The 906,686-nt window shown below is 72.6% G+C and carries 779 protein-coding genes, 11 tRNA genes, 3 rRNA genes, 1 other RNA gene, 11 pseudogenes and 3 riboswitches (2 of these 808 running past the window's edge); of the genes and pseudogenes, 362 read left to right on the top strand and 443 right to left on the bottom strand.

What is annotated here, in order from left to right:
• Positions 1 to 306 carry the 5' end (the start) of an EamA family transporter gene (locus tag SAM23877_RS12675; RefSeq protein WP_053130911.1) on the bottom strand. Its footprint begins 645 nt before the window's first position, so the window shows 306 of its 951 coding nt (coding positions 1–306); the start codon lies at positions 304 to 306; the stop codon falls past the left edge of the window.
• A 104-nt stretch (positions 307 to 410) separates the two neighbouring features.
• On the opposite strand from SAM23877_RS12675, the gene SAM23877_RS12680 reads away from it, so the two are divergent.
• A complete protein-coding gene (locus SAM23877_RS12680; protein WP_053130914.1) occupies positions 411 to 935 on the top strand; it encodes a MarR family winged helix-turn-helix transcriptional regulator in 525 nt (174 codons plus the stop codon).
• A 91-nt stretch (positions 936 to 1,026) separates the two neighbouring features.
• On the opposite strand, the gene SAM23877_RS12685 is transcribed toward SAM23877_RS12680, so the two are convergent.
• From SAM23877_RS12685 to SAM23877_RS12695, 3 genes are all read right to left on the bottom strand, one after another.
• Positions 1,027 to 1,308: a hypothetical protein gene (locus SAM23877_RS12685; RefSeq protein ID WP_053130917.1), complete on the bottom strand. Its 282-nt coding sequence runs from the start codon at positions 1,306 to 1,308 to the stop codon at positions 1,027 to 1,029.
• A gap of 72 nt (positions 1,309 to 1,380) precedes the next feature.
• On the bottom strand, positions 1,381 to 3,483 hold the full coding sequence (gene malQ, locus SAM23877_RS12690; RefSeq protein ID WP_053130920.1) for a 4-alpha-glucanotransferase: 2,103 nt from the start codon (positions 3,481 to 3,483) through the stop codon (positions 1,381 to 1,383).
• A gap of 9 nt (positions 3,484 to 3,492) precedes the next feature.
• Positions 3,493 to 3,798 (bottom strand): hypothetical protein, encoded by a 306-nt coding sequence (locus SAM23877_RS12695; RefSeq protein ID WP_053130923.1) that lies wholly within the window; start codon positions 3,796 to 3,798, stop codon positions 3,493 to 3,495.
• Positions 3,799 to 4,149: 351 nt separating this feature from the next.
• Between SAM23877_RS12695 and SAM23877_RS12700 the strand changes: the two genes are divergently transcribed.
• From SAM23877_RS12700 to SAM23877_RS12720, 5 genes are all read left to right on the top strand, one after another.
• Positions 4,150 to 7,152 carry a glycoside hydrolase family 84 protein gene (locus tag SAM23877_RS12700; RefSeq protein WP_053130926.1) on the top strand — a complete coding sequence of 1,001 codons (3,003 nt, stop codon included), beginning with the start codon at positions 4,150 to 4,152 and terminating at the stop codon, positions 7,150 to 7,152.
• 122 nt (positions 7,153 to 7,274) lie between these two features.
• Positions 7,275 to 7,808: a PadR family transcriptional regulator gene (locus tag SAM23877_RS12705; protein ID WP_053130929.1), complete on the top strand. Its 534-nt coding sequence runs from the start codon at positions 7,275 to 7,277 to the stop codon at positions 7,806 to 7,808.
• Positions 7,805 to 8,512, top strand: a complete 708-nt coding sequence (locus SAM23877_RS12710; RefSeq protein ID WP_053130934.1) for an ABC transporter ATP-binding protein — start codon at positions 7,805 to 7,807, stop codon at positions 8,510 to 8,512. The genes SAM23877_RS12705 and SAM23877_RS12710 overlap by 4 nt, the downstream gene beginning before the upstream one ends.
• Positions 8,509 to 9,879, top strand: a complete 1,371-nt coding sequence (locus SAM23877_RS12715; protein WP_244902933.1) for an FtsX-like permease family protein — start codon at positions 8,509 to 8,511, stop codon at positions 9,877 to 9,879. Before SAM23877_RS12710 ends, SAM23877_RS12715 begins: the two co-directional genes overlap by 4 nt.
• A gap of 70 nt (positions 9,880 to 9,949) precedes the next feature.
• Positions 9,950 to 10,534 carry a Uma2 family endonuclease gene (locus SAM23877_RS12720; protein ID WP_053130937.1) on the top strand — a complete coding sequence of 195 codons (585 nt, stop codon included), beginning with the start codon at positions 9,950 to 9,952 and terminating at the stop codon, positions 10,532 to 10,534.
• Positions 10,535 to 10,578: 44 nt separating this feature from the next.
• Here the strand turns inward: SAM23877_RS12720 and SAM23877_RS12725 are convergent, their stop codons facing one another.
• Complete coding sequence (locus tag SAM23877_RS12725) at positions 10,579 to 11,115, bottom strand: HNH endonuclease (RefSeq protein WP_053130939.1); 537 nt, start codon at positions 11,113 to 11,115, stop codon at positions 10,579 to 10,581.
• A gap of 305 nt (positions 11,116 to 11,420) precedes the next feature.
• Here SAM23877_RS12725 and SAM23877_RS12730 point away from each other — a divergent pair, with 305 nt between their 5' ends.
• From SAM23877_RS12730 to SAM23877_RS12780, 11 genes are all read left to right on the top strand, one after another.
• Complete coding sequence (locus SAM23877_RS12730) at positions 11,421 to 12,512, top strand: mechanosensitive ion channel family protein (protein ID WP_053142401.1); 1,092 nt, start codon at positions 11,421 to 11,423, stop codon at positions 12,510 to 12,512.
• Positions 12,513 to 12,676: 164 nt separating this feature from the next.
• Positions 12,677 to 13,891 carry an ROK family transcriptional regulator gene (locus SAM23877_RS12735; RefSeq protein ID WP_053130942.1) on the top strand — a complete coding sequence of 405 codons (1,215 nt, stop codon included), beginning with the start codon at positions 12,677 to 12,679 and terminating at the stop codon, positions 13,889 to 13,891.
• A 106-nt stretch (positions 13,892 to 13,997) separates the two neighbouring features.
• Positions 13,998 to 15,263: a 6-phospho-beta-glucosidase gene (locus SAM23877_RS12740; RefSeq protein ID WP_053130954.1), complete on the top strand. Its 1,266-nt coding sequence runs from the start codon at positions 13,998 to 14,000 to the stop codon at positions 15,261 to 15,263.
• Positions 15,254 to 16,225: an N-acetylglucosamine kinase gene (locus SAM23877_RS12745; protein WP_053130966.1), complete on the top strand. Its 972-nt coding sequence runs from the start codon at positions 15,254 to 15,256 to the stop codon at positions 16,223 to 16,225. Before SAM23877_RS12740 ends, SAM23877_RS12745 begins: the two co-directional genes overlap by 10 nt.
• Before the next feature lie 235 nt (positions 16,226 to 16,460).
• Entirely contained in the window at positions 16,461 to 17,918 is a 1,458-nt protein-coding gene (locus SAM23877_RS12750; protein WP_425314754.1) for a hypothetical protein, read from the top strand.
• Between the two features lie 58 nt (positions 17,919 to 17,976).
• Positions 17,977 to 19,023 (top strand): glutamate ABC transporter substrate-binding protein, encoded by a 1,047-nt coding sequence (locus SAM23877_RS12755; protein WP_053130990.1) that lies wholly within the window; start codon positions 17,977 to 17,979, stop codon positions 19,021 to 19,023.
• A gap of 58 nt (positions 19,024 to 19,081) precedes the next feature.
• Complete coding sequence (locus SAM23877_RS12760; protein ID WP_053131004.1) at positions 19,082 to 20,410, top strand: coiled-coil domain-containing protein; 1,329 nt, start codon at positions 19,082 to 19,084, stop codon at positions 20,408 to 20,410.
• A gap of 22 nt (positions 20,411 to 20,432) precedes the next feature.
• On the top strand, positions 20,433 to 23,174 hold the full coding sequence (locus SAM23877_RS12765) for a serine/threonine-protein kinase (protein WP_053131007.1): 2,742 nt from the start codon (positions 20,433 to 20,435) through the stop codon (positions 23,172 to 23,174).
• Between the two features lie 3 nt (positions 23,175 to 23,177).
• Positions 23,178 to 24,647 (top strand): PP2C family protein-serine/threonine phosphatase, encoded by a 1,470-nt coding sequence (locus tag SAM23877_RS12770; RefSeq protein WP_053131010.1) that lies wholly within the window; start codon positions 23,178 to 23,180, stop codon positions 24,645 to 24,647.
• Positions 24,648 to 24,799: 152 nt separating this feature from the next.
• Positions 24,800 to 26,170, top strand: a complete 1,371-nt coding sequence (locus SAM23877_RS12775; RefSeq protein ID WP_053131013.1) for a vWA domain-containing protein — start codon at positions 24,800 to 24,802, stop codon at positions 26,168 to 26,170.
• Between the two features lie 75 nt (positions 26,171 to 26,245).
• A complete protein-coding gene (locus SAM23877_RS12780; protein WP_053131016.1) occupies positions 26,246 to 27,883 on the top strand; it encodes an FHA domain-containing protein in 1,638 nt (545 codons plus the stop codon).
• A gap of 27 nt (positions 27,884 to 27,910) precedes the next feature.
• Here the strand turns inward: SAM23877_RS12780 and SAM23877_RS12785 are convergent, their stop codons facing one another.
• Positions 27,911 to 28,885: a methyltransferase domain-containing protein gene (locus tag SAM23877_RS12785; RefSeq protein ID WP_053131019.1), complete on the bottom strand. Its 975-nt coding sequence runs from the start codon at positions 28,883 to 28,885 to the stop codon at positions 27,911 to 27,913.
• A gap of 168 nt (positions 28,886 to 29,053) precedes the next feature.
• Here SAM23877_RS12785 and SAM23877_RS12790 point away from each other — a divergent pair, with 168 nt between their 5' ends.
• Positions 29,054 to 29,467 (top strand): globin, encoded by a 414-nt coding sequence (locus SAM23877_RS12790; RefSeq protein WP_053131022.1) that lies wholly within the window; start codon positions 29,054 to 29,056, stop codon positions 29,465 to 29,467.
• 118 nt (positions 29,468 to 29,585) lie between these two features.
• On the opposite strand, the gene SAM23877_RS12795 is transcribed toward SAM23877_RS12790, so the two are convergent.
• The 3 genes from SAM23877_RS12795 to ettA are packed head-to-tail and all read right to left on the bottom strand — an operon-like array spanning position 29,586 to position 32,345.
• Positions 29,586 to 30,269 (bottom strand): DUF8185 domain-containing protein, encoded by a 684-nt coding sequence (locus SAM23877_RS12795; RefSeq protein ID WP_053131025.1) that lies wholly within the window; start codon positions 30,267 to 30,269, stop codon positions 29,586 to 29,588.
• Entirely contained in the window at positions 30,266 to 30,676 is a 411-nt protein-coding gene (locus SAM23877_RS12800; RefSeq protein WP_053131028.1) for an acyl-CoA thioesterase, read from the bottom strand. The genes SAM23877_RS12795 and SAM23877_RS12800 overlap by 4 nt, the downstream gene beginning before the upstream one ends.
• Positions 30,677 to 30,680: 4 nt before the next feature.
• Positions 30,681 to 32,345, bottom strand: coding sequence for an energy-dependent translational throttle protein EttA (ettA, locus tag SAM23877_RS12805; protein ID WP_053131031.1), 1,665 nt, complete (start codon positions 32,343 to 32,345; stop codon positions 30,681 to 30,683).
• Positions 32,346 to 32,652: 307 nt separating this feature from the next.
• On the opposite strand from ettA, the gene SAM23877_RS12810 reads away from it, so the two are divergent.
• Positions 32,653 to 32,964 (top strand): hypothetical protein, encoded by a 312-nt coding sequence (locus tag SAM23877_RS12810; RefSeq protein WP_235614551.1) that lies wholly within the window; start codon positions 32,653 to 32,655, stop codon positions 32,962 to 32,964.
• A gap of 66 nt (positions 32,965 to 33,030) precedes the next feature.
• Here SAM23877_RS12810 and SAM23877_RS12815 read toward each other — a convergent pair whose 3' ends face one another.
• The 4 genes from SAM23877_RS12815 to SAM23877_RS12830 form a co-directional block, all read right to left on the bottom strand.
• Positions 33,031 to 34,434, bottom strand: coding sequence for a Cys-Gln thioester bond-forming surface protein (locus SAM23877_RS12815; protein WP_053131037.1), 1,404 nt, complete (start codon positions 34,432 to 34,434; stop codon positions 33,031 to 33,033).
• Between the two features lie 263 nt (positions 34,435 to 34,697).
• On the bottom strand, positions 34,698 to 35,165 hold the full coding sequence (locus SAM23877_RS12820) for a single-stranded DNA-binding protein (RefSeq protein WP_053142405.1): 468 nt from the start codon (positions 35,163 to 35,165) through the stop codon (positions 34,698 to 34,700).
• Positions 35,166 to 35,540: 375 nt separating this feature from the next.
• Positions 35,541 to 37,775, bottom strand: coding sequence for a GTPase (locus tag SAM23877_RS12825; protein ID WP_244902934.1), 2,235 nt, complete (start codon positions 37,773 to 37,775; stop codon positions 35,541 to 35,543).
• 411 nt (positions 37,776 to 38,186) lie between these two features.
• A complete protein-coding gene (locus SAM23877_RS12830) occupies positions 38,187 to 39,794 on the bottom strand; it encodes a dynamin family protein (RefSeq protein ID WP_053131048.1) in 1,608 nt (535 codons plus the stop codon).
• 330 nt (positions 39,795 to 40,124) lie between these two features.
• Here SAM23877_RS12830 and SAM23877_RS12835 point away from each other — a divergent pair.
• Both SAM23877_RS12835 and SAM23877_RS12840 read left to right on the top strand, forming a co-directional pair.
• Positions 40,125 to 40,200: transfer RNA gene (locus SAM23877_RS12835), tRNA-Arg, on the top strand.
• 30 nt (positions 40,201 to 40,230) lie between these two features.
• Positions 40,231 to 41,249 (top strand): annotated as a pseudogene (locus tag SAM23877_RS12840) (D-2-hydroxyacid dehydrogenase family protein).
• On the opposite strand, the pseudogene SAM23877_RS12845 reads toward SAM23877_RS12840, so the two are convergent.
• Positions 41,207 to 41,563 (bottom strand): annotated as a pseudogene (locus SAM23877_RS12845) (DUF2087 domain-containing protein); the annotation flags it as partial. The pseudogenes SAM23877_RS12840 and SAM23877_RS12845 sit on opposite strands and share 43 nt — an antisense overlap.
• A 235-nt stretch (positions 41,564 to 41,798) precedes the next feature.
• On the opposite strand from SAM23877_RS12845, the gene SAM23877_RS12850 reads away from it, so the two are divergent.
• Positions 41,799 to 42,107: a chaplin gene (locus tag SAM23877_RS12850; RefSeq protein ID WP_053131061.1), complete on the top strand. Its 309-nt coding sequence runs from the start codon at positions 41,799 to 41,801 to the stop codon at positions 42,105 to 42,107.
• Positions 42,108 to 42,196: 89 nt separating this feature from the next.
• On the opposite strand, the gene SAM23877_RS12855 is transcribed toward SAM23877_RS12850, so the two are convergent.
• The 6 genes from SAM23877_RS12855 to chpG all read right to left on the bottom strand — a co-directional run bounded on the left by SAM23877_RS12855 (position 42,197) and on the right by chpG (position 46,087).
• Positions 42,197 to 43,063 carry a tyrosinase family protein gene (locus SAM23877_RS12855; protein ID WP_053131064.1) on the bottom strand — a complete coding sequence of 289 codons (867 nt, stop codon included), beginning with the start codon at positions 43,061 to 43,063 and terminating at the stop codon, positions 42,197 to 42,199.
• On the bottom strand, positions 43,047 to 43,574 hold the full coding sequence (locus SAM23877_RS12860) for a tyrosinase family oxidase copper chaperone (RefSeq protein ID WP_053131067.1): 528 nt from the start codon (positions 43,572 to 43,574) through the stop codon (positions 43,047 to 43,049). Before SAM23877_RS12860 ends, SAM23877_RS12855 begins: the two co-directional genes overlap by 17 nt.
• Before the next feature lie 130 nt (positions 43,575 to 43,704).
• Positions 43,705 to 44,220, bottom strand: a complete 516-nt coding sequence (locus SAM23877_RS12865; protein WP_053131070.1) for a hypothetical protein — start codon at positions 44,218 to 44,220, stop codon at positions 43,705 to 43,707.
• A 65-nt stretch (positions 44,221 to 44,285) separates the two neighbouring features.
• Positions 44,286 to 44,567 (bottom strand): hypothetical protein, encoded by a 282-nt coding sequence (locus SAM23877_RS12870; RefSeq protein ID WP_053131080.1) that lies wholly within the window; start codon positions 44,565 to 44,567, stop codon positions 44,286 to 44,288.
• A 220-nt stretch (positions 44,568 to 44,787) separates the two neighbouring features.
• Positions 44,788 to 45,546, bottom strand: a complete 759-nt coding sequence (locus SAM23877_RS12875) for a hypothetical protein (RefSeq protein ID WP_053131083.1) — start codon at positions 45,544 to 45,546, stop codon at positions 44,788 to 44,790.
• 301 nt (positions 45,547 to 45,847) lie between these two features.
• Positions 45,848 to 46,087, bottom strand: a complete 240-nt coding sequence (gene chpG, locus SAM23877_RS12880; protein ID WP_053131086.1) for a chaplin ChpG — start codon at positions 46,085 to 46,087, stop codon at positions 45,848 to 45,850.
• 390 nt (positions 46,088 to 46,477) lie between these two features.
• Between chpG and SAM23877_RS12885 the strand changes: the two are divergent.
• From SAM23877_RS12885 to SAM23877_RS12920, 8 genes and pseudogenes are all read left to right on the top strand, one after another.
• Positions 46,478 to 47,707, top strand: a pseudogene (locus SAM23877_RS12885) (glycosyltransferase); the annotation flags it as partial.
• Positions 47,708 to 48,111: 404 nt separating this feature from the next.
• Positions 48,112 to 49,554: an exopolysaccharide biosynthesis polyprenyl glycosylphosphotransferase gene (locus SAM23877_RS12890; RefSeq protein WP_053131090.1), complete on the top strand. Its 1,443-nt coding sequence runs from the start codon at positions 48,112 to 48,114 to the stop codon at positions 49,552 to 49,554.
• Between the two features lie 5 nt (positions 49,555 to 49,559).
• On the top strand, positions 49,560 to 51,083 hold the full coding sequence (locus tag SAM23877_RS12895; protein ID WP_079030174.1) for an O-antigen ligase family protein: 1,524 nt from the start codon (positions 49,560 to 49,562) through the stop codon (positions 51,081 to 51,083).
• The gene (locus tag SAM23877_RS12900; RefSeq protein ID WP_425314755.1) at positions 51,080 to 52,993 is read left to right on the top strand and encodes a lipid II flippase MurJ; all 1,914 of its coding nucleotides are present in this window, start codon (positions 51,080 to 51,082) and stop codon (positions 52,991 to 52,993) included. Before SAM23877_RS12895 ends, SAM23877_RS12900 begins: the two co-directional genes overlap by 4 nt.
• A 55-nt stretch (positions 52,994 to 53,048) precedes the next feature.
• Complete coding sequence (locus tag SAM23877_RS12905) at positions 53,049 to 53,738, top strand: polysaccharide deacetylase family protein (RefSeq protein ID WP_053142409.1); 690 nt, start codon at positions 53,049 to 53,051, stop codon at positions 53,736 to 53,738.
• A 1-nt stretch (position 53,739) separates the two neighbouring features.
• Positions 53,740 to 54,900: a glycosyltransferase gene (locus SAM23877_RS12910; protein ID WP_053131094.1), complete on the top strand. Its 1,161-nt coding sequence runs from the start codon at positions 53,740 to 53,742 to the stop codon at positions 54,898 to 54,900.
• A complete protein-coding gene (locus SAM23877_RS12915) occupies positions 54,897 to 55,631 on the top strand; it encodes a YveK family protein (RefSeq protein ID WP_079030175.1) in 735 nt (244 codons plus the stop codon). The genes SAM23877_RS12910 and SAM23877_RS12915 overlap by 4 nt, the downstream gene beginning before the upstream one ends.
• A 98-nt stretch (positions 55,632 to 55,729) precedes the next feature.
• Positions 55,730 to 56,833: a GNAT family N-acetyltransferase gene (locus tag SAM23877_RS12920; protein ID WP_053142412.1), complete on the top strand. Its 1,104-nt coding sequence runs from the start codon at positions 55,730 to 55,732 to the stop codon at positions 56,831 to 56,833.
• A 25-nt stretch (positions 56,834 to 56,858) separates the two neighbouring features.
• Here SAM23877_RS12920 and SAM23877_RS12925 read toward each other — a convergent pair whose 3' ends face one another.
• Positions 56,859 to 58,088 (bottom strand): glycoside hydrolase family 26 protein, encoded by a 1,230-nt coding sequence (locus SAM23877_RS12925; protein ID WP_053131097.1) that lies wholly within the window; start codon positions 58,086 to 58,088, stop codon positions 56,859 to 56,861.
• Positions 58,089 to 58,252: 164 nt separating this feature from the next.
• Between SAM23877_RS12925 and SAM23877_RS12930 the strand changes: the two genes are divergently transcribed.
• Positions 58,253 to 59,554: a carboxylate--amine ligase gene (locus tag SAM23877_RS12930; RefSeq protein ID WP_053131100.1), complete on the top strand. Its 1,302-nt coding sequence runs from the start codon at positions 58,253 to 58,255 to the stop codon at positions 59,552 to 59,554.
• 96 nt (positions 59,555 to 59,650) lie between these two features.
• Here the strand turns inward: SAM23877_RS12930 and SAM23877_RS12935 are convergent, their stop codons facing one another.
• From SAM23877_RS12935 to rdlA, 3 genes are all read right to left on the bottom strand, one after another.
• On the bottom strand, positions 59,651 to 60,436 hold the full coding sequence (locus SAM23877_RS12935) for a chaplin (protein ID WP_235614553.1): 786 nt from the start codon (positions 60,434 to 60,436) through the stop codon (positions 59,651 to 59,653).
• Between the two features lie 124 nt (positions 60,437 to 60,560).
• A complete protein-coding gene (gene chpD / locus SAM23877_RS12940) occupies positions 60,561 to 60,788 on the bottom strand; it encodes a chaplin ChpD (RefSeq protein WP_053131107.1) in 228 nt (75 codons plus the stop codon).
• Positions 60,789 to 61,074: 286 nt separating this feature from the next.
• Positions 61,075 to 61,467 (bottom strand): rodlin RdlA, encoded by a 393-nt coding sequence (gene rdlA / locus SAM23877_RS12945; RefSeq protein ID WP_053131110.1) that lies wholly within the window; start codon positions 61,465 to 61,467, stop codon positions 61,075 to 61,077.
• 260 nt (positions 61,468 to 61,727) lie between these two features.
• Here rdlA and rdlB point away from each other — a divergent pair, with 260 nt between their 5' ends.
• Positions 61,728 to 62,120 carry a rodlin RdlB gene (gene rdlB / locus SAM23877_RS12950; RefSeq protein WP_053131113.1) on the top strand — a complete coding sequence of 131 codons (393 nt, stop codon included), beginning with the start codon at positions 61,728 to 61,730 and terminating at the stop codon, positions 62,118 to 62,120.
• Between the two features lie 84 nt (positions 62,121 to 62,204).
• On the opposite strand, the gene SAM23877_RS12955 is transcribed toward rdlB, so the two are convergent.
• The 5 genes from SAM23877_RS12955 to SAM23877_RS12975 form a co-directional block, all read right to left on the bottom strand.
• Complete coding sequence (locus tag SAM23877_RS12955) at positions 62,205 to 64,133, bottom strand: AMP-dependent synthetase/ligase (protein ID WP_053131116.1); 1,929 nt, start codon at positions 64,131 to 64,133, stop codon at positions 62,205 to 62,207.
• A gap of 166 nt (positions 64,134 to 64,299) precedes the next feature.
• Positions 64,300 to 65,928, bottom strand: coding sequence for a vWA domain-containing protein (locus tag SAM23877_RS12960; RefSeq protein ID WP_053131131.1), 1,629 nt, complete (start codon positions 65,926 to 65,928; stop codon positions 64,300 to 64,302).
• Positions 65,929 to 66,217: 289 nt separating this feature from the next.
• The gene (locus SAM23877_RS12965; protein ID WP_053131136.1) at positions 66,218 to 67,099 is read right to left on the bottom strand and encodes an ABC transporter permease; all 882 of its coding nucleotides are present in this window, start codon (positions 67,097 to 67,099) and stop codon (positions 66,218 to 66,220) included.
• Positions 67,096 to 69,753: an alpha/beta fold hydrolase gene (locus tag SAM23877_RS12970; RefSeq protein ID WP_053131139.1), complete on the bottom strand. Its 2,658-nt coding sequence runs from the start codon at positions 69,751 to 69,753 to the stop codon at positions 67,096 to 67,098. The genes SAM23877_RS12965 and SAM23877_RS12970 overlap by 4 nt, the downstream gene beginning before the upstream one ends.
• 124 nt (positions 69,754 to 69,877) lie before the next feature.
• Positions 69,878 to 71,302, bottom strand: a complete 1,425-nt coding sequence (locus tag SAM23877_RS12975; protein ID WP_053131142.1) for an APC family permease — start codon at positions 71,300 to 71,302, stop codon at positions 69,878 to 69,880.
• A gap of 343 nt (positions 71,303 to 71,645) precedes the next feature.
• On the opposite strand from SAM23877_RS12975, the gene SAM23877_RS12980 reads away from it, so the two are divergent.
• Entirely contained in the window at positions 71,646 to 72,509 is an 864-nt protein-coding gene (locus tag SAM23877_RS12980; protein ID WP_053131145.1) for an SCO4651 family lipoprotein, read from the top strand.
• Positions 72,510 to 72,562: 53 nt separating this feature from the next.
• Here SAM23877_RS12980 and mmsA read toward each other — a convergent pair whose 3' ends face one another.
• Both mmsA and SAM23877_RS41180 read right to left on the bottom strand, forming a co-directional pair.
• On the bottom strand, positions 72,563 to 74,065 hold the full coding sequence (gene mmsA, locus SAM23877_RS12985; RefSeq protein WP_053131148.1) for a CoA-acylating methylmalonate-semialdehyde dehydrogenase: 1,503 nt from the start codon (positions 74,063 to 74,065) through the stop codon (positions 72,563 to 72,565).
• A 14-nt stretch (positions 74,066 to 74,079) separates the two neighbouring features.
• Positions 74,080 to 74,277 (bottom strand): annotated as a pseudogene (locus tag SAM23877_RS41180) (hypothetical protein); the annotation flags it as partial.
• A gap of 664 nt (positions 74,278 to 74,941) precedes the next feature.
• On the opposite strand from SAM23877_RS41180, the gene SAM23877_RS40015 reads away from it, so the two are divergent.
• Both SAM23877_RS40015 and SAM23877_RS12995 read left to right on the top strand, forming a co-directional pair.
• A complete protein-coding gene (locus SAM23877_RS40015; RefSeq protein WP_053131152.1) occupies positions 74,942 to 75,133 on the top strand; it encodes a helix-turn-helix transcriptional regulator in 192 nt (63 codons plus the stop codon).
• 72 nt (positions 75,134 to 75,205) lie between these two features.
• Positions 75,206 to 75,823: a GNAT family N-acetyltransferase gene (locus SAM23877_RS12995; RefSeq protein WP_053131155.1), complete on the top strand. Its 618-nt coding sequence runs from the start codon at positions 75,206 to 75,208 to the stop codon at positions 75,821 to 75,823.
• A gap of 6 nt (positions 75,824 to 75,829) precedes the next feature.
• Here the strand turns inward: SAM23877_RS12995 and SAM23877_RS13000 are convergent, their stop codons facing one another.
• The gene (locus SAM23877_RS13000; protein ID WP_053131158.1) at positions 75,830 to 76,867 is read right to left on the bottom strand and encodes a zinc-dependent alcohol dehydrogenase family protein; all 1,038 of its coding nucleotides are present in this window, start codon (positions 76,865 to 76,867) and stop codon (positions 75,830 to 75,832) included.
• A gap of 156 nt (positions 76,868 to 77,023) precedes the next feature.
• Here SAM23877_RS13000 and SAM23877_RS13005 point away from each other — a divergent pair, with 156 nt between their 5' ends.
• Positions 77,024 to 77,263 carry a heavy-metal-associated domain-containing protein gene (locus SAM23877_RS13005; RefSeq protein WP_053131167.1) on the top strand — a complete coding sequence of 80 codons (240 nt, stop codon included), beginning with the start codon at positions 77,024 to 77,026 and terminating at the stop codon, positions 77,261 to 77,263.
• Between the two features lie 82 nt (positions 77,264 to 77,345).
• Positions 77,346 to 79,670, top strand: coding sequence for a heavy metal translocating P-type ATPase (locus SAM23877_RS13010; RefSeq protein ID WP_053131170.1), 2,325 nt, complete (start codon positions 77,346 to 77,348; stop codon positions 79,668 to 79,670).
• A 659-nt stretch (positions 79,671 to 80,329) separates the two neighbouring features.
• Here SAM23877_RS13010 and SAM23877_RS13015 read toward each other — a convergent pair.
• The 4 genes from SAM23877_RS13015 to SAM23877_RS13030 form a co-directional block, all read right to left on the bottom strand.
• Complete coding sequence (locus tag SAM23877_RS13015) at positions 80,330 to 81,619, bottom strand: citrate synthase (protein WP_053131172.1); 1,290 nt, start codon at positions 81,617 to 81,619, stop codon at positions 80,330 to 80,332.
• 243 nt (positions 81,620 to 81,862) lie between these two features.
• A complete protein-coding gene (gene recD2, locus SAM23877_RS13020) occupies positions 81,863 to 84,118 on the bottom strand; it encodes an SF1B family DNA helicase RecD2 (protein WP_053142414.1) in 2,256 nt (751 codons plus the stop codon).
• A gap of 375 nt (positions 84,119 to 84,493) precedes the next feature.
• Positions 84,494 to 85,111, bottom strand: coding sequence for a TOPRIM nucleotidyl transferase/hydrolase domain-containing protein (locus SAM23877_RS13025; protein WP_053131176.1), 618 nt, complete (start codon positions 85,109 to 85,111; stop codon positions 84,494 to 84,496).
• A 124-nt stretch (positions 85,112 to 85,235) separates the two neighbouring features.
• On the bottom strand, positions 85,236 to 86,321 hold the full coding sequence (locus SAM23877_RS13030; RefSeq protein ID WP_244902935.1) for an RNA polymerase sigma-70 factor: 1,086 nt from the start codon (positions 86,319 to 86,321) through the stop codon (positions 85,236 to 85,238).
• Positions 86,322 to 86,468: 147 nt separating this feature from the next.
• Between SAM23877_RS13030 and SAM23877_RS13035 the strand changes: the two genes are divergently transcribed.
• From SAM23877_RS13035 to rbsD, 6 genes are all read left to right on the top strand, one after another.
• Positions 86,469 to 86,957 carry a carboxymuconolactone decarboxylase family protein gene (locus tag SAM23877_RS13035; RefSeq protein WP_053131179.1) on the top strand — a complete coding sequence of 163 codons (489 nt, stop codon included), beginning with the start codon at positions 86,469 to 86,471 and terminating at the stop codon, positions 86,955 to 86,957.
• 191 nt (positions 86,958 to 87,148) lie between these two features.
• Complete coding sequence (locus SAM23877_RS13040; protein ID WP_053131182.1) at positions 87,149 to 88,255, top strand: LacI family DNA-binding transcriptional regulator; 1,107 nt, start codon at positions 87,149 to 87,151, stop codon at positions 88,253 to 88,255.
• Positions 88,252 to 89,811 (top strand): sugar ABC transporter ATP-binding protein, encoded by a 1,560-nt coding sequence (locus SAM23877_RS13045; protein WP_053131185.1) that lies wholly within the window; start codon positions 88,252 to 88,254, stop codon positions 89,809 to 89,811. The genes SAM23877_RS13040 and SAM23877_RS13045 overlap by 4 nt, the downstream gene beginning before the upstream one ends.
• Positions 89,801 to 91,756 (top strand): ABC transporter permease/substrate-binding protein, encoded by a 1,956-nt coding sequence (locus SAM23877_RS13050; RefSeq protein ID WP_053131188.1) that lies wholly within the window; start codon positions 89,801 to 89,803, stop codon positions 91,754 to 91,756. The genes SAM23877_RS13045 and SAM23877_RS13050 overlap by 11 nt, the downstream gene beginning before the upstream one ends.
• Positions 91,757 to 91,868: 112 nt before the next feature.
• Positions 91,869 to 92,789, top strand: a complete 921-nt coding sequence (locus SAM23877_RS13055) for a ribokinase (protein ID WP_053131191.1) — start codon at positions 91,869 to 91,871, stop codon at positions 92,787 to 92,789.
• Entirely contained in the window at positions 92,786 to 93,175 is a 390-nt protein-coding gene (gene rbsD / locus SAM23877_RS13060; protein ID WP_053131194.1) for a D-ribose pyranase, read from the top strand. Before SAM23877_RS13055 ends, rbsD begins: the two co-directional genes overlap by 4 nt.
• 218 nt (positions 93,176 to 93,393) lie before the next feature.
• Here rbsD and SAM23877_RS13065 read toward each other — a convergent pair whose 3' ends face one another.
• The 3 genes from SAM23877_RS13065 to SAM23877_RS13075 are packed head-to-tail and all read right to left on the bottom strand — an operon-like array spanning position 93,394 to position 96,616.
• Positions 93,394 to 94,218: a sugar phosphate isomerase/epimerase family protein gene (locus SAM23877_RS13065; RefSeq protein WP_174532288.1), complete on the bottom strand. Its 825-nt coding sequence runs from the start codon at positions 94,216 to 94,218 to the stop codon at positions 93,394 to 93,396.
• Positions 94,219 to 94,265: 47 nt separating this feature from the next.
• Positions 94,266 to 95,468 carry a dihydrodipicolinate synthase family protein gene (locus SAM23877_RS13070; RefSeq protein ID WP_053131200.1) on the bottom strand — a complete coding sequence of 401 codons (1,203 nt, stop codon included), beginning with the start codon at positions 95,466 to 95,468 and terminating at the stop codon, positions 94,266 to 94,268.
• Positions 95,465 to 96,616, bottom strand: coding sequence for a Gfo/Idh/MocA family protein (locus tag SAM23877_RS13075; protein ID WP_053131203.1), 1,152 nt, complete (start codon positions 96,614 to 96,616; stop codon positions 95,465 to 95,467). The genes SAM23877_RS13070 and SAM23877_RS13075 overlap by 4 nt, the downstream gene beginning before the upstream one ends.
• A gap of 203 nt (positions 96,617 to 96,819) precedes the next feature.
• Between SAM23877_RS13075 and SAM23877_RS13080 the strand changes: the two genes are divergently transcribed.
• Complete coding sequence (locus SAM23877_RS13080; RefSeq protein WP_053131206.1) at positions 96,820 to 97,866, top strand: LacI family DNA-binding transcriptional regulator; 1,047 nt, start codon at positions 96,820 to 96,822, stop codon at positions 97,864 to 97,866.
• 978 nt (positions 97,867 to 98,844) lie between these two features.
• Positions 98,845 to 100,353, top strand: coding sequence for a trypsin-like serine protease (locus tag SAM23877_RS13090; protein WP_053131211.1), 1,509 nt, complete (start codon positions 98,845 to 98,847; stop codon positions 100,351 to 100,353).
• A gap of 716 nt (positions 100,354 to 101,069) precedes the next feature.
• On the opposite strand, the gene SAM23877_RS13095 is transcribed toward SAM23877_RS13090, so the two are convergent.
• The 3 genes from SAM23877_RS13095 to SAM23877_RS41765 all read right to left on the bottom strand — a co-directional run bounded on the left by SAM23877_RS13095 (position 101,070) and on the right by SAM23877_RS41765 (position 107,549).
• Positions 101,070 to 102,113, bottom strand: a complete 1,044-nt coding sequence (locus SAM23877_RS13095) for a hypothetical protein (RefSeq protein ID WP_053131214.1) — start codon at positions 102,111 to 102,113, stop codon at positions 101,070 to 101,072.
• A gap of 31 nt (positions 102,114 to 102,144) precedes the next feature.
• Positions 102,145 to 104,085 carry a DNA/RNA non-specific endonuclease gene (locus SAM23877_RS13100; protein ID WP_053131217.1) on the bottom strand — a complete coding sequence of 647 codons (1,941 nt, stop codon included), beginning with the start codon at positions 104,083 to 104,085 and terminating at the stop codon, positions 102,145 to 102,147.
• An 80-nt stretch (positions 104,086 to 104,165) separates the two neighbouring features.
• A complete protein-coding gene (locus SAM23877_RS41765; RefSeq protein WP_079030180.1) occupies positions 104,166 to 107,549 on the bottom strand; it encodes an ALF repeat-containing protein in 3,384 nt (1,127 codons plus the stop codon).
• Between the two features lie 486 nt (positions 107,550 to 108,035).
• Between SAM23877_RS41765 and SAM23877_RS13110 the strand changes: the two genes are divergently transcribed.
• Positions 108,036 to 108,584 (top strand): hypothetical protein, encoded by a 549-nt coding sequence (locus SAM23877_RS13110; protein ID WP_244902937.1) that lies wholly within the window; start codon positions 108,036 to 108,038, stop codon positions 108,582 to 108,584.
• 340 nt (positions 108,585 to 108,924) lie between these two features.
• The gene (locus SAM23877_RS13115; RefSeq protein ID WP_053142420.1) at positions 108,925 to 109,725 is read left to right on the top strand and encodes a sugar phosphate isomerase/epimerase family protein; all 801 of its coding nucleotides are present in this window, start codon (positions 108,925 to 108,927) and stop codon (positions 109,723 to 109,725) included.
• On the opposite strand, the gene SAM23877_RS13120 is transcribed toward SAM23877_RS13115, so the two are convergent.
• The gene (locus SAM23877_RS13120) at positions 109,709 to 110,359 is read right to left on the bottom strand and encodes a GNAT family N-acetyltransferase (RefSeq protein ID WP_053131231.1); all 651 of its coding nucleotides are present in this window, start codon (positions 110,357 to 110,359) and stop codon (positions 109,709 to 109,711) included. The genes SAM23877_RS13115 and SAM23877_RS13120 overlap by 17 nt on opposite strands.
• Positions 110,356 to 111,315, bottom strand: coding sequence for an EamA family transporter (locus SAM23877_RS13125; RefSeq protein ID WP_053131234.1), 960 nt, complete (start codon positions 111,313 to 111,315; stop codon positions 110,356 to 110,358). The genes SAM23877_RS13120 and SAM23877_RS13125 overlap by 4 nt, the downstream gene beginning before the upstream one ends.
• A gap of 137 nt (positions 111,316 to 111,452) precedes the next feature.
• On the opposite strand from SAM23877_RS13125, the gene SAM23877_RS13130 reads away from it, so the two are divergent.
• The 3 genes from SAM23877_RS13130 to SAM23877_RS13140 all read left to right on the top strand — a co-directional run bounded on the left by SAM23877_RS13130 (position 111,453) and on the right by SAM23877_RS13140 (position 115,606).
• A complete protein-coding gene (locus tag SAM23877_RS13130) occupies positions 111,453 to 112,391 on the top strand; it encodes a LysR family transcriptional regulator (protein WP_053131237.1) in 939 nt (312 codons plus the stop codon).
• Positions 112,392 to 112,953: 562 nt separating this feature from the next.
• Positions 112,954 to 114,801 (top strand): glycoside hydrolase family 3 protein, encoded by a 1,848-nt coding sequence (locus tag SAM23877_RS13135; RefSeq protein WP_053131240.1) that lies wholly within the window; start codon positions 112,954 to 112,956, stop codon positions 114,799 to 114,801.
• A 142-nt stretch (positions 114,802 to 114,943) separates the two neighbouring features.
• Complete coding sequence (locus tag SAM23877_RS13140; protein WP_162492102.1) at positions 114,944 to 115,606, top strand: hypothetical protein; 663 nt, start codon at positions 114,944 to 114,946, stop codon at positions 115,604 to 115,606.
• A gap of 51 nt (positions 115,607 to 115,657) precedes the next feature.
• Here SAM23877_RS13140 and SAM23877_RS13145 read toward each other — a convergent pair whose 3' ends face one another.
• The 4 genes from SAM23877_RS13145 to SAM23877_RS13160 form a co-directional block, all read right to left on the bottom strand.
• Positions 115,658 to 117,082, bottom strand: coding sequence for a S28 family serine protease (locus SAM23877_RS13145; RefSeq protein ID WP_053131247.1), 1,425 nt, complete (start codon positions 117,080 to 117,082; stop codon positions 115,658 to 115,660).
• A 94-nt stretch (positions 117,083 to 117,176) separates the two neighbouring features.
• A complete protein-coding gene (locus tag SAM23877_RS13150) occupies positions 117,177 to 117,569 on the bottom strand; it encodes a hypothetical protein (RefSeq protein ID WP_079030181.1) in 393 nt (130 codons plus the stop codon).
• An 86-nt stretch (positions 117,570 to 117,655) separates the two neighbouring features.
• Positions 117,656 to 121,396 (bottom strand): ABC transporter ATP-binding protein, encoded by a 3,741-nt coding sequence (locus SAM23877_RS13155; protein ID WP_053131250.1) that lies wholly within the window; start codon positions 121,394 to 121,396, stop codon positions 117,656 to 117,658.
• Between the two features lie 88 nt (positions 121,397 to 121,484).
• Positions 121,485 to 122,480 carry an esterase-like activity of phytase family protein gene (locus SAM23877_RS13160; RefSeq protein WP_053131251.1) on the bottom strand — a complete coding sequence of 332 codons (996 nt, stop codon included), beginning with the start codon at positions 122,478 to 122,480 and terminating at the stop codon, positions 121,485 to 121,487.
• A 90-nt stretch (positions 122,481 to 122,570) separates the two neighbouring features.
• Here SAM23877_RS13160 and SAM23877_RS13165 point away from each other — a divergent pair, with 90 nt between their 5' ends.
• Positions 122,571 to 122,939 carry a hypothetical protein gene (locus tag SAM23877_RS13165; protein ID WP_053131254.1) on the top strand — a complete coding sequence of 123 codons (369 nt, stop codon included), beginning with the start codon at positions 122,571 to 122,573 and terminating at the stop codon, positions 122,937 to 122,939.
• Positions 122,940 to 123,162: 223 nt separating this feature from the next.
• On the opposite strand, the gene SAM23877_RS13170 is transcribed toward SAM23877_RS13165, so the two are convergent.
• Positions 123,163 to 123,387, bottom strand: coding sequence for a hypothetical protein (locus SAM23877_RS13170; RefSeq protein WP_053131257.1), 225 nt, complete (start codon positions 123,385 to 123,387; stop codon positions 123,163 to 123,165).
• 267 nt (positions 123,388 to 123,654) lie between these two features.
• Between SAM23877_RS13170 and SAM23877_RS42280 the strand changes: the two are divergent.
• The 4 genes and pseudogenes from SAM23877_RS42280 to SAM23877_RS13185 all read left to right on the top strand — a co-directional run.
• Positions 123,655 to 123,888 (top strand): annotated as a pseudogene (locus SAM23877_RS42280) (Scr1 family TA system antitoxin-like transcriptional regulator); the annotation flags it as partial.
• A 306-nt stretch (positions 123,889 to 124,194) separates the two neighbouring features.
• Positions 124,195 to 124,803 (top strand): TetR/AcrR family transcriptional regulator, encoded by a 609-nt coding sequence (locus SAM23877_RS13175; protein WP_079030702.1) that lies wholly within the window; start codon positions 124,195 to 124,197, stop codon positions 124,801 to 124,803.
• 75 nt (positions 124,804 to 124,878) lie between these two features.
• Positions 124,879 to 127,161 carry an ArnT family glycosyltransferase gene (locus SAM23877_RS13180; RefSeq protein ID WP_053142424.1) on the top strand — a complete coding sequence of 761 codons (2,283 nt, stop codon included), beginning with the start codon at positions 124,879 to 124,881 and terminating at the stop codon, positions 127,159 to 127,161.
• Positions 127,162 to 127,310: 149 nt separating this feature from the next.
• Positions 127,311 to 128,150: an endonuclease I family protein gene (locus SAM23877_RS13185; protein WP_053131263.1), complete on the top strand. Its 840-nt coding sequence runs from the start codon at positions 127,311 to 127,313 to the stop codon at positions 128,148 to 128,150.
• Positions 128,151 to 128,165: 15 nt separating this feature from the next.
• On the opposite strand, the gene SAM23877_RS13190 is transcribed toward SAM23877_RS13185, so the two are convergent.
• From SAM23877_RS13190 to SAM23877_RS13200, 3 genes are read right to left on the bottom strand one after another with little or no spacing between them, the layout of a single operon-like run.
• On the bottom strand, positions 128,166 to 129,851 hold the full coding sequence (locus SAM23877_RS13190) for a thiamine pyrophosphate-binding protein (protein ID WP_053131266.1): 1,686 nt from the start codon (positions 129,849 to 129,851) through the stop codon (positions 128,166 to 128,168).
• Positions 129,848 to 130,819, bottom strand: coding sequence for an agmatinase (gene speB, locus SAM23877_RS13195; RefSeq protein ID WP_053131269.1), 972 nt, complete (start codon positions 130,817 to 130,819; stop codon positions 129,848 to 129,850). Before speB ends, SAM23877_RS13190 begins: the two co-directional genes overlap by 4 nt.
• Positions 130,820 to 130,871: 52 nt before the next feature.
• Positions 130,872 to 132,341 (bottom strand): sodium:solute symporter family protein, encoded by a 1,470-nt coding sequence (locus SAM23877_RS13200; RefSeq protein WP_053131272.1) that lies wholly within the window; start codon positions 132,339 to 132,341, stop codon positions 130,872 to 130,874.
• A gap of 185 nt (positions 132,342 to 132,526) precedes the next feature.
• Between SAM23877_RS13200 and SAM23877_RS13205 the strand changes: the two genes are divergently transcribed.
• Both SAM23877_RS13205 and SAM23877_RS13210 read left to right on the top strand, forming a co-directional pair.
• Positions 132,527 to 134,149 carry a PucR family transcriptional regulator gene (locus tag SAM23877_RS13205; protein ID WP_053131275.1) on the top strand — a complete coding sequence of 541 codons (1,623 nt, stop codon included), beginning with the start codon at positions 132,527 to 132,529 and terminating at the stop codon, positions 134,147 to 134,149.
• Positions 134,150 to 134,230: 81 nt separating this feature from the next.
• The gene (locus SAM23877_RS13210) at positions 134,231 to 135,019 is read left to right on the top strand and encodes a phosphatase (RefSeq protein WP_053131278.1); all 789 of its coding nucleotides are present in this window, start codon (positions 134,231 to 134,233) and stop codon (positions 135,017 to 135,019) included.
• Between the two features lie 91 nt (positions 135,020 to 135,110).
• Here the strand turns inward: SAM23877_RS13210 and SAM23877_RS13215 are convergent, their stop codons facing one another.
• The 4 genes from SAM23877_RS13215 to SAM23877_RS13230 form a co-directional block, all read right to left on the bottom strand.
• Positions 135,111 to 136,082 (bottom strand): cation diffusion facilitator family transporter, encoded by a 972-nt coding sequence (locus SAM23877_RS13215; protein ID WP_053131281.1) that lies wholly within the window; start codon positions 136,080 to 136,082, stop codon positions 135,111 to 135,113.
• 5 nt (positions 136,083 to 136,087) lie between these two features.
• Positions 136,088 to 136,960, bottom strand: a complete 873-nt coding sequence (locus SAM23877_RS13220) for an acyl-CoA thioesterase (protein ID WP_053131284.1) — start codon at positions 136,958 to 136,960, stop codon at positions 136,088 to 136,090.
• A 30-nt stretch (positions 136,961 to 136,990) separates the two neighbouring features.
• A complete protein-coding gene (locus tag SAM23877_RS13225) occupies positions 136,991 to 138,148 on the bottom strand; it encodes an acyl-CoA dehydrogenase family protein (protein WP_053131287.1) in 1,158 nt (385 codons plus the stop codon).
• 119 nt (positions 138,149 to 138,267) lie between these two features.
• Positions 138,268 to 138,897: an SACE_7040 family transcriptional regulator gene (locus SAM23877_RS13230; protein WP_053131289.1), complete on the bottom strand. Its 630-nt coding sequence runs from the start codon at positions 138,895 to 138,897 to the stop codon at positions 138,268 to 138,270.
• 97 nt (positions 138,898 to 138,994) lie between these two features.
• Between SAM23877_RS13230 and SAM23877_RS13235 the strand changes: the two genes are divergently transcribed.
• The 10 genes from SAM23877_RS13235 (at position 138,995) to SAM23877_RS13280 (ending at position 151,955) form a co-directional block, all read left to right on the top strand.
• Positions 138,995 to 140,611 carry a carboxyl transferase domain-containing protein gene (locus SAM23877_RS13235; protein WP_053131291.1) on the top strand — a complete coding sequence of 539 codons (1,617 nt, stop codon included), beginning with the start codon at positions 138,995 to 138,997 and terminating at the stop codon, positions 140,609 to 140,611.
• A 24-nt stretch (positions 140,612 to 140,635) separates the two neighbouring features.
• Positions 140,636 to 142,576, top strand: coding sequence for an acetyl-CoA carboxylase biotin carboxylase subunit (locus SAM23877_RS13240; RefSeq protein WP_053131294.1), 1,941 nt, complete (start codon positions 140,636 to 140,638; stop codon positions 142,574 to 142,576).
• On the top strand, positions 142,573 to 143,523 hold the full coding sequence (locus SAM23877_RS13245; RefSeq protein WP_053131297.1) for a hydroxymethylglutaryl-CoA lyase: 951 nt from the start codon (positions 142,573 to 142,575) through the stop codon (positions 143,521 to 143,523). The genes SAM23877_RS13240 and SAM23877_RS13245 overlap by 4 nt, the downstream gene beginning before the upstream one ends.
• A gap of 4 nt (positions 143,524 to 143,527) precedes the next feature.
• Positions 143,528 to 144,688, top strand: a complete 1,161-nt coding sequence (locus SAM23877_RS13250; protein ID WP_053131300.1) for an acyl-CoA dehydrogenase family protein — start codon at positions 143,528 to 143,530, stop codon at positions 144,686 to 144,688.
• A 119-nt stretch (positions 144,689 to 144,807) separates the two neighbouring features.
• On the top strand, positions 144,808 to 145,851 hold the full coding sequence (locus SAM23877_RS13255; RefSeq protein ID WP_053131303.1) for an ABC transporter substrate-binding protein: 1,044 nt from the start codon (positions 144,808 to 144,810) through the stop codon (positions 145,849 to 145,851).
• A gap of 25 nt (positions 145,852 to 145,876) precedes the next feature.
• Positions 145,877 to 146,737: a siderophore-interacting protein gene (locus SAM23877_RS13260; protein ID WP_053131306.1), complete on the top strand. Its 861-nt coding sequence runs from the start codon at positions 145,877 to 145,879 to the stop codon at positions 146,735 to 146,737.
• Between the two features lie 191 nt (positions 146,738 to 146,928).
• Complete coding sequence (gene desA, locus SAM23877_RS13265; RefSeq protein ID WP_053131311.1) at positions 146,929 to 148,371, top strand: lysine decarboxylase DesA; 1,443 nt, start codon at positions 146,929 to 146,931, stop codon at positions 148,369 to 148,371.
• On the top strand, positions 148,355 to 149,635 hold the full coding sequence (locus SAM23877_RS13270; RefSeq protein ID WP_053131313.1) for a lysine N(6)-hydroxylase/L-ornithine N(5)-oxygenase family protein: 1,281 nt from the start codon (positions 148,355 to 148,357) through the stop codon (positions 149,633 to 149,635). Before desA ends, SAM23877_RS13270 begins: the two co-directional genes overlap by 17 nt.
• Entirely contained in the window at positions 149,632 to 150,186 is a 555-nt protein-coding gene (locus SAM23877_RS13275; RefSeq protein WP_053131325.1) for a GNAT family N-acetyltransferase, read from the top strand. Before SAM23877_RS13270 ends, SAM23877_RS13275 begins: the two co-directional genes overlap by 4 nt.
• Positions 150,183 to 151,955, top strand: coding sequence for an IucA/IucC family protein (locus SAM23877_RS13280; protein ID WP_053131327.1), 1,773 nt, complete (start codon positions 150,183 to 150,185; stop codon positions 151,953 to 151,955). Before SAM23877_RS13275 ends, SAM23877_RS13280 begins: the two co-directional genes overlap by 4 nt.
• Positions 151,956 to 152,025: 70 nt before the next feature.
• Here the strand turns inward: SAM23877_RS13280 and SAM23877_RS13285 are convergent, their stop codons facing one another.
• Positions 152,026 to 153,630: a beta-N-acetylhexosaminidase gene (locus SAM23877_RS13285; RefSeq protein ID WP_053131331.1), complete on the bottom strand. Its 1,605-nt coding sequence runs from the start codon at positions 153,628 to 153,630 to the stop codon at positions 152,026 to 152,028.
• A 98-nt stretch (positions 153,631 to 153,728) separates the two neighbouring features.
• Between SAM23877_RS13285 and SAM23877_RS13290 the strand changes: the two genes are divergently transcribed.
• From SAM23877_RS13290 to glmS, 3 genes are all read left to right on the top strand, one after another.
• Positions 153,729 to 154,613: a DUF4429 domain-containing protein gene (locus SAM23877_RS13290; RefSeq protein WP_053131335.1), complete on the top strand. Its 885-nt coding sequence runs from the start codon at positions 153,729 to 153,731 to the stop codon at positions 154,611 to 154,613.
• A 100-nt stretch (positions 154,614 to 154,713) separates the two neighbouring features.
• A complete protein-coding gene (locus SAM23877_RS13295) occupies positions 154,714 to 154,971 on the top strand; it encodes a hypothetical protein (protein WP_053131338.1) in 258 nt (85 codons plus the stop codon).
• A gap of 33 nt (positions 154,972 to 155,004) precedes the next feature.
• A complete protein-coding gene (gene glmS, locus SAM23877_RS13300) occupies positions 155,005 to 156,822 on the top strand; it encodes a glutamine--fructose-6-phosphate transaminase (isomerizing) (protein ID WP_053131341.1) in 1,818 nt (605 codons plus the stop codon).
• Positions 156,823 to 157,031: 209 nt separating this feature from the next.
• Here glmS and SAM23877_RS13305 read toward each other — a convergent pair whose 3' ends face one another.
• Positions 157,032 to 157,559, bottom strand: a complete 528-nt coding sequence (locus SAM23877_RS13305; protein WP_053131343.1) for a universal stress protein — start codon at positions 157,557 to 157,559, stop codon at positions 157,032 to 157,034.
• A gap of 293 nt (positions 157,560 to 157,852) precedes the next feature.
• Here SAM23877_RS13305 and SAM23877_RS13310 point away from each other — a divergent pair, with 293 nt between their 5' ends.
• From SAM23877_RS13310 to SAM23877_RS13325, 4 genes are all read left to right on the top strand, one after another.
• Positions 157,853 to 158,203: a hypothetical protein gene (locus SAM23877_RS13310; RefSeq protein ID WP_063482124.1), complete on the top strand. Its 351-nt coding sequence runs from the start codon at positions 157,853 to 157,855 to the stop codon at positions 158,201 to 158,203.
• Positions 158,204 to 158,590: 387 nt separating this feature from the next.
• Positions 158,591 to 159,781 carry a helix-turn-helix domain-containing protein gene (locus SAM23877_RS13315; RefSeq protein ID WP_053131347.1) on the top strand — a complete coding sequence of 397 codons (1,191 nt, stop codon included), beginning with the start codon at positions 158,591 to 158,593 and terminating at the stop codon, positions 159,779 to 159,781.
• 574 nt (positions 159,782 to 160,355) lie between these two features.
• Complete coding sequence (gene orn, locus SAM23877_RS13320; RefSeq protein ID WP_053131351.1) at positions 160,356 to 160,958, top strand: oligoribonuclease; 603 nt, start codon at positions 160,356 to 160,358, stop codon at positions 160,956 to 160,958.
• A 122-nt stretch (positions 160,959 to 161,080) separates the two neighbouring features.
• Positions 161,081 to 161,153, top strand: a tRNA-His gene (locus SAM23877_RS13325).
• Positions 161,154 to 161,255: 102 nt separating this feature from the next.
• On the opposite strand, the gene SAM23877_RS13330 is transcribed toward SAM23877_RS13325, so the two are convergent.
• Positions 161,256 to 162,311, bottom strand: coding sequence for a LacI family DNA-binding transcriptional regulator (locus SAM23877_RS13330; protein WP_053131354.1), 1,056 nt, complete (start codon positions 162,309 to 162,311; stop codon positions 161,256 to 161,258).
• Positions 162,312 to 162,675: 364 nt separating this feature from the next.
• Between SAM23877_RS13330 and SAM23877_RS13335 the strand changes: the two genes are divergently transcribed.
• From SAM23877_RS13335 to SAM23877_RS13350, 4 genes are all read left to right on the top strand, one after another.
• A complete protein-coding gene (locus SAM23877_RS13335; RefSeq protein ID WP_053131357.1) occupies positions 162,676 to 164,001 on the top strand; it encodes an ABC transporter substrate-binding protein in 1,326 nt (441 codons plus the stop codon).
• 5 nt (positions 164,002 to 164,006) lie between these two features.
• Positions 164,007 to 165,017, top strand: coding sequence for a carbohydrate ABC transporter permease (locus SAM23877_RS13340; protein WP_053131360.1), 1,011 nt, complete (start codon positions 164,007 to 164,009; stop codon positions 165,015 to 165,017).
• A gap of 12 nt (positions 165,018 to 165,029) precedes the next feature.
• On the top strand, positions 165,030 to 165,941 hold the full coding sequence (locus tag SAM23877_RS13345) for a carbohydrate ABC transporter permease (protein ID WP_053131363.1): 912 nt from the start codon (positions 165,030 to 165,032) through the stop codon (positions 165,939 to 165,941).
• A 112-nt stretch (positions 165,942 to 166,053) separates the two neighbouring features.
• On the top strand, positions 166,054 to 167,493 hold the full coding sequence (locus SAM23877_RS13350) for a GH1 family beta-glucosidase (protein ID WP_053131366.1): 1,440 nt from the start codon (positions 166,054 to 166,056) through the stop codon (positions 167,491 to 167,493).
• Between the two features lie 216 nt (positions 167,494 to 167,709).
• On the opposite strand, the gene SAM23877_RS13355 is transcribed toward SAM23877_RS13350, so the two are convergent.
• From SAM23877_RS13355 to SAM23877_RS13365, 3 genes are all read right to left on the bottom strand, one after another.
• Entirely contained in the window at positions 167,710 to 169,182 is a 1,473-nt protein-coding gene (locus tag SAM23877_RS13355; RefSeq protein ID WP_053131369.1) for a glycoside hydrolase family 18 protein, read from the bottom strand.
• 132 nt (positions 169,183 to 169,314) lie between these two features.
• Positions 169,315 to 170,748, bottom strand: a complete 1,434-nt coding sequence (locus SAM23877_RS13360) for a sensor histidine kinase (RefSeq protein ID WP_053131372.1) — start codon at positions 170,746 to 170,748, stop codon at positions 169,315 to 169,317.
• Positions 170,745 to 171,581 carry a response regulator gene (locus SAM23877_RS13365; RefSeq protein WP_079030182.1) on the bottom strand — a complete coding sequence of 279 codons (837 nt, stop codon included), beginning with the start codon at positions 171,579 to 171,581 and terminating at the stop codon, positions 170,745 to 170,747. Before SAM23877_RS13365 ends, SAM23877_RS13360 begins: the two co-directional genes overlap by 4 nt.
• A gap of 131 nt (positions 171,582 to 171,712) precedes the next feature.
• Here SAM23877_RS13365 and SAM23877_RS13370 point away from each other — a divergent pair, with 131 nt between their 5' ends.
• Positions 171,713 to 172,270 (top strand): hypothetical protein, encoded by a 558-nt coding sequence (locus SAM23877_RS13370; RefSeq protein WP_053142428.1) that lies wholly within the window; start codon positions 171,713 to 171,715, stop codon positions 172,268 to 172,270.
• A gap of 1 nt (position 172,271) precedes the next feature.
• On the opposite strand, the gene SAM23877_RS13375 is transcribed toward SAM23877_RS13370, so the two are convergent.
• Complete coding sequence (locus SAM23877_RS13375) at positions 172,272 to 173,141, bottom strand: spermidine synthase (protein WP_053131375.1); 870 nt, start codon at positions 173,139 to 173,141, stop codon at positions 172,272 to 172,274.
• 45 nt (positions 173,142 to 173,186) lie between these two features.
• Positions 173,187 to 173,570 (bottom strand): hypothetical protein, encoded by a 384-nt coding sequence (locus SAM23877_RS13380; protein ID WP_053142430.1) that lies wholly within the window; start codon positions 173,568 to 173,570, stop codon positions 173,187 to 173,189.
• A 297-nt stretch (positions 173,571 to 173,867) separates the two neighbouring features.
• Here SAM23877_RS13380 and SAM23877_RS13385 point away from each other — a divergent pair, with 297 nt between their 5' ends.
• Entirely contained in the window at positions 173,868 to 175,379 is a 1,512-nt protein-coding gene (locus SAM23877_RS13385) for an NsdA family TPR-like regulatory protein (RefSeq protein ID WP_053131378.1), read from the top strand.
• Positions 175,380 to 175,565: 186 nt separating this feature from the next.
• Here SAM23877_RS13385 and SAM23877_RS13390 read toward each other — a convergent pair whose 3' ends face one another.
• Complete coding sequence (locus SAM23877_RS13390) at positions 175,566 to 176,162, bottom strand: histidine phosphatase family protein (RefSeq protein ID WP_053131381.1); 597 nt, start codon at positions 176,160 to 176,162, stop codon at positions 175,566 to 175,568.
• A gap of 195 nt (positions 176,163 to 176,357) precedes the next feature.
• Between SAM23877_RS13390 and SAM23877_RS13395 the strand changes: the two genes are divergently transcribed.
• The 5 genes from SAM23877_RS13395 (at position 176,358) to SAM23877_RS13415 (ending at position 182,439) form a co-directional block, all read left to right on the top strand.
• Positions 176,358 to 177,323 (top strand): phosphatase PAP2 family protein, encoded by a 966-nt coding sequence (locus SAM23877_RS13395; protein ID WP_053131385.1) that lies wholly within the window; start codon positions 176,358 to 176,360, stop codon positions 177,321 to 177,323.
• Positions 177,220 to 178,422, top strand: a complete 1,203-nt coding sequence (locus SAM23877_RS13400) for a hypothetical protein (protein WP_425314756.1) — start codon at positions 177,220 to 177,222, stop codon at positions 178,420 to 178,422. The genes SAM23877_RS13395 and SAM23877_RS13400 overlap by 104 nt, the downstream gene beginning before the upstream one ends.
• Positions 178,413 to 180,011 carry a hypothetical protein gene (locus tag SAM23877_RS13405; RefSeq protein ID WP_053131399.1) on the top strand — a complete coding sequence of 533 codons (1,599 nt, stop codon included), beginning with the start codon at positions 178,413 to 178,415 and terminating at the stop codon, positions 180,009 to 180,011. Before SAM23877_RS13400 ends, SAM23877_RS13405 begins: the two co-directional genes overlap by 10 nt.
• Positions 180,008 to 181,369 carry an AAA family ATPase gene (locus SAM23877_RS13410; RefSeq protein ID WP_053131402.1) on the top strand — a complete coding sequence of 454 codons (1,362 nt, stop codon included), beginning with the start codon at positions 180,008 to 180,010 and terminating at the stop codon, positions 181,367 to 181,369. The genes SAM23877_RS13405 and SAM23877_RS13410 overlap by 4 nt, the downstream gene beginning before the upstream one ends.
• Before the next feature lie 521 nt (positions 181,370 to 181,890).
• Positions 181,891 to 182,439: a MarR family winged helix-turn-helix transcriptional regulator gene (locus SAM23877_RS13415; RefSeq protein WP_053131405.1), complete on the top strand. Its 549-nt coding sequence runs from the start codon at positions 181,891 to 181,893 to the stop codon at positions 182,437 to 182,439.
• On the opposite strand, the gene SAM23877_RS13420 is transcribed toward SAM23877_RS13415, so the two are convergent.
• Genes SAM23877_RS13420 through SAM23877_RS13470 form a run of 11 tightly spaced genes read right to left on the bottom strand, consistent with a single transcriptional unit; the run spans position 182,418 to position 192,538 of the window.
• Positions 182,418 to 183,446: an aromatic ring-hydroxylating oxygenase subunit alpha gene (locus SAM23877_RS13420; RefSeq protein ID WP_053131426.1), complete on the bottom strand. Its 1,029-nt coding sequence runs from the start codon at positions 183,444 to 183,446 to the stop codon at positions 182,418 to 182,420. The two genes, SAM23877_RS13415 and SAM23877_RS13420, sit on opposite strands and share 22 nt — an antisense overlap.
• A 1-nt stretch (position 183,447) precedes the next feature.
• Positions 183,448 to 183,672, bottom strand: coding sequence for a recombinase-like helix-turn-helix domain-containing protein (locus SAM23877_RS13425; protein ID WP_053142432.1), 225 nt, complete (start codon positions 183,670 to 183,672; stop codon positions 183,448 to 183,450).
• Positions 183,673 to 183,690: 18 nt separating this feature from the next.
• Complete coding sequence (locus SAM23877_RS13430; RefSeq protein ID WP_053131429.1) at positions 183,691 to 184,635, bottom strand: PDR/VanB family oxidoreductase; 945 nt, start codon at positions 184,633 to 184,635, stop codon at positions 183,691 to 183,693.
• Positions 184,636 to 184,649: 14 nt separating this feature from the next.
• On the bottom strand, positions 184,650 to 186,281 hold the full coding sequence (locus tag SAM23877_RS13435; RefSeq protein ID WP_053131432.1) for a thiamine pyrophosphate-binding protein: 1,632 nt from the start codon (positions 186,279 to 186,281) through the stop codon (positions 184,650 to 184,652).
• Between the two features lie 9 nt (positions 186,282 to 186,290).
• Positions 186,291 to 187,082: an SDR family oxidoreductase gene (locus SAM23877_RS13440; RefSeq protein ID WP_053131435.1), complete on the bottom strand. Its 792-nt coding sequence runs from the start codon at positions 187,080 to 187,082 to the stop codon at positions 186,291 to 186,293.
• 52 nt (positions 187,083 to 187,134) lie between these two features.
• Positions 187,135 to 187,887 (bottom strand): SDR family oxidoreductase, encoded by a 753-nt coding sequence (locus SAM23877_RS13445; RefSeq protein WP_053131438.1) that lies wholly within the window; start codon positions 187,885 to 187,887, stop codon positions 187,135 to 187,137.
• Positions 187,880 to 188,401, bottom strand: coding sequence for a cupin domain-containing protein (locus SAM23877_RS13450; RefSeq protein ID WP_053131440.1), 522 nt, complete (start codon positions 188,399 to 188,401; stop codon positions 187,880 to 187,882). The genes SAM23877_RS13445 and SAM23877_RS13450 overlap by 8 nt, the downstream gene beginning before the upstream one ends.
• A 5-nt stretch (positions 188,402 to 188,406) precedes the next feature.
• Complete coding sequence (locus tag SAM23877_RS13455; RefSeq protein WP_053131444.1) at positions 188,407 to 189,210, bottom strand: alpha/beta fold hydrolase; 804 nt, start codon at positions 189,208 to 189,210, stop codon at positions 188,407 to 188,409.
• Positions 189,207 to 190,007 carry an aspartate dehydrogenase domain-containing protein gene (locus SAM23877_RS13460; protein ID WP_053131455.1) on the bottom strand — a complete coding sequence of 267 codons (801 nt, stop codon included), beginning with the start codon at positions 190,005 to 190,007 and terminating at the stop codon, positions 189,207 to 189,209. Before SAM23877_RS13460 ends, SAM23877_RS13455 begins: the two co-directional genes overlap by 4 nt.
• Positions 190,004 to 191,026 (bottom strand): VOC family protein, encoded by a 1,023-nt coding sequence (locus SAM23877_RS13465; protein ID WP_053131458.1) that lies wholly within the window; start codon positions 191,024 to 191,026, stop codon positions 190,004 to 190,006. Before SAM23877_RS13465 ends, SAM23877_RS13460 begins: the two co-directional genes overlap by 4 nt.
• A 24-nt stretch (positions 191,027 to 191,050) precedes the next feature.
• Positions 191,051 to 192,538, bottom strand: a complete 1,488-nt coding sequence (locus tag SAM23877_RS13470) for an aldehyde dehydrogenase family protein (protein WP_053131461.1) — start codon at positions 192,536 to 192,538, stop codon at positions 191,051 to 191,053.
• Between the two features lie 386 nt (positions 192,539 to 192,924).
• Here SAM23877_RS13470 and SAM23877_RS13475 point away from each other — a divergent pair, with 386 nt between their 5' ends.
• Complete coding sequence (locus tag SAM23877_RS13475; RefSeq protein ID WP_053131464.1) at positions 192,925 to 194,325, top strand: MFS transporter; 1,401 nt, start codon at positions 192,925 to 192,927, stop codon at positions 194,323 to 194,325.
• Positions 194,326 to 194,404: 79 nt separating this feature from the next.
• Positions 194,405 to 194,770: a VOC family protein gene (locus SAM23877_RS13480; protein WP_053131467.1), complete on the top strand. Its 366-nt coding sequence runs from the start codon at positions 194,405 to 194,407 to the stop codon at positions 194,768 to 194,770.
• Here SAM23877_RS13480 and SAM23877_RS13485 read toward each other — a convergent pair.
• Positions 194,767 to 195,078 carry an ATP-binding protein gene (locus SAM23877_RS13485; protein WP_053131470.1) on the bottom strand — a complete coding sequence of 104 codons (312 nt, stop codon included), beginning with the start codon at positions 195,076 to 195,078 and terminating at the stop codon, positions 194,767 to 194,769. The two genes, SAM23877_RS13480 and SAM23877_RS13485, sit on opposite strands and share 4 nt — an antisense overlap.
• A gap of 10 nt (positions 195,079 to 195,088) precedes the next feature.
• Here SAM23877_RS13485 and SAM23877_RS41210 point away from each other — a divergent pair.
• The 3 genes and pseudogenes from SAM23877_RS41210 to SAM23877_RS13495 all read left to right on the top strand — a co-directional run.
• Positions 195,089 to 195,187 (top strand): annotated as a pseudogene (locus tag SAM23877_RS41210) (transcriptional regulator); the annotation flags it as partial.
• A gap of 8 nt (positions 195,188 to 195,195) precedes the next feature.
• A complete protein-coding gene (locus SAM23877_RS13490) occupies positions 195,196 to 195,390 on the top strand; it encodes a DUF397 domain-containing protein (RefSeq protein WP_053131472.1) in 195 nt (64 codons plus the stop codon).
• A 72-nt stretch (positions 195,391 to 195,462) separates the two neighbouring features.
• Positions 195,463 to 196,563 (top strand): LLM class flavin-dependent oxidoreductase, encoded by a 1,101-nt coding sequence (locus SAM23877_RS13495; RefSeq protein WP_053131475.1) that lies wholly within the window; start codon positions 195,463 to 195,465, stop codon positions 196,561 to 196,563.
• Here SAM23877_RS13495 and SAM23877_RS13500 read toward each other — a convergent pair.
• A complete protein-coding gene (locus SAM23877_RS13500; protein WP_053131478.1) occupies positions 196,539 to 198,431 on the bottom strand; it encodes a putative bifunctional diguanylate cyclase/phosphodiesterase in 1,893 nt (630 codons plus the stop codon). The two genes, SAM23877_RS13495 and SAM23877_RS13500, sit on opposite strands and share 25 nt — an antisense overlap.
• Positions 198,432 to 198,715: 284 nt before the next feature.
• Between SAM23877_RS13500 and SAM23877_RS13505 the strand changes: the two genes are divergently transcribed.
• Positions 198,716 to 200,089 (top strand): M6 family metalloprotease domain-containing protein, encoded by a 1,374-nt coding sequence (locus SAM23877_RS13505; RefSeq protein ID WP_079030186.1) that lies wholly within the window; start codon positions 198,716 to 198,718, stop codon positions 200,087 to 200,089.
• Between the two features lie 105 nt (positions 200,090 to 200,194).
• Here SAM23877_RS13505 and SAM23877_RS13510 read toward each other — a convergent pair.
• The 6 genes from SAM23877_RS13510 to SAM23877_RS13530 all read right to left on the bottom strand — a co-directional run bounded on the left by SAM23877_RS13510 (position 200,195) and on the right by SAM23877_RS13530 (position 205,056).
• Positions 200,195 to 200,268 (bottom strand) — tRNA-Lys (locus tag SAM23877_RS13510).
• Positions 200,259 to 200,867, bottom strand: coding sequence for a bifunctional DNA primase/polymerase (locus SAM23877_RS36800; RefSeq protein WP_063796778.1), 609 nt, complete (start codon positions 200,865 to 200,867; stop codon positions 200,259 to 200,261). Before SAM23877_RS36800 ends, SAM23877_RS13510 begins: the two co-directional genes overlap by 10 nt.
• A gap of 124 nt (positions 200,868 to 200,991) precedes the next feature.
• Positions 200,992 to 201,342: a hypothetical protein gene (locus SAM23877_RS13515; protein WP_053131481.1), complete on the bottom strand. Its 351-nt coding sequence runs from the start codon at positions 201,340 to 201,342 to the stop codon at positions 200,992 to 200,994.
• Between the two features lie 161 nt (positions 201,343 to 201,503).
• A complete protein-coding gene (locus SAM23877_RS13520) occupies positions 201,504 to 203,066 on the bottom strand; it encodes a pectate lyase family protein (protein ID WP_053131484.1) in 1,563 nt (520 codons plus the stop codon).
• A gap of 416 nt (positions 203,067 to 203,482) precedes the next feature.
• Positions 203,483 to 204,214: a maleate cis-trans isomerase family protein gene (locus SAM23877_RS13525; protein WP_053131487.1), complete on the bottom strand. Its 732-nt coding sequence runs from the start codon at positions 204,212 to 204,214 to the stop codon at positions 203,483 to 203,485.
• Positions 204,211 to 205,056 carry a maleate cis-trans isomerase family protein gene (locus tag SAM23877_RS13530; RefSeq protein ID WP_053131490.1) on the bottom strand — a complete coding sequence of 282 codons (846 nt, stop codon included), beginning with the start codon at positions 205,054 to 205,056 and terminating at the stop codon, positions 204,211 to 204,213. Before SAM23877_RS13530 ends, SAM23877_RS13525 begins: the two co-directional genes overlap by 4 nt.
• A 188-nt stretch (positions 205,057 to 205,244) precedes the next feature.
• On the opposite strand from SAM23877_RS13530, the gene SAM23877_RS13535 reads away from it, so the two are divergent.
• Together SAM23877_RS13535 and SAM23877_RS13540 are read left to right on the top strand one after the other, a co-directional pair.
• Positions 205,245 to 206,192, top strand: a complete 948-nt coding sequence (locus SAM23877_RS13535) for a D-2-hydroxyacid dehydrogenase (protein ID WP_053131493.1) — start codon at positions 205,245 to 205,247, stop codon at positions 206,190 to 206,192.
• 23 nt (positions 206,193 to 206,215) lie between these two features.
• Positions 206,216 to 207,643 carry an amidase gene (locus SAM23877_RS13540; RefSeq protein WP_053131496.1) on the top strand — a complete coding sequence of 476 codons (1,428 nt, stop codon included), beginning with the start codon at positions 206,216 to 206,218 and terminating at the stop codon, positions 207,641 to 207,643.
• Here the strand turns inward: SAM23877_RS13540 and SAM23877_RS13545 are convergent.
• The gene (locus SAM23877_RS13545) at positions 207,624 to 208,118 is read right to left on the bottom strand and encodes a DUF3830 family protein (protein ID WP_053131499.1); all 495 of its coding nucleotides are present in this window, start codon (positions 208,116 to 208,118) and stop codon (positions 207,624 to 207,626) included. The genes SAM23877_RS13540 and SAM23877_RS13545 overlap by 20 nt on opposite strands.
• A 107-nt stretch (positions 208,119 to 208,225) precedes the next feature.
• Between SAM23877_RS13545 and ehuB the strand changes: the two genes are divergently transcribed.
• The 6 genes from ehuB (at position 208,226) to SAM23877_RS13575 (ending at position 212,414) form a co-directional block, all read left to right on the top strand.
• On the top strand, positions 208,226 to 209,155 hold the full coding sequence (gene ehuB / locus SAM23877_RS13550) for an ectoine/hydroxyectoine ABC transporter substrate-binding protein EhuB (RefSeq protein WP_053131502.1): 930 nt from the start codon (positions 208,226 to 208,228) through the stop codon (positions 209,153 to 209,155).
• Positions 209,152 to 209,856 carry an ectoine/hydroxyectoine ABC transporter permease subunit EhuC gene (ehuC, locus tag SAM23877_RS13555; RefSeq protein WP_053131504.1) on the top strand — a complete coding sequence of 235 codons (705 nt, stop codon included), beginning with the start codon at positions 209,152 to 209,154 and terminating at the stop codon, positions 209,854 to 209,856. The genes ehuB and ehuC overlap by 4 nt, the downstream gene beginning before the upstream one ends.
• Positions 209,853 to 210,503 (top strand): ectoine/hydroxyectoine ABC transporter permease subunit EhuD, encoded by a 651-nt coding sequence (gene ehuD / locus SAM23877_RS13560; protein ID WP_053131507.1) that lies wholly within the window; start codon positions 209,853 to 209,855, stop codon positions 210,501 to 210,503. The genes ehuC and ehuD overlap by 4 nt, the downstream gene beginning before the upstream one ends.
• Positions 210,493 to 211,278, top strand: coding sequence for an ectoine/hydroxyectoine ABC transporter ATP-binding protein EhuA (gene ehuA, locus SAM23877_RS13565; RefSeq protein WP_053131511.1), 786 nt, complete (start codon positions 210,493 to 210,495; stop codon positions 211,276 to 211,278). The genes ehuD and ehuA overlap by 11 nt, the downstream gene beginning before the upstream one ends.
• 205 nt (positions 211,279 to 211,483) lie before the next feature.
• Entirely contained in the window at positions 211,484 to 212,242 is a 759-nt protein-coding gene (locus SAM23877_RS13570) for an IclR family transcriptional regulator (protein ID WP_053131514.1), read from the top strand.
• Between the two features lie 98 nt (positions 212,243 to 212,340).
• Positions 212,341 to 212,414, top strand: a tRNA-Lys gene (locus SAM23877_RS13575).
• 61 nt (positions 212,415 to 212,475) lie between these two features.
• On the opposite strand, the gene SAM23877_RS13580 is transcribed toward SAM23877_RS13575, so the two are convergent.
• The 3 genes from SAM23877_RS13580 to SAM23877_RS13590 form a co-directional block, all read right to left on the bottom strand.
• Positions 212,476 to 213,081, bottom strand: a complete 606-nt coding sequence (locus SAM23877_RS13580; RefSeq protein ID WP_053131518.1) for a lytic polysaccharide monooxygenase auxiliary activity family 9 protein — start codon at positions 213,079 to 213,081, stop codon at positions 212,476 to 212,478.
• A 131-nt stretch (positions 213,082 to 213,212) separates the two neighbouring features.
• The gene (locus SAM23877_RS13585) at positions 213,213 to 214,370 is read right to left on the bottom strand and encodes an SPFH domain-containing protein (protein WP_053131521.1); all 1,158 of its coding nucleotides are present in this window, start codon (positions 214,368 to 214,370) and stop codon (positions 213,213 to 213,215) included.
• Positions 214,371 to 214,427: 57 nt separating this feature from the next.
• Positions 214,428 to 215,726 carry a peptidoglycan-binding protein gene (locus tag SAM23877_RS13590; RefSeq protein WP_053131524.1) on the bottom strand — a complete coding sequence of 433 codons (1,299 nt, stop codon included), beginning with the start codon at positions 215,724 to 215,726 and terminating at the stop codon, positions 214,428 to 214,430.
• A gap of 197 nt (positions 215,727 to 215,923) precedes the next feature.
• On the opposite strand from SAM23877_RS13590, the gene SAM23877_RS13595 reads away from it, so the two are divergent.
• From SAM23877_RS13595 to glxA, 3 genes are all read left to right on the top strand, one after another.
• Positions 215,924 to 215,997, top strand: a tRNA-Lys gene (locus tag SAM23877_RS13595).
• Between the two features lie 282 nt (positions 215,998 to 216,279).
• Positions 216,280 to 218,286, top strand: a complete 2,007-nt coding sequence (locus SAM23877_RS13600; protein WP_053131527.1) for a glycosyltransferase family 2 protein — start codon at positions 216,280 to 216,282, stop codon at positions 218,284 to 218,286.
• Entirely contained in the window at positions 218,283 to 220,220 is a 1,938-nt protein-coding gene (gene glxA, locus SAM23877_RS13605; protein ID WP_053131530.1) for a radical copper oxidase GlxA, read from the top strand. Before SAM23877_RS13600 ends, glxA begins: the two co-directional genes overlap by 4 nt.
• 91 nt (positions 220,221 to 220,311) lie before the next feature.
• Here the strand turns inward: glxA and SAM23877_RS13610 are convergent, their stop codons facing one another.
• The 12 genes from SAM23877_RS13610 to SAM23877_RS41940 form a co-directional block, all read right to left on the bottom strand.
• Entirely contained in the window at positions 220,312 to 221,349 is a 1,038-nt protein-coding gene (locus SAM23877_RS13610; RefSeq protein WP_053131533.1) for a glycoside hydrolase family 6 protein, read from the bottom strand.
• Positions 221,350 to 221,437: 88 nt separating this feature from the next.
• Entirely contained in the window at positions 221,438 to 222,106 is a 669-nt protein-coding gene (locus SAM23877_RS13615; RefSeq protein WP_053131536.1) for a class F sortase, read from the bottom strand.
• Positions 222,107 to 222,108: 2 nt separating this feature from the next.
• Positions 222,109 to 222,663, bottom strand: a complete 555-nt coding sequence (locus SAM23877_RS13620; RefSeq protein ID WP_053131540.1) for a hypothetical protein — start codon at positions 222,661 to 222,663, stop codon at positions 222,109 to 222,111.
• A 110-nt stretch (positions 222,664 to 222,773) separates the two neighbouring features.
• Positions 222,774 to 223,553 (bottom strand): HAD-IIA family hydrolase, encoded by a 780-nt coding sequence (locus tag SAM23877_RS13625; RefSeq protein ID WP_053131543.1) that lies wholly within the window; start codon positions 223,551 to 223,553, stop codon positions 222,774 to 222,776.
• A 95-nt stretch (positions 223,554 to 223,648) separates the two neighbouring features.
• Complete coding sequence (locus tag SAM23877_RS13630; RefSeq protein WP_053131545.1) at positions 223,649 to 224,701, bottom strand: 2-aminoethylphosphonate ABC transporter substrate-binding protein; 1,053 nt, start codon at positions 224,699 to 224,701, stop codon at positions 223,649 to 223,651.
• A gap of 42 nt (positions 224,702 to 224,743) precedes the next feature.
• On the bottom strand, positions 224,744 to 225,541 hold the full coding sequence (locus tag SAM23877_RS13635; RefSeq protein ID WP_174532212.1) for an ABC transporter permease: 798 nt from the start codon (positions 225,539 to 225,541) through the stop codon (positions 224,744 to 224,746).
• The gene (locus SAM23877_RS13640) at positions 225,528 to 226,442 is read right to left on the bottom strand and encodes a 2-aminoethylphosphonate ABC transporter permease subunit (RefSeq protein WP_079030188.1); all 915 of its coding nucleotides are present in this window, start codon (positions 226,440 to 226,442) and stop codon (positions 225,528 to 225,530) included. The genes SAM23877_RS13635 and SAM23877_RS13640 overlap by 14 nt, the downstream gene beginning before the upstream one ends.
• Positions 226,435 to 227,502, bottom strand: coding sequence for an ABC transporter ATP-binding protein (locus SAM23877_RS13645; RefSeq protein WP_053131552.1), 1,068 nt, complete (start codon positions 227,500 to 227,502; stop codon positions 226,435 to 226,437). The genes SAM23877_RS13640 and SAM23877_RS13645 overlap by 8 nt, the downstream gene beginning before the upstream one ends.
• On the bottom strand, positions 227,499 to 228,218 hold the full coding sequence (locus SAM23877_RS13650; protein ID WP_107291864.1) for an HAD family hydrolase: 720 nt from the start codon (positions 228,216 to 228,218) through the stop codon (positions 227,499 to 227,501). The genes SAM23877_RS13645 and SAM23877_RS13650 overlap by 4 nt, the downstream gene beginning before the upstream one ends.
• 5 nt (positions 228,219 to 228,223) lie before the next feature.
• Positions 228,224 to 229,348: a TIGR03364 family FAD-dependent oxidoreductase gene (locus tag SAM23877_RS13655; RefSeq protein ID WP_053142438.1), complete on the bottom strand. Its 1,125-nt coding sequence runs from the start codon at positions 229,346 to 229,348 to the stop codon at positions 228,224 to 228,226.
• Positions 229,349 to 229,480: 132 nt separating this feature from the next.
• Positions 229,481 to 230,236 carry a GntR family transcriptional regulator gene (locus SAM23877_RS13660; protein WP_053131555.1) on the bottom strand — a complete coding sequence of 252 codons (756 nt, stop codon included), beginning with the start codon at positions 230,234 to 230,236 and terminating at the stop codon, positions 229,481 to 229,483.
• A gap of 313 nt (positions 230,237 to 230,549) precedes the next feature.
• Complete coding sequence (locus tag SAM23877_RS41940; protein WP_053131558.1) at positions 230,550 to 231,653, bottom strand: hypothetical protein; 1,104 nt, start codon at positions 231,651 to 231,653, stop codon at positions 230,550 to 230,552.
• A 286-nt stretch (positions 231,654 to 231,939) separates the two neighbouring features.
• On the opposite strand from SAM23877_RS41940, the gene SAM23877_RS13670 reads away from it, so the two are divergent.
• On the top strand, positions 231,940 to 233,499 hold the full coding sequence (locus SAM23877_RS13670) for a PQQ-dependent sugar dehydrogenase (protein ID WP_107408657.1): 1,560 nt from the start codon (positions 231,940 to 231,942) through the stop codon (positions 233,497 to 233,499).
• A 158-nt stretch (positions 233,500 to 233,657) separates the two neighbouring features.
• Here the strand turns inward: SAM23877_RS13670 and SAM23877_RS13675 are convergent, their stop codons facing one another.
• Positions 233,658 to 234,881, bottom strand: a complete 1,224-nt coding sequence (locus SAM23877_RS13675) for an ROK family transcriptional regulator (protein WP_053131561.1) — start codon at positions 234,879 to 234,881, stop codon at positions 233,658 to 233,660.
• A 212-nt stretch (positions 234,882 to 235,093) separates the two neighbouring features.
• On the opposite strand from SAM23877_RS13675, the gene SAM23877_RS13680 reads away from it, so the two are divergent.
• The 3 genes from SAM23877_RS13680 to SAM23877_RS13690 all read left to right on the top strand — a co-directional run bounded on the left by SAM23877_RS13680 (position 235,094) and on the right by SAM23877_RS13690 (position 237,643).
• Entirely contained in the window at positions 235,094 to 236,176 is a 1,083-nt protein-coding gene (locus SAM23877_RS13680) for a Gfo/Idh/MocA family oxidoreductase (protein WP_053131571.1), read from the top strand.
• Positions 236,173 to 236,649, top strand: coding sequence for a heme-degrading domain-containing protein (locus tag SAM23877_RS13685; RefSeq protein WP_053131575.1), 477 nt, complete (start codon positions 236,173 to 236,175; stop codon positions 236,647 to 236,649). Before SAM23877_RS13680 ends, SAM23877_RS13685 begins: the two co-directional genes overlap by 4 nt.
• A 103-nt stretch (positions 236,650 to 236,752) precedes the next feature.
• Positions 236,753 to 237,643 (top strand): LLM class F420-dependent oxidoreductase, encoded by an 891-nt coding sequence (locus SAM23877_RS13690; protein WP_053131578.1) that lies wholly within the window; start codon positions 236,753 to 236,755, stop codon positions 237,641 to 237,643.
• Positions 237,644 to 237,744: 101 nt separating this feature from the next.
• Here the strand turns inward: SAM23877_RS13690 and SAM23877_RS13695 are convergent, their stop codons facing one another.
• The 3 genes from SAM23877_RS13695 to SAM23877_RS13705 all read right to left on the bottom strand — a co-directional run bounded on the left by SAM23877_RS13695 (position 237,745) and on the right by SAM23877_RS13705 (position 239,909).
• Positions 237,745 to 238,602, bottom strand: a complete 858-nt coding sequence (locus SAM23877_RS13695) for a fumarylacetoacetate hydrolase family protein (protein ID WP_053131581.1) — start codon at positions 238,600 to 238,602, stop codon at positions 237,745 to 237,747.
• Positions 238,603 to 238,788: 186 nt separating this feature from the next.
• Positions 238,789 to 239,502, bottom strand: a complete 714-nt coding sequence (locus SAM23877_RS13700; protein ID WP_053131584.1) for a YidC/Oxa1 family membrane protein insertase — start codon at positions 239,500 to 239,502, stop codon at positions 238,789 to 238,791.
• Between the two features lie 95 nt (positions 239,503 to 239,597).
• Entirely contained in the window at positions 239,598 to 239,909 is a 312-nt protein-coding gene (locus SAM23877_RS13705; protein ID WP_053142442.1) for a DUF6412 domain-containing protein, read from the bottom strand.
• A 151-nt stretch (positions 239,910 to 240,060) separates the two neighbouring features.
• Here SAM23877_RS13705 and SAM23877_RS13710 point away from each other — a divergent pair, with 151 nt between their 5' ends.
• From SAM23877_RS13710 to SAM23877_RS13725, 4 genes are all read left to right on the top strand, one after another.
• Positions 240,061 to 241,098, top strand: a complete 1,038-nt coding sequence (locus SAM23877_RS13710) for an SEC-C domain-containing protein (RefSeq protein ID WP_053131587.1) — start codon at positions 240,061 to 240,063, stop codon at positions 241,096 to 241,098.
• A 78-nt stretch (positions 241,099 to 241,176) separates the two neighbouring features.
• Positions 241,177 to 241,632, top strand: coding sequence for an SRPBCC family protein (locus SAM23877_RS13715; RefSeq protein ID WP_053131590.1), 456 nt, complete (start codon positions 241,177 to 241,179; stop codon positions 241,630 to 241,632).
• A gap of 245 nt (positions 241,633 to 241,877) precedes the next feature.
• Entirely contained in the window at positions 241,878 to 242,321 is a 444-nt protein-coding gene (locus tag SAM23877_RS13720) for a hypothetical protein (protein ID WP_053131593.1), read from the top strand.
• 382 nt (positions 242,322 to 242,703) lie between these two features.
• Positions 242,704 to 244,068: a DNA cytosine methyltransferase gene (locus SAM23877_RS13725; RefSeq protein WP_079030189.1), complete on the top strand. Its 1,365-nt coding sequence runs from the start codon at positions 242,704 to 242,706 to the stop codon at positions 244,066 to 244,068.
• Here the strand turns inward: SAM23877_RS13725 and SAM23877_RS37340 are convergent.
• Genes SAM23877_RS37340 through SAM23877_RS13740 form a run of 4 tightly spaced genes read right to left on the bottom strand, consistent with a single transcriptional unit; the run spans position 244,000 to position 248,407 of the window.
• Positions 244,000 to 244,461: a very short patch repair endonuclease gene (locus SAM23877_RS37340; RefSeq protein WP_079030190.1), complete on the bottom strand. Its 462-nt coding sequence runs from the start codon at positions 244,459 to 244,461 to the stop codon at positions 244,000 to 244,002. The two genes, SAM23877_RS13725 and SAM23877_RS37340, sit on opposite strands and share 69 nt — an antisense overlap.
• Positions 244,462 to 244,503: 42 nt before the next feature.
• Positions 244,504 to 246,321: a DEAD/DEAH box helicase gene (locus SAM23877_RS13730; RefSeq protein WP_053131595.1), complete on the bottom strand. Its 1,818-nt coding sequence runs from the start codon at positions 246,319 to 246,321 to the stop codon at positions 244,504 to 244,506.
• Positions 246,318 to 247,739 (bottom strand): ParB N-terminal domain-containing protein, encoded by a 1,422-nt coding sequence (locus SAM23877_RS13735; protein ID WP_053131597.1) that lies wholly within the window; start codon positions 247,737 to 247,739, stop codon positions 246,318 to 246,320. The genes SAM23877_RS13730 and SAM23877_RS13735 overlap by 4 nt, the downstream gene beginning before the upstream one ends.
• A 17-nt stretch (positions 247,740 to 247,756) precedes the next feature.
• Positions 247,757 to 248,407 carry a hypothetical protein gene (locus tag SAM23877_RS13740; RefSeq protein WP_053131600.1) on the bottom strand — a complete coding sequence of 217 codons (651 nt, stop codon included), beginning with the start codon at positions 248,405 to 248,407 and terminating at the stop codon, positions 247,757 to 247,759.
• 355 nt (positions 248,408 to 248,762) lie between these two features.
• On the opposite strand from SAM23877_RS13740, the gene SAM23877_RS13745 reads away from it, so the two are divergent.
• Complete coding sequence (locus SAM23877_RS13745) at positions 248,763 to 249,749, top strand: hypothetical protein (protein WP_053131604.1); 987 nt, start codon at positions 248,763 to 248,765, stop codon at positions 249,747 to 249,749.
• A 59-nt stretch (positions 249,750 to 249,808) separates the two neighbouring features.
• On the opposite strand, the gene SAM23877_RS13750 is transcribed toward SAM23877_RS13745, so the two are convergent.
• Positions 249,809 to 250,441 (bottom strand): ATP-binding protein, encoded by a 633-nt coding sequence (locus tag SAM23877_RS13750; RefSeq protein WP_053131607.1) that lies wholly within the window; start codon positions 250,439 to 250,441, stop codon positions 249,809 to 249,811.
• A gap of 218 nt (positions 250,442 to 250,659) precedes the next feature.
• Between SAM23877_RS13750 and SAM23877_RS13755 the strand changes: the two genes are divergently transcribed.
• Together SAM23877_RS13755 and SAM23877_RS37345 are read left to right on the top strand one after the other, a co-directional pair.
• A complete protein-coding gene (locus tag SAM23877_RS13755) occupies positions 250,660 to 251,505 on the top strand; it encodes a helix-turn-helix domain-containing protein (protein ID WP_053131610.1) in 846 nt (281 codons plus the stop codon).
• Positions 251,506 to 251,733, top strand: a complete 228-nt coding sequence (locus SAM23877_RS37345; RefSeq protein ID WP_079030191.1) for a DUF397 domain-containing protein — start codon at positions 251,506 to 251,508, stop codon at positions 251,731 to 251,733.
• Positions 251,734 to 251,737: 4 nt separating this feature from the next.
• Here the strand turns inward: SAM23877_RS37345 and SAM23877_RS13760 are convergent, their stop codons facing one another.
• The 4 genes from SAM23877_RS13760 to SAM23877_RS13775 form a co-directional block, all read right to left on the bottom strand.
• A complete protein-coding gene (locus SAM23877_RS13760; protein ID WP_053142444.1) occupies positions 251,738 to 252,226 on the bottom strand; it encodes a hypothetical protein in 489 nt (162 codons plus the stop codon).
• 134 nt (positions 252,227 to 252,360) lie between these two features.
• The gene (locus tag SAM23877_RS13765; protein ID WP_053131613.1) at positions 252,361 to 253,179 is read right to left on the bottom strand and encodes an SAM-dependent methyltransferase; all 819 of its coding nucleotides are present in this window, start codon (positions 253,177 to 253,179) and stop codon (positions 252,361 to 252,363) included.
• 174 nt (positions 253,180 to 253,353) lie between these two features.
• On the bottom strand, positions 253,354 to 253,827 hold the full coding sequence (locus SAM23877_RS13770; RefSeq protein ID WP_053131616.1) for a carboxymuconolactone decarboxylase family protein: 474 nt from the start codon (positions 253,825 to 253,827) through the stop codon (positions 253,354 to 253,356).
• 170 nt (positions 253,828 to 253,997) lie between these two features.
• On the bottom strand, positions 253,998 to 254,879 hold the full coding sequence (locus tag SAM23877_RS13775; protein ID WP_053131619.1) for an alpha/beta fold hydrolase: 882 nt from the start codon (positions 254,877 to 254,879) through the stop codon (positions 253,998 to 254,000).
• 328 nt (positions 254,880 to 255,207) lie between these two features.
• Here SAM23877_RS13775 and SAM23877_RS13780 point away from each other — a divergent pair, with 328 nt between their 5' ends.
• Positions 255,208 to 255,510, top strand: a complete 303-nt coding sequence (locus SAM23877_RS13780) for a hypothetical protein (protein WP_053131621.1) — start codon at positions 255,208 to 255,210, stop codon at positions 255,508 to 255,510.
• Positions 255,511 to 255,523: 13 nt separating this feature from the next.
• On the opposite strand, the gene SAM23877_RS13785 is transcribed toward SAM23877_RS13780, so the two are convergent.
• The 3 genes from SAM23877_RS13785 to SAM23877_RS13795 all read right to left on the bottom strand — a co-directional run bounded on the left by SAM23877_RS13785 (position 255,524) and on the right by SAM23877_RS13795 (position 259,233).
• The gene (locus SAM23877_RS13785; protein ID WP_053131625.1) at positions 255,524 to 255,889 is read right to left on the bottom strand and encodes a VOC family protein; all 366 of its coding nucleotides are present in this window, start codon (positions 255,887 to 255,889) and stop codon (positions 255,524 to 255,526) included.
• Positions 255,890 to 256,143: 254 nt separating this feature from the next.
• The gene (locus tag SAM23877_RS13790) at positions 256,144 to 257,664 is read right to left on the bottom strand and encodes an MFS transporter (protein WP_053131628.1); all 1,521 of its coding nucleotides are present in this window, start codon (positions 257,662 to 257,664) and stop codon (positions 256,144 to 256,146) included.
• A 99-nt stretch (positions 257,665 to 257,763) separates the two neighbouring features.
• Positions 257,764 to 259,233 (bottom strand): DUF445 domain-containing protein, encoded by a 1,470-nt coding sequence (locus tag SAM23877_RS13795; protein WP_053142447.1) that lies wholly within the window; start codon positions 259,231 to 259,233, stop codon positions 257,764 to 257,766.
• Positions 259,234 to 259,430: 197 nt separating this feature from the next.
• On the opposite strand from SAM23877_RS13795, the gene SAM23877_RS13800 reads away from it, so the two are divergent.
• Positions 259,431 to 260,798, top strand: a complete 1,368-nt coding sequence (locus SAM23877_RS13800) for an SGNH/GDSL hydrolase family protein (protein ID WP_053131631.1) — start codon at positions 259,431 to 259,433, stop codon at positions 260,796 to 260,798.
• 36 nt (positions 260,799 to 260,834) lie between these two features.
• Here SAM23877_RS13800 and SAM23877_RS13805 read toward each other — a convergent pair whose 3' ends face one another.
• The 4 genes from SAM23877_RS13805 to SAM23877_RS13820 are packed head-to-tail and all read right to left on the bottom strand — an operon-like array spanning position 260,835 to position 264,344.
• A complete protein-coding gene (locus tag SAM23877_RS13805; protein WP_053131634.1) occupies positions 260,835 to 261,671 on the bottom strand; it encodes a DUF1707 SHOCT-like domain-containing protein in 837 nt (278 codons plus the stop codon).
• 33 nt (positions 261,672 to 261,704) lie between these two features.
• Positions 261,705 to 262,709 (bottom strand): ABC transporter ATP-binding protein, encoded by a 1,005-nt coding sequence (locus SAM23877_RS13810; protein ID WP_053131637.1) that lies wholly within the window; start codon positions 262,707 to 262,709, stop codon positions 261,705 to 261,707.
• Complete coding sequence (locus SAM23877_RS13815; RefSeq protein WP_244902938.1) at positions 262,706 to 263,545, bottom strand: ABC transporter permease; 840 nt, start codon at positions 263,543 to 263,545, stop codon at positions 262,706 to 262,708. Before SAM23877_RS13815 ends, SAM23877_RS13810 begins: the two co-directional genes overlap by 4 nt.
• Complete coding sequence (locus SAM23877_RS13820; RefSeq protein WP_107291867.1) at positions 263,538 to 264,344, bottom strand: ABC transporter permease; 807 nt, start codon at positions 264,342 to 264,344, stop codon at positions 263,538 to 263,540. The genes SAM23877_RS13815 and SAM23877_RS13820 overlap by 8 nt, the downstream gene beginning before the upstream one ends.
• 224 nt (positions 264,345 to 264,568) lie before the next feature.
• Between SAM23877_RS13820 and SAM23877_RS13825 the strand changes: the two genes are divergently transcribed.
• Positions 264,569 to 266,992, top strand: coding sequence for a transglycosylase domain-containing protein (locus SAM23877_RS13825; RefSeq protein WP_174532213.1), 2,424 nt, complete (start codon positions 264,569 to 264,571; stop codon positions 266,990 to 266,992).
• Positions 266,993 to 267,005: 13 nt separating this feature from the next.
• Here the strand turns inward: SAM23877_RS13825 and SAM23877_RS13830 are convergent, their stop codons facing one another.
• The 3 genes from SAM23877_RS13830 to SAM23877_RS13840 form a co-directional block, all read right to left on the bottom strand.
• Positions 267,006 to 267,326, bottom strand: coding sequence for a DMT family transporter (locus SAM23877_RS13830; protein WP_053131664.1), 321 nt, complete (start codon positions 267,324 to 267,326; stop codon positions 267,006 to 267,008).
• A gap of 31 nt (positions 267,327 to 267,357) precedes the next feature.
• Positions 267,358 to 267,429, bottom strand: a riboswitch (guanidine-III (ykkC-III) riboswitch).
• Between the two features lie 56 nt (positions 267,430 to 267,485).
• On the bottom strand, positions 267,486 to 267,788 hold the full coding sequence (locus SAM23877_RS13835) for a GroES family chaperonin (RefSeq protein WP_383641017.1): 303 nt from the start codon (positions 267,786 to 267,788) through the stop codon (positions 267,486 to 267,488).
• Positions 267,789 to 267,865: 77 nt separating this feature from the next.
• Entirely contained in the window at positions 267,866 to 268,198 is a 333-nt protein-coding gene (locus tag SAM23877_RS13840) for a DUF3618 domain-containing protein (protein ID WP_053131670.1), read from the bottom strand.
• A 92-nt stretch (positions 268,199 to 268,290) separates the two neighbouring features.
• Here SAM23877_RS13840 and bcp point away from each other — a divergent pair, with 92 nt between their 5' ends.
• The 4 genes from bcp to SAM23877_RS13860 all read left to right on the top strand — a co-directional run bounded on the left by bcp (position 268,291) and on the right by SAM23877_RS13860 (position 270,459).
• Positions 268,291 to 268,758 carry a thioredoxin-dependent thiol peroxidase gene (gene bcp / locus SAM23877_RS13845; RefSeq protein WP_053131673.1) on the top strand — a complete coding sequence of 156 codons (468 nt, stop codon included), beginning with the start codon at positions 268,291 to 268,293 and terminating at the stop codon, positions 268,756 to 268,758.
• 131 nt (positions 268,759 to 268,889) lie between these two features.
• Positions 268,890 to 269,510, top strand: coding sequence for an HNH endonuclease signature motif containing protein (locus SAM23877_RS13850; protein ID WP_053131678.1), 621 nt, complete (start codon positions 268,890 to 268,892; stop codon positions 269,508 to 269,510).
• Entirely contained in the window at positions 269,507 to 270,373 is an 867-nt protein-coding gene (locus SAM23877_RS13855) for an HNH endonuclease signature motif containing protein (RefSeq protein WP_053131682.1), read from the top strand. The genes SAM23877_RS13850 and SAM23877_RS13855 overlap by 4 nt, the downstream gene beginning before the upstream one ends.
• Positions 270,374 to 270,382: 9 nt before the next feature.
• A tRNA-Leu gene (locus tag SAM23877_RS13860) sits at positions 270,383 to 270,459 on the top strand.
• Between the two features lie 60 nt (positions 270,460 to 270,519).
• On the opposite strand, the gene rdgB is transcribed toward SAM23877_RS13860, so the two are convergent.
• The 4 genes from rdgB to SAM23877_RS13880 all read right to left on the bottom strand — a co-directional run bounded on the left by rdgB (position 270,520) and on the right by SAM23877_RS13880 (position 272,844).
• The gene (rdgB, locus tag SAM23877_RS13865; RefSeq protein ID WP_053131684.1) at positions 270,520 to 271,122 is read right to left on the bottom strand and encodes an RdgB/HAM1 family non-canonical purine NTP pyrophosphatase; all 603 of its coding nucleotides are present in this window, start codon (positions 271,120 to 271,122) and stop codon (positions 270,520 to 270,522) included.
• A gap of 46 nt (positions 271,123 to 271,168) precedes the next feature.
• Positions 271,169 to 271,576, bottom strand: a complete 408-nt coding sequence (locus SAM23877_RS13870; RefSeq protein WP_053131688.1) for a hypothetical protein — start codon at positions 271,574 to 271,576, stop codon at positions 271,169 to 271,171.
• A gap of 199 nt (positions 271,577 to 271,775) precedes the next feature.
• On the bottom strand, positions 271,776 to 272,516 hold the full coding sequence (gene rph, locus SAM23877_RS13875) for a ribonuclease PH (protein ID WP_053131691.1): 741 nt from the start codon (positions 272,514 to 272,516) through the stop codon (positions 271,776 to 271,778).
• Positions 272,517 to 272,610: 94 nt separating this feature from the next.
• Complete coding sequence (locus SAM23877_RS13880; protein WP_053131695.1) at positions 272,611 to 272,844, bottom strand: PTS sugar transporter subunit IIB; 234 nt, start codon at positions 272,842 to 272,844, stop codon at positions 272,611 to 272,613.
• Positions 272,845 to 273,001: 157 nt separating this feature from the next.
• Between SAM23877_RS13880 and SAM23877_RS13885 the strand changes: the two genes are divergently transcribed.
• Together SAM23877_RS13885 and SAM23877_RS13890 are read left to right on the top strand one after the other, a co-directional pair.
• The gene (locus SAM23877_RS13885) at positions 273,002 to 274,297 is read left to right on the top strand and encodes a PTS transporter subunit EIIC (protein ID WP_053131698.1); all 1,296 of its coding nucleotides are present in this window, start codon (positions 273,002 to 273,004) and stop codon (positions 274,295 to 274,297) included.
• A gap of 263 nt (positions 274,298 to 274,560) precedes the next feature.
• Positions 274,561 to 275,826: a PTS transporter subunit EIIC gene (locus SAM23877_RS13890; RefSeq protein ID WP_053131703.1), complete on the top strand. Its 1,266-nt coding sequence runs from the start codon at positions 274,561 to 274,563 to the stop codon at positions 275,824 to 275,826.
• Positions 275,827 to 275,894: 68 nt separating this feature from the next.
• Here the strand turns inward: SAM23877_RS13890 and SAM23877_RS13895 are convergent, their stop codons facing one another.
• Positions 275,895 to 276,647: an MBL fold metallo-hydrolase gene (locus tag SAM23877_RS13895; protein ID WP_053131706.1), complete on the bottom strand. Its 753-nt coding sequence runs from the start codon at positions 276,645 to 276,647 to the stop codon at positions 275,895 to 275,897.
• 203 nt (positions 276,648 to 276,850) lie between these two features.
• Here SAM23877_RS13895 and SAM23877_RS13900 point away from each other — a divergent pair, with 203 nt between their 5' ends.
• Positions 276,851 to 277,315, top strand: coding sequence for a type II toxin-antitoxin system PemK/MazF family toxin (locus SAM23877_RS13900; RefSeq protein ID WP_053131709.1), 465 nt, complete (start codon positions 276,851 to 276,853; stop codon positions 277,313 to 277,315).
• Between the two features lie 4 nt (positions 277,316 to 277,319).
• Here SAM23877_RS13900 and SAM23877_RS13905 read toward each other — a convergent pair whose 3' ends face one another.
• From SAM23877_RS13905 to clpS, 7 genes are all read right to left on the bottom strand, one after another.
• Positions 277,320 to 278,270, bottom strand: a complete 951-nt coding sequence (locus SAM23877_RS13905; RefSeq protein WP_053131714.1) for a PLP-dependent cysteine synthase family protein — start codon at positions 278,268 to 278,270, stop codon at positions 277,320 to 277,322.
• Between the two features lie 6 nt (positions 278,271 to 278,276).
• On the bottom strand, positions 278,277 to 278,564 hold the full coding sequence (locus SAM23877_RS13910; RefSeq protein ID WP_053131717.1) for a MoaD/ThiS family protein: 288 nt from the start codon (positions 278,562 to 278,564) through the stop codon (positions 278,277 to 278,279).
• 99 nt (positions 278,565 to 278,663) lie between these two features.
• Complete coding sequence (locus tag SAM23877_RS41945; RefSeq protein WP_310873142.1) at positions 278,664 to 278,759, bottom strand: putative leader peptide; 96 nt, start codon at positions 278,757 to 278,759, stop codon at positions 278,664 to 278,666.
• 92 nt (positions 278,760 to 278,851) lie between these two features.
• Positions 278,852 to 279,274: a M67 family metallopeptidase gene (locus tag SAM23877_RS13915; RefSeq protein WP_053131720.1), complete on the bottom strand. Its 423-nt coding sequence runs from the start codon at positions 279,272 to 279,274 to the stop codon at positions 278,852 to 278,854.
• Between the two features lie 172 nt (positions 279,275 to 279,446).
• Positions 279,447 to 280,874, bottom strand: a complete 1,428-nt coding sequence (locus tag SAM23877_RS13920) for an amino acid permease (protein ID WP_053131723.1) — start codon at positions 280,872 to 280,874, stop codon at positions 279,447 to 279,449.
• 352 nt (positions 280,875 to 281,226) lie between these two features.
• On the bottom strand, positions 281,227 to 281,841 hold the full coding sequence (locus SAM23877_RS13925) for a DUF2017 domain-containing protein (protein WP_053131726.1): 615 nt from the start codon (positions 281,839 to 281,841) through the stop codon (positions 281,227 to 281,229).
• Positions 281,842 to 281,882: 41 nt separating this feature from the next.
• Positions 281,883 to 282,200 (bottom strand): ATP-dependent Clp protease adapter ClpS, encoded by a 318-nt coding sequence (gene clpS / locus SAM23877_RS13930; protein WP_053131729.1) that lies wholly within the window; start codon positions 282,198 to 282,200, stop codon positions 281,883 to 281,885.
• Positions 282,201 to 282,298: 98 nt separating this feature from the next.
• Here clpS and SAM23877_RS13935 point away from each other — a divergent pair, with 98 nt between their 5' ends.
• Together SAM23877_RS13935 and SAM23877_RS13940 are read left to right on the top strand one after the other, a co-directional pair.
• Positions 282,299 to 283,672 (top strand): nicotinate phosphoribosyltransferase, encoded by a 1,374-nt coding sequence (locus tag SAM23877_RS13935; protein ID WP_053131732.1) that lies wholly within the window; start codon positions 282,299 to 282,301, stop codon positions 283,670 to 283,672.
• A 106-nt stretch (positions 283,673 to 283,778) separates the two neighbouring features.
• Positions 283,779 to 284,366 carry a nicotinamidase gene (locus SAM23877_RS13940; protein WP_053131736.1) on the top strand — a complete coding sequence of 196 codons (588 nt, stop codon included), beginning with the start codon at positions 283,779 to 283,781 and terminating at the stop codon, positions 284,364 to 284,366.
• Between the two features lie 14 nt (positions 284,367 to 284,380).
• Here the strand turns inward: SAM23877_RS13940 and SAM23877_RS13945 are convergent, their stop codons facing one another.
• Both SAM23877_RS13945 and SAM23877_RS13950 read right to left on the bottom strand, forming a co-directional pair.
• Positions 284,381 to 284,716, bottom strand: a complete 336-nt coding sequence (locus tag SAM23877_RS13945) for a hypothetical protein (RefSeq protein ID WP_053131738.1) — start codon at positions 284,714 to 284,716, stop codon at positions 284,381 to 284,383.
• A 146-nt stretch (positions 284,717 to 284,862) separates the two neighbouring features.
• Positions 284,863 to 287,214: an immune inhibitor A domain-containing protein gene (locus tag SAM23877_RS13950; protein ID WP_053131747.1), complete on the bottom strand. Its 2,352-nt coding sequence runs from the start codon at positions 287,212 to 287,214 to the stop codon at positions 284,863 to 284,865.
• A gap of 415 nt (positions 287,215 to 287,629) precedes the next feature.
• On the opposite strand from SAM23877_RS13950, the gene SAM23877_RS13955 reads away from it, so the two are divergent.
• Entirely contained in the window at positions 287,630 to 287,914 is a 285-nt protein-coding gene (locus tag SAM23877_RS13955) for a hypothetical protein (protein WP_053131751.1), read from the top strand.
• A 38-nt stretch (positions 287,915 to 287,952) separates the two neighbouring features.
• Here SAM23877_RS13955 and SAM23877_RS40020 read toward each other — a convergent pair whose 3' ends face one another.
• The 3 genes and pseudogenes from SAM23877_RS40020 to SAM23877_RS13970 all read right to left on the bottom strand — a co-directional run bounded on the left by SAM23877_RS40020 (position 287,953) and on the right by SAM23877_RS13970 (position 291,063).
• Positions 287,953 to 288,768, bottom strand: coding sequence for an RDD family protein (locus SAM23877_RS40020; protein ID WP_053131754.1), 816 nt, complete (start codon positions 288,766 to 288,768; stop codon positions 287,953 to 287,955).
• A 124-nt stretch (positions 288,769 to 288,892) separates the two neighbouring features.
• Positions 288,893 to 289,156 (bottom strand): annotated as a pseudogene (locus tag SAM23877_RS13965) (TetR-like C-terminal domain-containing protein); the annotation flags it as partial.
• A gap of 179 nt (positions 289,157 to 289,335) precedes the next feature.
• Positions 289,336 to 291,063, bottom strand: coding sequence for an RDD family protein (locus SAM23877_RS13970; protein ID WP_079030194.1), 1,728 nt, complete (start codon positions 291,061 to 291,063; stop codon positions 289,336 to 289,338).
• Positions 291,064 to 291,316: 253 nt separating this feature from the next.
• On the opposite strand from SAM23877_RS13970, the gene SAM23877_RS13975 reads away from it, so the two are divergent.
• The gene (locus SAM23877_RS13975; protein ID WP_053131760.1) at positions 291,317 to 291,736 is read left to right on the top strand and encodes an SsgA family sporulation/cell division regulator; all 420 of its coding nucleotides are present in this window, start codon (positions 291,317 to 291,319) and stop codon (positions 291,734 to 291,736) included.
• A gap of 19 nt (positions 291,737 to 291,755) precedes the next feature.
• Here the strand turns inward: SAM23877_RS13975 and SAM23877_RS13980 are convergent, their stop codons facing one another.
• Positions 291,756 to 293,216 (bottom strand): FAD-binding oxidoreductase, encoded by a 1,461-nt coding sequence (locus SAM23877_RS13980; protein WP_079030195.1) that lies wholly within the window; start codon positions 293,214 to 293,216, stop codon positions 291,756 to 291,758.
• A 98-nt stretch (positions 293,217 to 293,314) separates the two neighbouring features.
• Here SAM23877_RS13980 and SAM23877_RS13985 point away from each other — a divergent pair, with 98 nt between their 5' ends.
• Entirely contained in the window at positions 293,315 to 294,712 is a 1,398-nt protein-coding gene (locus tag SAM23877_RS13985; RefSeq protein WP_053131763.1) for a tetratricopeptide repeat protein, read from the top strand.
• Between the two features lie 13 nt (positions 294,713 to 294,725).
• On the opposite strand, the gene hppD is transcribed toward SAM23877_RS13985, so the two are convergent.
• Positions 294,726 to 295,871: a 4-hydroxyphenylpyruvate dioxygenase gene (gene hppD, locus SAM23877_RS13990; RefSeq protein WP_053131766.1), complete on the bottom strand. Its 1,146-nt coding sequence runs from the start codon at positions 295,869 to 295,871 to the stop codon at positions 294,726 to 294,728.
• Positions 295,872 to 295,972: 101 nt separating this feature from the next.
• Here hppD and SAM23877_RS13995 point away from each other — a divergent pair, with 101 nt between their 5' ends.
• From SAM23877_RS13995 to SAM23877_RS14015, 5 genes are read left to right on the top strand one after another with little or no spacing between them, the layout of a single operon-like run.
• Positions 295,973 to 296,533, top strand: a complete 561-nt coding sequence (locus SAM23877_RS13995) for an Lrp/AsnC family transcriptional regulator (protein ID WP_174532214.1) — start codon at positions 295,973 to 295,975, stop codon at positions 296,531 to 296,533.
• A 6-nt stretch (positions 296,534 to 296,539) separates the two neighbouring features.
• A complete protein-coding gene (locus tag SAM23877_RS14000) occupies positions 296,540 to 297,187 on the top strand; it encodes an ABC transporter permease (protein ID WP_053131770.1) in 648 nt (215 codons plus the stop codon).
• Positions 297,180 to 298,430 carry a betaine/proline/choline family ABC transporter ATP-binding protein gene (locus tag SAM23877_RS14005; protein WP_053131773.1) on the top strand — a complete coding sequence of 417 codons (1,251 nt, stop codon included), beginning with the start codon at positions 297,180 to 297,182 and terminating at the stop codon, positions 298,428 to 298,430. Before SAM23877_RS14000 ends, SAM23877_RS14005 begins: the two co-directional genes overlap by 8 nt.
• A complete protein-coding gene (locus SAM23877_RS14010) occupies positions 298,427 to 299,311 on the top strand; it encodes an ABC transporter permease (RefSeq protein ID WP_079030196.1) in 885 nt (294 codons plus the stop codon). Before SAM23877_RS14005 ends, SAM23877_RS14010 begins: the two co-directional genes overlap by 4 nt.
• Complete coding sequence (locus SAM23877_RS14015) at positions 299,308 to 300,300, top strand: glycine betaine ABC transporter substrate-binding protein (protein WP_053131776.1); 993 nt, start codon at positions 299,308 to 299,310, stop codon at positions 300,298 to 300,300. The genes SAM23877_RS14010 and SAM23877_RS14015 overlap by 4 nt, the downstream gene beginning before the upstream one ends.
• A gap of 15 nt (positions 300,301 to 300,315) precedes the next feature.
• Here SAM23877_RS14015 and SAM23877_RS14020 read toward each other — a convergent pair whose 3' ends face one another.
• The 4 genes and pseudogenes from SAM23877_RS14020 to SAM23877_RS14035 form a co-directional block, all read right to left on the bottom strand.
• Positions 300,316 to 301,095, bottom strand: coding sequence for a S16 family serine protease (locus tag SAM23877_RS14020; protein ID WP_053131779.1), 780 nt, complete (start codon positions 301,093 to 301,095; stop codon positions 300,316 to 300,318).
• A gap of 253 nt (positions 301,096 to 301,348) precedes the next feature.
• Positions 301,349 to 302,008 (bottom strand): IclR family transcriptional regulator, encoded by a 660-nt coding sequence (locus tag SAM23877_RS14025; RefSeq protein WP_053142457.1) that lies wholly within the window; start codon positions 302,006 to 302,008, stop codon positions 301,349 to 301,351.
• A gap of 314 nt (positions 302,009 to 302,322) precedes the next feature.
• Positions 302,323 to 304,119 carry a DEAD/DEAH box helicase gene (locus tag SAM23877_RS14030; protein WP_053131782.1) on the bottom strand — a complete coding sequence of 599 codons (1,797 nt, stop codon included), beginning with the start codon at positions 304,117 to 304,119 and terminating at the stop codon, positions 302,323 to 302,325.
• A 153-nt stretch (positions 304,120 to 304,272) separates the two neighbouring features.
• Positions 304,273 to 304,554, bottom strand: a pseudogene (locus SAM23877_RS14035) (MFS transporter); the annotation flags it as partial.
• Between the two features lie 217 nt (positions 304,555 to 304,771).
• Here SAM23877_RS14035 and SAM23877_RS14040 point away from each other — a divergent pair.
• Positions 304,772 to 304,843, top strand: a tRNA-Cys gene (locus SAM23877_RS14040).
• Here the strand turns inward: SAM23877_RS14040 and SAM23877_RS37365 are convergent.
• The 10 genes from SAM23877_RS37365 to SAM23877_RS14085 all read right to left on the bottom strand — a co-directional run bounded on the left by SAM23877_RS37365 (position 304,815) and on the right by SAM23877_RS14085 (position 316,958).
• Positions 304,815 to 305,387, bottom strand: a complete 573-nt coding sequence (locus SAM23877_RS37365) for an SUKH-4 family immunity protein (RefSeq protein ID WP_079030197.1) — start codon at positions 305,385 to 305,387, stop codon at positions 304,815 to 304,817. The genes SAM23877_RS14040 and SAM23877_RS37365 overlap by 29 nt on opposite strands.
• A gap of 170 nt (positions 305,388 to 305,557) precedes the next feature.
• Positions 305,558 to 307,873 (bottom strand): xanthine dehydrogenase family protein molybdopterin-binding subunit, encoded by a 2,316-nt coding sequence (locus tag SAM23877_RS14045; RefSeq protein WP_053131788.1) that lies wholly within the window; start codon positions 307,871 to 307,873, stop codon positions 305,558 to 305,560.
• On the bottom strand, positions 307,870 to 309,924 hold the full coding sequence (locus tag SAM23877_RS14050; RefSeq protein ID WP_053131790.1) for a 2Fe-2S iron-sulfur cluster-binding protein: 2,055 nt from the start codon (positions 309,922 to 309,924) through the stop codon (positions 307,870 to 307,872). The genes SAM23877_RS14045 and SAM23877_RS14050 overlap by 4 nt, the downstream gene beginning before the upstream one ends.
• Entirely contained in the window at positions 309,921 to 310,814 is an 894-nt protein-coding gene (locus SAM23877_RS14055; RefSeq protein ID WP_053131793.1) for an FAD binding domain-containing protein, read from the bottom strand. Before SAM23877_RS14055 ends, SAM23877_RS14050 begins: the two co-directional genes overlap by 4 nt.
• A 262-nt stretch (positions 310,815 to 311,076) precedes the next feature.
• On the bottom strand, positions 311,077 to 312,690 hold the full coding sequence (locus tag SAM23877_RS14060; RefSeq protein WP_053131804.1) for a beta-N-acetylhexosaminidase: 1,614 nt from the start codon (positions 312,688 to 312,690) through the stop codon (positions 311,077 to 311,079).
• Between the two features lies 1 nt (position 312,691).
• Positions 312,692 to 313,537 (bottom strand): carbohydrate ABC transporter permease, encoded by an 846-nt coding sequence (locus SAM23877_RS14065; RefSeq protein WP_053131808.1) that lies wholly within the window; start codon positions 313,535 to 313,537, stop codon positions 312,692 to 312,694.
• Positions 313,534 to 314,526, bottom strand: a complete 993-nt coding sequence (locus SAM23877_RS14070) for a carbohydrate ABC transporter permease (RefSeq protein WP_053131811.1) — start codon at positions 314,524 to 314,526, stop codon at positions 313,534 to 313,536. Before SAM23877_RS14070 ends, SAM23877_RS14065 begins: the two co-directional genes overlap by 4 nt.
• Positions 314,523 to 315,821 carry an extracellular solute-binding protein gene (locus SAM23877_RS14075; protein WP_053131813.1) on the bottom strand — a complete coding sequence of 433 codons (1,299 nt, stop codon included), beginning with the start codon at positions 315,819 to 315,821 and terminating at the stop codon, positions 314,523 to 314,525. Before SAM23877_RS14075 ends, SAM23877_RS14070 begins: the two co-directional genes overlap by 4 nt.
• 188 nt (positions 315,822 to 316,009) lie before the next feature.
• A complete protein-coding gene (locus tag SAM23877_RS14080; protein WP_162492103.1) occupies positions 316,010 to 316,303 on the bottom strand; it encodes a DUF3039 domain-containing protein in 294 nt (97 codons plus the stop codon).
• Between the two features lie 82 nt (positions 316,304 to 316,385).
• A complete protein-coding gene (locus SAM23877_RS14085; RefSeq protein ID WP_053131819.1) occupies positions 316,386 to 316,958 on the bottom strand; it encodes a YqgE/AlgH family protein in 573 nt (190 codons plus the stop codon).
• Between the two features lie 235 nt (positions 316,959 to 317,193).
• Here SAM23877_RS14085 and murA point away from each other — a divergent pair, with 235 nt between their 5' ends.
• On the top strand, positions 317,194 to 318,540 hold the full coding sequence (gene murA, locus SAM23877_RS14090) for a UDP-N-acetylglucosamine 1-carboxyvinyltransferase (RefSeq protein ID WP_053131822.1): 1,347 nt from the start codon (positions 317,194 to 317,196) through the stop codon (positions 318,538 to 318,540).
• A 199-nt stretch (positions 318,541 to 318,739) separates the two neighbouring features.
• Here the strand turns inward: murA and SAM23877_RS14095 are convergent, their stop codons facing one another.
• The 6 genes from SAM23877_RS14095 to SAM23877_RS14120 form a co-directional block, all read right to left on the bottom strand.
• Positions 318,740 to 319,021, bottom strand: coding sequence for an HU family DNA-binding protein (locus tag SAM23877_RS14095; protein ID WP_003990598.1), 282 nt, complete (start codon positions 319,019 to 319,021; stop codon positions 318,740 to 318,742).
• A gap of 352 nt (positions 319,022 to 319,373) precedes the next feature.
• Positions 319,374 to 320,789, bottom strand: coding sequence for an NAD-dependent malic enzyme (locus SAM23877_RS14100; RefSeq protein WP_053131825.1), 1,416 nt, complete (start codon positions 320,787 to 320,789; stop codon positions 319,374 to 319,376).
• Between the two features lie 440 nt (positions 320,790 to 321,229).
• Positions 321,230 to 323,557: a HelD family protein gene (locus SAM23877_RS14105; protein WP_053131829.1), complete on the bottom strand. Its 2,328-nt coding sequence runs from the start codon at positions 323,555 to 323,557 to the stop codon at positions 321,230 to 321,232.
• An 82-nt stretch (positions 323,558 to 323,639) separates the two neighbouring features.
• A complete protein-coding gene (locus tag SAM23877_RS14110) occupies positions 323,640 to 324,422 on the bottom strand; it encodes a zf-HC2 domain-containing protein (RefSeq protein ID WP_053131834.1) in 783 nt (260 codons plus the stop codon).
• Between the two features lie 71 nt (positions 324,423 to 324,493).
• Complete coding sequence (locus SAM23877_RS14115; protein WP_007450155.1) at positions 324,494 to 325,018, bottom strand: sigma-70 family RNA polymerase sigma factor; 525 nt, start codon at positions 325,016 to 325,018, stop codon at positions 324,494 to 324,496.
• A gap of 184 nt (positions 325,019 to 325,202) precedes the next feature.
• Positions 325,203 to 325,793, bottom strand: coding sequence for a CGNR zinc finger domain-containing protein (locus tag SAM23877_RS14120; RefSeq protein WP_053131844.1), 591 nt, complete (start codon positions 325,791 to 325,793; stop codon positions 325,203 to 325,205).
• 364 nt (positions 325,794 to 326,157) lie between these two features.
• On the opposite strand from SAM23877_RS14120, the gene SAM23877_RS14125 reads away from it, so the two are divergent.
• Entirely contained in the window at positions 326,158 to 327,192 is a 1,035-nt protein-coding gene (locus SAM23877_RS14125; RefSeq protein WP_053131847.1) for a DUF8094 domain-containing protein, read from the top strand.
• A gap of 37 nt (positions 327,193 to 327,229) precedes the next feature.
• Here SAM23877_RS14125 and SAM23877_RS14130 read toward each other — a convergent pair whose 3' ends face one another.
• From SAM23877_RS14130 to SAM23877_RS14155, 6 genes are all read right to left on the bottom strand, one after another.
• Positions 327,230 to 328,381, bottom strand: a complete 1,152-nt coding sequence (locus tag SAM23877_RS14130; RefSeq protein ID WP_053131849.1) for a uroporphyrinogen-III synthase — start codon at positions 328,379 to 328,381, stop codon at positions 327,230 to 327,232.
• A 104-nt stretch (positions 328,382 to 328,485) separates the two neighbouring features.
• Positions 328,486 to 329,847 (bottom strand): nitrate/nitrite transporter, encoded by a 1,362-nt coding sequence (locus SAM23877_RS14135; protein ID WP_053131852.1) that lies wholly within the window; start codon positions 329,845 to 329,847, stop codon positions 328,486 to 328,488.
• A gap of 165 nt (positions 329,848 to 330,012) precedes the next feature.
• Positions 330,013 to 331,425, bottom strand: a complete 1,413-nt coding sequence (locus SAM23877_RS14140; protein ID WP_053131855.1) for an acyltransferase family protein — start codon at positions 331,423 to 331,425, stop codon at positions 330,013 to 330,015.
• Positions 331,422 to 333,617, bottom strand: a complete 2,196-nt coding sequence (locus SAM23877_RS14145) for a bifunctional polysaccharide deacetylase/glycosyltransferase family 2 protein (RefSeq protein ID WP_053131859.1) — start codon at positions 333,615 to 333,617, stop codon at positions 331,422 to 331,424. Before SAM23877_RS14145 ends, SAM23877_RS14140 begins: the two co-directional genes overlap by 4 nt.
• A complete protein-coding gene (locus SAM23877_RS41220) occupies positions 333,617 to 335,251 on the bottom strand; it encodes a hypothetical protein (protein WP_159041979.1) in 1,635 nt (544 codons plus the stop codon). The genes SAM23877_RS14145 and SAM23877_RS41220 overlap by 1 nt, the downstream gene beginning before the upstream one ends.
• Before the next feature lie 211 nt (positions 335,252 to 335,462).
• Complete coding sequence (locus SAM23877_RS14155; RefSeq protein ID WP_053131868.1) at positions 335,463 to 336,434, bottom strand: LysR family transcriptional regulator; 972 nt, start codon at positions 336,432 to 336,434, stop codon at positions 335,463 to 335,465.
• An 83-nt stretch (positions 336,435 to 336,517) separates the two neighbouring features.
• Between SAM23877_RS14155 and SAM23877_RS14160 the strand changes: the two genes are divergently transcribed.
• Positions 336,518 to 337,831, top strand: coding sequence for an MFS transporter (locus SAM23877_RS14160; RefSeq protein WP_053131871.1), 1,314 nt, complete (start codon positions 336,518 to 336,520; stop codon positions 337,829 to 337,831).
• Positions 337,832 to 337,879: 48 nt separating this feature from the next.
• On the opposite strand, the gene ssrA is transcribed toward SAM23877_RS14160, so the two are convergent.
• The 5 genes from ssrA to ftsE all read right to left on the bottom strand — a co-directional run bounded on the left by ssrA (position 337,880) and on the right by ftsE (position 341,812).
• Positions 337,880 to 338,279, bottom strand: a transfer-messenger RNA (tmRNA) gene (gene ssrA, locus SAM23877_RS36805).
• Between the two features lie 98 nt (positions 338,280 to 338,377).
• Positions 338,378 to 338,857 carry an SsrA-binding protein SmpB gene (gene smpB, locus SAM23877_RS14165; RefSeq protein ID WP_052841735.1) on the bottom strand — a complete coding sequence of 160 codons (480 nt, stop codon included), beginning with the start codon at positions 338,855 to 338,857 and terminating at the stop codon, positions 338,378 to 338,380.
• 77 nt (positions 338,858 to 338,934) lie between these two features.
• Complete coding sequence (locus SAM23877_RS14170) at positions 338,935 to 340,107, bottom strand: S41 family peptidase (RefSeq protein ID WP_174532215.1); 1,173 nt, start codon at positions 340,105 to 340,107, stop codon at positions 338,935 to 338,937.
• 68 nt (positions 340,108 to 340,175) lie between these two features.
• Complete coding sequence (gene ftsX / locus SAM23877_RS14175) at positions 340,176 to 341,093, bottom strand: permease-like cell division protein FtsX (RefSeq protein WP_053131875.1); 918 nt, start codon at positions 341,091 to 341,093, stop codon at positions 340,176 to 340,178.
• A gap of 29 nt (positions 341,094 to 341,122) precedes the next feature.
• Positions 341,123 to 341,812 carry a cell division ATP-binding protein FtsE gene (ftsE, locus tag SAM23877_RS14180; protein WP_053131878.1) on the bottom strand — a complete coding sequence of 230 codons (690 nt, stop codon included), beginning with the start codon at positions 341,810 to 341,812 and terminating at the stop codon, positions 341,123 to 341,125.
• Between the two features lie 247 nt (positions 341,813 to 342,059).
• On the opposite strand from ftsE, the gene SAM23877_RS14185 reads away from it, so the two are divergent.
• A complete protein-coding gene (locus SAM23877_RS14185) occupies positions 342,060 to 342,251 on the top strand; it encodes a hypothetical protein (RefSeq protein WP_053131881.1) in 192 nt (63 codons plus the stop codon).
• Between the two features lie 127 nt (positions 342,252 to 342,378).
• Here SAM23877_RS14185 and SAM23877_RS14190 read toward each other — a convergent pair whose 3' ends face one another.
• The 4 genes from SAM23877_RS14190 to SAM23877_RS14205 form a co-directional block, all read right to left on the bottom strand.
• The gene (locus SAM23877_RS14190; RefSeq protein WP_053131885.1) at positions 342,379 to 343,248 is read right to left on the bottom strand and encodes a hypothetical protein; all 870 of its coding nucleotides are present in this window, start codon (positions 343,246 to 343,248) and stop codon (positions 342,379 to 342,381) included.
• A gap of 320 nt (positions 343,249 to 343,568) precedes the next feature.
• Positions 343,569 to 344,675 (bottom strand): peptide chain release factor 2, encoded by a 1,107-nt coding sequence (gene prfB, locus SAM23877_RS14195; protein ID WP_053131888.1) that lies wholly within the window; start codon positions 344,673 to 344,675, stop codon positions 343,569 to 343,571.
• 75 nt (positions 344,676 to 344,750) lie between these two features.
• On the bottom strand, positions 344,751 to 345,992 hold the full coding sequence (locus SAM23877_RS14200) for a serine/threonine-protein kinase (protein WP_053131891.1): 1,242 nt from the start codon (positions 345,990 to 345,992) through the stop codon (positions 344,751 to 344,753).
• Positions 345,993 to 346,135: 143 nt separating this feature from the next.
• Positions 346,136 to 347,869, bottom strand: a complete 1,734-nt coding sequence (locus SAM23877_RS14205) for a serine/threonine-protein kinase (protein ID WP_053131894.1) — start codon at positions 347,867 to 347,869, stop codon at positions 346,136 to 346,138.
• 456 nt (positions 347,870 to 348,325) lie between these two features.
• On the opposite strand from SAM23877_RS14205, the gene SAM23877_RS14210 reads away from it, so the two are divergent.
• The 9 genes from SAM23877_RS14210 (at position 348,326) to SAM23877_RS14250 (ending at position 365,924) form a co-directional block, all read left to right on the top strand.
• Positions 348,326 to 352,033 (top strand): FHA domain-containing protein, encoded by a 3,708-nt coding sequence (locus SAM23877_RS14210; protein ID WP_053131896.1) that lies wholly within the window; start codon positions 348,326 to 348,328, stop codon positions 352,031 to 352,033.
• A 259-nt stretch (positions 352,034 to 352,292) separates the two neighbouring features.
• Positions 352,293 to 353,705 carry an ABC transporter substrate-binding protein gene (locus SAM23877_RS14215; RefSeq protein ID WP_053131901.1) on the top strand — a complete coding sequence of 471 codons (1,413 nt, stop codon included), beginning with the start codon at positions 352,293 to 352,295 and terminating at the stop codon, positions 353,703 to 353,705.
• Between the two features lie 4 nt (positions 353,706 to 353,709).
• Complete coding sequence (locus SAM23877_RS14220; protein ID WP_244902939.1) at positions 353,710 to 355,056, top strand: carbohydrate ABC transporter permease; 1,347 nt, start codon at positions 353,710 to 353,712, stop codon at positions 355,054 to 355,056.
• Positions 355,053 to 355,970 carry a carbohydrate ABC transporter permease gene (locus SAM23877_RS14225; RefSeq protein WP_053131903.1) on the top strand — a complete coding sequence of 306 codons (918 nt, stop codon included), beginning with the start codon at positions 355,053 to 355,055 and terminating at the stop codon, positions 355,968 to 355,970. The genes SAM23877_RS14220 and SAM23877_RS14225 overlap by 4 nt, the downstream gene beginning before the upstream one ends.
• Before the next feature lie 176 nt (positions 355,971 to 356,146).
• Positions 356,147 to 358,408, top strand: coding sequence for a bifunctional glycosyltransferase/CDP-glycerol:glycerophosphate glycerophosphotransferase (locus tag SAM23877_RS14230; RefSeq protein WP_053131906.1), 2,262 nt, complete (start codon positions 356,147 to 356,149; stop codon positions 358,406 to 358,408).
• A gap of 155 nt (positions 358,409 to 358,563) precedes the next feature.
• The gene (locus SAM23877_RS14235) at positions 358,564 to 360,771 is read left to right on the top strand and encodes a bifunctional glycosyltransferase/CDP-glycerol:glycerophosphate glycerophosphotransferase (protein ID WP_053131909.1); all 2,208 of its coding nucleotides are present in this window, start codon (positions 358,564 to 358,566) and stop codon (positions 360,769 to 360,771) included.
• A 7-nt stretch (positions 360,772 to 360,778) separates the two neighbouring features.
• On the top strand, positions 360,779 to 363,004 hold the full coding sequence (locus SAM23877_RS14240; RefSeq protein ID WP_053131912.1) for a bifunctional glycosyltransferase/CDP-glycerol:glycerophosphate glycerophosphotransferase: 2,226 nt from the start codon (positions 360,779 to 360,781) through the stop codon (positions 363,002 to 363,004).
• Positions 363,001 to 364,278: a hypothetical protein gene (locus tag SAM23877_RS14245; protein ID WP_053131916.1), complete on the top strand. Its 1,278-nt coding sequence runs from the start codon at positions 363,001 to 363,003 to the stop codon at positions 364,276 to 364,278. The genes SAM23877_RS14240 and SAM23877_RS14245 overlap by 4 nt, the downstream gene beginning before the upstream one ends.
• A 92-nt stretch (positions 364,279 to 364,370) precedes the next feature.
• On the top strand, positions 364,371 to 365,924 hold the full coding sequence (locus tag SAM23877_RS14250) for a hypothetical protein (RefSeq protein WP_053131925.1): 1,554 nt from the start codon (positions 364,371 to 364,373) through the stop codon (positions 365,922 to 365,924).
• Positions 365,925 to 365,990: 66 nt separating this feature from the next.
• Here the strand turns inward: SAM23877_RS14250 and SAM23877_RS14255 are convergent, their stop codons facing one another.
• Positions 365,991 to 366,404, bottom strand: a complete 414-nt coding sequence (locus SAM23877_RS14255; RefSeq protein WP_053131928.1) for an organic hydroperoxide resistance protein — start codon at positions 366,402 to 366,404, stop codon at positions 365,991 to 365,993.
• A 142-nt stretch (positions 366,405 to 366,546) separates the two neighbouring features.
• Here SAM23877_RS14255 and SAM23877_RS14260 point away from each other — a divergent pair, with 142 nt between their 5' ends.
• Both SAM23877_RS14260 and galE (SAM23877_RS14265) read left to right on the top strand, forming a co-directional pair.
• Positions 366,547 to 367,017: a MarR family winged helix-turn-helix transcriptional regulator gene (locus SAM23877_RS14260; RefSeq protein WP_053131931.1), complete on the top strand. Its 471-nt coding sequence runs from the start codon at positions 366,547 to 366,549 to the stop codon at positions 367,015 to 367,017.
• Positions 367,018 to 367,099: 82 nt separating this feature from the next.
• A complete protein-coding gene (galE, locus tag SAM23877_RS14265; protein WP_053131935.1) occupies positions 367,100 to 368,080 on the top strand; it encodes a UDP-glucose 4-epimerase GalE in 981 nt (326 codons plus the stop codon).
• A gap of 449 nt (positions 368,081 to 368,529) precedes the next feature.
• On the opposite strand, the gene SAM23877_RS14270 is transcribed toward galE (SAM23877_RS14265), so the two are convergent.
• Positions 368,530 to 369,156, bottom strand: a complete 627-nt coding sequence (locus SAM23877_RS14270; protein WP_053131939.1) for a TetR/AcrR family transcriptional regulator — start codon at positions 369,154 to 369,156, stop codon at positions 368,530 to 368,532.
• A gap of 187 nt (positions 369,157 to 369,343) precedes the next feature.
• Here SAM23877_RS14270 and SAM23877_RS14275 point away from each other — a divergent pair, with 187 nt between their 5' ends.
• The 4 genes from SAM23877_RS14275 (at position 369,344) to SAM23877_RS14290 (ending at position 375,199) form a co-directional block, all read left to right on the top strand.
• Positions 369,344 to 370,273: an ABC transporter permease gene (locus SAM23877_RS14275; protein ID WP_053131942.1), complete on the top strand. Its 930-nt coding sequence runs from the start codon at positions 369,344 to 369,346 to the stop codon at positions 370,271 to 370,273.
• Positions 370,266 to 371,144 (top strand): ABC transporter ATP-binding protein, encoded by an 879-nt coding sequence (locus tag SAM23877_RS14280; RefSeq protein WP_053131945.1) that lies wholly within the window; start codon positions 370,266 to 370,268, stop codon positions 371,142 to 371,144. Before SAM23877_RS14275 ends, SAM23877_RS14280 begins: the two co-directional genes overlap by 8 nt.
• Positions 371,145 to 371,282: 138 nt before the next feature.
• Positions 371,283 to 373,499 (top strand): CDP-glycerol glycerophosphotransferase family protein, encoded by a 2,217-nt coding sequence (locus SAM23877_RS14285; RefSeq protein WP_053131948.1) that lies wholly within the window; start codon positions 371,283 to 371,285, stop codon positions 373,497 to 373,499.
• Complete coding sequence (locus SAM23877_RS14290; RefSeq protein ID WP_053131951.1) at positions 373,496 to 375,199, top strand: glycosyltransferase family 2 protein; 1,704 nt, start codon at positions 373,496 to 373,498, stop codon at positions 375,197 to 375,199. Before SAM23877_RS14285 ends, SAM23877_RS14290 begins: the two co-directional genes overlap by 4 nt.
• A 93-nt stretch (positions 375,200 to 375,292) precedes the next feature.
• Here SAM23877_RS14290 and SAM23877_RS14295 read toward each other — a convergent pair whose 3' ends face one another.
• From SAM23877_RS14295 to SAM23877_RS14310, 4 genes are all read right to left on the bottom strand, one after another.
• On the bottom strand, positions 375,293 to 376,807 hold the full coding sequence (locus tag SAM23877_RS14295) for a hypothetical protein (protein WP_174532291.1): 1,515 nt from the start codon (positions 376,805 to 376,807) through the stop codon (positions 375,293 to 375,295).
• A 219-nt stretch (positions 376,808 to 377,026) separates the two neighbouring features.
• Positions 377,027 to 377,845, bottom strand: a complete 819-nt coding sequence (locus SAM23877_RS14300) for an ABC transporter permease (RefSeq protein ID WP_053131953.1) — start codon at positions 377,843 to 377,845, stop codon at positions 377,027 to 377,029.
• Positions 377,842 to 378,813 carry an ATP-binding cassette domain-containing protein gene (locus SAM23877_RS14305; protein WP_053131963.1) on the bottom strand — a complete coding sequence of 324 codons (972 nt, stop codon included), beginning with the start codon at positions 378,811 to 378,813 and terminating at the stop codon, positions 377,842 to 377,844. The genes SAM23877_RS14300 and SAM23877_RS14305 overlap by 4 nt, the downstream gene beginning before the upstream one ends.
• Before the next feature lie 12 nt (positions 378,814 to 378,825).
• Complete coding sequence (locus SAM23877_RS14310) at positions 378,826 to 379,494, bottom strand: DUF4097 family beta strand repeat-containing protein (protein WP_053131965.1); 669 nt, start codon at positions 379,492 to 379,494, stop codon at positions 378,826 to 378,828.
• A gap of 225 nt (positions 379,495 to 379,719) precedes the next feature.
• Here SAM23877_RS14310 and SAM23877_RS42090 point away from each other — a divergent pair, with 225 nt between their 5' ends.
• Complete coding sequence (locus SAM23877_RS42090; protein ID WP_053131968.1) at positions 379,720 to 380,475, top strand: GbsR/MarR family transcriptional regulator; 756 nt, start codon at positions 379,720 to 379,722, stop codon at positions 380,473 to 380,475.
• Positions 380,476 to 380,567: 92 nt separating this feature from the next.
• On the opposite strand, the gene SAM23877_RS14320 is transcribed toward SAM23877_RS42090, so the two are convergent.
• The 3 genes from SAM23877_RS14320 to SAM23877_RS14330 form a co-directional block, all read right to left on the bottom strand.
• Positions 380,568 to 385,520: an NAD-glutamate dehydrogenase gene (locus SAM23877_RS14320; RefSeq protein WP_053131971.1), complete on the bottom strand. Its 4,953-nt coding sequence runs from the start codon at positions 385,518 to 385,520 to the stop codon at positions 380,568 to 380,570.
• Positions 385,521 to 386,288: 768 nt separating this feature from the next.
• Entirely contained in the window at positions 386,289 to 386,960 is a 672-nt protein-coding gene (locus SAM23877_RS14325; protein WP_053131974.1) for an HAD family hydrolase, read from the bottom strand.
• A gap of 118 nt (positions 386,961 to 387,078) precedes the next feature.
• Positions 387,079 to 387,594: a DUF6912 family protein gene (locus SAM23877_RS14330; RefSeq protein ID WP_053131977.1), complete on the bottom strand. Its 516-nt coding sequence runs from the start codon at positions 387,592 to 387,594 to the stop codon at positions 387,079 to 387,081.
• Between the two features lie 333 nt (positions 387,595 to 387,927).
• Between SAM23877_RS14330 and SAM23877_RS40030 the strand changes: the two genes are divergently transcribed.
• Entirely contained in the window at positions 387,928 to 388,641 is a 714-nt protein-coding gene (locus SAM23877_RS40030; protein ID WP_053131980.1) for an Rv3235 family protein, read from the top strand.
• A 130-nt stretch (positions 388,642 to 388,771) separates the two neighbouring features.
• Here SAM23877_RS40030 and secA read toward each other — a convergent pair whose 3' ends face one another.
• Entirely contained in the window at positions 388,772 to 391,615 is a 2,844-nt protein-coding gene (gene secA, locus SAM23877_RS14340; RefSeq protein WP_053131983.1) for a preprotein translocase subunit SecA, read from the bottom strand.
• Positions 391,616 to 391,890: 275 nt separating this feature from the next.
• On the opposite strand from secA, the gene SAM23877_RS14345 reads away from it, so the two are divergent.
• A complete protein-coding gene (locus SAM23877_RS14345) occupies positions 391,891 to 392,457 on the top strand; it encodes a GNAT family N-acetyltransferase (RefSeq protein ID WP_053131986.1) in 567 nt (188 codons plus the stop codon).
• Between the two features lie 125 nt (positions 392,458 to 392,582).
• Positions 392,583 to 393,758 (top strand): winged helix-turn-helix domain-containing protein, encoded by a 1,176-nt coding sequence (locus tag SAM23877_RS14350; RefSeq protein ID WP_053131989.1) that lies wholly within the window; start codon positions 392,583 to 392,585, stop codon positions 393,756 to 393,758.
• Positions 393,759 to 393,762: 4 nt separating this feature from the next.
• Here SAM23877_RS14350 and SAM23877_RS14355 read toward each other — a convergent pair whose 3' ends face one another.
• The 7 genes from SAM23877_RS14355 to mtnA all read right to left on the bottom strand — a co-directional run bounded on the left by SAM23877_RS14355 (position 393,763) and on the right by mtnA (position 402,561).
• On the bottom strand, positions 393,763 to 394,518 hold the full coding sequence (locus tag SAM23877_RS14355) for a response regulator (protein WP_053131992.1): 756 nt from the start codon (positions 394,516 to 394,518) through the stop codon (positions 393,763 to 393,765).
• A 221-nt stretch (positions 394,519 to 394,739) separates the two neighbouring features.
• Positions 394,740 to 395,432 (bottom strand): ribosome hibernation-promoting factor, HPF/YfiA family, encoded by a 693-nt coding sequence (gene hpf / locus SAM23877_RS14360; RefSeq protein ID WP_053131995.1) that lies wholly within the window; start codon positions 395,430 to 395,432, stop codon positions 394,740 to 394,742.
• A 313-nt stretch (positions 395,433 to 395,745) separates the two neighbouring features.
• Entirely contained in the window at positions 395,746 to 396,666 is a 921-nt protein-coding gene (locus SAM23877_RS14365) for a ComF family protein (protein ID WP_053142466.1), read from the bottom strand.
• Positions 396,667 to 396,804: 138 nt separating this feature from the next.
• Positions 396,805 to 398,646 carry an LpqB family beta-propeller domain-containing protein gene (locus SAM23877_RS14370; protein WP_053131997.1) on the bottom strand — a complete coding sequence of 614 codons (1,842 nt, stop codon included), beginning with the start codon at positions 398,644 to 398,646 and terminating at the stop codon, positions 396,805 to 396,807.
• Positions 398,636 to 400,723, bottom strand: coding sequence for an MtrAB system histidine kinase MtrB (gene mtrB / locus SAM23877_RS14375; protein WP_053132000.1), 2,088 nt, complete (start codon positions 400,721 to 400,723; stop codon positions 398,636 to 398,638). The genes SAM23877_RS14370 and mtrB overlap by 11 nt, the downstream gene beginning before the upstream one ends.
• A gap of 1 nt (position 400,724) precedes the next feature.
• Positions 400,725 to 401,414 (bottom strand): two-component system response regulator MtrA, encoded by a 690-nt coding sequence (gene mtrA / locus SAM23877_RS14380; RefSeq protein WP_003975799.1) that lies wholly within the window; start codon positions 401,412 to 401,414, stop codon positions 400,725 to 400,727.
• Between the two features lie 4 nt (positions 401,415 to 401,418).
• Entirely contained in the window at positions 401,419 to 402,561 is a 1,143-nt protein-coding gene (gene mtnA / locus SAM23877_RS14385; protein WP_053132004.1) for an S-methyl-5-thioribose-1-phosphate isomerase, read from the bottom strand.
• 140 nt (positions 402,562 to 402,701) lie between these two features.
• Here mtnA and SAM23877_RS14390 point away from each other — a divergent pair, with 140 nt between their 5' ends.
• Genes SAM23877_RS14390 through SAM23877_RS14410 form a run of 5 tightly spaced genes read left to right on the top strand, consistent with a single transcriptional unit; the run spans position 402,702 to position 408,375 of the window.
• Positions 402,702 to 404,084, top strand: coding sequence for a DUF7847 domain-containing protein (locus SAM23877_RS14390; protein WP_053132006.1), 1,383 nt, complete (start codon positions 402,702 to 402,704; stop codon positions 404,082 to 404,084).
• Between the two features lie 4 nt (positions 404,085 to 404,088).
• Positions 404,089 to 404,859: a DUF4129 domain-containing protein gene (locus tag SAM23877_RS14395; RefSeq protein WP_162492104.1), complete on the top strand. Its 771-nt coding sequence runs from the start codon at positions 404,089 to 404,091 to the stop codon at positions 404,857 to 404,859.
• Positions 404,856 to 406,076, top strand: coding sequence for a DUF4350 domain-containing protein (locus SAM23877_RS14400; protein WP_053132009.1), 1,221 nt, complete (start codon positions 404,856 to 404,858; stop codon positions 406,074 to 406,076). Before SAM23877_RS14395 ends, SAM23877_RS14400 begins: the two co-directional genes overlap by 4 nt.
• Positions 406,076 to 407,065: an AAA family ATPase gene (locus SAM23877_RS14405; RefSeq protein WP_079030203.1), complete on the top strand. Its 990-nt coding sequence runs from the start codon at positions 406,076 to 406,078 to the stop codon at positions 407,063 to 407,065. The genes SAM23877_RS14400 and SAM23877_RS14405 overlap by 1 nt, the downstream gene beginning before the upstream one ends.
• Positions 407,065 to 408,375, top strand: a complete 1,311-nt coding sequence (locus SAM23877_RS14410) for a DUF58 domain-containing protein (RefSeq protein ID WP_053132014.1) — start codon at positions 407,065 to 407,067, stop codon at positions 408,373 to 408,375. Before SAM23877_RS14405 ends, SAM23877_RS14410 begins: the two co-directional genes overlap by 1 nt.
• A gap of 116 nt (positions 408,376 to 408,491) precedes the next feature.
• On the opposite strand, the gene rrf is transcribed toward SAM23877_RS14410, so the two are convergent.
• The 4 genes from rrf to SAM23877_RS14430 form a co-directional block, all read right to left on the bottom strand.
• Positions 408,492 to 408,608: ribosomal RNA gene (gene rrf, locus SAM23877_RS14415) — 5S ribosomal RNA — on the bottom strand.
• An 84-nt stretch (positions 408,609 to 408,692) separates the two neighbouring features.
• Positions 408,693 to 411,815, bottom strand: a 23S ribosomal RNA gene (locus SAM23877_RS14420).
• Between the two features lie 305 nt (positions 411,816 to 412,120).
• A 16S ribosomal RNA gene (locus SAM23877_RS14425) occupies positions 412,121 to 413,648 on the bottom strand.
• Together the 16S, 23S and 5S rRNA genes form the textbook arrangement of a ribosomal RNA operon.
• 554 nt (positions 413,649 to 414,202) lie before the next feature.
• Complete coding sequence (locus tag SAM23877_RS14430; RefSeq protein ID WP_053132017.1) at positions 414,203 to 415,210, bottom strand: stage II sporulation protein M; 1,008 nt, start codon at positions 415,208 to 415,210, stop codon at positions 414,203 to 414,205.
• 126 nt (positions 415,211 to 415,336) lie between these two features.
• Between SAM23877_RS14430 and SAM23877_RS14435 the strand changes: the two genes are divergently transcribed.
• Positions 415,337 to 416,320, top strand: coding sequence for an RDD family protein (locus SAM23877_RS14435; RefSeq protein ID WP_053132019.1), 984 nt, complete (start codon positions 415,337 to 415,339; stop codon positions 416,318 to 416,320).
• 49 nt (positions 416,321 to 416,369) lie between these two features.
• Here SAM23877_RS14435 and SAM23877_RS14440 read toward each other — a convergent pair whose 3' ends face one another.
• The 9 genes from SAM23877_RS14440 to SAM23877_RS14475 all read right to left on the bottom strand — a co-directional run bounded on the left by SAM23877_RS14440 (position 416,370) and on the right by SAM23877_RS14475 (position 426,961).
• Positions 416,370 to 416,984 (bottom strand): hypothetical protein, encoded by a 615-nt coding sequence (locus tag SAM23877_RS14440; protein ID WP_053132022.1) that lies wholly within the window; start codon positions 416,982 to 416,984, stop codon positions 416,370 to 416,372.
• A 155-nt stretch (positions 416,985 to 417,139) separates the two neighbouring features.
• The gene (ahcY, locus tag SAM23877_RS14445; protein ID WP_053132025.1) at positions 417,140 to 418,597 is read right to left on the bottom strand and encodes an adenosylhomocysteinase; all 1,458 of its coding nucleotides are present in this window, start codon (positions 418,595 to 418,597) and stop codon (positions 417,140 to 417,142) included.
• 338 nt (positions 418,598 to 418,935) lie between these two features.
• A complete protein-coding gene (locus SAM23877_RS14450; RefSeq protein WP_053132028.1) occupies positions 418,936 to 419,916 on the bottom strand; it encodes a cation diffusion facilitator family transporter in 981 nt (326 codons plus the stop codon).
• A 154-nt stretch (positions 419,917 to 420,070) separates the two neighbouring features.
• A complete protein-coding gene (gene manA, locus SAM23877_RS14455; RefSeq protein ID WP_053132032.1) occupies positions 420,071 to 421,222 on the bottom strand; it encodes a mannose-6-phosphate isomerase, class I in 1,152 nt (383 codons plus the stop codon).
• A 71-nt stretch (positions 421,223 to 421,293) separates the two neighbouring features.
• The gene (locus SAM23877_RS14460; RefSeq protein ID WP_053132042.1) at positions 421,294 to 422,421 is read right to left on the bottom strand and encodes an SIS domain-containing protein; all 1,128 of its coding nucleotides are present in this window, start codon (positions 422,419 to 422,421) and stop codon (positions 421,294 to 421,296) included.
• 58 nt (positions 422,422 to 422,479) lie between these two features.
• Positions 422,480 to 422,650, bottom strand: a complete 171-nt coding sequence (locus SAM23877_RS37395) for a Trm112 family protein (RefSeq protein ID WP_079030204.1) — start codon at positions 422,648 to 422,650, stop codon at positions 422,480 to 422,482.
• 525 nt (positions 422,651 to 423,175) lie between these two features.
• Positions 423,176 to 424,540 carry a phosphomannomutase/phosphoglucomutase gene (locus SAM23877_RS14465; RefSeq protein WP_053132045.1) on the bottom strand — a complete coding sequence of 455 codons (1,365 nt, stop codon included), beginning with the start codon at positions 424,538 to 424,540 and terminating at the stop codon, positions 423,176 to 423,178.
• Positions 424,541 to 424,787: 247 nt separating this feature from the next.
• Positions 424,788 to 426,404, bottom strand: coding sequence for an L-lactate permease (locus SAM23877_RS14470; RefSeq protein ID WP_053142470.1), 1,617 nt, complete (start codon positions 426,402 to 426,404; stop codon positions 424,788 to 424,790).
• Positions 426,405 to 426,538: 134 nt separating this feature from the next.
• Positions 426,539 to 426,961, bottom strand: a complete 423-nt coding sequence (locus tag SAM23877_RS14475) for a DUF3499 domain-containing protein (RefSeq protein WP_073729114.1) — start codon at positions 426,959 to 426,961, stop codon at positions 426,539 to 426,541.
• Positions 426,962 to 427,255: 294 nt separating this feature from the next.
• Here SAM23877_RS14475 and SAM23877_RS14480 point away from each other — a divergent pair, with 294 nt between their 5' ends.
• Complete coding sequence (locus tag SAM23877_RS14480) at positions 427,256 to 427,711, top strand: metallopeptidase family protein (RefSeq protein ID WP_162492150.1); 456 nt, start codon at positions 427,256 to 427,258, stop codon at positions 427,709 to 427,711.
• A gap of 49 nt (positions 427,712 to 427,760) precedes the next feature.
• Here the strand turns inward: SAM23877_RS14480 and SAM23877_RS14485 are convergent, their stop codons facing one another.
• The 3 genes from SAM23877_RS14485 to SAM23877_RS14495 form a co-directional block, all read right to left on the bottom strand.
• Entirely contained in the window at positions 427,761 to 429,251 is a 1,491-nt protein-coding gene (locus tag SAM23877_RS14485; protein ID WP_053132054.1) for a DUF5719 family protein, read from the bottom strand.
• Positions 429,248 to 433,042 carry a glycosyltransferase family 2 protein gene (locus SAM23877_RS14490; RefSeq protein WP_079030205.1) on the bottom strand — a complete coding sequence of 1,265 codons (3,795 nt, stop codon included), beginning with the start codon at positions 433,040 to 433,042 and terminating at the stop codon, positions 429,248 to 429,250. Before SAM23877_RS14490 ends, SAM23877_RS14485 begins: the two co-directional genes overlap by 4 nt.
• Positions 433,043 to 433,284: 242 nt before the next feature.
• Complete coding sequence (locus tag SAM23877_RS14495) at positions 433,285 to 433,548, bottom strand: WhiB family transcriptional regulator (protein ID WP_003975777.1); 264 nt, start codon at positions 433,546 to 433,548, stop codon at positions 433,285 to 433,287.
• Positions 433,549 to 434,235: 687 nt separating this feature from the next.
• Here SAM23877_RS14495 and SAM23877_RS14505 point away from each other — a divergent pair.
• The 4 genes from SAM23877_RS14505 to SAM23877_RS14520 all read left to right on the top strand — a co-directional run bounded on the left by SAM23877_RS14505 (position 434,236) and on the right by SAM23877_RS14520 (position 438,166).
• On the top strand, positions 434,236 to 434,739 hold the full coding sequence (locus SAM23877_RS14505; RefSeq protein ID WP_053132070.1) for a cysteine dioxygenase: 504 nt from the start codon (positions 434,236 to 434,238) through the stop codon (positions 434,737 to 434,739).
• 33 nt (positions 434,740 to 434,772) lie between these two features.
• Positions 434,773 to 435,732 carry a 2-phospho-L-lactate transferase gene (gene cofD / locus SAM23877_RS14510; RefSeq protein ID WP_053132073.1) on the top strand — a complete coding sequence of 320 codons (960 nt, stop codon included), beginning with the start codon at positions 434,773 to 434,775 and terminating at the stop codon, positions 435,730 to 435,732.
• On the top strand, positions 435,729 to 437,072 hold the full coding sequence (locus tag SAM23877_RS14515) for a coenzyme F420-0:L-glutamate ligase (protein WP_053132078.1): 1,344 nt from the start codon (positions 435,729 to 435,731) through the stop codon (positions 437,070 to 437,072). Before cofD ends, SAM23877_RS14515 begins: the two co-directional genes overlap by 4 nt.
• Positions 437,073 to 437,155: 83 nt before the next feature.
• Positions 437,156 to 438,166, top strand: coding sequence for a DNA-3-methyladenine glycosylase family protein (locus SAM23877_RS14520; protein WP_053132081.1), 1,011 nt, complete (start codon positions 437,156 to 437,158; stop codon positions 438,164 to 438,166).
• Between the two features lie 435 nt (positions 438,167 to 438,601).
• Here SAM23877_RS14520 and manB read toward each other — a convergent pair whose 3' ends face one another.
• Both manB and SAM23877_RS14530 read right to left on the bottom strand, forming a co-directional pair.
• A complete protein-coding gene (gene manB / locus SAM23877_RS14525) occupies positions 438,602 to 439,684 on the bottom strand; it encodes a mannose-1-phosphate guanylyltransferase (protein ID WP_053132084.1) in 1,083 nt (360 codons plus the stop codon).
• A 106-nt stretch (positions 439,685 to 439,790) separates the two neighbouring features.
• The gene (locus SAM23877_RS14530) at positions 439,791 to 441,491 is read right to left on the bottom strand and encodes a peptidoglycan recognition protein family protein (protein WP_053142471.1); all 1,701 of its coding nucleotides are present in this window, start codon (positions 441,489 to 441,491) and stop codon (positions 439,791 to 439,793) included.
• Between the two features lie 139 nt (positions 441,492 to 441,630).
• Here SAM23877_RS14530 and SAM23877_RS14535 point away from each other — a divergent pair, with 139 nt between their 5' ends.
• The 6 genes from SAM23877_RS14535 to SAM23877_RS14560 all read left to right on the top strand — a co-directional run bounded on the left by SAM23877_RS14535 (position 441,631) and on the right by SAM23877_RS14560 (position 451,645).
• A complete protein-coding gene (locus SAM23877_RS14535; protein ID WP_053132087.1) occupies positions 441,631 to 442,395 on the top strand; it encodes a TIGR03089 family protein in 765 nt (254 codons plus the stop codon).
• 336 nt (positions 442,396 to 442,731) lie between these two features.
• On the top strand, positions 442,732 to 443,958 hold the full coding sequence (locus SAM23877_RS14540) for an LCP family protein (protein ID WP_053132090.1): 1,227 nt from the start codon (positions 442,732 to 442,734) through the stop codon (positions 443,956 to 443,958).
• Positions 443,959 to 444,292: 334 nt separating this feature from the next.
• A complete protein-coding gene (locus SAM23877_RS14545) occupies positions 444,293 to 446,068 on the top strand; it encodes an LCP family protein (protein WP_053132094.1) in 1,776 nt (591 codons plus the stop codon).
• Positions 446,069 to 446,267: 199 nt separating this feature from the next.
• Positions 446,268 to 448,001 carry an LCP family protein gene (locus tag SAM23877_RS14550; protein WP_174532216.1) on the top strand — a complete coding sequence of 578 codons (1,734 nt, stop codon included), beginning with the start codon at positions 446,268 to 446,270 and terminating at the stop codon, positions 447,999 to 448,001.
• A 205-nt stretch (positions 448,002 to 448,206) separates the two neighbouring features.
• Positions 448,207 to 449,949 carry an LCP family protein gene (locus tag SAM23877_RS14555; RefSeq protein WP_174532292.1) on the top strand — a complete coding sequence of 581 codons (1,743 nt, stop codon included), beginning with the start codon at positions 448,207 to 448,209 and terminating at the stop codon, positions 449,947 to 449,949.
• A gap of 76 nt (positions 449,950 to 450,025) precedes the next feature.
• The gene (locus tag SAM23877_RS14560) at positions 450,026 to 451,645 is read left to right on the top strand and encodes an LCP family protein (RefSeq protein ID WP_053132097.1); all 1,620 of its coding nucleotides are present in this window, start codon (positions 450,026 to 450,028) and stop codon (positions 451,643 to 451,645) included.
• A 211-nt stretch (positions 451,646 to 451,856) separates the two neighbouring features.
• On the opposite strand, the gene SAM23877_RS14565 is transcribed toward SAM23877_RS14560, so the two are convergent.
• Positions 451,857 to 452,885 carry a glycosyltransferase family 2 protein gene (locus SAM23877_RS14565; protein ID WP_053132100.1) on the bottom strand — a complete coding sequence of 343 codons (1,029 nt, stop codon included), beginning with the start codon at positions 452,883 to 452,885 and terminating at the stop codon, positions 451,857 to 451,859.
• Between the two features lie 138 nt (positions 452,886 to 453,023).
• Between SAM23877_RS14565 and SAM23877_RS14570 the strand changes: the two genes are divergently transcribed.
• Positions 453,024 to 454,535 (top strand): LCP family protein, encoded by a 1,512-nt coding sequence (locus SAM23877_RS14570; protein WP_470439331.1) that lies wholly within the window; start codon positions 453,024 to 453,026, stop codon positions 454,533 to 454,535.
• A gap of 21 nt (positions 454,536 to 454,556) precedes the next feature.
• On the opposite strand, the gene SAM23877_RS14575 is transcribed toward SAM23877_RS14570, so the two are convergent.
• Entirely contained in the window at positions 454,557 to 455,843 is a 1,287-nt protein-coding gene (locus SAM23877_RS14575; protein ID WP_174532217.1) for an LCP family protein, read from the bottom strand.
• A 119-nt stretch (positions 455,844 to 455,962) separates the two neighbouring features.
• Between SAM23877_RS14575 and SAM23877_RS14580 the strand changes: the two genes are divergently transcribed.
• The 4 genes from SAM23877_RS14580 (at position 455,963) to SAM23877_RS14595 (ending at position 458,841) form a co-directional block, all read left to right on the top strand.
• The gene (locus SAM23877_RS14580) at positions 455,963 to 456,529 is read left to right on the top strand and encodes an acyl-CoA thioesterase (protein WP_053132108.1); all 567 of its coding nucleotides are present in this window, start codon (positions 455,963 to 455,965) and stop codon (positions 456,527 to 456,529) included.
• A 476-nt stretch (positions 456,530 to 457,005) separates the two neighbouring features.
• Complete coding sequence (locus tag SAM23877_RS14585) at positions 457,006 to 457,551, top strand: DUF6879 family protein (protein ID WP_053132111.1); 546 nt, start codon at positions 457,006 to 457,008, stop codon at positions 457,549 to 457,551.
• A 73-nt stretch (positions 457,552 to 457,624) separates the two neighbouring features.
• Positions 457,625 to 458,038, top strand: coding sequence for a hypothetical protein (locus SAM23877_RS14590; RefSeq protein ID WP_053132123.1), 414 nt, complete (start codon positions 457,625 to 457,627; stop codon positions 458,036 to 458,038).
• Positions 458,039 to 458,073: 35 nt separating this feature from the next.
• A complete protein-coding gene (locus tag SAM23877_RS14595; protein WP_079030207.1) occupies positions 458,074 to 458,841 on the top strand; it encodes a transposase in 768 nt (255 codons plus the stop codon).
• 201 nt (positions 458,842 to 459,042) lie between these two features.
• Here SAM23877_RS14595 and SAM23877_RS37400 read toward each other — a convergent pair whose 3' ends face one another.
• Positions 459,043 to 459,213 (bottom strand): helix-turn-helix domain-containing protein, encoded by a 171-nt coding sequence (locus tag SAM23877_RS37400; protein WP_079030208.1) that lies wholly within the window; start codon positions 459,211 to 459,213, stop codon positions 459,043 to 459,045.
• Between the two features lie 82 nt (positions 459,214 to 459,295).
• Entirely contained in the window at positions 459,296 to 459,841 is a 546-nt protein-coding gene (locus tag SAM23877_RS14600) for a hypothetical protein (RefSeq protein WP_053142478.1), read from the bottom strand.
• Positions 459,842 to 459,981: 140 nt separating this feature from the next.
• Here SAM23877_RS14600 and SAM23877_RS14605 point away from each other — a divergent pair, with 140 nt between their 5' ends.
• Complete coding sequence (locus SAM23877_RS14605; protein ID WP_053132129.1) at positions 459,982 to 461,166, top strand: tyrosine-type recombinase/integrase; 1,185 nt, start codon at positions 459,982 to 459,984, stop codon at positions 461,164 to 461,166.
• A 200-nt stretch (positions 461,167 to 461,366) separates the two neighbouring features.
• Here the strand turns inward: SAM23877_RS14605 and SAM23877_RS14610 are convergent, their stop codons facing one another.
• Positions 461,367 to 462,524, bottom strand: a complete 1,158-nt coding sequence (locus tag SAM23877_RS14610) for an acyl-CoA dehydrogenase (RefSeq protein ID WP_053132133.1) — start codon at positions 462,522 to 462,524, stop codon at positions 461,367 to 461,369.
• 180 nt (positions 462,525 to 462,704) lie between these two features.
• On the opposite strand from SAM23877_RS14610, the gene SAM23877_RS14615 reads away from it, so the two are divergent.
• A complete protein-coding gene (locus SAM23877_RS14615) occupies positions 462,705 to 464,048 on the top strand; it encodes a UDP-glucose dehydrogenase family protein (RefSeq protein ID WP_053132137.1) in 1,344 nt (447 codons plus the stop codon).
• Between the two features lie 160 nt (positions 464,049 to 464,208).
• On the opposite strand, the gene SAM23877_RS14620 is transcribed toward SAM23877_RS14615, so the two are convergent.
• Positions 464,209 to 464,715 carry a CGNR zinc finger domain-containing protein gene (locus SAM23877_RS14620; protein ID WP_053132147.1) on the bottom strand — a complete coding sequence of 169 codons (507 nt, stop codon included), beginning with the start codon at positions 464,713 to 464,715 and terminating at the stop codon, positions 464,209 to 464,211.
• Between the two features lie 93 nt (positions 464,716 to 464,808).
• Here SAM23877_RS14620 and SAM23877_RS14625 point away from each other — a divergent pair, with 93 nt between their 5' ends.
• Both SAM23877_RS14625 and SAM23877_RS14630 read left to right on the top strand, forming a co-directional pair.
• On the top strand, positions 464,809 to 465,180 hold the full coding sequence (locus SAM23877_RS14625; RefSeq protein ID WP_053132150.1) for a VOC family protein: 372 nt from the start codon (positions 464,809 to 464,811) through the stop codon (positions 465,178 to 465,180).
• Positions 465,181 to 465,212: 32 nt separating this feature from the next.
• Positions 465,213 to 465,605 carry a VOC family protein gene (locus SAM23877_RS14630; RefSeq protein WP_053132154.1) on the top strand — a complete coding sequence of 131 codons (393 nt, stop codon included), beginning with the start codon at positions 465,213 to 465,215 and terminating at the stop codon, positions 465,603 to 465,605.
• A gap of 12 nt (positions 465,606 to 465,617) precedes the next feature.
• On the opposite strand, the gene SAM23877_RS14635 is transcribed toward SAM23877_RS14630, so the two are convergent.
• The gene (locus SAM23877_RS14635) at positions 465,618 to 466,748 is read right to left on the bottom strand and encodes a dipeptidase (RefSeq protein ID WP_053132157.1); all 1,131 of its coding nucleotides are present in this window, start codon (positions 466,746 to 466,748) and stop codon (positions 465,618 to 465,620) included.
• Between the two features lie 102 nt (positions 466,749 to 466,850).
• On the bottom strand, positions 466,851 to 467,207 hold the full coding sequence (locus SAM23877_RS14640; protein WP_053132160.1) for a MerR family transcriptional regulator: 357 nt from the start codon (positions 467,205 to 467,207) through the stop codon (positions 466,851 to 466,853).
• A 73-nt stretch (positions 467,208 to 467,280) separates the two neighbouring features.
• Between SAM23877_RS14640 and SAM23877_RS14645 the strand changes: the two genes are divergently transcribed.
• Positions 467,281 to 468,423 carry an alkene reductase gene (locus tag SAM23877_RS14645; RefSeq protein ID WP_053132163.1) on the top strand — a complete coding sequence of 381 codons (1,143 nt, stop codon included), beginning with the start codon at positions 467,281 to 467,283 and terminating at the stop codon, positions 468,421 to 468,423.
• Here SAM23877_RS14645 and SAM23877_RS14650 read toward each other — a convergent pair.
• Genes SAM23877_RS14650 through SAM23877_RS14660 form a run of 3 tightly spaced genes read right to left on the bottom strand, consistent with a single transcriptional unit; the run spans position 468,372 to position 471,234 of the window.
• Positions 468,372 to 469,550: a dipeptidase gene (locus SAM23877_RS14650; RefSeq protein ID WP_053132176.1), complete on the bottom strand. Its 1,179-nt coding sequence runs from the start codon at positions 469,548 to 469,550 to the stop codon at positions 468,372 to 468,374. The genes SAM23877_RS14645 and SAM23877_RS14650 overlap by 52 nt on opposite strands.
• Before the next feature lie 5 nt (positions 469,551 to 469,555).
• A complete protein-coding gene (purE, locus tag SAM23877_RS14655; protein WP_053132180.1) occupies positions 469,556 to 470,098 on the bottom strand; it encodes a 5-(carboxyamino)imidazole ribonucleotide mutase in 543 nt (180 codons plus the stop codon).
• Positions 470,095 to 471,234: a 5-(carboxyamino)imidazole ribonucleotide synthase gene (locus SAM23877_RS14660; RefSeq protein WP_079030209.1), complete on the bottom strand. Its 1,140-nt coding sequence runs from the start codon at positions 471,232 to 471,234 to the stop codon at positions 470,095 to 470,097. Before SAM23877_RS14660 ends, purE begins: the two co-directional genes overlap by 4 nt.
• Before the next feature lie 167 nt (positions 471,235 to 471,401).
• On the opposite strand from SAM23877_RS14660, the gene SAM23877_RS14665 reads away from it, so the two are divergent.
• Positions 471,402 to 471,974, top strand: a complete 573-nt coding sequence (locus SAM23877_RS14665) for a GtrA family protein (protein WP_053132185.1) — start codon at positions 471,402 to 471,404, stop codon at positions 471,972 to 471,974.
• A gap of 26 nt (positions 471,975 to 472,000) precedes the next feature.
• Here the strand turns inward: SAM23877_RS14665 and draK are convergent, their stop codons facing one another.
• Together draK and SAM23877_RS14675 are read right to left on the bottom strand one after the other, a co-directional pair.
• On the bottom strand, positions 472,001 to 473,275 hold the full coding sequence (gene draK / locus SAM23877_RS14670; RefSeq protein ID WP_053132188.1) for a two-component system sensor histidine kinase DraK: 1,275 nt from the start codon (positions 473,273 to 473,275) through the stop codon (positions 472,001 to 472,003).
• Between the two features lie 46 nt (positions 473,276 to 473,321).
• The gene (locus tag SAM23877_RS14675) at positions 473,322 to 473,999 is read right to left on the bottom strand and encodes a response regulator transcription factor (RefSeq protein WP_053132192.1); all 678 of its coding nucleotides are present in this window, start codon (positions 473,997 to 473,999) and stop codon (positions 473,322 to 473,324) included.
• 528 nt (positions 474,000 to 474,527) lie between these two features.
• Between SAM23877_RS14675 and SAM23877_RS14680 the strand changes: the two genes are divergently transcribed.
• On the top strand, positions 474,528 to 476,024 hold the full coding sequence (locus SAM23877_RS14680; protein WP_053132195.1) for an MFS transporter: 1,497 nt from the start codon (positions 474,528 to 474,530) through the stop codon (positions 476,022 to 476,024).
• Positions 476,025 to 476,508: 484 nt separating this feature from the next.
• On the opposite strand, the gene SAM23877_RS14685 is transcribed toward SAM23877_RS14680, so the two are convergent.
• Both SAM23877_RS14685 and SAM23877_RS14690 read right to left on the bottom strand, forming a co-directional pair.
• Positions 476,509 to 477,132 carry an ATP-binding protein gene (locus tag SAM23877_RS14685; RefSeq protein ID WP_053132204.1) on the bottom strand — a complete coding sequence of 208 codons (624 nt, stop codon included), beginning with the start codon at positions 477,130 to 477,132 and terminating at the stop codon, positions 476,509 to 476,511.
• A gap of 179 nt (positions 477,133 to 477,311) precedes the next feature.
• Entirely contained in the window at positions 477,312 to 477,689 is a 378-nt protein-coding gene (locus tag SAM23877_RS14690; protein WP_053132207.1) for an STAS domain-containing protein, read from the bottom strand.
• Positions 477,690 to 477,929: 240 nt separating this feature from the next.
• Between SAM23877_RS14690 and SAM23877_RS14695 the strand changes: the two genes are divergently transcribed.
• The gene (locus SAM23877_RS14695; protein WP_053132210.1) at positions 477,930 to 478,856 is read left to right on the top strand and encodes an RNA polymerase sigma factor SigF; all 927 of its coding nucleotides are present in this window, start codon (positions 477,930 to 477,932) and stop codon (positions 478,854 to 478,856) included.
• Positions 478,857 to 478,947: 91 nt separating this feature from the next.
• On the opposite strand, the gene SAM23877_RS14700 is transcribed toward SAM23877_RS14695, so the two are convergent.
• The 5 genes from SAM23877_RS14700 to hutU are packed head-to-tail and all read right to left on the bottom strand — an operon-like array spanning position 478,948 to position 484,763.
• Positions 478,948 to 479,265, bottom strand: a complete 318-nt coding sequence (locus SAM23877_RS14700; protein WP_053132213.1) for a hypothetical protein — start codon at positions 479,263 to 479,265, stop codon at positions 478,948 to 478,950.
• Between the two features lie 38 nt (positions 479,266 to 479,303).
• On the bottom strand, positions 479,304 to 480,479 hold the full coding sequence (hutI, locus tag SAM23877_RS14705) for an imidazolonepropionase (RefSeq protein ID WP_053132216.1): 1,176 nt from the start codon (positions 480,477 to 480,479) through the stop codon (positions 479,304 to 479,306).
• Positions 480,480 to 480,520: 41 nt separating this feature from the next.
• Positions 480,521 to 481,870 carry a formimidoylglutamate deiminase gene (locus SAM23877_RS14710; RefSeq protein WP_053132219.1) on the bottom strand — a complete coding sequence of 450 codons (1,350 nt, stop codon included), beginning with the start codon at positions 481,868 to 481,870 and terminating at the stop codon, positions 480,521 to 480,523.
• Entirely contained in the window at positions 481,867 to 483,084 is a 1,218-nt protein-coding gene (locus tag SAM23877_RS14715) for an allantoate amidohydrolase (protein WP_053132222.1), read from the bottom strand. The genes SAM23877_RS14710 and SAM23877_RS14715 overlap by 4 nt, the downstream gene beginning before the upstream one ends.
• A complete protein-coding gene (gene hutU, locus SAM23877_RS14720; RefSeq protein WP_053132224.1) occupies positions 483,081 to 484,763 on the bottom strand; it encodes a urocanate hydratase in 1,683 nt (560 codons plus the stop codon). The genes SAM23877_RS14715 and hutU overlap by 4 nt, the downstream gene beginning before the upstream one ends.
• A gap of 223 nt (positions 484,764 to 484,986) precedes the next feature.
• Here hutU and SAM23877_RS14725 point away from each other — a divergent pair, with 223 nt between their 5' ends.
• On the top strand, positions 484,987 to 486,387 hold the full coding sequence (locus SAM23877_RS14725) for a type III PLP-dependent enzyme domain-containing protein (RefSeq protein WP_053142480.1): 1,401 nt from the start codon (positions 484,987 to 484,989) through the stop codon (positions 486,385 to 486,387).
• Positions 486,388 to 486,810: 423 nt separating this feature from the next.
• Here SAM23877_RS14725 and SAM23877_RS14730 read toward each other — a convergent pair whose 3' ends face one another.
• Both SAM23877_RS14730 and SAM23877_RS14735 read right to left on the bottom strand, forming a co-directional pair.
• Complete coding sequence (locus SAM23877_RS14730) at positions 486,811 to 487,395, bottom strand: hypothetical protein (RefSeq protein ID WP_053132228.1); 585 nt, start codon at positions 487,393 to 487,395, stop codon at positions 486,811 to 486,813.
• 122 nt (positions 487,396 to 487,517) lie between these two features.
• A complete protein-coding gene (locus SAM23877_RS14735; RefSeq protein WP_244902941.1) occupies positions 487,518 to 488,450 on the bottom strand; it encodes a MurR/RpiR family transcriptional regulator in 933 nt (310 codons plus the stop codon).
• A gap of 226 nt (positions 488,451 to 488,676) precedes the next feature.
• On the opposite strand from SAM23877_RS14735, the gene SAM23877_RS14740 reads away from it, so the two are divergent.
• Positions 488,677 to 489,099, top strand: coding sequence for a hypothetical protein (locus tag SAM23877_RS14740; protein ID WP_053132232.1), 423 nt, complete (start codon positions 488,677 to 488,679; stop codon positions 489,097 to 489,099).
• Positions 489,100 to 489,423: 324 nt separating this feature from the next.
• Here the strand turns inward: SAM23877_RS14740 and SAM23877_RS14745 are convergent, their stop codons facing one another.
• Entirely contained in the window at positions 489,424 to 490,812 is a 1,389-nt protein-coding gene (locus SAM23877_RS14745) for a cystathionine beta-synthase (protein ID WP_053142483.1), read from the bottom strand.
• 168 nt (positions 490,813 to 490,980) lie between these two features.
• Here SAM23877_RS14745 and SAM23877_RS14750 point away from each other — a divergent pair, with 168 nt between their 5' ends.
• From SAM23877_RS14750 to SAM23877_RS14760, 3 genes are all read left to right on the top strand, one after another.
• Positions 490,981 to 492,006: an SGNH/GDSL hydrolase family protein gene (locus SAM23877_RS14750; RefSeq protein WP_053132235.1), complete on the top strand. Its 1,026-nt coding sequence runs from the start codon at positions 490,981 to 490,983 to the stop codon at positions 492,004 to 492,006.
• Between the two features lie 490 nt (positions 492,007 to 492,496).
• Positions 492,497 to 493,717, top strand: a complete 1,221-nt coding sequence (locus SAM23877_RS14755; RefSeq protein ID WP_053132238.1) for an acetyl-CoA C-acetyltransferase — start codon at positions 492,497 to 492,499, stop codon at positions 493,715 to 493,717.
• Positions 493,718 to 494,011: 294 nt separating this feature from the next.
• Positions 494,012 to 494,809, top strand: a complete 798-nt coding sequence (locus SAM23877_RS14760; protein WP_053132240.1) for a hypothetical protein — start codon at positions 494,012 to 494,014, stop codon at positions 494,807 to 494,809.
• Positions 494,810 to 494,839: 30 nt separating this feature from the next.
• Here SAM23877_RS14760 and SAM23877_RS14765 read toward each other — a convergent pair whose 3' ends face one another.
• Positions 494,840 to 495,151: a hypothetical protein gene (locus SAM23877_RS14765; protein WP_174532218.1), complete on the bottom strand. Its 312-nt coding sequence runs from the start codon at positions 495,149 to 495,151 to the stop codon at positions 494,840 to 494,842.
• 103 nt (positions 495,152 to 495,254) lie between these two features.
• Between SAM23877_RS14765 and SAM23877_RS14770 the strand changes: the two genes are divergently transcribed.
• Positions 495,255 to 495,485: a DUF4287 domain-containing protein gene (locus SAM23877_RS14770; RefSeq protein WP_053132243.1), complete on the top strand. Its 231-nt coding sequence runs from the start codon at positions 495,255 to 495,257 to the stop codon at positions 495,483 to 495,485.
• Between the two features lie 91 nt (positions 495,486 to 495,576).
• Here the strand turns inward: SAM23877_RS14770 and SAM23877_RS14775 are convergent, their stop codons facing one another.
• From SAM23877_RS14775 to SAM23877_RS14785, 3 genes are all read right to left on the bottom strand, one after another.
• Complete coding sequence (locus SAM23877_RS14775) at positions 495,577 to 496,488, bottom strand: Bax inhibitor-1/YccA family protein (RefSeq protein WP_053132246.1); 912 nt, start codon at positions 496,486 to 496,488, stop codon at positions 495,577 to 495,579.
• Between the two features lie 168 nt (positions 496,489 to 496,656).
• Positions 496,657 to 497,838: a 4-hydroxybenzoate 3-monooxygenase gene (locus tag SAM23877_RS14780; protein ID WP_053132249.1), complete on the bottom strand. Its 1,182-nt coding sequence runs from the start codon at positions 497,836 to 497,838 to the stop codon at positions 496,657 to 496,659.
• Positions 497,839 to 498,054: 216 nt separating this feature from the next.
• A tRNA-Leu gene (locus SAM23877_RS14785) sits at positions 498,055 to 498,138 on the bottom strand.
• 402 nt (positions 498,139 to 498,540) lie between these two features.
• Here SAM23877_RS14785 and SAM23877_RS14790 point away from each other — a divergent pair.
• On the top strand, positions 498,541 to 499,338 hold the full coding sequence (locus SAM23877_RS14790; protein ID WP_053132261.1) for an ABC transporter ATP-binding protein: 798 nt from the start codon (positions 498,541 to 498,543) through the stop codon (positions 499,336 to 499,338).
• 45 nt (positions 499,339 to 499,383) lie between these two features.
• Positions 499,384 to 501,918, top strand: a complete 2,535-nt coding sequence (locus SAM23877_RS14795) for an ABC transporter permease (protein WP_053132274.1) — start codon at positions 499,384 to 499,386, stop codon at positions 501,916 to 501,918.
• 66 nt (positions 501,919 to 501,984) lie between these two features.
• On the opposite strand, the gene SAM23877_RS14800 is transcribed toward SAM23877_RS14795, so the two are convergent.
• The 15 genes from SAM23877_RS14800 to SAM23877_RS14870 form a co-directional block, all read right to left on the bottom strand.
• A complete protein-coding gene (locus SAM23877_RS14800) occupies positions 501,985 to 503,301 on the bottom strand; it encodes an SAM-dependent methyltransferase (RefSeq protein ID WP_053132286.1) in 1,317 nt (438 codons plus the stop codon).
• A gap of 212 nt (positions 503,302 to 503,513) precedes the next feature.
• Positions 503,514 to 504,932 carry an NAD(P)/FAD-dependent oxidoreductase gene (locus tag SAM23877_RS14805; RefSeq protein ID WP_079030212.1) on the bottom strand — a complete coding sequence of 473 codons (1,419 nt, stop codon included), beginning with the start codon at positions 504,930 to 504,932 and terminating at the stop codon, positions 503,514 to 503,516.
• Between the two features lie 418 nt (positions 504,933 to 505,350).
• Positions 505,351 to 506,292, bottom strand: a complete 942-nt coding sequence (locus SAM23877_RS14810; RefSeq protein WP_053132292.1) for a Ppx/GppA phosphatase family protein — start codon at positions 506,290 to 506,292, stop codon at positions 505,351 to 505,353.
• Positions 506,289 to 506,828, bottom strand: coding sequence for a DUF501 domain-containing protein (locus tag SAM23877_RS14815; RefSeq protein WP_053132296.1), 540 nt, complete (start codon positions 506,826 to 506,828; stop codon positions 506,289 to 506,291). Before SAM23877_RS14815 ends, SAM23877_RS14810 begins: the two co-directional genes overlap by 4 nt.
• Before the next feature lie 49 nt (positions 506,829 to 506,877).
• Positions 506,878 to 507,360: a cell division protein DivIC gene (gene divIC, locus SAM23877_RS14820; protein ID WP_053132300.1), complete on the bottom strand. Its 483-nt coding sequence runs from the start codon at positions 507,358 to 507,360 to the stop codon at positions 506,878 to 506,880.
• Positions 507,361 to 507,471: 111 nt separating this feature from the next.
• Positions 507,472 to 508,752, bottom strand: a complete 1,281-nt coding sequence (gene eno / locus SAM23877_RS14825; RefSeq protein ID WP_079030721.1) for a phosphopyruvate hydratase — start codon at positions 508,750 to 508,752, stop codon at positions 507,472 to 507,474.
• Positions 508,753 to 509,033: 281 nt separating this feature from the next.
• The gene (locus SAM23877_RS14830) at positions 509,034 to 509,762 is read right to left on the bottom strand and encodes a LysM peptidoglycan-binding domain-containing protein (RefSeq protein WP_053132315.1); all 729 of its coding nucleotides are present in this window, start codon (positions 509,760 to 509,762) and stop codon (positions 509,034 to 509,036) included.
• Between the two features lie 3 nt (positions 509,763 to 509,765).
• Positions 509,766 to 509,932, bottom strand: a riboswitch (cyclic di-AMP (ydaO/yuaA leader).
• 182 nt (positions 509,933 to 510,114) lie between these two features.
• Positions 510,115 to 511,155 (bottom strand): transglycosylase family protein, encoded by a 1,041-nt coding sequence (locus tag SAM23877_RS14835; RefSeq protein ID WP_053132319.1) that lies wholly within the window; start codon positions 511,153 to 511,155, stop codon positions 510,115 to 510,117.
• A 142-nt stretch (positions 511,156 to 511,297) separates the two neighbouring features.
• Entirely contained in the window at positions 511,298 to 512,614 is a 1,317-nt protein-coding gene (locus SAM23877_RS14840) for a cytochrome P450 family protein (protein WP_053132322.1), read from the bottom strand.
• Entirely contained in the window at positions 512,611 to 513,585 is a 975-nt protein-coding gene (locus SAM23877_RS14845) for a nucleoside triphosphate pyrophosphohydrolase (RefSeq protein ID WP_053132325.1), read from the bottom strand. Before SAM23877_RS14845 ends, SAM23877_RS14840 begins: the two co-directional genes overlap by 4 nt.
• 117 nt (positions 513,586 to 513,702) lie before the next feature.
• A complete protein-coding gene (locus SAM23877_RS14850; RefSeq protein WP_053132327.1) occupies positions 513,703 to 514,350 on the bottom strand; it encodes a SurA N-terminal domain-containing protein in 648 nt (215 codons plus the stop codon).
• A gap of 213 nt (positions 514,351 to 514,563) precedes the next feature.
• Complete coding sequence (gene pkaE, locus SAM23877_RS14855; protein ID WP_280518087.1) at positions 514,564 to 516,054, bottom strand: serine/threonine protein kinase PkaE; 1,491 nt, start codon at positions 516,052 to 516,054, stop codon at positions 514,564 to 514,566.
• A 38-nt stretch (positions 516,055 to 516,092) separates the two neighbouring features.
• The gene (locus SAM23877_RS14860) at positions 516,093 to 516,737 is read right to left on the bottom strand and encodes a hypothetical protein (protein ID WP_053132343.1); all 645 of its coding nucleotides are present in this window, start codon (positions 516,735 to 516,737) and stop codon (positions 516,093 to 516,095) included.
• 302 nt (positions 516,738 to 517,039) lie between these two features.
• The gene (locus SAM23877_RS14865; RefSeq protein ID WP_053132345.1) at positions 517,040 to 517,783 is read right to left on the bottom strand and encodes a GNAT family N-acetyltransferase; all 744 of its coding nucleotides are present in this window, start codon (positions 517,781 to 517,783) and stop codon (positions 517,040 to 517,042) included.
• Positions 517,784 to 517,878: 95 nt separating this feature from the next.
• Entirely contained in the window at positions 517,879 to 518,649 is a 771-nt protein-coding gene (locus SAM23877_RS14870) for an HNH endonuclease family protein (protein WP_053132348.1), read from the bottom strand.
• Between the two features lie 143 nt (positions 518,650 to 518,792).
• Here SAM23877_RS14870 and SAM23877_RS14875 point away from each other — a divergent pair, with 143 nt between their 5' ends.
• Positions 518,793 to 518,987, top strand: coding sequence for an antitoxin (locus SAM23877_RS14875; RefSeq protein ID WP_053132351.1), 195 nt, complete (start codon positions 518,793 to 518,795; stop codon positions 518,985 to 518,987).
• Between the two features lie 274 nt (positions 518,988 to 519,261).
• On the opposite strand, the gene mfd is transcribed toward SAM23877_RS14875, so the two are convergent.
• From mfd to SAM23877_RS14890, 3 genes are all read right to left on the bottom strand, one after another.
• On the bottom strand, positions 519,262 to 522,795 hold the full coding sequence (gene mfd, locus SAM23877_RS14880; RefSeq protein WP_053132354.1) for a transcription-repair coupling factor: 3,534 nt from the start codon (positions 522,793 to 522,795) through the stop codon (positions 519,262 to 519,264).
• Positions 522,796 to 523,175: 380 nt separating this feature from the next.
• The gene (locus tag SAM23877_RS14885; RefSeq protein WP_053132357.1) at positions 523,176 to 525,740 is read right to left on the bottom strand and encodes an ABC transporter permease; all 2,565 of its coding nucleotides are present in this window, start codon (positions 525,738 to 525,740) and stop codon (positions 523,176 to 523,178) included.
• Complete coding sequence (locus SAM23877_RS14890) at positions 525,737 to 526,525, bottom strand: ABC transporter ATP-binding protein (RefSeq protein ID WP_053132360.1); 789 nt, start codon at positions 526,523 to 526,525, stop codon at positions 525,737 to 525,739. The genes SAM23877_RS14885 and SAM23877_RS14890 overlap by 4 nt, the downstream gene beginning before the upstream one ends.
• Positions 526,526 to 526,999: 474 nt before the next feature.
• Here SAM23877_RS14890 and SAM23877_RS14895 point away from each other — a divergent pair, with 474 nt between their 5' ends.
• The 3 genes from SAM23877_RS14895 to SAM23877_RS14905 all read left to right on the top strand — a co-directional run bounded on the left by SAM23877_RS14895 (position 527,000) and on the right by SAM23877_RS14905 (position 530,892).
• Positions 527,000 to 528,583: an MFS transporter gene (locus tag SAM23877_RS14895; protein WP_425314757.1), complete on the top strand. Its 1,584-nt coding sequence runs from the start codon at positions 527,000 to 527,002 to the stop codon at positions 528,581 to 528,583.
• A 201-nt stretch (positions 528,584 to 528,784) separates the two neighbouring features.
• Positions 528,785 to 529,285, top strand: coding sequence for a DUF485 domain-containing protein (locus tag SAM23877_RS14900; protein WP_053132363.1), 501 nt, complete (start codon positions 528,785 to 528,787; stop codon positions 529,283 to 529,285).
• Positions 529,282 to 530,892 carry a sodium/solute symporter gene (locus tag SAM23877_RS14905; RefSeq protein WP_053132368.1) on the top strand — a complete coding sequence of 537 codons (1,611 nt, stop codon included), beginning with the start codon at positions 529,282 to 529,284 and terminating at the stop codon, positions 530,890 to 530,892. The genes SAM23877_RS14900 and SAM23877_RS14905 overlap by 4 nt, the downstream gene beginning before the upstream one ends.
• 41 nt (positions 530,893 to 530,933) lie before the next feature.
• On the opposite strand, the gene SAM23877_RS14910 is transcribed toward SAM23877_RS14905, so the two are convergent.
• The 3 genes from SAM23877_RS14910 to SAM23877_RS14920 form a co-directional block, all read right to left on the bottom strand.
• A complete protein-coding gene (locus SAM23877_RS14910; protein ID WP_053132371.1) occupies positions 530,934 to 531,824 on the bottom strand; it encodes a coiled-coil domain-containing protein in 891 nt (296 codons plus the stop codon).
• Between the two features lie 167 nt (positions 531,825 to 531,991).
• A complete protein-coding gene (locus SAM23877_RS14915; RefSeq protein ID WP_053132373.1) occupies positions 531,992 to 534,820 on the bottom strand; it encodes an SUKH-4 family immunity protein in 2,829 nt (942 codons plus the stop codon).
• A 7-nt stretch (positions 534,821 to 534,827) separates the two neighbouring features.
• Positions 534,828 to 535,862 (bottom strand): SMI1/KNR4 family protein, encoded by a 1,035-nt coding sequence (locus SAM23877_RS14920; protein WP_079030213.1) that lies wholly within the window; start codon positions 535,860 to 535,862, stop codon positions 534,828 to 534,830.
• A 275-nt stretch (positions 535,863 to 536,137) separates the two neighbouring features.
• On the opposite strand from SAM23877_RS14920, the gene SAM23877_RS14925 reads away from it, so the two are divergent.
• Both SAM23877_RS14925 and SAM23877_RS14930 read left to right on the top strand, forming a co-directional pair.
• The gene (locus SAM23877_RS14925; RefSeq protein WP_053132379.1) at positions 536,138 to 536,668 is read left to right on the top strand and encodes a YwqJ-related putative deaminase; all 531 of its coding nucleotides are present in this window, start codon (positions 536,138 to 536,140) and stop codon (positions 536,666 to 536,668) included.
• 74 nt (positions 536,669 to 536,742) lie between these two features.
• Complete coding sequence (locus SAM23877_RS14930; protein ID WP_053132383.1) at positions 536,743 to 537,237, top strand: SUKH-3 domain-containing protein; 495 nt, start codon at positions 536,743 to 536,745, stop codon at positions 537,235 to 537,237.
• Positions 537,238 to 537,319: 82 nt separating this feature from the next.
• Here SAM23877_RS14930 and SAM23877_RS14935 read toward each other — a convergent pair whose 3' ends face one another.
• A complete protein-coding gene (locus SAM23877_RS14935; RefSeq protein WP_053132387.1) occupies positions 537,320 to 538,642 on the bottom strand; it encodes a sensor histidine kinase in 1,323 nt (440 codons plus the stop codon).
• A 448-nt stretch (positions 538,643 to 539,090) separates the two neighbouring features.
• On the opposite strand from SAM23877_RS14935, the gene glmU reads away from it, so the two are divergent.
• From glmU to SAM23877_RS14960, 5 genes are all read left to right on the top strand, one after another.
• Positions 539,091 to 540,539: a bifunctional UDP-N-acetylglucosamine diphosphorylase/glucosamine-1-phosphate N-acetyltransferase GlmU gene (gene glmU / locus SAM23877_RS14940; protein WP_079030214.1), complete on the top strand. Its 1,449-nt coding sequence runs from the start codon at positions 539,091 to 539,093 to the stop codon at positions 540,537 to 540,539.
• A gap of 133 nt (positions 540,540 to 540,672) precedes the next feature.
• On the top strand, positions 540,673 to 541,647 hold the full coding sequence (locus tag SAM23877_RS14945; RefSeq protein ID WP_053132394.1) for a ribose-phosphate diphosphokinase: 975 nt from the start codon (positions 540,673 to 540,675) through the stop codon (positions 541,645 to 541,647).
• Positions 541,648 to 541,853: 206 nt separating this feature from the next.
• Entirely contained in the window at positions 541,854 to 542,450 is a 597-nt protein-coding gene (locus SAM23877_RS14950; RefSeq protein ID WP_053132397.1) for a 50S ribosomal protein L25/general stress protein Ctc, read from the top strand.
• A gap of 75 nt (positions 542,451 to 542,525) precedes the next feature.
• Positions 542,526 to 543,161: an aminoacyl-tRNA hydrolase gene (gene pth / locus SAM23877_RS14955; RefSeq protein WP_063482259.1), complete on the top strand. Its 636-nt coding sequence runs from the start codon at positions 542,526 to 542,528 to the stop codon at positions 543,159 to 543,161.
• Between the two features lie 66 nt (positions 543,162 to 543,227).
• On the top strand, positions 543,228 to 543,731 hold the full coding sequence (locus tag SAM23877_RS14960) for a hypothetical protein (RefSeq protein ID WP_079030215.1): 504 nt from the start codon (positions 543,228 to 543,230) through the stop codon (positions 543,729 to 543,731).
• Between the two features lie 82 nt (positions 543,732 to 543,813).
• Here the strand turns inward: SAM23877_RS14960 and ppc are convergent, their stop codons facing one another.
• On the bottom strand, positions 543,814 to 546,549 hold the full coding sequence (gene ppc / locus SAM23877_RS14965; protein WP_053132404.1) for a phosphoenolpyruvate carboxylase: 2,736 nt from the start codon (positions 546,547 to 546,549) through the stop codon (positions 543,814 to 543,816).
• A 292-nt stretch (positions 546,550 to 546,841) separates the two neighbouring features.
• On the opposite strand from ppc, the gene SAM23877_RS14970 reads away from it, so the two are divergent.
• From SAM23877_RS14970 to SAM23877_RS14980, 3 genes are read left to right on the top strand one after another with little or no spacing between them, the layout of a single operon-like run.
• Positions 546,842 to 547,852, top strand: coding sequence for an acyl-CoA desaturase (locus SAM23877_RS14970; protein ID WP_053132407.1), 1,011 nt, complete (start codon positions 546,842 to 546,844; stop codon positions 547,850 to 547,852).
• Positions 547,849 to 548,523, top strand: a complete 675-nt coding sequence (locus SAM23877_RS14975) for a TetR/AcrR family transcriptional regulator (RefSeq protein ID WP_053132409.1) — start codon at positions 547,849 to 547,851, stop codon at positions 548,521 to 548,523. Before SAM23877_RS14970 ends, SAM23877_RS14975 begins: the two co-directional genes overlap by 4 nt.
• A 23-nt stretch (positions 548,524 to 548,546) precedes the next feature.
• Positions 548,547 to 549,722, top strand: a complete 1,176-nt coding sequence (locus SAM23877_RS14980; RefSeq protein ID WP_053132412.1) for a CaiB/BaiF CoA transferase family protein — start codon at positions 548,547 to 548,549, stop codon at positions 549,720 to 549,722.
• 58 nt (positions 549,723 to 549,780) lie between these two features.
• Here SAM23877_RS14980 and SAM23877_RS14985 read toward each other — a convergent pair whose 3' ends face one another.
• Positions 549,781 to 550,614 carry a trans-aconitate 2-methyltransferase gene (locus tag SAM23877_RS14985; RefSeq protein ID WP_053132414.1) on the bottom strand — a complete coding sequence of 278 codons (834 nt, stop codon included), beginning with the start codon at positions 550,612 to 550,614 and terminating at the stop codon, positions 549,781 to 549,783.
• A gap of 116 nt (positions 550,615 to 550,730) precedes the next feature.
• Here SAM23877_RS14985 and tamR point away from each other — a divergent pair, with 116 nt between their 5' ends.
• Positions 550,731 to 551,228: a MarR family transcriptional regulator TamR gene (gene tamR, locus SAM23877_RS14990; RefSeq protein WP_053132417.1), complete on the top strand. Its 498-nt coding sequence runs from the start codon at positions 550,731 to 550,733 to the stop codon at positions 551,226 to 551,228.
• A gap of 57 nt (positions 551,229 to 551,285) precedes the next feature.
• Here the strand turns inward: tamR and SAM23877_RS14995 are convergent, their stop codons facing one another.
• Positions 551,286 to 552,059 (bottom strand): response regulator transcription factor, encoded by a 774-nt coding sequence (locus SAM23877_RS14995; RefSeq protein WP_053132420.1) that lies wholly within the window; start codon positions 552,057 to 552,059, stop codon positions 551,286 to 551,288.
• Between the two features lie 304 nt (positions 552,060 to 552,363).
• On the opposite strand from SAM23877_RS14995, the gene SAM23877_RS15000 reads away from it, so the two are divergent.
• Positions 552,364 to 552,819 (top strand): GNAT family N-acetyltransferase, encoded by a 456-nt coding sequence (locus tag SAM23877_RS15000; RefSeq protein WP_053132423.1) that lies wholly within the window; start codon positions 552,364 to 552,366, stop codon positions 552,817 to 552,819.
• Between the two features lie 5 nt (positions 552,820 to 552,824).
• Here the strand turns inward: SAM23877_RS15000 and galK are convergent, their stop codons facing one another.
• The 3 genes from galK to galT are packed head-to-tail and all read right to left on the bottom strand — an operon-like array spanning position 552,825 to position 556,037.
• Positions 552,825 to 553,988, bottom strand: coding sequence for a galactokinase (gene galK, locus SAM23877_RS15005; RefSeq protein WP_053132426.1), 1,164 nt, complete (start codon positions 553,986 to 553,988; stop codon positions 552,825 to 552,827).
• 10 nt (positions 553,989 to 553,998) lie between these two features.
• Positions 553,999 to 554,979: a UDP-glucose 4-epimerase GalE gene (galE, locus tag SAM23877_RS15010; protein WP_053132429.1), complete on the bottom strand. Its 981-nt coding sequence runs from the start codon at positions 554,977 to 554,979 to the stop codon at positions 553,999 to 554,001.
• On the bottom strand, positions 554,976 to 556,037 hold the full coding sequence (galT, locus tag SAM23877_RS15015; RefSeq protein ID WP_053132433.1) for a galactose-1-phosphate uridylyltransferase: 1,062 nt from the start codon (positions 556,035 to 556,037) through the stop codon (positions 554,976 to 554,978). The genes galE (SAM23877_RS15010) and galT overlap by 4 nt, the downstream gene beginning before the upstream one ends.
• A gap of 180 nt (positions 556,038 to 556,217) precedes the next feature.
• Between galT and SAM23877_RS15020 the strand changes: the two genes are divergently transcribed.
• Positions 556,218 to 557,897: a sodium:solute symporter family protein gene (locus SAM23877_RS15020; protein WP_053132446.1), complete on the top strand. Its 1,680-nt coding sequence runs from the start codon at positions 556,218 to 556,220 to the stop codon at positions 557,895 to 557,897.
• A gap of 21 nt (positions 557,898 to 557,918) precedes the next feature.
• A complete protein-coding gene (locus tag SAM23877_RS15025) occupies positions 557,919 to 558,215 on the top strand; it encodes a hypothetical protein (RefSeq protein ID WP_053132450.1) in 297 nt (98 codons plus the stop codon).
• A gap of 427 nt (positions 558,216 to 558,642) precedes the next feature.
• Here the strand turns inward: SAM23877_RS15025 and SAM23877_RS15030 are convergent, their stop codons facing one another.
• The 10 genes from SAM23877_RS15030 to rsmI form a co-directional block, all read right to left on the bottom strand.
• Positions 558,643 to 559,317: a helix-turn-helix transcriptional regulator gene (locus SAM23877_RS15030; protein WP_053132453.1), complete on the bottom strand. Its 675-nt coding sequence runs from the start codon at positions 559,315 to 559,317 to the stop codon at positions 558,643 to 558,645.
• Between the two features lie 180 nt (positions 559,318 to 559,497).
• Entirely contained in the window at positions 559,498 to 561,399 is a 1,902-nt protein-coding gene (locus SAM23877_RS15035) for an outer membrane protein assembly factor BamB family protein (protein WP_174532219.1), read from the bottom strand.
• A gap of 106 nt (positions 561,400 to 561,505) precedes the next feature.
• Positions 561,506 to 563,275 carry an outer membrane protein assembly factor BamB family protein gene (locus SAM23877_RS15040; RefSeq protein ID WP_053132456.1) on the bottom strand — a complete coding sequence of 590 codons (1,770 nt, stop codon included), beginning with the start codon at positions 563,273 to 563,275 and terminating at the stop codon, positions 561,506 to 561,508.
• 238 nt (positions 563,276 to 563,513) lie between these two features.
• On the bottom strand, positions 563,514 to 565,328 hold the full coding sequence (locus SAM23877_RS15045; RefSeq protein ID WP_053132460.1) for an ABC-F family ATP-binding cassette domain-containing protein: 1,815 nt from the start codon (positions 565,326 to 565,328) through the stop codon (positions 563,514 to 563,516).
• Between the two features lie 56 nt (positions 565,329 to 565,384).
• Positions 565,385 to 566,284, bottom strand: a complete 900-nt coding sequence (locus SAM23877_RS15050; RefSeq protein WP_053132463.1) for a 4-(cytidine 5'-diphospho)-2-C-methyl-D-erythritol kinase — start codon at positions 566,282 to 566,284, stop codon at positions 565,385 to 565,387.
• A gap of 7 nt (positions 566,285 to 566,291) precedes the next feature.
• Entirely contained in the window at positions 566,292 to 567,152 is an 861-nt protein-coding gene (gene rsmA, locus SAM23877_RS15055) for a 16S rRNA (adenine(1518)-N(6)/adenine(1519)-N(6))-dimethyltransferase RsmA (RefSeq protein ID WP_053132467.1), read from the bottom strand.
• A 421-nt stretch (positions 567,153 to 567,573) separates the two neighbouring features.
• Positions 567,574 to 568,875 (bottom strand): resuscitation-promoting factor, encoded by a 1,302-nt coding sequence (locus SAM23877_RS15060; RefSeq protein WP_053132470.1) that lies wholly within the window; start codon positions 568,873 to 568,875, stop codon positions 567,574 to 567,576.
• Positions 568,876 to 568,985: 110 nt separating this feature from the next.
• Entirely contained in the window at positions 568,986 to 569,870 is an 885-nt protein-coding gene (locus SAM23877_RS15065; RefSeq protein ID WP_053132473.1) for a TatD family hydrolase, read from the bottom strand.
• Positions 569,871 to 569,900: 30 nt separating this feature from the next.
• Complete coding sequence (locus SAM23877_RS15070) at positions 569,901 to 570,323, bottom strand: hypothetical protein (RefSeq protein WP_053142493.1); 423 nt, start codon at positions 570,321 to 570,323, stop codon at positions 569,901 to 569,903.
• A gap of 163 nt (positions 570,324 to 570,486) precedes the next feature.
• On the bottom strand, positions 570,487 to 571,344 hold the full coding sequence (rsmI, locus tag SAM23877_RS15075) for a 16S rRNA (cytidine(1402)-2'-O)-methyltransferase (protein WP_053132485.1): 858 nt from the start codon (positions 571,342 to 571,344) through the stop codon (positions 570,487 to 570,489).
• A gap of 114 nt (positions 571,345 to 571,458) precedes the next feature.
• On the opposite strand from rsmI, the gene SAM23877_RS15080 reads away from it, so the two are divergent.
• The 3 genes from SAM23877_RS15080 (at position 571,459) to SAM23877_RS15090 (ending at position 576,779) form a co-directional block, all read left to right on the top strand.
• The gene (locus SAM23877_RS15080) at positions 571,459 to 573,204 is read left to right on the top strand and encodes a dolichyl-phosphate-mannose--protein mannosyltransferase (RefSeq protein WP_053132498.1); all 1,746 of its coding nucleotides are present in this window, start codon (positions 571,459 to 571,461) and stop codon (positions 573,202 to 573,204) included.
• 157 nt (positions 573,205 to 573,361) lie between these two features.
• Complete coding sequence (locus SAM23877_RS15085; protein WP_053132501.1) at positions 573,362 to 574,996, top strand: penicillin-binding transpeptidase domain-containing protein; 1,635 nt, start codon at positions 573,362 to 573,364, stop codon at positions 574,994 to 574,996.
• 112 nt (positions 574,997 to 575,108) lie between these two features.
• Positions 575,109 to 576,779 (top strand): penicillin-binding transpeptidase domain-containing protein, encoded by a 1,671-nt coding sequence (locus tag SAM23877_RS15090; RefSeq protein WP_053132504.1) that lies wholly within the window; start codon positions 575,109 to 575,111, stop codon positions 576,777 to 576,779.
• A 33-nt stretch (positions 576,780 to 576,812) separates the two neighbouring features.
• On the opposite strand, the gene SAM23877_RS15095 is transcribed toward SAM23877_RS15090, so the two are convergent.
• Entirely contained in the window at positions 576,813 to 577,190 is a 378-nt protein-coding gene (locus SAM23877_RS15095; protein ID WP_053132507.1) for an SsgA family sporulation/cell division regulator, read from the bottom strand.
• A 166-nt stretch (positions 577,191 to 577,356) separates the two neighbouring features.
• Here SAM23877_RS15095 and SAM23877_RS15100 point away from each other — a divergent pair, with 166 nt between their 5' ends.
• The 4 genes from SAM23877_RS15100 to SAM23877_RS15115 all read left to right on the top strand — a co-directional run bounded on the left by SAM23877_RS15100 (position 577,357) and on the right by SAM23877_RS15115 (position 581,252).
• Positions 577,357 to 578,445, top strand: a complete 1,089-nt coding sequence (locus tag SAM23877_RS15100) for an energy-coupling factor ABC transporter permease (protein ID WP_053132510.1) — start codon at positions 577,357 to 577,359, stop codon at positions 578,443 to 578,445.
• Position 578,446: 1 nt separating this feature from the next.
• A complete protein-coding gene (gene cbiQ / locus SAM23877_RS15105) occupies positions 578,447 to 579,208 on the top strand; it encodes a cobalt ECF transporter T component CbiQ (protein WP_053132513.1) in 762 nt (253 codons plus the stop codon).
• A complete protein-coding gene (locus tag SAM23877_RS15110) occupies positions 579,196 to 579,975 on the top strand; it encodes an energy-coupling factor ABC transporter ATP-binding protein (protein ID WP_053132516.1) in 780 nt (259 codons plus the stop codon). The genes cbiQ and SAM23877_RS15110 overlap by 13 nt, the downstream gene beginning before the upstream one ends.
• A 71-nt stretch (positions 579,976 to 580,046) precedes the next feature.
• The gene (locus tag SAM23877_RS15115) at positions 580,047 to 581,252 is read left to right on the top strand and encodes a serine hydrolase domain-containing protein (protein ID WP_053142495.1); all 1,206 of its coding nucleotides are present in this window, start codon (positions 580,047 to 580,049) and stop codon (positions 581,250 to 581,252) included.
• A 74-nt stretch (positions 581,253 to 581,326) separates the two neighbouring features.
• Here the strand turns inward: SAM23877_RS15115 and SAM23877_RS15120 are convergent, their stop codons facing one another.
• The 4 genes from SAM23877_RS15120 to SAM23877_RS15135 all read right to left on the bottom strand — a co-directional run bounded on the left by SAM23877_RS15120 (position 581,327) and on the right by SAM23877_RS15135 (position 584,879).
• The gene (locus SAM23877_RS15120; RefSeq protein ID WP_053142497.1) at positions 581,327 to 581,602 is read right to left on the bottom strand and encodes a DUF1876 domain-containing protein; all 276 of its coding nucleotides are present in this window, start codon (positions 581,600 to 581,602) and stop codon (positions 581,327 to 581,329) included.
• 127 nt (positions 581,603 to 581,729) lie between these two features.
• Positions 581,730 to 582,572 (bottom strand): DMT family transporter, encoded by an 843-nt coding sequence (locus SAM23877_RS15125; RefSeq protein WP_053132518.1) that lies wholly within the window; start codon positions 582,570 to 582,572, stop codon positions 581,730 to 581,732.
• The gene (locus SAM23877_RS15130) at positions 582,569 to 583,081 is read right to left on the bottom strand and encodes a YbaK/EbsC family protein (protein ID WP_053132522.1); all 513 of its coding nucleotides are present in this window, start codon (positions 583,079 to 583,081) and stop codon (positions 582,569 to 582,571) included. The genes SAM23877_RS15125 and SAM23877_RS15130 overlap by 4 nt, the downstream gene beginning before the upstream one ends.
• Positions 583,082 to 583,340: 259 nt before the next feature.
• On the bottom strand, positions 583,341 to 584,879 hold the full coding sequence (locus SAM23877_RS15135) for an MFS transporter (protein ID WP_053132526.1): 1,539 nt from the start codon (positions 584,877 to 584,879) through the stop codon (positions 583,341 to 583,343).
• A gap of 210 nt (positions 584,880 to 585,089) precedes the next feature.
• On the opposite strand from SAM23877_RS15135, the gene SAM23877_RS15140 reads away from it, so the two are divergent.
• Positions 585,090 to 586,022: an RNA polymerase sigma-70 factor gene (locus tag SAM23877_RS15140; RefSeq protein ID WP_053132529.1), complete on the top strand. Its 933-nt coding sequence runs from the start codon at positions 585,090 to 585,092 to the stop codon at positions 586,020 to 586,022.
• Between the two features lie 137 nt (positions 586,023 to 586,159).
• On the opposite strand, the gene SAM23877_RS15145 is transcribed toward SAM23877_RS15140, so the two are convergent.
• Both SAM23877_RS15145 and SAM23877_RS15150 read right to left on the bottom strand, forming a co-directional pair.
• Positions 586,160 to 588,394, bottom strand: coding sequence for an MMPL family transporter (locus SAM23877_RS15145; protein ID WP_053132532.1), 2,235 nt, complete (start codon positions 588,392 to 588,394; stop codon positions 586,160 to 586,162).
• A 104-nt stretch (positions 588,395 to 588,498) separates the two neighbouring features.
• Complete coding sequence (locus SAM23877_RS15150) at positions 588,499 to 589,101, bottom strand: TetR/AcrR family transcriptional regulator (protein ID WP_053132535.1); 603 nt, start codon at positions 589,099 to 589,101, stop codon at positions 588,499 to 588,501.
• Between the two features lie 173 nt (positions 589,102 to 589,274).
• Here SAM23877_RS15150 and SAM23877_RS15155 point away from each other — a divergent pair, with 173 nt between their 5' ends.
• Positions 589,275 to 592,895, top strand: a complete 3,621-nt coding sequence (locus SAM23877_RS15155; protein WP_053132538.1) for a S41 family peptidase — start codon at positions 589,275 to 589,277, stop codon at positions 592,893 to 592,895.
• Between the two features lie 85 nt (positions 592,896 to 592,980).
• On the opposite strand, the gene SAM23877_RS15160 is transcribed toward SAM23877_RS15155, so the two are convergent.
• From SAM23877_RS15160 to SAM23877_RS15175, 4 genes are all read right to left on the bottom strand, one after another.
• Positions 592,981 to 593,196 (bottom strand): hypothetical protein, encoded by a 216-nt coding sequence (locus SAM23877_RS15160; protein ID WP_053132540.1) that lies wholly within the window; start codon positions 593,194 to 593,196, stop codon positions 592,981 to 592,983.
• A gap of 88 nt (positions 593,197 to 593,284) precedes the next feature.
• Positions 593,285 to 594,178: an SDR family oxidoreductase gene (locus SAM23877_RS15165; RefSeq protein ID WP_053132542.1), complete on the bottom strand. Its 894-nt coding sequence runs from the start codon at positions 594,176 to 594,178 to the stop codon at positions 593,285 to 593,287.
• Positions 594,175 to 595,227, bottom strand: coding sequence for an alpha/beta fold hydrolase (locus SAM23877_RS15170; protein ID WP_079030219.1), 1,053 nt, complete (start codon positions 595,225 to 595,227; stop codon positions 594,175 to 594,177). The genes SAM23877_RS15165 and SAM23877_RS15170 overlap by 4 nt, the downstream gene beginning before the upstream one ends.
• A complete protein-coding gene (locus SAM23877_RS15175) occupies positions 595,224 to 596,777 on the bottom strand; it encodes a flavin-containing monooxygenase (RefSeq protein ID WP_053132544.1) in 1,554 nt (517 codons plus the stop codon). The genes SAM23877_RS15170 and SAM23877_RS15175 overlap by 4 nt, the downstream gene beginning before the upstream one ends.
• Before the next feature lie 133 nt (positions 596,778 to 596,910).
• On the opposite strand from SAM23877_RS15175, the gene SAM23877_RS15180 reads away from it, so the two are divergent.
• Positions 596,911 to 597,564, top strand: coding sequence for a MerR family transcriptional regulator (locus SAM23877_RS15180; RefSeq protein WP_063796780.1), 654 nt, complete (start codon positions 596,911 to 596,913; stop codon positions 597,562 to 597,564).
• A 10-nt stretch (positions 597,565 to 597,574) separates the two neighbouring features.
• On the opposite strand, the gene SAM23877_RS15185 is transcribed toward SAM23877_RS15180, so the two are convergent.
• A complete protein-coding gene (locus SAM23877_RS15185) occupies positions 597,575 to 598,378 on the bottom strand; it encodes an exodeoxyribonuclease III (protein ID WP_053132547.1) in 804 nt (267 codons plus the stop codon).
• Positions 598,379 to 598,447: 69 nt separating this feature from the next.
• On the opposite strand from SAM23877_RS15185, the gene SAM23877_RS15190 reads away from it, so the two are divergent.
• Positions 598,448 to 598,942 (top strand): GNAT family N-acetyltransferase, encoded by a 495-nt coding sequence (locus tag SAM23877_RS15190; RefSeq protein WP_053132549.1) that lies wholly within the window; start codon positions 598,448 to 598,450, stop codon positions 598,940 to 598,942.
• A gap of 418 nt (positions 598,943 to 599,360) precedes the next feature.
• Here SAM23877_RS15190 and SAM23877_RS15195 read toward each other — a convergent pair.
• The 7 genes from SAM23877_RS15195 to galU form a co-directional block, all read right to left on the bottom strand.
• Positions 599,361 to 599,434 (bottom strand) — tRNA-Ala (locus tag SAM23877_RS15195).
• An 83-nt stretch (positions 599,435 to 599,517) separates the two neighbouring features.
• Positions 599,518 to 600,801 carry a divisome protein SepX/GlpR gene (gene sepX / locus SAM23877_RS15200; protein WP_053132552.1) on the bottom strand — a complete coding sequence of 428 codons (1,284 nt, stop codon included), beginning with the start codon at positions 600,799 to 600,801 and terminating at the stop codon, positions 599,518 to 599,520.
• Positions 600,802 to 600,973: 172 nt separating this feature from the next.
• Positions 600,974 to 601,579 carry a GNAT family N-acetyltransferase gene (locus SAM23877_RS15205; protein WP_053142501.1) on the bottom strand — a complete coding sequence of 202 codons (606 nt, stop codon included), beginning with the start codon at positions 601,577 to 601,579 and terminating at the stop codon, positions 600,974 to 600,976.
• Between the two features lie 26 nt (positions 601,580 to 601,605).
• On the bottom strand, positions 601,606 to 602,109 hold the full coding sequence (locus tag SAM23877_RS15210; RefSeq protein WP_053132568.1) for a MogA/MoaB family molybdenum cofactor biosynthesis protein: 504 nt from the start codon (positions 602,107 to 602,109) through the stop codon (positions 601,606 to 601,608).
• Positions 602,106 to 602,627 (bottom strand): cyclic pyranopterin monophosphate synthase MoaC, encoded by a 522-nt coding sequence (moaC, locus tag SAM23877_RS15215; protein ID WP_053132571.1) that lies wholly within the window; start codon positions 602,625 to 602,627, stop codon positions 602,106 to 602,108. Before moaC ends, SAM23877_RS15210 begins: the two co-directional genes overlap by 4 nt.
• Before the next feature lie 86 nt (positions 602,628 to 602,713).
• Positions 602,714 to 604,063 (bottom strand): molybdotransferase-like divisome protein Glp, encoded by a 1,350-nt coding sequence (glp, locus tag SAM23877_RS15220; RefSeq protein WP_418080499.1) that lies wholly within the window; start codon positions 604,061 to 604,063, stop codon positions 602,714 to 602,716.
• A gap of 5 nt (positions 604,064 to 604,068) precedes the next feature.
• Positions 604,069 to 604,971, bottom strand: a complete 903-nt coding sequence (gene galU, locus SAM23877_RS15225; RefSeq protein WP_053142505.1) for a UTP--glucose-1-phosphate uridylyltransferase GalU — start codon at positions 604,969 to 604,971, stop codon at positions 604,069 to 604,071.
• Between the two features lie 93 nt (positions 604,972 to 605,064).
• Here galU and SAM23877_RS15230 point away from each other — a divergent pair, with 93 nt between their 5' ends.
• Positions 605,065 to 605,679 (top strand): 5-formyltetrahydrofolate cyclo-ligase, encoded by a 615-nt coding sequence (locus SAM23877_RS15230; protein WP_053132578.1) that lies wholly within the window; start codon positions 605,065 to 605,067, stop codon positions 605,677 to 605,679.
• A 67-nt stretch (positions 605,680 to 605,746) separates the two neighbouring features.
• On the opposite strand, the gene SAM23877_RS15235 is transcribed toward SAM23877_RS15230, so the two are convergent.
• Positions 605,747 to 608,599 (bottom strand): penicillin acylase family protein, encoded by a 2,853-nt coding sequence (locus SAM23877_RS15235; protein ID WP_053132584.1) that lies wholly within the window; start codon positions 608,597 to 608,599, stop codon positions 605,747 to 605,749.
• Positions 608,600 to 608,817: 218 nt separating this feature from the next.
• On the opposite strand from SAM23877_RS15235, the gene SAM23877_RS15240 reads away from it, so the two are divergent.
• The 6 genes from SAM23877_RS15240 (at position 608,818) to mscL (ending at position 614,928) form a co-directional block, all read left to right on the top strand.
• The gene (locus SAM23877_RS15240) at positions 608,818 to 610,419 is read left to right on the top strand and encodes a potassium/proton antiporter (protein ID WP_425314758.1); all 1,602 of its coding nucleotides are present in this window, start codon (positions 608,818 to 608,820) and stop codon (positions 610,417 to 610,419) included.
• Positions 610,420 to 610,664: 245 nt separating this feature from the next.
• Positions 610,665 to 611,978, top strand: coding sequence for an MFS transporter (locus SAM23877_RS15245; protein ID WP_174532221.1), 1,314 nt, complete (start codon positions 610,665 to 610,667; stop codon positions 611,976 to 611,978).
• 68 nt (positions 611,979 to 612,046) lie between these two features.
• Positions 612,047 to 612,385: an FmdB family zinc ribbon protein gene (locus SAM23877_RS37410; protein WP_079030221.1), complete on the top strand. Its 339-nt coding sequence runs from the start codon at positions 612,047 to 612,049 to the stop codon at positions 612,383 to 612,385.
• 146 nt (positions 612,386 to 612,531) lie between these two features.
• Positions 612,532 to 613,374 carry an S-methyl-5'-thioadenosine phosphorylase gene (locus tag SAM23877_RS15250; RefSeq protein WP_053132590.1) on the top strand — a complete coding sequence of 281 codons (843 nt, stop codon included), beginning with the start codon at positions 612,532 to 612,534 and terminating at the stop codon, positions 613,372 to 613,374.
• Positions 613,375 to 613,713: 339 nt separating this feature from the next.
• Positions 613,714 to 614,268: a hypothetical protein gene (locus SAM23877_RS15255; protein ID WP_244902942.1), complete on the top strand. Its 555-nt coding sequence runs from the start codon at positions 613,714 to 613,716 to the stop codon at positions 614,266 to 614,268.
• Between the two features lie 189 nt (positions 614,269 to 614,457).
• A complete protein-coding gene (gene mscL / locus SAM23877_RS15260) occupies positions 614,458 to 614,928 on the top strand; it encodes a large conductance mechanosensitive channel protein MscL (RefSeq protein WP_053132593.1) in 471 nt (156 codons plus the stop codon).
• 55 nt (positions 614,929 to 614,983) lie between these two features.
• Here the strand turns inward: mscL and SAM23877_RS15265 are convergent, their stop codons facing one another.
• Positions 614,984 to 615,163 (bottom strand): hypothetical protein, encoded by a 180-nt coding sequence (locus tag SAM23877_RS15265; RefSeq protein WP_053132597.1) that lies wholly within the window; start codon positions 615,161 to 615,163, stop codon positions 614,984 to 614,986.
• 113 nt (positions 615,164 to 615,276) lie between these two features.
• Between SAM23877_RS15265 and SAM23877_RS15270 the strand changes: the two genes are divergently transcribed.
• From SAM23877_RS15270 to SAM23877_RS15285, 4 genes are all read left to right on the top strand, one after another.
• Entirely contained in the window at positions 615,277 to 616,515 is a 1,239-nt protein-coding gene (locus tag SAM23877_RS15270) for a low temperature requirement protein A (RefSeq protein ID WP_053132600.1), read from the top strand.
• A 172-nt stretch (positions 616,516 to 616,687) separates the two neighbouring features.
• On the top strand, positions 616,688 to 617,749 hold the full coding sequence (locus SAM23877_RS15275) for a P1 family peptidase (RefSeq protein ID WP_053132603.1): 1,062 nt from the start codon (positions 616,688 to 616,690) through the stop codon (positions 617,747 to 617,749).
• Positions 617,750 to 618,085: 336 nt separating this feature from the next.
• Positions 618,086 to 619,309 (top strand): L,D-transpeptidase, encoded by a 1,224-nt coding sequence (locus SAM23877_RS15280; RefSeq protein ID WP_053132605.1) that lies wholly within the window; start codon positions 618,086 to 618,088, stop codon positions 619,307 to 619,309.
• Between the two features lie 177 nt (positions 619,310 to 619,486).
• Positions 619,487 to 620,233 (top strand): DUF6227 family protein, encoded by a 747-nt coding sequence (locus SAM23877_RS15285; RefSeq protein ID WP_053132618.1) that lies wholly within the window; start codon positions 619,487 to 619,489, stop codon positions 620,231 to 620,233.
• A 9-nt stretch (positions 620,234 to 620,242) separates the two neighbouring features.
• Here SAM23877_RS15285 and SAM23877_RS15290 read toward each other — a convergent pair whose 3' ends face one another.
• The 4 genes from SAM23877_RS15290 to SAM23877_RS15305 all read right to left on the bottom strand — a co-directional run bounded on the left by SAM23877_RS15290 (position 620,243) and on the right by SAM23877_RS15305 (position 626,239).
• Positions 620,243 to 622,429, bottom strand: coding sequence for a PTS fructose transporter subunit IIABC (locus SAM23877_RS15290; RefSeq protein WP_053132623.1), 2,187 nt, complete (start codon positions 622,427 to 622,429; stop codon positions 620,243 to 620,245).
• Between the two features lie 349 nt (positions 622,430 to 622,778).
• Positions 622,779 to 623,726: a 1-phosphofructokinase gene (pfkB, locus tag SAM23877_RS15295; RefSeq protein WP_053132630.1), complete on the bottom strand. Its 948-nt coding sequence runs from the start codon at positions 623,724 to 623,726 to the stop codon at positions 622,779 to 622,781.
• Positions 623,723 to 624,484, bottom strand: coding sequence for a DeoR/GlpR family DNA-binding transcription regulator (locus tag SAM23877_RS15300; RefSeq protein ID WP_053132635.1), 762 nt, complete (start codon positions 624,482 to 624,484; stop codon positions 623,723 to 623,725). The genes pfkB and SAM23877_RS15300 overlap by 4 nt, the downstream gene beginning before the upstream one ends.
• Before the next feature lie 228 nt (positions 624,485 to 624,712).
• A complete protein-coding gene (locus SAM23877_RS15305; protein ID WP_053132637.1) occupies positions 624,713 to 626,239 on the bottom strand; it encodes an MFS transporter in 1,527 nt (508 codons plus the stop codon).
• Between the two features lie 62 nt (positions 626,240 to 626,301).
• Here SAM23877_RS15305 and SAM23877_RS15310 point away from each other — a divergent pair, with 62 nt between their 5' ends.
• A complete protein-coding gene (locus SAM23877_RS15310; RefSeq protein ID WP_053142512.1) occupies positions 626,302 to 627,273 on the top strand; it encodes a helix-turn-helix transcriptional regulator in 972 nt (323 codons plus the stop codon).
• 171 nt (positions 627,274 to 627,444) lie between these two features.
• Here the strand turns inward: SAM23877_RS15310 and SAM23877_RS15315 are convergent, their stop codons facing one another.
• From SAM23877_RS15315 to SAM23877_RS15325, 3 genes are all read right to left on the bottom strand, one after another.
• Positions 627,445 to 628,194, bottom strand: coding sequence for a TetR/AcrR family transcriptional regulator (locus SAM23877_RS15315; protein ID WP_053132638.1), 750 nt, complete (start codon positions 628,192 to 628,194; stop codon positions 627,445 to 627,447).
• A 395-nt stretch (positions 628,195 to 628,589) separates the two neighbouring features.
• A complete protein-coding gene (locus SAM23877_RS15320; protein ID WP_053132639.1) occupies positions 628,590 to 629,588 on the bottom strand; it encodes a sigma-70 family RNA polymerase sigma factor in 999 nt (332 codons plus the stop codon).
• Positions 629,589 to 630,047: 459 nt separating this feature from the next.
• Positions 630,048 to 630,833 carry a dioxygenase family protein gene (locus SAM23877_RS15325; RefSeq protein ID WP_053132640.1) on the bottom strand — a complete coding sequence of 262 codons (786 nt, stop codon included), beginning with the start codon at positions 630,831 to 630,833 and terminating at the stop codon, positions 630,048 to 630,050.
• Positions 630,834 to 630,919: 86 nt separating this feature from the next.
• Here SAM23877_RS15325 and SAM23877_RS15330 point away from each other — a divergent pair, with 86 nt between their 5' ends.
• Positions 630,920 to 631,444, top strand: a complete 525-nt coding sequence (locus tag SAM23877_RS15330) for a MarR family winged helix-turn-helix transcriptional regulator (protein WP_418080501.1) — start codon at positions 630,920 to 630,922, stop codon at positions 631,442 to 631,444.
• Between the two features lie 100 nt (positions 631,445 to 631,544).
• Here SAM23877_RS15330 and SAM23877_RS15335 read toward each other — a convergent pair whose 3' ends face one another.
• On the bottom strand, positions 631,545 to 633,080 hold the full coding sequence (locus SAM23877_RS15335; RefSeq protein ID WP_053132651.1) for an MFS transporter: 1,536 nt from the start codon (positions 633,078 to 633,080) through the stop codon (positions 631,545 to 631,547).
• A gap of 205 nt (positions 633,081 to 633,285) precedes the next feature.
• The gene (locus tag SAM23877_RS15340; protein WP_053132654.1) at positions 633,286 to 633,939 is read right to left on the bottom strand and encodes a TetR/AcrR family transcriptional regulator; all 654 of its coding nucleotides are present in this window, start codon (positions 633,937 to 633,939) and stop codon (positions 633,286 to 633,288) included.
• Positions 633,940 to 634,365: 426 nt separating this feature from the next.
• On the opposite strand from SAM23877_RS15340, the gene SAM23877_RS15345 reads away from it, so the two are divergent.
• On the top strand, positions 634,366 to 635,667 hold the full coding sequence (locus SAM23877_RS15345; RefSeq protein WP_053142514.1) for a M6 family metalloprotease domain-containing protein: 1,302 nt from the start codon (positions 634,366 to 634,368) through the stop codon (positions 635,665 to 635,667).
• A 106-nt stretch (positions 635,668 to 635,773) separates the two neighbouring features.
• Positions 635,774 to 637,387 carry an IclR family transcriptional regulator domain-containing protein gene (locus SAM23877_RS15350; RefSeq protein WP_053132656.1) on the top strand — a complete coding sequence of 538 codons (1,614 nt, stop codon included), beginning with the start codon at positions 635,774 to 635,776 and terminating at the stop codon, positions 637,385 to 637,387.
• Positions 637,388 to 637,493: 106 nt separating this feature from the next.
• Here the strand turns inward: SAM23877_RS15350 and SAM23877_RS15355 are convergent, their stop codons facing one another.
• Entirely contained in the window at positions 637,494 to 638,432 is a 939-nt protein-coding gene (locus SAM23877_RS15355) for an NAD-dependent epimerase/dehydratase family protein (RefSeq protein ID WP_053132659.1), read from the bottom strand.
• 11 nt (positions 638,433 to 638,443) lie between these two features.
• Positions 638,444 to 638,806 (bottom strand): AfsA-related hotdog domain-containing protein, encoded by a 363-nt coding sequence (locus SAM23877_RS41950; RefSeq protein ID WP_053132661.1) that lies wholly within the window; start codon positions 638,804 to 638,806, stop codon positions 638,444 to 638,446.
• Positions 638,807 to 639,086: 280 nt separating this feature from the next.
• Between SAM23877_RS41950 and SAM23877_RS15365 the strand changes: the two genes are divergently transcribed.
• Positions 639,087 to 639,159: transfer RNA gene (locus tag SAM23877_RS15365), tRNA-Arg, on the top strand.
• A gap of 71 nt (positions 639,160 to 639,230) precedes the next feature.
• Here the strand turns inward: SAM23877_RS15365 and SAM23877_RS15370 are convergent.
• From SAM23877_RS15370 to SAM23877_RS39075, 4 genes and pseudogenes are all read right to left on the bottom strand, one after another.
• Positions 639,231 to 639,727, bottom strand: a pseudogene (locus SAM23877_RS15370) (tyrosine-type recombinase/integrase); the annotation flags it as partial.
• Between the two features lie 317 nt (positions 639,728 to 640,044).
• A complete protein-coding gene (locus tag SAM23877_RS37415) occupies positions 640,045 to 641,787 on the bottom strand; it encodes an ABC-three component system protein (RefSeq protein ID WP_079030224.1) in 1,743 nt (580 codons plus the stop codon).
• Positions 641,765 to 642,031, bottom strand: a complete 267-nt coding sequence (locus tag SAM23877_RS42095) for an ABC-three component system middle component 6 (RefSeq protein ID WP_079030225.1) — start codon at positions 642,029 to 642,031, stop codon at positions 641,765 to 641,767. The genes SAM23877_RS37415 and SAM23877_RS42095 overlap by 23 nt, the downstream gene beginning before the upstream one ends.
• A complete protein-coding gene (locus SAM23877_RS39075; protein WP_218922752.1) occupies positions 642,028 to 642,966 on the bottom strand; it encodes an ABC-three component system protein in 939 nt (312 codons plus the stop codon). Before SAM23877_RS39075 ends, SAM23877_RS42095 begins: the two co-directional genes overlap by 4 nt.
• Before the next feature lie 1,096 nt (positions 642,967 to 644,062).
• Between SAM23877_RS39075 and SAM23877_RS15390 the strand changes: the two genes are divergently transcribed.
• Positions 644,063 to 644,482, top strand: coding sequence for a hypothetical protein (locus tag SAM23877_RS15390; RefSeq protein WP_174532222.1), 420 nt, complete (start codon positions 644,063 to 644,065; stop codon positions 644,480 to 644,482).
• A gap of 370 nt (positions 644,483 to 644,852) precedes the next feature.
• Here SAM23877_RS15390 and SAM23877_RS15395 read toward each other — a convergent pair whose 3' ends face one another.
• The 5 genes from SAM23877_RS15395 to SAM23877_RS41250 all read right to left on the bottom strand — a co-directional run bounded on the left by SAM23877_RS15395 (position 644,853) and on the right by SAM23877_RS41250 (position 646,915).
• Positions 644,853 to 645,152: a hypothetical protein gene (locus SAM23877_RS15395; RefSeq protein ID WP_053132669.1), complete on the bottom strand. Its 300-nt coding sequence runs from the start codon at positions 645,150 to 645,152 to the stop codon at positions 644,853 to 644,855.
• Entirely contained in the window at positions 645,149 to 645,880 is a 732-nt protein-coding gene (locus SAM23877_RS15400) for a GntR family transcriptional regulator (protein WP_053142518.1), read from the bottom strand. Before SAM23877_RS15400 ends, SAM23877_RS15395 begins: the two co-directional genes overlap by 4 nt.
• A gap of 8 nt (positions 645,881 to 645,888) precedes the next feature.
• Positions 645,889 to 646,113: a hypothetical protein gene (locus tag SAM23877_RS15405; protein ID WP_053132672.1), complete on the bottom strand. Its 225-nt coding sequence runs from the start codon at positions 646,111 to 646,113 to the stop codon at positions 645,889 to 645,891.
• A 199-nt stretch (positions 646,114 to 646,312) separates the two neighbouring features.
• Positions 646,313 to 646,477: a hypothetical protein gene (locus SAM23877_RS41245; protein WP_244902943.1), complete on the bottom strand. Its 165-nt coding sequence runs from the start codon at positions 646,475 to 646,477 to the stop codon at positions 646,313 to 646,315.
• A 159-nt stretch (positions 646,478 to 646,636) separates the two neighbouring features.
• Positions 646,637 to 646,915 carry a hypothetical protein gene (locus SAM23877_RS41250; RefSeq protein ID WP_053132678.1) on the bottom strand — a complete coding sequence of 93 codons (279 nt, stop codon included), beginning with the start codon at positions 646,913 to 646,915 and terminating at the stop codon, positions 646,637 to 646,639.
• A gap of 79 nt (positions 646,916 to 646,994) precedes the next feature.
• Here SAM23877_RS41250 and SAM23877_RS15420 point away from each other — a divergent pair, with 79 nt between their 5' ends.
• Both SAM23877_RS15420 and SAM23877_RS15425 read left to right on the top strand, forming a co-directional pair.
• Positions 646,995 to 647,750: a GntR family transcriptional regulator gene (locus SAM23877_RS15420; protein WP_053132681.1), complete on the top strand. Its 756-nt coding sequence runs from the start codon at positions 646,995 to 646,997 to the stop codon at positions 647,748 to 647,750.
• A 152-nt stretch (positions 647,751 to 647,902) separates the two neighbouring features.
• Positions 647,903 to 648,346 (top strand): hypothetical protein, encoded by a 444-nt coding sequence (locus SAM23877_RS15425; protein WP_159041981.1) that lies wholly within the window; start codon positions 647,903 to 647,905, stop codon positions 648,344 to 648,346.
• Positions 648,347 to 648,927: 581 nt separating this feature from the next.
• On the opposite strand, the gene SAM23877_RS15430 is transcribed toward SAM23877_RS15425, so the two are convergent.
• The 4 genes from SAM23877_RS15430 to SAM23877_RS15445 all read right to left on the bottom strand — a co-directional run bounded on the left by SAM23877_RS15430 (position 648,928) and on the right by SAM23877_RS15445 (position 651,023).
• Positions 648,928 to 649,251 (bottom strand): helix-turn-helix domain-containing protein, encoded by a 324-nt coding sequence (locus SAM23877_RS15430; protein WP_053132686.1) that lies wholly within the window; start codon positions 649,249 to 649,251, stop codon positions 648,928 to 648,930.
• Positions 649,252 to 649,431: 180 nt separating this feature from the next.
• Positions 649,432 to 649,791 carry a hypothetical protein gene (locus SAM23877_RS15435; protein WP_053132689.1) on the bottom strand — a complete coding sequence of 120 codons (360 nt, stop codon included), beginning with the start codon at positions 649,789 to 649,791 and terminating at the stop codon, positions 649,432 to 649,434.
• Between the two features lie 112 nt (positions 649,792 to 649,903).
• Positions 649,904 to 650,284 (bottom strand): hypothetical protein, encoded by a 381-nt coding sequence (locus tag SAM23877_RS15440; RefSeq protein WP_342342860.1) that lies wholly within the window; start codon positions 650,282 to 650,284, stop codon positions 649,904 to 649,906.
• Positions 650,285 to 650,348: 64 nt separating this feature from the next.
• Positions 650,349 to 651,023, bottom strand: a complete 675-nt coding sequence (locus tag SAM23877_RS15445; RefSeq protein ID WP_053132695.1) for a TetR/AcrR family transcriptional regulator — start codon at positions 651,021 to 651,023, stop codon at positions 650,349 to 650,351.
• A 67-nt stretch (positions 651,024 to 651,090) separates the two neighbouring features.
• Between SAM23877_RS15445 and SAM23877_RS15450 the strand changes: the two genes are divergently transcribed.
• From SAM23877_RS15450 to SAM23877_RS15460, 3 genes are all read left to right on the top strand, one after another.
• Positions 651,091 to 651,987, top strand: coding sequence for a Vgb family protein (locus tag SAM23877_RS15450; RefSeq protein ID WP_053132698.1), 897 nt, complete (start codon positions 651,091 to 651,093; stop codon positions 651,985 to 651,987).
• Positions 651,984 to 652,634, top strand: coding sequence for a CatB-related O-acetyltransferase (locus SAM23877_RS15455; RefSeq protein WP_053132701.1), 651 nt, complete (start codon positions 651,984 to 651,986; stop codon positions 652,632 to 652,634). Before SAM23877_RS15450 ends, SAM23877_RS15455 begins: the two co-directional genes overlap by 4 nt.
• A 113-nt stretch (positions 652,635 to 652,747) precedes the next feature.
• A complete protein-coding gene (locus SAM23877_RS15460) occupies positions 652,748 to 653,488 on the top strand; it encodes a DUF5701 family protein (RefSeq protein ID WP_053132705.1) in 741 nt (246 codons plus the stop codon).
• A 274-nt stretch (positions 653,489 to 653,762) separates the two neighbouring features.
• On the opposite strand, the gene SAM23877_RS15465 is transcribed toward SAM23877_RS15460, so the two are convergent.
• The gene (locus SAM23877_RS15465) at positions 653,763 to 654,977 is read right to left on the bottom strand and encodes an MFS transporter (protein WP_053132708.1); all 1,215 of its coding nucleotides are present in this window, start codon (positions 654,975 to 654,977) and stop codon (positions 653,763 to 653,765) included.
• Between the two features lie 110 nt (positions 654,978 to 655,087).
• Between SAM23877_RS15465 and SAM23877_RS15470 the strand changes: the two genes are divergently transcribed.
• From SAM23877_RS15470 to SAM23877_RS15480, 3 genes are all read left to right on the top strand, one after another.
• Positions 655,088 to 656,071, top strand: coding sequence for an ArsR/SmtB family transcription factor (locus SAM23877_RS15470; protein ID WP_053132709.1), 984 nt, complete (start codon positions 655,088 to 655,090; stop codon positions 656,069 to 656,071).
• 25 nt (positions 656,072 to 656,096) lie between these two features.
• The gene (locus SAM23877_RS15475; protein WP_053132713.1) at positions 656,097 to 656,618 is read left to right on the top strand and encodes a glutathione peroxidase; all 522 of its coding nucleotides are present in this window, start codon (positions 656,097 to 656,099) and stop codon (positions 656,616 to 656,618) included.
• Between the two features lie 102 nt (positions 656,619 to 656,720).
• Positions 656,721 to 657,617 (top strand): MerR family transcriptional regulator, encoded by an 897-nt coding sequence (locus tag SAM23877_RS15480; protein WP_053142519.1) that lies wholly within the window; start codon positions 656,721 to 656,723, stop codon positions 657,615 to 657,617.
• A gap of 100 nt (positions 657,618 to 657,717) precedes the next feature.
• Here the strand turns inward: SAM23877_RS15480 and SAM23877_RS15485 are convergent, their stop codons facing one another.
• The 3 genes from SAM23877_RS15485 to SAM23877_RS15495 all read right to left on the bottom strand — a co-directional run bounded on the left by SAM23877_RS15485 (position 657,718) and on the right by SAM23877_RS15495 (position 660,087).
• Positions 657,718 to 657,909 (bottom strand): DUF397 domain-containing protein, encoded by a 192-nt coding sequence (locus SAM23877_RS15485; protein ID WP_053132716.1) that lies wholly within the window; start codon positions 657,907 to 657,909, stop codon positions 657,718 to 657,720.
• A 232-nt stretch (positions 657,910 to 658,141) separates the two neighbouring features.
• Positions 658,142 to 658,999, bottom strand: coding sequence for a helix-turn-helix domain-containing protein (locus SAM23877_RS15490; protein ID WP_053132718.1), 858 nt, complete (start codon positions 658,997 to 658,999; stop codon positions 658,142 to 658,144).
• Positions 659,000 to 659,328: 329 nt separating this feature from the next.
• Entirely contained in the window at positions 659,329 to 660,087 is a 759-nt protein-coding gene (locus tag SAM23877_RS15495) for a GOLPH3/VPS74 family protein (protein ID WP_053132724.1), read from the bottom strand.
• Positions 660,088 to 660,265: 178 nt separating this feature from the next.
• On the opposite strand from SAM23877_RS15495, the gene SAM23877_RS15500 reads away from it, so the two are divergent.
• The 3 genes from SAM23877_RS15500 to SAM23877_RS15510 all read left to right on the top strand — a co-directional run bounded on the left by SAM23877_RS15500 (position 660,266) and on the right by SAM23877_RS15510 (position 666,669).
• Entirely contained in the window at positions 660,266 to 662,827 is a 2,562-nt protein-coding gene (locus SAM23877_RS15500; protein WP_244902944.1) for a D-alanyl-D-alanine carboxypeptidase, read from the top strand.
• Between the two features lie 193 nt (positions 662,828 to 663,020).
• Positions 663,021 to 664,883, top strand: a complete 1,863-nt coding sequence (locus tag SAM23877_RS15505; RefSeq protein WP_053132727.1) for an MFS transporter — start codon at positions 663,021 to 663,023, stop codon at positions 664,881 to 664,883.
• Positions 664,884 to 665,085: 202 nt separating this feature from the next.
• Positions 665,086 to 666,669, top strand: a complete 1,584-nt coding sequence (locus tag SAM23877_RS15510; protein WP_053132730.1) for a sodium:solute symporter family protein — start codon at positions 665,086 to 665,088, stop codon at positions 666,667 to 666,669.
• A 52-nt stretch (positions 666,670 to 666,721) separates the two neighbouring features.
• Here the strand turns inward: SAM23877_RS15510 and SAM23877_RS15515 are convergent, their stop codons facing one another.
• From SAM23877_RS15515 to SAM23877_RS15540, 7 genes are all read right to left on the bottom strand, one after another.
• Complete coding sequence (locus tag SAM23877_RS15515) at positions 666,722 to 667,132, bottom strand: VOC family protein (protein ID WP_053132733.1); 411 nt, start codon at positions 667,130 to 667,132, stop codon at positions 666,722 to 666,724.
• 391 nt (positions 667,133 to 667,523) lie between these two features.
• Complete coding sequence (locus SAM23877_RS41775) at positions 667,524 to 667,649, bottom strand: hypothetical protein (RefSeq protein WP_280518070.1); 126 nt, start codon at positions 667,647 to 667,649, stop codon at positions 667,524 to 667,526.
• A gap of 13 nt (positions 667,650 to 667,662) precedes the next feature.
• Entirely contained in the window at positions 667,663 to 670,971 is a 3,309-nt protein-coding gene (locus SAM23877_RS15520; protein ID WP_053132735.1) for an RHS repeat-associated core domain-containing protein, read from the bottom strand.
• Positions 670,972 to 671,087: 116 nt separating this feature from the next.
• Positions 671,088 to 671,522: a hypothetical protein gene (locus SAM23877_RS15525; RefSeq protein WP_244902945.1), complete on the bottom strand. Its 435-nt coding sequence runs from the start codon at positions 671,520 to 671,522 to the stop codon at positions 671,088 to 671,090.
• A gap of 426 nt (positions 671,523 to 671,948) precedes the next feature.
• The gene (locus SAM23877_RS15530; protein WP_053132737.1) at positions 671,949 to 673,064 is read right to left on the bottom strand and encodes an ADP-ribosylglycohydrolase family protein; all 1,116 of its coding nucleotides are present in this window, start codon (positions 673,062 to 673,064) and stop codon (positions 671,949 to 671,951) included.
• A 237-nt stretch (positions 673,065 to 673,301) separates the two neighbouring features.
• Positions 673,302 to 673,736, bottom strand: a complete 435-nt coding sequence (locus SAM23877_RS40560; RefSeq protein WP_244902946.1) for a hypothetical protein — start codon at positions 673,734 to 673,736, stop codon at positions 673,302 to 673,304.
• Between the two features lie 536 nt (positions 673,737 to 674,272).
• Entirely contained in the window at positions 674,273 to 674,704 is a 432-nt protein-coding gene (locus tag SAM23877_RS15540; protein WP_053132741.1) for an ATP-binding protein, read from the bottom strand.
• A 116-nt stretch (positions 674,705 to 674,820) separates the two neighbouring features.
• Here SAM23877_RS15540 and SAM23877_RS15545 point away from each other — a divergent pair, with 116 nt between their 5' ends.
• From SAM23877_RS15545 to SAM23877_RS15560, 4 genes are read left to right on the top strand one after another with little or no spacing between them, the layout of a single operon-like run.
• The gene (locus SAM23877_RS15545) at positions 674,821 to 675,633 is read left to right on the top strand and encodes a helix-turn-helix domain-containing protein (RefSeq protein WP_053132743.1); all 813 of its coding nucleotides are present in this window, start codon (positions 674,821 to 674,823) and stop codon (positions 675,631 to 675,633) included.
• The gene (locus SAM23877_RS15550) at positions 675,630 to 675,827 is read left to right on the top strand and encodes a DUF397 domain-containing protein (protein ID WP_053132746.1); all 198 of its coding nucleotides are present in this window, start codon (positions 675,630 to 675,632) and stop codon (positions 675,825 to 675,827) included. The genes SAM23877_RS15545 and SAM23877_RS15550 overlap by 4 nt, the downstream gene beginning before the upstream one ends.
• Before the next feature lie 49 nt (positions 675,828 to 675,876).
• Positions 675,877 to 676,962, top strand: a complete 1,086-nt coding sequence (locus tag SAM23877_RS15555; RefSeq protein ID WP_053132749.1) for a tyrosine-protein phosphatase — start codon at positions 675,877 to 675,879, stop codon at positions 676,960 to 676,962.
• A 29-nt stretch (positions 676,963 to 676,991) separates the two neighbouring features.
• A complete protein-coding gene (locus tag SAM23877_RS15560) occupies positions 676,992 to 677,507 on the top strand; it encodes a DUF2165 domain-containing protein (protein ID WP_053142526.1) in 516 nt (171 codons plus the stop codon).
• On the opposite strand, the gene SAM23877_RS15565 is transcribed toward SAM23877_RS15560, so the two are convergent.
• Complete coding sequence (locus SAM23877_RS15565; protein WP_162492105.1) at positions 677,491 to 678,048, bottom strand: hypothetical protein; 558 nt, start codon at positions 678,046 to 678,048, stop codon at positions 677,491 to 677,493. The two genes, SAM23877_RS15560 and SAM23877_RS15565, sit on opposite strands and share 17 nt — an antisense overlap.
• A 96-nt stretch (positions 678,049 to 678,144) precedes the next feature.
• Positions 678,145 to 680,739, bottom strand: coding sequence for a bifunctional FO biosynthesis protein CofGH (locus SAM23877_RS15570; protein WP_053132752.1), 2,595 nt, complete (start codon positions 680,737 to 680,739; stop codon positions 678,145 to 678,147).
• 231 nt (positions 680,740 to 680,970) lie between these two features.
• On the opposite strand from SAM23877_RS15570, the pseudogene SAM23877_RS15575 reads away from it, so the two are divergent.
• Positions 680,971 to 682,447 (top strand): annotated as a pseudogene (locus SAM23877_RS15575) (CehA/McbA family metallohydrolase).
• Positions 682,448 to 682,454: 7 nt separating this feature from the next.
• On the opposite strand, the gene SAM23877_RS15580 reads toward SAM23877_RS15575, so the two are convergent.
• Positions 682,455 to 683,267, bottom strand: coding sequence for an endonuclease/exonuclease/phosphatase family protein (locus SAM23877_RS15580; RefSeq protein WP_244902947.1), 813 nt, complete (start codon positions 683,265 to 683,267; stop codon positions 682,455 to 682,457).
• A gap of 95 nt (positions 683,268 to 683,362) precedes the next feature.
• On the opposite strand from SAM23877_RS15580, the gene SAM23877_RS15585 reads away from it, so the two are divergent.
• The 3 genes from SAM23877_RS15585 (at position 683,363) to afsS (ending at position 687,275) form a co-directional block, all read left to right on the top strand.
• The gene (locus SAM23877_RS15585) at positions 683,363 to 683,821 is read left to right on the top strand and encodes a nitroreductase/quinone reductase family protein (protein ID WP_053132763.1); all 459 of its coding nucleotides are present in this window, start codon (positions 683,363 to 683,365) and stop codon (positions 683,819 to 683,821) included.
• Positions 683,822 to 683,923: 102 nt separating this feature from the next.
• Positions 683,924 to 686,875, top strand: a complete 2,952-nt coding sequence (afsR, locus tag SAM23877_RS15590) for an SARP-family global regulator AfsR (protein ID WP_053132765.1) — start codon at positions 683,924 to 683,926, stop codon at positions 686,873 to 686,875.
• Between the two features lie 214 nt (positions 686,876 to 687,089).
• Positions 687,090 to 687,275, top strand: coding sequence for a regulatory protein AfsS (gene afsS, locus SAM23877_RS15595; RefSeq protein ID WP_053132770.1), 186 nt, complete (start codon positions 687,090 to 687,092; stop codon positions 687,273 to 687,275).
• A gap of 91 nt (positions 687,276 to 687,366) precedes the next feature.
• Here afsS and afsK read toward each other — a convergent pair whose 3' ends face one another.
• Together afsK and kbpA are read right to left on the bottom strand one after the other, a co-directional pair.
• Positions 687,367 to 689,763: a protein serine/threonine kinase AfsK gene (gene afsK / locus SAM23877_RS15600; protein WP_053132773.1), complete on the bottom strand. Its 2,397-nt coding sequence runs from the start codon at positions 689,761 to 689,763 to the stop codon at positions 687,367 to 687,369.
• A 192-nt stretch (positions 689,764 to 689,955) separates the two neighbouring features.
• On the bottom strand, positions 689,956 to 690,771 hold the full coding sequence (gene kbpA, locus SAM23877_RS15605; protein ID WP_063796781.1) for an AfsK-binding protein KbpA: 816 nt from the start codon (positions 690,769 to 690,771) through the stop codon (positions 689,956 to 689,958).
• 134 nt (positions 690,772 to 690,905) lie between these two features.
• Between kbpA and SAM23877_RS15610 the strand changes: the two genes are divergently transcribed.
• On the top strand, positions 690,906 to 691,541 hold the full coding sequence (locus SAM23877_RS15610; protein WP_053132778.1) for a TetR family transcriptional regulator: 636 nt from the start codon (positions 690,906 to 690,908) through the stop codon (positions 691,539 to 691,541).
• A gap of 144 nt (positions 691,542 to 691,685) precedes the next feature.
• Here SAM23877_RS15610 and SAM23877_RS15615 read toward each other — a convergent pair whose 3' ends face one another.
• A complete protein-coding gene (locus SAM23877_RS15615; protein WP_053132781.1) occupies positions 691,686 to 692,138 on the bottom strand; it encodes an Lrp/AsnC family transcriptional regulator in 453 nt (150 codons plus the stop codon).
• Positions 692,139 to 692,220: 82 nt separating this feature from the next.
• Here SAM23877_RS15615 and SAM23877_RS15620 point away from each other — a divergent pair, with 82 nt between their 5' ends.
• The 3 genes from SAM23877_RS15620 (at position 692,221) to SAM23877_RS15630 (ending at position 694,095) form a co-directional block, all read left to right on the top strand.
• A complete protein-coding gene (locus SAM23877_RS15620; protein WP_053132784.1) occupies positions 692,221 to 692,856 on the top strand; it encodes a LysE family translocator in 636 nt (211 codons plus the stop codon).
• Between the two features lie 100 nt (positions 692,857 to 692,956).
• Positions 692,957 to 693,382, top strand: a complete 426-nt coding sequence (locus SAM23877_RS15625; protein WP_053132787.1) for a pyridoxamine 5'-phosphate oxidase family protein — start codon at positions 692,957 to 692,959, stop codon at positions 693,380 to 693,382.
• A gap of 41 nt (positions 693,383 to 693,423) precedes the next feature.
• Positions 693,424 to 694,095: a pyridoxine/pyridoxamine 5'-phosphate oxidase gene (locus SAM23877_RS15630; RefSeq protein ID WP_053132789.1), complete on the top strand. Its 672-nt coding sequence runs from the start codon at positions 693,424 to 693,426 to the stop codon at positions 694,093 to 694,095.
• 97 nt (positions 694,096 to 694,192) lie between these two features.
• Here SAM23877_RS15630 and SAM23877_RS15635 read toward each other — a convergent pair whose 3' ends face one another.
• Complete coding sequence (locus SAM23877_RS15635; RefSeq protein ID WP_079030229.1) at positions 694,193 to 694,804, bottom strand: GNAT family N-acetyltransferase; 612 nt, start codon at positions 694,802 to 694,804, stop codon at positions 694,193 to 694,195.
• A gap of 113 nt (positions 694,805 to 694,917) precedes the next feature.
• Here SAM23877_RS15635 and SAM23877_RS15640 point away from each other — a divergent pair, with 113 nt between their 5' ends.
• Positions 694,918 to 696,120, top strand: a complete 1,203-nt coding sequence (locus SAM23877_RS15640) for a flavin-containing monooxygenase (RefSeq protein WP_053132794.1) — start codon at positions 694,918 to 694,920, stop codon at positions 696,118 to 696,120.
• Positions 696,121 to 696,171: 51 nt separating this feature from the next.
• Here the strand turns inward: SAM23877_RS15640 and SAM23877_RS15645 are convergent, their stop codons facing one another.
• Complete coding sequence (locus SAM23877_RS15645; RefSeq protein ID WP_053132797.1) at positions 696,172 to 697,491, bottom strand: MFS transporter; 1,320 nt, start codon at positions 697,489 to 697,491, stop codon at positions 696,172 to 696,174.
• 71 nt (positions 697,492 to 697,562) lie between these two features.
• On the opposite strand from SAM23877_RS15645, the gene SAM23877_RS15650 reads away from it, so the two are divergent.
• Positions 697,563 to 698,651, top strand: a complete 1,089-nt coding sequence (locus SAM23877_RS15650; RefSeq protein ID WP_244902948.1) for a GlxA family transcriptional regulator — start codon at positions 697,563 to 697,565, stop codon at positions 698,649 to 698,651.
• Between the two features lie 370 nt (positions 698,652 to 699,021).
• Here the strand turns inward: SAM23877_RS15650 and SAM23877_RS15655 are convergent, their stop codons facing one another.
• The 3 genes from SAM23877_RS15655 to SAM23877_RS15665 all read right to left on the bottom strand — a co-directional run bounded on the left by SAM23877_RS15655 (position 699,022) and on the right by SAM23877_RS15665 (position 701,084).
• Positions 699,022 to 699,498: an ATP-binding protein gene (locus tag SAM23877_RS15655; protein WP_053132800.1), complete on the bottom strand. Its 477-nt coding sequence runs from the start codon at positions 699,496 to 699,498 to the stop codon at positions 699,022 to 699,024.
• A gap of 489 nt (positions 699,499 to 699,987) precedes the next feature.
• Complete coding sequence (locus tag SAM23877_RS15660) at positions 699,988 to 700,500, bottom strand: EF-hand domain-containing protein (protein ID WP_053132803.1); 513 nt, start codon at positions 700,498 to 700,500, stop codon at positions 699,988 to 699,990.
• Positions 700,501 to 700,703: 203 nt separating this feature from the next.
• Positions 700,704 to 701,084, bottom strand: coding sequence for an STAS domain-containing protein (locus tag SAM23877_RS15665; RefSeq protein ID WP_053132806.1), 381 nt, complete (start codon positions 701,082 to 701,084; stop codon positions 700,704 to 700,706).
• 374 nt (positions 701,085 to 701,458) lie between these two features.
• Between SAM23877_RS15665 and SAM23877_RS15670 the strand changes: the two genes are divergently transcribed.
• Both SAM23877_RS15670 and SAM23877_RS15675 read left to right on the top strand, forming a co-directional pair.
• Positions 701,459 to 702,049: a sigma-70 family RNA polymerase sigma factor gene (locus SAM23877_RS15670; protein ID WP_053132809.1), complete on the top strand. Its 591-nt coding sequence runs from the start codon at positions 701,459 to 701,461 to the stop codon at positions 702,047 to 702,049.
• Entirely contained in the window at positions 702,046 to 703,377 is a 1,332-nt protein-coding gene (locus tag SAM23877_RS15675; RefSeq protein WP_244902949.1) for a zf-HC2 domain-containing protein, read from the top strand. Before SAM23877_RS15670 ends, SAM23877_RS15675 begins: the two co-directional genes overlap by 4 nt.
• Positions 703,378 to 703,484: 107 nt before the next feature.
• Here the strand turns inward: SAM23877_RS15675 and purU are convergent, their stop codons facing one another.
• Both purU and SAM23877_RS15685 read right to left on the bottom strand, forming a co-directional pair.
• Positions 703,485 to 704,378 carry a formyltetrahydrofolate deformylase gene (purU, locus tag SAM23877_RS15680; protein WP_053132812.1) on the bottom strand — a complete coding sequence of 298 codons (894 nt, stop codon included), beginning with the start codon at positions 704,376 to 704,378 and terminating at the stop codon, positions 703,485 to 703,487.
• Positions 704,379 to 704,468: 90 nt separating this feature from the next.
• Positions 704,469 to 704,969, bottom strand: a complete 501-nt coding sequence (locus tag SAM23877_RS15685; protein WP_053132815.1) for an SCO4402 family protein — start codon at positions 704,967 to 704,969, stop codon at positions 704,469 to 704,471.
• 117 nt (positions 704,970 to 705,086) lie between these two features.
• Here SAM23877_RS15685 and SAM23877_RS15690 point away from each other — a divergent pair, with 117 nt between their 5' ends.
• On the top strand, positions 705,087 to 706,406 hold the full coding sequence (locus SAM23877_RS15690; RefSeq protein WP_053132818.1) for an ABC transporter substrate-binding protein: 1,320 nt from the start codon (positions 705,087 to 705,089) through the stop codon (positions 706,404 to 706,406).
• 87 nt (positions 706,407 to 706,493) lie between these two features.
• On the opposite strand, the gene SAM23877_RS40820 is transcribed toward SAM23877_RS15690, so the two are convergent.
• Positions 706,494 to 708,020 carry a hypothetical protein gene (locus SAM23877_RS40820; RefSeq protein WP_244902950.1) on the bottom strand — a complete coding sequence of 509 codons (1,527 nt, stop codon included), beginning with the start codon at positions 708,018 to 708,020 and terminating at the stop codon, positions 706,494 to 706,496.
• Between the two features lie 766 nt (positions 708,021 to 708,786).
• Positions 708,787 to 710,172, bottom strand: a complete 1,386-nt coding sequence (locus SAM23877_RS15700) for an NsdA family TPR-like regulatory protein (protein WP_053132821.1) — start codon at positions 710,170 to 710,172, stop codon at positions 708,787 to 708,789.
• A 316-nt stretch (positions 710,173 to 710,488) separates the two neighbouring features.
• Between SAM23877_RS15700 and SAM23877_RS15705 the strand changes: the two genes are divergently transcribed.
• Entirely contained in the window at positions 710,489 to 711,142 is a 654-nt protein-coding gene (locus SAM23877_RS15705) for a bifunctional DNA primase/polymerase (protein ID WP_053132824.1), read from the top strand.
• 6 nt (positions 711,143 to 711,148) lie between these two features.
• Positions 711,149 to 711,292, top strand: a pseudogene (locus SAM23877_RS15710) (ABC transporter ATP-binding protein); the annotation flags it as partial.
• A gap of 34 nt (positions 711,293 to 711,326) precedes the next feature.
• Here the strand turns inward: SAM23877_RS15710 and SAM23877_RS15715 are convergent.
• The gene (locus tag SAM23877_RS15715; RefSeq protein WP_053132830.1) at positions 711,327 to 712,346 is read right to left on the bottom strand and encodes an alpha/beta fold hydrolase; all 1,020 of its coding nucleotides are present in this window, start codon (positions 712,344 to 712,346) and stop codon (positions 711,327 to 711,329) included.
• Between the two features lie 577 nt (positions 712,347 to 712,923).
• On the bottom strand, positions 712,924 to 713,616 hold the full coding sequence (locus SAM23877_RS15720; protein ID WP_053132833.1) for an iron-dependent transcriptional repressor DtxR: 693 nt from the start codon (positions 713,614 to 713,616) through the stop codon (positions 712,924 to 712,926).
• Between the two features lie 212 nt (positions 713,617 to 713,828).
• Between SAM23877_RS15720 and SAM23877_RS15725 the strand changes: the two genes are divergently transcribed.
• Positions 713,829 to 714,584 carry an SIS domain-containing protein gene (locus tag SAM23877_RS15725; protein WP_053132836.1) on the top strand — a complete coding sequence of 252 codons (756 nt, stop codon included), beginning with the start codon at positions 713,829 to 713,831 and terminating at the stop codon, positions 714,582 to 714,584.
• Between the two features lie 35 nt (positions 714,585 to 714,619).
• Here SAM23877_RS15725 and SAM23877_RS15730 read toward each other — a convergent pair whose 3' ends face one another.
• Positions 714,620 to 716,026, bottom strand: a complete 1,407-nt coding sequence (locus tag SAM23877_RS15730) for a PAS domain-containing protein (protein ID WP_053142531.1) — start codon at positions 716,024 to 716,026, stop codon at positions 714,620 to 714,622.
• Positions 716,027 to 716,494: 468 nt separating this feature from the next.
• Positions 716,495 to 717,595 (bottom strand): citrate synthase 2, encoded by a 1,101-nt coding sequence (locus SAM23877_RS15735; protein ID WP_053132839.1) that lies wholly within the window; start codon positions 717,593 to 717,595, stop codon positions 716,495 to 716,497.
• A 302-nt stretch (positions 717,596 to 717,897) separates the two neighbouring features.
• On the opposite strand from SAM23877_RS15735, the gene pdxH reads away from it, so the two are divergent.
• Positions 717,898 to 718,527, top strand: a complete 630-nt coding sequence (gene pdxH / locus SAM23877_RS15740) for a pyridoxamine 5'-phosphate oxidase (protein WP_107291962.1) — start codon at positions 717,898 to 717,900, stop codon at positions 718,525 to 718,527.
• Between the two features lie 60 nt (positions 718,528 to 718,587).
• Here pdxH and SAM23877_RS15745 read toward each other — a convergent pair whose 3' ends face one another.
• The 9 genes from SAM23877_RS15745 to SAM23877_RS15785 form a co-directional block, all read right to left on the bottom strand.
• Positions 718,588 to 719,214, bottom strand: a complete 627-nt coding sequence (locus tag SAM23877_RS15745) for a TetR/AcrR family transcriptional regulator (RefSeq protein WP_053132844.1) — start codon at positions 719,212 to 719,214, stop codon at positions 718,588 to 718,590.
• Positions 719,202 to 719,936, bottom strand: coding sequence for an enoyl-CoA hydratase family protein (locus tag SAM23877_RS15750; protein ID WP_053132848.1), 735 nt, complete (start codon positions 719,934 to 719,936; stop codon positions 719,202 to 719,204). Before SAM23877_RS15750 ends, SAM23877_RS15745 begins: the two co-directional genes overlap by 13 nt.
• Positions 719,933 to 721,501: a 4-coumarate--CoA ligase family protein gene (locus SAM23877_RS15755; RefSeq protein ID WP_053132850.1), complete on the bottom strand. Its 1,569-nt coding sequence runs from the start codon at positions 721,499 to 721,501 to the stop codon at positions 719,933 to 719,935. The genes SAM23877_RS15750 and SAM23877_RS15755 overlap by 4 nt, the downstream gene beginning before the upstream one ends.
• A 17-nt stretch (positions 721,502 to 721,518) precedes the next feature.
• Positions 721,519 to 722,649: an acyl-CoA dehydrogenase family protein gene (locus SAM23877_RS15760; RefSeq protein ID WP_053132852.1), complete on the bottom strand. Its 1,131-nt coding sequence runs from the start codon at positions 722,647 to 722,649 to the stop codon at positions 721,519 to 721,521.
• Positions 722,650 to 722,730: 81 nt separating this feature from the next.
• A complete protein-coding gene (locus tag SAM23877_RS15765; protein WP_053142534.1) occupies positions 722,731 to 724,581 on the bottom strand; it encodes an acetyl/propionyl/methylcrotonyl-CoA carboxylase subunit alpha in 1,851 nt (616 codons plus the stop codon).
• Positions 724,582 to 724,612: 31 nt separating this feature from the next.
• The gene (locus tag SAM23877_RS15770) at positions 724,613 to 726,211 is read right to left on the bottom strand and encodes an acyl-CoA carboxylase subunit beta (RefSeq protein WP_053132855.1); all 1,599 of its coding nucleotides are present in this window, start codon (positions 726,209 to 726,211) and stop codon (positions 724,613 to 724,615) included.
• Positions 726,212 to 726,283: 72 nt separating this feature from the next.
• Complete coding sequence (locus tag SAM23877_RS15775) at positions 726,284 to 727,960, bottom strand: acyclic terpene utilization AtuA family protein (RefSeq protein WP_053132858.1); 1,677 nt, start codon at positions 727,958 to 727,960, stop codon at positions 726,284 to 726,286.
• Complete coding sequence (locus tag SAM23877_RS15780; protein WP_053132861.1) at positions 727,957 to 728,751, bottom strand: TIGR03084 family metal-binding protein; 795 nt, start codon at positions 728,749 to 728,751, stop codon at positions 727,957 to 727,959. The genes SAM23877_RS15775 and SAM23877_RS15780 overlap by 4 nt, the downstream gene beginning before the upstream one ends.
• Positions 728,752 to 729,073: 322 nt before the next feature.
• A complete protein-coding gene (locus SAM23877_RS15785) occupies positions 729,074 to 730,081 on the bottom strand; it encodes an EamA family transporter (RefSeq protein ID WP_053132864.1) in 1,008 nt (335 codons plus the stop codon).
• A 195-nt stretch (positions 730,082 to 730,276) separates the two neighbouring features.
• Between SAM23877_RS15785 and SAM23877_RS15790 the strand changes: the two genes are divergently transcribed.
• From SAM23877_RS15790 to SAM23877_RS15800, 3 genes are all read left to right on the top strand, one after another.
• Positions 730,277 to 730,729 (top strand): NUDIX hydrolase, encoded by a 453-nt coding sequence (locus SAM23877_RS15790; RefSeq protein WP_053132867.1) that lies wholly within the window; start codon positions 730,277 to 730,279, stop codon positions 730,727 to 730,729.
• Positions 730,730 to 730,815: 86 nt separating this feature from the next.
• Positions 730,816 to 731,430: a dihydrofolate reductase family protein gene (locus SAM23877_RS15795; protein WP_053132870.1), complete on the top strand. Its 615-nt coding sequence runs from the start codon at positions 730,816 to 730,818 to the stop codon at positions 731,428 to 731,430.
• A gap of 59 nt (positions 731,431 to 731,489) precedes the next feature.
• A complete protein-coding gene (locus tag SAM23877_RS15800; RefSeq protein WP_053132873.1) occupies positions 731,490 to 732,065 on the top strand; it encodes a dihydrofolate reductase family protein in 576 nt (191 codons plus the stop codon).
• Positions 732,066 to 732,096: 31 nt separating this feature from the next.
• Here SAM23877_RS15800 and SAM23877_RS15805 read toward each other — a convergent pair whose 3' ends face one another.
• A complete protein-coding gene (locus SAM23877_RS15805; RefSeq protein ID WP_053132875.1) occupies positions 732,097 to 732,912 on the bottom strand; it encodes a class I SAM-dependent methyltransferase in 816 nt (271 codons plus the stop codon).
• A gap of 54 nt (positions 732,913 to 732,966) precedes the next feature.
• Here SAM23877_RS15805 and SAM23877_RS15810 point away from each other — a divergent pair, with 54 nt between their 5' ends.
• The 3 genes from SAM23877_RS15810 (at position 732,967) to SAM23877_RS15820 (ending at position 734,385) form a co-directional block, all read left to right on the top strand.
• A complete protein-coding gene (locus tag SAM23877_RS15810; protein ID WP_053132878.1) occupies positions 732,967 to 733,686 on the top strand; it encodes a GntR family transcriptional regulator in 720 nt (239 codons plus the stop codon).
• Positions 733,687 to 733,855: 169 nt separating this feature from the next.
• A complete protein-coding gene (locus SAM23877_RS15815; protein WP_053132881.1) occupies positions 733,856 to 734,104 on the top strand; it encodes a hypothetical protein in 249 nt (82 codons plus the stop codon).
• Positions 734,101 to 734,385 (top strand): tautomerase family protein, encoded by a 285-nt coding sequence (locus SAM23877_RS15820; RefSeq protein WP_053132884.1) that lies wholly within the window; start codon positions 734,101 to 734,103, stop codon positions 734,383 to 734,385. The genes SAM23877_RS15815 and SAM23877_RS15820 overlap by 4 nt, the downstream gene beginning before the upstream one ends.
• A 40-nt stretch (positions 734,386 to 734,425) precedes the next feature.
• Here the strand turns inward: SAM23877_RS15820 and SAM23877_RS15825 are convergent, their stop codons facing one another.
• Positions 734,426 to 737,278, bottom strand: a complete 2,853-nt coding sequence (locus SAM23877_RS15825) for an FAD-binding and (Fe-S)-binding domain-containing protein (RefSeq protein WP_053132888.1) — start codon at positions 737,276 to 737,278, stop codon at positions 734,426 to 734,428.
• Between the two features lie 110 nt (positions 737,279 to 737,388).
• Here SAM23877_RS15825 and serC point away from each other — a divergent pair, with 110 nt between their 5' ends.
• Positions 737,389 to 738,507 carry a phosphoserine transaminase gene (gene serC / locus SAM23877_RS15830; RefSeq protein WP_053132891.1) on the top strand — a complete coding sequence of 373 codons (1,119 nt, stop codon included), beginning with the start codon at positions 737,389 to 737,391 and terminating at the stop codon, positions 738,505 to 738,507.
• Positions 738,508 to 738,579: 72 nt separating this feature from the next.
• Here the strand turns inward: serC and SAM23877_RS15835 are convergent, their stop codons facing one another.
• A complete protein-coding gene (locus tag SAM23877_RS15835) occupies positions 738,580 to 739,404 on the bottom strand; it encodes an ABC transporter permease (RefSeq protein WP_053132894.1) in 825 nt (274 codons plus the stop codon).
• Positions 739,401 to 740,363 carry an ATP-binding cassette domain-containing protein gene (locus tag SAM23877_RS15840; RefSeq protein WP_053132896.1) on the bottom strand — a complete coding sequence of 321 codons (963 nt, stop codon included), beginning with the start codon at positions 740,361 to 740,363 and terminating at the stop codon, positions 739,401 to 739,403. Before SAM23877_RS15840 ends, SAM23877_RS15835 begins: the two co-directional genes overlap by 4 nt.
• Positions 740,364 to 740,454: 91 nt before the next feature.
• On the opposite strand from SAM23877_RS15840, the gene SAM23877_RS15845 reads away from it, so the two are divergent.
• Positions 740,455 to 741,246: a TetR/AcrR family transcriptional regulator gene (locus tag SAM23877_RS15845; protein WP_053132900.1), complete on the top strand. Its 792-nt coding sequence runs from the start codon at positions 740,455 to 740,457 to the stop codon at positions 741,244 to 741,246.
• Here the strand turns inward: SAM23877_RS15845 and SAM23877_RS15850 are convergent.
• On the bottom strand, positions 741,220 to 742,197 hold the full coding sequence (locus SAM23877_RS15850) for a YncE family protein (protein ID WP_053132903.1): 978 nt from the start codon (positions 742,195 to 742,197) through the stop codon (positions 741,220 to 741,222). The genes SAM23877_RS15845 and SAM23877_RS15850 overlap by 27 nt on opposite strands.
• 100 nt (positions 742,198 to 742,297) lie before the next feature.
• Here SAM23877_RS15850 and SAM23877_RS15855 point away from each other — a divergent pair, with 100 nt between their 5' ends.
• Both SAM23877_RS15855 and SAM23877_RS15860 read left to right on the top strand, forming a co-directional pair.
• Positions 742,298 to 742,978, top strand: coding sequence for an SGNH/GDSL hydrolase family protein (locus SAM23877_RS15855; protein WP_053132906.1), 681 nt, complete (start codon positions 742,298 to 742,300; stop codon positions 742,976 to 742,978).
• Between the two features lie 72 nt (positions 742,979 to 743,050).
• Positions 743,051 to 744,043 (top strand): aldo/keto reductase, encoded by a 993-nt coding sequence (locus SAM23877_RS15860; protein ID WP_053132908.1) that lies wholly within the window; start codon positions 743,051 to 743,053, stop codon positions 744,041 to 744,043.
• A gap of 128 nt (positions 744,044 to 744,171) precedes the next feature.
• Here SAM23877_RS15860 and thpR read toward each other — a convergent pair whose 3' ends face one another.
• From thpR to SAM23877_RS15875, 3 genes are all read right to left on the bottom strand, one after another.
• Positions 744,172 to 744,744: an RNA 2',3'-cyclic phosphodiesterase gene (gene thpR, locus SAM23877_RS15865; protein ID WP_053132910.1), complete on the bottom strand. Its 573-nt coding sequence runs from the start codon at positions 744,742 to 744,744 to the stop codon at positions 744,172 to 744,174.
• 159 nt (positions 744,745 to 744,903) lie between these two features.
• Complete coding sequence (locus SAM23877_RS15870; RefSeq protein ID WP_053132913.1) at positions 744,904 to 746,265, bottom strand: MFS transporter; 1,362 nt, start codon at positions 746,263 to 746,265, stop codon at positions 744,904 to 744,906.
• Positions 746,266 to 746,291: 26 nt separating this feature from the next.
• On the bottom strand, positions 746,292 to 746,729 hold the full coding sequence (locus SAM23877_RS15875; protein ID WP_053132917.1) for a MarR family winged helix-turn-helix transcriptional regulator: 438 nt from the start codon (positions 746,727 to 746,729) through the stop codon (positions 746,292 to 746,294).
• A gap of 155 nt (positions 746,730 to 746,884) precedes the next feature.
• Here SAM23877_RS15875 and SAM23877_RS15880 point away from each other — a divergent pair, with 155 nt between their 5' ends.
• Entirely contained in the window at positions 746,885 to 747,067 is a 183-nt protein-coding gene (locus SAM23877_RS15880) for a hypothetical protein (RefSeq protein ID WP_053142536.1), read from the top strand.
• 10 nt (positions 747,068 to 747,077) lie between these two features.
• Here SAM23877_RS15880 and SAM23877_RS15885 read toward each other — a convergent pair whose 3' ends face one another.
• Positions 747,078 to 748,535, bottom strand: coding sequence for an NCS2 family permease (locus SAM23877_RS15885; RefSeq protein WP_053132920.1), 1,458 nt, complete (start codon positions 748,533 to 748,535; stop codon positions 747,078 to 747,080).
• Positions 748,536 to 748,715: 180 nt separating this feature from the next.
• Here SAM23877_RS15885 and SAM23877_RS15890 point away from each other — a divergent pair, with 180 nt between their 5' ends.
• Both SAM23877_RS15890 and SAM23877_RS15895 read left to right on the top strand, forming a co-directional pair.
• Positions 748,716 to 748,970, top strand: a complete 255-nt coding sequence (locus SAM23877_RS15890; protein ID WP_053132923.1) for a DUF2530 domain-containing protein — start codon at positions 748,716 to 748,718, stop codon at positions 748,968 to 748,970.
• A 142-nt stretch (positions 748,971 to 749,112) separates the two neighbouring features.
• Positions 749,113 to 751,515, top strand: coding sequence for an HAD-IC family P-type ATPase (locus SAM23877_RS15895; protein ID WP_053132926.1), 2,403 nt, complete (start codon positions 749,113 to 749,115; stop codon positions 751,513 to 751,515).
• 140 nt (positions 751,516 to 751,655) lie between these two features.
• Here the strand turns inward: SAM23877_RS15895 and SAM23877_RS15900 are convergent, their stop codons facing one another.
• Together SAM23877_RS15900 and SAM23877_RS15905 are read right to left on the bottom strand one after the other, a co-directional pair.
• Positions 751,656 to 754,808, bottom strand: a complete 3,153-nt coding sequence (locus SAM23877_RS15900) for a sacsin N-terminal ATP-binding-like domain-containing protein (RefSeq protein ID WP_053132929.1) — start codon at positions 754,806 to 754,808, stop codon at positions 751,656 to 751,658.
• A 97-nt stretch (positions 754,809 to 754,905) separates the two neighbouring features.
• Positions 754,906 to 755,832, bottom strand: a complete 927-nt coding sequence (locus tag SAM23877_RS15905; protein ID WP_053132932.1) for a DUF3027 domain-containing protein — start codon at positions 755,830 to 755,832, stop codon at positions 754,906 to 754,908.
• Positions 755,833 to 756,164: 332 nt separating this feature from the next.
• Between SAM23877_RS15905 and SAM23877_RS15910 the strand changes: the two genes are divergently transcribed.
• From SAM23877_RS15910 to SAM23877_RS15925, 4 genes are read left to right on the top strand one after another with little or no spacing between them, the layout of a single operon-like run.
• Complete coding sequence (locus tag SAM23877_RS15910; RefSeq protein ID WP_053132935.1) at positions 756,165 to 757,556, top strand: MFS transporter; 1,392 nt, start codon at positions 756,165 to 756,167, stop codon at positions 757,554 to 757,556.
• Between the two features lie 58 nt (positions 757,557 to 757,614).
• On the top strand, positions 757,615 to 758,127 hold the full coding sequence (locus SAM23877_RS15915; protein ID WP_079030234.1) for a DUF2771 domain-containing protein: 513 nt from the start codon (positions 757,615 to 757,617) through the stop codon (positions 758,125 to 758,127).
• 11 nt (positions 758,128 to 758,138) lie between these two features.
• Positions 758,139 to 758,858 (top strand): futalosine hydrolase, encoded by a 720-nt coding sequence (locus SAM23877_RS15920; RefSeq protein WP_053132940.1) that lies wholly within the window; start codon positions 758,139 to 758,141, stop codon positions 758,856 to 758,858.
• Positions 758,848 to 759,696, top strand: a complete 849-nt coding sequence (locus SAM23877_RS15925; protein WP_053132943.1) for a 1,4-dihydroxy-6-naphtoate synthase — start codon at positions 758,848 to 758,850, stop codon at positions 759,694 to 759,696. The genes SAM23877_RS15920 and SAM23877_RS15925 overlap by 11 nt, the downstream gene beginning before the upstream one ends.
• A gap of 57 nt (positions 759,697 to 759,753) precedes the next feature.
• Here the strand turns inward: SAM23877_RS15925 and SAM23877_RS41780 are convergent, their stop codons facing one another.
• Positions 759,754 to 760,137 (bottom strand): cold-shock protein, encoded by a 384-nt coding sequence (locus SAM23877_RS41780; protein WP_053132946.1) that lies wholly within the window; start codon positions 760,135 to 760,137, stop codon positions 759,754 to 759,756.
• Positions 760,138 to 760,299: 162 nt separating this feature from the next.
• On the opposite strand from SAM23877_RS41780, the gene SAM23877_RS15935 reads away from it, so the two are divergent.
• Positions 760,300 to 760,572, top strand: a complete 273-nt coding sequence (locus SAM23877_RS15935; RefSeq protein ID WP_053132949.1) for a hypothetical protein — start codon at positions 760,300 to 760,302, stop codon at positions 760,570 to 760,572.
• Here SAM23877_RS15935 and SAM23877_RS15940 read toward each other — a convergent pair.
• Together SAM23877_RS15940 and SAM23877_RS15945 are read right to left on the bottom strand one after the other, a co-directional pair.
• The gene (locus tag SAM23877_RS15940) at positions 760,527 to 761,183 is read right to left on the bottom strand and encodes an HAD family hydrolase (RefSeq protein ID WP_079030728.1); all 657 of its coding nucleotides are present in this window, start codon (positions 761,181 to 761,183) and stop codon (positions 760,527 to 760,529) included. The genes SAM23877_RS15935 and SAM23877_RS15940 overlap by 46 nt on opposite strands.
• Positions 761,184 to 761,233: 50 nt before the next feature.
• Positions 761,234 to 762,274, bottom strand: a complete 1,041-nt coding sequence (locus SAM23877_RS15945; protein ID WP_053132955.1) for a hypothetical protein — start codon at positions 762,272 to 762,274, stop codon at positions 761,234 to 761,236.
• A 148-nt stretch (positions 762,275 to 762,422) separates the two neighbouring features.
• Between SAM23877_RS15945 and SAM23877_RS15950 the strand changes: the two genes are divergently transcribed.
• From SAM23877_RS15950 to SAM23877_RS15965, 4 genes are all read left to right on the top strand, one after another.
• Positions 762,423 to 765,005, top strand: a complete 2,583-nt coding sequence (locus SAM23877_RS15950; RefSeq protein ID WP_053132958.1) for a helicase C-terminal domain-containing protein — start codon at positions 762,423 to 762,425, stop codon at positions 765,003 to 765,005.
• Between the two features lie 375 nt (positions 765,006 to 765,380).
• On the top strand, positions 765,381 to 765,596 hold the full coding sequence (locus tag SAM23877_RS15955; protein WP_053132961.1) for a hypothetical protein: 216 nt from the start codon (positions 765,381 to 765,383) through the stop codon (positions 765,594 to 765,596).
• A 727-nt stretch (positions 765,597 to 766,323) separates the two neighbouring features.
• Positions 766,324 to 767,433 (top strand): hypothetical protein, encoded by a 1,110-nt coding sequence (locus tag SAM23877_RS15960; RefSeq protein WP_053132965.1) that lies wholly within the window; start codon positions 766,324 to 766,326, stop codon positions 767,431 to 767,433.
• 9 nt (positions 767,434 to 767,442) lie between these two features.
• Positions 767,443 to 769,080 (top strand): ATP-binding protein, encoded by a 1,638-nt coding sequence (locus SAM23877_RS15965; protein WP_053132967.1) that lies wholly within the window; start codon positions 767,443 to 767,445, stop codon positions 769,078 to 769,080.
• Between the two features lie 155 nt (positions 769,081 to 769,235).
• Here the strand turns inward: SAM23877_RS15965 and SAM23877_RS15970 are convergent, their stop codons facing one another.
• Both SAM23877_RS15970 and SAM23877_RS15975 read right to left on the bottom strand, forming a co-directional pair.
• Positions 769,236 to 769,706 carry an NUDIX domain-containing protein gene (locus tag SAM23877_RS15970; protein WP_053132970.1) on the bottom strand — a complete coding sequence of 157 codons (471 nt, stop codon included), beginning with the start codon at positions 769,704 to 769,706 and terminating at the stop codon, positions 769,236 to 769,238.
• A gap of 2 nt (positions 769,707 to 769,708) precedes the next feature.
• Complete coding sequence (locus SAM23877_RS15975) at positions 769,709 to 770,452, bottom strand: helix-turn-helix domain-containing protein (protein ID WP_053132973.1); 744 nt, start codon at positions 770,450 to 770,452, stop codon at positions 769,709 to 769,711.
• Positions 770,453 to 770,559: 107 nt separating this feature from the next.
• Here SAM23877_RS15975 and SAM23877_RS15980 point away from each other — a divergent pair, with 107 nt between their 5' ends.
• From SAM23877_RS15980 to SAM23877_RS15990, 3 genes are all read left to right on the top strand, one after another.
• Positions 770,560 to 770,802, top strand: a complete 243-nt coding sequence (locus tag SAM23877_RS15980) for a hypothetical protein (protein ID WP_053132975.1) — start codon at positions 770,560 to 770,562, stop codon at positions 770,800 to 770,802.
• Positions 770,803 to 771,045: 243 nt separating this feature from the next.
• Positions 771,046 to 771,489 (top strand): glycine-rich domain-containing protein, encoded by a 444-nt coding sequence (locus SAM23877_RS15985; RefSeq protein ID WP_053132978.1) that lies wholly within the window; start codon positions 771,046 to 771,048, stop codon positions 771,487 to 771,489.
• Between the two features lie 70 nt (positions 771,490 to 771,559).
• Entirely contained in the window at positions 771,560 to 772,396 is an 837-nt protein-coding gene (locus SAM23877_RS15990) for a protein kinase domain-containing protein (RefSeq protein WP_053132982.1), read from the top strand.
• 315 nt (positions 772,397 to 772,711) lie between these two features.
• Here SAM23877_RS15990 and SAM23877_RS15995 read toward each other — a convergent pair whose 3' ends face one another.
• Positions 772,712 to 774,271 carry a recombinase family protein gene (locus SAM23877_RS15995; protein ID WP_159041982.1) on the bottom strand — a complete coding sequence of 520 codons (1,560 nt, stop codon included), beginning with the start codon at positions 774,269 to 774,271 and terminating at the stop codon, positions 772,712 to 772,714.
• Between the two features lie 108 nt (positions 774,272 to 774,379).
• Between SAM23877_RS15995 and SAM23877_RS16000 the strand changes: the two genes are divergently transcribed.
• Positions 774,380 to 776,020 carry a DNA repair helicase XPB gene (locus SAM23877_RS16000; protein ID WP_053132988.1) on the top strand — a complete coding sequence of 547 codons (1,641 nt, stop codon included), beginning with the start codon at positions 774,380 to 774,382 and terminating at the stop codon, positions 776,018 to 776,020.
• A gap of 24 nt (positions 776,021 to 776,044) precedes the next feature.
• Here the strand turns inward: SAM23877_RS16000 and SAM23877_RS16005 are convergent, their stop codons facing one another.
• Positions 776,045 to 776,230: a hypothetical protein gene (locus SAM23877_RS16005; RefSeq protein WP_053132991.1), complete on the bottom strand. Its 186-nt coding sequence runs from the start codon at positions 776,228 to 776,230 to the stop codon at positions 776,045 to 776,047.
• Between the two features lie 288 nt (positions 776,231 to 776,518).
• On the opposite strand from SAM23877_RS16005, the gene SAM23877_RS16010 reads away from it, so the two are divergent.
• A complete protein-coding gene (locus tag SAM23877_RS16010; protein WP_053132995.1) occupies positions 776,519 to 778,567 on the top strand; it encodes a HelD family protein in 2,049 nt (682 codons plus the stop codon).
• A gap of 406 nt (positions 778,568 to 778,973) precedes the next feature.
• Here SAM23877_RS16010 and SAM23877_RS16015 read toward each other — a convergent pair whose 3' ends face one another.
• Positions 778,974 to 779,708: a copper homeostasis protein CutC gene (locus SAM23877_RS16015; protein WP_053132999.1), complete on the bottom strand. Its 735-nt coding sequence runs from the start codon at positions 779,706 to 779,708 to the stop codon at positions 778,974 to 778,976.
• Positions 779,709 to 779,811: 103 nt separating this feature from the next.
• Entirely contained in the window at positions 779,812 to 780,513 is a 702-nt protein-coding gene (locus SAM23877_RS16020) for a maleylpyruvate isomerase family mycothiol-dependent enzyme (RefSeq protein ID WP_053133002.1), read from the bottom strand.
• A 102-nt stretch (positions 780,514 to 780,615) separates the two neighbouring features.
• On the opposite strand from SAM23877_RS16020, the gene SAM23877_RS16025 reads away from it, so the two are divergent.
• Both SAM23877_RS16025 and SAM23877_RS16030 read left to right on the top strand, forming a co-directional pair.
• Positions 780,616 to 781,278, top strand: a complete 663-nt coding sequence (locus SAM23877_RS16025) for an HD domain-containing protein (protein ID WP_053133005.1) — start codon at positions 780,616 to 780,618, stop codon at positions 781,276 to 781,278.
• A gap of 10 nt (positions 781,279 to 781,288) precedes the next feature.
• The gene (locus tag SAM23877_RS16030; protein ID WP_079030238.1) at positions 781,289 to 782,356 is read left to right on the top strand and encodes a GNAT family N-acetyltransferase; all 1,068 of its coding nucleotides are present in this window, start codon (positions 781,289 to 781,291) and stop codon (positions 782,354 to 782,356) included.
• Here SAM23877_RS16030 and SAM23877_RS16035 read toward each other — a convergent pair.
• Together SAM23877_RS16035 and SAM23877_RS16040 are read right to left on the bottom strand one after the other, a co-directional pair.
• Complete coding sequence (locus tag SAM23877_RS16035; RefSeq protein ID WP_053133011.1) at positions 782,338 to 782,616, bottom strand: DUF4031 domain-containing protein; 279 nt, start codon at positions 782,614 to 782,616, stop codon at positions 782,338 to 782,340. The two genes, SAM23877_RS16030 and SAM23877_RS16035, sit on opposite strands and share 19 nt — an antisense overlap.
• Positions 782,617 to 782,626: 10 nt before the next feature.
• A complete protein-coding gene (locus tag SAM23877_RS16040) occupies positions 782,627 to 783,007 on the bottom strand; it encodes a hypothetical protein (protein ID WP_053133014.1) in 381 nt (126 codons plus the stop codon).
• Positions 783,008 to 783,062: 55 nt separating this feature from the next.
• Here SAM23877_RS16040 and SAM23877_RS16045 point away from each other — a divergent pair, with 55 nt between their 5' ends.
• The 4 genes from SAM23877_RS16045 (at position 783,063) to SAM23877_RS16060 (ending at position 787,250) form a co-directional block, all read left to right on the top strand.
• Complete coding sequence (locus tag SAM23877_RS16045) at positions 783,063 to 784,043, top strand: MurR/RpiR family transcriptional regulator (protein ID WP_053133018.1); 981 nt, start codon at positions 783,063 to 783,065, stop codon at positions 784,041 to 784,043.
• 104 nt (positions 784,044 to 784,147) lie between these two features.
• Positions 784,148 to 785,083 (top strand): N-acetylmuramic acid 6-phosphate etherase, encoded by a 936-nt coding sequence (gene murQ / locus SAM23877_RS16050; protein ID WP_053133021.1) that lies wholly within the window; start codon positions 784,148 to 784,150, stop codon positions 785,081 to 785,083.
• Between the two features lie 15 nt (positions 785,084 to 785,098).
• A complete protein-coding gene (locus SAM23877_RS16055) occupies positions 785,099 to 786,733 on the top strand; it encodes a PTS transporter subunit EIIC (RefSeq protein WP_053133024.1) in 1,635 nt (544 codons plus the stop codon).
• Positions 786,681 to 787,250, top strand: coding sequence for a hypothetical protein (locus tag SAM23877_RS16060; protein WP_053133027.1), 570 nt, complete (start codon positions 786,681 to 786,683; stop codon positions 787,248 to 787,250). The genes SAM23877_RS16055 and SAM23877_RS16060 overlap by 53 nt, the downstream gene beginning before the upstream one ends.
• A gap of 67 nt (positions 787,251 to 787,317) precedes the next feature.
• On the opposite strand, the gene SAM23877_RS16065 is transcribed toward SAM23877_RS16060, so the two are convergent.
• The 6 genes from SAM23877_RS16065 to thrC form a co-directional block, all read right to left on the bottom strand.
• Positions 787,318 to 788,832 carry a carboxylesterase/lipase family protein gene (locus SAM23877_RS16065; protein ID WP_053133030.1) on the bottom strand — a complete coding sequence of 505 codons (1,515 nt, stop codon included), beginning with the start codon at positions 788,830 to 788,832 and terminating at the stop codon, positions 787,318 to 787,320.
• Positions 788,833 to 788,910: 78 nt separating this feature from the next.
• Complete coding sequence (locus tag SAM23877_RS16070; protein ID WP_053133033.1) at positions 788,911 to 790,041, bottom strand: NADH:flavin oxidoreductase; 1,131 nt, start codon at positions 790,039 to 790,041, stop codon at positions 788,911 to 788,913.
• A 244-nt stretch (positions 790,042 to 790,285) separates the two neighbouring features.
• On the bottom strand, positions 790,286 to 791,911 hold the full coding sequence (gene groL / locus SAM23877_RS16075; protein ID WP_053133035.1) for a chaperonin GroEL: 1,626 nt from the start codon (positions 791,909 to 791,911) through the stop codon (positions 790,286 to 790,288).
• A 373-nt stretch (positions 791,912 to 792,284) separates the two neighbouring features.
• The gene (locus SAM23877_RS16080; protein ID WP_004929928.1) at positions 792,285 to 792,488 is read right to left on the bottom strand and encodes a cold-shock protein; all 204 of its coding nucleotides are present in this window, start codon (positions 792,486 to 792,488) and stop codon (positions 792,285 to 792,287) included.
• 438 nt (positions 792,489 to 792,926) lie between these two features.
• Complete coding sequence (locus SAM23877_RS16085; RefSeq protein WP_053133038.1) at positions 792,927 to 793,202, bottom strand: MoaD/ThiS family protein; 276 nt, start codon at positions 793,200 to 793,202, stop codon at positions 792,927 to 792,929.
• Positions 793,199 to 794,500: a threonine synthase gene (gene thrC, locus SAM23877_RS16090; protein ID WP_053133041.1), complete on the bottom strand. Its 1,302-nt coding sequence runs from the start codon at positions 794,498 to 794,500 to the stop codon at positions 793,199 to 793,201. Before thrC ends, SAM23877_RS16085 begins: the two co-directional genes overlap by 4 nt.
• A gap of 17 nt (positions 794,501 to 794,517) precedes the next feature.
• A riboswitch (SAM riboswitch) is annotated at positions 794,518 to 794,665 on the bottom strand.
• Positions 794,666 to 794,803: 138 nt separating this feature from the next.
• Between thrC and SAM23877_RS16095 the strand changes: the two genes are divergently transcribed.
• Positions 794,804 to 795,748, top strand: coding sequence for a glucosyl-3-phosphoglycerate synthase (locus SAM23877_RS16095; protein ID WP_053133044.1), 945 nt, complete (start codon positions 794,804 to 794,806; stop codon positions 795,746 to 795,748).
• 74 nt (positions 795,749 to 795,822) lie between these two features.
• Positions 795,823 to 797,211: an alpha,alpha-trehalose-phosphate synthase (UDP-forming) gene (locus tag SAM23877_RS16100; protein ID WP_053133049.1), complete on the top strand. Its 1,389-nt coding sequence runs from the start codon at positions 795,823 to 795,825 to the stop codon at positions 797,209 to 797,211.
• A 115-nt stretch (positions 797,212 to 797,326) separates the two neighbouring features.
• Here the strand turns inward: SAM23877_RS16100 and SAM23877_RS16105 are convergent, their stop codons facing one another.
• The 4 genes from SAM23877_RS16105 to SAM23877_RS16125 all read right to left on the bottom strand — a co-directional run bounded on the left by SAM23877_RS16105 (position 797,327) and on the right by SAM23877_RS16125 (position 803,012).
• The gene (locus SAM23877_RS16105) at positions 797,327 to 799,990 is read right to left on the bottom strand and encodes a KGGVGR-motif variant AAA ATPase (RefSeq protein ID WP_244902951.1); all 2,664 of its coding nucleotides are present in this window, start codon (positions 799,988 to 799,990) and stop codon (positions 797,327 to 797,329) included.
• Between the two features lie 560 nt (positions 799,991 to 800,550).
• The gene (gene otsB, locus SAM23877_RS16115) at positions 800,551 to 801,417 is read right to left on the bottom strand and encodes a trehalose-phosphatase (protein ID WP_053133059.1); all 867 of its coding nucleotides are present in this window, start codon (positions 801,415 to 801,417) and stop codon (positions 800,551 to 800,553) included.
• 60 nt (positions 801,418 to 801,477) lie between these two features.
• Positions 801,478 to 801,711: a DUF3263 domain-containing protein gene (locus tag SAM23877_RS16120; RefSeq protein WP_053133062.1), complete on the bottom strand. Its 234-nt coding sequence runs from the start codon at positions 801,709 to 801,711 to the stop codon at positions 801,478 to 801,480.
• A 35-nt stretch (positions 801,712 to 801,746) separates the two neighbouring features.
• A complete protein-coding gene (locus SAM23877_RS16125; RefSeq protein WP_079030239.1) occupies positions 801,747 to 803,012 on the bottom strand; it encodes an ABC transporter substrate-binding protein in 1,266 nt (421 codons plus the stop codon).
• A gap of 132 nt (positions 803,013 to 803,144) precedes the next feature.
• Here SAM23877_RS16125 and SAM23877_RS16130 point away from each other — a divergent pair, with 132 nt between their 5' ends.
• The 3 genes from SAM23877_RS16130 (at position 803,145) to SAM23877_RS16140 (ending at position 806,328) form a co-directional block, all read left to right on the top strand.
• Positions 803,145 to 804,116, top strand: coding sequence for an ROK family protein (locus tag SAM23877_RS16130; protein WP_079030240.1), 972 nt, complete (start codon positions 803,145 to 803,147; stop codon positions 804,114 to 804,116).
• A complete protein-coding gene (nagA, locus tag SAM23877_RS16135) occupies positions 804,116 to 805,261 on the top strand; it encodes an N-acetylglucosamine-6-phosphate deacetylase (RefSeq protein ID WP_053133068.1) in 1,146 nt (381 codons plus the stop codon). Before SAM23877_RS16130 ends, nagA begins: the two co-directional genes overlap by 1 nt.
• A gap of 134 nt (positions 805,262 to 805,395) precedes the next feature.
• Positions 805,396 to 806,328 (top strand): 1-phosphofructokinase family hexose kinase, encoded by a 933-nt coding sequence (locus SAM23877_RS16140; RefSeq protein WP_053133071.1) that lies wholly within the window; start codon positions 805,396 to 805,398, stop codon positions 806,326 to 806,328.
• Between the two features lie 36 nt (positions 806,329 to 806,364).
• On the opposite strand, the gene SAM23877_RS16145 is transcribed toward SAM23877_RS16140, so the two are convergent.
• Positions 806,365 to 807,324: a carbohydrate-binding protein gene (locus tag SAM23877_RS16145; RefSeq protein ID WP_053133075.1), complete on the bottom strand. Its 960-nt coding sequence runs from the start codon at positions 807,322 to 807,324 to the stop codon at positions 806,365 to 806,367.
• A gap of 118 nt (positions 807,325 to 807,442) precedes the next feature.
• A complete protein-coding gene (gene cdgB, locus SAM23877_RS16150; protein ID WP_053133077.1) occupies positions 807,443 to 809,107 on the bottom strand; it encodes a diguanylate cyclase CdgB in 1,665 nt (554 codons plus the stop codon).
• 336 nt (positions 809,108 to 809,443) lie between these two features.
• On the opposite strand from cdgB, the gene SAM23877_RS16155 reads away from it, so the two are divergent.
• Positions 809,444 to 810,052 carry a flavin reductase family protein gene (locus SAM23877_RS16155; protein ID WP_079030241.1) on the top strand — a complete coding sequence of 203 codons (609 nt, stop codon included), beginning with the start codon at positions 809,444 to 809,446 and terminating at the stop codon, positions 810,050 to 810,052.
• A 47-nt stretch (positions 810,053 to 810,099) separates the two neighbouring features.
• Positions 810,100 to 810,570 (top strand): GNAT family N-acetyltransferase, encoded by a 471-nt coding sequence (locus SAM23877_RS16160; protein ID WP_053133083.1) that lies wholly within the window; start codon positions 810,100 to 810,102, stop codon positions 810,568 to 810,570.
• Between the two features lie 21 nt (positions 810,571 to 810,591).
• Here the strand turns inward: SAM23877_RS16160 and arfB are convergent, their stop codons facing one another.
• Positions 810,592 to 811,029 carry an alternative ribosome rescue aminoacyl-tRNA hydrolase ArfB gene (gene arfB, locus SAM23877_RS16165; RefSeq protein ID WP_053133085.1) on the bottom strand — a complete coding sequence of 146 codons (438 nt, stop codon included), beginning with the start codon at positions 811,027 to 811,029 and terminating at the stop codon, positions 810,592 to 810,594.
• 160 nt (positions 811,030 to 811,189) lie between these two features.
• Between arfB and SAM23877_RS16170 the strand changes: the two genes are divergently transcribed.
• Positions 811,190 to 811,765, top strand: coding sequence for a TerD family protein (locus tag SAM23877_RS16170; RefSeq protein ID WP_053133088.1), 576 nt, complete (start codon positions 811,190 to 811,192; stop codon positions 811,763 to 811,765).
• Between the two features lie 90 nt (positions 811,766 to 811,855).
• Here the strand turns inward: SAM23877_RS16170 and SAM23877_RS16175 are convergent, their stop codons facing one another.
• Entirely contained in the window at positions 811,856 to 812,515 is a 660-nt protein-coding gene (locus SAM23877_RS16175; RefSeq protein WP_053133092.1) for a response regulator, read from the bottom strand.
• Positions 812,512 to 813,738, bottom strand: a complete 1,227-nt coding sequence (locus SAM23877_RS16180) for a sensor histidine kinase (RefSeq protein ID WP_053133095.1) — start codon at positions 813,736 to 813,738, stop codon at positions 812,512 to 812,514. The genes SAM23877_RS16175 and SAM23877_RS16180 overlap by 4 nt, the downstream gene beginning before the upstream one ends.
• Before the next feature lie 307 nt (positions 813,739 to 814,045).
• Between SAM23877_RS16180 and SAM23877_RS16185 the strand changes: the two genes are divergently transcribed.
• Both SAM23877_RS16185 and SAM23877_RS16190 read left to right on the top strand, forming a co-directional pair.
• Positions 814,046 to 814,612 carry a GlcG/HbpS family heme-binding protein gene (locus SAM23877_RS16185; RefSeq protein ID WP_053133097.1) on the top strand — a complete coding sequence of 189 codons (567 nt, stop codon included), beginning with the start codon at positions 814,046 to 814,048 and terminating at the stop codon, positions 814,610 to 814,612.
• A gap of 113 nt (positions 814,613 to 814,725) precedes the next feature.
• A complete protein-coding gene (locus SAM23877_RS16190; RefSeq protein WP_053133100.1) occupies positions 814,726 to 816,129 on the top strand; it encodes a M1 family metallopeptidase in 1,404 nt (467 codons plus the stop codon).
• Between the two features lie 29 nt (positions 816,130 to 816,158).
• Here SAM23877_RS16190 and SAM23877_RS16195 read toward each other — a convergent pair whose 3' ends face one another.
• On the bottom strand, positions 816,159 to 817,136 hold the full coding sequence (locus SAM23877_RS16195; RefSeq protein ID WP_053133103.1) for a bifunctional GNAT family N-acetyltransferase/NUDIX hydrolase: 978 nt from the start codon (positions 817,134 to 817,136) through the stop codon (positions 816,159 to 816,161).
• Positions 817,137 to 817,219: 83 nt separating this feature from the next.
• On the opposite strand from SAM23877_RS16195, the gene SAM23877_RS16200 reads away from it, so the two are divergent.
• Positions 817,220 to 817,720: a hypothetical protein gene (locus SAM23877_RS16200; RefSeq protein WP_053133105.1), complete on the top strand. Its 501-nt coding sequence runs from the start codon at positions 817,220 to 817,222 to the stop codon at positions 817,718 to 817,720.
• Between the two features lie 27 nt (positions 817,721 to 817,747).
• On the opposite strand, the gene SAM23877_RS16205 is transcribed toward SAM23877_RS16200, so the two are convergent.
• Complete coding sequence (locus tag SAM23877_RS16205; RefSeq protein WP_079030242.1) at positions 817,748 to 818,437, bottom strand: pentapeptide repeat-containing protein; 690 nt, start codon at positions 818,435 to 818,437, stop codon at positions 817,748 to 817,750.
• A 148-nt stretch (positions 818,438 to 818,585) separates the two neighbouring features.
• Between SAM23877_RS16205 and SAM23877_RS16210 the strand changes: the two genes are divergently transcribed.
• A complete protein-coding gene (locus SAM23877_RS16210; RefSeq protein ID WP_053133109.1) occupies positions 818,586 to 819,755 on the top strand; it encodes an NAD(P)-binding protein in 1,170 nt (389 codons plus the stop codon).
• Between the two features lie 63 nt (positions 819,756 to 819,818).
• The gene (locus SAM23877_RS16215; protein ID WP_079030243.1) at positions 819,819 to 821,321 is read left to right on the top strand and encodes an MFS transporter; all 1,503 of its coding nucleotides are present in this window, start codon (positions 819,819 to 819,821) and stop codon (positions 821,319 to 821,321) included.
• 292 nt (positions 821,322 to 821,613) lie between these two features.
• Here the strand turns inward: SAM23877_RS16215 and SAM23877_RS16220 are convergent, their stop codons facing one another.
• Positions 821,614 to 823,023, bottom strand: a complete 1,410-nt coding sequence (locus tag SAM23877_RS16220) for an NAD(P)/FAD-dependent oxidoreductase (protein WP_053133114.1) — start codon at positions 823,021 to 823,023, stop codon at positions 821,614 to 821,616.
• A gap of 130 nt (positions 823,024 to 823,153) precedes the next feature.
• Between SAM23877_RS16220 and SAM23877_RS16225 the strand changes: the two genes are divergently transcribed.
• On the top strand, positions 823,154 to 824,035 hold the full coding sequence (locus SAM23877_RS16225; protein WP_053133117.1) for an aminoglycoside phosphotransferase family protein: 882 nt from the start codon (positions 823,154 to 823,156) through the stop codon (positions 824,033 to 824,035).
• Positions 824,036 to 824,246: 211 nt separating this feature from the next.
• Here the strand turns inward: SAM23877_RS16225 and SAM23877_RS16230 are convergent, their stop codons facing one another.
• Positions 824,247 to 827,546, bottom strand: a complete 3,300-nt coding sequence (locus SAM23877_RS16230; protein ID WP_079030244.1) for an AAA family ATPase — start codon at positions 827,544 to 827,546, stop codon at positions 824,247 to 824,249.
• Between the two features lie 300 nt (positions 827,547 to 827,846).
• On the opposite strand from SAM23877_RS16230, the gene SAM23877_RS16235 reads away from it, so the two are divergent.
• The 3 genes from SAM23877_RS16235 (at position 827,847) to SAM23877_RS16245 (ending at position 831,570) form a co-directional block, all read left to right on the top strand.
• The gene (locus SAM23877_RS16235) at positions 827,847 to 828,530 is read left to right on the top strand and encodes a helix-turn-helix transcriptional regulator (protein ID WP_053133121.1); all 684 of its coding nucleotides are present in this window, start codon (positions 827,847 to 827,849) and stop codon (positions 828,528 to 828,530) included.
• 152 nt (positions 828,531 to 828,682) lie between these two features.
• Entirely contained in the window at positions 828,683 to 829,414 is a 732-nt protein-coding gene (locus tag SAM23877_RS16240) for a Pvc16 family protein (RefSeq protein WP_053133124.1), read from the top strand.
• Between the two features lie 155 nt (positions 829,415 to 829,569).
• Complete coding sequence (locus SAM23877_RS16245) at positions 829,570 to 831,570, top strand: ATP-binding protein (protein WP_079030732.1); 2,001 nt, start codon at positions 829,570 to 829,572, stop codon at positions 831,568 to 831,570.
• Between the two features lie 45 nt (positions 831,571 to 831,615).
• Here SAM23877_RS16245 and SAM23877_RS16250 read toward each other — a convergent pair whose 3' ends face one another.
• A complete protein-coding gene (locus SAM23877_RS16250; protein ID WP_079030245.1) occupies positions 831,616 to 833,049 on the bottom strand; it encodes an RICIN domain-containing protein in 1,434 nt (477 codons plus the stop codon).
• Positions 833,050 to 833,386: 337 nt separating this feature from the next.
• Here SAM23877_RS16250 and SAM23877_RS16255 point away from each other — a divergent pair, with 337 nt between their 5' ends.
• From SAM23877_RS16255 to SAM23877_RS16320, 13 genes are all read left to right on the top strand, one after another.
• Complete coding sequence (locus tag SAM23877_RS16255; protein ID WP_053133131.1) at positions 833,387 to 834,988, top strand: phage tail sheath subtilisin-like domain-containing protein; 1,602 nt, start codon at positions 833,387 to 833,389, stop codon at positions 834,986 to 834,988.
• A gap of 72 nt (positions 834,989 to 835,060) precedes the next feature.
• The gene (locus SAM23877_RS16260) at positions 835,061 to 835,507 is read left to right on the top strand and encodes a phage tail protein (RefSeq protein WP_053133134.1); all 447 of its coding nucleotides are present in this window, start codon (positions 835,061 to 835,063) and stop codon (positions 835,505 to 835,507) included.
• Positions 835,507 to 836,013, top strand: a complete 507-nt coding sequence (locus tag SAM23877_RS16265; protein ID WP_053133137.1) for a hypothetical protein — start codon at positions 835,507 to 835,509, stop codon at positions 836,011 to 836,013. Before SAM23877_RS16260 ends, SAM23877_RS16265 begins: the two co-directional genes overlap by 1 nt.
• Entirely contained in the window at positions 836,010 to 836,168 is a 159-nt protein-coding gene (locus SAM23877_RS40240) for a DUF6760 family protein (RefSeq protein ID WP_167355230.1), read from the top strand. Before SAM23877_RS16265 ends, SAM23877_RS40240 begins: the two co-directional genes overlap by 4 nt.
• A gap of 3,630 nt (positions 836,169 to 839,798) precedes the next feature.
• A complete protein-coding gene (locus tag SAM23877_RS41265) occupies positions 839,799 to 840,317 on the top strand; it encodes a hypothetical protein (protein WP_053133147.1) in 519 nt (172 codons plus the stop codon).
• A 124-nt stretch (positions 840,318 to 840,441) separates the two neighbouring features.
• Positions 840,442 to 840,864 carry a phage tail protein gene (locus SAM23877_RS16285; RefSeq protein ID WP_053133150.1) on the top strand — a complete coding sequence of 141 codons (423 nt, stop codon included), beginning with the start codon at positions 840,442 to 840,444 and terminating at the stop codon, positions 840,862 to 840,864.
• Positions 840,865 to 840,892: 28 nt separating this feature from the next.
• Positions 840,893 to 841,615, top strand: a complete 723-nt coding sequence (locus SAM23877_RS16290) for a CIS tube protein (RefSeq protein ID WP_053133155.1) — start codon at positions 840,893 to 840,895, stop codon at positions 841,613 to 841,615.
• Positions 841,615 to 843,549, top strand: a complete 1,935-nt coding sequence (locus SAM23877_RS16295; RefSeq protein WP_053133158.1) for a VgrG-related protein — start codon at positions 841,615 to 841,617, stop codon at positions 843,547 to 843,549. The genes SAM23877_RS16290 and SAM23877_RS16295 overlap by 1 nt, the downstream gene beginning before the upstream one ends.
• Positions 843,550 to 843,580: 31 nt before the next feature.
• Positions 843,581 to 844,042: a GPW/gp25 family protein gene (locus tag SAM23877_RS16300; protein ID WP_053133161.1), complete on the top strand. Its 462-nt coding sequence runs from the start codon at positions 843,581 to 843,583 to the stop codon at positions 844,040 to 844,042.
• Positions 844,042 to 846,000 (top strand): putative baseplate assembly protein, encoded by a 1,959-nt coding sequence (locus SAM23877_RS16305; protein WP_053133163.1) that lies wholly within the window; start codon positions 844,042 to 844,044, stop codon positions 845,998 to 846,000. Before SAM23877_RS16300 ends, SAM23877_RS16305 begins: the two co-directional genes overlap by 1 nt.
• On the top strand, positions 845,997 to 846,569 hold the full coding sequence (locus tag SAM23877_RS16310; protein WP_053133166.1) for a phage tail protein: 573 nt from the start codon (positions 845,997 to 845,999) through the stop codon (positions 846,567 to 846,569). Before SAM23877_RS16305 ends, SAM23877_RS16310 begins: the two co-directional genes overlap by 4 nt.
• Positions 846,566 to 848,146 (top strand): NADase-type glycan-binding domain-containing protein, encoded by a 1,581-nt coding sequence (locus SAM23877_RS16315; RefSeq protein ID WP_053133168.1) that lies wholly within the window; start codon positions 846,566 to 846,568, stop codon positions 848,144 to 848,146. The genes SAM23877_RS16310 and SAM23877_RS16315 overlap by 4 nt, the downstream gene beginning before the upstream one ends.
• A 110-nt stretch (positions 848,147 to 848,256) precedes the next feature.
• Complete coding sequence (locus SAM23877_RS16320) at positions 848,257 to 849,942, top strand: alpha/beta hydrolase (RefSeq protein ID WP_053133171.1); 1,686 nt, start codon at positions 848,257 to 848,259, stop codon at positions 849,940 to 849,942.
• Positions 849,943 to 850,008: 66 nt separating this feature from the next.
• On the opposite strand, the gene SAM23877_RS16325 is transcribed toward SAM23877_RS16320, so the two are convergent.
• Positions 850,009 to 850,082, bottom strand: a tRNA-Thr gene (locus SAM23877_RS16325).
• Positions 850,083 to 850,299: 217 nt separating this feature from the next.
• Here SAM23877_RS16325 and msiK point away from each other — a divergent pair.
• The 3 genes from msiK to SAM23877_RS16340 all read left to right on the top strand — a co-directional run bounded on the left by msiK (position 850,300) and on the right by SAM23877_RS16340 (position 852,919).
• Positions 850,300 to 851,436, top strand: a complete 1,137-nt coding sequence (gene msiK, locus SAM23877_RS16330; protein WP_053133174.1) for a diacetylchitobiose ABC transporter ATP-binding protein MsiK — start codon at positions 850,300 to 850,302, stop codon at positions 851,434 to 851,436.
• Positions 851,437 to 851,686: 250 nt separating this feature from the next.
• Positions 851,687 to 852,142, top strand: a complete 456-nt coding sequence (locus SAM23877_RS16335; protein WP_053142544.1) for a hypothetical protein — start codon at positions 851,687 to 851,689, stop codon at positions 852,140 to 852,142.
• Positions 852,143 to 852,184: 42 nt separating this feature from the next.
• Positions 852,185 to 852,919, top strand: a complete 735-nt coding sequence (locus tag SAM23877_RS16340; protein WP_053133177.1) for a nucleotidyltransferase family protein — start codon at positions 852,185 to 852,187, stop codon at positions 852,917 to 852,919.
• 177 nt (positions 852,920 to 853,096) lie between these two features.
• On the opposite strand, the gene SAM23877_RS16345 is transcribed toward SAM23877_RS16340, so the two are convergent.
• The 6 genes from SAM23877_RS16345 to SAM23877_RS16370 form a co-directional block, all read right to left on the bottom strand.
• Positions 853,097 to 854,833, bottom strand: coding sequence for a DoxX family protein (locus SAM23877_RS16345; protein ID WP_162492106.1), 1,737 nt, complete (start codon positions 854,831 to 854,833; stop codon positions 853,097 to 853,099).
• 118 nt (positions 854,834 to 854,951) lie between these two features.
• The gene (rlmB, locus tag SAM23877_RS16350) at positions 854,952 to 855,896 is read right to left on the bottom strand and encodes a 23S rRNA (guanosine(2251)-2'-O)-methyltransferase RlmB (protein WP_053133182.1); all 945 of its coding nucleotides are present in this window, start codon (positions 855,894 to 855,896) and stop codon (positions 854,952 to 854,954) included.
• Positions 855,897 to 856,017: 121 nt separating this feature from the next.
• The gene (cysS, locus tag SAM23877_RS16355; RefSeq protein WP_053142546.1) at positions 856,018 to 857,418 is read right to left on the bottom strand and encodes a cysteine--tRNA ligase; all 1,401 of its coding nucleotides are present in this window, start codon (positions 857,416 to 857,418) and stop codon (positions 856,018 to 856,020) included.
• A gap of 438 nt (positions 857,419 to 857,856) precedes the next feature.
• Positions 857,857 to 858,384 (bottom strand): 2-C-methyl-D-erythritol 2,4-cyclodiphosphate synthase, encoded by a 528-nt coding sequence (gene ispF / locus SAM23877_RS16360; protein WP_053133185.1) that lies wholly within the window; start codon positions 858,382 to 858,384, stop codon positions 857,857 to 857,859.
• 58 nt (positions 858,385 to 858,442) lie between these two features.
• On the bottom strand, positions 858,443 to 859,219 hold the full coding sequence (gene ispD, locus SAM23877_RS16365; protein WP_053133188.1) for a 2-C-methyl-D-erythritol 4-phosphate cytidylyltransferase: 777 nt from the start codon (positions 859,217 to 859,219) through the stop codon (positions 858,443 to 858,445).
• 313 nt (positions 859,220 to 859,532) lie between these two features.
• Positions 859,533 to 860,015 (bottom strand): CarD family transcriptional regulator, encoded by a 483-nt coding sequence (locus SAM23877_RS16370; protein ID WP_003953493.1) that lies wholly within the window; start codon positions 860,013 to 860,015, stop codon positions 859,533 to 859,535.
• A gap of 687 nt (positions 860,016 to 860,702) precedes the next feature.
• On the opposite strand from SAM23877_RS16370, the gene SAM23877_RS16375 reads away from it, so the two are divergent.
• The gene (locus SAM23877_RS16375) at positions 860,703 to 861,443 is read left to right on the top strand and encodes a copper chaperone PCu(A)C domain-containing protein (RefSeq protein ID WP_053133191.1); all 741 of its coding nucleotides are present in this window, start codon (positions 860,703 to 860,705) and stop codon (positions 861,441 to 861,443) included.
• A gap of 102 nt (positions 861,444 to 861,545) precedes the next feature.
• Here the strand turns inward: SAM23877_RS16375 and phoP are convergent, their stop codons facing one another.
• Together phoP and phoR are read right to left on the bottom strand one after the other, a co-directional pair.
• Positions 861,546 to 862,217 (bottom strand): two-component system response regulator PhoP, encoded by a 672-nt coding sequence (gene phoP, locus SAM23877_RS16380; protein ID WP_466113876.1) that lies wholly within the window; start codon positions 862,215 to 862,217, stop codon positions 861,546 to 861,548.
• A 5-nt stretch (positions 862,218 to 862,222) separates the two neighbouring features.
• Positions 862,223 to 863,494: a two-component system sensor histidine kinase PhoR gene (phoR, locus tag SAM23877_RS16385; protein WP_053133194.1), complete on the bottom strand. Its 1,272-nt coding sequence runs from the start codon at positions 863,492 to 863,494 to the stop codon at positions 862,223 to 862,225.
• Positions 863,495 to 863,717: 223 nt separating this feature from the next.
• Between phoR and phoU the strand changes: the two genes are divergently transcribed.
• The 5 genes from phoU (at position 863,718) to SAM23877_RS16405 (ending at position 866,245) form a co-directional block, all read left to right on the top strand.
• Complete coding sequence (gene phoU / locus SAM23877_RS16390; RefSeq protein ID WP_053133197.1) at positions 863,718 to 864,407, top strand: phosphate signaling complex protein PhoU; 690 nt, start codon at positions 863,718 to 863,720, stop codon at positions 864,405 to 864,407.
• Positions 864,408 to 864,577: 170 nt separating this feature from the next.
• On the top strand, positions 864,578 to 864,733 hold the full coding sequence (locus SAM23877_RS40245) for a hypothetical protein (RefSeq protein WP_167355231.1): 156 nt from the start codon (positions 864,578 to 864,580) through the stop codon (positions 864,731 to 864,733).
• 118 nt (positions 864,734 to 864,851) lie between these two features.
• The gene (locus tag SAM23877_RS16395) at positions 864,852 to 865,100 is read left to right on the top strand and encodes an SCO4226 family nickel-binding protein (protein ID WP_053133200.1); all 249 of its coding nucleotides are present in this window, start codon (positions 864,852 to 864,854) and stop codon (positions 865,098 to 865,100) included.
• A 111-nt stretch (positions 865,101 to 865,211) separates the two neighbouring features.
• On the top strand, positions 865,212 to 865,553 hold the full coding sequence (locus tag SAM23877_RS16400) for an SCO4225 family membrane protein (protein WP_053133203.1): 342 nt from the start codon (positions 865,212 to 865,214) through the stop codon (positions 865,551 to 865,553).
• 71 nt (positions 865,554 to 865,624) lie between these two features.
• Positions 865,625 to 866,245: a dihydrofolate reductase family protein gene (locus SAM23877_RS16405; RefSeq protein ID WP_053133206.1), complete on the top strand. Its 621-nt coding sequence runs from the start codon at positions 865,625 to 865,627 to the stop codon at positions 866,243 to 866,245.
• A 56-nt stretch (positions 866,246 to 866,301) separates the two neighbouring features.
• On the opposite strand, the gene SAM23877_RS16410 is transcribed toward SAM23877_RS16405, so the two are convergent.
• The 3 genes from SAM23877_RS16410 to SAM23877_RS16420 form a co-directional block, all read right to left on the bottom strand.
• Positions 866,302 to 866,565, bottom strand: a complete 264-nt coding sequence (locus tag SAM23877_RS16410; RefSeq protein WP_053142549.1) for a hypothetical protein — start codon at positions 866,563 to 866,565, stop codon at positions 866,302 to 866,304.
• 69 nt (positions 866,566 to 866,634) lie between these two features.
• Positions 866,635 to 867,654, bottom strand: a complete 1,020-nt coding sequence (locus SAM23877_RS16415; protein WP_053133209.1) for an SRPBCC family protein — start codon at positions 867,652 to 867,654, stop codon at positions 866,635 to 866,637.
• Positions 867,655 to 867,657: 3 nt separating this feature from the next.
• On the bottom strand, positions 867,658 to 868,356 hold the full coding sequence (locus SAM23877_RS16420; RefSeq protein ID WP_053133212.1) for a hypothetical protein: 699 nt from the start codon (positions 868,354 to 868,356) through the stop codon (positions 867,658 to 867,660).
• A gap of 353 nt (positions 868,357 to 868,709) precedes the next feature.
• Between SAM23877_RS16420 and SAM23877_RS16425 the strand changes: the two genes are divergently transcribed.
• Together SAM23877_RS16425 and SAM23877_RS16430 are read left to right on the top strand one after the other, a co-directional pair.
• Positions 868,710 to 869,354 (top strand): DUF5994 family protein, encoded by a 645-nt coding sequence (locus SAM23877_RS16425; RefSeq protein WP_053133215.1) that lies wholly within the window; start codon positions 868,710 to 868,712, stop codon positions 869,352 to 869,354.
• Positions 869,351 to 869,653, top strand: a complete 303-nt coding sequence (locus tag SAM23877_RS16430) for a hypothetical protein (RefSeq protein WP_342342861.1) — start codon at positions 869,351 to 869,353, stop codon at positions 869,651 to 869,653. The genes SAM23877_RS16425 and SAM23877_RS16430 overlap by 4 nt, the downstream gene beginning before the upstream one ends.
• A gap of 167 nt (positions 869,654 to 869,820) precedes the next feature.
• Here SAM23877_RS16430 and SAM23877_RS16435 read toward each other — a convergent pair whose 3' ends face one another.
• The 3 genes from SAM23877_RS16435 to SAM23877_RS16445 form a co-directional block, all read right to left on the bottom strand.
• Positions 869,821 to 870,861 (bottom strand): fatty acid desaturase family protein, encoded by a 1,041-nt coding sequence (locus SAM23877_RS16435; RefSeq protein ID WP_053133218.1) that lies wholly within the window; start codon positions 870,859 to 870,861, stop codon positions 869,821 to 869,823.
• Between the two features lie 172 nt (positions 870,862 to 871,033).
• Complete coding sequence (locus SAM23877_RS16440; protein WP_053133221.1) at positions 871,034 to 871,453, bottom strand: DUF5994 family protein; 420 nt, start codon at positions 871,451 to 871,453, stop codon at positions 871,034 to 871,036.
• Between the two features lie 467 nt (positions 871,454 to 871,920).
• The gene (locus tag SAM23877_RS16445; protein WP_053133225.1) at positions 871,921 to 872,679 is read right to left on the bottom strand and encodes a GntR family transcriptional regulator; all 759 of its coding nucleotides are present in this window, start codon (positions 872,677 to 872,679) and stop codon (positions 871,921 to 871,923) included.
• A gap of 358 nt (positions 872,680 to 873,037) precedes the next feature.
• On the opposite strand from SAM23877_RS16445, the gene SAM23877_RS16450 reads away from it, so the two are divergent.
• Complete coding sequence (locus SAM23877_RS16450; protein WP_053133229.1) at positions 873,038 to 873,475, top strand: ATP-binding protein; 438 nt, start codon at positions 873,038 to 873,040, stop codon at positions 873,473 to 873,475.
• A 151-nt stretch (positions 873,476 to 873,626) separates the two neighbouring features.
• On the top strand, positions 873,627 to 873,923 hold the full coding sequence (locus tag SAM23877_RS16455) for a ribosomal protein L7/L12 (protein ID WP_053133232.1): 297 nt from the start codon (positions 873,627 to 873,629) through the stop codon (positions 873,921 to 873,923).
• A gap of 79 nt (positions 873,924 to 874,002) precedes the next feature.
• On the opposite strand, the gene SAM23877_RS16460 is transcribed toward SAM23877_RS16455, so the two are convergent.
• Positions 874,003 to 874,764, bottom strand: a complete 762-nt coding sequence (locus SAM23877_RS16460; RefSeq protein ID WP_053133235.1) for a phosphoglyceromutase — start codon at positions 874,762 to 874,764, stop codon at positions 874,003 to 874,005.
• 193 nt (positions 874,765 to 874,957) lie between these two features.
• Between SAM23877_RS16460 and SAM23877_RS16465 the strand changes: the two genes are divergently transcribed.
• Complete coding sequence (locus SAM23877_RS16465; RefSeq protein WP_053133237.1) at positions 874,958 to 876,292, top strand: MDR family MFS transporter; 1,335 nt, start codon at positions 874,958 to 874,960, stop codon at positions 876,290 to 876,292.
• 152 nt (positions 876,293 to 876,444) lie between these two features.
• Here SAM23877_RS16465 and SAM23877_RS16470 read toward each other — a convergent pair whose 3' ends face one another.
• On the bottom strand, positions 876,445 to 876,882 hold the full coding sequence (locus SAM23877_RS16470) for a DUF2000 domain-containing protein (protein WP_053133240.1): 438 nt from the start codon (positions 876,880 to 876,882) through the stop codon (positions 876,445 to 876,447).
• A 49-nt stretch (positions 876,883 to 876,931) separates the two neighbouring features.
• On the opposite strand from SAM23877_RS16470, the gene SAM23877_RS16475 reads away from it, so the two are divergent.
• Positions 876,932 to 877,741, top strand: coding sequence for a helix-turn-helix transcriptional regulator (locus SAM23877_RS16475; protein ID WP_053133242.1), 810 nt, complete (start codon positions 876,932 to 876,934; stop codon positions 877,739 to 877,741).
• Between the two features lie 13 nt (positions 877,742 to 877,754).
• On the opposite strand, the gene SAM23877_RS16480 is transcribed toward SAM23877_RS16475, so the two are convergent.
• Both SAM23877_RS16480 and mshA read right to left on the bottom strand, forming a co-directional pair.
• The gene (locus tag SAM23877_RS16480; RefSeq protein ID WP_053133245.1) at positions 877,755 to 878,255 is read right to left on the bottom strand and encodes a type III secretion system chaperone family protein; all 501 of its coding nucleotides are present in this window, start codon (positions 878,253 to 878,255) and stop codon (positions 877,755 to 877,757) included.
• The gene (gene mshA / locus SAM23877_RS16485; protein WP_053133248.1) at positions 878,248 to 879,621 is read right to left on the bottom strand and encodes a D-inositol-3-phosphate glycosyltransferase; all 1,374 of its coding nucleotides are present in this window, start codon (positions 879,619 to 879,621) and stop codon (positions 878,248 to 878,250) included. Before mshA ends, SAM23877_RS16480 begins: the two co-directional genes overlap by 8 nt.
• A 400-nt stretch (positions 879,622 to 880,021) precedes the next feature.
• Here mshA and SAM23877_RS16490 point away from each other — a divergent pair, with 400 nt between their 5' ends.
• The 3 genes from SAM23877_RS16490 (at position 880,022) to SAM23877_RS16500 (ending at position 883,726) form a co-directional block, all read left to right on the top strand.
• Positions 880,022 to 880,759: a hypothetical protein gene (locus SAM23877_RS16490; RefSeq protein WP_053142553.1), complete on the top strand. Its 738-nt coding sequence runs from the start codon at positions 880,022 to 880,024 to the stop codon at positions 880,757 to 880,759.
• Between the two features lie 179 nt (positions 880,760 to 880,938).
• Positions 880,939 to 882,045: a C40 family peptidase gene (locus tag SAM23877_RS16495; protein WP_079030247.1), complete on the top strand. Its 1,107-nt coding sequence runs from the start codon at positions 880,939 to 880,941 to the stop codon at positions 882,043 to 882,045.
• A gap of 271 nt (positions 882,046 to 882,316) precedes the next feature.
• Positions 882,317 to 883,726 (top strand): PP2C family protein-serine/threonine phosphatase, encoded by a 1,410-nt coding sequence (locus tag SAM23877_RS16500; protein WP_053133251.1) that lies wholly within the window; start codon positions 882,317 to 882,319, stop codon positions 883,724 to 883,726.
• Positions 883,727 to 883,822: 96 nt separating this feature from the next.
• Here the strand turns inward: SAM23877_RS16500 and SAM23877_RS16505 are convergent, their stop codons facing one another.
• From SAM23877_RS16505 to SAM23877_RS16520, 4 genes are all read right to left on the bottom strand, one after another.
• Complete coding sequence (locus SAM23877_RS16505) at positions 883,823 to 884,158, bottom strand: DUF2516 family protein (protein WP_162492107.1); 336 nt, start codon at positions 884,156 to 884,158, stop codon at positions 883,823 to 883,825.
• A 116-nt stretch (positions 884,159 to 884,274) separates the two neighbouring features.
• Positions 884,275 to 884,871, bottom strand: coding sequence for a hypothetical protein (locus SAM23877_RS16510; RefSeq protein WP_053133254.1), 597 nt, complete (start codon positions 884,869 to 884,871; stop codon positions 884,275 to 884,277).
• 76 nt (positions 884,872 to 884,947) lie between these two features.
• A complete protein-coding gene (locus SAM23877_RS16515) occupies positions 884,948 to 885,451 on the bottom strand; it encodes a helix-turn-helix domain-containing protein (protein WP_053133257.1) in 504 nt (167 codons plus the stop codon).
• A gap of 146 nt (positions 885,452 to 885,597) precedes the next feature.
• Positions 885,598 to 885,957 (bottom strand): winged helix-turn-helix transcriptional regulator, encoded by a 360-nt coding sequence (locus tag SAM23877_RS16520; protein ID WP_053133260.1) that lies wholly within the window; start codon positions 885,955 to 885,957, stop codon positions 885,598 to 885,600.
• Positions 885,958 to 886,007: 50 nt separating this feature from the next.
• Between SAM23877_RS16520 and SAM23877_RS16525 the strand changes: the two genes are divergently transcribed.
• The gene (locus SAM23877_RS16525; protein WP_053133270.1) at positions 886,008 to 886,898 is read left to right on the top strand and encodes an NAD(P)-dependent oxidoreductase; all 891 of its coding nucleotides are present in this window, start codon (positions 886,008 to 886,010) and stop codon (positions 886,896 to 886,898) included.
• A 122-nt stretch (positions 886,899 to 887,020) separates the two neighbouring features.
• On the opposite strand, the gene SAM23877_RS16530 is transcribed toward SAM23877_RS16525, so the two are convergent.
• The 3 genes from SAM23877_RS16530 to SAM23877_RS16540 all read right to left on the bottom strand — a co-directional run bounded on the left by SAM23877_RS16530 (position 887,021) and on the right by SAM23877_RS16540 (position 889,906).
• Positions 887,021 to 888,076, bottom strand: coding sequence for a phosphotransferase (locus tag SAM23877_RS16530; protein WP_244902952.1), 1,056 nt, complete (start codon positions 888,074 to 888,076; stop codon positions 887,021 to 887,023).
• Between the two features lie 214 nt (positions 888,077 to 888,290).
• Positions 888,291 to 889,031, bottom strand: a complete 741-nt coding sequence (locus SAM23877_RS16535) for an HAD family hydrolase (RefSeq protein WP_244903067.1) — start codon at positions 889,029 to 889,031, stop codon at positions 888,291 to 888,293.
• The gene (locus SAM23877_RS16540) at positions 889,031 to 889,906 is read right to left on the bottom strand and encodes a winged helix-turn-helix domain-containing protein (RefSeq protein ID WP_079030250.1); all 876 of its coding nucleotides are present in this window, start codon (positions 889,904 to 889,906) and stop codon (positions 889,031 to 889,033) included. Before SAM23877_RS16540 ends, SAM23877_RS16535 begins: the two co-directional genes overlap by 1 nt.
• A 148-nt stretch (positions 889,907 to 890,054) precedes the next feature.
• Here SAM23877_RS16540 and SAM23877_RS16545 point away from each other — a divergent pair, with 148 nt between their 5' ends.
• Complete coding sequence (locus SAM23877_RS16545) at positions 890,055 to 890,243, top strand: hypothetical protein (RefSeq protein ID WP_053133279.1); 189 nt, start codon at positions 890,055 to 890,057, stop codon at positions 890,241 to 890,243.
• An 11-nt stretch (positions 890,244 to 890,254) separates the two neighbouring features.
• On the opposite strand, the gene SAM23877_RS16550 is transcribed toward SAM23877_RS16545, so the two are convergent.
• Positions 890,255 to 891,166, bottom strand: a complete 912-nt coding sequence (locus SAM23877_RS16550; RefSeq protein ID WP_079030251.1) for a FadR/GntR family transcriptional regulator — start codon at positions 891,164 to 891,166, stop codon at positions 890,255 to 890,257.
• A 154-nt stretch (positions 891,167 to 891,320) separates the two neighbouring features.
• Between SAM23877_RS16550 and SAM23877_RS16555 the strand changes: the two genes are divergently transcribed.
• A complete protein-coding gene (locus SAM23877_RS16555; protein ID WP_053133286.1) occupies positions 891,321 to 891,506 on the top strand; it encodes a hypothetical protein in 186 nt (61 codons plus the stop codon).
• A 158-nt stretch (positions 891,507 to 891,664) separates the two neighbouring features.
• Here SAM23877_RS16555 and SAM23877_RS16560 read toward each other — a convergent pair whose 3' ends face one another.
• The 3 genes from SAM23877_RS16560 to SAM23877_RS16570 form a co-directional block, all read right to left on the bottom strand.
• Positions 891,665 to 892,921 carry a GNAT family N-acetyltransferase gene (locus tag SAM23877_RS16560; protein WP_053133288.1) on the bottom strand — a complete coding sequence of 419 codons (1,257 nt, stop codon included), beginning with the start codon at positions 892,919 to 892,921 and terminating at the stop codon, positions 891,665 to 891,667.
• A gap of 165 nt (positions 892,922 to 893,086) precedes the next feature.
• Positions 893,087 to 894,133 (bottom strand): asparaginase, encoded by a 1,047-nt coding sequence (locus tag SAM23877_RS16565; protein ID WP_053133292.1) that lies wholly within the window; start codon positions 894,131 to 894,133, stop codon positions 893,087 to 893,089.
• 91 nt (positions 894,134 to 894,224) lie between these two features.
• Complete coding sequence (locus tag SAM23877_RS16570; protein ID WP_053133295.1) at positions 894,225 to 894,845, bottom strand: RsiG family protein; 621 nt, start codon at positions 894,843 to 894,845, stop codon at positions 894,225 to 894,227.
• Positions 894,846 to 895,013: 168 nt separating this feature from the next.
• On the opposite strand from SAM23877_RS16570, the gene dtd reads away from it, so the two are divergent.
• Positions 895,014 to 895,439 (top strand): D-aminoacyl-tRNA deacylase, encoded by a 426-nt coding sequence (gene dtd / locus SAM23877_RS16575; protein WP_053133298.1) that lies wholly within the window; start codon positions 895,014 to 895,016, stop codon positions 895,437 to 895,439.
• 30 nt (positions 895,440 to 895,469) lie between these two features.
• Here dtd and ygfZ read toward each other — a convergent pair whose 3' ends face one another.
• The 3 genes from ygfZ to SAM23877_RS16590 are packed head-to-tail and all read right to left on the bottom strand — an operon-like array spanning position 895,470 to position 897,474.
• Positions 895,470 to 896,435, bottom strand: a complete 966-nt coding sequence (gene ygfZ / locus SAM23877_RS16580; RefSeq protein ID WP_053133301.1) for a CAF17-like 4Fe-4S cluster assembly/insertion protein YgfZ — start codon at positions 896,433 to 896,435, stop codon at positions 895,470 to 895,472.
• Between the two features lie 9 nt (positions 896,436 to 896,444).
• Positions 896,445 to 896,882 (bottom strand): Fur family transcriptional regulator, encoded by a 438-nt coding sequence (locus SAM23877_RS16585; protein WP_053133304.1) that lies wholly within the window; start codon positions 896,880 to 896,882, stop codon positions 896,445 to 896,447.
• Positions 896,883 to 896,898: 16 nt separating this feature from the next.
• Positions 896,899 to 897,474: a heme-binding beta-barrel domain-containing protein gene (locus SAM23877_RS16590; RefSeq protein WP_053133307.1), complete on the bottom strand. Its 576-nt coding sequence runs from the start codon at positions 897,472 to 897,474 to the stop codon at positions 896,899 to 896,901.
• A 252-nt stretch (positions 897,475 to 897,726) separates the two neighbouring features.
• Between SAM23877_RS16590 and SAM23877_RS16595 the strand changes: the two genes are divergently transcribed.
• Positions 897,727 to 898,089 (top strand): DsrE family protein, encoded by a 363-nt coding sequence (locus tag SAM23877_RS16595; RefSeq protein ID WP_053133310.1) that lies wholly within the window; start codon positions 897,727 to 897,729, stop codon positions 898,087 to 898,089.
• A 49-nt stretch (positions 898,090 to 898,138) separates the two neighbouring features.
• Here SAM23877_RS16595 and SAM23877_RS16600 read toward each other — a convergent pair whose 3' ends face one another.
• From SAM23877_RS16600 to SAM23877_RS16630, 7 genes are all read right to left on the bottom strand, one after another.
• The gene (locus SAM23877_RS16600; protein ID WP_053133313.1) at positions 898,139 to 898,414 is read right to left on the bottom strand and encodes a DUF3099 domain-containing protein; all 276 of its coding nucleotides are present in this window, start codon (positions 898,412 to 898,414) and stop codon (positions 898,139 to 898,141) included.
• Between the two features lie 85 nt (positions 898,415 to 898,499).
• Positions 898,500 to 898,787, bottom strand: coding sequence for a DUF1416 domain-containing protein (locus tag SAM23877_RS16605; protein WP_053133316.1), 288 nt, complete (start codon positions 898,785 to 898,787; stop codon positions 898,500 to 898,502).
• Between the two features lie 40 nt (positions 898,788 to 898,827).
• Positions 898,828 to 899,673, bottom strand: coding sequence for a sulfurtransferase (locus tag SAM23877_RS16610; protein ID WP_053133320.1), 846 nt, complete (start codon positions 899,671 to 899,673; stop codon positions 898,828 to 898,830).
• Between the two features lie 415 nt (positions 899,674 to 900,088).
• Positions 900,089 to 900,826 (bottom strand): LmeA family phospholipid-binding protein, encoded by a 738-nt coding sequence (locus tag SAM23877_RS16615; RefSeq protein WP_053133322.1) that lies wholly within the window; start codon positions 900,824 to 900,826, stop codon positions 900,089 to 900,091.
• 139 nt (positions 900,827 to 900,965) lie between these two features.
• On the bottom strand, positions 900,966 to 902,429 hold the full coding sequence (locus tag SAM23877_RS16620; RefSeq protein ID WP_053133325.1) for a hypothetical protein: 1,464 nt from the start codon (positions 902,427 to 902,429) through the stop codon (positions 900,966 to 900,968).
• 2 nt (positions 902,430 to 902,431) lie between these two features.
• Positions 902,432 to 902,686, bottom strand: coding sequence for a MoaD/ThiS family protein (locus SAM23877_RS16625; protein WP_053133327.1), 255 nt, complete (start codon positions 902,684 to 902,686; stop codon positions 902,432 to 902,434).
• 62 nt (positions 902,687 to 902,748) lie between these two features.
• Complete coding sequence (locus tag SAM23877_RS16630; RefSeq protein ID WP_079030252.1) at positions 902,749 to 903,597, bottom strand: alpha/beta hydrolase; 849 nt, start codon at positions 903,595 to 903,597, stop codon at positions 902,749 to 902,751.
• Between the two features lie 257 nt (positions 903,598 to 903,854).
• On the opposite strand from SAM23877_RS16630, the gene SAM23877_RS16635 reads away from it, so the two are divergent.
• The 3 genes from SAM23877_RS16635 to SAM23877_RS16645 all read left to right on the top strand — a co-directional run.
• On the top strand, positions 903,855 to 904,634 hold the full coding sequence (locus SAM23877_RS16635; RefSeq protein ID WP_053133332.1) for a winged helix-turn-helix transcriptional regulator: 780 nt from the start codon (positions 903,855 to 903,857) through the stop codon (positions 904,632 to 904,634).
• A 54-nt stretch (positions 904,635 to 904,688) separates the two neighbouring features.
• A complete protein-coding gene (locus tag SAM23877_RS16640; RefSeq protein ID WP_079030253.1) occupies positions 904,689 to 905,711 on the top strand; it encodes a LacI family DNA-binding transcriptional regulator in 1,023 nt (340 codons plus the stop codon).
• Between the two features lie 96 nt (positions 905,712 to 905,807).
• On the top strand, positions 905,808 to 906,686 hold the 5' portion of the coding sequence (locus tag SAM23877_RS16645; protein ID WP_053133337.1) for a S1C family serine protease. 174 nt of this gene lie beyond the right edge of the window; 879 of the gene's 1,053 nt are visible here — the first part of the coding sequence; it begins with the start codon at positions 905,808 to 905,810; its stop codon lies beyond the right edge, outside the window.

Below are 906,686 nucleotides of genomic sequence, written 5' to 3' on the forward strand. Positions count from 1 at the left end.
CAGCGGGCCGACCGAGCCGACCGCGGCGGCCGTGCCGCCCGGCAGCCGGTACGCGGCGAGGAACAGCAGCGGGAGGAAGACCCCGATGTTCAGCGCGCCCAGCGCCGAGGCCCGCCACCACCAGACTCCGCGCGGCAGCACCCGGGCGAGGGCGAGCAGCAGGAGACCGGCGGGCAGGGCGCGCATCAGCGCGGTGAACAGCGGCCGGTCCGGCGGCAGGAACTCGGTGGTCACGGCGTAGGTGGTGCCCCAGGAGACGGGGGCGAGCGCGGTCAGGGTGATGAGAAAGGGACGGTTCGCGGGCATGGGGAGCCCCTCCAAGTCGGTCGGCGATAAGTAGCTTACTCCTAAGCTACTTATCGCGAAGCAACTTTCTTGCGGGCGATCTGCCGACCGTCGATACTCGGTCCATGAGTGAGCGCCCCCAGCAGCGGACCGAGCGGCCCCGGGACCCGGTCGACGCGATCATCGACCAGTGGGCGGAGGTCCGGCCGGATCTCGACACCGCGGCGATGGAGGTCTTCGGCCGGATCAACCGGCTCTCCCGCGCGATCAGCGACCGGATGGAGAAGGCCTACGCGCGCTTCGGCATCGCCCGCGGGGAGTTCGACGTCCTCGCGACCCTGCGCCGCTCCGGCGAGCCGTACGCGCTCTCGCCCCGGCAGCTCTCGGCGACCCTGATGCTCACCACCGGCGGCATGACGGGCCGCCTCGACAAGCTGGAACGGGCCGGGCTGCTGTACCGCTCCCCCGACCCGCACGACCGCCGGGCCCTGCGGGTCACCCTCACCGACGAGGGTCTGCGCCTGGTGGACGAGGCGGTCGGCGCGGGGCTCGCCGTCCAGACCGAGGCGCTGTCCGCGGCCCTCGACGCCGGACGGACCGGGCAACTGGCCGACCTGCTGCGCGATCTGCTGGCCGCCACGGAGCGGTAGCCCGCCCCACGCACGCCGAGGGCGCCGGCCCCGCGCACACGGCGTGCGAACGGTGGGGCCGGCGCCCTCGGTGAAGAAGGTGCGGTGGCGGTCAGGCCTTGGCGTCGGCCTTGGGCCGGGTCTTGATGTTGCGGGAGGTCACGCGGTGCTCCTCCTTGGACCTGTCCAGCACCATCACCAGTCCGGCGATGATCGCGAACAGCGCGATGGGGGCCAGGACGTAGAGACCCAGCGTCTCGACGACGCTCAGGCCGGTGCCGGGGTCGTCGCCGTCGTCGCGGGTCAGCGCGAGCGCGGGGGACGACATGAGCAGCATCATCAGCGTCGTACCGGCTGCCAGGGCGCCGGCGCGCAGGGCGTTCTTCTTGTCCACGGTGCAAAGTTAGCGAACGGCCGCCGGGGGCGCGCGCCCGGGGTGCCCGTACGGGGCCGCGGGGCGCGCCGCTCAGCCGCCCGCACGGTCCCGCACCACGTCGATCAGCGCGTGCAGCCGGGGGGAGGCGGCCAGATCCTCCAGGGTCACGGGGCGCCCCTCGGCGTCGGCGACCGGCAGCCGCCAGTTCGGGTACTGGTCCCAGGTGCCGGGCAGGTTCTGCGGGCGGCGGTCGCCGACGGCGTCCGGGAGCCAGATGCCGGCCATCCGGGCGGGGGTGCGCAGCAGGAAGCGGTGGACGGCCTGGATGCCGGCCTCCTCCGAGGGGCCCCCGGTGTCACCGCCGGTGCCGTGCAGCAGGCCGAGCCGGGCCAGGACGTCCAGCCACTCGGCCGTGTCCGCCGCCGCCTCGGCCCGCTCCTCCTCCAGCGGGCGGGTGAGGAGGCCGAGGCGGTCGCGGAGTTCGACGTGTTCGCCGGTGAGGCGGGCGGCGGTGGAGGGCAGGTCGTGGGTGGTGGCGGTGGCCAGGCAGTCGGCACGCCACCGCTCGGGCGGCAGGGGCCGGCCGTCGCCCGCCCAGTCCCGCTCGAACCAGAGCACCGAGGTCCCGAGCACCCCGCGCTCGCGCAGCGCCTCGCGCACACCGGGTTCCACGGTGCCCAGGTCCTCGCCGATGACCACGGCGCCGGCCCGGCCGGCCTCCAGGACGAGGACGGCGAGCATGGCCTCGGCGTCGTAGCGGACGTAGGTGCCCTCGGTGGGCGGGTGGCCCTCGGGGACCCACCAGAGCCGGAACAGGCCCATGACGTGGTCGATGCGCAGGGCGCCGGCGTAGCGGAACAGGCCCCGCAGCAGCCGCCGGAAGGGCGCGTAGCCGGATTCGGCCAGGCGGTCGGGGCGCCAGGGCGGCAGGCCCCAGTCCTGGCCGCGGGCGTTGAAGGCGTCGGGCGGTGCGCCCACCGACATGCCGGCGGCGAAGTACTCCTGCTGGGCCCAGGAGTCGGCGCCGCGCGGGTGCACGCCCACGGCGAGGTCGTGGACGATCCCGACCGGCATGCCGGCCTCGCGGGCCGCGTGCTGGGCGGCGGTGAGCTGGGTGTCGGTGAGCCAGGTGAGACGGGAGTGGAAGTCGACGCGGTCCCTCAGCTCGGTGCGGGCCCGGTCGGTGTCGGCCGAACGGGGGTCGCGCAGCCCCTCGGGCCACCGCTGCCAGTCGGAGCCGTGGACCTCGGCGAGCGCGCACCAGGTGGCGTGGTCCTCCAGGGCGGTGCCCTGTTCGGCGAGGTAGTCGCAGTAGGCGGCCCGGCGGCCGGGGCCGAGGGGGACCTCCAGGAGCAGCTCCGCGGCCTCGCGCTTGAGCTCCCAGACGGCGTCCCGGTCGATCAGGGCGCCTTTCTCCAGTACGGCCTCGCGCAGCCGTCCGGCCCGCTCCCGCAGGACGCCGAGGCGCTCGCGGTCGGTGACGTACGCGAACTCGGGCACGTCCTCGATCCGCAGGTGGACGGGGTCGGGGAAGCGGCGCGAGGAGGGCCGGTACGGGGACGGGTCGGTGGGGGCGCCGGGTACGGCCGCGTGCAGCGGGTTGACCTGGACGAACCCGGCGCCGAGGGCGCGCCCGGCCCAGGCGGCCAGTTCGGCGAGGTCGCCGAGGTCGCCCATGCCCCAGGAGCGGCGGGAGAGCAGGGAGTAGAGCTGGACGAGGAGGCCGTAGGAGCGCGCGGCGGGGACCGGCAGCCGGGCGGGCGCGACGATCAGGTGGGCGCCGGCGGTCCGGCCGTCGGGCGCGGTGGCGGTCAGCCGGTGGACGCCGGGCGGCAGCCGATCGGCGTCGGCGCGGGTCTCGCCCGCCTCGGTCTCGACGCGCAGCCGGGTGCCCGCGGGCAGCGCGGCCAGGGCGGCCGGGGTGCCGCCGTCGCTCCAGGCGACCACGGTGGGCGGCAGCAGGCGCTCGCGCAGCTCGGCGTCACGGGCGGCGAGCGCGGCCCGTACGGCCCCCGGGGTGCTCGCGTCCACACCGAGGGCGGCCAGCGCCAGGATGACGGCGGTGGCCGAGGCCGCGACGGTGCGGTCCGGGGACGGGCTGTAGGAGGTGGCGACGCCGTGCAGGGCGGCGAGCCGGGTCAGATCCTCGGGAAGGTCCTCGGCGGGGGGCTCGGCCGGCCGGGCTGCTGGCATCGATGACCTCTATGACCTCGTGGGTTCCGGGACGGCGAAGGAGGGGCCGCCCTGCTCCGGCACGTCCGCCGTGAGTTCGGGCGAGGACTCGCTGGTCAGGGGCACGGCGTCGGCGAACGGGGACTCGCTGGTCAGGGGCTCGGCGTCGGGCAGCGGCGGTTCGCTGGTGAGGGGGGTCTCGGCGCAGCTGCCGGTGGCGCCGAAGACGCAGTAGTGCGGGGTGTCGGAGGCGGCGGAGGGCTCCGCCCAGGGAGTGGACGGCTCCGCCACGGGTTTGGACGGGGCCGGGAGCAGAAGCGGTGCCAGTGCAACCACGGGGTTCTCCTTCGGTCGAGCGGTGTCGGGCCTCGGCGGGCTCTGCCGAGCACGCCTTCGGCGGGTTACGGCAGCCCTACCCAGTCCGCGCGAGGACAGACGCCTCCATACCGACAACGTGCTCCTGGTCACATCGCACCCCCAGGAAATCTTCTCGAATGTATGTAAAACACCCACCTAACCCATTCGGGGACCACCCAAACCGGTCGCGAGAGCGAGCGTCGTTGACACGTTCACCACACGGATGGTGGGCTCGCCCGTGACACACACGTGACCCGGACGTGACCCAGGCGGACGCGGACGCCGGGCGACGACCGGGAGGGGCCCGTACCCGTGCAGCCTCGGCACAGGATGAGGGCGGCCGCCCTCGCGATCACCGTCCTGGCCGGAACTCCGGTCACCACGGGCGCCCTGGGGCCCGCTGCCGCCGCCCTCGCCGCTCCGGCGCCGGGCGCGGACACGGTGTCCTCCGGCGGGGACGGGGGCGCCGGGGTCGCGGTCTGGCCGCGCCCGCAGTCGCTGCGGTCGGACGGCGCCCGGGTCCCGGTCACCGACGTGGTCGCGCTGACCGCCGACGCCGAGGCGGACCCGTACGCCCTGGAAGCGCTGCGCGCGCTGCTGGGGCGGGCCGGAGCGCGCCGGATCGACACCCTCACGGCCGGGGAGCGGCCTCCCGCGGGGGCCCTCGTGGTGCGCGCGACGACGGAGGAGGCCCGGCCGGACTCCCGGCACGGGCTGCCCTCGGGCGGCTACCGCCTGTCCGTCGCCCGAGGCGCCGTCTCCCTCGCGGGCGTCGGTCCGGACGGCCTGTTCCACGCCGTGCAGACACTGCGCCAGCTGGCCCGGCCCGACGAGGGGACGCTGACGGCGGCCCAGGTGCGGGACTGGCCCGGCACCGCCGTGCGCGGTGTCGCGGAGGGCTTCTACGGCACCCCGTGGACGCACCGGGAGCGGCTGGCGCAGCTGGACTTCCTGGGCCGCACCAAGCAGAACCGCTACCTCTACGCCCCCGGCGACGACCCCTACCGCCAGGCCCGCTGGCGCGAGCCCTACCCGGACCGGCAGCGGGCGCGGTTCCGGGAGCTGGCGGAGCGGGCCCGCTCCCACCACGTCACGCTCGCCTGGGCGGTGTCGCCGGGCCAGGCCATGTGCTTCTCCTCGGACGCGGACGTACGGGCGCTCACGCGCAAGCTGGACGACATGCGGGAGTCGGGGTTCCGGGCCTTCCAGCTCCAGTTCCAGGACGTCAGCTACAGCGAGTGGAACTGCGGGGCGGACGCGGAGCGGTTCGGGTCGGGGCCCGGGGCGGCGGCGCGGGCGCAGGCCCACGTGGCGAACGCGGTGGCCCGGCACCTGGCCGGCCGCGGACCGGCCGGCGCCGCCGAGCTGACGGTGATGCCGACCGAGTACTACCAGGACGGGCCGACCGAGTACCGCAGGGCGCTGGCGGACGCCCTGGACGACGGCGTCCGGGTGGCGTGGACGGGCGTGGGCGTGGTGCCCCGGACCATCACGGGCCGCGAACTGGCGGAGGCGCGGGGGGTGTTCGGGCGCCCGCTGGTCACCGTGGACAACTACCCGGTCAACGACTACGCCCCGGACCGGCTCTTCCTCGGCCCGTACCAGGGCCGGGAACCGGCGGTCGCCACCGGCTCGGCGGCGCTGCTCGCCAACGCGATGGAACAGCCCCGGGCGTCCCGCATCCCCTTGTTCACCAGCGCTGACTACGCCTGGAACCCGCGCGCCTACCGGCCCGAGGAGTCCTGGCGGGCCGCGATCGACGACCTCGCGGGCGGGGACGGCCGCAGCGAGGAGGCGCTCGCGGCGCTCGCCGGCAACGACGCGTCCTCGGTCCTCGGCACGGAGGAGTCGGCGTATCTGCGCCCGCTGATCGAGGCGTTCTGGGACGAGCGCCCCACGGGCCCCGGCACGGCGGCGGCGCGACTGCGCGAGGAGTTCGGCGTCCTGCGCGAGCTGCCGGACCGGCTGCCCGGCGCCGGGCGCTCCCACGGCCTGGCCGCCGAGGTCGCCCCCTGGGCCGACCGGCTGGCTCGCTACGGCCGGGCGGGGACGGCCGCGCTCGACATGCTGCGGGCCCAGCACGCCGGCGATCCGGCGGCGGCCTGGACGGCGTACCGGGACCTGGCCGCCCAGCGGGAGCGGCTGGACCCGGCCCGGGTGACGGTGGGTGAGGGCGTGCTGGAGCCGTTCCTGCGGCGGGCGCGGAAGGCGTACGAGGCGTGGGCGGGCCTGGACCGCGGGCCGGCCGGGGCCGCGCACGGCGACCCTGCGGTGCGCTTCGCGCACGCCCGCCCCCTGGAGACGGTGACCGTGCTGGCGGAGCCCGGCACGCGCGGGGAGGTGGAGATCCGCGACCCCGGCGGGGACTGGCGGCGGGTCGGCGCGCTGGACGCGAGCGGCGCCACGGAGCTCGCCGTGCGCCGGGACGCCGGGGCCGTCCGCGTCACCGGCCCGGACACCTCCGGCGTGCGGCATCTGGTGCCGTGGTCCGGCGCCGGTGAGCGGGCGTCGCTGGAGCTGACCGACGACGCGGAACGGCCGTCCGAGGACCTCACCGACGACGGTGAGCAGGCCGGCCCGGACCACACCGACGACGGTGAGCAGGCCGGCCCGGACCACACCGACGACGGAGGACGGGCACCCGGGGAACACGCCGGCGCGGAGACGGACGCGGAGATCGGCGGTGCCCGGCGGCTGACGGCCCGGCTCGGCTCGCTGCGGCCGGCGGACGTCCGGGGCACGCTCACCGCGAAGGCACCCGAGGGCGTGGAGGTGCACGTGCCCGAGGGAGCGCTGACCGTGCCGCGCGGCCAGGAGGTGGACGTTCCGATCGAGGTGAGGGTGGCGCCGGACACGCCGGCCCGGTCGTACGACGTGCGGCTCGCGTTCGGCGGCACCACCCGCACCCTCACCGTCCACGCCTTCCCCCGCACCGGCGGCCCCGACCTGGCCCGCGGTGGTGCGGCACGCTCCTCGGCCGACGAGACGCCCGACTTCCCGGCGTCCGCGGCGAACGACGGTGACCGGCGGACGCGGTGGTCGTCCCCGGCCGAGGACGACGCGTGGTGGCAGGTGGAGCTGGCGCGGCCGGCGCGGCTCGGGCAGGTGGTGCTGCGCTGGCAGGACGCGTACGCCTCGGCGTACCGGATCGAGGTGTCGGCGGACGGCCGCCACTGGCGCACGGCGGCGTCGGTGCGGGACGGGCGGGGCGGCCGGCGGGCCCTGCGCATGGACGAGGAGGACGTGCGGTTCGTGCGCGTGCGGGGCGAGGAGCGGGCCACCCGGTTCGGGTACTCGCTGTGGTCGGTGGAGGCGTACGCGGTCGAGGAGTGAACGGGGGGCTCCGGCCGTCGCCGGGCCCCCTCCGGCCGTCACCGGCCCCGAAAAAAAGATCCGCGAAAAAAAGATCCGCCGACTATTCACTCAGTACATGTACTCGGTGAATACTGAGTCGCATGAGCACCCGTCACATCCTGCTGGGGCTGCTCGCCTCGGGGCCGAGCCATGGCTACGACCTGAAGCGACGCCACGACGAACGCTTCCCCCAGGCCCGTCCGCTGGCCTACGGGCAGGTCTACACGACCCTCCAGCGCCTGGTCCGGGACGGCCTCGCGGAGGTGGACGGCACCGCGTCCGACGGCGGCCCGGAGCGGACGGCCTACCGCGCGACGGCCGAGGGCACGCGCGAGCTGGCGCGGTGGGCGGGCGAGGTCGCGCCGCCCGCGCCCTTCGTGACGAACGAGATCTTCGCCAAGGTCGTCGTCTCGATCCTCACCGGCGCGGACGCGGGCGCCTACCTGCTGGCCCAGCGCGCCGCCCACATGGCGCGGATGCGGGAGCTCACGGCGGTCAAGACGGCCTCCGGCACGGACCTGGCGACCGTGCTCTCGGCCGACTACGGCCTCAACCACCTCGACGCCGACCTCCGTTGGATGACCACCACGGCGGCCCGGCTCACCACCCTGACCGCGGAGGTCCGCACAGCATGACGAGCGGGGACACGAACGGGACCACGGCGGAGCCGCTGCTGGCGGCCCGCGACCTGGTGAAGGTCCACGGCAGGACCGAGGCCCTGCGCGGTGCCTCGGTCGACCTGCGGGCCGGCGAGATCCTCGCCGTGACCGGGGCCAGCGGCAGCGGGAAGTCGACGCTGCTGCACTGCCTGGCCGGGATCGTCCGGCCGGACGCCGGGTCGGTGACGTACCGCGGTGAACGGCTGCACAAGCTGCCGGAGAAACGGCTGAGCGCGCTGCGCCGCACCGACTTCGGCGTCGTCTTCCAGTTCGGGCAGCTGATCCCGGAGCTGACGGCGCTGGACAACGTGGCGCTGCCGCTGATGCTGGCCGGCACCGACCGCGCCGAGGCGCGGGCACGGGCCGGGGAGTGGCTGGAGCGGTTCGGGGTGCGCGGGCAGGGCGAGTCGCGGCCCGGCGAGATGAGCGGAGGCCAGGCGCAGCGGGCGGCGCTGGCCCGCGCGCTGGTCACCGGTCCGAAGGCGGTCTTCGCGGACGAGCCGACCGGGGCGCTGGACTCGCTGGCCAGCGAGCAGGCGATGACGGCGCTGACGCACACCGCCCGGGAGACGGGCACGGCGGTGCTGCTCGTCACGCACGACGCCCAGGTGGCGGCGTACGCGGACCGCGAGGTCCAGCTGCGGGACGGCGCCGTGACACCGCTGGGGGTGGCGGCGTGAGCGCGTGGGGCACGGTGGTGACGGACGTCCGGCTGGCCCGGCAGCTCGTGCGCGGGTCGGACCGGCGGGAGTGGTGGCGGATCTCGCTCACGGCGGCGGGCGCCGCGCTCGCGACGGGGTGCGCGCTGGCGGCGGTCACGCTCGCGTCGGTCCCCGACGGTCACACGGTCTCCGTCTTCCACGGCCTGCTGAGCGGCGCGGGGACCCGTGCCGGGGCCATCACCGGTCTGCTGCTGTTGCTGGTGCCGGTGCTGGCCTTCCTCGGTCAGTGCGCCCGCATCGGCGCCGTGCACCGCGACCGGCGCCTGGCGGGGCTCCGGCTGGCCGGGGCGACGCCGTGGCAGGTACGGCGGATCGCCGCGCTGGAGACGGGGCCGGCCTGCCTGGTGGGCTCGTCGGTGGTGACCGTCTTCGGCGTCCTGCTGCTGCTCCGCCTGTGGAGCGGGACGACGACGCAGACCTGGGTGGGGATCACCCTGGTCGCCGTCGGTGTGCCGGTGCTGGGCGCGGTGGTGGGGGCGCTGGCACTGCGCCGGGTGGTGGCCTCGCCGCTGGGCCTGGTGCGCCGGGCCGGCCCGGGTACGGGACGCGGGCCCGCGCTGCTGTTCCTGGGTGCGCTGCTGCTGGTGGCGGTGGTGGCCCTGCTCACGGTGGCCACCACCGGCTCCGGCCCGGGCGGAGGGCACCGCTGGCGGGCTCCCCTGACCGTGTTCGCCCTCGTCGTCGCGTGCGGCGCCGGCGCGGTGTGGCTGTCCGGGGCCGCGGCGCGGCTCACCGGGCGGCTGCTCGCCGGGCGGGCCCGGACGGCGGCACCGCTCATCGCGGCCGGACGCCTGCGCGACGACCCGTGGGCGCCGGCCCGCAGCCACGCGGCGGTGATGCTGGTGACGGTCGCCGGAACGGTCTTCCTGTGCGTCCGGCACACGATGCTCACCGAGCTGCGCACCCGGGAGTACCACCTCGGCGCCGACCTGGAGTACTACACGACCGGCCTGGACCTGGCCGGCGCCGCCGTCCTCCTCGGCCTGGCGATCGCCCTGTCCGGACTCGCCGTGGGCACCGCCGAGTCCCTCACCTCCCGGCGCCGGACGCTGGCCGCCCAGGTCGCCGCGGGAGTGCCGCGCGCGGTCCTGAACCGGGCGCTGCTCCTGGAGACGGCCCTCCCGCTCGCCCCCGCCCTCCTGCTGGCCGGCGCCGGGGGCATGGCGGCGGGCGCCTGGTACTCGTCCCTCACCGGCACCGGCTCGCTGCCGTGGACGGCGCTGCTGGTCGCTCCCGCGGTGTACACGGCCTGCCTGCTGTCGGCGGCGACGGCCCTGCCCCTGCTGGGGCGGTCGGTGCGGCCGGGGGAGCTGCGGTACGCGTAGAGGCCGCGGGGAGCGCCGAATCTCCCCTACGCTGGGCAGAAGTGGACCCCTGCACCATCGGAGGAGCCCTGTGACCGTGACCGCCGACCGGCCCCAGATGACCGCCCAGGAGTTCGAGGAACTCGCTGTCCATGCCGCCCGGAGCATAGAAGGCGCACGGCTCGAGTTCATCAACGGACATCTTGGCGGGAAGGCCGTGCCTGACGGCGACCACGGACGCGTCATTCAGTGGCTGACGCGCATCTGCATGCAGCACCGGCCCGACCTGTGGCTCGACCCCGCCCAAGGCCTGGCCGTCCAGACGTACCACCAGGGTCGCGCCCGCCCGGACGGGTGCCTGATCCCGGCTGACGCCTTCGTCGGGCAGGGCGAATGGGCCGACCCCACCCCCGTCCTCATGGTCGTCGAGGTCACGTCCTACGACTCCGACACCGACCGGCGCGACCGCGTCGAGAAGCCGCGCGCCTACGCCGAGACCGGCATCCCGGTGTACCTGCTGATCGACCGGGACACCTGTGAGGTCAAGGTGCACAGCCGGCCGGACGGCGGGCGCTACGAGACCGTGCAGACGCTGCCCTTCGGCAAGCAGGTCGCCCTGCCCGAGCCGGTCGGGATCGTCCTGGACACCGAGCCGCTGAAGAACTGGGTGCGCTGACCCCACCCCGCCCCGCCGCGCCGCGCAGGCGAAGGCCCGGACCGTCAGGCGGAGATGCCGTCGATCCGGGCCATGGCGTCCTCCGCGCCGTAGGGCTGCAAGTACGGCAGCCAGCGCGGGTCCCGGTGGCCCGTGCCGATGATGCGCCAGGCCAGGCCGGTGGGCGGGGCCGGTTTGTGGCGCAGGCGCCAGCCGATCTCACCGAGGTGGCGGTCGGCCTTGACGTGGTTGCAGCGGCGGCAGGACGCCACCACGTTGTCCCACGCGTGCAGGCCCCCGCGGCTGCGCGGGATGACGTGGTCGACGCTGGTGGCGACGCCACCGCAGTACATGCACCGGCCGCCGTCACGGGCGAAGAGCGCCCGGCGGGTGAGCGGGACGGGCCCCCGGTAGGGGACGCGCACGAACCGCTTGAGCCGGACCACGCTGGGTGCGGGCACGGTGACGGTCGAGCTGTGCAGGTAGGCGCCGGACTCCTCGAGGCAGACGGCCTTGTTCTCGAGGACGAGGACGAGCGCGCGGCGGAGCGGTACGACGCCGAGTGGCTCGTACGACGCGTTGAGGACCAGGACATGCGGCACGGATGCCTCCTTGTACGCCGGCGGCGCGTGGCTCGCGCCGGGACGATCCGTAGTCAGTCTCCCCTCATGGCCGCGGGAAGCGCCACCATGTCCCGGTAACGGGCTGGGAGTGTTTTCGACCACACCTGATGTGTCCCCCGGAGCCTGACCAGTTCAAGCGCGCGTGAGCGCCGTCTCTTCCGACCGTTTCGGGACGGTCCGTGCCCGGTGCCCCGTTAGTGTGGTCCATCTGCCCGTCCGGTGACCTCTCCGTGACCTCGAACCGGACCTCGGAGGACGGGCCGCCGCTTCTGGAGGTATCCACCGTGTCCCTGTCCGCCGCCTTGTCGGCCGCCGGCTCGTCGCCGTCGCCGTCACCGTCCCCGACGGCCCCGTCGGTGCCCTCGCTCCGGGACGCCCACGAGAGCGCGACGAACGCCGCCGGCTGGGTCGAGGAGAACTGGTCGACGTGGCTCGCGATCGGCCTGCGGGTGCTGCTGATCGTGGTGATAGCGGCGGTGCTCAGAGCGGTGGTCCGGCGGGCGATCACCAAGCTGATAGACCGCATGAACCGCACGGCCGGCACGATGGACGGCACCGCGCTCGGCGGGCTGCTGGTCAACGCCGAACGGCGCCGCCAGCGCTCCCAGGCCATCGGCTCGGTCCTGCGCTCCATGGCCAGCTTCGTCATCCTCGGCACCGCCGCCCTGATGGTCCTCGGCACCTTCCAGATCAACCTGGCCCCGCTGCTGGCCTCCGCCGGTGTGGCGGGCGTCGCGATCGGCTTCGGCGCCCGCAACCTGGTCACCGACTTCCTGTCCGGCGTCTTCATGATCCTGGAGGACCAGTACGGCGTCGGCGACAGCATCGACGCGGGCGTGGCCTCCGGCGAGGTCATCGAGGTCGGGCTGCGGGTGACCAAGCTGCGGGGCGACAACGGGGAGATCTGGTACGTCCGCAACGGCGAGGTCAAGCGGATCGGCAACCTCTCCCAGGGCTGGTCCACGGCCGGCGTCGACGTGACGGTCCGCTCCGACGAGGACCTGGACAAGGTGAAGGAGGCCATCGCCGCGGTCGGCGAGCGGATGAGCAAGGAGGAGCCCTGGAACGAGATGCTCTGGGGCCCGATCGAGGTGCTCGGCCTGGACTCCGTGCTGCTCGACTCCATGGTGGTGCGGGTCTCCGCGAAGACCATGCCGGGCAAGGCCCTCACCGTCGAGCGCGAGCTGCGCTGGCGCATCAAGCGGTCCTTCGACGCGGCCGGCATCCGGATCGTCGGAGGTCCCGAGCTCCCGGGCCAGGCGACCGAGGCGGCCGACCCGACGGCGGGCGTGGCGGCACCGTCGGCCTACGCGAGCACCGTGTCGCCGCAGTCGGTGGCGGCGTCCCCGATCACCCCGCCGAGCACCACCAAGTAGCGGCACGGCACACCTCCCCGCCCCCGGTCCGACGGTCTCGTCGGACCGGGGGCGGTCTCTTGACGTCCCCTCCCGGGAGGCCTACGTTTCTCGGCCAACAGGAAAGTTTCCTGACAGTGGCCGTCACGGGAAGCCGACCGTTCGAGAGGCAGGTGTGGACACGCATGGCGGGAACCGCCGGCACGCCGGGCACCCCGCGCGTCCTGCGCGCCATGAACGACCGGGCCGCACTCGACCTCCTGCTGGAGCACGGGCCCCTGTCCCGCACGCGGATCGGCAAGCTCACCGGCCTGTCGAAGCCGACCGCCTCCCAGCTGCTGGCCCGGCTGGAGGCGGCGGGGCTGGTCCTGGCCGGCGGCACGACCGAGGGACGCCCCGGCCCCGGCGCCCGGCTCTACGAGGTCAACCCGGCCGCCGCCCACGCCGCCGGACTCGACGTCACCCCGGACCGCATCCTCGCCGCGGTCGCCGACCTCACCGGTCGTACGGTCGGCCGCTACGAGCTGCCCACCCCCGGCCGGCGCGCCGCCGGCCCGGTCGTCCAGCAGGTCACGGACGCCCTGGACGGTGCGGTGAAGGCGGCCGGACTCGCCCGCGGCGACGTGCACCGCCTGGTCATCGGCACCCCGGGCGCCTTCGACCCGGGCACCGGCCGGCTGCGCTACGCCTCGCACCTGCCCGGCTGGCACTCCCCCACCCTCCTCGACGAACTCGCCGCCGCCCTGCCCGTGCCGGTCGAGTACGAGAACGACGTGAACCTCGCCGCCGTGGCCGAGCAGCGGCTCGGCGCCGCCCGGGGCCACGAGGACTTCGTCCTGCTGTGGAACCAGGAGGGCCTCGGCGCCGCCCTGGTCCTCGGCGGCCGCCTGCACCGCGGCTGGACCGGCGGCGCGGGGGAGGTCGGGTTCCTGCCGGTGCCGGGCGCCCCGCTGGTGCGCAAGGTCAGCCGTACCGGCAGTGGCGGCTTCCAGGAGCTGGCCGGCGCGCAGGCCGTCCCGCGACTGGCCCACGAGCTGGGCATCGGCCCCGTGCCGTCCGGCTCGTACACCGAGTCGGCGGCCGAGCTGCTCACCGCGGCCGCCGCCCGCCCCGGCGACGAACGGCACCACCGCCTGCTCCAGACCTACGCCACCCGGCTCGCCACCGGCCTCGCCTCCCTCGTCTCCGTCCTGGACCCCGAGCTGGTGGTCCTCAGCGGTTCCGCCCTCACCGCCGGCGGCGAGCCGCTGCGCGCCCTGGTCCAGGACGAGCTGGAGGAGCTGGCCGCGCCCCGGCCGCGTCTCGTCGTCGGTGAGGTGACCGACGATCCCGTCCTGCGTGGCGCGCTCGTCAGCGCGCTCGCGACCACCCGCGACGAGGTCTTCGACACCTCGCGCTGACCCCGCCCTCCGCGTCACCCGTCCCCGCCCACGCCCTGGGAGACCTCGCCATGCCCGGAACACCGAGAAAAGACACCACTGACCGGAGTGAAGGGTTGATGACCGCATGAAGCTCACCGTGGTCGGAGGCGGTTCGACCTACACACCCGAACTCGTCGACGGATTCGCCCGGTTGCGGGACACGCTGCCCGTCGAGGAACTGGTCCTCGTCGATCCGGCCGCGGACCGGCTGGAGCTGGTGGGGGGCCTCGCCCGCCGCATCTTCTCCCGGCAGGGGCACGACGGCAGGATCGTCACCACCTCCGACCTGGACGCGGCCGTGGACGGCACCGACGCGGTCCTGCTCCAGCTGCGCGTCGGCGGCCAGGCCGCCCGGCAGCAGGACGAGACCTGGCCCCTGGAGTGCGGCTGCGTCGGCCAGGAGACGACCGGCGCCGGCGGCCTCGCCAAGGCGCTGCGCACCGTGCCGGTGGTGCTGGACATCGCCGAACGGGTCCGGCGGGCCAACCCCGACGCCTGGATCATCGACTTCACCAACCCGGTCGGCATCGTGACCCGCGCCCTGCTGCGGGCCGGGCACCGGGCGGTCGGCCTGTGCAACGTGGCGATCGGCCTCCAGCGCAAGTTCGCGGCGCTGCTCGGGGTGGCGCCCGCCGAGGTCCACCTGGACCACGTCGGCCTCAACCACCTCACCTGGGAGACCGCCGTCCGGCTCGGCGGCCCCGGCGGCGAGGACGTCCTGCCCCGGCTGCTGGCCGAGCACGGCGACGCCGTCGCCGCCGACCTGCGCCTGCCCCGCCCCCTCCTGGACCGCCTCGGCGTCGTCCCCTCCTACTACCTGCGCTACTACTACGCGCACGACGAGGTCGTGGACGAACTGCGCGCCAAGCCGTCCCGGGCCGCCGAGGTGGCGGCGATGGAGCGGCAGCTGCTGGACATGTACGGCGACCCGGCCCTCGACGAGAAGCCCGCCCTGCTGGCGAAGCGGGGCGGTGCCTACTACTCGGAGGCGGCCGTCGACCTCGCCGCCGCCCTGCTCGGCGGCGCGGGCTCCCCCTACCAGGTGGTGAACACGTACAACCGGGGCACGCTGCCCTTCCTCCCCGACGACGCGGTGATCGAGGTGCCGGCGTCGGTGGGCGCCGAGGGTGCGGTCCCGCTGCCGGTGGCGCCCGTGGACCCGCTGTACGCGGGCCTGACGGCGAACGTCGCGGCGTACGAGGACCTGGCCCTGGACGCGGCGCTGCGCGGCGGCCGGGACCGCGTCTTCCGGGCGCTGCTCGCCCACCCCCTCGTGGGCCAGTACGGCCACGCCGAGCGGCTCACCGACCGGCTGATCGCGCACAACCGGGAGCACCTGGCGTGGGCCTGACCGCGAGCGTCCTCGCCGTCGACGCGGGCAACAGCAAGACCGACGTGGCCGTGGTGACGGCCGGCGGGGAGGTGCTCGCCACGGCCCGCGGCGGCCCCTTCCGTCCGCCCGCCGTGGGTGTCGAGCGGGCCGTGGACGCCCTCGGGGAGGTGGTGACGCGGGCCTTCGCCGCGGCCGGCGTCACCTCCGTCGAACAGGTGTCGGCGTGTCTGGCCAACGCCGACCTGCCGGTGGAGGAGGAGCGGTTGGCCGCCGCGCTGGGCGCGCGCGGGTGGGGCGCGGGCGTGGACGTGCGCAACGACACCTTCGCGGTGCTGCGCGCCGGTGTCGACGAGCCGCGCGGCGTCGCGGTCGTGTGCGGGGCCGGCGTCAACTGCGTCGGCATGCGCCCCGACGGCCGCACCGCCCGCTTCCCGGCCCTCGGGCGGCTGTCCGGCGACTGGGGCGGCGGCTGGGGGCTGGCCGAGGAGGCGCTGTGGCACGCGGCACGGGCGGAGGACGGACGCGGGGGGCCCACGGAACTGGCCCGCGCCCTGCCCGCCCACTTCGGGCTCTGCTCGATGTACGCCCTCATCGAGGCCCTGCACCTGCGGCACATCGAGCCCGCCCGGCGGCACGAGCTGACCCCCGTGCTGTTCGCCACGGCGTCCGAGGGCGACCCGCTCGCCCGGGGGATCGTCGACCGGCAGGCCGACGAGGTGGTGGCCATGGCCGTGGTGGCGCTGGACCGGCTGGACCTGCTGGCCGAGGAGACGCCGGTCCTGCTGGGCGGCAGCGTCCTGGCGGCACGGCACCCGCGGCTCGACGGCCGGGTGCGGGAACTGCTGGCGGCCCGCGCCCCCGAGGCCGTACCGCGGGTGGTGACGGCGCGGCCGGTCCTGGGCGCGGCGCTGCTGGGCCTGGACCGCGTGGGGGCCGCCCCCGGGGCCCGGGCGCGGGTGCGGGCGCACTTCGACGCGTGAGGTTCCGGAGCCCCGGAGCCCCGGGCGCGGCCGGACGCGCACCCGGCCCGTCCGGTCGCTCCGGGTCCGGTCCGGCCCTCGCCCCCGAAGGGAACCGAACCGCTTCCGGCGGCGTATTCATGGGCAGGGGTGGTGCGTTGCTCCGGGATCGGAGCAAGATCGGGTGAAGGCCGGTGCGAATGTCGTCGCGGGCAGCGATACTTGCGGCGACGGATGACCACGGGGGAGGTCAGCAGTGACTGGACCGCAGAAGGGCGGCGCGGCGCCACCGCCCGGCGCCGGCGCGCCCACCCTGCCCGCCGTGCCGTCGCCGCCCCGGCCGCTTCCGGAGCAGCGGTCCGGCGGCGCCGCCCCCGCCGTCCCCCCGCCGCCGGCGCCCCGGCGCACCGCCTTCGCCGAGGGCGTGGACCGGCTCCGCGCGGCGGCCGTGACCGAGCCGGGGCGGCTGCGGATCATCGGCGCGCTGCTCGCCGCGCTCGTCGTCGCCTTCGGCGCCGTGACCGCCTGGCAGATGAACGAGCGGTCCGCCGCCGCGGACGACGTGCTGAACCGCAGCCAGCCGCTGAGTTCGGCCGCGGCCGGCGTCTACCGCTCACTCGCGGAGGCCAACACCGCCGCGTCCAGCGGCTTCCTCGCCGGCGGCCAGGAGACGAAGGCGGCCCGCGAGGAGTACGAGAGCGCCGTCCGGGCGGCAGCGGAGGGGCTCGTGAAAGCCGCCGCGGACTCCGAGGCCGACTCCCCCGCCGAGGCGACCATCACCGAACTCAACCGCCTCCTGCCCGAGTACAAGGGCCTGGTCGAGCGGGCCCGCACCTACAACCGGCAGGGCTTCCCGGTCGGCGGCGCCTACCTGCGCTACGCCAACGAGAAGATGCAGAAGCAGATGCTCCCCGCGGCGGAGGACCTCTACACGAGCGAGAACCGGCGGCTCGGCGCCGACTACGCCGACGCGAAGCCCTACCCCTGGGCGGCGATCGCCCTCGGTGTCCTGGCCCTCGCGGCCCTGGGCTGGGCACAGCACCGCAACTACCGGCGCACCCACCGCGTCCTGAACCACGGACTGGTCGCCGCGACGGCCGCGTCCGCGATCGTCCTGCTCTGGCTGGTCGCCGGCCACAGCGTCGCCCGGTCGAGCCTGAACGACTCCCACGCGCACGGAGTGCGCTCCCTGACCGCGCTCAACGGGGCCCGCATCGCCTCCCTCAAGGCCCGGGGCAACGAGAACCTCACCCTGGTGGCGCGCGGCGCGGAGACGAGGAAGGTGGGCGACAAGACCTACGACGCCTACGACCTCGACTTCGAGAAGAACATGAAGGCCCTCGGCGAGGGCCTGGCCGAGGCACGGCGGCTCGCCGACGACGAGGCGGGCGAGCGGCCGGTCGACAGGGCGAACGGCAACATGACGGAGTGGAAGAAGCGGCACGCCTCGGCCCGTGAACAGGACGAGAACGGCAACTACCAGCAGGCGCTGGACCTCGTGATAGGCGGCGAGGGCGCCACCGCCGATTGCTTCGACGGCGTGGACGACTCGCTCGACACCGCGCTCGGGCACGAGGAGGCCGAGTTCGAGCGGGCGGCGGGCGACGGTCTGGACGCGATGCGGCCCCTGCCGCTCGTCGCCGGCGTCCTGGCCGCACTCGGCGTGGCCGGTGCGCTCCTGGGCATCGGCCGCAGGCTGTCGGAGTACCGGTGAAGCGGGGCTCGGGCCCGGCGGCCGATGGGAGAGGATGCCCGTGGAAGGGGGCGTGAGGATGCGCGCACAACGGCTCCGTACGGGACTGAAGGGCTGGGGCGGTGTGGGGGCGATGGCCTTCGCCTGCTCCCTCGCGGTGCTGTTCGCCTGCCTCCTGCCGGTGCTCCGCTCGCACGGCACGGGCGGGGAGACCGGTGCGGGCGGCCACGGCGTCACCCGGGGCGGCCAGGCGCGGGCCGCGCAGGAGTGCGCGGAACCCGAGAAGCAGACCCTGGCCCCGTCCGACGCCGACGGCCCCACCATCGACGAGATCCAGAACCGGCAGGGCGAGAAGCGCAAGCTGATCGTCGGCGTCGACCAGAACAGCTACCGCTGGGGCTACCGCGACCCGAACAGCGGCGGCGACGCCGAGCTGGAGGGCTTCGACATCGATCTGGCGCACCGCATAGCGCAGGACCTCCTCGGCGACCCGGACGCCGTGCAGTTCAAGGCGATCCCCACCAACCAGCGCGAGCCCGCGATCGAGAACGGCCGGGTCGACATGGTGGTCCGCACGATGACCATCAACTGCGCACGCCTGGAGAAGGTCGCCTTCTCGGCACCGTACTTCAGGACCGGCCAGCAGCTGCTGGCCCCCAAGTCCTCGGCGATCACCGGCTACGACGGCACGCTCGCCGGCAAGAAGATCTGCACGGCGGCGGGTTCCACCGCGCTCAGCACACTGGAGCAGGACCGCGAGGACGGCAGGCTGGCCGCCGACACCGACCTGGGCACCACCGTGCCCAACCAACTCGACTGCCTGGTGCGGCTCCAGCTCGGCGAGGTCGACGCGGTGGTCACCGACGGCGCGCTCGCCGCCAGCCAGGCCGCGCAGGACCCGACGGTCCAGCTCAAGGGCGACGCCTTCACCACGGAGTACTACGGCGTGGCGATGAAGAAGGACGCCGACGATCTGGTACGCCGGGTCAACCACGTCCTCCGGGAATGGCGCGCGGACGAGTCCGGGGGCTGGCAGGACTCGTACGACGCGTGGCTGAAGCCGACGATGGGGGACGACGCGGCGAAGTCGGAGCCGCCGGCCCCGGAGTATCTGCGCACGAGCTGACCGACCCCCGCACCGCAGGGAACAGCACGCACAAGTCCGCGACAGCGAGAGGTGATCGATGGGCGACACGGATCCCACCGGGCCGGTGATGGACCGGGACGAGGTGGACCGTGCGCTGGCGCGGCTCGGCGCGGAGCACGAGGCGATCGAGACCTCGCTCCTCGCCCTCCAGGACCACGCGGGCCGCAGACTCCTCGAGGGCGCCGCCCTGACGGGGGTGACCGCCGAGCGCTGGAGCGCCGCGGAGGCGTCGATCACCCTGCTGTGGAACTGCTTCGACGCCTACACGAGAGCGCTGCGCACCGCCCGGGAGATCCGCTCCCGGCGCCGCTGGTCCAGCCGCGAGGACCTGGCCGAGCTGACCGAGCTGCTGCGCGGCGAGGCCGTCACGATGGCCGGGGGCGCCGCCGCCACGGCGGGCGCGCCCGACGGCGGTCCGGGCCGCCTGAGCGAGCGGTACTCGCTGGCGACGCTGGTGGACCGGATGAACCAGCTGTACGCCGCCTCCCTCGACATGGTGGTCGCCGCCGACGCGGTGTGGTCGGCGCTGCCCGCGCGGATCGATCTGCTCGCCGCGGAGCTCCGGCGCACCCGCGAACTCGCGCACTCCGTGGGCGTCCGCCCCGGCGAGCACCCGGCCGGCGACGACCTGGAGCGGATCACCCGCACCCTGACGAGGCTGCGCGAGCAGGTGGTGTCCGACCCGCTGGCCTTCTGGACACCGGCGGAGGGCAGTTCGGCGCCCGGGGGCGGCCGTCCGGACACCACGGTCTACGACCGGGAGGCACGCGCCCTGGAGGACGTGCGCCGCGAGATCGACGCCGTGCTGGCCGTGCGCCAGGACGCGGAGCAGCGGATCGTGCGGCTGCGGGACGTGCTCTCCCGGGCGGACCGCACGCTCGCGGAGGCCCGTACCGCGCGCGGCGAGGTGCTGGCGAAGATCGCCGCGACGGAGGTGCCGGTCGTCAGCGGGCCGCCGACCGCGCTGCAGGAGCAGCTCGCGGCGGCCGCCGAGTACCGCCGGCACGCCCAGTGGCACCGCCTGTCGCCGCTCCTGGAGTCCCTGGAGGAGAAGGCGGAGGACGAACTGCTGCGCGCCCGCGAGTCGCTGACGGCGGTCACCGCGCCGCTCGCGGTCCGCGCGGAGCTGCGCGGCCGGCTCGACGCCTACAAGGCGAAGGTGGCCCGGCTCGGCCACGCCGAGGACCCCGAGCTGGCCGAGAAGTACGAGAAGGCGCGCCGCATGCTGTGGAGCGCGCCCTGCGACCTGCGCGTCGCCGGGCAGGCCGTGCTGCGCTACCAGCACGCGGCGGCCGAACTGCTCGGCTCCGCCCCGCGCGTGCCCGGTCAGGGCGGGCCGGTGGACCGGACGGGGCCCGGCGTATGAGCGACCACGGGGAGGGGCCGGCATGAGCGAGGCACAGCGGACGTGTCAGCGTCCCGGTTGCGGCGGGGCCTACGAGGACGTGGGCGGCGGCGAGCTGTACTGCGACACGTGCGGTCTGGCACCCGTCGTCGCCCCGGACGGCATGGTGGGCTCCACGCCGACGGGCATCACCGGGGGCGGCGGACGCGGCTCGCGCGGCTCGGCGGGCAGCGGCGGTTCCCGCGCGAGCGGCCGCAGTGCGCGGACGTCCTCGCAGTCGTCGCGGTCCCGGCGTTCGGTCTCGGGGCGCCTCTCGCGGGCGGTGTCGGGCCGGTCCACGAGCCGTTCGGTGTCGGTGCGCAGTTCGGGTTCCGGTGCCGGTCCCTCCTCGCGCGGGCGCCTCGGCGCCGGTCTGGTCGAGGTCCCGCCGATCCCACGGCCCGATCCGCGCGCGATGGTCCTGGACAACCCCGAGGTGCCCGAGCGCAAGCGGTTCTGCTCGCGCTCGGACTGCGGGGCACCGGTCGGGCGGGCGCGCGGGGAGCGACCGGGGCGCACGGAGGGCTTCTGCACCAAGTGCGGTCACCCGTACTCCTTCGTGCCCAAGCTGAAGGCCGGGGACGTCGTGCACGGCCAGTACGAGGTGGTGGGCTGCCTCGCGCACGGCGGGCTCGGCTGGGTCTACCTCGCCGTCGACCGCGCGGTCTCCGACCGGTGGGTGGTCCTCAAGGGCCTGCTGGACACCGGGGACCAGGACGCGATGGCGGCGGCGATCTCCGAACGGCGGTTCCTCGCGGAGATCGAGCACGCCAACATCGTGCGGATCTACAACTTCGTCGAGCACCTCGACCAGCGGACGGGTTCGCTGGACGGCTACATCGTCATGGAGTACGTCGGCGGCAAGTCGCTGAAGGAGATCGCCAACGGCCGGCGCACCCCGGAGGGGCGGCGCGACCCGCTGCCGGTGGAGCAGGCCTGCGCGTACGGCATCGAGGCGCTGGAGGCGCTCGGCCACCTGCACAGCCGCAACCTGCTCTACTGCGACTTCAAGGTCGACAACGCCATCCAGACCGAGGACCAGCTCAAGCTGATCGACATGGGCGCGGTGCGCCGGATGGACGACGAGGAGTCGGCCATCTACGGCACGGTGGGCTACCAGTCGCCCGAGGTCGCCGACGTCGGCCCCTCGGTGGCGTCCGACCTGTACACCGTCGGCCGCACCCTCGCCGTGCTGACGTTCGACTTCCAGGGCTACACCACCGTCTACGCCGACTCGCTGCCCGACCCGGACACCATCGACGTCTTCCGGCGGTACGAGTCCTTCTACCGGCTGCTGGTGCGTGCCACCGACCCCGACCCCGCCCGCCGGTTCGCCTCCGCGCAGGAGATGGCCGAGCAGCTGACGGGTGTGCTGCGCGAGGTGGTCTCGCTCCAGACGGGCCGGGCCAGGCCCGCCGTGTCGACGCTGTTCGGGCCCGAAGTCAGGGTGACGGACACGGAGTTGTTCCCGCGGCTGGACGGTGAGGTGTCCCGGCTGGGGGCGCGGACGGTCCGTACGGGGCGGCGCCGTGCCGCCACGGCGGTGCCGCCTCCGGCCGCCGGCCCCGCCCTGCCGGGCGGGACGAGCGCCGCGGTCGGCGCGCCCGGGGGTACGGGCCCGGGCGTCGGGCACGCGGGCGGGGCGGGCGCGGGCGCCGGGCACGGCGGCGGGGCGGGCGCGGGCGCCGGGCACGCGAGTGGGGCGGGCGCGGGCTTCGGACGGCCCGGTGCGGGCGGTGCGCGAGGCGCGCTGCCGGGTGCCGTGAGCGCGGTCGGTGGTCTCGGCACCGAGGTCTCCGGCCTGGTCAGACCTGCCGACGCGCCGACCGCCGCCCTCGCGCTGCCGGTGCCCCGGGTCGACGCCGGCGACCCCAACGCGGGTTTCCTCGCGGGCCTCATGGCATCGGCGCCGGGCGAGCTGCTGACCGCGCTGGCCGCCGCGCCGGCACCGTCGGCCGAGACCCGGCTGCGGCAGATCCGGGCCCGGCTGGAGACCGGCGACGCGCCCGGCGCGCTGGCAGCCCTGGAGTCCTTGGAGGACGAGCGGCCCGACGACTGGCGGGTGGTCTGGTACCGGGGCCTGGCCGGACTGGTGACCGGCGACCACGAGGGCGCCGCGCTGGCCTTCGACGCGATCTACGACGCCTTCCCGGGCGAGATCGCGCCCAAGCTGGCGCTCGGCCTGTGCGCGGAGGTCCTGGGGCAGCTCGACAACGCCGCCGAGTACTACCGCCTGGTGTGGTCGTCCGACCCGAGCCATGTGAGCGCTGCGTTCGGACTGGCCCGGGTCCAGCTCGCCGGCGGCGACCGGGCCGGTGCCGTACGGACGCTGGAGTCGGTGCCGGAGACGTCCGTGCACTGCACCGCGGCGCGGGTGGCGGCGGTGCGGGCCCGACTGCGGCGGCGCACCGTGAACGCGGGCGACGCTGCGTTCCTCGACGACCTGGTCGCGGCCGCGCGGCAGGTGGAGTCGCTGGACGTGTACGGTCTGGATCCGGCGCGGCGCGAGCAGTTGTCGGCCGAGGTCCTCGGTTGCGCGCTGGACTGGGTACTCTCCGGAGGTCAGGGTTCCGTCCCTCCCGCCGCCGGAGGACGGACGCTGCTCGGCAGCGGCCTGGACGAACGCGGTCTGCGTTTCGGCCTGGAGCGTTCGTACCGCACGCTGGCTCGGCTGGCGCGGGGCGGCGAGGAGAGGATCGACCTGGTGGAACGTGCCAATCGTTACCGCCCCCGAACGTGGGTGTAGTTGATGTCGCAGATGCCCCAGCAGGCCGCTGTGTCGAAGTGCCCGAGCTGCGAGGAACCCCTCGAGTCGGGTGACCGTTTCTGCGGTGCCTGCGGATACGACCTGTCCGCCGTGCCCGCGCGGCCCGACGACAGTCCGACGATCGCCCTGAACGGCTCGGTGCCCGCGCCGTCCTGGGCACCGGACGGCGTGGACTGGCCGACGGCCCGGGAATCCGACGGCTCCGGCCGGCCGGCCCCGGTGCACGCGGCGGCCGAGGTGCCGGGGACCGACTCGGGCGGCTCCCCGCTCCCCCCGCCCCCGCCTCCGGCGCCCCCGGTGCCCCCGACGCCCCCGGTGCCGTCGGCCGCGCCCGCCGCGCGGTTCGATCACCCCGATCGGTCCGGCCGGTCCGACGGGTCCGACGCGTCCGAAGGGTCCGAAGGGTCCGACCGGCTCGACCGGCCGCGGGAGCCCGACGAGTACCCGTTGCAGGCGCCCGACCCGAGGCTGGCGTCCGAACCGGCCCCGTCCGATCCGCGTCCGTCCGGGCAGACCGTGGCCGGGCAGACCGTGGCCGAGAAGGTGTGCGTGGCCTGCCGCTCGGGCCGGGTCGACGACGACGGCTACTGCGAGAACTGCGGCCACGCCCAGCCCCGCGAACGCGACCACATGGAGCAGGAGTCGGGCCCCGTCGCCGCGGTGAGCGACCGCGGTCTGCGCCACCACCGCAACGAGGACGCGTTCTCCGTCGGCTGCACCGCGCTGCCGGACGGCGCGCCCGCGTCCGTGGCGATCGTCTGCGACGGCGTGTCCTCCGCGACCCGTCCCGACGACGCCTCACTCGCCGCGTCCCGCGCGGCCGGCGAGTCGCTGCTCACCGCCCTGCCGCGCGGCACGCACCCGCAGCAGGCCATGCACGACGCGATCGTCGCCGCCTCGCACGCCGTCAACGCGCTGGCCGACGAGCCCGCCACGGCCCGCGAGCAGGCCCCCCACCAGAACGCCCCCGCCTGCACCCTGGTCGGCGCCGTGGTGACCGCGGGCCTCCTGGTCGTCGGCTGGGTCGGCGACAGCCGCGTCTACTGGGTGCCGGTCGACCGGAGCACCCCGCCCGCCCGGCTCACCGAGGACGACTCGTGGGCCGCCCAGATGGTCGCCGCCGGTCTGATGAGCGAGGCCGAGGCGTACGCCGACGAGCGCGCCCACGCGATCACCGGGTGGCTCGGCGCCGACGCCTACGAACTGGAGCCGCACACCGCGTCCTTCAAGCCGGACCGCCCGGGTGTCGTCGTGGTCTGCACGGACGGCCTGTGGAACTACGCGGAGTCCGCCGAGGAGATGGCCGAGGCCGTCCCCCTCGACGCCGCCGCGCGACCGCTGCACGGCGCCCGCGTCCTGGTGGGCCACGCCCTGGACGGCGGGGGCCACGACAACGTAACAGTGGCGCTCGTGCCGTTCCCCGCCCCGCCGCAGGGGGCAGGATCGGCCTGAGGCCGTCGCATGGCGTACGGCGTCGTGGCCGGGCGCGACCCGGTACGGCCCGGGGGACGCGCGCGGGGTGGCCTCGCGGACCGCAGGGGGCGGTCCGCGCCGGCAGCCAGACACCCACCACCGTGGGGACGTAGAGGGGGATACGAACCGGCATGGCCAATTTCTCGAAGTCGAACGTGCCGCAGTTCTCGGTGGACGTCTACCAGAACGAGTACCTGCCCGACGGCGGCCGTGAGGTCAACGCCATCGTGACGGTCACCGCGACCGGCGGCGGCACGATCGGGAGCGCGGTCGCCGCGCCCCATCTCTACTCGCCCGGCCAGGGCCCGTCCGCGGCCGTGGCCGTCATGGTCGACTGCTCGGGCTCGATGGACTACCCGCCCACCAAGATGCGCAACGCCCGCGACGCCACCTCCGCCGCGATCGACACCCTGCGCGACGGCGTGCACTTCGCGGTGGTCGGCGGCACGCACGTCGCCAAGGAGGTCTACCCGGGCGGCGGGCGCCTGGCGGTCGCCGACGCCGGCACCCGGGAGCAGGCCAAGCGTGCCCTGCGCGGCCTGAGCGCGGGCGGCGGCACCGCCATCGGCACCTGGCTGCGGCTGGCCGACCGGCTGCTGTCCACCGCGGACGTCGCCATCCGGCACGGCATCCTGCTCACCGACGGCCGCAACGAGCACGAGTCGCCGGAGGACCTCAGGGCCGCGCTCGACACCTGCGCCGGGCGCTTCACCTGTGACGCCCGGGGCGTGGGCACCGACTGGGAAGTGAAAGAAGTCACAGGGATCGCCTCCGCCCTGCTCGGCACCGCCGACATCGTGGCCGACCCCGCCGGTCTCGCCGCCGACTTCACGCGGGTGATGGAGACGGCCATGGGCAAGGAGGTCGCGGACGTCGCCCTGCGCCTGTGGACCCCGGTCGGCACCACCGTGAAGTTCGTCAAGCAGGTCGCCCCCACGGTCGAGGAGCTCACCGGCCGCCGCACCGAGGCGGGGCCGCGTGCCGGGGACTACCCCACCGGTTCCTGGGGCGACGAGTCCCGTGACTACCACGTCTGCGTGGAGGTTCCGGCGGCCGGCCTCGGCCAGGAGATGCTGGCCGCCCGGGTCTCCCTGGTCGTCCCGGAGCCCGGGGGCGAGGCGCCGGGCGGGGGAGGCGGCGCGCGCAGCCTCGGCGCGCAGGGTCTCGTACGGGCCGTGTGGACCGACGACATGGCCGCTTCCACGTCGATCAACCCGCAGGTGGCCCACTACACCGGGCAGGCCGAACTGGCACAAGCCATCCAGCAAGGGCTCGATCTCCGCAAAGCGGGAGACATCGACGGCGCAACGGCCAAACTGGGCCGGGCGGTTCAGCTCGCCGGCGCCTCCGGAAACGCGGATACTGCGAAACTGCTTGCGAAGGTGGTGGACGTGGTCGACGCGGCGGCAGGTACTGTGCGACTGAAAGCGAAGGTCGAGGAGGCCGACGAGATGACTCTCGAGACCCGGTCCACCAAGACCGTTCGCGTGAAGAAGCACTGACCCGACACAGCACCGCAGCACCACGACACCGCCGGACAACACAGCGAAAGCTCCGCAAGAGGGGGAAGCTCCGACATGCCGACCTGCCCGAACGGACACCAGTCGGGTTCCGACGACTGGTGCGAGGTCTGCGGTCACCGCATGGCCGGTGCCGTGCCGCCCCCTCCCCCGCCTCCGCCCCCGGGCGGCGGCTACGGCTTCCCGCCGCCCGCCGGTCCGGCCGGCCCGGGCGGCGGCCCCGGTGGTCCCGGAGCCGAGCCGCAGCTGTGCCCGCAGTGCCGCACGCCGCGTGAGGGCGGGGCGCCGTTCTGCGAGGAGTGCCGGTGGAACTTCCTCACCAACACCGCCACCTCGTACACCCCGGCCGCCCCGCGCCCGCCGGCGCCCGGCCCGGGCCCGCGCTTCCCGCAGCCGCCGTCGGGTCCGTCGGGTCCGTCGTACGGCGGTGACTCGTACGACTACCAGGGCTCCCGCCCGTCCCAGATGAACCGTCCCGCCGAGCCGATCCCGCCGGGCCCGCCCTTCGGCGGCGCTCCGTCGGGTCCCGGTGGTCCGGGCGGTCACGGCGGTCAGGGCGGTCACGGCGGCGGGCCTGGCGGCCCGGGCGGCGGTCACGGTGCTCCGGGCGGCCCTTACAACCCCGGCGGTTCCGGCGGACCGGCCGGTCCGGGTGGCCCTGGCGGTCCCGGCGGGCCCGGCGGCGGGCCTGGCGGGTTTGACGGGTCTCGCGGCCCGGGTGGGTTCGGTGGCCCCGGCGGTCCCGCGGGGCCCGGGGGTCCCGGTGGCCCCGCAGGTCCGGGTGGCCCCGGTGCACACGGTGGCCCCGCGGGCCCCGGGGGGCCGAACGGCCCCGGTGGCCCCGGCATCCCGAACGGGCCCGGTGGACCTGGTGGACCTGGTGGGCACGGCGGCCCGAACGGGCCCTCCGGCCCGCCGGCGCCGCCCCCGTTCGGTGGCGACCCCTCGCGCCCGGGCCCGCCGCCGCCCGGCCCCGGTGGGCCGGAAGGCGCCCCGCAGGCGTACCGGCAGTCCGGCCCGCCCGCCCCGCCCGCGTTCCCGCAGGAGGCCAACCGGCCGCAGCAGGGCGGCCCGTCCTTCGGCGGCGGTGACGACGACTGGGTGCTCTCCCCGCCGTCGTCCAGCCCTGCGGGCCCCGGCGGTCCGAACGGCCCGGGTCAGGCCCAGGGCAGCGGCTACGGCTACCCGCAGCCCGGCGCCACACAGGCTCCGCCGCCCCCGCCCGGCGGCGGCTACGGGTTCCCGCAGCAGCCCCAGCAGCCGCAGCAGCCCCAGCGGCCTCAGGGACCGGCGACCTGGACGGCGACCATCGGCCCGGACCGCGACTACTTCATGGCGATGATGCAGCGTTCCGGCCCCGAGGCCGCGGGCCTCAACCTGCCCGCGTACTCGCCCGAACAGCAGCGCACCCTCGCCGGCAACCAGATCACCATCGGCCGGCGCCGCCACTCCACCGGCGACACCCCGGACATCGATCTCGCGGTGCCGCCGGAGGACCCGGGCGTCTCGCACCAGCACGCGGTGCTGGTGCAGCAGCCGGACGGCAACTGGGCGGTCGTCGACCAGAACTCGACGAACGGCACGACGGTCAACGGCGGCGAGGAGCCGATCCAGCCCTTCGTGCCGGTGCCGCTCCAGGACGGCGACCGGGTGCACGTCGGCGCCTGGACGACGATCACGATCCGTCGGGGATAGCGCGGAGGCCCGGCGCCGCCGGGTCCGTCAGACGAAGGGCCAGGCGTACGGGCCCTCCGGGTCGTCCAGCCAGGCCCAGGCCCGTTCGCCGCTGACGGTGATGCCGTAGCGCTCCCGGCGCGGGGCGTCCTCGCGGTCCCACAGGGCGTACGCCTCCTGCGGGTCGAGGCCGCCCCGGCTCAGCTCCAGCAGGAAGCGGAACAGGTCGTTCTCCCGGGCCCGGCGCGGCACCCCGCCGAGGCCGGGCACCTCCGGCTCGCACCGCTCCGCACCGCGCAGCGGAACGAAGTACGCGGGCGTGTGCAGGAAGCGTCCCTCGGCGTGCCCGGCGTCGTGAACCGTGAGCACGACCAGGCCGGTGGCGAGCGGGGTCAGGATGCGGCCTCCGGGACGGCACTGGGCGAGCCAGGCGCGCGGCACCGAGGGCAGCGCGCAGGTGGCGAGTATCCGGTCGTAGGGAGCGCGCTCGGGCACTCCGCGGGCGCCGTCGCCCGTGACGACGGCCGGGTGGTGGCCCACCGCGGCCAGGTGCCGGCGCGCGGACTCGGTGATCTCCGGTTCCAGGTCGACGGTGGTGACCAGGTCGTCGTCACCGAGCCGGTGGGCGAGCAGGGCGGCGTTGTAGCCGGTGCCGGCGCCGATCTCCAGGACCCGGTCGCCGTCGCGCACGCCCAGCTCCACCAGCATCAGGGCCATCAGCGACGGCTGGCTGCTGGAGGAGAGCAGCTCGCCGTCGCGCAGCCGGGTCGCCAGCGGTGCGTCGGCGTACGCCCCGAGCACCCACCGCTCGCGGGCGCCGGGGTCGGGGTCCTCGCCCCACCGGCGCTCGTGACCGCCCCGGACGCCGACGTAGTAGTACGGCACGAAGAGGTGGCGCGGGACCGTAGCGAAGGCGTCCCGCCACACCGGGTCGGCCGCCCAGGCGCCGCTCAGCTCGATCTCCCGCACCAGCTCCGCCCGCGCGGAGGCGGCGAGGCCGTCCAGGTCCTGGTGCCCGCCCATGCCTCCACAGTAAGGGCCCGGGGGCGGCAGGCGGGCGGTGAGGCGGGGACGCGGAGGCCGGCGACGCGGGGACGCGGGGGCTGGGGAGTGGCCGGGGAGGGCGGTGGCGAGGGGCGGTGGCGAGGGGTGGTCCTAAGCCTGGAGTCCTATGTCCACCCGTCTGAGACCATGGACGACGTGAATGAGATTCGGCGCGGCACGCTTCAGGAGCAGACCTTCTACGAGCAGGTCGGCGGGGAGGAGACCTTCCGCCGGCTCGTCCACCGTTTCTACCAGGGGGTGGCCGAGGACCCGATCCTGCGGCCCATGTACCCGGAGGAGGACCTGGGCCCCGCCGAGGAGCGCTTCGCGCTCTTCCTGATGCAGTACTGGGGCGGCCCGACGACGTACAGCGACAACCGCGGCCATCCGCGGCTGCGGATGCGTCACGCCCCCTTCGCCGTCGACCGGGCGGCGCACGACGCCTGGCTGAAGCACATGCGGGTCGCCGTCGACGAGCTGGGGCTCTCCGAGGAGCACGAGCAGACGCTGTGGAAGTACCTGACGTACGCGGCGGCCTCGATGGTCAACACCGCCGGCTGACCCCCGGCCCCGACGTCGACGTCGGAATCCGACTGCCGGGCGGCGATATCCGGTCGTCCGGCGTCGGAATCCGGTCGAGTCCGGGCGGCTTCCGGCCGGGAGCGTACGGCGCAGGGGGTCAGCGCACGCTGACGCCCAGGGCCCCGGCCCCCACCCGGCGCAGGGCGACGGAACCGTAGGGCGTGCGCAGCCGCAGCCACGGGCCCGAGGAGAAGAGCTTCGGCGCGTCCTCGGCGGACCCCCCGGCAGGGCCCAGAAAGCCCAGGGACTGGGCCGCGTGCACGGCCCGCACCGGCAGCCCGGTCTCCCCCACCGTCCGGGACCATATCTCCCGCCCGATCCCGTCCAGCTCGGCCCGGGTACGGCCCTCGGGTGCCAGTTCGCCCGTACGGGAGCGGAACTCCGCCACCGCCGCGGCGACCAGCGCGCGCAGGGCGTCCGGGGCGGGGAGCCCCGGCTCGGGGCGCCAGCCGCCGCGCGGGGGCAGCACCCCGGCCCACGGCGGCCCGGTCACCGTGCCCGGCACACCGGCGGTGGCCGCCTTCTCGTCCACCGCCTCCAGGAGCTCACCGGCGGAGACGGTCGCGTCCAGCGTGACGTCGAGCCCGTTCTCGTACGGTTTGGCCAGCCGCACCGCGCGGACGGCCAGCACCTCGAAGGAGGGCGGCCGGCCGAAGACGGCGAGGGCGGTACCGGCCGCCTGGAGGCGTACCGCCGCCGAACGGTCGTAGCGGAGCAGGCGGGAGAGGAAGGCCGCGAGATCCGCGGCCTCCCCCTCGTCGGCCAGGTGGAGCACCGTCATGCGGCGACGGCCTCCTCCTTGTCGTCCGTGTACTCGCTCAGGAACTCCCGTTCCTCAGCGGTGATCCGGCGTGGCATCTGCGTCTCGAAGTCGAACGGCACGATCACCGTCGAGGCGCGGACGTAGACCACGTCGTCGTCCTTGACCTCGTAGGTCAGGGTGAAGGACGCGGCCCTTATCTCCGTGACCCACAGCTCGATGTCGACCGGGTGGTGCCGGTGCACGAGCTGCCGTTTGTAGTCGATCTCGTGGCGCGCCACCACCGACCCCTGCTTGAAGTCCTTGTCCGGGCGGAACAGGAAGTCGATACGGGCCTCCTCCAGGTAGCGGAGGAAGACCACGTTGTTGACGTGGCCGTACGCGTCCATGTCCGCCCAGCGCAGCGGGCAGCGGTAGATGTGGCGCAAGAGATCAGCCCCGGGTCAGCTTCTTGTAGGTGGCGCGGTGCGGACGCGCGGCGTCGGCACCGAGCCGCTCGATCTTGTTCTTCTCGTACGACTCGAAGTTGCCCTCGAACCAGAACCACTTGGACTCGCCCTCGTAGGCGAGGATGTGGGTGGCGACGCGGTCCAGGAACCACCGGTCGTGGGAGACGACCACGGCGCAGCCGGGGAACTCCAGCAGCGCGTTCTCCAGGCTGCTGAGGGTCTCGACGTCGAGGTCGTTGGTCGGCTCGTCGAGCAGGAGCAGGTTGCCGCCCTGCTTGAGGGTGAGCGCCAGGTTGAGGCGGTTGCGCTCACCGCCGGAGAGGACCCCGGCCGGCTTCTGCTGGTCCGGCCCCTTGAAGCCGAACGCGGACACGTAGGCGCGGCTCGGCATCTCGACCTGGCCGACGTTGATGTAGTCCAGCTCGTCGGAGACGACGGCCCACAGCGTCTTCTTCGGGTCGATGTTCTCGCGGCTCTGGTCGACGTAGGAGATCTTGACGGTGTCGCCGACCTTGATGGAACCGGAGTCCGGCTCCTCGAAGCCCTGGATCATCTTGAAGAGTGTGGTCTTGCCGGCGCCGTTGGGGCCGATGACACCGACGATGCCGTTGCGGGGCAGGGTGAAGGAGAGGTCGTCGATCAGGACCTTGTCGCCGAAGGCCTTGGTGAGGTTGTTGATCTCGACGACGACGTTGCCGAGCCGCGGGCCCGGCGGGATCTGGATCTCCTCGAAGTCCAGCTTCCGCATCTTGTCGGCCTCGGCGGCCATCTCCTCGTAGCGGGCCAGACGCGCCTTGGACTTGGCCTGCCGCCCCTTGGCGTTGGAGCGCACCCAGTCCAGCTCGTCCTTGAGGCGCTTCTGCCGCTTGGCGTCCTTCGCACCCTCGACCTTGAGGCGGGTGGCCTTGGTCTCCAGGTACTTGGAGTAGTTGCCCTCGTAGCCGTGCAGCCGACCGCGGTCGACCTCGCAGATCCACCCGGCGACGTTGTCGAGGAAGTACCGGTCGTGGGTCACGGCCACGACGGTGCCCTCGTACTTGGCGAGGTGCTGCTCCAACCAGTTCACCGACTCGGCGTCGAGGTGGTTGGTGGGCTCGTCGAGCAGCAGCAGGTCGGGCGCCTCGAGCAGCAGCTTGCAGAGCGCGACCCGGCGCTTCTCACCACCGGAGAGGTTCACCACGGGCCAGTCGCCGGGCGGGCACCCGAGCGCGTCCATGGCCTGCTCCAGCTGGGCGTCGAGGTCCCAGGCGTTCGCGTGGTCCAGCTCCTCCTGGAGCTTGCCCATCTCCTCCAGCAGCGCGTCCGAGTAGTCGGTCGCCATCTGCTCGGCGATCTCGTTGAACCGGTCGAGCTTGCCCTTGACCTCGGCGACACCCTCCTGGACGTTCTCCAGGACGGTCTTCTCCTCGTTGAGCGGGGGCTCCTGCAGCAGGATGCCGACCGTGTAGCCCGGCGACAGGAACGCGTCACCGTTCGACGGCTGCTCCAGCCCCGCCATGATCTTCAGCACGGTCGACTTACCGGCACCGTTCGGCCCGACCACACCGATCTTCGCGCCGGGCAGGAAGTTCAGGGTGACGTCGTCGAGGATCACCTTGTCGCCGTGCGCTTTGCGCGCCTTGCGCATGGTGTAAATGAACTCAGCCAAGAGAAACCGTCCGGCAGCTTGAATCAGGCAGTGGGCAGATACACCCCATCTTGCCGCACCGCCACCCCTGGGAGGAAACGCGTTCCGCGCGGGGGCGCTGACCTGGGGCTTCGTCGGCGGTGACGGGTCGGCGTTCCTCGTCGGCGGGCGGTGTCGGGGTGGCGGGACCGGTTGATCCGGGGCGGTGCTCCGTGGGAGCGGGGCGGTTGAGTACCCGTACTCATGTTCCGTGTCCGTCGCGACGGCATGCTGGCCGCGGGCACCGAGGGGACCCCTCATCTGACGACGGGGCGGGGTAGCGGTGGGCATGGGACGGGTGAGTCAGCCGTCGACCGGGCGGCAGATCGGGGTGGGCGTGGCGCTGGTCGTCATCGACCTCGTGGTCATCGTCTGGACGGTGTACGGCTATGGGATGGCGGGGTGGGCCGACAGTTACGAGAGCGACGGCGCCGGCCCGTCGAGTGCGTCCCGGGTGGCGTCCCAGGCGTCGTGGCTCCTGGGGGGCGGGGCCGTCGTCACGGGTGGTGGTCTTCTCGCCCTGGGGTGGCGCATTCCTGGCGTCCTGCAAGGCGTCGTCCTGGGGGGAGCGGCATTGCTGTTCTCCGCCGCCGGCGGGTGACGCGTCGCGGTCGCGCTTCGTCGGCCTCGACGCCCACGCCACGGCCGGAGCCTTGACGGCTCCGTACTACCGGGAGGCGTCCTTTCGGCGGATGGCCATCAGGGTCGCGCCACCGGCGATGAGCAGGACCAGAGCCAGGCCGCCGATCAGGGGTGTCAGTTCGGAGCTGCCGGTCTCGGCGAGGTTGGGGTTCGGGGTGGGGGTGATGACGGTCGTGGGGGCCGGCTGGCCGAGGGTGTGGGTGGCGTCGGCCAGTGCGGCGCTCTGGGTGCGGCAGTCGAGGACGCTGTTGAAGCGCTGTTCGAAGCCGGCCGGGCCGCGGATGGTGAAGTCGTACGCCCTGTCCTCCGGGAGCGGGACGGTCACCGTCCGGGACTCGCCGGGCGCGATCGTGTACTCGGTGTCCAGCAGCTCGAAGGTGAAGGGCTCGTCGCCCTCGTTGACCGCGGTGAGGTCCAGGGCGCCCTCGGCGCAGTTCTTCCTCGCCGACAGGGCGGGTATCGCGCCCTGGTCGGCCCAGGTGGCGGTCGCCGTCGCGGCGACCGTCGACTCGCTGGAGCCGGCCAGGATCTGGGTCTGGCTGCGGCTCTCCGAGGCGAAGGCGCGGCCGACCGGCACGGTGGTGGAGGCCTGGACCGTCAGCTCGGCGGTGCCGGCCGCCGCGTCCTTCGGCACGTCGAAGAAGATCTGGGCGCCGTCGGTGACGGAGGTGACGGGCTCGCCCTTCTTGTCGACGATCCGCACCCCGTCCGCCGTTGCGCCCACCGGTGGGGTGACCGTCGCGCCGCCCGCGTTGGTGCGCACCGTCACCGGGCCGAGCCGTTCACCGGGCCGGCCCGAGACCGCGGGCGGGTCCAGGGTGAGGGACGCCGTGGGCTCCGTGAGTCCGCGGGCGTTCTTCTCCAGGTAGTCGGCGAGCCGCTCGGCCTGGGGGTCGACGGCCTCGACATCCGTGTGGTCCGAGTGGCGCCAGATGGCCACCTGGGTCCCGGCCGCCGCGTCCTGTTCGGTGAGCCCGCCGCGGACGCCGGCCTTCTTCGCCAGTGCGGCGAGGTCGTTGACCTGGGGGTAGGAGTTCTGCAGGATCCAGCGGATGCGGCCGGCGTCCTTGTTGGTGCCCAGGGACGTGCCGCTCCAGGGCGTCTCGTGGTACTTGGCGTCCTTCTGCGTCGGGTTCTGGATGTCGACGCAGTACGTCTGCAGCATGCCGCCGCCCTCGACGGACATCTCGAAGAGGCCGGCCGACACCTCCTGGTCGCCGTCGTCCCCGTGGATGACCGCGGCGCCGTAGGTCTTGAGGCCGCCTATGGTGGCCGTCGCCCCGCCCTGTCCCTGTCCCGCCTCCTGGGCGGCGGCCGGAGCGGCGCCGGTCGCCACTCCTGCCGCGGCGAGCGCGGACACCAGCGCCGCGGCGGCGAGACGCGCCGCCCCTCGCCCGGGCAGAGACAGTGCGGTGAACGAAGAAAACACCAAATTCCCCTTCGAGCAGGACCCGTTGACGTGGGGGGCACGGTCCCACCAGCAGAATCAGCAGCCCCACAGGGCTCGTTCGGCATCCTAAGGACGTAACGCACCGCGCCTGCCGGGGATGTTCGCCCACACGATGATCCGAATCGGAATCGTTATCCCCGACAGGGCCTGCGAGCAGGGCTTATCGACAAATCCACCCGGCTTTGCCTGGGATGTACTCGCCGATAGGCCGCGCTTCGGTCAGTTCCGGTGGAAGCCCGGCATCATGCCACCGCGGCGGGTTCCGGCTGCTGTTCGGCGGACGGAGCGGCCGACTCCGCGGCCGGTGTCTCCCAGTTGGGTTCCGGCTGCGGTGGGGAGGCTGCCGTCTCCGCCCGGCCGGTGCGCCGGAACGCGGCCGTGCCGCGTGCCAGGTCGTGGCCGATCGCCACCGCGTCGATGTCCGCCGAGGTCCAGTTCTGCCCCTCGCGCACGTCCGTGCGGACCTTCAGCCGGCCCTGGACGACGACCGGGTCGCCCACCGTCAGCGACGCCGAGGCGTTGGAGGCGAGTTGCCGGTTGGCCCACACCGTGAAGAAGTTGGTGTGGCCGTCCGTCCACGCGCTCTTCTCCCGGTCCCAGTAGCGCGCGGTGACCGCCAGCCGGAACCGTGCGGAAGCGCCGTTCGGCAGGTCCCGGAACACCGGTTGCGTCGCCACGTTGCCCACGGCGCAGATCATCGTCTCGTTCATCGCGAGTCCTCCCTTCCGCACGGGCACGTCCCGTGCGGCTGCGTCCGGCGCGGCGGCGTCGCTTTCCCCGTACACCGCCGCACCCGGGCCGACCGCGTCCGTCGCGATCGCCACGAGGCCAGACTGCATCCGTCCGGGCCGGTCCCGCCGAGGGCTGTGGACCGCCTCCGGACCTGTGGAGAACTCCGTCACTCCCGCGAGTGAGCACCTCTCACGGGCACGTCACATCGTGGGGTCATCCGCCCCCGTGGACCCAACCGCCCCACCGGCCCCACCGGCCCCACCGGCCCCACCGGCCCCACCGGCCCCACCGGCCCCACCGGCCCCACCGGCCCCACCGGCCCCACCGGCCCCACCGGCCCCACCGGCCCAGCCTCACCTGGCCACGGCCCCCACCCCGGTGACCCGCCCGTACTGCTCACGCACTTCCCGGTACCGCAGCAGTTCCGCCGCCAGCGGATCCAGTACCCGGGCCCGGCCGCACCCCGCGGCCGCCTCCCGCAGCAGGCGTTCCGCCTCGTGGCCGTAGCGCCGTGCGGGTCCGCGGGCCGCGATGCGGCAGCTCCACTCGATGAGGGGGCCGCCGACGATGCCGGCCAGCATCAGCAGCACCGGCACACCGAGGTTCGGCGACACGAAGCCGATGATCTGGGCCAGCAGCCACAGCCCTCCCACGACCTGCAGCAACGTCATGGAGGCCTGGGCCAGCACGGCCACCGGCCACCAGCCCGGCCGCGGCGGACGCCCGGGCATCCCCGTGCGCACCGCCAGTTCGTCGAGGGCCTCGGGCAGGCCCTGGGCACCGCGGACGGCGGCCTCGCGCATCGCCTGCGCCCACGGCGCCGGAAGCCCGGCCGACGCCCGGTCGGACACGGTGCGCACCGCCTGTTCCACGCGTTGACGGGCGGTGGCCTCCTCGTCCGCCTGGGTACGCGACGGGAGCCGGCCCGTGGTGGGTTCGCGCCGGTCGTGGTACCAGCGCCACAGCCGCAGCCAGGGTGTGCCGCACGCGCGGTTGGCGTTGCGCAGCCAGGCGCGCTCGGCCGCCTCACCCGCGGCCGTGGCACCCACGGCGTCCGCGAGCCGGTCGGCGAACTCCTCCCGGGCCTCCTCGCTGAGCCCGGTCCGCCGGCCGGTGACGTACACGGGGCGCAGGCGCCGGGCGGCGGCGTCCACGTCGGCGGCGATGCGGCGCGCCGGGGCCTGCCGTTCGGCGACGAACTGCCCGAGTTCCTCCCGCAGTTCGCCGATACCCTCCCCGGTGAGCGCGGACAGGGCGAGCACGGTGGCGCCGGGCTCGCCGTGTTCGCCGAGCGCGATGCCGTCCTCGTCGAGCAGCCGCCGCAGGTCGTCGAGGACCTGTTCGGCGGCCTCCCCGGGCAGCCGGTCGACCTGGTTGAGCACGACGAAGGTGACCTCGGCGTGGCCCGCCATCGGCCGCAGATAGCGCTCGTGGAGCATGGCGTCGGCGTACTTCTCCGGGTCGACGACCCAGATGACCGCGTCGACGAGCGTCAGGATGCGGTCCACCTGCTCGCGGTGCTGCACGGCCGCCGAGTCGTGGTCGGGCAGGTCGATCAGGACGAGCCCGCGCAGCGGCGATTCGGCGTCCGGGTGCTGCAACGGGCGGCGGCGCAGCCGGCCGGGGATGCCGAGGCGGTCCAGGAGGCTGGCCGCGCCGTCGCTCCAGCTGCACGCGATGGGGGCCGCGGTGGTCGGCCGGCGCACTCCCGTCTCGGAGATGGGCACCCCGGCGAGCGTGTTGAACAACTGCGACTTGCCGCTGCCGGTCGCGCCCGCGATGGCGACGACGGTGTGCTGCCCGGAGAGCCTGCGCCGCGCGGCGGCCTCGTCGAGGACCTTGCCCGCCTCCGCGAGCGTCCCGCTGTCCAGCCGGGTACGGGAGAGACCCACCAGCTCGCGCAGGGCGTCGAGCCGCGACCTGAGCTGCCCGTCGTAGGCCAGTGGCATCAGGGCGGCGGCGGAGCCGGAGGGCCTGCTCGGCGTGACGGTGTACTGCTCCGCCGTGCTGTTCTCGTCCACCCGCCGTGCGATCAGCCCGTCGCCCCAGGCACCGTCGCCGTCCCCGGAACGGGACGAGCCGCCGGCCGCACGCTCCGAGCCCTCGGCTCGCTCGCCGCCGGCCGCCCCTGTCCCGCGTTCGCGGTTCTCCGCACGCCCGCGTTCCTTCCTACGGCCCTGATCGGCCGCTCGGTCCCGGTCGGCCGTACCTGCTGCGCGTTCTGCGCGTTCCCTGCTCCTGCCCGTACGGGCGTCCCCACCCCTCGCAGGCTCCTCCCGGTCCCGGTCCCGGTCCTGGTCGCGGTCCTGGGCCCGGATGCGGTCCTGGTCCCGGTTGCGGTCTCGGTCTCGGTTGCGGTCCTGATCCCGGTTGCGGTCACCTTCCCGGTTACGGTCCCTCTCCCCGTCCGTACGGCGGAACTCCCCGCCGTCCTTCACGCGCGCGAGGAGGCTGCGTGCGCGGTCGCCCCCGCGTTCGAGCGGACGCGCCCTTCGTCCTGCGTCCCCGGCGGCGTCCGCCCGCGGGCCGTCCTCGGCGGACCGTCCGGGGTCCCGGCCGTCACCGGCCGGAGCGCCCGCCCGGTCCATCCGGCCCGACCGACCTGACTGACCCGTTCGGCCTGCCTGACCGGACCGTTCCGCCTGACCGGACCGTTCCGCCCGACCGGACCGTTCCGCCTGATCGGACCTCTCTGCCTGGCCAGACCCTTCTGCCCCACCTGGCCGAACCGGCTGACCCGCCCGACCCGTCTGACCAACCTCGCCCGGCTGACCCGTCTGAGCCGGCTGACCCGCCTGAGCCGGTCGGTCCGCCTTGCCCGGTTGGTCCGCCTCGCCCGGTCGGTTCACCTTGCCCGGCCGGTCCACTTCACCCGGCCGGTCCACTTCACCCGGCCGGTCCACCTCGCCCGGTCCGGCCGCCTGAGCCGGTCGGTCCGCCTCCTCCGTCGTGTCGTGGGTGTGCTCGGTGGGGTCCTGGTCAGTGACGGCGGTCACCGGTCACCTCTCCTTCTGCAGTACGGACAGCGCGGCGATGAGTTCGGCCTGGGGTTCGGGGTGGACCTCCATCCCGTCGAGCGGTGCCAGCCGGCGTTCGCGCTCGACGTGCACGACCCGGTCCACGCAGTCGTCGAGCAGGCGTCCGCCCCGGTCCCGCAGCCGCAGCGCCCCGTGGGCGCCGATGCGTTCGGCGAGCCCCTCCCCCGCGCTGCGCGCCCGGCGCCCGCCGAGCAGCACGGTGGCGACCAGGGCGGTGACCACACCGGGGTCCGGCGCCAGACTCCGGTCGAGGCGGCGCACCTCCTCCTCGGCGTACTCCTCCAGCTCCCGACGCCACCGCCGCACCGCCATCCCGATGCGGTGCTCGGCGCTCTCCGGCGTGGGGTCGTGGCCCGTGAGTTCCGGGGCGGTGGCCGCGGGTTCGCCCCGCCATGCCGCGTCGACCCGTTCGTCGGCGGCGGTCACGGCACACAGCAGCAGGGCGCTCAGGCTCTCCACCAGCGAGTCGAGGAGTTCCTCGGAGGAGCAGTCGAGGGGGAAGGCACGCCACCGTTTGAGCGCGTCCCCGGCGAGTACGGCGCCCGCCTGCAACCGCCCCCGCACGCGCGCGTGCTCGCCGTCGTAGGCACCGTCGACGGCAGCGGTGAGCCGCAGCGCGGCGGAGTACTGTGCGGCGGCCGCACCGGCCAGTTCGGGCATCCGGGACTTGAGCGAGTCCAGGATGCCGTGCGCGGTACGGGCCATGGCGTTGTGCCGGGCGTCGAGGTCCTGCGCCCGGTGGACGAGCCAGGCCCGCAGCGGGGCCACCGCGCTGGCGGGCAGCAGCCCTCCGCCCCAGGCCGACTCGGGCAGCTCGGGGACGGTGAAGCGGGGAACCTCGCCGAGCCCGGCCTTGGCCAGCAGCGCCCCGTACTGCCGTGACACCTCGGACACCACCTGGTGGGGCACCCGGTCGAGCACGGTGACCAGGGTGGCGTCGTACTCCTTGGCGGTGCGCAGCAGATGCCAGGGCACGGCGTCGGCGTAGCGGGCGGCCGTGGTGACCATCACCCAGATGTCGGCCGCGCAGATCAGCTCGGCCGCCAGGACGCGGTTGTCGGCGACGAGGGAGTCGATGTCGGGCGCGTCGAGGAGGGCGACGCCGGGCGGCAGGCTGTCGGCGGTCTCCACACGCAGTACGCGCGCGGGGCTCTCCCCCGGCAGCAGCAGGTCGTCGTCCGGTTCCCGGTGGGGCACCCACACGCGCGTGAGGTCCGGCAGCACCCGCATGCCGCTGAACCAGTGGTGGTCCTCCGGATGGCACACGAGCACCGGCGTCCGGGTGGTCGGCCGCAGCACACCCGCCTCACTGACCCGCCGGCCCACCAGGGAGTTCACCAGTGTGGACTTCCCGGCGCCGGTGGAGCCGCCCACCACGGCCAGCAGGGGCGCTTCGGGATCTTTCAACCGGGGCACCAGGTAGTCGTCGAGCTGTGCGAGGAGTTCGTCACGGTTGGCACGCGCGCGTGGAGCCCCCGCCAGGGGCAGCGGGAAGCGTGCGGCCGCGACACGGTCGCGCAGGGCGGAGAGTGCGTCGAGCAGCTGAGGCCGTACGTCCAAGGTCACCACATGTGAAGAATGCCCAATTTTAGGGGAATTCTGAAGCATATGGGCATGATGAGTATGTCCGCGCGCCGATCGGACACTCCGGACGGAAGGGATTACCGGGGCGCAAGGACAGTCCAGGCATAACGAGTGCACAACACCCGATGCGTGAGACGCCAAAAGCGATGCACGATTCGCACCTGCCTGCGATTATCAGGACCGCTTCACCGAACCTCCACATCGAGCCACGGAGGCGGAGCAGCAGGGACACGGAGCCGGGAGCCCTATCCTTGTCCCCGGCAACGTCACGGAACAGCCCACACCCGGGCACCGAGAACGAGGCCACCACACCAGGCCCCCGTAGCTCAGTGGATAGAGCAGGCGCCTTCTAAGCGCTTGGCCGCAGGTTCGAGTCCTGCCGGGGGCGCCACTGCCCGTTGGGCGGGAGGGACGGGACGACGTGCGACTGCGCTGCGCGGTGCTCGACGACTTCCAGCGAGTGGCGACCGAGATCGCCGACTGGTCGCCCGTCGAGGGCGACGTGGACGTCGTGTCCTTCGACACCCATCACGCCGACGAGGAGACCCTCGCCGCGGCCCTCGCCGACGTCGACATCGTGGTCACCCTGCGGGAACGCGTGCCGTTTCCCGGGTCACTGATCACCCGACTGCCCCGGCTGAAACTGATCATCGCCTCCGGCATGCGCAACAGCGTCATCGACTACGCCGCCGCCGAGGCGCACGGCGTCACCGTGTGCGGTACGGCCTCCTCGTCGACGCCACCCGTCGAACTGACCTGGACCCTGCTGCTGGGCCTGGCCCGCGGCATCGTCCAGGAGAGCAACGCGCTGCGGGAGGGCGGCCCCTGGCAGCAGACGGTGGGAGCCGACCTGCACGGCCGCCGGCTCGGCCTGCTGGGCCTCGGGAAGATCGGCGGCCGGGTGGCGCAGGTCGGGCTCGCCTTCGGCATGCGGGTGAGTGGCTGGAGCCAGAACCTCACCCGGGAGCGCGCCGACGAGGTCGGTGTCGAACTCGCCCCCTCCAAGGAGGACCTGCTCCGCACCGCCGACTTCGTCTCCGTCCACCTGGCGCTCGGCGACCGCACCCGCGGCCTGCTAGGCGCCGCCGAGCTGGCCCTGCTCAGCCGACCGCCTACCTGGTCAACACCTCGCGCGCGGCGATCGTCGACCAGGACGCCCTGCTCGCCGCGCTGCACGAGGGGCGGATCGCCGGCGCGGGCGTCGACGTCTTCGACACCGAGCCGCTGCCCGCCGGACACCCGATGCGCACCGCCCCGCGCCTGCTGGCGACCCCGCACCTCGGCTACGTCTCGCAGACCAACTACGCCACGTACTACGGCCAGGCGGTCGAGGCGATCCAGGCCTACCTCGCGGGGTCCCCCGTACGGCGGCTGCCCGCGCCCCGCGCGTCGGACGCTCAGACGGCTCCCGCCCGGCCGGATGGCGCCGGACGCCAGTAGGTCCCGCCGCTCCGGCACAGATGGCCCAGGTCCACCAGGTGGCGCCGGAGCGTCACATGGTCGACGCCGCCCTCGTCGCACCAGGCGCGCAGCTTCGCGTCGACCGTGCGCTCCGGGTACTCGGCGCCGGGCACGAAGGTCCGCTCGGCGATGTGTCGCAGCACCACCTTCTTGCGCGTCCAGCGCGCGGGCAGGCGTACCAGCCGTCCGTCCTTGACGAAGGTCCGCACGATCAGGCCGGCCCGGTCGTCCTCGGCCCCGGGGGTGCCGTCGGGCGGCGCCGTGGACCGGCCCTCGCGGGCCAGTTCCCTGAAAAGATCGCGGCGTTCGGATCGGTCGTCAACCATGCCGGGAGGCTGGTGGACGGCCCGGCTCCGGGTGGAGCGGTTTTCCCGCCCGCCGGCACCGGCGCGCCCCCTTCCGCAGCCCCCTGTTCAAAAAGGGTGATCCTCACATTCCCCCCGTGACTCCTCTCCGACCTGGTGCGTTGAACCGGCCGTGCGGTGGCACGTCCCGCTGCCGTGCTCCCCGAGTCAGAAGGAGAACGTGATGTCTCGCATCGCGAAGGCCGCCGGCGTCGTACTCGGCGCCGGTGCGGTCGTGCTCAGCGGCACCGGCCTTGCCATGGCGGACGCGGGCGCCGAGGCCGCGGCCATCGGTTCGCCCGGTGTCCTGTCCGGCAACGTCGTCCAGATCCCGGTGAACGTGCCGGTCAACGTCTGCGGCAACACGATCAACGTGATCGGTCTGCTGAACCCGGCCTTCGGCAACGCCTGCGAAAACGGCGACGACGACAAGAAGAAGGACGAGAGCGACAAGCACGGCGACGACGGCAAGAACAGCGGCTACGGCAGCTGACCCCTGCGGTCACCGAGGAGCCCCGGCCACCATCGGCCGGGGCTCCTCCCGTTCCCCCGGTTCCGTCCCTCCGGCGTCCTCAGGCGCGCTCAGGCGTACCGGTAGATCCGGCTGTGGTCCTCCAGCTCGTCCGGCGTCACGTCCCAGGGCGGCAGCTTCTCGTGCCGCGCGACGATCCTTCCGTGCTGTGCGCTGCCCCGGCCGGGCGGTTCGGCGGGCAGGTAGCGGGCCCCGCGGTGCCGGGCCTGCCAGCGGGACCACAGGAGGTCCACGAAGGCGTGGTGCAGCCAGAACACCGGGTCGTTGACGGAGGCGCCGCCGACCATGGCCCCGCCGACCCAGCGGTGCACACGGTTGTGGTTGCGCCAGGAGACGCTGCCGCGGCCGGTCCCCCACCCCTCCAGCTTGTTGCGGAACCCCTTGCGGGACGTGGAGTCCCAGGGCGTGGTGTCGTACACCGGGTCGTCGAGGGCCCACTCCAGGTCGCTCTTCGTGGGCAGCCCCAGGGGATCGGCGGCCCGTCCGAGGTCCCGGGTGAGGTACTCGGTGTCGGTGACGTTCTCCTTGAGGGTCCAGTTGCCCTCGGCATGGGCGAACGGCCCGGTGGTCACCCGGTGGTCGGAGCGCCGCCCGGTGCCGCCGAGCAGATCGGCGGTCCAGGGGGCGGAGGAGGTGGTGCGGTCCTTCGTCCAGTCCCAGTAGGGCACGGTGACCGACGGGTCGACCCGGCGCAGCGCCTCCTCCAGGTCCAGCAGGAACCGGCGGTGCCAGGGCAGGAAGGACGGCGCCATGTGCGCCGTACGGAGACCGTCCTCGCCGTCGGAGACGTAGTACTCGATGTGGGTGCGCACGAACTCGTCGTACTCACCACGCCGTTTGATCTCCAGCAGCGCCTTGACGAACCGTCGCTTCTCGGTGCGGGTGAGGGTGCTGACGTCCTTACGCGTGTACGCCATGGTGCCCCCCGGAGTGCTCCTGGCCGGCGGCCGGGGTGTCGCGCAGGTGCTCGCCGGGACCGAGTTCGTCCACGGCCCCGCGCGCCGCGGCGAGGGGGGTGGGGTACGAGCGGTAGTGGTCGATCATGCTGAGCCAGCTGCCGTCGGCCCGGCGCATCAGATGCAGGGGCCGGCCGTCCACGGTGACGTGCCAGGAACCGGCGCCGACGGCGCGCCCCGCGGCGGACCGGATGCCGCGGATGCGGCGGCCGCGGTAGGTCTCGTCGAACGAGGCGCTGCCGGACGGCTCCTCGGCGCGCGGCTCGGGGCGCGCGGGCTGCCCGCCCGCGCCGGTGGCGGCGGCCCGGGAGGGCCGGGAGGCGACGACCAGGGGCGCCAGGCCCACGGCGAGCGCCGGGGCGAGCAGCCCCCGCATCATCTGCCGCCGTGTGCCGTGCGCCGGTCGGCCTCTCGCCGGGCCCTCCGCCTCCCGCTCCGTGCCGCTCGGTGTTCCGCCCAGATTGACGACCATGGCTCGCTCCTCGTCCGGTTCGGTGATCCGTACCGGTAACCGAGCGACGGGCCCCGCGGTCACCGCCCACGGGGCCACACGGGGCACCGGCCACCGCGACGGAGGGACCGGGAACGAGACCCGCGCGGGCCTACAGTCCGGGGCCGACGCCCAGGTCGGCCGCGGGCACCGTCTGCACCACCGGGGTGAGGACGCCCGCCTGGGGCAGCTGGGCGGCCGGCAGGCCGAAGCTCCCGCCGTCGGGCGCGCTGAGCGGGGCGTCCAGGGACAGACCCGGCGCCAGGGCCCGCAGCTCGGTGGCCGGGGCCTCGACGGCGGCGTGGTCGAACCCGTCCCCGAGGACCTGCGGCAGGGGCTGGCGCAGGTCGACCCCCGGCAGTCCGCTGCGCACCGGCAGCTGCGGAAGCGTCCGCTCCGGCAGCAGCCGGCCCTCGACGTACCGTGGCCCCTCGGGCGCGCCCGGTGTCAGCACGGGCAGTTCGCCGGCCACGTCGGGCAGTTCCATGCCGAGAGCCGTCTCGGCACCGCCCAGCGGTACGGGCACGGGGATCGCGCCGGCCGCTGCGGCGGGGGCCGCCGCTACGCCCACGGCGGCCGCCACACCGGTGACGACGGCGGCCAGGGTTCGTCTGGTGGTCGACTTCATGTCAGGCACGGTCCCTTTCATCAATGCGAGAAGGAAAGCGGAAGAACGCGGCGGGGGAATTCGGGTCAGCGGCCCAGCGGGAGACCGCCGAGCAGACCGCCCTTGGAGTTCAGCTGGGTGGTCGCGCCCTTCACGGTGTGCAGCACGGAGTCCTTGTTCTCGGTGTCCAGCGCTTCCGACTGGTGCTTGAGCGGCATCACGTCGATGGGTTCCGCGGTGAGCGCGTTCACGGCACCGTTGAGGCTGGTGGGCGTGAGGGCCTCGGCGTCGTAGGCGAACGCGGGCGCGGCGGAGCCGGCGGCGACCAGGGACCCGGCGACGAGGGCGGCGGCCTTGAGGGACTTCATCGTGATTCCTTTCTTCGGCGACCCGGCGACCAGGTGACCCGGGGCCACCGGAGGAAATGCTGACGCCGTGCCTAACGACCTGCGCCGGGCCCGGAAACCCCGCGGCCGGAAGACATATGAGATCTCCGGAGAATCGCCTCCGGGGCAGCCCCGGAAAAGGGAAAAGGCCGTTGCGCCACCCCGTGAGGGACGGCGCAACGGCCCGGAACGCCGTGGGGCGTCAGGCAGGGTCGGCCGGGAGCGGGTTCGCCGGTGCGGCGGCTTCCGGAGTGGCGGCTTCCGGGGCGCTCGGCAGGGCGGGCAGCCCGGCCAGGTCTGCGGCGGGCAGGCCGCTGCCCACCAGGGTGGCGGCGACGACGTTGACGACGCCGTTCACCACTTCCTGGACGGCCGGGGTCACCTGCTCGGCGGTACCGGAGGTGGCGGCCTGGACCAGGGCGTCGATCTGCTTCTGGAGAGCGGCGTGCGCGTCGGCGGCCAGGGCGTCCGCCGCCGCGGTCCCGTCGCTGTCCTGCGCCACCACGGGCGCCGGCAGCGTGACCGGCGTCTCGGCCTCCGGCGCGGTCACGGCCGGCGGCTGGGCCGGGGTGCTCGTGCCGGGCGTGGCGGTACCGGGCGTCGTCGTGCCCGGTGTGGTGGCCGTGTCGTCGGCGTCCGCGTCCGCCGCGTCGGCCTTGGCGAGGGCGTCCTTCACGGCGGCGGAGAGCTGGTCCGCGTCCGTGGCGGAGAGCCGGCCGTCGTCGGCCTTGAGGACGGCGCTGAGCAGATCGGTGACCGGCGTGAGCACGCCGCCCAGGCCGGCCAGGCTGCCGACCTGGTCCTGCAGTTCCTCCACGTCGGGGAGGGGTGCGCGGGACGCCGCGTGGGTGCGTTCCCGGACCGAGTCGCCATCGGCCGCCATCACCGCCGGCCCGGAGAGACCGATCAGGAGGCCGGCGGTGAGGGCGGTGGTGGCGATTCGCCGTGCGGGCAGACGCATGGGGGTTCCTTTCGGTGGGGCGTCGGATCTTGTGCCCACCGTGGAATCGCCCGTGGCGCTCTGCAACCGATCGACCACGCCGCGCACTCGCCCGCGGTTCCCGGGGCCGGCGTCCTACCTGGTGAGACGCCGTGTCAAGGCCCCGAGGCCGTGTCGACGCCCGCACCCCCCATTCGGGGGCGGCACACCGCCGTCCGTGCGGCAAGGCGAACCGGGCCACCCGTGCGGCAACGCGAACCGGCCGCCCGCTCGCGGAGGAACCGCGGTACGGACGGCCGGTGCAGAGGGTTCGAGCCGACGGTCAGTCGTTCTCGCACTCGTTGCCGAACGCCGGGTTCAGCAGGCCGATGACGTCGATGGTGTTGCCGCAGACGTTGACCGGGATGTGGACCGGGACCTGCAGAACGTTGCCCGACAGCACGCCCGGGGAGTGGGCGGCGGCGGCCTGCGCGCCGGCGTCGGCGGCGGCGACACCGGCGGTGCCCGCCACCGCGGCGGCGGCGACGGAGGTCAGGGCCAGGCCCTTCGCGATACGCGACATGGAGAGGTGCTCCTTGGGGTTGACACAAACATCCGGGCGGGTGCCCGGCGCAGTGTCAACGCGTGGCACGCACGTGAGTTGTGCCGCCGAAAGAGTGATGTCACCGGGGCCCGGCGTTCACGGATCCGACACACTTACCCGGTTTCACCGTATTAGTACGGATAGCGGCTAGAGTTCCGCACCATCTGACGCATCCCTGTTGCACCACTTGCGGGACTTCGGCCGAGGGCACTCTCCGAGAACTCCGAACGTGGCGGTGACCAGCCGGACTTCCGGCTCGTTTCCCCGTAGGACGCGGCGTGCGCCGGTGTACGCCGCGTCGCGGTCGGCGCCTGCGATGAGACGCGTTCCCGCCCGTCCCGAGCATTTTCCGTGAGCGAGGAAACGCGTATGCACCTGCCACCGACCGAGTCCCGGCCACGGGTTCTGCACATCACCCAGCCGGTCGAAGGCGGAGTCGCCCGTGTCGTGGCGGACCTGACGCGGGCTCAGCTCGCCGCCGGTCTGCGCGTCGCGGTCGCCTGTCCCGACGGGGACCTCGCGGACCGGCTCCGGTCGCTGGGCGCCGACGTGCGGCACTGGCCGGCGACGCGGTCGCCGGGTCCGGCCCTGTTCCCCGAGGTACGGCGGCTCGCCCGGGTGGTCCGGGAGGTCCGGCCCGACCTGGTGCACGCGCACAGCGCGAAGGCCGGTCTGGCGGGACGGCTCGCCGTACGCGGGCGGGTCCCGACCGTGTTCCACCCGCACGCCTGGTCGTTCGAGGCGGTCGACGGGGCCGCCGCGGCCCTGGCGCTCGGCTGGGAGCGGTGGGGGGCGCGGTGGGCGGCGCGGACGGTGTGCGTCAGTGAGGCGGAGCGGCTGCGGGGAGCGCGGGCCGGGGTGCGCGCCCGCTGGTCCGTGATCCCGAACGGCATCGACCTCGACCGCTTCGGTGCGGACGACGTGGCCGAGCAGGCGCCGCTGGTCGACGTGGGGACGGCCGGCCCGGACGCCCCGCTGGTGGTCGACGCGGGGACGGCCGGCCCGGACGCCCCGCTGGTGGTCTGCGTGGGGCGGCTGTGCCGGCAGAAGGGGCAGGACGTCCTGCTGTCCGCCTGGGAGTCGGTCCTCGCGCGCGTCCCCGGGGCCCGGCTGGTGCTGGTCGGCGACGGTCCGGACCGGGCACGGCTCACCGAGCGGGCCTCGGCGGGCCGGCCGGCCCCGCCCGGGCCGGGGGACGGCCACCCCGGGGAGAGCGGACCGGCCTCCGTGCTGTTCACGGGTGCCGTCGTGGACGCCGTCCCCTGGTACCGGGCCGCCGACCTGGTCGTCCTGCCGTCGCGCTGGGAGGGCATGGCGCTGGCCCCGCTGGAGGCGATGGCCTGTGGGCGGCCCGTGGTGGTGACCGACGTGGACGGTGCCCGGGAGAGCCTGCCGCCCGCCCTCGTGCCGCACTGCGTGGTGCCGCCCGAGAACCCGGCGGCGCTGGCCGATGCCGTCGCCCGGCTGTTGCTCGACGCTCCGCTGCGCACCTCGCTCGGCCGCCGGGGGCGCGCGCACGTGCGGTCCACGCACGACGTACGGCACACGGCCGCGGCGGTCGCGGCGCTCTACGACGGCCTCCTCGTCGCCGAGGGCGCGACGACCGGGCCGCTCACGGTCCACGGCGGCCGACCGCCGGCGCCCGCGCCGCACCACCCCGACAGCAGACCGAGCCCTCCGGCGCACCCTCGTGAGGGCAGCGGCCCGGCCCCCGCGGAACGTCCCGCCTCCGTCCCCCGGACGCCCGCCGAACCCCACCTCCCCGGCACCCGGCCGGCCCGCACGGAGCCCCACCTCCCCGGCACACCGGCCGAGCTTCACCCCCGGGGCACCCGGCCGGCACCCGCCGAATCCCGCCTCCGGGGCAGCCGGCCCGCATCCCCCGTGTCCGACCTCCCCGGCACCCGGCCGGCGCCCGCCGCGTCCTGCCTCCCCGGTGACGGGGCCGCAGCCGGGGGGCGGGCCGGCGCCGCGCCCATCGAGTACAGGGAGCCCACCCACCCGTGACCGCGGAACGCACCGTCCCCAACCCCGCCGGCCAGCCGCGCGACCTCGGCTCCTCCCCCGTGTCGGTGCTGCCGCGGCGCACCGGCGCGGCGGGCTTCCGGTTCCCCGCCGGGCGGCCCGCGCCGCGGTCCGGCTCCCCGCGTCGGCCGGACTCCCCGCTGCCGCTGCTCGTCGCGGACGGCGCGGCGGCCCTGCCGGGCTCGCTGGTCCTCACCGGCGCCCCGCACCAGCCGCTGCTCACGGCCCTCCTGGTGGCCGGGGCGCTGCTGCTGCGCCCGCACCCGCCCCGGCGCCTGCCGGGTGTACTGGACGACCTGCCCGCGCTGTGCGGCCGTATCGCGGTGGTCTGGCTGGCGCTGGCCGCGCTCGTCGCGGCGTACGCCCCGCCGCAGGCGCTGTCCGCCCGCACCCTGCTCCTCGGCTTCCTCCTGCACGCGGCGGCCGGCTGCGCGGGCCGGGGCGTCGTGCACCGGCGGCGCCGTACCGAGCTGCTGAACCGACCGCGCGCGGCCCTCGTCATGGGCCCCGCGGCCACCGCGCACCGCGTGGCCTCGGCGGTCCTGCGCCACCCGCGCTGCGGGGTGCGCCCGGTCGGGATCGTCGCCGACGACCCGGGCGGGGCCACGGCGCTGCCCGTACTGACCACGAGCGAGGAGGTGCGGCGTGCCGTCGTGCAGAACGGCGTGCGCGACGTGCTGACCGTGGACCCGTCCGTACGGGCCTCGCGGGGCCCCCTGCTGCGGGCGCTGGCCGAGTCGGGCTGCGCGGTGTGGGAGGTCGACCCGGACGTCCCCTCGCACGCGGGCCCGGACCGGCTCGCCGGCTTCCCCTGCCGACCTCTGGAGTCCGGCTCGCGGCGGCCCCGCAGCGCCGGCAAGCGGGTGCTGGACGTGACGGTCTCCGGGGCGCTGTTGCTGCTGCTGAGCCCGTTGCTGCTGACCTGCGCGGCGGTGCTGCGGATCATCAGCGGTCCGGGCGTCCTGTTCCGGCAGGAGCGCGTCGGCAAGGACGGCAGGCCGTTCACGCTGCTGAAGTTCCGCACCCACCGCCCGGCCGACGAGCACGAGTCGGCGACCCGGTGGAGCGTGGCGGACGAACGCCGGATGCCGTGGTTCTGCCGCTTCCTGCGCCGCACGTCCCTGGACGAGCTGCTCCAGCTGTGGAACGTCTTCCGGGGCGACATGAGCCTGGTCGGGCCGCGGCCCGAACGCCCGTACTTCGTGGCGCAGTTCAGCCAGGCCCACCCCGGTTACGCCGCCCGTCACCGGGTGCCGGCCGGGATCACGGGCCTGGCCCAGATCCACGGGCTGCGCGGTGACACCTCCATCGAGGACCGGGCCCGCTTCGACAACGCCTACATCGACGACTGGTCCCTGTGGCAGGACGTGTGCATCCTGCTGCGCACGGCCGTGGCACTCGTCCGCCCGACCGGAAGCTGAGCCGCGTGAGCAGTCCCGTCCCGCCCCCGTGGTCCGCCGCGCGCGCCTCGCGGCTGCCGCCCGTCCTCGCCGTGGTCGCCGTCGTCGCGCTGCTCGCCCTGCCGGTCGCCGCGGACGGCGGGGGCGGTGCGCATCCGGCCGACGCGGTCTCCGCGCTGGTGGTGCTGTACTGCGTCCTGCGCCTGGTACGGGACCGGCGGCGCCCCCTGTCCCGTGCGGCGGCCGTGGTGCTGGGCCTGCCGGTGCTGGGGCTGGCCTTCGCCGCCACGGGCGCGGTGTCGCCGGGGGCCGGGATCACCGGACTCGGCCGCTACCTCCAGGTCTTCGTCCTCGTCCCCGCCGCGGTACTGCTGCTGATCCGCGACCGGGGCGACGTACGGCTGCTCGCCCGGTCGATGGTGGGCCTGGGGCTGTGGCAGGGGGCGGTCGGTGTGCACCAGTACGCCACCGGGACCGGCGCCTCGTACCAGGGCGAGCAGATCCGGGCCGTGGGCACCTTCGGGCCGCAGGACGTCATGGGAATGGCGACCGTCGTCTCCCTGGGGCTGGTCTGCGCGGTCGGGCTGGCGCTGGGTCACGCGCCCGCCCGCCGGCGCGCCCTGGCGGCCGGGTGCGCACTGGCCCTGCTGCTGCCGCTCGCCCTGTCCTTCAGCCGCGGCGCGTGGATCGCCACGGCGGTGACCTGCGCGGCGCAGTTGCTGCTCTCCGGGGTGCGCAGGGCGCTGGCGGTGGGGGCGGCGGCGGTCGCGGCGGGCGTGGTGCTGGTGGGCGGGTTCGGGCTCGGTACGGCGATGCTCCAGGAGCGGGTCGGCAGCATCACGCAGGTCGCGGACGCCCCCGACCAGTCGGTGACCGACCGCTACACGATGTGGGAGGCGGCCGTCGGCATGTGGCGTGAGCGTCCGCTGACCGGCGTGGGCCTCAAGGGCTTCCCGGAGCACCGGGACGGACACGCCTCACTGGCGCTGTCCTCGGGCAGCGAGACGGACGGCGTCGGCGCCGGGTACCACAGGCAGCCGCTGCTGTCCCCGCACAACATGTACCTGCTGGTGCTGGCGGAGCAGGGGCTCATCGGGCTGCTCGCGCTCGCGGGGAGCTGGCTGGCGCTTCTCGTCCTGGGGTTGCGCCGGCTCCGTGCGGTACGGCGCACCCGGCGGACCGGGACGGACTGCAGGCTGGTCGCCTGCGGGCTGCTGGTGTGGCAGCTGACCGACTTCGCGTACGCCGACATCGGCGGGCCCTCGACCGTGCTGACGGCGGTGTGCTTCGGCCTGGCTGCCTGGTGGGCGCTCGGCCCCGGGGCGGGAACGGGGACGGAAGCGGAACCCGTGGCCGGGGCGGGGACCGAAGCGAAGCCCGTGGCCGGTACGGGAACGGAAGCGGAACCCGTGGCCGGTACGGGAACGCAAGCGAAGCCCATGGCCGGTACGAGAACGCAAGCGAAGCCCATGGCCGGTACGGAAGCGGGACCGGGAGTCGGGGCGGGAACCGGCGCGGAGCCCGGCACGGAGGAGGTGCCGGTCCGGTGAAGCCGACCCCGCTGCGCGCGGCCGACGGGGCGTCCGTCCCGTCGGCCAGGATCACCACGCCCGCGCCGGACGCGGCCCCCTCGGGCGCGGCGACGAGCGGGGCCTCGGCCGAGCCGACGCCGACACCGACACCGACGAAGGCACCGCCGAAGGCGCCGACGGACGCACCTGCACCTGCACCCACGCCTTCCTCAGCCCTCGCCCCCGCCCCCACCGCCGCCCCCACCCCCGAAGGGCGTTCCTCCGGAAGCTTCCTCGCCCGGGCCGCGCTGCTCACGGCCGTGCTGTCGGTGGCCGGGTCGGTGCTCGGGCTGGCCCGGGACCAGGCGCTGGCCCGGTTGTTCGGGGCCGGCAGCGAGACGGACGCCTTCCTGGTGGCGTGGACGGTCCCGGAGTTCGCGGCGACGCTGCTGATCGAGGACGGGCTGGCCTTCGCGCTGGTCCCGATGTTCAGCCTGGCGCTCGCCCACCGCGCGCAGGGCGCCCCCGGCGACCCGGTCCGCGCGCTGGTCGCCTCGACCCTGCCCCGGCTGGCCCTGGCCTTCGTCGCGGCCGGCACGCTGGTCGTCGTCACCGCGCCGCTGCTGGTCCGGGCCCTGGCACCGGGTCTGCCCGACCACGCCCTCGCCGTGGACTGCACCCGGCTCACCGCCACCTGCGTGCTCACCTTCGGTCTCGCCGGGTATTGCAGCGCGGCCCTGCGGGCGCACCGCCGGTTCCTGGCGCCGGCCGCGATCTACGTCGCCTACAACACCGGCATCATCACCTCGATGTTCCTGCTCGGCGGGCGCTGGGGGGTGCGCTCGGCGGCGGTCGGGGTCGCGGCGGGCGGCTTCCTGATGGTGGCGGTGCAGCTGCCGTCGCTGCTGCGCCGGCTGCGGCGCCGGGACGAGGCCGGCACGGCGCGGGCGACCGCGTCCGACCAGGCACGTCCCCTCGCCCTCGCCCTGTTCGCCACCGTCCTGCTCTTCGCCCTGTGCCGCCAGACCCAGGTCCTCATCGAGCGCTTCCTCGCCTCCGGGCTCCCGTCCGGGGCCATCTCGCACCTGAACTACGCGCAGAAGGTGGCCCAGATCCCGATGACGCTGTCGCTGATGCTGTGCACGGTCACCTTCCCGGTGGTGGCCCGGGCCCTGGCCGACGGCGACACCGAGCGGGCCCGCGACCGTGTCGAGCGGGACGTGGCGCTGGCGGCCTGCCTGGTGCTGCTGGGCGCGGCCACGGTCGTCGCCTGCGCGCCGCAGATGATCGAACTCCTCTTCCAGCGGGGCGCCTTCACGGCGGCCGACACGACGGTCACCGCGAACGTCATGCGCGTGTACGCCCTCGGGCTGCTCGGCCAGACCGTGGTGGGCGCGCTCGCCCGCTCCTACTTCTCCGCGGGCCGCGCCAGCTGGTACCCGCTGGGTGCCATGGCCGCCGGCATCGCCGCCACCGCCGCCATCGGCGCCTGTGCGGTGGGTCCGTGGGGCGTGACCGGCATCGCCGCCGCCAACGCCGCCGGCATCACCGTCACCGCCGTCCTGCTGCTCACCGGGATGGGCCCGCGCAGTGTCCCGGTCCGCGTCCGGCGCGTCTTCGGCGAGCTGGGCAGGTCGGCGCTGGCGGCGGCCGGGGCGACCCTCGCGGGCGCGGCGGTCGCGGCCGGGTTCGACGGGCCCGCCGTGTCCCTCGCCGCCGGTGCGGCGGCCGTCGGCGGGGTCTTCGTCGTCCTGGGCCTGGCCCTGGGCGTCCCGGGTGTCGCCCCCGCCCTCGCGTCCCTCGGTTCCCCCCGCCTCCGCAGCCTCCTCCGCCGCCTCCGCCTCCCTCCCGTCCCCCGCTCCGTCTCACGAAGGCTTCCGCATGGCCGCTTCAGCTTCCGCCTCCGTTCCCGCCTCCGTCGGTCCCGTCGGTTCCGTCGGCCCCGTTGACGCCGCCGCACGCGGCGGCGTCCGCACGCGCCTGCGCACCGTCCCCTGGGTGGCGATGTACCACTCCGTCGGCGACCGCTCGGCCGACCCGTACGGCATCACGGTCACACCCGATCGCCTGGACGCACAGCTCGGCTGGCTGCGGCGGCGCGGACTGCGCGGCGTGCCGGTCGCCGAGCTGCTGGCCGCCCGGGCCCGGGGCGGTGGCCGCGGGCTGGTCGGCCTGACCTTCGACGACGGGTACGCCGACTTCGTCGAGCACGCCCTGCCGTGCCTGCGCCGCTGGGGGTGCGGGGCCACCCTCTTCGTACTGCCGGGCCGGCTCGGCGGCGACAACGCCTGGGACCCGCTGGGTCCGCGCAAGCCGCTGCTGACCGCCGACGGCATCCGGCACGCCGCCGCGGAGGGCGTCGAGATCGGCTCGCACGGGCTCACCCACATCGACCTGACCGAGGCGGACGACGCCACGCTGAAGGCCGAGACCGCCGAGAGCAGAGCGCTGCTCTCTGATGTGATCAGCGCTCCGGTCACCGGTTTCTGCTACCCGTACGGCACGGTCGACGCCCGCGCCGCCGAGGCCGTACGGGCCGCCGGATACGCGTACGCCTGCGCCATCGACCCCGGCCCGCTGACCGGCCCGCACGCCCTGCCGCGGGTGCACGTCGGGCAGAGCGACGGGGCCGTACGGCTGCTGCTGAAGACCCGGCTGCACCGCCTGCGCCGCCGTTCCTGCGCGGAGGTCTGAGATGAAGGCACTGCACGTCATCACCGGCCTCGGGGTGGGCGGCGCCGAGCAGCAACTGCGGCTGCTGCTGCGCCACCTGCCCGTCGACTGCGACGTGGTGACGCTCACCAACCCGGGTCCGGTCGCCGAGGGGCTGCTGGCCGACGGCGTGCACGTCGTCCACCTCGGCATGGCCGGCAACCGGGACCTGGCCGCGCTGCCCCGACTGACCCGGCTCATCCGCCGCGGCGGCTACGACCTCGTGCACACCCACCTGTACCGCGCCTGCGTCTACGGCCGCCTCGCCGCGCGGCTGGCCGGCGTCCGGGCGATCGTGGCCACCGAACACTCCCTCGGCGACTCCCAGATGGAGGGCCGCCCGCTCACCCCGGGCGTCCGCGCCCTGTACCTGGCCGGCGAGCGGCTGGGCAGCGCCACGGTCGCCGTCTCCCCCACCGTCGCCGACCGGTTGCGGCGCTGGGGCGTACCCGCGCCCCGCATCGAGGTCGTCCCGAACGGCATCGACCTGGCCCGTTTCCGTTTCGACCCGGTCGCCCGCCTGCGCACCCGCCGCCGCCTCGGCCTGCCGGAGGGCGCGTACGTCGTCGGCGGGGTCGGCCGGCTGACGCCGGGCAAGCGGTTCGACGTGCTGGTCCGCGCCCTGGCCCGGCTCCCGGAGGACTGGTGGCTGCTGCTCGTCGGCGGTGGCCCGCAGGAGCACACCCTGCGCCGCACCGCCCACGAGGCCGGGGTCGCCGACCGCGTCCTGCTCACCGGCGAACGTCCCTACCTGCCCGACGGCTCCCCGGGCCCCGACCTGCCCTCGCTCGCCTCGGCCATGGACGTCCTCGCCTCGCCGTCGGCGGAGGAGGCCTTCGGCCTGGCGGCCGTGGAGGGGCTCGCGTCGGGGCTGCCGGTGGTGCACGCCTCCTGCCCGGCGATCGAGGACCTGCCCCCGGGCAGCGCGCCCTCGGCCCGGCACGTCACCGGCGGCGACGAGGAGTTCGCCCGCGCCCTCGCCGAGGTCCGCGCCGACGGCGGTCCGGGTCCCGGCCCGCGCACCGTGCCCGAGGCCGCCCGCCACTACTGCGTCACGCGCAGCGCCGCCCGCTTGATGGACGTGTACGCGGCCACCCTCACGCACCCGTTGTCCCCGGTACCCCAGGGAGTCAGTTCCGCATGACCGAGCCCCTCACCCAGACCCCGGCCGAATCCGGCGCCGCGTACGCGGAGAACACCGCGGACCGGGCGGACCGGCCCGCCCGCCCCCACCCCCGTACCGCGCTGGGTCCCGCCCTGCGCCGCGTCCGCGCCCTGCCCCCCTGGACCCCGCTCGCGGCCGGCGTCCTCGCCGGCGGTCTGCTCGGCGCCTCCTACGGCCTGGTCACCGCCCCGCGGTACACGGCGACCAGTTACGTCGTCGCCGTGCCCACCGACAAGTCCGACCCGGCGTCCGCGCTGGGCTTCGCGCAGGCCTACGGCCGGGTCGCCACGCAGCTCGCGGTGCTCGGGGACGCCCAGATGTGGGCGGACGTGCCGGTGGCCACGCTCCGGGAGAGCGTGCGCACGGCCACCTCGCCGGACGCGCCGGTGGTCTCGGTGGCGGCCACCTCCTCCCGCCCCGGCGAGGCCGCCGACATGGCCAACGCCGTCGCCGGCGCGCTGACCCGGCACGCGGACGCCGCCGCGGACGACACCCACGTGGAACTGCGCCAGTTCGCGCGCGCCACCGAGCCCACCGAGGCGTCCTCGGCGTCGTCCGGCGTGACCGCGCTGGTCGGCGCGAGCGCGGGGGGACTGCTGGGCGGGCTGGCTCTGCTGGTGCGGCCCCGGCGGTCCGCGCGGGGACCCGGTCGCGCGGGGGCGGCCGTGCCCGGCCCCGCCGCGGCGGCCGACGTCCGCGGCCGGCTGTGACGTACCAGGCGGCGGGCCCGGCCACGACCACCGTCTCGTCCCGGGCGCCGCTCACGCCGCCGCTCACGCCGTCGCCCGCCCCGGCGTACACGGCCGAACTGGTCACCGACGAACGCGGCTTCACCGAGCTGGCCGCCGACTGGGGCCGGCTGTACCGGCGGTGTGCCGCCGCGACCCCCTTCCAGAGCCACGCCTGGCTGCACTCGTGGTGGCGCTCCTACGGCGGCCCGGGCCGGCTGCGGCTGCTGCTGGCCCGCGACGGGCGCGAACTGGTCGCCGCCGCACCGCTGATGCGGGTCCGCCACCCGGTGCCGGCGCTGGTGCCGCTGGGCGGGGCGATCTCGGACTACGGGGACGTCCTGCTGGACGACGAGCGCGGCGAGGGCGCGGTGGCCGCGCTCACCGGGGCGCTGGGCGCGGCGGCCCGCACCGCGCTGATCGACCTGCGCGAGGTGCGTCCGGGCGCCGCCGCCGAACGCGTCTACGACCACTGGAGCGGCCCCCGGCGCCGGGTGCCCGACTCGCTCTGCCTGGAGCTGCCTGCCGTACCGATGGACGAGCTGGTCGCCCGGCTGCCCTCGGCCAAGGCACAGCAGCGGGTGCGTGCCAAGCTGCGCAGGCTGGACGCGTTGGGTGTCGGGAGCCGCACCGTGCCCCCCGGTGAGGTGGACGCGGCCCTGCACCGGCTGCTGGAGTTGCACCTGTTGCAGTGGCGGGGCCGGAAGGTGACCGGCGAGCACCTGCGGACGCGGTTCCGCGAGCACCTGGTGCGGGCGGTGGGGCCGATGGTGCGGTCGGGGGACGCGGTGGTCACCGAGTTCCGGATGGACGGCGAGGTGGTGGCCGTGGACGTGACGCTGCTGTCCCGGCGGCTGGCCGGCGGTTATCTGTACGGCGCCCATCCCCGGCTGCGGGAGCGGAAGGCGGACGTGGCGGTGATGCTGCTGGACGCCTGTGCCGAGCACACCCGCGCCCCGGGGCGCGGCACGCTGAGCCTGCTGCGCGGCGACGAGCCGTACAAGCACCACTGGCGTCCGGAGCCGGTGCGCAACCAGCGGCTGCTGCTCGCCCGCCGGCGCACGGCCCCGCTGCTGGCGGCCGCCCTCTGCGACGTCGCCGCGCGCCGACGGGGCAAGGAACTGCTGCACCGGCGGCGGGAGCAGAGGGAGGGCGGCGGTGACGGCGGCGGCGGCAGGTCCTGACCTGCCCCGCCGCCGCCGCGTGCCGCTACCTGCTGCGCGAGTACCAGTCGAGGCGCATGCAGAGCTTCCCGCCGAGCCAGTGCTCGACCCAGTCACCGAGCTCCAGCGGCGAGCAGCCGGCCTGGGGCCGGGGCTCGGTGGGCGGCACCGCGGGCACGGGCGGTGCGGTGGGCGTGGCGGGCACGGTCGGCTCCGGGGCCGTCGGCGCCGGCTCGTCGGTGCGCCCGAAGAGCACGGACCGGTACACCGCGGTCGACCGGGGGTTGTCGTCGCACTGCCACACGCCGTGCGGGCAGTAGTCGGTGAGCGTGTTGTAGACGGGCCGGTGCTCGTCCATCCAGGCCAGCATGCGCCGCATGTACTCGGCGTTGTCGCCGTTGCGGAACAGCCCCCATTCCGGATAGGAGAGGGGCTTTCCGTGGGCCTTGGCGAAGTCCACGTGCGCCTGGAGCCCGAAGGGTTCCTTCACCTGTTCGTCGAACGCCATTCCGCGTGGCTGGTCGTAGGAGTCCATGCCGATGATGTCGACCGTGTCGTCCCCCGGATAGCACTGCGTCCAGGGCACGGCGTCCCGGCCGCGGCTGGGCGTGAAGTCGAACCGGAACTTCTGGCCCGGCACGGACCGCATGGCGGTGACGATCCTGTTCCAGTACGTCTTCCAGGCCTCCGGGTCCGGCCCGCAACGGTGGGTGTACGTGGTGCCGTTCATCTCCCAGCCGAGCACGAGGACCGTGTCCGGCACGTCCAGTTCGACCAGCCGTTCGGCGAGGGCCCTGAAGTGGTGATCGAAGTGTCCGGCGGCTCCCCGGCGGAGCAGCTCCCGTACCTCGTCGTCGTCGACGCCCTCCTCGTTGCGCTCCATCATGGGCACGTTGAGGACGAGCATCCGGTCGGCCTTGCGGGTGCGCCAGTCGGCCCACACGTCGAGGAAGCCGGGGGCGCCCTCGATGTTGCTCCAGCGGTCGCCGGGCAGATAGGTGTGGCCGACGCGCAGTTCGGCGTCGCCCAGCCACTGGCTCAGCTCGGCCATCCTGGCCACGCCGCGCGGACCGTAGTCCAGGTACGCGCCGAACGCGGGGGCGGCGGCGGGCGCCGGGGCGGGGACGGCGGGGGCCGGCGCGGGCGGGGCGGGCGCGGGCGGCACGGGGTCGCCGACGGCGACCCCCGGGCACGCGGCCAGGAATGCCGCCGCCGCGAGCACCGCGGCGACGCGCGCCGGCCGTCCGGTCCGGGTCCGTGACTGCCGTACGGCCATGTCCGGCTCCTTTCCTCGCCTTTTTCTCATGCCTTCTGAATTTCTACTGAATGCCTACTGACACTCAGTCATATGAAATGCCATCACGCCACCGCCGTTACGGCTTTCGAGTGTGCCGATCGCCCGCCCCGGTGAGCCGAAGCGAAGAACGAAGGAAAAAACCCGTGCCGTTGTTCGACACCCGTGTCCCCGCCGTCCTGCTGCGGATCGACCGCAATCCCTTCCACCACGGAACGCTGGGTGCCGTGCGCTCCCTCGGCCGCGCGGGCGTGGACGTGCACGTGGTCGCCGACTGCTCCCGGAGTCCGGTCCGCGCCTCCCGCTACGTGAGCGGGCTGCACACTCCCCCGCCGCCCGGTGCGTCGCCCGCCGACCTCGCGGCGGCCCTGCGCCGCGTCGCCGCGCGCGTCGCGCGTCCCGCCGTACTGATCCCGATGGACGACGCGTGTGCCGTCGCGGTGGCGCGGCTGCGGGCGGAGCTGTCGCCCGTGTACCTGCTGCCGGAGCTGTCCGGCGCGCTGGCCGAGCGGGTGGCCGACAAGGCGGAGCTGGCCGGTGTGTGCGCGTCCCTGGACCTGCCGCACCCCGAGACCCTGGTCCCGGAGGACGAGGCCGAGGCCGCCCGTGCCGCCTGGCGGCTGGGGCTGCCGGTGGTGGCGAAGTGGAGCCGGCCCTGGCTCGTCCCCCCGGGCGGCGGGCTGCGCAGCACCGTGCTGGTGCGTTCGGCGCAGGAGGCGCGGGAACTGTACCGGCGGGCCGAGGAGGCGGGCAGCCGGCTGCTGCTCCAGGCGTTCCTGCCGCCGGGGCCGGACCGCGACTGGTTCTTCCACGGGTACGCGGACCGCTCGGGCGCGATCCGGGCGGGCGGTCCCGGCCGCAAGACCCGCGCCAGGCCGCGCGGCGCCGGTCTGACGGCGGTCGGCCGCTGGACGCCGAACCCGCAGGTGCAGGCGCTCGCCGAGCGGGTCACCGGAGAGCTGGGCTACCGGGGCATCCTCGACCTCGACTTCCGCCGTTGCGGCACCACGGGCCGCTATCACCTGCTCGACTTCAACCCGCGCCCCGGCGCCCAGTTCCGGCTGTTCACCGACACCGCGGGCCTGGACGTCGTACGCGCCCTGCACCTGGACCTGACCCACCGCGCCTTGCCGGAGGGGGCGCCGCGGCCGGGGCGGACCTTCGTGGTGGAGAACTACGCGCCGCTGAGCGCCCTGCGGCCGGCCCCCGACGGACGCGAGCTGGCCTGGCACGCCCCCGACGACCGCGCCCCGGGCCGGGCCCTGTGGGCCCTGTGGGGACGGCACGCGACCGGCCGGCTGCTGGACCGCGTACGCCGCGGGGGCGGCCGTCCGGCCGCGGGGAAACCGGCCGCGGCCCGTGTCGTACGCCAGGCCCCCGCCCCGGGACCCGCCGGGCGCACCGGCCGTTCCGACCGCCCGGACGACGAGAGGGCGGGCAGCCGCTGACGGGCATGCCCGCCGTCCCGGGGGGGGCGGGCAGCACAGCGCCCCCGGCGGACCGTACGGGTCGGCCGGGGGCGTCGGGCGGCGGAGCGCCGGTGGTCAGCGGCGGGCAGCCTCCCGGCTCCGGCGGTAGAGGATCGCGCCACCGGCGATCATCGCCGCACCGGCGGCCGCGGCGACCGGCGCGCCCGCGCTGCCGGTCTCCGCGAGGACGGGCGGCTCCTCCACCTGCGGGGTGGGCGGGGGCTCCTCCTCACCCGCGGGCGGGGGAGGCTCCTCCTCACCGGCCGGCGGCGGAGGCTTCTCCTCCTCACCGGGCGGGGGCGGCTCCTCGTCGGTCGGCGGCGTGGTGGGGGGCGGCGGCTCCTCCTCGCCGTAGCCCGGGGGCTCCTCCTCCGCCTGGTCGCAGGAGTTGCCGAAGACCGGGTTGAGGGCGGCGACGACGTCGACGGTGTTGCCGCAGAGGTTCACCGGCACGTCGACCGGCACCTGCGTGTTGTTGCCGGAGCCGACGCCGGGTGAGCCCACGGCCTCACCGCTCGCGTGGGATCCGGACGGGACCCGGACGTCCTCGCCGGGTCCACCGCCGTAGCCGGCGTCGTCCTGGCCCGTACCGTGGCCGGAACCGCCGGCCCGCTGGTCCGAGCTGTTCTCGCACTCGTTGCCGAACGCCGGGTTGAGGGCGGCGATGACGTCGACGGTGTTGCCGCAGGCGTTCACCGGTACGTCGAGGGGGACCTGGACGGCGTTGCCGGACGCGACGCCCGGCGAGTTCGCGGCGGTTCCGTCCGCATGCGAGTCGGCAAGGGCGGGGCTGCCGCACAGGGACAGGATGCCTGTCGCGGCGGCTGCCGCGACCATCCCCCTGCTGAGGGTCTGTCGCACTCTCGTTGTCTTCCTGCTGGTAGAGATGGCTGGAGATGGGGCTGCAGAAAGGGGAAAAGCCGGCCCCGAACCAAACGAGTTGGCCAGGGCCGGCCGTGACGCAGCCGGTCGGTACGGAACGACGTCAGTCGTTCTCGCACTCGTTGCCGAACGCCGGGTTCAGCAGACCAACAACGTTGATCGTGTTGCCGCACACGTTGACGGGAACGTGCACGGGGACCTGGATCACGTTGCCGGACAGGACACCCGGGGAGCCGACAGCGGCACCCTCGGCGCCCGCGTCGGCGAAGGCCGGGGCGGCCATGCCGAGGGCCATGATCGCGCCCGCGACGACAGCAGCGCTCTTCTTCATGAACTTTCCCTTCTCTGCGGTCATGCCTGAATGACGGCCGAAACCGCGCGAGCACAGCATTGATGGCTCGCACCATGACCTGCAGCCTGCAAACGAGGAATTGACGGCCGGGGAAACTACCGAACGTGGGAAGCCGAGATGTTCACTCGGATGCCCTACAGTCCGTTACGGCCGTACCCCCAGGAGAGCGACGATGTCGTTCCGCTCGCCCGGCGAAAATCTGGCCCGTGCGACCGGGCGGCCCGCGGAGAGGTCAGCGCGCCGCCCGGACCGAGCGGGATGAGGCTCAGCCCTCGCCGTTCGCCGACAGCACCGACAGGTCTTCCAGGACGTGCGAGATGGCACCGTCCCGCTTGGCCTGCGTGGAGTTGTCGTCGCACTGCTGGTTCAGGTCGTCCGCCAGGACGTTGACGTCCTGGATCGGGACGAGGTTGATCACGGCGACGTTGATGTCCTCGAGGCCGACGCACGGCTTGTTCAGCGTGCCCTCGACCAGCGAGAGCTGGGGGCTCATGTCGCCGTCGGTCGCCGAGTTGCCGAACGACGACGAGGCGCCGTTGCCGTTGGCCACGGCCGGTCCGTTGTCGTCCCCGATGGCGAGCGCCTGGGGCGCGGCAGCAGCGGACATGCCGATCACAGAAGCGGCAGCCGCCGCGGCGACCATTGCCTTCTTGAGCACTTCGCGTTCCTTTCGTCGTAGCGACGCACTGTCCTACGGCCTCATCAACCCGGTGCGGAGAGTTTGGTTGCGGGCGTTCACCCGGTTGGCCCGCACGGGATCTCAAAAGCCCTGGAAAGAGGGGCGGGATACCCGGCGGCCCGGGGATACGTACACATTTCCCGTTGTCGGCCGACGGAGTGAACGGGAGAAACCCGACTGCACCCGAGGAGTTGACCAGAGGGCTCCGGTGGACGGGGTTTCTCAGAAAGGACTGGCCAGTGATCAAGAAGGTTGTTGCCTACGCGGCGATCGCCGCCTCCGTCATGGGGGCCTCCGCTGCCGCGGCCCCGCAGGCGATGGCGATCGGCGACGACAGCGGGCCCGTCTCCGCGAACGGGAACGGCGCCTCGCAGTACTTCGGCAACTCGGCGACCCACGGCAACATGAGCCCGCAGATGGCGCTCATCCAGGGCTCCTTCAACAAGCCCTGCCTCGCCGTCAGCGACGTTCCGGTCAGCGTCATCGGCCTCGTCCCGATCCAGGACCTCAACGTCCTGGGCGACGACATGAACCAGCAGTGCTCCGAGAACTCCACGCAGGCCAAGCGTGACGGCGCGCTGGCGCACCTCCTGGAGGACGTCTCGATCCTGTCCTCCAACAGCGAGGGCTGACAGCGGCGAGGGGCGGGCCGCCGGGTGCACCGGCGGCCCGCCCCTTTCGCATGCCGCGGGCCGGGCCGCGCGCCGTCGCCCGGGTCAGCGCCCCGGCGCCGCGTACAGCGCCTCGATCTCCTCGGCGTACGCCGCCACCGCCGCGTGCCGCTTCACCTTGAGGGAGGGGGTCAGCAGCCCGTTCTCCTCGGTGAACTCGCCCTCGACGAGCCGGAAGGCGCGGATCGACTCGGCCCGGGAGACGGCCGCGTTGGCGTGGTCGACGGCCTTCTGCACGTCGGCGCGCATCCGCTCGTCCCGGACCACCTCCGACATAGGGGTGTCCGCGGGCAGCCCCCGGACCGCCAGCCAGTGGGCGACGGCGTCGGGTTCGAGGGTGATCAGGGCGGCGACGAAGGGGCGGTTGTCGCCGACCACGAGGCACTGGGCGACGGGCGGACGGCTGCGCAGCCGGTCCTCCAGGACGGCCGGGGAGACGTTCTTGCCGCCGGAGGTGACCAGGAGGTCCTTCTTGCGGCCGGTGATGGTGAGATAACCGTCGGCGTCGAGGGAGCCGAGGTCGCCGGTGGCGAACCAGCCGTCGGTGAGGACGGCGTCGGTGGCCGCCGGGTTGTTCCGGTAGGCGCCGAAGACGATGCCGCCCTTGACGAGCACCTCGCCGTCGTCGGCGATGCGCACGGACGTGCCGGGGACGGGCGGGCCGACGGTGCCGGGGCGGGGGCCGAGCGGCGGGACGATGGTGGCGGCGGCGGTCGTCTCGGTGAGGCCGTAGCCCTCGTAGACCATGATCCCGGCGGTGTAGAAGAACAGGTTGAGCTCACGTTCGAGCGGGGAGCCGCCGCTGATGGCGTACCGCATCCGGCCCCCGAGCTCCGCGCGGACCCGGCGGTAGACCAGCAGGTCGTACAGGGCCCAGCCGGCCCACAGGGCGGGGCCGGGGCCCTTGCCGCGGCCCAGGAACCGCTCCAGGTGCGCCGCGCCGAAGCGGACGGCGAGGCGGTGGGCGCGCTCGAAGGAGGCACCGCGCCCGATCTTCTCGGCGGTCGCGCGGCCCGTGTCGTGGATCTTCTCGAAGAGGTAGGGGACGCCGACGAGGAAGGTCGGGCGGAAGGACTTCAGCGCCGGGCGGAGCTCGTCGGGCCTGATGCTCGGGAAGTGGCCGATCTCGATGCGGGCCAGCAGGCAGGCGATCTGGATCGTGCGGCCGAGGATGTGGGCGAGGGGCAGGAAGAGGAGGGTCGAGGCGGTCTGGCCGGTGACCTCCTTGAAGATCGGGTGCAGCAGCTCGACCGTGTTGGCGGCCTCGGCGTGCAGGTTGGCGTGGGTGAGGACGCAGCCCTTGGGGCGCCCGGTGGTGCCGGAGGTGTAGCAGACGGTGGCCACCGTGTCGGGGGTCAGGGCGGTGCGGCGCTTGGTGACCTCCTCGTCGTTCACGTCCCGGCCGAGGGCGGTGAGGTCGGCGAGCGCGCCGGCGTCGAGTTCGAAGGTGCGCGGGGGCTCGGGGTGGGCGGCCGTGGCGGCCACGACGGTGGCGGTGTTGGCGGCGTTCTCGGTGACGACGTGCGCGGCGCCGGAGTCGCGGACGATCCACTCGACCTGGTCGGCGGAGGAGGTGGCGTAGACGGGGACGGTCTGGCCGCCCGCCGTCCAGACGGCGAAGTCCAGGACCGTCCACTCGTAGCGGGTGCGGGACATGACGGCGACCCGGCCGCCGGGCTCCAGGCCGGCGGCGACCAGGCCCTTGGCCACGGCGGTCACCTCGCGGGCGAACTCCGCCGCGGTGACGGGTTGCCAGACGCCGTCCACCTCGCGGCGCAGGACCACCGCGTCCGGGGCCTCGGCCGCGTTGGTGAACGGGATGTCGGCGGTGCTGCCCGTGGTGGGGCGGGAGGCGAGGGGCGCGGTGCGGGCCTCGCGGACGGTGCCGCTCTCGTCCCTGACGGTCTCGGTCGTCGTGCGGGACGTCAGGCCGCCGCGCCCTCTCGCCCGTTTCAGGTCCCTGCGTACGCCCATGTCGGCTCCCGGTCGCGGATCGGACTGAGGTGCTGTCGTGCTCTGTCCACGTACTCACGTACTTACTCCGGAGTAAACTTACTTGAGCGTAAGGAAGAGTCAACCCGGGCGCGGGGTGCCAGGCCACCAGCTCGTCAGACCGTCAGACCGTCAGGTCGTCAGGTCGTCAGGTCGTCAGGCGGTCCGCCGTCGCGATCGCCTCGGCCAGGCGCCGGACGTCCTCGTCCTCCGTGCGGTCGGCCAGCGTCCCGGCGTGCTCGGCGAGCCGGCCGAGGTCCGGTGCTCCCGGCAGGGAGCCGACTCGGCCCTCGTGGCCCTCGTGGCCGTCATGGCCGTCATGGCCGTCATGGCCGTCATGGCCGTCATGGCCGGAGAAGCGCAGCGCGTCGGCGAAGTAGGCGGCGGTGGCCGTGACCCGCAGGCCGCGGTCCGCCTCCCAGACGGAGTCGTCGAGGCCGCCGGTCTCCACGTCGCCGGACTCCTCGTGCGGGGCCCGGGTGCGGGGGTCGAGCCAGCGGACGGTGGCCGTGGCGAGGTGGCCGTCGGCGCCGGGCCGGACGCGGACGGCGTACAGGGCGGTGACCGTGTGGCCGGGGCCGACCTCGCCGCCGTCGACGCGGTCGTCGCGGAAGTCGTCGTCGGCGACCTGGCGGTTGTCGTAGCCGACGAGGCGGAACTCGGCGACCGTCCCGGGGTCGAAGGCGACCTGGGCCTTGGCGTCGCGGGCGGTCAGCTCGATGTGGCGGGGCAGCTGCTCGCAGAACACCTCGCGGGCGTCCTCGGTGTCCGACACGTACGTGGTGTGGCCGTCGCCCCTGTCGGCGAGGCGCTCCATCAGGGCGTCGCCGTAGTCGCTGCCGACGCCGACGCCGAACAGGGTGATGCCGTGCTCGCGGCGGGCGTCCGCGATGCGTTCGAGGATGGCGTCCGCGTCGGTGTCGCCGGTGTTGGCGAGGGCGTCGGAGACGAGTACGACGCGGTTGGTGGCGCCCTCGCGGCGGCCCTCGACGGCCGTGGCGTAGCCGGTGTCGACGCCCGCGCCGAGGTTGGTGGAGTCGGTCGGCTCCAGGCCGTCGATCGCGTCGTGGACCCGGTCGCGGTGGTCGCCGAGCCGGGTCATGGGCAGCACGGTCTCGGCCTCGTCGCTGAAGGTGACGAGCGCGACCGAGTCGTCGTCGCGCAACCGGTCGGCCATCGTGCCGAGGGACTCCTTGGCCAGGTCGAGACGGCCGGGCTCGGCCATGGAGCCGGAGACGTCGATGACGAACGTCAGGGCGGCGGGCGGGCGTTCGCCCTCCTGCTCCGCACTCCGCGTGGCCAGTCCCACCCGGACCAGCGACCAGCCCTCCTCGCCGGTGCGGGCGCCGTCCACGGTCACCGAGAAGCCGTCGGTGCCGGGGCGGTCGTAGTCCTGGCGGAAGCTGTTGACGAACTCCTCGGGACGGACCGTCGACGGGTCGGGCAGCCGGCCCTCGGAGAGGGTGCGGCGGGCGTACCCGTAGGAGGCGGTGTCGACGTCGAGGGCGAAGGTGGAGAGGAGGTCGGGGTGGGGGGCGGCGTCGCGGGAGTCGCCGGTCTCCCCCGTGGGGGTGCCTTCGTCGTAGCGCTGTCCGCCCTCGCCGCGGGGGCCGTCGGGCGCCGGGAGCGGGGCCGGGCCGCCCCGGGAGTCGGCCGCGGTGTCCTTCGCCTCCTGCGGCGCGTCGTCACCGCCCTGGCAGCCGGTGAGCAGCAGGCCGCCCGCCGCCGTGAGCGCGAGCAGCGCGCCGATCGGCCTTCGTGTCCGGTACCGCTTCATCTTCCGTGCCCCCTGGTTCCGTTGACGCCGGTGCATGTGACTGTGACGGCGCGGCGGGGCGGAACGTGCGGTACGGGGCGTCACGGGTGCGTCTCGAAGTGGGCACGGCGGCGGGCGGCCGAGACCGGTGGGTGACCCTCCGGTGACCTGGGCGACGTCATGCGCGGACGCGGGGGATCAGGGGGCCGGGCGGGGCGGCGGGCCGGCGGTCGGCGGGCCGGCGGCTTCGCCGGCGAGGGCGGGGACGCGCACGCGGGCCGCGGGGCGGCCCGCGTGCGGCGGGACCGTCCTAGGACACGACGTCCTTGCGGGCGAACCCCCGGAAGGCCAGCGCGAACAGCACGAGGGCGTAGGTCACCGACAGCGACGTGCCCTGGATCAGGCGGGTCCAGTCCAGTTGGGGCCGGACCGCGTCGAGCCAGGCGTACTGCCAGTGCGCGGGCAGCAGGTCCCGCCAGTCGCCGAGGGCGGTCACCTCGTCCAGGACGTTGCCGATGATCGTCAGGCCGACCGCGCCGCCGACCGCGCCGAGCGGTGCGTCCGTCTTGGTGGACAGCCAGAACGCCAGGGCAGCGGTGACCAGTTGCGAGACGAAGACGTACGCCACCGTGATGACCAGGCGCTCGGCCGCCGTGCCGGTGGACAGGCTGCCGCCGGTGGGCAGCTCCAGCGGTCCCCAGCCGTAGGCGACCGTGCCGACGGCGAGTGCGACCAGCGGCAGCAGGACGATGGCGGCGAGGCTGAGGGTGAGCGCGACGACCAGCTTGGACCACAGCAGCCGGGCCCGGGGCACCGGCGCCGCGAGCAGGTAGCGCAGCGACGACCAGCTCGCCTCCGAGGCGACCGTGTCCCCGAAGAACAGGGCGACGGGCACGACGAGGAGGAAGCCCGCGGAGGCGAAGAGGTTCACCGCGGCGAAGTTCGCCCCCGAGGCGGTGGCCGAGTCCATCAGGCTGACCTGGTTGTTCCCTCCGTCCGGTCCGCCGCCGACCTGGAAGGCGACGAGCAGCACGAACGGCAGGGCGAACAGGATGCCGCCCATGACGAGCGTGCGCCGCCGCTTGAGCTGCCGGACCAGCTCCACCCGTACGGGCAGCGTGCGGCCCGCGCGGTAGCCCTCGGCGACCTCCCGGGGGCCGACGGGCTCGGCGCGTTCGGCCAGCGTGCTCATGCCGGGTCTCCGATCAGGGTCAGGAAGGCGTCCTCGAGGCGCCGGTGGGGGCCCACCGACTCCACGGGCACGTCCAGGCGTACGAGTTCGGCGACCAGGCGGTGGGCCGTGCCGTCGGCGGCGGTGTCGAGGCGGACCAGCAGGCCCTCGTCGGTGCGGACGGCCGAGGCCACGCCCGGCAGGGCGGCGACCTTCTCGACGAGGGGCGCGTCGACGGGCGCGGTCGTGCCCACCAGCAGGGTGTCACCGGAGCCCACGATCTCGCCCACGGGTCCGGCCTGCACCAGCCGGCCGTGGTCCATGACCACGAGGTGGGTGCAGGTCTGCTCGACCTCGGCCAGCAGGTGGCTGGAGACGATCACCGTGCGGCCGGCCGCCGCGTAGCGGATCATCACCTCGCGCATCTCGCGGATCTGCGGCGGGTCCAGGCCGTTGGTCGGTTCGTCCAGGATCAGCAGGTCGGGCAGGCCGAGCATGGCCTGGGCGATGGCCAGGCGCTGGCGCATGCCCTGGGAGTAGGTGCGCACCGCGCGGGCGAGCGCCTCGCCGAGGCCGGCGATCTCCAGGGCCTCGTCGAGGTGGGCGTCCCCGGGCGGGCGGCCGGTGGCCCGCCAGTACAGCTCCAGGTTCTCGCGGCCGGACAGGTGCGGCAGGAAACCCGCGCCCTCGACGAAGGCGCCGACGCGGGAGAGCACCGGGGCGCCGGGCGCGATGGCGTGGCCGAAGACGCGGATCTCGCCGCCGTCGGGCGTGATGAGGCCCATCAGCATGCGCAGGGTCGTCGTCTTGCCCGCGCCGTTGGGCCCGAGCAGGCCGAGCACCTGGCCCTTCTCCACCCGGAAGGACAGGTCCCGGACCGCGTACCGGTCGCTGGACCTGGCGTACCGCTTGGTCAGGTCGGTGATCTGGAGCGGCACGCCGGCCAGCGCGGGGTCGGGCGGCGGGGCCGTGGTGCGGCGGCGGGCCGTCAGCAGCAGGGCCGCCGCCACCGCCGCTCCCGCGAGGGGCGCCCACCAGACCCAGGCGGGCAGCCCGGCCACCTGGCCGGTCCCGCCGAGTGCCGTCGGCACCTTCAGGTCGCCCTCGAGGGAGACCGTGTAGGTGGCGGGGGCGGCCGGGGAGGCGTAGCCGAGGTCGGTGGAGGAGAGGACCAGGCGCAGCCGGTGGCCGTCCTCGACCCGGTGGTCGACGGCCGGCAGGGTGATCGTCACGTCCTTGCCGGCCTTGGCGTCCTCCACCCTGAGGGGCGTGACCAGTTGGGCGGGGAGGACCTGCTGGGTGCCGCCGGGGCCCACGTCGTACACCTTGGCGAAGAGCACGGCGTCGTCGCGGGTGGACCGGACGTGGACGGTCGCGGTCGGCGAGCCGGTGATCTGGAGGTCCTCCTCCAGGGGCGCCGACTCGAAGGCGGCGTACTGGCCGGGGAAGTCGAGGGAGACGCCGACGCCGAGCGAGGAGAGCCGGGAGAGGCCGCCGGAGCCGCCGATGCCGGGCAGGGCGGAGACGGCGGGCGGACTGGCGCCGGCCGGGTTGTCGAAGCGCTGCTCGCGTCCGCGCAGCGCGACGGCGCGCGGCTCGCTCGCCAGGCCGGGGTAGGAGTCGGCGCTCACGCCCTCCAGGCGGGGTTCTCCGTCGCCGCTGCCGGCGCCGAGGGTGCGGGTGACGCGGAAGGCGGGGCCGGTGCCGGTGGACTCGTCGTCCTTCAGATAGCGGTCGAACCACGCCCCGATGCGGTCTTGGACGCGGTCCGTCTCCATGTCGCCGCCGTCGTGCCCGCCCGAGACCCAGTCGACGTCGACGGGGGCTCCGTTGGCCCGGATCGCCTTCGCGGCGGCGTCGGACTGCCCGAGCGGGAAGAGCGAGTCGGTCTGCCCCTGCATCAGCAGGGTGGGCACGTCGATGCGGTCGCCGACGGCCTGCGGACTGCGCTGCTCGAGGAGTTCCACCGCCTCCGCGTCCGGCGCCCCCTGCTCGGCGACCCGCTGGTACATCCGGCAGAGCGCGGCTTCGAGCTCCTCGCAGCCGCCGCCCAGGTTGACGAAGAGGCCGGCCCACAGCTTCTTGAAGACGCCGTTCGGGAAGAGGGCGTCGGCGAGGTTCCAGTAGGTGATGGCGGGGGCGATGGCGTCGACCCGGTCGTCGTGCCCGGCGGCCAGCAGGGCGACGGCGCCGCCGTAGGAACCGCCGGCCACGCCCACGCGCGGGTCGCCCTGCCGGTCCAGCCGGACCTCGGGCCGCTCGGCCAGCCAGTCGATCAGCCGGGACACGTCGGCGACCTCGCCGTCCGGCGCGTTCAGCCCGATCTTCCCGGTGGACTTCCCGAAGCCGCGCGCCGACCAGGTCAGTACCGCGTACCCGTCGCGGGCGAGGCTCTGCGCCTGCTCGCGTGCGTCGTCCTTGCTGCCGCCGAAGCCGTGCGCGAGCAGGACGGCCGGGCGCCGGCCGCCGGAACCCGCCGTGAAGTACGAGGTGTCCAGGCGCACCCCGTCGCCCACGGCCAGGGTCCGGTCGGCGCGGTGCACCGGGGGCGGGTCGTCTCCGGCGACGGCCGTCCAGGTCCCGGCTCCGGCGAGCACGACGACGGCGGCCGCGGCGCAGACGATCCGCCGCGGCCCCCGTAGCAGCCCTCGCACGCGGGGCAGTCGAAGATCCATGCGTCAACGGTACGGGCCGCCGCCGACAACCGGGGCAGTCCGGGGGCCGAACCTCCGCCCCTCCCACGGAGGTACGCGGCCGGTGCCGCGTACCGCGGGCGCGGTAGGGCGGGTTGCGGGCGCGTCACGGTCGGGCGGGCTCCCGGCCGTCGTCGGGGACGGTCACCAGCCAGCGCGTGTCGCGGCGCGGGCGCAGGTACAGGGCCCAGTACAGGGTGGCCACGGCGGTGATGCCGCCGGTCCACAGCAGGTGGCCGGTCTCCTGCTGGGTCAGGATGTAGGCGAGGACCACGATCAGCAGGACCGGCACGACGGGCCACAGGGGCATGCGCCACGCGTGCCCGTGCCGGTGGGCACCGCGCCGGCAGAGCAGGGCGGCGACCGCGACCAGCAGGTACATGCCGGTGACGGAGACGCCCGTGACGCCGTACAGGGTGTCCAGGTCGACGAAGCACAGCAGGGCGCCGGGCACGCCGACGGCGAGGGTGGCGACCCAGGGCGACCCGAACCGGCCGAGCTTGGAGAAGACGCCGTTCACCGGGGCGGGCCAGGCCTTGTCGCGGGCCGAGGCGAACAGGACGCGCGAGTTCTGGATGACCATGACGATGCCGGCGTTGACGATGGCGAGGGCGACGCAGAGGCTGACGAAGGTGCCGACGGCCGAGTCGGACCAGGCGGTGACCATGGCGCCGATGTCACCGCCGGTCAGTTCGGTGAGGTCGGAGGCGCCGAGGGTGATGGCGACGACCGGGACCAGGATGATCACGGCGGAGATGGCGAGGGTGGCGAGCACCGTGCGGGCGACGTTGCGGCGCGGGTTCTCCAGCTCCTCGGAGAGGTAGACGGCGGTGGAGAAGCCCTGGGTGATGAACAGGGCGATGGCGAGCCCGGAGACGACCAGCATCGCCGTCACGGGGTCCGCGCCGCCGTCCGCGCCGGCCACCTCCATGGAGACGAGGCTGCCGGGGCCGCGCTCGGCGTGGGTGAAGCCCAGCACCGCGACGACGGCGGCGGCGATGACCTCCAGGACCAGGAAGACGCCGGTGATCCAGGCGTTGGCCCGCAGGTCGAGGAGGCCGGCCAGGGTGGCGAGCACCATGACGCCGGCGCCCGCCATGGACGGGTCCAGGTGCACGATCGGTTCGAGGTAGTCGGCGGTGCCCATCGCGATCACCGGCGGCACGATCATGACGACCAGCAGGGACAGCACGAAGACCAGCCAGCCCGCCAGCCGTCCGGCCAGGGTCGACACCATGGCGTACTCGCCGCCCGCGCTGGGGATGAGGGTGCCCAGCTCCGAGTAGCAGAACGCCACGGCGACGCAGAGGAGGGAGCCGATGGCGATGGTCAGGGCGGTGGCGGTGCCGAGCGAGCCGAACAGGTCGGGGACGACCACGAACAGCGTGGAGGCGGGGGTCACGCACGAGAGGGTCAGGAGGGTGCCGCCGACGACCCCGATGGAGCGCTTGAGCGTCCGGGACTCCGGCGGGGCCGGAAGGTCGGGGGGCGCTGCGGCCGCGGTCTCGGCGGGGCGGAGCGTGTCGGTCATGGAGCGGTTCCGATCGACTCGTGCGGCGTGGTTCGGGCGGGAGCGCTATCGCCTCCGGCGGCTTGCTCGTACGTGTTCTCTTCCGCTCCCGACGCCAGATGGAATACCGACGAAAACCGCTGCGTCAATGGTTGTTTACCTACGGAAACCGTTGGCGCGAGCCGCCTGGACGTCGGGAAATCGCACGACGCCCCTTGAGGCAGAAGACCTTTGCGGCGTGCGGGAACCGTAGGGAGCGGGGTAAAAAAACGTGCCGCCGTCCGGTATCCGGACGCTGTCAGAGGGTCCCGGTAGAGTCCTCGGCACAGGTGAATCACAGGAACACGGCACTGGGTGGGGACTCATGAAGCTGAGGTACACCGCGGCCTGGGTGGGGCTGACGGCGGCGGCGATGGTCGCGGCGACGGCGTGCGGTTCGCAGGACGTGAAGACGGCGACGGAGACCGCCGACAAGGCGGCCGACACGGCCGTGGGCCGGGCCGAAACGATCATGGCGGCGCTCTCCCGGGCCACCGACCGGACCGAGGAGCTGGGCTCCGCGGAGGTCCGGATGTCGACCGATCTGGGCCCGGGCGAGCCGATCGCCATGGACGGCACCTACTCGTGGGGCGACGGCTACGCCTTCGACGTCGAGATGGACACCGAGGCCGCGCAGATGCAGGAGCTCACGGCCTCCCCGACGGTCCGCACGCTGTTCGTGGACGGCGCCTACTACTACGACATCGACCCGCAGCCGGCCGGTCCGCTCGCGGGCAAGGAGTGGATGCGGATCGACGGTTCGGCCGTGTTCGGCGACGCGGGCGCGGACGCGCTCAGCGGAAGCGCCGGCGGCAGCCCGTCCGCCTCCATGAAGGGGCTGAAGTACGCCAGCGACGTCGAGGACCTCGGCGAGGAGACGGTCAACGGCCGCTCCGCGACCCACTACCGGGCCGTCCTCGACCAGAACGACATGGGCAGGCTCAAGGACGCCTACGGCGACGAGGGGAACCTCTTCGGCCAGATGACGGGCGGCTCCACCACCGTCACCATGGACGTCTGGGTGGGCGGCAAGGACCTCCCGGTGCGCATGACCCAGGAGTTCGGCGCCATGAAGGTCACCATGGACTTCGACAGGTTCGGCGCCACCAAGGAGATCGTGGCGCCGCCCGCGGCGCAGACCGGCGACGTCACGCAGGAGGTGAAGGACGCCGGGGCGCAGCAGGGCTGAGACCGCGTGACGGTGCCCCGGGTCCCGGCCGGGACCCGGGGCACCGCGGTGCCTCAGTGGTTGCGCGGGAAGCCCAGGTCGACGCCCGCCGGGGCGTCGGCCGGGTCCGGCCAGCGGGTGGTGACGACCTTGCCGCGGGTGTAGAAGTGCGTGCCGTCGTTGCCGTAGATGTGGTGGTCGCCGAAGAGCGAGTCCTTCCAGCCTCCGAAGGAGTGGTAGCCCACGGGGACCGGGATCGGGACGTTCACGCCGACCATGCCGGCCTCGACCTCCAGCTGGAAGCGACGGGCCGCGCCGCCGTCCCGGGTGAAGACCGCGGTGCCGTTGCCGAACGGCGAGGCGTTGATGAGGGCCAGGCCCTCCTCGTAGGTCTCGGCGCGCAGCACGCACAGGACGGGGCCGAAGATCTCGTCCTGGTACGCCTTCGCCGTGGTCGGCACCCGGTCCAGCAGCGAGATGCCGATCCAGTGGCCGTCCTCGTGACCGTCGACCGTGTACCCGGTGCCGTCCAGGACGACCTCGCAGCCCTCGGCCGCCGCGCCGGCGACGTAGGACGCCACCTTGTCGCGGTGCGCCGCGGTGATGAGGGGGCCCATCTCCGACGTCGGGTCGTCGCCCGGGCCGATCTTGATCTTCTCGGCGCGCTCGCGGATCTTCTCGACCAGTTCGTCGCCGACGGCGCCGACCGCGACGACCGCGGAGATCGCCATGCAGCGCTCACCGGCCGAGCCGTAGGCCGCGCTCACGGCCGCGTCCGCCGCCGCGTCGAGGTCGGCGTCCGGCAGCACCAGCATGTGGTTCTTGGCGCCGCCGAGGGCCTGGACGCGCTTGCCGTTCGCGGAGGCGGTGGTGTGGATGTACCGGGCGATGGGCGTCGAGCCGACGAAGGAGACCGCCTTGACGTCCGGGTGCTCCAGCAGCCGGTCCACGGCCACCTTGTCGCCGTGCACGACGTTGAAGACGCCGTCCGGCAGACCGGCCTCGGAGAGCAGCTCGGCGATCTTCATGGCGGCCGACGGGTCCTTCTCGCTCGGCTTGAGCACGAAGGTGTTGCCGCAGGCGATGGCGAGGGGGAACATCCACATCGGCACCATCGCCGGGAAGTTGAACGGCGTGATGCCGGCGACCACGCCGAGCGGCTGGCGGATCGAGGCCACGTCGACGCGGGTGGCGACCTGCGTGGACAGCTCACCCTTGAGCTGCACGGTGATGCCGCAGGCCAGGTCGACGATCTCCAGACCGCGCGCGACCTCGCCGAGGGCGTCGGAGTGCACCTTGCCGTGCTCCGCGGTGATCAGCTCGGCGATCTCGTCGCGGTGGGCGTCCAGCAGCGCCCGGAACGCGAAGAGGACCGAGGTGCGCTGCGCCAGCGAGGACTGGCCCCACGTCCGGTACGCGTCCTTGGCCGCGGCGACCGCGGCGTCCACCTCGTCGACCGAGGCGAAGGCCACCTTCGTGGTGACCGCGCCGGTCGCCGGGTTCGTCACCGGCCCGTACGTGCCCGAGGCGCCTTCGGCGGTCTTGCCGCCGATCCAGTGGTTGACGATGTTCGTCATGACCGAGAACTCCTTCACAGATGGCGGCGACGGGTCGAGACGTGCCGTTGGTCCAGCTCACGGGCCGTGACCGGCGACGATCGGCTCGCGGTCCGCGACGATCGGGCCATGGTCCCGGCCATGGGTCCATCCCAGCAGCCGGGCGCTCCGGGCGCGCCCGACACTGTGTCTGCGGTTTGGGTGTCCGCGTAGACACGTGGGGCAGTGTCGGCGGGCGGCGGCCCGACGGGACGCGGGAACCTCCGGCGCGGGGCCGGTGCGAGCGGGGAGTCGGCGCTCGTGCTTCGCTCCTGCCAGGGCGAAGCGGCCTTCCCGCGCCGGAGGCGTTCGGTGGGGGACCCGGACGGCGTGCGCGGTCCCCGGCCCCGGCGGCCAGGTCGTGCGCGCCATCGCGTTCCCCTTCGTGCCCGTCGTGCACGTCGTACCCGTGATACCCGTCATGCCCGGCGCACCCGTCGTGACGGCCCCGGCGGTCGTGCCCCGCCGCCCGCCGCCGTCGCGCCGTTGCGTCTCCCCCGGTTTCTAGCCCCGTGCGTGCGGCCTGTCAATGTTTTGTCCGGACATTCGGACGACAGAGCGAGCGACATGCCCCGGGTGGCCGCCCACCCGCGCTCCGGGAACACCCCCGACCGCCCAAGTCAACGCGCCACGCCCGAAGTCCGGCCTCCGCCTCTGCGGCACCTGTGTCACAAAGGCGTCCCTCCCGTCACGGATGTCACGCGCACGCGGGTCTTCCGTCACACCCGGGAACGCCCCCTGACCGTCCCTGGCCCGGCGTCGTTCTCCCCGCACAGGCTTGGTGATCGCCAGCGCAGCGCCCGGCTCCCCCCGGCGGCCGTCCCCGGTCGCCGCCGCGGTGCGCGCGGGGAGGTGCACGTGACCGACCGAAGGCTCTGGTCCTACAAGGACATCGCGGCCCACATCCGGGTGCAGCCGGACACCGTGCGGTCGTACCGCAAGCACGGGCTGCTGCCCCCGCCCGACCACGTGGAGGGCGGAAAGCCCTACTGGTACGCGGACACGATCCGGGCCTGGGTGGCGTCCCGGCCCCGCAACCGGAAGCCATAGGACGGCCGGCGCACCCCGCCCGGCCGGAAAAGCGTTCTGTGCTCCACCGCCCGGTGGGGCACAGTGCCGCCCATGGACTTCTCCGTGAAACCCGTGCTGACCGGCGACAGGACGGCTCTGCGGCCGTTCACCGAGGCCGACGCCGAGCCCATGGCGGAGATCATCGACGATCCCGAGGTCCGGCGCTTCACCGGCTCACCGGGGCGCGAGCTCACTCCGGAGGTGCTGCGCGCCTGGTACGGCTCCCGCGGCACCCGGCCCGACCGGCTCGACCTGGCCGTCACCGATCCCGCCGACGGCGAGCTCCTCGGCGAGGTCGTGCTGTCCGAGTGGCAGCCCGAGACCCGCACCTGCACCTTCCGTACGCTGATCGGCCCGCGGGGCCGCGGCCGGGGCGTGGGCACCGAGGCGACCCGGCTGATCGTCGGGTACGGCTTCGAGGAAATCGGACTGCACCGCGTCCAGTTGGAGGCCTACGGCTTCAACCACCGGGCCCTGCGCGTCTACGAGAAGGTCGGGTTCGTGGTGGAGGGAACGCGGCGTCAGGTGGAGCGGCGGGACGGCGAGTGGGTCGACGAGGTGCTGATGGCCGTCCTCGACCACGAGTGGGCCGTCCACCGCGGGCACCCGCGGGTCCGCCCCGCACCGGCCGACGGCGCCGCTCGTGGACGCCTGCGCGCGGCCCGGTAGCCGCCGTCACGGCAGCACGACCACCACCCCGGCGCCGGGCGCCGTGTCCATGGCCGAGAGGGCCGCGGGGACCGCGTCCAGCGGAATGGCGGCCGTGGTCAGCAGGTCGGGCCGCAGCACTCCCGTGCGGACCAGCTCCATCATCGGCGGGTAGGTGTGCGCGGCCATGCCGTGGCTGCCGAGGAGAGCCAGCTCCAGGGCGATGAGGCGGTCCATGGGGACCGGTGTGGTGCCGGCGGGCGAGGGCAGCAGGCCGACCTGGACGTGCCGGCCGCGGCGGCGCAGGCCGTTGACGGACGCGGCGCAGGTGACCGGCGACCCGAGGGCGTCCAGCGAGAGGTGGGCACCACCTCCGGTCAGGTCGCGCACCGCCTCGGCGGTGTCGGGCACGGCGGTCGCGTCCACGCACGCGGCCGCACCGAACGCGCGCGCCATCTCCAGCGCCCGGGCCGACACGTCCACGGCGACGACCCGCGCGCCCGAGGCGGCGGCGATCATCACCGCGGACAGGCCCACGCCGCCGCAGCCGTGCACCGCGACCCACTCGCCCGCCGCGACCCGGCCCTGCTGGACCACGGCCCGGAACGCCGTGGCGAACCGGCAGCCGAGCGAGGCGGCCGTCGAGAAGGACAGGTCCTCGGGCACGGCGACGAGGTTGACGTCGGCGTGGTCGAGCGCCACGTACTCGGCGAAGGACCCCCAGTGGGTGAAGCCCGGCTGGGTCTGCCGTTCGCACACCTGGTGGTCGCCCGCCGCGCAGGCCCCGCAGCTCCCGCAGGCGCAGACGAAGGGCACGGTCACCCGGTCGCCGGGCCGCCATCCGGTGACCCGGTCGCCGGCCGCCTCGACGACACCGGCGAGCTCGTGGCCGGGCACGTGCGGCAGGGTGATGCCCGGGTCGTGCCCCTGCCATCCGTGCCAGTCGCTGCGGCACAGGCCGGTGGCCTCGACGCGGACCACGACGCCGTGCGCGGCGGGCTCCGGGTCGGGCACCTCCCGCACCTCGGCGGGCTCCCCGAACCGCTCGAACACCACCGCGCGCATCCGTCACCCTCACTTCCGTACCGGTACTCCCGCTTCCCGTCCCCCATCACACGGCAGGCCCTGCGCCCTCCATACCCCCTAGGGGTACAGTGGGGGCACGTGGTCCACGCCGGACCACGGGTACCCGCACGGCACGCCCCGACGAGGAGTAACGACATGACCGCCCAGACCGACACCCAGGGCTCCGTCACCACCGTCTACAAGGTGAGCGGTATGAGCTGCGGACACTGCGAGGGCGCCGTCTCCGGCGAGATCTCCGAGCTCCCGGGCGTCGGCTCGGTGCAGGCCGTCGCCTCGACCGGCGAGGTCACCGTCGTCTCCGAGGCCGCCCTCGACGACGAAGCGGTACGCGCCGCCGTGGACGAGGCGGGCTTCGAACTCGTCGGCAGGGCCTGAGCGGCTCCGCCGCACCCGGCAGCACCCACAGCCCCTCCGGCCGGGCCGCGCACGGCCCGGCCGGCCGTCAGGAGCCTGGACCATGACCAGCACCACCGCGTCCGACGCCACCGCCGCCCCGGCGACCACCGCCTCCGGCACCCCCTCGGAGGCGTCGCCGGGCGGTCCGGCCGCCGAGCCGGACCTCGCCCAGGTCGAACTGCTCATCGGCGGGATGACCTGCGCCTCCTGCGCGGCCCGCGTCGAGAAGAAGCTCAACCGCATGGACGGCGTCACCGCCACGGTGAACTACGCGACGGAGAAGGCCCGGATCACGTACCCGCCGGACACCGGGGTCGCCGACCTGATCGCGACCGTCGTGAAGACCGGGTACACCGCCGAGGAACCCGCACCTCCCCCGGAGCCGGCCGCCGGGGCGGACTCCCCCGACGGCCCCGGCGAGGGCGCCGACGGCGCTCCCGAGCCGACCGCCCTCCGCGGGCGTCTCGTGGTCTGCGCGCTCCTGGCCGCGCCCGTCGTGCTGCTCGCGATGGTTCCGGCGCTCCAGTTCGACAACTGGCAGTGGCTCTCGCTCACCCTCGCCGCGCCCGTCGTCGTCTGGGGCGGGCTGCCCTTCCACCGCGCCGCGTGGACGAACCTCCGGCACGGCGCGGCCACCATGGACACCCTCGTCTCGCTCGGCACGCTCGCGGCCTTCGGCTGGTCGCTGTGGGCGCTGTTCCTCGGGGACGCGGGCATGCCGGGCATGCGGCACGGCTTCGATCTCACCGTCTCCCGCACGGACGGCGCGTCGACGATCTACCTGGAGGCCGCCGCCGGTGTCACCGCGTTCCTCCTGCTCGGCCGCTGGCTGGAGGCCCGCTCCAAGCGCCGCGCCGGCGCCGCGCTGCGGGCGCTGATGGAGCTGGGCGCGAAGGACGTCGCGGTCCTGCGGGACGGGCGCGAGGTACGGGTCCCGGTGGCCCGGCTCGCGGTCGGCGACCGGTTCGTCGTACGGCCCGGGGAGAAGATCGCCACCGACGGGACGGTGGTCGAGGGCGCCTCGGCCGTGGACGCCTCGATGCTGACCGGTGAGTCGGTGCCGGTGGACGTGACGGTCGGTGACGCCGTCACCGGCGCGACGGTCAACGCCGCGGGCCGGCTGCTGGTCGAGGCGACCCGGGTGGGCGCGGACACGCGGCTGGCGCGGATGGCGCGGCTCGTGGAGGACGCGCAGAGCGGCAAGGCCGAGGTGCAGCGGCTCGCCGACCGGATCTCCGGGATCTTCGTGCCCGTCGTGCTGCTGATCGCGTGCGCCACCTTCGGCGGCTGGCTGGGCGCCACCGGCGACACGGTCGCGGCCTTCACCGCCGCCGTCGCCGTACTGATCATCGCCTGCCCGTGCGCGCTGGGCCTGGCCACGCCGACGGCCCTGATGGTGGGCACGGGCCGCGGCGCCCAGCTGGGCATCCTCATCAAGGGCCCCGAGGTCCTGGAGTCCACGCGGCGGGTCGACACGGTCGTGCTGGACAAGACCGGCACCGTCACCACCGGCCGCATGACCCTGCACGAGGTGTACGCCGCCGAGGGCACCGACGAGGAGCGGGTGCTGCGCCTGGCGGGCGCCGTCGAACACGCCTCCGAGCACCCCGTGGCCCGCGCGATCGCGGCCGGCGCCGAGGAGCGGTTCGGCACACCGCCCGCGGTCGAGGACTTCCGGAACGTCCCCGGTCGCGGCGTACGCGGGCGCGTGGAGGGCCTCCAGGTGGCCGTGGGCCGCCTCTACGACTCCCTGCCGCCCGAGGTCGCCCGGGCCCGGGACGAGGCCGAGAGGCGGGGCCGTACGGCCGTCGTGGTCGGATGGGACGGCACGGCGCGCGGGGTCGTCACCGTGGCGGACGCGGTCAGGGAGACCAGCGCCGAGGCGGTGGCCGAGCTGCGCCGGCTGGGGCTCACCCCGGTCCTGCTGACCGGAGACAACCGGCGCGTGGCCGAGTCGGTCGCCCGGACCGTCGGCATCGACGAGGTGATCTCCGAGGTGCTGCCCGAGGAGAAGGTCGCCGTGGTGCGGCGGCTGCGCTCCGAGGGCCGTACGGTCGCGATGGTCGGGGACGGCGTCAACGACGCGGCCGCGCTCGCCACCGCCGATCTGGGGCTGGCGATGGGCACGGGGACGGACGCGGCGATCGAGGCGGGTGACCTGACGCTGGTGCGCGGGGACCTGCGGGCGGCCGCGGACGCGATCCGGCTCTCCCGGCGGACCCTGTCGACGATCAAGGGCAATCTCGTGTGGGCCTTCGGCTACAACGTGGCCGCACTGCCGCTGGCCGCCGCCGGGCTGCTGAACCCGATGATCGCGGGGGCGGCGATGGCCTTCTCCTCGGTCTTCGTCGTCACCAACAGCCTCCGGCTGCGGGCGTTTCGCTGAGGTCTCGATGCCCGGACCCCTATGGAGTCCTGCGCGAGCCTCACATAAGCTCTTCACAAGGCTCGCGCATCTTCCTTACGCTTGGGTACCGTTCGACGTATCGGGGCTCTTGCGTACCTAACGGACATACGCAAGAGACGCAGATCACAGTGATGCGAACGTAACCATCTAAGGGGTTCGAAGGTCTAAGTTGGCGATGTCAGGCAGCGTCTTGGGGGGCGCCACCTGACATCTGGGGACGTCTTGGGGGACTTTCCCAGAGCTGCGTTGCCGGGACACGTACACCGGGAAGCTTTGAGCGGCCCTCCCGGTCGTGCGCTGTCCCGGCAGACCGCACGACGGACACACGAGCACGACAGACACACGACACGCAGGCGGGTCCGCCCGTCGGCTCAGCACAGCGATTCAGGCGCTGTCCTCACAGACGCCCGGCCGGATCCCGTGGGGGGAATCCGCACCGGGACATGGGAAGGCGCCCTGGTTCGTCGGCCCGTGGGGGGACCGGCGCCGGGGCGCCTTTCGCTGTTCGTCGTGCGTCGTGCGTCGTGCGCCACCGGACCAGACCGGACCAGGCCGAACCCGAACCCGACCCCGGACAGCGAAAGACCCCGCACCGACCAGGGGTCGGATACGGGGTCCACCAGCCTCGAAGAGGACGCTCAGCGCTCTTCGACCGGCACGAAGTCGCGCTCCACGACACCCGTGTAGATCTGGCGCGGGCGGCCGATGCGGGAGCCCGGCTCCTTGATCATCTCGTGCCACTGGGCGATCCAGCCCGGCAGCCGGCCGAGGGCGAACAGGACCGTGAACATCTCGGTCGGGAAGCCCATGGCCCGGTAGATCAGGCCGGTGTAGAAGTCGACGTTCGGGTAGAGGCTGCGCGAGACGAAGTAGTCGTCGGAGAGCGCGTGCTCCTCCAGCTTGAGGGCGATGTCCAGCAGCTCGTCGGACTTGCCGAGGGCGGAGAGGACGTCGTGCGCGGCGGCCTTGATGATCTTGGCACGCGGGTCGAAGTTCTTGTAGACCCGGTGGCCGAAGCCCATCAGGCGGACGCCGTCCTCCTTGTTCTTCACCTTGCGGATGAAGGTGTCGACGTCGCCACCGTTGTCGCGGATGCCCTCGAGCATCTCCAGCACCGACTGGTTGGCGCCGCCGTGCAGCGGGCCCCAGAGGGCGTTGATGCCCGCGGAGATCGACGCGAACATGTTGGCCTGCGAGGAACCGACCAGGCGGACCGTGGAGGTCGAGCAGTTCTGCTCGTGGTCCGCGTGCAGGATCAGCAGCTTGTCCAGGGCGGAGACGACCGTCGGGTCGAGCTCGTACTCCTGCGCCGGGACCGAGAACGTCATGCGCAGGAAGTTCTCGACGTAGCCGAGGTCGTTGCGCGGGTAGACGAACGGGTGACCGATCGACTTCTTGTACGCGTACGCCGCGATCGTCGGAAGCTTGGCGAGCAGCCGGATCGTGGAGAGGTTGCGCTGACGCTCGTCGAACGGGTTGTGGCTGTCCTGGTAGAACGTCGACAGCGCCGAGACGACCGACGACAGCATGGCCATCGGGTGGGCGTCGCGCGGGAAGCCCTTGTAGAAGTTCTTGACGTCCTCGTGCAGCAGGGTGTGCTGCGTGATCTCGTTCTTGAACGCGGTGAGCTCGTCGACCGTGGGCAGCTCGCCGTTGATCAGCAGGTAGGCGACCTCCACGAAGGAGGAACGCTCGGCCAGCTGCTCGATCGGGTAGCCGCGGTAGCGGAGGATGCCCGCCTCGCCGTCCAGATACGTGATGGCGGATTTATAGGCGGCGGTGTTGCCGTAACCGCTGTCCAGCGTCACCAGACCGGTCTGGGCGCGGAGCTTCCCGATGTCGAAGCCCTTGTCACCGACGGTGCTGTCGATCACCGGGTAGGTGTACTCGCCGTCGCCGTACCGCAGTACTACAGAGTTGTCGCTCACGTCTTCCCTCACCGACGTAGTGCCTCATCTTCGAGGTGCCCTGACTGTCTCTACCATCCCCCACTTGGCTCAGGAGAGTGCACTCGGGGTCGACCATCGGGCCTATCGGCGGCACTCAGTGCCGCCAACTTGCTCATCCTGCCCCCTCTCCTTCCCTTCCGGAAGTGCTCTGTGACCTTTCCGACTCGTTTGATCGATCATTTTTTTCACAGGGGCCGAGCGGGTCACGGGAAGGTCTGTGGATCAGGAGCCCGCCAGCCGGAAGTCGAGCGCCGTGCAGCGCCGGCCGGCCGACACCGTGCGCACCGCCTGCCCGATGGCCTTGCGGGAGCCGACGAGGACGACCAGCTTCTTGGCCCGGGTGACCGCCGTGTACAGCAGGTTCCGCTGGAGCATCATCCAGGCGCCGGTCGTCACGGGGATCACCACCGCCGGGTACTCGCTGCCCTGGGAGCGGTGGATGGTCACCGCGTAGGCGTGGGCCAGTTCGTCCAGTTCGTCGAACTCGTACGGAACCTCCTCGTCCTCGTCCGTCAGCACGGTGAGGCGCTGGTCCACCGGGTCGAGCGAGGTGACCACGCCGACGGTGCCGTTGAAGACCCCGTTCTCACCCTTGTCGTAATTGTTGCGAATCTGGGTCACCTTGTCGCCGACCCGGAAGACCCGGCCGCCGAACCGCTTCTCCGGCACGTCCGGCCGCCCCGGGGTGACCGCCTGCTGGAGCAGTCCGTTCAGCGCGCCGGCCCCGGCGGGGCCCCGGTGCATGGGCGCGAGGACCTGGACGTCGCGGCGCGGGTCGAGGCCGAACCTGGCGGGGATGCGGCGGGCGGCGACGTCCACGGTGAGCCGGCCCGCCTCCTCCGTGTCGTCCTCGACGAAGAGGAAGAAGTCCTTCATGCCGTCGGTGAGCGGGTGCTGCCCGGCGTTGATCCGGTGGGCGTTGGTCACGACCCCCGACTGCTGGGCCTGCCGGAACACGCGGGTGAGCCGCACGGCCGGTACGGGGCTGCCGGGGGCCAGCAGGTCCCGCAGCACCTCCCCCGCGCCGACGCTGGGCAGCTGGTCCACGTCCCCGACGAAGAGCAGGTGGGCGCCCGGAGGCACGGCCTTGACCAGCTTGTTGGCGAGGAGGAGGTCGAGCATGGACGCCTCGTCGACCACGACGAGGTCGGCGTCGAGCGGCCGGTCCCGGTCGTAGGCCGCGTCGCCGCCCGGCTTGAGCTCCAGCAGGCGGTGGACCGTGGAGGCCTCGGCGCCGGTCAGCTCGGCCAGGCGCTTGGCCGCCCGGCCGGTGGGCGCGGCGAGCACCACCTTCGCCTTCTTGGCGCGGGCCAGCTCGACGATGGACCTGACGGTGAACGACTTGCCGCACCCCGGCCCGCCGGTGAGGACGGCGACCTTCTCGGTGAGCGCCAGCTTGACGGCCGCCTCCTGTTCGGGGGCGAGGTCGGCGCCGGTGCGGTGCTTGAGCCATCCGAGCGCTTTGTCCCAGGCCACGTCCCCGAATCCCGGCATCCGGTCCTCGCCGGTGCGCAGCAGGCGCAGCAGCTGGGCGGAGAGCGCCAGCTCGGCGCGGTGGAAGGGGACGAGGTAGACGGCGGTGACGGGGTCGCCGCCCTCGGGGCCGGGGACCTTCTCGCGGACGACGCCGGGGTCCTCACCGTCCTCCTCCGGCTCGGCGGCCAGTTCGCCGAGGCACTCGATGACCAGACCGGTGTCCACCTGGAGCAGCTTCACCGCGTCGGCGATCAGCTTCTCCTCCGGGAGGTAGCAGTGGCCCTGGTCGGTGGCCTGCGACAGGGCGTACTGCAAGCCCGCCTTCACCCGGTCCGGGCTGTCGTGCGGGATGCCGACGGACTGGGCGATCTTGTCGGCGGTGAGGAACCCGATGCCCCAGACGTCGGCGGCGAGGCGGTAGGGCTGGTTCTTCACGACGGAGATCGACGCGTCGCCGTACTTCTTGTAGATCCTGACCGCGATCGACGTGGACACCTCGACGGTCTGGAGGAAGAGCATGACCTCCTTGATCGCCTTCTGCTCCTCCCAGGCGTCGGCGATCTTCCTGGTCCGCTTGGGACCGAGGCCCGGCACCTCGATGAGCCGCTTGGGCTCCTCCTCGATGATCGTGAGGGTGTCGACCCCGAAGTGCTGGGTGATGCGGTCGGCGAAGACCGGGCCGATGCCCTTGACCAGGCCCGACCCGAGGTAGCGGCGGATGCCCTGGACCGTGGCGGGCAGGACGGTCGTGTAGTTCTCGACGTGGAACTGCTTGCCGTACTGCGGGTGGGACCCCCAGCGGCCCTCCATCCGCAGGGACTCCCCGGCCTGGGCACCCAGCAGCGCGCCGACGACCGTCAGCAGGTCACCGGCGCCCCTGCCGGTGTCGACGCGGGCGACCGTGTAGCCGTTCTCCTCGTTGGCGTACGTGATGCGTTCCAGGACGCCTTCGAGGGTGGCGAGCCGGCGCTCGCCGGGAGCGGCATCGGACTGGTTGGGCATGGTGCGACGGTACCGGTGGGGTGTGACAGCGCGCGGGGCTGCGATCTCCAGGCAGTTGTCGACGTGGCCGTGTCTGGCCAGCGGATGCCATCCCCACACGTCGGCGCACGGTGACCAGCGGACACGGAGGGCGGCGGGGCCCCTGGTGTGCCGGACGGCGTTGGACACCAGCTCCGTGGCGAGCAGTTCGGCAACCGGGGCAAGTACGTATGGTGCGAACTGGCCGCCGCCTGACCGGGCCCGGGCGTCCAGTACTCCCTCGGAAACGAGGATATTCATCAGCCGTCTGTCATCCCTGCGCTCATACGAGCACCTGTAGTACAGACCTGCCTCAAGTGCTCACGGTTTGCCGCAGGAGGTGGTGGGGCGCCGGTGTCAGAGGCTCGCGAACAACCCTGCGAGCGGGGCGGGGACGCGAGCGGGGTCCAGGGCCTCGACGAGGACGCGGCCGTAGTGGATCTTGCGGCCCTTCTTGGTGCCGAAGAAACGGCGGAGCTGCTGCTGCGCGGCGCGGTCCTGCTGGGCGGGCTGGCGGAGGAAGGTCTGGAGGGGGCGCTGGTCGCCCTCCGCCTCGACGAGTTCCCTCACCCGCGTCACCCCCAGCGCGCGGATCAACTCGTCCTCCAGGTCGGCGGCGCAGACGAAGAGCCCGTCGGGCGCCGCGTCGGCCCGGCCGAGGGCACGGACGTAGAAGCCCTGCTCCCGTTCGTCGCACAGGCCCGTGAGACGGAGGTCCAGGCCGGACGGTCCGAGGAGGGAGGCGTAACGGCCGACGCTCATCGCCCCGCCCATCGGCAGGACGCAGATCCCCTCCGCCGCGAGGTCCCGGCCGTGGCGCGCGGCCAGCGCGTCGACCGCCGCCGAGTCGCTCGGCCCTTCGAGCAGGACGGCGGTACGGACCGACAGCCGCGCCGCCAGCTCGTGCGCGGGCCCGCCGGGGCCGCCGGCCGCCCACGCGGTGACCGCGTCCCGGAACGCCCCCATGTCCGCCATGGCACGAGTCTCCGTCCTGGACGGCCCGGGCGGAAGTGAATATCGCGGCTTCCGGTTCGCCGCCGCCCGGCACCCGGCCGGGCCCCGCGGTCAACGGCGCAGTGCGGTCAGCGACGCAGCACGGTCAGCGGCGCAGTGCGGTCTCGCGGCTCATGTGGGAGAGCTTCTCGGGGTTGCGCACGGCGTAGAGGCCGGTGATGAGGCCGTCGTCGAAGCGCATCGCCAGCACCGTGTCGAGTTCGCCGTCGAGGTGGAGGACCAGTGCCGGGTAGCCGTTGACCTGAGCCGGCTCCAGCGAGACCGCCGCCTCCTGCTTGACCAGCCCGCGGAGCATCAGGCGGGCCACCTTCTCGGCCCCCGTGACGGGGCGCAGCACGGCCTGCTTGATGCCGCCGCCGTCGCCCACGAGGACCACGTCCGGCGCGAGGACGTCGAGCAGTCCCTGCACGTCGCCCGTCGCGACGGCCCGTCGGAACGCGGAGAACGCGTGCCGGGTCTCGGTCGGGGAGACGGCCCCGCGCGGCCGGCGCGCCGCCACGTGCGCGCGTGCCCGGTGGGCGGTCTGACGGACCGCGGCCTGGCTCTTGCCCACGGCGTCGGCGATCTCGTCGTAACCGAACTCGAACACCTCGCGCAGCACGAACACCGCCCGCTCGGTCGGCGCGAGCGTCTCCAGGACCAGCATCATCGCCATCGAGACGCTGTCGGCCAGCTCCACGTCCTCGGCCACGTCGGGCGCCGTGAGCAGCGGCTCGGGCAGCCATGCGCCGACGTAGGACTCCTTGCGGCGGCCGAGCGTACGCAGCCGGCCCAGCGCCTGCCGGGTGGTGACGCGCACCAGGTACGCGCGCCGGTCGCGCACCGTCTGGAGGTCCACGCCCGACCAGCGCAGCCAGGTCTCCTGGAGGACGTCCTCCGCGTCGGCGGCCGACCCGAGCATCTCGTAGGCGACCGTGAAGAGCAGGTTGCGGTGCGCGACGAAGGCCTCCGTGGCGGGGTCCGTGCGCCCGTCGCCGGCGGCGTCGGTGTGCCCGGCGGCGGCGGACGCGGCGGGCCGTCCGGCCGTGCCGGTCTCCCCGTGCTCCCCGTGCTCCCCGGTATCCCCGGTCTCCCCGCCCACACCGTGCCCGCTCTGCGTCCCGTCGACGCCGTGCCCGCTGTGCTCGCTCATCACCGGCTGCTCCCGCTCGTCCGCTTTCCACGGTGTCACGCGCACAGGACGCCGGCCACCGCCGTTCTGTGACACCCCTCGACGGTGGCCCTCGTCACGCCGGTGCCCGGTCACAGGGGCCGGGCCGTCGGCATCTTGTGTTCGTCAGTACGGCTTGGGCACGGCTCCACGAGTGAGGACGAGATCATGGAATCCCGATTCAACCTGTTCGAGAACGAGATCGGCACCAAGTTCGCCAAGCGCTTCGCGGGCACCGCCCTGGTGCTCCAGGAGGCGTCGCTGCCGCACTCCACGCAGGAGCTGATGTCGCTGCGCGCCAGCCAGATCAACGGCTGCGGCCACTGCATCGACATGCACACCAAGGAGGCCGAGGCCGCCGGCGAGAGTGCGGTGCGGCTCCACCTGGTCGCCGCCTGGCGCGAGTCCACGGTGTTCACCGAGGCCGAGCAGGCAGCGCTGGCGCTCACCGAGGAGGGCACCCGGCTCGCCGACGCCCACCAGGGCGTCTCCGACGAGACGTGGGCCCAGGTGCGCAAGCACTACGACGACGACCAGATCGCCGCGCTGGTCTGCCTGGTCGCCCTGATCAACGCCGCCAACCGGATGGCCGTGATCACGCACCAGAAGGGCGGCTCCTACGAGGCGGGGATGTTCAAGGCCGCGCTCGCCCACTGATCCGCCCGGCCACCGCCTGCGGCCCGGCCCCGGGCACCTCGCCCCGGGGCCGGGCCGCCGCGCGTGCGACCGGGCGGTGACGCCCCACGGTCACGATTGAGTTTCGTCACACCCTCCCCCTCTTGCCAACCACTCGTGTAATCGATTCCAATCCCTCGTGTAATCGATTCCACAAGGAGGTGGAACGGGCGATGACGAGCATCAAGGACGTCGCCGCCGAGGCGGGCGTGTCCGTCGCGACGGTCTCGCGGGCGCTCAACGGCCACCCGTCCGTCAGCGCGGACGCACGCACCCGGGTCCTGGCCGCCGTCGAGACGCTGGGCTACCGGCCGAACGCCGTCGCCCGGTCGCTGCGCACCCACCAGACCCGCACCCTCGGGCTGGTCATCAGCGACGTCATGAACCCGTACTTCACCGAGCTGGCCCGTTCCGTCGAGGAGGAGGCCCGCGCGCTCGGCTACAGCGTCATCATCGGCAACGCCGACGAGCGGCCCGACCTCCAGGACCACCACGTCACGACGCTGCTGGACCGCCGTATCGACGGGCTGCTCGTCTCCCCCACCGACGGTGGCTCCCCGCGGATGCTGGACGCCGCACGGGCCGGGACGCCGATGGTGTTCGTCGACCGGTGGATCCCGGGCGTGGACGTGCCCGTCGTCAGGTCGGACGGGCGCGCGGCCGTAGCGGACCTCGTGGCGCATCTGCACGGGCTCGGGCACCGGCGGCTCGCCATCATCGCCGGGCCCGCCGCCACCACCACCGGACGCGAGCGCGTCGACGCCTTCCGCGAGGCGCTCGGCGCGTACGGGCTCCCGCTCCCCGACGCCTACATCGGGCAGGGCGACTTCCAGGCGGACAGCGGACGCCGGGTCACCGAGGGCTTCCTCGACCTGCCCGAGCCGCCCGAGGTCGTCTTCGCCGCCGACAACCTGATGGCGCTCGGCGCGCTGGACGCCGTACGCGCGCGCGGCCTGCGGGTGCCCGAGGACATCGCGCTCGCCGCGTTCGACGACATCCGCTGGTTCGTGCACACCGATCCGCCCGTCACCGCGATCGCCCAGCCCACACGGGACCTCGGGCGGGCCGCCGTACGCGCGCTGGTCGACCGGATCGAGGGGCGGGCCGGCGAGTCCGTCACCCTTCCCGCCCGGCTGGTGATCCGCCGCTCCTGCGGTGAGACGGCCCACCGGCATCCCCCGTCCCAGGCCCCCTCCCCCTCCCCCTCTCCCTCCCAGGCCTCGGCCGAGTCCCCGTCCCCGTCCCCGTCCCCGTCCCCCGTACGAAGGAGTACGCCGTGAGCAGCCGCAGTCCGGACGAGTTGCTGCGCATCGAGGGCATCCGCAAGACCTTCCCCGGCGTGGTCGCGCTCGACAGCGTCGACTTCGACCTGCGCCGGGGCGAGGTCCACGTGCTGCTCGGTGAGAACGGCGCGGGCAAGAGCACCCTCATCAAGATGCTCTCCGGCGCCTACACCCCCGACGCCGGGCGCATCCTGGCCGACGGCGAGGAGGTGCGCATCCACGGTGCGCAGGACTCCGAGCGCCTCGGGATCGCGACCATCTACCAGGAGTTCAACCTGGTGCCCGACCTGTCGGTCGCCGAGAACATCTTCCTCGGGCGGCAGCCGCGCCGCCTCGGGATGATCGACCGGAAGAAGATGGACGCGGACGCCGAGGTGCTGCTGAAGCGGGTCGGCGTGAACGTGTCGCCGCGCGCGCGGGTGCGTGAACTGGGCATCGCACGGCTCCAGATGGTCGAGATCGCCAAGGCGCTCAGCCTGGACGCGCGCGTGCTCATCATGGACGAGCCGACCGCCGTGCTCACCTCCGACGAGGTCGAGAAGCTGTTCGCGATCGTGCGGCGGCTGCGCGAGGACGGTGTCGGCATCGTCTTCATCACCCACCACCTGGAGGAGATCGCCGCCCTCGGCGACCGGGTCACCGTGATCCGGGACGGCCGCAGCGTCGGCCAGGTGCCCGCCTCCACGCCCGAGGACGAGCTGGTGCGGCTCATGGTCGGGCGGTCGATCGACCAGCAGTACCCGCGCGAACGCCCCGGTGCCGGCGAGGCCCTGCTGAAGGTCGAGGGACTGACCCGCGACGGTGTCTTCCACGACGTCGGCTTCGAGGTGCGCGCCGGTGAGGTCGTCGGCATCGCCGGCCTCGTCGGCGCCGGGCGGACGGAGGTCGTGCGGGCCGTGTTCGGCGCCGATCCCTACGACTCCGGGACGGTGCACGTCTCGGGCGCCCCGCTGAGGCGGCACGACGTGAACGCCGCCATGGCCGCCGGGATCGGGCTCGTGCCCGAGGACCGCAAGGGCCAGGGGCTGGTGCTGGACGCCTCCGTCGAGGAGAACCTCGGGCTGGTCACCCTCCGGTCGACCTCCCGCGCCGGACTCGTCGACCTCAGGGGGCAGCACGAGGCGGCGGAGCGCGTCGCCGGGCAGCTCGGCGTGCGGATGGCCGGGCTCGGCCAGCACGTGCGCACCCTGTCCGGCGGCAACCAGCAGAAGGTCGTCATCGGCAAGTGGCTGCTGGCGGACACCAAGGTGCTGATCCTCGACGAACCGACGCGGGGCATCGACGTCGGCGCCAAGGTCGAGATCTACCAGCTCATCAACGAACTGACGGCCGCCGGTGCCGCCGTGCTCATGATCTCCAGCGACCTGCCCGAGGTGCTCGGCATGAGCGACCGGGTCGTGGTCATGGCGCAGGGCCGCGTCGCGGGTGAACTCCCCGCCGAGCAGGCCACCCAGGACGCCGTGATGGCACTCGCCGTCAGCACGCCCCAGGGCACCACCCCGCAGGACACCACCCCCCACAGCGACGGAACGGAGGCCTCCGGTGGCCACTGACACGCTCAAGAGCAAGCCGGGCGCGCAGAGCGCCCCGGGCGGTGTGCGCCGCCTGCTGCTGGAGAACGGCGCGCTGACCGCGCTGATCGTCCTCGTCATCGCCATGTCGGCGCTGTCGGGGGACTTCCTGACCGCCGACAACCTGCTGAACGTCGGCGTCCAGGCCGCCGTGACGGCGATCCTCGCCTTCGGCGTCACCTTCGTCATCGTCTCGGCGGGCATCGACCTGTCGGTCGGCTCGGTCGCCGCGCTGTCGGCCACCGTGCTGGCCTGGAGCGCGACCGAGGCCGGGGTGCCGGTCCTGCTGGCGGTCCTGCTGGCCGTCGCGACCGGCATCGCCTGCGGCCTGGTCAACGGCTTCCTCATCTCGTACGGGAAACTGCCACCGTTCATCGCGACGCTCGCGATGCTGTCGGTCGGGCGCGGTCTGTCGCTGGTCATCTCGCAGGGCTCGCCGATCGCCTTCCCGGACTCCGTCTCCCACCTCGGGGACACGCTCGGCGGCTGGCTGCCCGTGCCGGTGCTCGTGATGATCGTGATGGGTCTGATCACGGCCTTCGTCCTGGGCCGCACCTACATCGGCCGCTCCATGTACGCCATCGGCGGCAACGAGGAGGCCGCGCGGCTGTCCGGGCTGCGGGTGAAGCGGCAGAAGCTCGCCATCTACGCCTTCTCCGGCCTGTTCGCGGCCGCCGCGGGCATCGTGCTCGCCTCCCGGCTCTCCTCCGCGCAGCCGCAGGCCGCGCAGGGCTACGAGCTGGACGCCATCGCCGCCGTCGTCATCGGCGGTGCCTCGCTCGCGGGCGGCACCGGCAAGGCATCGGGCACGCTGATCGGCGCGCTGATCCTCGCGGTGCTGCGCAACGGCCTCAACCTGCTGTCCGTCTCCGCCTTCTGGCAGCAGGTGGTCATCGGTGTCGTCATCGCGCTCGCGGTGCTGCTGGACACCCTGCGCCGCAAGGCGGGGGCGACCACTCCGGCGGCCGGGGCGTCCGGCGGGGGCGACCGCGGCAAACAGGCACTCACCTACGTGATCGCGGCCGTCGTCGCCGTCGCCGTGGTCGGCGCCACCTCGCTGCTGCACAGCGGGTCCTCGGACGGGAAGAAGCAGAAGGTCGGCCTGTCGCTGTCGACGCTCAACAACCCGTTCTTCGTGCAGATCCGGGCGGGCGCCGAGGAGCAGGCGAAGAAGCTGGGCGTGGACCTGACGGTCACGGACGCCCAGAACGACGCCTCCCAGCAGGCCAACCAGCTGCAGAACTTCACCAGCGAGGGACTGTCCTCGATCATCGTCAACCCGGTGGACTCCGACGCGGCAGGCCCCTCGGTCCGCTCGGCGAACAGGGACGACATCCCCGTCATCGCCGTGGACCGCGGCGTCAACGAGGCGGACACCTCGGCGCTGGTCGCCTCCGACAACGTCGAGGGCGGTGAGCTGGGCGCCAAGGCGCTGGCCGAGAAGCTCGGCGGCAAGGGCACCATCGTCATCCTCCAGGGCCAGGCCGGCACGTCCGCCAGCCGGGAGCGCGGGGCGGGCTTCGCGGCCGGCCTGAAGGACTACCCGGGCATCAGGGTCGTCGCCAAGCAGCCCGCGGACTTCGACCGCACCAAGGGCCTGGACGTGATGACGAACCTGCTCCAGGCGCACCCCGACGTCGACGGCGTCTTCGCCGAGAACGACGAGATGGCGCTCGGCGCGATCAAGGCACTGGGCTCCAAGGCCGGCAAGTCGGTGCAGGTCGTCGGCTTCGACGGCACCCCGGACGGGCTGAAGGCGGTGCGGGAGGGCTCGCTGTACGCGTCCGTGGCGCAGCAGCCCAGGGAACTGGGCAGGATCGCCGTGCAGAACGCGTTGCGCGCCGCCGACGACGAGAAGGTGGAGAAGATGGTGAAGGTGCCGGTGAAGGTGGTCACCGAGGAGAACGTGGCCGGCTTCGAGGGCTGACACGGGCGGACAGGCGCGCGGGAGTGCGCGCGGGCGGGTGGTCCTGGCGGCCGCCCGCCCGCCTCACTCGGATGCAGGTGCACGGGGCTTCACTCGGATCGGAGAGCGATTCATGTACGACTACGACCTCCTGGTCGTGGGGTCGGCCAACGCCGACCTCGTGATCGGCGTCGAGCGGCGGCCGGATGCCGGTGAGACGGTGCTCGGCTCCGACCTGGCCGTCCACCCGGGCGGCAAGGGCGCCAACCAGGCGGTTGCCGCCGCCCGGCTCGGCGCCCGGACGGCCCTGCTGGCCCGGGTGGGCGACGACGACCACGGGCGGCTGCTGCTGGACTCGCAGCGCTCGGCCGGTGTCGACACGGTCGGCGTGCTGGTGGGCGGGGCGCCGACCGGCGTCGCGCTGATCACCGTCGACCCCTCGGGGGACAACAGCATCGTGGTCTCGCCGGGCGCCAACGGCCGCCTGGCCCCCGGTGACGTCCGCGCCGCCGTGAGCCTCTTCCACGCCTCCCGCGTGGTCTCCGCCCAGTTGGAGATCCCGCTGGAGACGGTCGTGGAGGTGGTCCGCAACCTCGCGCCGGACAGCCGCTTCGTGCTGAACCCGTCACCGCCGCGCCCGCTGCCGCGGGAGGTGCTGGCCGCCTGCGACCCACTGATCGTCAACGAGCACGAGGCGAAGGTGATCCTCGGCGACGCGTGTGCCGGCGAACGCCCCGAGGACTGGGCGCGCGTCCTGCTGGCCAAGGGCCCGCGTTCGGTGGTCGTGACCCTCGGCGCGAAGGGCGCGCTGGTGGCGTCGGCGGCCGGGGGCGTCTCCCGCGTCCCTGCCGTGCGGGTCGACGCCGTGGACACGACGGGCGCGGGCGACGCGTTCACCGCGGCGCTGGCCTGGCGGCTCGGCACGGGTGAGTCGCTCGCCGAGGCGGCGGCGTACGCGGCCCGGGTCGGCGCGGCGGCCGTCATGAAGGCGGGGGCGCAGGCGTCCTACCCGACGGCGGCGGAGGCCGAGGCGCTGGGGGGTGAGTCCGAGTGAAGCGCGCCGGGATACTCAACCGGCATCTCGCGGGCGCCCTGGCCGGACTCGGCCACGGGGACGAGGTACTGGTGTGCGACGCGGGCATGCCGATCCCGGACGGTCCGCGCGTCGTGGACCTGGCCTTCCGCGCGGGGGTGCCGTCCTTCGCCGAGGTGCTGGACGGGCTGCTCGCCGAGCTGGTGGTGGAGGGCGCGACGGCGGCGGCGGAGATCCGGGAGGCCAACCCCGCGGCGGCCGCCCTGCTGGACGCCGGCCTGCCCGCCCTCGACCTCGTGCCGCACGCACGGCTGAAGGAGCTCTCGGCGCGGGCCCGGCTGGTGGTGCGCACCGGGGAGGCCCGGCCGTACGCGAACGTGCTGCTGCGGTGCGGGGTCTTCTTCTGAGACCCCGGGGGGAGCCTGGAGAACCCGGAGAACCCGGAGAACCCGAGAGAAACCGGGAGAGCCCCCGGACACTTCGAAGGGGCACGGTCGTCGACCGTGCCCCTTCGGGTTTCCCCTCCCCTTCAGAACCCCGTGATCCCCCCCCGGGTCCCCCACAGGGGTTCTGATGCCCCGTACGACCGGCGGGGCGGAGAAACGGTTGTACGGATCGCCGGGCTTTATTTTCCGGACCCCGCCTCCCCCGCCTCCCCCGCGTGCTCCGCGAAGCGCGCCGCCGTCTCGGCCAGTACCTCGCGGCCGTCCCGTGCCCACAGCACCTCGTTGAAGAGTTCGACCTCGATGGCTCCGGTGTAGCCGGCCGCGTCCACGTATCCCTTCCACTCCCGCATGTCGATCGCGCCGTCGCCGATCTGTCCGCGCCCGTTGAGCACGCCCTCGGGCAGCGGGGTCGTCCAGTCGGCGAGCTGGAAGGTGTGGATGCGGCCGCCCGCACCCGCCCGGGCGATCTGCTGCGGCGCCCGGTCGTCCCACCAGATGTGGTACGTGTCGACGGTGACGCCGACCTGGTGGGCCGGGAAGCGTTCGGCGAGGTCCAGGGCCTGGGTGAGCGTCGAGACCACGCACCGGTCGGCGGCGTACATGGGGTGCAGCGGCTCGATGGCGAGCCGTACGCCGTGCCGTTCGGCGTAGGGGCCGAGCTCCGACAGGGCGTCCGCGATGCGTTCGCGGGCGCCGTGCAGGTCCTTGTCGCCGGCCGGGAGGCCGCCCGAGACGAGGACGAGGGTGTCGGTGCCGAGGACTGCGGCCTCGTCGACGGCGCGGCGGTTGTCGGCCAGGGCGCGCGCACGTTCGTCCGCGTCGATGGCCGTGAGGAAGCCGCCGCGGCACAGCGTGGTGACGGTCAGTCCGGCGTCGCGGACCAGCTTGGCCGCCGCCTCGACGCCGTACGCCTGGACGGGCTCGCGCCACAGGCCGACGTTGCCGACGCCCAGGTCGCGGCAGGCGGCGGTGAGTTCGGGCAGCGTGAGCTGCTTGACCGTCATCTGGTTGATGCTGAAGCGCGTCGGGCCGGGGGTGGTGCCGGTGTCGCTCACTGGTGCACTCCGTACAGGTTCAGCAGGGTTCTCATCCGTTCCTCCGCCAGCTTCGGGTCCGGGAACAGGCCCAGGCCGTCGGCGAGTTCGTAGGCGCGGGCGAGATGCGGCAGGGAGCGGGCCGACTGGAGGCCGCCCACCATCGCGAAGTGGTCCTGGTGGCCCGCGAGCCAGGCCAGGAGGACCACGCCGGTCTTGTAGAAGCGGGTCGGGGCCTGGAAGAGGTGGCGGGAGAGGGGGACGGTGGGGTCGAGGAGTGCGCGGAAGCCCTCCGTGTCCCCCGTGTCCAGGACCCGGACCGCCTCGGCCGCCAGCGGTCCCAGCGGGTCGAAGATGCCGAGCAGGGCGTGGCTGAAGCCCTGCTCGTCGCCGGCGATCAGCTCGGGGTAGTTGAAGTCGTCGCCGGTGTAGCAGCGCACGCCCTGCGGGAGGCGGCGGCGCAGGTCGATCTCGCGCCGGGCGTCGAGAAGGGAGACCTTGACGCCGTCGACCTTGTCGGGGTGGGCGGCGATGACCTCCAGGAAGGTGTCCGTGGCCGCGTCGAGGTCGGGTGAGCCCCAGTAGCCCTCCAGGGCCGGGTCGAACATCGGGCCGAGCCAGTGCAGGATCACCGGTTCGGCGGCCTGGCGGAGCAGGTGGCCGTAGACCTCCAGGTAGTCCTCGGGGCCCCGCGCCGTCGCGGCCAGCGCGCGGGAGGCCATCAGGATGGCCTGGGCGCCCGACTCCTCGACGACGGCGAGCTGTTCCTCGTAGGCGGCCCGGACCTCGGCGAGGGTGCCGCCGGTGCTCCGGTCCGTGCCCCCGGTGCTCCGGTCCGTGCCGACGGTGATCTGGTCGGTGCCGACGCCGCAGGCGATCAGGCCGCCGGTCGCCTTCGCCTCGGCGGCGGACCGGCGGATCAGCTCCGCCGCGCCCGCCCAGTCCAGGCCCATGCCGCGCTGGGCGGTGTCCATCGCCTCGGCGACGCCCAGGCCGTGGGACCACAGGTGGCGGCGGAAGGCGAGGGTGGCGTCCCAGTCGACGGCGGCGGGTCCGTCGGGCGTGGTGTCCGCGTAGGGGTCGGCGACGACGTGCGCCGCCGAGAAGACCGTACGGGAGGTGAAGGCCCCTCCCGGAGCGCCCCGGGTGGCGGCGAGGGGCTCGGTGCGGGGTTCGTGGGCGCGCAGGGTGCCGTCGGCGCCGGGCAGGTGCAGGGTCACAGGGCGATCTCCGGTACGTCGAGGCGGCGGCCCTCGGCCGAGGACCTCAGGCCCAGCTCGGCGAGCTGCACGCCGCGGGCGCCGGCCAGCAGGTCCCAGTGGTAGGGGGCGTCGGCGTAGACGTGCTTGAGGAACAGCTCCCACTGGGCCTTGAAGCCGTTGTCGAAGTCGCCGTTGTCCGGGACCTCCTGCCACTGGTCGCGGAAGGCCTCGGTGGCGGGGATGTCCGGGTTCCAGACCGGCTTGGGGGTGGCGCTGCGGTGCTGGACCCGGCAGGTGCGCAGGCCCGCGACGGCGGAGCCCTCGGTGCCGTCGACCTGGAACTCGACGAGTTCGTCGCGGTTGACGCGGACCGCCCAGGAGGAGTTGATCTGGGCGACGGTGCCGCCGTCGAGCTCGAAGACGCCGTAGGCGGCGTCGTCGGCGGTGGCGTCGTAGGGCTTGCCGTTCTCGTCCCAGCGCTGCGGGATGTGGGTGGCGGTGAGCGCCTGGACGGACCTCACCCGGCCGAACAGCTCGTGCAGCACGTACTCCCAGTGCGGGAACATGTCGACGACGATGCCGCCGCCGTCCTCGGCACGGTAGTTCCACGAGGGGCGCTGCGCGTCCTGCCAGTCGCCCTCGAAGACCCAGTAGCCGAACTCGCCGCGCACGGACAGGACACGGCCGAAGAAGCCGCCGTCGATGAGGCGCTTGAGCTTCAGCAGGCCCGGGAGGAAGAGCTTGTCCTGCACGACGCCGTGCTTGATGCCGGCGGCGTTCGCCAGCCGGGCCAGCTCCAGGGCGCCGTCGAGGCCGGTGGCCGTGGGCTTCTCCGTGTAGACGTGCTTGCCCGCGGCGATCGCCTTCCGGATCGCCTCCTCGCGGGCCGAGGTGACCTGGGCGTCGAAGTAGATGTCCACGGACGGGTCGGCGAGGACCGCGTCCACGTCGGTCGACACGTGTTCCAGGCCGTGCCGTTCGGCCAGCGTCCGGAGCGCGTGCTCGCGGCGGCCGACCAGGATGGGCTCCGGCCACAGCACGGTGCCGTCGCCGAGGTCGAGGCCGCCCTGTTCGCGGAGGGCCAGGATGGAGCGGACGAGGTGCTGGCGATAGCCCATGCGCCCGGTCACACCGTTCATGGCGATACGCACCGTCTTGCGTGTCACGTCATTCCCTTCGAAACGAGCAATGCGAGGAGTACAGCAAGCGCTTTCTATGCGCTACGAAGCTAGCCTGTGGACGGTGGTCTGGACAAGACCGCTGTCCGGGCGAGTTGTTCGACGGGGCGAACAACGGCGGGTGGCGGCCGTAAGGTCACCCGGGACGCCGAGGCGGCGTACGGCACACGCGTGAGGCGGAGGACGAGGACATGACGGTGACCCTGGCGGACGTGGCGGCCCGAGCCCAGGTCTCCCCCGCGACGGTGTCGCGCGTGCTGAACGGGAACTATCCCGTGGCCGCCTCCACCCGAGAACGGGTGCTGAAGGCGGTCGACGAGCTCGACTACGTGCTCAACGGGCCCGCGAGCGCGCTGGCGGCGGCCACGTCCGACCTGGTGGGCATCCTGGTCAACGACATCGCGGACCCCTTCTTCGGCATCATGGCCGGCGCGATCCAGTCCGAGATCGGGGGCCCCGGTGGCAGAGCGGGCGGCGAGAGACTCGCCGTGGTCTGCAACACGGGCGGCTCCCCGGAGCGCGAACTGACCTACCTCACGCTGCTGCAACGGCAGCGGGCGGCGGCCGTCGTGCTCACCGGCGGGGCGATGGAGGACGCCGCGCACCAGGCGGCCGTGGCGGCGAAGCTGGGCAAGCTGACGGAGGCGGGGACGCGGGTGGTGCTGTGCGGGCGTCCGCCGGCGCCGCGGACCGGGGCGATCGCGCTGACCTTCGACAACCGCGGGGGCGGCCGGGAACTGACCGAGCACCTGATCGGGCTCGGACACCGGCGGCTCGGCTACATCGCGGGCCCCGAGGAACGGACCACGACCCGGCACCGGCTGGAGGGCCACCGTGCCGCGCTCGCCGCGCACGGCATCGAGGAGGACCCCCGCTGGACCGTCCACGGCCGCTACGACCGGCGGTCCGGCTACGACGCCACGCTCGAACTCCTGCGCAGGGACCCGTCCCTGACCGGGGTCGTCGCCGCGAACGACTCCGTAGCGCTGGGCGCGTGCGCGGCGCTGCGGGAGTCAGGGCTGCGGATTCCCCAGGACGTGTCGGTGGCCGGGTTCGACGACCTGCCGTTCAGCATCGACGCGGTGCCCGCGCTGACGACGGTCCGGCTGCCGCTCGCGGAGGCGGGGGCCCGGGCGGGGCGCATCGCGATGGGGCGGGAGGAGGCGCCGAGCGGGGGGATCGCGACGGTGCGGGGGGAGTTGACGGTACGGGGGTCCTCCGGACGGCCACGGGAGTAGGCGTCGTCAGGTTCGCGGCGGCCCGGGAGGGCGTGGGCGCAGTTGAGGGCTGGACTCTCGTACCCTCTCGCGACAGGTCCGAATGATGCCATCCGCAGCACCGTGGACCGCTCGGCGGTGTGGTGGCGCCCTGCGCCCAAGGAGCCGGTGTCCCGTGCGCCCGCCATCGGGTGCACGGGGGGGAGCGACACCGCGGAGCGCCCGTCGACAAGGTCGTCGGTGACTACGGGTCCGACGACGTCCAGCTTCCCACCAGAGGCAGGGGGCGTTCGACCCGGAGCCGGACAGGGGCCTCTCCCTGCCCCTCACTGGCGAACGCCTCGCTGATCCCGCGTGCCGAGTCCAGCGCCTGGCGGCATCCACCTGACAGCGGACGCGCACCATCACTTGGATGCCAATTCTTTACTCACTGCACTACAACCCTTTCCGTGTGTGACACACATCATGACCCTTACCCACCGGTTGCCGCTTTCCGTCCGATTTCTGAGATGGACGCGACCGCCAACCTTTCGCTTCTATAAGGATCTTGAACTGCAGGCGGGTGGCGAAGATTTCCTCCGGTCGGCTTCTGCCGACCATCGGCCTCTAGGACTGTGATGAGACGACGCAGCGCATTGCCAGACCTCCGGAGCACGGCGGCTGCCGTCGGTGCCCCGGCATGCGCCGCCGAGGACTTCAACTGCCCGGGAGGGCCGACGAGAGCCAGGCCGAAAAAGGTCTCCTCCTCCAGCGTGGCGCCGACCACATGGTGCTCGCCGACTGCGCGAGCGCGGGGAGCCCGCTCCGGAGCTCGACCCGGTGCATGAGGGGGCACACCGATGGCTCCGAGGACACCCGCCTCGAGATGAGCGCCGAGGGTGACCGACTCTGCCACCTCATGGCCGTGATCGGGCCCCCAGGCACCCCCTCGCCCCCGCTGACCGTCTCCGTCGGCTCATCCCGGCACCGTCACTGCTTCAACGCGGATTGAGGACTCCCATGTTTCGTATGCCGTATCCCGCCCGGGTCACCACTGTGTCCGCAGCCGTCCTCGCGAGCACATTGGTGTCCCCACCGGCTCATGCCGCCGTGGGCGACCCTGCCACTGACGCGAAGCTGGACTTCACCGCTCGTCTGACGATCGGCACCGACTATCGGGCATGCTCGGGTGCGCTGGTGAACCCGCAGTGGGTGCTCACCGCAGCCAGCTGCTTCGCGGACAGGGCCGGCACCGTCGCCGCCGGAAAGCCCACTCAGCTCACCAGGGCCACCGTGGGCCGGGCCGACTCCAGCATCGCCAACGGCTACGTGCGTGAGGTCGTCGAGCTCGTCCCGCACCCGAACCGCGACATGGTCCTCGCACGGCTGGACAAGGCCGTTCCCGACATCGCGCCGGTACGTCTGGCGTCCGGCGCACCAGACGCGGGCGCAACGCTCACGGCGGTCGGCTTCGGACGTACGAAGGGCCAATGGGTGCCCACCCTGCGCCACCAGGGATCCTTCGCCGTCACGTCGACCACCGCCGATGCGATCAACGTCACGGGTCAGGGGGGCGACGCCATATGCGCTGGTGACGCCGGCGGCCCCCTGCTGCAGGACAAGAACGGCACCCTGCAACTGGTAGGCGTCAACAGCCGTTCCATGCAGGGGGGCTGCTTCGGCTCGGAGTCGACCAGTACGGATGCCATCGCGGCAGCGAACGACACGGCCTTCATCACCCAGACCGTCAACCGTGACCTCGGCACCGGCAACCTGAGCGACCTGGTGGCCTCCGCCGACTTCAACAGCGACGGCCGCACCGACGTCGCCGCCGTCCTGGACGACGGGTCCCTGCACGCCTTCTACACCAAGCCCGACGGGACCCTGGAGTACGGGCGCGAACTGTGGAACGACAAGACCTGGAGCCCGATGACGCAGATCATCGGCGGCGACTTCAACGACGACGGCAACGGTGACATCGCCGCCGTGCGCGCCGACGGCACCCTGCACCTGTACACGGGCACCGCCACCGGCATCCTGAACAAGAGCAAGCCCATGTGGCACGACACGTCGTGGAAGACGATCAAGCAGGTCACCCGTTTCACGCTGGGCGGCCGTGACGGCCTGGTCGCCCAGTGGGGTGACGGCAGCCTCTACGGCTACTACACCGGCGCCGACGGCGTGCTGACCGGCGACAAGATCAAGATGTGGCCGGACGCCACCTGGGGCAAGACGCGCCTCACCGGGACCGCCGACATCAACGCCGACGGCCGCGACGACCTCGTCGCAGTCCGCGAGGACGGCAGCCTGAACTGGTACGCAGGCAACACCGCGGGCGGTCTGGACGCCGCCCGCAAGCTGTGGCCCGACAACACCTGGTCCCCCATGAAGCGCATCATCGGCGGCGACTTCAACGGCGACACCAAGGGTGACGTCGCCGCCGTCGGCGGTCAGAGCACGCTGCTCCTGTACACCGGCACCGGCACCGGCACCCTCAACAAGGGCGTTGCCATGCGCCCCGCCCCGTAAACAGTCCCATCCAGTCGTCGGCGCGCCTCCCGTCCATCTAGGGCCGGGACGCTTCTGTCACAGAAGCCCGAGCTGAACGTGCGTACCGGCAGCAGTCAATGGAACTCCGCCCTACCGCGCGTTGCTCTGACACAGGGGCCGTTTCACGCTAGTGACGGCCCCTTGTTCAGCCGTCGCCCGGCGTCCCGCAGCGCCTCACCCACTGCTAGCTGGCCGACTCGGCAGCGCTGTCCGCGGCCCTGGAAGTGGCCACCGACGCCCACGAGGCGGGTGAGACCCTGCTCGGCGCGGGCTCGGGCGGACACGCACCGAGTGGGTCCCGAACCAGTTGCACAGTGGCGAGTCCCGGGTGGACTCCACCACCGACACCAGCGTGGCATTGCCCGGTCAAGAAGGCGCTGCCGTCTGCAAGGGTGCCACCGGTGGCCCGACCCTGCGCCGCAAGAGCAGTGAAGTCGAGTTTGACCGCCATCCACAGCCGTTCCTGGCGAGGCGGGTGCTTCAGTGCGGTTGGCGGCAAGTACGTGATCATTCTCCGAAGCCGCGGAGTGTTCACGGAAACGGAAGGCACTCCGACACACGGATGCAAGTGGCCCGCGCCCGTGAGGGCAGCGGGCCACGAGTTGGAGGGCCTCCTCAGAGGCGCTCGACGTGCGGACCCCGCCGACCGGCCGCGGTGAGGGTGGTGAAAGTCGTGCCGGCTCCCGACCTGCCGGTCACTGGACCAGCTCGATGTGGGGGTGGGACGGGTCGACCGGGCAGGCGTGGAGCTGGAGGTTGTGGCCGCCGACGATGTCGATCAAAGTGAAGTTGCCGTCCCGCGCTCCCAGGGGAGGCGGGGCCGGGTTCGTCGACTCCTCCTCGGCGATCCAGGTTCCGCTGCCGCCGTCCCATTCCGAGGAAGCGATGGTGAGAAGCGGGACCTGATCGGTGCCGCACTCGGGACAGGAGCGGTCCACGGGGTCGGTCGGGTCCCAGCGGGTCCAGCCGCCGGTCTTCCACCCGGGGGCGTGGCAGAGGTTGTTCAAGTACAGCTCCCCGGGGTCGTACGCGTAACTGCTGTACAGCTCGGGGTCGACCGACTCCCATCGGCTCATGTCCTCCAGCTGTTTACGCAGTTCCTCAGGCAGCTCCGAGGGGTTGGGGTAATCCGTGACCTGTTCCGGTGAGAACAGACACGGCTCAGGGAGGTACCACTGGGACTGGATGACCGGCGGCTCGGGCGGTGCGTCGAGGACGTCGGTGACGGTTGCGGAGCAGCGCCAGAAGAGTGCGGTCGTGGGGTGGGCGCGTTCTGCGTGGTCGAAGGGGCACCACAGCACCTGAAGGAGATCCGCGTCGGTCGGGCACGGGAAGGGGACGTCGCGCGCGTAGAGCTGGGCGACGGGAAGCAACGGGATCGGGCCGTCGAACCACGGGCGGCCCTCCTTGATCCGCTCCCAGTTCTCCCGTTCCCCCGGGGTGACCTCGGGCGCCTCGGGGTCGAGACGCAGCCGCTCCTCCGCGGCGGCGAGATCGCGGCGTAGCAGCCGGACATCGTCCGGCGAGTTGACCGTCTGCGACGCGTGCCTGTCGTGCGGTTCGTCGCAGTACGGCCACGGCTCGTCGGCGGGCCACAGGAGCGGCCCGCCGACGGAGCTGTCGTGCACAGTGGTCGACCCCGGCCGCGGGTGCAGCCGGGTGGCCGTCCGCGCCAGCGGAGCCAGTTGGGGGAAGAGCGCGGCGATGTCGAACGGCCGCGGTGGGGTGGTGAAACTCATGCAGGCTCCCGCCGGTGCGAACTGGAAGTGATCAGTTACCGAGGTTGAGCGTCCCGGTGTTCTGGTAGGTATTGGTGACGTAGACGTTGGGGAACAGTTCCTCGGTCGTCCCGTTCGCCCGTTGGATCGTCGCGTGCATCGTGACACCCGTCGGGATGGTGCTGCTCGCATCCTTGTAGACGGGTGTCACCTCGTAAAAGACCGCGTCGTTCGCCCCGAAGGCGGCGAGGGGGCCCTTGATGAGATTCCGCGTCTGGTCCTCGTACGTCCGCATGCTGGGTGTGCCCGTGTTCATCCCGGTGTGCCAGCACGGGACGAGGTTGGTGCGAGTCTTTTCACTCGTGCCCTGGCCGCCGAGGCTTTTCGCGATGAGATGGCACCGGTCCTGCGAATAGGTGACACCGGCCGCGACCTTGAACGCATCCGCATCCTCCATCCCGGTAACCGGGTTGCTGGTCCCGGTCCCGCCGCCGGTATTGCGCCCCAGGCACGCCTGTGCCCGGGTCGGCCGCTGTCCGGGTCCGCTCGTGGGGACGGTCTTGTTGACGAGCGGAACCGCCTCGGTGGTGTTCCAGAACCAGCCGTCACCGTTGGGCAGCGAACCGGTCGGCCCCTTGGCGGCCAGGCAGTCCGCCTGCCCCGTCGTGTCCGGCGTCGAGACCGGCAGCTCGAACTCGTCGGCGTCGATCACCCGCTGGTCCTTGAAGCCGTCGGCGAGCTGTGTGTCGGCGAACTGCTTCTCGGCGGACGTGACATGGGCCTGCACGCAGGGCGCGGCGGGGTCGTGCGTATGGGCGTTGTTCAGGATGTACGTGTCCCATTCACCGTTGCCGAGATTGGGGATCACCTCGGCGCACCGGTCGCCGGCGGCACCGCCCTCCTTCGCCTCCCCGAAGGGGAAGTCGGCGCAGGTGTCGGTGACGACGAGGTCCGGCTCGGCCGTGAAACCGCCACAGGTGGCGGCGGTGCGGCCGGCCACGCCGCTCGTCGACCGGGTCAGCGGGCTGCCCTTCTTCCCCCAGGCACCGTTCAGGTTGTTCTGGGCCCAGCCGTAGGCGGCCACGGCCCCGCCCGCGTCCGCGCTCGTCGCCTTCATCGGCACGACGGCCATGACGGAGGGGACGGCACAGCCCGCCACCGAAGTGCCGCCGACCGCGTCGTCGCACCGGATCTGACGCGCGTTCTTCCACGACGCGTTCGGGTCGGTGGCCGTCGCGCCCGGGGACGTCACGTACATCGCGTAGGACGTGAAGAAAGAGGCGGAGGAGCCCGTGGTCCGGGGCGAGGAGTAGGCGACGGTGCCGCTCAAAGTCTGGCCGAGCGTGATGCTGCCGCCGTACCAGGGGGCGGTCTTGGTGGCCGTGCAGCCGACGTCGCAGGACGCGCGGAACTTGGCGTTCAGGGCGGTGACATCACCGGAGGCGCCTGTCATGGTGACGGTGACCTGCTCGCTCCAACTCGTGGCGGTCGCCGAGAGGTCGGCGCCGGTCGAGACCGCCAGAGTGCCGCGTCCGATCTCCAGACCCCTGCTGTCGCGGAGGATGTAGGTGACGTTGATGCCGGTCACGCAGTAAGAGAAGCGCTCGTAACTGTAGTTGCCCGGCGTGGTGACGTCGCAGCTTCCGGCGGCAGCGGCAGCGGCAGCAGGGGCGGCGGCTGTGCGGGTCTTCGCCCTCGCTGGGGCAGGGGTGACCGTCACACAAGACTCGACGGCACCCGCGTGGCGCTCCTTGGAGCCCGGCACGGTGGCGGTGCAGTCCTCAGCGGAGCCGGCGGCGAACTTGCTGGTCTCGGTGGGCTCCGCGCTGGGCGCTGTTGAATTGGTGGTGGGCAAGGCCTTCGCCGTCCCCGGCGGCTCGGCCGCCTGGCTCGTCGCGGCTGGCGTGACGACGAGGGCCAGGGCGGTGAGGACGGTCAGAGCCGTTGAGCGGGCGCGTCTTCTCGAGGCGCGCCCGCCACGTATTCCGTGCATGGAGGCAGGAACTTTCCGTGAGGGGAGAGGAACATGGGGCGCCGCCTGATGTGCGGCGCCCCTGGGGGAGACCGGCGTGATCAGGCCGCCAGGCCGAAGAAGTCGCTAAGACCCTTCGTGGCGCTGGCGACCAGGTCCTCACCGGTGTCTGTGATCTTGCTGACGACGGGCTTGACCAAGCCGCCCCCGAGGGCCTTGTCGGCGGCGCCGACCCACTTGTAGGCGCCGAAGGAGACCAGGCTCAGACCGCTGCCGACGGCGGACTCCCAGAAGGCGCCACTGGTGAAGCCGTGTTCGATGCCGGTGAAGAGGCTGCCGAGTGCGCCGACGCCCGCGGAGACGCCTGCGAAGAAGCCGGCCGCGGCGAGGGCCGGCGGGAAGACGGTGGCGGCGAGGGCACAACCGGCCGCCAGGAACGCGGCGCCGACGCTGACCACGTTGGCGGCGTCCGCGTAGAACTGGGCGTCGTTCCACCACTCGTCGCCGTCGCCGTCCGCGGTGCCGTTCGGGTTCACCTGGTTGTTCTTGTCGTTGTTGGCCGGGTCCCGCTGTGCCTCGCGATCCTCCAGGGACGCGAGCGCGGCTGCCTTGGCCTTCACTATCTCCTCGGCCCGCCTCTTGGCGGCGGCGATCTGCTTGGCCTCGGCGTACGCGCGGGCCGCGGCCTGCGCGTCGGCGGAGGCGGCGAGCTTCGCGGCGCGAGCCGCGGCGGCGGAGCGCTGAGCCTCGGCGGAGGAGGCGAGGGCCGCGCGGGCCGAGTCAACGGCCTTGTTGGCCGAGTAGTTCGCGGAGCGGGCGGCGCTGCGGGCGGTGACAGCGGCGTTCTTCGCCGTGGCGGCGGAGGCCCGGGCGTCGGCGGCCGACTTGTCGGCGGCGTTGGCGTTGTCGCGGGCCTGCTGGGCGTAGTCGTCGGCCTTGGCGGCAGCGTCGAGTGCCTTCTGTGCCCACTGCTGGGCCTCGGTGGCGGCGTTGCGGGCGTCGGCGGCGGCCTTCGACGCGAGGGCCGCGTCCTGCTGGGCCTTCTGCGCGACCTTCGCGGCAGCGGCGATGGCCCCGCGGACGGCCGCGACATGGGTGGCGGTGTCGAAGTCGAGCTGAGCCGTGCGGTACTGGACCACGGTGATGAAGTTGCGCAGCATCCACTGCGGTCCTTCGAGCGCGACCTCCCCGTATGCCTTGGTGAAGGCGCCACCGGTCCTGATCAGCTCGTTGGTCCGGACTCGGTCGTCCTCCTGGATGGCCAGCGGATAGGCGTGGTCGAAGAAGTAGTTGAGGGATTCGGTGGTGTTCTCGTCGAGCGCGTCGTTGCCGGCCTCCTTGACGGCCCTGCCGGGATCGTCATTGAGGATCTTGGTGATGGCGACACGCAGGTCCTCGTCAGAAGCGCGCTTCATGCCGCCGGTGAGGAAGTCACCGACTGCCTTGGAGTCGGTGCTCTCCAGTGCGGCCGCTGCGGCCGCTGCGACCTTCGGTCCGGCGATCGTCGCCACGTGCAGGGTGGTCTCGCGGTCGTCCTGCGTCTCGGCGAGCTCCCGGTCGAGGTCGATCCAGGCGTAGACGTCGTCGTCGGAGCCGGCGAGGGCGTGCTGGGCAGCCTGCCGGGTGTAGGCGCCTCGCGCGTCCATCAGGGCGACCGCGGCCTGTCGGCCCAGGGTCGCGGCGAGCGGCATGTCGCCGGAGTACAGCGCCTCTTCCGCCTTGGCTATGAGGTCCCTGGTCGCCTGGGTGGTGCGCTCCGCCATCAGCCGCTTCTCGCGGACGTCGGAGAGCTCGGCCCGCTCGATGGCGGCGAGCTGCTGGACCTCCTCGATGGCTTGCTGCTTGTCCTGCTCCAGGGTCTGCGCCTCGGCGGCGCGGGCGTTCTTCTCCACCTGGATGGCATCGCTGACCGCCTGGGTGGCGAGGTTGGCGGCCTTCATGGCCTCCGCGGCGTGGGCGGTCGACTTGTTGGCGTAATCGACGGCCTTGCCCGCGTACTTCACGGCCTCCTCGGCGGCGTCGGCAGCCTTGTCGGCGTGATCGGCGGCGGAGTTGGCGGCGTCACGGGCGGTGCGAGCGGCCTTGGCGGCGGCGGTGGCCAGTGCCTGGGCGGCGGAGGCGGCGTTGGTGGCGCGGTTGGCGGCGCTGGTGGCGATGGCGGCCTGGCGCTTGGCCTCGGCGGCCTCCCCCTGGGCGGCACCGGCGGAGACAGCGGCCTGGGCGGCGGCTGTCGCGGCGGCGGCCGAGTTGCGGGCGGCTGAGGCGGCGGCCAGGCCGGCGGCCGAGGACGCGTCGCCGGCGAGAGCCGCCTTGGCGGCAGCAGCAGCGGCGCCGCGGGCCTTGGAGGCGGCGTTGCGGGCGGCGACCGCAGCGTTCTTGGCATTTTCCGCCTTGCCGGCGTCCTTGGACGCGGCTATCGCGGCGTTGTAGGCACGGGAGGCGGCATTGCCGGCCTTCGCGGCGGCCTGGGCGGCACCGGCGGCAGCCCAGGAGGCGCGACGGGAGGCCGTCACAGCGGCGTTGGAAGCGTTGACAGCGTTGCGGGCGGCGTCGGCCGCCCCCTTCGCCGCGCTGGCCGCCTTGCGTGCCGCGGCTGCCGACTTCTGCACGTCACTCTTCGCGGCGGCGGCTTCAGCGGCGGCCTTCTCGGCAGCCTCCTTGGCCTTGGCGGCGGCGGTCTCGGCACGGGCCCCGGCCTCTACGGCCAGGTTCGTCTGCTGCTCGGCACGTTTGCCCTCACGCTCGACGACGGCCACCAGCTCCTCAATGGTGGCCGACTCCTGGTCACGGGCGCGCGCGATGTGCTGTCCGGTCTCGATGAACCACTCGACATCCTTCGCGGAGCCGCTGAGCGCGCGGTCCGCGTACTTCCGCACCTCCGGACCACCGTTCATCAGCATGGTGCTGACCTGGATCCGCGTGTCCTCCAGCCGCGCGTCGTACTGCTCGTCGCTGAGGAAGGTGACGAGGGCCGCTTCGGTGCCGGCGTCCAGCGCGGCATTGGCCTCGCGCACCACGGCCCTGTCGCCGCTGGACGCGACGATGCTGGTGGCGACCCGGAAGTCCTCCAGCATGGCGGGGGCGAAACCGGCCGTGAGGAAGTCGGCTATCGCGTCGTCCCCCTGGTCCAGGGCGGCGACAGCCTCGCGGCGCAGGCCCTTGCCCGCGCGGTCCAGGCTGCTGACGATAGCGACCCGGTTGTCCTGCACGGTCTGCTGCGGCAGCGTCTGAGCCAGGAAGGTCTGAATTTCGGTGTCGGTCCCGGAGAGGGCGGTCGTGGCGGCGGCCCTGACGCCCTTACCGCCAGTCAGCCAGGCACGGACAGCCTTGGCGCGATCGGTGTCCGGCAGCGGTACCGGGGTGGTGCCTGCCGGCGTGGCGGCCGCCGCGGCGACCGGTCGCAGGACCGAGGGGGTCGCGGCGACAGCGGTCGCGGCCGCGAGAGCGCCGAGAACGCGGCGTCTGCTCCAAAATGCGGTCTGCATACAGGGCTTGCCCTTCTATTAGCGGATCGGCGACGTATCGGATTCGCGCCGTTCCGGACAGCGAGTCTGTGGCCCCACGCTCGCCACAATTCGCGCACAGTATCAACAGTGTTGTTATTACACGGCAGTTATCGCTCTGTCGTGCCACTGACGGTGCGGGGTACATAATTTGACGGAACAACATGTTTTTGGCTGAAACCATGACGCCAACCCACGGAGCCACTCCTCGAGGTGACACAAGTCACGGCAGGATCGCTTCCAATGTCCCCGTATGGGCACTTCACGGCGCTGGACGCGAGCGTGTCTCCGTGTTGGGATGCCACGGTCGAGGACGATCACCGGGGGGGCGGACAGTGCGTCACGGAGACGCGGTCAGTGCCGCGCCGGGGGGTGCATTCCGCGTGTGCGGATCCCCCTGCTTTCGACCTCTTTCGCAGCCGGTGGTTTTCATAATGCGGGCGAGGGCTTCGAAAAATTAGGGATGCAATGAAAAAGACCAGCACCAACGTCGGAGAGTCGCGGAAAATTCGGCTCACGGTACGGGTACTCGGCGCTGCCGCTGTCGGCGGCGCGCTGGCCTGGTTCGCGGTTGCCGGTGGCGTGCAGGGCGGGGTCACGGGCGCCGAGGGGGACGCCGCGCTGATCGCGGAGGACAGCCCCGGGTTTGCCGTGGAGGACTTCAACTACCCCGGAGCAGACAAGATCCTGGCGGAGCAGAACATCGTCTTGAAGCGAGGCGACGGCCACATCACTCTTGCGGACTGCGTGACAGGAACCGGACAGCTGGAGCTCCTGGCCCGCGACAGAGCCGACAAGATCTGCTTCAACACCATCGGCAACGAGGGCTGGCTGACTCTGGAGATCCCCGACGTCTTCTCGATCAAGGGCAACGACTACTCCACCACGGTCGACATGACCGTGGGCACGGAGGAGACGTCCTACGAGATCGACAAGAACAGCTGGACACCGGTGGGCGAGACCGCGGACCCGGAGGGCCGCGACCACATGCTCGTGGAAATCCGGGTCACCAAGTAACCGCGATTCCGGAACCGCCTGCGGTGCTGACAGGGTCGGGACTCCCGCACCCCGGCCTCCGACAGCCGGTGGGCAGACGAGGAGAGAGGCTGGTCGCTCTCGGTGTCACCGGCGACCGGAAGGTCGCCGGCCTCGTCGCCTGACTCTCACGGGACCGGGCCGACAACGGCTGTGCGACTGCCTCTGCGATACGGTGATCCTCCAGAGCCTGCCATGTCCGAACGGCCCGGGCGCCCGAGAGTGCAGCGCAAGGTCAGCCGGACAGGCTGGGAGGGCCGATCGGCGACACCCTGTTCACGCGGAGGAGTGCGGTGCGGTGGGGCGGGTACTCTCCGGCACCATGAAGCTGGCGTTCTCCACCCTCGGTGTCCCCGGCCTGCCCCTGACCGACGTACTGGGGCTCGCCACCGCGCACGGCTACCACGGTGTCGAATTGCGCGTCCACCCCGAAGAACCGGTGCATCCGGGCCTGGCCCCCGGCGAACGGGCCGCGGTGGCCGCCCGGTTCAAGGAGGCCGGTGTCGAACTGCTGGGCCTCGCGGGATACGCGCGCGTCGCCGCGCCCGGTGACGACGACGCCGTCCTCGCCGAACTGCGCGGACTGCTGGAGCTCGCCCGCGACCTGGGCGCCCCCTACGTCCGGGTCTTCCCCGGCGGCGGCACCGACCAGAGCCCCGAGGAGGCCGACGCCACGGCCGCCCGGCGCCTGGGCACGGCCGCCGAGTACGCCACCGACCTGGACGTGCGCATCCTGCTGGAGACCCACGACTCGCACCGCACCGGCGCCGACGCGATGCGCGTCCTCGGTCTGGTCGGGCACCGCCAGGTCGGCGCGCTGTGGGACGTGATGCACACCTGGCTCGGCGGCGAGCAGCCCTCCGAGAGCTACCTCGCCCTGGCCCCGCACCTCGGGTACGTCCAGGTCAAGGACATCGCCTCCGCCGACGACACCACCCCGCTCCCGCTGGGCACCGGCGTGCTGCCGCTCACGGAGGTGGTGGACGTCCTCTCCCGCCACGGCTGGGACGGCTGGCTGTGCTGGGAGTACGAGAAGCGGTGGTACGAGTCGGCGGCCCCGCTGCCCGAGCTGCTGGACGAGGGCCGCGAACACCTCGCCCGGCTCCTCAGCGACGCGGCGTGAGGGCCGGCGCCGCGGACGCGGCGGACCGCACCCTGCGCTCCAGCCGCTCCCGGCACCCGGGCCACTCCGCCGCCGTGACCGAGTAGATCGCGGAGTCACGGAGCCGGCCGTCCTCGCCCGGCGCCCAGGAGCGGGACCAGTTGCGCAGGACGCCCTCGAAGCGGGCGCCCGTCGCCTCGATCGCGGCGCGGGAGCGGTCGTTGCGGGCGTCCGTCTTGAGGTCGACCCGGGACACGCGCCAGACCTCGAAGGCGTGGCGGAACAGGAGCAGCTTGGCCTCGGCGTTCACCCCGGTGCCCTGGGCCGAGCGGGCCAGCCAGGTGAAGCCGACCTCGACGGCGTCCAGCGCGTCGTCCGTCAGCCAGGAGCGGGGCTCCCAGTAGGACGTGGCGCCGACCACCCTGCCGGTGGCGAGGGACACCTGCGCGTAGGGGGCGAGCCGTCCCGTGGCCGCCCGGGCCAGCTGGGCGTCGATGTAGGCGCCGACCTCGTCGGCCTTCGGCACCCAGGTGAACGCGTAGCTGCCGCGGTCCTCCTCGGCCGCCGCCGCGAGGCCGGCCGCGTGCTGCGGGCCGAGCGGTTCCAGCCGTACCAGGGTTCCCTCGAGGACCGGACCCTCCAGTGTGAACGTCATCGGACGGATTCTTCCGCCGGGACGAGGACCCGTCCAGTCGATTCCGGCCCGGCGGTCTCGGTCCGGTCCGGCACGTGGACGCGGACGCGGACCCGCCGGGAGGCGCCCGGGGAGAGCGTCGTCAGGGCCACCCCGCCCACCAGCAGTGCCGCCGCGCACCACCGCAGCGGGGTCACCTCCTCGCCGAGGAAGACGGCCGCCGAGGACATGCCGAACACCGGGACCAGGAGGGAGAACGGCGCGACCGTCGAGGCGGGGTGACGGTGCAGCAGCCAGCCCCAGGCGCCGAAGCCGAAGACGGTCGAGATCCACGCGACGAACAGGATCGTGCCCGTGCCCTGCCAGTCCAGACCGCGCAGGGCCGCGAGGTCCCGCGACGGGCCCTCGGTCAGGAGGGAGAGGGCCAGCAGCGGGAGCACCGGGACGGTGGACACCCACACCATGAAGTTCAGCGCGTCGGGTGGGGAGGCCCTGCGGGTCAGGACGTTGGACAGGCCCCACGCCGCGGCGGCGCCGACGACCATCAGGAAGGCGCCCAGCGGTCCGGAGGCCCCCTCGTCGACGGCCGCCACGCCGATGCCCGCGACGGCCACCACCATGCCCAGCGCCCGCACGCCGGTGGGCCGTTCGCCCAGCACCGCCGCCGCGATCACCGCCGTGAACACCGCCTGGATCTGCAGGACGAGGGACGACAGTCCGGCCGGCATGCCCGCGTCCATGCCCTGGAAGACCAGGCCGAACTTCGCGACCCCCAGTACCAGTCCCACCGCCGCGATCCACTTCCACGCCACCTTCGGGCGGCCCACGAAGAAGACGGCGGGGAGCGCCGCCGCCAGGAAGCGCAGGGCGGAGAAGAGCAGCGGCGGGAAGTGGTCGAGGCCTATCTCGATGACCGTGAAGTTCACGCCCCAGGTGGCGGCGACGAGTACGGCGAGGAGGAGGTGGGAAGGGCGCATGGCTCGAGGATCGCCCGGCTGAACCATGTAGCACCAGCGATGATTGCTGCATGATTGGATGAAGCACTGCTACTGAATGAACACTGCTACTACTGCTGCTACAGGTGCAGGTTCGTCCGAGGCCGGGAGCCCACGTCATGCTCGATCTCCAGCGGCTGCGCGCGCTGCACGCCGTCTCCGTGCACGGCACCGTCGGCGCGGCGGCCGCCGCGCTGGGCTTCACGCCGTCCGCCGTGTCCCAGCAGATCGCCAAACTGGAACGGGAGACCCGGACCGTGCTGCTGGAGCGGGAGGGGCGCGGGGTGCGACTCACCGACGAGGCGTGGCAGCTGGCCGGCACCGCACGCGAGTTGCTGGCGCTCGTCGAGCGGGCGGAGAACCGGCTGGAGGAGCGGCGCGGGGTTCCGGCGGGTCGGCTGACCGTGGCCGCGTTCGCTTCGGCGGCGCGCGGTCTGCTGCCGTCCGTACTGGCGGACCTGGCGGCGCGGCACCCTGCGCTCGACGCGCGGCTGACGGAGGTCGATCCGCATCTGTCCGTGGATCTGGTGGCGAAGGGCGCCGTCGACCTGGCCGTCGCGCACGACTGGGACATCGCCCCGCTGCCCGCCCCGGCCGGGGTGGAGCACGCGGCCATCGGTGAGGACCTGTGCGATCTGCTCGTGCCCGAGGGGCACCGCTTCGCGGGGCGGACGGGCGTACGGCGGGCGGAACTGGGCGGGGAGCGGTGGATCTGCCAGCCGCCCGGGCGGGTCTGCCACGACTGGCTGCTGCGGACGCTGCGGAGCGCGGGCCACGAGCCGGACGTCGTCCACCAGGCCGAGGAGAACCCGACGCTGGTGGCACTGGTCGCGGCCGGGCTGGGCATCGCCCTGATCCCCCGGCTGGGGCGCGGCCCGCTGCCCGCCGGGGTGGTGGAGGTGTCGCTCGACCCGATGCCGGTACGCCGGCTGTACGCGCTGTGGCGTGCGGGTGCGGCGCGCCGCCCGGCGATCGCGGAGACGGTGCGCACGCTGCGGGCCCACTGGCCGGACGCCTCGGCCCGCACGGCCACGGCAACCCCCCGCCCCGCCGACTGACCCGGCCCACGCGGCCACCAGCCCCGTTCCGGCCCAATCCACCCCGGCCCGCCCGGTCCCGGCCCACTCCGTCCACCCTGACCGTCGCCGCACTGCCTCCGGCCGCCGACTCGCCCGGCCTCCGCACCATCGCCGTGCCGCGCCGGCCGGGCTTCTCGCGTGAGCGTCGCGGTCACGCTCCGGGTCCCACGCGCCCCGTCCGGCCCCCGTGTCCCGACGTGCGGAACGCCGCCGGAACCGGGAACCCCGCTCCCGACCGCGTCGTCCCATCCGCACGTTGCCGGACGAGTCCCCGCGGTTCGGTGTCGGCCTCGCCGCTGGCCGCGGTCGCCGGCCACCCTCTCCGCCGTACCGCGGCCGGCAGCCCGCCGCCGTCGGCGTCCCCCTCCCTGGCGCCGGCGGCGGCCCCGCACGGACCCTTCCGGCGTTACGCCACCGCTTCGGGTGACTCCTGTGCGCTCCCTTGACTGGCAGAAACTTCCCGGATATTGGTGACTCCTTGGCAGTTTCCTTCAGCAGCTCTCCAGCGATTCCCCAGCGGATCACTCCGGAAGGAGCGCACGTGCACCACAGCAGCACGGCCGGCAAGGGAAGCACCGCACAGCCCTCCAGACGTACCGTCCTCACCGCCACCGCGGTCGTCACGGCGGCCCTGGCGGCCGGCGGCGGCACCGCCCACGCCGACCCCCGCGGACCCGACGACGACAAGCTCCGCGCCCTCATCTCCCGGATGACGCTGGAGGAGAAGGTCGGCCAGCTCTTCGTCATGCGGGTGTACGGCCACTCCGCCACCTCCCCCGACCAGGCCGACATCGACGCCAACCTCAAGGAGATCGGCGTCCGCACGGCCGCCGAACTGGTCGCCAAGTACCGGGTCGGCGGTGTCATCTACTTCGCCTGGGCGCACAACACCCGCGACCCGCACCAGATCGCCGACCTGTCCAACGGCATCCAGAAGGCGTCCCTGGAGCTGCCGCGCGGCCTGCCCGTGCTGATCTCCACCGACCAGGAGCACGGCATAGTGGCCCGGGTGGGCGAGCCGGCGACGCTCTTCCCCGGCGCGATGGCCATCGGCGCCGGCCGTTCGCGGTCCGACGCCCGCACGCTCGGCCGGATCGCGGGTGCCGAGCTGCGCGCGATGGGCATCCGCCAGGACTACGCCCCCGACGCCGACGTGAACGTGAACCCGGCCAACCCGGTGATCGGCGTGCGGTCCTTCGGCGCCGACCCGGAGGCGGTGGCCGGCATGGTGGTCGCGGAGGTGACGGGCTACCAGCGGTCCGGGGTCGCCGCGTGCGCCAAGCACTTCCCCGGGCACGGCGACACCGCCACCGACAGCCACACCGGACTCCCGGTCATCACGCACAGCCGCGAACAGTGGGAGGAGCTGGACGCGCCGCCCTTCCGGGCCGCGATCGAGGCGGGCATCGACGCCATCATGACCGCCCACCTGGTGGTCCCGGCGCTCGACGACTCCGGCGACCCGGCCACCCTCTCCCGCCCCATCCTCACCGGCATCCTGCGCGAGGAACTCGGCTACGACGGGGTCGTGGTCACCGACTCCCTCGGCATGGAGGGCGTGCGGACCAAGTACGGCGACGAACGGGTGCCGGTGCTGGCGCTGAAGGCGGGCGTCGACCAGCTCCTCAACCCGCCCGACCTGGACCTCGCCTGGAACGCGGTCCTGACCGCCGTACGCGAGGGGGAACTCACCGAGGCCCGGCTCGACGAATCGATCCTGCGCGTGCTGCGGCTGAAGGCGAAGCTGGGGCTGTTCCGGGACGCCTACACCGGGCGGCGGGACGTCGACCGCACCGTCGGCACCCGGGGGCACCTGGCGGCGGCCGACCGGATCGCCGAGCGGACCACCACGCTGCTGGTCAACGAGGGGCGGCTGCTGCCGCTGTCGCGCCGGGAGCACCGCAGGCTGCTCGTGGTGGGCGCCGACCCGGCCTCCCCGTCGGGCACCACCGGGCCGCCCACCGGCGTCCTCGCGGGCGCGCTGACGGAACTCGGCTTCACGGCCACCGCCCTGTCCACCGGCACCGCCCCCTCGACCGCCGTCATCGACCGCGCCGTCGCGGCGGCGGGGGACGCCGACGCGGTGGTGGTCGCCACGTACAACGTCACGGCGTCCAGCAGCCAGCGCACGCTGGTCGCACGGCTGCTGGAGACGGGGAAGCCGGTCGTCGCGGTCGCGATCCGAAACCCCTACGACGTGGCGCACCTCCCGGGGGTCCGCGCCTTCCTCGCCGCCTACTCCTGGACCGACGTCGAGGTGCGGGCGGCGGCCCGGGTGATCGCGGGCCGGGTGGGGCCGCGCGGCAGGCTGCCGGTGCCGGTGGTCCGGGCGGACGATCCGGCGACGGTGCTGTACCCGCTGGGGCACGGGCTGTCGTACCGGTCGTAGGGCGGAGCGCCGGTCGTAGGGCGTAGCGCGGCCTACGCCACGCGCCGGGGGCGCTCCGGTCACCCGCGCGCAATGCCCCCCGCGCGTCTGGCGTGCGCCCGCTGCGGCGGGTCACGCTGGACCGGGGGTCCGGGGTATGGCGATGCGTGGAAGAGGGGCCGCGGGGGTGCTCGGCGCCCTGTCGGCGTTGTGTGCCGTACTGCTGACGGGGTGCCAGAGCCCGCCCGGCCCGGCGGGCGCCGACTCCCGGGGCGCGGACGGGCTGTCCGGCGGGAGGGCGGCGTCGGGCTCGGCCCCGGTGGCCGCCCGGCCGTCCGGGTACGGGGCGGTGTTCCTCGCGTTCGGCGAGTGCAGCTCGTTCGGAACGGTCGGCTTCACCGAGGTGCCGTGCGCCGGCGAGCGGGCGGCGGCGCGGGTCGTGGCCCGCGAGGACGGCCGCGCCGATGACGGGCCGCCGTGCCCGGACACCACCGACTTCGTCCTGCACATCAGCGAGCAGCGCCCCTCCGCCGACGAGGACGGCGACGGTGCCGTGCCGCAGGGCTACGCCTGCATGCGGCGGCTCCTGCCGCCGCACCCCGGTGATCCCGGCGGCGGGGGCGGCCCGCGCACCATCGTCGGCGACTGCGTCTACGACGCCGGGGGCGGCAAGGTCCGCGAGACCGCCTGCGACGGCACGGGCAGGAGGGAACCGCAGTTCAAGGTGGCCGACGCGGTCACCGTCCGGGCGGACTGTCCCGCCTCGACCGGCCTCTACGTCCGTCTGGGCGGCGAACGCCCGGTGGGCTGCGCCCGGCCGCTGTGAGTTCCTGAAGGCTCTCAGCCTCTCAGCGGCGGCCGGGCACAGCCGTCCGTCCTACGGGCGCAGCGCGGGCTCGCGCTCGACGTCCCGCTTGTCCAGCCTGGCGTCGAACGTCGCCAGCGGCGTGGCCGCCGACGGATCGTCGCGCACCTCGGCGGAGGCGACGCCGGCCCAGTCCAGGATGCGGGCCGTGGCGAGGGCCTTCTCCTCCGGCACCAGGCCGGCGACGTTGGCACCGTGGTTCATACCGGGCGCGGTGAGCACGTAGGAGTCACGCGCGCCGTGGCCCAGGCGGAAGGGCTCGGCACCCCAGGGGTCGTTCTCGCCGTACACGAACAGCATGTGGTGGGCGTTGCGCTTCACCCAGGTGTCGACGTCCCGCATCGCCCACGGCTCGAACTTCATCGGGATCGACCGGGGCACGAAGTTGCGCGGCGGCTGGTAGCCGTAGCGGACGTACTTCTTCTCGATGTGCGGGAAGTGGATCGTCGGCGCGCCCAGCTGGGTGCCCGCCTGGTAGTAGTACGGCGTGTACGGGGCCAGCCCCTGGTCCGTGTAGAAGGAGAAGCCGGAGATCGTGTCGACGGAGGTCCAGATCTCGTCGTCCGTCGCGTTCCTGGCGTCGGCCGGGATGTCGGCGCAGTCCTTCAGGGTGCTGTACTGCCAGAAGCCCCACACGTAGTCGAGGACGACCGCCTCGTAGGCGCGGTCCAGGCTGCCGACGGTGTCGAAGGTGTAGCCGTTCTCGGCCGCGTACGCCTCGTACTTCTCCTTGAGCGGTGCCCGGCGCACCAGTGCCTCGCGCTGGACGCCGTTCAGCCGGTCGCGGCACTCCTCGGTGCCGACCCGGGCGAAGAAGCGGTCGTAGGCCCTGTCCTCGCGGTTCACCACGTCGTTGGGGGCGACGTAGGCGACGACGCCGTCCATGTCGCGCGGGTAGAAGCGCTCGTAGTAGGTGGCGGTCATGCCGCCCTTGGAGCCGCCGGTGGAGATCCAGTTCTCGGAGTAGACCGGCTTCAGCGCCTGGAAGATGCGGTGCTGGTCGCTGGCCGCCTGCCAGATGTCCAGCTTGGACCAGTCGGCCGGCTCGGGCCGGGACGGGGTGAAGTAGCGGTACTCCATGGAGACCTGGTTGCCGTCCACGATCTGGGTCGGCTCGCGGCGGCTGGGCGTCGTGGAGACGCTGTAGCCGCCGGTGTAGAAGACCGTGGGGCGGCTCACGTCCTTGTGCAGCACGGTGATCCGCTGCTGGAACGTTCCCTTGGACGGCCGCCGGTGGTCGACCGGCTGGGTGTAGTTGAGGACGAAGAAGCGGTACCCGGTGTACGGCTTCTCCTCGATCAGGCTCATGCCCGGTACGGACAGCAGCCGGTCCTTGATGTCGACGGCCTTCGGCTCGGCGGCGGTGGCCGCGCTCGCCGTGCTGACGGTGCCTATGAGCACCACGAGCGCCAGCAGCCATCTGAGCGCCTTGCGCATGCACCCTCCCTGTGAAACAGATGTGCGCCGGAAGCTATCGGAGCAAGTCCTCCGCGCACCAGGGGAGATGAGGAAATGGCCGCCGCGGGCCGGGTCAGCAGAGGATCCAGCCGGAGCTGACCGACCCCCGGGAGACCGTGCCCTTCACCCACACGCAGCGCTTCCCGGCGTGCACGGTGACCGGTCCGGCCCGGTAGGCGTAGCGCCCGGAGTCGACGACCGGCCGGCCGCCGCGCGCCTGCACGCTGACGGACATCTGCCGCTTCTTGCCCGCCTTCTCGGGGACGGTGACGGCACAGACGTAGCCGCCGCGCTTGTAGACGAGGACCGACCCCGTGGAGAACGGCAGCGTGCGCACCTTGCGGCCCGGGCACGCCGCGGCGGCCTGCGCCTCCTGCGGCACCCCGACGGCGAGCAGCCCGGCCGCGGTCAGCACGGCCGTACCCAGCGCCAGCCGCCGGCGCAGGGCGGCACCCCTCTGGCCCACTGCGGCACCCTCCGTCCCCGCCGTACGGCGATCACTGGCGTACGGATGTACGGACGCGCGACGTGTGTCGAATGGTTGCGCGGTCGTCAGCGCCGTGCGCCGACCGGCTCCTCGGGTTCGGCCGCCCCGACGAAGGTCCGCCACAGTCGCGCGTACCGTCCGCCGAGCGCCAGCAGTTCGTCGTGCGTCCCGTCCTCGGCGACCCGCCCGGCGTCCATGACGACGACCCGGTCCGCGCGGGCGGCCGTGGTCAGCCGGTGGGCGACGACGAGCGTCGTACGCCGGCCGGCGATGCGGTCGGTGGCCCGGTTGACCTGCGCCTCCGTGGCCAGGTCCAGGGCCGCCGTCGCCTCGTCGAGGAGCAGTACGTCGGGGTCGACCAGTTCGGCGCGGGCCAGCGCGATCAGTTGCCGCTGCCCGGCGGAGAGGTTGCGGCCCCGCTCGGCGACCTCGTGGAGGTACCCGCCCGTGAGCCCGGCGATCATCTCGTGCGCGCCCACCGCCCGCGCCGCGGCCTCCACCTCGGCGTCGGTGGCGTCCGGGCGGCCGTAGGCGATGGCGTCCCGCACGGTGCCGGGGAAGAGGTACGCCTCCTGCGGGACGACGCCGAGCCGGTGCCGGTAGGCGGTGAGGTCGAGGTCGCGCAGGTCCCTGCCGTCGACGGTCACCCGTCCGCCCGTGGGGTCGTAGAACCGGGCCACCAGTTTGACCAGGGTCGACTTGCCCGCGCCGGTCTCACCGACGAAGGCGACGGTCTGCCCGGCGGGGATGCGCAGGTCGACGCCGGTGAGTGCCGCCTCGGCCTGGTCGGCGCCGCCGTACGCGAAGTGCACGTCCTCGAAGGCGATCTCCCCGCGCAGGGACGTGACGTCCGACGGCTTGTCGGGCGCCCGGGTGGAGGCCGGCTCCCGCAGCAGTTCCTGGATGCGGCCCAGGGAGACGGACGCCTGCTGGTAGCCGTCGAAGACCTGGGAGAGCTGCTGTACGGGTGCGAAGAACAGGTCGATGTACAGCAGGTACGCCACCAGCGCCCCGGTCGACAGCGTCGCCGCGTCGATCCGCCCGCCGCCGACGATCAGCACGGCGGCGACCGCGCCCGAGGACAGCAGCTGCACGAACGGGAAGTAGATCGAGATCAGCCACTGGCCCCTGATGCGGGCCTGCCGGTAGCTGTCGCTGCGCTCGGCGAACCGCCGCCCGCCCTCGTGCTCGCGCCGGAAGGCCTGCACGATCCGCAGCCCCGCCACCGACTCCTGGAGGTCGGCGTTGACCGAGGAGACCCGCTCACGGGCCAGTTCGTACGCCTTCACGCTGGCCTTGCGGAAGAAGTAGGTGGCGACGATCAGCGGCGGCAGCGTCGCGAACACGACGAACGCCAGCTGCACGTCGATCACCAGCAGGGCGACCATGATGCCGAAGAAGGTGACGACGGAGACGAAGGCGGTGACGAGTCCCGTCTGCAGGAACGTCGACAGCGCGTCCACGTCCGTCGTCATGCGGGTCATGATCCGACCGGTCAGCTCGCGCTCGTAGTAGTCGAGGCCGAGCCGCTGGAGCTGGGCGAAGATCTTCAGACGGAGCGCGTACAGGATCCGCTCCCCCGTCCGGCCGGTCATCCGGATCTCGCCGGTCTGCGCGGTCCACTGGGCGAGCACGGCGAGCAGCCCCAGCAGCGACGCCGCCCAGACCGCGCCGAGGGCGACCTGCGTGACGCCCTCGTCGATGCCGTGCCGGATCAGCACCGGCAGCAGCAGTCCCATGCCGGCGTCCACGGCGACGAGGGCGAGACTGATCAGCAGCGGTGCGCGGAAGCCGCGCAGCAGGCGACGCAGGCCGTAGGACTCCTCCGGCTGCACGGCCCGCGCCTCGTCGATGTCGGGGACCCCGTCGGCCGGGGGCAGCGCGTCGACCTGGGCGAGCAGCTCCGGGGTGGCCGGGGTGCCGGCGAGGGCGGTGTCCTTCGGCGTGCGGTCACCGGTCCACAGCCGCGGGGTGACCCCGCGCTCGGCGTCGAACTCGGCGTCCAGCTCGTCCCGCACCGACGTGTCCTCGGCGGGCGCCGCGGGCCGGGCGTGCCCCGGCGACACCCCGCCCAGCTCGTCGGGGTCGGTCAGCAGGCGCCGGTAGAGGGCCGAGCGCTCCTGGAGCTCCTCGTGGGTGCCGAGGTCGGCGAGGCGACCGCGGTCGAGGACGGCGATGCGGTCGGCGAGGCCGAGCGTGGAGCGGCGGTGGGCGATGAGGAGCGTGGTGCGGCCCCGCATGACCTCCTTCAGCGCCTCGTGGATCTCGTGCTCGACGCGGGCGTCCACGGCGGAGGTGGCGTCGTCGAGGACCAGCAGCCGGGGGTCGGTGAGGATCGCGCGGGCGAGGGCGACGCGCTGGCGTTGGCCGCCGGAGAGGGTCAGGCCGTGCTCGCCGACGGTGGTGCCGTAGCCGCCCGGCAGATCGCTGATGAACCCGTGTGCCTGCGCGGCCCGGGCGGCGGCCTCGATCTCCTCGTCGGTGGCGTCCGGGCGGCCGTACGCGATGTTGGCGCGCACGGTGTCGGAGAAGAGGAAGGAGTCCTCGGGTACGAGCCCGATGGCGGCCCGCAGCGAGTCGAGGGTCAGCTCGCGCACGTCGTGCCCGCCGACGAGGACGGCGCCGCGGGACACGTCGTAGAAGCGCGGCAGGAGCAGGGAGACCGTGGACTTGCCGGAACCGGAGGAGCCGACGACGGCGAGGGTCTCACCGGCCCGGATCTCGAAGGAGAGGCCGTCGAGGACGGGGGTCTCCTCCCCGGTGGCCGACGCGTAGCCGAAGGAGACGCCGTCGAACTCGACGGTCGCGGGCGCGTCGGCGGGCAGGTCCCTGGTGCCGTCCTCGATGGCGGGCTCGGTGTCGATCAGCTCCAGGACGCGTTCGGTGCCGGCGCGGGCCTGCTGGCCGACGGTGAGGACCATGGCGAGCATGCGGACCGGGCCGACGAGCTGGGCGAGGTAGGTGGAGAAGGCGACGAAGGTGCCGAGCGTGATGTGCCCGCGTACCGCCAGCCAGCCGCCGAGGGCGAGCATGGCGACCTGCCCGAGGGCGGGGACGGCCTGCAGGGCGGGAGTGTAGACGGCGTTCAGTCTGATCGTCCGCAGCCGCCCCGCGAAGAGCTTCCGTCCGACCTCCCGGAGTTTGCCGGTCTCCTGGTCCTCCTGCCCGAAGCCCTTGACCACGCGGACGCCGCTGACCGAGCCGTCGACCACGCCCGCGACCGCGGCGGCCTGTGCCTGGGCGTACCAGGTGGCGGGGTGCAGGCGGGTGCGGCTGCGGCGGGCGATGAACCACAGCGCCGGGGCCACGGCGAGGGCGACGAGCGTGAGCGGCGGGGACAGCCACGCCATGATGACCAGGGAGATCACGAAGAGCAGGACGTTCCCGATGGTCATCGGGAGCATGAACAGCAGGCCCTGGATCAGCTGGAGGTCGCTGGTCGCCCGCCCGACCACCTGTCCGGTGGACAGCTCGTCCTGCCGCCGTCCGTCCAGCCGGGTGATCGTCCCGTACATGTCGGTGCGCAGGTCGTGCTGGACGTCGAGGGCGAGCCGGCCGCCGTAGTAGCGGCGGATGTAGGTGAGCACGTAGACGACGACCGCGGCGCCGATCAGGAGACCGGCCCAGACGGCCATGTCCCTGGTCTTGTCGCCGATCACGTCGTCGATGATCACCTTGGTGATCAGCGGGACCAGGGCCATGACGGCCATGCCGCCCAGCGAGGCGCCGAGGGCGAGGACGACGTCCTTGGGGTAGCGCCAGGCGTACGCCGCCAGTCGTCGTGCCCATCCCCGTTGCGCGTCCACGCCGTGCCCTCCGGTCGGTCGTCCTGCTCACCTGATCTACCGGAAGGCACCAACACGGGCGAGCGGGGATTTCATCCCGCCGCAACATTCAGACCCGGACGCGGAGCCTGAGGAAGCGGGTCGTCTGCGCGGCGTTCTGGTTGTCGTCGCTGACGATCAGGACGTCCAGACGGCCCCCGCTCCGGCCGGTGACGGTCATCCCCTCGAAGTTGTCGAGGAGCGGGTTGGGCTGGGGTTGCCGGGCGGTGGCGCCGAGGGAGGGGCAGTCGGCCAGGTCGGCGAGGAGGGTCTTGCCGAGCGCGGTGCCGCCGCGGGGCCGGTCGGTCAGGTACAGGCGGACCGTGTTGCCGACGCCGGAGGTGAAGCCGCGTTCCAGGACGAGCAGCCGGCCGGAGGGGGTCCCGGTGACCTCGGAGACTCCGAGGCCGCCGTCCGTCCGGTACGTGTACTGGGTGCCGAGCCCGAAGTCGCCGTGCCCGGTCCGCCGCCAGCTCTGGAAGCGCACGAGGTCGGCGGGGTCGCCGACGAGCGGGTACTCCATGGACGCGATCAGGGTCCGGCCACCGGGCAGGAGGGTCAGCCCCTCGAAGCTGCCGTTGGCCCGGGCGCGGCCCTCCGGGGCGGTGCGCAGGGCGTCCGGCACCGGGAGGCGGCCGAGGATCTCGCCGGTACGGGAGTAGCGGCGGACGGACGGCTCGGTCTCGGAGGAGACGAGGTAGGCGCCGTCCCGGTCGGCGACCAGTCCCTCGGCGTCGAGGGCGGCACCGTTCTCGTCGGCGAGCGGGATCACGTCCCGTGGCTGGAGGGAGCGGGCGTCCAGCCGGAAGAGGACGGACCGGTCGGAGAGAGCGGCGACCGTGCCCCGCCCGACGCGGGCGAGTGCGGAGAGGTTGCCGACGTAGGCGCCGTCGTGGGTGGTCTTGTCGAGGGCGTCGGAGTAGCCGGTGAGGGAGACTGCGGGCGAGCAGGCGTTCCTCTGCGGACGTTCCTGTGCGACGGCCGGTCCGGCGGCGATGAGACAGCCGGCGGCCGCGAGGCTCGTGGTGAGGGTGGCGAGGGAGGTGCGGAGCATTCTCGGACGCATGGCCGAAACCCTAGGCCGGAGGAATGGCCAAGAGTTGACCACTTTCCGAAGGACAGGGTTCGGCGCGGTACCGGTGGCAAGTAATGAGCCATGCCAGACCAGAACGAGAGCGGCCACAAACTGGCCGGTCGGCTGTACGCGACGATGCGGGTACTGAAGTTCCTCACCAAGCCCTCCGGGGCCAAACCGGTCGCCGATGAACTCAAAGGCCAGGACAGTCCGAGCGAACGCATCCGGGCCCTGGAGCTGGACCTCTTCAAGGACCTGGTGGCCACCGTCCAGAAGGGCCGGCACACGAAGGCGGCGGGCGAGGTGTTCCGCGCGATACCCGCCCTGGTGCCCAGGCAGAGCGTCGCCTTGGAGAAGAACCTCGGCGTACACGGACTGGCCGAATTCAACGCCGGTTATCGCGCTCAGCTCGCCGACTTCAAGGAGGCCTTTCCCGAACTGGTCGAGTGACGGCTCCCCTTCAGCGCGACCGGATGCCCCGGCTCTCCGCGACGCGGTGCACGTCGGTGAGCGCCTCGCGCATGCGGTGCGGCATGAAGCGGAGTTGTTCGGGCGTCGCCCGAGCGTCCGCGAGCAGGGCGGCGTAGCGGGCCGTCGCCGTCGGTCAGCAGGTGGCAGGGTTTGCCCTCGGAGCCGGTCCAGGGCAGCAGCCGGGCCGGGCGCGCGCCGTGCCTCACCGTGCCACCTCCATGTCGTGCGGTACCCGGGGCCCGAGGTCGATGCCGTGCACCGCGAACCGGAGCGCGCGGCGCCGGGCCTGGCGGCGTCGGGCCTCCTCCCGCCGTTCGTGGGCGAGCAGGTAGGGGCGTACGAGCACGTTGTCCTCTCTGCGCAGGGCCGGCATGCCGGTGCGGCGGACGGCCATGTCCGGGGTGTACGGGGATTCGGTGGGTTCCATCGCGGGAGGACGTCGGCGGCGGCGCCCTGAGCCGGGCAGCAGGAGGGCCGGCAGCGACAGGTCAGCCCGGCGAGGCGGGCGATACGGTGACGCCCGGACCGGTGCGACGGTCGCGGGGGTCTCGCTTTCCGTAGCGATGCGCGTACAGGGCGAAACGGGCGGAGCTAGGCTCGCCAGGGGTGCGGATGTGACGGCGCCTTTGTCACACGGGAGTCGAACGGATGAGCAACATCGCGACGGCTGGACCGCGCCCTGAACACGGGGAACGTGCTGAGCAGCTTCCTTCCGGAGGAGGACGCGGCGGTCGCAAACTACTTCGAGGCGGCGCGGCAGCTGGAGTCGCAGGCGGTGGCAACCCGTGAGTCGGCTGTGACGTTCGCGCCTGTGCTCCTCCAGACCCGGCCGTACGCGCGTGCAGTCCTCGGCACGACGTACCCTCCGTTCACCGCCGAGGAATGTGACAGGCGCCTTGTCACACGCCTCGAACGGGCGAGGCTCCTCGACGTCCCGAAGACCAGCCGCCCGTGGCGTACTCGGAGGGCTCAAGTCGACAGCGAAGGACTACGAAGACGATGCCTGGGCCCTTCCTCCCGAACGCGGCCGAGTTTGTGGGCTGGCGCGAGTCCAGCTACAGCGGCAATGAGGCCGGAACTTCTGGCTGGACGTCGTTCATCACGTCCCTCAGGGAAGACCCCCCTCCCTCCAAAGCGTGAACACTTCGCCCCCAACTGTCCTCCAGTCGCTCATACGAGTGCCCAGATGACATTCACCCCCCAAGTGCTCACACTTTTTCCCGACCATGGGGCCATGAGCCCCGCCTCCTGGCACCACCGCAACCCCCTCGGCACCGGAAACGTGATCAGCACGGTGCGCACCCTCATGCGCGCCGACGGCCTCAACGTGTCGATGACCGCCATCGCCCGCGCCTCCGGAACCTCGCGCAACTACCTTTACGCACACTGGCAGACCGCCTCCAGACTCCACTTGCGCGCGCTTCAGACGGAACTCGGCCGTGCCTTCGACGAGGTCGACCGTACCCATCCGAGCGACGGCACCGTCGAGGGAGTCGTGCGGCATCTGACACAGGTCGTACGCATCGTCCGGCGGCATCCGACGACGGCGGCCATCGCCCGAACCTCGCACACGGCGCTCCCCCGGGCGCACGCCGCGACCGACGGCCTCTTGGTGCAACTGGTCACCGGACGCGTCAGCGATCTGCTGCACCCCCTCGCCCCGCGCGGCGGCGTGTGGAGCGATGCCGCCCTCTTCTCCAGGCCTTGGAAGGTCCTGTGGATCGCCCGTCCCGCCGCTCTCTGTCCCGAGGCCGTCGGTGACCAGGAGCGGGAGGACACCTTGGACGGGGCCTTCGCCGAGTTGCTGCGCGATCTGCTCGCCCCTTGGGCCCCGGCGGACTGAGCACCGCCCGGGATTCACAGCTCGCCCCAAGTCGGAGCACAGCCCCCGCCCAACGCCGATGGACACGGTGGCGTGGTGACATCTGCCACCGCTCCCCTGCAAGCGGCCCCCGAGCCGCCGCCCGCGCCGACCCCCGCACCCGGCACGCCACGCTGGTCTCTGCCGGCGCTGCTCGCGATCCTCGCCCTGGCGGCGGGGCTGTACTCCTGGAACCTGTCCGGGACCGGTCTCAACAGCTTCTACAGCGCCGCCGTGCTCAGCGGCACCGAGAGCTGGAAGGCGTGGTTCTTCGGCTCGCTCGACGCGGGGAACTTCCTGACCGTCGACAAGCCGCCCTTCGCCCTGATGGTCATGGGGCTGTCCTGCCGCCTCCTCGGCTACGGCACCTGGCAGATGATGCTGCCGCTGATCCTGGCCGCGCTGGCGACGATCTGGATCCTGCACTCGTCCGTCAAGCGGGTGTGGGGCCACGGCGCGGCGGCGGTCGCCGCCCTGGTGCTGGCGCTCACGCCGATCACGGTCGCCATCAACCGGGACAACAACCCGGACACGCTCCTGGTGTTCCTGATGGTGGGCGGGGCGGCCCTCGGCCTGCGCGCGGTCCGCGACGGGCGGCTGCTGCCCCTGCTGGGTGCGGCGGCCTGCTTCGGGCTGGCGTTCCACACGAAGATGCTCCAGGGCTACATCGCACTGCCGGCGGTCTTCGTCGCCTACCTGTACGCCACGGACCTCGGCTGGACGAAGCGGATCAGGAACCTGCTGCTCGCCGCCGTCGTCCTGGCCGTCTCCAGCTTCTGGTGGGCGGTGGCGGTGTCCCTGGTGCCCGCCTCCGAGCGGCCGTACATCGGCGGCTCGGAGGACGGCACGGCCTGGAACCTGATCACGGGCTACAACGGGCTCGGCCGGATCTTCGGTGGCAACGGCAACATGGGCGGCGGAGGTGGTGGCGGGGGCGGCGGCTTCTCCGGCGCCGCGGGCATCGGGAGGATGTTCAACGACGTCCTCGGCGGCCAGATCTCCTGGCTGCTCCCCTTCGCCGGCATTGCGCTCGCCGGCGGCCTGGCGCTGCGCGGCCGGGCGCCCCGCACCGACCTGACGCGCGCGGCGCTGGTGCTGTGGGGCGGCTGGACGGTCCTGCACTACCTGACCTTCGCCATGGCCGAGGGCACCATGCACCCGTACTACACGACCGCGCTCGCCCCGGGCATCGCGGCGCTGTGCGGGGGCGGCGGCGTCATGCTGCTGCGCGCCTTCCGGACCGCCCCTCGGTGGGCGTGGGTGCTGCCCCTCGCCCTCGGCGTCACCGGTGTCTGGGCTGTCGTGCTGCTGCGTCGCGCCGCCGGCTGGAACACCTGGCTGTGGCCGACGATCGCGGTGGTCATGGCGCTGGCGATCGCGGGGCTGCTGGTCTTCCGTTCGGGGCGCCGGGTGAGGCTGCTGGCGGTGTCCGTGGCGGCGGCCGTCGTCGCCGGGGTCGCGGGTCCGGCGGCGTACGCCTGGTCGGTGCCGTCCGGTTCGGGCGGCGGCATGGGCGGGACCAACCCGACCGCCGGGCCGTCGACGGGCGGTGGCATGGGCGGACCTGGCGGCGCAGACGGCCGGGGCGGGTTCCCGGGCGGCGGGGAGGGCGGGCCTGGTACCGCAGGGCCCGGCGGTGAACAGCCCACTGGGGAGGGGACCGGCGGGCAGCAGCAAGCCGGCCCCGGCGGAGGCTCGTTCCCGGGCGACGGGGAGGAGAACCAGACTCCGGGCGGTGCGACCGGCTCGGCACCGAACGGCACACAGCCGGGGAACGGCACCGCAGCGAACGGTGACACGGGAGCGACCGACGGCACGGGCACGGCACCGGACGATGACACCGGCACCGAGACGGGCGACGGCACGGGCCGGGACGCGGGAGTGTCCGGAGGCATCGGCGCGGACGGGCAGCCGGGCAGCGCGGACCGCTTCGGCGGAGGCGGCGGCATGGGCGGCGCGAGCACCGAGCTGGTCGCCTACCTGAAGAAGCACCAGGACGGCGCCAAGTGGCTGCTGGCGGTCTCCGGTTCGCAGAGCGCCGCCCAGCTCATCCTCAGCAGCGGCGAACCGGTCATCTCCATGTGGGGCTGGTCCGGCAGTGACAACGCGATGACCCTCGTCCGGCTCAAGGAACTGGTGGGCAAGGGCGAGTTGCGCTACGTCCAGGTCGGCGGCCAGGGCATGGGCGGCGGTAGGGGCGGCGGCTCCGGGACCAGTTCCGAAGTGACCGACTGGGTGCGGGAGCACGGCACGGCCGTGGAGGCGAGCGAGTACGGCGCGACGTCCTCGGCCGAAGACACCTCCGGCGTCTACCGGTTGGACCCCTCGGACCTGAGCTGACGCGCGCGACGGCGACCGACGAGGGCCCCGGCCGCCACGGCCGGGGCCCTCGTCACGCAATCGCCACGCCCCATACACCCGGCCTCCAACATGTCCATGCCACGCTCGTCCCACCGTTCCACTCCACCCGCGTAGATCGGACACCCCACATGCTCGCGATACGCACACGGCGCCGGAAAGCGGTCGCCCTCGCCGCGGCCGCCGTCCTCGCCGGCCTGGCCGCCCCCTCCCTGACCGCGACCCCGGCCACGGCGACCTCGGCCACGACCACGAGTACGGCCCTCACCACGACGGCCGCGGACTACGACGAGACCTACTACAAGGACGCGATCGGCAAGACGGGGGACAGCCTCAAGTCGTCGCTCCACACCATCATCAGCGACCAGACCAAGCTCTCGTACTCGGCCGTCTGGGACGCGCTGAAGGTCACCGACCAGGACCCGGACAACAGCGGCAACGTCAAGCTGCTCTACTCCGGGATCTCCCGCAGCAAGACGCTGAACGGCGGCAACTCCGGCAACTGGAACCGGGAGCACGTGTGGGCGCAGTCCCACGGCGACTTCGGCACCTCGGCCGGCCCCGGCACCGACCTGCACCACCTGCGCCCCGAGGACGTCCAGGTCAACAGCATCCGCGGCAACAAGGACTTCGACAACGGCGGCAGCGGCTTCACCAATTCCGGCGGCAGCCTCACCGACTCCGACTCCTTCGAGCCGCGTGACGCCGTCAAGGGCGACGTGGCCCGCATGATCCTCTACATGGCCGTCCGCTACGAGGGCGGCGACAGCTGGCCCGACCTGGAGCCCAACGACGCCGTCACCAACGGCAGCGTGCCTCTGCACGGCCGGCTGTCGGTCCTGAAGCAGTGGAACGACGAGGACCCGCCGGACGCCTTCGAGGAGCGCCGCAACCAGGTCATCCACGACTCCTACCAGCACAACCGCAACCCGTTCGTCGACCACCCGGAGTGGGTCGAGGCGATCTGGTAGGCCCCCGGCCCGCGCTCAGTCCAGGTGCGTCGGAGCGAACATCCGCAGCACGGCCGGGAGGACGACCACCGACGGACCCGGTGCGGCCAGGGCCTTCGCGAGGTCGGCCTCCAGCGCCTCCGGCGACGTACGCACGCCCGGGACGCCGAACGACTCGGCGAGGGCCACGTAGTCGGGGCGGGTCAGCTCCGTCGCCGTCGGCTGCCCGAAGGCGTCGGTCATGTACTCGCGCAGGATGCCGTAGCCGCCGTCGTCGACGATCAGCCAGGTGACGTTCAGGTCGTACTGGCGGGCGGTGGCCAGTTCGGCGATGGAGTACAGGGCACCGCCGTCGCCGGACACCGCCAGCACGGGGTGGGTGGGGTCGGCCGCGGCGGCGCCCAGTGCCGCCGGGAAGCCGTAGCCGAGGCCGCCCGCACCCTGAGCCGAGTGCATGGTGTTGGGGGCCTTGGCGTCGAAGGCCGACCAGGCCCAGTAGGCCAGGATGGTCATGTCCCAGAAGGACGGGGCGCCGGCCGGGAGGGCCCCGCGCACGGCGGCGAGGACGTCCTGTTCCAGGGTCAGCTCCTGGGAGGCGATGCGCTCGCGGACCCGGTCCAGTACCTCCCGCACCCGCTCCGGCGCGGCCGGGTCGGTGCGCTCCTCCACCGTCTCCAGCAGCGCCTGGAGGGCGAGGCGGGCGTCGGCGTGGATGCCGAGGGCCGGATGGTTGGATTCCAGTTTGCCGAGGTCGGCCTCGATCTGGATCACTCGGCCGCGGGGCTTGAAGGTGTGGTAGTTCGAGGAGAGTTCGCCGAGGCCCGAGCCGACCACCAGGAGGACGTCCGCGTCCTCCAGGAAGTCCGTGGTGTGGCGGTCCTCCAGCCAGGACTGGAGGGACAGGGGGTGGGTCCACGGGAACGCGCCCTTGCCGCCGAAGGTCGTGACGACGGGAGCCTGGAGGCGCTCGGCCACCTGCCGGAGCTTCTTCGACGCGTCCGCACGGACGACTCCACCGCCCGCGATGATCACGGGACGTTCCGCGCGGGACAGCAGGTCCGCCGCGACCGCCGTCAGCTCGGGGCGCGGGGGCAGTTCCTCGGGGAAGGCGTCCCCGCCGGTGACCACCGGGATCGGCGTCTCGGCCAGGAGGACGTCCTGCGGGATCTCCACCCACACCGGGCCGTGCGGGACGGTCAGCGCGGAGGTCCACGCCTCCGCGATCGCGGACGGGATCTGGGACTGGGTGCGGACCGTGTGGACGGACTTCACCACGCCCCGGAAGGACGCCGCCTGGTCGGGGAGTTCGTGCAGGTAGCCGTGGCGTCCGCCGCCCAGGCCCGCCGTGGGGACCTGGCTGCTGATCGCCAGGACGGGGGCGGAGGCCGCCCGCGCCTCCTGGAGCGCGGCCAGCGAGGTGAGCGCGCCGGGGCCGGTGGACAGCAGCAGCGGGGCCGCCTCGCCGGTGATCCGGCCGTAGGCGTCCGCCGCGAAACCGGCGTTGTTCTCCACCCGCAGGCCGATGTAGCGCAGGTCCGAGCGGCGCAGCGCGTCGAACATGCCGAGGGCGTGCTGGCCGGGCAGCCCGAAGACGGTGGTCGCGCCGAGCCCGGCCAGGGTCTCCACGACCAGGTCTCCGCCGTTGCGGCCGGGGGGAGGATTCAGCGCGGCCTCCGTCTGGGCGGCGGTCGGACGGAGTACCAGGTCGTGGTCGTGGGTCACTGCGCTGCCTTCTCCTGGGCGATCTGGCGGGACATGATCGTGGTCAGTTCGTACGCGGTGTGGGAGGCCGCGACCGAGGTGATCTCGGCGTGGTCGTAGGCGGGGGCGACCTCGACGACGTCGGCCGACACGAGGTTGCAGGACGCCAGGCCGCGCAGGATCTCCAGCAGTTCGCGGGAGGTCATGCCGCCGGCCTCGGGGGTGCCGGTGCCGGGCGCGTGGGCGGGGTCCAGGCAGTCGATGTCGATGGAGATGTACAGCGGGCGGTCGCCGATGCGCTGGCGGAGCTGGTCGGCGACCTCGTCGGCGCCCCGGCGGTAGACGTCCGCGGAGGTGACGATGCCGAAGCCCATCTTCTCGTCGTCGGTGAGGTCCTGCTTGCCGTACAGGGGGCCGCGGGTGCCGACGTGGGAGAGGGCGGAGGTGTCGAGGACGCCCTCCTCGACGGCGCGGCGGAAGGGGGTGCCGTGGGTGTACTCGGCGCCGAAGTACGTGTCCCAGGTGTCCAGGTGCGCGTCGAAGTGCAGCAGGGCGACCGGGCCGTGCTTCTTGGCGACCGAGCGGAGCAGCGGCAGGGCGATGGTGTGGTCGCCGCCGAGGGTCATCAGGCGGGCGCCGGTGCCGAGGAGGTCGTCGGCGGCTGCCTCGACGGTCTCCACGGCCTCGTTGATGTTGAACGGGTTGACGGCGATGTCGCCGCCGTCCGCGACCTGGGCCAGGGCGAAGGGAGAGGCGTCCTGGGCCGGGTTGTAGGGACGCAGCAGGCGGGAGGCCTCGCGGATGGCGTTGCCGCCGAAGCGGGCGCCGGGCCGGTAGGAGACACCCGAGTCGAACGGCACGCCCACCACGGCGACGTCGGCCGTGCCGACCTCGTCCAGGCGGGGCAGCCGGGCGAAGGTCGCGGGACCGGCGTACCGCGGGACGCGGGAGGAGTCGACGGGGCCGCGGGGCGTCTCGTTGCTGCTCATGTACTGCCTTCCTTCTTACGCTTCGTCGCGTATGTACTACTGCCGTCCGACTCTACTGGGGAGCCGGGACCGGCGGTTCGGACTGGGGTTCGGGGGCCCGGCCGGCGAGGCGTTCGCGCCAGGCGGTGAGGGTCGCCTCGTCGGTGGGCCGGGTCGCCAGGGACACGGCGACGTAGACGGCGAGGGAGGCCAGCAGGCCGTAGTAGACGGGCTCGTTGGCGAGGATGCCGTAGCCCGCCATCAGGCCGACGACCGCGAGGCCGCCGACGGCGACGGCGGCCAGGGCGCCCTGCGCGGTGCCGCGCTTCCACAGCAGTCCGCCGAGGATGGGGACGAGGAGGCCGCCGACGAGGAGGTTGTAGGCGACGGTGAGGGCCTCGACGACGTCGTTGAGGGCGATGGAGATGACGATCACCGCGACGCCCATCGCGAGGATGAAGGCGCGGTTGCCCTTGACCTCGTCGTGCTCCTCCGCGCCGTCCGACGCGCGCATGACGCCGCGCAGCCGGGACCAGATGTCGTTGTTGGCGACGGTGGCGCAGGCGATGAGGGCGCCGGAGGACGTGGACATCACGGCGGCCAGGGCGGCGGCCAGGACGAGTCCGCGCACGCCCACGGGCAGTTCGTCCTTGACGATGGTGGCGAAGGCGTCGTCGGGGCTGGCCAGCTTCGGGTACAGCACCTTGGCCGCCGTGCCGATGATCGCGCCGGCCACGGCGTAGACGAGGCAGTAGGTGCCGGCGACGGTGCCGCCCCACTTGGCGGTGCGGTCGCTGCCCGCGGTGAACACGCGCTGCCAGATGTCCTGCCCGATGAGCATGCCGAAGGTGTAGATCAGCACGTAGGTGAAGATCGTCTCGCCGCCGATGCCCAGCGGGTCGAAGTACTCGGTCGGCAGTTGCGCCTTCATCTCGCCGAAGCCGCCGGCCTTGACGACCGCGATGGGCAGCAGCAGGAGCAGCACGCCGATGGTCTTCACCACGAACTGCACCATGTCGGTGAGGGTGATGGACCACATGCCGCCGAGCGTGGAGTACGCGACGACGATGGAGCCGCCCAGGACGATCGCCAGGGTGCGGTTCACGTCGAAGAGGACGTCGAAGATCGTCGCGTAGGCGATGGTGGAGGTGACGGCCAGCATCAGGGTGTACGCCCACATGACGACGCCGGAGATGATGCCCGCCCGGCCGCCGTAGCGCAGGTCGAGCATCTCGGAGACGGTGTAGACCTTGAGCCGGGCGATGCGGGCGGAGAAGAAGACGGAGAGGGCGAGGATGCCGAGGCCGATGGTGACGACCATCCAGGCGCCGGACAGGCCGTACTGGTAGCCCAGTCCGACACCGCCGATGGTGGACGCGCCGCCGAGGACGATCGCCGCCATGGTGCCCGAGTACATCGCGGGTCCGAGGCGGCGTCCGGCCACCAGGAACTCGCTCTTGGACTTGGCGCGGCGCATGCCCCACCAGCCCATGGCCAGCATGCCGGCGAGGTAGACGACGATCACGATGTAGTCGACGGCCATGAGGGGCCCTCCTTCGCGCACTCTCGGTGGCGTGTCGTGCAGTGGGACGGTCCGGTGGACTGCTCCGGTGGCGTCTCGCGGGGACATCCGCCCGTACCCGCGGCCGCCGGTCTGGATTCCGGTCCTGGTCGACACTAGGTGGCTGAAAAGCAGCTGCGAAGTGTACGTTTCATCCATTCGGGGTCATGGCAACGGAGGAAACATCCACTGTGCAGGAGTCAGCCGCCTCACCCGCGGGCCCGACGCCCCCCACCCCGCCGGTCTCCCTCGCCGCGCTGCTCGCCCGCGACGACCTGGGGCTGCGCCAGGTCACCGGTCCCCCGGCGGCGGAGGTGACGGTCCACGGGGCGCACACCTCCGAGATGTCCGACCCGTACCCGTACCTGCTGGGCGGCGAGCTGCTGCTGACGGCGGGGGTGCACATCCCGTCCGGGGCGGACGCGGGGGCCGCGTACTTCGACGGCTATGTGTCCCGGATCGTGGCGGCGGGCGGCGCGGCCCTCGGCTTCGGGGTGGCGCCGGTGCACGACACCGTCCCGGTGGCGCTGGTCGCGGCCTGTGAGGCGTACGGGCTGCCGCTGGTGGAGGTGCCGCCGCGGACGACGTTCTCGGGCGTGGCCCGCGCGGTGTGGCAGTTGATGGCACGGGCCCGGCTGGCCGAGCTGCGCCGGGTCTCCGAGGCCCAGCAGGGCCTGGCCGCCGCGGCCTCCCGGCCGGACCCGGTGCCGTCGGTGCTGCGCAGGCTGGCCACCCGGCTCGACGGGCGGGCGGTGCTGTACGGGCCCGAGGGGGCGGAGATCGCGGCGGCGGGGCGGGAACCCGGCGGGGACGTGCGGCGGGCGCTGGCGGGACTGGCCCGCTTCGTCACCGGCCACGCCTCCACCACCGCCACGGACACGGTCGCCGGCACCCGTCTCGCCGCGTACGCCCTCGGTACCGGGCCGGGCTTCGTGCTCGGGGTCGCGGCCCCGCAGCGGGAGGCCGGGGACCACACGATCGCCTCGGTCGCCGCCGTGCTGCTCTCCCTCCTGACGGGCGAGCAGCACAGCGGCTCCGGCGCGGCCCGCTCCTCGGCCCTGGTACGGCTGCTGCTGGGCGCCCGGCCTCAGGAGGTGGCGCCGCTGCTCGGCGCAGGGGACGGTGAGGGCGGCGCCCGCTGGCACGTCGTGCACGCCCGTCCGAACACGGGCCCGCTCGACCCGATCTCCGCGTCCGCCCTGGGCGCGGCCCTCGGCTCCCCCCTCGTCGACCCGGCCGGGGACGTCGTACGGGTGCTCGTCCCGGCCGGACACACGGCAGCCACCGACGCCGAGACCCCGCCGGCCGCCACCGACCCGCAGGGCCCGTCGGACACCGCCGCCACCGCCCACACCGCCTCCACCGCCCGACCGGAACCCGGCCCCGCCCCACAGCCCGGCTGGACGCTCGGCGTCAGCGCTCCCGTCGCCCCGGACGAGTGGCCGGCCGCGGATGCCCAGGCGGCGCGGGCGCTGGCCCGGGCCCGGGCCACCCGGGTGCCCCTGGTCCGGCACGCCGACCGGCCCGCGCTCGCCGACCTCGTACCGGACGGCGAGGCCGAGGCGCACGCCCGCGCGCTGCTCGGGCCGGTCGCGGCCGTCCCCGCGCTCACCGAGACCCTGCGCGCCTGGCTGTCCCTGCACGGGAGCTGGGACCGCACCGCCGTCGCCCTGTCCGTGCACCGCAACACCGTGCGGCAGCGCATCGCACGCTGCGCGGCCCTGCTGGACACCGACCTCGACGACCCGGACGTACGCATGGAGTTGTGGTTCGCGCTGCGGCGGACGTGACCGGGAGCGGAGAGGGTGACCCGTGTCCCAGCGAGCGATACGCCGGAGACTCGCGGCGGTCGGCTGCCTCACAATGGAGCCATGCCGATATCCGGGACACCCAGCCGCGCCGAACTCGCCGAACACCTCGTCAGGACGCGTATCGCGGGCGACGTCGCCACGCCCCGCGAGAACAACCTCTCCCACTACCGCAAGCTGGCGAACGGCGACCGCAACTTCTGGCTCGGCCTGGAGCTGGGCGACCGCTGGACGGACGAGCAGGACGTGCTCGCGGTGATGGCGGAGCGGGTCGGGGTCAACGACGACCCGGAGTACCGGTTCGGGCAGGACACCATCGACCCCGAGCTGACGGTGGCCGCGCTGGAGCGCATGGCCGGCCGGCTGCGCAAGGCGGCGGACGGCGGACAGCGCGTCCTGTTCGCGACCGGCCACCCCGGCGGCCTGCTCGACGTGCACCGCGCCACGGCCGACGCGCTGCGTGCCGCCGGCTGCGAGATCGTCGTGATCCCCGAGGGGCTGACGACGGAGGAGGGGTACGTCCAGCAGTTCGCGGACGTCGCGGTGCTGGAGCACGGCGCCTCGCTGTGGCACACCCACTCCGGCGAGCCGATGAAGGCGATCCTGACCGGCCTGGAGCGTGCGGGGCGCCCGCTGCCCGACCTGGTCGTCGCCGACCACGGCTGGGCGGGGTACGCCGGTCAGCACGGCGTGGACTCCGTGGGCTACGCCGACTGCAACGACCCGGCCCTCTTCCTGGCCGAGTCCGAGGGCGTCCTCCAGGTCGCGGTGCCGCTGGACGACCACGTGGTCAGCCCGCGCTACTACGACCCGATGACGGCCTACCTGCTGGCGGAGGCGGGACTGAGCTGAGCCGCTGGGCGGCCCGTACGGCCGCCACCGGTCCAGCCACCGGTCCAGCCATCGGCCCCGCGGCCGACCCGCCACCCGTCCCGCCGTCACGTCACGGCCAGGGGTTCAGCCCCTCCGAGCGGCGCTGCGCGAACCCGGGCGTCGGGTCCAGGTAAACCCGGCGCACCACCGGGAACTCCTCCCGCAGCCGCTGCTCGGCCCGCTCGCACGCCCACTCGACCTGTGCCGCCGTCGACACGTCCCGGAAGTCGATCTTGGCGGCGACCAGCGCCTCCCGCGGGCCCTGGAGCAGGGTGGTCAGCTCCAGTACGGCCTCGATGTGCTCCACCGCCAGCAGTTCGGCCCGGATCCGGTCCCGGACGGTGCGGGGCAGCGGTCGCCCGATGAGGAACTCGGCGTTGGAGCGGCCCAGCACCCAGGCGACGTACAGCAGCAGGGCGCCGATGCACAGGGAGGCCACGCCGTCCCAGACGCCGGAGCCGGTCAGCTGCCCGCCGAGCAGGCCCCCGGCGGCGAGCAGCAGCCCGGCCAGGGCGGCGGAGTCCTCCATGACGACGGCCTTGACGGCGGTGTCGGGGGTGCGGCGCAGGTAGCGGCCGAAGGGCACCTGGTAGCGGCGGGCCTCCCCGCGCGCCTGCCTGAGGCCGGTGCGCAGGGAGTAGCCCTCCAGGAGGAAGGCGACGGCGAGGACCAGGTACGCGACCAGCGGGTCGCCGGGTTCCTCGCCGTGGGTGAGGGTGTGGACGCCGTCGTAGAGGGCGAAGACCGCACCGCCGACGAAGGTGGCGACGGCGGCGAGCAGCGCCCAGATGTAGCGCTCGGGGCCGTGTCCGAGGGGGTGCTCCTCGTCGGCGGGGCGCGCGCTGCGTCTGAGCGAGGTCAGCAGCAGCACCTCGGTGACGGTGTCGGCGACCGAGTGGGCGGCCTCCGACAGCATCGCGCTGGACCCGCTGACCACACCGGCCACCGCCTTGGCGATGGCGATGCCCAGATTGGCGAAGGCGGCGACGAGCACGGTGAAGGTGCTCTCGCCGCCGGTCTCCTCGCGCGCGGGTCCGGCCATACCCCTCAGTGTTCCCGAGGGACGCGCACCACGCCTTCCTGGATGACCGTGAGGGCGAGCCGCCCGTCCTGCGTGTAGATGCGCGCCTGGGCGAGGCCCCGGCCGCCGGACGCCGACGGCGACTCCTGGTCGTACAGCAGCCACTCGTCGGCGCGGAACGGCCGGTGGAACCACATGGCGTGGTCCAGTGAGGCCCCGACGACGTCACCGACGGCCCAGCCGCCCCGGCCGTGCGCGAGCAGCACCGAGTCGAGGAGGGTCATGTCGGAGACGTAGGTGGCGAGGACGACGTGCAGCAGGGGGTCGTCCGCGAGCTTGCCGTTGGTGCGGAACCACACCTGGGAGTGCGGCTCGCGCGGGGTGCCGAAGTCGCCGAAGGGCGGGTCGTCGACGTACCGCAGGTCGACCGCGGCCCGGGCCTCCAGGAAACGCTCCACGGTGTCGGCGGGCAGGTGCGGGTAGCTCCGCAGCCGCTCCTCGCCGGTGGGCAGCGTCGCCGGGTCGGGCGCGGCCGGCATCGGGGCCTGGTGGTCCAGGCCCTCCTCGTACGTCTGGAAGGACGCCGACAGGCCGAAGATCGGCTTGCCGTGCTGGACGGCGACGACGCGGCGGGTGGTGAAGGAGCGGCCGTCGCGCAGGCGGTCGACGTTGTAGACGATGGGGGCGTCCGGGTCGCCGGGGCGCAGGAAGTACGCGTGCAGGGAGTGCGCGAGCCGGTCCTGGGGGACCGTGCGCCCGGCGGCGACCAGCGCCTGGGCCGCCACCTGCCCGCCGAAGACCCGGGGGACGACGGCGGAGCGGGAGCGGCCGCGGTAGATGTCCTCCTCGATCCGCTCGAGGTCGAGCAGATCGAGGAGGGACTGGAGTGCTTCGCTCATGTCGGGTGGCTCTGTGGTCCGCGGACCGGTCTACAGACCCATGTCCTTCGCGATGATCATCTTCATGACCTCGCTGGTGCCGCCGTAGATGCGGTTGACGCGGTTGTCCGCGTACAGGCGGGCGATCGGGTACTCGTTCATGTAGCCGTAGCCGCCGTGCAGCTGGAGGCAGCGGTCGATGACGCGGTGGGCGACCTCGGTGCAGAACAGCTTGGCGCTGGCGGCCTCGGCGGGGGTCAGCTCGCCGGCGTCCAGGGCCTCGGTCGCGCGGTCGGCGACGGCCTGGGCGGCGTCCACCTCGGCCTGGCAGGCGGCCAGCTCGAACTTGGTGTTCTGGAAGGCGGCCACCGGCTTGCCGAAGACGGTGCGGTCCTGCACGTACTGCTTGGCGAACCGGACGGCGGCCTTGGCCTGGGCGTAGGCGCCGAAGGCGATGCCCCAGCGCTCGGAGGCCAGGTTGTGGCCGAGGTAGGAGAAGCCCTTGTTCTCCTCGCCGAGCAGGTCCTCGACGGGGACCTTGACGTCGACGAAGGCCAGCTCGGCGGTGTCGGAGGTGCGCAGGCCCAGCTTGTCCAGCTTGCGGCCGATCGAGTAGCCCTCGGACTTGGTGTCCACGGCGAACAGGGAGATGCCGTGGCGGCGGTCCTCGGCCGTGGGGGCGGCGGTGCGGGCGCAGACGATGACCTTGTCGGCGTGCACACCGCCGGTGATGAAGGTCTTGGAGCCGTTGAGGACGTAGTGGGTGCCGTCCTCGGAGAGCTTGGCGGTGGACTTCATGCCCGCGAGGTCGGAACCGGTGCCCGGCTCCGTCATCGCGATGGCCCACATCTCCTCGCCGGTGACGAACTTCGGCAGGAAGCGCTTCTTCTGCTCGTCGGTGGCGAGCATCTTGATGTAGGGCAGGGCGAGCAGCACGTGCACGCCGGAGCCGCCGAAGGTGACGCCCGCGCGGGCCGTCTCCTCGTAGTGGACGGCCTCGAACTTGTGGCTGTCCATGCCCGCGCCGCCGTACTCCTCGGGCACGTTGATGCCGAAGATGCCCAGCTCGCCGAGCTTGTAGTAGAAGTCTCGCGGCGCCTGGCCGGCGGCGAACCACTCGTCGTAGACGGGGACGACCTCGGCCTCGATGAAGGCGCGCAGGGTCTCCCGGAACGCCTCGTGGTCCTCGTTGAACACCGTACGGCGCACAGCGCCACCTCCAGGGTACGTGTCTAAGCGCTTGCTCAGACTTCACCGTACCGGCGGGTAGGGAGGGGCGTCCAGAGCGGGGCACGGGTAACCCTCGTCACTCCCCGCCGCCGCGGGCGTCAGCCCGCCCCCACCGCCGCGAACGCCCCCCGCGCCATCCGGTGCAGCAGCGCCGCCGTGCCCGCGCGGCCCGGCAGGGCGCCGGGGCGGCCGAGGTGCGGGGTGGAGTTCAGGAGGCCGAAGACCGAGTGGACCGCGGAGCGGGCGGCGGGCTCGGCGACCGCCGGGTAGACCTCGCGCACCACCCCGACCCACAGCTCGACGTACTGGCGCTGGAGCTGCCGCACCATCCTGCGGTCGGCGTCCCGGAGGCGGTCCAGCTCGCGGTCGTGCAGGGTGATGAGCGGGCGGTCGTCGAGGGCGAAGTCGATGTGCCCCTCGATGAGCGAATCGAGGACCGCCTCGGCGCCCGCGCCCGCCCCGCCCCCCGCCCCGGAGCCGGTCACCCGCCCGGCCTCCGCCAGGCGCCGCTTCGCCCCGGTCAGCAGCGAGTCGCTGATCCCGACCAGCAGCTCGGCGAGCATCGCGTCCTTGCCGGCGAAGTGCCGGTAGAGGCCGGGGCCGCTGATCCCCACCGCGGCGCCTATCTCGTCGACCCCGACGCCGTGGAAGCCGCGCTCGGCGAAGAGCCGGGCGGCCTCCCTGAGGATCTGCTCGCGGCGGGTGGGGGCGTCGGTTCTGGTGGTCATGGAGCCAATTCTAGACAGGGAGGTTAGCGGTCGTTAACCTGTGGGAAATGCGTTAACGCTCATTAACTGATCGACCATCGGGTGAGGGGACCGCAGGATGCACGAGGCACCGGAGCTGACGACGGCGGCGGATCCCGCCTCAGAGGCCTTTCGGGCCAACGAGGAGGCGCACCGCGTCCTCGTGGACGAGCTGCGCGGCAAGCTGGCCGCGGCCCGGCTGGGCGGCGGCGAGCGGGCGCGCGCCCGGCACACCGCGCGCGGCAAGCTGCTGCCGCGCGAGCGCGTGGACACACTGCTCGACACGGGCTCGCCGTTCCTGGAGCTGGCGCCGCTCGCGGCCGACGGGCTCTACGACGGGCAGGCCCCGGCCGCCGGCGTCATCGCCGGGATCGGCCGGGTGAGCGGCCGGGAGTGCGTGATCGTCGCCAACGACGCCACCGTCAAGGGCGGCACGTACTACCCGATGACGGTGAAGAAGCACCTGCGGGCGCAGGAGGTGGCGCTGGAGAACCGGCTGCCGTGCCTGTACCTCGTCGACTCGGGCGGTGCCTTCCTGCCGATGCAGGACGAGGTCTTCCCCGACCGCGAGCACTTCGGGCGGATCTTCTACAACCAGGCCCGGATGTCGGGCGCCGGCATCCCGCAGATCGCCGCCGTCCTCGGCTCCTGCACGGCGGGCGGCGCGTACGTCCCCGCGATGAGCGACGAGGCGGTGATCGTCCGCGGTCAGGGGACGATCTTCCTGGGCGGTCCGCCGCTGGTGAAGGCGGCCACCGGTGAGGTGGTCACCGCGGAGGAGCTGGGCGGCGGCGAGGTCCACTCCCGGGTCTCCGGCGTGACCGACCACCTGGCCGAGGACGACGCGCACGCCCTGCGGATCGTGCGGCAGATCGTCTCCACGCTGCCCGCGCGCGGCTCCCTCCCCTGGGACGCGGAGCCGGCCGTCGAGCCCAAGGTGGACCCGCACGGGCTGTACGGCGCGGTCCCGGTGGACTCCCGCACCCCTTACGACGTCCGCGAGGTCATCGCGCGGGTGGTGGACGGCTCCCGGTTCGCCGAGTTCAAGTCCGAGTACGGGCAGACCCTGGTCACCGGCTTCGCCCGTATCCACGGCCACCCGGTCGGCATCGTCGCCAACAACGGCATCCTCTTCTCCGAGTCCGCCCAGAAGGGCGCCCACTTCGTCGAGCTGTGCGACCAGCGCGGCATCCCGCTGGTCTTCCTCCAGAACATCTCCGGATTCATGGTCGGCCGGGACTACGAGGCGGGCGGCATCGCCAAGCACGGCGCCAAGATGGTGACGGCGGTGGCGTGCACGCGCGTGCCGAAGCTGACGGTGGTCGTCGGCGGGTCGTACGGCGCGGGGAACTACTCGATGTGCGGGCGGGCGTACTCGCCGCGCTTCCTGTGGATGTGGCCCAACGCCAAGATCTCCGTCATGGGCGGCGAGCAGGCCGCGTCCGTGCTGGCCACGGTCAAGCGGGACCAGTTGGAGGCCCGGGGCGAGGAGTGGTCGGCCGAGGAGGAGGACTCCTTCAAGGCGCCGATCCGCGCGCAGTACGAGCACCAGGGCAACGCCTACTACGCGAGCGCCCGCCTGTGGGACGACGGGGTGATCGAGCCCGCCGACACCCGGCAGGTGCTGGGTCTGGCCCTGACCGCGTGTGCCAACGCGCCACTGGGCGAGCCCCGGTTCGGCGTCTTCCGGATGTGAGGAGGGGACTCGATGGGGAGTTCGATGTTCGACACGGTACTGGTGGCCAACCGCGGTGAGATCGCGGTGCGCGTCATCCGGACGCTGCGTTCGCTGGGTGTGCGCTCGGTGGCGGTCTTCTCCGACGCCGACGCGGACGCCCGGCACGTGCGGGAGGCCGACGAGGCGGTACGGATCGGCCCGGCGCCGGCGGCGGAGAGCTATCTGTCCGTCGAGCGGCTGCTGGAGGCGGCGGCCCGGACCGGTGCGCAGGCCGTGCACCCGGGCTACGGCTTCCTCGCCGAGAACGCCGCCTTCGCGCGGGCCTGCGAGGAGGCGGGGCTGGTCTTCATCGGACCGTCCGCCGACGCGATCGCCCTGATGGGTGACAAGATCCGCGCCAAGGAGACGGTGAAGGCGGCCGGGGTGCCGGTGGTGCCCGGCTCCAGCGGCAGCGGGCTGACGGACGGGCAGCTCGCCGACGCGGCCCGCGAGATCGGGACGCCGGTGCTGCTGAAGCCGTCCGCCGGTGGTGGCGGCAAGGGCATGCGGCTGGTGCGGGACGCCGCCGTGCTCGCCGACGAGATCGCCGCCGCCCGCCGCGAGGCCCGCGCCTCCTTCGGCGACGACACGCTGCTCGTGGAGCGGTGGATCGACCGGCCCCGGCACATCGAGATCCAGGTTCTGGCGGACGGCCACGGCGGCGTCGTGCACCTGGGCGAACGCGAGTGCTCGCTCCAGCGGCGCCACCAGAAGATCATCGAGGAGGCGCCCAGCGTGCTCCTCGACGAGGCGACCCGCGCCGCGATGGGCGAGGCGGCCGTGCAGGCGGCACGCTCCTGCGGGTACCGGGGCGCCGGCACGGTGGAGTTCATCGTGCCGGGCGGTGACCCCTCCCGGTACTACTTCATGGAGATGAACACCCGCCTCCAGGTCGAGCACCCGGTGACCGAGCTGGTCACCGGCCTGGACCTGGTGGAGTGGCAGTTGCGGGTGGCGGCGGGCGAACCGCTCGGGTTCACGCAGGACGACGTCCGGCTGACCGGGCACGCGGTCGAGGCCCGCCTGTGCGCGGAGGACCCGGCGCGCGGCTTCCTGCCCTCCGGCGGCACCGTGCTGCGGCTGCACGAGCCCGAGGGCGACGGCGTGCGCACCGACTCGGGGCTCAGCGAGGGCAGCGAGGTCGGCAGCCTCTACGACCCGATGCTCTCCAAGGTGATCGCCTACGGCCCCGACCGCGCCACCGCCCTGCGCAAGCTCCGGGCGGCCCTGGCCCGGACGGTGACGCTGGGCGTGCAGACCAACGCCGGGTTCCTGCGCCGGCTCCTCGCCCACCCGGCGGTGGTGGCGGGCGAGCTGGACACCGGGCTGGTGGAGCGCGAGGTCGACGGCCTCGTCGCCACCGGCGTGCCGGAGGAGGTGTACGAGGCGGCGGCGGCCGTACGGCTGGACGCGCTGCGTCCGCGCGGGGACGGCTGGACGGACCCGTTCTCGGTGCCGAGCGGCTGGCGCATGGGCGGCGAGCCGAAGCCGGTCTCCTTCCACCTGCGCGTCACCGATCCGGTGGAACACGCCCCGCGCGGCGCCCACACCGTCACCGAGGACCGCGTGTCGGTGACGCTGGACGGCGTCCGGCACACCTTCCACCGCGCCGCCGACTGGCTGGGCCGCGACGGCGACGCCTGGCACGTGCGCGACCACGACCCGGTCGCCGCCTCCCTGACGGGCGCCGCCCACGCGGGCGCCGACTCGCTGACCGCGCCCATGCCGGGCACGGTGACGGTGGTGAAGGTCGCCGTCGGCGACGAGGTGACCGCCGGGCAGAGCCTTCTGGTCGTGGAGGCGATGAAGATGGAGCACGTCATCTCCGCCCCGCACGCCGGCACCGTCGCCGAGCTGGACGTGGCGCCGGGCGCGACGGTCGCCATGGACCAGGTGCTGGCGGTCATCACCCCTGCCGCAGAGGGCGAGGAGGAGACGGCATGAACACCCCCGAACCGGGCCTGCCCATGACCGTACCGGCCGAGGGCCTGCCCGCCCGCGTCCGTGTCCACGAGGTCGGCGCGCGCGACGGCCTCCAGAACGAGAAGGCGGTCGTTCCGGTCGAGGTGAAGGCGGAGTTCATCCGCCGGCTGGCCGGCGCGGGCCTGACCACCATCGAGGCGACGAGCTTCGTGCACCCCAAGTGGGTACCGCAGCTGGCGGACGCCGAACAGCTGTTCCCGGCGGTGGCCGGGCTGCCGGTCGACCTGCCCGTGCTGGTCCCCAACGAACGGGGGCTCGACCGGGCGCTTGCGCTCGGCGCCCGCCGCGTCGCGGTCTTCGCCAGCGCCACGGAGTCCTTCGCCAAGGCCAACCTCAACCGCACGGTGGACGAGGCCCTGGCCATGTTCGCGCCGGTGGTGGCGCGGGCCAAGGAGGAGGACGGCGCTCACGTACGGGGCTACCTCTCGATGTGCTTCGGCGACCCGTGGGAGGGGCCGGTCCCCGTCGAGCAGGTGGTGAAGGTGTGCCGGGCCCTGCTGGACATGGGCTGCGACGAACTGAGCCTCGGCGACACGATCGGGGTGGCGACGCCGGGCCATGTCGGCGCCCTGCTCACCGCGCTCACCGGCGCCGGTGTCCCGGTGGACACGCTCGGCGTCCACTTCCACGACACCTACGGCCAGGCCCTGTCCAACACGCTGACCGCGCTGCGGCACGGCGTCACCACGGTCGACGCCTCCGCCGGCGGGCTCGGCGGCTGTCCCTACGCCAAGTCCGCCACCGGCAACCTCGCCACCGAGGACCTCGTGTGGATGCTGCGCGGCCTCGGCATCGACACCGGCGTCGACCTCGGCCGTCTCGTCGCCACCAGCGTCTGGATGGCCGCCCACCTGGGCCGACCCAGCCCTTCCCGGACCGTTCGAGCCCTCTCCCACCAGGAGCAGTGACAGCATGGACCACAAACTCTCCCCCGAACTCGAGGACCTCCGCCGCACGGTGGAGGCGTTCGCCCACGACGTCGTGGCGCCCAAGATCGGCGATTTCTACGAGCGGCACGAGTTCCCGTACGAGATCGTCCGGGAGATGGGCCGCATGGGCCTGTTCGGCCTGCCGTTCCCGGAGGAGTACGGCGGCATGGGCGGCGACTACCTCGCCCTCGGCATCGCCCTGGAGGAGCTGGCGCGGGTCGACTCGTCGGTGGCCATCACGCTGGAGGCGGGCGTCTCGCTGGGCGCGATGCCCCTGCACCTGTTCGGCACCGAGGAGCAGAAGCGCACGTGGCTGCCCCGCCTGTGCTCCGGTGAGATCCTCGGCGCCTTCGGCCTGACCGAGCCGGACGGCGGTTCGGACGCGGGCGCGACACGGACGACGGCGCGCCTGGACGAGGCGACGGGCGAATGGGTCATCAACGGCACGAAGTGCTTCATCACCAACTCGGGCACGGACATCACGGGCCTGGTGACCGTCACGGCGGTCACCGGCCGCAAGCCGGACGGCCGTCCGCTGATCTCGGCGATCATCGTCCCCTCCGGCACCCCGGGCTTCACGGTGGCCGCCCCGTACTCGAAGGTCGGCTGGAACGCGTCGGACACCCGAGAGCTGTCCTTCTCCGACGTCCGGGTCCCGGCGGCGAACCTGCTGGGCGAACAGGGCCGCGGCTACGCCCAGTTCCTGCGCATCCTCGACGAGGGACGCATCGCCATCGCCGCGCTGGGCACGGGGCTCGCGCAGGGCTGTGTGGACGAGTCGGTCGCCTACGCGAAGGAACGTCACGCCTTCGGCAAGCCGATCGGTGCCAACCAGGCCATCCAGTTCAAGATCGCCGACATGGAGATGAAGGCCCACACCTCCCGCCTCGCCTGGCGCGACGCGGCCTCCCGGCTGGTGACGGGCGAGCCCTTCAAGAAGGAGGCGGCGCTGGCGAAGCTGTACTCGTCGACGGTCGCGGTGGACAACGCCCGGGACGCGACGCAGATCCACGGCGGCTACGGCTTCATGAACGAGTACCCCGTGGCCCGGATGTGGCGGGACGCGAAGATCCTGGAGATCGGCGAGGGCACCAGCGAGGTCCAGCGGATGCTGATCGCCCGGGAGTTGGGCCTGGTGAGCTAGGCGTCGGACGGTCCGGCGGGGCTGGTCGCGGCCCCGCCACTGGACAAGATCTGAGGTTAGGCTAACCTACCTTGAACTTGTCCCGCGGACGCTCCGCACCGTTCGAAAGCAGCCACACCATGCCCAACGCCAGAGCTACCCACCTGACCCGCCGCGGAATCCTCGCCGCGGGCGGCGCCCTCGGCCTCGGCGCCGCGCTCACGGCCTGCGGTGACGACGACGCGAAAAGCGGTGGCTCGGACGACAAGGCGGCCGGCAAGTCCGGCCCCTGGTCCTTCAAGGACGACCGCGGCACGACCGTGAAGCTGGACGAGGTCCCCACGAGCATCGTCGCCTTCACCGGTGTCGCCGCCGCCCTCCACGACTACGGCGTCCAGGTCAAGGGCGTCTTCGGCCCGACCACGACCAAGGACGGCAAGCCCGACGTCCAGGCCGGCGACCTCGACGTCGACAAGGTCACCGTCCTCGGCAACGAGTGGGGCAAGCTCAACGTCGAGAAGTACGCCACCCTCGCCCCCGAGCTGCTCGTCACCACGACCTTCGACACCGCCGGCACCCTCTGGTCCGTCCCCGAGGACTCCAAGGACAAGGTCGCCAAGCTCGCCCCGAGCGTCGCGATCTCCGTCTTCGACCGTCAGCTCACCCAGCCGTTGCAGCGCATGTGGGAGCTGGCCGAGTCGCTCGGCGCCGACATGAAGGCGAAGAAGGTCACCGACGCCAAGGCCGCCTTCGAGAAGGCCGCGGCCCGGCTGCGCGCCGCCGCCAAGGCCAAGCCCGAGATCCGGGTGCTGGCCGGCTCCGCGAGCGCGGAACTCTTCTACGTCTCCGGCACCAACCTCTCCGTCGACCTGGAGTACTTCAAGGCCCTCGGCGTGAACTTCGTCGAGCCCTCCGAGGAGGCCAAGAAGGCGACCGGCGGCTGGTTCGAGTCCCTGAGCTGGGAGAACGTCGACAAGTACCCGGCCGACGTCATCATCATGGACGACCGCGCCTCGACCATCCAGCCCGCGGACATCACCGAGGGCACCTGGAAGCAGCTCCCCGCGGTCAAGGCCGGCCAGGTCATCGCCCGCTCCCCCGAGCCGATCCTGTCCTACGACAAGTGCACGCCGCTCCTCGACAACCTGGCCGAGGCGATCGAGAACGCCAAGAAGGTCGGCTGACCTCCCCTTCTCCCCGGAGCCCTTCATGACGACGGCCGTAGCCGCCCCGTTCCGTTTCTTCTCCCTCCAGGTCGTACGGACGAGGCGGCTCGGCCCGTCCCTGGCCCGGGTCACCTTCGCGGGGCCCGACCTGTGCGCCTTCCACTCCGACGGACAGGACCAGTCCCTGTCGCTGTTCCTGCCGCACCCGGGGCAGTCGGAGCCGGCCGTTCCCGTCGAGCTGGGAGACGGCTGGTGGCAGGGGTGGCGTGAACTCCCCGACGACGTGCGGGCGGTGATGCGCTCGTACACGCTGCGGGCGCTGCGCCGGGACGCCGACGGCGACACCGTCGAGATCGACGTCGACTTCGTGCTGCACGGGGTCGACCCCGCCTCGCCGGTCCAGGCGGGCCCCGCCGCCCGCTGGGCCGCCGGCGCCGCCCCCGGCGACCGCGTGGTCCTGCTCGGCCCGGCGGTCGCGGACAACCGGGCGATCCGCTTCCGCCCTCCCGAGGACACCGACCTGGTGGTGATCTGGGGCGACGAGACCGCCGTACCGGCCGCCTGCGCCGTCCTCGAGTCCCTCCCGGCCGGCACCCGCGCCCGGGTCTGGCTGGAGGTGCCGCACGCCGAGGACGTCCAGGACCTGGAGACCGCGGCGGACGCCGAAGTCACCTGGCTGGTCCGGGACACCACCGACGGCCCCGGGACCACCCTCGCCACCCTGCGCGCGGCCCAGCTCCCGCCCGCCGCCCACCCCTACGTCTGGATCGCCGGCGAGTCCGGCCGCGTCAAGCAGCTGCGCCGGCACTTCGTGGGCGAGCGTGGCGTCGACCGCCGCCGCGTCACCTTCGTCGGCTACTGGCGTCAGGGCCTGACGGAGGAACAACTCCGCGAGCAGGGCTGACGACCGGCGTCGCCGAGGCCTCAACTCACCGTCCGTGACGAACGATTGAGGCGAGAGTGACGGCAGTCACGTGCAGGCACGCGTTTGACCGGAGGAAGTTAGGTTAGGCTAACCTAAGTCGAAGTGAGGGTTCCGCCCTCTCCCGCCTCTCCCGCCCCTCTCGGACCTGTCCCCACCGGAGGACCCCCCCCATGCGCTCGCACCTGCTCAACGACGCCACCGCGGAGCAGTACCGCCGCTCCGTGACCGAAGGAGTCGAGCGGGTGGCCGCCAGAATCGCCACCACCGACCGCCCGTTCACCGGCGTCGCGGTCGACGCCCTCTCCCCCCGCATCGACGAGATCGACCTCGACCGCCCGCTGCACGACACGGCCGCGGTCCTCGACGAGCTGGAGGACGTCTACCTCCGCGACGCCGTCTACTTCCACCACCCCCGCTACCTCGCCCACCTCAACTGCCCGGTCGTCATCCCGGCCGTGCTCGGCGAGGCCGTCCTGTCGGCCGTCAACTCCTCACTGGACACCTGGGACCAGTCGGCCGGCGGCACGCTCATCGAGCGCAAACTGATCGACTGGACCGCCGCCCGCATCGGCCTCGGCCCGGCGGCCGACGGCGTGTTCACCTCGGGCGGCACGCAGTCCAACCTCCAGGCGCTGCTCCTGGCCCGCGAGGAGGCGAAGACCGAGAACCTCGCCGACCTGCGTGTCTTCGCCTCCGAGGTCAGCCACTTCAGCGTGAAGAAGTCGGCGAAACTGCTCGGCCTCGGCCCCGACGCCGTCGTCTCGATCCCCGTCGACCACGACAAGCGCATGCAGACCGTCGCCCTCGCCCGGGAACTGGAGCGCTGCGCGCAGGACGGCCTCGTCCCCATGGCCGTCGTCGCCACCAGCGGCACCACCGACTTCGGCTCCATCGACCCGCTGCCGGAGATCGCCGGGCTGTGCGAGCAGTACGGCGTGTGGATGCACGTCGACGCGGCCTACGGCTGCGGACTGCTCGCCTCCCTGAAGTACCGGGACCGGCTGACCGGCATCGAGGCGGCCGACTCGGTCACCGTGGACTACCACAAGTCCTTCTTCCAGCCGGTGAGTTCCTCGGCGGTGCTGGTCCGGGACGCGGCCACCCTGCGCCACGCCACCTACCACGCGGAGTACCTCAACCCGCGCCGCATGGTGCAGGAACGTATCCCCAACCAGGTGGACAAGTCCCTCCAGACCACCCGCCGCTTCGACGCGCTCAAGCTGTGGATGACGCTGCGCGTGATGGGTGCCGACGGCATCGGGCAGCTCTTCGACGAGGTGTGCGACCTGGCTGCCGAGGGCTGGAAGCTGCTCGCCGCCGACCCCCGCTTCGACGTCGTCGTCGAGCCGAGCCTGTCCACCCTGGTCTTCCGCTACATACCGGCGGCCGTCACCGACCCCGCCGAGATCGACCGCGCCAACCTGTACGCCCGCAAGGCCCTGTTCGCCTCCGGCGACGCCGTGGTCGCGGGCACCAAGGTGGCCGGACGCCACTACCTGAAGTTCACCCTGCTCAACCCCGAGACGACCACGGCCGACATCGCCGCCGTCCTCGACCTGATCGCCGGCCACGCCGAGCAGTACCTGGGAGAGTCCCTTGACCGCGCTTCCTGATTCCGCCACGACGTACGACTTCGTGGGGATCGGCCTCGGCCCCTTCAACCTCGGCCTCGCCTGCCTCACCGAGCCCATCGCCGAACTGAACGGCGTCTTCCTGGAGTCCAAGCCGGACTTCGAGTGGCACGCCGGCATGTTCCTGGAGGGCGCCCACCTCCAGACGCCGTTCATGTCGGACCTGGTGACGCTCGCCGACCCGACGTCCCCGTACTCCTTCCTCAACTACCTGAAGGAGAAGGGCCGGCTCTACTCGTTCTACATCCGCGAGAACTTCTACCCGCTGCGCGTCGAGTACGACGACTACTGCCGCTGGGCCGCGAACAGACTGAGCAGCGTCCGCTTCTCCACGACGGTCACCGAGGTGACCTACGACGAGCGGGAGGAGCTGTACGTCGTCGCGACCACCGGCGGCGACACCTACCGCGCCCGCCGCCTCGTCCTCGGCACCGGCACCCCGCCGCACGTCCCCGACGCCTGCCGCGGTCTGGCCGGGGACTTCATCCACAACTCGCGCTACGTGCAGCACAAGGCCGAGCTCCAGAAGAAGGACTCGATCACGCTGGTCGGCAGCGGCCAGTCCGCCGCCGAGATCTACTACGACCTGCTCGGCGAGATCGACGTCCACGGGTACCGGCTCAACTGGGTGACGCGCTCGCCGCGCTTCTTCCCGCTGGAGTACACCAAGCTCACGCTGGAGATGACCTCCCCGGAGTACGTGGACTACTACCACGCGCTGCCGGAGCCGACCCGCTACCGCCTCACGGCCGAGCAGAAGGGCCTCTTCAAGGGCATCGACGGCGACCTGATCAACGAGATCTTCGACCTGCTCTACCAGAAGAAGCTCGGCGGCCCGGTCCCCACCCGCCTGCTCACCAACTCCGCTCTGACCGACGCCCGGTACGCGGACGGCACGTACACCCTCGGCTTCCGCCAGGAGGAGCAGGGCCGGGACTTCGAGATCGAGACCCAGGGCCTGATCCTGGCCACCGGCTACAAGTACGCCGAGCCGGAGTTCCTCAAGCCCGTCCGGGACCGGCTGCGCCACGACTCGCAGGGCAACTTCGACGTCGCCCGCAACTACTCCGTCGACGTCACCGGCCAGGGCGTGTTCCTGCAGAACGCGGGTGTCCACACGCACAGCATCACCAGCCCCGATCTGGGCATGGGTGCCTATCGCAACAGCTACATCATCCGAGAGCTGCTCGGCACCGAGTACTACCCGGTCGAGAAGTCGATCGCGTTCCAGGAGTTCAGCGCATGACCACCCCCACGAAGGCCGCCGGCCTCGGCGCCCTGACCATCCGCCCCCTCGACCCGCTGAAGGACGCCGCACTCCTGCACAGCTGGGTCACGCACCCCAAGTCCGCCTTCTGGATGATGCAGGACGCGAAACTGGTGGACGTCGAGCGCGCGTACATGGAGATAGCCGCCGACGAGCACCACCACGCCTTCATCGGCCTGCACGACGGCGTCCCCGCCTTCCTGATGGAGAAGTACGACCCGGCCCACCGCGAACTGACCGGGCTGTACGAGCCCGAGCCGGGCGACGTCGGCATGCACTTCCTGGTCGCCCCCACCGACCGGCCCGTGCACGGCTTCACCCGGGCCGTCATCACCGCCGTCATGGCCGAACTGTTCGCCGACCCGGCGACCGCCCGGGTCGTCGTGGAGCCGGACGTCGACAACAAGGCCGTCCACGCCCTGAACGCCGCCGTCGGATTCGTGCCCGAGCGCGAGATCCAGAAGCCGGAGAAGAAGGCCTTGCTGAGTTTCTGCACCCGCGAGCAGTTCGAGAGGGCGGTGTCCGCATGAGCCTCGCCGACGCCGTGGCCCACCTCTCCCCCGAGCGCTGGGAGCAGGCCAACCGCCTCCTGATCCGCAAGGCCCTGGCCGAGTTCACGCACGAGCGGCTGCTCACGCCGGAACGCACCGCCGGCGACGCGTACGTCGTGCGCGGCGACGACGGCGCGACCGAGTACCGCTTCACCGCCACCGTCCGCGCCCTGGACCACTGGCAGGTCGACGCCGACTCGATCACCCGGCACCGCGACGGCGCGGACCTCCCCCTCGCGGCGCTCGACTTCTTCGTCGAGCTGAAGGAGACGCTGGGTCTGAGCGACGAGATCCTGCCCGTCTACCTGGAGGAGATCTCCTCCACCCTCTCCGGGACCTGCTACAAGCTCACCAAGCCGAAGCTCACCTCGGCCGAGCTGGCGGACAGCGGCTTCCAGGCGATCGAGACCGGCATGACCGAGGGCCACCCCTGCTTCGTCGCCAACAACGGGCGGCTCGGCTTCGGCGTCCACGAGTACCTGTCGTACGCCCCCGAGACCGCGAGCCCGGTCCGCCTGGTGTGGCTGGCCGCGCACCGCTCGCGGGCCGCGTTCACGGCGGGCGTGGGCATCGAGTACGAGTCCTTCGTGCGCGACGAGCTGGGCGAGGGGACCGTCGAGCGCTTCCACGGCGTGCTGCGCGAGCGGGGCCTGGACCCGGCCGACTACCTGTTCATCCCGGTCCACCCCTGGCAGTGGTGGAACAAGCTCACCGTCACCTTCGCCGCCGAGGTCGCCCGCGGGCACCTGGTGTGCCTCGGCGAGGGCGACGACGAGTACCTGGCCCAGCAGTCCATCCGGACCTTCTTCAACTCCTCGCACCCCGAGAAGCACTATGTGAAGACGGCCCTGTCCGTCCTCAACATGGGTTTCATGCGCGGCCTGTCGGCGGCGTACATGGAGGCCACCCCGGCCATCAACGACTGGCTCGCCCAGCTCATCGAGGGCGACCCGGTGCTCAAGTCGACGGGTCTGACGGTCATCCGGGAGCGGGCGGCCGTCGGCTACCGGCACCTGGAGTACGAGCGGGCCACCGACCGCTACTCGCCGTACCGCAAGATGCTCGCGGCGCTGTGGCGGGAGAGCCCGGTGTCCTCCCTCCAGGAGGGCGAGACGCTGGCCACCATGGCCTCCCTCGTCCACGTCGACCACCGGGGCGCCTCCTTCGCGGGCGCGCTGATCGAGCGGTCGGGACTGACCCCCACCGAGTGGCTGCGGCACTATCTGCGGGCCTACTTCGTCCCGCTGCTGCACAGCTTCTACGCCTACGACCTGGTCTACATGCCGCACGGCGAGAACGTGATCCTCGTGCTGAAGGACGGCGTCGTGCAGCGGGCCGTCTACAAGGACATCGCCGAGGAGATCGCGGTGATGGACCCGGACGCGGTGCTGCCTCCGGAGGTCTCCCGGATCGCGGTGGAGGTCCCCGAGGACAAGAAGCTGCTGTCGATCTTCACGGACGTCTTCGACTGCTTCTTCCGCTTCCTCTCCGCGAACCTGGCCGGCGAGGGGATCGTCGAGGAGGACGCCTTCTGGCGGACGGTCGCCGAGGTCACCCGTGAGTACCAGGAGTCGGTGCCGGAGCTGGCCGACAAGTTCGACCGGTACGACATGTTCGCGCCCGAGTTCGCGCTGTCCTGCCTCAACCGGCTCCAGCTGCGCAACAACAGGCAGATGGTGGACCTCGCGGACCCGTCCGGCGCGCTCCAGCTGATCGGCACCCTGAAGAACCCCATCGCGGGCCTGTAGCGAAGGCCCCGCACGGACGGGCGGGCACCCCGGAGACGGTCCTCCGGGGTGCCCGTTCAGGCGTCCGCGGTCAGTCCCTCCAGGGCACCTGCGGGGACCGGTAGTAGTCGATCCCCCTCGCCTCCCAGCGCGGGGCCTGCGCGGCGAGCCGCACCTTGTAGGTGTCCCAGTCGTGCGTCGAGGCCGGGGACCAGCCCAGCTCGGCCACGCCCGGCAGCCTCGGGAAGGCCATGAAGTCGAGCTGGTCCGGGTTCTCCAGGGTCTCCGTCCACATCGGCGCCTCGACGCCGCGCACCGCGGAGGCCGGCGCCCCCGGCAGATAGGCGCCCGGATCCCAGTCGTAGGACCGCTGCACCTCCACGTAGCCCGCCCAGGACAGGCCCAGCGGGGTGTCCTTGGTGTACTTCATGTCGAGGTACGTCCGGTCGGCCGGGGACAGGATCAGTCCGGTGCCGTTCCGCGCGGCCTCGGCGACCCGTGCCTTCTCCGCGTCGCTGGTCCGGTCCAGGCCCCAGTACTGGACCAGCGCGCCCTCGGCCGGGTTCGCGCCGGCCAGCTGGTGCCAGCCGATGACCGTCTTGCCGTGCTCGGCGACGATCGGCTGCACCCGGTCCATGAACTTCACGTAGTCGTCGTGCGGCGTGGAGTGCGCCTCGTCGCCGCCGATGTGGAAGTAGCGGCCCGGGGTGAGGGCCGCCAGTTCCCGCACGACGTCGTCGACGAAGTCGTAGGTGACCTCCTTGTCGACGCACAGCGAGCTGAAGCCGACCTCGATGCCGGTGTACAGCGGGGGTGCCACCCCGTCGCAGTTCAGCTCCGCGTAGGAGGCGAGGGCCGCGTTGGTGTGGCCCGGCATGTCGATCTCCGGGACGACCTCCAGGTGGCGGGAGGCGGCGTAGCGGACGATCTCCTTGTAGTCGGCCTTGGTGTAGAAGCCGCCGGGTCCGCCGCCCACCTCGGTGGAGCCGCCGTACGTCGCCAGGCGCGGCCAGGAGTCGATGGCGATGCGCCAGCCCTGGTCGTCGCTGAGGTGCAGGTGGAGCTTGTTGTACTTGTAGAGGGCGACCCGGTCGATGTAGCGCTTGACCTCGTCGACGCTGAAGAAGTGCCGCGAGACGTCCAGCATGGCGGCCCGCCACTCGTAGCGCGGGCTGTCCGTGACGGTGCCGCCCGCGACCAGCCAGGGGCCGGGCTGCACGGAGTCCTTCTCGACGGCGGCGGGCAGGAGCTGACGGAGGGTCTGGACGCCGTGGAAGAGGCCCGCCGTCTCCCGGGCGGTGATGGTGACGCCGGCGCGGCCGCTGTCGAGGCGGTACCCCTCCTCGCCGTACGGGCCGCCCGCCAGGCGGAGCCGGATGCCGCCCTGGCCGTGGGAGGTGACGGGCAGTCGGTAGCCGGTGGAGGGCCGCAGGACGTCCGCGAGGTAGTCGCCGACCCGGCGCGCCCCGCGCGAGTCGTCCACGCGGATGCGGGTGCCCGGGGTGATGCGGTACGGGGCGCCGCCCGGGTCCACCGAGGCGGGGGCCGGGATCACCTGGTGCAGCGGGGTCGCCGCCGTCCCCCGGGCCGGTGCCGCGCCCGTGGTGACGGCGCAGGCCGCCGCGACCAGCAGCAACGAGCCCAGCAGGCGGGTCATTCGGGGAGTCGTTCTGTGGTGCCGTCGATGAGGTCTCACGTGCGCTCCCTTGTGAGGCGTACAGAGATGTGTCCCAGAGGGTAGGGACCACACTCCCGCACCACCACCCCGCGCAGAAGCGATGGAACAATCTCCACATGGCGGAAATCATCCAGAAGGACGGCACGTGGGTCTTCGACGGCGACACCCTGCGGCTGACTCCCGGCCGGGACAAGAACGTCAGCCTGCTCCGGCGGGAGCTGGGTGAACTCTCCGTTCCCCTGGTGGCGTTGGCGGGCATATCGTTCGAGCAGGGCAAGAAGTCCGGGCGCCTGCGGCTGCGGCTGCGGGACGGCGCCGACCCGCTGCTGCACGCCACCGGCGGCCGGCTGACCGAGCCGCACGACCCGTACCAGCTGACCGTGGACACCGACCGGTACGGCGTCGCCGAGTACTTCACGGACGAGGTGCGCAACGCCCTGCTCCTGGACCAGGTTCCGTCCGGCCCCGTCGACGCCTACCTGCTGCCGGGGCCCGCCGTCCCGCTGTCGGTGTCCGCCGGGGACGGCGTGGCGAGCTTCGACGGCGAGCGCGTCCGCCTGGAGTGGAAGTGGCAGGCGGAGGACGCCAAGTCGGCCGCCGGGCCGCGCACCCTCCCCCTGACCGACATCGTCGCGGTGGAGTGGCAGCCGACGGTCGGACTGGAGAACGGCCACCTCCGCTTCACCGTGCGGGCCGCGCCGAGCAAGGTGCCGCCCAAGTACGACCCCAACGCCGTGGAGCTGTGGGGCTTCAAGAAGGACCCGCTCATGGCCCTGGTCGCCGCGGCCGTACAGGCCCGCCTCCCGCACCCGGCGGCCGCGCCCGCGGCCCCGGAGTCAGCCGGGCCGGCCGAGGAGACGCCGGCCGCGGCCCCCGCCGCCGAGGACGACCACGACGCGCTGCTGCGGCGGCTGCGGGAGCTGGGGGACCTGCACCGCTCCGGGGTGCTCACGGACGAGGAGTTCACCCTCGCCAAACAGGCGGTTCTGAAGCGCATGTAGGGGCACCCACGGGCAGCCGACCCACGCACCAGCCCGCCACCCTGCCCGAAATCGGGCAGGATTCTTGCGAAACCCTCACCGGTACCCCAGGATCTACCGGGTGCACGACGAACTCGTTGATCATCTGACGCGGTCCACCCCCCTCAACCGGGGCGAGGCACTGCGCGTGGTCCAGGACGTGCTCGCCTACTTCGACGAGACGACCGAGGAGTACGTCCGTCGCCGCCACCGCGAGCTCCAGGCCCAGGGCCTGGTGAACGCGACGATCTTCGAACGGATCGCGGCGGACCTGAAATACCGGGCGGTCGCACCGCCGGAGCTCTCGCTCCGCCAGTTGCGCCGCATCGTCTACGGCTGAGAAGCCGAAGAGGAACACGAGGTTTACGTATACATGTGCGGAATCGTCGGATACATCGGCAAGCGTGACGTCGCGCCCCTGCTCCTCGAGGGCCTCCAGCGACTGGAGTACCGCGGCTACGACTCGGCGGGCATCGTCGTCACCTCCCCGAAGGCGACCGGCCTGAAGATGGTCAAGGCCAAGGGCCGGGTCCGCGACCTGGAGGCCAAGGTCCCGGCCCGCTTCAAGGGCACCACCGGCATCGCCCACACCCGCTGGGCCACCCACGGCGCCCCGTCCGACGCGAACGCCCACCCGCACATGTCGGTCGACCAGAAGGTCGCCGTCGTCCACAACGGCATCATCGACAACGCCGCCGACCTGCGCCGCAAGCTGGAGGCGGACGGTGTCGAGTTCCTCTCCGAGACCGACACCGAGGTCCTCGTCCACCTCATCGCCCGCTCCGAGGCGGCGAAGCTGGAGGACAAGGTCCGCGAGACCCTGCGGGTCATCGAGGGCACCTACGGCATCGCCGTGATGCACGCCGACTTCCCCGAGCGCATCGTCGTGGCCCGCAACGGCTCGCCGGTCGTCCTCGGCATCGGCGAGAAGGAGATGTTCGTCGCCTCGGACATCGCCGCGCTGGTCGCCCACACCCGCCAGATAGTCACCCTCGACGACGGCGAGATGGCCACCCTCAAGGCGGACGACTTCCGCACCTACACCACCGAGGGCACCCGCACCACCGCCGAGCCGACCACCGTGGAGTGGGAGGCGGCCTCCTACGACATGGGCGGCCACGACACCTACATGCACAAGGAGATCCACGAGCAGGCCGAGGCCGTGGACCGCGTGCTGCGCGGCCGGATCGACGACCGCTTCTCCACCGTGCACCTCGGCGGCCTGAACCTGGACGCCCGCGACGCGCGTGCCGTGCGCCGCGTGAAGATCCTCGGCTGCGGCACCTCGTACCACGCGGGCCAGATCGGCGCCCAGATGATCGAGGAGCTGGCCCGCATCCCCGCGGACGCCGAGCCCGCCTCCGAGTTCCGCTACCGCAACGCGGTCGTCGACCCCGACACCCTGTACATCGCGGTCTCCCAGTCCGGCGAGACGTACGACGTGCTGGCCGCCGTGCAGGAGCTCAAGCGCAAGGGCGCCCGCGTCCTCGGCATCGTCAACGTGGTCGGCTCGGCGATCGCCCGCGAGGCCGACGGCGGCATGTACGTGCACGCCGGGCCCGAGGTCTGCGTCGTCTCCACCAAGTGCTTCACCAACACCTGCGTCGCCTTCGCGCTGCTCGCCCTGCACCTGGGCCGCACCCGCGACCTGTCCGTGCGCGACGGCAAGCGGATCATCGAGGGGCTGCGCAAGCTGCCCGCGCAGATCGCCGAGATGCTGGAGCAGGAGGAGGACGTCAAGAAGCTGGCCGCGCAGTACGCCGACGCCCGCTCGATGCTCTTCATCGGCCGCGTCCGGGGCTACCCGGTCGCCCGCGAGGCCTCCCTGAAGCTCAAGGAGGTCTCCTACATCCACGCCGAGGCCTACCCGGCCTCCGAGCTGAAGCACGGCCCGCTCGCCCTGATCGAGCCGGCCCTGCCGACGGTCGCCATCGTGCCGGACGACGACCTGCTGGAGAAGAACCGCGCGGCGATGGAGGAGATCAAGGCCCGCAGCGGTCAGATCCTCGCCGTCGCCCACCAGGAGCAGGAGAAGGCCGACCACACCATCGTCGTCCCGAAGAACGAGGACGAGCTGGACCCCATCCTGATGGGCATCCCCCTCCAACTCCTCGCCTACCACACGGCCCTGGCCCTCGGCCGGGACATCGACAAGCCGCGGAACCTCGCCAAGTCGGTGACGGTGGAGTAGGCCGCCCGACCGGCTCTCCCCGCCGGCCTTCCCGACCGGTCCTCCCGAACCGGCCGGACGCAGAACGGACCCCCTCGCGCGCCACCACGCGCAGGGGGTCCGTTCTCATCGCCTGGGAGCCGCCCGCCCCTACGCGTCGGCGGCTGCACGCCGCACGATCGGAAGGGAGCGCCTCACCGCCGAGGCCGCCGAGGGATGACCACGAGCCGCTACGGGATGACCACCACGGGCCGCTGCGCCCGCTTGGCGAGGCGCCCGGCGACGGAGCCGAAGAGCCGGCCCACCAGGCCGTGGCTCGACCCGACCACGATGGCGTCCGCCTCGTACTCCCGGCCCACCTCCTCGAGCTCGTGGCAGATGTCTCCGCCGCGCTCGACCAGGATCCAGGGCACCTCGGAGAGGTAGTCCGCGCAGGCCAGCTCCAGACCCAGCACCTCGGTGCGGTGGTCCGGTACGTCGACGAAGACGGGAGGCTCGCAGCCGGCCCACACCGTGGTGGGCAGCCGGTTGGCGACGTGCACGATGACCAGGCCCGAGCCGAGCCGGCACGCCATGCCGATGGCGTAGGCGAGGGCGCGCTCACTGGACGTGGAGCCGTCGAAGCCCACGACGACACCGTGCTTGAAGGCGGGGTCGCAGGACTGGCGTGGCTCTTCGGCCGCCAGGGGCTCGGCCGCCGTGGGCTCGGCGACGGGCCGCTTGCGGTCCGCGGGTTCGAAGAATGAGTGACCGGCCATGGCTGTCTCGGCGTTTTTATCCTCTATGGGGGACAACAGGGAGCGGCGGAGCTGTGTCCGGGAATGGTCTTTCCAAGCCCATACCCCCAAGGGTACGGGGCCACGCCTCCTTCGCCCGGATCCCGCGGTTGGTCCGCCGCGGGGTTCACCGGAGCATGCACGAGGGGCGCCCGTAACGCAATGGTTGCTGCGCTGTACAGGCGGTTTGCGCGGGATTCAACTGTCCGTGATCAGTCGTGACCCACGCGCCTCCCGGGCGTTGATCTCCGTGCCACCAGCCCCAGGGAGCACGCATGTCCGGACCGCACCACCCCACCGAGCCGGCGCCTGGGGCGGCCGGCCCCGCGGCCGCCGCGCCGCCCCGGGACGGCGTCACCGATCTGGTCCGCTGGGCGGCGTTCAGCTGCTTCCTCGTCCCGGTGGTGCTCCTCTGGTACGGCGCCTCCTTGGCCGGCACCGCCGGCACGGCCCTGGGTCTGGCCGCCGTCACCGGCGCCTGCCGCCTGCTGCTGCGCCGGTCCGCACGGGTCGCGGCCCGGCCGGCGGGCCCGGACTCCGCGCCGCGGGCCGGCCACCGGCACCGCGCCGCACCGCCCGCACGCAGGGGCGGACGGCACGCAGGGGAAAACACACCGGTCGGCTGACCGGTTTCCGCGCACGCGCCCGCTCCTTTTCAGCCAACTTCCCAGGGTGGCTCATCCCTGCCCCTCACCACCCCCCATCCCCCGTTCCACCTGCACGGAAAGGGTCTCAGGGGCCCTGCGCACCCTACGGGGATTGGCCACTGACACAAGGCGCACTTCCCTGTGGCGCCCCGGAGTGCAACGCTTCGTGATCGACTGCTTCACGCCAAGTTGCCATGTCGACAATGTCCCAAGTGCCGAACCGGCCACCTCGGCACGACCGGACACAGTAGATTCGATCTTGACTGTCTACGGCGGGGGACTCGTGCAGGACCGAGGGGAAACGTGCTGGAGCGACAGGCCCGACAAGTTAGGGGCGCCGCGACCACCGAGGGGGGCTTAGCAGTTATGAGCCACGACTCCACTGCCGCGCCGGAAGCCGCGGCCCGGAAGCTCTCCGGGCGACGCCGCAAGGAGATCGTCGCAGTGCTGCTGTTCAGCGGCGGTCCCATCTTCGAGAGTTCCATACCGCTGTCGGTGTTCGGGATCGACCGCCAGGACGCCGGCGTACCGCGCTACCGACTACTGGTGTGCGCCGGTGAGGAGGGACCCCTGCGGACCACAGGGGGACTGGAACTCACCGCGCCCCAGGGGCTGGAGGCGATCTCCCGCGCCGGGACGGTCGTCGTACCCGCCTGGCGATCGATCACCTCGCCGCCACCCGAGGAAGCCCTCGACGCCCTGCGTAGGGCGCACGAGGAGGGCGCACGCATCGTCGGCCTGTGCACCGGCGCGTTCGTGCTGGCGGCGGCCGGGCTGCTCGACGGCCGGCCCGCCACCACGCACTGGATGTACGCGCCGACGCTGGCCAAGCGCTATCCGTCGGTCCACGTCGATCCGCGCGAGCTGTTCGTGGACGACGGGGACGTGCTGACGTCGGCGGGCACGGCCGCGGGCATCGACCTGTGCCTGCACATCGTGCGCACCGACCACGGCAACGAGGCGGCCGGTGCGCTGGCCCGCCGCCTGGTGGTGCCGCCGCGCCGCGCGGGCGGCCAGGAGCGCTACCTCGACCGGTCTTTACCGGAGGAGATCGGCGCCGACCCGCTCGCCGAGGTCGTCGCCTGGGCTCTGGAGCACCTCCACGAGCAGTTCGACGTGGAGACGCTGGCGGCCCGCGCGTACATGAGCCGCCGCACCTTCGACCGCCGGTTCCGTTCGCTGACCGGCAGCGCGCCGCTGCAGTGGCTCATCACCCAGCGGGTCCTCCAGGCGCAGCGCCTCCTGGAGACGTCGGACTACTCGGTCGACGAGGTCGCGGGCCGCTGCGGCTTCCGCTCGCCGGTCGCCCTGCGCGGCCACTTCCGCCGGCAGCTCGGCTCGTCACCGGCCGCCTACCGGGCCGCCTACCGGGCGCGCCGCCCCCAGGGCGACCGTCCGGTGGACCCGGAGTCCGGCGCCGAGGCGGCCTCCCGGGTCCCCGCCCCGCCCGAGGCCGCGGCCCTGCCGCCGGAAAGCGCGGTCCCGTACCAGACCCGCCGCACGGCACCGCCGATGCCGGCGGCGGGGAGCCTGCCGGGGCAACGCAGCGCACCCTGACGTGACGCAGCACCCGCCGGACGGGCCCACCGGGCCCGTCCGGCACCCCGGCCTCGTGGGGCACCCCGGCCGCGTGGGGCACCCCGGCCTCGTCGGGCACCGGCCCGTCCGGCCCGCCAGGCACCCGGCCCGTCCGGCACCTCGACCCGTCAGGTGCGCCTGGGCCCGCCCAGCACCTCGGCCTCGTCGGACACCCCGGCCTCGTGGGGCACCCCGGCCTCGTGGGGCACCGGCCCGTCCGGCCCGTCCAGCACCTGACCCGTCCGGCGCGCCTGGGTCCGTGCAGCACCTCGACCCGTCCGGCGCCTCGGGCCCGCCCGGCACCCCGCATCTCCTGATGCCGCATACGCCCTGGTGGGACGCAGCCCCTCCCTCGGCCTGCCCGGCCCGCTCCGCGGCGCGCCCCGGGATCGGAGGGCGCGGCCGGCCCGGGGACGGACGGGGCCGTCCGGGCGTGAGGCCGTCCGGTCCTCAAGGCCGTCCGGTCCGCGGTCGGGCCGGGGGCGAGGCCTCGGGCGAGGCCGACACCGACGCCGGGGGACCGGACCGCGGACACCGGCCGTAGGGTGTCCGCATGAACGATCGCATGGTGTGGATCGACTGCGAGATGACCGGCCTCTCGCTGTCCGACGACGCGCTCATCGAGGTTGCCGCCCTCGTCACCGACTCCGAGCTGAACATCCTCGGCGAGGGTGTCGACATCGTCATCCGTCCGCCGGAGCGGGCGCTGGAGACGATGCCGGAGGTGGTGCGTCAGATGCACACCGCGTCCGGCCTGCTCGCCGAGCTCGACGGCGGCACCACCCTCGCGGACGCCGAGGCGCAGGTCCTCGCGTACGTGCGCGAACACGTGAAGGAACCGGGCAAGGCCCCGCTGTGCGGCAACTCCGTCGGCACCGACCGCGGCTTCCTGCTGCGGGACATGTCCACGCTGGAGAGCTACCTCCACTACCGGATCGTCGACGTCTCCTCGATCAAGGAGCTGGCCCGCCGCTGGTACCCGCGGGCGTACTTCAACAGCCCCGAGAAGAACGGCAACCACCGCGCGCTCGCCGACATCCGCGAGTCCATCGCCGAGCTGCGCTACTACCGGGAGGCCGTCTTCGTACCGCAGCCGGGCCCCGACTCCGACACCGCGAAGGCGATCGCCGCCAAGCACGTGGTGCCCGCCCCGTAGGGGCGCCGGCCCGGCGCCCGGCGGCGCCGGGAAAGGCTGGCGCGAGCACCCCTTCGGACCCTGTACACTTTTTCTCAGCCGGTCGGGGAAGCCCGCCACGCGGGATTCCAGCACCGGCCTTGGTGGGTGTAGCTCAGTTGGTAGAGCACCTGGTTGTGGTCCAGGTGGCCGCGGGTTCAAGTCCCGTCACTCACCCTGAACGATCAGCCGGTGCCCCTCGGAAGAGGGGCACCGGCTGATCGCGTTGACGGGCCGGCGGGGCCGCACGGCACCCCGTGCCGCCCCGCTCCCCCACCCTCACGACGACCTGCGCTCCACCAGCTCCGTCGCCAGCACCACCTGATGCCGGTCCAGCCCGCGCGAGACCGCCGGCCGACGGTCCGCGATCTCGGCCAGCAGCAGGTCGATCATCGCGCGGCCCATCTCCTCGATGGGCTGGCGCACGCTGGTCAGCGGCGGCTCCATGTGACGGGCGATGGCCGAGTCGTCGTAGCCGACCAGAGCCACGTCGTCCGGGATGCGACGGCCCGCCTCGCGCAGGACCTGACCGGCGCCGGCCGCGGTGACGTCCGAGGCGGCGAAGACCGCGTCCACGTCGGGGCGGCGGCGCAGCAGCTCCGCCATGGCGCGGCGCCCGCCCTCCTCGGTGAAGTCCCCCGCCTCGATCAGCCCCTCGTCCGGCTCGTGCCCCGCGTCGCGCAGCGCCTCCCGGTAGCCGTCGACGCGCCGCTGGGCGCCGTAGACGTCGAGGCGGCCGGTGATGTGCGCTATGCGGTGGCGCCCCCGGGCCAGCAGGTGCTCCACGGCCGAGCGGGCGCCGCCGTAGTTGTCCGAGTCCACCGACGCCAGCGACTCCGCGGCCGAGCGCGGGCCGCTGATCACCGCGGGGATCTCCAGCTGGGACAGCAGGTCGGGCAGCGGGTCGTCGGCGTGCACCGAGACCAGCAGCACGCCGTCCACCCGGTGCGCCGCCAGGTACTGGGCGAGGCGCTGCCGCTCCCGGTCGCTGCCCGCGAAGATCAGCAGCAGCTGCATCTCGGTGTCGGACAGCTCGGAACCGACACCCTTCAGCATGTCCGAGAAGTACGGCTCCGCGAAGAAACGCGTCTCCGGCTCGGGGACGACCAGCGCGATCGCGTCCGTGCGGTTGGCGGCCAGGGCGCGGGCCGCCGTGTTCGGGACGTAGCCGAGCTCCGCGACCGCCGCCTCGACGGCCGCCCGGGTCGCGTCGCTGACCCGGGGAGAGCCGTTGATCACCCGGGAGACCGTGCCGCGGCCGACGCCCGCCCGTGCCGCCACCTCTTCGAGGGTGGGCCGGCCACCGCTCCGCCCACGCGCTCCGTGGCTTGCCATCGGCTCCGCCTCCCGTCGAGACCCCGCACTCTGCGGCTGGCCTGGAATTTAACAGGCCGGTCGGGTCTAATGACCGGCTCCGGGCCCGTCACCCGTCGTCGGAAGGTGTCCCATCGCCGCTCGCGGCGTCCAGTTAACAGGCCGATAACTGAACGGACTTCCTCGCGTCAGCTCCCTTGACACCCCCGCCCGGACCGACGACTCTTCAACACATCACTTGTGGGAGCGCTCCCACACTACCTGGCACATACACATCCCGCACGTTCCCCGCCCGAGCCGCAGCGTCGAACGAACCACATGAAGCAGCGGGTCCAACCCAGTAGTTGGCCGGGGGGTCGGCACGTCAGGGCAACAGGAGGACGCAATGCGAGCAGCACGCACACGAACCGCCCGCAGAGCGGTGGTCATCGCGGCCGTCGCGTCGCTGGGCGCCGGGCTGCTGACCGGCTGTGCCGACGACGGCAAGGACGAGGACAACTCTTCCTCGGGCGACAGCAGCGGCAAGACCACCATCACCCTCGGCCTGTTCGGCACCATGGGCTTCAAGGAGGCCGGGCTCTACGAGGAGTACGAGAAGCTCAACCCGGACATCAACATCGAGGAGACGGTCACCGAGCGGAACGAGAACTACTACCCCGCTCTGGTCAACCACCTCACCACCGACAGCGGTCTGCAGGACGTCCAGGCCATCGAAGTCGGCAACATAGCCGAGGTGGTCGAGACCCAGGCCGACAAGTTCGTCGACCTGTCCAAGGTCGAGGGCGTGCAGCCCGGCGGCTGGCTGGACTGGAAGTGGAAGCAGGGCGTCACCAAGGACGGCCAGGCGGTCGGCCTCGGCACCGACATCGGCCCGATGGCCATCTGCTACCGCAAGGACCTCTTCGAGAAGGCGGGCCTGCCCACCGCCCGCGACGAGGTCAGCGCGCTGTGGGCCGGCGACTGGAAGAAGTTCATCGACGCCGGCGAGAAGTACAAGAAGGGTGCCGGCAAGGACACCTACTTCATGGACTCGCCCGGCGGTCTGATCAACGCCATCCTCGGCGGCCAGGAGGAGAAGTTCTACGACACCTCCGGCAAGGTCGTCTACAAGACCAACCCCGCCGTCAAGGAGGCCTTCGACCTGACCGCGGAGGCCGCCGAGAAGGACCTGGTCCAGGCGCAGACCCAGTTCCAGCCGGCCTGGGAGCAGACCATCTCCAACAACCTGTTCGCCACCGTCGCCTGCCCGCCGTGGATGCTCGGCACCATCAAGGCCAAGTCCCAGCCCGAGGCCGCCGGCCAGTGGGACGTGGCCGCGGCGCCGACGGCCGGCAACTGGGGCGGCTCCTTCCTGGGCGTGCCCAAGAGCGGCAAGAACGTCGAGGAGGCGCAGAAGTTCGTCGCCTGGCTGACCGCGCCGGAGCAGCAGGCCAAGCTGTTCGCCGTGCAGGGCAGCTTCCCGAGCTCGCCGGCCGCGCACAAGCTGCCGCAGGTGGCCGGTGCCAAGAACGAGATGACCGGTGACGCGCCGATCGGTGAGATCTTCGCCAAGGCCGCCGAGTCCATCCCGGCCCAGGTGATCGGCCCGAAGGACCAGATCATCCAGCAGGGTCTGACGGACAACGGCGTCATCCTCGTCACCCAGGGCAAGTCGCCCAAGGAGGCCTGGGAGAACGCCACCAAGACCATCGACAACAACCTGGAGAAGTGACCGGAATGACCACCCGGCACGACACCACCGCGCCCCCCGTCAAGGGGGGCGCGGCCCCGGGCCGGCCGCCCGGTGACGCGGCCTCTCCCGAGGAGGCGAGGAAACGGGCCCGGCTCTCCCGCCGCTGGCAGCGGGACCTGCGCTGGAGCCCGTACGCCTTCGTCTCCCCGTTCTTCCTGCTCTTCGCGGCCTTCGGCCTGTTCCCGCTGCTCTACACCGGCTGGGCCTCGCTGCACACGGTGGAGCTGACCGCGCCCACCGACATGGAGTGGGTGGGCCTGGACAACTTCACCAGGATCTTCGACGACGAGTTCTTCTGGAACGCCGCGAAGAACACGCTGACCATCGGCATCATCTCCACGGTGCCGCAGCTGCTGATGGCGATGGGCCTGGCGCACATCCTCAACTACAAGCTGCGCGGCTCCACCTTCTACCGCGTCGTGATGCTGGCGCCGTACGCGACCTCGATCGCCGCCGCCTCGCTGGTCTTCGTGCTGCTCTTCGGCCGCGACTACGGCATGATCAACTGGGCGCTCGACCTGATCGGTCTGGACAAGATCGACTGGCAGAGCGACAAGTGGCCGTCCCAGATCGCCGTCTCGTCGATCGTCATCTGGCGCTGGACCGGCTACAACGCGCTGATCTACCTGGCGGCGATGCAGGCGATCCCGCAGGACCTGTACGAGTCGGCGGCGCTGGACGGTGCCAGCCGGTGGCGGCAGTTCATCCACGTCACGCTGCCCCAGCTGCGTCCTACGATCCTCTTCACGGTCGTCGTGTCGACCATCGGCGCCTCGCAGCTGTTCGGCGAGCCGCTGCTGTTCGACGCCAACAAGGGCGCCTCGGGCGGCTCCCAGCACCAGTTCCAGACGCTCGGCCTGTACCTGTACGAGCAGGGCTGGATCAACCAGCACCTGGGCCGCGCCTCCGCGATCGCCTGGACGATGTTCCTGATCCTCATCGTGATCGGGATCGTCAACTACGTCATCTCGCGCCGGTTGCGCGCCAGTAGTTAAGGAGAACCGGCCGTGACGACGACCCTGACGAAACCCCCGGCCGAGCCGGTGCCCGAGCCGCCCAGGCGGGGCCGACGCCGGCCCAGGTCGGCCCGGGCCGGCGGCCAGATGCACGCCGGCCCCATCGCGTACATCATCCTCGCCCTGTTCACCCTGGGCTCGCTGTTCCCGCTGGTGTGGACGGCGATCGCCGCGTCCCGCGACAACCAGCGGCTGGCCCAGACACCGCCGCCGTTCTGGTTCGGCGGCAACCTCCTCGACAAGATCGAGATCGCCTGGACCGACGCCAACATGGGCGAGGCGATCCTCAACACCACGATCGTCGCGGGGATCTCGGCGGTCACCGTCGTCTTCCTGTCGACGATCGCCGGCTTCGCCTTCGCCAAGCTGAAGTTCCGGGGCCGCAACGCGCTGATGCTGACCGTGGTCGGCACGATGATGATCCCGCCGCAGCTCAGCATCATTCCGCTGTACATGATGGTGGCCGAGCTGGACTGGACCGACCAGCTCCAGGCGGTGATCTTCCCGTCGCTGGTCAGCGCGTTCGGTGTGTTCTTCATGCGGCAGTACCTGCTCCAGGCGCTGCCGGACGAGATCATCGAGGCCGCCCGCGTGGACGGCGCCAGCAGCTGGCGCGTGATCTGGCACGTGGTGTTCCCGGCGGCGCGGCCCGCGATGGCCGTGCTGGGCATGCTGATGTTCGTGCAGGTGTGGAACGACTTCCTGTGGCCGTTCCTGGTGCTGACGCAGAACGGCAACCCGACCGTGCAGGTGGCGGTGGCGGGCCTCGGCCGCGGCTTCACCCCGGACCAGGCCCTGATCATGGGTGGCGCGCTGCTCGGCACGCTGCCCCTGCTGCTGGTCTTCGCGATCTTCGGCAAGCAGATCGTGGGCGGCATCATGCAGGGCGCCGTCAAGGGCTGACACCCCACCCCCGGGGGCCGGGTCAGCGTTGTCCCGGCCCCGTCCTCCCCCCTCGTCCTTCCCACCCGTCGGTCTTCCACGACCCGTCACGACCTGCTATGGGAGCGCTTCCATGCTTGAGTCCGCAACGCCGGTGACCCCGGTGACCTTCCCCCCCGCCTTCCTGTGGGGCGCCGCCACCTCGGCGTACCAGATCGAGGGCGCGGTGCGGGAGGACGGCCGTACCCCCTCGATCTGGGACACCTTCAGCCATACGCCGGGGAAGACGGCGGGCGGGGACACCGGTGACATCGCTGTCGACCACTACCACCGCTACCGCGACGACGTGGCGCTGATGTCGGAGCTGGGGCTCGGCGCGTACCGCTTCTCCGTCTCCTGGCCCCGGGTGCAGCCGACCGGCCGCGGGCCCGCCGTCCAGCGCGGCCTGGACTTCTACCGCCGTCTGGTGGACGAGCTGCTGGCCGCCGGGATCAAGCCGGCCGTCACGCTCTACCACTGGGACCTGCCGCAGGAGCTGGAGGACGCGGGCGGCTGGCCCGCACGGGACACGGCGTACCGGTTCGCCGAGTACGCGCAGATCGTGGGCGAGGCACTCGGCGACCGGGTGGAGCAGTGGATCACGCTCAACGAGCCCTGGTGCGCGGCCTTCCTGGGCTACGCCTCCGGGGTGCACGCCCCGGGCCGGACCGACCCGGTGGCCTCGCTGCGCGCCGCGCACCACCTGAACCTGGCGCACGGCCTGGGCACGGTGGCGCTGCGCTCGGTGATGCCGGCCCGCAACTCGGTGGCGATCAGCCTCAACACCTCGGTCGTCCGGCCGCTGTCGCGGCAGCCGGCGGACCTGGCGGCGGCGCGGAAGATCGACGACCTCTCCGGCGGGATCTTCCACGGCCCGATCCTGCACGGCGCCTATCCGCAGACGCTGCTGGAGGCGACGGCGCCGGTCACCGACTGGTCGTTCGTCGAGGACGGCGACCTGGGCGTGATCCGCCAGCCGCTGGACGCGATCTGCCTCAACTACTACACGCCCACCGTGGTGTCGGCGGCCGACGCGGACTCGCGCGCCCCGCGTGCCGACGGTCACGGCGCGAGCGAGCACTCGCCGTGGCCCGCCGCGGAGGACGTGGCCTTCCACCAGCCGCCGGGCGAGCACACCGAGATGGGCTGGAGCGTCGACCCGACCGGCCTGCACGAGCTGATCATGCGTTACAACCGTGAGGCCCCGGGCCTGCCGCTGTACATCAGCGAGAACGGTGCCGCCTACGACGACAAGCCCGGCGCGGACGGCACGGTGCACGACCCCGAGCGGGTCGCCTACCTCGACGGCCACCTGCGCGCGGTGCGCCGGGCCATCGCCGACGGCGCCGACGTGCGCGGCTACTACCTGTGGTCCCTGCTGGACAACTTCGAGTGGGCCTACGGCTACGAGAAGCGGTTCGGCGCGGTGTACGTCGACTACGCCTCCCAGCAGCGCACCCCGAAGTCGAGCGCCCTCTGGTACGGGCGGGCGGCCCGCACGGGGACGCTGCCGCCGGTGGACGCGGCCGAGTAGACCACCGCACCGGGGGGAGCGGTGGCGGGGCGCGGCATCCGGGGGGTGCCGCGCCCCGCGTGTCGGGCGCCTCGGCCGGCTGTCGCCGGTCACGCGCGGGCGGCCACGCGCAGGCCGTCACGCGCGGGCCGTCACGCGCAGGCCGTCACGCGCGGGCGGCCACGCGCGGGCGGCCACGCGCAGGCCGTCACCCGCGGGCCGTCGCCCCGCAAGGCCTCACTTGTAGGCGGCGAAGGCCTTCGCGAAGGCGTCCTTCTCCTGGTCGACGGAGCTGCACGTCGCGTCGGCGGCGGGCTTGGGGCCGCCCGGGCAGGCCTTGTCGCGGGTCGCGGACCACATCGACAGCCGGCCGAGGCCCTTGGACTCGGCGAACTTCACCAGCTGGGTGGCGTCGTCGACCCGGAAGACCTCGGTCACGACGTCGTTGACGCCGATCATCGGGGTGACGCCGACCGTCTTCCACGCCTCGGCGTCGGACAGGCCGAGCACCCCCGCGATCTGGGCCTGGGTGGCGGTGGCCGCCTGTTCGGCGTAGGTGCCCATGTCGCCGCTGTAGGCGGGGCCGTAGTCCATCGCCATGATGTTGACGCCGTCGACCCTCACCCCGTTCTTCTTCGCGTCGGCGAGGAGGTCGACGCCCGCCTGGGTCAGTCCCTCGGGCATGACCGGGAGGGTGAAGGAGACGTCCAGGTCCGGGTGCTGCTTCTGCAGGGCGGCGACGGCCCGCGCACGGCGGGTGTTGGCGGCCGTGTCCGGCAGTGCGCCGCCCTCCACGTCGAAGTCGACCTTGGTGAGCCCGTAGGTGTCCACGACCTTGCCGTACGCCGCCGCCAGCGCCTCCGCCGACCTGCACGTCGTGGCCAGTTCGGAGCCGGCCGCGCCGCCGAAGGAGACGCGGACGTCACCGCCCTCGGCGCGCAGGGCGCCTATCTGACCGGCCACGGCGTCGGTCGCGAGGTCGGTGACGCCGCCCCATGCGGGGGTGCAGCCGCCGCCGTCCGTGACGAAGGCCAGGTTGTACTCCTTGACGCCGGTCGCCTCGGCACTGGCGACCAGGTCGAAGGCCGGGTGGAGAGAGGTGTCGACGTAGGGCGCGAAGCCGGCGCCGGTGGCGTCACCGGTGCCGGGGGTCTCGGTGGGCGCCGGGCTGGTGGGGGTGCCGGTGGGCGTGGGCCGCGTGGTGGCGGTGGCCGTGGGGGCCGGGGTGGGCGCCGAGGTCGCCGGGGGCTCGGTCGGGCGGCCGCTGGGCTGCGGGGTGGCGCCCTCGTCCGTCGAGCACGCGGCGCCGTCGATCAGGCAGCCGGTCGGGGCGTCCGTGCCGTCGACGACGAAGCCGACCGTGACGGACTCGCCGGCCTTCAGACCGTCCGTGTCCCACGCGGGCGGGGTCACGGTGACGTGCTGCCCGCTGACGCTCGAGCCGGCGTTCCACAGCGACCCGAGCTTCGCGCCGGCCGGCAGGTCGAACTCCAGCGTCCAGTCCGTCTTCGGCTGCCCGCTGTCGTTGGTCACGACGTACTGGGCGGTGTAGCCGGTCGACCACGCGCTGGTCCGCGTGTACGCGGCGCCCACTCCGGCCGCCTGGGCGGTACTGGTGAACATCAGCGCGCCACCGCCGGCGACGGCGGCCGCGACGACGGCGCCGATCGCCTTGTTCCTGCCACTGATCCTGCGCCGGTGGGTGCTCATCACGTGCCTGCCTTCGTTGTTCACGGCCCCCGCGGGGCGGGGGGCGTGGGGTGGGGGTGCGGCAGCACGCTAGCGAGCCGGAAACGGGCAAAGGGCCTGATCCGGACGGGGCTTGGTGATCTTAGGGCGGGCTTAAGGAAGGGATCGGGAGCGATTAAAGGTGGAGACCGGCCGGGGGGTGCGGCGGCGCCGGACGGTGCCGCGGTGCCCACGCCGCGCCGGTGCCGCCCGCCCGTCCAGCTGTATCCAGATGCGTACCTCGGTGCCGCCGAGCACGGAGGAGCCGATCCGGACGTCGCCGCCCGTCGACTCCGCCAGCCGGCGCACGATGTCCAGGCCGAGGCCGGTCGACCCGTCGTGGCCCGAACCCCGGCCGCGGGCCATCGCCGCCTCGGGGTCGGGTATGCCGGGGCCCGCGTCCGAGACCAGCACGATCACCGCGTCCTCACCGTTGTGCAGGTCGACGGCGAAGGCCGTGCCCTCGGCGGTGTGCCGGAAGACGTTGCCGAGCAGGGCGTCGAGGGAGGCGGCCAGGTCGGCGCGTGCCACGGGGATGCGCACCGGCCGGTCGGCGCCGGCCACCCGCCACTTGCGGCCCTCGTCCTCGGCGAGCGCGGACCAGAACCCCATCCGTTCCCGGACCACCTCGGCCGCGTCGCACCCGGCGCCGGGGCCGGCGGCGGCCGTCTGCGGCTTGGCGTCCCGGGCGGTGCGGATGATCGTGTCGACCTCGCGCTCCAGTTGTTCGACGGCGGCCCGGGTCTGGTCGGCGGCCGGACCCTCGCCGAGCGAGGCCGCGTTGAGGCGCAGCACGGTCAGCGGGGTGCGGAGGCGGTGGGACAGGTCGGCGGCCAGTTCCCGCTCGTTGGCCAGGAGCTGGACCACCTGGTCGGCCATGGAGTTGAAGGCGACCGCCGCGAGCCGCAGTTCGTTCGGCCCCTCCTCCGGCACCCGTGCCCCCAGCTTCCCCTCCCCCAGTTCGTGGGCGCCCTCCACCAGGCGCTGCGCGGGCTGCACCATGCGCACGCCCAGCCGGTCGGCGACCGCCACCGAGCCGACGATCAGGGCGATGCCGACCCCGGCGAGCACCGCCCAGGCGGTGCCGACTCCGTTGGTGACCGCGGACTCGGGGACGTAGACCTCCACGACGGCGATCTCGCCGGTGCTGAGCGCGACCGGCTGGAGCAGCGCGAAGCCGCCGGACACCTCGGCGGTCGAGGCGCGGCCCATCTCGCGGACGGCGGCGATGTCCTCGTCCCCGGCGCGCCGGCGGCCGATCTCGGTGCCGCGCCCTGCTCCGCCGTCCGTGCCGTCGGCCCGCGCGCCGGACGCCGGCAGGTGCACGGCCATCCCGGCGTCGGAGCCGGCCGAGGCGACGACGCGCTCCAACTGGTCGCGGTCGGTGGTGATGGACAGCGCCGGGGCGACGGCGGCGGCCTCCCGCTCGGCGCCCGCGAAGGCACGGTCCCGGGCCATCTCGCGGATGACGAGGCCGAGTGGGACCGCGAAGGCGACCACGACCATCGCGGTGACCGCCAGCGACACCTTGACCAGGGCCCATCTCATCGTGGCGGCTCCGCCCCGGGGGACCCGGCGGACGGCCCGGCGGCCGGGCCCGCGGGGCGCTCGGGCGGCGCTTGCGCGGGCCGTGCGGTGGGCAGGACCGCGGGGGGCCCGGTGGGCGCTTGCGCGGGCGACACGGGGGGCTGGTCCGCGGGCGGTTCCAGTTTCACGCCGACACCGCGCAGGGTGTGCAGGTAGCGGGGCCGGGCCGCGGTCTCGCCGAGTTTGCGCCGCAACCAGGACAGATGGACGTCGATGGTCTGGTCGTCGCCGTAGGACTGCTGCCAGACCTCGGCGAGCAGCTCCCTGCGGGGGACGACGACGCCAGGGCGTCCGGCGAGGAAGGCGAGCAGGTCGAACTCACGGCGGGTCAGGTCGAGCCGGGCACCGTCCAGTTCGGCCTGGCGGCGCAGCGGGTCGACGGTGAGGCCGCCGACCCGGATGACGGTCGACGGCGCCGCCTCGGCCGGGCCGGACCTGGCCCGGCGCAGGACGGCCGCCATCCGGGCCGACAGGTGCTCGACGGAGAACGGCTTGGTGAGGTAGTCGTCCGCGCCCGCGTTCAACAGCCGTACGACCTCCGCCTCGTCGTCCCGGGCGGTGGCGACGATCACCGGCACGTCGGTGATGCCGCGCAGCATCTTCAGCGCCTCGGAGCCGTCCAGGTCGGGCAGTCCGAGGTCCAGGATCACCACGTCGAAGCGGAAATGGGCGACCTCGCGCAGCGCCTCCAGTGCCGTACCGACGCTGCGCACGGTGTGCGCGGCGTCGGTCAGGTGCCGGATGAGCGCCGAGCGTACGAACTGGTCGTCCTCGACCACGAGCACACTTGCCATGGGCGGCACCGTACGCCATGCGGCCGAGCCCGGTGCGGGCCTGTGGACAACTCCGGCCCGCCCCGGCCTCGTCCCCGTTCCGCCTCTCGCAGGGGCGACACGCGTGTGACGGGTGAGGCAGTATGGCCGCGATGCGCAGAGGACTCGTACACGTACTGGCCTGGCTGCTCGCCACGGGCGCGGCGGTCACCCTGTCGTGGTGGGGCGTCCACACGGTGATGGCGGGCACGGCCTACGACGCGCCCCGCGCGCTGCCCGTCACGGCGGCCGACGCGTCCGTGCCGGACGCGCGTGAGCCGGACGGCGCCGAGGACGCGAAGCCGTCGGTGTCGTCCACCCGGCGGCCGTCGCCGTCGGGCAGTCCGTCGCCCACCCCGAGCGGAACGCCTCGGAAGCCGGACCCCGCGCCGTCGCGGACGGCGAAGCCCTCCGCCCCCGCCGCGTCCGATCACTCCCCCACGGCGTCCGGCCGGGTCAGGAGCTACGACACCGACGGCGGGCGCGCGGTCTTCGACCTCGGTACGGCGTCCGCGTCCCTGGTGTCGGCGACGCCGGGCGCCGGCTGGTCGATGCAGGTGTGGAAGACGGAGTCGTGGATCCGGGTGGAGTTCACCTCGGGCGCGGACCGGGTGTCGGTGTTCTGCACCTGGCACGACGGCCCGCCGCGGGTGGAGATCGGGAGCTACTGAGTCACCGGAAGACGGAGGCCGGCGGTGCGGGGGAGGCCACCGCCGCCGCGTCCGGCACGGGTGCGGCGCCGCCGGTGAAGTCGGTCAGCGCGCGGCCGTGCTCCACACGCGCCGGGTGGGGGTCGGAGGCGGCGCGGCGGGTGAGTTCCCCGACCGGCAGCGGCCGGTCGGAGGCGACGAGGACCGCGTTGCCGAACCGTTTTCCGCGCAGCACGGCCGGGTCGGCGACGAGCGCCAGTTCCGGGAAGCGGGCGGCGGCGGTGGCGATCTGGCCGCGCAGATGGGCGAGGGGCGGGCCGTCGGCGATGTTGGCGGCGTAGATCCCGCCGGGCGCGAGGGTGCGCCGGACCTCGTCGAGGAACTCGGTGGACGTGAGGTGGGCCGGTGTCCTGGCCCCGCTGAAGACGTCCGCGAGGACCAGGTGCGCCCAGCCGTCGGGCACCTTGGCCAGCCCGGCGCGGGCGTCGGTGGAGCGCACCCGGATGCGCGCGCCGGGGTCGGGCGGGAGTTCCCGCCGCACCAGCCGGACGAGGCCCGCGTCCCGCTCGACGACCTGCTGGGTGGAGCGGGGGCGGGTGGCGGCGACGTAGCGGGCGAGGGTGAAGGCCCCGCCGCCGAGGTGCACGGCCTGGACGGGCTTGCCGGGCGGGGCGGCCAGGTCGATGACGTGTCCGAGGCGGCGCTGGTACTCGAAGGACAGGTACGCCGGGTCGTCCAGGTCGACGTGCGACTGGGGAGCGCCGTCGATCAGCAGGGTCCAGGCCCTGGGCCGCTCCCGGTCGGGGACGAGTTCGGCGAGCCCGCCGTCGACGTTCTCGGCGACGGTCTCGGCGGCAGCGCGCCCGCGGCGGGCGTTCCTGGACTTTCCCATCGGACCATTATCGGACCGCGCGCGGACAGCGGGCCGCCGGACGGCTCAGCGGCAGCTGTCGGCGGCCTCGATCAGCCGGGCCGCCTCGCCCAGCGCGGCCCGCAGTACGGCCGGGTCGGTCGCCAGGTCCGCCTCACCGGGCGGCACCAGCCAGCCCGAGCCCTCGACGGGGGGCTCGGGGTCCAGGTCGAGCCTCAGTCCGCGGCCGTCCGTCTCCGTGCAGGTGCTGCCCGGCACGTCCCAGGCGGCGGCCGTGCCGGAGGGCACCAGGAACCCCAGGGTGTCGCAGCCGTCGTCGTGGATCACCGGTCCCACTCCCTCACCGGCGCCCCGCCTGAGGATGTCGACCGCCTCCAGACCCTGCCGGGTCGGCACGGTCACGACGTCACAGGCGTCGCAGGGGGGATCGCTGCTTGGTCTGGTATCCATCCCGGCCTCCACCACGGAACTCCTCCTCGGACGAGCGGGTCGGGAGTCGGGGGTCTCCCGGTCCACAGGGTTCAACGCGTCGGACCGTCAACGGCTACGGCGGAAGTCAGCCGCAAAGGATGGCAGTTCATGGCAGATCGGGGATGAGATATCCGGTTTGTAGCCAAACACCGCGTAGCGACTCCGTCACAGCAGGTACGTTCTTGCTCGCCGGACGCGGAGACGACATGGGGAGAAACATCCACAAGTCGCCTCTTGGCCGGCATGGTTCGACGGTTCGCACGAGAGGACCCGGCCATGGAGTCGTCGACGGTGACCTCCGCCCAGCCCGACCGGCCCCCGCGGCCCAACCTCGCCTTCCGGCGGTTGCGCGGGCAGCGCTCGCCGGCCGAGTTCGCTGCGGCGGTGCGCCGGGCCGCACGCGAGATCGGCGAGCGGGTCAGCTGTGACGCGCGCTACGTCGGCCGGGTCGAGGCGGGTGAGATCCGTTGCCCCAACTACGCGTACGAGCGGGTGTTCCTGCACATGTTCCCCGGCCGCACGCTCACCGACCTGGGGTTCGCGCCCCGTTCGTCGGTACGCGGACGCCGGGCGCGCACCGCCGAGGACGCGCTCCCCGCGCACGTCGGCGGGCCGCCGCATGCCACGGGTGAGACACGAGGGGCGGACGAGCCGTATGACACGCAGGACCCGCACCACCAGCACGGCCGGCACCACCAGCAGGACCCGCACCACCCGCACCACCCGCAGGACCCGCACCACCTGTACGACAAGCAAGACGACAACGAGGAGAGCGACGTGCTGCGTCGCGCATTCATGACGAGCGGTGCCACGGTGGCCGCCGCCTCGCTGGGGCCCATCGGGCTCGCCCTCGACGCCGCGGCGGCGGGACGCCCCGTGCGCCGGGCGGGGGCGGGCGACGCGGGCGCGCTGGAAGAAGCCGTCCGCCGGATCCGGCTGCTCGACGACCGGCACGGCGCGGACGGTCTCTACCGGCGCGCGGCGGCCCCGCTGCGCACCGCCTACGCGCTCCTGGACGCCGGCGCGACCCGGCAGACGACGGCCGACCGGCTCTACTCGGGCGCCGGTGAACTGGCGATCTCCGTGGGCTGGCTGGCGCACGACTCCGGGCGCTTCGACGACGCGCGCTCCCACTACGCCGAGGCCCTCGCCACCGCCCGCGTGACGGGCGATCCGGGGCTGGAGGCGCACGCCTTCTGCAACATGGCGTTCCTCGCCCGTGACGCCGGGCGTCCGCGCGAGGCGGTACGGGCGGCGCAGGCCGCACAGCGCGCCGCCCGTCCCCTGGGCTCGGCGCGGCTGATGTCCCTGCTCGCGCTGCGCGAGGCGGGCGGCTGGGCCGGGCTCGCCGACCGGGTCGGCTGCGAACAGGCGCTGGCCCGCGCGCAGGCCTTCTTCGGGCGGGGCCCCTCGGACGCCGACCCCGAGTGGATGAGCTTCTACGGCGAGGCCGAGCTGGAGGGGCTCGAGGCCCAGTGCTGGTCCACCCTCGGCGACTGGCCGCGGGCGGCCCGGCACGCGCGCCGGGCGGCCGATTCGCAGGACCCGCACTTCACCCGGAACCTCGCGCTGTACTCGGCGGAACTGGCGGACGACCTCGCCCGCGGCGGACGCCCCGACGAGGCGGCCGGGGCGGGCCTGCGCGTCCTGGACCTGCTGGGCGAGGTCCAGTCGTCGCGCATCCACACGATGCTGGCGGGCACGGCCCGGGTACTGCTGCCGCACCGGCGGGCGTCGGGGGTGTCGGCCTTCCTGGAACGCCACGCGTCCCTGCCCCGCACGGCGTGACCTCCGTCGCCACCGGGCGCCCCGCCCCACCGGCCCACCAGCGCACCGACCCTCCGGTCCACGGGCGCGCCGCCCCACCGGCCCACCAGCGCACCGACCCTCCGGTCCACGGGCGCACCGACCCTCCGGTCCACGGGCGCCCCGCCCCACCGGTCCACGGGCGCGCCGGTGCGGTCGCGGTCCGGGTCAGCCCGCCAGGTGCCCCAGGTCGTTCCAGCTCTCCAGCGCCGGCTCCCCGTAGGCCCACCCCAGCACCGACAGCGACGTCGGGTTCAGGCGTATCCGGGCCGCGAAGTCCAGCGGCAGCCCCAGCCACCGCGCCCCGATCGACCGCAGGATGTGCCCGTGGGCGAAGACCAGCACGTCGCGGTCCGTCTCGCGCGCCCACGCGACGACCTCGTCGGCGCGCGCGGTGACCTCCGCCAGGCTCTCGCCCTCCGGGACCCCGTCCCGCCAGATCAGCCAGCCGGGCCGGACAGCCTGGATCTCGTCCGGCGTCATGCCCTCGTACGCGCCGTAGTCCCACTCCATCAGCGTGTCCCAGGACCGGGCGCGCTCGCCGAAGCCGGCGAGTTCGCAGGTCTCCCGCGCGCGGGCGAGCGGACTGGTGCGCACCTCGACGCCGGGCAGCCCTTCGAGCGGCGCCCGGTGCAGCCGCTCGCCGAGCAGCTTGGCACCGCGCCGGCCCTCCTCCAGCAGCGGCACATCGGTCCTGCCGGTGTGCTTGCCGGACAGCGACCACTCGGTCTGTCCGTGCCGGGCCAGCAGGATGCGCGGTGCCATGAAGGGGCCTTTCCGGGAGGAATGTCAGAGGGGACACCTCCATCATCGCGCACACCCCGCACGGGCAACCCGGGGGGCGATCCCGGCGTCTTCCAGGGCCGAGGGCACCCCGTGAAGCGGGCCCACCGAGGCCGTAGAGTGGCACGTCCGTGTCGGTCCAGGCGCGCGCGAGAACGAAGGGGGAGGGCGATCGGATTGCCGCACACCAGGACACCGGGCACCGAAGCGACCCCGAGAGCCCGACCGCGCTGGTGGACCGAGCTGCCGCTCATCGTCCTCGTCTACGCCTGCTACTCCGCGGGCCGCCTGATGGTGCGGGGCGACGTGTCGGACGCGGTCGACCACGGGCTGGCGATCCTGCGCATAGAGAAGGTGCTCTTCCTCAACGCGGAGCACCCACTCAACCGCCTCTTCACCCGCGAACCCTGGCTCGGCATACCCGCCGACTTCTGGTACGCGTCCCTGCACTACCTGGTCACCCCGTTGATCCTGGTCTGGATCTTCCGCTCGCGCACCGTCCGCTACCGGGCCGCCCGCACCTGGCTGATGACGTCCACCTTCATCGGCCTCATCGGCTTCACCCTGCTGCCCACCTGCCCGCCCCGGCTGCTGGACGCGAGCCACGGCTTCGTCGACACGATGGCCCAGTACAGCGCGTACGGCTGGTGGGGCGGCGAGGCCAGCGCGCCGCGCGGCCTCGGCGGGATGACCAACCAGTACGCGGCCATGCCGAGCCTGCACGTGGGCTGGTCGCTGTGGTGCGGGGTGATGCTGTGGCGTTACGGCGGCACCCGCACGACGAAGGTGGCCGGTGTCGTCTACCCGCTGGTCACCACGATCGTGGTGATGGGCACCGCGAACCACTACTTCCTCGACGCGGTCGCGGGCGCGGCCGTGATGGGGGCCGGGCTGCTGCTGACGCCGTACGTGCTGCGGACGGCGGAGCGCGTCCGGGGCAGCCTCGTGACCCGCTTCACGACCCGCTCCGCACCGGCCACGCCCGCCCCGGACGGCGCGGGTTCCCCGATTGTCAGTGGCGGATGCCAGACTTCCGCGGGTGAGCGATTTCCACGCCAGCGCGAGCCACGGGTCGGACCGGGAGCCGAGCCGGACCCCTCCCCCTCGGACGCGGGGGACGAGACTCCGGCACCGGCTCGCTGAGCTGCGCGGTCCCGACGTCCCGGCCAAGGCGCTGGACGCCCGGGCCCTGGCCGCCCTCGCCGCCAACCCGGGCTGCCGACGGCGCGCGATCCTCGACGGAGCCGGAGTGGACAAGGCGTCGCTCGCCGACGCGCTGGGCTCCCCGGCGGTCTTCGGGCAGTCCCAGTTCGCGTTGGTGCGGGGCAACGCCTTCGAGGCCCGGGTCAAGGCGGACGGCGGGGCCGAGCTGCTGCGGCTGGTGCACGAGAAGCTGGACCGGGGCGCCGAGCCGCCCGCCGGCGCCCACGTGCCCGACCTGTCGGCGACGGGTCCCGAGGGCCGCGCCGCGCGGACCTCGCTGGCGCTGCGGGAGGCCACCGGCACGCCCGGCGCCTGGACGCTGCTCGACCATCCGATGCTCGCCCTCGACGTCGCCGGCTCCCCCGCGTTCCTGGAGCCGGACGCGGTCGTCGTGCATCCGGACGGCAGCTGGACCGTCGTCGAGATCAAGTCCTTCCCCATGCTGGACGGCTCCGCCGACCCGGCGAAGGTCGGCGCCGCCGCGCGGCAGGCCGCGGTGTACGTGCTGGCGCTGGAGCGGGTCGCCGCCCGGCTGGACCCGGCCCCCCGGGTGCGCCACCGCGTCCTCCTCGTCTGCCCGAAGGACTTCTCGAACCTGCCCACCTCCTCCGCCGTCGACGTGCGCAAGCAGCGCGCCGTCACCGAGCGCCAGCTGGCCCGGCTGACCCGGATCGAGGACATCGCCGACGCGCTCCCGGAGGGCGTCTGCTTCTCCCCCGAGCTTCCGGCCGAGGAGCTGGCGACCGCCGTCGAGGCGGTTCCGGCGACGTACGCGCCCGACTGCCTGTCCGCCTGCGAGCTGGCCTTCCACTGCCGTGCCCGGTCCCGCGAGGCCGGTGCGGTGACCTCGCTCGGCCGCCCGGTGCGGGCCGAGCTGGGCGGTCTGTCGACGGTCGAGGAGGTGCTGGCGGCGGCCCGCGGGGAGGCCGGCGATCCGGACGACCCGGCGGTGGCGGCCCTGCGCAGGGCGGCACAGCTGCGGGCGGAGGCCCTCGCGTCGGCCGGTACGGGGACGAGCGGGGTGGCCGGATGTCGCTGATCACCACGCTCGCCCGGCTGGAGGCCGTGCGCACGGGCCGCGCCGAGCCCGCCGCCACCGTCCGGCACCGGCATCTGTCCGACCGCCCGCTGGTCTTCGTCCCGCTGACCACCGCCGGTGAGGCCGGTGCCCCGCTCGGCGCCCTGGTCGGCACCGACCGGGACGCGCCGCGGCTGCTGGTCGTGCCACAGCCCCGCGACCGCGACCTGCGCTTCGCCTTCCTGGCCGAACTGGCCGACATCGTGCTGCCGCACGTGGAGGCGTACGCCGACAGCGTCGAGGCCGCCGAGCGCACCGAGACCGACCCGGAGACGGGCAAGCGGATCAAGGTCGAGGTCGACCTGTGCGCCGACGCCGCGCAGCTGATCGTGCCCAGCCGCGCGGGCATCGACTTCGTACGGCTGCTGGGCCGGTCGATGCGGTTCCGGCGTACGGCGGAGGAGGACCCGGAGACACCGCACCCGGCCCCGCCGAGGGTGCCGCTGCTCGGCCGGTGGCTGACCCACTACGGCGAGCGGGCCCGGGTCCCCGGCTCCTCCCTCCTCCTCGCCATGACCGACCTGCTGGGCCGGCACTGGGCGACCGGGCAGTCCACGCTGGAGGACCAGCACCTGGGCGCGCTCCTCGCGTGGATCGCGCCGGGCGCCGAGGGGCCGACCGGCGCGGAGGCCGCGCGGCGGGCCGAGCTCGCCCGTGACGCCGACGGCCAGCTGCTGTGCCCGCCCGCGGGCCCGGCCACCGACCCGGCCTTCGACAACAGGCTGCTCGCCCCCGCCATCGAGCGCTACGACCGGGCCCGCACGGCGCTCGCCGCCGCCGAGGACGGTCTGGAGGCCGACGACCGGCTGGGCGCGCTCACCGCCGCCGAGCGGGAGATCCGCGCCCTGGTCGACAGCCGTACCCGACCCACCTGGGACGCGGTGTGGCGGGGACTGGACCTGCTGCGGGAGCTGCCCGCCGGCGCGCACGTCGAGGAGCGCTGGACCCGGGACCGCTGGTCGTTCACCTCGCACCGCGACCGCATCCTGGCCGGCGAGCCCCCGCAGCCGCGTCACGACGACGCGGTGACCGCGGCCAACAAGCTCGCCACGCGCGAGCGGGAGCAGGCACGGCTGGAGGCCCAGGAGGCGCTGGACGATCCGCTGGTGATGGCCGCGCGGCGGCTGGCCGGGGAGGCGTTCGCCGGGGAGGTCATCGATGTCGTGATGGCGTACAGCGAGAGCAAGCGGCCCAGTCCGCGTCCGCTGATCACGGTCCGTACGGACGACCGCCCCCAGCCGGCCGAGCGGGCCCGGGTCTTCCGGTCGCTGGACGGCAGGCCGCAGGCGGCGGAGTACGTCGCGCAGGAGGACGAGGGGGTCCTCGTGCTGCGCCTCGTGGACAAGATGGGCCGCGGCAGGGAACCCGAGGCCGGCTCGGTGCCCGAGAAGGGGGACCGGGTCTGCTTCACCCTGTTCGAGCACGAGCAGCGGGGCGGGGCCAAGCTGCCCGATCCGGACCGGACCCCGTGGACGCACGGCGGACCACCCGGTGAGACGGCCACCGTCGCGGAGGCGGCCGACGCCCAGACCGAGGAGGACGTGCTGTGACCGCCGAGGCCCCCGCCGCGCCCGCCGCCCCGGCCTTCGACCCGGGCACCGAGGCCGCCCGCGCCACCGCCGCGATCCTCCACGACACGCTGCACGGCACCGAGCGTGGTGTCGTCGTGGACTCCCCGCCCGGTGCCGGCAAGTCCACGCTCGTCGTGCGGGCGGCTCTGGAGCTGGCCGAGGCCGGCCGCCCGCTGATGGTCGTGGCGCAGACCAACGCCCAGGTCGACGACCTGGTCCTGCGCCTCGCCGAGAAGAACCCCGACCTGCCGGTGGGACGCCTGCACAGCAGTGACGCCGACCCGTACGACAAGGCGCTCGACGACCTGGCGAACGTACGCAAGTCGGCGAAGGCCGCCGATCTCGCCGGGCAGGCCGTCGTCCTGTCGACCGCCGCGAAGTGGGCGCACGTCACGGTGGACGAGCCGTGGCGGCACGCGATCGTCGACGAGGCGTACCAGATGCGCTCCGACTCGCTGCTGGCCGTGGCGGGGCTGTTCGAGCGGGCGCTGTTCGTGGGTGACCCGGGTCAGCTGGACCCGTTCGCGACGGTGGGCAGCGAGCAGTGGGCGGGCCTGGCGTACGACCCGTCGGCCTCCGCCGTGACGACGCTCCTGGCCCACAACCCGTCCCTGCCGCAGCACCGGCTGCCGGTGTCGTGGCGGCTCCCGGCGTCGGCGGCCCCGCTGGTGTCCGACGCCTTCTACCCGTACACGCCGTTCCGCAGCGGTACGGGCCACGGCGACCGGAGTCTGGCCTTCGCGGTGGCGTCGGACGGGTCCGGTCCGGACCGGGTGATCGACGAGGCCGCGCGGTCCGGCTGGGGTCTGCTGGAGCTGCCCGCGCGGCACACGCCGCGCACCGATCCGGAGGCGGTGCGGGCGGTGGCGGCGGTGGTCCGGCGGCTCCTCGACCGGGAGGGCGCGGCGACGTCCGAGCGCTCGTCCGCCCCGGTGCCGCTGAGCGCGGGCCGCGTGGCCGTCGGCACCGCGCACCGCGACCAGGCGGCGGCGGTGCGGGCCGCGCTGGCCGACCTCGGGGTGACCGAGGTGACCGTCGACACGGCCAACCGTCTGCAGGGCCGCGAGTACGACGTCACGGTCGTCCTGCACCCGCTCTCCGGCCGCCCCGACGCCACCGCGTTCCACCTGGAGACGGGCCGCCTGTGCGTCCTGGCCTCCCGGCACCGGCACGCGTGCATCGTGGTCTGCCGGGAGGGGGTGGGCGACCTGCTGGACGACTACCCGTCCACGGAGCCGGTCCAGCTCGGCACCCTGGTGAAGTTCCCGGACGGCTGGGAGGCGAACCACTCGGTACTGGCGCACCTGGCGGACCACCGGGTGGCCTGGCGGCCCTGACGCCCCGAACGGCCCCCGCACCCGGCCCGACAACGCACCCCGGCCCGCCGGACGGAGTCCGGCACGCCGCCGCAGGCGGCCCAAGGACACAGCCCGGACGGCTGGGAGGCGAACCACTCGGTACTGGCACACCTGGCGGAACACCGGGTGGCCTGGCGGCCCTGACGCCCGGGGCGGAATGGCGCCCGGCACCCCGGGCGGCCCCGGTACTCGCCCGACAACGCCCCGGTCCGCCGGACGGAGTCCGGCACGCCGCCGCAGGCGGCCCAAGGACACAGCCCGGACGGCTGGGAGGCGAACCACTCGGTACTGGCACACCTGGCGGAACACCGCGTGCCCTGGCGGCCCTGACGCCCCGAACGGCCCCCGCACCCGGCCCGCCGGACGGAGTCCGGTACTCGGCGCGACGACGCCCCCGCCGCCCGGGACGGAGCCCGTGGTCGAGGGTCGGTGTGCTCCGGAGGGTTGGTTTCCCTTAGGGCTAAGATTTCAGCACCGAACACATGCCGCGAGGGGAAGACATGGCTCAGGGCAGGGCCGCGAAGCGGCCGGACGCTGTGGCGGGGATCGTCGAGGACTGGGCGCGGGAGCGGCCCGAGCTGGACACGGCGCCGCTGGAGGTGCTGGCCCGGCTGCACCGCTCGTACCTCCAGTACCAGTCGCGGATGACCTCGCGGCTCGACGAGCACGGGCTCTCCGTCGCCGGGTTCGACGTGCTCACCGCGCTGCGCCGGGCGGGCGCCCCCTACCGGCTGACCGCCGGGCAGCTCGCGGACTCCGGGCTGATCTCCTCGGCGGGAGTGACACTGCGCCTGGACCGGCTGGAGAAGGACGGTCTGCTCGTGCGCGAGCGCGACGCCGGTGACCGGCGCGTGGTGTACTCGCGGCTCACCGAGGCCGGGCTGGCGAAGGTGGACGAGGTGTTCGCCGAGCACCTGGAGAACGAGCGCCGGATGCTCGGCGGGATCTCCCCCGCCGAGCGTCGTCAGCTGAGCCGTCTGCTGTCCAAGCTGGAGCGTTCCATCGTGGACTCCGACGACATCCCGGCTCAGCGCGCCGAGACGGGCTGAGCCTTCGACTGCCGCCCGGCCTGGGCCTGGTAGAGGCGACGCAGGCGGACCACGCCCAGGTCGTGCTGGTAGAGGTTCTCCCGCTGGTCGGCGTCCGCGGGCATGCTCTCCAGGATGACGCGGTCCTGCTCCAGGACCTCCCAGTGGCGGGCCTCGATGAGGGTCTTGTAGAGGAAGCGCCAGGTGTCGCGCTGCCAGTCGCTCACCCTGCGGTAGCGCCAGAAGAAGACGCCGGTGCGCCCGGCGTCCACCGGGCAGGCCATGCCGACGATGCCGAAGGGGCCCCCGGGGCCGGCCGACGGCGGGTAGGGGATGGACAGGTCCACCCAGTCGACCCCGGTGTGGCAGAGCTCGACCCAGTCGAAGTTGACGCCGCGCTGGTCGGTCTTCTCGAAGAAGTAGCCCCGTTCCGTCTCCCGGATGCGGAACTTGGCCGTCGTGTCCCCGGCGAACATGGTGTGCGACTCGGAGTGCAGGAACGCGCCGTGCATCGGGTCGAGGAGGTTCTCCATGGCGAACCGCCACGGCACCTCCCACTCGGCGTAGCAGAGGAAGGCGGAGATCTCCTCGTCGGCGAGCGGTCCGGGAAGGGTGAGCTCCACCGGGTCCGGGTGCTCCTCGTCACCGAAGTAGGCGAGGATCGCGCCGCCGACCTCGCGGACGGGCAGCGAGGTGACGAGGGTCTTGCCCTCCAGGTTGCAGCCGGGCAGGCCGGGCACCGAGGTGACCGTGCCGGTGCCGTCGACCTCGACGCCGTGGTACCAGCAGGCGACCCGGTCGCCCAGGTGCTTGCCGAGGGACAGGGGCGCCCCGCGGTGCGGGCAGCGGTCGGCGAGCATGGAGAGACCGCCGTCGGCCTTGCGGAAGAGCAGCCAGTTCTCGCCGAGGGCGGTCACCTTGCGCATGCCGCCGGGCTCGACGAAGTGGGACGGCACCACGGGGTGCCACTGGTTGCGCAGGCCGTGGGCGTAGATGTGGTCGGCGGTGTCGCGGGTGGAGAGGGTCATGTCAGGCTCCCAGGCGGTGCATCTCGGCGCGGAAGGACTCCTCGGTCCAGGGCTCTCCCGTGGGCGTGCGCAACTGGCGGGAGTTGAGGCCGTCGATCACGTCGGACAGGCCGTGGCCGTCCTTGGTGAAGATGTCCTCCAGGGTGCGCGCGAGCTTGGTCTCGTACGGGGTGGGCTCGTGGTCGCGGGTCTGGTGGGTTTCCAGGTAGGGCCAGGTCTCGGGCACGGGGTTCTCCACAGGGGGTCAGAGGTTCAGGACGAGGCGGTCCGAGGCGCAGCGCGAGACGCAGATCATCATCGTCTCGCCGGTGGCGCGTTCGGCGTCGCTGAGCAGGAAGTCGCGGTGGTCGGGCGTGCCCGCGAGGACGCGGGTCTCGCAGGAGCCGCAGATGCCGTCGCGGCAGGAGGAGGCGACGTCCAGCCCGGCGTTCTCGGCGGCCTCCAGGATGGAGGTGCCGGGGGCGACGTTCAGGGTCACCCCCGACGTCCGGCACTCCACCTCGAAGGCGCTGTCGTCGTCCTCCCGGGCCACCACCGGCGCGGCGAAGCGCTCGGTGCGCAGCCGCCCTTGCGGCGCCGCCTCCTCGACCGCCTTCAGCAGCGGCTCGGGGCCGCAGCAGTACACCAGCGCGTCGGCCGGCAGGTCCGCGAGGACACCCGGCACGTCGATGTGTCCCTGCTCGTCCTGCGGTACGAGGGTCACCTCGCCGCCGAGCGCCGCGAGTTCACCGCCGAACGCCATCGAGGCGCGGGTACGGCCGCCGTGGACCAGCCGGTACGGGACGCCGTCCCGCTCCGCGCGGCGGGCCATCGCCAGGATCGGCGTGATGCCGATGCCGCCCGCGAGGAAGACGTAGGAGGCGGCCGGTTCGAGGGCGAAGTGGTTGCGCGGCCCGGCCACCCGCACAGTCTGGCCGGGCCGCACCTTGGTGTGCACGTGGCGGGAACCGCCGCGTGACGCCGGCTCGTTGAGGATGCCGAGCCGGTACACACCCGTCTCCTCCGGGTCTCCGCACAGGCTGTACTGGCGGACGTGGCCGCCCACGTGCAGGTCCAGGTGGGCCCCGGGTGTCCAGGCGGGCAGCGGTTTGCCGTCCGGGTGGACCAGCTCGACGGAGAGGACTCCGTCCGCCTCCCAGGTCGTGCGGTGGACGAGGAGGTCCAGTTCCTGCTCTTCGGTGGCGCTCATGTCGGCGGTCCTCCCTACCGGGTGGGGATCTTGACGGGCGGGGTGAACGGGTTCTTCATCGGGCCGAGCGCGTCCAGGTCGACCTCGACGAGGGTCGGACCGTCGGAGGCGACGGCCGCGTCGATCACCTTCGCCGCCTCGCTCGCGTCGCCGATCCGCGCGTACGGGAGGGAGCAGGCGGCGGCGAGCCGGGCGAAGTCGGGGGTGAACAGGTCGACGCCGGAGCGGCGTTCGGTGTAGGTGGCCTGCATGTTGCGCAGCACGCCGTAGCCGCCGTCGTTGAAGACGATCAGGGTCAGCCGGGGCCGTTCCTGGGCGAGGGTGAGCAGTTCGCCGAGGTGGACGGCGAGCCCGCCGTCCCCGGCGATGACCACGGTGGGCTCGCCGGGGCGGGCGAGGGCCGCGCCGAGGCCCATGCCGAGGCCCTGGCCGATGCCGCCGCCGCGCGGGAAGACGTTGGCCCGCGGGTCGTGGAGGGGCAGCAGGCGGTTGCCCCAGGACGAGGACGGGATGGTCACGTCCCGGGCGACGACGGCGCCCCGCGGCAGGGCGGCGGCGAGGGCGTCGCAGATCGCGGCCTGCGGTCCGATGCCGTCGTGCAGGGCCGCCCGCACCTCCTCGCGCACCCGGCGGACGCGTGCCGTCCAGTCGGCGTCGGCCCGTACGGCGGCCTCGGTGAGGTCCGGCAGGACGGCCGCCGCGTCGCCGTGGAGGGCGTGCGGCGCGGGGTACACCCGGCCGAGGGCGGCGGCGTCGAGGTCGATCTGGATGTGCGCCTCGGGGAGCCGGAGCGCGTAGTCGGCGGTCTCGTTGGAGCGGAAGTGGGTGCCGACGGTGACGAGGACGTCCGCGTCGGCGAGCAGGGCGCGGGCGGCGGGCGTGGTGGCGAAGTTGCCGACGACCTGGTCGTGGTCCTCGGGTACGGAGCCCCGCCCGGAGTTGGTGGTGAGCAGACCGGCGCCGGTCGTCTCCAGCAGAGCGAGGAGCTGGTCGCGGGCGGTGTTCGCGCCGCCGCCGGCCCAGATCAGCGGGCGCCGGGCGGACGCGAGCAGGTCACGGGCCGCGGCCAGCCGGGACGGGTCGGGCACCGGCGCGCCGGCGACCGGGGTGCTCCGCCCGTCGTCCTCCTGGACCGCGTACTGGAGGTCGATCGGCCACTCCACGCTCGCCGGCCCGCCCGGCGCGGTGAGCGCGGCGGCGGTCGCGTCGCGCAGGACGCGGCCCGCGTCCCGGGCGGAGGTGACGGTCGCGGCGTGCTTGGACACCGCGGTGAGCATGCCGAGCTGGTCCTTGGTCTCGTGGATGAAGCCGCGCCCGCTGCCGAGGTGGGCCGACTCGACCTGGCCCGTGACGTGCAGCACCGCCGTGCCCGAGGCCAGCGCCTCGATCAGGGACCCGGCCGCGTTGCCCGCGCCGGTGCCGGTCGAGGTGAGCGCGCAGCCGATCGTGCCGCGGGCCCGGCCGTACGCGTCGGCGGCGTTGACGGCGCTCGCCTCGTGCCGCACCGGTACGAACCGCAGCTCCGGGTCGGCCTCGACGGCCTCCACCAGCGGCAGGTTGTGCACGGACACGATGCCGAACACGGTGTCGACGCCGATGGACTTGAGGTGGGCGGCCAGGAGTCCGCCACCGTGGTCGTAACGCATGCGAACTCCTCAGAGGATGCCGCGGCCGACTCCGCCGCAGACGTCGATGCTGGTTCCGGTGATGTACGAGGCGCGCGGGGACAGCAGCGAGACGATCGCGTAGGCGACCTCCTCGGCGCGGCCGAGCCGTCCCAGCGCGATGCCCCGGTCCGCGGCGATCTCCGCCTGCCACTCCTCGTAGGTGAGCCCGCTGCCGGCCGCGGCGTGGCGGCGGGTCCACTGGCCGGTGTCGACGAGGCCGAGGCAGACGGAGTTGACGCGGATGCCCTCGGGGGCGAGTTCGCGGGCGAGGGAGGTGGAGAGGTTGAGGATGCCGGCGCGGGCGGCGCTGGTGGTGATCAGCCGGGTCTCCGGCTGCTTGGCGAGGACGGCGTTGACGTTGACGATGGCGGCGGCGTCGGAGGAGCGGAGGCGGCCGCGGGCGGCGGCGAGGGGGTTGAGGACGCCCGCGAACTTCAGCTCCAGCTCGTCGCGCCAGTCGTCCCCGGTCGTCTCGTCGAGGGTCTTCATCCGGGACTGGCCGGCGTTGTTGACGAGTCCGTCGAGGCGTCCGCCGAGGCGGGCGGCGGCGCGCTCGGTGAAGTCCCTTACGGCGTCGGCGTCCCGGACGTCGCAGACGCCGGTGTACAGCCGGTCCGCGTCGGCGCCGAGGGCCGCCGCGGCCTTGGCGAGCCGGTCGGCGTCGCGCCCGCAGGTGGCGACGCGGGCGCCTTCCGCCAGCAGGGCCCGGACCGTGGCCAGGCCGACGCCGGAGCTGCCGCCGGTGACCAGGACGGTGCGGTCGGCGAGGCCGAGATCCATGGGTACTCCTTGGGGAGGGGCGAGGGGCGCGTGTCCGTGAGGCAGGGGTGGGTCAGTGCATGGTGAAGCCGCCGTTGACGGCGACGACCTGTCCGGTCAGGTAGCGGGACTCCTCGCCGAGCAGGTAGGAGACGAGCCCCACCAGGTCGTCGGGGGTCTGCGGCCGGGGGATCGCGCGGTTCGCCGCGTACAAGGCGTGCCGCTCGGCCGGTACGGTCTCGGTCGCCTCGACCTCGGTGAGGCCCGGCGCCACCGCGTTCACGGTGATGCCGCGCCCGCCCAGTTCGCGGGCCATCGCCCGGGTCAGGGCGACGACCGCGCCCTTGGAGGCGATGTAGTGGGCGAGCCGCGGGGAGCCGTAGAGCGCCGCGTCGGAGGCGATGTTGACGATGCGTCCGGGGGCGGACATCAGCGGCAGCAAGTGCTTGGCGACGAGCCAGGGGCCGCGGGCGTTGACGGTCATCAGCCGGTCCCAGGCCTCGACGTCGATGTCCTGGAACTCCCGGCCGCCCACGCCGTTGGCGAGCGCCGCGTTGTTGACCAGGCCGTACACGGGACCGGCGGGGGCGAGGCGGGCGGCCAGTGCCTCGACCGAGGCCGGGTCGGCGACGTCCAGCGGCCGGAACTCCGCCGCGCCGCCCGCCGCGCGGATCGCCGCCGCCGTACGGGAGCCCCACTCCTCGTTCAGCTCGGCGACGACGACCCGGTACCCGTCGGCCGCCGCCCGGCGGGCCATGGCCTCCCCCAGGCCACGGCCCGCGCCGGTCACGACGACCGTAGGGCGCCCGGTGGCCGGGTCAGTCACGGGTGACGCCGTACAGCGGGGAGTACTCGGGGTACGTCGGCACCTGCGGCTTCCGCGTGCCGATGATCACGCAGAACAGTGCGTCGGTGTCGCCCTCGTTCTTCAGGGAGCGGGTCACCCCGGCCGGCACCACGATCATGTCGCGGTAGCCGAGGGTGCGGTACTCGGTCTCGTCGGGACCGCGGTGGATGCCGACGCGGACCTCGCCCTCCAGGACGAAGAAGGCCTCCTCCACGTCGTGGTGGGTGTGGGCGGGGCCCTCGGCGCCGGGCGGCAGCAGCATGTTGGAGAAGGTGAAGCCGCCGGAGGGCAGGATGCGGCCGTCGTTCTCGTGGTTGCCGGTGGCGCCGGAGCCGACGTAGCGGATCTGCGCCCGCTTGTACTGCGGGCCGGCCTTCTCCTGGAAGGACAGGGTGCCCCAGTCCGGCTCGCGGGACGCCTTGGAGGCGATCAGGGAGTCGGTGTACTTGGCGAGGTCCCCGCCGTTGTCGTAGTCGGTGGTGGTCAGCGGCATGGTGGTCAGCCCTTCGTGGTGCGGGTGTCGGTGACGATGTGCAGGTGCGAGAGCAGCCAGGCGTTGAAGTGCTCGGGCTGTTCCTGGTTGGCCAGGTGACCGGCGTCCTTGACGATCACGTAGGCGGTCCGGTGCAGACCACCGGCCAGGACCTGTGAGGCGTCGGGGCCGGTGATCCGGTCCTTCTCCCCGCACAGGACGAGGGTGGGCGCGGTGACGTGGGCGAGTTCGCCGCGCAGGTCGGTGCGGGCCATGGACTCGGCCGCCGACGCGTAACCGGGCGGCCGGACCGCGTCGGCCATGGTGTCGACGACGCGTCGCACCAGCTCGGGCGGCGCGTCCTCGGACACGAGACGGGGACCGCGCTTCTCCGCGAAGGCCCGCGGTCCCAGGCTCTCCAGTTCCGGGACCCGGGCGCGCATCGCGGCGGCCTTCTCGGGGCTGGTGCCGGAGCCGGGGGTGGAGTCGGCGACGGTGAGGGAGGCGACGAGGTCCGGGTGCCGGGTGGCGAGCCGCAGGGCGATCACGCCGCCCCAGGAGACGCCGACGACGTGGGCCTCGGCGCCGCGGGCGCGGATGACGGCGGCGGCGGTGTCCGCGTAGTCGTCGAGGGTGAGTCCGCCGTCCGGGTCGGCCGACCTGCCGTACCCGGGCGCGTCCCAGGCCACCATGCGGTGTCCGGCGGCGAGCGCCTCGGTCTGCGGGGCGAAGGCGGCGGAGGAGGAGCCGATGCCGTGCAGGCACAGCACCAGCGGCCCTTCGCGGCCGGCTTCCTCCAGGTGCAGTCCGGCGGGGTCGTGGGCGGTCACAGGATCTGCCCCCGGCGTCCGGCCAGGGCCGCGAGCGAGCGCAGCACGGCGTAGGGGACGACCTGGCTGGTGGCCGGGTTGGCGGGGTCCGGGACGTGGCGCACCTCGAAGCGGTACGCGCCCTGCGGTCCGCTCGCCTCGACGACGTGCGAGGTGTGCGAGGCCGCCGGGTCGGCGACGACGCGCACCCGCACCGCGTCGAGGTCCCCCACGGCGAGCGCCACCGAGGCGGCGACGTTGGTGGACTTGGGGAACTTGACCGGCACGTCGCGCGCGGTGCCCCGCATGACCTCCACGGGCGTGGTCGTGGACCGCATCCGGGCGAGCGTCTCCTCGTCCATCCAGGGCTGTTCCAGGGTGGACGGCAGCTTGGTGGTGGTCAGCGTGACCTCGCCGAGCGGTCCCATGGCGCGGACGGCCTGGAGCAGGTCGAGGCCGCCGACCGCGCCGCCGGTGAAGTACACCCGGCCGGGCCCGGCGGCGAGGAGGCGCTTGGACAGCTCGTCGTCGGTCAGCGCTCCGGTGGACGCCACCAGCAGGTCCGTGCCGGACGCGAGGATCGTCTCGCCCCATTCCCGTACGACGCCCTGCCCGGCGGCCTCGACGATCAGGTCGCAGGAGGCGAGGGCCTGCTCCACGGTGAGCTGGGGGGCGGGGACCGCGTCGCCGAGCGGCCGGTTGTCGACGATGCCGACCAGCTCGGCCCCCGGCACCTCGCCGGCGGCGAGCGCGCCGCCGACGATCCGGCCGATGGCGCCCCAGCCGATGAGGCCGACCTTGCGCGTGCCGCCGTTCATGCCGCTGCTCCTTCGGTGCCGGTTCGGGTACCGGTCTCGGTGCCGGTTCGAGCGCCGGTCTCGGTGCCGGCGGGGGCGTCCGCGGCGGCGCCCGCGGGTGCGTCCACGGGCGGGATGACGGGGCTGCCGTCGGGCGTGCCGGCCATGTGGGCGCGGATCCGCTTCGACGGCGGGCCCGCGGTCCCCCACAGGTCGGACAGCTCGGGGGTGCGCCGCCACACCTTGCAGATCCAGCTGTCCTCGACGACCTGGGCGACCTCGGTCGTGTACTCGCACACCAGGCCGGTGGGGTCGGTGAAGTAGGAGAAGGTGTTGTTGCCGGGCCCGTGCCGGCCGGGACCCCACTCGGGGGTGATCCCGTGGTGCCGGAGCCGGCCGAGGCCGCGCATGAAGTGGTCGATCGAGGTCATCTCGTAGGCCACGTGGTTCAGGGAGACCCACGGGGCCTGGTTGAAGGCGACGCAGTGGTGGTCGGAGCCGCAGCGCAGGAAGGCCATCTGGTGCTCGGACCAGTCCGAGACGCGCATGCCGAGCACCTCGCGGTAGAAGGCGACGGAGGCGTCGATGTCGGGGGTGTTGAGGACGGCGTGGGTGACGCCCACGGGCAGCGACGCGTCCCGGCTCCGCTCGGTGACCGCCCAGGTGTCGGCGGACAGTTCGATCAGCCGCCCGTCGAGGTCGTGGAAGCGCAGGCCGTAGCCACCGCCGACCTGGTCGAGGGGGCCGGGTTCGGTGACGAGGGCGATGCCCCGCGCCCGGAGCCGGCGGGCGGCCTCGTCGACCTCGGCGGGGGTGCCGAGCGCGAAGACCAGGCGTCCGAGGCCGATCGTGTCGGAGCGGGTCAGGCGCAGGGCGTGGTGCTCCTCGCCGGTGCCGCGCAGCCAGCTCGCGCTGTGCTCGGCCTCGACGACCTGGAGGCCCCACACCTCCTCGTAGAAGTCGACGGCGTCGGCGTAGTGCGGGGTGAGCAGCTCGACCGAGCGCAGGGCGCGCAGCCGGCCGATCGGGGGGTGGGTCATGGCGGAGTCTCCAAGGGGGGTCGGTCAGTTGGCCCAGGGCAGGGGCGTGGAGTCGGTGCCCCAGTACAGGGACTTCTGCCGCTGGTAGGCGCGGATCAGGTCGCGGCCCTTCTCGGTGCCGAGCCCGGATTCCTTCATCCCGCCGAAGGGGGTGGAGATCGAGAACTGCTTGTAGGTGTTGATCCAGACGGTGCCCGCCTCGATCCGTCGCCCGAGCCGCCAGGCTGCCCGCGCGTCCCGGGTCCAGATGCCGCAGGCGAGTCCGTACACGGAGTCGTTGGCCTGCGCGACGAGTTCGTCCTCGTCGTCGTACGGCAGGGCGACGAGCACCGGGCCGAAGATCTCCTCCTGGCAGACGCGGGCCGAGTTCGGCAGGGAGTCGATGACGGTCGGCAGGTAGTAGGCGCCCTTCGCGTACCGCTCCCCCTCCGGCGCGGCCCCGCCGCACAGCACCCGGCCGCCCTCCCGCCGGGCGAGTTCGACGGCCTCGGCGACGGCGTCGCGGTGCGCGTGGTGCACGAGCGGCGCGACCTGGGTGTCGGGGGCCGTGCCCGGTCCGACCCGCAGCTTCCGCACCCGCTCGACCAGTTCGCCGACGAACGTGTCGTAGAGCGAGGCGTGGACGAAGAGCCGCGATCCGGCGATGCAGGACTGGCCGCTGGAGGAGAAGACGCCGTACATCACGCCTGCCAGGGCCTGTTCGACGTCGGCGTCCGCGCGCACGATCGTCGGCGACTTCCCGCCGAGTTCGAGGGAGGCGGGGACGAGCTTGTCGGCGGCCGCGCGGGCGATGGAGCGCCCGGTGGTGGTGCCGCCCGTGAAGCCGATCCGGCCGACGAGCGGGTGCCTGACGATCGCGTCGCCCACGATGCGGCCCTTGCCCGGCAGGACGGACAGCAGCGCGGCCGGCAGCCGTTCCTCGGTGAGGACCTGGTGGACCAGGCGCCCGAAGGCGAGGGAGACCAGCGGCGTCCACTCGGCGGGCTTGAGCAGGACCGCGTTGCCGCCGCCCAGCGCGGGCGCAACCTTCTGCGCGTCGGAGGCGATCGGCGAGTTCCAGGGGTTGATCGCGCCGACGACGCCGATCGGTTCGTACGTGCTCATCGTGACGTACGGGCCGCGCGAGGGGGTGAGCGCGTCCTCGGCCGTCTCCAGGGCCGCGGCCGTGTACCGGAAGGTGCCGGCGGCGCTCAGCGCGAGGGCGCGGGTCTCGCCGAGGGTCTTGCCGGTGTCGGCGGTCTGCAGCTCGGCGAGCCGGCCGGCGTGCTCCTCGATCAGGTCGCCGATCCGGTACAGGACGCGGGCCCGCCGGTGGGGCGCGAGGTCGCGCCACTTTGGTGCGGCGGCCGCCGCGGCGGCGGCGTGCGCGGCCTCGTCCACCTCGTCGGCCGAAGCGGCGTGGACGGTGGTGAGGACGCTGCCGTCGGCCGGGTCCACGGTGTGGACCGGCAGGCCGCCGCCACGTCGCCAGTGCCCCCCGATGAGGATCTCGTCGGCTGGGATGCGCGCCATGGTGGCCTCCGGGAAGGGACGGTGCGGGAACTCGCGGCACGGCGGCGGCGTTGCCGACCCGCTGTGTCTAAGTGCTCGAAATCTAAGGGCTTAACTATTTCGACCGCAAGGGACCCGGAGCGATGAATTTTTCGCGACGTCAGGAGTAAGGCTTGCCTAACCTCGGCGGACTACCGGTAGAACTTAAGCCCTGAGACATTCAGCGCCTACATAAGTGGGGCGGCGGCAACGTCCGCACGGCCCGCTCGTCTCGTCCTCGCCAGACCTCTCCAGCCCTCATCGCCTCACGCCGCCCGGCACGCGGTCGCTCCGCCGTGCCGTGCGGCCCGAACCCTCCCCTGCGGGATCGCACGCTCCCCGCCCTACGGGATCCGGAGACCACCTTCATGACGATCGACGCAGCCCGTGCTGCCGAAGGCCGAAAGGGCGACTCGGCCGCGCTCGCAGCCGCCATCGGCGCCCGTTTCGAACGCCTGCCCCTGTGCCGCTGGCAGGTGATGGTCCGGCTCGTCGTCGGCGCCGTCACCTTCTTCGAGGCGTTCGACCAGCTCCTGATCGCCTACGCGCTGCCGGACCTGCGCGACGAGTGGAGCCTCGGCACATCGCAGGTCACCGCCCTGATGACCGTCGGCTCGATCGGCATGCTGATCGGCGCGCTGGCCTCGGGCAGACTCGCCGACCGGATCGGCCGGGTGAAGGTCATCGCCGGCTGCATCGCGCTGTCCGGCGTCTGCAACCTGGCCCTGACCCTGTGCACCTCCCCCGAGCCCTTCATGGCCATCCGCTTCGTCCAGGGCATGGCCATCGGCGGCGAGGTGCCGATCGCGGCCACCTTCATCGCGGAGATCACCCGCGCCCACCAGCGCGGCCGCTTCGTCCTCCTGTACGAACTGGTCTTCCCGGCCGGTCTGACCGCGGGCGCGCTCCTGGCCGCCTGGCTGGTACCGGTGCTCGGCTGGCGCTGGGTGTTCGCCCTGGCCGCGATTCCCGGCCTGCTCTGCTTCGCCCTCGCCCGCTGGGTGCCGGAGTCACCGCGCTGGCTCGCCGACCACGGCCGGCACGAGGATGCGCTGGCGACGATGGCCTCGATCGAGGAGAAGGTGGAGAAGATCACCGGGACGCCGCTGCCCGAGCCCGCCCCGGCGCGGCCGGCCCCGCCCGCACCGGCCAGGAGCGGCCTGCGTGAACTGCTGAGCGGCCGGTACGGCAAGCGCACCCTCGTCATCGGCCTCCTGTGGTTCACCGGCTACTTCGCCAACTACGGCATCACGTCCTGGCTGCCGACCATCTACGAGGACCACTTCGACCTCGACCTCTCCACGGCGCTCCTCTACTCGACGGTGACGAGCTGCGCGGGACTGGTCGGCTGTCTGGTCGTCGCCCTCACCGTCGACCGGGTCGGCCGCCGCAACACGGTGATCTGGTGCATGGCGGCGGCCGCGCTCTGCCTGCTGCTCCTGGGCCTGGCGGGCGGCGACTCGGCGACGGGCATCCTGGCCTGGACGTCCCTGGCCGCGGTCTTCCTCTTCGGCTCCAACATCTGCCTCTACCTCTACACACCGGAGCTCTTCCCCACCCGGATCAGGGCACTGGGCTCCAGCGTGGGCGGCGCGATGAACCGCCTGGGCATCATCCTCGGCCCGATCGTCGTGGGCGCCATCTACGCCGGGGGCGCCATGGGCACGGTGTTCGTGACCCTGGCGGCGGTCGCCCTCGCCGGCTCGCTCACGGCGGCGGCCTGGGCGGAGGAGACGACCGGACGCACGCTGGAGGAGGTCGCCCCGTAATACATGACGGAGGGTGTCATGAAGCGGCGCGAGGCTGACACCGGCGGCCACCACCGGCCCGCCGGAAGGAGCCCGAACCATGTCCGCACCCAATCTCTTCCTCGTCTACGTCAGCGACGTGGAGCGCGCGACCGCGTTCTACGCCGACCTCTTCGAGATCGAGCCCGTCATGACCACCCCCCGGTACGTGCCGTTCGAGGTCGCGCCCGGTGTGCTCTTCGCGGTCTGGGGCGGCCGGGCCGACCTGGTCACCCCGCGGACGCCGCGCACCTCGGAGGTCGGCCTGATGGTCCCCGGCTCCGCGGCGGCCGTCGACGACCTCCACGCCGCGTGGGTCGCCAAGGGCGTCACCGTGGTCGAGGCCCCGCACGACGAGGTCTTCGGCCGCACCTTCGTCGCCGCGGACCCGGACGGCAACCTCATCCGGGTCTCCCCCGTCGACTAGCCGCCCCTCACGCCGGGCGCCTCTCGCCCCGGGGCGCGGACCCCCAGCTCGCACCAGACGTACTTGCCCCGGTTGCCCTCCCGGGCCGGCGGCTGCCACCCCCACACATCGGCACAGGCCCGCACCATGGCCAACCCCCGCCCGTCCTCCCGGTCCAGGGCACGCTCGAACGGCTGCGGCGGCTCGGGCGGCGACGGGTCGGCGTCCCACGCCCCGACCCGCAGCACGCCCGCCGCCCAGCGCACCCGCAGGGCGGCGGGCCCCTTGGTGTGCCGCACGGCATGGCCCACCAACTCCGCCGCCAGCAACTCGGCGACGTCGGGCGTCTTTCGAACGCTCTTCCGTAGAGTGGAAGCGGTCTCGCTCGCGCCCGAGCGTTCGCGGGACTTCCTCCACAGGCCGGCGAAGGAACTGTGAGGTATCCGGTGACCACCCCCGACAGCTGGCGGAAGTCCTCCTACTCCGGCGGCGGTGAGGGCAACGCCTGCGTAGAGGTCGCCCCCGGCCACCCCCGCACCGCCGTCCGCGACTCCAAGGCGCCCACCCGAGCCGTGCTCACCTTCCCCGCCCCCGCCTTCGCCGCCTTCCTCCGCACCCTGCGGACCCCCGCCGGGGAATAACCGGAGGCCCCCTCCTGTTACGTCGCGCAGCGAACCGCGAACGTCGTCACACCACACAGGAGGCACCTCACCATGGCCGCAGACGCCGCAGAGGAGATCCGGGGCCCCGCCCACGGCACCGCACCCGTCCCCCTCTCCGTACTGGACCTGGTGACCGTCGGCGCCGGCCGTACCGCCACCGACGCCCTGCGCACCAGCGTGGACATCGCGCGCCTCGCGGAGCACCGCGGCTTCCACCGGTACTGGGTCGCCGAGCACCACTCGATGCCCGGCGTCGCCTCCTCCTCACCCGCGGTGATCCTCGCCCACCTGGCGGCCCACACCGACCGCATCCGCCTCGGCTCGGGCGGCGTCATGCTGCCGAACCACGCGCCCCTGGTCATCGCGGAGCAGTTCGGCACGCTCGAGGCGATGGCCCCCGGCCGCGTCGACCTCGGCCTCGGCCGCGCCCCCGGCACCGACGGGGCCACCGCGGCCGCCCTGCGCCGCACCGACCGGCTGAACGAGGGCGCCGACGACTTCCCGCAGCAGCTCGCCGAGCTGATCCGGTTCCTGGACGACGACTTCCCGGACGGGCACCCCTACCGCCGTATCCACGCCGTACCGGGCCCCGTGCAGGCCACGTCCCCCGGGGGCGTCCAGTCGGCCCACCGGCCGCCGGTCTGGCTGCTCGGCTCCTCCGGCTTCAGCGCCCGGCTGGCCGGCACCCTGGGGCTGCCGTTCGCCTTCGCGCACCACTTCTCGGCGCAGAACACCGTCCCGGCGCTGGACCTGTACCGGGAGTCCTTCCGGCCGTCCGCCGTCCTCGACGCGCCCTACGCCCTCATCGGCGTCTCCGCGCTCGCGACCGACGACGAGAAGGAGGCCCGCCGGCAGGTGCTGGCCGCCGCGCTGAACATGGTCCGGCTGCGCACCGGGCGCCCCGGGCTGGTGCCGACGCCCGAGGAGGCGGAGGCGTACGACTTCAGCCCGATGGAGGAGGAGTTCGTGCGGTCCTGGAACGCCAACGTCATCCATGGGACCGCCGACGAGGTGCGGTCCGGCCTGGACGACCTCCAGAAGCGCACCGGCGCCGACGAGCTGATGCTGACCGCCAACGCCCACGGCGGCGACGTGCGCCTGCGCTCCTACGAGCTGATCGCCGACGCCTACGGTCTGCCGACGCCGGCCTGAACCCCGGCCGTTCCGGGCCCGGCGGAGCCCAGCAGCGCGGAGATACGATCCGGCGCCACCGGTCGGGAGTACAGCCACCCCTGACCGGTGTCGCAGCCGATGCGGCGCAGGCGGGTCGCCTGGTCGGAGGTCTCCACGCACTCGGCGGTGACGGTGAGGCCGAGCCGGTGGGCGAGCTGGACCATCGCCTCGACGATCACCTCGTCCGCCGGATTGGCCGCGGTCGCGTCCACGCCGGGGCCCTGCACCCCGGCGCCCTCGGCCCCGTCGTACTGGAACCCCCGCACGAAGGCGCCGTCCAGTTTCAGGACCGACACCGGCAGCCGGCTGAGGTAGGCGAGGTTGGAGTACCCCGTGCCGAAGTCGTCGATGGCGATGTGGACGCCCATGTCGCTGAGCGCCTTGAGGACCTGGAGGGGGCGGCCCGCCGACCCCATCACCGCGGACTCGGTCAGCTCCAGCTGGAGCAGGTGGGGGGCCAGGCCCGTCTCCTCCAGGGTCGCCGCCACGTCCGCCACCAGGTCGGAGTCCCAGACCTGGCGGACCGCCACGTTGACGCTGACGAAGATCGGCGGGTCGTCCGGGTGGGCCAGCTGCCAGCGGCGGGCCTGGTGGCAGGCGGTGCGCAGGATCCAGCGGCCCAGGGGAACGATCGAGCCGTCCTCCTCCGCCAGTGCGATGAACCGATTCGGCGCCAGTACGCCGAACTGAGGATGATTCCAGCGGATGAGCGCCTCGACACCCCGCACCCGGCCGTCCTCCATGCCGACCAGCGGCTGGTACTCGAGGGCGAACTCACCGCGTTCGATGGCGGGGCGGAGCGTGGCGGCGAGGGCCTGGCGGGTCATGCGGCTGGCGTTGCGCTCGGGGTCGAAGAGCGTCCAGCGGGCCCGGCCGTCGGCCTTGGCCCAGTACAGGGTCGTGTCGGCGGCCTGCATCAGGGCGGTGGGCGTGGTGCCGGCCGTGTGGCGTTCCACGACGCCGACCGACGCGGTGACCGAGAGGCGCCGGTCGGAGACCTCGAAGGGCGCCTGGAGGGCCGCGAGGACCGACTCGGCCAGGTCGGCGAGCTGGTCGGTGCCCGTGGAGTCCTCCACCAGCAGAGCGAACTCGTCACCGCCCAGCCGGGCCACCAGCGGGGCGCCGGAGCGGGCGTGCGCTGACTCCTCGGCGCAGCGGGTGAGGCGTTCGGCGACGGCGGCCAGCAGCCGGTCGCCGACGCGGTGGCCGAGCGTGTCGTTGACGGCCTTGAAGCCGTCCAGGTCCAGGTAGCACACGCCGATCCGGCCGGTGCCGCCGTGTTCGTACGACTCCGCCTCCAGCGCGGCCGTCAGGCGCTCGAAGAACAGGGCGCGGTTGGGCAGCCGGGTCACCGGGTCGTGCATCTGGAGGTGGCGCAGCCGGGCCTGGAGCTCGCGCCGGGCGCTGATGTCGGCGACCGACAGCAGCAGGCCCGGCGCACCCCCGGGTCCGGCCAGCGGTTCGACCGTCACCTGCGCCCACAGGGAGCGTCCGTCGGCCCCCTTCAGGCGCCGGGTGCAGCGCAGTCGGGGCCGGTGTCCGCGCAGCACCTCGCGGTACGCCTGCCAGGTGCCGGCGTCGGAGGCGAGGTCGACGAGGTCGGCCGCCGCACGGCCGGCCAGCGCGGCCGGGTCGGTGCCGAGCAGGGTGCCCAGCGTGTCGTTGGCGCTGACGACCAGGCCCTCGGCGTCGACGACGGCCATGGCCAGGGGAGCCGCCGTGAACGCCGAACGATAGGCGGAGGGCTCCGCGCACGGCGCACGAGGAGCCAGGTCTTCATCACTGTCCGTGATGGCCGACCGGCCGAGGTCTGCCACGGGCGCCGGCCCTTCGGAGGTTCCGTTCACCGCTCGCTCCCGCAGTGCCTCGATCTCTGTTCGTGCTCTGTTCGTGCAGGAAAGTGTGCCGATCATAGAGGCTGCCACGGGGCCCTTCCAGCCGCCGCCCCACCTTCGCGACCGTCCGACCCCCCTGCCAGATCGTTTCTGCTCACACCTGGACGGGTTCTTCATGCCTCCGACCAGTTGTGACGTTCTGTAAGTGACTCGGGGGTGTCGGTCCGGCGACTTCCGGCAGATTTCCGGGCGGCTCACCCATCCGGTGCAGGCGAACAGGTCGTAGTACGACAATCATGCACAAGCTGGGTGCGGTGTCCCGTCGACCGCGCCCGGAGGTTCATGTGCCGCGCCAGCTCCCCCTGAGGCGACTTCCCCGGGAGGCCCTCGAGGCGCTCGGCGCGGGCCGCCGGGCGGCGGGGCCCCGGACACGGCTGCGCAGTACGGCGGCGGTCTGCACGACGATGTCCGCGCTCGCCGCGACCTCCCTGATCACGGCCCCCTCGGTCGCCGAGCCCTTCTCCCCCGAGCCCTGCGCGCTCCAGCGCACCGAGGTGCACCACTCCGAGGGCGTGGACACCTGGAACGCCGCCTATCCGCGGCCGTCCCGCGCGCTGGACGCGGTGATGGTGTTCCTGTCCTTCCCCGACTCCCAGCCGCTGACGGCGCCGGCCGAACTGGTCACCGACCACTTCCCGGCCACCACCCGCTTCTTCCAGCACGCCTCCTACGGCAGGTTCACGCTGCGACCGCATCCGCTGCGCGACTGGATCCCGATGCCGCGCCCGTCGACGGCGTACGACATACGGCGCGACTGGAGCCCGCGGCACCGGGCCGCCTACCTGCGCGACGCGATGGCGGCGGCCGACCGGCACGTCGACTTCTCCCGCTACGACATCGTCTACTTCGTGGCCGACCCGGACGCGCCCGGTGTGGACTCCGACGCCACGAAGGTGGTCAACCTGGACACCCCGATGCGGGCCGACGGCACCGACATCAGGCGGATGGTCACGGTCTTCGAGAACCATCCGCCGGACCGGCTGGTCCTGGCCCACGAGACGGGCCACGTCTTCGACCTGCCCGACCTGTACCACCGGCCGGACGACGGCGAGGGCGACTGGGACACCCACGTCGGCGACTGGGACCTCATGGGCAGCCAGTTCGGGCTCGCCCCCGATCTCTTCGGCTGGCACAAGTGGAAGCTGGGCTGGCTGGAGCCCCGGCAGGTGGCCTGCGTGCGGGGCAGCGGGCCGACCCGGCTGACGCTGGAGCCGCTGGGGGCGGGACCGGGCGTGGCGGTGGCGGGGGCCGCCGGGGCGCCGGCCTTCGGACTCGGCCGGGGCACCAAACTGGCGGTGGTGCGGACCGGGGCGGACAGCGCGCTCGCCTTCGAGGCGCGGGGACCGGTCGGCAACGACGCCGCCGCGTGCCGGGCGGGGGTGCTGGTCTACCGGGTACGCAGCGGGGCGGAGTCCGGCAACGGGCCGATCCAGGTGATCGACGCCCACCCGGACACCGAGGCCTGCTGGGAGGACTCGGTCTACCCGCCGCTGGCCGACGCCCCGGTGGCCCTCGGCGAGAGCTTCACGGTGCCGGGCGAGGGCGTACGGGTGGAGGTGGAGGGGCGGACGGTGTCGGGGGCGTGGACGGTGCAGGTCACGCCGGGGTAGCCGGGCCCTCACGGGCATCCCGGGCGCGCGCCCGGGCACGTCCCGGGCACGTCCCGGGCGCGCGAGAAGGCCCCTCGCCGGAGCGAGGGGCCTTCTCGTTGTCTGTGCGCCGCCAGGGACTCGAACCCCGGACCCGCTGATTAAGAGTCAGCTGCTCTAACCAACTGAGCTAGCGGCGCCTGCTGACGTCGTAGACCTTAGCACCCTGGTCGGCGGAGGGAAAAATCGAAATACGCACGGCGGCGCGGGCCGCCCGCACGGCCGCCCAGAGCAGGATCTCGGGGCCCGGCAGCCACGGCTGCCGGGTGTCCGGAGCCACCAGCCAGCGGGAACCGGACCGGGCGGGCGGGCCCGCCGGAGCCGGGACGGTCACCGCGTCCCCGGCGCCGTGGCACAGCAGCGGCGGCACCGCACCCGCACGTCCGCCCGGCCGGCCCCGGGCGCCCCACTCCTCCCACCCCAGCAGCGACGGCAGCCGCTGGGCCGTACCCGGCGCGGCGAACAGCAGCATCCGGCCCCGGAACTCCGCGACCGGGCCGGAACCCGGGCCCTCGTCCCACATCCGGTCCAGCATCCGGCGCCCGAAGACCGCGGGGGCGCTCACCACGTCGAACGCGGAACCGCAGGGCAGGACGACCGGGGCCGCGGGCCGCTCCTCCCAGAACGCGAGCATGCCGCGCGGGTACGCGCTCGCCGAGGCCAGCCAGGCGGCGCCGTCGGAGGTGACCTCCGCGGCGTGGGGAGTGGCGTCGAGGGTGACATCGCGTGCGCTGCTCATGCCGACTACATCTACCGGGCGTGAGGGAGCCACTGCGCTGGGTTGCGGGAAACCGGGACAGAAGGGAGGGGCGAGGAGTATCTTGCTCACCCGCTTGGCATATGCGGCGGGACTGGGCCCCCGGCTAGTCGGGGGTGTCGCCGCCGCGCAGCAGGTCGCGACCGAACTCCACCATCTTCTTGGCGTAGTCCTCGGTCCATTCGGCGCGTTCGGCGATGTCCGCGGCCGTCAGCCGGTCGAAGCGGCGCGGATCGGCGAGCTGGGCCGCCGCCGTCGCCTGGTACTCCATCGCCCGGTCGGCCGCCGCGCGGAACGCCTGGGTCAGTTCGGTCGCCCGCTCCAGCAGGACCCGGGGGTCGTCGATCGACTCGAGGTCGAAGAAGTGTTCCGGGTCGGCGGACGCCTCCGCCGGCTCGAAGAGCAGGGGCGCGGGGCGTAGCCGCGGTTCGTTCCGACGCGGCGTGGGCTCCGCCATGTCTTCTCCTCCTCGTACGTCACGACGGCCCTCCCCGCACGGGCGGGGGCACCCCGGTGGAGTGGGCCACCGTCCATTGTCCCGCCCCGTGCAAGTAGGCGTCCGGCCCGGCGGGTGCCGGACCGGACGCGGGGTGGGACGGTGCCGCCGTGCGCCGTGCGCTAGCCGGCGTAGGTCTCGAACTCGGCGACCCGGGGCGAGCCGCTGGAGGCGGTGATCTCCAGGGTGATCTTCTTCAGCGAGGCCGGGGCGAAGCTGCTGACGCCCGCCGTGCTGCCGGAGGCCAGGACGGCGCCCGTGTCGTGGTTGACGACCCGCCAGGCCCGGATGGCGCCCGCCGAGCCGGCCGCCTCGCGGATGTTGACCTTGGAGACGGTGGTGGCCGTGCCCCACTTCACGGAGACGGACCCGGTGGCACCGGCCGGGGACCAGTAGGTGCCCGTGTCGCCGTCGCGGACGTTGCCGTAGCTCGTCCCGGAGGCCTTGGAGGTGCCGTCGGCGCCCGCGCCGATGCTGAGGTTGGTCCCGGTGGGCGGGGTGGTGGGGCCGGGGTCGGTGGGACCCGGGTCCGTGGGGGCCGGCGTGGTGGGAGCCGGGTCGGTCGGTGCCGGGCTCTGCGGCGTACAGCTGCCGTCCGACACCTTCAGCCCCTTGTTGGCACCCGCCGTCTGGCTCACGACGCTCGGCACGCAGTCGGCCGCGTCGAGGTCGTAGGAGTACGGGATGCCGACGGTGGTGTTGGACGTCGGGTTCGGGCCGGCCGGGTTGTTGTCGCCCTCGCGCTCGGACCAGGTGACGTTGTCGAAGATGTTGCCGCTGACCTGCCAGGAGCCCGCCTGGTCGGTGTAGAAGGTGCCGAGGACGTCCTTGGAGTCCTCGAAGTAGTTGTTGTCGACCTTGGCCTTGGCGCCGGCACGGGAGTTGATGCCCGACTCGTTCAGGCTCACGTAGTGGTTGTTGTAGATGTGGGCGATGCCGCCGCGCAGCAGGGGCGCGCGGGAGTCGATGTTCTCGTACTTGTTGTGGTGGAAGGTGACGTAGCCGTTCGACCGGTCGCTCTCACTGGAGCCGATGAGTCCGCCTCGGCCGGAGTTGCGCAGGACGCTGTAGGACAGGGTGACGTACTGGGTGTTGTCCTTCATGTCGAAGAGACCGTCGAAGCCCTCCGACTCGCCGCCCGAGGCCTCCAGGGTGGTGTGGTCGACCCAGACGTTGCGGACGCCGCTCTCCATGCCGATGGCGTCGCCTCCGTTGGAGGTGGGCGAGCCGGACTTCTTGACGTTCCTGACCGTCACGTTCTGGATGATGATGTTGCTGGAGTCCCGGATGTGGATGCCCAGTTGGTCGAAGACCGCTCCGCCACCGACGCCGACGATCGTGACGTTGCTGATCTCCTTGAGTTCGATCACGCCGGCGGCGGTACTGCAACTGTCGCCGGAGACCTTGGCGGTGTTTCCGTGGTTGATGGTCCCCTCGACCTGGATGACGATCGGGGTACTGCTGCTGGCGCGGCCGCACAGGGCCTGGTGGATCGCGGTGCCGGTGGTGGCCCGGACCGCCTGCCCGCCCGCACCGCCGGTCGTACCGCCGTTCTGCGTGGCGTAGCCGGTCGCACCGGTGGCGGCCGACGCCTCCTGGGGCATCGACAGCACCACGCCGGTCGCGGCGGCCACGGCCAGGGTGGCCAGCGCCGCGTTGAGTCGCAGGGTGACTGCTCGTCTCATCCTCGGTATCCCCAATCGCCTTCACATGCCGGAACGAACAACCTGTCGTGATCACGTCAACACAGCAGGCGGGAAAGCGCTTTCTCGGCGTGAATATAGGGGGCCCTCCAGGGGCTGACAAGAGATCTGACACGTTCACACTGACGACCGCTGTACAGCCAGATGAACAAGAGGTGCACTCGGCATCCCGCGAGGCGGGCTCGATGTGCACGTCGGCGGATGCTGCGGTACGATCATCCTGCAAGGTCACAGGGGGTCAAACCCCGGCGACCGGCAGTGCGTTGGTGGTCCAAGGAAAGACGCCCCACTTCCCGTGGGGAAATGCAGGTGCAAGGCCTGCCCAGCGCTCGACGAGAACCCCGGCCCCGCTCCAGCGGGACCGGGGTTCTTCCGTTGCCCCGGGGTCGGGCCCGGCCTCAGGCCTGGATCACCGGCTCCCTCGTGAACAGCGCGCCCAGTTCCGGCGCGTTGACCCTGCGGTCGGCCAGGCGCAGACCCTCCCAGACGGTGACCTGGTTGGCCGTGAGGACCGGCTTGCCCAGCTCCTTCTCCAGAACCGGGATGTGGGCCGCCGTGTGCAGGGCGGTGTCCGGCAGGAGAAGCGCCTCCGCGTCCGGGCGGTCGGCGGCGCGGGCCAGGGCCAGCACCTCGGCCTCGGTCCAGGTGCCGACCTCGGCCGCCGTGATGACGCCGGAGCCGACGACGTCGACCGCCTCGATGCCGGCGGCGCGCAGGAAGTCCGCGAAGAGCCGCGCCACGTCCTCGGGGTAGGTCGCCCCGATCGCCACCCGCCGGGCCCCGATCTCCCGCGCCGCGTGCACGAAGGCGAAGGAGGTGGAGGAGGCCGGGAGGCCCGCCGCCCTGGCCAGGGTGCGCACCTGCTCGTGGGCGCCCTCCCAGCCGTGCACGAAGCTCCCGCTGGTGCAGGCCCACACGACGGCGTCGGCCCCGGACAGCCGCAGCTCCGCCACGCCTGCCTCCAGGCGCTGCGGCGAGCCCATCTCCAGCAGCGCGTCCACCCGGTGCGCGTCCTCGCCGATGTCCGTGTGCACCAGGTCCACCCGGATGTCGCTGCCCAGGAGCTGCTCGATGCGTGGGTAGTCGTCCTCGCCGGAGTGGCCCGGGTACAGGAATCCCAGTGCTGTCATGTCCACCCTTCCTGCTGCTGTTCCGTGTCCGGGCCGTCACCGACGCCCGGCATGTCCGCCACTGCGGGACCGGCCGGCCCCGGCACCACGGGGCCGGTGCGTGCCGACGGATCGGTCAGCGCCTGATACGGCCCCACGGCACGGGTACCCAGTCGGCGCAGTGCCGCCCACATCGTCACTTGGTTGGCCGAGATCACCGGGATGCGCAGCTCGGCCTCCAGCTGCGGGATGACGTCGTAGGTCGGCAGGTTGGTGCAGGAGATGAACAGGGCGTCCGCCGCCCCCGCGCGCGGTACCGCCCGGCGTGCCATGTCGGCCACGTCGCGGTACGGGACCTTCCAGATGTGCCGGGTCAGCCCCATGAAGGCGCAGCCCGTGACGGTGACGCCGGCCTCGGCGACGTACTCCTCCAGCGCCCGGGTCACGGAGACGGTGTACGGCGTCACCAGCGCGACCCGGCGTACGCCCAGCTCGGCCAGCGCGTCCAGCAGCGCCCCCGAGGTGGTCACGGACGGGACCGCGCCCGCCCAGGTCATCGCCTCGCACATGGCGCGCTCGCCGGTCACGCCGCCGACGAAGCTCCCCGAGGTGCAGGCGTAGGCGACGACCTCGGGCGCGATGGCGTTGAGGGTGCGCACCGCCTCGCCGAGGGTCTCGTGCTCACTGACCAGCCGGGCGAGGTCCAGGCTGACCTCGACGGGCACGAAGGGGGTCCGCGTCATGTGCAGCGAGACCTCGTCGGGCACCCAGCGCCACAGCTCGCGGTCGAGTGCGAAGTCGAAAGGGGCGACCACGCCGACCCCGCGTTGCGGAGCGGGTCCGCCGAGAAAGGAGATGTCCATGGCACGCACCGACCTCACGCTGAGAGAGGGGAGGACAACGCACCGTACGCACGGCCGTGTTGACGAAGGTAGGTTCCGGTGCGAGCGTGGTCAATCCGCCCGCGTCACTCGCAGGTCAACAGCCGGTTAACTCCTGCGTCCACCGCCCGAAAGCGCTCCCGCGCGCACGCCCCGGAGACAGCCTGCCGATGAGCACGCCCACCCTTCTCGTCCTGGACGCCGAGCCCCTCCCCCGTCTCGGCCGGCTGACCGGCCGGGCCCGGATCGAGCACACCGACGAGGCGACCCTCGCCGAACGGCTGCCGCACGCCGACGTGTTGCTGGTATGGGACTTCACCTCGCACGCCGTGCGCGGCGCCTGGCCCGGCGACGGCCCGCGCCCGCGCTGGGTGCACACGGCGAGCGCGGGCGTGGACCACCTGATGTGCCCCGAACTGGCCGCGTCGGACACGGTGGTGACCAACGCGCGCGGTGTCTTCGACCAGCCGATCGCCGAGTACGTCGCCGCGCTCGTCCTGGCGATGGCCAAGGACCTGCCCACCACGCTGCGGTTGCAGGGCGAGCGGACCTGGCGGCACCGCGAGTCGCTGCGGGTGGCCGGTACGCGCGCCTGCGTGGTCGGCTCGGGGCCGATCGGGCGGGCGATCGCGCGCACGCTCGAGGCGCTCGGCGTCACGACCGCCCTGGTCGGCCGGACCGCCCGCACCGGCGTCCACGGTCCGCAGGACCTGGACCGGCTGCTGGCGCGTGCCGACTGGGTGGTGGCGGCGGCGCCCCTGACCGACGACACCCGCGGCATGTTCGACGCCCGGCGGTTCGGGGTGATGCAGCCCTCCGCGCGGTTCGTGAACGTGGGCCGGGGGCAGCTGGTCGTCGAGGACGACCTGGCCGCGGCGCTGACCGGGCGCCGGATCGCGGGCGCCGCCCTGGACGTGCTGAGCCACGAGCCCCTGCCGGCCGACAGCCCGCTGTGGCGGGTCCCGGACCTGATCGTCTCCCCGCACATGAGCGGGGACACGGTCGGCTGGCGGGACGCACTGGGGGCACAGTTCGTGGAGATGTTCGAGAGCTGGGCGGCGGGCGGGCCGCTGGCGAACGTGGTCGACAAGAAGCGTGGATACGTGCCCGGACACTGAGGTTCCTGAAAGCGGGAGGGTGCATGACCGACCTCACCGAGCTGACCGCGGTACAGCTCCTCGACGGCTACCGCAGGGGTGAGTTCAGCCCGGTCGAGGCGACCCGGGCGGCCCTGGAGCGGGCCGAGCGGATCCAGCCGGCCGTGAACGCGTTCGTCCGGCTGACCGGCGAGGAGGCGCTCGACGCGGCCCGGCGGGCCGAGGAGCGGTGGCTGCGCGGGCAGCCGTGCGGGCGGCTGGACGGCGTGCCGGTCACGGTGAAGGACATCCTGCTGATGCGCGGGCACCCGACGCTGCGCGGCTCCCGGGCCGTCTCCCCGGACGGGCCCTGGCACGAGGACGCGCCCTCCGTCGCCCGGCTGCGCGAGCACGGCGCCGTCTTCGTCGGCAAGACGACGACGCCCGAGTACGGCTGGAAGGGCGTCACGGACTCGCCGCTGTCGGGCGTCACCCGCAACCCGCACGACCCCGCGCGCACCGCGGGCGGCTCCAGCGGGGGCGCGGCGGCGGCCGTGGCGCTCGGCGCGGGACCGCTGGCGCTCGGCACGGACGGCGGGGGCAGCGTGCGCATCCCGGCGTCCTTCTGCGGCGTCTTCGGCCTGAAACCGACGTACGGCCGGGTGCCGCTGTACCCGGCGAGCGCGTTCGGCACCCTCGCGCACGTCGGTCCGATGACCCGGGACGCGGCGGACGCGGCGCTGATGCTGGACGTCGTCGGCACCCCGGACGCCCGGGACTGGTCGGCGCTGGGCCCGGCACCCGGCTCGTACAGCGAGGCCCTGGCGGGCGGGGTGCGGGGCCTGCGGGTGGCGTACTCGCCCACCCTCGGCGGACAGGTGGCGGTGCGCCCGGCGGTGGCGACGGCGGTGCGGCGCGGGGTGGAGCGGCTGGCGGAGCTGGGCGCGTACGTGACGGAGGCGGACCCGGACTTCGCGGACCCGGTGGAGGCCTTCCACACGCTCTGGTTCAGCGGGGCGGCGCGCGTGGTGCAGCACCTGCGGGCGGACCGGCGGGAGTCGCTCGACCCGGGGCTGCGGGAGGTCGTCGGCGCCGGGTCGCGGTACTCGGCGCTGGAGTACCTGGCCGCGGTGGACGTCCGGATGGAACTGGGCCGGCGGATGGGCCGGTTCCACGAGGCGTACGACCTGCTGGTCACACCGACGCTGCCGATCACGGCGTTCGAGGCGGGCGTCGAGGTGCCGAAGGGCTCGGGGCACCGGCGGTGGACCGGCTGGACGCCCTTCACCTACCCGTTCAACCTGACCCAGCAGCCGGCGGCGACCGTGCCGGTCGGAAGCGACGGGGACGGTCTGCCGATCGGCCTCCAGCTCGTGGCGGCCCGCCACCGGGACGACGTGGTCCTGCGGGCCGCGCACGCGCTGTACGCAGCGGGCACCGTGCCCGCGCCGGCCGGGGTGGGCCGCGGCGGGCCTACACCCGCCGGAAGCTGAGCGTCTCCCCCGCCGCTCCCGAGCGCCAGAGGTCGTTGCAGGCCTCGGCCATGGCGTCCAGGCCCTCGGTGATCCGGCCCCAGACGGTGCCGGGGACCCAGCCGACGTCCCCGTTGAGCAGCAGGTTGTTGCGCTCGTAGAAGAGGGCGAGGTCGACGAGGGTGGTGCCCGGCCGGACCTCGCGGTCGTAGCCGTACGCCTTGGTGCCCAACTCGGCGCCCGCGAAGGCGAAATAGCACAGGTCGCCGGGAATGGGCGTGACGGTGGGATTCTCCAGTGGTGGTTCGGATGCCGCGAAGGGCGGGAAGAGGGCGTAGATCTCGTTGCGCGCGTATTTGGCGTGATACACGTCGCCGCCGAGGGGGAGCGCGTTCCAGACGGCCGCGCAGGTGATCGGGGCCCGGTCGTCGAGCAGTTGGGCCGTGCACGTGATTCCGCGTTTGACCAGCGAGACTTCGATGTAGCGATCAGCCATGCCCTCCATGGCAGTGCCCGGCGCGGCCCCGGTCAAGGGTGCCGTGCCGTCGTACCGGACTGAAAAACATCGGCATAACCCGGCCGGCTTCGGGTAGCTGCGCGCCCATGGCTCCACCACACAGAACCCCTCCATGGGGTATATCCGTCCCGAGGTCCGAGGCAGCCGGACCCACTCGCCGGTCGCTGCTCGCGGGGGTCGCGGCGCTCGGCGCACTGGGAGCCGCCGGCTGCTCGCGGGTCGCCACCGCCTCCGACGTGGAGGGCGGCGACCTCCTCGACCGGCTCAGGGCGCAGGGCGTGGCCCGGCTCGGCATCGCGGGCGAGGTCCCCTTCGGGTACATCGACAAGAACGGTGAGCTGACCGGCGAGGCACCGGAGCTGGCGAAGGTCATCTTCAAGCGGCTCGGGGTGGACCGGGTGCAGCCGGTACCGACGGAGTTCGGCTCCCTCATCCCGGGGCTGGCGTCGCAGCAGTTCGACATCGTGGCGGCCGGGATGTACATCAACCCCGACCGCTGCCAGCAAGTCATCTTCTCCGACCCCGACTACCAGATGCTCGACGCCTTCATCGTGCGCAAGGGCAACCCCCTCGATCTGCACGACTACAAGGACGTCGTGGCGAAGAAGGCCAAGTTCGCGACCGGTACCGGCTACGCGGAGATCGCCTACGCGGTGGAGGCCGGGTACAAGGAGAGCGACATCCTCATCGTCCCCGACCAGGTCGCCGGCCTGAACGCCGTCGAGGCCGGGCGGGTGGACGTCTTCGCGGGCACGGCGCTGACCGTGCGCGAGGTGGTCAAGAAGTCCGCGAAGACCGAGGCGACGAAGGCGTTCCAGCCGATCGTCGACGGCGAGCCGCACACCGACGGCGGCGGCTTCGCCTTCCGTCCCACCGAGACCAACCTGCGGGACGCCTTCAACGTCGAGCTCCAGAAGCTCAAGAAGAGCGGCGAGCTGCTCCGCATCCTCAAGCCCTTCGGCTTCACCGAGGACGAGATGACGGATCTGACCGCGAAGGAGCTGTGCGGCGGATGACCTCCGGACTGTGGGAACTGGTACTCCAGGGCGTCTGGGTCACTATCCAGCTGCTCTTCTTCAGCTCGCTGCTGGCGACGGCCGTCTCCTTCGTGGTCGGCGTCGGGCGCACCCACCGGCTGTGGATCGTCCGCTTCCTCGCGGGCTTCTACACCGAGGTGTTCCGCGGCACCTCCGCGCTGGTGATGATCTTCTGGGTCTTCTTCGTGCTGCCGCCGGCCTTCGGCTGGCAGCTGGTGCCGATGTGGGCGGGCACCCTGGCGCTGGGCCTGACCTACGGGGCGTACGGCTCCGAGATCGTGCGCGGCGCGCTCGCCGCCGTCGACCCGGCGCAGAAGGAGGGCGGCATCGCGCTCAGCTTCACGCCCTGGCAGCGGATGCGGCTGATCCTGCTGCCGCAGGCGGTGCCGGAGATGGTCCCGCCCTTCTCCAACCTGCTGATCGAGCTGCTCAAGGGCACCGCGCTGGTGTCGATCATGGGCATGGGCGACCTGGCGTTCAGCGGCAACCTGGTGCGCCTCGCGCTCCAGGAGAGCGCGGAGATCTACACGTACATCCTGCTGATCTACTTCGTGATCGCGTTCCTGCTCACCCGGGTGATGCGCGGTCTGGAGAAGAAGCTGAAGGCGGGCGTCGGCAAGACGGCACCCAAGGACAAGGCCGGCGCTCCCGAGCCGGCCGGGATCGGGGGTGTCCGATGAACTGGGACTGGAGCGCGGTCTCCGACTTCATGCCGCACTTCTGGGACGGGCTGCTGGTCACCCTGCAGATCCTGGTCCTCGGCTCGCTGGTCTCCTTCGTGCTGGGCCTGGTGTGGGCGCTGCTGATGCGGGTGCCGAGCCGCTGGGTGACCTGGCCGGTCGGGGTGGTCACCGAGTTCATCCGGAACACCCCGCTGCTGGTGCAGCTGTTCTTCCTCTTCTACGTGCTGCCCGAATGGGGGGTGACCGCCTCGGCGCTCACCACCGGCGTGCTCGCCATCGGCCTGCACTACTCGACGTACACGATGCAGGTCTACCGGGCCGGCATCGAGGCGGTGCCGGTCGGCCAGTGGGAGGCCGCGACGGCGCTGAACCTGCCGCTGAAGCGGACCTGGACGGCCGTGATCCTGCCGCAGGCGATCCGCCGGGTGGTGCCCGCCCTCGGCAACTACGTGATCTCCATGCTCAAGGACACGCCCCTGCTGATGGCGATCACGGTGCTGGAGATGCTCGGCGAGGCACGGCTGTTCTCGCAGCAGAACTTCCAGTTCACCGAGCCCCTGACGGTGATCGGCGTGGCCTTCATCGTCATCTCCTACCTGGCCTCCCTTGCCCTGCGAGCCCTGGAGCGACGCCTTGCCCACTGACACTCTCCCCAACCCCGAGAAGAGCCCCGAGCGCAGCTCCGGCGAGCTGATACGCCTGGATCAGGTCACCAAGCGGTTCGGGGACAACACCGTCCTGGACCACCTGGACTTCTCCGTCGACGCCGGCAAGCACGTCACCCTGATCGGCCCCTCCGGGTCGGGCAAGACGACCATCCTGCGGCTGCTGATGACGCTGCTCAAGCCCGACGAGGGCACGATCACCGTGGACGGGCAGAAGCTCTTCCCGGCGAGCGAGAAGGAGCGGCGCGAGGTCCGCAAGCAGATCGGGATGGTCTTCCAGCAGTTCAACCTGTTCCCGAACATGAGCGTCCTGCGCAACATCACCGAGGCGCCGGTCACGGTCCTCGGCATGTCCAAGGACGAGGCGGTGGAGCGGGCCAGGGGACTGCTGGACATGGTGGGCCTGGCCGACAAGTGCGACGCGCGCCCGGCCCAGCTCTCCGGCGGCCAGCAGCAGCGGGTGGCGATCGCCCGGGCGCTGGCGATGCGGCCCAAGGTGCTCCTCCTCGACGAGGTGACCTCCGCGCTGGACCCGGAGCTGGTCGCGGGCGTCCTCGACCTGCTGCGGGACATCGCCCGCAGCACCGACATCACCATGCTCTGCGTGACCCACGAGATGAACTTCGCCCGGGACATCTCGGACCAGGTCCTGATGTTCGACTCCGGGCGGGTCATCGAGGCGGGCCCGCCGGAGAAGATCTTCAGCGAGCCGGAGCACGACCGGACCCGGGAATTTCTCAGCGCGGTGCTGTGACCGCACGGCTCTGCGGCCCCAACGCCCGAGGTCGGGGCGTTGGGGCATTCCCCTGGCATGTGCCAGCGGGCCGACGCCGCAGTTGAGGGCGTTGAAATCTGGCCAACACCCCGTCACCACCGGCCTCTTGGCGGCTATCGTGGAGGGGATCCGCTGTCCGGATCGGGGGGCAGGGGCCGACGAGCTAGCGCAGGGGGAGACCACCGTGGCGCTGCAGCACAAGCCGACCGCGCCGCTCCACTCGGCCCAGGACGCCCTGCGCGTCCTGGAGACGGTGGCGCGGTACAGCACCGGAGTCACCGACATCCAGATAGCCCGCGACACCGGTCTCGACCGGGAGCGGCTGACCGTCCTGCTGCGCATGCTGCGCCGCGAGAGCTACGTCGAGCAGACCACCGACGGCTCGTACGTCACCGGAGAGGCCCTGGACCGCCTGGGCGCGGCGCACGGCCGCGAGGAGGCGGTGCGCGACCAGCTCCAGCGCACCCTGGACCGGCTGCGCGACTCGGTGGGCGCCGCCGTCTACATCAGCCGGTACGTCGACGGCGAGGTCAGCGTCACCCAGTACGCCGACGGTCCGACCACGCCCAAGGTGAACGAGTGGGTGGACTTCCGCGTCTCGGCGCACGCCACCGCGGTCGGCAAGAGCCTGCTCACCCAGCTGGACCACGCGGGCCGCCGCGACCACCTGGCCCGGCACAAGATGGCCCGCCTGACCTCGCGCACCATCACCAGCGACAAGCTGCTGCTGTCCCGGCTGGAGTCCCAGCCGCCCACCGTCCCGGTCCTCGACCTCCAGGAGTACGCGGTGGGCACGGTCTGCGCGGCCGTCCCGATCACGGCCGGCTCCGCGGTGGGCTGCCTCGCCCTGTCCCTCCCGGTCGAGCACGCCCACCGGCTGCGCCGGGCCGCCGACGAGCTGAACCGGAACGCCGCGGGGGTGCTGCTCTCGCTGGCGATCTAGCCGCGGGGGCGGCCCGCGGGGAGGTGGTCGGAAGCACCCCCGGGGACCGGGTAGTATTTTCGTCGTCGCCGACCGCGAGAGCGGAAGGCGGGAGTCATGCGCCGCTAGCTCAGTTGGTTAGAGCAGCTGACTCTTAATCAGCGGGTCCGGGGTTCGAGTCCCTGGCGGCGCACCGAAGGAAGGCCCCCTCGCCCAGGCGAGGGGGCCTTCCGCTCGTTGCCGGACCGGCACGGTCAGAAGGTCACGTCCGAGCACGCGTAGAACGCGTTGGCCGTGTCGGCGACCGTCCACACCGCGACGATCACATGGCGCCCGCTCAGCCCGGACGGCAGCGTGCCGCTGTGGGAGAGCGTGGCCGGCGGCTGCTTGCCGCCGTAGGGGACCGTGAAGAACGGCGTGAGGTTGAGGTCGGACCGGGACAGGTTGTGGTTCTGGTTCCAGCCCGGCTTGGTGACGTAGTACCGGAAGTCGGTCGTGGCGTGCCGGGCGGTGAACTGCCAGCGGAAGCTGTAGCTCTGCCCGCCGTTCACCTTCGTGGCCGGCCACGCCTGTCCGTTGGGTTGCTTGGGACTGTCGAGCGGGGCGAAGGGCCCGTTGCCCGCGGAACATATCCGGCCGTCGGCCGGCCCGCCCGCCGGGAAACCCTTGGGGCCCTCGACGCTCTGCGGCTCCCACTGGATGGAGCCGCAGCCGCTGACGGTGCCGTTCTGGCACACCTTCTGCCGGCTGACCGGCAGGTCGGTGTAACCGTGGCCACTGGCGCCGCCGGACGAGAGCACGAGGGCTCCGGTGGTCGCCACGCCCACCGCGGCTGCATACAACTTGGTCCTGGTGCGCATACTGCTGCTCCTGTGACGTGGGGGAGGTTCAGTGAGCCGTGCAGGTCTAGACCAAGTCCCAGATTATTGCCGCGAGTTGAACATGTCCATACCAATCGCGGAACAGGTTCGACAGCCGGTTCCCGGCCGCTTCAGGGCCGCGTGTCCCCCCGCCCCGCGCAGAACGCCACCGTCAGGTCCTTCACCAGCACCTTGCGCTCGTAGTCGTCCAGCTGAACCAGTCCGCGCATGGTCAGCCGGGTCACCGTGTCCTCCACCGAGTCCACGACCGAGGTGAGCACGCTCGCCCGCTGCGCCGCGTCCAGGGCGGCGATCCGGCGCCGGTGCATGGCGGCGGCGACCTCGGGGGCGTACTCCACCCGGACCGGCCGCACCGAGAAGACCTCCAGCCCGACCGGTGCCGCGTCCGCCGCCACCAGCCGGGTCAGCGTCTCGCCCGCCACGTCGGCCGAGCCGCGGAGCGTGCCGAGCGGCTCCACCGGGACCCTGGCCAGCGCCGCCTCCACGCACTCGCGCAGATACGTCTCGTGGTCCTCGACGCCCAGCGTGGCCCGGGCGGTGTCCCGCACCTTCCACACCACCAGCGTCACGACCCTGAGCGCGACCCCGTTGCCGTCGGCCGCGGGCATCGGCTCGCTGCGCCAGTGCCGCAGCCGGACGTCGACCCGGCGCCGCAGCAGCAGCGGATTGACCCACATCAGGCCGGTGCGCCGGACCGTCCCCCGGTAGCGGCCGAACAGGCCCAGCACCCAGGCCCGCCCGGTCCGGCCGCGGGCCAGCCCGCCGAACCCGAACAGGCCCAGCGCCCCGGCGGCCGCGTACGCCGCCCACTGCGCGGGCCCGAGCCCGGCTCCCGCGTACGCCGGCAGCGCCAGCGCCTCGGCCGCGAGTGGCGGTACCACCCCCGCCCACCAGGAGGTGACCCCGCAGCCGGCCGCCCCGCACACCCCGGCGGCCACGCCCGCCCCACCGGGCAGCACCCGGGCCGGACGCTCCGACAGCTCCGGGTCGACGCTCGGCACCGGGCGCGGGCGCGCGGCGACGGGGCGCCGCATCCTCGGCTGCTCCCCCGTGCCCTGCCGGCGGGCGACCACCGCGGGCCGCAGCGGCACCGGCGCCGGATCGGGGTCGTCGCGGAAGAGCAGGTGGACGGGGATCTCGGTGGTGGCCTCGTTGTGGATGAGCCGGGCGGGCCGCTGGCCGGCCTCCGCCGGCGTCCCTTCGGCGGTCGGGGGTCCCGGCGGGGCCGGCGGCCTGATGTCCGGGTTCGTGGAAGAGGTCGTACTCATGCGTGCTCCAGCCTCCGCGCCAGATGCGTCATGAACGGGTGATCACCGGGCGGGCGGTCAGGAGAAGAGCCGCCGCCAGGTCTCCGGGCCCGGGTAGCCGTCAGCCGCGCCACCGCGCCATCCCTGGGCACGCTGGAAGGCCTCGACTCCCCGCCGGTCCGCCTCGCCCCAGCGCGGCCCCGGCCCGGTCGTGTAGTGCGTGCCGAACCCCTTCCGCACCAGCTGCCTGCCGAGCCGGGTGACGTACGGGTTCTCGGCGCCCGGGCGGAACATCGCCCGGCCCGGGTATCCGGCCACGCCGTGGGAGGCCGGGGCGGTTGCGGGGCCGGCCGCCTGGGCTGCGACGTCCTTCCCCTGGCCGGTCGCCAGCAGCCGCCAGGTGCCCGGGCCGGGCAGCCCGTCGGCGTCCTTGCCCCGCCAGCCCTGGGCGAGCTGGAACGCCTCGGTCGCCCTGCGGTCCGCCTCCGACCAGCGGGGGCCGGGCCCGGAGGCGTAGAAGCGGCCGGCGCCGCGGGCCACGAGCATCCGGCCCAGCTCGGTGACGTGCCCGTTGTTCGCGCCGGGACCGAAGGAGGCCGCCCCCGGGTAGGTGGTGGCGGCCGGCGCTCCGCTCGCGGTGCTCGTCGTGACGCCCTTGTAGCGGTAGGGGAGGTACTTGGCGGAGTTGCTCCAGTAGGCGTAGGGCGTGGCGAGCTTCCGGGCGTGCGGCGGGGTCTGCTCGTAGGCCGTGTAGGCGGTCCGCGTGTGGTCCGTCCAGCCGCCGAAGATCACCACGTGTGAGCCTTTCTGCGGGTCGGCCGCGTTGTGGAAGAGCAGGATGTCGCCGGGCTGGAGTTCTTCCTTGGTGATGCGGTCGGCGAACGTGCCGAGGCTCCCGGTCCATTCGTTCGTGGGCAGCTTCCAGGCCATCGACACGAAACCCGAGCAGTCCTGCCGGTAACCGTCGGACCAGTAGGCGGTCATGCTGTAGGGCACCTTCGCGGTGACCCAGGTCCTGGCCCGGTTGATGATCTCCGTACGGGTGATCGCGGCCGGTTCCGCTCCGGCCGGGGGAAGGGCCGGCGTACCGGTCGGGCCGTGCAGCGGAGCCCTCGGGCCCTGCGGGGTGTCGGGCTCCTCACCTGCGAAGACGCCCGGCAGGTGGGAGGCGTGGACGGTGGTCAGGGCCGCCGCGGCCTGTCCCGCGCCCAGGGCGCCGGTGGCGGTGGCCGCGGCCACGATCAGCGCGCCGCGGGCGGCCGGACGGGCCGGGGCGCGTCCGGCGGGGGAATGCGGCAGGACCCGGTGCCCATGGCGGCAGCCGGGACAGGCGCAGTCGCGCGCGGGATCGATTTCCTCGAATACGGGAGCCTCCATGCGATTCCCCTCACACTCCCGGTGAACAGGTCCGCGGCGGTGCACTTCGGTACATGTCGGTCAGTTTCTCAACTGTCTTGTTCGCGCGCATGTTGACGGTCCGAATGATGTACCCGGCCGCGGGCGCGCTCCGGGGGGCGCTCCGCGGGCGGTCCGGAGCACCGGTCGGCATCGGGTAGAGTTGTGCAGGTCAGCAGGCGCCGCTAGCTCAGTTGGTTAGAGCAGCTGACTCTTAATCAGCGGGTCCGGGGTTCGAGTCCCTGGCGGCGCACCGACGGTCGAAGGCCCCTCGTAGCACACGAGGGGCCTTCGGCGTACCCGGATCACAGGCACCTTGCGATCATGACGAACGCCGTAGAAGTCTGGTCCGGTTGGGGGGCCGGATGCCGAGGGGGGCATCATGCAACCGGTGGTCGCCATTCCATGTCTATATAAGGTGTGGATGCCGTGGTGACAGCGACCCACCACTGTGACGTCCGTGAAGGTCGAGGGGGACCGGGGCGGACGAAGGAAGCGACGAAACACGCGTGACCCGCGTGTGGGGGGATGACTCATGACGTCGACGCCGACGGGCGCCGGGCAGGACCACGACCCGTCCCAGACCACCCAGCTCAGGGTGCCCGCGCATCGGACCTGGAACACCGGCTCGTTCCGCCGGATAAAGAAGACCCTGCCGAGGTACGACTACGAGCACTACAGCCGGCTCGCGGGCCCCCTCACCCAGCCCGACCCGCACAAGCCGTACAAGGTGCAGTACCGCTCGCTGATCTCGCAGGAGCCGCACCGTCTGCGGGTGGCGCTGATGCTGGCCGCGGCCCCGCTGCTGTCGGTGGTGCTGCTGGTCTGGCTGCTCCAGCCCACGCACTGGACCGAGCGCGACTACCCGGCCTTCGACTGGCTGCCCACGCTCGACATCGTGATGCTCGTGGCGATCGGCCTGATCGAACTCTTCCGCTGCCTGAACGTGCTGTCGAACGCGCACGCGACCCTGGTCGCCCGGGACCCGATCCCGGTGGTGCCCGAGACCGGCACGCGGGTCGCCTTCCTCACCTCCTTCGTGCCCGGCAAGGAGCCGCTGGAGATGGTGACGAAGACCCTGGAGGCGGCCGTGAAGATCCGCCACCGCGGTCTTATGCACGTCTGGCTCCTCGACGAGGGCGACGACCCCGAGGTGAAGGACGTCTGCGCGCGCCTCGGCGTGCACCACTTCTCCCGCAAGGGCGTCGCGAAGTGGAACATGCCCAAGGGCCCGCACCGCGCCAAGACCAAGCACGGCAACTACAACGCCTGGCTCGAGGCGCACGGCGACGACTACGACTTCTTCGCCTCGGTCGACACCGACCACGTGCCGCTGCCCAACTACCTGGAGCGGATGCTCGGCTTCTTCCGCGACCCGGACGTCGGCTTCGTCATCGGCCCGCAGGTCTACGGCAACTACGACAACCCGATCACCAAGGCCGCGGAGTCGCAGCAGTTCCTCTTCCACGCCCTGATCCAGCGCGCGGGCAACCGCTACGGCTCCCCCATGTTCGTGGGCACCTCCAACGCGGTGCGCATCAAGGCGCTGAAGCAGATCGGCGGCCTGTACGACTCGATCACCGAGGACATGGCGACCGGCTTCGAGATCCACCGCCACAAGAACCCGGCCACCGGCCGCAAGTGGCGCTCGGTCTACACCCCGGACGTGCTCGCGGTCGGCGAGGGCCCGAACGCCTGGACGGACTTCTTCACCCAGCAGATGCGCTGGTCACGAGGGACGTACGAGACGATCCTCAAGCAGTACTGGAAGGGCTGGTACTCGCTCCCGCCGAGCAAGCTCTTCAACTACACGATGATGATCATCTTCTACCCGATGTCGGCCCTGAACTGGATCCTGGCGGCGCTGAGCTGCTGCCTGTTCCTGGGGCTCGGTGCCTCGGGCGTCAACATCGACCCGGCCGTCTGGCTGATGCTCTACGGCAACGCCTCCGCCCTCCAGATCGGGCTCTACGTCTGGAACCGCCGCCACAACGTCTCGCCGCACGAGCCGGAGGGCTCCGGCGGCGTGGCCGGCATGGTGATGTCCGCGCTGTCGGCGCCGCTGTACGCCAAGGCGCTCATCGACTCGGTGCTGCGCCGCAAGAGCAAGTTCGTGGTGACGCCGAAGGGCGACTCGGCCAGCCCGGACACCTGGTTCGGCACCTTCCGGTACCACTGGTACTTCATCGCGATCTTCGCCGGCTCGATCACGGCCGGTTTCGTCTTCGGGCACTCGCACCCCGCGATGATCATCTGGGCGACCTTCGCGCTGCTGATCACCGCGTCGCCGATGTTCGCCTGGCGCCACGAACTGCGGAAGGCGAAGAAGCGACCGCCGGCCGTGGCGGCGGAGCCCGCGCCGCGGGTCCCCTCGCAGCAGCCGGCGTCCGCTGCCCCGGCGCCCGCTCAGGCGTACGCGCCGCACGCGCCGCACGCGCCGCACGCGCCGCAGCAGAAGCCCAGCTGGGCGGCTCCCTCCGACGGGGGCAACGACCAGACCATGCAGATCGCCCTTGGTGGACTTGGGGGACGTAAGGAATGAAAGACCGTGCCGGCCGCCGCCGCGCCCGTCGCTTCGCGATAGGTACGGCGGTGGTAGTCGCGCTGGCCGGGATGAACGGGCCGTGGCTCTACCGCTTCGGAACCGAGAAATACCACCAGTACAAGATCAACCAGCCGGAGTACAAGGCCGCCAACGGCAAGTGGGAGATCATCGAGTTTCCCGAGAAGTACCGGCAGAACACCATCCACGCGGCGCTGCTGCGCACCGGCAAGGTGCTGCTCGTCGCGGGGTCGGGCAACAACCAGGACAACTTCGACGCGAAGAAGTTCGACACCCGGATCTGGGACCCGGTCAAGGGGACCATCAAGACGGTCCCGACGCCGACCGACCTGTTCTGCACCGGCCACACCCAGCTCGCCAACGGCAATCTGCTGATCGCGGGCGGCACCAAGCGGTACGAGAAGCTCAAGGGTGACGTCACCAAGGCCGGCGGCCTGATGATCGTCCACAACGAGAACCCGGACAAGCCGATCACCCTGCCGGCGGGCACCAAGTTCACCGGCAAGGAGAACGGCAAGACCTTCGTCTCCAAGGACCCGGTGCTGGTGCCCCGCGCCGAGAAGGTCTTCGACCCGGAGACCGGCGCGTTCGTGCGCAACGACCCGGGCCTCGGCCGGATCTACGTCGAGGCGCAGCAGAGCGGCGCGAAGTACGAGACGGGCACGCAGGACAACTACCGCGTCCAGGGCCTGTCGGGCACGGACGCGCGCAACACCTACGGCATCGCGCAGAAGCTCGCCCTGGACAAGAAGGACTTCCAGGGCATCAGGGACGCCTTCGAGTTCGACCCGGTCGCCGAGAAGTACATCAAGGTCGACCCGATGCACGAGGCCCGCTGGTACCCGACGCTCACCACCCTGAGCGACGGAAAGATCCTCAGCGTCTCCGGCCTCGACGACATCGGCCAGCTGGTCCCGGGCAAGAACGAGGTCTACGACCCGGAGACCAGGAAGTGGACCTACACCGACAAGGTCCGCCAGTTCCCGACGTACCCGGCGCTGTTCCTGATGCAGAACGGCAAGGTCTTCTACTCGGGCGCCAACGCCGGTTACGGCCCCGACGACGTGGGCCGCGACCCGGGCATCTGGGACGTGGAGTCCAACAAGTTCACCAAGGTCCCCGGCATGAGCGACGCGAACATGCTGGAGACCGCCAACTCGGTGCTGCTGCCGCCGGCGCAGGACGAGAAGTACATGGTGATCGGCGGTGGCGGGGTCGGCGAGTCCCGGCTGTCCAGCGAGAAGACCCGGATCGTCGACCTGAAGGCGGACGACCCGAGGTTCGTGGACGGGCCGTCGATGGAGAAGGGCACGCGCTATCCGCAGGCCTCGGTCCTGCCCGACGACAGCGTGCTGGTCTCCGGCGGCTCGCAGGACTACCGGGGGCGCGGCGACTCCAACATCCTCCAGGCGCGGCTCTACCACCCGGACACCAACGAGTTCGAGCAGGTGGCCGATCCGCTGGTGGGCCGCAACTACCACTCGGGGTCGATCCTGCTGCCCGACGGCCGCCTGATGTTCTTCGGGTCGGACTCGCTCTACGCCGACAAGGCCAACACCAAGCCGGGCGAGTTCGAGCAGCGCATCGAGATCTACACCCCGCCGTACCTGTACCGGGACTCGCGGCCGGACCTGTCGGGTGGCCCGCAGACCATCGAGCGCGGTGAGTCGGGCACGTTCACCTCGCGGGCGGCGTCGACGGTGAAGAAGGTGCGGCTGATCCGGCCGAGCGCCTCGACACACGTCACCGACGTGGATCAGCGGTCCATCGCGCTGGACTTCACGGTGGACGGTCAGAAGCTCACGGTGACGGTGCCGGAGAACAAGAACCTCGTCCAGTCCGGGTGGTACATGATGTTCGTGACGGACGGGGAGGGCACGCCGTCCAAGGCGCAGTGGGTGAAGGTGCCGTAGCGCCGCGCGGCCGGCCGCTGTTCGTCTGCGGGTGCGTCGTGGCTGGTCGCGAGTTCCCCGCGCCCCTTGGGCCCGGGGAACTCGCCGTCGGTCAGCCGGACCCCTCGGCCAGCTTCACGGCGTACTCCGGCCACCACTCGCCGGCCTTCGGGCCGCCCTTGCACTCGCCGTCCGACTCCCCGGGGCGCTTGACCCACAGGTAGGCGTCGACGAGGGGGTCGGCCGTCTTCGTGGTCGGGGTCTCGCCGAGGGCGCGGCCGGGCGGGTTGCACCAGCGTTCGTCCGGGGCTCCCTCGGCGTAGGGGCCGTTGCCGTTGCGGCTGGTGTCGACGACGAAGTGCTTGCCGCCGACCTTGGCGGCGAGCTGCTTGCCGTAGGCGATGGAGTCCTCGGTGGTGTAGAAGTTCGACACGTTGACCGAGAAGCCGTCGGCCTGGTCGATGCCCGCCCACTTCAGCGGCTCGAAGATCTGGTCGGGGTGGCCCCAGCCGGCGTTGCCCGCGTCCAGGTAGACCTTGGTGTTCTTCAGCGCGCCGAGCTTGGCGATCGCGCCCTTGAGGAGGTCGTAGCGCTCCTCGTGGAACTCCTCCGGCGTGCAGCCGTCCACCAGGTGGAGCACCGCGTCCGGTTCCAGGATCACCGTGGCGGAGCGGTCGCCGATGCCCTTGGCCACGCCGTCGACGAAGGCGCGGTAGGCGTCGCCGTCGGCGGCGCCGCCGCCGGAGTACTGGCCGCAGTCGCGGTGCGGGATGTTGTAGAGGACGAGCAGCGCGGTGCGCCCGGCCTCGTCGGCGGCCTCGGTGAAGCCCCGGGCCTGTTCCTCGGGGTTCTCGGGGCTGATCCACTCGCCGGTCGGCTGCTGGGCGATCTTGCGGATCTGCTCGGCCTGGTCCTTCTTGTCGGACTTCTCCAGGGCCGCCAGCTGCTGGGCGGCGTTGCCGTCCGGGTTGACCCAGAACGGGTCGACCTCCTTGGGCTGCTGCGTTATCTCCGCGCCCGCGTTCCCGTCCTTGCCCTTGTCCTCGCCGTCCCCGGACGAGGAGCAGCCGGCGAGCAGCAGTGCCGCCCCCAGCACCGCCGCGGACGTTCGCCTCGTGGACAACGCTGCGGCCCCCCTGCTGCCGTACATCCAACCCCCCTGGGTGGTTCTTCCGAGGCTCAATCCTGACATACGCCTCCGGCACCCACGCGGTTCCCGGGTGCCGGTCCGACGTCTCCTAGGAGCCGGTACCCGTGAGGTACGCCGAGACGACCACGTTGGCCGTGTAGCTGTCGGTGGCGGGGTCGAAGGTGCCGCCGCAGGTGATCAGGCGGAGTTCGGCGCGGCCCGTGTCCCGTGGTCCGTAGGCCTGCTGGGCGTCGAAGCCGTCGCGGGTGAGGACCTGCACGTCGTCGACGGTGAACTCGGCGACCTCGCCGTCGTCGCGGGTCACCCGGACCGTCTCGCCGGGCTCCAGGGTGCTGACCGCGTGGAAGACGGCCGGCTCGGTCTCGGTGTCCACGTGGCCGACCAGCAGCGCGGTCCCGGCCGCGCCCGGCGTCGCGCCGTCCGCGTACCAGCCGACGGCGTCGGGCCGGTCGAAGGGCGGTGGTTCGATGGCGCCCTCGGCGTCGAGGCCGCGGGCCACGACCGGGGCCCGGACGCCGAGTCCGGGGATGTCGAGCCGCTGCGGCAGGGCGTCGCCGAGGGGCGTGTGGGCGGGTGGCAGCGGTATGTCGGGGGGCCGGCCGGCCGCCGCCATGTCGCCGGTGGCCGGCCGGGATATGCCTTCGCGCACGTCGGTGGCCTCGCGGCCCCAGAGCCACAGCCCGAGGAGCAGCACCACCCAGGCGGTGCCGGTCACCAGGCGGCCGGGGCCGACGGTGAGGCGGTCTTGTCCGGACATGGTCAGCCCGTCCCGCGGCTCCGGCTGCGGACGCTGCGCAGCGCGACGGCGACGGCGGCGATGCCGGCGAGGACCAGGCCGGTCACGGTGTGCGCCGTGCCGGGGGGTTCGGGCCGGGCCTCTTCGCGGCTGTCCGCGGCGGCCAGCCGCGCGGTGCCGCCGCCGCCCGCGTCCACGGGGGCGACGGGAGAGGCGTGGGCGGCCGGGCGTCGTCTCTCCCCGACGGTGACGGTGCCCCGGCGTGCGGCGTCGCCGCACTCGATCCGTACGGCGTACGCGCCGGCCTCCAGGGTGGAGCGGACCGAGCCGGCCCCGGCCAGGACGCCGTCGGAGCCGGACAGGGAGAGCTTCACGTCCGAGACGAACGCCGCCGAGACGGCGACGGCCGTCTTCTCGGTGCAGTCGGACACGCGGAGCCTGACGTCGCTGCCCGGCACGGGCGTGGACGGTGACACCGAGACGCCTCCCCCGTCCGCCGCGTGGGCGGCCGTCGCGATCGGTCCGAGCACCGCGGTCAACGCGGCGCCGGCACAGAGAGTGACTTTCAGTGAGCCCATCGTGTACCTCCAGTTACCTGGAGGCTGCCCCGCGGGACCGGCCCCCGCATCCTGCACGGGGGCCGGACTACTCCGAACGGGTCATGCCGGAAGGCGGCGGGTTTAGCACGTCAGACCCGTTCGACCAGGTCCGCGATGGAGTCGACCACCTGGGACGGACGGTACGGGAAGCTGTCGACCTGCTCGGGCCGGGTCAGGCCGGTGAGCACGAGGAAGGTCTGCATGCCGGCCTCGATACCGGCCAGCACGTCGGTGTCCATGCGGTCGCCGATCATGGCACTGGTCTCGGAGTGGGCGCCGATCGCGTTGAGTCCGGTGCGCATCATGAGCGGGTTGGGCTTGCCGGCGAAGTACGGCTGCCGGCCGGTCGCCTTGGTGATCAGGGCGGCCACCGCGCCGGTCGCCGGGAGCGGGCCCTCGGTGGAGGGGCCGGTCTCGTCGGGGTTGGTGCAGATGAAGCGGGCGCCCGCGTTGATCAGCCGGACGGCCTTCGTCATCGCCTCGAAGGAGTACGTGCGGGTCTCGCCGAGCACGACGTAGTCGGGGTCGTGGTCGGTGAGGATGTAGCCGATGTCGTGCAGGGCGGTGGTCAGGCCGGCCTCGCCGATGACGTAGGCCGAGCCGCCGGGCCGCTGGTCGTCCAGGAACTTGGCGGTGGCCAGCGCCGAGGTCCAGATGGCCTCGACCGGGACCTCCAGGCCCATGCGGCGCAGCCGGGCGTGCAGGTCGCGCGGCGTGTAGATCGAGTTGTTGGTGAGCACCAGGAAGGGCTTGCCGGACTCGCGGAGCCTCTTGATGAAGGCGTCGGCGCCGGGGATCGGCACGCCCTCGTGGATGAGGACGCCGTCCATGTCGGTGAGCCACGACTCGATGGGCTTGCGGTCTGCCATGTGCAACGAACTCCCTGGCGTGCGGTGGGCATGTGCGGAAGGCGCCGGAACCACGGCGTGCCGACGCCCCCCACCCTAATCAGGAGCCCCTCGGCTCAGTTCCCGGTGGCCGACTTCCAGGCGTCGATGTAGGAGGTCAGGTTCTTCTCGATGTCGGCCCAGTCGGGCTCGAAGACCTCGACGCCGTCCATCAGCTGGGTGAGCGCGATGGCGTTGGCGTCGGTGGCCTTGACGTCCTGGCGGGCCGCGAAGCCGCCGCCGATCTCGCTGACCTGCTGCTGGGCCTTCCGGCTCAGCAGGAAGTCCAGGAGCTTTTTGCCGTTCTCGCCGTGCGGGGCGTCGGTGACCAGGCCGGCGGCGTAGGGCAGGGCGAAGGTGGTGGGCCTGCCGCCCTCGCGGGCCGGGAACCAGATGCCGAGGTTCGGCATGGACTTGGACTGGGCGAAGTTCATCTGGACGTCGCCGTTGGCGACGAGGAGTTCGCCCTTGTCGACCTTGGGGGCGAGCTTGCCGGTGGAGGCGGACGGGCCGACGTTGTTGGCCTGGAGCTTCTTCAGGTACTCCATGGCGGGCTTCTCGCCGCCGAAGTCGTGCATGGCCTTGATGAGGACGGCGGTGCCGTCGCCGGCGACGCCGGGAGTGGAGTACTGGAGCTTGTTCTTGTACGTCGGATCGAGCAGGTCCTCCCAGGTGGCGGGGGCCTGCTTCAGTTCCTTCCTGTTCTGGATGAAGCCGAAGTAGTTGTTGACGACGGCGGTCCAGGTGCCGTTCGCCGCCTTGTCGGCGCCGCTGACCTGGTCGACGCCCTTCGGGGAGTACTTCTGGAGCAGGCCCTTGGTGTCGGCCTGCTGGATGAACGGCGGGAGGGTGACGAGCACGTCGGCCTGCGGGTTGCGCTTCTCGCGGGTGGCGCGCTGCACCATCTCGCCGGAGCCGCCCTCCACGTACTCGACCTTGATGCCGGTCTCCTTCTCGAAGTCCTCGAAGACCCGGTCGTACCAGCCGTCGCCGTTCTCGCCCTTGAGGCCGTCGGCGCTGTAGACGGTGACGACGTTCTCGTCGGAGGCGGCGGAGGTGCCGGAGCAGGCGGACAGGGGCAGGGCGAGCACGGCGAGGGCGGCGAGCGGCCTGAGGGTGTTCCTGGGCATGGCGAGGTGCACTCCTTGCGTGGCGGGGGCGGAAGCGGGTGATTACCGGTAGGAGGCTCGGGTGCGGATCCGGGAGACGGCGAACAGCACCAGCAGGGTCGCCGCCATCAGGACCACGGCGACGGCGGAGCCGGTGAACAGGGCGCCGCGGTCGGTGGCGGCGTAGATCAGCACCGGCAGCGGGGTCCAGTCGGGCGGGTAGAGCATCATCGTGGCGCTCAGCTCGCCCATGGACAGGGCGAAGCAGAGGCCGGCGGCGGCGGTCAGGGACGGCAGCAGCAGCGGCAGCCGCACCCGCCACAGCACGTACGCCGGGGAGGCGCCGAGGGAGGCCGCGGCCTGTTCGTAGGCGGGGTCGAGGCGGGTGATCGCCGCCGACACGGACTGGTAGGCGAAGGCGGTGACCAGCACCGAGTGGGCGATGATCACGATCCAGCGGGTGCCGTTGAGCAGCATCGGCGGCTGGGAGAAGGCCACCAGGGTCGCGAGACCGACGACGACCGAGGGCACGGCGACCGGCAGCACGAACAGGGCGTCGAGCACCTTGCGGTACCGCGTCCGGAGCGCCGCCGCCGCGAGCGCCGCCCAGGTGCCGGCGGCCAGGGCCAGCAGACTGGCGGTGAGGGCGGTGACCAGGCTGGTGGTGAGCGCCTGGAGGGCCTCGCCCCGGGTCGCCGCCTCGTAGTGGGCGGTGGTGAAGCCGGAGGGCAGGACGCTGGACCAGTGGGTGGCGAACGAGGCGGCGAGGACGACGAGGAGCGGAAGGGCGAACAGGGGCAGGAAGAGGAGGAGGAAGAGGGCCCACACGACCCACCTCGCCCTGCGGTCATGCACCAGCACGGCGGCTCACCACCCGGTAGAGGCCGTAGAGGCCGACGGAGATCAGGACGTTGACGACGGCGACCACGCAGGCGCCCGGGTAGTCGGACTCCAGGATCGCCTTGCCGTAGATCATCGTCGGCAGCGTGGTGACGCCCTTGGCGCCGGTGAAGAGCACGATGCCGAACTCGTTCAGGCACAGGACGAGGACCAGGCTGCCGCCGGCCGCGAGGGCGGGCAGCGCCTCCGGCAGGATGATCCGCCGGATGATGCGGGGCGCGCGGGCGCCCAGCGAACTGGCGGCCTCCAGCTGCCCGGTGTCCAGCTGCGAGAAGGCGGCGAGCAGCGGGCGCATCACGAACGGCGTGAAGTACGTGATCTCCGCCAGCAGCACGCCCCAGGGCGTGGTGAGGAACTGGAAGGGCCCCTCGGCGGCGCCCGTGACGTCGGTCCACGCGCCGTTGGCCATGCCGACCGTGCCGTAGACGAACAGCAGGGCGAGCGTGATCAGGAAGGACGGGAAGGACAGGAAGACGTCGATGAGGCGGGCCACCGCCTTCGCCCCCGGGAACGGCACGAAGGCGATGACCAGCGCGAGCACGAACCCGAGCACCAGGCAGCCGACGGTGGCGGCCACCGCCAGCCACACGGTGGTCCACAGCGCCTCGCGGAACGCCCCCGACGCGAACACGTCGGCGTACGGCTCCAGGGAGGTGCCGCCGGTGTCGGGCCGGAAGGACTGCTGGGCGACGAGGGCGAGGGGGTAGAGGAAGACGAGGGCGAGCAGGGCCACCGGGGGCAGCGCCCACAGGAGCGCCCCGGTGGGGCGGGGGGCCGGGCCGGCCGTGCCGGGTGCGGGGCCCGCGCGGCGCGGGCGGGACCGGCCGGGGTCGGTCCGCGGCTTCTCGGCGACCTCAGTCATGGTGCACCCCGGCGGGCAGCAGGACGGCGTCGTCGGGCGCGAAGTGCACGGTGACCTCGTCGCCGTGGGCGGGCGGGTTCCGCAGTTCGCGGAGGTCGGCCATGACGCGGTGGCCGGTGACGTCGACGTAGACGCGGTGGGTGGCGCCGCGCCACTGGATCTCCCCCACCGTCCCGGTGAGCCGGTTGGGGCCGTCGCCGTCGCCGAGCCCGACGAGGTGCGGGCGTACGCACAGGGTCGCCGTCGCCCCCGGGGCGGCGCCCGCCGTGTCGACCTCGATCTCCGCGTCCCCGAAGGACACTCCCCGGGTCCCGACGGTCACGGGGAGCAGGTTCGCCCCGCCCACGAAGGACGCCGTGAACGCGTCGGCCGGCGCCCGGTACAGCTCCCTCGGCGTCCCGCACGCGCGCAGCCTCGCCTTGTCCATCACCGCGATCCGGTCGGCGAGGGTGAGGGCCTCCACCTGGTCGTGGGTGACGTACAGGAGGGACACGTCGGGCAGTTCGCGGTGCAGGCGGGCCAGTTCGGCGAGCATCCCGGAGCGGAGCTGGGCGTCGAGCGCGGAGAGCGGTTCGTCCAGGAGCAGGACGTCGGGGCGGATGGCGAGGGCGCGGGCGATGGCGACGCGCTGCTGCTGGCCGCCGGAGAGTTCGCGCGGGTAGCGGCGGGCGTAGGCGCCCATGCCGGTCATCTCCAGCGCCTCGGTGACGCGGACGCGGATCTCCGCCCTGGGCACCTTGCGGGCCTTCAGGCCGAAGGCGACGTTGTCCTCCACCCGCATGTGCGGGAACAGGGCGTACTGCTGGACGACCATGCCGATGCCGCGCCGGTGCGGGGGCAGGCCGGTGACGTCGCGGTCACCGAGGAACACCCGCCCCGAGGCGGGCCGTACGAACCCGGCGACCGCCCGCAGCGCGGTGGTCTTGCCGGATCCGGACGGCCCGAGCAGCGCCATGACCTCGCCCGGTTCGACGGTGAGGTCGAGGGCGTCCAGGACGACGTTGCCGTCGTAGGCGACGGTGACCGAGTCGAAGCGGATGCCGCTGCTGGTGGTGCTCATCGGCCGGCCGCTCCCCGCAGGAGGGCGGGCAGGCCGGCGACGGAGTCCAGCACGTGACCGGCGCCCGCCTCGCGGAAGGCGTCGTCGCCGTGCGCCCCGGTGCGCACCCCGGCGACCAGGCCGGCGCCGGCGCGGACACCGCTGAGGACGTCGTACGAGGTGTCGCCGACGACGGCGACCTGGTGGACGGCGTCGGCGGCCTTGGTGCGCAGGAAGGCCTCCAGCACCATGTCCGGGTACGGTCGTCCGCGCCCGCCCGCGTCGGCGGGGCACAGAGTGAGCGGCACCAGGTCCCGCCAGCCGAGCGCGCCGAGGATGGCGTCCTGGGTGACGCGGGCGAAGCCGGTGGTGAGGACGACGGTGCGGCCGTCGGCCGTCAGCTCCTCGACGGCCTCGCGGGCGCCGGGGACCGGGGCGATCAGACCGCCGTCGACGAGTTCGCCGTACGCCTTCTCGAAGGCGGCGTTGGCCTGCCGGGCGCGGTCCTCGGCGCCGAACAGGTGCCGGAAGACGGAGATCTTGGACTCGCCCATGGTGGCGCGGACGTAGGCGAGTTTCTCGGCGTGGTCCGGGGTGCCCGGCTCGACGCCGAGCTCGCGGGCGGCGGTGTCGAAGGCGCGCTCGACGAGGCCGCCGTCGGCGACGGTGGTGCCGGCCATGTCGAGGACGACGAGGCGGATGTCCTCGGTGGTGTCTGCGGGGGTCACGTGGGTCATGTGTGTCACCAGCCCAATTCGTTCGCGGTGGTCTCGGCTATCGCGGGTGAGCAGGTCATGCCGCGCCCGCCGGGCCCGGTGACCAGCCACACGCCGTCGCGCACCCGCTGCCGGTGCACGACCCGGCTCGTGTCGGTGCACTGCGCGTACACCCCGGCCCAGCGGCGGCGGATCCTCGGCAGCGGACGGCCGAGGAGGGACTCGACGACGCCGGTGAGGTGCTCGTAGGGGTCTTCGAGGGTGTCGAAGGCGAAGGGGTGCTCGTACTCGTGGGTGTCGCCGATGGTCAGGCCGCCGTCGGCGCGCTGCACCATCAGCAGCTGCATCCTGTGCTCCGCGGCCGTGGCGGGCTGCGGCTGCCGCGCGTTCAGCTCGTCCAGGGCGGGCGAGCCGTAGGCGGGGTAGTAGCGGAAGCTGTCGGCGTCGGCGACCGAGGTGGTCAGCGGTTCACCGAGCGGGTCGGTCTGCATCATCTGGAGGCGGACCCGGCGCACCGGCAGGTCGGGCCCGGCCAGCTCGCGCACCAGGCCGCCGAGCCAGGCGCCGGTGCACAGGACGACGACGTCGCCGGTGTGCGTGTCGCCGTGGTCGTCGCGGACGGCGCGCTCGCCGACGACGTCGCGGACCTCGCGGCCGGGCAGGAAGGTGTACTTCGGGGACTTCCCCAGCTCGGCGCGCAGGGCGAGCTGGGCGGTGCGCGGTTCGACGGCCGCGTCGCGCTCGCAGTACAGCGCGGCGTCGAAGTCACCGCGCAGGGCGGGGTTCACGGCGCGGGCCTCACCGGGGGTGAGGAGCTTGTGGCCGCGGGCCGCGGCGTCCGGGCGGGCGACGGCCGCCTCGGCGACGGCGCGTTCCAGGTCGCCGCGCAGCGGGGTCAGGGAGCCGTTGGGGCGGAAGCCCAGCGCCGGTACCCGGCCGCCGATCTCCTCCCACAGCTCCCGGGCCCGCAGCGCGGTCTCCAGTTCCTCGCCGCCCGCGCGGCCACTGACCCAGATCTGGCCGAAATTGCGCAGTGAGGCGCCGCGGGCCTCGGTCTCGCGCTCGATCTGGACGACCTCGTGGCCGCGGTTCACTGCGTGCCAGGCGTGCATGGTGCCCACCACGCCGGCTCCTACGACTATCACTCTCACGACCGCCACACTCCTTGTCATCGGGGAACCGGAGGAATCCGGCCGACAACGAGAGCGTGAACCGGGCATCACGTTTGGGCTAGACCCGTTATCTCTTCGTTATCAAAGCGGGGTGGATCGTAGGGGCGTTTTTCAGCCGCGCAGGTGGGTGGTGAAGGAGAAGCGGTCGCCCCGGTAAAGGGTGCGCACCCGCTCCAGCGGGCCACCCTCCGCGTCCCGGGAGACGCGGTGGATGAGCAGCATCGGGAGGGCCGGCGGGGTGCCGATCAGCAGGGCCTCGCGCGGGGTGGCGAGGACGGTCTCGATGCGCTCGTCGGCGTCCCCGAAGGCGATGCCCTGCCCGGCGAGGTGGGCGTAGAAGGACGAGTCCGGGTCGAAGGCGGTGTCCAGGTCGGGGAGGCGGGCCACGGAGACGTAGGTGCTCTCCAGGCCGACCCGCTCGTCGTCCGCGAGCAGCACGCGCTCCAGGTGCCAGACGGGTTCCCCGCGGGTGAGGCCGGTCTCGGCGGCGAGCGCTTCGGGGCAGGGGAAGCGGTCCAGGGTGACGAGTGCGCGGCCGGGGGTACGGCCCTGGCGCCGGACGCCCTCGGTGTAGCTGGCCAGGGACAGCGGCTGCTCCAGCTTGGGGCCCGCGACCACGGTGCCGCGCCCCTGCCGGCGCAGCTTGCCCTCCAGCACGAGCTCGCGCAGGGCCTGCCGCACGGTCTCGCGGGCGACCTCGTACCGCTCGGAGAGGTCCCGCTCGGTGGGGATGGCGCCGCCCTCCCCCAGCTCGCCGACCAGACGGTCGATCCGCGCCTTGACGGCGTAGTACTTCGGCACACGGCCGTGCTCGGGAATCCCGGAGCGGACGGGGGCGCCCGGGGCCTGGTCGTTCGGGTAGTCCACGCAGGGATGGTCGCAGACGGGGGCCCGCCGCCGGCTACGGGGCGGGGGGTGCGGGGCGGTGCGGGGGCGGGGGCGGTGTGGGTGCGGTGCGGGGGCGGGTGCAGGTGCGGTGCGGTGCGGATGCGCTGCGCCTGCGGGGGCGGGTGCAGGTGCGGTGCGGTGCGGATGCGCTGCGCCTGCGGGGGCGGGTGCAGGTGCGGTGCGGTGCGGATGGGCTGCGCCTGCGGGTGCGGGGGCGGGTGCAGGTGCGGTGCGGATGCGCTGCGGGTGCGCTGCGGGTGCGGATGCGCTGCGGGTGCAGGTGCGGTGCGGGTCAGCGGCGTCTGCGGGCGAGCAGTACGGCCCCGCCGCCGGCGGCGACGAGCAGAGCGGCGGCTCCCGCGGCCACGCCCGTCCGGCCCGGCCCGGTGCCGGCGAGCTCGTCGGCGTGCGGGGGGTCGGCGAGCTGCCCGTCCCGGGCGTCGGCGGCCTGGCCATCCCGGTCGCCGGCGCTCCGGTCGTCCGGGCCGTCCGTGCCCTGATCCTGGTCCGTGCCCTGGTCCTGGTCCGTGCCCTGGTCCTGGCCCTGGTCCGCGCCCCGGTCCGCGCCCCGGTCCTGGTCCTGGTCCTGCGGGACGCCGGTGGCCGTACTCGGGCCGTCCGGGGCACCGGGGTCCCGGGCGTCCGGAGTGGCGGCGCCGGAAGGTGACGCGGGGTCGGCGCTCCGGCCGGTGGCCGACTCGTCGGCGGGCGCGCTCGACCGGATGCGGAAGCGGTAGTCGTTCGACTGGCCGATCCAGTCGCCGTCGCCGCCCCGGCGCTGGACCACGGCCGCGTTGGCGGTCACCTCGTTGGCCACCGCGTCCGAGGTGAGCGCGAGCCGCACCCTGACGCTGAGCGTCTTGCCGGGGCCGACGGTGAAACCGGGGAAGTCGGGGAGGCCGGCCCCCTCACCGGCCTCGCCGGCACCCTCTCCCTCGCCGGCACCCTCTCCCTCGGTAGCCGTCCCACCGCCGGAGGCGTCCTCACCGAACACGCCGATCAGCTCGTCCCGGTCGGTCGGCTCGAACGCCACGGGACGCGGCCGCTTCCCCTCGTAGAACTCCAGGCGGGGCTGCGACGGCGTCAGGGCCCGCTTCTCGTCGACCAGGACGATGACCGGGTGGATGCCCTCGCAGGTCCGGGAAGTGGTGTTGGTCAGGTCCAGGTACCAGGTGCCGTAGCCGCCCCCGGCCTCGAAGCCACTGGGGCCGCCGTGGATGCGGGTGGTGAGGGGGAAGGTGTGGTCGTCGGGGGCCGTGCACGCGGGCAACGGCGCCTGAGGGTCCGCGTGGGCGGACGCCCGTGGGTCCGCGTGCGCGGGGACGGCCGACGCGGAGGCGGCGAGGAGGGCGGCTGTCGCCACCAGGCAGGGGGACGTGGACGTGAACAGTCGCATAAACACATGAGCGTGCCGGTGGTGCGCGGCTTCGGGCACCGCCATTCGGGCCACGCCCCCCGGACGGAGCACAGACGCCCCTCGTTCGGCGGTCGCACCGACAAGGAGAGCGCACCGACTCCGCACCGTTTGCGCCAAGCGGCACCAAAGTGGCGCGATCGCGCGTTGCCGCTCCGCTCCGGGAGTCGCAGCCTGAGGGGCGGGAGCGCTCCCACACCACCGGCGCCCCCAGGCCCTCACGCCACCCCGCCCCCTCCCCGCACAGGGAGAGAAGGACAAGAGGCCCATGGACACGGCTTGTCATATACATGCTCTATTTCGCGCCGCGGGACGCCACCTGAAGCTGCTTCCCTTCAGCACTCTCGCCCTCCTGATACCGGCCCTCCTGCTGACCACGCTCACCCCGTCCCCCGCCGCGGCGGCGGAGAACGCGGCGCCCGTCCCCCTCCCGTCGCTCAGCGCGACCACGACCCAGGTCGCCTCCGGGCTGAGGCGGCCCACCGCCCTCGCCGCCCCCGACGACGGCACGGACCGGCTCTTCATCACCGAGAAGTCCGGCAGGATCCGCGTCTACCACCCGGACACCGGCCTGGCCGCCGCCCCGCTGATCGACATCACCGCGGCCGTGGACGAGTCGGGCAACGAGCGCGGACTGCTCGGCATCGCGCTCCCGCCGGACTTCGCCGCGAGCCAGGACCTGTACCTGGCGTACACGGCACTGCCCGACGGGGCGGTCACGCTGGCCCGCTACCGGCTCGACGAGTCCCGCCTGGAGGTCCTGCTGTCCCAGGAGCACGCCGAGTACAACAACCACAACGGCGGCCAGCTCGCCTTCGGCCCCGACGGCAACCTGTACTGGAGTATCGGCGACGGCGGCGGATCGGGGGACCCCTTCCGGTCCGGACAGCGGCTGGACACCCTGCTGGGCAAGATCATGCGCATCGACGTGAGCCGCGCCTGCGCGCCGCTCGCCTACTGCGTCCCCGGCGACAACCCCTTCACCCGCACCCCCGGCGCCCGGGCGGAGATCTGGCTCTACGGGCTGCGCAACCCCTGGCGCTTCTCCTTCGACAGCGGTGACGGCTCACTGTGGATCGGCGACGTCGGCCAGGGCCACTGGGAGGAGGTCGACCACATCCCCGCCGGCCGGGGCGGGCTGAACCTCGGCTGGTCCTGCTACGAGGGCCTGGAGCGGTTCGAGGGCGGCGAGTGCGCGTCCGGCCAGGAATACACCGAGCCGGTCTTCACCTACTCGCCGTACACCGGCGGCTGCTCGGTCATCGGCGGCCACGTCTACCGGGGCCGGCAGTACGCCGACCTGGTGGGCGGTACGTACATCGCCACCGACTACTGCTCGTCGACCGTATGGGCGCTGCGCCCCGACGGCCGGGGCGGCTACGACCAGGCCGAGATCGGGCAGATGCCCACCCAGGTCACGTCGATCGGCGTGACCGTCGACGGCGAGTTCTACGTGGTCAACGACCTGCCCGGCGGTCTGCACCGGGTGTCGTTCACCCGGGAGGAGCCCACCTGCCGGGTGGACCGCAAGGTGACCCGCTGGGGCACCGGCACCACGGTCGACCTCACCGTCACCAACACCGGCGACACCCCGGTGAACGGCTGGACCCTCGCGTTCCCGCTGTCCTTCGGGCAGACCGTCGTGTCCGACTGGAACACGGAGCTGACCCAGCTCAGCAACACGATCGACGCCACCAACGCCCCGCACAACGCCACGATCGCGCCGGGCGCGAGCGTCACCCTCGGCTATCTCGCCCAGCACACCGGTGACGCGTCACCACCGCCCCGGTTCACGCTCAACGGGGACGCGTGCGCCGTCGGCTCGTGAACGCCGCCGGTACGCCGTGAGCAGCGGTACGGGTGCCGGGTCGACGCGTCGACGCGGCCCGGCACCCGTGCCCGCTCCGTCCCCTGCCCCGTGGGCCGCGTTCCGTGCCCCGCGTCGGCACCACGCATCGCGTCACACGGCACGCCCCCGACGACACCTCACACATCGCCCCGCCCGAACAGCGGCGCGAGCAGCAGCTGGGCCGCGCCCTCCGCGACTCCGCGCACCCCTCCGGGCGCCATCCGCACCGGTACGGCGCCGCCGTGACCGCCCTCCCGCCGGGCGCGGGCGTCGAGGACGGCACCGACCCCGCCGACGAACGCCTCCGGCGCGGCGGCGACGGTACGGCCGCCGAGCAGGACCAGGTCGATGTCCAGCAGCCCGGCGAGGTTCGCGGCACCCGCGCCCAGCACCCGGGCCGCCTCCGTGAGGTCACCGCGGGCGACGGCCCCGAGGCACAGCGCCTCTATGCAGCCGCGTGCGCCGCAGGTGCAGGGCGGCCCGTCCAGCTGGACGACCTGGTGCCCGAACTCCCCGGCACCCGTCCGGGCGCCCCGGTGCACCCCGCCGCCGATCACGAGCCCGGCGCCGAGCCCCGTACCGAGGTGCAGATAGGCGAAGGAGCCCCCTCCGCCGGGCCCCTCCCCGCCGACCGCGAGACCCAGGGCCGCCGCGTTGGTGTCCTTGTCGACGACGACCGGCACACCGAGCCGCCGCACCAGCGCGTCCCGCAGCGGGAAGCCGTCCCACTCCGGGAAACCGGTGACCCGGTGCAGCACGCCCCGGACGTGGTCGAGCGGCCCCGGCAGGGCGACACCGAGGCCGAGGAGCGTGGGGGCGTCCGCGAGGGCCCCGGCGCCGGCGGGCGGCCGCGGAGTGTCGTCGAGCGTGCCGACGGGCGGCCGTACGGTGTCCACGACGGCGCCGACGGCCCCGACGGCCCCGACGGGCGGCCGCAGGACGTCCGCGACCAGTTCGCGAGCGGCCCCCGCCACACCCTCCAGCACCGCTTCCGCCCCCGCGCCCAGGTCCAGCGGGGAGCGCCGCTCCCCCAGCACGGTGCCGTCGAGATCGACCAGCACCGCCCGCAGCTCGTCCCGGTCCAGGTGGACGCCGAGCGCGTGGCCGGCCTCCGGCACCAGGCGCAGTACCGTCCGCGGCTTACCGCCCGTGGACGCGCGGCGTCCGGCCTCGGCGGCCAGACCGTCCTCCCGGAGGCGTGCGGTGATCTTGCTGACCGCCTGCGGGGTGAGCCCGGTCCGCTCGGCGAGTTCCAGCCGGCTGATGCCCTCCGCACCGGCCGTGCGCAGCAGGTCGAGCACCAGGGCGGCGTTGTGACTGCGCAGGGCGAGCAGATTGGCCCCGCCCACCGCACCCCGCATACCGCCACCGCCCCCGGAGGCACCCGCACCGCTCCCGGAGGCACCCCCACCGCCCCCACCACCGGCACGCACACCGCCACCACCGCCGACACGCGCACCGCCCCCGCCGGTGCCCCCCGCGCCGTTCCTCGCTCCCCCGCCGTTCGTCCTGTCCACGCCCCCATTGTCACCGGCGCTTGCACTTTGGCAACACCGTTGCGAAAGTAGGAGGCATGACTGGTACTCCTCCCGGCAAGCCCCCGCTGCGCGTCGGCCTCGTCGGCTACGGCCTCGCGGGCTCCGTCTTCCACGCCCCGCTGATCGCCGCCACCGAGGGCCTGGCCCTGGACACGGTGGTCACCTCGAACCCCGACCGGCAGCAGCAGGCCCGCGCCGGGTTCCCGGACGTACGGACCGTCGCCACGCCCGACGAGCTGTTCGACCGGGCCGGCGAGCTGGACCTGATCGTCATCGCGTCTCCGAACAAGACGCACGTGCCGCTCGCGACGAGGGCCCTGGAGGCCGGTCTGCCGGTCGTGGTGGACAAGCCCGTCGCGGGCACGGCCGCCGAGGCGCGGGAGCTCGCGGCGCTGGCGGAGGAGCGCGGCCTGCTGCTCTCCGTCTTCCAGAACCGCCGCTGGGACAACGACTTCCTCACCCTGCGCAAGCTCGTCGCCGAGGACGCGCTGGGCGACGTATGGCGCTTCGAGTCCCGCTTCGAGCGCTGGCGGCCGAAGCCGAAGGGCGGCTGGCGCGAGTCCGGCGACCCGGCAGAGATCGGAGGTCTCCTGTACGACCTCGGCAGCCACGTCGTCGACCAGGCCCTAGTCCTCTTCGGCCCGGCCACGCAGGTGTACGCCGAGTCGGTCGTCCGGCGCGCGGGCGCGGAGGCGGACGACGACACGTTCATCGCCCTGACGCACGCGGGCGGCGTCCGCTCCCACCTGTACGTCTCCTCCACCGCCGCCCAGCTCGGGCCCCGTTTCCGCGTCCTGGGCTCGAAGGCCGGTTACGTCAAGCACGGCCTCGACCCGCAGGAGGCGGCGCTGCGCGAGGGCAAGCGGCCCGGCCCCGGCTGGGGCGAGGAGGACGAGTCGCTGTGGGGCCGCGTGGGCGCCGGGGAGTCCCCGGCGACCGGCGGCGGAAACGTGACGGCGACCGTCCCGGGCGACTACCCCGCCTACTACGCGGCGGTGGCGAAGGCGCTGCTGGAGGGCGGCCCGAACCCGGTCGGCGCCCGCGAGGCGGCTGCCGCCCTGGACGTACTGGAGGCGGCCCGCCGGTCCGCCCGCGACGGAGTGGTGGTGGCCCTGTGAGCCCCGAGAAGCCGGTCCCGACGGTGGAGGAGCTGGAGGCGCAGGAACGCCGTCTGGTCTTCCGCCGGTTCACGAACGACGACGCCTGGGCCCTCGGCTCGCTCCTCGTCGAGCTGGCCCGCGAGCGCGGGGCGCCGGTCGCCGTCGACATCCACCGCGCCGGCCAGCAGCTCTTCCACGCTGCCCTGCCCGGCTCGACCCCCGACAACGACGCCTGGATCGCCCGCAAGCGCCGGGTGGTGGAGCGGTACGGCTCCGCGTCGTACCTGGTCGGCTCGCGCTTCCGGGCCAAGGGCACGACGTTCGAGGAGTCCTCGCGGCTCGACCCCGACACGTACGCGGCGCACGGCGGTTCCTTCCCGATCACCGTGGCCGACGTCGGAGTGATCGGCTCGGTGACGGTGTCCGGATTGCCGCAGGTGGAGGACCACCGGCTGGTGGTGGAGGCGCTGGAGCGGTTCCTGGGCGAGTAACCCGATCGGCCCCGGACCGTGCGCTCGGGGAATGACCGGTGGGTACCCGTGGTTGGCAGGCAGGTACGCAGGATGATCACGGTGCCCACCGGAGGGACTCCCGATGAACGACACGACGGCTTCTCCGACCGCTCTGGCCCCTCTGAAGGAATCGGTCGGACGGTACGGCGTGTGGAGCGTGCAGCTGCGCTCCGGGGACCCGACGGGTGCCGCGGAACGCGCCGAGGCCACCGCCGAGTTGGAGCGGCTCGGGTTCGGTGCCGTGTGGCTGGGCGGCAACACCTCCGCCGCGGACGCCGCCCCGCTGATCGAGGCGACCTCGCGGATCGTCGTCGGCACCAGCATCCAGAGCATCTGGGAGCACGAGCCCTCCGCGGTGGCGGCGAGCTTCGCGGAGCTGGAGGTGGCCCACCCCGGCCGGTTCCTGCTCGGCCTCGGGGTGAGCCACGGCCCCCGGGTGAAGGGCTACAGCCGCCCGTACTCGACGATGGTCGACCACCTCGACGCCCTGGACAGGGCGGGCATGCGGTCCGGCCACCGGGTGCTGGCGGCGCTCGGCCCGAAGATGCTGGAGCTCTCCCGGGACCGGGCGGCCGGCGCCATCCCGTACCTGGTCACCCCCGAGCACACCGTGCAGGCCCGTGAACGGCTCGGCGAGGGGCCGCTGCTGGCCCCGGAGTTGAAGGTGGTCCTCTCCTCCGACCCGGCTGCCGCCCGCGCGACGGCGCGCGCCTACCTCGCCCGGTACCTGGAGCTGCCGAACTACACCAGGAACTTCCTCAACCTCGGCTTCACCGAGGCCGACGTCGCCGACGGCGGCAGCGACCGCCTGATCGACGCGGTGTTCGCGTGGGGCGACGAGGACACGATCCGCGCCCGCATCGACACCTTCCTCGACGCGGGCGCCGACCACGTCGCCCTCCAGGTGGTGGAGGACGACATGACCCTGATCCCCCGTGAGGGCTGGCGCCGCCTCGCTTCCCTACTGGCCTGAGGCAGGGCGCCCCTCAGGGGGCGGGGAACCGCGCGACCGGCCCACCACGACACGCGGCCGGCACCGCACCGACTCCCCGCCCCACCCCTCCAGCGGAGCGCCTACGCGTTCTTGAGTTCCTGCCGCTGCCGCCCGAGCCCCTCGACCTCCAGCTCCACGACGTCCCCGGCCCGCAGGTACGGCTTCGGCTCGGGCTGCCCCATCGCCACCCCCGCCGGGGTCCCGGTGTTGATGACGTCACCGGGCCGGAGCACCATGAACTGGCTGACGTACCGCACGACCTCCCCCACCGGGAAGATCTGCTCCGCGGTGGTCCCGTCCTGCTTCAGCTCCCCGTTCACCCACAGCCGCAGCGACAGCCCCTGCGGGTCGGGCACCTCGTCGGCGGTCACCAGCCAGGGGCCCAGCGGGTTGAACGTCTCGCAGTTCTTGCCCTTGTCCCAGGTCCCGCCGCGCTCGATCTGGAACTCCCGCTCGGAGACGTCGTGCGCCACCGCGTACCCGGCGACACACGCGAGGCCCGCCTCCGCCGAGTCCAGGTAGCGGGCCGTACGCCCGATCACGACCGCCAGCTCCACCTCCCAGTCCGTCTTGACGGAGCCGCGCGGCACGAGCACGGTGTCGTCCGGCCCCACCACCGTGTCCGGCGCCTTGAAGAAGACGACGGGTTCGGCGGGCGGCTCCGCCCCGGTCTCCCGGGCGTGGTCGTGGTAGTTGAGCCCGATGCACACGACCTTGCCGATGCGTCCGACGGGCGGTCCGACGCGCAGTCCCGTCCCGTCCAGGACGGGCAGCTCACCGGCTTCGGCGGCGGCCCGTACCCGGCCGAGCGCGGCGTCGTCGGCGAGCAGCGCCCCGTCGATGTCCGTCACCACGCCCGACAGGTCTCGCAGGGTCCCGTCGGCGTCGAGCAGCGCAGGTCGCTCCGACCCCGCCGTACCGACTCGCAACAGCTTCATGATCCCCAACTCCTCGGTCTCGGGCAGCCCGCCCGATGAGGTGCGACCTGGGTGCGGCAGTGACGCGACAACCATCGGAGGACTGGTCGATCGTCCAAGGTCGGGGTCCACTCCGCAATACCCCGTTCACGTACTGGACCGTAGGCCAGGCCGTACGCCCGTGCCCTCGCCGGTGCGCCGCCGCCCTCACCGGTACAGGAAGGCCCGTTCGACGGCGCTCCACGTCATGCTGGTGACGACGTACAGCGCGGCGGCCAGAGGCACCACGGCCACGGTGACGAGCGTGAAGAAGGACATGAACGGCATGACCTTGGTGATCGCGCCGACCCCCGGCACCGCTTCCGCGTCACCGGCGGGCAGCATCGGCCGGGCGGCCATCGTGCGCTTGGTGAGCCGGTAGCTGAAGGCGGCGACGGCGGCGACGACCGCGAACAGCCCGGCGTACACGAGCCCCGCGCCGCCGACCGCCCCGCCGTCACCGAGCGCGTCGGCCCACCGCCCGCCCAGCGGGGCGGCCAGGAGCTGGTGCGCGAGCAGTTCGTTGGCCCGGCCGCCGATCGAGGAGCTGGAGAACAGGTGGTAGAGGAGGAAGAAGGCGGGCACCTGGCACAGGCTCGGCAGGCATCCCGACAGCGGTGACACCTTCTCCCGCGTGTGCAGGTCGAGGACGGCCCGCTGGAGCTTCTCGGGGTTCTTCGCGTGCTTGCGGCGCAGTTCGGCGATCCGCGGCTGCAGTGCGGTGCGCGCCTTCTGCCCGCGCGCGGCGGCCCGGGACAGCGGGTGGACGAGGAGCCGTACGAGCGCGGTGAACAGGACGATGGCGGCGGCCGCGGCGGAGGCGCCGAACAGCGGCTGGAGCAGGTCGGCGAGGTGATCGACCAGGCTGGCGAAGACGGACATGGGTGAGCCCTCCGGGGGTCTCGTCGTGCCGGGGTGGGAGAACGGCGGCATGACGACACGACCCGCGCGGGGTTGCCTCGTGTGGAAGGGGTGCCCTACGCGGCGGTCGCCGGGAGGGCGCGCCCGGGCGCTCGGGGCCGGCGGCGGCCACGGGCGTCGGGGTCGCGTTGGGGCAGGAAGGCCGTACGCAGGTCCCGGTCCCTGATGGCCGTGCGGACCCGGGTGCGCGGCACGGCGGGCGCGCAGCGGGCGGCGATGACGGCGCAGACGGCGAGCGCGGCACCGACCGCGGCGGTCGCGGCGAGCGCGACGGTGGCGGAGAGGCTGCCGACGTCGACGAGGGCGACGGGAAGGAGCACGAGCAGCAGCACGAGCAGGGGACGCAGCACGGCCCGTCCTCGGGTCATCGCCACCCCCCTCTCCCGTACGCGTGTGTGCCCCAGTTATACCGCAGCGGCACCCGGCCGGGTACGGGCGTCCGGCGCCCGCCCGCGTGGCCCGGGGCCCTGGCCTGCGGGTACCTCACCTTCGTCACTTCTCGGCAGTACGGTGTCATCCATGCGCCCCGACACGTCTGCCGAGAACGTCGACCACGCCGCCGAAGCGGCACGCCTGGAGCGGACCGCCGGCCTCTACCCCGAGGACGCCGAGGCCCTGCTCCTGCGCGCCGCGGCCCATCTGGAACTCTCCGGCGACCGCCCCGCCGCGACCAAGCTCTACGACCGCCTGCTGGCCTCCGCCGCCGGGCCCTCCGAGCTGGAGAACCCGTCCCTGATCCGTGCCCTCAAGGCCTCCAACCTGTGGGAGTACGACCACGAGGCGGAGGCCCGGGCGATCATCGACGGCGTCCGCGCGGCGTCACCGCGCGACCCCGCTCCCTGGGTGATCGTGGCCGAGGCCCTGGAGGCCCACGACGAGCTGGAGGCGGCGCACGAGACGTTCACGGAGGGCGCCCGCCTGCTCCTGACGGACGTGGCCGAGCCCCCGTACTCGACGCACCCCCTCCTCTACGGCCGCCACCGCGTGCGTCGCATGCTGGGCCTCGCCCACGACGAGTGGGACGCCCTCGCCGACACCCTGCACTCCATGCCGGTCTCCCTCGACGAGCTGCACGACCCGAAGCGCGTCTGGTCGCTGGGCTCGGACAACCCGGCGGACCTGGAGGCGGAGATCTCCCGCCTGCGCGCCGAGCTCGGCGCCTACCGCGAGGCCCTCTCCCGCCCCTTCCCGGTGGCGATGCTCCACTGGCCCGCGGACGAACTGGCGGAACTCGTCGAGGCGTACCCGTCCCTCGCCGCCGAGTACCCGTCCTACGACGACCACCTGGCGACCATAGAGTCCGCACTGCGCGAACTGGCCTCGTCGGGCACCCCCAACCTGGGCGTGGTCCGCGGCACCGTCCCGTCCTACGAGGCCTTCGCGGCGTCGGAGGGCGCGTCCCCGGCCGACGCGGACCTGCTCCCCCAGTACGCGACGGTCCTCGCGGCCCGGGGCCGGGCGGTGGCGTGGCCGCCGCAGCGGGGGGCGGCCTGCTGGTGCGGCTCCCAGCGGCCGTACGCGGAGTGCCACGGAGGGAATGTCCCGACGGACCGATGAGAACCCGCGCCGGCGGACGTCTACCGGTGCAACAGCCCCCGCACCACGCGGGGCGTCGACCGGAGGAGACAGGACGACATGAGCACCGAGCAGACCCCCACCCCCGCAGGCGGCTTCCCCTACACCCTGACCCGCACCCTGGACGCCCCCGCGGCGCGGGTCTGGCAGGCCTGGACCACTCCGGACCAGTACGCCCGGTGGTCCCACGCCGCTCCCGGCTCGGTCGAGCTGGACGTCCGGCCGGGCGGCCCCTGGAAGGCCACGATGATCACCCCCGACGGCGCCGAGTTCCCCCTCACGGGTACCTACCTCCAGGTCACCGAGAACCGCCACCTGACCATCGGCATGGACGTCCCCGGCCGCCCCGACCCCGCGACGATGACCGTGGAACTCACGGAGGAGGGCCCCCGCAACACCGTGATCGTCCTCAGCCAGACCTGCGACACGGCGGAGGAGCGGGACATGGCGGAGCAGGGCAGCGGGATGCTGCTGGACGGGCTGGAGGGGTTCTTGGCCGACGGGTCGCGGGGCTGAGCCCCGTAGGGCGGGCGGATCGGAGCACCCGCTCCCGACGGCTCCACCACCGGCCGTAGGGCGCACACCCGCCCGCGGACGGAGGGGGCATGCGGCGCCACCGGACGGGGACGCCGACACGATGACGATCAAGCTCGCCTGAACGTCCGTCTTAATCACATGGACCCGCCGACTCGATCACGGCATGATCACCCCTTGAATGGGGCGGCACAATCGGTGTACGCCCCGATGGGGAGGACAGCCTGATGCGCATCGGCTCGAAGACCAAGGCGATCGGCACAGTGGTGGCGAGCGGGATCCTCGTGATCGGGATCTCGACCTCGGCGTCGGCCTACGACAACATCCCCGCCGGCAACTACGGCTACGCCCAGTGGAACGCCAACCCGTCCGGCTCCACGCCCGGCGACTCGCTCAGGGCCTGCGACACCAACGCCGACGGTTACGGCGTCAAGGCGAAGGCGTTCAACTCGAACTACGACGTCGTCCGCACCGCATCCACCTCGGGCCTCAGCGCCGGCCAGTGCACCTCGTGGAAGAGCGGCGACCTGCCCGAGGACAACAGGTTCCAGATCATCACCTACCGGGTCAAGGACGGCAACGAGATCGTGCTCGACCACAGCCAGATCTTCTCCTACCGGGTCAAGGACGGCAACGAGATCGTGCTCGACCACAGGTTCGTCTCGTCCTGATCACCTGCCCGGTGCGCGCACGCCCGGGTGTCACTCCCATGTGACGCCGTCGACGGGCAGCCCGCCTCCGAGGGCCGCGGAGTCCAAGGAGGCGGGCGCCCTAGCCGAGAAGACAGCACGCCGCACGAGCGGGTCCTCACGCAAGCAGCGTCGGATCAGGGCGCGGGTAACTGCCACGCACGTTCACTTCCTGCCCGCCGTGTCGGCAGACGACAGGCCCTGCTACCCCACCAGCCACCGCCTCGATACGGCTAAAACAGGACGCAAGGGACGCCCAGCAGTGGGGCAAACAGAAGCGTCTGCGAAGTGCGAGACTCTTGATGTCGAGGGCTCACACGGAGATCACTGGCTCTCGCACGAGAAGCCACGCAGAAGGAGAGTCATGCCCCCCAGCGGTCATGAGCGCCCACGGTTCAGCCAGCCACTGACATCGATCGAGATCTGCGCAGGGGCCGGTGGGCAAGCCGTTGGGCTTCACAATGCCGGGTTCGATCACCTTGCTCTCGTGGAGTGGGACGCTCACGCTGTGAGCACGCTGCGAGCCAACGTCGGCAACTGGCCGCGCTGGACACCGGAGAAAGCTCGCAAGATCGACCCCATGGATGTCAGAGATTTCCTGAAATCCGACGTCCTCTCGGACCTGAACCTGAAGCCAGAGAAGGACGACGAAGCAGGACCTCTCGATCTGCTGGCGGGCGGTGTTCCATGCCCGCCCTTTTCCTTGGCCGGAAGAAGGCTGGGAAGGGACGATGAGCGCGACCTGTTTCCGGCCGCTCTGGAAATCATCGACACACTGAAGCCCAAAGCAGTGATGATCGAGAATGTGCGCGGCATTCTAGAGCCGCCCGAGTTCTTCATCGAATACCGAAACTGGATCCTGCGTCACCTCGCGAAATCTGGCTACGTTGTTCCCGGCGTCGACACAGCGCAGTCAGCCAAGGCGCAGGATCTAGCCATGCGGAAGATCTGGCGTCGTCTTGACGCAAGCGACTTCGGAGTCCCCCAGTTGCGCCCAAGGGCTATTCTGGTGGCCTTCCACAAGAGCGTCCTGAAAGAACCCTCTGACTTCCGTTGGCCACTGCATGTCAACACTGGGCGCGCTACGGTCTTCGACCGCCTTGAGCCCTCCATGCGCGAGCGTTGCGAGAAGTTCTGGGACAAGAACCAGCGGGGCGAGCAGGCGCAGCCCGGCGAGCGCACCGGCAAGGACGTCTACGACGAGTGGCGCGCAGCCGCCGAGAAGGCTGCCGCTCTGGGCCGTGGCGTGGCGCCCACGCTGGTGGGCGGTTCACGAAAGCACGGTGGCGCGGACCTGGGACCCACCCGGGCAAAGAGGGCGTGGGCCGCGATGAAGGTGAACGCCATGGGCGTCGCCAACGATCCAGAGACATGCGACGCCGAGCGCGACCTTTTCCGGGAAGCCGGTCCAATGCTCACCGTGGAACAAGCAGCCACCATTCAAGGATTTCCGCGCGACTGGAATTTCCAAGGCAAGAAGACCGCACGGTATCGCCAGGTCGGAAACGCTTTCCCGCCGCCCGTGGCCGAGGCTGTCGGGCGGGCGATCGCTGCCGTGCTGCGACCTGAGCACCGCGACGAACTTCTCGCGAACTACACGATGGACGGCTCAGCAGCAAAGGCACCGGGAAGCGAGCCTGAGCAGATGGAAATCTCCGTGTCAGGCACCGTCACGGCCAGCCCTTCGATTAAGGACCACAGCAGCAATTTCGCGGGCGCAAGCTCCTGACGGCTCGTGCTCCCAAAAGCGGAGCACAAGCCACCCCGCCTCTTCCAGCTTCTGATCCGTATCCCGGTCTCTGCGAACGTTGCGCAGTACTTTCTCAGACCAGTATCCGGAATTCGTTTTCGGCGGGACGTAGTGCTCAGGACAGCCGTGCCAGTAACAGCCGTCGATGAAGACTGCCACCTTCGCCGAACGGAAGACCATGTCCGCCGTCCGGCGAAGGTCCGGCAGAGGGCGGGCCGCCACCCGGTACCGCAGCCCGGCGGCATGTACGAGACGCCGGATCAGGATCTCCGGCTTCGTGTCACGACTGCGGATCGCCTGCATGTTGCGGCGGCGTGCTGCGGATGAAGCCCAGGAACCTTCCGGGGCTTCCCATTCGGCTTCGTGGGACACACCGCAGAGGGTAGTCCCGCGAGCCCGCGGCACGTGCCGGTCCTAGCGGCCTCCCATGTGAGCCAGCAGTGCCTCGATGTCGCTTGGTGCGAGACCAGCGGCGACCGACGGCTCCTCTTCGAGGTCGGCGAGCTGCTGCACGGTGGGATCGTCGAGGATCCGCCCCATAAACTCCAGCTTCTGTTCCAGGCGCGCGGCCACGACCTCGTCGATGGAGTTCCGCACCGCCAGGACCGTGACCCTGGTCTCCGTATCGGGGGCAAGCCCTAGGCGGTGAATGCGGTCCAGGCTCTGCAGGAACCGGCCCGCCATGAAATCACGGTCCACGTAGACCGCGTCATGACAGATCTGGTGCAGGCTGATGCCCTCACCCAGAGTGGCCGGGTTGGAGATGAGCACCATGCACCCCGGGTCCTCACGGAACCGGCGCAGTTGTTCGTCCCGGTCGGGGGTACCGCCGTGAACGACGGCCGGACTGTACTTCTCCAGCATGCGCTCCAGCGTGGTCAGGCTCCTCACGAACGTCGTCCAGACCAGCGTCTTTCGGCCCTGGGCGGCGTTCTCCGCGATGATGGTCACGGCCTCTTTGTACTTGGGCGACAGCTCGTAGTCAGGCAGGTTCTGCATCAGGGAGTACAGCGAGCTTCCCTGAGGGGGGTCGATCGGCGGAAGCTGGTACGCAAGCGGCTCGTACCGGCTGGCCCCCTCAAGGAGGAGCGCTGGGCTCGTGGCGGCCATGAGGAGCCGGAGAGCTGTTTTCCCGAGTGAGCTCAGGTCTTCGCGCGCAGCCCCACTGGATTCCCCGCCCACGAGAGACGCGTAGATCTCGTCGTGAAGCGGTGGCATGTCGACGAAGCGCAGCCCCAGCTGCACGGGAGGCAGGCCGAGTTCGTGCTTCGTAGTCCGTGTGAACAGTGGCCGCAGAACAGAGCTCGCGTGCGCGAGATTTCCCCCTGCCACCGCCTGGACCACCGTGCGCTGGCCGTGTCCCGGCCAGACGAAGCCCAGCAGGTTCTCCAGGTCCCTGGAACCGTTCGGAGCCGGTGTTCCCGTGAGAATCAGCCGCCGCGCGGCCAGCGGTCCCAGCGCCATGCAGGCAGCCCCGTAGGTGCCACGTGCGCCCAGCTTCATCCGGTGCGCCTCATCCAGAATGATCATGGAGGGGCCCGCCTTGAGCCAACTGGCCAGCATGGACAGCGACCGGTCAAGGCGCTCGTAGTTCACCACGAGCACCTCAGCCCACTGATCCAGTGATCCATCCAGCACGTTGATGCGCAACGGATGGATAAGGCACTCGGCGGTCTCGTAACGCCACGACTCATACGCTGACTTGGGACAGACGACCAGCAGTCGGCTTACCCGGCCGGCCGCCTTCTGCGCCGCGTACACGGCCAGTGCGACCCGGGTCTTGCCCGCGCCGGGCACGCTGAAGTTGGCGCCGTGCTGTAGCGACAGCAGCTTGGCGATGTCCCTGCGCTGGAACTCGCTGAGTTCGCCCTTCCAGGTCTCCCCGAGGAGCGCGGGTACTTCATCGGACGCGACCTCACCGGGCGTTTCCCGGCCCGCAAGCCGCTGCTGCACGGTGTGGGCGTCCTGGACCACTCCGGAAACAAGGTCTCTCAGGTCGTCCGCCCACTCCACACCGGCAGGATCTGACCATGTGCCGAGGAGGCCGAGGTCCGCGAGAAGCTCATCCAGGGAGACGGAGGCACTCAGCGGGCCGAGCTGGCCGCCGGTACGGAACCGGGCGGCCAGCTGTACGAGTTCCTGCTGGAACGATTCCGTGGTGCGCAGAACGACACGGGTCCGGGTCTCGTCGAACCCGAGACGCAGCGATTTCTCGCCGACGGAGCTGGTCACTGAGAGCCCTCCGCCGAGACCGCTTCCAGGAGCCACGACACACCGTCCCCAGGCTGGGGAAGACCGCGGCCGGCCTGCTTCGCGAGCTTCAGCAGGCTGTCACGCAGCTTGACCACGGCGTCGTCGAACGCCTCCTCGTCGAGGCTGCGAGAGGTACGTGCCTGCACCAGGTCGTTCACACACTGGTCGATGCTCGCGCAGGCCTCTGCCAGCCGGGCCGGGGCAAGCTGCTTGCGCTTGCGGAGCCGGGTGTTGCGTCCGGCCGCTTCGATGGCCCCGTCAAAGGCCGCCTTAGCACTGTCGAGCACGTCCTGCGCGGCGGCCTTTCCCTGGTCTCCGATCGCCGGCGTCTCACTGCTCACGACGGCGGCGGCCCGGAGGATTTCGTCGTTCATGGCGCGTGCCTCGGCGACGGCCGAGGAGGCGGCGGGCACCTCCAGGCCAAGCCCCGGAATCGAGACTGACTGCGGCTGGGCCGGACTGGCACCCCCTGCGATAAGCCGCTGCTCAAGCCCGTCCTTCAGGAAGTCCTCGTTGATGTGGCGGACATCCGTCTTAGAGAAGTTGAGCAGGATCGCGGCCAGGCGGAGTTCCTTGAGGACCTCCGCCTGGTCACGGTCAACCGTCTCCAGCTTGACGTACAGCCGCTGGAGTTCCTTGAGCCGCTCCTGGGCGCCTTCCCAGTCGACCAGGCGAAGCCCGTTGCCGCCGCCGGCGCGGCTTCGTTCGATCAGCTCGCGGATCGTGCTCAGGATCCACCGCTCCTGATGGTAGGTACGGACCTGAATTCGGAAGTCCTTGGCGATCTGCTCCGGCGTACGCCCCAAAGCCGCCTGTTCCTCCATGGCGATGAGACGGTTGATGTAGGAGTAGTCCCGCCGATGGTCCTTGCGCAGCTGCAGGGACAGTTCGACGGCGTTGATGTCGGCCCAGGTGAACGAAGCAGGCAGCACACCGACCCGCATCGACTGGGCCCCGAGCTCGCGCAGCGCGGCGGCCCGGGTGTTTCCGTTCACCAGCACTCCGTGCCGGGTCACCAGGCCAGGGTCGTTCTGCCCGAACTGATCGAGACTTTCCTTGAGGGTGTCGAACTCCTTGTCCCGAAGATTCGGGTCCGCAGGGGACGCCTTGAGTAGGAACTGAAGATAGTCCTGGCTTTCGACGCTCCAGGGGTCCTTCTCCAGAGCCGCGTCCCGCTCGGAGTCGTGGCTTCGCTGAGCCCGGATCCGGTGCGTGCTGGGGTTGTAGAAAAGGCTGCTGAGCGGCAGGTCGATCACTTCGACATGGGCCTGCTGCCCGTTCCAGTCGACGGTCACGGTCTCGCGGGTACCGCCAGACGCCTTGACCTCCTCGACCTTCTTGCTGATCAGATCACCGAACTCGGCCGCCCGCGGCGGGGCCGGAAACTCGCGCATCATCGTCGTCCCGTCCTGTCTCAGTCGTCCGTACCGTCAAGGGCGTCGGCCACAGCCTTACGGGAGTCCTCCGGCAGGGTCCGGTACAGGCCCCACAGCACCTCCAGCGAGCTGTACGTGCGCTGGTCGTTCTTCACCCAGCCGCTCAGTACGCTCCGCTCGAGGGGTGCCAGCGACTCGATCCGGGAGAGCACCCCCGGCAGGTGCACAGACCGGTCCACGGTGCCCCGCCCGCAGCGCTGGCACTCGGTGACCAGCTGGTGGGTGACACTGCCGTCCGCCAGCGTCACCTGCCGCCGGGCGATGTTCAGCACCGCCTGCGTGACACCGTCCTCGTACGCCTCGCCGGCGCCGATGCCACACGTCCGGCACAGGTTCCCGTCGGCCTGCATCACCTTCATCCGTTGGGCGTTGGTGATGCTCGACTTGTGGCTCGGCCCCTTCGCGTGGCCCGGCACCCACACGTCCTTGCCGCGCGTTACGAAGCGACGCTCCTGAGGAAGCAGCTCCGGGTCTTCGCGGGCCGTCGAGATCTCCCATCCGTAGTCGCGCAGACCGCGCATGCGCCGGTCAATCTGCGCCACGTCCGGAAATGCCTCGCGCAGCTTGGCCACGGTGAAGATCTCGCCTTCCCCGACGACCTGAATCAACCAGAGAGCGGCACGCGCCATACTCCCCAGCTTGTGGTTTCCGACACTGGTCTCCTGCCACGACGGCAACGTCACGACGGGTCCCCTCCCCTAGAAAACGCACACGATTAGGCGGTCTGCCGCACACGAATAGACATGCCTGAGTCATCCGTGAATGTGCGGCTCACGCCACCCCCACATCCCTGGTGGCTGACTCCTAAATCGTGGCACATCGAAACCGCTTCGAACCCTCTCGATGCAACTTGCGCACCAACTGGCAAGAGAGGAAGCAAAAACCGCCAGGCAGAAGCCAGTTACCCTCCGGCACAATGGCGGACAACGTCACTGACTGGCGCCACGCATGGCCAGTTATGCCGCATACGCGGAGGTTTGCCCCATGGCAAAGCGCAGCAACAGCCGTCGCCCGTTCGCATGGACGGAGAAGGAACTCGATCAGGATGTCCTGCCGGACAGGCGGCGGCTGGCCACGGCGCTGCAAAGGATCTGCCGCCACCTCGCCGTCACGACTTCTGAGGGTGCGAGGACTACCCATCCGACGCAGGCCCAGACGGCCGAGTACTTAAAGGTCAGCGAGACGACGCTGACACGCTACCTACAGGGGCGGCGCATCCCACCAGACAGGACGGCCGCGTTCATCTTCAACACCGCCTGCCGGGACGCCGGGGACGGCCGGAAGCTCGGCATCACACACGGCGAGCTGCTGGAACTGCGTGCGAGAGCCGAGCAGGAGCGATGCGGTAACTGCTCGCAGCACAGGGACGCAGCGCGTGCCGCTGGCCAGAAACTCCGGTCTCTGAAGGAGACCCATGAACGGCTCGAACGGACGGCGGCAGAACGCACGCGGGAACTCAGTGAACTCCGTCGGCGCATCACCGGGCTGAAGCAGGAGACGCAGCGGGTGAAGGACACTCAGCCGAACCCCATGAGCGGAGCCGGCCCGGAAAGGTTTCAGGGAGGGGCGCGCGCCGCAACTCTGTTGCCGGTCCCCCACCCACAAGGGGACCGGCAACAGAGCAAAAACGGAGCCCTGGCAGCCCGCAACGTCGGCCGTCGCGCTGAGGAGCTGCTCAGCGGCAGCCGGCCGGACACCACCCTCGCGCTCCTGCGGCACACGGCGGACGCTTACACGCCTGCGGAAGTGGCCCTATTGATAGCGCTGTTGAGGAAATGGGAGCAGCACGATCTGGCCGACAACCTCGTCCACATCTTCGCGCGTGACCGCCACGACCATGACGTGGTGAGGGCAGCACTGATACTGCACGAGCAGCAAGCCGTCACGGATGCGGAGACGCTGCTGCGCACGGCCGCCGCCCACCCGGGGTCTGCCCTGTCCCGGGCAGAGGGAGCCGGGACTGTCAGATAACAAGGCCTGGTACGCCGCACTGCCATCACGTGATGCGGAGAGGAGGCTGAACGAAACACTCAGGCGGCAATGCCCGGCTCAGCTTCGTAGTGCAGCTGAGCCTGGTCCAGGATGTCGTCTGGATCAAAGCCTCGGGAAGCCGTCCAGTGCAGCAAGTCAGCGATCAGCTCAACCGCGGACTCCTTGAGGGCGGCGTCGTGCAGCCGGCCCTCTAGAGCAGTGGCACCCCCAGGGCGGTAACTCCGGAGAGCCGCAGCAGCCCGTTCCATCCGCTGGCACACCCACTCGGACCCGAGTGCGATCTCGCACCACACCGACTTTCCGGCTGCCGTCAGAATCGTCCCCCAGTCCGCTGTCACGGCGGCGAGCAGGTGCAGGCCGCGTCCGCACTCGTCGCCGCAGCTGACCACGGACAGGGACGGCACGGCTCGGCTTTTGTCGTGGACTTCTACGCGCAGCCGCTCGCCGTCCCACTCCAGGACCAGCGTGGCGGACGTGCCCTCACCTACGTGCTTGATGACATTCGCGGCCAGTTCCGTGACCACCAGCTCCGTCTCCTCCACGGCTTGGGGCAGGCCCCAATGACCCAGCTGAGCCGTGGCGGCCTGCCGTAGCAGACGCACCTCGGCCGGCGCTGCCGTGAAAGGCAGAACAGATCGGTGCCGATGTTCCCTGACGTCGTCGCCGAGCATGCGAACTTCTCCCTCCCGAGCCACGCACGTGCTGCGCCCACCGTGTCCGTCCGGCTGCACTGCGTAGCGGTCCGTAAGGGGAGAATGACACAGAGAAGTCTCTCCATGGAACTTCTCATGGGACTCCATCGAGTGAATCGGGGGTGGGGGGTCCCGTCTCTGCCTAACCTGATCAGGCCCGGTGCGACCGCCCGGCGCAGGCGCAGGAAGAAGCCCGCATGACCGTGAGGACCACCACTCGTCGCCGCCAACTCGGCGCCATGCTGAGGAAGTTGCGTGCAGCCAAAGGACTGACCCTGGAGGAGGCCGGTCGGCTTGTCGGGGTTTCCAAGGCCACGGTCAGCCGTTACGAGACGCAGGCGGGGCCGGTGAGGTGGATCGTCGTCGACGCCCTGTGCCGGGAGTACGACGCGACAGACGCCGAGCGAACGGCCGTTGTAGGGCTAGCCAAAGACGCCAAGCAGCAAGGCTGGTGGAATTCGTTCGCTGACTCCATTCCGGAGAGCATGAACCTGCTGCTGACCCTGGAGGACGACGCTGTACGGGAAGACCACTTCTCCTGTGTCTACGTCCCTGGCCTCCTGCAGACCCGCGCCTACAGCACCGCCCTGCAGCGGGCGAACGAGGTACCTCTGGAGCCCACCGAGATCGAACGGCTGGTGGACATCCGCATGAGGCGGCAGGAGATCCTGACGCGGCCGAAGCCACCGCGCCTCTGGGCGATCCTCGACGAGTCCGTGATCCGCCGGGTCGTCGGGTCACCGGAGGCCATGAAGGAACAGCTCGACCGGCTGCTTGACGCGAACGATTCTCCTCACATCACGCTTCAGGTACTCCCCTTCTCCAAGGGAGCCCACTCCGCCGCCCTCGGGAGCTTCGTCATCATCGGTGGTACCGAGTCAGCCCTTGATGTCGTGTACGTCGACTTCCACACGGGCTCGCTGTTCCTGGAGAAGGAGGAGGAACTGGAGCGCTACAGACTTGCGTTCGAGTACCTCCGCGCACAAGCGTTGGACATGGAAGCTTCGTCCGCCCTGATCCATCGCGTCCGCGAGGAGTTGTGAATGCCCACCGGTCTCCCGGTTGCCGCTGACCTTGTGTGGTTCAAGTCGTCGCACAGCGGTGGCAATGCCACCGAGTGTCTCGAGTGCGCTTACGCCCCGACCCGAACTCTGATACGCGACTCGAAACGGGCGAACGGCCCGGTCCTCTCCGTGAGCCCCGGGGCCTGGCGTCATTTCGTAGACGCGCTGCATCCAGCCGGGGAACACGGACTCGCGCCCCACCCGTGAGGCGTCACCACGCCACCGTCAGCGACCCTCCCACCGGCAGCCCGTGCCAGCGCTCCCCGTACTCGTCGAGCCGGGACACGATGCGGTCGATCACCGGCGGGATCTCCCCCGCCGTCACGTACGCCGGCAGCTCCCGTGTGTGGCCGTGGCGCAGCTCCCAGACGGGTACGGCGATGCCCGCCAGTTCCTCCGAGCGGGCCATGTCGGCCTTCGCCTCGGGGTTCGGCCGCGGTCGCTTCGTCTTGCGGCGGCGGTTGGCCCTGGTGCGCTCCGCGGGGTCGGCGGGCCAGAAAAGGCCGTTGTCGCCAGCGGCCAGCCGCCCGTAGACGCCCAGCCTGATGCCCGCCTCGGCCTCGACGAGGAGGTGCACCAGGTCGTGCGGGAGGTACGGGTGACCGCCGGGGCCGTTGCGCGGGGCGAGCGCGGGGCCGGTCTCGCGGTGGACGGCGATGTCGTAACTCGTGCCGGGGCCCTTGGTGAAGACGACGTGCATGCCCGGCACGGTAGAGGGCGCCGTCCGCCGGGCGCACCCGCTTTTCCGGGGCGCCCGGCGCCGGTGCGGCTTCGTCCGCCGCACCGAGCGCGCGTCGGGTCAGCGGGCGGCCTGGCGGCCGGGCGCGGTCGGCCTCACGGCTTGCGCCCCACCCCGCAGTACGCGTCGACGGCGGGCGCGCTCGGGGTGTCCGCCTCCGGGCGCCACTCCGTGACCCGGACGACGCCGGGGGCGAGCAGGTCCAGGCCCTCGAAGAAGCCGGCGATCTCCTCGACGCTGCGGACGTGGTAGGGCGTCGCTCCGCTGGCGTTGTAGGCGTTGGAGGCGGCGATCATGCCCTCGCTCGTCGCGGTGCTGTCGCTGATGACCAGGTGGCTGCCCGAGGGGAGGCCCGCCACCAGACGGCGGACCAGGTCGCGTGCCTGGTCGTGTTCGGCGACGTGGCCGAGGGTGTTGAGGATGATCAGGGCGATCGGCCGGGAGAAGTCGAGGGTCCCGGCGGCGGCCTCCAGGACGGCGTCGGGGTCGTAGAGGTCGGCGTCCAGGTAGGCGGTCCTGCCCTCGGGGGTGCTGGTGAGCAGCGCGCCCGCGTGGGCCAGCACGATCGGGTCGTTGTCCACGTAGACGATCCGGGCGTCGGGGGCCACGCGCTGGGCCACCTCGTGGGTGTTGTCGGCGGTGGGCAGGCCGGTGCCGACGTCCAGGAACTGGCGGATGCCGTGCTCCGCGACCAGGTGCCGGACGGCGCGGCCCAGGAAGAGCCGGCTGGTGAGGGCCACGTCGACGAGCCCGGGGAAGATCTCCTTGATCTGCTCTCCGATCTCGCGGTCGACCTCGTAGTTGTCCTTGCCGCCGACGAAGTAGTTCCAGAAGCGGGCCGAGTGCGGGGTGGTGGTGTCGATCCGGGCCCGTATCTCCGCGGTGGCCGCGAGCTCGGAGTTCGTGTCCGACACGGCAGGGTCTCCTCGGGGTCGATGTCGGTGATCCGGACACCAACCTAGCGCCGGCGGGGCCGGGGTGGTGCGGGAAGGGTGGCTTCGACGCCGGTGCGGGCGGGGGGAGTTGGGGATCCGGCCGACGGCTCGCTCCCGCGCCGGGGAAGCCGTCGACCGGTGCGTCGTGGGGCGTCAGCCGAACATGCCCGGCTGGTAGTCGCCCGCGGGCTGCCGGGTGATGGCGTTCACGCGGTTGTACACGTTGATGAGGGCGATCAGCCCGACCAGCGCCGCGAGCTGGTCCTCGTCGTAGTGCTCGGCCGCGTTCGCCCAGGCCTCATCGGTGACGCCGCCCGCGCCGTCGGCGAGGCGGGTGCCCTGCTCGGTCAGTTCCAGGGCGGCGCGCTCGGCGTCGGTGAAGACCTTCGCCTCCCGCCAGGCCGCGATCAGGTTGAGGCGTACCGCGGTCTCCCCCGCCTCCGCGGCGTCCTTGGTGTGCATGTCGAGGCAGAGGCCGCAGCCGTTGATCTGGCTGGCGCGGATCTTCACCAGCTCCTGGGTCGCGGCCGGCAGCGTCGAGTCGGTCAGGATCTTGCCGGCCGAGTTGATGTGGCGCATGACCTTGCCCGCGATCGGGTTGGCGAAGATGTCGAGACGAGCGTCCATGGTGAGTTCGTTCCTTCGGCGTGGGCGGCGTGACCGGCGTGGTCGGCGTGCGCTGCGTACGCGTGCGCTGTGTGCCGGGCCGTCAGGCCATCGCCGCGCGGGGGGCGTACACGGTGACAACGAGACACGGGCGCGGACGTGACAGGGCGGGCGGAGGCCGCCGCCGTGTCTCAGCCGTTCGGCGTGGGGCGTGCCAGCAGCCGGGTGAGTGCCGTCGTGACCTCGGCCGGGCGTTCGTCCATCACCCAGTGGCCGGCTTCCTCCAGCATCGTCAGTTCGGCCCCGGGTACCGCCTCGGCCAGCTCCGTCGCGATCGACGGGCTGAGGTACGGGTCCGCGCGGCCCCAGACGACCGCCGTGGGGCAGGGGACGGCGGCCAGGCGCCGGCGCAGTTCGGGGCGGGGCGGGGTGCGGTAGTCGGCGAAGTAGTGCAGCAGCCAGCGCCGGCCCTCCCGCGTGTCCATCCAGTCGACGTAACCGGACAGGACGCCGGGATCGAGGTGGCCCGCGCGGACCAGCGGCGCGAAGGTACGGCGGTGGAGGGCGGCGTAGGGCACGCGCAGGGCCGCCGACCGGAGTACGGGCGTGCGCGCGGCGACGCCGAGCAGGCTGAAGACGGCGTACCAGCGGGGGGTGAAGGTGGAGTGGGCGCGGCTGTTGAGCACGGCCAGCCGGCGTACGCGCCCCGGGTGGGTCTCGGCGAAGCCCAGGGCGAGGAAGCCGCCGTAGTCGTGGCCGACCAGGTTCACCGACTCCAGCTCCAGGGCGTCCACCAACCGGCCGAGCCGGGCGACCTCGGTGTCGTAGTCGAAGGACAGGTGCAGGGGGCGGTCGGAACCGCCCCAGCCGAGGAGGTCCGGGGTGATGACCCGGTGGGTGCGGGACAGGGGCCGCACCTGGTGGCGCCAGCACTGGTGGTCGGCGGGGTAGCCGTGCAGGAGGAGCACCGGTTCGGCGTCGGGCGGGCCGTACTCCCGGCAGGCCACTCGGGCGCCGTCCACCATGACCGTACGGGCACGGGTACGGTCCGTGCCCGGGCTCTGCGTGCTCATCGGCCCACTGCTCCCTCGTTCCGTCCGTCGTCGGCTCCGGCCTGGTCCGGCCGGCCGGCCGTGGTCAGCCTCAACTCGGCGGGTACCCCGGAAGTGACGCGGACAGGGCCCGGCGTTCGGCCGTTGGAGCGACAAAAGCCGCCGAACAGGGGCGGATAGGCGCTCACCACGGCGCGTGCGCCGCGTCCGCTCCCCCGGCGCGTGCGCCGCCCCCGCCGCGGATTAGCCTCGGCTCCAGTACTCGGCACGGCAGGAGTCGGTACGGCAGGAGTCGGTACAGCAGGAGCCGGCACAGCAGGAGCCGGCACAGCAGGAGCAGGAGGCAGACATGGCGAAGGTCCCCAGCGCGGTGGTCGCCGCGAGTGGTCTCGTCGGCGGGTACGGCGTGGCCCGCTGGACGAAGAAGCGGCAGCTCGGCGGGGCCGTGCTCGCCGTCGCCGGAGCGGCCGCGGCGCAGCAGTGGCGGGAGCGGGCCGGCGGGCGGGCGGCCGGGGCGCTGACGGCCGCGTACGTGGCCGGTTTCGCCGGGTCCCACCCGCTGGCCAAGAAGGTGGGCGCGTGGCCCGCCGTCCTCGGGGTGGCCGGTGCCGTGGCACTGGCCTCGTGGGCGGTCGCCGACCGGCGGGGCTGAGTACGGGAAGCCCTCACGGCTGTGGCAGGTGCGTGAGTACGTTCACCACCCGCCCGCCGGGGTCGCGGACGAAGAAGCGCCGTACGCCCCACTCCTCGTCCCGCGGCTCCCGTACGATCTCCGCGCCCGCGGCGAGCACCCGGGCGTACACCGCGTCGACGTCCTCGACCTCCACGCTCAGGTCGGGGACGACGGGGGCGGTCCGCTCCTCGGTGAAGAAGCTGATCTGGGCGGTGGGGTTGGCCGGGGAGGCCAGGGTCGTCACCCAGCCCATGTTCATGACCTCCTCGAAGCCGAGCAGGCCGTAGAAGTCGCGGCTGGTCGTCAGTTGGTCCTCGGACGCGACCTGGTGGTTGGGGACGATGCGGCGGATGGTCATCGGGCGGCTCCTCGCGGTCGGTCGGCTCCTCACGGCCCGTGGACCTGTGGGTCCGTGGACCTGTGGGCCCGTGGGTCCGTGGACTCGTGGGCCCGTGGACTCGTGGGCCCGTGGACTCGTGGGCCCGTGGACCCGTGGACCCGTGGACCCGTGGGCCGGTGCGCCCGACGGCCCAGGGGGTGGTGCGCAGGCCGCCGGCGGCGGTGCCCAGGCCGTGGGCGGGCACCGGGGCACCACGGCCGGCGGTCCCGACGCTACGCCTTCGCCGTCCCGGACCCCGGCGCCCCCGCCGAGCCCCCCGAGTCCGCCGCCACCGACGACAGCGGCGCCGCGATGTCCTCCAGCGAGCGCCGTTCCGCCTTCACCGCCAGGAACGCCGCCACCAGGCCGGCCGCGCACATCAGCCCGGCGCCGATCTGGAAGGCCAGGACCGTGTCGGAGACCACCCCGGACTCGGTGAGGTCGGCGAAGAGCAGCGGGCCGCTGATGCCGCCGGCGGCGGTGCCGAGCGCGTAGAAGAAGGCGATGGCCATCGCCCGGGTCTCCATCGGGAAGATCTCGGAGACCGTCAGGTAGGCGCTGGAGGCGCCCGCCGACGCGAAGAACAGCACCACGCACCAGCAGGCCGTCATCGTCGTCGCCGTGAGCGATCCGCGGTCGAAGAGGTACGCCGTGCCGAAGAGCAGGATGCCGGAGAGCAGGTACGTGCTCGAGATCATGATGCGGCGGCCGACGGTGTCGAAGAGGTGGCCGAGGAGCAGCGGGCCCATGAAGTTGCCCGCGGCGATGACGGCGAAGTAGTAGCCCGTGCTGCCGGTCGGCACGTCGAAGAAGGTGATGAGGATGGTGCCGAAGCCGAAGGTGATGGCGTTGTAGAGGAAGGCCTGGCCGATGAAGAGGGAGAGCCCGAGGACCGCGCGGCGCGGGTAGCGGCCGAAGACGGTCTTGGCGATGAGGCCGAAGCCGATGCTCTTGCGCTGGTGGATGGTGATCTCACCGGCCGGCGGCGGCAGCTTCTCGCCCTTCTCCTCCTCGACCTCCCGCTCGACGGCGGAGACGAGGGCGTCGGCCTTCTCCCCCTGGCCGTGGATGAACTGCCAGCGGGGACTCTCCGGTACGTGCCGGCGGACCAGGAGGATGACCAGGCCGAGGACCACGCCCAGGGCGAAGCTGAGCCGCCAGCCGAGGTCCTTGGGGAAGATGTCGGTGTCCAGCATCACGATGGACAGCAGGGAGCCGCCGATCGCGCCGAGCCAGTAGCTGCCGTTGATGATGAGGTCGACCCGGCCGCGGTACTTGGACGGGATCAGCTCGTCGATCGCGGAGTTGATCGCCGCGTACTCACCGCCGATGCCGAAGCCGGTGAGGAAGCGGAAGAGGAAGAACCACCAGGACTCGAAGGACAGGGCCGTCAGCGCGGTCGCCGCCAGATACACGACCAGGGTCGTGATGAACAGCTTCTTGCGGCCGTAGCGGTCCGTCAGCCAGCCGAAGAACAGGGCCCCGCAGCACGCGCCCGCCACGTACAGGGCGGCGGCGAGGCCGGTGATCTGGGCGGAGCTGATGTCCAGTCCGCTGCCGTCCTCGGCGATGCGCCCGGCGACGTTGCCGACGATCGTGACTTCCAGGCCGTCCAGGATCCAGACGGTGCCCAGACCGATCACGATCATCCAGTGCCACCGTGACCAGGGCAGCCGGTCCAGGCGGGCGGGGACGGCCGTGGTGACCGTACCGGTCGGGGCGGGCACCGAGGCCGACGACGATTCTGCTGTCATGGCTCCCTCTCCGTCGGGCGAACGCCTCCCTTGTGCCCTGCACCGGGAGGAACACGCCCGCCGCGCCGGGAGGCCGCGGGGCCGCCCGCAGCGGCGGCCCTACGCCCCCAGGATGCGGGAGACCGTGTAGATCAGCAGCCCGGCGAGCGAGCCGACGACCGTGCCGTTGATACGGATGAACTGGAGGTCGCGGCCGATGTTCGCCTCGATCTTCTTCGTGGTGTGCTCGGCGTCCCAGCTCGCCACCGTGTCCGTGATCAGGGAGGTGATCTCGCGGCGGTAGGTGGTGACCACGTACACCGCGGCCCCCTCGACCCAGCCGTCGACCTTGCCCTGCACCTTGGGGTCGGAGGCCATCCGGGCGCCCAGTGACAGCAGCGACGCGCGGACCCGCAGGCGCAGTTCGCTGCGCTCGTCCTCCGCCGCGGAGACGATCATGGACCGTACGGCCGTCCAGGCGGACGCGATCAGGTCCTGGACCTCACCGCGCCCCAGCACCTCGGTCTTCAGCCGCTCCACGCGCGCGCGGGTGTCCGTGTCGGACTGGAGGTCGGAGGCGAAGTCGGCGAGGAAGCGGTCGAGGGCGCCGCGCGCCGGGTGGGCGGGCATGTCCCGCATCTCGGTGACGAAGCGCAGCAGTTCCTTGTAGACGCGCTCGCCGACCCGCTTGTCCACGAACCGGGGGGTCCATCCGGGTGCCCCGCCCTGTACGGCGTCCATCACGGAGTCGCCGTGCAGGACCAGCCAGTCGTGCGCGCGGGAGACGATCAGGTCGACGGCGCGCTTGTGGCCGCCGTCGGTGACGATCCGGTCCAGCAGCTTGCCGATGCCGGGGGCGATCTCCTGCGCGTCGGCCCGGCGGGTGATCGCCTCCCCCACGACCGCCTGCACGTCGGAGTCGCGCAGCACGGTCAGGGCGCCGCGCAGGGCGGCGGACAGCTCGGCCGTCACCCGGTCGGCGTGTTCCGGCACGGCGAGCCAGGCGCCGAGCCGGCTGCCGATGCCGACGGCGCGCAGCCGCTGCCGTACGACGTCCTCGGAGAGGAAGTTCTCGCCGACGAACTCGCCCAGCGAGACTCCGAGCTGGTCCTTCTTCTTCGGGATGATCGCGGTGTGCGGGATGGGGAGGCCGAGCGGGTGGCGGAAGAGGGCGGTGACCGCGAACCAGTCGGCGAGCGCGCCGACCATGCCGGCCTCGGCGGCGGCGGCGACATAGCCCGCCCAGGCGCCCGCGCCGCGGTGGGCGGCCCACTCGGCCAGGACGTAGACCACGGCGACGAACAGCAGCAGGCCGGTGGCGGTGAGCTTCATGCGGCGCACGCCGCGCCGCTTCTCCTCGTCGGCCGGGCTGAAGGACGTCATCGCGCGGTCGCGGAAGGCGCCGGGGGCACCGGCCGCGACGGACGGTCGCGCGCCCGCCCCGGCGGGCCCGCCGAGGTCACCGGTACCACCGGCACGGTCGGTACGGCCGGTACGGGTCGTACCGCCGGCCCCACCGGGGCCGCCGGAACCACCGGAGCCGCCGGAGCCGCCGGAGCCGTCCGGACGTTCCGCTTCACTGCTCTGCATCCGCTCCACCGTTCGCTGTTACGTCCCGCACACATTGTCCCTTCCTGACCGACTCCCGGAACGGAACACAAGTTCCCGGCGTCTGTCCGGGAGGGGGAACGCCCGGGGGTCGTACGGCCTTTCCCCGGCCCATGACGCATCATGGGTTCATCGGACCGGAGCTTCGGGCTCCCCTCGCCCGAGGAGAACAGCACAGCATGACCCGGGGTCGTGACGGAGGTACGGGGGCACCTCCCACCAAGCACCGTGCCCTGCTCGCGGCGATCGTCACCCTGATAGTGGCGATCTCCGCGGCCATATACGCCGGTGCGTCCGCCGACGACGGCACCGGGGACCGCACACCACCGGTCGCCGGCGGCCGCTTCCCGCGGGGCGACGCCGCCCCCGCCTCCACCGGAAACTGGGTCGGAGCCTGGTCCGCCTCACCGGCGGCGGCCGAGCCGGGCACCGGGACGACCGGCATGGCCGGCCTCTCGGTGCGCAACGTCGTGCACACGAGCATCGGCGGTACGGGCGCGCGGATCACCCTGTCCAACCTGTACGGGCAGTCCCCGCTGACCATCACGCACGCCTCCGTCGCCCTGGCCGCCGGCCCCGACACCGCCGCCGCGCTCGCCGACACCATGCGCCGGCTCACCTTCGCCGGCAGCCCCCGGGTCGTCATCCCGGCGGGCGGACAGGTGATGAGCGACATCGCCCGCATCGCCGTCCCGTACGGCGCGGACGTCCTGGTCACCACGTACTCCCCCGTGCCGTCCGGCCCGGTCACCTACCACCCGCGCGCGCAGCAGATCAGCTACCTCGCCGAGGGCGACCGCGCCTCGGACGTCACGGCCCTCGCCTACACCACCGAGACCCCGTACTGGCGCTACCTGACCGCGCTCGACGTACTGAGCCACGAGGCCGACGGCACCGTCGTCGCCTTCGGCGACTCGATCACCGACGGCCTCGGCTCCCGGACCAACGCGAACCACCGCTGGACCGACGTCCTCGCCGAGCGCCTGCACGACGCGGCCCGCAACGGGCGGGACACGCCCCGCTACAGCGTCGTCAACCAGGGGATCAGCGGCAACCGCATCCTGACCAGCAGGTCCGGCCGGCCCGCCGACAACCCCAGCGCGCTGAGCCGGTTCGAGCGGGACGTCCTGGGCCGCACCAACGCCAAGGTCGTCGTCATCCTCATCGGCGTCAACGACATCCTGCACAGCCCGGAACTCGCCGACCGCGACCGCGTCCTCGAAGGCCTGCGCACCCTGACCGGCCAGGCCCACGACCGGGGACTGAAGGTCGTCGGCGGGACGATCACGCCGTTCGGCGGGCACGGCGGTCACACGCCGGCCCGCGAGGCGATGCGGCAGGAGATCAACGAGGAGATCCGCTCGGGCCGCGTGTTCGACACGGTCGTCGACTTCGACAAGGCCCTGCGCGACCCCTACGACCCGCGCCGGCTGCGCTCCGAGTACGACAGCGGCGACCACCTGCACCCCAGCGACAAAGGGTACGCGCGCATGGGCCGGACCCTGGACCTGGACGACCTGAAGGGCGCCGCGCCGGTCCAGCTGTGACCGGGACGCCCCCGGCCGACGGGCGCGGCGCGCGGCTCAGTCCTCGTCCCGCCTGCGGCGGTCCCGCTCCTCGCGGCGCAGCTCACGCTCCTCGCGGCGCTCGTCGCGGTGCCCGCGCAGCATCTCCCGGTGCCCCTCGATCATGCTGCGGTGGGCGTCCGCCAGCTCCTCCCGGGTGGAGGAGTGCAGGTCCCCTTGTGCGGCCCTGCGCTCCAGCTTCTCCTGCCGGCGTTCCTCCCGGGCCCGCAGCTTCTCCGCCCGCGTCAGCTTGCGGCGGACGCCGACGCCGCCCCAGAAGGCGAAGCCGGTCACGATCACGCGCGGAGCCCCCGGGTCACCCGGGACACCGGACTCCCGGTGGTCGAAGTCGCCCATGACGCCGACACCGCGCACCAGCACCTCGACACCCGGCGGCACGATCACGTCCACCCCGCCCATGATCGCCACGCAGTTGATCACGACCTCCCGCTCGGCGAAGTACGCGTCGCGCAGGTCGATCTCCCCGCCGCCCCAGAACGCGAAGGAGGTGAACCGCCTCGGCACCGTCCAGCGCCCCTTGCGCTGGAACCCGGACATCACGGCGACCGCCCACGACGACGACCCCTCGCCGCCGGTGACCCGGCCCGCCCAGTCCCCCTCCGCCACCGGTTCCTTGGTCATCGACACCTTGGGCGCCACGACGGCCCCGCCGACCGGCAGGTCCCTGGTGATCGGCGCCAGCTCCCCGTACGTACGCGCGCTGTACGTGGCGTCCAGCCGCTCCTCGAACTCGGTCATGTCCAGGCGGCCCTCCGCGAGGGCGTCCCTCAGGACCTCGGCGACTCGTTCACGGTCGGCGTCGGATGCGCGGAGTTCCGGGGCGTCGTCGGTCATGTACAGCAGCCTACGAGGTCACCGCGCCGGAAACTACGCGCTCGAGCGTTCCGCGTACATCTTGGCGATCACCGACTCGATGTCCGGCTCCCGCACCGACAGGTCCACCAGCGGATACTCCGCCGCGATCCGCGCCACCAGCCCCGCCGCCGACGCCGACGCCGGGAACGCCAGCCACTGCCGCGGCCCCTCCACCCGCACCACCCGCGCGGGCGCCTCCACCACGACCGGCGGCAACTCCCGCTCCAGGTCCACCACCAGGGTGCGCTCGCTCTCCCCCGCCTCGTGCAGCCCGGCGAGCGGACCGTCGTACATCAGCCGCCCGTGGTCGATCACCATCACCCGCGAGCACAGCTGCTCGATGTCCTGAAGGTCGTGCGTCGTCAGCAGCACCGTGGTGCCGCGCTCCGCGTTCAGGTCCCGCAGGAAACCCCGCACCTTCGCCTTGGAGACCACGTCCAGGCCGATCGTCGGCTCGTCCAGGTACAGCACCTCCGGGTCGTGCAGCAGCGCCGCCGCGATGTCGCCGCGCATCCGCTGCCCCAGCGACAGCTGCCGCACCGGCACGTCCAGCAGCTCCTCCAGCTGGAGCAGCTCCACGCAACGGTCCAGGTTCTCCCGGTAACGGGCGTCCGGAATGCGGTACATGCGGTGCATCAGCCGGTAGGAGTCGATCAGCGGCAGGTCCCACCACAGCGTCGTCCGCTGCCCGAACACCACCCCGATACGGCGCGCCAGCCGCGTCCGCTCCCGGGACGGGTCGATGCCGGCCACCCGCAGCCGGCCACCGCTCGGCGTCAGGATGCCGGTCAGCATCTTGATCGTCGTCGACTTCCCGGCACCGTTCGGACCGATGTAGCCGACCATCTCGCCACGCGCCACGGAGAACGACAGACCGTCCACGGCCCGCACCCGCCGCCGCTCCCGCTTCAGGAAGCCCGTCCTCCTGCGCACGTCGAAGACCTTCTCCACCCCGACGAGCTCGATGTACCCCGCCCCGGACCCCACTCCGTCCGCCGCCTCCGCCAACGCCCTCAACTCCCCGTACTCCGATACGAACGAAGCCCCGCCCGCCAGGCCAGCCCCGCCAGCGCGCAGCACGCCACGGCCACCAGCGGCGGCGCGAACGCCACCCACCGGGGCAGGTCCAGCGGATACGGCCGCCCCAGCACGTAACACGCCGGCAGCCAGTTCACGAAGGCCAACGGCACCACGAACGTCACCCCCCGCACCAGGTCCAGCGCGAACACCGTCGGCGGATACTGCAGCATCGTCGTCCCGCCGTAGGTGAAGGCGTTCGACACCTCCGAGGCGTCCTGCGCCACGAACTGGAACGCCGCCGCCGCCACGAACACCGCGCAGAAGATCCCCGCCCCGCTCAGCAGCATCACCGGCATCAGCAGCACCTTCGCCACCGACCAGTCGACGTCCACCACCGTCAGCGCGTACCCCAGCACCAGCAGCCCCTGCACCACCCGGCCCAGCCGGCGCAACCCGAAACGGTCCGCCGCCACCTGCGCCAGCACCGGCGCCGGACGCACCAGCAACGTGTCCAGGGTGCCGTCCCGCACCCGGCGGCCCAGCCGCTCCATCGAGCCGATCGCCAGGTCGGCCAGCCCGAAGGACACCCCGGACAGCCCGTACAGGAGGGCCACCTCCGACAGGGACCAGCCGCCCAGGGCGTCGACCCGGGAGAACATCAGCAGGATCGCCACGAAGTCCAGCGCCGTGATCGCGAAGTTCCCGAACGCCGTCAGCACGAAGGACGTCCGGTACGCCATCGTCGACCGGACCCACATCATCACGATCAGGCCGTACACCCGCAGCCCCTCCGCGACCCGCCCCCGGCCGGCCGCGTGCGCCGTCTCAGCCACCCTGCACCACCACCCGGCGCGTCGCCGCCGCCTGCACCAGCCGCCCCACCGCCAGCAGCGCCACCGCCCACACCCCCTGGAAGACGAACGTCCCCAGCGCACCGGCCTCCCCCAGCAGCACGTCCGCCGGCGCCTGGAGCAACGACGACCACGGCAGCGCCCGCACGACCTCGCCCAGCGCCCCCGGGAACACGTTCAGCGGCAGCAGCATCCCCGAGCAGAACAGCCCCACGATCCACCCCATCTGCTTCACCCCCGTGCCGTCCAGCAGCCAGAACGCCGAGAGCGCCACCAGATAGCGCAACGCGAAACTCACCACCATCCCCAGCACCACCGCCACCAGGAACGCGGCCCACACCGACACCTCCCGAGGCAGCTCCACCGGGAAGAACAGCGAACCGAACACCAACGGCACCACCCCACGCGCCACCAGCTGGAACAGCGCCCGCCCCACGTCCGCCGCCAGCCACCACAGCTGGAGATCCGCCGGCCGGTACAGATCCACCGCGATGTCACCCGTACGGATGCGCTCCATCAGCTCGTCCTCGAAGCCGCCGCCCCCGATCGCCAGCGCCGCCAGCAGGGCCTGCCCCAGCCACACGAACGTCACGGCCTGCGCCTGGTCGTAGCCACCGAGCTGCGGTTTCTCGTCCCACAGGGCCAGATAGGTGTACACCAGCACCAACCCGAAGACCGTGTTGGTGAACACCCCGGCGGCGGTGGCCACCCGATACGTCGCGTACCGTCGGAATCCCCCCGCCGCGACGGCCACGTACAACCGCCCCGAGCCCACACCCACAGCCCTCCCCCCGACCGGCACCGAAGCGCAGGAGCCTAGTGCGACGGCGACCGCCCGTGCCACGGATTTTCACGGGTGTGCCGCCGAGTGGGAACGGAACGCCCGGTGCGAGAGTCTTCTTCAGAGGGCGTCAGAGGCATCAGGGGCGCCAGAGGGCGCAGAAGCGTTGACAAGGCCGTACGGGAGAAGACCGTACGACGCGAAAACAGGAGTCCGTGCACGAGATGAGCGACGAGCCGCAGCCGCAGCAGCCGAACCAGGGCTGGGCCCCGCGAGAGCCGCAGGCGGCCGGCTCCCCGGGGACCGACGCCCCGGGGAAGCCCACGAAGCCCAAGCGCCCCCGGCGCACCGGCTGGCGCCGGCTGATCCCGACCTGGCGCATCGTGCTCGGCACCTGCGTCGTCGGCCTCCTCCTGCTGGTCGGCGGCTTCTTCCTCGGCTACTCCCTGGTCCACATCCCGGCCGCCAACGCGCTCGCCCTCAAGCAGTCCAACGTCTACCTCTACGCCGACGGCAGCGTCCTCGCCCGCGACGGCGAGGTCAACCGCGAGAACGTCGGCCTCGCCCGCATCTCCCAGGACGCCCAGCACGCCGTCCTGGCCGCCGAGGACCGCGACTTCTACACCGAGTCCGCCATCGACCCGATGGCCATGGTCCGGGCCGGCTGGAACACCGCCACCGGCAAGGGCAAGCAGTCCGGCTCCACGATCACCCAGCAGTACGTCAAGAACTACTACCTCGCCCAGGAACAGACCGTCACCCGCAAGGTGAAGGAGTTCTTCATCTCGATCAAGCTCGACCGGGAGAAGAGCAAGAGCGAGATCCTCGAGGGCTACCTCAACACCAGCTTCTTCGGCCGCGGCGCCTACGGCATCCAGGCCGCCGCCCAGGCCTACTTCGGCATCGACGCCAAGGACCTCACCCCGGCCCAGGGCGCCTACCTCGCCTCCCTGCTCAACGCCCCCAGCCAGTACGACGTCGTCGCCCACCCCGAGAACCGGCCCGCCGCCGAGTCCCGCTGGAACTACGTCCTGGACGGCATGGTCGACAAGGGCTGGCTCAGCCCCGCCGAACGCGCCGCCGCGAAGTTCCCCGCCCCCAAGAAGTCCACCATCTCCACCGGCATGTCCGGCCAGCGCGGCTACGTCGTCAACATCGTCCGGGACCACCTGATCCAGAACGGCATCGTCGACGAGGAGGAACTCGGCCGCGGCGGCTACCGCATCACCACCACCCTGCAGAAGGACAAGCAGGACGCCTTCGTCAAGGCCGTCGACGACAAGCTGATGTCCAAGCTGGACAAGGACCGCAAGGTCGACAGCTACGTCCGGGCCGGCGGCGCCTCCGTCGACCCCGGGACCGGCAAGGTCGTCGCGATGTACAACGGCATCGACTACGTCAAGCAGTACACACCCAACGCCGTCCGCCGCGACTTCCAGGTCGGCTCCACCTTCAAGCCCTTCGTCTTCACCTCGGCCGTCGAGAACCACTCCGAGACGCAGGACGGCCGCATGATCAACCCCAACACGATCTACGACGGCACCAGCGAACGCCCCGTCCAGGGCTGGAGCGGCGGCCGCTACGCCCCGGAGAACGAGGACCACCACGACTACGGCGACGTGACCGTCCGCGAGGCCACCGACAAGTCCATCAACGCCGTCTACGCGCAGATGGCCGTCGACGTCGGCTCCGACAAGGTCCAGCAGACCGCGATCGACCTCGGCCTCTCCAAGAACACCCCCGAACTGACCCCCTCCCCCTCCATCGCCCTCGGCGTGGCCACCGCCAGCCCCCTCGACATGGCGGAGGCCTACGCGACCCTCGCCAACCACGGCAGGCACGGCACCTACACGCTGGTCGAGAAGGTCACGAAGGACGGCAAGCAGGAGGTCGAGCTGCCCGAGCGGCGCGAGCGCCAGGCCGTCAGCCGCGAGGCCGCCGACACCACCACCTCCGTCCTGCGCAGCGTCGTCGAGAACGGCACCGCCACCGCCGCCCAGGCCGCGGGACGCCCCGCGGCCGGCAAGACCGGCACCGCCGAGGAGGACACCGCCGCCTGGTTCGCCGGCTACACCCCCGAGCTCGCCACCGTCATCTCGGTGATGGGCCAGGACCCGAAGACCGCCGCCCACAAGTCCCTGTACGGCGCCATGGGCCTGGACCGCATCAACGGCGGCGGCGCACCCGCGGAGATCTGGGGCCAGTACACCCGCGAAGCCCTGAAGGGCGAGCCGGTCACCGACTTCGACCTCCGGCTCATGACCGGCGCCGACGTCACCGAGGCCCCCTCCGGCGCGGCCTCCGACGAACCGGGCTCCGGCGACGAGAGCGGCAGCGGCGACCCGGACGAGGGCTCGACCGGCGACGAGGACACCGGCGACGAGACCCCGGGCGCAACCGGTGGCAGCAGCACCCCGCCGGGTGACACCGGCGACACCGGCACCGGCGACCCGTCGACCGGCGGACCCACCACCGGCGGCGCCAGCACCGAGCCGGGCCCCACCGGCGGCGGCGACGGCAGTGGCGGCGGGGACGACTCGTCGAACGGCGGCACCACCGAGGGCGGCGGCGACACCAGCGGGGCGGGCGGCGGGGAGCCGGACACCGGCACCGTCGCCGGCATCCCCGTCACACCCCGGCGCCAGTGAGCCTCGACGAGCGTCAGTGACCCGAGGTCGCCTTCAGCCCCACGACGGCGACCAGCAGCAGACAGATGAAGAAGATCCGGGCGGCGGTGACCGGCTCACCCAGCACCACCATGCCGAGCACCGCCGCACCGGCCGCGCCGATGCCCACCCACACGCCGTAGGCCGTACCGATGGGCAGCGTCCGGGCCGCGTACGACAGCAGGACCATGCTGGCGACGATCCCGGCACCGGTGAGCAGACTGGGGACGAGACGGGTGAAACCGTCCGTGTACTTCATCCCGATCGACCAGCCGACCTCGAGCAGACCGGCGACGAGCAGCAGAACCCAGGCCATGACAGGCACCTCCGTGAGCGAACTGAAACGGGGTGCGTCGTCTTTTCCTTCAGCCCGGTACGGCGCGTCTCGTCGGGGTCCCTCCAACCTAGCAAAGACAGGCCGGAGGGGCTGGTGACCTCGATCACCAGCCCCTCCGGCCTGTTCAGTACCGCCGATTCAGAGGTACAACCCGGTCGAATCCTCCGACCCCTCGAACCGGTCCGCGGCCACCGCGTGCAGGTCGCGCTCCCGCATCAGCACATAGCCGACGCCCCGCACCTCGACCTCCGCGCGGTCCTCCGGGTCGTACAGCACCCGGTCGCCCGGCTCCACGGTCCGTACGTTCTGCCCCACCGCGACGACCGCCGCCCAGGCCAGCCGCCGGCCGACCGCCGCCGTGGCGGGGATCAGGATCCCGCCCCCGGAACGCCGCTCGCCCTCGCCGGCGTCCTGCCGCACGAGTACGCGGTCGTGCAGCATCCGGATGGGCAGCTTGTCGTCCGGGGAACCGTGCTCGTTCTTCCTGTCGCTCACGCCCTGAACCTACCTGCCCCGGCTCAGCGCCCGCGCCGCCGGGTACCGCCCAGGGCCAGCAGCCCCACGACCCCGACGACCACGAGGGCGACGGGCACGACGCGCTCCATCCGCGGTGCGCCCGTCTCGTCCACGAACTGCGACTTCACATCGCTGACCACACGATTGACCCCGACGTAGGCCCGCCCGAGGGTGTGATCGACGCTGGACGCGACCTTGGCCTTCGCGTCGCCCACGATCGTCTTCGGGTGCACCCGCATGCCGAGCTCGTCGAGCGTCTCGGCCAGCACCTCGCGGCGGCGCCTGATGTCCGCCTCGATCTGCGCCGGGGTCCTGCTGTCCGACGTGTCCGCCACCGTACGCCTCCGCTGTCTTCTGACACTGTCCCGGACAGTCTGTCAGCTACTCGCTCCTCCGCACTGTCAGGACCCCCCGTTACGCTGGATCGATGAGCGAGCGACTCCAGCCCGGGGACCCGGCCCCCGCCTTCACCCTCCCGGACGCCGACGGCAACGAGGTGTCCCTGTCGGACCACGAGGGCCGCAAGGTCATCGTCTACTTCTACCCTGCTGCCCTTACCCCCGGCTGCACCAAGCAGGCCTGCGACTTCACGGACAACCTGGAGCTGCTGGCCGGCGCCGGGTACGACGTGATCGGCATCTCCCCCGACAAGCCGGAGAAGCTGGCCAAGTTCCGCGACACGGAGTCCCTGAAGGTCACCCTCCTCGCCGACCCGGACAAGAAGGTCCTGGACGCGTACGGCGCCTTCGGCGAGAAGAAGAACTACGGCAAGACGTACATGGGCGTCATCCGCTCCACGATCGTCGTCGACGAACAGGGCAAGGTCGAGCGCGCCCTGTACAACGTCCGCGCGACGGGCCACGTCGCCAAGATCATCAAGGACTTGGGCATCTGACTCCCCTTTCGGCGGGGCCCGTACCGGAGCTTCCCGGTACGGGCCCTTCCGCATTCCGCGCGTGACTGTCCGATAAACGGTTCGTTACTCCGTACGAGGCCACGAACGGGTGGCCGGGACGGAGGGGAAGCATGGGGGTCAGGTACACCCGTGAGCTGCTCGAAGAGGCGGCTCGGGTGACAACGAACTGGGACGACGCCGTACGTTGGTGCGGCGGCACGCCCACTCCCGGCAGCAGGCGATATCTGCGTCAGAAAATGACCGAGGCAGGCGTGGACGTCGCCCGCTTTCCGGCGCAGTGGACGCGCCACTCCGAGGAGGCGATCCGAGCCGCCGTCGCCGCCTCGGCCAACGTCAAGGAAGTGCTGCGCCGCCTGGGCATCAACCCGGTAGGCGGCAACCACACGCACATCAGCCGCCGTATCGCGGCACTGGGCATCGACACATCCCACTTCGCCGGGCGGCCGCGAAAGCCCAGGAAATCGCACGGCGATCTCCTGGCCCTGCGCACGCCACAAGACGGCAGGGTGCCCGGAAGTCGGCTGCTACCCCACTTGCTGCGGTCCGGAGTTCCGGAGAACTGCGCGATGTGCGGCACGGGGCCCAAGTGGAACGGCAGACCTCTCCGACTGGAGGTCGACCACGTCGACGGCGCCTGGTGGGACAACCGCCCGGAGAACCTCCGGCTGCTCTGCCCCAACTGCCATGCCGCGACGGACACATACCGAGGCCGCAGGCGCAACGCCTCATGAGTAGGCCGAAGTACACACGCGACCTGCTGACACGCGCCGCAGCCGAGGCCACCAGCATGGTCGACCTGATGCACAGACTCGGAGCGCCCGTGGGAAGCGGCCCCCGCTGCTATCTCAGCAAGCGGCTACGGCACTACCGCATCGACACCTCGCACTTTCGCGAGGTGTCGATGCCGGAACGCGAACGACGCAGCTACTCGGAGGAACTCCTGAGAGAAGCCGCCGCCCGTACGAACAGCATCAGGGAGATGCTGGAGTTCATGGGGCTCTCCCCGCAGGACGGCCCGTACGGCCACATCAGGAAAAGGCTGGACAAGTTCGGCATCGACACGTCGCACTTCACGAGTGGACGCGCGTACGGTCCTGGCCTTGTTCCCCGCGCCGAGCTGGCGGCAGCGGTGGAGGCTGCCACGAGCGTGGCCGGAGTCCTCGCGGCCCTTGGCCGAAGCAACACCGGTGGCTCTCGGACACTCGTGAAGCGCAGCATCGAAGCATACGGTCTGTCGACCGCCCACTTCACAGGACAGGGCCACTATCGCGGCATCCGCTCTCCCCGCCGCAGAGCGGCGTCCGAGATCCTGGTGCGGCTCCCTCCCGGATGTGCCCGTACCAAAACCGTTCTGCTGCGGCGGGCCCTTGATGACCTCGGCGTACGGCATGTCTGCGGCGAGTGCGGCATCGGAGACACCTGGCAGGGCAGGCGACTCGTGCTGGAAGTTGATCACATCAACGGCGATCGTCTGGACAACCGCCGGGAGAACCTGCGTTACCTCTGCCCGTCCTGCCACAGCCAGACGGCCACCTTCGCCAATCGATCGCGCGATCGCCGCATCCCTCCGCAGCGGCTCGGCGGGAGCCAGTAAGCTGTACGTGGGGCCGTAGCCCAATTTCGGCAGGAGGCACCACTTTTAGGTAGTGGACAGTGCGAGTTCGAGTCTCGTCGGCCCCACCTTCAGGGCGCGGCTCCCCGCGGGGAGTCGCGCCCTTCCGGCTTCTTGCGCGACCGCTCTCAGCCCAACAGTTCCCGTACCGCCGGTACCAGGGCCCTGAAGGCCTTGCCGCGGTGGCTGATCGCGTTTTTCTCCTCGGCGGTCAGCTCGGCGCAGGTGCGGGTCTCGCCGTCCGGCTGGAGGATCGGGTCGTAGCCGAAGCCGCCCGTGCCGGCCGGGGTGTGGCGGAGGGTGCCGCGGAGTTGACCCTCGACGACCCGCTCCGTGCCGTCCGGCAGGGCGAGGGCCGCCGCGCAGGCGAAGTGGGCGCCGCGGTGCTCGTCGGCGATGTCGCCGATCTGGGCGAGGAGCAGGTCGAGGTTGGCCTTGTCGTCGCCGTGGCGGCCGGCCCAGCGGGCGGAGAAGATGCCGGGTGCGCCGTTCAGGACGTCGACGCAGAGACCGGAGTCGTCGGCGACGGCGGGGTGGCCGGTGGCCCGGGCGAGGGCGTGGGCCTTGAGGAGGGCGTTCTCGGCGAAGGTGACGCCGGTTTCCCTGACGTCGGGGATCTCCGGGTAGGCGTCCGCGCCGACGAGGTCGTGGGGCAGGCCTGCGTCGGCGAGGATGGCCCTCAGCTCGGTGATCTTTCCGGCGTTGCGGGTGGCGAGGATCAGGCGGGTCATGGGTTCAGTATCCCGGGCGTCCGCCGGTCCGTTCGCACCCGCTCCGCTACGGCGTGCAGACCTTGGTCAGTTCGCCCGCCGCGTCGGTGACGGGGCTGAGGTCGGGGGTCTCGTCGCCGTTCTCGACCGAGGTGCGGACGTTGTCGACGGCCTTGCCGAGGTCGTCGACGGCCTGGTCGACGTCGGCGTTGTCGGTCTTGTCGCCGATCTTGTCGAGGTTCTTGTCTATGGAGGTGAGGGATTCCTCGAGTTGCGTCGGGTCGTTGGAGGCGTTCTCCACGGCCTGCTGGAGGGCGGTGACGCTGTCGGCGATGGCGTCGGCGGTCTGGACGCAGTCGAGGGCCTTGTCGACGGCGTCGCAGCCGGTGGTGAGGCCGGCCGTGAGGGCGAAGGTCACCACGGCTGCGGCGGTGACGGTGGTGCGGCGAAGGCGGCGGTGGCGGCTCGCGGCCATGGGTCTCGGTCCTCCCCTTGGGACAGGGCCGGGCGGCCCGTGTGCGTGCGGTACGTGCGGTGCGTGCGGCGCCGGGCGTACGGCGCGTGCGGCCGTACGCCCGGGGAAGTGCTGTACCGCTGTACTGCTAGTGACGCGGCGGCGGGCGGTGGAGTTGCGCGTGCGGGCCGCCCTTCTTGATGCGTCCTTGGTGTGCTCTTTACCTCTCCAGGGACGCGTCGAGCGCCTTGCGCTGGAGGTCGGCCAGCTCGGCGCAGCCGCCGGCGGCGAGGTCGAGGAGGGCGTTGAGTTCGTCGCGGTCGAAGGGCTCGGCCTCGGCGGTGCCCTGGACCTCGACGAAGCGGCCGTCCCCGGTGCAGACGACGTTCATGTCGGTGTCGGCGCGGACGTCCTCCTCGTAGCGGAGGTCGAGGAGGGGGGTGCCGTCGACGATGCCGACGGAGATGGCGGAGACCGTGCCGGTGAGGGGCTTGCGGCTGGGCTTGATGAGCTTCTTGGTGGTCTGGGCCCAGGTGATGGCGTCGGCGAGGGCGACGTAGGCGCCGGTGATGGCGGCGGTACGGGTGCCGCCGTCGGCCTGGAGGACGTCGCAGTCGAGGACGATGGTGTTCTCGCCGAGCGCCTTGTAGTCGATGACCGCGCGCAGGGAGCGGCCGATGAGGCGGCTGATCTCGTGGGTGCGGCCGCCGATGCGGCCCTTGACGGATTCGCGGTCGCCGCGGGTGTTGGTGGCCCGGGGGAGCATGGCGTATTCGGCGGTGACCCAGCCTTCGCCGCTGCCCTTGCGCCAGCGGGGGACGCCTTCGGTGACGGAGGCGTTGCAGAGGACTTTGGTGTCGCCGAAGGAGACGAGGACGGAGCCTTCGGCGTGCTTGCTCCAGCCGCGTTCGATGGTGACGGGGCGGAGCTGCTGGGGGGTGCGGCCGTCGATGCGTGACATGCGGGTGAGCCTAGCGGGCCATGCGGAAGGGGCCTTCCCCGCTGTGGAGAGCGGCGGTGGAAGGCCCCTTGCCGGGGTGTGAACCGGTGGGGTTCTACATCATGTCTTCGATCTCGGCCGCGAGCGGGTCGGCGTCGGTGCCGATGACGACCTGGATGGCGGTGCCCATCTTGACGACGCCGTGGGCGCCGGCGGCCTTGAGGGCGGCTTCGTCGACCAGCGCGGGGTCGTTGACCTCGGTGCGGAGGCGGGTGATGCAGCCTTCGATCTCGTCGATGTTGTCGATGCCGCCGAGGCCGGCGACGATCTTCTCAGCCTTGCTGGCCATGTTCCTTCTCCCTGATCCGAACCGCTTTGTCGCAGTAACCCACAGTTGGCCCATCTTCGCGAGCCATCGTGCGGGGTGTACCGAATGATGGCGTCACGGCGGCGGAACCGACCGTCAACTGGTCTACACCAGTGTACCGGCGACCGATGGAGACCGGATGAGTGCCGACAGCGCGGTCAGTCCCGCTCGGGCCCGATGGAACACGTTGTTCCAGGGGTTGCAGAAGATGGGCCGCAGTCTTCAGCTGCCCATTGCGGTCCTGCCCGCCGCGGGCATTCTCAACCGGCTGGGGCAGCCGGACGTCTTCGGCGACGACGGGCTGGGCTGGTCGAACGTCTCGAAGGTGATGATCGGCGCGGGCGGGGCGCTGCTGGACGGTTCGCTGGGGCTGCCGCTGCTGTTCTGCGTGGGTGTGGCCATCGGCATGGCGAAGAAGGCGGACGGTTCGACGGCGCTCGCGGCGGTGGCGGGGTTCCTCGTCTACTGGAACGTGCTGCGGCAGTTCCCGGAGGACTGTCCGGAGGGGTCGGAGGCGGTTCCGCAGATCGGTTGCCGGCTCACCGACGGGTCGGAGACGGTGACGGCGTTCACCTACCAGAACCCGGGGGTCTTCGGCGGCATCGTGATCGGGTTGCTGGCGGCCTACTTCTGGCAGCGCTTCCACCGCACGAGGCTGGTGGACTGGCTGGGCTTCTTCAACGGCCGGCGGCTGGTGCCGATCATCATGGCGTTCGCGGCGATCGTGTTCGCGGCGCTGTGCCTGTGGGTGTGGCCGCCGATCGGCGGTGCGCTGGAGAGCTTCAGCGACTGGCTGAACGGTCTGGGCGCGTGGGGTTCGGGCATCTTCGGGCTGGCGAACCGGGCGCTGCTGGTGATCGGCCTGCACCAGTTCCTGAACGTGCCGATGTGGTTCCAGTTCGGCTCGTACACGAAGCCGGACGGCACGGTGGTGCACGGCGACATCAACATGTTCCTGGCGGGCGACCCGACCGCGGGGCAGTTCACCACGGGCTTCTTCCCGATCATGATGTTCGCGCTGCCGGCGGCGGCGCTGGCGATCACGCACTGCGCGAAGCCGCACCGCCGCAAGGAGGTGGGCGGTCTGATGCTGTCGGTGGCGCTGACGTCGTTCGTGACGGGCATCACGGAGCCGCTGGAGTACTCGTTCCTGTTCATCGCGCCGCTGCTGTACGCGGTGCACGCGGTGCTGACGGGTGTGTCGATGGCGGTGACGTGGGCGCTGGGCGTGAAGGACGGGTTCAGTTTCTCGGCGGGGCTGATCGACTACGTCATCAACTGGAACCTGGCGACGAAGCCTTGGCTGATCATTCCGATCGGTCTGTGTTTCGCGGTGGTGTACTACGCGGTGTTCCGGTTCGCGATCACGAGGTTCGATCTGAAGACGCCGGGGCGGGAGCCGGAGGACGAGGTGGAGGACGTGGCGAAGGGGTAGCTTCGCGTAGGCTTCGACCGTGGTCTTCCGAAGGCCCCCGGACCGTGCGTCCGGGGGCCTTCGGCATGCCCTCGCGGGGCGTGGGGGCGGGGACTCGATCCGGTACTGCGCGTAGTGCCGCGGTCGCGGAATCGCGGGTTCCTTACACGGCCTTCATCGTGCTACAACAGGTCTACACCACTGAGTGGTTTAGACCTGCGACGACGCCGTCCTCATCCTTCCCGTGCGACCGGGCGGCGCGCCCTGTCCCCCTGGAGGATGTTGTGACCACGCCCAGCGCCGCGCCCGCGGCAGAGAAGAAGAAGGGCGCCGGTGTGATGGCTGTGCTGCAGCGCATCGGCCGCAGCCTGATGCTGCCGGTCGCGGTGCTGCCCGCCGCCGCCCTGCTGGTGCGCCTCGGCAACACCGACATGCTGGGCCGCCCGGAGTTCCCCACCTTCCTGACGAAGATCGCCGGGTTCATGGCGGCCGGCGGCAACGCGATCCTCGACAACATGGCGCTGCTGTTCGCCGTGGGCATCGCCATCGGCTTCGCCAAGAAGTCGGACGGCTCCACGGCGCTCGCGGCGGTCGTCGGCTACCTGGTCTTCAAGAACGTGCTGGCCACGTTCACCGACGAGAACCTCCCGCAGGTGGCGAAGGTCGTCGAGGGCAAGGTCGTCATGACGGACGCGCCCGTGGACGCCAAGGTCCTCGGCGGTGTGGTGATGGGCCTCGTGGTGGCGCTGCTCTACCAGCGCTTCTACCGGACCAAGCTGCCCGACTGGGCGGGCTTCTTCGGTGGCCGCCGGCTGGTCCCGATCCTGTCGGCCTTCGCGGGTCTGGTCCTCGGCATCGTCTTCGGTTACATCTGGCCGGTGCTCGGCACGGGCCTGCACAACTTCGGTGAGTGGCTGGTCGGCTCCGGTGCCGTCGGCGCGGGCATCTTCGGTGTCGCCAACCGCGCGCTGATCCCGATCGGCATGCACCACCTGCTGAACTCCTTCCCGTGGTTCCAGGCCGGCTCGTACGAGGGCAAGAGCGGTGACATCGCCCGCTTCCTGGCCGGTGACCCGACCGCGGGCCAGTTCATGACCGGCTTCTTCCCGATCATGATGTTCGCGCTCCCGGCCGCCTGCCTGGCGATCGTGCACTGTGCGCGCCCCGAGCGCCGCAAGGTCGTGGGCGGCATGATGTTCTCGCTCGCGCTGACGTCGTTCGTCACCGGTGTGACCGAGCCGATCGAGTTCACCTTCATGTTCATCGCGCCGGTGCTGTACGCCATCCACGCGGTGCTCACCGGTGTCTCGATGGCGCTGACCTGGGCGCTGGGCATGAAGGACGGTTTCGGCTTCTCGGCCGGCGCCGTCGACTTCCTCCTGAACCTGGGCATCGCGAGCAACCCGTGGGGCCTGGCCCTGGTCGGTCTGTGCTTCGCGGCGGTCTACTACGTGGTCTTCCGGTTCGCGATCACGAAGTTCAACCTGCCGACGCCCGGCCGTGAGTCGGACGAGGAGATAGCGGAGCTGCAGAAGGCGGAGGGCAAGTAGCCCCTACGCACGTCGCACGGAGGCGGGGCCCGGTCACCTGGACCGGGCCCCGCCTCCGTGGTCGTGCGTCAGATCTCGTACACCGCGCCCGCCGCGGCGACCTCCACCCGGCCGCCGTAGACCTCGCGCGCGTCGGCGAGGTTGACCCGGGGGTCGGTCCACGGGGGGATGTGGGTGAGGACCAGGCTGCGGGCGCCGGCGCGGGCGGCGGTCTCACCCGCCTCGCGGCCGTTGAGGTGCAGGTCGGGGATGTCCTCCTTGCCGTGCGTGAACGCGGCCTCGCACAGGAACAGGTCGGTGTCGCGGGCGAGTTCGTCCAGCACGGGGGTGACGCCCGTGTCGCCGGAGTAGGTCAGCGACCGGCCGCCGTGCTCGACGCGGATGGCGTAGGCCTCCACGGGGTGCGCGACGCGTTCGGTGTGCACGGTGAAGGGGCCGACCTCGAAGGTGGACGGCTTGACCGTGTGGAAGTCGAAGACCTCGCTCATGGACGAGGCGGTGGGGGTGTCGGCGTAGGCGGTGGTGAGCCGGTGTTCGGTGCCCTCGGGTCCGTAGACCGGGAGGGGATCGCAGCGGCCGCCTTCGTGCCGGTAGTAGCGCGCCACGAAGTAGGCGCACATGTCGATGCAGTGGTCGGCGTGCAGGTGGCTGAGGAAGATCGCGTCGAGGTCGTAGAGACCGCAGTGGCGCTGCAGCTCGCCCAGGGCACCGTTGCCCATGTCGAGGAGCAGCCGGAAGCCGTCGGCCTCGACGAGGTAGCTCGAGCAGGCCGATTCCGCGGACGGGAACGACCCCGAGCAGCCGACGACGGTGAGCTTCATGAAGCAGAAACCTCCGCTGGCGCGTGTGGAGAGACGGGGGTCGTGCGGTTTGTCGAGCGTAAGGCGCAAAACCTTTGGTCGCTCCTCCGCCAGGGGCCGTTGTGGGCGAACTCACCTGCGGTGTCACCGGTTCGGCTGGACATGGGGCGCGTGAGGCCATTGAAGGGGCGCGCGGTGGTGGTGCGCGCCGGTACGGTCGTCGTATGGACACGTCCTGGTGGCTCGCCTTCGCGGCGGTGGTACTGCTCGCGCTCGTCGCCACGGTCGTCGACGGCTGGGGCCGCGGGCGGCGGCCTTCTCGGCCGGGCGGCAGCCGGCGTCCGCCGGGGCGGCCGACGGGGCCGCGGGGACGGGCGGCCCGGCCGAGGCCCGCGGAGATCTGGTGGGCGAACGTGCCTTACGAGGACACCGGGGGCGCGAAGGACCGGCCGTGTCTGGTGATCTCGGTGCACGGGCGGCGCGCGCTCGTCGCGAAGATCACCACCCGGTACCGGGACGGGCGGGCCGGGGTGATCACGCTGCCGCCGGGCTCGGTGGGGGACGCGCGGGGGCGGACGAGCTTCCTGGAGACCGACGAGCTGCGCGAGGTGCCGGTGAGGGAGTTCCGGCGCCGGGTGGGCGAGGTGGACCCGGCCCTGTGGGACCAGGTCCGTCACCTCGCCCGGTGAGGCCTCAGGCCCAGAGCTGGCCCTGGAGGGTCTCGATGGCTTCCTCGGTGGTGGCGGCCGTGTAGACGCCGGTGGAGAGGTACTTCCAGCCGCCGTCGGCGACGACGAAGACGATGTCCGCGCTCTCGCCGGCCTTCACCGCCTTGTTGCCGACGCCGATCGCGGCGTGCAGGGCGGCGCCGGTGGAGACGCCCGCGAAGATGCCTTCCTGCTGGAGGAGTTCCCGGGTTCGGGTGACCGCGTCGGCGGAGCCCACGGAGAAGCGGGTGGTGAGGACGGAGGCGTCGTACAGCTCGGGTACGAAGCCCTCGTCGAGGTTGCGCAGGCCGTACACCAGGTCGTCGTAGCGCGGTTCGGCGGCGACGATCCGCACGTCCGGCTTGTGCTCGCGCAGGTAGCGGCCGACGCCCATCAGGGTGCCCGTGGTGCCGAGGCCGGCCACGAAGTGGGTGAGGGAGGGCAGGTCGGCGAGGATCTCGGGGCCGGTGCCGGCGTAGTGGGCGCCGGCGTTGTCCGGGTTGCCGTACTGGTAGAGCATCACCCAGTCCGGGTGCTCGGCGGAGAGTTCCTTGGCGACGCGCACGGCGGTGTTGGAGCCGCCCGCGGCCGGGGAGGAGATGATCTCCGCGCCCCACATGGCGAGCAGGTCCCGGCGTTCCCGCGAGGTGTTCTCGGGCATGACGCAGACGATGCGGTAGCCCTTGAGCCGGGCGGCCATGGCGAGCGAGATGCCGGTGTTGCCGCTGGTGGGCTCGAGGATCGTGCAGCCCTTGGTGAGGCGGCCGTCCTTCTCGGCCTGCTCGATCATGTGGAGCGCGGGGCGGTCCTTGATCGAGCCGGTCGGGTTGCGGTCCTCCAGCTTGGCCCAGATGCGGACGTCGTCGGACGGCGAGAGCCGCGGCAGGCGCACCAGAGGGGTGTTGCCCACCGCGGCCAGCGGGGAGTCGTAGCGCATCGCCGATCAGGCCATACCGCCGGCGACGGCCGGCAGGATCGTGATGCTGTCGCCGTCGGTCAGCTTGGTGTCGATGCCGTCGAGGAAGCGGACGTCCTCGTCGTTCAGGTAGACGTTGACGAAGCGGCGCAGCTGCTCCCCGTTCGCCTTGTCGATGAGTCGGTCCTGGATGCCCGCGTGCCGGGTCTCGAGGTCGGCGAAGAGCTTGGCGAGGGTGTCCCCGTTGCCCTCCACCGCCTTCTGGCCGTCGGTGTACTGGCGGAGGATGGTCGGGATGCGGACCTCGATGGCCATGGCTGAGGGCTCCTGTCGGAAGGTGTCGTGGGTTCGGTCAGGCGCGCGGCGGCACGCGGCAGCCCGCCGCGGCTCACGGCCGTACGGCGGCGGCGGAAGTCAACAGATGGCGCTGTTCAGCCTGCACAGGTCGACGTGCAGGCGCGCCACGAGCAGCGTGCCCGGCGCCTTTTCGCTCACGTCGAGAAGAACCATGGGCTCATCGTATCGATTCCCGGTCCACCCCTCGGAGTGTGATCTCACCCTGCGGACATGATTCATCCGGTATGCGGGATACGGCCCCGGGGTCAGTACGCCTCCACGACCTTGACCTCCTCCTCCGTCACCTCTCCGTCCAGGATGCGGAACGACCGGAACTGGAAGTCGCCGGCGCCGTCGGTGTCCGCCGTGGAGACCAGGACGTAGTGGGCGCCGGGTTCGTTGGCGTAGGTGATGTCGGTGCGGGAGGGGTAGGCCTCGGTGGCGGTGTGGGAGTGGTAGATGACCACCGGCTCCTCGTCGCGGTCGTCCATCTCGCGGTAGAGCTTCAGCAGGTCCTGGGAGTCGAACTCGTAGAAGGTCGGGGAGCGGGCGGCGTTCAGCATCGGGACGAACCGCTCGGGGCGGCCCTCGCCCACCGGGCCGGCCACCACGCCGCACGCCTCGTCGGGGTGGTCCTCGCGCGCGTGGGCGACGATCTGGTCGTACAGGGCCTGGGTGATGGTCAGCATGCGGCCAAGGATAAGCAGAGGGGCCGGCCCGTACCGATGGGTGGTACGGACCGGCCCGAATGCCGGACATCCTGAGCGGCGGACGCGCTGGGGTGCCACGAGCACCCCGTGCGGCCGGACGTCCATGGTGCGCGTGAACGCGCTGGTCAGCGACTGGCGGCCGGTGCGGCTGTCAGACGATCTTCTCCATCTCCGGCTCGTCGCGCCGCTCGGTCACCGCCGGGTTGCGGCTCTTGAGCACCGCCCAGCCGATGCCGAGCGCGGCGGCCCAGCCGGCCATCACGTACAGGCAGATGCGGGCGTCGGCGTCGATGGCGATCAGGCAGGTGACGAAGAGCAGGAAGGCGATGGCGATGTAGGAGCAGACCGAGCCGCCGGGCGCCGGGAAGGAGGAGGCGGGCAGGCGGCCCGCGACGACCTTGCGGCGGTAGAGGACGTGGCTGATCAGGATCATCAGCCAGGTCCAGATGCCTGCGGCGGTGGCGATGGAGGTGACGTAGCCGAAGGCCTTCTCCGGGACGACGTAGTTCAGGACCACGCCGATGCCCATGAAGACGACCGAGACGCCGATGCCGATGGCCGGGGTCTTGGTCGACGACAGCCGGTTGAAGACCTTGGGCGCCTCGCCGTTGTCCGCGAGGGAGCGCAGCATGCGGCCCGTGGAGTACATGCCGGAGTTGCAGGACGACAGGGCGGCGGTGAGCACGACGAAGTTGACGATGCCGGCGCCGGCCGGGATGCCGATGACCGTGAAGGCCTTCACGAAGGGGCTGACGCCCTCGGCGAACTCGGTCCACTTGACCACGGCCAGGATGACGGTGAGGGCGCCGACGTAGAACAGCGCGATGCGCCAGGGCAGGGTGTTGATCGCCTTGGGGAGGGTCTTCTCCGGGTTCTCCGACTCACCGGCGGTGACGCCGACCAGTTCGACGGCGAGGTAGGCGAACATGACGCCCTGGAGGGTCATCAGGGACGAGCCGATGCCCTTGGGGAAGAAGCCGTCGAACTCCCACAGGTTGGAGACGGCCGCGGTGTCGCCCGCCTGGCTGAAGCCGAGGGTGAGCACGCCGACACCGATGACGATCATGCCGATGATGGCGGTGACCTTGACCATCGAGAACCAGAACTCGATCTCGCCGAACAGCTTCACCGAGATCAGGTTGGCCACGAAGAGCAGGACCAGGAAGACCAGGGCCGAGACCCACTGCGGGATGTCCGGGAACCAGTAGTGGATGTAGATGGCGGCGGCGGTGAGTTCCGCCATGCCGGTGACCACCCACATCAGCCAGTACGTCCAGCCGGTGAAGTAACCGAAGAAGGGGCCGAGGAACTCCCGCGAGTACTCGGCGAAGGAACCGGAGACGGGACGGTAGAGCAGGAGCTCGCCGAGCGCCCGCATGATGAAGAAGATGATGACGCCCGCGAGGGCGTACATGAGGATGATGCTGGGGCCGGCCTTGGCGATGTTGGCCCCGGCGCCCAGGAAGAGTCCGACGCCGATGGCGCCGCCGATCGCGATCATCTGGACCTGGCGGCTGTTGAGCCCGCGCTCGTAGCCCTCCTCGGGGGCCTTCTCCGTGTCGACCTTCGCAGAGGTCATGTGTGGTGCGCCTTTCTCCATGCCGAACCGGGCCTTCTCTCGGCCTCGGATCGGGTCTCGATCCCCCCGGATGATGGAGCTGAGCGGGCCTCGCGTCCCGCTCGGTGCCTGGCCGGCGATCCGCCGGCTCGGTGGCGCACCCGGCCGAACATTCGGGTGGTGTTCGCCGGGCGGTCGTGAAGATTTACCACGACCGCCCGGCTGATCACAGGGGCGCTCTGTGACGTGCCACACAGGCAGAAGCGGACAAAAACCACCCATGGGGTGCAAAAAAGGGCACCGTTTTGACGGGATCGTTATCCGGATTTGAGGGTCCGCTGAGCGGACACCCGGCGTGACCGAACCACCACGTTCAGGGCATGAGTGTCGCGACGAGTGACTCCTGAAGGCCGCCGAGCCACAGGTAGGCCATCACCATGGGCTTACGCGGGTCCTCGTCGGGCAGCCGGTAGAGCAGGTCGGTGTCGTCCTCGTCGGCGATCTCCAGCCGGGCGCCGATGGCGAGGCGCAGGTCGTTCAGGGCGCTCAGCCACTGCCGGGACTCCTCCGCCGACAGCTTCAGCACCGCGCCGTCCTCGCCCGCCCCGGCGCTCGCCGAGGCCAGGGCGTCCAGGGTGCGGATCACCGCGAGCGCGTTGCCGCGCTTGCCGGCGCGCAGGTCGTTCTCGGTGTAGCGGCGGAACTCGGCGGAGTGCGCCCGCTGCCGCTCGGCCTCCGCGGCCTGCGGGGCGCCCTCGGGGTCGCCGTAGGCGTCGGGGAACAGGCGGCGCAGCACCGGGTCGGTGGGCGGCTCGCTCGGTCCCTCGGCGAAGAGCTCGGCGAGCGGGTCGTCGGAGGCGTCCTCGGCGGGGCCGGGGCCGATCAGCTCCAGGAGCTGCACGGCCAGGGACCGGATGATGGAGATCTCGACGTCGTCGAGGGCGACGGCCGCGCCGCCGCCGGGGAGCGGTTCGAACTGTCCGGGCATCGAGGTGATTCAGCTACTTCCGTCCTGCGGGCGGGCGTGGGTCATTTCCGGTCCTGCTGGAGGGTGGCCCACAGACCGTAGCCGTGCATGGCCTGGACGTCCCGCTCCATCTCCTCGCGGCTGCCGCTGGAGACGACCGCCCGGCCCTTGTGGTGGACGTCCATCATGAGCTTGGTGGCCTTGTCCTTCGAGTAGCCGAAGTAGGACTGGAAGACGTACGTCACGTAGCTCATGAGGTTGACGGGATCGTTGTGGACGATCGTCACCCAGGGCACGTCGGGCTCGGGTACGGCGAAGACCTCCTCCGCCGACTCGGTCTTCTCGATCTCCATGGGTGCGGCTGCCGTCACAGGGCCCATGCTGCCACCACAGGGGGGCGGGCGCACAAACGGGTCTGTGGGCCACGCCACGCGAGCGGAAATCGTCAGTCTGACGAAATGGGGGTACGATTTCCGCCATGAACACAGCGGACCTTGGCCTGCCGGTGGACGTTCCCTCGACGGCGCTCTTCACGGACCAGTACGAGCTGACGATGCTCCGAGCCGCCCTGAAGGCGGGCACGGCCGAGCGGCACAGCGTGTTCGAGGTCTTCACGCGCCGGCTGCCGGACGGGCGCCGCTACGGCGTCGTGGCGGGCACCGGACGGGTGCTGGACGCGGTGGAGAACTTCCGCTTCGACGCGGACGTCCTGCGCTTCCTGCGCGAGCGGGGCATCGTCGACGAGGAGACCCTCGACTGGCTCGCGGAGTACCGCTTCAGCGGCGACATCTGGGGCTACCCCGAGGGCGAGGTGTACTTCCCGGGCTCGCCGATCATGCGGGTCGAGGGGACCTTCGGCGAGTGCGTGCTGCTGGAGACGGTGATCCTCTCCATCCTCAACCACGACTCGGCGATCGCCGCCGCCGCGTCCCGCATGGCCTCGGCCGCCGGGGGGCGTCCGCTGATCGAGATGGGTGCCCGCCGCACCCACGAACTGGCCGCGGTGGCCGCCGCCCGCTCCGCCTACGTCGGCGGCTTCGCGACCACCTCCGACCTGGCCGCCGGCTTCCGCTACAACATCCCCACGGTGGGCACCTCCGCCCACGCCTTCACCCTGCTGCACGACAACGAGCGCGACGCCTTCCGGGCCCAGGTGGACGCCCTCGGCCGCGACACCACGCTGCTGGTGGACACCTACGACGTCACCGAGGCCGTCCGCACCGCCGTGGAGGTCGCCGGGCCCGAGCTGGGCGCCGTGCGCATCGACTCCGGCGACCTGCTGCTGGTCGCCCACCGGGTGCGCCAGCAGCTGGACGAGCTGGGCGCCACGGAGACCAAGATCGTCGTGACCTCGGACCTGGACGAGTACGCCATCGCCTCGCTGGCGGCGGCGCCCGTGGACGCCTACGGCGTCGGCACCCAGCTGGTGACCGGGTCCGGGCACCCGACGGCCTCGATGGTCTACAAGCTGGTCGCCCGCGCCGAGTCCGCCGGCGCGGCCGGTACCGCCGGTACCGGCGGCGAGGGAGCGCCGCTGGTGGCGGTGGCGAAGAAGTCCAGCGGCGGCAAGACCTCGATCGGCGGCCGCAAGTGGGCCGCCCGGCGACTGGACTCCCACGGGTACGCCGAGGCCGAGGTGGTCGGCACCGGGCCGGTGCCCGACGAGCTCGCCGACCGGCAGCTCCTCGTGGAGCTGGTCAAGGGCGGCGAGGTGGTCGCCCGCGAGCCGCTGGACGCCGCCCGGGACCGGCACGCGGCCGCCCGCGCCAACCTGCCGCTCTCCGCCACCCAGCTCTCCCGGGGGGAACCCGTCATTCCGACGGAGTACGTGCACGAGGGCTCGGGTAGCTAAAGCAGGTGCGGGCCGACAGGGCCCGCACCACCCGCCCGTCCGTCCCCTCCCGGCCCCTCCCGACCCCTCCCGACCCCACAGTCGACCCAGTCGAAGGACACCGACCATGCGCCGCGCCCTGATCGTCGTAGACGTGCAGAACGATTTCTGCGAGGGAGGCAGCCTCGCCGTGACCGGCGGTGCCGACGTGGCCGCCGCCATCACCGAGCTGATCGGGCAGGCGCCCGCCGGCTACCGCCACGTGGTGGCCACCCGCGACCACCACATCGCGCCGGGCGGCCACTTCGCCGACAACCCCGACTACGTCCACTCCTGGCCGGCGCACTGCGTCGCCGGCACGGAGGGGGTCGGCTTCCACCCGAACTTCGCCCCCGCCGTCGCCTCCGGCGCGATAGACGCCGTCTTCGACAAGGGGGCGTACTCGGCCGCCTACAGCGGCTTCGAGGGAGCCGACGAGAACGGCACGCGGCTCGCCGACTGGCTGCGGACCCGGGAGATCGACGAGGTCGACGTCGTGGGCATCGCCACCGACCACTGCGTACGGGCCACCGCCCTGGACGCCGCCCGCGAGGGCTTCCGCACCCAGGTGCTGCTGGACCTGACCGCCGGGGTGGCCGCGGAGAGCACCGAGCGGGCGCTGGAGGAGCTGCGGGAAGCGGGCGTGGAGCTGTCCGGGAAGCCGGTCGTCCCCTAGCGCGTGGGGCTCGGCTACGTCTGGGCCGTCGGGCGTCTGAGCAGGGCACGGATCGGGTGCCACCGCTCCTGGGCCGGGCCCGCGGTGACACCGGCCACCGGCGCCGTGCGCCAGATCAGGCCGTCCGGGTGGTGCAGGACCGCCGTGATCTCGTCGGGGGTCGGCGGGGCCGCGTTGCCCCGCAGGTAGACCGCGCGCAGCCCCAGGTTGCGCAGCCTGGTCAGGGCGCGCGCCCGGTTGTGGGCGTGGACGAGAAAGCGCACGCTGCCGTCCGGGCCGGCGGGACTGGGCAGGTTCAGCGCCACCACCACCGTGCCGTTCGGCAGCTTGCAGAAGCCTCCTGCGGCCATGCGGTCATACCCCCGTGTCTGCCGGTGCCGGTCCGGATGTCGGACCAGGTGTCAATAAGAGAACCACAGGACGCACCTAAACACGGATCGGCGGCGACCCGCCAGGGGGTCACCGCCGATCATGCTCTGACCTGGGCAGATGCTATTTACCTGCCTGCGGAGCCGACCTCCAGCTCGATCGTCGAGCCGTTCTGGGCCTCCTTCAGGATCTGGATCTTCGTGTTGGTGTCAGTGATCTTGACGCCGCCGGTGGGGTTCGACGGGTCGTAGTAGTCGCTCTTGCGGTCGTTGAAGACCGGGACGCCCTTCGAATCCGGGAAGTACTTCGCCACGTCCGCCTTGTGCAGTGTGATGGCGTCCGTGCGGTAGAGGCTGAACGGCGAGTCGTACGACTGGACGCGGTTGCGCAGCAGCGTGCCGTCCTTCCACTTCATCGCGGTCGGGTGCGAGTCGACGGGCAGGACCAGGCCGGTGCCCGGGTGCTGGCTGGTGTTGTTGTCCGCCTGGGAGGTGTCCCACTTCCAGATCAGCAGGCCGTTCTGGTACGGGTAGTGCTCCACCCAGTCCGGGCGCTCCGTGAAGCCGAAGTTGTACGGGCCGGTCTTCAGGGTCTTGTCGTACGACACGTACTGCCGGTTCTCGGCGAGGTAGTACTGCGCGTAGTCCTTGGTGAAGGAGGCGCCGACGCGGGAGAAGCCGGTCGCCGTCCAGGCGGCGTCCGCGGTCTCGGCGTTGTCGGTGAAGAGCGCGGAACCGTCCGCGGTGACCGTGATGGCGTCGGCCGTGAAGCCCTTCTGGGCCACGCCGCCGTCGGTCTGGTAGCGGAAGCGGACGTCGACCTTCTTGCCCGCGTAGGCGTCGAGGGAGTACGCGAACTTCTTGTGACCGTCCAGGGTGCCGTGCAGGGCCGGCTTGTCGGCGGCGTCGCGCGGGATCGGCTGACCGTCCACCGTGCCGTCGACGGCCGTCCAGTTGGCGCCGCCGTCGGTGGAGACCTCGGTGTAGAGGTAGTCGTAGTTGGCCTCGATGTCGTACCAGCCGTCGAAGGTCAGCTCGGCCTTCGTCCTGCCGGTGAGGTCGACCGGACGGCTCAGCGTGTTCTTGAGGTTGTCACCGCTGCCGCTCCACCACTGCGTGGCGCCCTCGGCGGGCGTGACGATCTCGGTGGTGACCGCCTTCTTCGGCAGCTCGACGACCAGGCCCTGCTTGTGCTTGGTGTTGTACTCCGCCACCCCCAGCTTGTGCCAGGAGCTGACCCCCGCCTTGGCGGTGTCGTAGTTCAGCCAGCCGAGCTGGAGCTTGTCCCAGGCGGTCATGTCGCCGGGCAGGTCGCCGATCTCGTTGCGGCCGGTGCCGAGCCACGAACCGGACGACATCAGCGTCCAGAAGCCGGTGGAGTTGTCGCCGCCGGCGGTGTCGTAGTGGTCCGGCAGACCGAGGTCGTGGCCGTACTCGTGGGCGTAGACGCCGAGCCCGCCGTTCTCCGGCTGGATGGTGTAGTCGCCGACCCAGACACCGGTGGAGCCGATCTGCGAGCCGCCGAGCTTGTTCTGCTCGGGGCCGGTGGCTCCGGCGTCGGTGCCGAAGGCGTACCAGCGGTGGGCCCAGATGGCGTCGGGGCCCTGGGCGCCGCCGCCCGCGGACTCGTCCTCGCCGGCGTGCACGATCTGGAAGTGGTCGATGTAGCCGTCGGGCTCGTTGAAGTCGCCGTCGCCGTCGAAGTCGTAGCGGTCCCACTCGTCGAAGCGGGCGGCGTCGGCCTTGATCTGGGCGTCGGTGCGGCCGGCCGCCTTCTGCTGCCCGACCCAGGCGTCGAGGCCGTCGCTGACGACGTTCCACACGCTGGGGCAGTTGGTGTCGCCGCAGGCGTTGTTGCCGTAGCGGGCCTCGTTGTAGGGGACCTTCACCCAGTCGGAGACCTCGCCCTCGACCGAGTAGCGGCCGGAGGACTGCTTCTCGTAGTACGTCTTGACCGAGTCGACGCCCTTGCCGGAGCCGAAGTACAGGTCCTGGAAGTGCTGCTGGTCGTAGTCCTCCTTCCAGGCCGTCGAGTTGTCCGTCTTGCGGTCGGGCTTGGCGATCTGGTTGTGCAGCGGGCCGGCCTCGCCGCCGTAGCGGCTGTCGACCTTGTCGCCGAACTCGACCAGGATGGTGAAGATCTTGTCGGTCTTCTCCCGGCCCAGCTCGACGTACTTGCTGTCGCCCTTCTTGCTCTTGAGCTGGACGACGTTCGAGCCGTCCTTCTTCTTCACGGAGGCCTTGCCGGATATGACCTGGTTGAGGGCCTCCTCGCGCTGGGCCTCCCGGGTCTCGCTCAGGGGGCCCTTGAGGTCATGGGAGTCCATGCCCTTCGCGGGGTGCGGGTCGTTGCGGTCCACGGCGTCGGGCCGGGCGGGCGAGTCGGCCTGCGCCACGCCGGCCGCGGAGAGCGTGGCGGTGGCGGCGGCCAGGGCGACGGTGGTCGCCGCCGTTCTGAACTTCCAGGATCTGCTGGTCACTTGAGTTCCTCCCCCGCGTGCACGCGCGCGGATGGGGGGACAAGGACATGGCAAAGTCCGCGCACACGTGGTCAACGCGTGTAGTCAAGTGACGACATTTGACTAGAGGTTCACCGGAAAAGACAGACCTTGACTTGAGCAGGACAACTGCACTATGCGGAGTACAGGTTCGCTTTGCGGACACCGCACAGGCGCCGGAGCCACGCCGGACAGGCGCGCGGGACCGTCCACTTCCCGGGCACCATGAATCCGTGCGCCCCCCGTGCATCGGCCATGTCGGTTAGGTCATGCTTACCGCTGGTTCCACTCGGGCACACAGCGGGTTAGAGTCGCTTGGCACCACGCCCGGAAGCCGGCGGAAAGCCAGGCTGACAGCCCGTCTCACCCCAGATTGTCTTCCGAGGACACGATGGCCATGCCCCGTCCGACTGCCGCACAGTTCGCCTACGGTACGTGCACCGTGATCTTCTCGACGCTCGCCATGCTGCTGCTGTCACAGACGAGTTCGGGTCCTGGAGTCGCCGTCGTCGCCGTCGCGGCGCTCGCCCTCGGACTGCTGGTCGCCATGACCGTCCCACAGCCGAGGGCGCGCAAGGTGACCGCCGTGCCGGCCCACCGGCCCGCGGCGGACCGGGAGCCGGTGCCCGCGGCGCGGGTCTCCGCGGGGGCGGGCGAGACGGCCCGCGGTCGCGCCGCCTGACGCCTTCGCGCCGCCCTACGTCCGCTTCCGGCGGCCCGTCAACGGGCGCTGACCACCACGGTCTTGGCCGCCTTGTCGTGCAGGCCCTGCTTGTAGGGCCGGTCGAAGAAGCTCCAGCCGCCCGTGATGATCGTCCAGACGCAGGCGCAGCAGAAGGCGAACGGGATCCACAGCACCAGGGCGCGGATCAGCGACGTCTGCACCGAGGGGGTGGCGCCGTTGTCCAGGTTGGCCACCCGCAGGCCGAGCCACTTCTTGCCCAGGGTCTGGCCCGACCTGCTGGTCATGTAGGTGTCGTAGGCGATGTAGAGCACGGCGGCGATCAGGGACTGCCCGAAGGACTTGCCGACCGAGATGTCGTCGCCGTCCACCTGGTACTCCTGGACGTCGAAAGCCCAGCTCAGCAGCCAGACGACGATACCCACGAGGATCATGTCGATGATCCGCGCGAGCGTGCGCCGGCCGCTGTCGGCGAGCGGGGGCATGCCGGCCAGCGGATCGGTGGGGTAGGAGCCGCCGCCGTACGGATCACCCCCGGAGGGGCCGCCGCCGCCCGGAGGCGGGGCGCCGTAAGGACCACCGCCGCCCGGAGGCGGAGCGCCGTACGGACCGCCGCCACCCGGAGGTGGAGCGCCGTACGGACCGCCGCCGCCCGGAGGCGGGGTCGCGCCGCCGTGCGGCGGGGGCCGGCCGGTGCTGTCGTGCGGGGGCGGACTGCCGTACGGCGAGCCCGTGCCGCCCGCGCCCGGGTCGGGTCCGGGCTCCTGGCCCGGTCCGGGGGACGGGGGACGCTTCCTGAACGGGTCGTCTTCCGGCGGCTGCCCGCCGGAGCCGGGGGGCGGTTCGCTGCTCATGGCCCGAGTCGACCGCGATCGGCACGCACGCGCATCCGGCGAGCGGCCGTCCGGAGTACGGCGGCCCGCGTCGGCGGGCCCGCGGCGGCCGGATGCCCTCCGTCCGCTCCCCCGGCCCCCTCGATCACGCGCCCTCTTCCCGGCGGACGGAGAAGTCATCCGCGCCGGCCGCCAGGACCGCCGCCTCCGCGGCCCGTGCCGGCAGGTGGGGGTCGGGATCGGCACGCAGCAGCACCAGCCGGTGGTAGAGGGGCGCGGTGGCGACGATCAGCAGGCTCCGCGCGTCCGTGTGCCGTGCGGGCAGTTCACCGCGCTCGGCGGCGCGTTCGACGAGGACCTCGCACTGGGCGTACCGGTCCGCCCACAGCCGCGTCTGGGCCCGTGCGGCACATCACCAGGCACGTGCGGACGATCATGTCCGGGGCCGTCGCCGACCTGGAGGAGGCCGCCGCAGGGGCCGACCGGCCCTGACCGGGCCGTCGGCGGAGGGGACCCGTCGTCAGCCGTGTCCTGCCCGGCCTCGGGCTCGTCCGCGAACGGCTCCCGCCGTCCCGGGCGGTGGTCCGGTCAGCCCGCGACGAAGGTGCCGGCCGCCTTGTCGTGCCAGCACTGGTGCCAGGGGCGGTCGAAGAGGCACCAGACGACGCCGACCAGCCCGACGACCAGGACGCCGGGGACGCTGTAGACCAGCCAGCGGCGCAGGGCGGCGCCGAAGGACGGGGGCTCGTGCGCCTCGATGTCCCGCACCTCCAGGCCGAGCAGCTTCTTGCCCAGGGTGCGGCCCCACCTGGCGGTGGGCAGCGCCTCGTAGACGACGCCGAAGAGCAGCAGGACGGCCAGCACGATGCCCAGGTACGTGGACGTCGTGCCGTCGAGCAGCCAGACCGTGACGGTCTCGCCGGAGAGCTTGGCCTCGTCGATCTTGGCGTTGACGTGGTCGACCGCCTTGACACCGAGGGGCACGGCGGCGACCGCGGTGACGCCGGCGAGGACGACGGTGTCGATCAGCCGGGCGGCCAGCCGCTTGCCGAGTCCGGCCGGCCGGGCCGCCGCCTGGCGCCGCGCGGCGGCCTGGAACACGTCCTCGACCGGTGGCTTCCACGGCGCGACGGGCTGCTCGTCCCCGGCCGCGCCGGCGAGCCGGTGCACCTGCTGCGCCCACGAGGACTGGCCCCCGCCGGGGCCGGGCGCGAGCGGAGCGGCGGCCGCGGGCTGGGGGGCGGCCCCCTGGTGGGGGACCGCCGGGCCGGCCGGAGCCACCGGGCCCGTGGGGCCTCCCGGGGCGCCCGTCTGCTGCGGGCCGGAGGGCGCCGTCGCGGGCTGCGCGGCGGCGCGCGCGGCGGCGGCCTTGCCGGCGGCGAAGCCGGGAGCGCCCGAGGCGGCCGCGCCGCCGCGCTGCGCGCCCGCACGCGGGGAGACCGCGCGGAAGGTCATGGTGCCCTCGTCGTCGGCGCCGCCGTGCGGGGCCGGGTTGTTCCGGTCACCGGCCACCGGACGCCGGAAGACGAAGGTGTTGCCGGACCCGGCCTCCGTCTCGCCGGACGTGCTCCCCGCCGGCGCGTCCGCCCGCGCGGAGCGGGCGTCGGCGCCCTGCGCGGGCCGGACCCCGCCCACGGAGCCCGGAGCGCCCGGAGGAGCCGGAGAGCCCGAAGCGCCCGGAGAGCCCGCGGGCACGGAGCCGCCACCGGCGGCTCCGGTACCACGGGCGCCGGCCGGCCCGCCGGGGGCGTGCCCGGCCTGAGCGCCGCCGGACACCCCCGCGCCACCTGAAGCACCGGCGGACGCGTCACCCGGCACAGCGCCGGACGCGCCACCGGCCTGGGCCCCCGGCCCACCGGCGGCCCCGGGCCCACCGCCGCTGCCCGCCTCGGCGGCACCGGCCCCGGCCGCCGCTCCCCCGGCCCGACCCGCCCCCCGCGCGTGCGGGACCCTCGGGTCCGCGCCCTGGGCGGTGCCCGGCCAGGCGACGCGCTGGTTCGGGGCGTCGGCGAAGCCGGACTGGTGGGAGCGGTCGGCGCCCCAGGCCGTGGCGGGTTCCGGACGGCTGCCGTGCTGGGACGCGGCGTGCGGGTCCTCGACCGGGTCCTCGTCGAAGAAGTGCGGGCCGGTCTCCTCCACGGAGGGCCGCGCGCCGGCCGGCGGCGCGAGCGGTTCGCCGTCCTGGGGCGCGGGGCGGCTGGTGCCCGGCACCCAGGAGGCGCCGTTCCAGTACCGGACATATCCAGGAATGGACGGGTCCGGGTAATACCCTTCGCGGGGCCTGTCGTCGCCGGGTGCCGGGGTTGGGGCGCTCATGTCCGTCGTCCCGTATCTGCTCGGGGGTTGATATGGGGGCTCAACATCTATCAGACGGGCGCAATCCGCACCGCCGGTCCCGCCGGACCCGCCCCTTTCCGGGCAACCTCGTGCATGGACCTTCACACGCGGGACAGAGGTGGGGGAAAAAATTCCGCGAACCCGCGTAACGCTCACGGCCCCCGCCGCTCTCACTCGTGCGGGCCCGATCCAGGCGGCCCGTGCGGACCCGTACGAGAGAGGACACCCCGCCATGCACCCGAACCCCGCCGTCGTAGAGCGCGAGCTGGAGCTGAGGCTCATCCTGTCGCCCGAGCGCGGCATCCCGGTACCCGCCCTGCTCGGCTACCACACCGACGACCCGTACGCCGTGCACATCACCTTCCACATCGACTCCGGCCGTCCGGTGCACTGGACGTTCGCCCGCGATCTGCTGGTGGAAGGGGTGTTCCGGCCGTGCGGGCAGGGGGACGTGCGGGTGTGGCCGTCGAAGACGGACGGTCGCGGCGTCGTGCTGATGGCACTGAGCAGCCCGGACGGCGACGCCCTCCTGGAGGCGCCGACGGCGCAGGTGTCGGCCTGGCTGGAGCGCACCCTGCGCACGGTGCCGCCGGGCACCGAGGGCGGCCGGCTCGGCATCGACGACGGGCTGGCCGAACTGCTCGCCCGGTGACGGACGCCGAGGGCCCGGGTCAGAAGAGCTTGCCCGGGTTGAGGATGCCCAGCGGGTCGAAGACCGCCTTGACGCCCCGCTGCATCTCCAGGCCCACCGGGCCGATCTCCCGCGCCAGCCACTCCTTCTTCAGCACCCCCACGCCGTGCTCGCCGGTGATGGTGCCGCCGAGTTCCAGCCCGAGGGCCATGATCTCGTCGAAGGACTCGCGGGCCCGCCGGGACTCGTCGGGGTCCGAGGCGTCGAAGCAGACCGTCGGGTGCGTGTTGCCGTCACCCGCGTGGGCGCACACCCCGATGGTGAGGCCGTACTTCGCGGCGACGCGCTCGATGCCCTCCAGCATGTCGCCGAGCCGGGAGCGGGGCACGCACACGTCGTCGATCATCGTCGTGCCCTTGACCGCTTCGAGGGCGGTGAGGGACAGGCGCCGCGCCTGGAGGAGGAGTTCGGACTCGGCCGCGTCGTCGGCAGGGACCACCTGGGTGGCGCCGGCGGCCTCGCACAGCGCGCCCACGGCGGCGAGGTCGGCGGCCGGGTCGGCGGTGTCGAAGGCGGCGAGGAGCAGGGCCTCGGTGGTCTCCGGCAGCCCCATGTGGGCGAGGTCGTTGACCGCCTTGACGGTCGTGCGGTCCATCAGTTCGAGGAGGGACGGGACGTGCCCGCCCTCCATGATCCGGCAGATCGCGTCGCAGGCGGCGGACGCGGAGGGGAACTCGGCGGCCAGCACCAGCTGCTCGGGCGGCTTGGGGCGCAGTGCGAGGACGGCCCGTACGACGATGCCGAGCGAGCCCTCGGAGCCGACGAAGAGCCGGGTGAGGTCGTAGCCGGCGACGCCCTTGGCGGTGCGGCGGCCGGTGGACATCAGGCGGCCGTCGGCGAGGACGACGTCCAGGCCGAGGACGTACTCGGCGGTCACCCCGTACTTGACGCAGCACAGGCCGCCGGAGGCGGTGCCGATGTTGCCGCCGATGGTGCACGACTCCCAGCTGGAGGGGTCGGGAGGGTAGTACAGGCCGTGTTCGTTCACCGCGCGGGAGAGCGCGGCGTTGACGACGCCCGGTTCGACGACGGCGACGCGGTCCACCGGGTTGATCTCCAGGATGCGGTCCATCCTGGTGAGGGAGAGCACGACGCATCCGTCGGTGGCGTTGGCCCCGCCGGACAGGCCGGTGCGGGCGCCCTGCGGGACGACCGGGACGCGCAGCTCGGTGGCGGTGCGCATGACGTGCTGGACGTCCTCCACCGTGCGCGGCAGGACGACCACCGCGGGGGCGCCGGCCGGGCAGAAGCTCGCCATGTCGTTGGCGTAGGAGGCCGTGACGTCGGGGTCGGTGAGGACCGCGTCGGCGGGCAGGCCGGCGAGCAGCCGGTCGACGAGGGTGCCCGAGGCCACGGGCGCCCGGACCGCGGTGGCTGCGTCGGCTGAGGCGGCCTCGACGACCGCGTCGGCTTCGTCGCGAGGCGCTTCGATACGGCTCATGATCTCAGGTTCGCACCCGGGGCCATCGGTGTGAACCCCGACGACGGCACCCGGAGCAAGCCCGGGTGTGCTCGTCGTATTGACGCACAGTGAGCGGCATGGAGAACGAACGCGGGTGGCCTGCCCGCCGCGGGCGCCGGGTGCTGACCGCCTCCGTCGCCGGGGCCGTGGTGCTCGGCGGGGTCCTGGTGCTGCCGCCCTGGGGCGGGGGTGACGCTCCGCCGCCCGCGCCGGGGCCGGCCGCCCTGGCGCGCGGGGCGGTCACCACGGGGGTACCGGCCGCGCTGCCGGACCTGGCCGTGCTGATCGGTGACCGGGAGCGCCACCTGCGGGCGCATCCGTTGGACGGGGTGTCGTGGGCGGTGCTCGGTGCGGCGTACGTGGAGCAGGGGCGCCGGACGGCCGACGTCGCGAACTGGCCGAAGGCCGAGAAGGCGCTGCGGACCTCGCTGAGGGTGGGGGCGGAGCGCAATCCGCAGGCTCTGGAGGGGCTGGCGGCGCTGGCGGTGGCGCGGCGGGACTTCCCGGCGGCGAAGAAGTGGGGCGAGAGCGCGGTGAAGGCGGCGCCGAAGCGGTGGACGGCGCACGCGGTGCTGATCGACGCGTACACCGGGCTCGGCGACCACGAGGGTGTGGGGCGGGCCCTGGACAGGGTGATGAAGCTGCGTCCGCGCACGCCGGCCGTGGGGGCGCGGGCCGCGGCCGTCTACCGGGACCGGGGCTGGCGGGAGGACGCGGCGGCGCGGATCTCCGACGCTGCGGCGGCCGCCGAGGCGCCGGCCGAGCGGGCGGCGTACCTGGAGCAGGCGGGGCGGCTGGCGTTCGAGCGCGGGGACCGGGAGGAGGCGCTGCGGTTCTTCCAGGAGGCACAGCGCACCGACCCCGACCAGCGGGCCGCGCAGGCCGGGCAGGGACGGGCGCTGGCCGCGCTGGGCCGGACGACGGACGCGCTGTCGGCGTACCAGGCGGCGCTGGCCAAGCGGCCGAGCCCGGAGTACGCCCTGGAGCTCGGCGAGCTGTACGAGTCGCTGGGGCTCGAACAGGCCGCGCGGGTGCAGTACGACCTGCTGCGGGCGCGGGTGCGCAGGGCGGGGGCGGCCGGTGCCGACGAGGAGCTGGTGCTGGGGCGGTTCGAGGCGGACCACGGCGATCCGGCGGCGGCCGTGCGGCGGCTGCGGGACGAGTGGGGGCGGCAGCCCGGGACCGCGGTGGCCGACGCCCTGGGCTGGGCGCTGCACCGCTCCGGTGAGGACGAGGAGGCGCTGGAGTTCGCGACGATCGCGACGGACGGCGAGCAGGGGGGCGGGGTGCGCAGCGCCCTGTACGTGTTCCACCGGGGCGTGATCGAGCGGGAGCTGGGGCGCTACGGGCCGGCGCGGCGGCACCTCGGGGAGGCGCTGACGATCAACCCGTACTTCTCTCCGCTCGGGGCGCCGGAGGCGAAGCGGGCGCTGGCGGAGCTGGGCGAGCCCTCGGTGGAGGACCCGCCCGGCTAGCCGCTCGTGCCCGTCAGAGGTTGCCGCGCTTGGCCTGCTCGCGCTCGATCGCCTCGAAGAGGGCCTTGAAGTTGCCCTTGCCGAAGCCCATCGAGCCGTGCCGTTCGATGAGCTCGAAGAAGACGGTCGGGCGGTCCTGGACCGGCTTGGTGAAGATCTGCAGCAGGTAGCCGTCCTCGTCGCGGTCGACGAGGATCTTCAGTTCGCGCAGGGTGTCCACGGGCACCCGGGTCTCGCCCGCCCACTCGCCGAGCGTGTCGTAGTACGAGTCGGGAGTGTCCAGGAACTGGACGCCGGCCGCCTTCATCGTGCGCACGGTCTGCACGATGTCGTTGGTGTTCAGCGCGATGTGCTGGACGCCGGCGCCGCCGTAGAACTCCAGGTACTCGTCGATCTGGGACTTCTTCTTCGCCACGGCGGGCTCGTTGATCGGGAACTTGACCTTGAGGGTGCCGTCGGCGACGACCTTCGACATCAGCGCGCTGTACTCGGTGGCGATGTCGTCGCCCACGAACTCCTTCATGTTCGTGAAGCCCATGACCTTGTTGTAGAAGCCGACCCACTCGTTCATGCGGCCGAGCTCCACGTTGCCGACACAGTGGTCGACGGCCTGGAAGGTGCGCTGGGCGGGCGGCTGGACCATCGGCTCGGCGGCGGCGAAGCCGGGCAGGTACGGGCCGTCGTAGCCGGTGCGCTCGACGAGGGTGTGGCGGGTCTCGCCGTAGGTGGCGATGGCGGCGAGGACGACGGTGCCGTGCTCGTCCTTGACCTCGTACGGCTCGGCGACCGAGCGGGCGCCGTGCTCGACGGCGTAGGCGTGGGCGGCGCGCGCGTCCGGGACCTCGATGGCGAGGTCGACGACGCCGTCGCCGTGCTCGGCCACGTGCTGGGCGAGGAAGCGGCCCCAGTCGGTGGACGGCTTGATCACGGAGGTGAGCACGAAGCGGGCGGACCCGTTCTCCAGGACGTAGCTCGCGGTCTCGCGGCTGCCGTTCTCCGGTCCGGAGTAGGCGACCAGCTTCATGCCGAAGGCGGTGGAGTAGTAGTGCGCCGCCTGCTTGGCGTTGCCCACGGCGAAGACGACCGCGTCCATTCCCTTGACCGGGAAGGGGTCGGCCTGCCGGGCGGTGTCGGGAGTGTGGTGTGTGGTCTGCGTCATAGCCGCAGGGTCTCCCGCGTCTGCAAGGTGCGCAATAGTTTGCGTTTTCACTGGACAACCTGACCAGGGACACGGCGCCCTGTGCGGGCGATCTGTACAGGATGACCAGCCGGGAGGGCATGGGCATGGGGACGGGGACGGGGATCGATCGACTGGACGGCCGGATCATCGGGCTGCTGGCCCGGGAGCCGCGGATCGGGGTGCTGGAGATGTCCCGGCGACTGGGCGTGGCGCGCGGCACCGCGCAGGCGCGCCTCGACCGGCTTCAGTCGAACGGAGTCATCCGCGGCTTCGGTCCGGAGGTGGACCCGGCGGCGCTCGGCTACCCGGTGACCGCCTTCGCGACGCTGGAGATCCGGCAGGGCCAAGGGGCTGACGTGCGCGCGCACTTGGCGACCGTGCCGGAGGTGCTGGAGCTGCACACCACGACCGGCACCGGGGACATGCTGTGCCGGCTGGTGGCCCGCTCGAACGCCGATCTCCAGCGGGTGATCGACCGGGTTGTCGGTTTTGATGGCATCGTCCGGGCCGCCACGGCGATCGTCATGGAGAACCCGGTCCCGCTGCGGATCATCCCGCTGGTGGAGCAGGCGGCCCGCGACCAGGACGGCGAGGCCCAGGACCGGACGACAGGCCCGGGAGACCGGACGACCCGGAGGTGAGCGGACGTGAACTTCTGGGAGTTCGTGGGCAGCCGCCACCAGCAGCTGCTCACCGACGCGTACCAGCACGCCAGCGCGGTCTTCCAGTGCATGGTCGTGGCGACCCTGCTGGGGGTCCTGATCGGCGTCGTCAGCTATCGCAGCGAGTGGGCGGGGAACCTGGCGACCCTGACCACGTCGACCATCCTGACCATCCCGTCGCTGGCCATGATCGGTCTGCTCATCCCGATCGTGGGCCTGGGCGTGCCGCCGACCGTGACGGCGCTGACGCTGTACGGGCTGCTGCCGATCGTGCGCAACGCGATCGTCGGCCTGCGCGGGGTGGACCCGGCGCTGGTGGACGCGGCCACGGGCATCGGGATGTCCCGCCCGGCCCGGCTGCTCAGGGTGGAGCTGCCGCTGGCCTGGCCGCCCATCCTCACCGGCATCCGGGTCTCGACGCAGATGCTGATGGGCATCGCCGCCATCGCCGCCTACGCCTCCGGCCCGGGCCTCGGCAACGAGATCTTCCGCGGGATCGCCTCGCTGGGCAGCAAGAACGCCCTCAACCAGGTGCTCGCGGGCACGCTCGGGATCATCATCCTGGCGCTTCTGTTCGACGCCGCGTACGTCCTGCTCGGGCGGCTGACCATCCCCAGGGGGATCCGTGTCTGAGAACGGTCACCGTGACACCACCGGGGCGACCATCGAACTGGACTGCCTGACCAAGCGCTACCCCGGCAACCCGCAGCCGGCCGTCGAGAACGTGTCGATGGAGATCAAGGCGGGCGAGACGGTCGTCTTCGTCGGCCCCTCGGGCTGCGGGAAGTCCACCACCCTGAAGATGATCAACCGGCTGATCGAGCCGAGCGGCGGACGCATCCGCATCGACGGCGAGGACGTCACCGACATCGACCCGGTGAAGCTGCGCCGCAAGGTCGGCTACGCGATCCAGTCCTCCGGTCTCTTCCCGCACATGACCGTCGCCCAGAACATCGCGCTGGTCCCGAAGATGACCGGCTGGTCGAAGGCGCGCATCCGGGACCGGGTGGAGGAGATGCTCGACCTGGTCGGGCTGGACGCCGGGGAGTTCCACGGCCGCTATCCGCGCCAGCTGTCCGGCGGTCAGCAGCAGCGGGTGGGTGTGGCGCGGGCACTGGCGGCCGATCCGCCGGTGCTGCTGATGGACGAGCCGTTCGGCGCGGTGGACCCGATCACCCGGGACCACCTCCAGGACGAGCTGATCCGGCTCCAGCACGAGCTGCACAAGACGATCGTGTTCGTCACCCACGACTTCGACGAGGCGATCAAGCTGGGCGACCGGATCGCGGTACTGCGCGAGCGCTCCCACATCGCCCAGTTCGACACCCCGGAGGCCATCCTCACCAACCCGGCGGACGACTTCGTCTCCGGCTTCGTGGGCGCGGGGGCGGCGCTGAAGCGGCTGAACCTGACCCGGGTGCGGGACGTGGGGATCACCGACTACCCGACGGTGACCGTGGAGGACCCGCTCCAGCACATCTTCAACCAGCTGCGGGCGGCCGGCACCAACGAGATCCTGCTCCTCGACCGGCGCGGACGGCCCTACAAGTGGCTCAGGCGCGGCGACCTGATGCGGGCCAAGGGCTCGCTCGCGCGGGCCGGGACGCTGGTCCACGACACGGTGACCCGGGACGCGACGCTGCGGGACGCGCTGGAGGCGGTGCTCACCGACAACGCGGGGCGGGTCGCGGTCACCGGACGGCGCGGCGAGTACGAGGGCGTCGTCGACATGGAGACGCTGATGAACTCGGTGCACGAGCTGCTGGAGGCCGACCGGCTGGACGCGCTGGAGCACCAGCACGACCTTCAGGAGACGCGCTCCGAGCAGACCCATGCCGAGCAGGAGGGCTTCGGAGGGGAGGGGACCACGGCGTGAGCACCTCATCCTCCGGCTCCTCGCGCGGCTCCGCCGACGACTACCGCGACTCCTCCGACGACCACCTCGACTCCTCCGACGACCACCCCGACGAGGACGACGGCGGGCTCGGGCCGCCTGCGGCGTCCCCGGCGGCGGCGCGACGGCGGATCGGCTGGCGGAAGCTGACGTTCCTGCCGGCCCTCCTGATCGCCGTGCTGCTGGCGACCTGGCTGTGGTTCCGGCAGGCCGAGCTGGACGCGCTCAGCGAGAACGCCCTGGCGGACGGCCAGGTCACCAAGGCCCTGTGGCAGCACGTCCAGCTGACCGTGATCTCCACCTTCTTCGTGCTGATCATCGCGATCCCGCTGGGCATCCTGCTCACCCGCCGGATGTTCCGGAAGGCCACGCCGGTGGCGATGGCGTTCGCCAACATGGGCCAGGCGACCCCGGCGATCGGCCTGCTGGCGCTGCTGGTGATCTGGCTGGGCATCGGCCGCCGGGCCGCCCTGATCGGCATCATCATCTACGCCGTCCTGCCGGTGCTCTCCAACACCATCGCCGGCCTGAAGGCGAACGACCCGACCCTGCTGGAGGCGGCCCGCGGCATCGGCATGTCCCCGCTGGGCGTGCTGACCCGCGTGGAGCTGCCGCTGGCCGTCCCGCTGATCCTGGCCGGTGTGCGCACGGCCCTCGTCCTCAACGTCGGCACGGCGACGCTGGCCGTCTTCGGCGGGGGCGGCGGGCTGGGCGTGCTGATCACCACCGGGATCACCAGCCAGCGGATGCCGGTGCTGGTGCTCGGCTCGGTCCTCACCGTGGCCCTCGCGCTGCTGGTGGACTGGCTGGCCTCGCTCGCCGAACTGCTGCTGCGGCCCCGCGGCCTGGAGGTGAGGACATGAGCGCGTGCCCTCGACGCGGAAGCGGGAGACGCCGTACGTGGCTGCTGACGGCGGCGCTGCTGGTCGCGGCGTCCGGATGCGGGCTGACCAGCGGCTCGCCGATGGTCGACGACGTCGAGCCCGGCACGATCGGCAGGGGACGGCCGCTGGAGGGCGCCGACCTGACGGTCGTGTCCAAGCAGTTCACCGAGCAACTCGTCCTCGGCGCGATCATGGGCATCGCCTTCCAGGCGGCCGGCGCCGAGGTACTGGACCGTACCGGCATCCAGGGCTCCGTCGGCACCCGGGCGGCGGTCGAGAACGGCGACGCCGACGCCACGTACGAGTACACGGGCACCGCCTGGATCACGTACCTCGGACACGGCGAGCCGATCACCGACCCGCGCGAGCAGTGGGAGGCGGTGCGCGAGGAGGACGCCGGGAAGGGCCTGACCTGGCTGGCGCCGGCCCGGCTGAACAACACGTACGCGCTGGCGATGAACCAGGCGAACTACCGGAAGTACGGCACGAAGACGCTGTCGGACGTGGCCGAGCTGGCGAGGACGGACCCGGCGGCGGTGACGCTGTGCGTGGAGGTGGAGTTCGCCAACCGGGCGGACGGGCTGCCGGGCATGGAGAAGGCGTACGGGATGAACATCCCGGCCCGGAACATCACGGACATGGACACCGGGATCATCTACACGCAGACGGCCGACGGCGCCTGCACCTACGGCGAGGTGTACACCACCGACGGGCGCATCAAGTCGATGAACCTGGCGGTGATGGCGGACGACAAGCACTTCTTCCCGAACTACAACGCGGCGCCCATGGTCCGCACCGACGTCCTGAAGAAGTGGCCGGCGATCGCCGCCGTCCTCGACCCGGTCACCAAGGCCCTGGACAACGACGTGGCACGCACGCTGAACGCGAAGGTCGACGTCGACGGGGAGGACCCGCACCAGGTCGCCCTGGACTGGATGATCGAGAAGGGGTTCGTGAAGGAGGGCTGAACCGCGCCCGCCGCCTCAGCAGGCGGGGACCTCGCCCTGGCCCGTCTCCAGCGCCTCCAGGGAGTCGACCGCGCCCTTGAGGGTGGTGACCGGGATCAGCCGGAGCCCCTTCGGCAGCTCGGCCCGCGCGTCCGAGCACTCCGCCTTCGGCACCAGGAAGACGGTGGCGCCGTCCCGCCGCGCGGCCTGCGTCTTCAGGGGCACCCCGCCCACGGCGCCGACCTCGCCGCGGGGGGTGATGGTGCCGGTGCCGGCGACGACCCTGCCGCCGGTGAGGTCGCCGGCGCCCAGCTTGTCGATGATGCCGAGGGAGAAGAGCAGGCCGGCGCTGGGGCCGCCGACGTCCTCCAGCCGCAGCCGGACGTCCACGTCCGCCCCGTCGAGGTCCAGGTAGCCCAGCGCCGCCGCGGTCGCCGCGTCCTGGGACTCCTTCATCTGCTCCTCGTTGTACTCCTCGATCTCCTCGACGCCGTCGCCGTTCGGGTAGACGGCGTCGCGCGGCATGACGGCCCGGTCGGTGTCGAACCAGCTGCCGAGGACGTCACCGAGGCGGATGCTCGCGTCCGGGCCGGTCGCCTCGATCGTCGTCATCCGCAGCTGCCCGGTCGTCCCGTGCGTCGGCGCGCCCTTGATGGTGATCACCGGGGCGCCCTGGTTCTTCCCGAGCACGTCCGCCGTCAGCCCGGGCTGCGCCACGGAGAACGGCAGCGGCGCGAACGCGGCGGTGGCCAGGAGCGCCACGACGGGCAGCGCGCAGACGGCGAGGACCTGGGGGCGCGTGAGACGAGAGAGCACGAAGTCAATCTAACGTGAGGCCGCCGCCGCCCCGGTGCGCGGGCAAGGCTGCCCGGAGCCGCCGCGACCGCGGGCACCCGTGCGTCGGAGGCCGTCCCGGGCCGTCACGAAACGACCTGGACCGTCGAAACGACCTGGACCGTCACGAAACGACCTGGACCGTCCTGGACCGTCCTGGGCCGTTCCCGACCGACGTGGACCGTCGCCACGGTCGCGGGCCAAAGGGGGACGCGGCTGCCCGCGCGGCGTGCGGCTACCGCAGCGCCTCCGCCACCTCCCGGGCCGCGTCCATCACCCGCGTCCCCACCCGCTCCGGCACCACTTCGGCCAGCATGACCACGCCGACGCTGCCCTCGACGCCCGTCACCCCGAGCAGCGGCGCGGCGGCTCCGCAGGCACCGGCCTCCAGCTCCCCGTGGGTCAGGGTGTAGCCGGGTCCGTCCACCGCCTCACCGGCGGGCTGGACCTGCTGCCGCGCGGACAGGATCGCCTTCCCGGCGGCTCCCCGCTCCAGCGGATGCCGGAACCCGGCCCGGTAGGCGACGTGGTAGTCGGTCCAGGTCGGTTCGACGACGGCCACGGCCAGGGCCTCCGCCCCGTCCACCAGCGTGAGGTGTGCCGTGGCTCCGATGTCCTCGGCCAGCGAGCGCAGGGCCGGCATGGCCGCCTCGCGCACCAAGGGGTGCACCTGGCGGCCGAGCCCCAGCACGCCGAGTCCGACCCGGGCGCGTCCGCCCAGGTCACGGCGTACGAGCGCATGCTGTTCCAGCGTGGCGAGCAGCCGGTACACGACGGTCCGGTTGACGCCCAGTTTGTGGGATAGCTCGGTGACGGTCAGCCCGTGGTCCGTATCGGCCAGCAGTTTGAGGACCCGCAGTCCCCGGTCGAGCGTCTGAGAGGTCTCCGCGGTCACGACGCCCACTCCTTAGTGGTGAGGTCGGCGGCCCTCCTCGCGGGGATGCGTCACCGAGTCCCGTCAGTGACGCGCTTCAGAGGCCGCCGATCGGCTGACGGCCCGGCGTTGCCCGGGCCCAGTCGCTTCACGGCTGCGCTCCGCGGCGGCGCTGCCACGGGGCGTGTGCGTAGCGGGACAGTAGCGACCAGGTTCGCTCAGCGGAAGGCTCCGTCCAGAATCCGGGCGGCGACCCGTGAGGACTACCTGTGTTTGTCCCGATACGTACAGCGCACAGGAAAGGGGCCCAGCGCTCGGCGCCCGTACGCCGGCCGTCACTTCATGCGCGTGGCCCACTCCTGCACCTTGGCGATGCGCTGGCGCAGCTGCCCCCCGGTGGCCTCGGCGCTGGGCGGGCCGCCGCAGACCCGGCGCAGTTCGGTGTGGATCACGCCGTGCGGTTTGCCGCTCTGGTGGACGTAGGCGCCGACCATCGTGTTGAGCTGCTTGCGCAGCTCCATCAGCTCCTTGTGGGAGACGACCGGGCGTCGCTCGGCGGGCATCTCGAGCAGGTCGGCCTCCTCGTCGGGCTTCCTGCGGCTGTGCGCGATCTGCCGTGCCTGCCGCTTCTGGAGCAGCAGCTGCACCTGGTCGGGCTCCAGCAGCCCCGGGATGCCGAGGTAGTCCTGCTCCTCCTCGCTGCCCGGGTGGGCCTGCATGCCGAACTCGGCGCCGTTGTACATCACCCGGTCGAAGACGGCCTCGGACTCCAGCGCCTCGAAGGAGAACTGCTCCTGTTCACCGGTGTCCTCGTCCTGCTCCCGGTTGGCCTCGTCCATCTCCTTCTCGGACTCGGCGTACGGGTCCTCCTCGCCCTCCTTCTTGGGCTTGTCGAGGACGTGGTCGCGCTCGCGCTCCATCTCGTTGGCGAAGGAGAGCAGGTCGGGCACGGTCGGCAGGAAGACGGAGGCCGTCTCGCCGCGCCGCCTGGACCGTACGAAACGGCCGACGGCCTGGGCGAAGAAGAGGGGGGTGGAGATGGTGGTGGCGTAGACACCGACCGCGAGGCGGGGGACGTCGACACCCTCGGACACCATGCGGACGGCGACCATCCACCGGTCGGTGCTCTCGCTGAAGGCGTCGATGTTCTTGGAGGCGCCGGTGTCGTCGGAGAGCACGACGGTGGCCTTGCTGCCGGTGATCTCGCGGATCAGCTTGGCGTAGGCGCGGGCGGAGTCCTGGTCGGCGGCGATGACGAGGGCGCCGGCGTCCGGGATGGCCTTCCTGACCTCGGTGAGCCGCTGGTCGGCGGCGCGCAGCACGGCGGGCATCCACTCGCCGCGCGGGTCGAGGGCGGTGCGCCAGGCCTGGCTGACGGCGTCCTTGGTCATGGGTTCGCCGAGCCGGGCGGCGATCTCGTCGCCCGCCTTCGTCCGCCAGCGCATGTTGCCGCTGTAGCTCATGAAGATGACGGGACGCACGACGCCGTCGGCGAGCGCGGAGCCGTAGCCGTAGGTGTAGTCGGCGGCGGAGCGCCGGATGCCGTCGTTGCCCTCCTCGTACGTGACGAAGGGGATCGGGTTGGTGTCCGAGCGGAACGGCGTACCGGTCAGGGCGAGCCGGCGGGTGGCCGGCTCGAACGCCTCCAGGCAGGCCTCGCCCCAGGACTTGGAGTCACCGGCGTGGTGGATCTCGTCGAGGATCACGAGGGTCTTGCGCTGCTCGACGCGGTTGCGGTGCAGCATGGGGCGCACGCCGACACCGGCGTAGGTGATGGCGATGCCGTGGTACTCGCGGCTGAGCGGGCCCGCGCTGTACTCGGGGTCGAGCTTGATCCCTATCCGGGCCGCGGCCTCCGCCCACTGCTTCTTGAGGTGCTCGGTGGGCGCGACGACGGTGACCTGCTGCACGACGTGGTGGTGCAGCAGCCAGGACGCGAGCGTCAGGGCGAAGGTGGTCTTGCCGGCGCCGGGGGTGGCGACCGCGAGGAAGTCCCGGGGCTGCTCCTGGAGGTACTTCTCCATCGCCCCTTCCTGCCAGGCCCGCAGCTTGCTGGCGGTGCCCCAGGGGGCGCGGCCGGGGAAGGCCGGGGAGAGGTGGTGCGAGGTGCTGGAGCTGGCGGTGGTAGTCACGGTCTCCGAAGGGGGTAGAACGGCTCGGCCACGTATGACAACCGGGCCACCCTACCGGCGGGCGGATGCGATCAACGCGCGCACGGGGGCGGGTCACCCCCGGGTGGGACGCACGTCACAACCGTCCCGCCCGCCGCCTCGACCGCGCCGGGCTCACTTCTTCCGCACCCGCGTGGCCACCCACGCCCCCACCAGCGCCACGCCCGCCATCGGCAGGAACACCACCGCGAACGCGGCCGGACGGGAGCCGGTCGCCACGTTGGAGAGGCCGTCGGAGATCTGGAGGGCGGCGGAGTCGGTGCCCGCCTCCTCCGGGGCGGAGGGCTTGAGCAGGAGCACGCTGGTGGAGGAGACCACCAGGCTCATGCCGAAGCAGCCGAAGCAGCCGAAGCCCCAGGCGACGGCCACCGTCCAGGCGGGGACGGCGTCGATCAGCGGGAGGCGGTGCGGGACCGGGACCTTGGCCGTACGACCACGGCGTCCCGCCCGGTCCGGCCGGGGTACCGGCGGGTCCGCCGGGGCCGTCCGTGAACGGCGTGTGGCAGTCGCGTTGCGGCACCCCCGGATGCCTTGAGCCCCTCCCCCGCGCCGATCTACGGTCGGATCACCGAGTTCGGCACCGGTCCACCGGTCCGGTCCGAATTCGGCACACGGCCGTGTGCCCGAGTGGTTCAGGGGCTCGCCTGCAAAGCGAGTTACGTGGGTTCGAATCCCGCCACGGCCTCCGGTGCCGCCGCGCGGCGCAGCAGCCAGAGGGTGAAGACGAGGGTCGAGACGTCCGGGGTGAGCGGGCGCAGGCTCGCGTCGCACGGGTGCCAGGTCAGGACCGTGCCCGTCGGTCCGTCCACCACCACGTCGCTGCCGTCGGGCAGCCGGCCCAGCCGGACGAGGTGGCCGGCCGGGACGCCGTGTCCGTAGTGCTCCGCCAGGGTCGGCAGGGGTATCCCGTCGTCGTCCGTCGCGAGCGGGAACGCGTTCTCCGGCAGTCCCGTCTCGCGCAGGAAGCGGCGGGTGGGCTCATGGGTGAGGGCCGGCGGGAAGTCGATGTCCTCGTAGCGGGCCACCCGGCCCCGGCCGAACGCGCGGACCAGCAGCCGGTACGGCAGGTCGAGGGCCAGGCCGGACGCCGGGCGGCGGCCCGCCGACAGGACCAGGCAGCCGATCACCGCGGCCGACGTCCACAGCAGCGGTGTCCCGCGCCCCGTGGGCGCGCACGGCAGCGCCCGCGTCGCCCGCGTCGTCGTGTCCTTCGCCGTGACCCCGTGCATCGTCTCCCCCGAGTGTGCGTGAGTGGCCGGGTGCGGTGGGAGCGGCAGTCGTCCCCACCGCTTCGCAGCCTACGGGCCACCACTGACAACGCCCCGGCACACCGGACGCGCCCGTCCACCGGGTAGGACGCGCCGCGCGGCCGACGCGTTGCCTCACGCGCGCGCGGACGTCAGTTCCCCGTCACCACCGCGGCCTGCGGCCGGATCGGCAGGCGGTTCACCGGGCGTCCCGTGGCCGCGCGCACGGCGGAGGCGACGGCCGCCGGGGAGGCCACCACCGGCACCGCGCTGACCGACTTCGCGCCGAAGGGGGCCACCACGTCACGCTCCTCGACGAGCTTCACGATCCGGATGTCGGGGGCGTCCAGCGCGGTCGGCAGGGCGTAACCGGTCAGGTCGGGGTGACGGACCAGGCCGCGGGGGGTGCGCAGGTTCTCGGTCAGCGCGATGCCCACGCCCTGGGTGACGCCCGCCTCGATCCGGGCGGTCAGCTGGGCCGGGTTCAGCACCCGTCCGACGTCCTGGGCGACGGCCAGCTCCACGACCCGTACCGAGCCGATCTCGATGTCGACGTCCACCACCGCGCGGATCGCGCAGAACGACATGCCGACGAAGGCGTCGCCCTGTCCGGCCTCGTCCAGCGGCTCGGTCGGGTGCGGGCGGCACTGGGCGGTCGCCCACAGCTCCTTGCCGTCCAGCGCCTCGGCCACCGTGGTGGACAGCACCCCGTCGTACGACGTGATCTTGCCGTCCGCGATCTGGAGCAGCTCGGTGGACATCCCGAACTGGTGCGCCAGGGGCTGGAGGAGCTGGGTGCGGACCATCTTGGCCGCCCGTTCCACCGCGCCGCCCGACACCCAGGTGTGCCGGCCCCGGCAGCCGGCGCCGGCCGGGGGCTGGTCGGTGTCGACGGGCGCCACGTGCACCTCGTCGACGCCGAGGGTCTCCTGCACGATCTGCCGGGCGAGCGTGGTGAAGCCCTGGCCGGTCTCCACCGCCGCGCACAGCACCGTCGCCACGCCGTCCTGGACCTTGACGGTGGCCGTGGACACCTCGTCCGCGCCCTCCGCGCCCAGCATGTGCACCATGCCGATGCCGTAGCCCACGCCCCGGCGCACCGCGCCCGGTTCACCCGCGCCCTCGGGGCCGCCGGGCAGCAGCCACTCGTCCTCGGGCGTGTCCTTGGGCAGCGCGGGGAGGGGGAAGTCGCGGACGGCCTGGAGGAGTTCGGCGACCGGAGCCGGACAGGTGACCGTCTGCCCCGTGGGGAGTACGTCACCGGTGGCCAGGACGTTACGCAGGCGGACCTCGGCGGGGTCCAGGCCGAGCTTCTTGGCGACCTTGTCCATCTGCGCCTCGTACGCGGCGCACACCTGCATGGCGCCCTCGCCGCGGACGTGGCCGGAGGGCGGATTGTTGGTGCGCACCGCCCAGCCCTCGATGAAGGCGTTCGGGACGACGTACGGGCCGCAGGCGAAGGCCACCGCGGCGGCCAGGGCCTCGGCGGAGGTGTCGGCGTAGGCGCCCGCGTCGAGCAGGATCTGCGCCTCCACCTTCACCACCCGGCCCTCGGCGTCCGCGTGGTGGCGGTAGCGCAGCAGGGTGGGGTGCCGGTGGACGTGGCCGAGGAAGGACTCCTCGCGCGTGGCGGTCAGTTTCACCGGGCAGCCGGTCTTCAGCGCCAGCAGGCCGAGCGGCAGCTGGAAGCCCTGGTCCTCGCGGTCGGCGGTGGCGCCGGGCACGCCGGTGACCACGATCTTCACCTGTTCGGGTGTCAGGCCGTAGCAGGCCGCGGCCGTGTCGCGGTCGCCGTGCGGGTCGGTGGAGGCCAGGTACAGCTCCACACCGCCGTCGGGACGCGGCACCGCGAGGCCCGCCTCGGCGCCGATCGGGGCCGGGTCCTGGCGGCCGATGCGGTACAGGCCCTCGACGACGACCTCGCCGGCCGCCTCGGGATCCCCGTGCCGCAGCGGGATGTGCCGGATCAGGTTGCCGTCGGGGTGCAGCGGCTCGGCCTCGAAGGCCTGCTCGGGGTCGGTCACCGGGTCGAGCAGCTCGTACTCGACGATGACGGCGGCGGCGGCCATCCGCGCGGTGTCCGGATGGTCGGCGGCGACGGCGGCGAGGGGCTCGCCGTGGTGGCGTACGACCTCGGAGGCGAACACCGGGCGGTCGGCCCGGCCGCGTCCGTGCAGGGCGGTGCCGGGCACGTCCTCGTGGGTGACGACCGCGCGGACGCCGGGCATCTCGCGCGCGTGCGTGGTGTCGATGGACACGATGCGCGCGTGCGGGTGCGGCGAGCGCAGGACGGCCGCCCACAGCAGGCCCTCGGCCCACAGGTCGGCGGCGTAGGGGAAGGTGCCCTCCGTCTTGGCGCGCGCGTCGGCGGGCGGCAGGGAGGCGCCGAGGCCGTGCGGGATCGGCTCGGGGACGGGGGGCGCCTCGGCGCCTCCCACGGCCTCCGCAGTCGCGGCGTCGTTGCTCACGCGTGGCCTCCGTCCTGGCCGTAGGTCCGGTCGTCCCGGCCATAGGTCCGGTCGTCCTGGCCGTAGGGCTGCTCGTCCCGGCCGTAGGGCTGGTCGTCCTCGCCGTAGGCGCCGTCATGCGGTCCGTGGGGGTGCGGGTCCGGCGTGTCCGGTGTGCCGGGCGGTCCGTGGGACTCGAACGCCGACGGGTTGACGCCGCCCGCGCCCGGTCCCGCCTGGTGCGGGATACGGGGCTCGTCCGCGTCCGTGCCGGGCGTCTCCGCGACGGAGTGCGCCTCGCGTTCGGCGACGACCTCCTTGACCGCCTCCAGGACGCCCCGGTAGCCGGAGCAGCGGCACAGGTTGCCGCACAGGGCCTGCCGGGCCTCCAGCTCGGTCGGCGCCGGGTTGCCCTCCAGGAGGTTGTGCACGGTCATCGCCATGCCGGGCACGCAGAAGCCGCACTGGACGGCGCCCCGCCGGGCGAGCGCCCGCTGCACGTCCGACGGCTGCCCGTCGGCGGCCAGGCCCTCGACCGTACGCACCTCGCTGCCCGCGGCGGTCACGGCCGGGACCAGGCATGAGGCGACCAGCCGCCCGTCGACCTGCACGTTGCAGGCGCCGCACTCGCCCTGCGAGCAGCCGTCCTTGGCGCCCGCGAGACCGAGCCGCTCGCGCAGCACGTACAGCAGCGACTCGCCGATCCAGGCGTCGGTGACGGGCCGGTCGGCGCCGTTGACGCGCAGCACGTACGAGGCGAGGGGGTGGTCCTCGTGCGGACCCGCGGGAGGCGGCTCCTCGGAGGCGGCCGGGCCGGCCAGGTGATCCGGATCGGCCGGGTGATCCGGGTCGGCCGGGTGAGCCGGGTCGGGTTGGTGAGCCGTATCGGCGGGATCGGCCGGATCGGCAGACGGGTCGGTGCGGGACTCCGCCGGCTCGGGACCGGGTTCCGGTGCCGGTCCGGGCTCCCCCGCCTCGTCCTGCGCGGCGGCCGGCGGTGGGCCCGTCACGGGCTCCTCGGCGGCCTCCGGAGCGGATGCGGCGCCCACACCCTCGGGCGCCTCCTCCGGGGCCTCCATGGGGCCTTCAGGCTCCTCCGCGGGCCCTCGGTGCCCGTCGGCCGGGGCCGCGTCGGGCGCCTGGGCCGCGTGCGGCGCCGGGTGCCCGGTCTCGGCGGCGTCTTCCGGGCGCGTCTCCTCGGTGTACGGCCCGAGGGCGGACTCGGGGGCGGGGCGGGGGTCGGACGGTGTCTCGGCCGGCTGTTCCCCGGCGACCGGGGCGCCCTGTGCGGTGCGGTCGTCCCAGGGCCGTCCGGCCGGCTGCGGCGCCCAGGGCGCCGGGGCGCCGCCGGGCAGGGTGGCCGGTGCGGTGCCGCCCCACTGCTCGGCCAGGGACGACTGGGTGAACTCACCCGACTCGTCCGGCAGGTCGCCGTCGGCGACGGGGATGGACCACTGCCCGGTCACGTCCTGCCCGGTCACGTCCTGGCCGGGCGCGGGCGCCGCACCGCCGTCCGCGGCGGCCTCGGTGAAGTCCCAGTGGCCGGTGGCGCCGGGCCGGTACTCGAACCGGTCGCCCTGCCCGGCGTTCGCGTCGTACCGCGCCGCCTGCCCGTACGGGTCGTGCTGCGGGTACGGGGAGCCGTACTCCGGGTGCCCGGCGTGCTCCGGCTGACCTCCGTGGCTCTGACCTCCGTGGCCCTGACCTCCGTGGTCCGGCGCTCCGTGGCCCTGCCCCCCGTGCTCCTGGCCGCCCTGCTGCGGACCGGCGTCCGGAAGGTGCCACTGGGTGCCGTCGACGGGCGCCGCGGGCATCGCCCAGGTGCCGGTGGCCGCCGGGTCGGTACCGGCGGTGGTGGCGGGCGCGACCGTTATCTGCGGCGGCACGTAGCCGTGCCCGGGCGCGGCGAGCGGACTGTCGGCGGAGGCCAGGAGGGCGTCCACACCGCCCTCGGGGAGCTTCACGAAGGCGGTGGCGCCGTCGTCGTAGTCGCCCTGGGGCAGCGGGTCCCAGCGCCCGCCGCTCGGGGGCGCGCCCTGTCCGTGCCGGTCGTCGTGCTGGTCGTCGGTCACGACAGCGCCCTCCCCAGTGCTCGTCGGGCCAGCGCGGCGACGGTGCGCCGCAGGTGCAGTACGGCCGGCGGGAGCTGCGGTACGGAACCGTCCTCGGCCGGGGCCGCGTCGGGGATGCAGGCGGCGGCGACGTACTCGCCGAAGGCGCTCAGCGCCTCCGGGACGATCGCGCGGCCGTTGTCCCAGTCGATGAGGGAGGCCACCCACTGCTCGGCCTCCAGGGGGCGCAGCGGCATCGGCGCGATGGCGCCGACCGCGCACCGCACGCCGCGCCGGGCCGGGTCGAGGACCAGCGCCACGGAGGCCATCGCGCGACCGGGTCCGGTCCGGCCGGTCGCCTTCAGGAAGACCTGCGGAGCGTGCAGCAGCGGCACGCGCACGTAGCCGATGAGCTCGCCCGCGCGGAGCAGCTCCATGCCGGCCAGCAGGTGCGAGACCGGCATCTCGCGGCGGGCGCCGTCCGCGCCCGCGATGATCAGCGTGGCCTCCAGCGCGGCCAGCACCGGCAGCGCGTCGCCGGTGGGGGCGGCCGAGGCGATGTTGCCGCCCAGGGTGCCCGCGTTGCGGATCTGCGGCGGTCCGGCGGCGCGCGCGGCGGCGGCGAGGGCCGGGATGAGCGCGGCGAAGTCGGGGCGGCCCATGCGGGCGTGCGTGAGTCCCGCGCCGAGCAGCGCGTGACCGTCCTGGTACTGCCAGCCGCGGATCTCGCTGATGCGGCCGAGCCCCACCAGCGCGGCGGGCCTGAGCTGCCCGGAGTTGACGGCGGCCATCAGGTCGGTGCCGCCGGCGACCGGGACGGCGGCGGGCACGGCGGCCAGTGCCGCCACGGCCTCGTCCAGTGTCGTGGGCAGCGTGACGGCCTGCGCCGCCTGCGGTGCGTGCGTGGTCAACCCGACTGCCCCTTCCCGCTGTCCCACCTGGTCCCGCCCATGTGGCCGTACGGTACGACCTGACAGGGCGGACGTGGCAACTCTGGCACATCTTCGCAGGGCCCGAACGCGGGGGTCCGCTAGGAGGCATTCGCCCACCTCATCGGCGAGATGGCCCGTTTTGACACGAGATCCCCGTCGATCAGGCGACAATCGAGGATGAGCGGGATCGGCGAGGTGAGCCGGAGTTGCCACTGTTGTGGAGCGTTTCGAGGCGTTTCGCCTACTTGTTGGGCGGCGGTCCGTCGATCGGCCGGCCGAGCACGCCGGGCCGCCGCTGCCAGGGCAGCGGACCACCGGGCGGCCGGTAGGCGACGCCCAGGGCGTCGAGTCGCCGGTAGTGGGCCGCCATCCGCCGCTCGAAGCCGTCGAAGTCCCGGTCCGCCGGGGCGGGCAGCTCGCTCCAGGCGACCTCGGCGAACGCGGCGAGCCTCGGGAACAGCTGGTAGTCGACCCGCCCCTGGTTCTCCATCACCTCGCTCCAGGCGTTCGCCTGGGTACCGAGCACGTGTCCGGCCTCGTCCGGCGTCAGCTCCGCCGGAACCGGTTCGAACCGGTAGACGTCCTCCAGGGTGCGCACGAAGCCGATCGGCACCGGCTCGTCCTCGCCCGGGTGCTGCCGGTGGTCCAGGTACACCTGCTGCTCGGGGCACATCACGACGTCGTGCCCCGCGCGCGCGGCGGCGACCCCGCCCGCGTACCCGCGCCAGGAGGAGACGGCTGCGCCCTCGGCGAGTCCGCCCTCCAGGATCTCGTCCCAGCCGATGAGCCGGCGTCCGCGCGCGGTGAGCCAGGCGTCGAAGTGCCGGATGAACCAGGACTGGAGCTCGTCCTCGTCGGCGAGTCCGAGCTCCCCGATGCGCGCCTGCGCGGTGGCCGAGCGCCGCCACTGGTCCTTCGGGCACTCGTCGCCGCCGACGTGGACGAACTCGGAGGGGAAGAGCTCCAGCAGCTCCTCGAACACGCCCTCGTAGAACCGCAGGGTGGTGTCGGTGGGGGCGAGGACGTTCTCGCAGACGCCCCAGGTGTCCCACACCGTGAGGGACGCGGTGTCGACGACGTCGGTGTTGCCGAGTTCCGGATAGGCGGCGATGGCGGCCTGCGAGTGCCCGGGCACGTCGATCTCGGGGACGACGGTGATGTGCCGTTCGGCGGCGTAGGCGACGATCTCCCGGATGTCGTCCTGGGTGTAGTAGCCCCCGTGGGGTTTGTCCTCCCACAACGGCGAGGCCCGGTGGCCGTATTTGGTGCGTGACCGCCAGGAACCGATCTCGGTGAGCTTCGGGTGGCGCTTGATCTCGACGCGCCAGCCCTGGTCGTCCGTCAGGTGGAAGTGCAGGACGTTGAGTTTGTGCGCCGCCATCAGGTCCAGGTAGCGCAGGACGCCTTCCTTGGGCATGAAGTGCCGGGCCACGTCCAGCATCAGGCCGCGCCAGCCGAAACGGGGCGCGTCCTCGATCCGGACCAGGGGCAGGCGCCACCGGCGGCCGGGCAGCGGGGCGCGCCGGAAGGCGTCCGGTCCGAGCAGCTGCCTGAGCGTCTGGGCACCCCAGAAGAGGCCGGCCGGCCCACCGCCCGCGAGGTCCACGCCGGCCGGGGTGACGACGAGGCGGTACCCCTCGGCCTCCAGTCCGCCGTCGAGGGACAGGCGCACGACGTCGTCGTTGCCCGTCCCCGGCGCGAGGGGCAGGCCGGTGGCCGCCCCCAGCACGGCGCGCAGCCAGCGCTCGGTGTGCCCGGCGCCGTCGCCCGCCACCAGCGCGGTGTGCGGGCCGAGTTCGAGGAATCCGTCGTCGAGGCGGGTCAGTCGCCGTGGCTGGGGGATCGTGTCCGTCACGTCAGTCCTTCACCGCTCCGCCGAGGCCGGAGACGAGTCGTCGTTGCACGAGTACGAAGAAGACCAGCACCGGAATCGTCATCACCGTGGACGCGGCCATCACCCCGCCCCAGTCCGGATCGTCCGGCTTGTAGAAGACCAGCAGCGCCATCGGCAGCGTCGACTGGGAGGTGTCGCTGATGATGAACGACTTGGCGAACAGGAAGTCGTTCCAGGTCGAGATGAAGGAGAAGACGCTGGTGGCCACCAGCCCCGGGAAGACCAGGGGGAAGAGGATCTGCCACAGGAATCGCGCCCGGCTCGCCCCGTCGATGTAGGCGGCCTCCTCCAGCGCCTCGGGAACGGCTTTGACGAAGCCCCTGAGCATCCAGATCGCGAACGGCAGCGAGAAGGCGATGTGGGGCAGGATCAGCGACCCCAGCGTGTTCAGCTGGCCGAAGTCCCGCATGAGGAAGAACAGCGGGATGGTGAGTGCCTCCACGGGCACCATCTGGGCCACCAGGAACATGATCAGCAGGGTGGTCCGGAACCGGAACCGGAAACGCGTCACCGCGGTCGCCGCGAGGAAGGCGATCAGCGCGGAGGCGACCACGACGGTGCCCGCCACGAGCAGACTGTTGAGGAAGTAGCGGCCGAATTCCTGCTGCCCGAAGACCCGCCGGAAGGAGTCGAGCGAGGGCTCCAGGGTCCACGGCCGCGGCGCGGTCGACTCGATCTCCCCGGCCGGCTTGAAGGCGCTCAGCACCATCCAGTACAGCGGGAAGGCCACCACGACCGCGATCAGCAGGGCCGAGGCCTCGGCCGCCAGCCGCCACGGACGGCGCACACGCGCGCGCACGAGATTCACAGCTCCTCCCCCTGGCGGCGCAGCAACCGCAGGTAGACCAGTGTCACGGCGAGCAGGATCAGCAGCATGACGACGCCGATCGCGGAGCCCAGGCTGTACTCCGAGGACGCGAACGCCTTCTGGTAGGCGTAGACGTTGAGGACGAGGTTCTGGCCGGCGATGCCGCCGCCGTTGGTCATGACGTAGATCTGGGTGAAGACCTTGAAGTCCCAGATGACCGACTGGATGGTGACGACCACCAGGATCGGCCTGAGCATCGGGGCGAGGACCGAGCGCCAGATGCGCCACTGCGAGGCGCCGTCCAGGGCGGCGGCCTCCAGCACCTCGGCGGGTACGGCCCGGATCCCGGCGTAGACGGTGACCATGACGAACGGGAAGGAGCACCAGACCACTTCGAGCAGGACGAGGGCGAAGGCGCTCAGGCGCCCGTACGTCCAGGAGTGGTCGCCGAGGCCCAGCATCCGGTTGACGGGACCGAAGTCCGGGTCGAAGAGCAGCAGCCAGACCGTCGAACCGGTGACCGCGGGGGTCGCCCACGCGCCGAGCGCGGCGAGCATCAGCGCGAGCCTCGGCACGGCGCGCACCCGGGTGAGCAGCACGGCGAGGGCGCACCCGACGGCCAGGGTGGAGACGACGCAGGCCGCCGCGAACACGACGGTGGCGAGCAGCACCCGCCAGAACTCGCCGTCCCCGAACAGCTCGGCGTAGTTGCCCAGCCCCTGGAAGGTGGTCGGTTCGCCGCCGGACACCTGGGCCTGCGTGTACTCCAGGAAGGAGATCAGCCCGAGCTGGTAGACGGGGTAGACGAGCAGTCCGCCGAGGACGACGAGAGCGGGCGCGAGGTAGAGCCAGGGGGTGCCGACAGCGCCCCCCGTGGGGCGCGGGGCCGTGTTGGAGGTGCGGCTGCCGCCACGTGGGCGCGACGCGCCGCGACGCACCCCCACCGCCCCCCGGACAGCGCCGGTCAAGCTCTTGGTCACCCCCGTCATCCGGCGGAGCCGAACGCGTCGTCCATCTTCTTCGCCGCGTCCCCGGTGGCGGCGCCCACGTCCTTCTTGCCGCTGACCACCTCCTGGAACATGGTCGGCAGCACCAGCGAGGAGTCGATCGTCGCCCAGGCCGCCGAGGCCGGCACGAACTTCGTGCCCGCGGCGAGGGTGTCGACGAACGGCTTCACGAACGGCTCCTTCGCCGCCACCTGCTGCCGCACGTCCGTGTAGGTCGGCAGGAAGCCCATCGCGTCGAACAGCTCGCCCTGCGCCCGCTTGGACGCGAGCCGCTTCATCAGGTCGACGGCGAGGGTGCGGTGGGAGGTGCTCTTGAGGACGCCGATGTTGTTGCCGCCCGCGAAAGCCGGTGCGATCGAGCCGGGTTCGACTCCGGGCAGCGGCACCACCGCGTACTTGCCCTTCACCTTCCCCGCCTCCACGGCCTGGTGGCTGAAGTCGCCGCCGATCGCCATGGCCGCCTTGCCCGAGGCGAAGGCGGTGACGGTGTCGTTGCCGCCCATGCCGGCGCACTTGGCCGCGGGGCAGTTGTCGTCGCCGAAGAGGGACGTGTACGCCTCGACGCCCTTGCGGGCGGCGGCGCTGTCGAGGGCCGAGGCGTACGAACCGCCCTTGCCGGTCGCGAGTTCGCCGCCGTGGGCCCAGATGAAGGGCATCGCGCCGTAGGTGTAGGCGCCGCCGACCGCGAGGCCGTAGAGGTCGGGCCGGGCCGCCCTGGCCTTGCGCGCGGTGGACGCCAGCTCGTCCAGCGACTCGGGGGGCTCGAGGCCGAGTGCGTCGAAGACGTCGGTCCGGTAGTACAGGGCCCGGACGCCGACGAAGTAGGGGGCGCCGTAGACCTTGCCGTCCACGGTGACCGACTGCCGGGCGGTGGGGTCGGTGTCCTTGGCCTCGTCCCAGGCGCCGAACTCCTTCGTGACGTCGGCGAGTCCGCCGTCCTTCACGTAGCCGGCGGTGTCGGTGTTGCCGTACTCGATGACGTCGGGGGCGCTGTCGGGATCGTTGAAGGCGGCCTTGATGCGCTGGGCGCGGGTCTCGACGGGGATGTACTCGACGTCGACCTCCGTTCCCTCGTGCGCCTTCTCGAAGTCGGCCAGGACCGCGTCGACGACCTTCTCCTTCGGCTTGGTGTCGACTTCCTGGAAGAGCCAGACCCGTAGCGTGCCGCTCTTCTCGTCCTTGCCGGAGGAGGAGTTGTCGGACGTCTGGGGGGCGCAGGCGGTCGCGGTGACCGCGGCGGCGGCCAGCAGTACGGCGAGGCGGGGGGCGAGCTTCATGGAGTGTTCCTCCGGGCGTGCGTTGCAACATATGCAATGACGGTTTCGCTCTGCACAACACCCAGGAGGTTATGGAGTACATGAACATGTCCACAAGAGGTCTCCACCACTTCGTGACAACGCGAAGGCCCCCGGAGTGCGCGCGGGCACACTCCGGGGGCCTTCGGGAAGTCCGGCCGGGGGGTCTGCTACTTCTTGTCGCCGCCCTTGCCGCCCTTGCCCTCGTCGCCGCCGCCGCTCATGGACTCGTAGATCTCCTTGCACATGGGGCAGACCGGGTACTTCTTCGGGTCGCGCCCCGGTACCCAGACCTTGCCGCACAGCGCCACGACGGGGGTGCCGTCGAGGGCGCTCGCCATGATCTTGTCCTTCTGGACGTAATGGGCGAAGCGCTCGTGGTCGCCGTCACCGTGGGACACCTGCGGCGTCGGCTCTACGAGGGTCCCCGTACCAGTCCCGCGCTCGGGCTCGAGAGTGCTCATGAGTGCCAGGGTACTGAAAGCCGGGGTTTCGTAGCTCACACGGACCGGCCGGGACGGCGGGACGCGGACCGGCGGGGCCGGATCAGTTGAGCGAGGGGTCGTCCGGGTAGGTCGCCACCATCGCCAGGTCGCCCCGCTGGCGGCGCAGGACCTCGCGCCACAGCCGCTCGGGGGACGGACACGACACGTCGCCGGGCTCGGACTCGACCACGTACCAGGCGCCCTCGCCCAGCTCGTCCTCCAGCTGCCCGGGGCCCCAGCCCGCGTACCCGGCGAAGATCCGCAGGGCGCCCACGGCCGGTGCCAGCAGCTCCGGCGGCGCCTCCAGGTCCACCAGGCCGATCGCGCCGTGCACCCGGCGCCAGCCCAGCGGCGCGCGCTCACCGGACGCCCCGCCGGGGACGACGGCGACACCCAGCGCCGAGTCGAGCGAGACCGGGCCGCCCTGGAAGACCACGCCGGGTTCGCCGGCGAGGTCGGCCCAGCCCTCCAGGATGTCGCCCACGTCGACGGGCGTGGGCCGGTTGAGGACGACACCGAGGGAGCCCTCCTCGTCGTGGTCGAGGAGGAGCACCACCGCACGCTCGAAGTTCGGGTCCGCCAGGGCGGGCGTTGCCACGAGCAGCCGCCCCGTGAGCGAGGACACCTCGGTCATGCCAGACATGATCCCGCATGTTCCCCTCCCGTGGGGAGGCAATCGGAGGCACGGGGGTGAACAAGCACCCCGCGCGCGCTCCGCGGCCGTGACCCCCCGTGTGCGCCGGGGAACGCCACGTGTTGTGACAAATCCATGACGTCGGTCGACCGTGCGCGGACTTACTCGACCGGGGTACAAGGCGACTACCCTTTCCCTTCTGGCCCCTGCCCGAACCCCACGGAACGCGAGATTCATGACCGTCAACGGCGCTGATGACGTACTGCTTGTCCACGGCGGAACCCCGCTCGAGGGCGAGATCCGGGTCCGCGGTGCGAAGAACCTCGTGCCGAAGGCCATGGTGGCCGCCCTGCTGGGCAGTGCGCCGAGCCGGCTGCGCAACGTGCCGGACATCCGCGACGTGCGGGTCGTACGCGGACTGCTGCAACTGCACGGGGTGACCGTCCGTCCCGGTGAGGAGCCCGGCGAGCTGGTGCTCGACCCCTCGCACGTGGAGAGCGCGAACGTCGCCGACATCGATGCCCACGCGGGCTCGTCGCGCATCCCGATCCTGTTCTGCGGCCCGCTGCTGCACCGCCTCGGGCACGCCTTCATCCCGGGCCTCGGCGGCTGCGACATCGGCGGCCGGCCCATCGACTTCCACTTCGAGGTGCTGCGGCAGTTCGGCGCGAAGATCGAGAAGCGGGCCGACGGCCAGTACCTGGAGGCCCCGCAGCGGCTGCGCGGCACGAAGATCCGGCTGCCGTACCCGTCCGTCGGCGCGACCGAGCAGGTGCTGCTGACGGCCGTGCTGGCCGAGGGCGTCACGGAGCTGTCCAACGCGGCCGTGGAACCGGAGATCGAGGACCTGATCTGCGTCCTGCAGAAAATGGGCGCGATCATCGCGATGGACACCGACCGCACGATCCGCATCACCGGTGTGGACGAGCTCGGCGGCTACACCCACCGCGCCCTCTCGGACCGCCTGGAGGCCGCCTCCTGGGCCTCCGCGGCGCTGGCGACCGAGGGGAACGTCTACGTCCGCGGCGCCCAGCAGCGCTCGATGATGACGTTCCTGAACACCTACCGGAAGGTGGGCGGTGCCTTCGAGATCGACGACGAGGGCATCCGCTTCTGGCACCCGGGCGGCCGGCTGAAGTCCATCGCCCTGGAGACGGACGTGCACCCCGGCTTCCAGACGGACTGGCAGCAGCCCCTGGTGGTCGCCCTGACGCAGGCGACGGGCCTGTCCATCGTCCACGAGACGGTCTACGAGTCCCGCCTGGGCTTCACCTCCGCGCTCAACCAGATGGGCGCCCACATCCAGCTCTACCGCGAGTGCCTCGGCGGCTCCGACTGCCGCTTCGGCCAGCGCAACTTCCTGCACTCGGCGGTCGTCTCCGGCCCGACGAAGCTGGAGGGCGCCGACCTGGTCATCCCCGACCTGCGCGGCGGTTTCTCCTACCTCATCGCCGCCCTCGCGGCCCAGGGCACCTCACGGGTCCACGGCATCGACCTGATCAACCGGGGCTACGAGAACTTCATGGACAAGCTCATGGAGCTGGGAGCCAAGGTCGAGCTGCCGGGCAAGGCACTCGGCTAGACGGCACGACGACGCCGATGGGGCGGTCACCCGAGTCCGGGTGACCGCCCCATCGGTGACCGCCCCATCGGCGTCGTGCTGTGCGCCCCGGAAGGGGCGCGGGGAACTGCGCGACCAGCCACACACGGCCCGCGGCCGCGAGACGACCGGCACGCCGTGCGAACGGCCCGCGCAGACCCCGGCGCTCGAAGCGGAGCGCTTACTTACCCTTGGCGGCTTCCTTGAGCTTGGAGCCCGCGGAGACCTTGACGCTGTAGCCGGCCGGGATCTGGATCGGCTCGCCGGTCTGCGGGTTGCGGGCGGTGCGAGCGGCACGGTGCGTGCGCTCGAAGGTCAGGAAGCCGGGGATGGTGACCTTCTCGTCGCCCTTGGAGACGATGTCGCCGACGACGTCGGCGAACGCGGCCAGCACGGCGTCGGCGTCCTTGCGGGTCACCTCGGCGCGGTCGGCCAGCGCGGCCACCAGCTCACTGCGGTTCATGTTGTTACTCCCGTGTTCTTCTTGCCGTTGAGGCGTGCCACGCGGCGGAGCCGCATGTTGGGCACAGCGATGCCGATGCTGCCAGGGGCCTCGGACACTCCCCGGACCCGGGTCGGTCGTCAGACCCTCGCGCCCAGGGAGGCATCCTGCCTCCACCTGCGGCGGTAAAGCCAATCCGGCACCCCCAGGAGTCGTGAGAACACCCTTGGGAGTCACACGATGAGAGGGCCTGAGCCTTGCGCCACCCTAGAGGGCGATCCGAGGCCGTCCGTTCCGCGACGCGCCGGTGGGGCGGCCCGCCGTGATGATCCTCACCACCACGCCACAGGCCGCCTTCCCCGGCACCGGGAACCTACGCCACCACCCCGGCGGCCTTCGCGGCCTCCCGCACGGCGCCCGCGACGGCGCCGGCGACCTTGTCGTTGAAGACGGACGGGATGATGTAGTTCGGGTTGATCTCGTCCTCGGTCACCACGTCCGCGAGGGCGTGCGCGGCGGCCAGCATCATCTCGGTGTTGACCGTGCGGGACTGGGCGTCCAGCAGACCGCGGAACACGCCCGGGAAGACCAGCACGTTGTTGATCTGGTTCGGGAAGTCGGAGCGGCCCGTGGCGACGACGGCCGCGGTCTGGCGGGCGATCGCCGGGTCGACCTCGGGGTCGGGGTTCGCGAGCGCGAACACGATCGCGCCGTCCGCCATGGCGGCCACGTCCTCGCCGTCCAGGACGTTCGGGGCGGAGACCCCGATGAAGACGTCCGCGCCGTGCACGGCCTCCTTCAGGGTGCCGGTGAGGCCCTCGGGGTTGGTGTTGTCGGCGATCCAGCGCAGCGCCGACTCGGGCGCGGCGTCGACCAGGTCCGCGCGGCCGGCGTGCACCACGCCGTGGATGTCGGCGACGACGGCGTTCTTCACGCCGGCGGCCAGCAGCAGCTTCAGGATGGCGGTACCGGCGGCCCCGGCACCGGACATGACGACCCGTACGTTCTCGATGGGCTTGTCGACGACGCGCAGGGCGTTGGTCAGGGCGGCGAGGACGACGATCGCGGTGCCGTGCTGGTCGTCGTGGAAGACCGGGATGTCGAGGGCCTCGCGCAGCCGGGCCTCGATCTCGAAGCAGCGGGGCGCGGAGATGTCCTCCAGGTTGATGCCGGCGAAGCCCGGGGCGATGGCCTTCACGATCTCGACGATCGCGTCGGTGTCCTGCGTGTCCAGGCAGAGCGGCCAGGCGTCGATACCGGCGAAGCGCTTGAACAGGGCCGCCTTGCCCTCCATGACCGGCAGCGCGGCCTTGGGGCCGATGTTGCCCAGGCCCAGCACCGCCGAGCCGTCCGTCACGACCGCAACGGAGTTGCGCTTGATGGTCAGGCGGCGGGCGTCCTCGGGGTTCTCCGCGATCGCCATGCAGACCCGCGCCACACCCGGCGTGTAGATCATGGACAGGTCGTCACGGTTGCGGATGGGGTGCTTCGACGCCATCTCGATCTTGCCGCCGAGGTGCATCAGGAAGGTACGGTCGGAGACCTTGCCCAGGCTGACACCCTCGATGCCGCGCAGCTGCTCCACGATCTCGTCGGCGTGGGAGGTCGAGCCGGCGGCGATGGTGACGTCGATACGGAGCTTGTCGTGGCCGGAGGCCGTGACGTCGAGGCCGGTGACCGAGCCGCCGGCGGACTCCACCGCGGTGGTGAGCTGCGAGACGGCGGTTCCGCCCGCGGGCACCTCCAGTCGGACCGTCATCGAGTAGGAGACGCTGGGCGCCGTTGCCATGGCCGACTTCCTCTGCTTTCACCGTGTAGCTGCGTTGTGCCGTCCGATCGTCGCACCTACCACCGAGTACGTGGTAGCCGCCCCGGATTGCGAACTTTTTGTTCGCGCGCCGTTCCCGCACCGGAGGGCGATACTTTCGGAAAACGACTTCCACCATACGAGAAGTCGCCTCCGTACGGAAGGGGGATCCGGAAGCGGCGCCCGGGTCGGCCGAAGAACCCGCGGGACGGGAATTGTCTTGCGGGGATCGTTTGTTACCGTGGACGTGGCACCGGCTCGATCCAAGCCCCCGGGCCCAACCTTCGTCGCTACGAGCGACCACTTGCCGCGAGGCGAGCATGGCGGGTCGGTGCCACCTAAACGCAGACGAGAGGCCCGCGCCGGACGGCGCGGGCCTCTCGCGTGCTCCGGTGCGGGCCGATCCGCCCGCACCGGCGCGCTCAGTCGCGGAGCAGGTCCGGTACCCCCGCGGCGTCCGGTTCGTCCCGCTCGCACGAGACGACCGTCAGCTGCTGGGTGGCCCGGGTCAGGGCGACGTACAGCACACGCAGCCCGGCGGGCGACTCGTCGGCGATCTCGGCCGGCGAGACGACGACCGTGGCGTCGTACTCCAGGCCCTTGGCCTCCAGGCTGCCGAGCGCCACCACGCGGTCGCCGAGCCCGGCCAGCCAGCGCCGGGCCTCCTCGCGGCGGTTCATCGCCACCACGACGCCCACGGTGCCGTCGACGAGGTCCAGCAGCCGGGCCGCCTCCGCCCGGACCGACCGGGCGAGGGTCTCCTCCACCACCGCGAACCGCGGTTCCACGCCGGTCGAGCGCACCGCCGTCGGGGACGGGGAGCCCGGCATGGCGAGGGCGAGCACCCTGGCCGCCAGCTCGGCGATCTCCGCCGGGTTGCGGTAGTTGACGGTGAGCTCGAAGCGGCGGCGCGGGCGGGTGCCGAGGGCCTCGTCACGGGCCGCCGCCGCCTCGTCGGGGTCGGACCACGAGGACTGCGCCGGGTCGCCGACGACGGTCCACGTGGCGTGCCGGCCGCGGCGGCCTACCATCCGCCACTGCATGGGCGTCAGGTCCTGCGCCTCGTCCACGATGACGTGCGCGTACTCGGTGCGCTCCTGCGCGAGGCGCTCGGCGCGCTCCCACTGGGTCTCCTCGCGCTGCGGCATCAGCTCGTCCAGGCCGGTCAGCTGGTCCAGCGGGTCCAGCTCGCGCCGCTTGCGGGGGCGGGCCGGGGTGCCGAGCACCGCCTGGAGCTCGTCGAGCAGCGCGATGTCGTGCACGGTGCGGCCCTCGCGCCGCAGCGAGCGGGCCACCTTGCGGACCTCGCCCGGGGTGAGGATGCGCCGGGCCCAGCGGCCCAGACGCCGCTCGTCGGCCATGGCCGCCAGCACCGCGCCGGGGGTCAGCTCCGGCCACCAGGCGTCGAGGAAGGCGAGGAAGGAGTCCTCGGAACTGACGTCCTCGTCGAAGGAGGAGCGCAGCTCGGCGGCCAGCTCGGGGTCGGAGTGGCGGGTGCCGGCGCCCGACTTCTCCCACAGGGCGTCCAGGATCAGCCGGCGGGCGCGGGGGCGCAGCAGGTTCACGGGCGCGGTGCCGCCGAGGACGGTGCGGCGGATGCCGGCCAGCTCCTCGCCCTCCAGTTCGAGGCGGCGGCCGAAGGCGACGACGCGCAGCAGGGTGGGCGAGCCCTCCGGTTCCAGCGCGCCGCGCGCGGCCCTGCGCAGCACCCTGAGCATGCGGGAGGAGCCCTTGGCGCGGGCGGTGGCCGGGGAGTCGTACAGCGTGGCCTCGACGCCGTCGACGAGTGAGCCGATCGCGCGGATCGCGACCTGGCCCTCCTCGCCGAGGGAGGGCAGCACGCCCTCGGTGTACGCCACGAGCAGCGGGGTCGGGGAGACGATCAGGATGCCGCCCGCGTACCGGCGCCGGTCCTGGTAGAGCAGGTACGCCGCCCGGTGCAGGGCGACGGCAGTCTTGCCGGTGCCGGGGCCGCCCTCGACGTACGTCACGGAGGCGGCGGGGGCGCGGATCACCAGGTCCTGCTCGGCCTGGATGGAGGCCACGATGTCCCGCATGGAGTGGGTACGGGCCTGCCCGAGGGCGGCCATCAGGGCGCCGTCGCCGACGACGGCCAGCTCCTCGCCGTCCAGCCGGGCCCGGACCTCGGGCCGCATCAGGTCGTCCTCGACGCCGAGGACGCGCCGCCCCTTGGAGCGGATCACCCGGCGGCGCACGACCCGGCCCGGGTCGACCGGCGTGGAACGGTAGAAGGGGGCGGCGGCGGGCGCCCGCCAGTCGATGACCAGCGGGGCGTAGTCCTCGTCCAGGACGCCGATGCGGCCGATGTGCAGGGTCTCGGCGATGTCGGCGGTGTGGTCGGGCCGCAGGGCGCCCTCGGCGGGCTCCACCGCCGTGTACGCGCCGTCCGGGCCCTTCTTGCCGTCCCTGCCGAGCAGCAGGTCGATCCGGCCGAAGAGGAAGTCCTCGAACTCGTTGTTCAGACGGCTGAGGTGGATGCCGGCCCGGAAGACCTGCGCGTCGCGCTCGGCCAGTGCGCCGGGCGTGCCGACGTGGCCGCGCTGGGCGGCGTCGTGCATGAGGAACTCGGCCTCGTGGATCTTCTCCTCGAGCCGGCGGTACACCCGGTCCAGGTGTGCCTGCTCCACGCTGATCTCTCGGTCCCGTACGGAGTCCTCCCGTGCGGACTTCTCCCGTACGGAGTCGTGCACCGAGTCGACCGCTGAGTCCTGTTGCGCCTGTGCGGCCACCGGGCCCCCTTCTGACGTGCTGGGCAGCCGTCAAAGGTACGCGAAGGGGGCGCCGGAAGCTACGCCACGCCGGGGGACCGCGCTACGCGTCCACCTCCACCAGCCGCTCGCCGTCGAAGGTCATGACCTCGAAGTGGTCGATCTGGTTGGGTTCGAAGGCGGCGCCGCCGTGCACGTAGAGCGGCTTCTTCGCCTTCTCGGTGGTGGCGTCCGGGATGCCGTAGCCCCAGTCCGGGACGGTCCAGGAGCTGAGCGTCTCCCGCTCGCCGTTCTTGCCGACGGCGATCAGGGAGCACTTCTGGGGCCCCTTGACGTTCTTCAGTTCCAGGACGGCCTCGGTGCCCCAGGCCTTCTTCTCCAGCGCCACGGTCGCGCTGACCTCGGTGGCCGGGTCGGTCGCGGTGACCCGGTCGGGCATGGCGGCGAAGGCGGACTCGGCGGGACCGGCGGTCTGCTGCGACGCCTCGGTCCTCCGGCCGCCGCCACCGTCGTCACCGCCGCCGCCCGTGGTCGCCACGGCGGCGAACGGACCGCCGATGATCAGCGCGGCCGCGGTGCCCACCAGGTAGAAGTTGCGGCGCCGCTTGCTCGCCCGGCGCTCGGCGACCTCGTCGACGAGCCTCTCCGCCAGCCGCGGGCCGGGTTTGGCCGTCAGCGACTCGGCGATCGCGGGGGTGCCGGTGCCCGGCAGGTCCGCGAGCGCGGCCATCATCGGTTCCATACCGGCCAGCTCGTCGAGCTGCTGGGCGCACCACTCGCAGCCGGCGAGGTGGGCCTCGAAGGCGGTCGCCTCGGCGTCGTCGAGGATGCCGAGGGCGTAGGCGCCGACGGTCTCGTGCTCGTTCGGCGCCGGTGACCCCTGCATGGGGACAGAATTACCCGTGTCACCCGGGCCGAATCCCCCGCCGAATCCCTGAACTCCCCCGTACCCGCTCATCACGCCGTCACCCCCCGCTCCTCCAGTGCCAGCTTCATCGAACGCAGGGCGTAGAACACCCGGGAGCGAACGGTGCCGCTGGGTATGCCCAGTGTCTGCGCCGCCTCATTGACGGTACGCCCCTTGAAGTACGTCTCGACGAGGACCTCACGGTGAGCCGGGGTCAGGTCGTCGAGCGCGTCCGACAGCGTCATCAGCCACAGCGCCTTGTCGATCTCGTCCTCCGCGGGGATGACCTCCAGCGGCGACGGATCGACCTCCTGCGGCCGGGCCTGCCGGCTGCGGTGGCCGTCGATGACGATGCGCCGGGCGACCGTCACCAGCCAGGGGCGTACCGATCCGGTCGCACGGTTGAGCTGACCGGCGTTCTTCCAGGCACGGATGAGCGTCTCCTGGACGACGTCCTCGGCGCGCTGCCGGTCCCCCGCGACCAGCCGCAGCACGTACGCCAGCAAGGGGCCCGCGTGCTCCCGGTACAGGGCGCGCATCAGCTCCTCATCGGGTTCCGAGGACGACTGGGACATGCGATGTCGGGCCCTCGCACCACGTTCACCGGCCACGACGGAATCTTTGCGCACGCCCACCTCCGATGTCCGGGGGTTCCCCCAGTCGGTCGCTCGCCCATCCGGTACGTGCGCGAAGTGCGGGGCGTTCAAAGCGCGTCGACAGTTTTCTGAGGGACGCGTGACGAAGGGGACGCGGGGGGAGTTACCGGGCGAGGGCGGCGCGTCTGCGGTGCCGGGCGACGCGTTCGCGGTTGCCGCAGATCTCGCTGGAGCACCAGCGCCTGCGGCGGCCCCGGGAGGTGTCCACGTACACGATCGGGCAGTTGTCGCCCTCGCACTGCCTCAGGCTCGCCCGTGCGACGGGGTCGGTGAGCAGTTCCACCGCGTCCCGGGCGAGGGCGCCGAGCAGCGCGGCGCACTCCGGCGGCCCGGTCAGCTCCCGCACCAGCACGCCGCCCTCGCCGTGGACCGCGCGCGGGGCGGGGGGCGCCGCGGCGGCGAGGGCGTTGACGCGGTCGAGCGCGAGGTCGTACGGGTGGGCCCGGGGCGCGGGCCGGCCGCGTACCAGTCTCGTCGTCTCGCGGCGCAGTTCACGGAAGGCGGTCAGCCAGGTGGGGTCGGCGTGGGCCAGCGGGGTGCCGGGCGGCACGAGTCCGGAGCCGGTGATCCAGGCGCGCAGCACCTCGACGGACTCCAGCCGCTCCGTGGGGTGGGTGGTGGCGATGAGGTCGAGGCAGATCCGCCCGGTGTCGAACCGCAGCTCGTACGGGTCGGTGGCCGTACCCAGTGCCATGTTCCTGTCACCGCCTAGGGATGGCCCGGTGGCGCGGGCCGGAGAGGGGGGCGGGTGGGTCGCTCGGAGGGCGGGTGAATCGCTCGGAGGACGGGTGAATCGCTCGGAGGGCGGGACGAGTCGCTCCCTCTACAGTGCCTGCCCGCTTCCGCGCCCGGAACCCCTCGTACCGCCCTGCCGTGACCGGGGTCGGCGCACCGGCCGGGCGCGGGGCCGGACGACCGCCGCCGCGCACCCCGACTCGGCGCGCCGGCCCGCGACTTGTACCGTGTGGCGGGCGCCCGGGGCCGACCCGGCCGGGCCGTCCTCGAAGACCCCGGCGCTCCCCCCCCCACGTCCGCCATCCGCGAGGAGAACCCCACGCATGTCCCGCCCCACCAGCCGCCGTTCGCGGCTGCGCCGTCCCACCGTGCTCGCCCTCGGCCTGACCGGCGCCCTCACCCTCACGGCCTGCGGCGGTGACGCGGACCGGGGCGGCGACGGCGCGCCCGCCCGGAGCACCGAGGCGGCCCGTCGGGGCCTGCTCACGCAGGAGGCCGCCGCGAAGGTGGTCGACACCTACGAGCGCGTGAACAACCGCGCCAACGCCGAGCGCGACGAGAAGCTCCTGAGCACCGTGGAGACCGGCCAGGTCCACGAGCAGTCGAGGGCCGACTACCAGCAGTGGGAGACCTGGTCGAAGGAGGACCGGAAGCACTACGCGTCGGCCTTCCGCTACACGGACCGCGAGTACCTGATCCCGGCCGCCGACAGCGGGGTGACCTGGTTCGCCGTCAAGGCCAGGTCCAGCGCCGACCCGGACCAGGAGGGCGCGCTGCTGGTCTTCGACAGGGCCGGCGGCAGCACGTACCGGATGACCATGGCGGTCTACGCCGACGAGGCTCCGATCCCGAAGGCCGCCGTCGACGAGCAGGGCCTCGTCACACCCGCCGACCCGTCGAAGAGGGTCGGCGCGCTCGCCCCCGACCAACTCGACGAGCACTACGAGGACTTCTTCGAGACCGGCGGCAGGAAGAAGGCCGCGCGGACGTTCGCGTCGACCGAGACCTCGAAGGACTCGGTCGAGGTGTACGAGGAGGGCCCCGACGACGACCTGAAGAAGTACGCCACCGAGAGGTACTTCGCCGCGGAGCCGGCCCACCCCGCGGTGTACGCCCTCGAACTCGCCGACGGCAGCACGCTCGCCCTCTTCCCGACCGCGCACACCAGCGAGCTGATGCTCAAGCCGCAGTACCTGAGCGGCTTCGACATCACGCCCACCGACGACGAGTCCCTCTACGACGCCACCGAGCGCGACGTGGTCACCGACGAGTTCCAGGGCCAGGCGCTCGCCGTGCTGGACCCGAAGGGCAAGCCGCGGGTGACCGCCGTCGAGTACCGCATGGTCGACTCCCGGTGAGCGCGGGGCGCCGCGCGGACGGCACCCGCGCGGCGCCTCACGCGTCCGTGTACTTGGCGTCCGTGGCCGGGTCCAGGGCCAGGCGGTAGCCGCGCTTGACCACCGTCTGGATCAGCTTCGGGGTGCCGAGGGCCGTACGCAGACGGGCCATCGCCGTCTCGACGGCGTGTTCGTCGCGGCCGGTGCCCGGCAGGGCGCGCAGCAGGTCCGCGCGGGGCACGACCCAGCCCGGCCGCCGGGACAGCGCCCGCAGCAGGGACATGCCGGCGGGCGGGACGGTCCTGAGCTCCCCGTCGACGAGCACCGCGTGGCCGCGGATCTCCAGCCGGTGCCCGGCGACCGGCAGGGCTCGGGCGCGGCCCGGCAGTTCCTGGCAGAGCAGCTGGACGAGGGGGCCGAGCCGGAAGCGCTCGGGCTGGACCGTCTCCACGCCGTGCCCCTGGAGCGGCACCGCGGTGACCGGGCCGACGCAGGCGGGCAGCACGTCGTGGCCGAACGCGGCGAGCAGCTCGGGCAGCAGACCGCGCTCCTCGGCGCGGGACAGCAGGGAGGCCGCGGCGGGCGCGCTGGTGAACGTCACGGCGTCCACGCCGCGCGAGACGGCCGCGTCCAGCAGCCGGTCCACGGGCCCGAGGTCCTCCGGCGGCAGCCACCGGTACACCGGCACCCCGACGACCTCCGCGCCGCCCGCCCGCAGCGACTCGACGAACCCCGGCAGTGGCTCGCCGTGCAGCTGTACGGCGATCCGGCGCCCGTCGACGCCCTCCTCCAGCAGCCGGTCCAGCACCTCGGCCATGGACTCCGAGGCCGGCGACCACTCCTCCGTCAGGCCGGCGGCCCGCACCGCGCCCTTGACCTTGGGCCCGCGCGCGAGCAGTTCCACGGCACGCAGCCGCTCCAGCAGGGCGTCTCCGAGTCCCCAGCCGTCGGCGGCCTCGATCCAGCCCCGGAAGCCGATGGCCGTGGTGGCGACGACGACGTCCGGCGCCTGGTCGATGAGCTGCTTGGTCGCGGCCAGCAGTTCGCTGTCGTCGGCGAGCGGCACGATCCGCAGCGCCGGGGCGTGCAGGACGGCCGCACCGCGCCGCTGGAGCAGCGCGGCCAGCTCGTCGGCCCGGCGGGCGGCGGTCACGCCCACGGTGAATCCGGCGAGGGGGCCGTGGTCGGATCGCTGTCGTTCGTCGTCCATCACTCTCGTCCCGATCGTCCCGGTCGTCGTGCTGCATGCACGGCGACCGAGCCTGTCAACGGTGCGTGACAGGCTCGGTTCCGCTTCATGTCACCAGTGTTACGTCATACCTCGGCGTAGCTGGGCCGGGCCTTCGGCTCCGCCGGGCCCGACGGGCCGTCCGGCGTCCGTACGGCCGGGCGGCGAAGGTATACCGCCCAGGTGACGGCGAAGCAGACGGCGTAGTAGGCGAGGAAGGCGACGAAGGCGCCGGTGCCCGAGCCCAGGGAGAGGAAGGACTGCCGGAAGGCGAGGTTGATGGCGACGCCGCCGAGCGCGCCGACCGCGCCGATCAGGCCCATGGAGGCACCGGAGAGCCGCCGCCCGTGCGCCATGGCCGCCTCGCCGGTCAGCCCCCGGGCGAGCGCCTTGTTCTGGAAGATCCCGGGGATCATCTTGAAGGTGGACCCGTTGCCGAGCCCGCTGAGCACGAACAGGACGACGAAGACGGCCACGAAGAGCCCGAGCGAGCCGGCCATGCTGGCCGCGACGAGTACGGCGGTGGCGGCGGCCATGGCGACGAAGTTCCACAGCGTGATCCGGGCGCCGCCGTACCGGTCGGCGAGCCTGCCGCCCAGCGGCCGGATCAGCGAGCCGAGCAGCGGGCCGATGAAGGTGAGGTACGCGGCCTGGAGCGGGGTGCGCCCGAACTGGGTCTGGAGCACCTGTCCGAAGGCGAAGCTGTAGCCGATGAACGAGCCGAACGTGCCGATGTACAGCACCGCCATGATCCAGGTGTGGGCGTCCCGGGCGGCGTCCTTGGCGGCCCCGGTGTCGTTCTTCACGGAGGCGAGGTTGTCCATGAAGCAGGCGGCGAGGACGGCGGCCACCAGGATCAGCGGGATGTAGATGCCGAGCAGGACGCGCGGACCGCCGCTCGCCCCGATGATCGCGAGGGCGGTGAGCTGGATGACCGGCACGCCGATGTTCCCGCCCCCGGCGTTGAGGCCGAGCGCCCAGCCCTTCTTGCGGAGCGGGAAGAAGGCGTTGATGTTGGTCATGGAGGAGGCGAAGTTGCCACCGCCGACACCGGCGAGCAGGCCCACCAGGAGGAAGGTCGAGTACGACGTCCCCGGCTCCATGACCATGAAGGCCGCGACGGTCGGCACGAGCAGCAGCCCCGCCGAGACGACCGTCCAGTTCCGCCCGCCGAAGACCGCGACCGCGAAGGTGTACGGCACCCGGACGACGGCCCCGACCAGGGTCACCACGGACGTCAGCAGGAACTTGTCCGCCGGCGTGAGCCCGTACTCCGGGCCCATGAAGAGCACCAGCACGGACCACAGCGTCCAGACCGAGAACCCGATGTGCTCGGAGAGGACGGAGAAGAAGAGGTTCCGCCGGGCGACCCGCTCCCCCGTCTCCTTCCAGAAGGTCTCGTCCTCCGGATCCCAGTGCTGGATCCAGCGGCCGCCAGGGACTGTCATGACGCCTCCACGGTGCTCCGTAGCTCGGTTGCACCGACGGTAGGGAGGGCGCGTTTCGAACCTGTGGGGCTGTGGATGACCGGAAGGGAACGTTGCTCTCACCCGGCGGGGCGGCTCGGTGAGAGGTCGCGGCACGACCGCGGCCGGTGCGCCGGGCGAGGTGGGTCAGCCGCGGTGTGCCCGGGTGGTCGTGGCCCGCCGGCCGGCGGAGCGCTTCGTGCCGTTCGGCCACAGCCGTGGCCGGCGCTTCGCCGCGAGGTCCTCGACCCAGCCGACCGCGAGGACCATCAGGCCGATGAGCGGCCAGACGAGGGCGAACATCCAGATCGTGTACGCGCCGTCGAGGGCACCGACCGCGCGCTCGCTCTGCATGAAGGGCAGTTGGTACGCCAGGTCGATGATCGGGACCGTCGCCATGATCAGCAGGTTGTGCCACAGGTAGATGGTGACCGCGCGGTTGTTGGAGAGGGTCACCAGCTTGTCCCACCGGGCCAGGCGGCCGGGGAGTTCCTGCCACGAGGGGGAGTACTGGAGCAGGATCACGACGAACCCGAACGACCAGGTGGCCTGGGCCAGCGGGATGTCGTTGAGGTCCCAGCCGTCGGGGCCCAGATGGTTGGAGGCCCACCACAGGCCGAAGGCCATGACGAGGGAGGCGCAGGAGACGGAGACGTACCGCGGGATCCGCTTCAGCAGACCGTCGTGGTGGGCGAAGCCCAGGACCCAGCAGCCGCCGTAGACCGCGAAGTCGGTGACCGCGTTGCCGGTCTCCCCGGGGATGGTCACCAGGCCCGTGCCGACGACCGCCGTCAGGCCGAGCGGTGCGAGCAGCGTGGGCCAGGGGGCCTTGCGGAACAGCCACAGCAGCAGCGGCGACGCGATGACGAACCAGAGGTAGGCGCGCAGGTACCACAGCGGTCCCGCGGCCTGCACCGCCCAGGTGTCCTCCAGCAGGCCGGACTGGGAGCCGACGTGCCAGGGGTAGGGCGGGGCGCCGATCGGGACGAGGTAGTTGAACAGCTCGACCAGGCCCCAGGTGCCGCCGCGGTCCGGGTCATCGGCCGGGTTCCAGCCGTTGACGAACATCATCGTCAGCACGACGGCGGCGAACGCCCACATCGGCGGCAGGAGCCGGCGCACGCGCCCGCGGATCACGCCCAGCGCCGGGCGCTTCAGCGAACGCGCCATCAGCGAGCCCGCCAGCGCGAACATCACGCCCATGGAGGGGAACAGCACGGTCAGCCAGGCCCAGCCGAAGAGGTGGTAGACCACGACGCGGACCAGGGCGATGGAGCGCAGCAGGTCCAGGTACCGGTCGCGGCCGGGTTTCCCGGCGGCCGGGACCGGGGCGGGTGCGGGCGGGGCGGGCTCGGAGACGGACGCGGGTGCGGACACCGGCGCGGGCTCCGTCGTGCGCTGCCGCGGGACGGCGTAGGGCATCCCCGCGGCACCGTTCGGTATCCCCGCGGCTCCGTTCGGCATTCCCGCGGCTGTGCCCGGGCCGCCCGCGTACGGGGTGCCGTAGGGGCCGGCCGGCTCCGGGTTCGCACCCGTACCGGTCGTGTGTCCGTGGGTCATGCCACGGGCCTCCGATCGTCGTGGCTCTGCGCCCGCTGCTGCGGCACGGAGCCGCCGGGCGCCCCGACGACACCGGTGCGCCGCAGCTTCTGCCAGCGCAGCCGGCCACCGGTGAGCGCCGTGATCCAGGACTGGAGCAGCACGACGTACATGAGCTGGCGGTAGAGGATCTGCTGCAACGGCAGCGAGATCAGATGGGTCATGCGTTCGCGGTCGAGCCGGAAGGCGTAGGCGGCGCAGACCGCCTGGATGGCGAGGACGCCCAGCCACGCCGTGATCGTCTTCTGCGTCGGGCCGAAGACGATGCCGTAGAGCAGGAAGACGTCGATCAGCGGGGCCAGCAGCGGCGCCAGGACCATGAACAGGGAGACGAAGGGCAGGCCCACCCGGCCGAAGCGGCCCGAGGGACCCTTCTCGATCACCGCGCGACGGTGCTTCCAGATGGCCTGCATGGTGCCGTACGACCAGCGGTAGCGCTGCGACCAGAGCTGCTGGACGGTCTCGGGGGCCTCGGTCCAGGCGCGGGCGTTCTCGGCGTAGACCACGCGCCAGCCGGCGCGGTGCAGCGCCATGGTGACGTCGGTGTCCTCGGCGAGGGTGTCGTCGCTCATGCCGCCGATGGGTTCGAGGGCGGAGCGGCGGAAGGCGCCCACGGCACCCGGGATGGTCGGCATGCAGCGCAGCACGTCGTACATCCGGCGGTCCAGGTTGAAGCCCATCACGTACTCGATGTGCTGCCAGGCGCCGATGAGGCTGTCCTTGTTGCCGACCTTCGCGTTGCCGGCCACGGCGCCCACCTTCGGGTCGCCGAAGGGCTGGACGAGTTCGCGGACGGTGGAGGGCTCGAAGACCGTGTCGCCGTCCATCATCACGACGATGTCGTGACTGGCGTTGGCCAGGCCGCGGTTGAGCGCGGCCGGCTTGCCCGCGTTCAGCTGGCGGATCACCCGGACGCCCGGCAGTCCCATCGCCTCGACGATCCGCGCCGTGCCGTCGGTGGAGCCGTCGTCGACGACGATGACCTCGACGGGGTGGTCACTGGCCATCAGGGACAGGACGGTGTTCTCGATGCACTTGGCCTCGTTGTACGCCGGCACCAGCACCGTCACCGGTTCGGTCACCGGCGGACCCCAGCGGAAGTTCTTGCGGCGGACCCGGCGGGCGTGGATGCCGGAGAGCAGCAGCATCAGCACGAAGCGGCCGATGACCAGGGTGCCGATGATCGCCAGCCCCACCACCAGCCCGTCGGTGAGCTTCTCCGACGCCTGGACGAGGAAGACCCAGGCCTTGCCCTTCCACAGCTCGGCACCGGTCACCGGGCTCATGGCGCTGGGCGCGTCCAGGGCCTCGGTGAGGTTGTCGAACTCGTAGCCCTTCTTCTGCAGGTCGGGCAGGAACCGGTCCAGCGCCGCGACGGTCTGGCTGCGGTCGCCGCCCGAGTCGTGCATCAGGACGATGGCGCCCTCGCCGTTCTTCGGGGTGGCGCGGCGGATGATCTCGTCCACGCCGGGCCGCTGCCAGTCCTCGCTGTCGGTGTTGTTGACGACGGTGATGTAGCCGCGGCTGCCGATGTACTCGGTGACCGGCCAGGACTTGTTGTCCATGGCGTCGGCGAAGGACGAGTACGGCGGCCGGAAGAGCGAGGTGCGGATGCCGGCCGCGCCGGTGATCGCGAGCTGGTTCTGCGACAGCTCCCGGTCGATGCGCTTCTTGGACTGGAAGGAGAGGTCGGGGTGGTTGAAGGTGTGCAGGCCGACCTCGTGGCCCTCGTCGACCATGCGCTCGACGAGGTCGGGGTAGCGGGAGGCCATGGTGCCGGTGACGAAGAAGACGCCGTGCGCGTCGTGCTTCTTCAGCACGTCCAGCACCCGCGGGGTCCAGGTCGGGTCCGGTCCGTCGTCGAACGTGAGGACCAGGTGGTGGTCGGGCACGCTCAGGCTCTCGGTGCGGCCGCCGCGGACGTCGATGACCGGGCCGCCCTCCAGGATCTTCTCCGGCACCCGGTCGGTGGCGGCGGGCGGCTGGACGCGGTGGTCGGCGAGGATCTCGCTGTGCACGTAGCCGCGCAGCATGAGCATGGCCGCGAGGGCGACCAGGACGAGCAGCGGAAGCAGCAGGCGCAAGGGCAGGCGGCGGCGAGAGCCCTCACGGGCGCGGCGCGCGGCCCCGTGACGGCGGGTGCGGGATGCCATCAGAGGGTGTTCTCCGGGGACAGGGAAGAGGACGTGGGGGTGTGGTCCGTACCCGCTGGTCCGGCGGCGGCCACGGGTGCGGCGGCGGGTCCGGCGGCGGAGAGGGGATCTCCGGCCCCGTTGACGGTCGTGTCACCGCCGCCCGGGTCGGTGCCGGTGGTGGGGTCGACGGTGGGTCCGGTCGGGTCGCCGGTGGGGTCGCCGCCGCCCGTGGGGACCGACGGGTCCGGGCTGACGGGGGGCGGCGCCTGCGTCGACTGCGACGGGCCGGGGTCGGTGGCGCCGCCGCCCGGCTGGGTGCCGGTCCCGGTCTCCGAGGGGCCGGGGCCGGTGCCGGTGCCGGGCTGCCGCGCGGTGCCGGACGTGCCGGGCGCGGAGGTGTCGGAACCCGGCGCCGTGGTCACGCCGGCGCCGGCCGAGGGGCTGGCCTGCGGGGCCGCGCTGCCGGTGCCGGAGGGCAGCGTCGACTGCGAGGGCAGCGGGGTGGTGTCGACCTGGCCGGCCGGCTTGCCCTCCTGCTGGCCCTCCACCGGCAGCCAGGGCGCGTTGGAGTTGCCGGAGAGCAGGGTGGAGACGATGACCACGGCGTAGACCGCGCAGGCGACGCCGACGGCTATGCCGAGGCGCCGGTACAGGCGGCTGCGGCGTCCCGACGCGTCGACGAAGACGGGTCCGTCGGAGCTCTCCTGCCGGTTCTTGCGGTGCTGCCCGCTCTCGGCCCGGCGGATCACGCCGTCGCCGAGCTGCACGGCGTCGAGCTGGACCGTCACCTCGTGCGGGTCGTGCGTGTGATCGGCGGCGTCGGTGACGGCGTCGGCGTCCGGGGTCTCCTGCCAGGGGTCGCTGAGGACGGTCGTGGCGGGGCCGGGCGCGGTCGCGGGGAAGGCGCGGGTCGGTTCGGCCGGGGACCCCGGGACGGCAGGGGGGAGGATGTCGGTCACGTCGGCGTCCACGCCGGTGCCGCCCGGACGGTTCCCGGCGGGGGTGACGCCGACGGGGCGAGGCAGCGGGGCGGTCCGGGCCGGGTGGGCACCCGCCGGGTTCACGCCGGACTGGTTCGGGGCGGCCCGGTTCGGGGCGGCCTGGGTCGTGTCGGGTGCCGGGGTGGGGCTGCCCCAGGTGATGCGGCCCTGGTTCAGCGGGTCGGCGGCCGGGCTCCGGCCCGCGGCGCCCCAGCCTGCCGGGCTCCCGCCCGCCGGGTTCGGGTACGCGCGCGTCGGGTCCCCGCCTGTGCGGTCCCCACCCGTACGGTCCCTGCCTATTCGGTCCCTGCCTATTCGGTCCCCGCCCGTCCGGGAGCCGAGGATCTCCGTCGCGCCGGCGTTGCCGTGGGGGTCGAGCGGGCGCGTCGCGGCGGTCTCCGGCGCCGGCCGGGCGGTGTTCCGCGGCCCGCCCGCACCCTCGGCGGAGCCGCCGAGGCCCGCGCCGGGGCGACGCGCGGCGTCACCGGCGGCCCCGAACCATCCCGGCCCGGCCCCGTCCGGGCCCGCGGAGCCGGCGGACGCACCGGCCCGGCCGGGCGAGCCGAACGGCGTCGCGGCGTGCGGGGTCTCCCCGGTCACCGGGAAGGCCCGCGTGGGCGGAAACACGTCGGTGACATCGGCGTCCTGTCCCGAACCCGGGAAATCGCGCATCCCGGACACAGCCTCGGGCTCCTCCGCTTGGGCGTCTTTTTGCCAATTCTTCACGCGCACGCACTTCCCCCCACGGGACAGTTCCGGGTGCGCGTACGACTCCGAGCACTCGTCGGCCGAACCGGCCCCCACCTGGTTCGAGCGCCCCCTGTACCACACCGTGCTCAGGCCAAGAATGTAGCGCACGCGGAGGATGTGTGGTTCCCGCGTGTCACTTATGAACGGACATCACACCGGCGTCGACGGCCGGAATCCACCCTCCGGCGGGCCGGCGCAACCAGCCCTTCTCGGCCGCGACCTGCGCCGCCGCCCGGCGCAGCGCCTCAAGGCCCGGGTGCACCAGCCCCTTTCGCCAGACCAGTGAGACCGGCGACAGCGGCACCGGATCGACGAGGGGGCGCACCACCGTCGACGCCATGGCCGGAAAGCTCTCCACGGCGAGGATCGGATTGCGCGTCTTGTCCATGATCCGCTGGAATTCCTCCTCCCCGACGGCCAGCGGAACGGGTGATGCCACTTCGATGCCGCGCCCCTCGAACAGGCGGTGTGCGAGATCGGTCCACTCCGGCGTGCGCGGGTTGCCGGCCCCGGCGTACACGGTCTCGCCCGCGAGTGCGGCGAGCGGAACCCGGTCCAGCCGGGCCAGCGGGTGGTCCTCGGGCAGGACGACCGCCATGGGCTCGTAGCGCACCGGCTGGTGGCCGAGGCCGGCCCGCAGTGCCGGGGCGAGGCCCGCGAACCGGCCGAAGGCGGCGTCGAGGCGGCCCGCGAGCAGTTCGGCGGCAGCGTACGTCAGTCCGCTCTCGTACCGCGCCATCAACTCCGCCTCGGGCGCCAGGCCGCGGGCCCGCTCCAGGACCAGGCGGTTGGTGACCAGGCCCGGGGAGTTGAGGTCGACCAGCAGCGGGCGGGCCTGCCCGAAGGCGGCCAGGAGATCGTCCTGCGCCTGGAGGACGCGGCGGGCGTACGGCAGCAGCCGCTCGCCGTCGGCCGTGAGGGTCACCTGCCGGGTGGTCCGGACGAACAGCTCGGCGCCCAGTTCCCGCTCCAGGCGCCGTACGTCCCTGCTGAGCGCCTGCTGGGCGACGTACAGGCGGGCGGCGGCGCGGGTGAAGTGCAGGTCCTCGGCGACGGTGACGAAGGCGCGCAGGAGGCGGGGGTCGAGGTGGGCGGGTGCGGGCATCCGGCGAATTTACAACAGGCGTGCGTGAATGGGGCCGGAGAAGGTGTTGGACCCCGCGATCACCCCCGGGCGACGGTGAGCGCATGCCGCAACCGCCTTCCGCACGCCCGTCCTCGCCCACCCCCCTCCTGTCCCTGACGGCGGACACCCTGGTCGCCGCCGACTTCCGCCCGCGCTCCCGGCACCGGCCACCCGGCCCGTACCGGCGCCTCCTCTCCACCCCCGGCGCCCGAGGCTTCACGATCGGGAATCTCATGGCGCGGTTGCCCATGGGCATGTTCAGCGTGAGCGCGGTCGTGATGATCGCCGGGGAGCACGGTTCGTACGCCCTGGCCGGCGCCGTCACCGCGACGGGGCTGGCGGCGACGGCGGTCGTCGCGCCGTGGACCGCGCGGCTCGTCGACCGGCACGGTCAGTCCCGGGTGGCGATGCCCGCCACCCTGGTCGCCGCGCTGGGCTCGCTCGCCCTGCTGCTGTGCGTGCGGTACGACGCGCCCGCCTGGACGCTGTTCGCCGCGTACGCCGCCACCGCGACCACGCCCAACACCGGCGGCATGGCCCGCGCCCGCTGGGCCCACCTGCTCAAGGGCAGGAAGGACGCCGCCGGCGCCCTGCACACCGCGAACTCCTTCGAGCAGGCCGCGGACGAGCTGTGCTTCATGCTCGGGCCGGTCCTCGCCGCGTTCCTGTGCACGGCGTGGTTCCCGGAAGCGGGCACGCTCGTCGGCGTGGTGCTGCTGGTGACCGGCATGCTGGTCTTCACCGCCCAGCGCTCGTCCGAGCCGCCGGCCCGACCGCACCCGACGGCGAAGGCGCCCTTCCGCGTCCCGGGCATCCCGCCGCTGCTGGCCGTGTGCCTGGCGACCGGCGGGGTGTTCGGGGCCATGGAGGTCGTCACCATCGCGTTCGCGGACGCACAGGGGCACCGTGCGGCGGCCGGTGTGGTCCTCGGGCTCCAGGCGGCCGGTTCCTGCGTGGCGGGCCTGCTGTACGGGGCGATGCGGCTCACCGGGTCCGCCGCGCACCGTCTGCCGTGGTGCGTCGCCGCGATGACGGCCCTGCTGATGCTGCCGCTGCTCGCGGCGTCCCTCACCGGCTCCCTGCCGCTGCTGGCGCTCACGCTGCTGGTGGCCGGGATGGCGACCGCCCCGACGATGGTCACCACGATGACCCTGGTCCAGCACCGCACCCCGGAGGGCCGTCTGAACGAGGGGATGACCCTGGCGGTGACGGGGCTGCTCGGCGGCATCGCCGGCGGCAGCGCGGCGGGCGGCTGGATGGTGGAACACGCCTCTCCCACGGCCGCCTACGGCGTCCCGGTCACGGCGGCGGCGGTGGCCCTGCTGCTCTCCCTGGCGGCGTCCGCCCGGGACACGGCGCCGGGCTCGCGGGCATGACGAAGGCCCCGCCGCGCTGGAGCGGCGGGGCCTCGGCCCACATGGGAACTGTGGAGATGGCGGGAATCGAACCCGCGTCCAACGGTGCGGAATCAGGGCTTCTCCGTGTGCAGTCCGCTTCGATTTTCTCAGCCCCGGAGATCACGCGGACAAGTCTCCGACGGGCTCAGTCACTGTTTGGTTTCCCTCTTCACCCCGTGACCGGGATCAAGGTTTAGTCCCCTAGCTGATGCCAGGATCCGGGTCGGGAACAGCCCCGGGCTGACACTCCCTTAGTAGGAGGCTCGCTTCGCTACCTGAGATCAGGCAGCGAGGGCGAAGGCCTGCTGGGAGGAATCGCGCTTGGTGTTGGCGATTATTTTTTTCGGCCTGTGGTTTACGAGATCATGGCCGCTTCCTCGACACGCTTCCCCTGCTTCGACAGCCGCTGTCGAAACCGATCATCCCCATGTTGATTTTTCAATCCGTGCACCCGCGTGGGGTGCGTTCACCATCGTACGTGACCAACGCACGCGGGTGCCAGCCTATTCCTCTCCCCCGGGGGGGTCAGGCCCGCTGCTTGCGCCTGATCGCCGAGATCGTCCGCTCCGCCTCGCGGCGGTCCTGCTTCTCGCGCAGGGTCTGCCGCTTGTCGTACTCCTTCTTGCCGCGCGCCAGCGCGATCTCGACCTTGGCCCGGCCGTCCTTGAAGTAGAGCGCCAGGGGCACGATCGTGTGACCGGTCTCCTGGGACTTCGACTCCAGCTTGTCGATCTCCACGCGGTGCAGCAGCAGCTTCCGCTTGCGGCGGGCACTGTGGTTGGTCCAGGTGCCCTGGCTGTACTCGGGCACGTGCACGTTGTGCAGCCACGCCTCGTGTCCGTCCAGCTGCACGAAGCCGTCGGCCAGCGACGCCCGCCCCTGGCGCAGCGACTTCACCTCGGTCCCGGACAGGACCAGGCCCGCCTCGTAGGTGTCGAGGATCTGGTAGTCGTGCCGCGCCTTCTTGTTCTGCGCGATCAGCTTGCGCCCTTTTTCCTTAGCCATAGTGCCGCCCATTTTGGCACTAGGGAGGGGGCCCGCGGAAAGCCGATTACGGGAGCGGCGCCGACGGGAGCGCCCGCCTACCGCCCCAGTCCGCTGAGCACCGTCTCCGCCCGCTCCAGGGCGGCCGGAGCGGCCGGGTCCACCGCCAGGTCGGGCGTGATGCCCGTGCCGTCCACGCCGCGGCCGGAGGGGGTGCGGTAGTGCCCGACGGTCAGCTCGGCCACCGAGCCCCCGGGCAGCCGGCTCGGCATCTGCACCGAGCCCTTGCCGAAGGTGCGGGAGCCCAGGACGACCGCGCGCCCGCGGTCCTGGAGGGCTCCGGTGAGGAGCTCGGCCGCGCTCATCGTGCCGTCGTCGACGAGCGCGACCAGGGGTCTGGCGGTGTCACCGCCCGGATCGGCGTGCAGGGCCCGCTGCTCGCCGTCGACGTCGTAGGTGGCGACCAGCCCGCCGTCGAGGAAGGCGGAGGCGGCGGTGACGGCCTCGGCCACCAGGCCGCCGCTGTTGCCGCGCAGGTCGAGGACGACGCCCGTGCCGGACGGCACCCGCGCGACGGCGGCGCGCACCTGTGCGCCGACCCCCTTGGTGAAGGAGGTGACCTTGACGACGGTGACACCGCTCGCGAGCGTGCGCACGGCCACGGGGTCCGTGGACAGCGTGGCCCGGCGGACGGTCTCGGTCCACGAGCGTGAGCCGCGTTCCAGGCCGAGCCGGACGGCGGTGCCGGCGGGTTCGGCCTCGGTGTCGCCGCGCAGTATCGAGACGACCTCGGTGACCGGGCGTCCGTCGACCCGCTCGCCGTCGACGCTGCGCAGCCGGTCGCCCTCGCGGATACCGGCACCGGCGGCGGGCGAACCGGACCGCACCCTGGTCACCTCGATGCGGCCGTCGCGCTCGCGGCGCGCGGAGAGCCCGACGCCGGTGTACCGGCCGTCGAGGGCCTCCTCCAACTCCTCGTACTCGCCCGGGGAGTAGACGGCGCCCCAGCGGTCCCCGCTGCGGCTGACGGCGTGTTCGGCGGCCTCCACGGGGGACTTGCCGTCGGCCATCGCCTCGGCGGCGGCACGGGCCACCTGTTCCTGCTGCCCGACGGGAGCAGCCGGACGGGCCGGGCCGGACGGGGGTTTCCGGTCGGTGCCGGGGAGCGAGCCGGTGGCGGCGCCCGCGACGAGCACACCGGCGAACAGCAAGGTCAGGGTGGCCCCGTGGCGTGTGCGGCGGGGCTGACAGAACAGGTCACGACCTGACATGCCGGTGAGTCTAGGACAAGGCGAGAGGGCCGAACGGTCGCTTGCCCGTTCGGCCCTCTTGGCATGTGTCACACCTTCAGGTACTTGCGCAGCGCGAAGAACGCGGCCAACGCGGGCATCAGCAGGCTGGTGGCGAGGATGAGCGGCAGCTTCGTCAGCAGCGCGTCCCAGCCGATGAAGTCGATCAGGGCCAGCTTCTCGGACAGGGCGAGCCCGTGGTCGATGAGGAAGTACCGCGCGGCGACCAGGAACGCGCAGGCGACCCCGCCGCCGATCAGCCCGGCGACCGCCGCCTCCATGATGAACGGTGCCTGGATGTAGAAGCCCGAGGCGCCGACCAGCCGCATGATGCCGGTCTCGCGCCGCCGGCTGAACGCCGAGACCCGCACCGTGTTGACGATCAGCATGAGCGCGACGACCAGCATGAGCGCCATCACCGCGCGCGCGGCCCAGTTCATGCCGTTGAGGAGTTCGAAGAGGCTGTCCAGGGTCGCCCGCTGGTCCGCCACGGACTGCACGCCGTCCCGGCCTTCGAAGGCGGTCGCGATGACCTGGTACTTCTCCGGGTCCTTCAGCTTGATCCGGTACGACTCCTGCATCTGGTCCGGCGTGAGCGAACTGGCCAGCGGCGAGTCGCCGAACTGGTCCTTGTAGTGCTTGTACGCCTCGTCCTGCGACTCGTACGTCACCTTGTCCACGACCGACAGCTTGTCGAGGTCGGCGAGGATCTGCTTCTTCTGGTCCTCGGTCACCGCGCCCTTGGCACAGGCGGGGTCGGACTTCGCGTCGCTCTTGTTGCAGAGGTAGACGGTGACGTTGACCTTGTCGTACCAGTAGCCCTTCATGGTGTTGACCTGGTCGCTCATCAGCAGCGAACCGCCGAACAGGGCCAGGGACAGGGCGACCGAGACGATGACCGCGAAGGTCATCGTGAGATTGCGACGGAGACCGACACCGATCTCCGAGAGGACGAACTGGGCGCGCATGGCGTCTCGTCAAGCCTTTCCGTTGCTCGTCAGTGCTGGTAGCCGTAGACGCCGCGCGCCTGGTCGCGGACGAGGCGACCCTTCTCCAGCTCGATGACGCGCTTGCGCATCTGGTCCACGATGTTCTGGTCGTGGGTGGCCATGATCACGGTGGTGCCCGTCCGGTTGATGCGGTCGAGCAGCTTCATGATCCCGACCGAGGTCTGCGGGTCCAGGTTGCCGGTGGGCTCGTCCGCGATCAGGAGCTTGGGCCGGTTGACGAAGGCGCGTGCGATGGCGACGCGCTGCTGCTCACCGCCCGACAGCTCACCGGGCCTGCGGTCCTCCTTGCCGCCGAGCCCGACCAGGTCGAGGACCTGCGGCACGGACTTGCGGATCTCGCCGCGGGACTTGCCGATGACCTCCTGGGCGAAGGCCACGTTCTCGCCGACCGTCTTGTTCGGCAGCAGGCGGAAGTCCTGGAAGACGGTCCCCAACTGGCGCCGCATCTGCGGCACCTTCCAGTTGGACAGGCGGGCGAGGTCCTTGCCGAGGACGTGCACCTGGCCGTGGCTGCACCGCTCCTCGCGGAGGACGAGCCGCAGGAAGGTGGACTTTCCGGAGCCGGAGGACCCCACGAGGAAGACGAACTCGCCCTTCTCGACCTCCAGGGAGACATCCCTGAGGGCTGGGTGGTTCTGCTTGGGGTAGACCTTGGAGACGTTGTCGAATCGGATCACGGGTGCACCACGGGTCGCCGGGGGTAGATGAGCGTGACCATACGCGAACCGGGGAGCACGCCGCAGTCACCGGTCGGGGTTGCGCGACAGTTGCACGTTTTGTCCCTGCCCTTACGGGGCATGCACACGGGTCCGGCCTCAGGGGGAAGGCGCGCGGGGCCCCACGGAACCTGGCACAGTGGAAGGGGAACGTTCACGTCGGTGTGGGCGTTGTCCTGACGGAGCCGGCGGCAAGGAGGGCGAGCGCATGACGTACGACCGGTTGGTGTGCGCGAACTGCGCGGCGCCCGTGAGTGAGGGCCGGTGCCCCGTGTGCCGGGCCAACCGCGAGCGGCTGCAGCAGGGGAACTTCCTCGCGGGCCTGAATCCGATGACGCTGGTCGTGCTGCTGGCGGTGCTGATCGCGGCGATGGCCCTGCTGGCCCACCAGACCGTCTGAGGCCCGCGGAGGGCCCCTCCGGGCTCAGCGGGCGCGGGACGAGGCGACAGGACCGGGAAAGGGCCCGGAGCGGGTGCGCTCCGGGCCCTTTCACCTGCGTTCGCCGCGCGTACGCGGGTGACTACCGTCAGGCAGCCGCTCCGCCGCGACCGTTCATCATGCGCGGCAGCATGCGGAAGCCGATGCCGCCGGCGATCATGGTGGCGGCGCCGACCAGCAGGAACGTGGTCTCCGCGGCGCCGGTCTCGGCGAGCTCGTCACCGCTGCCCTGGGCGGCGGTGTCGGAGGCCTGGGCCTCTTCGCCGGTGTCGGTCAGGGCCGAGGAACCCTCGTCCTGGGTGACGTTGTCGTTGCTGCCGCCGTCGGGGGTGGTGTTGTCGCCACCACCGGTCCCGCCGTTGCCGCCGGTGCCGCCGCCCGTGGTCTGGGAGCCGCCGTTGTCACCGGCACCGCCGTTGTCGCCGGCACCGCCGTTGTCACCGGAGCCGCCGTTCTCGCCGCCCTCGGAGGTGCCCGTCGAGGTCCCCTCGGAGGTGCCCTCCGTGGTGCCCTCCGTGGTGCCCTCGGACGTGCCTTCGGACGTACCCACCGAAGTGCCCTCGGAGGTGCCCTCGGACGTACCTTCCGTGGTGCCCACGGAGGTTCCCTCGGTGGTGCCCTCCGTGGTGCCCTCGGACGTACCTTCCGTGGTGCCCTCGGACGTGCCGTCCGTGGTGCCTTCGGAGGTGCCCTCCGTGGTGCCCTCGGTCACACCCACCGAGGCGCCCTCGATGAGGCCGCCCTCGGTCGTGCCCTCCGTGGTGCCCTCGGTCGTGCCCTCGGTGTCGCCCTCGCCGCCCTGGACGCTGACGCCGACGCCGACGTTGGCGTCGCCGACACCCACGCCCACGCCGATGTCGAGCGCCGAAGCGGCACCCGCGGCGGTCAGGGAGGCGCCGGCCGCGATCACTGCGCCGGCCGCTATGCGCGCGACACGGATGCGCGTCTTCTTCGTCATGTAGTTGCTACCCCCAGTAGCCGATTAGTCAGTGAGGCCGCACTCGGGGCCGTGATCGACGGAGGTAGCTGCTTACTTGAGTCCCCCGGTTCACATGCGCCCCAGAAATACGCATGCCGCGCCTCACCCTGGCGAATGTTCAAAGCAACGTCAAGGCCATTGCGTACGCGATGTCCAGGTAAGGGACGTATGCCGGACACAAAGGGTGTGAGTGTGATGTAAAACCCAGACATCACCGGCGTTCGAGCGGCAGACAAAAGGCAACCGCCGCCGAAATGGCGGCAGTTGCCTTGTCGACAAAGCGCCGTCGGCGCTTCGCTCTACTTCTCCTGCTGCTTGCGCCAGCGAATGCCGGCCTCCAGGAACCCGTCGATCTCACCGTTGAACACGGCCTCGGGGTTGCCGACTTCGTGCTCGGTGCGCAGGTCCTTGACCATCTGATACGGGTGCAGCACGTAGGAACGCATCTGGTTGCCCCAGGAGTTGCCGCCGTCGCCCTTGAGGGCGTCCATCTTGGCCTGCTCCTCCTGGCGGCGCCGCTCCAGCAGCTTGGCCTGGAGGACGTTCATCGCCGTGGCCTTGTTCTGGATCTGGGAGCGCTCGTTCTGGCAGGAGACCACGATGCCGGTGGGGATGTGGGTGAGCCGCACCGCGGAGTCGGTGGTGTTCACGCCCTGTCCGCCGGGGCCGGAGGACCGGTACACGTCCACGCGCAGCTCGGACTCGTCGATCTCGATGTGGTCGGTCTGCTCGACCACCGGGAGGATCTCGACGCCCGCGAAGGAGGTCTGGCGGCGCCCCTGGTTGTCGAAGGGCGAGATGCGCACCAGGCGGTGGGTGCCCTGCTCCACGGAGAGCGTGCCGTAGGCGTACGGGACCTGGACGGCGAAGGTCGTCGACTTGATGCCGGCCTCCTCCGCGTACGACGTCTCGTAGACCTCGGTCTTGTAGCCGCGCTGCTCGGCCCAGCGCAGGTACATGCGCTGGAGCTTCTCGGCGAAGTCGGCGGCGTCCACGCCACCGGCCTCGGCGCGGATGTTGACCAGCGCCTCACGGGCGTCGTACTCGCCCGAGAGCAGGGTGCGGACCTCCATCTCGTCCAGCGCCTTCTTCACGGCCGTGAGCTCGGACTCGGCCTCGGCGCGGGTGTCCGGGTCGTCCTCCTCCTCGGCCATCTCGAAGAGCACGGCGAGATCGTCGATCCGGCCGCGCAGGGCCTCGGCCTTCCGCACCTCCGCCTGGAGGTGGGAGAGCTTGCTGGTGATCTTCTGCGCCGCCTCCGGGTCGTCCCACAGGGAGGGCGCTGCCGCCTGCTCCTCGAGCACGGCGATGTCTGCCCTCAGCCTGTCCAGGTCCAGGACGGCCTCGATCGACTCCATGGTCGAGGAGAGGGACTTCAGCTCTTCGGATACATCGACGACTGCCACGCATCCAGCGTAACGGCTCCGTCCACCGGCTTTCGCCGGGCCGGCGCGGTGTCCGTGGCCGTCACGCGCCCGGCCTCAGGGCGAGGCCGGTGCCGAGTTCCGCGTGTCCTGGGGGTCGGCGCCGCCCTCGTCACCGCCCGTGGCCAGCCAGGTACCGGCGCCGATCGCGGCCACCAGGGCGACCACGCCCGCGCCCACCGCCAGCCGGCGGCGCCGGGCGGTGGCGCGGTTGCGGGCGGAGCCGGGGCGCGGGGCCCCGGAGGCGCGCGGGGCGCGGGCGGTGCCCCGGGCGCCGCCGGCCAGCTCGTCGGGGGCGGGCACGCGCATCGAGGTGTGCGTGTCGCGGTTGGAGTCCGCCGGTTTCGCTCCGGGCACCAGCGGGACCGCTCCCCGGCGCCGTACCGGCTCCCCGGCGGGCGCGGCGGACGCCGGGGGCTCCTCGGACGCGTCCTCCTGCTCGTTGTCGGGCTCGTCCACGTCCAGCGGTCCCATGCCGACCAGCATCGGCAGCAGCTCGCGCAGCCGGCCGCCCAGCTCGGAGGCGCGCAGCCGGGAGGCCGGCGCCTTGGCGAGGCACTGGACGAGCAACTGCCACAGCTCGTCCGGGATGCCCGGGAGGGGCACGACCGTCTCGGTGACGTGGCGGCGCAGCACCGCGCCGGGGTGGCCCCCGCCGAACGGCGTGAAGCCCGCGAGCAGCTCGTACAGCACCGTGGCCAGCGCGTAGATGTCCACGGCCGCGCGCGGGGGCAGGCCCTCGACGATCTCCGGGGCCAGGTAGTCGGGCGTGCCGATGATCTTCGTGGCGCGGGTGCGCCGGGGGGTGTCGATGAGCTTGGCGACCCCGAAGTCGGTCAGCAGGGCCGGGTGCGAGCCGCCGGGGCCGAGCGGGCCCTCCATGTCGAGCAGCACGTTCTCCGGCTTGACGTCGCGGTGCACGACCCCGGCGGCGTGCGCGGCGGCCAGGCCGTCGGCGACGTCGGCGGCGATGGCGACCGCCGCCTCGGGCGCCAGGCGCCGCTCCCGGTCCAGGCGGGTGCGCAGATCCGTCCCCCGGACCAGGTCCATGACCAGGGCGAGGTCGTTGCCGTCGACCACCAGGTCGCGCACGGAGACCACGTGGGGGTGGTCCAGGCCGAGCAGGGCCGTGCGCTCCTGCACGAAGCGCGAGACGAGCTCCTGGTCGGACGCCAGGTCCTCACGCAGCAGCTTGATCGCGACGGGCCCTTCGGGACCCTCGCCCAGCCACACCGTGCCGGCGCTGCCCCGCCCGAGGATCTGGTGGGCGGTGTACCGGCTGCCGATCTTCCGTGCCAAGACTGCTCCTACCGACGCGTGTTGCGCCTAAAAGTACGCGTCCGCGGAGCCGACCTTCACAGGGGAGCCGGAAATCACCCGCCGGATGTCGACAAATCTCCAGACTCGCCGCCGGATTCGGGGAAGGAGGACCTGCCGGAGGCTCAGTTGCCGGTCGAGGTGCCGCCGCCCGAGCCGCTGCCGCCGCCCAGGTCCCCGATCCAGTCGGTCACGGTGGTGAACCAGTCGCTGAGCTGCTCCCAGTAGCCCTTGCCCGTGCCGATCCAGTCCTGCAGGGGGCTCAGCTCCCAGATCAGCCAGCCGGCCACGACCAGGATGACGAGCGTGAACAGGCACCCCTTGAGGCAGCCCAGTCCGGGGATGCGCATCGGGTTGGCGCTGCGCTGCCGCGGCGGCCGGGGCTCACGCCGGGGCGGCTGGGGCTCGGGCGCGGGCGGCGGGGCGTAGCGCTGCGGCTGGGGGCGCTGAGGCTGCTGGGGCTGCTGCGGCTGCGGGGTGGCGTAGCGCTGCGGCTGTTGCTGCTGCGGGTAGCCGTAACCCGGCTGCTGGGGCGGCGGGCCCTGCGGTGCCTGGCGGGGCTGCTGCTGCGGGCGGGCGACCTGGCGCTGGGGGCGGCGGCGCAGCGGGTCCTGGTTCGGGTCGAGGTACTGGACCTGCGTCTGCTCGTTGCGGTCGCGGGCGGCGCGGAGCTGGTTCTGCCAGGGGTGCGGGTCCTCCGGGCCCCCGGGCTGCCCGCCCTGCTGTCCCGGTCCGCCCGGCTGCCCCGGGGGCACGGGCGGCATGACGGCGGTCGGGTCGGCCGCGCCGCGGTTCGGGAGCACGGCGGTGGGGTCGGCGGCGCCCGACGGGTTGCCGGTCTGCGGCAGGACGCTGGTGGCGCCGTTCGGGTCGTAGGCGCCGTTCGGGTTCTGCGGCAGGACCTGCGTCGGGTCGGCGGCGCCGGGGGCGCCGGGGACCTGCGCGGGGGCCGGGTCGGGGGCGAGGAGCACGCCGACGTTCTCCGCGGCTCCGATCTGCGCGCTGCCGGCGTGCACACCGATGCCCTCGGCGACCACGCGCAGGCCGCGGGCGAGGTTCTCGGCGCTGGGGCGCTCGTCGGGGTTCTTGCGCAGGCAGCGCTCGATGACCGTCCACAGCGGGTCGGGGACGGTGGAGGGACGGCGCGGTTCGGCGCTCAGGTGCTGGTGCAGCACCTCCAGCGCGGAGCCCCCGGCGAACGGGGGCCGGCCGGTGACCAGCTCGTACAGGAGGATGCCGGCGCCGTAGATGTCGACGGCGGAGGTCTGCGGGCGGCCCTCGGCGGACTCCGGCGCCACGTACGCGGGCGTGCCGACGAACTCGTGGGTGCGGGTCAGGCCGGGCGAGTCGGCGAGGCGGGCGATGCCGAAGTCGGTGAGCATCGGGTGCATCTCGCCGCCGGTCTGCTTCAGCAGCACGTTGGCCGGCTTCAGGTCGCGGTGGACGACTCCGTCGTCGTGGCTGGCGGCGAGGGCGTCGGCGATCTGGGCCGTGAGCAGGGCCGCGGCGACCGGGGTGAACGGCCCGTTCTCGCGCAGGTAGCGGTGCAGGTCGGGGCCCTCGACGAGGTCCATGACCAGCGCCAGCAGCTCACCCTCGACGACCAGGTCGCGGACCCGGACGATGTTGGGGTGGGTCAGCCGGAGCAGGACGGAGCGCTCCCGCAGGAAGCGCATCACGATGTCGGGGTCGCTCGCGAGCTCCTCCTTGAGGACCTTGATCGCGACGGTCTCGCCGGGCTGCCCGGCCACGGCCGCCTCGGCGCCCGCGGTCTCCCGCTGGCGGGCTCGCCAGACGGTGCCCGTGGCTCCGCGACCGAGGGGCTCCTCGAGGAGGTACTTGCTGCCTACCGGCCGCACGTCATGCGCTCCCTGTTGCTTGCTGGCTGTTCCGACCCACTGTAGTGCCGCGGTGCGGGCGCCGGGCTGTCGTCGCCCTTAGGGGTTTCCGCGGGGGTCCCGGGTGCGTCCCGCGCTCCGCTCGCCTTCCGCGCGCACCACCTGTTCAGGTGCGTGTTCGGGGGAAAGACGCTCGACCCGGTCCCTTGGTTGCCGGGCTCGGACGTGACCGATCTCAAGCGGACACCGCTCGATCACCGGCACGACAGCTGTCAGGCACTTTTGCGGGCAGAGCCGACCAATCAAGATCATTTGGCGGCGGGCGGCGGGCACGTTGTCAGCGGCAGGTGCGAGGATGCGTGCAGTACTGGCCGACGTGCTCGTGTGGCGGTGGGGGAAGTCCGCGGTGGGGGACCGTGGTGAACGGCTTCTGCTCCCCGGCGCGCGGGCGCCCGCGCGAAGGGACCGCTGACGGCGATGCAGATCCGGCTGACCGTCGTAGACCCGCTGGGCCCGCATGCTTCGGTGGGGGGCCGCGCCGCGAGCTGCGACGTGCTGGTCACCGCACCGGCCGGCACGGCCCTGGCCGCGATCTCCTCCGCGCTGGCCGCCGTGCTCCCCGGCGGCGAGGGCACGGGCTCCGGCCAGGTGGTGCTCTACGCCGGTGCCCAGCGGCTCGACGCCCAGCGCAGCACCCTGGGCGAGCCACCGCTCCTGGACGGCGCCGTGCTCTGCCTGGGCGCCCCGGGCGAGCCCGACCCGCACACCGAGCCGGCCGAGGTCCCGGCCCAGCTGCACGTGGTCGCCGGTCCCGACGCGGGCGGCGTGCACCTGCTGCACGGCGGCCAGGTCAGGCTCGGCCGCTCCGCGGAGGCGGACGTCGCGCTGGACGACCCCGACGTCTCCCGGATGCACTGCGCCGTGACCGTCGCCGCCGACGGCCGCGTCTCGGTCGCCGACCTCGGCTCCACCAACGGCACCACGCTGGACGGCACCCGCGTGGGCGACCGCCCGGTCCGCTTCACGCCGGGGGCCCTCCTGCGGGTCGGCGAGTCGGCTCTGCGGCTCGTGCCGGTGCCCCCGGCGCGGGTGCCCACGACCTCCGACGGCGAGGGGCACGTGCGGCTGCCGGCCGCCCGGACGTCCGCTTCCCCCGGCGGGGACGACGTGGTGCACGCACGCGTGGCGGACGCGGTGGAGGGGCACGCCGGGGCGGACGGCTCCCCGCACCCGGGCGGTCCGGCGGGCTCCGCCCGCACGGGCGGGGGGACGCGCGCCGGTGCCGCGTACGGGACGGGCAGGCCCCCCGCGGCCGGACCGGCGGGCGGTCCCCCGCCCCCGGCCGGCGCGGCGAACGATCCGCTTCGCCCGTCCGGCGCGCCGGACGGCCCCGGACCCGGGACCGGTCGCGAGCGCCCGCCCGGTGCCGACGGCCCGACCCGCCACGCCTACGGCACGACGGGGTACGGCACCGCTCCGGGCGCCGGCGCGAGGCCGGCCGAGTCGCCCCAGGTGCCCGGCCAGGGAGGCGCGCCCCGCATCGAGAGCCATGGGACCGGCCCCGCGGCAGGGGCGCCGCGCCCGTACCCGGCCGCGGGCGACACGCACGGCGGTGGGGCCGCCCCGGACACCTTCGCGGCCGGGGCCGTCGGTCCGGCCGCCTTCGGTGAGAGCGCCGGGCCCGGGGACTCCCCCCACCAGGACGGCGGCGCCGGACGCAGGGGCACGCCGCCGCGGGGCACCGAGGTCCCGCAGAGCGCGCGCCGGCGCGGTGGCCTCGGCGCCTGGGCACGGCGGCTGGCCGGCGGACGCGGCGACACGCAGGACGCCCCCGGACCCGACGCGCCCGCCGACGCCCTCGACGAGGGGGCGGCCCTGCCGGCGCCGACGGCCCCGGCAGGCCCCTCCCGCGCGCCGGAGACCTGGCCGGACCCCGCCTCGCTGCTGCTGACGGCGCTCGGACCGGGGCCCCGCCTGTGGGAACGCGGCCCGGGCCACCCGGAGGCGCTCACCGTGCGGCTCGGTACGGCCGACCGGGTGGCGCCCGGTGGCGACGCGCCGCTGCCCGCCGTCCCGGTGACCGCCGGGCTGCGCGAGGTCGGGGCGCTCGGGCTCGCCGGTCCGCGCGCGCGGCTCGCCGGGCTGGCCCGCTCGGTGCTGGCCCAGCTCGCCGCGCTGCACTCCGCCGACGTCCTGGAGATCGTCCTGATCACCGCGGACCGCTCCCGTCCGCTCGCGGAGCGGGCCGCCGAGTGGGCCTGGCTGGGCTGGCTGCCACAGCTGCGCCCGGGACACGGCCAGGACTGCCGCCTGCTGCTCGCCTACGACCGGGAGCAGGCCGCGGCCCGCGCCGGTGAGCTCCTGCGCCGCCTGGAGGACCACGTGGCGGACGTCCGCTCCGGCGTACGGCCGCCGGTCCCCGCCGGCCCGATCCCGGCCCAGCCGACGGCCCTCGCGCAGGATCGGCGGCCCGGCCCGGCACCGGCGGCGGGCACCGCCCGGCAGCCCTCGTGGGCGCGGGCCGACGACGGCTCCGACCCGGCCGGCGGCTTCCCGGGCCCGTACACGGTGGTCGTCGTGGACGGGGACCCCGGCGGCGCGGACGTGCGCGAGACGATGACGCGGCTGGCCCTGGAGGGGCCGCGGGCGGGCATCCACGTGGTGTGTCTCGCCGAGACGGCCGCCGCCTCCCCGACCTCGCCGGTGACGGAGACGTACGAGGCGGCCTGCGCGGCGTCGCCGGTGTTCCGGCAGTGCGGTGCCGTGGGGCTGCTCAGCGGGGACGTGGCGACGGCCCTGCGGCTGCTGCGCGTGGCGCGCACCAGCGCCTCCCCCGGCACCCCCGGCACCCCGGGCGCCCCCGGCATCCCCGGCACCCCGGAGACCGCGTCCGCCCCCGCCGGCCCGGTCGGGCACGGCACCCTCGGCACGGTGGACGCCGTCTCCCTCGCCTGGGCCGAGCGGTTCGCCCGCGCCCTGGCACCGCTGCGCACCGACGGCCCGGTCGGCGAGCGGCACACGCGCGTGTCCGCACCGCTGCCCCAGGCGGCCCGGCTGCTCGACGAGTTGGGCCTCGCCCGCGCCACCCCGGCCTCCCTGATGGCCCGTTGGGCGGACGCGGCCGACGACCCACAGGCCCTCGGCGGACGCGCGCACGCCGTGCTCGGCGCCGGACCGCGCGGCCCGGTCACGGCCGACCTCGGCGCCGAGGGGCCGCACCTGCTGATCGAGGGCCCGCCGGGAAGCGGCCGCACCGAGCTGCTGCGGGCGCTCGTCGCCTCCCTCGCCTCCGCCGAACGCCCCGACCGCCTCGGCGTGGTCCTGGTGGACGGCCGCGACAGTGTGGGCGCGGGCGGCGGACACGGCGAGGGGCTGCGGGTCTGCACGGACGTACCGCACGTCACCACCCACCTCACCGCCAACGACCCGGTCCGGATGCGGGAGTTCGCGCAGTCCCTGAGCGCGGAGCTGAAGCGGCGCGCCGAGCTGCTCGGTCGGTCGCACTTCGCCGAGTGGCACACCGGGCGCGAGGTGTCCGGCCGGCTGGTCGCCCAGCGCGCACCCGCGGACGGGCCCGGGCCGCTGTCGGGGGCCGGGGACGTCGAGTCCCCACCCAGTTCCACGCTGCGGCTGCGGCCGGGTGCGGCCCGGCGCCGAGCGGAGGCCGTCCCACCGCTCCCCCGCCTCGTCGTGGTCGTGGACGATCTCGACGCACTCGTCACTCCCCCGCTCGGCTCGCCCGGGCGGCCTGCGGCGGGGTCGGTCATGCGGGCGCTGGAGGCCGTCGCGCGCGAGGGCGAGCGGCTCGGCGTGCATCTGGTGGCCGCCACCACGCCCGGAGGCCGCACCGCCCAGACGGAACCGTCGTTGCGCGCCACACTGCGGGTCACGCTGGACGCGCCGGTGCCGGGCCCGGACGAACCGGCGCCGGGACGGGGGCGGTTGGCCCGCCCGGACGGCCAGGTCGTGGTGTTCCAGGGCGGCCGGGTCACGGGACGCATCCCGCGGACCGCGACCCTGCGGCCCACGGTGGTCCCTCTGGAGTGGCATCGCATGGGCGACCCGCCCGCCCGGCGCCCCGTCCGGGAGCTGGGCAACGGGCCGACCGACCTGGCCCTGCTCGCCAGCGCGCTGGAGCGGGCGGCGCGGGAGGTGGCCGCGGCGGAGGTGCCGTCGCTGCTGTGACCCCGTGCCGCCGGCCGGCCCGCCGAAGGCACCTCCAGGCGGCCCCGAGGCGGGCTTGGGGGACGAGGCCGATCCGTCGCGGACGGCGGTGCGCGGCCGGGGCTCCTCGGCGGTGCCCGGTGCCCGGTGCCTGGTCACGACGCGGTCACGATCTTCCGCTCGACGGCGGAGGCGCTCTTGCCGCCCTCACCCCCCTGGCGTACACCAGAGCGCACGGGACAGCGCCGAACGTTCGACGAGGACGAAGAACGGGGCAGTGATGCGCAGCAGCACCATCCGGACACGCAGGACCGTCAAGGGCACGAGCAGAGCCGCGAAGAGGACCACCCGGGCCGCCGCCGCCCTCGCCGCGGGAGCCCTCGCGCTCTCGCTCACCGCGTGCGGCGGCGACGACGACAAGGACGGCGACGAGAACGCCGGTCAGGGGGGCGGCAAGGAGACGGCCGCCACCGTCACCCTGCCGAAGCTGGACGGCGAGAGCCTGGAGGTCGCCGCCGTCTGGACCGGCGCCGAGCAGGAGAACTTCAAGAAGGTCCTCGCCGAGTTCGAGAAGCGCACCGGCGCCAAGGTGACGTTCGTTCCGGCCCAGGACCCGATCATCAACTTCCTCGGCTCCAAGATCGCGGGTGGCGCGCCGCCGGACGTGGCGATGCTCCCGCAGCCGGGAGCCATCAAGCAGGCCGTCGACAAGGGCTGGGCCAAGCCGCTGGGCGCGGAGGCCGCCAAGGAGCTGGCGGAGAACTACTCGCCGGGCTGGCAGGAGATCGGCAAGGTCGGCGGCAAGCAGTACGGCGTCTACTACAAGGCCGCCAACAAGTCCCTGATCTGGTACAACGCGCAGGTCTTCGAGAACGCGGGCGCGGCCGAGCCCAAGACCTGGGACGAGTTGCTCACCGCCGCCCAGACGATCTACGACTCCGGCGTCACGCCGTTCTCCGTCGGCGGCGCGGACGGCTGGACCCTCACCGACTGGTTCGAGAACGTCTACCTCTCGCAGGCCGGCCCGGAGAAGTACGACCAGTTGGCCCGGCACGAGATCAAGTGGACCGACCCGTCGGTGAAGGAGGCGCTGACCACCCTCGCCGAGATCTGGGGCAAGAAGGACTACGTGGCCGGCGGCGCGTCCGGCGCGTTGCAGACCGAGTTCCCGGCCTCGGTGACGCAGACCTTCACCGGTGGCGACCAGCCGAAGGCGGGCATGGTCTACGAGGGCGACTTCGTCCAGGTCAACATCGGCGAGACGGACGCGAAGGTCGGCACGGACGCGAAGGTGTTCCCGTTCCCGTCGGTCGGCGGCACCGCGCCGGTGGTGTCCGGCGGCGACGCGGCCGTGGTCCTGGAGGACTCGAAGGCGGCGCAGGCCCTGGCCACCTGGCTGGCCTCGCCGGACGCGGCGACGATCCAGGCGAAGCTCGGCGGCTACCTCTCGCCGAACAAGAACGTGGAGGCGTCGGCGTACCCGAACGACGTGCAGAAGAAGATCGCCGAGGCGCTCGTCGCGGCCGGTGACGACTTCCGCTTCGACATGTCGGACCAGGCCCCGCAGGCCTTCGGCGGTACGCCCGGCAAGGGCGAGTGGAAGGCGCTCCAGGACTTCCTGAAGAACCCGAAGGACGTCGCGGGCACCCAGGAGCGGCTGGAGGCGGACGCGGCCGCCGCCTACGGGGACTGACGCGATGACGTCGGTCACGGCGGCAGGGTCCTCTCCGGGCCCCGCCGCCCCCAAGTCGCGCAAGAGCGTGACCGGCACCCGCAGGACCGTGGCGGTGCTGTTCCTGCTGCCCGCCCTGGTGCTGCTCGGCGCGCTCGTGGTCTACCCGATCGGGTACTCGCTGATCCGCAGCTTCTACGACCAGTCCGGCGACTCCTTCGCCGGATTCGACAACTACCAGGCGCTGTTCACCGACGACGGCATCCGCACGGCCCTCAAGAACAACATCATCTGGGTGGTGTTCGCGCCGACGGTCGCCACCGCGCTCGGCCTGATCTTCGCGGTGCTGACCGAACGGGTGCGCTGGGGCACGGCGTTCAAGCTGGTCGTCTTCATGCCGATGGCGATCTCGATGCTGGCCGCCGGCATCATCTTCCGCCTGGTGTACGACCAGGACCCGGACAAGGGCGTCGCCAACGCGGTGTGGGTCGGGGTGCACGACACCTTCGCCGAGTCGTCCGCGTTCCCGAAGGCGCACCCGGGCCGCCAGTCGCCGCTGGAGCCGGCGGGCGGGGGCGCCTTCGTCACCAGGGAGCCGGTGAGGGCGGGCGAGGCCGTCGTCCTGCCCCTCGTCGGCGTCGCCCCCGACCTGATGCCGGACGGCGCGAAGAAGGCCGCACCCGGCCGGCCGGAGGACGGGAAGATCACCGGCACCACCTGGCAGGACTTCACCCGCGGCAAGGGCGTCGGGAAGCTCAACGGCGTCGACGCGGCCGAACTGGGCTACGCCGGCATGAAGATCGAGGCGGTGAAGGACGGCGAGGTCGTCGCCTCGACCACGGCGGCCGGCGACGGCACCTTCTCGCTGCCGGCGGCTGCCGACGGGGCGCAGCTCAGGCTGCCCGCCGACAACTTCAAGGAGCCCTACAACGGCCTGAACTGGCTGGGCCCCTCGCTCGTCACGCCGGCCATCATCGGGTCGTACGTGTGGATGTGGGCGGGCTTCGCGATGGTGCTGATCGCGGCGGGGCTGGCCGGGGTCCCGCGGGAGCTGCTGGAGGCCGCCCGGGTCGACGGGGCCACCGAGTGGCAGGTCTTCAGACGGGTCACGGTGCCGCTCCTGGCGCCGGTGCTCGCGGTCGTGGCCGTCACCTTGATGATCAACGTGCTGAAGGTCTTCGACCTCGTCTTCATCATCGCCCCCGGCTCCTCCCAGGACGACGCGAACGTGCTCGCCCTGGAGCTGTACCGCAAGGGCTTCGCCTCCGACCAGCCGGGCATCGCCAGCGCCATCGCGGTGTTCCTGCTGCTCCTGGTGATCCCGGTGATGTGGTTCAACGTACGGCGGCTGAGGCGGGAGGTGCGGCGATGACCACGGACGCGGGCTCCCTCACGAGGACGGCACCGGCGTCGCCCGAAACCGCCCGCGAGGCGAAGCGGTCGCTCGGGTCGCGGCTCGCCGAGGGCGTCAGCGGCGGTCTGGTCCGGGTGTTCCTGATCGTGGTGGGCCTGTTCTGGCTGGTCCCGACGATCGGTCTGCTGCTGTCCTCGCTGCGCACGCCCCGGGACATGGCGGCGAGCGGCTGGTGGGAGGTCTTCACCAAGCCCTCCCAGCTCACCTTCCAGAGCTACGAGGAGCTGCTGAAGAACGGCGACATCACCTCCTCCCTGTTCAACACGGTGCTGATCACGGTCCCGGCGACGGTGCTGGTCGTGGTCATCGGCTCGCTGGCGGGCTACGCGTTCGCGTGGATGGAGTTCCCGGGCCGCGACTGGTGGTTCCTGGCCGTGGTCGGGCTGCTGGTCGTCCCCGTGCAGGTCGCGCTGATCCCGATCGCCGAACTCTTCGGGAAGATCGGCCTGTTCGGGTCGATCGTCGGCGTGATCCTCTTCCACGTCGGCTTCGGTCTGCCGTTCGCGGTGTTCCTGCTGCGGAACTTCTTCGCGGAGATCCCCAGGGAGCTGCTGGAGGCCGCCCGGCTCGACGGCGCGGGTGAGCTGCGGCTGTTCGTCCGGGTGGTGATGCCGCTCGGCGGGCCCGCGATCGCGAGCCTCGGCATCTTCCAGTTCCTGTGGGTGTGGAACGACATGCTGGTCGCGCTGATCTTCTCGGACTCCGGGAACCAGCCGATCACGGTCGCCCTGCAGACGCAGGTACGGCAGTTCGGCAACAACATCGACGTCCTGGCGCCGGGAGCGTTCATCTCCATGGTGATCCCGCTGGCCGTGTTCTTCGCGTTCCAGCGGCAGTTCGTCTCCGGCGTGATGGCGGGCGCCGTCAAGTAGGGGTCGGCACACCACTCTTGAGGGGGCGGACCGGTCACCGGTCCGCCCTCTCCTTCGTACGGGTCATGGCTCGGCGCACGGGTCCCCCGAATGCCGCAGGGACCGTAACCAAGTCACTCCATCGGCCGTTCCCGGGCAGAACGCCCGCGCCGACCCCGCCGACCCATGGATGTCCCGTGCCCCGGTTCAGTGTCATCGTCCCCGCGTACCAGGTTCAGGCGTATCTGCACGAGTGCCTGGAATCGGTGCTCACGCAGTCGTACCCGGACCTCGAGGTGATCGCGGTCGACGACTGCTCGCCGGACGCCTGCGGCGCGATCGCCGACGAGTTCGCGGCCCGCGACCCGCGCGTCCGCGTCGTACACCTGCCCGAGAACCAGGGCCTCGGTCCCGCCCGGAACGCCGGGATGGAGCGGGCGACCGGTGACTACCTGGTCTTCCTCGACGGCGACGACACCCTGACCCCGGACGCGCTCAGGGCGATCGCGGACCGGATCAAGGAGACCGGCGAGCCGGACGTCCTGGTCTACGACTACGCGCGGACGCACTGGTCGGGCGAGGCGGTCCGCAACCAGGCCGCCGCGCACCTCACCGAGCGGGGCCCGGCGCCCTTCCGGCTCGCCGACCGGCCGGGGCTGCTGAAGCTGCTGATGGTGGCCTGGAACAAGGCGGTGCGCCGCGAGTTCGCCGAGCGCGAGGGCTTCACCTTCCCGCCGGGCTACTACGAGGACACCCCCTGGACGTACCCGGTCCTGATGACGGCGGAGTCCCTCGCCACCCTGGACCGGGTCTGCGTCCACTACCGGCAGCGCCGGCGCGGCAGCATCCTGGGCACGCCGAGCGAGCGGCACCTCGACGTCTTCGCGCAGTACGACCGCGTCTTCGCGTTCCTGGAGTCGCACCCGGAGCCGGCCCGCTGGCGGCCGGTGCTCTACCGCCGCATGGCCGACCACCTGACGACGGTGTTCACCCGCCCCGACCGCCTCCCGCGCTCCCTGCGCGCCGAGTTCCTGCGCCGGGCCCGCGTCCACTGCCGCCGCTACCGGGTCCCCGGCGCCCCCGCCCCGCTGCCCGTGCGGCTGCGCCACGCCCTGCTCCGGCTCGGCCTGCGCCGCACCTACGAGACCCTGCGGCTGGCGTCGGCCCTGCGCCGCCGGACGGTGAAGGTGACGGCCAAGCTGCTGCGCGCCGCGCGGGCCCTCGCCCTGCGCCTGCACTACCGCGTCCAGCGCCGTCTCCCCCTGCGCGCCGACCGCGCCGTCTTCGCGGCCCACGGAGACCTGGGGCACGGCTGCAATCCGGGCGCGCTGGAGGAGGCCTTCCGCGACTTCGCGCCGCACGTGCGCACGGCCTGGGCCGCCGCCCCCGCGCACCACCACACCGTGCCGCCCGGCCCGCGCCGCCTGACCCCCGGCACGGCCGCCTACTGGACGGCGCTGGCCCGCTCCCGGTACGTGGTCCACAACACGGGCTTCGACGCCGGCATGGTCAAGCGGAAGGGGCAGGTCCTGATCCAGACGCAGGCCGGGACGCCCCTCAAGCACATGGGCCTGGACCTCCAGGAACGCCCGGCGGCGGCGAGGGGCACCGACTTCGCCCGGCTGCTGCGCGACGTCGACTCCTGGGACTACGTCGTCTCCGCCAACCGCCACTCCACGCTGACCTGGGAACGCGTCCACCCCGGCGACTACACCACGCTGGAGTACGGCCAGCCCCGCACCGACGCCCTCCAGCGGGCGACGGCCGCGGACGTGGCCCGGCTGCGGGAGAGCCTCGGCATCCCCGACGGCACGGTCGCGATCCTGTACGCGCCGACCCACCGCGACTACCGGCGCACCCAGCGCGCCGCCCTGGACCTGGAGCGCGTCCTCACCCGTCTCGGGCCCCGTTTCATGGTGCTGGCCCGCGCCCACCCGCGCACCGGCGGCCCGCTCGTCGAGTCCCAGGGACGCGTCCTCGACGTCAGCGACCACCCGAGCGTGGAGTCGCTCTGCCTGGCCTCGGACGCACTCGTCACCGACTACTCGGCACTGATGTTCGACTACGCGGGTCTGGACCGGCCGATCGTGATCCACGCCGACGAGCCGGAGGCCTACGAGGCGGCCCGCGGCACCTACTTCGACCTGCGGGAGCTGCCGCCGGGCGCGATCGCCCGGGACGAGGACGAACTGATCGACATCTTCGCCGACGGCCACTGGTGCGGATCATGGTCCGCGCAGCTCAGGGCCGCTTTCCGGGAGCGGTTCTGCCCCTGGGACGACGGCCGCGCCGCCGAACGCGTCGTACGCCGGGTGGTGCTCGGTGAGACGGACCTGCCGCCCGTCGTGCCGCCTGCCGCGCGCAGGCCCGCGCCCTCCGCCGCCGCGGCCCTCGCCCGCCCCCCGCTGGCCACCGTGCCGCAACCCGCCGGGCCCCGCACCGTCACCGACAGCCTCTGACCGCCGTTTGTCCACTGGGAGTTCGCATGCCCCGCAGCTCGAAGCGGCCCACTCCGACCCGGCCGTCCACCTTGCGGCCGACGGGACGGCCGGGCCGCCGCACGGCGTGAGGGGCGGGGCTCCCGTCGGACCAGGACAACGAGAGAAAGAGCAGTATGCCCCGCTTCAGCATCATCGTCCCGTCCCATGGGGTCGCGGGGCGGCTGTCCCAGGCGCTGGATTCGGTCCTCGCCCAGTCCTTCGGCGACTTCGAGCTGATCCCGGTGCACGACGCCCCGGACCGCGCCGCGGCGGACGTCGTGGAGGAGCGCGCCGAGCGGGACTCCCGGGTGGCGCCCGTGCACTCGCCGCCGGAGGCCGGGCTGGCCGGGGCGCGCAACACCGGGATGCGGGCGGCGACCGGCGCGTACCTGCTGTTCCTCGACGGGGACGACGTCCTCGCCCCGGGCGCGCTGGCGGCGCTGGACGCGCGGCTGGCGGACACCGGCGGCGTCGACGTGCTGTACTTCGAGCACGAGCGGGTGCCCTGGTGGGAGGGTGAGCCGGCCAACCCGGCCGCCCCGCTGCTGGCGAGGACCCCGGACGGCGCCTTCACCCCCGACCGCGCCCCGCACCTCACCGGCGTGCGGCTGCCCGCCTGGAGCGCCGTCTACCGCCGCACCTTCCTCGCCGAGCGGCGACTGGCCTTCCCCGAGGGGCACTTCACGGACGTCGGCTTCGGCGCGCTGGTCACGGCGCGCGCCGAACGCGTCACGGTGCTGCGCTCCGTGGTCGTACGGCATCTGGTGCGACGCCAGGGCAGTCGGCTGAACCTGCCCGGCGAGCACCACGCGGACCTCCTCGACCAGGCCGAACTGGCGCTCGCGCACGCCGACGAGCGAGGGCTGCCGGTCGAGCGGCGCGGGCCGCTGTTCGAGCAGCTCTTCGCCGCGATCCTGAAGACGGCCACCCATCCCAGGCGCCTGACGCGCCGGGGCCGCCGTGCCTTCTTCCGCCGCGCGAGCCGCCTCTACCGGCGCCACCGTCCCGCCGGTTTCCGGCCGCCGGGCGGCCGGCTCGGGGTCCAGCACCGGCTGCTGGCGTCCGGGTCGTACAGCGGGTTCCGCGCGCTGCGCGCCGCCAACCGCGCCGCCACCGGTGTCCTGCTGCGGCTGCCGCGCCCGCACGGGCTGCGCACCCGGCTGCGCTACCGCCGCGCCCTGCGCCGCCCGCTCGACCCGAACCTCGTCGTGTACTGCGCCTACTGGGGCCGCGGCTACGCCTGCAACCCGGCCGCCATCCACGCCAAGGCCCGCGAACTCGCCCCGCACCTGCGCGCGGTGTTCCTGGTCGAGGCGGACCAGGCGCACACGGTCCCCGGGGACGTCGACCACGCCGTCATCGGCAGCCGGCGCTACTGGGACGTGCTGGCCCGTGCCAAGTTCCTGGTCAACAACGCCAACTTCGCCGAGGGCGTCGTCAAGCGCCCCGGCAGCGTGCACGTGCAGACCCAGCACGGCACGCCGCTGAAGACGATGGGCGTCGACCAGTCGACGTACCCCGTGGTGGCGGCGGCCAGCGGCAGCTTCACCAAGCTGCTGGGCCGGGTGGACCGCTGGGACTACAACCTCTCCGCCAACCGCCACTCCACCCAGATGTGGGAGCGCGCCTTCCCCGGCTCGTACGAGCAACTGGAGTACGGCTACCCGCGCAACGACGTCTACTGCGCGGCGACCGCCGACGACGTCGCCCGCGTCCGGCGCGAACTGGGCGTCCCGGAGGGGAAGACGGCCGTCCTGTACGCGCCCACGCACCGCGACCACGAAGCCGGGTTCGGGGCCGGCGGCCTGGATCTGGAGGCCTTCTGCGAGGCGGCCGGCGAGGACGTGGTCGTCCTGCTGCGGGCCCACTACTTCTACGACCGGGGCGGCGCCGGGAGCGGCGGCCGGATCATCGACGTGACCTCCCACCGTTCCTCCGAGGACGTGTGCCTGGCCGCCGACGCGCTGATCACCGACTACTCGTCGATCATGTTCGACTACGCCAACCTGGACCGGCCGATCGTCGTGTACGCCGACGACTGGGAGGTCTACCGGGAGACCCGCGGGGTCTACTTCGACCTGATGGCGGCGCCGCCCGGCCCGGTGGCGCGGACACCGCGGGAGCTGGCCCGGATCTTCGGCGACGGCTCGTACGCGGGCCCCGAGTCGGCGGCGCTGCGGGCCGCCTTCCGCGAGCGGTTCTGCGAGTTCGACGACGGCCGGGCCGCCGAGCGCGTCGTGCGCCGGGTGCTGCTCGGCGAGCCGCCCGAGGCGCTCCCGCCCGTGACCCCGCTCGCGGAGCGCGTCCCGGCCCCCGCCGCCGCCACCCTCGTAAGGAGCTGATCCCGCAGTGCCCCGCTTCAGCGTCATCCTCCCCTGCTTCAAGGTGCAGGGCTTCCTGCGCGAGTGCCTCGACTCGGTCCTGGACCAGTCCTACCGGGACATCGAGGTCGTCGCCGTCGACGACTGCTCGCCGGACGGCAGCGGCGCCATCCTCGACGAGTACGCGGCCCGCGACGACCGGGTGCGCGTGCTGCACCTGGAGGAGAACGTGGGCCTCGGCCGGGCCCGCAACGCCGGGCTCCCGCACGCCACCGGCGACTACCTCCTCTTCCTCGACAGCGACGACACCCTCACCCCGGGCGCCCTGCGCGCGATGGCCGACCGGCTCGCGGAGACCGACGACCCCGACGTCCTCGTCTTCGACTACGCGCGCACCTACTGGTGGGGCGGCACCCGCCGCAACGCGCTGGCCCGGGTCCTGGCGGAGGCCGGGGACGGCACCTTCACCGCCGCCGGGCACCCCGAGATCCTCGACCTGCTGATGGTGGTGTGGAACAAGGCCTACCGGCGCGACTTCGTGGAACGGGAGGGCTTCACCTTCCCGCCGGGCTACTACGAGGACACGCCCTGGACGTTCCCGGTCATGTTCAGCGCCGGGCGGATCGCCGCGCTGGACCGGATCTGTCTGAACTACCGCCAGCGCCGCCAGGGCAACATCCTGTCCACCACCAGCCGCAAGCACTTCGACGTCCACGCGCAGTACGAGCGGGTGTTCGCCTTCCTCGACGCCCGTCCGGAACTGGCCCGGTGGCGGCCGTTCCTGCACACCAAGATGGGCGAGCACTGCCTGGACATCCTGAGCAAGCCGGACCGGCTGCCGCCGTCGGACAAGGCCGAGTTCTTCCGCCGCACCGCCGAGATGTTCCGCGCGTACCGGCCCGAGGGCGCCGAGGTCCCCGCCGAGCTGCGCGTGCTGGAGGGCGGGTACACGACGTACCGCCTGCGGCGCCGGTCCGGGCGGGCGGGCCGGGAGCTGGAGCGGCGGGCGCGGCAGGCGCGCGACGTGGTCGCCGCACGCGCGGGGCGGGCCCGCAGCGCGGTGCACACGCGCCGCCCGCTGGACCCGGACCTCGCCGTGTACTCGGCGTTCTCGCACCGGGGTGTGCTGGGGGACCCGGCGGCGGTCCATCGCAAGGCCCGCGAGCTCGCCCCGCACCTGCGCGGGGTGTGGGTGGTGCGCGACGAGGAGGACGTGCCGCTGCTCCCGCCGGACACGGAGCACGTGATCCTCGGCAGCCCGGCCTACCGCCGGGTGACCGAGCGGGCGACGTTCTTCGTCAACAACGTCAACTGGCCCGGTGCGGTGGCCAAGCGCCCCGGCAGCGTCCACATCCACACCCACCAGGGCACACCGCTGAAGTACATGGGCGTCGATCTGCTGGGCCGGCCCGGCGCCCGGCACGGCCTGGACGTGCCGCAGATGCTGCGCCGGGCCGACCGCTGGGACCACAGCCTGGTCGCGGGCCGGTACGCGGAGCGGGTGTGGGAGCGGGCGTACCCGTGCCACTTCGCGTCCGCGCGCACCGGCAGCCCCCGCAACGACGTCCTGGTGAACGCGGGCCCCGAGGACGGCCTCCGGGTCCGTGAGCGGCTCGGCGTCCCCGAGGGGCACACCGTCGTGCTGTACGCGCCGACCCGCCGCGAGTACCGGCGGGGCGGGCACGTCGACCGGATCGACCTGGCCCGTCTCGCCGCCGACCTCGGCGACGGGCACACCCTGGTGGTGCGGCTGCACCCGTCCCTCGCCACCGGGCCGGCGCGCGGCATGGGCCTGTCGGAGCTGCACCGGCGGGGCGTCCTGGTCGACGCGACGGACGCACCGCACGTGGAGGAGCTGATGCTCGCCTCCGACCTGCTGATCACCGACTACTCCGCCCTGATGTTCGACTACGTCCTCCTGGACCGGCCGGTCGTGGTCCACGCCGACGACTGGCCGGCCTACACGGCGAGCCGCGGCGCCTACTTCGACATCACCGCCGAGGCACCGGGCCACGTCTCGCGTTCCTACCGGGAGCTGGCGTGGCTGCTGGACTCCGGGGCGTGGCGGGACGAGGAGGCGGCACGGCTGAGGTCCGCGTTCCGGGCCCGGTTCTGCGAGTACGAGGACGGCAGGGCCGCCGAGCGGGTCGTGCGGACGCTGATGCTGGGCGAGCGGATGCCCGAGCCGGAGCCCCTGGCCGTCCCCGGGGCCCGGTCCCTCCCGGCCCACCACGACCTGCTGGCCTCCTCGTGAGGCCGCGCGGCTGGGTGCTGGTCGTGGCGGCGGTGTTCGCCGTGCTCCAGCTCGCGAACATCACCGGCCGGGACACTCCCGACACCAAGAACTACCTGGCGTACGCCCTGAGTCTCAGCGGGGAGAGCAAGCGCGGGGTGGCGGCGGCCACCATCGACTACGTGTGCGCGAGCCAGGCCTCGGCGGCCCGCCGCGACCAGAGCGTGCACGTGGTCCGCTTCCACCGCCCCGACCCCACCGCCCGGGTCACGGCCGAGTGCCGGCAGCGCCAGTGGCGGCAGGTGGAGCCCCGGCTGGCGGCCGGGCAGACCGGTGGGCACACGGTGCCGTACATGGAGGAACGCTTCATGCGGATCTTCGAGGCGCGGCCCGGCTATCCGGCGTTCCTGGTGCCGTTCGTCATGGCCTTCGGGGTGACGTGGGGGCTGTGGGCGGCGGGTGTCGTCCTCGCGTGCGCGGGCGGCGTCCTCGTCTTCCTGATCCTGCGCACCCTGTCGGTTCCGGTGCCGCTCGCGCTGACCGGACAGGCGCTGTACTACGTGCTGCCGAGCGGCACGACGGCCATGCGCCCGATGACCGAGGGGCTGCTGATGGCGCTGACCCTGGCGGCGGTGTGGGGCTGTGCGCTGGTGCTGCGGGCCGGGCGCGGGCGGGCCGGGCTCCTGCTGGTCGCCGGGTCGCTGCTCGCGCTGTTCGCCGTCAAGCACTCCCAGGCGCTGTTCCTCGGGCTGTGCCTGGCGGCGGCGGGTGCGCTGGTGGCCCTGCGGCGGTACCGGCGGGGCCGGCCGCCCGGCCGGGACGTGCTCGCGATCGCGGTGACCGGCCTGTGCGGAGCGGTCCTGACCGTGGTGCTGGCGCGGCTGCTGCACTACCCGTCCGAGTCCGACAGCCTCCAGGACCTGCTCACCGGCCACTTCGCCCGGCCCGACCGGGAGGACCCGTGGCCGGAGTTCTGGCAGTTGCAGGGCAACTTCTGGGTGGAGTGGCTGCGCCGTCAGGCGGGGGAGCCGCTGTTCGCGGCGGCCCTGGGGGCGGGTGCGTGGGGCGCGCTGCGGCGCGGCGGCGCGGTCGGCGTCTTCCTGGTCGCGGCGGCGTTCACCGGGATCCTCACCCAGGCCGCGCACCCGGACATCGACATCTGGGGCGGGCGGCTGATCGTGCTGGCGTGGCTGCTGCCGGTGGTGGGGGTGCCGATGCTGCTGGAGCCGGTGGTGCGGGGGCGGGTGGCGCTGCCGGCGCAGGGGCACGCCGACCGGGCCCGCGCGACCAACTGAGGGTCACTCGATGAGGTGACTTGGGTTCGTGTCATTGACCCTGGCGGGAACATACGGCAAATGCCCCGAATGTCCCACCTGTCACCTCTTCCGTGAGCGCCGGCGTCCTCGTCCGGCGGCCCGTGCGCGGCGCGACGGCGTTGCGCGGTGGCCGCGCCTGGCGTCCCACCCCGTACCAGGCCGCCGGTTTCCTGTTCTTCCTGCTGATGTCGCTGGCCTACTGGGCGGTGCCGCTGTGCTGCGACGCCGGCCAGCACGCGGCGGTCGTCGAACGCCTCAGGGCCGATCTCCTCCACCCCCGCCATCCGATGGCCGACGTGCCCGGCGCGGGCAGCGCCTACTACTCGCCCTACGCGGTGGCGCAGGGCCTCTTCGCCCGGCTGACCGGGCTGGGCGGCTGGGAGGTGGTGCGGCTGGCCGGGCCGGTGAACCTGCTGGTCCTGCTGACCGGCCTGGGCCGCTTCGTCAGGGTGCTGTCCCCCCGGCCGTGGGCGCCGGTGCTGGCGCTGGGCGCGATGACGCTGCTGTGGGGGACCGAGCGGGCCTGGTGGAGCGGCTACCTCGGGCTGATGTCGATGACCGGCAACCTCGGCTACCCGTCGGCCTTCGCGATCGGGCTCACCTTCTGGGCCTGGGCGCTGACCGGCGTCCGGGCACGGGACGCGCGCCGGGTGCGCTACCTGGGGCCGAGCGGGCTGCGCGGCCTGCCCGGGTACGCCGGACTGGGCGTCCTCTACGGCCTGATCCTCCTCGTCCACCCGATCACCTCGGTGGCGGCGGCGCTGGGCGCGGTGGCCCTGGTGGGCGGATGGCAGCGCGGATGGCGCGGGGCGGTCGCCGGACGCTGGGCCCTGACGGGCGCCGCGGCGGTGACCTCGGCGGCGGTGTGGCCGTACTTCGACGTGTTCGCGCTGGCCGGGGACGACAGTGTGGACGGCATGCACCGGGTGCTGTACCTGGATCTGCCCGGCGAGTTCTGGCTGGCCCTGCTCGGGCTGCCGGCGCTGTGGCTGCGCGGGCGGCGCTCGGCGCGGGACCCGCTGGTGCTGATGTTCGCGCTGGACTGCGCGGTGGTGGCGTACGGCTGGTTCAGCGGCCACTACACCTACGGCCGCATCCTGGGGCTCACCCTCGTGCCGCTGCAGTTCGCCCTGGCGGTGGAGCTGGCGGCGCCCCGGCCGTGGGGGCGGTGGCGGCGGGTGCTGGGCGGGACCGCGGCCGCCGGGGCCCTGCTGGGCTTCCTCGCCGTCCATGCCGGGGCGGTGGTGCCGCGCCCGCTGGACCCGGTCGGCTTCGAGCAGCCTCCGCGCTGGCCGTCCTACGCGTGGGCGGCCCGGCACATCGGTCCCGGCGAGGTCGTGATCACCGACGGCTACTACGCCGGACACGCCATCGCCGGGTACGGGCCCAATCTCGCGGCGCCCGCCTGGCCGGACCCCTCGCTCGACGAACGGGAGCGCGGGCGGCGGGTGGCCGACGTCGAGGCGTACCTCGCGCCCGGCTCGACCCGCGCCGAGCGCGCCGCCGTCGTCCGCCGCTACGACGTCCGCTGGCTGCTGCTGACGCGCTGGCAGCCGGTACCCGAGGAGGCGGTGGTGGTGACGTGGAGCGGGCGGACGGGGGAGGTGCTGGCGCGGGTCGGGTGAGCGCCGTCGCGCCGGCGGCCCCGTGCGGCATCGGGCACCTCGCCGGCACCGGGCGCCTGGCCGGTCCTACTCGACGACGATCTCGACCGGGATGTTGCCGCGGGTGGCGTTGGAGTAGGGGCAGACCTGGTGGGCCTGCTCGACCAGCTTGCGGCCGGTCTCCTCGTCCACGCCCTCGGGCAGCTCCACCCGGAGGGTGACGGCGAGCGCGAAGCCCTCTCCCTGCTTGCCGATGCCGACCTCGGCGGTCACCGCGGCGTCGCTGACGTCGACCTTCGCCTGCCGGCCGACGAGACCGAGGGCGCTGCCGAAGCAGGCGGCGTACCCGGCGGCGAACAGCTGCTCGGGGTTGGTGCCCTTGCCGTCGCCGCCCAGCTCCGCGGGGGCGCTGAGCGCGAGGTCGAGCTTGCCGTCCGAGCTGACGGCGCGGCCGTCGCGGCCGTGGGTGGCGGTGGCGGCGGCGGTGTAGAGCGCGTCCATGGGAACCGTCCCTCTGAAGAGATCTGACGAGAAGCGTGCCGGCCGTCCGGCGTTCCGGCGGACCGACGACACCCACTAGAGCACACAATTCAATTGCGCACAACTGAATGACGCACAAGCGGCGTCCCGCTACCCTGGGACCATGACCACGCCCGCGACGGACTGGCTCCGCCTCGACCAGCAGATCTGCTTCTCGCTCAACGCCGCCTCGCGCGCCTTCAACGGCGTCTACCGCGTGGTCCTCAAGGATCTCGGGCTCACCTACCCGCAGTACCTGGTGATGCTGGTGCTGTGGGAGCACGGGGAGCTGCCGGTGAAGAAGCTCGGCGAGCGTCTGCGGCTCGACTCCGGCACGCTCTCCCCCCTGCTCAAGCGACTGGAGGCGGCGGGACTGGTCCGGCGGGAGCGCAGCGCCCGCGACGAGCGGTCGGTGGAGGTCCGGCTGACCGCCCAGGGCGTGGCGCTGCGCGAGAGGGCCGGCGAGGTACCGCGCCGGATCGCCGGGGCGACCGGCCTGGACCTCGCGGAGATCCAGGACCTGGGCGCCCGGCTGAACCGGCTCACGGCCGCCCTGGACGCGTACGGCACCGGATCGCCCGCGGCCTCGTCCTGACGGGTGACGGGTGCGGTGCCCGTCGGGTGCCGGGATGACGGATCATGGCTACCGAGGACCACTGACGAGGGGACGGCCGCACATGACCTGGCTGATCACCGGCGGCGCCGGCTACATCGGGGCGCACGTCGTACGGGCGATGACCGAGGCGGGCGAGCGGGCGGTCGTGTACGACGACCTGTCCACCGGCATCGCCGAGCGCGTGCCCGACGGCGTCCCGCTGGTCGTGGGCTCGGTCCTGGACGGCGAACGGGTGGCGCGCGCCCTCACCGACCACTCCGTCACCGGGGTCGTGCACCTCGCGGCGAAGAAGCAGGTCGGCGAGTCGGTGGAGCTGCCGCTGCACTACTACCGGGAGAACGTCGAGGGCCTGCGCGTCCTGCTGGAGGCGGTCGCGGCGGCCGGTGTCACGTCGTTCGTCTTCTCCTCCTCCGCCGCCGTGTACGGCATGCCCGACGTCGACCTCGTGACCGAGGAGACCCCGTGCCTGCCCATGTCCCCGTACGGCGAGACGAAGCTGGCGGGCGAGTGGCTGGTCCGGGCGACCGGCCGGGCGGCGGGCCTGTCCACGGCCTCGCTGCGCTACTTCAACGTGGCGGGCGCGGCGAGCCCGGAACTCGCCGACACCGGTGTCCACAACCTCGTCCCGATGGTCTTCGAGAAGCTCACGGAAGGCGCCGCCCCGCGAGTCTTCGGCGACGACTACGCGACACCGGACGGCACCTGCGTCCGCGACTACATCCACGTGGCCGACCTGGCCGACGCCCACGTCGCCGCGGCCCGCGCCCTGGCCGCCTCCCCGGGCCGCTCCCTCACCCTCAACATCGGGCGGGGCGAGGGCGTCTCCGTCCGCGAGATGATCGACCGCATCAACGGCCTCACCGGCTACGACCGGCCCCCGGCGGTCACCCCCCGCCGCCCCGGGGACCCGGCCCGCGTCGTCGCCTCGGCCGACCGCGCCGCCGTCGAGCTGGACTGGAAGGCCAAGTACGACGTCGAGGACATGATCACGTCGGCGTGGGCCGGCTGGGTGCGACTGCACCCGGGGGCCGCGCGGGACTGAAGCCGGCCGGGCCCCGTCCGTACTGAAGCCGTCCGGGCCCCGTCCGCCGCGGCGCCCGGACCCACGAGCGGACGCACCGCACGGACCGAACGGATCTCCACGCCCGGGGCGCGCCGGCGGTACGGCTCCTGGCGCAGGGCCCGGTCGAGTTCCGCCCGGTCCTCCGCGAACGGCGGCAGGGCTGAGCTCCCCGGCCGCCGGCGAAGGGGCGGTCGGCGAGGAGCCCGCCCTCGGCGTGCTCCGCACCGCACCCGCGCTCCGGACCGCACCCGCCCGCTCGGCCACCCGGACCACACCCGCCCTGCTCGACCACCGGGCCCCACCCGCCCCGCTCGACCACCGGGCCCCACCCGCCCCGAACCGCCACCGCGCCGCACCCGCCCCACCCCGCCGGGCGACCGTCCAGGCACGCCCGTCCCGCGCGGCCACCGAGGCGCCGCCCCGGGCCGTCACAGCGCCTTGAGGCCCTCCGCCGTGGCCCGGGCCAGCGCGCCCAGGTAGCCCTTCGGCAGCTTGGGGCTGCGGATGACCACCGATCGCCAGTACAGCGGGCCCGAGATCAGGTCGAGGGCAAGGTCGGTGTCGAGGGCGGGGCCGACCTCGCCGCGCTCCCCGGCAGCGGCGAGGATCCTGCTGGCGACGCCGTCCTGCCCCTCCCGCAGGGTCTTGCGCAGGGCCTCGGCGATGTCGGGATTGCGGGCGGCCTCCGCCTGGAGGTCGGGGATGATCTGCGAGGCCACCGGGTGGCGCAGCGCGCGCGAGGTCACCTCGTACAGCAGCCGCAGATCGCCCTCCAGCGACCCGGTGTCGGGCACGGGCAGGCCCTGGACGGCGAGCGCGGAGACGATGTCGAGCACCAGGTGCAGCTTGGAGCGCCAGCGCCGGTACACCGCCGTCTTGCCGACACCCGCGCGGCGCGCGATCCCCTCGATGGACATCCGCGCGTAGCCGACCGCCGCGAGTTCCTCGAAGACCGCCGCCCGGATCGCCTCCGTCACGTCCTCGCGCAGCACCGCCGCCCCGGCGGGGGCCCGGCGGCGCGGGCGCGGCTGCGGCTCGTCGGCGTTGGTCGTCATACGAGCCAAGCATAGGGGCGTCACGACGGAACGGTTGCGTTCCGACGCCGGAACGGTTGCGTTCCCTCGCCGCCACGCCCTACGCTCACGTCACGACGATACGGTCCCGTCCCGACGTAAGTGAACGCACGAGGTCACTCGGGTGAACGCCGGGCGCCACCCCCTCCCACGAGCGAAAGCAGCGGATGTGAGCCAGGTCCTCGACACACCGCCCCCGACACCGGCCCCGGCCGCGCCCCCGGGCGACCTCGACCTCGCGGCCCTCGCCGCGCGCCACGGTCTGTCCGTCAGCGGCGCCCGCCCCTCCCTGCCGCAGTACGTCCGCCAGCTGTGGGCGCGCCGGCACTTCATCGGCGCCTTCGCCACCGCCAAGCTCACCGCCCAGTACAGCCAGGCCAAGCTGGGCCAGCTCTGGCAGGTGATGACGCCCCTGCTCAACGCGGCGGTGTACTACTTCATCTTCGGCGTGCTGATGAACACCAAGCAGGGCGTGGACGACTTCGTCCCGTTCCTGGTGACCGGCGTGTTCGTGTGGACGTTCACGCAGAGCTCGATCATGGCGGGCACCAAGGCCGTCTCCGGCAACCTCGGCCTGGTGCGCGCCCTGCACTTCCCCCGGGCGGCGCTGCCGGTCTCCTTCTGCCTCCAGCAGCTCCAGCAGCTGCTGTTCTCGATGGCGGCCCTGGTCGTGATCCTGCTCGCCTTCGGCGTGCCGCCCGCCGCCTCCTGGGTGCTCGCGGTCCCCGCACTGGTGCTGCAGTTCGTGTTCAACGCGGGCGTGGCCCTGGTCATGGCCCGGGTGGGCTCCAAGATCCCGGACATGGCGCAGTTGATGCCGTTCCTGCTGCGGACCTGGATGTACGGCTCGGGCGTCATGTTCAGCATCCATCACATGACCGGCCCGGACAGCGGCCTCCCCTCGTGGATCGGGCCGCTCCTCCAGGTCAACCCGGCCGTCGTCTACATCGACCTGATGCGCTTCGCGCTGATCGACAGCTTCGGCGGCGGCATGCTGCCGGACCACGTGTGGGCGCTGGCCCTGGGCTGGGCCCTGGTCGCCGGGATCGGCGGCTTCATCTACTTCTGGAAGGCCGAGGAGACGTACGGTCGTGGCTGACAACACCGGCATCACCGAGCAGGCGGACGAGCGCGTCCCCACCGTCATCGCCGACGGCGTCGACATCGTCTACCGGGTCAACGGCACCGGCGCGGGCCGCGGCTCCGCGACCGCCGCCCTCCACCGCATCCTGCGCCGCGGGAAGGCCGAGAAGGCGTCGGGCGTGCGCCGGGTGCACGCCGTGCGGGGCGTGTCCTTCGTGGCGTACCGGGGGGAGGCGATCGGCCTGATCGGCACCAACGGCTCCGGCAAGTCGACCCTGCTCAAGGCCGTGGCCGGCCTGCTCCCGGTGGAGAACGGCCGCATCTACACGGACGGCCAGCCCTCGCTCCTGGGCGTCAACGCGGCCCTGATGAACGACCTCACCGGTGAGCGCAACGTCCACCTCGGCGGTCTGGCGATGGGCATGTCCCGCGCCCAGGTCAAGGAGCGCTACCAGGAGATCGTCGACTTCTCCGGGATCAACGACAAGGGCGACTTCATCACCCTGCCGATGCGCACGTACTCCTCCGGCATGGCGGCCCGGCTGCGCTTCTCCATCGCCGCCGCCAAGGACCACGACGTCCTCCTCGTCGACGAGGCCCTGGCCACCGGCGACCGCGCCTTCCAGAAGCGCTCCGAGGAGCGCATCCGGGAGCTGCGCCGGCACGCCGGCACGGTGTTCCTGGTCAGCCACAGCAACAAGTCCATCCGCGACACCTGCGACCGGGTGCTGTGGCTGGAGCGCGGCGAGCTGCGCATGGACGGGCCGACGGACGAGGTGCTGAAGGAGTACGAGAAGTTCACCGGCGGCCCGGACAAGGCGGCGAAGCCCAAGCCCGCGCCCAAGGCGGCAGCGAAGCCGGCGGCCGGGGCGAGGACGGCCGCCTGACCGCCCCGCCGCCGGTCCCCCTTCGCCCGGGAGGCGCACGCTCGACCGACCCTTTCGCCCGTTTGATGCCACTATGAACCGAACAGGCCGAGCAACCAGGAGTGCGTCGGGAGCGACGAAGGCGAAGGAGTCCCCGCGATGCCCGAGACCCCCGAACTCAGCGTCGTCGTCCACGGCCCCAACGTCCAGGACCACCTGCCCGCCCTCCTCGGCTCCCTGGCCGCCCAGCCGTCCGCCGGCGTCGAGGTGATCGTCGCCGCCGTCGGGGACTGGGCGCGGGAGGCGGCCGAACGGCACGAGCCCGCGTTCACCGTGCTCCCGCTGCCGGAGGGGGCCGGCGACGCCGCGGCCCGCGCGGCGGGAGCGGCGCGGGCCCGCGGCCGGTGGCTGCACTTCGTGCACGCCAAGGACGGACTGCCCGCCGGCGCCCCGCGCACGGTCGCCGAACACGCGGCGCGCCTCCCCGACACCGTGGACGTCCTGCTCTTCGACCACGTCCGCAGCACCTGGCGGACCTCCGGCCTGCCCTCCCCCGACGGCCCCCGCCTCGCCCGGGCGGGCAGCGCCGGCCTGGCCCTCGACGACCGCGCGGCGCTGCTCGGCCTGACCCCGCTGCTCGGCAACCGTGCCGTGCGCGCCGCCTTCTGGCGGGACCGCGAACGGCTCCTCACCACCGACGACGAGCCGTTCGCCGCGTACGCCGCCCTGCTGCTCGCCGACCGCGTCGCCTGTCTGCCCCACGCCGCGTACGAGGTCCGCGCGCTGCGTCCGCAGAGCCTGCCCCCCGTCCCGCCGGAGCGGCGCCACGCACTGGTCGAGCGCTACGAGAGCCTCCTCGACCTGGCCGCCGGCCGCCCGGCCGCCTACGCCGTCCTGTACGACCTGATGGTCCGCGACTGCCTGCGGACCTTCGCCCGCGCCGGGATGCCGGACGACGTCGCGCGGGAGTTCTTCCGCCGGGCCTCCCTGGCGGCCCGGCACCGCCGCCCGGACGGCCACCGGCACCCGCCCGGTCTCGAAGGCCTGCGCCGATCGCTGCTGGAGCGGGACGCCTGCGCGGAGTACCGCGCGCTCCAGGCCGCCAACCGCACGCGCCGCAGGGTGCGCTCCACGGTGCGCACCGGCAGGCGCCGGGCCGGCACGCTGCTGCGCACGGCCCAGTACCGCCGGGCGCTGGCCGACCCGGTCGATCCGCACCTCGCCGTCTTCTCCGCGTACTGGGCCCGCGGCGTGGCCTGCAACCCGGCCGCGATAGCCGCCGAGCTGGCCCGGCGCGCCCCCGGCGTCCACCCGGTGTGGGTGGTCACCGCGGCGGGCGCCGCCCTGCTGCCGCCCGGCACCGACCACGTCGTGCCCGGCACCCGCCGCTACTGGGAGGTGCTGGCGCGGGCCAAGTACCTGGTCAACAACGTCAACTTCCCGGACGCGGTCGTCAAACGCCCGGGCACCGTCCACCTCCAGACCCACCACGGCACCCCGCTCAAGCGCATGGGCCTGGACCAGATGCCGTACCCGGCCGCCGCCCGGGGCCTGGACTTCCAGGCGCTGCTGGAACGCGTCGACAGGTGGGACTTCAGCGTCTCCGCCAACAGCCACTCGACCCGCATGTGGCAGCGGGCGTACCCCTCCCGGCACGTCTCCCTCGACCACGGCTACCCGCGCAACGACGTCTACTACTCCGCCGGTGCCGCCGAGGTCCGCGCGGTCCGCGAGCGCCTGGGCATCGCGCCCGGCCGCAGGGCGGTGCTGTACGCGCCGACCCACCGCGACTACGAGGCCGGCTGGACGCCGCGCCTGGACCTCGCCGCGCTCGCCGACCAGCTCGGTGAAGAAACGATCCTGCTGGTGCGGGCCCACTACTTCTACGAGACCGCCGCCTCCCCCTCCTCCCCGCTGACCGGTCTGCGCCGCGCCGGCCGGATCATCGACGTCTCCTCCTACGACCCCGTCGAGGAGCTGTGCCTGGCGGCCGACGCGCTGGTGACGGACTACTCGTCGATCATGTTCGACTACGCCAACCTCGACCGCCCGATCGTGATCCACGCCGACGACTGGGAGACGTACCGCACGACCCGCGGCGTCTACTTCGACCTGATGGCCGAGGCCCCGGGTCCGGTCGCCCGCACCCAGCGGGAGCTGACGGACGTCCTCACCACGGACGCCTGGCGCGACGAACGCGCGGCGAAGGCGCGGACCGCCTTCCGGCGCCGGTTCTGCGAGTACGACGACGGCCGCGCCGCCGAGCGCGTCGTCCGCCGGGTCTTCCTCGGGGAGGACGAACGGACGCTGCCGCCGGTACTGCCGGTCGAGGAGCGCACCCCGGCCCCCAGCCCCGAGGAGGCGACCGCGTCATGACCACGGTCCAGAGCCCGGCCAGGAGCACGGCCGTGACCACGCCGGACGTCACCGTCACGGTCATCGTCCACAACGACGCCGAACGCCTGCCCCGCGCGGTCGCGTCCGTCCTGCGGCAGACCCACACCGACATCGAGATCGTCATCAGCGACGACCACTCGACGGACGCGACCCCCGACGTGGCGCGGGCACTGGCGGCCCTCGACCCCCGCGTCGTGTACCTCCGCCTGCCCGAGAACAGCGGCGGCTGCAGCGCGCCGCGCAACCGTGCCCTGGAGATCGCGCGGGCGCCGTACCTGATGTTCCTGGACAGCGACGACGAGCTGCCCGAGCGCGCCGTGGAGGTCCTGCTCGCCGCCCACCGCGAACGCGACCTCGACTTCGCGATGGGCGCGGTGCACCGGGTGCGCGTGGACAACGGACGCCGTACGACGTGGATGCCGCACCTGGTCGCCGAGCGCCGCACCCTCGACGGCATCGAGGCCGACCCGCGGCTGCTCTTCGAGCACCTGGCCACCAGCAAGATGTACGCCCAGGCCTTCCTCGACCGGCACGGCCTGCGCTTCCCGGAGGGCATCCACTACGAGGACCAGCTCTTCTCCGCGCAGGCGTACTGCCTGGCCAAGGCGTTCACCGTCGTCCCGGACCCGGTCTACCGCTGGTACGTCGCCCCGTACGCCGCCTCCGAGGCCGCCTCCATCTCCAACCAGCGGCACAAGCTGAGCAACGTCCGGGACCGCGTCCACGTGCAGCGCCTCATCGACGCGTTCCTGGCCGGGAGCGGACACGGGTCGCTGCGCGAGGACAAGGACTTCAAGTTCCTCAAGCACGACTTCCGGATGTACGCCGGTGACCTGCCGTACCGGGACGACGCGTGGCTGGCGTCCTTCGCGGACCTCATGACCCCGTACCTCGACACACTGGCCCCGGGCGCCTTCGCCCGTCTGCCCCGCGCCGAACGCGTCGTGCTCCAGCTGGTCCGCGACCGCCGCCTCGACGACGTCCGGGAGGCGGCGCGCGGTCTCGGCCACGAGATCGCCCCCCGCCGGACCACCACGGACGCGACGGACGGCCGCACCTACTGGGGCGGGGAGATCCCGCGCTCCGAGCCGGCCCGCCGGGAACTGGACCTGACGGAACTGGGCCTGGACACCCGTCCGTTCTTCACCGCCCTCTTCCGCCACGAGATCACGGAGATCGCCCGGGGCCCCGGCGCCTCGCTCGACCTGACGGTCCGCACCCACGATCCGGCCCTGCGCCTGCCGGTCGGCCCCCAGCGCGCCACCCTCCACCTCGCCCCCGGACGCCGCCGCCTCACGGTCGCCTTCCGCCTCTGTCCCGTCCGCCCCGGCGTCTTCGAGGGCCGCGTGCGCCTCGACCTGGCGTCGGCGCGCCTGCCCGTCCAGGGTTTCGAGGGCGTCCGCCACCCCGTGCTCCGCCTGCGCGGCCAGGGCCGGACCCATACGGGCGTGCTGCTGGCTCCGCTGTCCTTCCCGCCCCTGACCGCCCGCGTCCCGTACCACGGCGGCACGACCCCCCACCGGGTCACGGCGGAACCGGAGGGGCACGACCCGGGCCGCCTGCAGATCCGGTGGCAGCCCGTGGGCGGCACGGCGGCCGTCGTCCGGCCGGCCCTGCGCCGCCTGGCCACACCGCGGGTGAAGCGGGCGGCCCGCTTCGCCGCCGCCCTCCTCCGCTGACCCGCACCGGGGCCCGTCCGGCCCGCCGCCCCGGGCCCCGCGGGGTCGTTCCGCCGGAACGGCTCGCGCCCCCACGACGTCCGAGGCGCGGGTTCAGTCCACCACGGCGTACAGCACCTGCCCGCCCGGCCCCCGGGCCACCGCCCGCAGGTCCTCGGCCCCCCGGAGCCCCGGGCCCCGGTCCACCACCCACCGCACCCCGTACGCGCGCACGATCTCGCGCCGGGACCCCGCCCCCGTCCCCTGGGTGAAGTACGTCCGCACCGCCGCCGCCCGGGCGTTCTTGTCGCGCAGGAAGAAGTCGGGATAGCCGGGGGCCACGGTGTACGCCCCGTACGCCGGGATCTGCCGCGAGGGGAGCCGCCGGGCCATGACCACGTCCCCGTAGCCCACCCACGGCGTGATCCAGTGGTATCCCCTCCACGGCTCCGGGGACTTCTCCGCGACCGCGCCCGGCAACGCCTCCCGGTCGACCACGTACCCGAGCGTCCCCGCCTGTCCCCAGGCCCCGGCCGCCAGCGCCGCGGCCAGCACGCACGCCCACCCGGCCCGTACCGCCCGCCGCCCCGAGCCCACCACCTCCAGCGCCACCGCGACCTGCGCCGGGATCAGCGCGGCGGGCAGCACCCGGCCCCACGACCAGTGCCCGCTCACCCCGCCCGCCGCGAAGACGACCGCGCCCAGCAGGAAGAACAGCACCAGGGCGTCCCGCCGGTCGCGCCACCACCGCACCCCGAGCGCCGCCACCCCCGCCAGGACCAGCCAGTACCGCCCGAACAGGTCCCGGTACAGCGACCGGTGCACCGCGTCCATCCCGTCACCGGCACCGAGCAGCGCGAAGAAGTCGTAGTACGGCCAGAGCCACAGCACCACCACCCCCACCAGCAGCCCCGCTCCCAGCAGCCCCCACACCCTCCGCCCGGCCCGCGCCGCACCCACGACGGCGAGGGCGCCCAGGGAGGCGACGATCCCGGAGAACTGGTGCACCAGCAGGACCACCGCCCACAGCACCCCGAGCCCGGCCCAGACCCCCCACCCCGCCGGCCGCCCCCCGCTCCCGCGCACCGCCCCGGCCAGCCATGCCCAGAGGTGGAAGGCGAGGCCGAGAGCGAAGACGCTCGGGTACGACACCGTCAGGGCCAGGGAGGTGAGCCCGAGGAAGCCGCTCCAGCTGAACTGGGCCGTCCCCCACAGCAGGAGCAGGCACAGCAGCACGAGCGGCGGCGCGGCAGGGCGGGCGCTCAGGGTGCGGACGTACCGCCACACTCCGGTCACCAGCAGACCGAGCGCCACCAGCGCCCCGAGCCGCAGCACGACGAAGACGGAGAACCCGGTCACCCGTGCCACGCACCCCAGCAGCACCGTCCACGGCGAGTAGTACGGGCTCGGGGTGTCCACGTCGACCAGGGGGTTGCCGGGGTCGAGCGGGCTGTGCCGCAGGCGTTGCAGGGTGGCCGCGTGCATGCCCAGGTCACCGGCCCAGGGCAGCCGGACGATCACCAGGAGCAGCAGCAGGAGGACGAGGGCGGCGACCGCGCCGACGGCGACCGCTCCAGGGGCGGCGACCGTGCGCGGCGGTACGGCACACGTCGTCCCGGGGCGGTCCATCACGCGGTCACTTTATCCGTAATGTTCCCTTTTTCGCCGTGCGTCTGCCGTCTGGCGTCTGCTGTCTCCTGTCTGCTGTCTGCTGTCTGCTGTCTGCACGGACCTGGTGCGCGCCTGCGCCGCGCACGCGAAACGGGGCGGCGTGCGCCGACTCGGTGTCGGAGAACGCCGCCCCGGGGGCGGAACGCAGTTGCGGGAGGGCCCGCGCCGGCATGCCGGTTACTTCGGGTCGCGGTTGAACGTCGCCGTCGACCAGAAGTAGCCGAGGACCGTGAGGCCCACGCACCAGAGGACGGCGAGCCAGCCGTTGTTGCCGATCTCGCCGCCGAGCAGCAGGCCCCGCAGGGTCTCGATGGCCGGCGTGAAGGGCTGGTACTCCGCGACCGGCTGGAACCAGCCGGGCATGGAGTCGACCGGGGTGAAGGCGCTGGAGAGGAGCGGCAGCAGGATCAGCGGCATCGCGTTGTTGCTGGCCGCCTCGACGTTCGGGCTGACCAGGCCCATACCGACCGCGATCCAGGTGAGCGCCGTGGCGAAGAGCACGAGCAGCCCGAAGGCCGCCAGCCACTCCAGGGCGGTGGCGTCCGTGGACCGGAAACCGATGGCCACGCCCACGATCCCCACGAGGACCACACTGAGGACCGACTGCAGCACGCTGCCGACCACGTGTCCGACGAGCACCGAAGGGCGGTGGATCGCCATCGTGCGGAAGCGGGCGATGATGCCCTCGTTCATGTCGCCGGCCACGGAGACCGCGGTGCCGATCACGGTGCTGCCGATGGTCATCAGCAACAGGCCCGGGACGACGTACGCGAGGTAGGCGGAGCGGTCCGGGCCGCCGCCGCCGATGCCCGCGCTCATCGTGTCGCCGAAGATGTAGACGAAGAGCAGCAACAGCATGATCGGCGTGAGCAGCAGGTTCAGGGTGAGGGACGGATAGCGCCGGGCGTGCAGGAGGTTGCGGCGCAGCATCGTGGACGAGTCGCGTACGGCGAGGGACATCCGGCTCGGGCGGGCGGGAGCGGCGGGGGTGCTCATCGGGCGGTCTCCTTGGGCTGGTCGGTCCGGCCGGGCCGGGCGGCGGTGTCCGTCAGGGCGAAGAACACGTCGTCGAGGTCGGGGGTGTGCACGGTCAGCTCGTCGGCCTCGACACCGGCCGCGTCGAGCCGGTCGAGGACGGCGCGCAGCTCACGCTGGCTGCCGTCGCTGGGGAGCTGGAGGGCGAGTGCCTCGTCGTCCCGGGTGACCTCGCCCAGGGCGAGGGCGGCGCCCCGGTAGGCGGCGGGGTCGGTGAAGCGCAGGCGCACGTGACCGCCGGGGATGAGCCGCTTGAGCTCCTCCGCGGTGCCCTCGGCGGCGATCCTGCCGTCGTTGAGCACGGCGATGCGGTCGGCGAGCTGGTCGGCCTCCTCCAGGTACTGGGTGGTGAGGAAGACGGTGACGCCGTCGGAGACCAGTTCGCGGATGATCTGCCACATGGTGTGGCGGGAGCGCGGGTCGAGGCCGGTGGTCGGCTCGTCGAGGAAGATGATCCGGGGGGCGCCGACCAGGGTCATCGCGATGTCCAGGCGGCGCTTCATGCCGCCGGAGTAGGTGGAGGCCGGCTTCTTCGCCGCTTCCACCAGGTCGAAGCGTTCCAGCAGCTCGGCGGCGACCCGGCGCCCCTCTCCCTTGGACAGGTGGTGCAGGTCGGCCATGAGGAGCATGTTCTCCTCGCCGGTGATCAGGCCGTCCACCGCGGAGAACTGCCCGGTGACACCGATCGAGGCCCGCACCGCCTGGGGGGCGGAGGCCAGGTCGTGGCCGCCGATGTGGATGCCGCCGGTGCCCTGGTCGGGGGAGACGAGGGTGGAGAGGATCTTCACGGCGGTGGTCTTGCCGGCGCCGTTCGGGCCGAGCAGGGAGAAGATCGTCCCCTCGGGGACGGCCAGGTCGATGCCGTCGAGCACCGTCTTGTCGCCGTAGGACTTGCGCAGCCCGTTCGCCGCGATGGCCAGGTCGGTCATGGTGAAGGCTCCTCAGAGGCTGCGGGCGGCGATGTCGCCGTACGCGGTGGTCGCGTGGATGGTCAGGTCGGCGGTGCCGCCGGTGTTCCTGAGCGCGTTGTCGACACGGCCGTAGCCGGTGCCGGCGTCCAGAGCGGCACAGACCCCGCGGGCGGCCACCACGGACACGTCACCGGACTCGGTGCGCAGCACGACGGTGCCGCCCATGGCCTCGGCGATGGCGATGTCACCCTTCTGGGTGCTGATCTGCGCGGCGCCGCGCAGCCGGCGGACCGAGACGTCACCGGCGAGGAGGGTGAGGCGGGCGCTCGCGGCCTCGTCGAGCTTGACCGAGCCCTGCGCCCCCTCGAAGGCCACGTCGCCGAAGCGTCCGACGCCGCGGAACTCGCCGCTGGCCGCCTTCGCCTCGACCCGGGAGCCGGTGGGGAGCTGGACGGTCACCTCGACCGAGCCGGCATCGCCGAGGATCCGGTTCTTCGCCGGTGCGGCCTCGATGCGCAGGACGCCGTTCTGGTACTCGACGCCGATCCGTTCCGCCGCCTTCACGTCACGGCTCTTCGAGGCGTCCGCCGGCAGGATCTCGACGGTGGTGTCGGCACGGTCGGCGGCGATGAACCGGATGCGCCCGGCGGGGATGTCGAGAACGGCGGAGACGGGGGCGGTGGTGTCGAACTTCGGCATGGTGCTCTCCTGACTGCTCGCTGCTTTCTGACATCACGAACGCTACGTTGCATTCACGGATTGCTCAACACACTTATTGCATCCGACTTGGATAACCGCAGCTCAATGGCCATTAATCGTTGCAACAGCTTGACATATAACGCAACGTCACCTCCACCGTTCGTTGCAACAGAACGAAACTGAACGCTATGCTGGAGGAGTTGAGGCAGAGGAAGGGAGATCCCGGTGCCGGGAGGCAGACTCACCCAGCAGGAACGGCGGCAGATCGCGCTCGGGCTGGCCGACGGGCTCGCCTACGCGGAGATCGCCAGAGGCCTCGACCGCCCCACGTCCACGGTCACGCGCGAGGTGATGCGGAACGGCGGCCCCGCCGCCTACCGCGCCGACCTCGCCCATCACGCCACCGAGCGGCGTGCCCACCGGCGCAGGCGGCCGGCCCCGCAGGGGGCGAAGGACGCCCCGCGGACCCCCGGGCGCGACGCCGAGGCCGTGCGCGAGTACGAGGAGACGTTCACCGCCCACTTCATGCAGTCGGGCCTGCCCAGGATGACGGCCCGGGTGCTGACCTGCCTGCTCACCGCCGACGCCGGCAGTCTCACCGCGTCCGAGCTGGTCCGGCGTCTGGAGATCAGCCCGGCGTCCGTCTCCAAGGCCGTCACCTTCCTGGAGGCCCAGGGCCTCATAGGCCGGGAGCGCGACGAGCGCCGCCGCGAGCGCTACACCGTGGACAACGGCGTCTGGTACGAGGCGATGATCGCCACCGCCCGGTCCCACGCCCAGTTCGCCGAGACCGCGCGGCAGGGCGTCGACCTGCTCGGGCCCGACAGCCCCGCCGCCGTCCGCCTGGAGAACGTCGCCCGCTTCATGGAGTTCGTCGGCGAGAGCATGGCCCGCGCCGCGGAGCAGGCCCGCGAGGTCCTCTACACGAAGGCCGAGCCGCCCCAGGACGGTACCGGCCCGGCGAACCCGGATCGCGACTAGACGATCGAAGGCCGGCGCGAACCCGCCGGCGCCCCCGGACGCGAAGGTGCCCCGGGCCGAGACGGCCCGGGGCACCTCAAGCGGCTACGCCGTCAGGAATGCGTGCGCAGCAGCGTCCGCATCGTCCGCATCGCGACCGACAGGTTGGACAGGTCGAACGCCTCCGAGTTGTGGATCTCCTCCAGCGTGGTGCGGGCCCGGCCGAGGATCGCCGCGTTCTTCTGCTCCCACGCCTTGAACCGCTGCTCGGGCGTCGACGTGCCGTTGCCCGCCGCCAGCACGTCCGCGGTGAGCGCCGCGTGCGCCGCGTACAGGTCCTCCCGGATCGCCGCGCGGGCCATGGACTGCCAGCGGTCGTTACGGGGCAGGTCGCTGATCCGGTCCATGAGCTGGGTGACGCTCAGCCGGTCGGCGAGGTCGTAGTACACCTCGGCGACGTCCAGCGGCTCCTTGCCCGTGCGGTCGGCCACCGACACGATGTCCAGCGTCGGGAAGGCCGAGGAGAACCCGGCCACCCGCGTGGCCGGCTCGTCCGGGACACCGGCGGCCGTCAGCTCGTCGTAGATGTGCTGGTACCACTCCGCGTCCGCGCCGCGCAGCAGCTTCGGCAGCTGCGACCAGACCTGCTCGACCCGCTCGGCGAAGAAGTCGACCGTCTCGGCGAGCTCCAGCGGCTGCGGCCGGTTGTTGAGCAGCCAGCGCGTGCCGCGCTCGACCAGCCGGCGCGAATGCAGCCGGATACGGGTCTGGACGTCGGCCTCCACCCTGTTGTCCAGGGCCTCCACCGCGTCCCACACCGGGGAGGAACGGAAGATCGCCCGGGCCGCGGTCTGCGCCCGCACGATCTCCTCGAGCGACGCGCCGGTCTCCTCGCGCATCCGGTGCAGGTACGTCGTACCGCCCGTGTTGACCGTGTCGTTGACCAGGACGGTCGTCGTGATCTCCCGGCGCAGCGGGTGGCCGTCGATCCGGTCGAGGAACTGCTCGCGCAGCGCCGTCGGGAAGTACGCGTGCAGCAGGCCCTTGAGGTACGGGTCGTCGGGCAGCGAGGTGTGCAGCAGCTCCTCGGCGACCGTGATCTTCGTGTACGCCAGCAGCACGGCCGTCTCCGGACCGGTCAGACCCTGTCCGGCGCCGAGGCGTTCGCGGATCTGGCGGTCGGTGGGCAGGAACTCCAGGGCCCGGTTGAGGTGGCCCTCGCGGACCAGGTGGCGCATGAAGCGCTGCTGGGCGTGGAGCATGTCCTTGGACTGCGCCAGGGCGTTGGCGATCGCCGTGTTCTGCGCGTAGTTGTTGCGCAGCACCAGGGCGCCGACCTCGTCGGTCATCTCGGCGAGCAGCTTGTTGCGCTGCTTGACGGTCATGTCGCCGTCCCTGACGAGACCGTTGAGCAGGATCTTGATGTTCACCTCGTGGTCGGAGGTGTCCACGCCCGCGCTGTTGTCGATGGCGTCGGTGTTGATCCGGCCGCCGTGCAGCGCGAACTCGATCCGGCCCAGCTGGGTCAGGCCCAGGTTGCCGCCCTCGCCGACGACCTGGACCCGCAGGTCCCCGCCGTCGACACGGATGGCGTCGTTGCCCTTGTCGCCGACGTCGCCGTTGGTCTCGGTGGACGCCTTGACGTACGTGCCGATGCCGCCGTTCCACAGCAGGTCCACCGGCGCCGTGAGGATCGCCTTCATCAGGTCGGCCGGGGTCATCTTCGTGACGCCGGACTCGATGCCGAGGGCCTCGCGGACGTGTGCGTTGACCGGGATCGACTTGGCCGTGCGCGGGAAGATCCCGCCGCCCGCCGAGAGCAGCGCGGTGTCGTAGTCCTCCCACGAGGAGCGCGGCAGGTCGAACAGGCGGCGGCGCTCGGCGTACGAGGTGGCCGCGTCCGGCGTCGGGTCGAGGAAGATGTGCCGGTGGTCGAAGGCGGCGACCAGACGGATGTGCTCGCTGAGCAGCATGCCGTTGCCGAAGACGTCACCGGACATGTCGCCGATACCGACGACGGTGAAGTCCTGGGTCTGGGTGTCCACGCCCAGCTCCCGGAAGTGCCGCTTGACGGACTCCCAGGCGCCGCGGGCGGTGATGCCCATGCCCTTGTGGTCGTAGCCCGCCGAGCCGCCGGAGGCGAAGGCGTCACCGAGCCAGAAGTTGTAGGACTCGGCGACCTCGTTGGCGATGTCCGAGAACTTCGCGGTGCCCTTGTCGGCGGCGACGACGAGGTAGGTGTCGTCCTCGTCGTGCCGGACGACGTCGGCGGGCGGGACCACCTCGCCCGCGACCATGTTGTCCGTGATGTCCAGGAGCGCCGAGATGAAGGTCTTGTAGCTGGCGATGCCCTCGGCCATCCAGGCGTCGCGGTCGGCGTTCGGGTCGGGCAGCTGCTTGGCGACGAAGCCGCCCTTGGCGCCGACCGGCACGATGACGGTGTTCTTCACCATCTGCGCCTTGACCAGGCCGAGGATCTCGGTGCGGAAGTCCTCCCGGCGGTCCGACCAGCGCAGGCCACCGCGCGCGACCTTGCCGAAGCGCAGGTGCACGCCCTCGACTCGCGGCGAGTACACCCAGATCTCGAACGCCGGACGCGGCGCGGGGAGGTCCGGGATGGCCTGCGGGTCGAACTTCATGGAGACGTAGTCGTGCGGCTTGCCGCCCGCCGCCTCCTGGAAGAAGTTCGTCCGCAGCGTCGCCTTGATGACGGTGAGGAAGGAGCGCAGGATCCGGTCCTCGTCGAGGCTCGCCACCTGGTCGAGGGCCGCGTCGACCTCTTCGAGCAGGGCGTCGACGATCTCGCGCCCGGCACGCTGCCGCTCCGGCGCCATCCGCGCCTCGAACAGGGAGACGAGCAGACGCGTGGTGTGGACGTTGTTGCGGAGGGTGTCCTCCATGTAGTCCTGGCTGAACTTCGAGCCGGCCTGCCGCAGGTACTTGGCGTACGCGCGCAGCACCATCGCCTGCCGCCAGGTCAGTCCGGCGCTGAGCACCAGGGCGTTGAAGCCGTCGTTCTCCGCCTGACCGGTCCAGGTCGCGGCGAAGGCGTCCTGGAAGCGCTCGCGGGCGTCGTCGCCGAGGTACTCGGCGCCGGCGACCGTCTTCGGCATCCGCAGGCCGAAGTCGTAGATCCAGGCCGTCGTGCGGTTGGCGCAGCGCAGCTCGTACGGCCGCTCGTCGGTGACCTCGACGCCGAGCCGGCTGAGCACCGGCAGGACGGCGGACAGGGAGACCGTGCCGCCCTTCTGGAAGATCTTGAACCGGCGTTCCTGCGGCGCGGCGCCCACCGGCTCGTACAGGCTCAGCGCGAACGTCCTGTCGTCGTCGAGCCGCTCCAGATGGCCGAGGTCGGCGACCGCCGAGCGCGGGCCGTGGTCCGCCTTGTAGCCCTCGGGGAAGGCACCGCCGTAGTGGCGCAGCAACTCGGCGGAGCGCTCCTCGCCCATCTCCGCGTTGAGCGCCTCGGCGAAACCGTCGGCCCAGGAGCGGGCGGCCTCGACGAGACGGGCCTCGATGCGCTCCTTGTCGGCGTCGGACAGCTCCGGCAGCTCGGTGCCCTGCGGGACGCGGACCACGAAGTGCAGCCGGGACAGGATCGACTCGGTGTTCCAGGCCGTGAAGTCGACGCTGGTACCGCCGAGCTCCTCCTTGAGGATGTCGATGATCCGCAGCCGGACACCGGTGGTGTAGCGGTCCCGGGGGAGGTAGACGAGGGCGGAGTAGTAGCGCCCGTACTCGTCCTGGCGCAGGTAGAGCCTGAGCCGGCGCCGCTCCTGGAGGTAGAGCACGGAGGTGACGATCGGCTCCAGCTCCTCGACGGGCATCTGGAACATCTCGTCGCGCGGGTACGTCTCCAGGATCTGCAGCAGATCCCGCCCGTCGTGGCTGTTGGGCGAGAAGCCGGCCCGCTCCAGCACCTCCTCCACCTTGCGCCGGACGACCGGCACCCGGCGGACGGACTCGGTGTAGGCGGCGGACGAGAACAGACCGAGGAAGCGCCGCTCGCCGACGACGTTGCCCTGCTCGTCGAACTTCTTGACGCCGATGTAGTCCAGGTACGACGGCCGGTGCACGGTGGCCCGGCTGTTGGCCTTGGTCAGCACGAGCAGCCGGTGTTCACGGGCCTTGGCCCGGGCGTCGGCCGGGAGCCGCTCGAAGGACGGGCTGACCGGATGGCTCTCGTCGGTCGCGTGGTGCGGGTCGGAGCGCAGGATGCCGAGGCCGGTGCCGGCGACGGCGGCGAGGGAGTCGTCGCCGCGCAGCTGGTACTCGCGGTAGCCGAGGAAGGTGAAGTGGTCGTCGGCCAGCCAGCGCAGCAGCTCGCGGGCCTCCTCCCGCTCCCGCGGGGGGAGGTCGTCGGGTGCGGGCTCCGCGGGCAGCCCCTCCGCGAGGCGGACGGCCGCGTCCCGCATCTTGCCCCAGTCCTCGACGGTCTCGCGGACGTCGTTCAGGACGCGCAGCAGGTCGGCGGTGATCTGCTTCAGGTCGCCGCGGTCGGTCTCGCGGTCGATCTCGACGTGGATCCAGGACTCGACGTGGGCGTCGTGCGGCAGGTCGTCGGACGGGCCGCCGTTGAGCACCTCGACGAGCTTTCCGGCGACATCGCGCCGGACCACGATCAGCGGGTGGACCACGACGTGGATGCCGCGGCCCTGCCGGGTCAGCTCGTTGGTCACGGAGTCGACGAGGAAGGGCATGTCGTCCGTGACGACCTCGACGACGGAGTGGCTGCACGTCCAGCCGTTCTCCTCGACCGTCGGGGTGTGCACCCGCACGTTCGCCGTGCCCTGCGGGCGGTTCTCCGCCAGCCGGTAGTGCGAGACGGCGGCTCCGAAGACGTCGACCGGGTCGCGGTCGGTCAGGTCCTCCGGGGCGGTGTGCCGGTAGTAACGCCGGAGGAACGCGAACACGGATGCGTGGTCCGGGGCCGGGGTGCCCGGGGTGTCCGGGGTGCCCTCGTCCGTCGTCCCAGTCGGTAGGTGCCCCCCGACCGGGCTGTTCTCAGCTACCCGGGCAGCCCTTTCGAGCAGCTCGGCCTTGGCTTCGTCCAGCTTGGTCTGCATTGTCCTCTGGCTCCTGTCGCGCGCCGTTGCGTGACGTAGAAGGAAGTACGGTCTCCTGCCTTCCGGCATGACGTCGGGACACGGGGTGTCCGGTCTGGTCCGACGCTATGCCGCAAGATGAGAGGAGCGGGGGCATATCGGCCAATGTCGCCGCGCCCGTCGGGTGTGACGTCGCTCTCGCCGTCATCGTCCGGGGAGTGCGCGGCGCCGTGCCGGGGGCCTGCGATGCCCCGTCCCGCCCGCGAAGACCAGCGACCGCCGCCCGGACACGGATGTCGTCCGTGCGTACCGGGCGCAGGGCAGGGGCGCCGGTGCCCCCGCGAGCTATCGCGCTGATCACGCCACAAGGCTATCGCCCCTCGCGGGGCCCCCGTCACGAGCCGTATGTGTACAAAAGCAGGGGTGGAACTTTGACGTTCTGCACAGGTGCGCGCCGCCTGACAGAGTCCGCCCGACCGACCACGCCCGCCCCCGTCCGGTCCGGTCCGGTCCGGTGCGGTCCGGTCCGGTCCGGTGCGGTCCGGTCCGGTCCGGTCCCGTCCGGTCCGGTGCGGTCCGGTCCGGTCCCGTCCGGTCCGGTCCCGTCCGGTCCGGTGCCGGGCCCGCACTGCCGGCCGGCCCGCACCTCCAGCGGGCCTACACCGCCAGCGGGCCCACGCCACCCACGCCGCCATCAGGCCCACGCCACCGGCGGGCCCCACCGTCGGCGGCCCCGCGCATCCGGCAGGCCCGCGCATCCGGCGGTCCCGCCGCGCCGGGCGGCCGGACCTACGCCGCCAGACGCTCCGCCTCCGCGACGGCTTCCCGCAGCGTGTCCACGACCGGCACCCCGAACCCCTCCAGACTGGCCCGGCTGTGCGACCCCCCGGTGTAGAGCACCGCCCGCGCCCCCACGTGCCCCGCGGCCACCGCGTCGTCGCCGGCGTCCCCGATCACCACCGTGCGGGCGGGCTCCACCCCGGCCAGCGCCAGCTCCGCGAGGTGCCGCACCATGTGCTCGGCCTTGCTCCCCCCCGACGGCCCGGTCCGCCCGTCGACGCGTATGAAGTGCGCCTCGATACCGAAGTCCTTCACCAGCGGCACCAGCTCGTCATGGCCGTACATGCTGAGGATCGACTGGCTGCGCCCCGCCGAGCTCCAGCCCGCGAGCAGCTCCGCGACGCCCTCGGTGAGCCCGCACCGCACCCGGTGCTCGAGGTAGTGACGGTGGAAGGCCGTGTCCATGACCTCCCACTCGGCCTCGGTGGGCAGCCGTCCCATCAGCCGCTCGTAGAACTTCGGCACCGGCACGCAGTACAGCGCCCGGTACTGCTCCAGCGTGATCGGCGTCAGCCCCAGCTCGGCGAAGGCCGCGTTGGTCGCTCCGATGATCGCGTCGTTGTCGTGGAACAGCGTCCCGTTCCAGTCCCAGACGATGTGTGCCCCTGTCTGCATCCCCATGCCCGAAAACGTACCCGCCGCCACTGACAGTCAGCCGGGCACCCCGGCAGCGGGACACCAGCCGCGGCTCTCCGCGGGAGGCGGGACGCGGGCGGGACGCCCACCCGGGGGCCGGGCCTCAGCCGCGCTCCTCCACCAGGGCCGGGATCTCCTGCGTGGCGTACCACAGCAGCTCGTGGTCCTCCGCCCCGTCCACGACGAACCGGGCGTCGTCGTCCCCGCCGTCCGCCGCCGCGAGGGCGTCGGCCGCGGCGGTCACGTCCGCCTCGGCGTCGGCGGAGTCGACGTGCACGGAGGCCGCCTTGGCCAGCGGCAGCGGCCCGGCGACCCGCACCTCGCCCAGCGTCGCGGGGTCGGGTCCCCGCCCCGGGTCGGCCGAGACCCCGCCGTCGGGCACGTCGGCGGCGACCACGACCCGGCGTCGCGGCACGCCGGCGTCGGCCGCCACCAGCCGCAGCGAGGCCAGCGCGGCCCGGTTCAGAGCGGCGTACTCCAGCTCCTCGACGTCGTCCGAGAGGTACCACTCGCGCAGCGCCGGTGTGACGGCGTACGCGACGAGCTGTCCGGTCTCCAGCTGGCCCGTCCTGTGCGCCTCGGCGAGACCGGAGAGGGTCAGGGGGACGTAGACGCGCATGTGACTGCCGCTTTCGTGGTCGGGTGCCGCCGAAGGCACCGGATGGCCTGGGGCGGGAGTGGAGGAGCCTTCAGGATACGTGCGGGTGTCCCCTTTCGGGTTCCCGCACAGGACGCCCCACGCGTCCACCCCCGTCCCCGGAACTCACCCGGTGCACCCCCTCCGCCCCGGGCTTTCCCCTGGTCCCGGTCACCCGGATAGGTGAACCTTCCGGCCCCCTCGTCCCGGCCGCCCTCCTCCTTGCCGTCACGGCCCGCCACCCCGTACAAGATCCACGACCACGAAGTTACTGCCCGGTATCACCGCATCCGGGCCACCGAACGGGGAGTCCCGATGCGCAAGGTCATGACCAGGACCCAGCTCCGCCCGGCCGGCACGTCCCTGCTCGCGCCGGACGACGCGTCCGTGAGCGCTCCCGCTCGCGCGTCCGGTGGCGTCCCGCCCCGCAGGCCCGGCGGAAGCGGCCCGCGGGCCACGGCCCCCGGCGGCCGCCCGCCGGGCTCCCCCGGCAGGTCCGCGCGGGCCCGTACGAGGCCCACGGACACCCGCCCCGCCGCGACCGGTCCGGGCCGTACCGGCGGGACGAGCCGGCGTACGGCGGTGGGCGCCCCTGGGACGGGCCCCGCCGCTCCGGCCGTGCGCGGGGCCGCCGCGGTCCCGCAGGCGCCTCTCGTCCCCGCCCAGACCCCTCGCCGCCCCGTCCCGCAGCTCCGCCCCACCGACCGCTTCGCCGAGCTCCTCCTCCACGTGCTCAGCGGCCGGCGCCCCGTCCACTCGATGCTCCGCCACACCGCCGGGCGCGCCTACGACGAACTGGCCCACCTCGCCGAACGCGGCCCCCTGCGCACCCGCGGCACCCTCCCCGTCGTCCGGGACATCGGCTACTTCGAGCCCCGGCCGGGCGCACTGGAGGTCTTCGCCCGCATCGGCGCGGGTGACCAGCTCCGCGCCATGGCCTTCCGCCTGGAGCAGGGCCGTGACCTGCGCTGGCGCTGCACGGCGGTGGAACTGGGCGGCCCCCGCAGGCCGCACGCGGACGACGACTGAGGGGACGACCGAGCCGACCGACCCCGGACAGGCCGAAGGGCCGGGCACCCAGGGGTGCACGGCCCTTCCACCGGCCGGTGCGGCACCCGCGGGCGCCGCGCCGTCACGTCAAGCGGTCACTTCCACGCCGTCACTTCTTACGGCGACGTCCGCCCTTGGCCTGCTTGCGGCGCTCCGCGCGGGTGAGGCCGTCGGACTGGGGCTGCGGCTCGCCGTCGGTGGTGAAGTCACCCTCGACGACACCGCCCTCACCGTCCACGGTCGGCGCGGAGAAGTGCAGCCCCCGGCGCTGCGGGGCGTCGAGTCCCTTGGCACGGATCTCCGGACGGGCGCCCGTCTGGGCCGGGACCGCGTCCTGCGCGCCCTTCTCCAGCGACGGCGCCGTGTCCTCGACCGGGACCTCCTCGACCTGCTGCTCGACCTGGACCTCCAGGTTGAACAGGTAGCCGACGGACTCCTCCTTGATGCCCTCCATCATGGCCTGGAACATGTCGAAGCCCTCGCGCTGGTACTCGACCAGCGGGTCCTTCTGCGCCATCGCGCGCAGGCCGATGCCCTCCTGGAGGTAGTCCATCTCGTAGAGGTGCTCGCGCCACTTGCGGTCCAGGACCGAGAGCACGACCCGGCGCTCCAGCTCGCGCATGATCTCGGAGCCGAGCTGCGCCTCACGCGCCTCGTACTGCTCCTGGATGTCGTCCTTGATGGACTCCGCGATGTAGTCGGCGGTCAGACCGGCGCGGTCGCCGGCCGCCTCCTCCAGCTCCTCGACGGTGACCTTCACCGGGTAGAGCTGCTTGAAGGCGCCCCAGAGCCGGTCGAGGTCCCAGTCCTCCGGGAAGCCCTCGGCGGTCTCGGCCTGCACGTACGCGTCGATCGTGTCGCCCATGAAGTGCTGGATCTGCTCCTGCAGGTCCTCGCCCTCCAGAACGCGGCGCCGCTCGCCGTAGATGACCTCGCGCTGCCGGTTGAGGACCTCGTCGTACTTCAGGACGTTCTTGCGGGTCTCGAAGTTCTGCGTCTCGACCTGCGACTGGGCGGAGGCGATCGCGCGCGTGACCATCTTGTTCTCGATGGGCACGTCGTCCGGGACGTTCGCCATCGACATCACGCGCTCGACCATCTGGGCCTTGAACAGCCGCATGAGGTCGTCGCCGAGGGAGAGGTAGAAGCGGGACTCGCCGGGGTCGCCCTGACGGCCGGAACGACCGCGCAGCTGGTTGTCGATACGACGCGACTCGTGCCGCTCGGTGCCCAGCACGTAGAGACCGCCGAGTTCCTTGACCTCTTCGAACTCCGCCTTGACCGCCTGCTCGGCCCGCTCCAGCGCGGCGGGCAGGGCCGCGGCCCACTCCTCGATGTGCTCCTCGGGGTCGAGGCCGCGCTGGCGCAGCTCCGCCTCCGCGAGGTCCTCGGGGTTGCCACCGAGCTTGATGTCCGTGCCACGGCCGGCCATGTTGGTCGCCACCGTCACGGAGCCCTTGCGGCCCGCCTGGGCGACGATCGTCGCCTCCCGGTCGTGCTGCTTGGCGTTGAGCACCTCGTGCTGGACGCCACGCTTGCTGAGCTGCTGCGAGAGGTACTCGGACTTCTCGACCGAGGTGGTGCCGACGAGGATCGGCTGACCCTTGCGGTGCTTCTCCTCGATGTCGTCGACGACCGCCTCGAACTTCGCGACCTCGGTGCGGTAGATCAGGTCCGACTGGTCCTTGCGGACCATCGGCCGGTTGGTGGGGATGGGCACCACGCCGAGCTTGTAGATCTGGTGGAACTCGGCGGCCTCGGTCATCGCCGTACCGGTCATGCCGGACAGACCGGGCAGTTCCTTGCCGGCATGGTCGTGGCGCTTGTAGAGGCGGAAGAAGTTCTGGAGCGTGATCGTGGCGAGCGTCTGGTTCTCGTCCTTGATGTCCACCCCTTCCTTCGCCTCGATCGCCTGGTGCATGCCCTCGTTGTAGCGGCGGCCGGCGAGGATGCGGCCGGTGTGCTCGTCGACGATCATGACTTCGCCGTCGATGACGACGTAGTCCTTGTCCTTCTTGAAGAGTTCCTTGGCCTTGATGGCGTTGTTCAGGTAGCCGACCAGCGGGGTGTTCACCGACTCGTAGAGGTTGTCGATGCCCAGCCAGTCCTCGACCTTGGCGACACCCGACTCGTGGATGGCGACGGTGCGCTTCTTCTCGTCGACCTCGTAGTCGCCGGTCTCCTCGATGCCCTTGAGGGTGTTGCCGGCCTCGCCCTTCTTCAGGCGCGTGACCAGCTTGGCGAAGTCGCCGTACCACTTGGTGGCCTGGTCGGCCGGGCCGGAGATGATCAGCGGCGTACGGGCCTCGTCGACGAGGATGGAGTCGACCTCGTCGACGATGGCGAAGTTGTGGCCGCGCTGGACGAGTTCGTCCTTGGACCACGCCATGTTGTCGCGCAGGTAGTCGAAGCCGAACTCGTTGTTCGTGCCGTAGGTGATGTCGCAGCCGTACATCTCGCGGCGCTGGGCCGGCGTCTGGTTGGCGAGGATGCAGCCGACGCTCAGGCCGAGGAACTTGTGGACGCGGCCCATCATCTCGGAGTCGCGCTCGGCCAGGTAGTCGTTGACCGTGACGATGTGGACGCCCTCGCCGGACAGGGCGTTGAGATAGGCGGGCAGCGTGCCGACCAGGGTCTTGCCCTCACCGGTCTTCATCTCGGCCACGTAGCCCATGTGCAGGGCGGCGCCGCCCATCATCTGCACGTCGTAGTGCCGCTGGCCCAGGACGCGCTTGGCGGCCTCCCGGACGGTGGCGAAGGCTTCGGGAAGCAGGTCGTCCAGGCTCTCACCATCGGCGTAGCGCTGCTTGTACTCATCGGTGAGCGCCCGCAGCTCGGCGTCGGAGAGGTCGACGAAGTCCTCTTCGATGGAGTTGACCTGGTCCGCGATGCGGTGCAGCTTGCGCAGGATCTTGCCTTCGCCTGCACGCATGATCTTCGAGAGGACGGACACGGGGGTTGGTCTCCTTGCCGGTCGGGCCTGGGACGGTCGTTTTCCTGTGACGTACTGAGCAACGGCCATCGTATGCGAGGACCCCGCCGCCCCGGGAGCCTGCTGTAACGGGGACCGTGTGCTCCTTCATCCAGCTTCCGGTCTGCTGTCACCCGGTTCAACGTCCGGGCCCCGCGGATGGTGCCGCGCCCGCGTGGAATCACGCGGAAGGTGACCGCCCGTTCACGCAGGGCACAAGGATGGCGTCCGCCGCGGGCGCCGCGCAGAATCGGCCGATGGAACCCCTCACACTCGCCACCGACCGCCTCGTGCTGCGGACGGTCGGCCGCCAGGACACCGAGGCCGTGTACGCCGCCTGCCAGGATCCCGACATCCAGCGGTGGACCACGATCCCCTCGCCCTATCTCCCGGAGCACGCGCGGGGCTTCACGGAGCAGATGGTGCCCGCCGGCTGGGCGAACGGCTCCCTGTTCACCTTCGGCCTCTTCCTCCCCACCGGTGACCTGGCGGGCATGCTCGGCGTCACGGCCCTCTCCCCCGGAGTCGGGGAGATCGGCTTCTGGGGCACCAGGGAGCACCGCGGCCGCGGCTACGTCACCGAGGCCACCGTCGCCGCCTCCCGCTGGGCCTTCACCGACCGCGCGATCGACCGCCTGGAGTGGCGCGCCGAGGTCGGCAACACGGCCTCCCGCGCGGTGGCCCTGCGCGCGGGCTTCACCCTGGAGGGAACGCTGCGCTCCGCGATCAGCAACAACGGCGTACGCCGCGACTGCTGGGTCGGCTCGCTCCTCCCCTCGGACCTCGCCCTCCCGTCGACGGCCCCGTACCTGCCGGCGCCGTAGCCCCCGCGCGGCCCGGTCGCGCCCCGGTGTCCGAACGGCCAGGGAGGCGACCGGAGGGGCTCCCCGCCGCCCCGGCCGCGCAGCGCCCGCCCCACTGTCAGACCCACCCCCTATCGTGCGGACGTATGACGACCCTCCCGCCCCCCGCCACGGACCTGTCCGCAGACGAGGCCCGCCGCCTCGCCCTCCGCGCACAGGGCTTCCTCGGCGCCCCCGACCGGCGCGGAGGCGTCCGCGGTGTCCTGCGTCAGCTGGGCGCGGTGCAGCTCGACACCATCTCGGTCCTCGCCCGCTCCCACGAGCTCATCCCGTACGCCCGCCTCGGCGCGGTGGGCCGCAGGACGGTCGAGACGGCCTACTGGACGGACACGCACGCCTTCGAGTACTGGTCCCACGCCGCCTGCATCCTCCCCATCGAGGAGTGGCCCCACTTCGCCTTCCGCCGCCGCGCCTACCGCAACCGCCCGCACTGGAACCACCACCTCCCCGACGGTGTCTACGACCAGGTCGTCAAGCAGCTCCGCGCCGAGGGCCCCCTCACCGCGACGGACCTGGGCGGCGCGAAGAGGACCAGCGAGTGGTGGGACTGGTCGGGGACGAAGGTGGCCGTGGAGCGCGCGCTCATGTACGGCGAGGTCGTGTGCGTCGAGCGCCGCGGCTGGAAACGGGTGTACGACCTGGCAGAGCGTGCCGTCCCGGCCGCACTGCTGCACGACGACCTCGACGACACGGAATGCCTGCGCCGCCTGGTCCGGCTGGCCGGCCAGTCCCTGGGCGTCGGCACGCGCGCGGACATCGCGGACTACCACCGTCTCAAGGCCGAGCAGGTCGACGCCGTGATCGCCGACTCGGGCCTGGTCCCGGTCACGGTGGAGGGCTGGGCCAAGCCGGCCTGGGCGGATCCCGTGGCCCTCGGGACGCCCCCGCGCGGCCGGCACCGCACGACGCTGCTCTCGCCCTTCGACTCCCTGATCTGGGAGCGTGCGCGCACGGAGCGGATCTTCGGCTTCACCCACCGTCTGGAGGCCTACGTCCCCAAGCAGAAGCGGGTGCACGGTTACTTCGCGATGCCCGTCCTGGCGGGCGGGCGGCTCGTCGGCCGCGTGGACCCGGCCCGCGAGGGGCGCACCCTGGTCGCCAGGCAGGTCACGCTGGACGGCCCCAAGGCGGTCCCGGCGGTGGCCCAGGCCCTGGTCGAGGCGGCGGGCTGGGTGGACTGCACGGACGTGCGCGTGGAGCGGGTCGACGCGCCGGACCTGCGCGAGCCCCTCGCCGGGGAGCTGGCCCGCCTGCTCGCCTGACCGGTCACCGGATCTCGAGAATCTTCTCCCGCATCGCGTACACCACGGCCTCCATCCTGGAGTGCAGCTGCAGCTTCTCCAGGATGTTGCGCACGTGGTTCTTCACGGTGTTCTCGGAAATGAACAGTTCCTTGGCGATGTCCCGGTTGTTCATTCCCGTGGCGACGAGCTTGAGGACCTCCAGCTCGCGATCCGTGAGCCGCGGCGCGGGCACCAGCCGGCGTTCGTCGGTCCGCTGGATCATCGACTTGAACTCGGTGAGCAGTTTCGACGCCATGGAGGGGCTGATCTGCGACTGCCCGTCGGCCACCGCGCGAATCGCGGTGGCCACCTCGTCCGTCGAGATCTCCTTGAGGAGATAACCGGTCGCGCCCGCCTTGATCGCGTCGTAGAGGTCGGCCTCCTCGTCGCTGATCGTCAGCATGATGATCTTCGCGCTGGGGGCCACCTCCTTGATGGAGGTGCAGGCCTCGATCCCGCCCCGCTTCGGCATCCGCACGTCCATCAGGACGATGTCCGGCAGCAGGTCGGCGGCCTTCTCCACGGCCTCGGCGCCGTCCCCGGCCTCCCCGACGACCTGGATGTCCTCCTCGGCCGCGAGCACGATCTCCAGGCCGCGGCGGAACAGGGCGTGGTCGTCCACGACCAGGACCCTGATCGGCTCCTCGCGCGCGGGGCCCGCGTCCGGGCCCATGCCGTCGGCGCCGTCGTCGATCCCGTCGACGCCCTCGCCCCGCATCGGTCCGAAAGTCTCCGCCATCGTTCCTCCCCCTGAAGGCTGTGGCCCGAGGTCCTGAGCCATCGCCAACCCAGAGCAACGACCCACCGGTTGGGCCGTTGCCGCCATGATTCCATGCCCGGCCGACACCGGGGTGACGAGCGGCGACACGAAGGGGGGTCGCAACCCTCGCGCACCGTCGCACACCGGTGCCCCTGGGGGCGCACACGCGCTCCAGGGGCACCTGTTGTCATCCGGCGTCGTCAGCCGCCAAGCGCGTCTCCCGCCTCGGGAGCGTGCGACTGGGTGACCATCGTGTCCGTGGTGAGGTGGATCACGCCGTAGTCGTAGGCGTGCCGCCGGTAGACGACGCTGGGTTCCTTGGTCTCGGAGTCGACGAACAGGTAGAAGTCGTGCCCGACCAGCTCCATCTCGTAGAGCGCCTGGTCGAGGGTCATCGGCGCGGCCACATGGGTCTTCTCGCGAACGACGAGCGGGCCGTCGCCCTGCACCTCGAGCGAGCCGATCTTCTTGGTGGGGACGCCGTCCTGCTTCTCCTCCGGGACGATCTCGCCGTTCCCGTTCAGGGTCGCCGCGCCGGGGACGTGGTCGGCGACCTCGGCCGCCGGGATCCGGCGCGCTCCGCGACGCGAGAAGCGCTTGTCGTGCTGCTTGCGCAGCCGGGCGTCGAGCTTCTCCGCCGCCAGGTCGAGCGCCGCGTACGGGTCGCTCGCCGCTGCCTCCGCCCGGATCACCGGACCGCGGGAGCGGAGTGTGATCTCCACTCGGTCACAGCGGTCGGCCTGCCGGGGGTTCGGCTCCTTGGACACCTCGACGTCGAGGCTGATCACCTTGCCATCGAGCTTCTGGATCTTCTCCAGCTTCAGCTTCTCGGCCACGTGCTTCCGGAACCGCTCGGGCACCTCGGTCTTGCGGCCCTTGACGACGATGTCCACGCAGAACTCCGTTCCCGGATCACTCCGCTTCGACGGCGGAGCATCTCCCTTTCGCACCAGATTCCGGTCCGTCCCGGAACCTCGGACTCGGTGACTTCCACCTCCTCCCCCGCGGGCGGTATCTCCACTCCACCGGTGCGGGTGATGACGCGAGAACCCGCAGCACGGCATTCGGATTCGGGAGGTGTGGCCTGCGGCTTTGCCTCACAACCGAACATATCTCGCCCGGACGGAAGTCGTCACCCTCTACTGCGGCGTACCTCCGTTCCGGTGAATTAGCCCTCCCATTACCTGCAACGACTCAAGTTTCCAGTCAGTTCCGGTTTATTTCGAAGGCATCTGGTGACGCCGCGACCACTGCCGCGCAGATCTCTCGACGGATCACGCCATCGCCTCCGTTCGGACCCGCCATTCGGGGCCCGGTCTTCCGTTCCTCTCTGCCTTCCCCTGGCGCCGACGGATACACGGCCGATCTCGCGCTCACGTGCGTCCCCGGCCCCGCACGGCGCTCGGACACGGCCATCACTCCGGCGAGCGTCTCCCCCGTATCCGCCCGGGCCGTCGCCGCACGTACGGCGCGCGCCGCCTCCGCCAGCGACGCCCCCGTCGTCATGAGGTCGTCGACCAGGACGACGGGCCCACCGGCGCTCAGCAACCGGTCCCCGCCGGGGACGACCGCCAGCGCGCCGGCGAGGTTGTCCAGCCGCCGCCGGGCGTCGAGCCCCGACTGGTCGGCCACGGCACGCCGCTGGCGCAGTACGGGCACCACCCGGGCGGACGTCCCGTCCCGCCGCAGCTCCCCGGCGGCCGTGAGGGCGATCCGCCGCGCCGGGTCGTGCCCGCGCCGCCGCACCGCCCGGCGCGCGGACGGCACGGGCACCAGCAGCACCGGCCCCCGCCCGGCCGAGGCCGTCGCCGCCCCACCGGCGTCCCCGCGCACCTCCCGCAGCCCTGCCCGCACGGCCCCCGCCAGCGCCGCGCCGAGCGGTGCCGTGAGAGCCAGCGCGCCCCGTTCCTTGTGGGCCAGCAGCGCGGCCCGCACCGCGTCCGCGTACCGCGCCGCGGCATGCACGACCGGCAGCCCGGGCGGCTCCGGCACCGGCCGCACCCGGCTCGGCGCGGAACCGCTCAGGGCCGCACGGCACCCCGCGCACAGCACGGCCCGAGCGCTGCCGCAGCCGCCGCACTCGGCCGGCAGCACCAGGTCCTTGAGGTCCCGCCACCATTCCCGCACGGCCACCACTGTGCCAACGCCCGCACGGCTCGACCAGGCCTGTGGAAAACGCCGGAGAGCCTCCTGTGGACAACTCCGCGCTCCGGCCTCCGCGCCCCGCTCACACGGGTGCGCACCCGCACCGCGACGTCCGGGGCCTCACCCGGGATAGACCGGCGCCGTCCCTTCCGTCACCTTCTGCCACTGCAGTCCGGACGGCAGCCGGACGATCAGGTCCTCCGAGTACGCCACCAGCGGCAGCTGCTCGTCCTCCGTCGCGGCGATCTCCTTCACGCCGGTCAGGGCGGCGGGCACCGACGCCTCCGGCGTGGAACCGTCCACCTGCACGTATCCGATCTGCTGAACGCCCCCGCGCTCACGCCCGACCACCACGAGCCGGCTGTCCCCGGCCCAGGACATGGCCGTGACCTCTTCCAGCTCGGGGGTGGCGGAGCGCAGTTCGAGGACGGTGACCGCGGGCGGACCGCCGGCCTTCCCGTCCCGCTCGATCCGACCGATGAGCAGCGAGCGCTCGTCGTCCTTCTCCACGATCAGCGCGATCCGCACGCCGTCGGCCGCCACGCGTACCGACTGGACCCGCCCGTCCAGCCCCGGCGTCCGCACCTCCACCGGCGCGCCCGCGCCCTTCTCCAGCAGCAGCAACCGGGGGTCGGCCGGGTCGCGGTCGGCGATCCACAGATCCCCCTGCGCGTCCCAGCTGGGCGGCGTCAGCCGGTCCGTCTCCGACTTGCCCTTGCTGACCAGCACCGGGTCGCCCAGCGAACCCCCCGACACCAGCGATCCGACGTACAGCGACTTGTTGTCGAGGCCGATCCCGGCCGCGCTGTGCTCGTCCCGCGACACCGCCACCGACCGCAGGGCCGCCGCGCCCTCGCCCAGCGCGCCGGGGACGCGTTCCGCCCGGGTCCCGTTGCTGCCGGCGGCGATACGGACCAGGCGGTCCTCGTCGTCGATGAAGTACAGGTAGTCGGGCCGCTGGGCCGAACCGCGCGTCGCGACCGCCTCCGCGCGGTCCTCGGTCAGCGAGCAGAGCTGCTCACGGCCCGAGCGCAGCTCGACCTCGTCCACCACCGGAGTGAGGTTCTGCAGGGTGAACAGGAGTTGCGCCGCCATCTCGTCGCACTTGCCCGCTCCCACCCCCGACGCCCTGTCGTTCAGCCGCACCGTCAGCTTGTTGTGCTCGTCGGGGGTCAGCGAGTCGACGTTCTCCGCGAGCGCCGTACCGGTCGGGAAGCTGGAGCGCACCACAGGCCCGAGCAGGCTCGTCGGGCCGCTGATCAGGGACCGCACCACCTGGGTCATGGGGTCCACGAGCCGGCGCACGTACACCGGATCGGCGACGGCGGCCGGCTGCGCACGCGTACCGGCCTGGGTCGTGGGAGCCGTGTTCGAGGCGAAGTAGTACTTGTTGACGGACATGTAGGTGCGCTGGAAGTCCGACTTGCCCATGATGACGCCCTGCGGCACGGAGTCGATGCGCCACTGCCCGCTCTTGCCGTCCCGGGTGAGGTGGACCGGTTCGCGGTACTGGCCGTCCGTCGGCGCGTACGACTGCTGGGCGTCCACCGTGGCGACCCGGGCGCCGGTCAGCGTGACCGAGTAGTCGTTGGCCTCCTCACGGCTCCCGGAGTGGTCCGACTCGGTTCCCGGCCCGCCCGCGAGCACCGTCGTGGACCGCTCCGGCTCCCAGGTCTTCGCGGCCTCGCCCGTCAGGTACTGGCGCGCCGTCTCGTAGTGCGGTTCGTTGCTGGTGAGCGCCTCCAGGAAGCCCTGCACGATCTCCGTGGGCGAGTCGCCGTCCCGCGGCGGCATCGCGAAGACCCGCACCTGCGGGTCCTGGCGCGGCGTGGAGTCCACCCCGCGCAGGTCCCCGCTGTCGGGCATGGACGCACACCCCGCCAGCAGTACGACGCCGCAGACGGCGTACGCCACCGAGCGGGCCGGCAACCGCCGACCGCTCCCCCCGCGGTCAGCGCCCACGAGATGCCTCCCCTTGCCTGCTCGTTTCCTCCGGCCCGGCGTCCGGCCGGTTCGCCGCCTCGTGCGCGGGCCCGGCGTCCTGCCTCCGGGCGCCCGACACGGGCCGCGGCACCACGCGCGCGCCGTTGCCGGGCATCGCCGTCGGATCGGCCGTGGGGGCCGCCGTGGCCGTTCGCGGGGGTATCGGGCCCCGCGCGGACACCGCGTCCTGTCCACCCGTCGCCTGCGCCGGGACGCCGGCCGCCCGGTCGCCGCCGCGCGGCGGACCGGCGTCACGGGCGCCGGCGTCGTCGACACCGGCGTCGTGCAGCCCGCGGTTGCGGCGTGAGTCCGCCGGCTCCAGCGGTATCGGTGAGCCCCGCAACGGCTCGTCCGCGGTCCTGGGCAGCGTCAGCCGGAACTGCGAGCCGCCGCCCGGCTCGCCCCAGGCCTGCAGCCAGCCGCCGTGCAGCCGCGCGTCCTCCAGGGCGATGGACAGCCCCAGTCCCGTACCGCCGGTGGTACGCGCGCGTGCCGGGTCGGCCCGCCAGAAGCGGCTGAAGACCCGGGTGGCCTCGCCGGGCTTGAGCCCGACCCCGTAGTCGCGCACCGCGACGGCGACCGCGCCGCCCGCGGCGGCGAGCTTGACGTCGACGTCCCGCCCCTCGCCGTGCTCGACGGCGTTGACGACGAGGTTGCGCAGCACCCGCTCCACGCGCCGGGCGTCCGCCTCGGCCACCACGGGCTGCTGGTCGCCGACGACGCGTATCCGCGTGCCCTTGCGCTCGGCAAGCGGCTCGGCGCCGCTGACGACCCGCCGTACGACCTCCCTGAGGTCTATCGGCTCCGCCTCCAGCGCCGCGGCGCCCGCGTCGAAGCGGCTGATCTCCAGCAGGTCCGCGAGCAGCGTCTCGAACCGGTCCAGCTGGTCGGCGAGCAGCTCCGCCGACCGCGCGGTCACCGGATCGAAGTCCACGCGCGCGTCGTGGATGACGTCGGCGGCCATCCGCACGGTCGTCAGCGGGGTGCGCAACTCGTGCGAGACGTCGGAGACGAACCGCCGCTGCATCCGCGAGAGGTCCTCGAGCTGGCTGATCTTCAACTGGAGGTTCTGCGCCATCTTGTTGAAGGCCTCGCCGAGCCGCGCGATGTCGTCCTCGCCGGTGACCTTCATCCGTTCCTGGAGCCGCCCGGCGGACAGCCGCTCGGCGATGCTCGCCGCCATCCGCACCGGCGTGACGACCTGCCGCACCACGAGCCACGCGATGGCCCCCAGCAGGACCACGACGAACAGCCCGGCCGTCGCCAGCGTCCCGCGGACCAGGCTCAGCGACTCCTCCTCCTGGGTCAGCGGGAAGAGGTAGTACAGCTGGTACGGCTCACCGTTCGGGTCGTTGACCTGCTTGCCGATGACCAGGCCGGGCTGAGAGGCGTCGTCGGAGTCGTAGGCGATCCGCGTGTAGCTCTGGGCCGCCGCCGTGTCGCCGTCGATCCGCTCCCGCAGCTCCTCGGGCACGCTCTGCGACCAGTTGACGAGGCCGGAGGCGCGCGGCCCGCGACCGCTGCCGCTGTCCCCGCCCATGGGGAGCGTGACCACGTCGAAGGCGCCCTGGCCACCGCTGGACAGCGACTTCACCAGTTCACTCATCCACTGGATGACGTTCTGCGGGGAACGGCCGTCCACGGGAGCTCCGTCGTCGCCGCCGACGCTCGCCGCCTCCTCGGCCTTCTGCTTGGCCACCGCGAAACCGCCGGTGGCCTGGCTCTGGGACGCCTTCACCTTGGCGTCCAGCAGGCCGTTGCGGACCTGCCCGATCACCACGAAACCGAGTAGCAGCACCACGCCCAGCGACATCAGCAGCGTGGTCACGACGACCTTGAGCTGGATGTTGCGCCGCCACAGCCGCATCACGGGCAGCAGGGGACGCCGGACCCAGCGCATGAACAGCCGGAGCACCGGACTGCCCTGCACCCCGCCGTGCAGCAGCCCGCCGTCCAGCAGCCGGCGCCAACGGGAACCGGCGGGCGGGTGGCCGACAGGCCGTCCGGCGCGGGCCCCGGACCGGCCGGGCGCCGAAGCGGCACTGTCCCTGCTCATGTCAGCTCGGTCCCGCCTTGTAACCGACGCCACGGACGGTCACCACGATCTCCGGCTTCTCCGGGTCCTTCTCGACCTTGGAGCGCAGCCGCTGGACGTGCACGTTGACCAGCCGGGTGTCGGCCGCGTGCCGGTAGCCCCAGACCTGCTCGAGGAGCACTTCGCGCGTGAACACCTGCCACGGCTTGCGGGCCAGCGCCACCAGCAGGTCGAACTCCAGCGGCGTCAGCGCGATCGACTGCCCGTCCCGCTTCACGGAGTGACCGGCCACGTCGATGACCAGGTCGCCTATGGCGAGCTGCTCCGGCGCCGGCTCCTCGGACCTCCTCAGACGCGCCCGGATACGGGCCACCAGCTCCTTCGGCTTGAACGGCTTCACGATGTAGTCGTCGGCACCCGACTCGAGACCCACCACGACATCGACGGTGTCACTCTTCGCCGTCAGCATCACGATCGGCACACCCGACTCCGCCCTGATCAGGCGGCATACCTCGATGCCGTCCCGACCGGGCAGCATCAGATCGAGCAGCACCAGGTCAGGCTTGGTCTCCCGGAAGGCGGCCAGCGCCTTGTCGCCGTCGGCTACGAACGATGGCTCAAAACCCTCACCACGCAGCACAATGCCGAGCATCTCGGCCAGTGCGGTGTCGTCGTCGACGACAAGGACTCGTCCCTTCATAAACGACATCATCCCATTAGCTAATCGTTACCTGTCGTGACCTGGCACACAGCTCGGCCAGGGCGTCGGCCGTCACGGGCGAAACCACGCCCTCCTCGGTGACGATCGCCGTCACCAACTCGGGCGGGGTCACGTCGAACGCCGGGTTGTACGCCTGGGTCCCCAGGGGTGCCACCGGAATCCCGCCTCCCGCTCCCGTCACCGGCACCTGGGGCGCTGTGATCTCGGTCACTTCGTACCCCGGACGCTGTTCGATCTCGATGGCGGCCCCGTCCGCCGTGCCCTGATCCACCGTCGTGAGCGGTGCCACCACGATGAAGGGCACATGGTGGTACCTCGCGAGCACGGCGAGCGGATAGCTCCCCACCTTGTTCGCCACCGAACCGTCGGCCGCGATGCGGTCCGCCCCGATGAGCACCGCGTCCACCTCACCCGCCGCGAACAGCGAACCGGCCGCGTTGTCGGTGAGCAAGGTGTACGCCATGCCGTTGCGGGCCGCCTCGTATGCCGTCAGGCGAGCACCTTGCAGCAACGGACGCGTTTCGTCCACCCACAGGCGCCTCAGCCGCCCCGCCCGGTGCGCCGCGAGCGCGACCGCGAAGGCGGTCCCCTCACCGCCCGACACCAGTGAACCGCTGTTGCAGTGCGTGAGGACCCGGTGCCCGCCGGCGGGCAGCAGCTCGTCCAGCAGGGCCGACCCGTGCGCGGCCATCCGGACGCTGGCCTCGGCGTCCTCCCGGTGCAGGGCCCTGGCCGCGGCCAGCGCGGCCGCGGCGGCCTGCCGGGTGTCGCCGGTCCTGGTCAGCGCCTCCTGGTGGGCCGCCTGCGCACGGCCCACCCCCACGGCGAGGTTCGCCGCGGTGGGGCGGGCCCCCGCCAGCGCGGCCGCGGCCTCCTCCACCTCGAAGCCCCGGACGGCGGCAAGCGCGACGCCGTAGGCGCCCGCGATGCCGAGCAGCGGTGCCCCGCGCACGGCGAGCGAGCGGATCGCCTCCACGAGCGCTGACGGGTCCGTGCAGACCAGCTCGACCTCCTCGACCGGCAGCCTGGTCTGGTCCAGCAGGACCAGCACCGGGCCCTCTGGTGGTTCCTCCCAGCGCAGTGCCGGGATCTCGGTCGGCCGCATGTCCTCGCCGCTTCGCGCGTCCTGATCAGCCATGCGGTCAGTCTGCCCCCTATCCGGCGGACAATTGAAGGTGCGCAGCCCATACCGCGCCCGGTCCGCAGCCGACCACCCCATGGCACGATGGCTGCCACACTGCCGCCGCGCCCGCGGACGGGCACCGTGAAGGAGCGACGATGAACGACACTCCGGGCTGGGCCTCGCCCGGATCCGCCCCGTCCGACGGGCGGGAGCCCGGCGCGTCCGGCCCCGCCGAGCCCGCCGACCGCCCCGGCGTCCCCGACCAGCCCGCGCGGCCGGCGGACGAGCCGGGCGCGGAACCGACGGGCCCCGGCACGAAGTGGTCCAAGGAGCAGCCGCCCCCCGGCCAGTGGTCGGCGCCGACCGGCCCCGGCCAGACCCCGCCGCCCCCACCGCCGAACCAGGGCTGGGGCGCCCCGCCCCCGGGCGGGCCCGGCGGCGGCTACGGCGGGCCCGGCGTCCCGGGCGGCTACGGCGGCCAGGGCGGGTCCTACGGCGGTTACGGCCCTCCCGGTGGACCCGGCGGCTGGGGAGGCGGCTGGGGCGGTCCCCCGCCCGCGGCCAAGCCCGGCGTGATCCCGCTCCGTCCGCTCGGCGTCGGCGAGATCCTCGACGGCGCCGTCTCCACCATGCGCACCTACTGGCGCACGGTCCTCGGTATCTCGCTGACCGTCGCGGTGCTCACGGAGATCGTCGTCGTGCTGCTCCAGGGCCTCGTCCTGGACGACACCAGCGCCGAGGCCCTGAACGACCCCGACGCCACCCTCGGTGAACTCGGCGACGCCCTGACCGAAACCACGATCAACTCGGGTGTCGTCTTCCTGATCTCCCTGATCGGCACCGTCCTGGCCACCGCCCTGCTGACGACCGTCACCAGTCGCGCCGTGCTCGGCAGGTCGGTGACGATCGGTGAGGCCTGGCGGGACGCCCGCCCCCAGGTGGCGAAGCTGTTCGGCCTGATCGTCCTGCTGCTGCTCATCGTCGCGGGCATCGTCACGGTCGGTATGGCCCCGGGCCTCCTCGTGTCCGCCGCGGGGGGCGGTGACGCGGGCCTGGCCCTGGCCGTGCTGGGCGCTCTGGCGGCCGGTGTCGTCACGGTGTGGCTCATGGTCCGCCTCTCGCTGGCCTCCCCCGCCCTGATGCTGGAGAAGCAGGGCATCAAGCAGGCGATGAGCCGCTCCCTGAAGCTGGTCCGCGGCTCCTGGTGGCGGGTCTTCGGCATCCAGCTGCTCGCGACGATCATCGCGAACGTCGTCGCGTCGATCATCGTCATCCCCTTCGCCTTCCTCGCCGCGGCCCTCGGCAGCGACGGCATCGGCGGCTTCCTCGACGGCACCGGGGACCTCGGCTGGACGTTCCTCATCGTCAGCGGCATCGGCTCGGTGATCGGCTCCATGATCACCTTCCCGATCACGGCGGGCGTCACCGTGCTGCTCTACATCGACCAGCGCATCCGCCGCGAGGCCCTCGACCTCGAACTGGCCCGTGCCGCCGGCCTCCCGGGTTCCGGCGCCTCCGGCACCACTCCGGGGAGCTGATGCGGTGAGCCCGACGGGGGGAGTGCTCACAGAGGTGCTGTCACGAGCCGCCGTACGGACGTCGCCGCACGCCGGCGACGCCTCCGTGCTGTCGCTGCCGCGGGCCGGTGACGAACCGCCGGTGACGATCCCGCGCGACCCCGCGCGGGAGGCGGCCCGCGACGAGTTGTCCAAGCGGATGTACCACGAGAACGACCCCAGCTGGTTCCAGCGGGCCCTGAACGCCTTCTGGGACTGGATCGACGAGCTGTTCAACACCGCGTCCACCGCGACGCCCGGGGGGACGCTCGGCCTGGTCGTCATCATCGTGGCCGTCCTCGCGGTGCTGGGTGCCCTCTGGTGGCGCCTGGGCACCCCGCGCCGCGGGCCGGTCTCCGCCCCCGCCCTGTTCGACGACCGTCCTCGCAGCGCCGCCGACCACCGTGCCGCGGCCGAGGCACACGCCGCCCAGCGGCACTGGAACCAGGCCGTCCAGGAGCGCATGCGGGCCGTCGTCCGAGCCCTGGAGGAACGAGCCCTGCTGGACATCCGCCCCGGCCGCACCGCCGACGAGGCGGCCACCGAGGCCGGCCGCGCCCTGCCCGCCCACGGCGACCGGCTGCGCGCCGCGGCCCGGGACTTCGACGACGTCGCGTACGGCGGCCGCCCCGGCACCGAGCAGTCGTACCGGCGCCTGACCGAACTCGACCGGGACCTGGAACGCAGCAAGCCGCAGCCGGTGGCCGGCACGGTCGGCAACGGGGACTCGAACACCTCCTGGGGAGCCGCCGGATGACCACCGAGGCCACGCTCCCCACCACCTCGGCCTCGCCCACCGCCCGCCAGGTGTGGACCCGCACGCGGGGCATCGCGCTCGCGCTCGTCGTGCTGCTCGCCGGTGCCGTCGCGATCGCCGTCGTCCGCTCCGACGCCCGGCACGGAGAACTCGACCCGCGCTCCGCCGACCCCTTCGGCAGCCGGGCGGTCGCCGAACTCCTCGCCGACCGGGGTGTGTCCACGCGCGTGGTGACCACCCTGGACGACGCACGCGCCGCGGCCGGCCCGGACACCACGCTCCTCGTCGCCGTCCCCGACCTGCTGACCGGACGTCAGCAGACGCAGCTGCACGCGGCGACCGAGGGCTCGGGCGGCCGTACCCTCCTGGTGGCCCCCGGCGGTCCCGCCGTCGAACGCCTCGCCCCGGGCGTCACCGCGGATCCCGCGCTCAGCTTCGACTCCACACTGGCCCCCGACTGCGCCCTGCCGGCCGCCCGGCGCGCGGGCACCGCAGACACCGGCGGCATCCGCTACAGCAGCGACCACATCGAAGCCGAAGCCTGCTACCCCAGCCGGCGCCTGGCCACCCTGCTGCGCATCCCGGACGCGTCCGCGGAGGCAGCCCAGGAGGGCACGCCGGGTGACACCGTCGTCCTGGGCGCCCCCGACATCCTCTACAACAACCACCTCGACGAGCACGGCAACGCCTCGCTCGCCCTGCAACTCCTCGGCTCCCGCGACCACCTGGTCTGGTACCTCCCCTCGCTCACCGACGCCACCACCCCGGACGACGAACGCAGCTTCTTCGACCTGCTCCCCTCCGGCTGGCTCTGGGGCACCCTGCAACTCTTCGTCGCCGCGGCCCTCGCGGCCCTGTGGCGGGCACGCCGGCTCGGCCCCCTGGTGCCGGAGAACCTCCCCGTGGCGATCCGCGCCTCCGAGACCGTGGAAGGCCGCGCCCGCCTCTACCGCAAGGCGAACGCCCGCGACCGCGCGGCCACCGCTCTTCGCTCCGCCACCCGCACCCGCCTCGCCCCCCTCGTAGGCGTCCCCGTCACCCAGGCGCACACGCCCGAGGCCCTGCTCCCCGCCCTGTCCGCCCACCTCACCGGTGAACACGGCGGCGGACAGGCCCTGCACGCCCTCCTCTTCGGCCCGCCGCCCGGCGACGACGCGGCCCTCACAGCCCTCGCCGACCAACTCGACGCCCTCGAAAGAGAGGTACGCCGTCCATGATGGACCCGACCACTGACAACGCCGGGCGGACCGGAGGCCCGGGCGACGCCCGCGCCTCCCTGGAAGCCCTGCGCGCCGAGATCGCGAAGGCCGTGGTCGGCCAGGACGCCGCCGTCACCGGTCTCGTCGTAGCGCTCCTGTGCCGCGGCCACGTGCTCCTGGAAGGCGTCCCCGGAGTCGCCAAGACCCTCCTCGTGCGCGCCCTCGCCGCCGCCACCGAACTCGACACCAAGCGCGTCCAGTTCACCCCGGACCTGATGCCCAGCGACGTCACCGGCTCCCTCGTCTACGACGCCCGCACCGCCGAGTTCTCCTTCCAGGCCGGCCCCGCGTTCACCAACCTCCTGCTCGCCGACGAGATCAACCGCACGCCGCCGAAGACCCAGTCGTCCCTCCTGGAAGCCATGGAGGAACGCCAGATCACGGTCGACGGCACGCCCCGTCCCCTCCCCGAGCCCTTCCTGGTCGCGGCGACCCAGAACCCGGTCGAGTACGAGGGCACCTATCCCCTGCCGGAAGCCCAGCTGGACCGCTTCCTCCTCAAGCTCACCGTCCCCCTCCCCTCCCGGCAGGACGAGATCGACGTCCTCACCCGCCATGCCTCGGGCTTCAACCCGCGCGACCTGCGCGCCGCCGGCGTACGCCCCGTGGCGAGCGCCGCCGACCTGGAAGCCGCCCGCGCGGAGGTCGCCAAGACGACCGTCTCCCCCGAGATCACGGGGTACGTCGTCGACATCTGCCGGGCCACCCGCGAGTCGCCGTCCCTCACCCTCGGCGTGTCTCCGCGCGGAGCCACGGCCCTGCTCTCGACGGCCCGCGCGTGGGCCTGGCTGACGGGCCGCGACTACGTCACCCCCGACGACGTGAAGGCCCTGGCCCTCCCCACCCTCCGGCACCGGGTGCAGCTCCGTCCGGAGGCCGAGATGGAGGGCGTGACCACGGACTCCGTGATCAACGCGATCCTCGCCCACGTCCCCGTGCCCCGCTGATGGCCCTCACCGGACGCGCCGCGCTCCTCGCGGCCCTGGGTTCCGTCCCGATCGGCATCTGGGAACCGAGCCTGACGGGCATTCTCGCGGTCAACGTCCCGCTGGCCGCTGCCTGCGCCTGCGACTTCGCCCTGGCCGCCCCGGTACGGCGGCTGCGCCTGTCCCGCAGCGGCGACACATCCACCCGTCTGGGCGACGCCGCCGACGTCATGCTGACGGTCACCAACCCGTCCGCCCGCCCGCTCCGGGCTCATCTCCGCGACGCCTGGCCGCCCAGCAGTTGGCTGCCCGGCGCGGAGACGGCGGCCTCCCGGCACCGGGTGACGGTGCCCGCCGGTGAACGCCGACGCGTCACCACTCGTCTGCGGCCGACGCGCCGCGGCGACCACCGGTCGGACCGCGTCACCATCCGCTCGTACGGCCCCCTGGGTCTCTTCACCCGCCAGGGCACCCACCGAGTCCCCTGGACGGTACGCGTCCTGCCCCCCTTCGCCAGCCGCAAGCACCTTCCCTCGAAGCTGTCCCGCCTGCGCGAACTCGACGGCCGCACGAGCGTGCTCACCCGCGGCGAGGGGACGGAGTTCGACAGCCTGCGTGAGTACGTCCCCGGCGACGACACCCGTTCCATCGACTGGCGGGCGACGGCCCGCCAGACCGGCGTCGCCGTACGCACCTGGCGCCCTGAGCGGGACCGACACATCCTTCTCGTCCTGGACACCGGCCGCACCTCCGCCGGCCGTGTCGGTGACGCCCCCCGGCTGGACGCCTCCATGGACGCCGCCCTACTCCTGGCCGCGCTGGCCTCCCGCGCCGGCGACCGCGTCGACCTTCTCGCGTACGACCGCCGGGTGCGCGCCCTCGTCCAGGGCCGCACGGCGGGTGACGTGCTCCCGTCCCTGGTCAACGCGATGGCCACGCTGGAAGCGGAGCTCGTGGAGACCGACGCCCGCGGCCTCACCGCCACGGCCCTGCGCTCGGCCCCTCGCCGTTCCCTGGTCGTTCTGCTCACGACGCTCGACGCCGCCCCGGTCGAGGAGGGACTTCTCCCCGTCCTGCCTCAGCTGACTCAGCGCCATACGGTGCTCCTGGCGTCGGTGGCGGACCCGCAGATCGCCCGGATGGCCAGGGCTCGCGGCACCACGGACGCGGTCTACGAGGCCGCGGCGGCCGCACAGGCCCAGTCGGAACGTGACCGCACCGCCGACCAGCTCCGCCGGCACGGCGTCACGGTGGTAGACGCGACTCCTGACAACCTCGCGCCCGCCCTGGCCGACGCGTATCTGGAACTGAAGGCAGCAGGACGTCTATGACCGGCGGGGCACCACGCCCCGCCGCTCTTCCAAAGATCTCCGAAACGCCTCCGGAATTCCCCTAGAACGCAGAAAACCCCGCACCGTTCCCGGTGCGGGGTTTCCTCGCAATGATTGTTCGGCGGCGTCCTACTCTCCCACAGGGTCCCCCCTGCAGTACCATCGGCGCTGTAAGGCTTAGCTTCCGGGTTCGGAATGTAACCGGGCGTTTCCCTAACGCTATGACCACCGAAACACTATGAAACTGACAACCGCACCATGTGTGGCACATGGGGTTGTTCGTGGTTTCAGAACCAACACAGTGGACGCGAGCAAATGAGGACAAGCCCTCGGCCTATTAGTACCGGTCACCTCCACACCTTGCGGTGCTTCCAGATCCGGCCTATCAACCCAGTCGTCTACTGGGAGCCTTAACCCCTCAAGGGGGTGGGAGTCCTCATCTCGAAGCAGGCTTCCCGCTTAGATGCTTTCAGCGGTTATCCCTCCCGAACGTAGCCAACCAGCCATGCCCTTGGCAGGACAACTGGCACACCAGAGGTTCGTCCGTCCCGGTCCTCTCGTACTAGGGACAGCCCTTCTCAAGACTCCTACGCGCACAGCGGATAGGGACCGAACTGTCTCACGACGTTCTAAACCCAGCTCGCGTACCGCTTTAATGGGCGAACAGCCCAACCCTTGGGACCGACTCCAGCCCCAGGATGCGACGAGCCGACATCGAGGTGCCAAACCATCCCGTCGATATGGACTCTTGGGGAAGATCAGCCTGTTATCCCCGGGGTACCTTTTATCCGTTGAGCGACGGCGCTTCCACAAGCCACCGCCGGATCACTAGTCCCGACTTTCGTCCCTGCTCGACCCGTCGGTCTCACAGTCAAGCTCCCTTGTGCACTTACACTCAACACCTGATTGCCAACCAGGCTGAGGGAACCTTTGGGCGCCTCCGTTACTCTTTAGGAGGCAACCGCCCCAGTTAAACTACCCATCAGACACTGTCCCTGATCCGGATCACGGACCCAGGTTAGACATCCAGCACGACCAGACTGGTATTTCAACGACGACTCCACCCACACTGGCGTGCGAGCTTCAAAGTCTCCCAGCTATCCTACACAAGCCGAACCGAACACCAATATCAAACTGTAGTAAAGGTCCCGGGGTCTTTCCGTCCTGCTGCGCGAAACGAGCATCTTTACTCGTAGTGCAATTTCACCGGGCCTATGGTTGAGACAGTCGAGAAGTCGTTACGCCATTCGTGCAGGTCGGAACTTACCCGACAAGGAATTTCGCTACCTTAGGATGGTTATAGTTACCACCGCCGTTTACTGGCGCTTAAGTTCTCAGCTTCGCCCCACCGAAATGGAGCTAACCGGTCCCCTTAACGTTCCAGCACCGGGCAGGCGTCAGTCCGTATACATCGCCTTACGGCTTCGCACGGACCTGTGTTTTTAGTAAACAGTCGCTTCTCGCTGGTCTCTGCGGCCACCCCCAGCTCAGACCGTAAAGATCATCACCAGGTGTGGCCCCCCTTCTCCCGAAGTTACGGGGGCATTTTGCCGAGTTCCTTAACCATAGTTCACCCGAACGCCTCGGTATTCTCTACCTGACCACCTGAGTCGGTTTAGGGTACGGGCCGCCATGAAACTCGCTAGAGGCTTTTCTCGACAGCATAGGATCATCCACTTCACCACAATCGGCTCGGCATCAGGTCTCAGCCTTGTGTGCGACGGATTTACCTACCGCACGGCCTACACCCTTACCCCGGGACAACCACCGCCCGGGATGGACTACCTTCCTGCGTCACCCCATCACTCACCTACTAACCGCTTGGTCCGGCGGCTCCACCACTCCCCTCAACTCCGAAGAGATCAGGGCGGCTTCACGGCCTTAGCATCACGATGCTCGATGTTTGACGCTTCACAGCGGGTACCGGAATATCAACCGGTTATCCATCGACTACGCCTGTCGGCCTCGCCTTAGGTCCCGACTTACCCTGGGCAGATCAGCTTGACCCAGGAACCCTTAGTCAATCGGCGCAAACGTTTCTCACGTTTGTATCGCTACTCATGCCTGCATTCTCACTCGTGAACCGTCCACAACTCGCTTCCGCGGCTGCTTCACCCGGCACACGACGCTCCCCTACCCATCCATACAGGCGTTGGCCCTAATGTATGAATGACACGACTTCGGCGGTACGCTTGAGCCCCGCTACATTGTCGGCGCGGAATCACTAGACCAGTGAGCTATTACGCACTCTTTCAAGGGTGGCTGCTTCTAAGCCAACCTCCTGGTTGTCTGTGCGACTCCACATCCTTTCCCACTTAGCGTACGCTTAGGGGCCTTAGTCGATGCTCTGGGCTGTTTCCCTCTCGACCATGGAGCTTATCCCCCACAGTCTCACTGCCGCGCTCTCACTTACCGGCATTCGGAGTTTGGCTAAGGTCAGTAACCCGGTAGGGCCCATCGCCTATCCAGTGCTCTACCTCCGGCAAGAAACACACGACGCTGCACCTAAATGCATTTCGGGGAGAACCAGCTATCACGGAGTTTGATTGGCCTTTCACCCCTAACCACAGGTCATCCCCCAGGTTTTCAACCCTGGTGGGTTCGGTCCTCCACGAAGTCTTACCTCCGCTTCAACCTGCCCATGGCTAGATCACTCCGCTTCGGGTCTTGAGCGTGCTACTGAAACGCCCTATTCGGACTCGCTTTCGCTACGGCTTCCCCACTCGGGTTAACCTCGCAACACACCGCAAACTCGCAGGCTCATTCTTCAAAAGGCACGCAGTCACGAGACACCAAGCAAGCTTGATGTCCGACGCTCCCACGGCTTGTAGGCACACGGTTTCAGGTACTATTTCACTCCGCTCCCGCGGTACTTTTCACCATTCCCTCACGGTACTATCCGCTATCGGTCACCAGGGAATATTTAGGCTTAGCGGGTGGTCCCGCCAGATTCACACGGGATTTCTCGGGCCCCGTGCTACTTGGGTGTCTCTCAAACGAGCCGCTGATGTTTCGACTACGGGGGTCTTACCCTCTACGCCGGACCTTTCGCATGTCCTTCGCCTACATCAACGGTTTCTGACTCGCCTCACAGCCGGCAGACTGTGAAAGAGAGATCCCACAACCCCGCACACGCAACCCCTGCCGGGTCTCACACGTATACGGTTTGGCCTCATCCGGTTTCGCTCGCCACTACTCCCGGAATCACGGTTGTTTTCTCTTCCTGCGGGTACTGAGATGTTTCACTTCCCCGCGTTCCCTCCACACTGCCTATGTGTTCAGCAGCGGGTGACAGCCCATGACGACTGCCGGGTTTCCCCATTCGGAAACCCCCGGATCAAAGCCTGGTTGACGGCTCCCCGGGGACTATCGTGGCCTCCCACGTCCTTCATCGGTTCCTGGTGCCAAGGCATCCACCGTGCGCCCTTAAAAACTTGGCCACAGATGCTCGCGTCCACTGTGCAGTTCTCAAACAACGACCAACCACCCATCACCCCGGGACAACATCCCGAGTGCACTGGGGCCGGCACTGAAAGCAGGCCAACGGCCGTACCCTCAGATACCCAACAGCGTGCCCGACACGAACCACTCTCAGGACTCACGTTCCACGCCGAAGCAGTACTAGTGATCCATCAAGCCGATCGTGCCGAGTAGTCAACGTTCCACCCATGAGCAACCAGCATCAGACATTCGCTGATGTACTGGCCTCTGAACCAGGCAAGCCTGGCTTAGAAGTGCTCCTTAGAAAGGAGGTGATCCAGCCGCACCTTCCGGTACGGCTACCTTGTTACGACTTCGTCCCAATCGCCAGTCCCACCTTCGACAGCTCCCTCCCACAAGGGGTTGGGCCACCGGCTTCGGGTGTTACCGACTTTCGTGACGTGACGGGCGGTGTGTACAAGGCCCGGGAACGTATTCACCGCAGCAATGCTGATCTGCGATTACTAGCGACTCCGACTTCATGGGGTCGAGTTGCAGACCCCAATCCGAACTGAGACCGGCTTTTTGAGATTCGCTCCACCTCGCGGTATCGCAGCTCATTGTACCGGCCATTGTAGCACGTGTGCAGCCCAAGACATAAGGGGCATGATGACTTGACGTCGTCCCCACCTTCCTCCGAGTTGACCCCGGCGGTCTCCCGTGAGTCCCCAACACCCCGAAGGGCTTGCTGGCAACACGGGACAAGGGTTGCGCTCGTTGCGGGACTTAACCCAACATCTCACGACACGAGCTGACGACAGCCATGCACCACCTGTACACCGACCACAAGGGGGGCACTATCTCTAATGCTTTCCGGTGTATGTCAAGCCTTGGTAAGGTTCTTCGCGTTGCGTCGAATTAAGCCACATGCTCCGCCGCTTGTGCGGGCCCCCGTCAATTCCTTTGAGTTTTAGCCTTGCGGCCGTACTCCCCAGGCGGGGCACTTAATGCGTTAGCTGCGGCACGGACAACGTGGAATGTTGCCCACACCTAGTGCCCACCGTTTACGGCGTGGACTACCAGGGTATCTAATCCTGTTCGCTCCCCACGCTTTCGCTCCTCAGCGTCAGTATCGGCCCAGAGATCCGCCTTCGCCACCGGTGTTCCTCCTGATATCTGCGCATTTCACCGCTACACCAGGAATTCCGATCTCCCCTACCGAACTCTAGCCTGCCCGTATCGACTGCAGACCCGGGGTTAAGCCCCGGGCTTTCACAACCGACGTGACAAGCCGCCTACGAGCTCTTTACGCCCAATAATTCCGGACAACGCTTGCGCCCTACGTATTACCGCGGCTGCTGGCACGTAGTTAGCCGGCGCTTCTTCTGCAGGTACCGTCACTTTCGCTTCTTCCCTGCTGAAAGAGGTTTACAACCCGAAGGCCGTCATCCCTCACGCGGCGTCGCTGCATCAGGCTTTCGCCCATTGTGCAATATTCCCCACTGCTGCCTCCCGTAGGAGTCTGGGCCGTGTCTCAGTCCCAGTGTGGCCGGTCGCCCTCTCAGGCCGGCTACCCGTCGTCGCCTTGGTGAGCCACTACCTCACCAACAAGCTGATAGGCCGCGGGCTCATCCTGCACCGCCGGAGCTTTCGAACCGCCTGGATGCCCAAGCGGATCAGTATCCGGTATTAGACCCCGTTTCCAGGGCTTGTCCCAGAGTGCAGGGCAGATTGCCCACGTGTTACTCACCCGTTCGCCACTAATCCCCCACCGAAGTGGTTCATCGTTCGACTTGCATGTGTTAAGCACGCCGCCAGCGTTCGTCCTGAGCCAGGATCAAACTCTCCGTGAATGCTTTACATCACGGGAGCGGAACAGTCGGAGGAATAATCCGACCGTTCACAGCGTCCTCGCTGTATTTTTTCAAAGGAACCTCAACCCGATCAGAGATCCGATCAGGTCGGGGTATCAACATATCTGGCGTTGACTTTTGGCACGCTGTTGAGTTCTCAAGGAACGGACGCTTCCTTTGTACTCACCCGAGAGACTCTCTCAGGCTTTCCTTCGGGCGCTTCCCTTCGGTCTTGCGTTTCCGACTCTATCAGATCTTTCCGATCCGATTTCCTCGGTGCTTTCCAGGTTCTCGCTTTCGCGTTTCCCTTTCCGGCGGTTCCGACTTTATCAGAAGTTCCGGGCTGGTCTGACCGGCCGTTCTTTTCCGATTAATCGGGAGAGTGCTCCGTCGAATTCTGTGATTCGGGAGGAAGCAGATAGTTTCTCAAGGTCGCCCTCCGGGATGAACCCATCTACAGGCAACTGTTTGAATCTACCTCCCCGCTCGCTCCGTGTCAACGGCTCTTGCGGGAACGAAGAGGACACTAGCAGCTCGCCGGGGGCTGATGCACATCAGGCGACCGTCGGCACGGTGGCGCTGCGCTCGGACACCTCGACGTCCCCCGTGTCACCGGCCCGCACGGCACGTCCGCCCAGGACGTAGACGTAGGCGAGGAAGGCCAGCTCGGCGACGACTCCGATGGTGATGCGCGCCCAGGTGGGCAGGCCGGAAGGGGTGACGAAGCCTTCGATCGCACCGGAGACGAAGAGGACCAGCGCGAGACCGATCGCCATGCCGATGGCGGCTCGGCCTTCTTCCGCGAGGGCGACGCGCCGGGTGCGCGGGCCCGGGTCGATGAGGGTCCAGCCCAGGCGCAGCCCGGTGCCGGCGGCGACGAACACGGCGGTCAGTTCGAGCAGGCCGTGCGGGAGGACGAGGCCCAGGAAGGTGTCGAGGCGGCCGGCCGAGGACATGAGGCCGAAGCCGACGCCCAGGTTGAGCATGTTCTGGAACAGGATCCAGATGACCGGCAGGCCGAGGAAGACCCCGAGGATCAGGCAGAGCGCGGCGGCCCAGGCGTTGTTCGTCCAGACCTGCGCGGCGAAGGAGGCCGCGGGGTGGCTGGAGTAGTACGTCTCGTACTGGCCGCCGGGGCGGGTCAGCTCGCGCAGTTCGCTGGGCGCCGCGATCGTGGACTGCACCTCCGGGTGGGTGCCGATCCACCAGCCCAGGAGCGCCGCGACAGCGGTCGACAGGAGGGCGGTGGGGACCCACCAGTGGCGGGCCCGGTAGACGGCGGCCGGAAACTGCTGGGTCAGGAATCGGGTGACGTCGCGCCAGGAGGCTCGGCGGGTGCCCGTCACCACGCTGCGCGCGCGGGCCACCAACTGGCTGAGTCTCCCGGTGAGCTGCGGGTCGGGCGCACTGGACTGGATGAGGGAGAGGTGGGTGGCCGTGCGCTGGTAGAGGGCGACGAGTTCGTCGGTCTCGGCGCCGGTCAACCGGCGCCGGCGCCGGAGCAGCGCGTCGAGGCGGTCCCACTCCGCGCGGTGGGCGGAGACGAAGACGTCGAGGTCCATCGGTGTGCCTGCTCCTCGGCTATCGTCAGCGGCTCGTCGTGGATCAGCTTGTCGTACTGCGGCGCGGTGTGTCCTCAGCTTGGCAGACTGGCGGGGACGGGGGCGGTGAGGGGAAGGGCGGCAGGCGTGAGTGAGCTGGTGACGGGTGAGGCGGTGGCGCTGGAGCTGCGTCCCGCGCGGCTGCCCAGCAGGGCGCTGGCCGTCCTGCTCGATCTGGCCGTGGCCGTGGCCGTCTACGTGGCGGTGACCGTCGCGCTGGTGGCGTCCACCGCCTCCTTGGACATGGCGGCGCAGACCGCGCTGTCGATCGCGGCGTTCGTCCTCGTGCTGGTGGGCGGGCCGATCGCGGTGGAGACGCTGAGCCATGGGCGCTCGCTCGGGAAGATGGCCTGCGGTCTGCGGGTGGTGCGGGACGACGGCGGGCCGGTCAGGTTCCGGCACTCGCTGGTGCGGGGTCTGATCGGGGTGATCGAGATCCTGATGACCTTCGGCGTGGTCGCCTGTATCGCCTCGCTGGTGTCGGCGCGGGGGCGGCGGCTCGGTGACGTGTTCGCGGGGACGCTGGTCGTGCGCGAGCGGGTGCCCGTCGCGCAGGCGGGCTTCCTGCCGCCGCCCCCACCCTGGCTGGCCGGTCGGTTCGCCGAGCTGGATCTGTCGGCGGTGCCCGACGATCTGTGGCTCGCCGTCCGCCAGTGCCTGACACGGATGGGGCAGCTGGACCCCCGGGTCGGCTGGGCCATGGCGGAACGGCTCGCCGCCGATGTGGCGGCCCGTACGGGGGCGCCGGCGCCGCAGGGGGTTCCGCCGGCCGCCTATCTGGCGGCGGTGGTGCAGGAACGGCAGGTCCGGGAGGCCCGGCGGGCTTTCGGGGCCGCGAAGGGGGGCGGAGGACCCGCGGTGGCGGCTCCCGCGGCTCCCTCTCCGCAGGCCTCCCCGGTGGCGCCACCGCTGCCGCCGTGGGCGGCGCCCTCGCCGGCGGCCTCCGCGGTGCCCCCGGTCGGGCCTCCCGGGGCGCCGCCGGCCGGCCCCGCGCGGGGAGGCGGGCCCGAGGGGACGCGGGAGACGCCGTCGGACGGCCGACCGGGCACCGGGTTCGTGCCTCCGGCGTAGGCGGGGCGGGCGGTGCCGGGGCGGTCCCGCAGGGCTGTGCGCCCGACGCTCACGGGAACACGGACGGCGGTGACTCCAGGTCCTCCAGCTCGATGCCGGGGGCCGCGAGGACGACGTCGCCGGTGATGTGCACGGCGTACTGCTCGCCGGTGTCCAGGGCGGTGACCTGGTATTCGTCCACGGTCAGAGGGCCGTTGTCAGTGGCGTGTGCTTCTCTGTGGAGCAAGGCCCAGGACTGGTCCACGGTGCGGGGGGCGAGGACCGGGTCCGTGAGGGCCACGAGGCGGACACGGGTTGCCGATCCGGAGGGGGTGAGGCGCAGGAGGCGGGCGACGGCGACGAGGAAGGCCGGGGACGAGCCGGTGAAGGCGTGGGCGCGCGCATTGCCTTCGGTGGCGTGGACTCCGGTGGGGTCGGTGCGGACCCAGGTGACGCCGTCGATGGCCGCGCCCCGTACCTGCCAGCTCGCGGCGTGGAGTTCGAGGCGGAGGGGGCGGCCGAGTTCGTCGAGAGCGAGGTCGACGGAGCCGTGGTGGTCCCCGGTCGGCGTGGTCAGCCGGGAGACGTAGCGCCAGCCGGAGGGGCCGGGGGCGCACTGGAAGTGTTCTTCTCCGAGGGGGGTGTGGTCGTGCGGATCGTGGAGCGAATAACGGCCGCGGGGCATGGTGGTCCTGGGTGGTGACGGGCTGCTGGTCCGGCCGCTGAGGCGCCAACGGGGCAGGCCCCCGGCACGGGGGTGCGGGGGCCTGCCTCGGAGGAGCCGGCGGTCGGCGGGTACGTGTGCGTGCATGACGCGTACCCGCCGACCGCGACGCGGGCTCAGTAGCGGTAGTGGTCCGCCTTGTACGGGCCCTCGACCTTGACGCCGATGTAGTCGGCCTGCTCCTGGCGGAGCGTGGTCAGCTTGACGCCGAGGGCGTCGAGGTGGAGGCGGGCGACCTTCTCGTCCAGGTGCTTGGGCAGCACGTACACGTCGGTCGGGTACTCGTCGGGCTTGGTGAACAGCTCGATCTGGGCCAGGGTCTGGTCCGCGAAGGAGTTGGACATCACGAACGACGGGTGGCCGGTGGCGTTGCCCAGGTTCAGCAGGCGGCCCTCGGACAGCACGATGAGGACCTTGCCGTCGGGGAAGGTCCAGGTGTGGACCTGCGGCTTGACCTCGTCCTTGACGATGCCCGGGATCTTGGCGAGGCCGGCCATGTCGATCTCGTTGTCGAAGTGGCCGATGTTGCCGATGATCGCCTGATGCTTCATCTTGGCCATGTCCGAGGCCATGATGATGTCCTTGTTGCCGGTCGTCGTGACGAAGATGTCCGCCTTGTCGACGACCTCGTCCAGCGTCGTGACCTGGTAGCCGTCCATCGCCGCCTGCAGGGCGCAGATCGGGTCGATCTCGGTGACGATCACGCGGGCGCCCTGGCCGCGCAGCGACTCCGCGCAGCCCTTGCCCACGTCGCCGTAGCCGCAGACCACCGCGGTCTTGCCGCCGATGAGGACGTCCGTGGCGCGGTTGATGCCGTCGATCAGGGAGTGGCGGCAGCCGTACTTGTTGTCGAACTTCGACTTGGTCACCGCGTCGTTGACGTTGATCGCCGGGAACAGCAGGGTGCCGTCGCGGTGCATCTCGTACAGGCGGTGGACGCCGGTCGTGGTCTCCTCGGTGACGCCGCGGATCTCGGACGCCAGCTGCGTCCACTTCTGCGGGGTCTCGCTCACCGTGCGGGTGAGGAGTTCGAGGATGACGCGGTGCTCGTCGGACTCGGCGGTGTCGACCGAGGGGACCTTGCCGTCCTTCTCGTACTCGACGCCCTTGTGGACGAGGAGGGTGGCGTCACCGCCGTCGTCCAGGATCATGTTGGGGCCGCCGGTGGGGGTGTTCGGCCAGGTCAGAGCCTGCTCCGTGCACCACCAGTACTCCTCCAGGGTCTCGCCCTTCCAGGCGAAGACCGGGACGCCCTGCGGGTTGTCGGGCGTCCCGTTCGGGCCGACGGCGATGGCGGCCGCGGCGTGGTCCTGGGTGGAGAAGATGTTGCAGGAGGCCCAGCGGACCTCGGCGCCCAGGGCGACCAGGGTCTCGATGAGCACGGCGGTCTGCACGGTCATGTGCAGGGAGCCGGTGACACGGGCGCCGGCGAGCGGCTGGGCCTCGGCGTACTCCTTGCGGATCGCCATGAGGCCGGGCATCTCGTGCTCGGCGAGGGTGATCTCCTTGCGGCCGAACTCGGCCAGGGAGAGGTCGGCGACCTTGAAGTCCTGTCGGTTGTCGACAGTCGTCATTGCGAGCTGCTCCTCGTGTTGGGTCGAGGGTGGGTACGGCTGACCTGCGCGGCGGCGGACACAGGGGTGCCCCGAAGAGGACACAGGCATGCCCGCGTGCGCGCAGCGCAGTCCGTCGGAGGCCCTCTCTCCCTCGGCCGGTCCGTGCTCGGACCGCCCGACCGCCATCAGCAGCGACGTCTGGCTCCGTCCCAAGCTACACCGGTGTGCCCGCCGTCCCCAGTCCGCCTCCGATCACTTCCGGACGTATCCGAGGTGTCACGGGGTGCGCAGGGGCGGACGCCGCCGGGGCCCGCCGAGTGGATCGGCGGGCCCCGGGGGCGTGGGAACAGGGGGTGTCAGTGGGCGGCGGGCGGCGTGCTCGGGCCGCCGGGGGCCGCCTCGCGGTCCGGCCCCTTGGCGGCCTCGGTCTCGTTGTAGATGTCCGGCTCCAGGTAGATGACGCGGGCGATCGGGACGGCCTCGCGGATGCGGGCCTCGGCCGCGTCGATGGCGGAGGCGATCTCGGTGGCCGTGCCGTCGTGGCGGACGGAGATCTTGGCGGCGACGAGCAGTTCCTCGGGGCCGAGGTGGAGCGTGCGCATGTGGATGATGCCCGTGACCGTGTCGCCGTCGACGATCGCGCTCTCGATCCGCTCGACGGCCTCGGTGCCCGCGGCCTCACCGAGCAGCAGGGACTTGGTCTCGACGGCCAGGACCAGCGCGATCACGATGAGCAGCACGCCGATGCAGAGGGTGCCGATGCCGTCCCAGACCCCGTCGCCGGTGAGCAGGGCGAGGCCGACACCGCCGAGGGCGAGGATCAGGCCGACGAGGGCGCCGAGGTCCTCCAGGAGGACGACGGGCAGCTCGGGGGCCTTGGCGTGGCGGACGAACTCCTTCCAGGACTTCTTCCCGCGCAGGGTGTTGGACTCCTTGATGGCGGTCCGGAAGGAGAAGGTCTCGGCGATGATCGCGAAGACCAGGACGCCCACCGGCCAGTACCAGTGCTCGATCTCGTGGGGGTGCTTGATCTTCTCGTAGCCCTCGTAGACGGCGAACATGCCGCCGACCGAGAAGAGCACGATGGAGACGAGGAAGGCGTAGATGTACCGCTCGCGGCCGTAGCCGAAGGGGTGTTGGGGGGTGGCGGCGCGCTGGGCGCGTTTGCCGCCGAGGAGCAGGAGTCCCTGGTTGCCGGAGTCGGCGAGGGAGTGCACGGACTCGGCGAGCATCGACGACGATCCACTGAAGAGGAACGCCACGAATTTCGCTACCGCGATCGAGAGGTTGGCGAGCAGTGCCGCCACGATCGCCTTGGTTCCGCCTGACGCGCTCATGTGTCGCGTTGTCCCTTCGCCTTCGTCTGCGTCCGTACGCCGGTGGGGGCTCGGCCGGTCATCGGCTTTGCCCCTCCTTTGCGGTGCGCCATTGTTGCAGCCCGCGCGGGCCCCGACGTGCCGGATGCCCCGTCGTACGCCCGTCAGACCTGCGTCAGACGAGCACGGTGGCCCGGAAGAGCGTGCCGGTTCCGGACACTTCGGCCTTTTCTCCCGCGGCCGCGAACAGGGACTGTCCGGGGGTGAGTTCGTGTTCGCCCACTCGCAGGGTGCCCGCCGTGCAGAGCAGGATCTGCGGGGTGGGCCGGGTGAGGTCGTGGCTCCCGGAGCCCTCCGGGAGGACGTGCCGGGACAGGCGGAACTCGTCGATCGGGGTCTCGTAGACCTCTTCGCCGTCGGGGGACGCCTCGGGGCGCAGGACGCCGGGGTCGCCGGCCTCGAAGCGGACGATGCGCAGCAGTTCGGGGACGTCGACGTGCTTGGGGGTGAGGCCGCAGCGCAGGACGTTGTCGGAGTTGGCCATGATCTCGACGCCGAGGCCGTCGAGGTAGGCGTGCGGGATTCCCGCGCCGAGGTACAGCGCCTCGCCGGGCTGCAGCCGTACGTGGTTGAGGAGCAGGGCGGCGAGGACGCCGGGGTCGCCCGGGTAGTGGTGGGCGATGTCGGCATAGGGCGCGTAGGCGCCGCCGAGGCGGTGGCAGGCGGCCGCGGTCTCGGTGACCGTGCGGGTCATCTCCTCGGGGTCCGCGGTCAGGATCGCGGTGAGGACCTCGCGCAGGGCGGCGTCCTCGGGGTGCGCGCGTAGCAGGTCGACGTAGGGCTTGAGGGAGGCGACGCCGAGGCCGTCGAGCAGGTCCGCCGTCTCGGCGGGGGCGCGGAAGCCGCAGAGGCCGTCGAACTCGGTGAGGGCGCAGATCAGTTCGGGCTTGTGGTTGGCGTCCTTGTAGTTGCGGTGCGGGGCGTCCAGCGGGACGCCCCGGCGCTCCTCGTCCTCGTAGCCCGCCCTGGCCTGGGCCAGGTCGGGGTGGACCTGGAGGGAGAGCGGGGCGCCGGCGGCGAGGAGCTTGAGGAGGAAGGGCAGCCGGGGGCCGAACTTGGCCACGGAGGCGGCGCCCAGTTCCTTCTCGGGGTCGGCGTCGACGACTTCGGCGAGGGTGCCCCGGCCGGTGCGGGAGGGGGCGCCGGGGTGGGCGCCCATCCACATCTCCGCCTGCGGCTCCCCGGTCGGCTCGGTCCCGAGCAGGGCCGGGATCGCGGTGGTGGAACCCCAGGCGTAGGGGCGGACGGTGTTGTCGAGGCGGTCCATGGGCTCTCTCTGCCGGTGCGTGTCCAGTGCGGGTCCTGCGTACGAAGACGTACGCGATGGTGCGTACGAGATCAGGCGCCCGAGGCGAGCGCCAGGTAAACGGCGGCGAAATCCGTGACGGCGATCAGTTCGGCGAGGGTCTCCAGTTCGTCGCCCAGTCCCGGCTCCAGCTCGCTGATGGGCGTGTCGTGACCGAGGGCCAGGTCACGGGCGCCCGGGGCGGCGGAGAGGCCGCCGATGGGGCGGTCGCGCAGGAGCACTACGCGCGCGTGCAGGGCGGGTGCCTCCTCGACGCGGTCGCGGAAGAAGTCGTCGGGGTCGGCGCCGGCGGCGAGTCGGCCCGCGAGCAGGGCGTTGTGCGCGTCGAGCGCCTCGGGGAGTTCGGCGACGACGGCCGGGGTGCCGGAGAGTTCGGCGAGCGCGGCGGCGAAGCGGCGGCCCGCCGGTCCGGCCGAGGTGCCCTCGGTCCAGACGACCGGGAGGGAGTCGGCCAGCTCGGCCGCCAGGGTCTTGGCGGGGTTGCTGTAGGTCACGACGGCGGGCCCGCAGCGCTCGGCGACGCGGTCGAGGCGGTCGGCGACCTTCTCGATGGCGTCGGGCGGCGCTTCGAGCAGGCCGGTGCGGTCCAGCAGGGCGAGGAGCGGGGTGAGCAGCGCCCACAGGACGCCGGGGGCGGCGCCGGCCAGGGGTTCGTCGTGGTCGTAGGGCGCGGTCGCCATCGGGATGAACAGGCCGTGCGAGCCGTTCACCGCGTCGCTGAGCGGGGTCCGGGCGGGGGCGACGGCGACGACCGTGCAGCCCCTGCGGTAGGCCTGTTCGGCGAGCAGGGCGAGGCCCGGCTCGGTGCCGTCGGGCGTGGCGATCAGCAGGAGGTCGACGGAGCCGGCCCAGCCGGGCAGTTCCCAGTGCAGGGCGCCCGCGGCGGGGGCGACGCCGGTGGGGGCGAGGCGGGTGACCGGGCTACCGGCACCGGCGAGGGTGCCGAGGAGGTCGGCGGCGTGGGTGGCCGCGGCGCCCGGACCGGCGATCAGGACGGCGCGGGGGCGGCCGTCGGGCCTGAGGTCACCGACACCGGCCTCGACGGCGTGCCGGGCGGCGGTGCGTACGCGGGCGCCTGCCTCGGCGGCACCGCGGAGCAGGCCGCGGCGGTCGGCTTCGGTGAGGCGCTCCGGTGCGTCCAGGAGCGATTCGTCGAGCATGGCGGCAGTCTCCGATCGCCGGGGCGTTCGTTCGGTTGCGCGGGCGCCTGACCGGCGTTCATCCGGGGCGGCGGGCCTCGTCGACGAGCAGGACGGGGATGCCGTCGCGGACCGGGTACGCCAGGCCACAGTCCTGGCCGGTGCAGATCAGCTCCGCGTCCCGCTCCTGGAGGGGGGCGTGGCAGGCCGGGCAGGCGAGGATCTCCAGGAGGCCGGCTTCGAGCGGCATGGGGGTTCCCTTCGGGGCGGTGGGGCTTGTGCGGATGTGCTGGTCAGGGTACCGCCGGTCACGGGGCCGGTGGCGGGGACGGGTGGGTGTCGCGGAACCCGGCATCGGTGACCGCGGGAGGGGTGGGTCCGTGACCGGGGGAAGGGTCGTCGGCGACTGCGGGCCGGGGTGTCGGTGACCGCAGGTGGGGCTTCGGTGACCGCGGGAGGGGTGATCGGTGACCGCGGGGAGGATCGTCGGCGACCGTCGGCCGGGGCATCGGCAACTGGCCGGGGCTTCGGCGACCGTCGGCCGGGGCTTGGGCAACTGGCCGGGGCGTCGACGACCGCAAGCCGGGGCGTCGGCAACTGGCCGGGGCTTCGGCGACCGCAGGTCGGATCGTCGGTGACCGGCGCTGCGGGGTGTCTCCCGCGTCGGCGGTGGCGTGCGCTCCCTCGGGGCCCCAGCGCCCGCCCGCGCCGTTTCCGGGGCTGCCCGACGGGTCGTACAGGCACCCCCGGCGGCTGCTCGCGGTCGGTGTCGTGTTCACGACCGGATGATCGCCAGGGCCTCGTCGCGGACCTTCGCCATCGTCGCCTCGTCGCGGGCCTCGGCGTTGAGGCGCAGCAGGGGCTCCGTGTTGGACGGGCGGACGTTGAACCACCAGTCGGCGGCGGTGACGGTCAGGCCGTCCAGTTCGTCGAGGGTGACGCCGTCGCGGCCCTCGTAGGCGGCGCGGATCGCGTCGAGGCGGGCCGTCTGGTCGTCGACGGTGGAGTTGATCTCGCCGGAGCCGGCGTAGCGGTCGTACTGGGCGACCAGGGCGGACAGCGGGCCGTCCTGCTCGCCGAGGGCGGCGAGCACGTGGAGGGCGGCCAGCATGCCGGTGTCGGCGTTCCAGAAGTCGCGGAAGTAGTAGTGCGCGGAGTGCTCGCCGCCGAAGATGGCGCCGGTCCTGGCCATCTCGGCCTTGATGAAGGAGTGGCCCACGCGGGTGCGTTCCGGTGTGCCGCCGTTCTCCGCCACGACCTCCGGGACGGACCAGGAGGTGATCAGGTTGTGGATGACGGTGCCCTTGCCGCCGTTGCGGGCGAGCTCCCGGGCGGCGACCAGGGCGGTGACCGCGGACGGGGAGACCGGGTCGCCGTCCTGGTCGACGACGAAGCAGCGGTCGGCGTCGCCGTCGAAGGCGAGGCCGAGGTCGGCGCCTTCCTCGCGGACGCGCTTCTGGAGGTCGACGAGGTTGGCCGGGTCGAGCGGGTTGGCCTCGTGGTTGGGGAAGGTGCCGTCCAGTTCGAAGTACATCGGCACCAGGTCGAGGGGCAGGCCGGCGAAGACCGAGGGGACGGTGTGACCGCCCATGCCGTTGCCCGCGTCGACGACGACCTTCAGGGGGCGGATGGAGCTGAGGTCGACCAGGGACCGCAGGTGGGCGGCGTAGTCGGCGAGCGTGTCCCGCTGGGTGACCGTGCCCGGCCGCGTCGCCGGCTCCGGGGCGCCGGAGGTGCTCCAGCCCTCCACCAGGGCGCGGATCTCGGCGAGGCCGGTGTCCTGGCCGACGGGGGCGGCGCCCGCGCGGCAGAGCTTGATGCCGTTGTACCGGGCCGGGTTGTGCGAGGCCGTGAACATGGCGCCCGGCAGGTTCAGCGCGCCGGAGGCGTAGTACAGCTGGTCGGTCGAGCACAGGCCGATCACGGTGACGTCGGCGCCTCGGGCCGCGGCCCCGCGCGCGAAGGCACCGGACAGGCCCGGGGACGACGGCCGCATGTCGTGGCCGACCACGATGGCGCGCGCGCCGGTCAGCTCGACGAAGGCCGCGCCGAACAGCTCGGCCAGCGTCTCGTCCCACTGGTCCGGAACGACACCGCGCACGTCGTACGCCTTCACGATCTGCGACAGATCAGCAGCCACGGCCAGCCTTCCCTCAAGTCCTGTCGGAGCCCACAAACTACCCGTAAGGACGGACCGGGCGTCGTGCGGTTCCCAAAGGGCAGAGCGAGGTCAGAGCGAGGTCAGGGCGAGCTCGGAGCGGATCGGGGCCATGTCGGGCCGTCCTGGGCCGTGTCGGGCCGTGCCGGCTGCGCGGGGGCCAGGGGCACGGGGCGAGGGTCACGGAGCGCGGAGCGCGGAGCAGGGGACGAGGGTGCAGGGGACGGTGTCAGGGCAGCATCCAGCCCAGGACCGGTGTGGACTGCCCGACCACGATCAGGCACATGACCAGGAGCAGACCGAGGCTCCAGGGCAGCACCTTGCGCAGCAGGTCGCCCTCGCGGCCCGCGAGTCCGACGGCCGCGCAGGCGATGGTGAGGTTCTGCGGGGAGATCATCTTGCCGAGGACGCCGCCCGAGCTGTTGGCGGCGGCGAGCAGCTCGGGTGACAGGCCCGACTCCCGCGCGGCGGTCACCTGGAGGGCGCCGAAGAGCGCGTTGGCGGAGGTGTCGGAGCCCGAGACGGCGACGCCGAACCAGCCGAGCACCGGTGAGAGGAAGGCCAGCCCGGCGCCGGCCGCCGCGACGAAGTGGCCGATGGTGGCGGCCTGTCCGGAGAGGTTCATGACGTAGGCGAGGGCCAGCACGGAGGTGACGGTGAGGATCGCGAACCGCAGCTCGTGCACGGTCGCGAGCCACTCCTTGACGGCCACGCGCGCGTGCACGCCGAGGACGACGGCGCTGACCGCTCCGGCGAGCAGGACGAGGGTGCCGCCGGTGGAGACGATCGGCCAGGAGAAGACGTTTCCGCCGACCGGGTTCCCCGCGGGGTCGGCCACGTCCAGGAAGGGCCAGTCGTAGGTCCGGGTCGCGCGGGCCAGCCAGTCCTTGACCGCCGGGATCTGCGCGACGGAGAAGACGGCGACGATGAGGGCGTAGGGCGCGTAGGCGCGCAGGACCTCCCGGCGGGGGTCGTCCTCGTCCAGTTCCCCGCTCCTCGCGCCGGTCAGCACGGACGCGCGCACGGGCTCGGCGGCGGGCCGGCGGGCCTGCGGTACGGCGACCAGGGCACCGGCGCCCAGGAGGGCGGCGGCGATGTCGGCGAGTTGGGCGGAGACGTAGTTGGAGGCGACGAACTGGGCGACGGCGAAGGCCACACCGCAGGCCGCCGCGGGCACCCAGGTCTCGCGCAGTCCGCGTCGCCCGTCGACCAGGGCGACCAGAAGCAGGGGGACGACGAGGGCCAGCAGGGGGGTCTGGCGGCCCACCACGGAGGCGACGTCGTCCAGCGGCAGTCCGGTGACCTGGGCCAGCGTCACCACCGGGGTGCCCATCGCACCGAAGGCGACCGGCGCGGTGTTCGCGACCAGTGACACGACCGCCGCGCGCACGGGGTCGAAGCCGAGCGCCACGAGCATGACCGAGCAGATCGCGACGGGCGCCCCGAACCCGGCGAGGGCCTCCAGCAGGGCGCCGAAGCAGAAGGCGACGACCAGGGCCTGGATGCGCGGGTCGTCGGACAGCCGTCCGAAGGAGCGGCGCAGGATGTCGAAGTGCCGGGTGCGGACGGTCATCCGGTAGACCCACAGGGCGTTCACGACGATCCACAGGATGGGAAAGATCCCGAACGCGGCCCCCTGGGCGGCGCTGGAGGCCGTCTGGTCCAGCGGCATGCCGTACGCCAGCCAGGCGACGAGCACGGCCGCCAGGAGGCCCGTGAGGCCCGCCAGATGCGCCTTCATGCGGACGCCGCCCAGCAGGACGAGGACGATCACCAGGGGCAGGGCCGCCACCAGGGCGGACAGGCCGAGGGAACCGGCGACGGGTTCCAGTTCCTGGACGTACACGGGCGCCTCCCCGGATTCCGCCATGCGAAAGCGGTTTCTCGTGACATCCGGAATGGTCGTGTCCGCGACAAGGTGACGTCAATGGGTGTGCCGCAACGGGCCGTACGGGAGGGGCCGGAGGTACGGGACGGGTCTCAGTTGTCCGGCGAACGCAGCACGCGCAGGTGGCCGCGGCGCGCGACCTCCATCGGATCGGCGGTCCGCGGACCGCCGCCGGCCTCGGCCGCCCGCTCCTGGGGACGGGCCGCCTCGCGCACCGCGTTGGCGAGCGCTTCCAGGTCGTCACCGCTGGGGCGGGCCGGGGCCGAGCCGTCGAGCAGGCGGACGACCTCCCAGCCGCGCGGGGCGGTGAGGCGCTCGGAGTGCTCGGCGCACAGGTCGTAGCAGTGGGGCTCGGCGTAGGTGGCGAGCGGGCCGAGGACCGCGGTCGAGTCGGCGTAGACGTACGTCAGCGTCGCGACGGCGGGACGGCCGCAGGCGGTGCGCGAACAGCGACGTACAGGGCTCACGATGTTGGACGGTACCGCACTCTTGAGCGGGCCGCGACGACTCCCCACCAGGTCACCACACCGTGTCGTGGTGTGAAACGCCCCACACGCCCCTCCGGACACACCGCTTTGACCTGCACGGACGCTGGTGCGCGGGATGTCCGGCGGTTCCGGCGGCGGTCGCGAACCGCTACGAACAGCGACATTTGCCCTGAGTTCGACGGTCACGGAGTGATGCGGAATCGAGCCCAAGCTTGGCTGGAACGGTCATCGGGCGACACGCCCCGCCAGGCGCTCCCGCACGGGCCGTCGTGCGTGTGCGGTCCGGCGCGCGGACGTGGCGGGGACTACCCTTCAGCGGTGATGGACAACCCCGTGACGCCCCGTGAGACCGGCCGCCCAGGACCCCGCCGTCGTGATCGCCACGGCCGGGGCATGCGCGGCCCGATCGCACCCCCGCAGGTACCGCTGGCCGCGAGCCGCGGCGAGATCTTCGCGGACCTGGTGCAGGACTCCGTGGAGCGCCTGGAGCGGCGGTGGCCGCAGCTCGCCGACATCGATTTCCTCGTCCTCGAGGTGCCGCGGCTGGACGGCGCCGCCGACCAGGCGTGGGACGACGAGGCGGTTCCGCTCGGGACGACGGTGCCCTCGCGGGAGGGGCGGCGAGGCCGCGTGATCGTGTACCGGCGGCCGGTCGAGATCCGGACGAAGGGGCGGGACGAGCGGGCGGCGCTCGTGCACGAGGTCGTCGTCGAGCAGGTCGCGGACTTGCTCGGGCTGACGCCGGAGACGGTGGACCCGCAGTACGGGGAGGACTGAGCGGGCGGTCGCGGCCCCGGGGCGCCGTGGCCCGCCGCCCGCGCGGCCGCTACCGCTGCAGCACCGCCAGGTCCTCGTCCGCGTGGGGTACGGCGACCGTCCCCCGGTCGTCGGGGAGGGTCTGCACGGTGAAGGACGCGACGTCGTCGTCCTGCCCGGTGAGCGTGCGGGCCCCGTGCACCGGGCCGCCCGAGACCGTCTCGACGGTCAGCGCGTAGGTGCCCTTCAGACCCGTCGGCACCGGAGCTTCGACGGCCTGGGTCGTGCCGCCCTTGATCGTGTACGTCCTGGTGGCCGCCGTACCGCCCTCGGTGCCCGCGGACGCCGTCACCCTGACCTTCGCCGCCTGTCCGGGAGCCGTCAGGGACAACGTCGTGCTCTTGGCGCGGTTGTCCGCCGCCGTCGCGCGCGCCCCGACCGGGGCGGCGGCCGGGATGAAGGCCGACTCCCGCTCCGCGCCCTCGCCCCGCACGACCCGGACCGCGGCCACGACCGGCACCGACCGGCCCGTCGGGGTCAGCGTCAGCGATCCCGCCTCGCCGCGCGTGACCTCACCGAGGTCGACTCCCGTCGTCATGCCGGCCTTGACGTGCACCGTCTCGTTCCCGGCGGGCGTGATCGGCCCGGTCGGCGAGGCGAGCCGCACCTTGAGGTCGGCGTCGGTGCCGCCGGGTGCGAACAGCACCAGGCGTACGGCGGTGGCGTCCTCGGGGATGCCCGGCAGCACGAGCTCGCCGGCCGGGTCCGCGGCCGCGGTCAGCCAGTCGCCGCCGGTCTTGTCGTCCAGGGCCTGCACCGCGGCCCCGACCCGCCCGCTGCGCACGCTGACGTGCACGGTGACGTCGGTCTCCTTCACGTCGCTGAGCGTGGACAGCAGCAGCGCCTCACTGGCGTGCGGCGCCACGGTGACGCCGTCCGCCACCGTGGTCTTCAGGGCGCCGTCCTTGCCGTACAGCTCGATGTCGACGACGGCCGCGGAGTCGTCGGGGTTGGTCAGGTGCACGTAGTCGGTGCGCTCGGCGGCCGTGGCCGCGCCCGGGAACCAGAACTCCGTGTCCGGCACGGTGCAGTTGACGCCCAGCAGTCCCCGGCCCGTGCCGGCGGCGACCTCCGTGGTCTGCTGCACCGTCCAGCCGGGGGCGTGGCTCCCCGTCGCGGTCCCGATCAGCGCGGGCGCCTCGGCCCCGGAGACCTCCCCCGCGACCGGTGCACCGGGCGCCTCGGGCTCTACGACGGGCTTCTCGGACTTCTTCCCGCTCTCGGTCTCCCCGGACGCGGTGCCCGAGGCCGCCGTCGTGAGCGCGGCCTCGCCCTTCTCGTTCGCGCCCTTCGTGACGGGCGTGAAGGAGGTGTACGCCGTCTCGGCGAGGTCGGACGTGCTGGGCGCCGGGCAGGACAGGCTGGTGCGCTCCACGGGCAGCCGGACGGCGGGCCCGGCGGTGTCCGCGCCGGTGGCGTCCGGTGAGGACACCGCCGCGAATCCGGTGACGGCGGCGAGCGCCGCCGTGCCGGCGATCAGGGACAGGGTGGTGCGCTTCACTGCTGGCTCCCGTCGGGACGCTCACTGCCGGTGCCGTGGGGATCGTGGGCCTGGGCAGGGTCGTACGGCCTGTCGTATCCGCCCGGGCCGTAGGTCCGGCCGTAGGCGGGGTCGTACGGTCCGGCCTGGGACGGGTCGGAGGGATCGCCGTAGGCGTACGGGTCGTACGGTCCCGCTTCGTACTGCCCGCCCTGACCGCCTTGACCGCCTTGGCCACCTTGACCGCCATGACCGCCCTGGTAGGCGTCCGCCTGGTAGGGGTCGCCCTGGTACGGCTGCTGCTGTGCGTAGGCGCCCGGGTCGTAGGGCGGCGCGCTCTGGTACTGCTCGCCGCCGTACGGGTCGTAGGAGCCCTGAGCGGTGCCGTCGTACCCCGTCGTGTCCCATGCGCCGTACGCCGGCTGCTGCGGGACCGCCGCGGGTGTCCCGGCGGGCGGGGCGCCCTCTGCCGAGGCGCCCTCGGCCCCGGGCACCGGCTGGGCGCCCGCCCCGGCCTCGGCCTCCGCCTCGGCCTGCGCCCGCAGTCGCCGGGCGCGGCGGCCCTCGCCCTCGACGGCCCCGGCGGGGACCGCTTCCTCCTCGGGCAGGTCGTCGTCGACGTCGCGGCGCCTGCCGGGCAGGGCGAGGACGACCAGGACCACGGCGAGCAGGCCCTGGGCCCAGAGCCAGGCGGTGTGGGTGAACGGCTCGTCGTAGGTGACGTCCAGCTCCCCGCCGGCGGCGGGGAGTTCGAAGCCCTGCGCCCAGCCGTCGACGGTGGTGCGGGTGAGCGGCTTGCCGTCCAGGGTCGCCGTCCAGCCCTCGGCGGCGGTGTCGGCGAGGCGCAGCACACGGCCGTCGGCGCCGGACGGGATCTCGGTGTGGATCTCGACGGGACCGGCGGCCACGGGCCGCGGCCCGTCGGCACCGGGGCCCTCGCCGGACACGATCGTCGCGCGCGCGACCTCCTGGTCCACCCGCCACAGGCCGCTGCCGTCCTGCTGGCTGAGCCGGTTGAGGCCGGGCGTGGCGTCCAGGACGCGGGTGACCTCGCGCGGCGCGCCCTTGTGCACGAGGACGTAGCGCACCGCGAAGCCGCCGAGCTGGTCCGCCTGGTCGGCGCCGGAACCGGCGACGAGGTTGGCGACGACCTTGTCGAGTCCGCCGTTGCCGCCGTCCCCGGCGGCGAGTTCGCCGTCGCCCAGGCGGGCTCCGGAGCCGCGCACCAGCGTGTAGCTCACATGGGTGGCGGAGTCGCTGTCGAGGACGAGGGTGCGGGCCTGGTCGTGGGTGCGGCTCTCCTCGGCGACGAACGCCGGCACCTGGACGGGGTCGCGTCGCTCCAGGGGTCCGTCGGCGCCGCCGATCATCCAGCCGGTGGCGGCGATCAGCGGTCCGACGGCCGAGGCGAGGGCGATCAGGGCGGCGACCGGCTGGCGCCAGCCGAAGCTCTGCTCGGCCACGCGTGAGCGTGCCCCGTCGGCGCCGAGGGTCGCGGCGGACAGCAGGGCGATGCCGTAGACGAGCGTGGCGGGTCCGGCCCAGACGGAGCGGTTGGAGAGCACCGCGAAGACCAGGGCGACCAGGGCGACGGTCCAGGCCGTGCGGATGCCCAGCTGCCGCTCGGAGCGCAGCAGCGCGGCCAGTGCGGCGAGCACGATGCCGACGAGGACCAGTCCGCCGACCGTGCCGGGGCCGCCGGGGCTGGCGCCGAGCAGGTCGAGGGCGGAGGCGGCCGAGGCGCCGTACTCCAGGCCGGCCTCGTCGAAGAAGCCGAACGGGAGCAGCGACAGCGACCAGGGGGCGAGGAGCAGCAGCGGGGTGCCGAGCTGGGCGAGGAAGCGCGGCCCGTACGCCGTGATGTCGCTCCGGCGCAGGACCAGGACCCCGGCGCCGAGGAGCAGCGCGACGGGCCACACGACGGGCGTGAAGGCGGTGGCGATCGTCAGCAGCAGCGCGTACGCCCAGGTGGCCCGCCAGCTGCCGCGGGTGCCGGACGCGTGGGTGAGGCCGGCCGCCGCGACCCCCGCGCGCGCGATGAGCGGGAGGAGCACGGCGAGGACGGCGGTGCCGAGGCGGCCGCCGGCGAGGGCGCCGGTGGCCGCGGGCAGGAAGGCGTAGGCGACGGCCGCCCAGGCGCGCAGCAGCCGGGAGGGGACGAGCGGGCGGGAGGCGAAGTACGCGGTGACGCCGGCCAGGGGCACCGAGCAGACCAGCAGCAGGGTGACGGCGAGTCCGGTGGAGCCCAGCAGCAGGGAGGCGAGCGTGGCGACGATCGCCAGGTAGGGCGGTGCGGAGGCGGTGCCGCCGGTGCCCACGGTGTGCCAGGCGTCGGTGTACCGCGACCACAGCTCGCCGGCGCCGGCCGGGGCGGGCAGCAGGGCGCCGCCCGCCAGCGCGCCGCTGCCGAGGAGGGCGCGGCAGGCGGCCAGGGTGACGAGCAGCAGCACCAGGAAGAGCAGCGGGCCGGGTTTGCGGGCGATGCGCTTGAGGCGGGCGAACTGCTCGATCTCCAGGAAGTCGGCGTCGTCGCCGCCGGGTCCGGACTCGATGCCGCCGCCGTGGCGTCCGGCACCGGTGGCCGTCTCGGCGTCGGAGCTGCCGACGAGGTTGCCCGCGACCTGTTCGACGGTGACCCGGACGGTCGCGCCGGGCGGCGGGAACAGGGCCCGCAGCTCGTCCTTCTCGATCTGCGGCCGACCGCGGTCCCGGCGTCCGGCGACGATGCGCTCGGGGCGCAGCAGAACGCTCAACAGGCCCCGGATCTCGTCGAGTGCCTGGCCGGGGACCTTGCCGACGAGGTAGGCGAGGGTGCGCAGCAGGGTGCCGACGACGATGCGCAGCAGCACCCAGGGCAGCACGGCCGTGCGGACGTTGACCAGGAGGGTGTGGACGGCGCCGGCCTTGTCCACCTTGTGCGGGGAGGCGGTGGTGCGGCCTGCGCAGTCGACGGCGCGGCGTTCGCGGGAGGCCGCCTCGGCGTGGCGTACGACCGCCTCGGGGGCGACGAGGACGCGGAGTCCGGCGGCGTGCGCGCGCCAGCACAGGTCGACGTCGTCGCGCATCAGGGGCAGTCGGCGGTCGAACCCGCCGAGCCGCTCGAAGACATCACGCCGGATCAGCATGCCGGCGGTGGACACGGACAGGACCGGCCGCACGTGGTCGTGCTGGCCCTGGTCCTGCTCCCTGCGGTCCAGACCGGTCCAGCGGCGGCCGGAGTTGGCGATGGAGACGCCGACCTCGAGCAGTTGCCGGCGGTCGTACCAGCCGCGGAGCTTGGGGCCCACGACGGCGACGTCGTCGCGGCCGAGTTCGTACTCGTTGTCCACGACGCGCAGCAGCTGGGCCAGGGCGTCGGGTTCGGGGGCGCAGTCGTCGTGCAGCAGCCACAGCCACTGCACCGGCTCTCCGTGGGGAAGCTCCGGCAGGTCGTAGGTGTCGTCGCGCCACGTGCGCGTGACGGGGTCCCAGCCGCTGGGCCGCTTCAGGTACGCCAGGTCGTCCGGGGTGAGGACGGGGGCGGTGCGGGCGGCCTCCTCGACGGCCTGGCCGAAGCCGGTGCGCCGGGCGAGGTGGAGCACCCGGTCGTCGCCGAGGGCCTCGGTGACCAGCCGGGCGGAGTCGTCGGCGCTGCCGGTGTCGGCGGCCACGGCGTACTGGACGGGGCGCTCCTGGCCGAGCAGCCCGGCGAGCGCGTCGGGCAGCCAGCGGGCTCCGTCGTGGGCGACGAGGACCGCGGTCACCACGTGGCGCGGGAACTCAGGTGCGGCAGCGAGGTCTTGCTGGGCTGCCGTGTGGCTGTGCACGGACATCGAGGTACGGGCCCCGGTTCGGTGGACTGCGGTGGACGCCCGTGCCTGTTGGGGGCGGCGGGGCGTCTCGGACGAGCGCCCACACTATCGGCTGGGCAGGACCGCGGACCGCCGCCTGTGGACAACCCACCCGCGACGGGCCGTTCCCGTCTTTTCCGCCGCCGCGTCCGGGTGCGTGCGCGGGTGCAGGTACGGGTGCGCGTACGTGTACGCGCCGGCCGCACCGCCCGTCGGACGGCGGGTCAGACGGCGGCCTTCTTCAGCCGGCGGCGTTCCCGCTCGGACAGGCCGCCCCAGATGCCGAAGCGCTCGTCGTTGGCGAGGGCGTACTCGAGGCACTCGGAGCGGACCTCGCAGGCGAGGCAGACCTTCTTGGCCTCCCGGGTGGAGCCGCCCTTCTCGGGGAAGAAGGACTCGGGGTCGGTCTGGGCGCACAGTGCGCGCTCCTGCCAGCCGAGTTCCTCGTCCGCGTCGTCGACCAGCAGTTGCTGCACCAGCTCGGTCATGTGCGCCCCTCGTCTGTCTTTCGCGTCCCCGTGATCCAGCCGTTATCGATTCCGGCTGAACGACACGAGTGAAATTACAAGTGTGCTGCTACGGGCGAGTCAAGCCGAGATCTGCTATTGGGTCCCTTATTCACTCTGCGGAACCAAGGCCATGCGGAAAGTGTTCAAATCGCCTTAAACCTTGACATACCAATGAGGCCCACAGGGACACCGATCCCGCGCAGCGCCTGCACCAGGAAGGACGACCCGGCGTTCGATCCCGTTCCGATACACACGCCGAAGCGAACCTGATCACAGTCGGATCACGGGATCGCAACGGGGGTTGTGCGCCCGGCTTGTGCGCCATGTGTCCCGGAAGCCGCCTGAGCAAACCTTTCACCTTTCAGATGAACCGGATGAGGTGAAGCACATCCCACATAACGGTCATCGAGTTGACAGTGCCGGTGTGAACCGCTGTCCTTGTGGGCATGCTCGCGAACTTGGCGCTCACCTCGACCCGCACCGCCGGGTCCCACGGTGCTGCCCACGTTCGCTGTAGCTGTTGTTGCTGTTCCGGTTGTTGAGCCCACCGCGCTCCGGCCGTCCTCGGATCCACGCGATCCGACTGTCTGTCCCCCTCGCCCCACCAGGGCCGTTCTTCGCCGTCTCCGCCTCCCCCGCACTCTCCTGCCGAGGAACCACCGCACCATGAACAGCGACAGCGACCTCCAGATCGCCGGCGACATCCTCGAAGTCCCGCACCTCCTCCAGGCACCGCGCGAGCACCCCGCGACGGTCGCCGAGTTCGCCGGCCTGGCCCGCGCCATCGCCGCCGACCGCTCCGAGTGGGAGCACCTCGTCCGGTACGACGCGACGACCCGCTGGTACCACCGGCTGCGCACCGGCCCCGGTTACGAGGTGTGGCTGCTGTCCTGGGTGCCGGGCCAGGGCAGCGGGCGCCACGACCACGGCCGGTCCTCCGGTGTGCTGACGGTCCTGGACGGCACGCTGACCGAGCGCACCGCGCGCGGCACGCGGGCGCTGGAGACGGGTGCGCAGCGGGTGTTCGCGCCGGGCTACGTGCACGAGGTGGGCAACGACGCGCTGGAGCCGGCGGTCAGCCTGCACGTCTACTACCCGGGGCTCACGGAGATGCCGATGCACTCGGCGCGGTGCGCGGGCGCCGGTGCCGGTGCCGTGACGACTGGCTGACGCGGTGTCGTACCCGCCTGCAAGACTGGGGCCATGCGCATTGTGGTTCTGGCAGGCGGCATCGGCGGTGCCCGGTTCCTGCGTGGTCTGAGGCAGGCCGCGCCGGACGCGGACATCACGGTCATCGGCAACACCGGGGACGACATCCACCTCTTCGGGCTGAAGGTCTGCCCGGACCTCGACACGGTGATGTACACGCTCGGCGGCGGTATCGACGAGGAGCAGGGCTGGGGGCGGGCCGACGAGACCTTCCACCTGAAGGAGGAGCTCGCGGCGTACGGCGTCGGCCCCGAGTGGTTCGGCCTCGGCGACCGCGACTTCGCGACGCACATCGTGCGGACGCAGATGCTCACCGCCGGTTACCCGCTCAGCGCGGTGACGCAGGCGCTGTGCGACCGCTGGAAGCCCGGCGTGCGTCTCATCCCGATGAGCGACGACCGGGTGGAGACCCATGTCGCCGTCGAGCTGGACGGGGAGCGCAAGGCGGTCCACTTCCAAGAGTACTGGGTGCGGCTGCGGGCCTCGGTCCCCGCCGAGGCGGTCGTCCCGGTCGGCGCCGACCGGGCGAAGCCCGCACCCGGCGTCCTGGAGGCCATCGCCGAGGCGGACGTCATCCTCTTCCCGCCGTCCAACCCGGTCGTCTCGATCGGCACGATCCTCGCCGTGCCCGGCATCCGGGAGGCCATCGCCGACGCCGGGGTGCCGGTGATCGGCCTGTCCCCGATCGTCGGGGACGCGCCCGTGCGGGGGATGGCCGACAAGGTGCTCGCGGCGGTCGGCGTGGAGTCCACGGCGGCCGCGGTCGCCGAGCACTACGGCTCGGGGCTGCTCGACGGCTGGCTGGTCGACACGGTCGACGCGGAGTCCGTCACGCGCGTGAAGGCGGCCGGCATCCTCTGCCGCGCCGTCCCCCTGATGATGACCGACCTCGACGCGACGGAGCGGATGGCCCGGGAGGCGCTGACGCTGGCGGAGGAGGTGCGGGAGGCGTGAGTGACGTCCTGCGGGCCGGCGCTCCCGGTGGAGCTCCCGCCGACCGGGAGGGCTACCGGGTGTGGGCCGTCCCCGGTCTGCCGGAGGTGCAGCCGGGCGACGACCTGGCCAAGCTGATCGCCGCGGCCGAGCCCGGACTGACCGACGGGGACGTGCTGCTCGTCACCTCGAAGATCGTGTCCAAGGCCGAGGGCAGGATCGTCCGGGCCGCCGACCGGGAGGCCGCGATCGACGCGGAGACCGTACGGGTGGTGGCCCGGCGCGGCGCCCTGCGCATCGTCGAGAACCGGCAGGGCCTGGTCATGGCGGCGGCCGGGGTCGACGCGTCCAACACCCCCGCCGGGACGGTGCTGCTGCTCCCCGAGGACCCGGACGCCTCCGCGCGCGCCCTCCGCGCCGGTCTGCGCGAGGCGCTGGGCGTGGACGTCGGCGTCGTCGTCACCGACACGTTCGGGCGGCCCTGGCGGGCCGGGCTCACGGACGTCGCGATCGGCGCCGCCGGGGTGCGGGTCCTCGACGACCTCCGCGGAGGCACCGACGCGCACGGCAACGCGCTCGGCGCCACCGTCGTCGCCACCGCCGACGAGCTCGCCGCCGCGGGCGACCTGGTCAAGGGCAAGGCCGCGGGGCTGCCCGTCGCCGTCGTGCGCGGGCTGCCGCTGGTGGTCACCGGGGACGACGGCGAGGGAGCGCGGGCGATGGTGCGCGGCGCGCGCGACGACATGTTCCGGCTGGGCACCTCCGAGGCGGTACGGCAGGCGGTCACCCAGCGCCGTACGGTACGGGCCTTCACGGACGAGCCGGTCGATCCCGGTTCCGTACGCCGGGCGGTGGCGGCAGCCGTGACGGCGCCGGCACCGCACCACACGACGCCGTGGCGCTTCGTGCTGCTGGAGTCGCCGGACTCCCGCACCCGTCTGCTGGACGCCATGCGGGACGCCTGGATCGCGGACCTGCGGCGGGACGGCAAGAGCGAGGAGTCGATCGCCAAGCGGATCCGGCGCGGGGACGTGCTGCGGAACGCGCCGTACCTCGTCGTCCCCTGCCTGGTGACGGACGGCTCGCACACCTACGGGGACGCCCGGCGCGACGGGGCCGAGCGGGAGATGTTCGTGGTGGCCACCGGCGCCGGCGTGCAGAACCTGCTCGTCGCGCTGGCCGCGGAGCGGCTGGGCTCCGCGTGGGTCTCCTCGACGATGTTCTGCCGGGACGTCGTGCGCGAGGTCCTGGAGCTGCCGGACGACTGGGACCCGATGGGCGCGGTGGCGGTCGGTCATCCGGCCGAGGAGCCGAAGGCGCGGCCGGAGCGGGAGGCGGAGGCGTTCGTCGAGGTGCGGTGAGCCTTCGGGGCGAGCCTCTACCCTCGTAGGGGCTGCTCCGTCAGCTCCGTCAGCTTTCCCTCACCGGTTCGAGGACCTCACTCGTGGCAGGACGCTTCGCCCCCCGGCCCACGCGCGCGACCGTGCGCGGTGGCGAGGCCGTCGTACCCGCGCACGGCAACGGTGTGCCCCGGCAGGCCCGCGTGCCGGGGAAGGCGCGGGTGTGGGTGCCGGACGGGCCGCTGGAGCTCGGGTTGGCGCTCGGTCCGCTGCGGCGCGGGCCGGGCGATCCGACGTTCCGCACCACGCCGGACGGATCGGTGTGGCGGGCCAGCCGCACGCCCGCCGGGCCGGGCACGCTGCGGGTCGCCGCGCGCGGCGGCGAGGTGCGGGGCGAGGCCTGGGGGCCGGGGGCGGAGTGGCTGCTGGAGCAGTTGCCGCGGATGCTGGGCGCCGACGACGATCCGTCCGCGTTCGTGCCCCGGCACCGGCTGCTGGCGCTCACGGCGCATCGGCGGCCGGGGCTGCGGTTGACCCGGACCGGGCTGGTGCTGGAGTCGCTGATCCCGTCGATCCTGGAGCAGAAGGTCACGACGCTGGAGGCGTACCAGGCGTGGCGGCTGCTCGTGCGCAGGTTCGGGGAGCCGGCGCCGGGGCCCGCGCCCGGGCGGATGTGTGTCATGCCGGCGGCGCGGACGTGGGCGCTGATCCCGTCGTGGGAGTGGCATCTTGCCGGGGTGGACGACAAGCGGGCGTCGACGGTCCTGCGGGCGGTGCGGGTCGCCGCGCGGCTGGAGGAGGCGGCCGGGATGGAGCCGGCGGCGGCGCAGGCCCGGCTGGAGCTGGTGCCGGGGATCGGGCCGTGGACGTCGGCGGAGACGGTGCAGCGCAGTCACGGGGCGGCGGACGCCGTGACGGTCGGGGACCTGCATCTGCCGGGGATCGTGGGGTTCGCGTTGGCCGGGGACCGGGACGCGGACGACTCCGTCATGCTGCGGTTGCTGGAGCCGTACGCCGGGCAGCGGCATCGGGCGGCTCGGCTGGTGCTGCTGAGCGGGCGGGTGCCGCCGAGGCGGGCGCCGCGGATGGCTCCGCGGGGGATCGAGCGGCTCTGAGCGGACCGGATCGCCGGGTGCCCGGGGGCTGGGGCGGGTGGGCGCAGCGAGCCGGCGTGGGGCGGGTGCCCAGGGGCTGGGCCGGGTGGGCGCAGCGAGCCGGCGTGAGCCGGGTGCCCAGGGGCTGGGCCGGGCGGGTGCAGCGAGCCGGCGTCGGCCGGGTGCCGCTGCGCCCACCCGTGCCGCCCCAGCGGCACGACTGCCCGCAGCTGGGTGGGCGGAGTGCTCGGGGCACGACAGCCCGCGGCTGGGCGGGGGGCTCGCGGCGCGGCTGCCCGCAGCTGGGCGGAGTGCTCGCGGCACGACTGCCCGCAGCTGGGTGGGCGGAGTGCTCGGGGCACGACAGCCCGCGGCTGGGCGGGCGGAGTGCTCGCGGCGCGGCTGCCCGCGGCTGGGTGGGGTGCTCGCGGCGCGGCTGGGCGGTGGCGGTGGTGGTTACGCGTCCGGGGAGAAGCGCAGGGAGGCCGGCGGGATGTGGGCGTCGCACCAGATGCGGGCGCCGGAGCGGAGTTCGTTGTCGGCGCCGATGACCGCGCCGTCGCCGATGACCGTGTCGGTGAGGACGGAACGGGTGCCGACACGCGCCCGGTTGCCGATCAGCGAGTCGGTGATGACGGCGCCCGGCTCGATGACCGCGCCCGGCAGGATCGTGCTGCCGAAGACCCGCGCGCCCTCCGCCACGAAGGCGCCCTCGCCGACCACCGTGCCTCCGGCCAGCTTGGCGTCGGGCGCGACGCGTGCCGTGGGCAGGACGAGACGGTCGCCGCACCGGCCCGGTATCGCCGGGGAGGGGGCGCGGCCGAGGACCAGGTCCGCCGAGCCGCGCACGAAGGCCGCCGGGGTGCCCAGGTCCAGCCAGTACGTGGAGTCGACCAGGCCCTGGAGGTGCGCTCCGGTGGCCAGGAGTTCCGGGAAGGTCTCGCGCTCGACGGACACCGGGCGGCCCGCCGGGATCGTGTCGATGACCGAGCGGCGGAAGACGTACGCCCCCGCGTTGATCTGGTCGGTGACGATCTCCTCGGGGGTCTGGGGCTTCTCCAGGAAGGCGAGCACCCGGCCCGTGTCGTCCGTGGGGACCAGGCCGTACGCCCTCGGGTCGGTCACCTTCGTCAGGTGCAGGGAGACGTCCGCGCCCGTCGTCCGGTGGGTGCGGACCAGCGCGCCGATGTCCAGGCCCGTCAGGATGTCGCCGTTGAAGATCAGGACGGGGTCGTCCGGGCCCGAGAGCAGCCGGGAGGCCACGTTGCGGATGGCGCCGCCCGTGCCGAGCGGTTCCTCCTCCGTGACGTACTCGATGTGCAGGCCCAGGGCCGAGCCGTCGCCGAAGTACGGTTCGAAGACCTCGGCGAGGTAGCTCGTCGCGAGGACGATGTGCTCGACGCCCGCCGCCTTGGCCCGCGCCAGCTGATGCGTGAGGAACGGCACCCCCGCCGCCCTGACCATGGGCTTCGGGGTGTGCACCGTGAGCGGCCGCAGCCGCGTGCCCTTACCGCCGACCAGGAGGATCGCTTCTGTCACCTGTCGTCTCTGCTTCCTGCCGGGACCGGCCGAACTGTCTCTTTCGGCCGGCCAGTGTATGCAGACCGTTCCCTGGCGCCTTCGGTGGTCGTGCGGTGTTCCGCCCTCAGCGGCCCTGGTACTTCGCCGCCGTCGAGCGGCTCGTGCCGAGCTTGGCGTAGAGCTTCTTGCCCGGGCAGCTCGTGGCGAAGCCGTCACGGTGACCGGAGATGACGTTCAGTCGTACGTTCTTACCTTTTCGGTAGAGATTCCCACCACCGGACTTCAGGTATGTCTTCCCGCGCGGATTCATGCCGTAGAGACCGAGCTTCCACGCGGTGAGCCGGGCGATCGCCTTCACGGCGGCCGACGACGGCTTCTTGGAGCTGTAGGTGCCGAGGACGGCGATTCCCATGCTGTTGGAGTTGAACCCCATGGTGTGGGCGCCCAGGACCGCCTTGGACACGCCCCCGGCCCGGCCCTCGTAGATCTTTCCGCACTTGTCGACGAGGAAGTTGTAGCCGACGTCGCGCCAGCCCATGCTGTTGACGTGGTAGCGGTAGATACTGCGGATGACTGACGGCGCCTGCGAGCAGGTGTAGTTGTTGCCGGTGGCCGAGTGGTGCACGAAGGCCGCCTTGACCTTCTTCGTGTACACGAACTTCTTCTCCCGCAGCTTCTCGTTGGCACCCCAGCCGCGGCGCGTGGTGATGCTCGGGCGGGGGCCGACGTACGGCTTGGCCCGCTGCTCCGCCGTCAGCGCGCCGGCACCGCCCGCGGAGAGGAGCGCGGCCTCGGTCTGGGCGCGGTTCAGGGCCGGGATCTCGGCGGCGCCGAGCGGGGCGAGCCCGGCGTTGACCGCGGAGGCGGCGAGTGCCTCGGCGGACTCCGCGGTCGTGACGGTGGTGCGGGGGCCGCCCTCCGGTCCCGGGGCCGCCGCGGGCGGGGCGCCCTCACCGGGGTCGATGAGTTCGAGACGCATGCCGGTGGGGAGCGGGGAGGCGGCGAGCGGGGCCGCGCCGGCGGCCCGGTCCGTCCCGGTGGAGCCGGTGGCCGTGCCGGGCCCGGTGGAGCCGGTGGTCGTGCCGGGCCCGGTGAGGGCGTCGGCCGTCGGGGCGTCGGCGGAGTCTTCGGTTGTGGGGGCGTCGGCGGAGTCGTGGTGTGTTGTGCGGTCGGCGGACTCGTGGGGCGCGTTGCGGTCGGCGGAGTCGTGGGTTGTCGGGGCGTCGGCGGACTCGTTGGGCGCGTTGCGGTCGGCTGAGTCGTGGGTTGTCAGGGCGTCGGCGGAGTCGTGGGTCGCGGCGTCGGCGGACTTGTCGGCCGTCGTGGTCTGGGAGCCTGGGGTCTCCGGGGTGCTCTCCGCCCGTACCCGCACCTCCACGCCGTCGGACTCGCCCACCCACAGCGGGGCGGTGGCGCCGCGGACGCGGCCCGAGGTGCTCTCGGTGCTGTCCGGGTCGGCGGCGTGGTCGGCGTTGTGCGTCTCCAGTTCCTGCCAGCCCGACCAGGTGCCGGTCGCGGTGGCGCGGGTACGGACCTGGACCTGTCCGTGCAGTTCCGTGGCCGGGTTGTCCCAGACGACACCGACCAGCGAGAAGTGCCGAACGTCCCGGCGGGGAACGCCCTGTTCGGCCGCGCCGGGAGCGCGGTCGCGGGCGGTTGGGGTGAGGGGCAGCGACTGGGTGCTGCCGGGGACGTACGCTTCGGCCGGCACCGCGGCGCCGTTCGTGGGCCGGGCCGCGGAGGTGGCCGCCGCGGGCGGGGCGAGCGGGAGGGCCAGGGCCGCCGCGCACGTGACACCGATCGAGGAAGCAAGGAATCCACGCATGCCCCTGATCGTGGACATCTCCGTACAAATCTGTCTATCCGTGACCTGACGGCCCGTAGGCCGTTCGTGTCCGATCCGGTGGCCGTGCGGTACGCCGTACGCCCGGTGCGCGCCCGGCTGCCCGCGTACGCTTGCGCGGGTGAACTCGACCGACCGCACCCCTGCCGACCTGCTGGGTTCCGCGCTCGCCGCGGACCCCGGACGCCCCCTGGTGACCTTCTACGACGACGCCACCGGCGAACGCGTCGAACTGTCCGTGGCCACCTTCGCCAATTGGGTGGCCAAGACCGCCAACCTGCTCCAGGACGAACTGTCCGTCGAACCCGGCGACCGGGTCGCGCTGCTGCTGCCCGCGCACTGGCAGACCGCGGTGTGGCTGCTGGCGTGCGCGTCGGTGGGTGTCGTCGCCGACGTGGCGGGTGACCCGGCGGCGGCCGGCGTGGTGGTGAGCGGGCCGGAGCCCGAGGCCCTGGAGGCGGCGCGGGCGTGCTCGGGCGCGCGGGTGGCGCTGGCCCTGCGACCGCTCGGGGGCCGGTTCGTGCCGCGCGCACCCGAGGGCTTCGCCGACTACGCCGTGGAGGTGCCGGGGCAGGGCGACCGCTTCGCGCCGTACGTGCCGGTCGATCCGGAGGCGCCCGCGCTGATCGTGGCGGGACGGGAGTTCAGCGGAGCGGAGGTCGTGGAGCGGGCTCGGGCGGAGGCGTCGGGGCTGGGGCTCACGGGTCCCGGGGCGCGCATCCTGTCGGGGTTGCCGTACGACACGTGGGAGGGGTTGAGCGCGGGCCTGTACGGGCCGTTGGCCAGTGGCGGGTCGGTGGTGCTGTGCCGGCACCTCGATCAGGCGGGGGCGGGCGTCCTGGACCAGCGGATCGAGGCGGAGAGGGTCTCGACCACGGCCCGGTGACCGTGGCTCGGTGGCCTCGGGCTCGATGACCGGGTTCGGTGGTCGCGGCTCGACGGCCACGGTTCGACGACTGCGGTTCGACGACTGCGGCTCGACGGCACCGGCTCGACGGCACCGGCTCGATGACCGGCTCGACGGCACCGGCTCGACGGCACCGGCTCGATGACCGGCTCGCCAACCGCGATCGGTCACCCCGGCCCGGCGGCCGCCCCCGCCCCGCACCACTCGCAGGCCTGTCAGGCCCGTCAGGCTCCTCGGAGTGCCCGGTGGGGCTGTCGGCCCGGCGGCTCCCCCGTTCGGCTCACCCCCGTTCCCCCTCCGGCCTCCGCCCGGGCCATGGTCGTAGGAGCGCACGTGTGCGGGACGGAGGGAGACGTGAGCGATGACGACGCAGGCACACCCCTCGGTGGGCTCGCGCCCGGGGCGGGGGCGTCGGCGACCGGGGACGGGCTGAGGCGTCGTCGGAGGCGACGGCTGGGGCGTTGGGGGATCGCGGTCGGCGTGCTGGCCGTCGGCGCGGCCGGGGCCGGATGGGCGGTGTACGCCAAACTGGACGGCAACATCACGGCGGACGAGGCGGCGGCGGCCGAACTCGCCCGGTACGACAAGGAGCGGCCCACCGCGCTGGTCCGCGGCGCGCAGAACATACTGCTGATCGGGTCCGACTCACGGTCCGGCGACGGCAACGCGCGCTACGGGCGCGACTCCGGCACCGAACGGTCGGACACCACGATCCTGCTGCACCTGGCGGCCGACCGGGACAGTGCCACCGCCGTCTCCCTCCCCCGCGACCTGATGGTGGACGTGCCCGGCTGCCGCCGCCCGGACGGTTCCCGCACCGCGCCCGTGTTCGCGCAGTTCAACTACGCCTACGAGGTGGGCGGTTCGGCATGCTCGATCAGGACGGTGGAGAAGCTGACCGGCATCCGGCTCGACCACCACGTGGTCGTCGACTTCCAGGGCTTCAAGAAGCTGGTCGACGCGCTCGACGGCGTCGAGGTGTGCCTGCGCAGACCGATCGACGACGAGGACGCCCAGCTGAAACTGCCCGCGGGGCGGGTGACGCTCGACGGGGAGCAGGCCCTCGGTTACGTCCGCGCCCGCAAGTCGCTCGGCGACGGCAGCGACACCGACCGGATGGACCGGCAGCAGCGTTTCCTGGGGGCGCTCGTCCACAAGGTGCAGAGCAACGACGTACTGCTGAACCCGGTGAAGCTCTATCCCGTGCTGGACGCGGCCACCTCGTCCCTCACGACGGACCCTGGCCTGGCGAGCCTGCGCGGTCTGTACGACCTCGTGCGCGGCCTGCGCGGCATTCCCACCGAACGTGTGCAGTTCCTGACCGTTCCGCGGGAGGCGTACGCGGGCGACGTCAATCGTGACCAGCTCGTGGAGCCCGACGCGGAGCGGCTGTTCACCCGGCTGCGGACGGACGAACCCGTGGCGGTCGGGGCGGCGGAGGAGCGGGAGAAGCCGGCCGGGGGCGCCCGGGAGCCGGGCGCCGGCGAGTCCCCGGCTCCGACGTTCAGCGGCAACACCGCGGCGGAGGACATCTGCGGGTGAAGCGCGGGCCAAGGGTGGGCAGGACGCGCGCAGGACGGGCCAAGAGTGGGCAGGATGTGCGCAGGGCGGGCCAAGAGTGGGCAGGACGCGCGCAGGACGGGCGCGAGCGGGGACCGCGAGAGCGGACAATTGTCCAATAAATACGCCGGATTGCCCGGTTGTAAGGCTCGTGGAATGTGTCACTGCCATCGCCTCGTCGCGAACGGGGCGGTTAATGTGAGCCGTCCGGTGCGCCCGGCCCCGAGGTTCTGCCCCGGGCCGCGCACCGGTCGAGCGAGACCGGGTGCCCGGAGGGGAGGGCGCCGCGTGGCCCCGACGGAGGATTCGGACAACCGTGGACGCGCAAGGCCGTGGGCGGGCGGAGCACATCGACCCCGCAGACCAGTGGGTACTCAATCCGGTCACCGGCGAATACGAACTGCGACCGCCCCCTTCCGCACCGCAGTCGGCGGCGGTCCCGGGACCCCGTGCCGCCGCGCCCGGCGGATCACGCCGGACGCCCGCCCCCGGCGGGTCGCGCCGCCGTGGCGCACAGGCCTCCGCGCCCGCCCCCTCGACCGCGCCGGACCGTGACGTCCCCGGTCCCCGCAGGCGCCGCAGGGCACCCGAGGAGCCGCCGCCCGGGCGGGGACGCCGGCGGCCGGCGAAGAAGTCCAAGGGCAGGAAGGTCCTGCTGTGGAGCGGCGGCACCATGGCGTTCGTCGTCCTGGCCGCCTGCACGGCCGGATACCTCTACCTGGAGCACCTGAACGACAACATCCAGTCCGTCGCCGACGACGGCGCGAGCACCGGTGGCTTCCAGAAGGACAAGGCCATCAACATCCTGCTGATCGGCACCGACAAGCGCACCGGCGCGGGCAACGAGGGCTACGGCGACACGGGCAGCGCCGGGCACGCGGACACCACGATCCTGCTGCACGTCGCCAAGGACCGCTCCAACGCCACCGCGCTCAGCATCCCCCGCGACCTGATCGTCGACATCCCCGACTGCCCGACCACCCAGGAGGACGGGACGCAGAAGATCATCCCCGGCTCCACCGGTGTCCGCTTCAACACCAGCCTCGGCCAGGACGGCCGCACGCCCAGCTGCACCATGCGCACCGTCACCGAGCTGACGGGGGTCACGCCCGACAACTTCATGGTGGCGGACTTCAACGCGGTCAAGACCCTGACCTCGGCGGTCGGCGGGGTCGAGGTCTGCCTGGCCAAGGACATCGACGACCCGGACTCGCACCTGAAGCTGCCGGCCGGCAAACACACCATCGAGGGCGAACAGGCCCTCGCCTTCGTCCGCACCCGGCACTCCGTCGGCTTCGGCGGCGACCTGAGCCGCATCGAGATCCAGCAGCAGTTCCTCAGCGCCCTGATGCGCAAGCTCAAGTCCAACGACACGCTCACCAGCCCCTCCAAGATGGTGAAGCTGGCGGAGGCGGCGACCGAGGCGCTGACCGTCGACTCCCAGCTGGACAGCATCGGCAAGCTGAAGGACCTCGGGCTGGAGCTGGGCAAGCTCAACACCAAGAACCTGACCTTCGCCACGGTGCCGGTGAAGGACAACCCGGCCGAGAAGGTCCCGGTGACCGTCGTCCTCCAGGAGGAGCCCGCCCAGCAGGTCTTCGGCATGATCCGGGACGACGTCTCCTTCACCGAGGTCAAGAAGAAGGAGTCGGAGAAGGAGAAGAAGGAGAAGGCCGCCGTCGCCGCCCGCCTCGAGGGCGAGAAGTCCGACCCCTCCGAGATCCGCGTCCGCGTCCTCAACGGCGGCGCCGCGGCCGGCAGCGCCCAGCAGGAGCTGATCCACCTCCAGACCGAGGCCGGCGTCACCAAGTCCGAGAACGCGGGCAACGCCGACACCGAACTGGCGAAGACCACCCTCGAGTACGCCCCCGACCAGGCCGACCAGGCCCGCGCCCTCGCCGAGATCCTCGGCCTGTCCGGCGCCGCCATGAAGCCCGGCGAGAGCGTCACCAACGCCCAGGGACTGCCCACCATGACCCTCACCCTGGGCAGGGACTTCAAGGAACCGGGAGTCAAGCTCGACGCCACCTCCGCGAAGGCGCCCGAGGAGGCCCGGAAGTCCACGGCGGACAAGGTCGCGTGCGCGAAGTGACCTGAAGGGTCCCGCGTGCGTCTGACAGTGCGACAGTCCATCGGTGTGCCCGCGGGACGGCCGGGACGGGGGTGACCCTCCGGGAGACGGGCAATCCGTCGGGGCCGCCGTACAGCCAACGAGGGGGCCCGTACGTCCAACTGTGCGAACAGGCGGCGCGCAGAGGCACGTTCGCGGGTCCGAGGGTGGGAAGAGGGACATGACGCAGAGCAGTGTGCACGGAGAGGGGACACGTCCCGACGCCACCCGGCGATCCCGGCGCGCCGGGGCCGGCCCGAGTAGGGGCGGGACGGGCGGCGCGGGAGACGGAAGCGGCAAGGGAAGCGGCGGCAGCAGCGGCAGCGGGCACGGGAAACGGTCCGGGCGGCGACGGGCGGGCGGACGCCGTCACCGCGCGCTCCGCTGGTCCGCGACGACCCTGGCGGTGCTGATACTCGCGACGGCCGGCGCCGGTTACCTCTACTACGAGCATCTGAACGGCAACATCGAGAAGGGCGAGCGCAGCAGCGGCGACTCCAAGGCGCAGCGGCCCGAGCCGAACGCGGCCGGACAGCGGCCCCTGAACATCCTGATGATCGGCTCGGACAGCCGGGCCTCGGACGCGAACGTCGCGCTGGGCGGCGGCAAGAACCACCGCGACAACCCGCCGCTGGGCGACGTGCAGATGCTCATCCACCTGGCGGCGGACCGCAAGAGCGCCGCGGTCGTGAGCATCCCCCGCGACACCCGGGTCGACATCCCCGCGTGCACGGACCCCGAGACCGACGAGGCCTACCCGGCGACCAACACGATCATCAACGAGTCCCTCGGACGCGGCGGCGCCGGCTGCACCCTCGCCACCTGGCAGAACCTCACCGGTGTCTACATCGACCACTGGATGACGATCGACTTCGCGGGCGTCGTGTCGATGGCGGACGCCGTCGGCGGGGTCGAGGTCTGCGTGAACCAGAACGTGTGGGACCGCCCGCTGCCCCGTGTGCCCGGCGGCTCGGGCCTGAAGATGACGGCCGGCTCGCACAAGGTGCAGGGCGAGCAGGCCCTCCAGTGGCTGCGCACCCGGCACGCCTGGGGCAGCGACCTGCTGCGGGCACGGGCGCAGCACATGTACATGAACTCGATGATCCGCACGCTCAAGCAGCAGAACATCTTCACCGACACCGGCCGGCTGATGGGCCTGGCCGAGGCGGCCACGAAGTCCCTGACGGTGTCCGAGGAGGTCGGCACCGTCAAGAAGCTCTACGACCTGGGCATGCAGCTCAAGACGGTGCCGACGGACCGCATCACCATGACGACGATGCCGACCGTCGAGGACCCGCAGGACCGGAACCACCTGCTCCCGGCTCCCGACGCCGACCAGATGTGGGCGATGCTCCGCGACGACGTGTCCTTCGACGACAAGGGCGGCTCGGCAGGCAAGGACGACGGCGGGAGCGGTGCGGACGGCGGGAGCGGCGGCAAGGGCTCCGGCGCCGGGGAGGAGGACCCCGGCGAGAAGCCCTCGCGGGATTCCGCCGCCCCCGACTCCGAGATCGGCGTCCTCGTCCAGAACGCCACGCGCTCGGCCACCCTCGGTCCGGTGGGCGGACGCGCGGGCACGATCGCCGAGGCGCTGGTGGAGCAGGGGTTCGACAAGGCGGCCAAGGACTCCTCGGCCTCGCTGTCCGAGGAGAGGACCGTGGTCCGCTATCCGAGCGCGGAGTCGGAGGGCGACGCGCTGCGCGTCGCCGAGGCGCTGGGCATTCCGGCGGCCTCGGTGCGGAAGTCCGCGGACGTGTCGGGGATCACGCTCGTCGTGGGAGCGGACTGGCGTTCCGGCACGTCCTACCCGAAACAGAGGACGCCCGAGGCGGGGGACCTGCCGGACACCAGCGACGCCCTCAACGGTTCGGACACCAGCAAGTGCATGGACGTCTACAAGCCCTACCGATGGTAGGAGCTCATGAAAATAGGAGGGAATGCCCGGTTGTAGGGGCGTCGACTTCGTCACCGGTGTCGTTCGACGCCGAACCGGGCGGATAGTCTGAGCGCTCCAGTGCCCCCGCCGCGAGGTCCGCCCTGGCGTCGTGCACATGTTGACCCTTTATCGTGCGCCTTCCGGCAGAAGGTGCCGCGTGGCCCCGACGAAGGACTGGGAGACCGTGGACGCGCAAGGACGTGGGCGGGCGGAGAACGTCGATCCCGCAGACCAGTGGGTACTGAATCCGCGCACGGGCGAATACGAACTGCGACTGTCCCCTTCCGCACCGCAGTCGGCCGTCCCCGGCCCTCGCAGGGCCGCCCCCCGTGACACCGACGCGGCGTCGCCCGCCGACGGCGGCACGGCCGGTCCGGCACGCCGTACGTCCGCGCCGGGCCGGGAGGTCCCGCCCCAGCGGCGTCGCCGCCCGGCACCCGAGGAGCCGGTGCCGGGGCGCCGGGGTCGCCGGCCGGCGAAGAAGTCGAAGGGCAAGAGGGCCCTGCTGTGGGTCGGCGGCAGCACCGCGTTCGTCGTCCTCGTGGCCGGCGTCGGAGGCTACGTCTACCTCAAGCACCTCGAGGGCAACGTCTCGACGACGGACGTCGGCGACGCCGGCAGCAGCAGCTTCAGCAAGGACGAGGCCTTCAACATCCTCGTCATCGGCACCGACAAGCGCACCGGTGCGGGCAACGAGGGCTACGGCGACACCGGCAGCGTCGGGCACGCGGATACCACGATCCTGCTGCACGTCGCCAAGGACCGCTCCAACGCGACCGCGCTCAGCATCCCCCGCGACCTGATCGTCGACATCCCCGACTGCGAGACCAAGCAGGAGGACGGCTCCACGGAGATCGTCCCCGGCGAGACGGGCGTCCGCTTCAACCGGAGTCTGGGCGAGGGCGGCCGGGACGCGGGCTGCACCATGCGCACCGTGAAGGAGGCGTTCGGCATCCAGCCGAACCACTTCATGATGGCCGACTTCAACGCGGTCAAGACGCTGACCACCGCCGTCGACGGCGTCGACGTCTGTGTGGAGAAGGCCGTCGACGACCCGAAGTCCCACCTCAAGCTGCCCGCGGGCGAGTCCAAGGTGGAGGGCGAGCAGGCCCTCGCCTTCGTCCGTACCCGCCATGCCTTCGGCAACGAGGGCGACCTGGACCGCATCAAGGTGCAGCAGCAGTTCCTGGGTTCGCTCATGCGGAAGATGTCCTCCAGCGACACCCTCACCAGCCCCACGAAGCTGGTGAAGCTGGCCGAGGCCGCGACCAAGGCGCTGACCGTGGACAGCGCCATCGGCAAGGTGGGCACGCTCAAGGACATGGCCCTGGAGTTGAAGAAGGTGCCGACGAAGAACATCACCTTCGCCACGGTGCCGGTGAAGGACAACCCCGCCGAGAAGGTCAAGGCGACGGTGGTGGTGGACGAGGCGAAGGCCCCGCAGGTCTTCGACATGATCAGGAACGACATCTCCTTCACCGAGGTCAAGAAGAAGGAGAAGAAGGAGAAGGCCGCCGTCGCCGCCCGCCTCGAGGGCGAGAAGTCCGACCCCTCCGAGATCCGCGTCCGCGTCCTCAACGGCGGCGCCGCGGCCGGCAGCGCCCAGCAGGAGCTGAACTACCTCCAGACCGAGGCCGGCGTCACCAAGTCCGAGAACGCGGGCAACGCCGACACCGAACTGGCGAAGACCACCCTCGAGTACGCCCCCGACCAGGCCGACCAGGCCCGCGCCCTCGCCGAGATCCTCGGCCTGTCCGGCGCCGCCATGAAGCCCGGCGAGAGCGTCACCAACGCCCAGGGACTGCCCACCATGACCCTGACCCTCGGCAAGGACTTCAAGGGCGCCGGGGTGAAGCTCGACGCCACCTCCGTGAAGACGCCGGAGCTGGACAAGTCCACGGCCGACCAAGTGCAGTGCGCCAGTTGACCTGACGGGCCCGTCGTACGTCTGACAGGACGGTGACGGGCCCGCGGGGTGGCGCGGGGGTGGGGAGGGACGCGAAATGACGCGGAGCAGTGTGCAGGGGGAGGACACGCGGCAGGGCGCTTCGGACGCCCCGGAGCGTGCGGAGGCGGTCGAGGGGGCGGGAGGCGACGACGGCGAGAGCGGTGCCGAGCCCGGCAGACGCCGGCCGCGCGGCCGGCGCCGTGCGCTCCGCTGGACGGCGGTGGTCTTCGCCGTGCTCCTGACCGGTACGGCCGGCGCCGGGTACCTCTACTACGAGCACCTCAACGACAACATCCGCAAGGACCCCCTCAACCTGGGCGACGCCAAGGTCGCCGCGCCCACGCCGAACGCGGCCGGGCAGACCCCGCTGAACATCCTCGTGATCGGCTCGGACGCGCGGGACAGCGCGGAGAACCAGCAACTGGGCGGCGCCCGCGAGACGTTCGGTTCCACGCCGCTGGCGGACGTGCAGATGCTGGTGCACCTGTCCGCGGACCGCAGCAACCTGTCGGTCGTCAGCATGCCGCGCGACACCCTGGTGAAGATCCCCAAGTGCACCTCCCCGGACGACGGCACGGTGTACCCGGCGAGCGAGGGCCGGGTGATGACCAACCAGAGCCTCGGCCACGGCGGTCCCGGCTGCACGGTGGCCACCTGGCAGGAACTCACCGGCATCCACATCGACCACTTCGTGATGGTCGACTTCGCCGGCGTGGTGTCGATGGCGGACGCCGTCGGCGGCGTCCCGGTGTGCGTGGACGCCAACATCCACTCCCGCGACGGCCAGGGCCACGGCTCCGGCCTGAAGCTGGAGAAGGGCACCCACCCGGTCCAGGGCGAGCAGGCCCTGCAGTGGCTGCGCACCCGCTACGGCTTCGAGGACGGCAGCGACCTCGCGCGGGCGAAGGCCCAGCACATGTACCTGAACTCGATGGTCCGGGTGCTGCGCGAGAACGCGACCCTGAGCAGCCCGAACAAGCTGCGCAGGCTGGCCGAGGAGGCCACCCGGGCGCTCACCGTCGACCCGGGCCTGGACACCGTCAAGAAGCTGTACGACCTCAGCGACGAACTGCGCAAGGTGAAGCCGGAGCGCATCACCATGACCACGATGCCCAACCGCTACGTGGGCGCGCGCGTGGAGCCGACCGAGGACGCGGAGCAGTTGTTCCGGCTGGTGCGCGAGGACATCGCCCTGGACGGCAAGGACGCGAGGAAGAAGGAGCCCGCCCCGGCGACGACCCCTCCGGCGGACCCCGCGGCTCCCGACGACGCCCTCGCGGTCCAGGTCCGCAACGGCACCCGCACCGACCGCCTCGGCACGGCCCCCGGACGCGCGAACACCGTCGCGGGGCTGCTGGTGGAGCAGGGCTTCACCCAGGCCGTGGCCGACCCCTCGGTACTGCCGAGCGAGGACCGTACGGTCGTCCGCTACCCGAGCGCCGACCTGGAGGGCGACGCGCGGCGGGTCGCCGAGTCCCTCGGTGTACCGGTGGGTTCGGTGCAGCGGTCGACGGACGTCTCGGGCGTCACGCTGATCGTGGGCGCCGACTGGCGCGAGGGGACGGAGTACGAGGCGCCCGTGTCCGACGACCGCACCCCGGAGTCGGCCCAGGCCCTCAACGGGGCGGACGAGAGCACCTGCATGCACGTCGACCCGGCCTTCACCTGGTCCTGACGGACGGGCCCGGTCCACGTGTACGCCAAGGGCTCCTGCGTCGACTACGGCGGCACGGCCGGCAACGGCTGCCACCTCCAGATCGACTGCGGCGTGCACCGCGGCTGACGGGCGTGCGCCGCCTCCGGCCGACCGGGCCTCCCGGACGGCCGGGACCGACCGATGGGGCCTCCCGGACGGCCGGGACCGGGCGGTCGGGCGGCCCTGTCGCTCAGGCCTCGCTGAGCACCGCGGGCCGACGCGAGGCGATCACCTTGCGCGCCAGCGACCGCGGGCTGGTCAGGAAGCCCCAGCCCCAGGACATGTGCATGGTCGCCAGCGCCACGGGGATCTGCGCCCGCGCCTTCAGCCCCAGCCCCTTGCCCGCCGGGATCGAGCCCGCGGCGATCGCCGCCAGATAGCCGCCGGGCACCACGAAGCCCCACGGCGTCAGCGCCGCGCCCACCACGACACCGGCCGCGATGGCGCACACGGCCGTCGGCGGGGCGAGGTAACGCAGGTTGATCGAGCCGGAGTGGTAGCGGGCGACGACGTGCCGCCAGCGGCCGTAGTTCTTGTACTGCGTGGCCAGCGCCCGCACGGACGGCCGCGGGCGGTAGGACACCTTCAGCTCCGGCGAGAACCAGATCAGGCCGCCGGCCTCGCGGATGCGGAAGTTCAGCTCCCAGTCCTGGGCGCGGATGAACTCCTCGTTGTAGCCGCCCTGCCGCTCCAGCGCCTCGCGCCGGAAGACACCGAGGTACACCGTCTCGGCGGGACCCGCCTGCCCTCCCGTGTGGAAGGCGGCGTTGCCCACGCCGATCTTCGACGTCATCGCGGCGGCGACGGCGTCCTCCCAGGCGTTCTCGCCCTCGGCGTGCATGATGCCGCCCACGTTCTGCGCGCCGGTCTCCTCCAGGAGCCGTACGGCCGTGGCGATGTAGTTCGGCGACAGCATGCCGTGGCCGTCGACGCGGACGACGACCGGATGGCGGGAGGCCTTGATCGCGGCGTTCAGCGCGGCGGGCGTACGGCCGGTGGGATTCGGCACGGTGTGCACGCGCGGATCCTCGGCGACGAGCTCGGCGGCGATCTCGTCCGTACGGTCCGTCGAGGGACCGAGGGCGATCACGACCTCCATCTCGCCGGTGTACTCCTGGGCGAGGATGGCGCGGACGGAACCGCGCAGGTGCCGCTCCTCGTTGAGGACGGGCATGATCACGGAAACGGCGGGCGGCCGCACGTCGGACTTGGCGTTCATCGGTGCTCACGTTACCGCGAACGGGGGACACGGGTGCGCGCCGCGGGGTCACAGACCCGGGCAGCAGATCGTATGGGCCTACGGTGCTCACGGATTCCACGCCCCGGCCGCACGGCCCGTCCTCGCGGAGGTGTCACCTTGCCCACGCCGCCCCGCTCCCCCCGGGTCCCGGCCTCGTCGCCCCGTGGCGGTCCCCCGCCCCAACGCGGCGGAGGGCGGCCCTCCCGGCGCCCGCCCGGGCCCCCCGTACGGCGGAGGAAGCCGCGCTGGGCCATGCGGGCGGTGACCGCGCTGTCGGTGGTGGTGCTCGCGTCCGCGGGGATCGGGCACGCGGTGCTCACCGGCCTCGACGCGGACATCTCGCGGGTCGACGCCTTCAAGGACATGAAGAACCGGCCCAGGGCGGGCGACGGCATGAACGTCCTCCTGGTCGGCACCGACGGCCGCGACAGCATCAGCGCCGAGGAGCGGCGCCGCTACAAGCTCGGCGGCGCCCCCTGCCACTGCACCGACACGATCATGATCGTGCACATCTCGGAGGACCGGGAACGCGCGAGCGTGGTGAGCCTGCCGCGCGACTCGTACGCCGAGACCCCCGACCACACCGACCGCACCACCGGTGAGCACCACAAGGGGCATCCGCTCAAGCTGAACGCGGCCTACGCCGAGGGCGGCCCGCAGCTGACCGTCCGCACCGTCGAGAACATGACCCGCGTGAAGATCGACCACTATCTGGAGGTCGACTTCACCAGCTTCATGAAGACCGTGGACGTCCTCGGCGGCGTGCGGATCTGCACCGCCCAGCCGCTCAAGGACCGCTACACCGGACTCGACCTGCCCGCGGGCACCCACGAGCTGAAGGGCGGGCAGGCGCTGCAGTACGTCCGCGCCCGCCACCTCGACGGGGCCTCGGACCTGAGCCGGATGAAGCGCCAGCAGCGCTTCCTGGCCGCCCTGATCGACCGGGCGACCTCCTCGGGGCTGCTGCTGAACCCGATCAGGTTCCGCGACGTCACCCGGGCGGTGCTGGGCTCGGTCCGGGCCGACGAGGGCTTCGGCACCGACGAGATGCTGGCGCTCGGGCGGGCGATGCGGAACTTCTCGCCGTCCTCCTCGGAGTTCACCACCGTGCCGATCGGACAGATGGGCTACGCCGTCAAGGGCGTCGGCTCCACCCTGAAGTGGGACCCGGCCAGGTCCGGGCGGATCTTCGACGCCCTGCGCGAGGACGAGCCGCTGACCGCGCCCAGGCCGAAGCCGAAGGGTCCGGCTCCGGTACGCGTGCCGGTGGACCCGAAGCAGATCCGCGTCCAGGTGGAGAACGGCACGCGCACGCCGGGCCTCGGCAGGCGGGTGGACGACGCCCTGGCCGCGACCGGGTTCCGCACCACCCGGGTGCCCAGGAACGCCACCGACCGCGCGGTGCAGCGGACCGTCGTCGCCTTCGACCCCCGCTGGGACAACTCGGCGAAGTCGCTGGCCGCCGCCCTGCCCGGCAGCGAGCTGCGGCCGGTCAAGGGCCAGGGCCCGACGCTGAAGGTGATCGCGGGCGCCGGCCTCAAGGACGTGCTGAAGGTGAGGCCGGCGGACCCGCCGCAGGAGTCGGGCACGGTGGTGCGGGGCGACGAGGTGGTGTGCGGGGAGCGGTGACCGGCCGCGGGCCCCGCGGGCTCAGTTGCCGGAGACGGTGACCTTCTCGTCGTTCTTCAGCTGCTCGACCAGCTGCTTCACCTTGGCGTCGTCCCACTTGAGGTTTCCGCCGACGCTGCCCGAGACCGGCATGTTCATCGAGGTCCCGTCGCCACCGCTGACGCTCTTCATCGCCCAGAACATGCTCGCCAGGTCGAACAGGCCCATGTCCTTGTCGACGACGAGGGAGTCCAGGCCCGCGCCCATGGTCGGGTACAGCTTGAACGGGTTGAGGACGGTCGACGGGGTGGCCACCTGGTTCGCCAGGGCCGACAGGAACTTCTGCTGGTTCTTCGTCCGGTCCAGGTCGGAGCCGGCCAGCGCGTACCGGGTGCGGACGAAGGCGAGGGCGTCCTCGCCGTTCAGGGTCTGCTTGCCCTTCTTGAAGTCGGCTCCGGACTTCGGGTCCTTGATGTCCTGCGGGATGTCCATCTCGACGCCGCCGACCGAGTCCACGATGTTGGCGAAGCCGGCGAAGCCGATCTCCACGTAGTGGTCGAGGCGCAGACCGGTGTTGTGCTCGACGGTGCGGACCAGCAGCTCGGGGCCGTCCTCCGCGTAGGCGGCGTTCAGCTTCACGTGCCGGCCCGTGCCCTCGTACTTCTTGCCGGACTCGGAGCCGACGAAGGAGGGGATCTCCACGTCCGAGTCACGGGGCAGGGAGATCAGCGTCGACCCGTTGTCCCCGGTGTGCAGGATCATCATCGAGTCGGTCCGCTTGCCCTCGGCGGAGCCGGTGTGCAGGTCCTTCTTCTGCTCGCTGGTCATGCCCTCGCGGCTGTCCGAGCCGACGATCAGGTAGTTCGTGCCCTCGCCGGCCCCAGGGCGTTCGATGACCTTGGACAGGTCGACCTCGCGGTTGAGCTTGGAGTCCGCCCAGAAGTAGGTGCCGACGCTCGTCACGACGACCACGGTGGCCAGCGTGATCGCGGTCCACTTGATCCGGCGGCGCCAGTCGGGCGCGGGCCGGCCGGGGCCGGGACCGCCGGCGCCCGGACCCCGGCCGCCGGGGCTGCCGTAGACCTGGCCGGTGTTGTAGCCGCTGTCGTAGCCGTCCTGTCCGCCGTGGCCCTGGCCGTCGACGTACGACGGCTGCTGCGGCACCCCGCCGCCGTACGGCGGGGCCGACGCCCCCGGCCCGGGCGGCGGCGCCGCGCCGCGGCGGACCTGGCGCATCACGCGCGCGCTCTCGGGCCGTGCGCTCGCGCTGCCGCGTCCGTACCGGTCGCCGCGGTTGTCACCGGACCATCCCTCGGGCCAATCATTCATGCGCACCAGTGTGCAGGTCCGCCCTACGGCCCATACAAGGGTCGTCGGAAAATAGGGTCGGCGCTGTTGCGAAGCTGACACAAATCGCACGGCTGTCGCCCCGGCATAAGGTGGAGGCCATGACAGACCAGGCAGAACAGGCCTCGGCCGCGCGGCCGGCGGCTCCGGAGATCCCGGGCAAGCCGACCTCGGCGTCCCGCACCACCCTCAGCCACATCATGACCCACAGCGACACCAACCTGCTGGGGACGGTGCACGGCGGAGTGATCATGAAGCTCGTCGACGACGCGGCGGGCGCCGTGGCCGGGCGCCACTCCGGCGGCCCCGCCGTCACCGCGTCCATGGACGAGATGGCGTTCCTCGAACCGGTCCGCGTCGGCGACCTCGTCCATGTGAAGGCCCAGGTCAACTGGACCGGCCGCAGTTCCATGGAGGTCGGCGTGCGGGTGCTGGCCGAGCGCTGGAACGAGTCCACCCCGGCCACCCAGGTCGGCTCGGCCTATCTGGTCTTCGCCGCGGTCGACGCGGACGGCAAGCCCCGCACGGTCCCGCCGGTGCTCCCCGAGACCGAGAAGGACAAGCGCCGCTACCAGGAGGCCCAGATCCGCCGCACCCACCGCCTGGCCCGCCGCCGCGCGATCATGGAGCTGCGGGAGCGGCGGGTGGCGGAGGGGTTCGACGACTGAGCGCCCGGTGCGCGCGACCGGTTACGGCAGGTTGCGCGCCATGACGATGCGCTGGACCTGGTTGGTGCCCTCGTAGATCTGCGTGCTTTACAGACCACACAGCCGTGACCTGCGCGAACACCCCTCCCAGAGGGAGGCTCCCCAGCATTTCCCCATGCTCATCAAGAGTCTGCCCAGGTGGGACCAGCCGCAGCAGAGACACAGCCGCAGCAGAGACACAACCGGATGGGCAGTGGACGAGCAGGCATGCGGGAGGTTACGCGGTTTCCCGTTCCGTCAACCGTGATCGCTTGACCCGCACGCCCGACCCTCGGGAGCATCGACCCGGATGCGAGGCACTGGCAGCGGCATGGGAGGGGAACCCAGACCATCACCAAGCTGGTCAGCACGTGTGACATCAAGTGACCACGGGCTTCAGATTCCTGCTCATGAAATCCTGGTCGAGATCCCGAAGGAACTGCTCCAGAAGGCCGTCCGTGACAACCTCATCTAAGACCCTCGGCGACCTCTTCGACTCGTTCGAGCATGAGGCTTTCCGTCTGGAGACCCTGGACGACTACAGCAAGTCCGGGAACGTCGACGCGTATCACGCCTACCTGGCCGGAGAGCCGCAGCCGGATGACTACAACGCCGGGTGGGTGGAGGAACTGCGCTCGCACACCGAAAAAGGGAAGCGGGTCTATAGGGTGCACATTCTGTCGCGCCCACTCACGGACTATCTTTGCTTCGAACTCGGGTGGGGCTACCGGAAGAACATGACCGGGGGCGAAGAGTTCTTCATCCTCGACATCACCGACAAACCAAATCCCCTGCACGGCGTGCCGGACTTCTGGTGCTTCGACTCGGAGTCCGTGGCCGTGATGAACTACGACAGGGCAGGAAAGTACCTGGGTTCGCAGGTACTGGAGACAGACCGGGCGGCGGAGTTCGTCAGCATCGGCGACGGAAGCGACAGCATGGCGGCTACCGAAGCGCATCGGCGTCCACAAAGGGCAGCAAGCCGCCAAAGACTTGTCCCGTAAGTGGTGGTCGAGGCAGGCGGGGCAAGGCGCAGTGGCAAGATGACGGCTTCGACGCTCCTGAGAGGTCATCTTCGTGCTCACGCCCGCCGACTACCTCGCACTGGCCCATGCTGAGAAGGACAGCGTCGTGCTGCAGCGTCTCGCGCAATGTCCGTACCCCTTCGTCTGGCAGGCCCTGGCTGCCAATCCCCACACCCCGCCCGTCGCCCTGCAGGAGCTGAGCACGGCCCGAGACAGCGTTTGGAACGACAACAGGCTCCTTTGTCTGCTGGCGAAACATCCCGGCGCGAACCCCGTCGTTCTTCGAGCTGTCCTCGGTGCCGTTGCCGCGAAGCTCGAAGAGGGCGAACGGCCCTACGCCGCCGTGCTCGCTCTCGCAGACCGGCTGGAGCTTGAAGCGGATGAGGTGAGGAAGCTCGGCAACCTCCGTGGCGCCTCTGCCCGTCTACGCCACCTGCTCAGACTGCGGTTGAGCCTTCGCACCTGAGCTGTCTCTCTGGTCACGGGTGAGATGATCTTGTTGTGGCTGGTGTGATCACGGCGTCGGAGCCCTCTTGGATAGCCCCTTTCACCGGGTTGAGTCCGCGGCAGTTCGGGAAGGTCGTGACGGTTTTGCGGCGTCAGGGCGCAGATGCGGTCCGCAGGGGCCGGCCGTGGAGCCTGTCACTGGAGGATCGGGCACTGCTGGTCGCGGCGTACTGGCGCACGAATCTGACCATGCGGCAGCTTGCTCCGCTGTTCGGGGTTTCCAAGTCGGCGGCGGCCCAGATCGTCGATCACCTCGGGCCAATGCTCGCCCTCCAGCCGCGCAAGCGGTTCGCGAAGGACACCGTGCTCATCGTGGACGGCACCCTGGTGCCCACCCGTGACCACACCGTCGCTGAGCAGTCGAAGAACTACCGATACTCCACCAACCACCAGGTGGTCATCGACGCCGACACCCGCCTCGTCGTGGTGGTCGGCCGACCCTTGCCCGGCAACCGCAACGACTGCAAGGCGTGGGAGGAGTCCGGGGCGAAGGCCGCCGTCGGCACGACGACGACCATCGCCGACGGCGGCTATCCGGGCACCGGGCTCGTTATGCCGCACCGGCGCCGAAAGGGCGAGGAGCTGCCCGGCTGGAAGCAGGCCCACAACAAGTCCCACAAGCAAGTCCGCGCCCGCGTCGAGCACGCTTTCGCTCGCATGAAGACTTGGAAGATTCTCCGCGATTGCCGCCTCAAAGGCGACGGCGTCCACGACGCCATGCTCGGCATCGTACGGATGCACAACCTCGCCCTCGCCGGATAGACCACCCGCCGTGCAGCAGTCCACCATGCCCGAGGCCACATAGAGATCATTTACGGGACAACGCTTAGCAGTGCATCCGCACGCTTCTCCAACTCGGCCTGTCCGCGTTCGTCCAGAGGTGGAATCGCCTTGGTCACGTAGTCCTCTCAACAAACAAAAAGCCCTCGAATTACCTCGGGGGCGCTCACTTCTTACAGCTCTTCAGTTCTGGCAGTCCAGCCACTTGTCCAAGTCGGCCGGTCGGCAGCGGAGAGACTGACCCATCTTGCGGAACGGGATCTGCTCGGCCTTCCAGTTCCCGTACACCCACGACCGGGGTTTGTTCGAGTAGTTGGCAACTTCGTCAACCGTCATGAGCTTGTCACGCGCCATTTTTGCCCCTCAAGAAACAAGAAAGCCCCCGAAGACCCTCGGGGGCTCAACGCTTAACATGTGCTGGGGAATTAAGCCGATCTCATTCGCTTCCGGCTTCAGCCAGCTCCCCAAGCACAGTTCTGGCCTTTTCCGTCAACTCGCCTCCGGCCTTGCCAGCGACCGTGGTCAGGAAACCGTCCCTTCTGGCCCGCTTCAGGTGATCCTTCACCGTCTCGGGTCGACGGCCGATGAGCCGGGACAGCCACGGAACAGGCGCAGGCGCCCCCATGTCAGCCATGGCGGTGTACGTGGCCGCAAGCAGTGCCAAGTACCGCTCGGAAATCCCGTCCCCCTCCAGGGCGAGCCCGGCTGCTTCTCCCATCTCGTTGATCTTCGCTGCCACCTCGTCCAGCGTCCGCTGGGCTTCAGGGGCCTGCTTCGCCAAGCTCAGGGCCGCCGCCATGTCGAGCCTGCGCAGGACGGTGGTCGAGATGCCACGCACGGTCTCACGAGGAGGCGCACCCTCGGCCGGCTCGATGGTGATCCGCTGGGGTCCGCCATTGATCGGCCCTACGGGCCACCACATGCGCACCACCCATGCGCCTTGCTGCTGCGTGATCTCGAACCCGCTGTCATCTGCTTCCATACCCTCAACGTAGCACACCCAGGGGGTTCCACCCTGGGTTGACAACTCAGGGTGGTCACTGTGCAGACTTGAGGTGCCGGGATTGACCGGCGCGACGGCGGGGCGGTCCCGTGCGTCTACAGCAGGAGGGGGCTGCCTCAGTGGCAAGGGCATGGGTCGCACGGTCCAAGGACGACCCGAAGAAGTGGACGACGTTCTGGTACGACCCCGACGGCAAGCAGCGTCAGAAGACCTTCGCGACCAAGGCGCGAGCGGACGACCAGCGCAAGCGCAAGGAACAGGAACTCGACGCCGGAACGTATCTCGACGACCGGTTGGGCAAGCAGCCGGTGGCGGCCGTCTGGGAGCAGTGGACCAATCAAAGGAAGCTGACGAACAGCACTAAGAAGCAGTACCGGTCCATCCTCAACACGACCATTGAGCCGTTCTTCAAGGCTCGTTCCATCGTGTCTCTGAAGGTCGCCGACATTGAGCAGTGGCTCTTGTGGATGGAGAGGGACCGCAATCTCTCGGCCCGGACGCGGCGTCAGCGGTTCTCGTTCTTCTCCGGAATGATGGACTGGGCTGTCGTCAACGAGATCATCGGGCGGAACCCCTGCAAGAAGGTCAAGGGCGCCGGGAGCCGGGCCAAGGAGATCCGGGAGCACAAGAGCAAGGGTCGTCGGCTCACAACGCGTGAGGTGCTGGCGATGTTGGAAGCCTGCCCTCCCCGCTACCGCGCGATGCTGTGGCTGATGGCGGGGTGCGGCCTGCGGCTGGGCGAAGCCATGGCCGTCTCCCGCGATCAGATCGACTTCAAGGCCGAGAGCCTTCGAGTGGACTTCCAGATCACCGAGGACGGGGAGACCGAGTCAGGCAAGAACAGCGCTCTTCAGCGGCGGCACATCAAGGCTCGGGATGAGGAAGAGCCGGGGCGCATCGTGCCCCTGCCGCCCAACGTCGCCTTCGAGCTGCGGCGACACATCAAGAATCACGGTGTGTGGGGGCCGGAACGGCTCCTCTTCCCCAACGTGACGCGGACCGGGTACCTGTACGCGTCGTACTTCTACCCGAAGATCTGGTTGGTGGCGCTGGACAAGGGCGGGGTGACCTACTGCAAGGCGCACTCGCTCCGGCACTACTACGGCTCCCGCCTGCTGTACGCCGGAGTCCCTGAGAACGACGTGGCGGACTGGATGGGCCACAGCTGCACGGACGTGCTCAGGGAGCACTACCACTACATCTTCGAAGGCGCCGAGCAGCGCGGCCGGGCCGCCATCGCAACCATGCTGACGCCCGGCGCCGATGACCCCGACGACCCCACAGACACGTCAGAGGTCGCCTGATCCCCACACGACAACAGCCCCCGGCAACTCGCCGGGGGCTGCGTTCGTTTGTGCTGGTCAGCGGGTGTTTTCGAGTCGCCAGCTCCCCAGGATTCCCCCAGCATGACGCCCATGAACGGCCCTGATCAGGCCGCAACGGGCAGAAAGCCGAGAGCGCTCCTTCGGAGCCTCAGAACCGCCTCTGACCTGCAAAAACCCTGCTACGGAAGGTTCCTGGCCATGACGATCCGCTGGACCTGATTCGTGCCTTCATAAATCTGCGTGATCTTGGCGTCGCGCATCATGCGCTCGACCGGGTAGTCACGGGTGTAGCCGTAGCCGCCGAGGAGCTGGACCGCGTCGGTGGTGACCTCCATGGCCACGTCGGAGGCGAAGCACTTGGCGGCGGCTCCCTGGAAGGTCAGGTCGCCGTCCCCCCGCTCCGACTTGGCGGCCGCGGCGTAGGTCAGCTGCCGGGCGGCCTCGATCTTCATGGCCATGTCGGCGAGCATGAACTGGATGCCCTGGAAGTCGGCGATCGGCTTGCCGAACTGCTTGCGCTCCTTGACGTAGCCCTTGGCGTAGTCGAGCGCGCCCTGGGCGATGCCGAGGGCCTGGGCGGCGATGGTGATGCGGGTGTGGTCCAGCGTCTTCATCGCCGTGGCGAAGCCGGTGCCCTCCTCGCCGATCATGCGGTCGGCGGGGATGCGGACGTTGTCGAGGTAGACCTCGCGGGTCGGCGAGCCCTTGATGCCGAGCTTCTTCTCCGGGGCGCCGAAGGAGACGCCCTCGTCGGACTTCTCGACGACGAAGGCGGAGATGCCCTTGGAGCGCTTGGTGGGGTCGGTCACGGCCATCACCGTGTAGAACTCCGACTCGCCCGCGTTGGTGATCCAGCGCTTGACGCCGTTGAGCACCCAGAAGTCGCCGTCGCGCACGGCCTTGGTCTTCATGCCGGCCGCGTCGGAGCCCGCGTCGGGCTCGGAGAGGCAGTAGGAGAACATGCCCTCGCCCTTGGCGAGCGGCGCCATGTACTTCTTCTTCAGCTCCTCGGAGCCGGAGAGGATCACCGGCAGGGAGCCGAGCTTGTTCACCGCCGGGATGAGGGACGAGGACGCGCAGACGCGGGCGACCTCCTCGATGACGATCACCGTGGCGAGGGCGTCGGCGCCCGCGCCGCCGTACTCCTCGGGCACGTGCACCGCGTGGAGGTCGTTCGCGGTGAGGGCGTCGAGGGCCTCGCGCGGGAAGCGGGCCTCCTCGTCCACCGCGGCGGCGTGCGGCGCGATCTTCGCCTCGGCCAGGGAGCGGACGGCGTCCCGGAGCATGTCGTGCTCCTCGGACGGGCGGTACAGGTCGAAATCAGCCGATCCGGCCAAGGTCTCTCACGCTCCAAAACGCTGTGATGCTGGGCACGCTAACTACCGTTAAGTAACCCAAATTTTAGGGCCCGCCCGCGCTCGTGGATAGGTGAGCTAGGCGACAGCCGCCGGAGGGGTCCGGCCCGTGCCCCGGATATGCTCGGGCGCGCACCTGTGCCGTACACCTCTGGAGCACCCATGGCCCTCAAGATCACCGTGATCGGTACCGGCTATCTCGGCGCGACCCATGCCGCCGCCATGGCCGAGCTCGGTTTCGAGGTGCTGGGCCTGGACGTGGTGCCCGAGAAGATCGAGATGCTCCAGCGGGGCCAGGTCCCGATGTACGAGCCCGGTCTGGAGGAGCTGCTGGGCCGGCACGTCGCCGGCATCGAGGGGTCCACCGGCCGGCTGCGCTTCACCACCGACTTCGCCGAGGTCGCGGCCTTCGGCGACGTGCACTTCCTGTGCGTGAACACGCCGCAGAAGCACGGCGAGTACGCCTGCGACATGTCCTACGTCGACTCCGCGCTGGCCTCGCTCGCGCCGCATCTGACGGGCCCCGCGCTCGTCGTCGGCAAGTCGACCGTGCCGGTGGGCTCCGCGGACCGGCTGGCGGCCTACCTCGCGGCGCACGCTCCGGCCGGTGACGAGGCCGAGCTGGCCTGGAACCCCGAGTTCCTGCGGGAGGGCCTCGCCGTCCAGGACACGCTGCACCCCGACCGGATCGTGGTCGGCGTGCGCAGCGAGCGGGCCGAGAAGCTGCTGCGCGAGGTGTACGCCACGCCGGTGGCGGAGGGCTCGCCCTTCGTCGTGACCGACTTCCCGACCGCCGAGCTGGTGAAGACCTCCGCCAACTCCTTCCTCGCCACCAAGATCTCCTTCATCAACGCGATGGCGGAGGTGTGCGAGGCCGCCGACGGCGACGTGGCCAAGCTGGCCGAGGCGATCGGGTACGACGACCGCATCGGCAGGAAGTTCCTGCGGGCCGGCATCGGGTTCGGCGGCGGCTGTCTGCCGAAGGACATCCGGGCGTTCATGGCGCGCGCCGGTGAGCTGGGCGCCGACCAGGCGCTGACCTTCCTGCGCGAGATCGACTCGATCAACATGCGCCAGCGCGGTCAGATGGTGGAGCTGACGCGGCAGGCGCTCGGCGGCGGCCCCTTCCTCGGCAAGCGCGTCGCGGTGCTCGGCGCCACCTTCAAGCCCGACTCGGACGACGTGCGGGACTCCCCCGCGCTGAACGTCGCCGGGCAGGTCCACCTCCAGGGCGCCCAGGTGACGGTGTACGACCCCAAGGGCATGGAGAACGCCCGGCGGCTGTTCCCGACGCTCGGCTACGCCGACTCCGCGCTGGAGGCGGTGCGGGGCGCCGACGTCGTGCTGCACCTGACGGAGTGGCGGGAGTTCCGCGAGCTGGACCCCGGGACGCTGGGCGAGGCGGTGACGGCCCGGGTGATCCTCGACGGGCGCAACGCCCTGGACCCGCAGGCCTGGCGGAAGGCCGGCTGGACGTACCGGGCGATGGGCCGCCCGACGGCCTAGGGGCCTGTGGCGTCGCGAGGCAGGCGCCAGTTGCCGGACAGGCTCCAGGAGCGCACGGGACGAAGGCGGCGCCGGTTCGGCCGAGGCTCAGTCGGCCGAAACGGCGCCGGTCGCATTCTGCCCCACGGGGCGCCGCCGTGGCCCGTGGGGTGCGGCCGGATCACGCCCCCTTGGCGCGGTACCGGCGCATCTTGGCACGGGCTCCGCAGACCTGCATCGAGCACCAGCGGCCGCGCCCGGCCGGACTGCGGTCGTAGTACGCCCAGTGGCAGTCGGCGGCCTCGCAGGCCTTCAGCCGGGTCCAGGTGCCCGCGACCAGCGCCTCGGCGACGGCGGCGGCGACGCGGGCGGCCAGGGAGCCGTCCCGGGCCGGGGCGAGGCCGGCCGCGCCGTCGGCCGGGTCGACCGTCACCACCAGCGGGGCGGCGGCCAGCAGGTCGCCCAGCGGGGTCACCGTCCGGTGCGGCGGGTGGCCGGCGTGGGCGAGCAGGACCGCGCGCAGGGACTCGCGCAGCTCGCGCGCCCCGGACACGTCGTCCTCCGTCAGCCCCAGTGGCGCCCGCCCCTGCGGTGTGTCCAGCGCGTCGGCGCCGGTTTCGAGGTCGAGGGTGTTCACCAGCTTCTCGACCAGCCCCAGACCTCCGGGCGCGGCGGAACGCTCGTTCATACTTGCGACGTTACCCCCGATACGGGAGCATGGAGTAACCGTTACCGGTTACCCGCGCTCTGTGGGTAACCAGCGGAACCCAAGGAGGAAGTCATGGCTGTCGCCGAACTGGGTGTCGTCGTCCTCGACTGCCCCGACCCCCATGCCCTGGCCCGCTTCTACGCCGGCGTCCTCGGCGGCACCGTCGAGGACCGGAGCGACGAGCACGACGAGTGGGTCGACCTGAACCTGCCCGGCGGGCGGAAGCTGGCCTTCCAGGGCTCCCCCGGCCACGTACCGCCGAAGTGGCCCGGTGCCGACGGGCAGCAGCAGTTCCACCTCGACCTCGACGTCGAGGACCTGGACGCGGCGGAGAAGGCCGTGCTGGAACTGGGCGCGAGGCCGCTGGACGCGGAGGACCGGGAGCGGACGTTCCGGGTTTACGCCGACCCGGCCGGGCACCCGTTCTGCCTCTGCGCCTGCTGAAACCACCCCGCCCTTCTCTCAAGGAGGCCTCCGTGGCACCCGTGGCACGCTTCCGTTCCGTCGTCGTCGACTGTCCCGATCCCCTGGAGCTGGCCCGCTTCTACGCGGAGGTCGGCGGGGGCGCCCCGCAGGAGGAGGATCCCGACTGGGTGGTGCTCCAGGTGCCCGGCGGGCCCAGGCTGTCCTTCCAGCGGGCCGAGGGGCTCACCCCGCCGGAGTGGCCGCGCTCGGACCGCAACGCCCAGCAGTTCCACCTCGACTTCCACGGCGGGGCGACCTGGGAGGAGATGGACGCGGCCCACGAGAAGGTGCTGTCCCTGGGCGCCCGGCCGTTGGACCTGGAGGACCGGGAGAAGAAGGACTTCATGGTGTACGCCGATCCGGCCGGGCACCCGTTCTGCCTGTGCCGGATCGAGAACCTGTGACCCGGGCGGCCCTCAGCCGTCGAGCTCGGCGATCGTCGCCGTCGACGGCTCCCGGCGCAGCTGGGCCGCCCGGGCGGTGAAGGCCGCACTCCGCAGCACCCGTTGGACGTTCCCCCAGGTCAGCAGGGCCACATCCGCCTCCTCCCAGCCGCGGCGCAGCAGCTCGGCGATGAGCCGGGGGTAGCAGGAGGCGTCGCCCAGCTCCAGCGGGTGGGCGGTGCCGGCGTCGTAGGTGCCGGACAGTCCGACGCCGCGCGGGCCGGCCACCGAACGGACGTGGTCGAGGTGGTCGGCGACGTCCCGGACGGTCGGGCCGGTCTGCTCGGCGGTCAGCGGCACCATGCACAGGCCTCCGGCCGCGCCCAGCTCGACGAGCAGGTCGTCGGGGAGGTTGTCGGGGTGCGGGCGCAGGGCCCGGGCGGCGGAGCGGGTGCACAGCGCCGGCGCCTTGGACACGGCGAAGGTGCGGCGGATGGTCTCGTCGGAGGCGCCGGAGAGGTCGGCGATCACGCCGAGCCGGTTCATCTCCCGGACCACCTCCTCGCCGAACCGCGTCAGTCCGGCGCCACTGGCCCAGGTCGCTCCGGCCAGCGTGAGCACGCGCAGCCCGAGGGCGTGCAGGCTGCGCAGAATGCCGAGGCAGTCACCGAGGGCGGCGGCGCCGGCGGGGCCCGGCAGCACGGCGACCCGGCCGCAGTTGCGGGCGTCGATGGCCTGCCCGGCGTCGTACGCCAGGCGCAGGCCCTCCGGGTGCGCCCGCACCACCGCCTTCACCAGGTCCAGCTGCTCCAGCGTGGCACCGACCGCCCGGTCGCCGTCGATGGCCTCGGGCAGGTGCAGCGACCAGAACAGCGCGCCCACGTGCCCCTCGCGGAGCCGGGGCACGTCCGTGTCGACGGAGCTCTCGCCGAGTTCCAGGTCGTACCAGGGCAGGTGCTTGAGCGCCCACGGCAGGCCGCTGTAGCCGTCGGCGACGGGATGGGCGGCCAGCACGGCGTGCGCCCGGGTCAGCGGCTCGTCGTCGGGGTCGGAGACGGGCGCGTAGGGCTCCGGCGGGAAGACCTCCGCCGGCAACGGCACGGGCAGGTCGTCTAGCTCGCCGGCCTCGGTACCGGTGTGCAGCTCGTCCTGGAGGTCTGCCATGGCGGGCTCCGTACGGTCGTCGTGCGTTACGGCCACCGTGGCACGGCGCGGAAAGGGGTTCCTGGTGGATGGGGCGTTCGGGGTACGGCGCCCCGGCGGGGCTCAGCCCCGGGCCGCCTCGATCACCTCGTCCAGGGTGTCCCGGGAGCGGCGCAGGTCGGCGATCATCCGGTCGATGCGGTCGCGCTCGGCGGTGAGGTCGGCGACCAGCTTCGGCGAGGCGGCGGCCGAGGGACCGCCGTCCCCGTCCCGCATGCAGGGCAGGAGCTGGGCGATCTTGTCGCTGCACAGGCCGGCCGCGTACAGCTCCTGGATGCGGATGACCCGGTCGACCGCCGCCTCCGTGTACTCGCGGTGCCCGCCGGCCGTACGCTCGGACGCGAGCAGCCCCTGCTGCCCGTAGTAGCGCAGCGAGCGTTCACTGACGCCCGTGCGCCGGGCGAGTTCACCGATCCGCATGCGTGCATCCCCTCACCGGCGCACCGCACCGGAGCTTGAATCTCACATCAGTGTCAGGTTCTAGCGTACGGGCATGACGCACTCCACGGACCTCTTCGCCCCCGCCTCCCTCGGCCCGCTCGCCCTCCCCAACCGCCTGGTGATGGCCCCGCTGACCCGCAACCGCGCCGAGGCCGACGGCACGCCGACGCCGCTGATGGCCATCCACTACGCCCAGCGTGCCTCCGCCGGGCTGATCATCGCCGAGGCGTCGACGCCCAACGCGGTCGGGCAGACCTACCCGAACATCACCGCCGTCCACGGCGCCCGGCACGTGGCGGGCTGGCGGCAGGTCACCGAGGCCGTGCGGGAGGCGGGCGGACGGATGTTCCTCCAGCTCCAGCACGGCGGCCGGGTCGGCCATCCCGCGACCAGCGGGCTCACGCCGGTCGCGCCCTCGCCGGTGCCGCTGCCCGAGACGATCTTCACGCCGCAGGGCCACCGTCCCGCCGTCGTCCCCAGGGAGATGACCGGGGAGGACGTCCGCGCCACCGTCGCCGACTTCGCGCGGGCCGCCCGCAACGCGCGCGACGCCGGTTTCGAGGGCGTCGAGGTGCACTCGGCCAACGGCCACCTGCTCCACCAGTTCCTGGCGGCCAACACCAACCACCGCACCGACGGCTACGGCGGCTCCCTCGCCGGGCGCCTCCGCTTCACGGTCGAGGTGACCGAGGCCGTGGCCGCCGAGATCGGCGCCGAACGCGTGGGGCTGCGGGTCTCCCCCGGCAACACCGTCAACGGCATCGCCGAGGGCGGGACCGAGGAGATCTACCCGGCGCTCGCCGAGCGGCTCGGCGGGCTGGGCCTCGCCTACCTGCACCTGGCGTACGCCGACCCGCAGGCCCCGGTGTTCGGAAGGATCCGCGCCGGATGGCCCGGTGTGCTGATCGGCAACCCGGTGCTGGGCGAGCGGCCCGGCACGGACACCGTGCGCCGCGCCTCCGAACGGCTGCTCGCCGCCGGCGCCGACCTGATCGCCCTGGGCCGGCCGTTCCTCGCCAACCCCGACCTGGTGGAGCGGCTGCGGCTCGGCGCGCCGCTGAACCCGGTACGGGACCGGTACCTCATGTACGTGGGCGGGGCGACCGGCTACACCGACTACCCCGCCCTCGACGAGCGGACGGCTCAGCCGTCGAGCTCCTCCAGCGACGCGTTGGACGGCCCCCGCGTGGCCTGAAGCCCGCGGGCCACGTCCTCGGCGGCGCCCAGGACCCGGACGGCGTTCTTCCAGGTCAGCTTGGCCAGGTCGGCCCGGGACCAGCCGCGGTCGAGCAGCTCGGCGATCAGGTTCGGGTAGCCCGAGACGTCGTCGAGGCCGTCCGGGGTGAAGGCCGTGCCGTCGTAGTCGCCGCCGATACCGAGGTGGTCGACGCCGGCGACCTCGCGCATGTGGTCGAGGTGGTCGGCGACCGTGGAGACGGTGGCGACCGGACGCGGGGTGCGCTCCTCGAAGGCGCGGTGGATCTTCATCGCCTCCGGGCTGGTGTCCAGGTGGTGGAAGCCGTGCGCGCGCATGTTCTCGTCGGCGGCGGCCGTCCAGTCCACGGCCGCCTGGAGCACGAACTTCGGCACGAACGTCACCATCGCCATGCCGCCGTTGGCCGGCAGCCGCTCCAGCACGTCGTCCGGGATGTTGCGCGGGTGGTCGCAGACCGCCCGCGCGGAGGAGTGCGAGAAGATCACGGGGGCGGTGGAGGTGTCCAGCGCGTCCCGCATGGTCGTGGCGGCGACGTGCGAGAGGTCGACCAGCATGCCCTCGCGGTTCATCTCCCGCACGACCTCGTGGCCGAAGGCCGACAGGCCGCCGACGCCGGGTTCGTCGGTCGCCGAGTCGGCCCACGCGACGTTGTCGTTGTGGGTGAGCGTCATGTAGCGCACGCCCAGCGCGTACAGCGCGCGGAGCGTGGCCAGCGAGTTGTCGATGGAGTGACCGCCCTCGGCGCCCATCAGCGACGCGATCCGGCCCTCGGCCCGCGCGGCCTCCATGTCGGCGGCGGTCAGCGCGCCCCGCAGCTCCCCGGGGTGGCGGTCGATCAGCCGCCGTACGCAGTCGATCTGCTCCAGCGTCGCCGTGACCGCGCCGGGCAGGTCCGAGCGGACGTACACCGACCAGTACTGCGCGCCGACGCCGCCGGCCCGCAGCCGGGCGAGGTCGGTGTGCAGGTGGGCGGACTGGTCGGCGCCGATGTCACGGGCGTCGAGGTCGTAGCGCACCTGCTCGCGCAGCGCCCAGGGCAGGTCGTTGTGGCCGTCCACGACGGGGAACTCGCGCAGCAGCGCGCGTGCCGGCTCCAGCGAGGGCATCCGCGTCACTTCCCGAAGCCGAAGCCCGCGGCCGAGCCCCCGACCTTGTTCCGCAGCCGCCTGCCCTTCTCGGTGGCCTGGTCGTTCAGCTCCTGCTGGAACTCGCGCATGCGGCCCTGCAGCTCCTCGTCGTGCGCGGCGAGCATGCGGGCGGCCAGCAGCCCGGCGTTGCGGGCGCCGCCGACGGAGACGGTGGCGACGGGGACGCCGGCCGGCATCTGCACGATGGAGAGCAGGCTGTCCATGCCGTCCAGGTACTTCAGCGGCACCGGCACGCCGATCACGGGCAGCGGGGTGACGGAGGCGAGCATGCCGGGCAGGTGGGCGGCGCCGCCCGCCCCGGCGATGATCGCCTTCAGCCCGCGCCCGGCGGCCTGCTCGCCGTACGCGATCATCTCGTGCGGCATGCGGTGCGCGGAGACGACGTCGACCTCGTAGGGGACCTCGAACTCGTCGAGCGCCTTCGCGGCGGCCTCCATGACGGGCCAGTCGGAGTCCGACCCCATGACGATGCCCACGACCGGGCTGACCGGGCTGGCCTGGCTCATTCGGTGATCGTCCCTCTCAGGTAGCCGGCAGCGTGACGGGCGCGCTCCAGCACGTCGTCCAGGTCGTCGCCGTAGGTGTTGACGTGGCCGACCTTGCGGCCGGGCTTCACGTCCTTGCCGTACATGTGGATCTTCAGCTGCGGGTCGCGTGCCATGCAGTGCAGGTACGCGGAGTACATGTCGGGGTAGTCGCCGCCGAGGACGTTGACCATGACCGTCCACGGCGCGCGCGGGCGCGGGTCGCCCAGCGGCAGGTCGAGGACGGCGCGGACGTGGTTGGCGAACTGCGAGGTGATCGCGCCGTCCATCGTCCAGTGGCCGGAGTTGTGCGGGCGCATCGCCAGCTCGTTGACGAGGATGCGGCCGTCGCGGGTCTGGAAGAGCTCGACGGCGAGGTGGCCGACGACGCCCAGTTCCTTGGCGATGCTGAGCGCCATCTCCTCGGCCCGCAGGGCGAGGCCCTCCTCCAGGCCGGGAGCGGGGGCGATCACCGTGTCGCACACACCGTTCACCTGACGGGACTCGACGACGGGGTACGCCACCGCCTGGCCGTGCGGGGAGCGCACCACGTTGGCGGCCAGCTCGCGGACGAAGTCGACCTTCTCCTCCGCCAGCACGGGCACGCCGGCACGGAACGGCTCGGCGGCCTCCTCGACGGAGTCCACCACCCACACGCCCTTGCCGTCGTATCCGCCGCGGACCGTCTTGAGGACCACGGGGAACCCGTCGCCCTCGGCGGCGAAGGCGCCCACGTCGGCCGGATCGCTCACGATCCGGTGCCGTGGGCAGGGCACGCCGATCGCGACGAGCTTCGCGCGCATCACGCCCTTGTCCTGGGCGTGCACGAGCGCCTCGGGGCCGGGGCGCACGGGGATGCCGTCCGCCTCCAGTGCCTTGAGGTGCTCGGTCGGCACGTGTTCGTGATCGAAGGTGATCACGTCACAGCCGCGCGCGAACTCGCGCAGCGTGTCCAGGTCGCGATAGTCGCCGATGACGACTTCGTTCACGACCTGCGCCGCAGAGTCCTGAGGGGTGTCACTGAGGAGCTTGAACCTGATGCCCAGCGGGATGCCCGACTCGTGTGTCATACGAGCGAGCTGGCCACCGCCGACCATACCGACTACCGGGAACGTCACACCCCTAGCGTATCGGCCGCGCGGAGCCCACCTGTTTACCGGCCGTTTCCCGGGCGGTCCCGCCCCTCGTTCCCGCCGCCCCGCGTCCGTCCGCAGGAAGATCGCGCGTCCGGGTGGTTAGCATGAACGGATTGACGCCGAACCCACGGACGGGGGCCTGCACGACCATGGGACATGGTTCCTCGGGTGCTCATACGGCTCCCCCTGCTCCCCCGGCGCCCCGGGGCGCGGTGCGGGGGCGGATCGACCGGCTGGTCCGTGAGGTCGTGAAGTTCGGCGCGGTGGGCGGCGCGGGGGTGCTGGTCAACCTCCTCGTCTTCAACTTCGTGCGGCACGTGACCGACCTCCAGGTGGTACGGGCCAGCATCGTCGCGACGATCGTCGCGATCGTCTTCAACTACCTGGGCTTCCGCTACTTCACCTACCGGGACCGCGACAAGAGCCACCGGACCCGCGAGATGTCGCTGTTCCTGGTGTTCAGCGCGGTCGGGCTGGTGATCGAGAACGGCGTGCTGTACACGGCGACGTACGGCTTCGGCTGGGACAGCCCGCTGCAGAGCAACATCTTCAAGTTCCTCGGCATCGGCATCGGCACGCTCTTCCGCTTCTGGTCGTACCGCAGCTGGGTCTTCCGCGCGATGCCGGCCCGCCGGCCGGTGGCGCGGGCGGAGACCTTCCTGGAGCACGAGAACCCCACGGCGGTGCCCACCACGGACGGCACCCCCGCGGCCCGCCGCTGACCTGCCACCGCCTCGGGGCGGTACGGCTAGCGCACGGTCCCGTCCGAGTCACCGGGCGACTGCTTCGACGGCGGCGTGCGGGACAGGAAGAGGCCGAAGACCGGGGGACGGCCCTGGAGCAGCTCCAGCCGGCCACCGTCCGCCTCCGCCAGGTCCCGGGCCACGGCCAGGCCGATGCCCGTCGAGTTCCGCCCGCTGATGGCCCGCTCGAAGATCCGGGCCCCCAGGTCGCCGGGGACGCCGGCACCCTCGTCGGTGACCTCGACCACCGCCTGGTTGCCGGTCACCCTGGTCCGCAGGGCCACCGTGCCTCCCCCGTGCATCAGGGAGTTCTCGATCAGGGCGGCCAGCACCTGCGCCACCGCTCCCGGCGTGCCGACCGCCGTCAGATGCCGCTTGCCGGAGCTGACGATCGCCCGCCCCTCACTGCGGTAGGCGGGCCGCCACTCGGCGATCTGCTGCGTGATGACGTCGTCCAGTTCGAAGGTGACGGCGGAGCCGCTGCGCGGGTCGCGGGAGTTGGTCAGCAGCCGGTCCACCACGTCCGTCAGCCGTTCCACCTGCGACAGCGCGATCGTCGCCTCCTCCTTCACCGTCTCCGGCTCATCGGTGAGGGTGATCTCCTCCAGCCGCATGGACAGCGCGGTCAGCGGCGTACGGAGCTGGTGGGAGGCGTCGGCGGCCAGGCGGCGCTCGGCGGTGAGCATCCGGGCGATGCGCTCGGCGGAGGAGTCCAGCACGTCCGCGACGCGGTCCAGCTCGGGAACGCCGTAGCGCTTGTGCCGGGGACGCGGGTCGCCGGAGCCGAGGCGTTCGGCGGTCTCGGCGAGGTCGGTGAGCGGGGAGGCGAGGCGGTTGGCCTGCCGGATCGCCAGCAGTACCGCGGCGACCACCGCGAGCAGCGCCACCAGACCGATGATCAGCAGCGTCCGGCCGATCTCGCGGGTCACCGAGGAACTGGGCTCCTCGACGAGCACCGTCTCGCCCTCCTCGCCGGTGGCCCTGCCGCGGATGACCTCACCGGTCGGCCGGCTGCCGACCTCGATGACCGTTCGGCCGGGGATGCGGATCTCGGCGTACCGGGCGTCCGCGACCTGCTCCCGCAGGAACGCCGCGTCGACCGTCCCGGTGCCGAGCAGCCGGCTGTCCACGATGCTGGCCAGCCGCACCGCCTCCAGGTCGACGCGTTCCTGGGCGGTGCTGCTGATCGTGCGGGTCTCCACGATCACGAGGGAGACGCCGAAAACGGCGATCACGACGAGCACCACGGCGAGCGTGGACTGGATCAGTCGACGGCGCATGTCCTCTTACCCGGGCCGGCCCTGCGGGCACTCGGCCCCCTCGTGCTCAGTTCTTCTCGAAGCGGAAGCCCACACCGCGCACGGTGGCGATGTAGCGCGGGTTCGCCGCGTCGTCCCCCAGCTTCTTGCGCAGCCAGGAGATGTGCATGTCGAGGGTCTTGGTGGAGGACCACCAGGTGGTGTCCCAGACCTCGCGCATCAGCTGGTCGCGGGTGACGACCCGGCCGGCGTCGCGCACCAGCACCCGCAGCAGGTCGAACTCCTTGGCGGTGAGCTGGAGCTCCTCCTCGCCCATCCAGGCCCGGTGCGACTCGACGTCGATGCGCACGCCGTGCGTGGCGGGCGGCTGCGGGGGCTCGACGGACCCGCGCCGCAGCAGGGCGCGGACCCGGGCGAGCAGCTCGGCGAGGCGGAAGGGCTTGGTGACGTAGTCGTCGGCGCCCGCGTCCAGACCGACGACGGTGTCCACCTCGTCGGCGCGCGCGGTCAGGATCAGGATCGGCACCGCGTGGCCCTCGGAGCGCAGCCGGCGGGCGACCTCCAGCCCGTCCATGCCCGGCAGGCCGAGGTCCAGTACGACCAGGTCGACGCCTCCCTGCAGCCCGGCGTCGAGTGCGGTGGGTCCGTCCTCACGCACCTCGACCTCGTACCCTTCCCGGCGCAGGGCGCGGGCCAGCGGCTCCGAGATGGACGCGTCGTCCTCGGCGAGCAGTACACGGGTCATGGGCTGATGGTAGTCCGCTCGGAGCAGCGCCCGGGGCGTGATCGCACCCGTCGTCTCTTACCTACGGACAAGCCGGGCACCCCGGCGCCACCGGCCCCGTCGACCCCCTGCGCGGACCTGCGGCTGCGGGGTGCCATCCTGGAATGGACCTTCGAATGATCGTCGCGGTTCCACCGTCGCCTGTGATCCCTGTCTCAAGTCCTTCCATACCGGGCGGTGTCCTGCCGTATGGTGAATCAGCGCCTGTAGCACCCTGGGGACCTTTGGCGACAGTTCGACGCTGAAGGTCTCTTTTGTGTGCGGGTCGGCCCCCACGGCCGACCTTGAAAGGAATGACCTGTGGCCGGGCCTCACCGCGTGCAGTGACGCGCGCAGAGGCGTGGATCCCGGTGGTCGCCGTCCCTCGCTCCGTGATCCGGAGCGGAATCCCTCGGGCGTGGGGTGGGCGGACGAAGGCCGCCGGTGCCGGCCGCCCCCCACCGGGCGCGCATCGCCTCATGAGCGCGTCCCGACCAGCAAGGATCGACCATGGCGTCCAGCCTGACGAAGGACTCGGTCACACCGGGCACCCCCGGTTCCGAGAAGACCTTCTTCGGCCACCCCCGCGGACTGGCCACTCTCTTCATGACCGAGATGTGGGAGCGTTTCTCCTACTACGGCATGAGGGCTCTGCTCCCGCTGTACCTGGTGGCCCCCGGCGGTCTCGGCATGAACGCCGGCACCGCGACCGCGATCTACTCGGTGTACCTGTCGCTGGTGTACTTGCTCACGATGCCGGGCGGCTGGTTCGGCGACCGTGTCTGGGGACCCCGCAAGACCGTCGCCGTCGCCGGTGGCGTCATCATGCTCGGCCACCTGACGCTGGCGCTGCCCTCCTCGGGCACCTTCTTCGCCGGCCTCGGTCTGGTGGCCATCGGCTCCGGTCTCCTGAAGGCCAACATCTCCACGATGGTCGGCCAGCTCTACGACGGCCCCGACGACCCGCGCCGCGACGGTGGCTTCACCGTCTTCTACATGGGCATCAACCTCGGTGCCTTCGCGGCGCCGCTGATCATCGGCACCATCGGTGAGAACGTCAACTGGCACCTGGGCTTCGCGCTCGCCGCGGTCGGTATGGGCCTCGGCGTGATCCAGTTCCTGATCGGCAGCCGCAACCTGGCGCCGCACTCCAGCGTGGTCCCCAAGCCGCTGTCGGCGGCGGAGAAGACCTCGACGCTGCGCAAGGCCGCGTTCTGGGCCGCGCTCGCCGTCGTCTTCTACGCGATCGTCGGCTTCTCCGGGACCTACACCCTGAACTGGATCCTGGTCCCGCTGACCCTGCTCGGCGTGATCATCCCCGTGCTGGTGCTGACCCGCATCAAGCGCGACAGGACGCTGGACCGCGCCGAGCAGTCGAAGATGTCCGCGTACATCTGGTTCTTCGTGGCCGCGGCCGTCTTCTGGATGATCTACGACCAGGGCGGCTCGACCCTGGCGATCTTCGCCGACTCCTCCACGAACACCAGCGTCCTCGGCTGGGACTTCCCGGTCTCGTGGTTCCAGTCGGTGAACCCGGTCATCATCATGGCCCTCGCCCCGGTCTTCGCCACGCTGTGGCTGGCGCTCGCCCGCCGCGGCAAGGAGCCGAGCACCATCGTGAAGTTCTCGTTCGGCCTCGTCCTGGTCGGACTGTCCTTCTTCCTCTTCCTGGCCCCGCTGGCCATCGCGGACGGCGGCCACAAGGCCGCGGCGATGTGGCTGGTGGCGATCTACTTCGTCCAGACCTGCGGTGAGCTGATGCTCTCCCCGGTCGGCCTGTCGGTCACCACGAAGATGGCGCCGGTGAAGTACGCCTCCCAGATGATGGGCGTCTGGTTCCTGGCCGTCACCGCCGGTGACGCCACGACCGGTCTGCTCTCCATCGCCGGTGTCGACCTGAACAAGACGGGCATCGTGGCCGCGGAGGCCACGCTCGCCGTGGTCGCCGGTCTGGCGATCTGGATGTACCGCAAGCGCGTCAAGGAACTCATGGGCGACGTCCGCTGAGACCCGCCCGCCGAGGAAGGGGTCACCGCGTCCGGGTGGACGCGGTGACCCCTTCGGCGTTCACGGGGGGGCGCGCCGGACTGGGGGTCCGCGACGTCCCGCGCAGCCCTGGACGCGGCTGTGAGGCGCCCCGGCCGTCGTGGGAGTCGGCAGACCGTCGGCAGGCCGCCCGTGGGCCGTCGTGCGGAGTCCTGGGCGGACGTACGGAGTCCCAGGCGGTCGGTACGGAGCCACAGGCCGTCGCACGGAGCCCCAGGCCGTCGTACGGAGCCCCGGGCGGTCGTGGGCGTCCGGAGGTGAGAAAGCCCCACGTCGCGGTCCCGGCCATGAGGAGGCCGTGCGGGCCGGACACGGGGGTGAGGGACGGGGGGCGGAGCGGCCGGGTGCAGTGACGGATCGGCCGGTACGGGAGCGGAAGGCGGAGGGCGGGGCGCCGGGGCGGCTCCCGGGCGGGGCGCGAGAACGGCGGGCCGGCGCCGACGCCCTACGCCGGTGCTCCCAGCTCCGCCCAGACCCGCTTGCCCGCGACTCCCGGCGTGCGGACCACGCCCCAGTCCAGGCACAGCCGCTCCACGATGAACATGCCGTGTCCGCCGGGCCGCCCGGCGCGGTGCGGGGTGCGCGGCGCCGGCTGTCCCGTTCCGCGGTCGGAGACCTCCAGCCGGATCACCTTCTTCTCGCAGGTGATCCGCAGCTCGTCCGGCCCCTCGGCGTGCAGGCAGGCGTTGGTGACCAGCTCGGAGACCACGAGGAGCACGTCCTCGGCGGCGGCACGCTGGTCCGCGGTGGACGAGGGCAACCAGCCCCAGGCGTACAGCGCCTGGCGGGTGAAGTCACGGGCGAGCGGGACGACCCCGCTCTGGTCGTCGAAGCTCAGTCTGCGGACCTGCCGCCCACCGTTTTCCGTACGCGCGACGGCACTCTCGGGCGCGGTCACGGCCTGCGCCGGCGACGGGGACGCGGACGCCCCGATCGCGGCCGCCTGCCCCGCGGTCACGCCCTCGTCGGACTCCCCGGTCCCGGGCACGCCGCCCCCCTCGGAATTCCCGGAAGCGCCGCTGGGCTCCGGACCGCGGTCGCCCGGCGAGTAGGGCCGGGTGGTGCTCATCAGCGCTTCACCTCACCGATTCACCAGTTCATGTTACAAAGTCGTACACAGTCGGTTCTGGATGTCTCCTGCCCGACCGGACCGTCCGAACACCCCTGTATTGGCCACGAAACACAGGACGGGGTGAAAACGCCCGCCTCAGGGAGCGTACGGAACCCGCCGGCCGGACCAGGACAGGCTCAGTCGGATGCGTCGGCCAGGGCGGCCTCAAGCGTGTCGTGGAGGGTGAAGACCGCTTCGGCCCCCGTGATCTCGAACACGCGAGCCACTACGGGCTGCATGGCCACCAGATGCACACCGCCCCCCGCGGCCTCCGCCTTCAACCGCGCGCCGAGCAGGACGTTGAGCCCTGTGGAGTCGCAGAACTCCAGACGCGAACAGTCGACGACAAGCCGATTGAGTCCCTTGGCGAGACAGTCCTCCAGTGGCTCGCGCAACAGGTCGGCGGTGTGGTGGTCCAACTCACCCGCCGGTGTCACGACGGCACTGGGGCCCTCTTCCCGCACTTCCACCAGAAGCCGGCCCGACTGGGCACTGCCGACCGTCCCGCGGTCCATGCCGTTTCTCTCTCCCGAGGTCGTGACTGCTTGCTGACGCCCTCGAACACTACGCCTTCCCCGCGCACTCCGACACCCGACAACCGCACACAAACGGACATACCCACACAGAACACACTTGCGGTGGGCTCGGTAAACCCGGTAGGCCTAGGAGGAACACGTAACCCGACACGGCCGGCTTTGGAGGCGCCGCACACCGCAGTGCACGTAATTGGCTTCGGCAGCCGTATGCCGAGAACGATGGAGGACATCATGTCACCCCGGCTCGACGGATCGCGTACCCAAGAAGCGACGTCGACACTCCCTCCGGAACATCTGGATCCCATCGAGCACCAGGACGCGTCCGTCGGACACGACGGCGCACTCGCCGGGCTTCCGGACATCCCCGCGTACGACGAGGTCGCTCCGGCCGACGCCCGGGCCCTGTCCAGGACCCTCTTCGAGCGACTGGAGTCGCTGGAGGAAGGCACCCACGAGTTCGCGTACGTACGCAACACGCTCGTCGAACTGAACCTCGCGCTGGTCAAGTTCGCCGCCTCCCGTTTCCGCTCGCGCAGCGAGCCGATGGAGGACATCATCCAGGTCGGCACGATCGGCCTGATCAAGGCGATCGACCGTTTCGAGCTGTCGCGCGGTGTGGAGTTCCCCACGTTCGCGATGCCGACCATCATCGGTGAGATCAAGCGCTTCTTCCGCGACACCTCCTGGTCCGTGCGCGTCCCGCGCAGGCTTCAGGAGCTGCGGCTCGACCTGGCCAAGGCCGGCGACGAGCTGGCCCAGCGGCTCGACCGCGCCCCCACGGTGAGCGAACTGGCCGAGCACCTCGGCCTGTCCAGGGACGAGGTCCTGGAGGGCATGGCGGCGTCCAACGCCTACACCGCCTCCTCGCTGGACGCCCAGCCGGAGGAGGACGACGCGGAGGGCGCGCTGGCCGACCGCATCGGCTACGAGGACCACGGGCTCGAGGGCATCGAGTACGTCGAGTCGCTGAAGCCGCTGATCGCCGAACTCCCCGCCCGGGACCGGAAGATCCTCTCCCTGCGCTTCGTCGCGGGCATGACCCAGTCGGAGATCGGCGAGGAACTCGGCATCTCCCAGATGCACGTCTCGCGCCTGCTGTCGCGGACGCTCGTACGGCTGCGCAAGGGGCTCACGGCCGAGGACTGATCCTCGCCGGGTGACGCTTGTCCTCCAGGGGGGTGGTCCGATGCCGGGCCGCCCCCCTTCGGGCTGTTCCGGGGCGGGTGACCGGCCCGCCTCAGAGGGCGATCAGCGCGACCGTGGGCAGGAACGGGACCAGGGCGCACAGCAGCCAGAAGGAGCGCGGGGCGAGCACGGTCCTGCGCCGCAGGGGCTCGTTGACCAGCCACCAGACCAGGCCGAACGCCGCGACCACCGGAACGACGATCACCAGCCACAGCGCCATGCCGTCGTTCTCGGTCGGGTCGCGCACGGTCCATCCGAGCTCGGCCAGCGGCCAGTTCACCAGCAGGTACCACACGAGCCAGACCGGCACCACGACCGGGACGCCGAGCAGCAGGTTCACCAGGAACGGTGCCCACCAGTGCTTCGCCATCCGTCCCGTCCCCCGCTCCCCGCCGGTGCCGCGTGCGCTCACACCCTACGCAGGCCCCGGCGCCACACGCCCGCGACCAGGGGCACGCCCGGCCGGTAGGCCAGGTGGACGTGGCTGGGGGCGTCCAGCAGGGTCAGGTCGGCGTACGCACCCGGGGCCAGGCGGCCGATGTCGTCGCGCCGCAGGGCCGCCGCGCCGCCCCCGGTGGCCGCCCAGACCGCCTCGTCCGGCGTCATGCCCATCTCCCGTACCGCGAGCGCGATGCAGAAGGGCACCGAGGACGTGAAGGACGAGCCCGGGTTGCAGTCGGTGGAGAGCGCGACCGTGGCGCCCGCGTCCAGCAGGCGCCGGGCGTCCGGCCACTGGGCGCGGGTGGAGAACTCCGCGCCGGGGAGCAGGGTGGCGACCGTACGGCCGCTCGCCAGGGCGTCCACGTCGGCGTCGGTGAGGTGGGTGCAGTGGTCGGCGCTGGCGGCGTCGAGTTCGACGGCCAGCCGCACGCCCGGTCCGTAGGAGAGCTGGTTGGCGTGGACGCGCGGGTGCAGGCCCTTGGCCCTGCCCGCGGTGAGGACGGCCCGGGCCTGGTCGCCGTCGAAGGCGCCCTGCTCGCAGAAGACGTCGATCCAGCGGGCGTGCGGGGCGCAGGCGTCGAGCATCTCGCCGGTGACGAGGTCGACGTAGGCCGCCGGGTCGTCGGCGTGTTCGGGGGCGACGATGTGGGCGCCGAGGAAGGTGACCTCGTCGGTGTGGCGGGCGGCGATGCGCAGGGCGCGGGACTCGTCGGCGGTGGTCAGGCCGTAGCCGGACTTGGTCTCGAAGGTGGTGGTGCCCTGGCGCAGGGCCTCTTCGAGGTAGCGGACGAGGCCCGCCTCCAGTTCCGCGTCGCTCGCGGCGCGGGTGGCGGCGACGGTGGTGCGGATGCCGCCGGCACTGTAGGGGCGGCCGGACATGCGGGCGTTGAACTCCTCGGTGCGGTCGCCCGCGAAGAGGAGGTGGGAGTGGGAGTCGACGAAACCGGGGAGGACGGCCCGGCCTCCGGCGTCGACCCTGTTGTCAGTGGCGGGTGCTTTGCTTGATTCACCGGTCCACGCGACGCGGTCGCCGTCGATGACGACGGCCGCGTCCCGGACCAGTCCGAGGGGGGAGTGGTCACCGAGGGAGGGGTCGTTGGTGACGAGTGCGGCGATGTTGGTGATGACGGTGCTGCTGCTCATGGTGTCCGTGGCGTCCTTGTGGGGGCTGGGGCGGGCGGTTGCTACGCGTGCAGGGCGGCGACGGCCCGCGCGAGGGCCCGGGGCACGTCGGGCACGAGGGTGTGCGCCCCGTCGCGTACGACATGCCGCCCGCCCACGACGGTGTGCCGTACGTCCGCCGCCGTCGCGGCGAATACGGCCGTCTCGGCGCCGAGCCTGGGCAGCGGCCCCGCTGTTCTGACCGAGTCGAGGGAGACGGTCGTCAGGTCGGCGCGGGCCCCGGTCTCGATGGTGCCCACGTCGTCCCAGCCGAGGGCCGCGTGCCCGTCGGCGGTGGCGGCGCGCAGCAGGGCGGCGGCGGTCCAGTGGCCGCGGGTGCGGGTGCGCAGGCGCTCGTTCAGCTCCATGGCGCGGGCCTCCTCCAGCAGGTCGACGACGGCGTGGCTGTCGGAGCCGAGACAGAGCGGGGAGCCCGCCCGCTGGAGGGCGGCCGCCGGTCCGATGCCGTCGGCGAGGTCCCGCTCCGTGGTCGGGCACATGCAGGTGCCGGTGCGGCTGTCGCCGAGCAGGGCGATGTCCTCGTCGGTGAGGTGGGTGTTGTGGACGCCGGTGGTGCGGGGTCCGAGCACACCGTGGTCGGCGAGCAGCCGGGTGGGGGTGCACCCGTGGGCGGTGCGGCAGGCGTCGTTCTCGGCGGTCTGCTCGGACAGGTGGACGTGCAGCGGGGCCCGCCGCTCCTCGGCCCAGCGGGCCACGGTCGCCAACTGGCCGGCGGGCACGGCCCGTACGGAGTGGACGGCGGCCCCGATCCGGGCGTGATCCCGTTCCTTGAGAACTGAACAGCGTTCCGCCCAGGCCTCCGCCGTCCCGTCCGAGAAGCGGCGCTGGTGGGTGTCGGGGGGCCGGCCGAAGCCGGAGGACAGGTAGCACGTGTCGAGGAGGGTGATGCGGATGCCGGCTTCGGCGGCGGCCTCGATCAGCGCCTCGCCCATCGCGTTGGGGTCGGCGTAGGGGGTGCCGCCGGGGGCGTGGTGGACGTAGTGGAACTCGCCGACGGCGGTGATGCCGGCGAGGGCCATCTCGGCGTACACCGCGCGGGCGAGGGCGTGGTACGTCTCGGGGGTCAGCCGGTCGGCGACGGAGTACATGACCTCGCGCCAGGTCCAGAAGGTGCCGGAGCCGACCTGGACGGTGCCGCGCAGGGCGCGGTGGAAGGCGTGGCTGTGGGCGTTCGCGAGGCCGGGCAGGGTCAGCCCGCGCAGGATCTCGGCGCCGGGGGGCGGGGTGGGGGTGCCGGTGCGGACGGCGGTGACGCGGCCGTCGCCCACGTCGACGGCGACGCCCGGCTCGACGTGGGTGCCGAGCCAGGCGTGCTCCAGCCAGTACGTCCGGGTCCGCTCGGTGGTCCTCACGTGCAGGCCAGCCCTTCCAGTACGTCGGCGAGTGCGGTCACCCCGGCCACGCAGTCGTCCTCGGCGGCGTACTCGGCCGGGGAGTGCGAGACGCCGGTGGGGTTGCGTACGAACAGCATGGCGGTCGGGACGCGTCCGGAGAGGATCCCGGCGTCGTGTCCGGCGCCGGTACCGAGGACGGGCACCCGCAGATCCGTGTCCGTGCCCAGGATGCGGGCGAGTTCGTCGCGCAGGGCGTGGTCGAACTCGACGACGGGGGTGAAGGACTCCCGAGTCACGTCGAGTTCGGCGCCCTGGGCCGCGGCGTGCTCGCGGGCGGCCTTCTCGACGCCGGCGACCACGGCGTCCAGGCTCTCCTGGTCGGCGGCGCGGGAGTCGAGCCAGCCGCGTACGAGGGACGGGATCGCGTTGACGCCGTTGGGCTCGACGGCGATCTTGCCGAAGGTGGCGACGGCACCGGCGAGTTCGGCCTCGCGGCGGGCGGCGAGGACGGTCTCGGCGTAGCTCAGCATCGGGTCGCGCCGGTCGGCGAGCCGGGTGGTGCCGGCGTGGTTGGCCTCGCCCCGGAAGTCGAACCGCCAGCGGCCGTGCGGCCAGATGGCGGAGGCGAGGCCGATCCGGTCGCCGGACAGGTCGAGGGCACGGCCCTGTTCGACGTGGAGTTCGACGAAGGCGCCGATACGGGAGAGCCGCTCGGGGTCGGGGCCGATGGCGTCCGGGTCGTGGCCGGCCTGTTCCATGGCCTGCGGGAGGGTGATGCCGTCCCCGTCGGTCAGGCGGTGGGCCTGTTCGACGGTGAGCGCGCCCGCGGTGAGCCGGGAGCCGACGCAGGCGAGGCCGAAGCGGGCGCCCTCCTCGTCGCCGAAGTTGACGATGCCCACCGGCCTGCCGAGCCGCGCTCCTCTGCCGCGCAGTTCGTCCAGGGCGGCGAAGGCGGACACGACCCCGAGGGGCCCGTCGAAGGCGCCGCCGTCGGGCACGGAGTCCAGGTGGGAGCCGGTGACGACGGCGTTCCCCGCGGCGGGGTCGCCGTGCCAGGCCCACTGGTTGCCGTTGCGGTCGGTCTCGTAGGTCAGCCCGCGGGCCCGGGCCTGCTCCCGGAACCAGGCCCGGCAGTCGGCGTCGGCGCCGGTCCAGGCGAAGCGGCGGTAGCCGCCGGAGGCGGAGCCGCGGCCGACCGGCAGCAGCTCCGCCCACATGCTGTGGAAGCTCACGCGCCGTCACCCTCGCGCGCCTCGTCGCCCTCGCGCATCGGCACCCGCACGCCCCGCTCCCCGGCGACCGACTCGGCGATGTCGTACCCGGCGTCGACGTGCCGGATGACGCCCATGCCGGGGTCGTTGGTCAGGACCCGGCGGATCTTCTCGCCGGCCAGCGCGGTGCCGTCGGCGACCGTCACCTGCCCGGCGTGGAGGGAGCGGCCCATGCCGACGCCGCCGCCGTGGTGGAGGGAGACCCAGGAGGCGCCGGAGGCCACGTTGACCATGGCGTTGAGCAGCGGCCAGTCGGCGATGGCGTCGGAGCCGTCGAGCATGGCCTCGGTCTCGCGGTACGGAGAGGCGACGGAGCCGCAGTCCAGGTGGTCGCGGCCGATGACGACGGGCGCGGCCAGCTCACCGCTCGCGACCATGTCGTTGAACCGCTCACCGGCCTTGTCGCGCTCGCCGTAGCCGAGCCAGCAGATGCGGGCGGGCAGTCCCTGGAAGTGGACGCGTTCGCCGGCCATCTTGATCCAGCGGGCCAGGGACTCGTTCTCCGGGAAGAGCTCGAGGATCGCCTTGTCGGTCTTGGCGATGTCGGAGGCCTCGCCGGACAGGGCCGCCCAGCGGAAGGGGCCCTTGCCCTCGCAGAAGAGGGGGCGGATGTAGGCGGGGACGAAGCCGGGGAAGGCGAACGCCCGGTCGTATCCGGCGAGCCGGGCCTCGCCGCGGAGGGAGTTGCCGTAGTCGAAGACCTCGGCGCCGGCGTCCTGGAAGCCGACCATCGCCTCGACGTGCCGGGCCATGGACTCGCGGGCCCGGGTGGTGAAGCCGGCCGGGTCCTTGGCGGCGGCGTCGGCCATGTCCTCGAAGGCGAGGCCGGTGGGCAGGTAGGCGAGGGGGTCGTGGGCCGAGGTCTGGTCGGTCACGATGTCGATGGGGGCGCCCATGGCGAGCAGCCGCGGGACCAGGTCGGCGGCGTTGCCGAGGACGCCGATGGACAGCGGCTGACGCCGGTCGCGGGCCTCGGTGGCCAGCTGGAGGGCGTGGTCGAGGGAGTCGGCCTTCACGTCGAGGTAGCGGTGCTCGATGCGGCGGTCGATGGCGCGGGGGTCGCAGTCGATGCACAGGGCGACGCCGTCGTTCATCGTGACGGCGAGGGGCTGGGCGCCGCCCATGCCGCCGAGTCCGGCCGTGAGGGTGATGGTCCCGGCGAGGGTTCCGCCGAACTTCTTGGCGGCGACGGCGGCGAAGGTCTCGTAGGTGCCCTGGAGGATGCCCTGGGTGCCGATGTAGATCCAGGAGCCCGCCGTCATCTGCCCGTACATGGTCAGGCCGAGGGCCTCCAGGCGGCGGAACTCCTCCCAGGTGGCCCAGTCGCCGACGAGGTTGGAGTTGGCGATCAGGACGCGCGGGGCCCACTCGTGGGTCTGCATGACGCCGACCGGGCGGCCCGACTGGACGAGCATCGTCTCGTCCTGCTTGAGGGTCCTCAGCGTGCGGACCATGGCGTCGAAGGAGCGCCAGTCGCGGGCCGCCTTGCCCGTCCCGCCGTAGACGACGAGCTTGTCGGGGTGCTCGGCGACCTCGGGGTCGAGGTTGTTCTGCAGCATCCGCAGGGCGGCCTCCTGCTGCCAGCCCAGGGCGCTCGGCGTGGTCCCGCGCGGCGCTCGGACAGGACGGGGTCCGGACATGGTCTGCCTCCTGGTGGCTTGCTCCCGGCGGATTGTTACTGCGGATATTCATATCCTCGCTTCGTGAATAGAACTAGTCAATACGTCTCGTGTCCCGGTGCCGAGGCGCCACGGGTGTGTGGCTCGATGGGATGGGCAGGCAGCCAGGGGTGCGCGCGGGCGGGCAGGGGTGCGCACGGGCAGGCAGCGAGGGACGGAGGATCGCGTGGGCGACGGCACGGGCATGAGCGGTGGCACGGGCATGAGCGGCGGCCCCGGCGGGATCGGCGCACGGCGGGCGGCTCGGCGGGACGAGGCGGTGCGGGCGGCCGTGGAGCAGGGTCTGCTCGGACCCGGTACGCCGATCGTCGGGCTGCTGGACGTCACCGGGATCCGGGAGTCGGCGGCGGCGCTGCGAGCGGCGTTCGAGGCGGTGACGGCGCCCGGGACGCCCGTGCTGCACGCCTTCGCGGTGAAGGCGTCCCCGCTGGTCCCGGTGGTGCGGCTGCTGCACGAGGAGGGTATCGGGGCGGAGGTCGCGAGCCCGGGTGAGCTGGCGCTGGCGCGGGCGGCGGGGGTACCGCCGGAGCGGACGGTGCTGGACTCCCCCGCCAAGACGCCGGACGAGCTGCGGGAGGCGCTCACGCTGGGCGTCGCGGTCAACGCGGACAACCCGCAGGAACTGGAGCGCGTCGACGCGCTGATGGCCGAGGGCACGAGCGCCTCCCCGCTCGGCATCCGGGTCAACCCGCAGATCGGCGGGGGGTCCATCGAGGCCCTGTCGACGGCGACGGCGACTTCCAAGTTCGGGGTGGCGCTGCGCGACGAGGGAGCGCGCGAGTGGGTGGTGCGGGCGTACCTGGACAGGCCGTGGCTGACCCGGCTGCACGCGCACACCGGGTCCCAGGGCATTCCGCTCTCCCTGATGGCCGAGGGCGTGGCGGAGACGTACGCGCTCGCCGAGGAGATCAACGAGCGGGCCGGACGCCGGCAGGTCGACACGCTCGACATCGGCGGCGGCCTGCCGGTGAACTTCGCGTCCGACGAGACGACACCGACGTTCGCCGACTACGCGCGCGTGCTGCGCGAGGCGGTGCCGGGGCTGTTCGACGGCCGGTACGGGCTGGTCACCGAGTTCGGGCGGTCCCTGCTGGCCGAGCACGGCGCCGTCGTGGCGCGCGTGGAGTACGCCAAGAGCGCCGGGGGGCGACCGGTCGCGGTGACGCACGCGGGCGTCCAGGTCGCGACGCGGACGGTGTACGCGCCGGGGGCGTGGCCGCTGCGGATCGCCGCGTACGACGGCAAGGGGCTGCCGAAGCAGGGTCCGGACGTGGTGCAGGACGTGGCGGGTCCGGCGTGCTTCGCGGGCGACCTGCTGGCGGTCGGACGCGCCCTGCCGCGGCTGGAGCAGGGGGACTACGCGGCGGCGCTGGACACGGGGGCGTACTACTTCGCGCATCACTACGCGTACAACTCGCTCGCCCGTCCCGCGGTCCACGGGTTCGCGGGGCGCGCGGGCGGCGGTGTCGCCTTCGCGACCGTCCGGGAGGCCCAGACGGTCGACGAGATCGTCGCCGAGGCGGGAGGTGAGCACGCCGCCGCGCTGACGGACCTGGCCGGCCGCGGGGGTTCCGCCGGCTCGTAGGCGGCCGGCGGCCCTCGCGGCGGCCGTGCGCGGGCCGCCGCCCCGCGTCCCCGGGGGCGGCGCTGCCGCCGAGGCCCCACGGACCTGGCCGGCCACGGGGATTCCGGCGGCTCCTAGGCGGCCGACGGCCCCCGCGATGGCCGTGCCCGCGTCGCCGCCCCGCGCCCCCCGGGGGCAGCGCTGCCACCGAGGCCCCACGGACCTGGCCGGCCACGGGGATTCCGGCGGCTCCTAGGCGGCCGACGGCCCCCGCGATGGCCGTGCCCGCGTCGCCGCCCCGCGTCCCCGGGGGCGGCGCTGCCGCCCAGGCCCCCGGGGGCAGCGCTGCCGCCGAGGCCCTCGGGTGCGGTGCTGCCGCCCAGGCCCGCGGGTGCGGTGCTGCCGCCGGGGTGCCCTCGGGTGGACCGGCGCGGCGGCGCTCGGTCAGACCAGGGCGGGCGTCTTGCGACGCGCGCCGCCCGGAGCCGCGTCACCCGCCGCGATGCCGGTGCTGCGGTACGCCTTCACGGTCTTGGACGCCGGCCGGCCGGCGTTGCGGGCGAGCCAGTCCACGCGGACCCACAGCAGAGCGTTCTCGGCCTGTTCGCGACGGCCGATCCAGGCGGACTTCAGCCAGAGACCCGCGCCGCAGCCGGCCATGAGCAGTCCGGCCGCGGCGGGGACCGCGAAGGCGCTGCCCAGGGCGGCGACGAAGGCGAGGAGCAGCCACCAGCGGTGGCCCCGGCGCCAGTTGCGCACGGTCACCGCGCGGTCCTGGAGCACGTCGTGCTTGCCCGCGCGGGCGGCCGACCGGGCCAGGGCGGTGTACCGCCTCCGGCGCACGCACGCCACGACGGCCGTCGCGACGATGAACAGCGCGGCACCGGCCAGGACGCCGATCCGGCGCCCGGTCAGCCCCGGCACCAGCGCCCCGATGCCCGCCGCGAACACGCCCAGCCACCACAGTGGTGCCGCCCCCGCCCGTACGACGACGGCGACCCGAACCAGCCCCTGTCCTCCGCGCGCCACGTCCGGCCTCCTGTCCCGTTCTCGCTTCCCGCGATGCGTCTGAAGGGTGTGCGGTGCCGCAGGTTAGCGGGGGAAGGTGAGACGAGTCTGAGAACGCGGCCGCCGGTGCCGCCGGCCCGCCGTCACTCCACGAAGAGCCCTCGCGCCGCCGCCTTCGTGTCGAACTCCTCCAGCCTGGCCTGGGCGTCCGGCAGGTCGTCGCACATGGCCTCCAGCAGCATCCGCCCCAGCAGCATCGGCGCGCAGGCGGTGTCGAAGGCGAGGCCGGTGCCGACGGCGGCGGGCAGCAGCAGGTCGGACACCTTGGCGACCGGCGCGAAGGCGGAGTCGGCGACGGTCACGACGGTGAGCCCGGCCTCCTTGGCGTGGGCGAGCGCGTCGACGACCTCGCGCGGATGGCGGGGCAGGGCGAAGCAGAGCAGGGCCGTCGCCCCGGCCCGGACCGCGGCGTCGACGCGGTCGCGGAGCATCGTGCCGCCCTCGTCCAGCAGCCGGACGTCCGGGTGGACCTTGGCGGCGAAGTAGGCGAAGCCGTGCGCCTGGGCCGCCGCCGCCCGCAGTCCGAGGACGGGCAGGGGGCGGCTCCCGGCGAGCGTCCGGCCCGCCTCCCGCACCGGCCCGGGGTCGGCCAGCACCTCGGCCAGATGCCGCAGGTTCTCGATCTCGGCCGCCACGGCCTGCTGGTACTCGTTGCGGGACCCGGTGTCCGTCGCCGGTTCGGCGGGCGCGACCTCGCGCAGGTGGCGGCGCAGCGCCGGATAGCCGTCGAAGCCGAGGGCGACGGCGAAGCGGGTCACGGACGGCTGGCTGACCCCGGCCAGCTCGGCCAGCTCCACGCTGGACAGGAAGGGCACGTCGGCGGCGCGCCGCACCATGCTGTGCGCGATGCGCCGCTGGGTCGGCGTCAGACGGTGCCCCTCGAACAGTGCCTGCAGCCGCGCGGCCGGACTGTCGCCCCCACCGGCCGCACCGGCCTCACGGGCCCCACCGGCCCCACCGGCCGCACCGGCCGCACCCAGTCCGCCGGCTCCGCCGGTCCGGCCGGTCCCGCTCATCACTGTCCCCCTCGGCCTATTCACCTGCCTCAATTTCTGCATACCGTTATACAGCGAGGCGGCGGGACACACGACGCCGAGCGCCCCCTCGGTCTCCCCGGCCCAGCCCGGTCCGGCCCGGCCCGGCCCGGGCCCGGCCGGCCACCGGTCTCCCCCCGGCGGAAACGGGGGGTTACCCCCAGTGCCCGCGCCGCCCCGGCTGTCTACCGTGGGCGGCATGACGGGAATGGACGGGCGGGACACCGACCTCAAGAAGGAACTCGACGCCACCCTGCAGACCCGCAGGGAACTCGGTGAGGAGTACGAGTCGGCGCTGGTGGACTCGTTCCTGGAGAAGGTCGACCAGCGCATCGACTCGGCGGTGGAGCGCAGGGTGCGCCGGCAGATCGCCGAGCAGCAGATGACGGCGGCCCGCGACAGCCGGTCGCCGAGGACCACGGACTCCTTCGGCGAACGCTTCGGCTTCGGCATCGTCTCGCTGGTCCTGGCGGTCCCGCTGTCCGCGATCGGCGGCGGCGTCGCGGACCTCCCGGGACTGCTGGTCGCCTGGGCCGGCATCGTCGGGGTCAACGTCGTCCAGGCCGCCCGGACCACCCCCGGCCTCTTCACACGACGCCGCTCCGGCAAGGACGACGCCTGGGAGGACTGAGAGCCGCAGCCCCGGGCCGACGGCGGGTCCGGGAGGACGGGGAGAAGACTGCGCGGGGACCGCCGCACCCCCATCGCTGGGGGGCGGGACGACGGCGGTCCCCGCGGGGGACGCGCTCGGTTCCGGGCCTCACGGCCGGGGCGGCGCGTCCGTGGCGTCCTTGGAAGTCCGGGAGCCGCTCCGGAAGGTCCTCGACGCCGACAACGACAACTGTGCCGGGCCCGTGTTAAGCGTGTGCTGCGCGCACATGACGTGCACGTACCACTTCCGCGAAGTCCGCTTCCGCGTGGTCCACGGAGATCATCACGGGCCCGGCCGGTGCCGCTACTTCCCGCTGCCGGCGAGGAAGGACAGCAGGTCCTGACGGCTCACCACACCGGTCGGCCTGCCCTCGACGAGGACGATCGCCGCGTCGGCCGCGCCGAGCACCGCCATCAGGTCCGCGACCGGCTCGCCGGAACCGACCTGCGGCAGCGGGGCCGACATGTGCTTCTCCAGCGGGTCCTCCAGCGAGGCCCGCTTGGTGAACAGGGCGTCCAGCAGCTCGCGCTCCACGACCGAGCCGACGACCTCGGCGGCCATCACGTCCGGGTGACCGGCGCCGGGCTTGACGATCGGCATCTGCGAGACGCCGTACTCCCGCAGCACCTCGATGGCCTCGCCGACGGTCTCGTCCGGGTGCATGTGGACGAGGGAGGGGATGTGGCCGCCCTCCTTGTGGTTCAGGACCTCGGCGACGCGGGCGCTGGGGCCGGCGTCCTCCAGGAAGCCGTAGTCGGCCATCCACTCGTCGTTGAAGATCTTGCTGAGGTAACCGCGCCCGCTGTCCGGCAGGAGGACGACGACCACGTCGTCCTCGCCGAGCCGCTCGGCCACCTCCAGCGCCGCGACGACCGCCATGCCGCAGGAGCCGCCCACCAGCAGGCCCTCCTCCTTGGCGAGACGGCGGGTCATCTGGAAGGAGTCCTTGTCGGAGACGGCGACGATCTCGTCCGCGACCTCGCGGTCGTAGGCGGTCGGCCAGAAGTCCTCGCCGACGCCCTCGACGAGGTACGGCCGGCCGGAGCCGCCCGAGTAGACCGAGCCCTCGGGGTCGGCGCCGATCACCTTCACCGCGCCGTCACTGGCCTCCTTGAGGTAGCGCCCGGTGCCGGAGATGGTGCCTCCGGTGCCGACGCCGGTGACGAAGTGGGTGATCTTCCCCTCCGTCTGCTCCCACAGCTCGGGGCCGGTGGAGTGGTAGTGGGAGAGCGGGTTGTGCGGGTTGGAGTACTGGTCCGGCTTCCAGGCGCCCGGCGTCTCGCGGACCAGCCGGTCGGAGACGTTGTAGTAGGAGTCCGGGTGCTCGGGGTCGACCGCCGTCGGGCACACGACCACCTCGGCGCCGTACGCGCGCAGCACGTTGATCTTGTCGGTGGACACCTTGTCAGGGCAGACGAAGATGCACTTGTAGCCCTTCTGCTGCGCCACGATCGCGAGGCCCACGCCCGTGTTGCCGCTGGTCGGCTCCACGATGGTGCCGCCGGGCCGCAGCTCTCCGCTCTTCTCTGCGGCCTCGATCATGCGCAGGGCGATGCGGTCCTTCACCGAGCCGCCCGGGTTGAAGTACTCCACCTTGGCCAGGACGGTCGCCCTGATGCCCTTGGTCACGCTGTTGAGCCGCACCAGCGGGGTGTTGCCGACGAGGCTGATCATCGAGTCGTGGAAATGCACCGTGGTCTCCGGATGCTGCAAAAGGTGTGGTCGTTATCGGTCCCGCCAGCCTATGGCCTGCCGACCCGGTGATGCCCCGTGACGGTCGTTCACTCCCCGTTGAGATTGGGCGACCGTCGGTACGGGGCAAGCAGTGGGTGTACGGGTTGGAGGAGGTGGCGGCGACGCATGACAAGCATGTCGAGGGCGCGGGTGGCCAAGAGGATCGCGGCCGGGGCGGCGTACGGCGGTGGCGGCATCGGGCTGGCCGGCGCGGCCACGGTCGGTCTGCTGCTGGCGGAGGTGCAGCTGGCCAGGCGCCGGGTGGGCATCGGCACGCCCGACCGGGTGCCGAACGCGGAGGGGCTCTACGGCCACACCCTGCCCACGGCCGGGGAGCCGCCCCTGCGGCTCATGATGCTGGGCGACTCCACGGCGGCCGGGCAGGGCGTGCACCGGGCCGGGCAGACGCCGGGGGCGCTGCTGGCGTCGGGGCTGGCGGCGGTGGCGGAGCGGCCGGTGGAGCTGCGTTCCGTCGCGGCGCCGGGGGCGTGTTCGGACGATCTGGACCGGCAGGTGGCGCTGGTCCTCGCGGACCCGGGGCGGACCCCCGACATCTGCGTGATCATGATCGGGGCGAACGACGTCACCCACCGCATGCCGGCGACCCAGTCGGTCCGGCACCTGGCGGGGGCGGTACGGCGACTGCGCACGGCGGGCGCGGAGGTGGTGGTCGGCACCTGCCCGGATCTGGGCACGATCGAGCGGGTGCGGCAGCCGCTGCGCTGGCTGGCGCGGCGGACCTCACGGCAGCTCGCGGCGGCGCAGACCATCGGCGTCGTGGAGCAGGGCGGGCGCACCGTGTCGCTGGGGGACCTGCTGGGCCCGGAGTTCGCGGAGAACCCGCGGGAGCTGTTCGGCCCCGACAACTACCACCCGTCCGCCGAGGGCTACGCCACGGCCGCGATGGCGGTACTGCCGTCGGTGTGCGCCGCGCTCGGCCTGTGGCCGGCCGATGAGGAGCGTCCCGACGCGCTGCGCCGCGAGGGCTTCCTGCCCGTGGCGCGGGCGGCGGCCGAGGCCGCGTCCGAGGCGGGCACGGAGGTGGCGGCCGCGATGCCGACCGGGCCGCGCGGACCTTGGGCGCTGCTCAAGCGCCGACGGCGCCGGAGGGTGCCGGAGGCGGAACCGGCACGGTCCGCCCAGTCGAGGTAGCACCCCCACCCGGCACCCGCCGGAACATCGCCACCCGGCGACCCCGAAAGTTGGCCGCCCGGCGCCCCCCGGAACATCGCCGCCCGGCTACCCCGAAAAATGGCCGCCCGGCAACCCCCGGGAAGATCGCCGCCCGGCGTCCCCAGAGCACCGCCGGGCGGCGGCCCCGGGACGAGGCCGGACGGCACCACCCAGCCCGTCCGGCGTTTGAGGACGAGGCCGTCCAGGCCGAAGCGGGGGTCTGGGGGCGCAGCCCCCAGGGGGAGCACCCCAGCACCGGGGGACCCAGCCCAGGGGGAGCCCAGCCCAGGGGGGAGCAGCCCCCAACCCCCCACACCTCACCCCCCGCCCGACCGCCGGAGGCCCAAGCAAGCGCTTAGAAAGTTGCGGTCCATGTCACACCCCCGCACCCGTGACCCAGGCCATACGTCCGGGTAACTTCCCAACCAGCCCCGCCAGTCCTCCGTACCGACTCGCCACTGGAGCCGTGATGCCCGAAGCCGTGATCGTCTCAGCCGCCCGCTCCCCCATCGGCCGCGCTTTCAAGGGCTCCCTCAAGGACCTGCGCCCCGACGACCTGGCCGCCACGATCATCCAGGCCGCCCTCGCCAAGGTCCCGGAGCTGGACCCCAGGGACATCGACGACCTGATGCTCGGCTGCGGCCTGCCCGGCGGCGAGCAGGGCAACAACCTCGGCCGCATCGTCGCCGTCGAGATGGGCATGGACCACCTGCCCGGCTGCACCGTCACCCGGTACTGCTCCTCGTCCCTGCAGACCTCGCGCATGGCCCTGCACGCCATCAAGGCCGGCGAGGGCGACGTCTTCATCTCGGCCGGTGTCGAGATGGTCTCCCGGTTCGCCAAGGGCAACTCCGACAGCCTGCCGGACACCCGCAACCCGCTCTTCGCCGAGGCCGAGGCCCGTACCGCGGAGGTCGCGCAGCAGGAGGGCACGACCTGGCACGACCCGCGCGAGGACGGCCTCGTCCCCGACCCGTACATCGCCATGGGCCAGACCGCCGAGAACCTCGCCCGCGCCAAGGGCGTCACCCGGCAGGACATGGACGAGTTCGGCGTCCGCTCGCAGAACCTCGCCGAGGAAGCCATCAAGAACGGCTTCTGGGAGCGCGAGATCACCCCGGTCACGCTGCCCGACGGCACCGTCGTCTCCAAGGACGACGGCCCGCGCGCCGGCGTCACCCTGGAGGCCGTCCAGGGCCTCAAGCCCGTCTTCCGCCCGGACGGCCTGGTCACCGCCGGCAACTGCTGTCCGCTCAACGACGGCGCCGCGGCCCTCGTGATCATGAGCGACACCAAGGCCCGCGAGCTGGGTCTGACCCCGCTCGCCCGCATCGTCTCCACCGGCGTCTCCGGCCTCTCCCCCGAGATCATGGGCCTCGGCCCGGTCGAGGCGAGCAAGCAGGCCCTGTCCCGCGCCGGGCTGACCATCGACGACATCGACCTGGTCGAGATCAACGAGGCCTTCGCCGCGCAGGTCATCCCCTCCTACCGCGACCTCGGCATCCCGCTGGAGAAGCTGAACGTCAACGGCGGCGCCATCGCCGTCGGCCACCCCTTCGGCATGACCGGCGCCCGCATCACCGGCACGCTGATCAACTCCCTGCAGACGCACGACAAGCAGTTCGGTCTGGAGACCATGTGCGTCGGCGGCGGCCAGGGCATGGCCATGGTCATCGAGCGCCTGAGCTGACCGTCGCACCGAGCGGACCGAGGGACGGTCGGTAGCACCCGCGGGACCCAGCGTGACACGCGACCCGGAACCCCGGTCACCCCAGGGTTCTGGGTCGTTTTGTGACCCAATCTCCCCCAGGATGTGACCTACCTCTCCCGGCCCGTGGATTCACGCAGGTCAGGCCAGCCACACCCCCACCTTCCGGGCCCAAAGTCCTGTCCGTTTCGTGACGTTACGCACTGACAGACGGTTAGTCCTCCCTTCAAGCTGATGTAGGAAGTCGGGGGTCGACTTTGAACCGGGAGTACGTCCGTGAGCGCCATGCCGATCGCCCTGCTGCTCACCACGGCCGCCACCGGCGCCGTGGGCGTCGCCGTCCTGCGCGCCGTGCTGGTGCTGCGCCGCCAGGTCGCGGCCCTGCACAGCGAGCTGACCGAGAGCCGCGCCGCCGCCACGCGCGGCCGTGTACCCGCGGCCCGCACCGCCGACGCCGAGGAGATACGCGCGGCCGTCGCGGACGCCCTCGCCGAGGAGCGCGAGCGGGAACTCGCCGAGGCGCGGGCCTTCTGGGCCGCCCAGGACGCGCGGGACACCTCCGACGCGCCCCTGCTGCTCGGCCTGTCCGACAGCGAGCTGTTCCTGCCCCGCCAGGCCGACTTCGTGGGCCTGGAGCCGGTGGCCGAGCCGGGCGCCGACTCCGACGAACCGTCCGCGCTGGACGCGGGCCCGCGGGACTCCGCCGAGCTGGCCGCGGCCCGCCGCCGGCACCCCTCGCACCCGGACTTCGTACCGAACCCCTCGCCGGTCGTGAACGACCACGAGCGCACCGTCGCCACCCTGGAGGAGCTGGCCGAGACGAGCGTCGCGCTGGCGGACGTCCGCCCGGGCCCGCTGGGCACGCTGGACGTGTACGTCTTCGCCGACGGGACCACCCTGTGCATGACGCCGGGCCACCGGGAGACCGCCGAACGCCTGGCCGACGCGCTGAGCGCGGGCACGACCCCGTACCTCCTCGGCGGCTCGGGGATCTCCGGCGCCTACACGCTGACCTTCGCCTGCGGCGAGGAGAACGTCTACATCCTGGCGGACCGCGTCATCGCGTCCCTCTGATCACGCCGGATCGCCGCGTCCGGGCGCCGGTCACACCCCGGCCCGCTTCCGCGCCTCCTCCACCAGGCCCACCGCCTCCTCCACCTGGTCCTCGTCGCTGAGCACGAGGGCCAGATCGTGCGCGGCGACGGCGATCTGGTCCGCCGCGGCGAACATCCCCGCGTCCGGCATCTCCCGCGGCTCCGCGTCCGGTTCCTCCGCGAGCTGGGCGCGTCGGGCCAGCTCCCTGGCCAGCTCCAGTGCCTCGGCGGCGGCCCCGCGTTGCAGCCTGCTCTGCGGGGCGGCCCGCAGCCGGTCGGCGAAGTCGTCCACGGCACGGGTCAAAGGCGTCGTATCCACCACGGCGCGAGCGTACGCGCCCCGCCGGGACTGTTGCCAACGGGCGAACGCTCAGGCACGGTGACCTGAAGGACCGGCTTACATCCCCTTTCGCCCGGAGGCGCCGATGTCCCAAGTCTTCTCCGAGGAGACCCACCGCAACATGCTCGCCCGCATCCCCCACTGCACCGGTCGTGAGATCTCCGACTGGCTGCGCGCCGTCGAGGACGGCCCCTCCCTCTTCCGTTTCGAGGAGAAGGTCAGCTGGCTCCGTCACGAACACGACCTCGCGTACGGCCACGCGAAGGCGATCGTCCACGAATACGACCTGAGAAGGGCCGCGCGCAAGCTGCTCTAGGCGTGCGCCGCCCGAAGACGACGAAGGGCCCCGGGCGCAAGCCCGGGGCCCTTCTCACGTCGCGTCCGTGTGCGCGCCGTACCGGCCGTCGCTAGTCGTTGCTGTTCAGGATCGCGATCAGCCGCAGGAACTCCAGGTACAGCCAGACCAGCGTCAGCGTGAGGCCGAAGGCGGCGAGCCAGGCCTCCTCGCGCGGGGCGCCGTAGGCCAGGCCGTCCTCGACCTGCTTGAAGTCCATGGCCAGGAAGCAGGCGCCGAGGATGATGCCGACGATGCCGAAGACCACACCGAGCGCGCCGCTGCGGAAGCCGAGGCCGTCACCGCCGCCGAAGACGGCGAACAGCAGGTTCACCATCATCAGGAAGACGAAGCCGAGCGCGGCCGCCATCACGAAACCGTAGAAGCGGCGGTTGACGCGGATCCAGCCGGCCTTGTACGCGATCAGCACACCGGCGAAGACCGCCATCGTGCCGATCACGGCCTGCATGGCCGCGCCGTCGGCGATGCGGTTGTCGACGACGCTGGAGACGACGCCGAGGAAGACACCCTCGAACGCCGCGTACGACAGGATCAGCGCGGGCGAGGCCTTGCGCTTGAAGGACTGGACGAGCGCCAGGACCATGCCGATCAGCGCGGCACCGATACCGATGCCGTAGGACCGGCCGATGTTGGCGTCGTCCACGGGCAGCAGCGCCCACGCGAGCGCTGCCGTCACCACGAGTACGCCGAGCGTGCTCGCCGTGCGGATGACGACGTCGTCCATCGTCATCCGGCCGGTGGTGGCCGGTGCCTGCGGCGGCGCGCCGTGCTGCAGGTCCTGCTGGGCGTAAGGGTTCTGCGCGTAGGGGTTGCCGGCGGGCTGGGCGTACGGACCGCCCTGCGCGTACGGGTTGCCCTGGGTGGCGACGGCGGGGCCCCCGGCCTGCGGCGCGGCGTTGAAGCCCGCGTAGCCGTTGTCGCGGCTGAACCCCCGTCGCGAGAAGACCGGGTTTCTGCTCCTCATTTCACTCCTCCATGGCCACACTGCGCAGCCTTGGCTCAAGAGTAATGGAACGGCAAAGGAATGACCCTACTGCTTGGGGAGGATCTTTCCCTGCACCTGCGGGACAACACGCTACGCGGATCGGTGATTCCCCTCACGGGCGGGGCCGCGCACACGGCGGTGCGCCGCTCACCCGATCGGGAAACCGGTGTAGGCCTCGGCGAGGTCGGTCCCGGCCGCGCGGGAGCCGGCGATCCGGTCCAGGCGGGCCACCTGGAGGCGGTCGTCGAAGGGCGTGGCGTCGGGGGCGCGGTGCAGGAGGGTCGTCATGTCGTAGGAGAAGCGCTCGGCCTGCCAGACGCGGCGCAGGCAGGTCGCGGAGTAGGCGTCGAGCAGTTCCTCGGAGCCGGTCCCGGCGCGGTGGACCAGTGCCCGCGCGAAGGTGACGACGTCGCCGACGGCGAGGTTCAGGCCCTTGGCCCCGGTGGGCGGCACGATGTGCGCGGCGTCGCCGGCCAGGAAGAGGCGGCCGTGCCGCATGGGCTCGTGGACGTAGGAGCGCATCGGCGTGACCGACTTCTGGGTGATGGGGCCGCGCCGCAGCGTCCAGTCGTCGTCCGTCTCGAAGCGGCGTTCCAGCTCGCTCCAGATCTCCTCGTCGCTCCAGCTCCCGGCGTCCGTGCCCTCGGGCACCTGGAGGTACAGGCGCGAGACGGACGGGGAGCGCATGGACAGCAGGGCGAAACCGCGGTCGTGGCGGGCGTAGACCAGCTCGTCGTGGGAGGGCGGCACGTCGGCCAGGACGCCGAGCCAGCCGAAGGGGTACGTCCGCTCGAAGGTCCGGCCCACCGCGGACGGGACGGCCGCCCGGGCCACGCCCCAGAAGCCGTCGCAGCCGACGACCCAGTCGCACTCCAGGACGTCCTCGGCGCCGGTCGCGCCGTGCCGGAAGCGGACGCGCGGGTGCTCCGTCTCCGCGCCCTCCACGGCCAGCGCCTCGGTTTCGAACAGCAGCGGGCCGCCCTCCTCGAACTGGAGGGCGATGAGGTCCTTGCAGACCTCGGTCTGGGCGTAGACCATGACCGACTTCCCGCCGGTCAGCGCGGGGAAGTCGACGCGGTGGCGCCGCCTGTCGTAGCGCAGCTCGATGCCGTCGTGACGCAGCCCCTCCCGGTCCATCCGCTCCGCCGCCCCGGCCGCCCGCAGGACGTCCACGGTGGCCTGCTCCAGGATTCCGGCGCGCTGCCGCCGTTCGACGTAGGCGCGGTCGCGGCTCTCCAGGACGACCGAGTCGATACCGGCGTTGTGGAGCAGCCGGGCGAGGAGGAGCCCGGCGGGTCCGGCCCCGATGATGCCGACGGTGGTGCGCATCGGTCGTTCCCTTCGATTGGCGTCGTTGCCGAGTCGTCCGGGACCGTTCGCGCAGGGGTCGCGCCCGGCTCCGGTGTTCGCCAGGTGAAAATTAGTTCACCATTTGCTGGTGGTGAGTCTCCGGCCGGGCGGCACCGCTGTCAACGGTCTGCGGGGAAGTCGCGGCGCACGGGAAGGCCGCGCGCGGGAAGGGAGCCGAGAAGGGCGAAGGGAGAGTGCCCGGAGCCGGACTTGAACCGGCACGCCCGCGAAGGGGCAGCGAGGTTTAAGCTCGCCGTGTCTGCATTCCACCATCCGGGCAGGCCATGGGCTCCGCGTCGAGCGTCTTGAGCCTATCGGGGCACACCCCTCGAACATGGGTCGGGCGGACCGATGTTGTCTTATTTTATTGGCGCCTGAGGGCGCATCAGTTCCCGGGCCGGGCCGTCCTCACTTGCCAACAGCCTCGCGTGCGACGCCGGGCGACGCACGCGGAATGACGGAATTTCACCGTCTCGACAAGGGCGCCCGCCCCGTTCCGGTGCCGCCCGCGCCGGAACGGCGACTCGGGGTCGGCCGTCATCCTCAGGTAGTACGCGAGCCCGGCCCGTCCGACCGAAGTCCCCCCTCGGAACCGGGACAGCGGCTGACTACACGGCGCCCGGTGGCCGGAAGGATGGACAGCGTCCCCGAGCACGCCGTACCGACAGGAGCGCCCTTCCCGTGACCACCGCACCCTCCCCCAGCCTCCGGCCGGGGGGACCCCCAGCCGACCGGTCCACCACCGTGGCCGCACGCGCCACGGAGCTCTCCAAGATCTACGGCCAGGGCGAGACCCAGGTGGTCGCCCTGGACCGGGTCTCCGTCGACTTCCGGGGGGCCGAGTTCACCGCGATCATGGGCCCCTCCGGCTCCGGCAAGTCCACGCTGATGCACTGCGTCGCCGGGCTGGACACCTTCTCGTCCGGCTCGGTGCGCATCGGCGAGACCGAACTGGGCTCGCTGAAGGACAAGCAGCTGACCAAGTTGCGCCGGGACAAGATCGGTTTCATCTTCCAGGCGTTCAACCTGCTGCCGACGCTCACCGCGCTGGAGAACATCACCCTTCCCATGGACATCGCGGGCCGCAAGCCGGACAAGCAGTGGCTGGACTCCGTGATCGGGATGGTCGGCCTGGCCGACCGGCTCGGCCACCGCCCCTCCCAGCTCTCCGGCGGCCAGCAGCAGCGCGTGGCCGTGGCCCGCGCGCTGGCCTCCCGTCCGGAGATCATCTTCGGTGACGAGCCGACCGGGAACCTCGACTCCCGCTCGGGCGCCGAGGTGCTGGGCTTCCTGCGCAACTCGGTGCGGGAGCTGGGGCAGACGGTCGTGATGGTGACCCACGACCCGGTGGCCGCGGCGTACGCGGACCGGGTGGTCTTCCTCGCGGACGGACGCATCGTGGACGAGGTGTACGGGCCGACGGCCGACTCGGTGCTGGACCGCATGAAGCAGTTCGACGCCAAGGGCCGCACCAGCTGACGTCCCGCCCACCTTCCGCCCCGTACGTCTGGACGAAGTAGACCCATGTTCCGTACCGCCCTGCGCAACGTCTTCGCGCACAAGGCCAGGCTGTTGATGACCGTGCTCGCCGTGATGCTGGGCGTTGCGTTCGTGTCGGGCACCCTGGTCTTCGCCGACACCCTTTCCCACGCCTTCCGCAACCAGTCGGCGAAGAGCTACGACGACGTCGCCGTCGCCGTCAGCTCGCACGCCGACCCCGACAACCCCAAGGAGGAGCCCGGCCTCTCCGGCGAGGTCCTCGACCGGATCTCCGCCGTGGACGGCGTCGCCGGGGTGTACGGCCGCGTCGAGGGCTTCGCCGGCGTCGCCGACCCCGACGGAAAGCTCATCGGCGTCGGCTGGTCCAACAAGGGCGCCAACTTCGCGCCCGGCAAGGACGGCAAGGACACCGCGTACACGTTCACCGACGGCTCCGGCCCGGTGAGGGACGACCAGATCGCCCTGGACGAGGAGTCCGCCGGCAAGGGCGAGTACGAGGTCGGCGACCGGGTGCGCGTCGCGACCAACGGCCCGGTGAAGGAGTACACCCTCAGCGGCGTGTTCACCACCGAGGACGGCGCCGTCAACGCCGGCGGCAGCCTCGTCCTCTTCGACACCTCCGTCGCCCAGAAGCAGTACCTGAAGCCGGGCTACTTCGAGAGCGTCACCGTCACCGCCGCTCCCGGCGCGCACGCCTCGGAGATCCTCCGCTCGGTCGAGCCGCTGCTGCCGGACACCGCCGAGGCCCAAACCGGCCAGGCGCTCGCGGACGAGCAGGCCGAGCAGATCGAACAGGGCCTGGGCAACCTCAAGCAGATCCTGCTCGGCTTCGCGGGCATCGCGCTCTTCGTCGGCATCTTCCTGATCTCCAACACGTTCACGATGCTGGTCGCCCAGCGCACCAAGGAGATCGCCCTGATGCGCGCCGTCGGCGCGTCCCGCAGGCAGATCACCCGCTCGGTGCTCGCCGAGGCCGCGCTGGTGGGCCTGGTGGCCTCGGCCGTCGGCTTCGCCCTCGGCGTCGCACTGGCCGTCGGGCTGCGCTCCGGCATGGCCGCGTTCGAGATGAAGATGCCGGCCGGCCCCCTGGTCCTGTCCGCCACGCCGGTGGTCGCGGCGTTCGCCGTGGGCGTGCTGATCACGGTGTTCGCCGCCTGGCTGCCGGGCCGCCGGGCCGCGAAGATCCCACCGGTGGCGGCCATGAACAGCGTCCACGCGGTGGCCACCACCAAGTCACTGGTGCTGCGCAACTCCATCGGCGCGGTGGTCACCGCCCTCGGTGCGGTGGGGATCGTGGCGGGTGCCTCGACCGGGGGCGACGACGGCCGGATGTACATCGGGGCGGGCGCGTTCTTCGCACTGATCGGCGTGATCATCCTGATCCCGCTGCTGTCCCGGCCCGTGATCGCGCTCGTCCGACCGCTGCTCGTCGGCCCGTTCGGGGTGGCAGGCAAGCTGGCCGGCCAGAACGCGGTCCGCAACCCGCGCCGCACCGGCGCCACCGCCTCGGCGCTGGCGATCGGGCTGACGCTGGTGACCGCCCTGTCGGTGCTCGGCATCACGGTCGGCGCGGCCATCGACAAGATGACCACGGACAACATCAAGGCCGACTACATGGTCTCGATGGCCAACGGAGGCGACCTCGACCGGGCCGCGCTGACGGCGCTGGAGAAGGCCGGGGGCGTGTCCGCGGTCTCGCCGCAGCAGGACGCCTACTTCCGGGTGGACGGCGAGGACTACGTGTCCGCCTCGGCGGTCACCCCGGGCGACATCGAGAAGGTTTTGACGGTCGACGTCGTCAGCGGCAGCGCGGGCTCGCTCGCCGAGGGCCGGATCGCGGTCGCCGAGAAGACGGCCGAGAGCAGGGGCTGGAAGACCGGCGACACCGTCGCCGTCACCTTCGACGACGACGAGAAGGCCACCCTGACGGTCGGCGCCGTCTACAAGGACAGCGAGTTCCTCTCCCCCGTCCTCGTCGACCGCGAGGTCGTGGACCGGCACGAGACGAAGCCGTCCATCCGGCAGATCTTCGTGAAGGTCGACGGCGGCCAGTCCGCGGCCAACGAGCAGGTCCTCATCGACGCGCTCGGCGACAACCCGGCGATCACCGTGATGGACCGGCAGGACATCCGCGACGAGTTCGGCGGCGCCATCAACACCATGCTGAACATCATGTACGGCCTGCTGGCCATGGCCCTGATCATCGCGGTGCTGGGCGTCGTCAACACCCTCGCGATGTCCGTCTTCGAACGGCAGCAGGAGATCGGCATGCTGCGCGCGATCGGTCTGGACCGGCGCCGGGTGAAGCGGATGGTCCGGCTGGAGGCCGTCGTCATCTCGATGTTCGGCGCCGTGGTCGGCATCGGTCTCGGCACGTTCCTCGGCTGGGCGATCGGCGAGACCGTCGCGGACCAGATCCCGGGATACGCGCTGGTCCTGCCCTGGGACCGGATCGGGATCTTCCTGGTGCTGGCCGGCCTGGTGGGCGTCCTGGCCGCGATGTGGCCGGCCCGCAACGCCGCCCGGCTGAACATGCTGAACGCGATCAAGGCCGAGTGACCTCGCCGCACCGCGGCACACCGAGGGCCGGGCTCCCCGCGCGGGGGCCCGGCCCTCGTGTCTCGGTCAGCCGCGGCCGGGCGCACTCCACACGCGGGCGCGCAGCGGCAGTCCGGAGTCGCCCGAGTCCGGGGTCCGCACGGCGAGGACCTGGTTGACGCCGATGCGGTTGTGCTCGAAGGCGAGCGCGGAGGCGGCCATGTACAGGCGCCAGACCCGTGCGCGGCCCGGGCTGACGAGCCGCGTCGCCGCGTCCCATCCGGCCTCCAGGTTGGCCACCCAGCGGCGCAGGGTGAGGGCGTAGTGCTCGCGGATCGCCTCCACGTCGCGCACCTCGAACCCGGCACGCTCCAGTTGGGTGACGGTGGTGCCGACGGGGGCCAGCTCACCGTCGGGGAAGACGTAGGCGTCGATGAACTCGTCCACGCTGTAGGCGGACTCGTCCCGCTCGGGGCGCCGCGCGATCTGGTGGTTGAGCAGCCGCCCTCCGGGCTTGAGGAGCCGGAACAGGTCACCGGCGTACTCCAGGTAGCGCGCGGCGCCGACGTGCTCGGCCATGCCGATGGAGGAGATGGCGTCGTACGGTCCGTCCGCGACGTCCCGGTAGTCCTGGACGCGGATCTCCACCCGGTCGGTGAGTCCCTCGTCCGCGACGCGCTTGCGGGCGTAGGCGGCCTGCTCCTGGGAGAGCGTGACGCCGACGACGCTCACACCGTGCTCGCGGGCGGCGTGGATCGCCATGGAGCCCCAGCCGCAGCCGACGTCCAGGAGGCGCTGACCGGGGCTCAGGCCCAGCTTGCGGCTGACCAGTTCCAGCTTGTCGCGCTGGGCGTCCTCCAGGGTGCCGCCCGCGCTTTCCGGGGTCTGCCAGTAGGCGCAGGAGTACACCATGGAGGGACCGAGGACGAGTTCGTAGAAGTCGTTGCCGACGTCGTAGTGGTGGCTGATGGCCCGCCTGTCGGTGCGCTTGGTGTGCAGGTGGCCGCGGGGGCGGCGGACCTCCTCCGGGGGCGGGGCGGGCGGCAGCGGCGGCCCGGCGAGCCGCACCAGTCCGCGTACGGCGGCCCGGAACTCGGGGTCGCGCAGCGCCTCGGCGAGGCCGCGGGCGTCCTCGCCGCGTTCCCAGACGAGGCCGGCCATCACGTCGAGGGCGGCGAAGAGGTCGCCCTCGACGTCGAGGTCGCCGGCCACCCAGGCGCGGGCCAGGCCCAGTTCGCCCGGCTTGAACAGCAGGCGGCGCAGGGCGCGGCGATGGCGGACGACGAGGGTCGGCGCGCCCGGCGGTCCCGCCTCAGAACCGTCCCAGGCGCGGATGCGCACCGGGAGGGGTGCTCCCAGCAACTGTTCGAAGAGGCTCTGCAGCCGCAGCGCGGCACCAGCCATGGCGTACCTCCGTGACGGGCTATCCCGGAATGTCCAACACCACGTAAACACCTGGGAGCCCGCCGCACAGTCCCCGGCGCGCGTCACGATCGAGCAAAATACTTGTACACACCATGGATTCCGTCGCCCGGTCGGCGCAGCGCGAAGGGGCCGCCCGCACCACGGATGGCGGACGGCCCCTTCGGGGTACTACGAGTGCGCTGGAGGAGAGGTCAGGAGGCCTTGGCCTTCTCCTCGGACTTCTGCGGCCGCGCGACCGGATCGCTCGTGGCGGAGGCCTTCGGCGCGGCGGCCGGGGCCGGCTTGGCGGCCTCGTAGAACTCCTCGCGCGGGGTCTCCATCGCGCCGAGGGAGACGACCTCGCGCTTGAGGAACATGCCGAGGGTCCAGTCCGCGAAGACGCGGATCTTCCGGTTGAAGGTCGGCATCGCGAGACCGTGGTAGCCGCGGTGCATGTACCAGGCGAGACGTCCCTTGAGCTTGATCTTCATCTTGCCCATGACGATCATCGCGACGCCCTTGTGGAGGCCGAGGCCCGCCACCGCGCCCTTGTTGGCGTGGCTGTAGTCCTTCTGCGGGAAGCCCCGCATGCCGGAGATCACGTTGTCGCCGAGGACCTTGGCCTGGCGCAGCGCGTGCTGGGCGTTCGGCGGGCACCAGGCGTTCTCGTTGCCCGCCTTGCGGCCGACGAGGTCCGGCACCTGGGCGTTGTCGCCCGCGGCCCAGATGTAGTCGGTGCCCTTGACCTGGAGGGTCGGCTCGCAGTCGACGTGACCGCGGGGACCCAGCGGCAGGCCGAAGCGGGACAGGGCCGGGTTCGGCTTGACGCCGGCCGTCCACACGATGGTGCTGGAGTCGACCTCCAGGCCGTTCTTCAGCACGACGTGGCCGTCGACGCAGGAGTCCATGGAGGTGGACAGGTAGACCTCGACGCCGCGGCCCTCGAGGTGCTCCTTGCCGTACTGGCCGAGCTTGGGGCCGACCTCGGGGAGGATCTTGTCGGCGGCGTCCACGAGGATGAAGCGCATGTCCTCGCGGGAGACGTTCTTGTAGTACTTGGCCGCGTCGCGGGCCATGTCCTCGACCTCACCGATGGTCTCCGCGCCGGCGAAACCGCCGCCGATGAAGACGAAGGTGAGCGCCTTGCGGCGGATCTCCTCGTCGGTGGTGGAGTCGGCCTTGTCGAGCTGCTCCAGGACGTGGTTGCGCAGCCCGATGGACTCCTCGATGCCCTTCATGCCGATGCCCTGCTCGGCGAGGCCGGGGATCGGGAAGGTGCGGGAGACCGCGCCCATGGCGATGACCAGGTAGTCGAACGGCAGCTCGTACGCCTCGCCCACCAGGGGGGCGATCGTGGCGACCTTGCGGTCCTGGTCGATGGTGGTGACCCGGCCGGTGAGGACCTCCGCCTTGGGAAGCACGCGCCTGAGGGGGACGACGACGTGCCGCGGGGAGATGTTGCCGGCGGCGGCTTCGGGGAGGAAGGGCTGGTAGGTCATGTACGACCGCGGGTCGACGACGGTGACGGTCGCCTCGCCGTAACGCATCTTCTTCTGGATGCGTCGAGCTGCGTACAGGCCTACGTACCCACCGCCTACTACGAGGATCCTGGGACGCTCCGTGGTGCTCATGCCATCGAGTATCCACCCGTCTCAGGGGGGTCGTTCGTGCGCCCCTTCACAAGCTCCTGTGAAGGCTGTGCTACCATCCGCCGCCCACGTGACGGAGATCATGGCGCGGGAAGGAACCAGCGTGTAGGGCGCCCCGTTGTCAATGCCGCGTGAGCTGCCCATCCGCACCTCCGGGGAGGGTGGACCACCCTCCGTCGGCCCCCCGGCGGAACCCCTCGCGCACACGGTCCTGAACACGTTCAAAGGGCTGTTGAGCCCCCAAAAGGGTCAACCGACGCGCTTTCGCCGTCCGACCGGGCCCAATTCCTTGTGAAGAACTTCACGAAGTTTCCCGACAGGACGTCACCGAGGGGCCCGCGAGGCCCCCCGGTGCCCGCTCAATCGTCGTCCGTCCTGCTCAGAGAGCGAGCGCGGACACCTACGCCACCGACCACGCGATGCCGTCGAGGATGTCGTGCTCGCTCACGACGACCTCCCGCGCACCCGTGCGCTCCATGATCGCCAGGAGGACGAGCGCCCCCGCGCCGATCACGTCGACGCGGCCCGGATGCATGGACGGGACCGCCGCGCGCTCGGCGTGGGTGGAGCGCAGCAGCCAGTCGGTGATCTCCCTGACCCGGTCGTGGGAGATCCGGGAGTGGTGGATGGCGGCCGAGTCGTACTCGGGCAGCTCCTGCGCGATCGCGGACACCGTCGTCACCGAACCGGCCAGCCCCACCAGCGTGCGCGCCTCGCGCAGCGGCACCGTCTCCCCGGCGAGGTCCAGGGCGGCCTCGATGTCCGCCCGCATCGCCGCGACCTGTTCCTCGGTGGGCGGGTCGGTCACCGCGCCGTCGCGCAGCAGGTGCCGCTCGGTCATCCGGACGCAGCCGACGTCCACGGAACGGGCGGCGCGCACCCGGTCGTCGCCGACGACGAACTCGGTCGAGCCACCGCCGATGTCCACGACCAGGTAGGGCTTGTCGAGGTGGTCGCGGCCGGCCAGCTCCCTGGTGGCACCGGTGAAGGAGAACTCCGCCTCCTGGTCCCCGGAGATGACCTCCGGCTCCACACCGAGGATGTCCAGCACCCCGCGCACGAAGTCGTCCCGGTTCTCCGCGTCCCGGGAGGCGGAGGTCGCCACGAAACGCAGCCGCTCGGCGCCGTGCTCCTTGATCACTTCGGCGTACTCACGGCACGCGGCGAAGGTCCGCTCCAGCGCCTCGGGCGCCAGCCGTCCGGTGCGGTCGACGCCCTGGCCGAGCCGCACGATGGTCATGCGGCGGTCCAGGTCGGTCAGCTCACCGGTCGCGGGGTCGGCGTCGGCCACCAGGAGCCGGATGGAGTTCGTACCGCAGTCGATGGCGGCGACACGGGTCACTTGCCGTCCTCCCCACAGGTCCCGGCGACCGTCACGCACGGCCCCTTGCGCCACCACTCGGGCAGCATCGCGATCGCCTCGTCGCCCAGCGGGTTGACGCCCGGACCGGCCGCGAGCGAGTGACCGACCAGCACGTGCAGGCACTTGACCCGGTCGGGCATGCCACCCGCGCTCGGGAAGCCGGTCAGCTCCTCGATCTCGTCGCGCCGCCGGATGTAGTCCTCGTGCGCGGCGCGGTACGCGGCGGCCAGCTCGGGGTCGGTGGCGAGGCGCTCGGTCATCTCCTTCATCACGCCGTTCGCCTCCAGCGTGCCGATCGCGGAGGCCGCCCTCGGGCACGTCAGGTAGTACAGCGTGGGGAAAGGAGTGCCGTCGGGCAGCCGCGGCGCCGTCTCCACGACGTCCGGCTGACCGCAGGGGCAGCGGTGCGCGATGGCGCGCAGGCCGCGCGGAGGACGCCCGAGCTGCTGCTTGAAGGCCTCCACGTCCGCGTCGGTGGGCTCGGTGCGCGGGGTGGTCGGCGGGGGAGTCTGCATGACTGTCTTCTGCTGGTCTTCCTGTTGAGTCACTGCCGGCGCGGTCGGTTCACGGCCGGCGGGCGGCGGCGTCGGCCTTGTCGACCCCGTCCCAGACGTTGCGGTACCAGGGGCGGTCGGCGGCGCCGGCCTCGGCGCGGGCCTGCTTGGCGGCGTCCGGGTCGACGACGACGAACCCCGTCTCCCCCGGCATCACGTAGTGCAGCCGCAGCCGGACCTGCTGCTCGGCGTAGGCGTCGTCCTGCCAGCGCGCCTTGAGGTCGCGCAGCTCCTCGACCCGGCCGCGGGTCTCCCGCTGCTCCCGCTGGAGATCGGCGATCTCCGCCCGCTGGGCGACGTACTGCCGTATCGGGTAGGCGAGCGCCACGACGAGCGAGCAGAGCACCATCGCGAGCAGCGCGGCCCGGCCGGTCAGCCGGGAGCGGCGCGCCTGGCGCTTGGTCTGCGAACGGTAGACCCGGGCCGCGGTCTGCTCCCCGATGATCCGGATCCTGGTCGCGGTGGAGAAACGGTCCCGGTCCTTCACCGCCATGTCCCCGCCTCCCCTTCACCCTCGTGCGTCGCCCTACGTGCGTACGTCCCCGCACACGGTACGGGACCGAGTACGGGGACGTACGTACGACGCCGCCTCTTGCGGGGCGGGTCAGCCCTTGAAGCGCGGGAACGCGCTGCGGCCGGCGTACACCGCGGCGTCGTCGAGGATCTCCTCGATGCGCAGCAGCTGGTTGTACTTGGCGACGCGCTCGGAGCGGGCCGGGGCGCCGGTCTTGATCTGGCCGCAGTTGGTGGCGACGGCCAGGTCGGCGATGGTGACGTCCTCGGTCTCACCGGAGCGGTGGGACATCATGCACTTGAAGCCGTTGCGCTGGGCCAGCTCGACGGCGTCCAGGGTCTCGGTCAGCGAACCGATCTGGTTGACCTTGACGAGCAGGGCGTTGGCCGAGTTCTCCTCGATGCCGCGGGCCAGGCGCTCCGGGTTGGTGACGAACAGGTCGTCGCCGACGAGCTGCACCTTGTCGCCGAGCTTGGCGGTGATGGTGTTCCAGCCGTCCCAGTCGTCCTCGAACAGCGGGTCCTCGATGGAGACCAGCGGGTACGCCTCGACCAGCTCGGCGTAGTACTCGGTCATCTCGGCGGCGGTGCGGTTCTTGCCCTCGAAGGCGTAGGAGCCGTCCTTGTAGAACTCGGACGCGGCGACGTCGAGCGCCAGGGCGATCTGCTCGCCGGGGGTGTAGCCGGCCTCCTTGATCGCCTCGAGGATCAGGTCGAGGGCCTCGCGGTTGGAGCCGAGGTTCGGGGCGAAGCCGCCCTCGTCGCCGAGGCCGGTGGCCAGGCCCTTGTTCTTCAGGACCTTCTTCAGCGTGTGGTAGACCTCGGCGCCCCAGCGCAGGGCCTCGGAGAAGGACTCCGCGCCGATCGGGGCGATCATGAACTCCTGGATGTCCACGTTGGAGTCGGCGTGCGAGCCGCCGTTCAGGATGTTCATCATCGGCACCGGCAGCAGGTGCGCGTTGGGGCCGCCCAGGTAGCGGAAGAGCGGCAGGTCGCTGGCCTCGGAGGCGGCGTGCGCGACGGCGAGCGAGACACCGAGGATGGCGTTGGCGCCCAGCGAGCCCTTGTTGTCGGTCGCGTCCAGGTCGAACATGGCCTGGTCGATCAGACGCTGCTCGGTGGCGTCGTAGCCGACCAGCTCCGGGCCGATCTGCTCGATGACGGCCAGGACGGCCTTCTCGACGCCCTTGCCCAGGTAACGGCCCGGGTCGCCGTCACGGAGTTCGATGGCCTCGAAGGCGCCGGTGGAGGCGCCGGAGGGAACGGCGGCACGACCCGTGCTGCCGTCGTCGAGGCCGACCTCGACCTCGACCGTGGGGTTGCCTCGGGAGTCCAGGATTTCCCGGGCTACGACGACGTCGATGGACGGCACGAGCATCTCCTTCTTCAATGTGACGCTTCGGTGTGACGCGCGGGTCCACAGGACCGCAGCGGCTCTGCGGGACCGAGCCTAACCGGCTCCGGGCGATCGGCCAGCCGATCGCCCACCCGCTGGACAGAACCGAGAGTAAATTGTTTCCGAACGGAACAAAGACGTTTCCGGAAACACCCGCGGTTCCGGGGAGGAAGCGCGGGCGGGCCCGGGGCGTGAAAAACCCGTCCCGGCGCGTACGGGGGAACACGCGCCGGGACGGGAGCAGGCGGGGCCGCCGCTTACTTCAGGTGCAGCTGCTGGCCCGGGTAGATCAGGTCGGCCTCGTCGACGATGTCGTCGTTGAGCTTGAACAGCTTGGCCCAGCCGCCCTTGACGTCGTGCTCCTGGGCGATCGAGCTGAGGGTGTCACCCTTGACGACCTTGTACTCGCCGTCGCCCTTCTCGACCTTCTCGCCGGTCGGGGTGGTGACGGTCTTCTTCTCGGCCGGCTTCTCGGCGGCCGGGCGCTCCTCGGAGCGGGAGGCCTTCTGCTCGGCGGAGCGGTCGGCGGTGGAGCCGCTGCTCTGGCTCTGCGAGCCCTCGGAGCTGGCGGAGCCGCTGTCCTGGCTCTCGCCGGAGCCGCCACCGGTGTACGCGGCACCCGAAAGGCCGGTGCCGCAGACCGGCCAGGCACCCTTGCCCTGGCCCGCGAGCACCTTCTCGGCGATCTCGATCTGCTGCGCCTTGCTCGCCTGGTCGGCGGTCGAGGCGTACTGCGTACCGCCGTAGCCGGCCCAGGTGGAGGCGGAGAACTGCAGACCGCCGTAGTAGCCGTTGCCCGTGTTGATGGACCAGTTGCCGCCGGACTCGCACTGGGCGACGGCGTCCCACTCGGAGGCGGTGGCGGCGGAGGCGTTGCCGGCCGCCATCAGCGGGGCGGCGACGGCGGCACCGGTGACACCGGCGACGGCGATGACACGGGTGGCCTTGGACGGGCGACGGTGCTTGCCCTTGCCGGAAAACAGCATGGTTGATCCCCTCACCGACGCCTGCGAGGTGAGCTGTCGGGTTCGGGCCGGTTGAGTTGCCCGGCCGGGTTCCTCACGGAACTCGGCTCCACCCCTAGCCGCTCCGGCTCAACTGCCCGGTGCGGCACTTACCTTGGGTCCCCCGCTCCTGCCTTCGGCGCTTGACGCGACGACTGTTCCCGGACGGCCGCTGGCAGGATTCGGCGTTGCGGCAGCCGGGGCCCGCGATGGCGAGCGGTCACGACCGTAGACACGCGCTCCGCGGATTTTCAAAGACGATCACGGCTTCTGAGACCTATATCTCACGTGATCCAAAACGGACATACGTCCCGAACCATGACGCGAACTGCCCCTACTTTTCGCCTGATTCGCCCACGACCGTGAGCGTCTGACCGGGCAGGATGTGGTCCGGGTCGGTGCCGACGACCTCCTTGTTGCCGACGTACAGCGAGCGCCACCCGCCGTCGACCTCAAGGGAGTCGGCGATGCCCCAGAGGCTGTCGCCGGAACGGACGGTGTACGAGCCGTCCACGAGCCCTCGCGCCTCGTCCTCACCGCGCGAGGCGTGCCGCCCCGACGCGTCGGACCCGCGGCCCTCCGCCACCCCTTCCTCGGCCCGGTCGCCGCGGTGCTTGCCCACACCGGATCCCGCGGTGTCGGTGAGGGACGAAGAGCCCTCACTCTGCCCCGCCTTGTCCGTTTCGTCGCCCTTGGTGGTGGCCGTGGACGGCCTGTCGGACTCCTGCGGGTCGACGGTCGCCGATGGGCCGTTTCCGGCCGTCGTGTCGGACTTGGCCGATTCGTCCGCGTCGGCCGACGGGGAGTCAGGCGTCGCCGAGCGCGTGGCCGAAGGCGACCCCCCGGAGGTCCGCCCCGACGCCTCGGCCGAACCGGAGGATCCGGCCGACCCGGTGCCGGAGCTCCCGGGCGTCTCGGACGCGGTCGGCGCCCCCGAGCCGTCCGGCGCCTGCGACGAGCCCTCACCCGCCGACCCCGTGCCGCCGGCCGACGTGCCCGAGTCGTTGCCCAGACCCGCGAGCAGAGCACAGGTCGGCCAGGCGGTGATGCCCTGGTCCGCGTGGAGCCTCTCGGCGATTCTTATCTGCTGCGAGCGACTGGCCTGATCGGCGCTGGGCGCGTAGTCCAGGCCGCCGTACTGCTCCCAGACGTCCTGCGACAGCTGCAGACCGCCGTAGTAGCCGTTGCCGCTGTTCTGGCTCCAGGCGCCACCGGTCTCGCACTCGGCGACCCGGTCCCAGTTCGCCCCGTCGGCCGCGTGCGCGCCGGTGGCGCCGAGCAGCGGGATCGCGATGGCGGAGCCCGTCACTCCGGCGGCGACGACCAGGGCGGGAGCCTGGCGGGGGCGGCGGTGACGACCGTTCCCGGAGAGCATGCGACGACCTTTCACGAGACAGCGGGGATCGCGCGGCCGTGAGACTCGGGGCCACGTTGATCCGTGAACGTATAGGCAGATGATCGCTTGTCACAAGTTCATGCCGCGCAGATCACGTGAAGATCACAAAGTTGAGCGCGTGTCACTTTTGCGGAGACGTCGAAACGTCTCCGGCCATCGGTGCGACCGGTGTGAACGACACGGGCAGGGTGCGCAGTCCTCGCATGATGAGCCCGCCGCGCCAGCGCAGTTGTGCCGGGTCCGCGGCGAGGCTCAGGTCCGGCAGGCGGGTGAGGAGCGTGGCGAGCGCCGTCTGCCCCTCCAGCCGGGCGAGCGGGGCGCCCAGGCAGTAGTGGATGCCGTGGCCGTACCCGAGGTGCTGGCTGTCACTGCGGGAGAGGTCCAGGGTGTCGGGGTCCGTGAACCGCTCCGGGTCCCGGTCGGCGGCGGCGAGGACGACCAGGACGGGATCGCCCGCCGCGATGTCCTGCCCGCCGAGGGTGAGCGGCCGGGTGGCGAAGCGCCAGGTGGCAAGCTCCACCGGACCGTCGTAGCGCAGGAGTTCCTCCACCCCGGTCTCCAGCAGGGCGCGCTCGCCGTCGGCCAGGGACGACTGCAGACGGGCCCGCTGCTCCGGGTGCGTGAGCAGGGCGTACGTGCCGTTGCCCACCAGGTTCACGGTGGTCTCGAAACCCGCGAAGAGCAGGATGAAGGCCATGGCCGCGGCCTCGTTCTCGGTGAGGTGCTCACCGTGGTCGGAGGCGCGGATGAGGCCGGAGATGAGGTCCTCCCCGGGGCCGGGCTCGGGTGTCAGCGCGGCGCGCTTGCGGTGGATGAGGTCGGCGAGGTAACCCCGCATCTTCTTCACCGACCGCGCGACCCCGCCCCGTGGCCCCCCGCCGTGGCGGATCATCATGCCCGCCCAGTCCCGGAAGTCGTCCTGGTCCTCGCGGGGTACGCCGAGCAGGTCGCAGATGGCGTAGATGGGGAGCGGGAAGGCGAACTCGTGGATGAGGTCGGCGCTGCCGGTGGCGGCGAACCGGTCGATGAGTCCGTCGGCGAGCTCCTGCACCCGTGGCGCGAACTCGGCCACGCGGCGCGGGGTGAAGGCCTTGCTGACCAGTCGGCGCAGCCGGGTGTGGTCCGGCGGGTCGATGTTCAGCAGGTGGGTCATCAGTTCGGCCTTGCGCTCCCCCGGGATGCCGGTCTTGCCCCTGGCGTGCGCGGGCTCGGCGTGGTGGGCCGGGTTCTTGGACAGCCGCGGGTCGGCGAGGGCCTGCCTGGCGTCGGCGTACCGGGTGACCAGCCAGGCCTCCACACCGCTGGGCAGCCGCGTCCGGTGCACGGGGGCGTGCTCGCGCAGCCACGCGTACGCGGGGTAGGGGTCGCTCGCGAACTCCCAGGTGAACAGCTCGGGGACGGGACCCCCGGCGCCGGGGCGGGGCGGATGGCCGGTCACCCCTCGACCTCCCTGATCGCGTCCCGGTAGGCGCGGGCCGCCGCTCTCAGGGCCGCCTCCGGGTCCGTGCCCTCGGCCTCGGCGCGTGCGGCGAGGGACAGGAGTTCGTAGCCGATCCCCTCGCCGGAGGGGAGCGGGACGGTGAGGCCCGCCGTACGGACCCGGGAGGCGAGCTTGGCGGCGAGGGCGAGGCCGGGCTGGCCGAGCGGGACGCCCTCGGTGACCGAGGTGCGCTGCTTCTCGGCGGCCTTGGTGCGCAGCCAGTGCTCCCTGACCTCCTCGGGGGTGGTCGCCGTCTCGTCGCCGAAGACGTGCGGGTGGCGGTGGATCAGTTTGGTGACGATGGTGCCGGCCACGTCGTCGACGGAGAACGGTGCGTCGGGGTCCTCCTCGGCGATGCGGGCGTGGAAGACGACCTGGAGGAGTACGTCGCCCAGCTCCTCGCGGAGTTCGTCGCGGTCGCCGTCCTCGATCGCCTCGACGAGCTCGTACGCCTCCTCGATGGCGTACTTGGCCAGCCCCTCGTGGGTGCGCCGGGACGACCAGGGGCATTCGACGCGGATGCGGTCCATGACCTGGACGAGGTCGAGGAGGCGGGCGCCCGGGAGGTCGTAGGAGGCGGGGAGCAGCTCAAGGTCCGGCATCCGCAGACGGCCGGAGCCGGCGAGGCGGGCCAGTCCGTCGGTGAGCGCGGGCTCGCCCTCGCCGGTCGCCACGACCACCACCGTGCGGCCGCCGGCGCAGGCCGCGACCAGTTCCTCGGCGGTCGGGGCCCCCTCGTCGACCCGTAGGCCCGCCTCGCGCAGGTACGGCAGCTGCGGGTGCGCCGCGTCGGCGCACAGCACGCGGTCGGCGGCGCGCAGGGCCTGCCAGGCGGGCCAGGACAGCAGACCGGGGGCCACACGGTGGCTCGTGGTGAGCAGGACGATGCGGCCGGGGTCGGGGGTGGCGTCGGAGCTGTGTGCGTTCACGATCAGAAACGTAACGCACGCGGCGGACGGCACCCCGAGTCGTCCACAGGGGCCGTCCGCCGTCCACAGGGCGGTTCCCGGGGCCCGTCCGCCGGCGGGCGGGCCCTCGCGGGAGCGTTACGCCGTCTGCTGGGTGCGCTGCGCCGTGATTTCCCGCAGCCACGGCGTCTTCGTGTCGACGCGGCTGCTCTTCTGGACGTCCCAGTCGCCGTAGCGGGGATTGAGGTCGACGTCCAGCTCGGCCGAGGCCTTGGACAGGGCCTGCCAGAACTCGGGACGGCTGGTGTCGGTGCCGAGGCTCTCGGCGAGCTTCTGGGCCTCCAGCTGGAGGCGGAGGTTCTCGTCGAGGCGCTCCGGGGGGACGCCGTACTGCTGCAGCCAGACCGTCTCCAGCTCCTTGGCGCCGCCGGCCTGCTCCTCCAGTCCGCCGCGCATCTCCTGCACCTCCCTGCGGCTGACGGTCACCCCCGCCTCCTGGGCGGCGCGGTGCAGGACCCGGTCGAGGACCATGCTGTGCAGGGTGTCGCGGGTGAGGGTGCCGGTGCGGGCGAGGACCTGCTGGTACTGGGTGTCGTCCGGGACGGCGGCCCGCTGTGCCTCGCGCACCTCGTCGACGCGGTTCTCCAGCTGGGCGACGGTGATCCGCTGGTCGCCGACGACGGCCGCCGATCCCGGATGCGCGTCGTTGCCGCAGGCGGTGAGCAGGGGCGCCGCGGCGGCGATCGCGGCGGTGAGCAGGAGCGCGGTGCGACGGCGGCGGTGCAAGGAAGCCTCCCGTTGGAGAGTGCAATAGACAGGTGCGGCGCCCGGCGCCGCCACCAGGGGTGGTGGTCGGGCGACGGGCGGGCGCACAGAGTCTCGCGATGATCGATGGTAGGCAGTGGCCCGGCTCTGGCCAACCCATTCGACCAACGATTCACCGGGACTTCGGGCACCGCCGCGCCGTCCGCGCGGTCGTCCGGGCCGAGGGCGCGGTCGTCAGCCGCGTACCTGGCCGAGCCACTGGAGGGTGCGCCGGACCTCGGCCGCCACCGGATGGCCGGGGCCGTGGCGGCGCTCCACGTCGTGCAGGAGCCGGGCCAGGGTCTCGTGGGCGGCGGCGCGGTCGCCGACGGCGAGCAGCAGGTGGCCGATGCGGCGGCGGACGTCGTGGGCGAGGTCGGGGTCGCCCGCGACGTACTGGTTCTCGTAGTACGGCAGCAGGGCGCGGTACTCGGCGAGGGCGGCGGCGGGTTCGCCGAGCTGCTCCAGGCACTGGGCGGCGTCGTAGCGGTGGCGCAGGGACTGCGGGTCGGCCTGGCCCGCCTCGGCGGCGCGCTCGTCGGCGAGGCGGCGCAGCTCGGGCAGGGCGCGCCGGTACTGGCCGTCGTCCATGAGGGTGGCCGCGTACTGCCTGCGGAGGGTGCGGACGACCGGGGAGCGTTCGCCGTGCTGTTCGGCGGCGGCGGGCAGGATCGCGCCGAGGACGTCGACGGCCTGGGTGATGCGGCCCTCGCCGAGCAGGCGCTTGACGTCGTCGACGGCTCGGGCGACGTCCGGCTTCTCGGCCTCGGCCACGGGCGGGACGGGGGCAGGCTGCGGCGCGGGGGTCAGGGCCCGGTCCGGCCAGGGGGCGTGCGGGCGCACGAAGGGGCGGGTGGGGTCGAGGGGGCCGCCGGTGGGCACGCCACGCGCGGGCAGCAGCAGCGCCAGGTGCTCGTAGACCTCCTGGGCGGAGGCGGGGCGGTGTTGCGGGTCCTTGGCGAGCAGGCGCAGGACCAGGGCTTCGAGCGCCTCGGGGACCTCGGGGCGGATGTGGCGTACGGGCTGCGGCGGCTCGTACAGGTGCCGGTGGAGCACGCCGAGGGCCGTGGAGCCGGAGAACGGGACGTCTCCGCTGAGCAGTTCGTGCAGGAGTACGCCGAGTGCGTAGAGGTCGGTGTAGGGGCCGACGGCGCCGCCCATCGCCTGCTCGGGCGCCATGTAGGCGGGCGAGCCTATGGGGGTGCCGGTGTGGGTGAGACGGGTGGTGTCGGCGTCCATCACGGAGGCGACGCCGAGGTCGAGGACGGTGACGGTGCCGTCCTGCTTCACCATCACGTTGCGGGGCTTGAGGTCGCGGTGGACGATCGGCACGGCGTGCACGGCGCTCAGTACGGCGCACAGCTGCGCGGCCACGGCGACCGCCCACTGCCACGGGTAGGGGTCGCGCTCGGCGAGGTGGTCGGAGAGGTCGGCGCCGTCGACGTACTGCATGACGAGGAAGAGCTCCTCGCCCTCGCTGCCCGCGTCGTGCACGGTGACGAGGCCGGGGTGGTCGACCTGGGCGGTCACCCGGCACTCGCGGACGAACCGGCGGCGCAGTTCGTCGGCCTCCTGGCCGGCCACCTTGTCGGGGCGCAGCAGCTTCACCGCCACGCGCCGGTCCAGCCGCCGGTCGTAGGCCGTCCAGACCTGTCCCATGCCGCCTTGTCCGATGAGCGCGGACAGTTCGTACCGGTCGGCGACGACGCGTCCCGCCGTCACGGTCACCTGGCGTCCCCGGGGCCGCCGTTGCCGCCATGCCCGCCGCTGCCGCCGCTGTCGTGCTTGCGGAGGTAGTCGCTGAGCTCGTCGAGTTCGGCGCGGACCTGATCGATGCGGGCGGGCTGGGGGGTGCGCGGGGGTGCGGGGGGCGGGGTGGGCGTCTGCTGGGGCTGCGGGGCCTGGTACGGGAGCGGGGCCTGCTGCGGGGACGGGTGCGGGGGCGCGGCGGTGTAGGGGTACGCGGGCTGCGGGTGTCCGTATCCGGTGACCGGGGGTCCGGGTGGCGGGTAGCCGGTGTGGAGGGGCGCCTGGTGGTGCCGGATGTCCGCGTACAGGAAGTAGCCGGCGCAGACACAGGCGTTGAGCAGCAGGATGATCATGCCCGCGGTGCCGTTCGGCGTGCTGAAGTCGTCCGTGTCGTCGGTGGCGAGGAAGCCGAAGCCGACCACCAGGACGGCGGCCGTTGCCGCGAAGACCCACCAGTCGCGCGGTCTGCGGGACACGATGGCCGCGTAGAGGGTCGATATCCAGGCGAGGAACCCGAGGCTCAGCAGGGGGAGCGCCACGAAGAAGACACGCAGCAGGACCAGCACCGCGGTGTGGGGGCGGCGCGGCGGCGGTGGCGGCACAAAGCCCTGGCCGTGCATGACTTCTCCTGAAGACCTGATGAGGCGGACACACCGGAAGGACCCGTGTGGGGTCGAGCGTATAGGCCGACACGGACCAGCGGTCCCGGGTTGTACCGAACCGTTGTCGTGCTGGTCACTTCCCGTGTCCGGCCCGCCCGCCGGGCCGTCGGACGCGCCGTCGGACGGGCCGTCGGACGGGAGCCGGGGCGGTCGTCGAGGGCGCGTCCGGGCCGGGGCCCGGCGGCGTCACGACGCGTCCGGCGCGTCGAGCGGCTGAGCCGTACGGCGGCCCGCCGCGACCCGCTCCCGCCGGGTACGGGTCACAGGGGATGCCGCATCCAGACGTTCGGCTCGACGTACACCGCGTACCCGCGCTCCGGTTCACAGCGCACCGGCACCAGGGCGCCGGGGACCTCCACGTCCCCGGCGGTGTCGAAGGGCAGTCCCGTCCAGCTCCGCCACTGCTCCAGCGAACCGGAGACGGTCATGGAGGCCGGGGCCACGGAGTCGAGGGTGGCGCCGGCCCGGGCGTGGACGCGCAGCCAGGGGTCGTGGGGCAGGCCGTCGGGACGCAGGCGGCGGGCGTACTCCTCGATGGGGGCGTGCGGTTCGAGGTGCTTGGCGCTGGGGCGGACGGGCGCGACGACCTCGCGGAAGCCGCGGGCGCGGGCGTTGTCCCGCAGGGCGGCGAGCATCCGGCCGGACAGACCGAGCCCTTGCGCGTGCGGGGCGACGGTGACGGAGATGGCGCTGACGGTGTCGGTGGGGTCGCCGCGGCGCAGGTCGCCGAAGGCCCAGACGAGCACCTCGCCCCAGCCCCGGGCGGGCAGGGTGCCGCGCCCTTCGCGGTGCAGCGCGAACGGCACGCTGTGGCCGTGGGCGACGACCTCGCCGTGCTCGTCCTCGGCGAACTGCACGTACTCGGGCAGCTCGACGGCGATGCGCGGGTAGTGGGCGTTGCCCGAGAGGTCCTCCACGGCGAAGGCGGGCCAGCTGTCGGGCATTTCGCGGACCCGGTCCAGCATCTCCGGGCGCTCGGCGAGGCTCGATATCTTCAGCTCCATGCGGTCACCGTAGACAGGACGGCGGACGGCCCGGTAACGGATTTCGGGACGGCCGACGCCCGGAATCGTCGCTCACCGGCCCACCCGGTCCCGTGTCAGCCGCCGCACTGCCGCAGCATCGCCTGCCGGTCCGGTGCGGTCACCGGGAGTGCGTACTTGGCGGCGACCTGGGCGAAGCGGACCGCGTACGCGCACCGGACCGACTTGTTCGGCGGCAGCCAGGACGCCGGACCGGAGTCCCGCTTGGCGGAGTTGGCGCGGCCCTCGACGGGGAGGAGGTTGAGCGGGTCGTTGGCCAGTTGTTCGCGCTTGCTCTCCGCCCACCGCGAGGAACCCATCTGCCAGCTGTAGGACAGGGGCACGACGTGGTCGATCTGGACCTCGCTCGCCTCCTGCTTGCGCCACTCGATGGTGGTGCGGGTGTACGGGTCGTCCAGCGTCATGGCGACGACCACGCAGTCGGAGCCGGAGCGGAAGCGCAGGTCCTCGCCGTCGCGCCGCAGAAGGTCGTTGCGGGTGTCGCAGCCGTTCCTGGCCAGGGGCACCCCGTCCGCCGAGTCCATCCACGCGTAGCCGAACTCGTCACGGTCGTACCCCGTCCTGGGACCGCGCCCCTTGGTCCGCAGGCCGTCGATGAGGTCCCGGGCCGCCGCCTCCTGGGCGTCGCCCGTGACCGGGGCGAGGCCGGGGCCGGTTCCGTCCGGGTTGCGCAGGGGGCTGACGGCCTGCCCCGCGGCCGGTGCCTCGGCACCGCCGCCGGGTGGCGAGGACCCCTCACCGTCGAGGCCCTCGCAACCGGTGACCAGGGTCAGGGCGAGGACCGCGGCCGCGGCCCGTCCGGTACGGATCCTGCTGTGCCGCGTCATGCGTGCCCTCCCCTTGCCGTGCGCCGTACCACCGTAGCGAGGGAGAGGTCCAGACCATAGGGGGCCTTAGCGGTCCATAGTGGGCATATGAGACATATCTGCCGTACGGTCGACTGTGAGTCACGTCCCGGAAGGAGCTCTGCATGGGCATCCTCGACAAGATGAAGAGCATGGCCGGCAAGGACAAGGACAGGTCCAGGAAGATGTCCGACGCCGCCGAGCAACAGGTCAACCAGAGGACCGGTGGCAAGCACGCGAAGAAGGTCGACTCCGCGCAGCAGCAGGCCGAGGGCAAGCTCGGCTTCGGGCGCGAGCGGGGCGGCCCCGATCAGCGGTAGAGCACTCCCGCGCCGCGAACACACCGAAGCCGTCCACGGGCCTGTCCCCGTGGACGGCTTCGAGCGCGCGGGAACGGCTTCGAGCGCGCGGACGCCTCCGCGCACGTGAACGGCTCCACGCGCGGACGGCCGCCCCGCCCGCGGACGGGTGCCCGGCGGACGGACGGCTCATCCGCCCGCGGACGGTGCCCGGCGGACGGACGGCTCGTCCGGCGGCGGACGGTGTCCGGCGGGCGGGTGGTGTTCCGGCGGGTGGGCGGGCTCCGGCGGGTGACTACGACCCGAGGATCGAGGTCAGGAACTCCCCCACCCAGCCCAGCAGCTCACGCCCGACCAGCGGCTTGCCGCCCACCTTCGCGGTCTTCGGGCGCGGTACGAGGACCTGGTGGGCGCCCGCCTTGATGACACTCCCGGGGTAGAGCCGCTTGAGCCTCAGCTCCTGCGACTCGCGCAGCTCCACCGGCGCGAACCGGATGTTGTTGCCCTGGAGCACGATCTCACCGACGGCGCACGCCCGCGCGAGCATGCGCAGCCCCGCCACCAGGAGCAGGTTCTCCACCGGCTCCGGCAGCTTGCCGTAGCGGTCGACGAGTTCCTCGCGTACGGCCTTGACGTCCTCCTCGCTGTTGGCGGAGGCGATGGACCGGTACGCCTGGAGCCGCAGCCGCTCGCCGGGGGCGTAGTCGTGCGGGACGTGGGCGTCGACGGGCAGCTCGATCTTGACCTCGAGCGGCGGCTCCTCCTCGACCCCGCCCTCCAGGGAGGCGCGGTAGTCGGCGACGGCCTCGCCGACCATCCGCACGTACAGGTCGAAGCCGACGCCCGCGATGTGTCCGGACTGCTCGCCGCCGAGCAGGTTGCCGGCGCCTCGGATCTCCAGGTCCTTCATCGCCACGTACATGCCCGCGCCCATCTCGGTGTGCTGGGCGATGGTGGCGAGCCGCTCGTGCGCCGTCTCGGTCAGCGGCTTCTCCGGCGGGTAGAGGAAGTAGGCGTAGCCCCGCTCGCGTCCTCGGCCGACCCGGCCGCGCAGCTGGTGGAGCTGGCTGAGACCGAAGTTGTCGCCGCGCTCGACGATGAGGGTGTTGGCGTTGGAGATGTCGATGCCGGACTCGACGATGGTCGTGGAGACCAGCACGTCGAACTTCTTCTCCCAGAAGTCGACGACGACCTGCTCCAGCGCCTGCTCGGACATCTGGCCGTGGGCGGTGGCGATGCGTGCCTCGGGCACGATCTCGCGCAGCTTGGCCGCCGCGCGGTCGATGGACTCGACGCGGTTGTGGATGTAGAAGACCTGCCCCTCGCGCAGCAGCTCGCGGCGGATGGCGGCGCCGATCTGCCGGTGCTCGTAGGGACCGACGAAGGTCAGCACCGGGTGGCGCTCCTCCGGCGGGGTGGTGATCGTCGACATCTCGCGGATACCGGTGACCGCCATCTCCAGGGTGCGCGGGATGGGGGTGGCGGACATGGTGAGCACGTCGACGTTGGCGCGGAGCTTCTTCAGCTGCTCCTTGTGCTCGACGCCGAAGCGCTGCTCCTCGTCGACGATGACCAGGCCCAGGTCCTTGAACTTCGTCTCCGAGGAGAAGAGCCGGTGGGTGCCGATGACGAGGTCCACCGAGCCCTCGCGGAGCCCCTCCAGCGTCGCCTTCGCCTCGGTGTCGCTCTGGAAGCGGGACAGCGCCTTCACGTTCACCGGGAACTGCGCGTACCGCTCGCTGAACGTCCCGAAGTGCTGCTGCACCAGCAGGGTGGTGGGGACGAGCACGGCCACCTGCTTGCCGTCCTGGACGGCCTTGAAGGCGGCGCGGACCGCGATCTCGGTCTTGCCGTAGCCGACGTCGCCGCAGATCAGGCGGTCCATGGGGACGGTCTTCTCCATGTCCTCCTTGACCTCGGCGATGGTGGTGAGCTGGTCCGGGGTCTCCGCGTACGGGAAGGCGTCCTCCAGCTCGCGCTGCCAGGGGGTGTCCGCGCCGAAGGCGTGCCCCGGTGCCGCCATGCGGGCGCTGTAGAGCTTGATCAGGTCGGCGGCGATCTCCTTGACCGCCTTCTTCGCGCGGGCCTTGGTCTTGGTCCAGTCGGCGCCGCCCAGACGGTGCAGGGTGGGCGCCTCGCCGCCGACGTACTTGGTGATCTGCTCCAGCTGGTCGGTGGGGATGTACAGCCGGTCGCCGGGCTGGCCGCGCTTGGCGGGGGCGTACTCCACCACCAGGTACTCGCGGGTGGCGCCCTGCACGGTGCGCTGCACCATCTCGATGTAGCGGCCCACGCCGTGCTGCTCGTGGACGATGTGGTCGCCCGTCTCCAGGGTGAGCGGGTCGATGGTCTTGCGCCGCCGGGCCGGCATCCGGGCGCCCTCGCGGCCCGCGGCCTTCTGGCCGGTCAGGTCGGTCTCGGTGAGCACGGCGAGCTTGAGCGCGCGGTCGACGAAGCCGTGGTCGACCGAGCCGCAGGAGACGTGCACGACCGAGGGGCTGAGGGTCCCGAGGTCGTTGTCGAGGCGGGCCGCGATGCCCTCGCCGCCGAGGACCTCGACGGTGCGGGCGGCCGGGCCGTGGCCCTCGGTGAGGTAGACCACGCGCCAGCCGTCGGCGACCCAGCCCTTGGTGTCGGCCAGCGCCTTCGCGGTGTCCCCGCGGTAGGTCTCGGGGGCGTGCATGCCGAGCTTGAGGGTGTCGGCGTCCTCCAGCGCGTCGTCGGCGGCGAAGGGCGAGACCGACCACCACATCATGTCCAGCTCGCGGGCCCGCTCCCGGACGTCCGCGAGGGACCACAGCGAGGCCGCGTCCACGTCGATCGGCGCCTCGCCCCCGCCCGCGGTGGCCGCCCAGGAGGCCTGGAGGAACTCCTGGCTCGTGGCCACCAGGTCGGTGGCCCGCGTGCGCACCCGCTCGGGGTCGCAGACCACGGCCATCGCGCCCTTGGGCAGCACGTCGAGCAGCAGTTCCATGTCGTCGACGAGGACCGGGGCCAGGGACTCCATGCCCTCGACCGCGATGCCCTCGGCGATCTTGCCGAGCAGTTCGCCCAGCTCGGGGTGGTCCTCGGCGAGGACGCGGGCGCGCTCGCGCACGTCGTCCGTGAGCAGCAGCTCGCGGCAGGGCGGGGCCCACAGGCCGTGCTCGGCGACCTCGAGGGAGCGCTGGTCGGCGACCTTGAAGTAGCGGATCTCCTCGACGTCGTCGCCCCAGAACTCCACGCGCAGGGGGTGTTCCTCGGTGGGCGGGAAGACGTCGAGGATGCCGCCGCGCACGGCGAACTCGCCGCGCTTCTCCACCAGCTCCACGCGCGCGTACGCGGCGGCGGCCAGAGCCTGGACGATCTCCTCCAGATCGGCGCCCTGTCCCTGGCGCAGCGCCACCGGCTCCAGGTCGCCGAGGCCCTTGACCTGCGGCTGGAGCACGGAGCGCACGGGCGCGACGACGACCGAGACCGGCCCGGTCTCGGGGTCGTCGGCGCGGGGGTGGACCAGGCGCCGCAGGACGGCCAGGCGGCGGCCGACGGTGTCGCTGCGAGGGCTGAGGCGCTCGTGCGGGAGTGTCTCCCACGAGGGGTACTCCACGACCCCCTCCGGGGGCAGCAGGGAGCGCAGGGCCGCCGCCAGGTCCTCCGCCTCGCGTCCCGTCGCCGTCACCGCCAGCACGGGGCGGCTCGTCTCGCGGGCCAGCGCGGCGACCGAGAAGGCGCGGGCGGCGGGCGGGCCGACCAGGTCGACGTGCATGCGGTTGCCGTCTGCGGCGGCCGAGATCGCTTCCGCGAGGGCGGTGTCCTTGACGACGGCGTCGAGCAGACCGTGCAGGCTCATGGAGGGGGCGCTTCCGTCCTGGGGTGTAGTCCGTGGTGTCCGGGGTGCCCGGTGCGTTCCGGCTGTTCCGGCTGTTCCGGGCTGTGCGGGCTGTTCCGGGTGGTGTCGTGGTGTCCGGGGGATCCGTCTGAAGATGTGCAACGCGAGTAACCCGGCGGGGTGAGGGCCGGGGGTCTCCAGCGTACGACGCCGGGCGGGTCGGCGCCGGAGGCTGTGGACGACGTCCGCCGCCGGGTCGTCCGGCGTGCGCGTCGCCCGCCCGGCCCCACGTCGCGTCGCCCGCCCGGCCCCACGTCGCGAAAGCGCCCGGCGCCGGAGTCCGTGAGGACTCCGGCGCCGGGCGCTCCCCCGCAACCCCCGTGTGCGGTGGTTCTCCGCGGCTACTCCGTCGCGATGGCGTTCAGGACGTTCATGCGGCCCGCGCGGAAGGCCGGGACGAGGGCCGCGAACAGGCCCACGAAGGCCGAGCCGATGAAGACGCCGATGATCGTCGGCCAGGGGATGTCGAGGACGTTCAGTCCCTCCAGGGCGAGGAGCTTCTGTGCCGTGGCGCCCCAGCCCATGCCCAGTCCCAGGCCCAGCAGGGCGCCGAAGAGGGCGATGACGACGGACTCCATGCGGATCATCCGGCGCAGCTGGCGGCGGGAGAGGCCGATCGCCCGCATGAGGCCGATCTCGCGGGTCCGTTCGACCACCGACAGGGCCAGCGTGTTCACCACGCCGAGGACGGCGACGATGATCGCGAGGGCGAGCAGGCCGTAGACCATGTTCAGCAGCTGACCGACCTGGTCCTTGAGCTCCTGCTTGTAGTCGGTCTGGTCGGCCACCTGGTACTGCGGGTAGGGGTCCAGCGACTTCTTCAGCGCCGCGTACGCCTGCTCGTCCTGGCCGTCCGCGGCCTTGGCGAACATGATCGTGTTCGGCGGGACGCTGTCGGCCGGCAGGTACTTCCGCATCGTGTCGATGCTGATGTACCGCGCGCCCTGGTCGATGGCCACGTCGTCGGACGTGATCGCGGCGACCTTCAGCTCGGCGGTCTCGCCGCCCTTGAAGGCGACGGAGATCGTGTCGCCGACGTGCACGTCGTGCTCGGTCGCGTAGTCCGAGCCGACCGACATGGCGTCGGCGCCGTAGGCGGCAGAGAGCTCGCCCTCGGTCGTCGCGCGGTTCACGTCCTCGGCGTACGTCGGGTCGGCGGCCGTGACGCCCTCGTCGTCCTTCTTGCCGTCGGGCGAGGTCAGGGTGGCGTCGAGCATCTTGTAGCGGGTGACGTGGTCCAGGCCGGGCGTCTCCTGCATCGCCTTCTCGGCCTGCGGCACGATCCGCTGGCTGCCCTGGACGATGAAGTCCGCGCCGACCGTCTTGTCCAGCTCGCTCGTGGCCGAGGCGACCATGGAGGAGCCGACCACCGAGAGGCAGGCCACCAGCGCGAGGCCGATCATCAGGGCGGCGCCCGTGGCGCCGGTGCGGCGCGGGTTGCGCAGGGCGTTGCGCTCGGCCAGGCGGCCCACCGGGCCGAAGGCCCGCAGCAGCACCGCGCTGATCGCCCGGACCACGATGCCGGCCAGCAGCGGCCCGACGACGACGAAGCCGATGAGGGACAGCACGATCCCGGCGCCGAGCATCAGCGCGCCCTCGCTCGCCTCGTCGGCGGCGGCGGCCGTGAACAGGGCCGCGGCACCGGAGCCGGTGAGGACCAGGCCGATCAGGCCGCGGATCCAGCCGGCCTTGCCGTCGGCAGGTGTGCCGGCGTCGCGCAGGGCGGCCATCGGGGAGATCTTGCCGGCGCGGCGGGCGGGCAGGTAGGCGGCCAGGACGGTGACGACGATGCCGAGGACCAGTCCGACCACGGGGGTGGCCGTCTTGACGGTCAGGTCGTCGGTGGACAGGTTCATGCCCGCCGTGGACATCAGCTTCATCAGGCCGACGGCGATCCCGACACCGGCCGCGACGCCGAGGATCGAGCCGACGATGCCGAGGAGCAGCGCCTCCACCAGCACCGAGCGGTTGACCTGGCTCCGGGAGGAGCCGACGGCCCGCATGAGGCCGATCTCGCGGGTGCGCTGGGCGACCAGCATGGAGAAGGTGTTGATGATCAGGAAGATGCCGACCAGGAACGCGATCCCGGCGAAGCCGAGCATCGCGTACTTGATGACGTTCATGAACTCGCCGAGTTCCTTGCGGTTCTCGTCGGAGTTCTCCTTCGCCGTCTGCACCTTGTAGGTGCCGTCCGTGGCCCCGGCCACGTTCCGCTTGAGCTCCGCGTCGGAGACGCCGTCCGCGGCGGTGACGTTGAACTGGGTGAACCGGCCGGTGGCACCGAGCAGTTCACGCTGGGCGGTGGGCGTGTCGAAGTAGATGACGGCGGCGCCGGGGTTGGTCACCGTGAAGGAGGCGACGCCGACGATCCTCGCCTTGAAGTCACCGGTCTGCGCGATGGTGCGCAGTTCGTCGCCGAGCGCCAGGTCGTGCTTGTCGGCGGTGTCGGCGTCGACCATCACCTCGGTCGGCCCGCGGGGGGCGTGCCCGGAGGTGATCTCCATGGACCGCAGGTCGTTCCTGGTCCAGTTGCCGGCGATGGTCGGGGCTCCGCTGGTGGCGCCCACGTTGTCGTTGTCGGCGTCGACGACGGTCACGTTCATGGAGGCGACCGCGCCCTCGGCGGACTTGACGCCCTCGGCCTGGCGGACCCGCTCCAGGGCGGACGCCGGCAGCGCGTCGGGCACCCCGTTCTGCGGGGTCTCCTCGCTCTTGGCGTCCTTCGGCATGACCGTCACGTCCGACGACGTGACCGCGAAGAGCTTGTCGAAGGTGGTGTTCATGGTGTCCGTGAACACCAGGGTGCCGCACACGAACGCCACCGACAGCAGCACGGCCACCGCGGAGAGCGCCATACGGCCCTTGTGCGCGAAGAAGTTGCGCATCGAGGTCTTGACGACGGTCATGACGTGCGCCCCCGGGCGTCGAAGTCCTTCATGCGGTCGAGGACGGTCTCCGCGGTCGGCTTGTACATCTCGTCCACGATGCGGCCGTCGGCGAGGTACAGGACCCGGTCCGCGTAACTGGCGGCCACCGGGTCGTGGGTGACCATCACGATGGTCTGCCCCAGTTCGCTGACCGACCGGCGCAGGAAGCCCAGCACCTCCGCGCCGGCCCGCGAGTCGAGGTTTCCGGTCGGTTCGTCGCCGAAGATGATCTCGGGCCGCGCGGCCAGGGCCCGTGCCACCGCGACGCGTTGCTGCTGGCCGCCGGAGAGCTGGTTCGGCCGGTGCTTCAGCCGCCCGGCGAGTCCCACGGTCTCGACGACCCGGTCCAGCCACGCGCGGTCGTACTTGCGGCCGGCGATGTCCATGGGCAGCGTGATGTTCTCGATCGCGTTCAGCGTCGGGAGCAGGTTGAAGGCCTGGAAGATGAAGCCGATCCGGTCCCGGCGCAGCTGTGTGAGCTTCTTGTCCTTCAGGCCGGTGATCTCGGTCTCGTCCAGGTAGATCTTCCCGCCGCTGACGGTGTCCAGGCCGGCCAGGCAGTGCATCAGCGTCGACTTGCCGGACCCCGACGGGCCCATGATCGCGGTGAACTGGCCGCGGGCGATGTCCACGTCCACGTGGTCGAGGGCGACGACCCGGGTCTCGCCCGACCCGTAGGCCTTCACGACCTGGCGCGCTCGCGCGGCAACGGCCGTACGCCCTCCAGTGTCCCCGTGCCTGGGAATGGTTACGGCCGATGTCATGTCAGGTCTCCTATGTCGGTCATCGCCCGGGCCGCCGATGCCGGCGGTGGACGGTGAGCGGTACCGCTCTGCGTGTCGCTGGACGAGCGCTCGGGCGTGCTGCCCGGACGCTCGGACGTGGTGCCGAACGTGGTGCGTGAAGGTGGTGCGTGAGCGTGTCGCTGCTACGTCGAAGAGTCTGGCCGGAACCAGGGGTCGGGCGCGCTGAGGTACAGCGCACTCTTCTGCTGGGGAAAACCCCACCCCCGTGGGTCCGGTTGCCGCCCCCCAGCGGCGTAAAGCCAGACTAAGGACGCCACCGGGCCGTCTCGTCCTCCGTCGGTACGACCCCTCCCCGACCCCTGGTACGGAGGTACCCCTAGGGGCAGTCCACCCTTCGGTGGAGGGAGCCTCGGGGCCGGCCTCCACCCTTGGTCGCATCGAGCGTCCACCCTCCCGCCGCGTCAGGATCAAGTGGCAAGCTGATCCCGGCAGATGGATGCAGGGGGAACGCAAGGAAGGGGCACCCGGGTGGACGGCGTGGACGGCGTGGAGAGCACCAGGCCGGCGACACACGGGGCCGAGCGGGGCGCGGGCCCGGACCGGCGCGGCCCCGTCGTCGCCGCCCTGATGCTCGCGATGGCACTGGCGGCGCTCGACGCCACGATCGTCTCGACCGCCGTCCCGCAGATCGTGGGCGACCTCGGCGGCTTCTCCCTCTTCTCCTGGCTCTTCTCCGGTTACCTGCTGGCCGTCACCGTCACGCTGCCCGTCTACGGCAAGCTCTCCGACACCTTCGGCCGCAAGCCGGTCCTGGTGGCGGGGGCGGCGCTCTTCCTCCTCGGCTCCCTGCTGTGCGCGCTCGCCTGGAACATGGGCGCGCTGATCGCGTTCCGGGTCCTGCAAGGGCTGGGCGGCGGCGCCCTCCAGGGCACCGTGCAGACCCTCGCCGCCGACCTGTACCCGCTCGAGGAACGGCCGAAGATCCAGGCCAGGCTGTCCTCGGTGTGGGCGGTGTCCGCGGTCGCGGGCCCCGGGCTGGGCGGCGTGCTGGTCGCGTACGCCGACTGGCGCTGGATCTTCCTCGTCAACCTGCCCGTCGGCGCGCTCGCCCTGTGGCTGATCGTCCGTCACCTGCACGAGCCGGCGCGGGAGGGGAACGGCACCCGCCCACGGGTCGACTGGGCGGGTGCGCTGGCCGTGTTCGCCTGCGGCGGCGTGCTGCTCGCCGCCCTGGTGCAGGGCGGGGTGGCGTGGCCGTGGCTGTCGGCGCCCTCGCTCGCCCTGTTCGCCACGGGCCTCGCCCTGCTGGCGGCCGTGGTGGTGATCGAACGCCGGGCGGCCGAGCCGATCATCCCCGGCTGGGTGTGGCGCCGCCGTACGATCGCCGCGGTGAACCTGGCGCTCGGCGCGCTGGGCGTGCTGATGGTGGCGCCGGCCGTGTTCCTGCCCACCTACGCCCAGTCGGTGCTGGGGCTGGCACCCGTCGCCGCCGGTTTCGTGCTCTCCGTGTGGACGCTGAGCTGGCCGGTGTCGGCGGCCCTGAGCCAGCACGTCTACCGCAGGATCGGCTTCCGGAACACGGCGATGCTCGGCATCGGCGCCGCGTCCGCGCTCCTGTTCGCCTTCCCCTTCCTGCCCTACCCCGGCGAGGCCTGGCAGCCGGCCCTGCTGATGCTGCTGCTCGGCGCCGCGCTCGGCCTGTTCCAGCTGCCGCTCATCGTGGGGGTGCAGTCCACGGTCGGCTGGGCGGAGCGGGGTACCGCCACCGCGTCCATCCTCTTCTGCCGCCAGACCGGGCAGACGCTCGGCGCGGCGGCCTTCGGCGCGATCGCCAACGGGGTGCTGGCGGCGCGGCTGGGCGGGACGGGCGGCGGCCTCGAGGTCGGCCACCTCGAGGCCGGCGGTCTCGACTCGGTGACGAGGGAGCTGGGCGCGGGCGCCGCCGACGAGCCCGTGCGGCGGGCGATCGCCGACGCCGTGCACGCGGTGTACCTGGGCGCGGCGGGCGCGGCGGCGCTGGCCTTCCTGGTGCTGCTCGTGGTGGCGCCGCGCCGGTTCCCGGTGCTCAAGGACTGAAGGCCCGCGGGTCGCCGGCCCTCGGAAAAGCGCAGGTTAACGCGGGTAACACCGCTGGACCGGTCCGGCGGGGCATACCGACCGACCAGTTGGGCCAAAACGCAGCGCTCCACGTGACCGGCGAGTAACGTGCGTGGCCCGCCGCCCCCCACCTCCCTGCGGTCCGCCGCACCGGACCCGAGCCGCGCAAGGAGCACCGGGATGTCCTACGACCCGTCCCCGTCGTACCCGCACCGGCCCCCACCGCCGTCGCAGCAGCGCCCGCCGTACCCACCCCCGCTCCACGCCCCCGCCCCCTCCCCCCACGGCGCCCTCCCCTGGCAGCCCGCGGAGGCACCCCCCTACCCGCCCGCCGCCCCCGCCCCCACCCACCGGCGGGCGCCGCGCCGAGCCGCCCTCGGGCACCACAGTGACCTGCGGGTCCTGCGCAGCGCCTACCGGTGGCAGCGCCGCACCGCCACACTCACCGCGCTCGGCTACTTCACCCTGTTCCTGCTCCTGTCCGCCTACGCACCCGGTTTCATGACCGGGTCCCTCGTCGGCACCGTCCCCACCGGCCTGCTGCTCGCCCTGGTCCAACTGCCCGTCACCTGGCTGGCGATAGCGCTGTACGAGCACACCGCCCGCCGGCGGGTCGACCCGCTCGCGGACCGCATCCGCAAGGAGGCCGCGCTGGACGCCCGCCGGAGGGCGGCACGATGACGGAGTTCAGCGGCAACGCCCAGACCATGTCCCTGGTCGGCTTCACCACCGTCGCCACCATCACGCTGCTGCTGTGCGTGATGACCGGCCCCGACCGGGACGACCTCGACGAGTTCTACACCGGCTACGGCTCGCTGTCCCCGATGCGCAACGGCCTGGCGATCGCCGGCGACTACATCTCGGCCGCGACCGTGCTCGGCACCGGCGGCGTCATCGCCCTCTTCGGCCAGGACGGCGTCGTCCTGGCGCTCAGCACCGCCCTGTCGCTGATGCTGCTGATGTTCCTGCTGGCCGAGCCCCTGCGCAACGCGGGCCGCTTCACCATGGGCGACGCGCTCGCCCGGCGGATGCCCGGACGCGGCGTCCGCGTCGTCGCCTGCGCGGTGACCGTCGCGGCGCTGCTGCCGCTGATGCTGGTGCAGCTCGCGGGCGCCGGCCAGCTGCTCGCCTTCGTCCTCGGCTTCTCCGGCGAGTCGCTGGAGACCGGCTGCATCATCGGCCTGGGCGTGCTGATGATCAGCTACGCCGCGATCGGTGGGATGAAGGGCACCGCCCTCATCCAGATCCTCAAGATCGTGATGCTGCTCGGCTCGGGCGCCGTGGTCGCCGTGCTGATCCTGAGCCGCTTCGACTGGGACCCGGGTGCCCTGTTCGACGCGGCGGCGGACCGCAGCGGTGCGGGAGAGGCGTTCCTGCACTCCGGCCTCCAGTTCGCGGGCGGGCCGCATCCCGAGGCCGACATGATCACCTCGCACCTGACCGTCGTCCTCGGCGGCGCCTGCCTCCCCCACGTCACCATGCGCATGTACACCGCGTCCTCGGCCCGTCAGGTGCGCCGCTCGATGTCCTGGGCGGTGTCGGCCGTGGCGCTGTTCGTCCTGGTCATCACGGTCGTCGGCTTCGGCGCGGCGGCCCTGGTGGGCCGGGAGGCCGTCGCGGGCAGCGACCCGCAGGGCAACACCGCCTACCTGCTGGGCTCCCAGGCGGCGTTCGGCGCTCAGGTGTCCACGGCGGAGACGTTCCTGTTCACGACGGTCACCACGGCCGTCTTCCTCACCCTGCTCGCCTCCGTCGGCGGGATGATCCTGGCCTGCGCCAACTCCCTGGCCCACGACGTGTTCGCCGCCCGCGTGCAGGAACTGTCACCACGCCGCGAGATGGCCCTCGCCCGCGTCTCGGCCCTGGCCGTGGGCATCCCCGCGATCGTCCTCGCGACCCTCGTCCAGCACCGCAGCCTCCAGCCCCTGGTCACCCTGTCCTTCTGCCTGGGCGCCTCGGCCCTCGCCCCCGCCCTCGTCTACGGCCTCTTCTGGCGCCGCTACACCCGCGCCGGACTGCTCAGCACGCTGATCGGCGGCTCGCTGGCCGTCCTGCTGCTGATGCCGGGCACCAACCTGGTCTCCGGCTCGCCCGTCTCCGCCTTCCCCGACGCCGACTTCAACTGGTTCCCGTTCACCACGACGGGCCTGGTCACCATCCCCCTGGGCTTCGCCTTCGGCTGGCTGGGGACGGTGCTGTCGGGCCGGCGCGAGGCGGAGGAGCAACGCCGCGCCTACGAGGCCGTGGAGGGCTCGATCCTGGCGGGGGCGGTCCGCCGGGGCGAGTGACGACGAGGGCTCCCCGGCCGCGGCCCGGGAGCCCCGGCACGTCACTCCACCGCCCGTCCCGTCAGCGAACTGAGGTTGCTGCGCACGGAGGCCATGTGGGCCTGGAGTTCGTCCCAGCGCTCTCCGTGCTCGCGCAGCACCCGCTCCGTCTCGCGGGCGATCCGCTCCTGCCGCACCCGGGCCTCGGCGACCACCTCGGCCGCCCGGGCCCGGGCCTCCTCCTGCCGCCGCCCGGCGGCCTCCTCGGCGGCGGCCAGGGCCCGCCGCGCCTCGTCCACTCCCTGCTCGGCGCGGGCCACCAGCTCCGCGTGGCGGGCGTCCAGGGCCCGCACCCGCTCGTCGTGCTCGCGCTCGGCCGCGGCGCGCCGCCCGGCGTGCTCCCTGTGCTGCTCGGCCAGCATCCCGGTGGTCCGCTTGCGCATCTCCCGCAGCGCCGCCAGCGCCTCCGCCCGCCCGGACTTCACCTCGCGCCGCGCCTCGATCCGCGCCTCGTCGGCCTCCGCACGCGCCGCGAGCAGCCGCTGCCGGGCCCGCTCGTCGGCCTCGGCGCGTACGGCGTCGGCGTGCGTCCGCGCCGCCTCGCGCAGGCCGTCCGCGTGCGCCCGCGCCTCCTCCGTCAGGCGCTGAGCCGCACACCGGGCGCCCTCCCGTACGGCCTCGGCCTCCTCCTGACCGAGCAGGAACAGGCGCCGGGCCCGCTCACCGAGTGCCGCGTAGTCCTGCGAGGTGAGCTGTGCGGCCGCTTCCCGCAGCTGTGCCAGCTCCTCCCCCATCTCGCGGGCCAGCACGGTCAGCCGGGCGGCCCGCTCCCAGGCCGCGTCCCGCTCCTCGGAGAGCGCCGCGGCACACGCCTCCACCTGCTCGGGACGGTAACCGCGATCCCACCCGCGTACGGTCACGAAGTCGTGCGGAGACGCCGATGCGCTGCTCATGCTCATCACCCCTGCGGTGAACCTGCCGCACTGAATGGACTCGACCGACTTTATGGAGCGGGCGTAATCCAACATAAGGCGACACACCGCACGGAAACGGGTGGGGCCCGGCCGCCCCTCAGGACGACCGGGCCCCACCCGTCGGACACCTCAGCGGTGACGGCCCGTCACAGCAGCCCGTCCCACATCTGCTCCAGCAGCACCGACCACCAGCTCTCCGGCGAGCCGAGCGCCGCCGGGTCCAGCGCGGCCAGCTGAGCCTGGAAGTCCACGGTCCAGCGGCCCGCCTGCTCCTGGTTCAGGCCGAACCGCAGCCGCCACATGCGGCCCAGCAGGGCCAGGCTGCGCGCGAACTCCGGCAGCCCCGTGTTCACGAACTGCGGCGGCACGGGTGCGCCGCCCGGGCCGGCCTCCACCGGCACCGCCACGATGGCCGCCGTGCCGTACTGCACGCAGATGGCCCGGCCGAAGTCACTGCCCACGACGAGGTAGGAGCCCGCGTCCGAGGCCGGCTGCACCCCGCGCTCGGCCGCCAGCTCCGCCAGCGTCGGCACCGGGCGGCCCGGCTGGGCCTGGGCCCAGAAGAACGGGCCCATGTCCATCGGCAGACCCGCCGCCACCAGCGTGTGCGCCACGACCGGCGGCACGCCCTGGCGGGAGACCGCGGCCTGCTCGAACCGGAAGACGCCCGGGCCGAACGCGCCGCCCAGCTCCTGTCCGATGGCCTCCGGCGGAACCGGCGACGCCGGCTGCACGTGCGGCAGCGGGGCACGCACCGGCGCCGGCCGGGCCGGTCCGTCGGCGACCTGGTGCAGCTCTCCCTGGTGTTCCAGCAGTTGCTGCATGCCCTGCTGCCGGCTCGCGTGGTCCGTGCCGTACGGGGCGATGGAGGTGATCCGCGCCTGGGGCCACTGCTCGCGGATCATCCGTGCGCAGTACGCGCCCGGCAGCTCGCACGACTCCAGCTCCGTGTGCAGCTCCAGCACCTGGTCCGGCGGCACGTTCATGGCGCGCAGCTCGTGGAAGATCTGCCACTCCGGGTGCGGCGTGCCCGGCGCGGAACGCCGGATCAGCTGCTGCTCGGAGCCGTCCTGGGCGCGGTAGCGCAGCACGGCCTGGTAGCCCGGGCCGACGGTCGGCAGACCGACGGGCGGCTGCGGATAGCCGTACGCGGGCGGCTGCCCGGGCGGGCCGCCGGGCACCGGTCCGCCGGGCGGCGGCATGGCACCGGGCGGCGGCATGGCACCGGGGGGCGGCATGGCGCCGGGCGGCATGGGCTGTGCGGCGCCGGGGACACCCGGAGCGCCGGGCGCTCCCGGGACGCCAGGAGCACCCGGCGGCGGCGGAGGCGTGCCGGGGCCGCCCACCGGGGGCGCTGCCAGCACGGTCTGGGCGTGGTGCACGGCACCGCCCGGGCCACCGGAGGAACCCTGGCGGCCGGGCGCACCGGGAGCAGCGGGAGGCGGCGGCGTACCCGGGCCACCGGGAGCACCGGGAGCACCGGGAAACGGAGGCGTGCCCGGCCGGCCGGAAGCCCCGGGTGCACCCGGCGCACCCGGCGCACCGGGAGGTGCGGGCGGCGCCGGGGGTCCGGGCTGCTGGGGCGCGCCGCCACCCGTCCGGCCGGGGTCGGCCAGCATCGTGGCGGCGTGGTGCATCCCGCCCGGGGGCGTGCCGCCCGGAGCACTCGGCGGAGGCGGCGTGCCCGGGGGCATCCCGCCCGGGGGCGTCCCCCCGGGAACGCTCGGCGGAGGCGGCGTACCCGGCGCCCCCTGACCGGCGGGCGGCTGCGGCGCGTTCGGCGGAGGCGGCGTACCGGGGCCGCCGCCCGGGCCCTCGGGACCGAGCGACGACACCAGCTGCGTCGGCACGTAGCCGCCCGCGGGCGCTCCCGGCCCCGACGGCGGGGGCGTACTTCCGGGACGTGCGCCCGGCGCGCCGGGCGCACTCGGCGGAGGCGGGGTGGTGGAGCCGCCGCCACGGCGCGGCGGCGGGGTCGCCTTGCTGGTCGCGGCGTCGGCGATGTCCCCGGCGTCCGGGGGCAGCGGCCGGGCCGGCGTGGCGGACGCCCCCGCACCGGCCGTCGGCCGCGGTGCGGGCGGGGACGCGGGCGGCGGCGTGCCCGTTCCCGCGGGCGCGGCCGACGCGTTCGGGTCCTCGATCGCCGGGGCGACCGCCGTCGGCGGAAGCCCGCTGCCGCCCGACAGCAGCGCCGTCTTGGCCTCCGGCGTCGCCGAGGGCGGCGGCGCGTCGCGGTCCGCGCCGCTCAGCGGCGGCGCGAACACGGTCTCGGGCAGCGGTACGGAACGGTCCTCACCGGCGTCCGCGTTGGTGTCCGTCCCCGCCCAGGGCGTCGCCCCGGCCGGTGCGCCCGGCGCGCCGGACGCGCCCCCGCCCGTACCGGAACCACCGGAACCGGCGGCCGGCCACACCGCACCGCTCGACTGCGCGTCGGCCGAGGCCGCGGGGGCCGGCGGCGCGGCGGGGAACGCGGACGGCGCGGGCGTCGTCGGCACCCCGGCCTGCGTCTCGGGAAGCGCCCCGGGCCCCGGGTCGGTACGGACCCCGGCACCGGCGGTACCGGCGCCGGCCGCGACGCCGTCCTCCCGCCGCCGATCCGGAATGCCCAGCTTGTCCGCCGCCTCCTGCAACCACTCCGGTGGACTCAGCAGGAACGACGTCTGGTTGAGGTCCACCCGCGCCGCGGGCGCCGGCACCGGCTCTTCGGCCTCCTCGGGACGGCCGTACTCCTCCTCGTACCGGCGGATGACCTCGCCCACCGGCAGCCCGGGCCACAGCGTCGCCTCGCCGCTGTCCCGCGCGATCACCAGTCGCTGGGCACCCCCGTCCGAACGCGGCCCGTCCGGACGGTCCTCGGCCCACACCACGAACCCGAGGTCGAACTCCCGCACCCGCACCTCGCGGTGCTGGTACGACGGCAGCTCGCCGTTGACCCACTCCTCCGCGCGCTCCTGCGCCTGCGCGAACGTCACCATCGTCAGCTCACTCCCCTACCGAAGACGCGGAGGACACGGCGGACGCCGACGGCGCGGCGGCCGGCGACGCCACCGGCACCGCGCGCGCGAACCCGCCGTCCACCATCAGGTTCGCCACCGTCTCCAGCTCCGGCGGAGACCCCGCGAGCCGCGACAGGAACGCGTCGAAGTCCTCACCGCAGGGCCGCAGCAACCGCTCCACCCGCTCGGCGGGCGGCAACGCGGGGTCCACGTCCCGTACGTCGTCGTACGCGCAGAACCACACCGAACCGATCCGCTCGCCCTTCACCTTCACCGCGAGCAGACCGCCCTGGACGAACGCGACGCCCAGGTAGTCCTTGGTCAGATGGTCCCGCAGACACTTGTTGACGTAGACCAGGTCGTTGACCGCCGCCTCCTCACGCACCGTGAAGAACGGCTGGTCCACCAGCAGCCCCAGTTCCGCGTCGAGCGCCGTGCCCACCGGGGCGCAGCCACCCGCCGCCTTCAGGAACGACCGGTACGCGCCCGGCAGCCGGTACCCGAGGTCCTCCTCGACCTCCTGCACCTGCTGCTCCGACACCGCCACCCCCGACTTCGGCAGGCCGAAGTGCGCCGGACGCGTCTCCTGCAACGGGCGGGTGCCCCGCTTGGCCTGGTCCACGGCCGCCGTCGCGATCCCGCCGTGGTGCCGCAGCAGCGCCTTCACCTCGACCGGGACCAGCTCCATCCGCCGCGAACCGGCCACGTGGTGCCACGTCCAGCCGTGCGGCGTCGCCACCGCCGGCACCGTGTCCCACAGCTCGTGCCCCGACGCCGACAGCGCCGCGTTGGCCGACACGTAGTCCGTCAGCCGCAACTCGTCGACGCCGAACCCCTCCGGCGGGTCAGCGATCTCCGCGACCGCGCGGGCGTACGGCGAGAAGACGGGGTAACCGCCCTCGTCCACCCGTACCCCTCTCGGGTGACGGGCCGCCCGCACCGGATCCGGGAAATGCACGACCTGCCCGGCATAGGCCGCGTTCGGCGGCGCGGCTTGTTGCCCGAGCCGACCTGTCGTCATGGCGGTTGCCCCCTGCGGCGTCTGTCTGATCTGTCTGCACTGTCTGGTTCACCGCACGCGATCGCGGTGCCGACAGCCTATGCGGTACGGCAAGAGGGGTCACCGGCACCGGACCCGGTGCCCGACACGCCCACCTCCGCTTCCGTGACCAGCCGTCACCCTCCCGTGACACACCGCCCATACCCGGGCGTGTCACCACGCCCCAGCTTCCGCAGCAGCCACGGGATTTGGCACTCTGTGACCTCCGGGGGGATGCTCAGGAGGGGAAGACGATCATGAGTGCGACACAGACGGGGCCCGACACCGGGCGGTCCGGCGGCCCGCGCGGCGGCGATCCCCGCGTCGGCTGGAGCAGCACGGAGGGCCACCACGCACCGGTCCTCCAGCACCGCCGCGACGGCATTCTCCCCACCGTCGCCGCCGCCCTGTCGGTGCGCGGCACCACCCTCACCGGCACCGCCACCCGGGCCGACGCGCCGCCCGCTCTGCACCCTCTCGTGCAGGACTTCCTCGACACCCTCACCAGTGGCCAACGCGACCGTTACACCGGCCGCTGCGCCGAGACGATCCTCATCTCACGGCACCTGGCCACCGCCGACGCGGCCCGCAGCAAACGCGCCGCGCGCAAGCCCATGACCAACGGCGAGGCCCGCAAGGCGCTCAAGCACTCCAAGCTCACCACCCGCCGCATCCGCGAGGACGGCGACCCCCTGCACGGCAGCTTCGCCGCCCCGTGCCGCGCCTGCACGGCCCTCAGCGCCCACTTCGGCGTCCGCGTCGTCGACCCCACGACGCACGACGACTGACCCGCCGGCCACCACCGAGGACCGAGCCGCAGGGCCGCCAGCCGCCAGAGCCGACCGAGACGAACCAAGGGCAGATGCAAGCCGACCGCACCTCCACCACCCGCTTCCCCGTCCCCGTCGACGCCGCCCTGCGCGACGCCGGCTGGCTGCCCGGACGCTGGGACATCAAGCAGGCCGAGATCTGGGCCGACACCCTGCGCGAGCACACCTCGCCCGCGGGACACCGCCACACCGTCTTCCCCGCCGCCGTCGAGGCCTGGGCCGAGTTCGGCGGCCTCCACATCGCCCCCACGGGTCCCGGCCGCCAGATCGCCCCCGCCGTCCTGCACCTGGATCCGCTGCACGGCCTCCACATGGCCCGCACCCTCGGCGACCTCGGCCGCGCCCTCGACACCCGGACCTGCCCCCTCGGCATCGAGACCGACAGCCAGGCCCTCGTCGCCATCGACACCGAAGGCCGCGTCTACGCCCTCGACCACACCGGTGACTGGTACCTCGGCCCCGACATCGACCAGGCCCTCGCCACCCTGGTCGCCGGCACCCAGCCGACCCGCCTCACCACCGGCTGACCGGCCCCCTACCGGCCGGCCCGCCCCCACCGGCCGGCCCGCCCACCACGGGCCGGCCCGCCGCACCGCCGCCCGACCGGCCCTACGACGAGGCCGGGATCACCGCCGACACCCGAAAACCCCCCGCGTCCGTCGGGCCGGACACGAACACACCGCCCAGCGCGGCCACCCGCTCCTTCATCCCCACCAGCCCGTTGCCGCCCGACGGCAGCCGCGCCGACGAGGCGGAGGCCGGCTCCGGCGGCGGCTCGTTCTCCACCTGCATCGCGATCTCCGACACCCGGTGGGCCAGCCGCACGTACGTCTTCGCGCCGGCCGCGTGCTTGTGCACGTTCGTCAGCGCCTCCTGCACCACCCGGAAGGCCGTCGACTCCACCGCGGCCGGATAGGACCGCTCCTCCCCTTCCACCGACAGGTTCACGACCATCCCGGCCGCCTCCGACTGCCCGATCAGCTCGTCCAGCTCGGACAGGCACGGCCCGTCGGCGGGTGACTCGCCGTCCCCCGCGGCCCGCGAGGCCGCCGCCGCGGCGGCCGCCCCCACCGCAGCCAGCGGCACCGACGCCCGCTCCCCGCGCACGCCGTCCCCGCCGCTGCGCAGCACCCCGAGCATCTCCCGCAGCTCCGTCAGCGCCTGCCGCCCCATGTCCCCCACCAGCGCGGCGTTCTTCACCGCCTTCTCCGGGTCCTTCCGCGCCACGGCCTGCAGTGCGGCGGCATGCACCACCATCAGGCTCACGCGGTGCGCGACCACGTCGTGCATCTCCCGCGCGATCCGCGTCCGCTCCTCGTTGCGGGCCCACTGCGCGCGCTCCTCGGCCCGCTCCGCGAGCAGTTGCAGCTCCCGCTCCAGACTGTCCGCCCGCTCCCGCAGGCTCTCCATCAACCGGCGCCGCGCCCCCACGTACATGCCCAGGAGCAGCGGCGGAGCGGTCACGCCCAGGGACGTCCCGATCGACGCGAACGGGAAGAACCAGTCCCCGAAGTCGACGCCGTCCCGCGCCATGTCCTGCCGCAGGCGCACGAACGTCACGATCAGCGTGCCCAGGAACGACATCCCGGCCAGCGACCCGATGATCCGGCGCGGCAGCTCCGAGGCCGCCAGCGTGTACAGGCCGACGACGCCGAGCAGGAAGCCCATCTCGGCGGGCGTGATGGCGATCCCCACCAGCACGACCGCGATCGGCCACTTCCGCCGCGCCACCAGCACCGAGCCGGCCAGCAGCCCGAAGACGACCCCCGCCGCCAACGGGATCCCCGCGTCCCGCGCGAACGGGACCCCCTCCGCCGCGCACTCCAGCGCGGACACGGCGCCGAGGCTCACATCGAGCACCGCACCGCGCCGCCTGTCCCACCACCAAGGCCCACCCCGGGCCGGTGCGTGTTCTTCCCCCGTCGTGGTCATGCCTCCCAGCCTACGGGCGGCGGGCGCCCCATTTCCGGTGACTTTCGACAAACGATAGGACGCGATACCCCTCGATCTCCCGGGTGCCGGTACGGCCGTCCACGGAAGCGGGGGATTCGGCACGCGGACGTACCGTCGCACGGAAGGCACCTGGTACGGCATAGTGTTGGGTGCCGCCTCGGCGAACTGACGCTATGTCCGGTTCAGTCGAGTTCCGTCCCCCATGGTGTAATCAGGCAGCACTGAGGGTTTTGGTCCCTTAAGTTCAGGTTCAAATCCTGATGGGGGAGCTGCCGCTTTCCGGGCCCTGGCATCCCTGCCGGGGCCCGCACTCATGTCCGCCGGGGCCCGCCCGCGCGCCCGCGGGGCCCGCGCCCATGCCCCCCACCGACCACCCCGGTATCCTGCGGATGTCCACCCCCACCCCCCAAAAGCCGAAGGGCATCCCGTGAGCGCCATTCGCCCGGCAGCCGTCGTCGTTCTCGCAGCGGGTGAGGGCACCCGTATGAAGTCGGCCACCCCCAAGGTCCTGCACGAGCTGTGCGGCCGGTCCCTCGTCGGCCACGTGCTCGCCGCCGCCGGTGAGCTGGACCCCGAGAACCTGGTCGTCGTCGTCGGACACGCCCGTGAGAAGGTCACCGCGCACCTCGCCGAGGTCTCCCCCGACGTGCGCACCGCCGTCCAGGAGCAGCAGAACGGCACCGGGCACGCGGTGCGGATGGGGCTGGAGGCCCTGGGCGGCACCGTGGACGGCACGGTCGTGGTCGTCTGCGGTGACACCCCCCTGCTGACCGGCGAGACGCTCCAGGCCCTCGCCGCCACCCACACCGCCGACGGGAACGCCGTCACCGTGCTGACCGCCGAGGTGCCGGACGCGACCGGGTACGGCCGGATCGTGCGGGACGGGGCCTCCGGTGCCGTCACCGCGATCGTCGAGCACAAGGACGCGTCCGAGTCGCAGCGGGCGATCCGCGAGATCAACTCGGGCGTCTTCGCCTTCGACGGGCAGCTGCTCGCCGACGCGCTCGGGAAGGTGCGGACGGACAACAGCCAGGGCGAGGAGTACCTCACCGACGTCCTCGGCATCCTGCGCGAGGCCGGGCACCGCGTCGGCGCGTCCGTCGCCGGGGACCACCGGGAGATCGCCGGGATCAACAACCGTGTGCAGCTCGCCGAGGCCCGTCGGATCCTCAACGACCGGCTGCTGACGCGGGCGATGCTGGCCGGCGTGACGGTCGTCGACCCGGCGACCACCTGGGTCGACGTGACGGTGACCTTCGAGCAGGACGTCATCGTCCACCCGGGGACGCAGCTGCACGGCTCCACGCACCTCGCCGAGGGGTCCGAGGTCGGTCCGAACTCCCGGCTCACCGACACGCGGGTCGGCGCCGGTGCCCGGGTGGACAACACCGTCTCGGTCTCGGCGGCCGTCGGCCCCGAGGCGACCGTGGGCCCGTACGCCTACCTGCGTCCCGGTACCCGTCTCGGGCTCAAGGCCAAGATCGGTACGTACGTCGAGACGAAGAACGCCTCGATCGGCGAGGGCACGAAGGTCCCCCACCTCTCCTACGTGGGTGACGCGACGATCGGCGAGTACTCGAACATCGGCGCCGCGAGCGTGTTCGTGAACTACGACGGGGAGAACAAGCACCACACGACCGTCGGCTCACACTGCAAGACGGGCTCGGACAACATGTTTGTGGCTCCTGTCACGGTCGGGGACGGCGCCTACACCGCCGCCGGCTCGGTCATCACGAAGGACGTGCCGCCCGGTTCGCTGGCCGTGGCCCGTGGCCAGCAGCGGAATATCGAGGGTTGGGTGGCCCGGAAGCGACCGGGGAGCGCGTCGGCGAAGGCGGCCGAGGCGGTCACCGGGGAGGCCGGCGGCGAGGGCTGACCGGAAACCGGCGCGTCGAACACGGCGTACCGTGATAGGTGCACATCCGCACCCCACCAGCTGAGACGCCCCCGCGGCCAGTCGGGAGAGCGCCCGTGACGCTCAGCTGCGAAACCTCTGAGGAGAACGTGCTGTGACCGGGATCAAGACGACCGGCGAGAAGAAGATGATGTTCTTCTCCGGCCGCGCCCACCCCGAGCTTGCCGAGGAGATCGCCCACGAGCTGGGTGTCGGGGTCGTTCCGACCAAGGCCTTCGACTTCGCCAACGGCGAGATCTACGTGCGTTACCAGGAGTCGGCGCGCGGTGCGGACTGCTTCCTGATCCAGAGCCACACGGCCCCGATCAACAAGTGGGTCATGGAGCAGCTGATCATGATCGACGCGTTGAAGCGCGCGTCGGCCCGCTCCATCACGGTCATCGTGCCGTTCTACGGTTACGCGCGGCAGGACAAGAAGCACCGCGGACGTGAACCGATCTCGGCGCGTCTGATCGCGGACCTGATGAAGACCGCGGGTGCGGACCGGATCCTCGCCGTGGACCTGCACACCGACCAGATCCAGGGCTTCTTCGACGGTCCCGTGGACCACCTGTTCGCGCTGCCGCTGCTGGCGGACTACGTGGGTGCGAAGGTGGACCGCTCGAAGCTGACGGTGGTCTCGCCGGACGCCGGCCGGGTGCGGGTGGCGGACCGCTGGTGCGACCGTCTGAACGCGCCGCTGGCCATCGTGCACAAGCGGCGCGACAAGGACGTGGCGAACCAGGTCACGGTGCACGAGGTCGTGGGTGACGTGAAGGGACGTATCTGCGTCCTCGTCGACGACATGATCGACACCGGCGGCACGATCTGCGCCGCGGCGGACGCGCTGTTCGCGCACGGCGCGGAGGACGTCATCGTGACGGCGACGCACGGTGTGCTCTCGGGCCCGGCCGCGGACCGGCTGAAGAACTCGAAGGTGAGCGAGTTCGTCTTCACGAACACGCTGCCGACGCCGAACGAGCTGGAGCTGGACAAGATCACGGTGCTGTCGATCGCGCCGACCATCGCGCGTGCGGTGCGCGAGGTGTTCGAGGACGGTTCGGTGACGAGCCTGTTCGACGAGCAGTGAGCGTCGTGCGGTAACCGCCGCGCGGGGCGAGGTCCCTGATCGTTTTGGGTACGGCCTCCCTCTCCGAGTAGACTGGACAAGTTGCTCGGCGAGGGAGGCCGTACCCGTTTTCCGCGGGTGTGGCGGTCCGTTATCGACGCGCTCTTCGTAGCAGGCCGTTCGTGGCCGGGTGACCACGTCCGTTCCTATCTCTACGAGGAGTGATCATGTCCGAGGTGAAGATCGCCGCCGCCACGCGCAGCGAGTTCGGCAAGGGTGCCGCCCGTCGCATCCGTCGTGACAACAAGGTTCCCGGTGTCCTCTACGGCCACGGTTCCGACCCGATCCACCTGACGCTGCCGGGCCACGAGCTGCTGCTGGCGCTGCGTACGCCGAACGTGCTCATCGCGCTGGACATCGACGGCAAGTCCAACGAGCTGGCGATCCCGAAGTCGGTCCAGCGCGACCCGATCAAGGGCTTCCTGGAGCACGTCGACCTGCAGCTGGTGACGCGCGGCGAGACGGTCAGCGTCGAGATCTTCGTGCAGACCGAGGGCGAGCTGGCTCCGGGCGGCAACCTGCTGGAGCACGTGCTGAACGCGCTGCCGGTCGAGGCCGAGGCCACGCACATCCCCGAGTCGGTCACGGTCTCCGTCGAGGGCCTGGAGGCCGGCGCCTCCATCCTGGCGAAGGACATCCCGCTCCCGGCCGGCACCAAGCTCGCCGTCGAGGACGACACCGTCGTCCTCCAGGTCCTGGCCGCGCAGGCCGAGGAGCCCGCGGCCGAGGGTGAGACCGAGGGCACCGAGGGCGCCGAGGCCTGATCCTCGCCCCACGGTCAACGTCGGTCGGCCGCTGTTCCCGCGGGGGCAGCGGCCGACGCGTATGTGCGGACGGTCATGGCGGACGGTCATGGCGGACACGAAGGAGACAGGGACGTGACGACGGACGCGGGTGCGCCCTGGCTGGTGGCCGGTCTCGGCAACCCGGGCCCCGAGTACGCCGCGAACCGGCACAACGTCGGTTTCATGGTGGCGGATCTGCTGGCGGAGCGGATCGGGGCGCGGTTCAAGCGGCACGGCAAGGCCCAGGCGCAGGTGGTCGAGGGGCGGATCGGGCCGCCGGGGCCGGGCAACCGGCGGGTGATCCTGGCGAAGCCGATGTCGTTCATGAACGTGTCGGGCGGGCCGGTGACCGCGCTGCGGGACTTCTACAAGGTTCCGGTCGGCAACATCGTGGCGGTGCACGACGAGTTGGACATCGACTACGGCGTACTGCGGCTGAAGCTGGGCGGCGGGGACAACGGGCACAACGGGCTGAAGTCCATCACGAAGGCGCTGGGTCCGGACTACCACCGGGTGCGGTTCGGGATCGGACGGCCGCCGGGGCGGATGCCGGTGGCCGATTTCGTGCTGCGGGACTTCTCGTCGACGGAGCGCAAGGAGCTGGACTACTTCGTGGACCGGGCGGCGGACGCGGTCGAGGCCCTGGTCATCGAGGGGCTGGAGCGGGCGCAGAGCACGTACAACTCCTGACGTACAACTCCGGACTTGTCCGGTGATGGCACGCAGGCAAGTTGACCGAGCGCACAGGTATGGCCAATGATCCCGGCCATGCCCGCCTCCGCCGCCGCTCGTCCCCGCCAGGCCTCCTCCGCCCTGCTGCGATTCGGCCGGATCGCGGCGATGGGCGCGGTGACGGTGCTGATCCTGATCGCGGGTGTCTGGGCGTCCTGGGGTACGGCGCAGCACGTGCTGCTGACCAAGGGCCGGGAGCAGGGCACCGTCGAGGTGACGCGGTGCGAAGGGGGTTCGTGCAGCGGGCCGTACGTGCCGGTGTCGGCGGGGTCGCAGGCGCGGGAACGGGTGGTCCTGGAGGATTCGGTCGCCGTGACCGAGGGGCGGACGTACACCGTGGTGGTGAAGCCCGGCGGGGACGCGGTGCGTTCGGGCCCGGCTGGGGTGCTCTACGCCTGGGTGCCGCTGGGCGGGGCGCTGCTCCTGGCGTCGGTGGTGGTGGCGGGTGGCCTGCGGCGGACGCGGGCGGCGTGGGTGATGGCGGGGGCGGGAATCGCCCTGCTGACGGCGGCGTTCCTCGCGGTGTGAGGTCCCGGCGTGCGACGTGACGGTGCCCCCGTGCTCCTGGTGAGCGCGGGGGCACCGTCGTCCGTGCCGGGGGGGGTGCGGGTCAGCCGGTGTTGCGCAGGCCCGCGGCGACACCGTTGACGGTGAGCAGGAGGGCCCGGGCGAGCAGCGGGTCGGCTTCCTCGCCCGCCGCCGCGGCCTCGCGCTGACGGCCGAGGAGGGCGACCTGGAGGTAGGAGATCGGGTCGAGGTAGGCGTCGCGGATGGCGAAGGTCTGCTTCAGGACCGGGTCGGCGTCCAGCAGTTCACTCTCGCCGGTGACCCGCAGGACCTCGGCGACGGTGAGCTCGTGCTCGGCCTTGATGGCGTCGAAGACGTGCTTCAGCTCGTCCGGCACCAGGGTGTCGACGTAGTGCTGGGCGATGCGCAGGTCCGTCTTGGCGAGGGTCATCTCGACGTTGGAGATGAAGTTGCGGAAGAAGTGCCACTGCTGGTGCATCTCGTCGAGGACGGTGTCCAGGCCCGCCTCGCGCAGTGCCTTCAGACCGGAGCCGACGCCGTACCAGCCGGGGACGATCTGCCGGGACTGGGTCCAGCCGAACACCCACGGGATGGCGCGCAGTCCGTCGAGCGAGACGCCCGAGCCGGGGCGGCGGGAGGGCCGCGAGCCCAGGTGCAGGTCGGCGAGCTGGTCGACCGGCGTGGAGGCCAGGAAGTACGTGGGCAGGTCGGGGTCCTCGACCAGCTTGCGGTACGAGGTGTGGGCCGCGTCGGAGACGACGTCCATCGCGGCGTCCCAGCGGGCCAGTGCCTCGTCGGACTGGCGGGGCGCGGTGTGCAGCGCGGAGGCCTGGAGGGTGGCCGCGACGGTCAGCTCCAGGTTCTCCCGGGCCAGGGACGGGATGAGGTACTTGTCGGAGATGACCTCGCCCTGCTCGGTGACCTTGATCTCGCCCTCCAGGGTGCCCCAGGGCTGGGCGAGGATCGCGTCGTGGGTGGGGCCGCCGCCGCGGCCGACGGTGCCGCCGCGGCCGTGGAAGAGGCGCAGGCGTACGCCGTAGCGGTGGGCGACGTCGCGCAGGCGGCGCTGGGCGCGGTGGATCTCCCACTGCGAGGTGGTGATGCCGCCGAACTTGGAGGAGTCGGAGTAGCCGAGCATGACCTCCTGGACATCGCCGCGCAGGGCGACCAGGCGCCGGTAGGAGGGGTCGGAGAGGAGGTCCTCCAGGATGGTGTCGGCGGCCTTGAGCTCGTCGGTGGTCTCCAGGAGCGGCACGATGCCGATCTTCGCCCAGCCGGCGTGCAGGTCGATCAGGCCGGCCTCGCGGGCCAGCACCGCCGCCGCGAAGACGTCGTCGGCGCCCTGGCACATCGAGATGATGTAGGACTCGATGACCTCGGGACCGAACACCTCCAGCGCGCGCTTGACGGTCTGGAAGACGCCGAGGGTCTTCTCCCCGGCGGCGTCGACGGGCGCCGGGGTGGGCGCCAGCGGCCGGCGGGACCGCAGCTCCTTGGCGAGCAGCTTGGCGCGGTACTCGCGGGGCATGTCGGCGTAGCGCCAGGACTCCTCGCCGAGCCGGTCGAAGAGCTGGCCGAGGGCGTGGTGGTGGGCGTCGGCGTGCTCGCGGACGTCCATGGTGGCGAGCTGGAGGCCGAAGGCGGCGAGCGTGCGGATGGTGCGGGCGAGGCGGCCGTCGGCGAAGAGGCCGCCGCGGTGGGCGCGCAGCGAGGTCTGGACGATGCGCAGGTCGTCCAGGAGCTCGGCGGTGCCCAGGTAGTCGTGGCCGGCCTCGTGGGGGGTGCCCTTGGCGAGGCGCTGCTTGGTGTTCTCCAGCTTCTGCCGGATGCAGGTCGCCTTGAGCCGGTAGGGCTCCTCCGCGTTGAGGCGCTTGTAGCGGGGGCTGATCTCGGGGAGCCGCTCGAGGTCGGCCTGGAGGGAGGTGAGGAGTTCCTCGGTGGCGCCGGTGTAGCGGATCGAGTTGGAGAGGAAGCCGCGCAGCTCGTCGATCATCTCCAGGGCGTCGTTGATGCCGTGCTCGTGCTGGAGGATGAGGACGTCCCAGGTGACCTGCGGGGTCACGTTGGGGTTGCCGTCGCGGTCGCCGCCGATCCAGGTGCCGAAGGTGAGCGGGCGGGTGTCGTCGGGGAGCTTGACGCCGGCTCGCTCCAGCTCCGCCGTGAGGTCCTCCAGGACGTCGCCGACGGCGTTCGCGTGGAGCTCGTCCAGGTAGTAGATGGCGTTGCGCGCCTCGTCGGCGGGTTCAGGGCGCACGACGCGGAGTTCGTCGGTCTGCCACACGAGGTCGATGTTCTCGGCGAGGCGGATGTCCAGGCGGCGCCGGTCGGACTCGATGACCGGGGTGTCCAGGAGGGCGGCGATGCGGCGCAGCTTGTTCAGGACGGAGCGGCGGGCGGCCTCGGTGGGGTGCGCGGTGAAGACGGGGCGCACGTTGAGGTTGCGGACGGTGTCGCGCAGGTGCTCGGGGTCGGCGTCCTTCAGGCGGTCCGCGGTGCGCGCGAGCAGTCCTCCCTCGGCGGCGCGCCGGGCGCCCAGTTCCCGGCCGCGGTGGACCTGCTCGGTGACGTTGGCGAGGTGGAAGTACGTGGAGAAGGCGCGGACCAGCTTGGCCGCGGTCTCCAGTTCGGTGCCGCGCAGCAGCTCGGCGGCGGCCTCGCCGTCCTCTCGGGTGAGTCGGCGCACCTTCTCGACGAGTTCCAGCAGCTCGGGGCCCTCCTGCCGCACCAGGGTCTCTCCGAGGAGATCACCCAGCCGGCGGATGTCGGCGCGCAGCTCGCTGCTGGTCGTCATGGTGGTCTGGTCGTCGGCACTGCTCACAGGTGCGGCTCCTTGCAGTGTTGAAGCTCGTCTGGGAGGGAACCCGGACGGCCGTCTCGCGCGGCGGGCGCCGCTTACCGGGCCGGACGTCCGGGAAGTAATCAGAGCGGACCGCGCTGTCCGACCGACTCCCAGGATAGGTGTCGGCCAGGACGCGCAGGCTCTCGGGCTCTTGCCGCGGCACCACGCGCTGCCATACTTACGTCGCCGTAGGTTACGGAACCGTAGGAACGAGCGCACGGTTATCGAGACCCGGCACCGGACATCACCCTCGACCCCCCAGGGGACGCGCATGACCACAAGTTCCGATGTGATCCCAGACGCTTCGAAGAATCCCGACGGCACCTCCGCGCCGTCCGCCACGCTGGGTGGTGAGCAGAAGCGGTCCCTCGAACAGATCACGCTGCTGCTGTTCATCACCGTCCCGTTCCTCGCGCTGGTGGCGGCGGTGCCGCTGGCGTGGGGATGGGGCGTGAGCTGGCTGGACCTGGGCCTGCTGGTCTTCTTCTACTTCCTGGGCTGCCACGGCATCACCATCGGCTTCCACCGTCACTTCACCCACGGCTCCTTCAAGGCGAAACGGCCGCTGAAGATCGCACTCGCGATCGCCGGTTCGATGGCCGTCGAGGGCCCGCTGGTCCGCTGGGTGGCCGACCACCGCAAGCACCACAGGTTCTCCGACGACGAGGGCGACCCGCATTCGCCGTGGCGGTACGGCGAGACGGTCCCGGCTCTGATCAAGGGCCTGTGGTGGGCGCACATCGCCTGGATGTTCGACGAGGAGCAGACCTCGCAGGAGAAGTACGCCCCGGACCTGATCAAGGACCCGGCGCTCCGCGCGATCTCCCGCCAGTTCGTCCTGTGGACGCTGGTGTCGCTGGCCCTCCCGGCGCTGATCGGCGGGCTGGTCACGATGTCCTGGTGGGGAGCGTTCACCGGGTTCTTCTGGGGGTCACTCGTCCGGGTGGCACTGCTGCACCACGTGACGTGGTCGATCAACTCGATCTGCCACGCGGTCGGCAAGCGCCCGTTCAAGTCGCGGGACCGCTCGGGCAACGTGTGGTGGCTGGCGATCCTGTCCTGCGGTGAGTCCTGGCACAACCTGCACCACGCCGACCCGACCTCGGCGCGGCACGGCGTGATGCGCGGCCAGCTGGACTCGAGCGCGCGTCTGATCCGCTGGTTCGAGCAGTTCGGGTGGGCCTACGACGTGCGGTGGCCGTCACGCTCGCGTATCGATTCCCGGCGGAACACGGACGAAGGCGGCTCCCGCCGCCGGAAGGAAACCGTCGAGGCGGCATGATGGTCGCTGTGGCGACCGACTCCAGCACTCCCAGCAATGACAAGCCGCGCCGCGCGCGCCGCACCCGGATGACCGGTGCCGAGCGCCGCCAGCAGCTGCTGGAGATCGGTCGCACCCTCTTCGCCGAGAAGGGTTTCGAGGGCACCTCGGTGGAGGAGATCGCGGCGAAGGCCGGGGTCTCCAAGCCGGTGGTGTACGAGCACTTCGGCGGCAAGGAGGGGCTGTACGCGGTGGTGGTGGACCGTGAGATGCGGCGGCTGCTGGACATGGTGACCAGTTCCCTGACCGCCGGCCATCCGCGCGAGCTGTGCGAACAGGCCGCCTTCGCGCTCCTCGACTACATCGAGGAGTACACGGACGGTTTCCGCATCCTGGTCCGCGACTCCCCCATTCCGCAGTCGACGGGCACCTTCGCCTCCCTCATCTCGGACATCGCCACCCAGGTGGAGGACATCCTGGGCCGCGAGTTCAAGAACCGCGGCTTCGACGCCAAGCTGGCCCCGCTGTACGCGCAGGCGCTGGTGGGCATGGTGGCGCTGACCGGGCAGTGGTGGCTGGACGTGCGCCGCCCGAAGAAGGCGGAGGTGGCGGCGCACCTGGTGAACCTGGCGTGGCACGGGCTGGACGGCCTGGAGCCCAAGCCGCGGCTCATCGGTCACCGCAAGAGCTAGCGCCGTACCGGGGGACAGCACACATGCAGCCGCTCCGCGGAGTCACCGTCGTCGCGCTCGAACAGGCGGTCGCCGCTCCCTACGCCAGCCGCCAGCTCGCCGATCTCGGCGCGCGGGTGATCAAGGTGGAACGTCCCGGCACGGGGGACTTCGCCCGCGCCTACGACACCCGGGCACGGGGTCTGAGCTCGCACTTCGTCTGGGTGAACCGGAACAAGGAGTCCCTCACCCTGGACATCAAGGACCCCCGCGGCGGCGAGGTGCTGCGCCGGCTGATCGCGGGCGCCGACGTCTTCCTCCAGAACCTCGCGCCGGGTGCGGCGGCCCGGGCCGGCCTGGGCGCGGAGGAACTGCGGGCCCGGCACCCGGAGCTGATCGTCTGCGACATCTCCGGGTACGGCGCCCTGGGCCCCTACGCGGACCGCAAGGCGTACGACCTGATGGTGCAGGCCGAGTCGGGGCTGCTGTCCGTCACGGGCACGCCGGAGGACATGGCCAAGGTGGGCATCTCGGTCTCGGACATCGCCGCCGGGATGTACGCCTACAGCTCGATCCTGGCCGCGCTGCTGGAACGCGGGCGGACCGGGCGGGGCACGCACCTGGACGTGTCGATGCTGGAGGCCACCGTGGAGTGGATGGGCTTCCCGCTGTACTACGCCCTCGACGGCGCCGAGCCGCCGCCCCGGGCGGGTGCCGCGCACGCGACGATCCATCCCTACGGTCCGTTCACGGCGGGCGACGGCAAGGTCGTCATGATGGCGATCCAGAACGAGCGCGAGTGGCGCGGCTTCTGCGAGACCTTCCTGGAGCGGCCGGAGCTGGCCGACCACCCCGACTACGCGACCAACGCCGGCCGCAACGCGCACCGCGAGACGCTGGGCGCGATCGTCGCCGCCCGTTTCGCGGAGCTGACGAGCACCGCGGCGATCGACCTGCTCGCCGCCGTGCCCGTGGCCAGCGCGCGGGTGAACACGCTCGACGAGGTGTGGGCCCACCCGCAGCTGGCCGCGCGCGGACGCCTGCACGAGGTGCCGACCCCGGTCGGGCCCGTACCGGCCCTGGCCCCGCCGGGACCGACGGACGAGGCGCCCCGCATGGAGGCGGTGCCCGCGCCGGGCGAGCACACGCGGGCCGTCCTCGGCGAGCTGGGCCTGTCCGCCGAGGCCGTCGAGGCGCTGGTGGCGGACGGGGTGGTGTGAGCGGCCCGGTCCGCTCGGCGGGGTGGCGCGGCGCGCCGTGCGCGGCCGGCCGCGCTGGTCACCGGCTCTGCTCCTTGCGGGCTACGGCGAAGACGCGGCGGAACGGGAACGGGGTGCCGTGCGCCCCGGCCGGGTAGGCGGCGCGCAGTGCGGTCCGGTACTCCTCGACGAAGGCGTCGCGGGCCTCCGGGTCGTCGTCGAGCACGGTGAGCACCGGCCGCAGTCCCGTCCCCTTCACCCAGTCCAGGACCGCGTCCTCGCCGGGCAGCAGGTGGACGTAGGTCGTCTCCCACACGTCGGCGGTGCAGCCGGCCGAGGTCAGGCGGTCGAGGTAGGCCTCGGGCGTGAGGACGGCGCCGTCGTGGCGCAGGGTGCCGGCGAGGCGGTCCCGCCAGCGCGGGGAGTGGGCGAGTTCGCGCATCAGGCGGTGGCTGGGGGCGTCGAAGTTGCCGGGCACCTGGAAGGCGAGGACGCCGCCGGGGGCGAGGCCGGCGATCCAGTCGGGGAAGCGGTCGGCGTGGCCGGGGACCCACTGGAGGGTGGCGTTGCTGACGAGGAGGTCGTACGGCTCGTCGGGCGTCCAGGTGCGGACGTCGGCGGGGGCGAAGTCGAGGCGTCCGCCCCCGGGTGTGGGGCCGGCGTACTCCCGGGCGCGTTCGAGCATCCGCGCCGAGTTGTCGTAGCCGGTGACGCGGGCGGTGGGCCAGCGGTCGGCGAGCAGGACGGTGACGTTGCCGGGTCCGCAGCCGAGGTCGGCGATGCGGGGCGGCCCGGCGGACGGCCCCCCGGTGAGGTCGGGTACGCGGGCGAGGAGGTCGGTGAAGGGGCGGGCGCGGTGTCCGGCGTGGCGCAGGTACTGGGAGGGGTCCCAGGTGGGGGCGGTGGCGGACATGGAGCCTCCAGGGTCGCGTCCGGAGCGGGTACCCAGCGTCACCGAGAAACTATCTCGACGTCAAGAGAATCGACGTCAAGAGACTTCACATCGACACAACCACTACACTGATCGTCATGGAGGACGAGGTCGATCGGCTGGTCGCAGCGTGGCGCCGGGAGCGCCCGGACCTCGACGTGGAACCGCTCGAGGTGCTGAGCCGGGTCAGCAGGCTCGCCCGGCACCTGGACCGCGCCCGTCGGCTGGCCTTCTCCGAACACGAACTCGAGCCGTGGGAGTTCGACGTCCTGACGGCGCTGCGCCGTGCGGGCACTCCGTACCAGCTCTCACCGGGGCAGCTCCTCACGCAGACCCTGGTCACCTCGGGCACCATGACCAACCGTATCGACCGCCTGGCCAAGAAGGGCCTGGTGGAGCGGCTGCCCGACCCCAGTGACCGGCGCGGCGTACTGGTCCGGCTCACGGACGAGGGGCAGGACCGCGCCGACCGGTCCCTGGCGGGCCTGCTGGACCAGGAGCGCGCGATCCTGGCCGAGCTCTCCCGCGCCCAGCGCAGCGAACTGGCGGCACTGCTGCGCCAGCTGACCGCCCCGTTCGACAACATCCCCGGCTAGGGCCTCGCGGGCGGGCCCCGCCCCCGGCGCCGGCCGGCCGGTGCTCACCGGCCTCGGTCAGGCGCTGTTGCTCTCCCGCGACCCGATGCGCTCGGTCGACCCCAGGTCCACCGGCCCCACCCCGGCCCGGCGGGCCAGTGCCACGGCCGCGAGGGTGGAGTGGACGCCCAGCTTGCCCAGCACGTTCTGCATGTGGGTGCGCACGGTGTGGGGGGACAGGTACAGCCGCTCGGCGACGGCCTTGCGTCCGAGCCCGGCCACCATGCAGCGCAGTACCTCGCGCTCCCGCGGGGTCAGCGACTCCACCAGCCGCTCGCTCTCGGTGCGGTGCTTGCGGGCTGCGGTCAGCTCCCGCAGGACGCCGGTGAGCAGGGCGGGCGGCAGATGCGTCTCGTCGCGCAGGACACCCCGGATGACGCTGAGCAGCCGCGACAGGGAGCAGTCCTTGGCCACCCACCCACAGGCCCCGGCCCCCAGCGCGAGGGCCGCCCGCCGGGGGTCGTCCTTCTCGGCGAGGACGACGGTCCGCACCGCGGGCTGCGCCGTTCGCACCCCGGCGACCAGCGAGATCCCGTCCACCAGCCCGTCCTCGTTGCCGTCCCGCACCGGCACGGCCGGGCGGGCGCCGGGCACCCGGCCGCCGAGGTCGGCGTCGACGAGCAGCACGTCGAACCGCCGCCCCTCGGACGCGGCCCGCTCCAGGCAGCGCAGCGCGGCCGGGCCGCTGCCGGCCGCGGACACGTCGACGTCGGGCTCGGCGGCCAGGGCGGCGGCGAGCGACTCGGCGAAGATGCGATGGTCGTCGACGACCAGGACTCGGATACGAACCACGAAACCCCCTCCCCCGAGCTCCTCCAGGAGCAGGGGATACCCATCGTCTGTCCGTCGTCGGAAGACGCCACCGGCACGGGTACGACGCCCGGAGCCCCGTATCCGACCGTGCGGTCGGTACTCCGGGACGGGACGCCGCGGCCGCACGGCCGCCGCCGTGCAGAACCGCTACCCCCGCCCCGGGCGCCGTACCCGGCTGTCTCGCCCCCTGAACGGCACCGGCCCCCACCGGTGCTGTCCATCAGAGTACGGGCGGGCGCCGGGAGCGGAAGGCTATTTGCAGAACTGACAGTCCGGCACGTTTATGGTGAGCCGCATGTTTCGTCTTGTGACAGAAGTGGACAAGGCACGACGCGATCTGCTGCGCACTCGCCTGCGGGAGACGAACACGGCGGCCTCCTCGGTCCTGCGTTCGTTGCGCGGAACCGCTCACGAACGCGAATTCCCCCTGCACGTCTGGGTCCTGGACGAGGCCGGTGCGCTGGCGGGTGGTCTCGTCGGCCACACCTGGGCGACCTGGCTGCACGTGACCTACCTGTGGGTGGCCGACCGCCACCGCGGGGCCGGCCTGGGCTCCGCCCTGCTGAGGGAGGCGGAGCGAGAGGCCCGGGAGGGACGGGGCTGCTCGGCGTCGCGCGTGGAGACCTGGGACTTCCAGGCGCCGGACTTCTACGCGAGGCAGGGGTACGGGGTGGTGTGCGTGATCCCCGACTATCCGCCGGGGATCACGGAGTACACGCTGGTGAAGCGGCTGGGGTAGCCGGCTCAGACGAGGCGCCGCGCTCCCGCCGAAGGCACCGCCTCGAACACCCGCGGGGCCGTGAGGGCCGCCGCCGCGAACGCCTCCTCCACCGCCTTGGTGACGGCGTCGACGTCGGCCGCCTCCACGAGGACGATCGCCGAGCCGCCGAAGCCGCCGCCGGTCATGCGCGCGCCGAGGGCGCCGGCGGCGAGGGCCGTGTCGACGACGAGGTCCAGCTCCCGGCAGGAGATGCGGAAGTCGTCGCGCAGCGAGGCGTGGCCCTCGACCAGGACGGGGCCGATGGCGCGGGTGTCGCCGGACTCCAGCAGCGCGACCACCCGCTCGACCCGCTCGTCCTCGGTGACCACGTGGCGCACCAGGCGGCGCACCTCCTCGTCGTCGGCCAGCCGCTCCAGCGCCGCGTCCAGCTCGTCGTACGCCACGTCCCGCAGCGCGTCCACGCCGAGCAGCGCGGCGCCCTTCTCGCAGCCCGCGCGGCGCTTGCCGTACTCGCCCTCGCTGTGGGAGTGCTTGACGCGGGTGTCGACGACGAGCAGGCGCATGCCCTCGGCCGCGAGGTCGAAGGGGATCTGGCGCTGGGAGAGGTCCCGGGTGTCGAGGAACAGGGCGTGTCCGCTCTCGCAGCAGGCGGACGCGGTCTGGTCCATGATGCCGACGGGGGCACCGACGTAGACGTTCTCGGCGCGCTGGCACAGCCGGGCCAGCTGCCAGCCGCGCAGGCCGAGGGAGTACAGGTCGTTCAACGCCACTGCCACGACGACCTCCAGGGCCGCCGAGGACGAGAGCCCCGCGCCCGAGGGGACCGTCGAGGCCAGGTGGATGTCGGCGCCGGTCAGTTCGTGGCCGGCCTCGCGCAGCGCCCAGACGACGCCCGAGGGGTAGGCGGTCCAGGACTTGTCCGACCCGGGGGCCAGGTCGGCGACGCGCAGCTCGACGGGGTCGTCCCCGATGTCCGCCGAGTGCAGGCGCAGCACGCCGTCCCCGCGCCGGGAGACGGCGGCGACCGCGGTGTGCGGCAGGGCGAACGGCATGACGAAGCCGTCGTTGTAGTCCGTGTGCTCGCCGATCAGGTTCACCCGGCCCGGCGCCGCCCACACCCCTTCCGGGTCCGTCCCGTACAGCTCCCGGAACCGCTCGCCGACGGTCTCCGCGACAGCCTCGCCCATGCCCTGACCCCTAGCCCTTCGTCGAGTCCTGGTCCGCGCGCCGCTGCGCGAACTCCCACGCGTCCGCCACGATCCCCGCGAGGTCCGCGCGGGACGGGTTCCAGCCCAGTTTCTCGCGGGCGGTGTCCGCCGACGCCACCAGGACCGCCGGGTCGCCGCCGCGGCGGTCCGCCACCACCTCGGGGATCGGGTGGCCCGTCACCCGGCGGACGGTCTCGACGACCTCGCGGACGGAGAAGCCGTTGCCGTTGCCCAGGTTGCAGATGAGGTGCTCGCCCGGGACGGCCGCGTCCAGGGCCAGCAGGTGGGCCTCGGCCAGGTCGGCGACGTGGATGTAGTCGCGGACGCAGGTGCCGTCCGGCGTCGGGTAGTCGTCGCCGAAGACGGAGATGGCCTCGCGCCGGCCCTGCGCCACCTGGAGGACCAGCGGGATCAGGTGGGACTCGGGGTCGTGACGCTCGCCGTACGCCCCGTAGGCGCCCGCGACGTTGAAGTACCGCAGCGAGACCGCGCCCAGCCCGTGCGCCTTCGCCTCACCCGTGATCATGTGGTCCACGGCGAGCTTCGAGGCGCCGTAGGGGCTGGTGGGCCGCGTCGGCGCGGACTCGACGATCGGGGAGCGCTCCGGCTCGCCGTAGGTCGCGGCGGTGGAGGAGAAGACCAGCCGGCGCACGCCCGCCGTGCGCATCGCCTCCAGGAGGGCCATGGTGCCGCCCACGTTGTTGTCCCAGTACTTCTCGGGCTTCACGACCGACTCGCCGACCTGCGAGAAGGCGGCGAAGTGCAGCACCCCGTCGAAGGTGCCGTCCAGCCACTTGGCGGCGTCGCGGATGTCCCCCTCGACGAACGTGGCACCCGCCGGCACGCCCTCGCGGAAGCCCGTCGAGAGGTTGTCGAGCACGACGACCTCGTGACCGGCTTCCAGCAGATGTTGGGCGACGACGCTGCCGACGTAGCCCGCGCCGCCCGTCACCAGGTACTTCCCACTCATGAACTCGCTACCTCTCGCAGTCGCTCGGCCGCGAGCTCCGGGGGCACGTCGTTGATGAACACGTCCATGCCCGACTCGGAGCCCGCGAGGAACTTCAGCTTGCCGGACGTACGGCGGATGGTGAAAAGCTCCAGGTGCAGCGCGAAGTCGTCCCGCGCCACGCCCTCGAAGTCCTCCAGGTGTCCGAACGGCGCCTGGTGCCAGGCGGCGATGTACGGCGTCGGAGGCTCACCCTCACCGAAGATCCGGTCGAAGCGCCTCAACAGTTCCAGATAGACCTGGGGGAACTCTGTGCGGGCCGCCTCGTCCAGCCCGAGCAGGTCGGGCACCCGCCGCCTGGGGTAGAGGTGCACCTCGTAGGGCCAGTGCGCGGCGTGCGGCACGAAGGCGACCCAGTGCTCACCCTCCAGGACGACCCGCTCACCGGCCAGTTCCTCCTCCAGGACCGCGTCGAACAGGTTGCCCCCGCCCGTGGCGTCCTGGTGGGCGGCCAGCGAACGGAGCATCTGGGCGGTGCGGGGGGTGGTGAAGGGGTAGGCGTAGATCTGCCCGTGCGGGTGACCCAGCGTCACCCCGATCTCGGCGCCCCGGTTCTCAAAACAGAACACCTGTTCCACGGAGGGCAGATGCGACAGCTCCGAGGTGCGGTCGGTCCAGGCGTCGAGCACGAGCCGGGCCTGCTCCTCGCTCAGGTCGGCGAAGGAGGCGTCGTGGTCGGAGGTGAAGCAGACGACCTCGCAGCGGCCGGAGTCGCCGGCCAGCGAGGGGAAGCGGTTCTCGAAGACCGCCACGTCGTAGGAGGAGTCCGGGATCTCGCTCAGACGCTCGCCCCGCGAGGGGCACAGCGGGCACTGGTCGGCGGGCGGGTGGTAGGTGCGGCCCTGGCGGTGCGAGGCGATGGCGACCGAGTCGCCGCGCAACGGGTCGCGGCGGACCTCGGAGGTGGTGACGGTGCGCTCCAGCGGACGCCGGTCCACGGCGTCGCGCACCGCGTCGTCGTGCAGGTCGTAGTAGACGAGCTCGCGACCGTCGGCCAGCCGGGTCGAGGTCTTCTTCACTGCCGCACTCCTCTGCACCCACTCCCAATGACTCAACACAATCGAACATAACACATCACAACTCACCAGGCCCCGTCGCTCATCACAATCAAACAAAGAACATCACCAGAAGTGTTCAATTACTGAACGCGGAGGCGTAGGTTCCGCTCCGGACCAGTTCGCGCAACGAAGCGAGTTCGTATGCATACCCCCACATATCTAGCCGCGGAGCTTCGACTCCCCACCAACTGGCTCGACTACTCGATCCTCGGGATCTACTTCGTCGTCGTGCTCGGCATCGGCTTCGCCGCCCGCCGCTCCGTCAAGACCAGCCTCGACTTCTTCCTGTCCGGCCGCTCGCTGCCCGCCTGGGTCACCGGTCTCGCCTTCGTCGCGGCCAACCTGGGCGCCACCGAGATCCTCGGCATGGCCGCCAACAGCGCCCAGTACGGCGTCTACACGACCCACTGGTACTGGATCGGCGCCATCCCGGCGATGGTCTTCCTGGGCCTGGTGATGATGCCGTTCTACTACGGCTCCAAGGTCCGCTCGGTGCCGGAGTTCCTCCTCCTGCGCTTCGACAGGGCCTCGCACCTGCTCAGTTCGATCCTGTTCGCCGTGGCCGCCATCCTCATCGCCGGCGTCAACCTCTACGCGCTCGCGATCGTCGTCGAGGCCCTCCTCGGCTGGCCCCAGTGGGTGGCCATCGTGGTCGCCGGCTTCTTCGTCCTGGCGTACATCACGCTCGGCGGCCTGTCCTCGGCGATCTACAACGAGGTCCTCCAGTTCTTCGTGATCCTGGCCGGCCTCATCCCGATCACCATCCTGGGCCTGAAGAAGGTCGGCGGCTGGGACGGTCTGTCCGACTCCCTCACCCAGACCCGCGGCGGCGACTTCATGACCGCGTGGGGCGGCACGGGCATCGGCAGCGACAACCCGCTGGGCGCCAACTGGCTGACCATCGTGCTCGGCCTGGGCTTCGTCCTGTCCTTCGGCTACTGGACGACGAACTTCGCCGAGGTGCAGCGCGCCCTGTCGGCGAAGAACCTCTCGGCGGCCCAGCGCACCCCGCTCATCGCCGCCTTCCCGAAGATCTTCATCGTCTTCGTCGTGATGATCCCGGGCCTGGTCGCCGCGGTCCTCGTCCCGAAGATCGGCACCCCCGGCTCGGACCTCCAGTACAACGACGCCATCCCGTACCTGATGCAGCAGCTGCTGCCCAACGGTGTCCTCGGCATCGCGGTCACCGGCCTCCTGGCCGCCTTCATGGCCGGCATGGCGGCGAACGTGTCGTCCTTCAACACGGTCTTCACCACCGACATCTGGGCGCGCTACGTCGTGAAGGACCGCGAGGACGACTACTACGTGCGCTTCGGCCGCCTGATCACGGTGATCGGCGTCCTCGCCTCCATCGGCACGGCGTTCCTGGCGTCGTCCTTCTCCAACATCATGAGCTACCTCCAGACGCTCTTCTCCTTCTTCAACGTGCCGATGTTCGTGGTCTTCATCATCGGCATGTTCTGGAAGCGGGCGTCCATGAAGTCCGGCTTCTGGGGCCTGATCGCGGGCACCACCGCGGCGATGGTGAACTACTTCGTCATCTACAAGCAGGGCATCATCGACATCCCCTCCGACCAGGGCGCCAACTTCGTCTCGGCGATCGCCGGCTTCGTGGCCGGCGCGGTCGTCATGGTCGCGGTCTCCCTGTTCACCGCCCCGAAGCCCACCGCCGAGCTCCAGGGCCTGGTCTACGGCACCACGTCCCCCGGCATGGCCGAGGCGCCCGCCGAGGGCGACGACGCGTGGTACCGCAAGCCGGCGCTGCTGGGCTGGGGGGCGGTCGTCCTGGCCGCCGCCTGCTACATCCCGTTCTCGTTCTGACCGCGGGAGGATTGAGAGAGCATGTCCGATTCCTACTCCGACAAGAACGTCCAGGACGAGGTCTCCGAGCTGGAGACCAAGTCCGTCACCGCAGCGCGGCTGTTCGACATCCGGCGCATCATCGGCGGGCTGTTCGTGGTCTACGGCGTCATCGTGACGATCGCGGGCTTCGCGGCGTCCGACGACGACATCGACAAGGCACAGGGAGTCAACATCAACCTGTGGACCGGCCTGGGGATGCTCCTCCTCGGCCTGTTCTTCCTGACCTGGCTGAAGCTGCGCCCGACGGCTCCACCGCCGCCCCCCACCGAGGAGTGACGGGGTTCCGCATACCCCGGGGGCTCCGGTCGGCGCCCCCGGGTGCCCCAGCGCGCGGGTGGGTGACGCGCCCCGGCGCTACGGGTGCGGCTGCGCCGACGGCCCGCAGCCGCGGCGCGGACGGGTAGCCGCGTAAGGCGAGAAGGGGCCGTGCCGGGGGGTGTCCGCCCGCAGCGGTTGGCGCGTCAACGCCCTCACCTCTCGGCCGACCGATTCCGCGCCGTTCCGAGGACGGACACCCCCCGGCGCGGCCCCGACCCCCAAACCACCGCACGCGCACCGCGCACCCCCACCGAACCCGCACAGGCGCCGCAGGCAAGGCACCCCCACCGAACCCGCACAGGCCGCCGCAGGCGGGCCACCCGCACCCCCACCAAACCCCCGCGGGCCGCCGCAGGCACCCCGCCCCACCGCCGGAGGCCCCCGTTCAACCGCCGGAGGCCCCCGCCCGGTCCAGCAACCCCGTCCGAGCCGCCAGCGCCGCCGCCTCCAGCCGGGAGCCCACCCCCAGCTTCATCAGCACCCGCTGCACATGCGTCCGAGCCGTGGACGGTGCGATCCCCATCCCCGCCGCGATCAGCCGGGTGTCCTCGCCGTCGGCGACCCGCACCAGCACCTCCACCTCCCTCGGCGTGAGCATCTGGAGCAGCCGCTGCCCCTCGTCGTCGGGCTGCGCCGCCGGATTCAGCAGCTCCCCGAAGGCCCCCTGCAGCAACGACGGCGCCACCGCCGCCTCCCCGGCCCGCGCCTTCATGATCGACCGCTCGACGCCCTCTATCCGCTCGTCGTGCCGGACGTACCCCGAGGCCCCCGCCGCGAAGGCCGCCGCGATCCCGCGCGGGTTCGGCACCGGGCCCAGCACCAGCACCGCCACCTGCGGACGCTCCCGCTTGATCCGCACCACCGGATCGAAGATCCCCGGCTCGGCCGGTGTCGCCGTCCCCAGCAGGCACACCTCCGGCGCCCGGCTGATCACCAGCTCCGCCGCCCCGGCGGCCGGCGCCGCCGCGGCGAGCACCCGGTGGCCCCGCAGCTTCAGCGCCGAGGCCAGCGCCTCGGCGAGCAGTCGGTGGTCGTCGACCACCATGAGCCTCACTCCCATGGAGCAACCCCCCAGTCACCCGGCCTGCCCCGGAAGCTACACGCTGGCTCGACGTCGCGCTGCCCTACCGGTGATAACCGCCCCGGATCGCCGAAACGGCCCCGCCCCTGAAAGGGACGGGGCCGTGCGGCACCCTCGCGGCGGCACCTCGCGGCGGTGCCGGACACCGCGGAACCGGCGTCAGCCGCTGATGCCGAACCCGATCGCGAGGTACTCCTTCTCGTCCGCGCTGGTCGGCTCGCTGGCGTACGTCTGCGACATGTACAGGCGTCCCTGCGAGTAGAGGTACTCGGAGTACTCCGGCAGCATGCTCGCCTCCACGTCCCGCACCGTCTCCGTCGCCGGGTTCTCCAGCAGCGTGGTCTGCTTGAAGGTCCCGCCGTCGATGCTGACGATCTGGCCGCCCTTGTCGTAGGGCGGGCGCTTGTAGGCGATCACGTTGCCGCCGTCCATGCGCAGCGGGACGATCGTGTAGTCCTCGCCGGCGTCCGCGCGCTGCCCGGTCTGCTTCCCGGTGGCGAGGTCGAAGGCGACGACCTCGTTGGTGCGGCTGTAGGACTCACCGCTGCCCTCGTGCTCCTCGGTCGGGATGTAGAGCCGTCCGTTGCCGACCGCGAGGCCCGTGCACTGCTCGACCTTGGTGATGATGTCGCACTCGGCCCCGAACTCGTCACCCGGCACCGAGATGCGGTTCAGCAGCTTCCCGGTCTTGTTGTCGATGGAGAACAGGTCCGAGATGCCGCTGCCGTCACCGGCGGAGTCCGCGACGTCGGCGGCCACGACCAGCGGGTTCGTCGACACGACGCCCGCGTACTCGATGCCCTTGGCCATCTTGTACTCGGAGATCACCTTGCCGGACTTCGGGTCGATGGTCTGGATGTTGAGCTGCCGGGCGTCGTACGACCCGCACCGGCGCACCGCGACCAGCTTCTCGCCGCCCGCGTAGCCCATGTCCTGGCAGGTGTCGGTCGCCTTCGGGGACCAGAGGACGTCGCCCTTGGCCACGTCGAAGGCGACGCCGCCCTCGCTGCTGCCGGCCGCGACGGTGCCACCGCTGATCGTGACGTTGTCGAAGGAGATCGGCTGGTCGCCGGCGGTCTTCGTCCACACCTTCTCGCCCGCGTCCAGGTCGATGACCGCGACCTGGGAACAGCCGTGCGCGGGCTCCGCCTTGGTCGGCATCGCGGGCTGGTGGACGATGACCGTCTTGTTGTCGTCGGTGACGTGCTTGCTGGCCGTGCACACGGGCCCGGCCAGCTTGATGGTCCACTTCTTGCTGCCCTTGGCGGGGTCGTAGCCGACGACCTCGGCGATGCCGCTCTTGGCGTACACCTGGTCGGTGAGCCACGAGCCGGAGACGACGACGCTGTTGTCGTCCTTGCTCACCGCGGGCGCGGGCACCTGGAAGAGCACCTTGGACGCGGGGTCGGACGGCACCTTCTCCTTGCTGCCGGGGGGCGCGCCCTCGCCGCCCTTCCCGTCCGTGCCGCCCTTGCCGCCGGTGGCGCCGCCGGAGCTCGCGGTGTCGTCCTTGCCCTCGCCGGAGGACCCGGCGTACCAGACACCGCCGCCGATGATCAGCGCGATCGCGACGACCGCCGCCACGATGATCGCCAGCTGCGCGTTGATCTTCCCGCGGCCGCCCGCCGCGCCCGCCTGGGCCTGCATCGGCACGGTCGCCTGCGGATAGCCGTAGCCGGGCTGTCCGGGCTGGCCCGGCTGCCCGTACGGCGGAGTCGGCTGCCCGTAGGGCCCCGGCTGCTGCGGCTGCCCGTACGGGCCGGGCTGCTGGCCGGGGTAGCCGTAACCGGGCTGGGGCTGCGGGGGAGCCTGCGGGTACCCGTACCCCGGCTGCGGCTGCGGCGGGGTCGGCGGGGCCGCGGGCGACTGCGGCGGCGTCTGCGGGGCCCCCGGAGGGGTCTGCGGCGTCTGCGGGTAGCCGTAGCCCGGTTCGGGAGCCTTGCCGAGGTTCGGGGAACCGCCCGACGGCGGGGTCGGCGGCTGCGGCGGCTGGTCCTGCGGAGGCCCGAAGCCTCCCCCCTGCGGGGGCTGGTGGGGCGGCGGGGGCGGCGGCTGGGTCATGGCGTGTGTACCTCGGGGAGCGGAGACGGCGGGGAGAGCCGTCCGGGCCGGCGGCGCGGGCCCGGACGGACGGGTCCGGAGGAGGGAACGGAACGGACGAGGAGGATCACTTGCCGAAGGCGAGCATCAACTTCTCCTTGGCGTCGTCGTTCCCGGTCAGACGGGTGCTGGAGATGTAGAACCGCCCGTCGACCCAGTCGATGTCCTTGGAGTAGAAACTGCTCTCGATGTCCGCGACGCCCTGCGGGTTCTGGAGCAGCTTGACCGGCTCGTGGCTGCCGCCGCCGGTGGCGATGGACACGACCTGGCCGCCCGCGTCGTAGGACGGCTGGACGTAGGCGATGAGCCGGTCGCCCTCGACCTTGATCGGCGTCATCGTCTCGTCCGCGGGGGACTTGACGCGCCACTTCTCCTTGCCGGTGGTGAGGTTGACCGCGACGATCTCGTTGGCGCCGGTGGTCGCCTCGGTCGGCAGGTAGAGGGTGCCCGCGGCGACGGCGACGCCCGCGCAGCCCTGGAGGTCGCGTTCGAGGATGGCCCAGCCGCACTCGGGGGCGAAGTCCTCGTCGACGCCGACCTGTTCGAGGACCTTGCCGCCGGAGGTGAAGGTGGAGATGTTCCAGACCTTCTTGTCCTCGTTGGTGGCGTAGACGACGAGCGGGTCGACGGAGTAGGCGCGGGCGACCCGCCAGCCCTTCTCGTACTTGTAGGTCCACTGGACCTTGCCGGTCTTCGGGTCGAGGCCCTGGAGCTCGTCGTGCTCGTTGTTGCCGCCGGCACCGCAGGAGGCGACCTGGACGAGCTTGGTGGCGCTGCCCGCGAAGCCGGCCGGGAAGCAGGCGTCGCCGTACCGCTTCTTGTCGTACAGCTTCTTGCCGCTGGTGACGTCGTAGGCGGTGCCGGACTGGGAGCGGCCGACCATGAGGATGTCGCCGCTGAGGTTCAGCTCGACGGAGAGCGTGGAGTCGAACAGCTCGCCGTCGGCGACCTCCTCGCTCCAGCCCTTCGCGCCGGTGGCGAGGTCGATCTCCTGGAGCTTGTTGCACTTGGCGCGGTCGCTGGAACCGCTCATGTAGGCGACGACGATCTTGTCGTCGGCCGTCTTCTCCGGGGTGACCGCGCAGATCTTCTCCGGGAAGGCGACCGGGTCCCAGGAGGGCTTCCCGTCAGCGACGCCGTACGCGAAGAGCTGCTTGTACGCCGCCTTCACGGCCGTCTTGTCGGTGACCCACATGCCGGGGGCGTCGGCGCCGGAACCGGGGGCGTCGGGCGCCTCCTTGTACCAGAGCACCTTCGACTCGCCCGCCTGACGGCCCTCGTTGAGGTCGTCGGGGTCCTCGCCGCCGTCGCCGCTGCCGTCACCGGGGTTGACCGGGGCGCCGCCGGAAGCGGAGGGCTTGGGGTCGTCGCTCTTGCCGGCGACCGGCTTCTTGTCCTTGTCGTCGCCGCCGCTCGCGGTGACCGCCCACACGCTGCCGCCGATGACGAGCAGGGCCGCGACCGCGGCGCCCACCACCAGGGCCGGCTTGCCCTTGAAGGGGTTGCGGGACCCGGAACCGCCGGGCGGCGGGGTGCCGGGCGCACCAGGGAACTGCGGCTGCGGATACCCGTACCCGGGCTGCCCGCCGTACGGTCCCGGCTGCTGGGGCTGTGCGTACGGGCCGGAGGTGTACGGCCCCGGCTGCCCGTACGGGCCGGGCTGCGCCGGCTGCTGCGGGTAGCCGTACCCCGGCGGCGGTCCGGCCGGCGGGCCCTGCGGCGGTGTCGGGGGCGGACCCTGCGGGGGCGGCGGGGTCGGTGCCCCGAAGCCTCCCGGCGGTGGTTCCTGCGGTGCTCCGAAGCCGCCCTGCGGCGGCTGGTTGGGCGGCTGGCTCATCAGCGCGTTCCCCCTTATTACTCACTGATTTCTGGCCACGTCCCCGGGGTACGCGCTGGCCTCGGAGTCGTTTGCGGCAGTCACTCAGACAGTTCTCGGACGGCCTTTCTATCACCCGGGCCGGACGGCGCACCGGGCCGCGTCCGCCCCTGTACCCAAGGGAGAACCGGCCCGTGATGCCTCTGTTACGCGCCTTCACGCCCTCTTCACGCCACGCACGCCCCCGGGGTGCTCCCCCTCAGGCGTCCTCGGCCAGTTCCAGCCAGCGCATCTCCAGCTCCTCGCGCTGCCCGGCCAGTTCGCGCAGCTCGGCGTCGAGCTCGGCCACCTTCGCGAAGTCCGTGGCGTTCTCGGCGATCCGCGTGTGCAGCCTGGCCTCCTTCTCGGAGACCTTGTCCAGCTGCCGCTCGATCTTCTGGAGCTCCTTCTTGGCGGCGCGCACGTCGGCGGCGCTCTTCTCGGGCACCTCAGCGGCCGGCTTCACCGCGGCGGCCGGGGCGTTGGCCGCGGCCGCCTCCTCCATGCGCCGGCGCCGCTCCAGGTACTCGTCGATGCCGCGCGGCAGCATCCTGAGCGCGCCGTCGCCGAGCAGGGCGAAGACCCGGTCGGTGGTGCGCTCGACGAAGAACCGGTCGTGGGAGATGACGATCATCGACCCGGGCCAGCCGTCGAGCACGTCCTCCAGCTGGGTCAGGGTCTCGATGTCGAGGTCGTTGGTGGGCTCGTCGAGGAAGAGCACGTTGGGCTCGTCCATGAGGAGCCTGAGCAGCTGGAGCCGTCGTCGCTCACCGCCGGAGAGGTCCCCGACCGGCGTCCACTGCTTCTCCTTGCCGAAGCCGAAGGTCTCGCAGAGCTGTCCGGCGGTCATCTCGCGGCCCTTGCCGAGGTCGACGCGCTCGCGGACGCGCTGCACGGCCTCCAGCACCCGCCAGGTGGGGTCGAGTTCGGCGACCTCCTGGGACAGGTAGGCCAGCTTGACGGTCCTGCCGACCTTGACCCGCCCGCCCGCGGGCTGCTGCTCCCCGTCGCTGTACGCGGCGTTCGCGAGGTCCCGGAGCAGGGAGGTCTTGCCCGCGCCGTTGACGCCGACGAGGCCGATGCGGTCGCCGGGGCCGAGCTGCCAGGTGACGTGCTTGAGCAGCACCTTGGGACCGGCCTGGACGGTGACGTCCTCCAGGTCGAACACGGTCTTGCCGAGCCGGGACGAGGCGAACTTCATCAGCTCGCTGCTGTCCCGGGGCGGCGGCACGTCGGCGATCAGCTCGTTGGCGGCCTCGACGCGGAAGCGGGGCTTGGAGGTGCGGGCGGGGGCACCGCGCCGGAGCCAGGCCAGCTCCTTGCGGACCAGGTTCTGCCGCTTGGTCTCCTCGGTGGCGGCGATCCGCTCGCGCTCGGCGCGGGCGAAGACGTAGTCGGAGTAGCCGCCCTCGTACTCGTACACGTCACCGCGCTGCACGTCCCACATGCGGGTGCAGACCTGGTCGAGGAACCACCGGTCGTGGGTGACGCAGACGAGGGCCGAGCGGCGTGCGCGCAGGTGCTGGGCGAGCCAGGCGATGCCCTCGACGTCGAGGTGGTTGGTGGGCTCGTCGAGGACGATGAGGTCCTGTTCGTCGATGAGCAGCTTGGCGAGCGCGATCCGGCGCCGCTCGCCGCCGGAGAGCGGCCCGATGACGGTGTCCAGCCCCTGCGGGAAGCCCGGCATGTCCAGGCCGCCGAAGAGACCCGTCAGGACGTCGCGGATCTTGGCGTTGCCCGCCCACTCGTGGTCGGCGAGGTCGCCGATGACCTCGTGGCGCACGGTCGCCGCGGGGTCGAGGGAGTCGTGCTGGGTGAGGACGCCGAGCCGCAGCCCGCCGGACTGGGTGACGCGGCCGGTGTCCGGCTCCTCCAGCTTGGCGAGCAGCCGGATCAGCGTGGTCTTGCCGTCGCCGTTGCGGCCGACGACGCCGATGCGGTCCCCTTCGGAGACGCCGAGGGAGACCCCGTCGAGCAGGGCACGGGTGCCGTACACCTTGCTGACGTTCTCGACATTGACCAGGTTGACGGCCATTTCTCTCCTGCCTGGGGGACGATCGACCCTCCAGAGTAGTCCGGCCGGACCGGGACTCAGTCCCGGACGGTCGCCCCGGGGGCCGGACCGGACGCGGTGCGGACGTCCCGGCAGGTCCCGGAGGCCCGCAGCACCCCGGCGATGTCGGACGCCGACCGGGCGTCCGTGGCGAGGAAGGCCGTGGTCGGCCCCGAGCCCGAGACCAGCGCGGCCAGCGCCCCGGCCGCCCGCCCCGCGGCGAGGGTGTCGGACAGCTGCGGGAAGAGCGAGAGGGCGGCGGGCTGGAGGTCGTTGGAGACGGCGACGGCGAGCGCGGCGGGGTCGCCCTTGGCGAGGGCGTCCAGCACGGCCTGGTCGGCGGCCGGCTCGGGGATCTCCAGTCCCTCGCCCAGCCGGTCGAACTCGCGGAACACGGCCGGGGTGGAGAGCCCCTTCGCGGCCATCGCGAACACCCAGTGGAAGTCGCCGCCGACCTCCAGCGCGGTCAGCTTCTCGCCCCGCCCGGTGCCGAGCGCGGCCCCGCCGACCAGGCTGAACGGCACGTCGCTGCCCAGTTCGGCGCAGATCGCGAGCAGCTCGTCGCGGGAGGCGCCGGTGCCCCACAGGGCGTCGCAGGCGACCAGTGCGCCGGCGCAGTCCGCGCTGCCGCCCGCCATGCCGCCGGCGACGGGGATGTCCTTGGCGATGTGCAGGTGCACGTCGGGCCGGCGGCCGTAGCGCTCGGCGAGGGCGAGTGCCGCGCGGGCGGCGAGGTTGGTGCGGTCGAGGGGGACCTGGTCGGCGTCCGGCCCCTCGCAGGTGACGCGCAGGCCCTCCGGCGAGGGGGTCGCGGTGACCTCGTCGTGGAGCGAGACGGCGAGGAAGACGTTGGCCAGGTCGTGGAAGCCGTCGGGGCGCACACCGCCGACCGCGAGCTGGACGTTGACCTTGGCGGGGACGCGGACCGTCACGCTCACTTGCTCGTCACTCCTTGTGTTCGGCGATACGCGCGAACTCTTCCACGGTCAGCGCCTCTCCGCGCGCCTGCGGCGACACGCCCGCGGCGACGAGGGCGGCCTCGGCGGCCGCCGCCGACCCGGCCCAGCCCGCGAGGGCGGCCCGCAGGGTCTTGCGGCGCTGGGCGAACGCGGCGTCGACGACGGCGAAGACCTCACGCCGGGACGCGGTGGTCTTCAGCGGCTCGCTGCGCCGGACGAGCGAGACCAGCCCGCTGTCGACGTTGGGCGCGGGCCAGAAGACGTTGCGGCCGATGGAGCCGGCCCGCTTCACCTCGGCGTACCAGTTGGCCTTGACGGAGGGCACGCCGTACACCTTCGAGCCGGGTCCGGCGGCGAGCCGGTCGGCGACCTCGGCCTGCACCATGACGAGGGTGCGCTCGATGGTCGGGAAGGTCTCGAGCATGTGCAGGAGCACGGGCACGGCCACGTTGTACGGCAGGTTGGCGACCAGCGCGGTGGGGGCGGGGCCCGGCAGCTCGCCCACGTGCATCGCGTCGGAGTGGACGAGGGCGAACCGCTCGGCGCGCTCGGGCATCCGGGCGGCGACGGTGGCGGGGAGGGCGCCGGCGAGGACGTCGTCGATCTCGACGGCGGTGACCCGGTCGGCGGCCTCCAGCAGGGCCAGGGTGAGCGAGCCGAGACCCGGTCCCACCTCGACCACCACGTCGTCGGGGCGTACCTCGGCGGTGCGGACGATACGGCGGACCGTGTTCGCGTCGATGACGAAGTTCTGGCCGCGCTGCTTGGTGGGGCGCACGCCGAGCGCTGCCGCGAGTTCGCGGACGTCGGCGGGCCCGAGAAGGGCGTCGGGGGTGGGGCTGCTCACCCCGCAAGGGTAGCCGGGGCGCGACCGGCGGCGGTCCGGGCGGCCGGGGAGGGGACCCGGCGGCCGGGGAGCGACCGGGGAGCGGACCCAGCGACCGAGGAACGACCGGGGGGCGGACCCGACGGCCGAGGAACGACCGGGGACGGTCCCGACGGCTGAGGAGCGACCGGGGACGGTCCCGACGGCTGAGGAGCGACCGGAGAGCGGACCCGGCGGCCGAGGAACGACCGGGGACGGTCCCGACGGCTGAGGAGCGACCGGAGAGCGGACCCGGCGGCCGAGGAACGACCGGAGAGCGGACCCGGCGGCCGAGGAACGACCGGAGAGCGGACCCGGCGACCGGGGCGGTCCGGGCGGCCGGGGGCGCTCCCGGCGGCCGGGGGGGCCGGCGGCCGGGGGGCCCGGCCGGGGGCGTCGCCGGTCAGCTCTGGAGGCGGGCCCCGCAGTGCGGCCAGGGGTTCGGGCCGCTGCGGGCGTACAGCTTCTTCGCCCGGTACGTCTGCTCGCCGGGCGTCGCGTCCTGGGGGCGGCCCTCGCCGCCGACGCTGTGCCAGGTGGGGGTGTCGAGCTGGTAGAGGCCCCCGTAGGTGCCCGAGGGGTCGACGGCGTCCGGGCGGCCGCCCGACTCGCACGCGGCCAGCGCCTGCCAGTGCAGGTGGTCGGCGCCCCGCACGGGCTCGGGCCGGGGGCGGGTGCCGACCCGGACGAGCTGCGGACGGGGCTCGCGCACCACCTCGGTGCGCAGCAGGCGGGGTTTCTGCCGGACGCCGTTGACGGTGCGCAGGGCGTACGTGGTCCGCCGCAGCCCGGGTGCGCCCGCCTGCTCGACGACCTCCGTGCCCCGGTGGAGCGAGGGGTCCTCGGTCCGTCGTACGGCGAAGGGGACCGGGTCCTCGCGGACCTCCTGGGAGCCGGTGATGCGCAGCACCGTGACGGTCTGTCCGTCGCGGGGGAAACCGGTCGCCGGGACGGACGTCGTGTCCTGGCCGCGCAGCGTCACCCCGGCCTCCTCCACGGCCTCGCCCACGGTCGCGGCGTTGGTGCGGACGGTGCGGGCCCGGCCGTCCGCCATGACCGTCACCACCCGCTCGGTCCGCACGTCCAGCGCGAGGCCCTCGCGTCCGATGCGCCGGGAGGCGGGGGCGGACAGGTACGCGCCCTCGATGCGGACGCCGAGTCCGCGCAGCGCCCCCGCCACCGTCTCGGCGGTCGTCCACAGCTGGCGGCGGTGGCCGTCGAGGGTGAGCAGCACGGGCCGTCCGTACCGGACGGTGACCTCCTCGCCGCTGGTCAGCGGGGTGCCCGGCGCGGGCACGATGACGTCGTGGGCGCCGACCTGGACGCCCTCCTCGGCGAGCAGTCCGGTCACGTCGTCGGCGAAGGTGTGCAGGGTGCGCGGTGCGCCGTCGACGGTCAGCTCGACCGCCTTGTCCTTGGCGACGAAGGCGGTGGTGCCGCCCGCGAGGAACGCCACGACCAGGGCCCGCGGCACCAGCCGGCGCAGGGAGCCGTCGCCGCGCGCGGCGTCCCGGGCCCGGCGGCGGCGTGCCGCCCTGCCGTCGGCCGGGGCGGGGGCCGGCGCCTTCGCGGCGCCCTGCCGGGGCAGCACCACCCCGGTCACCCGGCGGGCGGGCCGGTAGGTCTCGCCGTACGCCAGGGTCGGTGCACTGTGCACGTCGTACGGTGCCGGCGACTCGTGGGTCTCGGGCTGGGTTCTGCTCACGCCGACACGCTCCAGGGTCCGGATCGGGCCCCCAGAACCTAGCGGAGCGGCCGTCACTCTCCAAAGCGACGCGGCTACCCAGCGTGGCGGGCCTCGCTCGCCGGTGTCGCTCAGTAGCCGAAGGCGCGGGCCGTGTTCGCCGCGAGGGCCGTCGCGAGCGTGTCCTCGTCGACGCCCCGCACCGCGGCCATGGCACGCACCGTGACCGGCACCAGATAGGGGGCGTTCGGCCGCCCCCGGTAGGGCACCGGCGTCAGGAACGGCGCGTCGGTCTCCACCAGGAGCAGCTCGGCCGGGGCGACGGCGAGGGCGTCGCGCAGGTTCTGGGCGTTCTTGAAGGTGACGTTCCCGGCGAAGGACATGTAGTAGCCGGCGCCCGCGCAGATCTCGGCCATCTCGGCGTCGCCGGAGTAGCAGTGGAAGACGGTGCGCTCGGGGGCGCCCTCCTCCTTGAGGACGCGCAGGACGTCGGCGTGGGCGTCGCGGTCGTGGATGACCAGGGCCTTGCCGTGCCGCTTGGCGATCTCGATGTGGGCGCGGAAGGACCGCTCCTGGGCCGCCTTGCCCTCGGGCCCGGTGCGGAAGTAGTCGAGCCCCGTCTCGCCGACGCCCTTGACCTGCTCCAGCGCGGCCAGCCGGTCGATCTCGGCGAGCGCGTCGTCGAGCGCCGCCTCCCCGCCGGGCTGCCGGGCACCCTGCCTGGACCAGCCGTCGGGGTCCCCGTGCACGATGCGCGGCGCCTCGTTGGGGTGCAGGGCGACGGTGGCGTGCACGGCGTCGTGGGCCGCGGCCGTCTCGGCGGCCCAGCGGGAGCCCGCGAGGTCGCAGCCGACCTGGACGACGGTCGTGACACCGACCGACGCGGCCTTGGCGAGGCCCTCCGCCACCGTGCCCGACTGCATGTCGAGGTGGGTGTGCGAGTCGGCGACCGGGACGCGGAGGGGTTCGGGGAGCGGCGGGGCCGCGTTCTTGTCGGCCGGGGCGTTCGAAGGCATGCCCCGATCCTACGGAAGGTCCGGCGGGGGTCAGCCCGCCCTGCGGTGGAGGTGGAGGGCGTGCAGAAGGTCGGTCAGGTGCCGGTGCCGGCGCCCGGACGCGAGTCCCGGCGCTCCCGGCCCCGGCCGCTCGGGCACCTCGGGAGGGCCGGCCGGCGGCACCCGGTGGTCACCGGCCAGGGTGCCGCGCACGGAGGCGACCCGGCCCGGCCGCATGATCCGTACGACGTGGCCGTCGCAGTTGGCGCAGGTCGGCCGGGTCAGCGGGGAGGGCACGACACGGCCGTCCGCGACGTAGAGCACGAACTCGTTGCCGTCGGCGTCCCGGTGGTGCCCTATCTCGAACGACTGCTCCCAGCCGTGCCCGCAGCGCATGCAGGCGAAGGAGTACGACTCGTGGACGACGGCGGTGGCACCGGCGTGCGGTCCGGTCCGCGACGCACTCTCGCTCATGCTCATCCCGGCTCCCTCGGTTCACCGGCCGCTTCTTCGGCCCTTCCCCCAGTGGACTCCTCCACCAGCGGGAAAGCACCGGATCTGCCGAGTGTTTGAGCCGATTTGGGCCGCCCTTGACGCAAGGCGCCGAAAGGTCAGGAACGAGTCGAACGCGGCCGGATCAGGCCCCCTGCCGTGCGCTGTTCTTCGCCGCCACCACCGCGTCGAACACCTCCCGCTTGGGCACGCCCACCTCCGCGGCGACCGCGGCGATGGCCTCCTTGCGCCGCTCCCCCGCCTCCTCGCGCACCCGCACCCTGCGCACCAGCTCCTCGGCGCCGATCTCCTCGGGGCCCTGCTCCGGCGCGCCCTCGACGACGACGGTGATCTCGCCGCGCACCCCTTCGGCGGCCCAGGCGGCCAGCTCGCCCAGACCGCCGCGCCTGACCTCCTCGTAGGTCTTGGTCAGCTCCCGGCAGACGGCGGCCCGCCGGTCGCCGCCGAAGACCTCGGCCATGGCGGCGAGGGTGTCGTCGACGCGGTGCGGGGACTCGAAGTAGACGAGGGTCCGGCGCTCCCCGGCCACCTCGCGCAGCCGGGTCAGCCGCTCGCCGGCCTTGCGCGGCAGGAAGCCCTCGAAGCAGAACCGGTCCACCGGGAGCCCGGACAGCGCGAGCGCGGTGAGCACGGCGGACGGGCCGGGCACGGCGGTGACCCGTACGTCCCGCTCGACGGCGGCGGCGACCAGCCGGTAGCCGGGGTCGGACACGGACGGCATCCCGGCGTCGGTCACGAGCAGCACCCGCGCGCCGCCCACCAGCTCCTCGACCAGTTCGGGCGTCCGGGCGGACTCGTTGCCCTCGAAGTACGACACGACGCGCCCCCGGGGCGTGACGCCGAGCGCCTGGGTGAGCCGGCGCAGCCGCCGGGTGTCCTCGGCGGCGACGACGTCCGCGCCGGCCAGTTCCTCGGCGAGCCGGGGCGGGGCGTCCCGGACGTCGCCGATGGGGGTGCCCGCCAGTACAAGGGTTCCAGTCACGCCCCCATCCTCCCAGGAGCGGACGGATGTCTTCCCGGGGGCGGACGGGGACGCGGCCCGGCCGGTCCGGGGCATGCGCGGGACGTGCACAGCGCGGTTCCCTACGATGGCGCGGTGACCAGTACCGCGTCCTCCACGGACACCCGGCAGGAGCAGGCCCCGCTCGACGAGCGGCCCACCTGGCAGCAGCGGCTGCGCCGCTTCGGCTACACGGCGGGGCCCGCGGCCGACGACGTCCGCGACCGGCTGGTGCCCCCGTACGCGCGGCCCGGTGAGCGCCTGTGGGTCTTCCTCGGACTGTCCAAGGCGCGCGCCGACCGGCTCGTGCGCTGGTCGGCGTGGGGCGGGCCGCTGCTGGTGGCGCTGCTGGCGGGCGTGCTGCGGTTCTGGAACCTGGGCCGCCCGAAGGCGGTGATATTCGACGAGACGTACTACGCGAAGGACGCCTGGTCGCTGATCCACCGCGGTTTCGAGGTCAACTGGGACAAGAACGCCAACGACCTGATCCTGAACTCCGGCGGGGACGTCCCGATCCCGACGGACGCGGCGTACGTCGTGCATCCGCCGGTCGGCAAGTACGTCATCGGGCTGGGCGAGCTGCTGTTCGGCTTCGACCCGTTCGGCTGGCGGTTCATGACCGCGCTGCTCGGCACGTTGTCGGTGCTGCTGCTGTGCCGGATCGGGCGCCGGCTGTTCCGGTCCACCTTCCTCGGGTGCCTGGCGGGCGCGCTGATGGCGGTGGACGGGCTGCACTTCGTGATGAGCCGCACGGCGCTGCTGGACAGCGTGCTGATGTTCTTCGTGCTGGCGGCCTTCGGCTGCCTGGTCGCCGACCGGGACCGGTCCCGGCGCAGACTCGCCGCCGCGCTGCCGGTGGACGACGACGGGCGGGTCCGGCCGGACGCGGACGTCGCCGAGACGTTCCGCTTCGGGTGGCGGCCCTGGCGGCTGGCGGCGGGGCTGATGCTGGGCCTGGCCGCGGCGACCAAGTGGAACGGCCTGTACATCATGGCGGCGTTCTGCGTGATGGCCGTGCTGTGGGACGTCGGCGCCCGCCGCGTCGCGGGTGCCCACCGGCCGTACCGGGCGGTGCTGCGGCACGACCTGGGCTGGGCGTTCCTGTCGACGGTGCCGGTCGCGCTGGTCACGTACGTGCTGTCCTGGCTGGGCTGGATCCTCTCCCCCACCGACGGCAGCGGCGGCTACTACCGGGACTGGGCGGCGACGGACGGCAAGGACAGCTCCTGGTCCTGGCTCTTCCCGGACTGGTGGCGCAGCCTGTGGCACTACGAGTCGCAGGTGCTGGAGTTCCACACCCACCTGACCTCGCCGCACACCTACCAGTCGAACCCGTGGAGCTGGATCGTCCTCGGCCGCCCGGTCTCCTACTTCTACGAGTCTCCGGCGCCGGGCGCGGACGGCTGCCCGGCGGACGCGGGCGAGAAGTGCGCCCGCGAGGTCCTGGCGCTCGGCACCCCGCTGCTGTGGTGGGTGGGCTGCTTCGCGGTGCTGTACGTGCTGTGGCGCTGGGTCTTCCGCCGCGACTGGCGGGCGGGCGCCATCGCCTGCGGCATCGCGGCCGGCTACCTGCCCTGGTTCCTGTACCAGGAGCGCACGATCTTCCTCTTCTACGCCGTCGTCTTCCTGCCCTTCCTGTGCCTGGCGGTGGCGATGCTGCTGGGGGCGATCATCGGCCGTCCCGGCTGCGGCGACGCCCGCCGGGTCGCGGGGGCGACGGGCGCGGGCGTGCTGGTGCTGCTCATCGCGTGGAACTTCATCTATTTCTGGCCGCTGTACACCGGCACCGCCATCCCGATGGAGGACTGGCGGTCACGTATGTGGCTGGACACCTGGGTCTGAGCGTCCGGATCTCCATTCGGCCACCATCCGGAAACATCCGTACCGCCGGTCACGCCCTGCGCATAGAGTGCCACCACACGCGCTTCTGAACGTGTTCAAAGCGGGTGGGGGCCTTTACGGGGTTCTCATACGGGGACGGAACGGGGAGGGACTGCCGATGGGCAGGGGGGTCAAGGTCGCCGTCATAGGCGGCGTGTTCGCGGTGATGGTGGGCGGTGCCGGGTACGGCGCCTACAACGTCGTGTCGGCGCTGGACGGCGACGGGGGCTCGGGGGCCGCCGGGGCGACCACCAGGAAGAGCGGGCCGCCGAGCGGCGACGAGGTCCGGGAGACGGCGGAGAAGTTCTTCACGGCCTGGGAGAAGGGGGACGCGACGACGGCCGCGTCCTACACGAACAACGCCGCGGTCGCCGGGACGCTGCTGACGGCCTACGGCACGGACGCGCACATCGCCGACGTCGAGATCACGCCCGGCACGGCGACCGGCACCGGTGTGCCGTTCACCGTGAAGGCGAAGGTGTCCTACGAGGGCGCGACCGAGCCGCTGACGTACAGGAGCGAGCTGAGCGTGGTCCGCGGTGAGACCACCGGACGCGCGCTGGTCGACTGGCAGCCGTCGGTCGTCCACCCGGCTCTCAAGGCCGGCGACACCCTGGTCACCGCGGAGTCCGCGTCTCCGGCGATCAAGGCGGTCGACCGCGACGGCGCCGTGTTGACGAAGGAGAAGTACCCCTCCCTCGGCCCGGTGCTGGACACGCTCCGCGAGAAGTACGGAGACCGGGCGGGCGGCACCCCCGGCGTCGAGCTGGTCGTCCGGCACGAGACCCAGGAGGCCGCCGACACCCCGCTGCTGACCCTGGCGGAGGGGGAGCCCGGCAAGCTGGAGACGACGCTCAGCGCGGGCGTGCAGGCGGCGGCGGAGAAGGCCGTGAAGCGCTACGGCGAGTCCTCCGTGGTCGCCGTCCGGCCGAGCACCGGTGAGGTGCTGGCCGTGGCGAACAACCGCGCGGACGGCTTCAACGCCGCCTTCCAGGGACGCGTCGCCCCCGGATCCACCATGAAGATCATCACCGCCGCGATGCTCATCGACAACGGCGTGGCCTCGATGGACGACCCGGCACCCTGCCCGCCCACGGCGACCTGGCAGAGCCAGACCTTCAAGAACCTCACCGGCATGGAGCCCGACGAGGGCGCCACGCTCGCGGGCACCTTCATGCGGTCCTGCAACACGGGCTTCATCAAGCTCGTCGACGAGGAACCGCTGACGGACTCCTCGCTGACGGCGGAGGCCGAGGAGCGCTTCGGACTGGGCCGCGACGACTGGCAGACCGGCATCGTCTCCTTCGACGGCCGGGTCCCCGCGTCCGGCGGCCCGGACCGGGCGGCGAACGCCATCGGCCAGGGCCAGGTCCAGATGAACCCGCTGAACATGGCGTCGGTGACGGCGACCGCCATCACCGGCGCGTTCCGCCAGCCCCACCTCGTCCCGCCGGAGCTGGACGACCGGCAGCTGGCCACCGCCAAGGGCCTGCCGCAGAGCACCGCCGCCCAGCTGAAGCAGATGATGCGGCTCACCGCCACGCAGGGCACCGGCCGGCAGGCCATGTCCGGGCTCGGCGGGGACATCGGCGCCAAGACCGGGTCGGCGGAGGTCGACGGGCAGACCACGTCCAACAGCTGGTTCACCGGATTCCGGAACGACGTCGCCGCGGCGGCCATGACCGAGGAGGGCGGCCACGGCGGTGACGCGGCCGGCCCGATCGTGGCGGACGTGCTGCGAGCGGGGGGCTGAGGCGGTCCGGACGTGGCGGGTGCCCCTACTGTGGTCGCCGTCGTTGGAAGCGTGAGGCACAGAGGGCACCGCGGCACTCCGGGGAGCCGGAGCCGTGGAGGAACGGGACGCAGTGGGCAGCAGAAGGGCCGCCGGTGAGCGGCGGAAGACCAGACCCGCCGTGATCGGCGGCGTGGCCGCCGTGGTCGTGGCCGGCGCCGGCTTCGGCGCCTACGCGGTGTACGGCGGCGGGTCCACCGAGGACACCGCCCGGACGGCGTCCGCGACGGCCGAGGAGAAGGCGAAGTCGGGCCCCCTGTCGGCGGCCGAGGTCACCACGACGGCGCAGCGGTTCCTCACCGCCTGGCAGAAGGGCGACGTCGCCGGGGCGGCCGCCGCCACCGACGACGCCGAGGGTGCGAAGGCCCTGCTCACCGGCTACGCCGAGGACGCCCGCGTCAAGGACGTCACGTTCACCCCGGGCACCCCGGCCGACGGCAGGGTGCCGTTCTCCGTGCAGGCCACCGTCGCCCACGGGAAGACCGCGAAGCCCCTGGCGTACGACAGCGCCCTGACCGTCGTCCGCCGGGCCGGCGACGGCGAACCGCGGGTCGCCTGGCACGCCGCCGTCGTCCACCCGGAGCTGCGGGACGGCGACAGGCTCGTCACCGGGGAGGCCGGGACCCCGCCGGTCAAGGCGCTGGACCGGGACGGCGCGGAGATCACGGCCGCCAGGTTCCCCTCGCTCGGCACCGTCCTGGACGGCCTGCGCGAGAAGTACGGCAAGCAGGCGGGCGGCACCCCGGGCGTCGAGCTGCGCGTGGTGCGCGGCAAGGAGTCGAAGGCGGCGAAGGTCTCCGACAAGACCCTGCTGGAGCTGAGCGAGGGCACGCCCGGCACCGTGCGGACGACCCTGGACCCGGCCCTCCAGCAGGCCGCCGAGAAGCAGGTGGCCGGCAAGGCACGGGCGTCGGTGGTCCTGCTGCGCGCCTCCACCGGCGAGATCCTCGCGGTCGCCAACGGCGGCCACGGCTTCAACACCGCGTTCCAGGGTTCGCTGGCCCCCGGCTCCACGATGAAGGTCGTCACCGCCTCGATGCTGATCGAGAAGAACCTGGCGTCGACGGAGAAGAAGCACCCGTGCCCGAAGTACTTCAGCTACGGCGGCTGGAAGTTCCAGAACGACGACAAGTTCGAGATCAAGGACGGCACCTTCAAGGCGAGCTTCGCCCGCTCCTGCAACACCGCCTTCATCAGCCAGGCCCCCGAGCTGGAGAACGACGACCTGACCAGGCAGGCGAAGGAGGTCTTCGGCCTGTCCATGAACAACTGGTCCGTGGGCGTGCCCAGCTTCGACGGCGCGGTGCCGGTGCAGAGCGCGGCCCCGATGGCCGCCTCCCTCATCGGGCAGGGCGGGGTGCGGATGAACCCGCTGAACATGGCGTCCGTCGCGGCGACCGTGAAGTCCGGCGCCTTCCACCAGCCGTACCTGGTCGCCCCGTCGGTGGACGGGCGCAAGCTCGCCACGGCCTCCCGCACGATGTCGGCGGGCACGCTGGCGCAGCTGCGCGAGCTGATGTCCTACACGGCGGCGTACGGCACCGCGGCGGAGGCGATGGCCGGGGTCGGCGGTGACGCCGGGGCGAAGACCGGCTCCGCGGAGGTCGACGGCCAGAAGAAGCCCAACGGCTGGTTCACGGCGTACAAGGGCGACCTGGCCGCGGCGGGCGTGGTCCAGCAGGGCGGCCACGGCGGCGACACGGCGGGCCCGATCGTCGCGGCGCTGCTGAAGAACGCCGGCTGACCGGCGCGTGCGGATGGACGCGCGGCCGGTGGCTCAGTGGGCCACCGGCTGTGCCACCGCCGTGTAGGTGCGGCGCAGGAAGCGCATGAGGGCCTTGGTCTCGAACTGGACCACCGAGCAGCCCTGCGGGGAGTGGAACTCGACGACGGCCTGCACCCGCCCGCACGGCCAGACCCGCACCTCACCGGTCCCCGCGGGCGCGCGCAGGCCCTGCTCCAGCAGCGCCCGCTCGAAGGTCCATTCGCGAAAGCCGCGCCCAGCGCCCCGCGCCGGGAGGGCGACGCACACCGACCGGGGGTCGCGGTCGGGGTCGTAGCGCAGGACGACGGGTATCGCTCCGCCGTCGTCCTCGTCGGGGAGATCCGCGTCCGTCAGGATGTGGGCTCGTGCGTACTGTTCGACTACGGACATCGGATCGCCCCTTGCGCTGCGTCACCTTGGCGAAAGCTGTGCGTCCACCCCCTTGTCAAATGTCCCACATTTCCCGTCTCACGCCTTTCGGGCCGAATATCACTTGTGAGATCAGCTTTTACCTCGCTCTTGCGAAGAGGTTGCAACTGGTCCCTATCATCGACACGTGCACGTACCTGACGGATTCATCGACGCCCCGACCTCCGCCGTCACCGGCGTCGTCGCGGCGGGCGCCATCGCGGTCAGCCTGCGCGGCGCGCGGCGTGAGCTCGGGGGCATCTCCCGCGCGGAGCGTGGGGGAGAACGAACGGCTCCCCTGGCGGGGCTGGTCGCGGCGTTCATCTTCGCGGTGCAGATGCTGAACTTCCCGGTCGCCGCCGGCACCAGCGGGCATCTGCTCGGCGGAGCCCTCGCCGCGATCCTCGTGGGCCCGTACACCGGGGTGCTGTGCGTCTCCGTCGTGCTGCTCCTGCAGGGCATCCTCTTCGCCGACGGCGGCCTGACCGCGCTCGGCGTCAACATCACCGACATGGCGATCGTCACCACGGTCGTCGCCTACGCCCTCTTCCGGGGTCTGGTGAAGGTCCTGCCCCGGACCCGCCGCTCGGTGACCGTCGCCTCCTTCGTCGCCGCCCTCGTCTCCGTCCCGGCCGCCGCCCTCGCCTTCACCTTCCTGTACTGGATCGGCGGCACCACCGACGTCGCCATCGGCAAGGTCGCCACCGCGATGATCGGCGTGCACGTGCTGATCGGCGTCGGCGAGGCCGCGATCACCGCACTGACCGTCGGCGCGGTCGTCGCCGTGCGCCCGGACCTCGTGTACGGCGCGCGCGGCCTGACGCAGCGGCTCAAGCTGCGCGTGAACGGCGAGCTCGTCGACGCCCCGGCGGCCGAGCCGGTCCCGGCCCCCGCCCGCTCGCACCGCACGCTGTGGATCACCGGCCTGGTCACCTCGCTGGTGCTGGCCGGCTTCGTCAGCTTCTACGCCTCCGCCGACCCCGACGGGCTGGAGAAGGTCGCCGCCGACAAGGGCATCGACGAGAAGACCGAGGAGCACGCGAGCTCCGGCTCCCCGCTCGCCGACTACGGCGTCGAGGACATCGCGAACGCCCGCGTCTCCGGGGGTCTCGCGGGCGTCATCGGAGTCGGCGTCACGGTCTTCGCGGGCAGCGCGGTGTTCTGGTCGGTGCGCAGGCGCCGTGACGACGACGCCTCCCCGACGAACACCCACACGGACACGGACACGACCGTCTGACATGGGCGCGGGCCACGCACACCGGCTCTACCGGCACGGGCACTCCCCCGTGCACGGTCTGCCGCCGTACACCAAGCTCGCCGCGGCCTTCGCCTTCGTGATCGTCGTGGTGTCGACGCCGCGCGAGGCGATGTGGGCCTTCGCCGTGTACGCGCTGCTGCTCGCGGCGGTGGCGTACGCGGCCCGCGTCCCGGCCGGCTTCCTGCTGGGGCGGCTGCTGATCGAGGTGCCGTTCGTCGCGTTCGCGGTGCTGATGCCGTTCGTGGCGGAGGGCGAGCGGACCGAGGTGCTCGGCATGTCGCTGAGCGTGAACGGCCTGTGGGGCGCCTGGAACGTCCTGGCCAAGGGCACCCTGGGCGTCGCCACCTCCGTACTCCTCGCGTCCACCACCGAGCTGCGCGCGCTGCTGCTCGGCCTCCAGCGTCTGAGGCTGCCGCCGCTGCTGGTGCAGATCGCGTCCTTCATGCTCCGGTACGGGGACGTCATCGCGGACGAGATGCGCCGGATGCGGATCGCCCGGGAGTCGCGCGGCTTCGAGGCGAGGGGCGTGCGGCACTGGGGTGTGCTCGCCAGGTCCGCCGGAGCGCTCTTCATCCGCTCCTACGAGCGCGGCGAGCGCGTCCACCTGGCCATGATCAGCCGCGGGTACGCCGGGTCGATGCCGGTGATCGACGAGGTGACCGCCTCCCGGGCGCAGTGGTCGTACGCGCTGGCCCTCCCCGTCGCCGCTCTCGTGGTCTGTCTGCTGGGATGGAGCCTGTGAACACCGCCGCCGACACCGCGCCCGCCTCCCTGGAGGTCTCCGGCCTCGCCTTCGCCTACCCGGACGGGCACCAGGCCCTCTTCGGCGTGGACTTCTCCGTCGCCCGCGGCGAGCGGGTCGCGCTGCTCGGCCCGAACGGCGCGGGCAAGACGACCCTGGTCCTCCACCTCAACGGCATCCTCGGCGGCGGCACCGGCACGGTCACGGTCGCCGGGCTGCCCGTGGAGCGGCGCACCATGGCGGAGGTCCGGCGCCGGGTCGGCATCGTCTTCCAGGACCCCGACGACCAGCTCTTCATGCCGACCGTGCGCGAGGACGTGGCGTTCGGGCCGGCGGCGGCCGGGCTGAAGGGGGCGGAACTGGAGGCCTGCGTGGACCGGGCACTCGGCCTGGTCGGCATGGCGGAGTTCAGGGACCGGCCCCCGCACCACCTCTCCTTCGGCCAGCGGCGCCGGGTGGCGGTGGCGACCGTGCTCGCGATGGAGCCCGAGATCCTGGTCCTGGACGAGCCCTCCTCCAACCTGGACCCGGCCTCCCGGCGCGAACTCGCCGACATTCTGCGCTCCCTGGACGTGACGGTCCTGATGGTCACCCACGACCTGCCCTACGCCCTGGAGCTGTGCCCCCGGGCCCTGATCCTCAGCGACGGTGTGATCGCCGCGGACGGCCCGACCGCCGGCCTGCTCTCCGACGACGCGCTGATGCGCGCCCACCGCCTGGAGCTGCCCTTCGGCTTCGACCCGCGGTCGGTGTCGACGCGCCGGTGAGGAATCGCAGGCGGCCGGTGGCGGTTGCACCCACTGTCGCAGGCGAACGGAAGGGACGTAGGGCAGTGGACGTGGACGTGCACGGCACGGTGGCCGGGGGTTTCGAGCCGGTCAGGGACGCGTTCGCACGGAACTTCGCGACGCTCGGGGAGCGGGGCGCGGCGGTCGCCGTGTACCGGGACGGGCGCAAGGTCGTGGACCTGTGGGGCGGCACGAAGCACGTCGACGGAGCGGGCGGCGCCGACGACCGGGAGCCGTGGCGCCGGGGCACCGCCCAGATCGTGCGCTCGGCGACGAAGGGGGTCGCCGCCGCCGTACCGCTGCTGCTGCACCGGCGCGGGGAGCTGGACCTGGACGCGCCGGTGGGCGAGTACTGGCCCGAGTTCAAGGCGCACGGCAAGGAGCGGGTGCTGGTCCGGCACGTGCTGAACCACCGGGCGGGGCTGCCGGTCCTGGACCGCCCGCTCACCCCCGAGGAGTCCCTCGACCCGCTGCGGGGCCCCCGGGCCGTCGCCGCGCAGTCACCCGTGTGGGAGCCGGGCACCGACCACGGCTACCACGCGCTGACGTACGGCTGGCTGCTCGACGAGCTGGTCCGCAGGGTGACGGGCGGGCGGAGCGCGGGTGAGTGGATCGCGGAGGAGATCGCCGGACCACTGGGCCTCGACCTGTGGGTGGGGCTGCCGGCCGCGGAGGAGGCGGCGGGCCGCGCCGGCCGGGTGGGGCGCCTCGACGAGCCCGAGCCGTCGGGGAGCGGGCCGCGCCTGCGCCCCAAGCGCTCCGTCACCGAGGCCTACCGGGACCCGGCCTCCCTCACCCGCCGCGCCTTCGCCGCGATCACGCCGTTCCCCGACCAGAACGACCCCGCGTACCGCGCCTCCGCCCTCCCGGCGTCCAACGGCGTCGCGACGGCGGACGGGCTGGCGCGCTTCTACGCCGCGCTGATCGGCGAGGTCGACGGCGTGACGCGGAACGTACGGCTGTTCGACACCGCCACGATGGAGGCGGCCCGTGCCGAGGAGTCGGCCGGACCGGACCGGGTGCTCGTCGTCCCCACCCGCTTCGGCCTCGGGTACATGCTGCACGGCAGCGCGTCCCCGTTCCTGTCGCCCGGCTCCTTCGGCCACCCGGGCCGCGGCGGCGCCCTCGGCTTCGCGGACCCGGAGTCGGGCGTCTCCTTCGGTTACGTCACCAACGGCTTCCGCAAGTCCGTGACGGCCGACCCGCGGGCCCAGGCGCTGGTGCGGGCGGTACGGGCGTCACTCGACGCGGGCTGACCCGACGGGCGCCACCGTGCGGTGCCCGACCACGTGCGACCCGCACCGCGTGGGCACCCCAGGGTGCCGCCCGCTCAGACGTGGATCGGGTGGGACGTCCTCCCCGACGCCGCGTCGATCTCCTCGTGCGCCTTGGTGAGCAGTTGCATCGCCAGCTCGTTCAGGGCGCGTGCCCCCGCCACCTCCTCGCCGACCCGCGGCTGCCGGGCGTCGACGCGGTGCCGGCTGGCGTGCCCGTGCGCGCGGACCTCACTGCCGTCGGGGAGCCGCACCATCGCGACCGCCCGCGTGTGCTGGTCGTCCTCCATGAACTCCAGCTCGACGTGCCATCCCACTGCGGTGTGCATCATGACGATCACCTCCGGAGTACCTGCTTCCAGGGTGCTCCTCGCGGCCGCCCGGCGCACCACGCCGCCGCTGCCGCCGCGTCCACCGCGTCCACCGCGTCCGTCACGTCCGCCGCTTCCGCCGCGTCCGTCACGTGTGGAGCATCAGCCCGATCCCGACGACGAGGAGCCCCGCCGCCGCGAGACGGGGCGCGCCGAAGCTCTCCCGGAAGAAGAGGGCCCCGATCGCCGCGCCGACCAGGATCGAGGACTCGCGCAGGGCCGCGATCGGCGCGAGTTCGGCGCGGGTCTGCGCCCACAGGACGAGCCCGTACGCGGTGACGGAGAGCACCGCGCCGAGCAGTCCGAGGCGCGCCTGCGGCCGCAGCAGCGCCCAGGCGCCGGCGCGGTGGCGGTACACGAAGTACGCCGGGAGGGCCGTCCCCTGCACCGCCATCAGCCAGGCGATGTACCCGAGGGAGGACCCGGAGGCGCGTACGCCCAGCCCGTCGACCACCGTGTACGCCGCGATGGTCACCCCGGTCGCCAGGGCCGCGCCGATGGCCGCCCAGTCGGGCCGCCGTCCCCGCAGCCCCCACAGGGCGACGCCGGTCAGGCCGGCGCAGGACAGCAGGATGCCGCCGGTCGCCCAGCCGTCCGGCACCTCGCCCGCGAAGACGGCGGCGAGGACGGTGACCAGCAGGGGCGCGCTGCCGCGGGCGATCGGATAGGCCTGCCCGAAGTCGCCCAGCCGGAAGGAGCGCATCAGCAGGGCGTAGTACGCGAGGTGGATCGCGGCGGAGGCCAGGAGGTAGGGCCACGCGCCGGCCGCCGGGACGGCCGTGAACGGCAGCAGCGCGAGCCCGATGAGCATCCCGCCGCCCGATATCAGCGCGAAGCCGGTCAGCTTGTCCGTGATGCGGTGCGCGATCGCGTTCCAGCTCGCGTGCGTCACCGCGGCGAGCAGGACGGCGCCGGTGACCAGTGGGGTCACTCGGCGCGCTCGCGCACGTCCACGAGGGTGGCACCGGCGGTGGCGACGAGTTCCTTCGGCTCCATCGGGAAGACGGCGTACGGGGTGCCGGCGGCGGCCCAGACGACCTCGTGCGCGAGGAGGGACCGGTCGGCGAGCACCCGGGTCCGCTCGCGGTGGCCGAAGGGCGGGACGCCCCCGATCGCGTACCCGGTGGTCTCCCGTACGACGTCGGCCCCGGCCCGCGTGACCTTGCCGGCGCCGAGTTCCTCGCGGACCCGCTCCAGGTCGACGCGGGAGGCGCCGTCCATGAGGACCAGGACGGGCACGCCGTCGGCGGCGAAGACGAGCGACTTGCAGATCTGGCTCAGCTCGCACCCGATCGCGGCGGCGGCCTCGGCGGCGGTGCGCGTGGCCTCCGGGAAGCGCCGCGCCCGTGCCACCAGGTCGGCGAGGCCCAGTCCGCGCAGGGCCTCGGCGAACCGGGGGTGGGCGGCAGGGGCGTCGGAGGTGCCCTCGGTCGTAGTCATGAACGGCACGCTAGCGGTGGGTGTAGGCGGCACGCGACCCGTTTGCCCCGGGGACCGCCGGCGCCCCGCCTCCGCGTCGCGGGGGCCGTGTCCGCGGGCGTCCGGGGCCACCGTCGCGCGTCGGCCGGTTCCGCCGCGCCGGGCGTCCGCGCCGCCCGGCCGGCGGAGGCCTCCGTCGTGCCGGCGGGCTCACGGACGGCTGGGTACCGATCGTGCCGGCGGGCTCACGGACGGCTGGGTACCGATCGTGCCGGCGGGCTCACGGACGGCTGGGTACCGGCTCGCTCCGTTCGGCGGCGTCCCGCGGGCCTTCCCCGCTGCCGGCGTCGTCGGCGGGGGCCGCGGGCCCGGGGCGCGGGGTGTTCATCAGGAAGGCCGCGATCAGCGCACCGACGGTGATGATGCCCGCGGCCCACACGCCGGCCGTCTGGAAGCCCTCCATCACCGCCTGCTTGGCGAACGCCGGATCCGCGCCCTGCGGGGCGTGCGTGTCCAGGTGGTCCGCGGTCGTACTGGCGGCGATGGTGTTGAGCAGCGCGGTCCCGAGCGAACTTCCGGTCTGCTGCGCCGTGTTGACGCCGGCGGAGGCGATGCCCGCGTCGCCGGGGTCGACGCCGTGGGTGGCGTAGTCGTAGGCCACCGGCATGATCAGGCCCGCGCCGAATCCGGACAGCAGCCCGGCGACCAGGACACCACGGGCGTAGGAGGTGCCGGGGTCGACGGTGAGCAGCCAGAGCATGCCGGAGGCGAGGACGAGCATGCCGGGCACCATCAGGGCCCGCGGCGGGACCCTGGGCAGCAGGCGAGCGGTGAGCCCGCCGGCGGACAGCAGGACCGCCACGGTCATCGGCAGGAAGGCCACACCCGTGCGGACCGGCGAGTATCCCTTGACGGCCTGCAGGTAGTAGGTCATGAACAGGAACGCCCCGAACATGCCGATGAAGGCCAGTCCCGCACCCAGGTAGGCGCCGCCGCGGGTCCGGTCGGCGATCACCCGCAACGGCAGCAGCGGTGACGGCACGCGGCTCTCCACGAGGGCGAAGACGGCGAGCAGCACCCCACCCCCTGCCAGCAGGCACACCACCGGGGCCGAGCCCCACCCGTCGGACTCGGCCCGGGCGGTGCCGTACACCAGCGCGAGCAGGCCGCCGGTCACCAGGAGCACACCGGGGACGTCGAACCGGACCCTGCCCTCGTGCCGTGACTCGGTGAGCAGGGCGCCGCCGCCGACCACCGCGGCCAGGGCGATCGGGACACTGATGTACAGGCACCAGCGCCAGTCCAGGTACTCGGTCAGCGCACCCCCGGCCAGCAGCCCGATGGCGCCGGCGGCGGCGGTGATCGCGCCCCAGATCCCGAACGCCTTGGCGCGCTCCTTCGGCTCGGTGAACATCACGGTCAGCAGCGAGAGCGCGGACGGGCCGAGCAGCGCGGCGAACGCGCCCTGCGCGGCCCGGGCGACCAGCAACGCCTCGAAGCCGCCGGCCGCGCCGCCGAGGGCCGACGCACCTGCGAAACCGAGCAGCCCGATCAGGAAGGCCCGCTTGCGCCCGGTGTAGTCCGCGATCCGTCCGCCGAGCAGCAGGAGACTGCCGAACGCGAGCGTGTACGCGGTGATGATCCACTGCCGGTCGCCGTCGGAGATCCCCAGGTCCCGCTGGAGCGTGGGCAGCGCGATGTTCACCACCGTGCCGTCCAGGACGATCATCAGCTGGGCCAGCCCGATGAAGAACAGCGCGGACCAGCGGCGCGGATCGGCCCCGCCGGCCCGCGCCTTCGTGGTTGCCGTGACTTCCATGGATCAGTCCTCACTCGTGATGCCGGGTGCCGCGCGGATCGTCCGGACGGCGTCGGACGACCACGGGACGGCACCGGCCCGGTCGGCGTAACAGACGCGGGTGTGTGAGGGACGCCACGGACGGCGGGTGTGACAACGGGCCGGGCCGCGTCGTCGTATGCACGTGCCGCGGGACCACGGCAGGGCAGGACGAACGGGCAGGAGCCGGTGATGGGCGAGGGCAGTGAGCGGGCGGACGGCGGGACCGTGCCGGTCCACGGCGGCGGGACCGACGCGGCCACCGGGGCGTTCGTCGCCCACCGCGCCCTGCTGTTCACGGTCGCCTACGAGATGCTCGGTTCGGCCGCCGACGCCGAGGACGTCCTGCAGGAGACGTGGCTGCGCTGGGTGAACGTCGACCTCGGCCAGGTGCGCGAACCGCGCGCCTACCTGGTGCGCATCGCGACGCGGCAGGCGATCGACCGGCTGCGCACGCTCAGCCGGCGCAGGGAGGCCTACGTCGGTCCCTGGCTGCCCGAGCCGCTGCTGACCGCTCCGGACGTGGCCGAGAACGTCGAACTGGCCGAGAGCGTCTCGATGGCGATGCTGCTCGTGCTGGAGACGCTCGCGCCCGTCGAGCGGGCGGTGTTCGTGCTGCGCGAGGTCTTCGAGCTGGACTACGGGGAGATCGCCGAGGCGGTCGGCAAGAGCCCGGCCGCCGTCCGTCAGATCGCCTACCGCGCACGGGGGCACGTCGCCGCGCGCCGCCCCCGCACGGCCATCTCCCCGGCCGAGACCCGAGCCGCGCTCGAGGCGTTCCGGCACGCGGTCGCCTCCGGCGACCTGCAGACCCTGATCGACATCCTCGCCCCGGAGGTGGTCTACCTGGGCGACGGCGGCGGGGCCAGGCAGGCCACGCCGCGGCCCGTCGTGGGCGCCGGCGACGTGGCCCGCCTGCTGGTGCTCGGACTGCCCACCCTCGACGGCGCCTTTCTGGAGACCGTCCAGATCAACGGCTGCCCGGCGCTGCTCGTGCGGCGCGGCGAGGAGGTCGACGGCGTCGTGACGATGCGTGTCGAGAACGGCCTGATCACCGCGTTCTACTCCGTGCGCAACCCCGAGAAGCTGGCGCACGTGGAGCGGGAGACCGCGCTGAGCCGCTGAGCGGGCGGAGACCGCGCTGAGCCGCTGAGCGGGCGGGCCGGCAAGGGGGAAGCCGGTGAGGGCAGCCCCGTCCCCACGGAAGCCCTCACCGGCTGGTCTGTTCTCCGCCGCCCCGGGTCGGGGCGGCGGGTGGCGCGTCAGGTGCGGGCCAGTTCCCGGTCCTCCTCGGGGCCCGAGCCCCGTTCCTCGGCCGTGCGCAGGCCCTCACCCTCGACGTCCACGTTGGGCAGCGCGCGGTCCAGCCACTTCGGCAGCCACCAGGCCTTCCCGCCGAGCAGCGCGAGGACCGCCGGGACGAGGGCCATGCGGACGACGAACGCGTCGAAGAAGACGGCGATCGCCAGCCCGAAGCCGATCATCTTGACCATCGCCTCGCTGGAGCCGATGAAGCCCGCGAAGACCGCCATCATGATGACCGCCGCCGCTGTAACAACCCTCGCGCCGTGCTTGAACCCGGTGACGACCGCCTGGTGGGGCTTCTCGCCGTGGACGTAGGCCTCCCGCATGCGGGTGACCAGGAAGACCTCGTAGTCCATCGCCAGGCCGAAGACCACGCCGACCATGAAGATCGGCATCATCGACATGACCGGACCGGTCTCCTCGACGCCCATCAGGCCGGACAGCCAGCCCCACTGGAAGACCGCGACGACCGCGCCGAGGGCCGCCATGACGGAGAGCAGGAAGCCGAGGGCCGCCTTCAGCGGGACCAGGATCGAACGGAAGACCACGATCAGCAGGAGGAAGGCCAGGCCGACGACCAGGACCAGGTACGGCACCAGCGCGTCGTTCAGCTTCTGGCTGACGTCGATGTTCATCGCCGTCGAACCGGTGACCAGGGTCTGCGCCCCCGTGTCGGCCTCGACGGCGCCGCCCGCGTCGCGGATGGCGTGCACCAGGTCCTCGGTCTGCACGGAGGACGGCTTGGAGTCCGGGATCACGGTGATCGTCGCGGTGTCGCCGGCCTTGTTGGGCGCGGGCGGGGTCACCGCCACGACGTCGTCGAGCCCCTTGATCTCGTTCGAGACGTCGGTGAACACCTGCTGGGGGGCGTCGCTGCCCCGGGCGTCCACGACGACCATCAGCGGCCCGTTGAAGCCGGGGCCGAAGCCCTCCGAGAGCAGGTCGTAGGCCCGGCGCTGGGTCGTGGACGTCGGCTGCGAGCCGTCGTCGGGCAGGCCCAGTTCCAGGGAGGCCGCGGGGACGGCGGCGGCCCCGAGACCGACGACGCCCAGCAGCAGGACGGCCAGCGGACGGCGGACGACGAAGCTCGCCCAGCGGGTGCCGAGGTTGGCCTTGGCGGGTCCGCCCTCGGCCTGCGCGTCCTTCTTCTTCCTGCCGCCGCCCAGCAGCCTGCTCTTCGCACCGGTCGGCTTGACCCGGCGGCCGGCGTAACCGAGCAGCGCGGGGACCATCGTCAGGGCGATCAGGACCGCGATGGCGACGGTGGCGGCCGCCGCGACGCCCATCTTGGTCAGCATCGGGATGTTGACGACCGCGAGGCCCACCAGGGCGATGACGACCGTGAGGCCGGCGAAGACGACCGCCGAGCCGGCGGTGCCGACCGCCCGGCCCGCGGCCTCCTCGCGCTCACGTCCCTCGGCGAGTTCGGCGCGGTAACGGGAGACGATGAAAAGGGCGTAGTCGATGCCGACCGCGAGACCGATCATCATCGCCAGGATGGAGGTGGTGGAGCCCAGCTCCAGCGCGCTGGCGAGGGCCGTGATGGAGGAGACGCCGATGCCGACGCCGATCAGGGCCGTGAGCAGGGGCAGTCCGGCCGCGACCAGCGAGCCGAAGGTGATGACGAGGACGACGGCGGCCACCGCGATGCCGATGACCTCGGTGGCGCCGGTGTGCGGGACGGCCTGGAGCGCGTCACCGCCGACCTCGACGGTCAGCCCGGCGTCACGCGCCTGCTGGGCGGCGTCCTCCAGGGCGTCCTTGGTGGAGTCCTCCAGCTCCATGCCGGAGACGTCGTACCGCACCGACGCGTAGGCGATCGCGCCGTCCTTGCTGACGGCCTTGCCCTGGTAGGGGTCGGCGACCGAGGCGACCTCGGAGCCGTCGGCCAGATCGGCGACGGCCTTCTCGACGGTGGCCTTGTGGGCGGCGTCCGTCATCTTCTCGCCGGACGGCGCCTTGAAGACCACGCGCGCGGTGGCCCCGTCGGCGCTCTGTCCCGGGAAGCGCTCTTCGAGCAGGTCGAAGGCCTTCTGGGCCTCGGTGCCGGGGATGGAGAAGGAGGTGGTGCCGGCGGGCGGGGCACTGGCCGCACCGACGCCGGCGAGCGTCAGCAGGGCCACCCATATCAGGGCGACGAAGTGCCGTCGGCGGAAGGCGAGCCGGCCGAGTTTGTAGAGGAACGTTGCCACGGGGGCGTACTCCCGGTCAGGTCGTGGGTCTTCAGGGCAGGGGTGATCAGCCCGACGACGTGAGCGGTTACGTCAGGTGGGGATCGCCTGGTGGGGGGGACGGGTCAGGAGGAGGGGGAGACGCCGAGGGCGGGGAGGATCACGGCGTCGATGTACGAGGCGAGGAAGGCCCGCGTGGGCGGCTGGTCGTCGAGCAGCGTGCGGGTGGCGAAACCGCCGACCATCATGTGCACGAGGAAGTCCAGCGCCGGACAGTCCGCTCTGATCTCGCCCCGGTCGACGGCGCGTTGCAGCAGGCGCCGGAACTCCGCCATCTCCGGTTCGACCAGTTGCTCCCGGAAGGCCTGGCGCAGGTCCGGGTTCTGGTGGAGTGCCATGGCCACGCCCCGCATCAGCGCGGAGTTCTGGGCCATGGTGCAGTCGTCCTCGCGGGCCATCAGCGCGTGCAGGTCGCCCCGGAGCGTGCCGGTGTCGACCTCGCTGATCTCCCCCGGCTTGTTGTGCCGTATGGCCTTGACGACCAGCTCGGGCTTGCCGCCCCACTGGCGGTAGAGCGTCGCCTTGCTGGAGCGGGTGCGGGCGGCCACGGCGTCCATGGTCAGGGCGTCGTAGCCGACCTCGCGGAGCAGGTCGAGCACGGCCTCGTACAGCTCGGCCTCGCGCTCGGGAGTGATCCGACTGCGGCGCACGGTGGCTGTCTCGGTCATCTCGCTCACTCCTTCCTCCACTCGGAACGACGGTCGGCAACTGTCAGTACGACACCGTTTCGTACAGGAAGAATGTACCCCGGCCCACTAGCGAAACGAAACGGTTTCGTACGTGGCTTGGGTCACGGTTGTCAGCTCCCCATAAGTTGCCGGTACCCCGTGCCCGGAAAAGCATGGGGCGGGTGAGTTATCTGCGCCTTCCCCACCTCAGTGGCGACCAGCTGTGCTTCGTGGCCGAGGACGACCTCTGGCTCGCGGACCTCGACGGTCCCGGCCGTGCCTGGCGGCTCACCGTCGACCGCGCCAAGGTCGGCCACCCGCGCTTCTCCCCCGACGGCCGCCACATCGCGTACACCAGCTGGCGCACTCTGGTGCCGGAGGTCCACCTCGTGCCCGTGGACGGCGGCCCCGGCCGGCGGCTCACCCACTGGGGCGGCCTCGACACACGGGTCTGCGGCTGGTCGCCCCCCGAGCCCGACGGCAGCACCGCCATCTTCGCCGTCGCCTCCCACGGCGAGCCCTTCTCCCACCTCACCTGGGCCTACAAGGTCGGCCCCGACGGCGACCCCGGCCGCAAGCTCCCCTGGGGCCCGGTCACCGACATCCAGGCCGCCGACCTCGACGGGGAACGCAGGACGCTCCTGCTCACCGGCACCCCGCCGCACGAACCCGCCTCCTGGAAGCGCTACCGGGGCGGTGCCACCGGCCGGCTCTGGCTGCACGGGCAGCGGCTCCTGCCCGACCTGGGCGGCCATCTGCACTCCCCCCTGTTCGTCGGCGGCCGGATCGCCTTCCTCTCCGACCACGAGGGCGTCGGCAACCTCTACTCGTGCGCCCACGACGGCTCCGACCTGCGCCGCCACACCGACCACGACGCCTTCTACGCCCGGCACGCCGCGAGCGACGGCACCCGCGTGGTGTACCAGTGCGCCGGCGACCTGTGGATCGTCGACGGCCTGGCGCCCGACTCGGTGCCGCGCCGGCTCGACGTCCGGCTGAGCGGGCCGCGCGCGGGACGCCGCACGTACCAGGTGCCCGCCGCCCAGCACGTGGGCGGCTTCTCCGTCGACGAGACGGGCCGGGCGAGCGCCGTGGTGGTGCGCGGCAGCCTGTACTGGCTCACCCACCGCGACGGACCGGCCCGCACCCTCGCCGACACCCCGGGGGTACGGGTGCGGCTGCCGGAGATGCTCGGGGCGAGCGGGCGGATCGCGTACGTGACGGACGCGGCGGGCGAGGACGCCGTCGAGATCGCCCACCTGCCGCGGGCGACCGGGGGCCGCGCGCCCCGGCGGCTGGCCCCGGGTGCGCTGGGCCGGGTCCTGGAGCTGGTCTCGGACCCGGCGGGCGAGCGACTGGCCATCGCCTCCCACGACGGCCGGCTGCTGCTGCTCGACGTCTCGGAGGAGGACGGGGAGGTCGCCCAGGCCCTGGACGCGGGGGGCACGGACGTTGCGGGTGAGGCGGGTCAGGCAGCGGATGCCGGGGGCACGGACGTTGCGGGGCAGGCGGGTCAGGCGGGTCAGGCAGCGGATACGGGGGACGCGCGGGACACGGCCGACGCCGGGGATGCGGAGCACCCGGGGAGCCCCGCCGAGGCCGAGCACCCGGCGGACACCGCCACCGCCGCCACCGCGACCACCCCCACCGGCACCCCCACCCCCACCCCCACCGGCACCGGCACCGGCACCGGCGACGCCCGGCCCCCCGGCGAGGCGGAGAACGCCGGGGACAGCGGCCCGGCGGGGGACGCCCCCACCGGCACCGCCTCGGGCCACGTCACCGAGCTGGTCCGGTCCGACAACGGCCCCGTGCGCGACCTCGCCTTCTCCCCGGACGGGGCCTGGCTCACCTGGTCGCACCCGGGCATCGGACGCTCGCTGCGGCAGATCAGGATGGCCCGCATCGACGGGCCGGAGGGCCCCCTCGTCGTCGACGTCACCAACGGCCGCTTCGAGGACGAGAACCCGGTGTTCACCCGGGACGGCCGCTACCTCGCCTTCCTCTCCTGGCGCGGCTTCGACCCGGTGTACGACGTGCACACCGGCGACCTGTCCTTCCCGCTGGGCTGCCGCCCCTACCTGGTGCCGCTCTCCTCCGCGACCCCCTCCCCCTTCGCGCTGAACCCCGAGGGCCGCCCCGCGGCCGGCGGCCTGGACCCGCTGGACGACGAGCCCGGCGAGGGCGGCCCGGTGACCGTCGAGGTGGAAGGGCTGGAGAGCCGTGTGACACCGTTCCCGGTCACCGCCTCCAAGTACTCGGCGCTGCACCCGGTCGCGGGCGGCGGCCTGGTCTGGCTGCGCTGGCCGATCTCGGGCGCGCTCGGCGAGACCTTCGCCAACCCCGCGGACCCGAGCGAGCGGCCGACCCTGGAGCACTTCAACCTCGCCAAGGCCAGGAAGTCCGAACTGGTCGACCACCTCGACTGGTTCCGGGTCAGCGGCGACGGCACCCGCCTGGTCGTCCTCGACGAGGGCGACCTGCGCGCGGTGCCCGCCACCGAGGCCGGCGACGGCGACACGACCACCTGGATCGACCTGCGCCGCATCCTGCACGAGGTCGACCCGGGCGCCGAGTGGCGCCAGGCCTACGACGAGGCGGGCCGCCTGATCCGCGCCTACTTCTGGGACCCCGGCATGTGCGGCATCGACTGGGACGCGGTGCTGGACCAGTACCGTCCGCTGGTCGAACGGGTCGCCTCCCCGGACGAGTTCGCCGACCTGCTCCGCGAGGTCCTCGGCGAGCTGGGCACCTCCCACGCCTACGTCGCCGCCGCCCGGCGCAACGAGGGCCCGGCGCACTACCAGCGCCGGCAGGGCCTGCTCGGCGCCAACCTCGTGTGCCGGGACGGGCGGTGGCTGGTCAAGCGCATCCTGCCCGGCGACTCCTCCGACTCCAAGGCCCGCTCACCGCTGGCCGGTACGGGCATCCGCGAGGGAGCGGCGCTCACGCACGTCGACGGCCGGCCGGTCGACCCGGTGGCGGGTCCCCACCCGCTGCTGGCGGGCGCGGGCGGTACGACGGTGGAGCTGACCTTCGCACCGGCGGAGGGCGCTGCCGGGCCGTCCCGGCGGGTCGCCGTCGTACCCCTCGTCGACGAACGTCCGCTGCGCTACCAGGACTGGGTGGCCAAACGCCGCGAGGTGGTGCGGAAGTTGAGCGACGGCCGCTGCGGCTACCTGCACATCCCCGACATGGGCGGCTCCGGCTGGGCGCAGTTCAACCGCGACCTGCGCATGGAGGTCTCCCGGCCGGCGCTGATCGTGGACGTGCGCGGCAACGCGGGCGGGCACATCAGCGAACTCGTCATCGAGAAGCTGACCCGCACCATCCTGGGGTGGGACCTGACCCGCGACGCGCAGCCGGTGTCGTACACCTCCAACGCGCCCCGCGGGCCCGTCGTGGCGGTCGCCGACGAGGCGACGTCCTCCGACGGCGACATGATCACGGCCGCGTTCAAGCTGCTGCGGCTCGGCCCGGTGGTCGGCCAGCGCACCTGGGGCGGGGTGGTCGGCATGACCGGCCGGCACCGCCTCGGCGACGACACGGTGATCACGGTGCCCATGAACGCGGCCTGGTTCGACGCCTACGGCTGGTCCGTGGAGAACTACGGCGTCGCCCCCGACGTCGAGGCCCTGCGCACCCCGCTGGACTGGGCCGAGGGCCGCTACCCGGTGCTGAACGAGGCGGTCCGGCTGGCGCTGGAGCTGCTGGAGACCGACCCGCCCGCCACGCCGCCCGGCTACGAGGACGTACCCGACCGCTCCCGCCCGCCGCTGCCGCCGCGGACCTGAGGCGCGCCCAAGAGGCAGGGAGCCGGGGGCACGAAGAAGGGGCGCCTCCCCGTGGAGGGCGCCCCTTCGACTCGGCCTCGACGCGTCAGGCGTCGTAGCTCTCCTCGAGACGCTCGTCCGCGTCGCGGCGGCGCGAGGACGGGTCCCGCTCCTCCGTGGCCCGGCGACGCGCCGGGTCCATCTCGTCCTCGTCGGGACGGCGGTCACGGTTCTGGAACTGGTCCTTGGCCTGCTCGGCCCGCTGCTTGCCCTGCTGCTGCATGCGCTCGGCCTTGTCCTGGAACTGGTCCTTCATACCCATGTGGGTTCACTCCTGTGCTGATCGGGCCCGACCGGATCGGCCGGGCGCTCGATCAGATTCACATGAGCGGTGACCGTACGCATGTCGATCACTTACGGACCGTAGCCGCGCCCGTCCGCTGCTGTTCGTCGGCCGCCCCGCCCGCGCCGACCAGTCCGACGCGCACGTTGTTCAGCCGGTCCCCGAAGCGCCGCATCTCGCGCTGTCCGACGGTGCCGATGACGGCCGGCAGGTAACCCCGCACGCCCTGCATGCCGCGCAGCCACCACTGCCCGTAGACGTGGGCGGAGCGGCGCTCTATGCCCTCCACGAGCCGGTCGACCGCCGGACCCAGCGGATAGGTCTTGTTCGACGGCCAGGGCAGCCGCTGCCGCAGCTCGCGCATGACGTCGTCCTGGTCGGCGCCGCGCACCATGTCGGTGTCCGTCCACGACAGGTAGCCGACGCCGACCCGCACGCCCCGGTGGCCGACCTCACCGCGCAGACTGTGCGCGTACGCCTCCACACCGGACTTGGAGGCGCAGTACGCCGACATCATCGGCGCGGGGGTGAGGGCGGCGAGGGACGCGACCTGGAGCAGGTAGCCACGGCTCTCCAGCAGCGCCGGCAGGAAGGCGCGGCCCGTCACCGCCGAGCCGATGAGATTGACCTCGATCACCCGCCGCCAGGACTCCGGGTCGGAGTCGACGAAGGGTCCGCCGGTGGCGACGCCCGCGTTGGCGACGACGATGTCGATCCTGCCGAAGCGTTCCTTCACCTCCTGGGCGACCCGGGCCATCGCCTCGTGATCCGTGACGTCGGCGTGCCAGTGCTCGCTCTCGCTGTGCAGCCGTGCGGAGACCTGCTTGAGCGCGTCCGGCTCCAGGCCGACCAGGGCGAGCTTCACCCCGCGCGCGGACAGCTTGCGGGCCAGCAACTCCCCCACGCCCCGCGCCGCTCCGGTGACGACGGCCACCCGTCCTTCCAGGCTCACCCTGCTCATGCGCTCTCCTCGGCGTGTACGGCGATCTCGGCTGTCTCGGTCGTCCGGGCCCGTCCGACGCGCCCGGCGCCCTCGACGCCCTCGGTGCCCTCGGTGCCCTCGGTGCGGTCGGTGCCGTCGGTGCGGTCGGTGCCGTCGGTGCGCCCGGTGGGCAGGTGGGCGGCGGCGAGGGCGCGTATCTTCCCGGTGACCAGGTCCGGCGCCTCCACCGGTGTCATGTGGCCGACGCCGGGAAGCTCCGTCAGGCCCACGCAGTTCGGCAGCGCGGCGGCCAGCGCACGGGCCTGCACCGGCGGGGTCAGCCGGTCGGCGGTGCCCACCACGACCTCCACCGGCATCCCCAACTCCCGCACCCCCTGGTCGAGGTCGAGCAGGTCCAGCACCTGCGACCAGGCGTGCCGCACCCCGCGCGGACAGGCGTGCACGATACGGGCGCAGGCCTCCACCATGTGCGGGGCCGAACCGGGGCCCAGCGTGCCGTACTTGAGGATGCGGCGCGCGAGCGGTGTGACCGGGCCGAGCGGCGCCCGGGAGCCGAGGATCCGCCGGGTCAGCCAGGTCCGCACCCGGCCCTCCCCGAGCGGTACCACGGTCGAGGACGCCACCAGCCGCGAACTGCCCGTGCTGCACAGCAGGACGGCCGCCGCGTGCGCCCGCACCCTGGGCCGGGTCGCGGCGGCCATCACCGTCATGCCGCCCATGGAGTGCCCGGCTATCACCGCCTGTTCGCCCGGCGCGAGTGTGGCCGCGAGGACGGCTTCGAGGTCGTCGGCGAGGGCCTCGGTGCCGCAGGCCGGGTTGGCCGGGCTGCGGCCGTGGCCGCGCTGGTCGTAGGCGATGACCCGGTGGTCGGCGGCCAGCGCGCGGATCTGCGCCGCCCAGAAGGCGGTCGAGCAGCACCAGCCGTGCGCGAGGACGACCGCGGGCGCGTCCTCGCGGCCGTGCACCTCGACGTGTATGCGGGCGCCGTCGGCCGCGACGACGGTCCTCTCGTGGGCGGGGACGGGCGGGACGTACGGCCCGGCGGCGTCGTGCAGAAGGCGGCTCACGCGCTCACCCCGGTGCTCTGCCCCGCGCCCTGCCCGGCGCTCTCCCCGGCGGCGGCCCCCGTGACGGCCGGCGCCCGCAGCACCTCGTACTCGGCGAGGTCCACGCGCCGCGTCGCCCGCCGGAACTCGGCGGTCGTGCCGGGCCAGACGGTGGTGTTGCGCCCGCTCGCGTCCAGGTACCAGCTGGTGCAGCCGCCGGTGTTCCACACCGTGCGCTTCATGCGCTCCTGCACCCGGTGGTTCCAGTTCCGCACGGCGGCGGGGCGGGCGTCGAGGGCGGTCCGGCCGCCGAGGACGTTCAGCTGGCGCAGGTAGTCAGCCAGGTAGTTCAGCTGGGACTCGATCATGAGGATCATGGAGGAGTTCCCGAGCCCGGTGTTGGGCCCGATGATCGTCATGAAGTTGGGGAAGCCGGCCGCCGAGGCCCCGCGCAGGGACTCCATGCCGCCCTTCCAGCTCTCGGCGAGCGTCCGTCCGTCCGCGCCCACGACGCGCTCGGCGATGGGCATGTCGGTGACGTGGAAGCCGGTGCCGAAGATGATCGCGTCGGCCTCCGTCTCGGTGCCGTCGGAAGCGACGAGGGTCGAGCCGCGCACCTCGCCGAGCCCGCTCGCGACGACGTCGACGTTGGGCTTCGCGAGTGCCGGGTAGTACTCGCTCGACAGCAGGATCCGCTTGCAGCCGATGCGGTAGTCGGGGGTGAGCTTGGCGCGCAGGGCCGGGTCCTTGATGGCGGCGCCCATGTTGCGCTTGGCGATCTGCTCGACGAAGCCCAGCTCGTTCGGGTGCTTGGTGAACGCCTGCACCTGGAGCTCCCGGATCCCCCACAGCAGTCCGCGGCGCAGCTTGGTGGTGAAGGGCAGCGCCCGGTGCAGGGCCCGCTCGGCACCGCTGATGGCCCGGTCCATGCGGGGCATCACCCAGGCCGGGGTGCGCTGGAAGAGCGTGAGGCGGCCGACCTTCGGCTGGATGGACGGCACGATCTGGATCGCGGAGGCGCCGGTGCCGATCATGGCGACCCGCTTGCCGGTGAGGTCGTAGTCGTGGTCCCAGCGGGCCGAGTGGAAGACCTTGCCGGGGAAGGAGTCCAGCCCCGGGATGTCCGGGACCTTGGGGTCGGACAGCGGCCCGGTGGCGGAGACGACGACGTCGGCGGTGAGGTTCCCGCTCGCGGTCTCGATCTCCCACCGCAACCGCTCGCCGTCCCACTCCATCCGCTTCACCTCCGAGTCGAAGCGGATGTGGGGGCGGAGCCCGAAGGTGTCGGTCACGTGCTCCAGGTAGGCGCGGATGTGCTGCTGCCCGGAGAAGGTGCGAGGCCACTCGGGGTTGGGGGCGAAGGAGAAGGAGTACAGGTGGGAGGGCACGTCACAGGCACACCCGGGGTAGCTGTTGTCCCGCCAGGTGCCTCCGACGCTGTCCGACCTCTCCAGGACGACGAAGTCGGTGATCCCCTCACGGCGCAACCGCACGGCGGCCCCCAGCCCACCGAAACCGGACCCGATCACCGCCACCCGCACGTGTTCCTGAACCTGCTCGTGCTCGGCCATCCCGAAAGCCTCCACGCGTCGCCTAGAACTCTGCCAGTGAACACTGGCGCAATGGGAGAGTAGAACAGCTCCGTACTCATGGGTAGGGGGCGCGGCGAGGAAAGTTACCCGCGGTACGACTTAAGGTCGGGGCGTGACCGAGAAGCGTGAATACCGCATGGAGGAACTGGCCCGGCTGGCCGGCATCACGGTGCGCACCCTGCGCTTCTACCGCGAACGCAAACTGATCCCGCCGCCCCGGCGCGAAGGCCGCATCGCCTGGTACGACGACCACCACCTGGCCCGCCTGCGCACCATCGCCGCCCTCCTGGAACGCGGCCACACCCTCAACGGCATCGCGGAACTCGCCGACGCCTTCGACCACGGCCGCGACGTCGGCGACCTGCTCGGCCTCGGCGAACCCACCGAGGAGACCCCGGTCCGCCTCACCCCCGAGGAACTCGCCGCCCGCTTCGAGGGCGAGGTCACCCCGGAGAACCTGGCCGCCGCGATGGACCTCGGCTACCTCGGCACCGACGGCGACGAACTCGTCCACATCAGCCACCGCCTGCTGGAGGTCTCCTCGGCCCTGGTCCGCGAGGGCATCCCGCTCGGCGAGGTCCTCCGGGCCGGCGCCCGCGTCCGCGAACACGCCGACGCCCTGGCCGACCTCTTCGCCGACCTGATCCTGCGCCACGCCCCCGCCCAGGAACTCGACCGCCTGCGCCCCCTCGCCCGCAGCGTGGTCGAGGCGGAACTGTCCCTGGCGATGGACCGGCGGATACGCAAGCGCGCCGAGGACGAGTGAGGCGACCGGCCTAGCGGTCGTAGACGACCGTCACGGGCGCATGGTCGGACCAGCGCTCGGCGTGCGTGGCGGCCCGCTCGACATACCCCTTGACGGCCCGCGCGGCGAGCCCGGCCGTGGCCAGCTGGTAGTCGATGCGCCAACCCGAATCGTTGTCGAAAGCCCGCCCCCGGTACGACCACCACGAGTACGGCCCCTCGACGTCCGGGTGCAGGGCGCGCACCACGTCGACGTAGCCGCCCTCGGCCGGGTCGAGGACGCGGCCGAGCCACTCGCGTTCCTCCGGCAGGAACCCGGAGTTCTTCTTGTTGGCGCGCCAGTTCTTCAGGTCGGCCTCGCGGTGGGCGATGTTCCAGTCGCCGCAGACCACGACCTCGCGGCCGTCGGCGGCGGCGCGCTCGCGCAGTTCCTTGAGGTAGGCGAGGAACTCGCCCATGAAGCGGACCTTCTCGTCCTGGCGCTCGGTGCCGACCTCGCCGGAGGGGAGGTAGAGCGAGGCCACCGTCACACCGGGCAGGTCGGCCTCGACGTAGCGGCCGCTGGTGCCGAACTCCGTCGAGCCGAACCCGACCTGGACGCGGTCGGGCTCGCGGCGGGTGTACAGGGAGACGCCGGCCCGGCCCTTGGCGGCGGCGGGGGCGTGCGTGACGTGCCAGCCGTCGGGCGTACGGACGTGCTCGGGGAGCTGCTGGGGCTCGGCCCGCACCTCCTGGAGGCACAGCACGTCGGCGGAGGTGTCGGCGAGCCACTCCACGAAACCCTTCTTCGCGGCGGCGCGCAGACCGTTCACATTCACGGAGGTCACGGTGAGCACCAGGGCACGATACCGGCACACTGGACGGTGCCCCGATCCCGGATCTCGCATCGATATACGGTAGGTAGCATGAACATACGCCGGGTCCCCTTCGACCACCCCGACGCCGTGAAACTGAACGACGAGGTCCAGGCCGAGTACGACGTCCGCTACGGCGACGGCGGCGACGCCACGCACCTGGACCCGGCGGACTTCGCGCCGCCGAACGGCCTGTACCTGATCGCGTACGACGAGAACGACGTCCCGGTCGCCTCCGGCGGCTGGCGCGGCCGGGACGCCAACGACGAGGGCAACCTGGACGGGGACGCCGAGCTCAAGCGGATGTTCGTGATCGAGCAGGTGCGCGGGCGCGGGCTGGCCCGCCGCATCCTGGCGGCCCTGGAGGAGGACGCGCGCGCGGCCGGCCGGACCCGCATGGTGCTGGAGACCGGCACCAAGCAGCCGGAGGCCGTGGCCCTGTACACCTCCAGCGGCTACGAGCCGTGCGGGAAGTTCGGCTACTACCGCTTCCACGAGGACAGCCTCTGCTTCGCCAAGGCCCTCCAGGTCCCGCGGGGCGCGTAACGGCGAAGGGCGGGCCCGTCGGCGCGCCCGGCGAGGGCCCCCGTGGGCGCGGCGACGCGTCCACGGCGACGGTCTCGCCCTCGCCGCCCGCGACCCTCGCGCCGGTGAGGTCGAGGTCGTAGGTGTTCTGCGTGGGCTGGTCGGTCTCGGCGTACTTCGCGCAGTCGCCGCTCTGCGCGCCCTTCACCGGCTTCAGCGAGAGCGTCCGGCCGGTGCCCTGGCGGTAGTCGGCGCCCGCCCGCAGCGCGCCGGCCTCCTCGGCGCCGACGGCGTCGAAGCCGTAGTGGAAGACGTCGCCGAGTGCGAAGCCGGCGGTCCGCACGGATGGGTCTCGGCCCCAGGGGGCGGGACATCGGGCCGGAAACGACGAAGGTCCCGTCCGATCGTGATGATCGGACGGGACCTTCGCCAATGTGCGTGGACCTGAGGGGATTTGAACCCCTGGCCCCCTCGATGCGAACGAGGTGCGCTACCGGACTGCGCCACAGGCCCTTGCAACGAGTGAAACTTTAGCACCCCGACCGGCCTGCTCAAAAATCGCTTCCGGGAGCCGGGAGGGGGTGGCCCCGGCGGGGCTATTCGTTGGCGGCGCGGGGGCGGTCGCCGTCCTCGTACTGGTCGAAGAGCGGCGTCCGGCCCCGTTCCCGGGCCCGGCGGGCGGACGCGGCCCGGCGGACGCCGCTGCGGCCGGGCGTCTCCGGCCGCTCCTCGGCCTGGGCGGCGGGGCGCTCCGGCCCGGGGTCGGCCGCCCCGTCCCGCTGCTCGGGGGTGACGGCACTGGACCGTGCCGAGCTCCACGCGTCCGGCGCCGAGAGGTCCACGTCCGGTGTGGCGCGGGGGGCGACCGGCGCGGTCACGTAGGTGGGCAGGGGCACCGGCACGGGGTCCCAGCTGTCGCCCTGGGGCCGCCGCTGCCGCTCGCGCTGCTGGTCGACCCACTCGGCGTGGTCGGTCTGCTCGACCAGCGCACGCCGGTCCGCGGCGAGCGCCGACAGACCCGCGTCGGACTCCGCCTCGGGCCCCTCGTCCGGCTCCTCGGCGTCCGGGTCGCCGACGGGGGCGGCCGGGTCGGCGGGCGTGCGCCTGCGGGGGCGGCGGTCGTGCAGGCGCTGGGCGGCGACCTCGGCCTGCCGGCGGTCCATCTGGAAGGCGAACCGGCGGCGCTCCTGCGCGCGCAGGTAGGCGATGTAGGCGCTGAGCAGCACCGCGGGCACACCGGGGGCCCACAGGAACGCGAGCCCGCCGACCGCCGCGACGACCGAGCCGAGCGTGAAGGCGAGGAAGAGCATCACGGTCGTACGCCGTCGGCGCGCGAGCGCCTTGGTGCGCCGGGCACGGGCCGCGGCCGCCGGCGATTCGGGCGCGCGCCGGGCCTGGGGCACGCGCTTGCGCGCCGCCGCCGCACCGCCCCGGGGCGTCTGCCCGGGCTCCGCGGACCGCTCGGGCTCCCGGGCCCGCTCGGCGTCCGCGGACGGCTCGGGCTCGTGCGTCCGCTCCGGTTCCGGGGACGGCTCGGGTCCGGCGGAGGGCCCGGGTCTGCGGCCGTGCGCGTGCGCCCCCGCGTCCGGCTGGGAGTACCGGCGGGTTCGGGACACGGCGAAGGCCCGGACGTCCACCGAGTCGGTGACGGCGTCCGGGGCGTCGGCGTCGGGCTCCGCCTCGTCGGCGGAGCGGGACCGCAGGTCCTTGGCGTACCGGCGCTCCATGCCCGCCCGTCCGGACAGCAGCCGGATGGCGGTACTGAAGCGTTCCGTCGGACGGGCCTCGTTCAGCTCGTCCTGCCTACGGAGCCACATCGGCACCAAGTAGGCGGCCCAGGCCCCGACGATGACTGCGTAGATGAGGCCACTGCTGCTCACGCCTCACACGGTAGAGGGGTTTGCGCGAGGCCATCCGCCAATTGGGCCGGTGTGTCGCACGATCTGGCTGATATTTCGAACTTTTTTTGTGATCGATGCGATCAGCACACCGCCAGGGCCGCGAATTTATCCGTTCGGGACGGTCACGGTCCGATCATTTTCGAACGTTTATTCAATTACCGGAGTTCCGCGCGCTCCGGTCCCGCGACCGGTGCCAGCGTCGCAGCAGGCCCTCGGGGACCTCTTCCGCGGTGAGCGCGAAGACCAGATGGTCGCGCCAGGCTCCGTCGATGTGCAGATAACGCGGCCTGAGGCCTTCCTCGCGGAATCCGAGTTTCTCCACGACCCGGCGGCTGGGCGCGTTCTCGGGGCGAATACAGACCTCGACCCGGTGCAGTCCGACGGTACGGAAACAGTGGTCCACCGCCATCGCCACGGCCGTCGGCATCACCCCGCGGCCCGCCACCGCCTCGTCCACCCAGTAGCCGACGTGCCCGGAGCACATCGAGCCCCAGGTGATCCCGGCCACCGTCAACTGCCCCACCAGGCGGCCCTGGTACTCGATGACGAAGGGCAGCATCCGGCCGGCGTGCGCCTCGGACCTGAGGTGCCGCACCATCTGGCGGTAGGTCGGCCGGTGCACGAGCGGACCGCCGGGCGTGGGCGGCGGAATCGTCGCCTCCCACGGCCGCAGCCAGTCCCGGTTGCGCCGGTTGACCTCGCGCCAGGCCCGCTGGTCGCGCAGCTTTATCGGCCTGAGGACGAGATCGCCGTCCACCAGCTCCACGGGCCAGGATGGGCTGTTCAGCTCGCACCCCCGTCGCCGGCCGGTCTGGGGTGGTCGCCCCCGCGGATCTGGTCGACCGCGTGCCTGAGCAGCGGCTCCAGCACGGCGAGGCCGTCCTTCACCCCGCCGGACGATCCCGGCAGGTTGACGATCAGCGTGCCGCCCGCCACTCCCGCCAGGCCCCGGGAGAGCGCCGCGGTCGGCACCTTGTCCCGGCCGTACGCCCGCACGGCCTCCGCGATGCCGGGGACCTCGTGGTCGATCACCGCACGCGTCGCCTCGGGGGTGCGGTCGGTGGGCGAGATGCCGGTGCCGCCGGTGGTGACGATCACGTCGTAGCCCGCCTCGGCGCCTGCCCTCAGGGCGGCCTCGACGGGGTCGCCGTCCGGGACGACCCGGGGGCCGTCGACGGTGAACCCGAAGCGGCGCAGGCCCTCGGCGATCAGCGGGCCGCCCTTGTCCTCGTAGACCCCGGCAGCGGCCCGGTTGGAGGCGGTGACCACCAGTGCGCGGTAGCTCATGACCGGCTCCAGTCGCCCGACTTGCCGCCCGTCTTCTCCTCCACCCGTACGTCCGTGATGACCGCTCCCTTGTCGACCGCCTTGACCATGTCGATCACGGTGAGCGCGGCGACGGTGACCGCCGTGAGCGCCTCCATCTCGACGCCCGTGCGATCCGTCGTCCGCACCGTGGCGGTGATCTCCACGGCGTCGTCCGCGACCGACAGGTCCAGTTTCACACCGGAGACCGACAACGGGTGGCACAAAGGGATCAGGTCCGGGGTGCGTTTGGCGCCCATGATGCCCGCGATCCGCGCGGTGGCCAGGGCGTCGCCCTTGGGGACGCCCTGGCCGCGCAGCAGCTCGACCACGCGGGGGGCGACGAGGACGCGTCCACTGGCGCGCGCGGTGCGTGCGGTCACGTCCTTGCCGGACACGTCGACCATCCGGGCGGCGCCCGCCTCGTCGATGTGCGTCAGCCGGGCCCGCGGGTCGTGCGCGTCCTGGCCGTCGTGCGGGGGTCGGTCCTGCGTACTCATGCTCGTGTGGCGCTCCCGGTCCGGGCCCGGCGCGGTGCGGCGCGTGGGCCTGCTGTGCGCGACACGCTACCGCCAAGAGGGCGGGGTCAGCCGAGCAGGACCACTTCGACCTCGGCGCCGGGCTCGACGGTCTCGGTGTCCTCCGGCACGACGATCAGCGCGTCGGCGTGCGCCAGGGCGGCCACGAGATGGGAGCCGGCGCCGCCGACCGGGGTGACCGCGCCGTCGGCGAAGGTGCCGCGCAGGAACTGCCGGCGTCCCTTCGGCGAGGACAGCGCCTCGTCCGCGGTCAGCGACGCGGTGGTCGTCGGGCGGTGGACGTCGGGGAGCCCCATGAGGGTGCGGATCGCCGGGCGGACGAAGAGCTCGAAGGAGACGTACGACGACACCGGATTGCCGGGCAGGGCGAGGAGCGGGGTGTGGTCGGGGCCGATGGAGCCGAAGCCCTGGGGCTTGCCGGGCTGCATGGCGAGCTTGCGGAAGTCCACGCCGCTGCCCGGCTCGTCCTCGTCGGCGACGTGCGCCAGCGCCTCCTTGACCACGTCGTACGCCCCGACGCTCACCCCGCCGGTGGTGACCATCAGGTCGGCGCGGACCAGCTGGTCCTCGATGGTGGAGCGCAGGGTCTCGGCGTCGTCGGCGACGGCGCCCACCCGGTAGGCGATCGCGCCGGCGTCGCGGGCGGCGGCGGTGAGGGCGAAGCTGTTGGAGTCGTAGATCTGGCCGGCGGCCAGTTCCTCGTCGGGCTGGACCAGTTCGCTGCCGGTGGAGAGCACCACCACGCGCGGACGCGGTCGCACGCGGACCCTGCCCCGGCCGATCGCGGCGAGCAGGGCGATCTGCGGCGGGCCGAGGATCGTGCCGGCCTCCAGGGCGCGGGCGCCGGACCTGACGTCGCTGCCCTTGGCGCGTACGTGCGCGCGTGCCTCGGCCGGCCGGTACACGTGGACCTGGCCCTCGGCGCCCTCCGGGGCGAGGCTGCGGGCGCGCATGCCGGCCGCCGGGCCCTCGCCGAGCCCGCCGTCGGTCCACTCCACGGGGACGACGGTCTCCGCGCCGGGCGGGAGCGGGGCGCCCGTCATGATGCGGGCGGCCTGGCCGGGGCCCACGGACGGCGGGTCGGCCCGGCCCGCGGCGACGTCCCCGACGACCTCCAGGACCGCGGGGAACTCCTCGCTCGCGCCGGTGACGTCGGCGACCCGCACCGCGTACCCGTCCATGGAGCTGTTGTCGAACGGCGGCAGGGAGAGCGGCACCGTGATGTCGTCGACCAGGACGCAGCCCTGGGCGTCGAGCAGGTTCAACTCGATGGGTTCCAGGGGGCGGACGGTGGCGAGGATGTCGTCCAGGTGGTCCTGCACCGACCACAGCCGGTCCGGACCGGAGTCCGCCGCGGTGTGGTCGTGGCCCGTGTCACGGTGCGCGGTACTGCTCAACGTCGCTACATCTCCTCGGCTACGTAACTGCGAAGCCAGGTCCGGAAGTCCGGGCCCAGATCCTCACGTTCGCACGCGAGTCTGACAATGGCCCGCAGATAGTCGCCGCGGTCGCCGGTGTCATAGCGGCGGCCCTTGAAGACGACGCCGTGCACCGGGCCGCCCACCTTCTCGTCCTCCGCGAGCTGCTGGAGGGCGTCGGTCAGCTGGATCTCGCCGCCGCGGCCGGGCTCCGTCGTGCGGAGTATGCCGAAGATGTGGGGGTCGAGGACGTAGCGGCCGATGATGGCGTAGTTGGAGGGGGCGTCGGCCGCATCGGGCTTCTCGACCAGCCCGCTCACCTTGACGACGTCGCCGTCCTCGGTGGCCTCGACGGCCGCGCAGCCGTAGAGGTGGATCTGCTCGGGCGCGACCTCCATGAGGGCGATGACACTGCCGCCGTGCTGCTCCTGCACGTCGATCATGCGCTGCAGCAGCGGGTCGCGGGGGTCGATCAGGTCGTCGCCGAGCAGGACCGCGAAGGGCTCGTCGCCGACGTGCGGGGCGGCGCACAGCACGGCGTGGCCGAGGCCCTTGGGGTCGCCCTGGCGGACGTAGTGGATCATGGCGAGGTCGCTGGACTCCTGGACCTTGGCCAGCCGGCCGGCGTCGCCCTTCTTCTGGAGGGCGGACTCCAGCTCGTAGTTGCGGTCGAAGTGGTCCTCGAGAGGGCGCTTGTTGCGGCCCGTGACCATGAGGACGTCTCCGAGGCCGGCGGACACGGCCTCTTCGACCACGTACTGGATCGCCGGCTTGTCGACGACCGGCAGCATCTCCTTGGGAGTGGCTTTCGTTGCCGGCAGGAACCGGGTACCGAGCCCGGCTGCGGGGATGACAGCCTTGCTGATCCTGGGGTGGGACTGAGTCATGCGCGACACCATATCCGGTGCCAATAGGGAGAATCTGTGACTCCGGACCATCGGCGCTCATATGAGCGCATTAGAGCGGCTGAGGAGTGAGCAGTGCGTCACATCGGTCCCGGGAGCGACCCTGACAAGCGCACGTTGCGGCGGGAGTTCCTCGCGGCGAGGAGCAGGTTGACCGCGGATGACGTGCGGGAATCGGCGGACGCACTGGCCGCGCGGGCGCTCGCGTCGCCGGAGGTGGCGGGGGCGCGCACCGTGGCGGCGTACGTGTCCGTGGGCGCCGAGCCGGGCACCCTCACGCTCCTGGACGCGCTGCGCGCGCGGGGCGTGCGGGTCCTGCTGCCCGCGCTGCTGCCGGACAACGACCTGGACTGGGGCGAGTACACCGGCGAGGGCTCCCTCGCGCGCGTGCGGCACGGGGGGCGGATGGCCCTGTGGGAGCCCGCCGGGGAGCGTCTGGGGCCGGACGCGGTGACCGGGGCCGGGGTGGTTCTGCTGCCGGGGCTGGCGGTCGACGCGCGCGGCATGCGGCTGGGTCGCGGCGGCGGCTCGTACGACCGGGTCCTCGCGCGCCTGGAACGGGCGGACACGCGTTGCGCGCTGCTGGTGCTGCTGTACGACTGGGAGGTCGTCGCGCACGTACCCGGGGAGCCGCACGACCGGCCGGTGGACGCGGTGGTGACGCCCTCGGGGGTGCGGCGGTTCCGCTGACCGCGGGCGCACACGGGAACGGCCTCCACGCGCGCGTGGAGGCCGTTTTCCCGTCGAGCGGTGCCGGCTAGGGCTTGAGCACCAGTGTGTCGCTCGTGCTCTCGTCGACCGCCTTCTTCGAGAAGGCCCACGGCAGCAGCTCACCGTCGGCCCACTTGTCCGTCTGGTCGGTGTAGTGCGCGCTGTAGGCGTGCCCGGAGGCGCCGGTGAGGTTGATCCAGCGGGACTTGTCGAGGTCACCGAGGTTGACCACCATCCGCATGGACGGCACCCACACCACCCCGTAACCGCCGGCCGCGTTCCAGCCGGAGGCGTTGACCGCCGCCTCGCCGCCGCTGAGCTTCCACGGCCCGCGGTTGAGGGCGTACTTCACGAAGCCGGGGCCCTCGGTGCCCAGGGTCTGGTTCTTCAGGAACAGGCGGTGCAGCCGGCCCCAGTTCCAGGAGTCGATGTCCTTGCCGAGCTTGGCGGTCAGCTCCCAGCGGGCGTCCACCATGGCGCGCTTGAACAGGTCGTCGCGGTTGTGGTCGGCGCCCTTGCGGGTGCCGGAGGCGGGGGTCGTCCACCAGTCGCTCTTCGGCTTGTCCATCAGGTTGCGGACGACCTCGAACCAGCGGTCGCCGCCGTCGGGCTGCGCCTGGTCGGCGTCGCGCTGGCCGCACTCGCGGACCTTGTTGGTCTCGTCCGCGGGTCCGGTGGTGTTGACCGGGTCGACCCACAGGCACTGGCCCTCGACCCGCAGCTCCTTGGGCAGCTTGTTACCGAAGGCGAGCTTGAGGAGGTTGCGCCAGACCGCGTTGAAGTAGGCGGCGGCGGCCGAGTCGGCGTCCTGGGTGTAGTCCCAGCCCTCCAGCAGCTTCTGCGCCTCGCGGACGTCCTTGTCGCCGACGTCGATCTTCAGCAGCTGGGGCACGAGCAGCTTGGCCATCTCGCTGCTGTTGTCCAGCTGCATCTGGCGCATGTCGTCGGTGGAGATCTTGCCGCCGTCCTTGATCTTCTGCTCGATCAGGGAGGTGATCCGCTGGCTGCGGGTGCCGTAGCCCCAGTCCGCGGTCAGCGTGTACGGGTACTCGTCCTCGTCGACGGCGGCCTGGTTGGCGGTCACGATGTAGCCGCGGTCCGGGTCGTACTCGTAGGGCAGCTCGTCCTGGTCGATGTACTCGCCGGTCCACCGGTACTCGGAGTTCCAGCCCGGTGCCGGGACGGAGCCGTCGTGGCCCTCGGCGCGCACCGGGATCTTGCCGGGCAGCGTGTAACCGATGTGCTCACTGTCGGCGTAGACCAGGTTCTGCGAGGGGACGTCGAACAGCGTGGCGGCCTCGCGGAATTCGTCCCAGTTCTTCGCCCGGTCCATCGCGAAGACGGCGTCCATGGTGGTGCCCGCCTCCAGCGCGGTCCAGCGCAGCGCGACGCCGTACCCGTCACCGCGGTCGGGGGCGGAGGTGTCGACGGTGGCCTTCTTGCCGGTCTTCACCAGCTCGTCGTCGCGGTCGGAGAGCAGGGGGCCGTTGTTGGTCTCGCGGACGACGATCTTCTTGGACTCGCCGCCGGCGACCTTGATGGTCTCCTCGCGCGTCTCGAAGGGGACCACCTTGCCGTCGTACTGGTAGCCGGCGCCGGTGATCTTCTCCAGGTACAGGTCGGTGACGTCGACGCCGGAGTTGGTCAGGCCCCAGGCGACGTCCTGGTTGTGGCCGATGACCACGCCGGGCATGCCCGCGAAGGTGTAGCCGGCGACGTCGTACTGGCACTTCGCGGAGACGCTGCGGCAGTGCAGGCCCATCTGGTACCAGACGGAGGGCAGCGACGGCGACAGGTGCGGGTCGTTGGCCAGCAGCGGCTTGCCGGTGATGGTGTGCTCGCCGGAGACGACCCAGGAGTTGGAGCCGATGCCGTTGCCGTTCACACCGACGGCGGTGGGGACGTCGTCCAGGACGTTCTGGAGGCTGGCCAGTTGGCTCTCCAGGCCGGTGCCGGTGCCCGTGCCGGTGCCCGTGCCACTTCCGGTGCCGGTGCCCTGTCCGGTGCCCGTGCCGGTGCCCTCTCCGGTCCCGGTGCCGGAGCCAGTGCCGGTGCCGGAGCCAGTGCCGGTGCCGGTGCCCGTTCCGGAGCCGTCGCCGCCGGACCCGCCGCCGCCGTCGAACGTCTGGGTGACCTCGTCGTACTGGCCCTCCTGGACGATCGCCTTGTTCCGGTCGTACGGGTAGGCCGGGTACAGGTCGGCGATCTGCTGGGGGCCCAGCCGGCTGGTCATCAGGGCGCGGTCGACCTCGTCCTTCATGTTCCCGCGCAGGTCCCAGGCCATCGCCTTCAGCCAGGCCACCGAGTCGACCGGGGTCCACTCCTGGGGCTGGTAGTCGTTGGTGAAGCCGAGGGCCGCGTACTCCAGGGAGATGTCCGCGCCGTCCTTGCCCTTCAGGTAGGCGTTGACGCCCTTGGCGTACGCCTGGAGGTACTTCTTCGTGGAGGCCGACAGCTTCTCGTCGTACTCCTTCTGCGCCACCCGGTGCCAGCCCAGGGTGCGCAGGAACTCGTCGTTGTCGATCTGGCTCTTGCCGAACATCTCCGACAGGCGCCCCGCGGTCATGTGGCGGCGCACGTCCATCTCGTAGAACCGGTCCTGTGCCTGGACGTAGCCCTGCGCCATGAACAGGTCCTCGTCGGAGGAGGCGTAGACCTGCGGGATGCCGTAGCCGTCGCGCTTGACGTCGACCGGCCCCGACAGGCCCTCGAGCGTGAGCGAGCCCTTGGTCTGCGGGAAGGACGCGCGGACGGTGCTGATGGACCAGTACGCCCCGTAGGCGAGGCCGCCGATGATGGCCAGTACCAGCACGAGGACGAGCAGGCGCGCTTTGCGCCCCTTCTTCCTGCCGGACGTGCCGGGCTGCTGACCCGTGGAGGCGGTGTTGGTGGGGGGCATCGCTGTCCTTGCTGTCCTAACACGAGCGGCAGGGGCGGGCTGTGCTTTGTACTGAGCGCTGGAGCAACTGTAGGCGCAGGCCCCGCTTCCCCTTGACGCGGAGTCGGGTACCGGCGCGCACGGGCGTTCGATCTTGCCAAGGCGAGCGTCAAGAAAGCGTCAAGAGTTAGGTAAGGTAACGAAGTAGTTGTCCGCGGAGCACTGCGGCTTCGTGTGCCATGGGGGTGTGCTTCCCGCGCACCGCGCGGGCGCGCTCGTCCGCCGTGGTACGTGCTGTGAACCGTGCTGTGCGCCAGGGAAGGGAACGGCCGCTGACTGTCCACCACCTCAACCAGCTCCTGCTCCTGTGCTCACTGGTCCTGCTCATCGCCGTGGCGGCGGTCCGGATCTCCTCGCGCAGCGGGCTTCCCAGCCTGCTCGTCTACCTGGCCATCGGCGTCGCCATGGGCCAGGACGGCATCGGCGACATCAAGTTCGACGACGCCGAACTGGTCCAGGTCATCGGATACGCCGCCCTGGTCGTGATCCTGGCCGAAGGCGGCCTCGGCACGAAGTGGAAGGAGGCGAAACCGGCCCTGCCGGCCGCCTCCGCACTGGCCCTGGTCGGAGTCGCGATCAGTGTCGGCGTCACGGCGGCGGGCGCCCACTACCTGACCGGGCTGGAGTGGCGGCAGGCACTGATCGTCGGGGCGGTGGTGTCCTCGACGGACGCCGCGGCCGTCTTCTCGGTGCTGCGCAGGATCCCGCTGCCCGCACGCATAACGGGCACGCTGGAGGCCGAGTCGGGCTTCAACGACGCCCCGGTGGTCATCCTCGTGGTCGCCTTCTCCACGGCCGGCCCGATCGAGCACTGGTACGTGCTGCTGGGCGAGATCACCCTGGAGCTGGCCATCGGCGCGGCCATCGGTCTCGCGGTCGGCTGGCTCGGGTCGTGGGGGCTGCGGCACGTCGCGCTGCCCGCCTCCGGCCTCTACCCCATCGCCGTCATGTCGATCGCCGTCGCGGCCTATGCGGCGGGCGCGATGGCCCACGGCAGCGGCTTCCTGGCGGTCTACCTCGCCTCGATGGTCATGGGCAACGCCCGGCTGCCGCACTGGCCCGCCACCCGCGGGTTCGCCGACGGGCTCGGCTGGCTCGCGCAGATCGGCATGTTCGTGCTGCTCGGCCTGCTGGTCACTCCGCACGAACTGGGCGACGACATCCTTCCCGCCCTGGTCATCGGGCTGGTGCTGACGCTGGTGGCGCGACCGCTGAGCGTCGTGGCGTCCCTGCTGCCGTTCCGGGTGCCGTGGCGGGAGAAGGCGCTGATGTCCTGGGCAGGGCTGCGCGGCGCGGTGCCCATCATCCTGGCGACGATCCCCATGGTGGAGGGTGTCGACGGCAGCCGCCGGATCTTCAACATCGTCTTCGTGCTGGTCTGCGTCTACACCCTGGTCCAGGGGCCGACGCTGCCCTGGCTGGCCGGGAAGCTGGGCCTGGGCCAGGGCGACGAGGCCGCCGACCTCGGCATCGAGTCGGCACCGCTGGAGCGGCTGCGCGGGCACCTGCTGTCGCTGACCGTCCCCGAGGGGTCGAGGATGCACGGCGTCGAGGTCAGCGAGCTGCGGCTGCCGGCCGGGTCCGCCGTCACGCTGGTCGTCCGCGACGGCAAGTCGTTCGTGCCGCTGCCGACGACGGGGCTGCGGCGCGGGGACGAACTCCTCGTGGTCGCCACCGACCCGGTCCGGGACGCCGCCGAGGCGCGGCTGCGCGCGGTCGGCCAGGGCGGCAAGCTGGCCGGCTGGCTGCACTCCGGAGACACGGGCGGCAATCGCAGGTGAACGGGTGGGGGGTGCTCGCTTTCACAGGTCGCGCCCCCTGGCTCCCTGTACGATGAAGGCGGCACCTGATCGAACCAACTCTGCCTGACGCAGAGCTGGCGCGACCGTATGGCGGCCGGCACGCCCCCTCCCCAACGGGCTCCGGCATCTACCGCAGTCCGCGCAAGAGGACAGCTCTCGGCGCTCCCGCACGGTCACGACCATGGACGGGAACCGCGCTACCAGGCGGCAGAAAGGCACGGGCCGTGGCATCCACGGTCACCCCGTCGAAGAAGTCGCAGGAGAGGGACCCGCACGCTCCCGCCTCCGCCCGCCCCGGATACGGGCAGCTGCTGCGCACCCGCGGCGCCTGGACGTTCCTGCTCCCCGGCTTCGCGGCACGCCAGCCCTTCGCCATGCTGACGCTCTCCATCGTGCTGCTCGTGCAGCACACCTCCGGCTCCTACGGCGTCGCGGGCGCCGTGGCCGCCGTCACCGGTGTCTCCATGGCCCTGTTCGCCCCCTACAGCGGCCGGCTCGCCGACCGCTACGGGCAGCGCGCCGTGCTGCTCCCCGGCGTGCTCGTGCACACGGCGTCCGGTCTGACGCTGACCGTCCTCGCCCTCGCGGACGCGCCCCTGTGGGCGCTCTTCGCGGCGGCCGTACCCACCGGCGCCTCGGTGCCGCAGGTCGGGCCCATGGTGCGGGCCCGCTGGGCCGTGAAGCTCAAGGGCTCCCCCCTGATGAGCACGGCGGCCGCCTTCGAGTCCGTCACGGACGAGCTGACCTTCGTCCTGGGCCCGCTGGTGGCGACCGCCCTGTGCACGGCCGTGAACCCGGCCGCCGGCCTGGTCACGGAGGCCGCGCTCACCCTGGTGGGCGGTCTGCTGTTCGCCGCGCAGAAGAGCACCCAGCCGGTGGTCGGCCGCCCCGACGGCGACCACGCGCGCGTGGAGCACGTTCCGGCGCTGCGCATCCCCGGGGTACGGGTCCTGATCGTGGTCTTCCTGGGCATCGGTTCCGTCTTCGGCGGCATGCAGGTGTCGCTGGCCGCGTTCACCGAGTCCATCGGCGAGCCCGGGCTGAACGGCGTCCTGTACGGCGTCTTCGCCGCGGGCAACATGCTCTCCGGTCTGGCCTGCGGCGCCATCGCCTGGAGGACCGCCCCGCAGCAGCGCCTCCTGGTCGGGTACACCGCCCTGGCGCTGACCGCGTCCGGTCTGTGGGCCGCGCACTCGGTGCTCGTGCTGGCCGGCCTCGGCCTGCTCGTCGGCGTGTGCATCGCGCCCGCCCTGATCACCGGCTACACCCTGGTCGAGGGCCTGGTGCCGGCCGGCGCCCGCACCGAGGCCTTCACCTGGCTGACCGGCGCCGTGGCGCTCGGCCAGGCGGCGGCCGTGACCGTCTCCGGCCAGCTGGAGGACCGGCTGTGGGACGGCGCCGGGTTCCTGGTGCCGATGGCCGGCACGGTGCTCGCCCTGGCGACGCTGCTGACGCTGCGCTCGCGGCTGGCGACCCGGCCGCGCGAGCGTACGGTCACACGTGGCGTCGGTCACCGCGAGCCTGCCGTAGTGGACTGATCCCGAGGAATGCGTCACTATGGATCGTCGTTAGCACTCATCGAGTGAGAGTGCCAGGAGGAAGACAAGTGCCGACGTACCAGTACCAGTGCACCGAGTGCGGCGAGGGCCTCGAGGCGGTGCAGAAGTTCACCGACGACGCTCTGACCGAGTGCCCGAACTGCCAGGGTCGCCTGAAGAAGGTGTTCTCCGCGGTCGGCATCGTCTTCAAGGGCTCCGGTTTCTACCGCAACGACAGCCGCGGCAGCTCGTCCAGCAGCTCGCCGTCGTCGTCCTCGAAGCCGGCCTCCTCCTCGACGTCGTCCTCGTCCTCGTCGGACTCGGGTTCCTCGTCGGGCTCCGGTTCGTCCTCGAAGTCGGGTTCCTCGTCGGGCTCGGGCAGCTCCGCGGGTTCCACCGCCGCGTGAGGCTCCCTCTCCGCGAAAGCACCGCCGCGGCGTAGGAGGCACCCTCGCCGCGGGGGCCTTTCCACGGTTCCTCGTAGTCTCACGAGACCCTGTCGTCGGCCGACGACGGGGTCCTCGGCGTTTCAGGGGGCGGCTAGGGTGCGGGCATGGCGAACAAGGTGAATGCCGAGATCGGCGTGATCGGCGGCTCCGGTCTCTACTCGTTCCTCGACGACGTGACCGAGATCGAGGTGGACACCCCCTACGGGCCGCCCAGCGACTCCCTCTTCCTCGGCGAGGTCGCCGGCCGGCGGGTCGCCTTCCTGCCCCGGCACGGGCGCGGCCACCATCTGCCGCCCCACCGGATCAACTACCGGGCCAACCTGTGGGCACTCCGCTCGGTCGGCGTGCGCCAGGTCCTCGGCCCGTGCGCGGTCGGCGGTCTGCGCCCCGAGTACGGGCCGGGGACCCTGCTGGTGCCGGACCAGTTCGTCGACCGCACGAGGACCCGGCCCTCGACCTACTTCGACGGCCTGCCGCTGCCCGACGGCACGGTGCCCGGGGTCGTGCACGTCTCGCTGGCGGACCCGTACTGCGGCGCCGGCCGGGCCGCCGCGCTGAAGGCGGCACGGGGACGCGACTGGGAGCCCGTGGACGGCGGCACCCTGGTCGTGGTGGAGGGGCCGCGCTTCGGGACGCGTGCGGAGTCGCTGTGGCACCGGGCGCAGGGGTGGTCGGTGGTGGGCATGACCGGCCACCCGGAGGCGGCGCTCGCCCGTGAACTGGAGCTCTGCTACACCTCGCTGACCCTCGTCACCGACCTCGACGCCGGCGCGGAGAGCGGCGAAGGGGTCTCCCACGAGGAGGTCCTGCGGGTGTTCGCGGCGAACGTGGACCGGCTGCGGGACGTCCTCTTCGACACGGTGGCCGCACTCCCGGCGGCCGGTGAGCGGGACTGCCGGTGTGCGACGGCCCTCGGCGGCATGGACCCGGGGATCGTGCTGCCGTAGATCTGGGCGGGGCGGGTCCCGGAGAGCCTGGGCGGGGCCGGTCCCGGAGATCCTGGGCGGGGCGGGTCCCGGAGAGCCTGGGCGGAGCGGGCCCCGGAGAACCTGGGCGGGGCCGGTCCCGGAGAGCCTGGGCGGGGCGGGCCCCCGAGAGCCTGGACGGGGCGGGCCCCGGAGAACCTGGGCGGGGCAGGCCCCCGAGAGCCTGGGCGGAGGGGAGCGTCCCGTTCGGGTGAGGGTGTTTTCCACAACCGGGCGGTGGTCCACGGGCTCCGACGGGCGGCGGCGAAAAGGCCCATCGTGGGTCCGCAAGCCGTTCCCTCGTCACAGGTGGTGCTCCCCATGTCCCTGTCCCGTCCCGCCGATCACGCCGCGCCGGCCCTCGCCACCGACGCTCCGCCCACCTGCGAGGTGCCGCACTTCGCTCCCGTACGGGTGCGCGGTGGGCGGCAGCGGTTGCACCGGCTCGTCCGGCACCGGCGACGGACGGTGGCCGCCGGGCTCGCCGTCACCGCCGCCGCGCTGGTGGCGGCCGGCCCGCGCCCCGGCACCGGCACCGGTCCGCAGGACGCCCAGCGGGCGCGCGGGCATCCGGTGACCGGGCAGGTGCGCGAGCGGCACGGCGCGGAGCTGGTGACGGCGCCGCTGCGGATCGCCGACGCGGCCACCGTCCGACTGCTCAGGCCGGGCGACCGGGTCGACGTCGTCGCGGCCGGAGACGGCGGCGCGGGCGACGCCTCCGTGATCGCGCGCGGAGCGCGGGTGACGAAGCTGCCCGCACCCGAGGACGGGAGCGCGGCGAGCGGGGCGCTGGTCGTGGTCTCGGTACCGCGCGCCACCGCCCACCGGCTGGTCGGCGCGGGAGCCTCGGCGCGGCTGGCGGTGACGCTGTGCTGAGCGCCCTCGGCCTCCGCGCGCCGTCCGGTCGCTCGATCGAGGGGCCGGATTGGACAGGACGGCCCAACGCTGACGTAGGTTGCGGAGCGTTTTGTTCCACACCTGGTCCGCGACAGACCCGTTCGTGCGCGCCCCGTCCCCGCGCGCCCCGGTCGGGCGAGACCTGTTCATGCGAGGAGAGTCCCCGAGGTGAGCGAGAAGAACGAGCCGAGCGTCTGGCAGGGCTTCAAGGCCTTCCTGATGCGCGGGAACGTCATCGATCTGGCGGTGGCGGTGGTCATCGGCGCCGCCTTCACCAACATCGTCAACTCGGTGGTGAAGGGGGTCATCAACCCCCTGATCGGAGCGTTCGGCACCCAGAGCCTGGACAACTACAGCTCGTGCCTCAAGGGTCCCTGCACCGGTACCGGCGACAGTGCGACGGGCGTGCGGATCCTCTGGGGCTCGGTGCTGGGCGCCACCCTCACCTTCCTGATCACCGCGGCCGTCGTCTACTTCCTGATGGTCCTGCCCATGTCGAAGTACCTGGCGAAGATGGAGGCCCGCCGCAAGGCGAAGGAGAGCACGCAGGAGGTCATGGAGGTCTCCGAACTGGAGGTGCTCAAGGAGATCCGCGACGCGCTGGTCGCGCAGCGCGGGTCGGGTCACGACCGCCCGTAGCGCCGGCGCCGTCCGCGGCGGGAAGGGCCCGACCGCGGGCGGGTGCCCGCGCGGCTCACAGGTGGTGGGGCGGCTTCTCGTCGAGGAAGCGCTTCAGGTCGGCCGCGCTGCCGCTGCCTTCGGACCGCTCGCCCCAGCCGCGGTCGGTGTCGTCCGAGGTCTGCTGGTCCAGCGGGTCGTCGAAGACCAGCGCGGGGCGGGGCGCGCGGGGCTCGGGATCGGGGGTGCTGCTCATGTCTCCAGGGTACGGCCCGCCCGGCGGGCGGTGCTCCGCCTTCCCCGCTCCTCCCGGCGGACGGGGGCGCCCGCAAGCACATCCGCACCGTCTCTGCTGTGCTGGGGACCATGATGTCCAGTCCGACCCCCGCAAGCGCGCCCTCCGGGCCGCCCGAAGCTCCCGGCGTGCGCCCGCCCCTGAGCCGACTGACGGCCCGCGGCCGGCACGAGTCGCACCGCGCCGCCACACCGCTGGAGCTCTTCTTCGATCTGTGCTTCGTCGTCGCCGTCGCCCAGGCGGGCGCCCAGTTGGTGCACTCCGTCGCCGAGAGCCATGCCGGCGAAGGCGTCCTCAACTACGCCATGGTGTTCTTCGCCATCTGGTGGGCGTGGATGAACTTCACCTGGTTCGCCTCGGCGTACGACAACGACGACGTGCTCTACCGGATCGTCACCCTGGTGCAGATCGCCGGTGTGCTGGTGCTCGCGGCCGGGGTCTCCCGGGCCTTCGAGGACCACGACTGGACGGCCGTGGTGCTCGGTTACGTGATCATGCGGGTGGCCATGGCGGCGCAGTGGCTGCGGGCGGCCCGTTCCGCCGGGCCACCGGAGAACACGATGGCCCTGAGGTACGCCGGTGGCGTGCTGGTCTGCCAGCTCGGCTGGCTGGGGCTGCTGTTCCTGCCGGAGGGCGGACGGGGCTGGCTGTTCCTGGGCATGGTGGTGCTGGAGCTGTGCGTGCCGGTCTTCGCGGAGCGCAAGCACACCTCGTCCTGGCATCCGCACCACATCGCCGAGCGGTACGGGCTGTTCACGATCATCGTGCTCGGCGAGACCATCGCGGCGGCCACGGTCGCGGTGAAGTCCGGCATCGAGGAGAACGACGCGCTGGGCGAGCTGCTGCCGATCGCGGCGGGCGGACTGCTGATCGTCTTCGCCGCCTGGTGGATCTACTTCGTCGTGCCCGTCCACGGGTACCTGCGGTCCAGCAGGCAGTCGTTCCTGTGGGGCTACGGCCACTATCTGGTGTTCGCCTCCGCCGCGGCGATCGGTGCCGGTCTGGAGGTGGCGGTGGAGCAGTCGGTGGGCAAGGCGCACATCTCGCAGCTCGCGGCGTCCGCGGCGGTGACCCTGCCGACGGCGCTCTTCCTGCTCGCGGTGTGGGCCCTGCACGCACGGCACTTCAAGGTGGGTCTCGCCGAGCAGCTGGTGCTGCCGACGGCCGCGCTGCTGGTGATCTGCTGCACCTTCCTCGGCGACGTGGCGGTGCTCGTGGCCGGGATCGTCCTGGCGCTGGCCGTGGCGGTGGGGGTGGCGCTGACCGCGCGGCGGAGCGCGCACGGGCGGGAACCGGCGACGCCCGGAGCCTGATACCGGCCGGCACCGGCTCCGGTGTTCCTGCGGCCGTGCCCGTGCCGGTCCAGCGCTGTGCCCGTGCCGGTCCTGCGGCCGTGCCCGTGCCGGTCCGTGCCGGTGCCGGTCGGGCCATCTCCGCCCGCCTGTCCCTGCCCGCCTGTGCCCGTGCCTCGTCGAGACTGGCGGCATGACAGTTGACGCATTGACGGACGTCGCCGGCCTGTCGGTGGGGCATGCGACGCGGACCGGCGACGGGTGGCTCACGGGCACCACGGTGGTGCTCGCGCCGGAGGGCGGGGCGGTGGCCGGCGTGGACGTGCGCGGCGGCGGCCCCGGCACCAAGGAGACCGACGCGCTCGATCCGCGCAACCTGGTGCAGAGGGTGCAGGCGGTGGTGCTGACCGGGGGCAGCGCGTACGGGCTCGACGCCGCGTCGGGGGTGATGGCCTGGCTGGAGGAGCGCCGACGTGGGGTGCGCGTCGGCCCGGACCCCGCTCACGTCGTGCCGGTGGTCCCCGCGGCCTGCGTCTTCGACCTGGGACGCGGGGGCGACTTCCGGGCCAGGCCGGACGCGGCCACGGGACGGGCGGCGGTCGAGGCGGCCCACCGGAGCGCACCGGGCGCGGCGGTTGCCGAGGGATGCGTCGGCGCGGGCACGGGGGCCGTCGTCGGCACGCTGAAGGGCGGGGTCGGCACGGCGAGCACCGTGCTGGACTCGGGAATCACCGTGGCGGCGCTGGTGGTGGCCAACGCGGCGGGGTCGGTGACGGACCCGGAAACGGGGGTGCTGTACGGGGAGTTGTTCCGGGGTGGGCGCGTCAGGTATCCGGCGCCCGCCGTCCACGAGGCCGCCGGGCGGCGTCTCGCCGAGGTCGCGGCGAGGAACGCGCCGCCGCCGCTCAACACCACGCTCGCCGTGGTCGCCACCGACGCGGAGCTGTCCAAGGCGCAGGCGCAGAAGCTGGCCGGCACCTCTCACGACGGCATCGCCCGGGCGGTACGGCCGGTCCACCTGCTCAGCGACGGGGACACGGTGTTCGCCCTGGCGACCGGCGAGCGCCCTCTCGACGCGAGGGAGCCGCTCGCGCTGAACGAGGTGCTGGCGGCGGGCGCGGACGTGGTGACGCGCGCGATCGTGCGTGCCGTACGGGCCGCCGGTCCGGTGGACGGGCCGGGCGGTGCCTGGCCGTCCTACGAGGAGCTCTACGGGTCGGAGGAGTTCTACGGGGCGCCGTCCAGCACCGGTTGAGGGCTTCGGCGGACGACCGACCCGGGTGGTCGAGGCGGTTCGCGGGTGGTGGCCGCGCGGGTGCGCGGGGCATGCGGGCCGTGCGGGTGCGCGGGGCATGCGGGGCCGTGCGGGCCGTGCGGGCCGTGCGGGCCGTGCGGGTCGTGCGGGTCGTGCGGGTCGTGCGGGAGCTCTACTGGTGGTGTCGCGCGGTCAGTTGGCCGGAAGGGGCAGGCGATTGTCCCGGTTCTGTCACGCGTCGGTGCTTCGGGCGGGCGGCGGGAACCCCGACGGCCGCGGACCGCCTCTACAGGGCTGAAGCGGAACACCGCACAACACCTGAACCTGGAGCAGCCCGTGACAACGCCGGACATAGCATCGCGGCGCGTACTGGGGGCCGTCGCCGCCCTGGTCGTCGGCGCCCTCGCCCTCACCGCCTGCGGCGGAAGCGCCAGCGCCGAGGACGAGAAGGGCGGCAAGGGCGGCGCGGAGTCCGCGAAGACCTCGGTCGCGGACGTCGTGATCTCGGCGAAGGACGGCTCGACCGGCGCCTCGATCAACGCGACCGGCGTGAAGGTCAGCGACGGCCGGCTGACCGACGTGCGGATGACGGTGGCGGAGACGGGCGCGGCCGTGCCGGGCGCGGTGTCGGCCGACGGCGGCAGCTGGAAGCCGAAGGAGCAGCTGGAACGGGGCACGAAGTACCGGATCACGGCGCGGGCCGAGGACGCCAACGGCCGTACGGCCGCCGCCGACTCGGTCTTCACCACCGTCTCCCCGGCCAACAGCTTCATCGGCTCGTACACCCCGGACGGCGGCACGACGGTGGGCGTGGGGATGCCGGTGTCGTTCACCTTCGACAAGGCGATCAGCGACCGGAAGAGCGTGCAGTCGCACATCACGGTCACCTCCAGCAGCGGCCAGGAGGTGGTCGGGCACTGGTTCGGCGCCCAGCGGCTCGACTTCCGGCCCGAGGAGTACTGGAAGGCCGGCTCCAAGGTCACCATGAAGATCGACCTCGACGGTGTCGAGGGTGCGAACGGCGTCCACGGCGTGCAGAGGAAGACCGTCACCTTCACGGTGGGCCGCGCGCAGGTCTCCACGGTGGACGCGGACACGCAGACCATGACGGTCGTGCGCGACGGCAAGACCCTCAGGTCGGTCCCGATCTCGGCGGGCAGTGCCGAGACCCCGACGTACAACGGGCAGATGGTGATCTCGGAGAAGTCCGAGCAGACGCACATGGACGGGTCGACGGTCGGGTTCGGCGGGGAGTACGACATCCCGGACGTGCCGCACGCGATGCGGCTGAGCCAGTCCGGCACCTTCGTCCACGGCAACTACTGGTACGACCGGGGCAACCCGCCTTTCGGCGCCCGGGGCACCAGCCACGGCTGCGTCGGGCTGCGGGACGCCCAGGGCGGGCAGGCCGCCACCGACGGCAAGTGGTTCTACGACAACTCGCTCATCGGGGACGTCGTGACCGTCAAGAACTCCCCGGACGGCGCGATCGCGCCGGACAACGGCCTCAACGGCTGGAACATGGCCTGGAGCGAGTGGGTCGCCGGCAGCGCCGTCTGACCGGCCGTCCGGCCTTCTGAGCAGCGTATTTTGAGTGACCGTCGGGTCGCGCGGGAACATTTCGCGCGGCCCGCGCGTTTTTCGTGCGTACGTTTTCTCGGTTCCCGGACATGATGTCCGACCGAGGGGCTACGGTATGCACCCACAAGGTGACATGCAGCAACGCCGGGAGAAACCTTGAGCGTTCCGTACGAGACGGCAGCGTACGAACCACCCGAGTCGGCCGAGTCTCCGGAGGAGCACCTCATGCGACTGCTGGGTCGCACCCTCAACTCGTTCGAGCTGCCCGACGAGACGATACGGCAGCTGGACTGCGCGCTGGCGCACGACGGTTCGCTGCACTCCGCGCACCACAGCGCGGGCCTGCACCGCGAGACGTACCGCCACACCTGGCTGCTCGCCGACGGCTCCGCGCTCACCCTCTGGGAGATCGTGCACAACACCGCCCCGGGCAGCGAACCGCAGCACGAGGTGTACGTGGACGAGGAGGAGCTGCGCGCCGCCACCGCCCGGCTGGCTCTGCCGCCGGACGCACCCGACTTCGAACTGCCGGTGCAGGTGCAGCTGTCCCCGGCCCCCGCCCCGCGCCACGCCTACGTCCCCGACGCCTCGGCGGACCACGCCCGCAGGCTGCTGCGCCGGGCGGAGAACCCGGACCGGCCCGGCGCCGACCACGCCGCCCGGCTGGCGACGGCGTCCGGACACCGGATCACCCAGGCCTTCGGCGGCCCCGGCCGCGCGGGGCGCGCCCGCATCGGCTTCTCGCTCTACGAGCACGCCTTCCTGCTGCGTGACGGCGCCGAGGTCTCCCTCTGGGAGGTCGAGCACACGGCCACGCCCGACGGACGGCACATGTGCGAGGTGTACGAGAGCGAGGACGCCGCCCGGCGGGCGATGGAGCTGCGCGCGGCGCAGGTCTCCTGAGGCCTCCCCTTACGCGGCCACCGGCTGCCTCGTGCCGGGCGCCGAGGCGGACGGGTCCGCGTCGCCGGGCCCCTGGGATGCCGCTCCGGGCGCCGGCTTGCGCAGGCCCTTGAGGACGATCACCAGGGCCGTGGTGACGCAGACGCCCGCCGCGAGCGCGACCAGGTAGAGCAGCGGATTCCCGATCAGCGGGACCACGAAGACGCCGCCGTGCGGGGCGCGCAGCGTGGCGCCGAATCCCATCGACAGGGCGCCGGTGACCGCGCCGCCCGCCATGGACGCCGGGATGACCCGCAGCGGATCGGCCGCGGCGAACGGGATGGCGCCCTCGGAGATGAAGGAGGCGCCCAGCACCCAGGCGGCCTTGCCGTTCTCGCGTTCGGCGGCGTTGAAGAGCCTGGAGCGGACGGTCGTGGCCAGGGCCATCGCCAGCGGCGGGACCATGCCCGCCGCCATGACCGCGGCCATGATCTTCATCGCCGAGTCGCTCGGGTCCGACACGGCGATGCCGGCGGTGGCGAAGGCGTAGGCGACCTTGTTGACCGGGCCGCCCAGGTCGAAGCACATCATGAGGCCGAGCAGGGCGCCGAGCAGTACGGCGTTGGCGCCGGACAGGTCGCTCAGCCAGTCGGTCATCGCCTTCTGCGCGGACGCGATGGGCTTGCCGATGACGACGAACATCAGGAAGCCGACGACCGCCGAGGAGATCAGCGGGATCACCACCACCGGCATGATGCCGCGCAGGGCCACCGGGATGCGTATCCGCTGGATCGCCATCACCACGGCACCGGAGATCAGGCCGGCCGCCAGGCCGCCGAGAAAACCGGCGTTGATGGTCAGCGCGATCGAGCCGCCGACGAATCCGGGCACCAGGCCGGGCCGGTCGGCCATGCCGTAGGCGATGTAGCCGGCCAGCACCGGGACGAGGAAGGCGAAGGCCACGCCGCCGATCTGGAACAGCAGCGCCGCCCAGCTGTCCGCCTGCGTCCACACGAAGTGGTCCATCACCGACGGCGCCTTGTTGATCTCGTAGCCGCCGATCGCGAAGCCGAGGGCGATGAGCAGTCCGCCGGCCGCGACGAAGGGGACCATGTAACTGACGCCGCTCATCAGCCACTTGCGCAGTTTGGTGCCGTACCCCTCGCCGGCCTCGCCGCCGCGCTCGACGGGCGCCGCGGGGGCGGAACCCGCGGGCCCGACCTCGCCGCGGGCCGCCTTGCCGCGGACCTCGCCGATCAGTTCGCCGGGCCGGTTGACGGCCGCCTTCACGCCGGTGTCGACGGTGGGCTTCCCGGCGAAGCGGTCCTTCTCGCGCACGGGCACGTCATGGGCGAAGATCACGCCGTCCGCCGCCGCGATCACCGCCGGGTCGAGCCGGCTGAAGCCGGCCGATCCCTGGGTCTCGACGACGACCTCGACGCCCGCCGCACGGCCCGCGTTCTCCAGCGCCTCGGCGGCCATGTAGGTGTGCGCGATACCGGTGGGGCAGGAGGTGACGGCGACGATGCGGAAGGGGCGCCCGGGTCCGGCCGGTTCGCCCGCGTCCGACTGCCGACGGGTCCCCTCCGCGGCGTCGGTACCGTCCGCGGTGCCGGTGTCGCTTGTGCCGCCAGTGCCGTTCGTGGCGCCGGTGCCGCCCACGCCGCCGGTGCTGTCCGTGGCGGGCTCGGCGGAGGCCGCCGCCGAGCCCGCCACGGGGTCCTCGTCACCCGCGGATGCGCCCGCGGTACGGAGCTCGCCCTCGGGGCCGGCCGGGGCCTCGCCCCGGATCAGCGCCACGGCGGCTCCCGCGTCGTCCGCCGACCGCAGCGCGGTGGTGAACTCGGCGTTCATGAGCTGCCGGGCCAGCGACGAGAGGATCGTCAGGTGGGCGTCGTCGGCACCCGCCGGCGCGGCGATCAGGAAGATCAGGTCGGCCGGGCCGTCCGCCGCCCCGAAGTCGATGCCGTCCGCACTGCGCCCGAAGGCGAGCGTCGGCTCGGTGACGTGCTCGCTGCGGCAGTGCGGGATGCCGATGCCGCCGTCGAGGCCGGTCGGCATCTGCGCCTCGCGGGCGGCCACGTCGGCCAGGAAGCCCTCCAGGTCGGTCACCCGGCCCAGGGCCGCCATCCGCCCGGCGAGGGCACGTGCGGCGGCTTCCTTGGTGTCGGCGGACAGGTCGAGGTCGACCAGATCCGCGGTGATCATGTCGCTCATCGCGGGCTCCTTAGCTCGCGTATCGCCCGGGTCGTGAGGTGGTGGGCGAGGACGGGGAGGGGGACGGGGGTACTGCGGTGGGGACGAGGGCCCTGGGCACGGCGGCCGGGGACTCCGGGGACGGACACCCGGGGAACGGCCCCACCCGGGACGGCCCGGCCGGGGACGGACGCGCCAGGGACGGACGCGCCAGGGCCAGGCATCCCAAGGACGGACACCCGGGGAACGGCCCCGCCCGGGACGGACACGGCAAGGCCACACCCGCCCGGGCCATACGCCCCAGGGCCGGAGACCCCAGGGCCGTACGCCCCAGGGCCGGAGACCCCAGGCACGGGCACACGCGGGACCGTCATGACGCCGGCTCCCGCAGTGCGCGGTCCACCGGCACCTCGGCCGTGACCGTCACCGCGCCCGGGTCCAGGTCGGCCGGCGTCGGCATCACGCTGCCGGGGAGCTGGACGGCGGCCGCGCCGTGCGCGACGGCGGAGGCGAGGGCGTCCGGCCCCGCACCGCCGGCGACGAGGAAACCCGCGAGCGAGGAGTCACCGGCGCCGACGTTGCTGCGTACGGCCGCCACGCGGGCGCTGCCGAACCAGGCGCCCGCGTCGTCCACGAGCAGCTGTCCGTCGGCGCCCAGGCTGGCGAGCACGGACCGTGCGCCCCGCTCCCGCAACTCCTCCGCGGCCTTCAGGGCGTCGCCGACGGTCGCCAGGGGACGCCCGACGGCCCCCGCGAGCTCCTCGGCGTTCGGCTTGACCACGTCGGGCCCTTCGCGCAGCGCGTGCAGCAGGGCGGGACCGGAGGTGTCCAGGGCGATGCGGACACCGGCGGCGTGCGCCCGGGCGACCAGGGCCGCGTACCAGGAGGGGGCCAGTCCGCGGGGCAGGCTGCCGCAGCACGCGATCCAGTCGGCGCCGCGGGACTGCCGCCGCACGGTCTCCAGCAGCAGTTCCCGCTCGGCCTGCGACAGTTCGGGTCCTGGCGCGTTGATCTTCGTCAGTACGCCGTCGGCCTCGGCGAGCGCGATGTTGGACCGGGTGGCGCCGGCGATCGCCACCGGCGCGACCTCGATGCCCTGGGCGTCGAGCAGGTCGGCCACGAGCGCGCCCGGGGCGCCGCCGAGCGGGAGCACCGCCACGGTGCGCCGGCCCGCCGCCGTCACCGCGCGCGAGACGTTGACGCCCTTGCCGCCCGGGTCGACGCGCTCGCCCGTGGCGCGGACGACCTCGCCGCGGTCCAGGGAGGGCACCTCGTAGGTGCGGTCGAGGGAGGGGTTGGGGGTGACGGTGAGAATCATGCGCGTACTACTTCCGTGCCGGCGCGCTCGATGGCGGTGGCGTCGTCGGGGCTCAGCCCGCCGTCGGTGATCAGCAGGTCCACGTCGCTCAGGGCACCGAAGCGGGCGAAGTGCTCCTGGCCGTGCTTGGAGGAGTCGGCGAGCAGCACCACCCGCCGGGCGGCCGCGACGGCGGCCCGTTTCACCGCGGCCTCGGCGAGGTCGGGCGTGGTCAGGCCGTGCTCGGCGGAGAAGCCGTTGGCGGCCACCAGGACCAGGTCGGCGCGGATCTCGCCGTACGCGCGCAGTGCCCAGGCGTCCACGGCGGCGCGCGTACGGTGCCGCACGCGCCCGCCGACCAGGTGGAGCTGGATGCCGGGGTGGTCGGCGAGGCGGGCCGCGATGGGCAGGCTGTGGGTGACGACGGTCAGCGAGGACTCCGGCGGGATCGCCGCGGCCAGCAGGGCCACCGTCGAACCGGCGTCGAGGATCATCGTGCCGTCGGCCGGCAGTTCCGCCAGGGCCGCCTTGGCGATGCGGTCCTTCTCGTCGGCCGCCGTGGACTCGCGCTCGGCGAGGTCGGGCTCGAAGTCGAGCCGGCCGGCGGGGATCGCGCCACCGTGCACCCGGCGGAGCAGGCCGGCGCGGTCCAGAGCCTTCAGGTCACGGCGGATGGTCTCCGCCGTCACCTGGAACTCCTCGGCCAGCGACACCACGTCCACCCGGCCGCCGTCCCGGGCGAGCCGGAGGATCTCCTGCTGCCGCTCCGGTGCGTACATGAACCGTTCGCCTCCGCACTGTGCCCGAACCTGTGGTTTCACCGGAGGCTACGCCCGGTTTTCGGGATTGTAAACAGCCAAACGGAAGCAGCCAAACCTAATCGGGCATGAACGGGCATGAGGGCTCGGCTGCGGAAGAAGGGAGCGGGTGGGGGCGCGGCGCAAGGGTGAGGGGGCGGGTAGGCACCGAAGTGCCGGACCCGCCCCCTCACCCCCGGAGCGCGGCGGTCAGACCAGCGTGGGCTCCTTCCGCTCCCCCACTCGCGCCGGGTCCTCGTCCGCCGCCCCTTCCACGTGCTGGGCCGGCCGCTTGGGCAGCGCGAACATCAGCAGGAAGATCACGGCCATCACCGCGGCCACCCAGCCCAGCGCGTTCTCGAAGGCGTCCGCGTAGGCCGGGCCGATGCGGGCCGGGGCCAGGTGGTCGCTCATCGTGCCGAAGAAGACCACCGACACCAGGCCGAGTCCCAGCGCGTTGCCCATCTGCTGCACGGTGTTGATGAGCCCGGACGCGGCCCCGGCGTGCTCACGCGGCACCTGGGACAGCACCGCGTCCGTCAGCGGGGCGACGATCAGGCCCATGCCGACGCCCATGACGACGAGCGGCAGCGCCATCTGCCAGGACGTGATGCCGAGGCCGTAGCGCTCGGACTCCCCGATGTAGAGCAGGACCCCGGCCGCCATCACCAGCGCGCCCGCCTGGAGCACCTTGCGTCCGAAGCGCGGCACCAGCTTCTGCACCGACACCCCGGCCGCCACGGAGACGGCGAGGGAGAACGGCACGCCCGTCAGCCCGGACCGCAGCGGGCTCCAGCCGAGCCCCACCTGCATGTACAGCGTCCACACCAGGAAGAAGATGCCGAGCGCGACCCCGAACACGGTCTGCACGGCGATGCCGGCCGCGAAGCTCTTCACCTTGAACAGCGACAGTTCGACCAGCGGCGAGCCGTCCCGCGCGCTCTTGCGGCGCTCGTACGCCACCAGCAGCGCGAGGACCACGACCGCGCCGCCCATCGAGAGGTGTCCCCACAGCGGCCAGCCCAGCTCACGGCCCCGGGTGAGCGGGTAGACCAGCATCAGCAGGCCCAGGGTGACCAGGGCGACCCCGACCAGGTCCAGCCGGAGGGCGCGCGGCGCCTTGGACTCGGTGATGAAGCGGCTGCCGAGGACGAGTCCGGCGACGCCGACCGGCAGGTTGATGAGGAAGATGGGCCGCCACTCGAGCCCGAAGAGGTTCCACTCGGTGAGCAGGGCGCCCAGCAGCGGGCCGGACACGGCACCCAGTCCGACGATCGCGCCGAACAGGCCGAACACCTTGCCGCGTTCGTGCGCCGGGAAGGTGGCGTGCACGATCGACAGCACCTGCGGCACCATCAGCGCCGCCATGGCTCCTTGGAGGATGCGGGAGGCGACCAGCATCTCCGGGTTCACGGCGAGGCCGCACAGCGCGGACGCCACGGTGAAGCCACCGATGCCTATGAGGAACACCCGCTTGCGGCCGTGGATGTCGCCGAGCCGCCCGCCGGTGATCAGGCCGGCGGCGAACGCGAGGGCGTAACCGGCGGTGATCCACTGGATCTGGCTGAAGGTGGCGCCCTCGTCCTGCTGGATCGACGGGATCGCGATGTTGACGATGGTGACGTCGACCAGGTCCATGAAGGCGGCGGTCATCACGATCGCGAGGGCGAGCCAACGACGGCGGTCACCGGCGGCCTGCCGGGCTGGGGAGGGGTCCGGGGTGTGCGAGAAGGTCATGGACCGAAGCTATGCCGCCTATAGGACAGGTCTCGTCCTAGATGTGCGGCATCCTCGGCATCATGACGACGGACACTCCGGCCCGGCTCCTGACGCTTCTCTCTCTCCTCCAGACGCCCCGCGAGTGGCCCGGCGGCGAACTCGCCGACCGGCTCGGGGTCTCCCGTCGCACGGTCCGGCGGGACATCGACCGGCTGCGTGAGCTGGGCTATCCGGTGCAGTCGACCATGGGCGCCGACGGCGGCTACCGGCTGGTGGCCGGCAAGGCGATGCCGCCGCTCGTCCTCGACGACGAGGAGGCGGTGGCGATCGCGGTCGGTCTGCGCGCCGGTGCCGGGCACGCGGTGGAGGGCGTGGACGAGGCGTCGGTGCGGGCGCTGGCCAAGCTGGAGCAGGTGCTGCCGTCGCGGCTGCGTCACCGCGTCGCCACGCTCCAGGCCGCGACGACACCGCTGATCAGCGGGGACGGCCCGAGCATCGCGCCCGAGACGCTGACCGTCATGGCCTCCGCGGTGGCCGGGCGGGAGCGGCTGCGGTTCGCCTACCGCGCGGGGGACGGCACCGAGTCGCGGCGCGTGACGGAGCCGTACCGGCTGGTGTCGACGGGGCGCCGCTGGTACCTGGTCGCCTACGACCTCGACCGGGAGGACTGGCGGACCTTCCGGGTGGACCGGGTGAGCGGGCCGTCGGCGACCGGGGCGCGGTTCGCTCCGCGCGAGCTGCCGACCGGGAGCGCGGCGGAGTACCTGCGGCGCTCGATGCAGCGGCACGGCGACTCGTACGAGATCGTGGTCGCCTTCGACGCCCCGGCCGAGGTCGTCGCGGCGCGCCTGCCGCAGTGGCTCGGGGAGCCGGAAGCCGCGGACGACGGCGCGTCGTGCGTCCTGCGGGCGACCGTGTCCGACGCGGTGGAGTGGATGGCGTTGCGTCTCGCGATGCTGGACGTGGACTTCCGGGTGCGGGAGCCGGTGGAACTCGTGGAGTGCGTACGAGGACTGGGGGCGCGGTTGGCGAGGGCGGCGGAGGGCGCGTGACCTGGCACCGGCGGTTGGCGAGGCGCGGCGGAGGCGCGCGACCTGGCACCGGCGGTCACCGGGGGCGGCCGAGAACGCGTGACCCGGCACCGGCGGTCGCCGGGGGCGGCTGAGAACGCGTGACCTCGCAGTGATCGCAGGTCACCGTCGGTCCGGTCCCCGGCGTCGGCCCTACCCTCGCGGTGCGGGTCCCGGCTCCCAGGTGAATCCCCGCATGCCCTGCAGGTTGCGCAGGGCCGCTTCCAGGGGACTGCGGGCGGACTCGGGGGAGGTGGCCCAGCGCTCCACGGCCACCCGCACCGCCGCCCCCGCGACGGCGGCACCGAAGTGCAGTTCGGGCGCGGCCCTCAGACGCGCGGCAACGTTGTCGTCACCGCCGGACATCCGCTCGGCCAGCACCTCCGCAAGGCTCCGCTCCGTCGTGTGGCAGACCTCCGCCCACACCTTGCGCAGGGCCGGGCTGCTCTCGGCCAGCCGGATGAGCGTGCGGGCCCATTCCCAGGACGCCGCCGAGACGCCGGCGCCCGGCGTCAGCGTGTGCCGTACGGCGTGCTCCAGGGCCTCGGAGGGGCTCAGCTCGGGCGGGGCCTCGCGCACGGCCGCCGCCCAGCGCTCGGCGCCCAGCGCGTAGAGCGGGGCGACGGCCTCCTCCTTGGTGGCGAAGTAGCGGTAGAAGGTGCGCGGGGCGACGCCGGCGGCCCGGGCGATGTCCTCGGCCCGGGTGGCTCGCAGGCCCTGGCCGACGAAGAGGCGGGCCGCCGCGCGGGCGATGGCCATCCGGGTCTCGGCCTTGCGCCGCTCGGTCAGGGAGAGCGCCTGCGGACCGGTACCGGAGCCGGAGGCGGGCGACTGGGGGGCGAAGGACGCCGGACCGGCGGACGGGACGGGGTCGCCGGGCGATGCGGGGGCGGTGCTGCTCACTTCGGCAGGCTATGCCGCTGTGGCAGAATCTGCCATCCGGCGGGCCACCCCGGGGTTCAGGTCCGGGGTGTCCCGCCGCCCGGATACGGGCCGGTGCGTGGCCGGTCCGCGCTCCCGCACGGATGGAGCCGGGCTGCGGCGCCCCGGGGGGGAGGGGCACCGAGCCCGGCTCGGGAGAGTCCCGGCGCCGGGGGGAGTGCGTCGGGACGTGGTCCTGGGTGGCCCGAAGGCCGGTCCGGGAGGCGGTGGCCCGGGACCGGAACCGCTGGGCCCGGAGTTGTTTTTCCCGGACCCCCGCCGGTTGAAGCAGCGTTGTACGGCCATGTTTGCGCGGGGTTCGGCCACCGGCGTGCGCCCCACGCAGCACGCTACGCCCCCTCCCTCACGCGTGCTGTCTAGGCCGCCGCCTCGAAGCCGGTGTCGCGGGCCAGCTTCTTCAGCTCCAGCAGCGCGTGCTTCTCGATCTGCCGGATGCGCTCGCGGGTGAGCCCGTGCTCCTTGCCGACCTCGGTCAGCGTGCGCTCACGGCCGTCGTCGATGCCGTACCGCATCTTGATGATGGAGGCCGTGCGCGGGTCGAGGCGGCCGATGAGGTCGTCGAGCTCCTCGCTGCGCAGCAGCGTCATCACCGACTGCTCGGGCGACACGGCCGAGGTGTCCTCCAGCAGGTCGCCGAACTGGGTCTCGCCCTCGTCGTCCACCGACATGTTCAGCGAGACCGGGTCGCGGGCCCAGTCGAGGACGTCGGTGACGCGCTCGGGGGTCGAGCCGAGCTCGGCGGCGATCTCGGCGGGCTCCGGCTCGCGGCCGTGCTCGCGGTTGAACTCGCGCTGCACGCGCCGGATCCTGCCCAGCTCCTCCACCAGGTGGACGGGCAGCCGGATGGTGCGGGACTGGTCGGCGATGGACCGGGTGATGGCCTGACGGATCCACCAGGTCGCGTACGTCGAGAACTTGAAGCCCTTGCGGTAGTCGAACTTCTCGACCGCGCGGACCAGGCCGGCGTTGCCCTCCTGGATCAGGTCGAGGAGCGGCAGACCGCTGCGGGGGTAGCGGCGGGCGACCGCGACGACCAGACGGAGGTTGGAGCGGATGAAGACGTCCTTCGCCCGCTCGCTCTCGTCGATCAGCGCCTGGAGCTCCTCCCGGGTGGCGTCCGCCCCGGTCTCCTCGTAGCCTTCGAGGACCTGCCGCGCGAACACACCCGCCTCGATGGCCTGACTGAGCTCGACCTCCTTGGCGGCGTCGAGCAGCGGTGTCCGCGCGATCTCGTCGAGGTACATGCCGACCAGATCGCGGTCGGCGAGCTCGCCGCCGTTGGCGCGGACGCTGGTTGCCGCGGCGCTCGTCTCGCCGGTGGCGGACTTACGACGGGCGACGGCACGGGTTGCCATGCGTGCTCCCTTGCGATGGTGGTTCAGCGGGCGGTCCTGTGGACGTCGGTCACCGTGTGGGGTTGTCTCCGGTCCCGGATCCACTCTCGGGACGCTCCGGTCTCTTTCGGGACTCTCCTCGGGTGCCCTGCATCCGATGGAAACAACGACTGGAATCCGGACAGAATTCCCACCCCGTCCTCCGAATTTCCTGATCATGCAGTACCCTGCTGCGCCACACGGGGGGACGCGATGCCGACGGAGCGCGCGCAGGTCCAGGTCAGGGCGGGGGCACGGGACCCCTCGAAGCCCTCGGCGACCTCTGCCACCACTGCGCACGCGAGACGCCCGTCACGTTCGGCACCGCCTCGTTCACCTCTGTAGACGGCCCGCACCGCCCGAGGGTTGCCACGGACCCGGACCCACCACCCGCCGTCCGCCACCCGCCGCCCGCCGCCCGCCGCCCGCCGCCCGCCGCCGTCAGCCGAACTGCACCGACCGCTTGGCCAGCCCCATCCAGAACCCCTCGATCACGGACCTGTGCAGATCCAGCTCGCCGGCGGCGTCCGCGGCCCCCATCGTCACGAACAGCGGGGCGAAGTGCTCGGTGCGCGGGTGGGCCAGCAGGCCGGCCGGGGACGTGCGGACGAAGTCGAGCAGCGCGTCCACGTCGCCCGCCTCCAGGGCGCGCCTGCCCCAGTCGTCGAACTCGGCGGACCAGGCGGGGACACCGGACTGACGCAGTGCGGCCAGGTTGTGGGTGAAGAAACCGGAGCCGATGATCAGCACGCCCTCGTCGCGCAGTGGCGCGAGCCTGCGGCCGATCTCCATGAGCCGCGCCGGATCGAGGGTCGGCATGGAGACCTGGAGGACCGGGATGTCGGCGCCGGGGTACATCTCGACGAGCGGCACGTACGCGCCGTGGTCGAGGCCGCGGTCGGGGACGTCCTGCACGGGCGTACCGGGGGCGCGCAGCAGTTTGCGTACGGACTCGGCGAGCGCGGGGGCGCCGGGAGCCTCGTAGCGCACCTGGTAGTAGCGCTCCGGGAAGCCCCAGAAGTCGTAGACCAGGGGGACGGTCGTGGTGGCGCCGAGGGCGAGCGGCGCCTCCTCCCAGTGGGCGGAGACGACCAGGACGGCCTTGGGGCGCGGCAGGGCCGCGGCCCACGCGGCGAGTTCGCCGGGCCAGACGGGATCGTCGGCGAGCGGCGGGGCGCCGTGGCTCAGATAGAGGGCGGGCATGCGTTCCCGGGTGGCGGCGGACATGACGGCTCCTCCAGTACTTGAACTCTCAACCTCTACTCCGGAATCTACCCAGTCTTTGTTTAAACTTCAAGCAGTGGTTCCGTACGATGGGATACATGAACACGGCACCCATCCCGGTCCCCGCCGACGAGCCCCGCTGGCTCAACGCCGAGGAACAGCGCGTCTGGCGCTCCTACATCGAGGCCGCCACCCTCCTCGAGGACCATCTCGACCGTCAGCTCCAGCGCGACGCGGGGATGCCGCATGTCTATTACGGCCTGCTGGTCAAGCTCGCCGAGTCACCCCGGCGACGGCTGCGGATGACGGAGCTGGCCCGGTACGCGAAGATCACCCGCTCCCGCCTCTCGCACGCGGTCGCCCGCCTGGAGAAGAACGGCTGGGTGCGCCGCGAGGACTGCCCCTCCGACAAGCGGGGCCAGTTCGCGGTGCTCACGGACGAGGGCTACGCGGTCCTGGGGCAGACCGCGCCGGGACACGTGGAGGCCGTGCGCCAGGCCGTGTTCGACCGGCTCACCCCGGAACAGCAGAAGTCCCTCGGCGAGATCATGCGGATCGTCGCCGAGGGACTTCAGCCCAGTGAAGCGGGCGCGGACCTGCCCTGGCTGCGCTGAGCGCGCGGCCGGGGCAGGTCCTGGGAACCGTGCGCCGGGGGCGTCCCCTCCCCCTGCGCACGGATGGAACAGGAGACCCGAAGGGGTGCGGTGTCCGGCGTCAGTGGGCGACGACGGGCACCGGCAGCTCGTCCTCGACCGCGTCGCCCGCACCGGAACCCGTGACGGTGGTCTGCTCCGGGCGCCCGGCGTTGACGAAGGTCAGGGCGATCACGGCGGCCGCGGCCAGGATGCCGACGGCGAACCAGATCGCGCTGGTGTAGCCCTGCACCTGGCCCTCCAGCTGGACCAGCTGCTGCTGGGAGCGGGAGGCCGCGCCGCCGATGTGGTCGGCGATGTAGGACGTGGTGGCCGAGGCGGCGATCGTGTTCAGCAGCGCCGTACCGATCGCACCGCCCACCTGCTGCGAGGTGTTGACCATCGCGGAGGCGACACCGGCGTCCCGCGGCTCCACTCCCATGGTGGCCATGGACATGGCCGGCATGAAGGCCGTACCCATGCCGAGGCCGAGCAGCAGCATGCCGGGCAGCAGCACGGCGGCGTAGGAGGTGTCGATCTCCAGCTGGGTCAGCAGCAGCATGCCGAGGGCGGCGACCAGGAAGCCCGGGCCCATCAGCAGGCGGGGCGCGACCCGGGTCATCAGCCGGGTACCGATCTGCGTGGAGCCCGTGATCATGCCCGCGATCATCGGCAGGAAGGCGAAGCCGGTCTTGACCGGCGAGTAGCCCTTCACGATCTGCAGGTAGTAGGTGAGGAAGAGGAACAGCCCGAACATCGCGATGATCGCGAGGCCCAGCGAGAGGTAGATCCCGCCCCGGTTGCGCTCGGTGACGACGCGCAGCGGCAGCAGCGGGGCCTTGACCTTCGACTCGACGACCACGAAGGCGAGGAGCAGCACGGCCGCACCGACGAACATGCCGACCGTCACCGCGTCGCCCCAGCCGTTCGACTCGGCGCGGGTGAAGCCGTAGACGAGGGCGACCAGGCCGAGCGTGGACAGGATCACGCCGGGGACGTCGAGGGGCGAGCGGTTGCGGCTGCCCTGCGGTTCACGGATGACGAGGTAGGCGCCGGCCGCCGCGACGATCGCGAACGGGATGTTGACGAAGAAGGTCCAGCGCCAGTTCAGGTACTCGGTGAGGAAGCCGCCGAGGATCAGGCCGACGGCGCCGCCACCACCGGCGATCGCACCGTAGATGCCGAAGGCCTTGGCGCGCTCCTTGGCGTCCGTGAACATCACGGCGAGCAGGGAGAGCGCGGCGGGCGCGAGCAGGGCGCCGAAGACGCCCTGGAGGGCGCGGGAGCCGAACATCATCGCCTCGCTGGTGGCCGCACCGCCGAGCGCCGAGGCGACCGCGAAGCCGGCCAGACCGAGGACGAAGGTGCGCTTGCGCCCCCACAGGTCGGCTATCCGGCCGCCGAACAGCAGCAGGCCGCCGAAGGCGAGGGCGTAGGCCGTGACGACCCACTGCCGGTTGCCGTCGGAGATGCCGAGGTCCTGCTGGGCGGAGGGCAGGGCGATGTTCACGATGGTGGCGTCGAGGACGACCATCAGCTGGGCGAGCGCGATGAAGACGAGCGCTTTCCAGCGCCCGGCGTCCGGGACGCCGGGGGCCTTGAGGGCTGTTTCAGACATGGGGATACCCACTTCGGGACTTCGTGACGGAAAAAGGTGAGCAAAGGGACGGCCGGACCATGGCGACGGCCACGGGGGGCCGCCGTCCGCGGTGCGGACGATCGGGTGTCGCGGGATCAGTGGATCGGAGTCGTGGAACCGGTCGACCGGCGTCGTTGAGCGGTCGGCCGGACGGGGTGGAACCGGTCGGTCAGGAGTCGCGGAACTACTGGTCGCAGGGCCGGCGCAGCTCCTCCATGGTCACGGCGGTGCCCGGCAGGGCGGAGCGGGCCGGAGCCCGCAGCCCGTCCAGGAACAGTTGCAGGTGGCGGTGGACGAACCGGTCGGCGCTCAGGCACCCCGTACCGGCCGGGGGCCGGCTGAGCTGGGCCGCGGCGATCATCAGATCGCCCACGCCCACGTCGGTACGGAGCTGACCGGCCGCCTTCGCCCGGTCCATGACCTCGGCGATGAGCCGCTCGACCCGTTCCCGCGCCGCTTCCAGGTCGGGGTGGTGCTGGTCGAAGGTGCTGGAGACCATGGGGCACAGGGCGCTGATCCGCTCGTCGGCGGCAACGTGCACGAAGCGCTCCAGCGCCCCGAAGGCGTCGCCGTTCTCCGCGAGCGCGAGCTCGGCCGCCCGTGCCGTACGGTCCATGACCGAGCAGACGACCTCGCGTACGAGGGCGTCGCGGTCGGGGAAGTTGCGGTACACCGTGGCGTTGCCCACGCCGGCCCGGCGGGCGATGTCGTCGAGCGGCACGTCGGGGCCGTGCTCGACGAACATCTCGCGGGCGGCGGTGACGATCCGCTCCCGATTGCGCAGGGCGTCGGCGCGGGGCCGGCTCACCTTGTGCTGCTCGGGGGTTGCGGTCTGCACGGCGTACTCCTTGGGCGGTGGGACTGGCGATCCGGGGAGGGAGTCCCCGTTTCGCTCGGACACATGGCTAAACGGGGAAACGATCCCCGGTTATTTCCCCGCTCCGGAAAGAATCACCGTGACCTGGGTCACACCCCGTCGACTCCCCCTGCCCTCCTGCCTCCCCACCCCCTCTTGCCTCTGCTTCCTCACCCTCTTGCCCCTGTCTTCTTGCCCCTCTTACCTCTGTCTCCTTGGCCCCCCTTACCTCTGCCTTCTTGCCCCCTGTTCGGCGCCCCGCCCTTCACCGGCCCCTCCCCCGGTCGGCGGCTACCGGCGAGAAACCCACGATCGGCTCCTCCAGCGCGCGCCCGTCCCGCCCTCGCCCCAGGGTGAGCGAAAGGGTGCAGCCGGTGACCGGGGGCTGCCGTGGTCCGGGAGGTCTGCATGCAGCCGCAGCCGCAGCCGCAGCCGCCGAGCCGTCGGATACGCCCGCGCCGGCTGGCCGCGATCGCCACCGTCACCGTCGTGACCTTCGCGGTCAGCACCTCGGCCGGCACCGGGCGGCTCGCGCCGGGCACCACGGCGGCGGGCCCCGGCGGCCCGGCCGCCCTCTCCCGGTCCTCCGCGCACGGCCCCTGCATGATCACCGGCGGTCCCGAGATCCAGATGTCCGAGGGCGTCCCCACCTCCGCCGGCTACGCCCGCTCCACCGGCACCGTCCGCGCCCTCACCCTGATGATCGACTTCTCCGACGCACCCGGCGAGGGCGAGGCGCTCGACCGCTACGCGGAGTTCTTCCCGCAGACCGAGGAGTGGTTCCGCACCAGCTCCTACGGCCGCCTCGACTACCGTCCCGAGACGCCGCTCCGCGACTGGCTGCGGATGCCGAAGTCGTTCGCCGAGTACGGCATAGAGCGGGGCGCACCCTTCGAGCCCGGTTACCGGGAGATGGTGCAGGACCTGGTCGCGGAGGCCGACGCGAAGGTCGACTTCCAGGAGTACGACCTCCTGAACGTGCTGGTCACCCCGAACGCCGGCCCCTCCGCCCTGGACACCGTCCTGTCCGTCACCTTCGCCGGCAACCCCGAGGCCCCGGTGGCCGACGGCGTCCCGGTCTCCAACGCGTCCTTCGTCTACTCCCGGCAGGACGACGGCTCGGGCTCCTACGACGAGACCGGCTACCGCGTCCTCCCCCACGAGAATGGCCACGTCTTCGGTCTCCCGGACCTCTACACCCAGGAGGGCGGGGGAGCCGTCGGCCACTGGGACATCATGAGCGAGGACTGGGGCGCCAACAACGACGTCCTCGGCTGGCACAAGTGGAAGCTGGGCTGGCTGGACCCCGCCCAGGTGCACTGCGCGTCGGCGCCGGGGACGCGGGAGTACACGCTGACGCCGCTGGCCCGCAAGGGCGGCGACAAGGTGGTGGTCGTCCCGCTGGACGGCCGCAGCGGGTACGCGGTCGAGCTGCGCACCCGCGAGGGCAACGACGAGACGGTGTGCCGGCCGGGTGTGCTGATCTACAAGGTCGACGCGGACGTGGACACCGGAATGGGCCCGGTGACGGTGTTCGACTCCCGCCGGGACAGCGGCGGCTGCACCCGCAGCCCGAACGTCCACGCCGAACTCTCGGACGCCGCCTTCGTTCCGGGCGAGACCTTCGAGGACCCGCGCCGGGGCATCACGATCGCGGTGTCGGGGGCGGACCCGAACGGCGACCACAAGGTGCGGGTCACCCGGGGGTGAACGACCGGGGCGGGCGGGCGGTACGGACGCGGGGCCGCCGTGCGGCACGGGCCCGGGCCGGCCGGGATTACGGTAGGCCTGCCGCGATCGCCGTACCGGAGAGCCGATGCCCGCCCACACCACGAACGACACCCCGCGCGACGAGGGTGTCGCCGCCCCGGCCGAGGCGGTCGCCCCGCTGCTGCGCGGCATCGCCGTACTGCGCCGGCTGACCGAGGCGGACGGCGGCACCCTCAGTCTCAGCGCCCTGGAGAAGGCGACCGGCCTGGCCCGCTCCACGGTCGACCGCGTCACGGCGACCCTCGCCCGCATGGGATACGTCCGCCTGGACGGCCGCGACGTGACCCTCGCCCCCCGCCTGATGGAGCTGGGCAACGCCTACCTGGCCGCCCTGCGCCTGCCCGCCCTGCTCTCCGCCCGCGCCGACGCACTGGCCGACGCACTGGACGAGTCGGTCTCCCTCGCGGTCGGCGACCGCGACGGCATCCGCTTCATCCACCAGGCCACCCGCCGCCGCGCGATGTCCCTCAGCTTCCGCATCGGCGACCTGCTCCCCGCCGAACGCACCGCGCCGGGCCCGCTGTTCGCCACCGAGTGGACGGACGCCGACTGGCGCCGCTGGCACGACCGCAGGGCGACGGACCCGCGGGACACCACCTTCCCGGCCGTCCCCCCGCGCGAACACACCACCCCCGACGAGGACTTCGAGCACCGTACGGCGCGGGCGGCGGCCGACGGCTGGGCGCTGGACGACCAGTTGATCGAACCGGGCCTGGTCGCGGTCTCGGTCCCGGTACGGGACCCCGGCTCCGGCCGGGTGGCGTGCGTGGCGAGCGTGGTGAGCCATACGAGCCGCCACACCGCCGGTGACCTGCGGGCGGCCCTGCTCCCCCGCCTGCGCACGGCCGTCGCGGCGATGGAGGACGACCTGCGCACCGCCCCGCCGCCGGAGCCGGGAGCACCGCCCGCGGGTCTCGCCGTCTGGACGGGAGCGTCGAAGCAGGAGCTGGGCCGGGAGTTCGTCGAGTCACTGGCCCGCGGGCTGACCGTACTGACCGCCTTCGGCGAGAGCCGGCCGGCGCCGACCCTCACGGAGATCGCGAAGGCGACGGGCCTGGCCCGGGCGACCGTACGACGGGCGCTGATCACCTTCGAGCACGCGGGGCTGGTCGCACCGGCCCCCGGCCGCGCCTTCACGCTCACCCCCCGGGTGCTGTCCCTCGGGTTCCCGCCGCTCTCCCGCGCCTCCCTGCCGGAGATCGCCCAGCCCCACCTGACCGCGCTCGCCGACCGCGTGCGCGAGCCGGCCGCCCTGGCCGTCCTGGCGGACTCGGGCGAGGAGATCCAGTACACGGCCCGGGCGTCCACGAGCCACGTACTGAGCGCCCACGTCACGGTCGGCGCCCGGCGCCCGGCGTACGCGACGGCACCGGGCCGCGTACTGCTCGCCGGCCTGCCCGCCGACCCCCTCCCCGAGGTCCGGGCCCAGGGCCACGCCCTGGTCGACGAGGAGCTGGAGGCGGGTCTGCGCTCCCTCGCGGTCCCGGTGCGCGACCGTACGGGCCGGGTGGTGGCGGCCGTGAACGTGGCGACGCACGCGGCCCGCAGGAGCGCAGTGTCCTGCGTGGCGGACGTCCTGCCGGAACTGCGGCGCACGGCCGACCTCGTCGAGGCGGACCTGCGGGTGGCGGGGCGGTTCAGGACGGTGCCGACGACCTGACCCGGACGCCGGCCCTGGCCCGTCCGCCCGGTCCCGACCTCGCGGCCCGTCCCGTGGCTCAACGAGGGCTGCGCGTGCCGTACGGCGGGCCAGGCTCCCGGCGGGGCTAGGCCCCGTCCGCCGGGGCCAGTGACCGCCGGTACCAGTCCTCGTGCCGGGCGAAGCCCTCCTCGAACGCCGGACCCGGCGAGGTGTCGAGGTCCGTCCACAGCGGGTCGGCGTCGAACCAGTGGTCGCTGATCAGCAGGTCGAGGTCGTGCCGGGAGCCCCCGCGGGCCCGCAGTGCCTCGTACGCCTGGTCGAGGGTCAGATCGCGCTCGGGCCACGGGACGTCCGCGACGGCGGCCACCGTACGCAGCACCGTGTGCCAGGGCACGGGCCGCGGGTGGCAGGCGTGGTAGACGGGCGCGGTGAGGTGCCCGGCGGGTGCGAGAGCCACCCCGACCAGGGCACGGGCGAGGTCCTCGGCGGCGATGACCGACACCTGCGCCTGCCAGCCCGCCACCGTGCCGGGCAGGACCCGCAACAGCCGGGCCAGCGCGGGCACCACCCTCGTGTCCCCGCGGCCGTACACCATGTGGGGGCGGACGACCGTGCCGCCGGCGGCCAGTACGGCGTCCTCGCCGGCCGCCCGGGTCCGCGAGGTGGCCGACCCCGGGGCCCGTCGCAGGTCCTGCGGGCGAGCGCGCCGGAAGGTGCCCCGCCCGTACACCGCGGCGGTGCTGAGCTGGACGATCCGCCCGACACCCGCTCGGCGGGCCTCGTCGACGAGCGCGGCCGTGCCACGGGCGTTGACCGCCTCGCACCGTTCCTCCGGGCCGCCGATCAGGGAGGCGCAGTGCAGCACGGCGTCGGCGCCGTCGCACAGGCCGCGCAGCGTGCCGGGGTCGGTGAGGTCCGCGCGGACGACCGTCGTACGGGGCCCGTCCGCGCGCACCCGGGCGTCGTGGGCCGTCAGCCGCAGGGTGACGCCGAGGCGTTCGGCCTCCCGGACGACGTGCCCGCCGATGAAGCCGCCGGCACCGGTGATCACGAGGGTGGACACGGGCCGCCTCCTCAGCGGAACGGGGTCGGGCACGGGGCCGCGGGCGCGGTTGCGGTTGCGGTTGCGGTTGCGGTGAACACCGTGTCGATCCCACAGGGCGCGTAGCGCGCGAAGGCGCTCTCGAGGCCGCCGGGCAGGGCGTCGCGCGGGCCCGTCGGGGCGTGCGCGACCTGCGGGGCCGCCTCCAGGAGCACCATGCCGGGCACGTGGTCGGCCGGATGGTCGAAGCAGACCGGGTGCGCGGTGTCCACCCGCGGCTGCCGGCGGTGCGGGGAGCGCGCGTCGGCCGCGGCCAGGACGACGTCGCGGGAGTCCTGTCCGCCGACGCGTTCCGGCGCTGTGCCGACCGCTTCCGGCCGGGCGGTGAACGACATGGGTCGGATCATATCCCTGGCGATCCGTCAGATCCTCAACAACGGTGACGAGGAGGCCGCCCGATCCCCGACTCCCCGACCTCGCCGGCCTGACCCGTTCACACCGCACACACACCCGGCGCCCACCCGAGGAGGCAGCACCCGCCCGAGCCCCGATCCGGTACCCTGTGGATCGAGCGCCCCGGCGGGCGCTGCGACACCTGCCCGGGCCCACCCCGGACCCCGTCGCAGCCGCCGGCCCCGGGACACTCAGGGCTTGACGGACTTCCGCTCAAGCCCCGCCTTCGTAGCTCAGGGGATAGAGCACCGCTCTCCTAAAGCGGGTGTCGCAGGTTCGAATCCTGCCGGGGGCACAAGGGAGAAGGCCACCTAGGAACGTTCCTAGGTGGCCTTTGACATCCACTTCTGACATCAACGCGGGCGATCACCCACGATCAGGGCGCCGCTTCCTGAGCAGCCGGTCCATGTGACTCATGGCCTCGCGCTGCGTGTCCTGCACAACGTGTGTGTAGACGTCCATGGTGATGCTGATCTGAGAGTGCCCGAGGATCTCCATCACGACGCGGGGTGCGACTCCGGCCGCCGTGAGGAGTGTGGCGGTGCCGTGCCGGGCGTCATGCAGCCGGATCACGCGGAGGCCGGCGGACTCGGCGACGCGGGTGAAGGAGCGGTAGACGTTCCGCGGCTCGACCTGACGGCCGGTACGGGTGGTGAAGACGTAGCCGGACTCCTGCCACTGCTCCCCTGCCTTGACCCGAGCAGCCGCCTGCCGCATCCGGTGCCAGCGCAGGGGCGCGATGCAGAGGGCGGGCAGCGGGACGGCCCGGCGACGGCGACTCTCTTGGGGTCATCGTCGTAGAGGACACCCCGCCGGCGCTGCGTCTGCTGACGAACGTAGAGAACACGGTTGTCGAGGTCAAGGCCCGCGCACGGCGCGGGCGCGCGCCGCCTCTGCGGCGCGGCCTGCCTCCTGTCTGCGCCCCGGCTGGCCGCGCCCGACGGCTGCGGGCATGAAGTGGGAGAACACCCTCTGTGGCTGGGGCGGTCGGCTCCACGGCTTTAGGCAGCCACTTTGGGGCGAGCCTCTAAGATCTTGGCCCCAACGTCGTGCTTTAACGGGCAGGTCCACAGACTGCCCGACTCGCCATCAGCTTACGGGGCCAAGATCACTCGCCCCAAAGCAGCTCCAGCTCAAAGCCGCTCCACCGACCTTGCAAGATGAGCTCCGCCGTATGCGCTTAGAAGCGGAATCCGAAAAGACCTCCGTCTTCCAAGTCGTCCGTCAGACGCGGTTCGCGCACAAACGGAGCATCATTGAACCCTAGGCGGACTGCCTTAGCTAGGTCGTCAGAGTTAATCGTGGCGATGTACTGCATTCCCTCTTCTGCACTTACTTCGGCGGCCAGTGCGAAGGCCTTAACCAGTTGCCGCTCATCAACGCCGTCGAAGAGATGGCTATCGTGTACAAGGAAGTCTGGGCCACGCCCGTGACGATGCGCTAGAACAGAAAGGGCAAGATCGAAACAAAAGATCACCATGTTTCCGATGCCGCGACTGTTGTCGCTGCGAATGTACGGAGTGATTTGGAGATTTTCACGACCTGCCTCGATGCGCAGATAGGCCTCTCGTTCGCCGTACAACTCCCGGGCGAATCGTGAGAACAGCAGCGTTGCTTCGGCTTGCTGCTCACGTCGCTCATTAAGATCAGTTGCGACAGCTTGCTGTTGTTGCAAACGTTGGGCCGTGATTTGCCGCGCGCTCGCTTCGAGTGCTTGAGCGGCTTCATACCTGTGACGCAATGCCTCGACATTCGCCTGTTCGCGAGCCAAAGCCTGTTGAAGAGCCGTCAGAGCTTCGAGAGCTCCGCCTTCATTCAGCATGCGCAAAAGCTGCGCTTGTTGCTCGCCGAGCCTAGCGCGCTCATCCCGCCGCTCAGTCAATCGGCTGGTTAGGCTCTCGATTTCAGCTTCAAGGAAAACTCGACGGTTCCGCACCACAGATTGATGAAAAGTTTGCACATCGTCAAACCGTCGCCGGACTTGATCCCCCAGCAAAATACCTAGTTCGCGGTAGGCCGACTCCATGTAATCCACAGTGACGTCGCTGGCCTCCGTGACAGCTTGCTGCAGCTCTTCAAGGTTGCTCTGGTCAATGGTGTCATCCTGCGCAAGCTGCTTGATTCGACGAGCTAGTGCGTCCGCTTCCTGCTTGACCCGTTCGTATTCGGGAACCACTTGGAAATCGGCAATCTGATCTTCAAGGCGACGCAATTGTGCCTCAGCGAGGGTGATCTGACCGCGCAGGTCTGCGGTTGAACCGACAATCCGACCCCATACCGGATCATTGACTGCCTTTCGCAACTGCGTGCGAGTGGCTTTTTGTGCGGAGAGTTTACGATATCCATCAGCAAGTTCGTAATCCAGGCCCAAAAGATAAGCTAGATTAGTTGCGGCATCGGCTTTCCGCTGCTTGGAAAAACTCTCCGTTGCTTGATTAAACCCGTGTGCGGACGCCCGTCGCATTAGGAACGACAGCATGGTGCGACCGCTCACGCCAGAGGCGTCTGCGCGAACACCAAATAGGTCCTTCTCGATCAGCTTGTTCCACTCATCAAGCGTGACCTCTGCCGGCCCCCCGAGCGCGAACATCTCCTCTTGCCTGCCAGGGCGGATGTCTGGATCAAGTTGCACAAAATTAGGCCGACTAGCCCGGCGCCCCACAGTCAGAACGCCATTACTCGGCCAATCCATCTTCAGGTGAAAGTTCACACTCCGAAGATGCCTGTCACTGACTAGTGAACGCTTGTCTACGCGTGCGCCTAGAAGGAAGTGGATGAGCTCAATGAGACTTGATTTTCCAGCACTATTACGACTGTCAGTCTCGGTGGAGGAAGTCCTCTTCTCAGCCACAATCAGGTTCATTCCGCTGGTGAATGATGCGGTTTTGAACCGCGGGTCATCAGCGCTGAGCTGACGCAGCATGGATCCTCCTCGCTACAAGCAAGTCCTGGCGAAGCTCTACGGCGCCCAAGCTGTACAGCATATCTAGTGCTAGGACGAACCATTCGAACGACACCGGAGAAAAGTGTTCATTCTCAATCCGCCATGCCTTTAGCCGCGCCCACGCCTGACTGACAGTACGGGGCTCTTCAAGCTGCATGAGGATCTGGGCGCCAACGGCCAACAGGCATCGGTCGGGGGAAATTCCCTTCGTCGGAGTAATCATGCAGATGCCTCAAGGGTTTGCGCCGTCCATCCCGGCGGTGGGGTTTCAAAGATGTCGCACCGGTCGAAGAAGTGAGCTAGTACTACCCACGCTGCGCGATGCACCTTGGGATGCTGTCGCTCATTTCCGAGAACGTACATTTCCAGTTGCCACAGGACTTCCTCAGGCTCGTCCCACTCGGCCTTCAGTTGCTCATAATAGATTCGGAAACCTTCTGCAACTTCGTCGTGCTCGATAGCGCGCAACGACCCGTCGTAAAAGGCCTCGACGAGGTGAGCCTGTCGTCTCCCCTTCTGTAGGTCTTCTCGGGCGTCTTCATCCAGACGGTTATAATCCATCTTGGTAGGCGGCACATTGTCCAGAGGCATTAAGGGATCAGACTTCGTCCTAAGCTCCCTCAAGTGCTTCAACAATGGGGCAAGGTCTTCCATTCCGAGGCCATACACCACTGGGCGTACGGGTATTTCGCAGTCAAGGATATCTTCCGCAGACTCGAGGTCCAGCCGCATACACTCTTGCCAAAGGCGCCGGATCCCTATCTGTTCGAACGCAAGAGCGGGATTTGCGGCCTTGGCGTCAGCCAGAAGTGTCGCTATCTCGGGATGCATTCCTCTGCGGTCGTTATGAACAAAAACAAAGACGTCGAATTGACCTGACCGTTTTTCTTTTGCCTTCTTCAAATCCGAATTGAACTTTGACTTGGTGTCGGTCGCACTGAAAGCGTGAGGTGCGTAGCTGGCGAACAATTTCCTGTCGTGGAGTGTCAGCCCGTCCGCCCCTTGGTCTCCGATATTTCCGTGCGTGCGCACGTCGAGAAAATCGGGATAGCGCGCGCACATCAAATCGTGGAAAAAGTCTTCGAAAGCCGAACCGGTCAACTCGCTCATGCGTTCAAGAAAGCGAACGCGCGCGAACAGTCGTTGCTCGTGGCTCATCCTCATACAGCCCCCTCACCCCTGCAGATCACGGTAGCTCTTCGTGATACCCGCTGGAAACCGGGTGGGCACAACTTGTCACGAGCTGAGTTCATCGGGTGATCGGAGGGGGACGGTGCCGACAAGCGATGGAGGCCAAGTGAAGAGGCGTACAGGCCGAGGCGGAGCCCTCGCAGCGACGGTGGAACCTTCCCTCAGGGTGTTGGTGCAACGCCCCCGACGCATGGAGCAGCCAAGGATTGGCCGTCATCGCTGCCGAACGCCCGTCTGGCAGCACCCCCGACACGACCGACGGCCCGGCGCCTGGCGTCGCCCGCAGCGTGCACGACCTCAGCAGTGGCGGCACCAGCGCGTTCGTTGAGGACCGCTGCGAACTCGCGATCAAGACTCCAGCGAGCCTCAGTAGCGGCTACTGCGACGCTGCTGGGGCCTGCGACACTCAAGACTGCTTGAGCTCGGATGAGCTCTGACAACCCAGCCTGCGCTGCCTCCAATCGATCTTGATGCGCCTCTTCGGCCATGCCGGGTGATCTGGTCCGCTGGACGAGCGCAGCGCAGCGGATGGCCGTCTCTATGAACTGGATACATGCGTCCGTCTGCGCCGTCCGGCTCTCCTCTGCCCGCCGCTCGGCGTGATCCTGCGCTGCGACTTCTCGTTGCACCTCTGCCTGGCGAAGTACGCCCCGAAGTGCCAACCATGAGGTCATACCTGAGGCCACGAGGGCAGTGACTGCCGCAATGACTGCGGTGAGAAGTGAATCGCTCACAAGGGGATTGCATCAGAGAGACGCACTGCGGCGCAGGCGGTCAGGGGTCTGGCTGGCTTCCTCGTCGGGCCGTCTCTGGGCCGTGCGAGGGTGCCCGAGGCTGACCAACGGTGACCGACGGCGACAGACGCCCCACAGCCGCCAGCGGCGAATGCCCAGGTCAGGGACCCCCGGCCATACGGGATTCCGTCCAGGGCTGGCCGCCAGGCAAGATGGGGCGTTTCTCGCCCTGCCCGGGAGCTGCGGTGACTAGCCCATCGAGCGATTGTGGGCACTGCGCCGGCAGGGTACGTTCCCGCTCACGGATCGATGTAGCTCAGGGGGCGGGGATGCCTGGATACGGCCGCGCGCATAGTGAGTGGGAGGAGCTTGTACATGCCGGTCGTGGCTTCCTCGTCGAGCGAGCGAAGCTGGGCAAGCTCACCTCGTACACGGAGCTCAACGCGACTCTGGCCAGGCGAACCGGCTGCCGTCCCTTCGACTTCGAGCGTGCTGACGAACGGGCCGCCATGGGACATCTACTCGGACTGATCGTGGAACGAGACCTGGTGATCGCCCCCTCAGACCCGCCTGTCATGCTCTCGGCCCTGGTGAACTACCTAGGTGCCAACGACGCTGGCTCTGGCTTCTACCAGTTGGCCAAGGAGCTTCAGCTTCTGCCCATGAGTGCTTCGGCCGATGAGAAGTTCGACTTCTGGGTCAAGCAAGTGAAACAGCTCTACGAACGCCATGGAGCCGGTCCGGCATAGGTGTGGGATCAAGCATCTTGAGTGTCTAACTGCGTGACAACGCCGACGGACAGCGGCGGACGAGCGCCAACGTCTGCGGACCATCAGTGCAGGTGAACGGCAAGCCCTCCCAAGGTGTCCCGCCTGCCGAAGTTGCTTTGGGACGAATAGGTGTGTCTTTTGGCTGATGGAAGCAGAGGGCGGATCCTGGGCCGTCCCGGCCGTCCAAGGTAATCCGACACTGACCGGCAACGACCGAAGCCCACGGCATCTGAATCGGTCAAAGCCGTGGGCTTCTTCAGTCCCGCTGGTCAGCGGAGCCGGTGATCAGTAGAGGGGTTTCTGAGCGCTGACGGGGGCCACCTTAAGGACGCCGCATTGACCGAGCCCTTTAGGACTGGAGTTCGCTCACCGCCAGGAGATGACCGCGGCTGGTTGCCACGCGGACCACGTCTCGTAGGGCTCGGGTCACTTCGGTCAGCATGAGCCGCAGGTCATCGCGGTCGGCGTCCTGGTCGCCGAGGACTCCCGCGGCCCGCTCCAGAAGATCGGTTGCCATCCCGAGCTGTACCGCTTCGATGTTGTCCGCCAGGCGGGACATGTAGCCGCCGCTGTCATCGGTGCTCAGGTAGCAGGGCTTGCCGTCCGGGCCCGACCACGGGAGGAGTCGTAGTTCGTTCTGCGGCGTCATCTGTGCGCCCGCCTTTCTTCGATCACGTGGTGGGTGCTGAAGACGGCGTCGACACGATCCCCAGGGAACACCAGTAGTGCCGCCTCAATGACTCGCCCGGTGTTGTCTGCCGCAACGCGGGTGATCGCGAGGACGGCCAAGGCTGTGTTGATCCGCAGGGTCGACGCCTCATCCGGCGTTGGGAGACGAGCGGACACCATCTCGTGCACCTCGGCCGGCGGCGGGTCCGGCACAGAGAAACTGGCTTCCGCCGACGCCCTTGAGGACCGGTTGCTCAGCGCCGTGGTCGGTGTCAGGTCTCGCGGTACGTAGACGCGGGCCAGGCTGTGCGGGGACTCTCCCTCGTAGCTGAGTCGGAGGAATTCGGTCAGTGGGCTTCCGTCGTCCACCTTCAGCAGCGCTGTCAGGTGGCCCCGCGCGGGTAGCACCGTAGTTCGGACCGTCACGCGCAGGTCCACCTCTGCGGCAGTTCGAGGATCCAGCGTGCCCCATCCACCGACGTACGTGATCTTGCGCAGCGGGCGGCGGACGAAGTTGCCCTTGCCGTGGATCTTCTCGACGAGGCCTTCTCCCTGGAGTACGGCGAGGGCGCTTCGCAGGGTGGCCGTGCTGACCTTGTACCGGTCGGACAGGGCGGACTCAGATGGGAGCCGTTCACCGGGTCCGATTCGACCGGTCGTGATCTGGCGTCTCAGGTCGTCAGCGACGACGAGGCGGCGAGACGTCATGGACTGTGTCACCGCCTTCTCGTCATCCGCACGGCGACGAGCCGGGTCCGCCCGTTTATGGTCAACAGCTCTCCCGACTCGAACAGGAGTTGCTTCGCGCCCTGGGGCAACTGGAAGAGGTCGCTCACCCGGCATGCCCGACCGCCGACTTGGATGATGTCGCCCCGCAGAACGGTGGCCGCCGTGATCTCGACGTTGGATACCAGCGCACCCCCGGGGGCCCAGTTGCTCACCGCTTCACCGCCGATCGCGTGGAGTGGTCCGGCGCAGTGTGGCAGGGGCAGGCGCACGTCTCGTAGATCACCGGCAGGTCGACCGGCCCAGGAGATGGCGACGCTTCCGCGCAGGCTGCGTGAGTGCCGACCCGGCATGCGGTCGACCGGTAGGCAGCCGCCGCGGTTTCCGAAATGTGGAGGCGTTGACGAGGAGGCATCAGCGAACACCTGCCAGGGCCGAGTACGTCTCAGCCGACAGACGCGGCGCCACGACCACCGAGCGCTGGCGGACACGCTGTCGCTCCCAGGCCAGCACGTACGGGCGGACGAGCGCGTTGTCCTCGCCGAGGAGCAGGTGAAGGCGGTCAGTGGTGTCCGGCATCCATTCCGGGACAGCCGGCGGTTCTACGACGAGCGCGGGAGGCATCACCACCGCCATCCGGGACGGCGCTAAGGCTCGGCGGTGCCTGCCCTTGGGGAAGTACCGCGCTCTGGCGAGCGTGACGGCACGGCGGATACGGTTGAGCACGCTGCTCAGCTCCTATCGCTGATAGCTCGGTCCCCCGACATCGCCCGTCGTGGGGACCGCTTTGCGTACGACCGCCCAAAGGGTGCGGCCGTTCAAGCTGGTGGCGTGAAGCCCGAATCGATCGGCCTCCGCCACGACTTCCAGGACCTCCCGCCATGACTCGGCGGAGAGCGATTCCGGCACCTCCGCCTCGACCGACATGCACCGGTCGTGCTCCTCCACACGCGTGGTGAGCCCGACCGCCGATAACCGGGCGGCGATGGCCTCCGCGCTCACTCGCGAAGCGGGCACAGGGAAGCCTCCGTCACTCGGCGATCACTTTGAGTGAAGCTAGTTAACTAGATTAGAGCTAGTGGACTAGATTTTCCATATGTCTGAGCAGCCGCCCTATCTCCGCATCGCCAACGAGCTACGGCAGCGGATCGCGGAGCACGTGTGGGAGCCGGGGGACCGACTGCCCTCCCGCGCGCAGATCGGCCAGGAGTGCGGCGTAGGCGAGAACGTCGTCCGCAGGGCTCAAGAACTGCTGATCTCCCAAGGCGTGCTGGAAGGTCGAGCCGGTTCGGGCACCTACGTCGCCGAGCCCCGGCAGCGCGTGCGCGTCGTGCGGTCGTCGGCGCGCGAGCAGCCCGAAGGGTCGCCGTTCCGGGCGGACATGAAGGCCGTTGGCAGGCAGGGCGACTGGGAGAGCAGGACCGACGCCAAGGTGCCGGCCCCGGCGGAAATCGCCGCCCGGCTCGGGATCGCCGAGGGCGAGCTGTGCGTCCGGACCGCGTACGAGTTCCTGGCCGACGGCAGGCCTGTGCAGCTCTCGACCAGTTGGGAGCCGTACGACCTCACCGCCGGGACTCTCGTCGTTCTCCCCGAGGGAGGACCGCACGCAGGCGCGGGCGTCGTGAACCGCATGGCCGCGATCGGCATCACGATCAGCCACGCCGTGGAGCAGCCGGAGCCCAGGCCGGCGACCGCCGAGGAGGCGTCGCTACTCGGCATCCAGAAGGCCGCACTGGTCACACACATCCGACGGACGTACTACAGCGACGACAGCAGGCCCGTCGAAACGGCGGACATCGTGGTGCCCGCGGCTCACTGCGAGATCGTTTACGAGATTCCCATCCACCGGTAGCGCGTACTGCCACCGACCCAAGGCCACTGGTCGCCCCTAGCAAGTCGGATCGACTCGACTTCAGAGCCTTGGAGGACCAGTTGCGCCTTCTACACGCCGCGCCAGTCCCGGAGACCCATAGAGTGCGGACGTCATCACATGTGGGAGGGGACATGTTCGGTTTGTCGGGACAGAGGCTGCAACGGGGATTCGCCGAACTTGGGGACCTTACTGGCCGAACAGCGGACGAGATCATCACCTCTGTTGGTGCACCAATCAGCCAGAGCATGACTGGACCAGGACAGTCCTTGCTCCAGTGGCAAAGCGGCAGTTACCACATCGGAGTTCTCTTCGAGCAGGGCCAGTTCGCAGGCATCATGAGCGAAGACACTGGACTGTTGCCTGGCGGACGAGCACTGGCACATGGCTTTGCAACCCTTGGCAACCTGGCTGGTCGCAGCAAAGACGAGATCATCTCGGCGGTCGGCCCCTACTCCAGCTTCAGCGTGGCGGGCCCCCATCAGGTGCTGCTGCAGTGGCAGAGCGACGTCTACCACATCGCGCTGCTCTTCGAAGGTGACGTCTGTGTCGGGATCACGCACGAGTTCGCGATCTAACAGGTTGGCCCCTCAGTACCGTCCGTGGACCGACCCATCGGCTGACATCCAACGCTGACATCAACGAGGCCGGACGGCGGCATACAGCAGCGCCCCCGGACGACCGCCGGACCAGCCGCCAATGGCCCCAAGGACGGGCGTAGATCGAACTCCTAAAGCGGGTGTCGCAGGTTCGAATCCTGCCGGGGGCACCAGCAGACAGGCCCCGGACCGAGCTTGGTCCGGGGCCTTTCGCATCTGCTCCTGACATCAACGCGTGCGGTCACTCACGACCAGGGCCATCGGGGAGCCGCTTCCTGAGAGCCGGTCCATTGCGTCCTCCAGGCTGGAAAAGCCGAGGACGGAGACTGGGCCCGCCTCTGGGTCGGACGAGGCCAGTCAACGTCCACCGACAACGACAGAAGCCCATGGCATCGGAACTGATCAGAGCAGCGAGGCCGGACGGCGGCATCCCCCGGATCTGCCGACCACGACGCCGGGAGCGGGCATGGATCGACATCCTTGATGTGTCACAGGTTCGAAGCCTGCCGAGGGCATACGGGGAGGGCGCCTACGGACTCTCGTAGGCGCCCTTAGGTCGTTCACGCAGCGTGCGGGGTGAAGGTCACGTGTGAGGCGCCCTCGTCGATGGTCAGCTGCAGCGTGCCGTCCAGGGCTTTGGCCAGGCGCCGCAGCAGCGGGAGCGTCGGCACGGTGTCGCCGCCCTCCATCCGGGAGACCTGGGGCTGTGTCATTCCGGCCCGCTCCGCCAGCTGCACCTGGGACAGGCCGAGCTCGATCCGACGGTCGTAGACCGCCTGTCCGAGGTCGCCGGCCAGGCGGGCGTCGACGTACTCCTGGTCGTACTCCACCGCTTCACCCATGAGCTGGCGAGTCCGGCGAGTTCTCCACGTGCTGTGATTCATCAGCTCTCCCTACGCCGCTCGTAGATGTGTCGGGCGTGGCCGTGTTCGGCCTCGCAGGCCTTCCGGGCCTGATGCGCGCGCTCTCGGGGGACACGTCGGACCGTGAGGCGTGAGGGCCCCGCCGGTGTGTGCCGGTGGGGCCCTCGTCGCTTGTCGTGCCGTCACGGGCACGGCCGTGGGTCAGCGGTTGGAGTAGCTGAAGTCGCCCACCGTCCAGGCGCTGACGTCCTCGATCGCGATGCGGTACATCCCGCCCGTCTCCGGGATCCCCACCGTGCCCTGGAGGATCCGGGCGACGTGGAAGTGAAGGTGCGTGGGCGGTCCGTCCTTCTTGGCGGGGGTGTCGAAGACGGCGGCGAAGTCGCCGAGGCGGGCGGAGTCCGCCAGCACCTCGGACACCCGTTGCCTCCACACGGCTTCGGGAGCAAGGCGACCGGTGATGACGGCACCACCGGTGACCACGGTCAGGGACATCTGAGTGCTCTGCCCGGACTCCACAAGGGCAGCGATGTCAACGATCAGCTCGTCAGGCTTCGGCATGACGACGGATTCTATGCCCCGGCCCGCCCGGGCGGCTCGGGCGGTGGTGGCACCGGGCGGGAGGGCGCGTACGGCGGCGCCCCCCCATGGCCACCCGCGCCCCCGCGCCCCGTCAGCCGCGGTCCTCGTCGGCGGCTGCGTCGGCGGCCCGCGTCGAGGGCGTCGCCGCCCGCCCGCCGGGGTGGCGCAGTGCGCAGCAGTAGCCGAGGGCGAGGGCGACGGCCATGGCGTAGAAGACCCACTGGTCGGCCTCGGCGAAGTCCCTGCGGATGTCGGGCATGGCTTCCCGCACCGTCGTGGCGAGGGCACCGTCCCCCGTGGGGGCGCGGGTGTCCGCGTTGCCGGTGATCGCCTCCGTCACGTCGCGGACGATCGTCTGGTCGATGAACGTCATCGCCACCGCGAACATCCTGGCGGCGAGCGCCAGCGACGGGGAGGCGGCGTGACCGGCTCCGGGCGTCGGCACGTCCCGTCCCGGGTGCGTTCCGCTCACCCGGTCAGTGGGCGTCCGCCCAGGTGGCGGCGTATGGGGAGCCCTGTCGTGCGGGGGCGGGCGATCAGCCGCGCCCGTACTGCGCCAGGGCCGGTGTCAGCAGGTCGAAGGCGCGCGGGGCCTCCTGGCCCAGCAGCCCGGCGATCTCCGGGTTGGTGCGGCCGGCCAGCGTCAGTTCCTGGATGCGGGTGAACAGGACGCGGTGGACTCCGCCCAGCAGGGCCGCGGCCGTGCGGGGCGTGATGTCCTCGGGTGAGGTGGCCGTGGCCCTGGCCAGTGCCCCGGCCAGGGCGTCCTCGCGCCGGTCGTGGAGGCCGCGCAGGCAGGAGGTGAGGGTGGGGCTGTCGGCGATCATGCGAGTGAAGGCGGGGCCGGCGAATCCCGCGACGGGGTCCTGGGCCGCCACGGCCGCCAGGAAGGCGCGGCGCAGGGCCGTCAGGGGCGCCTCCCCCGGCTCGCGCGCGTCGACCGTGCCGGCCAGGGCGGCGACGAACTCCTCCTGGTGGTCGAGGGCCAGGTCCTCCTTGCGCGGGAAGTAGTTCGTCACCGTCTTCTTGGCGACGCGGGCGGCGTCGGCGATCTCGGCGATCGTCGTGCGCTCGAAGCCCTGCTCGATGAAGAGCCGGGTCGCCCGGTCGGAGATGAGCTGTCGCGTCTCGCGCTTCTTGGTCTCGCGCAGGCCCAGGGGCGCGGCGGAGGTGGCGGGCGGCGGGGCGGGCGGGGCGTCGTCGGAGTCCATGGAAAATCTTACCTCGGTAGTAATTTTATGTTGACGGCTAGCTTCGCCGTGAGTAAAGTTACTACCGATGAATGAATTTATCGAGCCGGGCGCCGAGCCCGTACAGGAGTTCACCGTCAGCGGCCCCGACGCCGGTCCCTACGCCCTCGCCGAAGGTCCGGACGGCGCCCTCTGGTTCACCCTCGTCCATCAGGACGCCGTCGCCCGCCGTGATCCGCGGGACGGCAGCGTCACCGTCCACCCGGTGGGGGCCGGGCCGACCGTCATCGCGCCCGGGCCGGACGGGGCGATGTGGTTCACCGAGTACCGGGCGCACCGCATCGGGCGGATCGCCCCCGACGGCTCCTACTCCTCCCACGCGCCGCTGACGCCCGAGGGCGGCCCGTTCGGGATCGTCGCGGGGCCGGACGGGGCGATGTGGTTCACGCTCTCCTCGGTCGACCGCGTCGGCCGGATCACCGTGGACGGCGACGTCACCGAGCACCCGGCGCCCGGCGCCTTCCCGTCCGCCGTCGCGGCCGGCCCGGACGGGGCGCTGTGGTGCACCCTCAACCGGCAGAACGCCGTGGGCCGGCTCACCACCGACGGCCGCGGCACCGCCCACCCCCTGCCGACCGAGGGCGCCGCCCCGGTGGGCATGGCCGCGGGGCCCGACGGCGCGCTGTGGTTCACCGAGATCGGGGCCGGGCGGATCGGCCGGATCACGGTGGACGGTGAGATCACCGAGTACCCGCTGCCCGACCCGGCGGCCCGGCCGCACGCGGTGACGGCCGGGCCCGACGGCGCGCTGTGGTTCACCGAGTGGGGCAGCGGCCGGGTCGGCCGGATCACCGTCGACGGTGGCATCACCTCGTACGCGCTGTCCCGCCCCGACAGCGAACCGCACGGCATCGCCGTGCACGACGGCGCGCTGTGGTGCGCGCTGGAGACCGGCTCTCTCGCACGGATCGAGGTCCCCGCATGACCGTTCCCGACCCCGGCGTCCTGCACCCGCTCGCCCAGCACCCCCGGGTCGTCCTCCTCAAGCCCCTCGTCACCGACGAGCGCATCGAGGTGGGGGACTTCACCTACTACGACGATCCCGACGACGCCACCGCCTTCGAGACCCGCAACGTGCTCTACGCCTACGGCCCGGAGAAGCTGGTGATCGGCAAGTACTGCGCGATCGCGTCCGGCACCCGGTTCCTGATGGCGGGCGCCGAGCACCCCACCATGGGCGTGTCGACGTTCCCGTTCACCATGTTCGGCGGTGCCTGGGCCGAGGCCACGCTCGACCTCGTCACCGGCATGCCCAGCCGCGGCGACACGGTCGTCGGCAACGACGTCTGGTTCGGCTACGGCGCCACGGTCATGCCCGGCGTACGCATCGGGGACGGGGCGATCGTCGCCGCGGGAGCGATGGTGACCGGCGACGTCCCGCCGTACACCGTCGTCGGCGGCAATCCGGCCCGCCCCCTCCGCGCCCGGTACGACGCCGACGACATCGCCCGGCTCCAGCGGGCCGCGTGGTGGGACTGGCCCGTCGAGCTGGTCACCCGTCACGTCCGCACGATCATGTCGGGCAGCCCGTCCGACATCGCGGCCATCGCCGAGAAGGAGCAGCTCTCCTGACCGAAGCCCCCGCCCCCGCCGCCACCCGCCCCGCGCAGCATCCCCGGGGCGCCCAGCACCCTCAGGGCACCTCACGCCCCCAGCACGCCCAGGACCCCGCGGAAGGAACCCGCTTGACCGACCGGACGCACGTCCCCGCCCCCTCCGCCCGCGCCACCTCCGCCGCCTCCGCCCCCTCGCTCGACCCCGGCGCCGAGTTCGACCGGCAGGTCCGTACGCTCACCGCGCTCGGCTACCCGGCCCTCTCCGGCCGCACCCCGGAGCAGTTCGCCGAGCTGGTGGCACCGCTGCGCGCCGAGGCCGTGGCACACGCCGGGAACGGGGCCGGGGACGGGGACGGGGAGCACGATCCCGCCGGCACCGGTCGCGTGCCCTTCGTCCTGGTCGTCACCCGCGAGCTCGCCCCGATCGAGCGGACCATGCCGCTGACCACGCTGCACGGCGGCCGGCTGCCCGGGTTCGTCGACCGCACCTTCGAACCGGGCTCCCTGGAACGGTTCGTCGCCACCGAGGAGGCCGAGCCGCCCGGCGGGAACGGGGTCCACCTGCTGTTCGACGTCGAGCGCGGGGAGGAGTTCTGCGGGGTCGTCCCCCACGACGCCATGGCCGCCCTCGCCGAGCGGGGCCGCAGCCTGCTCACCATCGAGGAGGGCATCGCGCTGATGACGCACACACCGCAGATCCTGGTCAAGAACAAGTGCTTCTCGCTGGGAGGTTCACGGTCCGGCGACCGCCGTGTCCCGGCGATCTGGATCAGCAAGCGGGCGCCGAAGCTCGGCTGGTGCTGGGCGGGCAATCCGCACACGTGGCTCGGCATGGCGTCCGCCGGCGCCCGCGCCGCCGCCCGGCCCTGAGGTCGCGGCTCCCTCGTCCTCGCGGTCGGTCGGTCGGCGCGCTCCCGGCCGAGGCGGTCGCGAGGGGCGCCCCGCGGCGCGTGGGCATCGTCCACGGGCCGGCCCGGGCACGCAGGCCCGGGCCGGCCCGGGTCTACGCGCCCGAGCCGGTCGGGGCCCGGATGCGCCACCGAGGCCCCGGGGCTCGTACGCCCCCGTCGGCGGTTCCGGCGGTGCCGGGGAGCGGGGACCGGGACCTCGACGCGGTCGGCATGCGGGCGGCGGGCCGGGGGCGTCAGCCGGCCCGCGCCACCCGGGTGGGCAGCAGCCCTCCGTCGGCCGCGTCCCGGCGGCTCGCCACCGTCAGGGCGAGGGTCACCGCGAGCGAGCCGGCCGCCATGACGGACATCGCCGTCGCCGGGGAGCTGACCTGCGCCACCGTGCCGGCCAGGAGCGCGGCGAGCCCCTGCGTCGTGAGCATCCCCGCGGAGTGCAGGCCGAGGGCGTGCCCGGAGAGGTCCTCGGGGGTACGGGCGACCAGGCGCTCCTGCTGGACCAGGCTCGCGCCGAAGCCCACGGAGGCCACCGCGACCAGCACGGCCGTCAGCGCCAGCGGCGGGCGCAGGAAGAGGACGAGGTACGGCGCGGCCAGCAGCACCAGCAGCGGTACGCCCAGGCGCGTGCGTATCCGGGCCGGCAGCAGCCGTCCCACCGTCACGTCCCCGGCCAGCATGCCGAGCGCCGCGCAGGCGAAGAGCGTGCCCGCGGCGCGGGGGTCGTAGGAGACGAACAGGGACTCGCAGCCGACGACGAGCCCGTTGGGGACCCACAGGGCCAGGTACAGGTGGCGGCGCGGACGCGCGGACCACAGCAGGGAGTTGGCGCGCCAGGTGGCCCGTACGGAGGGGCGGCCGGCGGCGCGCGGTGGCCGGCGGGTCAGCCGCAGGGCGAGGGCGGCCGCCGTGCCGTACAGGCCCGCGGCGAGCAGCAGGCACAGGCGCGGTGACAGCAGGACCACCAGGAGCCCGCCGGTCGCGTATCCGGCGATCTGCATCAGGCCGCTCGTCATGTTGAAGAGCGAACGACCGGCCAGGTAGCCGTCCTTGGACAGGATCTCGGTGAGCAGGCCCCAGCGGACCCCGCCGCCGAGCGAGGCGATCAGGCCCTCGGCGAGGACGATGACGAGCATCGCCCAGACCGGCAGCCCCGGCAGGGCGAGGGCGGCGGTGGCGGCGGCGAAGGCGAGCGAGAGCCCGGCCAGCGTCGTGCGCGGCGCCAGCCGGTCCGCTCCAGAGAGGAAGAGCGTGGCGCCCAGCACCTGGGCCAGGGCGGGACCGAACATGCTCAGCGCGGACAGCAGCGGCGAGTCCGTCGCCCGGAACACCAGGGTGGCGAGCGCCAGTCCGCTCAGCGTCTGGGCGGCGATGTTGGCCGAGGAGGAGAGGAAGAGCGGGCTGAACTCCGGGGTGCGGAACAGGTCCGCGTAGCTTCTGCGGCGGGTGTCTGGCATGCGGGGAGTCTGGGCGGGTGCGGAACCCGGCCGTTAATGTTTCGCGTGCCGGCGAAACGTCGCCGGGGTGCCGGGGACGGGGACCGGGAAGCCGGACGGGGGCGGGTCGCATGGGCTGGTGGCGGATCAACGCCGACACGCTCGCCCGCAGCCGGTTCGTGCTCTCACCGTTCGCCGAGGCCTTCGCCTCCCTGAAGCAGCTGCACGCCGGGGAGGCCGCGCACCCGGGCGAGCAGGCCTGGCTCGACGCCCACCGGCCCGGCTACCGGCGCCGGCTGGCGGACGACCCGGTGACCGCGCTGCTCGTCCGTTCCGGGATCGGGCGGCGGTGGATCGCCGACTTCCTCACGCCCGCCCCGCGCGAGGGCGAGACCTTCGAGGAGGGCGTCGCGCGCGTCCGCGCGGTCCGCGGCGACGAGGCCCGCGCGGATCTGCGTCTCTCCCTCGCCGGTCCGCTCCCCTCCGCCCTGGACCGCGACGACCTGCCCGAGCGGGCCGCCGCGCTGCTGGAGTACGTGTGGGCCGAGACCGTACGGCCGGACTGGGAGCGGCGCCGCCGGGTGCTGGAGGCGGATGTGGTCGCGCGGACGGCGCGGGTGAGCCGGGGCGGCTGGGCGGCGGTGCTGGACGCACTGCGGCCCGGTACGCGCTGGCTCGGGGACAACCGCCTCCAGGTCAACGCGCACCCGTATCCGCCGCGGGCGCTCTCCGGCGCCGAGCTGGTCCTGGTGCCGATCACCGCGCAGCGGCACGGCTGGGTGTCGTGGGAGGGGACCGAGCGGTACGCGGTGGTCTACCCGTGCGTCGGCGCGCTCGCGGACGAGGGTGCCCGGACCGTGCCCGCGGCCCTGGGCGCACTGCTCGGGCCGGCGCGTGCGGGAGTGCTGGTGCTGCTCGGCTCCCCCATGAGCACCAGCCAGCTCGTCGGTGTGACCGGGCAGGGCCTCGGTTCGGTGGGGCGGCACCTGCGGGTGCTGCTGGACGCCGGGCTGGTGGAGCGGCGACGGGCGGGCCGGTCGGTGCTGTACTCGCGGTCGGCGGCCGGGGAGGTGCTCGTCGAGGCGGGTGCCGGCGGGGCGGGCGGCGGGGGGTGACGTGGCGCGGGGCTAGCATCCGCTCATGACGACCGCAGAGAACGCGCGCAACAACGACAGCCTCCCCCTCGACGTCGAGATCGGGTCCCTGCAGGGCGGGTCCGCCGACCTCTCCCAGTACGCGGGCCGGGTCGTGCTGGTGGTCAACGTGGCCTCCAAGTGCGGGCTCACCCCGCAGTACTCCGGCCTGGAGCGGCTGCACGAGCGGTACGCGGAGCAGGGCCTCACCGTCCTCGGCGTGCCGTGCAACCAGTTCATGGGCCAGGAGCCGGGCACCGCCGACGAGATCGCCGAGTTCTGCTCGGCGACGTACGGGGTGACCTTCCCGATGACCGAGAAGGTGGAGGTCAACGGGGAGGGCAGGCACCCGCTGTACGACCGGCTGACCGGCTTCGCCGACGCCGGGGGGCACACCGGGGACGTCCGCTGGAACTTCGAGAAGTTCCTCATCGGGCGGGACGGCAAGGTCGCCGCCCGGTTCTCGCCGCAGACCGAGCCGGAGTCGGCCGAGGTCGTGGCGGCCGTGGAGGAGCGGCTGGCGGGCTGAGCGGACGCGTCGGTTGACCTTGCCCCTGGGGCAGGCCCGAGCCTCGTCGTCGCCGGGCGGACAGGCCGTCCGGTGACGGAGGATGACGGCGTGGATGACGGCGTGGACGACGAACACGGCGGCGCACGCGGAGACCGGCACGGCGGCGCACGCGACGACGGGTTGCTGACCATCGGGGCGTTCGCCGCGCGGGCCCGGCTCTCGGCCAAGGCGCTCAGGCTGTACGACCGTATGGGCCTGCTGGTGCCCGATCACGTGGACGAGGCCACCGGTTACCGCTACTACCGCACCGCCCGGACCGAGCGCGCCCGGCTCGTGGCCCTGCTGCGCCGGCTGGACATGCCGCTGGCGCGGGTCGCGGAGGTCGTCCACGCGGACGGCCCCGGGGCCGCCGGTCTGCTCGACGCCTACTGGGCGGAGGTCGAGGCCCGGGTGGCGGGGCAGCGGACGCTCGCCGACTACCTCCGTGCACGACTGTCGGGGAGGAGCTCCGAGGTGTACGAGAAGTTCGCGGTCGAGACGGTGGACGTGCCCGAGCAGGTGGTGATCAGCGAGTCCCGGCACACGCTGGCGGCCGAGTTGCCGGCGTGGATCGGTGCCTCGCTGGGACGGCTGGAGGAGGCGGCCCGGGACTGCGGGGGTGTGACGGCGGCGCCGTTCGTCGTGTACCACTCCGAGGTGTCGATGGAGAGCGACGGCCCGGCGGAGTCGTGCGTGCCGGTCGCCGACGAGGCGGCGGCCCGGGCGTGGGCCGAGCAGCGGGGGCGGGCCTGGCGGTCGCAGGTGCGGGTGGAGCCGGCCCGGCGGCTGGCCTACACCCGGATCACCAAGGCCCAGGTGGCCCATCCGCAGATCCTGGCCGCCTTCGAGGCGGTGGAGGAGTGGGTCTCCGCGCAGGGTCTGACGGTGGCGGGGCCGTGCCGGGAGGTGTACTTCACCGACTGGGAGGCGGCGGGACCGGAGGACCCGGTGTGCGACGTGGCGTTCCCCGTGAGGTGAGCCGGCCGCGGGTCCGGAACGGAACAGAGCCCTCTCGGCAAGGTCGGCGAACTGGTCGAGAGGGCTCCGTCGGCGGTGTCCGCGGAGGCGCGTGGAGCCGTTACTTCTTGACCGAGGTCACGAAGGCGTTCCACGCGTCGGCGGGGAAAGCCAGGACCGGGCCCTCGAGGACCTTGGAGTCGCGGACGGCGAGTGCCGCCACGACCGGTGACTTGACCTCGACGCACGCGCCGTTTCCTCCGGAGTAGGAGGACTTGATCCACGATTCCTGGGCGCCCTGATGAATTGCCATGTCTGCTCCGATGGCGAGTCGCTGAGTGGTGTCCCCGCGCCGCGGACCCACGGGGCCGCGGCGCGGTTTACGCCAATGACGCTTGATCTTTGGCGTGATCGACGCTACTCGCTGACCTCTCCCTCCGGAGCCGCCATTCACCCGACCGGATGGCATATTCCAGGTGAGTCTTCCAGTGCGGCATGGCCGGGGTGTAGCATCCCGCCCTCACCAGCCGGGAAGGCCTCGGGCCTCAGCGTGCGTACTCCTTCGCCACGTCCTCGATGCGCTGCCGGGACTGCTCCACGTTCAGGGCCTGCGCCCGCAGATGCTCGTACATCACCGTGTACTTCTGCACGTCCTGCGCCTTCTCCAGGTACAGGTCGCTGGTCACGCCCTCGATGTACACGACGCTGGAGTCCGCGGTGTCGGCGAACTCCAGGATGGAGTACTGGCCGTTGATGCCGGGGTGCGCCCCGACGTCGAAGGGCAGCACCTGCACGGTGATGTGCGGCAGCTGCGACATCTCGGCGACGTGCTCCAACTGCTCGCGCATCACCTGCCTGCCGCCCACCGTCCGGTGCAGGCAGGCCTCGTCGAGGACCACCCACAGGCGCAGCGGGTTGCTGTCGGCGGAGATGCGCTCCTGTCGCCGTATGCGGACCTGGACCCGCTTCTCGATGTCGGCGACGGACGTCTCGGGCAAGGCGCCCTGGATGAGCGCCTCCGCGTAGGGGCGGGTCTGCAACAGGCCCGTGATGATCTGCGGTTCGTAGGTCCGCAGCGATTCCGCGTCGGTCTCCAGGCCGATGTAGACGCTGTACGGGATGTCCCCGAAGGCGTGCCACCAGCCCTGCTGGCGGGAGTCCTTCGCCATCTGCATCAGTGAGTCGACGATCCGCTGGTCCTCGACCTCGTAGACCCCGCACAGGTCGCGGACGTCCCGCTGGCTGATGCTGCGCCGGCCGTTCTCCAGGCGGCTGATCTTCGACTGCGAGACCAGCAGCCGCTCCGCCACCTCCTCGGCCGTCATGCCCTTGAGCTCGCGGAGCCGACGCAGCTCCTGGCCCAGCCGGCGCCGCCTGACGGTGGGATTGACATTGGACGCCACGGGACGTGCACCTCCGGCTGCGTGACTCATGTGTGCCACTTTGCGTATCTGCTGCTGAGCAGACTGCCACCAAGGTGCTTTCTACCGCTGGGAAACGGTCGATATGCGCCGCGTACACGCCAGTTCGGGGCGCCACCCGTACACATGGCCGCGCGGGGCGGCGGGACCGTGCCGGTGTCCGGGCGCGCCGGACGTGCGATCGGTCCCGCCGCCCCGCGCGAACCCGCGGCTCCCGTGACCGGGTCTCGGGGACTGGTGGTGCGGCGGTACGGCGGTGCGGTACTGCGACGGTGCTCGGTCCTGCTGTGCGTTGCCGCGGGTGGTGCGGTTCAGTGGGCCACGGCGCGCGCCATGGATCCGTGGCGCGGTTGCGCCGGAACGCCGCGCGCGGGTTCCGGGGCGGGCCTGGCCCCCGGTCCGGCGGCCTGACGGCCGGCCGGGGCCGGAGCGCGGCGTGGCTGGGCCACCGCGCCGTTCTGGACGTCCATCACCGCGTGCGCCACCAGTCCGCCCATGGGGTCGTGTCTGATGAGGTCCCGCAGGCGGGACCGTGACGAGCGTCCTTCGTTGCCCGGGTAGAGGTGCTTGCCGAGACCGACCGCGTGGGCCAGCGCGGCGAGCGCCGCGGTCCGCGGGTCCGGCGGTACGCCGGTGCGGATCGCCGAGTCCAGCCGGGTTTTGATCTCCCTGCTGATCGCCGTGTCCGTCGCCTGATAGCGAGTCGTCGGCAGCACCCCGCACATCTGGCCCTCCACGGCATGCACCATGCCGCATCGCTCCAGATGCGAGAGGTAGGTCTGGCGCAGCCCCAGGCGGGGCCCGCCAATCCAGTTGACCGCCCGTACGGGAGCGCCACGCCTTCGCAGCAACTCCAACGCGCAGTCCAGTGTTGGATCTCCAGTCGGCCGTGGTGCCACCACGGCGATACGATCCCCGTCTGGGGCTATCCGTCCGGCCAGCGCCAGCTCCACCAGCTGTGCTCCGGCCAGACCGAGGTCGAGCGACTGCGGCTGTGCGGTGGTGCCCGTGGTCGGGTCCAACGCCAGCAGCAGAAGCTCCTCCGGAAGTGTTCTGCGGCTCCTGCCCATCCATGCCTCCCCGCGTGGATGACAGACAGGGTGACCCCTCTCACATTGGTCTGTCGAGGGTGCGTGACCGGTTCGTAGTGGAACCAGTAGGTATGTCGTTCTCGTCTACCGCGTGGGTCCTACCCGTACACAGGACACTGGTACATGGTTTCGGTAGCGCACACAGGACGTGCGGCGCATGGAGGAGGCATCGGTGGCGGGCGAGTCCCCCGACAGGTCGAAGCAGCGCGAGTCGTCGGAAGAACCGACGTCGGGGAGCGCGGGTCCGGTTCCCGAAGCGCGGACCGAGGCGAGCGAGACGCCCGATCCGCGGCTGGCGGTGACGCGGGAGACCGCGAAGCCCTCGGCGTCCGCCGGATCCGCGAAGTCGGGCGGGTCCCGGGGCGGCGTCGATACGGCGACCCGGGTGCTGTCGGTCCGTGAGACGGACGCCCGGAGCGAGGACGCCGAACGGGAGGGCGACGCCGAAGAGGGCGTCTCCGAGGCGTCCGACGCGACCGCCGGGTCCGATGTGTCCGTAACGCCTGATTCGTCCGCTTCCGCCGAGACGTCGGACGCTGCCGAGGGTGACCGCGCCGAGCCCGCCACGGGCGGCGACGGCCGACTGCGGGACGCCGTCGCGGCCTGGGTGGCGACCGCGGACGAGCGTGCGGCGGCGAACGCTCGGCATGAGCCCGCGGAACCCGCCGAGGGGGTCGGGGACACGGAGGAGAGCCGGCCGGAGGCCGACGCGCACCCGGAGGCGGACGCACCGGGCGACAGGCCCGGCACGGCGGAGGCCGACACGGACGCCGACGCGGGCGCCGACACCGACGCCCAGGCTGACACCGACGCGGACTCCGACACCGACGCGGACTCCGTACCGGGCGCCACCGGTCGGACCGGCGCCACGGCGGACGGCGCCACCGAGGCCTCCGAAGGCTCCGAGGAGCCCGCCGACGAGGCGGGCGACAGCACCGGGGACACCCCCGCCGCCGCGAAGGGCGCCGGAGGCGCCGAGAGCGGCGAGCGGGCCGTCGATCAGCCCACCGCCGTGTTCAAGTCCGTACGCCCCTCCGCGCCCGCCGTGGACCAGCCGACGACGATGCTGAAGCTGGGCGACGCCGCCGTCGGCACGCCCGGGAAGGCCGGGAAGGCCGGCAAGGCGGACGAGAGCGAGCAGGCGGACGCGGCCGGGAAGGCCGGGAAGGCCAAGGAAGCCGACAAGGGCGGCAAGGGCGGCAAGGGGACCGAGAAGGACAAGGGCGACAAGCCCGCGAAGGGTGCCGGCTCCCCCGTCCCGGTGGAGCGGGACGCCGAGCGGACGAGCAAGTTCGTCGCGCTGCGGCAGCCGGACGACCCGGCCACGCGCAAGCCCCCGCCCGAGGCCCCCAGGGCGCCGCAGGCACCCCGCCCCGGCGTCACCGCCGCCGTGCCGCAGGTCGGGCCCGAGCGGACCACGCAGCAGCCGCTGCCGCCGAAGCCGCCCCTGGACCTGCTGGCGGAGCTGACGAACACCCCGCCGCCCCCGGAGACCCCCCTGCGGACGACGGTGCGCCGGGTCAAGATCTGGACGCCGCTGGTCCTGCTGCTGCTGATCGTCCTCGGGGTCGTGCAGTCGATGCGGGCCCTGCCCGCGCCGGAGCTCGACCTCACCGCGCAGGACAGCTTCACCTTCGAGGGCGGCAAGCCGGAGATCCCGTGGCCGGCCAGCGGGCAGGCCGCGCTCGACGTGCAGGGCATCGGCAGCTTCGGCTCGTCCGGCGACCAGAAGCCCGTGCCGATCGCCAGTGTCGCCAAGGTCATGACCGCGTACGTGATCCTGCGCGACCACCCCCTCAAGAGCGGCGCCGAGGGTCCGAAGATCAAGATCGACCAGGCCGCCGAGGACCAGTCGCAGGCGGGCCAGGAGTCGACCGTCAACGTCTACGAGGGCGACTCGATCTCCCAGCGCGAGGCCCTGGAGAGCATTCTGATCGCGTCCGCGAACAACGTGGCGAGGCTGCTCGCCCGCTGGGACGCGGGGTCGGAGAAGGCGTTCGTGGAGAAGATGAACGCCGCCGCCGAGGACCTCGGCATGAAGAACACGACGTACACCGACCCGTCGGGGCTGAACAACACGACGGTGAGCACGGCCGTGGACCAGGTGAAGCTGGGCAAGGCGGCGATGAAGGAGCCCGCGTTCCGCGAGGTCGCCGCCATGATGTCGTACGACGACTACAAGGGCGTCAACCACTCCAACTGGAACCACCTGGTCGGCCACAACGACGTCGTCGGCATCAAGACCGGCACCACCACCTCCGCCCTCGGCAACCTCGTCTTCGCGGCGAAGAAGGAGGTCGGCGGCGAGACCCGGACCATCGTCGGAGCCGTGGTGCGCCAGCCCGCGGGCGGCAAGGACAACACCATCCTCGGTGCCGCCCTGGACTCCAGCGACCAGCTGATCCGGGCCGCGCAGGACACGCTGGAGTCCTCGACGATCCTGAAGAAGGGGAGCGTCGTCGGGTACGTCGACGACGGTCTCGGCGGCCGTACGCCGGTCGTCGCCACGCAGGACGTCAAGGCCGTCGGCTGGCCGGGCCTGACGGTCAAGCTCACGTTCGAGGCGGACGAGGTGCCGCACACCGCCGCGGCCGGCACGAAGGTCGGCACCCTCACGGTGGGCGACGGGGGCGCCGCCGGGGCCGTGAAGGTACCGGTCGCGCTCCAGGAGGATCTCGTGGAGCCCGCCCTCACGGACAAGCTGACCCGCCTGGGCTGACCGCCGGCCCGTCCGGGCAGGACCGGTTCACCCGCCCCCGCGGCCGCCCGGCCGCGGGGGCTTTCGCCTGACCGAGGCGAGGAAGCCACCGTGCGGGGGTGCGTGCTAGCGTCGCGAAACGGGGCAGGTCGCCGGTCGCGGCAAACGGGACACGGCCGAAAGCAGAAGAACAGGACACGGGGAGTGCCTTCAGGTGGCCACTGCGGAGCCGACACGCGCCGAGAACGCCGATCCGGGCTCGGGAGCCGGTCCGCGACCACGCGTACCCGCACCCCGCACGGACGGCGGTCATGAGCCCGACCGTGCCGAGCCGGAAGCGCCCTCCGCGGTGAAGGCCGCCTTCCTGGCCCTGCGTGAGCGCATGCTGCGCCACCCCGTGCTCTCCGTCACCGCCCTCGCCGCCGTACTGCACATCGCCTGGTTCTTCACCTTCGCGAACAGTGGCGGCGACCTCGCGGCGCAGGACGCCTGGGCGGAGTTCGTGGGCCGGCACCCCGGCTCGGCGTACAACCTCGCCTGGTACGGCGGCACCCACCCGGTGTCGTACAGCGTGGTCTCGCCGTACCTGATGTCGGTGCTCGGCGTCCGCACCACGATGATGATCGCCGGGACGCTGTCCGCCGGGCTGCTGACCATGCTCCTGATCCGCAGCCGGGCGGTCCGCAACCCGCTCTGGGTGTCGCTGGCGGGCCTCTTCGGGCTGCTGGCCAACGCGGCGTCGGGGCGGGTGACGTTCGGGCTGGGCATGATGTTCGGTCTCGGCGCGGTCGCCGTGGTGTTCTGCTGGCCGTACCGCTGGCGGTACGAGCGCTGGGCCAAGGGCCTGTGCGCGGCGCCGCTGGCCGCGCTGGCCACGATGTCCTCGCCGGTCGCGGGCCTGTTCGTGGGTCTGGTGGCGGTGGCCCTGTTCCTGCAGAAGCGCCGTCCGGGCGCCTGGGCGCTGGGTCTGGCGCCGTCCGTGGTGGTCGCGCTGTCGACCTGGCTGTTCCCCTTCTCCGGCACCCAGCCGATGGGCTTCGGGTCGGCGGTCCTGCCGGTGGTGTACGCGGGTCTGGTGTACGTGTTCGTGCCGCGCACCTGGACGACCGTGCGGATCACCTCGGCGGTCTACGGGCTGTCCGTGCTGCTGGTCTGGGCGATCAGCTCCCAGATCGGCTCCAACATCACGCGCCTCGCGATGCTCTTCGCCGGGGCGGCGCTGGTGGCCGCGCTGCCGTTCACGGTGGCGCGGACCCGCAAGTGGTACGCCCTCGTCCTCGCGATCACCGGCTTCGTCGGCTGGATCGGCTTCAAGTCGGCCGACGACATCGTCCACACCACACCTGCCGCCTCCTGGGCGCGTGAGCTGGCTCCGCTCGTCAACGAGTTGCAGGAGGTCGGCGCCGAGAAGGGCCGGGTGGAGGTCGTGCCCGCCCGCTCCCACCGGGAGGCCTCGGCCCTCGCGCCGTACGTGAACCTGGCCCGTGGCTGGCTCCGCCAGGCCGACATGGAACGCAACCCGCTCTTCTACGACGACACGCTCAACTCGGCCAACTACCACGAGTGGCTGAAGCGCTGGGCCGTGCACTACGTGGTGCTGCCCAAGGGCGAGCCGGACGGCGACGGCGGCGAGCGCGAGCGGGAGCTGGTGCAGCGGGGCCTGCCGTACCTGAAGCAGATCTGGGGCGACGCCAACTGGCAGCTGTTCCAGGTGACGAACCCGGCGCCGCTGGCGGAGCCCGACGCGTTCGTCCAGCGGGCCGAGCAGGGCGAGTGGACGATCGACGTGCGGCGGCCGGGCCGCATCCTGGTCCGGATGCCGTACTCGCCGTGGCTGAGCCTCGTCGACGCCGAGGGCAGGAAGCTGGAGGCGCCGCAGGAGACGGAGGCCTCCAAGAACGCCCCGGAGGGCACACCGAAGACGTACGACAACGTCAACGGCTGTCTGATGGAGACGGAGGAGACCGCCGAGGGCGACAAGTGGACGACGCTGATCGCCCCCGAGGCGGGCACGTACCGGCTGGCCGCGCCCTACGACGTGCCGCGCGGGACCCCCTGCCCGGACGAGCTGAAGTAGGGCGCCGCCTGTTCATGTAGGTGAACTCAGGTCAGCAAGCCGAACCTTTTTACCTGCTCTTGACCTTCCCCTTCCTTGTCGTGCCCGCGTCGACGCAACCACGATGAGCGGGCACTTCGCGCTCTGCCTCGCCCCTACCCCGCTCGTGCGAAGTGCCAGCCAGCTGAGCGGAGTTCACAAGGCGGACCCCGGAAGGGGGCACATGAACGGTCTCGACTGGTCCGTGCTCATCGGCTACTTCGCCGTCATGGTGGCGATCGGCGTGTGGTCGCACAAACGCGTGGACAACGTCAGCGACTTCTTCACGGCCGGCGGCAAGATGCCCTGGTGGCTGTCCGGCATCTCGCACCACATGTCGGGCTACAGCGCGGTGATGTTCACCGGGTACGCGGGCATCGCCTACACCTACGGCGTCACGTCCTTCGTCACCTGGTCCTTCCCCATCGCGCTCGGCATCGCCATCGGCTCGAAGCTGTTCGCGCCGCGCATCAACCGGCTGCGCTCACGGCTGCACGTGGCCTCTCCCCTGGAGTACCTGAAGAACCGGTACAACCTGCCCACCCAGCAGGCGCTGGCCTGGTCCGGCATGCTGCTGAAGATCGTGGACGTGGCCGCGAAGTGGGCGGCGATCGCCACCCTGCTCTCGGTCTTCACCGGCATCAGCCTCAACCAGGGCATCCTGATCACCGGCGTCATCACGGGCATCTACTGCACGATCGGCGGCCTGTGGGCGGACGCGCTGACCGAGCTGGGCCAGTTCATCATCCAGCTGCTGGCCGGCATCGCGATGTTCGTGGCCGTCGTCGCGAAACTCGGCGACTACGGCGGCTTCTTCGGCGTCTGGGACGAGCCCGCCCTCCAGGGACACGGCGAACCGCTGGTCGGCCCGTACGGCACGGTGTTCCTGCTCGCCTTCCTCTTCATCAAGCTCTTCGAGTACAACGGCGGCATGCTCAACCAGGCGCAGCGCTACATGGCCACGCCCAACGCCCGTGAGGCCGAGCGGTCGGCGCGGTTGTCGGCGGTGCTGTGGCTGGTCTGGCCGCTGGTGCTGTTCTTCCCGATGTGGATGTCGCCGCTGCTGGTGGAGTCGCAGAAGCCGGACGGCTCCGACTCCTACGCGCTGATGACCGAGCAACTGCTGCCGCACGGCCTGCTGGGCCTGGTCATCGTCGGCTTCTTCTCACACACCATGGCCATGTGCTCCTCGGACGCCAACGCCATCGCGGCCGTCTTCACCCGGGACGTGGCGCCGGTGCTGTCGAAGCGGGCGCGGACGTGGGGCGAACGGACCGGGCTGCTGGCGGCGCGGCTGGCGACGGTCGTGTTCCTCGGGCTGTCCATGGCGGTGGCGACCCAGGTCGACTCGCCGACCTTCAAGGACATCATCACCGTCGTGATCAAGTGGGTGGCCGGACTGATGGGCCCGATCGCGATCCCGATGATGCTCGGTCTGCTGCGGCCCTTCCGCCGGTCGGGCCCGACGGCCGCGCTCACCAGCTGGTCGATGGGTCTGCTCGCCTTCTGGCTGGTCAACTACCCGATCCACTGGAGCGTGGACGGCGGGGTGCCGCTGGAGTACCAGGTGTCGATCCCGCTGGCGGTGTCGCTGGTCCTCTACGTCCTGGTCGGCTTCCTCAAGCCGGAGGACACTCCCGAGCGCCTGGCGATCATCGAGCGGGTCAACACGGACGGCGACGACGACCTGTCCGGCGCGGCCGCGGCGATCCCCGCGCCGGCCGGCGGGGTGGGCGACGCGAAGCCGGGCAGCAGGGTGACCGACTGACCGGTGCCTGACGCTCTCCGACCGGCACCCGCGGGGGTTCCGGTCGGAGGGCTCAGCGCACTTCCTGGATGCGGATCTGGTTGCCGGCCGGGTCGCGGAAGGCGCAGTCGCGGATGCCGTACGGCTGCTCGGTCGGCTCCTGCACGATCTCGGCGTTCCCGGCGCGCAGCTTCTCGAAGGTGCCGTCGAGGTCCTTCGTGGCCAGCAGGAGCCACCCGTAGGTGCCCTTGGCCATCATCTCGGCGACGGTGCGGCGCTCGGCCTCGGTGATGCCGGGGTCGGCGGCGGGCGGTGACAGCAGCAGGGAGACGTCCGGCTGGTCCGCCGGGCCCACGGTGATCCAGCGCATCGCACCCTGCCCCACGTCCTGGCGGACCTCGAACCCGAGGACGTCGCGGTAGAACACCAGCGACGCGTCCGGGTCGTCGTGCGGGAGGACGGTGGTGTGAATGCTGATACCCATACGGCCACGCTAGCGAGTCCCTCCCCCCGCGGGCCACGCCGGCGAGTGCGTCGCCCTCGGCGTTCACGTGCGAGCAGGGCCTGCCAGAAGCAACCGTGCCCGGTGGCCGACCTCTTCTGCAGAGCACCTGGCACGACTGGCCAGCCGCTACGGGAATCAACGACTATGGTGAGTCCCCCCAAAGAGGCGGGAGACTCACCACAATCTTGACGCTACTTCCTTCTGCTTCTAACGATGAAGAACGAGATGACCACTATTCCCAGGATCAGCATGATGATCGTGGCCGGCCAGTTGTCGGTTATCGCAGCCGCCTGCGGGTTCATTGAACCTCTGACCAGCCCACCCCGTCCCGGCTGCGGATAGGATGAGAGAGGTCCAGCCGGAGCGTCTGTCACTTCTTTTCACGCTTGAGGCGCCAGTAGAGCAGGGCGAATGCCACCACCATGACTACCACTCCGAGGATGACGGTGGCTGCCGCGTTGCCCTCGAACCCGATCCCCACTACCGCTAGGTCCATTCACTTTCACCTCTCAGAGCCATCCGCCCGTTATTCCTGCACCGCCGAAGTAACCCAATGCGGTGTATCCGAGGTCAATCCCCAGGCCTGTTTTTCCTCCTATACCAGCCAGTTTCGTCGCGGCTCCGACGCCACCCGTCCCTAGTCCCAGGATTCCGACCGCTGCCGTTTCCCCCGCAGAATTGCCTGATGCGATGGACCCCGCAACACTCAAGCCGGTGCCCACTGCGGCCGCTCCGATTGCCACGGGCGCCGATACCGGGGCCAGGGCGACAAGTCCGACTACGGTCCCCGCCAGGCCGAGTCCTTCGCCCAGTGAGAGCAGTCCGCTGGGGTCGATCCGGTTGACGGGGTCGCCTGCGGCGTAGGCGTAGAGGTTGCTCTCCTTGCCCGAGGGGTCGGGCTGGGTGAAGCGGCCGAGTTGCGGGTCGTAGTAGCGGGCGCCCATCTTGTACAGGCCGGACGGGTCGAGGTAGGTGCCGGTGTAGCGGTAGGGCTGGTTGGTGCCGCTGGTGGTGCGGGCCTCACCGTAGGGGCCGTAGCTGTAGGTCGCGGTGCGCTTGCCGGTGGCGTCGACCAGGCCGATGACGCTGCCCTGGACGTCGGTGAGGTAGTACTGGCTCGCCCCGCCCGCTGTCATGGCTGTCAGGGTGCCCGAGGGCTCGCGGACGAAACCGGTGCTGTTCTCCCTCGTCATGCCGATCGCGGCGTTGGTGAACGTCGAACTGCCGCGCGTGAGACGGTCGTTGTGGTCGAGGCCCGCGTAGGTGTAGGTCGACGCGGTACCGGAGGCCGTCAGCGCGGAGAGCTGGGTGTACGGGGTCCACTGGCCGCCCGTGCGGGTGCCGGTGGGCGAGGCGGCGGAGGTCTCGTTGCCGTCGCCGTCGTAGGTGAAGTTCGTGTTGCCGCCGAGCGAGGTGAGTTCGTTGGCGTTGTTGTACTCGCGGACGGACTGGGCGTCGGCGCATGCGGGGAGGCTGGTGCCGGTGGAGCGGCCCGTCATGTTGCCGGACTTGTCGTAGCAGTAGGCCCAGCCGGCCGTGGTGGACCCGGACTTGGTCTCCACGGCCTTGGTGAGGCGGCCCTTGGAGTCGTAGGTGTACGCGAGGGCGGCGCCGTCGGTGGTCCGCTTCTGGATCTTGTCGCTGTCCTTGCCGGACTTGTTGTAGTCGTAGGTGATCGTGGACAGGACGGTGGTGCCGTTCTTGACCTCGATCTTCTGGGCGCGGCTGGACTTGTCGTAGTCCGTCTTCTGCACCGTGCCGCCGGGGTAGGTGGTGGTGGTGCGGTCGCCGTTCTTGTCGTAGTCGTACGTGGTCTCGGCGCCGCCCGGCTGGGTCAGGGTGGTGAGCTGGTTGGCGTCGTTGTAGTCGTAGGTGAGGGTGCCGCCGGCGTCGGTGGCGGTCTTCACGTTGCCCGCGGCGTCGTAGGTCACCGTGGTCGTGCCGCCGGCGGGCAGGGTGCGGACGCGTTCGCGGTTCTGCTCGTCGTAGGTGTAGCTGCTGGTACCGGCCGGAGAGGTGCGGGTCCTGATGTTGCCGTCGGCGTCGTAGACGAACGTCGTGAGCTTGCCGCCGCTGGTCTGCGTCTTGAGCCGGTCGCGCTTGTCGTAGGTGTAGACCGTCTCCACGCCGCGGCCGTCGGTGACGGTGTCGGTGCGGCCCAGGGCGTCGTAGGTGTAGGTGACGTCCTCCTGTGCGGACGGCCGGTCGACCTTGGTCAGGTTGCCGTCGGAGTCGTAGGTGAACGACGTCTTGTTGCCCTCGGGGTCGGTGGCCGAGCAGCGCTGGCCGGGCAGGCCGTCGCACTTCATCGTGCCGGACTTCGGGTTGTGGTCGTAGGTCCACTTGGCGCCGTCGGAGCCGGTCGTGGTGTCGGTCTGCGACAGCATGTTGCCCGAGGTGTCGTAGCCGTTGGTGACCTTGTTCCCGCTCGCGGAGGTCAGGGTCTCGGGGTAGTGGCCGCCGGCCTTCTGGGTCCAGGCCATCGTGGACTGGGCGCCGGTGGGCTGGGTGGCGGTCTTGGGGTTGAAAGAGTCGTCGTAGTCGAACTTCACGGTGTTGCCCGGAGTCGATCCCACGCCCATGCCGTCGACCGCACTGGTGACGTTGTTGTCCGGCCCCCACGTCTTGGAGCGCTCACGGCCGAGCGGATCTTTGGTCTTCTTCACCCGCCAGCGGGCGTCGACCGTCTTCTCGGTGTGCTTGCCCAGCGGGTCGGTGATGCGGGCCACGCCCTCGCCCTCGGTGCCGGGCTGCGGAAGGATGTAGCGGAACGCGGTGGTCGCGCCGGTGCCCGTGGCCTTGTCGACGACGCGGGTGATCGAGGCGAGGAGGTTGGTGTTCCAGGTGAACCGCGTCTCCCGGCCTTCCGGAGTGGTCACCTTCGTCATGCGGTGCGAGGTGTCGTAGTCGAAGACCGTGGTCTTGCCGTCGGTGTCGGTGAACGTCTTCAGATCGCTCCCGGACCACGTGTAGGAGACGTGACGACCGGTGTTGTCCGTGACCTTGGTGATCTGCTTGCCATCGTTGTCGAACGTCAGGGTGCGTCCGGAAGCGGCGGTGATCTTCGAGGTGAAGGCGCCCGAGTAGGAGATCGTGGTGGCGTTGCCGTTCTTGTCCTCGACCTTGCTCACGCGGGCGTCGCCGGTGGTGCCGGAGCGGGTGAAGGTGGTCTTCTGCCCGTTCTTGCGCGAGGTGAGGGTGAAGGACTTCTTGTCCGAGGACTGGGTCAGGTCCTGCTTGTAGCCGGGCGCCGGGGTGAACCCGGAGCCGTCCCGCTCGAACACGGCGATGGTGCTGGAGGGGCCCTGCACGTAGACCGACGTCGTGTTCGGTTCGTGGATCAGGTAGTCGCTGCCGGTCGTCGCCTTCCAGCTGGTGTTGAGGCCGTTGTAGGCGTGCCCCAGGGACAGGCCCGGGCCCGCGTCGGCGATGTCGAAGGCGTTCACGGAGACCAGCAGGTTGCCGTTGCCGTAGTTGACCTGCGCGCCGACCGAGTCGGACAGCGGCGCCTCGTGGAACTCCGACCAGGGGACCTGGCCGATGCCCAGTCCCTGGAAGGTGGACTGAAGGATGCCGGGCTCCACCAGCGCGCGGTCCTTGCCCGCGACGCCGATGGGTGTGCTCGCGGGGGCCGTGGTCTTCCCCACCGGGGAGGCCGTCGGCCGGGGCGGGGCCGGTTTACCGGCCGGTGAGGCGGATGCCTGGGCGGGTATCAGCGCGACGAGCAGCGCCGCCCCGGCGGCCGAGGCGACCAGGGCGGTGGCTGCGGAGCGTCTGCCGCGTCTGATCCGCCGGTTTTCGGGCATGCCGAAGTGCATGAGGAACTCTCCTGGGATCGATCGATCAGGCTTCGGGGCCTGGTGAGGTGAGGAGCAGGAGCGGGACCCGGCGGGTGGCGGCCGGTGGGCGGCGGCCACCCGCACTCCGCGTCCCGTCAGCAGCGCTTGGACGTCCGGCTGTGGTAGCTGCCCTGCTCGCTGAGGATGGTCAGCGTTCCGTCGCCCGAGGTGCAGTCGTCGACGGTGTCGGCGCCGTTGCCCCAGAACTCCTGGTTCTGCGTGTCGAATTCGCGGCGCACACCGATCAGCGCGTTGCGGTCGTAGGACCACACACCGACCTGGAGATCAAAGCTGATCTTCTTGTCCAGGAACGACTTCCACACCCAGACGTAGCCGTAGTTCTCGTTGCACTCCGGCGAGTAGAACTGCTTCACCGAGGCGATCTGCTCCGCGCCTCGGTAGATGTACGAGGTGGTGCCGATCTGGTAGGCGTCCGCGCAGACGCCGGCCGCCGAGGCCCTGGCGGAGGAGGGGTTGCCCTCCTCCGTCGGGGCACTCGCGGCGGCGGAGTTCTGAGCGACCCCGGGCACGGGGCGCGGCCCGGTGCCCGCGGACGCCGTCCCCGCTCCGGCCAGCGTCAGAGCGAAAGCCCCCGACGCGGCAGCCGCGCACACAAGCGATCTGAAGTGTTTCCGGGCGCGCGAAGACCGCGCACCGTTGGTGCGTCGTATCAAGACTTCCCCCCACAGGAAGACAGACCTCGCAGACCCCAGTGGTCACGAGGAGCCCACAACGTGTCACAGAAACCACACACGTCGGCCGCCGTGCCCTCGAACACGCGAGCTATACGGGCCAGAATCAGCCCCTCCGCATGGCGCTTTTCGGGCGGTCCGGCACGCCGTCATCTGGCCACTCGCAGCCACAGGTGAGCCGCGCAGCGGCAGAGCGGCAGTGATCCACGACCGGAACTTTTCCCCTCAAGTAGTCCGTGCCGTCGGGACGGTGGACCGCGGGGTCTAGGCGCGCGGGTAGCGTGCCAGCCACCCCGGGGACGAGCCCGCCGGGCCGTGCAGGGCGGGGCCCTGGGTCATCTCCATGGCGAAGTCGTCGGCGAGTTCGAGGAGGGTGGGGCGGCCCTCCAGTTCCGCGAGCCAGGCCGGGGGGAGCGCCGTCTCGCCGTGCAGGGCGCCGAGCAGGCCTCCGGTCAGGGCGCCGGTCGCGGCGGACGGGCCGCCGTGGTTCACGGCCAGCCGCAGTCCGTGGCGGACGTCCTCGCCGACGAGGGCGCAGTACACGGCGGCGGCGACCAGCCCTTCCGCCGTGCCCTCACCGATCAGCCCGGTCACGCGTGCCGGACTGGGCAGGCCCTGCCGTACCGCGCCCAGGGCGTGCTGGAGGGCGTCCGTGACCGGTTCGTGCCCCGGCCGGGGGACGAGCAGCGCGAGGGCCCGTTGCACGGCGGCGTCCAGGCTCTCCCCGCGGGCCAGTCCGTGCACGATCACGGCGTAGGCGCCCGCCGCCAGCGTGCCGGTGGGGTGGCCGTGGGTCTGCGCCGCGCACTCCACGGCGAGCTGGACGACCAGTTGCGGCTCCCAGCCGACCAGCAGTCCGAAGGGCGCCGAGCGGGCGGCGGCCTCGGGTCCGCGCTCGCCGGGGTTCTTGGGCGCCTCCGGGGTGCCCATGGTCTCGTCGCCGAGCCCGAGCAGGAGGGCGCGCGTCGCGTCCCGGCGGGCGTACAGCCACTCCTCGCGGGCCAGCCAGCCGTCTTCCTTGCGCCGCAGGTCGGGCCCCCAGTCGCGCTGGGTGGCCGCCCAGCGCCGGTAGGCCCGGTGCAGGTCCGTCGGCGGGTGCCAGGCGCCGGTGTCCCGTCGTACCTGGGCGCGGATCAGCCCGTCCACGGAGAAGAGGGTGAGCTGTGTGAGGTGGGTGACGGCGCCGCGGCGGCCGTAGGCGGGGGCGAGGTCGGCCAGGCCGTCCGCGCCGTGCGCCTCCTGGATGCCGTCGAGGCCGAGCCCGTCGACGGGTGCGCCGAGCGCGTCGCCGACGGCGGCCCCGAGCAGCGTCCCGCGGACCCGGCTGCGGAAGTCCTGCTGCTCGGCACGCCCCCAGACGGCACCGGCTGTCCCGCTCACCCGGGCCTCCCTCGACCTCTCCAGACGCTGTCCGTACGTACGACGTCCAGCACTGTATTCGAACGGGAGTGGTCGGTCAGGGCTGGAACCGTGTGGAAACGTTCACGCGACGGCGGGGGCCCGGGCTCTCGTCGGGGCACCGCTTGAGCCGCGCAGCGTGAGCACTATGCCTCTTGGTGTCATCCAGGCGCTCATTCGAGCGGAGGGAGGACACTGTGGCGGTGAGTGTTCGCGCTTTCAGGCGGCCACAGGGTCCGCCGAGCCTGCCCGGCAGTCACGGCAGCGGCCCGCTCGCGGTGCGCGGAAGGCACGCTCGCAGCCGTCACACGTCTGGAGAGGGTCCGGAGTGCGCGGGCCTGGAGTCTGCGGGCCTGGAGTGTGCGGGCGTGGCACCGGCAGGAGCGGGGGGAGATCGGCGGTGAGGCGGCGCTCCAGGAAGGCCGCCGGGTGGCGGATCGGTTCCAGGGGCAGGCCGGTCGTCAGAGTCCGCTCCACGGCGGTCGCGGGCACACCGCGCTCCAGCCAGACCGTCACGGACGGGGCGAGGCGGCGAACGTCCCGCTCGGTCAGCAGCAACCGGGAGTCGTGCACGCGCAGGCGGGTGAGCAGATCGACCGCCGGTGACCGGACGGCCTTCGACGCCGCTGCCGGGTCGGCCCCCGTGTCCGGCACGGGAAGGGCGGCGGCGGCAGCGGTACCGGCGGCAGCGGTCGCAGCGGCAGCGGTACCGGCGGCAGCGGCGACAGCGGGCAGGAGGGGGGAACTTGCCCGCCAGTGCCTTGATCCCGACCGGGGCCCCGGCGGGCAGCGACTGGATGTGCACGGCCAGGCCGATCGCCGTCAGGGACAGCTCGGGATGCTGGAGGAGGTGGTTCCCCACCACGGTGAAGTGGTCGTGATGGGGGTGGTTCTCGTGCTCGACACCGCCGGGGCGACGGCCGGACGCGGGGCGCGCGTGCGCGCTAGGGTTCTGCTCAGTCATCGGGAAGGGCTCGTCTTCCTAGGTGATCAGGCCCTCGCAGTGGGATGCCAGTCCCGGCGGGGGCCGAATCATGTCTGGGGTCGTCGCCGCTGACGCTGCACCATGAACGCCGCGCCGCGCCAGCCGAGTTGGTGATATTCACTCCGGAGGGTGACCGACGGGGGCGGCGGGGGTGGGTTGGGTTCTTTCCCCGGTTCTTTGGTCTTTGGCGTCGCGCCCGACCGGGTCACGTCCGCCCGCGACCCGGTGTCATCTCGGCCCAGACCGTCTTGGCGGGGGCGGGTCCGCACTCGACGCCCCAACGGTCCGCGTACGCCGCCACGATGAGCAGTCCCCGTCCGTGTTCCGCGTCGCCGGCGACCGGGGCGCGGGTACGCGGGACCCGGTCGCCCCGGGCGTCCGTGACCTCGACACGGAGGGTGCCACCGGGGGCCAGCCGCAGGGCCAGCCGGAAGTCCCGCCCCGGCACCAGACCGTGCAGCACCGCGTTCGCGGCCAGTTCGGCGACGATCTGGACCGCCTCCCCCGACGGCACGCCCCAGTCGTCGAGTTGGCGCTCGGTGAGCAAGCGCGCGAGACGGGCTCCTCTGCGCGTAGCCGACAACCGGACCGCGAAATGGGGTGGGTTCGGGGCGGCGGGCAGGTCCATTTTCTGCATCACGTCACCCAGCGTGGCCGTCCGTCCCTACCCTGAACAGCAACGACCCCGGTACCGAGCGTGACTGTCCGGGTGCCCGCCGTGGTCGTACGGGTCGTACGTCGGGAGGCGAAGAGGTGGAGGACGAGGAGGCCGCGGCCGTGCTCAGGGCGGTCGGGCGGCAGATCAAGGTATGGCGCGAGGCCGCAGACATGCGGCAGGCCGAGCTGGGCGCCGCCATCGGGTACAGCGAGGAGATGGTCTCGTCGGTCGAGCGTGCACGAAGGATTCCCAAGGCGGATTTCCTCGACAAGGCGGACGAGGTCTTGCGGGCGGGCGGAAAGCTCGCGGCCATGAAGGAGGACGTGGAGAAGGCCCGCTACCCGAAACTGGTTCGGGACCTGGCGAAGCTGGAGGCCGAGTCCGTCGAGATGGGCGCCTACGCCAGCCACCACATCCACGGACTGCTCCAGACGCCGGAGTACGCGGAGGCTCTGTACGCCATGCGTCGACCCGCGTACACGGATGACGAGATCGAGCGTCACGTCGCCGGGCGCATGGCACGGAAGGTCGTCTTCGAGCCCCAGCCCCGGCGGACGATCACCTTCGTGCTGGAAGAGGTGACACTGCGACGGCCCTACGGGGGCAGAATGGTGCTGCGTCGCCAGCTCGAACACCTGCTTGAAATCGGCGCGTTGCGCCACGTGGAGCTGCAAGTGATGCCCACGGAGCGGGAGGAGCACGCGGGTGTGATGGGTTCGTTCCGTCTGCTGAAACTTCAGGACGGCAAGACACTCGGGCATTCGGAAGGACAGTTGTACAGCCGAGTGATCCACGATCCTCGGGAGGTCCAGATCCTCGAAATGCGCTATGGCATGATCCGGGCGCAGGCTCTCACCCCCCGGGAGTCGCTGGCCTTCGTCGAGAAAGTGCTGGGAGAAGAGTCATGACCTCACTGGAGTGGTACAAGAGCAGCTACAGCGGCAATGACGGACCCGACTGCGTCGAGGTCGCCATACCCCCCGCCGACCCCACCGTCCACGTTCGCGACTCCAAGGACACGACCCGGCCCCACCTCTCCTTCACCGACGCCTCCTGGACCGCCTTCCTCCACACCGTCGCGACGGCCGACCGACCGGCGTAGTTCATGATCCGTTAGCGGGGCGCCCGTCCGGACGCAGAACGATCCGGCCATGACGACCAAGACACGTGTCACCCTGGCCTGCGCCCTGTCGGCCGCCGCGCTGCTCACCGGAGTCGCGGCCCCGGCCGCGACGGCCGCCCCCGCCGGTCACCACCACGGGCACCCCGGTCACTCCGCCCGCGCGATACCGTTCACCGCCGCCGAGGTGACCGCGCAGGACGACGGCACCTACGAGGTCACCTGGAAGGCCCCCGGCGTTCGCACGGTCGCCGTCCGCGCGAACGGCCGTACCGTCGCCACCGGCGGCTCGACCGGCAAGGTCACCGTGTCCGGGCTGCCCGCCGCCGACCGCCAGTGGTTCGACCTGGTCCCCGACCGGGGTGAGCGCCTGCGCCTCGCCGACCGGCTGATCGCGCTGGACGGCACGGTCAACTTCCGCGACGCGGGCGGCTACCGCACCGAGGACGGGCAGTGGGTGCGGATGGGCGCGGTCTACCGCACCGACTCCCTGGACCGCCTCACCGACGCCGACCTGGCGAAGCTGAAGCGGCTCGGCATCTCCGTCGACTACGACCTGCGCACCGCCTCCGAGCGCGCGTCGGCGCCCGACCGCGTCCCGGCCGGCGCGCGCTACGTCGTGGCGGACGTCCTCGGCGCCGACTCCCCCGTCTTCGCCCTGCCGACCACGGCGGCGGAGGCCGGGCAGATGATGATCGACGGCGAGAAGACGATGGTCAGCGGCGAGAACGCCAAGGCCGCATACTCCACCGTGTTCTCCGGCCTGGTGCGCGACGCCGACGGCGTCCTCTACCACTGCACCGCGGGCAAGGACCGCACCGGCTGGGCGAGCGCGGCCCTGCTCACCGCGCTCGGTGTGCCGCGCGAGACGGTCATGGCGGACTACCTCGCCTCCAACGAGTACCGCGCCGCGGCCAACGCCGCCGCCCTGGCCGCGATGCCCGCCGCACAGGCAGCGGTCTACAAGCCGATGCTCGACGTGCGTGCCGAGTACCTCAACTCCGGGTTCGCCGAGGTAGAGGACGCGTACGGGTCCTTCGCCCGGTACGAGAGGAAGGCGCTGGGACTGGACGCCCGCGAGGTGCGGCGGCTGAAGGCCGACCTCCTGGTTGGCTGACCGAGATCGACATGGGGAAGGGTGTGTCCATGACCACCAGCAGACACACTCTCTCCCTGGCCGCCACCGTCCTCACCGGCGTCCTGGCCCTCTACATCGCGCTCGTCGCCTTCGGGAACATCACCGACTTCGGGACCAACCAGCAGTTCGTGCGCCACGTGTTCGCGATGGACACGACCTTCAAGGACGACGACCTGATGTGGCGGGCGATCACGAACAAGGGCGTCCAGGACGCCGCGTACGTCGCGATCATCGTGTGGGAGACGGTGTCCGCGCTCGTGCTGCTCTGGGCGACCTGGCTGTGGATACGCCGCGACCACACCGCCGCGCGGCGCATGACCACGTACGGCACGCTCATGCTGATGCTGCTCTTCGGCGCCGGGTTCATCGCGATCGGCGGGGAGTGGTTCTCGATGTGGCAGTCGGCGGACTGGAACGGGCTGGACGCGGCGACGCGGGTGTTCCTGCTGAGCGGGGTCGTGCTGATCGTCGCGCACCTGCCGTTCCCGCAGGGCGAGGCGGAGGAGGCTAGGCGACCACGGTGACCGTCGTACCGGAGGTCCCGAACTCCCAGAGCGCGTCGCCGTCCGCCTTGGGCAGGCGTATGCCGCCCGTCTTGGTGCCGGCGGCCGACGGAGGGGGCGAGGAGCCGTCCACGGCGTTGGAGAAGGCGATCCAGACGCCGTCCTCCTGCACGAAGTACATGATCTGCTCGATCCTGACGCCGTCGGAGCCGGTCGTGGGCTCCTCGCGGCGGGTCCCGACGCTGTACTCGCCGGGGTCCGGATCGACCGTGCCGGGCCACACGGTGAAGGAGCGGCGGGTGGCGTCGCTGGCGTCCACCAGCCACACCCGGTCCTGGCCGACCGAGTAGACGATGCGCCGCCCGGTGCCGGAACCGTCCGGCACCCGGGCCGGTGCCGTCTCCTTCGGCGTCGGCTGCGCCGAGACCGAGGGGCGGGGCTTCGTGGCGGCGGCGGTGGGGTGGGGGCCCTGGTCCGCCTGCACGGCCAGGACGCTCACCGCCGCGATCGCCCCCACGGTCAGACCGGAGACCCAGGCCCATGAGGGAAGTCGGGCTGGCACGGGCACGCATCTCCTCAGCTACGAGAACCCCGACACACCGGGGGCCCGATCATCGTACTGCGGGCGGCCCGTGCCCCGGCCCGGGAGTCGCTCCGGTCAGTCCAGCACCGGCAGCAGCTCCGGCAGGTGCCCGTCGGACGCCGTCGCCGCCCGCTGCCGCTCCTGCGGTACCGGCCCGTACAGCGTGGTGCGGGGCCTCGCCGGGCGGCCCGCCGTCTCCGCGACGGCGATCAGGTCCTTCACCGACTTGTACGAGCCGTACGACGAGCCGGCCATGCGGGAGATCGTCTCCTCCATGAGCGTGCCGCCCAGGTCGTTGGCGCCGGAGCGGAGCATCTCCGCCGCACCCTCGGTGCCCAGTTTCACCCAGCTCGTCTGGATGTTGGGGATGTGCGGGTGCAGGAGGAGGCGGGCCATCGCCGTCACCGCGCGGTTGTCCCGCATCGAGGGGCCGGGCCGCGCGATGCCCGCCAGGTACACCGGCGCGTTGGTGTGGATGAACGGCAGCGTCACGAACTCCGTGAAGCCGCCCGTGCGCTGCTGGATGCCGGCGAGGGTGCGCAGGTGGCCCAGCCAGTGGCGGGGCTGGTCGACGTGGCCGTACATCATCGTGGAGCTGGAGCGGATGCCCAGCTCGTGGGCCGTCTCGACGACCTCGATCCAGGTCGCCGTCGGCAGCTTGCCCTTGGTGAGGATCCAGCGGACCTCGTCGTCGAGGATCTCCGCCGCCGTGCCGGGGATCGAGTCGAGCCCCGCCTCCTTGGCCGCGCTCAGCCACTCGCGGATCGACAGGCCGGTGCGGGTCGCGCCGTTGACGACCTCCATGGGCGAGAAGGCGTGCACGTGCATGCCGGGGACGCGCTCCTTGACCGCCTTCGCGATGTCGAAGTACGCCGTACCGGGCAGGTCAGGGTGGATGCCGCCCTGCATGCAGACCTCGACGGCGCCCACGTCCCAGGCCTGCTGGGCGCGGTCGGCGACCTGCTCCAGGGAGAGCGTGTACGCGTCGGCGTCCGTGCGGCGCTGGGCGAAGGCGCAGAAGCGGCAGCCGGTGTAGCAGACGTTGGTGAAGTTGATGTTGCGGGTGACGATGTACGTCACGTCGTCGCCGTTGACGGACTTCCGGACGTCGTCGGCGACCCGGCACAGGGCGTCCAGCGCCGGGCCGTCGGCGTGCAGCAGGGCGAGGGCCTCGTCGTCGGTCAGCCTCGTGGGGTCGTCGGCCGCCGTGGCCAGCGCCTGGCGCACGTCGGTGTCGATGCGCTCGGGTGCCATGCCGGGGGCGGCGGCCTCGCGCAGGGCACCCCAGTCGCCGTACACCTCGTCGAAGTCGTCGCGGCGGTCCGAGGTGCGGCCCTCGGTGTCGATCGTGGTGTGCAGGTCGGTGCGGCCGGAGGCGGTGAACACCTCGTCCGGCTCCTGCCACGGGTGCCCCTCGACCGTCGCGTCCTCGCGGGCCAGGCCGGTGGCGGGGTCGGCGAGGGCCGCCACGTGCGGGCGCAGCCGCGGGTCCAGCCAGGGCTCGCCGCGCCGGACGAACTCCGGGTACACGCAGAGGCGTTCGCGCAGCTCGAAGCCGGCCGTGCGGGACTTCTCGGCGAGTTCGTCGATCTGCGGCCAGGGACGCTCGGGGTTGACGTGGTCGATGGTGAGCGGGGAGACCCCGCCCCAGTCGTCGATGCCCGCGCCGATCAGCCGCTCGTACTCCGCGTCGACCAGGTTCGGGGGCGCCTGGAGGCAGGCCGACGGGCCCATGATGTGCCGGGCGACGGCCACCGTGGCGACCAGTTCGTCCAGCTCGGCGTCGGGCATGCCGCGCATCGCGGTGTCCGGCTTGGCGCGGAAGTTCTGGATGATGAGCTCCTGGACGCCGTGGTAGGCGCGGGAGACCTTGCGCAGCGCGAAGAGCGACTCGGCGCGCTCCTCGTAGGTCTCGCCGATGCCGATCAGGACGCCGGAGGTGAAGGGGACCGAGGAGCGGCCGGCGTCCTCCAGGACGCGCAGGCGCACCGCGGGCTCCTTGTCCGGGGAGCCGTGGTGGGGACCGCCGGGCTCGGACCACAGGCGGGTCGCGGTGGTCTCCAGCATCATGCCCATCGACGGGGCGACCGGCTTGAGGCGCTGGAAGTCCGTCCAGGTCAGGACGCCGGGGTTGAGGTGCGGCAGGAGGCCCGTCTCCTCCAGGATGCGGATCGAGACGGCGCGGACGTAGGCGATCGTGTCGTCGTAGCCGTGCGCGTCGAGCCACTCGCGCGCCTCGGGCCAGCGGTCCTCGGGCTTGTCGCCGAGGGTGATCAGCGCTTCCTTGCAGCCGAGGGCGGCGCCGCGCCGGGCGATGTCGAGCACCTCGTCGGGGGACATGAACATCCCGTGCCCCGCGCGGCGCAGCTTGCCGGGGACGGTGACGAAGGTGCAGTAGTGGCACTTGTCCCGGCACAGCCGGGTCAGGGGGATGAAGACGCTCTTCGAGTACGTGATGACGCCCGGGCGGCCCGCGGCCTCCAGGCCCGCGTCCCGGACGCGGGCGGCGGACGCGGTGAGGTCGGCGAGGTGCTCGCCGCGGGCCTGGAGCAGCACCGCGGCCTCGGACACGTCGAGGGCGACACCGTCCCGCGCGCGTTTGAGGGCGCGGCGCAGGGCGTTCTCGGTGGGGCCTGCCGGGCCGGTTCCGGGGGTCGCGGAAGTCGTCATCCTTCGAGCATACGAGCGGGGTGATCAGGACGCGGGGGCCCGTCCCGCCGCCCACCGGCCGCCCCGCCCCGGCGGGCACCCCCGGCCCACCCCGCGGTTTCCCGCTCTCCATCCCCCGAACCCCTTTCCTTGCACGGGAGTTCACGGCTCAATACGAGGGTTGCACGCACCACCCCGCACCACCCCGCACCACCCACGTCAGGTCACCCACGACACCCTGGGAGCAGCAGCATGTGCGAGGACGACCACACCGGGATCGGCAGGCGCGCGGTGTTCGTGACGGGAGCAGCGGCGGAGGACGGTGCGCGGCACCCTGCCCACCGGCTCCCCCGACTTCGTGTACGTCCCCGTCGACGTCCCGGCCGGCGTCCGGGAGATCCACGTCGCCTACACCTACGACCGCCCCGCCGTCCCGGCGGGCACCGCGGGCAACGCCCTGGACATCGGCCTCTTCGACGAGCGGGGCACCGACCTGGGCGGCCGGGGCTTCCGGGGCTGGTCGGGCGGGGCGCGCACGGAGTTCTTCGTCCGGGCGGACGAGGCGACCCCCGGATACGTGCCGGGGCCGGTGCGGCCGGGCAGGTGGCACATCGCGCTCGGCCCGTACACGGTGGCGCCGCAGGGACTGTCGTACGAGATCACCGTCACGCTGACCTACGGCGAGCAGGGCGAGGCCGTGCGGCCGGTGTATCCGCCCGAGCGTGCCAAGGGGCGGGGGCGGGCCTGGTACCGGGGCGACTGCCACCTGCACTCCGTGTACTCCGACGGCCGCTACACCCTCGCCGAGATCGCGGAGCTGGCGCGGGCGGCGGGGCTGGACTTCATCAACTCCTCCGAGCACAACACGCATGCGGCGCACGCGCACTGGGCGGAGGTGGCCGGTGACGACCTGCTGGTCCTGCTGGGCGAGGAGGTGACGACCCGCAACGGGCACGTCGTCGCCGTCGGCACCGACCCCGGCACCTTCGTCGACTGGCGCTACCGGGCCCGCGACAACCGCTTCGGCCGTTTCGCGCGCCAGATCCGCCGGGCCGGCGGCCTGGTCGTGCCGGCCCACCCGCACGCCACCTGCATCGGCTGCAACTGGAAGTTCGGCTTCGGGGAGGCGGACGCGGTCGAGGTGTGGAACGGGGCCTACACGCCCGACGACGAGGTGGCGCTGGCCGACTGGGACGGCATGCTGGTCGCCTCCGTGCGAGAGGGGCGGGACGGCGCAGGGGGCGGGGGTGGCAGGGGGTGGCTGCCGGCGATGGGCAGCAGCGACTCCCACCGCGCCCCGGACGTGATCGGCCGTCCGCAGACCGTCGTCCTCGCCGACGACCTGACCCGGGAGGCGATCCAGGAGGGCATCCGGGCGGGGCGTTCGTACGTCGCCGAGTCCTCGCGGATCTCGCTGGCCTTCACCGCCTCCGGCGGCCGGGGCGAGCACGCCGGCATCGGCGAACGGCTGCGCGTGGACGACGAGACCCCGGTCACCGTCCGGCTGGAGGCGACGGGTGCCCCACGCTGCACGGTCCGCCTCGTCACCGACCAGGGCGTGCTGTTCACCAGCGCCCCGCTGCCGGTGTCCGGCACCGGCACCGTGGAATGGCGGACGACGGCCTCCTACGCGGCGTACGTCCGCGCGGAACTGCGCCACGAGGCGGCCGCGGGCCCCCTGCCGGGGCCGCTGGCGGCCTTCACGAACCCGATCTTCCTGGGGCGATAGTCCCGGCTCACGGCCCGTCCAGGTCCACGACGACCGCCGCGTGGTCGGAGGGCCAGACACCGTCCACGGGGCCGTCACCGGCCCGCCGCGCGGCGCGGACCCGGCCGAGCCCGGCGGGACCCGGCGGCCCCACGTGGACGTGGTCGATCCGGGCTCCCGGCCCGGGCGGGCCCGGGATGTACGGGTTGGTGCCGTCCCACGTGGCGGACGGCGCCGCCGGGTCGGCGTGCTCCCAGGCGTCGCGCAGGGCGGCCCCCGCGGGCGTCGCCCGGGTGAGGAGCCGGACCTCGGCGGAGTCGGGGAGCGCGTTGAAGTCGCCGGTGACGACGGGCGGAAAGAAGCCGGTCCCGACGCGGTGACGGGCGACGAACTCCGCGAGCGCGGCGGCCTGCTCGCGGCGCACCGCGGCGGCGTGGGCGCCCGAGTTCAGGTGGGTGGTGAAGAAGGGGACCGGGTGGCCGGGGGCGTCCAGCAGGGCGTGGAACGCGAGGCGGCCGTCGTCGAACTCCTCCGGGGCGGGCAGCCGCAGCGCCGCCCACCGCGTCACCGGCCAGCGGCTGAGCACGGCGTTGCCGATGCCCACCGTGTCGTCCCCGATCCGCCGCTGCCACCGCCCGGGGGCCTCGGAGGCGGCGAAGGCGCAGTGCAGGCCGAGTTCGCCGGCCAGCCACTGAGCGAGGTTCGAGCCGTCGTCGGCGGCCCACACCTCCTGGAGGCCGACGACGTCCGGCCGCAGCTCCCTCAGCACGGCGAGGATCGCCTTCTGCCGGTCGGCCCAGGGCCCGAACCGCCACCACAGATTCCAGGTCACGACCCGCACGACCGCACCGCCCGTCTCTTGGCCCCGCCAGCTGCCTTCCCCTTCAGGTTTTCCGGGGAACATGGAGGCACACGAGACGGGAGCGTGAACACACGATGTCGAGATCGTCCAGCACCGGGGGGCCGCCCGGCGCCCCGAAGCCGCCCCACGGGGCGAAGCCGCCCTACGCCGAGCGGAAGTACCGGGCCGTCACGGCCGTCCAGCGCCGCCTCAACACCGTCCTGCGCCGGCTGCCGACCCAGACCCTGCTGGAGACCACCGGCCGCGTCTCCGGCCTCCCCCGCCGCACGCCGGTCGGCGGGCGCCGGGTGGGCGGCTCGTTCTGGCTGGTGTCGGAGTTCGGCGAGCGGTCCCAGTACGTCCGCAACATCCGGGCCGACCCGCGGGTGCGAGTGCGCGTCCGGGGCCGCTGGTACTCCGGGACCGCCCACGTCCTGCCCGACGACGACCCGGTGGCGCGGCTGCGGCGCCTCCCCCGGCTGAACAGCCTGGCGGTGCGGGCCATGGGGGTCGGACCGGGGCTGCTGACGGTACGGGTGGACCTGGAGGGGTGAGGGAGCAGGTGAGGGACCTGTGATCGGAGTCTCCCACGGCTGACGAGGTCGGCATGAACAAGGCAAACTGACGTAGTTGCTCAGGATGTCTAGGGGGACTGCATGGACGGTGTACCGCGGGTCCCGGAGCAGCGGCGGCCCGACCCGGCCGCGCTGCGCTTCGGTGTGCTCGGGCCGGTGCGCGCCTGGCGCGGTGACGAGCCGCTGGCCACCGGCTCCCCGCAGCAGCGCGCCCTTCTGGCCGCCCTGCTGCTCCGCGAGGGCCGTACGGCCACGGCCGCCGAGCTGATCGACGCCCTGTGGGGCGAGGAACCGCCGTCGCAGGCACTGGCGGCGGTGCGGACGTACGCGTCCCGGCTGCGGAAGATCCTGGACCCCGGCGTCCTGGTGAGCGAGTCGGGCGGCTACGCGGTGCGGGGCCTGGACGACGGGGCGTCGGACCTCGCGCAGGCCCAGGACCTGGCCGCCGCGGCGGAGAAGGCGCGCGGCGCCGGGGATCTGTGCCACGCCCGGGACGTGCTGCGCCGCGCGCTGGCGCTGTGGGACGGCGAGGTGCTGGCCGGCGTACCGGGCCCCTACGCCGAGGCCCAGCGCGTCCGCCTGGAGGAGTGGCGGCTCCAACTCCTCGAGACCCGCCTCGACATGGACCTGGAGCAGGGCTGCCACGCGGAGGCGGTCTCGGAGCTGACGGCGCTCACGGCGGCACACCCCCTGCGGGAGCGCCTGCGCGAGCTCCTGATGCTGGCCCTCTACCGCAGCGGACGCCAGGCCGAGGCCCTCGCCGTCTACGCGGACACGCGGCGCCTGCTCGCCGACGAGCTGGGCGTCGACCCGCGCCCCGGCCTCCAGGAACTCCAGGCGCGCATCCTCCGGGCCGACCCGGGCCTGGCCGAGCCGTCGGCGCCGGCCGCGGAGACGTCGGTGGCCCCGGTCCGCCCGGCCCAGCTCCCCGCGACGGTGCCCGACTTCACCGGACGCGCCTCCTTCGTCCGCGAGCTGAGCGGCGTACTGGCCTCGGCCTCCGGGCACGGGGCGGCGGGCCCGGTGATGGCGGTCTCGGCGCTGGCCGGCATCGGCGGCGTCGGCAAGACCACCCTCGCGGTGCACGTCGCCCACCAGGCGCGGGCCGCCTTCCCCGACGGGCAGCTCTACGTCGACCTCCAGGGGGCGGGCGGGCGCTCGGCGGAGCCGGAAACGGTACTGGGCTCCTTCCTGCGCGCCCTCGGCACGGCCGACTCCGCCGTCCCCGACTCCCTCGCGGAACGGGCCGCCCTCTACCGCTCCGTCCTGGACGGCCGCCGCGTCCTCGTCCTCCTCGACAACGCCCGGGACGCCGCCCAGGTACGCCCGCTGCTGCCCGGCACGGAGGGCTGCGCGGCGCTGGTGACCTCGCGGGTGCGGATGGTGGACCTCGCCGGGGCGCACCTGGTCGACCTGGACGTGATGTCGCCGGACGAGGCGCTGGCGCTCTTCACGAGGATCGTGGGCGAGGAGCGGGTGTCCTCGGAGCGGGAGTCGGCCCTGGACGTGGTCGGGGCGTGCGGTTTCCTGCCCCTGGCCATCCGCATCGCCGCGTCCCGGCTGGCGGCCCGCCGCACCTGGACGGTGTCCGTCCTCGCCGCGAAGCTGGCCGACGAACGGCGCCGCCTGGACGAACTCCAGGCCGGCGACCTGGCCGTCAAGGCCACCTTCGAACTGGGCTACGGCCAGCTGGAACCGGCCCAGGCCCGCGCCTTCCGCCTCCTGGGTCTGGCCGACGGCCCGGACATCTCCCTGGCCGCCGCGGCGGCGGTGCTGGACCTGCCCGCCGAGGACACGGAGGAACTGCTGGAGTCCCTGGTGGACACCTCGCTGCTGGAGTCGGCGGCACCGGGCCGCTACCGGCTGCACGACCTGGTCCGCCTCTACGCGCGTGCGTGCGCCGAGCGGGACGAGCATCCGCCGAGCGAGCGGGGGGCCGCGCTGTCGCGGCTGCTGGACTTCTACCTGGCCACGGCGGCGGCGGTCTACGCGATCGAGCGGCCCGGGGACCGGCTGGTGGACGGCCTGGAGCCGACGGCGTACCCGGGGCTCACCTTCACCGAGGGCCCGGCGGCGCTGGACTGGCTGTACAGCGAGGCGTCGCCCCTGCTGGCCTGCGTGCGGCAGTCCGCCGGGACGGACCGGCTGCGGCGGGCGGTGGACCTGCTGTGGGCGGCGAAAGACCTGGCGGAGTCCGGCGCCGACTCGCGCCAGTACGAGACGACCGCCAGGGCGATGTGCGACGCCACGGAAGCCGCCGGCGACCGGCGCGCGCAGGGCAGGGCCCGGACCACCCTCACCAACGTCCTTCTGGTCTCCGGCCGTATCCAGCAGGCCGCCGAGCAGGCGGAGACGGCCATGTCACTGGCGGAGGTCGAGCGGGACTCGACCGCCGTCAGCTGGGTCGCCAACGACCGGGGACTGATCTCGCTGCACCAGGGCCGGTACGCGGACGGCAGGATCTTCCTGGAGCAGGCCATCGAGGGGTACCGCGCGGCCGACAACCGCGCCGGCGAAGCCCTCAGCCTGTGCAACCTGTCCCGCGCCCACCTGGGGATGGGCAACACCGCGAAGGCGGTGGCCATCGCGCACCGCGGGCTGACCGCCCAGCTCGACATCGGCAGGACGATGCGCCTGGCCAACGGGCACTTCACCCTCGGCATCGCGCTGACCGCGGCCGACCGCCACGGTGAGGCCCTGGACCAGTTCGCCGACGCCCTGCGGATCTTCGAGAGCCACCGGCAGCGCCTCTGGCAGGGGACGACCAACTTCCGCATCGCCGAGGTCCATCTGGCCGCCCACCGCCCGGCGCAGGCCGCCCGGCACGCGGAACAGGCCCTGGCACTGGGCTGCATCGGCGGCGACCGGATGCGGGGCAACGTGCTGACGCTCCTGGGGCGTTCGCTGACCGGGCTGGGACAGGTCGACCGGGCGAAGGCCTGCTGGCAGGAGGCCCTCAGCCTCTTCCAGCAGTGCGGCGCCCCGCAGGCCGCCGAGGTGCAGGCCCTCCTCGCACCCGTGACCGCCGCCTGAACGGGCCCCGGTCGGCAGGCCGGTGGGGGCGTTCAGCGTTCGTTTATCGCCCTCCGGCAGTGTCGTACCCGTCACACCGTCGCGTCGGGGGGCAGACGGGGTGGCCGGGAGCCCGGGAAGTATCGTGCGGCTCCTGACGCCCGTCCGGCGGCCCACGGGGGAGCCACCGGGCGGGCGTTGCCCACTCGCCGACTTCGCGACGAAGGACACAGACATGAGCGACCAGATCAAGGACGCGGCGGCCACGCCGCAGGACAACGCGATGCCCACGCCGCCGGCGAAGGACGAGACCGTCACCACGCTCGACAACGCCATGCCCAGCGGGCCCGCGCGGGACGCGATCACGACGATGGACAACGCCATGCCGGCCCCGCCCGCCCTGGACCGGGACGGCAAGTAGACCTTCCGTCACACGGGGATCGGCCGCGGCGGCGCGGAGGGGAGCCGCCGCGGCCGACGTGTGTCCCGAGCCTCCGTCGGCCCGCACGGCCTCACGCCGTGCGGGCCGTCCCCGTTCCCTTCTCCGCGTCCAGCGCGTACACGCAGCGGTCCTTGCTGCACGCGTAGACGATGCCGTCGCGGACCACCGGGGAGCCGGTGATCTCGCCGCCGGTCGCGAGCTTCCAGCGCAGGCGGCCGTCGTCGGCCTTCAGGGTGTAGAGCAGGTGGTCCGTGGAGCCGAAGTGGATCCGGCCCTCCGCGACCGCGGGGGCGCCCACGATGTCGCCGCCCGCCTGGAAGCGCCACTTGGGAGTCCCCGTCACCGCGTCCAGGGTATAGAGGCCCTTGCCGCTGCCCACGTGGACATGGCCGGCGGCGACCAGGACCGGGTCGGTCGAGGAGCGTGCCTCGGTCGCGATCCGCCAGCGGTCGCGGCCGTCGGTGGCGTCGAGAGCGTAGACGGTGCCCAGGTAGTCGGCCAGGTAGACCCCGCCGCCGGTCACCGCCGGTCCCGGCACGAAGGCCGGCGGGGCGAGGAAGACCGCCGGGGCCTCGAAGTGCCAGCGGACGTGGCCGGACGTGACCTCCAGGGCGAGGACCCGGGTGCCGGCCGAGACGTAGACGTAGCCGTCGGGGGCGGGGGCGACGCGGACCGGGACCCCGCCGCAGGAGGCGGCGTCGCCGATCGGGTACGACCATCTCTCGTCGCCGGTACGGGCGTCCAGGGCGCGCAGCCGGGCGTCCTGCCAGACGTACACCGTGCCGTCGTGGACGGCGGCGCCCGCCTCCGGGGACTCGAAGTCGCTCTGGCAGCCGGTGATCTCCCACAGCTTCTGGCCGCTCGAAGCCTCCCAGGCCTGGACGCCGCCGCCGCGGGTGGCGGTGACGACCGTGCCCCGGTCGGCCTGGAGGGAGTACACCCAGGCGTCGGTCTGGACCCGCCACAGGTCGCCGCCCTCACGGGCGTCCAGGGCGAAGAGGGTCGGGCCGTCGGAGGCGTGGATACGGCCGTCCGCGACCGCCATCGACCAGGCGACGTCCCGGGTCTTGAAGCGGCGGCGCCCGGTGGCCACGTCCAGGGCGTGCACCTCGAAGGAGGTGACGTAGACGAGGTCCCCGGCGACGGACGGGGTGCCCCAGACGTCGTTGGACATGCGGAAGCGCCACGGCCGCCAGCCGGCCGGTGACGCCTCGGGGGGTGCGGCGGGGGCGGGCGGCGCCGCCGGTACGGCCGGGTCGGCGCCGTTCACGCCGGGGCGGGCCCGCGACCAGGACGCGGCGAGGGCGGACTCCGGCGGGGGTGCCGCCACGGCGGCGGCGCGCATGTCGGCGACGCGCGGGCCGGGGCCGATGGGCACCGCGGCGCCGGCCAGCCGGACCGGGCCGGCGTCGGGGGCGCCGGCCGGGGCGGGCACCGGCGGGGCGTGCACGGGCGGCGCCGGGACGACCGGGTCGTGGGAGGGCGGGGGCGGCAGCGGCGGCGCCGGTACCGCGGGATGGGCACCGGCCGGGCCGCGGCCACCGGCCGTGGTGGCGAGCTTGGCCGAGGTGCGTCCGCCCCGGCGGTGCTCGATCAGGCCCACCGCCCGCTCCGGCAGCCACGCCGACGCCGTACCGCTGTCGTCGGAACCGGAGCCGAACAGGTGCGGGGCGAGCTGCGACTGGAGGTCGGCAGGGTTGGGACGGGCCGTGGCCTCCATCTGCATACAGGACTCGATGAGCGGACGCAGCTCGTCCGGCAGGCCCTCCAGGTCGGGGCCCTCGCGCAGCAGCATGAAGACCGTCTCGACCGGGTTGGCGCCGTGGAAGGGCGGGTGCCCGGTGGCGGCGAAGACCAGCATCGAGCCGAGCGAGAACACGTCGCTGGCGCCGGTGACGCTGCGGGAGTCCTTCGCCTGCTCGGGCGACATGTAGGCGGGGGTGCCGACGGCCACGTTCGTCATCGTCAGGCGGGTGTTCGAGACGCCGGACGCGATGCCGAAGTCGATCACCCGGGGCCCGTCCTCGACGACGAGGACGTTGGAGGGCTTCAGGTCGCGGTGGACGAGTCCGGCGCCGTGGATCGACTGGAGCGCCTCCGCGACGCCCGCCGCCAGCCAGCGCACCGCCTGGGCCGGGAGCGGCCCGCACTCGTTCACTATCTCCTCGAGGGAGGGTGCGGGGACGTACGCGGTGGCCAGCCACGGGACGGCCGCGCGCGGGTCGGCGTCCACCACGGCCGCCGTGTAGAAGCCGGAGACCGCGCGGGCGGCCTCCACCTCGCGCGTGAAGCGGACGCGGAAGAGCTGGTCCTCCGCCAGCTCCGTCCGGACCGTCTTGATCGCCACGCGCCGGCCGGACGCCGAGCGCGCGAGATAGACCAGCCCCATGCCGCCGGCGCCGAGCCGCCCCAGCACCTCGAACGGCCCGATCCGCCGCGGATCGTGCTGCGTCAGCTGATCCACCACTTGCCTGCCACCTCCCCGTACGGGCCGCGCCATCCACATATGTACGCGACCGAAGTGCAGCGTCTCACCACCGCACCTCCGTGGCGCCACGCACCCCGATTCTTCCTGTCCGGAGCGCTGGTGGCGAACCTGAGGACAATCAGGGTGTCTCACCCCATCCCGGGCAGGCGGACGTGGTACGCGCGGTGCCGTTCAGCGTTGCAGCAGCGCGAACGACGCCCCCTGGTCGTCCGAGACCACGGCCACCCCGCCGTACGACGTCTCGAACGGCGGGACGCGCACCCGTCCGCCGAGCCGGGTCACCGTGCCGAGCGCGGCCTCGGCGTCCTCGACCAGGAAGTGGACGAGGAAGTGCGGCGGCATCTCGGCCGCGAAGACGTCGGTGACCGGGGCGCGGCCGAAGTCGGGCGAGGCCTCCGGGCCGAAGAGGGCGTCGTGGAACAGGTCGCCGTAGAAGACGTTGGCCGCCTCGGTGTCCCGGGTGTACAGCTCGGCCCAGGCGAAGGCGCCCGGCACGCGCCGGCGTCCGAAGCCGGTGTGGCCGTCCGGCTGCCAGAGGGCGAAGACGGCGCCCTCGGGGTCGGCGGCGAGGGCGGTGGTGCCCAGGGTGCCGAGCGGGTGGGGCGGGGTGACGATCTGGCCTCCGCCCGCCCGGATCCGCCCGGCCAGCGCGCGGGCGTCCGGGGTGTGGAAGTACACGGACCACACGGTGGGCATCCGTCCGTCCGTCTTGCGGACCAGCGCGGCGACGGGCTCGCCGTCCAGCCGGGCCCACACGAAGCCCTCCCCCGCCTCCCCGGCCGTTCCGGTCCTCCCGGCGTCGTCGGCTTCCCCGGCTTCCCCGGCGTCATGGAAGGTCCATCCGAAGAGTTCGCCGTAGAAGCGCCTGCCCGCCTCGACGTCGGAGAGCTGCGCGTCCACCCAGCAGGGGACGCCCTCCCGCGGTACGGAGGGAGACGGCGACGAGTCGCTGGATGTCCGCTTCGCGGATGCCCCGTTTTCGGCCATGCCGTCAAAGTAACCGCGCGGCCCGCACCGCACAGACCAGGCACACCAGCCTCTCCGCGCCCGCGCACCCCATTTGCAGTCGGCCGAATCGCGCTCAGATCACCCGTCGGTAAGCTGACGGCATGACAGGACAAGTGCGTACCGTCGACGGCCGCGTGGCCGGTCGACGTGGGCAGGCGACCCGGCAGAAACTGCTCGACTGCCTCAGCGAAATGCTCAGCTCCTCCCCCTATCGCGATGTCAAAGTCATCGATGTCGCCCGCAAGGCGGGCACCTCGCCCGCCACCTTCTACCAGTACTTCCCGGACGTCGAAGGCGCCGTCCTGGAGATCGCCGAGCACATGGCCGCCGACAGCGCCGGACTGGCCGAGTCGACGGCCGGACGCTCGTGGGTCGGCAAGGCCGGCTGGCAGACGGCGCAGGAACTCGTCGACGGATTCCTGGAGTTCTGGCGGAAGAACGACGCCATTCTCCGGGTCGTCGATCTGGGTGCCGCGGAGGGCGACAAACGGTTCTCCAAGATCCGTATGAAGATCCTGAACTCGGTGAACTCCTCCCTCGCGGATTCCGTCGCCGAACTGCAGGCCAAGGGAAAGATCGACAAGGATGTGAACCCCGCGGCGATCGCCGGTTCCCTGGTCGTCATGCTCGCGGCCGCCGCCTCGCACCAGAAGGGATTCTCCTCCTGGGGCGTCAAGCAGGCGGAACTGAAGCCCACCCTGGCCCTGTTGCTGCACCTGGGCGTCACGGGCAAGAAGCCCGCCAAGTAGCACGCCGGGCGGTCGCGCGGCGCCCCGTCCTGTCATCCTCGCCGCGCCCGCGCCCCACCCGCACCCGCGCCCCACCCGCACCCGCGCCCCACCGCATCCACGCCCCACCACCCTCGCGCCCCACCGCGCCTTCCCGGCCCCGCGCTACGCGGGCAGCGGCCGGTCCCGCACCACGTGCTTCATCACCAGCGTCGACGTCAGGCGCTGCACTCCGGGCAGAGTGGCGAGCCGCTCGTCGTAGAGCCGCTGGTAGGCGGCCAGGTCGGCGGCGACCACACGCAGCAGGTAGTCCGGTTCCCCGAACAGCCGCTGTGCCTCCAGCACCTCCCCGACCTCGCTGACCGCGTGCTCGAACTCGGCGACCGTGTCCCGGTCCTCCTGCCGCATGGACACGAAGACCAGCGCCTCGAAGTTCAGGCCCACGGCGGCCGGCTCCACCACCGCCCGGTAGCCGCCGATCGCCCCCGACCGCTCCAGCTCGCGCAGCCGCCGGTGACACGGCGAGACGCTCAGCCGCACCCGCGCGGCCAGCTCGGTCACGGTCAGCCGCCCGTCCTGCTGCAACTCGGCAAGAATCTTCCGGTCCATGTCGTCCATGAAGAAAATTCTTCCACTGAAGAGGCCCTGGCGAGGGAAATACGGAAACACCTTTGGGGCATGTGCGCCTAATCTTCCCGTCATGGACTCGGGACTCCTCCTCTCCTTCGTCGCTCTGGACCTCCTGCTGGTGTGCGTGCCGGGCGCGGACTGGGCGTACGCCATCGCGGCCGGACTGCGCGACCGGTCGGTCGCGTGGGCGGTGGGTGGTCTGGTCACCGGGTACGCGCTGCACACCCTGCTGGCGGCGGCCGGACTGGCGGTCCTGGTGGCCGGGTCGCCGGGCCTGCTCACGGTGCTGACGGTGGTGGGCGCGGTGTACCTGGTGTGGCTGGGGTGGGGGGTGCTGCGCCGGCCCGGTACTCCGGGGGCCGCCGAGGACGGCCCGGCCCGGGCCGACGGCGGCTCCCGGACCCGGGACTTCCTGCGCGGCGCCACGATCAGCGGGCTCAACCCCAAGGGCCTGCTGCTCTACCTCTCCGTGCTGCCGCAGTTCCTGGTCACCCGGGGTGCGCACCTGCCGGTGCCCGTGCAGACTGTCGTCCTGGGGCTGCTGCACATGGCGTGCTGTGCCGCCGTCTACCTGACGGTCGGCCTCGCCGCGCGTGCCGTCCTCGGCGCCCGTCCGGCCGCGGCCCGCGCGGTCACGCGCACGTCGGGCGCCGCGATGCTGGGCATCGGTGCGTTCCTGCTGGTGCAGCGGCTGGCGACGTCCTGATCCCCGGCGGGGCCCGTCAGGGGGAACAGCCGCCCGCCCGGCCGGTGTTGTGCCCGGTGACCGACACCCTTGCCCGCCGCACCCCCTGGAGGAGACCGCGATGGCCCTGACCCGCGAAGAGCGTGAGAAGTTCCTGGCCGAACCCCACATCGCCGCACTCGCGGTCGACGCGGGGACGGGCCGGGCCCCGCTGACCGTGCCGATCTGGTACCAGTACGAGCCCGGCGGCGACGTGTGGATCATGACCGGGCTCGACAGCCGCAAGAACGAACTGATCAAGGTGGCGGGACGGTTCTCCCTGATGGTCGACCGACTGGAGCCCACCATCCGGTACGTGTCGGTGGAGGGTCCGGTCGTCGAGACGGTCGCCGCCACGGAGGAGCAGCTGCGGGAGATGAGCGCCCGCTACCTCCCGGCCGAGAAGGTCGAGGGGTACGTCGCCTTCTCCTCCGCCAACCACGGCGAGCAGGTCGTCGTCCGCATGCGGCCCGAGCGCTGGGTCTCCTCCGACCTCGGTTCGGTGTAGGGCCGTACGCGCGCGGGAGCGGGGCGCGTGACAATCGGGGCATGGAAGGAACCGATCTCCACGAGTCGCTGAGGTCGCTGCGGGTGTGGGACGCGGCGGTCACCGAGCTGCCGCCCTTCGACCCGGACACCGCGCCCGGCGAGCCCCTGCCCCTGTTCGCCCGGTGGTTCGCCGACGCGGTGGCGGCCGGCCAGACCGAGCCGCACACGGTGTCGCTGGCGACGGCGGACGCGGACGGCCTGCCGGACGTGCGGGTGGTGATGCTGCACGGCGCGGACGCGGAGGGCTGGTCCTTCGCCACGCACGCCGGCAGCCGCAAGGGCCGGCACCTCGCCGCCCGCCCGTACGCGGCGCTCGTCTTCTACTGGCCGGTGCTGGGACGCCAGGTGCGCCTGCGCGGTCCGGTCGCCGTCGCTCCGGCCGAGGAGGCGCAGGCCGATCTGCACGCGCGGTCGGCCGGCGCCCTGGCCGCCGCCCTCACCGGGCGGCAGAGCGAGGAGCTGGACTCGGCGGACGAGCTGGCCCGCGCCTCGCAGGCGGCCTGGGACCGGGCCGGCCGGGAACCGGACGCCGCCGTCCCGTCCTGGACGCTGTACCGGCTGCTCCCCGACGAGGTGGAGTTCTTCCAGGGCGACGCCCGCCGCCGCCACGTCCGGCTCGCCTACCGGCGCACGGCGGACGGGGGCTGGGGCACGCGCCTGCTGTGGCCCTGAGCGGGCTCCGCGGCGGGGCACCGGCACCGGGCCGCCCGCCCCGCCGTCGCGCACCGCCCGCCACCGCCACCGGCACCGCCGCCGACGCCGCCCGCGCTCACCGCCCGCGCGGCGTCGGCGGCTCCTCGTCCGTGGCCAGCCGGGCGTGCAGGTGCGCGTCGCGGAACGTGTCGTGCCGGCCGGCCTCGAACATCGCCCCGCGCAGCGTGCCCTCGTAGGCGTACCCGCCGCGTCCGGCGATCCGGCAGGAGGCCTCGTGCTCCACCGCGTGGCCCAGTTCCAGGCGGTGCAGGCCGAGTTCGGCGAAGGCCCAGCGCGAGGCGAGGAGCAGGGCACGGGTGGCCACGCCCCGGCCGCGGGCCTCGGGCAGCACCCAGTAGCCGATCCGGGCCAGCTTCAGCGGCAGGTTGATCTCGTTCACCCCGATGTGGCCCAGCGCCGCACCGCTCTCCTCGTCCGTGATCCGGAACGACGCCGACCGGCCCTCCCGGGCGTCCCTGGCCCGTCCGCGCAGCGACTCGCGGGCACCCTCGAGGTCGGTCCACAGCGTGAGCGGGGTGTTCCAGCGCTGGAACTCCGCGTCCAGGAAGCCGCGCAGCCAGGTCTCCGCGTCGGCGTCGGAGCCGGCGTCCCAGGACCGGAGGTGCAGGCCGTGTCCGCGGGGTTCGGTGAGGGACGGGTCTACGGTGAGCATGCGTGAAGGGGCCATCGACCCATTCAATCCGACCTCCGGGCGCGCCCGGAGGGGGGCCGTGACCGTTCCGCAACCGATTCCGGTCTTGACCGAGACCCATCAACCGGAGCCTTGATTACGCTCGCGGCATGGCCGACTCCACAGCGTCCGCTGAACCGCAGCCCGCCCACCCCGCGGACCGCCCCGTCTACGTCATCGGCGCCGGTCCCGGTGGCCTCGCCGCCGCCTACGCGCTGCGGGCCCGCGGCATACGGGCCGTCGTCCTGGAACGGGACGACCGGGTCGGCGCCTCCTGGCGGCGCCACTACGACCGGCTGCGCCTGCACACCACCCGCCGCCTGTCGGCGCTGCCCGGCCTGCCGATGCCGCGCCGCTTCGGACGGTGGGTGTCCCGGGACGACGTGGTGCGGTACCTGGAGAAGTACGCCGAGCACCACAAGCTGGAGATCGTCACCGGCGTCGAGGTCTTCCGCGTCGAGCGCGCGCCCGACGGCGCCGGCTGGCTGCTGCACGCCTCCGGGGGCCGCGAACTGACCGGCGCCGCGGTCGTCGTCGCCACCGGCTACAACCACACCCCGCGCCTGCCGCAGTGGCCCGGCCGGGACACGTACACCGGCGAGTTCCGGCACGCCGCCGAGTACCGCGACGCGGCCCCCTACACCGGCCGGGACGTGCTGGTCGTCGGCATCGGCAACACCGGCGCCGAGATCGCCGTGGACCTGGTGGAGGGCGGGGCGGCCCGGGTGCGGCTGGCGGTGCGCACCCCACCGCACATCGTGCGGCGCTCGACCGCCGGGTGGCCCGCCCAGTACAACGGCGTCCTCGTGCGGCGGCTGCCGGCCCGCCTGGTCGACCGGCTGGCCCGGCCGCTGGCCAGGATCAGCACACCGGACCTGTCGGCACACGGGCTGCCGCGCCCGGACACCGGCCTCCTCACCCGGGCCGCCGAGGGCGCGATCCCGGTGCAGGACGTCGGCCTGATCGACGCGGTGCGCGGCGGCCGGGTGGAGATCGTGGCCGCCCTGGACGGCTTCGAGGACGGCAAGGCGGTCCTCGCCGACGGCACCCGTGTCGCGCCCGACGCGGTGATCGCCGCCACCGGCTACCTCCGCGGGCTGGAGGGGCTGGTCGGCCATCTCGGCGTCCTCGACGCACGGGGCAGACCGGTCGTCCACGGCCCGCGCACCCCGGCCGACGCCCCCGGCCTGTACTTCACCGGCTTCACCAACCCGATCAGCGGCATGCTCCGCGAGCTGGCCCGCGACGCGGAGCGGATCGCCAGGGCGGTCGCGCGCGGGGACGGGGTCCGGGCGTCCCGGCTGCCGGGCTGAACCCCGGCCGCGCCGGCGTCCGCGGACGCGTGAGGGGACCCGCGCCGGGGCTCACGACAGGGCGGCCACCGGTTCCGTCCGCCGGCGGATGACCAGCGCCATCAGCGCCGCCGCCGCGCACAGGGCGCCCGAGGCGACCCAGACCACGTCGTAGGAGCCGAACCGGTCGCGGGCGACGCCGCCGAGGAAGGCCACGAGGGCGGCGCCGACCTGGTGGGAGGCGAGGACCCAACCGAAGACGATCGCGCTGTCCTCGCCGTACTGCTCGCGGCACAGGGCGAGGGTGGGCGGGACGGTGGCGACCCAGTCGAGTCCGTAGAAGACGATGAAGAAGAGCATCGGCGGGTGGACGCTCGGCCCGAGCAGCAGGGGGAGGAAGAGGAGGGAGACGCCGCGCAGGGCGTAGTAGACGGCGAGCAGGCGGCGCGGTTCGAAGCGGTCGGTGAACCAGCCGGAGGCGATGGTGCCGACCACGTCGAAGACGCCGATGACGGCGAGCAGCGAGGCGGCGGTCGTCAGCGGCATGTGGTGGTCGTGCGCGGCGGGGATGAAGTGGGTCTGGATCAGGCCGTTGGTGGAGGCGCCGCAGATCGCGAAGGTGCCGGCGAGCAGCCAGAAGGGGCCGGTGCGGGCGGCGGAGAAGAGGACCCTGAGCGCGCGGCGGGCGGCACCCGGGACGGGAGCCGGCTTGGGGACGAACTCCGTGGCGCCGTAGGGCTTCTGGCCGACGTCGGCGGGGTGGTCGTGCAGGAGGAGCCAGACGAAGGGGACGACGGCGAGGGCGGCCAGGGCGACCGTGACGGCCGCGGGGCGCCACGCGTACGTCTCGACGATCCAGGACAGCAACGGCAGGAAGACCAGCTGTCCGGAGGCGGAGGCGGCGGTGAGGACGCCGGTGACCAGGCCGCGCCGTTCGGTGAACCAGCGGTTGGTGACGGTGGCCGCGAAGGCCAGAGCCATCGAGCCGGAGCCGAGACCGACCAGCAGGCCCCAGCAGAGGATGAGCTGCCAGGCCGACTCCATCCAGACCGTCGCGCCCGAGCCGAGCGCGATGACGGTCAGGGCGACGGCGACCACCCGGCGGATGCCGAAGCGGTCCATGAGCGCGGCGGCGAAGGGGGCCGTCAGACCGTAGAGCGCGAGGTTGACGGAGACGGCGGCACCGATCGTGCCGCGCGACCAGCCGAAGTCGTCCTGGAGCGGGTCGATGAGGATGCCGGGCAGCGAGCGGAAGGCGGCGGCACCGATGATCGTCACGAAGGTGACGGCGGCGACCCACCAGGCGCGGTGGACCCGGGCACGACGGCGCGGTCGGGCGGGCTCCGGCTGGTGTGCGGCCGCCGCTGCGGCGGCGTCGGTTGTCTGGGTCACGTCATAGAGCTTCCGATGTGCCGCCCATCCGATCGAGTGGCCCGGAGGACATGGTTCGCTAGGATCGGGCCATGACGTCCGACCGCATGTCCGGCCCGTCCACCTCGTCCACCCCGAGCGGTCCGAGCGGTCCGAGCGGTCCGGGTGGCGCGGGTGGCGCGGGTGGCGCGCTCCGGCCGCACCGCGTCGTCGTGCTCGCCCTCGACGGCCTCCTCCCCTTCGAACTCGGCATCCCGCAGCGGATCTTCGGGCTCGCCCGGGACGAGCGGCGGCGCCCGTTGTACGAGGTGGTCACCTGCTCGGTCCGCCCGCCGGGGCCGGTCGCCACCGACGCGGACTTCGCCATCATGGTCGGCAACGGCCCGGAGGCCCTGGCGACCGCCGACACGGTCGTCGTCCCCGCCTCCTACGAGCTGGGGCCGGTGCACGAACAGGGCGTACTGACCGAGGAGCTGGCCGCCGCACTGGCCCACGTCCGGCCCGGCACCCGGCTCGTCGCGATCTGCACGGGCGGTTACGTCCTCGCCGCCGCCGGTCATCTCGACGGCCGTCCGGCGACCACGCACTGGGCCTCCGCCGAGCACTTCCAGCGGCTGTTTCCGAAGGTGCGGGTGGACCCGGACGTGCTGTTCGTCGACGACGGCGACGTGCTCACCTCGGCCGGGGTCGCGGCCGGCATCGACCTGTGCGTGCACATCGTGCGCCGGGACCACGGCACCGCCGTCGCCAACGAGGTGGCCCGGCGCACCGTCGTGCCGCCCCACCGCGACGGCGGGCAGGCGCAGTACGTCGCGCGGCCGGTGCCCGATCCGCAGCAGTCCTCCACGACCAACGCCCGCGCCTGGGCGCTCGGCCGCCTCCAGGAGCCGATCCGGCTGAGGGACATGGCGGCGCAGGAGTCCATGTCCGTACGGACCTTCACGCGCCGGTTCCGCGAGGAGGCCGGCGTCAGTCCCGGTCAGTGGCTCACCCAGCAGCGGGTCGAACGGGCCCGGCAGCTGCTGGAGTCCACCGCCCTCTCCGTCGACCAGGTGGCCCGCGACGCGGGATTCGGCACGGCCCAGTCGATGCGGCAGCATCTCCAGGCGGCGCTCGGCGTCACGCCGACCGCCTACCGGCGGACCTTCCGGGCGGAGTTGTCCACAGCCTGTGGAGAATGAGCGGCTGCACGGCACCGTCTCCGGACTCGTCGGCCGGCGGCGCGGCGCTGTCCGCCCCGAGCATGGCACCGCGCGCCGCCACCCGACTCCGGCGCTCCCGGCTCCCCCCGCCCCCGGGGGACACCGCCGCCGAATCACGACCCACACTCGTCGAGGGCTCCGTCACCGAGCCCTCGTCGTCCCCTCGCGGCGAATCGCTGCCTCCCAGCGTGAGGAGGCGGTCACGATCCGTCAACCGGCGCAGGGGGGTTCCTCGTCCAGGCCCTGTTCGCAGGGGACGCGCACGGAAGCACGGCCCGGCGCACCCGCCGCACCGCTCCGGTGCGGAGCTTGGGCCCCGTGCACCCGGCGCCTCACGCGCCGCCCGCCGTCACACCACTTCGTACGCGAACCCCTCGTACGTCACCAGGCCGGCACCGCCCGCACAGGCCGGCGTGGTCTCCTCACGCCCGGCGCAGCGGTCCAGTTCGCACCAGATGCGCTTGCCGGCGCCCTCCCGGCTCCAGCCCCAGCGGTCGGCGAGGCCGTCGACGAGGGCGAGCCCCCGGCCGCCCGTCGCCTCGCCGTCCAGGCAGCGGGGCACCGGGGCCCGGTCGCTGGCGTCGTCCACCTCCAGGCGGACGGTCGCCTCCTTCGTCTCCTCGGTCACCGCCCCCGGCAGCAGCAGCCGCAGCACGGCCGAACGGCCGGTGTGGACCACGGCGTTGGTGACGAGTTCGGAGACGAGCAGGACCAGCGTCTCCGCGAGTGGTTCGTCGGCCTGTATCCCGGCCCCGGCGAGCCGTGAGCGCGCCCACCGTCTGGCACGCCCCACTTCCGAGGGGTCGGGCCTGACCTCCAGCTGCACTTGAAGCTCTTGCACCGCTCACACCATCCGAACCGGCGGACACAAAGGCTCGCGCCTCATGAGGGCCACGATCGTGGCCATTTTCTGCATGGCCAGAACAACGGCCGGGCCAGGAATCACGGACCGTGAATCCCCTGCGGGACAGCATGGTTGACGTACAGTCACGCCAACAAGCGCTTCGGGCATATTCCAGCGCGAAGGAGTACGCGTGCGGCATACTGTGCGACGCCCGTCACGGGAAGTCGAACAGGCGGGGGCAGACGGCCGATCCGCCCTGCGGGGCAAGGCGGACACCGCCGCCTCCGGAGCCGCCCCGGGGGCAACTCCGGCACCGCTGGCGCTCGGGACCACTCGCATCCCACACAAGGTACCGGAGTGTGGCGCCGACTCCGGGCCGTGACGGGTCACCCGGTGGACACGACCCGGTATCGACGCTCAGTGACGTGATCGCGCCACGATCCGCGACATCCGGGCGCCCCCCGGCGGGCGCTACTCGGGCACGGTGAAGTAACGGGCGAAGGCCGGGACGATCTCCGCCTCGCCCACCTTGCCGTCGTCGTCCGCGTCCAGCGCGGCGGCGACCGACCGGGCGCTGTCCCCGGGCACGCCGAGCGCCGTGAGCACGCGCGCGGCGTCCTCGACGGTGGCGGCTCCGTCACCGTCGGTGTCGGCGACGTCCAGCGCCGCGTGCAGGAAGGGGCGGGCGATCTCGGCGAAGCGGTCCGGGTTGTCCCGCAGCCGCTTGACCGCCGCCGTGACGAACTCCTCACGGGTGATGCGCTGGTCGCCGTCCCGGTCGGCGATGCCCGCCATGCCCTGCCAGAGCGCCTCCGCGCCGCCGTACAGGGCCTGCCCCTTCTCGGACCGGGCCGCGGTGCCGAACTCGGCGAGCAGCGCCTTGGCCGCCGAGTTGAAGTCCGCGCGGTCGATGTAGCCGTTGCCGTCCTGGTCGAAGGTGGCGAACCGCGCGGCGATCCTGCGCTCGTACTCGCTGTTGACCATTGTTCTCTCCGGCCGCCTCACGTCGGTGGTGGTCTGCGTCTCGCTCGGAGCGTACGACGCCTGGCGCGGGTGCGGGCGGGTTCCGCGGGTCTGCGCGCCGGGCGGACGGGGTTCCGGGCGGGTGGTCGGGGCGGGTGGGTGACTGAAGGCGGATGGGTGGCAGGGGGCGGGCGGACGTGGGAGGACAGGGGGCGTGGGGGCGGCTACGCGGAGAGCGGGCGTGGTTCGTCGCCGGTCGCCGAGGCCAGGTCCGGGTGCACGTCGAAGAGCCGACGGACGCCGAGCGCGCCGAGGACGCGGTTGACGTGGGAACCGTCCACGGCGCCCTGGGCGGGCAGTATCAGGCGCAGCCGGCCCTGGCAGGAGCGGATGAGCCGCCGGGAGGCGATGAGCACGCCCACCCCGCTGGAGTCGCAGAAGAGGACCTCGGAGAGATCCAGGACGAGACTGTGCCGTCCCTCGGCCACCTCGTCGTGCACACGCTGCCGCAGCACCGGTGACGTCACCAGGTCCAGTTCGCCCGACACCTGGAGCACGGCCCACTCGCCCTGCTCACCGCCGGTCACATTGAGCGTCACCACCATGCCCTTCATTCGCCGGTCAACGGACGTCCGGAATCACCCGAATCTCACCACATGCTCCTGAAACGGAAGCCGTGCTTACGCTTCTTGGGCGCGCACCTGCCCAGCGGCCGTTCCCGCAAACGCCCCGCAGAAAACGGGAGTCGATCGGAAACGGCTTGTTCCAGACGGTTTCGATCCTGTTCGATCGCATCCGGTCGCACGATAGAGGGTAGGGGAGGCACTTATCACCTGCGGGCGGCCGGGGGCGCGCATTGGCACAAAGGGGCGTGCGGCGTCGGACGTGCCGACTACATTCGGAGAGACGCCGGCCGCAGGCTGGAGACCGGAACGGGCACGAGGGCGAGCAGGCGACGGACCGGGGGTGAGGAGGCCGTATGGCGAAGAGGGACGCACCGCTGCGCTGGGACCGCAAGATGCAGCAGCGCCTCGCGCGCGGGGAGGCCGCCGCCCTGGGAGAGCTCTACGACCGGTTCGCCTCGCTCGTGCACGGTCTCGCGCACCGGGTGCTCGGGGACGAGCGGGCCGCCGACCGCATCACCCGCGACGTCTTCGCGCACGTCTGGGAGCACCCGGACGCCTGGGACCCCCGGCAGGGCCCGCTGCGCACCTGGGTCGCCACGCTGACCCACCGCCTGGCCGTGCAGCGGCTGCGGGCCACCGAGACGGCCGCCCTCGCCCGCAGCGGCACCGGAACCGCCGAGGAGCTGGAGAGCAGGGTGCGCCACGCCTCGGTCGCCGCCCGCGCCGACTACATCGTCCAGTCCATGCCCGCCCCGCTGCGCGCCGCCCTGGAGCTGGCCTACTTCCAGCGCCGCGACTACCGCCAGACCGCGGCCGACCTCGGCGTCACGGAGGACGAGGCCCGCCGCCGCCTCCGCCTCGGCCTCCAGCTCCTCTCCACCGCCCGGGACGCCGCCTCCTCCCAGGCACCGGGAGCGCCACCGGGATACGGGGGCGCGGCATGACCGACTCCGCCGACGCCCACGAGAGCGCCCGCGCCGAGCACGAGAACACCGGCCAGCCGCACCCCGACGGCACCCCCGCCGACCGGCACGGGCCCGACGCGGGCGGTCCCTCGGGCGATCCGGGGGGCCGGGGAGGCCTTGGGGGCCCAGGAGGACCGAGAGACCTCGGAGATCCGCGAGACGGGCGGGCGCTGCCCGGCGCGGTGCCGGGCGGGCCGCCCGCGCTGGAGCACCAGGTGCTGACCTCCCTTCTCGGCGCGTGGGCGCTGGCGGCCTGTTCGGCGGAGGAGGCGGCGGCCGTCGAGGAGCACCTCGGCGCGTGCGACCCCTGTGCCGACGAGGCGCTGCGGCTGCGCGAGGCCGTCGGGCTGCTCCAGCGGCCGGAGAGCCTCGACCTGGACCCCGCCCTGCGCACCCGCGTCCTGGAGGGCTGCCTGGAACGGCGCCCGCCGCGCATCCCGGTGCCCGCGTGGGCGACGCCCTACGACGCCGAGACGGCACGGCTGGACGCGCTGCTCCAGGACATCGGCGACGCCGAGTGGCACGCGCCGGTCCGGCTGCGCTGGTACGAGGCCGACGGCGCCGCGAGCCGCCGTACCACCGTCGCCGGGGTCATCGCGCACCTGCTGACGGTCGACGGGCTGGTCGCGGTCGCCCTGGGCCTCGCCGACCCGCTGGGCGACATCGCCGTGCCGTCCGGCGCCCCGGCCGGCCGCACCGAGGCGTACTGGCGGGCGTCGCACTACCCGCCCACCCGCGCGGTGCGGGCGCCCTGGCGCGAGCAGAGCCACGGCATCGTACGGACCGTGTCGTTCACCGGCGAGGCGGGCCGGATGCCGGTGTCCTACGGCGACTTCGAGCTGCCGCTGCACGACGCCATGCTGGACCGTGCCTTCGAGTGCTGGGTGCACGCGGAGGACATCGCCGAGGCGGTGGACTATCCGTACCAGCCGCCCTCCGCGCGGCATCTGCACCGCATGATCGACCTGGCGGCCAGGATGCTGCCGGACGTCCTCGCGGCCCGTCGCCGCGCCGGGCTGGCCTCGCCCGCCGCCCGTCCGCGGCTGGTGGCCGCGGGTGAGCCGGGGCGCAGCCTGCGCCTGGAGATCGAGGGCTCGGGCGGCGGGGAGTGGCTCATCCCGCTCGACTCCCCGGGCGCGCTGGGCTCCGCCGACCACGAGGTGGCCCATGTGGCGCTGGACGGCGTGGAGTTCTGCCGGCTGGCCGCGGGCCACGTGCCACCGGCGGACGCCGCGGCGGGGCAGCTGGGAGACCGTGAGGCGATCAGGGACGTGCTGTTCGCCGCGGCGAGCCTGAGCAGGATGTAGGGGCGGGTCGCCCATCCGTCGGCGGCCGTCGTGGCGGCCCGGCGGCCGTGGTGGCGGCCCGGCGGCGGTCGCTCGCGGCCGCCGTGACGGACGAAACCCCCGAGCCGCTAGGCGAAGACGACCGTGCGACGCCCGTTGAGGAGGATCCGCCGCTCCGCGTGCCACTTCACGGCCCGCGCCAGCGCCTGGCACTCCACGTCCCGCCCGACGGCGACCAGCTGGTCCGGCGTGACGTCGTGCCCGACCCGCTCGACCTCCTGCTCGATGATCGGTCCCTCGTCGAGGTCGGCCGTCACATAGTGCGCCGTCGCCCCGATCAGCTTCACACCCCGGGCGTGCGCCTGGTGGTACGGCTTGGCACCCTTGAAGCTCGGCAGGAAGGAGTGGTGGATGTTGATGATCCGGCCGCTGAGCTGCTTGCAGAGGTCGTCGGAGAGGACCTGCATGTAGCGGGCCAGCACGACGAGTTCGACGTTCTCCTCGCGCACGATCTCCAGGACGCGCGCCTCCGCCTCCGCCTTGGTGTCCCGCGTCACGGGGATGTGGTGGAAGGGGATGTCATAGGAGCCCACGAGCTCGGCGAAGTCGGTGTGATTGGACACCACCGCGGCGATCTCGACCGGCAGCGCGCCGATCCGGGCCCGGAACAGCAGGTCGTTCAGGCAGTGCCCGAACTTGCTGACCATGAGCACGACGCGCATCTTCTCGTCGGCCCGGTTGATCTGCCAGTCCATGTGGAAGGCGTCGCCGATCGCCGTGAAGCTGGCGCGCAGCTTGTCCACGGTCACCGGCGCCTCGGCCGAGAAGTGGACGCGCATGAAGAACAGACCCGTGTCGTGGTCGCCGAACTGCTGGCTGTCCTCGATGTTGCAGCCGGTCATGAACAGGTAGCTCGACACGGCGTGCACGATGCCCTGCTTGTCCGGACAGGACAGGGTGAGGACGTACTGGTCGGCCGGGGCGACGGCCGGCGGGACGGCGGCGGGGGACGGCTCATTCATGCAGGACAGGGTCCCATATCCGGGCCCGGGGGCCGAGTGCGTCCCGCCAGACGGACCCGGTCGCCCGCCCGGACCGGCCCGGCCGCCCGCTCAGGCGGACCGGGTCAGGACGCGCAGAAGCTCCAGCGTGCGCGGTGCCGCCTCCGGGTCCTCGCCGTCACTGGTGGCCAAGCGCACGTGCGCGTCGCGCGCCGCCCGGACCGCCTCCGGCCAGTCGGGGTGGTCGAGGTACGCGGTCACCGGCGCGTCCGGCCCCACCTGGTGCATGATCCGCAGCACCCGCAGCACGGCGGTGTCGACGAGCGCCGCCTCCTGGGAGTCCCGGAAGACCGTGCCCACGTACTTCTCGGCGGACCAGTGGTCCAGCCAGGTGTCCTCCACCAGCCGGTACACCGCGTCCGTGACGTCGCCGTAGCCGTCCACACCGGCGAGCCAGACGTCCCGCTGGAAGGCGGGGGCGGAGAGCATGTGCAGCGCGGAGCGCACCTGGCTGCGCCAGCGCCACCACGGCATGTCGTTGAGTGGCATGCCGCCCATGGTGGAGGAGCGACGGCCGCGACGGGAAGAGTTCTCCGAACCTTGCACGGTCATCGATCGTACGTTCCCCCTCGTCCGCGACTCACCGGCCCCCGCAATTCACCCCGGTGTCACCATGCGTTGACCGCAGGTCACTTCCAGGTTAGCCGTGTGACGGAATCGTGCGGGTGCATGACCGGCAGGCGACCCACCCGCAGCACCGTTCTCCGCGGCCTCCGCGGCCGCTCCCGGGCATCCCGCACCGGCGTCCTGTCCGCGGGCGCCCTGGTGGCGTGCGTGTCGCTCACCGCCGGCTGCGGGGTCGTCCCCGGTACCACGGGGGGTTCCGGGGGCGACGACCCGATCACCGTCATGACCTGGGCGCCACAGGACACGGGGGCGACCAACAAGCCCGGCATGCCCGCCTTCGCCCAGGCCTACGCCCGCTCCGTCAACGCCCAGGGCGGGCTCGGCGGACGCGAGCTCAACGTCCTGACCTGCAACGACCACAACGACGGCGTGACCGCCGCGAAGTGCGCCCGCCTGGCGGTCAAGGAGAACGTGGTCGCGGTCGTCGGCTCCTACAGTCAGCACGCCGACTCCTTCCTCCCCGTGCTGGAGGGCGCCGGCATCCCCTACATCGGCGGCTACGGCATCACCAACACGGAGTTCACCAGCCCTCTGTCCTACCCGGTCAACGGGGGCCAGCCCGCGCTGCTGGCCGGCCTCGGCAGCGCCCTCGCCGACTCCTGCGGGCCGGTCACCCTGGTCCGGCCCGACACCATCGCGGGCGACGAGCTGCCCGTGCTGCTCGACTCCGGACTCACCTCGGGCGGGCACGAGCGCGCCCACGACCAGCGGGCGGCGGAGGACGCCACCGAGTACGGCGGCCAGTCCGAGCAGGCACTGCGGCGGGCGACCGCCGGCCCAGGGGACCAGGGGTGCGTCGTGCCCGTCCTCGGGGACCGCACGGGCACCTTCATGGACTCCTTCCGCCGGGCCCGCGAGGACCACCCCGAGGTGCGGACCGCGACCGTGCTCGGCAGCGTCGACCAGACCACGATCAACGCGAGCGGCGGAGAGTCCGGGCCCTACGAGGGGGCGTACGTCACCGGCTGGTACCCCTCGGTGAGCGACCCGGGCTGGGCCGGGATGAAGAAGGTGATCAAGGAGCAGGCGTTCGGCGACAACAACGTCGACGCGGCGGACGCCGGGGTGCAGACCACGTGGATCGCGTACACCGTCCTCAAGGAGGTCGTCGAGTCCCTGGGGGACGGCGAGGTCAGCGCCGACACCGTCCGGCGGGCCCTGGACGGCGGGCTGGAGGTCGGCACGGGCGGGCTCACGCCGCCGCTCCGGTGGACCTTCGCGGACAAGCTCGCCTCGGTCGGCTTCCCGCGCCTGGTCAACACCGAGGTGTCGCTGCAGGTCGTACGCCGGGGCCACCTCGTCTCGGCCCGCCAGAAAACCCTGGACACCACCCGCACCCTGCAGAACGCCGACGTGGCCTGAGCGAACCCCCGGCCCGGGCCCACCGGGCCCAGCGCCGGGGAGGGCCGGCCGGCCCGCGGCCGCGGGCCGTGGCCGTGGCCGTGGCCGTCACAGCTGGGTCGGCTGGCGTTCCGTCAGGCCGTACTTCTTCGCGATGTCGTTCCAGAGCTTGGCGGCCTTGGTCTTCTCCTTGCTCGCCGTACCGCTCTCCCGGTTGCCGGCCTGCGGGCTGGTGCGGGGCTTGCCCTTCTTGCAGCCGTTCTTGCCGGCCGTCTGGTCGGCCCAGGCCGCGTAGTGGTTGTCGGCCGACGCCGAGGCCTGCCACGCCTTGGTGAGGGCGGTGGTCAGCTCGGTGTGCCGGGGCAGCTTGTCCACGGAGAGCTGGGAGAGGCTGGTGACCAGCCCGGTGCGCTGCTTGGCGGCCTCGCGCAGGTCCTTGGCCGCCTGGGGCAGGTTGTCGCAGGTCTTCACGTCGCCCACGGCGTTGATCACCGTGGACCGGCTGTTGCCGCTGTGGGCCAGCAGCTTGTCCAGCTCCACGGCCTGCTGCCGGACCGGGTCGACGGACGGCGACGCGGAGGCCGACGCGGACGCGGACGCGGAGGCCGGGGCCGTGGCGGACACGGTCTGGTTGCCGCCGGTGTCCTCCTCGCCGCCCCCGCCCGCCATCATCGCGCCGGCACCGACACCGACGACGGCGATGCCGACCCCCACGGCGGCCAGGAGCGGCAGCCGCGAGCCGGTCCGCCCGCCGCGGCCGCCCCGGCCGGCGCCGTCCTCGTTCCCGCGCCGTCTGCCGCCACCACCGCCGGGCCCCTGCGGGGCGTGTCCGGTCCGGTCACCGGGGCGCGGGGGCTGCGGCTCGTCGAAGCGGGGCAGCTGCTGGGTGGCCGAGGCCGGGCTGTCCGCGCCGGGCCCGCTGCGGAAGAGGTTGTCGAACTCGGCGGGCGGCTGCCGGCCCTCCTCACCCCCGGGCGCCCCGTAGGGGGCGGGTGCGGGACCGCCGGGCACGGGTGCGATGTACTGCGTGGCGTCGGGGTGCGGGGCGGGCGCGGCGGGGGCGGGCAGGTGCCCGGCCGCGTCCTGCGCCGGGTAGTGCGGTGCCCGGCCGAGGAACTGCGTCGACTCGGCGGCCGTCTGGCCGTGCTCCTGCGCGTGCCGGCCGTGGCTGCCGGGCTGCCCGGCGTGTGTCGGCGCGGGTCTCTCCGGAGGCAGCGCCCCCGCCCCCACGGGGGGTATGTACTGCGTCGCGCCCTCGTCCGCGGGTATCCCGACCGGCGGCAGGAACTGGGTGAGGCCCTCGTCGGCCGGCGGCAGGGGTGCGGACTGCCGCGGCGCCTGCGCGTGGTGCCCGGCCGCCTGTCCCTGCTGCGGATACGAGGACTGCGCGCCGTAGGCCTGGTCGCCGTACGTCCCCGGGTGCGGACCACTCACCGGTCCGCCGTAGCCCGGAGCCCGGCCGCCGTCGGGCACGCCGTACGCCCCCGGGTTCTGGCCACCGGCATGGTCGCCGTACGCCCCCGGGTTCTGGCCACCCGCCTGGTCGCCATAGGCCCCCTGGCGGCCACCCGCCTGGTCGCCATAGGCCCCCTGGCGGCCACCCGCCTGGTCGCCATAGGCCCCCTGGCTCTCCATAGGCCCCCTGGCGGCCACCCGCCTGGTCGCCATAGGCCCCCTGGCTCTGGCCACCCGCCTGGTCGCCATAGGCCCCCTGGCTCTGGCCACCCGCCTGGCCGCCGTACGCCCCCTGGCTCTGGCCACCCGCCTGGTCGCCGTACGCCGGAGCCCGGCCGTCGTCGGGCACGCCGTAGGCCGGGGCCTGGGCGCCCTCCGGGGGGAGCGGGCCGGGGCCCGCCTGGGGCGGCAGGGCGCCGGGCGACCGGTCCGGGCCGCCCTGCGCGGGCCAGCTGTGCGGGGCGGGCGGCTGGGCGGCCTCCGGCGGGCCGGAGCCCCAGGGCTGGGCTCCGGGCGGCGTCGGCCAGCCCTGGTCCGCAGCCGGGCCCTGCTGCTGCTCGGGGCCCCACGGCCGGTCCCAGGCCTGACCGCCGGGCGGCGCCGAGGGGGGCACGGGCCGGCCGGCCGGCCCGGCACCCGTACCCGCCAGGCCCGGCAGCAGCGGCTCGCCACCGTCCGAGGGCAGCACGATGCCTTCGCGCGCGGGCCGCGCCGAGGGCTCCTCGCCCTGTCCACTCTGCGTCACCGGGACTCCTACGAATGGGGGACCTTCGGAATCGTCGGCTCACGCTACCGGGTCCCCGGAGCCCACTGCCACGCCGCATGGGGCGTGGACTCCTTCCCTGTGACAGCAGTAACAAAACCGGGCCGCGGCACGCTGTTCATGGCACCTCGTGCCCACCATGCCGCCGTTTCCCGTGAGTTCACGCGCTCGCGGCCCTCGCGTTCACGCCGCCGCCTGGAGGTCGAGCCGCGCCCCGAACTCCCTCACCACCGCCTCCTCCCGATACGGTTCCAGCCGTGCCTGGAAGTCGTCCAGGTACTCGGCGCCCCGGTTCGAACGCAGCGTCTCCAGGAGTTCCACCGCCTTCGTCGCGGTGGTGCAGGCCTGTTCGATCTCCCGCTGCTGCACCTGCGCCGTGGCCAGCAGCACGAACCCGATGGCCCGCCTGCGCGCCCGTGACTCGGGGTGCCCGTCCAGGGACTCCCGGGCGTACCGCGCCGCGGCGTCGGCCTGCCCGAGGTCCCGGTGGCAGTGCGCCAACTCGTCGGCGAGGTAGGCCTCGTCGAAGTGCGCGATCCACACGGGGTCGTCCCCGGAGGCCGTGTCGGCCGCCTCCATCGCGGCGACCGCCCGCCCGGCCGCCGTGTGGGCCGCCCGCACGTCGCCGAGGAGCGCGTGACCGCGGGCCTCGGCGGCGTGGAACATCGCCTCCGCACGCGGCGTCACCCGCCCCCGCGCGCCCTCCTGCGCCGCGCGCGCCAACTGGGCGATCTCCCGCGGGTTGCCGAGCTGTGCGGCCAGGTGACTCATGGACGCGGCGAGGACGTACCCGCCGTACCCTCGGTCGCCCGCCGCCTGCGCGAGCCGCAGCGACTGGATGTAGTACCGCTGGGCGAGCCCAGGTTGGCCGGTGTCGACAGCCATGTACCCGGCGAGTTCGGTCAGCCGGGCCACCGTGGCGAACAACTCCCGCCCCACCGCCTCCCGGTAGGAGCCGGCGAGCAGCCCGGAGACGACGCTGTTCAGGTAGTGCACGACGACCGGGCGCACGTGCCCGCTGCCGAACTGGTGGTCCAGGTCCACCAGTGCCTGGGTCATCGCCCGCACCGCCGCCACGTCGGAGGGCCCCACCCGCGGCCCGGCCGAGCGCGACACCTGGGAGTCGGGGGCGGAGATCAGCCAGTCCCGGCTCGGTTCGACGAGCGCGGAGGCGGCCACGGAGGAGCCGGACAGGAAGTCCCGGCGTCCGACGTCGCTGCGCCACAGCTCGCAGACCTGCTCGATGGCGCCCAGCACCGTCGGCGAGAACTGGAGGCCGACGCCCGAGGCGAGGTTCTTGCCGTTGGCCATGCCGATCTCGTCGATCGTGACCGTGCGGCCCAGCTTGCGGCCGAGCGCCTCGGCGATGATCGCCGGTGCCCGACCGCGCGGTTGCTGTCCGCGCAGCCAGCGGGCCACGGAGGTCTTGTCGTACCGCAGGTCGAGTCCGTGCTCGACCCCGCACACGTTGACCCGGCGGGCGAGGCCCGCGTTCGAGCAGCCCGCTTCCTGAATGAGCGCCTGCAGTCGTTCGTTCGGCTGCCGCGCGACGAGAGGCCTTGCGGCCATGGCGTAACCCCCATGCGGTCTCTTGCGGTGTCATGCGGTATCGGTGCTGTCCCGGCGGACGAATGGATCCGGCCGTGAAGATCAATGCCCCGTCGATGTGCCGACAATGCGAGACTTGCGAAGCTTGCGAGGATTGCCGGGGCAACGGCCGCCGCCGGCCCCAGACGTGGCTACCCCGCTCCCACGGCGAATCCTCCCGCGCGCCCCCGTACATGCATCCATGCGCCCCAGGTGCGGAATCGGTGCTCCTCCCCCGCGCAAACGGGAGACGGGCGGGCCCCCGTAACCCGCGGTGGGCGCGGGAGTTGAGCTCCACGTGGAAGAGACCATCCCGGGCACCGATACCGCACAGATCCCCCAGCAGCGCGGTGCATCGCTGCTGGAGACCGCCGTACGCTACGCCGAGGAGCGCCACTGGGACGTGTTCCCCGGCACCTGGCTCGAAGCCGCCGACGGGGTGCAGCGCTGCTCCTGCGGGGACCCGGTGTGCGCCGCCCCCGGCGCACACCCGGCGCGCGAGGACTGGGCGACCCAGGCGACGGGCAGCGCCACCGTCGCCCGGCGGATGTGGCAGAAGCAGCCGACGGCGTCGATCCTGCTGCCCACGGGGCGGACGTTCGACGCGATCGACGTGCCCGAGACCGCGGGATTCCTGGCCCTCGCCCGGATGGAGCGGATGGAGCTGACGCTCGGTCCGGTGACGCTGACGCCGGACCGGCGGATGCGGTTCTTCGTGCTCCCGGGGGCCGCGGTGAAGGTGCCGGACCTCGTGCGGCGGCTGGGATGGTCGCCGTCGTCCCTCGATCTGACCGCGCTGGGCGAGGGGACGTTCGTGGCCGCGCCGCCCACGCGGTACGGGACACGGGGGGCCGTCCAGTGGGCGTGCCGGCCCACCCCGGCGAACCGGTGGCTGCCGGACGTGGAGGAGCTGATCTCGCCGCTGGCGTACGCCTGCGGCCGGGATCGTTAGGAGAGCGGGCACGACGTGTGGCGCGATCCGGCCGAGGTGAAGGCCCGGATCGGGGTGCTGCCCGAGGGGCGGCGGCTGTTCGAGCGGCTGTCGGGACGGGAACCGCCGGGCTGCACCGGCCGGTTGCGCGGCCTGCCCGGCACCGAGGTGGGGGTGACCCGGCCCTCCCCCGCGGGCGGCCCGGTCAGGGCTCCATGAGCGTGTCCAGGAACGGTTCGATGGCCGCCCGCCAGGCCTCCGGCTGGTCGTAGTGGACGAGGTGGCCGGCGTCGGCGACCTCCGCGTACTGGCCGCGCGGGAGCACGCGGACCATCTCCTGCGCCTCCGCGCGGCCCAGTTCGCCGTCGAGGCCGCGGACGACCAGGGTCGGGCAGCGCACCTGGGCCAGTTCCTCCCAGTGGGCGTCGTAGACCCAGGTCTCGCGGGACCTGAGCATCTGCTCCGGCTCGAAGACGGGCCGCCAGCCGTCCGGTGACTCGGCCATCACCTCGACGTAGAACTCGCCCCGGGCCGGGTTGGGCCGCTCCACCCACGGGTCGTCCTCGCCGAACCACTTGCGCACGTCCGCGAGCGTGGCGAAGGGGACCGGCCAGGCGCGGAACCACTCGGTCCAGGTGTGCTGCGAGGCGGCGCCGAGCGCGGACGCCCGCATGTCGCAGATGATCAGCCCGCGGACCAGGTCGGGGCGTTTCGCTGCGAGCTGCCAGGCGGTCAGCGCGCCCATGGCGTGGCCGATCAGGACGGCCGGGCCGAGGCCGAGCTGCTCCAGGGCGGCCTCGACGTCCTCGACGTAGGCCTCCCGGGTGTAGGCGCCGTGCGGGGGCTTGTCGCTGCGACCGTGGCCGCGCTGGTCGAGCGCGACGGCCCGGTGCCGGGCGGAGAGCCAGCGGGCGGTGGGGGCCCAGTGCGAGGCGCGGCCCATCAGACCGTGGAGCAACAGCACGCCCGGCGGGCCTGCGGCCCCGTGGGCGGCGGGGCGGGAGGGAGGCGAGACGCCGGCGGCCTCGGCGGTCACGGGGAGCGTGTGCGCCGGGGCACCTCCGCCCGGGTCCGCGCCACCGGAGACCCCGCCGTGGAGGGCCCCGCCGGGGGCCGTCCCACCGAGGGCCGTGTCGTGCGGCCCGCCGGTCTTGGGAGGGTCGCCGAACTCCCAGGCCGCGAGGCGTACGCCGCCCGCGCCGGTCACGTCGATGCGCCGCGCCATAGCTCCTGGCACCCCCCAAGCTCCGCTCGGACCGCCCGCCCCTGCCGGGCCGGCCGGTCCTGTGAACCGTGTCCTGCCTGCCGTGCCTGTCCTGCTCGCCGGGGCCGCCGTCGCGCCCACGGCCGTCCGACGTCCGCAGAGTATCGAATACCCATTCGAAGAAGCCGCCTCGGTGAGCAACACCCCTCGTTCGAGTGACACCCCTCAGGGATTGATCGCCGCCGCCCAGGGGAGATCTTCAACGGGAGGCGGACCGCTCGGGGAAAACGGTCCGAGGGGATTGACCCTGAGAGCTCGGGGCTCCGGGTCAGCACAGGGGAGGACAGGCCCCGGCGCCACACGGCGCCGGGGCCCTCTCCGTCTCTCCGTCACAGCCTCCCCCTTCCCGACCGGGCGACATCGCTGTCGGGCCACGGCCAAGAGCCCCTCACGTCATATGCCTCGCGCCCCAGCCTTGCACGCGACGCGGCCGGGCGCTGCGATTCGGCTCACCGGCCCATGGAATCGACGGGATCGTGTCCCTGGCCGGAACGCCGGTACGGCCCGCGGGAGGCGGGACCCGACCGGCCGGCCGCCTTCAGCGCTTGGCGACGAACACGTGGGAGGCGACCTCCGACTCCAGCTCCGCCGCCTCGCCGCCGCTGCCCACCAGCACACCGCCCGCCGACTCCGTCACGCTCACCACGGAGCCGGGCTGCACACCCGCGCGGCGCAACGTGTACATCAGCTGCGCGTCCGTCTGGATCGGCTCCCCGATCCGGCGCACGACGACCGTCTTGCCCTCCACGCCCGGGTCCAGGTCGGCGAGCGAGACCATGCCCTCGTCCAGGAACGGGTCCGCGCCGTCCGCCTCGCCCAGCTCCTCCAGGCCCGGGATCGGGTTCCCGTACGGCGACTCGGTCGGGTGGCGCAGCAGCTCCAGCACGCGGCGCTCCACTGCCTCGCTCATCACGTGCTCCCAGCGGCAGGCCTCGGCGTGCACCTGCTCCCACTCCAGGCCGATCACGTCGACCAGCAGGCACTCCGCGAGCCGGTGCTTGCGCATCACGCGGGTGGCCAGCCGACGGCCCTCGTCGGTCAGCTCCAGGTGCCGGTCGGCCGCCACGGAGACCAGACCGTCGCGCTCCATCCGCGCCACCGTCTGGCTGACCGTCGGACCGCTCTGGTCGAGCCGCTCGGCGATCCGGGCGCGCATCGGGACCACACCTTCCTCCTCCAGCTCCAGGATGGTGCGGAGATACATCTCCGTGGTGTCGATCAGTCCGGACATTCGTGCCCCTTGATGAGATTGCCGGAGGCTACGGCCCACCGGCGCGTGCGCTGGCCCTGGATTCAATTCTGACGCATACCACCGACAACCGTGCCTCACCGCGGAAAGCCGTCTCCGAGCGGCCCGGCGGCGCGGCCTCGACACCGTATTGACACCGCACTGGTCCAGACCGCACGGTGATCCGCGACACAGCCACACCGAAGGGGTCCCGCATGAGTGACCGCAAGCCGGCCGGCCAGTTCATCGACGCCGCGATCGACCTCCTGCGGCGGGTCCGCGACGAGGAGGCCGACGCCATCGAGGCGGCCGGCACGCTGCTCGCCGACACCGTGCAGAACGGCGGCCGGCTCTTCGCCTTCGGCGCCGGTCACTCCTCGCTCGCCGCCCAGGACGCCGTCTACCGCGCCGGCGGGCTCGCCCTGATGAACCTGCTCGCCGTGCCCGGCGTCGTCGGCGTGGACGTCATGCCCGCAACGCTCGGCTCCGCCCTGGAACGCGTCGGCGGCCTCGCCGGCGTGGTGCTGGGCTCCTCGCCCCTGCGCGAGGGCGACGCCCTGGTCGTCGTCTCCCTCTCCGGGCGCAACGCCCTGCCCGTCGAGATGGCCCTGAACGCCCGCGCCATGGGGGTGCGGGTCATCGGCGTGACCTCGGTGGCCTACGCCACCGAGACGACGTCGCGGCACTCCTCCGGCACCTTCCTCAAGGACCACTGCGACATCGTGCTGGACTCCAAGATCGCGGTTGGCGACGCGGAGCTCACGCTCGACACCGTCCCGGCGCCCTTCGCCCCCGCCTCCACGGTCGTCACCAGCGCCCTGATGCAGGCCGTCACGGCCACGGCCGCCACCGTCCTCGCCGACCGGGGCATCGAACCGCCCCTGCTGCGCTCCGGCAACGTGGACGGCGGACCCGAGTGGAACGAGCGCGTACTGGACGAGTACCGGGACCGGATCTTCTACCGGCGCTGACCCGCGCGGCACCGGCGGCCCGGGCGTCCGTGCCGCTACCGCTCCCGCACCGCGCCGGCCAGGTCCAGCAGCGCCGCGATGCGCACCGCCACGTCCTCGGCGTACATCGCGTCGGACCGCTCGAACGCGCTCCGCCCCGAGCCCCGCAGGAACGTCACGACGCCCAGCGTCCGGCCCCGGCTGCGCAGCACCGCGCACAGGCCGTGCACCGTGTCCGCCGGCCACTGCCGGGCCGCCGCCCACTCGCGCACCCGCTCGGCCGGCACCGCCCGGACACCGGCACTGGCCCGCACCGAGCCCGCCCGCTCCACGCACTGCACCGCCGGATGACTCCCGCCGTAGCGCACCGGCATCCCGGTCGTCCCGGCCGGCACGCTCGGTCCCGGCGCACCGGACGGCGTGGCCGCGACCCGCACCAGCCGGACCGGCTCCGCCGGGTCGGCGTCGGTGTCCGCCGCCCCGCCCACGATCCGGTCGATCAGCGCGTGGTCGGCGAACCCGGCGAGCGCGAAGTCCAGGTGGACGACCGCCGCCTCCCCCGGGTCCTCGCACTCGGCCGCCGCCCGCGCCGCGCGGTGCAGCTGGTTGGCCCGGAACCGCAGCAGCGCCGCGTCCTGCTCGCCCTGCTTCGACTCCGTGACGTCCTGGAACAGCCAGCCGACCCCCAACGGCACCGGCTCCTCCGCCAGCGGCGACGCCAGCCGCACGAACCCGCTGCGCCAGCACCGGCGCCGCTCGCCCTCCGAGGTGCGCACGCTCACCCAGACCTCGGCGGGCGCGGGCGGTGTTCCCTCCGCCAGCACGTGCGTCAGCGCGCTCTCCAGCTCCTCCACGCCCTGGGCGAGCAGGTCCCCGAGCGGCCGGCCGAGCACCGACGTACGGCCGGTGCCCAGCGCACGCGCCGCGTGGGCGTTCACCACGGCGGGCCGCAGATCCACGTCCACCAGCACGACACCCCAGCTCGCGTCCTCCAGCAGGGCCTCGCTCAGCGCGATGGAACGCTCCAGGTCGATCTGGGCGTGCACCTCGCTGAACGCGCAGTACACCCCCGCGGGCCGGCCGTCGGGGCCGCGTACGGCCGCGGACTGGGTGCGCACCAGCACCCGCCCGCCGTCCTTGGTCAGCAGCGCGAACTCGTGCACCTGCCGGCCCGGCGCCCGCATCGCGGAGAGCAGCCGCTCCTCCACCTCCCCGGCGTCGGCCCGGCGCACGGCCCACCCGGCGAAGCCCTGCCGCCCCACGGCCTCGGCCGCGGTCCAGCCCAGGATCCGCTCCGCCTCCCGGTTCCAATGGGTGACGACCCCGTCCCCGTCGAAGGCGCACAGGGCGGCGTCCATGCCGTCGAGGAGCGCGGCCAACAGGTCCGCGCCGTCCCGCTCGGGCTGCTCCGGCTCATCCGGCCCCAGCTCGTCGGTGATCCCACTGCTCCGGGAAGCACTCACCTGGACCCCCTGCAGGCTGCGTCCGCCGTACGGTACGTCGGTTCGCTCACTGGCCTTCACTGGCCTTCATTCAACTCGAACGTGATGCAGCACACACCGGGTTCCCACAAGATTGCGGAAATCGTTGTACTGCGGAAACTCGGCATACGCCCCCGTCATGAGGGGTGGGCGGCGGTGCCTCCGGCCCGAGCGCGTCGGGAAAAACCGATTGCCCGGGGCCCGGCCGGTTCCTAGGGTGGGCGGTACACGAGAAGGGAGGTGGTTCGGCAGATGTATGAATACCGGACGCGTGAGGTGACTGCGGGCTGACGGCTCGCCACCACACCCAGTGCGGTGCCGGACCAGCGCGCGCGTGATGCGTGCGGCCGGCCCAATCCCAGCAGTCACCCGACCCGCGAGTCGCCGGTACGTCCGGCCGGCTCCTCCCCTGGGAGGAACCAGACTCGCGGGTCGTCTGCGTGACGGGGGTCAGTGCCCGATGCCGTCGTAGCCCTCGATCTCGCGCGGGTCGCGGGGGCCCGGGCCGACATAGCGGGCGGAGGGGCGGACCAGGCGGCCGGTGCGCTTCTGCTCCAGGATGTGGGCCGACCAGCCGGCGGTGCGGGCGCAGGTGAACATCGACGTGAACATGTGGGCCGGGACCTCGGCGAAGTCCAGCATGATGGCGGCCCAGAACTCGACGTTGGTCGCCAGCACGCGGTCGGGGCGGCGGGCGTGGAGTTCGGCCAGGGCGGCCTTCTCCAGGGCCTCGGCGACCTCGAAGCGCGGGGCACCCAGTTCACGGGCGGTGCGGCGCAGGACGCGGGCGCGGGGGTCCTCGGCGCGGTAGACGCGGTGGCCGAAGCCCATGAGGCGTTCGCCCGCGTCCAGGGTCTTCCTGACGTAGGCCTCGGCGTCGCCGGTGCGCTCGATCTCCTCGATCATGCCGAGGACGCGGGAGGGGGCGCCGCCGTGCAGCGGGCCGGACATGGCGCCCACCGCTCCGGAGAGGGCCGCGGCCACGTCGGCGCCGGTGGAGGCGATGACGCGGGCGGTGAAGGTGGAGGCGTTCATGCCGTGCTCGGCGGCGGAGGTCCAGTAGGCGTCGACGGCGGCGACGTGCTTGGGGTCGGGTTCGCCACGCCAGCGGATCATGAAGCGTTCGACGACGGATCGGGCCTTGTCGATCTCGCGCTGCGGGACCATGGGCAGGCCCTGGCCGCGGGCGGACTGGGCGACGTAGGACAGGGCCATGACGGCGGCGCGGGCCAGGTCGGCGCGGGCCTGTTCGGCGTCGATGTCCAGGAGGGGTTTGAGACCCCAGACGGGTGCGAGCATCGCGAGCGCGGACTGCACGTCGACGCGGATGTCGCCGGAGTGGACCGGGATGGGGAAGGGCTCCGCGGGCGGCAGGCCGGGGTTGAAGGCGCCGTCGACGAGCAGGCCCCAGACGTTGCCGAAGGAGACGTGCCCGACGAGGTCCTCGATGTCGACGCCGCGGTAGCGCAGCGCGCCGCCCTCCTTGTCGGGTTCGGCGATCTCCGTCTCGAACGCGACGACTCCCTCGAGCCCGGGTACGAAGTCGGACATCAGCGGCTCCTCGTGATCGTGATGTGTGGCGACCGGTGCGGAGGCGGTGCGGCGCCTCCGCGGACGCTCGGTCCCTCGGATCCACGGTCGTGTCCTCGACTCGCGGTCCAGGCGGTCACCCCTGTGATGCCCCGTACGGTCGGTACTCATCCGACCGGGCCGGGAGCAAGCACGATATCTCCGAGTGACACGCTTGGGGAGGGGGTGCGGCACTCAGTGCCATGCAGTGACCAAGAACACCGCCGGTACGGCAGGATGGCGGCGTGACCGATCGCGACGCCGCTCCCTTCGATCTTCCCTCGATGCGCAAGCAGTACCGGGCCGACGGACTCGCCGAGACCGAGCTCGCCGCCACGCCCGTCGAGCAGTTCGCGCGCTGGTTCCGGCAGGCCGCGACCGAGGGCGGGCTCTTCGAGCCGAACGCCGTGGTCGTCTCGACGGCCGACGCGCGGGGACGGCCCAGCTCCCGCACGGTGCTGCTGAAGCACTTCGACGAGCGGGGGTTCGTCTTCTACACCAACTACGGCTCCCGCAAGGCGCGCGAGCTGGAGGAGAACCCGCACGTCTCGCTGCTGTTCCCCTGGCACCCGATGGCCCGGCAGGTGATCGTCGCGGGCGTCGCGGCGCGTACCGGGCGGGACGAGACCGCCGCGTACTTCCGCACCCGGCCGCACGGCTCCCAGCTGGGTGCCTGGGCCAGCGTCCAGTCGTCCGTGGTGACCGGGCGCGACGCCCTGGACGCCGCGTACGCGGAGCTGGCCGCGCGGTACCCGGAGGGAGAGCGGGTCCCGGTGCCGCCGCACTGGGGCGGGTTCCGGGTGGTGCCGCGGGAGGTGGAGTTCTGGCAGGGCCGGGAGAACCGGCTGCACGACCGGCTCCGGTACGTGGCGGAGGCGGACGGGGGCTGGCGGGTGGAGCGGCTCAGTCCGTGAACGGGCCGTGCGGTGCCCGCCGGCCCGCCGGTCGTCCCGCGCGCCGCCGACCGGGGCCGCTCAGCCCAGCGCCCCGTCCAGCAGCCGCGCCCACTGCTCGACCACCCGCTCCCGGCGGGCCGCGTCGTCGGTGAGGAGGTTGGCGAGGCCCAGGCCGCGGGCCATGTCGAGGAGGCCCTGGACGGTCTCGCGGACGCCGGGGCGGGTCTCGTCGGCGCCGAGGAGTTCGACGGCGATGCGGTGGCTCTCGCGGCCGACGCGGGCCTCCAGCTCGGTCACCCGGCCCCGCAGCTGCTCCTCGTCGGAGGCGGCGACCCACAGGTGCAGGGCGGCGCGGAAGAGGGGGCCGGTGTAGAGGTCGACCAGGGCCGACACGACGGCCCGGCGGTCGTCCGCCGCCGCGCCCTCGGGGAACAGCGCCCGCAGCGCGCCGGAGCGCTCCTCCGCCACGTACTCCACGGCGGCCGTGAAGAGATCCTCGCGGGTCGGGAAGTGGTGCTGGGCGGCGCCGCGGGAGACGCCGGCGCGTTCGGCGACGACGGAGACCGTGGAGCCCGCCCAGCCGCGTTCGGCGAGACAGGCCACGGCGGCTTCGAGGAGCCGTTGCCGGGTGACCCGGCTGCGGTCCTGCTTGGGAACACGCTCCGCGCGTTCGGCCGTGCCCACGGCGCCGCTCACACCACCCATTCCGGATCCCGTCGTTCGAGGAAGGCCGTCATCCCCTCGCGGGCCTGCGGGGAGGCGAACAGCCGGGCCGAGAGCGCGGTCAGCTGGGCCGCGTCCCGGTCGAATGCCTCCAGCACCCTAGCCGTGAGCAGCCGTTTCGTCTCGGCCAGAGCCTGCGGCGAGGCACGGCGCAGACCGTCCAGGACGGGTTCCAGTACGGCGTCCACGTCGTCGCCCGCCGCCGTGACCAAGCCGATCCGGGCGGCCTCGGCGGCGTCGAAGCGCTCGCCGGTGAGGTAGAGGCGGGCGAGGGCGCGGGGGTCGGTGCGGGGCAGCAGGGGCAGGGAGATGACGGCGGGGGCCACGCCGATGCGGACCTCGGTGAAGGCGAACGTCGAGGCGGTGGAGGCGCCCGCGATGTCGCACGCGGCGAGCAGGCCGAGGCCGCCGGCGCGGACGTGTCCGGTGACGCGGGCGACGACCGGCTTGGGCAGTTCGACGAGGGTCCGCAGCAGGCCGACCAGGGCGTCCGGATCGGGCGGGTCGCGCAGGTCGGCGCCGGCGCTGAAGGTGGTCCCGGTGTGGGTCAGGACGACGGCGCGGACGTCCGTGTCCCGCCCGGCGTCGGTGAGGGCGGCGGTGAGCTCGGCCACGAGGGCCGCCGAGAGGGCGTTGCGGCGGTGCGGGGAGTCGAGGGCGAGGGTCTGGACGCCGCGTGCGCGGGAGCGGGCGAGGGCGGTCACCGGTCGCCCCGCAGTTCCCGGCGGAGGATCTTGCCGCTGGCGGACCGGGGTACGCCGGCGACGAAGGTGACCCGGCGGACGCGTTTGTAGGGGGCGACGCGTTCGGCGACGTACGTCATGATCTCCCCCTCCGTGAGGGCGGGCGCGGTGGGCCGGCGCACCACGTGGGCGTGCGGTATCTCGTTGCCGTCGTCGTCGTGGGCGCCGACGACGGCCGCGTCGGCGACGCCGGGGTGGGTGAGCAGGAGGGCTTCGAGTTCGGCGGGCGCCACCTGGAAGCCCTTGTACTTGATCAGTTCCTTGACGCGGTCGACGACGAACAGCCAGCCGTCGGCGTCGACGTGTCCCACGTCCCCGGTGTGCAGCCAGCCGGACGCGTCGATCAGGGCGGCGGTGGCGTCGGGGCGGCCGAGGTAGCCCTTCATGACCTGGGGTCCGCGGATGAGGATCTCACCGGACGCGCCGGTGCCGAGGTCCTTGCCGGGGTCGTCGAGGGAGACGATGCGCATCTCGGTGCCGGGGATGAGCCGGCCGACGGTTCCGGGCGGCGCGTCGCTCATGGCGTCCAGGGGGACCACGTGGGTGCCCGGGGACAGTTCGGTCATGCCGTACGCCTGGCCGACGGGCGGCAGACCGAGCCGTTGCGAGCAGGCGGCGGCGAGCTTCGCGTCCAGGGGGGCGGCGGCGCTGAGGACGTACTTGAGGGAGGAGAGGTCGTAGTCGGCCACGAGGGGGTGCTTGGCGAGGGCCAGGACGATCGGCGGGGCGACGTACAGGCCGGTGATGCGGTGGTTCTGGATGGCGGCGAGGAACTGCTCCAGGTCGAAGCGGGGCAGGACGACGACGGTGGCGCCGAGCCGCAGCGGGGCGTTCATGAGGGCCGTCAGACCGTAGATGTGGAAGAACGGCAGGACGGCCAGGATGCGCTCGCCCGGCGCGGCCGGCACCACCGGTTCGAGCTGGGCGAGGTTGGTGGCGATCTGCCGGTGGGTGAGCATCACGCCCTTGGGGGTGCCGGTGGTGCCCGAGGAGTAGGGCAGCGCGGCGACGTCCTGCGCGGGGTCGATGGTGACGGACGGCTCGGGTGCGGTCGAGGCCAGCATGTCGGCGAGCGAGCGGTGGCCGGGGGCGCTGTCGCACACGAAGATCTCCTGGACGCCGCCCGCGAGTTCGGCGGCCCGGCGGGCGGTGTCCAGCAGGGGTGAGACGGTGACGATCCAGCGGGTGCGCGAGTCGCGGAGCTGCCCCGCGAACTCCTCGGCCGTGGCGAGCGGGTGCACGGTGGTGACCGAGGCACCGGCGCGCGTGGCGGCGTAGAAGGCGAGCGGGAAGGCGACGGTGTTGGGGCTGTGCAGGGCGAGGACGTCGCCCTTGCCCACGCCCGCCTCGGCCAGGGCGGCGGCGACCCGCCGGTGGAACCGGTCCACCTGTTCGTAGGTGAGGGTGGTGCCGTCGGTGCCGTCGACGAGCGCCGGGGTGTTCCCGAAGGCGGCGGCCCGGCCGAGGACCGCGTCGTGGATGGGCAGGTCGACGAGCGGGACGTCTGCGTACTCGCTGCGGAACACGGTTCCTCCAGGTCGGGCTAGTACGACTTGGGCAGGCCGAGGGTCTGGTGGGAGACGTAGTTGAGGATCATCTCGCGGCTCACCGGGGCGATACGGGCCACGCGCGCCGCCGTGATCAGCCGGGCGAGCCCGAACTCGCGGGTGAGGCCGTTGCCGCCGAGGGTGTGCACGGCCTGGTCGACGGCCCTCACACAGGCCTCGCCGGCCGCGTACTTGGCCATGTTGGCGGCCTCGCCGGCGCCCGTGTCGTCACCGGTGTCGTACAGGTGGGCCGCCTTCTGCATCATCAGGCGGGCCAGTTCGAGTTCGATGTGGGCCTGGGCGAGGGGGTGGGCGATGGCCTGGTGGGCGCCGATCGGGGTCTTCCAGACGGTGCGTTCGCGGGCGTAGTCGAGGGCGCGGGTCAGCGCGTAGCGGCCCATGCCGATGCCGAAGGCGGCGGTCATCACGCGTTCGGGGTTGAGGCCGGCGAAGAGCTGGAGGAGGCCGGCGTCCTCGTCACCGACGAGGGCCTCGGCGGGCAGGCGCACGTCGTCGAGGGTCAGCTCGAACTGCTTCTCCTCGGCGTTCAGTTCCATGTCGAGCTGCCGGCGCCCGAAGCCGGGGGTGTCGCGGGGGACGATGAACAGGCAGGGCTTGAGCCTGCCGGTGCGGGCGTCCTCCGTGCGGCCGACGATCAGGGTGGCGTCGGCTATGTCGACGCCGCTGATGAAGACCTTGCGGCCGGTGAGGAGCCAGTCGGTGCCGTCACGGCGCGCGGTGGTGGTGATGCGGTGGCTGTTGGAGCCGGCGTCGGGTTCGGTGATGCCGAAGGCCATCAGGCGGCTGCCGTCGGCCAGCGCGGGGAGCCACTCCCGCTTCTGGGCCTCGGTGCCGAAGCGGGCGATGACGGTGCCGCAGATCGCCGGGGAGACGATCATCATCAGCAGGGGGTTCCCGGCTGCGCCCATCTCCTCCAGGACGAGGGAGAGTTCGGTGATGCCGCCGCCGCCACCGCCGTACGCCTCCGGCAGGTTGACGCCGATGTAGCCGAGCTTGGCGGCGGCCTGCCAGAACTCCTTGTTGTCGGGGCCGGGGTGGTTCTTCGCGAAGGTGGCTACCGCTACGCGGAGGGACTTGTGCTCTTCGGATTCGATGAGGGTGGTCACTGTGCTCCTTCGGGTACGGGTTTCGTCGTGGCTGGTCGCGCCCACGCGGCGGAGCCGCATGTCCAAGGGAGCCCCGCGCCCCTAACCGGCGTCCCCGTCGACCACGGCCAGGAGGGCGCCGACCTCCACCTGCCTGCCGGGCTCGGCGTTGAGAGCGCTCAGCGTTCCCGTGACCGGGGCGGTGATCCTGTGTTCCATCTTCATCGCCTCCAGCCACAGCAAGGGCTGGCCCGCCTCCACGGTCGCGCCCTCGGTCAGGCCCTCCGCGACGCGGACGACCGTGCCCGGCATGGGGGCGAGGAGGGAGCCGGGGGCGAGCTGGGTGGTGGGGTCGGGGAAGCGGGGCAGGGCGATGAGGCGGGTGGCGTCGACGTGGATCTCGTCGCCGTAGCGGGCGACCTCGAAGCGGCGCCGTACGCCGTCCGCCTCCAGGACGACCCGTCCGGCGTCGGCCTGGACGACGCGTACGCCCTCGGCGGCGAGACCGGTGCGGGTGTGGTGGTAGCGGACCTCGTGTTCCTCGCCCGCGACGGCGTACCGCTTGACCTGGGGCCCCGAGGGCAGGTTGCGCCATCCCCCGAAGCGGCCGGAGCGGGCGCTCGCGTCGGCGAGGGCGGCGGCCAGCGGGGCGAGGGGGTCGGGGGCGGGCTCGGTGAGGGCGGTCAGGTGGCGGTCGTAGAAGCCGGTGTCCATGCGGGCGGAGGTGAACTCCTCGTGCCGCAGGGAGCGGACGAGCAGGTCCCGGTTGGTGACCGGGCCGTGGACCGCCGCCCGCTCCAGGGCCCCGGCGAGCCGGCGGACGGCCTCCGCGCGGGTGGGCGCGTGGGCGACGAGCTTGGCCAGCATCGGGTCGTAGTGCACGCCGATGTCGTCGCCGTCGGTGTAACCGGTGTCCAGGCGGATGCCGTCCGGGACGGCGAGGCGGTGCAGGCGGCCGGTCTGCGGGGCCCAGCCGTTCGCCGGGTCCTCGGCGTACAGGCGGGCCTCGACGGCGTGGCCGCGCGGGCGCGGCGGCTCGCCGTCCAGGGCGTGGCCCTCGGCGACGCGGAGCTGGAGGGCGACCAGGTCGATGCCGAACACCGCCTCGGTGACGGGGTGCTCCACCTGGAGACGGGTGTTCATCTCCAGGAAGTGCGCCCTGCCGTCCGCGACGAGGAACTCGACGGTCCCGGCGCCGGCGTAGTCGACGGCGCGGGCGGCCCGTACGGCCTGTTCGTACAGGTCCCGGGTGAGGGAGGCGTCCAGGCCGGGGGCCGGGGCCTCCTCGACCACCTTCTGGTGGCGGCGCTGGAGGGAGCAGTCCCGGGTGCCGAGCACCCACACCGTGCCGTGGGTGTCGGCGAGGATCTGCACCTCGACGTGACGGCCGTCCTCGACGTACGGCTCGACGAACACCTCGCCGTCGCCGAAGGCGCTCGCCGCCTCCGCGCGGGCGGCGGTCAGTTCGGCGTCGAGGTCGGCGAGCCGCCTTACGACGCGCATGCCGCGCCCGCCGCCGCCGGCCGCCGCCTTCACCAGCACCGGCAGGTCCGCCTCGGTGACCTCGCCGAGGGGGGCGATGCCCATCAGCGCCTTGGCGCGGGTCTTGGACGCCATCGCCTCGATCGCCTCCGGCGGCGGTCCGATCCAGGTCAGGCCCGCGTCGGTGACGGCCCGCGCGAAGCCGGCGTTCTCCGAGAGGAAGCCGTACCCGGGGTGCACGGCGTCGGCGCCGGCGGCGGTCGCGGCCTTCACGACGAGGTCGCCGCGCAGGTACGTGTCGGCGGAGGCGGTGCCCGGCAGGCGTACGGCCACGTCCGCCAGGCGCGTGTGGAGGGCGTCCTCGTCGGCGTCCGAGTGCACGGCGACCGTCCGGATGCCCGCCGCGCGGCAGGTGCGGAAGACCCGGCAGGCGATCTCGCCCCGGTTGGCGACGAGGACGGTGCTGATCACGGTGTTCCCCTCGCTGGTCACGGTGTTTCCCTCACATCCGGAAGACGCCGAAGCCACCGCGCGCCCCCTGGTAGGGGGCGGTGTGGACGGCCGACAGGCACAGCCCGAGGACGGTGCGGGTGTCGCGCGGGTCGATGACGCCGTCGTCGTAGAGCCGCCCGGACAGGAACACGGGCAGTGACTCGGACTCGATCTGCTGCTCCACCATGGCGCGCAGCGCCGCGTCGCCCTCGTCGTCGTACGGCAGCCCCTTCGCGGCGGCGGACTGGCGGGCGACGATGGAGAGCACGCCGGCGAGCTGCTGCGGGCCCATGACGGCGGACTTGGCGCCGGGCCAGGCGAAGAGGAAGCGCGGGTCGTAGGCCCGGCCGCACATGCCGTAGTGGCCGGCGCCGTAGGAGGCCCCCATGAGGACGGACAGGTGCGGGACGCGGGAGTTGGAGACCGCGTTGATCATCATCGCGCCGTGCTTGATGATGCCGCCCTGCTCGTACTCCCTGCCGACCATGTAGCCGGTGGTGTTGTGCAGGAAGAGGAGCGGGACGTCACGCTGGTTGGCGAGCTGGATGAACTGGGCGGCCTTCTGCGACTCCTCGCTGAAGAGGACCCCCTGGGCGTTGGCGAGGATGCCCACCGGGTAGCCGTGCAGGGCCGCCCAGCCGGTCACCAGGCTCGTCCCGTAGAGCGCCTTGAACTCGTCGAAGTCGGAGGCGTCGACGATCCGGGCGATCACCTCGCGCGGGTCGAAGGGGACCTTGAGGTCGCCCGGGACGATACCGAGGAGTTCCTCCGGGTCGCACTTCGGGGGCTCGGCGGGTCCCGGATCGGGGTGCGCCTTGCGGTGGTTGAGCCGGGCGACGACCCTGCGCGCCTGGCGCAGCGCGTCCGGTTCGTCCACGGCGAAGTGGTCGGCGAGACCGGAGGTGCGGGCGTGCATCTCGGCGCCGCCGAGCGACTCGTCGTCGCTCTCCTCGCCGGTCGCCATCTTGACCAGCGGCGGCCCGCCGAGGAACACCTTCGCCCGCTCCTTGACCATGATCACGTGGTCGGACATGCCGGGGATGTAGGCGCCGCCCGCCGTGGAGTTGCCGAAGACGACGGCGACGGTGGGGATGCCGGCCGCCGACAACCGCGTCAGGTCGCGGAAGATCGCGCCGCCGGGGATGAAGATCTCCTTCTGGGACGGCAGGTCGGCGCCGCCGGACTCGACCAGGCTGACGCAGGGCAGCCGGTTGGCGAGGGCGATGTCGTTGGCGCGCAGGGCCTTCTTCAGCGACCAGGGGTTGCTGGCGCCACCGCGCACGGTCGGGTCGTTGGCGGTGATCAGGCACTCGACGCCCTCGACGACGCCGATGCCGGTGACGAGGGAGGCGCCGACCGCGTACTCGCTCCCCCAGGCCGCGAGCGGCGAAAGCTCCAGGAAGGGCGTGTCGGGGTCGAGGAGCAGCTCGATGCGCTCGCGGGCGAGGAGCTTGCCGCGCTCGCGGTGCCGGGCGACGTACTTCTCGCCGCCGCCGGCCAGTGCCTTGGCGTGCTCGGCGTCCAGGTCGGCGAGCTTGGCGAGCATGGCCTCGCGGTTGGCCCGGTGATCCGGGGCGGCCGGGTCCACGGCCGAGGGCAGGACCGTCACGCGCGTACCTCCGGGAGGTCCAGGTGGCGGGCGGTCACAGGAGTACCTCCGGAAGGTCCAAGTGGCAGGCGGTCACAGGAGTACCTCTGGAATGTCCAGGTGGCGGGCGCGCAGCCACTCGCCGAGCGCCTTGGCCTGCGGGTCGAAGCGGGCCTGCGCGGCGACCCCCTCGCCGAGGATGCCCTCGACGACGAAGTTGAGGGCGCGCAGGGCGGGAAGAACGTGCCGGGTGACGGGCAGGTCGCGGGCCTCGGGGATCAGCTCCCGGAACCGGTCGGCGGTCAGCTCGTGCGCGAGCCAGCGCCAGGCCTCGTCGGACCGCGCCCACACGCCGACGTTGGCGTTGCCGCCCTTGTCGCCGCTGCGGGCCCCGGCGACGAGGCCGAGGGCGGCCCGGCGTACGGGCCCGGGCGGGAGCGGCTCGGGCAGAGGCGGCTCCGGTACGGCGTCGAGGGCGGCGGTCTCCGGGGGCGGCGCCACCTCGACCCGGCGCCCGTCGTGGAGGACGGCCACATGGCGGACGGCGCCCTGGGGGACGTAGGCCTCCTCGAAGACCCCGTAGGGCGCGCCCTTCCCGGGGGGCGCGAGCACGTGGAAGCCGGGGTAGCTGGCGAGGGCCAGCTCGACGGCTGCGCCGCTCAGCGCCCGTCCGACGGCCCGCTGGTCCGCGTCGCGGACCACGAGCCTGAGCAGGGCGCTCGCCGTCTCCTCGGTCGGGGCGTCGGGCCGGTCGGTGCGGACGAGGTCCCAGCGGACGTCGGCGATCTCGCCGAGGGCGGGTTCCATCTGCTCCCGCACGAGGGCGGCCTTGGCCTCGACTCCGAGGCCGGTGAGCACGAAGACGACCTCGTTGCGGAAGCCGCCGAGACGGCTCAGGCCGACCTTGAGATCGGGCGGCGGGGCCTCACCGCGCACGCCCTCGATCCGCACCCGGTCCGGCCCGTCCTGGGTGAGCCGTACGGTGTCCAGCCGGGCGGTGACGTCGGGTCCCGCGTACCGGGCGCCGCCCGTCTCGTACAGCAGCTGGGCGGTGACCGTGCCGACGTCGACGAAGCCTCCGGTGCCGGGGTGCTTGGTGACGACCGAGGTGCCGTCGGCGTGCAGCTCGGCGAGGGGGAAGCCGGGGTGCCGGAGATCCCCGGCGCGGTCCTCGAAGAACGCGTAGTTGCCGCCGGTCGCCTGCGCCCCGCACTCCAGGACGTGTCCGGCGACGACCGCGCCCGCCAGCCGGTCGTGGTCCGTGGGCGTCCAGCCGAAGTGCGCGGCGGCGGGCCCGGTGACCAGCGCGGCGTCGGTGACCCGCCCGGTGACGACCACGTCGGCGCCCGCGCTCAGGCACCGGGCGATGCCGAAGCCGCCGAGGTAGGCGTGGGCGGCGAGGCTGCCCGGGTGGGCGGCGGTGCGGTCGTCGCCCTCGACGTGCGCGACCCGTACGGGGAGGCCGAACCGGCCGGCCAGCGTGCGGACGGCGTCGGCGAGTCCCGCCGGGTTGAGTCCGCCCGCGTTCGCGACGATCCTGACGCCCCGCTCGTGGGCGAGGCCGAGGCACTCCTCCAGTTGCCGCAGGAAGGTGCGCGCGTACCCGGCGTCCGGGTCCTTCAGCCGGTCGCGGCCGAGGATCAGCATGGTCAGCTCGGCGAGGTAGTCGCCGGTCAGGACGTCCAGCGGGCCGTCGGTGAGCATCTCCCGCATGGCGTCGAAGCGGTCACCGTAGAAGCCCGAGGCGTTGCCGACGCGGAGCACGCTCACCGGCCGGCTCCCCTCGGCGGCCTGCCCGCTCCGGGCGGCCCCGCGAAGGCCTGGGCGATGTCCAGCCAGCGGTCGGCGTCCGGGCCCTCGGCCCGCAGGGCGAGGTCGGCGCGGTGGGCGCGCTGGGTGGCGAGGAGGCAGAAGTCGAGGGCGGGGCCGGTGACGCGCTGGCGGGCGTCCTCGGGACCGTACGTCCACAGGTCGCCGCCGGGGGCGGTGAGTTCCACGCGGAACGGCTCGGCCGGCGGCGTGAGGCCGTGGGCCGCGTGGGCGAAGTCCCGGGCGCGGACGCCGATCCGGGCGATGTGCCGCAGCCGGCCGGTGGGCGGGCGGGTGACGCCGAGGGCGTCGGCCACGTCGAGGCCGTGGGCCCAGGTCTCCATCAGGCGGGCGGTGGCCATGGAGGCGGCGGCCATGGGCGGGCCGTACCAGGGGAACCGGGCGCCGGGGGCCGAGTCGCGCAGCGCCTCGCCGAGGGCGGCGCGCCCCTCCCGCCAGGTGGCCAGCAGCTCGTCGGGGGGCTGCCGGGCGCCTTCGTCGGCGCCGTCGTCGACGTACCGGTCGGGTGCCGCGAGGGCCTGCTCGACCAGGCCGGCGAAGCCCTTCTCGTCGGTGACGGCCAGCAGGGCGGCCCGGTCGGTCCAGGTCAGGTGCGCGATCTGGTGGGCGATCGTCCAGCGGGGCGCGGGGGTGGCGAGGCGCCACTCCTCGGGGCTCAACCGCGCGACCAGCGCGTCGAGTTCCTCGCTCTCTTCGCGCAGGTCGTCGATCACGGGCGTGGGGTCGGACACGGACGCTCCCCTCGGCACGGCGGTGTGCGGCGCGGTGTGGTGAGGAGCATGGCAGCGAGGCTCAGAACAATCAAGCATGCATGCATGATTTTGCGACGGGGGTGCGCGGGGGGTGTGCGGGCGCGCTGGTGCTCGGGTCCGCACGGCCGGATCCGCACCCTCGGAGCGTCACCGGCCGGCCCTCACAGCCCGGCCCTCACGTCACTACCCGGCCCTCACCGCCGGGCTCTCCCGACCGATCCACGGGCGGGGAGCCTGACCAGGCGCGCTCCAGCTCCGCTCACGGTCGGTCCCCCTCCCCCGGACGGGAGGGCCCCTGCGGCTACGGCAGCTCCGGGAGCGCCTTGGTCCGCCTGCGTCCCATCTGGGTCCGCACCGCTCCCATGCTGGCCGCGATGACCAGCGCGATGGCGGCGGACTGGGTCGCGGTCAGGGCCTGGTCGAGGATGAGGAAACCGGCCGCCGCGGCGATGGCGGGCTCCAGGCTCATGAGGATCGCGAAGGTCGGCGCGGGCAGCCGGCGCAGCGCGAGGAGCTCCAGGGTGTAGGGCAGTACGGAGGAGAGCAGGGCGACCCCGGCACCCAGCGCCAGGGTCACCGGGTCGATCAGCTCGCCCCCCGACTCGGCGATGCCCAGCGGCAGGAACAGCACCGCCCCGACCGCCATCGCGAGAGCCAGCCCGTCGGCCTGCGGGAAACGGCGCCCGGTGCGCGCGCTGAACACGATGTACGCCGCCCACATGACACCCGCTCCGAGCGCGAAGGCGGCACCGGCCGGGTCGAGGCTGTCGAAGCCGCCGCCGCTGAGCAGGAAGACGCCGGCCAGGGCGAGCGCGGCCCAGACCAGGTTGACCGCGCGGCGGGAGGCGAAGACGGAGAGCGCGAGCGGGCCGAGCACCTCGAGGGTGACGGCCGGACCGAGGGGGATGCGGTCGACGGCCTGGTAGAAGAGGCCGTTCATGCCGGCCATGGCGACGCCGAAGACGACGACCGTGCCCCAGTCGGCCCGCGAGTGCCCGCGCAGCCGCGGCCGGCAGATCAGGAGCAGCACGACGGCGGCCACGACCAGCCGCAGCGTCACCACGCCGAGCGCACCGGCCCGCGGCATCAGGCTCACCGCCAGCGCCGCGCCGAACTGCACGGAGAGGCCGCCGGCGAGGACCAGTCCGACGGGGCCGAGGGCACCCCACCGGCCTCCGTCGGCCGGGCCGCCGCCCGGAGCGGACGCGGGGCCGGCGGCGGACGCCCGGCCGGCGGCTCCCGCTGCCTCGGGGCCCGCCAGGGAGGCGGCCGGGGCGGGGGTGCCGGGGGTAGCGCTGGGGGTACTCACGAGGGCTCCGGGACGGTCTGCGGGTCGGTGTCGTTCATCATGCTGTACGGCGCAGTCCAGAGTAGTGGACTCGGTCAGGCGCGTACACCTTCCATGCAACTGTCGCGGGCGGGCATCGGGGATGTCAACGCGCTTCCACCGGCTGGACGGGGTTCACCGGCCGGGGCCGCGGACCGACCAGGTAGCGTCCGCCGTGTGAGACGACTCCTCGCCCGCCTGTGGCGCCTCCTGCGCCCGGTGCAGAGCCGCGTGATGTGGCTGCTGCACACGAAGTACGTGGTCGGTGTGACCGGCGTCGTCCGCGACGACGAGGGACGGGTCCTGCTGCTGAAGCACCGGATGTGGCCGCCGGGCCGCCAGTGGGGGCTGCCGAGCGGCTTCGCGCGCAAGGGCGAGGACTTCCGGCGCACCGTGGTGCGCGAGGTCAGGGAGGAGACGAACCTCGACGTGGAGGTGGGCCGTCTGGTCATGCTCAACAGCGGCCTGCGCACCCGCCTGGAGGTCGCCTACGAGGCCCGGCTGCTCGGCGGTGAACTGCGCATCGACCCGTTCGAGATCCTGGAGGCCCGCTGGTGCCGCCCGGACGACCTCCCCGAGGACGTCCAGCCGGTGTGCCGTCCGCTGGTGCGGGGCGAGACGACGCCCTGAACGGGTGCGCGGGGTGTGTCGAAAGCGCCGGCCCCCGATCGACTCAAGGGTGAAGGCAGCACACCACCACCCGAGGAGCGCCCGCCATGACCGTGACCGCTGACCTGTCCATCTCCCTCGACGGCTGTGTCGCCGGCCCGAACGTCACCCTGGACAACCCGGGAGGCGACGGCGCCGGGCCGGTCTTCGAGTGGATCCACACCCTGGCGAGCTGGCGCGAGCGCCAGGGCCTGGCCGGCGGGGTGGACAACCGCGACTCCGAGCTGATGCGGGAGTGGTTCGACGCCACCGGGGCGGTGGTCATGGGCCGGACGATGTACGAGACCGGCGAGGAGTTCTGGGGCGACGACCCGCCCTTCCGCACCCCGGTCTTCGTCCTCACCCACCGCCCCCGGCCCACCCTGGTCAAGGAGGGCGGCACCACCTTCACCTTCGTCACCGACGGCATCCGGCGCGCCCTCGACCGGGCCCAGGCCGCCGCCGGCGACCGGAACGTCGACATCGCGGGCGGCGCGGACACCGTACGCCAGTACCTCGGGGCCGGGCTCATCGACGAACTCCAGCTGCACGTGGTGCCGGCGCTCCTCGGTGAGGGGCTGCGGCTCTTCGAGGGAGCGGGCGCCGTCCGACGGGATCTCGAACCCGTCCGGGTGGTCCACACACCCCTGGCCACCCACCTGAAATACCGCTTCGGGACGTGAGACCGGCGGGGCGGGCGTACGGTCGGAACCGGGCCGGCCCGTACCGAGGAGGACTTCCGATGCGCAGCGTGACCTACTCGATGGGCGTCTCGCTCGACGGCTACATCGTCGGGCCGGACGGCGGCTTCGACTGGTCGGCACCCGACCCGGACGTCTTCCGCTTCTGGATCGACGAGATCCGGCAGGTCGACGTCCACCTGCTGGGGCGGCGGCTGTACGAGACGATGCTGTACTGGGAGACCGCCGACCAGGACGCGTCGCTCGACGAGGCCGGGCGCGAGTGGGCCGCGCTCTGGAACCCCCTCCCCAAGGTGGTGTTCTCCACCACGCTGACGTCCGTGGAGGGCAACGCCCGGCTGGCCACCGGGAGTGTCGCGGAGGAGATCGAGCGCCTGCGGGCCGAGCCGGGCGAGGGCGAGATCGCGATCGGCGGCGCGACCCTCGCCGCCGAGGCGGCCGCGGCGGGCCTGATCGACGAGTACCGGATCATGGTCCACCCGGTCCTGGTCGGCGGCGGCGTTCCCTACTTCCCCGGGGGCGAGCGCCGGGTGGACCTCGAACTCGTCGACACCCGCACCTTCGGCTCGGGCGTCGTCCACCTCCGCTACCGCGTGACACACCGACCGGCCGCCTGAGCACACGGCCCGGCAGCACACGCCCCTCACCTCACCCCGGCCGACGGCCCACGGCGAGCAGGTGGGAACTCGCCGACAGCAGCTCGGGATGAGGCTCGGCCAGACGGGCGGCGGTGAGGACGGACTCGAAGAGGTCCGACTCACGGAACGAGTGCCCCGTGTTCCGCTCCGCCGCCGCCAGCAGGGACCAGGCGGGACCCTCGATCCCGAAGACGGCCGCGCCGGCGAAGCCCGCCGCCGCCACCTCGTCGCGCAGTTGCTCGCCGCTGTGGAAGTACGCCGTGGTGAACGCGTTCTTCCCGTCGTGGACCTGGGTGGCGAGGATGGTGCCGATGCTCTCCCGCATCGACTCCTTGTGCAGGTGCGCGTAGGCAGCGTGCTCGAACAGCGACGCGTACCGGTTGATACCGGCGACCGCCAGCAGCCCGCCGGGCCTGAGCACGCGACGGGCCTCCGCCAGCGCACGGTCCCGGTCCGCCCGGTCCGGCAGGTGGTACAACGGACCCAGCATGAGCACGACGTCGTAGGAACCGTCGTCGGCCGTCAGGCTCCGGGCGTCACCGACTTCGACACTCGCGCCCGAGGCCCGGGCCTGTTCGACGTGACGGGGAATGGGATCCACCAGGTGAACCGCGTACCCGCCCTCGACGAGCCAGCGTGCGTGTGTGCCGGGCCCGCCGCCGACGTCGAGCACCCGAGCCGGCGCCGACGGGAGGTGGCGGCGGAGCAACTCCTGTGTCCGTACCATCTCCAGGCGCCCGTCGGCCGTGGCCACCAGCCGGTCCGCCTCGTCGACGGTCTCGCTGTAGAACCTCACGATCTCCGGCGTCACCTCAAGGCTCGTCATCCGTGCATTCTGATGAGGAACCGGTGGACCAGTCCAGCGATCGGAAAGAGTGCCATGCCGCTGCTGAAGTACGAGCAGATCGCCGATGATCTGCGCACCCGTGTCGCGAACGGCGAGTTCGGTCCTGGCGACCTGTTGCCGTCAGGCCGTGACCTGGCTGAACAGTGGGGCGTATCGCGGGCCACCGTGGTCAAGGCGTACGACATCCTGCGGCACGACGGCATCGTCGTCGCACGGCAGGGTTCCGGCTTCCTCGTCACGGAGACACCCGTCGCCCGGCCCGCAGGCGGGCGACGGACGGGCACCAGTCGCCTGTCGGGCGGCACGCCCTACCGCCGTCTCGGCACACCGGGCCGTGCAGTTCCGCCTGCTCATGTCGCCGATGCCCTGGGGCTTTCCGACGGCGAGGCGGCTCTCCACCGAGCCAGGCTGACGTTCCTCGACGACGGCACGCCGCACAGTCTGGTGACCGCGTGGTTTCCGGCTTCGGTGGCGGACGCCGCACCACGCCTGTCCGCGAAGGAACCGATCGTCGAGGGCACGACGCATTACGTCCGCCGCGAGACGGGCCGCGTCCCCGCGGAAGGACACGACGTGACCACCGTGCGCCTGGCCACGGACGAGGAGGCGCGACTTCTGGACGTGCGACAGCCGACCGCGGTCGCCGTCGTTCTGCACACGGCGTTCGACCAGCTAGGACGCGCCCTCGTGTGCGAGGAGGGTGTCACGCCTTCCCACGTCTTCGAGCAGACCGACAACTACCCCATGCGGTAGGGGAACTGACGTTCCGCTTGACTGGACCGGTCCACCGGTCCAGTCTTCTCGTGGCTGCGTGAACGGCACTCCGACGTGCCGCCACGCACGTCGACACGGCGAAACCCCGGCGACCGTCCGACCGGCCCCGGGGCGTGGCCACCAGCTGACCCTGATCGGAGCTGACGACATGCCCGACCCTATCGGCCGCCTCATCACCCGGGTGAGCCTGCTCCTCCGTCCCCGAGGAGCGCATCGCGGAGCCGTCCCGCACCCGGCACCCCGCATCGCCCCGCGACCGCCGGCCACCGCCACGATCACCCTCCCCACGCACCGCAGCCCCTACGGCCTGCCCACCCTCCTCGACGGCGCCGACACCGTGGCCGTACGCCCGTACGTGCTCCTCCGGACGTCGCAGGAGCTGGAGGCGGCCGCATGACGGCACCGCGCGAGCCCCGTCTGCTCCCCTGGTCCGGACCCGAGGGCAAGCCCTGCTACCTGATCACCGACGACGACGGTGGCCCCGTCTCCCGACTCGCCGACACCACCGAGGTCACGCAGCTCACCATGGGAGCCCACCTTCTCGCCCACGCCCAAGACCTCCTCCCCGGCACCCCGCAGGGCGAGCTCCGCTACCTCGCCGAGCGCCTCACCGAAGCCCTCGCCGACGCGCTGCGGGTGGCCGAAAGCCGGGGACGGAGGCTGCACAGGCTCAACTGAGCGCGCGATGAGCACCCGGAGCGGTTCTGTACCCCGCCCGTCAGGACCCGTCCAACCCCTCCGCCAGCACCTCCGCCAGGTGCCGCCCCCGTACGCCCGCCAGCTGCTCCAGCTGCGTCCGGCACGAGAAGCCGTCCGCCAGGACGACCGCCCCCCGCGGCGCCTCGCGCACCGCGGGGAGGAGCTGGTCCTCGGCGCAGGCGACGGAGACCTCGTGGTGGCCGGCCTCGAAACCGAAGTTGCCCGCGAGCCCGCAGCAGCCGCCGCTCAGCTCGCCGGTCAGGCCCGCCGCCTCGCGCAGGCGCCGGTCGGCCGCGTCGCCCAGGACCGCGTGCTGGTGGCAGTGGGTCTGGCCGACCGCCGGGACGTCCAGGGCGGGCGGGGTCCAGTCGGGGGCGCAGCGTTCCAGGGCCTCCGCGAAGGTGACGACACGGGCGGCGAGGTGGGCCGCGCGGGGGTCGTCGTGCAGCAGCTCCGGCAGGTCCGTGCGCAACGCCGCCGCGCAGCTCGGCTCCAGGACGACGACCGGCGCGGAGGTCTCCAGCACCGGGGCCATCAGGTCCAGCGTGCGGCGCATCACCGCACGGGCGCGGTCCAGTTGGCCCGTCGACACGTACGTCAGACCGCAGCAGACCCGGCCCCTGCGGACGGCCGCCAGGGCGGCGGGCGAGCGTGTGCGGCCGTCCGCGAGGGCACGTCCCCCGAGCGTCGGCGGCAGCACCACCCGCAGCCCCGCCGCCTCCAGCACCCGTACCGCCGCCCGGCCCACCGACGGCGTCAGGTGCTCCGTGAAGGTGTCGGGCCACAGGACGACCAGTGCGCCGTCCCCGACCGGCCCGCCCCGCCTCCGCCACCACCGGCTGAAGGTCTCCCCCGCCAGCCGCGGCACGTCCCGCTCCCGCGCGATCCCACCCAGCCGTTTCGCCACCGCCGCCAACGGCCGCACGGCGGACAAGGCGTTGACGACGGGGGCCAACCGCGCGCGGGCCGCCCACCGCAGCCACACCGGCAGCCACCCCATCGCGTAGTGGGCGGCCGGGCGGCGGCGCCCGGCGTAGTGGTGGTGCAGGAACTCCGCCTTGTACGTGGCCATGTCGACCTCGACGGGACAGTCGGAGCGGCAGCCCTTGCAGGACAGGCACAGGTCGAGCGCGTCCCGCACCTCCGTCGACCGCCAGCCGTCGGTCACCAGCTCACCGGCGAGCATCTCGTGCAGCAGGCGGGCACGACCGCGCGTCGAGTGCTCCTCCGCACCGGTCGCCCGGAAGGAGGGGCACATCACCGACGACCCCGCCGCCGACGTCGTACGGCACTTGGCGACCCCGACGCAGCGGCGCACGGCGGCCGAGAAGTCACCCCCGTCCGCGGGGTAGCCGAAGGCCACGTGCACCGGTTCGCGCGGCAGGACGGAGAAGCGGAGGTTCGAGTCCAGCGGCGCCGGGCGGACGAGCATCCCCGGGTTGAGGAGGTCGTCCGGGTCCCAGGCGGCCTTGGCGCGCTCGAAGAGGGCCACCATCTCCTCGCCGTACATCCGCGGCAGCAGCTCCGCCCGCGCCTGCCCGTCCCCGTGCTCCCCGGAGAGGGACCCTCCGTGCGCCACGACCACGTCCGCCAGCTCCTGCGAGAAACGGCGGAACCGGGCGACTCCGGCCGCCGTCAGCAGGTCGAAGTCGATGCGCACGTGGATGCAGCCGTCCCCGAAGTGCCCGTACGGCGTGCCCCGCAGACCGTGCGCCGACAACAGGCCCCGGAAGTCCCGCAGGTAGGCCCCGAGCCGGGCCGGCGGCACCGCGCAGTCCTCCCAGCCGGGCCACGCCTCCGACCCGTCCGGCATCCGGGTCGCCGTGCCGCTCGCGTCCTCCCGGACGCGCCACAGCGTCCGCTGCCCGGCCGGGTCGGTCACCACCAGGGCGTCCACGACGTCCGCCGCCCGCACGACCGCCTCCGCCCGCGCCCGCGCCTCGGCCTCCGTGTCGCCGCCGGTCTCCACGAACAGCCACGCGCCGCCCCGCGGCAACCCCCGCGTCGACGGCACCAGGTCCACCGCCATGCCCTCCACCGTCAGCGGGCCGAGCGGCAGCAGCCCGGCCGCCGCCTCCGCCGCCCCGGCCTCGTCGGCGTAGCCCAGCACCGCCAGCGCACGCGCCCGCGGTGCCTCGACCAACCGGACCACCGCCTCCGTCAGCACGCCCAGCGTGCCCTCCGAGCCGCAGAAGGAGCGGGCCACGTCCGCGCCCCGCTCCGGCAGCAGCGCGTCCAGCGCGTAACCGGAGATACGGCGGGGGAGGTCCGGGAAACCGGTGCGCAGCCGGGCCAGGTCACCGTCGACCAGCTCCCGCAGCCCCTCCGGCGCCCCGGCCCAGTCCGGCCCGAGCCCGAGCCGCCGCCCGGCCGCGGTGAGCACCGTCAGCTCGCGCACGCTGTCGGCCGTCGTGCCCCAGGCCACCGAGTGGGAGCCGCACGCGTTGTTGCCGATCATTCCGCCGAGCGTGCAGCGGCTGTGGGTGGACGGGTCGGGACCGAAACGCAGGCCGTGCGGGGCGGCGGCCTCCTGGAGGCGGTCGAGGACCAGGCCCGGCTGGACGACGGCCGTACGCGCCCCGGGGTCGAGCGAGACCAGCCGGTTCATGTGCCGGGTGAAGTCCAGGACGACCCCGGTGCCCGTCGCCTGCCCCGCGATCGACGTGCCCCCGCCCCGCGCCACGACCGGCACCCCGCGCTCCCGGCACACCGCCAGCACGGCCGCCACGTCGTCGGCGTCCCTCGGCGCCACCACGCCGAGCGGCACCCTCCGGTAGTTGGACGCGTCCATCGTCGTCAGGGCCCGCGAGGTGACGTCGAACCCGACCTCGCCCCGGACCGCCCCGCGCAGTGCTGCCTCCAGATCGGTCATGCGTCCAGGATGGGCCGTCGTAGCTCCGTACAGGTCCGCACGGCGGAGATCTCGTCTCATCGGACGGACATGTCTCCGTCCGGTTTCGCCGAGGAGATACCCTCCGGCACGTGGCTGAGATCCAGATTCCTGCTGACATCAAGCCCGCGGACGGTCGATTCGGCGCGGGCCCCTCCAAGGTGCGGGTGGAGGCGCTGGACGCCCTGGCCGCCACCGGTACGTCCCTGCTCGGCACCTCCCACCGCCAGGCGCCCGTCAAGAACCTGGTCGGGAAGGTCCGCGAGGGCATCCGCGAGCTGTTCCAGCTCCCCGACGGTTACGAGGTGATCCTCGGCAACGGCGGCTCCACCGCGTTCTGGGATGTCGCGACCCACGGCCTGATCGAGAACAAGTCGCAGCACCTGAGCTTCGGCGAGTTCTCCTCCAAGTTCGCCAAGGCGGCCAAGCTCGCCCCGTGGCTGGCCGAGCCGACGATCGTCTCCTCCGACCCGGGCACGCACCCCGAGGCGCGCGCCGAGGCCGGCGTGGACGTGTACGCCTTCACGCACAACGAGACCTCGACCGGCGTCGCCATGCCGATCAAGCGCGTCGCAGGTGCCGACGAGGGCTCCCTCGTACTGGTCGACGCCACCTCCGGCGCCGGTGGCCTGCCCGTGGACATCGCCGAGACCGACGTCTACTACTTCGCCCCGCAGAAGTCGTTCGCCTCGGACGGCGGCCTGTGGATCGGCGTCTTCTCCCCCGCCGCGATCGAGCGCGCCGAGCGGATCCACGCGAGCGGCCGGCACGTGCCGGAGTTCTTCTCGCTGCCGACCGCGATCGACAACTCGCGCAAGAACCAGACCTACAACACCCCGGCGCTCGCCACGCTGTTCCTGCTGAACGACCAGCTGGAGTGGATGAACGGCCAGGGCGGCCTGGACTTCGCCGTCCGCCGCACGGCGACCTCCGCGCGGACGCTGTACGGCTGGGCCGAGGACGTGAAGTTCGCGAGCCCGTTCGTCGCCGACCCGGCCAAGCGCTCGCAGGTCATCGGCACGATCGACTTCACGGACGAGGTCGACGCCGCCGCCGTCGCCAAGGTGCTGCGCGCCAACGGCGTCGTCGACACCGAGCCGTACCGCAAGCTCGGCCGCAACCAGCTGCGCGTGGCGATGTTCCCGGCGATCGACCCCGCGGACGTCGAGGCGCTCACGAAGTGCGTCGACTACGTGATCGAGAAGCTGTAGCGGTCGTCCCCGTACGACGGAGAAGGGGCGCCCGGCGGACATCCGCCGGGCGCCCCTCGCCGTTCCCGGCTCCTACCGGCTCAGGCGCTGGAACCGCCGCACCGCCAGCGGCAGGAAGACCGCCGTCAGCACCACGGGCCACACGCATGCCATCAGCACCGCGTTCTGCTCGACCCACGAGTCGCCGCCGCCGACCGGCGTGCCGAACAGCTCGCGGGCGGCCGCCGCCGTGGAGGAGATCGGGTTCCAGGCGGCCACCCAGCCCAGCCAGTCGGGCATGAGCTGCGGGGCGACGAAGATGCTGGAGATCATCGTCAGCGGGAACGCCACCGCGAACAGACCGCCGGCCGCCTCCGGGTTCGGGACCATCAGCCCCAGCCACACACCGATCCAGATCAGCGCGAACCGCAGCCACAGCAGCAGCGCGAACGCCGCCAGGAAGCCCCAGCCGCCGTCCGGGCGCCACCCCATGGCCACTGCCGTCAGCATCATGATCGCCAGCTCGGCACAGGCGATCACGAGGTCGGTCACACCGCGCCCCGCGACCACGGCGGAGGAGGACATCGGCATGGACCGGAACCGGTCGATGACGCCCTTGGTGGAGTCGTAGACGACCACGGTCGCGGTGTTGATGAAGCCGAACGCCATGGTCATCACGAACATGCCCGGCATCAGGAAGTCCTTGTAGTCCCCGCCGCCCGGCACGGTCATCGCGCTGCCGAAGACATAGCCGTAGAGGAGGACGGACAGGATCGGGAAGCCCAGCTGCCAGGCGATGTTGACGGGCTGGCGCTGGTAGTGGGTCAGGCCGCGGCGCACGATGTTGCCGCAGTCGGCGAGCACCCAGTAGAACCGCCCGCGTGCGCGCGGGGCCGTCGTCGGGTCGAGGGCGCTCATGCCACCGCCTCCTTCTCCGTGCGGTGCCCGGTCAGGCGCAGGAACACGTCGTCGAGGCTCGGCCGGCGCAGTCCGATGTCCTCCACGCCCACCCCCTCGTCCTGGAGGGTCCGCGCCACCTCGGTCAGCGCGGACACCCGGTCGGTGACCGGGGCGTGCACGCGCAGCGCCTCCTCGTCGGTCTCGGGCTCGCCGTCGCAGACCCGGGCGACCACCTTCACCACCCTCGGTATCTCGGCCCGCTCGGTGACCACGACCTCGACGCGGTCGCCGCCGACCAGGTTCTTCAGCCCGTCCGGGGTGTCGTCGGCGATGGCCCGGCCCTGGTCGATGACGGTGATGCGGGAGGCCAGCTTGTCGGCCTCCTCCAGGTACTGCGTGGTCAGCAGCACGGTCGTGCCGCTCGCCACCAGCGCCCGCACGGAGTCCCAGACCTCGCCGCGGCTGCGGGGGTCCAGGCCCGTCGTCGGCTCGTCCAGGAACAGGACGGAGGGGGCGAGGATCATCGAGGCGGCGAGGTCCAGGCGGCGCCGCATGCCGCCGCTGTACTTGCCGACGCCCCGGTCGGCGGCGTCGGTCAGGTCGAACTGCTCCAGCAACTCGACGGCGCGGGCCCGGGCCCGCCGGCCGCCCAGGTGGAACAGACGGCCGAACATCTCCAGGTTCTGCCGGCCGGTGAGCACCTCGTCCACGGCCGCGTACTGCCCGGTGAGACCGATCCGGGCCCGCACCTCGCGCGCCTGCCGGGCGACGTCGAGACCCGCCACCTCGGCCCGTCCGCCGTCGAGCCGGATCAGGGTGGACAGGATGCGCACCGCGGTGGTCTTCCCCGCGCCGTTCGGCCCGAGCAGGCCGTGCACGGTGCCCTCGCGGACGGCCAGGTCGAAGCCGTCGAGAGCGCGCTTCTCGCCGTACCGCTTCTCCAGTCCCTCGGCCCGTACCGCGTGTCCGTCGCCCATGGGTCCCCCCTCTCGCTCGCCAACTGAGTACACCGTACCCGATTGCGCGTACGCCGTACCCAGTTTTGCTCCGCGGACCTAGACTGACCGCATGGCGAGCGGCACGGAGACCAGCGGCAGCGGCGACATCGGCCGCACCCTCGAACTGTTGTGGGACACCGGCCGGCGGCCGAGCCGCGGGCCGAAGCCCGGACTGACGCTGGACCGGATCGTGGAGGCCGCCGTCGAGATCGCCGACCGGGAGGGGCTCGCCGCCGTCTCCATGCGCCGGATCGCCACCGACCTCGGCACCGGCACGATGTCCCTGTACCGCTACGTCCCCGGCAAGGCCGAGCTGCTCGACCTGATGCTGGACCGCGTGCAGCGCACCTCCGAGGACCCCGGCGACCTCGGCGACGGCAGCGGCTGGCGGGCGGCGCTGGAGGCCCTCGGCCGCGAGGCCCTCGCCCTCCACCGGCGCCACACCTGGCTCCTGGACGTCAACCAGTCCCGCCCCGTCCTCGGCCCGAGCGCGCTGGACGGCATGGAGAAGGTGCTCACCCGGATCAAGCCGATGGGCCTGACCGACCCCGAACTCCTGTCGGTGATCATCATGCTCGACGGGTACGTCGTCGGGGCCGCCCGCACGCAGGTGTACCAGGAGGAGGCCGAGCGCAGCTCCGGGCTGACGGACGCCCAGTTCTGGGCGGCCCAGCAGCCGGTGCTGGAGAAGGTCATGACCAGCGGGCGCTACCCCGTGCTGGCCTCCCTCTCCGAGGACACCTTCGGCCCCGGCTTCGACCACTTCGAGTTCGGCCTCCAGCGCATCCTGGACGGGCTGGAGGTGCTGGTGGCCGCGCGCGCCGCGGCGGACGGCTCAGCGGCGCCGGACCAGCCTGCGTAGCCCGAACAGGGCCGCGCACGCGACGGCCAGACCGAGCGCCCCGACCTTCAGCGTGCTCCCCCCGGAGCCGTCGTCGCCGGAGGCGGCCGACCCTCCCGAGGAGGAGGACGACCCACCGCCCCCGCCGCCCCCGGGCGCGTCCTGCGCCCGCACCGGGCTCCGGGCGCCCTCCATGCCGAGCAGCAGCTTCTCGCCGTCGGTGGTGTAGGTGGCGGACTCCCCCTGCCCCAGGGGCACGCTGATCCGCCCCTTGCGCTGGATCCTCCCGCCGTTCCAGTCGTACCAGAGGCCGCCGAGGTAGCCCCGCACCGCGAGCCGCTCGCCGTCCGGGGAGAAGGCGGCGTCGGTGGCCCAGAGCCCGACCGGGGCGGCGCGCCGGAAGACGTTGGTGCCGGACGCGGAGAGCTTCGCCGGACCCTCGTAGAGGTGCCCGCCGTCCTCGTTCTTGTCGATGACGTAGACCCGCCCGGTCTTCGGGTGCACGACGAGCGACTCCGCGTCCCGGGCGCCGTCCGCGTACTTCACCACGTACTGCGTCGCCTTGACCGTCTGGTCCCGGAGTTCCGTCGGCTCGGGCAGCTCGTAGATCCACACGTGCGGCCAGGTGCCGCCGAGGTTGTCGCCGATGTCGCCGACGAAGATCCTGTTGCCCGGCCCGATGGAGACCGCCTCGACGTCCCGCGGCGTGCCGACGCCGGAGAGCGCGACGCGGGCGACGGTCTTCCCGGTGGCACCGTCCACCGCGTACAGGTACGGCCCGTTGTCCTGGTCGTTGTGCGTCCAGTAGACGCCCGGGTGGAGACGGGAGGCGGCGAGGCCGCTCGACTCGGTGATCCGCGGGTCCTCGATCGTGAACCCGTCGCCGCCGTCGCCGCCGTCGGCTGCGGAGGCGGGCACGGCGAACGCGCCCACGAGGAGGGCCGCGGCGAGGAGGGCGAAGGGTCGGCGCATGCGCCAAGCCTGCCATCCCACGCGGGTGTTCACGCCGGGGGTCACGCTGCGTGGTCGGACTCACATCGCGTCGGCCGGACCGATCGTCCATGATGAGCGGATGCTCAGGTTCATGTTCGTCGGAGACTCCATGACGATCGGGAGCGCCGGCGAGCACACGTGGCGCCACCGGCTGTGGCAGCACCTGTGCGCCTCGTACGGCGGCCCGTTCACGTTCGTCGGCCCGCGCGAGACGCTGCACGACCCGTCGACGGACGCGCCCACCTCGTACGCCTACGCCGAGCCCGGCTTCCCCCGCGCCCACCTGGCCGGCTGGGGCGAGGGCTGGCACCACATGACCCCGCTGATCGGCGAGGCGGTACGGGCCTGCCGCGCGGACGTCCTCCTGGTCTCCCTGGGCCTCATCGACCTCGGCTTCTACACGAACGCGGAGCAGACCGCGGACAACGTCCGGGCCTTCGTGGCGCACGCGCGCTCGGCGAACCCGCGCGTGCGCGTGGCCGTGATGCCGGTGCTCCACAACATACGCGCCGACACCGACGCGCCCTTCGCCGAGCAGGTCGCCCGTTTCAACGAACTCCTCGCGAAGACCACCGCCGACCTCGACGAACCGGACTCGCCGCTGCTGCTCGTCCCGCCGCCCGCGTCGTACGACTTCCACACGGACACCTACGACGGCACCCACCCCAACGAGAGCGGCGAGCACGGGATCGCGGGCGCCTTCGCGGACGCGATCCACGAGGCGTGGGGACTGGGCGGGCCCTACTCCGCCGCCGCGTAACCCGCACCCGGGGCGACCGGGCCGCCGGACCCGCTTGCCTGGAGCGCACTCCAAGTCGTTGGCTTGGGGACCATGAAGTACACGCAGCTCGGACGCACGGGACTCAAGGTCAGCCGACTCGTCCTCGGCACCATGAACTTCGGTCCGCAGACCGACGAGGCCGACAGCCACGCCATCATGGACGCGGCGCTGGACGCCGGCATCAACTTCTTCGACACCGCCAACGTGTACGGCTGGGGCGAGAACAAGGGCCGTACCGAGGAGATCATCGGCAACTGGTTCGCCCAGGGCGGCGACCGGCGTGACAGGACCGTCATCGCCACCAAGGTGTACGGCAACATGGGCGCCGACGGCGAGGCGTGGCCCAACCACGACAAGCTGTCCGCCGTGAACATCCGGCGGGCGGTCGACGCCAGCCTGAAGCGGCTGCGGACCGACCACATCGACCTGTACCAGTTCCACCACATCGACCGCGCCACCGGATTCGACGAGATCTGGCAGGCCATCGACACCCTGGTCCAGCAGGGGAAGGTCCTGTACGCCGGGTCCTCCAACTTCCCCGGTTACAAGATCGCCCAGGCCAACGAGACCGCCGCCCGGCGCGGCGGCACCATCGGTCTGGTCAGCGAGCAGTGCCTCTACAACCTGGCGGAGCGCCGGGCCGAGATGGAGGTCATCCCGGCCGCGCAGGACTACGGCCTCGGCGTCATCCCGTGGTCGCCGCTGCACGGCGGGCTGCTCGGCGGCGTCATCCGCAAGGAGGTCCAGGGCGGGCGCCGTGCCTCCGGCCGGGCGGCCGACACCCTGGCCGACCCCGCGAAGCGGTCGCAGATCCAGGCGTACGAGGACCTGCTCGACAAGCACGGCGTCGAGCCCGGCGAGGCCGCGCTGGCCTGGCTGCTGACCCGGCCCGGCGTGACCGGCCCCATCGTGGGTCCGCGCACGGCCGAGCAGCTCACGTCGGCGCTGCGGGCCGTGGAGCTGGAGCTGTCGGACGAACTGCTGACCGGCCTGGACGAGGTCTTCCCGGGGCCGGGACCCTCGCCGGAGGCGTTCGCCTGGTAGGGGTGTGAGCGGGGCGGCGGCCCACGGCCGCTCAGCCGAGGGCCGCCGCCACCGCCACCACCACGAGCATCAGCACGAGCACACCGGCCATGATCCGGTTCCGGGTCTTCGGGTCCACGCCCCCGAGCCTAACCGGAGGCGCCGAGCGGCCAGCGGCCGACCGCCTCGTAACGGGGCTGCTCCCCCGGCACGCCGGACCTCGGCAGGTTGCTGCGCACCAGGGCCAGCTCCGCCACGGTCCAGGCGGGGCCGGTGAAACCGTCCAGGACGTCGAGGTACGGCCGCACGTCGTACGCCTCCCGGCTGCGGGCCACCGTCAGGTGGGGCTTGTAGCGCCGGTGCTCCCCGCTCTCGACGCCCGCCCTGCGCCCCGCCGCCTCCGCGCGGTCCGCGAGCAGCCGCAGGGCCGCCACGTCGCCCTCCGCACCCGCCCACAGGGCCCGCCCGTGCCCGAACTGCCCGCCGCCGCGCAGGGCGATGCCGAAGGGCGCGGTGCGGTGCGCGGCCCGCTCCAGCCGCGCCGACAGGTCCGGTACGAGCGCGTCGTCGACCTCACCGTAGAAGGCCAGAGTGAAGTGCCAGCCGGGGCGGCCGGTCCAGCGCAGCCCGTCCGCGCCGGGCAGCTTCCGCAACGCGGCCACCTCGGCGGCGAGGGCGGCGGTGACGTCCTCGGGGGGCAGTACGGCGGCGAACAGTCTCATGCGGGCCAGTCTGCCCCGGGGAACTGGTGTACGTCCGCGCATGCCCTGGTCACGGTGCGTATCGCCGCACCGCGCGGCCGCACTCGGGCCGGGGGCGGCCGGGGAGGCGGCCGGGGAGGAGCGCCACGATGGCCGTCCTCGACTGAGCCGGAGGTCCGGTCACGCCGCGGGCGCCAGCTCCTCCCGCCGCTCCCGCGGCACGAACCGCACCTGCGGGTGGCCGCGGTGCCAGCCGACCGACAGGCGCAGGTTGCCCACGCGGGCCAGGACCAGGCCGATCACGAGCGCGGCGAGGGCGGCCACCGCCCCTCCGGCCGCGAAGCCGACCCGGGCGCCGTAGGTGTCCGTGACCCAGCCGACGATCGGGGCGCCGACCGGGGACCCGCCGAGGAAGACCATCATGTACAGGGCCATGACGCGGCCCCGCATGGCCGGGTCGGTGGACATCTGGATGCTGGTGTTGGCGGTGACGTTGACCGTCATGCTGAAGACGCCTATCGGGACCATCAGCAGCGCGAACAGCCACAGCCCGGGTGCCGTCGCCGCCACGATCTCCAGGGCGCCGAAGGCCAGGGCCGCCGCGATCAGGACGCGCAGCCGGGCCGTGCCGCGCCGGGCGGCGAGCAGGGCGCCGGCCAGCGAGCCGACGGCCATGAGGGTGTTGAAGAGGCTGTAGGCGCCGGCCCCCGCGTCGAAGACGTCGTCGGCGAAGGCGGACAGGAAGACCGGGAAGTTGAAGCCGAAGGTGCCGATGAAGCCGACCAGCACGATCGTCCAGATCAGCTCGGGGCGCCCGGCGACGTAGTGCAGCCCCTCGCGCAGCTGGCCCTTGCCGCGCGGGGCCCGGCGGACGGCGTGCAGTTCGCGGGCGCGCATCAGCAGCAGGCAGGTCAGCGGCGCGACGAAGGACAGGCCGTTGGCGAGGAACGCCCAGCCGGTGCCCACCCCGGTGATCATCAGACCGGCGACGGCCGGACCGACCAGCCGGGCGGACTGGAAGTTGGCCGAGTTCAGGCTGACCGCGTTCTGCAGCTGGTCCCGGCCGACCAGCTCGGAGACGAAGGACTGGCGGGCGGGGTTGTCCACGACCGTGGCCAGGCCCATCGCGAAGGCGGCGACGTAGACGTGCCAGACCTGGACGTGGCCGGACAGAGTGAGGACGGCGAGGAAGAGCGCGGTCAGGGCCATCGCGGACTGGGTGACCAGCAGCGTGGGCCGCTTGCGCAGGCGGTCGACGAGGACACCGCCGTAGAGGCCGAAGAGCAGCATCGGCAGGAACTGCAGGGCCGTCGTGATACCGACGGCGGCGGAGGAGCCGGTGAGGCTGAGCACCAGCCAGTCCTGGGCGATGCGCTGCATCCAGGTACCGATGTTGGAGACGACCTGCCCCAGGAAGAACAGGCGGTAGTTCCTGACCTTCAGGGAGGCGAACATCGAGGTCTTGCGGGGGGCGTCGGGGGTGGTCGGGTCGTCGTGGCCGTCAGGTGCGGGGGCGGAAGCTGCTCCGGGTCCCGTACTCAAAGGGTTCGCCTCCTCGTGTACGCCGCTTACAGGTGTGCGAGCTTCTCCAGCACGGGGGCGGCGGCGCGCAGTTTCGCCCACTCGTCGTCGTCGAGTCCCTCGACCAGCGTGGCCAGGAACGCGTTCCGCTTGCGGCGGCTCTCCTCGAGCATCACCACGGCCTGCTCGGTCTGCGTGACGACCTTCTGGCGCCGGTCCTCGGGGTGCGGCTCCAGCCGGACCAGTCCCTTCGCCTCCAGCAGCGCCACGATGCGGGTCATCGAGGGCGGCTGGACGTGTTCCTTGCGGGCGAGCTCGCCCGGGGTCGCACTGCCACAGTTGGCCAGGGTGCCGAGCACCGACATCTCGGTGGGGCTGAGCGACTCGTCGACCCGTTGGTGCTTGAGCCGACGGGACAGCCGCATCACGGCGGAGCGCAGGGAGTTCACGGCGGCGGCGTCGTCGCCATGCTTGAGGTCCGGCATGTTCCTTAGCGTAACTCATTAGTCTGGCGAAGTACCACCGCACGATCACCGGTTGCCCGTGACACCCGCCACTGAAACCGGCAGTTCACCCGTACGAGTGAGTGGTGTACGGAAGTCGGAGTATCACCCGGCCGGCTGGGGCGACCCTCGACCGCATGGGGACCAGCGTGCTCAGCCTGCGGATGGACGGGGAGCTGCTCGACCGGCTCCGGGACCATGCGGCGAAAAGGGGAATGAGCGTCCAGGACTATGTCGTCCGGACGCTCATTCGGGATGACTTCGACGAGCGGTTCCAGTCCGCCGTGGAGGAGACGGAACGGTTCTACGGGGTCACCTGAGCCCCGCCGGTCAGGTGAGACCCAGGGCCGGCATCAGGTAGTAGAAGGCGAAGACCGCGGACACCGCGTACATGGTGACCGGGACCTCCCGGCCCCGTCCGGCCGCCAGGCGCAGCACCGAGAAGGTGATGAAGCCCATGCCGATGCCGTTGGTGATCGAGTAGCTGAACGGCATCATCAGCATCGTCACGAAGGCCGGGACGGCGATGGTGAAGTCGCTCCAGTCGATCTCCCTGATGGAGCCGGCCAGGATCAGGAAGCCGACCGCGACCAGCGCCGGGGTGGCCGCCTGGGACGGCACCATGGTGGCGACCGGAGTGAGGAACAGGGCCACGGCGAACAGCGCGCCGCTGACGATGTTCGCGAAGCCGGTGCGCGCGCCCTCGCCGACGCCGGCCGTGGACTCCACGAAGCAGGTCGTCGCCGACGCCGAGCTGGCGCCGCCCGCGGCGACCGCGATGCCGTCGACGAACAGGACCTTGTTGATGCCCGGCATCTGGCCCTCGCCGTCGGTCAGCTTCGCCTCGTCGCTGACCGCCATGATCGTGCCCATCGCGTCGAAGAAGCACGACAGCAGGACGGTGAAGACGAACAGCACGCCGGTCAGGACGCCGACCTTCTCGAACCCGCCGAACAGGCTGACCTCGCCGACCAGGCCGAAGTCGGGGGTGGCGACGGGGTTGCCGGGCCACTCCGGGGTGGTCAGGCCCCAGGAGGGGACGTCGGCGATCGCGTTGATGATCATCGCGACGACGGTCATCACCACGATGGAGATCAGGATCGCGCCGGGGGTCCTGCGCACGATCAGCGCCAGGGTGAGCAGCACGCCGAGGGCGAAGACCAGCACCGGCCAGCCGAGCAGGTGGCCGCCGGTGCCCAGCTGGAGCGGGACGGTGGTCTGGGCGGCATCCGGCATCCGGGTCACGAACCCGGAGTCGACGAGGCCGATCAGCATGATGAACAGGCCGATACCGATGGCGATGGCCTTGCGCAGGCCGTAGGGCACGGCGTTCATCACGCGCTCGCGCAGGCCGGTGGCGACCAGCAGCATGACGACGAAGCCCGCCAGTACCACCATGCCCATGGCGTCCGGCCAGGACATCCGCGGGGCGAGCTGGAGGGCGACGACGGAGTTCACGCCGAGGCCGGCGGCGAGCGCGATCGGGACGTTGCCGATGACGCCCATCAGCAGCGTGGTGAACGCCGCCGTCAGCGCGGTCGCGGTGACCAGCTGACCGTTGTCGAGCTGGTTGCCGTACATGTCCTTCGCGCTGCCCAGGATGATCGGGTTCAGCACGATGATGTAGGCCATCGCGAAGAAGGTGGCGAGACCGCCGCGGATCTCACGGGGCAGCGTGCTGCCGCGCTCGGAGATGCGGAAGTAGCGGTCGAGGGCGTTCTGCGGGGGCCGCCGGTCTTCGGACGGCTCGGGGGACGGGGGGACCTTGGCGGAGGCCGAGGTGGGCATGCGAGGACCTCATCACCAACAGGTTCCCCCACGGCCTTATTGGTGTTTCCTACGAATGAAAGTGGTCAGAGACAAACGGATTCAGTATGAAGGTATGAGCCGGAGATCGCTATCTCCGCGCGTAGACCCCGGTGGCGCCGCGCCGTCACCCGTCCGGTGCCCTCCTCGTAAGCTGTACGCATGAAGAAGTGGACACCCACACACGAGGCGCCGCCACCCCTGGAGGGCCCCGTGGTGCCGACCGTCGTCGGCGGCACCGTCCTCTGGTTCGTCCTCTTCCTCGTGCAGCTTCCCTTCTACGGCTGGTTCGACGAGCACGGCCACACCTGGTGGGTGTGGACCTGTCTGGCCGGAGCCGGGCTCGGGCTGATCGGCATCTGGTACGTCCGCAAGCGCGACGCCGCGCTCAGGCGGGCCGCGCGCGACACCGCCTGACCCGTTCGACGGGCGGCGTCCGTCGCCTCACGGCGGCCCGTAGTACCAGGGCATCACGCGGCGGCGCGTCCCCTCCTCCCCCGGTCGGATCTTCCGCGCATTCGGCGGGTGGAGCCCCAAAACGGCACGTACCGTCGAACGCATGACGCATCTCGACGCGGACGAGGGACTCGCCCCCGCGCATCCCGTCCACGCCCTCTCCCCGGCCACCGGGCTGACGGCGGCCGGTGTCGCCGAACGGGTCGCGCGCGGTCAGGTCAACGACGTGCCGGTGCGCAGCAGCCGCTCGCTGACCGACATCGTCCGCGCCAACGTCTTCACCCGGTTCAACGCCATCATCGGCGTGCTCTGGGTGATCATGCTGTGCGTCGCGCCGATCCAGGACAGCCTCTTCGGCTTCGTGATCCTGGCCAACACCGGCATCGGCATCATCCAGGAGTGGCGGGCGAAGAAGACGCTCGACTCCCTGGCCCTGATCGGCGAGGCACGGCCGACCGTGCGGCGGGACGGGACGGCGGCCGAGATCGGCACCTCGGAGATCGTGCTGGACGACGTCATCGAGATCGGCCCCGGGGACAAGGTCGTCGTCGACGGCGTGTGCGTAGAGGCGGACGGGCTGGAGATCGACGAGTCGCTGCTGACCGGCGAGGCCGACCCGGTCGTCAAGCAGCCGGGGGACCAGGTCATGTCCGGCAGCTTCGTGGTCGCGGGCGGCGGCGCGTACCGGGCGACGAAGGTGGGGCGTGAGGCGTACGCCGCGCAGCTCGCCGAGGAGGCCTCCCGTTTCACCCTGGTCCAGTCCGAACTGCGCTCCGGCATCTCCACCATCCTGAAGTACGTCACCTGGATGATGGTCCCGACCGCGATCGGCCTGATCCTCAGCCAGCTGCTCGCCAAGGACGACGACCTGGACGACTCGATCGCGCGGACGGTCGGCGGCATCGTGCCCATGGTCCCGGAGGGCCTGGTCCTGCTCACCTCCGTCGCCTTCGCGATCGGCGTGATCCGGCTCGGCCGCAAGCAGTGCCTCGTCCAGGAGCTGCCCGCCATCGAGGGCCTGGCCCGCGTCGACACCGTCTGCCTGGACAAGACCGGCACCCTCACCGAGGGCGGCATGGACGTCACCGAGCTGCGCACCCTCGACGGCGCCGACGAGGGGTACGTCCGCACGGTGCTCGGCGCCCTCGGCGAGTCCGACCCGCGCCCGAACGCGTCCCTGCAGGCGATCATCGACACCTACCCGGTCGCCGATTCCGCCGAGGACTGGCGCTGCACGGAGTCGCTGCCGTTCTCCTCCGCCCGCAAGTACAGCGGCGCCACCTTCGGCGAGGGCGACGGCACCTCCAGCACGTGGCTGCTGGGCGCACCCGACGTGCTGCTGCCCGAGGACGCCCCCGCCCTCGCCGAGACCGTGCGGCTCAACGAGCGGGGCCTGCGGGTCCTGCTGCTCGCCCGCGCCGCCCGCGAGCTCGACGACCCCGGGGTGGCCGAGGATGCCACGCCCGTCGCCCTGGTCGTCCTGGAGCAGCGGCTGCGCCCGGACGCCGCCGACACCCTGCGCTACTTCGCCGACCAGGACGTCCGCGCCAAGGTCATCTCCGGTGACAACGCGGTGTCGGTCGGGGCGGTGGCCGCCAAGCTGGGGCTCTCCGGCACCACCGTCGACGCGCGCCGACTGCCCGCCGGGCGGGAGGAGATGGCCGGGGCGCTCGACGAGGGCACGGTGTTCGGGCGGGTCACCCCGCAGCAGAAGCGGGACATGGTGGGCGCCCTCCAGTCACGCGGGCACACGGTCGCGATGACCGGCGACGGGGTGAACGACGTCCTGGCGCTGAAGGACGCCGACATCGGCGTGGCGATGGGCTCGGGCTCGGAGGCCACCAGGGCGGTCGCGCAGATCGTGCTGCTCGACAACAGCTTCGCCACGCTGCCGTCGGTGGTGGCGGAGGGCCGCCGGGTCATCGGCAACATCACCCGGGTCGCGACGCTGTTCCTGGTGAAGACCGTGTACTCGGTGCTGCTGGCGATCCTGGTGGTCTGCTCCCAGGTCGAGTACCCGTTCCTGCCCCGGCACCTCACCCTGCTCTCCACGCTCACCATCGGCGTCCCGGCCTTCTTCCTGGCGCTCGCCCCGAACAAGGAGCGGGCCAGACCCCACTTCGTGCGGCGGGTGATGCGCTACGCCGTCCCGGGCGGGGTGGTGGCCGCGGCGGCGACCTTCGCGACGTACCTCGTGGCCCGGCGGCACTACTCCGGTCCGGGGGCGCTGGACGCGGAGACCAGCGCGGCGACGCTGACGCTGTTCCTGGTCTCGATGTGGGTGCTGGCGATCATCGCCCGGCCCTACACCTGGTGGCGTGTGGTGCTGGTCGCGGCGATGGGCGCGGGCTTTCTGGTGGTGCTGGTGGTGCCGTGGCTCCAGGACTTCTTCGCGCTGAAGCTGGTGGGCGTGACCATGCCGTGGGCCGCCGTCGGCATCGCGGCGGTGGCGGCGGGGCTGCTGGAGCTGGCGTGGCGGTGGGTGGACCGGCGGCTGCCCGTGTGAGGTCTTCCCGCCGGACGTGAGCGGCTCGGGCCCGGATGTCCTCGGTGCGCTCGAAAGAGCGCACCGAGGACGCTCCTCCCTCGACCGTCCTCGTGTGCGCGGGGACCTAGTCCCTCGACCGTCCTCGTGTGCGCGGGGACCTAGTCGAACCAGCGGTCCCGGGCCAGTTCCTCCGTGCGGGACTCGTCCTCCAGGAGGGCGGCGACCTCGAAGCGGCGCGGCCACTGCCCCGCCGCCCAGGCGAGCCCCGCGGCGACGCCCTCCAGGGTCGCGGCGTGCAGCACGCCGTCGTCCGTCAGCCGCCAGTCGACGTCCACTCCGTCGACGACCAGCTCCTCGTGCTCCACGTACGACGCGGGGGTCCGCGCCCCCAGCAGCACCCGCACCGGCTCCGGCACGTCGTGCTCGGTGCCCTCGGAGTCCACCTCGCCGGTGACGGACTCGCTCAACCGCCGCACCTGGAACAGCTCCGCCAGCTCGACGGCGCGGGCCGGCCGTACGGGCAGCAGCGGCACACCCGACGTGAAGGGCAGCAGGTCCGGCGAGTCCACCACCACGGCGTCGGCGGCGTCCACCACCTCCACCCGTCCGTCCACCACGGCCCGCACCTCGTCCGGGAGGGTCACCTGCTCCGGGTCCAGCTCGGCCAGCGCGCCGTACAGGGCATGCAGCTGGGCGGCGGTGACCGGGCGGTCCGGGTCGGCGAGCCGGTCCAGCAGCTCCGCACCGCCACCGGGCTCGTCGAGGAGGGCGGCGACCGACGTGCGTACGCCCAGCGCCCGCAGCACCTGCTCGTCCTCGAAACCGGTGGCGTCGGCCTCGTCGTACAGGCCCCGCAGCAGCGGGTCGCCGCCCGCCGCGCGCAGACCCGCCGGACGCCGCCCGCCGAGCACCGGGTGCCCGCGCAGCCACCACGCGGTGTACGGCCGTACGACCTCGTGCGTGCCGTCGTGCAGGAGGACGCGCACGGGCTGGACGAGGGCGTCGCGCAGCGGCGGCTGCGACAGCAGGGCGAGGGCCTGCGGCCACCGGTCGTCGTCCACGAGGTCCAGGTCGCGCACGGCGACGATCTCGGTGGCGACCGGGGGAACGGGGGCTTCGGGGAAGCGGTCGAGGACGTCCTCGCTCCACACGTCCACGGCGTCCAGCAGGCCCGCGTCGTCCGGCTCGGCGAAGTCGCCCTCGCGGGGCTCCAGTTCGTCGGGGTCGAGGACCACGTCGGTGGCCCGGACCAGGGCGAAGGTGACGAGCACGCCGCAGGCCGCCAGGGGCTCCGGCCCCCACTTGCGCGCCAGCTCCACGTCCACGGCGGCGAGTTCGTCCTCGCGCATGACCTCGGCGAACGGGCCGCCGGGGAAGACGAGTTCGCCCGCCGGGGAGAGCTCGCCGTCCTCGTCGGGCAGGGCGAGCGCGCCGAGCCAGGGCTCGTCCCCGGGGCCGAGCCCGGCGTCGCGGACCAGGCCGAGGACGGTGTCGGCCAGTTCGTCGGCGTCGAGGGTGTCCTCCTCCCAGTTCGCCCCGCCCTCGTCCGCCAGGGACGCGGCGACGGCGGCCCGCACCTGCGGGGTGGTGAGCACGGCCCGCGGGGTGGCCGGGAGGGCGCCGAGCTTCTCCAGGAGCCCGTGGGCGGCGTCCGGGTGGGCGATCTTCAGGCCGAGACGGGTGAGCACCCCGGGGTCGAGGGACGCGGCGTCCGCGGAGGGCAGGAGCACCTGCCGGGGCCCGATGGCCGTCCGGCTTCCCCCGGTGCCGAAAGCCTGGGAGGCGCCCCCAGCGAGCGGCACCGGCAGCCCCGTCAGCCGGTCCGGGTCGACCCCGGCGAGGCTGTCGTAGAGCCGCCACCACCAGTCGGGGGCCTTCTCCAGACCGGCCAGCCGGTCGATCGCGTCGGTCAGCGGCACCCGGGCCACGCCCAGCGTGCGCAGCTCCGCGCGGCGCTCCAGGCCGGCGGGGAGCAGCGTCGGCAGCACCTCCGCGAGGACCCGCACGGTGTCGGCGCCCGCGCCCTCGACCACCTCGGCGTCGCGGGGCCGCAGGGACTCGGGCAGGTCGGGGTCGTCCTCGCGCGGCTCGACGGCGGGCGGCAGGAAGGAGGTGCGCGGCAGCCGCTGAAGGATCGCCTGCCGCAGCACGCCGTCCAGCTCGCCCTTGCCCAGCGGGCCGGGAATCAGGTCGATGAGGCCGACGGCGACCGGCCGCCAGTCGGCGAGCAGCCCGGCGTAGGCGTCCGCCGCCCGCTCCGCCAGGAAGTCCGTCAGCGGGCCGCGCGCGGCGTGCCGGCGGGTGGAGTCCAGCGGGAAGGACGCGATCAGCAGGGCGGGTACGCCGAGGGGCTCGTCGCTCGGGGTGGGGGCGTGCACGACGGGGCTGGTGCGGGGGCGGGCGGGAGCGCCGTCGGCGTCCACGGGCACCGCCCAGGTCACCGACCAGTGCGGGCGCAGCCGCTCCTCGACCGGCCGGTCGGCGAGGAGGTCGGGGGTGAGCGGGCCGTGCGCGGCGGCGGTGCGCCAGCGGGTGGTGCCCTCGCGGGAGTCCTCGACGACGGTCAGCGGGCCCTCGGTGCGGCGGGACAGCGTGCGCACGTCGTCCGCGACCTCGACGACGACCTCCTCGAGACCCGGCAGGGCGAGGAGCAGGGCGTCGTCCACGGCGTGCAGGAGCCGTTCGGCGAGGTCGGCGGCGGCCGTGTCGCGCAGCGGGAGGATGACGGCCGTGTCGTACGGGCCGGGGGCGCTGCCCTCGGCGGGGAACGGCAGCCGCAGCAGCGGGACGTGCCCGTCGCGCCGCCGGACCTCGTCCCCGAGGCCGGGGCTGTGTCGGGCGGTGTCGGCGGCCAGGTCCCGCGCCTCGGCCAGGGACCAGCGCACCCCGCCGTGCCGGCCGACGACGGCGGGCTCGTCGGTGACGGCCAGGACGGCGGCGAAGCCGACGCCGAACCGGCCGACCGCGCTGTCCCCGGCGTCGCGCTTGGCGGAGGCGCGCAGGGTGGACAGCGACTCGACGCCGGCCGCGTCCAGCGGGGCGCCGGTGTTGGCGGCGACGAGGACGCCGTCGCGCAGGGTGAGCCGGAGCCGGCCGGGTACGCCGGACCGGGCGGCGGCGTCGGCGGCGTTCTGCGCGAGTTCGACGACCAGCCGGTCGCGGTAGCCGCCGAGGACGAGGTCCTCCTCCGCGTTGGCGTCCTCACGGAACCGGGCGGGGCTCGTCGCCCAGGCGTCCAGCACCCCGCGCCGCAGACGTGCCGTACCGAACGGATCGGCGCCCTCGGCGGCAGGCTGCACGAACATGCTCACGGTGACTCTCCTCATCGACGGGCCACGAAGGTACCGCGAGGACCCGGCCCCACCGGTGCGGACGCCGGGTCGGGGCCCCCTGGGGGGGGCCGCCGCGCTACGAGTGCCCCAGCTCCGCCGACGCCTCGTCCTCGGCCGGGGGGACCGAACCGGAGTCCGCCGCCGGCCGCAGCGGGAACGGGTCGACCCGCGTCTCGTCGATCACCGGCGGAGCCGGCTGCGGCGGCCTCGGCATCACCGCCGCCTCGGAGTGCCCTCCGCACCCGTAGGCCAGCGACACGACCCGGCCGTCCGCCGGGGAGAACTCGTTGGCGCACACGCCGAAGGCCTGTCCCAGCGAGCCGCCGATGCGGGCCAGGAAGCCGCAGCTCACGCAGGAGGCGGGGGCCGCCTGGGCCATCGGGGTCTTCGGACCGTAGGAGTCCTCCCAGCGGTCGGCGGCGACGTGCAGCCCGTACCGGGAGAGGACGCGGGTGCGGCGCAGGCCCAGTTCCTCCGCGACCGCCGAGATCGTGCCGCGGGCCGGGACGGTGGACAGTTCGGCCGGGGGCCCGGCCGTGACCTCGGCGTCCTCGGCCTCCACCAGGTCGGCCATCTCGTGGGAGACGACGGAGTTCGGCGGCGGCTCGTCCTCGCCGGTCCAGCCGGGCTCCAGCCGCAGGTCCTCGGCGTCGGTGGGCAGCAGGTCTCCCGGGCCCATGTCGCCGGGGCGCAGGCGCTCGCTCCAGGGCACCCACTCGGGCGCGAGGAGGGCGTCGGGGCCGGGCAGCAGCACCGCCTCGTCCACCGTCACGATCTTGGCGCGGGAGGCGCGGGCCACGGTCACGGCCCAGCGCCAGCCGCGGTACCCGAGCTCCTTGCAGGCGAAGAAGTGGGTGACGACCCGGTCGCCCTCCGACACCGCCCCCTCGTGCTCGCCGACGACGCCGGGGGCGGCGGCCTCCTCGGCTGCGGCGCGGGCGAGGTCGACGGCCTCGGCGCACAGACGGTCAGGGGTGCGGCTTCGCGTTGTCGCTGCGCTCACAGGTATCGCTTCTCTCCATACGCCGTCTCACGAGTGCGCCGCTGCCTGCGAGGGGCGAACGGAGCGGACCTGTGGACCGCGTCGACGTCCGCGCCCGATCGCGCTCGGGCACACCTACGCCATCCATTCTGCGGGATGGCCGTAAGGCGCGCGGCCGAGAACGTTCGCCACGGCGCGCTAGGCACGCTACCTGCTCATGTGCGCTGGGCCTACACCGACGGGAGTTTCGGCGGTGTACGGTACCGCGTTCCCCGGTGCTGTCACCCGACTCGATCACCGCCATCCGCGCCGTATCGACGCTATAGCCCCCGCTCTCGGGGCACTATGACGGGGTGGCAGCCGCACGGACGGAGTTCAAGGGCGGGAGCCGGGGGCGCGGCCCCGGCTCCCGGTTCCGTGCGGTCGGCCGGGCGCTGCGCCTCCCGGTGACGGGTACCGCGCGCGGCATCCGCAAGGCGACCCACGCGCACGGCGCCGGCGAGTCCGGCCTCGGCAAGCTGATCGAGCTGCACGGGGTGAACGGCGCCGGCGACGTCATGATCACCGTCGCCCTGGCCTCCACCGTCTTCTTCTCCGTCCCCACCGACGAGGCGCGCGGCCGGGTCGCGCTCTACCTCGCCATCACCATGGCCCCCTTCACGCTCCTCGCGCCGGTGATCGGCCCCCTGCTGGACCGCCTGCCGCACGGCCGCCGCGCCGCGATGGCCGTCGCGATGGGTGCCCGGGCGCTGCTCGCGCTGGTGCTGTCGGGGGCGGTGGTCAGCGGGAGCATCGGGATGTATCCGGCCGCGCTCGGTGTGCTGGTCGCCTCGAAGGCGTACGGCGTGGTCCGAAGCGCCGTCGTGCCGCGGCTGCTGCCGCCCGGCTTCTCCCTGGTGAAGGCCAACTCGCGGGTCACGCTGTGCGGGCTGCTGGCCACCGGCGTCGCCGCGCCGGTCGCGGCCGGCCTCCAGCAGGTCGGGCCGCGCTGGCCGCTGTACGGCGCTTTCGTGATCTTCATCGCGGGGACCGTGCTGTCGTTCACGCTGCCGCCGAAGGTCGACTCGGCGCGCGGCGAGGACCGGGCGCTGCTCGCCGCGGACGAGCGGCACCTGCACGGCCCGCACCGCAGGCCCGTCAAGCGTCCCGGGCTGCGCACGGTGGGTCCGGCGGTGACGCACGCGCTGGCCGCCAACGCCGCGATCCGCTGCCTGACCGGCTTCCTGATCTTCTTCCTGGCCTTCCTGCTGCGCGTGCACCCGCTGTCCGGGCAGAGCGCGGCCGTGTCGCTGGGCATCGTGGGCGTGGCGGCGGGCGCGGGCAACGCGCTGGGCACGGCGGTCGGGGCGTGGCTGCGTTCGCGGGCGCCGGAGGTCATCATCGTGACGGTCGTCGCGGTGGTGCTGGGCGCCGCGGTCACGGCCGCGGTGTTCTTCAGCACCGTGCTGGTGGCCTGTCTGGCCGCGGTCGCGGGGTTCGCCCAGGCGCTGGCCAAGCTGTCCCTGGACGCGCTGATCCAGCGGGACGTGCCCGAGCAGGTCCGCACCTCGGCGTTCGCGCGCTCCGAGACGCTGCTCCAGGTCTCCTGGGTGCTCGGCGGGGCGGTCGGGATCGTGCTGCCGCTGAGCGGGACGCTGGGCCTGTCGGTCGCCGCGGCGATCATCGCCGCCGGGTGGCTGACGACCGTACGGGGGCTGATCGACTCGGCCCGGCGCGGGGGACGGGCCCGGCCGAGGGTGGCGTGACCACGCCACGCCGTACCCAGGTGGGGGGCGGGCCACAAGCGCCGTATAGCCTTCGCCCATGACCACGTTGCCCCGCGGCACCGCCGCTATCGGACACGGCGTAGTGCGACGCCGCCGCGCCGTCGCCGCCGCCGGCGCCGTATCCGCCGGACTGCTCCTGTTGTCAGCCTGCGACCAGCCCACGCCCATGGGCACGGTCACGGTCGGCAGTGACTCGGTCAGTTCCGAGGCCACCTGTGGCGGTCACGACAAGGTCCTGGAGAACGCCGAGATCCAGAAGTGCCTCCAGGACGACGACGTCGACTCCATCACGGTCAACCCCGACGACACCGTGCGTTTCGGCGTGGACCCCGAGGTCGCCGACCAGCGCTGGACGATCCTGATGAACGGTCAGCAGCTGACCGACGACACGGACAACACCTACCGCACGGTGCCGGGCAGCGTCTTCTTCAACGCCCAGTACGGCGCCCAGGGCGACTCGACGCTCGTCACCATCAAGGCAGGCGACGGCAAGGACGACAGCGAGGAGGCCACCGGTCTGTGGTCCTTCAAGCTGAAGAAGGACGACTGACCACGTCCTCCGTGCACATCCTCGTGGCCACCGCGGTCCCCGTCGAACGGGACGCGGTGGCTCGGGCGTTCCCGGGCACGGGCCCGGATGCGGCGGTGGAGGTGCCCCGGCCCGGCACGGTCCTGCACCGGCTCCCGGACGGCTGGGACCTCCTGGCCGCCGGTGTCGGCCCCGCCCTCGCCGCCGCCTCGACCGCCGCCGCCCTGACCGCCGCGGCCCTCGACTCCGCGCCCTACGGCCTGGTCGTCTCGGCCGGTATCGGCGGCGGCTTCGCCCCCGACGCGCCGGTGGGCTCGCTCGTCGTCGCCGACGAGATCACCGCGGCCGACCTGGGCGCCGAGACGGCCGACGGCTTCCTGCCGGTCACCGACCTCGGCTTCGGCACCGTCACCCACCGCCCGCCGGCCGGCCTCGTCCGCGCCGTCGCCGCCGCGACCGGGGCCCGCACCGGCACCGTCCTGACCGGGTCCACCGTCACCGGCACCGCCGAACGCGCCGCCCTGCTGCGCGCCCGCCACCCGCGGGCCCTGGCCGAGGCCATGGAGGGCTTCGGCGTCGCCGAGGCCGCCGCCGCGCACGGGGTGCCGGTGCTGGAACTGCGCGCCGTCTCCAATCCGGTCGGCCCGCGCGACCGCGCCGCCTGGCGCATCGGCGACGCGCTGACGGCGCTGACGGACGCCTTCGGGAAGCTCGCACCCGTCCTCAGGAGTTGGAACCCACATGAGCGCTGAGACCCTGCAGATCGCGTACTCCCCCTGCCCGAACGACACCTTCGTCTTCGACGCCCTCGCGCACGGCCGCGTCGCCGGGGCACCCGCCCTCGACGTGACGTTCGCGGACATCGACATCACCAACGGCATGGCCGAGCGCGGTGAGTTCGACGTGCTGAAGGTGTCGTACGCCGTGCTGCCGTACGTCCTGGACGAGTACGCCCTGCTGCCCTGCGGCGGTGCGCTGGGCCGGGGCTGCGGGCCGCTGGTGCTGACCCGGGAGGCGGACGCCGACCTCCGCGGGCGCACGGTCGCGGTGCCGAGCGAGACGTCGACGGCGTACCTGCTGTTCCGGCTGTGGGCGGCGGACACCGTGCCCGGCGGGGTGGGCGAGGTCGTCGTGATGCCGTTCCACGAGATCATGCCGGCCGTGCGGGACGGGAAGGTCGACGCGGGGCTCGTGATCCACGAGGCGCGCTTCACGTACCGGAACTACGGACTGCACAAGCTCGCCGACATGGGCGAGCACTGGGAGCGGACCACCGGGCTGCCGATCCCGCTCGGCGCGATCATCGCCAAGCGGTCGCTGGGCGCGGAGACGCTGACGCGGCTGGCCGACTCGGTCCGTGCCTCGGTGCGGGCGGCCTGGGACGCCCCGGAGGTCTCCCGGCCCTACGTCATGGCCCACGCCCAGGAGATGGACCCGGCCGTCGCCGACCAGCACATCGGCCTCTACGTCAACGAGTTCACGGCCGACCTCGGCGAGGACGGGTACGCGGCGATCCGGGGCCTGCTGACCCGCGCGGCGGCCGAGGGACTGGTACCGGCCCTCGGCCCGGATGCGCTGGCGTTCCCGTGAGGCGTGAGCTTGGGGCTCGAAGCCTGAGGGGTGACGGGCGGGGCGGGCGGCGAGGCGTCAGACGTCCAGCTGGTCCGCCACCGCGCGGAGCAGGCCGGCGATCTTCTTGCCGGCGGTCTTCTCGGGGTAGCGGCCCCGCTCCAGCATCGGGGTGATGTTCTCCAGGAGGGTCGTCAGGTCCTGGACGATGGAGGCCAGTTCGTCGGGCTTCTTGCGCTGCGCGGCGGCGACCGAGGGTGCCGGGTCCAGCAGGGTCAGGGACAGCGCCTGGTCACCGCGCTGTCCGGCGACCACGCCGAACTCCACGCGCTGCCCCGGCTTCAGGGCCTCGACTCCGGCGGGGAGGACCGAGGAATGGACGAAGACGTCACCGCCGTCGTCACGGGAGAGAAAGCCGAAGCCCTTCTCACTGTTGAACCACTTGACCTTGCCGGTAGGCACGTCTGTCCTCGTCCTCGTACTCGTCGGAAAACTGCTCGGAAACGGCTTCTGATAGCACTTGGGCGGGTCGTCCGGACCCGCCGGTACCAAGGCTAATGGTCTTCGGGCCGGTGACAAGACGTCCCCCGGTCGTTCCCCAGGCCTGGGAACTACCCTGGTCGAGTGCGTGAACAAACCCAAACGAATTCCGCCGCGCCCGGTGACCGACTGATCCGCGCCGGTGCGATCGTCTTCTTCATCGGCACCGTGGCCACACTGGTCACGGTCGCCCCGCTGCTGCTGGGGACGACGCCCTTCCCCACCTTCATGTTCGTACTGAGCATGCTGATGGGAGTGGGCTTCCTGATCGCCGGCGCGGGGGTGTTCCGGTCGATCGCGGCGGGCCGGCGTCAGGCGCGCGCCGAGTCCGGCCCGTCGGCGTCGCCGTCTCGGTAACCCGCGAGCCACGCCGGGAACTTGGTGAGGTCGGCGAGGACGACGTCGGCGCCGGCCGCGCGGAGTTCCCCGGCGCTGCACGGGCCGCTGGCCACGGCCACGGAGAGGGCACCGGCGGCGCGCGCGCCGCGCACGTCGCCGAGGTGGTCGCCGACGTACACGTCCGCGCCGTGCTCGCGCAGCGCCACGGCCTTCTGCTCGGCCCACAGGTCGCCGACCACGGCGTCCGGTTCGATGCCGAGGTGCGCCAGGTGCAGCTTGGCGTTCGGCTCGTACTTGGCGGTGACGACGAGGGCCCGTCCGCCGGCCGCCCGCACCGCCTCGACCGACTCCCGGGCGCCGGGCAGCGCGGGGGTGGCGGCGACGGCGTACGTCGGGTACATCGCGCGGTACAGCTCGGCGGTGGCCGCGATCTCCTCGGCCGGGAACCAGTGCGCCAGCTCCTCCTCCAGCGGCGGCCCGAGCCGGGTCACGGCCAGGTCGGCGTCGACGTACGTCCCGGTCCGCTCGGTGAGCGCGAGGTAGCAGGCGTGGATGCCGGGCCGCGAGTCGATCAGCGTCATGTCGAGATCGAAACCGACGGTGGGCGCGGGGCGGGTCGTGGAGGCCATGGCGCCCATTGTGCCGGGAGCCGCCACCGCACCGGCCGGACGGTCCCGGGTCAGCCCCGGGGGCGGCGGGAGCGCCAGAGGAGGTAGAGGGCGGTGGCGACGGCGGCGGTGCGCAGGACCCAGGGCCAGGTGTCGGTGACGGCCTCGTTCATGCGGCCCTCGGCGATCGGGTCGCCCCAGCGGCCCTCCGTGCGGCCCCACAGCCAGACGAGACCGGCGGCGGCGACCGTGCCGGGCAGACCCAGGACCGCCCACTTGGACTGGGCGGGGGTGAGGCGGCGGGAGAGGTAGGCGATCAGCCAGCCCAGGCCCAGCGGGAGAAGGCTGCCCAGGACGGCACCGGCGATCAGCAGCGCCGCGGCGAGCAGCAACAGGGGGTTGGGCCGGCCGCCCTCGGGCCACAGGCGGCGCAGGTGCCGGGTCACGGCCCGGCCCGGCTTCCCGGCGACCGGCTCGGCAGGCTCCGCGGCCGCCTCGACGGCCGCCGTCCCGCCCGGCCCGTCGGGCGTCCGGGGCTCCTTCCCGGTCCCGGCCCCCTCCCGCGGCGGCGGCTTGAGCAACTCCGGGATCTCCACACCGCCGACGAACCCCGGCACGCTGTCGCCGGCGCCCCCGAACGGTCCGTTGTCCACCCGCCACCAGTCCTGCCGGCCGACCGCGCTCTCCCCCAGCTCCTGCGCGCTCGCCAGGTGCGGCGGGGCGGGGGCCGGCGCGGGAGCCGGTCCGGCCTCGGGTGCGGCGGGGTGGGAGCGCGGTGCCCCGGCGCGCCGCAGGCCCTTGAGCCGCTCCGTCCTCCGCCGCTCGCCCTCCCGCTGCTCGGGCACCGCGGCCGGCGGCGGCACCGCCGGCCGCGGGACACCGCTCGTGCCGCCCGCAGCCCCGACGATGTCGTCGGGGCTGCCCAGCCGGTCCAGGATGCGGCGGACGGCGGCGGGGCTGTCGACGGTGGTCCCGGCGCGGCGCCGGTCGATCTCGTCGCGCAGCTCGGAGACCAGCCGCATCCGGGTGGCCGACGGCAGCTGCCGTTGCTGGGCCACGTCGCCGACGCGGCTCAGATACTCGTAGACGACCTGGTCGCTCTCGATCCCCACGAACCCCTCCGGGGCGGTGTGTTGTGGTGTGCCGCCGGTATCCCGCGGGACGAAGGTACCTAATCCTCCCGCGCGGGGCGGACACCCCGCGCACGGCACCGGCGCACACGCCGCCCCACCGTCGTACCCACCCGCTAACGTGGGCCGGATGAGCACCGAGGAGAAGTCCGCGACCCCCCGGTCCCTCGCGGAGGCGCTCCGCGTCAGGGACGACGTCTCGCTGGCCGCCCTCCTGCGCAGCCGTCCCGACCTCATCACCCCCGTGCCCACGGACCTCACCCAGCTCGCCACCCGGGCCGGCACCCGCGCCTCGGTCGTGCGGGCGCTGGAACGGCTGGACCGGTTCGCGCTGCAGACGGCGGAGGCGCTGGCCGTGGCGGCGGACCCGGCGCCGTACGACGAGCTGCTCCGGCTCATGGCGGGCGACCCCGGGGCCGCGGCCGACCCGGTCGTCACCGCCGCCCTGCCGCGGTCCCTGGCGGTGCTGCGCGAACAGGCGCTGGTGTGGGGAGCCGACGACCGGCTGCGGCTGGTGCGCACCGCTCGCGAGCTGCTCTCGCCCTCCCCGCAGCACCCCTCACCGACAGGGCTCGGGCCCACCGTGCGGGAGGCGACGGCGGGGATGTCGCCGGGCCGGATCCAGGAACTCCTGGCCGCCGTCGGACTGCCCTCGACCCACGACTCCGTCTCCGCCGTGTCCGCGCTCGCCACCCTGTTCACCGACCGGCCGCGGATGGCGGAGCTCCTCGCCGGCCTGCCCCAGGAGTCCCGGGAGGTGCTGGCCCGGCTGGTGTGGGGCCCGCCGTACGGCCAGGTCACCCACGATCCCGCGGCGCACCTGCGGGCGCTGCTGGACCGCGGCCTGCTGCTGCCGACCGCGCCGGGCACGGTCGTCCTGCCCCGCGAGGTCGCCCTGCACCTGCGGGACGGCCGGGCGCACCGCACGCCCGAGCCGGTGCCGCCGCCGGTGGAGGCCGCGGCGGCGCACCGTCCACAGGTCGTGGACGCCACCGCCGCCGGGCAGGCGCTGGCGGCGCTGGCGACCGTCGAGGAACTGCTCAAGGAGTGGGACGAGGGCGGCCCGGCGGTGCTGCGGGCCGGCGGGCTGAGCGTGCGGGACCTGAAGCGGACGGCCGTCGCCCTGGACGTGACCGAGCCGGTGGCCGCCTTCTGGGTCGAGCTGGCCTACGGGGCGGGGCTGATCGCCTCGGACGGTGAGGCGGACGAGCGGTACGCGGCGACGCCGGCCTACGACGAGTGGCGGGAGCTGGCCACCGCCGAGCGGTGGGCGCGACTGGCCGAGGCGTGGCTGACGGCCACGCGCACGCCGGGTGTGGTCGGCGGGCGGGACGCGAAGGACCGCACGCTCTCGGCGCTGGGGCCGAACCTGGACCGCTCGGCGGCCCCGGAGGTACGGCACCGGGTGCTGGCGCTGCTCGCCGGGCTGCCCGAGGGCGCCTCGCCCACCGAGGAGTCGGTGCTCGCGCGGCTGCGCTGGGAGCGCCCCCTGCGCGGACCGCAGCGGGAGCAGCGGGAGCCTCGCGAGGAGGACCTGCGCAGCAGACTCGCCCGGTGGACGCTGTCCGAGGCGGAGCTGCTGGGCGTCACCGGGCGCGGTGCGCTCGCGGCGCCGGGACGGGCCCTGATCGGAGCGCCCGAACCACTGCGTCCGGCGGCGGAGACGGGGGAGCCCGAGGGTCCCGGTGACAAGCTCCCCGTCCACCACCGCGCGCTCCCCTCCCCGATTCCCCCGACGCCCGCCGAGCAGGCCGCCGCCACCGCGGCCGCCGCCCGGGTGCTGGCACCGCTCCTCCCCGAACCGCTGGACCACGTGCTGCTCCAGGCCGATCTGACGGCGGTGGCGCCGGGGCCGCTGGAGCGTCCGCTGGCCGACCTGCTGGGGGTGCTCGCGGACGTGGAGTCCAAGGGCGGGGCGACCGTGTACCGGTTCACGCCGGGCTCGGTGCGCCGCGCCCTGGACGCCGGGCGGACCGCCGCGGACCTGCACGCCGTCCTCGCCCGGCACTCCCGCACGCCGGTGCCGCAGCCGCTCACGTACCTGATCGACGACGTGGCCCGGCGGCACGGGCGGCTGCGGGTGGGCTCGGCCTCGGCGTACGTGCGCTGCGACGACGACGCCACCCTGGACGAGATCCTCGCCGACAAGCGGGCCGCCGGCCTCGGGCTGCGCCGTCTCGCGCCGACCGTGCTGGCCGCGCAGGCCGACCCGTCGGCCCTGCTGGAGGGGCTGCGGGCGATCGGCTTCGCGCCGGCCGCGGAGTCCGCCGCGGGTGACGTGCTGATCGCCCGTGCCGACGCCCGCCGCACACCGCCGCGTACGCCCCCGGAGCCGGTCCCGGAGGGCCCGCCGGTCCCCGACGACACGCTCCTGACGGCGGCGATCCGCGCCGTCCGGGCCGGTGACCTGGCCTCGACGGCCCCGCGCAAGCCGGGACCCGGCACCGGTGAGGGCGGGGGTCCGGCCGCGGGCGAGCTGCCCCGCACCGGCGCCGCCGAGACCCTCGCCACCATGCAGGCGGCCGTCCTGACCGGCGAGGCGCTGTGGATCGGCTACGTGAACGCCGAGGGCGCCGCCAGCCAGCGGGTGGTGGCCCCGGTCCGGGTCGAGGGCGGCTTCGTCACGGCGTACGACCACACGGCCGACGAGGTGCGCACCTATCCGCTGCACCGGATCACCGGCGTGGCCGAACTCGCCGACGACGCGCTGTGAAGGGCCCCTCTTTCGAGCGTACGGGCCGGTTCATGCACGCCACGCCGGGTGATTAGCACCTGCGAGGGAGCTTTTTTCATAATCCGCATCGATCTTTCGGCCCTCGGGCAGCCACCGGTTGTCCTGCACCGAACCGAAAGGAACCACCTGATGCGTGCCGTTCGTCGCGTCGCCACCGTCCTTGCCTCCACCGCCGCGCTGGTCGCGGCGTTCGCCGCCGAGGCCGCGGCGGTCGGCATCGACCTCGGTGGAGGCGTCACCCTCTGATCCGGCCGTTCGGCGTCCCCTTCGGCGGGCCGGGTCCCAGTCCCCTGGGCCCGGCCCGCTCCGGATCTCCTCCCCCCTCTCCCCGCCGGTCTGCCCGAAAGGACCCCCATGCGCGCCAAGCCCGCCGATCCCTGCCGTTCCGCCGCCCGCTCCGCCGTCGCCGTCTCCGTCGCCGCCCTGATCACCGCCGCCGCGCTGTTCGGCGCGCTCGCCCCCGAGGCCACCGCGCTGCCGCTGCCCCTCCCGGTCACCGGCGTCGAGCCCCTGGTCACGGAGGGTGTCACCGTCGAGGGCCCGCTGATCAACAACATCAGTCTCAGGTAGCCGGGTCCCGCGATCAGGCACACTGGACGTTTGGCCGATCCGTCCCGTCCCGGTCGGCCGTACGCACGCGAAAGGGTGCCGCCCGTGAATGGTCCGCTGATCGTCCACTGACCGAGCCATCACCATGCCTGTACGGCCTGCCCGAGAGTCGCGAACCGGCCATCGATCCAAGGCAAAGGACCACAGTGGGACCGCGTAAGCCTTCCAAGGGGCACCGCCGGTCTCAGGAGCACCGCACGGCTTGCAGCGTTCGAGCCTTCAACCTTCCGACTCGTAGGAGCGGGCAGGCTGCCGGGCGGGGGCTCCATCTTCGTCTCCGTAGTCAACGGCGCTTTAGTGCCGCCATTGCCGTCACTGTTCCCCTCAGCTCCGGCAAGCGGCGGGGCCGCGCCTCCAACGAGCGTCGGCAAGGCCGCACTCCTGTGCTCTCGGGCATACCCCGCACTGGCCGCATGTCTCCACTTCCCTCCAACCTGGCCGGCGCCCGTCCCGCGCGGCCCTTGAGGACAAAAGAGGGGTGCGACGGCGATCGACCTCAACTGGGGGGGCAACGAGGGTCGCAGGGTTTGAGCAACTACATCATTCACCCCTCTGTCGTCGCTCGCATCACATAGCATGAAGTGCACCAGGGTGCGCGCTGTGGGTAGTTGGCGCCACTGGCGCCACGCCCTCTGCCCCGAGTACTCCGGAGTAGCTGTTGACCGGCCCTGCGAGTAGCCCCCTTCCCGTGGATGACGGTGGGCACGACGCCATCAAAGGGTTCGCATACCAGTTCGACAAGACCCTTCTTGAGATCATTCGGAGCCCGCGACAAAGGCTCCAGATTGAAGGCGCGCAAGATCTGAGTGGCGAGCACTATCACATGCAGATCAAGAATCGGTCCGGGAAGTTCTATCTATCATCGATAGGCAAAGCGGTCCGTAAAATGTTTTCACAGTTTGAGATCAGCCGCCACCCCTCCTACATCTTGCACTGCCACTTTGCGGATCAAACCCCTGGCACCAGCCGATCGCTCAACGCCGATGAACTGGATAGTTTGCTCGCTGACCAGTTCCATACAGTCGATAAAGACTTGAAATTGCAGTTTCTGAAGTCCTTCTCCATCCACTTTTCAGAGGACTACGAAACACAGTTCAAGAACGTGTTGGATTGCATCACTTCCGAGCTTTCCGCTAAGGACTCCACGGAAGCACTCTCCTACCATGCGATTCTTCACGCATATCTGAGAAACCTGGTTTTGACGAAACCTCCAGGTTCTCGTTGGGTCGGGCTCAATGACTTGAAGGCAGCAGTCAGGGAAGCACGAAGCGCCATCTTCACAGCCAGCTACGTCACCTATTGCGGGTACGAGAAGTACCTGAAAATGGTTAGAAGGCAGTACCTTCCGCGACGCGTCAATGTCCCGAACATCGAGCGGCTATTTTCCTTCGAGTGCACCCAGGAGACTAACCCGCAAGACATTGCGGAGGCTGTGCTACACATCTGCAATAGGTACCGCATTGAGGAGAACTCGCCAGCCCCCTATTTCACATTCCGCGGCAAGTTCGACGATCGCTCCATAAAGGCAAGCCTGTGGGAGGTCGGAGCATACTTCAATGACGGGCGCGGATACCATGGTGGGAACTTTAGGATGGAAATCCTAACCAACCCTCCCTTCGGGGCCGCTCGTATCAAAGTCGTGGAGCCAGTGCAACTGCATGACCTCATGACCGAGGTAAGATTTAAGGAGTTCCACGACTTCTTCCTAGTTGAGAAGACTGATTCTCCGGTCCCGGTACCGCGGCCACATCACGTGTTTCTGGAATCTCATGGCGACCTGATCGAAGTATTCCGATAGGGCGGTCTAATGTCTAGCGCCGAAGTAATCGCTGTCTACCCTAACCGTATCAAGATCGCAGTCCACGACATTGGCGAACTCGCCGATGGCGACCCTGTTGAAGTCGGCTCATATCTAAAAATCTACGACAGCTTGCAGGGCGCCATTATGGCGATCATTGAGAGTTATTCGATCGAGCTTCGCCCCAGCAAGGAAGGAGGGGAAGACCGACAAAAGGTGTACGTCATCGAAGCAGTACCGCTCGGCTTCGTTGATGGTGACGGACGCTTCTCCCGTGGTGGCGGCGGGATCGCCATTCCGCCGAAAAAAGTATCAGTCGCCGTGAAGGATGAGGTCCAGCGCATCTATGACACAGTCGAAACGGAAAAGAGGTTTCACTTCGCTCAATTGGCACAAGACATTTCGGTAGACGTTCCGGTCGACGGCGATAAGTTCTTCAGCCGCCATGTCGCGGTTGTAGGCTCCACGGGGTCGGGCAAATCACATGCCATCGCAAGAATTATCCAGACTGCGACTCAGATTCGCGATGAGACTTACGGCGAGTACAGCCTAAATAACGCACACGTCGTGATCTTCGACATTCACTCTGAATACAAGACTGCATTCCCAGAGGCGAATCACCTTTCCGTTGAATCTCTCATTCTCCCCTACTGGCTGCTAAACGCCGAGGAGCTTCAGGATCTTTTTATCGAAAGCAACGAAGAACAGTCGCATAATCAGATCGCGGTGCTGAAGAAATCCATCACAGAGAACAAACGGACACACTTCGAAGGGTCGGAGGAGAAGCGCGATCTAATCCACTATGAGTCCCCAATCTTCTTTGAGATCGATGAGGTACTTGATGCAATTAGGGCGAAAAATGAACAGCGTATTGCCACACCCGGGAAGACTACTGATCGGGCGGGCCCACTCTTCGGCAAGCTTGATAACTTCATCACGCGACTTGAGAACCGCGTTCTCGACAGGCGCCTAGATTTCCTGTTGGGGGACAGGGCAAAATCGGTGAACCTCGAATCCGTTCTCCGACAGTTCACCGGATACAATCCCGATTCCCTTGCAAACGTAACGGTGATCGACCTCAGTGGCGTTCCGTTTGAGGTTCTCAGTATCACTGTCTCACTGGTGTCCCGATTGCTTTTTGACTACTCGTACTACTTCAAGAAACTCAACGCATCTTCCCAGGTGGAAACTCCGCTTCTACTCGTATACGAAGAAGCTCACAAGTACGTGCCGAAGAGTGGACTGGCAAAGTTCAGCGCATCCAGAAACTCGATCGAGAGGATCGCCAAGGAGGGCAGGAAGTACGGCATTACTGCCGCTATCGTAAGCCAGAGGCCGGCTGAGATTTCGGAAACGATTTTCTCTCAGTGCAGCAACTTCCTCGCCATGCGGCTCACGAACCCAGAGGATCAAAATTACGTCAAACGTCTATTGCCAGATTCTTTGGGACCCCTGACTGAGTCTCTTCCCGTGCTGAGTTCAGGCGAGGCTCTCTTGTTGGGTGACGCAGCAGTCATGCCCTCGAAGGTTGTGATGGAGCAGGCTCGCCCTGCCCCCTCTTCAAGTGACGTTAGGTACATGGCTGAGTGGATTAAGCCGTGGCAGGACGTGGAGTTCGTACGCGTGGTCGAGGACTGGCAAAAGTAACTGGGACCGTCTTCGGAGTGCACAGGATGTCCCAGTAGTCACACTCGTAATCCTATGATTGGCGACGCTCGGGCCTATCCCAGGTGCAGCCATAAAGGTCCGGTACTTCGCAACTTGGTACTACGAAACGGTAGCCTGAGGGCCGGAGAATAAGGTCAGCCGAGATAGGGCCGCTCACGGTGCTCCAGGAAATGTCGGATCCGGAGCTGTTGCGTGTGGTGCATCGGCAGTTGATCGATTTCCTCCGGCTGGACGAAACTGAGCTCCGTGGACTCGTCCGAGATCGCGAGTCGGCCCCCGACTACTCGGGCTGTGAAGCAGACATTGAATTGGCGACGCACTTCACCGTCCGTATAGGCGATGACATGACGCGGGTCGGTATATGTCCCGACGAGCCCGGTGATCTCCACGTCCAGGCCCGTTTCCTCCTTCACCTCCCGGATGGCGGTTCCCGGTAGCGAGTCGGTCATCTCCATGCCGCCGCCTGGTAGCGCCCAGAGATCGTTGTCCCGGCGGCGCTGAAGGAGCACGCGTCCTTCGTCGTCGGTGACGACTGCGGACGCGGCGACCACCAAACTGTTCGGCTCTGGTGCCGCTGGGTCGTCGTAGTACTCGGTCCTTGCCATCGTCAGCCTTCTCCTACCGGTGTTGCGGTTTCCCACACCGCGTCGAAGCTGCTGGTGTAGGTGTCGAACATGCCACCCTCTCCGTTGCGCCGAAGATGCCACACGGGTGCACCGTAGGCGTTCACGCCCCAGACGTGGGCGTTGACCAGCGCCTGGTCATCCGCACGATAGATCGAGTTGTAGAGCGTGGTGGCGTGGGTCCGCACCTCGATGCCGGATACCCCGGCCAGGGGGCGATAGTGCATGAGGGCAAGTCGGCAGCCGGACTCGATCCCGTGACCGAACCTCTCTTCGGCGCCGCGTTGTTGGACAATCGTGCTGTCCGGATCGCCGATCGCGATACGGACCGCACAACCGTCGGCAGCTCGCTCGCGCAACAGGTCATTCAGCCGTGGGTACGCCTCGTGCAGGAAGACGGCGGCGTACACCAACACGTCGATGTGCTCGCGGGCCTGGGTCAGCATGTCCACGAAGGTGGATACGGGGAGGTCCGCCCGGTGATCGTAGAGGGCCACAAGTTCCGGACTGACGGCGCGGGCAGCGCGTGCCTGCCGGAGCGCGGGCCAAAGTGCGTGCACGTCTTCTCCTAGTATCTCCGCTGTCAGCATGGCTGCGGCACGACGCGGCGTACGCCCCAAGTTGACCCATCTTTCAACGGACTTGGGATCGACCTCGACCTTGTTCGCAAGGGCGGCGTACGTCCAGCCGCCGGCGGCCATGGCAGCACGTAGCCTCTCGTTCGGCATCCCAATCTCTCCTAACACTCGGGGACGGCACCAGGGACGTTCTACCCGACGCGGGACGTCCCGAAGTGGGGTTTGTCGGAGGTTCCAACGTCCTGATGAGCGGCGGAATGCTCGTCCGCATGGCGAGCAACCAGCAGACCAGACCAGGCATCGGTGCATTGGCGAAGGACACTGCCAATGGACGTATCGGCGTCGTCATGGGTGAAGTCGGTGGCCGGGTGCAGATAAGGCCCGTGGGCGGCGGGATCGAGTGGGATGCCATGCCGGACAACGTGGTGGCGCCGACAGCGCGGGAGGAACTGAGCGCGCGTCTTGCCATCAGGAACGGCAACAGCCGGGACTGCCTGTGATGCGCGCCATCGGTCGGTACGCGGGGGTTTTTCATCTTCTTGATCAGTGGGCCCTGTGGCCTGGTGATCGGCATGGCCCTCGGTATCAGCCAGTAGACCGGCCGCCCCGGACGGGGTGCCACCTTCCTTGGCTCCCCTTCCCGTTCGGGGCCGGCCTTCCATCCCCCGGTCGTCGCGGGACGTGCCTCGTCGACCGGTGTGGGCGAAAGTGCCAGAGCACAGCGACACTCAAGGAGTCTTCGTATGACGGCAACGGCCAACGACCAGAGGACCGGTCGCGCGGTGGCTGGTGAGGAGCTGTTCGACAGCCTCACCCACTTCGTGGTCACCCACAACGGACAGCCTCGCGAGCGCGCCGAGAGGATCACGGACCAAGCGGTGGCCTTCGTGGTCACGGCCGCGACTGCCACCGTCCCCATGGTCCCGTCGGACGACGTGGACCTCGGGCTGCACGCCCTCATCCTGCACACGAAGGAGTACGCCGACCTGTGCGAGCGGTTCGCGGGCCGCTTCCTCCACCACAACCCCAAGCCGGGTGGCGGGGCGCGCGATCCGGAGAAGGTGGCCGCGTCCACGCACGCGATGAAGGCGGTTGGGTTCATGGTCTTCGACGACCTGTGGACCGTGGACGACACGAACCTCGCGCAGTGCGACTCCGACTGCGGCCGGCCGTACGGTCAGGCGTAGCGACACGACACCAGCGGCGCGGCCGGCCTCGATGTGGGGTCGGCCGCGTCGCCAGGAAGGAGAACCGACGTTGTCCGGGACATCCCCTGAACTGCCGATCGTCGTGCTCGACGCGCTCATGCCCACGACTCAGCGCCTGGTCCTCAACCGCCGGGGCTCCATGGTCTGGGACGTCGAGAGCCATCGGGGCCACCACGCCGTGAAGGTCGGCTATCCGATCGAGGCAACGGCCGAATGGCCTGCCCAGCCCTGGGCAGCGCGCGCGCCCGCACGCGAAGGTGCGGTGTTGTACCGCCTGGGCCTACATGACTTCGCGTACGGCGAGTGGGACGGCGGTACCTGGAACTTCCAGCCGTGGCGGGAAGGCCCGGACCTCTACCAGCTGTGGGAGCCTTGCCGTAAGCCGGGCTCGCGCATCGATCCACACACGAGCGTCGCCCTGGGCTGCGTGGAGGCGCTGGCCGAACTGCACGCCAAAGGATGGGCGCACGGTGACGTGCAGCCCGCGCACTTCATCATCGGACCCGAGCGGACGCACCTGATCGATCTGGCCTTGGCGCGCGGTGGTCGGGTGCCCGAGGGTTACGACTTCCCGTTCCGCGGCTGTCTCGTCCACTATGAAGCCCCGGAGATCGCGCGCAGTGTGCTCGACACCGGAGAGGCTGAGCCCACCCAGGAAGCCGACATCTACGCGCTCGGCGCTTCCCTGCTCATCTCCGCCACGGGCTGGCGGGCAGTCGAGTACCCTGACGACGCACCGCGCCCTGTGCAGCGAAAGGCTGTGGCAGACGGCAAGCGACGGCCCGTCAAGGTGCGGGGCGAGCTGGGCGAACTGATCGAGGCCATGCTCAGCCACGCTCCCGAAGACAGGCCAACGATCTACGAGGTGGGCAAGGCCCTGCGCTGAAGCTGAAGCGTCGGCAGTCTGTGAAGGCGCGACCCACGCAACGACCAACAAACAGAGACCGCACCACCCCTCAGCCTGGACAGCGTGCCGGGTGGTCCGGGCAGGCGGGGACGCCCTCTGCGAACTCGTCGCAGAGACAGTCGAGTTCACGACCCGCGACGGTGGGACGCTGTCGTATTGCCGCCCCTCAATCAAGGTCATCGGCCCTTGGCACAAGCCCGACCAGCACGCCGCCTGACCTGAGACACAAAATGCGGTGCCCCCACCTCGTCCGTACCGTGGGGGCACCGCTGTTCGTGTCCGGTGACGTGGGCGTCAGCCCTGGCTGTCAGCCGCCTCGGTCTCCCGTTCGCTCTCCTTTGCCGCTGCCGCCCGCCGCATGTGCCCCTCCTCGCCGAAGTAGACCGACAGACGCGACGTGTCCAGCTTCTTGCCTCCACGCCGCGCGGGGGCCACCTCCACGTAGCCGCCTGCGTTCAACAGCAGATCTCGCTTACCGGCCACGTCCGAGCGCTTCCACTGCTCGGCGTGCGTCTCTCCGATCGGCTCCGCCTTCACGCCGCCCGGCTTCGCCGTTCGCTGCCTCTCCTTCAGGGTCGCCAGTCGCTCTTCCAGCTTGGCGTACTGCTCCGCGTACCGGATCGCTCCGTCGTCGCCTCTGAACAGGCCCCGGTCGTAGCGATCCTTTTGCAGGTCGGCCAACGCTTCCTCGGCCTGCCTGATCTGCGGGCGAAAGTCCTCGCCCACCTCCTGGACCATCCGCATCACTGAAAGGTGCCCGTACTTCGCAAGGAACTGCTCGGTGACGTGCTCCTCGGTGGTCACCCCGGCCACGGTCGGCCCGTAGCACTTCACGCCCGGTTTCTCCTCCCCCTTGGCCGCCCGCTGGCGGTACTTCAGCGGTCCGATGCACCGATACCGAAGCTGACCGTTGCGCCCACTGAAGGTGTACATGCGTTCGCCGCAGACTCCGCAGTGCATGATGCCGCGCAGCAGCGACGTACCCTGCCGGCGCTTCTCACCCGGGTTGGCCCGGCGCTCCAACTCGTCCTGCAGCACCTGCCAGGTGTCTGTGTCGAGGATCGGCGGGCGATTGACCAGGGGCAGGCCGTCCGTCCGCAGGATCGGCTTTCCGTCCTCGATGACCTGGCCGAGCAACTGGGGGTTGCCCAGCATGCTGCGCAGCGTGGTCGTGTACCACTGCTTGGAGTCGCTGCGCTTGCCCGTGGTCTGGCGTGAGGTGTGGCCGGGTGACGGGACGCCCTCCTGATTGAGGTCGTTGATGATCTGCATGAGCGAGTCCTTGGCCAGGACCCGTTCCACGATCCGCTTGATCGTCTTGGCCTCGCCCTCGTTGACCGCAAGGACCTTGCCCGCCCCGGTGGGGTTGGGGACGACCATGTACCCGTACGGGACCCGACCGCCGGTGTAGCGGCCCTCGCGGCGCAGGTGCTCGTGCGCGCTGGACACCCGCATGCCGATGGTGTCGGACTCCAGCTCGGCGAAGACCGCGATCACCTTCGCCATGGCCCGACCCATGGACGACGTGAGGTCGAGCGGCTCCGTCGCCGACGCGAGCGCAACGCTCTGGTGCTCGGCGAGTCGCATGATCTCCGCGAAGTCGACCGTCGAGCGCGCAAGCCGGTCGATCTTGAAGAACACGATCACGTCCAGCTCGGCGAGCCTGGTCAGGATGCGTTGCAGTCCCGGCCGGTCGAGCCCGCGCGAGAAGCCCGAGACATCGATGTCCTCCTCGGCGGCCACGACCTCCCAGCCGCGTGCCTCGCACAGCGCTTCACAGGCCGCGCGCTGGCGTTCCGGCGAAGTCGTCTCGTCGGTTTCGCGCGATAGGCGAACATAGATAGCGGCGCGCATCCCCGGCGCGCTGGCCGGGACGCCCTTCCGGCGTCGGGCACGGGGCATAGCCCGTGCTGTGACAGGCGTTGGTTCTGTCATGAGACGACCCTATCTCCGGAGGTATGCGTGTCCTGCCTAATCGTCCAGTCCGACAAGACCCTGCTCCTCGAAGTCGACCACGAGCAGGCCGGCGACTGCCGTCGGGCCATCGCGCCGTTCGCCGAACTGGAGCGGGCGCCGGAGCACATCCACACCTACCGGGTGACCCCGCTGGGCCTGTGGAACGCCCGGGCGGCCGGCCACGACGCCGAGCAGGTCGTGGACGCGCTCGTCGAGTACAGCCGCTACCCGGTGCCGCACGCGCTGCTGGTCGACATCGCCGAGACCATGGACCGCTACGGCCGCCTCACCCTCTCCAAGCACCCGGCGCACGGGCTGGTCCTGACGACCACGGACCGCCCGGTGCTGGAGGAGGTGCTGAAGTCGAAGCGGATCGCGCCGCTGGTCGGCGCCCGCATCGACCCGGACACGGTGGCCGTGCACCCCTCCGAGCGCGGGCAGATCAAGCAGACGCTGCTGAAGCTGGGCTGGCCCGCCGAGGACCTCGCCGGGTACGTCGACGGCGAGGCGCACCCGATCGAGCTGGCCGAGGACGGCTGGGCGCTGCGCCCGTACCAGAAGCAGGCGGTGGAGAACTTCTGGCACGGCGGCAGCGGCGTCGTGGTGCTGCCCTGCGGCGCGGGCAAGACGCTGGTCGGGGCCGGTTCGATGGCGCAGGCCAAGTCGACGACGCTGATCCTGGTGACCAACACCGTCTCCGCCCGGCAGTGGAAGCACGAGCTGGTGAAGCGGACCTCCCTCACCGAGGAGGAGATCGGCGAGTACAGCGGGACGCGGAAGGAGATCCGGCCCGTCACCATCGCCACGTACCAGGTGCTGACGACCCGGCGGAAGGGCGTCTACCCGCACCTGGAGCTGTTCGACTCCCGGGACTGGGGGCTGATCGTCTACGACGAGGTGCACCTGCTGCCGGCGCCGGTCTTCAAGTTCACCGCCGACCTCCAGGCGCGGCGGCGGCTCGGCCTCACCGCGACGCTGGTGCGGGAGGACGGCCGCGAGTCGGACGTGTTCTCGCTGATCGGCCCGAAGCGTTTCGACGCGCCGTGGAAGGAGATCGAGGCACAGGGCTACATCGCGCCCGCCGACTGCGTGGAGGTCCGGGTCAACCTCACCGACTCCGAGCGGCTCGCGTACGCCACCGCCGAGACGGAGGAGAAGTACCGCTTCTGCGCGACGACCGCGACCAAGCGGAAGGTGACGGAGGCGATCGTCCGGCGCTTCGCCGGGCAGCAGATCCTCGTCATCGGCCAGTACATCGACCAGCTCGACGAACTGGGCGAGCACCTGGGGGCGCCGGTCATCAAGGGCGAGACGTCCAACGCCCAGCGGGAGAAGCTCTTCGAGTCCTTCCGCCAGGGCGAGATCAGCGTCCTCGTCGTGTCGAAGGTCGCGAACTTCTCCATCGACCTGCCGGAGGCCACCGTCGCCATCCAGGTGTCGGGCACCTTCGGGTCCCGGCAGGAGGAGGCCCAGCGTCTGGGGCGGGTGCTGCGCCCGAAGTCCGACGGCCACCAGGCGCACTTCTACTCCGTGGTCGCGCGCGACACGCTCGACCAGGACTTCGCCGCGCACCGCCAGCGCTTCCTGGCGGAGCAGGGCTACGCGTACCGGATCATGGACGCGGACGAGCTGCTGACCGAGAGCTGACACCGGGGCCGGCTCCCGGGGCGCTCACCTGCGGCGGACGCCGGCCTCCTCGCCGTACTCGCCGAGCACGACCACGTCGAAGGCGGCGCCCGCGAACACCCTGACGGCGCGCAGGGCGTCACCGAGCCGGTGCCGGTGGCTGCCGGCCACGGGCGTGGCACCGGACGCGCGGCCCGGTGCCGGGGCGGGGGAGATGGTTGCTGCGCTCATGTCTCCATGGTGCGACCGCGGACCCCGGTCCGGCATCGGTCCTCGGACCCAACCCCGGCCCCGCCCGGTCCGCCTCCAGACGGACCCCCGCCCCTCACGTCGGAGGGCCTCGTCCCCTAGGGGTCGCGGGCGGGCGGGAAAACGGTTGGCCCCCGCGGTCCCCGCTCCCCTACACTCTCCGCTCCTGCCCGCCTCCCTCGCGGAGTGCCGCCTTCCGGACGGAAACCGGTCGGCCCACCGCGCGTACCCCGCGCGCCCACCACACAGCGGTCCTCCGGAGGCACTCCCTTGTCCACGCCCGTCCATGACGACCCCCTCTCCCGCGAGCGCTCGCACCTCGCCGCGTCCCGTGCCGCCCTGCGTGCCATGCGCGAGGACGTGGAGGCCCTCGACATCACCGACGTCACCGCGAACTGGGTCAACGCCGCGGTGCTGGAGAGCCAGATCGAGGAGCGCGTCAAGGCGCTCGCCGACCTGAGCGACACCCCGCTGTTCTTCGGCCGGCTCGACTACCTGCACACCCCGGGTGCGGAGCGGGCCGAGGGCGCGGAGGGGGAGAGCTTCTACATCGGGCGCCGGCACGTGCACGACGCGGACGGCGACCCGATGGTGATCGACTGGCGGGCGCCGGTGTCGCAGCCGTTCTACCGGGCGTCCAAGAAGGACCCGATGGACGTCGGACTGCGCCGCCGCTTCGGGTACACCGGCGGCGAGCTCACGGCGTACGAGGACGAGCACCTGTCCGACCCGGCGGAGGCGGCGGTCACCAGCAGGCTGCTCCAGCAGGAGATCGAGCGGCCCCGTGTCGGTCCGATGCGCGACATCGTGGCGACCATCCAGCCCGAGCAGGACGAGATCGTGCGCGCCGGGCTGTCCGGCTCGGTCTGCGTGCAGGGCGGCCCCGGCACCGGGAAGACCGCCGTCGGCCTGCACCGGGTCGCCTACCTCCTCTACGCGCACCGCGAGCGCCTCGCCCGCACCGGCACCCTCGTGATCGGACCGAACCGGTCCTTCCTGCACTACATCGAACAGGTGCTCCCGGCGCTCGGTGAGCTGACGGTCCGCCAGGCCACCGTCGACGACCTGGTGGCCCACGTCGAGGTGCGGGGCGCGGACGAGGCGACGACGGCGGTGGTCAAGGGCGACGCGCGGATGGCCGAGGTGCTGCGCCGGGCCCTCTACTCGCACGTCACCCTGCCCACCGAGGGGGTCGTCGTGGTGCGCGGCTCCCGGCGCTGGCGGGTGCCGGCGTACGAACTGGAGGAGATCGTCCGCGAGCTGCTGGCCCGCGACATCCGCTACGGCGCCGCCCGCGAGGCCCTTCCCCAGCGGATCGCGCACTCCGTGCTGGTGCAGATGGAGCGGGCCGGCGAGGCGCCGGACGACCGGGTGCAGAACGCGGTGGCCCGCGACGCCGCCGTGAAGGCGCTGGTGAAGTCCGTCTGGCCGCAGGTGGAGCCCGCCAGGCTCGTCCTGCGCCTCCTGTCGGACGCGGACTTCCTCGCGGAGCACTCCGAGGGCGTCCTCACCGACGACGAGCGCAAGGCGGTGCTGTGGGTGAGGCCGGCCCGCTCGGTGCGGGCGGCCAGGTGGTCTCCCGCCGACGCCGTGCTGATCGACGAGGCCACCGACCTGATCGAACGCACGCACTCCCTGGGGCACGTGGTGCTCGACGAGGCACAGGACCTGTCCCCCATGCAGTACCGCGCGGTGGGCCGGCGCTGCACCACCGGTTCGGCGACCGTCCTCGGGGACCTGGCGCAGGGGACCACGCCGTGGGCGACCCGCAGCTGGTCCGAGGCGCTGGCCCACCTGGGCAAGGGCGAGGCCGTGGTGGAGGAGCTGACGGCCGGTTTCCGTGTGCCGACGGACGTGATCGCGTACGCCTCCCGGCTGCTGCCGCACATCGCGCCGGGCCTGACGCCGGTGGCGTCGATCCGCGAGAACCCGGGCTTCTTCGACATCCGCGAAGCCCCCGACGGGACGGCGGACGTCCTGGCGGCCTGCCGCGAACTGCTGGAGCGGGAGGGCTCGGTCGGCCTGATCGCCGCCGACGCGCGGGTGGCCGAGCTGGCGGCGGCCCTCGGGACGGCGGGGCTCGGATTCGTGGGTCCCGGCGAGGAGACCACGCGCGCCACCCGCCTGACCCTGGTCCCGGCCTCCCTGGCCAAGGGCCTGGAGTACGACTACGTGGTCCTGGACGAGCCGCAGGCGGTGGTCGACGGCGAGCCGGACGAACGGACGGGGCTGCGGCGGCTGTACGTGGCGCTGACCCGCGCGGTCTCGGGCCTGATCGTCACCCACGGCACGGACCTGCCCGCCCAGCTGACCCGGTAGCGCCCCTCCGCCGGCGGGCGCGGGCCGCGGGCTGCGGGCTGCGGCAGGGACCCGCCCGCGGCTGCGAGAGGACGGCACGGACCCGACCGCACCCACGACGGGGCGGCACGACCACCCGCGGCTGCGGGCGCGGGCTGCGGGCTGCGGGCTGCGGGCTGCGGGCTGCGGGCTGCGGGCTGCGGGCTGCGGCAGGGAGCCGGCCACGCCCCGGTGGCCACGCCCCGGTGGCCACGCCCCGGCTACGGGGAGACCGGCAGAGCCCTCGCGCCCGCGGCCACGAGAGGGGCGGCAGAACCGCCGCGCCCGCGCCCACGGCTGCGAGGAGACGGCACGGCCCCGGCCGCACCCGCGGCGAGGGCGGCACGTCCACCCGCGGGCCGCGGCAGGGACCCGCTCGCGCCCGCCGCTACGGGAGGCCGGCGGAGCCCTCCGCGGCCGCGGGGGCCGTCGCCTGGGCGTCCAGTGCCCGGCGCCACTGCGCCACGGCCTCCGCCGACACCGGGCCCGTCCACCCGGAGGGCCGCGCCGCGCCGCCGATGTGGAAGCCGTCGATCCCGGCGTCCAGCAGACCCGGTACGTGCTCCAGCCGCAGGCCGCCGCCGACCAGCAGCCGCTGCTCGTACCCCGGCTCCCCCCGCCGCCGCGCCTCGGCGAGCAGGACGGCCAGCCCGTCGTCCACCCCGCCCGCCGACCCGGCGGTCAGGTAGGTGTCCAGCCCCGGGAGGTCCGCGAGCTGCTTGCGCAGGGCGTCCCGGTCGGCGGCGCGGTCGATCGCGCGGTGGAAGGTCCACCGGCACCCGTCCAGCGCCCCGGCGACCCGCTCCACGGCCGCGAGGTCCACGTCCCCGTGCGCGTCGAGGAACCCGAGCACGAACTGCGTGGCCCCGGCCTCCCTCATCTCCGCGGCGAGCCGCACCAGCCGCTCGACGTCCCCGGCGGCGAACCCGTCCGCGAGCCGCAGCATCACCCGCAGGTCGATGTCGACGGCCCCGCGGATCGCGGCGACCGTCGCGGCCGACGGGGTGAGGCCGTCGGCCGCCATGTCGGTGACCAGTTCGAGGCGATCCGCGCCTCCGGCCTGGGCGGCGACCGCGTCCTCGACGTCGAGGGCGATCACCTCCAGGACTGCACGCTTGCTCATGGGACCCCATTCGTCGGCCTGGTACAGGTCTAGTCCAATCCAAGCCTACGCCCAGACGGCCGGGCCCGACCCCTCACCTCCGCACGCGCGACCGCGCCGCCGCTCAGCCGCCGAAGAGGTTCAGCTCCGCCTCCCGCACCCCGGCCAGCTCGTACCCGGCCGCCCCGTCCGCGTCGGCCGCGCCGTTCACGGGACGGCCCGCGTACAGCCGTACGAGGGTCGCGGCGTCCCCGATGAACCGCCCCGGCGGCCGCTCACCGTTCACCGCGCCCAGCTTCAGCGGCTCGTCCACGTCGTCGAGGTCGGCGTGGAGCGGGACGTGGCCGCGGTCGCGGGTGAGGGTGCCGAGCAGCGCCAGCGCCTCCGGCAGCCCGCGCCCCGCGTACGCCCCCGGCTCACCGAGGGCCACCCGCACATCGCCCGCGTGCACCCACTCGCCCAGCGCGATCCCGTCCAGCGCACCGCCCGCGCGGCCGATCACCGGACCGGCCTCGGTCATCCCGCGCTCCAGTTCGTCGACGATCCGGGCATGGGTCCAGCCGGCGCGTTCGGCGATGTCACGGTCGTTGGACTCGGGCGAGAAGACGCCCTCCTCGAAGCGGTTCTCCACCACCCGGATCAGCGCGGCGGAGCAGTGCGCCAGCACGTCCCGCACGGTCCACCCCGGGCACGCGGCCACCGGCAGCGCGAAGTCCTCCTCCGTCCGGGAGCGCAGCAGCGGCACCAGCTCGTCCCGCTCGATGGCCAGCAGCCGCCCGGGCCGCTCGGGGTCGCGTACGTCGTGCACGTCTGCAGGAGTCGTCATGGCTCCACGTTAGGCGCGGCCCCGCCCCGAGGTCAGCACCACGGGGCCCCGGGACCGCACGGGCCGGGCCGGCGGTCCGGCCCCGCTGGAACAATGGGCGCCATGGCCGATCTCGACGCCCTGCGCTCCCGCTGGCTGCACGCCCTCCTCCCGGCCCGCGAGGGCGCCGGACACCCCGACCCGCACCGGTACGCCGACGAGTTGCTGCGCCGGTGGTCCGAGCCGCAGCGGCGGTACCACACGCTCGCCCACCTCACCGCGGTCCTGGACCACGTCGACGTGCTGGAGGAGCACGCGGCCGACCCGGCCGTGGTCCGGCTGGCCGCGTGGTTCCACGACGCGGTGTACCTGCCCGAGCGGTCCGAGAACGAGGAGCGGTCGGCGCGCCTGGCCGAACGGGCGCTCCCCGAGGCGGGCGTGCCGGCGGCCAGGACCGCCGAGGTGGCCCGGCTGGTCCGGCTCACCGTCACCCACGCCCCGGCCGGCGACGACCGCGACGGGCAGGTGCTGTGCGACGCCGACCTGGCCGTGCTGGCCTCGCCGCCGTCGGCGTACGCCGCGTACACGGCGGCCGTGCGCGAGGAGTACCACTTCGTGCCGAACGACGCCTTCCGCGAGGGGCGCGCCGCGGTGCTCCGCCGGCTCCTCGCCCTGCCCCGGCTGTTCCACACCCCGTACGGGCGGCGCGCGTGGGAGGCGACCGCCCGGTACAACCTCACGGGCGAGCTGGAAATGCTGTCGCCCGGCGGCGACCCGGCCCCGTAGCCTGCCCGGCATGCGGAACATGGGTGGGGAACAGGTGGAGGAGGCCGTCGCGGGCGCCGTCGCGCTGCTGCGCACGGCGACGGACCGGGACTGGGAGGGGGTGCGGGCCGGCCGGCTGGAGTGGAGCTGCCGGTACACGGCGGAGCACGTCGCGGGCGACCTCATCGCCTACGCGGGCCAGCTCGCCGGACGCGCCACCGAGGCCTACGTGCCCTTCGAGATCACCCTGGACGAGGGCACCGGCAACGAGGGCGTCCTCCAGGTGATCGAGACCACCGGCGCCCTGCTCGCCGCCACCGTCCGCACCACCCCGCGCGAGGTCCGCGCCTTCCACCCGTACCCCTTCCGCAGCGCGGACCGCGAGGGGTTCGCGGCGATGGGGGTCACCGAGGTGCTGGTGCACACGCACGACATCGCCGAGGGCCTGGGCCTGGCGTACGAGCCGCCCGCCGAGCTGTGCGCGGACGTCCTCGCCCGGATCTTCCCGCACGTGCAGCCCGGCACCGACCCCTGGCGCACCCTGCTGTGGGCCACCGGCCGCGGCGAGCTGCCGGGACGCGCCCCGCTCACCGAGTGGCGCTGGAGCAACAACCTGGTCCTCCCCGCCGGACGGCTCACCCTCCAGGGCCTCACCCCCGCCTCGGCCGCCGATCTCGCGGCCGGGGGCGACGGCGGCTTCGCGTGGACCGACAGCGGGCCCTTCCAGGGCACGCGGGAGGGCGCCGGACTGCTGTGGAAGGCGTACGAGGCGGGGGTGCACCGGCCGGAGTGGGGGGTCTTCGTGCTCGTCCGGAACGAGGACGGCCGCGCGGTCGGCGCCATGGGCTTCCACGGGCCGCCGGACGAGGAGGGCCGGGCCGAGATCGGCTACGACCTCGCGGAGGACGCCCGCGGCGAGGGCTACGCCACCGAGGCGCTGCGCGCGCTGTCGGCGTGGCCGCCGGCGCGTCGGGACGGCACCACCCTCCTGGCGAAGATCGACCGGGACAACGTCCGCTCGCAGGGCGTCGTCACCCGCGCCGGTTACCGCCTGGTCGCCGAGGACGAGAAGCTGCTCGTCTACGAGCTGCGCGGCTGAGCCCCGCCCTTCCTGCGCCGCAGCCCCGCACCGTGCAGCAGCCGCACCACCTCGCGGCTGCTGACCTCCCGCGCCCCGGCGGACACGGCGTCGGCGTACCGCTGGGCGGGGATGTCGTAGTGGTCGCGTTCGAAGGCGCGGCGCGGCACGCCCAGGGCCTCGGCGAAGGCGTGGAGTTCGGCGTAGGAGACGTCGCTCACGAGGTGGGACCACATCCGGCCGTGGCCGGGCCAGGCGGGCGGGTCGATGTAGACGGTCACCGGTCCCCCCTCACGACGGGGGCGTGCCGCCGGCGGAGCCCAGCGAGCCGACCGCCGCGACCTTCACGCCCGCCTTGCCGCACACCCAGTGCGGGTCGGGACCCAGTTCCGGCTCGACGTCCAGCGCGTGCGGGTCGCCCGAGCCGCACACCGGGCACAGCGGCCAGCGGCCGTACCGCTCCAGCAGGGCGTCCTGCACGTCCTGGGCGACCAGCCCGGCGACGAACTCCGCGCCCTGCGGCCACTGCTCGACCCACCAGCGCCGCTGCACGACGGACTCCTCGACCAGCGACACGACGTCGGGCTCGGCGACCTGACCCGCCACCAGGTCGGCGAGGACGAGGGCGCGCGCGGCATGCAGCGTCTGCTCCAGGGGGCTGATGGGGTCCATGCCCCCATTGTGCGCACTCTTGACCCACGGACCGAAACGAAAATATCTTTCATGAGTGACCGATGAAGTGAAGGAAACTTTCGGCAGTCCGGGCGGCAGGACGGCGGGCGGCTCCGCGTCCGCCGTCCGCCGCGGTGCCGGAAGCGGCGGCACACCCCCCGCGCCCGGCGCCCTCGCGGCGAAGGTGCGCACGCTGGCGCCCTCGATGACGCGGTCCATGCAGCGGGTCGCCGAGGCCGTCGCGCACGATCCCGCCGGCTGCGCGGCCCTCACCGTCACCGGCCTCGCCGAGCTCACCGGCACCAGCGAGGCGACCGTCGTCCGCACGGCCCGGCTGCTCGGCTACCCCGGCTACCGCGATCTGCGCCTCGCGCTCGCCGGACTCGCCGCCCAGCAGCAGTCCGGCCGCGCGCCCGCCATCACGACCGACATCGCGGTCGACGACCCGATAGCCGACGTCGTCGCCAAGCTGGCCTACGACGAGCAGCAGACCCTCGCCGACACCGCCGCCGGCCTGGACACCGTCCAGCTCGGCGCGGCCGTCACCGCGCTCGCCGCCGCCCGCCGCACCGACGTGTACGGCATCGGCGCCTCCGGCCTGGTCGCGCAGGACCTCACCCAGAAGCTCCTGCGGATAGGGCTGATGGCGCACGCCCCCGGCGACCCGCACCTCGCCGTCACCAACGCGGTGCAGCTGCGCGCGGGGGACGTCGCCCTCGCGATCACCCACTCCGGGTCGACGGGGGACGTCATCGAGCCGCTGCGGGTCGCCTTCGAACGCGGCGCGACGACCGTCGCCATCACCGGCCGCCCCGACAGCCCCGTCACGCAGTACGCCGACCACGTCCTGACCACGTCCACGTCGCGGGAGAGCGAGCTGCGGCCGGCGGCGATGTCGTCCCGGACCAGTCAGCTGCTGGTGGTGGACTGTCTGTTCGTGGGGGTGGCGCAGCGGACGTACGAGTCGGCGGCGCCGGCTCTGGCGGCTTCCTACGAGGCGTTGGCTCATCGGCACGGTTCGCGCGGTAGACCGTAGGGCCTGATCACCGCGGGCGGCTGCGGGCCGAGTCCGGCTGGTCGCGCAGTTCCCCGCGCCCCTGGGTAAGTACAAGCACCGAAGTCGAAAAGAGCCGCTCCTCCATGACCTCCACCCCCCACCACCCCGACCTCCGTTCCCAGCTGGAGACGCTGGCCACCGAGGCGTTCCGGCCCGAGCTGGCCGAGATCGACCGGATGCCCACCCTCGACATCGCGCGGGCGATGAACGGCGAGGACGCCACCGTGCCCGCCGCCGTCGCCGAACGGCTGCCCGAGATCGCCGCCGCGATCGACGCCGTCGCCGCCCGGATGGCACGCGGCGGACGGCTGGTCTACGCGGGCGCCGGTACGGCCGGCCGGCTCGGCGTGCTGGACGCCTCGGAGTGCCCGCCCACCTTCAACACCGCCCCCGGACAGGTCGTCGGCCTCATCGCGGGCGGCCCGGACGCCATGGTCACCTCCGTAGAGGGCGCCGAGGACTCGGCCGGGCTGGCCCGCGCCGACCTGGACGCCCTCGGTCTCACCGCCGACGACGCGGTGGTCGGCGTGTCCGCGTCCGGCCGCACCCCGTACGCCGTCGGCGCCGTCGAGCACGCCCGCGCGCTCGGCGCCCTGACCGTCGGCCTCGCCTGCAACCGCGGCAGCGCCCTGGCGTCGGCGGCCGAGCACGGCATCGAGGTCGTCACCGGTCCCGAGCTGATCACCGGCTCCACCCGCCTGAAGGCCGGCACGGCGCAGAAGCTGGTCCTGAACATGCTGTCGACGATCACGATGATCCGCCTCGGCAAGACCTACGGGAACCTGATGGTGGACGTCCGCGCCTCCAACGAGAAGCTGCGCGCCCGCTCCCGCCGGATCGTCGCGCTGGCCACCGGCGCCGCCGACGACGAGATCGAGCGCGCCCTGACCGCCACCGACGGCGAGGTCAAGCACGCGATCCTGACCCTGCTGGCCGATGTGGACGGCCCGACGGCCGCCCGCCTTCTGGAGGACTCCGGCGGCCACCTGCGTGCCGCGCTGGCGGCGGCGCGGGGCTGACCGCACGCTCGGGGGGTGCACAAGGACCCCCACTCCACGGCCGCCGCGCTGCTCCCCCTGCTCGGCGGCCCCGCCAACGTCCGCTCCGTCGCCCACTGCATGACCCGCCTCCGCCTGGGCCTGGCCGACCGGTCCCGGGTGGAGGACGAGGCGCTGCGCGCCCTGCCCGGCGTGCTCGGGGTGGTGGAGGACGGTGACTCGTACCAGGTGGTACTGGGCCCGGGCGTGGTCGGGCGGGTGACGGAGGCCTTCGAGGCCCTGCTGGCGGCCGGGGACGGCGGCGCGTCGGAGGCGCTGAACGCGGCCGGGGACGGCGGCGCATCGGAGGCGCTGAAGGTGGCCGGGGACGGCCACGCGTCGGAGGCACTGAACACGACCGGGGACGGCCACGCGTCGGGCGCGCTGAAGGCGGCCGGCGGTGGCGGCACGCCCCAGGCACTGCCCGTCGGCGGCGGCACCGCGGAGGCGCTCGCCCGGCGCGGCGCCGACCTGAGGGCACGGCACCGGCAGCGCAACGCCACCCCGCTGAAGACGGCCCTGCGCCGCGTCGCGGACATCTTCGTCCCGCTCATCCCGGCGCTGATCGGCTGCGGGATCGTCGCGGGCGTCGGCGGCCTGCTGACGAACCTGGGGCTGTTTCCCGGCCTCACCGCCGCCCTGGCCGCCGTCGCCTCCGGCTTCATGGCGCTGATCGCGGTGTTCGTCGGCCACAACACGGCGAAGGAGTTCGGCGGCACGCCCGTGCTGGGCGGCGCGGTCGCCGCCGTCGTCGTCCACCCGGGCGTCGCGAAGGTGACGGTGTTCGGCGCCACGCTCGCCCCCGGCCAGGGCGGTGTCCTCGGGGCGCTGGCGGCGGCCCTGCTGGGCACCTGGGTCGAGAAGTGGTGCCGCGCCCGGTTCCCCGGCACCCTGGACGTCCTCCTCACCCCCACCCTGACGGTCCTGGTCCCCGGCCTGGCCACCCTGTACGTCCTCATGTACGCGGCCGGGGAGGTCGCCACGGCCGTCGGCGCGGCCGCGAACTGGCTCCTGGCGACGACGGGCGCCCTGGCCGGCCTCGTCCTCGGCGGCCTCTTCCTCCCTCTGGTGATGCTGGGCCTCCACCAGGCCCTCATCCCCATCCACACCACCCTCATCGAACAGCAGGGCCACACCGTCCTGCTGCCCCTGCTGGCCATGGCGGGGGCCGGCCAGGTCGGCGCGGCGGCGGCGGTCTACGTCCGCCTGCGCCACGACACGTCGCTGCGTACGACGATCAGGTCGGCGCTCCCCGCCGGCCTGCTCGGCATCGGCGAACCCCTGATCTACGGCGTCTCCCTCCCCCTCGGCCGCCCCTTCCTCACCGCCTGCGTGGGCGGAGCGGCGGGCGGCGCGTTCGTCGGCCTGTTCGCGATGCTCGGCACCGACGTGGGGGCGACGGCGATCGGCCCGTCCGGCTGGGCGCTGTTCCCGCTCCTCGCGGGCGGCGGGGGCTGGGCGGCGACGGCGGGGGTGTACGGCGGCGGGCTGCTCACCGGGTACGCGGTCGGCTTCGCGGCGACGTACTTCTTCGGTCTGGACGAGGGCGCCGGCCGTGCCGTGTGCGACGCTGGGGAGCATGAACCACGCCCAGCTGACCGCCCTGGGCCGCGCCCTGCGTCTCCTCGGTGAGCACGGCGAGGCCCTGACCGCCGACACGCCGGACGCCAAGCTGCACGAGGTCCGTGCCGACCTGAAGCGCGCGCTGGACCAGCTGGAGGAGAGTGTCACGGCGGCGGCCCCCTCCACCCGCTGCCCCGAGCACCCGAACGGCCCGGTGGACCAGGCCGCTCCCGACCTCTGCCTGCTCTGCGAGACCCGGCGCCGCGCCGCCCGCCGCGCCGAGTACAACGGCGGCCCGCTGCCCGCCCGGCCCACCGAGCCGGTCCCGTCCCGGTACGGGATGCGCGGCGACCGCCCGCAGCCCCAGCAGCGCTGGCTGCCCGAGCTGTGGAACGGGCAGGCGTGGCAGCTGTGCGGCACCCCGCGCCGCGACCGCCGCGAGGCCGAGCTGTACATCGCGGCCCAACTGCGCGCGCCCCGCGCGGCCATGGCGTACCGCCTCGTCCACGAGTTCACTGACTACGAGGTGCTGCGGGTGTGGGGGACGCCGGTGCGGGTGGACGTCGAGCCGATGGGCGGCCTCTGAGCCGTCCGCGTGCGGCACTGACCCGAAGCGGCCCGGACCGGGGCCCGGGCCGCGTTCGCCGAGCGTCTCAGGAACCCTGGCAGAGCGGCAGCGCCGCGAACTCGTGGCCCTCCCACAGGCGGCGCGAGGCCTCCTCCGGGTACGGCACGACGGCCGGCTCCGCGTCCAGGACCTGGACCAGGCGCCGGTCCGTGTCGTAGGCGGGCCAGCCCGGGTCGCCGGTGCGCGCGAACGCCGTCCAGGAGGAGCGGAAACGGGACGACAGGGCCAGCGCCTCGGGGGACGGCGCCGTACCGGCGAACAGCAGCAGCCCCAGGTCCGCCTCGAAGGTGCCGAAGAGGAGGGGGACGTCCAGGGCGTGACAGGCGCCGAAGGCACCGCCGCTGCCCGGGGCCGCCCAGGTCAGCTCGTAGACGTGCGCCCGGCCGCCGCCCGCGAGGTGCGCCTCGGCCAGGTGCAGCGAGGGCATGCCGAACAGCCAGTCGGTCTGGACGCGTTCGTAGAGCTCGTTCGCGGACGCGTCGGGGTACGCGGCGCGGTAGGCCGCCTCGCCACCCGGCGCGTACAGGGCGAGGGCCGCGCTCGCGCGGTCGTCGCTGATCCGGCCGAGCTTGCCCGCCATGGCGGTGAACAGGCGGTTCTCGTCACGGTTGTGGCCGACGACCAGGTCGACGTCCCGGGACGCGCCGGACGCCAGCGCCTGCCACGGCGTGGTCCGCAGCACCTCGCCGTCGACGACCGGCGAGTACGGGGTGACCGTGGGCGCGGCCCGGCCCCAGCGGGCGACCTGGCCGGGCATCTTCGGGGCGAGGGACTGCCCCGCCTTGACCAGCTGCTCCGGGTCCACGGCCGCCAGGTCGGCGACGGTGGGGCGCAGGCCGATCTCGGCGGCCAGGGCGGTGCCGATGTCACGGGCGAGCTCGGCGGAGAAGAACGTGCCCGGCACGCTCTGCGCGACGGCCCGCCGGAACAGTCCGGCCGCGCGGTCCATGGCCAGCAGGGAGGCGACGGAACCGGCGCCCGCCGACTCGCCGAAGACGGTCACCTGGTCCGGGTCGCCGCCGAACGCGGTGATGTTCTCCCGCACCCACTCCAGCGCGGCCACCTGGTCGAGCAGGCCCCGGTTGGCGGGGGCGCCCTCGATGTGGGCGAAACCCTCCATGCCGACGCGGTAGTTGAAGGTGACGACGACGAGGTCGCCGTCGACGGCTATGCGGCGGGCGTCGTAGCCCGGGCTGCCCGAGTGGCCGAGCTTGTAGGCACCGCCGTAGATCCACACCATCACCGGGCGGCGGGCGGCCGGGTCGGGGGCGGGGGTCCAGACGTTGACCGTGAGCCAGTCCTCGCCCCCGGAGTGGGTGCCGGCCGGGCCCGCCAGGCCCAGGTCCTGCGGGGGCGGCGGGCCGAAGGCGTACGCGTCGCGCGTCCCGTCCCAGGGGCGGGCGGGGCGCGGGGCGGCGAACCTGCCCGGACCCACCGGGGCCTCGGCGAAGGGGATGCCGCGAAAGACGGTCAGGCCGTCCGAGGTCTGTCCGCGCACCGCGCCGCAGTGGGTGCGCACCACGGGTCCGGTCGTGCTCATCGATCACTCCTCACTGGTTACCGCAGGCCGTACGCCAGTTGGTGATCTCTGGACCCTACGCCGTGGTGCGCACGGCGCTCAGCTGAGGGTCTTCATCGACGCCGCGTCGTACGGGGCGAGCGCGTCGAACCGGCCGGAGAGGATCTTCTCGGCCCACTGGGGGTCCTGGAGCAGCGCACGGCCGACGGCCACGAGGTCGAACTCGTCGCGCTCCATGCGGTCGAGGAGGTTGTCGAGGCTGCCGACGGGGGCGCCCTCGCCCAGGAAGGACTTGGTGAAGTCGCCGTCGAGGCCGACCGAGCCGACCGTGATGGCGGGCCTGCCGGTCAGCTTCTTGGTCCAGCCGGCGAGGTTGAGGTCGGAGCCGTCGAACTCCGGGCGCCAGTAGCGGCGGGTGGAGGCGTGGAAGGCGTCGACGCCGGCCGAGGCGAGCGGGGCGAGGATGGCCTCCAGCTCCTCCGGCGTCGTGGCGAGGCGGGCGTCGTAGGCCTCCTGCTTCCACTGCGAGTAGCGGAAGATCACGGGGAACTCGGGCGAGACGGCGTCGCGCACGGCGGCCACGATCTCGGCGGCGAACCTGGTGCGGGAGACCGGGTCGCCGCCGTAGGCGTCGGTGCGGCGGTTGGTGCCGGCCCACAGGAACTGGTCGACGAGGTAACCGTGGGCGCCGTGGATCTCCACGCCGTCGAGGCCGATGCGCTCGGCGGCGGCCGCGGCCTCGGCGAAGGCGCCGATCACGTCGTCCAGGTCGCGCTGCGTCATCGCCTTGCCGGTGACCTCGTCCTCGCCGATGCGCAGGCCCGAGGGGCCGACGGCGGGGGCGTCGGCGAAGGGCGGCTCGCCCTGCTTGCGGACCATGCCGATGTGCCACAGCTGGGGCACGATCGTGCCGCCCGCCGCGTGCACCGCCTCGGCCACCTTCGCCCAGCCGGCCAGCTGCTCCTCGCCGTGGAAGCGCGGCACGCGGTCGCTCTGCCCGGCGGACTCGTGGCCGACGTAGGTGCCCTCGGTGACGATCAGGCCGACCCCGGCGGCGGCACGGCGGGCGTAGTACGAGACCACGTCGTCGCCGGGGACGCCGCCCGGGGAGAACATCCGGGTCATCGGCGCCATCGCGATGCGGTTCGGCACGGTCAGGCCGTTGATGGTGGCGGGGCGGGCGAGGACGCTGGCGGCGCGCGAGGCGGCGTCGGGGGCGGTGACGGTCACGTGGGGGCTCCTCTGGAGGTACCGGTCAGTATGTGCATGCGCATGCACCACACCCGGGCCAACAGGCCCCGCCGTCGCGCGCATTCCGGCCCCACCCCATGAGTGGCCCAGGTCACAGCCCCCTGCCGTCGGGCCGACGGCGCGGAAGGAGCCGGGGACGCACCCGGGAAACGCCCGAGGGCGGCACTCCCCTGTCGGGGAGTGCCGCCCTCGGTCCGTAGGACGGTTGATCGACCGGAGCCGATCAGAAGTCCATGTCACCGCCCGGCATGCCGCCCGGGGCGCCGCCCGCGGCGGCCTTCTCCGGCTTGTCGGCGATGACGGCCTCGGTGGTGAGGAACAGCGCGGCGATGGAGGCGGCGTTCTGCAGGGCAGAGCGGGTCACCTTCGCCGGGTCGATGATGCCCTCGGCGATCATGTCGACGTACTCACCGGTCGCGGCGTTCAGGCCGTGGCCGACGGTGAGGTTGCGGACCTTCTCCACGACGACGCCGCCCTCGAGACCACCGTTGACGGCGATCTGCTTGAGCGGGGCCTCCAGGGCGAGCTTCACGGCGTTGGCGCCGGTCGCCTCGTCACCCGTCAGCTCCAGCTTCTCGAAGACCTGGGAGGCCTGGAGCAGGGCCACGCCACCACCGGCGACGATGCCCTCCTCGACGGCCGCCTTCGCGTTGCGAACGGCGTCCTCGATGCGGTGCTTGCGCTCCTTGAGCTCGACCTCGGTGGCGGCACCGGCCTTGATGACGGCCACGCCGCCGGCCAGCTTCGCCAGGCGCTCCTGGAGCTTCTCGCGGTCGTAGTCCGAGTCGCTGTTCTCGATCTCGGCGCGGATCTGGTTGACGCGGCCGTTGACCTGGTCGGTCGAGCCGGCGCCGTCGACGATGGTGGTCTCGTCCTTGGTGATGACGACCTTGCGGGCGCGGCCCAGGAGGTCCAGGGTCGCGTTCTCCAGCTTGAGGCCGACCTCCTCGGAGATGACCTCGCCGCCCGTGAGGATGGCGATGTCGCCGAGCATGGCCTTGCGGCGGTCGCCGAAGCCCGGGGCCTTGACGGCGACGGACTTGAAGGTGCCGCGGATCTTGTTGACGACCAGGGTCGACAGGGCCTCGCCCTCGACGTCCTCGGCGATGATCAGCAGCGGCTTGCCCGACTGCATGACCTTCTCCAGGAGCGGCAGCAGGTCCTTGACGTTGCCGATCTTGGAGTTGGCGATCAGGATGTACGGGTCGTCGAGCGACGCCTCCATACGCTCCATGTCGGTGGCGAAGTACGCCGAGATGTAGCCCTTGTCGAAGCGCATACCCTCGGTGAGCTCCAGCTCCAGACCGAAGGTCTGGGACTCCTCGACGGTGATGACGCCTTCCTTGCCGACCTTGTCCATGGCCTCGGCGATGAGCTCGCCGATCTGGGTGTCGGCGGCGGAGATGGAGGCCGTGGAGGCGATCTGCTCCTTGGTCTCGACGTCCTTCGCCTGCTCCAGCAGGGCGGCGGAGACGGCCTCGACGGCCTTCTCGATGCCGCGCTTCAGGGCCATCGGGTTGGCGCCGGCCGCGACGTTGCGCAGGCCTTCCTTGACCAGGGCCTGGGCGAGAACGGTCGCGGTGGTCGTACCGTCACCGGCGACGTCGTCCGTCTTCTTGGCGACTTCCTTGACCAGCTCGGCGCCGATCTTCTCGTACGGGTCCTCGAGCTCGATCTCCTTGGCGATGGAGACACCATCGTTGGTGATCGTGGGGGCGCCCCACTTCTTCTCGAGGACGACGTTGCGGCCCTTGGGGCCGAGCGTCACCTTGACGGCGTCCGCGAGCTGGTTCATGCCGCGCTCGAGGCCGCGCCGTGCCTCCTCGTCGAACGCGATGATCTTGGCCATGTGAAGTGGTCCCTCCAGGACTGGGGGTGATTCCTTCGGACCGCGCCCGCGCCCGCGACGGACGGCTCGCCGGCCTCGTGGTTCCTTCCCCACCCGGCCTGCGGGCCTCACCGACCCGGTCCTTCGTTGTCACTCTCACCTTCAGAGTGCTAACGCCAATGATTAGCACTCGCCCCCATCGAGTGCAAGCGCCTTCGGGGGATCGGCCCGGCGGCTCAGCCGCCCGCGAACACCGTTTCGGCCCCCGCGCGGGCGGCTCGCGGACCGACCGCGAACCGGCCGCGGACAGCCCACGGACAGCCCGAAGGGCCCGCACCTCCGGGGAGGTGCGGGCCCTTGGAGAAGAACCGTTCGCTTTCGGTGGCCGGACGTCTCAGGCGCTGAGGCGAACCATGTCGGCCTGCGGGCCCTTCTGACCCTGCGAGATCTCGAACTCGACCCGCTGGCCTTCTTCGAGGGTGCGGTAGCCGTCCATCTGAATCGCGCTGTAGTGGACGAAAACATCCGCACCACCGTCGACCGCGATGAAGCCGTACCCCTTCTCCGCGTTGAACCACTTGACGGTGCCCTGAGCCATGCCTAACTCCCCTATTACTGGCCCTTGCACAGATCCGCACTTCGCGGACCCGGGTCAGACCTCGCCCCCCACGACTGGGGGCGTGCGCCGGAACGCGTCGACCGCGGCTGAATGTATCTGTCCAACTGCCGTCTGCAACAGGTCAATCGGACGAGAAATCTGGACGCACCCGGTCCGGAATGTGGCGAGAATTCGCCTGAATTCGGGTCAAGTCGGGGCACACAAAGGGAACAAAAGCCGCGAAATACGCCCACACTTTGGCTACATCTTGTCGGGCGCTGGGCAGGAATTCGAGATTCCCGATCTTTCGATCGGGAGCGCGTTCCCCAACTCTACCGCGCTCAATCCCATGGAATTGCCCCCTCCGCTTCTCTCACGGAGGGGGCAATTCGATGAACTCTGCGTTACGTCAATTACCGATGGTAACGGTGGGGCGGGTCAGCCGCCGGCGACCGCGGGGATGATCGAGACGCCCGCGCCGTCCGGGGTGGCGGTCTCCAGGCCCTGCTCGAAGCGGACGTCGTCGTCGTTGACGTACACGTTGACGAAGCGGCGCAGCTTGCCCTGGTCGTCCAGGACGCGGGCGGCGATGCCGGTGTGGTTCTTCTCCAGGTCGGCGATGACCTCACCGAGGTTCGCACCGTCGGCGGCGACCTCGGCCTTTCCACCGGTGTAGGTGCGCAGGATGGTGGGGATGCGAACGGTCACGCTCATGCGAGGCCAGCCTCTCGGAAGGAGTCCAGGTTCGGGCGGATGGTGGTGGTGAGTCCGGTGCCGGCCACCGCGTCCAGCGTCTTCAGACCGTCGCCCGTGTTGAGGACGACGGTGGTGAGCGTCGGGTCCAGGACGCCGTCCTCGATCAGCTTCCTGGTGACGCCGACCGTCACGCCGCCCGCCGTCTCGGCGAAGATGCCCTCGGTGCGGGCGAGCAGCTTGATGGCGTCGACGACCTGCTCGTCCGTCACGTCCTCCACGGCGCCGCCGGTGCGGCGCGCGATGTCGAGGACGTAGGGGCCGTCGGCCGGGTTGCCGATCGCGAGGGACTTGGCGATGGTGTCCGGCTTCTGCGGGCGCACGACGTCGTGGCCGGCCTTGTAGGCGGTGGACACCGGCGAGCAGCCGGCGGCCTGGGCGCCGAAGATCTTGTACGGCCGGTCCTCGACGAGACCGAGCCTGATCAGCTCCTGGAGCCCCTTGTCGATCTTCGTGAGCTGGGAGCCGGAGGCGATGGGCACCACGAGCTGGTCGGGCAGCCGCCAGCCGAGCTGCTCGCAGATCTCGTACGCCAGCGTCTTGGAGCCCTCGGCGTAGTACGGCCGCAGGTTGACGTTGACGAAGCCCCAGCCCTCGCCGGCCGGGTCGCCGATCAGCTCGGAGCAGAAGCGGTTCACGTCGTCGTAGTTGCCCTCGATGCCGACGAGCTCTCCGCCGTAGACGGCGGCCATGACGACCTTGCCCTGCTCCAGGTCGTGCGGGATGAACACGCAGGAACGGAAGCCGGCGCGGGCGGCGGCGGCGCCGACGGCACCCGCGAGGTTGCCGGTGGAGGAGCAGGAGAGGGTGGTGAAGCCGAAGGCGCGGGCGGCCTCGATGGCCTGCGCGACGACGCGGTCCTTGAAGGAGTGCGTCGGGTTGCCGGAGTCGTCCTTGACGTAGAGACCGCCGGTGACGCCGAGCTCGCGGGCGAGGTTGTCGGCCTTGACGAGCTTGGTCCAGCCCGGGTTGATGTTCGGCTTGTCGGCCACGTCGGCGGGGACGGGCAGCAGCGGGGCGTAACGCCAGATGTTCGCGGGTCCCGCCTCGATCCGCTTCCGCAGCTCCTCGGTGTCGTAGGCCGAGAAGTCGTAGGCGATCTCCAGCGGGCCGAAACACTCCTCGCAGGCGAAGACCGGGCCGAGCGGCACGCGGTGACCGCACTCGCGGCAGGAGAGCGCCGCGGCGGGGCCCAGGTCGACGGAGCCGGCGGGAGCGGCGGAGGGGGTGGTGGTGCTTTCGGCGGTCTGCACAGCCATGGAGGCGAGGCCCTTTCTCCTCATCTTCCTCACGACGCATCTCGCCGTGAGACGGATTTGGCACCTTCCCTAGCCGGGAGCCTCGCCACGTCTGCGTGACAAGAACCGGCTGGAGGGTTGCCGGGGCTTCAACGGGCCGTATCCCTCTGCCCCTCTGGATGAGCGGTATTCGATTGTTGTGCGGTGCGCGCGGCGACCCCGGCATGCGGTGGCCCCACGCGTTGTTCAAGACTGTAACCGAAGGCCAGGGCGGTTGAGACAGTCGTCCGTACCGCGAGATGGATCACAGAGGAGCCACCGACCGTGCTGGAAGAAGTCGAGCGCTGGCTGGGCGCACGCTCCTGGTCCGTGACGGACCGGCCCCTCCAGCAGCTCCTGACGGCCAAGCACGCCACCGGCCAGACGGTGAGCGTGGTGCTCCCCGCCCTGGACGAGGAGGCGACGGTCGGCGACATCGTCACGGTGATCCGGCGGGAGCTGATGGGGCGCGACCCGCTCGTCGACGAGGTCGTGGTGGTGGACTCCGGGTCGAGCGACCGCACGTCGGCGGTGGCCGCGGCGGCGGGCGCCCGGGTCGTGCACCGCGACGCGATCCTCCCCCGCATCCCGGCCGTCCCCGGCAAGGGCGAGGTGCTGTGGCGCTCGCTGCTGGTCACCGGCGGCGACATCGTCTGCTTCGTCGACGCCGACCTGCGGGAGTTCTCGGCCGACTTCGTCTCCGGGATCGTGGGCCCGCTGCTCACCGACCCGGACGTGCACCTCGTCAAGGCCATGTACGACCGTCCGCTCGGCGCCGCTCCCGGGCAGGGCGGCCGGGTCACCGAGCTGATGGCCCGCCCGCTGCTCAACCTGCACTGGCCGCGGCTGGCCGGCTTCGTCCAGCCGCTGGGCGGCGAGTACGCGGCCCGCCGCTCGCTGCTCGAACGGCTGCCCTTCCCCGTCGGGTACGGCGTCGAGCTGGGCATGCTGGTCGACGCCCTGCACCTGGTGGGTCTGGACGGCCTGGCCCAGGTCGACGTCGGGGTCCGCAGGCACCGGCACCAGGACGGCCAGGCCCTGGGCCGGATGTCCGCCGCGATCTACCGCACCGCCCAGCTCCGGCTGGCCCGCGGCCACCTGGTCCGCCCGGCCATCACCCAGTTCGAGCGGGGCGCCGCCGGTTTCGAGCCGCGCACGTACGCCGTGGACACGGAGGAACGCCCCCCGATGACGGAGATCGCGGAGTACGCGGCCCGGAGGGTGGCGTGAATCTCGGCCGGACCCGCGCGGATGTGCCGGCGGGCCACGTTTGAGGGTTCGGGGGCCGGGCTAGGTTGAGGCGTATGGCTTCAACCTTCGGTGCTGCTCAGGTGCTGGTCGCCTCCAATCGGGGGCCCGTCTCGTACGAGGTGCGGGAGGACGGTTCGCTGCACGCCAAACGCGGTGGTGGCGGGCTGGTCTCGGGACTGTCGGCCATCGGGCCCGACGCGGGGGCGCTGTGGGTGTGCTCCGCGCTGAGCGACGGCGACCGCGAGGCGGTGCGGCGCGGGGTGGGCGAGGACGGCGTGCGGATGCTGGACGTGCCGGCCGACGTGCACGCGGACGCGTACAACGGGATCGCCAACTCCGTGCTGTGGTTCGTGCACCACATGCTCTACCAGACCCCCCTGGAGCCGGTCTTCGACGCGGAGTTCCGGCGGCAGTGGGCCTCCTACGAGGCGTACAACCGGGCCTTCGCCGAGGCGCTGGCCGAGGAGGCCGCCGAAGGGGCGGTCGCGATCGTGCAGGACTACCACCTGACGCTGGTGCCGGGGATGCTCCGCGAGCTCCGTCCCGACCTGCGCATCGGCCACTTCTCGCACACGCCGTGGGCGCCGGTGGACTACTTCCGGATGCTGCCGGACGACATCGCCGAGCAGGTGCTGCGCGGCATGCTGGGCGCCGACCGGCTCGGGTTCCTCACCCGGCGCTGGGCCGACGCGTTCACCGCGTGCTGCGACGCGCTGGTGGGCGGGACCGGCGGGACCGAGATCGGCGTGCACGGGCTCGGCGCGGACGCGGACTTCCTGCGGAAGCGGTCGCACGAGGCCGACGTGGACGAGCGGATGGCCGCGCTGCGGGCGGAGATCGGCGAGGGACGCCGGACCATCGTGCGGGTGGACCGGACCGAGCTGTCCAAGAACATCGTGCGGGGGCTGCTGGCCTACCGCCAGCTGCTCACCGACCGGCCCGAGTGGCGCGAGCGGGTCGTGCACGTGGCGTTCGCCTACCCGTCGCGGCAGGACCTCGCCGTGTACCGGGACTACACCGCCGAGGTGCAGCGGGTGGCGGAGTCGATCAACGTGGAGTTCGGGACGCCGGGGTGGACGCCGGTCGTGCTGCACGTGAAGGACGACTTCGCGCGGTCGCTGGCGGCGTACCGGCTGGCCGACGTGGCCCTCGTCAACCCCATCAGGGACGGCATGAACCTCGTCGCGAAGGAGGTGCCCGTCGTCTCCGACGAGGGGTGCGTGCTGGTGCTGTCGCGCGAGGCGGGGGCCTACGAGGAGCTGGGCGAGGACGCGCTGGTGGTGAACCCGTACGACGTGTCGGGGACGGCTCGGGCGCTGCACGAGGCGTTGTCGGTCGGTGCCGGCGAGCGGGCGGAGCGGTCGAAGCGGCTGGCCGCGGCGGGAACGGCGCTGCCTCCGGCCCGGTGGTTCCTGGAGCAGCTGGACGCGCTGAAGGAGTAGCGGGGACAGGGATGCGCGGACCTCGCGCACGCGGCTGTCCCTCGGTCGCGGAACGGGTGTGCGACGTGCCTGCCGGTGAGGTGACCGACCTCACCGGCAGGCACGTCGTCCCTCTTCACCTCCGCACTACGCGGGCACGCCCCTGAGTTCTGAACCCGAGGGCATGGCGATAGATCTCAGGCAACCGGTATCGGCCGTCGGCATCTCGCGCCAGTGCACCGGCTTCCAGCAGCACAGCCAGGTCGTTGGCTTCCAGACCGACGTCTTCGGCGCTGAAGGGCATCAGCACTTCGGGGGCGTACTGCCCCAGGCCCAGCAGCAGGTCCCCGAGCCGCTTGTTCTCCTGACCGATCTCTCTGACCTTCTCCGAACTGCACTGCGCAAGCGCGTTGCGCATGGCTGTGGGAACGAGCAGTCTGTCCGTCTGTTCGTCCCCGGCGGACAGTTCCGCCGCTTCGCGCAGGAAGCGAACCACGTCGCGGGCCTGGACCTGATCATTGAAATCGGCAAGAGCTGCGGGTACCCAGCGTTCGGACCAGGCCTCGTGAGAGGCATCGGATCCGAGCTTCGCCCCCCAGACCGGGCGCAACGCCTGAGCGATGTCCTCATACGACAGTTCCATCAGCTCACGGTCGGGGCTCGATACGGCCTCAGCCGTCACCGCCACCCAGAGTGCGAGTCGGAGCGCTTCCTGCGCGTCCCACCGCAGGGCGTACGCCTCGTATCGATCCAGGAACTGCCCGAGGTTCTGCCGGATCGCCCACGAAGCCAAGTCACGACGGACGAAAACCACCACTCCCAGTGGACGACCACGCAGTGAACGGAGCCAATCGGGTACCTCGATGAGCAGGGTGCGCAGTGCAACTCGTTTCGCCTCCCCTTCGAGCTCCTGCAGGAAGTCCTCCAGGCCGTCGAAGACGAAGAGCAGCTTCTGGTCATGCCCGAGCCGCAGAAGCTCCTGCTCGGCATCGAAGTCCGCATGCAGGGCGGCATCGCTGCCACCGGCAACCGCCATGCATTGAAGCCAGACATTGAGCCAGGCATAGGAGTCCAAGCTGTTATCGCCGGATCGCAGTGCCTCGTTGAGGATCCTGAGAATCTGCGTACGCGTTGCTCCTTGGCCTCGCGCTGCCCGGTCACGCAGGTCTTGAGGCCCGGTTCGCCCGTCGCCCGCCGGTTGCTGATCAAGGTTGGCCGGATCGAGGACCGGGACCACCAGGGCGTCGTCGAGGACGTGAGTCCCCGCCTTCTCGGCGAAGGCGGACCAGCTCCCCGCAGCACACATTCTGGCGAAGGTGAAGGTTTTACCCGCCCCCTTGGCGCCGACGACCACCGTCACGGGCAACGAGCTGCGGTGATCACCGATCAGCCGACGCAGTGGTTCGGTCGACAGGAAGCCCAGCGCACCGTCCAGACCTGTCCGTTCAGCGAACACCAGGGCGGCTGCGCGCCCGTGCAGCGCGCTCCTACGCTCCTCCACACCAGCAGGTCCCTCAGCCGCTGCGTCCAAGGACTGACCCGGTTGGGGCTGCGGTGCCAGCTCGGCGACCCTTTCCCCCAGACCGCACCGGTGGACGACGTCGATGACCTCGTCCCAGTTGCGAGGCAATGCCAGCAACTCGTCCCGGAAGGGGCTGAGCAACGCCACCGTCACCGCCCGAGTGTCGACGGCGAGTTCCGGTTCGTCCTCATCGCCTTCCGTCACGCCCAGCATCTGATTCAGAGCCTGTTCGAGCATGGCCACGGCGGTCTCTGCCTCAGCATCGTGGACATCCAGACGGTACTGCGTCACCACAGCCGCCGGAGCGGGATCTCCGCCCAGCAGAGCGGGGGCCTTGGCGCCCAACTGCCGGATCATGCGGACCGTGCCGTCCAAGGACTGGCTGCTCAGCGTCGTGACGAAAACCCGCTGCACACGCGGGTCCAGAAGCACAGGAGCGGACAGTTCGGACGCGCCGGCGCGTAGATCGATGATCACCACATCAAAACCGGCTGTGTGCGCTACTTCGGCCAGCGACTCGGTGAGGAAGTAGCCCGGTCGATCGGAGGTCAGCAGGTCGACGGGCTCGATCCGAGGCGGTCCGAGGCGAGGTCGCCGGGTAGCCGGGAGGATCGCCAGCCGGCCGTCGCCGGTACCCCCCACGACGAATTGTCCTGCGAGGTACTCCTGGACGATGCCCGCGATCGAAGTCACGTCTGCACCGGTCGTGCCGTGCAAGAGGGCCAGCACGTCCTCATATGCGATGTCGCACGTTCCGCCCTGAGCCTGGTGCATCCAGGTGATACCCGGAGCCTCCAGATCACCGTCGATCAGCAGTACTCGGTTCCCCGAACGTGCCAGCTGATCGGCGAGAGCGACGGCATGGACGGTTCGCCCCACTCCCCCCTTGAAGGAATGGAAAGCGATGATCTGGATGTCTCCCGCGAACGTGTCGGACTGCGGGCGCGCGAGGGCACATGCCAAGTCAGCTGTAGTCCTGCGCTCCGCGAGACGCGGCACTCGACGCTCAGAGGCTCTGCCTTCGACCTTGTTCAGCACCACGGGAATGCCCTCGGTGCCGAGCCCGCTGGGCCGGTCCAACGCGAGCACCGGTTCTTCAAGGGCACCCGTCACCGAGCCAGTGCCGAACGCGCGGTCCAGCCACTTGCGCACGTCGTCGACAGACGTGGCCGGTTCGACGGTCAGCAGCAGTTGGTCCCACCACGCGTCTGCCTCTGACAACCAGCTGGGCCAAAGGCCGGAAGCGGCCAGATGGGCGAGGTGCTCATCGACGTCCACCCAGGTGAACAGACGTCCGGGTACTACTCGGCTGCGGTCACCAGCTACCACGCGGGTCCCTGCTTCAGCGTTCGTTGCGTCATTCACTTCCGTGACTCCGAGACCAGGAAACGTAGCGCTTCCACCGCATGCTTCTCACCATCCGACTCCAGGTCCGCACCGTACCGCCATGCCTCGTGCAGCGCTTGGGACTCGACAGGCTGAGCGGTTCGCCCGTTGGCCGACGTCCGAGCGCACCCTTTCAGCGCCTCCTGCGCCTGCGGCGACAACCGCAGCTCACGAGCAAGGGCCCGCAGATCATGCGTACGAAGAGTCACTGGGAGCTGGGACGTGTCCCGCAGCCCTCGACGCCGCATGACCTCTGCCTTGAGACCGCACTCGGCGCTGTAGAACAACAGGAGTCCGCCTGTGGCCTGGTCTCCCCCACCCGCTACTGCGTCCGCCCCACGCTCCAATCGATCCCTGCTGCGCTCCAACTGCCTCACCCCTACGTCGACCATGTGGGTGATGTTATGGGCGCACCGCACGACTTTGCGTACGAACGTGTCGCTGCGTCAGCGCTACATCCTTGCCGCCAGCAGCCCAAGGAGAGCGACCACCCCCGCCGGGCCGTCGACCACCACGTCCGCCCGTTTCCTGAGGTCGGGGACCTCGTCGCTGCCGCTGCACACCAGCAGGCCCGGGGTGCCCTCCGCCCGGAGGGCGTCGACGGCCGCGAAGGCGGGGAGGTCGCCGAGGTCGTCGCCGGCGTAGACGACGGTCTCGGCGCCGACGTCCCGGGCGTACGCCCGCAGCGCGGCGCCCTTGTCCATGCCGGGCGGGCGCAGCTCCAGGACCATGCGGCCCGGCTCGACGATCAGGCCGTGGCGGGCGGCCAGGCCGGTGAGCGGGGCGCGCAGGGCGTCGAAGGCCGCCTGCGGGTCGGGGGCGCGGCGGGTGTGGACGGCGACGGCGTGGCCCTTCTCCTCGATCCAGGTGCCCTGCTCGGCGCCGGACCGCTCCAGCAGTCCCGGCAGCTCGGCGCGGACGGCGGCGACGCCGGGGTGCGGTGGTGGTGCGGCGAGGGTGCCGGTGGCGGCGTCCCAGCGCTCGGCGCCGTAGTGGCCGAGGACGACGAGGTGCTCCAGGCCGGGGGCGTTGGCGAAGCCGCCGTGGCGCACGGCGACCTCGGCCGGGCGGCCGGTGATCACCGCGACGGCGGCGACCTTGGGCGCGAGGGCCGCGAGCGCCGGCAGGGCGTCCGGGTGGGCGCGGGCCCGGTCGGGGTCGGGCACGATCGGTGCGAGGGTGCCGTCGAAGTCGAGCGCGACCACCGCGCGGCCGGGGCGGGCGAGCAGGGCGTCGAGCCCCGCACGTCCGGCCTCCGTCGCGGGCGTCGGCAGGTGGTCGGGGGAGTCGTCTCGGGGGGTTTCCTGGTGGCTGCCCATACCGCGAACCTATCCCGCGGACACCGACCGCACGCCTGGCCGGCGCGGCCGGTCCGGTGTCTACCGCTCCGTGCGGCGGGTCTCGCGCACCCGGCGCAGGCGGTTGACCGTCACCGGGTCGGCGGCCAGGGCGCGGGGGTCGTCCAGGAGGGCGTTGAGGAGCTGGTAGTAGCGGACCGGGGCCAGGCCCAGTTCCTCGCGGATCGCGCGCTCCTTCGCGCCGGGGCCGGGAAAACCGCGGCGTTCCAGCGCGAGGATGCTCCGCTCCCTGTGTCCGAGCTGTCCCAGGTCCATGTACGGCACCGTAGCGCCCGCCACCGACAGGGCCGCTACTCCGCGCTGCCCGCCCGCATCGCCGTCGCCTGGATCTGGCCGAGCACCTCCGAGGGGCTGCCGCCGGGGGCGACCGCCTGGCCGATGAGCTTCTTGACGTCCGCGCTGACCGAGGCCCAGGAGGTCTTGCCGACCGGGTAGAGCTCGGAGAGCAGCAGCTCGTCCAGGAACGGGCGGAGGGCCTTGTCCTCCGCCGCGGAGCTCATCACCTGGGACGCGGAGGTGGTCACCGGCAGCAGGTCGTAGCGGCGGGAGAAGTCGAGGACGTTCTCGTCGCTGTAGACGAAGTCGAGGAAGTCGCCGATCTCCTCCTGGTGGCCGCCCGCCTTGAAGGCGGTCATCCAGTCGGTGACACCGAGCGTGTTCCGGCTCTCGCCCTCGGCGCCGGGGGTGGTCACCATGCCGTACTTCACGCCCTTGTCGGACGCCGCCTTCATCAGCGAGGGGTGCCCGTTGAGCATGCCGACCTCGCCGTTCGCGAAGGCGGCGAAGGCGGCGGCGCGGTTGAGCTCGCCGGGGGCGACCGGGCCGGTGAGGCCCTTGCCGACCAGTTCGTCCCGGAGCCAGGTGAAGGTGGTGACGTTCTGCGGCGAGTCGACGGCGTAGGTGCCGACGTCGTCGGTGTAGCCGCCACCGCCGCTGAGCATCCACTGCATGGTCTCGGCCTGCGCCTCCTCCGCGCCCAGCGGCAGCGCGTACGGGTACTTCACGCCCTCCGCGTCGAGCGCCTCGGCGGCGTCCGCGAGGTCGTCCCAGCTCTTGGGGGGCGTGATGCCGGCCTTGTCGAAGAGGGTCTTGTTGTAGAAGAGCACGCGCGTGGAGGCGGCGAAGGGCAGCCCGTACTGGACGCCGTTGACCTGGCCCGCGCCGGCGAGCTGGGAGACGAAGTCGGCCTGTACCGGGATGGAGAGCACGTCGTCGGCCCGGTAGAGCAGGTCCTTGTCCGCGTAGTCGGAGTAGGCGCCGATCTGCGCCATGTCGGGCGCGTCGCCGGCGTCGACCATCTCGCGGACCTCGCGGTCGACGTCGTTCCAGGAGTGGACGGTGACGTCCACGTTCACGTCGGGGTGCTTGGCCTCGTAGGCCTTGGCGAGCTCGTCCCAGTACTCCTGGGAGCTGTTGGCCTTGCTGTCGCCGTAGTCGGCGGCGACCAGCCTCAGCGTCACCTCGCCGGAGTCGCCGGTGAGCCCGCAGCCGCCGAGGACCGCCGTCATGCCCAGTGCGGACACCACCGCGATCGTTCCTGTCCTACGCCGCTGCACCCTGATTCCCCAACCCTGCCGGCGTTCGCCGTTCACGCGCACGCGCTTGTTCGCTTGTCCGTTTAACGGATTAAGGTCTACACCACGACAGTGGACTAGACCTCTCCCGGGTCGACGGGCCACACTGTCCCCGTGAGACATGTCATCGCCCTCGACGTGGGCGGCACCGGGATGAAGGCCGCCCTCGCGGGACCGGGGGGCGAGCTGCTCCACGAGGCCCGCCGGGCCACCGGCCGCGACCGCGGGCCCGAAGCGGTGATCGCCGGCATCCTGGACTTCGCCGCCGAGCTGCGCGCGCACGGCGCCGACCGGTTCGGCGAGCCGGCCGTCGCGGCGGGGGTCGCCGTCCCCGGCATCGTCGACGAGGAGCACGGCACCGCCGTCTACGCGGCCAACCTGGGCTGGCGCGACGTCCCCCTGCGGGCGCTGCTCGGCGAACGGCTCGGCGGCATCCCGGTCGCCCTCGGCCACGACGTGCGCACCGGCGGGCTCGCCGAGGGCCGGATCGGGGCCGGGCAGGGCGCCGACCGCTTCCTGTTCGTGCCGCTGGGCACCGGCATCGCGGGCGCCATCGGTATCGACGGCCGGGTCGAGTCGGGCGCCCACGGCTTCGCCGGCGAGATCGGCCACGTCGTCGTACGCCCCGGCGGCACCCCGTGCCCGTGCGGGCAGCGCGGCTGCCTGGAACGGTTCGCGTCCGCGTCGGCCGTCAGCCAGGCGTGGGCCCGGGCCTGCGGTGACCCGGGCGCGGACGCCGCCGACTGCGCCAAGGCCGTCGACTCGGGGGACGCCCGCGCGCTCGCCGTGTGGCAGGACGCCGTGGACGCGCTCGCCGACGGGCTGGTCACCGCGCTCACTCTGCTGGACCCGCGCGTCCTGATCATCGGTGGCGGTCTCGCCGAGGCGGGGGAAACCTTGTTCACACCGCTGCGAGAGGCCGTGGGGCGGCGCGTCACCTTCCAGAAGCTGCCGGAGATCGTCCCCGCCGCGCTCGGGGACACCGCCGGCTGCCTGGGTGCCGGGCTGATGGCCTGGGACCTGCTCGGCACCGACCCGAACGGCACCACCCCGACGACCGCGACTCCCCCGGAGGTAACCACCTGATGGCCCCCAGCACAGTTCTCGCCGGTGCCCGGGTGGTGCTGCCCTCCGGCACCGCGGACGACGGCCGCGTGATCGTCGACGGCACCCGGATCGCCGGCACCGCCTCCCCCGACGCCGAGGTCGTCGACCTGTCGGGCCACTGGGTGGTCCCCGGCTTCGTCGACCTGCACAACCACGGCGGCGGCGGCGCCTCCTTCGCCGGCGGCGACGCCGAGGACGTCCTCAAGGGCGTCGAGACCCACCGCCGGCACGGCACCACCACGGTGGTCGCCTCCGCCGTCACCGGCGACCTGGACTTCCTCGCCCGGCACGCCGGGATGCTCGCCGAGCTGGCCCAGCAGGGCGACATCGCCGGCATCCACTTCGAGGGGCCGTTCATCTCCCCGTGCCGCAAGGGAGCGCACGACGAGCAGCTGCTGCGCGACCCCGACCCGGCCGAGGTCCGCAAGCTGGTCGACGCCGCGCACGGACACGCCAAGATGGTGACGCTGGCCACCGAGCTGCCGGGCGGCCTGGACTCCGTGCGGCTGCTGGCCGAGCACGGGGTGATCGCCGCGGTCGGGCACACCGACGCGACGTACGAGCAGACGCTCCAGGCCATCGACGCGGGCGCCACGGTCGCCACGCACCTGTTCAACGCGATGCCGCCGCTCGGCCACCGCGCCCCCGGCCCGATCACGGCGCTGCTGGAGGACGAGCGGATCACCGTCGAGCTGATCAACGACGGCACCCACCTGCACCCGGCCGCGCTCCAGCTGGCCTTCCACCACGCGGGCGCCGCCCGGGTCGCCTTCATCACCGACGCGATGGACGCGGCCGGCTTCGGCGACGGCCGCTACCTGCTCGGCCCGATGGAGGTCGAGGTCTCGGACGGCGTGGCCCGGCTGGTGGAGGGCGGCTCGATCGCGGGCTCCACGCTCACCCTGGACCGCGCCTTCAAGCGGGCGGTGACGGTGGACCGGCTGCCCGTCGAGGACGTCGTCGCGGCGATCTCCGCCAACCCGGCGCGGCTGCTCGGCATGGCCGACCGGATCGGCTCCCTGGAGCCCGGCAAGGACGCCGACCTGGTGGTCCTGGACGCCGACTTCGACCTGGTGGGCGTGATGCGCCGCGGCGCATGGGTGGTCGATCCCCAACTGGGCTGATCCGTCCCGTGGTCGGCGGCCGGCGGCCGACCCCGGGGCTGGGCCCGCCGCCGTCCTTTTGGCATGATCGTGTCCCCCGGAGCGCCGCTCCCGGGGACACGCCAGCCGCAGACGATCGGGGGAGGCCGGCCCGGGTGATCCTCACCGTGACGCTGAACACCGCTCTCGACATCACCTACCGCGTCCAGGGCCTGCGGCCGCACGCCTCCCACCGGGTCACCGCCGTGACGGAGCGCCCCGGCGGCAAGGGCCTGAACGTGGCCAGGGTGCTGGCGGCCCTCGGCCACGAGGTGACGGTCACCGGCTTCGCGGGCGGCGGCACCGGGGACGTCGTACGCGAGGCACTCACCGGCGTGCCGGGAGTGGTGGACGCGCTCGTGCCGGTCGCGGGGGCGACCCGGCGCACCATCGCCGTCGTCGACGACCGCACCGGCGACACCACCCAGCTCAACGAACCGGGCCCGGCCGTCGCACCCGCCGAGTGGAACGCCTTCCAGGAGGCGTACGAGGGACTGGTCGCCGCCGCCTCCGCCGTCGCGCTGTGCGGCAGCCTGCCCCCGGGCGTCCCGGTGGGCGCCTACGCCGGACTGGTGCGCACCGCCCGTGCGGCGGGCGTGCCGGTGCTGCTGGACACCAGCGGGGAGCCGCTGCGGCGGGGGGTCGCCGCCCGCCCGGACCTGATCAAGCCGAACGCCGACGAGCTGGCCGAGCTGACCGGCTCGCACGAGCCGCTGCGCGCCACACAGGCGGCCCGGCGCCGCGGCGCCCGGTCCGTGGTCGCCTCGCTGGGCGCGGAGGGGCTGCTCGCGGTGACGCCGGAGGGCCGCTGGCGCGCCGCCCCGCCCGCGCACGTCCGCGGCAATCCGACCGGCGCGGGCGACTCGGCGGTGGCGGGCCTGCTCTCCGGCCTGGTCGAGCACCTGCCCTGGCCGGACCGCCTGACCCGCGCGGTCGCCCTGTCCGCGGCGACGGTACGGGCACCGGCGGCGGGCGAGTTCGACCGCGGGGCGTACGAGGAGCTGCTCGGGCGCGGGGTCGCGGTGACGGCGGAGGCGGGCGCGGCGTGACGCCCCCGGGGCCGCCGGGGCGGGCCCCTGGTCGCCCTAGTCCTTGACCTGGCCCTTCTTCAGAGAGAACTGGTCCAGCAGGACGTTGCACTTGTCGCCGTCGGCGCAGGACAGCGAGATGGTGTTGGTGCCCTTGTTCAGGGTGGGCCAGGCGTAGGTCTTGGTCCACCCCTTGGCGAAGTCGCCGTCCTTGGCTCCGGTGAAGTTGCCCAGGTTCAGCTTGCTGCCGAACTCCTTGCCGTTGACCGTCAGGGTCATCGACTGGTCCTCGCCGGCCGCGCTGTAGCCCGCGAAGAGGGTGTAGAGGCCGTCCTCCGGGATGCCGTCCACGGTCCAGGTGACCGAGGAACCCGGCTGGTTGAGGTTGGCCACGTACACGCCGCCGTCGGACCGGGCGCCCTCGATGTCCGAGGCCAGGGACACCCCGGGCGACAGCCGCAGGGCCTTGGCGTCGATCGCCGGGAGGTCCACCTCGTCCTCGGCGCCGTCGCTGGACGACGGGCTCGGGTCGGTGGTCTGGGACTGGGTGGGGGCGGTGCCGCCGCCGGCCTCGTCGCCGCCCTTGTCGTCCTCCGAGCCGCTGCTGGTCATGGCCACGGCGATGCCGATGACGACCGCGGCGACGACCGCGACCGCGCCGATCAGCAGGCCCTTGGTGTTGGGGCCCCGGCGTCCGCCGCCCCCGCCGTGCGTCGACTGCTGCGGGGCGGTGGGGGCACCGCCGCCGGGGAAGGTCTCCGGTGCGGCGTAGTGCGCGTTCGGCCGGCCGTACGTGCCCTGCTGCGGGGCGGCCTGGCCGTAGGCGGCGGTCTGGGCGGCCTGGCCCTGCGGTGCCCCGTACTGCCGTGCGCCGACGGGACGCACCCGGTTGACGGAGTTCGGGTAGCCGTAGCCACCGGAGGGCGGCTGGGCTCCGTTGGCCTGCCCGTCGGCGTAGAGGTAGCCGAAGGGGTCGTCGTCCTCGGGCGTGCTCGCGCCGTTGTTGCCGGGCGTCATCCCTTGGTCTCCTAACCAGATGCGGTGCGTGTGCGGTATGGGTGTGAGAGGGCGAGCCTACCCGCTCCGGCTGACCCAAACGGGTGACTCAGACCGCCTCAGCGCCCTGACCTGGGGATCATCCGGCTCGACGGTGCTGTTTGGGACGAGATCGTTTCTCGACGTACATCCGTTCGTCAGCTGACTTCAGCACCTCGTCCGCCGTCATGCCGCAGTGCGCCCATCCGATGCCGAAACTGGCACCCACGCGCACGGCCCGCCCCTCGGCCCGGATCGGCTGGATGATCTCGTTGCGCAGCCGTACGGCGAGGTCCTGGGCGTCGGCGAGACCGAGACCGTTGGCGAGGATCACGAACTCGTCGCCGCCGAGCCGGGCCACGGTGTCGCCGTCGCGGACGCCGCCGCTGAGCCGGCGGGCCACCTCGATGAGCACGGTGTCACCGGCGTTGTGCCCGAAGCGGTCGTTGATCGACTTGAAGCCGTCCAGGTCGCAGAAGAGGACCGCGAGCCCCTTGGTGCCGTCGTCCCGGCCGTCCGTGGGGGCGACGGCGTGCACATGGTGGTCGTAGGCGCCGTAGGGCTCGGCCATGGCGCCGAAGTCGAAGGTGTGGCCGCCGGAGTCGGTCACGGCGGGGTGGCCGTAGGCCGCGTCCATGGCGTCGGCCACGGCCACGTGCGAGGACTGCGGGCGCCGGCACAGCCGGGCGGAGAGGCGGGAGCGCAGCTCGGCGGAGTTCGGCAGGCCGGTGAGGGAGTCGTGGGAGGCGCGGTGGGCGAGCTGGAGCTCGCGGCGCTTGCGCTCTTCTATGTCCTCGACGTGGGTGAGCAGGAAGCGCGGCCCGTCGGCGGCGTCGGCGACGACGCTGTTGCGCAGGGAGACCCAGACGTAGGTGCCGTCGCGGCGGCCCAGGCGCAGCTCGGCCCGGCCGCCCTCGGCGGAGGTCCGCAGCAGGGTGCCGATGTCCTCGGGGTGGACGAGGTCGGAGAAGGCGTAGCGGCGCATCGCGGAGGCGGGGCGGCCCAGCAGGCGGCAGAGCGCGTCGTTGGTCCTGAGGATGCGGCCGTGCTGGTCGCCGCCCATCTCGGCGATGGCCATGCCGGAGGGGGCGTACTCGAAGGCCTGCCGGAAGCTCTCCTCGCTGGCCCTGAGGGCCTGCTGGTCGCGCTCCAGGCGGACCAGGGCGCGCTGCATGTTGGAGCGGAGCCGGGCGTTGCTGATCGCGATGGCGGCCTGGAACGCGTACATCTGCAAAGCCTCGCGGCCCCAGGCGCCGGGACGGCGGCCGTTGCGCGGCCGGTCCACGGACAGGACGCCGATCAGCTCGCCGCTGTTGCCGCCGCCCTGCGGGCCGGGCGCGTACATCGGGGCGAAGAGGCGGTCCGAGGGGTGCCACTCGTCCTCGAAGCGGGGGGCGGGACCGTCGGTGTACCACTGCGGGACGTCGTCGTCGTCGAGGATCCAGCCCTCGGTGTGGGGTATGAAGATCAGGTCGCCCCACTGCTCGCCCATGTTGAGGCGCCGGTCCCAGGACTCGCGGGAGCCCGCCCGGCCGGTGATCAGCGCCTCGGCGGCCTGGTTGCCGGAGAAGGCGGCGACGACGAGGTCACCGTCGGGACGGACCAGGTTGACGCACGCCAGCTCGTACCCGAGGGCCTGGACGACGCCGTCGGCGACGGCCTGCAGGGTGTCCGCCAGGCTGCGGGCCTTGTTCATGTCGGCCATGACCTGGTGCAGCTGCCGCAGGGACGCAAGGCGGACGTAGGGCTCCGACTCGGTCTCCATGCTCGCCCTCCCCCCGAGACCTCGCAGCGAATCAAGGGTTCTCTTCGGCGCCTTCACTGATGGTGCCCTTGCAGGTTCTCCGCCACTGAATCACAGCGCGCTCCCCACTCGGTACACAGGGTCAACAATTACCGCTCCTTGTGACTCAAGTCACAGCGAAACATGAACAATTGAGTGGGGTTTCTGCGTTTTCCCTGTGCGTTTACTGAACGCAAACTTTGTAGGTATGCGCACGTCGCCTTCCGGAGCCCCGCCGCCCCTCCTTCCGTGGTCCTAGGTCCCGGTTCGGACCGGGGCCCGATGCCGCGCCGACGGCCCGGAGATTAGCGTGACGGGGTGCCGAACACTCCCTCCCTCACGTCCCCCGCGCCCCTCGCGTCCCCCACGTTGCCGCTGCCGTCACCGACCGCCGGGCATGCTGAGGGGGTGAGCAACGACGAGTTCCGTGCCGCCATGTCCCGGCTGGCCTCGGGTGTGGTCCTGGTGACCGCGCAGGAGCCGCCGCTCGACCCCGACGACCCGCAGGCACCGCGCGGCGAGGACGTCGGGATGACGGCCACCGCCTTCATGTCGGTGTCCCTGGACCCGCCGCTGGTCCTGGTCGGTCTGCGCGAGGGCTCCCGCATGGACGACCTGCTCGACGAGCAGCCCCTGTGGGCGGTCTCCGTCCTCTCCGAGAGCCAGCGCCACGTCGCCGGCCGGTTCGCGATGAAGGGCCGCGTCAGCGACCGGCTCCTCTTCGCCGACATCCCCTACCGCCGCGGCGAGGTGAGCGGAGCGCCCCTGGTGGGCGGGGCCCTGGCCACGCTGGAGTGCCGTACCGAGCAGCGGGTGGCGGCCGGGGACCACACCCTGGTGATCGGCCGGGTGCTGACCGCCTCGCTGCCGAGCGCGGACGGGGGGCCGCTGGCGTACTTCAAGGGGCGGTACCGGCAGTTGGGGTGATCGGAAATCCGCTCGTCCGGCGCGCGGCACCCGCCTAGGGTGCGCGCATGACGACCGGCACGCTCCGCCTGGAGAAGATCACGCCCGCGAACATCGACGCCGCCCTGGGCATCCGGGTGCGGCCGGAGCAGGAGTTCGCCGTCTCCCCGGTGGTGAAGTCCCTGGCGGAGGCCTACGCCCACGCCGGCGTCGCCTGGCCGCGGCTGATCGTGGACGGTGACCGCCCCGTCGGCTTCCTCATGGCCTTCCTGGACATCGACTGGTACGAGGACGGCGGCGTCCGGCGGTCCGGGCTGTGGCGGCTGAACATCGCGGCCGGGGAGCAGGGCCGGGGCTACGGCCGCTTCGCCGTGGAGTCGGTGGCCGCGGAGATCCGCCGCCGCGGCGGCAAGGAGTGCTACGTGACCTGGCACACCGGTCCACAGGGCCCCGAGGGTTTCTACCTGGGCCTCGGCTTCAGGCCCAACGGGGAGACCAGCGAGGGGGAGACGGTGGGCGTCCTCGCGCTGGGCCGGTAGCCGCCGGGCTCGCGCCGCCGGCTAGTCCCAGCTCTTCGGGGAGCGGCCCTGCTTGGTCTGGGAGCGCTGCTTCTTCTCCCGCAGCCGGCGCTCGTTGATACCGCGCGGGATGCGGGTCGCTCTGCGCGGCTTGGGCGGGGGTGCGGTGGCCTCGGCGAGGAGGGCGGCCAGCCGGACGGCGGCGGTCTCGCGGTTGCGCCACTGGGAGCGGTGCTCGGAGGCGCGGACGGTGACGACGCCGTCGGTCAGGCGCCCGGCCAGCCGGTCCAGCGCCCGCCGCTTCCACACCTCGGGCAGGGCCTCGGTCCGCGCCAGGTCGAAGCGGAGCTCCACCGCCGTGTCCGTGGTGTTCACGTGCTGCCCGCCGGGCCCCGAGGAGCGCGAGAAACGCCAGACGAGCTCGGCCTCGGGCAGGGAGACGGAGCCGCGGATGACATGGGGTCCGGACATGCCGTCCATGTTCCCGTCCCCGGCTGGTCCACGTCATCCGAATATCCTCGGCTCCGGTCACTCGGTAAAGAAAGTAAAGAGAGCAGGAACCTTGCGCACCCCTCTCGTCGTTCATGGGGGTAGCTGTAGCTTTCTTGCCGTACGTAAACGAGGGAAGGGACTCCCAACAATGGCTGTAAGCCTGTCCAAGGGTGGCAACGTCTCGCTCACCAAGGAGGCTCCGGGCCTGACCGACGTCACCGTGGGCCTCGGCTGGGACGTCCGCACCACCACCGGCACCGACTTCGACCTCGACGCCTCCGCGATCGCGGTCAACACGCAGGGCAAGGTCTACTCCGACGCCCACTTCGTGTTCTTCAACAACAAGCAGACGCCGGACAACACGATCGTCCACACCGGTGACAACCGCACCGGCGAGGGCGCGGGCGACGACGAGGCGATCAACGTCAACCTGGCCGGTCTGCCGGCCGACATCGAGAAGATCGTCTTCCCGGTGTCGATCTACGACGCGGAGAACCGCTCGCAGAACTTCGGCCAGGTGCGCAACGCCTACATCCGCATCGTCAACCAGGCCGGCGGCGCCGAGATCGCCCGCTACGACCTGTCCGAGGACGCGGCCACCGAGACCGCCATGGTCTTCGGCGAGCTGTACCGCAACGGCGCCGAGTGGAAGTTCCGCGCCGTCGGCCAGGGCTACGCCTCGGGCCTGGTGGGCATCGCCCAGGACTTCGGCGTGAACGTCTGACGTCCACCCGCCCGTCCGCTGCGTACGAAGGCCCCCCGGTCGTCCGCCGGGGGGCCTTCGGCGTCCCGGTGGCACGGTGCCGCGGCGGGGTCACGGCAGCAGGCGCCGCTCCTTCGCCACCGCGACCGCGCCCGCCCGGGTGTCGACGCCCAGCTTGTCGTAGACGCGGCGCAGATGGGTCTTCACCGTGGCCTCGCTGATGAACAGGGCTCGGGCGATCTCCCGGTTGCCGAGGCCGGTGGCGAGCTGGGCGAGGATGTCGCGCTCGCGGTCGGTGAGCGAGGGGCGGGGGCTGCGCAGGTTGGCCATGACCCGGCTGGCGACCGGCCCGGACAGGGCCGTGCGGCCCTGCGCGGCGGCGTGGATGGCGGCGAACAGCTCCTCGGGGCGTTCGGCCTTGAGCAGGTACCCGGTCGCACCCGCCTCGATGGCGCGGGTGATGTCGGCGTCGGTGTCGTACGTGGTCAGGACCAGCACGTGCGGTGGTCCGCCCGAGGCGGCCGTGAGGCGGCGGGTGGTCTCCACGCCGTCGATGCCCTCGCCGAGCTGAAGGTCCATCAGCACCACGTCCGGTGCCAGCCGTGCGGCGAGCGCGAGGGCCTCCTCGCCGGTGCCCGCCTCGCCGACCACCTCGATGCCGGGGGCGCTGTCGAGCAGGGCGAGCAGTCCGGCCCGTACGACGACGTGGTCGTCGCAGACCAGGATGCGCACGGGGGCCGGGGCGGGGCCGGGGCGAGCCGGGTCGGTCATCGGGGTGCCTCCTGCGGGTCGGCGGGGTCGGTCCGGGGCGTGTCCAGGGGGACGGCGGCGGACAGGACGGTGCCCTCGCCCGGCGCGGACTCGACCGTGAGCGTGCCGCCGAGCTGACGCAGCCTGGCGTGCATCGCGGGCAGCCCGTGTCCGCGGACCCCGGCGGGGGCGTGGGGCCCCGCGGCCGGGTCGAAGCCGCCCCCGTCGTCGGTGACGTCGAGGACGGCCTGGTCGTCGAGGAGGGTGAGGGTGAGCGCCGCGGTGGACGCGCCCGCGTGTTCCCGGACGTTGGCCAGGGCGCCCTGGGCGATGCGCAGCAGGGCCGACTGGACGCGGTCGGGCAGCGGCGGGACGCGGACACCGCCGTCGACGTGCACGCGGACGGTGAGATGGTCGCCGGACTCCCGTGCGGCCAGGGCCCGCAGCGCCGCCTCCAGGCCGCCGCCGCGGGCGAGGTCGGCCGGAGCGAGGTCGTGGACGAAACGGCGGGCCTCGGCCAGGTTGTGCTCGGCGACGGCGGCGGCGCCCCGCACGTGGGTGCGGGCCTTGGCCGGATCGGACTCCCAGACCCGCTCGGCCGCCTGGAGCAGCATCCGCTGGCTGGACAGCCCCTGGGCGAGGGTGTCGTGGATCTCCATGGACAGCCGCTGGCGTTCGGCGAGGGTGCCCTCGCGCCGCTCGGAGGCGGCGAGTTCGCGGCGGGTGCGGATCAGGTCGTCGATCAGGGCGCGCTGCCGGGCCGTCTGGCGCTCGGTGTGCAGGAACACGGCGGCGGCGATGGCGGCGACGGCGGGCGGCGCGAGCAGCAGGTTCGGGTCGAAGCGCCCGGCGAGCCGGAGCTGGGCGGCCACGACGAACACCGTCAGCACGGTGACCAGCACCAGCGCCGCCCGGGCCGGGAGGGTGCGCAGACCGGTGTAGAAGAGGGGCACCGCGCACCAGGAGAAGCTCGGCGCGAGGACGACCAGCACCATCCAGACCGCGACCACCACGCCCAGCCAGAGCAGACGCCGCCGGGTCGGCCGGGCGCCCGGGCCGCTCAGCGCGGGCCCGAGCAGGTGCAGCACCGCGAGGGCCAGGGACAGGGCGAGGATCCACGGGGTGCGGGGCTCGCCGGGATGGCGCAGCAGGAAGCGGGCCAGCGCACCGCCGAGCAGCAGGAGGAACGCCGCGTGCATGACGGCGCCGAGCCACCGGGTGTCCGGGTCGTACGGCTTGGTCATCCCGCGCCCCTCCTTCCGGGCCTGTCTCCCCCAACGTGCCGTAGGTGACCGCTGAGCTGCGCGAACACTCCCATGGTGCCCCCTGCGGACGGCCCCCGGGTCAACCGATCGGACGACCCCGCCGTCGCCCGTTCCGCCGTCCGGGAGGAACCGGACCGGCGACCGTGCTCCCCCGGCGCGGGGCGGAGGGTGGAGAGCGACGGAAGAGGCGGCCCGAACACCTCGGCCAGGCCCCTCCGTCTCGGCACGGACCGACCGGTTCGGACCACCCGTGGCTCGAACCACCCGACACCAGGAGCAGACCACCATGAAGAAGACGCTCTCGCGACGCGCCCGCATCGCCACCGGCGGCGCCGTCCTCGCCGCCGTCGCGGCCGGCACCTTCGGCACCGTGGCGGCGAACGCCTCCGCGCCGGACGCCGCCCGGGACACCGCCGCGGCCGCCGCCCCCGCCGCGGCCGGCCAGCGCGACACCACCACCTCCACCCACCTGACGATCGACGCCGCGACCGAGGCGGCGCAGGCCGCGCTGAAGGCCGCCGAGAAGGAGGGCCAGCGGATCACGGTCGCGGTCGTCGACCGCAACGGCAACACGATCCTCACCCTGCGCGGCGACGGCGCCGGCCCGCAGTCGTACGAGTCGGCCGAGAGGAAGGCGTTCACCGCGGTCTCCTGGAACGCCCCGACCAGCGAGCTGGAGGGCCGCCTGGAGAACGCGCCGAACCTGAAGGACATCCCGGGCACGCTGTTCCTGGGCGGCGGCGTCCCGGTCACCGCCGGCAAGGCGCCGATCGCCGGTATCGGTGTGGCGGGTGCGCCGTCCGGCGCCCTGGACGAGAAGTTCGCACAGGCGGGCGCGGCGGCACTGAACTGAGGAAGGCGAGGGCCGGCCACCCGGCCGGCGGGCCCGACAGCCGAGCCCGACAACCGAGCCCAACAGCCGGGCCCAACGGGCGTTTCACGTGAAACGCCCCATAGGATCACGACGTGCGCACCACCCGTCTGCTCGTAGCCGCCGCCACCGTCACCGCCCTCGCGGCGTGCAGCGGTGGCGGCTCGGTCGAAGGCACTCCCGGGAGCTCGGGCGTGCGCGACCCCTACTTCCCCAAGGCGGGCAACGGCGGCTACGACATCGGCCACTACGACCTGGCCCTGGCCTACGACCCGGACGCCGGGCACCTCGACGGCACCGCGACGATCACCGCCCGAGCGACCCAGGACCTGTCGGCCTTCAACCTGGACCTCAAGGGCCTGGACGTCGCGGACGTCGCCGTCGAGGGCCGGGCCGCCCGGTTCAACCGGGCCGGTCAGGAGCTGACCGTCCGCCCGGCGGACGAGCTGCGCGACGGGGAGACGTTCCGGGTGACCGTCCGCTACTCCGGTGAGCCCGTGACGGTCACCGACCCCGACGGCTCCGAGGAGGGCTGGCTGACCACCGAGGACGGCGCCGTGGGGCTCGGTCAGCCGACGGGTTCGATGGCCTGGTTCCCGGGCAGCCACCACCCCTCCGACAAGGCCGCCTACGACCTCGCGGTGACCGTGCCGGAGGGCTTCGGGGTGGTCTCCAACGGAGAGTCGACGGACGAGCGGACCCGCGGCGGCCGTACGACGTTCACCTGGCGCACCGCCGAGCCGATGTCGAGCCACGTCGTGACGGTCGCCGTCGGCGACTGGGAGACCGGCCGTTCCACCACCGACGACGGCCTGCCCGTCTACACGGCCGTCGACCCGCGGCAGGCCGACGCGAGCCGCGAGGTGCTGGGACGCATCCCCGAGGTCATGGAGTGGGCCCGGGAGAACTTCGGCCCGTACCCCTTCTCCTCCACCGGCGCGATCGTCGACCGCGTGGAGGACGCCGGATACGCCCTGGAGACCCAGAACCGCCCCTACTTCCCCGGCGCCCCCGACACCGTCCTGCTGGTCCACGAACTCGCCCACCAGTGGTACGGGAACTCCGTCAGCCCGAAGAGCTGGCGGGACATGTGGCTCAGCGAGGGTTTCGCCACCTACGCCGAGTGGCTGTGGGAGGAGGACGAGGGCGGCGACACCGCGCAGGAGACCTTCGACGCGCTCTACGAGGGTTCCTACTACCCCGACGAGGACGCGAACGACTCGATCTGGTCCTTCCCGCCCGCGGGCCCGCCCGACGCCGAGCGCATCTCCGCGAGCCCCGTCTACCAGCGCGGCGCGATGGTGCTGCACAAGATCCGCGAGACGGTCGGCGACGACGCCTTCCTGGACCTGCTGCGGGGCTGGTCCGGCGCCCACCGCCACGGCAACGCGGACACCGCGGACTTCACGGCGTACGTGGAGAAGTCGGCGCCGGACGAGGACTTCACGCAGATCTGGGAGGACTGGCTGTACGGGGACGGCAGGCCCGACAGCCCCTGAGCCGCGGGACGCCTCCTCCGTCGGCCGCCTCAGTCCCCGCTGCCGCCGGCACGGTCGAACGCGTCGAGCAGCCGGGCCAGGTCCGGGGGCCAGAGCGGCTCGGGGGCCTCGGCGAGTTCTTCCCGGGTCCACCACCGCCAGGTGAGGATGCCGTCCGCGGCGTGGGCGGCGGCGAGATGGGGCCCGGTGGGTTCGCGGCGGGGGCCCCGGGCGACGTAGACGTGCTCGTGCTGACGGACGGGTCCGACGCTCAGGTGGGTGAAGTCGTGTTCCCAGGCGCACAGCAGCGGGCCGGGTTCCAGGTCGGTCCAGCCGGTCTCCTCGCGCAGCTCGCGCAGGGCACCCTCGCGCGGCCCCTCGTCCGCCTCCAGGCCGCCGCCGGGCATCGCCCAGTACACGCCGACCTCGACGTTGTCGTACCGGAAGAGGAAGACCGCGCCCTCGGGGTCGAGCACGGCGACGCGGGCGGCGCGGCGCGGGGTGCGCGACAGCCCGTCCAGCGGCTTGCGCAGCACCGTGCAGGGACGGCCGGGACCAAGGTCCCCGCGGTGGTCGACGACCGTGTAGCCGAGGGCGGTCCAGAAGGCGAGGGCGGCGGTGTCGCCGTCCAGGACGGCCAGCCGCACGGCGGTGCGCCCTTCGGCGCGGAAGCGGTCCTCGACGAGGGAGGCGAGCCGTCTGCCGTGCCCCTGCCGTCGCAGGTCCGCGTCCACCATCAGCAGGCCGATCCACGGGTCCGGGTCGGCCGGGTCCGGATGCCGGGCGAGCGTGACCGCGCACCCCACCAGCCGGCCCGCGTCCCTGGCGAGCAGCACCTCGGCGCCCGGCTGCGCCAGCTCCTCGGCCAGCGCCGCCGCCACCTGCTCCGGCCGGATGTCGTCCGGGTCGGGGAAGTCGCCGCTCAGCGCGTGGAAGGCGCGGTGGGAGGCGTACAGGGCGGTGAGCTCGGTGAGCAGGGGCCGCGGGATGTCCCGGTCGGGGGTGAGCGGGAGGCGGCTGAGGATCACGGAGGGCAACCTATCCGACGCCCGCGGCGGCCGGAGCGGCCCGCGGCGGCGCGCTGTCCGGCCGCCGTGACACCATCACCTGCGTGCTCGACATCGGCTACGCCCTCTCCAACCGCTTCCCCGACCCGCCGCAGACGGACTACCGCCGGGCGGACGTGCGCGCCCTGCGGCACGACCTGTTCTGCGGGGACGTGTACCTGGCCGACACCAAGGCGGACCGGGAGTTCTCCACAGCCTGGGGATGGGTGCCGGTGCTCGACTTCGCCTGGGCGCTGTGCGACATCGTGGAGCGCGTCGACCGGGACCCGGCGGGCTCCCGGGCGGCCCGGCCGCAGCGGGCGGAGCTGGACTTCACCGAGTCCACCGACCGCCTGCTCTTCGAGCGCCGCTTCGGCTGGGTCGACATCGAGGCGGAGTGGCTGCCGGCGACCGAGCCGCCGCTGTCCTTCTCCCACGCGGAGCTGCGCCGGGAGGCCCGGGACTTCCTGCACGACCTGCTCGCCGACCTGACCGACATGCACGACGACCTGGCGGACAACCCGGCGATCTGGACCCTCCAGGCCCGCTTCCCGCGGGTCTCCTGACGACCGGGGAGCGAGCCGGGCGGCGCCCTACTCCGCGAGTACCCGCAGCCCCAGCTCCGCCGCCAGCACCGGCGCCAGGTCCAGGAGCTGGGCGGGGCTGATCACCGAACCCGACAGCCGGTCCACGCCCCGGGCCAGCTCCAGCGGGGACGCGCCGCGCAGGTCGACGTCCGTGAGGGCCGCCGCACTGAAGTCCGCCCCCTTCAGGGCGCAGTCCACGAACTCGACCCGCTCCAGACGGGCGCCCCCGAAGTCCGGCTCCACCAGGACGCAGCCCTCGAAGACGACGTCCTTGAGCCGGGACCGGCGCAGGTTCAGGTAATCGATCTTGCCGCCGCGGACCAGGACCCGCTCCAGCACGGCACCGTGCAGCTGGGTGCCGCCCAGACGGGCGTCGACCAGCTCGACGTCGCGCAGCGTCGCCTCGGCGAGCCGCGTGCCGACGCCCCGGACGCCGGTGAGGACCGAGTCGAGCACCCGGGCCCGGGTCAGCGACGTCTCGTCCAGCACGCACCCGGTCAGCGCGCAGTCCATGAAGCGGGCACCGGCGCCGTCCTGCCCGGCGAGGTCCCGCTCCCGGAACTCCAGCCCGTCGTAGTCCCCGTCCGCCTCCAGCCCGCCGCCGTCGTACGGCTCCAGCGGCGGCAGCCGCACCTCGGGGCGCCGCGCCGCCCGCACCGTCGCCGTACCGCCGCCGCCCACCGCTCTCCTCGCCATGCCCCCATGCTGCACCCCACCACCGACAGCCCGCGACGAGCCGCGCGAACGCCCTCGCGCCGGGGTATGTCACATCCGGCGGTCCCGCGAGCGTCGTACACCGGAAAGGCACCACCCACGGCGACCCCGAGCAGAGGGAGACCCAGCCATGCATCGCATCACCGTCATCGGCGGCGGCTTCGCCGGACTGACCGCGGCCATCACCGCCGCCGAGGCGGGCGCCAAGGTCACCGTCCACGAGGCACACCACACGCTCGGCGGACGCGCCCGGACGGCCGACGGCCCCTACCGGACCAACGAGGGACCGCACGCCCTCTACAACGGCGGCCCGCACTGGGCGTGGCTCAGGCAGCGCGACCTGATCGGGCCGCTCGCGCCCCTGCCGCCGCTGGAGGGCGCCCGGCTGCGGCTGCGGCACAAGGGCAGGCTGCGCCGCACCCCGCCCCTCGCCCTGCTCAAGCTGCTGCGCCCGGGCGTCGGACGGGCCCCCGTGGACACCGACTTCCTGACCTGGGCCACCGGTGTCGCCGGTGAGGAGGGGGCGCGGGCCGCCGCCCACTTCTGCGCCGTCGCCGTGTTCCACCACGACCCCGGGTCGCTGTCCGCGGCCTTCGTGCAGGAGCGGCTGCGCCGGGCCGCCAAGCTGCCGCCCGAGGCGCACTACCCGCGCGGCGGCTGGTCCTCGGTGATCGACCGGATGGCCGCCCTGGCGTGGAACCTCGGGGTCCGGGTGGAGACGCTCTCCCGCGTCGACACGCTCCCCACCGACGCCCCCGTGGTCGTCGCCACCTCCCTCGACGCCGCCCGCCGCCTGCTGGACGACCCCGCGCTCACCTGGCCGAGCGGGCGCACCGCCTTGATCGACCTGGCCGTACTGACCCGGCGCGGGGACGCCTTCGCCGTGTCCGACCTGGACGCGCCGGGCTGGATCGAGCGGTTCACGGCGCAGGACCGCACCCTGGCGCCGGCGGGCGAGCAGCTCGTCCAGGGGCAGATCCCCCTCGCGCCCGACGAGTCCAGGGCCGACGGCACCGCCCGTGCCGAGGAGCTGCTCGACCTCGGTCTCCCCGGTTGGCGCGAGCGCCTCACCTGGCGGCGCGAGGCGATCGCGAACGGCCGTACCGGTGCCGTCGACCTGCCCGGCACCACCTGGCGCGACCGGCCCGCCGTCGACCGCGGCGACGGGGTGTACCTCGCCGGGGACCAGGTCGCCGCGCCGGGCCTGCTGTCGGAGGTGTCCTTCAACAGCGCCTTGACGGCGGTGTCCCTCGCGCTCGGCAGGCGCGAGCTCGACCTCGGGCACACGCGGGGCCGTTGAGCGGGGTCCACCCGCACGCCCACCCCTGATGCGACATGCCCCGATCCATGGTCTTCTGGCCAGATGAGTGGCACCCGGACAGGAGAGCCGGCCGCGCCCACGCACTCCGATCCCCGCCGCTGGTGGGGACTGGTGGTGATCGCCCTGGCCCAGCTGATGGTCGTCCTCGACGCGACCATCGTGAACATCGCGCTGCCCTCGGCACAGCGCGACCTGGGCATGACCGACGGCAACCGGCAGTGGGTGATCACCGCCTACACCCTCGCCTTCGGCGGCCTGCTGCTGCTCGGCGGCCGGATCGCGGACCTGGTGGGACGCAGACGCACCTTCGTCATCGGGCTGATCGGCTTCGCCGCCGCGTCCGCGCTCGGCGGTGCCGCCACCACCCCGGCGATGCTCTTCGGCGCCCGCGCCCTCCAGGGCGTCTTCGCCGCCGTCCTCGCGCCGTCCGCGCTGTCCCTGCTGGCGACCACGTTCACCGAACCGAGGGAGCGCGGGAAGGCGTTCGGCATCTACGGCACGCTGGCGGGCAGTGGCGCGGCGGTCGGTTTCATCGTCGGCGGTGTGCTCACGGAGTACCTGAACTGGCGCTGGTGCCTGTACGTCAACGTCCCCATCGCCGTCGCCGCCGTGATCGGCGCCTTCGTGCTGCTGCCCGACCGCCCCGGCACCACCGGCGCCCGCCTCGACGTGCCCGGCGTGTTCCTGGGCTGCGGCGGCCTGGTCGCGCTGGTCTACGGCTTCAGCGAGGCGCAGCCCCGCGGCTGGACCGATCCGCTGGTGCTGGCGCTGTTCGCCGCGGGCGTCCTGCTGCTGGTGGTCTTCGTGTGGTGGCAGGCCCGGGCGTCGAGCCCGCTGCTGCCGCTGCACGTGATCCGGGACCGCAACCGCGCCGGCTGCTTCCTGACGATGATGCTGGCCGTCATCGGCATGTTCGGGATGTTCCTGTTCATGACCTACTACCTCCAGGAGATCCTGGGCTACTCCCCCGCCAGGACCGGCTTGGCCTTCCTGCCGATGACGATCATGATCGTCATCGGCTCCACCCAGATCTCGGCCCGGCTGCTGCGCCACGTGGGCCCGCGCATGCTGATGGTCCCCGGCATGCTCCTCGCCTGCGGCGGCATGGTGATCCTCACGCAGATGACCGTGGACTCCCGGTACGCCACCGAGCTCCTGCCCGCCCTGCTGCTGATGGGCCTCGGCATGGGCCTGACCTTCATGCCGGTCTTCTCCACCGCCACCGCCGGGGTCGCCCCGCGGGACTCCGGCGTCACCTCGGCGACGGTCAACACCTCGCAGCAGGTGGGCGGCTCGATCGGCACGGCGCTGCTGAACACGATCGCGACCAGCACCGGCGCGTCCTACATCGCCTCCCACCTCACCGACCCGTCCGGGCGGGCGCAGGTCGTGCGGGAGGGCATCGTCCACGGCTACACCGTCGCCATCTGGCTGGCCGCCGGCATCATGCTGCTGGCGGCCCTGGTCGCGGGCCTGATGGTGACCGCCAAGGCCCCGAAACACGGCGTCCCGGCCGACCGGCCGGTGCCGGAACCGGTGGCCTAGGGGGAAGGGGCCCCGCCGGCCGCGGGGCCCCTGCGAGCGCCCGGCCGCGGGCGGCGGGCGTCCCCCTCGCGTCCGGCCACGGGGCCCCTGCGAGCATCCGGCCGCGGGCGGCGGGCGTCCCCCTCACCACGCGGCGCGGGTTCGACAGGGCCCCACCGGCGCGGGGGTGGGCCCGGAGGGGAGCCGCCGGGTGGCGGGCCGGGGTCAGGCGCGGGGGCAGAGCCGCCGGGTGGCGGGCTGGGTCAGGCGCGAGGGCGGGCCCGGCGGGGAGCCGCCGGGTGGCGGGCCGGGGTCAGGCGCGGCCGGAGACGCGGTCCGCGATGCGGGCCAGGCGGGAGGAGCCGGCGCTGCGGGTGGTGCGTTCGCGCCGGTCCGCCTCGCGGTAGACCGCGTACATGCCCTGCACGCCGAGCCAGCGCAGCGGCTCCGGTTCCCAGCGGCGTACCCGGTGGCCGACCCAGGGCAGGTCGGTGAGGCCGGTGCGGCCGCCCTGGCCCGAGTCCCGCTGGACCAGGTCGCGCAGGGTGCGGGCGGCGAGGTTGGCGGTGGCGACGCCGGAGCCGACGTAGCCGCCCGCCCAGCCGAGGCCCGTCGAACGGTCCAGGGTGACGGTCGCGCACCAGTCGCGGGGCACGCCGAGGACTCCCGACCAGGCGTGCTCGATCCGCAGTCCGTCCAGGGCGGGGAAGAAGCGGACCAGGATCTCCCGCAGCGCCTCGACCGTCTCCGCCCGGGTGGTGCCGTCGTTGTCGGTGCGGGAGCCGAAGCGGTACGGCACCCCGCGCCCGCCGAGCGCGATCCGGCCGTCGGCGGTGCGCTGGGCGTACATGTAGGCGTGCGCCAGGTCGCCCAGGGTCTCGCGGCCCGTCCAGCCGACCGCCTCCCACTGCTCGTCGGTCAGCGGCTCGGTGGCGATCATCGACGAGTTCATGGGCAGCCAGGTCCGCCGCTGGCCCTTGAGCGAGGCGGTGAAGCCCTCGGTGCAGCGCAGCACGTACGGCGCGCGGACGGTGCCGTAGGGGGTCACCGCGTGCCGGGGGCGGATCTCCGTGACCGGCGTCGACTCGTGGAGGGTGACGCCGAGGCGCTCGACGGCCGCCGCGAGGCCCTTCACCAGCTTCACGGGGTGCAGCCGGGCCCCGTGCGGGGTCCAGGTCGAGGCGACCGCGTCGGCGACCCTGATCCGCTCGGCCGTCTCCCGGGCGCCGTACAGCTCCCGGTCCTTCTCGCCGAACGCCAGCTCGGCCTCGTGGAAGGCCCTCAGCCGGGCCGCCTGCGCGGGTGTGCACGCCACTTCGAGCACCCCGCCCCGGTGGATGCCGGCGTCGATGCCCTCGGCCGCGGCGACCCGGATCACCTCGTCGACGGTGTCGTTCATCGCCCGCTGGAGCCGCACCGCCGCCTCGTGGCCGTGCAGCTTCGCGTACCGGTCGCGGCCCGCGACGCCGTTGTAGAGCCAGCCGCCGTTGCGGCCGGAGGCCCCGTAGCCGCAGAACTTCTGCTCCAGGACGGTGATCCGCAGGAAGGGCGCGGCCTGCTTCAGGTAGTAGGCCGTCCACAGGCCGGTGTAACCGCCTCCCACGATCACCACGTCCGCCGACGCGTCGCCGGCGAGGGGTTCGCGGGCCGCGGCCGGGAGCCCGTCGTCCGCGTACCAGAAGGAGATGCCACCGTTGACGACGCCACTGGTCGAGCTGCTCATGGCCTGGACGTTAGCCCTGGTGAACGGCGCCTGTCTCCTTCGGATTCCGTCGAATTCCCCGGCCCCGCGGCCCCCGGGAGCCGGAAAACGCCGTGCCCGCCGTGCCGCCCCCCGGGTAGCGTCGGCCGACGTGATCGACGTTCCGCAAGCGCTCGCCGCGTCGCAGGCGAAGTACAACGGGGAGGCGGGCCGCGCCTTCGTGGAAGGGCTGCCCGCGCTGGCGGCCGGATTCCTGGACCGCTGGGGGCTGCGCCTCGACGGGCCCTCGATGCACGGCTGGGCGGCCCTGGTACTGCCCGTGGTGCGCCGCGACGGCACACCGGCGGCACTGAAGCTCCAGATCCTCGACGAGGAGACCGAGGGCGAGCCCGTCGCCCTGCGGAGGTGGGACGGGGACGGGGCGGTACGGCTGCTCGACCACGACCCGGCCACCGGCACCATGCTCCTGGAGCGCCTGGACCCGCACCGGACACTCAGCCACGTCGAGGACTCCCGGGAGGCGGTCCTCGCCCTGGCCCGGCTGCTCGCCCACCTCACCGCCACCCCCGCGCCGCCCGGCGTGCGCCGCCTCGGCGACATCGCGCGGGGCATGCTGGAGCGGACGCCGTGGACGCTGGACCGCATCCCGGACCCGGCGGACCGACGCCTGGTCGCCGACTGCGCCGCCGCCGTGCGCGAGGTCGCGGACGAGCCCGGCGACCGGCTGCTGCACTGGGACCTGCACTACGAGAACGTCCTCGGCTCCGACCGGGCCCCCTGGCTCGCCATCGACCCCAAGCCGCTGGCCGGCGACCCCGGCTTCGACCTGCTGCCGGCCCTCGACAACCGCTACGACCCGGACGAGACGCGCTGGCGCTTCGACGCCATGACCGACGTCCTCGGCCTGGACCGGGAGCGGGCCCGGGCCTGGTCCCTCGGCCGCGTCCTGCAGAACAGCCTGTGGAACGTCGAGGACGGCGACCCGCTGGAGACCGCCCAGCTGGAGATCGGGCGGCTGCTGCGGGCACTCTGAGCGGTCGGGGGGAAGGCCGAGTCCCGGTCGGAGGGAGGCTGAGGCCCGGTCGGGGACACGGTCGTTCCCGTGGGGTGCATCCGCAGCCGGTCGTCCGCCGGCTGCTCGCCGAGACGGCGGACGGCAGCGGGCCGCGGCCCCCGGAGGGACGTCCGGCACCCGAGGGACGTCCGGCACCGGCCGAACCCCGGTCCTGGGCGGTGACGGGACCTCAGTCCTGCGCGGTGCCGGGGGTGCGGGGCGTGCCGGTGATGCCGGTGATGCCGATGGTGCCGTTCGTGCCTACGGTGCCGGTGGTGTCGGCGGTGCCGGTCGTGCCGTCGGGAGCTGGGTGGGCGTCGCGGCGCCGGCCACGGCCCAGCGCGTCGGGCAGCTCGGTCCTGCGGCGTATCCGCAGTTTCCGGTACGTGCTGGTGAGGTGTGTCTCCACGGTGCGCCGGGCCAGGTGCAGCAGTTCGGCGATCTCCGTGTTCGTACGGCCGTCGGCGGCCAGTTCGGCGATCCGGCGTTCGCTGCCGGTCAGCGCGCCCGAGCCGGTCCGGGCCGTCGCCGGACCCCGGGCGCCGCTTCCGCGCAGCGCCTGTCCGACCAGGGTGAGGAGCCGTTGGGCGCCCTTGCGTTCGGCCAGCTCCGCCGCCTCGCGCAGGCAGTCGCGGGCCCGGCCGCGTTCGCCGGCGGCGGTGAGCTGACGGCCCTGGGCGAGCAGCGCCGGGATCAGCTCCATGTCGGCGTCGGCGGGCGCGTCCCGCAGGGTCCGTACGGCCTCCTCGGCCAGCTCCAGACCGCGTCGCCCGCCGGTCGCGGTGCCCAGCACGCGCAGGGCGCGGCCCACCGTGCGGGGGGTGTTCCACACCCGGGCCAGCCGCAGTTCCTCCGTCGCCAGGGCCAGCGCCTCCTGGCCGCCGCCCAGCGCCAGCCGGCACTCCGCGACCGCCGTCCGCCACGGGGTGACGACCGGGCTGACGACCTCGCGGGCGGTCTGGCGCCGTCCGCACTCCAGGAAGTCGTGGAGCGCGCCCGCCGGGTCGCCGGTGGCGGCGCGCAGCACGCCGCGGGCGTACAGGAAGCGGTTCAGTTCCCAGTTCTCCGGCACCGCACGCAGGTCGAACCGGTCGGCGAAGCGCCGCGCCTCGTCGGTGCGGCCGGTGTGGACGAGCGCCATCAGGACGTGGGCGTCCCGGTTGGAGGGGCCGGTGCGGGACGGCGAAGGGCGCCCCGGTCCGCCGTCGGCGGCGAGCAGACGGGCGTGGTCGCCGCGGGCCGCGGCGATGTCCGCGCGGGTGTTGAGGAGCGCGTGCTGCATCGGGTGCAGCAGGGCGGGGTGCTGCCCGGCCAGGCCGCGTTCCACGAGCCGGTCCGCCTCGTCGAGTTCATCGGCCCACTGGGCGACCGCGGCGGCCGTGCCCAGCAGGAAGGGCTCGGCGAGCGGGTCGGTGGGCTGTGCCAGCAGGGCCCGCACGCGGGTCATCGCCTCCTCGGCGGAGATCAGCGCGGCCGTCGCCGCGTACCGCACGAGCAGGGCCTGTCCGGCGGTGCCCACCAGCTCCGGGGAGTTCGCGCCGGTCTCGCACAGCGACCGGTACACCTCCTGCCGGGTCGCCAGGTCCTCGTCGGACAGCAGCGCGCCGGCGGTCTGCACGGTGCGGGTGAGCCCCGGGTGGCCGGACAGCCTCCCCTCCGTGCGGCGCAGCACCTCCATGGCGGTACGGATCTCGCCGCGGCCGGCCAGGGCGGTGCCGAGGGCCACGGCCGTCCGGACCCGGTTGCGGGGGTCGGCCGGCAGGTGCTGGGCCTCGGCGAGCCGCGCGATGGCCGCCGGGGTGTCGGCCGACGCGTACTCCAGTGACCCCAGTTCGGTCAGCAGCCGCTGGCGGAGGTCGTCCGGCAGCGGTTCGTCCAGCACCCGGCGCAGATAGCCGACGGCGTCGTCGGGACGGGCGTCGTGCACGGCGACCGTGACGGCGTCGCGCAGGACGCGCAGCGCCCAGGGCAGGCCGACGGCGGGTGTCCGCAGGAGATGCCGGGCGACCGCCTCGACCCGGTCGCCCCGGCGCAGCATCACCTCCGCCGCGACCCGGTGTGCCGCCTCCCGCCGGGACCTCGGCCAGCCGGTGAGCACGGCGTCGCGCAACAGGGGGTGAGCGTAACGGGGTTGACCGGTGGCGTCCGGTCGCAGGAGGCCCAGCCGGGTCATGGCCGCGAGCCACCCGGCGACCCGGGCGGGGTCGGCGCCGGCCGCCTCGGCGAGCAGGAGGTGCCGCGCGTGCGGATCGCGCCCCCCGCCCCCCGCGTCCCACGCGTACCGGTCGCGTTCCGTGCGTCGCGGGTAGAGGTCCGGGCCCGGCGGTCCCGGGTGCTCGGGCGCCGGGACGGTGTCCCTCCCCGACGACGTGCCCGGGGACGTGGCGGCGGGGCCGGCCTCTCCGCGGGCGGCCGGCGGGACGGACGGGGCGTCCCGCGGGCCCGGCGGCCAGGCCTGCTCCAGCGTCGCGAGGCAGCGGGCCACGTCGACGGTCGCGGGGCCGGCGCCGCTCAGCCACCAGGAGACGGCCGCCGGGTAGGCCCCCGGGTACAGCGCGGCAGAGGTGTCGGGCAGGGGCGGGACGCCCTGGGCGGGCGGGAGTCCTACGGGGTGCGGGGCGCCGCCGGTGTGCGGGTCTCCGCCGACGTGCGGGTCTCCGGCGGCGTGCGGGTCGCCTTCAGCGCGCGGATCGTCCTCGGCGTACGGGACACCCTCGGCGTTCAGGACACCACCAGCGTGCAAGTCGCCCCCGGCGTACGGGACACCCCCGGCATACGGGACACCCTCGGCGTACGGGTCGCCCCCGGTGTGCGGGATGCCGCGCAGGTCGTCGAGGAGGGCGTGGAGCAGGAGGGGGCTGCCGGCGCCCGCCCGTACGCATTCCGCCGTCCAACCCGGTCCGGCGGCGGGGAAGGCGGCGCGGACCAGACCGGCCGCCGCCGCGTCGGAGAGCGGGGCGAGGGTGTGGGTGCGCACGAGGGACGGGGACAGGGCCTGGGTGAGTCCGGCGGGGCGCGGGTCGATGTCGTACTGGCTGCGCTCGGTGGCCACCAGCAGGACCGGTAATCGGTCCACGCGCCGGGCGGCCTCGACCAGCCAGCGGCGTGAGGAGTCGTCGGCCAGGTGCACGTCGTCCACGGCCAGCAGCAGGGGGCCCTCGGCCGCGTACGAGCGCAGCAGCCGCCACAGCCGGGCCGCGCTGCCGCGGTCGTCGCCGCCGGGCACCAGGTCCGTGAACTCCGAGACCGGGCCCAGGAGATGCAGGACCGTGGCCAGCGGCACCCCGGTGTCCTCGGGCGAGCAGCGGGCCCGCAGCACCCGCAGGCCGCGCTCGGCGGCGTGCCGGGCGGCGGCCTCCAGGACGGCGGTGCGGCCGGTGCCGGTGGCGCCGCGCAGCAGGACGAGGCCACCGGTGCCGGCCCGGGTGCGTTCGGTCTCGGCCGCGAGCAGTGCGAGAGCGTCGTCGCGTTCGCGGAGCGGTCCGGTCATCGCTGCCTCCCGTGCTGGATGATGCTCCCCCGGTCTGTGAGACGTGGCAATCGGCTCCGGGGTGGTGTGAAGTGGCCCACCTCACCCTCACCGCGGGCCTTCCCCCGTCGCCGCGACACGGCGCTGACCTGCCGCGACGCCCGCCCGATGGCCGGTCCGCCGGGCCGGCCGCGCTGGTCTCGTGGTGCGCCTCGTGGTCCTCCACGATTGCGCTCGCCCCAGCAGTCCCAGAAGTGTGGAAGACGCTCATCCGCCACCGGCCCGCGCCGGACGGCGGGCTTCTGAACAGGGGGGAAACGGTTGCTCAACTCACCCCGGACCACCATCACGTCCACCCTCGGCGCCGGCGGGGCCGTCGGCGTCACCGACCGGCGCGTCCCGGTGGCGGTGTCCGCTCCGGACCCGATCAGCCGCGAGGGCGCGGTCAGCCAGTTGCGCCGCCACCCCGAGATCGATCTGCGCGAGGAGTCCGGCCCCGGCACGGTGGCCCTCCTCATCGCGGACGCGCTCGACGAGGCGGCGCTCACCCGGCTGCGCCGGCTCGTGCGCAGCGAGGGCGCGCGCGCCGTGCTGGTGGTCGGCACGATCCGGGAGAGCGAACTGCTGGACGTCGTCGAGTGCGGCGTCGGTGCCATCGTCTGGCGGCACGAGGCCACCGCCCACCGGCTGGTGCAGGCGGTGCTGGCAGCCGCCCGCGGTGACGGGGACCTGCCCGCCGACCTGCTGGGCCGGCTCATCAGCCAGGTGGGCACGCTGCACCGGGGCGCGGCGGGCCGCCCCGGCGCCCCCTCGCTGGGGCTCGCACCCCGCGAGGTGGACGTCCTGCGACTGGTCGCCGAGGGTCTCGACACCGGTGAGATCGCCGGCAAGCTGTCCTACTCCGAACGGACCGTCAAGAACGTCATGCACGGGCTCACCACCCGGCTCCATCTGCGCAACCGCGCCCATGCCGTGGCCTATGCCCTGCGGGAAGGTTACATCTGACCGAACGGGCAATCGAATGCGGCCCCTTGGGGTCGCAGGGGCAGGCCGGCCTGCCCGGCCACCGTCCCCGGCGTGCCTGCGGGCCGGGCGGCGCCCGGGGCACGATCGATGACGCAGGGCGGCGGGCGGGACGGCAGGGCGGGAGCGCAAGGGTGATCCACGAGGTGGACGAGGTCCTCAAGAGCCTCCTCGGCGGCGGAGCGCTGACGGGCTCGGGCATCGACGTGTCCTTCGAGGCACCCACCCGTGACTGGGCGGCCCGGCGCAACGCCCCTGTGGTCAACGCCTATCTGTACGACATCCGCGAGGACGTGGCCCGGCGTCAGAGCGGCCGGGTCTCGGTGCGCGACGAGCGCGACATCGAGGTGCGGCGCCGCAGGCCCCCGCGCTGGTTCCGGCTGTCGTACCTGGTGACGGCCTGGACGAAGACCCCGCAGGACGAGCACCGGCTGCTGTCCGCCGTGCTGGCGACTCTGCTGCCGCGCGAGGTCCTGGCACCAGCCGAACTCCCGCCCGGCCTGCGGGCCCTGGAGCTGTCGATGCCGCTGACGGTGGCCGGCACCCAGACGGAGTCCCGTTCCCTCGCGGAGATCTGGTCCGCCCTCGGCGGCGAGCTGAAACCGTCCCTGGACCTGGTGGTGACCGTTCCCTTCCCCGCCTTCCCGGAGTACGACGCCGGGCCCCCGGTCACGGAGGGCGCGGTGGTCCGGGTGCGCGAACTGCCGGGCGAGCCGGCCCGGTCCGGCGAACGCTCCCACCGGCCCCACCAGGTGGCGGCCGCCCGCACCGCCCGCAAGGCCGCGGTCCCCCGCAAGGCCGCAGCCCCCCGCGAGGACCCGGCCGCCCGCGAGGACGCCGCGGACCGACGCGCGGACCGGCGGTGAACGCCTCCACCGGGGAGGCACCGGCAGCCGCCCCCGGCCCCGGCCCCGCGACCGCCGACCCACATGACCCGTACGACCCGCGTGACCCGCACGACCCGCACGACCCGCACGACCCGCACGACCCGCACGACCCGCACGCCGAGCCCGCGCACGCCCTGCTCGGCCGCCTGTCCGCGCTGCGGGAACGGGTGACCGCGCTGGTCGAGCACCGGGCCGCCGGCGACCCCACGGCCGAGGACCCGCTGCGCGGCCTGTACCTGTCCGACGACGCCGTGCGCCACCTGCTGCGTACCTGGCCGGCCGCCGGCACCCCCGGCGGCGCCGGTGCCGTTCCGCGGCCCGCCTCGGCCGACGGTCCCGCCGGTGCCGGTGCCGGTGCCGGTGACCGGCTGGCGCTGCTGGCCGGACGGACCGGGCTGACCGAGCTGGACACCGCCGTCCTGCTGATCGCCCTCGCCCCCGACGTCGACCGCACCTTCGAGCCGCTCTACGGCTACCTCAACGACGACGTGGGCCGCCGCCGCGCCACCGTGAGCCTCGCCCTCGAACTGTGCGGCGTGCCCGCCCACCTGGCGGCGGTCCGCGCCCGCTTCCACGCCTCGGCACCGCTGCGCGCCCTCGGGCTGCTGGAGGTGGAGGAATCCGAACGGCCCTTCCTCTCCCGCTCGTTGCGCATACCGGACCGGCTGGCCGGCCATCTGCTCGGGGACGACACACCGGACGCAGCCCTCCTCGGCCGCCTGCACCCGCTGCCGGACCCGCTGCCCGCGGGCGGTGACGCCGACGCCGACGCCTTCGTACGCCACCTGGCGGCCCGTCTGCACGACGGCCCGCTCACCGTCTACCTCCGCGAACAGCGCGAGGGGGACGGACTGGCCGCGCTCGCCTCCGTCCTGCGTACCGCCGGTCTCGGCGCGCTGTGCTGCTCGGGGACCGAGGACGACCTCCCCGGAGTTCCCGAGCTGCTGCGCGAGGCCCGCCTCGGCGGCCGGGCCGTCGTGGTGTCGGCCCTGCCCGAGCGGCCGGGCCCGCTGGTGCGGGCGCTGACCGCGGCGGCGGACGTGACCGTGCTGCTGACCGACCCCCGCCCGTACGACCCGCACTGGTCGCCGGCCGACCCCCTGGTCCTGGACGCCCCCGGCCGCCGGGCCGGCGGTGCCGCCGCCTGGCGGGCCGCCCTGGGCCCGGACGCCGACGGGTTCGACCTGGCCACCGCCGTCGCCCCCTACCGGCTGGGCGGCGACCGGATCCAGCGGGCCGCGCACGCCGCCCGTGCCCTCGCGGCCTTCGACGGCGGCCCGGTCACCGCCGACCACGTCCGGCTCGCGGCCCGCCGGCAGTCGGCCTCCGGTCTGGAGAGCCATGCCCGGCGGATCCGTCCCGCCGTGGACTGGCGGGACCTCGTCCTGCCCGAAGCACCCCTCACCCAGCTGCGCGAACTCGCCCTGCGCGCCCGCCACCGCGACCGTGTCCTCGGCGACTGGCGGCTCAGCGCGGGCGGCGGACGGGGCCGGGGCGTCCTCGGCCTGTTCGCGGGCGAGTCCGGCACCGGCAAGACCCTGTCGGCGGAGGTGGTCGCGGCGGACCTGGGCCTGGACCTCTACGTCGTCCAGCTGTCGTCGATCGTGGACAAGTACGTCGGCGAGACCGAGAAGAACCTCGAACGGATCTTCACGGAGGCCGACCGCACCGACGCCGTACTCCTCTTCGACGAGGCCGACGCCGTCTTCGGCAAGCGCTCCGAGGTCAAGGACTCGCACGACCGGTACGCCAACATGGAGAGCGCCTATCTGCTCCAGCGCCTGGAGTCCTTCGACGGCATCGCCCTGCTCACCACCAACCTGCGGGCCAACATCGACGAGGCGTTCACGCGGCGCCTGGACCTGGTGGTCGACTTCCCGTTCCCGGACGCCGGTCAGCGGCTGGCGCTGTGGCGGCACGGCCTGTCGCACGTCCCGTCCGCCGAGGGCATCGACCCGGGCCCGCTGGCCCGCGACTTCGAGCTGGCCGGCGGGTCGATCCGCAGCGCGGTGGTCACCGCCGCCTACCTCGCCGCCGGTCGCGGGGACCACGTGACGGCGGGCGACCTCTTGGAGGGCGCCCGCCGCGAGTACCGCAAGGCCGGCCGGCTGGTGCCCGGCGAGGGCGGCTGGTGACGGCCGGCCGCAGGCCGTCCCCGACCGTCAGACCGTCCCCGGCCGTCAGGCCGTCTTCGGCCGGACGATCCTCCACTCCTGGTCGCCGCTGCTCGTGCAGGTGGAGATCCTCAGCCGGGCGAAGAGCGGACCGTTGGCCTCGTCCACGTCCAGGCACGTGTTGTTGCTGGCGAAGTTCCGGATCCAGTAGTCGCCGCTCGGCTGCTTGTCGATCCACCAGAGCTGGTTGTCGGCGGTCGTACCGTCGCAGTGGAACTCGGCGACGGGCGTCCCGACCGGCCGGGACCCGTACTCGCCCAGGTCCATGCAGAGTTGGTCCTTGATGTTCCGGATCTGGAAGAGGGCCACCCCGGCGGGACCCTTCTCCGGCTGCACTTCGAGGTCCCAGATCTGGTTGTCCCCGTCGGTGTCGTCGCAGACGGCCTGCTGGACCGGGCCGTTGATCTCCCCCTTCTCCCGTCCGGGGAGTTCGGCGCACATGTCGCTGGCGGTGTTGCGCAGCAGGACGTTCTCGGCGGGCACCACGGGCTTCTTCGGTGCGGGCTTCTTCGACTCTCCGCCGCCACCCCCACCGCCGCCGCCCCCGCCGTTGTTCTCGGGTTCCTCGGAGGCCGGCTGCTCGGGCGGCGCCGGCACCTCGGCGGGCGACTCGGCCGCGCTGGGCAGCGTCTCCGGGCTGGCGCTGGGGCTGGGCGCGAGCGCGCTGCCGGCGTTCTCCACCTGCTCGGTGGCGCTGGTGCGGACCTGCGGCTTGTAGGCGATCCAGATCATGACGAACGCGATGGTCAGGGCCAGGACGATGCCGAAGGCCCCCGCGAGCCAGCCTGGCAGGAACCCGCGCTGGACGTAGGTGCCCTCGACCTCCGTGGGCTCCACCCCGGAACGGCGTACCGCCAGCGTGTAGGGCCGCTCCTCCTTCGACCCGAACCAGATGATCTGCCGCGGCTTCAGCGTCGTCTCCACGAACGCCGCGCGGCCCGGGTCGATCTGCACGTTCCCCGGACGGATCTCGTACGACAGGTGGTCCCCGTTGTCACTGCCGGCGACCGACGCGGTCACCTTGGTGTTGCCGAGGTTGTCCACCGCCAGCCGCGGTCGCCCCCGGAACCGGCCCTTCACCGTCGGCGGCACCAGCTCGGCCCGCACCTCGGTGAACGGCGTGATCGTGAGGTTCCCCTCCGGGACCGTCACCGCGTCCGGATGCTCGGTCGGCGTGATCCGCACCGCGTACGGGTTCGGCCCGGCGGTCGCGTCGGGTGTCCGGGGCGGCGCGAACGTCAGCTCCACCGTGCCCGTCGTCCCCGGGTAGAGCCGCAGCGTCTGCGGCTCCACCGTCGTCCAGGGCGCGACGTCCCCCACGGGCTCGAACCGGTACTCGTCGACGACATCACCGGTGTTGCGCACCCGCAGCCGCACACGCGTGCTGCTGCCGGGATCCACGGTGGCGGACGCGGGCTCCAGGGAAGTCCAAAGGCTCACACACCGACGCTACGGCGCCTCCGACGGCCCGTCAGGAGCCGCGAGGGCAGCACGGGTTGCCCTCAGGGGCCGACCTGTCCGCGCCCGGAGCGCGTGGCCCTTCCCACCAGGGAGTCGAGGGTCTCGGTGTGCCGGCCCTCGATCGCCGCCACCGCGACGGGCGGAGTCGAGGCGGTGCCGCCGCCCCGCCCGGCGGCCGGGCGCCCACCCTGCCCCAACGGGCACAGCCGGGGGCAGGTTCGGTGCCCCCGCTCCGGCACCCCGGGACGTTTCGGCGGGATCAACGCGCGCGCGAGGGTGAGGGGCGTCCTGTCTCGTACCCCGAGGAGAGCAGAGCATGCCGTCCTACCTGTCGCCCGGCGTCTACGTCGAGGAGGTGGCCAGCGGCTCGCGCCCGATCGAGGGGGTGGGCACCTCGGTGGCGGCCTTCGTCGGGCTCGCGCCGACCGGCCCGCTGAACGAGCCCACGCTGGTGACCAACTGGACGCAGTACGTCGCGGCCTTCGGGGACTTCACCGACGGGTACTACCTCGCGCACTCCGTCTACGGGTTCTTCAACAACGGCGGCAGCGCGGCGTACGTCGTCCGCGTCGGCGGCTCCGCCGAGGACGCCGCCGCGGGCCGGGACGGTACGTCGGCTCCCGCCGAGGTGACGGGGACCGCCGCCCCGGCCGCGCTGCCCGCCGCCGAGCCCGCGCAGCTCGGCACGTTCGCCGTGACGGCCACCGCCGCCGGTCAGCACGGCCCGCTCTCCGTCGAGGTCGCCGACCCCGAGGGCGAGGGCCCCGCCGAGCGCTTCAAGCTCGTCGTCAAGGACGGCGACAAGCCGGTCGAGACGTTCGACGTGAGCGCCAAGAAGGGCAACCGCTCCTACGTCGTCACGCAGGTGAAGGAGCGCTCCAAGCTCATCACCGTGACCGAGGCCGCGCCCACCGCGCAGCTGGCCCGGCCGGAGAACCAGAGCCTGACGCTGCCGGCCCCGCCCGCCGCCGCCCCCGCCGCCCCGGTCGAGAAGGGCGAGAGCGCGCACCCCGGCCCGGCCCACTACCTCGGCGACTCCGCCGACCGCACGGGCTTCGGCGGCCTGGAGGCCATCGACGAGATCTCCATGGTCGCGGTGCCCGACCTGATGGCCGCCTACCAGCGCGGCGCGATCGACCTGGAGGCCGTCAAGGCCGTCCAGCTCGGCCTCATCGCGCACTGCGAGCTGATGGGCGACCGCGTCGCCGTCATCGACCCGCCGCCCGGCCAGAACGCCCGTCAGATCCGGGTCTGGCGCCAGGAGACGGCCGGCTACGACTCCAAGTACGCGGCCCTGTACTACCCCTGGATCAAGTCCTTCGACCCGGCCTCCGGCCAGTCCCGCCTGATCCCGCCGAGCGGCCACGTCGCCGGCATCTGGGCCCGCAACGACACCGAGCGCGGCGTGCACAAGGCCCCCGCCAACGAGGTCGTCCGCGGCGCCGTCGACCTGGAACTCCAGATCACCCGCGGCGAGCAGGACCTGCTCAACCCGATCGGCGTCAACTGCATCCGCGCCTTCCCCGGCCGCGGCATCCGCGTCTGGGGCGCCCGCACCCTCTCCTCCGACCCGGCGTGGCGCTACCTGAACATCCGCCGGTACTTCAACTACCTGGAGGAGTCGATCCTGATCGGCACCCAGTGGGTGGTGTTCGAGCCGAACGACCACAACCTCTGGGCCCGCATCCGCCGCAACGTCTCGGCGTTCCTGGTCAACGAGTGGCGCAGCGGTGCCCTGTTCGGCCAGAGCCCGGCAGAGGCGTACTACGTGAAGTGCGACGAGGAGACCAACCCGCCGGAGTCGGTCGACCTCGGCCGGGTCGTCTGCGAGATCGGCATCGCGCCGGTCAAGCCCGCCGAGTTCGTGATCTTCCGGCTGGCGCAGTTCTCCAGCGGCAGCGGCGAGCTGGAGGAGTAGGACACCCGTCCGCCGCCTCCCGGGCCCCCGCCCCTCCCTCCTCCATAGATTCCTCAGAAGGACAGCGAACACATGGCTCTGATGCCGGGTGACTCCCTCACAGCGAACAACTTCGGGCTCCAGATCGACGGCGTGATGGTCGAGTACCTCGCCGAGGTCAACGGTCTCACCCTCGAACAGGACGTCATCAAGTACCCGCAGAACAACAGCACCACCGGCAAGCACGAGACGGCCGTGCTCCCGGGCAACAAGAAGGACGGTCAGTGCACCGTCGTGCGGGGCATGACCCAGTCGTCGTCGTTCACCCAGTGGATCAACGACTCCATGAACGGCCGGATGTCCACGGCGCGCAAGAACGCCTCCATCATCCTGATGGACTCGGAGGACACCCCGGTCAAGCGCTACAACCTGCGCAACGCCTGGTGCAGCAAGATCGACGCCAGCGCGGTGAAGGCCGGCGACACCTCCGCGCTGACCGAGACGGTCACCATCGTGTTCGAAGAACTGGTCATCGAATAATGCGGCGCGCGGCTGTCGGGGCGCCCGTCGCGGCCCCCGAGGACCCCCAGACCGCGGCGGCGGGAGCGGACTTCCCCCGTTCTGCTTCCGCCGCCGCACCCACGGAGACACCTGCCGAAGCGGCACCGCGGCAGCAGCTGCGCACCGAGTTCCCCTTCGAGCTGCCGCGCGGCTACGTCGACGACTCGGGCACGGTGCACCGGGACGGTGTGATGCGCCTGTCGACGGCGCGGGACGAGCTCATCCCGCTGCGCGACGTGCGGGTGCAGGAGAACCCGGCGTACCTGTCGGTGGTGCTGCTCGGCCGGGTCATCACCCGGCTGGGCACGCTGGCGATGGTGCACGACGGGATCGTGGAGAACATGTTCGCCTCCGACCTCGCGTTCCTCCAGGACTTCTACCGGCAGATCAACGCGGAGGGCCACACCCGCGCGGCCGTCCAGTGCCCGCACTGCACGGAGCCCTTCGAGGTGGAACTCGGCGGGAGCCGCCTGGGGGAATCGTGACGTACGCGACCGACCGGCTGCACGAGGAGATCGCGTACGTCGCCTACCACTTCCACTGGAGCCTGGAGGCGATCCTGGACCTGGAGCACCAGGACCGCCGCCGGTACACGGACCAGATCGCGTCCCTCGTGACGCGGGGCGCGGCGGGGGGCTGAGCGGTGGGATTCCTGGACCGGCTGCGAGGCCGTCGCGACGGGCCGCGGGACGGTGCCGGCGGGAGCACGCCTCCCGCCGTGCCCACCGGCTCGGCCACGGGCGGCGGCCCGGTGGGCACGGCGAGTGCGGCGAGTACGGCAAGTACGGCGGACGCGTCGCGTACGGCGGGTACGGCGGCGGGGGTGCCGCGTACGGCGGACGGTGCGTCTCGTACGGACGGTGCGTCTCGTACGGACGGTGCCTCGCGTACGACCGAGCCCGCGCCCGTGGCCGTCGCCGCCTGGACGGGCCTGCCGCCGATCCAGCGGGCGACGGGGAACGCGCGCACGGGAGTCGCGGACGCCGGGTTCGGCGGCCGGCTGCCGACGTGGCAGAACCCGTCGTTCACGGGGGCGCCGTCCCCCGCGGTACTGAACCCGGCGGCGGGCAGCGGCATGCTGTCCGGCGCGTTCACCGAGCCGGCCCGGCCGGGGGCGGGGCTCCAGGGTCCCGCTCCGTCGCAGCCGTCGGCATCACCGGCGGGCACGGCCCCGGTGCAGCGGATGCCGGTCGCGCCGCTGCGGGCGCTACCCGCGACGGCCCCGTCCGCGCCCTCGGGCCCCGTGCGGGGCACGGGTGCGGGACCGGCCGCCTCACCTGCGACGGCGCCCTCGGGCGCGTCGCTCCCGGCGTCCACGGCACCGGCCCCGCCGGTCCGACGGACGCGTCCCACCGATCCGGCCTCGTCCGACGCACCGGCGAGCGCGCCCACCCGGGCCGCCCGTGGGATCCGCGTGTCACCGGTGCCGTCCGCCGCGCCCCGCCCCCGGCACCCCCTGACCCAGGCCCCCTCCGGGTCGGCGGCCGTGCAGCGCCGGTCCCTGCCCGCGAGCCGCCGGACCACGAACGCCCCTTCGGGCCCCCCGGGAACGGCACCGTCGTCGGCGGACGGTGACCGAGGAGACCCCGGCGCGGCCCCGGGCCCGGCCTCCTCCCCGGCACGCCCGTCCGGCGCCGGGGCGACCACACCCACGGCGCCGAACGGCGCCACGGCCACCGGTGCGCCGGTACGGGGAGCGGAGCGGCCGCAGGGCAACCCGCCGGCCGGCACCGGCACCCCGACGGCGACCGCACCCGGCGGCGACGCCACGGCCGGCCTGCCCGTACAGCGCGCGGTGCCACGCCCCGGCCCCGGCCCGCGACCCGCCGACCGGCGCCCCGAGCCCGCGGCCACGCCCACCGCCCCCGCCCGCGGCACGGCACCCACCCCCGCCACCAGCGCCAACGGCACGGCAGCCGCACCCGTACAGCGCGCCACACCACGGCCCGGCCCCGCACCGACCACCACCGCACGGCACACCGCCCCGGCGCCGGCACCCGCCACGCCCGGCGACAGCTCGCCGACCGGCACCCCCGTACAGCGCGCGAGGGCGCGGACCGGCCCCGCACCGACCACCACCCCGGCTCCCGCACCCGCCACGCCCGGCAACGGCACGACAGCAGGGGCCCCACCGCAGCGGTCGGTACCCGGCGCCGCCCCGGTCGCCGGTACCGAACCCGTCAAGGGCGGCCGCACGCCCTCGCCGGACGCAGGCAGGCCGGTACAGCGCGCCGTACAACAGCCCGGCACCACCGCGGCCGACGGCGGCGCCATCCGGCCGGACCGTTCCACGCCTACCGCCAACCGGACCACGCCCGCACCCGGCGCCGACACACCGGTGCAGCGTGCCGCGGCCGGGCCCGACCCCCACCGGAGCGGCGCGAGCAGCCGCCGTCCGGCACACCCGGCGGTACCCCCGTCGTCCCCCGAGACGCCTCGCAGCGCCTCCACGCCCGACGTCGCCTCCGCCACCGGCCGTTCGGCCACCGCGGCCCACGGTGCGTCCGGCGTTCTCCCGGTCCAGCGTGCGGCGGCACGGCCCACCCCCGGCACGCCCACGTCCGGCACCGGCACCGCGCGCGCCGGCCGCGCTCCGGCGGCGTCGTCATCGCGTCCGCCCCAGTCGCCGTCGTCGTCTCAGTCGCCGTCTCAGTCACCGTCACCGTCTCAGTCACCGTCACCGTCGTCGTCTCCGTCGGGAGCCACCCCGCCCGCCGGCCGACCGGCCGGCGAGCGTGCGACGGGCGGCACCCCGGCCCCACGCGTCATGCCTCCGCGCGACCACCCCTCCGCCACCGGCCCCACACCGGCCGCACCCGCCCGCACCTCGACGCCGGGCACCCCGAGCACCCCGAGCACCCCTGGCACCCCTGGCACCCCGGTCCAGCGATCGGCCCCTCCGCCCGACCGCTCCACCGCGGCCCCCGGGAAGCGCGACGCAGGCCGCGCCGACACGGCACCCCACGACTCCGCCCCCCGGGCCGGCGCCACGCCCGGCTCCCCGCCCCGACCGGCGTCCACGATCCCGCCGGTGCAGCGAGCGGCGATCCGCACCCACCCGACTTCGGCCCCGGGCAACGGCGCGGCCACGCCCCCGGCCTCCCGGCCACCGACCGGCAACACCCTGCCGTCGGGCAGCGCCACAGGCCTGCCGTCAAGCAGCCCCGCGGGCGGGGGAAGCGCCCCCGGCATCACCCCGTCCCGCGGCCCGCACGACACGTCCGAGCCGCCGCGCCCCGCCTCACCTCCCGCCTCCCCCGGCCGCCCGCTCGGCCCGACCGGCGCTCTGCCCCCCGTCCAGCGGCAGGCGACGCCCCTCGACCGAGCGAAGCCCCCACGCCCCGCACAGCCCGCACCCCCCGCCCCGGCCGCCCACGCCCGAACCACGCCCACCCCGCTGACCCCCGCCCCCGCACCGCCCCCGCCCACCGGCCCCTCCGCCACCGCCTCGCGCACGACTCCGCCCCCGGTGCAGCGCAGCGTCTCGGCGCCCCGGACGGCCCCGGCACCAAAGGCGCCCACCCCCGAACCCCCCGCCGCCCACCGCGACGCACCCGCCACCGAACCCTCCGCGACCCCCACCGTCGAACCCTCCGCCGCCCGCCTCGCCGCCCCCACCGGCACCGGCGCGGGACCGGTCGCCGTTCCCCCCGCCCGGCCCGGAGCCGGGAAGCCGGCCGCCACCGGCCCCGCACGACCGGTGCAGCGCAGCGTCTCGGCGCCCCGCCCGGGGCTCGGCGGCCCCATGGCGTCCAGGCCCGCCACCGCCGTACGGCCGCCCGCGGCCCCCGCTGCCGTCCCGCCCGCGCACCCGGCCCCCGGCCCGGCACCGTCGGCCCCCTCCTCCCCGGCACCGTCGCCCCTCTCCTCCCCGGCGCCGCGGCGCTCTCCCCTGGGCGCTCCCCTCCCCGCCCCGCCGGCCGACGCCACGTCCCTCACCGCGCGGTCGTCGGCAGCCCCGCCGGCCTCCGGCACCGGCCGCGTCCAGGGCCGTTCACCGTTGCCGCCGGTCCAGCGGGCCACCGCCCCGGCCGGCCCGGCCCCGGTCTCGGCCCCCGCCCCCGCGGCTCCGGTTCCACCCCCCCCCCCCCCCCCCCCCGCCGTACCCGCCGTACCCGTACCGGGGTTCCCGGCGGGTCCCGCGCCCACGACCACCCCGCACCGGCCCGAACCGCCCGTCCAGCGCTCCGCCCGGCCCGCCCCCGCCCAGGCCGTACCCCTGCGCCGGCCCGCCCCCACCGGTGCCGCCGCCTCCAGGACCCCGCTCCCCGTGGCCCCCCTCGCGCCACCCGCGCCGTCACCGTCCGGTACGCCGCACCACCCGGTCGTCGCACCGGCAGCACCGGCAGCGCCGACGGCTCCGGCGGCGGACACCGGCGCCCCCTCGACGCCCGCCGTCCAGCGCCTCTTCGGCCGTCACCGCACCACGGGCGCCCTCGCCGCCGCGGCGTCGGTCGCCGTGTCCGAGACCCTGGGCCGCCTGCAGACCCCGCCACCCCGGCACACCCCGGCCGAACCGCCGCCCCCCTACGCTCCGTCGGGGCCCGGGAGCGCCGTACCGCCCGGCGGCCCGCCCCCGTCGTCGACGCACGTCGCCTCCCCCGCGCAGGAGGACCCACCCCCGGCGTTCACGGCGGTCCCGGCCGGCGGTTTCGACCCGCGCGAACTCTCCGAGTTCCAGCTGGACGAACTGGTGCACCGCATCATCGGCCGCGTCACCCGCCACGTCCGCACCGAACTGCGCATGGACCGCGAACGGATCGGCAGGCTCCGCGACCCCCGCCACTGACCGGCCTCCCCCGGCCCGCACTCCGCGCACCCCGCCCGCCCCCGACCCGACCGCTTCACGCGACACCTGCCATACCTGCGACACCTGCGACACCTGCCACACCCGACAGAAAGGCCCACCTCCGATGCCCCGCCAGGACCCGGGCTCCACGATCTGGTTCACCCTCACCATCGACGGCGAGAGCCTCGGCTACTGGAACGGGTGCGAAGGCCTGTCGTCCCAGGTGGAGATCGAGCAGCGCCAGGAGGGCGGCAACAACGGGTTCGTGTGGCAACTGCCCACCCGTGTCTCCTTCTCCACCATCCGGCTGACCCGCCCCCTCACCCCGGACACGACCAAGGTCGCCAAGTGGATCTCCTCCGTCCAGACGGGGATCAACCGGCCGACCGCGCAGATCTCCGCCCTGCGCGCGGACGGCTCACTGGTCGCCCGCTGGGGGCTCATCGACGTGCTGCCCGTCAGCTGGCAGGGCCCCAGCCTCGACCCCGGCAACCCGGCCGTGGCCAACGAGGTACTGGAGATCACCCACCACGGCTTCACCGACTGACGGCGCCGCGGAGCAGAGAGGAAGACCCATGGCAAAGAGCGGCAAGGGCGCCGGCAAGAGCCTCGTACGCGCCAACCTCGCCATTCACGAACCCCCCACCGGCACGACCACCACACCCGGTGCGCTGATGCGCACCTTCGGCTTCGAGTTCAACCCGGCCCAGCTCTCCCTCACCCAGCGGACCCAGTGGAAGGCGACGCCGACGGCGGCCGTGCGCAAGGCCGCGAAGCCGCAGTTCATGGGCGCCGAGCCGCGGGAGATGACCCTGGAGATCTTCCTGGACTCCTCCACCAGGCCGGGCGGCAACACGGTGCTGAAGAAGGTCGAGTCGCTGCTGCGCTGCTGCGAGGTGACCGCCAAGAGCCTCGCCGCCGACCAGCCGTCACCGCCCTGGGTGGTCTTCGAGTGGGGTTCCTTCTCCACGGCCCGGTTCACCGCGTACGTCGCCTCCGTCGAGGCCTCGTACACCCTCTTCGGCACCACCGGTATCCCCATCCGCGCCACCTGCCAGGTGCACCTGGTCGAGATCCCCGGCCCGACCCGGGGGCAGAACCCGACCTCGGGCGCACTCACCGCCCAGCGGGTGCACCGGGTCGTCGCCGGGGACTCGCTCCAGTCGCTGGCCTGGCGCGAGTACGGCAGCGCGGGCGCGTGGCGGGCGATCGCCGAGGCCAACGGCATCGACGACCCCGCGCGCCTGCCGACCGGCACCGAACTCATGCTGCCCGCCGCCGAGGAGGTGCCGCACTGATGGTGCGCCCCGCGTTCTCCAGCATCGTCCAGGTCCGGATCGGCGCCGCGAAGCTGCCCGACGACATCGCCCTGATGCTCGTCGACGGCTGGGTCGACCAGGGCATCGGCGTGCCCGCCGCCTTCCGCATCACCTTCCGCGACCCCGACCACCTGGTCCTCGGCAAGCTGAACGTGCAGTTCGGCACCCGGGTGGTCATCACCCCGGTCGCCGACGGCCAGGGCGTCGGCAAGCCCCTGCTGACCGGCGAGGTCACCGCCATGGAGGCCGACTACGACGGCACCGGCAGCTACACCGTGATCCGCGGCTACGACTTCGGGCACCGCATGATGCGCCAGCGCCGCGTGGCCGCCTACCGCAACCAGAAGGCCTCCGACATCGCCCGCCGGCTCGCCGCCATGGACGGCGTGTCCATCGGCCGGATCGAGCCGACGAAGGGCGCCTACGGGTTCATCAGCCAGTCGAACGTCACCGACTGGGACTTCCTCGCCCGGCTCGCCGACGAGAACAACATGGTGATGTCGGTGGACGCCAAGGGGAAGTTCCGGTTCGTCACGCCGACCCCTTCCGCCGGAGCGCCCTCCCCGAAGACGGACGGCGACCAGAGCGCCTTCGTCCTCCAGGCCCGGCACGACATCATGCGGCTGCGGGCCGCGGTGACCGCCGCCGACCAGACCGGCAAGGTCGAGTCGCGCGGCTGGAACGTCACCACCAAGAAGAAGATCACCGAGGTCGCGCCCGCCACGACCGACCCGGGCATCACCATCGGCTCCACCCCGGGCGAGGCCGCCGGCAAGTTCAAGGCCGCCAAGCTCGTCGAGACCGCCACCCCCTACGACCGCCAGGACGAGGTCCGGCACGCCGCGCGGTCCCTCGCCGCCGACGTCACGTCCTCCTTCGCCGAACTGGAGATCGCGGTGAAGGGCAGCCCCGACCTGCGGCCCGGCGTACCCGTGGCGCTCAGCGACGTCGGCAAGCCCTTCGAGGGCAAGTACACCGTCACCTCGGTACGCCACCACTTCGGCGACAGCGAGCCCTACCAGTCCTGGATCACCGTCAGCGGACGCCAGTGGCGCTCCCTGTACGGGCTCGCCTCGGGCGGCGGCGGCGCGGACCCGGCGAGCGCGGCGCGGCTGCCCGGCGTCGCCAACGCCCTCGTCACCGACGTGCAGGACCCGCTGAAACAGGGCCGGGTCAAGCTCCAGTTCCCGTGGCTGGACGACACCTACGTCAGCGACTGGACGCGCAGCGTGCAGATGGGCGGCGTGGGCGGCGGCGGGGTCTTCCCGATGGACGTCGGCGACGAGGTGCTGGTCGCCTTCGACCGGGGGGCACTGGACCACCCGTTCGTCATCGGCGGGCTCTACAACGGCCGGGACCTGCCGACCAGGGTCGATGTCCCGCTGCACGACGGCCTGAAGAAGAAGGCCGTCCGGCACACCCTGTCCGACCGGCAGGGCAACCGCGTCGACCTGCTCAGCCAGCGCACCGGCGGGCGCAAGCAGGGGGTCCGCATCGCCAGCGGCAACGACAAGCTCACCATCAACCTCGACCGCACCAAGACCGAGATCACCATCGACAGCGCGGGCACGGTCAGCATCACCGGCAGCCGCTCGGTGTCGGTGGAGGCGGGCACCAGCCTGTCGCTCAGCGCCGGGCGCTCCCTGACCATCAAGAGCGGCGGCCCGCTCACCCTCCAGGGCGGCAGCGTGATCAACATGCGCAGCGCGGGCCAGATCGGCGTGAACGCGGGAGGCGCCCTGAACCTGGCGGCGGGCGCCGCCGCGAGCCTGACCAGCGGGGCGGCCACGAACATCACCGGCGGCGCCAGCCTTCAGCTCAACTCCGCCACGACGCGGGTCGTGGGAGCGAGCTTCTCGGTCCTGTCCCCGTCGTTCAAGGTCATGACGATCCCCGTGCCCGGTGCCTCATGAACCGCCCCCGAGGAAGGCAGGAGGCCCCCTGATGGCCGAACAGTTCGTCGGCTCCGGCTGGTCGTTCCCGCTGCGCATCGGGCCCACCGGCGGCATCGCCCTGGTCAGCGGCGAGCGGGAGATCGAGGAGGCCATGCAGCTGGTGCTGGCCACCGCCCCGGGCGAGCGGCCGATGCGCCCCGAGTTCGGCTGCGCCATCCACGACCTGGTCTTCGCCCCGGTCAACGAGCAGACCGCCGGCCGCATCCAGCACGAGGTGTACGCGAGCCTGGACCGCTGGGAGCCGCGCATCGAGGTCCACGAGGTGGAGGTCACCACCGGCGGCGACCAGAGCGTCCTCTACATCGACGTGCGCTACTCGATCCGCGGCACCAACAACCCGCGCAGCCTGGTCTTCCCGTTCTACGTCATCCCCTCCCACGACGAGCCGGACCTCACCGAGGGTCCCGCCGGCCCCGCGGGCCTCCCGGGCTCTCCCGAAAGCGATCGCTGATGTCCCTGCCCTCCCCCAACCTCGACGACCGCCGCTTCCAGCAGTTCGTCGACGACGCCAAGCGCTACATCCAGCAGCGCGCCCCGGAGTGGACCGACCACAACGTCTCCGACCCCGGCGTCACCCTCGTCGAGACGGTCGCCCACATGGCCGACCAGATCGTCTACCGGCTCAACCGGGTACCGGAGAAGAACCACCTCGCCTTCCTCGACCTGGTCGGCATCACCCTGTTCCCGCCGTCCGCCGCCCGCACGGACGTCACCTTCTGGCTGTCCGCGCCGCAGGAGGACGCGGTCCTGGTCCCGGCCGGCACCGAGGTCGCCACCCTGCGCACCGACCGGGACGAGGCCGTCGTCTTCGCCACCGTCGGGGATCTGACCGTCGTACCGTGCGCGCTCGGCCGGCTGATGGTGCAGCACCGCGGCGAGGCCGTCACCGACCGGACCACGGACCTCGCCGAGGGCGAGCACCTGATGTGCTTCTCCGAGGCCCCGGCCCCCGGCGACTGCATGCTCATCGGCCTCACCGCCGCCACCCCGCACTGCGCGCTCGCCCTGGAACTCGACAGCCGCGTCGACGGCGTCGGCGTCGACCCCCGGCAGCCGCCCCTGGTCTGGGAGGCCTGGACGGAGGACGGCTGGCAGCCCTGCGAGGTCGACCGGGACGGCACCGGCGGCCTCAACCGCCCCGGCGACATCGTGCTCCACGTTCCCGGCGGCCACGTCCTGTCCCGCAACGGCGGCCACGAGGCGGGCTGGATACGCTGCCGGGTCACCGACCCCCTGCCCGGCCAGCCCTTCTACACGACCTCGCCGACCATCCACTCCGCCGAGGCGTACACCATCGGCGGCACCACCGGCACCGTGCACGCCGAGACCGTGCACGACGAGGCCCTCGGCGAGTCCACCGGCCTGCCGGGCCAGCACCTGCGGCTCGAACACGCCCCCGTCGTCGCCGACGACCCGCCCGTCCACCTCCAGACCGCCGCCGACGACGGCTGGCAGGACTGGCAGGTCGTCCCGCACTTCGCCGGCTCGCGGCCGGGCGACCACCACATCACCCTGGACGCCGCGACCGGTCGGATCGCCTTCGGTCCCGCCGTCCGCGAGGCCGACGGCACCCTGCGCCAGTACGGCGCGGTCGCCCCCAAGGGCGCCGTCGTCCGCGCCCGCCGCTACCGCACCGGCGGCGGCCGGGCCGGCAACGTGGCCCGCGGCGCCGTACAGGTGCTGCGCACCTCCATCCCGTACGTCTCCGAGGTCGTCAACCGCGAGGCCGCCCGCGGCGGCGTCGACGGCGAGACCGTCGAGGAGGCGAAGCTGCGGGCGCCGATCACGCTGCGGGCCCAGGAGCGCGCCGTGACCCTGCGCGACTACGAGGAACTCGCCCGCCGGGCCGCCCCCGAGACCGCCAGGATCACCTGCCTGGAGGGCGAGGAGGGCGACCACGGGGCCTACGCGGTCCGCGTCCTGGTCGTCCCGCAGGCCGTGCCCGACCCGGGCGGACGGCTCCGCTTCGAGCAACTCGTCCCCGGCGACGCCCTGCTGGGCCGCATCACCCGCCACCTCGACGAACGCCGGCTGATCGGCACCCGCCTCGCCGTCGGGCCGCCGTACTACCAGGGCGTCACCGTCGTCGCGACCGTGCACGCCTTCCGCGGCGTCGACACCGACCGCGTCCGCCGCCAGGCCCACGACGCCCTGTACCGGCACCTGGACCCGCTCACCGGCGGCGCGGACGGCAGGGGCTGGCCCTTCGGGCGCCCCGTGCAGGCCGGCGAGGTCTTCGCCGTGCTCCAGCGCGTGCCCGGCGTCGAACTCGTCGACGAGGTCGTCCTGCACCCGGCCGACCCGCTCACCGGCAAGCGCGGCGACCCCACCGACCGCATCGACCTGCGAGCACCCGCGCTGGTCTTCTCCTTCGACCACCGGGTCCGCGTGATCGGGGACAACGGATGACGGCCGGCTCCCACCGGGGGTCCGTCGACGGTCTCGGCTCCTCGCTGCCCATCGGCTCGATGCTCCCGGCCGTCTTCGCCGACGACGACCTCGCCCAGCGCTTCGTCGGCGGCCTCGACGACGTCCTCGCCCCGATCCTGAACGTCCTGGACTGCCTGGACGCCTACTTCGACCCGGCCCTCACCCCGGCCGACTTCGCCCGCTGGCTCGGCACCTGGGTCGGCGCGGAGACCGACGGCACCGAACCCGAGGAGCGGCTGCGCGCCGCCGTGTCCGCCGCCGCCCGCCTGCACCGCGTACGCGGCACCCGGCGCGGCCTGTCCGAGGCGGTACGGCTCGCCTTCGGCGTCGAACCCGAGATCACCGAGAGCGGCGGCGCCGCGTGGAACGCCCGCCCCCTGGGCCCGTTCCCCGGCACCCCGCGCCCCCGCCTCCACGTCGCCCTGCGGCTGCCCGACCCGTCCCCGGCCGACACCCACCGCCTGGACCGGCTCGTCGCCGCCGCCCGCCCCGCCCACATGCCCTACACCGTCGAAGTGACCGCCTCCGAAAGGACCCCGGAGAGATGACCACCCAGAACTGCGCCGAGTGCGGAACCCGCGCGGAACCGGGCCAGTCCTTCTGCGACGCGTGCGGCGCCGTCCTCCGCTGGGACCAGGCCGGCCCCCGCACCGCGCGACCGGCGGCCTCCTCGCCCGACCGGGGCCCCGGCTGGGACGCCTTCTCGCGCCCCGGCCCCGGCGGCACGGGCGTACCCCCCGCCCGGCCCGGCCTGCCCGCCCCGGAGCCCACCGGCGGCAGGCGGGACGACGACACCGACGAGACCCCGGTGGTACCCCACCCGCGCCGCCCGGCGGACGCGGACGGGCCCGGCGGGACGGCCGCGGCCACGCCGGCCACGGCGCACGCACCGGACGCCCCGGACCACACCGCCGACGGCCCGGACCACACCCCCCGGCCGACCGGAGCCGCGACCACCGGGTCCGCGGGAGCCGCAGGGGCCGCAGGAGCCGCAGCGGCGGCTGCCGCCGCGGGATCGGCCGGGACCCGGGGACCGGGGCCGGACGCCGCGGGGGCCGGCGACGCCCGACCCGCCGCGCCCCCCGGCGCCGCCCGGCCGGACGGCACGCCCGCCACCGGCACCCGCGGCTCCGCCACCGGCCCCCGCACCCCCGGCGTCGACGAGACCGCCCCCACCACCCCGATGGCGTCCGCCCCGCCCCCGAACGCCCTCACCGACACCATGTCCGACCGCGCCCGCTCCCTCCTCGTCCCCGTCGCCGACCCGAACGCCCCCGCCCCCGCCGCGCCCCCCGCCGTCGCCCCCGTCCTGCCCGGCCGCCCCGACGCCGACCGGCCCCAGGTACGCGCGCCCGGCCACCAGCCGGACATCGCGAACGGGCCGCCCTGCCCCTGGTGCTCCACGCCCAACCGGCCCGACCGTCACTACTGCGCCCGCTGCGCGATGCCCCTGACCCGCACCGGCGAGCACAGCACCGCGCCCGCTCCCTGGTGGCGCCGCCTCTTCGGCGGCCGGCGCCGCGAGACGCCCTGGGCCGGCGACCGCCCGCGCCTGCGCCGGGTGTTCGACCGCATCGGCACCTGGATCACCCTCGCCGTCGTCGTCACCCTGGCGGTCCTCGGCTTCGTCTACGTCCCCGACGGCGTCCAGGCCACCCGCGACCACTTCGCCAAGCGCGCCCCCGTCGCCCCGGACACCGTCACGGCCTCCCGCTCCTACACCGGCCACAAGCCGCAGCTCGTCTTCGACAAGCGCAGCAACACCTGGTGGGGGCCCGGCATCTCGCGGTCCGGCCAGGGCGAGTGGATCGAGGCCCGCTTCACCGAGCCGACCCGCCTGCTGGACCTGATCATCACGCCGGGCGTCTCCACCCACGCCGACAAGCTCAACGAGTCGGCCCTGCCGCACCGGGTCGAGGCGACCATCACCACGAAGGACGGCAGTACGACGACCCGCGACCTCACCCTCGACCAGGGAGCCGGCGGCCAGCGCCGCCCCTTCCGCGTCGGCGAGGTCACCAAGGTCCGCTTCACCATCGAGTCGGCCCACGCGGCCTCCGCCGACAAGCAGGTCGCCATCGCCGAGATCGAGTTCTTCGGCCCGTCCAGCGCGAACCGCTCCTGACCGGTCCGCCGGACCCGCACGACGGCCCCCGCCCGGCACCGGCGGGGGCCGCTTCCGCCGAATGGACGCCGTGCCGTGCGGCACCGGCCGCCCGGCAAGAGCCTGAGGCCATGCCCTCAGCACGAGCGATACCCACCGCTGCCCTGCTGTCCACGGCCACCCTGCTCGCCTGCTCCCTGGCGTCCTGCGCGCCGGCGGCGCGGGACGGCGACCGGCGCGCCCACGGCGGCACGGCGAGCGGCCGACAGGACGAGGCCCCCTTCCGGGGACAGACACTGAACTGGAAGGACTGCCCGGCCCCCTCGCCCGTCCAGGGCGGCGGCGAGGCCCCCGCCCCCCTCCCGGACGGCACCCGGTGGCAGTGCGCCACCCTGCGGGCGCCGTTGGACTGGAAGAAGCCCTCCGGGGAGTCCACGGGCATCGCACTGATCCGGGCCCGCGCCGGCGGCGACCGTGCCGACCGCATCGGTTCGCTGCTCTTCAACTTCGGCGGCCCCGGCGGCTCCGGCGTCGCCGCCCTGCCCGGCCTCGCCCCCGACTACGAGAAGCTCCGCTCCCGGTACGACCTGGTGAGCTTCGACCCGCGCGGCGTGGGCGACAGCCAGGGCGTGCGCTGCCTGGACGCCGACGCCGCCGAGCAGGCCGAGGCCGAGACGGACGACACCCCCGACGACGGCGGCGACGAGACCGCCGCGCTGGTCGAGTTCAACCGGCTGACGGCCGCGGCGTGCGCACGCAACTCCGGCGCCGTCCTCCCGCACGTCGGCACCACGGCGGCCGCCCGGGACATGGACCTGATCCGCCACGTCCTCGGCGACGAGAAGCTCCACTACTTCGGGGTCTCGTACGGCACCGAACTCGGCGGCGTCTACGCCCACCTGTTCCCGGACAAGGTCGGCCGGGCCGTGCTGGACGGCGTCGTCGACCCGACCCGCGACATGATGGCGGAGGCCCTCGGGCAGGCCGGGGGATTCCAGCTGGCCTACGAGCACTTCGCCGCCTGGTGCGTCCAGCAGCGCTGCACGCTCGGCGAGGACACCGAGGCGATCGTGGAGACCGCCGTCGCGCTCGCGGCCGACCTGGACGAGACTCCGCTGCCCACCTCGCACGGCGGCGAACTCGGCGGCGACGAACTCGTCGACGCCATCAGCGGTTCGCTCTACAGCCAGAGTTTCTGGCCCGCGCTCCTGGTGGGCCTGGAGGCGCTCACCCACGGCGACGGCGACGTCCTGCTGGACCTGGCACAGTCCCTCGGCCAGCACGGCGCCGGCGGCGACACGACCGACGACACCGGCGCCACCGGCACCGGCACCGACACCGACACCGACACCGACACCGACACCGACGAGAGCAACGAGGACGACGCCTTCCGCGCCATCACCTGCGCCGACTCCAGCAGCCGCTACACCGTGGCCGAGGTGCGGCGGAGGCTGCCCGAATTCATCAGGACGTCACCCCTGTTCGGCCCCGGTCTCGCGTGGACCGCCCTCACGTGCTCCGGCTGGCCCGTCCCCGGCGAGGCGGAGCACCCCGACGTGAGCGCCCCCGGCGCCCCACCGGTCCTGCTGGTCGGCAACACCGGCGACCCCGCCACCCCCTACGAGGGCGCCGCCCGCATGGCCGAGCGCCTCGGCGAGGACGTCGGCGTCACGCTCACCTACCGCGGCGAGGGCCACGGCGCCTTCGACGGCGGGAACGGGTGCGTGCGGGACGCCGTCCACGCCTACCTGCTCGACGGGAGGCTCCCGGAGCGCGGCGCGGTCTGCGAGCAGGAACCGCTGCCGCCGGGAAAGTAGGACCCCACGAGCACGGAGGCCCTGCCGCCCACTGGGCGGCAGGGCCTCCGGCCTGACGTTCCTGCGAGCCCCCTGTCGGATTCGAACCGACGACCTTCGCTTTACAAGAGCGGCGCTCTGACCAGCTGAGCTAAGGAGGCGTCGCGCGGCAGCACGCGCGGAGGCTCCACTGTACACAGAGCCGGTGAACGATGTGATGCGAGAATTTCGGCGAAGTTCACAGGCCCACAGGTACTGACAGACCAGGTGAACGCCAGGTACCGTCCTGAGCCAGTCCACCCGTGTGGACTACACCACACCACCTTCCTACAACGGATCGTCCGGCACGTTCCTGCCGGTAGAAGGGGGCCCATCACCATGGCCACTGTTACGTTCGACAAGGCGACCCGTGTCTACCCGGGTTCCACCAAGCCCGCCGTCGACGGTCTCGACATCGCGATCGAGGACGGCGAGTTCCTCGTCCTCGTCGGCCCCTCCGGCTGTGGCAAGTCCACCTCGCTCCGCATGCTCGCGGGGCTCGAGGACGTGAACGGCGGCGCAATCCGCATCGGCGACCGCGACGTCACGCACCTGCCGCCGAAGGACCGGGACATCGCCATGGTGTTCCAGAACTACGCGCTGTACCCGCACATGACGGTCGCCGACAACATGGGCTTCGCGCTGAAGATCGCCGGCGTCAACAAGGCGGAGATCCGGCAGAAGGTCGAGGAGGCCGCGAAGATCCTCGACCTCACCGAGTACCTGGACCGCAAGCCGAAGGCCCTCTCCGGTGGTCAGCGCCAGCGTGTGGCGATGGGCCGCGCGATCGTGCGTGAGCCGCAGGTGTTCCTCATGGACGAGCCGCTGTCCAACCTGGATGCAAAGCTGCGTGTCTCCACCCGTACGCAGATCGCCTCGCTCCAGCGCCGCCTCGGCATCACCACCGTCTACGTCACCCACGACCAGGTCGAGGCCATGACGATGGGCGACCGCGTGGCGGTCCTCAAGGACGGCCTGCTCCAGCAGGTCGACTCGCCGCGCAACATGTACGACAAGCCCGCGAACCTCTTCGTGGCCGGCTTCATCGGCTCCCCCGCCATGAACCTGATCGAGGTCCCGATCACCGACGGCGGTGTGAAGTTCGGCAACAGCGTGGTCCCGGTGAACCGGGACGCCCTGAAGGCCGCCGCCGACAAGGGCGACCGCACCGTCACCGTCGGCGTCCGCCCCGAGCACTTCGACGTGGTCGAGCTGGGCGGTGGCGTGACCGCGACCCTGTCGAAGGACACCGAGGACGCCCCGGCGGGCATGGCGGTCTCCGTGAACGTCGTGGAGGAGACCGGCGCCGACGGCTACGTCTACGGCACGGTCGAGGTCGGCGGCGAGAGCAAGGACCTCGTGGTCCGCGTCAACAGCCGCGCGGTGCCGGAGAAGGGCGCGACCGTCCACGTCGTGCCGCGTCCGGGCGAGAGCCACGTCTTCTCGTCCTCCACGGGCGAGCGCCTCTCCGACTGACCCCTCGGCCCCGAAACCGGGGCACCGGGAAACCACGCTGCCGGGTGAATTCACCCGCGTTGACGCAAAGAGCCCCGCGGCCTGCTGCGGGGCTCTTTGCGTTGTCGACAAATACCCCGGCACAACGGACTTTTCGTGCGCTGCGCGTCAACCCTCTACCCACTTCGGGGCTTCTCTTCATCCCCCGAAGGGGTGACTAAATGTCGCCAAATCATTACCGGGCGCTACCCTCACTCGCGTGAAGCACTCCGTGAAGCACTCCAGCAACCGACAGACGCGACGCGGCCGGGGCCCCGCCCGCCGGATCGGCCGCTCTCTCGCCTTCGTCCTGCCCGTGGTCCTGGTGCTCTCCGGGACCCTCGCGGTCACCCGGGTCAACTGGTCGGGGGATCCCTCCGACTCGGTGCTCGCCGCGTCGGAGGCCTCCTCCGCCAAGGCCTCCTCCCGGGCCGCCGCCCGCGCGCCGCACGAGGTGCTGCGCGATCGGCTGCTGACGGAGCTCCAGGAGGAGGACCCGGGCGTCGCCCTGACCCACCTCCAGGAGGCCGTGAACGAGCGCCCGTCGCTGGCCGGGCACTGCGCGTCCCTCGCCCGCGCCCTCGGCCGCGCCGCGGTCAAGGTGTACGGCCCGACCCGCGCCCAGTCCTACGCGCGCCCCGTCTGCGACACCGCCTTCGCCTCGGGCGTGCTGGCCGCGCACGGCTGATCACCCTTCGGCGGCCGGTGGGGCGCCGCGTACAGTTCGGGCATGACCGATCCGAACGCCGCGTCCCGCCGCCCCGTTCAAGCCGTCGTCCTGGCCGGCGGACAGGGTTCCCGGCTGCGTCCCTACACCGACGACCGGCCCAAGCCCATGGTCGAGATCCCGGGCACGGGCACTCCGATCATCGGCCACCAGCTCGACTGGCTCGCCGAGGAGGGCGTGACGGACGTCGTCGTCTCCTGCGGTCATCTGGCCGAGGTGCTGCAGCAGTGGCTGGAGACCGCCGACCTGCCGCTCTCCGTCACCACCGTGGTCGAGACCGAGCCCCTCGGCCGGGGCGGCGGCCTCAAGTACGCCGCCGCGCGTCTCCCGCACCCGGACCGGCCCTGGTACGCCACGAACGGTGACATCTGGACCCGTTTCTCGCTGCGCGACATGGCCGACTTCCACGCCGAGCGGGACGCCGTCGCGACCCTCTCCATGGCCCGTCCGCGGCTGCCCTGGGGCGCCGTGCAGACGGACGGCTTCGGTCACATCACCGACTTCATCGAGGCACCGCCGTCGACCTTCGAGATCAACGCCGGTGTGTACGTGTTCTCGCCCGAGTTCGCGGCGATGCTCCCGGAACGCGGTGACCACGAGCGGACGACCTTCCCGAGGCTGGCCCGGGAGCGCCGGCTGGCCGGCTTCCCGATCCCGCAGGGCTCCTACTGGCGGGCGATCGACACCGCGAAGGACCTCACGGAGGCGGCCCGCGAACTGGCCGCCCTGGGCCGCTGAGACCTCCGGACCGCCCGACCCGGCTCCTCGGGTCCTCCCGGTGCCCCGACGGCCCGGTACGCCCCTGGCACACCCCCGGTGGCCCCGGCACGCCCGGTACCCCTGGCACGTAGAAGGGCCCCGCACGGACGACGTGCGGGGCCCTTGGCGTGGCGGGGGCCGGACCGGCCCGGCCGGCTAGCCCAGGAGGCCGCCCACCAGGCGGCTGCCGGGCTCTCCGGTGGTGGAGGAGTCCCCGCCGTCGCCGCCGCTTCCGGAGCCGCCGGTCGAACCGCTGCCGCCGCCGGTCGCGGTGCCGCCGGAGGTCGGTCCCGCGGTGGTGCTCGGCGCCTGTCCGGCCGGGGTGGACCGCTGCGGCGGGGCCTGGCCCGTGGTGCCCTGGGTCTGGCTGGGCACGGTGCCCCCGGGGGCGGTGCCGCCGCTGTCACGGGTGGCCCCGGCCGTGGCCGCGGCGTCCTGGGAGGGGGTCGCCGCGCCACTGGTGGCGCCCTGCGTGGGTGAGGCGGAGGCCTCGGGGGACTTCGGCTCGCGCGTGCCGGGCTCCTGCGGGAGCGGGGAGCCGGGCAGCTCGTTGCGCGGTGCCTCGCCGGGGCCGGGGACGACCACGCGGTCGGCGTCCCGGACGGCACCGCCGAGGAGCGAGCCGACGAGGAGGGTGACACCGGCGACGAGGAAGGTGACGAGGGCGCCGCGCCGCAGGACGTAGCGGCGCAGGTCCCAGATGTCGGCGCGGGGGCCGAGCCGTCGCCAGGCGCTGCCCGCGAGCCGGCCGTCCACGGAGTAGACGGGCGCACCGGCGATGATCAGCGGCGACCAGGCGGCGAGGTAGATGATGTCGGGCGCGTCGTAGACGGGGACGCTCTTCCAGCTGACGGTGACGAGGAGCGCGGCGGACAGGCCGGCGCCGAAGACGGCGGCGACGCGCTGCCAGCAGCCGAAGACCGTCAGGACGCCCACGAGCACCTGGAGGAAGGCGATGACGAGGCCGGCGCCGACGGGGTGGTCGAGGGCGAACTGACGCAGCGGCTCGGCGACGTCCCAGGGGTGCAGGGTGTTGAGCCACTTGACCATGGAGCCGCGTTCGCCGCCGTCGAAGTAGACGGGGTCGCAGAGCTTGCCCATGCCGGCGTAGATGGAGATGAAGCCGAGGAAGACGCGCAGCGGCAGCAGCACGACGCCGAGGTTCATGCGGCGGCCGGGGAAGTAGGCGTGCCGCGCCGGGTCGTCGGCGTGGCGCCTGGTGCGCGGCTCGGCCGGTTCGGTGTCGTCGTAGCCGTCGCCGTAGCCGTCGGGGCCGGGGTCGAAGTCCTCGCCGGTGTAGGCGGGTTCGTCGTAGGCGCTGCCGACGGTGCGCATGGCGGGCAGCAGCCGGGTGCCGTCGGGGACGGGGCCCCGCTGGGCGCCGACGAGGGGGGTTTCGAGGGTCTGGGTGGCGGGGCCGTCGTCGTAGCCGTCGTAGCCGTCGTAGCCCGGCGCGCCCCCGTCGACGCCGACGCGGTGGATGACCTGGGTGGCCCCGGCGTCGGCCGGGGCGTCGGAGGCCTGGTCCACGGCGTGCCGGCCGGCTCCGGCCCGCACCGCCTGGAGCAGCCGGTGGGCGCCGGTGTCGTCCGGGTCGGAGCGTCCGCTCCAGACGACGGCGCGGCGGCGGGCGGCGGCCGGGGCGGCAGGACTCTGTGCGGTGCCCACGACGGGCATGCGGGCGGTGTCCTGGGTGGCGCTCAAGTGCCGCGCGATCCGCGGGGACCGGGTCCGCCGCGCGGAGGCACCGAGCTGCACGCGGAAACTCGCGTGATTGACGATGACCTGGGCCGGATCGCTCGGCACCTTCACCATGCTCAGCGCGGGAGCGTCGTCGATTCCCGACGAGCGGTCCCCCGTGGGTGTGCGGGGTGTTCTGGTGTCCACACTCATCTAACCGAGTGATGTGTCGTTAGGACACTGCCTTGACCGCCCGGATCTGTCCGGACAGCGTCAAGCATGTCCGGACCATCCGGAACACCCCGTACGGGCTACGGCGTCGAACCCTCGTTCACGCCCGTCGGCGCGCCGCCTCGTAGAGCACGATCCCCGCCGCCACACCGGCGTTGAGGGACTCGGCACCACCCGGCATCGGAATCCGCACCCGGTAGTCGCAGGTCTCCCCGACGAGGCGGGACAGGCCCTTGCCCTCGCTGCCGACCACGACGACCACGGGGCCGTCCAGCGCCTCCAGGTCGCCGAGTGCGACCTCGCCGTCGGCGGCGAGGCCCACGACGGTGATCCCGGCCTTCTGGTACGACTCCAGCGCCCGCGTGAGGTTGGTGGCGCGGGCCACCGGCGTACGGGCGGCCGTACCGGCGGACGTCTTCCAGGCGCCCGCCGTCATGCCGGCCGCGCGCCGCTCGGGCACGACGACCCCGTGGCCGCCGAAGGCGGAGACGGAGCGGACGACGGCACCGAGGTTGCGCGGGTCGGTCACGCCGTCGAGGGCGACGATCAGCGGGTCCGCGCCCTCGTCGTGGGCGGCGGCGACCAGGTCCTCGGGGTGCGCGTACTCGTAGGGCGGGACCTGGAGGACGAGGCCCTGGTGGTTGAGCCCGTTGGTCATCCGGTCCAGCTCGGGACGCGGCGCCTCCATGAGGTTGATGCCGCCGCGCTCGGCCGCGAGCTGGAGCGCCTCGCGCACCCGCTCGTCGTTGTCGATGAACTGCTGGACGTAGAGCGTCGAGGCGGGCACGCCCTCGCGCAGGGCCTCGTAGACGGGGTTGCGGCCGACGACGAGCTCGGACGTGGACCGTCCGCCGCCGCGCCGCTGCTGCTGGGTGCGTCCCGTGGCGCGGCGCGCCTTCGCGTTGGCGACCCGCTGCTTGACGTGCCCCTTGCGCATCTCGGCGGGAGGCGTCGGCCCCTTGCCTTCCAGGCCCCGGCGTCGCTTGCCGCCGCTGCCGACCTGCGCGCCCTTCTTGCCGGACATGCGGCGGTTGTTCGCGGCCATGAGTTACCTGTCTCCGCTCTCTACGGGAGTGTGCGTACTGCTTGCTTCTCATGCAGTGTGCCGCCCGGAAGGCCGGGCGGCACAATCGATCTACGGGACCGGACTCCGGTGAGGGCCCGGGTCAGCGGGGACCGAGGCTCCAACGGGGCCCCTGGGGGCTGTCCTCGATGACCAGACCGGAGTGTCCGAGCTGGTCGCGGATGGCGTCCGCGGTGGCCCAGTCCTTGCGTGCCCGCGCGGCCTCGCGCTGGTCGAGGACGAGGCGTACGAGGCTGTCGACGACGTGCCTCAGGTCCTCGCCCTGCTCCTGCTCGCCCGCCCACTGCGGGGCCAGCGGGTCCAGCCCGAGCACGCCGAGCATGGCCCGCACCTCGGCGAGCCGGCCGACGGCGGCTTCCTTGTCGTCGGCGGCCAGCGCGCTGTTGCCCTGCCGGACGGTGGTGTGCACGACGGCGAGGGCGCCCGGGACGCCCAGGTCGTCGTCCATCGCCTCGGCGAAGGCGGGCGGCACCTCGGCGGCGGGCTCGACGGTCCGGCCGGCCAGCTCGGTGACGCGCTGCACGAAGCCCTCGATCCGCGCGTACGCCGACTCGGCCTCGCGCAGGGACTCCTCGCTGTACTCGATGGTGGAGCGGTAGTGCGGGGTGCCGAGGTAGTAGCGGAGCACGACCGGGCGCCACTGCTTGACCATCTCGCCGACCAGCACGCTGTTGCCGAGCGACTTCGACATCTTCTCGCCGCTCATGGTGACCCAGGCGTTGTGCACCCAGTACCGGGCGAAGGCGTCGCCGAAGCCCTTGGCCTGGGCGATCTCGTTCTCGTGGTGCGGGAAGATCAGGTCGATCCCGCCCCCGTGGATGTCGAACTCCTCGCCCAGGTACTTGTGCGCCATGGCGGAGCACTCCAGGTGCCAGCCGGGCCGCCCGCGCCCCCAGGGCGTCTCCCAGCTCGGCTCCCCGGGCTTGGCCGCCTTCCACATGGCGAAGTCCCGCGGGTCCCGCTTGCCGCTCTCGCCCTCCCCCGAGGGCTGGCGCAGTTCGTCGAGGTCCTGGTTGGACAGCGACAGGTAGCCGGGCAGGGACCGCACGTCGAAGTAGACGTTGCCCTCGGCCTCGTAGGCGTGCCCGCGCTCGATGAGGCCGCGCATCATCTCGACCATCTCGGTGATGTGGCCGGTGGCGCGGGGCTCGTAGGTGGGCGGCAGGCAGCCGAGGACGGCGTAGGCGTCGTTGAACGCCCGCTCGTTCTCGTAACCGATGGACCACCAGGGGCGGTTCTGCTCCGCCGACTTCCAGATGATCTTGTCGTCGATGTCGGTGACGTTGCGGACGAACGTGACGTCGTAGCCGCGGTAGGCGAACCAGCGGCGCATGATGTCGAAGTTCAGCCCCGACCGGATGTGCCCGATGTGCGGGGCGGCCTGCACGGTGGCACCGCACAGGTAGATCGAGACGCAGCCCGGCGTGAGGGGGGCGAAGTCACGGATCTGCCGGGCGCTGGTGTCGTACAGGCGAATAGTCACGCCTCCAGGGTAGTAGGCGACGGGCAGTGCCACGGGCACACGGCCCCACGCGCCCCTTCCCCCCACCCGCTTTCCACCCCCACCCGAGCCCGAGAGGGGACCGCCCTCCCACCCACCCGAGCGGACGGGACGAGACCGCCCCCGTCACCCGACCGAGCGGACGAGGCGAGACCGTCCCCTCACCCGACCCAGCGGACGGGACGAGGCCGCCCTTCCCGACCGGGCCGGGTACGGCGGGGCCGGCTCCTCGTCCGACCGAGCGGACGAGGCGGGGCCCGCCTCTTGCCCGACCGAGTCGGGTGGTGGGTGGGCACAGGCCGGGGTCCAGGGGCGGAGCCCCTGGCGGGGCGCGGGGCGGAGCCCCGCACGAGGCCGCCGCGCACGGCACCGCCACTCACCGCCCGCCCGGCACCACCCGGCCCAGCCCCGCAGGGACCGTCACCCCACGCGGACCACCAGCGCCGTCGCCACCGCCATCAGCCCTTCCCCCCGCCCGGGGAACCCGAGCCCGTCCGTCGTCGCCCCCGACACCGACACCGGCGCACCCACCGCCGCGGACAGCACCGCCTGCGCCTCCTCGCGCCGCTTGCCGACCTTCGGCCGCGCCCCGACCACCTGCACCGCGATGTTCCCGATCCGGAAGCCCGCCGCGCGCACGATCCGCGCCGCCTCCGTCAGCAGCGTCACCCCCGACGCCCCGGACCACTCGGGCCGCCCCGTACCGAAGTGCTGCCCGAGGTCCCCGAGCCCCGCCGCGGAGAACAACGCGTTGCACGCCGCGTGCGCGACGACGTCCGCGTCGGAGTGCCCGGCCAGCCCGGGCCCCTCGCCCTCCCACTTCAGCCCGGCGCACCACAGCTCGCGCCCGTCCTCGAAGGCGTGGATGTCCGTACCGATCCCGACCTGCGGCAGCGGCGGCAGCGACTGCCCGTCCGTCCCGGAGGTCACGGAAGCCCCGGAAGCCACGCCCTCAGAAGTCCCAGCGATCTCAGAAGTCCCAGGAGTCTCAGGAGTCCCAGAAGTCTCAGAACCCATCGTTCAGCCTCCTGCGCGCCAGGACCGCCTCCGCGAGCACCAGGTCGAGGGGCCGCGTCACCTTGAACGCCTCCTCGTGCCCCGGCACGACCACCACCGTCGGCCCGAGCCGCTCCACCATGCTCGCGTCGTCGGTGACGTCACCGGTCACCGTCTCGTGGGCCCGCACCAGCGTCGCCCGGTCGAAGCCCTGCGGCGTCTGCACCGCGCGCAGCCGCGCCCGTTCCGGCGTCGCGACCACCGGCTCGGGCTCTCCCGGCGCGGTGGCGGGCTCGACCTGCTTGACCGTGTCGGCCAGCGGCACCGCCGGCACCACGGCGGGCGCGCCCTCGCGCACGGCCTCGATCACGGCGTCCACCGTGTCCACGGGCACCAGCGGCCGGGCCGCGTCGTGCACGAGGACGATGTCGTACTCGGGCGGCAGCGCGTCCAGGCCGAGCCGTACGGACTCCTGCCGCGACGCGCCGCCGGGCACGACGAGGAAGTCCGTCCGCTCCGGCAGCGCGTGCGCGTCGAGCAGACTCCTGACCTCGGCCGCGCCGTCGGGCGGTGCCACGACGACGACCAGGGAGACGGCCCGGGACGCGGCCATCGCCCGGACGGCGTGGATGAGCATGGGCGTGCCGCCCAGCGCGCGGAGGGCCTTCGGCGCGCCGGGCCCGAGCCGTACGCCCCGGCCGGCGGCCGGGATCACGGCCGCGGTCCGGGCCTTCGTACGGGCGCCGGGAGGCGTCTGCGCGGGCGAGGGACGCGATTCGTCAGACATCGGTTCCTGTCAGGTTTGTGTGCTCGACCTAGTTGGGTATGGCCTCACCGTGCCGGGCGCGAAGCCCCGACCGGACCCTTCCGTGACCCCGGTCGAGCCAGCAGCCCGGGCCCGGCACGCCAGTACCCGGGGGAGACCCCGGGATGAGCCTACGAACACGAGGGCGTACCGGGACGGGTATCCGGGTACGAACATGCCGCAGCGCCCGGCGACAGCAGAGATGTCATCGGGCACCGCGGCATTTCAGTGCGCTGATCCGAGCGGGCAGCGGGCTGCGTTCCGCCTCGGGAGGCGAATCACCTCGGGAGGCGGCTCAGGAAGCGAGCACCTCGTCGAGCAGGGCCTCCGCCTTGTCCTCGTTGGTGTTCTCCGCGAGAGCGAGCTCGCTCACCAGGATCTGGCGGGCCTTGGCGAGCATGCGCTTCTCACCGGCGGAGAGTCCGCGCTCACGCTCCCGGCGCCACAGGTCGCGTACGACTTCCGCGACCTTGATGACGTCGCCGGAGGCGAGCTTCTCCAGGTTTGCCTTGTAACGACGCGACCAGTTCGTGGGCTCCTCGGCATACGGCGCGCGCAGCACCTCGAAGACCCGGTCCAGCCCGTCCTGACCGACCACATCACGCACGCCGACGAACTCCGCATTGTCCGCTGGCACACGTACCGTCAGGTCACCCTGGGCGACCTTCAGCACCAAGTAGGTCTTGTCCACGCCTTTGATCTGGCGAGTTTCGATAGCCTCGATCAGCGCGGCCCCGTGATGGGGATAGACCACGGTGTCGCCAACCTTGAACGTCATGTGACAGGTACCCCTTCCGTGGCTATCCAGGGTAACACGGATACGGCGTCTTCTGAATGGCGTTTTCGCAGGTCAGGGCATATCTCGGGGCTTGACAACAGCGACAGGAACGTGCTGCGCCGGGCGAGCGGAAGAAAGTATTCGCAGGTCGGAGCGGCTCTTCAGGGCGGGCGAAACGCGCACGTCACACACATCCGGGAAGCCCTCCACCTGCCCGAAACACGCCGTATGTCCGGTTCCACGCGTGCGACTTCCGCTACTCCGTTCGGTGACCGAGGCGGGGTTCCGGACGAATCCGGAATTGATCACGAGGTGCCCCGCCCGGCCCGCCGATGATCAATTTCCTGGCCGTCCGCGCATTCCTTCACGAAAATCTCGCGCACCGGCGGCCGGCCCGTATCACGAGGGCTTCTTATGTGAATGGCGGACGAGTGCCGACCGCAAAGCGACGCGGGAAGCGGTCGCGCGGGAGCGCTCCGCGCGCCCGCCCGCGGCCCCCGCACCACCCCGGTCCCCACACCGGCCCCACCGCCGCCCTACCGCCTGCCGGGCGAAGCCGGGCACCTTCGGGGAGGGTCGGGTGCGGCCGCCCGGGAACGGCTCGGTAGCCTAAGGCCGCTGACAGTCACTTAGGGCGGCTTTATCCGTTGCCGCCGTCTCGCTCGAGTCCTAGGAGTTGCCGCCGCCGTGAGCAGCAGCCTTCGACGCGGCGCCCTCGCCGCCGCCGCCATCGCGTTCTCGATCGCCTCGCTCGCCGCGTGCGGTGCCGGTCACAACGCCCAGACGCTGGAGATCAAGCCGGACAACGCTGCGACGACCGTCGGTGATCTCCAGATCCAGAACGCGATCGTCATCACGCAGCCCGACCTGGAGTCGACCGGCCCGGCCGTGGTCTCCGCCACCCTGTTCAACAACGGCAGGACGGACCAGACGCTCGAGTCCATCACCGTGGAGGGCACCGACAAGTCCGCCGAGCTGAAGCCCGCGAAGGGCGAGAAGGGCGGCAACGGCCTGACCGTCCCGGCGGGCGGTTCCGTGGTCATCGGCGGCAAGGACAACGCCTCGGCCGTCCTGCCCAGCAGCCGCGAGGCCATCAGGGACGGCAACGCGCAGGAGATCACCTTCACCTTCAGCAAGACCGGTGAGGTCAGCCTGAAGGCGTTCGTCGTCCCCGCCGAGAGCTTCTTCTCCGACTGGGGCCCGAGCGACGTCCCGGCGGCCCCCGGCGCGTCGGGGCAGCCCTCGCAGGAGACCTCCGGCGAACCGTCCGACGGCCAGACCTCGGGTGCGCCGGCCGACGGCGAGTCCGCCGCGGGCACCGGCGAGTCGCCCGCGGCCGGCGAGTCCCCCGCCGCCGGGTCCGAGGGCGGGTCCGCCACCGGCACCGCGACGGACGGCACCTCGCACGAGGCCGACGCGGGTCACTGAGGCACGAGGCACGGCGAAGGGCGGGACCTCCGTGGAGGTCCCGCCCTTCTCTTACCGCCTCAGGGCGCGTCCCGGACGCGGACGTCCGGGGCGCCGGTCCCTCTACGGCTCGAACTTGTACCCGAGGCCCCGCACGGTCACCAGGTACCGCGGCGCGCCCGGGTCGGGCTCGATCTTGGCGCGCAGCCGCTTGACGTGGACGTCGAGGGTCTTGGTGTCACCGACGTAGTCGGCGCCCCAGACCCGGTCGATCAGCTGCATGCGGGTGAGCACGCGGCCGGCGTTGCGCAGCAGCATCTCCAGCAGGTCGAACTCCTTCAGCGGCAGGTCGACCTTGGTGCCGCCCACCGTCACGACGTGCCGGTCGACGTCCATGCGGACGGGACCGGCCTCCAGCGCGGCGGGCGCGACCTCCTCCGGCTCGCCGCGACGGCGCAGTACGGCACGGATGCGCGCGACCAGCTCGCGGGAGGAGAAGGGCTTGGTGACGTAGTCGTCGGCCCCTATCTCCAGCCCGACGACCTTGTCGATCTCACTGTCCTTGGCGGTCACCATGATCACGGGAACGTTCGAGCGGCCGCGCAGCTGACGGCACACCTCGGTGCCCGGCAGGCCGGGCAGCATCAGGTCGAGGAGCACGAGGTCGGCGCCGTTGCGCTCGAACTCGTCGAGTCCGTCGGGGCCGGTGGTCGCGACGGCGACCTCGAAGCCCTCTTTGCGGAGCATGTACGACAGGGCGTCGGAGAAGGACTCCTCGTCCTCGACGACGAGCACACGGGTCACGGAAGGACCTCCGGGGCGGGAAGCGTTTCGTACGGGGAAGTATGGGGGGAAGAGAGGGACCGCTCGGTCTCGGCGCTGAGTCCGGCGCGGTCGGATCGCTGCGCCGCGCGGTCGCGGGACGCGCCCGACTCCGGCAGTCGCAGGGTGAAGGTGGAGCCCTGGCCTTCGGCGCTCCACACCGTGACCTCCCCGCCGTGCGAGGCGACCACGTGCTTGACGATCGCGAGACCCAGACCGGTGCCTCCGGTGGCCCGGGAGCGGGCGGGGTCCACGCGGTAGAAGCGCTCGAAGACGCGCTCCTTGTCCTTCTCCGAGATGCCGATGCCCTGGTCGGTCACGGCGATCTCGATCAGGTCGCCACCGGGCGCGTTCACGCGGCGGGCCGCTATGCCGACGCGGGTGCGGGCGGGCGAGTAGTTGACGGCGTTCTCGACCAGGTTGCCGAGGGCGGCGGCGAGCTGGCCGCGGTTGCCTCGTACGTGCAGATCCGCCGTTCCTCCGGCGGCCATGGTGATCTGCTTGGTGCCGGCCGCGTGCCGGCAGCGGTCGATGGCCTCGGCGACCAGCTCGTCCACCCGGACGGGCTCGGCGTCGTCGAGCGGGTCGTCGTTCTGGACCCGGGACAGGTCGATGAGCTCCTGCACGAGGTTGGTGAGGCGGGTCGCCTCGATCTGCATGCGTCCGGCGAACCGTTCCACCGCCTCCGGGTCCTCCGAGGCGTCCATGACGGCCTCGGAGAGCAGGGAGAGGGCGCCGACCGGCGTCTTCAGCTCGTGGCTCACGTTGGCGACGAAGTCGCGCCGTACGGCCTCGATGCGACGGGCCTCGGTGAGGTCCTCGACGAGCAGCAGCACCAGCCGGGAGCCGAGGGGGGCGACGCGCGCGGAGACGGCGAGTGCCTCGCCGCGTCCGGTGCCCCGCCTCGGCAGATCCAGCTCGACCTGTCGTATCTCTCCGTCCCGCCGCGTGTCCCGGGCCATCTGCAGCATCGGCTCGACGGCGAGTTTGCCGCCCCGGACCAGGCCGAGGGCGTACGCCGCCGAGCTGGCCTTCACCACCGCGTCGGCCTCGTCGAGGACGACCGCGGAGGAGCGGAGCACCGACAGGACGGTGTCCACGCCGGGCGGGAGCACCGGGTCGGTGTGCAGAGAGGTGCGGGTCGGGCGCTTCTGGTCGCGCTCGCTCCAGCGGAACGCCAGCATGGCGATGACACCGGTGAGTACTCCGGCGATCGCTGCCGCTGCGGCGACCGCCGCGTTCACGTCCATGCGTCCAGGTTAGGCATGGGGAACGGTCCCGCCCCAGCCATCGGACTGCGACCTCGAACACTCGTCGCCCAGAGTTCACCTTGGAGCCAGGGATGGTTCATTTGAGATGCCGGAAACGGACGCGTACGGGCCGGACCGTGTAAGCGTGGGGGCACGGCAAGGGTGCGAGCCGGTGCCGAGCCGGTGCGAGCCCCCTAAATGGACGTACGAGAGGGAATTCCTGATGCGGGACGCGTACCACGAGGAACTGGACTCGATCGGCGACAGCCTGGTGGAGATGGCCCGGCTCGTCGGATCGGCGATCGGGCGCGCCACGACCGCCATTCTCGACTCGGACCTGAAGCTGGCCGAGAACGTGATCGAGGGCGACCAGAGGGTCGACGAGCTCCACCACGAGCTGGAGGCCCGGGCGATAGCCCTGCTGGCCCGGCAGCAGCCGGTCGCCACGGACCTGCGCATCGTCGTCACCTCGCTGCGGATGTCGGCCGACCTGGAGCGCTCGGGCGACCTGGCCCAGCACGTGGCCAAGCTGGCCCGGCTGCGCTACCCGGAGCGCGCGGTCCCGAGCGACCTGCACGCGACCATCCTGGAGATGGGCCAGCTCGCGCAGCGCCTGATGGCGAAGGCGGCCGAGGTGATCATCACCAAGGACGTCGACCTGGCCCTCCAGCTGGAGCAGGACGACGACGCGATGGACCTCCTCCACCGCACCCTCTTCCAGCACCTGATGGACGACCGGTGGAAGCACGGCATCGAGACGGCCGTGGACGTCACCCTCCTCGGCCGCTACTACGAGCGCTACGCCGACCACGCCGTCGCGGTCGCCAAGCGGGTCGTCTACCTGGTCACCGGCGAGCACGCGGACGACCTCCAGGCGGACATCCAGCCGCCGACGCAGGCCGAGGGGGCCTGAGCCCACCCCCCGCAGGCCGTGCCCCCCCGGGGGGGTGGGGCCGGCCGGGGGCGCGCGCGGTCACCCCAGTGCGCCGTTGATGCGACCGCCTCCGGGGGCGTGCAATGGGCCTGGCACACAGGCACAGGCATCCAGGCACAGGCACCAGTCCCCGTCCTCAGGAGGAACCCGTGGCCGATTCCCCGAGCACCCAGTCCGACCCCGCCCGGGAACGACCGACCGAGCAGCCCGCCGAGATCCGCAGCCTGCCCCTGATCGCCGCGTGCGGCTGCGGCTCGGGCTGCGGCTGCGGCTGCCAGTCGGGCAACCCCTGCCAGTGCGGCTGACGCGGTAGCGGTCCGCGGCCGTACGGCGGTGGCACCCCGGTGGCGCGGCGGCCGGGCTCGCCCCGTCCGCCGCCCGGGCGCATCCTGGGAGGAGAGACCCTGAAGGGGGTGCGAGACCATGGCTCACTTCATGGACGTGCACCACGGGATGCACGACATCACCTCGGACCAGCTCCACGAGGCCCATCGGGCGGACCTCGCGATCGAGAAGGACGAGGACGTCCACTTCGAACGCGCCTGGGCGGACCCGGCCTCCGGCACCGTCTACTGCCTCTCCGAGGGACCGTCGGCCGAGGCGGTCCAGCGCGTCCACGAACGCGCGGGCCACAGGGCGGACGAGATCCACGAGGTCCCGCTGACGGTGTGAGCCTCCCCTGGGTGTCGCCTCCCACGACGTGAGTACGGGTACTCAGGTCCGGGGGTCCGTCTCCGTCCCACCCTGGAGACAGGAAGACGACCCACGGGGAGACGAGAACCGATGAAGACCAGCCCGATACGCACCCTCACCCGCCTCACCGTCGCCAATCGCGTCTCGGCCGCGTACCTCACGCTGGTCGGCGGCGCGATGGCCGTCGCCGCGCTGGAACCCCTGTTCACGACCGCCCCCGACGCCTCCCTCGCCTGGGTCTGGCCGGCCCTGTTCACCTTCCCGGCCTTCGGCTTCGTGGCGTGGCTCGGCGAGGCGGCCTGGGGCGGCGACGCGCCGGCCTGGTTCTTCGTCGGCGGCATCGCGGTCTCGGCCCTGGCCCAGTCGCTTGCCCTGGGCACGGCCTGGCAGGCCCTGCGGGGACGCCGGAGCCGCCTGACGACGGCCGGCTGAGCCGACGGCCCTGCGGCGGGGCACCTGGTGCCGGGAGGACGGACGCGGACACCTGCGAGCAGGAGAGCGCCATGACCGTACGCACGGGCAGAGTCATCTGCGACCTCACGATCTCGGCCGACGGGTACTCCGCCGGGCCGCACCAGACCGAGGAGCGCCCTTTCGGCGACGACGGCGGCGACGGCTCGGGCGCCGGTCTGCACGCCTGGATGTTCGACACGCCGGACGAGAACCGTGCCGAGGTCGATGCCATGGGCGCCGCCGGCGCCTTCGTCATGGGCCGCAACATGTTCGGCCCGGTGCGCGGCGCGTGGGACCGGCCCTGGAACGGCTGGTGGGGCGACGACCCCCCGTTCCACGCACCGGTCTTCGTCCTCACCCACCACGCCCGCGAGCCACAGCAGATGGCCGGCGGCACGACGTACCACTTCGTCACGGACGGCATCGCGCCCGCCCTGACGCGCGCCCGCGCGGCAGCCGGCGACGGCGACGTCCTGATCCTCGGCGGCGCCACCACGATCAACCAGTACCTGGCCGCCGGTCTGATCGACGAACTGCGCCTGCACATCGCCGCGCTCACCCTCGGCGCCGGCACCCGCCTCTTCGAGGGCGTCCCGCCCCTGCGGCTGGAACAGACCAGGTCCCGCCCGGCGACGCAGGTCACGCACGTGACGTACCGGGTGCTGTCCTGAAGGGTCGCCCGGTTGCCCAGGACGGGGCACGACAGGCCGCCGCTCCCGGCCCCGGCTCAGTCCCGCCCGGGCTCGCCGTCGCTGTGGCCGGTCCCCCGGCTGGATTCCAGCCATGAGCGGGCGGGCTCCGCCGTGCGCGTGGTGTCGACGGTGAGTTCGAGACGGGTCCCGCCCTCGTCGCTGGCGGGGTAGCTGCGCTGCTCGGTGGCGGCGAAGCAGCGACGGAGGACCTCCGCCACCCGGCGTGCGACCTCGGGCGACGCGGCGGTCACCTGAACCTCGGCCTGACCGCGCGAAGGTGGGGTGTCGGGGGACTCCATGGCGACCTCGATGTGCGACTGGACCGAAGGGGCGATCACTCTACTCCGCGGGGCCCCTCCGGCCCGCACCTACCGGTCCTCGTCGTCCTCGTACTCCTCGTCGTCCTCGTCTTCCTCGTCGTCCTCTTCGTCGTCCTCGTACCGGTCGTCGCCGTTGTCCGCGTCGCCCTCTTCGGACTCGTCGTCCTGCTCTTCGTCGTCCTGTTCCTTCTCGTCCTGTTCCTTCTCGTCCTCTTGCTCCTTCTCGTCCTGGTCCTCGTCGTCCCGACCGTCCGCCTCCAGGCCCTCCTCGTGGGAGCGGACCACCTCGCCGTCGCGGATCTCGCCGCGCCAGCCCTCGAGGTCCTCGTCGTCGGAGAGGGTGGCGTACCGCAGGAAGTGCTTGAGGTCGAGTCGCAGGCGACGCCCCTGCGCGCGCCAGATGTTGCCGGTCTTCTCGAAGAAGCCGGACGGGTAGTACTCGACCACGGCGACGACGCGCGTGAGTTCCGGAGCCAGTTCGTGGAAGCTGACGGCGCCGCGCGTGGTGCCCTTGGCCCCCTCGGAGTTCCAGACGATGCGCTTGTCCGGGATCTGCTCCTGCACGGTGGCTTTCCAGCTGCGGCTGGAGAAGGCGATCTTGGCCTTCCAGTCGCTCTCGGTCTCATCCGACTGGGAGACGCTCTGGACACCCTTGGTGAAGGAGCTGAACTCCTCGAGCTGAGTCCAGCGGTCGTACACGGTGCGCAGTGGCTTGCCGACGTCGACGACCTCGACGATGTTCGTGACCTTGACGCTGCCCGCCTTGCCCCCGCGGCCGAAGGCGCCCTTGACGGTGTCGACCACCTTGTCCTTCACCTCCCCTGTCTTCTCGCCGAGGAACGCCTTGACCGGCGAATCCCCCTCACCCAGGACGCGCTTGCCGACGTTGAGCAACGTGCTGTTGCCGTCGCCGACGTCTCCCAGACCCTGCGCGAGATCACTGATCTTGCCTCCGGCCTTGTCCGCCATCCGCTGGCCCTGCGCCGTGGCGTACGCCGCCACCTGCTCCTTGAGCCGGTCCAGGCCCGAAGCATCGGCGGGAGTGGACTTCTCCTCCGTCTTGGCCATGGCCTACCTCCTACGGCTGCTGCGGGACGACGTCCCACCGGCGGCGGGCTTCTTACTCGCGGGCTTCGAGGCGGCGGCCTTCTTGCCCGCGGGCTTCGACGCGGCGGCCTTCTCCTTGGCGGGAGCCTTCTTCGCCGGAGGCGCTCCGGCTCCGGCCCGCTTCGCGGCAGCCTTCTTCGCCCGGCTTCGAGGGGGCGGCGCCTCTGCTTCCTCTTCCTGCTCTTCCTCGTCGTCGCCCGGTTCCTCGTCTCCTTCCTCCTCACCGTCGGAATCGTCGTCGGCGGAGTCGTCGCCGTCGGAATCCTCGTCGTCCGGCCGCTCCTCGTCGTCCGGTTGCTCCTCGTCCTCCGCCTCCGAGTCCTTGTCCGGCCCTTCTTCCTCGTCGTCGAGTCGCTCCGCGAGAGACGCGGTGCGCTGCTGCAGCGAGTCGGCCAGGGCTCCCAGACCGCGGTCGGCGGACGCGGACAGCGCGGTCCGGGCGGAGTCCATCAGCTCGCCGCGGACCTGGCCCAGCAGCTGTGTGGCCTGAGGACTCTCGGCCACCGTGCGCAGCGCTCGGGTGATCAGTTTTTTCGGGGTCAGTAGCCCTTGACCTGCGAGAACGGAGGCGGCCCCGACGGCGACCTTGCCCTTCTTGGTGCGTCCCAGGACGTATCCGGCCGCGAGGGCCGCGCCCAGAGTGGCTTTCGTTTCGGTTTCCATGAATGGCCTCAAGTCCCATCAGCGGAATCAGGCTGCTCAGGTCGCGAACGGCCTCGCCGCCCCAGCCCCCGCGCCCCTCGTGCACTCCGTGCACGTCATGCCCCCACGCCCCGGCTCGGCGGCCGGCAACCGCTCCCTCCACCCTCCACCCACATCCGGGGACACGCATCTCACCGGGACGCGGGACGCGCCGCCCGCGACGAGGACCGCCGTACGCAGGGGCCGCGGGGGCGCCACGAGGAGTACGCTGAAAAGACCGAGGACATTTCGAGCACGGGCATTCGCGCCTGGGTCGTTATCGGTGATCGAATACGCCGGGCCGTCTCCGGTCGGCCTGGGGCAGGGCGCCCGCCATGACTGCGACCATCTCCCGCCCGACCACATCCGAAGGCCCGACGACATCCGAAGGCCCGGCGACATCCGAAGGCCCGACGACATCCGAAGGCCGACGCTCCGCTCCGGCCCTGCGGCTGTCGCTCGCTCCCGCCGGTTCCGCACCGCTCCTGCTGGACGGTGCCTGGTGGCCGCACTCGCGTGATCTCACGGCCGAACTGCCCGCTCTGGCGGCCGTGCTCGACCCGCTGTGGGGACGGATCACCCGGGTCACGCTCAATCCCGCGCAGTGGCCGGTCGTCCCGCGCAAGGTGCCCGTGGCAGGGCACGTGGTGAAGACGGGCTGGCTCCGGTTCGAACAGGACGCGCACGAACTCCTGCTGCTCTCCTACCACGTGGGCCGCTGGAACCTGCTGGTGGTGCCCCCGCAGACGTCTCCCGCCACGGCCGCCTGGCTGATGGCGGCGGCGAGCGACCCTCGCCGCGCCGCGACCGCGACCCGCCTGATGGCGGACGCCGCGAGCCTGACGGCGACCGCCCGCGTCGACCGTGACGGGATGGCGGTCTGGGAGTCCGAGGGGGGACACGAAGCCGGTACGCCCGTCGTCCCGGCGCAGGACGGAGTGACCGGTGCGGCGACGGCGGACCGGCCGGAAAGGGCGTGAGGACCGTGGACACCTTCGTGATGGTGATCGTGCTGCTGGCGGTGATCGCGGCGGGGGCGTTCCTCATCCACCGGCTCAACTCGCTGCACGGTGAACGGATCGCCGCCTTCCACTACCGCCGCGACGGCGTGGTCGCGCCCGGCCAGGGGTCCCCCGCCGGGCAGGCCGCCCACCGCGGGACCGCCGCGTCCAGCGGCACCGACGAGCACCGGGAGCACCGGGAGCACCGGGAGCACCGGGACGGCGGACGCGGACGGCTGCTGCGCCCGCGACGCCGTACCCACCGGAAGACGGTGTGATCCCGGGCCCACCGGCCCTGCTGAGCGTCCTCGACCGGCTGCCACCGGACGGGAGGCGACGCTGCTCCGGTCGGCGCGTCGCCCTCCTGGACAGGGACGCGCCGGCCGGAGCCCTCGACGCCGAAGCCGGCTGAAGCGGCGGCGCCCTCCTGTACGGCGCTCGGCGCCTAACCCCGGACGCGGGCCTCTCGCAGGGGTGCGCCGGCCCGGTGCAGGCTGCCGAGCACCAGCCGGTACGAGGTGATCAGCCCCGTCTCCGCGTACTCCACGCCCAGGTCCCGGCAGTACTGCCGGACGATGATGCGGGCCTTGCGGAGATTGGGGCTCGGCATGCTCGGGAACAGATGGTGCTCGATCTGGTGGTTGAGGCCGCCGAGCGCGAAGTCCGTGAACCGGCCGCCGTCGACGTTGCGCGAGGTGAGCACCTGGCGGCGGAGGAAGTCCGGGCGGTTGTCCGCCGACAGGATCGGCATGCCCTTGTGGTTGGGCGCGAAGACGGAACCGAGGTAGACGCCGAACAGGCACTGGTGGACGGCGAGGAAGGCGAACGCCATGCCGAGCGGCAGCACCCAGAACAGGGCGGTCAGGTAGACCGCGCAGTGCGCGAAGAGCAGGGTGCCGTCGAGCGCCCGGTGCTTGAGCGAGCGGTTGGCGATCGCCCTGCCGCTCGACACGTGCAGGTTGAAGCCCTCCAGCGTCAGCAGGGGGAAGAACAGGAACGCCTGCCGGCGGCCGAGCAGACGCGGCAGCCCCGTGGCGGCACGGGCCTGCTCCTGGGTCCAGACGAGCAGGTCGGGGTCGATGTCGGGGTCGAGGTCCTCGGTGTTGGGGTTGGCGTGGTGACGGGTGTGCTTGTCCTGCCACCAGCCGTAGCCCATGCCGATCCAGGACGCGGCGATCCGCCCGGACACCTCGCTCGCCCGGCGCCGGCGGAAGACCTGACGATGGGCCATGTCATGGGCGACCAGGGCCACTTGCCCGTACAGGACGGCCATGAAGGCGGCGACCGCCAGCGTCCACCAGGAGGGGCCGACGAGGACGAACGCGGCCCAGCCGGTGATGTAGAGCCCGGCGACGGCGCTGATCCGCAAGGTGTAGTAGCCGGGGCGGCGCCCCAGCAGTCCTGCCTCCGTGATCTTCTTCGACAGCCGGGCGAAGTCGCTGCCGGGGTGGTCGGAACGGGGTGCGCGGGCCGTGACAGTGGTCATGAGGCGAAGCTCTCTGAGAAGGGGGCGGGCGGCGCGAAGCGGCACCCGAAGGAGGCGCTGCGGACGGGTGGACACACGGACGTACCTACGGCGGCGCGAACTCCGGCGGCCATGGGTACCCCGGCCGGTGGGTCCCACACCGTCGGCCCAACACCCGCGTCGGAGACGGTCCTCAGACTCCCCCGTCGGTGCCGGGTGCGCGGTCGTCCAGGGCGGCGGCCATGAGAGTGGCGGCGGCTTCCTCCGTGGTGTCCGGCGGCACGACGAGCAGGTCCCAGCGGCCATGGCCGGGGGAGAGCAGGACGACGGTGTCCGGGGCGTGCCGCGCGGCCGCCTTGTGCAGGTGCACGACCTGGTTGGCGACGAGCATGCGGCCCGGCCCCGCCGACCAGGCGGCGCCGTTCACGGTGACGCTGACGATGTCGCCCCACGCGGTCGGCAGCGCGGCGAGCAGCTGAGGGAGCTGCGCCAGAAGGTCGCGGGAGTGCGGCCACCACACCCCGTCGATCCGGCGCGGCAGCACACCGCGGGGCGTGAGGCGCAGGCGGAGCAGGGGAAGAGGGGGCGGTGTGGCCGGGGTTGCGGCGATCACGTGATTTCTCTCTGACGAGGCGGGCCGCGAGCGGATCACCGCGGCCGACGTTCCGTGGCACGGCTGGGGAGGGAGCGCGGCGCTGTTCCTGTCCCGTCGTACGCCCATGGCCGGCGCTGAGACGGGTTCGGGCGGGGGTGTCGAGCGGCATGAGCGGAACTCCGGGCCGCGGTGCGGGACGCGCCCATTCCCTGAGCCCCTCGGACCGGCGCCGGCCCCCGGAGATCCCCGGGAGAGGGAAAGGCCGACCGGCCTGCCGTGACCACGGGATCGCCGGCACGGGCGCGGACGCACAAGGCGGGAGGATGCGGGGCGGGTGGACCGTTCTGGGCGATGAACCGCCGATGGTCACCGGGGGTGGAGCCGGTCCGCCACCGGCGTGCTTGATGCCCTCGGTCCCCTCAGCGTACTCCCCACCCCGTAAAGACGGCGTGACGGTCGGTCACCGACGCGTGCACAGCACGGGTTCAGGCGTCGAAGTCGTACTCCAGGATGTACGAGGCTGCGTCCAGCGTCATCTCGTTGATCTCGACCGGACGGCCTTCGTCCGTGAATGCCGTGCGGCAGATGAGGATGACCGGTGTCCCGGCGGACATGCTCAACTCCGCCGCCTCGTCCTTCGACGGCATACGCGAGCGGATCTCCTCACGGAAGTGCACGGGCTCGTGGCCGAGTTCGGCGAGCCTGGCGTACGTACCGCCCGCCCCGGTGTCCTCCTGAGTGATCGCCGACCCGGCGACCAGGGACGCGGGCAGATAGCTCGTCGCGAGCAGGACGGGCTTGCCGTCGAGCACGAAGCGTCGGCGCCTCACGCACACCGTCTCCTCGCCGGCGAGTTCCAGGACCCTGCCCACGCGGTCGGGGGCGGCCTCCTCGGACACGGTGATCCGGTCGACCTCGAGCGACCGGTTCTCGATGTCCGCCGACCAGATGGAGCGGCCGCCGCCCCACTGCTGCGGGGCCAGGCGCTGGATGCCCCGGCGCCGGAGGGGCCGGTACTCGCGGACGAACACACCGGCTCCCTTGCGGGCTTCGGCGACGCCTTCGTCACGGAGGACACCCAGGGCCTGGCGGGCCGTCATACGGGCCACGCCGTACGTGGCCATGAGGTCGTTCTCCCCCGGAAGCCGCTCACCGGGACCGTACTCGCCCGACCGGATCGCCTCGCGCAGAGCGTCCGCGATCCTCTGGTACTTGGGCCGACGGTCGTCTTCGGTGCTGGCCATCCCGTGGACCTCCCTCTCTTCTCTAGACACCTTAGGCCACGGGTTGAGGCTTCGCTCGCTGCGTGTAGCCGCGACGTGCGGGCCCGCCTGCACGAGGTCGCTTCACGCGATTCACGGGACATCTCTAGAGAGCATGCACTAACGTACATGTCTAGAGAGGTCGCGGTGACCTCCGAGGCGAGGAGTGTCGTATGGCGCCATTCGGGACCGATCCTTCGACTGCCGTGGGGTACATGCGGTCGGCGGCGACAGTGACTACACCGACGCGCGTCGGCGCGGCCAAGACCAAGCTCCCTGACCCGGGGAGCCCTTGGGGCCTCCGCCGCTACCGCCACCCCGGGCAGTGAGAGCGAGTCCGATGGCCTACATCGTCGACCGTCACCCCTGCGAGGAATCTCCGCGTCTCGGCGCGATGTTCCTGCCGCCCGTGGCGGAATCCGTACCTCGCGCCCGGCGCTGGTTCCGGAAATTCATCACCCCCTACGACCCGGCCTGTTCCGTCGACGACTGTGTCCTGTTGATCTCGGAGCTGGTGACCAACGCCGTCGTCCATGGCCGGTCGGACGAGCCCTGGGTCGTCCGTCTGGAATGGTTCCGCGAGGGGACCTCCCTCCGGGTCGAGGTGCACAATCCCGGACTCCCGGAGCACGTGCGGCTGCGGCACCCCGACGCCGACGAGGCGCACGGACGAGGACTGCTCCTGGTCGACTCCATCGCCGACTCCTGGCATTCCGCGGCCTGCCCCCTCGGTGGAACGGTGGTCTCCTTCGAGATGGCCAACGCCTGGCCGGCCTGAGCGCCCTCGCAGAACACCTGGGCCAGTCCGGCCCCGGCCCAACTCTGTAGGTGCCCATCTCATGCCGAGCAGCCGCCGGCGCACCCGAAAAGCCGTGGCTGCCGTCTTCGAGGGCGCATACGCTCCCGTTCGCTGAGGCAGGAGGGGCGAGATGTCCGACGAGGAGTCCACCGACTACTACACGCTGCTCTGCGACGACCCGTCCCACGAGGTGATGCTGGTCAACTGCGGGCCCCGCGAGATGGATGTGATCCTGGCAGTGCGCAAGGTGACCGGGCACAGCTTGTGGCACAGCCGGGTCCTGGCGCGCCAAGCGCCCGTCACCCTCCTTGGGGGTCTGTGTGCGTACAGGGCCCAGTCCGCTGTCGCTGTGCTCCAGAGCGCCGGCGCGAGAGCGGAGTGGAGACAGGAGCCGGAGCCCGGAGAGCACACGGCCCCATCGCACTGACGGCGGGAGGCGGCCCACAGGCAGCGAAAAGCCCCCTCCTGGCGGAGAAACCGCAGGTAGGGGGCTTACTCGTGAGCGCTTACTTCTTCTTGCCCTGGTTCTTGACCGCCTCGATCGCCGCCGCGGCCGCGTCCGGGTCGAGGTAGGTGCCGCCGGGGTTGAGCGGCTTGAACTCGGCGTCCAGTTCGTAGGAGAGCGGGATGCCGGTCGGGATGTTCAGGCCCGCGATGTCGGCGTCCGAGACGCCGTCGAGGTGCTTGACCAGGGCGCGCAGCGAGTTGCCGTGGGCCGCGACCAGGACCGTGCGGCCGGTGAGGAGGTCGGGGACGATCGCGTCGAACCAGTACGGGAGCATCCGGACGACGACGTCCTTGAGGCACTCCGTCTGCGGGCGCAGCTCCGGCGGGAGGGTCGCGTAGCGCGCGTCGGAGAACTGGGAGTACTCGGCGTCGCGGTCCAGCGCGGGCGGCGGGGTGTCGTAGGAGCGGCGCCACAGCATGAACTGCTCCTCGCCGAACTCGGCGAGGGTCTGGGCCTTGTCCTTGCCCTGGAGGGCTCCGTAGTGGCGCTCGTTGAGGCGCCAGTGGCGGTGGACGGGGATCCAGTGGCGGTCGGCGGCCTCCAGCGCGAGCTGGGCGGTGCGGATGGCGCGCTTCTGCACGGACGTGTGGACCACGTCGGGCAGCAGGCCGGCGTCCTTGAGCAGCTCGCCGCCGCGCGTCGCCTCCTTCTCGCCCTTCGGGGTGAGGTTGACGTCCACCCAGCCGGTGAACAGGTTCTTCTCGTTCCACTCGCTCTCGCCGTGGCGGAGGAGGATCAGCTTGTACGGTGCGTCGGCCATGGGTCCGAGCGTAATCGAACCCCCTCACCGTCCGCGCGGGGCGCCCGATGGACGGACGGTTGACGGGAAGTGCTAATCGACTGGCCGGGCCGGGCCGACCGTTCGTAGGTTGTGCGTCGTAGGGGGTTCGTAAGACGCGTGTGTCGCGTCCGCCGCTTACAGCTGCCGGTCGCGCCAACCTGACGGGGGTCCCATGCCAGTCGCCGGACTGAGACGTGCCGCACGGGAGACCGTCTCCGGGCTCCCCCGCGAGTTCTGGTGGCTGTGGACCAGCACCCTGGTCAACCGGCTCGGTGCCTTCGTCGCCACCTTCATGGCGCTGTACCTGACCATCGACCGCGGGTACTCGGCCTCGTACGCCGGGATGGTCGCCGCGTTGCACGGGCTCGGCGGGGTCGTGTCCTCGCTGGGGGCCGGGGTGATGACCGACCGGTTCGGGCGGCGGCCGACCCTGCTCGTCGCCCAGGTCTCCACCGCGCTGTCCGTCGCCCTGCTCGGCTTCGTGCGCGACCCGGTCGCCATCGCGGCCGTCGCCTTCCTGGTCGGCATGGCCAGCAACGCCTCCCGGCCCGCCGTCCAGGCGATGATGGCGGACATCGTGCGCCCCGAGGACCGTATCCGGGCCTTCTCGCTCAACTACTGGGCCATCAACCTCGGCTTCGCGGTCTCCTCCATGGCGGCCGGGTTCATCGCCGAGGCCAGCTACCTCGCCGGGTTCCTGATCGAAGCGGGCATGACCATGGCCTGCGCCGTCCTCGTCTTCGTCAAGCTGCCCGAGTCCCGGCCGGAGCCGGCGTCCGGCAAGGGCGGGGCCACCGACGCCTCCGCGGCGGGCGCGCCGGCCGTCTCCCTCGGGACGGTCCTGCGCGACGGGCGCTACATGAGCGTCGTCGGGCTGTCCTTCCTCATCGCCCTGATCTTCCAGCAGGCCTACGTGGGGCTGCCGGTGGCCATGGGCGAGGCCGGGTTCACGCCCGCGGACTTCGGCCTCGCCATCGCGGTCAACGGCGTCCTGATCGTCGTCCTGCAGATTCCCGTCACCCGGTTCATCCAGCACCGGGACCCGCGGCTGCTGCTCGTCGCCTCGTCCCTGCTCGCCGGGTACGGCTTCGGGCTCACCGCCTTCGCCGGGTCGGTCGGCGTGTTCGCGCTCACCGTGTGCGTGTGGACGCTGGCCGAGATCGTCAACGCCCCGACCCAGACCGGCCTCGTCGTCCGCCTCTCCCCCGTGCACGGGCGCGGGCGCTACCAGGGCATGTACACCATGTCCTGGGCGGTCGCCGCCCTCGTCGCCCCGCTGATGTCCGGCTTCGTCATCGACCACTGGGGCGCCGAGTGGCTCTGGGGCGTCTGCGCGGTCGTCGGCACGGTGGCGGCGGCGGGGTACTGGGCGCTCATGCGGGGGCTGCCGCGCGAGGACGACGAGGCGACGGCCCGCCCCGGACCCGGCTCCTCCGAGCCCGACTTCTCCGAGCCCGGCCCCTCCGACGCCGCCGCGCCGACGAGGACCGAGGTCGGCACCGCCTGACGAGCGCCGGAGCGCCGGCACCCCTGCCCGCCCCGTCCCGACGGGTGCACCCTCTCCCACCCGAGGGGCGCGCCCCTCCCTCCCCACGGGTGCACCCTCTCCCCGCCCCCACGGGTGCACCCCTCCGCCCCCACGGGTGCACCCCTCCGCCCTCACGGGTGCATCCGCGCCCCCTTCAGCACCTTGTCCACCGCGTTCTTCGGGCCGTGGACCGCGAGGCCCACCAGGTCCAGCTCCGCCGTGGCGACCGCCCGCACCGCCGCGCGGTTGTCGCGGTCGTTGCCCGTGGTGAAGAGGTCGGAGGTGAACAGCGCGCGGGGCAGGGCGCGGGACAACGCACGCGTGTGGGCGTTCGTCAGCGTCTCCTTGGTGCCCTCGAAGACCAGCACCGGCTGCCGGAACATGGGCAGGTAGCCCACCGCGTCGGCGTCCTCGTACGGCTCCCCGATCACCTCGGGGAACTGCGTGCTCAGGCCGCTGACCAGGAAGGCGGTGACGTTGAGGCGCTGCCAGGTCTCCAGGTCCTCGCGCAGCAGGACAGCGATCTTGGTGTCGAAGCGGATGGGTTCGTCAGCGTCGTGCGTGCTCATGGAGTGAGACTGCCGCTCGGCGCGCGGTCGGGTCTTGTACGTTTTTTGCATGGCCGACCGGCGGAACGACCAGCGGAACGTCTCCGCCTGGCGACCCCGCGTCCCGGGCGTCGTCGAGGTCTTCCACGCCCACTACACCGAGTACGCCTACCCGATGCACGTCCACGACGCGTGGACGCTGCTCATCGTCGACGCCGGGGCCGTACGGTACGACCTGGACCGGCACGAGCACGGCACCCCGCACGACACGGTGTCGCTGCTGCCGCCGCACGTGCCGCACAACGGCTCCCCCGCCACCCCGGACGGCTTCCGCAAACGGGTCCTGTACCTGGACGCCACCCGGCTGGGCGACGACCTGATCGGGCCGGCCGTCGACGCTCCCGACCTGCGTGACCCGGTGCTGCGGCGGCGGGTCGGGCTGCTGCACGCCGCGCTCTCCCGGCCCGGTGACGAGCTGGAGGCGGCCAGCAGGCTGACCCTGATCGGCGAGCGGCTGCACGAGCACCTGCGGCCCGGGGACGGCCCGAGCGGTGTGCGCCGGGACCCCGTTCTCGCGCGGCGGCTGCGGGAGCTGCTCGACGAGCGGGTCGTGCCGGGGATCGGGCTGGAGGAGGCGGCCTCGCTCCTGCCCGCGCATCCGGCCCACCTCGTACGGGCGTTCAGCGGCGCCTACGGCATCGCGCCGCACCAGTACCTCATGTCCCGCCGCGTCGACCGGGCCCGGCGGCTGCTGCTGGCGGGGCGGACCCCGGCGGACGTGGCGGCGGCCACCGGCTTCTACGACCAGGCGCACCTGACCCGGCACTTCAAGCGGCTGGTGGGGGTCACGCCGGGGCGGTACCGCACCAGCGGACGTTGAGCCGGGGGCCGGGTCAGTCGCCGGAGCGCTCGATCAGGTACTGGAACGCCTCCAGGTTGCGCGTCGACTCCCCGCGCGAGGTCCGCCACGCGTGCTCCTTGCGGATGGCGGACGCGAAGCCCAGCTCCAGCAGGGTGTTGAAGGAGCCGTCGGCGGCCTCCAGGACCTGGCCGAGGAGGCGGTCGACCTCGTCGGCGGTGACGGCGGCCAGGGGCAGTTTCGCGGTGACGTAGATGTCGCCGAGGCGGTCGACCGCGTAACTCACGCCGTACAGCTTGAGGTTGCGCTCCAGCAGCCAGCGGTGGACGGCCGGTTCGTTCTCGTCGGGGTGGCGGATGACGAACGCGTTCAGGGAGAGCGAGTGCCGGCCCACGATCAGGGAGACCGTCGTCGACAGTTTGCGGGTGCCGGGGAGCTTGGCGACGTAGGTGCCGGGCTCGGGGCTCTCCCACTCCAGCTCGGCGTCCTTCAGGGCGCCTTCCAGGACCTGTGCCGCCTTCTGTGCGTCAGCCATGGTGGGAGCGTACGCGACGGCGGTGGGACTGGATCGCGGCCGTGTAGGCGTCGGCGGTCGCGGCGGCGGAGCTGTCCCAGCCGAAGGACCGGGCGTGCCGGGCGGCGGCCTCGCCCATCCGGGACGTCAGCTCCGGGTTGTCGGCGAAGTCGCGCAGCACGCGCGCGTACGCGGCGGGGTCGTGGCCCTCGACGAGCCGGCCGGTGTGTCCGTCGCGCACGGCCACCGGGAGACCGCCGACGGCCGCGGCGAGCACCGGCGTGCCGGCGGCCTGCGCCTCTATGGCGACCAGTCCGAAGGACTCGCTGTAGGACGGCATCACCAGCACGGAGGCGGCCCGGAACCAGTCGGCGAGCTGCTCCTGGCCGACGGGCGGGCGGAACCGTACGACGTCGGCGATGCCGAGCCGCGCGGCGAGCTTCTGCAGGCCCTCCGGCTTGGCGAGGCCGCTGCCGCTGGGGCCGCCGACGACCGGGACGACGATGCGGGAGCGCAGCTCGGGGCGTTCGTCGAGGAGCACGGCCACGGCGCGCAGCAGCACGTCCGGCGCCTTCAGGGGCTGTATGCGGCCGGCGAAGAGCGGGATCAGCGCGTCCTGGGGCAGTCCGAGGCGGGCGCGGGCGGCGGCGCGCGCGGACGCCACGTCCCCGGTGCCGGGGTCGGAGCCCTTGGGGAAGGGGCGGAACCGGTCCAGGTTCACGCCGGGGTGGACGACGGCGACCTTCGCCGGGTCGGCGGCGTAGTGGCGGACGAGTTCGTCGGCCTCCTCGGCCGTGTTGGCGATCAGGCGGTCGGAGGCGGCGACGATCTGCGTCTCGCCGATGACCCGCGCGGCCGGTTCGGGGGTGTCTCCCTCGGCCAGGCTGGCGTTCTTGACCTTGGCCATGGTGTGCATGGCGTGCACCAGCGGGGCGCCCCAGCGCTGGGCGGCGAGCCAGCCGACGTGGCCGGAGAGCCAGTAGTGGGAGTGGACCAGGTCGTAGTACCCGGGGCGGTGACCGGCCCAGGCCTGCATCACTCCGTGGGTGAAGGCGCACAGCTGGGCCGGCAGCTCCTCCTTGGCGAGGCCCTCGTAGGGGCCCGCGTCGACGTGCCGGACCAGGACGCCGGGCGCCAGCTCGACGGTGGGCGGCAGGGCGGCGGTCGTCGCGCGCGTGAAGATCTCGACCTCGATGTTGATCGCGGCGAGGCGCTGCGCGAGTTCGACGATGTAGACGTTCATGCCGCCGGCGTCGCCGGTGCCGGGCTGGTGGAGCGGCGAGGTGTGCACGGAGAGCATGGCGACGCGGCGGGGCCTGCGCAGCAGCCGGAGCCGCGGGGAAGCCGCCGGTGAGCGACGCCCGAGCCTGCTGACGTACTGGCTCACGAGCCGATCCTCCTCGCTGCGGGCATGCCGGTCGGAGGACACGCGCCGCCCTCCAAGAGGTGGGAACACCGGATGACGGTGCTCCATTTCCGGTTTCCCGACCTTTGCCGAATCATTACCGCTGATCGATCAACCGTTCGAGGGGGCGTTGCGTCAGAAGCGTCGGACGGGAGAGCCGCGCCCGGGCGACGGAACCGACCGCACACCCCCGCGGGGACCGGCCGCACACCCCCGCGAGGTCCGGCCGCACATCTCCCGCGAGGACCGGCCGCATACCCTCGTACGCATGCCGCCCCGCCCGACCGACCACCCCCGCTCCCGGCCCCGACCGTCGGGCAAGGGGCCCCAGGTCGTCGGCACGGTGACGCGCGGGACGACCAACCCGAACCGGCTGCGCCGCATGGACCGCTGGATCGCGGCCGCGCACGGTGCGGAACTGCGCCGCGCCGCCGACCCCGTCGCCGTCGACCTCGGTTACGGCGCCGCCCCCTGGACCGCCGTCGAGCTGCTGCACCGCCTGCGCACGGTCGCGCCGCACGTGCGCGTGGTGGGCGTGGAGATCGACCCGGCGCGGGTGGCGGCGGCCGAGCCGTACGCGCGCGCGGGGCTCGTCTTCCGGCACGGCGGCTTCGAGGTCCCCCTCTCCCGCCGGCCCCTCCTCATCCGCGCGGCGAACGTGCTGCGCCAGTACGACGAGGGCGAGGTCGCCGCCGTCTGGCAGCGGCTGTGCGCGCGCCTCGCGCCGGCGTCGGAGCACTCGCTCGGCGGGCTCCTGGTCGAGGGCACCTGTGACGAGATCGGGCGCCGGCACGTGTGGGTGGCGCTCGGGCCCGAAGGGCCGCGCACGGTCACCTTCGCGACCCGGCTGGGCTCCCTCGACCGCCCCTCCGACCTGGCGGAACGACTGCCGAAGGCGCTCATCCACCGCAACGTCCCCGGGGAACCCGTGCACGCCTTCCTGCGCGACTTCGACCGGGCCTGGGCCGCCGCCGCACCCTACGCCTCCTACGGCGCCCGCCAGCGCTGGATGCGGGCCGTGCGGGACCTGACGGCCGACTGGCCGGTGACGGACGGGCCGGTGCGGTGGCGCCAGGGCGAAGTGACGGTGCGGTGGGAGGCGTTGGCGCCGCGCGCCTGAACCGACGGTCGGGAACGATCTCCGTGCGGCGTTCGTCACACAGCGGGGGAATCGTCGTACGGCGAGACAGAAGGGGGGAAGGAGAAGGAAAGCACGACCTCTGTCGCTTTCCTCGGCGGCATGGCACGATCCCCCAGGCGACCTATGTTACTGACGGTTAATCAGTTTGGGGGCGAGGTATGCGTACGGGGAAGCATGGCTTGATGGCCGCTGCCGTGACCGTGGTCTGCGCGGTCACCGTGCTCGCGGCACCGGGCACGGCGTTCGCGGATCCCGGCCCCACCCCGTCGCCCGGCACCCCCAGCGCCTCCCCCGCCCCGGCGGCCACGCCCGACAAGGACCTGGAAGCCGTACGCAAAAAGCTCGACAAGCTCTACCGCGCGGCGGCCTCGGCCACGGACGAGTACAACGCCGCCGAGGAGAAGGCGGACCGGCAGTCCGCCGAGATCGTCGAACTGGCCAAGAAGATCGTCAAGGGCCAGGAGAAGCTGGACGGACTGAAGGACCGCGCGGGTGCGGCGGCCCGCTCCCAGTACCGCACCGGCGGCCTCCCCGACGAGGCCAAGCTGCTGCTGAGCGACGACCCCGAGGACTTCCTCGACGGCACCGGCCGGGTGATGCAGGGCCAGCGCGCGACCAAGGGCCTGCTCGGCGAGATGGCGCGCACCCAGCAGGACCTGAAGGCCTACGCCGCGGACGCCTCCGCCCAGTTCGAGAAGCTGGAGGCGAACCGCAAGGCCAAGGCCACCGCCCAGAAGAAGATCGAGAAGCAGATCGCGGCGGCCGAGAAGCTGGAGGCCGACCTGGCGCAGGAGGAGAAGGAGCGCCTGGCCAGGCTGGAGCGGGAAGCCCAGGCCAGGGCCCAGACCGCCTGGCTCGACTCCGGCATCCTCGAGGATCTCGACGCCGAGGCGACCGAGCGGGGCAGGAAGGCCGTCGAGTACGCCACCGCCCAGGTCGGCAAGCCGTACCAGTGGGGCGCCGAGGGCCCGAAGGCCTTCGACTGCTCCGGCCTGACCTCGCAGGCCTGGGTGGCGGCCGGAAAGTCGATCCCGCGCACCTCGCAGGAGCAGTGGAAGCAGCTGAAGCGCGTCGACGTCGCGGACATGCGGCCCGGCGACCTGATCATCTACTTCGACGACGCCAGCCACGTGGGCATGTACGTCGGCGACGGCTCCGTCGTGCACGCTCCGCGTCCGGGGCGCTCGGTCACGATCGCGGGCGCGGGCTCGATGCCCATCCTCGGCGTGGTGCGTCCGGACACGGGCACGGCCCCCTCGGAGTGACCCGGCCCACACGCCTCGCACCAAAGGCGTGAGCAGGGCCACGTGACCCAGTCCACGCGCCGGCGCCCGCCCCGCGTGACGTTCGTCATCCCCGGCCCCCGGTCGACGTGTCCAACTGCGGTACAGAACGCGGCATATGACAGTGGCCGATGGCGTGCCGGCGTGTCCTGGACCATTCCGCAGCGGCACCGTCACCCGCTATGGTCCCCGTCGGTGGGTCGAGGTCCTTCGCCCCGCCATGCCCTCGGGGGGAGGGAAGGAAACCAAGACGATGCCCGTACCCGTACCGCGGCAGAGGGCGATCCCGGCCGTGGAGTGTGGTCAGGCGCCCGCCGCGTCCCCGGACAGCGGCCCTTCCACGGAACAGGCCCCGACCGGGACGGCCCCGGTCGAAAGCCCCACCAGCCGGCGAGAGAACCCGACGGAGAAGCGCGAGAAGACGACGGAACGGACCAGGGACGAGCGCGAGAGCGCCGTCCCCACCAACCTGACGGTGCTGCTGATCGAGGACGATCCGGGCGGCTCGCCGATCGTGCCCGACCTGCTCGACCCGGCCGGCAAGCCGATCCGCGTCCGCACGGCCCGCAACCTCACCGAGGCCGGGCGGCTGCTGACCGACGACGTCCACTGCATCCTGCTGGACCTCGCGCTCTCGCCCGCCCCGGCCCGCACGAGCGCCGAGGGCGGCGACGGTGCCGGTGACGGAGCGGACGAGCTGGCGGTGCTCCGGCACGTGCTGGAGCTCGCGCCCCGGCACGCCGTGCTCGCGCTCACCTCGTCCAGCGACGCCGAGCGCGGTGCGGAGGCCGTGGCGGTCGGCGCCCAGGACTACCTGTTCCGCGACGAGCTCGACGGCCGGCTGCTGAGCCGGGCGATCCGCTACGCCGTCGAACGCAAGCGGTCCGACTCGGCGGAGCGGCGCCTGGCCGAGGGCCGGCTCCGCGCCCAGGAGAACCGCCGTCTGGAACGCGGCCTGCTGCCCACCCCGCTGCTGGCCGGCTCCTCGCTGCGCTTCGCCGCCCGCTACCGCCCGGGCCGCTCCCGGGCCCTGCTCGGCGGCGACTTCTACGACGTCGTCCGCACCCCGGACGGCACCGTGCACGCCATGATCGGCGACGTCTGCGGGCACGGCCCGGACGAGGCGGCCCTCGGCGTGGAGCTGCGGATCGCCTGGCGTGCGCTGACCCTCGCGGGGCTCTGCGGCGACCAGCTGCTGGGGACGCTCCAGCAGGTGCTGGAGCACGAGCGCGCGCACGACGAGATCTTCGCGACCGTGTGCACCGTGGACATCACCCCGGACGGCCGTCGCGCCGGTCTGTGCCTGGCCGGGCATCCGGCACCGCTGATCGCCGGCCCGGGCACGCCCGCACGGCTCCTGCCCTACGACAACAACGGCCCGGCGCTGGGGCTGCTGCCGGGCGCCCGCTGGCCGCGGATGCAGGTGGAGCTGGGCGCCGAGTGGAGCCTGATGCTCTACACCGACGGCCTCATCGAGGGCCACGTCGGCCAGGGCCGGGAGCGGCTCGGCCAGGACGGCATGGTGGAGATGGTCCGCCGCCAGTTCGCCGAGGGTCTCCAGGGCGAGCAGTTGCTGCGGGCGACCGTCAACGAGGTCCGCGAACTCAACGGCGGCGAACTGGCGGACGACGTGGCCGTGGTCCTGCTGGACCGGTCGGCCTGAGCCACCCGGCCCCACCGAGGGCTCAGCGCCACCCGATGTGCGGGCCGGCCTCGGCGCCGGTCTCAGCATCCCCCGGTGCGCGGGCCGGCCTCGGTATCAGCGTCCGCCGTTGTACGGGCCGTAGGGGCCGTCGCTGCTGGAGCCGCGGCGGGTGCTGCGTCCGCCGCCCGGCAGGCCGCGCAGCGCGGGCCGCACGTCGACCATGTACACGATCGTCGCGATGAGACCGATGATCGGCAGGAACGACAGGATGTTGAAGATCAGGTTCACCACGAAGGCGAGCCCGAGGATGATCAGCCAGAACGGCTTGGTCTTCTTGTCGGCCGCGCGGTAGGCGTCCTCACGGCGCGTGGCGGCGTCGATCAAAGCGAAGCCGCTGAAGAGGATCAGGGCCATGCTCAGCAGCCACATGAAGTCTGCGAACCCCTGCATCAGCACAACGTCCACCACCAGAGTCGGGTCGTTCTTACGCGGTCACCGTACCCGGAGAACGGGCCGGACACCCCAAGGGTGCCCGGCCCGTTCCCCGCTCGACTCGCCCTTCGCCCCTACTTCGCGGGCGGGGCCGTCTTCTTGGCGGTGGTGCTCTTCTTGGCCGGAGCCTTGCGCGGGGCGGGCGTCTTCTGCGCCGCGGCGGACTTGTCGTCGCTGACCTCGACCGGCTGGGGCTTGGAGGGCTCGACCGCGATGGCGAGCTCCTCCACCTCCCCGGCGACGTCCTCGATGCCGTCGGCGGCCTGGCCGCGCCAGGTGCGCACCGCCTGCTCACCGCGCTCGGCGACCTTCTCGTAGGTCTCCCGGGCCTTGACGGCGTACTCGGCGGCCACGCCGACCGAGCGCAGCGCGAGGTCCTGGGCGGTCTCGCCGAGCTTCTTGATGTCGGTGTCGAGGGAGCCGAAGAGCTCGTTGGCCTTGGCCTGGAGGCTGCCCTGCGTCTCCTTGACGCGGGCCGTCGCCTTCTCCTGGACGGCCTTCGGGTCGGTGTTGCGCACGGCCTCGATACGCGCCGGGGCCTCGGCGCGCAGCTGCTCCACCAGCACCGGCACCTTCTTGGCCTGCTGGAAGGCCAGGTCGGCGGTGCCCGCGGCGAAGTAGAGCGGGGTGGGGTCGCTGAGGGTCTTGCGCAGGTCGTCGGTGATGGCCATGGTGATGGTCCTCCGGAAGGTACGTGTCGCTGAGGGTTGTGTGGTGGTCCCGCGCCCGGCCGGCTGCTCGCTCCCGCTATCCGGCCGTCTGCTGCGGGCCGGCGTCACCGCCGCCGGTCGTACGGGGGTCGAGACCGGGTATGGAGGCCGCGACCCCGGCGGTGCCGCCCGCCGTCGCGTCCTCGTACCGCGCCGCGTCGTCCGCGCCGCCCGCGTCGTCCGCGTCGGTCCCGAAGCCGTTCTCCTTGCGGAACGACTCGTAGATCTGGAGCAGCACCTGCTTCTGCCGCTCGTTGAGCGAGGGGTCGGCGAGGAGGACCGCACGCGTCTCCACATCGTCCCGGTCCCGCTCCGCGTCGAGGATCCCGGCGCGCACGTACAGCGTCTCGGCGGAGATCCGCAGGGCCTTGGCGACCTGCTGGAGCACCTCCGCGCTCGGCTTGCGCAGCCCGCGCTCGATCTGGCTCAGGTACGGATTGGACACGCCGGCGGCGTCGGCGAGCTGGCGCAGCGACAGCTGCGCGTTGCGCCGCTGCTCGCGCAGGTACTCACCGAGATTGCCGACGTTGAGCGATGCCATGCCTCCACCATGCAACACGTCGCTAACTATTGCAAGCAGGTGCTTGCAATAGTGCGCTACGCGTCGCCGCGTGTCCCCGTACCCACTTTTTTGTGGGTACTTGGCAGGGCGTCGCCGCCGTCCGAAGCTGAGGGGGCGGGTGGACGTCAGGAGGCCGTGCGGACGGCGGCCTCCGGTCCTGCCAGCCGGTCCAGACGGCGATGGCCCCAGTCGGAGAGGGGGGAGAGGGCCTCGGCGAGCTCGCGGCCGAACGCGGTCAGCGCGTACTCGGTCTTCAGCGGCAGCACGTCGTACACCCGCCGGTCCACCAGACCGTCCGCCTCCATCTCGCGCAGGGCCTGGGTCAGCACCTTCTCGGTGAGACCGGGCGCCTTGCGGCGCAGTTCGGCCGGACGGTGCGGGCCGGACTCCAGCAGCCACAGCAGCGTGGTCTTCCACTTGCCCTCGATCACGGCGATCGCGGCGGTCACTCCGCAGACGTTCGGATCGTGGCGCCGGTGTGCCATGGGGTGCCCCCTTCATCAGCAATTGTTCACTACGTTACGGGAGTTGAAGCATGTCCGCACAGACCGACCAGCCCGCCGCCGTCACCGTCCTCGGGCTCGGCCCGATGGGCCGGGCGCTGGCCGCCGCGTTCCTGGACGCCGGGCTGCGCACCACCGTCTGGAACCGCACGCCCGGCCGGGACGCCGAGCTGGTCGCCCGGGGCGCGGTCCCGGCCTCCTCGGCCGCGGAGGCCGTCGCGGCCGCCCCGCTGACCGTCGTCTGCGTCGTGAACTACGACGCCGCGGACGCCGTACTGCGACAGGACGCCGTGACCGCCGCCCTCAAGGGCCGTACGGTCGTGAACCTCAGCGCTGACATCCCCGATCGCGCCCGGGACGCGGCCGAGTGGGCCGCCCGGCACGGCGTCCGCTACCTGGACGGCGCGATCATGACGCCCACGCCGTCCATCGGCACGGACGACGCCGTGTTCCTGTACAGCGGCTCCGAGGAGCTCTACGGGGAGCACCGCCCCGTACTGGCGGCGCTCGGCGGCAGCCACACCCACCTCGGCGAGGACGCCGGACGGGCCGCCGCCTACGACGTCGCGCTGCTCGACATCTTCTGGACCGCGATGGCGGGCTACTCGCACGCCCTCGCCGTGGCCCGGGCGGAGGGCGTCACCGGGGCCGAGCTCGCGCCGTTCGCCCAGGGCATCGCCGCGATCCTGCCGCCGCTGTTCACCGAGTTCGCCGCCGACACCGACGCCGGCACGTACTCGGGCGAGCTGAACCCGATCACCTCGGCCGCCTCGACCATGGCGCACGTCGTCCACGCCTCCGAGGCGCACGGCATCGACGCGAGCCTGATGCGGGTGATCGAGGGCCAGGCCCGCCGGGTCATCGCGCGCGGGCACGGCGGCGACGGCTACACCCGCGTCGCCGAGGTGATCACCGGGCGCTGACGGGCGTGGCGCGGGGACGGCGGGCCGCCTCCTTCGCCGGCGAGTACCAGGACTCCACCCGGTACTCGCCGGCGAGGTCCCGGAGGTGCGTCGGCTCGGGCGCCTCCGCCGCCGCGGGGAGGCTAGTGCCTCGCGGGCCCCGCCTCCACGGCCGGGGCCCCGGCGGTCCCGCGGTGCCGGCGGATCAGCGCCGCCATGATCCGCCGCCGGCTCGGCACGTGCTCCAGGCCGAGCGGCCCGGCGGCGGCGGCCAGGGCGTCCTGCAGCCTCCCCGCCACCCGCGGGAGGGCGGACCAGCGCAGGCCGGTCTCGTCGCCCAGGGACATCGCGGCGCGCACGGTGTCCGTGTAGACGGACTGCGCCCTCTTGAAATCCGTGATCAGCCGCAGGTCGCGCTCCCATCCACGGGAACTTCCGGGGCGGATTCCCTCCACCGCCGCGCACCATTCCCGGATCAGGCGCGCCTCCTGATCGGCTGGATACCGCATCAGGTACAGGTGGGTGGCCAGGTCGTAGAGCGGGTCGCCGACCATCGCCAGTTCCCAGTCGATCGTCCAGAGACCGCCCTCGGGGTCGAGGACGAAGTTCTCCCGGTGCAGGTCCGCGTGGAGCAGGCAGAAGGGCCGTTCCGTCAGCCCGGCCACGTTCTTCGACAGCCGGACCAGGGATTCGTCCCGTAGGCCCAGTTCCGCGAAGAGCGTGCCGAACTCCGGCCGGTTGGCCGCGTAGACCTGCTCCTCGACGAAAGCGACGAGGCGTCCCAGGAAACCGTCGGTGTCCCCGTCCTCCGGCGCGTCCTGGGGCGAACAGCGCCGCTCCACGCGCAGCGTCCGGGCCGTGATGGGCACCATCTGCCGGAACAGGCCGACGATCTGCGCGAACACCGGGTCGGGCACCCGCCGGCCCCACCACCGGTGCGCGCCGAGGGTCCGGCCCTCGATGAACGTCTGGAGTCCCATGCCCTCGACGTCGACGATGTCGGGCACCCGGTCGATCCGGCCCTTCAGCCCCCGGAGCAGCTCCTCCTCCGACCGGAAGCACCTGCGGTCGAACCAGAGACTCGTGGAGCGCGGCTCCCGCAGCTTCACGGGTCCCGCCCCACCCGGCGGCGAGAGCACGTACGTCTCGTGGTGGTAACCCCGGAGCGGGCCCCTGACCAGGGACGTACCACCACTCATCGCTTCGGCTCGCTGCCTGACGGGCGAGGCCAACTGGGGTGTCATCCTGTGCGTTCTGCCCGTCCCGGTGGTGCCAGTGGGGTAAGACGGACGGCACGTTACTCCACCGTCCTCGAACGCACGTGGAGAACCCGGCCGTCGGACGGCTCCCGTCCCCGCCCCGGGGGAACGGGCGCACGCCCGAGCGGTGACAGACCCCCGGCGAGATTCCCTGTCAGGCTCTCTTCGGGCTCCACAGCATCCGCAGCAGCGGTTCGAAGGAGGCGACGAGGGTGTCGGCGCCGGCGTCCCTGAGGAGCTTCGCCTTGCGTTCGTCGCGGGCGTAGCCGAGGAAGGGGACGCCGGCCCGCCGGGCGGCCTCGCAGTCGGAGGGGGTGTCCCCGATGAACAACGATCCGGACGGGTCGGCGCCCAGCGCGCTGAGGGCGCGGACGAGAGTGTGCGGGTCCGGTTTGAGCAGCCCGAGTTCCCGTGTGCGGCCGTAGACGTGCGGGGCGAAGCACGGCAGGAGGCCCCGGCCGGTGAGGTAGGCGCGCACGATGCGCGGGGAGTTGTTGGTGGCGACGGCCAGGCGCACGCCCACGGCCGTCCAGGTCCGGATCAGCGGGTCGGCGTACGCGGTCGGCATGGCGGAGGCGGTGGCCCGCAGCTCCTCGTGGGTGAGGCGTTCCTCCAGTTCCTCGACCAGGTCGCTGCGGGGGTGCCGGCGGTCGACCGCGCGCAGCACCGCGTGCGGGTCGGGCGACTCCCGCTCGGCCTCGGTCAGCAGTTCCCGCAGCCCGCGCCGTTCGAGCCACTCGACGAGGTCGCCCGCCACCCGCTCCGCCCGGTGCCCGGCGAACAGGCGGCAGATCGGCCCGTCGAAGTCCCAGAGCACGAAGCGGGCACCGCTCACCAGCCGCTCGAGGTTCGCCGTGTCCGGCACCGGTCCGGTCCGCGTCGCATCAGAAGTCACTAGGAGAGTGTCATGTCCGAGGTGATGGTTTCCCAGAGGGCGTCGAACCACTTCTGCGATTCCTCCACGAACACCGCGTCCCGGTGCCCCGCCCGCTTCAGGAAGGAGAACAGCAGCGACTGGGAGCCCAGGGCGTCGTACATCTCCAGCGTCCGGCTCTCGTACTCCTCCTCGCGCCGGGTGAGCATGTAGTAGCCGAACAGGGCCTCCTCGCCGTTGAGCAGGTAGAGCTTGGTCGGCGGGGTGAACGGCAGCGCGCGGAAGGCGATGTGCACGTCGATGCGGTGGGTGGACCGTACGGCGTGCAGGTTGTGCTGGAGGACCCGGGCCTGGGCGTTGCGCATCTGGAGCCAGCGCTGGTGGACCGGGTCGTCCTCCTCGTCCTCGACCAGGACGGGGAAGGCCAGCGCGATGTCCCGCGACGGCATCAGGACGCGGAAGTCGATGGACTCCGGGTGGATGCGGCCCTCGTGGATCAGGCGGAGCGGCTCGCTCAGGGCCAGCATCAGGGTCTCCGAGGTGTGGCACACCACGTCGACCCGTACGCGCGGTACGGAGAACGCCTCCGACAGCCGGGGCCCGAGGGACACCATGGTGGGCTGCGGCTCGCCCCGGGGTGTGGCGGGCTCCGCGATGCGGGGCGGGCTGCCCTTGCTGACGTTGGTGAGCAGGCCGTCCTCCTGGAGCGCCCGCAGGGCCTGGCGGACGGTGCCGCGCTCCACGCCGAACTCGTCGGCCAGCTCGGCCTGGGTGGGCAGGCGGTCGCCGGCCCTGAGGTCTCCCCCGCGGATCCGCTCCCGCAGGACGTCGGCGATCTCCTGGGACGAGAGCCTTCTGCTGCCGTTCACCGAGACGTTCTCCTGAGTCACGACCAAACGCTACAACTCCGACCTGCCTACAGGGAGTTGTTTGAAACTTGTTTATAACTAGCAGCCAAGTGGGGACAACATAGTCAGAGTTGGTTGCCAACTTGGTCTAGTTGGCGGAAGTTTTCCATCCTGAACTTCCGAAGGGGGAAAGACCATGCCCGTCCTCGCCCTTGTCTCCGCGATCCTCGTCGTCACCTTCGAGCAGATCGTCCAGTGGAAGTACGGCGCCACCGGCATCATCGGCCTGCTCCTGCTCACCGTGGGCATCAAGGCCAAGAGCCCCACCGTCAGCTCCGCCGGAGCGGTGGTGCTGGCCCTCCTGGTCGCGGGGCCGGCCCTGTGACCGGGAGGTGATCACGCCGTGAGCAGCAGCTCCGAACTGATCGTCTCCCACAGCGCGTCGAACCACAGCCGCGACTGCTTCACGAACACCCCGTCGCGCAGACCACCGGTCCGCTCGAAGGCGAACAGCGTCGAACGGATGCCCTCCGCGTCGTACATCTCCATCGGCTCGTGATCGATCTCCCGCTCGCGCCGGCCGACGGTGTAGTACGCGAGGAGGGCTTCCGTGCCGTTGAGGACGTACAGCTTCACGGGCGGGGTGAAGGGCAGCGCCCGGAAGGTGACGCGCACGTCGATGCCGTGGGTGGCCCGCAGGCTCAGCAGGTTGTGCCGGAGCACCTGGCCCTGGGCGTTGCGCATGGCCAGCCACCGCTCGTGCACCGGGTCCCCGTCCCCGTGCCCCGTCACCGCCACCGGGAACGCCAGCTCGACGTGGCGGCCGGGCAGGAGCACGCGAACGTCGATCTTGGCCGGTTTCAGTCGCCCCGCGTGGACCAGGCGCAAGGCCTCGCCGATGGCGAGGGTGAGGGAGACCGAGGTCAGGCACAGGGCGTCGATCTCGACGTGCGGGGCGGCGAAGGCCTCGGCGATCCGGGGCGCGAGGACGGCCGTGGTGGGCATGGGCGGCGCCCCGGGCCCGGTCAGGGTGCCGTGCGGATCGGGCGCGACGGTCGCGGGGCTCCCCTTGGACACATTGGTGAGCAGACGTTCCGACTGAAGGACGCGCAGGGCCTGGCGGACGGTGCCGCGCTCCACGTCGAACTCGTCGGCCAGCTGGGCCTGGGTGGGCATGCGCCGACCCGGCTGCAGCTCACCGGACCTGATCCGGGCGCGCAGCTCGTCGGCCACCTCGCGAGGGGACCGCTGTGGCCGCTGCGGTCTCTTCCGTCCGTTGACGGGGGCATGTTCCGGCTCCACGACCAAACACTACAACTTCCCGCCATCTTTGGGCAGTTCAAGGAAAGGTGGTTATGAGTCGCTTCCAAGCGGAGATAAGTACAGTGAAGTTGGCAGCCAACTTGAGCAACGTGGTCGAACCTTCCAAGGGTTGGCCACCACGGTGAACAGGGGGTCCACCATGCCGCTCATCGCCCTCGTCGTCGCCGCTCTGGCCATCGGGTTCGAGCAGCTCGTGCAGTGGAAGTACGGGCCGATGGGGATCATCGCGTTCGTCGCGCTGTCCATCGGCATCAAGGCGAAGAACACCATGATCGGCGGTGTGGGCGCGGTGATCCTCGTGATGCTGCTCGCACAGTCCGGCTGAAGACGTACTGCTGTCCGGGCCCCCTTCCGGAGGGGAGCCGGGAGCCCGGACAGACAGTCGGCACCACCGCACGACCGGTACCACCGCACAACAACCACAACTGAAGAGCACGCGCTACGGATGCGCGCACCCACCCGTCACCGGCAGAAGGGAGCAGCTCAGAACATGTCCGGGCACCAAGGCCGCCTGGACGTACGCAGCAGGGCGTCGGCCACCCGGGCGGCGCCCGCTCGTATCTCCCGGACCCGGCCCAGCGCGGCCAGCCGCACGGCCGACTCGTCGCCCAGCCACAGCGCCGCCAGCTCGGCCACGTCGAGCACGAGGTGGGCGCTCTCGGTGGTCGGCGTGCAGGACGCCCCGTCCGCTCCCGCCTCCAGCCGCCACCGCCCGCCGCTCAGCCCCGCCCGGTCCTCGACCTCCAGCACCAGCGAGCCCGCCCCCTCGTACGTGCGCGCCTCCAGCGCCCGGACGACGTCCAGGATCCGCACCCACAACCAGTCGGCCTGCGTGGTGATCCTGGCCGCGCGCGGGTCCGGCAGGAGGTGCGGGAGCAGGTCGTCGGGGGACCGCCAGCCGCTCTTCACCGTCGTGACCCAGTCGATCGAGCACAGGTAGCTCCACAGGGCGCGCTCGGCGGCCGGTGTCACCGCCAGCAGCCACTGCACGGTCGCCGTGTTCAGCGGCTGCTTGGCGTCGCCCCAGCGGTCGTCGGCCTTGTACGAGACCATGCCCTCGACCTCGCCCTCCGCCGAGCGGTACACGGCGTAGAAGGGCTCGGTCCACGGGGAGCCGTCCGTGCTCAGCACGCCGGTCCGGATCTGCCACCACAGCTCGGCCCGGCTGACCGCGCCCGGCTGGGCCCGGCGCAGCCGCTCGTGCAGCTCGGGGCCGAGCTTGCGGACGTCCTCCCCGTCCACGAGGTCGATCCGGCCGCCGTCCTCCGGGGCCGACCAGCGGGCGTCGAGGCCGGCGCGGGGCACGTCCACCGTCCACTCGGTCATGGTGGTGGCGGGGCCGAAGCCGTACCGGCCGTAGATCGGGTACTCGGCCGCGATCAGGGTCGCGAGGACGTCCCCGCGCTCCTTCGCCGCCGCCAGGTCCTGCGCCATCATGCGGGTGAGCAGGCCGCGGCGGCGGTGGGTCGGGGAGACGGTGACGTTGGAGATCGCGTCGGCCGGGACGAGGGCGCCGCCGACGGCGGTGACCTCCTGGTCGAAGGACCGGAAGGTCGCCACACAGCGCTCCCCGTCGAAGGCGCCGATCGAACGGCCGGGCACGAACAGGTGGCGGCGGGCCTCCAACTGCTCCGCCGCGACGGCGGGCGGCATCAGGAACCCGGTGTTCAGGGCCCGCTGCCAGTCGGGGAACTCGGCCTCGGTGATGGGGCGTACGTCGATGTCGGTGCGGCTGGTCATGACCTCACGGTAGGTCGGCGACCCCGCCCGCGTCGCGGGCATTTACGCGCGGCCCGGCCCCCCGTACGGGCCCCCGTACCCGGCCCTCGTATCGACCCTCGTATCGACCCTCAGTCCGCCCCTCCGCGCGGCCCCGCGCCGGCCCGGGCCCGGCCCCTCCCGCCCTCAGAACGCGGCCCGGATCTCCCCCACCTCGCGCCCGCCGCCCAGCAGGGGCGCACGGCCGATGCGGTCGACCACGGGGCCCTCCACGCCCACCAGCGTCAGCGCGCGGCCCAGGACCGGCCCGAGGGCCCGGGTCGCACCGTCCTCCACCTTGAAGGCGAGGGCGCGGCCGTCCGGCAGGGCCACCGCCTGGACGGCCTCCGCGCCCATCTTGGACAGGGCGCCGGGCACCTCGCGCATCAGCCAGGTGTCCGGGCGGCGGGTGCCGGCGACGTACTCGGGGTGGGCGCGCATCGCTTCGGCCACCCGGCGCTCCGCCGTGCCGGGCCCGGCGCCGACGAAGGAGCGGAAGGCGCGGGCCAGCCCGACCAGGCCGATCGCCATCAGCGGCGCCCCGCACCCGTCCGTGCCGACGGCGGCGACCGGCTCACCCGCCGCCTCCTCCACCACCTCGTGGATGATCCGCTGCAACGGGTGCTCCGGGTCGAGGTACGTCTCCAGCGGCCAGCCCCGCTGCGCGCAGACCGCCAGCATCGCGGTGTGCTTGCCGGAGCAGTTCATGGTGATCCGGTCGGGCGACGCGCCCGACGCCAGGTAGGTGTCCCGCTCCTCGGGGTCCAGGGGCAGGTCGGCCGGGCACTGGAGCAGGGCCGGGTCCAGGCCGTACTCGTCCAGCATCTTGCGGACCAGGTCCCGGTGAAACGATTCTCCGGAGTGGCTCGCGGCGGCCAGCGCCAGCCGCTCCCCCGAGAGGTCGAGCCCGGCCCGCAGCACACCGGCCGCCTGCATCGGCTTGTTGGCGGAGCGCGGGAAGACGGGCGCCGTCACGTCCCCCAGCGCCAGCTCCACCGCCCCGTCGGCGCCCAGCACGACCAGCGCGCCCCGGTGCCGCCCCTCGACGAAGCCGGACCGGACGACCTCGGCGAGGACGGGCGGTACGACGGGCGAGGGGGCGGACGGGGGCGCGGACCGACGGGCGTCCCCCCGCTCGGGCGGAGCGGAGAGCGGGGAGGGATCGGTCGGCTGGGACGGCTGGGGCGCGGGCATCGGCGGTGGCCTTCCGGACGGGTGACCCGCGGCGGCGACGGCCCGGGGTCACCGGGCCCGTGGGAGGGCCGCCGCAGGGCCGCCCCTCGTGTCACACCAGCAGGTCGTCGACTTGTGCTTCCCCCTCACGGTACCGGCGTGCGATCTCGGCGCTGCAGTCGTCCGCGGTGCGCTGGAGCCGCTGGCGCCGCCGGGACACCTGCTGCTCGTAGCGCACGAGCCGGCCCATCCCGGCGGTCAGCTCGACGTCGGTGCGGGCCGTCAGGTCGGACAGCTCCACCTCGCCGAGCATCTCCGCGGCCAGCCGCCGGCACTCCTCGCTGCGCGGCGTGCCCAGCGTCACGTGCCGCGCGGAGGACCGCTGCCGGGCCGGGGCGTCGGCCAGGATCTCCGACAGCCGCTCGACGACGGGCCCCTTCGCCGCGGTGGTCACCACGGACGCCGGACCGCGCCGCGCCAGCTCCGCGCGCAGGATGTCGATCCTTCCCTGCAGCAGCCGCCGCACATAGCTGAGGTCGGCCTCCTCGCGCTGGGCGTCCCGGCGCAGGGTGCGCAGTTCGGGCAGGCGCAGCGCGGTCAGGTCGTGCCCGGAAGGCGCCACGGGCAGCTCTGGGCTGTCCGTGCGCTGCACGGGCGGCCGGGGTGCCTCCAGGCCCCCCGGGTATGGCAACGCGACAGTCCCAAGCGGCTGCCCCGTACTCGGTGTGCTCATTCGCCTCAACCGTCCCCTCGACCGGCGTCTGTGAGCATCGTGCCACCCCAAGTGGCCGCTATGTGACCGAGTGCCCACGATCGGCCCCAGATGGGGGGTTAGGGAGCAAAAAAAACCCCGTACGGGCCCGCGTGCCCACACCCTGGGGGCGCACGGCATCATGACGGGATGCGTGCAGTGGTACAGCGGGTGGACGGCGCGAGCGTCGTCGTGGACGGCGAGACGGTGGGGTCGATCGACGGCGAGGGCCTGTGCGTCCTGGTCGGTGTCACCCACGAGGACACCGCGGAGAAGGCGGCGCAGCTGGCCCGCAAGCTGTGGTCGGTGCGGGTGCTGCACGACGAGAAGTCGTGCAGCGACGTCGACGCCCCGCTCCTGGTGATCAGCCAGTTCACCCTGTACGGCGACGCCCGCAAGGGCCGCCGCCCCACCTGGAACGCCGCCGCGCCCGGCGAAGTGGCCGAGCCGCTCGTCGACGAGGTCGTCGCGCGGCTGCGCTCGCTGGGCGCGACCGTGGCGACCGGGCGCTTCGGTGCGCAGATGCGGGTGTCGCTGACGAACGACGGCCCGTTCACGGTGCTGATCGAGGTCTAGCGCCCGCCGGGCCGCCGCGTCCGCCCGGTCCTACGGTTCGACGACCGTCTCCTGGGCGGCGGCCGTGTCCTCCGCCATCAGCCGGGCGTCCACCGGGACGTTCCGCTTCACCAGGGCCAGGGCGACCGGGCCCAGCTCGTGGTGGCGCACGGACGTGGTGACGAAGCCGATCTTCCGGCCGTCCGGCCCGTCCTGCGCGAGGCGCACCTCGGCACCGGCGGGCGGCAGGTGGACCTCGCTGCCGTCCAGGTGCAGGAAGACCAGGCGGCGCGGCGGCTTGCCGAGGTTCTGCACCCGGGCGACGGTCTCCTGGCCCCGGTAGCAGCCCTTCTGCAGGTGGACGGCGCTGCCGATCCAGCCGAGCTCGTGCGGGATGGTCCGGTGGTCGGTCTCGAAGCCGAGCCGGGGGCGGTGCTGCTCGACGCGCAGCGCCTCGTGGGCGAGGATCCCGGCCGGCGGCCCGGCCTGGGCGGCGAACGCCTCCAGCTCCTCGCGCGGCAGGAAGAGATCGCGGCCGTACGGCGTCTCGCGGACGACGGCGCTCGCGGGGGCCGCCGCGATGGAGCCGGCGGGCAGGTGGACGACCGCGGTGTCGGCGGTGCGGTCGGCGACCTCGACCCGGTAGAAGAACTTCATCGACTCCAGGTAGGCGATCAGCGCCTCCTGGCTGCCGGGCTCCACGTGGGCCCAGACGGTCGAACCGTCGTCGACGAGGTACAGGGCGTGCTCGATGTGGCCGTTGGCGGAGAGGATGAGCGCCTCGGCCGCCTGGTGGGCCGGCAGGTCGCTGACATGCTGGGTGAGCAGCAGATGCAGCCAGCTCAGCCGGTCGTCGCCGGTGACGGCGACCACACCGCGGTGGGAGAGGTCGACGAATCCGGTGCCGTCGGCGAGGGCGCGCTGCTCGCGGAACAGGTCGCCGTAGTGCGCGGCGACGCCTTCGTCCACACCCTCGGCGGGGACGGCGCCGGGCAGGGACAGCAGGGGACTCTTCATACGCCTAGCCTACGACTCGGTGGTCGAGCCCTTCCGGGCACAGTCCCGGCACCGGCCGAAGATCGCGAAGTGCTTCATGTCGGTGTCGAACCCGAACTGCTCCCGCAGCTTGGCGGTGAACTCGGCGGCCACCGACAGGTCGGCCTCGATGACGTTGGTGCAGTCCCGGCAGACCAGGTGGATGTGGTGGTGCCGGTCGGCGAGGTGGTAGGTGGGCGCGCCGTGCCCCAGATGGGCGTGGCTGACCAGCCCGAGCTCCTCCAGGAGCTCCAGCGTGCGGTAGACGGTGGAGATGTTGACCCCCGACGCCGTCTTCCTCACTTCGCCGAGGATGTCGTCGGGGGTCGCGTGCTCCAGGGTGTCGACGGCTTCGAGCACCAGCTGCCGCTGCGGGGTCAGCCGGTAGCCGCGCTGCCTGAGGTCGCTCTTCCAGTCGGTGCTCACCACACCCGAGAGTCTAGGACTACTTGAAGAAAGCGATGCCGTCGTCGGGCATGTCGTCGGGCAGGGCCTTGGCCCAGCGCTCGACGTCCTCCGGGGTGACGACCTTCTTCAGGTGCGCCGACATGTAGGGGCGCAGCTCGACCTCGGGGGTCTGCTTCTCGCCGACCCACATCAGGTCGCTCTTGACGTACCCGTACAGGCGCTTGCCGCCGGTGTAGGGGCGCGAGGCGGCCGTGCGGGCCACCGCGTCCGTGACCAGGTCGATCTGCGGCTTCTGGTCGGCCAGCTCGCCGTACCAGATCTCGATGACGCCGTCGTCGCGGGTCATCGTGACCTCGACCTTGCGGTGGGCGTCCACGCGCCAGAAGCCGTGCTCGGACTCCAGGGGGCGGACCTTGTTGCCGTCCTGGTCCAGGACCCAGGTGTGGGACCGGTACTCGAGGAAGTCCCGGCCGTCGTGGCTGAAGGAGACCTCCTGCCCGAAGTTGCACTTCTCGGCGCCGGGGAAGTCGTGCACGCCCGCACCCGCCCAGTCACCGAGCAGGAAGACGAGCGGGACGAGGTCCTTGTGGAGGTCGGACGGGATCTCGATCATGAGCAGAACTTCCTGGCGTGGGGGATCAGCGCTGGCCCTGGTACAGCTTCTTCACGGTCAGCCCCGCGAAGGCGAGAACGCCGACGCAGACCAGAACCAGCAGGGCTTCGAAGAAGATCTCCACGGGGTGCTCCTCGGTAATGCGGAGTGCGGTGCGTGCGCTACACGCACAGGGCCGGGGCCCAGCTTACGCGGCCGGGCCCGGGCCCACCGGGCGAGGTGGGCCCTGCGGTGCGGCCGTACCATGCGGCCATGGCGAAGAAGCTCGTGATCAAGGTGACGGCGGGGGCGGATGCCCCCGAGCGGTGCTCGCAGGCGTTCACGGTGGCGGCGGTGGCCGTGGCCAGCGGCGTCGACGTCTCCCTGTGGCTGACCGGCGAGTCGGCCTGGTTCGCGGTGCCGGGCCGGGCGGCCGAATTCGAGCTGCCGCACGCGGCCCCGCTCCCCGATCTGCTGGACTCGATCCTGGCCGGCGGCCGGGTGACGCTGTGCACCCAGTGCGCGGCGCGCCGGGACCTCACCGAGCAGGACGTGATCGAGGGCGTGCGGATCGCGGGCGCGCAGGTCTTCATCCAGGAGGCGCTGGGGGACGACACGCAGGCGCTGGTCTACTGACCGGCGGGCCCGGGAACTCCGATCGGCGCCGGCAGCGGCCGGACGGGGTTCAGGGCCGGTCCTGGCGCCGCGGCCCCTTCTTGCCGTCCAGCTCGTCCCACCACTCGTCGGACCCGGGGTCGCCGGAGGGGTCGTCCCACCAGCGGTCGTCGGGGCCGCGGCGGTTGGCGACGATCGCGGCGAGCGGGGGGATGACCATGGCGACCAGGCACATGCCGACGGCGGCCGGGACCGACCAGAGGCGGACGACGCCCCAGGCCAGGACGAACAGCGCGATGCAGATGCCCATCATCACGAAGTAGCGGTGCCGCCGCCGCGCGTACATACGTCCAGCGTAGGTCCGGGCGTGCCGAAGGGCCGCACCCCGGGCGTCCAACCCGTGGGGTGCGGCCCCTGGCCGTCGCCTGCCGTCAGACGGCGATCGCGACCTCCGCCAGCCCGCCCTGCTGGGCGACGACCGTGCGGTCGGCGCTGGCGCCCGGGACGAGCGCCCGCAGGGTCCAGGTGCCCTCGGCCGCGTAGAACCGGAACTGGCCCGTCGCCGAGGTGGGGACCTCCGCCGTGAACTCGCCGGTGGAGTCCAGCAGCCGGACGTAGCCCGTCACCGGCTCGCCGTCGCGGGTCACCTGACCCTGGATCGTGGTCTCACCGGGCTTGATCGTCGAGGCGTCGGGGCCGCCGGCCTTCGCTCCGCACATGTCGTACTCCTGAGGGGTTGGGAAAGGTCGGTCGGGGTGCTTACTTCGCGGCGCCGAGCTCGATCGGCACGCCGACGAGGGAGCCGTACTCGGTCCAGGAGCCGTCGTAGTTCTTGACGTTCTCCACGCCCAGCAGCTCGTGCAGGACGAACCAGGTCAGGGCCGAGCGCTCACCGATGCGGCAGTAGGCGATGGTGTCCTTCGCCAGGTCCACCCGCTCGTCGGTGTAGAGCTGCTTCAGCTCCTCGTCCGACTTGAAGGTGCCGTCGTCGTTGGCGTTCTTCGACCACGGGATGTTGCGGGCGCTGGGCACGTGGCCCGGGCGCTGCGACTGCTCCTGCGGGAGGTGGGCCGGGGCGAGGAGCTTGCCGGAGAACTCGTCGGGCGAGCGGACGTCGACCAGGTTCTGCGCGCCGATCGCCTTGACGACGTCGTCGCGGAAGGCGCGGATGGAGGTGTCCTGCGGCTTGGCCTTGTAGTCGGTCGCCGGGCGCTCGGGCACCTCGGTGCCGTCGACCAGCTCGCGGGCGTCCAGCTCCCACTTCTTGCGGCCGCCGTCGAGGAGCTTGACGTTGTCGTGGCCGTACAGCTTGAAGTACCAGTAGGCGTAGGACGCGAACCAGTTGTTGTTGCCGCCGTAGAGGACCACGGTGTGGTCGTTGGAGATGCCCTTCTTCGACAGGAGCTTCTCGAAGCCCTCCTGGTCGACGAAGTCGCGGCGGACCGGGTCCTGGAGGTCCTGGGTCCAGTCGATCCGGATCGCGTTCTTGATGTGGTTCTTGTCGTACGCGGACGTGTCCTCGTCCACCTCGACGATCGCGATGGTCGGGTCGTCCAGGTGGTCCTGCAGCCAGTCGGCGTCGACCAGGACGTCGCTGCGGCTCATGTTTTCTCCTCCGGGGCAGTTACGGCGGGGCGTGCGGCGAGAGGGTGCGCGCTCATGCCGGGGCGGCGCGCGGGTGCCCTCGACAGCAGGGCGGGTGAGGGGGACGCGGCCGGCGGCTTCGCCGTCCGCTCAGAAGGCGCGACAGAGCATGGCGGCAACGCGGCACAGGTCCACTGCCCGCCGCTTCGTGAGATCCGCCTGTCGCTTCATAGGTCCCGATCGTAGGGAGGGTCGGCGGGCGATGTCACCGGCGTGTCGCATGATGAGACGGGATCGTCCGCAACGTGGGACGCGGGCGGGCCTCGGGGTGCCGCCGGGCGGTCTCCGAACGGGACTTCCGGGGCGCCATCTGCGGTACGGACGTCGGCGTCTCGCCTGTCGGACTCGGCCGCCTTTCCGGCGGCCGGTCCTCGTCCTACCCGGCCAGCTCGACGTTCGAACCCTTCACCGTGATCTCGACGCCGTCCTTCGCCGCCTCGACCTTGTCCAGCGCGATGCCGCCGGGCAGCTCGTCGATGGTCTGCTGGAAGTCGGTGATGGCCCGGATCCGGGACTCGGCGAGCTGCCTGCCGCCGACCTCGGGCAGTCCGTCGGCGACGACCTCGACGTTGTCGTCCTTGACCGTGACCGAGCTGAGCACGTCGACCGGCTCGGGCAGTTCCACGCCCAGCACCGTGGCCTGGAGCGACACCTTGATCTTGCCGTCGCCGCCGTCGGAGAGGCCCACGACCTTGGCGGTGATCCCGGGGCCGATGTCCGTGGGCTCGGACTTGGTGGCCTTCATCAGCTCGTCGTAGCCGACGGTCGCGGTGCCGGTGGCGGTGGCGGCCGTGGCGGAGCTGAAGTCACTGGAGAACGCGACGCCCCTCAGGGTGGCGCGGAGCTCGCCGATACGGATCTTCTCGGCGCCGTTGCCGGTGGACGCCTCGTAGTCGTCGATGCCGACCTCGACGTCGTCGAGCTCGCCGGCCGCGGCCTGGGTGAGGAAGGGGAAGCCGTTGATCGAGACGTCCGGCGTCGAGGCCAGGTTCTCGGTGGTCCTCAGCTTGTCCGCCGCCTCGCCCTCGGCGAAGTTGACCGCCACGCGGTCCGCGATCACGAAGAGCCCGCCGAGGATCACGACGACGATCAACAGTATTCGCAGTGCTCGCATGCGGTGTTCCCCACCCTGGGCGGTCGACGACGGTCCCCGACGACCGGTGGCCGTCCAGCGCGAGGGTAACGCGACCGGAACGGGCCACCGGGATTTTGTCGATCAGCTGTGACAGGAGGCGCGAGCACCCCGGGGCGGCTCAGCCGAGGGCCCTGCCGAGCACGTACACGGCCGGGGCCGCGGCCGCGAGGGGCAGGGCCACACCCGCCGTGAAGTGCACGAACCGGGACGGGTAGTCGTAGGCCGCCGCCCGGTGCCCGATCAGCGCGCACACCGCCGCGCCCGCGCCGAGCAGCGCCCCCGACGTCCCGAAGTCCGTCACCGCGCCGACCGCGATGCCCGCCCCGGCCGCCGCGAGCAACGCGACGACCAGGGAGGCCGGCGTCGGCAGCGGCAGGGCGCGGGCCACGACGGCGACCGCCACCGCGACCGCGCCGACGGTCACCGCGTCCGCGTCGGCGGCGAGGTAGCCGCCCGCGACGACGGCCAGGGCCGCGGCGGCGACCGTCGCCATCAGGCCGTACATCCGCTCGTCGGGGTCGGCGTGCGAGCGCAGTTGCAGGACGAGGGAGAGCAGCACCCACACGCCGAGCGTGCCGAGGATCGCCGCCGGGGAGCGGTCCGACACCAGCATCGCCGCGTCGGCGGCGAGGGCGCCCGCGAAGCCCAGCGCGATGCCCTGCCGGGCCGGCCACATGCCGTTCAGGCGGAACCAGCCGGCCGCGGTGACGGCCTGGAGGGCGACGAGCGGGACGAGCAGGGCGTACGTGCCGAGCGCCGCCGCGCCGGCCAGCAGCAGCCCGAGCAGCGCGGTGAGCCCGGCCGGCTGCATCCCCGGGTCGATGATCGGCGAGCGCCCCTCGGCACGGGCCCGCTGCGCGTCGGTGACCCGCGTGTTCCCGGCGAGGGTCGCGGGACCGTAACCGGCGGGGGCGGAGGGGCCGGCGGCCGGAGCGGGGCCGGCGGCCGGCGCGGAGGCGGCGGCCGGCGCGGAGGGCTCGTACGGCTGAGGGCCGGGCCGACGCCGGGCCTGCGGCTGAGGCTGGGCCTGGGCCTGGGCCTGGGCCTGGGCCTGGGCCTGGGCCTGGGGAGTGTAGGCGTGCGGCTGCGACGGATAGGGCTGCGGCTGCGACCCGTACGGCTGCGGTTGCGGCGCATACTGCTGCCCCTGCGAAGCCTGCGGCTGCGACCCGTACTGCTGTCCCTGCGAAGCCTGCGGCTGCGGCGCGTACTGCTGCCCCTGCGAACCCTGCGGCTGCGGCGCGTACTGCTGCGGCTGGGGCGCGTAGCCGCCGGTCGTCCCGTACGGCGTGGCCGTCGGCTCCTGGTAGCCCTGGGGCGGCAGGTACGCCGTCTCCTCCGCGGGGACCGGCGGCTGCACCTGGGTCTCCCAGGTCTGCCCCTGCCACTGCTGCGTGTACTGGGCGGCGTTCGGGTCCTCGTCGTACCCCTGCTGGTCCTGATACGCCTGCTGCCCCTGGGGCTGCTGATGCGCGGGCCAGGCCTGGGGGGCGTACCCCCGCCCGTCGTACCCCTCGTGTCCCTCGTACGGCTGGTTCTGCCCGTACGCGGGGTCGTACGGCTGCTGCGGCTGGTCGGTCATGCTCACCCTCCTGCGAACGGCGGGAGCACCTCGACCGTGCCGCCGTCGGCCAGCCGTACCGTCTCATGCCCGCGGGTGCCCACGGGATCGCCGTCGACGAGGAACGAGCAGCGCAGCAGTACGCGCGTGAGTTCGCCGGGGTGGCGCTCGCGCACCGCGCCGAGCGCGTCGGCGAGCGTGGCCGCCTCGTACGGCTCCTCGGCCACCCCCGCCGCGGCCTTCGCGGCGGCCCAGTAGCGCACCGTGACCTTTGCCATCTGGATCCTTCGTCTCCGGTGCCGACCGGCGTCCGTGCCGATCGGCGGTGAACACCGCCAGGCTAGCCCGCCCGGGCCACGGCCCAGTCGCCGATCCTGCGCAGCAGTTCCTCGCCGGACGCGTGCTCGGCGTGGCCCATCCCCGGCTCCACCCAGAGTTCCCCGTGGTCACCGGCCGCCTCGGCCAGCATCCGGGGGTGGTCGAGGGGGAAGTAGCCGTCCCGGTCCCCGTGCACGACCAGGAGCGGCGTCGGCGCGATCCGCCCCGCCGCCTCCACCGGCGACAGCGGCACCGGGTCCCAGTCCCGGTGATGGATACGGGTGCGCAGGCCGTAGCGGCCCACCAGGCGCCCCGTGGGCCGCATCACCAGCCAGTGCAGCCGGCGCATCGGTGCCGTCCCCCGGTAGTACCAGCGGGCGGGGGCGCTCACCGACACGACGGCGTCCGTGCCCGAGCCGCTCCCGTCGCCGTGGAGCGCGGCATGGCGCAGCACCACGGAACCGCCCATGGAGAAGCCGACGGTCACCACGCGCGCGTGCCCGAAGCTGCGGGCCCAGGCGACCGCCGCCGCCAGGTCGAGCACCTCGCGGTCGCCGACGGTCGACCGTCCGCCGGACGCGCCGTGCCCGCGGAAGGAGAACGTGACCACCGCGCCGTGGTGCGCGAAGGCCTCCGCGATCCGCCGTACGTGCGGGCGGTCCGCGTCGCCCGTGAACCCGTGCGCGACGACGAAGACCAGGTCAGGGGCGTCGCGGCCGGACGCGCCGGGCTCGTACACGGCGTCGATCGGCACCCCGTCGGACGCGCGCAGGAAGGTGCGTGAGCGCGTGCGGCGCGGCGTCCCGCGGGGCGTCTCGGGATGCGGACGAAAGGTGGGACGCGCCACATGATCTGCCCGACGGTTGCTCATGTCGGCTATTCTGCTGGGCAGAGGACTCGGGCAACGTAGCCCCCGGGTCCTTTTGTGCTTCCGGGAGCGTTGCCGGGGGGTCGCCGAGCGATCGCCGGGCGTTCACCTCCCGGCCGTGCAGCGGGCCCCACGGGCACGGGATCCGCACCTGTACGAAGCAGTGCCGTAAACGTCCTCGCAGGGACCGAGGAGGAACCAGACGTTATGGGCGAGCGAACCGTGCACGACCTCAGGACGACCCGGGCAGGTGGGGCGCGATGAGTTCTCTGCTGCTCCTGACCAACGCCCTCCAGCCGTCGACGGAGGTGCTTCCCGCCCTCGGCCTGCTGCTGCACAACGTCCGTGTCGCGCCCGCGGAGGGCCCCGCCCTCGTCGACACCCCCGGCGCCGACGTGATCCTCGTCGACGGGCGCCGCGACCTTCCCCAGGTGCGCAGCCTGTGCCAGCTGCTGCGTTCCACGGGGCTCAGCTGTCCGCTGGTCCTCGTCGTGACCGAGGGCGGCCTCGCCGCCGTCACCGCGGACTGGGGCATCGACGACGTGCTGCTCGACACCGCCGGTCCGGCCGAGGTCGAGGCCCGGCTGCGCCTCGCCATGGGCCGCCAGCAGATCGTCGGCGACGACTCCCCCATGGAGATCCGCAACGGGGACCTGTCGGTGGACGAGGCGACGTACTCCGCCAAGCTCAAGGGCCGGGTCCTGGACCTGACCTTCAAGGAGTTCGAGCTGCTGAAGTACCTCGCCCAGCACCCGGGCCGGGTCTTCACCCGCGCCCAGCTCCTCCAGGAGGTGTGGGGGTACGACTACTTCGGCGGCACCCGCACGGTCGACGTGCACGTCCGGCGGCTGCGCGCCAAGCTGGGCCCAGAGCACGAGTCGCTGATCGGTACCGTCCGCAACGTCGGCTACCGCTTCGTCACGCCGGAGAAGCCCGAGAAGCCCCAGAAGACCGAGCGGGCGGCCGAGGACGCCAAGGCCGAGGCCCGGCCGGCGGCGCAGGCGGACACCACGGCGGGAGCGGCTTCGACCAAGGTATGAACCAAGGGGTGATACGCCCTGCCCGGGGCGCATCCATCCGCGTAGACTCCGCGCGTGGCCAAGGTGACTCGGGATGATGTGGCGCGGCTGGCGGGAACTTCCACCGCCGTCGTCAGCTATGTCATCAACAACGGACCCCGGCCGGTCGCCCCGGCCACGCGCGAGCGCGTCCTCGCCGCGATCAAGGAACTGGGGTACCGGCCGGACCGGGTCGCCCAGGCGATGGCGTCGCGGCGCACGGACCTCATAGGCCTGATCGTGCCGGACGCCCGCCAGCCCTTCTTCGCGGAGATGGCGCACGCGGTCGAGTGGGCCGCCTCCGAGCGCGGGAAGATGGTCCTCGTCGGCAACTCCGACTACGTCGGCGAGCGCGAGGTCCATTACCTGCGCGCCTTCCTCGGCATGCGCGTGTCCGGCCTGATCCTGGTCAGCCACGCCCTGAACGACCTGGCCGCGGCCGAGATCGACGCCTGGGACGCCCGGGTCGTGCTGCTGCACGAGCGGCCCGAGGCCATCGACGACGTCGCCGTCGTCACCGACGACCTCGGCGGCGCCCAGCTCGCCGTACGCCACCTGCTGGAGCACGGGTACGAGTACGTCGCCTGCATGGGCGGCACCGCCGAGACCCCGTCCGTCGGCGACCCGGTCTCCGACCACGTCGAGGGCTGGAAGCGGGCGATGAAGGAGGCCGGGCTCTCCACCGAGGGCCGGCTCTTCGAGGCGCCGTACAACCGCTACGACGCGTACCGCGTGGCGCTGGAGCTGCTCTCCGGGCCGCAGCGTCCGCCCGCGATCTTCTGCTCCACCGACGACCAGGCGATCGGCCTGCTGCGCGCGGCGCGCGAGCTGCGCATCGACGTCCCCGGCGAGCTGGCGGTGGCCGGCTTCGACGACATCAAGGAGGCGGCCCTGGCGGACCCGCCGCTGACGACGGTCGCCTCGGACCGGTCGGCGATGGCGCGGGAGGCCGTGGACCTGGTCCTGGACGACGGCCTGCGGGTGGCGGGTTCCCGGCGGGAGCGGCTGAAGGTGTTCCCGTCGCAGTTGGTCGTACGGCAGTCCTGCGGCTGCGCGTAGGACCCGCCCGGCGGGCGCCTTTACATCGGGCATACGAGGTTCTGCCGGGCTTCTCAGGCAGCACTCAGACCGCTCTCATCCTCGGGCGGGAGGCTCATGAACATGACCGAGAGCCTCCGCCACCACGGCGAGTACGAGCACGCGAACCCGTACCCGGGAACCGAGCAGCACGCCTCCTCTCCCGTCAGCCCCGAGTGGCCGCCCCCGCCGGCCCAGCCGCCCGCCGCCGGCTTCCCGGAGGGGCAGCCCGGCCGGCCGCGCGGGAAGCGCACGGTCCGGCGCGGCCCCGCCGCCCTGCTCGCGGCCGTGGCGATCGTCGCGGCGGCCGTCGGCGGCGGCACCGCGTACGGCATCCAGGAGCTGACCGGCAGCGACACCGTCGCCTCCAGCTCCACCAGCACCCACGTGGTGCCGTCCAGCCAGAAGGGCACGGTCTCCGGGGTCGCCGCGGCGGTCAGCCCGAGCATCGTCGAGATCAGCGCCACCTCGAACGCCGGCTCCTCCACCGGCTCCGGCGTGATCATCACCGGTGACGGCGAGATCATCACCAACAACCACGTCGTCTCCGGCGCCTCCTCCGTCAAGGTCACGACCAGCGACGGCAAGCGGTACACCGCCCGGGTCGTCGGCACCGACAGCAGCAAGGACCTCGCGCTGATCAAGCTGGAGGACGCCTCCGGTCTGAAGGCCGCGACCCTCGGAGACTCCGACGGCGTCGGGGTCGGCGACCAGGTCGTCGCGATCGGCTCCCCGGAAGGCCTGACCGGCACCGTGACCAGCGGCATCGTCTCGGCCCTCGACCGCGACGTGACCGTCTCGACGGACGAGGGTCAGCAGCAACAGCAACAGCAGCAGGGGCAGGGACAGGGCGGTGGCTGGCCGTTCGAGTTCGGTGGCCAGGAGTTCAACGGCGACACCGGCTCGTCCACCACGACGTACAAGGCGATCCAGACGGACGCCTCCCTCAACCCGGGC

This window comes from Streptomyces ambofaciens ATCC 23877 (assembly GCF_001267885.1).
Classification (GTDB): Bacteria; Actinomycetota; Actinomycetes; order Streptomycetales; family Streptomycetaceae; genus Streptomyces; species Streptomyces ambofaciens.

Bases quoted from the DNA above. Each gene is read 5' to 3' on its own strand.
- SAM23877_RS13900 (WP_053131709.1), top strand. From the start codon at position 276,851: ATGGACACGTCCTGGTGGCTCGCCTTCGCGGCGGTGGTACTGCTCGCG.
- SAM23877_RS15310 (WP_053142512.1), top strand. From the start codon at position 626,302: ATGACGACGGACACTCCGGCCCGGCTCCTGACGCTTCTCTCTCTCCTC.
- SAM23877_RS12820 (WP_053142405.1), bottom strand. From the start codon at position 35,165: ATGAACGAGACGATGATCTGCGCCGTGGGCAACGTGGCGACGCAACCG.
- SAM23877_RS13275 (WP_053131325.1), top strand. From the start codon at position 149,632: ATGACCACCCCCACGAAGGCCGCCGGCCTCGGCGCCCTGACCATCCGC.
- SAM23877_RS15425 (WP_159041981.1), top strand. From the start codon at position 647,903: ATGTTCGGTTTGTCGGGACAGAGGCTGCAACGGGGATTCGCCGAACTT.
- SAM23877_RS14620 (WP_053132147.1), bottom strand. From the start codon at position 464,715: ATGAACGAGCGTTCCGCCGCGCCCGGAGGTCTGGGGCTGGTCGAGAAG.
- cofD (WP_053132073.1), top strand. From the start codon at position 434,773: ATGCGCATTGTGGTTCTGGCAGGCGGCATCGGCGGTGCCCGGTTCCTG.
- SAM23877_RS15950 (WP_053132958.1), top strand. From the start codon at position 762,423: ATGAGCACCGAGGAGAAGTCCGCGACCCCCCGGTCCCTCGCGGAGGCG.
- SAM23877_RS12810 (WP_235614551.1), top strand. From the start codon at position 32,653: ATGGGACGGGTGAGTCAGCCGTCGACCGGGCGGCAGATCGGGGTGGGC.
- SAM23877_RS13185 (WP_053131263.1), top strand. From the start codon at position 127,311: ATGCTCGCGATACGCACACGGCGCCGGAAAGCGGTCGCCCTCGCCGCG.
- SAM23877_RS12865 (WP_053131070.1), bottom strand. From the start codon at position 44,220: ATGAAGTCGACCACCAGACGAACCCTGGCCGCCGTCGTCACCGGTGTG.
- mtrA (WP_003975799.1), bottom strand. From the start codon at position 401,414: ATGATGTCGTTTATGAAGGGACGAGTCCTTGTCGTCGACGACGACACC.
- SAM23877_RS14185 (WP_053131881.1), top strand. From the start codon at position 342,060: ATGACGTACGACCGGTTGGTGTGCGCGAACTGCGCGGCGCCCGTGAGT.
- SAM23877_RS14915 (WP_053132373.1), bottom strand. From the start codon at position 534,820: ATGGTGACGTTCGCGCAGGCGCAGGAGCGCGCGGAGGAGTGGGTCAAC.
- SAM23877_RS13535 (WP_053131493.1), top strand. From the start codon at position 205,245: ATGAGCACGCCCACCCTTCTCGTCCTGGACGCCGAGCCCCTCCCCCGT.
- SAM23877_RS13975 (WP_053131760.1), top strand. From the start codon at position 291,317: ATGCACCCGAACCCCGCCGTCGTAGAGCGCGAGCTGGAGCTGAGGCTC.
- SAM23877_RS13375 (WP_053131375.1), bottom strand. From the start codon at position 173,141: ATGGGAAAGTCCAGGAACGCCCGCCGCGGGCGCGCTGCCGCCGAGACC.
- galK (WP_053132426.1), bottom strand. From the start codon at position 553,988: ATGGGCGAGGCTGTCGCGGAGACCGTCGGCGAGCGGTTCCGGGAGCTG.
- SAM23877_RS13165 (WP_053131254.1), top strand. From the start codon at position 122,571: ATGCCAGACCAGAACGAGAGCGGCCACAAACTGGCCGGTCGGCTGTAC.
- SAM23877_RS13110 (WP_244902937.1), top strand. From the start codon at position 108,036: ATGAAAAAGACCAGCACCAACGTCGGAGAGTCGCGGAAAATTCGGCTC.
- SAM23877_RS14345 (WP_053131986.1), top strand. From the start codon at position 391,891: ATGGAACCCCTCACACTCGCCACCGACCGCCTCGTGCTGCGGACGGTC.
- SAM23877_RS16220 (WP_053133114.1), bottom strand. From the start codon at position 823,023: ATGAGCAGCTCGACCAGTGGCGTCGTCAACGGTGGCATCTCCTTCTGG.
- msiK (WP_053133174.1), top strand. From the start codon at position 850,300: ATGGCCACTGTTACGTTCGACAAGGCGACCCGTGTCTACCCGGGTTCC.
- SAM23877_RS15255 (WP_244902942.1), top strand. From the start codon at position 613,714: ATGTCCCTGTCCCGTCCCGCCGATCACGCCGCGCCGGCCCTCGCCACC.
- SAM23877_RS39075 (WP_218922752.1), bottom strand. From the start codon at position 642,966: ATGAGCCACGAGCAACGACTGTTCGCGCGCGTTCGCTTTCTTGAACGC.
- SAM23877_RS15840 (WP_053132896.1), bottom strand. From the start codon at position 740,363: ATGGGCGACGGACACGCGGTACGGGCCGAGGGACTGGAGAAGCGGTAC.
- SAM23877_RS12775 (WP_053131013.1), top strand. From the start codon at position 24,800: ATGGCCAATTTCTCGAAGTCGAACGTGCCGCAGTTCTCGGTGGACGTC.
- draK (WP_053132188.1), bottom strand. From the start codon at position 473,275: ATGCGCCGTCGACTGATCCAGTCCACGCTCGCCGTGGTGCTCGTCGTG.
- SAM23877_RS15175 (WP_053132544.1), bottom strand. From the start codon at position 596,777: ATGGCCGAGCACGAGCAGGTTCAGGAACACGTGCGGGTGGCGGTGATC.
- SAM23877_RS14135 (WP_053131852.1), bottom strand. From the start codon at position 329,847: ATGACAGTCCCTGGCGGCCGCTGGATCCAGCACTGGGATCCGGAGGAC.
- SAM23877_RS16605 (WP_053133316.1), bottom strand. From the start codon at position 898,787: ATGTGCGGAGCGAAGGCCGGCGGCCCCGACGCCTCGACGATCAAGCCC.
- SAM23877_RS15995 (WP_159041982.1), bottom strand. From the start codon at position 774,271: ATGCGCGCCGCTATCTATGTTCGCCTATCGCGCGAAACCGACGAGACG.
- SAM23877_RS13825 (WP_174532213.1), top strand. From the start codon at position 264,569: ATGAGCGACGAGCCGCAGCCGCAGCAGCCGAACCAGGGCTGGGCCCCG.
- SAM23877_RS15745 (WP_053132844.1), bottom strand. From the start codon at position 719,214: ATGGGTGGTGTGAGCGGCGCCGTGGGCACGGCCGAACGCGCGGAGCGT.
- SAM23877_RS16545 (WP_053133279.1), top strand. From the start codon at position 890,055: ATGCCCGTCCTCGCCCTTGTCTCCGCGATCCTCGTCGTCACCTTCGAG.
- SAM23877_RS14770 (WP_053132243.1), top strand. From the start codon at position 495,255: ATGTCCCAAGTCTTCTCCGAGGAGACCCACCGCAACATGCTCGCCCGC.
- SAM23877_RS16475 (WP_053133242.1), top strand. From the start codon at position 876,932: ATGGCCGACCGGCGGAACGACCAGCGGAACGTCTCCGCCTGGCGACCC.
- SAM23877_RS15510 (WP_053132730.1), top strand. From the start codon at position 665,086: ATGAACGGTCTCGACTGGTCCGTGCTCATCGGCTACTTCGCCGTCATG.
- SAM23877_RS15895 (WP_053132926.1), top strand. From the start codon at position 749,113: ATGACGCATCTCGACGCGGACGAGGGACTCGCCCCCGCGCATCCCGTC.
- phoR (WP_053133194.1), bottom strand. From the start codon at position 863,494: ATGGACGTGAACGCGGCGGTCGCCGCAGCGGCAGCGATCGCCGGAGTA.
- hutI (WP_053132216.1), bottom strand. From the start codon at position 480,479: ATGAGCAGCAGCACCGTCATCACCAACATCGCCGCACTCGTCACCAAC.
- SAM23877_RS15165 (WP_053132542.1), bottom strand. From the start codon at position 594,178: ATGAGCAGGGTGAGCCTGGAAGGACGGGTGGCCGTCGTCACCGGAGCG.
- divIC (WP_053132300.1), bottom strand. From the start codon at position 507,360: ATGGCGGTGAAGGACCGGGACCGTTTCTCCACCGCGACCAGGATCCGG.
- SAM23877_RS14890 (WP_053132360.1), bottom strand. From the start codon at position 526,525: ATGACATCGGCCGTAACCATTCCCAGGCACGGGGACACTGGAGGGCGT.
- SAM23877_RS13330 (WP_053131354.1), bottom strand. From the start codon at position 162,311: ATGGCAAGCCACGGAGCGCGTGGGCGGAGCGGTGGCCGGCCCACCCTC.
- SAM23877_RS13895 (WP_053131706.1), bottom strand. From the start codon at position 276,647: ATGAAGCTCACCGTCGTCGGCTGCTCGGGGTCGTTCCCGTCCGCGGAA.
- SAM23877_RS14600 (WP_053142478.1), bottom strand. From the start codon at position 459,841: ATGGAAGCAGATGACAGCGGGTTCGAGATCACGCAGCAGCAAGGCGCA.
- SAM23877_RS13340 (WP_053131360.1), top strand. From the start codon at position 164,007: ATGACCACCCGGCACGACACCACCGCGCCCCCCGTCAAGGGGGGCGCG.
- SAM23877_RS14310 (WP_053131965.1), bottom strand. From the start codon at position 379,494: ATGCCGAAGTTCGACACCACCGCCCCCGTCTCCGCCGTTCTCGACATC.
- SAM23877_RS14130 (WP_053131849.1), bottom strand. From the start codon at position 328,381: ATGGACGACGAACGACAGCGATCCGACCACGGCCCCCTCGCCGGATTC.
- SAM23877_RS13010 (WP_053131170.1), top strand. From the start codon at position 77,346: ATGACCAGCACCACCGCGTCCGACGCCACCGCCGCCCCGGCGACCACC.
- SAM23877_RS13310 (WP_063482124.1), top strand. From the start codon at position 157,853: ATGTCCGGACCGCACCACCCCACCGAGCCGGCGCCTGGGGCGGCCGGC.
- SAM23877_RS15560 (WP_053142526.1), top strand. From the start codon at position 676,992: ATGACCACCAGCAGACACACTCTCTCCCTGGCCGCCACCGTCCTCACC.
- SAM23877_RS16510 (WP_053133254.1), bottom strand. From the start codon at position 884,871: ATGGCCATCACCGACGACCTGCGCAAGACCCTCAGCGACCCCACCCCG.
- SAM23877_RS13205 (WP_053131275.1), top strand. From the start codon at position 132,527: ATGGCAACGGAGGAAACATCCACTGTGCAGGAGTCAGCCGCCTCACCC.
- SAM23877_RS14565 (WP_053132100.1), bottom strand. From the start codon at position 452,885: ATGAACGCCAAGTCCGACGTGCGGCCGCCCGCCGTTTCCGTGATCATG.
- SAM23877_RS12710 (WP_053130934.1), top strand. From the start codon at position 7,805: ATGACGAGCGGGGACACGAACGGGACCACGGCGGAGCCGCTGCTGGCG.
- SAM23877_RS15330 (WP_418080501.1), top strand. From the start codon at position 630,920: ATGGGATACATGAACACGGCACCCATCCCGGTCCCCGCCGACGAGCCC.
- ygfZ (WP_053133301.1), bottom strand. From the start codon at position 896,435: ATGAAGAGTCCCCTGCTGTCCCTGCCCGGCGCCGTCCCCGCCGAGGGT.
- SAM23877_RS13675 (WP_053131561.1), bottom strand. From the start codon at position 234,881: ATGCGGGGTGCGGTGGGCGGGGCCAATCTGCTCGCCCTGCGCAGTCAC.
- SAM23877_RS14815 (WP_053132296.1), bottom strand. From the start codon at position 506,828: ATGCAGACTCCCCCGCCGACCACCCCGCGCACCGAGCCCACCGACGCG.
- ehuB (WP_053131502.1), top strand. From the start codon at position 208,226: ATGGCTCCACCACACAGAACCCCTCCATGGGGTATATCCGTCCCGAGG.
- SAM23877_RS16630 (WP_079030252.1), bottom strand. From the start codon at position 903,597: ATGAGCAACCGTCGGGCAGATCATGTGGCGCGTCCCACCTTTCGTCCG.
- SAM23877_RS13800 (WP_053131631.1), top strand. From the start codon at position 259,431: ATGACCCGGGGTCGTGACGGAGGTACGGGGGCACCTCCCACCAAGCAC.
- SAM23877_RS15850 (WP_053132903.1), bottom strand. From the start codon at position 742,197: ATGCGCCGACCCTTCGCCCTCCTCGCCGCGGCCCTCCTCGTGGGCGCG.
- SAM23877_RS13470 (WP_053131461.1), bottom strand. From the start codon at position 192,538: ATGGCGCGCATCCCAGCCGACGAGATCCTCATCGGGGGGCACTGGCGA.
- SAM23877_RS16435 (WP_053133218.1), bottom strand. From the start codon at position 870,861: ATGACCACTGTCACGGCCCGCGCACCCCGTTCCGACCACCCCGGCAGC.
- SAM23877_RS14530 (WP_053142471.1), bottom strand. From the start codon at position 441,491: ATGCGTGGATTCCTTGCTTCCTCGATCGGTGTCACGTGCGCGGCGGCC.
- SAM23877_RS16005 (WP_053132991.1), bottom strand. From the start codon at position 776,230: ATGAGCGCAGCAACCATCTCCCCCGCCCCGGCACCGGGCCGCGCGTCC.
- SAM23877_RS16210 (WP_053133109.1), top strand. From the start codon at position 818,586: ATGCATCGCATCACCGTCATCGGCGGCGGCTTCGCCGGACTGACCGCG.
- SAM23877_RS14985 (WP_053132414.1), bottom strand. From the start codon at position 550,614: ATGTCCGCCACCGCCCCCACCTGGGACCCCTCCCAGTACCTGCGCCAC.
- SAM23877_RS16175 (WP_053133092.1), bottom strand. From the start codon at position 812,515: ATGACCGACCCGGCTCGCCCCGGCCCCGCCCCGGCCCCCGTGCGCATC.
- SAM23877_RS15965 (WP_053132967.1), top strand. From the start codon at position 767,443: ATGTCTAGCGCCGAAGTAATCGCTGTCTACCCTAACCGTATCAAGATC.
- SAM23877_RS14460 (WP_053132042.1), bottom strand. From the start codon at position 422,421: ATGCTCGACGAATCGCTCCTGGACGCACCGGAGCGCCTCACCGAAGCC.
- SAM23877_RS12980 (WP_053131145.1), top strand. From the start codon at position 71,646: ATGAAGCTGAGGTACACCGCGGCCTGGGTGGGGCTGACGGCGGCGGCG.
- SAM23877_RS15345 (WP_053142514.1), top strand. From the start codon at position 634,366: ATGCAGCCGCAGCCGCAGCCGCAGCCGCCGAGCCGTCGGATACGCCCG.
- SAM23877_RS13745 (WP_053131604.1), top strand. From the start codon at position 248,763: ATGGCAAAGCGCAGCAACAGCCGTCGCCCGTTCGCATGGACGGAGAAG.
- SAM23877_RS14400 (WP_053132009.1), top strand. From the start codon at position 404,856: ATGACCACCGAGGCCACGCTCCCCACCACCTCGGCCTCGCCCACCGCC.
- SAM23877_RS13335 (WP_053131357.1), top strand. From the start codon at position 162,676: ATGCGAGCAGCACGCACACGAACCGCCCGCAGAGCGGTGGTCATCGCG.
- purE (WP_053132180.1), bottom strand. From the start codon at position 470,098: ATGAGCCAGGCCAGCCCGGTCAGCCCGGTCGTGGGCATCGTCATGGGG.
- SAM23877_RS13780 (WP_053131621.1), top strand. From the start codon at position 255,208: ATGGCGAAGGTCCCCAGCGCGGTGGTCGCCGCGAGTGGTCTCGTCGGC.
- SAM23877_RS14685 (WP_053132204.1), bottom strand. From the start codon at position 477,132: ATGAGCACCACCCGGCCCTACTCGCCGGGCGACCGCGGTCCGGAGCCC.
- SAM23877_RS12955 (WP_053131116.1), bottom strand. From the start codon at position 64,133: ATGGGCGTACGCAGGGACCTGAAACGGGCGAGAGGGCGCGGCGGCCTG.
- manA (WP_053132032.1), bottom strand. From the start codon at position 421,222: ATGGACCGCCTCGACAACACCGTCCGCCCCTACGCCTGGGGTTCCACC.
- SAM23877_RS14550 (WP_174532216.1), top strand. From the start codon at position 446,268: ATGACGCAGAGCAGTGTGCACGGAGAGGGGACACGTCCCGACGCCACC.
- SAM23877_RS13440 (WP_053131435.1), bottom strand. From the start codon at position 187,082: ATGGATCTCGGCCTCGCCGACCGCACCGTCCTGGTCACCGGCGGCAGC.
- SAM23877_RS14580 (WP_053132108.1), top strand. From the start codon at position 455,963: ATGACAGACCAGGCAGAACAGGCCTCGGCCGCGCGGCCGGCGGCTCCG.
- SAM23877_RS14085 (WP_053131819.1), bottom strand. From the start codon at position 316,958: ATGACCGAGGTGTCCTCGCTCACGGGGCGGCTGCTCGTGGCAACGCCC.
- SAM23877_RS13540 (WP_053131496.1), top strand. From the start codon at position 206,216: ATGACCGACCTCACCGAGCTGACCGCGGTACAGCTCCTCGACGGCTAC.
- SAM23877_RS14220 (WP_244902939.1), top strand. From the start codon at position 353,710: ATGACGTCGGTCACGGCGGCAGGGTCCTCTCCGGGCCCCGCCGCCCCC.
- SAM23877_RS14440 (WP_053132022.1), bottom strand. From the start codon at position 416,984: ATGCCCCGCGGCCGTTATTCGCTCCACGATCCGCACGACCACACCCCC.
- SAM23877_RS13355 (WP_053131369.1), bottom strand. From the start codon at position 169,182: ATGAGCACCCACCGGCGCAGGATCAGTGGCAGGAACAAGGCGATCGGC.
- mmsA (WP_053131148.1), bottom strand. From the start codon at position 74,065: ATGACGAACATCGTCAACCACTGGATCGGCGGCAAGACCGCCGAAGGC.
- SAM23877_RS13495 (WP_053131475.1), top strand. From the start codon at position 195,463: ATGGCCGCAGACGCCGCAGAGGAGATCCGGGGCCCCGCCCACGGCACC.
- SAM23877_RS13945 (WP_053131738.1), bottom strand. From the start codon at position 284,716: ATGGCCGCAGGAGGCTTCTGCAAGCTGCCGAACGGCACGGTGGTGGTG.
- SAM23877_RS16425 (WP_053133215.1), top strand. From the start codon at position 868,710: ATGACTGCGACCATCTCCCGCCCGACCACATCCGAAGGCCCGACGACA.
- SAM23877_RS15190 (WP_053132549.1), top strand. From the start codon at position 598,448: ATGAACATACGCCGGGTCCCCTTCGACCACCCCGACGCCGTGAAACTG.
- SAM23877_RS37395 (WP_079030204.1), bottom strand. From the start codon at position 422,650: ATGCCGCTCGAAGCCGGCCTCCTGGAGATCCTCGCCTGCCCGGCCTGC.
- SAM23877_RS16300 (WP_053133161.1), top strand. From the start codon at position 843,581: ATGGCCGAACAGTTCGTCGGCTCCGGCTGGTCGTTCCCGCTGCGCATC.
- SAM23877_RS13035 (WP_053131179.1), top strand. From the start codon at position 86,469: ATGGAATCCCGATTCAACCTGTTCGAGAACGAGATCGGCACCAAGTTC.
- SAM23877_RS13790 (WP_053131628.1), bottom strand. From the start codon at position 257,664: ATGACAGCAGAATCGTCGTCGGCCTCGGTGCCCGCCCCGACCGGTACG.
- SAM23877_RS14155 (WP_053131868.1), bottom strand. From the start codon at position 336,434: ATGCCCGCACCCGCCCACCTCGACCCCCGCCTCCTGCGCGCCTTCGTC.
- SAM23877_RS16310 (WP_053133166.1), top strand. From the start codon at position 845,997: ATGACGGCCGGCTCCCACCGGGGGTCCGTCGACGGTCTCGGCTCCTCG.
- SAM23877_RS16315 (WP_053133168.1), top strand. From the start codon at position 846,566: ATGACCACCCAGAACTGCGCCGAGTGCGGAACCCGCGCGGAACCGGGC.
- SAM23877_RS14650 (WP_053132176.1), bottom strand. From the start codon at position 469,550: ATGCCCTCGCTGGAGCCGGCACGCGCGCTGCTGCGCGAGTTCCCCGTC.
- SAM23877_RS14935 (WP_053132387.1), bottom strand. From the start codon at position 538,642: ATGACCACGACGGGGGAAGAACACGCACCGGCCCGGGGTGGGCCTTGG.
- SAM23877_RS15335 (WP_053132651.1), bottom strand. From the start codon at position 633,080: ATGTCTGAAACAGCCCTCAAGGCCCCCGGCGTCCCGGACGCCGGGCGC.
- SAM23877_RS13210 (WP_053131278.1), top strand. From the start codon at position 134,231: ATGCCGATATCCGGGACACCCAGCCGCGCCGAACTCGCCGAACACCTC.
- SAM23877_RS12915 (WP_079030175.1), top strand. From the start codon at position 54,897: ATGACCGAGCCCCTCACCCAGACCCCGGCCGAATCCGGCGCCGCGTAC.
- SAM23877_RS15810 (WP_053132878.1), top strand. From the start codon at position 732,967: ATGCCGCTGCTGAAGTACGAGCAGATCGCCGATGATCTGCGCACCCGT.
- SAM23877_RS40030 (WP_053131980.1), top strand. From the start codon at position 387,928: ATGCGCAAGGTCATGACCAGGACCCAGCTCCGCCCGGCCGGCACGTCC.
- SAM23877_RS15275 (WP_053132603.1), top strand. From the start codon at position 616,688: ATGACAGTTGACGCATTGACGGACGTCGCCGGCCTGTCGGTGGGGCAT.
- SAM23877_RS13920 (WP_053131723.1), bottom strand. From the start codon at position 280,874: ATGACCTCTGCGAAGGTCGACACGGAGAAGGCCCCCGAGGAGGGCTAC.
- SAM23877_RS15515 (WP_053132733.1), bottom strand. From the start codon at position 667,132: ATGGGTATCAGCATTCACACCACCGTCCTCCCGCACGACGACCCGGAC.
- SAM23877_RS16635 (WP_053133332.1), top strand. From the start codon at position 903,855: ATGAGTTCTCTGCTGCTCCTGACCAACGCCCTCCAGCCGTCGACGGAG.
- mtrB (WP_053132000.1), bottom strand. From the start codon at position 400,723: ATGAGCAGGGACAGTGCCGCTTCGGCGCCCGGCCGGTCCGGGGCCCGC.
- SAM23877_RS15350 (WP_053132656.1), top strand. From the start codon at position 635,774: ATGCCCGCCCACACCACGAACGACACCCCGCGCGACGAGGGTGTCGCC.
- SAM23877_RS16370 (WP_003953493.1), bottom strand. From the start codon at position 860,015: ATGACGTTCAAGGTTGGCGACACCGTGGTCTATCCCCATCACGGGGCC.
- SAM23877_RS12965 (WP_053131136.1), bottom strand. From the start codon at position 67,099: ATGAGCACGCTGGCCGAACGCGCCGAGCCCGTCGGCCCCCGGGAGGTC.
- SAM23877_RS13750 (WP_053131607.1), bottom strand. From the start codon at position 250,441: ATGCTCGGCGACGACGTCAGGGAACATCGGCACCGATCTGTTCTGCCT.
- SAM23877_RS13115 (WP_053142420.1), top strand. From the start codon at position 108,925: ATGAAGCTGGCGTTCTCCACCCTCGGTGTCCCCGGCCTGCCCCTGACC.
- ftsX (WP_053131875.1), bottom strand. From the start codon at position 341,093: ATGCGCGCCCAGTTCGTCCTCTCGGAGATCGGTGTCGGTCTCCGTCGC.
- SAM23877_RS13770 (WP_053131616.1), bottom strand. From the start codon at position 253,827: ATGGACGCTCGTCTCGACATCTTCGCCAACCCGATCGCGGGCAAGGTC.
- SAM23877_RS13700 (WP_053131584.1), bottom strand. From the start codon at position 239,502: ATGTCCGTCTTCGCCAGCCTGGTCGATCACCTCGCCGACCTGCTCCAG.
- SAM23877_RS12870 (WP_053131080.1), bottom strand. From the start codon at position 44,567: ATGAAGTCCCTCAAGGCCGCCGCCCTCGTCGCCGGGTCCCTGGTCGCC.
- SAM23877_RS13365 (WP_079030182.1), bottom strand. From the start codon at position 171,581: ATGGCAAGTGTGCTCGTGGTCGAGGACGACCAGTTCGTACGCTCGGCG.
- SAM23877_RS14735 (WP_244902941.1), bottom strand. From the start codon at position 488,450: ATGAGCGGGACCGGCCGGACCGGCGGAGCCGGCGGACTGGGTGCGGCC.
- SAM23877_RS16065 (WP_053133030.1), bottom strand. From the start codon at position 788,832: ATGAGCACGACCGGACCCGTGGTGCGCACCCACTGCGGCGCGGTGCGC.
- SAM23877_RS15650 (WP_244902948.1), top strand. From the start codon at position 697,563: ATGACGTCCGACCGCATGTCCGGCCCGTCCACCTCGTCCACCCCGAGC.
- SAM23877_RS15660 (WP_053132803.1), bottom strand. From the start codon at position 700,500: ATGGTCAACAGCGAGTACGAGCGCAGGATCGCCGCGCGGTTCGCCACC.
- SAM23877_RS15585 (WP_053132763.1), top strand. From the start codon at position 683,363: ATGTCGAGATCGTCCAGCACCGGGGGGCCGCCCGGCGCCCCGAAGCCG.
- SAM23877_RS13405 (WP_053131399.1), top strand. From the start codon at position 178,413: ATGTCGCTGATCACCACGCTCGCCCGGCTGGAGGCCGTGCGCACGGGC.
- SAM23877_RS16525 (WP_053133270.1), top strand. From the start codon at position 886,008: ATGTCCGCACAGACCGACCAGCCCGCCGCCGTCACCGTCCTCGGGCTC.
- SAM23877_RS41940 (WP_053131558.1), bottom strand. From the start codon at position 231,653: ATGCGACTGTTCACGTCCACGTCCCCCTGCCTGGTGGCGACAGCCGCC.
- glmS (WP_053131341.1), top strand. From the start codon at position 155,005: ATGTGCGGAATCGTCGGATACATCGGCAAGCGTGACGTCGCGCCCCTG.
- SAM23877_RS14405 (WP_079030203.1), top strand. From the start codon at position 406,076: ATGGACCCGACCACTGACAACGCCGGGCGGACCGGAGGCCCGGGCGAC.
- SAM23877_RS15970 (WP_053132970.1), bottom strand. From the start codon at position 769,706: ATGGCAAGGACCGAGTACTACGACGACCCAGCGGCACCAGAGCCGAAC.
- SAM23877_RS41245 (WP_244902943.1), bottom strand. From the start codon at position 646,477: ATGCCGGACACCACTGACCGCCTTCACCTGCTCCTCGGCGAGGACAAC.
- SAM23877_RS16305 (WP_053133163.1), top strand. From the start codon at position 844,042: ATGTCCCTGCCCTCCCCCAACCTCGACGACCGCCGCTTCCAGCAGTTC.
- SAM23877_RS13370 (WP_053142428.1), top strand. From the start codon at position 171,713: ATGCGCAGAGGACTCGTACACGTACTGGCCTGGCTGCTCGCCACGGGC.
- SAM23877_RS13905 (WP_053131714.1), bottom strand. From the start codon at position 278,270: ATGCGCTACGACTCCCCGCTGGCCGCGGTGGGCAACACCCCTCTGGTG.
- SAM23877_RS40820 (WP_244902950.1), bottom strand. From the start codon at position 708,020: ATGGAGAGCCAGGGGGCCTATGGCGACCAGGCGGGTGGCCGCCAGGGG.
- SAM23877_RS15290 (WP_053132623.1), bottom strand. From the start codon at position 622,429: ATGAGCGACATGATCACCGCGGATCTGGTCGACCTCGACCTGTCCGCC.
- SAM23877_RS14975 (WP_053132409.1), top strand. From the start codon at position 547,849: ATGATGGTCGCTGTGGCGACCGACTCCAGCACTCCCAGCAATGACAAG.
- SAM23877_RS13170 (WP_053131257.1), bottom strand. From the start codon at position 123,387: ATGGAACCCACCGAATCCCCGTACACCCCGGACATGGCCGTCCGCCGC.
- SAM23877_RS15940 (WP_079030728.1), bottom strand. From the start codon at position 761,183: ATGGCCTCCACGACCCGCCCCGCGCCCACCGTCGGTTTCGATCTCGAC.
- SAM23877_RS14775 (WP_053132246.1), bottom strand. From the start codon at position 496,488: ATGAGGAGCAGAAACCCGGTCTTCTCGCGACGGGGGTTCAGCCGCGAC.
- SAM23877_RS15040 (WP_053132456.1), bottom strand. From the start codon at position 563,275: ATGAGCCAGCCGCCCAACCAGCCGCCGCAGGGCGGCTTCGGAGCACCG.
- SAM23877_RS12740 (WP_053130954.1), top strand. From the start codon at position 13,998: ATGAAGCTCACCGTGGTCGGAGGCGGTTCGACCTACACACCCGAACTC.
- SAM23877_RS13000 (WP_053131158.1), bottom strand. From the start codon at position 76,867: ATGCGCGCGGTGGTGTTCGAGCGGTTCGGGGAGCCCGCCGAGGTGCGG.
- SAM23877_RS13465 (WP_053131458.1), bottom strand. From the start codon at position 191,026: ATGACCCACCCCCCGATCGGCCGGCTGCGCGCCCTGCGCTCGGTCGAG.
- SAM23877_RS16505 (WP_162492107.1), bottom strand. From the start codon at position 884,158: ATGCAGGGGTTCGCAGACTTCATGTGGCTGCTGAGCATGGCCCTGATC.
- SAM23877_RS15135 (WP_053132526.1), bottom strand. From the start codon at position 584,879: ATGGAAGTCACGGCAACCACGAAGGCGCGGGCCGGCGGGGCCGATCCG.
- SAM23877_RS15625 (WP_053132787.1), top strand. From the start codon at position 692,957: ATGGCCCTGACCCGCGAAGAGCGTGAGAAGTTCCTGGCCGAACCCCAC.
- SAM23877_RS14320 (WP_053131971.1), bottom strand. From the start codon at position 385,520: ATGCAGACCAAGCTGGACGAAGCCAAGGCCGAGCTGCTCGAAAGGGCT.
- SAM23877_RS13095 (WP_053131214.1), bottom strand. From the start codon at position 102,113: ATGAGTTTCACCACCCCACCGCGGCCGTTCGACATCGCCGCGCTCTTC.
- SAM23877_RS16255 (WP_053133131.1), top strand. From the start codon at position 833,387: ATGCCGTCCTACCTGTCGCCCGGCGTCTACGTCGAGGAGGTGGCCAGC.
- SAM23877_RS14725 (WP_053142480.1), top strand. From the start codon at position 484,987: ATGAGCGGTGGCACGGGCATGAGCGGCGGCCCCGGCGGGATCGGCGCA.
- SAM23877_RS12755 (WP_053130990.1), top strand. From the start codon at position 17,977: ATGCGCGCACAACGGCTCCGTACGGGACTGAAGGGCTGGGGCGGTGTG.
- SAM23877_RS13690 (WP_053131578.1), top strand. From the start codon at position 236,753: ATGAACGACACGACGGCTTCTCCGACCGCTCTGGCCCCTCTGAAGGAA.
- SAM23877_RS14330 (WP_053131977.1), bottom strand. From the start codon at position 387,594: ATGCGCGTCTACGTCCCCCTGACCCTCTCCGGTCTCGCCGAGGCGCAC.
- SAM23877_RS16595 (WP_053133310.1), top strand. From the start codon at position 897,727: ATGGCGAAGAAGCTCGTGATCAAGGTGACGGCGGGGGCGGATGCCCCC.
- SAM23877_RS15670 (WP_053132809.1), top strand. From the start codon at position 701,459: ATGGCGAAGAGGGACGCACCGCTGCGCTGGGACCGCAAGATGCAGCAG.
- SAM23877_RS14160 (WP_053131871.1), top strand. From the start codon at position 336,518: ATGCCGCAACCGCCTTCCGCACGCCCGTCCTCGCCCACCCCCCTCCTG.
- SAM23877_RS15725 (WP_053132836.1), top strand. From the start codon at position 713,829: ATGAGTGACCGCAAGCCGGCCGGCCAGTTCATCGACGCCGCGATCGAC.
- SAM23877_RS16020 (WP_053133002.1), bottom strand. From the start codon at position 780,513: ATGACGACTCCTGCAGACGTGCACGACGTACGCGACCCCGAGCGGCCC.
- SAM23877_RS14290 (WP_053131951.1), top strand. From the start codon at position 373,496: ATGACCACGGTCCAGAGCCCGGCCAGGAGCACGGCCGTGACCACGCCG.
- SAM23877_RS15070 (WP_053142493.1), bottom strand. From the start codon at position 570,323: ATGAGCGAGAGTGCGTCGCGGACCGGACCGCACGCCGGTGCCACCGCC.
- SAM23877_RS14140 (WP_053131855.1), bottom strand. From the start codon at position 331,425: ATGACCCACGGACACACGACCGGTACGGGTGCGAACCCGGAGCCGGCC.
- SAM23877_RS14215 (WP_053131901.1), top strand. From the start codon at position 352,293: ATGCGCAGCAGCACCATCCGGACACGCAGGACCGTCAAGGGCACGAGC.
- SAM23877_RS13590 (WP_053131524.1), bottom strand. From the start codon at position 215,726: ATGGAGGCTCCCGTATTCGAGGAAATCGATCCCGCGCGCGACTGCGCC.
- SAM23877_RS14210 (WP_053131896.1), top strand. From the start codon at position 348,326: ATGCAGATCCGGCTGACCGTCGTAGACCCGCTGGGCCCGCATGCTTCG.
- SAM23877_RS14295 (WP_174532291.1), bottom strand. From the start codon at position 376,807: ATGGACCGCCCCGGGACGACGTGTGCCGTACCGCCGCGCACGGTCGCC.
- SAM23877_RS15795 (WP_053132870.1), top strand. From the start codon at position 730,816: ATGACCGTGACCGCTGACCTGTCCATCTCCCTCGACGGCTGTGTCGCC.
- SAM23877_RS16340 (WP_053133177.1), top strand. From the start codon at position 852,185: ATGACCGATCCGAACGCCGCGTCCCGCCGCCCCGTTCAAGCCGTCGTC.
- SAM23877_RS15270 (WP_053132600.1), top strand. From the start codon at position 615,277: ATGTCCAGTCCGACCCCCGCAAGCGCGCCCTCCGGGCCGCCCGAAGCT.
- SAM23877_RS15095 (WP_053132507.1), bottom strand. From the start codon at position 577,190: ATGTCCGTAGTCGAACAGTACGCACGAGCCCACATCCTGACGGACGCG.
- SAM23877_RS14170 (WP_174532215.1), bottom strand. From the start codon at position 340,107: ATGTCAGGTCGTGACCTGTTCTGTCAGCCCCGCCGCACACGCCACGGG.
- SAM23877_RS15805 (WP_053132875.1), bottom strand. From the start codon at position 732,912: ATGACGAGCCTTGAGGTGACGCCGGAGATCGTGAGGTTCTACAGCGAG.
- SAM23877_RS13350 (WP_053131366.1), top strand. From the start codon at position 166,054: ATGCTTGAGTCCGCAACGCCGGTGACCCCGGTGACCTTCCCCCCCGCC.
- SAM23877_RS15450 (WP_053132698.1), top strand. From the start codon at position 651,091: ATGAATGAATTTATCGAGCCGGGCGCCGAGCCCGTACAGGAGTTCACC.
- SAM23877_RS14860 (WP_053132343.1), bottom strand. From the start codon at position 516,737: ATGCACGGCCAGGGCTTTGTGCCGCCACCGCCGCCGCGCCGCCCCCAC.
- SAM23877_RS15045 (WP_053132460.1), bottom strand. From the start codon at position 565,328: ATGGCCGTCAACCTGGTCAATGTCGAGAACGTCAGCAAGGTGTACGGC.
- SAM23877_RS13870 (WP_053131688.1), bottom strand. From the start codon at position 271,576: ATGGCCGCGAGCCGCCACCGCCGCCTTCGCCGCACCACCGTCACCGCC.
- SAM23877_RS14305 (WP_053131963.1), bottom strand. From the start codon at position 378,813: ATGACCGACCTGGCCATCGCGGCGAACGGGCTGCGCAAGTCCTACGGC.
- SAM23877_RS12680 (WP_053130914.1), top strand. From the start codon at position 411: ATGAGTGAGCGCCCCCAGCAGCGGACCGAGCGGCCCCGGGACCCGGTC.
- SAM23877_RS15140 (WP_053132529.1), top strand. From the start codon at position 585,090: ATGGGCGAGGGCAGTGAGCGGGCGGACGGCGGGACCGTGCCGGTCCAC.
- SAM23877_RS14575 (WP_174532217.1), bottom strand. From the start codon at position 455,843: ATGAATGATTGGCCCGAGGGATGGTCCGGTGACAACCGCGGCGACCGG.
- SAM23877_RS12790 (WP_053131022.1), top strand. From the start codon at position 29,054: ATGGACGACGTGAATGAGATTCGGCGCGGCACGCTTCAGGAGCAGACC.
- SAM23877_RS16415 (WP_053133209.1), bottom strand. From the start codon at position 867,654: ATGGCCAAGACGGAGGAGAAGTCCACTCCCGCCGATGCTTCGGGCCTG.
- SAM23877_RS14905 (WP_053132368.1), top strand. From the start codon at position 529,282: ATGACGGAGTTCAGCGGCAACGCCCAGACCATGTCCCTGGTCGGCTTC.
- SAM23877_RS12975 (WP_053131142.1), bottom strand. From the start codon at position 71,302: ATGACCGACACGCTCCGCCCCGCCGAGACCGCGGCCGCAGCGCCCCCC.
- phoU (WP_053133197.1), top strand. From the start codon at position 863,718: ATGCGGGACGCGTACCACGAGGAACTGGACTCGATCGGCGACAGCCTG.
- SAM23877_RS13940 (WP_053131736.1), top strand. From the start codon at position 283,779: ATGCGCCGCGCCCTGATCGTCGTAGACGTGCAGAACGATTTCTGCGAG.
- SAM23877_RS16480 (WP_053133245.1), bottom strand. From the start codon at position 878,255: ATGGCTGACGCACAGAAGGCGGCACAGGTCCTGGAAGGCGCCCTGAAG.
- SAM23877_RS15675 (WP_244902949.1), top strand. From the start codon at position 702,046: ATGACCGACTCCGCCGACGCCCACGAGAGCGCCCGCGCCGAGCACGAG.
- SAM23877_RS13585 (WP_053131521.1), bottom strand. From the start codon at position 214,370: ATGAGTACGACCTCTTCCACGAACCCGGACATCAGGCCGCCGGCCCCG.
- SAM23877_RS16185 (WP_053133097.1), top strand. From the start codon at position 814,046: ATGAAGAAGACGCTCTCGCGACGCGCCCGCATCGCCACCGGCGGCGCC.
- groL (WP_053133035.1), bottom strand. From the start codon at position 791,911: ATGGCCAAGATCATCGCGTTCGACGAGGAGGCACGGCGCGGCCTCGAG.
- SAM23877_RS13735 (WP_053131597.1), bottom strand. From the start codon at position 247,739: ATGATGCGCGAGTTTCCGGCCCCGCCGCGGGCGGCCGAGTTCGGTGAT.
- SAM23877_RS16460 (WP_053133235.1), bottom strand. From the start codon at position 874,764: ATGGCCGACGCACCGTACAAGCTGATCCTCCTCCGCCACGGCGAGAGC.
- SAM23877_RS13600 (WP_053131527.1), top strand. From the start codon at position 216,280: ATGACGTCGACGCCGACGGGCGCCGGGCAGGACCACGACCCGTCCCAG.
- SAM23877_RS15880 (WP_053142536.1), top strand. From the start codon at position 746,885: ATGGGGACCAGCGTGCTCAGCCTGCGGATGGACGGGGAGCTGCTCGAC.
- SAM23877_RS13935 (WP_053131732.1), top strand. From the start codon at position 282,299: ATGAACACAGCGGACCTTGGCCTGCCGGTGGACGTTCCCTCGACGGCG.
- SAM23877_RS15630 (WP_053132789.1), top strand. From the start codon at position 693,424: ATGGAAGGAACCGATCTCCACGAGTCGCTGAGGTCGCTGCGGGTGTGG.
- SAM23877_RS15120 (WP_053142497.1), bottom strand. From the start codon at position 581,602: ATGATGCACACCGCAGTGGGATGGCACGTCGAGCTGGAGTTCATGGAG.
- SAM23877_RS37365 (WP_079030197.1), bottom strand. From the start codon at position 305,387: ATGCACGGGGTCACGGCGAAGGACACGACGACGCGGGCGACGCGGGCG.
- SAM23877_RS14665 (WP_053132185.1), top strand. From the start codon at position 471,402: ATGGGACATGGTTCCTCGGGTGCTCATACGGCTCCCCCTGCTCCCCCG.
- SAM23877_RS13025 (WP_053131176.1), bottom strand. From the start codon at position 85,111: ATGGCGGACATGGGGGCGTTCCGGGACGCGGTCACCGCGTGGGCGGCC.
- SAM23877_RS16395 (WP_053133200.1), top strand. From the start codon at position 864,852: ATGGCTCACTTCATGGACGTGCACCACGGGATGCACGACATCACCTCG.
- SAM23877_RS15400 (WP_053142518.1), bottom strand. From the start codon at position 645,880: ATGACGTCTCGCCGCCTCGTCGTCGCTGACGACCTGAGACGCCAGATC.
- SAM23877_RS15800 (WP_053132873.1), top strand. From the start codon at position 731,490: ATGCGCAGCGTGACCTACTCGATGGGCGTCTCGCTCGACGGCTACATC.
- SAM23877_RS16470 (WP_053133240.1), bottom strand. From the start codon at position 876,882: ATGAGCACGCACGACGCTGACGAACCCATCCGCTTCGACACCAAGATC.
- SAM23877_RS14925 (WP_053132379.1), top strand. From the start codon at position 536,138: ATGAGTGCGACACAGACGGGGCCCGACACCGGGCGGTCCGGCGGCCCG.
- SAM23877_RS12960 (WP_053131131.1), bottom strand. From the start codon at position 65,928: ATGAAGCGGTACCGGACACGAAGGCCGATCGGCGCGCTGCTCGCGCTC.
- SAM23877_RS13480 (WP_053131467.1), top strand. From the start codon at position 194,405: ATGTCCGCACCCAATCTCTTCCTCGTCTACGTCAGCGACGTGGAGCGC.
- SAM23877_RS13380 (WP_053142430.1), bottom strand. From the start codon at position 173,570: ATGGATACCAGACCAAGCAGCGATCCCCCCTGCGACGCCTGTGACGTC.
- SAM23877_RS16100 (WP_053133049.1), top strand. From the start codon at position 795,823: ATGGCTTCAACCTTCGGTGCTGCTCAGGTGCTGGTCGCCTCCAATCGG.
- SAM23877_RS41945 (WP_310873142.1), bottom strand. From the start codon at position 278,759: ATGGTTCTTCTCGACGTGAGCGAAAAGGCGCCGGGCACGCTGCTCGTG.
- SAM23877_RS13080 (WP_053131206.1), top strand. From the start codon at position 96,820: ATGACGGTGACCCTGGCGGACGTGGCGGCCCGAGCCCAGGTCTCCCCC.
- SAM23877_RS16160 (WP_053133083.1), top strand. From the start codon at position 810,100: ATGACGACCGGCACGCTCCGCCTGGAGAAGATCACGCCCGCGAACATC.
- SAM23877_RS14410 (WP_053132014.1), top strand. From the start codon at position 407,065: ATGGCCCTCACCGGACGCGCCGCGCTCCTCGCGGCCCTGGGTTCCGTC.
- SAM23877_RS12825 (WP_244902934.1), bottom strand. From the start codon at position 37,775: ATGGACCGGGCGGGCGCTCCGGCCGGTGACGGCCGGGACCCCGGACGG.
- SAM23877_RS15240 (WP_425314758.1), top strand. From the start codon at position 608,818: ATGGGGGTGTGCTTCCCGCGCACCGCGCGGGCGCGCTCGTCCGCCGTG.
- SAM23877_RS13415 (WP_053131405.1), top strand. From the start codon at position 181,891: ATGGCTCAGGGCAGGGCCGCGAAGCGGCCGGACGCTGTGGCGGGGATC.
- SAM23877_RS15435 (WP_053132689.1), bottom strand. From the start codon at position 649,791: ATGCCGAAGCCTGACGAGCTGATCGTTGACATCGCTGCCCTTGTGGAG.
- SAM23877_RS14080 (WP_162492103.1), bottom strand. From the start codon at position 316,303: ATGAGCACTCTCGAGCCCGAGCGCGGGACTGGTACGGGGACCCTCGTA.
- SAM23877_RS13245 (WP_053131297.1), top strand. From the start codon at position 142,573: ATGAACACCCCCGAACCGGGCCTGCCCATGACCGTACCGGCCGAGGGC.
- SAM23877_RS37345 (WP_079030191.1), top strand. From the start codon at position 251,506: ATGCCCACCGGTCTCCCGGTTGCCGCTGACCTTGTGTGGTTCAAGTCG.
- hppD (WP_053131766.1), bottom strand. From the start codon at position 295,871: ATGACGCAGACCACACACCACACTCCCGACACCGCCCGGCAGGCCGAC.
- SAM23877_RS13955 (WP_053131751.1), top strand. From the start codon at position 287,630: ATGCCCCGTCCGACTGCCGCACAGTTCGCCTACGGTACGTGCACCGTG.
- SAM23877_RS13430 (WP_053131429.1), bottom strand. From the start codon at position 184,635: ATGAGCGCCACCGAAGAGCAGGAACTGGACCTCCTCGTCCACCGCACG.
- SAM23877_RS15815 (WP_053132881.1), top strand. From the start codon at position 733,856: ATGCCCGACCCTATCGGCCGCCTCATCACCCGGGTGAGCCTGCTCCTC.
- SAM23877_RS13090 (WP_053131211.1), top strand. From the start codon at position 98,845: ATGTTTCGTATGCCGTATCCCGCCCGGGTCACCACTGTGTCCGCAGCC.
- SAM23877_RS13240 (WP_053131294.1), top strand. From the start codon at position 140,636: ATGTTCGACACGGTACTGGTGGCCAACCGCGGTGAGATCGCGGTGCGC.
- SAM23877_RS15030 (WP_053132453.1), bottom strand. From the start codon at position 559,317: ATGGGAGTGAGGCTCATGGTGGTCGACGACCACCGACTGCTCGCCGAG.
- SAM23877_RS12970 (WP_053131139.1), bottom strand. From the start codon at position 69,753: ATGGATCTTCGACTGCCCCGCGTGCGAGGGCTGCTACGGGGGCCGCGG.
- SAM23877_RS13850 (WP_053131678.1), top strand. From the start codon at position 268,890: ATGGGGGTCAGGTACACCCGTGAGCTGCTCGAAGAGGCGGCTCGGGTG.
- SAM23877_RS15455 (WP_053132701.1), top strand. From the start codon at position 651,984: ATGACCGTTCCCGACCCCGGCGTCCTGCACCCGCTCGCCCAGCACCCC.
- SAM23877_RS15620 (WP_053132784.1), top strand. From the start codon at position 692,221: ATGGACTCGGGACTCCTCCTCTCCTTCGTCGCTCTGGACCTCCTGCTG.
- SAM23877_RS13795 (WP_053142447.1), bottom strand. From the start codon at position 259,233: ATGCAGAGCAGTGAAGCGGAACGTCCGGACGGCTCCGGCGGCTCCGGC.
- SAM23877_RS16530 (WP_244902952.1), bottom strand. From the start codon at position 888,076: ATGAGTGGTGGTACGTCCCTGGTCAGGGGCCCGCTCCGGGGTTACCAC.
- SAM23877_RS15420 (WP_053132681.1), top strand. From the start codon at position 646,995: ATGTCTGAGCAGCCGCCCTATCTCCGCATCGCCAACGAGCTACGGCAG.
- SAM23877_RS13995 (WP_174532214.1), top strand. From the start codon at position 295,973: ATGACCAGCCGGGAGGGCATGGGCATGGGGACGGGGACGGGGATCGAT.
- mtnA (WP_053132004.1), bottom strand. From the start codon at position 402,561: ATGGCTGATCAGGACGCGCGAAGCGGCGAGGACATGCGGCCGACCGAG.
- SAM23877_RS13130 (WP_053131237.1), top strand. From the start codon at position 111,453: ATGCTCGATCTCCAGCGGCTGCGCGCGCTGCACGCCGTCTCCGTGCAC.
- SAM23877_RS16320 (WP_053133171.1), top strand. From the start codon at position 848,257: ATGCCCTCAGCACGAGCGATACCCACCGCTGCCCTGCTGTCCACGGCC.
- desA (WP_053131311.1), top strand. From the start codon at position 146,929: ATGCGCTCGCACCTGCTCAACGACGCCACCGCGGAGCAGTACCGCCGC.
- SAM23877_RS15860 (WP_053132908.1), top strand. From the start codon at position 743,051: ATGAAGTACACGCAGCTCGGACGCACGGGACTCAAGGTCAGCCGACTC.
- SAM23877_RS16405 (WP_053133206.1), top strand. From the start codon at position 865,625: ATGACCGTACGCACGGGCAGAGTCATCTGCGACCTCACGATCTCGGCC.
- SAM23877_RS15540 (WP_053132741.1), bottom strand. From the start codon at position 674,704: ATGCAGAAAATGGACCTGCCCGCCGCCCCGAACCCACCCCATTTCGCG.
- SAM23877_RS14270 (WP_053131939.1), bottom strand. From the start codon at position 369,156: ATGACGACCAACGCCGACGAGCCGCAGCCGCGCCCGCGCCGCCGGGCC.
- SAM23877_RS15820 (WP_053132884.1), top strand. From the start codon at position 734,101: ATGACGGCACCGCGCGAGCCCCGTCTGCTCCCCTGGTCCGGACCCGAG.
- SAM23877_RS14125 (WP_053131847.1), top strand. From the start codon at position 326,158: ATGTCCCGCCCCACCAGCCGCCGTTCGCGGCTGCGCCGTCCCACCGTG.
- SAM23877_RS13720 (WP_053131593.1), top strand. From the start codon at position 241,878: ATGCGCATCGGCTCGAAGACCAAGGCGATCGGCACAGTGGTGGCGAGC.
- SAM23877_RS14145 (WP_053131859.1), bottom strand. From the start codon at position 333,617: ATGGCATCCCGCACCCGCCGTCACGGGGCCGCGCGCCGCGCCCGTGAG.
- SAM23877_RS12700 (WP_053130926.1), top strand. From the start codon at position 4,150: ATGAGGGCGGCCGCCCTCGCGATCACCGTCCTGGCCGGAACTCCGGTC.
- SAM23877_RS16230 (WP_079030244.1), bottom strand. From the start codon at position 827,546: ATGACCGGACCGCTCCGCGAACGCGACGACGCTCTCGCACTGCTCGCG.
- SAM23877_RS14885 (WP_053132357.1), bottom strand. From the start codon at position 525,740: ATGACCGTCGTCAAGACCTCGATGCGCAACTTCTTCGCGCACAAGGGC.
- SAM23877_RS15150 (WP_053132535.1), bottom strand. From the start codon at position 589,101: ATGACCGAGACAGCCACCGTGCGCCGCAGTCGGATCACTCCCGAGCGC.
- SAM23877_RS15000 (WP_053132423.1), top strand. From the start codon at position 552,364: ATGGTGAGCCGCATGTTTCGTCTTGTGACAGAAGTGGACAAGGCACGA.
- SAM23877_RS16085 (WP_053133038.1), bottom strand. From the start codon at position 793,202: ATGAGCGTGACCGTTCGCATCCCCACCATCCTGCGCACCTACACCGGT.
- SAM23877_RS15025 (WP_053132450.1), top strand. From the start codon at position 557,919: ATGTCCGATTCCTACTCCGACAAGAACGTCCAGGACGAGGTCTCCGAG.
- SAM23877_RS13420 (WP_053131426.1), bottom strand. From the start codon at position 183,446: ATGACCCTCTCCACCCGCGACACCGCCGACCACATCTACGCCCACGGC.
- SAM23877_RS37415 (WP_079030224.1), bottom strand. From the start codon at position 641,787: ATGCTGCGTCAGCTCAGCGCTGATGACCCGCGGTTCAAAACCGCATCA.
- SAM23877_RS12905 (WP_053142409.1), top strand. From the start codon at position 53,049: ATGTACCACTCCGTCGGCGACCGCTCGGCCGACCCGTACGGCATCACG.
- SAM23877_RS13530 (WP_053131490.1), bottom strand. From the start codon at position 205,056: ATGGACATCTCCTTTCTCGGCGGACCCGCTCCGCAACGCGGGGTCGGC.
- afsS (WP_053132770.1), top strand. From the start codon at position 687,090: ATGAGCGACCAGATCAAGGACGCGGCGGCCACGCCGCAGGACAACGCG.
- SAM23877_RS14070 (WP_053131811.1), bottom strand. From the start codon at position 314,526: ATGACGGGGGTGACCAAGAGCTTGACCGGCGCTGTCCGGGGGGCGGTG.
- SAM23877_RS13970 (WP_079030194.1), bottom strand. From the start codon at position 291,063: ATGAGCGCCCCAACCCCGGCACCCGGCGACGACAGGCCCCGCGAAGGG.
- SAM23877_RS15875 (WP_053132917.1), bottom strand. From the start codon at position 746,729: ATGCCGGACCTCAAGCATGGCGACGACGCCGCCGCCGTGAACTCCCTG.
- SAM23877_RS16180 (WP_053133095.1), bottom strand. From the start codon at position 813,738: ATGACCAAGCCGTACGACCCGGACACCCGGTGGCTCGGCGCCGTCATG.
- SAM23877_RS14980 (WP_053132412.1), top strand. From the start codon at position 548,547: ATGCAGCCGCTCCGCGGAGTCACCGTCGTCGCGCTCGAACAGGCGGTC.
- SAM23877_RS13475 (WP_053131464.1), top strand. From the start codon at position 192,925: ATGACGATCGACGCAGCCCGTGCTGCCGAAGGCCGAAAGGGCGACTCG.
- SAM23877_RS12860 (WP_053131067.1), bottom strand. From the start codon at position 43,574: ATGGTCGTCAATCTGGGCGGAACACCGAGCGGCACGGAGCGGGAGGCG.
- SAM23877_RS14355 (WP_053131992.1), bottom strand. From the start codon at position 394,518: ATGGCGGAGACTTTCGGACCGATGCGGGGCGAGGGCGTCGACGGGATC.
- hutU (WP_053132224.1), bottom strand. From the start codon at position 484,763: ATGTCCGGACCCCGTCCTGTCCGAGCGCCGCGCGGGACCACGCCGAGC.
- SAM23877_RS13880 (WP_053131695.1), bottom strand. From the start codon at position 272,844: ATGGCCAGCAAGGCTGAGAAGATCGTCGCCGGCCTCGGCGGCATCGAC.
- SAM23877_RS13125 (WP_053131234.1), bottom strand. From the start codon at position 111,315: ATGCGCCCTTCCCACCTCCTCCTCGCCGTACTCGTCGCCGCCACCTGG.
- SAM23877_RS14805 (WP_079030212.1), bottom strand. From the start codon at position 504,932: ATGAGCACCACGGAGCGTCCCAGGATCCTCGTAGTAGGCGGTGGGTAC.
- SAM23877_RS16040 (WP_053133014.1), bottom strand. From the start codon at position 783,007: ATGGACCCCATCAGCCCCCTGGAGCAGACGCTGCATGCCGCGCGCGCC.
- SAM23877_RS15160 (WP_053132540.1), bottom strand. From the start codon at position 593,196: ATGGGTATGAAGGACCAGTTCCAGGACAAGGCCGAGCGCATGCAGCAG.
- SAM23877_RS13710 (WP_053131587.1), top strand. From the start codon at position 240,061: ATGCGCCCCGACACGTCTGCCGAGAACGTCGACCACGCCGCCGAAGCG.
- SAM23877_RS13255 (WP_053131303.1), top strand. From the start codon at position 144,808: ATGCCCAACGCCAGAGCTACCCACCTGACCCGCCGCGGAATCCTCGCC.
- SAM23877_RS16420 (WP_053133212.1), bottom strand. From the start codon at position 868,356: ATGGAAACCGAAACGAAAGCCACTCTGGGCGCGGCCCTCGCGGCCGGA.
- SAM23877_RS16560 (WP_053133288.1), bottom strand. From the start codon at position 892,921: ATGACCAGCCGCACCGACATCGACGTACGCCCCATCACCGAGGCCGAG.
- SAM23877_RS14690 (WP_053132207.1), bottom strand. From the start codon at position 477,689: ATGGACCGCGGGACGGTCGGCAGTGCCCAGTCGGGCCGGCTTCTGGTG.
- galE (WP_053131935.1), top strand. From the start codon at position 367,100: ATGACCTGGCTGATCACCGGCGGCGCCGGCTACATCGGGGCGCACGTC.
- SAM23877_RS15065 (WP_053132473.1), bottom strand. From the start codon at position 569,870: ATGCCTTCGAACGCCCCGGCCGACAAGAACGCGGCCCCGCCGCTCCCC.
- SAM23877_RS13100 (WP_053131217.1), bottom strand. From the start codon at position 104,085: ATGCACGGAATACGTGGCGGGCGCGCCTCGAGAAGACGCGCCCGCTCA.
- SAM23877_RS15465 (WP_053132708.1), bottom strand. From the start codon at position 654,977: ATGCCAGACACCCGCCGCAGAAGCTACGCGGACCTGTTCCGCACCCCG.
- SAM23877_RS14920 (WP_079030213.1), bottom strand. From the start codon at position 535,862: ATGACGACAGGTCGGCTCGGGCAACAAGCCGCGCCGCCGAACGCGGCC.
- SAM23877_RS12705 (WP_053130929.1), top strand. From the start codon at position 7,275: ATGAGCACCCGTCACATCCTGCTGGGGCTGCTCGCCTCGGGGCCGAGC.
- SAM23877_RS13630 (WP_053131545.1), bottom strand. From the start codon at position 224,701: ATGCCCAGGAACACCCTCAGGCCGCTCGCCGCCCTCGCCGTGCTCGCC.
- SAM23877_RS13835 (WP_383641017.1), bottom strand. From the start codon at position 267,788: ATGCTGCACGACCGCGTACTCGTGCGGCAGGACGCCGGCGAGGGCGAG.
- SAM23877_RS13695 (WP_053131581.1), bottom strand. From the start codon at position 238,602: ATGAAGCTGTTGCGAGTCGGTACGGCGGGGTCGGAGCGACCTGCGCTG.
- SAM23877_RS13705 (WP_053142442.1), bottom strand. From the start codon at position 239,909: ATGACCCGAGGACGGGCCGTGCTGCGTCCCCTGCTCGTGCTGCTGCTC.
- SAM23877_RS15395 (WP_053132669.1), bottom strand. From the start codon at position 645,152: ATGACGCCGCAGAACGAACTACGACTCCTCCCGTGGTCGGGCCCGGAC.
- thpR (WP_053132910.1), bottom strand. From the start codon at position 744,744: ATGAGACTGTTCGCCGCCGTACTGCCCCCCGAGGACGTCACCGCCGCC.
- SAM23877_RS16455 (WP_053133232.1), top strand. From the start codon at position 873,627: ATGTCCGACGAGGAGTCCACCGACTACTACACGCTGCTCTGCGACGAC.
- SAM23877_RS15250 (WP_053132590.1), top strand. From the start codon at position 612,532: ATGGCGAACAAGGTGAATGCCGAGATCGGCGTGATCGGCGGCTCCGGT.
- SAM23877_RS14615 (WP_053132137.1), top strand. From the start codon at position 462,705: ATGGCCCTCAAGATCACCGTGATCGGTACCGGCTATCTCGGCGCGACC.
- SAM23877_RS16495 (WP_079030247.1), top strand. From the start codon at position 880,939: ATGCGTACGGGGAAGCATGGCTTGATGGCCGCTGCCGTGACCGTGGTC.
- SAM23877_RS16450 (WP_053133229.1), top strand. From the start codon at position 873,038: ATGGCCTACATCGTCGACCGTCACCCCTGCGAGGAATCTCCGCGTCTC.
- SAM23877_RS13520 (WP_053131484.1), bottom strand. From the start codon at position 203,066: ATGAGACGAGCAGTCACCCTGCGACTCAACGCGGCGCTGGCCACCCTG.
- SAM23877_RS13610 (WP_053131533.1), bottom strand. From the start codon at position 221,349: ATGTACGGCAGCAGGGGGGCCGCAGCGTTGTCCACGAGGCGAACGTCC.
- SAM23877_RS13260 (WP_053131306.1), top strand. From the start codon at position 145,877: ATGACGACGGCCGTAGCCGCCCCGTTCCGTTTCTTCTCCCTCCAGGTC.
- SAM23877_RS14100 (WP_053131825.1), bottom strand. From the start codon at position 320,789: ATGGCAACGGCGCCCAGCGTCTCCTACTCGATGACGGTCCGACTGGAG.
- SAM23877_RS16465 (WP_053133237.1), top strand. From the start codon at position 874,958: ATGCCAGTCGCCGGACTGAGACGTGCCGCACGGGAGACCGTCTCCGGG.
- SAM23877_RS14260 (WP_053131931.1), top strand. From the start codon at position 366,547: ATGACCACGCCCGCGACGGACTGGCTCCGCCTCGACCAGCAGATCTGC.
- glxA (WP_053131530.1), top strand. From the start codon at position 218,283: ATGAAAGACCGTGCCGGCCGCCGCCGCGCCCGTCGCTTCGCGATAGGT.
- SAM23877_RS15265 (WP_053132597.1), bottom strand. From the start codon at position 615,163: ATGAGCAGCACCCCCGATCCCGAGCCCCGCGCGCCCCGCCCCGCGCTG.
- SAM23877_RS16570 (WP_053133295.1), bottom strand. From the start codon at position 894,845: ATGAGCACACCGAGTACGGGGCAGCCGCTTGGGACTGTCGCGTTGCCA.
- SAM23877_RS14800 (WP_053132286.1), bottom strand. From the start codon at position 503,301: ATGGCTGGTGCCGCGCTGCGGCTGCAGAGCCTCTTCGAACAGTTGCTG.
- SAM23877_RS13580 (WP_053131518.1), bottom strand. From the start codon at position 213,081: ATGCGCACCAGGACCAAGTTGTATGCAGCCGCGGTGGGCGTGGCGACC.
- SAM23877_RS13315 (WP_053131347.1), top strand. From the start codon at position 158,591: ATGAGCCACGACTCCACTGCCGCGCCGGAAGCCGCGGCCCGGAAGCTC.
- ahcY (WP_053132025.1), bottom strand. From the start codon at position 418,597: ATGACGACTGTCGACAACCGACAGGACTTCAAGGTCGCCGACCTCTCC.
- SAM23877_RS16170 (WP_053133088.1), top strand. From the start codon at position 811,190: ATGGCTGTAAGCCTGTCCAAGGGTGGCAACGTCTCGCTCACCAAGGAG.
- speB (WP_053131269.1), bottom strand. From the start codon at position 130,819: ATGAGCAGCAACGAGACGCCCCGCGGCCCCGTCGACTCCTCCCGCGTC.
- SAM23877_RS13390 (WP_053131381.1), bottom strand. From the start codon at position 176,162: ATGGCACCGCGCATCCTGCTGGCCCGGCACGGACAGACCGAGTGGTCG.
- SAM23877_RS16205 (WP_079030242.1), bottom strand. From the start codon at position 818,437: ATGGCGAGGAGAGCGGTGGGCGGCGGCGGTACGGCGACGGTGCGGGCG.
- SAM23877_RS13715 (WP_053131590.1), top strand. From the start codon at position 241,177: ATGAGCACCGAGCAGACCCCCACCCCCGCAGGCGGCTTCCCCTACACC.
- SAM23877_RS14780 (WP_053132249.1), bottom strand. From the start codon at position 497,838: ATGCGCACCACCGTCGGCATCATCGGGGCCGGACCCGCCGGGCTCCTC.
- SAM23877_RS14015 (WP_053131776.1), top strand. From the start codon at position 299,308: ATGAGCGCGTGCCCTCGACGCGGAAGCGGGAGACGCCGTACGTGGCTG.
- SAM23877_RS16285 (WP_053133150.1), top strand. From the start codon at position 840,442: ATGCCCCGCCAGGACCCGGGCTCCACGATCTGGTTCACCCTCACCATC.
- SAM23877_RS15320 (WP_053132639.1), bottom strand. From the start codon at position 629,588: ATGGCAACCCGTGCCGTCGCCCGTCGTAAGTCCGCCACCGGCGAGACG.
- SAM23877_RS15690 (WP_053132818.1), top strand. From the start codon at position 705,087: ATGACCGGCAGGCGACCCACCCGCAGCACCGTTCTCCGCGGCCTCCGC.
- cbiQ (WP_053132513.1), top strand. From the start codon at position 578,447: ATGGGCGCGGGCCACGCACACCGGCTCTACCGGCACGGGCACTCCCCC.
- SAM23877_RS14675 (WP_053132192.1), bottom strand. From the start codon at position 473,999: ATGACCCGTGTACTGCTCGCCGAGGACGACGCGTCCATCTCGGAGCCG.
- SAM23877_RS13915 (WP_053131720.1), bottom strand. From the start codon at position 279,274: ATGCTGACCATCACCCAGGCCCTGTACGACCAGATCGTCGCCCACGCG.
- ehuD (WP_053131507.1), top strand. From the start codon at position 209,853: ATGAACTGGGACTGGAGCGCGGTCTCCGACTTCATGCCGCACTTCTGG.
- SAM23877_RS13360 (WP_053131372.1), bottom strand. From the start codon at position 170,748: ATGAGATGGGCCCTGGTCAAGGTGTCGCTGGCGGTCACCGCGATGGTC.
- SAM23877_RS16625 (WP_053133327.1), bottom strand. From the start codon at position 902,686: ATGGCAAAGGTCACGGTGCGCTACTGGGCCGCCGCGAAGGCCGCGGCG.
- SAM23877_RS13120 (WP_053131231.1), bottom strand. From the start codon at position 110,359: ATGACGTTCACACTGGAGGGTCCGGTCCTCGAGGGAACCCTGGTACGG.
- SAM23877_RS13830 (WP_053131664.1), bottom strand. From the start codon at position 267,326: ATGGCCTGGGTTCTGCTGCTCGTCGCCGGTCTGCTCGAGGTCGGCTGG.
- SAM23877_RS37400 (WP_079030208.1), bottom strand. From the start codon at position 459,213: ATGGCGCGTGACAAGCTCATGACGGTTGACGAAGTTGCCAACTACTCG.
- SAM23877_RS15665 (WP_053132806.1), bottom strand. From the start codon at position 701,084: ATGGTGGTGACGCTCAATGTGACCGGCGGTGAGCAGGGCGAGTGGGCC.
- SAM23877_RS12780 (WP_053131016.1), top strand. From the start codon at position 26,246: ATGCCGACCTGCCCGAACGGACACCAGTCGGGTTCCGACGACTGGTGC.
- rlmB (WP_053133182.1), bottom strand. From the start codon at position 855,896: ATGGCCGCGAACAACCGCCGCATGTCCGGCAAGAAGGGCGCGCAGGTC.
- SAM23877_RS13740 (WP_053131600.1), bottom strand. From the start codon at position 248,407: ATGGCGCGTGCCGCTCTCTGGTTGATTCAGGTCGTCGGGGAAGGCGAG.
- SAM23877_RS14255 (WP_053131928.1), bottom strand. From the start codon at position 366,404: ATGGACGCGCTCTACACCGCCGCCGCCACCGCCACCCACGGCCGCGAC.
- rdgB (WP_053131684.1), bottom strand. From the start codon at position 271,122: ATGACCCGCCTGATCCTCGCCACCCGCAACGCCGGAAAGATCACCGAG.
- SAM23877_RS16345 (WP_162492106.1), bottom strand. From the start codon at position 854,833: ATGAGTGTGGACACCAGAACACCCCGCACACCCACGGGGGACCGCTCG.
- SAM23877_RS15390 (WP_174532222.1), top strand. From the start codon at position 644,063: ATGCCTGGATACGGCCGCGCGCATAGTGAGTGGGAGGAGCTTGTACAT.
- SAM23877_RS15485 (WP_053132716.1), bottom strand. From the start codon at position 657,909: ATGGCAATTCATCAGGGCGCCCAGGAATCGTGGATCAAGTCCTCCTAC.
- SAM23877_RS13040 (WP_053131182.1), top strand. From the start codon at position 87,149: ATGACGAGCATCAAGGACGTCGCCGCCGAGGCGGGCGTGTCCGTCGCG.
- SAM23877_RS13200 (WP_053131272.1), bottom strand. From the start codon at position 132,341: ATGGCCGTCGACTACATCGTGATCGTCGTCTACCTCGCCGGCATGCTG.
- SAM23877_RS16015 (WP_053132999.1), bottom strand. From the start codon at position 779,708: ATGAGCAAGCGTGCAGTCCTGGAGGTGATCGCCCTCGACGTCGAGGAC.
- SAM23877_RS15235 (WP_053132584.1), bottom strand. From the start codon at position 608,599: ATGCCCCCCACCAACACCGCCTCCACGGGTCAGCAGCCCGGCACGTCC.
- SAM23877_RS13235 (WP_053131291.1), top strand. From the start codon at position 138,995: ATGCACGAGGCACCGGAGCTGACGACGGCGGCGGATCCCGCCTCAGAG.
- SAM23877_RS14095 (WP_003990598.1), bottom strand. From the start codon at position 319,021: ATGAACCGCAGTGAGCTGGTGGCCGCGCTGGCCGACCGCGCCGAGGTG.
- SAM23877_RS13460 (WP_053131455.1), bottom strand. From the start codon at position 190,007: ATGAACGGCGGCACGCGCAAGGTCGGCCTCATCGGCTGGGGCGCCATC.
- SAM23877_RS14835 (WP_053132319.1), bottom strand. From the start codon at position 511,155: ATGCTCTCCGGGAACGGTCGTCACCGCCGCCCCCGCCAGGCTCCCGCC.
- SAM23877_RS13220 (WP_053131284.1), bottom strand. From the start codon at position 136,960: ATGAGCGAAGCACTCCAGTCCCTCCTCGATCTGCTCGACCTCGAGCGG.
- SAM23877_RS13215 (WP_053131281.1), bottom strand. From the start codon at position 136,082: ATGGCCGGACCCGCGCGCGAGGAGACCGGCGGCGAGAGCACCTTCACC.
- SAM23877_RS13650 (WP_107291864.1), bottom strand. From the start codon at position 228,218: ATGACCCACGTGACCCCCGCAGACACCACCGAGGACATCCGCCTCGTC.
- SAM23877_RS15735 (WP_053132839.1), bottom strand. From the start codon at position 717,595: ATGTCCGACTTCGTACCCGGGCTCGAGGGAGTCGTCGCGTTCGAGACG.
- SAM23877_RS14795 (WP_053132274.1), top strand. From the start codon at position 499,384: ATGTTCCGTACCGCCCTGCGCAACGTCTTCGCGCACAAGGCCAGGCTG.
- SAM23877_RS14695 (WP_053132210.1), top strand. From the start codon at position 477,930: ATGGAGGACATCATGTCACCCCGGCTCGACGGATCGCGTACCCAAGAA.
- chpD (WP_053131107.1), bottom strand. From the start codon at position 60,788: ATGAAGAAGAGCGCTGCTGTCGTCGCGGGCGCGATCATGGCCCTCGGC.
- SAM23877_RS15845 (WP_053132900.1), top strand. From the start codon at position 740,455: ATGGCGAGCGGCACGGAGACCAGCGGCAGCGGCGACATCGGCCGCACC.
- SAM23877_RS15975 (WP_053132973.1), bottom strand. From the start codon at position 770,452: ATGCCGAACGAGAGGCTACGTGCTGCCATGGCCGCCGGCGGCTGGACG.
- SAM23877_RS14750 (WP_053132235.1), top strand. From the start codon at position 490,981: ATGACAAGCATGTCGAGGGCGCGGGTGGCCAAGAGGATCGCGGCCGGG.
- SAM23877_RS14680 (WP_053132195.1), top strand. From the start codon at position 474,528: ATGGCGTCCAGCCTGACGAAGGACTCGGTCACACCGGGCACCCCCGGT.
- SAM23877_RS16265 (WP_053133137.1), top strand. From the start codon at position 835,507: ATGCGGCGCGCGGCTGTCGGGGCGCCCGTCGCGGCCCCCGAGGACCCC.
- SAM23877_RS14495 (WP_003975777.1), bottom strand. From the start codon at position 433,548: ATGACCGAGCTGGTGCAGCAACTGCTGGTCGACGACGCGGACGAGGAA.
- SAM23877_RS14700 (WP_053132213.1), bottom strand. From the start codon at position 479,265: ATGGCGAAGCACTGGTGGGCACCGTTCCTGGTGAACCTGCTGCTCGGC.
- SAM23877_RS16590 (WP_053133307.1), bottom strand. From the start codon at position 897,474: ATGATCGAGATCCCGTCCGACCTCCACAAGGACCTCGTCCCGCTCGTC.
- SAM23877_RS15615 (WP_053132781.1), bottom strand. From the start codon at position 692,138: ATGGACGACATGGACCGGAAGATTCTTGCCGAGTTGCAGCAGGACGGG.
- SAM23877_RS14115 (WP_007450155.1), bottom strand. From the start codon at position 325,018: ATGTCCCAGTCGTCCTCGGAACCCGATGAGGAGCTGATGCGCGCCCTG.
- SAM23877_RS15885 (WP_053132920.1), bottom strand. From the start codon at position 748,535: ATGCCCACCTCGGCCTCCGCCAAGGTCCCCCCGTCCCCCGAGCCGTCC.
- SAM23877_RS15085 (WP_053132501.1), top strand. From the start codon at position 573,362: ATGGGCAGGGGGGTCAAGGTCGCCGTCATAGGCGGCGTGTTCGCGGTG.
- SAM23877_RS13280 (WP_053131327.1), top strand. From the start codon at position 150,183: ATGAGCCTCGCCGACGCCGTGGCCCACCTCTCCCCCGAGCGCTGGGAG.
- SAM23877_RS13160 (WP_053131251.1), bottom strand. From the start codon at position 122,480: ATGCGTCCGAGAATGCTCCGCACCTCCCTCGCCACCCTCACCACGAGC.
- SAM23877_RS16295 (WP_053133158.1), top strand. From the start codon at position 841,615: ATGGTGCGCCCCGCGTTCTCCAGCATCGTCCAGGTCCGGATCGGCGCC.
- SAM23877_RS12770 (WP_053131010.1), top strand. From the start codon at position 23,178: ATGTCGCAGATGCCCCAGCAGGCCGCTGTGTCGAAGTGCCCGAGCTGC.
- SAM23877_RS13925 (WP_053131726.1), bottom strand. From the start codon at position 281,841: ATGCCCGGACAGTTCGAACCGCTCCCCGGCGGCGGCGCGGCCGTCGCC.
- SAM23877_RS14350 (WP_053131989.1), top strand. From the start codon at position 392,583: ATGACGACCCTCCCGCCCCCCGCCACGGACCTGTCCGCAGACGAGGCC.
- SAM23877_RS14910 (WP_053132371.1), bottom strand. From the start codon at position 531,824: ATGAGCAGCGCATCGGCGTCTCCGCACGACTTCGTGACCGTACGCGGG.
- SAM23877_RS14325 (WP_053131974.1), bottom strand. From the start codon at position 386,960: ATGGGGATGCAGACAGGGGCACACATCGTCTGGGACTGGAACGGGACG.
- SAM23877_RS15445 (WP_053132695.1), bottom strand. From the start codon at position 651,023: ATGGACTCCGACGACGCCCCGCCCGCCCCGCCGCCCGCCACCTCCGCC.
- SAM23877_RS15635 (WP_079030229.1), bottom strand. From the start codon at position 694,804: ATGGCCCCTTCACGCATGCTCACCGTAGACCCGTCCCTCACCGAACCC.
- SAM23877_RS14900 (WP_053132363.1), top strand. From the start codon at position 528,785: ATGTCCTACGACCCGTCCCCGTCGTACCCGCACCGGCCCCCACCGCCG.
- SAM23877_RS14390 (WP_053132006.1), top strand. From the start codon at position 402,702: ATGAACGACACTCCGGGCTGGGCCTCGCCCGGATCCGCCCCGTCCGAC.
- SAM23877_RS13620 (WP_053131540.1), bottom strand. From the start codon at position 222,663: ATGGGCTCACTGAAAGTCACTCTCTGTGCCGGCGCCGCGTTGACCGCG.
- SAM23877_RS13670 (WP_107408657.1), top strand. From the start codon at position 231,940: ATGGACACGGCTTGTCATATACATGCTCTATTTCGCGCCGCGGGACGC.
- SAM23877_RS15300 (WP_053132635.1), bottom strand. From the start codon at position 624,484: ATGTACGCACCGGAGCGGCAGCAGGAGATCCTCCGGCTCGCCCGGGAC.
- SAM23877_RS13515 (WP_053131481.1), bottom strand. From the start codon at position 201,342: ATGGCGGAGCCCACGCCGCGTCGGAACGAACCGCGGCTACGCCCCGCG.
- SAM23877_RS15640 (WP_053132794.1), top strand. From the start codon at position 694,918: ATGGCCGACTCCACAGCGTCCGCTGAACCGCAGCCCGCCCACCCCGCG.
- SAM23877_RS16145 (WP_053133075.1), bottom strand. From the start codon at position 807,324: ATGACGCCCGGCAACAACGGCGCGAGCACGCCCGAGGACGACGACCCC.
- SAM23877_RS16215 (WP_079030243.1), top strand. From the start codon at position 819,819: ATGAGTGGCACCCGGACAGGAGAGCCGGCCGCGCCCACGCACTCCGAT.
- SAM23877_RS15475 (WP_053132713.1), top strand. From the start codon at position 656,097: ATGACGACCGCAGAGAACGCGCGCAACAACGACAGCCTCCCCCTCGAC.
- SAM23877_RS15855 (WP_053132906.1), top strand. From the start codon at position 742,298: ATGCTCAGGTTCATGTTCGTCGGAGACTCCATGACGATCGGGAGCGCC.
- kbpA (WP_063796781.1), bottom strand. From the start codon at position 690,771: ATGGCCGAAAACGGGGCATCCGCGAAGCGGACATCCAGCGACTCGTCG.
- SAM23877_RS15130 (WP_053132522.1), bottom strand. From the start codon at position 583,081: ATGACTACGACCGAGGGCACCTCCGACGCCCCTGCCGCCCACCCCCGG.
- SAM23877_RS15430 (WP_053132686.1), bottom strand. From the start codon at position 649,251: ATGAATCACAGCACGTGGAGAACTCGCCGGACTCGCCAGCTCATGGGT.
- SAM23877_RS14480 (WP_162492150.1), top strand. From the start codon at position 427,256: ATGGACAACCCCGTGACGCCCCGTGAGACCGGCCGCCCAGGACCCCGC.
- SAM23877_RS13145 (WP_053131247.1), bottom strand. From the start codon at position 117,082: ATGCGCAAGGCGCTCAGATGGCTGCTGGCGCTCGTGGTGCTCATAGGC.
- SAM23877_RS14110 (WP_053131834.1), bottom strand. From the start codon at position 324,422: ATGCAGGGGTCACCGGCGCCGAACGAGCACGAGACCGTCGGCGCCTAC.
- SAM23877_RS14640 (WP_053132160.1), bottom strand. From the start codon at position 467,207: ATGCGGATCGGTGAACTCGCCCGGCGCACGGGCGTCAGTGAACGCTCG.
- SAM23877_RS12910 (WP_053131094.1), top strand. From the start codon at position 53,740: ATGAAGGCACTGCACGTCATCACCGGCCTCGGGGTGGGCGGCGCCGAG.
- SAM23877_RS13385 (WP_053131378.1), top strand. From the start codon at position 173,868: ATGGAGTCGTCGACGGTGACCTCCGCCCAGCCCGACCGGCCCCCGCGG.
- SAM23877_RS16515 (WP_053133257.1), bottom strand. From the start codon at position 885,451: ATGGCATCGCTCAACGTCGGCAATCTCGGTGAGTACCTGCGCGAGCAG.
- murQ (WP_053133021.1), top strand. From the start codon at position 784,148: ATGACCTCCACCCCCCACCACCCCGACCTCCGTTCCCAGCTGGAGACG.
- SAM23877_RS14560 (WP_053132097.1), top strand. From the start codon at position 450,026: ATGACGCGGAGCAGTGTGCAGGGGGAGGACACGCGGCAGGGCGCTTCG.
- bcp (WP_053131673.1), top strand. From the start codon at position 268,291: ATGAGCGAGCGACTCCAGCCCGGGGACCCGGCCCCCGCCTTCACCCTC.
- SAM23877_RS15985 (WP_053132978.1), top strand. From the start codon at position 771,046: ATGACGGCAACGGCCAACGACCAGAGGACCGGTCGCGCGGTGGCTGGT.
- SAM23877_RS16615 (WP_053133322.1), bottom strand. From the start codon at position 900,826: ATGCGAGCACTGCGAATACTGTTGATCGTCGTCGTGATCCTCGGCGGG.
- SAM23877_RS13055 (WP_053131191.1), top strand. From the start codon at position 91,869: ATGTACGACTACGACCTCCTGGTCGTGGGGTCGGCCAACGCCGACCTC.
- SAM23877_RS13005 (WP_053131167.1), top strand. From the start codon at position 77,024: ATGACCGCCCAGACCGACACCCAGGGCTCCGTCACCACCGTCTACAAG.
- SAM23877_RS12735 (WP_053130942.1), top strand. From the start codon at position 12,677: ATGGCGGGAACCGCCGGCACGCCGGGCACCCCGCGCGTCCTGCGCGCC.
- SAM23877_RS12925 (WP_053131097.1), bottom strand. From the start codon at position 58,088: ATGGCCGTACGGCAGTCACGGACCCGGACCGGACGGCCGGCGCGCGTC.
- otsB (WP_053133059.1), bottom strand. From the start codon at position 801,417: ATGGGCAGCCACCAGGAAACCCCCCGAGACGACTCCCCCGACCACCTG.
- SAM23877_RS16120 (WP_053133062.1), bottom strand. From the start codon at position 801,711: ATGGACCTGGGACAGCTCGGACACAGGGAGCGGAGCATCCTCGCGCTG.
- pth (WP_063482259.1), top strand. From the start codon at position 542,526: ATGGCGGACGGTCATGGCGGACACGAAGGAGACAGGGACGTGACGACG.
- rph (WP_053131691.1), bottom strand. From the start codon at position 272,516: ATGTCACGCATCGACGGCCGCACCCCCCAGCAGCTCCGCCCCGTCACC.
- SAM23877_RS15685 (WP_053132815.1), bottom strand. From the start codon at position 704,969: ATGACCGTGCAAGGTTCGGAGAACTCTTCCCGTCGCGGCCGTCGCTCC.
- SAM23877_RS15035 (WP_174532219.1), bottom strand. From the start codon at position 561,399: ATGACCCAGCCGCCGCCCCCGCCGCCCCACCAGCCCCCGCAGGGGGGA.
- SAM23877_RS15570 (WP_053132752.1), bottom strand. From the start codon at position 680,739: ATGACGACTTCCGCGACCCCCGGAACCGGCCCGGCAGGCCCCACCGAG.
- ehuC (WP_053131504.1), top strand. From the start codon at position 209,152: ATGACCTCCGGACTGTGGGAACTGGTACTCCAGGGCGTCTGGGTCACT.
- nagA (WP_053133068.1), top strand. From the start codon at position 804,116: ATGGCCCCCAGCACAGTTCTCGCCGGTGCCCGGGTGGTGCTGCCCTCC.
- SAM23877_RS12795 (WP_053131025.1), bottom strand. From the start codon at position 30,269: ATGACGGTGCTCCACCTGGCCGACGAGGGGGAGGCCGCGGATCTCGCG.
- SAM23877_RS40020 (WP_053131754.1), bottom strand. From the start codon at position 288,768: ATGAGCAGCGAACCGCCCCCCGGCTCCGGCGGGCAGCCGCCGGAAGAC.
- SAM23877_RS16520 (WP_053133260.1), bottom strand. From the start codon at position 885,957: ATGGCACACCGGCGCCACGATCCGAACGTCTGCGGAGTGACCGCCGCG.
- ispD (WP_053133188.1), bottom strand. From the start codon at position 859,219: ATGTCTGACGAATCGCGTCCCTCGCCCGCGCAGACGCCTCCCGGCGCC.
- SAM23877_RS14120 (WP_053131844.1), bottom strand. From the start codon at position 325,793: ATGGCACTGGGTACGGCCACCGACCCGTACGAGCTGCGGTTCGACACC.
- SAM23877_RS16555 (WP_053133286.1), top strand. From the start codon at position 891,321: ATGCCGCTCATCGCCCTCGTCGTCGCCGCTCTGGCCATCGGGTTCGAG.
- SAM23877_RS14430 (WP_053132017.1), bottom strand. From the start codon at position 415,210: ATGGACCTCGACGTCTTCGTCTCCGCCCACCGCGCGGAGTGGGACCGC.
- SAM23877_RS14235 (WP_053131909.1), top strand. From the start codon at position 358,564: ATGCCCCGCTTCAGCATCATCGTCCCGTCCCATGGGGTCGCGGGGCGG.
- SAM23877_RS13680 (WP_053131571.1), top strand. From the start codon at position 235,094: ATGACTGGTACTCCTCCCGGCAAGCCCCCGCTGCGCGTCGGCCTCGTC.
- SAM23877_RS14505 (WP_053132070.1), top strand. From the start codon at position 434,236: ATGAACAGCGACAGCGACCTCCAGATCGCCGGCGACATCCTCGAAGTC.
- SAM23877_RS14285 (WP_053131948.1), top strand. From the start codon at position 371,283: ATGCCCGAGACCCCCGAACTCAGCGTCGTCGTCCACGGCCCCAACGTC.
- SAM23877_RS16400 (WP_053133203.1), top strand. From the start codon at position 865,212: ATGAAGACCAGCCCGATACGCACCCTCACCCGCCTCACCGTCGCCAAT.
- SAM23877_RS16060 (WP_053133027.1), top strand. From the start codon at position 786,681: ATGAACCACGCCCAGCTGACCGCCCTGGGCCGCGCCCTGCGTCTCCTC.
- SAM23877_RS12765 (WP_053131007.1), top strand. From the start codon at position 20,433: ATGAGCGAGGCACAGCGGACGTGTCAGCGTCCCGGTTGCGGCGGGGCC.
- SAM23877_RS14190 (WP_053131885.1), bottom strand. From the start codon at position 343,248: ATGACGAAGAAGACGCGCATCCGTGTCGCGCGCATAGCGGCCGGCGCA.
- SAM23877_RS12850 (WP_053131061.1), top strand. From the start codon at position 41,799: ATGTCTCGCATCGCGAAGGCCGCCGGCGTCGTACTCGGCGCCGGTGCG.
- SAM23877_RS13910 (WP_053131717.1), bottom strand. From the start codon at position 278,564: ATGGCCATCGAGGTCCGCATCCCGACCATCCTCCGCCAGTACACCGAC.
- thrC (WP_053133041.1), bottom strand. From the start codon at position 794,500: ATGGCTGTGCAGACCGCCGAAAGCACCACCACCCCCTCCGCCGCTCCC.
- SAM23877_RS13625 (WP_053131543.1), bottom strand. From the start codon at position 223,553: ATGGCAGACCGCAAGCCCATCGAGTCGTGGCTCACCGACATGGACGGC.
- galE (WP_053132429.1), bottom strand. From the start codon at position 554,979: ATGAGTGGGAAGTACCTGGTGACGGGCGGCGCGGGCTACGTCGGCAGC.
- SAM23877_RS14875 (WP_053132351.1), top strand. From the start codon at position 518,793: ATGGGCATCCTCGACAAGATGAAGAGCATGGCCGGCAAGGACAAGGAC.
- arfB (WP_053133085.1), bottom strand. From the start codon at position 811,029: ATGGACGGCATGTCCGGACCCCATGTCATCCGCGGCTCCGTCTCCCTG.
- SAM23877_RS16500 (WP_053133251.1), top strand. From the start codon at position 882,317: ATGCCCGTACCCGTACCGCGGCAGAGGGCGATCCCGGCCGTGGAGTGT.
- clpS (WP_053131729.1), bottom strand. From the start codon at position 282,200: ATGGGCCCTGTGACGGCAGCCGCACCCATGGAGATCGAGAAGACCGAG.
- SAM23877_RS15925 (WP_053132943.1), top strand. From the start codon at position 758,848: ATGAGCGCTGAGACCCTGCAGATCGCGTACTCCCCCTGCCCGAACGAC.
- orn (WP_053131351.1), top strand. From the start codon at position 160,356: ATGAACGATCGCATGGTGTGGATCGACTGCGAGATGACCGGCCTCTCG.
- SAM23877_RS15955 (WP_053132961.1), top strand. From the start codon at position 765,381: ATGCGCGCCAAGCCCGCCGATCCCTGCCGTTCCGCCGCCCGCTCCGCC.
- smpB (WP_052841735.1), bottom strand. From the start codon at position 338,857: ATGGCTAAGGAAAAAGGGCGCAAGCTGATCGCGCAGAACAAGAAGGCG.
- SAM23877_RS13250 (WP_053131300.1), top strand. From the start codon at position 143,528: ATGGACCACAAACTCTCCCCCGAACTCGAGGACCTCCGCCGCACGGTG.
- SAM23877_RS14490 (WP_079030205.1), bottom strand. From the start codon at position 433,042: ATGTCCGTGCACAGCCACACGGCAGCCCAGCAAGACCTCGCTGCCGCA.
- SAM23877_RS14960 (WP_079030215.1), top strand. From the start codon at position 543,228: ATGATCCCGGCCATGCCCGCCTCCGCCGCCGCTCGTCCCCGCCAGGCC.
- SAM23877_RS41950 (WP_053132661.1), bottom strand. From the start codon at position 638,806: ATGTCGTTCACCGCCCGGCCGGAAGCGGTCGGCACAGCGCCGGAACGC.
- SAM23877_RS15020 (WP_053132446.1), top strand. From the start codon at position 556,218: ATGCATACCCCCACATATCTAGCCGCGGAGCTTCGACTCCCCACCAAC.
- SAM23877_RS15470 (WP_053132709.1), top strand. From the start codon at position 655,088: ATGGGCTGGTGGCGGATCAACGCCGACACGCTCGCCCGCAGCCGGTTC.
- SAM23877_RS15110 (WP_053132516.1), top strand. From the start codon at position 579,196: ATGGAGCCTGTGAACACCGCCGCCGACACCGCGCCCGCCTCCCTGGAG.
- SAM23877_RS42095 (WP_079030225.1), bottom strand. From the start codon at position 642,031: ATGATTACTCCGACGAAGGGAATTTCCCCCGACCGATGCCTGTTGGCC.
- SAM23877_RS15210 (WP_053132568.1), bottom strand. From the start codon at position 602,109: ATGAGCTACCGCGCACTGGTGGTCACCGCCTCCAACCGGGCCGCTGCC.
- SAM23877_RS15305 (WP_053132637.1), bottom strand. From the start codon at position 626,239: ATGACCTTCTCGCACACCCCGGACCCCTCCCCAGCCCGGCAGGCCGCC.
- pfkB (WP_053132630.1), bottom strand. From the start codon at position 623,726: ATGATTCTCACCGTCACCCCCAACCCCTCCCTCGACCGCACCTACGAG.
- SAM23877_RS14895 (WP_425314757.1), top strand. From the start codon at position 527,000: ATGGATGCAGGGGGAACGCAAGGAAGGGGCACCCGGGTGGACGGCGTG.
- SAM23877_RS14635 (WP_053132157.1), bottom strand. From the start codon at position 466,748: ATGGCAGACCTCCAGGACGAGCTGCACACCGGTACCGAGGCCGGCGAG.
- SAM23877_RS15720 (WP_053132833.1), bottom strand. From the start codon at position 713,616: ATGTCCGGACTGATCGACACCACGGAGATGTATCTCCGCACCATCCTG.
- SAM23877_RS12855 (WP_053131064.1), bottom strand. From the start codon at position 43,063: ATGGCGTACACGCGTAAGGACGTCAGCACCCTCACCCGCACCGAGAAG.
- malQ (WP_053130920.1), bottom strand. From the start codon at position 3,483: ATGCCAGCAGCCCGGCCGGCCGAGCCCCCCGCCGAGGACCTTCCCGAG.
- SAM23877_RS14450 (WP_053132028.1), bottom strand. From the start codon at position 419,916: ATGAGCGCGTCAGGCGGAACCAAGGCGATCGTGGCGGCACTGCTCGCC.
- SAM23877_RS15835 (WP_053132894.1), bottom strand. From the start codon at position 739,404: ATGAGCGCCCTCGACCCGACGACGGCCCCGCGCGCACGCGGGCGGTTC.
- SAM23877_RS16445 (WP_053133225.1), bottom strand. From the start codon at position 872,679: ATGGCCAGCACCGAAGACGACCGTCGGCCCAAGTACCAGAGGATCGCG.
- SAM23877_RS13545 (WP_053131499.1), bottom strand. From the start codon at position 208,118: ATGGCTGATCGCTACATCGAAGTCTCGCTGGTCAAACGCGGAATCACG.
- SAM23877_RS14225 (WP_053131903.1), top strand. From the start codon at position 355,053: ATGACCACGGACGCGGGCTCCCTCACGAGGACGGCACCGGCGTCGCCC.
- SAM23877_RS13065 (WP_174532288.1), bottom strand. From the start codon at position 94,218: ATGACGGTCAAGCAGCTCACGCTGCCCGAACTCACCGCCGCCTGCCGC.
- SAM23877_RS41220 (WP_159041979.1), bottom strand. From the start codon at position 335,251: ATGCGCGATTTCCCGGGTTCGGGACAGGACGCCGATGTCACCGACGTG.
- SAM23877_RS14540 (WP_053132090.1), top strand. From the start codon at position 442,732: ATGGTCGTAGGAGCGCACGTGTGCGGGACGGAGGGAGACGTGAGCGAT.
- SAM23877_RS15325 (WP_053132640.1), bottom strand. From the start codon at position 630,833: ATGTCCGCCGCCACCCGGGAACGCATGCCCGCCCTCTATCTGAGCCAC.
- SAM23877_RS16080 (WP_004929928.1), bottom strand. From the start codon at position 792,488: ATGGCTCAGGGCACCGTCAAGTGGTTCAACGCGGAGAAGGGGTACGGC.
- SAM23877_RS13230 (WP_053131289.1), bottom strand. From the start codon at position 138,897: ATGACCACCAGAACCGACGCCCCCACCCGCCGCGAGCAGATCCTCAGG.
- purU (WP_053132812.1), bottom strand. From the start codon at position 704,378: ATGAATGAGCCGTCCCCCGCCGCCGTCCCGCCGGCCGTCGCCCCGGCC.
- SAM23877_RS16620 (WP_053133325.1), bottom strand. From the start codon at position 902,429: ATGACCGACCAGCCGCAGCAGCCGTACGACCCCGCGTACGGGCAGAAC.
- SAM23877_RS15555 (WP_053132749.1), top strand. From the start codon at position 675,877: ATGACGACCAAGACACGTGTCACCCTGGCCTGCGCCCTGTCGGCCGCC.
- tamR (WP_053132417.1), top strand. From the start codon at position 550,731: ATGGAGGACGAGGTCGATCGGCTGGTCGCAGCGTGGCGCCGGGAGCGC.
- SAM23877_RS13985 (WP_053131763.1), top strand. From the start codon at position 293,315: ATGGAGAACGAACGCGGGTGGCCTGCCCGCCGCGGGCGCCGGGTGCTG.
- SAM23877_RS15550 (WP_053132746.1), top strand. From the start codon at position 675,630: ATGACCTCACTGGAGTGGTACAAGAGCAGCTACAGCGGCAATGACGGA.
- SAM23877_RS16610 (WP_053133320.1), bottom strand. From the start codon at position 899,673: ATGAGCCGCAGCGACGTCCTGGTCGACGCCGACTGGCTGCAGGACCAC.
- SAM23877_RS16260 (WP_053133134.1), top strand. From the start codon at position 835,061: ATGGCTCTGATGCCGGGTGACTCCCTCACAGCGAACAACTTCGGGCTC.
- SAM23877_RS16025 (WP_053133005.1), top strand. From the start codon at position 780,616: ATGGCCGATCTCGACGCCCTGCGCTCCCGCTGGCTGCACGCCCTCCTC.
- SAM23877_RS13305 (WP_053131343.1), bottom strand. From the start codon at position 157,559: ATGGCCGGTCACTCATTCTTCGAACCCGCGGACCGCAAGCGGCCCGTC.
- SAM23877_RS41775 (WP_280518070.1), bottom strand. From the start codon at position 667,649: ATGGACCTAGCGGTAGTGGGGATCGGGTTCGAGGGCAACGCGGCAGCC.
- SAM23877_RS16290 (WP_053133155.1), top strand. From the start codon at position 840,893: ATGGCAAAGAGCGGCAAGGGCGCCGGCAAGAGCCTCGTACGCGCCAAC.
- SAM23877_RS15980 (WP_053132975.1), top strand. From the start codon at position 770,560: ATGCTCGTCCGCATGGCGAGCAACCAGCAGACCAGACCAGGCATCGGT.
- SAM23877_RS16565 (WP_053133292.1), bottom strand. From the start codon at position 894,133: ATGCCCGCGCCCCAGCCGTCCCAGCCGACCGATCCCTCCCCGCTCTCC.
- chpG (WP_053131086.1), bottom strand. From the start codon at position 46,087: ATGTCGCGTATCGCGAAGGGCCTGGCCCTGACCTCCGTCGCCGCCGCC.
- SAM23877_RS41765 (WP_079030180.1), bottom strand. From the start codon at position 107,549: ATGCAGACCGCATTTTGGAGCAGACGCCGCGTTCTCGGCGCTCTCGCG.
- SAM23877_RS15500 (WP_244902944.1), top strand. From the start codon at position 660,266: ATGGAGGAGGCATCGGTGGCGGGCGAGTCCCCCGACAGGTCGAAGCAG.
- SAM23877_RS13805 (WP_053131634.1), bottom strand. From the start codon at position 261,671: ATGACCGACGACGCCCCGGAACTCCGCGCATCCGACGCCGACCGTGAA.
- SAM23877_RS14625 (WP_053132150.1), top strand. From the start codon at position 464,809: ATGGCTGTCGCCGAACTGGGTGTCGTCGTCCTCGACTGCCCCGACCCC.
- SAM23877_RS16030 (WP_079030238.1), top strand. From the start codon at position 781,289: ATGCGGAACATGGGTGGGGAACAGGTGGAGGAGGCCGTCGCGGGCGCC.
- cdgB (WP_053133077.1), bottom strand. From the start codon at position 809,107: ATGGAGACCGAGTCGGAGCCCTACGTCCGCCTTGCGTCCCTGCGGCAG.
- SAM23877_RS13140 (WP_162492102.1), top strand. From the start codon at position 114,944: ATGCGTGGAAGAGGGGCCGCGGGGGTGCTCGGCGCCCTGTCGGCGTTG.
- murA (WP_053131822.1), top strand. From the start codon at position 317,194: ATGACCGTCAACGGCGCTGATGACGTACTGCTTGTCCACGGCGGAACC.
- SAM23877_RS15890 (WP_053132923.1), top strand. From the start codon at position 748,716: ATGAAGAAGTGGACACCCACACACGAGGCGCCGCCACCCCTGGAGGGC.
- afsR (WP_053132765.1), top strand. From the start codon at position 683,924: ATGGACGGTGTACCGCGGGTCCCGGAGCAGCGGCGGCCCGACCCGGCC.
- SAM23877_RS13760 (WP_053142444.1), bottom strand. From the start codon at position 252,226: ATGCACGTCGTCTTCACCAAGGGCCCCGGCACGAGTTACGACATCGCC.
- SAM23877_RS14870 (WP_053132348.1), bottom strand. From the start codon at position 518,649: ATGACGCGGCACAGCAGGATCCGTACCGGACGGGCCGCGGCCGCGGTC.
- SAM23877_RS12875 (WP_053131083.1), bottom strand. From the start codon at position 45,546: ATGCGTCTGCCCGCACGGCGAATCGCCACCACCGCCCTCACCGCCGGC.
- SAM23877_RS15155 (WP_053132538.1), top strand. From the start codon at position 589,275: ATGGGGCGGGTGAGTTATCTGCGCCTTCCCCACCTCAGTGGCGACCAG.
- SAM23877_RS15700 (WP_053132821.1), bottom strand. From the start codon at position 710,172: ATGGCCGCAAGGCCTCTCGTCGCGCGGCAGCCGAACGAACGACTGCAG.
- SAM23877_RS15915 (WP_079030234.1), top strand. From the start codon at position 757,615: ATGACCACGTTGCCCCGCGGCACCGCCGCTATCGGACACGGCGTAGTG.
- SAM23877_RS14645 (WP_053132163.1), top strand. From the start codon at position 467,281: ATGACGCACTCCACGGACCTCTTCGCCCCCGCCTCCCTCGGCCCGCTC.
- SAM23877_RS14865 (WP_053132345.1), bottom strand. From the start codon at position 517,783: ATGGAGCTGAAGATATCGAGCCTCGCCGAGCGCCCGGAGATGCTGGAC.
- SAM23877_RS13525 (WP_053131487.1), bottom strand. From the start codon at position 204,214: ATGACAGCACTGGGATTCCTGTACCCGGGCCACTCCGGCGAGGACGAC.
- SAM23877_RS14930 (WP_053132383.1), top strand. From the start codon at position 536,743: ATGCAAGCCGACCGCACCTCCACCACCCGCTTCCCCGTCCCCGTCGAC.
- moaC (WP_053132571.1), bottom strand. From the start codon at position 602,627: ATGAGTACGCAGGACCGACCCCCGCACGACGGCCAGGACGCGCACGAC.
- SAM23877_RS16490 (WP_053142553.1), top strand. From the start codon at position 880,022: ATGGACCGCTGGATCGCGGCCGCGCACGGTGCGGAACTGCGCCGCGCC.
- SAM23877_RS13645 (WP_053131552.1), bottom strand. From the start codon at position 227,502: ATGAGCACCACCAGCAGCGGCATCCGCTTCGACTCGGTCACCGTCGCC.
- SAM23877_RS13175 (WP_079030702.1), top strand. From the start codon at position 124,195: ATGAGCCCCGCCTCCTGGCACCACCGCAACCCCCTCGGCACCGGAAAC.
- SAM23877_RS14950 (WP_053132397.1), top strand. From the start codon at position 541,854: ATGTCCGAGGTGAAGATCGCCGCCGCCACGCGCAGCGAGTTCGGCAAG.
- SAM23877_RS16410 (WP_053142549.1), bottom strand. From the start codon at position 866,565: ATGGAGTCCCCCGACACCCCACCTTCGCGCGGTCAGGCCGAGGTTCAG.
- dtd (WP_053133298.1), top strand. From the start codon at position 895,014: ATGCGTGCAGTGGTACAGCGGGTGGACGGCGCGAGCGTCGTCGTGGAC.
- SAM23877_RS13615 (WP_053131536.1), bottom strand. From the start codon at position 222,106: ATGTCCGGACAAGACCGCCTCACCGTCGGCCCCGGCCGCCTGGTGACC.
- SAM23877_RS15520 (WP_053132735.1), bottom strand. From the start codon at position 670,971: ATGCACTTCGGCATGCCCGAAAACCGGCGGATCAGACGCGGCAGACGC.
- SAM23877_RS13785 (WP_053131625.1), bottom strand. From the start codon at position 255,889: ATGACCATCCGCCGCATCGTCCCCAACCACCAGGTCGCGTCCGAGGAC.
- SAM23877_RS14755 (WP_053132238.1), top strand. From the start codon at position 492,497: ATGCCCGAAGCCGTGATCGTCTCAGCCGCCCGCTCCCCCATCGGCCGC.
- SAM23877_RS15825 (WP_053132888.1), bottom strand. From the start codon at position 737,278: ATGACCGATCTGGAGGCAGCACTGCGCGGGGCGGTCCGGGGCGAGGTC.
- SAM23877_RS13755 (WP_053131610.1), top strand. From the start codon at position 250,660: ATGACCGTGAGGACCACCACTCGTCGCCGCCAACTCGGCGCCATGCTG.
- SAM23877_RS13435 (WP_053131432.1), bottom strand. From the start codon at position 186,281: ATGCGTTACGACCACGGTGGCGGACTCCTGGCCGCCCACCTCAAGTCC.
- SAM23877_RS13640 (WP_079030188.1), bottom strand. From the start codon at position 226,442: ATGACTGAGGTCGCCGAGAAGCCGCGGACCGACCCCGGCCGGTCCCGC.
- SAM23877_RS13505 (WP_079030186.1), top strand. From the start codon at position 198,716: ATGCACAAGCTGGGTGCGGTGTCCCGTCGACCGCGCCCGGAGGTTCAT.
- SAM23877_RS13775 (WP_053131619.1), bottom strand. From the start codon at position 254,879: ATGAGCACGCAGAGCCCGGGCACGGACCGTACCCGTGCCCGTACGGTC.
- SAM23877_RS36800 (WP_063796778.1), bottom strand. From the start codon at position 200,867: ATGAGCAGCGCACGCGATGTCACCCTCGACGCCACTCCCCACGCCGCG.
- SAM23877_RS15715 (WP_053132830.1), bottom strand. From the start codon at position 712,346: ATGGCGCGGCGCATCGACGTGACCGGCGCGGGCGGCGTACGCCTCGCG.
- SAM23877_RS13725 (WP_079030189.1), top strand. From the start codon at position 242,704: ATGCCCCCCAGCGGTCATGAGCGCCCACGGTTCAGCCAGCCACTGACA.
- pdxH (WP_107291962.1), top strand. From the start codon at position 717,898: ATGCGCAAGCAGTACCGGGCCGACGGACTCGCCGAGACCGAGCTCGCC.
- SAM23877_RS13855 (WP_053131682.1), top strand. From the start codon at position 269,507: ATGAGTAGGCCGAAGTACACACGCGACCTGCTGACACGCGCCGCAGCC.
- SAM23877_RS14830 (WP_053132315.1), bottom strand. From the start codon at position 509,762: ATGCTGTTTTCCGGCAAGGGCAAGCACCGTCGCCCGTCCAAGGCCACC.
- mfd (WP_053132354.1), bottom strand. From the start codon at position 522,795: ATGAGCCTGCACGGTCTGCTCGACGCCGTCGTCAAGGACACCGCCCTC.
- SAM23877_RS14300 (WP_053131953.1), bottom strand. From the start codon at position 377,845: ATGAGCACCCCCGCCGCTCCCGCCCGCCCGAGCCGGATGTCCCTCGCC.
- SAM23877_RS14075 (WP_053131813.1), bottom strand. From the start codon at position 315,821: ATGAAGCTCGCCCCCCGCCTCGCCGTACTGCTGGCCGCCGCCGCGGTC.
- SAM23877_RS14740 (WP_053132232.1), top strand. From the start codon at position 488,677: ATGGACGGGCGGGACACCGACCTCAAGAAGGAACTCGACGCCACCCTG.
- SAM23877_RS13450 (WP_053131440.1), bottom strand. From the start codon at position 188,401: ATGCCGCTGACCACCACCGACTACGACAACGGCGGGGACCTCGCCAAG.
- galU (WP_053142505.1), bottom strand. From the start codon at position 604,971: ATGACTCAGTCCCACCCCAGGATCAGCAAGGCTGTCATCCCCGCAGCC.
- SAM23877_RS13980 (WP_079030195.1), bottom strand. From the start codon at position 293,216: ATGAGCCGTATCGAAGCGCCTCGCGACGAAGCCGACGCGGTCGTCGAG.
- SAM23877_RS13885 (WP_053131698.1), top strand. From the start codon at position 273,002: ATGAGTGCCGACAGCGCGGTCAGTCCCGCTCGGGCCCGATGGAACACG.
- SAM23877_RS15495 (WP_053132724.1), bottom strand. From the start codon at position 660,087: ATGGGCAGGAGCCGCAGAACACTTCCGGAGGAGCTTCTGCTGCTGGCG.
- SAM23877_RS13290 (WP_053131335.1), top strand. From the start codon at position 153,729: ATGGCGGAAATCATCCAGAAGGACGGCACGTGGGTCTTCGACGGCGAC.
- SAM23877_RS12785 (WP_053131019.1), bottom strand. From the start codon at position 28,885: ATGGGCGGGCACCAGGACCTGGACGGCCTCGCCGCCTCCGCGCGGGCG.
- SAM23877_RS12760 (WP_053131004.1), top strand. From the start codon at position 19,082: ATGGGCGACACGGATCCCACCGGGCCGGTGATGGACCGGGACGAGGTG.
- recD2 (WP_053142414.1), bottom strand. From the start codon at position 84,118: ATGCCCAACCAGTCCGATGCCGCTCCCGGCGAGCGCCGGCTCGCCACC.
- SAM23877_RS12995 (WP_053131155.1), top strand. From the start codon at position 75,206: ATGGACTTCTCCGTGAAACCCGTGCTGACCGGCGACAGGACGGCTCTG.
- SAM23877_RS16600 (WP_053133313.1), bottom strand. From the start codon at position 898,414: ATGTACGCGCGGCGGCGGCACCGCTACTTCGTGATGATGGGCATCTGC.
- SAM23877_RS14970 (WP_053132407.1), top strand. From the start codon at position 546,842: ATGACCACAAGTTCCGATGTGATCCCAGACGCTTCGAAGAATCCCGAC.